Annotated in this window: 874 protein-coding genes, 5 tRNA genes, 1 other RNA gene, 4 pseudogenes, 1 CRISPR repeat array, 2 riboswitches and 3 other annotated features (1 of these 890 running past the window's edge); of the genes and pseudogenes, 140 read left to right on the plus strand and 744 right to left on the minus strand. The window is 49.7% G+C overall.

Annotation, left to right across the window (positions count from 1 at the left end; translation table 11 throughout):
* The 7 genes from H583_RS33005 to H583_RS0114170 all read right to left on the minus strand — a co-directional run.
* The coding region (locus tag H583_RS33005) for an RHS repeat domain-containing protein (protein WP_154665895.1) at positions 1-824 on the minus strand (824 nt) is incomplete at its 3' end.
* A 180-nt stretch (positions 825-1004) separates the two neighbouring features.
* Positions 1005-1964, minus strand: a complete 960-nt coding sequence (locus H583_RS0114140) for an ankyrin repeat domain-containing protein (protein WP_028561011.1) — start codon at positions 1962-1964, stop codon at positions 1005-1007.
* Positions 1964-6985 (minus strand): RHS repeat domain-containing protein, encoded by a 5022-nt coding sequence (locus H583_RS0114145; RefSeq protein WP_154665896.1) that lies wholly within the window; start codon positions 6983-6985, stop codon positions 1964-1966. Before H583_RS0114145 ends, H583_RS0114140 begins: the two co-directional genes overlap by 1 nt.
* A gap of 325 nt (positions 6986-7310) precedes the next feature.
* Positions 7311-8072 (minus strand): hypothetical protein, encoded by a 762-nt coding sequence (locus H583_RS0114155; protein WP_028561013.1) that lies wholly within the window; start codon positions 8070-8072, stop codon positions 7311-7313.
* Positions 8073-8300: 228 nt separating this feature from the next.
* On the minus strand, positions 8301-8423 hold the full coding sequence (locus tag H583_RS37880; RefSeq protein WP_281170125.1) for a hypothetical protein: 123 nt from the start codon (positions 8421-8423) through the stop codon (positions 8301-8303).
* A 594-nt stretch (positions 8424-9017) separates the two neighbouring features.
* Positions 9018-9812 carry a hypothetical protein gene (locus H583_RS0114165; RefSeq protein ID WP_028561014.1) on the minus strand — a complete coding sequence of 265 codons (795 nt, stop codon included), beginning with the start codon at positions 9810-9812 and terminating at the stop codon, positions 9018-9020.
* Between the two features lie 230 nt (positions 9813-10042).
* Complete coding sequence (locus tag H583_RS0114170) at positions 10043-10924, minus strand: LysR family transcriptional regulator (RefSeq protein WP_028561015.1); 882 nt, start codon at positions 10922-10924, stop codon at positions 10043-10045.
* 170 nt (positions 10925-11094) lie between these two features.
* On the opposite strand from H583_RS0114170, the gene H583_RS0114175 reads away from it, so the two are divergent.
* Together H583_RS0114175 and H583_RS0114180 are read left to right on the plus strand one after the other, a co-directional pair.
* Positions 11095-12306, plus strand: a complete 1212-nt coding sequence (locus tag H583_RS0114175; RefSeq protein ID WP_036709733.1) for an MFS transporter — start codon at positions 11095-11097, stop codon at positions 12304-12306.
* A 393-nt stretch (positions 12307-12699) separates the two neighbouring features.
* Positions 12700-12877, plus strand: a riboswitch (cyclic di-AMP (ydaO/yuaA leader).
* Between the two features lie 10 nt (positions 12878-12887).
* On the plus strand, positions 12888-14708 hold the full coding sequence (locus H583_RS0114180; protein WP_028561017.1) for an APC family permease: 1821 nt from the start codon (positions 12888-12890) through the stop codon (positions 14706-14708).
* A gap of 169 nt (positions 14709-14877) precedes the next feature.
* On the opposite strand, the gene melA is transcribed toward H583_RS0114180, so the two are convergent.
* On the minus strand, positions 14878-16176 hold the full coding sequence (gene melA / locus H583_RS0114185; protein WP_028561018.1) for an alpha-glucosidase/alpha-galactosidase: 1299 nt from the start codon (positions 16174-16176) through the stop codon (positions 14878-14880).
* 212 nt (positions 16177-16388) lie between these two features.
* Between melA and H583_RS0114190 the strand changes: the two genes are divergently transcribed.
* The gene (locus H583_RS0114190; RefSeq protein WP_028561019.1) at positions 16389-17252 is read left to right on the plus strand and encodes an AraC family transcriptional regulator; all 864 of its coding nucleotides are present in this window, start codon (positions 16389-16391) and stop codon (positions 17250-17252) included.
* Positions 17253-17413: 161 nt separating this feature from the next.
* On the opposite strand, the gene H583_RS0114200 is transcribed toward H583_RS0114190, so the two are convergent.
* The 17 genes from H583_RS0114200 to H583_RS0114280 form a co-directional block, all read right to left on the minus strand.
* The gene (locus H583_RS0114200; RefSeq protein WP_051236478.1) at positions 17414-18481 is read right to left on the minus strand and encodes an anti sigma factor C-terminal domain-containing protein; all 1068 of its coding nucleotides are present in this window, start codon (positions 18479-18481) and stop codon (positions 17414-17416) included.
* Positions 18474-19001 carry an RNA polymerase sigma factor gene (locus tag H583_RS0114205; protein WP_036709736.1) on the minus strand — a complete coding sequence of 176 codons (528 nt, stop codon included), beginning with the start codon at positions 18999-19001 and terminating at the stop codon, positions 18474-18476. The genes H583_RS0114200 and H583_RS0114205 overlap by 8 nt, the downstream gene beginning before the upstream one ends.
* 392 nt (positions 19002-19393) lie before the next feature.
* Positions 19394-20200 (minus strand): DMT family transporter, encoded by an 807-nt coding sequence (locus H583_RS0114210; RefSeq protein ID WP_156326579.1) that lies wholly within the window; start codon positions 20198-20200, stop codon positions 19394-19396.
* 132 nt (positions 20201-20332) lie between these two features.
* Positions 20333-21691: an LLM class flavin-dependent oxidoreductase gene (locus H583_RS0114215; RefSeq protein ID WP_028561023.1), complete on the minus strand. Its 1359-nt coding sequence runs from the start codon at positions 21689-21691 to the stop codon at positions 20333-20335.
* 55 nt (positions 21692-21746) lie between these two features.
* Positions 21747-21917: a glycine betaine ABC transporter substrate-binding protein gene (locus tag H583_RS36135; protein ID WP_081667228.1), complete on the minus strand. Its 171-nt coding sequence runs from the start codon at positions 21915-21917 to the stop codon at positions 21747-21749.
* Positions 21904-22113 carry a glycine betaine ABC transporter substrate-binding protein gene (locus tag H583_RS0114225; protein WP_054706100.1) on the minus strand — a complete coding sequence of 70 codons (210 nt, stop codon included), beginning with the start codon at positions 22111-22113 and terminating at the stop codon, positions 21904-21906. The genes H583_RS36135 and H583_RS0114225 overlap by 14 nt, the downstream gene beginning before the upstream one ends.
* A gap of 127 nt (positions 22114-22240) precedes the next feature.
* Positions 22241-23194: a D-2-hydroxyacid dehydrogenase gene (locus H583_RS0114230; RefSeq protein WP_028561025.1), complete on the minus strand. Its 954-nt coding sequence runs from the start codon at positions 23192-23194 to the stop codon at positions 22241-22243.
* Between the two features lie 363 nt (positions 23195-23557).
* The gene (locus tag H583_RS0114240) at positions 23558-24982 is read right to left on the minus strand and encodes a 4-hydroxyphenylacetate 3-hydroxylase family protein (protein ID WP_028561026.1); all 1425 of its coding nucleotides are present in this window, start codon (positions 24980-24982) and stop codon (positions 23558-23560) included.
* Positions 24983-25000: 18 nt separating this feature from the next.
* Positions 25001-26284 (minus strand): 4-hydroxyphenylacetate 3-hydroxylase C-terminal domain-containing protein, encoded by a 1284-nt coding sequence (locus tag H583_RS0114245; RefSeq protein ID WP_028561027.1) that lies wholly within the window; start codon positions 26282-26284, stop codon positions 25001-25003.
* A gap of 60 nt (positions 26285-26344) precedes the next feature.
* On the minus strand, positions 26345-27907 hold the full coding sequence (locus H583_RS0114250; RefSeq protein WP_051236479.1) for an HAL/PAL/TAL family ammonia-lyase: 1563 nt from the start codon (positions 27905-27907) through the stop codon (positions 26345-26347).
* Between the two features lie 63 nt (positions 27908-27970).
* The gene (locus tag H583_RS38160; protein ID WP_425414523.1) at positions 27971-28147 is read right to left on the minus strand and encodes a hypothetical protein; all 177 of its coding nucleotides are present in this window, start codon (positions 28145-28147) and stop codon (positions 27971-27973) included.
* The gene (locus H583_RS33010; RefSeq protein WP_051236481.1) at positions 28125-28559 is read right to left on the minus strand and encodes an ATP-binding cassette domain-containing protein; all 435 of its coding nucleotides are present in this window, start codon (positions 28557-28559) and stop codon (positions 28125-28127) included. Before H583_RS33010 ends, H583_RS38160 begins: the two co-directional genes overlap by 23 nt.
* A gap of 265 nt (positions 28560-28824) precedes the next feature.
* Positions 28825-30015, minus strand: coding sequence for a phosphopentomutase (gene deoB, locus H583_RS0114260; protein ID WP_036709740.1), 1191 nt, complete (start codon positions 30013-30015; stop codon positions 28825-28827).
* Between the two features lie 78 nt (positions 30016-30093).
* On the minus strand, positions 30094-31350 hold the full coding sequence (locus H583_RS0114265) for a nucleoside permease (protein WP_028561030.1): 1257 nt from the start codon (positions 31348-31350) through the stop codon (positions 30094-30096).
* A 215-nt stretch (positions 31351-31565) separates the two neighbouring features.
* Positions 31566-32852 (minus strand): NCS2 family permease, encoded by a 1287-nt coding sequence (locus H583_RS0114270; protein WP_028561031.1) that lies wholly within the window; start codon positions 32850-32852, stop codon positions 31566-31568.
* A gap of 100 nt (positions 32853-32952) precedes the next feature.
* Positions 32953-33771 (minus strand): purine-nucleoside phosphorylase, encoded by an 819-nt coding sequence (locus H583_RS0114275; protein WP_051236483.1) that lies wholly within the window; start codon positions 33769-33771, stop codon positions 32953-32955.
* A 39-nt stretch (positions 33772-33810) separates the two neighbouring features.
* Positions 33811-34989, minus strand: a complete 1179-nt coding sequence (locus H583_RS0114280) for an adenosylhomocysteinase (protein WP_028561033.1) — start codon at positions 34987-34989, stop codon at positions 33811-33813.
* Between the two features lie 132 nt (positions 34990-35121).
* Here H583_RS0114280 and H583_RS0114285 point away from each other — a divergent pair, with 132 nt between their 5' ends.
* Positions 35122-35793 carry a Crp/Fnr family transcriptional regulator gene (locus tag H583_RS0114285; RefSeq protein ID WP_028561034.1) on the plus strand — a complete coding sequence of 224 codons (672 nt, stop codon included), beginning with the start codon at positions 35122-35124 and terminating at the stop codon, positions 35791-35793.
* A gap of 38 nt (positions 35794-35831) precedes the next feature.
* On the opposite strand, the gene H583_RS0114290 is transcribed toward H583_RS0114285, so the two are convergent.
* The 29 genes from H583_RS0114290 to H583_RS0114430 form a co-directional block, all read right to left on the minus strand.
* Positions 35832-36209: a hypothetical protein gene (locus H583_RS0114290; RefSeq protein ID WP_028561035.1), complete on the minus strand. Its 378-nt coding sequence runs from the start codon at positions 36207-36209 to the stop codon at positions 35832-35834.
* Positions 36210-36415: 206 nt separating this feature from the next.
* Positions 36416-37384: an ornithine cyclodeaminase gene (locus tag H583_RS0114295; RefSeq protein WP_028561036.1), complete on the minus strand. Its 969-nt coding sequence runs from the start codon at positions 37382-37384 to the stop codon at positions 36416-36418.
* An 83-nt stretch (positions 37385-37467) separates the two neighbouring features.
* Positions 37468-38436 carry a hypothetical protein gene (locus tag H583_RS0114300; RefSeq protein WP_028561037.1) on the minus strand — a complete coding sequence of 323 codons (969 nt, stop codon included), beginning with the start codon at positions 38434-38436 and terminating at the stop codon, positions 37468-37470.
* Between the two features lie 7 nt (positions 38437-38443).
* Positions 38444-40168, minus strand: a complete 1725-nt coding sequence (locus H583_RS0114305) for an ABC transporter ATP-binding protein (protein ID WP_028561038.1) — start codon at positions 40166-40168, stop codon at positions 38444-38446.
* Complete coding sequence (locus H583_RS0114310; RefSeq protein ID WP_028561039.1) at positions 40165-41901, minus strand: ABC transporter ATP-binding protein; 1737 nt, start codon at positions 41899-41901, stop codon at positions 40165-40167. The genes H583_RS0114305 and H583_RS0114310 overlap by 4 nt, the downstream gene beginning before the upstream one ends.
* 56 nt (positions 41902-41957) lie before the next feature.
* The gene (locus H583_RS0114315) at positions 41958-43196 is read right to left on the minus strand and encodes an ATP-grasp domain-containing protein (protein ID WP_028561040.1); all 1239 of its coding nucleotides are present in this window, start codon (positions 43194-43196) and stop codon (positions 41958-41960) included.
* Positions 43193-44707, minus strand: a complete 1515-nt coding sequence (locus H583_RS0114320) for a class I adenylate-forming enzyme family protein (protein ID WP_081667230.1) — start codon at positions 44705-44707, stop codon at positions 43193-43195. Before H583_RS0114320 ends, H583_RS0114315 begins: the two co-directional genes overlap by 4 nt.
* Before the next feature lie 164 nt (positions 44708-44871).
* Positions 44872-45114: an acyl carrier protein gene (locus tag H583_RS0114325; RefSeq protein WP_028561042.1), complete on the minus strand. Its 243-nt coding sequence runs from the start codon at positions 45112-45114 to the stop codon at positions 44872-44874.
* Entirely contained in the window at positions 45111-46328 is a 1218-nt protein-coding gene (locus H583_RS0114330; RefSeq protein ID WP_028561043.1) for a phenylacetate--CoA ligase family protein, read from the minus strand. The genes H583_RS0114325 and H583_RS0114330 overlap by 4 nt, the downstream gene beginning before the upstream one ends.
* Before the next feature lie 17 nt (positions 46329-46345).
* Entirely contained in the window at positions 46346-46744 is a 399-nt protein-coding gene (locus H583_RS0114335; RefSeq protein WP_028561044.1) for a Rieske (2Fe-2S) protein, read from the minus strand.
* An 11-nt stretch (positions 46745-46755) separates the two neighbouring features.
* Positions 46756-47793, minus strand: a complete 1038-nt coding sequence (locus tag H583_RS33015) for an amidohydrolase family protein (RefSeq protein ID WP_036709743.1) — start codon at positions 47791-47793, stop codon at positions 46756-46758.
* Between the two features lie 22 nt (positions 47794-47815).
* Complete coding sequence (locus H583_RS35355; protein WP_028561045.1) at positions 47816-48301, minus strand: citrate lyase holo-[acyl-carrier protein] synthase; 486 nt, start codon at positions 48299-48301, stop codon at positions 47816-47818.
* Entirely contained in the window at positions 48291-49241 is a 951-nt protein-coding gene (locus H583_RS0114350) for a triphosphoribosyl-dephospho-CoA synthase (protein WP_154665897.1), read from the minus strand. Before H583_RS0114350 ends, H583_RS35355 begins: the two co-directional genes overlap by 11 nt.
* Positions 49153-50340, minus strand: coding sequence for an aminoacyl--tRNA ligase-related protein (locus H583_RS35360; RefSeq protein ID WP_051236485.1), 1188 nt, complete (start codon positions 50338-50340; stop codon positions 49153-49155). The genes H583_RS0114350 and H583_RS35360 overlap by 89 nt, the downstream gene beginning before the upstream one ends.
* A 4-nt stretch (positions 50341-50344) precedes the next feature.
* Positions 50345-51058: an HpcH/HpaI aldolase/citrate lyase family protein gene (locus H583_RS0114360; protein WP_028561047.1), complete on the minus strand. Its 714-nt coding sequence runs from the start codon at positions 51056-51058 to the stop codon at positions 50345-50347.
* 15 nt (positions 51059-51073) lie between these two features.
* Positions 51074-51319: a hypothetical protein gene (locus H583_RS0114365; protein ID WP_028561048.1), complete on the minus strand. Its 246-nt coding sequence runs from the start codon at positions 51317-51319 to the stop codon at positions 51074-51076.
* The gene (locus tag H583_RS0114370; protein WP_028561049.1) at positions 51316-52431 is read right to left on the minus strand and encodes a glycoside hydrolase family 88 protein; all 1116 of its coding nucleotides are present in this window, start codon (positions 52429-52431) and stop codon (positions 51316-51318) included. The genes H583_RS0114365 and H583_RS0114370 overlap by 4 nt, the downstream gene beginning before the upstream one ends.
* Positions 52432-52463: 32 nt before the next feature.
* On the minus strand, positions 52464-53447 hold the full coding sequence (gene sbnA / locus H583_RS0114375; RefSeq protein WP_028561050.1) for a 2,3-diaminopropionate biosynthesis protein SbnA: 984 nt from the start codon (positions 53445-53447) through the stop codon (positions 52464-52466).
* Positions 53448-53484: 37 nt separating this feature from the next.
* Positions 53485-53733: a phosphopantetheine-binding protein gene (locus H583_RS33030; protein WP_036709746.1), complete on the minus strand. Its 249-nt coding sequence runs from the start codon at positions 53731-53733 to the stop codon at positions 53485-53487.
* Positions 53714-54295, minus strand: coding sequence for a helix-turn-helix domain-containing protein (locus H583_RS35365; RefSeq protein WP_161631201.1), 582 nt, complete (start codon positions 54293-54295; stop codon positions 53714-53716). Before H583_RS35365 ends, H583_RS33030 begins: the two co-directional genes overlap by 20 nt.
* Before the next feature lie 665 nt (positions 54296-54960).
* On the minus strand, positions 54961-55449 hold the full coding sequence (locus H583_RS0114390; RefSeq protein ID WP_028561052.1) for a GNAT family N-acetyltransferase: 489 nt from the start codon (positions 55447-55449) through the stop codon (positions 54961-54963).
* A gap of 595 nt (positions 55450-56044) precedes the next feature.
* Positions 56045-56776, minus strand: coding sequence for a glutamine amidotransferase (locus tag H583_RS0114395; RefSeq protein WP_028561053.1), 732 nt, complete (start codon positions 56774-56776; stop codon positions 56045-56047).
* Positions 56777-56860: 84 nt separating this feature from the next.
* A complete protein-coding gene (locus H583_RS0114400) occupies positions 56861-58171 on the minus strand; it encodes an ArgE/DapE family deacylase (RefSeq protein ID WP_028561054.1) in 1311 nt (436 codons plus the stop codon).
* 29 nt (positions 58172-58200) lie between these two features.
* Positions 58201-58737, minus strand: coding sequence for an ureidoglycolate lyase (locus tag H583_RS0114405; protein ID WP_028561055.1), 537 nt, complete (start codon positions 58735-58737; stop codon positions 58201-58203).
* Positions 58738-58769: 32 nt separating this feature from the next.
* On the minus strand, positions 58770-59813 hold the full coding sequence (locus H583_RS0114410) for an autoinducer 2 ABC transporter substrate-binding protein (protein ID WP_028561056.1): 1044 nt from the start codon (positions 59811-59813) through the stop codon (positions 58770-58772).
* A 22-nt stretch (positions 59814-59835) separates the two neighbouring features.
* Complete coding sequence (locus H583_RS0114415) at positions 59836-60771, minus strand: ABC transporter permease (RefSeq protein WP_028561057.1); 936 nt, start codon at positions 60769-60771, stop codon at positions 59836-59838.
* Positions 60768-61730: an ABC transporter permease gene (locus H583_RS0114420; RefSeq protein ID WP_028561058.1), complete on the minus strand. Its 963-nt coding sequence runs from the start codon at positions 61728-61730 to the stop codon at positions 60768-60770. Before H583_RS0114420 ends, H583_RS0114415 begins: the two co-directional genes overlap by 4 nt.
* Positions 61727-63241, minus strand: a complete 1515-nt coding sequence (locus H583_RS0114425) for a sugar ABC transporter ATP-binding protein (RefSeq protein WP_028561059.1) — start codon at positions 63239-63241, stop codon at positions 61727-61729. The genes H583_RS0114420 and H583_RS0114425 overlap by 4 nt, the downstream gene beginning before the upstream one ends.
* A gap of 12 nt (positions 63242-63253) precedes the next feature.
* Positions 63254-64276 carry a LacI family DNA-binding transcriptional regulator gene (locus H583_RS0114430; protein ID WP_028561060.1) on the minus strand — a complete coding sequence of 341 codons (1023 nt, stop codon included), beginning with the start codon at positions 64274-64276 and terminating at the stop codon, positions 63254-63256.
* A gap of 434 nt (positions 64277-64710) precedes the next feature.
* Between H583_RS0114430 and H583_RS36650 the strand changes: the two genes are divergently transcribed.
* Complete coding sequence (locus H583_RS36650; protein ID WP_154665898.1) at positions 64711-64872, plus strand: hypothetical protein; 162 nt, start codon at positions 64711-64713, stop codon at positions 64870-64872.
* Positions 64873-65013: 141 nt separating this feature from the next.
* On the opposite strand, the gene H583_RS33040 is transcribed toward H583_RS36650, so the two are convergent.
* The 24 genes from H583_RS33040 to H583_RS0114560 all read right to left on the minus strand — a co-directional run bounded on the left by H583_RS33040 (position 65014) and on the right by H583_RS0114560 (position 90737).
* Positions 65014-65322, minus strand: coding sequence for a response regulator transcription factor (locus H583_RS33040; protein ID WP_154665899.1), 309 nt, complete (start codon positions 65320-65322; stop codon positions 65014-65016).
* Positions 65323-65336: 14 nt separating this feature from the next.
* On the minus strand, positions 65337-65555 hold the full coding sequence (locus H583_RS0114445; RefSeq protein ID WP_028561062.1) for a response regulator: 219 nt from the start codon (positions 65553-65555) through the stop codon (positions 65337-65339).
* Positions 65556-65731: 176 nt separating this feature from the next.
* The gene (locus tag H583_RS0114450; protein ID WP_028561063.1) at positions 65732-66259 is read right to left on the minus strand and encodes an NAD(P)H-dependent oxidoreductase; all 528 of its coding nucleotides are present in this window, start codon (positions 66257-66259) and stop codon (positions 65732-65734) included.
* A 130-nt stretch (positions 66260-66389) separates the two neighbouring features.
* Positions 66390-66713 carry a winged helix-turn-helix transcriptional regulator gene (locus tag H583_RS0114455; protein WP_036710017.1) on the minus strand — a complete coding sequence of 108 codons (324 nt, stop codon included), beginning with the start codon at positions 66711-66713 and terminating at the stop codon, positions 66390-66392.
* A gap of 356 nt (positions 66714-67069) precedes the next feature.
* A complete protein-coding gene (locus H583_RS0114460; protein ID WP_028561065.1) occupies positions 67070-67399 on the minus strand; it encodes an ArsR/SmtB family transcription factor in 330 nt (109 codons plus the stop codon).
* Positions 67396-67827, minus strand: coding sequence for an SRPBCC family protein (locus H583_RS0114465; protein WP_028561066.1), 432 nt, complete (start codon positions 67825-67827; stop codon positions 67396-67398). The genes H583_RS0114460 and H583_RS0114465 overlap by 4 nt, the downstream gene beginning before the upstream one ends.
* A 181-nt stretch (positions 67828-68008) precedes the next feature.
* Positions 68009-68203 (minus strand): hypothetical protein, encoded by a 195-nt coding sequence (locus H583_RS33045; RefSeq protein WP_051236490.1) that lies wholly within the window; start codon positions 68201-68203, stop codon positions 68009-68011.
* Positions 68204-68480: 277 nt separating this feature from the next.
* Positions 68481-70688 (minus strand): methyl-accepting chemotaxis protein, encoded by a 2208-nt coding sequence (locus H583_RS0114480; protein WP_028561067.1) that lies wholly within the window; start codon positions 70686-70688, stop codon positions 68481-68483.
* A 221-nt stretch (positions 70689-70909) separates the two neighbouring features.
* The gene (locus tag H583_RS0114485; RefSeq protein ID WP_028561068.1) at positions 70910-76000 is read right to left on the minus strand and encodes a discoidin domain-containing protein; all 5091 of its coding nucleotides are present in this window, start codon (positions 75998-76000) and stop codon (positions 70910-70912) included.
* Between the two features lie 355 nt (positions 76001-76355).
* Positions 76356-76616, minus strand: a complete 261-nt coding sequence (locus tag H583_RS0114490; RefSeq protein WP_028561069.1) for a glutaredoxin family protein — start codon at positions 76614-76616, stop codon at positions 76356-76358.
* On the minus strand, positions 76603-77937 hold the full coding sequence (locus H583_RS0114495; protein ID WP_028561070.1) for an LLM class flavin-dependent oxidoreductase: 1335 nt from the start codon (positions 77935-77937) through the stop codon (positions 76603-76605). The genes H583_RS0114490 and H583_RS0114495 overlap by 14 nt, the downstream gene beginning before the upstream one ends.
* A gap of 63 nt (positions 77938-78000) precedes the next feature.
* The gene (locus H583_RS0114500) at positions 78001-78549 is read right to left on the minus strand and encodes a GNAT family N-acetyltransferase (RefSeq protein WP_036709753.1); all 549 of its coding nucleotides are present in this window, start codon (positions 78547-78549) and stop codon (positions 78001-78003) included.
* Positions 78549-79703 carry an N-methyl-L-tryptophan oxidase gene (gene solA / locus H583_RS0114505; protein ID WP_028561072.1) on the minus strand — a complete coding sequence of 385 codons (1155 nt, stop codon included), beginning with the start codon at positions 79701-79703 and terminating at the stop codon, positions 78549-78551. Before solA ends, H583_RS0114500 begins: the two co-directional genes overlap by 1 nt.
* Positions 79700-80887, minus strand: a complete 1188-nt coding sequence (locus H583_RS0114510; RefSeq protein WP_028561073.1) for an amidohydrolase — start codon at positions 80885-80887, stop codon at positions 79700-79702. The genes solA and H583_RS0114510 overlap by 4 nt, the downstream gene beginning before the upstream one ends.
* Before the next feature lie 14 nt (positions 80888-80901).
* A complete protein-coding gene (locus H583_RS0114515; RefSeq protein ID WP_028561074.1) occupies positions 80902-81918 on the minus strand; it encodes an LLM class flavin-dependent oxidoreductase in 1017 nt (338 codons plus the stop codon).
* Between the two features lie 68 nt (positions 81919-81986).
* Positions 81987-82739, minus strand: a complete 753-nt coding sequence (locus H583_RS0114520) for an amino acid ABC transporter ATP-binding protein (RefSeq protein ID WP_028561075.1) — start codon at positions 82737-82739, stop codon at positions 81987-81989.
* Positions 82736-83446 carry an amino acid ABC transporter permease gene (locus H583_RS0114525; RefSeq protein WP_028561076.1) on the minus strand — a complete coding sequence of 237 codons (711 nt, stop codon included), beginning with the start codon at positions 83444-83446 and terminating at the stop codon, positions 82736-82738. Before H583_RS0114525 ends, H583_RS0114520 begins: the two co-directional genes overlap by 4 nt.
* The gene (locus tag H583_RS0114530) at positions 83443-84210 is read right to left on the minus strand and encodes an amino acid ABC transporter permease (protein ID WP_028561077.1); all 768 of its coding nucleotides are present in this window, start codon (positions 84208-84210) and stop codon (positions 83443-83445) included. Before H583_RS0114530 ends, H583_RS0114525 begins: the two co-directional genes overlap by 4 nt.
* A gap of 92 nt (positions 84211-84302) precedes the next feature.
* Entirely contained in the window at positions 84303-85169 is an 867-nt protein-coding gene (locus tag H583_RS0114535; protein ID WP_028561078.1) for a transporter substrate-binding domain-containing protein, read from the minus strand.
* A 362-nt stretch (positions 85170-85531) separates the two neighbouring features.
* Positions 85532-86401 carry a LysR family transcriptional regulator gene (locus H583_RS0114540; protein ID WP_028561079.1) on the minus strand — a complete coding sequence of 290 codons (870 nt, stop codon included), beginning with the start codon at positions 86399-86401 and terminating at the stop codon, positions 85532-85534.
* A 291-nt stretch (positions 86402-86692) separates the two neighbouring features.
* Positions 86693-87406 carry a cupin domain-containing protein gene (locus H583_RS0114545; protein ID WP_028561080.1) on the minus strand — a complete coding sequence of 238 codons (714 nt, stop codon included), beginning with the start codon at positions 87404-87406 and terminating at the stop codon, positions 86693-86695.
* Positions 87407-87636: 230 nt separating this feature from the next.
* Entirely contained in the window at positions 87637-88788 is a 1152-nt protein-coding gene (locus tag H583_RS0114550) for a cation:proton antiporter (RefSeq protein ID WP_028561081.1), read from the minus strand.
* Positions 88789-89007: 219 nt separating this feature from the next.
* Entirely contained in the window at positions 89008-89592 is a 585-nt protein-coding gene (locus H583_RS35370) for a glycosyl-4,4'-diaponeurosporenoate acyltransferase CrtO family protein (protein WP_245585944.1), read from the minus strand.
* 2 nt (positions 89593-89594) lie between these two features.
* Positions 89595-90737, minus strand: a complete 1143-nt coding sequence (locus tag H583_RS0114560; RefSeq protein ID WP_028561082.1) for a glycosyltransferase family 2 protein — start codon at positions 90735-90737, stop codon at positions 89595-89597.
* A 417-nt stretch (positions 90738-91154) separates the two neighbouring features.
* On the opposite strand from H583_RS0114560, the gene H583_RS0114565 reads away from it, so the two are divergent.
* The gene (locus H583_RS0114565) at positions 91155-92660 is read left to right on the plus strand and encodes a phytoene desaturase family protein (RefSeq protein WP_028561083.1); all 1506 of its coding nucleotides are present in this window, start codon (positions 91155-91157) and stop codon (positions 92658-92660) included.
* A 154-nt stretch (positions 92661-92814) separates the two neighbouring features.
* Here the strand turns inward: H583_RS0114565 and H583_RS33055 are convergent, their stop codons facing one another.
* The 11 genes from H583_RS33055 to H583_RS0114625 all read right to left on the minus strand — a co-directional run bounded on the left by H583_RS33055 (position 92815) and on the right by H583_RS0114625 (position 107918).
* Positions 92815-94686 carry an acyltransferase family protein gene (locus tag H583_RS33055; protein ID WP_051236497.1) on the minus strand — a complete coding sequence of 624 codons (1872 nt, stop codon included), beginning with the start codon at positions 94684-94686 and terminating at the stop codon, positions 92815-92817.
* A 349-nt stretch (positions 94687-95035) separates the two neighbouring features.
* Positions 95036-96238: a glycosyltransferase family 2 protein gene (locus tag H583_RS0114580; protein ID WP_028561085.1), complete on the minus strand. Its 1203-nt coding sequence runs from the start codon at positions 96236-96238 to the stop codon at positions 95036-95038.
* Positions 96239-96521: 283 nt separating this feature from the next.
* Positions 96522-97544, minus strand: a complete 1023-nt coding sequence (locus H583_RS0114585) for an ABC transporter substrate-binding protein (protein WP_036709757.1) — start codon at positions 97542-97544, stop codon at positions 96522-96524.
* 316 nt (positions 97545-97860) lie between these two features.
* Entirely contained in the window at positions 97861-99042 is a 1182-nt protein-coding gene (locus H583_RS0114590) for an acyl-CoA dehydrogenase family protein (RefSeq protein WP_028561087.1), read from the minus strand.
* Positions 99035-100420 (minus strand): LLM class flavin-dependent oxidoreductase, encoded by a 1386-nt coding sequence (locus H583_RS0114595; protein WP_028561088.1) that lies wholly within the window; start codon positions 100418-100420, stop codon positions 99035-99037. The genes H583_RS0114590 and H583_RS0114595 overlap by 8 nt, the downstream gene beginning before the upstream one ends.
* 20 nt (positions 100421-100440) lie before the next feature.
* Positions 100441-101445, minus strand: a complete 1005-nt coding sequence (locus tag H583_RS33060; RefSeq protein ID WP_036709760.1) for an ABC transporter permease — start codon at positions 101443-101445, stop codon at positions 100441-100443.
* Entirely contained in the window at positions 101438-102436 is a 999-nt protein-coding gene (locus H583_RS0114605; protein WP_028561089.1) for an ABC transporter permease, read from the minus strand. The genes H583_RS33060 and H583_RS0114605 overlap by 8 nt, the downstream gene beginning before the upstream one ends.
* The gene (locus H583_RS33065) at positions 102433-103941 is read right to left on the minus strand and encodes a sugar ABC transporter ATP-binding protein (RefSeq protein ID WP_036709763.1); all 1509 of its coding nucleotides are present in this window, start codon (positions 103939-103941) and stop codon (positions 102433-102435) included. Before H583_RS33065 ends, H583_RS0114605 begins: the two co-directional genes overlap by 4 nt.
* 21 nt (positions 103942-103962) lie before the next feature.
* Positions 103963-105180 carry a sugar ABC transporter substrate-binding protein gene (locus H583_RS33070; protein ID WP_245585920.1) on the minus strand — a complete coding sequence of 406 codons (1218 nt, stop codon included), beginning with the start codon at positions 105178-105180 and terminating at the stop codon, positions 103963-103965.
* Positions 105181-105270: 90 nt separating this feature from the next.
* The gene (ssuD, locus tag H583_RS0114620) at positions 105271-106410 is read right to left on the minus strand and encodes an FMNH2-dependent alkanesulfonate monooxygenase (protein ID WP_028561090.1); all 1140 of its coding nucleotides are present in this window, start codon (positions 106408-106410) and stop codon (positions 105271-105273) included.
* 50 nt (positions 106411-106460) lie between these two features.
* Positions 106461-107918, minus strand: a complete 1458-nt coding sequence (locus tag H583_RS0114625) for a 4-hydroxyphenylacetate 3-hydroxylase family protein (RefSeq protein ID WP_028561091.1) — start codon at positions 107916-107918, stop codon at positions 106461-106463.
* 277 nt (positions 107919-108195) lie between these two features.
* Here H583_RS0114625 and H583_RS0114630 point away from each other — a divergent pair, with 277 nt between their 5' ends.
* Positions 108196-108813, plus strand: coding sequence for a TetR/AcrR family transcriptional regulator (locus tag H583_RS0114630; RefSeq protein ID WP_028561092.1), 618 nt, complete (start codon positions 108196-108198; stop codon positions 108811-108813).
* A gap of 84 nt (positions 108814-108897) precedes the next feature.
* On the opposite strand, the gene H583_RS33075 is transcribed toward H583_RS0114630, so the two are convergent.
* The 5 genes from H583_RS33075 to H583_RS0114655 form a co-directional block, all read right to left on the minus strand.
* The gene (locus tag H583_RS33075) at positions 108898-109746 is read right to left on the minus strand and encodes an alpha/beta hydrolase family protein (RefSeq protein WP_036709766.1); all 849 of its coding nucleotides are present in this window, start codon (positions 109744-109746) and stop codon (positions 108898-108900) included.
* Positions 109747-109930: 184 nt separating this feature from the next.
* Positions 109931-110623 (minus strand): metal-dependent hydrolase, encoded by a 693-nt coding sequence (locus tag H583_RS0114640; protein WP_028561093.1) that lies wholly within the window; start codon positions 110621-110623, stop codon positions 109931-109933.
* Between the two features lie 155 nt (positions 110624-110778).
* Complete coding sequence (locus H583_RS0114645) at positions 110779-111384, minus strand: hypothetical protein (RefSeq protein WP_028561094.1); 606 nt, start codon at positions 111382-111384, stop codon at positions 110779-110781.
* A gap of 71 nt (positions 111385-111455) precedes the next feature.
* Positions 111456-111806, minus strand: a complete 351-nt coding sequence (locus tag H583_RS0114650; protein WP_245585945.1) for a DUF1904 family protein — start codon at positions 111804-111806, stop codon at positions 111456-111458.
* A 14-nt stretch (positions 111807-111820) separates the two neighbouring features.
* Positions 111821-112114 carry a DUF6509 family protein gene (locus tag H583_RS0114655; protein WP_245585921.1) on the minus strand — a complete coding sequence of 98 codons (294 nt, stop codon included), beginning with the start codon at positions 112112-112114 and terminating at the stop codon, positions 111821-111823.
* Between the two features lie 212 nt (positions 112115-112326).
* Positions 112327-112565, plus strand: a binding site (T-box leader).
* Positions 112566-112664: 99 nt separating this feature from the next.
* Here H583_RS0114655 and argS point away from each other — a divergent pair.
* Both argS and H583_RS0114665 read left to right on the plus strand, forming a co-directional pair.
* A complete protein-coding gene (gene argS / locus H583_RS0114660) occupies positions 112665-114374 on the plus strand; it encodes an arginine--tRNA ligase (protein ID WP_028561097.1) in 1710 nt (569 codons plus the stop codon).
* Positions 114375-114719: 345 nt separating this feature from the next.
* Positions 114720-116126, plus strand: coding sequence for an MATE family efflux transporter (locus H583_RS0114665; protein WP_028561098.1), 1407 nt, complete (start codon positions 114720-114722; stop codon positions 116124-116126).
* A gap of 191 nt (positions 116127-116317) precedes the next feature.
* Here the strand turns inward: H583_RS0114665 and H583_RS0114670 are convergent, their stop codons facing one another.
* From H583_RS0114670 to H583_RS0114685, 4 genes are all read right to left on the minus strand, one after another.
* Entirely contained in the window at positions 116318-116971 is a 654-nt protein-coding gene (locus H583_RS0114670) for a phosphatase PAP2 family protein (protein WP_028561099.1), read from the minus strand.
* 134 nt (positions 116972-117105) lie between these two features.
* The gene (locus tag H583_RS0114675) at positions 117106-118458 is read right to left on the minus strand and encodes an Nramp family divalent metal transporter (protein ID WP_028561100.1); all 1353 of its coding nucleotides are present in this window, start codon (positions 118456-118458) and stop codon (positions 117106-117108) included.
* A gap of 84 nt (positions 118459-118542) precedes the next feature.
* Positions 118543-119286 (minus strand): polysaccharide deacetylase family protein, encoded by a 744-nt coding sequence (locus H583_RS0114680; RefSeq protein ID WP_028561101.1) that lies wholly within the window; start codon positions 119284-119286, stop codon positions 118543-118545.
* 132 nt (positions 119287-119418) lie between these two features.
* Positions 119419-119625 (minus strand): DUF1657 domain-containing protein, encoded by a 207-nt coding sequence (locus H583_RS0114685; protein ID WP_028561102.1) that lies wholly within the window; start codon positions 119623-119625, stop codon positions 119419-119421.
* A 189-nt stretch (positions 119626-119814) separates the two neighbouring features.
* Between H583_RS0114685 and spoVAC (H583_RS0114695) the strand changes: the two genes are divergently transcribed.
* Genes spoVAC (H583_RS0114695) through H583_RS0114705 form a run of 3 tightly spaced genes read left to right on the plus strand, consistent with a single transcriptional unit; the run spans position 119815 to position 122196 of the window.
* The gene (gene spoVAC / locus H583_RS0114695; RefSeq protein WP_028561103.1) at positions 119815-120297 is read left to right on the plus strand and encodes a stage V sporulation protein AC; all 483 of its coding nucleotides are present in this window, start codon (positions 119815-119817) and stop codon (positions 120295-120297) included.
* Between the two features lie 3 nt (positions 120298-120300).
* Entirely contained in the window at positions 120301-121329 is a 1029-nt protein-coding gene (spoVAD, locus tag H583_RS0114700; RefSeq protein ID WP_028561104.1) for a stage V sporulation protein AD, read from the plus strand.
* Between the two features lie 6 nt (positions 121330-121335).
* On the plus strand, positions 121336-122196 hold the full coding sequence (locus H583_RS0114705) for a DUF421 domain-containing protein (RefSeq protein WP_028561105.1): 861 nt from the start codon (positions 121336-121338) through the stop codon (positions 122194-122196).
* A gap of 94 nt (positions 122197-122290) precedes the next feature.
* On the opposite strand, the gene H583_RS0114710 is transcribed toward H583_RS0114705, so the two are convergent.
* Positions 122291-123175 carry an SMP-30/gluconolactonase/LRE family protein gene (locus H583_RS0114710; protein ID WP_211228338.1) on the minus strand — a complete coding sequence of 295 codons (885 nt, stop codon included), beginning with the start codon at positions 123173-123175 and terminating at the stop codon, positions 122291-122293.
* A gap of 658 nt (positions 123176-123833) precedes the next feature.
* On the opposite strand from H583_RS0114710, the gene cyoA reads away from it, so the two are divergent.
* Genes cyoA through cyoD form a run of 4 tightly spaced genes read left to right on the plus strand, consistent with a single transcriptional unit; the run spans position 123834 to position 127728 of the window.
* On the plus strand, positions 123834-124766 hold the full coding sequence (gene cyoA / locus H583_RS33080) for a ubiquinol oxidase subunit II (RefSeq protein WP_154665927.1): 933 nt from the start codon (positions 123834-123836) through the stop codon (positions 124764-124766).
* 32 nt (positions 124767-124798) lie between these two features.
* Positions 124799-126778: a cbb3-type cytochrome c oxidase subunit I gene (locus H583_RS0114720; protein ID WP_028561107.1), complete on the plus strand. Its 1980-nt coding sequence runs from the start codon at positions 124799-124801 to the stop codon at positions 126776-126778.
* A complete protein-coding gene (gene cyoC, locus H583_RS0114725) occupies positions 126778-127386 on the plus strand; it encodes a cytochrome o ubiquinol oxidase subunit III (RefSeq protein WP_028561108.1) in 609 nt (202 codons plus the stop codon). The genes H583_RS0114720 and cyoC overlap by 1 nt, the downstream gene beginning before the upstream one ends.
* Complete coding sequence (gene cyoD, locus H583_RS0114730) at positions 127387-127728, plus strand: cytochrome o ubiquinol oxidase subunit IV (protein ID WP_028561109.1); 342 nt, start codon at positions 127387-127389, stop codon at positions 127726-127728.
* A 165-nt stretch (positions 127729-127893) separates the two neighbouring features.
* Here the strand turns inward: cyoD and H583_RS0114735 are convergent, their stop codons facing one another.
* The 5 genes and pseudogenes from H583_RS0114735 to H583_RS33095 form a co-directional block, all read right to left on the minus strand.
* Complete coding sequence (locus H583_RS0114735) at positions 127894-128163, minus strand: hypothetical protein (RefSeq protein ID WP_245585922.1); 270 nt, start codon at positions 128161-128163, stop codon at positions 127894-127896.
* A 109-nt stretch (positions 128164-128272) separates the two neighbouring features.
* Positions 128273-129208: pseudogene (rpoD, locus tag H583_RS33085) on the minus strand (RNA polymerase sigma factor RpoD); the annotation flags it as partial.
* Between the two features lie 463 nt (positions 129209-129671).
* Entirely contained in the window at positions 129672-130841 is a 1170-nt protein-coding gene (locus H583_RS0114750) for an ABC transporter permease (protein ID WP_028561112.1), read from the minus strand.
* Complete coding sequence (locus tag H583_RS33090) at positions 130789-131532, minus strand: ABC transporter ATP-binding protein (RefSeq protein ID WP_051236499.1); 744 nt, start codon at positions 131530-131532, stop codon at positions 130789-130791. Before H583_RS33090 ends, H583_RS0114750 begins: the two co-directional genes overlap by 53 nt.
* A gap of 8 nt (positions 131533-131540) precedes the next feature.
* Positions 131541-132983, minus strand: coding sequence for an efflux RND transporter periplasmic adaptor subunit (locus H583_RS33095; RefSeq protein ID WP_051236501.1), 1443 nt, complete (start codon positions 132981-132983; stop codon positions 131541-131543).
* Positions 132984-133410: 427 nt separating this feature from the next.
* Between H583_RS33095 and H583_RS0114770 the strand changes: the two genes are divergently transcribed.
* From H583_RS0114770 to H583_RS0114785, 4 genes are all read left to right on the plus strand, one after another.
* Entirely contained in the window at positions 133411-134085 is a 675-nt protein-coding gene (locus H583_RS0114770; protein ID WP_028561114.1) for a response regulator transcription factor, read from the plus strand.
* Entirely contained in the window at positions 134082-135695 is a 1614-nt protein-coding gene (locus H583_RS0114775; protein ID WP_028561115.1) for a sensor histidine kinase, read from the plus strand. The genes H583_RS0114770 and H583_RS0114775 overlap by 4 nt, the downstream gene beginning before the upstream one ends.
* A gap of 147 nt (positions 135696-135842) precedes the next feature.
* Entirely contained in the window at positions 135843-136319 is a 477-nt protein-coding gene (locus H583_RS0114780; protein WP_028561116.1) for an NUDIX domain-containing protein, read from the plus strand.
* Between the two features lie 213 nt (positions 136320-136532).
* Positions 136533-138095, plus strand: a complete 1563-nt coding sequence (locus tag H583_RS0114785) for a methyl-accepting chemotaxis protein (RefSeq protein WP_028561117.1) — start codon at positions 136533-136535, stop codon at positions 138093-138095.
* 99 nt (positions 138096-138194) lie between these two features.
* Here the strand turns inward: H583_RS0114785 and H583_RS0114790 are convergent, their stop codons facing one another.
* The 4 genes from H583_RS0114790 to H583_RS0114805 all read right to left on the minus strand — a co-directional run bounded on the left by H583_RS0114790 (position 138195) and on the right by H583_RS0114805 (position 141432).
* On the minus strand, positions 138195-138911 hold the full coding sequence (locus tag H583_RS0114790) for an ATP-binding cassette domain-containing protein (RefSeq protein ID WP_028561118.1): 717 nt from the start codon (positions 138909-138911) through the stop codon (positions 138195-138197).
* Between the two features lie 27 nt (positions 138912-138938).
* A complete protein-coding gene (locus H583_RS0114795) occupies positions 138939-140213 on the minus strand; it encodes a hypothetical protein (RefSeq protein ID WP_028561119.1) in 1275 nt (424 codons plus the stop codon).
* Between the two features lie 12 nt (positions 140214-140225).
* Complete coding sequence (locus H583_RS0114800; RefSeq protein WP_028561120.1) at positions 140226-140999, minus strand: hypothetical protein; 774 nt, start codon at positions 140997-140999, stop codon at positions 140226-140228.
* A gap of 61 nt (positions 141000-141060) precedes the next feature.
* Positions 141061-141432, minus strand: a complete 372-nt coding sequence (locus H583_RS0114805) for a GntR family transcriptional regulator (RefSeq protein ID WP_211228339.1) — start codon at positions 141430-141432, stop codon at positions 141061-141063.
* 262 nt (positions 141433-141694) lie between these two features.
* Here H583_RS0114805 and H583_RS0114810 point away from each other — a divergent pair, with 262 nt between their 5' ends.
* Genes H583_RS0114810 through H583_RS0114820 form a run of 3 tightly spaced genes read left to right on the plus strand, consistent with a single transcriptional unit; the run spans position 141695 to position 144322 of the window.
* Positions 141695-142492, plus strand: a complete 798-nt coding sequence (locus H583_RS0114810; RefSeq protein WP_028561122.1) for an ABC transporter permease — start codon at positions 141695-141697, stop codon at positions 142490-142492.
* A 10-nt stretch (positions 142493-142502) separates the two neighbouring features.
* On the plus strand, positions 142503-143321 hold the full coding sequence (locus H583_RS0114815) for an ABC transporter permease (RefSeq protein ID WP_028561123.1): 819 nt from the start codon (positions 142503-142505) through the stop codon (positions 143319-143321).
* A 20-nt stretch (positions 143322-143341) separates the two neighbouring features.
* On the plus strand, positions 143342-144322 hold the full coding sequence (locus H583_RS0114820; protein WP_028561124.1) for an ABC transporter ATP-binding protein: 981 nt from the start codon (positions 143342-143344) through the stop codon (positions 144320-144322).
* Between the two features lie 346 nt (positions 144323-144668).
* Here H583_RS0114820 and H583_RS0114825 read toward each other — a convergent pair whose 3' ends face one another.
* From H583_RS0114825 to H583_RS0114845, 5 genes are all read right to left on the minus strand, one after another.
* Entirely contained in the window at positions 144669-146303 is a 1635-nt protein-coding gene (locus H583_RS0114825) for an amino acid permease (RefSeq protein ID WP_028561125.1), read from the minus strand.
* Between the two features lie 51 nt (positions 146304-146354).
* Positions 146355-148175: an extracellular solute-binding protein gene (locus H583_RS0114830; RefSeq protein WP_028561126.1), complete on the minus strand. Its 1821-nt coding sequence runs from the start codon at positions 148173-148175 to the stop codon at positions 146355-146357.
* Positions 148176-148295: 120 nt separating this feature from the next.
* The gene (locus H583_RS0114835; RefSeq protein WP_036709775.1) at positions 148296-148913 is read right to left on the minus strand and encodes a DUF3298 and DUF4163 domain-containing protein; all 618 of its coding nucleotides are present in this window, start codon (positions 148911-148913) and stop codon (positions 148296-148298) included.
* 32 nt (positions 148914-148945) lie between these two features.
* Complete coding sequence (locus H583_RS0114840) at positions 148946-149470, minus strand: GNAT family N-acetyltransferase (protein ID WP_028561128.1); 525 nt, start codon at positions 149468-149470, stop codon at positions 148946-148948.
* Positions 149467-150189 (minus strand): phosphonate ABC transporter ATP-binding protein, encoded by a 723-nt coding sequence (locus tag H583_RS0114845; RefSeq protein WP_028561129.1) that lies wholly within the window; start codon positions 150187-150189, stop codon positions 149467-149469. Before H583_RS0114845 ends, H583_RS0114840 begins: the two co-directional genes overlap by 4 nt.
* A 135-nt stretch (positions 150190-150324) precedes the next feature.
* On the opposite strand from H583_RS0114845, the gene H583_RS0114850 reads away from it, so the two are divergent.
* A complete protein-coding gene (locus tag H583_RS0114850) occupies positions 150325-150546 on the plus strand; it encodes a hypothetical protein (protein WP_028561130.1) in 222 nt (73 codons plus the stop codon).
* A 116-nt stretch (positions 150547-150662) separates the two neighbouring features.
* Here H583_RS0114850 and H583_RS37885 read toward each other — a convergent pair whose 3' ends face one another.
* Positions 150663-150797 carry a hypothetical protein gene (locus H583_RS37885; RefSeq protein ID WP_281170126.1) on the minus strand — a complete coding sequence of 45 codons (135 nt, stop codon included), beginning with the start codon at positions 150795-150797 and terminating at the stop codon, positions 150663-150665.
* A 175-nt stretch (positions 150798-150972) separates the two neighbouring features.
* Here H583_RS37885 and H583_RS0114860 point away from each other — a divergent pair, with 175 nt between their 5' ends.
* On the plus strand, positions 150973-151716 hold the full coding sequence (locus H583_RS0114860) for an HAD family hydrolase (protein WP_028561131.1): 744 nt from the start codon (positions 150973-150975) through the stop codon (positions 151714-151716).
* Here the strand turns inward: H583_RS0114860 and H583_RS0114865 are convergent.
* The 10 genes from H583_RS0114865 to pdhA all read right to left on the minus strand — a co-directional run bounded on the left by H583_RS0114865 (position 151704) and on the right by pdhA (position 163417).
* Complete coding sequence (locus H583_RS0114865) at positions 151704-154007, minus strand: type IA DNA topoisomerase (RefSeq protein WP_028561132.1); 2304 nt, start codon at positions 154005-154007, stop codon at positions 151704-151706. The two genes, H583_RS0114860 and H583_RS0114865, sit on opposite strands and share 13 nt — an antisense overlap.
* Positions 154008-154128: 121 nt before the next feature.
* Complete coding sequence (locus H583_RS0114870) at positions 154129-154461, minus strand: hypothetical protein (protein ID WP_051236502.1); 333 nt, start codon at positions 154459-154461, stop codon at positions 154129-154131.
* 263 nt (positions 154462-154724) lie between these two features.
* The gene (locus H583_RS0114875; protein ID WP_028561134.1) at positions 154725-156212 is read right to left on the minus strand and encodes a glutamate synthase subunit beta; all 1488 of its coding nucleotides are present in this window, start codon (positions 156210-156212) and stop codon (positions 154725-154727) included.
* 276 nt (positions 156213-156488) lie between these two features.
* The gene (locus H583_RS0114880) at positions 156489-156974 is read right to left on the minus strand and encodes a dihydrofolate reductase (protein ID WP_028561135.1); all 486 of its coding nucleotides are present in this window, start codon (positions 156972-156974) and stop codon (positions 156489-156491) included.
* Positions 156975-157029: 55 nt separating this feature from the next.
* Entirely contained in the window at positions 157030-157824 is a 795-nt protein-coding gene (locus tag H583_RS0114885) for a thymidylate synthase (protein WP_028561136.1), read from the minus strand.
* 143 nt (positions 157825-157967) lie between these two features.
* Positions 157968-158459 (minus strand): acyl-CoA thioesterase, encoded by a 492-nt coding sequence (locus H583_RS0114890; RefSeq protein ID WP_028561137.1) that lies wholly within the window; start codon positions 158457-158459, stop codon positions 157968-157970.
* A gap of 162 nt (positions 158460-158621) precedes the next feature.
* On the minus strand, positions 158622-160037 hold the full coding sequence (gene lpdA, locus H583_RS0114895) for a dihydrolipoyl dehydrogenase (protein WP_028561138.1): 1416 nt from the start codon (positions 160035-160037) through the stop codon (positions 158622-158624).
* A 4-nt stretch (positions 160038-160041) separates the two neighbouring features.
* On the minus strand, positions 160042-161328 hold the full coding sequence (locus H583_RS0114900; RefSeq protein ID WP_028561139.1) for a dihydrolipoamide acetyltransferase family protein: 1287 nt from the start codon (positions 161326-161328) through the stop codon (positions 160042-160044).
* A 25-nt stretch (positions 161329-161353) separates the two neighbouring features.
* Positions 161354-162334 carry an alpha-ketoacid dehydrogenase subunit beta gene (locus H583_RS0114905; RefSeq protein ID WP_028561140.1) on the minus strand — a complete coding sequence of 327 codons (981 nt, stop codon included), beginning with the start codon at positions 162332-162334 and terminating at the stop codon, positions 161354-161356.
* A gap of 15 nt (positions 162335-162349) precedes the next feature.
* A complete protein-coding gene (gene pdhA / locus H583_RS0114910; RefSeq protein ID WP_028561141.1) occupies positions 162350-163417 on the minus strand; it encodes a pyruvate dehydrogenase (acetyl-transferring) E1 component subunit alpha in 1068 nt (355 codons plus the stop codon).
* Positions 163418-163694: 277 nt separating this feature from the next.
* On the opposite strand from pdhA, the gene H583_RS0114915 reads away from it, so the two are divergent.
* Positions 163695-164435, plus strand: coding sequence for an alpha/beta hydrolase (locus tag H583_RS0114915; protein ID WP_028561142.1), 741 nt, complete (start codon positions 163695-163697; stop codon positions 164433-164435).
* On the opposite strand, the gene H583_RS0114920 is transcribed toward H583_RS0114915, so the two are convergent.
* Together H583_RS0114920 and H583_RS0114925 are read right to left on the minus strand one after the other, a co-directional pair.
* Positions 164413-164889 (minus strand): low molecular weight protein-tyrosine-phosphatase, encoded by a 477-nt coding sequence (locus H583_RS0114920; protein ID WP_028561143.1) that lies wholly within the window; start codon positions 164887-164889, stop codon positions 164413-164415. The genes H583_RS0114915 and H583_RS0114920 overlap by 23 nt on opposite strands.
* A gap of 35 nt (positions 164890-164924) precedes the next feature.
* Positions 164925-165566 (minus strand): trimeric intracellular cation channel family protein, encoded by a 642-nt coding sequence (locus H583_RS0114925; protein ID WP_028561144.1) that lies wholly within the window; start codon positions 165564-165566, stop codon positions 164925-164927.
* Positions 165567-165968: 402 nt separating this feature from the next.
* Between H583_RS0114925 and H583_RS0114930 the strand changes: the two genes are divergently transcribed.
* The 4 genes from H583_RS0114930 to H583_RS0114945 are packed head-to-tail and all read left to right on the plus strand — an operon-like array spanning position 165969 to position 169529.
* Entirely contained in the window at positions 165969-166883 is a 915-nt protein-coding gene (locus H583_RS0114930) for a metal-dependent hydrolase (protein WP_028561145.1), read from the plus strand.
* A 3-nt stretch (positions 166884-166886) separates the two neighbouring features.
* On the plus strand, positions 166887-167525 hold the full coding sequence (locus tag H583_RS0114935) for a thiamine diphosphokinase (protein WP_028561146.1): 639 nt from the start codon (positions 166887-166889) through the stop codon (positions 167523-167525).
* Positions 167526-167560: 35 nt separating this feature from the next.
* Positions 167561-168037, plus strand: coding sequence for a PH domain-containing protein (locus H583_RS0114940; RefSeq protein ID WP_245585923.1), 477 nt, complete (start codon positions 167561-167563; stop codon positions 168035-168037).
* Positions 168024-169529: a PH domain-containing protein gene (locus tag H583_RS0114945; RefSeq protein ID WP_028561148.1), complete on the plus strand. Its 1506-nt coding sequence runs from the start codon at positions 168024-168026 to the stop codon at positions 169527-169529. Before H583_RS0114940 ends, H583_RS0114945 begins: the two co-directional genes overlap by 14 nt.
* Positions 169530-169644: 115 nt before the next feature.
* Here H583_RS0114945 and H583_RS0114950 read toward each other — a convergent pair whose 3' ends face one another.
* From H583_RS0114950 to H583_RS0114965, 4 genes are read right to left on the minus strand one after another with little or no spacing between them, the layout of a single operon-like run.
* A complete protein-coding gene (locus H583_RS0114950; protein ID WP_028561149.1) occupies positions 169645-170445 on the minus strand; it encodes an MBL fold metallo-hydrolase in 801 nt (266 codons plus the stop codon).
* Positions 170446-170461: 16 nt separating this feature from the next.
* Complete coding sequence (locus H583_RS0114955) at positions 170462-171130, minus strand: GNAT family N-acetyltransferase (protein WP_028561150.1); 669 nt, start codon at positions 171128-171130, stop codon at positions 170462-170464.
* A 4-nt stretch (positions 171131-171134) separates the two neighbouring features.
* Positions 171135-171815: a GNAT family N-acetyltransferase gene (locus H583_RS0114960; RefSeq protein ID WP_028561151.1), complete on the minus strand. Its 681-nt coding sequence runs from the start codon at positions 171813-171815 to the stop codon at positions 171135-171137.
* A 35-nt stretch (positions 171816-171850) separates the two neighbouring features.
* Positions 171851-172705 carry a carbon-nitrogen hydrolase family protein gene (locus tag H583_RS0114965; RefSeq protein ID WP_028561152.1) on the minus strand — a complete coding sequence of 285 codons (855 nt, stop codon included), beginning with the start codon at positions 172703-172705 and terminating at the stop codon, positions 171851-171853.
* A 175-nt stretch (positions 172706-172880) separates the two neighbouring features.
* On the opposite strand from H583_RS0114965, the gene H583_RS0114970 reads away from it, so the two are divergent.
* Complete coding sequence (locus H583_RS0114970) at positions 172881-173381, plus strand: C40 family peptidase (RefSeq protein ID WP_028561153.1); 501 nt, start codon at positions 172881-172883, stop codon at positions 173379-173381.
* Between the two features lie 97 nt (positions 173382-173478).
* On the opposite strand, the gene H583_RS0114975 is transcribed toward H583_RS0114970, so the two are convergent.
* From H583_RS0114975 to metH, 12 genes are all read right to left on the minus strand, one after another.
* Positions 173479-174840: a HAMP domain-containing sensor histidine kinase gene (locus H583_RS0114975; RefSeq protein WP_028561154.1), complete on the minus strand. Its 1362-nt coding sequence runs from the start codon at positions 174838-174840 to the stop codon at positions 173479-173481.
* On the minus strand, positions 174840-175538 hold the full coding sequence (locus tag H583_RS0114980) for a response regulator transcription factor (RefSeq protein WP_028561155.1): 699 nt from the start codon (positions 175536-175538) through the stop codon (positions 174840-174842). The genes H583_RS0114975 and H583_RS0114980 overlap by 1 nt, the downstream gene beginning before the upstream one ends.
* Positions 175539-175845: 307 nt before the next feature.
* Complete coding sequence (locus H583_RS35375; RefSeq protein ID WP_051236505.1) at positions 175846-177399, minus strand: serine/threonine-protein kinase; 1554 nt, start codon at positions 177397-177399, stop codon at positions 175846-175848.
* 172 nt (positions 177400-177571) lie between these two features.
* Positions 177572-178588, minus strand: a complete 1017-nt coding sequence (locus tag H583_RS0114990) for a 23S rRNA (cytidine(2498)-2'-O)-methyltransferase RlmM (protein ID WP_028561156.1) — start codon at positions 178586-178588, stop codon at positions 177572-177574.
* A complete protein-coding gene (locus H583_RS0114995; RefSeq protein WP_028561157.1) occupies positions 178585-179367 on the minus strand; it encodes an ABC transporter ATP-binding protein in 783 nt (260 codons plus the stop codon). The genes H583_RS0114990 and H583_RS0114995 overlap by 4 nt, the downstream gene beginning before the upstream one ends.
* Positions 179368-179455: 88 nt before the next feature.
* On the minus strand, positions 179456-179806 hold the full coding sequence (locus H583_RS0115000) for a cyclic-phosphate processing receiver domain-containing protein (protein ID WP_028561158.1): 351 nt from the start codon (positions 179804-179806) through the stop codon (positions 179456-179458).
* Between the two features lie 13 nt (positions 179807-179819).
* Positions 179820-180653 (minus strand): deoxyribonuclease IV, encoded by an 834-nt coding sequence (locus H583_RS0115005; protein ID WP_028561159.1) that lies wholly within the window; start codon positions 180651-180653, stop codon positions 179820-179822.
* A 3-nt stretch (positions 180654-180656) separates the two neighbouring features.
* Positions 180657-181472, minus strand: a complete 816-nt coding sequence (gene mutM, locus H583_RS0115010) for a bifunctional DNA-formamidopyrimidine glycosylase/DNA-(apurinic or apyrimidinic site) lyase (protein WP_028561160.1) — start codon at positions 181470-181472, stop codon at positions 180657-180659.
* Between the two features lie 40 nt (positions 181473-181512).
* Entirely contained in the window at positions 181513-182331 is an 819-nt protein-coding gene (locus tag H583_RS0115015) for a TIGR01457 family HAD-type hydrolase (RefSeq protein ID WP_028561161.1), read from the minus strand.
* An 18-nt stretch (positions 182332-182349) separates the two neighbouring features.
* Positions 182350-183699, minus strand: a complete 1350-nt coding sequence (locus H583_RS0115020) for a ribonuclease H-like domain-containing protein (protein WP_028561162.1) — start codon at positions 183697-183699, stop codon at positions 182350-182352.
* Positions 183700-183835: 136 nt separating this feature from the next.
* Positions 183836-186085 (minus strand): DEAD/DEAH box helicase, encoded by a 2250-nt coding sequence (locus H583_RS0115030; protein ID WP_028561163.1) that lies wholly within the window; start codon positions 186083-186085, stop codon positions 183836-183838.
* A gap of 441 nt (positions 186086-186526) precedes the next feature.
* Positions 186527-189967, minus strand: a complete 3441-nt coding sequence (metH, locus tag H583_RS0115035) for a methionine synthase (protein ID WP_028561164.1) — start codon at positions 189965-189967, stop codon at positions 186527-186529.
* 144 nt (positions 189968-190111) lie between these two features.
* On the opposite strand from metH, the gene H583_RS0115040 reads away from it, so the two are divergent.
* The gene (locus H583_RS0115040; RefSeq protein WP_028561165.1) at positions 190112-190651 is read left to right on the plus strand and encodes a 1,2-dihydroxy-3-keto-5-methylthiopentene dioxygenase; all 540 of its coding nucleotides are present in this window, start codon (positions 190112-190114) and stop codon (positions 190649-190651) included.
* A gap of 86 nt (positions 190652-190737) precedes the next feature.
* Here the strand turns inward: H583_RS0115040 and H583_RS0115045 are convergent, their stop codons facing one another.
* The 5 genes from H583_RS0115045 to H583_RS33105 all read right to left on the minus strand — a co-directional run bounded on the left by H583_RS0115045 (position 190738) and on the right by H583_RS33105 (position 194093).
* Positions 190738-191529 (minus strand): HAD family hydrolase, encoded by a 792-nt coding sequence (locus tag H583_RS0115045; protein ID WP_028561166.1) that lies wholly within the window; start codon positions 191527-191529, stop codon positions 190738-190740.
* Positions 191530-191555: 26 nt separating this feature from the next.
* Positions 191556-192083 (minus strand): hypothetical protein, encoded by a 528-nt coding sequence (locus tag H583_RS0115050; RefSeq protein ID WP_028561167.1) that lies wholly within the window; start codon positions 192081-192083, stop codon positions 191556-191558.
* A gap of 38 nt (positions 192084-192121) precedes the next feature.
* Positions 192122-193108, minus strand: coding sequence for an aldo/keto reductase (locus H583_RS0115055; RefSeq protein WP_028561168.1), 987 nt, complete (start codon positions 193106-193108; stop codon positions 192122-192124).
* 131 nt (positions 193109-193239) lie between these two features.
* On the minus strand, positions 193240-193425 hold the full coding sequence (locus H583_RS0115060; protein WP_028561169.1) for a DUF896 domain-containing protein: 186 nt from the start codon (positions 193423-193425) through the stop codon (positions 193240-193242).
* A gap of 242 nt (positions 193426-193667) precedes the next feature.
* Positions 193668-194093, minus strand: coding sequence for a LysM peptidoglycan-binding domain-containing protein (locus H583_RS33105; protein WP_161631202.1), 426 nt, complete (start codon positions 194091-194093; stop codon positions 193668-193670).
* A gap of 174 nt (positions 194094-194267) precedes the next feature.
* On the opposite strand from H583_RS33105, the gene lexA reads away from it, so the two are divergent.
* From lexA to H583_RS36140, 3 genes are all read left to right on the plus strand, one after another.
* The gene (lexA, locus tag H583_RS0115070; RefSeq protein WP_028561170.1) at positions 194268-194888 is read left to right on the plus strand and encodes a transcriptional repressor LexA; all 621 of its coding nucleotides are present in this window, start codon (positions 194268-194270) and stop codon (positions 194886-194888) included.
* A gap of 142 nt (positions 194889-195030) precedes the next feature.
* Positions 195031-195318, plus strand: coding sequence for a hypothetical protein (locus H583_RS0115075; RefSeq protein WP_028561171.1), 288 nt, complete (start codon positions 195031-195033; stop codon positions 195316-195318).
* Positions 195319-195600: 282 nt separating this feature from the next.
* Positions 195601-195777: a YjfB family protein gene (locus H583_RS36140; RefSeq protein WP_081667257.1), complete on the plus strand. Its 177-nt coding sequence runs from the start codon at positions 195601-195603 to the stop codon at positions 195775-195777.
* Positions 195778-195840: 63 nt separating this feature from the next.
* On the opposite strand, the gene H583_RS0115085 is transcribed toward H583_RS36140, so the two are convergent.
* Positions 195841-196326, minus strand: coding sequence for a hypothetical protein (locus H583_RS0115085; protein WP_154665900.1), 486 nt, complete (start codon positions 196324-196326; stop codon positions 195841-195843).
* Between the two features lie 175 nt (positions 196327-196501).
* Here H583_RS0115085 and H583_RS0115090 point away from each other — a divergent pair, with 175 nt between their 5' ends.
* On the plus strand, positions 196502-196729 hold the full coding sequence (locus H583_RS0115090) for a PLDc N-terminal domain-containing protein (RefSeq protein WP_028561173.1): 228 nt from the start codon (positions 196502-196504) through the stop codon (positions 196727-196729).
* A 419-nt stretch (positions 196730-197148) separates the two neighbouring features.
* Here H583_RS0115090 and H583_RS36145 read toward each other — a convergent pair whose 3' ends face one another.
* The 21 genes from H583_RS36145 to H583_RS0115195 form a co-directional block, all read right to left on the minus strand.
* Entirely contained in the window at positions 197149-198771 is a 1623-nt protein-coding gene (locus tag H583_RS36145; RefSeq protein WP_081667259.1) for a carbohydrate-binding protein, read from the minus strand.
* A gap of 519 nt (positions 198772-199290) precedes the next feature.
* Positions 199291-200619: a type I glutamate--ammonia ligase gene (glnA, locus tag H583_RS0115100; protein ID WP_028561174.1), complete on the minus strand. Its 1329-nt coding sequence runs from the start codon at positions 200617-200619 to the stop codon at positions 199291-199293.
* Positions 200620-200730: 111 nt separating this feature from the next.
* Positions 200731-201144 carry a MerR family transcriptional regulator gene (locus H583_RS0115105; protein ID WP_028561175.1) on the minus strand — a complete coding sequence of 138 codons (414 nt, stop codon included), beginning with the start codon at positions 201142-201144 and terminating at the stop codon, positions 200731-200733.
* Between the two features lie 60 nt (positions 201145-201204).
* Positions 201205-202491 carry a methionine gamma-lyase family protein gene (locus H583_RS0115110; RefSeq protein WP_028561176.1) on the minus strand — a complete coding sequence of 429 codons (1287 nt, stop codon included), beginning with the start codon at positions 202489-202491 and terminating at the stop codon, positions 201205-201207.
* A 20-nt stretch (positions 202492-202511) separates the two neighbouring features.
* Positions 202512-203795 carry a GTPase HflX gene (hflX, locus tag H583_RS0115115; protein WP_028561177.1) on the minus strand — a complete coding sequence of 428 codons (1284 nt, stop codon included), beginning with the start codon at positions 203793-203795 and terminating at the stop codon, positions 202512-202514.
* A gap of 16 nt (positions 203796-203811) precedes the next feature.
* Positions 203812-204804 carry an AAA family ATPase gene (locus H583_RS0115120; RefSeq protein ID WP_028561178.1) on the minus strand — a complete coding sequence of 331 codons (993 nt, stop codon included), beginning with the start codon at positions 204802-204804 and terminating at the stop codon, positions 203812-203814.
* Positions 204805-204975: 171 nt separating this feature from the next.
* Positions 204976-205644, minus strand: coding sequence for a YdcF family protein (locus H583_RS0115125; protein ID WP_051236507.1), 669 nt, complete (start codon positions 205642-205644; stop codon positions 204976-204978).
* Positions 205641-206198 carry a ribonuclease FAU-1 family protein gene (locus tag H583_RS0115130; protein ID WP_028561180.1) on the minus strand — a complete coding sequence of 186 codons (558 nt, stop codon included), beginning with the start codon at positions 206196-206198 and terminating at the stop codon, positions 205641-205643. Before H583_RS0115130 ends, H583_RS0115125 begins: the two co-directional genes overlap by 4 nt.
* Before the next feature lie 371 nt (positions 206199-206569).
* Complete coding sequence (locus H583_RS33115; protein ID WP_051236510.1) at positions 206570-209167, minus strand: transglycosylase domain-containing protein; 2598 nt, start codon at positions 209165-209167, stop codon at positions 206570-206572.
* A 235-nt stretch (positions 209168-209402) separates the two neighbouring features.
* Positions 209403-209642 carry an RNA chaperone Hfq gene (gene hfq / locus H583_RS0115140; RefSeq protein WP_028561181.1) on the minus strand — a complete coding sequence of 80 codons (240 nt, stop codon included), beginning with the start codon at positions 209640-209642 and terminating at the stop codon, positions 209403-209405.
* Between the two features lie 47 nt (positions 209643-209689).
* Positions 209690-210649, minus strand: a complete 960-nt coding sequence (miaA, locus tag H583_RS0115145; protein ID WP_028561182.1) for a tRNA (adenosine(37)-N6)-dimethylallyltransferase MiaA — start codon at positions 210647-210649, stop codon at positions 209690-209692.
* Positions 210646-211419, minus strand: a complete 774-nt coding sequence (locus H583_RS0115150) for a class I SAM-dependent methyltransferase (RefSeq protein WP_028561183.1) — start codon at positions 211417-211419, stop codon at positions 210646-210648. The genes miaA and H583_RS0115150 overlap by 4 nt, the downstream gene beginning before the upstream one ends.
* A complete protein-coding gene (mutL, locus tag H583_RS0115155; RefSeq protein WP_028561184.1) occupies positions 211419-213521 on the minus strand; it encodes a DNA mismatch repair endonuclease MutL in 2103 nt (700 codons plus the stop codon). Before mutL ends, H583_RS0115150 begins: the two co-directional genes overlap by 1 nt.
* 30 nt (positions 213522-213551) lie before the next feature.
* Complete coding sequence (gene mutS / locus H583_RS0115160) at positions 213552-216344, minus strand: DNA mismatch repair protein MutS (RefSeq protein WP_028561185.1); 2793 nt, start codon at positions 216342-216344, stop codon at positions 213552-213554.
* A gap of 145 nt (positions 216345-216489) precedes the next feature.
* A complete protein-coding gene (locus H583_RS35380; protein ID WP_051236512.1) occupies positions 216490-218127 on the minus strand; it encodes a putative amidoligase domain-containing protein in 1638 nt (545 codons plus the stop codon).
* A gap of 253 nt (positions 218128-218380) precedes the next feature.
* The gene (locus tag H583_RS0115170) at positions 218381-218947 is read right to left on the minus strand and encodes an outer spore coat protein CotE (RefSeq protein WP_028561187.1); all 567 of its coding nucleotides are present in this window, start codon (positions 218945-218947) and stop codon (positions 218381-218383) included.
* A gap of 497 nt (positions 218948-219444) precedes the next feature.
* Positions 219445-220422: an aromatic acid exporter family protein gene (locus H583_RS0115175; protein WP_028561188.1), complete on the minus strand. Its 978-nt coding sequence runs from the start codon at positions 220420-220422 to the stop codon at positions 219445-219447.
* Positions 220423-220456: 34 nt separating this feature from the next.
* Positions 220457-221266 carry an ABC transporter permease gene (locus tag H583_RS0115180; RefSeq protein ID WP_028561189.1) on the minus strand — a complete coding sequence of 270 codons (810 nt, stop codon included), beginning with the start codon at positions 221264-221266 and terminating at the stop codon, positions 220457-220459.
* Positions 221263-222051: an ABC transporter ATP-binding protein gene (locus H583_RS36150; protein ID WP_028561190.1), complete on the minus strand. Its 789-nt coding sequence runs from the start codon at positions 222049-222051 to the stop codon at positions 221263-221265. The genes H583_RS0115180 and H583_RS36150 overlap by 4 nt, the downstream gene beginning before the upstream one ends.
* 157 nt (positions 222052-222208) lie before the next feature.
* Positions 222209-223210: an ABC transporter substrate-binding protein gene (locus tag H583_RS0115190; RefSeq protein WP_028561191.1), complete on the minus strand. Its 1002-nt coding sequence runs from the start codon at positions 223208-223210 to the stop codon at positions 222209-222211.
* 372 nt (positions 223211-223582) lie between these two features.
* On the minus strand, positions 223583-225097 hold the full coding sequence (locus tag H583_RS0115195; RefSeq protein WP_028561192.1) for a carboxypeptidase M32: 1515 nt from the start codon (positions 225095-225097) through the stop codon (positions 223583-223585).
* Between the two features lie 97 nt (positions 225098-225194).
* Between H583_RS0115195 and H583_RS0115200 the strand changes: the two genes are divergently transcribed.
* Positions 225195-225533, plus strand: coding sequence for an iron-sulfur cluster biosynthesis family protein (locus H583_RS0115200; RefSeq protein WP_028561193.1), 339 nt, complete (start codon positions 225195-225197; stop codon positions 225531-225533).
* Positions 225534-225631: 98 nt separating this feature from the next.
* Positions 225632-226228, plus strand: a complete 597-nt coding sequence (locus H583_RS33125) for a beta-class carbonic anhydrase (RefSeq protein WP_036709791.1) — start codon at positions 225632-225634, stop codon at positions 226226-226228.
* 88 nt (positions 226229-226316) lie between these two features.
* Here H583_RS33125 and H583_RS33130 read toward each other — a convergent pair whose 3' ends face one another.
* Positions 226317-226880: a DUF309 domain-containing protein gene (locus H583_RS33130; RefSeq protein ID WP_051236516.1), complete on the minus strand. Its 564-nt coding sequence runs from the start codon at positions 226878-226880 to the stop codon at positions 226317-226319.
* 275 nt (positions 226881-227155) lie between these two features.
* Here H583_RS33130 and H583_RS0115215 point away from each other — a divergent pair, with 275 nt between their 5' ends.
* The 11 genes from H583_RS0115215 (at position 227156) to H583_RS0115265 (ending at position 239566) form a co-directional block, all read left to right on the plus strand.
* The gene (locus tag H583_RS0115215; RefSeq protein ID WP_028561194.1) at positions 227156-227590 is read left to right on the plus strand and encodes a hypothetical protein; all 435 of its coding nucleotides are present in this window, start codon (positions 227156-227158) and stop codon (positions 227588-227590) included.
* 2 nt (positions 227591-227592) lie between these two features.
* Positions 227593-227880, plus strand: coding sequence for a DUF2653 family protein (locus H583_RS0115220; RefSeq protein ID WP_028561195.1), 288 nt, complete (start codon positions 227593-227595; stop codon positions 227878-227880).
* A 147-nt stretch (positions 227881-228027) separates the two neighbouring features.
* Positions 228028-229938 (plus strand): glycosyl hydrolase family 18 protein, encoded by a 1911-nt coding sequence (locus H583_RS0115225; protein ID WP_028561196.1) that lies wholly within the window; start codon positions 228028-228030, stop codon positions 229936-229938.
* Between the two features lie 223 nt (positions 229939-230161).
* Positions 230162-230911 carry a ZIP family metal transporter gene (locus tag H583_RS0115230; protein ID WP_028561197.1) on the plus strand — a complete coding sequence of 250 codons (750 nt, stop codon included), beginning with the start codon at positions 230162-230164 and terminating at the stop codon, positions 230909-230911.
* Between the two features lie 103 nt (positions 230912-231014).
* The gene (locus H583_RS0115235) at positions 231015-232403 is read left to right on the plus strand and encodes an ABC transporter substrate-binding protein (protein ID WP_036709794.1); all 1389 of its coding nucleotides are present in this window, start codon (positions 231015-231017) and stop codon (positions 232401-232403) included.
* Between the two features lie 269 nt (positions 232404-232672).
* Complete coding sequence (gene desA / locus H583_RS0115240; protein WP_028561199.1) at positions 232673-233752, plus strand: Delta(5) desaturase DesA; 1080 nt, start codon at positions 232673-232675, stop codon at positions 233750-233752.
* A 172-nt stretch (positions 233753-233924) separates the two neighbouring features.
* The gene (locus H583_RS0115245) at positions 233925-235088 is read left to right on the plus strand and encodes a sensor histidine kinase (RefSeq protein WP_028561200.1); all 1164 of its coding nucleotides are present in this window, start codon (positions 233925-233927) and stop codon (positions 235086-235088) included.
* Positions 235085-235684, plus strand: a complete 600-nt coding sequence (locus H583_RS0115250) for a response regulator transcription factor (protein WP_028561201.1) — start codon at positions 235085-235087, stop codon at positions 235682-235684. The genes H583_RS0115245 and H583_RS0115250 overlap by 4 nt, the downstream gene beginning before the upstream one ends.
* An 87-nt stretch (positions 235685-235771) precedes the next feature.
* On the plus strand, positions 235772-236323 hold the full coding sequence (locus H583_RS0115255) for a guanylate kinase (RefSeq protein ID WP_028561202.1): 552 nt from the start codon (positions 235772-235774) through the stop codon (positions 236321-236323).
* 203 nt (positions 236324-236526) lie between these two features.
* The gene (locus H583_RS0115260) at positions 236527-237924 is read left to right on the plus strand and encodes an ABC transporter substrate-binding protein (protein WP_028561203.1); all 1398 of its coding nucleotides are present in this window, start codon (positions 236527-236529) and stop codon (positions 237922-237924) included.
* 151 nt (positions 237925-238075) lie between these two features.
* Positions 238076-239566, plus strand: coding sequence for an ABC transporter substrate-binding protein (locus H583_RS0115265; RefSeq protein ID WP_028561204.1), 1491 nt, complete (start codon positions 238076-238078; stop codon positions 239564-239566).
* A 108-nt stretch (positions 239567-239674) separates the two neighbouring features.
* Here H583_RS0115265 and H583_RS0115270 read toward each other — a convergent pair whose 3' ends face one another.
* A complete protein-coding gene (locus tag H583_RS0115270; protein WP_028561205.1) occupies positions 239675-240040 on the minus strand; it encodes an ArsR/SmtB family transcription factor in 366 nt (121 codons plus the stop codon).
* Between the two features lie 169 nt (positions 240041-240209).
* Here H583_RS0115270 and H583_RS33135 point away from each other — a divergent pair, with 169 nt between their 5' ends.
* Positions 240210-242411, plus strand: coding sequence for a heavy metal translocating P-type ATPase (locus tag H583_RS33135; protein ID WP_051236518.1), 2202 nt, complete (start codon positions 240210-240212; stop codon positions 242409-242411).
* A gap of 59 nt (positions 242412-242470) precedes the next feature.
* Here H583_RS33135 and H583_RS37605 read toward each other — a convergent pair whose 3' ends face one another.
* From H583_RS37605 to H583_RS0115290, 4 genes are all read right to left on the minus strand, one after another.
* Entirely contained in the window at positions 242471-242926 is a 456-nt protein-coding gene (locus tag H583_RS37605) for a DUF4111 domain-containing protein (protein ID WP_245585924.1), read from the minus strand.
* A 128-nt stretch (positions 242927-243054) separates the two neighbouring features.
* Positions 243055-243243, minus strand: coding sequence for a nucleotidyltransferase domain-containing protein (locus H583_RS37610; RefSeq protein ID WP_245585925.1), 189 nt, complete (start codon positions 243241-243243; stop codon positions 243055-243057).
* 211 nt (positions 243244-243454) lie between these two features.
* Positions 243455-243802: a DUF6677 family protein gene (locus H583_RS0115285; protein WP_028561206.1), complete on the minus strand. Its 348-nt coding sequence runs from the start codon at positions 243800-243802 to the stop codon at positions 243455-243457.
* Positions 243803-244228: 426 nt separating this feature from the next.
* Entirely contained in the window at positions 244229-244426 is a 198-nt protein-coding gene (locus H583_RS0115290) for a hypothetical protein (protein ID WP_028561207.1), read from the minus strand.
* A gap of 269 nt (positions 244427-244695) precedes the next feature.
* Here H583_RS0115290 and H583_RS0115295 point away from each other — a divergent pair, with 269 nt between their 5' ends.
* Positions 244696-245019: a helix-turn-helix domain-containing protein gene (locus H583_RS0115295; RefSeq protein WP_028561208.1), complete on the plus strand. Its 324-nt coding sequence runs from the start codon at positions 244696-244698 to the stop codon at positions 245017-245019.
* Positions 245020-245231: 212 nt separating this feature from the next.
* Here H583_RS0115295 and H583_RS0115300 read toward each other — a convergent pair whose 3' ends face one another.
* Complete coding sequence (locus H583_RS0115300; protein ID WP_028561209.1) at positions 245232-247319, minus strand: sensor histidine kinase; 2088 nt, start codon at positions 247317-247319, stop codon at positions 245232-245234.
* Between the two features lie 78 nt (positions 247320-247397).
* On the opposite strand from H583_RS0115300, the gene H583_RS0115305 reads away from it, so the two are divergent.
* Genes H583_RS0115305 through H583_RS33150 form a run of 4 tightly spaced genes read left to right on the plus strand, consistent with a single transcriptional unit; the run spans position 247398 to position 250969 of the window.
* Positions 247398-248129 (plus strand): response regulator transcription factor, encoded by a 732-nt coding sequence (locus tag H583_RS0115305; RefSeq protein WP_028561210.1) that lies wholly within the window; start codon positions 247398-247400, stop codon positions 248127-248129.
* Positions 248116-248982 carry a class I SAM-dependent methyltransferase gene (locus tag H583_RS0115310; RefSeq protein ID WP_028561211.1) on the plus strand — a complete coding sequence of 289 codons (867 nt, stop codon included), beginning with the start codon at positions 248116-248118 and terminating at the stop codon, positions 248980-248982. Before H583_RS0115305 ends, H583_RS0115310 begins: the two co-directional genes overlap by 14 nt.
* Positions 248983-248984: 2 nt before the next feature.
* Complete coding sequence (locus H583_RS33145) at positions 248985-249734, plus strand: RluA family pseudouridine synthase (RefSeq protein WP_425414532.1); 750 nt, start codon at positions 248985-248987, stop codon at positions 249732-249734.
* Positions 249731-250969, plus strand: a complete 1239-nt coding sequence (locus H583_RS33150) for a CapA family protein (RefSeq protein ID WP_051236520.1) — start codon at positions 249731-249733, stop codon at positions 250967-250969. Before H583_RS33145 ends, H583_RS33150 begins: the two co-directional genes overlap by 4 nt.
* Here the strand turns inward: H583_RS33150 and H583_RS0115325 are convergent.
* Positions 250962-251411: a MarR family winged helix-turn-helix transcriptional regulator gene (locus tag H583_RS0115325; protein ID WP_028561212.1), complete on the minus strand. Its 450-nt coding sequence runs from the start codon at positions 251409-251411 to the stop codon at positions 250962-250964. The genes H583_RS33150 and H583_RS0115325 overlap by 8 nt on opposite strands.
* Positions 251412-251589: 178 nt before the next feature.
* Here H583_RS0115325 and H583_RS37215 point away from each other — a divergent pair, with 178 nt between their 5' ends.
* Positions 251590-251757, plus strand: coding sequence for a hypothetical protein (locus H583_RS37215; protein ID WP_169456494.1), 168 nt, complete (start codon positions 251590-251592; stop codon positions 251755-251757).
* A gap of 135 nt (positions 251758-251892) precedes the next feature.
* Here the strand turns inward: H583_RS37215 and gyrA are convergent, their stop codons facing one another.
* The 16 genes from gyrA to leuC form a co-directional block, all read right to left on the minus strand.
* Positions 251893-254337 (minus strand): DNA gyrase subunit A, encoded by a 2445-nt coding sequence (gyrA, locus tag H583_RS0115335; protein WP_028561213.1) that lies wholly within the window; start codon positions 254335-254337, stop codon positions 251893-251895.
* Positions 254338-254351: 14 nt separating this feature from the next.
* Positions 254352-256325 carry a DNA topoisomerase IV subunit B gene (parE, locus tag H583_RS0115340; protein ID WP_028561214.1) on the minus strand — a complete coding sequence of 658 codons (1974 nt, stop codon included), beginning with the start codon at positions 256323-256325 and terminating at the stop codon, positions 254352-254354.
* 37 nt (positions 256326-256362) lie between these two features.
* The gene (locus H583_RS0115345; protein ID WP_028561215.1) at positions 256363-257349 is read right to left on the minus strand and encodes an ABC transporter permease; all 987 of its coding nucleotides are present in this window, start codon (positions 257347-257349) and stop codon (positions 256363-256365) included.
* Positions 257342-258325 carry an ABC transporter ATP-binding protein gene (locus H583_RS0115350; protein WP_028561216.1) on the minus strand — a complete coding sequence of 328 codons (984 nt, stop codon included), beginning with the start codon at positions 258323-258325 and terminating at the stop codon, positions 257342-257344. Before H583_RS0115350 ends, H583_RS0115345 begins: the two co-directional genes overlap by 8 nt.
* 15 nt (positions 258326-258340) lie before the next feature.
* Positions 258341-259171, minus strand: coding sequence for a GDSL-type esterase/lipase family protein (locus H583_RS0115355; RefSeq protein WP_028561217.1), 831 nt, complete (start codon positions 259169-259171; stop codon positions 258341-258343).
* A gap of 397 nt (positions 259172-259568) precedes the next feature.
* Positions 259569-260741, minus strand: coding sequence for a formate-dependent phosphoribosylglycinamide formyltransferase (purT, locus tag H583_RS0115360; RefSeq protein ID WP_028561218.1), 1173 nt, complete (start codon positions 260739-260741; stop codon positions 259569-259571).
* A gap of 145 nt (positions 260742-260886) precedes the next feature.
* On the minus strand, positions 260887-262716 hold the full coding sequence (locus tag H583_RS0115365) for an ABC transporter ATP-binding protein (RefSeq protein WP_028561219.1): 1830 nt from the start codon (positions 262714-262716) through the stop codon (positions 260887-260889).
* Complete coding sequence (locus H583_RS0115370; RefSeq protein WP_028561220.1) at positions 262713-264497, minus strand: ABC transporter ATP-binding protein; 1785 nt, start codon at positions 264495-264497, stop codon at positions 262713-262715. Before H583_RS0115370 ends, H583_RS0115365 begins: the two co-directional genes overlap by 4 nt.
* 452 nt (positions 264498-264949) lie before the next feature.
* Positions 264950-268612 carry a dynamin family protein gene (locus H583_RS0115375; protein WP_028561221.1) on the minus strand — a complete coding sequence of 1221 codons (3663 nt, stop codon included), beginning with the start codon at positions 268610-268612 and terminating at the stop codon, positions 264950-264952.
* A gap of 3 nt (positions 268613-268615) precedes the next feature.
* Positions 268616-268888, minus strand: a complete 273-nt coding sequence (locus tag H583_RS0115380) for an acyl-CoA synthetase family protein (RefSeq protein ID WP_028561222.1) — start codon at positions 268886-268888, stop codon at positions 268616-268618.
* 17 nt (positions 268889-268905) lie between these two features.
* Positions 268906-269586, minus strand: coding sequence for an endonuclease III (gene nth / locus H583_RS0115385; protein WP_028561223.1), 681 nt, complete (start codon positions 269584-269586; stop codon positions 268906-268908).
* 214 nt (positions 269587-269800) lie between these two features.
* Entirely contained in the window at positions 269801-272539 is a 2739-nt protein-coding gene (locus tag H583_RS0115390; RefSeq protein ID WP_028561224.1) for an S-layer homology domain-containing protein, read from the minus strand.
* 23 nt (positions 272540-272562) lie between these two features.
* Positions 272563-273087, minus strand: a complete 525-nt coding sequence (locus H583_RS0115395) for a GerMN domain-containing protein (protein WP_028561225.1) — start codon at positions 273085-273087, stop codon at positions 272563-272565.
* A 39-nt stretch (positions 273088-273126) separates the two neighbouring features.
* Positions 273127-274590, minus strand: a complete 1464-nt coding sequence (locus H583_RS0115400) for an N-acetylmuramoyl-L-alanine amidase family protein (protein ID WP_028561226.1) — start codon at positions 274588-274590, stop codon at positions 273127-273129.
* Positions 274591-274878: 288 nt separating this feature from the next.
* On the minus strand, positions 274879-275472 hold the full coding sequence (leuD, locus tag H583_RS0115405; RefSeq protein ID WP_028561227.1) for a 3-isopropylmalate dehydratase small subunit: 594 nt from the start codon (positions 275470-275472) through the stop codon (positions 274879-274881).
* 202 nt (positions 275473-275674) lie between these two features.
* Positions 275675-277096, minus strand: coding sequence for a 3-isopropylmalate dehydratase large subunit (leuC, locus tag H583_RS0115410; RefSeq protein WP_028561228.1), 1422 nt, complete (start codon positions 277094-277096; stop codon positions 275675-275677).
* A gap of 255 nt (positions 277097-277351) precedes the next feature.
* Between leuC and H583_RS0115415 the strand changes: the two genes are divergently transcribed.
* Positions 277352-278299, plus strand: coding sequence for a LysR family transcriptional regulator (locus H583_RS0115415; protein ID WP_028561229.1), 948 nt, complete (start codon positions 277352-277354; stop codon positions 278297-278299).
* Here H583_RS0115415 and H583_RS0115420 read toward each other — a convergent pair.
* The gene (locus H583_RS0115420) at positions 278294-279094 is read right to left on the minus strand and encodes a carbon-nitrogen family hydrolase (RefSeq protein ID WP_028561230.1); all 801 of its coding nucleotides are present in this window, start codon (positions 279092-279094) and stop codon (positions 278294-278296) included. The genes H583_RS0115415 and H583_RS0115420 overlap by 6 nt on opposite strands.
* A 183-nt stretch (positions 279095-279277) precedes the next feature.
* Between H583_RS0115420 and H583_RS0115425 the strand changes: the two genes are divergently transcribed.
* From H583_RS0115425 to H583_RS0115475, 11 genes are all read left to right on the plus strand, one after another.
* Entirely contained in the window at positions 279278-279730 is a 453-nt protein-coding gene (locus H583_RS0115425; RefSeq protein WP_036709803.1) for a hypothetical protein, read from the plus strand.
* Positions 279731-279830: 100 nt separating this feature from the next.
* Positions 279831-281024: a pyridoxal phosphate-dependent aminotransferase gene (locus H583_RS0115430; protein WP_028561232.1), complete on the plus strand. Its 1194-nt coding sequence runs from the start codon at positions 279831-279833 to the stop codon at positions 281022-281024.
* A 349-nt stretch (positions 281025-281373) separates the two neighbouring features.
* Complete coding sequence (gene proB, locus H583_RS0115435; RefSeq protein ID WP_028561233.1) at positions 281374-282474, plus strand: glutamate 5-kinase; 1101 nt, start codon at positions 281374-281376, stop codon at positions 282472-282474.
* 276 nt (positions 282475-282750) lie between these two features.
* Entirely contained in the window at positions 282751-283998 is a 1248-nt protein-coding gene (locus tag H583_RS0115440; RefSeq protein WP_028561234.1) for a glutamate-5-semialdehyde dehydrogenase, read from the plus strand.
* A 19-nt stretch (positions 283999-284017) separates the two neighbouring features.
* Positions 284018-284902: a pyrroline-5-carboxylate reductase gene (proC, locus tag H583_RS0115445; RefSeq protein ID WP_036709806.1), complete on the plus strand. Its 885-nt coding sequence runs from the start codon at positions 284018-284020 to the stop codon at positions 284900-284902.
* Complete coding sequence (locus H583_RS0115450; protein ID WP_028561236.1) at positions 284902-286119, plus strand: 2,3-diketo-5-methylthiopentyl-1-phosphate enolase; 1218 nt, start codon at positions 284902-284904, stop codon at positions 286117-286119. The genes proC and H583_RS0115450 overlap by 1 nt, the downstream gene beginning before the upstream one ends.
* On the plus strand, positions 286116-286808 hold the full coding sequence (locus tag H583_RS0115455; protein WP_028561237.1) for a 2-hydroxy-3-keto-5-methylthiopentenyl-1-phosphate phosphatase: 693 nt from the start codon (positions 286116-286118) through the stop codon (positions 286806-286808). Before H583_RS0115450 ends, H583_RS0115455 begins: the two co-directional genes overlap by 4 nt.
* A 3-nt stretch (positions 286809-286811) precedes the next feature.
* Positions 286812-287462, plus strand: coding sequence for a methylthioribulose 1-phosphate dehydratase (mtnB, locus tag H583_RS0115460; protein ID WP_028561238.1), 651 nt, complete (start codon positions 286812-286814; stop codon positions 287460-287462).
* 332 nt (positions 287463-287794) lie between these two features.
* The gene (locus tag H583_RS0115465) at positions 287795-288469 is read left to right on the plus strand and encodes a response regulator transcription factor (protein WP_028561239.1); all 675 of its coding nucleotides are present in this window, start codon (positions 287795-287797) and stop codon (positions 288467-288469) included.
* Positions 288466-289821, plus strand: coding sequence for a sensor histidine kinase (locus tag H583_RS0115470; RefSeq protein WP_028561240.1), 1356 nt, complete (start codon positions 288466-288468; stop codon positions 289819-289821). Before H583_RS0115465 ends, H583_RS0115470 begins: the two co-directional genes overlap by 4 nt.
* Before the next feature lie 148 nt (positions 289822-289969).
* Positions 289970-290920, plus strand: a complete 951-nt coding sequence (locus H583_RS0115475; protein ID WP_211228340.1) for an alpha/beta hydrolase — start codon at positions 289970-289972, stop codon at positions 290918-290920.
* Here H583_RS0115475 and H583_RS0115480 read toward each other — a convergent pair.
* The 22 genes from H583_RS0115480 to H583_RS0115590 all read right to left on the minus strand — a co-directional run bounded on the left by H583_RS0115480 (position 290917) and on the right by H583_RS0115590 (position 311960).
* Entirely contained in the window at positions 290917-291381 is a 465-nt protein-coding gene (locus tag H583_RS0115480) for a hypothetical protein (RefSeq protein ID WP_028561242.1), read from the minus strand. The genes H583_RS0115475 and H583_RS0115480 overlap by 4 nt on opposite strands.
* Before the next feature lie 249 nt (positions 291382-291630).
* On the minus strand, positions 291631-292317 hold the full coding sequence (locus H583_RS0115485) for a DnaD domain-containing protein (protein WP_028561243.1): 687 nt from the start codon (positions 292315-292317) through the stop codon (positions 291631-291633).
* 19 nt (positions 292318-292336) lie between these two features.
* Positions 292337-293548 carry an acetate kinase gene (locus H583_RS0115490; RefSeq protein ID WP_028561244.1) on the minus strand — a complete coding sequence of 404 codons (1212 nt, stop codon included), beginning with the start codon at positions 293546-293548 and terminating at the stop codon, positions 292337-292339.
* Positions 293545-294417 (minus strand): 3-hydroxyacyl-CoA dehydrogenase family protein, encoded by an 873-nt coding sequence (locus H583_RS0115495; protein WP_028561245.1) that lies wholly within the window; start codon positions 294415-294417, stop codon positions 293545-293547. The genes H583_RS0115490 and H583_RS0115495 overlap by 4 nt, the downstream gene beginning before the upstream one ends.
* A 243-nt stretch (positions 294418-294660) precedes the next feature.
* Positions 294661-296169 carry an AAA family ATPase gene (locus H583_RS0115500; protein ID WP_028561246.1) on the minus strand — a complete coding sequence of 503 codons (1509 nt, stop codon included), beginning with the start codon at positions 296167-296169 and terminating at the stop codon, positions 294661-294663.
* Positions 296162-296695 (minus strand): heavy-metal-associated domain-containing protein, encoded by a 534-nt coding sequence (locus H583_RS0115505; protein ID WP_028561247.1) that lies wholly within the window; start codon positions 296693-296695, stop codon positions 296162-296164. The genes H583_RS0115500 and H583_RS0115505 overlap by 8 nt, the downstream gene beginning before the upstream one ends.
* A gap of 140 nt (positions 296696-296835) precedes the next feature.
* Positions 296836-297339 carry a cell wall elongation regulator TseB-like domain-containing protein gene (locus tag H583_RS0115510; protein ID WP_028561248.1) on the minus strand — a complete coding sequence of 168 codons (504 nt, stop codon included), beginning with the start codon at positions 297337-297339 and terminating at the stop codon, positions 296836-296838.
* Positions 297340-297365: 26 nt separating this feature from the next.
* The gene (locus H583_RS0115515) at positions 297366-298670 is read right to left on the minus strand and encodes an amidohydrolase (RefSeq protein ID WP_028561249.1); all 1305 of its coding nucleotides are present in this window, start codon (positions 298668-298670) and stop codon (positions 297366-297368) included.
* Entirely contained in the window at positions 298667-299308 is a 642-nt protein-coding gene (locus tag H583_RS0115520; RefSeq protein WP_028561250.1) for a redox-sensing transcriptional repressor Rex, read from the minus strand. Before H583_RS0115520 ends, H583_RS0115515 begins: the two co-directional genes overlap by 4 nt.
* Positions 299305-302175: an ATP-dependent DNA helicase DinG gene (gene dinG, locus H583_RS0115525; protein WP_028561251.1), complete on the minus strand. Its 2871-nt coding sequence runs from the start codon at positions 302173-302175 to the stop codon at positions 299305-299307. The genes H583_RS0115520 and dinG overlap by 4 nt, the downstream gene beginning before the upstream one ends.
* Positions 302176-302189: 14 nt before the next feature.
* Positions 302190-302873, minus strand: coding sequence for a hypothetical protein (locus H583_RS0115530; RefSeq protein ID WP_028561252.1), 684 nt, complete (start codon positions 302871-302873; stop codon positions 302190-302192).
* 189 nt (positions 302874-303062) lie between these two features.
* The gene (panD, locus tag H583_RS0115540; RefSeq protein ID WP_028561253.1) at positions 303063-303446 is read right to left on the minus strand and encodes an aspartate 1-decarboxylase; all 384 of its coding nucleotides are present in this window, start codon (positions 303444-303446) and stop codon (positions 303063-303065) included.
* Complete coding sequence (gene panC / locus H583_RS0115545) at positions 303439-304332, minus strand: pantoate--beta-alanine ligase (protein ID WP_028561254.1); 894 nt, start codon at positions 304330-304332, stop codon at positions 303439-303441. Before panC ends, panD begins: the two co-directional genes overlap by 8 nt.
* Positions 304332-305195, minus strand: coding sequence for a 3-methyl-2-oxobutanoate hydroxymethyltransferase (gene panB / locus H583_RS0115550; RefSeq protein WP_028561255.1), 864 nt, complete (start codon positions 305193-305195; stop codon positions 304332-304334). The genes panC and panB overlap by 1 nt, the downstream gene beginning before the upstream one ends.
* A gap of 312 nt (positions 305196-305507) precedes the next feature.
* Positions 305508-306488 (minus strand): biotin--[acetyl-CoA-carboxylase] ligase, encoded by a 981-nt coding sequence (locus H583_RS0115555; RefSeq protein WP_028561256.1) that lies wholly within the window; start codon positions 306486-306488, stop codon positions 305508-305510.
* A complete protein-coding gene (locus H583_RS0115560; protein WP_036709812.1) occupies positions 306485-307810 on the minus strand; it encodes a CCA tRNA nucleotidyltransferase in 1326 nt (441 codons plus the stop codon). Before H583_RS0115560 ends, H583_RS0115555 begins: the two co-directional genes overlap by 4 nt.
* Positions 307803-308969, minus strand: a complete 1167-nt coding sequence (bshA, locus tag H583_RS0115565; protein WP_028561258.1) for an N-acetyl-alpha-D-glucosaminyl L-malate synthase BshA — start codon at positions 308967-308969, stop codon at positions 307803-307805. The genes H583_RS0115560 and bshA overlap by 8 nt, the downstream gene beginning before the upstream one ends.
* A gap of 80 nt (positions 308970-309049) precedes the next feature.
* A complete protein-coding gene (bshB1, locus tag H583_RS0115570; RefSeq protein ID WP_028561259.1) occupies positions 309050-309751 on the minus strand; it encodes a bacillithiol biosynthesis deacetylase BshB1 in 702 nt (233 codons plus the stop codon).
* Entirely contained in the window at positions 309751-310167 is a 417-nt protein-coding gene (gene mgsA / locus H583_RS0115575) for a methylglyoxal synthase (protein ID WP_028561260.1), read from the minus strand. Before mgsA ends, bshB1 begins: the two co-directional genes overlap by 1 nt.
* A 27-nt stretch (positions 310168-310194) precedes the next feature.
* Complete coding sequence (dapB, locus tag H583_RS0115580; protein ID WP_028561261.1) at positions 310195-310998, minus strand: 4-hydroxy-tetrahydrodipicolinate reductase; 804 nt, start codon at positions 310996-310998, stop codon at positions 310195-310197.
* A 7-nt stretch (positions 310999-311005) separates the two neighbouring features.
* Positions 311006-311551: a tetratricopeptide repeat protein gene (locus H583_RS33155; RefSeq protein WP_051236524.1), complete on the minus strand. Its 546-nt coding sequence runs from the start codon at positions 311549-311551 to the stop codon at positions 311006-311008.
* A 61-nt stretch (positions 311552-311612) separates the two neighbouring features.
* The gene (locus tag H583_RS0115590) at positions 311613-311960 is read right to left on the minus strand and encodes a nucleotide pyrophosphohydrolase (protein ID WP_028561262.1); all 348 of its coding nucleotides are present in this window, start codon (positions 311958-311960) and stop codon (positions 311613-311615) included.
* Between the two features lie 201 nt (positions 311961-312161).
* On the opposite strand from H583_RS0115590, the gene H583_RS0115595 reads away from it, so the two are divergent.
* A complete protein-coding gene (locus H583_RS0115595) occupies positions 312162-313025 on the plus strand; it encodes a YitT family protein (protein WP_028561263.1) in 864 nt (287 codons plus the stop codon).
* Here the strand turns inward: H583_RS0115595 and H583_RS0115600 are convergent.
* From H583_RS0115600 to H583_RS0115655, 12 genes are all read right to left on the minus strand, one after another.
* Positions 313012-313893 carry a sporulation protein YpjB gene (locus tag H583_RS0115600; protein ID WP_028561264.1) on the minus strand — a complete coding sequence of 294 codons (882 nt, stop codon included), beginning with the start codon at positions 313891-313893 and terminating at the stop codon, positions 313012-313014. The two genes, H583_RS0115595 and H583_RS0115600, sit on opposite strands and share 14 nt — an antisense overlap.
* A gap of 50 nt (positions 313894-313943) precedes the next feature.
* On the minus strand, positions 313944-314609 hold the full coding sequence (locus H583_RS0115605) for a DUF1405 domain-containing protein (protein ID WP_028561265.1): 666 nt from the start codon (positions 314607-314609) through the stop codon (positions 313944-313946).
* Between the two features lie 93 nt (positions 314610-314702).
* Positions 314703-315569, minus strand: coding sequence for a c-type cytochrome (locus tag H583_RS0115610; RefSeq protein WP_028561266.1), 867 nt, complete (start codon positions 315567-315569; stop codon positions 314703-314705).
* 18 nt (positions 315570-315587) lie between these two features.
* Positions 315588-316259 (minus strand): menaquinol-cytochrome c reductase cytochrome b subunit, encoded by a 672-nt coding sequence (gene qcrB / locus H583_RS0115615; RefSeq protein WP_028561267.1) that lies wholly within the window; start codon positions 316257-316259, stop codon positions 315588-315590.
* Between the two features lie 17 nt (positions 316260-316276).
* Positions 316277-316807 (minus strand): Rieske (2Fe-2S) protein, encoded by a 531-nt coding sequence (locus tag H583_RS0115620; RefSeq protein WP_028561268.1) that lies wholly within the window; start codon positions 316805-316807, stop codon positions 316277-316279.
* A 217-nt stretch (positions 316808-317024) separates the two neighbouring features.
* Positions 317025-317465 carry a DUF2487 family protein gene (locus H583_RS0115625; protein WP_028561269.1) on the minus strand — a complete coding sequence of 147 codons (441 nt, stop codon included), beginning with the start codon at positions 317463-317465 and terminating at the stop codon, positions 317025-317027.
* A gap of 182 nt (positions 317466-317647) precedes the next feature.
* Complete coding sequence (locus tag H583_RS0115630) at positions 317648-317833, minus strand: IDEAL domain-containing protein (protein WP_028561270.1); 186 nt, start codon at positions 317831-317833, stop codon at positions 317648-317650.
* 225 nt (positions 317834-318058) lie between these two features.
* Positions 318059-319258, minus strand: a complete 1200-nt coding sequence (locus H583_RS0115635; RefSeq protein ID WP_028561271.1) for a hypothetical protein — start codon at positions 319256-319258, stop codon at positions 318059-318061.
* Positions 319259-319369: 111 nt separating this feature from the next.
* A complete protein-coding gene (locus H583_RS0115640) occupies positions 319370-319957 on the minus strand; it encodes a histidine phosphatase family protein (RefSeq protein WP_036709816.1) in 588 nt (195 codons plus the stop codon).
* Between the two features lie 178 nt (positions 319958-320135).
* Positions 320136-320738, minus strand: a complete 603-nt coding sequence (locus tag H583_RS0115645) for an anti-sigma factor family protein (RefSeq protein ID WP_028561273.1) — start codon at positions 320736-320738, stop codon at positions 320136-320138.
* Positions 320735-321331: an RNA polymerase sigma factor gene (locus H583_RS0115650; protein ID WP_028561274.1), complete on the minus strand. Its 597-nt coding sequence runs from the start codon at positions 321329-321331 to the stop codon at positions 320735-320737. The genes H583_RS0115645 and H583_RS0115650 overlap by 4 nt, the downstream gene beginning before the upstream one ends.
* A gap of 329 nt (positions 321332-321660) precedes the next feature.
* Positions 321661-322338, minus strand: a complete 678-nt coding sequence (locus tag H583_RS0115655; RefSeq protein ID WP_028561275.1) for a helix-turn-helix transcriptional regulator — start codon at positions 322336-322338, stop codon at positions 321661-321663.
* Between the two features lie 168 nt (positions 322339-322506).
* Here H583_RS0115655 and H583_RS0115660 point away from each other — a divergent pair, with 168 nt between their 5' ends.
* Both H583_RS0115660 and H583_RS0115665 read left to right on the plus strand, forming a co-directional pair.
* A complete protein-coding gene (locus tag H583_RS0115660) occupies positions 322507-322881 on the plus strand; it encodes a HesB/IscA family protein (protein WP_245585926.1) in 375 nt (124 codons plus the stop codon).
* A gap of 56 nt (positions 322882-322937) precedes the next feature.
* A complete protein-coding gene (locus H583_RS0115665) occupies positions 322938-323177 on the plus strand; it encodes a ferredoxin family protein (protein ID WP_028561277.1) in 240 nt (79 codons plus the stop codon).
* Positions 323178-323572: 395 nt separating this feature from the next.
* On the opposite strand, the gene H583_RS0115675 is transcribed toward H583_RS0115665, so the two are convergent.
* From H583_RS0115675 to H583_RS0115935, 52 genes are all read right to left on the minus strand, one after another.
* Positions 323573-324664 carry a prephenate dehydrogenase gene (locus H583_RS0115675; RefSeq protein ID WP_028561279.1) on the minus strand — a complete coding sequence of 364 codons (1092 nt, stop codon included), beginning with the start codon at positions 324662-324664 and terminating at the stop codon, positions 323573-323575.
* Between the two features lie 3 nt (positions 324665-324667).
* A complete protein-coding gene (hisC, locus tag H583_RS0115680) occupies positions 324668-325765 on the minus strand; it encodes a histidinol-phosphate transaminase (RefSeq protein WP_028561280.1) in 1098 nt (365 codons plus the stop codon).
* 136 nt (positions 325766-325901) lie between these two features.
* On the minus strand, positions 325902-326708 hold the full coding sequence (trpA, locus tag H583_RS0115685; protein ID WP_028561281.1) for a tryptophan synthase subunit alpha: 807 nt from the start codon (positions 326706-326708) through the stop codon (positions 325902-325904).
* A gap of 2 nt (positions 326709-326710) precedes the next feature.
* Entirely contained in the window at positions 326711-327901 is a 1191-nt protein-coding gene (gene trpB, locus H583_RS0115690) for a tryptophan synthase subunit beta (RefSeq protein WP_028561282.1), read from the minus strand.
* Entirely contained in the window at positions 327898-328611 is a 714-nt protein-coding gene (locus tag H583_RS0115695) for a phosphoribosylanthranilate isomerase (RefSeq protein ID WP_028561283.1), read from the minus strand. The genes trpB and H583_RS0115695 overlap by 4 nt, the downstream gene beginning before the upstream one ends.
* Entirely contained in the window at positions 328608-329405 is a 798-nt protein-coding gene (trpC, locus tag H583_RS0115700; protein ID WP_028561284.1) for an indole-3-glycerol phosphate synthase TrpC, read from the minus strand. The genes H583_RS0115695 and trpC overlap by 4 nt, the downstream gene beginning before the upstream one ends.
* Positions 329395-330441, minus strand: coding sequence for an anthranilate phosphoribosyltransferase (gene trpD, locus H583_RS0115705; RefSeq protein WP_028561285.1), 1047 nt, complete (start codon positions 330439-330441; stop codon positions 329395-329397). The genes trpC and trpD overlap by 11 nt, the downstream gene beginning before the upstream one ends.
* Positions 330442-330453: 12 nt before the next feature.
* Positions 330454-332007: an anthranilate synthase component I gene (gene trpE, locus H583_RS0115710; RefSeq protein ID WP_028561286.1), complete on the minus strand. Its 1554-nt coding sequence runs from the start codon at positions 332005-332007 to the stop codon at positions 330454-330456.
* A 617-nt stretch (positions 332008-332624) separates the two neighbouring features.
* The gene (gene aroH / locus H583_RS0115715) at positions 332625-332993 is read right to left on the minus strand and encodes a chorismate mutase (protein ID WP_028561287.1); all 369 of its coding nucleotides are present in this window, start codon (positions 332991-332993) and stop codon (positions 332625-332627) included.
* 7 nt (positions 332994-333000) lie between these two features.
* Positions 333001-334095, minus strand: a complete 1095-nt coding sequence (aroB, locus tag H583_RS0115720) for a 3-dehydroquinate synthase (RefSeq protein WP_028561288.1) — start codon at positions 334093-334095, stop codon at positions 333001-333003.
* Position 334096: 1 nt separating this feature from the next.
* A complete protein-coding gene (gene aroC / locus H583_RS0115725; protein ID WP_028561289.1) occupies positions 334097-335266 on the minus strand; it encodes a chorismate synthase in 1170 nt (389 codons plus the stop codon).
* Positions 335267-335421: 155 nt separating this feature from the next.
* Positions 335422-335589 (minus strand): hypothetical protein, encoded by a 168-nt coding sequence (locus H583_RS37220; protein ID WP_169456496.1) that lies wholly within the window; start codon positions 335587-335589, stop codon positions 335422-335424.
* 72 nt (positions 335590-335661) lie between these two features.
* Positions 335662-336441: a CheR family methyltransferase gene (locus tag H583_RS0115735; protein WP_028561290.1), complete on the minus strand. Its 780-nt coding sequence runs from the start codon at positions 336439-336441 to the stop codon at positions 335662-335664.
* 52 nt (positions 336442-336493) lie between these two features.
* The gene (gene ndk / locus H583_RS0115740; RefSeq protein WP_028561291.1) at positions 336494-336937 is read right to left on the minus strand and encodes a nucleoside-diphosphate kinase; all 444 of its coding nucleotides are present in this window, start codon (positions 336935-336937) and stop codon (positions 336494-336496) included.
* A gap of 16 nt (positions 336938-336953) precedes the next feature.
* Positions 336954-337928, minus strand: a complete 975-nt coding sequence (gene hepT / locus H583_RS0115745; protein ID WP_028561292.1) for a heptaprenyl diphosphate synthase component II — start codon at positions 337926-337928, stop codon at positions 336954-336956.
* Positions 337925-338776, minus strand: a complete 852-nt coding sequence (locus H583_RS0115750) for a menaquinone biosynthetic enzyme MqnA/MqnD family protein (RefSeq protein WP_036709819.1) — start codon at positions 338774-338776, stop codon at positions 337925-337927. The genes hepT and H583_RS0115750 overlap by 4 nt, the downstream gene beginning before the upstream one ends.
* Entirely contained in the window at positions 338766-339401 is a 636-nt protein-coding gene (locus tag H583_RS0115755) for a UbiX family flavin prenyltransferase (protein ID WP_028561294.1), read from the minus strand. The genes H583_RS0115750 and H583_RS0115755 overlap by 11 nt, the downstream gene beginning before the upstream one ends.
* On the minus strand, positions 339395-340270 hold the full coding sequence (locus H583_RS0115760; protein WP_028561295.1) for a UbiA-like polyprenyltransferase: 876 nt from the start codon (positions 340268-340270) through the stop codon (positions 339395-339397). The genes H583_RS0115755 and H583_RS0115760 overlap by 7 nt, the downstream gene beginning before the upstream one ends.
* Positions 340267-340986: a demethylmenaquinone methyltransferase gene (locus H583_RS0115765; RefSeq protein WP_028561296.1), complete on the minus strand. Its 720-nt coding sequence runs from the start codon at positions 340984-340986 to the stop codon at positions 340267-340269. Before H583_RS0115765 ends, H583_RS0115760 begins: the two co-directional genes overlap by 4 nt.
* Before the next feature lie 4 nt (positions 340987-340990).
* Positions 340991-341860 (minus strand): heptaprenyl diphosphate synthase component 1, encoded by an 870-nt coding sequence (locus H583_RS0115770; protein ID WP_028561297.1) that lies wholly within the window; start codon positions 341858-341860, stop codon positions 340991-340993.
* Between the two features lie 145 nt (positions 341861-342005).
* The gene (locus H583_RS0115775) at positions 342006-342566 is read right to left on the minus strand and encodes a hypothetical protein (protein WP_028561298.1); all 561 of its coding nucleotides are present in this window, start codon (positions 342564-342566) and stop codon (positions 342006-342008) included.
* Between the two features lie 90 nt (positions 342567-342656).
* Positions 342657-342878, minus strand: a complete 222-nt coding sequence (mtrB, locus tag H583_RS0115780; RefSeq protein WP_028561299.1) for a trp RNA-binding attenuation protein MtrB — start codon at positions 342876-342878, stop codon at positions 342657-342659.
* Positions 342879-343014: 136 nt separating this feature from the next.
* A tRNA-Pro gene (locus tag H583_RS0115785) sits at positions 343015-343091 on the minus strand.
* 200 nt (positions 343092-343291) lie between these two features.
* A complete protein-coding gene (locus tag H583_RS0115790) occupies positions 343292-343567 on the minus strand; it encodes an HU family DNA-binding protein (RefSeq protein ID WP_028561300.1) in 276 nt (91 codons plus the stop codon).
* 167 nt (positions 343568-343734) lie between these two features.
* Complete coding sequence (locus H583_RS0115795) at positions 343735-344721, minus strand: ABC transporter permease (RefSeq protein ID WP_028561301.1); 987 nt, start codon at positions 344719-344721, stop codon at positions 343735-343737.
* Complete coding sequence (locus H583_RS0115800) at positions 344718-346229, minus strand: sugar ABC transporter ATP-binding protein (RefSeq protein ID WP_028561302.1); 1512 nt, start codon at positions 346227-346229, stop codon at positions 344718-344720. The genes H583_RS0115795 and H583_RS0115800 overlap by 4 nt, the downstream gene beginning before the upstream one ends.
* 25 nt (positions 346230-346254) lie before the next feature.
* Entirely contained in the window at positions 346255-347376 is a 1122-nt protein-coding gene (locus H583_RS0115805) for a sugar ABC transporter substrate-binding protein (RefSeq protein ID WP_028561303.1), read from the minus strand.
* Positions 347377-347641: 265 nt separating this feature from the next.
* Positions 347642-349120, minus strand: coding sequence for a stage IV sporulation protein A (spoIVA, locus tag H583_RS0115810; RefSeq protein ID WP_028561304.1), 1479 nt, complete (start codon positions 349118-349120; stop codon positions 347642-347644).
* Positions 349121-349563: 443 nt separating this feature from the next.
* Complete coding sequence (gene serS / locus H583_RS0115815) at positions 349564-350850, minus strand: serine--tRNA ligase (RefSeq protein ID WP_028561305.1); 1287 nt, start codon at positions 350848-350850, stop codon at positions 349564-349566.
* A gap of 365 nt (positions 350851-351215) precedes the next feature.
* The gene (locus H583_RS0115820; protein ID WP_028561306.1) at positions 351216-351956 is read right to left on the minus strand and encodes a hypothetical protein; all 741 of its coding nucleotides are present in this window, start codon (positions 351954-351956) and stop codon (positions 351216-351218) included.
* A gap of 20 nt (positions 351957-351976) precedes the next feature.
* Positions 351977-352321 carry a 2Fe-2S iron-sulfur cluster-binding protein gene (locus H583_RS0115825; RefSeq protein WP_028561307.1) on the minus strand — a complete coding sequence of 115 codons (345 nt, stop codon included), beginning with the start codon at positions 352319-352321 and terminating at the stop codon, positions 351977-351979.
* Entirely contained in the window at positions 352318-352911 is a 594-nt protein-coding gene (locus H583_RS33160) for a hypothetical protein (protein WP_051236526.1), read from the minus strand. Before H583_RS33160 ends, H583_RS0115825 begins: the two co-directional genes overlap by 4 nt.
* Positions 352912-352931: 20 nt before the next feature.
* Positions 352932-353228 carry a 2Fe-2S iron-sulfur cluster-binding protein gene (locus tag H583_RS0115835; protein ID WP_028561308.1) on the minus strand — a complete coding sequence of 99 codons (297 nt, stop codon included), beginning with the start codon at positions 353226-353228 and terminating at the stop codon, positions 352932-352934.
* Between the two features lie 59 nt (positions 353229-353287).
* Complete coding sequence (locus tag H583_RS0115840; protein ID WP_028561309.1) at positions 353288-353467, minus strand: DUF2768 family protein; 180 nt, start codon at positions 353465-353467, stop codon at positions 353288-353290.
* 243 nt (positions 353468-353710) lie between these two features.
* A complete protein-coding gene (locus H583_RS0115845; protein ID WP_028561310.1) occupies positions 353711-353989 on the minus strand; it encodes a stage VI sporulation protein F in 279 nt (92 codons plus the stop codon).
* A gap of 87 nt (positions 353990-354076) precedes the next feature.
* On the minus strand, positions 354077-355114 hold the full coding sequence (locus tag H583_RS0115850; RefSeq protein WP_028561311.1) for an NAD(P)H-dependent glycerol-3-phosphate dehydrogenase: 1038 nt from the start codon (positions 355112-355114) through the stop codon (positions 354077-354079).
* A 3-nt stretch (positions 355115-355117) separates the two neighbouring features.
* Positions 355118-355717 carry a glycerol-3-phosphate 1-O-acyltransferase PlsY gene (gene plsY, locus H583_RS0115855; protein ID WP_028561312.1) on the minus strand — a complete coding sequence of 200 codons (600 nt, stop codon included), beginning with the start codon at positions 355715-355717 and terminating at the stop codon, positions 355118-355120.
* A 12-nt stretch (positions 355718-355729) separates the two neighbouring features.
* Positions 355730-357052, minus strand: coding sequence for a ribosome biogenesis GTPase Der (der, locus tag H583_RS0115860; RefSeq protein WP_028561313.1), 1323 nt, complete (start codon positions 357050-357052; stop codon positions 355730-355732).
* A gap of 68 nt (positions 357053-357120) precedes the next feature.
* Positions 357121-357306: a capping complex subunit for YIEGIA gene (locus H583_RS0115865; protein ID WP_028561314.1), complete on the minus strand. Its 186-nt coding sequence runs from the start codon at positions 357304-357306 to the stop codon at positions 357121-357123.
* 1 nt (position 357307) lies between these two features.
* Entirely contained in the window at positions 357308-358213 is a 906-nt protein-coding gene (locus tag H583_RS0115870) for a YIEGIA family protein (protein WP_028561315.1), read from the minus strand.
* On the minus strand, positions 358210-358836 hold the full coding sequence (locus H583_RS0115875) for a YphA family membrane protein (protein WP_028561316.1): 627 nt from the start codon (positions 358834-358836) through the stop codon (positions 358210-358212). The genes H583_RS0115870 and H583_RS0115875 overlap by 4 nt, the downstream gene beginning before the upstream one ends.
* A gap of 269 nt (positions 358837-359105) precedes the next feature.
* Positions 359106-360362, minus strand: coding sequence for a 30S ribosomal protein S1 (rpsA, locus tag H583_RS0115880; RefSeq protein WP_028561317.1), 1257 nt, complete (start codon positions 360360-360362; stop codon positions 359106-359108).
* A gap of 251 nt (positions 360363-360613) precedes the next feature.
* The gene (locus H583_RS0115890) at positions 360614-361186 is read right to left on the minus strand and encodes a lysophospholipid acyltransferase family protein (protein ID WP_028561318.1); all 573 of its coding nucleotides are present in this window, start codon (positions 361184-361186) and stop codon (positions 360614-360616) included.
* A gap of 3 nt (positions 361187-361189) precedes the next feature.
* Positions 361190-361885 carry a (d)CMP kinase gene (gene cmk, locus H583_RS0115895; RefSeq protein WP_028561319.1) on the minus strand — a complete coding sequence of 232 codons (696 nt, stop codon included), beginning with the start codon at positions 361883-361885 and terminating at the stop codon, positions 361190-361192.
* A gap of 391 nt (positions 361886-362276) precedes the next feature.
* Positions 362277-362453 carry a hypothetical protein gene (locus H583_RS0115900; RefSeq protein WP_154665901.1) on the minus strand — a complete coding sequence of 59 codons (177 nt, stop codon included), beginning with the start codon at positions 362451-362453 and terminating at the stop codon, positions 362277-362279.
* Positions 362454-362549: 96 nt separating this feature from the next.
* On the minus strand, positions 362550-363203 hold the full coding sequence (locus H583_RS0115905; protein ID WP_028561321.1) for a flagellar brake protein: 654 nt from the start codon (positions 363201-363203) through the stop codon (positions 362550-362552).
* Between the two features lie 123 nt (positions 363204-363326).
* Positions 363327-364685, minus strand: a complete 1359-nt coding sequence (ypeB, locus tag H583_RS0115910) for a germination protein YpeB (protein ID WP_028561322.1) — start codon at positions 364683-364685, stop codon at positions 363327-363329.
* A 67-nt stretch (positions 364686-364752) separates the two neighbouring features.
* Positions 364753-364911 carry a hypothetical protein gene (locus H583_RS37225; protein ID WP_169456498.1) on the minus strand — a complete coding sequence of 53 codons (159 nt, stop codon included), beginning with the start codon at positions 364909-364911 and terminating at the stop codon, positions 364753-364755.
* 51 nt (positions 364912-364962) lie between these two features.
* Positions 364963-365661: a glutamic-type intramembrane protease PrsW gene (gene prsW, locus H583_RS0115920; protein WP_028561324.1), complete on the minus strand. Its 699-nt coding sequence runs from the start codon at positions 365659-365661 to the stop codon at positions 364963-364965.
* A 30-nt stretch (positions 365662-365691) separates the two neighbouring features.
* On the minus strand, positions 365692-366945 hold the full coding sequence (locus H583_RS0115925) for a Glu/Leu/Phe/Val family dehydrogenase (RefSeq protein WP_028561325.1): 1254 nt from the start codon (positions 366943-366945) through the stop codon (positions 365692-365694).
* A gap of 318 nt (positions 366946-367263) precedes the next feature.
* A complete protein-coding gene (locus H583_RS0115930; RefSeq protein WP_028561326.1) occupies positions 367264-367878 on the minus strand; it encodes a genetic competence negative regulator in 615 nt (204 codons plus the stop codon).
* Positions 367879-368174: 296 nt separating this feature from the next.
* Positions 368175-368564: a hypothetical protein gene (locus tag H583_RS0115935; RefSeq protein WP_154665902.1), complete on the minus strand. Its 390-nt coding sequence runs from the start codon at positions 368562-368564 to the stop codon at positions 368175-368177.
* Between the two features lie 227 nt (positions 368565-368791).
* Between H583_RS0115935 and H583_RS33165 the strand changes: the two genes are divergently transcribed.
* On the plus strand, positions 368792-369604 hold the full coding sequence (locus H583_RS33165; RefSeq protein ID WP_051236528.1) for a polysaccharide deacetylase family protein: 813 nt from the start codon (positions 368792-368794) through the stop codon (positions 369602-369604).
* On the opposite strand, the gene H583_RS0115945 is transcribed toward H583_RS33165, so the two are convergent.
* The 3 genes from H583_RS0115945 to H583_RS0115955 all read right to left on the minus strand — a co-directional run bounded on the left by H583_RS0115945 (position 369576) and on the right by H583_RS0115955 (position 371297).
* Positions 369576-370409 carry a metallophosphoesterase gene (locus tag H583_RS0115945; RefSeq protein WP_028561328.1) on the minus strand — a complete coding sequence of 278 codons (834 nt, stop codon included), beginning with the start codon at positions 370407-370409 and terminating at the stop codon, positions 369576-369578. The two genes, H583_RS33165 and H583_RS0115945, sit on opposite strands and share 29 nt — an antisense overlap.
* Positions 370410-370488: 79 nt before the next feature.
* On the minus strand, positions 370489-370707 hold the full coding sequence (locus tag H583_RS33170) for a hypothetical protein (RefSeq protein ID WP_036709827.1): 219 nt from the start codon (positions 370705-370707) through the stop codon (positions 370489-370491).
* Positions 370704-371297, minus strand: a complete 594-nt coding sequence (locus H583_RS0115955; protein ID WP_028561329.1) for a CPBP family intramembrane glutamic endopeptidase — start codon at positions 371295-371297, stop codon at positions 370704-370706. The genes H583_RS33170 and H583_RS0115955 overlap by 4 nt, the downstream gene beginning before the upstream one ends.
* A 109-nt stretch (positions 371298-371406) precedes the next feature.
* Here H583_RS0115955 and H583_RS0115960 point away from each other — a divergent pair, with 109 nt between their 5' ends.
* Positions 371407-372330 (plus strand): hypothetical protein, encoded by a 924-nt coding sequence (locus H583_RS0115960; protein WP_028561330.1) that lies wholly within the window; start codon positions 371407-371409, stop codon positions 372328-372330.
* A gap of 40 nt (positions 372331-372370) precedes the next feature.
* On the opposite strand, the gene H583_RS0115965 is transcribed toward H583_RS0115960, so the two are convergent.
* Complete coding sequence (locus tag H583_RS0115965; protein ID WP_028561331.1) at positions 372371-372697, minus strand: rhodanese-like domain-containing protein; 327 nt, start codon at positions 372695-372697, stop codon at positions 372371-372373.
* Between the two features lie 322 nt (positions 372698-373019).
* Between H583_RS0115965 and serA the strand changes: the two genes are divergently transcribed.
* On the plus strand, positions 373020-374612 hold the full coding sequence (gene serA, locus H583_RS0115970) for a phosphoglycerate dehydrogenase (protein ID WP_028561332.1): 1593 nt from the start codon (positions 373020-373022) through the stop codon (positions 374610-374612).
* 175 nt (positions 374613-374787) lie between these two features.
* Here serA and H583_RS0115975 read toward each other — a convergent pair whose 3' ends face one another.
* The 31 genes from H583_RS0115975 to ald all read right to left on the minus strand — a co-directional run bounded on the left by H583_RS0115975 (position 374788) and on the right by ald (position 403229).
* Complete coding sequence (locus H583_RS0115975) at positions 374788-376212, minus strand: ATP-binding protein (RefSeq protein ID WP_028561333.1); 1425 nt, start codon at positions 376210-376212, stop codon at positions 374788-374790.
* Positions 376213-376214: 2 nt separating this feature from the next.
* Positions 376215-376931 (minus strand): response regulator transcription factor, encoded by a 717-nt coding sequence (locus H583_RS0115980; protein WP_028561334.1) that lies wholly within the window; start codon positions 376929-376931, stop codon positions 376215-376217.
* A gap of 36 nt (positions 376932-376967) precedes the next feature.
* Positions 376968-378227 carry a cytochrome c biogenesis protein CcsA gene (gene ccsA / locus H583_RS0115985; RefSeq protein WP_028561335.1) on the minus strand — a complete coding sequence of 420 codons (1260 nt, stop codon included), beginning with the start codon at positions 378225-378227 and terminating at the stop codon, positions 376968-376970.
* Positions 378224-379876, minus strand: a complete 1653-nt coding sequence (gene resB / locus H583_RS0115990; protein WP_028561336.1) for a cytochrome c biogenesis protein ResB — start codon at positions 379874-379876, stop codon at positions 378224-378226. The genes ccsA and resB overlap by 4 nt, the downstream gene beginning before the upstream one ends.
* A 30-nt stretch (positions 379877-379906) precedes the next feature.
* Positions 379907-380428, minus strand: coding sequence for a redoxin domain-containing protein (locus H583_RS0115995; protein WP_028561337.1), 522 nt, complete (start codon positions 380426-380428; stop codon positions 379907-379909).
* 71 nt (positions 380429-380499) lie between these two features.
* Positions 380500-381252, minus strand: coding sequence for a pseudouridine synthase (locus H583_RS0116000; RefSeq protein ID WP_028561338.1), 753 nt, complete (start codon positions 381250-381252; stop codon positions 380500-380502).
* 265 nt (positions 381253-381517) lie between these two features.
* Positions 381518-382051, minus strand: a complete 534-nt coding sequence (locus tag H583_RS0116005) for a spore maturation protein (protein ID WP_028561339.1) — start codon at positions 382049-382051, stop codon at positions 381518-381520.
* On the minus strand, positions 382044-382706 hold the full coding sequence (locus H583_RS33175; protein WP_051236530.1) for a nucleoside recognition domain-containing protein: 663 nt from the start codon (positions 382704-382706) through the stop codon (positions 382044-382046). The genes H583_RS0116005 and H583_RS33175 overlap by 8 nt, the downstream gene beginning before the upstream one ends.
* 12 nt (positions 382707-382718) lie before the next feature.
* A complete protein-coding gene (locus H583_RS33180) occupies positions 382719-383813 on the minus strand; it encodes a D-alanyl-D-alanine carboxypeptidase family protein (protein ID WP_051236696.1) in 1095 nt (364 codons plus the stop codon).
* A gap of 322 nt (positions 383814-384135) precedes the next feature.
* The gene (gene ytfJ, locus H583_RS0116020; RefSeq protein WP_028561340.1) at positions 384136-384597 is read right to left on the minus strand and encodes a GerW family sporulation protein; all 462 of its coding nucleotides are present in this window, start codon (positions 384595-384597) and stop codon (positions 384136-384138) included.
* Positions 384570-385256, minus strand: a complete 687-nt coding sequence (locus tag H583_RS0116025) for a DUF2953 domain-containing protein (RefSeq protein WP_028561341.1) — start codon at positions 385254-385256, stop codon at positions 384570-384572. The genes ytfJ and H583_RS0116025 overlap by 28 nt, the downstream gene beginning before the upstream one ends.
* A gap of 60 nt (positions 385257-385316) precedes the next feature.
* Positions 385317-385970, minus strand: coding sequence for an SMC-Scp complex subunit ScpB (gene scpB / locus H583_RS0116030; protein WP_028561342.1), 654 nt, complete (start codon positions 385968-385970; stop codon positions 385317-385319).
* Complete coding sequence (locus H583_RS0116035; RefSeq protein WP_028561343.1) at positions 385939-386721, minus strand: segregation and condensation protein A; 783 nt, start codon at positions 386719-386721, stop codon at positions 385939-385941. Before H583_RS0116035 ends, scpB begins: the two co-directional genes overlap by 32 nt.
* A 33-nt stretch (positions 386722-386754) precedes the next feature.
* Positions 386755-387225: a 6,7-dimethyl-8-ribityllumazine synthase gene (gene ribH / locus H583_RS0116040; RefSeq protein WP_028561344.1), complete on the minus strand. Its 471-nt coding sequence runs from the start codon at positions 387223-387225 to the stop codon at positions 386755-386757.
* An 18-nt stretch (positions 387226-387243) separates the two neighbouring features.
* The gene (locus H583_RS0116045) at positions 387244-388482 is read right to left on the minus strand and encodes a bifunctional 3,4-dihydroxy-2-butanone-4-phosphate synthase/GTP cyclohydrolase II (protein ID WP_028561345.1); all 1239 of its coding nucleotides are present in this window, start codon (positions 388480-388482) and stop codon (positions 387244-387246) included.
* A 21-nt stretch (positions 388483-388503) separates the two neighbouring features.
* Positions 388504-389166: a riboflavin synthase gene (gene ribE / locus H583_RS0116050; RefSeq protein WP_028561346.1), complete on the minus strand. Its 663-nt coding sequence runs from the start codon at positions 389164-389166 to the stop codon at positions 388504-388506.
* Between the two features lie 16 nt (positions 389167-389182).
* On the minus strand, positions 389183-390292 hold the full coding sequence (gene ribD, locus H583_RS0116055; RefSeq protein WP_028561347.1) for a bifunctional diaminohydroxyphosphoribosylaminopyrimidine deaminase/5-amino-6-(5-phosphoribosylamino)uracil reductase RibD: 1110 nt from the start codon (positions 390290-390292) through the stop codon (positions 389183-389185).
* 142 nt (positions 390293-390434) lie between these two features.
* Positions 390435-390602: riboswitch (FMN riboswitch) on the minus strand.
* A 303-nt stretch (positions 390603-390905) separates the two neighbouring features.
* Entirely contained in the window at positions 390906-391337 is a 432-nt protein-coding gene (locus H583_RS0116060; RefSeq protein ID WP_028561348.1) for a peptidylprolyl isomerase, read from the minus strand.
* A 153-nt stretch (positions 391338-391490) separates the two neighbouring features.
* Positions 391491-392822, minus strand: a complete 1332-nt coding sequence (gene lysA / locus H583_RS0116065; protein ID WP_028561349.1) for a diaminopimelate decarboxylase — start codon at positions 392820-392822, stop codon at positions 391491-391493.
* Between the two features lie 114 nt (positions 392823-392936).
* Entirely contained in the window at positions 392937-394736 is a 1800-nt protein-coding gene (locus H583_RS33185) for a spore germination protein (protein ID WP_081667275.1), read from the minus strand.
* Positions 394737-394770: 34 nt separating this feature from the next.
* Positions 394771-395202, minus strand: coding sequence for a stage V sporulation protein AB (locus tag H583_RS0116075; protein ID WP_036709832.1), 432 nt, complete (start codon positions 395200-395202; stop codon positions 394771-394773).
* Complete coding sequence (locus tag H583_RS0116080) at positions 395195-395842, minus strand: stage V sporulation protein AA (RefSeq protein ID WP_028561351.1); 648 nt, start codon at positions 395840-395842, stop codon at positions 395195-395197. Before H583_RS0116080 ends, H583_RS0116075 begins: the two co-directional genes overlap by 8 nt.
* A gap of 133 nt (positions 395843-395975) precedes the next feature.
* Entirely contained in the window at positions 395976-396731 is a 756-nt protein-coding gene (sigF, locus tag H583_RS0116085; protein WP_028561352.1) for an RNA polymerase sporulation sigma factor SigF, read from the minus strand.
* Between the two features lie 21 nt (positions 396732-396752).
* Positions 396753-397199: an anti-sigma F factor gene (gene spoIIAB / locus H583_RS0116090; RefSeq protein WP_028561353.1), complete on the minus strand. Its 447-nt coding sequence runs from the start codon at positions 397197-397199 to the stop codon at positions 396753-396755.
* Positions 397196-397549 carry an anti-sigma F factor antagonist gene (gene spoIIAA / locus H583_RS0116095; protein WP_028561354.1) on the minus strand — a complete coding sequence of 118 codons (354 nt, stop codon included), beginning with the start codon at positions 397547-397549 and terminating at the stop codon, positions 397196-397198. Before spoIIAA ends, spoIIAB begins: the two co-directional genes overlap by 4 nt.
* A gap of 148 nt (positions 397550-397697) precedes the next feature.
* Entirely contained in the window at positions 397698-398873 is a 1176-nt protein-coding gene (locus H583_RS0116100; RefSeq protein ID WP_028561355.1) for a D-alanyl-D-alanine carboxypeptidase family protein, read from the minus strand.
* A 467-nt stretch (positions 398874-399340) separates the two neighbouring features.
* Positions 399341-399556, minus strand: a complete 216-nt coding sequence (locus H583_RS36155; RefSeq protein ID WP_081667277.1) for an aspartyl-phosphate phosphatase Spo0E family protein — start codon at positions 399554-399556, stop codon at positions 399341-399343.
* A gap of 165 nt (positions 399557-399721) precedes the next feature.
* On the minus strand, positions 399722-400546 hold the full coding sequence (locus tag H583_RS0116110) for a purine-nucleoside phosphorylase (RefSeq protein ID WP_028561356.1): 825 nt from the start codon (positions 400544-400546) through the stop codon (positions 399722-399724).
* Positions 400547-400580: 34 nt separating this feature from the next.
* Entirely contained in the window at positions 400581-401510 is a 930-nt protein-coding gene (xerD, locus tag H583_RS0116115; RefSeq protein ID WP_028561357.1) for a site-specific tyrosine recombinase XerD, read from the minus strand.
* Between the two features lie 246 nt (positions 401511-401756).
* The gene (locus H583_RS0116120) at positions 401757-401990 is read right to left on the minus strand and encodes a DUF4227 family protein (RefSeq protein ID WP_028561358.1); all 234 of its coding nucleotides are present in this window, start codon (positions 401988-401990) and stop codon (positions 401757-401759) included.
* A 96-nt stretch (positions 401991-402086) separates the two neighbouring features.
* The gene (ald, locus tag H583_RS0116125) at positions 402087-403229 is read right to left on the minus strand and encodes an alanine dehydrogenase (RefSeq protein WP_028561359.1); all 1143 of its coding nucleotides are present in this window, start codon (positions 403227-403229) and stop codon (positions 402087-402089) included.
* Positions 403230-403385: 156 nt separating this feature from the next.
* Between ald and H583_RS33195 the strand changes: the two genes are divergently transcribed.
* The gene (locus tag H583_RS33195) at positions 403386-404540 is read left to right on the plus strand and encodes a S8 family peptidase (protein ID WP_036709835.1); all 1155 of its coding nucleotides are present in this window, start codon (positions 403386-403388) and stop codon (positions 404538-404540) included.
* Between the two features lie 61 nt (positions 404541-404601).
* On the opposite strand, the gene fur is transcribed toward H583_RS33195, so the two are convergent.
* The 4 genes from fur to H583_RS0116150 form a co-directional block, all read right to left on the minus strand.
* The gene (gene fur / locus H583_RS0116135; protein ID WP_028561360.1) at positions 404602-405060 is read right to left on the minus strand and encodes a ferric iron uptake transcriptional regulator; all 459 of its coding nucleotides are present in this window, start codon (positions 405058-405060) and stop codon (positions 404602-404604) included.
* Positions 405061-405186: 126 nt separating this feature from the next.
* Positions 405187-405810: a stage II sporulation protein M gene (spoIIM, locus tag H583_RS0116140; protein WP_028561361.1), complete on the minus strand. Its 624-nt coding sequence runs from the start codon at positions 405808-405810 to the stop codon at positions 405187-405189.
* A 39-nt stretch (positions 405811-405849) separates the two neighbouring features.
* Positions 405850-407073: an endonuclease Q family protein gene (locus H583_RS0116145; protein ID WP_028561362.1), complete on the minus strand. Its 1224-nt coding sequence runs from the start codon at positions 407071-407073 to the stop codon at positions 405850-405852.
* Positions 407074-407655 carry an NUDIX domain-containing protein gene (locus tag H583_RS0116150; protein WP_051236532.1) on the minus strand — a complete coding sequence of 194 codons (582 nt, stop codon included), beginning with the start codon at positions 407653-407655 and terminating at the stop codon, positions 407074-407076.
* Between the two features lie 148 nt (positions 407656-407803).
* Between H583_RS0116150 and mciZ the strand changes: the two genes are divergently transcribed.
* Entirely contained in the window at positions 407804-407956 is a 153-nt protein-coding gene (mciZ, locus tag H583_RS37040; protein WP_161631203.1) for a Z-ring formation inhibitor MciZ, read from the plus strand.
* Positions 407957-408039: 83 nt separating this feature from the next.
* Here the strand turns inward: mciZ and H583_RS0116160 are convergent, their stop codons facing one another.
* The 88 genes and pseudogenes from H583_RS0116160 to sucC form a co-directional block, all read right to left on the minus strand.
* On the minus strand, positions 408040-409302 hold the full coding sequence (locus tag H583_RS0116160) for a competence/damage-inducible protein A (RefSeq protein ID WP_028561364.1): 1263 nt from the start codon (positions 409300-409302) through the stop codon (positions 408040-408042).
* Positions 409303-409389: 87 nt separating this feature from the next.
* Entirely contained in the window at positions 409390-409968 is a 579-nt protein-coding gene (gene pgsA / locus H583_RS0116165) for a CDP-diacylglycerol--glycerol-3-phosphate 3-phosphatidyltransferase (protein ID WP_028561365.1), read from the minus strand.
* Entirely contained in the window at positions 409965-411293 is a 1329-nt protein-coding gene (rimO, locus tag H583_RS0116170; protein ID WP_028561366.1) for a 30S ribosomal protein S12 methylthiotransferase RimO, read from the minus strand. Before rimO ends, pgsA begins: the two co-directional genes overlap by 4 nt.
* A 129-nt stretch (positions 411294-411422) precedes the next feature.
* A complete protein-coding gene (locus tag H583_RS0116175; protein ID WP_028561367.1) occupies positions 411423-411911 on the minus strand; it encodes a YajQ family cyclic di-GMP-binding protein in 489 nt (162 codons plus the stop codon).
* A 14-nt stretch (positions 411912-411925) separates the two neighbouring features.
* A complete protein-coding gene (locus H583_RS33200) occupies positions 411926-412846 on the minus strand; it encodes a RodZ domain-containing protein (RefSeq protein WP_051236534.1) in 921 nt (306 codons plus the stop codon).
* A 16-nt stretch (positions 412847-412862) separates the two neighbouring features.
* A complete protein-coding gene (locus H583_RS0116185; RefSeq protein ID WP_028561368.1) occupies positions 412863-413621 on the minus strand; it encodes a DUF3388 domain-containing protein in 759 nt (252 codons plus the stop codon).
* 157 nt (positions 413622-413778) lie between these two features.
* Positions 413779-414027: a DUF3243 domain-containing protein gene (locus H583_RS0116190; protein WP_028561369.1), complete on the minus strand. Its 249-nt coding sequence runs from the start codon at positions 414025-414027 to the stop codon at positions 413779-413781.
* A 104-nt stretch (positions 414028-414131) separates the two neighbouring features.
* Positions 414132-414878, minus strand: a complete 747-nt coding sequence (gene ymfI / locus H583_RS0116195) for an elongation factor P 5-aminopentanone reductase (RefSeq protein WP_028561370.1) — start codon at positions 414876-414878, stop codon at positions 414132-414134.
* On the minus strand, positions 414875-416161 hold the full coding sequence (gene yfmH, locus H583_RS0116200; protein WP_028561371.1) for an EF-P 5-aminopentanol modification-associated protein YfmH: 1287 nt from the start codon (positions 416159-416161) through the stop codon (positions 414875-414877). Before yfmH ends, ymfI begins: the two co-directional genes overlap by 4 nt.
* A 5-nt stretch (positions 416162-416166) precedes the next feature.
* Positions 416167-417450: an EF-P 5-aminopentanol modification-associated protein YfmF gene (gene yfmF / locus H583_RS0116205; RefSeq protein ID WP_028561372.1), complete on the minus strand. Its 1284-nt coding sequence runs from the start codon at positions 417448-417450 to the stop codon at positions 416167-416169.
* A 142-nt stretch (positions 417451-417592) separates the two neighbouring features.
* A complete protein-coding gene (gene sleB, locus H583_RS0116210; protein ID WP_028561373.1) occupies positions 417593-418372 on the minus strand; it encodes a spore cortex-lytic enzyme in 780 nt (259 codons plus the stop codon).
* A 167-nt stretch (positions 418373-418539) separates the two neighbouring features.
* Positions 418540-421191, minus strand: a complete 2652-nt coding sequence (locus tag H583_RS0116215; RefSeq protein ID WP_028561374.1) for an FtsK/SpoIIIE family DNA translocase — start codon at positions 421189-421191, stop codon at positions 418540-418542.
* A 48-nt stretch (positions 421192-421239) separates the two neighbouring features.
* Positions 421240-421473, minus strand: a complete 234-nt coding sequence (locus H583_RS0116220; RefSeq protein ID WP_028561375.1) for a YlzJ-like family protein — start codon at positions 421471-421473, stop codon at positions 421240-421242.
* A complete protein-coding gene (locus tag H583_RS0116225; RefSeq protein WP_245585948.1) occupies positions 421470-422141 on the minus strand; it encodes a ClpP family protease in 672 nt (223 codons plus the stop codon). Before H583_RS0116225 ends, H583_RS0116220 begins: the two co-directional genes overlap by 4 nt.
* Positions 422142-422335: 194 nt before the next feature.
* On the minus strand, positions 422336-424015 hold the full coding sequence (locus H583_RS0116230; protein ID WP_028561377.1) for a ribonuclease J: 1680 nt from the start codon (positions 424013-424015) through the stop codon (positions 422336-422338).
* Positions 424016-424398: 383 nt separating this feature from the next.
* Positions 424399-425262, minus strand: a complete 864-nt coding sequence (dapA, locus tag H583_RS0116235; RefSeq protein WP_028561378.1) for a 4-hydroxy-tetrahydrodipicolinate synthase — start codon at positions 425260-425262, stop codon at positions 424399-424401.
* 81 nt (positions 425263-425343) lie between these two features.
* The gene (dapG, locus tag H583_RS0116240) at positions 425344-426561 is read right to left on the minus strand and encodes an aspartate kinase (RefSeq protein WP_028561379.1); all 1218 of its coding nucleotides are present in this window, start codon (positions 426559-426561) and stop codon (positions 425344-425346) included.
* A 68-nt stretch (positions 426562-426629) separates the two neighbouring features.
* Positions 426630-426890, minus strand: a pseudogene (locus H583_RS0116245) (Asd/ArgC dimerization domain-containing protein); the annotation flags it as partial.
* 32 nt (positions 426891-426922) lie between these two features.
* Positions 426923-427516: a dipicolinate synthase subunit B gene (locus tag H583_RS0116250; RefSeq protein ID WP_028561381.1), complete on the minus strand. Its 594-nt coding sequence runs from the start codon at positions 427514-427516 to the stop codon at positions 426923-426925.
* A complete protein-coding gene (gene dpsA, locus H583_RS0116255; protein ID WP_028561382.1) occupies positions 427513-428412 on the minus strand; it encodes a dipicolinate synthase subunit DpsA in 900 nt (299 codons plus the stop codon). Before dpsA ends, H583_RS0116250 begins: the two co-directional genes overlap by 4 nt.
* A gap of 162 nt (positions 428413-428574) precedes the next feature.
* The gene (gene dut, locus H583_RS0116260) at positions 428575-429018 is read right to left on the minus strand and encodes a dUTP diphosphatase (RefSeq protein ID WP_028561383.1); all 444 of its coding nucleotides are present in this window, start codon (positions 429016-429018) and stop codon (positions 428575-428577) included.
* On the minus strand, positions 428999-430264 hold the full coding sequence (locus H583_RS0116265) for a M16 family metallopeptidase (RefSeq protein WP_028561384.1): 1266 nt from the start codon (positions 430262-430264) through the stop codon (positions 428999-429001). The genes dut and H583_RS0116265 overlap by 20 nt, the downstream gene beginning before the upstream one ends.
* 49 nt (positions 430265-430313) lie before the next feature.
* A complete protein-coding gene (locus H583_RS0116270) occupies positions 430314-431306 on the minus strand; it encodes a polysaccharide deacetylase family protein (protein ID WP_028561385.1) in 993 nt (330 codons plus the stop codon).
* A 198-nt stretch (positions 431307-431504) separates the two neighbouring features.
* On the minus strand, positions 431505-433613 hold the full coding sequence (gene pnp, locus H583_RS0116275; RefSeq protein ID WP_028561386.1) for a polyribonucleotide nucleotidyltransferase: 2109 nt from the start codon (positions 433611-433613) through the stop codon (positions 431505-431507).
* Between the two features lie 142 nt (positions 433614-433755).
* Positions 433756-434025: a 30S ribosomal protein S15 gene (gene rpsO, locus H583_RS0116280; protein ID WP_028561387.1), complete on the minus strand. Its 270-nt coding sequence runs from the start codon at positions 434023-434025 to the stop codon at positions 433756-433758.
* 157 nt (positions 434026-434182) lie between these two features.
* A complete protein-coding gene (locus H583_RS33205) occupies positions 434183-435172 on the minus strand; it encodes a bifunctional riboflavin kinase/FAD synthetase (RefSeq protein WP_051236535.1) in 990 nt (329 codons plus the stop codon).
* 51 nt (positions 435173-435223) lie between these two features.
* Complete coding sequence (gene truB / locus H583_RS0116290; protein ID WP_028561388.1) at positions 435224-436126, minus strand: tRNA pseudouridine(55) synthase TruB; 903 nt, start codon at positions 436124-436126, stop codon at positions 435224-435226.
* Positions 436126-437118: a DHH family phosphoesterase gene (locus tag H583_RS0116295; RefSeq protein WP_028561389.1), complete on the minus strand. Its 993-nt coding sequence runs from the start codon at positions 437116-437118 to the stop codon at positions 436126-436128. Before H583_RS0116295 ends, truB begins: the two co-directional genes overlap by 1 nt.
* A complete protein-coding gene (gene rbfA, locus H583_RS0116300; protein WP_028561390.1) occupies positions 437115-437471 on the minus strand; it encodes a 30S ribosome-binding factor RbfA in 357 nt (118 codons plus the stop codon). Before rbfA ends, H583_RS0116295 begins: the two co-directional genes overlap by 4 nt.
* A gap of 7 nt (positions 437472-437478) precedes the next feature.
* Entirely contained in the window at positions 437479-440073 is a 2595-nt protein-coding gene (infB, locus tag H583_RS0116305; RefSeq protein WP_028561391.1) for a translation initiation factor IF-2, read from the minus strand.
* Positions 440066-440389, minus strand: a complete 324-nt coding sequence (locus tag H583_RS0116310; RefSeq protein ID WP_028561392.1) for a L7Ae/L30e/S12e/Gadd45 family ribosomal protein — start codon at positions 440387-440389, stop codon at positions 440066-440068. Before H583_RS0116310 ends, infB begins: the two co-directional genes overlap by 8 nt.
* 2 nt (positions 440390-440391) lie before the next feature.
* The gene (rnpM, locus tag H583_RS0116315) at positions 440392-440694 is read right to left on the minus strand and encodes an RNase P modulator RnpM (RefSeq protein WP_028561393.1); all 303 of its coding nucleotides are present in this window, start codon (positions 440692-440694) and stop codon (positions 440392-440394) included.
* An 89-nt stretch (positions 440695-440783) separates the two neighbouring features.
* Complete coding sequence (nusA, locus tag H583_RS0116320) at positions 440784-441881, minus strand: transcription termination factor NusA (RefSeq protein ID WP_028561394.1); 1098 nt, start codon at positions 441879-441881, stop codon at positions 440784-440786.
* Positions 441882-442162: 281 nt separating this feature from the next.
* A complete protein-coding gene (gene rimP / locus H583_RS0116325) occupies positions 442163-442624 on the minus strand; it encodes a ribosome maturation factor RimP (RefSeq protein ID WP_028561395.1) in 462 nt (153 codons plus the stop codon).
* 222 nt (positions 442625-442846) lie between these two features.
* Entirely contained in the window at positions 442847-447121 is a 4275-nt protein-coding gene (locus tag H583_RS0116330) for a PolC-type DNA polymerase III (protein ID WP_051236699.1), read from the minus strand.
* A 298-nt stretch (positions 447122-447419) separates the two neighbouring features.
* Positions 447420-448868, minus strand: a complete 1449-nt coding sequence (gene proS, locus H583_RS0116335; RefSeq protein WP_028561397.1) for a proline--tRNA ligase — start codon at positions 448866-448868, stop codon at positions 447420-447422.
* Positions 448869-449038: 170 nt separating this feature from the next.
* Positions 449039-450313: an RIP metalloprotease RseP gene (gene rseP, locus H583_RS0116340; protein WP_028561398.1), complete on the minus strand. Its 1275-nt coding sequence runs from the start codon at positions 450311-450313 to the stop codon at positions 449039-449041.
* A 90-nt stretch (positions 450314-450403) separates the two neighbouring features.
* On the minus strand, positions 450404-451543 hold the full coding sequence (locus H583_RS0116345) for a 1-deoxy-D-xylulose-5-phosphate reductoisomerase (protein ID WP_028561399.1): 1140 nt from the start codon (positions 451541-451543) through the stop codon (positions 450404-450406).
* A gap of 67 nt (positions 451544-451610) precedes the next feature.
* On the minus strand, positions 451611-452489 hold the full coding sequence (locus H583_RS0116350) for a phosphatidate cytidylyltransferase (RefSeq protein WP_342663532.1): 879 nt from the start codon (positions 452487-452489) through the stop codon (positions 451611-451613).
* Positions 452425-453189 (minus strand): undecaprenyl pyrophosphate synthase, encoded by a 765-nt coding sequence (locus H583_RS0116355; protein ID WP_028561401.1) that lies wholly within the window; start codon positions 453187-453189, stop codon positions 452425-452427. The genes H583_RS0116350 and H583_RS0116355 overlap by 65 nt, the downstream gene beginning before the upstream one ends.
* Positions 453190-453318: 129 nt before the next feature.
* Positions 453319-453873 (minus strand): ribosome recycling factor, encoded by a 555-nt coding sequence (gene frr, locus H583_RS0116360; protein WP_028561402.1) that lies wholly within the window; start codon positions 453871-453873, stop codon positions 453319-453321.
* Entirely contained in the window at positions 453873-454601 is a 729-nt protein-coding gene (gene pyrH / locus H583_RS0116365; RefSeq protein ID WP_028561403.1) for a UMP kinase, read from the minus strand. The genes frr and pyrH overlap by 1 nt, the downstream gene beginning before the upstream one ends.
* Positions 454602-454736: 135 nt before the next feature.
* Complete coding sequence (gene tsf, locus H583_RS0116370) at positions 454737-455387, minus strand: translation elongation factor Ts (RefSeq protein WP_028561404.1); 651 nt, start codon at positions 455385-455387, stop codon at positions 454737-454739.
* Between the two features lie 310 nt (positions 455388-455697).
* A complete protein-coding gene (gene rpsB, locus H583_RS0116375; RefSeq protein WP_028561405.1) occupies positions 455698-456396 on the minus strand; it encodes a 30S ribosomal protein S2 in 699 nt (232 codons plus the stop codon).
* Positions 456397-456678: 282 nt separating this feature from the next.
* Positions 456679-457206: a hypothetical protein gene (locus H583_RS0116380; RefSeq protein ID WP_028561406.1), complete on the minus strand. Its 528-nt coding sequence runs from the start codon at positions 457204-457206 to the stop codon at positions 456679-456681.
* Positions 457199-457756, minus strand: coding sequence for a DUF6115 domain-containing protein (locus H583_RS0116385; protein WP_028561407.1), 558 nt, complete (start codon positions 457754-457756; stop codon positions 457199-457201). The genes H583_RS0116380 and H583_RS0116385 overlap by 8 nt, the downstream gene beginning before the upstream one ends.
* Before the next feature lie 53 nt (positions 457757-457809).
* Positions 457810-459213 (minus strand): flagellar assembly protein A, encoded by a 1404-nt coding sequence (locus H583_RS0116390; RefSeq protein ID WP_028561408.1) that lies wholly within the window; start codon positions 459211-459213, stop codon positions 457810-457812.
* 20 nt (positions 459214-459233) lie between these two features.
* Complete coding sequence (locus H583_RS0116395) at positions 459234-460019, minus strand: FliA/WhiG family RNA polymerase sigma factor (RefSeq protein ID WP_028561409.1); 786 nt, start codon at positions 460017-460019, stop codon at positions 459234-459236.
* Positions 460020-460041: 22 nt separating this feature from the next.
* Positions 460042-460458 (minus strand): hypothetical protein, encoded by a 417-nt coding sequence (locus H583_RS0116400; RefSeq protein ID WP_028561410.1) that lies wholly within the window; start codon positions 460456-460458, stop codon positions 460042-460044.
* Position 460459: 1 nt separating this feature from the next.
* A complete protein-coding gene (locus H583_RS0116405) occupies positions 460460-460954 on the minus strand; it encodes a chemotaxis protein CheD (RefSeq protein WP_028561411.1) in 495 nt (164 codons plus the stop codon).
* Complete coding sequence (locus tag H583_RS0116410; RefSeq protein ID WP_245585927.1) at positions 460951-461538, minus strand: chemotaxis protein CheC; 588 nt, start codon at positions 461536-461538, stop codon at positions 460951-460953. Before H583_RS0116410 ends, H583_RS0116405 begins: the two co-directional genes overlap by 4 nt.
* Positions 461539-461574: 36 nt before the next feature.
* A complete protein-coding gene (locus H583_RS0116415) occupies positions 461575-462036 on the minus strand; it encodes a chemotaxis protein CheW (protein ID WP_028561413.1) in 462 nt (153 codons plus the stop codon).
* Positions 462037-462048: 12 nt separating this feature from the next.
* On the minus strand, positions 462049-464103 hold the full coding sequence (locus tag H583_RS0116420; RefSeq protein ID WP_028561414.1) for a chemotaxis protein CheA: 2055 nt from the start codon (positions 464101-464103) through the stop codon (positions 462049-462051).
* A 25-nt stretch (positions 464104-464128) separates the two neighbouring features.
* Positions 464129-465319 carry a protein-glutamate methylesterase/protein-glutamine glutaminase gene (locus tag H583_RS0116425; protein WP_028561415.1) on the minus strand — a complete coding sequence of 397 codons (1191 nt, stop codon included), beginning with the start codon at positions 465317-465319 and terminating at the stop codon, positions 464129-464131.
* A gap of 30 nt (positions 465320-465349) precedes the next feature.
* Positions 465350-466228 carry a MinD/ParA family protein gene (locus H583_RS0116430; RefSeq protein WP_028561416.1) on the minus strand — a complete coding sequence of 293 codons (879 nt, stop codon included), beginning with the start codon at positions 466226-466228 and terminating at the stop codon, positions 465350-465352.
* Positions 466221-467477, minus strand: a complete 1257-nt coding sequence (gene flhF / locus H583_RS0116435) for a flagellar biosynthesis GTPase FlhF (protein ID WP_028561417.1) — start codon at positions 467475-467477, stop codon at positions 466221-466223. Before flhF ends, H583_RS0116430 begins: the two co-directional genes overlap by 8 nt.
* The gene (flhA, locus tag H583_RS0116440; RefSeq protein ID WP_028561418.1) at positions 467474-469507 is read right to left on the minus strand and encodes a flagellar biosynthesis protein FlhA; all 2034 of its coding nucleotides are present in this window, start codon (positions 469505-469507) and stop codon (positions 467474-467476) included. The genes flhF and flhA overlap by 4 nt, the downstream gene beginning before the upstream one ends.
* 29 nt (positions 469508-469536) lie before the next feature.
* The gene (gene flhB / locus H583_RS0116445; protein ID WP_028561419.1) at positions 469537-470628 is read right to left on the minus strand and encodes a flagellar biosynthesis protein FlhB; all 1092 of its coding nucleotides are present in this window, start codon (positions 470626-470628) and stop codon (positions 469537-469539) included.
* A 15-nt stretch (positions 470629-470643) separates the two neighbouring features.
* Positions 470644-471435, minus strand: a complete 792-nt coding sequence (gene fliR / locus H583_RS0116450) for a flagellar biosynthetic protein FliR (RefSeq protein WP_028561420.1) — start codon at positions 471433-471435, stop codon at positions 470644-470646.
* An 11-nt stretch (positions 471436-471446) separates the two neighbouring features.
* On the minus strand, positions 471447-471716 hold the full coding sequence (gene fliQ, locus H583_RS0116455; RefSeq protein ID WP_028561421.1) for a flagellar biosynthesis protein FliQ: 270 nt from the start codon (positions 471714-471716) through the stop codon (positions 471447-471449).
* Between the two features lie 26 nt (positions 471717-471742).
* The gene (gene fliP / locus H583_RS0116460; protein ID WP_028561422.1) at positions 471743-472501 is read right to left on the minus strand and encodes a flagellar type III secretion system pore protein FliP; all 759 of its coding nucleotides are present in this window, start codon (positions 472499-472501) and stop codon (positions 471743-471745) included.
* Entirely contained in the window at positions 472498-473109 is a 612-nt protein-coding gene (locus tag H583_RS0116465) for a flagellar biosynthetic protein FliO (RefSeq protein WP_081667281.1), read from the minus strand. The genes fliP and H583_RS0116465 overlap by 4 nt, the downstream gene beginning before the upstream one ends.
* A 5-nt stretch (positions 473110-473114) precedes the next feature.
* Positions 473115-473477, minus strand: coding sequence for a response regulator (locus tag H583_RS0116470; protein WP_028561424.1), 363 nt, complete (start codon positions 473475-473477; stop codon positions 473115-473117).
* An 18-nt stretch (positions 473478-473495) separates the two neighbouring features.
* Positions 473496-474728, minus strand: coding sequence for a flagellar motor switch phosphatase FliY (gene fliY, locus H583_RS0116475; protein ID WP_028561425.1), 1233 nt, complete (start codon positions 474726-474728; stop codon positions 473496-473498).
* The gene (gene fliM / locus H583_RS0116480) at positions 474718-475719 is read right to left on the minus strand and encodes a flagellar motor switch protein FliM (protein WP_028561426.1); all 1002 of its coding nucleotides are present in this window, start codon (positions 475717-475719) and stop codon (positions 474718-474720) included. The genes fliY and fliM overlap by 11 nt, the downstream gene beginning before the upstream one ends.
* A gap of 32 nt (positions 475720-475751) precedes the next feature.
* A complete protein-coding gene (locus H583_RS0116485; RefSeq protein WP_028561427.1) occupies positions 475752-476234 on the minus strand; it encodes a flagellar basal body-associated FliL family protein in 483 nt (160 codons plus the stop codon).
* Positions 476231-476458: a flagellar FlbD family protein gene (locus H583_RS0116490; RefSeq protein WP_028561428.1), complete on the minus strand. Its 228-nt coding sequence runs from the start codon at positions 476456-476458 to the stop codon at positions 476231-476233. The genes H583_RS0116485 and H583_RS0116490 overlap by 4 nt, the downstream gene beginning before the upstream one ends.
* A gap of 73 nt (positions 476459-476531) precedes the next feature.
* Entirely contained in the window at positions 476532-477353 is an 822-nt protein-coding gene (gene flgG, locus H583_RS0116495; RefSeq protein ID WP_028561429.1) for a flagellar basal body rod protein FlgG, read from the minus strand.
* Positions 477354-477454: 101 nt separating this feature from the next.
* A complete protein-coding gene (locus tag H583_RS0116500) occupies positions 477455-477838 on the minus strand; it encodes a TIGR02530 family flagellar biosynthesis protein (protein WP_028561430.1) in 384 nt (127 codons plus the stop codon).
* Positions 477828-478376 carry a flagellar hook capping FlgD N-terminal domain-containing protein gene (locus H583_RS33210; protein WP_081667284.1) on the minus strand — a complete coding sequence of 183 codons (549 nt, stop codon included), beginning with the start codon at positions 478374-478376 and terminating at the stop codon, positions 477828-477830. The genes H583_RS0116500 and H583_RS33210 overlap by 11 nt, the downstream gene beginning before the upstream one ends.
* A gap of 18 nt (positions 478377-478394) precedes the next feature.
* A complete protein-coding gene (locus H583_RS0116510; RefSeq protein WP_245585950.1) occupies positions 478395-479825 on the minus strand; it encodes a flagellar hook-length control protein FliK in 1431 nt (476 codons plus the stop codon).
* A gap of 40 nt (positions 479826-479865) precedes the next feature.
* Positions 479866-480591: a MotE family protein gene (locus H583_RS33215; protein WP_051236537.1), complete on the minus strand. Its 726-nt coding sequence runs from the start codon at positions 480589-480591 to the stop codon at positions 479866-479868.
* 42 nt (positions 480592-480633) lie between these two features.
* Positions 480634-481080, minus strand: coding sequence for a flagellar export protein FliJ (fliJ, locus tag H583_RS0116520; RefSeq protein ID WP_028561432.1), 447 nt, complete (start codon positions 481078-481080; stop codon positions 480634-480636).
* Between the two features lie 8 nt (positions 481081-481088).
* A complete protein-coding gene (gene fliI, locus H583_RS0116525; RefSeq protein ID WP_028561433.1) occupies positions 481089-482408 on the minus strand; it encodes a flagellar protein export ATPase FliI in 1320 nt (439 codons plus the stop codon).
* Positions 482395-483237 carry a FliH/SctL family protein gene (locus H583_RS0116530; RefSeq protein WP_028561434.1) on the minus strand — a complete coding sequence of 281 codons (843 nt, stop codon included), beginning with the start codon at positions 483235-483237 and terminating at the stop codon, positions 482395-482397. The genes fliI and H583_RS0116530 overlap by 14 nt, the downstream gene beginning before the upstream one ends.
* Entirely contained in the window at positions 483230-484231 is a 1002-nt protein-coding gene (gene fliG / locus H583_RS0116535) for a flagellar motor switch protein FliG (RefSeq protein WP_425414533.1), read from the minus strand. Before fliG ends, H583_RS0116530 begins: the two co-directional genes overlap by 8 nt.
* A 23-nt stretch (positions 484232-484254) precedes the next feature.
* Positions 484255-485826, minus strand: coding sequence for a flagellar basal-body MS-ring/collar protein FliF (fliF, locus tag H583_RS0116540; RefSeq protein WP_028561436.1), 1572 nt, complete (start codon positions 485824-485826; stop codon positions 484255-484257).
* 45 nt (positions 485827-485871) lie between these two features.
* Positions 485872-486186 (minus strand): flagellar hook-basal body complex protein FliE, encoded by a 315-nt coding sequence (gene fliE, locus H583_RS0116545; RefSeq protein ID WP_028561437.1) that lies wholly within the window; start codon positions 486184-486186, stop codon positions 485872-485874.
* Between the two features lie 30 nt (positions 486187-486216).
* Positions 486217-486669: a flagellar basal body rod protein FlgC gene (gene flgC / locus H583_RS0116550; RefSeq protein ID WP_028561438.1), complete on the minus strand. Its 453-nt coding sequence runs from the start codon at positions 486667-486669 to the stop codon at positions 486217-486219.
* Between the two features lie 2 nt (positions 486670-486671).
* Positions 486672-487085: a flagellar basal body rod protein FlgB gene (flgB, locus tag H583_RS0116555; RefSeq protein ID WP_028561439.1), complete on the minus strand. Its 414-nt coding sequence runs from the start codon at positions 487083-487085 to the stop codon at positions 486672-486674.
* A 215-nt stretch (positions 487086-487300) separates the two neighbouring features.
* Positions 487301-488071, minus strand: coding sequence for a GTP-sensing pleiotropic transcriptional regulator CodY (codY, locus tag H583_RS0116560; RefSeq protein WP_028561440.1), 771 nt, complete (start codon positions 488069-488071; stop codon positions 487301-487303).
* 40 nt (positions 488072-488111) lie between these two features.
* Positions 488112-489506, minus strand: a complete 1395-nt coding sequence (hslU, locus tag H583_RS0116565) for an ATP-dependent protease ATPase subunit HslU (protein WP_028561441.1) — start codon at positions 489504-489506, stop codon at positions 488112-488114.
* Between the two features lie 102 nt (positions 489507-489608).
* Positions 489609-490151: an ATP-dependent protease subunit HslV gene (hslV, locus tag H583_RS0116570; protein WP_028561442.1), complete on the minus strand. Its 543-nt coding sequence runs from the start codon at positions 490149-490151 to the stop codon at positions 489609-489611.
* 36 nt (positions 490152-490187) lie between these two features.
* A complete protein-coding gene (trmFO, locus tag H583_RS0116575) occupies positions 490188-491522 on the minus strand; it encodes an FADH(2)-oxidizing methylenetetrahydrofolate--tRNA-(uracil(54)-C(5))-methyltransferase TrmFO (protein WP_028561443.1) in 1335 nt (444 codons plus the stop codon).
* Between the two features lie 78 nt (positions 491523-491600).
* Positions 491601-493700, minus strand: coding sequence for a type I DNA topoisomerase (gene topA / locus H583_RS0116580; protein ID WP_028561444.1), 2100 nt, complete (start codon positions 493698-493700; stop codon positions 491601-491603).
* Positions 493701-493909: 209 nt separating this feature from the next.
* Positions 493910-495043, minus strand: coding sequence for a DNA-processing protein DprA (gene dprA, locus H583_RS0116585; RefSeq protein WP_051236538.1), 1134 nt, complete (start codon positions 495041-495043; stop codon positions 493910-493912).
* 296 nt (positions 495044-495339) lie between these two features.
* Entirely contained in the window at positions 495340-496275 is a 936-nt protein-coding gene (sucD, locus tag H583_RS0116590) for a succinate--CoA ligase subunit alpha (protein WP_028561446.1), read from the minus strand.
* Between the two features lie 44 nt (positions 496276-496319).
* Positions 496320-497480, minus strand: a complete 1161-nt coding sequence (sucC, locus tag H583_RS0116595) for an ADP-forming succinate--CoA ligase subunit beta (protein ID WP_028561447.1) — start codon at positions 497478-497480, stop codon at positions 496320-496322.
* A 405-nt stretch (positions 497481-497885) separates the two neighbouring features.
* On the opposite strand from sucC, the gene H583_RS0116605 reads away from it, so the two are divergent.
* Positions 497886-499445, plus strand: coding sequence for a YifB family Mg chelatase-like AAA ATPase (locus H583_RS0116605; RefSeq protein ID WP_028561449.1), 1560 nt, complete (start codon positions 497886-497888; stop codon positions 499443-499445).
* Between the two features lie 160 nt (positions 499446-499605).
* On the opposite strand, the gene H583_RS0116610 is transcribed toward H583_RS0116605, so the two are convergent.
* From H583_RS0116610 to H583_RS0116745, 27 genes are all read right to left on the minus strand, one after another.
* Positions 499606-500991 (minus strand): FtsW/RodA/SpoVE family cell cycle protein, encoded by a 1386-nt coding sequence (locus H583_RS0116610; RefSeq protein WP_081667286.1) that lies wholly within the window; start codon positions 500989-500991, stop codon positions 499606-499608.
* A complete protein-coding gene (locus H583_RS0116615; protein WP_028561451.1) occupies positions 500937-501269 on the minus strand; it encodes a PadR family transcriptional regulator in 333 nt (110 codons plus the stop codon). Before H583_RS0116615 ends, H583_RS0116610 begins: the two co-directional genes overlap by 55 nt.
* Before the next feature lie 437 nt (positions 501270-501706).
* A complete protein-coding gene (locus tag H583_RS0116620) occupies positions 501707-502117 on the minus strand; it encodes a YraN family protein (protein ID WP_051236540.1) in 411 nt (136 codons plus the stop codon).
* Positions 502110-502412, minus strand: coding sequence for an EscU/YscU/HrcU family type III secretion system export apparatus switch protein (locus H583_RS0116625; RefSeq protein WP_028561453.1), 303 nt, complete (start codon positions 502410-502412; stop codon positions 502110-502112). Before H583_RS0116625 ends, H583_RS0116620 begins: the two co-directional genes overlap by 8 nt.
* Positions 502409-504625, minus strand: coding sequence for a flagellar hook-length control protein FliK (locus tag H583_RS0116630; protein WP_028561454.1), 2217 nt, complete (start codon positions 504623-504625; stop codon positions 502409-502411). The genes H583_RS0116625 and H583_RS0116630 overlap by 4 nt, the downstream gene beginning before the upstream one ends.
* 437 nt (positions 504626-505062) lie before the next feature.
* A complete protein-coding gene (locus H583_RS33220) occupies positions 505063-505674 on the minus strand; it encodes a ribonuclease HII (RefSeq protein ID WP_036709850.1) in 612 nt (203 codons plus the stop codon).
* 94 nt (positions 505675-505768) lie between these two features.
* Positions 505769-506632: a ribosome biogenesis GTPase YlqF gene (gene ylqF / locus H583_RS0116640; protein WP_028561455.1), complete on the minus strand. Its 864-nt coding sequence runs from the start codon at positions 506630-506632 to the stop codon at positions 505769-505771.
* Between the two features lie 10 nt (positions 506633-506642).
* Complete coding sequence (lepB, locus tag H583_RS0116645) at positions 506643-507338, minus strand: signal peptidase I (RefSeq protein WP_081667288.1); 696 nt, start codon at positions 507336-507338, stop codon at positions 506643-506645.
* A gap of 445 nt (positions 507339-507783) precedes the next feature.
* Positions 507784-508125 (minus strand): 50S ribosomal protein L19, encoded by a 342-nt coding sequence (gene rplS / locus H583_RS0116655; RefSeq protein WP_028561458.1) that lies wholly within the window; start codon positions 508123-508125, stop codon positions 507784-507786.
* Between the two features lie 151 nt (positions 508126-508276).
* Entirely contained in the window at positions 508277-509032 is a 756-nt protein-coding gene (gene trmD, locus H583_RS0116660; RefSeq protein ID WP_028561459.1) for a tRNA (guanosine(37)-N1)-methyltransferase TrmD, read from the minus strand.
* A gap of 3 nt (positions 509033-509035) precedes the next feature.
* Positions 509036-509548 (minus strand): ribosome maturation factor RimM, encoded by a 513-nt coding sequence (rimM, locus tag H583_RS0116665; protein WP_036709853.1) that lies wholly within the window; start codon positions 509546-509548, stop codon positions 509036-509038.
* 268 nt (positions 509549-509816) lie between these two features.
* Positions 509817-510047 (minus strand): KH domain-containing protein, encoded by a 231-nt coding sequence (locus tag H583_RS0116670; protein ID WP_028561461.1) that lies wholly within the window; start codon positions 510045-510047, stop codon positions 509817-509819.
* A 26-nt stretch (positions 510048-510073) separates the two neighbouring features.
* Positions 510074-510346 (minus strand): 30S ribosomal protein S16, encoded by a 273-nt coding sequence (gene rpsP / locus H583_RS0116675; protein ID WP_028561462.1) that lies wholly within the window; start codon positions 510344-510346, stop codon positions 510074-510076.
* 47 nt (positions 510347-510393) lie between these two features.
* Positions 510394-511761 carry a signal recognition particle protein gene (gene ffh, locus H583_RS0116680; RefSeq protein ID WP_028561463.1) on the minus strand — a complete coding sequence of 456 codons (1368 nt, stop codon included), beginning with the start codon at positions 511759-511761 and terminating at the stop codon, positions 510394-510396.
* A gap of 17 nt (positions 511762-511778) precedes the next feature.
* Positions 511779-512156 carry a YlxM family DNA-binding protein gene (ylxM, locus tag H583_RS0116685; RefSeq protein WP_036710093.1) on the minus strand — a complete coding sequence of 126 codons (378 nt, stop codon included), beginning with the start codon at positions 512154-512156 and terminating at the stop codon, positions 511779-511781.
* A 137-nt stretch (positions 512157-512293) separates the two neighbouring features.
* The gene (gene ftsY / locus H583_RS0116690; protein WP_028561465.1) at positions 512294-513292 is read right to left on the minus strand and encodes a signal recognition particle-docking protein FtsY; all 999 of its coding nucleotides are present in this window, start codon (positions 513290-513292) and stop codon (positions 512294-512296) included.
* A gap of 92 nt (positions 513293-513384) precedes the next feature.
* A complete protein-coding gene (gene smc / locus H583_RS0116695; RefSeq protein ID WP_028561466.1) occupies positions 513385-516960 on the minus strand; it encodes a chromosome segregation protein SMC in 3576 nt (1191 codons plus the stop codon).
* Positions 516961-517402: 442 nt separating this feature from the next.
* On the minus strand, positions 517403-518107 hold the full coding sequence (gene rnc / locus H583_RS0116700) for a ribonuclease III (RefSeq protein ID WP_028561467.1): 705 nt from the start codon (positions 518105-518107) through the stop codon (positions 517403-517405).
* Complete coding sequence (gene fabF / locus H583_RS0116705) at positions 518097-519338, minus strand: beta-ketoacyl-ACP synthase II (RefSeq protein ID WP_028561468.1); 1242 nt, start codon at positions 519336-519338, stop codon at positions 518097-518099. Before fabF (H583_RS0116705) ends, rnc begins: the two co-directional genes overlap by 11 nt.
* Positions 519339-519673: 335 nt before the next feature.
* Entirely contained in the window at positions 519674-519907 is a 234-nt protein-coding gene (gene acpP, locus H583_RS0116710) for an acyl carrier protein (protein WP_028561469.1), read from the minus strand.
* A 73-nt stretch (positions 519908-519980) separates the two neighbouring features.
* Positions 519981-520733, minus strand: a complete 753-nt coding sequence (gene fabG / locus H583_RS0116715; RefSeq protein WP_028561470.1) for a 3-oxoacyl-[acyl-carrier-protein] reductase — start codon at positions 520731-520733, stop codon at positions 519981-519983.
* 76 nt (positions 520734-520809) lie between these two features.
* On the minus strand, positions 520810-521742 hold the full coding sequence (gene fabD, locus H583_RS0116720) for an ACP S-malonyltransferase (protein ID WP_028561471.1): 933 nt from the start codon (positions 521740-521742) through the stop codon (positions 520810-520812).
* 30 nt (positions 521743-521772) lie between these two features.
* On the minus strand, positions 521773-522756 hold the full coding sequence (locus H583_RS0116725) for a beta-ketoacyl-ACP synthase III (protein WP_028561472.1): 984 nt from the start codon (positions 522754-522756) through the stop codon (positions 521773-521775).
* A gap of 11 nt (positions 522757-522767) precedes the next feature.
* Positions 522768-523757: a phosphate acyltransferase PlsX gene (gene plsX, locus H583_RS0116730; RefSeq protein WP_028561473.1), complete on the minus strand. Its 990-nt coding sequence runs from the start codon at positions 523755-523757 to the stop codon at positions 522768-522770.
* Positions 523741-524337 (minus strand): transcription factor FapR, encoded by a 597-nt coding sequence (gene fapR / locus H583_RS0116735; RefSeq protein WP_028561474.1) that lies wholly within the window; start codon positions 524335-524337, stop codon positions 523741-523743. Before fapR ends, plsX begins: the two co-directional genes overlap by 17 nt.
* A gap of 365 nt (positions 524338-524702) precedes the next feature.
* Positions 524703-524876 (minus strand): 50S ribosomal protein L32, encoded by a 174-nt coding sequence (gene rpmF, locus H583_RS0116740; protein ID WP_028561475.1) that lies wholly within the window; start codon positions 524874-524876, stop codon positions 524703-524705.
* A gap of 33 nt (positions 524877-524909) precedes the next feature.
* Positions 524910-525419, minus strand: a complete 510-nt coding sequence (locus tag H583_RS0116745; protein WP_028561476.1) for a YceD family protein — start codon at positions 525417-525419, stop codon at positions 524910-524912.
* 159 nt (positions 525420-525578) lie between these two features.
* On the opposite strand from H583_RS0116745, the gene H583_RS0116750 reads away from it, so the two are divergent.
* On the plus strand, positions 525579-526820 hold the full coding sequence (locus tag H583_RS0116750; RefSeq protein WP_028561477.1) for a nucleotidyltransferase: 1242 nt from the start codon (positions 525579-525581) through the stop codon (positions 526818-526820).
* Between the two features lie 17 nt (positions 526821-526837).
* On the opposite strand, the gene H583_RS0116755 is transcribed toward H583_RS0116750, so the two are convergent.
* On the minus strand, positions 526838-527875 hold the full coding sequence (locus H583_RS0116755) for a YlbL family protein (protein ID WP_051236542.1): 1038 nt from the start codon (positions 527873-527875) through the stop codon (positions 526838-526840).
* A 103-nt stretch (positions 527876-527978) separates the two neighbouring features.
* On the opposite strand from H583_RS0116755, the gene H583_RS33225 reads away from it, so the two are divergent.
* Entirely contained in the window at positions 527979-529196 is a 1218-nt protein-coding gene (locus H583_RS33225) for a nucleoside recognition domain-containing protein (RefSeq protein WP_051236544.1), read from the plus strand.
* Between the two features lie 96 nt (positions 529197-529292).
* Here H583_RS33225 and coaD read toward each other — a convergent pair whose 3' ends face one another.
* The 7 genes from coaD to H583_RS0116795 form a co-directional block, all read right to left on the minus strand.
* Positions 529293-529796, minus strand: coding sequence for a pantetheine-phosphate adenylyltransferase (gene coaD, locus H583_RS0116765; protein WP_028561479.1), 504 nt, complete (start codon positions 529794-529796; stop codon positions 529293-529295).
* A 2-nt stretch (positions 529797-529798) separates the two neighbouring features.
* Positions 529799-530377: a 16S rRNA (guanine(966)-N(2))-methyltransferase RsmD gene (rsmD, locus tag H583_RS0116770; RefSeq protein WP_028561480.1), complete on the minus strand. Its 579-nt coding sequence runs from the start codon at positions 530375-530377 to the stop codon at positions 529799-529801.
* A 344-nt stretch (positions 530378-530721) separates the two neighbouring features.
* Positions 530722-531471: an N-acetylmuramoyl-L-alanine amidase gene (locus tag H583_RS33230; protein ID WP_081667289.1), complete on the minus strand. Its 750-nt coding sequence runs from the start codon at positions 531469-531471 to the stop codon at positions 530722-530724.
* A gap of 118 nt (positions 531472-531589) precedes the next feature.
* The gene (locus H583_RS0116780) at positions 531590-531940 is read right to left on the minus strand and encodes a LytTR family DNA-binding domain-containing protein (RefSeq protein WP_028561481.1); all 351 of its coding nucleotides are present in this window, start codon (positions 531938-531940) and stop codon (positions 531590-531592) included.
* Positions 531941-531956: 16 nt separating this feature from the next.
* A complete protein-coding gene (locus H583_RS36165) occupies positions 531957-532079 on the minus strand; it encodes a cyclic lactone autoinducer peptide (RefSeq protein ID WP_081667291.1) in 123 nt (40 codons plus the stop codon).
* Complete coding sequence (locus H583_RS33235; RefSeq protein WP_051236547.1) at positions 532060-532611, minus strand: accessory gene regulator ArgB-like protein; 552 nt, start codon at positions 532609-532611, stop codon at positions 532060-532062. The genes H583_RS36165 and H583_RS33235 overlap by 20 nt, the downstream gene beginning before the upstream one ends.
* Positions 532571-533191, minus strand: a complete 621-nt coding sequence (locus tag H583_RS0116795; protein ID WP_036709860.1) for a hypothetical protein — start codon at positions 533189-533191, stop codon at positions 532571-532573. Before H583_RS0116795 ends, H583_RS33235 begins: the two co-directional genes overlap by 41 nt.
* A 180-nt stretch (positions 533192-533371) precedes the next feature.
* On the opposite strand from H583_RS0116795, the gene H583_RS0116800 reads away from it, so the two are divergent.
* The 3 genes from H583_RS0116800 to H583_RS0116810 all read left to right on the plus strand — a co-directional run bounded on the left by H583_RS0116800 (position 533372) and on the right by H583_RS0116810 (position 535137).
* Positions 533372-533710, plus strand: a complete 339-nt coding sequence (locus H583_RS0116800) for a helix-turn-helix domain-containing protein (RefSeq protein WP_028561483.1) — start codon at positions 533372-533374, stop codon at positions 533708-533710.
* Between the two features lie 192 nt (positions 533711-533902).
* Positions 533903-534289 (plus strand): helix-turn-helix domain-containing protein, encoded by a 387-nt coding sequence (locus H583_RS0116805; RefSeq protein ID WP_028561484.1) that lies wholly within the window; start codon positions 533903-533905, stop codon positions 534287-534289.
* Between the two features lie 113 nt (positions 534290-534402).
* Positions 534403-535137: an SDR family oxidoreductase gene (locus H583_RS0116810; RefSeq protein WP_036709864.1), complete on the plus strand. Its 735-nt coding sequence runs from the start codon at positions 534403-534405 to the stop codon at positions 535135-535137.
* 112 nt (positions 535138-535249) lie between these two features.
* Here the strand turns inward: H583_RS0116810 and H583_RS0116815 are convergent, their stop codons facing one another.
* The 8 genes from H583_RS0116815 to H583_RS0116850 all read right to left on the minus strand — a co-directional run bounded on the left by H583_RS0116815 (position 535250) and on the right by H583_RS0116850 (position 545201).
* A complete protein-coding gene (locus tag H583_RS0116815; protein ID WP_028561486.1) occupies positions 535250-535738 on the minus strand; it encodes a YhjD family protein in 489 nt (162 codons plus the stop codon).
* Positions 535735-536973, minus strand: coding sequence for a DNA polymerase IV (locus H583_RS0116820; RefSeq protein ID WP_036710104.1), 1239 nt, complete (start codon positions 536971-536973; stop codon positions 535735-535737). The genes H583_RS0116815 and H583_RS0116820 overlap by 4 nt, the downstream gene beginning before the upstream one ends.
* 133 nt (positions 536974-537106) lie before the next feature.
* The gene (locus H583_RS35385) at positions 537107-538678 is read right to left on the minus strand and encodes a DUF2515 family protein (protein WP_051236548.1); all 1572 of its coding nucleotides are present in this window, start codon (positions 538676-538678) and stop codon (positions 537107-537109) included.
* Positions 538679-539641: 963 nt separating this feature from the next.
* The gene (locus H583_RS0116830; protein WP_028561488.1) at positions 539642-539929 is read right to left on the minus strand and encodes a stage VI sporulation protein F; all 288 of its coding nucleotides are present in this window, start codon (positions 539927-539929) and stop codon (positions 539642-539644) included.
* Between the two features lie 72 nt (positions 539930-540001).
* The gene (gene recG, locus H583_RS0116835) at positions 540002-542056 is read right to left on the minus strand and encodes an ATP-dependent DNA helicase RecG (RefSeq protein ID WP_028561489.1); all 2055 of its coding nucleotides are present in this window, start codon (positions 542054-542056) and stop codon (positions 540002-540004) included.
* A gap of 10 nt (positions 542057-542066) precedes the next feature.
* A complete protein-coding gene (locus tag H583_RS0116840; RefSeq protein WP_028561490.1) occupies positions 542067-542924 on the minus strand; it encodes a DegV family protein in 858 nt (285 codons plus the stop codon).
* 25 nt (positions 542925-542949) lie between these two features.
* The gene (locus H583_RS0116845; protein WP_028561491.1) at positions 542950-544827 is read right to left on the minus strand and encodes a DAK2 domain-containing protein; all 1878 of its coding nucleotides are present in this window, start codon (positions 544825-544827) and stop codon (positions 542950-542952) included.
* 14 nt (positions 544828-544841) lie between these two features.
* Positions 544842-545201, minus strand: a complete 360-nt coding sequence (locus H583_RS0116850) for an Asp23/Gls24 family envelope stress response protein (protein ID WP_028561492.1) — start codon at positions 545199-545201, stop codon at positions 544842-544844.
* A gap of 568 nt (positions 545202-545769) precedes the next feature.
* Here H583_RS0116850 and rpmB point away from each other — a divergent pair.
* On the plus strand, positions 545770-545958 hold the full coding sequence (rpmB, locus tag H583_RS0116860; RefSeq protein WP_028561494.1) for a 50S ribosomal protein L28: 189 nt from the start codon (positions 545770-545772) through the stop codon (positions 545956-545958).
* A gap of 382 nt (positions 545959-546340) precedes the next feature.
* Here rpmB and spoVM read toward each other — a convergent pair whose 3' ends face one another.
* The 18 genes from spoVM to H583_RS0116950 form a co-directional block, all read right to left on the minus strand.
* The gene (gene spoVM / locus H583_RS33245; protein WP_036709866.1) at positions 546341-546421 is read right to left on the minus strand and encodes a stage V sporulation protein SpoVM; all 81 of its coding nucleotides are present in this window, start codon (positions 546419-546421) and stop codon (positions 546341-546343) included.
* A gap of 134 nt (positions 546422-546555) precedes the next feature.
* A complete protein-coding gene (locus H583_RS33250) occupies positions 546556-546837 on the minus strand; it encodes a hypothetical protein (RefSeq protein WP_036709868.1) in 282 nt (93 codons plus the stop codon).
* Positions 546837-547493 carry a ribulose-phosphate 3-epimerase gene (gene rpe / locus H583_RS0116875; protein ID WP_028561495.1) on the minus strand — a complete coding sequence of 219 codons (657 nt, stop codon included), beginning with the start codon at positions 547491-547493 and terminating at the stop codon, positions 546837-546839. Before rpe ends, H583_RS33250 begins: the two co-directional genes overlap by 1 nt.
* A gap of 3 nt (positions 547494-547496) precedes the next feature.
* Positions 547497-548426, minus strand: coding sequence for a ribosome small subunit-dependent GTPase A (rsgA, locus tag H583_RS0116880; protein ID WP_028561496.1), 930 nt, complete (start codon positions 548424-548426; stop codon positions 547497-547499).
* Entirely contained in the window at positions 548416-550545 is a 2130-nt protein-coding gene (gene pknB / locus H583_RS0116885) for a Stk1 family PASTA domain-containing Ser/Thr kinase (protein ID WP_028561497.1), read from the minus strand. Before pknB ends, rsgA begins: the two co-directional genes overlap by 11 nt.
* Positions 550542-551312 carry a Stp1/IreP family PP2C-type Ser/Thr phosphatase gene (locus H583_RS0116890; RefSeq protein ID WP_028561498.1) on the minus strand — a complete coding sequence of 257 codons (771 nt, stop codon included), beginning with the start codon at positions 551310-551312 and terminating at the stop codon, positions 550542-550544. Before H583_RS0116890 ends, pknB begins: the two co-directional genes overlap by 4 nt.
* A gap of 7 nt (positions 551313-551319) precedes the next feature.
* Entirely contained in the window at positions 551320-552366 is a 1047-nt protein-coding gene (gene rlmN, locus H583_RS0116895; protein ID WP_028561499.1) for a dual-specificity RNA methyltransferase RlmN, read from the minus strand.
* A gap of 105 nt (positions 552367-552471) precedes the next feature.
* Complete coding sequence (gene rsmB / locus H583_RS0116900) at positions 552472-553875, minus strand: 16S rRNA (cytosine(967)-C(5))-methyltransferase RsmB (RefSeq protein WP_028561500.1); 1404 nt, start codon at positions 553873-553875, stop codon at positions 552472-552474.
* Entirely contained in the window at positions 553872-554828 is a 957-nt protein-coding gene (fmt, locus tag H583_RS0116905; RefSeq protein WP_028561501.1) for a methionyl-tRNA formyltransferase, read from the minus strand. Before fmt ends, rsmB begins: the two co-directional genes overlap by 4 nt.
* Positions 554829-554832: 4 nt before the next feature.
* Positions 554833-555318: a peptide deformylase gene (gene def / locus H583_RS0116910; protein ID WP_028561502.1), complete on the minus strand. Its 486-nt coding sequence runs from the start codon at positions 555316-555318 to the stop codon at positions 554833-554835.
* Between the two features lie 310 nt (positions 555319-555628).
* Entirely contained in the window at positions 555629-558139 is a 2511-nt protein-coding gene (gene priA, locus H583_RS0116915; RefSeq protein WP_028561503.1) for a primosomal protein N', read from the minus strand.
* Positions 558136-559353: a bifunctional phosphopantothenoylcysteine decarboxylase/phosphopantothenate--cysteine ligase CoaBC gene (coaBC, locus tag H583_RS0116920; RefSeq protein WP_028561504.1), complete on the minus strand. Its 1218-nt coding sequence runs from the start codon at positions 559351-559353 to the stop codon at positions 558136-558138. The genes priA and coaBC overlap by 4 nt, the downstream gene beginning before the upstream one ends.
* Before the next feature lie 428 nt (positions 559354-559781).
* Positions 559782-559991, minus strand: coding sequence for a DNA-directed RNA polymerase subunit omega (gene rpoZ, locus H583_RS0116925; protein WP_028561505.1), 210 nt, complete (start codon positions 559989-559991; stop codon positions 559782-559784).
* Between the two features lie 15 nt (positions 559992-560006).
* Positions 560007-560624 carry a guanylate kinase gene (gene gmk / locus H583_RS33255; protein WP_036709872.1) on the minus strand — a complete coding sequence of 206 codons (618 nt, stop codon included), beginning with the start codon at positions 560622-560624 and terminating at the stop codon, positions 560007-560009.
* Positions 560625-560636: 12 nt separating this feature from the next.
* Positions 560637-560897: an extracellular matrix/biofilm regulator RemA gene (remA, locus tag H583_RS0116935; RefSeq protein ID WP_005548256.1), complete on the minus strand. Its 261-nt coding sequence runs from the start codon at positions 560895-560897 to the stop codon at positions 560637-560639.
* A gap of 306 nt (positions 560898-561203) precedes the next feature.
* The gene (locus H583_RS0116940) at positions 561204-563105 is read right to left on the minus strand and encodes a bifunctional homocysteine S-methyltransferase/methylenetetrahydrofolate reductase (RefSeq protein ID WP_028561506.1); all 1902 of its coding nucleotides are present in this window, start codon (positions 563103-563105) and stop codon (positions 561204-561206) included.
* A gap of 245 nt (positions 563106-563350) precedes the next feature.
* Positions 563351-564181: a diaminopimelate epimerase gene (dapF, locus tag H583_RS0116945; protein WP_028561507.1), complete on the minus strand. Its 831-nt coding sequence runs from the start codon at positions 564179-564181 to the stop codon at positions 563351-563353.
* A gap of 354 nt (positions 564182-564535) precedes the next feature.
* On the minus strand, positions 564536-567313 hold the full coding sequence (locus tag H583_RS0116950) for a calcium-translocating P-type ATPase, SERCA-type (protein ID WP_028561508.1): 2778 nt from the start codon (positions 567311-567313) through the stop codon (positions 564536-564538).
* Positions 567314-567579: 266 nt separating this feature from the next.
* Here H583_RS0116950 and H583_RS0116955 point away from each other — a divergent pair, with 266 nt between their 5' ends.
* Positions 567580-569346: an Rqc2 family fibronectin-binding protein gene (locus H583_RS0116955; RefSeq protein ID WP_028561509.1), complete on the plus strand. Its 1767-nt coding sequence runs from the start codon at positions 567580-567582 to the stop codon at positions 569344-569346.
* Positions 569347-569373: 27 nt separating this feature from the next.
* On the opposite strand, the gene H583_RS33260 is transcribed toward H583_RS0116955, so the two are convergent.
* From H583_RS33260 to H583_RS0117005, 10 genes are all read right to left on the minus strand, one after another.
* Positions 569374-570204 (minus strand): serine hydrolase domain-containing protein, encoded by an 831-nt coding sequence (locus tag H583_RS33260; protein ID WP_051236550.1) that lies wholly within the window; start codon positions 570202-570204, stop codon positions 569374-569376.
* 333 nt (positions 570205-570537) lie between these two features.
* Positions 570538-571374 (minus strand): PHP domain-containing protein, encoded by an 837-nt coding sequence (locus tag H583_RS0116965; RefSeq protein WP_028561510.1) that lies wholly within the window; start codon positions 571372-571374, stop codon positions 570538-570540.
* A complete protein-coding gene (locus H583_RS0116970; RefSeq protein WP_028561511.1) occupies positions 571365-572276 on the minus strand; it encodes a selenium metabolism-associated LysR family transcriptional regulator in 912 nt (303 codons plus the stop codon). Before H583_RS0116970 ends, H583_RS0116965 begins: the two co-directional genes overlap by 10 nt.
* A 226-nt stretch (positions 572277-572502) precedes the next feature.
* Positions 572503-572940: a hypothetical protein gene (locus tag H583_RS0116975; RefSeq protein ID WP_028561512.1), complete on the minus strand. Its 438-nt coding sequence runs from the start codon at positions 572938-572940 to the stop codon at positions 572503-572505.
* A gap of 470 nt (positions 572941-573410) precedes the next feature.
* The gene (locus H583_RS0116980; RefSeq protein ID WP_028561513.1) at positions 573411-573674 is read right to left on the minus strand and encodes a YlbG family protein; all 264 of its coding nucleotides are present in this window, start codon (positions 573672-573674) and stop codon (positions 573411-573413) included.
* A gap of 54 nt (positions 573675-573728) precedes the next feature.
* A complete protein-coding gene (locus tag H583_RS0116985; RefSeq protein WP_081667297.1) occupies positions 573729-574223 on the minus strand; it encodes a YlbF/YmcA family competence regulator in 495 nt (164 codons plus the stop codon).
* 77 nt (positions 574224-574300) lie between these two features.
* Complete coding sequence (locus tag H583_RS0116990; protein WP_028561515.1) at positions 574301-576289, minus strand: helicase-associated domain-containing protein; 1989 nt, start codon at positions 576287-576289, stop codon at positions 574301-574303.
* A complete protein-coding gene (locus H583_RS0116995) occupies positions 576286-577965 on the minus strand; it encodes a DNA repair helicase XPB (protein ID WP_028561516.1) in 1680 nt (559 codons plus the stop codon). Before H583_RS0116995 ends, H583_RS0116990 begins: the two co-directional genes overlap by 4 nt.
* A 342-nt stretch (positions 577966-578307) precedes the next feature.
* Positions 578308-578745: a CBS domain-containing protein gene (locus H583_RS0117000; protein ID WP_028561517.1), complete on the minus strand. Its 438-nt coding sequence runs from the start codon at positions 578743-578745 to the stop codon at positions 578308-578310.
* Between the two features lie 102 nt (positions 578746-578847).
* Positions 578848-580035, minus strand: a complete 1188-nt coding sequence (locus H583_RS0117005) for a M20 family metallopeptidase (protein WP_028561518.1) — start codon at positions 580033-580035, stop codon at positions 578848-578850.
* Positions 580036-580287: 252 nt separating this feature from the next.
* On the opposite strand from H583_RS0117005, the gene H583_RS0117010 reads away from it, so the two are divergent.
* On the plus strand, positions 580288-580632 hold the full coding sequence (locus H583_RS0117010; RefSeq protein WP_028561519.1) for a YugN family protein: 345 nt from the start codon (positions 580288-580290) through the stop codon (positions 580630-580632).
* A gap of 16 nt (positions 580633-580648) precedes the next feature.
* A complete protein-coding gene (ftsW, locus tag H583_RS0117015; protein WP_028561520.1) occupies positions 580649-581821 on the plus strand; it encodes a putative lipid II flippase FtsW in 1173 nt (390 codons plus the stop codon).
* 152 nt (positions 581822-581973) lie between these two features.
* Here ftsW and H583_RS0117020 read toward each other — a convergent pair whose 3' ends face one another.
* The gene (locus H583_RS0117020) at positions 581974-582360 is read right to left on the minus strand and encodes an Asp23/Gls24 family envelope stress response protein (protein WP_028561521.1); all 387 of its coding nucleotides are present in this window, start codon (positions 582358-582360) and stop codon (positions 581974-581976) included.
* A gap of 216 nt (positions 582361-582576) precedes the next feature.
* Here H583_RS0117020 and cax point away from each other — a divergent pair, with 216 nt between their 5' ends.
* On the plus strand, positions 582577-583635 hold the full coding sequence (cax, locus tag H583_RS0117025; protein ID WP_028561522.1) for a calcium/proton exchanger: 1059 nt from the start codon (positions 582577-582579) through the stop codon (positions 583633-583635).
* Positions 583636-583923: 288 nt separating this feature from the next.
* On the opposite strand, the gene H583_RS0117030 is transcribed toward cax, so the two are convergent.
* The 4 genes from H583_RS0117030 to H583_RS0117045 all read right to left on the minus strand — a co-directional run bounded on the left by H583_RS0117030 (position 583924) and on the right by H583_RS0117045 (position 587919).
* A complete protein-coding gene (locus H583_RS0117030) occupies positions 583924-584217 on the minus strand; it encodes an Fpa/YlaN family protein (RefSeq protein WP_028561523.1) in 294 nt (97 codons plus the stop codon).
* A gap of 140 nt (positions 584218-584357) precedes the next feature.
* The gene (locus tag H583_RS0117035; RefSeq protein ID WP_028561524.1) at positions 584358-584600 is read right to left on the minus strand and encodes an HPr family phosphocarrier protein; all 243 of its coding nucleotides are present in this window, start codon (positions 584598-584600) and stop codon (positions 584358-584360) included.
* Positions 584601-584695: 95 nt separating this feature from the next.
* Positions 584696-585811: an aminopeptidase gene (locus H583_RS0117040; RefSeq protein ID WP_028561525.1), complete on the minus strand. Its 1116-nt coding sequence runs from the start codon at positions 585809-585811 to the stop codon at positions 584696-584698.
* A gap of 158 nt (positions 585812-585969) precedes the next feature.
* On the minus strand, positions 585970-587919 hold the full coding sequence (locus H583_RS0117045) for a sensor domain-containing diguanylate cyclase (RefSeq protein ID WP_051236551.1): 1950 nt from the start codon (positions 587917-587919) through the stop codon (positions 585970-585972).
* A 435-nt stretch (positions 587920-588354) separates the two neighbouring features.
* On the opposite strand from H583_RS0117045, the gene rpsD reads away from it, so the two are divergent.
* Positions 588355-588954: a 30S ribosomal protein S4 gene (gene rpsD, locus H583_RS0117050; RefSeq protein ID WP_028561527.1), complete on the plus strand. Its 600-nt coding sequence runs from the start codon at positions 588355-588357 to the stop codon at positions 588952-588954.
* Positions 588955-589124: 170 nt separating this feature from the next.
* Here the strand turns inward: rpsD and H583_RS33265 are convergent, their stop codons facing one another.
* Positions 589125-590681: a flotillin lipid rafts scaffold protein FloT gene (locus H583_RS33265; RefSeq protein WP_051236554.1), complete on the minus strand. Its 1557-nt coding sequence runs from the start codon at positions 590679-590681 to the stop codon at positions 589125-589127.
* A 39-nt stretch (positions 590682-590720) separates the two neighbouring features.
* On the minus strand, positions 590721-591251 hold the full coding sequence (locus tag H583_RS0117060; RefSeq protein WP_028561528.1) for an NfeD family protein: 531 nt from the start codon (positions 591249-591251) through the stop codon (positions 590721-590723).
* Positions 591252-591674: 423 nt separating this feature from the next.
* Here H583_RS0117060 and H583_RS0117065 point away from each other — a divergent pair, with 423 nt between their 5' ends.
* The gene (locus H583_RS0117065; RefSeq protein ID WP_036709876.1) at positions 591675-594839 is read left to right on the plus strand and encodes a transglycosylase domain-containing protein; all 3165 of its coding nucleotides are present in this window, start codon (positions 591675-591677) and stop codon (positions 594837-594839) included.
* A 157-nt stretch (positions 594840-594996) separates the two neighbouring features.
* Here the strand turns inward: H583_RS0117065 and acsA are convergent, their stop codons facing one another.
* Positions 594997-596724 (minus strand): acetate--CoA ligase, encoded by a 1728-nt coding sequence (gene acsA, locus H583_RS0117070; RefSeq protein WP_028561530.1) that lies wholly within the window; start codon positions 596722-596724, stop codon positions 594997-594999.
* Between the two features lie 674 nt (positions 596725-597398).
* Between acsA and H583_RS0117075 the strand changes: the two genes are divergently transcribed.
* Complete coding sequence (locus H583_RS0117075; RefSeq protein ID WP_028561531.1) at positions 597399-598031, plus strand: GNAT family N-acetyltransferase; 633 nt, start codon at positions 597399-597401, stop codon at positions 598029-598031.
* Positions 598032-598073: 42 nt separating this feature from the next.
* Positions 598074-599246 (plus strand): acetoin utilization protein AcuC, encoded by a 1173-nt coding sequence (locus tag H583_RS0117080; RefSeq protein WP_028561532.1) that lies wholly within the window; start codon positions 598074-598076, stop codon positions 599244-599246.
* A gap of 126 nt (positions 599247-599372) precedes the next feature.
* Here the strand turns inward: H583_RS0117080 and H583_RS0117085 are convergent, their stop codons facing one another.
* The 4 genes from H583_RS0117085 to H583_RS0117100 all read right to left on the minus strand — a co-directional run bounded on the left by H583_RS0117085 (position 599373) and on the right by H583_RS0117100 (position 602590).
* A complete protein-coding gene (locus tag H583_RS0117085; protein WP_028561533.1) occupies positions 599373-600080 on the minus strand; it encodes a 5'-methylthioadenosine/adenosylhomocysteine nucleosidase in 708 nt (235 codons plus the stop codon).
* Between the two features lie 101 nt (positions 600081-600181).
* Positions 600182-601186, minus strand: a complete 1005-nt coding sequence (gene ccpA / locus H583_RS0117090; RefSeq protein WP_028561534.1) for a catabolite control protein A — start codon at positions 601184-601186, stop codon at positions 600182-600184.
* Positions 601187-601530: 344 nt separating this feature from the next.
* Positions 601531-601908, minus strand: coding sequence for a hypothetical protein (locus H583_RS0117095; RefSeq protein ID WP_342663535.1), 378 nt, complete (start codon positions 601906-601908; stop codon positions 601531-601533).
* A gap of 250 nt (positions 601909-602158) precedes the next feature.
* Entirely contained in the window at positions 602159-602590 is a 432-nt protein-coding gene (locus H583_RS0117100; RefSeq protein WP_051236556.1) for a VanZ family protein, read from the minus strand.
* Positions 602591-602662: 72 nt separating this feature from the next.
* On the opposite strand from H583_RS0117100, the gene H583_RS0117105 reads away from it, so the two are divergent.
* A complete protein-coding gene (locus tag H583_RS0117105; RefSeq protein ID WP_028561537.1) occupies positions 602663-603187 on the plus strand; it encodes a type 1 glutamine amidotransferase domain-containing protein in 525 nt (174 codons plus the stop codon).
* Here the strand turns inward: H583_RS0117105 and ptsP are convergent.
* From ptsP to H583_RS0117145, 8 genes are all read right to left on the minus strand, one after another.
* Positions 603184-604953 carry a phosphoenolpyruvate--protein phosphotransferase gene (ptsP, locus tag H583_RS0117110; protein ID WP_028561538.1) on the minus strand — a complete coding sequence of 590 codons (1770 nt, stop codon included), beginning with the start codon at positions 604951-604953 and terminating at the stop codon, positions 603184-603186. The genes H583_RS0117105 and ptsP overlap by 4 nt on opposite strands.
* On the minus strand, positions 604950-606836 hold the full coding sequence (locus tag H583_RS0117115; RefSeq protein WP_028561539.1) for a glucose PTS transporter subunit IIA: 1887 nt from the start codon (positions 606834-606836) through the stop codon (positions 604950-604952). Before H583_RS0117115 ends, ptsP begins: the two co-directional genes overlap by 4 nt.
* A gap of 126 nt (positions 606837-606962) precedes the next feature.
* Positions 606963-607607 (minus strand): hypothetical protein, encoded by a 645-nt coding sequence (locus H583_RS0117120; protein ID WP_028561540.1) that lies wholly within the window; start codon positions 607605-607607, stop codon positions 606963-606965.
* 158 nt (positions 607608-607765) lie between these two features.
* Positions 607766-608185, minus strand: coding sequence for a CoA-binding protein (locus tag H583_RS0117125; RefSeq protein WP_028561541.1), 420 nt, complete (start codon positions 608183-608185; stop codon positions 607766-607768).
* Between the two features lie 18 nt (positions 608186-608203).
* The gene (gene aroA / locus H583_RS0117130) at positions 608204-609517 is read right to left on the minus strand and encodes a 3-phosphoshikimate 1-carboxyvinyltransferase (protein WP_028561542.1); all 1314 of its coding nucleotides are present in this window, start codon (positions 609515-609517) and stop codon (positions 608204-608206) included.
* A gap of 38 nt (positions 609518-609555) precedes the next feature.
* Positions 609556-609921, minus strand: a complete 366-nt coding sequence (locus tag H583_RS0117135) for a fluoride efflux transporter FluC (protein ID WP_028561543.1) — start codon at positions 609919-609921, stop codon at positions 609556-609558.
* The gene (locus tag H583_RS33270) at positions 609914-610312 is read right to left on the minus strand and encodes a fluoride efflux transporter FluC (protein ID WP_036709880.1); all 399 of its coding nucleotides are present in this window, start codon (positions 610310-610312) and stop codon (positions 609914-609916) included. The genes H583_RS0117135 and H583_RS33270 overlap by 8 nt, the downstream gene beginning before the upstream one ends.
* Positions 610309-610830, minus strand: a complete 522-nt coding sequence (locus H583_RS0117145) for a shikimate kinase (RefSeq protein WP_028561544.1) — start codon at positions 610828-610830, stop codon at positions 610309-610311. Before H583_RS0117145 ends, H583_RS33270 begins: the two co-directional genes overlap by 4 nt.
* Before the next feature lie 224 nt (positions 610831-611054).
* Between H583_RS0117145 and H583_RS0117150 the strand changes: the two genes are divergently transcribed.
* Entirely contained in the window at positions 611055-611351 is a 297-nt protein-coding gene (locus H583_RS0117150; RefSeq protein WP_051236560.1) for a hypothetical protein, read from the plus strand.
* Between the two features lie 6 nt (positions 611352-611357).
* Here the strand turns inward: H583_RS0117150 and gndA are convergent, their stop codons facing one another.
* The 5 genes from gndA to H583_RS0117175 all read right to left on the minus strand — a co-directional run bounded on the left by gndA (position 611358) and on the right by H583_RS0117175 (position 617254).
* Positions 611358-612767 carry an NADP-dependent phosphogluconate dehydrogenase gene (gene gndA, locus H583_RS0117155; protein ID WP_028561546.1) on the minus strand — a complete coding sequence of 470 codons (1410 nt, stop codon included), beginning with the start codon at positions 612765-612767 and terminating at the stop codon, positions 611358-611360.
* Positions 612768-613045: 278 nt separating this feature from the next.
* Positions 613046-613642 (minus strand): hypothetical protein, encoded by a 597-nt coding sequence (locus tag H583_RS0117160; protein WP_028561547.1) that lies wholly within the window; start codon positions 613640-613642, stop codon positions 613046-613048.
* A gap of 297 nt (positions 613643-613939) precedes the next feature.
* Complete coding sequence (locus tag H583_RS0117165) at positions 613940-615103, minus strand: ABC transporter permease (protein WP_028561548.1); 1164 nt, start codon at positions 615101-615103, stop codon at positions 613940-613942.
* Positions 615096-616253 (minus strand): ABC transporter permease, encoded by a 1158-nt coding sequence (locus H583_RS0117170; protein ID WP_028561549.1) that lies wholly within the window; start codon positions 616251-616253, stop codon positions 615096-615098. The genes H583_RS0117165 and H583_RS0117170 overlap by 8 nt, the downstream gene beginning before the upstream one ends.
* A gap of 56 nt (positions 616254-616309) precedes the next feature.
* Positions 616310-617254, minus strand: a complete 945-nt coding sequence (locus H583_RS0117175) for an ABC transporter ATP-binding protein (protein WP_028561550.1) — start codon at positions 617252-617254, stop codon at positions 616310-616312.
* Between the two features lie 197 nt (positions 617255-617451).
* Between H583_RS0117175 and H583_RS33275 the strand changes: the two genes are divergently transcribed.
* Genes H583_RS33275 through H583_RS0117190 form a run of 3 tightly spaced genes read left to right on the plus strand, consistent with a single transcriptional unit; the run spans position 617452 to position 619996 of the window.
* Positions 617452-618615, plus strand: a complete 1164-nt coding sequence (locus H583_RS33275) for a sensor histidine kinase (protein WP_051236562.1) — start codon at positions 617452-617454, stop codon at positions 618613-618615.
* Positions 618612-619295: a response regulator transcription factor gene (locus H583_RS0117185; RefSeq protein WP_028561551.1), complete on the plus strand. Its 684-nt coding sequence runs from the start codon at positions 618612-618614 to the stop codon at positions 619293-619295. The genes H583_RS33275 and H583_RS0117185 overlap by 4 nt, the downstream gene beginning before the upstream one ends.
* On the plus strand, positions 619292-619996 hold the full coding sequence (locus tag H583_RS0117190) for a YktB family protein (protein ID WP_081667303.1): 705 nt from the start codon (positions 619292-619294) through the stop codon (positions 619994-619996). The genes H583_RS0117185 and H583_RS0117190 overlap by 4 nt, the downstream gene beginning before the upstream one ends.
* Positions 619997-620071: 75 nt before the next feature.
* Here the strand turns inward: H583_RS0117190 and H583_RS0117195 are convergent, their stop codons facing one another.
* Positions 620072-621250: a tetracycline resistance MFS efflux pump gene (locus H583_RS0117195; protein WP_028561553.1), complete on the minus strand. Its 1179-nt coding sequence runs from the start codon at positions 621248-621250 to the stop codon at positions 620072-620074.
* Between the two features lie 147 nt (positions 621251-621397).
* On the opposite strand from H583_RS0117195, the gene H583_RS0117200 reads away from it, so the two are divergent.
* On the plus strand, positions 621398-622867 hold the full coding sequence (locus H583_RS0117200) for an aminotransferase class I/II-fold pyridoxal phosphate-dependent enzyme (protein WP_028561554.1): 1470 nt from the start codon (positions 621398-621400) through the stop codon (positions 622865-622867).
* 196 nt (positions 622868-623063) lie between these two features.
* On the opposite strand, the gene H583_RS0117205 is transcribed toward H583_RS0117200, so the two are convergent.
* Together H583_RS0117205 and H583_RS0117210 are read right to left on the minus strand one after the other, a co-directional pair.
* Complete coding sequence (locus tag H583_RS0117205; protein ID WP_028561555.1) at positions 623064-623381, minus strand: DUF1292 domain-containing protein; 318 nt, start codon at positions 623379-623381, stop codon at positions 623064-623066.
* A gap of 107 nt (positions 623382-623488) precedes the next feature.
* On the minus strand, positions 623489-624055 hold the full coding sequence (locus H583_RS0117210) for a stalk domain-containing protein (protein WP_028561556.1): 567 nt from the start codon (positions 624053-624055) through the stop codon (positions 623489-623491).
* Between the two features lie 209 nt (positions 624056-624264).
* On the opposite strand from H583_RS0117210, the gene H583_RS0117215 reads away from it, so the two are divergent.
* On the plus strand, positions 624265-625014 hold the full coding sequence (locus H583_RS0117215; protein ID WP_028561557.1) for an MBL fold metallo-hydrolase: 750 nt from the start codon (positions 624265-624267) through the stop codon (positions 625012-625014).
* A gap of 186 nt (positions 625015-625200) precedes the next feature.
* On the opposite strand, the gene H583_RS0117220 is transcribed toward H583_RS0117215, so the two are convergent.
* Entirely contained in the window at positions 625201-625431 is a 231-nt protein-coding gene (locus H583_RS0117220; protein ID WP_028561558.1) for a DUF3892 domain-containing protein, read from the minus strand.
* A 398-nt stretch (positions 625432-625829) separates the two neighbouring features.
* Entirely contained in the window at positions 625830-626084 is a 255-nt protein-coding gene (locus H583_RS0117225; protein WP_028561559.1) for a hypothetical protein, read from the minus strand.
* A 185-nt stretch (positions 626085-626269) separates the two neighbouring features.
* On the opposite strand from H583_RS0117225, the gene H583_RS0117230 reads away from it, so the two are divergent.
* Positions 626270-626455 carry a hypothetical protein gene (locus tag H583_RS0117230; protein ID WP_028561560.1) on the plus strand — a complete coding sequence of 62 codons (186 nt, stop codon included), beginning with the start codon at positions 626270-626272 and terminating at the stop codon, positions 626453-626455.
* Positions 626456-626484: 29 nt separating this feature from the next.
* Complete coding sequence (locus H583_RS0117235) at positions 626485-626664, plus strand: hypothetical protein (protein ID WP_028561561.1); 180 nt, start codon at positions 626485-626487, stop codon at positions 626662-626664.
* Between the two features lie 104 nt (positions 626665-626768).
* On the opposite strand, the gene H583_RS0117240 is transcribed toward H583_RS0117235, so the two are convergent.
* On the minus strand, positions 626769-627398 hold the full coding sequence (locus H583_RS0117240) for a YjgB family protein (protein WP_028561562.1): 630 nt from the start codon (positions 627396-627398) through the stop codon (positions 626769-626771).
* Positions 627399-627806: 408 nt separating this feature from the next.
* Here H583_RS0117240 and H583_RS0117245 point away from each other — a divergent pair.
* Positions 627807-627879, plus strand: a tRNA-Val gene (locus H583_RS0117245).
* Positions 627880-628298: 419 nt separating this feature from the next.
* Here H583_RS0117245 and H583_RS33280 read toward each other — a convergent pair.
* A complete protein-coding gene (locus H583_RS33280; RefSeq protein ID WP_245585928.1) occupies positions 628299-628856 on the minus strand; it encodes a phage holin family protein in 558 nt (185 codons plus the stop codon).
* Between the two features lie 527 nt (positions 628857-629383).
* A complete protein-coding gene (locus H583_RS0117255) occupies positions 629384-629695 on the minus strand; it encodes a hypothetical protein (protein ID WP_028561563.1) in 312 nt (103 codons plus the stop codon).
* A gap of 664 nt (positions 629696-630359) precedes the next feature.
* On the opposite strand from H583_RS0117255, the gene H583_RS0117260 reads away from it, so the two are divergent.
* Positions 630360-630749: a hypothetical protein gene (locus tag H583_RS0117260; RefSeq protein ID WP_028561564.1), complete on the plus strand. Its 390-nt coding sequence runs from the start codon at positions 630360-630362 to the stop codon at positions 630747-630749.
* Between the two features lie 317 nt (positions 630750-631066).
* Positions 631067-631435 carry a hypothetical protein gene (locus H583_RS0117265; RefSeq protein ID WP_028561565.1) on the plus strand — a complete coding sequence of 123 codons (369 nt, stop codon included), beginning with the start codon at positions 631067-631069 and terminating at the stop codon, positions 631433-631435.
* 60 nt (positions 631436-631495) lie between these two features.
* On the opposite strand, the gene H583_RS0117270 is transcribed toward H583_RS0117265, so the two are convergent.
* The 4 genes from H583_RS0117270 to H583_RS0117285 form a co-directional block, all read right to left on the minus strand.
* Positions 631496-633403 (minus strand): hypothetical protein, encoded by a 1908-nt coding sequence (locus tag H583_RS0117270; protein ID WP_028561566.1) that lies wholly within the window; start codon positions 633401-633403, stop codon positions 631496-631498.
* 255 nt (positions 633404-633658) lie between these two features.
* Positions 633659-634549 carry a sugar phosphate isomerase/epimerase family protein gene (locus H583_RS0117275; RefSeq protein WP_028561567.1) on the minus strand — a complete coding sequence of 297 codons (891 nt, stop codon included), beginning with the start codon at positions 634547-634549 and terminating at the stop codon, positions 633659-633661.
* Positions 634550-634704: 155 nt separating this feature from the next.
* A complete protein-coding gene (locus tag H583_RS0117280) occupies positions 634705-635562 on the minus strand; it encodes a sugar phosphate isomerase/epimerase family protein (RefSeq protein WP_028561568.1) in 858 nt (285 codons plus the stop codon).
* A complete protein-coding gene (locus H583_RS0117285) occupies positions 635559-636617 on the minus strand; it encodes a Gfo/Idh/MocA family protein (protein WP_028561569.1) in 1059 nt (352 codons plus the stop codon). Before H583_RS0117285 ends, H583_RS0117280 begins: the two co-directional genes overlap by 4 nt.
* A gap of 156 nt (positions 636618-636773) precedes the next feature.
* Here H583_RS0117285 and H583_RS0117290 point away from each other — a divergent pair, with 156 nt between their 5' ends.
* Entirely contained in the window at positions 636774-637649 is an 876-nt protein-coding gene (locus H583_RS0117290; RefSeq protein WP_028561570.1) for an AraC family transcriptional regulator, read from the plus strand.
* Positions 637650-637685: 36 nt separating this feature from the next.
* Here the strand turns inward: H583_RS0117290 and H583_RS0117295 are convergent, their stop codons facing one another.
* The 7 genes from H583_RS0117295 to H583_RS0117335 form a co-directional block, all read right to left on the minus strand.
* Positions 637686-639452, minus strand: coding sequence for a sensor histidine kinase (locus H583_RS0117295; RefSeq protein ID WP_036709886.1), 1767 nt, complete (start codon positions 639450-639452; stop codon positions 637686-637688).
* On the minus strand, positions 639449-641017 hold the full coding sequence (locus tag H583_RS0117300; RefSeq protein ID WP_028561572.1) for a response regulator: 1569 nt from the start codon (positions 641015-641017) through the stop codon (positions 639449-639451). Before H583_RS0117300 ends, H583_RS0117295 begins: the two co-directional genes overlap by 4 nt.
* A 122-nt stretch (positions 641018-641139) precedes the next feature.
* Positions 641140-642831: an extracellular solute-binding protein gene (locus tag H583_RS0117305; protein ID WP_028561573.1), complete on the minus strand. Its 1692-nt coding sequence runs from the start codon at positions 642829-642831 to the stop codon at positions 641140-641142.
* A 70-nt stretch (positions 642832-642901) separates the two neighbouring features.
* Positions 642902-643798 carry a carbohydrate ABC transporter permease gene (locus tag H583_RS0117310; protein ID WP_028561574.1) on the minus strand — a complete coding sequence of 299 codons (897 nt, stop codon included), beginning with the start codon at positions 643796-643798 and terminating at the stop codon, positions 642902-642904.
* Between the two features lie 34 nt (positions 643799-643832).
* A complete protein-coding gene (locus H583_RS0117315; RefSeq protein WP_028561575.1) occupies positions 643833-644810 on the minus strand; it encodes an ABC transporter permease in 978 nt (325 codons plus the stop codon).
* Positions 644811-645030: 220 nt separating this feature from the next.
* Positions 645031-646752 (minus strand): extracellular solute-binding protein, encoded by a 1722-nt coding sequence (locus tag H583_RS0117320; RefSeq protein ID WP_245585929.1) that lies wholly within the window; start codon positions 646750-646752, stop codon positions 645031-645033.
* Positions 646753-647514: 762 nt separating this feature from the next.
* On the minus strand, positions 647515-648231 hold the full coding sequence (locus tag H583_RS0117335; protein ID WP_028561577.1) for a glycoside hydrolase family 73 protein: 717 nt from the start codon (positions 648229-648231) through the stop codon (positions 647515-647517).
* Positions 648232-648454: 223 nt separating this feature from the next.
* Here H583_RS0117335 and H583_RS33285 point away from each other — a divergent pair, with 223 nt between their 5' ends.
* The 5 genes from H583_RS33285 (at position 648455) to H583_RS0117360 (ending at position 652138) form a co-directional block, all read left to right on the plus strand.
* Entirely contained in the window at positions 648455-649372 is a 918-nt protein-coding gene (locus tag H583_RS33285) for an S-layer homology domain-containing protein (RefSeq protein ID WP_036709891.1), read from the plus strand.
* A gap of 233 nt (positions 649373-649605) precedes the next feature.
* Positions 649606-650274, plus strand: coding sequence for a PspA/IM30 family protein (locus H583_RS0117345; RefSeq protein WP_028561578.1), 669 nt, complete (start codon positions 649606-649608; stop codon positions 650272-650274).
* Between the two features lie 140 nt (positions 650275-650414).
* The gene (locus H583_RS0117350) at positions 650415-650816 is read left to right on the plus strand and encodes a DUF350 domain-containing protein (RefSeq protein WP_028561579.1); all 402 of its coding nucleotides are present in this window, start codon (positions 650415-650417) and stop codon (positions 650814-650816) included.
* Between the two features lie 19 nt (positions 650817-650835).
* Positions 650836-651342 (plus strand): DUF4178 domain-containing protein, encoded by a 507-nt coding sequence (locus H583_RS0117355; protein WP_028561580.1) that lies wholly within the window; start codon positions 650836-650838, stop codon positions 651340-651342.
* 19 nt (positions 651343-651361) lie between these two features.
* Entirely contained in the window at positions 651362-652138 is a 777-nt protein-coding gene (locus tag H583_RS0117360; protein ID WP_028561581.1) for a DUF4247 domain-containing protein, read from the plus strand.
* A 21-nt stretch (positions 652139-652159) separates the two neighbouring features.
* On the opposite strand, the gene H583_RS0117365 is transcribed toward H583_RS0117360, so the two are convergent.
* Positions 652160-652831: a uracil-DNA glycosylase gene (locus tag H583_RS0117365; protein ID WP_028561582.1), complete on the minus strand. Its 672-nt coding sequence runs from the start codon at positions 652829-652831 to the stop codon at positions 652160-652162.
* A gap of 382 nt (positions 652832-653213) precedes the next feature.
* Between H583_RS0117365 and H583_RS0117370 the strand changes: the two genes are divergently transcribed.
* Positions 653214-653474: a hypothetical protein gene (locus tag H583_RS0117370; RefSeq protein WP_028561583.1), complete on the plus strand. Its 261-nt coding sequence runs from the start codon at positions 653214-653216 to the stop codon at positions 653472-653474.
* A 328-nt stretch (positions 653475-653802) separates the two neighbouring features.
* Here H583_RS0117370 and H583_RS0117375 read toward each other — a convergent pair whose 3' ends face one another.
* The 22 genes and pseudogenes from H583_RS0117375 to lspA form a co-directional block, all read right to left on the minus strand.
* Positions 653803-655047 carry a CynX/NimT family MFS transporter gene (locus H583_RS0117375; protein ID WP_028561584.1) on the minus strand — a complete coding sequence of 415 codons (1245 nt, stop codon included), beginning with the start codon at positions 655045-655047 and terminating at the stop codon, positions 653803-653805.
* A gap of 217 nt (positions 655048-655264) precedes the next feature.
* On the minus strand, positions 655265-655825 hold the full coding sequence (locus H583_RS0117380) for a helix-turn-helix domain-containing protein (protein ID WP_028561585.1): 561 nt from the start codon (positions 655823-655825) through the stop codon (positions 655265-655267).
* Between the two features lie 208 nt (positions 655826-656033).
* Positions 656034-656119 (minus strand) — tRNA-Leu (locus H583_RS0117385).
* Positions 656120-656467: 348 nt separating this feature from the next.
* Positions 656468-656544, minus strand: a tRNA-Ile gene (locus H583_RS0117390).
* Positions 656545-656574: 30 nt separating this feature from the next.
* Positions 656575-656651: transfer RNA gene (locus H583_RS0117395), tRNA-Met, on the minus strand.
* A gap of 116 nt (positions 656652-656767) precedes the next feature.
* Positions 656768-656932: a hypothetical protein gene (locus H583_RS37230; RefSeq protein ID WP_169456500.1), complete on the minus strand. Its 165-nt coding sequence runs from the start codon at positions 656930-656932 to the stop codon at positions 656768-656770.
* Between the two features lie 210 nt (positions 656933-657142).
* Positions 657143-658606, minus strand: a complete 1464-nt coding sequence (locus H583_RS33290; RefSeq protein WP_051236566.1) for an ABC transporter substrate-binding protein — start codon at positions 658604-658606, stop codon at positions 657143-657145.
* 114 nt (positions 658607-658720) lie between these two features.
* A complete protein-coding gene (locus H583_RS33295) occupies positions 658721-660226 on the minus strand; it encodes an ABC transporter substrate-binding protein (protein ID WP_036709896.1) in 1506 nt (501 codons plus the stop codon).
* 368 nt (positions 660227-660594) lie between these two features.
* A pseudogene (locus tag H583_RS38165) lies at positions 660595-661015 on the minus strand (ABC transporter ATP-binding protein); the annotation flags it as partial.
* Positions 661016-661114: 99 nt separating this feature from the next.
* A complete protein-coding gene (locus H583_RS0117425; protein WP_028561587.1) occupies positions 661115-664000 on the minus strand; it encodes an ABC transporter permease in 2886 nt (961 codons plus the stop codon).
* Positions 664001-664003: 3 nt separating this feature from the next.
* Complete coding sequence (locus H583_RS0117430) at positions 664004-665134, minus strand: efflux RND transporter periplasmic adaptor subunit (protein WP_028561588.1); 1131 nt, start codon at positions 665132-665134, stop codon at positions 664004-664006.
* Positions 665100-665927, minus strand: coding sequence for an ABC transporter ATP-binding protein (locus tag H583_RS0117435; RefSeq protein WP_081667304.1), 828 nt, complete (start codon positions 665925-665927; stop codon positions 665100-665102). Before H583_RS0117435 ends, H583_RS0117430 begins: the two co-directional genes overlap by 35 nt.
* A 468-nt stretch (positions 665928-666395) precedes the next feature.
* Positions 666396-667043: an orotate phosphoribosyltransferase gene (gene pyrE / locus H583_RS0117440; protein ID WP_028561590.1), complete on the minus strand. Its 648-nt coding sequence runs from the start codon at positions 667041-667043 to the stop codon at positions 666396-666398.
* Positions 667040-667786 (minus strand): orotidine-5'-phosphate decarboxylase, encoded by a 747-nt coding sequence (pyrF, locus tag H583_RS0117445; protein WP_028561591.1) that lies wholly within the window; start codon positions 667784-667786, stop codon positions 667040-667042. The genes pyrE and pyrF overlap by 4 nt, the downstream gene beginning before the upstream one ends.
* A 105-nt stretch (positions 667787-667891) precedes the next feature.
* Positions 667892-671110 carry a carbamoyl-phosphate synthase large subunit gene (gene carB, locus H583_RS0117450; protein WP_028561592.1) on the minus strand — a complete coding sequence of 1073 codons (3219 nt, stop codon included), beginning with the start codon at positions 671108-671110 and terminating at the stop codon, positions 667892-667894.
* Positions 671097-672242, minus strand: coding sequence for a carbamoyl phosphate synthase small subunit (locus tag H583_RS0117455; protein WP_028561593.1), 1146 nt, complete (start codon positions 672240-672242; stop codon positions 671097-671099). Before H583_RS0117455 ends, carB begins: the two co-directional genes overlap by 14 nt.
* A 64-nt stretch (positions 672243-672306) precedes the next feature.
* Complete coding sequence (locus tag H583_RS0117460) at positions 672307-673584, minus strand: dihydroorotase (protein ID WP_028561594.1); 1278 nt, start codon at positions 673582-673584, stop codon at positions 672307-672309.
* Between the two features lie 18 nt (positions 673585-673602).
* The gene (locus H583_RS0117465) at positions 673603-674502 is read right to left on the minus strand and encodes an aspartate carbamoyltransferase catalytic subunit (RefSeq protein WP_028561595.1); all 900 of its coding nucleotides are present in this window, start codon (positions 674500-674502) and stop codon (positions 673603-673605) included.
* The gene (gene pyrR / locus H583_RS0117470) at positions 674499-675074 is read right to left on the minus strand and encodes a bifunctional pyr operon transcriptional regulator/uracil phosphoribosyltransferase PyrR (protein WP_028561596.1); all 576 of its coding nucleotides are present in this window, start codon (positions 675072-675074) and stop codon (positions 674499-674501) included. Before pyrR ends, H583_RS0117465 begins: the two co-directional genes overlap by 4 nt.
* Before the next feature lie 718 nt (positions 675075-675792).
* Entirely contained in the window at positions 675793-677028 is a 1236-nt protein-coding gene (locus H583_RS0117475; RefSeq protein WP_028561597.1) for an LL-diaminopimelate aminotransferase, read from the minus strand.
* A 117-nt stretch (positions 677029-677145) separates the two neighbouring features.
* A complete protein-coding gene (locus H583_RS0117480) occupies positions 677146-678168 on the minus strand; it encodes an RluA family pseudouridine synthase (protein WP_051236568.1) in 1023 nt (340 codons plus the stop codon).
* The gene (gene lspA / locus H583_RS0117485) at positions 678143-678652 is read right to left on the minus strand and encodes a signal peptidase II (protein WP_028561599.1); all 510 of its coding nucleotides are present in this window, start codon (positions 678650-678652) and stop codon (positions 678143-678145) included. The genes H583_RS0117480 and lspA overlap by 26 nt, the downstream gene beginning before the upstream one ends.
* Positions 678653-678892: 240 nt before the next feature.
* Between lspA and H583_RS0117490 the strand changes: the two genes are divergently transcribed.
* On the plus strand, positions 678893-679615 hold the full coding sequence (locus tag H583_RS0117490) for a TraR/DksA C4-type zinc finger protein (protein WP_028561600.1): 723 nt from the start codon (positions 678893-678895) through the stop codon (positions 679613-679615).
* Positions 679616-679716: 101 nt separating this feature from the next.
* Here the strand turns inward: H583_RS0117490 and ileS are convergent, their stop codons facing one another.
* From ileS to H583_RS0117650, 32 genes and pseudogenes are all read right to left on the minus strand, one after another.
* A complete protein-coding gene (gene ileS / locus H583_RS0117495) occupies positions 679717-682812 on the minus strand; it encodes an isoleucine--tRNA ligase (protein ID WP_028561601.1) in 3096 nt (1031 codons plus the stop codon).
* 116 nt (positions 682813-682928) lie between these two features.
* Positions 682929-683169, minus strand: a binding site (T-box leader).
* A 56-nt stretch (positions 683170-683225) separates the two neighbouring features.
* Positions 683226-683720 (minus strand): DivIVA domain-containing protein, encoded by a 495-nt coding sequence (locus H583_RS0117500; RefSeq protein WP_028561602.1) that lies wholly within the window; start codon positions 683718-683720, stop codon positions 683226-683228.
* An 84-nt stretch (positions 683721-683804) separates the two neighbouring features.
* Complete coding sequence (locus tag H583_RS0117505; protein ID WP_028561603.1) at positions 683805-684587, minus strand: YlmH family RNA-binding protein; 783 nt, start codon at positions 684585-684587, stop codon at positions 683805-683807.
* Complete coding sequence (locus H583_RS0117510; protein WP_281170129.1) at positions 684584-684850, minus strand: YggT family protein; 267 nt, start codon at positions 684848-684850, stop codon at positions 684584-684586. The genes H583_RS0117505 and H583_RS0117510 overlap by 4 nt, the downstream gene beginning before the upstream one ends.
* An 11-nt stretch (positions 684851-684861) precedes the next feature.
* Positions 684862-685321, minus strand: a pseudogene (locus H583_RS0117515) (cell division protein SepF).
* A gap of 2 nt (positions 685322-685323) precedes the next feature.
* Positions 685324-686046: a YggS family pyridoxal phosphate-dependent enzyme gene (locus tag H583_RS36655; protein WP_028561606.1), complete on the minus strand. Its 723-nt coding sequence runs from the start codon at positions 686044-686046 to the stop codon at positions 685324-685326.
* Positions 686047-686055: 9 nt separating this feature from the next.
* Positions 686056-686910 (minus strand): peptidoglycan editing factor PgeF, encoded by an 855-nt coding sequence (gene pgeF / locus H583_RS36660; protein WP_028561607.1) that lies wholly within the window; start codon positions 686908-686910, stop codon positions 686056-686058.
* 99 nt (positions 686911-687009) lie between these two features.
* Complete coding sequence (locus H583_RS0117530; RefSeq protein ID WP_028561608.1) at positions 687010-687282, minus strand: YlmC/YmxH family sporulation protein; 273 nt, start codon at positions 687280-687282, stop codon at positions 687010-687012.
* 154 nt (positions 687283-687436) lie between these two features.
* Complete coding sequence (gene sigG / locus H583_RS0117535) at positions 687437-688222, minus strand: RNA polymerase sporulation sigma factor SigG (RefSeq protein WP_028561609.1); 786 nt, start codon at positions 688220-688222, stop codon at positions 687437-687439.
* Between the two features lie 64 nt (positions 688223-688286).
* Complete coding sequence (sigE, locus tag H583_RS0117540; protein WP_028561610.1) at positions 688287-689009, minus strand: RNA polymerase sporulation sigma factor SigE; 723 nt, start codon at positions 689007-689009, stop codon at positions 688287-688289.
* 23 nt (positions 689010-689032) lie between these two features.
* Positions 689033-689986: a sigma-E processing peptidase SpoIIGA gene (gene spoIIGA, locus H583_RS0117545; RefSeq protein ID WP_342663537.1), complete on the minus strand. Its 954-nt coding sequence runs from the start codon at positions 689984-689986 to the stop codon at positions 689033-689035.
* 697 nt (positions 689987-690683) lie between these two features.
* On the minus strand, positions 690684-691808 hold the full coding sequence (gene ftsZ / locus H583_RS0117550; protein ID WP_028561612.1) for a cell division protein FtsZ: 1125 nt from the start codon (positions 691806-691808) through the stop codon (positions 690684-690686).
* Positions 691809-691824: 16 nt separating this feature from the next.
* Positions 691825-693066 (minus strand): cell division protein FtsA, encoded by a 1242-nt coding sequence (gene ftsA / locus H583_RS0117555; RefSeq protein ID WP_028561613.1) that lies wholly within the window; start codon positions 693064-693066, stop codon positions 691825-691827.
* A gap of 286 nt (positions 693067-693352) precedes the next feature.
* Positions 693353-694126 (minus strand): cell division protein FtsQ/DivIB, encoded by a 774-nt coding sequence (locus H583_RS0117560; RefSeq protein WP_028561614.1) that lies wholly within the window; start codon positions 694124-694126, stop codon positions 693353-693355.
* A gap of 176 nt (positions 694127-694302) precedes the next feature.
* Positions 694303-695586 (minus strand): UDP-N-acetylglucosamine 1-carboxyvinyltransferase, encoded by a 1284-nt coding sequence (gene murA, locus H583_RS0117565; RefSeq protein ID WP_028561615.1) that lies wholly within the window; start codon positions 695584-695586, stop codon positions 694303-694305.
* A 15-nt stretch (positions 695587-695601) separates the two neighbouring features.
* Positions 695602-696507 (minus strand): UDP-N-acetylmuramate dehydrogenase, encoded by a 906-nt coding sequence (gene murB, locus H583_RS0117570; RefSeq protein ID WP_028561616.1) that lies wholly within the window; start codon positions 696505-696507, stop codon positions 695602-695604.
* Between the two features lie 153 nt (positions 696508-696660).
* A complete protein-coding gene (gene murG, locus H583_RS0117575) occupies positions 696661-697761 on the minus strand; it encodes an undecaprenyldiphospho-muramoylpentapeptide beta-N-acetylglucosaminyltransferase (protein WP_028561617.1) in 1101 nt (366 codons plus the stop codon).
* Positions 697762-697768: 7 nt separating this feature from the next.
* Positions 697769-698866, minus strand: a complete 1098-nt coding sequence (spoVE, locus tag H583_RS0117580) for a stage V sporulation protein E (RefSeq protein WP_028561618.1) — start codon at positions 698864-698866, stop codon at positions 697769-697771.
* A gap of 46 nt (positions 698867-698912) precedes the next feature.
* A complete protein-coding gene (gene murD / locus H583_RS0117585) occupies positions 698913-700343 on the minus strand; it encodes a UDP-N-acetylmuramoyl-L-alanine--D-glutamate ligase (RefSeq protein WP_028561619.1) in 1431 nt (476 codons plus the stop codon).
* A 104-nt stretch (positions 700344-700447) separates the two neighbouring features.
* Positions 700448-701410 (minus strand): phospho-N-acetylmuramoyl-pentapeptide-transferase, encoded by a 963-nt coding sequence (mraY, locus tag H583_RS0117590; RefSeq protein ID WP_028561620.1) that lies wholly within the window; start codon positions 701408-701410, stop codon positions 700448-700450.
* Positions 701411-701414: 4 nt separating this feature from the next.
* Entirely contained in the window at positions 701415-702839 is a 1425-nt protein-coding gene (locus H583_RS0117595) for a UDP-N-acetylmuramoyl-tripeptide--D-alanyl-D-alanine ligase (RefSeq protein ID WP_028561621.1), read from the minus strand.
* Positions 702836-704323 (minus strand): UDP-N-acetylmuramoyl-L-alanyl-D-glutamate--2,6-diaminopimelate ligase, encoded by a 1488-nt coding sequence (locus H583_RS0117600; RefSeq protein WP_028561622.1) that lies wholly within the window; start codon positions 704321-704323, stop codon positions 702836-702838. The genes H583_RS0117595 and H583_RS0117600 overlap by 4 nt, the downstream gene beginning before the upstream one ends.
* Positions 704324-704397: 74 nt before the next feature.
* Positions 704398-706338 (minus strand): stage V sporulation protein D, encoded by a 1941-nt coding sequence (locus H583_RS0117605; RefSeq protein WP_028561623.1) that lies wholly within the window; start codon positions 706336-706338, stop codon positions 704398-704400.
* Positions 706339-706511: 173 nt separating this feature from the next.
* Complete coding sequence (locus tag H583_RS33300; protein ID WP_051236570.1) at positions 706512-708791, minus strand: penicillin-binding transpeptidase domain-containing protein; 2280 nt, start codon at positions 708789-708791, stop codon at positions 706512-706514.
* 29 nt (positions 708792-708820) lie between these two features.
* A complete protein-coding gene (gene ftsL2 / locus H583_RS0117615; protein ID WP_028561624.1) occupies positions 708821-709183 on the minus strand; it encodes a cell division protein FtsL in 363 nt (120 codons plus the stop codon).
* A 49-nt stretch (positions 709184-709232) separates the two neighbouring features.
* Positions 709233-710183, minus strand: coding sequence for a 16S rRNA (cytosine(1402)-N(4))-methyltransferase RsmH (rsmH, locus tag H583_RS0117620; protein ID WP_028561625.1), 951 nt, complete (start codon positions 710181-710183; stop codon positions 709233-709235).
* Positions 710184-710204: 21 nt separating this feature from the next.
* Positions 710205-710642, minus strand: coding sequence for a division/cell wall cluster transcriptional repressor MraZ (mraZ, locus tag H583_RS0117625; protein WP_028561626.1), 438 nt, complete (start codon positions 710640-710642; stop codon positions 710205-710207).
* Between the two features lie 203 nt (positions 710643-710845).
* Positions 710846-712111 (minus strand): adenosylhomocysteinase, encoded by a 1266-nt coding sequence (locus tag H583_RS0117630; protein ID WP_028561627.1) that lies wholly within the window; start codon positions 712109-712111, stop codon positions 710846-710848.
* A gap of 46 nt (positions 712112-712157) precedes the next feature.
* A complete protein-coding gene (gene bshC, locus H583_RS0117635) occupies positions 712158-713819 on the minus strand; it encodes a bacillithiol biosynthesis cysteine-adding enzyme BshC (protein ID WP_028561628.1) in 1662 nt (553 codons plus the stop codon).
* A 133-nt stretch (positions 713820-713952) separates the two neighbouring features.
* Positions 713953-714336 (minus strand): DUF3397 domain-containing protein, encoded by a 384-nt coding sequence (locus tag H583_RS0117640; protein WP_028561629.1) that lies wholly within the window; start codon positions 714334-714336, stop codon positions 713953-713955.
* Between the two features lie 144 nt (positions 714337-714480).
* Entirely contained in the window at positions 714481-715458 is a 978-nt protein-coding gene (locus H583_RS33305) for a ketopantoate reductase family protein (protein ID WP_051236573.1), read from the minus strand.
* Between the two features lie 176 nt (positions 715459-715634).
* On the minus strand, positions 715635-716282 hold the full coding sequence (locus tag H583_RS0117650; protein ID WP_028561630.1) for an RsfA family transcriptional regulator: 648 nt from the start codon (positions 716280-716282) through the stop codon (positions 715635-715637).
* 254 nt (positions 716283-716536) lie between these two features.
* Between H583_RS0117650 and H583_RS0117655 the strand changes: the two genes are divergently transcribed.
* Entirely contained in the window at positions 716537-716773 is a 237-nt protein-coding gene (locus H583_RS0117655; protein WP_028561631.1) for a DUF2626 domain-containing protein, read from the plus strand.
* Positions 716774-716902: 129 nt separating this feature from the next.
* A complete protein-coding gene (locus H583_RS0117660; RefSeq protein WP_028561632.1) occupies positions 716903-718000 on the plus strand; it encodes a hypothetical protein in 1098 nt (365 codons plus the stop codon).
* 152 nt (positions 718001-718152) lie between these two features.
* Here the strand turns inward: H583_RS0117660 and H583_RS0117670 are convergent, their stop codons facing one another.
* Entirely contained in the window at positions 718153-719442 is a 1290-nt protein-coding gene (locus H583_RS0117670) for an extracellular solute-binding protein (protein WP_028561633.1), read from the minus strand.
* Positions 719443-719667: 225 nt separating this feature from the next.
* Complete coding sequence (locus H583_RS0117675; RefSeq protein ID WP_028561634.1) at positions 719668-721005, minus strand: PhoH family protein; 1338 nt, start codon at positions 721003-721005, stop codon at positions 719668-719670.
* A gap of 132 nt (positions 721006-721137) precedes the next feature.
* On the opposite strand from H583_RS0117675, the gene H583_RS33310 reads away from it, so the two are divergent.
* Entirely contained in the window at positions 721138-721671 is a 534-nt protein-coding gene (locus H583_RS33310; protein ID WP_036709905.1) for a YhcN/YlaJ family sporulation lipoprotein, read from the plus strand.
* Between the two features lie 96 nt (positions 721672-721767).
* Here the strand turns inward: H583_RS33310 and H583_RS0117685 are convergent, their stop codons facing one another.
* From H583_RS0117685 to H583_RS0117745, 13 genes are all read right to left on the minus strand, one after another.
* Entirely contained in the window at positions 721768-722220 is a 453-nt protein-coding gene (locus tag H583_RS0117685; protein WP_028561635.1) for a PNPOx family protein, read from the minus strand.
* A gap of 55 nt (positions 722221-722275) precedes the next feature.
* Positions 722276-723340, minus strand: coding sequence for an LCP family protein (locus tag H583_RS33315; RefSeq protein WP_036709907.1), 1065 nt, complete (start codon positions 723338-723340; stop codon positions 722276-722278).
* Between the two features lie 207 nt (positions 723341-723547).
* Positions 723548-723853: a YlaH-like family protein gene (locus tag H583_RS0117695; protein WP_028561636.1), complete on the minus strand. Its 306-nt coding sequence runs from the start codon at positions 723851-723853 to the stop codon at positions 723548-723550.
* 23 nt (positions 723854-723876) lie between these two features.
* Entirely contained in the window at positions 723877-725715 is a 1839-nt protein-coding gene (typA, locus tag H583_RS0117700) for a translational GTPase TypA (RefSeq protein ID WP_028561637.1), read from the minus strand.
* Between the two features lie 46 nt (positions 725716-725761).
* Entirely contained in the window at positions 725762-726253 is a 492-nt protein-coding gene (locus H583_RS0117705; protein ID WP_028561638.1) for a hypothetical protein, read from the minus strand.
* Positions 726254-726383: 130 nt separating this feature from the next.
* Positions 726384-727046, minus strand: coding sequence for a TerC family protein (locus H583_RS0117710; protein ID WP_028561639.1), 663 nt, complete (start codon positions 727044-727046; stop codon positions 726384-726386).
* 66 nt (positions 727047-727112) lie between these two features.
* Entirely contained in the window at positions 727113-728333 is a 1221-nt protein-coding gene (gene thiI / locus H583_RS0117715) for a tRNA uracil 4-sulfurtransferase ThiI (protein WP_028561640.1), read from the minus strand.
* The gene (locus H583_RS0117720; protein WP_028561641.1) at positions 728334-729497 is read right to left on the minus strand and encodes a cysteine desulfurase family protein; all 1164 of its coding nucleotides are present in this window, start codon (positions 729495-729497) and stop codon (positions 728334-728336) included.
* A 190-nt stretch (positions 729498-729687) separates the two neighbouring features.
* The gene (locus tag H583_RS0117725; protein WP_028561642.1) at positions 729688-730368 is read right to left on the minus strand and encodes a lytic transglycosylase domain-containing protein; all 681 of its coding nucleotides are present in this window, start codon (positions 730366-730368) and stop codon (positions 729688-729690) included.
* Positions 730369-730446: 78 nt separating this feature from the next.
* Entirely contained in the window at positions 730447-732375 is a 1929-nt protein-coding gene (locus H583_RS0117730; RefSeq protein WP_028561643.1) for an FAD-dependent oxidoreductase, read from the minus strand.
* Between the two features lie 165 nt (positions 732376-732540).
* Positions 732541-732918, minus strand: coding sequence for a hypothetical protein (locus tag H583_RS35390; RefSeq protein WP_051236574.1), 378 nt, complete (start codon positions 732916-732918; stop codon positions 732541-732543).
* Between the two features lie 6 nt (positions 732919-732924).
* Positions 732925-733143, minus strand: coding sequence for a DUF1540 domain-containing protein (locus H583_RS0117740; RefSeq protein ID WP_425414525.1), 219 nt, complete (start codon positions 733141-733143; stop codon positions 732925-732927).
* A 43-nt stretch (positions 733144-733186) separates the two neighbouring features.
* Positions 733187-733693, minus strand: coding sequence for a YpuI family protein (locus tag H583_RS0117745; protein ID WP_028561645.1), 507 nt, complete (start codon positions 733691-733693; stop codon positions 733187-733189).
* Between the two features lie 183 nt (positions 733694-733876).
* On the opposite strand from H583_RS0117745, the gene H583_RS33325 reads away from it, so the two are divergent.
* Positions 733877-735778, plus strand: coding sequence for a S8 family peptidase (locus H583_RS33325; protein WP_051236576.1), 1902 nt, complete (start codon positions 733877-733879; stop codon positions 735776-735778).
* Positions 735779-735897: 119 nt separating this feature from the next.
* Here H583_RS33325 and rnpB read toward each other — a convergent pair.
* From rnpB to gpr, 47 genes are all read right to left on the minus strand, one after another.
* An RNA gene (gene rnpB, locus H583_RS35465) (RNase P RNA component class A) lies at positions 735898-736306 on the minus strand.
* Between the two features lie 148 nt (positions 736307-736454).
* Positions 736455-737570 carry a Nif3-like dinuclear metal center hexameric protein gene (locus H583_RS0117755; protein ID WP_028561646.1) on the minus strand — a complete coding sequence of 372 codons (1116 nt, stop codon included), beginning with the start codon at positions 737568-737570 and terminating at the stop codon, positions 736455-736457.
* On the minus strand, positions 737546-738325 hold the full coding sequence (locus H583_RS0117760; protein ID WP_028561647.1) for a tRNA (adenine(22)-N(1))-methyltransferase: 780 nt from the start codon (positions 738323-738325) through the stop codon (positions 737546-737548). The genes H583_RS0117755 and H583_RS0117760 overlap by 25 nt, the downstream gene beginning before the upstream one ends.
* Positions 738326-739153, minus strand: coding sequence for a hypothetical protein (locus H583_RS0117765; RefSeq protein WP_028561648.1), 828 nt, complete (start codon positions 739151-739153; stop codon positions 738326-738328).
* Between the two features lie 195 nt (positions 739154-739348).
* On the minus strand, positions 739349-740470 hold the full coding sequence (gene rpoD / locus H583_RS0117770; protein ID WP_028561649.1) for an RNA polymerase sigma factor RpoD: 1122 nt from the start codon (positions 740468-740470) through the stop codon (positions 739349-739351).
* A gap of 18 nt (positions 740471-740488) precedes the next feature.
* A complete protein-coding gene (gene dnaG / locus H583_RS0117775) occupies positions 740489-742342 on the minus strand; it encodes a DNA primase (RefSeq protein ID WP_425414526.1) in 1854 nt (617 codons plus the stop codon).
* Positions 742343-742466: 124 nt separating this feature from the next.
* Positions 742467-742937 (minus strand): YaiI/YqxD family protein, encoded by a 471-nt coding sequence (locus H583_RS0117780; protein ID WP_245585930.1) that lies wholly within the window; start codon positions 742935-742937, stop codon positions 742467-742469.
* A 124-nt stretch (positions 742938-743061) separates the two neighbouring features.
* The gene (locus H583_RS0117785; protein WP_028561652.1) at positions 743062-743877 is read right to left on the minus strand and encodes a pyruvate, water dikinase regulatory protein; all 816 of its coding nucleotides are present in this window, start codon (positions 743875-743877) and stop codon (positions 743062-743064) included.
* Between the two features lie 21 nt (positions 743878-743898).
* On the minus strand, positions 743899-745980 hold the full coding sequence (gene glyS, locus H583_RS0117790) for a glycine--tRNA ligase subunit beta (RefSeq protein ID WP_028561653.1): 2082 nt from the start codon (positions 745978-745980) through the stop codon (positions 743899-743901).
* Positions 745973-746860 carry a glycine--tRNA ligase subunit alpha gene (gene glyQ / locus H583_RS0117795; RefSeq protein ID WP_028561654.1) on the minus strand — a complete coding sequence of 296 codons (888 nt, stop codon included), beginning with the start codon at positions 746858-746860 and terminating at the stop codon, positions 745973-745975. Before glyQ ends, glyS begins: the two co-directional genes overlap by 8 nt.
* Positions 746861-747370: 510 nt before the next feature.
* Positions 747371-748123, minus strand: a complete 753-nt coding sequence (gene recO / locus H583_RS0117800; RefSeq protein WP_028561655.1) for a DNA repair protein RecO — start codon at positions 748121-748123, stop codon at positions 747371-747373.
* Between the two features lie 60 nt (positions 748124-748183).
* Positions 748184-748342, minus strand: coding sequence for a YqzL family protein (locus H583_RS36175; RefSeq protein WP_154665908.1), 159 nt, complete (start codon positions 748340-748342; stop codon positions 748184-748186).
* Positions 748343-748488: 146 nt separating this feature from the next.
* The gene (gene era, locus H583_RS0117810) at positions 748489-749397 is read right to left on the minus strand and encodes a GTPase Era (RefSeq protein WP_245585931.1); all 909 of its coding nucleotides are present in this window, start codon (positions 749395-749397) and stop codon (positions 748489-748491) included.
* A 96-nt stretch (positions 749398-749493) separates the two neighbouring features.
* Entirely contained in the window at positions 749494-749862 is a 369-nt protein-coding gene (locus tag H583_RS0117815; RefSeq protein ID WP_028561657.1) for a diacylglycerol kinase family protein, read from the minus strand.
* On the minus strand, positions 749859-750359 hold the full coding sequence (gene ybeY, locus H583_RS0117820) for an rRNA maturation RNase YbeY (RefSeq protein ID WP_028561658.1): 501 nt from the start codon (positions 750357-750359) through the stop codon (positions 749859-749861). The genes H583_RS0117815 and ybeY overlap by 4 nt, the downstream gene beginning before the upstream one ends.
* Positions 750356-752599 carry an HD family phosphohydrolase gene (locus H583_RS0117825; protein WP_028561659.1) on the minus strand — a complete coding sequence of 748 codons (2244 nt, stop codon included), beginning with the start codon at positions 752597-752599 and terminating at the stop codon, positions 750356-750358. The genes ybeY and H583_RS0117825 overlap by 4 nt, the downstream gene beginning before the upstream one ends.
* Positions 752600-752619: 20 nt before the next feature.
* Entirely contained in the window at positions 752620-753597 is a 978-nt protein-coding gene (locus H583_RS0117830; RefSeq protein WP_036709909.1) for a PhoH family protein, read from the minus strand.
* Entirely contained in the window at positions 753594-754787 is a 1194-nt protein-coding gene (gene yqfD / locus H583_RS0117835; RefSeq protein ID WP_028561661.1) for a sporulation protein YqfD, read from the minus strand. The genes H583_RS0117830 and yqfD overlap by 4 nt, the downstream gene beginning before the upstream one ends.
* Positions 754784-755080, minus strand: a complete 297-nt coding sequence (yqfC, locus tag H583_RS0117840) for a sporulation protein YqfC (RefSeq protein WP_028561662.1) — start codon at positions 755078-755080, stop codon at positions 754784-754786. The genes yqfD and yqfC overlap by 4 nt, the downstream gene beginning before the upstream one ends.
* A 274-nt stretch (positions 755081-755354) precedes the next feature.
* A complete protein-coding gene (locus H583_RS0117845; protein ID WP_028561663.1) occupies positions 755355-755888 on the minus strand; it encodes a hypothetical protein in 534 nt (177 codons plus the stop codon).
* 16 nt (positions 755889-755904) lie between these two features.
* Positions 755905-756879 carry a flotillin-like protein FloA gene (floA, locus tag H583_RS0117850; RefSeq protein WP_281170134.1) on the minus strand — a complete coding sequence of 325 codons (975 nt, stop codon included), beginning with the start codon at positions 756877-756879 and terminating at the stop codon, positions 755905-755907.
* 41 nt (positions 756880-756920) lie between these two features.
* Entirely contained in the window at positions 756921-758297 is a 1377-nt protein-coding gene (locus tag H583_RS0117855) for an NfeD family protein (protein WP_036709914.1), read from the minus strand.
* A 320-nt stretch (positions 758298-758617) separates the two neighbouring features.
* Complete coding sequence (locus H583_RS0117860; RefSeq protein ID WP_028561666.1) at positions 758618-759061, minus strand: GatB/YqeY domain-containing protein; 444 nt, start codon at positions 759059-759061, stop codon at positions 758618-758620.
* A gap of 15 nt (positions 759062-759076) precedes the next feature.
* On the minus strand, positions 759077-759250 hold the full coding sequence (gene rpsU / locus H583_RS0117865) for a 30S ribosomal protein S21 (protein WP_005547957.1): 174 nt from the start codon (positions 759248-759250) through the stop codon (positions 759077-759079).
* 84 nt (positions 759251-759334) lie between these two features.
* Positions 759335-759688 carry a histidine triad nucleotide-binding protein gene (locus tag H583_RS0117870; RefSeq protein WP_028561667.1) on the minus strand — a complete coding sequence of 118 codons (354 nt, stop codon included), beginning with the start codon at positions 759686-759688 and terminating at the stop codon, positions 759335-759337.
* Positions 759689-759849: 161 nt separating this feature from the next.
* The gene (locus H583_RS0117875) at positions 759850-760461 is read right to left on the minus strand and encodes a hypothetical protein (RefSeq protein WP_028561668.1); all 612 of its coding nucleotides are present in this window, start codon (positions 760459-760461) and stop codon (positions 759850-759852) included.
* A gap of 71 nt (positions 760462-760532) precedes the next feature.
* Positions 760533-764402 (minus strand): helicase-exonuclease AddAB subunit AddA, encoded by a 3870-nt coding sequence (addA, locus tag H583_RS0117880; RefSeq protein WP_028561669.1) that lies wholly within the window; start codon positions 764400-764402, stop codon positions 760533-760535.
* The gene (addB, locus tag H583_RS0117885; protein ID WP_028561670.1) at positions 764386-767961 is read right to left on the minus strand and encodes a helicase-exonuclease AddAB subunit AddB; all 3576 of its coding nucleotides are present in this window, start codon (positions 767959-767961) and stop codon (positions 764386-764388) included. Before addB ends, addA begins: the two co-directional genes overlap by 17 nt.
* Positions 767962-768178: 217 nt before the next feature.
* Positions 768179-768976, minus strand: coding sequence for an inositol monophosphatase family protein (locus tag H583_RS0117890; RefSeq protein ID WP_028561671.1), 798 nt, complete (start codon positions 768974-768976; stop codon positions 768179-768181).
* Positions 768977-769050: 74 nt separating this feature from the next.
* The gene (locus tag H583_RS0117895) at positions 769051-770412 is read right to left on the minus strand and encodes a class I SAM-dependent rRNA methyltransferase (RefSeq protein WP_425414534.1); all 1362 of its coding nucleotides are present in this window, start codon (positions 770410-770412) and stop codon (positions 769051-769053) included.
* Positions 770413-770537: 125 nt separating this feature from the next.
* The gene (locus H583_RS0117900; protein WP_028561673.1) at positions 770538-770963 is read right to left on the minus strand and encodes an NUDIX hydrolase; all 426 of its coding nucleotides are present in this window, start codon (positions 770961-770963) and stop codon (positions 770538-770540) included.
* 154 nt (positions 770964-771117) lie between these two features.
* Positions 771118-772464 carry a tRNA (N(6)-L-threonylcarbamoyladenosine(37)-C(2))-methylthiotransferase MtaB gene (mtaB, locus tag H583_RS0117905; protein ID WP_028561674.1) on the minus strand — a complete coding sequence of 449 codons (1347 nt, stop codon included), beginning with the start codon at positions 772462-772464 and terminating at the stop codon, positions 771118-771120.
* Between the two features lie 5 nt (positions 772465-772469).
* Entirely contained in the window at positions 772470-773243 is a 774-nt protein-coding gene (locus H583_RS0117910; RefSeq protein ID WP_028561675.1) for an RsmE family RNA methyltransferase, read from the minus strand.
* 112 nt (positions 773244-773355) lie between these two features.
* Positions 773356-774072: a site-2 protease family protein gene (locus H583_RS0117915; protein WP_051236578.1), complete on the minus strand. Its 717-nt coding sequence runs from the start codon at positions 774070-774072 to the stop codon at positions 773356-773358.
* 9 nt (positions 774073-774081) lie between these two features.
* Positions 774082-775062: a 50S ribosomal protein L11 methyltransferase gene (gene prmA / locus H583_RS0117920; protein WP_028561677.1), complete on the minus strand. Its 981-nt coding sequence runs from the start codon at positions 775060-775062 to the stop codon at positions 774082-774084.
* Between the two features lie 301 nt (positions 775063-775363).
* Entirely contained in the window at positions 775364-775576 is a 213-nt protein-coding gene (locus H583_RS0117925) for a hypothetical protein (RefSeq protein ID WP_028561678.1), read from the minus strand.
* Positions 775576-775725, minus strand: coding sequence for a YfhD family protein (locus H583_RS36665; RefSeq protein WP_154665910.1), 150 nt, complete (start codon positions 775723-775725; stop codon positions 775576-775578). The genes H583_RS0117925 and H583_RS36665 overlap by 1 nt, the downstream gene beginning before the upstream one ends.
* Positions 775726-775901: 176 nt before the next feature.
* On the minus strand, positions 775902-777023 hold the full coding sequence (dnaJ, locus tag H583_RS0117935) for a molecular chaperone DnaJ (protein ID WP_028561679.1): 1122 nt from the start codon (positions 777021-777023) through the stop codon (positions 775902-775904).
* A 117-nt stretch (positions 777024-777140) separates the two neighbouring features.
* A complete protein-coding gene (gene dnaK / locus H583_RS0117940; RefSeq protein ID WP_028561680.1) occupies positions 777141-778973 on the minus strand; it encodes a molecular chaperone DnaK in 1833 nt (610 codons plus the stop codon).
* Positions 778974-779004: 31 nt separating this feature from the next.
* Positions 779005-779595, minus strand: coding sequence for a nucleotide exchange factor GrpE (gene grpE / locus H583_RS0117945; protein WP_028561681.1), 591 nt, complete (start codon positions 779593-779595; stop codon positions 779005-779007).
* Positions 779596-779652: 57 nt separating this feature from the next.
* Positions 779653-780675: a heat-inducible transcriptional repressor HrcA gene (hrcA, locus tag H583_RS0117950; RefSeq protein WP_028561682.1), complete on the minus strand. Its 1023-nt coding sequence runs from the start codon at positions 780673-780675 to the stop codon at positions 779653-779655.
* Positions 780676-780810: 135 nt separating this feature from the next.
* A complete protein-coding gene (locus tag H583_RS0117955; RefSeq protein ID WP_036709918.1) occupies positions 780811-781275 on the minus strand; it encodes an N-acetyltransferase in 465 nt (154 codons plus the stop codon).
* 149 nt (positions 781276-781424) lie between these two features.
* Entirely contained in the window at positions 781425-782576 is a 1152-nt protein-coding gene (gene hemW / locus H583_RS0117960; RefSeq protein ID WP_028561684.1) for a radical SAM family heme chaperone HemW, read from the minus strand.
* A gap of 94 nt (positions 782577-782670) precedes the next feature.
* Entirely contained in the window at positions 782671-784485 is a 1815-nt protein-coding gene (gene lepA, locus H583_RS0117965) for a translation elongation factor 4 (protein ID WP_028561685.1), read from the minus strand.
* A gap of 81 nt (positions 784486-784566) precedes the next feature.
* A complete protein-coding gene (locus tag H583_RS0117970; protein WP_028561686.1) occupies positions 784567-784965 on the minus strand; it encodes a hypothetical protein in 399 nt (132 codons plus the stop codon).
* A 73-nt stretch (positions 784966-785038) separates the two neighbouring features.
* A complete protein-coding gene (spoIIP, locus tag H583_RS0117975) occupies positions 785039-786301 on the minus strand; it encodes a stage II sporulation protein P (protein ID WP_028561687.1) in 1263 nt (420 codons plus the stop codon).
* Positions 786302-786484: 183 nt separating this feature from the next.
* A complete protein-coding gene (gene gpr / locus H583_RS0117980) occupies positions 786485-787486 on the minus strand; it encodes a GPR endopeptidase (RefSeq protein ID WP_028561688.1) in 1002 nt (333 codons plus the stop codon).
* Between the two features lie 169 nt (positions 787487-787655).
* Here gpr and rpsT point away from each other — a divergent pair, with 169 nt between their 5' ends.
* Positions 787656-787928: a 30S ribosomal protein S20 gene (gene rpsT, locus H583_RS0117985; RefSeq protein WP_028561689.1), complete on the plus strand. Its 273-nt coding sequence runs from the start codon at positions 787656-787658 to the stop codon at positions 787926-787928.
* A gap of 115 nt (positions 787929-788043) precedes the next feature.
* On the plus strand, positions 788044-788190 hold the full coding sequence (locus H583_RS36670) for a hypothetical protein (protein ID WP_154665912.1): 147 nt from the start codon (positions 788044-788046) through the stop codon (positions 788188-788190).
* A gap of 97 nt (positions 788191-788287) precedes the next feature.
* Here H583_RS36670 and H583_RS0117995 read toward each other — a convergent pair whose 3' ends face one another.
* The 9 genes from H583_RS0117995 to H583_RS0118035 form a co-directional block, all read right to left on the minus strand.
* Positions 788288-789025: an MBL fold metallo-hydrolase gene (locus tag H583_RS0117995; protein WP_028561690.1), complete on the minus strand. Its 738-nt coding sequence runs from the start codon at positions 789023-789025 to the stop codon at positions 788288-788290.
* An 80-nt stretch (positions 789026-789105) separates the two neighbouring features.
* Positions 789106-789381 (minus strand): CD3324 family protein, encoded by a 276-nt coding sequence (locus H583_RS0118000; RefSeq protein WP_028561691.1) that lies wholly within the window; start codon positions 789379-789381, stop codon positions 789106-789108.
* Positions 789382-789591: 210 nt separating this feature from the next.
* Positions 789592-790608, minus strand: a complete 1017-nt coding sequence (gene holA / locus H583_RS0118005; RefSeq protein WP_028561692.1) for a DNA polymerase III subunit delta — start codon at positions 790606-790608, stop codon at positions 789592-789594.
* A gap of 214 nt (positions 790609-790822) precedes the next feature.
* Positions 790823-791968: an anti-sigma factor family protein gene (locus H583_RS35395; protein WP_028561693.1), complete on the minus strand. Its 1146-nt coding sequence runs from the start codon at positions 791966-791968 to the stop codon at positions 790823-790825.
* Entirely contained in the window at positions 791965-792513 is a 549-nt protein-coding gene (locus H583_RS0118015) for an RNA polymerase sigma factor (RefSeq protein ID WP_028561694.1), read from the minus strand. Before H583_RS0118015 ends, H583_RS35395 begins: the two co-directional genes overlap by 4 nt.
* 567 nt (positions 792514-793080) lie before the next feature.
* Positions 793081-795687 carry a ComEC/Rec2 family competence protein gene (locus H583_RS33340; protein WP_051236581.1) on the minus strand — a complete coding sequence of 869 codons (2607 nt, stop codon included), beginning with the start codon at positions 795685-795687 and terminating at the stop codon, positions 793081-793083.
* A gap of 234 nt (positions 795688-795921) precedes the next feature.
* Positions 795922-796446 (minus strand): deoxycytidylate deaminase, encoded by a 525-nt coding sequence (locus H583_RS0118025; RefSeq protein WP_028561695.1) that lies wholly within the window; start codon positions 796444-796446, stop codon positions 795922-795924.
* Positions 796447-796505: 59 nt separating this feature from the next.
* On the minus strand, positions 796506-797798 hold the full coding sequence (locus H583_RS0118030; protein ID WP_028561696.1) for a homocysteine synthase: 1293 nt from the start codon (positions 797796-797798) through the stop codon (positions 796506-796508).
* A gap of 117 nt (positions 797799-797915) precedes the next feature.
* Positions 797916-798584, minus strand: a complete 669-nt coding sequence (locus H583_RS0118035; protein WP_245585932.1) for a ComEA family DNA-binding protein — start codon at positions 798582-798584, stop codon at positions 797916-797918.
* A 151-nt stretch (positions 798585-798735) separates the two neighbouring features.
* Between H583_RS0118035 and comER the strand changes: the two genes are divergently transcribed.
* Positions 798736-799575: a late competence protein ComER gene (comER, locus tag H583_RS0118040; protein WP_028561698.1), complete on the plus strand. Its 840-nt coding sequence runs from the start codon at positions 798736-798738 to the stop codon at positions 799573-799575.
* A gap of 134 nt (positions 799576-799709) precedes the next feature.
* On the opposite strand, the gene leuS is transcribed toward comER, so the two are convergent.
* The 30 genes from leuS to H583_RS0118195 all read right to left on the minus strand — a co-directional run bounded on the left by leuS (position 799710) and on the right by H583_RS0118195 (position 826868).
* The gene (gene leuS, locus H583_RS0118045; protein ID WP_028561699.1) at positions 799710-802145 is read right to left on the minus strand and encodes a leucine--tRNA ligase; all 2436 of its coding nucleotides are present in this window, start codon (positions 802143-802145) and stop codon (positions 799710-799712) included.
* Between the two features lie 427 nt (positions 802146-802572).
* A complete protein-coding gene (locus H583_RS0118050) occupies positions 802573-803358 on the minus strand; it encodes a class I SAM-dependent DNA methyltransferase (protein WP_028561700.1) in 786 nt (261 codons plus the stop codon).
* 12 nt (positions 803359-803370) lie between these two features.
* Entirely contained in the window at positions 803371-804285 is a 915-nt protein-coding gene (locus tag H583_RS0118055) for a CvfB family protein (protein WP_028561701.1), read from the minus strand.
* The gene (rsfS, locus tag H583_RS0118060) at positions 804282-804605 is read right to left on the minus strand and encodes a ribosome silencing factor (protein ID WP_425414535.1); all 324 of its coding nucleotides are present in this window, start codon (positions 804603-804605) and stop codon (positions 804282-804284) included. The genes H583_RS0118055 and rsfS overlap by 4 nt, the downstream gene beginning before the upstream one ends.
* Before the next feature lie 44 nt (positions 804606-804649).
* Positions 804650-805222: a bis(5'-nucleosyl)-tetraphosphatase (symmetrical) YqeK gene (gene yqeK / locus H583_RS0118065; protein ID WP_028561703.1), complete on the minus strand. Its 573-nt coding sequence runs from the start codon at positions 805220-805222 to the stop codon at positions 804650-804652.
* A 4-nt stretch (positions 805223-805226) separates the two neighbouring features.
* A complete protein-coding gene (gene nadD, locus H583_RS0118070) occupies positions 805227-805814 on the minus strand; it encodes a nicotinate-nucleotide adenylyltransferase (protein ID WP_028561704.1) in 588 nt (195 codons plus the stop codon).
* Positions 805815-805842: 28 nt separating this feature from the next.
* Positions 805843-806133, minus strand: a complete 291-nt coding sequence (yhbY, locus tag H583_RS0118075; protein WP_028561705.1) for a ribosome assembly RNA-binding protein YhbY — start codon at positions 806131-806133, stop codon at positions 805843-805845.
* A gap of 73 nt (positions 806134-806206) precedes the next feature.
* The gene (locus H583_RS0118080; RefSeq protein ID WP_425414527.1) at positions 806207-807070 is read right to left on the minus strand and encodes a shikimate dehydrogenase; all 864 of its coding nucleotides are present in this window, start codon (positions 807068-807070) and stop codon (positions 806207-806209) included.
* Between the two features lie 27 nt (positions 807071-807097).
* Positions 807098-808225, minus strand: a complete 1128-nt coding sequence (yqeH, locus tag H583_RS0118085) for a ribosome biogenesis GTPase YqeH (RefSeq protein ID WP_028561707.1) — start codon at positions 808223-808225, stop codon at positions 807098-807100.
* Complete coding sequence (locus tag H583_RS0118090) at positions 808222-808746, minus strand: YqeG family HAD IIIA-type phosphatase (protein WP_028561708.1); 525 nt, start codon at positions 808744-808746, stop codon at positions 808222-808224. Before H583_RS0118090 ends, yqeH begins: the two co-directional genes overlap by 4 nt.
* Before the next feature lie 207 nt (positions 808747-808953).
* Positions 808954-811185, minus strand: coding sequence for a transglutaminase TgpA family protein (locus H583_RS33345; protein ID WP_051236582.1), 2232 nt, complete (start codon positions 811183-811185; stop codon positions 808954-808956).
* Complete coding sequence (locus H583_RS0118105; protein WP_028561709.1) at positions 811169-812419, minus strand: DUF58 domain-containing protein; 1251 nt, start codon at positions 812417-812419, stop codon at positions 811169-811171. The genes H583_RS33345 and H583_RS0118105 overlap by 17 nt, the downstream gene beginning before the upstream one ends.
* A gap of 3 nt (positions 812420-812422) precedes the next feature.
* Positions 812423-813358 carry an AAA family ATPase gene (locus H583_RS0118110; protein WP_036710170.1) on the minus strand — a complete coding sequence of 312 codons (936 nt, stop codon included), beginning with the start codon at positions 813356-813358 and terminating at the stop codon, positions 812423-812425.
* A gap of 216 nt (positions 813359-813574) precedes the next feature.
* The gene (gene spoVAE, locus H583_RS0118115) at positions 813575-813925 is read right to left on the minus strand and encodes a stage V sporulation protein AE (RefSeq protein WP_028561711.1); all 351 of its coding nucleotides are present in this window, start codon (positions 813923-813925) and stop codon (positions 813575-813577) included.
* Between the two features lies 1 nt (position 813926).
* Positions 813927-814943 carry a stage V sporulation protein AD gene (spoVAD, locus tag H583_RS0118120; RefSeq protein ID WP_028561712.1) on the minus strand — a complete coding sequence of 339 codons (1017 nt, stop codon included), beginning with the start codon at positions 814941-814943 and terminating at the stop codon, positions 813927-813929.
* Between the two features lies 1 nt (position 814944).
* A complete protein-coding gene (spoVAC, locus tag H583_RS0118125; RefSeq protein ID WP_028561713.1) occupies positions 814945-815439 on the minus strand; it encodes a stage V sporulation protein AC in 495 nt (164 codons plus the stop codon).
* Positions 815440-815644: 205 nt separating this feature from the next.
* The gene (arsC, locus tag H583_RS0118130; RefSeq protein ID WP_028561714.1) at positions 815645-816067 is read right to left on the minus strand and encodes an arsenate reductase (thioredoxin); all 423 of its coding nucleotides are present in this window, start codon (positions 816065-816067) and stop codon (positions 815645-815647) included.
* Between the two features lie 39 nt (positions 816068-816106).
* Positions 816107-817399 (minus strand): arsenic transporter, encoded by a 1293-nt coding sequence (locus H583_RS0118135; protein ID WP_028561715.1) that lies wholly within the window; start codon positions 817397-817399, stop codon positions 816107-816109.
* 206 nt (positions 817400-817605) lie between these two features.
* Positions 817606-817947: an ArsR/SmtB family transcription factor gene (locus H583_RS0118140; protein ID WP_425414528.1), complete on the minus strand. Its 342-nt coding sequence runs from the start codon at positions 817945-817947 to the stop codon at positions 817606-817608.
* A 217-nt stretch (positions 817948-818164) separates the two neighbouring features.
* On the minus strand, positions 818165-818662 hold the full coding sequence (gene infC, locus H583_RS0118145) for a translation initiation factor IF-3 (protein ID WP_036709922.1): 498 nt from the start codon (positions 818660-818662) through the stop codon (positions 818165-818167).
* A gap of 91 nt (positions 818663-818753) precedes the next feature.
* Complete coding sequence (locus H583_RS0118150) at positions 818754-819476, minus strand: metallophosphoesterase family protein (protein ID WP_028561718.1); 723 nt, start codon at positions 819474-819476, stop codon at positions 818754-818756.
* 34 nt (positions 819477-819510) lie between these two features.
* Complete coding sequence (locus tag H583_RS33350; protein WP_161631205.1) at positions 819511-820608, minus strand: sensor histidine kinase; 1098 nt, start codon at positions 820606-820608, stop codon at positions 819511-819513.
* Positions 820598-821296 (minus strand): response regulator transcription factor, encoded by a 699-nt coding sequence (locus H583_RS0118160; RefSeq protein WP_036710176.1) that lies wholly within the window; start codon positions 821294-821296, stop codon positions 820598-820600. Before H583_RS0118160 ends, H583_RS33350 begins: the two co-directional genes overlap by 11 nt.
* A 99-nt stretch (positions 821297-821395) precedes the next feature.
* Entirely contained in the window at positions 821396-821665 is a 270-nt protein-coding gene (locus H583_RS33355; protein ID WP_051236585.1) for a phosphatase PAP2 family protein, read from the minus strand.
* Between the two features lie 76 nt (positions 821666-821741).
* Positions 821742-822398 (minus strand): phosphatase PAP2 family protein, encoded by a 657-nt coding sequence (locus H583_RS0118170; RefSeq protein ID WP_028561720.1) that lies wholly within the window; start codon positions 822396-822398, stop codon positions 821742-821744.
* 221 nt (positions 822399-822619) lie between these two features.
* Positions 822620-823420 (minus strand): inositol monophosphatase family protein, encoded by an 801-nt coding sequence (locus H583_RS0118175; protein ID WP_028561721.1) that lies wholly within the window; start codon positions 823418-823420, stop codon positions 822620-822622.
* A gap of 12 nt (positions 823421-823432) precedes the next feature.
* Entirely contained in the window at positions 823433-823735 is a 303-nt protein-coding gene (locus H583_RS0118180; RefSeq protein WP_028561722.1) for an antibiotic biosynthesis monooxygenase family protein, read from the minus strand.
* Positions 823736-823775: 40 nt separating this feature from the next.
* Positions 823776-825008: an ATP-binding protein gene (locus H583_RS0118185; protein WP_028561723.1), complete on the minus strand. Its 1233-nt coding sequence runs from the start codon at positions 825006-825008 to the stop codon at positions 823776-823778.
* Between the two features lie 287 nt (positions 825009-825295).
* Positions 825296-826159, minus strand: a complete 864-nt coding sequence (locus H583_RS0118190; protein WP_028561724.1) for an aminoglycoside 6-adenylyltransferase — start codon at positions 826157-826159, stop codon at positions 825296-825298.
* 154 nt (positions 826160-826313) lie between these two features.
* Entirely contained in the window at positions 826314-826868 is a 555-nt protein-coding gene (locus H583_RS0118195; RefSeq protein ID WP_028561725.1) for a GNAT family N-acetyltransferase, read from the minus strand.
* 413 nt (positions 826869-827281) lie between these two features.
* Between H583_RS0118195 and H583_RS0118205 the strand changes: the two genes are divergently transcribed.
* Together H583_RS0118205 and H583_RS0118210 are read left to right on the plus strand one after the other, a co-directional pair.
* Positions 827282-827491: a DUF2642 domain-containing protein gene (locus tag H583_RS0118205; protein ID WP_028561726.1), complete on the plus strand. Its 210-nt coding sequence runs from the start codon at positions 827282-827284 to the stop codon at positions 827489-827491.
* Between the two features lie 14 nt (positions 827492-827505).
* Positions 827506-827700, plus strand: a complete 195-nt coding sequence (locus H583_RS0118210) for a hypothetical protein (RefSeq protein WP_028561727.1) — start codon at positions 827506-827508, stop codon at positions 827698-827700.
* 38 nt (positions 827701-827738) lie between these two features.
* Here the strand turns inward: H583_RS0118210 and H583_RS35400 are convergent, their stop codons facing one another.
* Positions 827739-829034 (minus strand): glycosyltransferase family 2 protein, encoded by a 1296-nt coding sequence (locus H583_RS35400; RefSeq protein WP_051236587.1) that lies wholly within the window; start codon positions 829032-829034, stop codon positions 827739-827741.
* Positions 829035-829121: 87 nt separating this feature from the next.
* Between H583_RS35400 and H583_RS0118220 the strand changes: the two genes are divergently transcribed.
* Both H583_RS0118220 and H583_RS0118225 read left to right on the plus strand, forming a co-directional pair.
* Positions 829122-829382: a hypothetical protein gene (locus H583_RS0118220; protein ID WP_154665913.1), complete on the plus strand. Its 261-nt coding sequence runs from the start codon at positions 829122-829124 to the stop codon at positions 829380-829382.
* Positions 829382-829810 (plus strand): glycosyltransferase family protein, encoded by a 429-nt coding sequence (locus H583_RS0118225; RefSeq protein ID WP_028561729.1) that lies wholly within the window; start codon positions 829382-829384, stop codon positions 829808-829810. The genes H583_RS0118220 and H583_RS0118225 overlap by 1 nt, the downstream gene beginning before the upstream one ends.
* A 34-nt stretch (positions 829811-829844) precedes the next feature.
* On the opposite strand, the gene H583_RS0118230 is transcribed toward H583_RS0118225, so the two are convergent.
* The 30 genes from H583_RS0118230 to H583_RS0118370 form a co-directional block, all read right to left on the minus strand.
* A complete protein-coding gene (locus H583_RS0118230) occupies positions 829845-830048 on the minus strand; it encodes a hypothetical protein (protein ID WP_028561730.1) in 204 nt (67 codons plus the stop codon).
* Between the two features lie 345 nt (positions 830049-830393).
* Entirely contained in the window at positions 830394-831929 is a 1536-nt protein-coding gene (locus H583_RS0118235; protein ID WP_028561731.1) for a 2-isopropylmalate synthase, read from the minus strand.
* A gap of 94 nt (positions 831930-832023) precedes the next feature.
* Positions 832024-832253 (minus strand) — a binding site (T-box leader).
* Between the two features lie 101 nt (positions 832254-832354).
* Positions 832355-833188 (minus strand): carbohydrate ABC transporter permease, encoded by an 834-nt coding sequence (locus tag H583_RS0118240; protein WP_028561732.1) that lies wholly within the window; start codon positions 833186-833188, stop codon positions 832355-832357.
* Between the two features lie 209 nt (positions 833189-833397).
* Complete coding sequence (locus tag H583_RS0118245; protein ID WP_028561733.1) at positions 833398-834285, minus strand: carbohydrate ABC transporter permease; 888 nt, start codon at positions 834283-834285, stop codon at positions 833398-833400.
* Positions 834286-834555: 270 nt separating this feature from the next.
* Complete coding sequence (locus H583_RS0118250) at positions 834556-835929, minus strand: ABC transporter substrate-binding protein (protein ID WP_028561734.1); 1374 nt, start codon at positions 835927-835929, stop codon at positions 834556-834558.
* Positions 835930-836441: 512 nt separating this feature from the next.
* Positions 836442-836696 carry a phosphopantetheine-binding protein gene (locus H583_RS38170; RefSeq protein ID WP_036709926.1) on the minus strand — a complete coding sequence of 85 codons (255 nt, stop codon included), beginning with the start codon at positions 836694-836696 and terminating at the stop codon, positions 836442-836444.
* 24 nt (positions 836697-836720) lie between these two features.
* Positions 836721-837944 carry a type III PLP-dependent enzyme domain-containing protein gene (locus H583_RS0118260; RefSeq protein ID WP_028561736.1) on the minus strand — a complete coding sequence of 408 codons (1224 nt, stop codon included), beginning with the start codon at positions 837942-837944 and terminating at the stop codon, positions 836721-836723.
* A complete protein-coding gene (locus H583_RS0118265) occupies positions 837945-839453 on the minus strand; it encodes a class I adenylate-forming enzyme family protein (RefSeq protein WP_028561737.1) in 1509 nt (502 codons plus the stop codon).
* Complete coding sequence (locus tag H583_RS0118270) at positions 839437-840414, minus strand: cysteine peptidase family C39 domain-containing protein (RefSeq protein WP_028561738.1); 978 nt, start codon at positions 840412-840414, stop codon at positions 839437-839439. The genes H583_RS0118265 and H583_RS0118270 overlap by 17 nt, the downstream gene beginning before the upstream one ends.
* Positions 840415-840443: 29 nt before the next feature.
* Positions 840444-841445, minus strand: coding sequence for an LLM class flavin-dependent oxidoreductase (locus H583_RS0118275; protein WP_028561739.1), 1002 nt, complete (start codon positions 841443-841445; stop codon positions 840444-840446).
* Positions 841445-842587 (minus strand): class-II aminoacyl-tRNA synthetase family protein, encoded by a 1143-nt coding sequence (locus H583_RS0118280; protein WP_028561740.1) that lies wholly within the window; start codon positions 842585-842587, stop codon positions 841445-841447. Before H583_RS0118280 ends, H583_RS0118275 begins: the two co-directional genes overlap by 1 nt.
* 2 nt (positions 842588-842589) lie before the next feature.
* On the minus strand, positions 842590-842847 hold the full coding sequence (locus H583_RS33365; protein WP_036709929.1) for an acyl carrier protein: 258 nt from the start codon (positions 842845-842847) through the stop codon (positions 842590-842592).
* Between the two features lie 2 nt (positions 842848-842849).
* Positions 842850-843746 carry a hypothetical protein gene (locus tag H583_RS0118290; RefSeq protein WP_028561741.1) on the minus strand — a complete coding sequence of 299 codons (897 nt, stop codon included), beginning with the start codon at positions 843744-843746 and terminating at the stop codon, positions 842850-842852.
* Positions 843739-844341, minus strand: a complete 603-nt coding sequence (gene cysC / locus H583_RS0118295) for an adenylyl-sulfate kinase (RefSeq protein ID WP_028561742.1) — start codon at positions 844339-844341, stop codon at positions 843739-843741. Before cysC ends, H583_RS0118290 begins: the two co-directional genes overlap by 8 nt.
* A 3-nt stretch (positions 844342-844344) precedes the next feature.
* Positions 844345-846162, minus strand: a complete 1818-nt coding sequence (locus H583_RS33370) for an ABC transporter ATP-binding protein (protein ID WP_051236591.1) — start codon at positions 846160-846162, stop codon at positions 844345-844347.
* Positions 846163-847920 (minus strand): ABC transporter ATP-binding protein, encoded by a 1758-nt coding sequence (locus H583_RS33375; protein ID WP_051236592.1) that lies wholly within the window; start codon positions 847918-847920, stop codon positions 846163-846165. It abuts the gene before it with no gap.
* 34 nt (positions 847921-847954) lie between these two features.
* Positions 847955-848668: a sulfotransferase family protein gene (locus H583_RS0118310; RefSeq protein ID WP_028561743.1), complete on the minus strand. Its 714-nt coding sequence runs from the start codon at positions 848666-848668 to the stop codon at positions 847955-847957.
* 22 nt (positions 848669-848690) lie between these two features.
* The gene (locus tag H583_RS0118315; protein ID WP_028561744.1) at positions 848691-849824 is read right to left on the minus strand and encodes a 3-dehydroquinate synthase II domain-containing protein; all 1134 of its coding nucleotides are present in this window, start codon (positions 849822-849824) and stop codon (positions 848691-848693) included.
* Between the two features lie 42 nt (positions 849825-849866).
* The gene (locus H583_RS0118320; protein WP_028561745.1) at positions 849867-850658 is read right to left on the minus strand and encodes a class I fructose-bisphosphate aldolase; all 792 of its coding nucleotides are present in this window, start codon (positions 850656-850658) and stop codon (positions 849867-849869) included.
* A 12-nt stretch (positions 850659-850670) separates the two neighbouring features.
* A complete protein-coding gene (locus H583_RS0118325; RefSeq protein ID WP_028561746.1) occupies positions 850671-851909 on the minus strand; it encodes a DegT/DnrJ/EryC1/StrS family aminotransferase in 1239 nt (412 codons plus the stop codon).
* Entirely contained in the window at positions 851878-852834 is a 957-nt protein-coding gene (locus H583_RS0118330) for a glycosyltransferase family 2 protein (RefSeq protein ID WP_036709933.1), read from the minus strand. Before H583_RS0118330 ends, H583_RS0118325 begins: the two co-directional genes overlap by 32 nt.
* 1 nt (position 852835) lies before the next feature.
* Entirely contained in the window at positions 852836-853936 is a 1101-nt protein-coding gene (locus H583_RS0118335; protein ID WP_028561748.1) for a radical SAM/SPASM domain-containing protein, read from the minus strand.
* Positions 853933-854202, minus strand: a complete 270-nt coding sequence (locus tag H583_RS0118340; RefSeq protein WP_028561749.1) for a phosphopantetheine-binding protein — start codon at positions 854200-854202, stop codon at positions 853933-853935. The genes H583_RS0118335 and H583_RS0118340 overlap by 4 nt, the downstream gene beginning before the upstream one ends.
* Before the next feature lie 19 nt (positions 854203-854221).
* Positions 854222-855319, minus strand: a complete 1098-nt coding sequence (locus H583_RS0118345; protein WP_161631206.1) for a radical SAM/SPASM domain-containing protein — start codon at positions 855317-855319, stop codon at positions 854222-854224.
* Positions 855320-855327: 8 nt separating this feature from the next.
* The gene (locus H583_RS33380) at positions 855328-856479 is read right to left on the minus strand and encodes a DegT/DnrJ/EryC1/StrS family aminotransferase (protein WP_036709936.1); all 1152 of its coding nucleotides are present in this window, start codon (positions 856477-856479) and stop codon (positions 855328-855330) included.
* The gene (locus H583_RS0118355) at positions 856480-857265 is read right to left on the minus strand and encodes a PIG-L deacetylase family protein (RefSeq protein ID WP_028561751.1); all 786 of its coding nucleotides are present in this window, start codon (positions 857263-857265) and stop codon (positions 856480-856482) included.
* Positions 857258-858253: a carbamoyltransferase N-terminal domain-containing protein gene (locus tag H583_RS33385; protein ID WP_161631207.1), complete on the minus strand. Its 996-nt coding sequence runs from the start codon at positions 858251-858253 to the stop codon at positions 857258-857260. The genes H583_RS0118355 and H583_RS33385 overlap by 8 nt, the downstream gene beginning before the upstream one ends.
* A gap of 22 nt (positions 858254-858275) precedes the next feature.
* On the minus strand, positions 858276-858908 hold the full coding sequence (locus tag H583_RS35405) for a carbamoyltransferase C-terminal domain-containing protein (protein ID WP_051236596.1): 633 nt from the start codon (positions 858906-858908) through the stop codon (positions 858276-858278).
* Between the two features lie 14 nt (positions 858909-858922).
* The gene (locus tag H583_RS35410; protein WP_051236598.1) at positions 858923-859987 is read right to left on the minus strand and encodes a carbamoyltransferase N-terminal domain-containing protein; all 1065 of its coding nucleotides are present in this window, start codon (positions 859985-859987) and stop codon (positions 858923-858925) included.
* 17 nt (positions 859988-860004) lie between these two features.
* The gene (locus H583_RS0118370; protein WP_028561752.1) at positions 860005-861429 is read right to left on the minus strand and encodes a class I adenylate-forming enzyme family protein; all 1425 of its coding nucleotides are present in this window, start codon (positions 861427-861429) and stop codon (positions 860005-860007) included.
* A gap of 448 nt (positions 861430-861877) precedes the next feature.
* Between H583_RS0118370 and H583_RS35415 the strand changes: the two genes are divergently transcribed.
* Complete coding sequence (locus H583_RS35415; RefSeq protein WP_028561753.1) at positions 861878-862648, plus strand: AraC family transcriptional regulator; 771 nt, start codon at positions 861878-861880, stop codon at positions 862646-862648.
* 245 nt (positions 862649-862893) lie between these two features.
* On the opposite strand, the gene H583_RS0118380 is transcribed toward H583_RS35415, so the two are convergent.
* The 13 genes from H583_RS0118380 to H583_RS0118435 form a co-directional block, all read right to left on the minus strand.
* Positions 862894-864723 (minus strand): UbiD family decarboxylase, encoded by a 1830-nt coding sequence (locus H583_RS0118380; RefSeq protein WP_028561754.1) that lies wholly within the window; start codon positions 864721-864723, stop codon positions 862894-862896.
* A 181-nt stretch (positions 864724-864904) separates the two neighbouring features.
* A complete protein-coding gene (locus H583_RS0118385) occupies positions 864905-865687 on the minus strand; it encodes a DUF4097 family beta strand repeat-containing protein (RefSeq protein ID WP_028561755.1) in 783 nt (260 codons plus the stop codon).
* The gene (locus tag H583_RS0118390; RefSeq protein ID WP_028561756.1) at positions 865680-866339 is read right to left on the minus strand and encodes a TetR/AcrR family transcriptional regulator; all 660 of its coding nucleotides are present in this window, start codon (positions 866337-866339) and stop codon (positions 865680-865682) included. The genes H583_RS0118385 and H583_RS0118390 overlap by 8 nt, the downstream gene beginning before the upstream one ends.
* 96 nt (positions 866340-866435) lie before the next feature.
* Positions 866436-866786: a hypothetical protein gene (locus H583_RS33400; RefSeq protein WP_051236600.1), complete on the minus strand. Its 351-nt coding sequence runs from the start codon at positions 866784-866786 to the stop codon at positions 866436-866438.
* Between the two features lie 317 nt (positions 866787-867103).
* Complete coding sequence (sigK, locus tag H583_RS0118400) at positions 867104-867805, minus strand: RNA polymerase sporulation sigma factor SigK (protein WP_028561757.1); 702 nt, start codon at positions 867803-867805, stop codon at positions 867104-867106.
* A gap of 174 nt (positions 867806-867979) precedes the next feature.
* Complete coding sequence (locus H583_RS37615; protein WP_245585955.1) at positions 867980-868138, minus strand: hypothetical protein; 159 nt, start codon at positions 868136-868138, stop codon at positions 867980-867982.
* Positions 868095-868478, minus strand: coding sequence for a methyltransferase domain-containing protein (locus tag H583_RS33405; protein ID WP_051236602.1), 384 nt, complete (start codon positions 868476-868478; stop codon positions 868095-868097). Before H583_RS33405 ends, H583_RS37615 begins: the two co-directional genes overlap by 44 nt.
* Before the next feature lie 99 nt (positions 868479-868577).
* The gene (locus H583_RS0118410; protein ID WP_028561758.1) at positions 868578-869279 is read right to left on the minus strand and encodes a 3'-5' exonuclease; all 702 of its coding nucleotides are present in this window, start codon (positions 869277-869279) and stop codon (positions 868578-868580) included.
* A 22-nt stretch (positions 869280-869301) separates the two neighbouring features.
* Positions 869302-870051, minus strand: coding sequence for an NAD-dependent protein deacylase (locus H583_RS0118415; RefSeq protein WP_028561759.1), 750 nt, complete (start codon positions 870049-870051; stop codon positions 869302-869304).
* Positions 870035-870673: a CPBP family intramembrane glutamic endopeptidase gene (locus H583_RS0118420; protein ID WP_036709938.1), complete on the minus strand. Its 639-nt coding sequence runs from the start codon at positions 870671-870673 to the stop codon at positions 870035-870037. Before H583_RS0118420 ends, H583_RS0118415 begins: the two co-directional genes overlap by 17 nt.
* A 401-nt stretch (positions 870674-871074) precedes the next feature.
* Positions 871075-872064, minus strand: a complete 990-nt coding sequence (locus H583_RS0118425) for an ABC transporter substrate-binding protein (RefSeq protein WP_028561761.1) — start codon at positions 872062-872064, stop codon at positions 871075-871077.
* Positions 872054-873217 (minus strand): alpha/beta hydrolase family protein, encoded by a 1164-nt coding sequence (locus H583_RS33410; RefSeq protein ID WP_051236603.1) that lies wholly within the window; start codon positions 873215-873217, stop codon positions 872054-872056. Before H583_RS33410 ends, H583_RS0118425 begins: the two co-directional genes overlap by 11 nt.
* Before the next feature lie 144 nt (positions 873218-873361).
* Positions 873362-874936, minus strand: a complete 1575-nt coding sequence (locus tag H583_RS0118435; RefSeq protein WP_028561762.1) for an AraC family transcriptional regulator — start codon at positions 874934-874936, stop codon at positions 873362-873364.
* A gap of 238 nt (positions 874937-875174) precedes the next feature.
* Between H583_RS0118435 and H583_RS0118440 the strand changes: the two genes are divergently transcribed.
* Entirely contained in the window at positions 875175-875987 is an 813-nt protein-coding gene (locus H583_RS0118440) for a DeoR/GlpR family DNA-binding transcription regulator (RefSeq protein WP_028561763.1), read from the plus strand.
* Positions 875974-877272: a UDP-N-acetylglucosamine 1-carboxyvinyltransferase gene (gene murA, locus H583_RS33415; protein ID WP_036709941.1), complete on the plus strand. Its 1299-nt coding sequence runs from the start codon at positions 875974-875976 to the stop codon at positions 877270-877272. The genes H583_RS0118440 and murA (H583_RS33415) overlap by 14 nt, the downstream gene beginning before the upstream one ends.
* A 147-nt stretch (positions 877273-877419) precedes the next feature.
* Here the strand turns inward: murA (H583_RS33415) and H583_RS0118450 are convergent, their stop codons facing one another.
* Positions 877420-878112: a M24 family metallopeptidase gene (locus H583_RS0118450; RefSeq protein WP_028561764.1), complete on the minus strand. Its 693-nt coding sequence runs from the start codon at positions 878110-878112 to the stop codon at positions 877420-877422.
* A gap of 219 nt (positions 878113-878331) precedes the next feature.
* Here H583_RS0118450 and H583_RS0118455 point away from each other — a divergent pair, with 219 nt between their 5' ends.
* From H583_RS0118455 to H583_RS0118475, 5 genes are all read left to right on the plus strand, one after another.
* Positions 878332-879672 carry an extracellular solute-binding protein gene (locus H583_RS0118455; RefSeq protein ID WP_028561765.1) on the plus strand — a complete coding sequence of 447 codons (1341 nt, stop codon included), beginning with the start codon at positions 878332-878334 and terminating at the stop codon, positions 879670-879672.
* Between the two features lie 68 nt (positions 879673-879740).
* Positions 879741-880631: a carbohydrate ABC transporter permease gene (locus H583_RS0118460; protein ID WP_028561766.1), complete on the plus strand. Its 891-nt coding sequence runs from the start codon at positions 879741-879743 to the stop codon at positions 880629-880631.
* An 18-nt stretch (positions 880632-880649) separates the two neighbouring features.
* Positions 880650-881528: a carbohydrate ABC transporter permease gene (locus tag H583_RS0118465; RefSeq protein ID WP_051236606.1), complete on the plus strand. Its 879-nt coding sequence runs from the start codon at positions 880650-880652 to the stop codon at positions 881526-881528.
* A gap of 166 nt (positions 881529-881694) precedes the next feature.
* Positions 881695-883551, plus strand: coding sequence for a sensor histidine kinase (locus H583_RS0118470; protein ID WP_028561768.1), 1857 nt, complete (start codon positions 881695-881697; stop codon positions 883549-883551).
* Entirely contained in the window at positions 883529-884689 is a 1161-nt protein-coding gene (locus H583_RS0118475; protein ID WP_028561769.1) for a response regulator transcription factor, read from the plus strand. Before H583_RS0118470 ends, H583_RS0118475 begins: the two co-directional genes overlap by 23 nt.
* Positions 884690-884943: 254 nt before the next feature.
* Here the strand turns inward: H583_RS0118475 and fabF (H583_RS0118480) are convergent, their stop codons facing one another.
* A complete protein-coding gene (gene fabF / locus H583_RS0118480; RefSeq protein WP_028561770.1) occupies positions 884944-886188 on the minus strand; it encodes a beta-ketoacyl-ACP synthase II in 1245 nt (414 codons plus the stop codon).
* Between the two features lie 188 nt (positions 886189-886376).
* Between fabF (H583_RS0118480) and H583_RS0118485 the strand changes: the two genes are divergently transcribed.
* Positions 886377-887234 (plus strand): helix-turn-helix transcriptional regulator, encoded by an 858-nt coding sequence (locus tag H583_RS0118485; RefSeq protein ID WP_028561771.1) that lies wholly within the window; start codon positions 886377-886379, stop codon positions 887232-887234.
* 193 nt (positions 887235-887427) lie between these two features.
* Here the strand turns inward: H583_RS0118485 and H583_RS0118490 are convergent, their stop codons facing one another.
* The 6 genes from H583_RS0118490 to H583_RS0118515 form a co-directional block, all read right to left on the minus strand.
* Positions 887428-888447: an HD-GYP domain-containing protein gene (locus H583_RS0118490; RefSeq protein WP_028561772.1), complete on the minus strand. Its 1020-nt coding sequence runs from the start codon at positions 888445-888447 to the stop codon at positions 887428-887430.
* Between the two features lie 508 nt (positions 888448-888955).
* Positions 888956-890060: direct repeats of the CRISPR family, unit length 32 nt; unit sequence GTTTCAATCCACGCACTCACGTAGAGTGCGAC.
* Positions 890061-890736: 676 nt separating this feature from the next.
* Positions 890737-891693: a 3'-5' exoribonuclease YhaM family protein gene (locus H583_RS0118495; protein ID WP_028561773.1), complete on the minus strand. Its 957-nt coding sequence runs from the start codon at positions 891691-891693 to the stop codon at positions 890737-890739.
* A gap of 119 nt (positions 891694-891812) precedes the next feature.
* A complete protein-coding gene (locus H583_RS0118500) occupies positions 891813-893408 on the minus strand; it encodes an MDR family MFS transporter (RefSeq protein WP_036709944.1) in 1596 nt (531 codons plus the stop codon).
* Positions 893409-893523: 115 nt separating this feature from the next.
* Entirely contained in the window at positions 893524-894021 is a 498-nt protein-coding gene (locus H583_RS33420) for a MarR family winged helix-turn-helix transcriptional regulator (protein WP_051236609.1), read from the minus strand.
* Between the two features lie 119 nt (positions 894022-894140).
* Complete coding sequence (locus H583_RS0118510) at positions 894141-894863, minus strand: hypothetical protein (protein ID WP_154665915.1); 723 nt, start codon at positions 894861-894863, stop codon at positions 894141-894143.
* 38 nt (positions 894864-894901) lie between these two features.
* Positions 894902-895414 (minus strand): TlpA family protein disulfide reductase, encoded by a 513-nt coding sequence (locus H583_RS0118515; protein ID WP_028561776.1) that lies wholly within the window; start codon positions 895412-895414, stop codon positions 894902-894904.
* A gap of 67 nt (positions 895415-895481) precedes the next feature.
* Here H583_RS0118515 and H583_RS36180 point away from each other — a divergent pair, with 67 nt between their 5' ends.
* Positions 895482-895646 carry an ATP-binding protein gene (locus H583_RS36180; RefSeq protein WP_081667328.1) on the plus strand — a complete coding sequence of 55 codons (165 nt, stop codon included), beginning with the start codon at positions 895482-895484 and terminating at the stop codon, positions 895644-895646.
* 66 nt (positions 895647-895712) lie between these two features.
* Here H583_RS36180 and H583_RS0118520 read toward each other — a convergent pair whose 3' ends face one another.
* Both H583_RS0118520 and H583_RS33425 read right to left on the minus strand, forming a co-directional pair.
* Entirely contained in the window at positions 895713-896171 is a 459-nt protein-coding gene (locus H583_RS0118520; RefSeq protein WP_028561777.1) for a C40 family peptidase, read from the minus strand.
* A 381-nt stretch (positions 896172-896552) separates the two neighbouring features.
* Complete coding sequence (locus tag H583_RS33425; protein WP_051236611.1) at positions 896553-898331, minus strand: glycoside hydrolase family 36 protein; 1779 nt, start codon at positions 898329-898331, stop codon at positions 896553-896555.
* Positions 898332-898637: 306 nt separating this feature from the next.
* On the opposite strand from H583_RS33425, the gene H583_RS37045 reads away from it, so the two are divergent.
* The 5 genes from H583_RS37045 to H583_RS33435 all read left to right on the plus strand — a co-directional run bounded on the left by H583_RS37045 (position 898638) and on the right by H583_RS33435 (position 904424).
* Positions 898638-899696, plus strand: coding sequence for a LacI family DNA-binding transcriptional regulator (locus tag H583_RS37045; RefSeq protein ID WP_028561778.1), 1059 nt, complete (start codon positions 898638-898640; stop codon positions 899694-899696).
* Between the two features lie 165 nt (positions 899697-899861).
* Positions 899862-901118 (plus strand): ABC transporter substrate-binding protein, encoded by a 1257-nt coding sequence (locus H583_RS0118540; RefSeq protein ID WP_028561779.1) that lies wholly within the window; start codon positions 899862-899864, stop codon positions 901116-901118.
* Positions 901119-901130: 12 nt separating this feature from the next.
* Positions 901131-902189, plus strand: coding sequence for a carbohydrate ABC transporter permease (locus H583_RS33430; RefSeq protein ID WP_081667330.1), 1059 nt, complete (start codon positions 901131-901133; stop codon positions 902187-902189).
* The gene (locus tag H583_RS0118550; RefSeq protein WP_051236614.1) at positions 902167-903018 is read left to right on the plus strand and encodes a carbohydrate ABC transporter permease; all 852 of its coding nucleotides are present in this window, start codon (positions 902167-902169) and stop codon (positions 903016-903018) included. The genes H583_RS33430 and H583_RS0118550 overlap by 23 nt, the downstream gene beginning before the upstream one ends.
* A 26-nt stretch (positions 903019-903044) precedes the next feature.
* A complete protein-coding gene (locus H583_RS33435) occupies positions 903045-904424 on the plus strand; it encodes a glucosidase family protein (RefSeq protein ID WP_051236616.1) in 1380 nt (459 codons plus the stop codon).
* 509 nt (positions 904425-904933) lie between these two features.
* On the opposite strand, the gene H583_RS0118560 is transcribed toward H583_RS33435, so the two are convergent.
* Entirely contained in the window at positions 904934-905806 is an 873-nt protein-coding gene (locus H583_RS0118560) for an SDR family oxidoreductase (protein WP_028561781.1), read from the minus strand.
* A gap of 146 nt (positions 905807-905952) precedes the next feature.
* Here H583_RS0118560 and H583_RS0118565 point away from each other — a divergent pair, with 146 nt between their 5' ends.
* Positions 905953-906300 carry a winged helix-turn-helix transcriptional regulator gene (locus H583_RS0118565; RefSeq protein WP_028561782.1) on the plus strand — a complete coding sequence of 116 codons (348 nt, stop codon included), beginning with the start codon at positions 905953-905955 and terminating at the stop codon, positions 906298-906300.
* A gap of 117 nt (positions 906301-906417) precedes the next feature.
* Here H583_RS0118565 and H583_RS0118570 read toward each other — a convergent pair whose 3' ends face one another.
* The 6 genes from H583_RS0118570 to H583_RS0118595 form a co-directional block, all read right to left on the minus strand.
* Complete coding sequence (locus tag H583_RS0118570) at positions 906418-907290, minus strand: urease accessory protein UreD (RefSeq protein ID WP_245585935.1); 873 nt, start codon at positions 907288-907290, stop codon at positions 906418-906420.
* On the minus strand, positions 907247-907933 hold the full coding sequence (ureG, locus tag H583_RS0118575) for an urease accessory protein UreG (RefSeq protein ID WP_028561784.1): 687 nt from the start codon (positions 907931-907933) through the stop codon (positions 907247-907249). Before ureG ends, H583_RS0118570 begins: the two co-directional genes overlap by 44 nt.
* 76 nt (positions 907934-908009) lie before the next feature.
* Positions 908010-908702: an urease accessory protein UreF gene (locus H583_RS0118580; RefSeq protein WP_028561785.1), complete on the minus strand. Its 693-nt coding sequence runs from the start codon at positions 908700-908702 to the stop codon at positions 908010-908012.
* A 13-nt stretch (positions 908703-908715) separates the two neighbouring features.
* On the minus strand, positions 908716-910431 hold the full coding sequence (ureC, locus tag H583_RS0118585; RefSeq protein ID WP_028561786.1) for an urease subunit alpha: 1716 nt from the start codon (positions 910429-910431) through the stop codon (positions 908716-908718).
* Positions 910428-910796: an urease subunit beta gene (locus H583_RS0118590; protein ID WP_028561787.1), complete on the minus strand. Its 369-nt coding sequence runs from the start codon at positions 910794-910796 to the stop codon at positions 910428-910430. Before H583_RS0118590 ends, ureC begins: the two co-directional genes overlap by 4 nt.
* Positions 910797-910824: 28 nt before the next feature.
* Positions 910825-911130, minus strand: a complete 306-nt coding sequence (locus H583_RS0118595) for an urease subunit gamma (RefSeq protein ID WP_028561788.1) — start codon at positions 911128-911130, stop codon at positions 910825-910827.
* A 474-nt stretch (positions 911131-911604) separates the two neighbouring features.
* Here H583_RS0118595 and ilvD point away from each other — a divergent pair, with 474 nt between their 5' ends.
* Complete coding sequence (gene ilvD / locus H583_RS0118600; RefSeq protein ID WP_028561789.1) at positions 911605-913290, plus strand: dihydroxy-acid dehydratase; 1686 nt, start codon at positions 911605-911607, stop codon at positions 913288-913290.
* A gap of 124 nt (positions 913291-913414) precedes the next feature.
* Here ilvD and H583_RS33440 read toward each other — a convergent pair whose 3' ends face one another.
* Positions 913415-914827, minus strand: coding sequence for a polysaccharide deacetylase family protein (locus tag H583_RS33440; RefSeq protein WP_051236618.1), 1413 nt, complete (start codon positions 914825-914827; stop codon positions 913415-913417).
* 208 nt (positions 914828-915035) lie between these two features.
* Here H583_RS33440 and H583_RS33445 point away from each other — a divergent pair, with 208 nt between their 5' ends.
* Entirely contained in the window at positions 915036-916169 is a 1134-nt protein-coding gene (locus H583_RS33445; RefSeq protein WP_036709947.1) for an AI-2E family transporter, read from the plus strand.
* Here the strand turns inward: H583_RS33445 and H583_RS0118615 are convergent.
* The 4 genes from H583_RS0118615 to H583_RS0118630 form a co-directional block, all read right to left on the minus strand.
* Positions 916161-917996 carry a peptidoglycan D,D-transpeptidase FtsI family protein gene (locus H583_RS0118615; protein WP_245585936.1) on the minus strand — a complete coding sequence of 612 codons (1836 nt, stop codon included), beginning with the start codon at positions 917994-917996 and terminating at the stop codon, positions 916161-916163. The two genes, H583_RS33445 and H583_RS0118615, sit on opposite strands and share 9 nt — an antisense overlap.
* Before the next feature lie 204 nt (positions 917997-918200).
* Positions 918201-920273 carry a methyl-accepting chemotaxis protein gene (locus tag H583_RS0118620; protein ID WP_154665916.1) on the minus strand — a complete coding sequence of 691 codons (2073 nt, stop codon included), beginning with the start codon at positions 920271-920273 and terminating at the stop codon, positions 918201-918203.
* A 451-nt stretch (positions 920274-920724) separates the two neighbouring features.
* Positions 920725-921975 carry a peptidase U32 family protein gene (locus tag H583_RS0118625; RefSeq protein ID WP_028561792.1) on the minus strand — a complete coding sequence of 417 codons (1251 nt, stop codon included), beginning with the start codon at positions 921973-921975 and terminating at the stop codon, positions 920725-920727.
* Positions 921976-922001: 26 nt separating this feature from the next.
* A protein-coding gene (locus H583_RS0118630; RefSeq protein ID WP_028561793.1) for a peptidase U32 family protein crosses the window boundary here: on the minus strand, positions 922002-922746 show its 3' portion. It continues 200 nt past the right edge of the window; only the last 745 of its 945 coding nucleotides appear in the window; the start codon falls outside the window, past its right edge — the gene reads right to left on this strand; it ends in the stop codon at positions 922002-922004.

The raw sequence follows: 922746 nt of genomic DNA on the forward strand, positions 1-922746 counted from the left end.
ACCCCGGTCTCGTCGGTCGCCGTCACCTGATTCTGGTTATCGTCAAAGAGGACCGAGACGCTGCTCTGATCCGGATGCGTGGCTTTCGTCATCCGCCCCAGCTTGTCGTACTCCATTTGCGTGACAAACCCTTTTCCATCCGTGTGGGAGGTCATTTCGCCCGTTGCCAGCTTGTAACGGAACTGCTGCGCCACCAGCGTGTTCAGATTATCTGCCCCCGTCACCTGAATGGATTGCCGTGTCGGGAAGGCAGCCTGATAGAGCGCAACATCGTATTCATTGGTAATGACAATATCCCGCGTATCATCCTTCAAGGTGACGGTCTTCGGATTTCCATAGCTGTCATACACATAGCTGGTCTGGGCCTTGAGTGGGCCGCTCGTATTGTTTTCCTTCAGGGTTACCGTCTTGATCCCGTTCGTTCCCGGATAGCGTTCCAGCTGGACATGCAAGCTTTTCGTATTCACCGGAACGTTAGAGCTGCTTAACAGGTTTTGCGCATCATACGTATACGTCGTCGTGTTGTTATTCGGATCAGTCTCGGAGGTCACATTTCCATAATCGTTATAATTTCGGGATACGATGCTCGCTGTCGATTGCGAAGAACCCTGCCAGGTCTGGGAAATCACTTTGATCGGGACAGGCCAGCGCTTGGTCCGGTTATATTCCATCGAATCGATGACCTGCTTGGCACCGCTGCTGTTGACCACTTGCGTATGGTAATACACTTCCGGCAAACGCTCAATCCAGCATACAAACTTCGTCGCACAGCAAATAAAACAAGCCTCCGAAGGAGCGCGCGTCTGTGTTTCCAATGCTTCCAAGCTAGCAAAATCTAGCGTTAAAACGCAATGTCGTATGGCTAATCAGTTCGCCAGCGAGATGGCCAAGGCATTCCGTCAGTTTCGTGTCTGGATCCTCCCCCTTACCCCAAAGGGCCGCAGATGGTTCAACGTCATAGCGTCGACGACCCATTTGCAGCCCTGGCGTTTCCCTGAAAAGTATTAGTATTTTTTTACATACTCTTGCCAAGTGTCTTGGTAAATCTTTTTGATCTGTTCAAGACGCTTTTGAGGTATTTCGGTTTTCCAGTAGTCAATTCCCTGTTTTGCAATCTCTTCAACAATGTCCATTTTCAGCTTATGTTCTTCAGAATTTAATTCTGGTATCCAGTTTCTTAAAATATCTACAGGATACCGTACGTTATTAGGATCGGGGTTACCATACTCATCTCTTAAACCTAATATGTAGTATGGATTTTTTACGTTAGCTTTTTTTTCAACAATTAAATAATAAGCGTATCTCATAGCATTAATTGTAGCATTCGGCCCCCCTATCTCAAGAGCTTTTATAGCCGCAGTCATTCCACTTGATGTTTTGTAATCAATCTCTGCCCCACCATCAAGTAATGCTTTCGTTTTATCAATGCCATAACCGATTGAATTTATTAATGGGCTCGTTCCCTTCTCTAATATTGGGGTACTACCACTATAATTTATATTTGGATTTGCACCATAACTCAAAAGAAGTTTTACATACTTTGGATCTTTTTTAGCCGCATTGTCCACCCAGGAATATCCCGTTGCCAAGAAAAGAGCCGTTTCTCCAGTAGTAGTTGCAACAATATTAGGGTCAGCACCACATTTAAGTAGTTCCTTGGCCGAATTATACTTTTCTACACCAATTGACCAGATAAGCAATGTGGTTCCATACCTCGGCTCTTGATAATTTAGCAAGCCAGGATGAGATTTATTAATTTTACTTATTTTTTTAACATCCTGATTTTTTACAGCCAACGCTAAATCCCAAACCGGAGTATCTTTCCAAATTCTTAAATTGCGAATTTGCCACTCCGGAGTATCTTCTGTTCCGTCTCTAATTTGCCAACCCCATAGAAATTTAAAAGTTATAAAGAAAACAATCAACAAAAAAATTACAACTAATAATACAATGAATTTTTTCATTAATACCCTGCTTTCCCTAGAGCATCTATGACCGCTTTCATTCCATGATTCCCTACCATATCAGGGACACGGAACTTAATACCAAAAGGGGCATTAATTTCTATCCAAATTTGTGTAGGTAAATATTTCACTTCACCAATTGGAGTCGACATTCCCCCAAATATATTATTCAGTAATTCCCCTTTTACTATATAGGCCGTCATCTTTGCTTTATAGGTTTTCGCCTTTAAATCATACGCCGATAAATTAACAGACATAGGATTAAATAAAATACTGTTTGTATTTGTAGCTACTGCATTAGCGGCGGCTTCAGCACCTCCTTTTGAGTGTCCAACCATTGTCACTTCGTGTAGCGAATAATTTTCTACAAATTTGGAAGCATATGAGATTGAATCCTGCATATTTTTTGATGCACCGAATGGTTGTTGTAAATTATTCACAGCCTCATCACTAGGATCACTGAGGGTACCCCAACTGCTTGTCCCTCTATTAACTAATGAATATTCAACTAATCCATCAGATTTTGCTCTAGAATATATACCTACCCTTAATGATTTATCTGTACTTTCATACATCGTAACATATTTCCATCCTCCGGATAATTTAAATTCTTTATTAGATGGGTCGTATATGTGTTGTGCCATTTTTGCGGCTTCCATCACTGTAGGGATATGTCCTGAAGAGTCCACATAAATCAAAGGATTATTCATCACATACACATACAAATTCAACGTCAGTGGATTCTTGTTATCCCCCTCATACGTATCCTCATTAATAAATCGCCCTATACTCGGATCGTACCATCGGGCACGCAGATACTGCAATCCTGTCGTTTCATCCCAATATTCTCCACTATACCGGAATAGATTCGGCACGGTCTCACTCGCCGTTATCGGATTCCCCCACATATCATACGTGTAACTATTGAGCACATTGCCCGCTTGGTCTGTGAGACGCGTCACATCGCCATGCCCGTTATGGGAATAATACGCCCGGTTGCCGCTGGCATCGACTCGTGACACTAATTCGTTCCCTCGAATGTAACTGGCTTTGCGGCTAACCGTCCCACCCGTTACGGTTCCTTCGGCAATGATGTCTGCTCCATCATAGTAATAACGGGTCGTAACTCCCGCTTCTGTTCGTTCCGTTAGCAACCCGTCTCCGTTATAACGATACGTCACCGTTTTGTTGGCTCCCGTCACGACCTTCGTTAAACGGTCACGGTCATCATACGTATAGTTGACTTCCTCTAATTTCGGAATGGCATCCGTTGCTAGCGTTTTGCGGTTCCCCCGCACATCATATGTGTAGGTTTCATTAAACTGGGTCGATGTCGCGATCCGGTTTAGCGAATCATAACCGAACGTATACGCGGCGCCGCTTTCGGTTTTGCCTGTCTGGTTGCGGTTCTGATCATACTGGTAAGCAAAAGTCCCCAATGTGCTTCCGGCTCTGGTATGCGTTAACAATGTCAGATTGAACTCATCGTACCCGAAGGTCGACCGGATCCCGTTGCGCAGGTCAGCAGTAGCAACAAGCCCATTCTTCTTGTAGGCGTAGATGGCATCCCAGACATTAGCCGCGGAGCCTACCGCATCCATTTGATTTCGCGCATCATAACGATACAAGCTCACAACACCAAAAGGATCGGTCATTTTGGTTCGTTTGCCCTGGGTATCGTATTCGTACTCGGTTTTGCGAGTATCCGGGTACGTGACAGAGCGCAGCCAGCCGGAGCCTGCTTCATAGTTGTACTGCGTTTTTCCTGTGCCATCCTGCATCCAGAGTCTTCGGCCCGCTGCATCGTAACCCGTTGTGATCGTTTCCTGGCTCGTGGTGCTGGAGATTTGCTGGTCCCGGTTATTATATCCATACGTACGGGCTTGGCCTTTCCGATTGACAATCTTCGTCAAATTACTGTTGGCATCATAGAAATAGGATTCGATACCGCCAGTTGGATCCGTTTTACGGATGACGCGGCCCATCTGGTCGTACTGCTTCGTCATTTTCGCATTGTCCGGGTATTTCGTTTCCTTGAGGTTCCCGGCAAGGCTGTAGACATAATTCGTCGCGTTCGCTCCCGGATCGGTCACGGTGATGAGCCGCCCCAATACATCGTAGGCATACGTGGTGGTGAACCCTTTGGCATCCTTTTGCGTAACCACATTTCCGGCGTAGTCATACGTATACTGGGTCATGCTTTTGAGCGCGCTTGAAGTATTTATCGCTTCTTGCTTGATCGGACGCCCCAGAATATCCATCGTTTCTTTGGTGACGTTGCCTTCCGGATCGGTCGTTTGAACCGTGCGCTGAATGTCATCGTAGAGAACGGTGGTGAATGCATTGTCAGTTCCCGGGAATTGCGTACGCGTGAGCCGGTCCCAGGCATCATACGTATAGGTCGTTCGCTTTCCGGTTGCATCGTCGCTTCGGACTAAGCGTCCGTAGACATCGTAACCGTAGGTGGTCGCGCCTTTGCCCACAATCCCTTCGGATACTTTCAAACCCAACGGGTTCCATTTCACAACACTCTGTACCCCGGTCTCGTCGGTCGCCGTCACCTGATTCTGGTTATCGTCAAAGAGGACCGAGACGCTGCTCTGATCCGGATGCGTGGCTTTCGTCATCCGTCCCAGCTTGTCGTACTCCATTAGGGTGACAAACCCTTTTCCATCGGTGTGGGACGTCATTTCGCCCGTTGCCAGCTTATAGCGGAACTGCTGCGCCACCAACGTGTTCAGATTATCTGCTCCCGTCACCTGAATGGATTGCCGTGTCGGGTAAGCTGCCTGATAGAGCGCAACATCGTATTCATTCGTAATGACAATATCCCGCGTGTCATCCTTCAAGGTGACGGTCTTCGGATTTCCGTAGCTGTCATACACATAGCTGGTCTGGGCCTTGAGCGGGCCGCTCGCATTGTTTTCCTTCAGGGTTACCGTCTTGATTCCGTTCGTTCCCGGATACCGCTCCAGTTCGACATGCAAGCTTTTCGTATTCACCGGCACGTTAGAGCTGCTCAACAGGTTTTGGGTATCATACGTATACGTCGTCGTGTTGTTATTCGGATCGGTCTCGGAGGTCACGTTTCCATAATCGTTATAATTCCGGGTTACGATACTCGTTGCCGATTGCGAGGAACCCTGCCAGGTCCGGGAAATCACTTTGACCGGGACAGGCCAGCGCTTGGTCCGGTTGTATTCCATCGAATCGATGACCTGCTTGGCACCGCTGCTGTTGACCACTTGCGTATGGTAATACACTTCCGGCGTATTCTCGTCGATATACACGCGGTCATAGTGATAGGTGGTCTGTGTCCGACCGTTGTTTATGGTAGTGGAAAACGAGCTGTTGGAAGGCCTGACCATCGCGCCATCGCCATTGTAGCTGTAATCCGCCCGGTTGGATTTCGTAACGGTCCCGTCGGTATACGTCACCACGTCTTCTCTGGAAGTCACCCGGTACGCCCGTTCCTTGGCGCTATTGCCCAGTGAACGGTCAAAGTCGGCGTAGCTATAATCCGTTCGCGCCTTTGTCGGGTGGTGCACCTGCTTTAACAAGGCGATATAATTGTCTTTCATGCGGCCGCCGCCGACGATATCGAAAGGAACCGGTTTAATATCGTAGGTATATTGGGTTTTTCGGCCCATCGCATCGGTGACCTGCGACAGCAGTTCCTTATTGCCTTGAGGATCTTTAATTTTGTCGAACTTGACCGTGCGATCGCCAAGCGTGACGACAACCTCTGTCGCCGAATAGGTAATCGTCAACTCATTGCCAATGGCATCTTTGACTTTCGTCAGGACCATGTCGTACGGATGCACGTACTGGTATTCAAATTGGAGAGTGTTATTATAGGCATCCGCAATTTCAATCAGCCGTCCTGAAGAGGTAAAATACATCTTCTTTCCGTCAAGTGTTTTCAGCCGATGCGAAGCGTATCTGTTATCACCTAAGTTGAAGTAACCGGACTCAAGCGTCAGATCTTTCCACGGGTACCCCTTTAGTTGAAGACCGTCCAGCTCATAAGCGCTCCCACCAAACAGATGAATATATTTCTTGTTGTTATCCTTGGTTTCAATATAGGGAAGATCCCAGCTCCATCCTTTCCCGATCGGGAAACGTTTCTCCTCTTGTTTCACTTTTGTCTCGTTTCCGTAAACGATATAGGTCTGATATTGATGGAAATAGATTGGATCGAAGACCAAATTTCCTGTTGTATAATATTTAGCAATTAATGGTGTCCCGTTTAAAGTCACCTCCTTCGCTAACAAGTAGGAGCTATTCATCGTATCAGGATCGACATAGCGCCAGGCCGCTTTCAAAGCATCTGATCTTTCATTATTAAACTCTACATCAGGCTCATTGAGCATGGGATAGTAGACTTTTGTCTCCGCTCTATTAATTAATTGTATAAGTGAAAAATAGTTTCCATACTGGTCAAAAACAAATTTTCCGGCATTTCCCATTTGAGGCGGCACAGGGTTAGACTGCGATTCTTTGTAATATAACCGACTCGTCAGCTCCGGGTAATACTTTACTCTATACGGGTTGCCGCTAACCAGTTGTTTATCATAGTATTGGGCATCAGAACTATCATATTTACGTGTCAACGCAAAGGACAACCCGTTTCTCCCCGGCAGCACCATATCCGTTGCCTGTACGGAAAGGGAGCCGCTAATTGTCGATATGTTTTCGTTGATGGAATGGATTGAAAAAGGTGCATTGTCCCGTTGAATATTTAACCGTTTAATAGCAAACTCGTCGTAACTGGTTGGGTAGGGATTAGACATCAGCATTTGTTTGTCAGATGGATCTGGTTTCCCGGAAGGAGTGAGCAAGCTTTCATCCGGAATAATTAATTCGCCTGTCGGTTCTACATACTCCCCATCAGTTGAAGGATCGACATTCACCATCGGGCTTTCGATGGGCTTCTCGTCCTCAAATCGGGAAGCTGAATAATCCAATTGTCCCAATTGAATCTCAATTTCAGGATTGATCTGTTGTAATAATTCATCCAAGGATTGACCCGATGGCTGTCTGATTTGCAGGGCAGCATATAGTTCATCCAGGGTGTAGCCTTTATTTACTTGCGCCAGCAAATCAGTCTCGGGCAGTTGAAAGCTTTGGCTTAACCATTCTAAGGTTAAGACTTCCTTATGGGACAGCTCTTCAACAAGTGGGACCGGCAGTTCTTCAACTGATGAAAATGTAAATGTTCGATTTACCTTCCGCAGTTATGGAAGTGACAGGTGCAAGCTGCGCTAATAAAACGATAAGCAGAAGATAGACGATGATTTTTCTCATACAAACAGCTCCTATTTATTCATATGCGATTGAAAATAATTACAAGGCAGTTTTAACGGTACGGATCAGGTTTCCATTCAAATCGTACTCATAAACAAGTTTGAACTTGCCAACAAGGAGGATATAATCGATTCGCCCTGCTGAATCATAGATGTACGCTAAAGATGTGCTTGCAGGTTGATTTAAAGCAGCTGTTGCATCTGTATAGGAGACATCGGGAGTTGGAGGGATATTTGCCTGAAGCGATACGATTGAATTCATAACAACAGGATAGGCCAATCCCTCTTCATCCCATTCGTAATCCAGATATTTTTTAGCTCCCTCCACCCGTTCGGTCACCTTGACGTTTCGGGTAACTCCCTTTGCATCGATAAGCACAGGGGAAAAGTTGTACACATTATGGCTTGTCAAATTGCCTGTAACTTCAAAGGTAATCCATCCAGGAAAATTTCCATTTTTCTTGATCCCGTCATTCAGCAATTCAACATCTGTATCGGTCGACCCGTCTGCCAAATCCGTATTCAAATCCTGATATTCTCCATGTTCATCTTTATAATGAATAATGGATTCGTGAATCTCGAGTTTATAGCTGCCGTCACGAAGCAAGTATCTTTTATAGTTTTCTCCGCGTCCTTCAATGATCTCTTTTACAATTTCGGGCTGATTATGGCTTTTCTCTCTTGCGGCAAGACTGTCTGGTTTACCCTGTTCCAAATCGTTTGATTTTGCACTAATGGCAGATGACATCCCAACAGAAATAATCGTGCATAATACAATCAATAATGAAAACCTGCGATTCACACACTATCATCCTTTTCTAAAATAGAATGGTCATACAGCATTCATTTTGAGACTGAATCGACACTCCCAAGCGAAAATTAGAAGTACCATGTCCTTCATGCCATGAATTCCTGCGTTAGTCTCTCTCTCATTTTTTGAGATCCCCACCACCTTTTTATTACAAATTATGCTAATTAAATAGGACTTTTTACATGTTAACATATCATTTTGTCAAAAACACCAATTTTATCAAATTTTTATAAACATTTTAATATAGACTGCATTTAATACCTTTAGCTGACGGGCTACCTCGGATTCTCCTTGGAGTTGTTGAACGGTTTCCTTGGGTGTTGTCAGCCTCACGGCATTCACTGGCTCGTACCTCCTTAAGAAACGTGAACAAAGCAGGGCGCCTTCCCTCCCGCAAGGAGTGTTGTCCTGCTTTCTTCGGTACTATTCGCCCCTCGGACTCCTTCCTGCAGACGATTCACTTCACCCTTCGGGCTTATAGATCGTCTCTTACCGTTTCAAAAAAAACTGTTTTGTTTTTTTCGTGCAGGGGAGGGTCTCCCCAGTTCACTGCATCCTCTTTCCTGCCATGCCGCTTTACGCTGGAGGATTCTTCGCTGCCGCTCCAAGTTCTAGGCAGTTTCCTTGGCCTTCGTCCATATGCTCGGGACTCGGCTCCCTCTCTTCCCTCTTGCAAGACCTTTTTGACGAAGCGGCAGAATTCACTTCATATTGCAGCCTGGCAGGTTGCTCGCCCTGTCACTGACAGGTACTTTCGTCAATACGCTTCTACGCACAGATTTATCCATACGCAGGTATCCCAGCTACCCGGGGGCTTGGATCGTCCCGCAACCGAACTTCCACCGGCTAGAAGATGCATGCTTTGCTGGGCGCACACATAAAAAAGAACCGGCGGAGTATAGCTCCGTCGGTTCTCGTCGGTTCTTTTCAAAGTCTTTACCGGGCTTTCGCCAAGATTTCCTGCCGCATCTCCTCGCGGGCCTCAGCGGTCAGTTTGGGGCAGGAATAGCATTTGACTCCGTCTTCCTTGCAGTAATACATACAGCAGGAGGAGCGGATCGCGATCTGCTCACCAGGACTGTACGGGCTGTCTATGTATCTGGGCTTATGTACAAACGGATGTCTCCTGCGGCCAAATTCATCCGCGGAAATCTGTTCCAAAATCACTGCACAATCCTGCTCAAGCCGGACCAATACTTCTTCCCGGGTTTCATTGGCCTTGAGATATTTCGTCAAAAATGTATATTGCCCCGCAAACTGGTTCCAGATCATCGCGCTCTTGACCCCGGCACTGGCAGCTACCGCCTCCACACCCGGATATACGGTATCCTGAATCAGCCGGGAAAATTCCTTCGCTACGAATGCTTCACGCCCGGTATCAGGAACGTCCTTCCATTCAAGACGATTGATTTTATAGCCCAGATGAAAATGATCGTTATGACCCTCTATTTGAAAAGTTAAATTGTCCAGCGTTAAATCGGGAATCCTGTTCTCTTGGGCCATAAATACGATGTATGTAGCACACAAATAAAAAAAAGTAGAACCAATAAACGATGCCGGCAGCTCCAAACTGGTCGCCTTGACAAGCGCGGCCCCCTTCTCCAGCACCTCCCTGACCTTGTCCTGATCAAGAAGCAAAGACGCAGGCAGCTCAATCATCGGATTAGCCGCTCCCCGCGGCGAAATATGATAAAAACGCTCAATAATGCCAAAATCCAAATCTTCCACCATGTGCCCCCCTATAAGCCAACAACAGTAATCTCCCCTGGCTTTCACAACTGGCAGTCTGCTGTGTTCGTTTCATCATTCGCTCACATGATAACGATTATTAATTTCGTTGTCAAGTATAACCAACATAACAGCATGACCTGCAGGTTGCTCCCGGCCCCACGTTTCTGATGATCCTCCAAAATGCATCTGGAACAGTGGGGCATTTTACTCTACGCACCTCTTCCTGCCACTCAAGACTGTTTGAAATACGCCCTCACCCGTTCAATAAATGCCTTGGCCGCCTGGCCGAGATAACGGTCCGAGCGGTAAATCAGTTCCAGAGTACGGCTGGGCGGGTCATCCTCAATGGTAATCGCATGGAGGGTTGGATCGTCCATTTCCAGAAACAACGGATACGGCTGCACAGTTGCACCGATATTTGCTTTGACCAATTTTATAATCGAGGTCGCTGAACTGGTTTCCATAATGGAATCCAGATGAAAGCCATGCTCGCGAGTGCGCTCCTCTACCAGTTCGCGGCCGAGGAAGCCTTTGGGGAAGATCACCATCGGAATGGCCTTCAGCTCCCGGAGGACTATTGATGTACGTTCTGCAAGGGCATGTTCCCTGGATACAATGAGCACATATTGTTCCTGGCATAAGGGAATACGAACAAGGCGATCATCAGGCTCACCCTGCAAATTAATGCCGATGTCCACATCATTGTCGAGCACCTTGTTCAAAATTTCAATTGAAGCGCTCATCTGCAATTTAATGCCCGGATATTCACGGTGAAAATCAATAAGAAGCTGCGTAAGTCGGTAGTCCAGATCAGAAGGCAGGACACCGACACGGATTGTCCCCCGCTGAATGGCACGCAGCTCTCCAATGGAGTCCTTGGCATTTTGCAGGTTGCGGGCAATTTGCGAGCTGTATTGCAGCAACAGCGATCCGGCTTCCGTCAGCGCAATTTTTTTGCCGATCCGGTCAAATAAAGGAATATTCAGTTCATCCTCCAGCGCACGAATCTGTTGACTTAGTGTGGGCTGGGAGATGCCGATTTTTTCGGCAGCCTTTGTAAAATGCATCTCCTCACAAACAGCCATAAAGTATTGAAGCTGGCGGATCTCCACAGGCTCTCCTCCTATCATTGGTTATACCAATGATAATAATAGTAATTATTATATTGATCAATCATTATTCTCGCTATACACTTTAGATATTAAATGTACCCGGCCAATGCCGATTCTTTTTGCCGCATGGATCGGGTACACAATATATAGACAGATGGAGATGAGACATCATGCGATTCGCTTTCCTGCTTGCTGCACTATTTTTGGCTTCACTGAATTTGCGTCCGGCTATAACATCGGTCTCGCCTCTGCTTGGGACGATACGTGATGCGCTTGGCATCAGCAACTCGGTTGTCAGCCTGTTAACCTCTTTGCCGGTTCTCTGTATGGGGCTGTTCGCTCCAGCAGCCGTCAAATTAAGCCTCCGCTTTGGCATTGAACGGACGATTACCCTATGTTTAGCCCTCATCGGCGTTGCCACTGTCCTCAGATTTTGGGCTGATACCGCCTGGATGATGCTGCTCACTGCATTTTTGGCCGGTGTCGGAATTGCCATTACCGGACCACTGCTGTCGGGATTTATTAAGAAGCATTTTACTAATCCATCGGCCATTGTCGGCATTTATTCCATGGCGCTTGTCGTCGGGGCTGCGCTCGGTGCCGGGCTTGCCGTTCCATTGCAAAATTCATTTGGCACATGGCAAGCCTCCGTGTCCTTCTGGGGCATACTTGCTGTCATTGCCCTGATCTTCTGGTTGAGACTTACACGTCAGGATTCCCCGGCTATGAAAGCTGCTGCTATATCCGCAGCTGCGGCTCCTGTCGCAGGGAAAGCCGCATCAGGTTCGCGCCTGCCGCTAAGAAACCGCAGAGCGTGGCTGCTTACCAGCTTCTTCGGGGCGATGGCACTGATCTTTTACTCGCTGACAGCCTGGATTGCCCCAATCGTGCAGGAGATGGGCTATGACAAGCAAACCGCAGGCACCATTCTGACCTTGTTCACGCTGATCCAAATTCCGGTGAGCTTCTTCATTCCGATTCTTGTCAGCCGCTTCCAGCACCGAATGCTGTGGCTGGTCGGATGCGCTGCCCTGGAGCTGATCGGCCTAATTATGCTGCAAACATCCGTAACGCCTTGGCTGACATGTATTGTGCTGGGGATCGGCGCCGGCGGCCTGTTCCCGATGGCACTTATGCTTCCAATTGATGAGACGTCCAATGCAGCTGATGCAAGCTCGCTGTCCGCGATGAACCAGTCCGGGGGCTACATCATTGGTGCCCTTGGCCCGTTCTTCGTTGGGATCGTGCACGATTCCGCCGGCAATTTCCACTCCGCTATTTTCGGCTTAATGGTAGTTGTAGTGGTTATGATCATCATCCAACTGAGAATTGGCAATAAAAAGGCTGGACATACCAGACTCGTTACCGCCTCGCAAAAATAAAGAGTAACGAAACGCTCAAAAGCAACAACAATCTTATCGAGAGCCGCAGCCGCGGCGGATGAAGCCGTTTCTCTTCGGGCTTTACCCGTTAGCAGCAGCGGCTTTTTATCGTCTGACCGCCCTTCATTGTTTTTCATCCCCATCGAGAGAAAAGAGTAATCACCTCTTACCTCCTGCCTAGCTGCCTGTGGAATAAAAAAAGGCCTTTCGTGAAAACTTAACAAGACTGAGCATTTTCTTTAAAAGTTCACGAGATTGCGATCTAATGCAAGCCCGCCAGCGAGCAGACCGCATGTAATCGCTTTAACGGCTTAATTAAGCATCTTTTGTCTCCTTTTCGATTCCGTTTGTTCCTTTACAGTGAGAGTGTCAAGGCGTATCATTCTTTCGTATATCACATTTACGCTGAGTCCTGTCATTTACAGGAACGGGGGAACCGAACAAGCAGCTATCTCGGCCATGTATTACAGAACAGCTGCTTATGGGGTGAATCGCCAGGGTTAACTGGTGTAGGGCATTCTTTCGGGCCCGAATCCGTCAGCTAACTCCGTAAGCGTTACGAAAGAGAGGACTAAAAGGCTATGGTTAGCCAAATCAAACGATTATTTATTGGACGCCCCATGAAAAGCAGTGCACTTGAGGGAGAGAAACTCAGCAAGCTCAAAGCGCTTGCAGTATTATCCTCTGATGCGCTGTCCTCTGTCGCCTATGGCACGGAGCAGATTCTGCTTGTACTGATGACAATCGGTATTGCCGCCATCTGGTATTCCATTCCGATTTCATTTGCCGTGCTTGGCTTGCTGCTCATTCTAATCCTTTCCTATCGTCAGACGATTGCCGCCTATCCGGCAGGCGGCGGCGCCTATGTTGTCGCGAAGGATAACTTGGGTACAGCAACCGGACTGCTTGCAGGCGGTTCCCTGCTGGTCGATTATATTCTCACAGTAGCGGTCAGTTCATCAGCCGGAACGGATGCGATTGTATCCGCCTTCCCTTCTCTGCATGATGACCGGGTGTGGATTGCCTTGATCATGATTGGTTTCCTTACACTGTTGAACTTGCGTGGTGTAACCGAGTCAGCTTCTGTGCTTGCCGTACCGGTATATTTATTCGTCGTGATCATCTTTATTATGATTGGAGCGGGAGCCTACCGGTATTTGACCGGTCAGATGGTTAGTCCTGTCGCGCCCGGTGCGCATGAGGCTCTGTCCGGCATTAGCCTGTTCCTGCTATTGAAGGCTTTCAGCTCCGGCTGCTCCGCGCTGACCGGCGTTGAAGCTGTTTCAAACGCAGTGCCGCACTTCCGCGAGCCCGCTTCCCGCAATGCGGTTGCTACACTGGTCATGATGGGATTGCTGCTTGGCGCTATGTTTCTCGGCATTTCGCTGCTCGCTTACGGATATGGCATTGTGCCTGCGGAGAAATCCACGGTTATTTCCCAAATCGCGGAATCGGTCTTCGGGCGCGGTGTGTTTTACTATATCATTCAGGGCAGCACAGCGCTGATTTTGTTCCTGGCAGCCAACACAGCCTACTCTGCTTTCCCGCTGCTCGCCTTCATGCTTGCCAAAGACAAGTTCATGCCGCGGGCGTTCATGGCGCGCGGAGACCGGCTCGGCTTTTCCAATGGCATTCTGTTCCTGGGCGTATTGTCGGCAGCGCTGATTATCTCGTTTGGCGGAAACACAGTGAGTCTAATTCCGCTCTATGCTGTGGGCGTGTTCATTCCGTTCACACTGTCCCAGCTCGGAATGATGATCCGCTGGATCAGATTGAAGCCGAAAGGCTGGCTGCCAAAACTGATTATGAATACGGTCGGAATGCTGACGACCCTATTGATTACAATGATCTTTATTATCACCAAATTTTCACAGGTGTGGATTGTGTTTATATTCTTGCCCCTCGTCATCTGGATTTTCTATCGCATTAACCGTCACTACTGCAATATTGCTGATGAATTGCGCATTCAGCTGGATATCGACAAGCCGGTTACTTCCCGGGGCACAATCATTGTTCCAGTAGCAGGCGTAACGCGTGTCGTTATGAATTCGATCAGCTATGCGCGCTCGCTGACAGATCAGGTAGTGGCCGTTTATGTCGGCTTTAATGATGAGGATATCGAATGCATGGAACGAAAGTGGGCGGAGTGGGATCCCGGCGTCCGGCTCATCGTGCTGCGTTCCAGCTATCGCAGTGTTATCCGGCCGCTGCTGAAATTTATCGACACCGTCGAGTGGAAAACCGGCAATAGCGGGCAGGTCACGGTGCTCATCCCGCAGTTCATTACCCGGAGCTGGTGGCATAATCTGCTGCATAACCAGACCAGCCTGCTGCTGCGGGCACGCCTGTTCCATCAGAAGGATGTCGTCGTGGCCACGGTACCTTTTCACTTAAAAAAATAAAGATGTTCACCATCCAGCTGGAAAGGCTAGAATCTGAAAAGCAAAAAAGACCCCGCCGTCCGCTGATGGCATTCCGGCAGACTTGAGATCACAATAGCAAAACATTGTGTCCTTTAGTCTGTCTGGATCGCCAGCGTATATGGCCGGGGTCTTTTTCTAATAAGCTGTATTATGCAAACTTCGGCAGCCAGTCTCCATGTGCTTCAATCAGATCATCACACATGGACACGATATCATCCAGGGACAACTCTGCAGACGTATGAGGATCCAGCATGGCTGCATGATAGATATGCTCCTTCTTGCGGGTGATGGCAGCTTCAATCGTAAGCAGTTGGGTGTTGATATTCGTCCGGTTGAGCGCTGCACATTGAGGCGGCAGATCGCCGATATAAGTCGGGTTGACGCCTGAACTGTCCACCAGACACGGCACCTCGACGCAAGCTTCTTTTGGCAGGTTCGTGATCAGTCCGTTATTCATGACATTGCCGCCGATTTTGAACGGCTGATTCGTCTCCATTGCCTCAAAGATAAAGGAAGCATATTCCTCCGAGCGGGTGTGCTCCAGATCCTGGCTGTTCATCAATTGCTCACGCATGCCTTCCCAGCCCTTGATTTGCTCGACACAGCGGCGTGGATACTCATCCAGCGGAATGTTGAAGCGTTCGATCAGTTCCGGATAGCTGCGCTTGATGAAATATGGATGATACTCGGCATTATGCTCCGATGATTCGGTAATGTAGTAGCCGAACTTCAGCATCATTTCCAGGCGCACCATATCGTGATGCTTCTCCTTCTGCTTTTCGACCGCTCTGCGCTTGATTTCCGGATACAGATCCTTGCCATCCTTCGTCACTTCCAGCAGCCAGGCCATATGGTTAATTCCGGCAATCTTTGCTTGGATGCCTTCATTCTCCATCCCCAGCACATCAAACAGTCCGGATACACAGCCCTGAACGCTGTGGCACAGGCCGACGGTGCGTACACCGCCATACGTGTTCATGACATTGGTCAGTACCGCCATCGGATTTGTATAGTTGAAGAACCAGGCATCCGGGCACACCTCGCGCACATCGGCTGCGAAATCAAGCATCACCGGGATGGTACGCAGATTGCGGAAAATACCGCCGATGCCTACAGTATCGGCAATTGTCTGGCGCAAACCGTATTTCTTCGGAATCTCAAAGTCTGTGATTGTACATGGATCATAGCCGCCCACCTGAATGGCGTTGACGACATATTTGGCTCCGCGCAGCGCTTCCTTCCGGTCGGAATACGTCTTAATGACACAGGTGCTGCCCATTGTTTTTTTCAGGTTGTTCAGAATTTGCTCGGAATCCTTCAGACGCTGCATGTCGATATCAAACAGTGCCAGCTCGAAGCCTTGCAGGGACGGTGTCATCATGCAATCGCCCAGTACATTTTTTGCAAAGATGGTGCTGCCTGCACCCAGAAACGTAATTTTGGACATGTGTTGTTCCTCCTGTAAATGCCGCTTAAATGCTGCATGTGTAATGGCTTTCAATGTCTTTATTATAGGGGAAGGCTTCACAAAGAAATATGGAAGGAACGAAGATAAATATGGACGTTTGTAGTCTGATTCATGACGTCTGTCAGGCGGGCATGGTATGATAATCTAAAATAAAAAGAAGCTGATGCGAACCGGTTAAGGAGTGAGAACAGATGACGGATCATAAGTGGCATCATGTGAGATTAAATTCCTCCCTGCGCAAATCCGGCCTTTCCGTTCTCTTCTGCGGGGAGGCCCAGCCTGAGGGCAATCACCGGATTGGCCCTACAGTTCATGAATATGTGCTGATTCATACGGTTATCGCGGGCAAGGGCTGGTTCGAGTCCGACGGGAAGCGTTACAATTGCAGCGCAGGCGATACCTTCTTCATTCTGCCGGGTAAGCTGGTCAGCTACGAGGCCGACCCGATGTTTCCCTGGCAATACGCTTGGGCAGCCTTTACCCCTTATCATCACGTTGCCCTGATGGCGGATATCGGAATTCGCCCGGACAGCTGCGTCATTCATGCCGAGCCGGATGAGCAAATAATGGCTGAATACCGGTATATGCAGGACGCCCTGAACGATACAACTTATCCGCAGCTGGCCGATCTGAAAGCATCCGGGCATTTGCAGTTGCTGCTGTACCAGCTTGCGTTGGCCAATAAGGCACAGCTCGCTCCGGCAGCGGTTATGGAATCGGAAATGCAGCGCCAGATATCCCGCACAGTAAGCTGGCTGAACCTGCAATATGCCCAGCCGCTGTCGATTGACCATATCGCCAAATCACTCGGTTACCACCGGACGTATCTGTCCAAGATGTTCCGGGCAGCTACCGGACTATCCCCCATGCAGTATCTGTTGCGGATTCGTATGGAGCGGGCTGCCCAGCTGTTGAAGGAAGGCCAGCTTTCCATCAAGCAGATCGCCTCCTCGGTCGGATACAACGATGCATTGTATTTTTCCAAGCAATTCCGCAAATGGAGCGGGCTAACACCTTCCGCTTACAGCAAGCAGGATGCATCGTCCATGTCTTAAGCACTTCTCCCGCGACAAATGTTAAGAATTTTCCCCAGAAATATTATGTCTTTCAATATGGCCCGCCAACGACAAGCAGGCCCCTGTCGGGGCCTGCTGTGAAAATGCCGGATAGTTGCGAATATGCTGTCCATATACGGCAGCTGGCCTGTCTGCCATTGTCAATGCCAATTCCATACCTCCACAGCACCGAGCTTGAACTCATGCAACAGCTCTTCCTCCTGAAGCTTCTCCAGCTCACGAATCGGGCCCGTCACAACAGCTCCATATACATAGATGCCATTTCTTTTCAAATAATCAAGGCGCAGTTCATCCGTTTCAGATCCGTTGTAGCTTCCTTCTGACAGCAGCCACTCCATATCCTCCAGCAATCCCTGCTTGGCCTCCTCTATATTGCCAGCGCCAAGTCCGGTAGACCAGCCGCTTAATGAATGATTCTCATTAAATAGAACTCTCGGCTGAAGCGTCAGATGCTGAACCTGAATTAAGTTGCCTGACGAAGAGGAAAAATTCGGCTTGAACTCTCTGATCTCCCCGGCATATACCGGCATACTTAGCAGAGTAAGATCGTATTTGTCCAGCATAGTCATTAGCTCTTCCGGCTGCATTCCCCTCATAAGCGAAAAGCCCATCTCCGCTACAAATCCATCCCCGATGTGTGCGATTTGATTCCACGTATCGGCTGAGTCTGTTCTGTTCATCTCTGAGTCCGGCCCCCCTTTCAGAAGCCCGCCGGGAACAGCGTAGGAGAACGACGGGCTTCCCTGCCAATATTTAGATTCCACATCTGTTCTGTATGTATAAGGCCCAAAAATATGTTTTTTTCCGGTCAGTTCCCCTTCTTTAATATCCCACTGCCCAACCTTCCGGTATAGATTCAGCTTCATGTTTTGGGTCAACAGGCCATTTACCTCAACATTGGGAGCGCTGCGAATGCGCAGTCCTTGCTCATGGGTATTCGCCATCGTTATCAAATAGCGGGCAAATTTATAATTATAATCAGATTTCACAAATACAATATTGACTGCCGCCATATACAGCAGATAAAAAAACAGAACCATTACCCCGGTCGCTATTACGCTCCGCGCTACTCTGAATCTGGTTGCCCAGATCATTCGCCTGATCCGCTTTTCATTCAGTTGCAGATGAATGTGCTGCTCCCCTTCCCAGCTCTTTAATTGAAGCGGAACCTCCCGCCGTGTACCGGCTGATTTCTGCTGTTCATCCATCGATGTCTCTCCTTTCGAGCTTTACAGCAATTTCTCTGAATCTTTTGCGCCCCCGGTGCAAGTTAATTTTCACCTGATCCATGGTAATTCCCAGCAGGTCGGCAAGCTCCGCGTAAGAAAAGCCGTCCACTTCCCGCAAATAGACAACCGTCCGGTAATGTTCAGGCAGGCAAAGCAAAATTTCCTCGATCTGTCGGCGCTGTTCTTTGCCGTCAAGCGCATCCTCCGGCGAGGGTATGGTGCTAATTCCGCACTCTAATTCTTCAAACTGCTGCATGGCCTTTTGCTCCGTCGAATGCTTGCGCTGCCAGTCAATGTAAAGATGCCGTGCTACCTTGTAAAGCCACGCCTTTGCGTTATACAGATGCTGTCTGCGCAGCGATAGCATAGACCGGTAAAACGTTTCCTGCAACAGTTCCTCTGCGATCTCTCTGGAGCCGCACATCCGGTAAAGATAACGGTACAAGGCCTGGGAATACAGCTTGAACAGTTCAGTGTATGTATCTTTCTCTTTTTTCACCAGCCGCCCCTCCCCTCCTGTATAACGGCTGAAGAAGCATTTTGTTACAGTTTTCTTTAGAAATAAGAAATAGCGACAGAGATCAGATCGCTCTTCATACAGAAACCAAAAATTAAAACAGCTTGTGGCAAACAGGGGCGTTCCTGAAGATAATTCTCAATCTTATTTTTATGATTGTATTGAAAAAAGCATGAAAACGTCCTCTCATAAAGGACATTCTCATGCTTTTGTCTATCAAATAGTGGACTTTACAGTAATCTATTGCAGTGCTGTTTGATCTCAAAACACACCCATATATAGTTGAATCTAATCATTCAAATCTAAATCCAGTTAAGCTTCTTCGAAACTTATATTCTCGTAAATCGTTTCACGACATATCCCTCATATTCACACTATATCTTAGCTTTTTCCCCATCCGCAGCAGTTGCCGCCTGCACCGAATCCAGTAGATTCTGCACCACAGGAATTTGCGGCTGCACAGGTTCCGCCGTCTGAGGTGGGGCTGCCTTAACGGGCCTCGCGCGGTTTGAAATAAAGACACCAAGCAAAATCAGCACACCACCCAAAATTTGCGACAGCAGCACTTGCTCGCCCAGGACGAGAAAACCAGCAAGCATAGCAACAAAAGGCGGCAAGTTATGAAATAAAGATGCTGTACCCGGACCAACAACGGCTACTCCACGCACCCACCAGATGCCGGTGGCCACGTTGATAAGGCCGGCAACACCGACAAGCAGCCACATGACAGCAGAGGCGTTCATCTCCGCCGCCCCAAGCAGCCACTCGCCGCCGAAGGTCGGAGCCATGAGCAAGGTTCCGATCAGGAAGGAATACAGCGTAATCGTAAAAGGGGACAGCGTCCGGGCCAACCTTGGCGTGAACAGCACATTCACAGACAGGCCAAGCATGGCGATGAGCAAATAGATATCACCGATCGAAATCTGCCAGGAATGGGCGCCATTCTGTACGATAATCAGCACACCGGCAAATCCGAGCGCTGCGCCTGCAAGTTTGACGGCCTGCATGCGGGTCTTCAGAAAGGCAGCTTCCAGAACCATCGTCGTCAGCGGTGCTGCCGCATAAATAAGAGACGCATTCGCTGCTGTAGAATACTCCAGACCAATAAAATATAATGGCTGCTGAATCAGGGTGAAAAATATGGCAGAGTAGAGCAGCAGGAAGGGCAAGGTAAACACCATCCGCAAAAATTAGAGCAGCACCGGCGAAAAGGCTTGGAGCATATAAGAACTGATGACATAACTGATGCCCCAGAAAAGTGCGACGACAAACAATCCGGCAAAAGCCGACCTATGCTGCGCTGACATGCGTCGTCAGGATATGGCAACCGGGCTGAAGCGGTTAGACGGACGCTGCAAGTTCAGATGATCGCGAAGCGTGCTTCCCGTGTACTCGGTGCGGAATACGCCTCTGCGCTGAAGCGCCGGAATGACCAGATCGACGAAGTCATCCAGTCCGCCGGGCAGATGAGAGAACGCGATATTGAAACCGTCTGCCGCGCCTTCAAGGAACCAGCGCTCCAGAAGATCGGCGATCTGCTCCGGCGTATCCGCCAGGCCCCGTTTATTGGTCGCGCGCTGATAGAGCTGCCGAAGCGTAGGATTTTCCTTCTGGATCAGCTCGCGAATCAGTTTCAGCCCACTTTTGCTTTGGTTAAACTCATCAATCTCCGGAAGAAATGGCAGCGGCTCATCCAGCGGATAAGAGGAAATATCCTGCCCTAAGTAATGGGACAACAAATCCAGGCCAAGCTGCTGCGGTGTCAGCCCTTCAATAGTGGCCAACTGCTCCCTGGCCTCTTCCTCCGTACGGCCGATGATTGGCATAATGCCGGGCAAAATTTTCAGTTCGTCACGATTACGTCCGTATTTTTCCATTCGTCCTTTAATATCCTCATACAGCTCTTTGCCGGCCTGCAACCCTTCTTCTGTAAAGGAACTGACCGGAACGAATACGACCTCGGCTTTGGCAGCTGCCAATTCCTTGCCCGCTTCCGATGCCCCGGCCTGAATCAGAACCGGATAACCTTGGGGAGGTCTTGACACATTCAACGGCCCCCGGACCTTGAATTCCTCGCCTTGATGCTCCAGATTATGCAGCTTGTCCTTGTCTGCGAAATAACCGCTTTCCTTGTCGAACAGCAGGGCGTCGTCCTCCCAGCTGTCCCACAGCCCCTGGGTGACATCGACGAACTCGCCCGCACGCTCATAGCGTCTCGCATGCTGCAGATGCTTTTCCTTGCCGAAGTTGCGGGCTTCCTCATCCGTCTGCGAGGTGACGATATTCCAAGCTGCCCGCCCGCCGCTTAAATAGTCCAGCGTAGCCAGCTTCCTTGCAATATGATAGGGCTCATTATAAGTCGTAGAAATCGTGGCTGCCAGTCCGATATGCTCGGTGGCTACGGCAAGCGCCGAAAGCAGGGTGAACGGTTCAGGTCGTATGCTATTCGCATGGCTGATCCCGGACTCGAACCGGTCCCACACATAGAGTTCATCCGCATAGAAGAACATATCGAACTTGCCCCGTTCAGCGGTCTGGACAATTTTCTTGTAATAATTGAAATCCAGCAGCCCCTCTGCGTCGGACTTGGGATGCCGCCAGCTGGAAATATGCTCGCCCGCCGGAAAAAACATCATTGCCCCAAGGGCCATTTGTTTTTTTTGCTCACTCATTGTATTGCCTCCTGTTTGTCGAACGTCTCTTTTTTTGAAAACACAAGTTTCTGCCTTACTTTGTTAACAGCCCGTTCTCCGTCAGCCATTGCTTCGCTACTTCCAGTGGAGGGCGCTGCTTCAGCTCCACTTCGCCGTTCAAATTCTGCATGGCGGCATCGGTAATTTTGCCTGCCAGCTGACCCAGTACCTTTTCGAGTTCGGGATGCGCCTCAAGTGCCGACATTTTGAATGCTTTTGATTTCTTTGAATTTGGGGTTGTATACTTTCAGAATCTCAGGCCAGGCATCCGGGCGGTTCATAAACTCCTCACTGGCTCCAAATACCAGCACACCGGATTTTCCAGCCAGCTGCGAGGTGGTCGTGATCCCGTATTTCTCCGCCAGATAGAAGGCTGCCACCATGCTTGACAGGGACAGCAACGTTCAAGCTGAATTTAAATGATCTAAGATTTGAAACTGAATTTTCAAAAAATAAATGAGAAAAAAAGGCCTTATTATCCTTTATTAGGAAAACAAGACCTCCACTCGAATGGTTGATCTGTATGAATTAATAGCCTCTTATACGGTCAACAACACCTCGCAAAGGCAAGCCTTGGATATATAGATCCAGATTAGCCATAAAGTAGCGGCTCACATCCGGAACCCGGCTCGGACCGGACAAATGCGGCGTGATAATAACATTCGGCAGTTCCCACAACGGGTTGTCCCGATCAAGCGGTTCCCTGTCGAATACATCCAGCACAGCCGTCAGCTCGGGCCGTTGCTGAAGCTGGCCAATGAGCGCTTTCTCATCAATAAGACCGCCCCTGCCGACATTGATCAGACAGGCTCCCGGCTTCATTGCCGCAAGCACCTCCTGATTCACCGTATAGCGGGTATCCTGTGTCAGCGGGAGTGCCACCACCAGATAGTCCAGTTGCTTGACGAAGTCCGTCCACTCTCCGGATGTAAAATGACGGTCAACCAGCGGAGCTTTATCCGTGCCCCTGCTCAATCCATATACCTGCATATGGAATGCCCGGGCTTTGGCAACAATCTCAGCGCCAATGGAACCGAGTCCGGCAACACCAATAATTTTCCCTTCAAGCGTATCCACCCGGAAGCCATCCCATCTTCGGGATTGCTGTGCTTCCAGCAGGCGCTTCATTTCCTTGTTATGAAACAACATATAGCCGAGTACATATTCAGCCATCACCCTGCCATACTGATCCACAATGCGGGTCAGTGTGACCGGTGCGGGAACGCGGGGGCTATTTGCCAGATTATCAATGCCCGCTCCGGTCGATTGAATCCATCTGACCGATTGTCCCTCCGGAGCTGCAAGCAAACTGTCCGGAACGTTCCAGCCCAGAATGACTTCGGCTCCTTCTATATGCCTGGCTGCCTCCTCCGGCGTCCGGGCTATTCGCAGTATGCCTTTGTAACCAAGTTCCTGAATGTGCGAAGCATACTGCTGCGCCTCGTTATGATAAATCAAAATTTCCGGCATGTTCCTGTCCAAAGATTATCCTCCAATTAACATCGTTGTATTTCAGGCTATTGTATAGGAGAACAACTTATTCGTCCAGAAAATCAAGCACCGAACGATGCCATTGCGGAACCGTTTCCTTTACGCCATCTACATATACGGCATCCACACGTTCATTTTAGAAGGAATGATTGCCTCCTTATCATTCATATAATTGGCGGCCCGATCCGGCAACTCATTCACATTCGCCTATCCATGGCGATGGGGAGATACTGTGATGTTGGCGCCTTGCGGCCATTGCCGGACCGGACCGGTATTACCCTGTGAAAACGAGAGCCTCAGCATGAATTGAGCCTGCGAGTCGAGCTTATTATTCACCCGGACTCTGTATTGTTTTCAAGCAAATGCAGACCTGGCCCGGGCGAGCAGCCCGCGCTTGTCATACTCCAGGTATTGACCGGCATAAGTTCGTGCCGGATCACCTGCATAAAAGCGCTCATAGAGCTCATGCCTGGCACCCAGCCGGCTTCCGACCAAATCCCATGACAGCTTGAGCAGCTTGATGCGTTCCTCGGCATTGCGTTCAGCTCCCCGGTAATACTTCTGCAGATGCGGTCCAAGCGGACCATGCAGCTCACTCAGCCGGGAAGGAACCTGCAGCATGCCTGAACCGGACAACTGCTGCAAGATTTCAATGGCTCTCGGATAATACTGGTTGCCCAAATTTTTGGCTGTGACCAGTTCCGGCTTGCTTGGCAGCCAGACCCCGAGTGGATGAAGGGAGGCATTGTGCTCGGAGGCATGCCATAGCGCTTTGATGGATTCCACTTGAAATGCCAGCTCTGCCAGCTTCTCCTGCACATGGGCAAACTTCGTGATGCCGATCGATTCCGCAAGCTCGACTGCAACGGCCAGCACAAATTCCAGCTTGCTGACCAGGCGTACTACAATTTCATGCTGACCATAGCCGCTTGACACATAATCGGTGCGCAGCTTCCACAATGTGTCCGGGTCCTCTTTGACGAGCACCCGCTCCCATGGAATTAGCGCATCATCGAAGACCAGCATCGTATCCATCTCATCATAACGGGAGCTAAGCGGATGATCCGCTTCCTCATTGGAGGCAAAGGACTCCCTGCTAATCTGGTGGACGCCGGGGGTATTTACAGCGACGACGAACAGCAGCGCATATTCTTTCTCGGCCGCTGTTTTCCTGGCGAGCGGAGAGACAATAATCTCATCCAGATAGGCTCCGCCGGTAGCGATCAGTTTCGCACCGCGGACGATAATGCCGTCTTCCGTCTCCCGGACAATGCGGACAGCCGTGTACAGATCCCCCAATTCATGGGCGGGCTTGGTCCGGTCGATTTGCGGATCATGACCGGCAGAAGTAATGAGCAGATCGTTATCGCGGACATAGTTGAAGTAGTTCACGATCCGTTCCGCATAATAGGGCTGCTCCTGATCAATCAGATTCCGGTTAATATACAGACCGGTAATTTGAGAACGGTAATAGCCTGCAATGCGGCTCATAACGCCGAACGTGGCATCGGACCAAATTTTGAATGAACGGCCGCGACGGACAATATCTTCTTTAGCCGTCGGCACGAGATATGCCAGATTCGCCTTGGCTCCCGTCTCCGTCTCGAACGTAAGCTGCGGGCCCAGAACCGGATCTTCCTGCAAATCAAGAACGGAAGCGATGGACTGGACCGTGCCCCGGAAATCGGGATGCCCGGGAATGTTCGTTACCAGCTCACCATCAAGCCATACTTGCCTGTCATCTTGAATACGTTCTATATACCGTTTGCCTGCTGACACTCTGCCCGCTCCCTTCTCCTATGAACTCTCTTTCGACTGACTGCCGTTCTGATTCCAAAATTTCTGATAGAGTGCTCGATAGGGCTCAAAATCGTATTGCTGATAGAACAGGCCTGCTTGCCTGACCGGATCGCCGAATGCATACCGCTCATGCTGTCTGCTCCGATACGCCTGCCCGCTGCCGACAAGCGCCTGTACCCGACGCAGCACTGCTTCTTGCTCCCTGTCATGCGCCTGGTGAACGGAGAACGACTGCGGGTTCAAGACCGATTGGCCAACCCGCTCCAATGCTTGCAACGCATGATGGATGTACACGCCTCCGGCTTTCCTGGCTGCCTGCAGAGGGGGAGCAAGCGGCAGGAACAGTCCCGCTTCGTTCGGACCGGCTTCTGCTTCGGCTGTATTAATAAATGCGTTCAGCACTTCAAGATGCTGAACGATTTCTCCAAGCACAGTCTGAATATGCAGCTCCTTGTTCAAGCCGGTATCCTCGGCCAGGGCAAATGCAGTTCCGGCAATAAGCTCCAGCACGCCGAGCTGTCTGGCGACCCACTGATAATCGGCAAGCCCCGCAGCAGCCGGCTGCTGCAAAAGCTGCCTGACACGCTCCGCCTCGCCGTTTGCCAGAATACGCTCCTGCCCGATCTCAAGATCTTGATAGCGAACGGTAACGCCAGCCTGCCAATCCGGATATACCTGCACCTCCAGGCCTGCGCTGTCCAAGGGGATAACCGCGATTCCTGACGGTTCGTTATCCTCCGCATGATTGATCAGAACAAGCAATTCATCTGCGAACAAGACATCGGCCCCAAATGCCTGTTGTCCCCGCAGCCGAATGCCCTCTTCAGTCTGAGTGATTACAGGTGGCACTTCATCTGAACCCTTCGCCAGCGGCTTGATCCTGTGGAAGGAAGTCGTCAGGCGGCTGCCTTTACGTACGAAGCTTTCAAACAAATGGGTTAACCGCTCCACATTTACATGCAGCTTTACCTGCACAAGCTCCCTGCTGCCGTACCAGCCGGACAGCAAGGAATGGGCGTAATCGCTCAAACCGTTCCCATAGACAGAGGTTCCGCCTGTGATCGTGTAAAAGCCGGACCGCTTGGCCCGCAGCTCATCCAGGGAACCGGGCAATGTGTAAGCCTGCTTCCACTGTACACTGTCCGGCGCTTCAAGCTCTGGCGCGATCCGTTCCCTTTCCTGCTGAATGGCTTGCAAAATTTGTGGCGGCAGTTCGTGACCTTCGTGATAAAACACTTCTTTCAAGCCGGAATTGAAGGCAAGATGACGGGTTATGCTCATTTACGCTATCCTCCTCATTTACTATAATGCGAAGCGCGAACTACGCGGAAAATCACGAACTCATTGATCCAATGCTTCTCTCACCCGGGAGAGCAGCTCCCCGCTCTTGATGACCCGGTATGCCTGCTCAATATCTGCAGACAAATTCCGGTCCTCCGCCAGAAACGGGACAGCTGCACGAACCGCCTGATACGCAGCCTGCGTGCCTTTGCCCAGACGCACTCCGCCCCGCAAATCAATTGCCTGTGCCGCGTGGAGCGCCTCAATTCCCAGTACAATGAGCAGACGGTCAATAATTTCGCGGGTTTTGGCGACGACAAACGGCGAATTGGCGGCATGATCCTCAATGTCTCCGGCAAGTGAGAAATAGTCGGAGGAAGCCGGATTAATGAGATGCCGGATCTCCGTATCCAGCGCGGTAATTGTCTTCTGCACCGTGCAGTACCCGATGGAACGGGACTCATCCGCGGTCAGGAACCGGGTCAATCCTGTAAAGGAAGGCGTGCCCAGCTTGATCGTACGATAGCAGGCGCTCTTGGATATATGGTGCAGCGCACTGCCAAGCATTTCAAAGCCGAGCGTCCATGATACCGGATCATAATTGGCGCAGGATACAATTCTGCGCTCCTCCAGAATGAGGCATGGATTGTCATCCGAGCTGTTCAGCTGAATTTCCAGCTGATCCTTCGTATAGCGGAGCGCATCATAAGCCGCCCCGTGAATCTGGCACGCATCACGAAAGCTTAGCGGGTCCTGAAGCGACTCGGGGTTATAGTTGTCCCATAAATCGCTGCCCTCAAGCAGGCTGCGAATATGGGATAAGCTTTGCAGCTGTCCGGGGAATGGACGCACCCGATGAACCGCCTCATCCAGCGGACTGACATTGCCGCGAATCGCTTCGAGCGATAACGCGAATACAATATCCGCAAGCTCCAGCAGCTCCTTGCATTCATGCAAGGCAAGCGCTCCTGTCCCGGCAGACAGCGCATTGGTGCAAATCAAGGCCAGACCGTCCTTCGGACCAAGCACAAGCGGGTCAAGCCCTGCCTCACTCAGCGCGACACTTGCCGCAAGCCGCTGTCCCGCCGTTTCGATCTCCCCCTCTCCGATAAATGCCAGGCCAATATGGGTGGCTGTCGTAATGTCTGCTGCGCCAACCGAGCCTCTGAGCGGGAGCACAGGATGGAGGCCGGCATTTAGAAATTCCGCATAACGCCGGGGAATTTCCGGCTGTGAACCCGTACAGCCGAGCAGCAGTGTATTGAGCCTGGCCAGCATAACCGCCCTTACTTCCGCTTCAATAGCATACGGGGCTACTCCGGAACTGTGGGATAAGATCAGATTCCGGTTGAACTGCCCGAAAAACTCTGCTCCCACCACCTTATCCTTATTCCATCCGACACCACGGTTAAATCCATAGACCGGGATGTCTTCGTCTGCCAGCTCAAATACCAGCTGGCGCGCTGCTTCCACGCGTTTCATTGCCTCCTCTGAGATTTGAACGGGCCGCCCGAGATAAGCAACTTCATAGGCATCCTGAATAGTCAATTGCTTGCCGTCCAGGATCAGCGCCTCGCCAGCAGTATTGGGCTGCCTGTGTGTCCGTTGTTCAGCCGTTACCATCCTTAGCTCACTCCTTTATATGGCAGTATCCAGCCTGTGACTCCGGCTTTGTTCACCACGGGTTTAAATATTGTAGGCAAGCGGAAATCGTTCCACGCCCAGAAACTCACGGACGAACTGATTTTTCGGTGAACCGAGGATCGCATTCGGCGCACCCTGCTGAACGATTTTCCCTTCATTCAAAAGAATGACCTTATCGGCTATTTTGAGAGCTTCGTCAATGTCCGCCGCTGAGCTCATGGGGATACCGCCCCAGAAACCGGGAAGGTTCCAGTCCGATTAACTTCAACAGTTCAGTGGCCCTGTCAATCAAATGCTGCTTCTTTTCCCCCTTAAGCCGGGGCACAATCGATATATTCTGCTCTATCGTCATATGGGGAAACAAGCCGATCTGCTGAATAACGTATCCAATATTGCGTCTGAGCTGAACCGGATCAAGGCCGCTAATATCCTTGCCTTCAATTAATACTTTCCCGGAGTCCGGTTCAATCAGCCGGTTAATCATTTTGAGCAGTGTGGTCTTCCCGCAGCCCGACGGCCCGATGATGGTAATGATCTTTCCGCCGGGAATGGCCAGATCAAAGTTTTTCTGTATGCTGGTGGAAGTATAACTCTTGCTGACGTCTACAAACTCTACTGCATTCCCGCTCATATGAAATCAACCCGCTTTCGAAAGAGATAATCACAAACGCAATCCTGTATTTCAAAAGTCATTCGTTCAACTGCTATGGGTATCCGAAAAATAAAAAGGCCCTATTTCTCCCCAGTACCAGGGAAAAATAAGACCTCCATACGAATGGTTTGTCTAATTGATGTAATTTTATTATCAGTAAATCTTATTGTCAACGATTATTTTCCAGTATTCTGATAGGGATTAATTAATTAAAAACACTGGCATGATACATGCATGCAGATTGCTATTGCATATCCGCCAAAAAGCTGGCTCCGTGCCCAGGTGCCTTCACATTAAAGTTATCTGCAATTGTCGCTCCCACATCGGCAAACGATTTTCGGATCGGAAGCTCCCGCTGCCCTTCTCCAAAAGCCGGTGAATACACGAGCAACGGCACATATTCGCGCGTATGGTCTGTCCCGCGGCTGGTTGGATCATTGCCATGATCGGCCGTAATGACCAGCAGATCATCATCTGACAGCCGCGCAAGCACCTCAGGCAGCCGTGCATCGAACTGTTCCAGCGCTTGTCCATAACCTGCTGGATCACGTCGATGGCCGTACAAAGCATCAAAGTCAACCAAATTCAGAAAGCTTAAACCTGTGAATTCGCGGTCCATCACCTTAATAAATTGATCCATGCCATCCATGTTGGAGCTAGTACGTATGGTATCCGTCACACCTTCATTGTCGAAAATATCCGCGATTTTACCAATGGCAATCACATCATAATTCCCATTCTTCAGTGTATTCATGACGGTAGGTTCAAAGGGCTTTAGCGCGTAATCTTGGCGGTTTGCCGTCCGTGTATAATTTCCCGCTTTTCCCACAAACGGTCTGGCAATAATTCTCCCCAGCATATACGGCTCCTGCCTCGTAATTTCCCGGCAATAAGAGCAAATATGATGCATTTCTTCCAATGAAACAATGTCTTCATGGGCAGCAATTTGCAAGACGGAATCTGCAGAGGTATATACAATTAACGTCCCGGTCCTTACCTGCTCCTCTCCCAGCTCTTCGATAATTTCCGTGCCACTGGCCGGCTTGTTCCCAATGACCTTGCGTCCGCTCATGTCTTCAATCTGCTTCACTAATGCTTCCGGAAACCCTTGCTCAAACACACGAAATGGAGAATCAATTCGGAGTCCCATCATTTCCCAGTGTCCTGTCATCGTATCCTTACCTTTTGATGCTTCCTGCATTTTGGTGTAATACGCCATCGGCCGCTGTACCCGGTCGACGCCATTTATTTTCTCAATATGGGACAGTCCGAGTCTGGCCATCCAGGGCATATTGAGTCCGCCGGTAAACTCTGCGATATGACCCAGCGTATGCACATCAAAATCATTGAACTCGGCCGCATCCGGCGCTTCACCAATCCCCACAGAGTCCATTACAATAAGATGTATGCGTTTAAATCGTTTAAATCTCTCCATAATCCCTCTCTTTCTTCACCTCATATAACCTGATTCATTCTAAAGCCAAAACCTGAGGACAGTAGCAAAATGGAACCGTTAATGTGTCGTCTTCATCTCAGGGAGCTTATCCGAATCATGCTTGTACCGGAATACAAAGACAAAAATAATCGCCAGCACAGCAGCATAAGAGGCAAAAAACAGCCATATCAGATTCCAGTTCTTTACACCATCCGCCGTGAAATAATCTACAATAAAGCCGCTTATAACGGAGCCGACGTAAGCTCCGATCCCGTTAACCATGGTCATGAACAATCCTTGCGCGCTGGCACGAATGTCCGAGCTGGTTTCCCGCTCCAAAAATATAGAGCCCGATATATTGAAGAAGTCGAAGGCGCAGCCGTATACAAGCATGGCAAGCAGCAAAAGCACAAAACCAAATGGCGAAGGGTCACCGAATGCCAGCAAGGTAAATCGCAGTGCCCAGGCAAGCATGCTGATCAGCATAATATTTTTAATGCCATACCGCTTCAGGAAGAATGGAATCGCCAATATGAACAGTACCTCTGCCATCTGGGAAACAGATAACAGGATCGACGGAAATTTGACCACAAGGCTGTCCTCATATTGCGGATTCAATGCGAAGTCATGCAGATAAGGATTGCTGAACGTATTCGTAATTTGCAGCGTTGCACCCAGCATAATTGCGAACAGGAAAAAGATAAGCATAGCAGGCTTCTTGAATAATACAAAAGCATCCAGTCCAAGCATGTTGATCCAGCTTTGATTTTTCTTTCTCCTCGAGGTTGGAATCGTTGGCAGCGTAAGCGAATACAGAGATAAGAGCAATGAAGCAGCGGCTGCTATATAAAGCTGCATATTGCTGAGCTCGAATCCAAACAAGCTGATCATCCACATCGCAGCAATAAACCCGATCGTCCCGAATATACGGATCGGCGGGAAGCTCGTGACCGTATCCAGGCCATTTTGCTCCAGACATGAGTAGGAGATACTGTTAGAGAGCGCAATGGTCGGAATAAAAGCCATCGCATTCACCAGCATCACCCAAAACATGAGTCCCGGTTCCTGAACAGACGCCGCATAATATAAGACCCCGGCACATACCAAATGACAGAGGGCAAACAGACGATTGGCCACAACCCACTTGTCCGCAATAATGCCAATGATGCTCGGCATGAGCAGAGCGGCTATGCCATTAGCGCTATAGACGATTCCCACTTCGGCACCCGTGAAATGCAAGGTATTAATCATATAAGAGCTAAGGGTAACGAGCCAGCTCCCCCAGATGAAATACTGCAAAAAAGATACCATTTTCAAACGATTAACGATTTTCATGTTGTCTACGCCCCCATAGGAATAATGGCTTACAGCTAGTCCAGATTGCATCGCAGAAATTATGAAAGCGATATCATTAAAATCGATAGGCCGAGACCGGCCTATCGAGCATCCTGGGCAAAAAGAAGTTTGCAGAGTGCACCCGGGATGCCCGCAGCCATTGTGGAGCTGATCATGCTGTGAATCTTTATTCCTGATCTGTATGCTTAGCAAATCTAATGATTGTAAAGAAACAGAGCGATCAGGTTCAACAGGAATAAAAAGGCCGTCACATAAAGGAACGGAGATACCTCTCTCCACTTCCCAACAGCAATCTTGACTAATGGATAGGCAATAAATCCGAAGGATAACCCGTCTGCAATACTTAAAGTTAGCGGTATACATACAATGATTAGGAAGGCAGGCAGCCATTCTGTAAAGTCTTCAAATTTGATTGCCGCGATGCTCTTCATCATCAGCGCCCCAACTACGATAAGTACCGGAGCAACTGCATTTCCGGGAATGTACTGGACATAAGGCAGCACGAATGCACACAACGCGAACAAGACAGCAGTTACCAGGGCCGGAATGCCTGTTTTTGCGCCTTCCGAAATGCCTGAAGCGCTCTCAGCAGCAGCAACAGTTGGACTTGTGCCGAACAATCCCGAGAGCATGGTAGAAACTGCTGCTGATTTAAAGGCTCGCGGGAATTTTGCAGGGTCTGACAACATGCCGCTAAGGAGGCCCATGTTCTCAAACAGAACAATCATCGTAATCGAAAAGGCTGCCATCCAGAATGGGAGCCGGAGCATACTAAATTCAGCGGAGTTAAACAGCTGGCGGTAAGCCTGAAGATCCAGCGTTTCAGTGCCTGCTGCTATCCCAGGCTCGATAATTAAAATCAAAATCGCCGTCGTAAGCAGGCCTATCAGCAGACCGCCCCTAGTATTTCTGGCAACCAGCATGAATGTTACGATCAGTCCGATTACAGTCGATAACGTGACCGGGCTTGCAAGGTTTCCCAAAGTCAGGACTGTCGTGCTGTCCGCCTCGATGATGCCTCCCTTTTGAAGGCCGATAAATGTAAGGAGCAAGCCAATCCCTGCCGTGATCCCATGCTTTAAGGAATCCGGCACGGCGGCCATTAAGCGCATGCCTGCCGGAGAAATTGCCACCAGAAAAAATATAATCCCTGAAAGAATAATGACTGCCAGCCCCTGCTGCGGAGTCAGTCCCATAGATTGCACCATCGTATAGCTAAAAAAAGCATTAATCCCCATACCCGGGATTAAAATAACAGGTGCATTCGCCCACAGCGCCATAAGGAGGCAGCCTGCAATAGAAGCAGCCAGTGTGGCGACAATTCCCGCGCTTAGCGGCACTCCTGCATCCTGCAAAATTAACGGGTTAACCAGTATAATATAGGAGCAGGTAAAAAATGAGGTTAACCCTGCCATCAGCTCTCTGCGCCATGTTGTTTGATGTGATTCAATTTGAAAATACCGGCCCATTCGGTTCATCATTGCTTCTTTCCCCCATGTTCTTTCCCGCACCGCCCGTTACACCAACGCCAGCCTGACCTGCATAGCTTTACATCGGAAATCCAACCTCATTGTTTATCCCTTACATTGCGGCTACGATTTCTTTTACCAGTCGTAAAAATTTCCCCTTGCTCTTCTCTGTTGTCTCCATCACTTCTTCATGTGTTAATGCGAACCGGGATATGCCCGCCGCCAGGTTGCTAATACAAGAAATACCGAGCACCTCAATGCCGGCGTGCCTGGCTGTAATTACCTCGGGCACCGTTGACATTCCAACAGCGCTTGCACCCAATTGGCCTAACAAGCGAATCTCGGCTGGCGTTTCATAACTGGGTCCCGGCATTCCCGCGTATACCCCTTCAACCACATGGATCTGGTGCTTGGCGGCTGTTTCTTTGGCCAGTGTAATCAGTGTCTTGGAGTATGCCTCTGACATGTCCGGGAATCGGACACCAAACGTCTCGATATGAGGACCGATCAGAGGATTTTGCCCTGTCATATTGATATGATCCTGAATCAGCATTAAATCACCCGGATGAAATGCCGGGTCAATGCCTCCTGCAGCATTGGTGACAATGATTTGCTGCACGCCAATGGCCTTCATGACGCGAATCGGATAGGTAACCGCAGCGAGTGAGTGGCCCTCGTAATAATGAAACCTCCCTTGCATCGCTGCTACCGTCCTGCCGCTTAATTGACCGATGACCAATTGCCCGGCATGTCCTTCCACTGTCGATAAAGGGAAGTGCGGAATTTCATGATATGGAATTATAACCGGATTGCTAATCTGATCAGCCAGAACTCCAAGCCCTGAACCGAGCACCAGTCCAATTGAGGGCGCTTGTTGAATTTTCGCTAACAAATACTGTTTCGTCTCTATAATTTTGTCTAATAGCTCCATAGTTACTCAACCTTTCGCCCTTTTTTATTACACTCCACTCTAATTCAAGGACGCCAGAAATAAACCGCTGATCCGGCTGTCAATATCTTGTGGAACCGGCTGCATGCCGGGTTGCAAGGTTTCTGCCCCTGTCACAATGCGATAAGCCGAATAGGATTGCAGCCCCAGTCCAAGATCCATAATTTCAATCGGATTGCCGTCAGCTCCGGCCAGGTTCAGCGGGCTTGCGTTATGCAGCAAGTATATGCTTTTGGCGTCAAAGGCTATGCGTTCAATCCCTTCCTTGACTTGTTCAATGGAACGGGAAGCTTTCTTGATTTCCTCTACACTGATTTCAAATCCGTAATGGCCTGAATTGCAGAGAATCACTTTATCCTTGAATAACGGGATATGTGCTTCTGTAATGACATTAAATGTTCCGGTTACAGTAATAATCACATCTGCATCCGGAATTAATTCATGCAGTTCGCCAACCAGATGTCCGTCTGATTTGGCCTTCAATTGATGGACAGGGTTAATATCGTATACCATTGTCGTTGCGCCCAAGCCGCGGAATTTCTTGGCGACGCCGCTTCCGCAATAGCCGTAGCCAACGACGAGTACTTTTTTGCCGCCAACAAGGAGGCTGGTTGTCCGCATAAAGCCGTCCACTACAGACTGGCCCACGCCGACAGCGTTTTCAAGAATTTGCTTTAATGGCGAGTCATCAATCACAATTACCGGATAGGCCGGTTCCGCCTGATTTTTCTCAATCAACAATTTACCGGAGCGCGTCTCTTCATTCGCACCAATCGGGCTCCAGCCCGGGTTAAGCTCATGATGGGCGAGAATCAGGCTTGCTCCATTGTCCAGGAACAAATCGACCGGTTGTGCCATTACCAGCCTCAGATAGCGTTTATGGTCATCATAACTGTCGCCTTCCTTGCCGAGTACCGTTATATTATCAAGGGATGCCAAGTATGCAGCCGTGTCCTTCTTCGTTGTCCCCAGACAACCCACCAGATAGACATGCGCTGCCCCGCCCGCCAGCAGCCCTTCAATCCAATAGCCGGTTTTTGGTTCAATATGCATACAGACCGCAACCGTTTTTCCTTTGAATGTCTGCTGCTCGTTAAACATCCGGTTTACGCCGGCAACAATAGGCATCCGCTCCCGGAACCAATGCATTCTTGCTGCACCGGCACTTGCCAAACTGCAATCATCAATAATAGAATTCATACATCCACCTCTGTCTTCAGTAATTGTGTTGTACTGCTGACATTAGTATAATGATTTGCAAATCCGGACGATAAGGACATATGTCCGGTTTTTACCGCAACAGAAAATAAATTGTGTAAGGAGTCCTGTACGATGCCAAGCCAGCCTCTCTCTGATCTCAACAGCGCAATTATCAAGGCTGACCTGCAAGAAATCATTCCCCCCGAACTCATTGCTTCCCTGAAAATCAGACATTACAGAAAAAATGAAACGGTCATGGTTACGGGGAATGAGCTGAATTATTTTTATATCATTCTTGAAGGCAAGGTTGCGATTCATAATTCTTCCGAAAAGGGGAATGTGGCGGTTGTGGACTACGTAGAGAAAAGAGGCTTGTTAGGAGATATTGAATATTTTCACAAGTGCAATTATCTGCATACGGCAATTGCTGCCATACCTACAGACATCTTGCTTATTCCCCTGGAAATAATGCAAACGCATTTAACCAAATCGGTATCTTTTCTAATGTTTATGTGTTCAAGCATTACTGAAAAGCTCATGAAGTCCTCGATCAAAAATGCAAGATCACTGTTATACCCTGCACGCAATAAATTATGCAAGTATATGCTGCAAATGTCAGAAAAGTCCGGAATACCGTTTATACCTTTTATTAATAAGGATATCGCCAGCACATTAGGAATCTCAGACCGCCATCTAAGACGATTGCTTGGGGAACTTATAGAAGAGAAAATTGTTCTAAAGGAGAACAAAACGGTCACTATTTTAGATATTGAAAAATTAAACTATTATTCCTCCTATTTTTAAGGTCCTATATGGAGATGCCAAAGAGGCTGCCACTAGGTTTATAACCCGGCGACAGCCTCTGTGCTGCGCCAATTATGCTTGGGATGCATGTACCCCAGCGCAATAGCTCCTGCTGTAGAAGGAAGAAAAAGAAGCAAAGAAGGTAAAATCTGATTGAACCCGGCTAGGGCTTCGATTTTTACCCACCCGGTCATCAGACAAACCACCAAGCCAAGCCCTGCAGGAACCGCCCACAGGATCACACCCGTCATAAATGAAAGCAGATTCCGCCGCAAAGAGGACATCCCAAGCTTCTGCCATGAAATTCTGTCGACTCTGCGGATGCAAGCAATCAGTGCAATGCTCAGAACAGCCGTTAGTACGCCAAGCAGAAAATGATTGCCGCGATGTCTGTTCCATACATTTTTACCTGTCATCCTCCTGTTTGGCTAAAAGAAAAGAAATTTAATACCCATGAAAAGCCTTGTAAATCAAGGTTTTTCATGGGTATTAAATTCAAGCTCCGTGAGACTTCACGAAAACGTTCCAAAAAGTTCTCATTATTGATCGTTTACGAGACCTCTTAGAGCACGATAAAAGAATTGTTTAAGTAACTTCTTTATAAACAAATCAGCAAACTGTTCTAGTCTTCTAGATCTTTCCCAAATCCATTTTGAAGCGCTAAATAATAGTAATAATTCGCTATTGATATATCAAATGAGGCCATACCCATTGGATTAAAAAATAATATTTTCTCGTTTGTGATATGCTCTAAAGCATTCGCACAAACAACTTCCGAAATAGAGATAGTGTCTTCTTTACATAAACCGCGGGTCTTATTTAAGACTTCAATATCAGTGCTAGCACGACATACTTCTTCCCAATTATCAACTATAACTACCGGCTTATAATCAAGAATAGATGGTTTATAGTCTCTTAGTGAGACATTCAGTAACATTGCACCTTCTTTTGGTTTTAGATCAATGTATCCTGATACAGAGACAGTACAAGTTATTATCAAATCGCAATCTTGATAAGCATCTTCCCATTTATTCACAATATGCGTACGTTCAATGACTTGCCTCGGAATTGACTCCGGCTGAATATTTCTGACATCAAATAAGTGAATACTTTCAATTTTTTCATCAAACAAATTCGCTAGCATTTGAAGATGCAATTGACCAATAGGTCCATATCCAATAATCCCCACATTAATGTTTCCTATCTTTCTCTTATTAAGTACTTCTTTAATAAAGAGACCTGTCACAGAGGCAGTTCGTATCCCGCTAATCAAAGCGGTATTTATTGTAGCTAGATGTTGACCAGTAGTTGTATCACTAAGAACGGTTATAGAATGTGCCCTAGGAATATTCTTGTCAATATTCCTAGGAAACGAAGATATCCACTTTATTCCAGAAATATTGATGTTTGAACCTACATAAGCAGGCATAGCTATAATTCTATTTACTGGATCAGGGAATTTTAAATATGGTTTTATAGGTTGATGAAACTCACCTACTTCAATACAAGCTGCTGTTTGCTTAATAATATTTACCGTCTCATCCCAATTAACACCTAGTTCTAATATATCTTTAGTATTTAAATATAACATTAACTTCCTCCTAATTGAAAAAGATAAACCTCTAACTTTGATAATGAAAAGAATGAACCAGCACTTTATTTGACACTTAGAAATTAGAATTGTAGTAATTTTTTATGTGTCTCTAATTCTTCTAAATAACTTTGATACATAAACTTAATAATTGAATTGAGAGTCTCTTCTTTACCTGTAAATGAGTACTTTATTAATAAGTTTCTTATATTTCCCCATCTTTTTTGTAACATTATATAGGCATTCTGTATTTCGTAAAAAGCTGGTTTACTATTCTCACTTTCTTTAAATATATATTCAAATGATAGATGATTCTGTTTATGTATATTAGATATTCGGTAAGCAAGATACTCATATTCCTTTATGTTCTTAAAATCACTAATAAGACACTCTCTTATGTTATCTATATAATACTTAAGTGCATTCATACCAACAAACAAGGTATTCAACTCAGAATCTTCTGAGTGATTAGACCCTTCTATTATTTTTTTTATTGAAGGGATAAAGAGCTTTATTGTAAGATCACTTTCGTTTCTTTCATTTTTCTTTACTTGATATGCTTCATAAAATAACTCAGAACCCTTGCATTTTGCTGCCAGATATGCGTTATAAAAATCATCATAGGGTATGAGAGTTTTATTAAATGCTCCGTGTTTAGTAATATCTTCATTTACTATATATACTTTATTAATATCATCATAACCATAAATACACGTTGGATGAATATGATGATCCTTCTTGTGAAATCTACCGAAAGGATAATAAAAACAATCAACAGAAATGAATAAATAATTGTTATCATTAATATAATGTCTAATTGAATCATGAAAATCTGTTTTTAAATCAATTTTTTTTATCTCGAAGTAACTATTGAGTTCCTCCATGCTGACAAACAATTCAAATTGAGAATTATTATTGACTCTATAATTATAAGGTAAAAATAGGCAATCCGTTCTACCTATTACCTTATTTAAAATTGACATTACACTATTTTTAACACAATCAAAATATATTGAATTATAAAATTCAAAAGGAAGAATCACTGCACTCATGTTCCGTCTATACCTCCACATAACTATCTAGTTCAAGCATTCTTCGGTACTCCTTCGATTCACTTCGTAAATACTCATGTTTGCCTTGTGCTATAATCTTTCCATTTTCAAAAATGTAAATTATATCCGAGTTCGTAATCGGTGCAATTCGATGACTAATAATAATAGTAGTGCGATCATTTCTTATATTCTCAATATTTAACATAATCTTTTCTTCAAGTTTATAATCTAGTGCAGAGGTAGCTTCATCCAAAATGAGAACTTCTGGTTCTCTTAACAATGCTCTGACAAGCGCAATCCTTTGCCTTTCTCCGCCTGAAAGAGATAAGCCTCCTTCTGATATTCGTTCATTTAATTTTAGTGGTAAGGTTTTAATCAATGTATCGATGCATACAATTTCACAAAAATACCATACTCTTTCAATAGGGTGATTTACTCCAAGAGTAATATTATCCCAAATAGTTCCTTGAAAGAAAAAAGGATCCTGTTTAACTATACTAACTCTTTTATAGTATTCTTTTTTATTTATTTTAGAAATTTCGATACCGTTAACTCTTACTGTCCAGACATCCAATTTAAAATTATTATCAATCAAAATGTTAGCAAATGTAGATTTCCCACTACCACTTTCACCAATTATCGCAATTTTTTTACCTATCGGGATCATAGTTGTTTTTATATAATTATTTGGCATTTCAATATTTTCAGTTGGGCTAAGTAAAGCATTATCAAAAGAGATATTAAAAATTTTATCAACACTTTCTTTACCATTATTTTGTTCATTTTCATCAAACATAGCATTCAATCGCGAGAAATTAGGTGAAGAACTAAATATTGTATTAATTAAATTAAAGCTGTTTGTACAGCTATCGATAAAATATGACGATAATTGATAGGCAATTACAAAAGATCCAACAGAAATATAATTCTCACTAAGTAAATATCCGCCTATTCCAAAAATTGTTAAGTAAATCCCCCACTTAAGGGGATCGCTAATAATAAAGATCTTAATTTGTAATAATATTTCTTTCCTACTTAAATTAAATAGCCGCTGAAAAATATTTTTATATTGATTGGTTTCGAAGTCCACACTATTATATGAAATGACTTCTCTGGTCGATGCAATTCCTTCTTCAATAAATGAAGTTAGTTCTGAGGAACATTGATTTTTTAGATTGGATAATGTTATTAGCTTATTTTTATTTTTCTTTATGACTATTAAATATAAGGCGATAAGAATGAAATTAATTAAGAAAATATAGGGATTTATTGAATAAATAATAATAGCTGTTAGAACTATTACAAAGACTTCTTGAATGAGTTTTGGTATGAAATAGCTAGTTGTATTCGAAACTTGCTCAATATCATTTGAAAAATAATGAATGATATCTCCTTTCTTATAATTTTGCAAATTAGATATGGGAAGAGCATAAAATTTTATTAGCAATTTTGATGTTAGTTTATATCTTAATGTATTCTGGTTTTTTAAAAAATGATATGGTGATAAAGTAAACAATATACCAGAACCCAATAATGCTAATGACAGGTAAACAATTAATTCAAAGAATAATGAAATATTTTTTTGCAAGAATGCCTCATCAATTAAATATTTTTGCAGATAAACTGCAAGAAAATTTAACAGTGCTTCAATAAGGAGCAAAAACAATGAAAGTATTAACGGCCACTTGATCTCAAGTAGATTATTAATTAACCATTGATAGCTTTTTCTCATTTTAATAGTTGTTCACCTCTGACTAATTCATGAAATCTACCCTTTTTAGCCATTAGATTCTCATATGAGCCATCCTCTTCTATTTCTCCATTATTCATTACGATAATACGAGTACATATTTTTAGTAATGCTAACTTATGAGTTGTGAGTACAACAGTTTGATTTTTCAAGAATGACTCTAAGGAATTAATTATCCTCTCTTCTGAGTAGTTATCCAGGGATGAAGTAACCTCATCTAGCAAAATAATTTTTGAATTTTTAAGAAAAACCCTTGACAGTGAAATTCTTTGTTTCTGGCCACCTGATAAATTTAAGCCTCTATCTTTTAAGACAGTATTATAACCATCTGGTAGCTCTTTAATAAATTTTTCTGCTTGCCCAGCGGTCGTTGCAGATATGATATCATCAAGAGAAGCATTAGGATTAACAAACTTGAGATTATTAATAATGGTTGTAGAAAAAATGAAACTTTCCTGAAACACTAAAGTTATATATTCCCTTAATTGTTTGAATGAGAATGATTTAATAGGTACTTTATCAATATAAATTTCACCAATTGATGGATCGTAAAATCGAGCAAGTAATTTTAACAAGGTCGATTTGCCACTTCCACTTGGGCCAACCAAAGCAATACGTTCACCAGGTTTAATTATTAAACTAATATTTTTTAGAGTCTGTTTGCCGTCAACATAATAACTAATATTTCTTAATTCAATTTCACCTTTGACATCTCTAACTTCTTTGTTTCCCTCTTCTTCTGCAACTTCAGGTAATAACTGAATATAATCATATAGATTTTTAGCGTTATTTAATATGATTCTTTGATCTGTGATATATGTCACAATCATTGTAAGCTTGAATACTGTAGTAACAAAAAGAAGAGTAAAGACTACAAACTGACCATATGAAAGTTCATCATTGATTACTAAATAAAAAGAATAACTAAATAATGATATCGTTCCAATATGAAAGATAAGCCTTCTAACGGAGCCTCGTATTTGAGCTAACAAATGAAAATTTAATAGTTTACGATTAAATTGTTTGAGTACATTCAGATAATTGTTATGCTGCCAGTCTAACGAGTTATAAAGCTTAAATTCATTAATAGAACTGATTGTTTCATGTAACTTATGGTTATTTAGAGCTCTTTTTTGTGCAAGTTCAACTCCTACCAAAGCTGTTTTTTTTTCTAGCATTGGACCAATTAACATATAGATGAGAAAACATAAAATTAGAATGATAGACAATTTATAGTTTTGAGTAATAAGCAATGAGAAAGATACAATCACATAAAGAAGATTAGTAATCAAAAGCGGGAGATAGTGATTAAATAACTGTAAAACCTGATTTACCTCTATATTGAAAAGGGATAAAATTTCTCCCACAGATTTTTTTTCGAAATATTTCAATCCCAATTCCCTTAATTTTTCATATAGCTTTAATTGAATATCTCTTTTAATTTTCAATTGTAACAATTGCTTCAAGTATGTTGATGAGGCTGTAAGTGAAGTTACTACTATGGAAATCAGGGTAACATAAAGTAAAATTTTAATATAATTATTATTTCGATTAGATATAGTGTCATCAATTAAAACTTGTATTAACTTTATTATTGCTATTTCCAGCACACTTACGATTAGTAAACAACTTAAGAGTCCTAGCACTATATATATATATGGTCTTGTAAATTTAAGTAACCAAAAATATAAAGGTAACACATGTGATTTGGACATATCATATTAACCCTTCCATGTTTTGAATCTATGACTTAAAATTAGAATAAAACTTATTACTTTAAAGAGATTTTTATAACTAATTTTATTTTTTCTTCTATCTGTCTAATTTTTTCTTTTGCACTTGTTGCATCATTTGATATCACAATAATTTTCCCTACCCAGTCAAAATTGGACTTAGGGGTAGGTAACCGCGCTCCAGATTTCAAAAATTGTATTTTTTTTATATCATGGTCTTTATATAATTCACCCAATCCTTCTACCTCAACTAATTCTCCTTCTACAGGAGAACAAAATTCTCGCGAAGCAGCGCCTAGCTTAAACTTCGGTGTAAGGTCAGGTTGCTCTCCTAAATACATTTTAATGATTTCTTTAGGCAACTCTAAGCCTGTGGAGTGATAGATCATCTGAGGCACTGGTCCCCCGACTAATCTAGGATTAATTTCTATTATTTTAGGTCCATCACTTGTAATAGCTACCTCAGTATGACATGCACCGAAATTGTAATCTAATTTAATTAACGCGTCCCTCACTATCGATACGACTTGATTTTCATTCTCAAGTTTTACAGGGAAACTGGATCCAGCTTCAACAAAAAATGGGCTACCTATAATAATACGATCTGTAATCCCAATACAATGAAATTCGTTATCATAAGTGATAGATTCTATGCTTATAATCGGGCCTTCGGCATATTCTTCAATCAACATTTCAGATTTTCCAATAAGCCCTCTCCCGAAAAAACGATTATCTTGATAATAATTATATGCATCTATCAATTCATTTTCATCATAGACTAGCCTTACCCCAATACTCATAGCAGCATTACAAGGTTTTATTATACATGGAAAACCAATCGTCTTTGACGAATCAATTGCTTGTTCTATTGATTCCACTAAAGAACTTCTAGGGACAGGAATACCATGTTTTTCTGATAATTTTCTCATCATACCTTTATTCCTTACTGAACGAGCAGTGACAGGATTTAATGTTAGAAGACCAAGCTTATTTGCACATTCGGTAGCTTGTTCCACATATAGTTCAGCAAAAGTCAACACAGCAGTTAAGGGATTTTCTTTATGGTATTTATCAATAAAATCTATCAATTGTTTTATGTCTGATGTATCAATAGTTACAATATTATCTACTATACTTAATGGGTGGTCTTTTAATTCTGTTTCTTTCAAATAATAATTAAGGTCAGATGTTAACAAAGTAACAAAGCACTCTAATTCTTTGGATTCTCTTATACCTGTTAGTGAATCATTGCTCTCAATAAATAGTATATGTCTCATCTCTCTATCACCTTATTAATAATATTATTTAATTCAACTCGATTAATTTTTCCAGTTCTAGTTAAAGGAAATTCAGGGATAAAAAACACTTCTTTTGGAACTTTATATGCTGATAATTCCTTCTTACATGCTTTTAAAATTCGTTTTTTTTCTTGTTCTACATCAGTTGGAACACCTTCAATAATTGCAACGGGCACTTCTCCGTAAACTTCATCATTTATTCCAATAACGGCTGAATTTATAAAAGTGGTTTCTCTTATTATTACTTGTTCAATTTCTTCGGGGCTTATATTAATCCCACCAATAATAATTATATTTTTAATTCTTCCAGAAATAATTAAATTGCCATAAGAATCTATATATCCAATGTCTCCGGTGCGTAACCATCCATCAATAACTGTCATTTTTGTTAACTTCTCATCCTTATAATACCCTAACATTAAATTGGGACCATTAACGAAAACCTCACCTACTCCACCACATGTTTGAGGTCTTCCGCTATTAATGTCAATGATCTTCAACTTGATCTTGTTAACAGGCTTCCCACATGACAATCGCTTGTCGCCGCGCTCCATCATTGTTACTCTTGGTGAAGCCTCTGTTAGTCCGTAAGTTTGTATCACATCACTATTCTTGAAAAGGCTCTTAGCTTTTATAAATACTTCTTCAGAAAGTGAGGCCCCACTAATAGTTACAATTTTAATATCACCAACTATCTGTTCAAGTGATTCATGGTTCTGCAGTGTTATTATCAATTGGTAAAGAAATGTCGGAACGAGCGCCAAACATGTAATCTTCTGAGTTTTTAAAATATTCAAAGCTCTTCGAGATAATAGAGGCAATCTTGCCAGATAAATCGTAGCCCTATTGATAAAACTAGCGATAATCTGGGTTGTGATTGTTGAACTGAAAGAGACAGGCATTGTTACTAACAAAATATCATCGTCACCAATGCCTAATCCTAATTGATGTGCAAACGCATTCTCATAAACACTCTGATGTGACAGCATTACTATTTTAGGACTTCCGGTGCTCCCAGAAGTAGGTAACATTATAGCTACACTTTCATCAGATATAGTAGTCATCTCTTCGGAAATATCACTGGTGAATTCTGTGAGAAGTATTTTGTTGATATCTAGCCAATTTAAGTCATTATTATGATAGTTATCTGGACATTCATATTCAGAAATAATCGTTATAACATCACACTTCTCTATATAAGCATCTAACTCGGTATTAGATAAGTTAGTTGGAAAGGGGACGACTACCTTCCCAGCCATTAACACTCCAAAGAAAGCAATTACGAATTGTGTGTTATTATTAAACAAAATACCTATATGGCGGCTAGTGCTCGGTTCAGATTGAATGTATGAGGCAACTTTTACGGCACTGTAGTATATTTGAGAATATGTAAAATCACCCAAATCATCAATTATTGCAATTTTCGATCCGTACTTGTTATGATTATCTAAAAGTAACGATTGCAGGAGAAATTCCCCCATTAATATCATGTTCCTTTCTTGCGAATTTTATAGATTAGTGATAAGTAAGAAATAATATAGCTGCCCTCTCTTTAAGACGGGTTTAGTTACAGAAAGCTTTTATTAAGTCCTATTTATTAACCTTTTGTAGCTGCGTTACAGAAAAGTTTTTATATGTTCGGTCAAATAAGCAATTAAATTCTACTACTAATCAGAGCACACACTCTCCCTATTGTTGTAAAGTTTTCACCAACCATATCTTCATCAGGAATAGTAATATCCAATTCTTGTTCTAAAAGAGTTATTAATTCCACTAGCCTAATAGAGTCAAGGCCAATGTCATTAATAATATGAGAATCAAAAGTGATCTCATTTTTGTCTAGATAATTTCCTTTCATGTCTAAAACAACTTTTGTAACCGTCTCGAAAATGTTCATCCTTTGACCCCTCCGTCTATTAATGAAATAAATGAACTTACTTTTCTGGTAATAGGATGGAATTCAAGTGTTTCTACCCATTCTACTGTTACAGAAACAGTATATGGGAAGCTTGATAACACGAGTTCCCTTATTTTATTTTCTGTTTCCGTTGTGGCACCGCCTTTAGAAATTGCTTTCACAATAAAATCATAAATAGTGACTTGTATGAACTGTAATTGGATAATAGGTGAATTCTCATCTTCATATAAATATCTAAATAATCTACGAAGTAAAACAGGATTCATTCTTCCATTTGGTGTGATTATATAGTCACTTAATCTACCTTGAGCTAAAGTTAGAACTGGTTCAAGTCGTCCACATGTACATTCTTGCTTATCTATTTTCCCTATATCTCCGGTTCTATATCTTATTAAAGGTAGTGTTTTGCAATTTAGACTAGTAACAACAATCTCTCCGAAATCACTCTCATTACTTTCAGATAAAACTTCTAAAAATACATTATCCGAACATATATGCATTTTTTTATATTTGCATTCATAAGCTATTGGGAATAATTCTGCTAATCCATACATATTCGTTACAGTTCCACCAAACGCTTCGGCGATTTCGCTTCTCTGACCATCTGTTAAATGCTCCGAACGATTTTCAACTAGTTGAATTTTTGTCATGTTTATTTTATTGATATTGATATATTTTGCAAATTCAAAAAGCGAAGAAGCATAACCTTGTAAAATGGTTGGTTTGAATTCATTAATTGCAGATACAAACAGTTTATACCGTTCATCATTATTCTCATAAAGAGATAGTATTAACTCTTTTTTCTCATGACCATTGTATATAAACTTAAGCGGTTCCTTTATTTTATCAAAATGACAAATCGGACCTTTGAATGCTTTTTCTGAAATTCTCTTTCTTTCCCTACATAAAGACATCGTATTGAAAAAAAATTCTTCTTTTGATCTTAAATATTTAACAGGTATTCCTGTTGAACCAGATGTCCAATATGGTATACAGTTTTCTTCTGTAACTCCTTCTGTAAGTAGTCTTGTGTAATTGTCTCTTATATCTTTCTTCGTCAATAAAGGTATTTTTTCGAAATCATCATTGGTCAGTATCTCCTCATTTTGTGAAAAATGATTCTTATAAAAGTCAGTATGCTCCTTAGCATGATTGTAAACTTGAAGGATTTTATCAACTGATGAATTCCACAAAATACACTCCTCCTTTTTCATAAATGAACATAGATATTCCCTGATTCTACAGTGACGTCAAAAGTTATTACCGGCTCAATTTCTTCTTCTTTTTGAACAGTAACTGGATATGTTTTGACTCTACATTTATTTGGAGCAAATACTGACCGTCCGGTTGCTAAATTAAATTCCCATCCATGCCAAGGGCATCTCAGGATTTTCCCATCTTCCTCTAAGCTAAAGCTTCCATTTTCATAGACCGTCATACCACCAATATTACCTCTACATAAAGGAGCACCTTGATGTGGACAAAGATTTTTAACAGCTTTAAATTCACCATTGACATTGAAAACTCCAATACTTATACCTTCTATACTCACTAGTCGTCGCATTCCATGAACAAGTTGGCTTGTTTTACAAATAAAATGAGAACTCAACTCAAATCCTCCTATAGGCTATATAATTCTTTGGCGTTATTGTAGAATACTGAATTATGAAGATGAGAAGGTATTGATCTTCTTATATAGTCAGGTGAATCAAAGTCCCAATGAGCGTAATCACTAGAGAACATAAGAATGTGTTGGGCATCCATAGCTTCTAGCATTGACCACATATATTCTCTTTTATCTGGAACTTCAAGAGGTTGCGTTGTAACGCGAATATTTGACCTTAAATATTCATGTGGTCTTTTCTTCATCCAAGGCACCTCTTCCCGAAGTGCTTTATATTCTGCATCTAATCTCCAAAGTAGAGGCGGTATCCATGAAACCCCTCCCTCTACTAAAACAACCTTTAGTGCAGGAAATTTATCAAATACTCCTTCTGTAATAAAGCTAACTAGATGAGATTGAAAAGCTGTGGATAATAGAGTATGATACTCTATAAAATGTGAAGGATATCCTAAACTGTTTGAGTCATTAACCCCCACTCCATCTGTTCCAGGATGGATCGCAAATGGGATTCCATATTCTTGACATGCTTCATAAATGGGATGATATTGCTTTTTCCCAAATGCAGCCCTGGCACCAGAATCTACAACAACTTGCACCATGTGAGGGTGATTAACACATCTCTTAATTTCTTCAACTGCAGCAATTGGATCTTGAGGGTTTACTAAAATTGACCCCTTAAACCTTCCATGATTATTATGTTTCTCTAACCATTTGTCCATCAACCAATCATTATGTGCTTTTGCGATCTCATTGCCCAGATCATAATTGGGATAGGAACTTACAAAAGCACGTGGCAATAGTATACTGTAATCTATATCATAAATATCGAGGTGGTTACTCACTACATATTCTGGATCTGATGCGACTGGTCCACCTCTCGCCTGTTTTGCATCAATTCTATTTTCTTGAATTGGCTGGCTAAAATATTTATAACTGCCCCCTTTATAAAGCTTGCTCCATGGCCAAGACATATATTTTCTAATTTCGTCAATCCCCGTGGGCATTGGATGCACGTCACAATCGATAATTCCCATAAGAATTTCACCCCTAAATTAATTACTGTTTTATTATTAATTTCATAACCGCATTCTCCAGCTCAATTCCAGTATGTGAAGACAATGCAGCACATAATTTAGCTGGTTCACTACAGCACAAACATTTTCTTGGCTGTTCTCCCAACATTTTACGCGATATCTTGTTTCCTTTATTATCAAATACATCAATGTCCCAAAGTGTAGCCCACAAACTGCTTTTTTCCAAACTTAAAGTTAAACTTTTAATTTTCTCTGGAGTAGCATTTACTCGAATATAATGGCATTTATTAAGTTTACTATTATTAAATGTGGCTGGATTAAACTCAGTCAGATGGCCAGTTAGCTTAGATATTGCATCAAAAAAGATAACATCTTGGATTGACTCCTTGATCCTTGCTCTTGTTGGAATGCATAAAGTAACTTGAATCAATGTTTGCTCAAAATTTAAACTATGAAGCAATTGAATTCTCGAAGCTTCAATTTCCTCTCGTATTTTATTAATAATCAATATTCCCTCCATCCCACAAGTACAAAGCTAATGTGGAAGAAAGTAAATCTGCTGAACCTCCTGGATTAATACTATACTTATTAAATGCAGCTTCCATTTCATCCAGCATAATTTTCCCTGACAAACTAAAAACACTTCCCGAGTCTAGTACCTTCTTTGCCCAAAGTTGTGCATATTTTATTCTCCAACAGTTGAATTTTCGATTTAAAATGGTTGTATCATTTATTTTAGATATTAGAGTGATAAGTGTGTGAGTAAGCGATATCCTCAAATCTATACCATCCATAAGACATTCTTTTAACACTGGTAAGCCACATTGTAAAATGTGTGGAAATCCATCTTGTACTTCACCTCTAACCCCACGTATTCCATATTTAGAATATGCTTTCATCCCGGTACTTTCCGTTCCTTTTAATTTATTGAAATCATCTTTTAAATGCTTTATTGAAATCTCCTTTGCAAGTGAACAGATATTTATAGGATTAAAATCTCCATTTATCGAGTAATTGAGTCCAGCAGCCCCACATAATATAATATTCAGGAAAATTGATCCTTTATGTGTATTTATTCCATTTGTTGTTTGAAACATAACCTCTTCCGCTTCTAAACCAATATGACGCAATTTAATAAAGAGATCTGAATTATCATACTTTTTCCCTTCCCACTTTAGGCCTTCTAAAACAGATTTATAAAAAAATCTATTTAATGCTATACTACTTTTTGTGAATGTAAAGATATTCATATCAGTATGTATACCATTACTAATGGCGCTTACTAGTCCTGGCTTTGGCCATACTATTGCTTCTGCTAACAAAGAGAAGGTCATCTTCTCTGATATAGATATAGCTATCCTATTTGTATCCAACAATGTTTTTGGGCCAATCGGCTGGATCAGTACCGTACTGTTGCAAGAAGCTCCATACACATCTTTCAAGTCCAAGTCCAATGCACCCCGTCCAGGATTCTTTGTTGTTATTCATAGTTATATTAAATGTTTTAGTGAAATAATCTCCATGATTGTCAAATGAAGCTATTGAAATTGTATCGGATTTATGCGGAATTTCCGCTCTAATTTCTTGTTTAATAACTTCTGGCATATCAAATTTATCTACTTGATTTTTTGCAATGAAAAATGGATCATCGGCAACTACACTACTTGCACTAATCCCCATTAACTTAAGCCACTCGATCGACCATTCAACTGATTTAACACTCATTTCTGTAATAAATTTTTTATCACCAATAAACACAAACTCTCTCATATTAAAATTAATTAGACGCTCTAAGAAATGAAGATTTTTCCTTTCGTTTCTGTAACAAAGTCCTTTTACAGTAAATACTGTATTATTATTAATTTCTTTATTTTCATGTTCAAAATACACCTTCAAACAAGGTGCCGATTGAAGTGTATACGTAATTTTCTTATCTATAAATGGTCTAATGTCTTGCGATAGACCTTCAATAGCTATGCTGTTTTTGAAATCTTCAACAATAGAATAGTCATTATTTAAATGGGTAGCAATCATCAACCCTGTTGGATCATTCGAAAAATAATTCAACTTTTCTAAATAGTACGTTGGAATTATTGTTGTATATTGTTTTTCAACAACGCTCATTTCGTTCTTTTGTAAAACTTCATAAAAAAACATCTTGAATGATTCGTCAAAAAACTCCATTAATTTTATAATATGCGAGGATAATGAGATATCATGTTCTCTAAGAAATGATATCCATTTTTTTTCAATTAATTCATCGGCAATGTTTTTATGATTTTTAGGGGTACAGCACGTGGATAAGGTTGTATATGTATCTTCTCTTGAAGTTTTTTCTCTAGTAGACCATTTTTGATAACATTCAATTATTTTTTTTTCAATATCATTAGGATCTTCACTTTCTAAAAACCGAAATGTAATGGTTCCTAGTTCAGTCGGACTGTAAAAAATATTAAGAATATTTATATGTTTTTTCATGAAAGTCGAGAAACTTCCTATATCTTCCTTGCCAACTCTAATATCACTTATAGTAACTTCTTTAAACATGATATTATATTCTCCCAACAGAGTATATTTTATTTGCAATATCAATTTGTAGTGGATGAATTACTGATCTTCCCGTAAATCCAACCTTTTGTGAAAACTCACAATCAATTTTGAACAATTCAGTCTCTTTATAATTCATAAAGGTTGAATCAAAACATTCAAAATTATTTTCCCTACAAAATCCTCCTAATTTCTCTCTCGCATTTAATAAATCCGACCGTATATCAATAGAACCATTACGAATACTCAATTCATAATCTGATGCTCCAAAGGTAAAAGCGTATATACATTTACTTGATTTTGAAATTTCTTCAATATTATCTAATGCAATTTTACTTTCTATCATAATTTCATACTGCAAGTTGCAATTTAAAGATTCTATATATCTCTCGATAAGAATTATATCTTCGGGCTTACTTACCTTTGGAACTCTAATTCTACTTACTTTTTTAGAATCAATAGTTACTTTAATATCTTCTTTCCATATATCACTTTCAATCGCATTTATCCTTACTATTATTTTTTTACCCGTTTTTTTAAAATATTCATTAGCAGCATGTTTAACGAGGTACCTCGCTTCTAATTTATTAGCATCGGGAGTACCATCCTCTAGACATAAAATAATGTTTAATTTGTCATTTATGCGTATAGCATTTTCAATAAAGTTAGGCTTGTACGCAGGAACGTACAGGAATACTTTATTTTCAATTAAAGACATGGCGACTCTTTCCTTTCAGTGGAAGCTATTACTTAAAGCTTCGATTCTGCTTTCAATTACCCACTCATTTGCACCGTAGTAATAAATAATCAACGAGAGATTGCTGAGACCGTATTTAATTAAGTAATACTTAATTTTGTCATTAACTAAATTATCAGGTATTTCCGGAACTAAATTAATGATCTTAATGTTAGCAACATTAGTATCATCGTATATAATTTTCATATCACTTGATTCAGCTGTACCTATAATGAAATTCATTGTTGACTATACCTCCGATATACTGATAATGCTTCTAATAGAAAATAATCTCCCCAGATTGCGGACTCATTAGGGGCATTTATGTATTTAAAGGGCGTACTAACATCTAACAGCAATCCTTGATGTAAGTGATCATAGGAAATGAAATTATTACATAATTGGATAAGTATTCTCTCCCCATAGCCCCAGTACTTTCCTCCATTAATCAAATCATTATTAATAGATAAGTGATGTCCATACTCTAAAAATGCTGAAGCTGCAATTGCTGCGGCTGAGGTATCTAAAAGATGTTTCTTTTTCGATGCCACTAGATCCCATGATGGTAAATAATTTTGGCAATTTTCAATAAAAAACTCACTTAATTTATCTATCTCCTCTAAGTATTGCTTGTACCCCTGGGAACTCAAGCATATTTCAGCTTTAATGAGACCATATATTGCCCAAGTATGGCCACGTGTCCAGACAGAGTCTATGCTTTCGGAGTTTTTATAAATTGGCTTGATTAAATCTCCAGATAATGGATCAGCCTGTACATATTCATAGGTTCCACCATCAGATTTGATTAAATTGTTAATTGAAATAGTAATATTTTTTTGAAATGCTTTTATGTATTTTTTATCTTTAGTTTGCTTATAAGCCCAAATCCATATTAAGTTGTTCATTAATCCATCAACGCTTTGTATTTTTTCACCATCAGACATCCACGAGCATTTAAGATAGCCACCCGGCATAAGAGAATTAAACAAACTTTCAGCCGTTTTTAGAGCATTCTCTTTCAAATGACTGATTTTGGTGATATCATACCCAATTGCATAAGAAAAATAGATAATATAACCAATATCTTGAAATGAATCATCCAAAATATACTTATTTAGCCCTTTACAACACTCTAAGGCCTTATTCTTCCAAAACGAACTACCGTCATATTCATATAATAGTAATAAACTACCAATAAGGAAGCCACCTGACCATGTATCACCCCACTGCCATTTACCTTCTTTCGTATAGATAGGATTTGAACTTTCTTCGTGGTTTTCTCTATCAAATACTGTCTTTCTATATTTATCTATAGCAGTGTTATAAATAAAAGTAATTTTTTTTTCATTTATCATTCGAAAATTACTCTCCATAAAATGTTATTTAATTATGAGAAGACTAGATCAAAATTAGAAGCTATCTTCTTCATATCGATACCTCTTTCTAACAACCAACTATCAGAATATATCGTGTCTACATATCTATCCCCTCTATCAGGTAAGACCGATAAAATTCTACCTTTCACATTCATTTCAATAGCCAATTTCAACGCTGCATAGATAGCTGCCCCAGAAGAACCACCGACTAATATGCCTTCTTTAGAAGCAAGAAATCTGTTCATATAAAAGGCATCCTTGTCACTGACATGCATTATTTCGTCATATAGTTCTCTTCTTACATTTGGAGGTACTATCGAAGCACCTATACCTGTCAAATGTCTTTTTCCAGGTGGTCTATCAAATATGACAGAACCAATTGCATCAACAACCATAATTTTTATTGAAGGTATCAATTTTTTTATTTCTTCTGCACAGCCAGTCGCTAATCCAGCTGTTCCGATCGGCAAGACCAACCATTCTAATTCACCATTGAAGTCGTTATAAATCTCCCTAGCTGTTTTTTTGTGTGTTTCAGGGTTCCAAGGATTGTTATATTGATTCGGCCAATAGTATTCAGGATTATCCTTTAAAACTTTTTTCACGGTATTTATTCTTGTTTCTAAATAATTACCAGATTCATCACAATCTGTTACCATAATTATTTGAGCATTGTATGCCCTCAATATACTTAAGTTTATGGGACTTATTTTAGGATCAACGACACAAATCATGTTGTATCCCTTTACTCTTGAAACCATCGCTAACCCAATTGCGAGATTTCCAGAAGAAGACTCTATTATAGTCCCTCCCTTTTTTAATAAATAATTTCTCTCAGCAGATTCGACAATATGTTTTGCAACACGATCCTTCATGCTGCCTACTGGATTATTCCCTTCTAACTTAATAAATAGTTCAGATGGAATATTACGAAATGTATTTAATTTCACCACCGGTGTATTACCTATTAATTCCAAATAGTTGTTGTATAACAATAATGATCACCTCGAACTGTTTTGTTGTTTTTCTAAGCTACTTGTACGATAATAATTCAAGGATTTTGTTTACTGATGAGAAATACTCTATTAGAAGTTCCTCATCTAAGAATTCTATCTGATAATGCTCTTCAATTTTAACGACTAGTTTAATTGTCTTAATTGAGTCCAGGCCAAAAAGAGTTAAATCAGCATTGAGATCTGCAATAAGCTTAGTTTCCAAAACTTCTTCCACTAATGAAACTATTCCTATTACTAATTCTTCTCTAGAAATATTGACTAACAACCAATCCCCCCCTTTCTCTCGTTTTTTTAGAGAGTCTTCTATACTCAGTAGGCGAAATTCCGACATGTTTCTTAAAATATGTTGAAAATTGAGACGTTGAAATATATCCAACTAAAGCTGTAATTTTTAAGATTGAAAAATCTGTTGTCTCAAGTAATATTCGTGCATTTCCAATTCTAATATTTTGCAGGTGTTTCATAGGTGATATCTTAAACACTTTCGAGTAAGTATTGCTCAAGTAAACCGGGTTGCATTGAATCTGCTCTGCTATGTAAGTTAAAGAGAGTTGCTCAGAGTACCTTGTTCTTATAATCCTGTGAACTCGGATTAATCTTGAGTCTATCTTCTTCTTAACAGGTTTTACTTTATATTGATATTTCATATGAATATAATCGTCAAATAAATCGTTTAGTAGTTTAATAGACTTTAAATCGGCATTATTTAAGGTCGCCTGAAAACTATTTACTAATGAATTTGTTAAATCAAATGGAAGCGCTTCAAAAAAATCAGAATGATAACTTTTCACATGACTAGAACAAAAAAAAGCAATATTAATTTTCACACAGTTCTTAGCTTCATTTATAATTGTGCAGTTATTTGAGATGTATATGTGACTACTTTTCACTCTCCTTCTCATGTTGCCATTCTTTAATGTGATTTCAGATTCCGGATAAAGTATTACCCAACTATTCTTTCTAACACATGGAGAAATTGTAGCACCAGGAGTGGTCACCGAGGATGATATTGAAAGTAGATACATATATTACCTCATATATTTTTTTGAAATTCGACTAATTTCATCCAATCTCAACCTTATATTATCAAATCTTTACAAGGATTTCAATCCAAAAATGCTTGATTAATTAAAAATTGGAATGATTCTGTAAATATAGATATTTGTTTGAATTTCCCCGTAAATTCTGCCGTTCCTCCCCCTGGAATGCAATAGCTAATTGGGTGCTCTTAACCGAGGGCAGCCTAAGCAGCCCCTGTCAATAAGGCATCCTGCTCTTTTATATAGCCCTCCGACTTTCGTATGTGACTAAACCTAGACATTCCTCAGGGAATTCTTTATGGGGATTGGGTTTTCAACCGGGTTTTGGTTATAGAGTAAGCCATGAATTTTAACCAATTGAAATTTCTCTATATGCGGCTAAACCATAACCTTTATAGAGACCAACAAATGACGGAACAAGAAAGCCTTTTTAAGTGTGTGTCACAGCTTTTTCAACGTTCCGAAATTGTGAGTATTAAGTGTAAAATCCTTTCAACTCCGTTTTTTCCTATTTTGGTAATATTATTGAATTTAAATCCTGATTTTTCATATAGCCTTTTTGCAACTTCATTTTCTTCATGAACAGCTAACACTATTTCATTTATATGCGGAAAATATGTTTGGACAAATTCAGGCAAAATATGCAGTGCAAGTTTCGAAAATCCTTTTCCTTGATATTTCCTGTCTATAGAAAATGCTCTGAGTAATATTACATTCGAACTATTTGTTAAAGATTGAATTTCCTCACTTTCATGTAAAACAAAGAAACCTACAGGTTCTTGATTTAGTAGAATAATCACGGGATGACGTTTTTGGTCTTCTAGGGAAGTATCAAGAACTGAGTCTGGTAATGCAACGAATTTCTTTTGAGTCTCATCAAGCTTAAATTCTCTCACTTTTATTTCCCATTTCGGATTATAGAATTCAAGTCGGCAATTCATAATTTTCCCTCCAAAGAAAATCAAATGTTCATTTCTAGCTCCCAGTAATAAGTTATGTAGACACTCAAGTCGAAGACTACTTCTCTCACTAAGAATACTATAGATTACTGTTAAATTATTTCTAGATTATTTTTATACATCTGTCAATAAGATAGGCCCAAAGAATTTAGAAAATCATGCGGTGTATGTGCCTTGTATTTCCTAACCGTACGCAAGCACAAACCCAACTCTTCATAATCCTTACTACCGTTTTTTCAAGGACACGGACCTTCTGCTTATGAAGCTCTTTCGTGTTTTTGAAGATTCCGTATAAGCGGCGAAATTATAGAAAAATGCGCCTGATACATCGTCTCTGCTTAGGACGAAGTTTCTCACACTTGCCAGCCTTTCGCTTTGTCCATTTGTAATAGCCGCTTCAAGATACACTAAGAATTAATTTGTCTAAAGTAATCAGCCATGCAGATGAACCGTTATACTCTGCACGGCTGATTATTATCCTTCTATGATTTCTATATCATACATCTTCTACTGACTCCTAATATGATACAGTGCACATCACCTTAGGTTCAATTAAAGTCTGATTTGCAACCGAAATCTATTTTAAAGTTTTGACCAGATTGCCCCAGAAGGCAGAGTAATGCTCCCAGTTCACGAATTCCAGCGAGCCCCAATGCGGTGCACAGTCACTGGCGAAGGCTGCTGTCTTGCCTTCCCCGTACTGGCCAAGCACAAGAATCGGATCACCCTCATGGCTGAGCAATTCCTCCGCATCAGGTTTCGTCACCAGTTTATTGTAACCGAGCAGTTTCGGCCACTCACCAAAGGGATCGGTCAGCGAATGGGATCTTGTTACGACCGGCGAGAAACCCTCCGGCTTTTCCACACGATCCTCGCCATTCATCATCTCAATCGGCAGTACCTCGGCCAACACCGTATTTTTGTAATTCGCTTTCCCTTCAATCCCCATAAAGGTCAAATAACCGCCCACCATCAACAGGCCGCCGCCTGCTGCTACGAATTGTCTCATTGAATCCAATGCGTTCGGGATGATTTCCATCTGATAGAAAGTCGGGTTTTGCAGCAAAAAGGTGTTGGCACCTACATCACTTAACACAATCGCATCAAATGCCTGCAGCTCCTCCAAACTTCTCGGGAAGCGTACCTGTACTTCATGGGAAGGCATATAGGTCACGTCAACGCCCTCCTCACGCAAGCAGGACAGAAGATATGTCGCACCCTCCTCGTATTTGGTTGATGTAAAGCTGTCATACCCTTTCGTATGAATCATATGAACGATCCATGATTCGCCAATGAATAATACTTTCATTAAATATGGCACCTCCGCTGTTTCGTGTGGCTTATGGGTAGCCCTTGTTTAACTTCGCACAGTTCTTATCTTCAAGTCCGACCTTCAGGCCTCTTCTGTCCCGCACCAGTCGATGATCGTCTTCGCAATTACTTTTACAGCAGTGATCAACTCATCAACAGGTATAAATTCATCGCTGTGATGCGCGAGGCTCGGATCGCCAGGGCCAAAATTAATCGTAGGAATGCCGACATTTACCGGCCAGGCCATATCGGTATGAAAGCCCAGGCCTTCAATTTTCCCCGCAAGACCAACGGACTTCAGCGACTGCACACAAGTCTGTACAAATGGACCCGCAACATCTGTTTCTGCACAGTCGGCATCGACAAGCCACTCGATTTCCGGCAGATTCTCCTGAAGCCAGGGGTCAACTTTTGCAGCGTTGTAAATAAAATCCTCCAGCTCTTTTTTCACATTGCCGCCAACGAATTTATCGTCCCGCTCCGAGGGCAAATACTGCGCGTTAAATACGATTTCCGCCTGATTGGCAAATGAGGTCGGGTATTCGCCTGCGTTCAGCTGCGCCACATGCACCTGGCACGGAATCGAGAGATACGGATGGGTCTTGCGCGCCGCCCAGTCTTTATTCAGATCATCGAAGGCATCCAGCAGCAGCCTTGCTTTCTTAATGGCATCTACAGCCCCGCCGTCCCTCCAGTCTGCCTGCGGCATCTCAATATGTCCGCTACGGCCCTGAACTTTGATTCTGCCCCACAAAATTCCTCTGCACAAAGGAGCGATGGTAAGCGAGGTCGGCTCGGTCAGAATACAGCCGTCCGCACGATAGCCATGATGGATAAAATCCAGCGCGCCCATCCCGCCTGTCTCTTCATCGACAACCGTTCCGACAATAACCGGCCCTTTGAGCCGGGCACCACTGCGGAGGATGGCCTCTACCGCCATAATCATGGCAGCAACCCCGCCCTTCATGTCCACTGCGCCGCGTCCGAAGAGCTTGCCGTCAACCACCTCTGCGCCAAACGGATCAACGGTCCATTTGGAACCGGCCTTCACAACGTCAATATGTCCAAACAGCAGGAGGGATTTGCCTGCCGTTCCCTTGCCGAAGGTACCTGCCAGATTCGGTCTGCCTATAAAGTCCCTGCCCGGATAATAACCGCCCATGCCTTCATATTGCTTCAGCTCTTCAGCTACCGGCTCCCACATCTCAATTTCCGCCCCCAATTGGGACAGCTTCCCGGCAATCAACTCCTGGATGTCTTTCTCCTTGGATGGAGCCGGCTCATCAAAAAACCATGGATTTACACTGGGAACCCGGATCAATTGCTGCAAAAAATCGATAATGTCTTCACGATGTCCATCAATCCATTGCATAATTTGCTCTTCTTGCTTCATAGCTGCCAGTCCTCCTGAATTTGCGAACCTTATTTAGGTCCGGGAATGGGCAATCCATCCCCGAACATGATCGTGTCGCCATCCTTGAAATCAACCCATGGATGAATCATTTCATCGCCGAATTTATCCTTCTTCTTCTCAATGGCAAACATATAACGTGCGTCCCCATGAACCGGATAAGCCGGGCTGTGCCAGACGCCCCGGCCGATGACGATGGCTTGGCCGGGCTTAATCACGAAGCATCTGACCGTTCGCGCATCCGGGCATTCGTGAGGATCATCAATATCCGCGCACTCTGCAACTGGCTGAATAATCTCCTGATCGAATGCCAGCAGCAGCTCCTCCCGGCTTACATGGCGCTCCATGGAAGCAACTACCGGCTCCCGGCTTTTGGTCACGACCAGCCCCATACCGATCGGCTCATGCACATCCATCATCTGCACATAGCTCCAGCAATCCCATCCATCGCCTGCTTTTGAAGGTGCACCCTCAGGAAGATCGATCACCTTGCCAAATGGGCGGAATGCTTCCGGTGTCAATGGCTCTACACTGATCTTATGCTGCATATCCGTCTTCAACCTCCAATTCTGTTAGAGTTTTAGAAGCCGAAGCTGTCCACATTGTCCTTCGTTACTTCAAGCATACCGATAAAGATGTTCTTGTCGCTCACCTTCACTGCCCCTACAGTCGGAACGTCCATCCCGTCCTTGATTTCCTTGCCTTGAGCCAGTTGATCAAGCGCATAAACGGTAGTATAAGCCAGCTTGCCCGGGTCCCAAATAATATCCGTTTTGATCGTGCCGTTTTTAATGTAGTTTTTGACTACACTCGGAACGGCAATACCGGTAATGGCAATTTGACCCGCCTTCAGCGTACCTGCCTTCACGGCCTGCTCGACAACTTCCGCTGCTGCAGGAGATTCGCCGCCTGCATATCCGATAATGCCTTTCAAATCGGGATAGGTTTTAATCAAGTTTTGCGCATTGGCAAAAGCCTTCTGCTGATCATCGTCACTTGCTACCGTTGTTACAACTTCAATATCCGGGTAGTTAGCTGCCAAATAGAGCTTGGCCGCGTCCGATTTTGCAATCTGATTTTGGGAGCCAAGACCGGCTACCATGAAAGCAATCTTGCCTTTACCGCCAATTTCATCGCCGATCGTTTTGGCCAGCTTTTCACCAACCTCCTGATCCGTTGCCGGAGCTACATAATATTGGCGATCGGTCTCCGGCGCATCGCTGTCCCAGGTGATGATCTTCACATTTTGCCCCGCCGCCTTCTTGAATACAGGTCCAACTGCTTTCGCATCATTAGGGGACACGCCGATACCATCGACTTTACGGGTTAACATATCCTGAATCATATTGATTTGCTTGGAGGAATCCGCCTCTGTCGGAGCATTGAACACGACTTGCACCTTCAGATCGCTTGCTGCCTGGTTCGCCCCTTTTTCCGCTGCTGCCCAGTAAGCAGGACCGATAGATTTCGGATTCATAAAGTAGGTTCTTGTACCCGATGCGGAAGATCCCTGCTCTCCATTACCGCCAGCACTTGGCTGACCAGCGGAATTACCTGCGCTTCCGCAGGCAGACAGACTTAAAGCAAGCATACCGGTAATTAATGTCATCGCAATTTTTCTCATTTTGCTTCACCCTCCAAGTCAATTATGCTTTTTGCTTTCCAACCGCAATCAACAACAAAATGCCCAGAATAACGGATTGATACAAGACCGACACACCCAATAAATTGAGCCCGTTGCGTAAAAAGACGATGATCAGCAGGCCGACAAATGTACCGGAAAGACTCCCCCTTCCTCCAAAAATATGTGTGCCTCCTATTAGAGTGGCTGTAATTACATCAAGCTCTATATTTGTACCTGATGTCGCTTCTGCGCTTGCCAGACGGGACACTAGGAAAACACCGGCCAAAGCGGAAAACAAACCGCTAAGCAGAAACAAAATGAATCGGGTGCGGATAACGGAGATTCCGGAATAATGAACGGTCTCCTCATTGTTTCCAATACCATAGACGTAAGCACCAAAGCGTGTTTTTTTCATTACAAATGTAACCAGCAGAAACATGACCGCAAGAAAAATCGCATTAAACGGAATGCCCCAGATGTACTGCTGCCCCATAAAGTAGAACGCATCAGGAAAACCGCTCACCGGCCGCCCTTCGTTCAGCACATAGACGAGACCGCGAAGCATCACTAGCATCCCGATCGTCACAACAATCGCCTGCATCCGGTGCCTGGCAATCAAATAGCCGTTGACAGCTCCGCAGGCCAGTCCCGCAAGCAAGCCGACAATGACACTCAGCCATATGTTCAGTCCGCCCTCAAAAGCAATACCCATACATACTGCCGAGAAGGCAAGAATTGAGCCGACTGACAAGTCCATGGCACCCGAGATAATGATCATCGTCATTGGAATGGCAATCAGGCCAACCTCCACCATCTGATTCAAGACATTCATAAAATTAGTGAAGGACAGGAAGTAAGGAGCCTGAAAACTGAAAAAGAGGATAATCAGTAGAAGCAGCAGAAGCTGAACAAGCATACGGTTAGGCTTGAATGGAAGCTTTCTGGCCAGTGTGCTCATATCAGCTCACCTCCTTTCCGTCTGTTTTGCCTGACATGCTGCAGCGTATTAATAACAATTGCCAGAATAATCAGAAAACCAGTTGCAGCATCGACCCAAAACGGGGATACCTTAGCAATAATAAGTCCATTCTTGATCATACCCATTAACAGCACCCCTACTACTGTTCCAGCAATGGTGCCAATTCCGCCAAAGATGCTGCCACCCCCGATTAAGACGGCTGCCATCACTTCGAATGACAGATTGCTCCCCGCCGTTGAGGCTTGCACACTGCCTACTTTCGAGGCAAAAATAACGGCTGCAATTCCGACCAGCATCCCGCTGTATACATATACGGTGAATTTTGATTTGGCAATTCCGATTCCCGCCAGTCGTGCTGCAGATTTGTTGCCCCCGATTGCATAGATTCGCCTTCCGAAACGTGTAAATTTTAACAGCAGGACGAAGCCGATGACTAAAATAATAGCAACGAGCAACGGAAAGGAAATGCCCAGCAGCTTGCCCTGCCCGAAAAATTGAAACTGTGACGGAAAGTTCGTCATCCAGGTGCCTCCGCTAATGCCCACAGCCAACCCGCGAAAGATATACATGGAAGCCAGTGTTACGATAATATCCGGAATGTTCAGCACCGCAATGAAATAACCATTGAATATTCCACAGAGGACGCCTACGGCAACGCCGAGCAGGGACGCAAGCCAGGGAGACATTCCGGAACTGAGAAACAACCCGACAGAGGTTGCTGTGAGAGCCAGCACCGAACCTACCGACAGATCAATGCCGCCGAGCAGAATAACCATGGTCATACCAATCGCAACGATACAGGTGGTCGTATTCTGATCCAGAATCAGCTTCACATTATCCAGTCCGAGAAAGGCCGGCGAGATAAATGCAAATATAATACCGATTAGCAAGGTGAACAAAATTGTAGGTGCTTCATGAATATTCAACAGGCGTTTCATACGGCATCTCCTTCCACCAATCGCGGATTTGAAGCCCGCTTCAGCAACTGCTCCTGATCTGCTTCTCCATGCCCGAATTCGTGTACGAATTCTCCCTTGTGCAGCACCAGAATCCGGTCGCTCAGTCCGATAATCTCCGGCATTTCCGAGGAGATGAGCAAAATACTCAGTCCATTCTGAGCCAATTCGTGAATAATGTTATAAATTTCGGCCTTGGCACCTACGTCCACTCCTCGCGTTGGCTCTTCCAGGATCAAAATTTCAGGTTTCGAAGCCAGCCATTTCCCGATTACGACCTTCTGCTGGTTGCCTCCGCTCAAGAAGTCTACACTTTGCAAATCATTGGGAGACTTGATATGAAGCCGATCCATATAATACTGGCTTATTTTCTTGATCTTCTCCTGATTCAGCCTCCCCCCTTCGGAAAGATCGCGCAGGATGGGCAGCGCCAAATTGCTGCGGATAGATAGCGGTTTGATAATGCCTTGGCGGTGCCGGTCCGGCGGCACATAGGCAATTCTCATCTCCTTGGCCTCGGCCGGACTGTTTATTTGCACTGGCTTGCCGTTAATCCCGATCTCTCCTGTCCCCTTTGCCAAGCCAAACAAACGGCAGGCAATCGTATGCGAGCCGGATCCCGGCAAGCCGAAGAGGCCTAGTATCTCACCCTTATGCAACTGAAAGGAGACCGCATGGGCAGCGTCGAGCGACAGCTGCTTGACTTGCAGCACCGTCTCCTTCCTTTGTTGGAACGGACGGACCGGATATAGCTGGCTGACCTCCTTGCCGACCATCATCCGGATCAGGCTCTGCTCGGTAACCTCTGATATGTTGCGGGTGGCAATTTTCCTGCCGTCCCTGAGTACCGTCACTTTATCCGCAATTTCAAATATCTCTTTCATCCGGTGCGAGACATAGACAATGGCCACTCCTTGTGCCTTGAGACGCTCTACAACCTCAAACATCTTCTGAACCTCATTTTCCGGCAATGCTGCTGAAGGCTCATCCATAATCAGCACATCAGCCTGAAACGACAACGCCTTGGCAATTTCAATGACCTGCTGGCTGTGAACGCCAAGATGCCGGACTTCCTTGCGGACGTCTATACCTCCGCCACCGATCGAATCTACCAGTTGCTGCGCCTCCCGGTACATCTTGGACCAGCTTAACCACCCGAAGCGCCCGGCAATCTCCGGACGGTCGATATACATATTTTCCGCTGCTGACAAATTAGGGAACAGATTGAACTCCTGATGGATAATGGATACGCCCTGATGTTGGGCAGCCAGCGGATTGCGGAAGACAACCTCCTCGCCTTTTAGCCTGATGATGCCGTTGGTCGGTGCGTATACGCCGGACAATATTTTCATCAACGTGGACTTTCCCGCCCCATTCTCTCCCATCAGTGCGTGAACTTCGCCCGGATACAGCTCGAAATCAACGCCCTCCAATGCCTTGACACCCGGAAACTCCTTGCTGATTCCTTCCATTGTTAATACAGGATTAGCCATCGTGCCCCTCCTTTAAGCATTCAAATTTTTCACTGACCCATATTTCATGAACTCAACATCCAGAGTTACTTTTTTGGGATTCATTTCATCAGAAGCATGTCCCTTAAGCTTGCTAATCAGCATTTCTGCTGCCTGGATCCCCATTTCATGCGTCGGCCTGCGGACGACGGACACTCTTGGCTTTACGAATTGGGCAAGCTCATTGTCATCAAAGCCGATCAACGAAATGTCCTCCCCGATTTCCAGGTTTAAATCCCGGATCGCTTTGATCGCTCCTTGGCATATCAAGTTGTTGGCTGCAAATATGGCCGTTGGGGGCGCTAAAGATTGCAGTAGCTCCATTGTGGATTGATATCCCCCGTCTTCAAGCCAATTCACCTGCTTGTGATGTGCCGGGTCCGGGGTCAGCCCGCTTTCAACGATGGCCCGTTGATAGCCCCAATAACGATCCTTGCCATCATTGAAATCATGCGGCCCGTCTATAATGGCAATATGCCGATGTCCACATTCTACAAAATGCCTTGTTGCTTCGTAAGCACCGCGATAATTATCGATAATGACGCCATCATGACCACTATTGTCTATGTACCGGTCCACGAGAATCGTCGGCTTGCGAATGGTCTGGTAAAATTCCGCTTCTTTATGGGTACCAATTAATATAATGCCGTCCACATTTTTGCCAAGGAAGCTGTCAAAGTATTCGGATTCTTGGGCTTCGTCACCGTTAGTGGATACAACAAGTGTGAAAAAGCCTTCTTTCTTCGCTATCTCTTCTGTTCCTCCAATAACAGCTGTATAGAACGGGTTGCGCACCTCCGGTACTACGACCGCGAGCATGTTCGTCTTTTTCTTCACCATGGAGGTGGCTATCGTATTAGGGACGAAATTCAATTCATCAATAACCTTCAGCACTTTTTTTCGTGTAGATTCGCTTACCCGATCCAGTCCATTGATTACCCGAGAGACCGTAGCGACAGATACATTGGAAATTTTAGCCACATCTTTTATGGTAATGTCTCTTTTCGTGACAATCACTCCCATTGTTTTCCTATAAATTGCGGTAACGTTTTTACAAGTTTCATCGTTTAGTCCACAAGATATTTATCATCCGGTTTCATTCATTTTGAAAAAACGTTTACGCAACTTCTAAACTCATTTTAATTAATGTTAGATAAGTTATCAATATATTTTTAAAAATTCTTAAAATTAACCACTTACATAACGAATACCTTACTAATTTGAGTTACGTATCTATTTTTTTATTAGATTAATAACAAAAATATCAATATTTATGTTAGTTTATATAACATAAAGAGAACCATTCGAACCACAAACTTTACATCAAACACCATGTCCGCGTCCGAAGACGCTCCTACTCCGCCATCATACACATCTTATTTCAATAAAATGATGGAATCGATGATGAACTAACCGTTTGATGATGCCGATAGAATCAGGTTGCCGAGCAAGTGTACAAAGCAGCCACCGATGAGACGGATCGGCTGCGATATCTCGCGGGTCCGGACGCAGAGGAATTGGCGAGACTGAGATGGACTGAGTCGGAAGAAACATATATGGCGACCACAGGGGAACTTCTGGGTCAGACAGCCTGGAGAAACAGCAAAGTATAAAACATGTCTCAAGCAGCCTCCTGATTGTTGGAGTAAGCAAATCCCGTTTTTCTTGAGAGGAATGGCTCCGAAGCCCGTGCTCATAACAATCTCACTGATTTGTGCCATTGAATGCTCATAGGCACAAGCCAGTGTTAGGAATCATGCGTGAATTATAGTTGCCTGCTGTACGATTGATGCTTTGCTGTAATGAATTGCGGATGAAAAATTGGTCATTCTCTGCCGCTGCATAAGTGTTTTATGCACGTCGATCGTCCGTGTTGCGCCCATAAAATCCGTGCCCCATACAAGCAAGCAGCTTCTCTCTGGAGAGCGCAATGTTCTGATTTTAATCAATATCTTCAGTAGAGAAAACTCCTTGATCGTAAGCTCCACCGGTTCCTGATTATAGAGGACGATATGTTCATCCAGCCTGAACAGGTTCTGATGGGTCTTGTATCTTTTTAACACGGTATCAATCCGGGTCATATGCCACGGGGCGCAATACTGTGCATCAGATCAATCCCATCCTGCCCGGGCAGCATCACATCCAGAATAATCAGGTCAAAGTCCCTCTCCCCGATCGCTGTCATGACCTCGCTCCCGTTATGAATCTGGTACGCAGCATGCCCGACCAGCCTCAGGTTCATTGCAATTAATTCTGCTATAGCTTCTTCATCTTCAACAATTAGTAACGTCGCCATAATCTACTCCTCCCATCACCTATTTTCACATAAATACAGACAGAAGTATGTTATAGAGTTGTAAAATTAAAAACTCCGCATGCTTGCCGCGGAGTTTGGAAAATCATCAAATGTCTTCAATTTTAGTATAATGAATCGTCTTACGCCGAACGATGGTAAGATGTGGGTCATGCAGATTATAGTGAATGAATAAATTTGACGTAGTCTTCGGCACTCAAACTCACTTGCTGCTCCGACATACCGTGTTCTGTTCCATAGAAGGCGAAGAAGGGCCGGTAATCAGCTTCTGTATACAGGAAAGTCACTTCAAACGGGCGCAAGATTTCATCGAGCGTATACTTGTACCGACCTTCTGATGTGTAATCTTCTAAGGTAATTCCTGCAGAAACCGCACAAGCAACCTTCTTATCCTTAAGCTTATCTCCACCCGAACCATAAGCCCATCCGTACAATAAGACCTCATCCAGCCATTTTTTCAACAAAGGCGGACAATTAAACCAATAGACTGGGAATTGCAAAATGACCTGATCATGAGTTTCAATCAACTCTTGCTCCCACTGAACATTCAATTTCTCATCCGGATATTTCTTGTATAGTTCATGTACCGTAATTTGTTCGGGATATTTCTTTAATTCTTCCAGCCATCTTTTATTAACGGTTGAACCTTCCATACCAGGATGCGCCACTACCACTAATGTTTTCATATCATCCACCACTTTCTGCAACTTATCTGATTCGATTTTGAGTATACAGGATGATGATGAATGACGTAAGTACGCACATTTAGGTAAGTAGTGAACCTGAAGGAGAGTGTTGAAGATGCAGATGAACGGATTACGTAACAGACAGGGATGGGCGATTGCTCTCTCCCCAGGAGCATAATTGATCAAGCACTGGAACAAGTGAACGTCCTCGCTCAGATAAAGAATACTCGACCTTGGGAGGAACCTGCGGGTACTCCTTGCGCACTATAATGCCGTCAGCCTCCAGCTCCTTCAACATGATGCTCAACGTCTTGAATGAAATGGTTCCGATACATTTCTTAAGCTCATTGTGCCGCATCACTTTATGTGCTGCCAGCCAATAGATAATCGTCATTTTATATTTGCCGCCGATCACGGATAAGGTATAGCCAAAACCTGAATCTTTTATATCCATATCCGTCGAGACGCAATTTTCTACATTCACGCCCTCACTCCCTTTCTAAGCTGTACCTATTCATAAACTATTAGAAATATACATCAATTCTACAGATTTTAGCAAATAAAAAGACTGTTCCCCCTCGGGAAGATACAAGGCCATATACAGCCTTATTAAAAAAGCAGACGCCGGAATATTTTATCCTGGTCGACCACGGTTTTCAGGTGCAAAATCATCCAACAAAGTGAACCTAAAACGGGCCGTGCAATGATGGAAAATTATCCGCCTCTCCGTAAAATGGCACAAAAATTTTGACCTATAAAAAACACAGCCCTTCTCAGGCTGTGTCTTATGCTTATACGGATGCATGGATGCTAGATATCCTCATCTGATTCCACCAGACGCTGCAATGCAGCCAGCTTGTTGTCCCAATATTGCTCATAAAAGCCAAGCCAGCGCTTCAGTTCCAGCAGAGGATCAGCGTGCAGGGAGTAACGCGTCTCTCTCCCCGCCTTTCGCTCGCGGACAAGTCCAGCCCCCTGCAAAACGCGCAAATGCTTGGATACGGCTGTACGCGTTATCGGAAAATGGCTGCTGAGCGCTGTCACTGACAGCTCTTGGCCGGACAATAGCTCCATCAGCTTGCGGCGTGTCGGATCAGCGATCGCCTGAAAGACATCATGCTTTTGCAGCGGGGCTGTCATTGACCCTCAACCAATGCGCGCAGCTTATGCTCGACCATCGGTTCCCAGCCGCCTTCCATCCGTCCGCGGATGACGGTGTGCGACGCCCCGAATTCCGTGACTGTATTGGCATCCCAGCCGGAATGAATCAATGTAAATTCTGTTTTGCCATCCAGCTCTTTAAGCTCCATTGTAACGGTCCAGTCCTTGCCCCAGCGGAATGACAGGCGGTTCGGCTCGTCGACTTCAATGACCTTGCACGGCGACATGCCGAACTGCCCGGCATTCAGATGAAATTCATGCCCTTCCACCGGCTCGAAATCATTCGGCATAAACCATGCCTCAAGCCCCTTCGAAGTCGCAACAGCTGCCCAAGTCTTCTCGATCGTGGCATTAAAAATAACGGTTTTGCGTATATCCTGCAGCTTGCTTCCAGATTGTTCACTCATGATTGTGATGTTCCTCCTGTCGGTAATCTATCCGTTTTACTTCACTGTTACTTCACTAATGATATAAATTCAGCCATACAGGCGATTTAAAATGATCGGCCTTGCTAGACCTTGGCTGTTTTCACCTTGCTCGTATGGCGGAACCGGAGCGCCGACCACTTCTCATCCAGTGCCACGTTGCTTACCGGGCGGTACTCAGACAAGCTTTGTACCAATCTTGCCAATATATCACGCTGCTTGTGAACAACTGTACAAAATCAAATGTTCCCTCCAGCTTGTCCGCTCCCGGAATATCCAGATGAAAGCCCTCGGGGGCATTTAGTATGATTGCCCGCCCTTCCTTGTAGCGCAGCTTCTTCAGCAATTCTTCCGACACTTTTTCGCCTCCTTACGAAACCTTTTGGTTTCATTTATTATATGGCACCTTTTGGTTTCACGTCAAACAAATTCAGCTCATTCACTCCTGTATGTTTTTTCCAACGCACAAAGGTACTCACTTTCACGAACCCCAATAGACTCTGACAACGGGACCATTCCTCAGCGCCGTCTATGCAAAATGAAAGGAGCCACCCGGACTGCAATGCCCGGCGGCTCCCTCCTTCTTTCAAAAAGCAAAATCCATCCCTTTGCAGCACGATAGAACTCAAGTTTCACTATCTTCTGCGCGTATCCGTCAGCCGGAACTGCCCGACGAGCTGCTGAAGCACTCCCGCAATGGCTTCGACATGACCTGAGGTATTCCGGGCATGGCCCAGGACATGAGCCAATTCCTTCAATTTGTTCTCCACATCGATCGATGCGCGCCGGCTTTCAATGCTGACTGCCGCAATTTGCTCCATCAAGGTGACAACCTCATCCACGACCTGCGTCTTCAGTGTACCCTCTGCCTGTGCTCCGCCGAGCAGCTCAGAAGCGGCTGAAACGAGGGTTGTTCCTTCCGCAACTACCTGATTGCCCTCCTCCATGGATGCAAAAGCGCGCCCGGCACTCACATAAATTTGCTGGACAATCCCTTTCACCTGATCCGTTGATTCCTTCGTCCGTTCTGCGAGCTTGCGGATTTCCATTGCGACGACATTGAAGCCTTTGCCGTGCTCTCCTACTCTTGCGGCCTCAATGGAAGCATTCAGCGCAAGCAAATTCGTCTGACTCGATATTTCTTCAATGACATGGAGCACATTTTGAATTTCCTGCATTGTGTCCATGAATGTAGTAATCGTGTCATTTGTCTCCTTCACCTTCAGCGCGATATGATCCATTTTGTCCCCAATCCGGTCCACCTCGCTGCGTGCAACCGCAATCTGTCCGGATGCCTGCTCCTCCAGCTCCCAGAGGGTGCTTCTCATCTGATTGGTTACATCCTTGGCAACTTCAATATCCTTGAGCTGGTGGCGAAGGCTGCCAATCATCTCATGAATTTTCTGGCTGACATTATGTGCTGTGCCTTCTGTCGAAGTTGTGGACTGATTCATCCGTTCCTGGCTGAGTAGCACATCGCCTGCGGTCATTTTCACCTGCAGCATGATGCCTTCCAATGAATCAATCATATTGTTGATCCACTTGGCGAGCTCGCGAACCTCATCCTGGTCGAAGCTACCGGTGTTCAAGCGCTGTGTAAGATCCCCGCTGCCTTCGGCATTCATCCGGATGAACCGGTTAATGCTGCGCAGCTGCCCGGCCACACGCTTGGCGCTTCTTGCATGCAGAAGACGAATGCTCATGGCTCCAAAAGCAATGGTCAGCAAGCCAACAACTGCTGCTCCGGCTCCGGCAGAGACCAGCGGAAGCAGGAAATACACTGTCAGGACCATAAATAACGTGAACAGTCCCGTCAACCAAATGTGAAGCCGGTTTTGCCGGTAGGCAATACCACGCAGACGGTACACTTCTTCCAAATCTCCTTCACACATCATTCCCCATACATCCGGACAGTGACGAAGCTGAAAAGTCAAACCCTTCCCAATGACCGGAATATGACGGTAATCGGAATAGCCGGGGAACGCTGCAAATAAATTGCTTCCATTGCGTATCGTATTCATAACCCCCGGATGAAGCTCTCCTGTAGACGGATCTGTAAACATCAGCTCCAGTTCAGTGTGCTCCTTAACCGATACCGTTCCCCAGTCCGTCGTGATGCCGTCCTTCAAGTTCTCCCCATGAGTAAAGGTCCGGTCCTCGAACCTGCTCCTGGACAATGCTGTACCCGGATCAATACCGGCCGGCAAACCCGGCTTGGCCATAAAAATATAGTTGTCGCCCGAATCCGGGTAGATATGTCCGGATTCACGCTGAATCAAGTCCCCGATGACGTCATTCGGCACCCGCCCGCACAACGTTCCCCAGCGGGTTCCTCCATTTGAGAGCGGTAACAGGAACATGAGCGTCATTTTGTCATGGAATGAGGAGGAACGCGGCCCCAGTGCCAGTGTTATTGGGTCCGCATACGGTCCATACAGACATTTTTGTCCTTCCGGGACAGATTCCGTATAAGCCAGTCCCTGGGCAATTGGCGCCAAATAATCTTCATGCCCTTCGCAAGTGCTGTGAACTATTCTGCCGTCAACATCAAGTATGAACAGCTCTGTAAAGTCACCTGCTCTTGCATAGGTCTCTCTGAACAACGGTCCCAGTTGGGCATTACGGCTGGCTTGCCCATCATCTTCACGGTTTTGCAACGGCTCAAGCTGTGCGGCTAGCCGTTCCAGATGCCCCCAATAGTCATCAGCCCACGATTGCAGCAGTGCCTTGCGTGTCTGTGCTATGCCTTCAAATATCTCTTCGACATCTTCTGTCATTCCGGAATTAAGCCGATAGGACCACCAAAGCGGCATCCCTGTCTTCCATCCTAACCACTCAAACATGACATCCCCCTCCATCGACCTACATCCATATGTATCTTTTTACCTGTATGAAAGTGATTTTAACATAGAAAGAAAATTTATTTAACACTCATGTCAGGTTATTCCAAATAAATATTTTATCATCCCTATAAAAGAATCGAATGCTGTTTCATACAGACAGCAAAAAGCCGCCAAAGATAAGTCCTTGACGGCTTCCCTGTTTTCATGGCAGCTTTTCTAGCTTAATTGTAGATATTCAACTCCGCGATTGACCACCAGTTAGAGGCTTCGCCCGTCTGTTCAATCCGAATATAGCGGGCTTGCTGTGCGGCGAAGCTGATTTCATTCAGCTCCTTGCTCCCCTGTCCCTCAGCAATGCTGATCCAGTTCTCTGCGTCTGTCGATACGAGAATCCGGTAGCTTCTCGCATAATCATCGCGGCTGTGACCGGCATCAATGCTGATCTGATGGAAACGCTCGGTTTTCCCCAAGTCCACCTGGACCCATTGGCCTGGTGCCTGGCGGGTACCTGTAGACCAGCGGGTTCCCGGGTTTCCGTCAATGATTTTCGTGAAATCATTGGCTCCGCTTACGGAGGACGCTGTTACTGTCCATCCTTCACGGCTGAGCGCCTCCAGATTAGGCTCTCCCTGTTCAGGAATCCAATTGTCTGTATCCGGTGCCAGCACCCGCAGCCCGGATATGGACCACCATTTGTCCGCCTCTCCGGTTTGGACAATTTTGATATAACGAGCGGTTTGGAGAGGGAACACGATATTGGTTACCGCTCCCTTGCCCTTGCCGGCCGCAACCGGATTTGCCCAGGACTGGCCGTCAATTGAGACGTACACTTCATACTCGCGGGCGTAGTCATCCGCACTTTTGGTGCTGTCCAGAATGATTTGGTTAAACGATTCGTTTGCACCAAGATCCATTTGAATCCATTGTCCTGCAGCCTGCTTTTGCCCGGTGGACCATCTGGTGGACTTGTCTCCGTCCAGCATGCGGTCAGGCTTATCGTCCCCGGCCGAAGAAGAGGCAGTCATGTTCCAGCCGGAACGAGGCAGATCCTTTTGCTTGCCAAGGCCGTATTGGCCGATGTTCAGCTCGGCAATCGACCACCATTTGGAGGCTGTGCCCGTCTGGACAATTTTCACATATCGCGCTTGCTTGACCGGGAAGACAGCTGTGAAGCCTTCAGGCTTGCCTTGACCGTGAGCGATAGCATTCCCCCAGGACTGGCCGTCGTTGGATACATAAATATTGTAGCCGCGTCCGTAATCAGACGTATAGTGGCCCGGATCAATCGTAATGGCATCGATCTTGTATGTCCGGCCCAGGTCGACCTGGACCCACATGCCGTTCGTCTGATCCTTGCCGGAATTCCAGCGGCTGCCCAAATTGCCATCCAGCATGTTGGCTGTCAGATCGGTACCGCCTGTGGAAGAAGCAGTCACTACCCACTCCGAACGGTCCAGATCGCCAAGCGGCTGCCCGGGTGTGGAAGGACCTCCCGGCTGCGAAGGATTAGAAGGCCCGGATGGATTGCCGGGGTGTTCCGGTGTCTCCGGACCTTCCGGTGTTCCCGGCTGTCCGGGTTGGCCTGGACCCTCAGGCTCTCCCGGTACTTCCGGCTCTGCATGATCCTTGCCCAGCTTGGCGATTTTCAGCTCTGCAATCGACCACCAGCTGTCAGATGAAGTATTCAGCGCGATCCGAATGAAGCGTGCATGCTGCATAGGCAGCGACACAGCAAGACTTGTCGAACTGCCTTTTTCGCTGACAACCGCTTCCCCCCAGTTCTCTCCATCCTGCGAAACAAAGACATCATAGCCGCGTGCGTAGTCGCCATAGCTTGTGCCTGAATTCATGAAAATCGTATCAAAAGCCTGCTCGCTGTTCAGATCAATCTCCAGCCACAACGAGCTGTCCTGCAGTTTGCCGGATGACCAGCGGGTTGTCAGATCGTCATCGGTCATATTGCCGACATTTGATCCGCCTGCCAGGGCAGAGGTTGTAATTTTCCAGGCGGAACGGTCCAAATAGACCATGCCTGAATCTGTCTCAGCAGGCTTGGTAACCGTAACGATTGTCGGGTCTACTGCAACCAGTGCATGAGGATGCACCGTTGCCGTGCCCAGAGCCCCGCTTGCATTAAAGAAGCGGATTGTCTTGGATGAATCCGTCGGATTCCAGATTTGCGCCGTATACTGATTCCCCTTCTTGTATACCGTCACTGAAGGATCATTTGCCCAGATTTCAGCCGAACGGCTGCCGAGCGATGCCATGCTGTGAACGAACCAGTACGTATTGAACACTTCATTTTGCTGCATCCGGCTGGTATTCCAATTTTTAATCACCTGCTGCGGGTCGCTTAGCGCCTGGTACGGCCACATAATATGATGCCATTCTGTTACCGGTCCGCCGTTCAGGTCTTTGAGCAAGCCCGCGAATACTTTGGCCGTCTTCTCCGGTTGTCTCGCATAGTAGGTCATCCATTCTGCAGTCGGCAGCCAGTGAATGCCATAAACCATTTCCGGAGCACCGGAGAAGAAGGTCCCGAACACATAGGAACTTCCATATACTTGGCCTACAGACTTGTGCTTATAGCCTGGCAGGAAGATGTCATCATCATAGTCGAACCAGTACTGCTCTGCTGCTTTCTCTTCGGTTGTGAAGCCCCAAATCGCAGCATCGCGATATTCGCGGTTGCCGGTCACGACACCCCACATATATTGCCCGACCCAGCCAAACAGCGCTTCGCCTGCTGCCTCCTGATTATTTCCGCTATGATTGTCGGCATAGCCGCCAGCCCAGGAATGGCCCTCGTACGGATCAAAATTGCGGAACCATGGATACTCGCTGTCTGTGCGCGAAGGGTTCGCATAGTCACGAATCAGCGTCTCTACCATGTCTCCGTAATCACTGAGGAACTGCTTGTCATAGGTTGCCAGAATTGCTGAAGCAAAAGCATAATAGCCATACGTGAAGTGATGATCAGTCAAACCTGTATTGATTCCAAAACCGTTGGAATAAGGGAAAATGGCGCCCCAATCCTGTGAGTAATGGAAATAATATGAATGCTTCTCTTCATCCGGCGAGAAGGTGTACCAGTCGCTCAAAATCGTCTTCAGGATGCTCAGATAATGGTCACTGCGCTTGGTGTCTCCAAGCTGGTCGCTTATCAGCACGCCAAGACCGAGCGGATGCAGCTTTTTCCCTTGCCAGTAAGGGTCTGCAATCATAATCTGGCCGCTCATATCGGCATCTAGCGAATCGAGATAAGCAACCAGCTTGGCACGCGAGTATTCCGGGTTCGTCGGCTCTACGAACTGGGGAACTATACCGTTGAACCGGTCAACCGTCGTAAAGGAATTGCCTTCGCGCACCTTCAGCGTTCCACGGATAGACGGATAAGTACGCTGGGTAAGCGGTGTATCCGACAGCTTCCATTGATGAGGCAGCAGCGTCATCAGGGTATTTGTGGAGAAGCCTGGACGCTTCAGCTCTGTTACCGTATTGAAATTGGTCGTTACCAGCGAGGATTCCTGATCAAAGCTGTAATCGACCTTCGTATCCTTGATAAATGCGTAAGCATGCTGGTAATAATAGTTCAAATCTTCAGCAGCCGTCATTGCAGCAACAGATAAATAGTTGTCGCCGTTGGCGAATTTCAGCTTGATTGTGTTGCCCAGCTTGACGAACTTCGTTCCCGGCGGAGCAAAAATACCATAATGGCGTACAAATGATTCCGGCTTTGGAGCACGGTCGGTATTGACCACTTCAATTCCGATATGGTCGCTTACGAGCACATCACCGTCATTTTCGAGGACCGGATTGTTATGGTCATCGAACAGGCGGGCCATAACCGGCGACTGCAAGATGACGGCATCCGGATTTTCGAATGTATTGTACAGATAAGGCGACCCCTTGACGAAAGTGGTCTCCATTTTGACGCTGTCATCATCGCTCATAATAACCGATGCAGAGTAATCGCCGTATCCGGAGATCTTCGTCACCACATCAGCCGGATTGATCGTGTTTGTCGACAGATACAGATCCGGGTCTCCATCAGCGTTCACAGAGCCGCCGTCCGAGGAAGCATAGCCCGCGCCCGGATTCAGGACAGCCAAGCCAAGCTTGGTGTACTTGTTCTTGAGCGGAAGTGTGACCAGGCTGTTGCCGTCCCCGAGATTTGCAATCAGAATCGACTGCCACCAGTCATTGGATGGAATCGGCGTCTTGATGTTATCAGTCCGGTATTTCGGATCTTTCGGCTCCAGCTGCGTAATATCACCGATTTCGTAGCTGCCTTTTCCAACGTGGACCGTCGAAATCTCCGGAATCGCAGGAATGGCATATACCGGCTTCAGATCACCTTCACGGTATGCATGAACCTCAAAAGCAAAGAGCGAATAACCATGGTAAGACGCACGGCCAATTCCGCTCATTTTCACATAACGGCCCGTAGCGTAGAGCGGAATTTCTTCCTTGCCTCCCGAGCCCTTCAGCTGGCGGTATATGGTAGTCCAGTTTTTCGCGTCGTCAGAAACTTGGATATCGTAAGCTCTTCCTGCAGCCGCCTCCCAATGGAATACGACACTGCCGATTTCCGAGCTTGCGCCAAGATCGACATAGATCCATTCATTGTCCGCGTATCTGGAAGACCAGCGCGTATTCGGGTCTCCATCCGTCGCATTGGCAGGAAGGTAATCTTTTTCCTTCAAATCATCTGTCCACGGTTCTCCCTTTTGAATGGATGAAACGACGACCGGCTTTTTCAGCGCCAAATCGGGAGCTGGAGGCTTGGGCTGCGTGTTGAAGCCGCCCGTACCGTATACATTAAACTCCCAGATCGATACCCCGTAGTTTTCTTGTGCACGTTTCGTGCTGTACAACCGGACATAGCGTCCTTCGCCAGACACTGTATGTTCAACATTTCCCCCCTTGCCCTCTTTGGTAGCGTAGATTGTATCCCAATTCATTTCATCATCGGATACTTGAATTTCATAGGCAGTTGAATAGGCATTTTCCCAGCTGATGGTTACTTTGGAGACCGAAGCTTTGACACCCAGGTCTACATAGATCCATTGCGGGTCCTTCTTCCATACACTTTCCCAGCGGGTGTCCGCTTTGCCGTCAACGGCCAGATCCGGTGTGCTGTTGCCCATCATGGACGAGGCATACACGGGCCTGTTCATCGACATGAGATATTCCTCTGCTGCCGCATTGGCGGACTGCGCCGGAAAAAGCGGCAAACAGCCTGCCAGTACAATAACTGCAAGCATACTAAGCATGACTTTTTTCCATACTGTTTCTCTTACACGATACATTAATCTCTCTTCTCCTTTTTATCCGGTTATGAATCTCTCTAGCTGAATCCCGCTCCTATTTTTCCGGTCATCCCCTCTCTGTACAAAATGGACTTGCAGGTGTTACATATTCATCTATCGTCAGTTCTACTTTTTTATTTATACCTCGCTTCCGCTTTTTATAGTAAATTTTGCTAGTTTTCGATAAAATAAATCGAAAGACTCATAATTTTTTAGATCTTTTCTCCTAATATTTGATGAAAATTTTGAACATTTTTCTAAGTATCCGCTTAATTTCGACAAAAAAAGAGACAAACACCGCATTTAGCGGCATTCGTCTCCTGTTTGAATGATGCCCTGTTCTCCTGCTTCAGGCTTAAGCGTGAAGAAGCGTCTCCAACTCATCGAGCTTCAAATTCGTCCAGCCGGCGTAGCTGCTGCCGTCACCCGTTCCGACCTCGACTACAGGCACATGGCGAATTCCATATTTGACTTCCAAAACATCCCTTAACGTATCATTGCCGTCCACGCTGATATTTTCAAAAGCAATATTATGTGTGCCCAACAATTCCTTGACCTCTGCGCAATAGTGACAACCGGTCTTGCTCCATAGTACGACTTTTTTAGCTGCTGACATGTGCTAGCCTCCTGGATTTGGTATGGCGGTTCTCCGGAATGGACAATCCCAGATTGCCTCTTAATGTGTCATGCTCATATTCGGTGCGGTAAATGCCGCGTTCCTGCAAAATCGGAACGACCAGCCTTGTGAAATCCTGAAGGCCGTCCGGCGTGCCGGCATGGATGATAAAGCCGTCAGCGCCCTTCTCTTCATGCCATTGCTGAATGAGATCGGCAATTTTCTCCGGCGTGCCGATAAACTGGCTTCTTGGCGTGACAGAGCTCAGTGCAACCTGACGGAGCGTGAGCCCCTGTTCTTTTGCCGACTGCTTGATTTTATCGGTCGTGCTGCGGAAGCTGTTGCTGCCGAAATCGCCCAGATCCGGGAACGGCCCATCCAGCGGATATTGGGAGAAATCATGATGCTCGAAGAAGCGGCCCAGATAATCGAGCGCATTCTCAATGGTAACAAGGCCGACCATTTCCTGATACTTGCGCTCGGCCTCCTCCTCCGTCTCCCCGATGATCGGACCGATTCCCGGCATGATGACAATGTCATCCTCTGACCGGCCATAGGCTGCTGCGCGCGCTTTGACATCCGCATAAAACTCCTTGGCCTGCTCCAGCGTCTCATGTCCGGTGAACACCGCATCGGCTGACTTCGCAGCCAGATTCCTCCCGGCATCCGAGGAGCCGGCCTGAAACACGACAGGTTGGCCTTGTCTGGACCTGCCGATATTCAGCGGTCCTTGTACAGAAAAGAATTCGCCCTTATGGTCAAGACGGTGCAGTTTCTCCGGATCGAAAAACTGGCCGCTCTCCTTGTCGCGAACGAAAGCATCATCTTCCCAGGAATCCCACAGCCCGCGCGCAACCTCCAAATATTCCTCGGCAATCCGGTAGCGCTGCGCATGCGCAGGATGCTCCTTCTTGCTGAAGTTGGCTGCTGATCCCTCCAAAGGCGAGGTGACTACGTTCCATCCCGCCCTGCCTCCGCTGATATGATCAATTGAGGCGAACTGGCGCGCCACGGTGAACGGCTCACTGTAAGAGGTCGAGAGTGTGCCCACCAGACCAATCTTGGAAGTGACGGCACCGATGGCCGACAAGATCGTAATCGGCTCAAAGCGGTTCAGAAAATGAGGAATCGACTTCTCCGTAATGTACAGGCCGTCAGCGATAAACACCAGGTCAAACTTGCCCTCTTCAGCAGTTAATGCCTGACGCTTGTAGTAATCAATGTTGACGCTGGCATCGGCTACCGCATCCGGGTGGCGCCAGGCTGACATATTGCCTCCGACCCCTTGAATAATTGCACCCAACTTCAACTGCTTCGCCATCTCAATTCCTCCCTATTGGCTTCATACGCTTGGCAGGCCAAGCCGGAGCCGGCTGTCTTAAATCTATAGAACCTGCTTCAACAGCGGATGATCCTGCAGTTGAAGCTTATAGCTTTTGACAAGCGTGTTGCCGTTGTGGAACTCCTTGTCATAGGCACGCTCGAAGCCAAGCCGTTCGTACAACTGTACGGCAGACTGCATCATATCCGAGGTATGCAGATAGAGCAAAGAGGATCCAAGTTCCAGCGATCTTCTTGCACTCTCTTGAATGAGCAGCGTAGCTACTCCCCGTCCTCTCACTTTGGGCGATACGGACAGGAAACGGATAATCGGACTGTTAATATGCAAGTCCGCTCTTCCGTACGCTTCCTCAGAGGACAAGAACAGCTGGACGCTGCCGACAATTTCTCCATCCAGCCCGGCGACCAGCCGCGCCTTCGGATTTCCTTCGTGCACAGAGGCGCTAATCGATTCTTTATATTGCTCCCAGATAGGCTCCGGGAGCTCGTTCTCATACTGCTGATACGCCTCCAGCATCACACGCAGCACGGCTTCGGCATCCGCATCTTCAGCTTCGCGAATCCATATTTCAGAAGGTTGTGCCACGATCATCACCCCGTTGTAGTCAATGAATGAAACCGGGACAAGGAAAATTTGCTAATATCCAGCCCCGGGGAACCCTTGATGACAAGATCGGCAAGCAGTTCGCCGACCACACTTGCAAATTTAAATCCATGCCCGGAAAAGCCGCCCGCCAGCAGTACGTTCGGGTACTCGGGATGCCGATCTATAATGAAATCATCATCCGGTGTGAACTCATATTTGCACACCGCTCCGCGCAGCAGCGTCCCTGCCGCCTGCGGCATATATACTTCGAGGGCGCGACGCAGATCACCCTCATCCTCCGGCAGGCTGCCAAAGGACTTCAGCGGCTCACCGGGCTGCCATTCCTCGCCAGTCTCATGCCGGCCGATCTTCAGCCCCGCTCCTCCGATGCTGGGGAAGCCGTAATAACCGCCATGCGGGCTATTCAGCGTAAAACCTGGAAACTTTCCGGCATCAAATTCATGCGTAGCTGTCTCGAACCAGCCGACAGCTTTCCGGACCGGACGAACCGGCAGGCTGATGAAACTGTTCAATGTACGGAACCAGGCCCCTGCGCTGAGTACGGCATGGGCGGCATAATAAGTCTGGCCGCCTTTGACCCTTACTGCAACTGAACCCTGGCTGACCTCGATATGCTCAACCTCGGCATAAGCCAGCAGTTCGGCTCCCTCTGCCCGTGCAGCCTGCCTGTACGCTCTGACGCATTGCTCACTGTACAGATAACCTGCATTCGGCTCGTAGAGTCCTTTGAAGTCGTCCGTTACCCGGATAACCGGCCAGCGCTTGCGGATTTCATCTGCATCCAGGTATTCAATATCCAGTCCAAAGGCTTCGGCATCTTCCAGCCGCTGTCCATAGGAATAGATGCTCTCGGCGGACAGGTTGAGTACGCCCGACTGGACGAGCAGTTCTGTCCCTGTCAATTGCTCCAGCTCGCGCCACAGCTGGTGAGCCCGCAGCGCCATCGCGATATAGGCCGGACCGCCGTGGTATGCGTGACGGATCAGACGCGGTTCCCCGTGATGGCTGCCCTCTTGATGCGGAGGGTCGAAGGCGTCAATAAGCAGGGTACGCAGCCCGCTTCGCGCCAGGTAATAACCCGCGCTCATTCCCATGGAGCCTGCCCCTACGACAATAACGTCATAGATGCCACCGCTCATACGACAGCTGTCTCTCCTGTACGGATGATTGCTTCAGACTCCAGTGCATCAAGTGCAAGCTGCGCCAGAAATCTCGCGCTGTACGGCAATGCCTGCTCATCCAGCGTAAAGCCCGGATGATGCCATTCCTGTGTCCCCGAAGTACCAATGAAGACGAACAGGCCCGGCACCTGCTGCTGGTAGAAGGCAAAATCCTCCCCGGCGGAAGACGGGACAGGCTCCACAACTTCAAGTCCTGCCGCTTCTGCCGCCTGCTTGCCCAGCCCGGCAAGCAGCGGATCGTTCAGTACCGGGGGCGGCCCCTGTATCCAGTGAAGCCGGGCGGTCGTATCCAGTGCGGAGGCCACCCCGTCAATCACCTGTGCAAAGCGCTCTCTGACCCGCTTGCGAACGCGCTCATCGAATGTCCGCAGTGTCCCGTCCATAACCGCCTTGTCGGGAATGACATTCCACGAGCTGCCGCTATGAATTTGCGTCACGCTGACGACTGCACTGTCCAGCGGACTGACATTTCGGCTGACAATAGACTGGAGCGCTGTAACGATGTGGGCCGCAGTCACAATCGGATCGATGCCCGCATCCGGCACAGCTGCATGTGTGCCGACACCGTCGACCTCAATCTTGAAGCCGTCCGCCGCTGCCATCAGTGCCCCGGATTTGATTCCGACGGTACCGACAGGCAGATCGGGCTTGTTGTGCAGACCGAACACTGCATGCACCCCGTCAAGCGCACCGCTTCTGAGCACCTGCTGCGCACCGGTCGCCTTCTCCTCGGCCGGCTGAAAAATCAGCCGCACCTTCCCTTTAAGCTCCGCTTCCCGCTGCTTGAGCAGGAAGGCCGCACCCAGCAGGGAGGCCGTATGAAAATCATGCCCGCAGGCATGCATTTTTCCTTCTTGAACAGAAGCAAACGGCAGCCCTGTCTCCTCCTGAATCGGCAGCGCATCGATATCCGCGCGCAGCGCGATTACCGGACCGCCAGTCTCGGTGCTGCCCAACTCGGCTATAAGCCCTGTTGGCAGCGGATATTTGGCGATGCGTATTCCCGCTTCCTCCAGCCACTGCCGGATCGCTGCCGTCGTCTCGAATTCCTCATTCGACAGCTCGGGATGCTGATGCAATTGACGCCGGATGGCAATTAACTTGGGCTCAAGCTCCAATGAATCAGCTTCCAGCTTTCCCATCTGTATTTCCCCCTCTACCGTTTTTCAGCGACCTCTGCAAAGGCCTCTTTCAACAGCTTATACGAATACAGCCGCTTGTCAAAGAATTTGACCGGCGTCGTTATAATAATTTCATCCACGCCGTATTCCTCCTGAAGCTCCAGAAGCCGCCGGCGAACCGTTTCCTTGGAACCCTTGACGACCTCCGGCTCCTTCTCCTCTATCGTAAAGCTCTCATTGCTCTGCTTGCCAAACTCCTGCGCATGCTCCAGATTGGCGACCGTAATCGTCCGGCCGCTCGCCAGATGGATCTTCACCAGCTTCTGATGACTTGCCAGCGCCTGCGCTTCCTCATCCGTATCCGCTACGATTGCTGCTACAGCCAAGATCGGGGAAGCTGCCGTACCTCTGACTGAAGAGAACCGCTCCCGGTAGACAGCGAATGCCTGACGCGCAACCTCCGGGTCTGTATTGATAAACTGCGAGAATACGTACGGATAACCAAGTTCAGCTGCAATCTCTGCGCTGCCAATACTGGTGCCAAGCACGAATACCGGAGCCGGCAGCACCGGCAGCGGCGCTGCGCGCAGACCGTACAACGGATGATCCTCCGGAAGATCGTGATCCAGAATGAGCTGCAGCTCCTTCAGCTTTTCCAGCAGGTCCGGTGCCTCGCTGATTCCGCGCTGCAGCGCCTTCGTGGAGCGCGGCAGCCCGCCCGGCGCCCGGCCGACTCCCAGATCGATCCGGCCCGGGGCCAATGAAGCCAGCACATTAAAATTCTCGGCCACTTTGTACGGGCTGTAATGCTGGAGCATTACGCCCCCGGAGCCCAGCCGGATATGATTGGTATGCGCCAGCAAGTACGCAATCAGCACCTCCGGCGAAGAGCCTGCAACATGATCCGAATCATGATGCTCAGATACCCAGAACCGGTTGTAGCCGAGCTCCTCGGCCAGTTGTGCAAGCTGCACCGTGTGGCGAAGCGCCTCCTCTGCGCTCTCTCCTTCAAAGATCGGGCTTTGATCCAGAATGCTCAGTTTAAGTCCCATAATCCTCTCTCCCCTTCCGGCGGCTTGCAGCCTGCCAGCTCTATATTTTTAGCCTGTACATGCCTGATCTAAATCGAATAGCTCCACTCCTGAATACTGCGCTTGAGAAATTGCCGGGTCCGCTCCTCCTTCGGCGTGCCGAACAACTGATGCGGCGGCCCTTCCTCGACCACGACCCCGCCGTCCATAAAGACTACATGGCTGGCGACATCCCGGGCAAAGGCCATCTCATGCGTCACAATAATCATCGTGATGCCCTCCCCGGCGATTTTGCGAATGACGGCGAGCACTTCGCCGACCAGTTCAGGATCAAGCGCAGAGGTTGGCTCATCGAACAGAATAACCTCCGGGTTCAGCGCCAGCGCCCGGGCAATCCCGACCCGCTGCTGCTGTCCGCCTGACAGCCGGCTCGGATACTCATCCAGCTTGCCGCCAAGACCTACCTTCTCCAGCGCCTGCACGGCCAGTTCACGGGCCTGCCGCTTCGGCAATTTCTGTACGATCACAAGCCCCTCCATCACATTTTCCAGAGCGGTCTTGTGCTTGAACAGATTGTAATTCTGGAATACCATGGCGGTCTTTTTCCGCAAGGTATGAATGTCTTGCTTGGAGGCGCGTTTGACATTCACCTTGAGCTGGTTGATGGCCACCTCGCCTTCATTGGGCCGCTCCAGATAGTTGATGCAGCGCAGCAAGGTTGTCTTGCCTGATCCGCTTGGCCCGAGAATTGCAACTACATCCCCCTGCTCCACTATCAAATCAATTCCCTTTAGCACCTCCTGCTTGCCGAAGGTCTTTCGGATTCCGCTCAGCTTAATCATGCTACCCCTCCCCGGTTGTACACATTGATGCGTTTTTCCAGTACCGCAACTGCCTTTTCGATCAACAGCGTAATGCCCCAATACAGGAGAGCGGCCGCAATGAATGACTCGAAATATTTCCAGTTCGTTGTTGCCACAATATTTGCCTCGGCAAAAATTTCGACCGCTGTAACTGTAAAAGCCAGCGTCGAGCCGTGCAGCATGCCGATCAGCGAGTTCGACAGATTGGGAAGGCTGACTGCAAAAGCCTGGGGGAATACAATACGCCAGAGCGCCTGCGGCGTCTTCATGCCAATTGCGTAAGCAGCCTCCAACTGTCCCTTATCAATAGCCAGGATGCCCGAACGAATGACCTCGGCCAAGTAGGCTCCAGCTGTAATGGAGAAGGCGATCAGCACAAAAACCAAAATCGGAACCGATGACGACTTGAACGTCCAGCCAAACGCACCGGATACCGCATCGATAAGCGCCGGAAGCCCGAAATAGACAAGAAACAGATGCATCAGCATCGGCGTCCCGCGAATGAAGGTGACATAAAAAGCTGCAAGATGCTGCAGTACGGGTACCTTGTAAATGCGCAGCAAAGCAATAATTGAGCCGATGACGAGGCCCGCACCGACCGATATGGCGGTAATGAACAGGGTCATTGGCAGTGCGGAGAGCAGTTTGACAAAGGCCGTCCAAATGAAAACCGGATCAATCTTCACGCCTGCTCTCCCCCTTTCTTAAATTGCGGCAGGAACAGCCCCTGCAGCAGACGTTTTTTGGATGTATGGCCGGCGAGCTCCGGCTGGTACTTCAGCATACGACGCTCGGCAAGCAGGAACAGCCGCTCCAGGATCATGCTGACAACGAAATAAATAAGTGAGAGCGCAATATACACTTCAATGAAATGCTGGGTTGTCATGCCAAGTGTCTGGGATTTTCCGGTCATTTCCATCACCCCCAGCGTAAAAGCCAGCGACGTATCCTTCAGGTTGGCTATGACCAGATTGGCGAATACCGGCAGGGATACGGCCGCTGCCTGCGGCAATACAATGCGGGTAAAGGCTTCGAAGCCGGACATTCCGATCGCATAAGCCGCCTCCACCTGTCCCCGGTCGACCGCACCGACTGCGGCGCGGATCGCCTCGGAGATGAACGCCCCGCTATGAAGTCCATAGGTAAGAATGACAAACGCCAGCACGGGCACCTTGGAAGCATCGATGGAAAGTCCCTTGAGCAGCTCCGGCAGTCCGTAATAGATCAGAAACAGCTGAATCAGAACCGGAGTCCCCCGGAAAAAGGAGACGTACACCGCAGAAATCCGCTTCAAAACCGGAATATGATACATCCTCGGAAGGGCGACAATCAAGCCGACGATCAGCCCCAATGCAATCGATGCAGCAACGATAAGCAATGTAATTTGCAAATAATCAAGCAGCTTCGGGATAAATTCAAGAATATACCCGAACTCAAATCTTCTCCCCATCGGAATTGCGCCCCCTTCCATCTTGTTCAAGTTATACGAATGAGTGTCCTTCAGAATTCATTTTCGCTTTGGCTGACTTGCTGCGAATTTGGTTATTTGCCCACTTCATCAATGCTTTTGGTAAAGTCCTGACCGAGCCATTCAATACTCAGCTTGGCCAATGTCCCGTCTTCTTTCACCGACTTGATCGCTTCATCGAGTTTGTCGGCCAGTTCCTGGCCATCCTTGCGGAAAACGAATAGCACATCGGATTGAATGAGCGGATCACCGACCGTCTTTAGCGCCTCCTTGCCGTCAGCATCCAAATAGAATCGCAACGCAAAATCCGTTGTTATGGTGGCATCCACCCGTTTGTTCTGGATCAGATTGACCAGATCGTTGGCAGCTCCGCTGGAGTAGACAATCTCAATTGCATCGTTATGCTTCTTGTTATATTCCTGCAGGAAATAAGCCTGGTTGCTTGTTGCGCCTGTGTATACCTTTTTGCCCTGCAAATCGTCGATGGAATGAATCGTATCATTATTTTTATCCACCGCCACCTTCGTCAGGAAGATGCTGTACGGTTCTTTATTGAAGAGAAATTTCTCCTCGCGCTCCGGATTTTTCTCCATCTGGTGGGCAATGAAGTCAATTTTATTCGTCTCCAGGCTGAGCAGCAGGTTGGAAAAATCCATCGTCTTGAACTCAAATTCGTAGCCCGGCAGACGCTTGTCAAGCTCCTTGACGAGCTCCACATCAAAGCCTGTCAGATTGCCGCTCTCGTCTATGAAGCAGACGTTGTGAAATTTCGTTCCGGTTCCGACGATGATTTTCTTCACGTTCTCTGTTGAAGCGCCCGCTCCTTCCGCAGAGCCTGTATCCGTTTTGCTGACGCCGCCACCCTCTTTATTTCCTGAGCCGCACCCGGTAATCACCAATAATAATGCCATTACTGCTGCGACAACTGATAATCTTCTCATTCCAGTTCCTCCAGTCGGGTAGACTCCCTTATTTTTATAACTTATAATTCCTAGTTGAATACTAAGAATTAAAATATAATGAACTTAATTTACTATCTCTTCATCAAATTGTCAATCCGTATTTTTCTGTACAATTAGCGCACTACTTTGCATCCGAATGATCCGGATTATGTAGATGAAGTCAACATAAAAAGACAGATCAGGCATTCATTATATACGTTAAAAAAGTGTTGATTAAACCCATGAACTTAATTGGTTTTGGGATATAAAAAAAGTCTAGCACCGCAGGCTGATGCTGGTCAATGGCTTACCAATCACGGTTTTCTATTTATGAATTGAATCCTTTTATTAGACACGGACAGCTACAGCTTCTTGCCCAGTTCCAGCAGCAGGCGGGACAGCTCAGACTGCTCCCCCTTCAAGGCAATCAGATTGGTACGGAGCGACTGAATGCCCAGCGATGGAACAGCTACAGGAACAAGCAAGCCGGCCCGGGCTTCTTCCGCAACACACAGTTCCGGCAGAAAACTGATGCCCATACCGGCCAAAACCAGCTTTTTGGCAGTCTCCAGATTGTCAACTTCATAGTCGATGACAGGCGGACGGTCCAGCGTCTCAAACATCCGGTGCAGCCGCATCCAGTCGATGGACCCGCACTCGAAAAACACAAGCGGCTCCTGCCGGATATCCTCCATGCTCACATCGCTCTTGGCGGCAAAAGGATGCTTGGCGTGCGCATACAGGCCGATCCGGTCTTCGTAGAACAGGAAGGAGTCAAGCAGCGGATGTGTAATGTTGCGCACCAGTCCGATATCAATATCCTTGTCCTGCACCAGCTTGACCACCGTCTCACTGGCTGCTGTAAGAAGCTTGATGCGAAGCCCGGGGTAATGCTGTTTTAACAGCGGCAATATGATCGGGATGATATAATTCGACACCGAGGCCGTGCAGCCGATGCGCAGCTCCTGAAGTGTCTTCTGGTATTTAATCTGCTGCTTCCCCTTCTTGTAGGATTGCAAAATCTGTTGGGCATAAGGCAAGAACAACTTGCCCTTCTCGGTAAGTGTGAACTGCTTTCCCATCCGCTCAAACAGCTTCGCATCCAGCTCACGCTCCAGGGATTGTATTCTGGCTGTGACCGAAGGCTGAGACAGAAACAGCGCATCAGCCGCCTTGTTAAAGCTGTTGAAATGGATGACGTGCACAAAGGCTTCAATATTTTCAATGTTCATCTACTGCTGCTCCTCCCCTTTTGTATTACAAAAATAAAAGTCCGTACACCTTGTTGGCAGCAGCTTTGGCATTTCGGGCTGAAATGAAGGTTATTCGCGCCTCCGCATTACAACACTTGTCATACAAAAAAGAGGCGCAGCAAAATAAGATTGCTGGCCTCCGGTTGTTCCGGTCGTCCATCTGTACAGTCGACAGTTAAATCATATTATTTTTATAGGAATAGTACATTTATTAATACTATACACGATTTTCAAAATATGTGAAGCCTTTTTCAAAATATCCCGGGTAAGCTAGTAAAGAGGAACACGGCCTCCGTTGCCGATGACAGGCCGCTGGGCATGACTGTAATGATAGCCGTTCTGTTGCATGTTATAGCCCGGATTGAAATAAGGCTGGTTCGGTGCGATTTGGCCGTTGAAGCCCGGGTAAATATCTTGTACAGCAGCGCCTTGAGTCCGGGTCTGCGATTTCTGGCAATCTGCCGGCGGTCCGATGAACAGCGACTGCTTGATCGGAGCAAGCGCCTCCTTGATTAAGGCTTCGTCCAGGCAATACGTATGCGCCATCACACTCGTCGGTGTCAGACGGGCAATATCGGACCCGAGGATCACCTCAGGTATCGGAGCATCAAATATTGCAAGCAGATGCGTATTATCAGCAGTTGCAACCTCATAATGCCACCAGCCCTGCGGCACATTGGCTACCTGGCCGGGCTTGATCGAATAGTTGAGCAATTCATTGGTGAACGGGTTAATAAGCGAGACGACTGCTGAGCCGGAAATACAATAAACAAGCTCCGAAGCGTTCTGATGATAATGCGGTTCAATGACATTGCCTTCACTGAGGAAAATATCAAGCAATGAAGTATTGCCCAGCGTGTTCAGCTGCTTGATCGATAGTGCATTGATATAGTTGCGGTCATCCTTCTTATACAATTGGTTGTTGCTCAAATCATAGTTAAAGCGTACAGACGGGGACGTGTAATCCATATAGGAAGTTGCCATGCCTTAGCCCTGCCCTTCAATAGAATTAGGTATCTACCTATTGTTTATGGGCCATTGTATGCGGCAGCCTTGCGGCAAGTGAACATGAACTTTAGTATGTCTTATTTTGAAAAATGCATAAAGGCCCGGGCTGCATGAGAAAATTCAGCCGGGCCTTTATGTGTCAGATCATTTTGGGACTGGCAATCTTTTGACTCCAGCCGTCTTGTATGTTAATGCTTATCCTGCCATTATGAGCCGGCCGTTTCCTTTTTGGGGAATATGGCTTTCAACAGCGGCGGTGTGACGAGCGTGGTCACGATAATCATGATGACGATAGATGTAAAATATTGCGGCAGCAAAAGTCCGCTCTGTAAGCCTGTAGCGGCAATAATCAGAGCAACCTCTCCCCTGGAAACCATGCCGGCTCCAATAACCAGGGAGGAGCGCGCATTGAATCCTGTCAGACTGGCTCCAAGTCCACCCCCCACTAACTTGGTAACTACAGCTATAATAGTAATCAGAATTACAAAACCAATCTGGCTGCCGATACCGTCAAAGGTAACATTCAACCCGATGCTCACAAAAAATACCGGCACAAATACCGCGTACGCTATTGGCTCCACTTTGCTTTCCACCGTATGCTTGTACGAGGTTTGAGCGACTGCAATACCCGCGGCGAAGGCCCCGATAATGCCCGCCATATTCATCCACTCGGCGAAATAGGCGAAGCCGAAGCAGACGACCAGCGCTGTACTGATGACAGCCTCTGTGACCCGCAATGGAGCAAGCCACTTCATAATGCGGGGCACAATCAGCCAGCCGGCTGCAATAATAACGGCAAAGAAAATCAGCTTCTTGCCGATCAGCAAGCCCAGTGATACATCGCCCCCGGTGCCCATCAGGCTCATCAGCACAGCCAGCAGAACAACGACCAGAACATCATCGACGACAGCAGCGCCAAGAATGGTTGTCCCTTCGCGGGAACCAAGCTGGTTCATTTCTTTCAGCACCTGCACGGAAATGCTCACAGAAGTCGCACAGAAAATAATACCGAAAAACAACGCATGAGGCTGATCAAAGCCAAACGCGAGCGCGCTGCTGTAGCCTCCGATGAAAGGCAGGATAATCCCGCCAACGGCGACAGCAAATGCCGACTTCCAGTTTTTCTTCAATTGGTCAAGATCAGTCTCCAATCCGGCAATAAACATCAGCAGGAGCACGCCAATTTCAGCAAATTGGTGAATAAAGCTGCCCTCCTGTACCCATCCAAGCACCGCCGGCCCGAGCACAATGCCAATGAGCAGCTTGCCGAGCACGGCAGGCTGTCCCAATCGCACGGACAAGTCTCCTGCAAGCTTGGTTGCCAGCAAAATCAATACCAGATACAAAATAAATTCCATTCGTGCCTCTCCTTCTCCCTGGAGCCTTCATTCACATAGGGCAACACTAAATGAACACGGAAAACATTCATCCTCATTGAAATGAAGGATGTAAAAAATATGACGGATAACAGATATATTATATCCAAAAAAAGACAAAGAGAAGCCCTATGTGACAGGCTCCTCCTAATTGAATACCTATTTAATTTTCCGTTCCTTTATTATAGAACATTTTCATGATCATTGTAAATCATATTTCGCAAGCGGATGTCTTGCTCGTTCCCCCAAATGGCCAGGCCTGCTGTCTGCGAGATTCATTATTCGCGTCAAGCGCAGCCTGTTGTAACGCTGGATGCATATAAACGGCAAATTGGCTGCCAGCGCATAGCCGATCATCAACCAGCCTCCTGCCGGTTCATTCCAGAGAAAAAATAGCGGGGCAGGGGCTATCGACAGCCAGTGCGTCCACTCCCCGCGCCTCGTCTCCGCAGCGAACACCCTGTAATACCCGCTACTGTGTGCAGCCAGTGCTTTCTTGGAAAAGCCGCCGGTAAACAGTGCACCCAGTTCCGGCACACGGTCCTTCCAGCTGCGGATGCGCAGCACCTGCTCATAGAATCGTTCCTCTGGCAGCTTGCTGGCGAAGCGCATCCCTGTTGTAACGCTGCCGGGACAAGGCTGTCCGGACTCCCGGGCGCTATGTGCGCCAGATGAATCAAACCAGCGGAACGGCATGCGGTGACAAGCATACGAGACTCCCAGGTGAATGATTAGCCAGCCGGATATATTGGCAGTAATTACCCATAGAGGAGGGAGCTCAAGCACGCTCAACCTCCTCCCCCTCCTTTGCCTGCATCCAGCTTGCGCCCCTTCCAGTTGACCTTCCCTTTTGCAAAGGTCTGGTAGGCCGAGAGAATAAACACGATCAGGAAGATCAGCAGCGGCAGCGGGAACAGCAGGCCGGCAGCGCCGAAATTCCCGGCATATCTCAGCATCATTACGAGCTGGACCGCGTAACCCAGGTAAAAGATTGCGCCTGCAAGAACAGCCGCACTTGAAGGCTCAGCCGCAATATGCACCCACTGCGTAACAGCAGACACTGCGCCAGCAATCCAGATGCTGATCGCCATCAGCTTGACCGGGGAAGTCGCTGATGCTCCTTCAGCAAAGCTCTTGCTCCATCCGGCAATCAGGCCCGCGAGTCCATCCGGATACATCCGGAAGGCAATCAGGCCTCTGCCGATCCGGTTGGAAACTTGCAGTCCCTTCTGCTTGAACACAATGCCCAGATGATAGTTTTCCAGCACTTCACGGCTAACCGACTGGTGGCCGCCAGCTTCCATATACATCTCTCTGCCGCACACGACACAAGGACCAAAGGCGCCTCCGCCCTCCTGTCCGCTCCCCACCGAGAACAGGACAATCAGATTGAAGAAAGCCGACAAGCGTTCGTAGGTCCGTTTCATCCAGTGGTACGGCTGTACGGACAGAAAGCCGCCCTTCTCCTGAAAGGCTAGCGCAAGCCGTTCCAGGCCATCTGCCTCCAACACCGTATCCGCATCGAGAAATACCAGTACCTCGCCCTTGGCAGCATGCGCTCCCCGCCAGCAGGCCCAGCTTTTTCCTGTCCATCCGGATGGCAGCTCTCCCGGTGTTACAACCGATGCGCCTGCCCCTGCTGCAATATCAGCTGTTGCATCACGGGAGCCGTCATCAACCACGATAATTTCCACCGGACGCAGCGTCTGCTTCGCCAGAGAAGAAAGCAATGCACCGATTCTCTCCGCCTCATTTCGGGCAGGAATAATGACCGACATTGCCGGCAGCACGACACTGTAATCCTTCCCGGCACTGCTGTGCTGTCCCACCTGCACGGGATAGCGCTCAGGCGGCTTGAGACGGCGCATCGAGAGCAGCAGCATCCAGCCGCACAACCAGCCGGCGATGATCCATATTGTGGTGATTACCATCCTGATACCTCCATTTCATATAATCACGATTTATTTATAGCTTTGTTAGCATTGTACACACCTTTTCCCCACTTCAAACCGGACACAGACAGCCCTTCCTTTTTTCTATTGCATTTTAATAGAGTATATGTGCCATGTTCCCTGCTGAATGCGATTTTTTTAAAATCTGTTCCTGTTTCTTAAAATTGAAGTTGCAAAAACAGAAATGCTGAAGCAAGCCGTATGCCGGCGTTCTACTTGCGGCCGAATTGCCAGTTTAAACAACCCTTTTTCTGTCAATAAAGAGAATAGTTTAAGAGAGCAAGGCCTGGCGGCAAGATCCGCGCGCCGTTGACTTCAATCACACTGGCGGCAGCGGCTTCCATGCCCGAAAGTCAGGTTGCGTTCACATGTTTATATCAGGAGGAGGAATTGGAGATGGGCAAATCAGCTGTTGTTATCGGCGGTGGCCTTGGAGGACTGGCCGCAGCCATTCGTCTGGCCGCAGACGGCAACCGGGTTACGGTGCTGGAGAAAAATGAACGGGCAGGCGGCAAGCTTAATATCAGATCGGGGATGGGCTACACCTTTGATACCGGTCCTTCGATTCTAACCATGCCTTGGGTGCTGGAGCAACTGTTCGAGAGTGCAGGACGGAAGCTGGAGGACTATATGACACTGCGGCGAATCGAACCGCAGTGGCGGACTTTTTTTGAGGATGGAACAACGATCGATGTTACGGGTGATCTGCCTCTCATGCTGGAGCAACTGAATCGGGTTTCTCCTGAAGATGCTTCCCGCTTTTTGGAATATCTCCACTACTGCCAGCAAATGTATGAGCTGTGTACCAAGAGCTTTTACAGCAAAAGCCTGACCGGATTGCAGGATTTGCGCAGCCAGCATAAACTGAAGGAACTTCTGGCGATGGACCCGATGCGTACGATGCACCAGAGCACCGCTCGCTTTATCCAAGACTCCAAGCTCAGGCAGTTGTTCGATTTCTTCATTATGTATATCGGCTCGTCGCCGTATGCAGCGCCGGCCGTGCTGTCTCAGCTTATTCATGTCCAGCTTGGCCTTGGCATCTATTATGTGGAAGGCGGTATGTACAATATTGCCCGCGGCATGCTGCGGCTGCTGGACGAGCTTGGCGTAGAAGTGCGCACCCATGCGCCTGTTGCCCGGATCAATTATCGCGGCAGACTGGCTACCGGCGTCACGCTGGAGGATGGAAGCGAGATTGCCGCTGATCTGATCATATCCAATCTGGAGGCGATTCCCGCACACCATACCCTGCTCGGCAGCCATCCGAGGGCAGAGAAAGAAACAAAGAAACTGGAAAAGTACACGCCTGCCGTGTCCGGGCTTGTTCTGCTGCTTGGCGTAGATAAAGTCTATGACCAGCTCCAGCATCATAATTTCCTGTTCTCCCAAGATCCCGAGAAGGAATTCCGGCAAATCTTTGTGGATGGTGTTCCTGCTGATGACCCGACTGTGTATATCGGGATTTCCAGCAAAAATGATCCGACCCAGGCCCCGCCTGGAAAGGAAAACTTGTTCGTCCTGACGCATGTTCCCCCGCTCCGCGAGGGTCAGAGCTGGGAGAGCAACAAGGTAGCGTACCGGGAGCTTGTCCTGAACAAGCTGGAGCGGATGGGGCTGACTGACTTGCGCCAGCATATTGAGTTTGAATACAGCTTCATCCCTGATGACCTGCAGCAGCTCTACGGTGCCAACGGCGGCTCCATCTACGGTGTGGCAACTGACCGCAAGCTGAACGGCGGCTTCAAAATTCCAAGCCAAAGCGACCTGCTTCACAATCTGTATTTCGTCGGCGGCTCTACCCATCCGGGCGGCGGAGTACCAATGGTTACACTGTCGGCCCAGCTCACCGCCGACCTGATCAAACAGCAGCACGGAAGCGCCAATTCCAATATCAGCTAGCGCAGCGCACAACTGCCGGACTGCCTGCTGTTTGTCTGAATCCTGAACATTTTTGCAATCACAAGAAGAATCCTCCCGTACCGCATCTTTTTGCGGCTTTGAGAGGATTCTTTATTTTAACCGGCTGTACGGAGTAGTTTCTGTCAGGAATAAATCAAGTGCCGGATTCATGTCCTGTCATCGTTTCTAGCTCATAGCTCACAGACAATCCCAGCGTCTCAAACAGCAGATTGGCATAAGCTTTCGCGCCCTTCGGCTTCAAATGTACCCCGTCCTTTTCGAAATATTCCTCATGGCCTTCGCTGGCAGCGTACCAATCTGCAAGGCGCACATGATCATGCTGTTCTGCGGCTTTCTGGAGAGTAGTGTTCACTTCGTCCTCCCATTTGCGCGGAACACGGACATTGACGAGGACGATCTGCTTCGCATCACCGAGCGAAGCCAGCAGCTTCTCAAGCTGCTTTTCCGGGAAAGGACCGTTCGTGCCCAGCTCGATAATAATATGATCACCCAGCTTCTTACCGGACTCGAGCTGCTCCAGCAGCCCGGCAGCATCCTTCATATGGCGTCCGATCTTCCCGTCAGTGACAATTCCCGGCAGCTTCTCCGCGAGGTAAGGGTCAACGTTCAGCAGAATGGAATCACCGATCGCGGTAATCTGGTTACCGGACAAGTGCTGCCTTGAATCAGGAACATACAGCAGACCATTTTCTGCCTTGGGCTGAAATGCCGGATTGCTGCCTAGTAAAGATGTGCGATCCGCTTGTTCACTGACGGGCGCATCTGCGGAGACATTATAGTTGTCTTTGTCCGATCCCATGCAGGATACGGACATTACGATCAGCATAGCCAAAACTCCGCTGGAGAGCCCTCTTCTCATCCATCCGCTGTCCAGCAGCCGGACTGTGCGGCAAGCAAGCAGCTCCCGCAGCCTGCTTTGCAGCCGTCCGTGACGGATCGGCTCCTCAATGTAGCGGTAGGATAAGGCGGCAAGCGCAATGCTGACCGCCACCTGAATAACAGCCAATGCATATCCGTCCGTCCCGCCCCCGCCGGCCTCCGGCCGGGTCATGACAATAACCGGATAATGCCACAAATAAATGCCGTAGGAGCGGACGCCCAGCCATCTAAGCGGCTTTAAGCCGAGCAATTTGCCGAGCCAAGTAGCCGGATGGGCAGCAGACGCAATGACGAGCGCTGCTGCCACAGACAGCAATACCATTCCGCCGCGGAATAAAAAAGTCCCGTATTCTGTCGTTTGCCAGATCATAGCCAAAACAATAAGCAGTCCTGCAACCCCTGCCCCCTCCAAAGCCAGATATGAAGGGCGGGGCAAATGATTGGCAAGCCTTCCTGCGGGCCACACAATTGCCAGCGCAGAGCCGAGCAGCAGCCCGAAAAGCCGTGTATCCGTGCCATAATAGACACGGCTCGGGTCTGTACCCGGCGTATAGAGCAGAGCCATAAGCGAAGCCGAAATGCCCGCTAGCAGCAATACCCAGCCAAGCAGTCTGCCACGCTGCAGCTTCCTGCGCATACCCAGCCACAACAGCAGCGGCGCAATCAGGTAAAATTGCTCCTCTACTGCAAGCGACCAGAGATGCCCGAGCGGCGATGGCGGTCCAAAGCTCTCGAAATACGACACCTCATGAAAAATGAGCCACCAGTTGTTGATGTAAAGAATGGATGAAACAAAATCACCCGAAACGGTACGAAGCCTCTCCGCATCAAACAAAAGCAGCCAGATGGCAACAAACATGAGCATGACCAGCATGGCGGGCAGCAGCCTGCGAAACCGCCTGATCCAGAAATCCTTCAGATCGATTCGCCGGTTATGCTCCAGGGCGCCCAGCAGCTGGCCGGTAATCAAGTAACCGGATAATACAAAAAATACCCCCACACCCAGCAATCCTCCCTGCGCCCAGCCCAGATCGAGATGGTACGCAATGACAGCCAGCACTGCCAGAGTCCGAAGTCCGTCCAGCCCGGGCATATACCGACTTTGGGGCCGCATTTCTTCAGACATTGCCCGGACCTCCCTTCGAGCCGTAAATCAACCGTTCTCCTGTCTGTTCTGCCGCCGCGGCTCGTGCGGCGAACTGAACGAATATTATGCTGCTCATGTTCGTTTGCCCTTTCCTGAATTTTGACTTCTTTTTTCCAACTGCTTCCTGAACATCCATTTGACGATGCGACATACACGAAAGTTCAACATTTTATGAGCTGATTTCCCACATTATGACTTTGGCTGCATTAAAATAAAAAGAGCCAAGAGTGTCTGCCGATAATCATGCAGATCGTTCTCCAGGCTCTTTCATGCTTCGGTTTAAATCTATAACCCATTTGTGATTTCCTGCCTGCCGGGGGTTTCCGCCCTAATGGTAAGTCCGCCCTTTCCAGCGGTATCCCGAGCCAAATGCTGCCGCCCGCCACGATTCCAGGCCTATGGCAATTAATGCTGCAGCACAAAGCGGCATCAGCAAAGCCCGCCATATCGGCTGGCCGCACCAGTGATTAATGCGCGCCTTTAACAGCACACCCAACGTACATAGACTGGCTGCGGGCAGCCATAGCTCAGGATGAAATACCGCCCAAGGCAGCGTCAGCCACGGCAGTACATAGAGCAGGAAGTAGAGGGAGAGTACAAACGTCAACAACGTGAAGCTGCGTCCAACTCCGGCGTAAATATTCTTTTTGTATCCATTCCAGACCTCTGCCGCATCCTTATACATGCGCATCTCAACCTCTTCCCCGATATGGAGGAGTTCCACCGGCTCACCAATCCGCTTGACCGCACGGGCCAGAGAGATATCATCGACCAGATTGTCCTTGAATGCCGCATGTCCGCCCAGCCTGCTATAGGTTCCGCTCTCAATCAGCATAAAACCGCCATGCGCCGCGACAAAGCGCGGGTCTGTGGTGTGTCGGACCAAGCGGATCGGCAGATGGCACGCTATCGTAAACAGCATCATCGGCACAACCAGCTTTTCGAGCCATGTACCTGTTATCTGGCGCGGAAAGCCTGTCAGGAGTCCTCGCTGCTGCTCCGCCGCTGCGCACGCAACTTTCGCCAGCGCGTCCGGGGAGAGACGGGCGTCAGCATCGAGAAACAGCCACCATTCACCTTGGGCCTGCAGCGAGAGCTGGTGGCAGGCATGCGACTTGCCCATCCATCCCGGCGGCAACTCCTCTCCTTGGATTTCCCGAATTCTGCTGTCTCTGTCTGCCAGCATCGCAATGCGGGTGGAGGTGCCATCTGATGAGCGGTCATTCAAGATGAGGATCTCCCGGAACGGAAATTCATTAGCCAGAACTGATTCCAGGCAAGGACCGATATTCTCTTCCTCATTCCGGGCAGGGATCAGAATGGACAGGCGAATCGCTTGTTCGGCTGCACCGGATGACCATCCCGGATTTCCGTCTGCCTGGGTTTGTCCAGCATTGGAGGGATGGCCTCTTTCGGCTTTCGCATCGCATATACTAAACTGCGACAGCCGTCTCATTTGCGGCAAATTCCACAGTACAAAAAGAGTCTGGAAAACCATCACTAAAAGCAGCACCCAGAGCAGATTTTCCACCCTCGCGCCTCCCCTGCTTCGATTTGTATACACCATACGGAATAAGCGTTTGCCGTACTGCAATCATGAGAATCCGGCCCGCAGTGAGAAAGTCCGGAGCGAAATGGATCATGAAATGAAATGTAGTGTAATGGAATCCAAACAAAACCTGGCATAATGAAATTCCATATCGTCTAATGTGCTTTCTATTATAGTTTGGAAAAATTTTCATGTCAAAAACATCCCTCCAATAATAAAAAGGACCGCAGCCACGTATTGTGGTACGGCCATTTCAATTGGCAGCTTATTTCTGTTCACTATTTTCCTCATGCCGCTTCGTCAGCATATCGGCAATCAAATCGATTTGTCCCATAACCGCAATCGGATCATAGCGGTAGTAGGTATCAAAGTCATTGAAGAATACCCGGTTATTTTTGACCGCCGACAGCCCGTTCCATACTGCGGAATCCTGAATCATCTTGCGGGCTTGTCCCTTGTTGTCGGGATCATAGGTCGTTATAAACATATAATCCGGCGCATAGTCAGGCAGCGCTTCAAGCGAGAGCTTGAGCGTCTGATCCTCTTTGCTGTTTTGGTGCGGCATTTTGTAGCCCAGGGCATTGTATACAGCTTGTCCGCCGCGTCCTGCGTTGTCCCCGAAAATCCACAAGTCTCCCGGCTCGACCAGTTCAAACAGACCGAATGTCGCGTTCTCATCGACGATGCCTTTCAGCCTTGCTCGCCCTTCCGCTGCCTTCTGGTCAAACTTTGCCATAAAGTCTTGCGCTTTGTCCGGCGCTCCAACAATGTCTCCAAACAGCTTCACTGTGTCTTGAATGTTTGTTGCTGTTCCAAAAGGAATATGCAGCGTTGGCGCAATTTTGGACAAGGCTTCATAGCTTTCATCGTACATGACGACGATCAAGTCCGGCTTCAGCTCCAGCGTCTTCTCTACATTAATCGGCGCTCCGACATCCTTCGCCTCTTTGAGCAGGTCCTTCAGGAAAGGATTTTTGAAGGTGCTTGGCTCAACACCAACAACATTCGCTCCGACTGCCAGCAGCTCACCCCCGTAATAGTCGGTTACAATCCGCTTCGGATGAGCCGGAATTTGTACATCGCCCTTGCCAGTCTTATAGGTGCGGAACTCCTCGGACTCTGACTTGCTGTTGTTGGCTGCCTGTTGTCCCGCTTGATCGGCAGTATTGCCTTCAGCAGGCGTATTGACTGATGGAGATGCGCCCTTCCCTCCGCAAGCGGCAAGCAGCACAGACAGCATCATCAACAATATAATAGCTGTATAAAAAGATTTCTTTCTGAACGTCATAACTTTTCTAGCCCTCCTGTGATCCATCTGTCATTAATTTTAATGTGAATTTGATTCATTAAATGAAAATGCGAATCATTATCAATAGAAAATATAGCAGAATGGATAGGGGCTGTCAATGCATTTAGACCTGAAAATCACACTCAATTGAAATGCCGGGAAACCTTTAGAAGGTGCCGGGGTAATTAAATCAAAATATACTTCTATATAGAAGCGTCTTATCCAGATAGACATTATATGCTTGGAAGCTGATTCATTTGGAAAAAGCGAACACTATGCTGCCAGAGCAATGTTCGCTTCTTTCGTCTTTTAACGCTCATGAATACAATGAAGGCTTCGGAATCTCATCGTTCAATACCCAGTCCCCGACATTGCGCAGCTTGTATACGGTCGGGTTATGGAGAGTATGGGTGCGCACATTGCGCCAAAACCGGTCAAAGCCGTAGCGGGAAGCCGTCGAACGCGCGCCTGTCACTTCCAAAATGCCGCCCGTAATCGCCAATGCTGTCTTGGCAGCAAAAGCATTTGCTGTCGCAACCGTGACCGCCGCCTCCCCGCGTTCGGCTTCTGTCAGCGCAAATTCCTTTGCCCACAGCTCATCCAGCTCAAGAGCTGCCTGCTCCACCAACAGCACAGCCGCCTTAAGATCTGTCCAAAATTCACCGTATTGCTGGAGAATGTAAGGATCGAGCGAAGCCTTGTCTACATTGGAAGAAATCCACGGCCGGGATTGGGTCAGCGTATATTGCTTCGCCTCGGCCAATGCCCCCTCTGCGCTTCCGGCAAAAATATTGGCTAATATCGACTGGGACAAGATCGGGTCGATCGTGGAAAATGCAAACGGTCGGCGTGACTCCACATCCAAAATTTCAGCCTCGGCGACCTGCACCTGTTCGAAGCTCACGGTCCCGCTGCCCGTCTGACGCTGGCCGAAGCTGTCCCAATCCTCATGAATGCGGATACCATCGCGTGAGGATGGGATTGCCCCAACCAAAAATTCACCCGTCTTATCGTCGTTCCAGGAGACCAGCAGCATGTCTGAATCCGTAGAGCCGGAGCTGAAGCCTTTCCTGCCGGACAGCACAGCGCCTTCCGCCGTCTTGCGGCCGATTACGTTACGGTCGAGCGGGTTTGAGGAATTGCCCCAGAACCAGTTGTTTCTGACTGTCTCCCTGTAATAGAACCGCTGCTGCTCCAGCGAGCCCTTGTAATGCGCCTGCACAACCATAAAATAATGATAGCCCAGGACGTGGGCCAGCGATGCATCCGACTTGGCGAGCTCCCGAACGATGCGCAGCGCCACCGACCACGGCTGGTTGTCCCCGCCATATTGCGAAGGAATAATCAGCTTGAGCAGTCCGCTCTCACGGATCAGATCACGCTGGCGCTTCGGTGTTCCCCCTGCCTTGTCGCGCTCCACAGCGTCCTTGGCAAATTCAGCGGCCAATTCCTCTGCCTTGCGCAAATAGATATCCGCCGCCTGTGTCTCCTTACCCATTGGCTTGTCCCTCCCTGATCTTTCGATATCCGGCAGCCGGATGCGGATTTGCCAGACGCGCGCCTGACCCGAACAGCTTCTCCCGGTAGGTTCCGTCCTCATATTCACGCTTCAATACGCCACGCTCCTGCAAAATCGGCACAACCAGTTCCACAAAGTCCTTGAACGTTCCCGGCGTTGTGGCATAGGCGATGTTAAAGCCATCCACACCCGTCTCCTCCATCCAGGCCTGCATCAGGTCCGCCACTTCCTCTGGAGAGCCCACCGCAACCGGGCCCAAACCTCCGATTCCGACGAGCGTAATAATCTCGCGGATTGTCCAGCGCTTGGACGGGTTTGCTACAGTAAAGCCTTCCATGACGGATTTGACTGCATTCGTCTCGATATATTCCACAGCCTGTTCCGGATCATAGGCCGAGAAATCAATTCCCGTCCAGCCGCTGAGCAGGGCAAGCGCCCCTTCATAGCTGACATGGCTGGAAAAATAGTCGAATTTCTGCCGCGCCTCCTCCCCGGTCGGGGCGACAATAGGCGTATACAGGCTGAATACTTTTACCCCTTTCGGGTCACGTCCCTGAAGCTGTACCTGCTCCCGCAGCTGCCGGACATAACGCGCCGTAATCTCCGTATTCGAGAACGAAATAAATGTGCACTCCGCATGTCTGGCGGCAAAGGCGCGTCCGGTAGAAGAAGCTCCTGCCTGGTAGAGGACAGGCGTACGCTGCGCGGACGGCTCGCTCAGATGAATGCCTGGAACGCGGTAATACTTGCCGTAATGGCGAATTTCATGCACCTTGTCCGGATCGGTGAACTGCCGCTTCGCGCGGTCTTTGACTACCGCGTCATCCTCCCAGCTGCCCTCCCAAAGCTTATAACATACTTCCATATATTCTTCAGCCGATTCGTATCGCTCATGGTGCTTAAGCTGCTCATCGAGGCCGAGATTTTTGGCTGCACTGTCGAGATAGGACGTCACAATGTTCCAGGCCACTCTCCCTTTGGTCAGATGATCCAGCGTGGACATTTTTCTGGCGAATGAATACGGGTGCTCATACGTCGTCGAGCTGGTCACCCCAAACCCCAGATGCTGTGTCGCATATGCCATAGCGGAAATAAGGAGGACCGGATCATTGACCGGCACCTGTGCCGCTTCGCGGATACAGGCTGTTTTATCATTTTGGTAGACATCATAGATGCCGAGCACATCCGCCAGGAACAGCCCGTCAAATCTCCCCTGCTCCAGCAGCTTGGCCAGCTCTACCCAGTAATCCAAATCCTTGTATGTGTCTGCACGGTCCCCTGGCAATGTCCACAGTCCCGGGGACTGATGCACAACACAGTTCATGTCGAAGGCATTCAAGTACATCCTTTTGCCCATTTGCTCTCACCCTTTCTTGTTCACGCCGCCTTCGTCTTGGCCGGGCGAAGTCTCCTCCTGGCCGCAGCGGAATCCAGATACAAAATCAAAAAGATCAGCACGCCCCGTGCCACACTCTGCCAGTAAAAATTAATGCCGGATAAGTTCAGTCCATTCGCTACAATTCCGAAAAACAAAACACCGATCAGAGTGCCCGGAATATTGGCATGGCCCTGCCGGTTCAAGGAGCTGCCGATAAATACCGCACCGATGGCATCCAGCAAATAGTAACGGCCGCTGAGCGGAACGAACGACGTCAGGACAGAAGAGCCGATAATACCGGCCAGCGCACAAATTCCTCCGCTTAACAGGAAAGCGTAGAACGTATATTTATGAACCGGCACGCCTGATAAAGCTGCCGCTTCCTTCTGGTCACCAAGCGCATAGAGCTGACGGCCGAACACTGTCCGGCTCAGCAAAAAATGCGCAGCGAGCGCAACCGCGATTGCAACAAGGATCGAAAATTTGAAATCGATTCGTCCTCCGTCATCTCCTCCGACTACAAACAAACTGCCACGGCCCAAAAATTGAAACCACTCGCCGGCGCCCGGCAAATAGAGCGGTTCCCCGCCCCGGGTCATAATTTTCTCGATGCTCTCGCCGATAAATAAGGTCCCGAGCGTGACGAGGAACGGTGTCATTTTCACCTTGACGATCAGCAGGCTGTTGAAGAAGCCGACCAGCACGCCTGCACCGATTGCGATCAGCACAGCAGGCAGCCAGTTCATGCCGGACTTCATCAGCAGTACGGCCGTCATCGCGCCGATATCAAAGGAAACGGCAATGGACAGGTCAATGCCGCCGGAGGCGATGACAAATGTAAGGCCAACAGCAACTATAGCAAGAACAGCCGACTGGCTTAAAATATTGGACAGATTGCCCATCGACAGAAATGCCGGTGAGACAATAGCAAATATTACGATGACAGCCAGCAGTGCAAACAAGGTGCTGTACCTTGTCAAATCCGGGCCGATAAGCTTAGACATGCCGCATCACCTTCCTTTGCTGCGTTGTGGTAATCGATACGGCCCCCAGAATAAGAACGCCTTTGATAGCAAAAACCCAGTAGGTCGGAACATTAATTAACGTAAACCCGTTGGACAGCATCCCGACAAACAATGCGCTGAGCACCGTTCCGGCTATATTGGGCTGTGCAAGTCGGCTGAATATAGCGCTCATAAGCCCGGCCAGCAGAACATCCAGCAGCATAAGATCACCGACTCCAGGCACAGTGCCCGACAAGCGGGAGACAATAATGAGGCTGGCCGCAGCTGCTGTTATCGACCCGATAATATAAGTCAAAGCGACAACAAAATGGACCGGAATGCCCGCTGCCCGTGCTGCATCGGGATTGCCCCCCGCCGCATACATCCAGTTGCCCAGCACCGTACGGTGAAAGAGCAGATAAACTGCCGCACCGGACACTGCAAACATCCAGACCGCAACCGGAATGCCGAACAAGGCGCCATTAGCCACTGCCTTCAGGAAAGGATCGGAAATGCTGATGACCGTGTTTTTCGTAATCAGCAGTTGAACGCCCTGCAAAATATACATCATGGAAAGCGTCCCGAGCAGTGGAATAAATCCCAGCTTGACGACCGAGAATGCATTGATTGCTCCAACCAAAATACTTGCTGCAAGCGCAGTGCCTATTGCAACCCATACCGGATATCCGCTTGCAACCATGAAGGACGTGACCGCCGCATTAAGCGCCATATTATTCGCAAGGGACAAGTCAATTCCGCCTCGTACCACATGACTGCCGCCCCCGACAATGATGGCGGTCATGCCGCAGGCGATGATGCCAAGAGCGCTGGACTGGAGCAAAATGTTTTTCACATTTTGAAGTGTCAAAAAGGCTGGCGATCGAGCCGCGAAATACAAGGCTACCAAAATAAAGATCAGGTATCCGCTGTATTTGAAGATAAAGGAGGACAGCACGCCGACAGGTTGATTTTTGCGGATTTGCGGGTTCATTCGCTTCTGCCCCCCATCATGCTGACCATCAGCTCGTCTGCTGTCACGTTATGCCCGTCAAGCTCGTCAATCACTTCTCCCCGGTACATGACCATAATCCGGTTGCTCAGTCCCGCCAGTTCTTGCAGATCCTGCGTCACGAGCAACACCCCCGCCCCTTGCCGGATTAGGCTGTTGATCAGCGCATATATTTCCGCTTTGGCTCCTACATCGACCGCTGCCGTCGGCTGATTCATAATATAGAGCCTGGCTCCGCTGTTCAGCCATTTGGCGAATACAACCTTCTGCTGGTTGCCCCCGCTCAGATTGGATACCGCTGTCTCCGACCCTGGTGTCCGGATTCCCAGACGTTCAATCAAAGAAGAGACCTTGCCCTGCTCCTGTTTCCGGCGGATGACACCCAGGCTGCTGATACCGGACAAGCCCGCGAGCGTAATATTTTCCCGGACGGACATCGTTCCGATAATGCTCTGCCTGCGCCGGTCTTCAGGCATATACCCGATCCCGGCGGCTGCAGCCTTCTGCGGGCGGAGCTTCGATATCACGCGCCCTTCAAATTCAATGCTTCCTGCGGTAATGCCGTCCCCGTCAAACAATGACTGCGCCAGCTCCGAATGCCCGGAGCCCATAAGCCCCGTAACTCCGACGATTTCCCCGCTGCGGACTTGCAAGCTCACCCCGCGGAATTGTGACCGGTGGGTCAGCCCCTTGACTGTCAGCAGCGGATCACCATACTGGCTGTTTTTAGCCGGGAACTGTTCCTCCAGACTCCTGCCGGCCATCCGGAATACAATGTCCTCCACCTGCAGGCCATCCGTATCCAGGGTGTCGATTCTGGCCCCATTGCGGAAGACCGTAATTCTGTCGCACAGCTCCACGACTTCCCCCAGGTAGTGGGAAATATAGATCATGCTGATGCCCTTGCTGCTCAGATCGCGGATAATGCGGAACAACTGGTCGGCCTCGCGCCGGGCAAGCACGGATGTTGGCTCATCGAATACAATAATTTTCGGCTGATGGAGCAGTGCCCGGCATATTTGAACAAGCTGCTGCTCGCCTACAGTCAGCTCGCTAATCAGCCGATTTCCCTGAAGATTTAAGCCCAGCTTGTCCTTCAGAACGGCTTCCGCCTGTCTTTCCAGCTGGCGCCGGTTTATGAATTTGAATGGCGAGAATGAAGGCTCCATACCTAGAAATAACGACTCGGCCACTGTCAGGAACGGCACAATCTGCCGCTCCTGATGAATAAAATGAATCCCCAGCTTCTCAACCAGTCTTGTTGTCAAGCGCCCCTGCACGTGTCCTTCAAGCCGGATTTCCCCGCTATCCTGGCTGTAGATGCCAGCTAATATCTTCATTAATGTTGATTTGCCTGCGCCGTTCTCACCGACCAGTCCGTGAATTTCACCCCGGCGAAGCTGGAAATCGACCTGATTCAGCGCCAGGACACCGGGAAATCCCTTGTGAATGCCTGACATCTCCAAAATGAAGTCTTCATTTCCCAATCCGGCTCACTCCCCTCTCGCCTACGAACCCCCGGCGGTCAGCTTTTTGCGTATTTCCTCAACGTTATCCTTGGTAACGATGAACGGCTCCAAATAGACCGTCTTCGGAATCTTCTCTCCCGCCAGATAGCGGGCTGCTGTGTCCACAGCCGCTTGACCCAATTTGTATGGCTCCTGCGCGACATCCAGGGTGAAGGAGCTTTTTGGATCGGCTACCAGATCAAGCGCAGCCGGCTCGGCATCCACACCGTAGACTTTAATATCGCTTCGTCCCGCAGCGTCAATTGCCTGGGCTGCACCGATCTGCGGAATATCCCAGCACGCCCACACCGCTTTCAAATCGCCTTTTTTCGGATATTTAACGAGCAGATCCTGAATTTTCTTGCGCGCATCCTCGATGGTCCCCGGGATGACATCCTGCAGCTCGGGCTCAATAAATTCCACTTTCGGATAGTCCTTGGCGACGTACTTCATCTGGTCATAGCGGATGCGGCAGGCCTGTACACCGTAAAAACCGTTGAACACCGCAACCTTCCCTTCCCCGTCGATATCCTCGAACATATGCCGGGCAAGGGATGAACCGATATAGTAATTGTCCGACATATGGTTCGTAATACTGAATTCGCTCGGATGGTCGATCGTGAATAGCGGAATATTGGCGGCCTTGACCTTCTCCAGCGCATTTGCGAATACTTTCGTATCGCCCAGATGCTTAATAATGGCATCAGGCTTTTGTGTAATCAGATTCTCAATATCGGCAATCGCCTTCTGGTCATTCCGCTCGCCGTCAGCCGCAATGACTGTCCCGCCCAGTTCCTTGATCCGGTCGATCTGCCCCTGATAGGCCTGGCGGTCATTATTATCCTGAGTGCCAATAACAGAAATTCCGATCGTTTTACCTGCCAATGATGGCACAGGAAGACCATCTACAACACCTTTTAACCCTGAATCCGAAGCCGGTGCTCCCCCCGCCTGATCTGTGTTTGCTGCTGTGGCTGTGACCCCGCCGCCTGCTTCTGCCGTACCGGTTGCTGCCGGACTTCCATTTCCAGCTCCGCCCCCGTTTGTCGTACATGCCGATAATAACGCCGTCATCAGGATGATTAGGCTCATTAATAACGCCTTTGCTCTTGCTGCTTTATACATGTCATGCTCCCTGCCTTCTTTACGTGAATGGTGTGCCGGATGATGATCATCCTTGGGCGGCCGATTGCAAGCTTCTGTGCTGTCGGTATTCAAAAAAAGCCGCCCCTAATCCGCCGCATGCTCCTTGGCGGCATCAAATGAACAGCTCCGGTTGCCGGTCGCCTGTATGCAATTGATGATTGTTCACTTTCCTTTATGAACCGGAATATTGTTGCCCGCGATCATCTCGCCGAACGGGCTGATAAACGCCGGATCGGAAACTTTGTCCGATGGTGCAAGCGGGAGCTTCGGAAATAGCAGCTCTGCTGTCCGGTACGCTTCCTCCAGATGCGGGTAGCCCGACAAAATGAATGTCTCAATGCCCAGTGCTGCGTATTCCTTCATTCGTGCCGCCACATTGTCAGGATTGCCAACCAGAGCTGTACCCGCTCCACCACGGACAAGGCCAATGCCTGCCCACAGATTGGGGCTGATTTCAAGCTTCGACCGGTCGCCCTTATGAAGCTCGGACATCCGTCTTTGTCCTTCGGAATCCATTCTGGCAAATATCTTCTGCGCCGATAGAATCGTCTCCTCATCCAGGTGGGCGATCAGCTCATCTGCCGCCTGCCACGCTTCTTCCTCCGTCGGCCGGACGATAACATGCAGGCGGATACCGAACTTCAGCTTGCGGTCCTTCTGCGCAGCCAGCTTGCGCATACGCTCGATTTTCTCCCCGACCTGATCCGGCGGTTCCCCCCACGTCAGATACACATCAATATGCTCGGCTGCAACATCCTGTGCCGCCTCCGATGATCCGCCGAAATACAATGGAGGATACGGCTTCTGAATCGTCGGGTACAACACGGTTCCGCCTTCGACTTTCAGATGTTTCCCTGTGAAATCCACCTGTTCTCCGGAAAGTTCCCTGCGCCAGATGGTCAGGAATTCATCCGTTAACTCATAGCGCTCATCATGCGTGAGGAACAAGCCGTCTCCGGCGAGCTCGACCGGATCACCTCCGGCAACAACGTTAATGAGCAGTCTTCCCTTCGAAAACCGGTCCAGTGTGGCTGCCATTCTCGCTGCAATGGTCGGGGTTGTGAGGCCCGGGCGGACAGCGACCAGAAACTTCAACCTCTCCGTCACCGGCACGAGCGTAGAAGCTACGATCCAGGCATCTTCGCATGATTTTCCTGTAGGCAGCAGAACCCCGCTAAAGCCCAATTCATCCGCCGCCTGGGCAATTTGCCTGCAGTAGCTGTAGCTGACCGAGCGCGCGCCTTCCCTTGTTCCCAAATAACGTCCGTCCCCGTGAGTCGGAATAAACCAAAACAATTCCATATGCTTCCCCTCTTTTCAGCAGGTCTTGTCAGAACCGCTCAGATTTCATATTATTTAACGGCTATCGGGCCGCTCTTGCTCGTCTCCTTCAGCAGCTTCCAGATCGGATCGATCAGGCGTTCCTTGTCAAACTCAACATATTGGCTCGCATAAGCCCGTACCGGATCACCTGCATAAAACCGTTCGTACAGCTCATGCCGGGAACCGAGCGGACTGCCTACCAGATCCCAGGCCAGCTTGAGCAACTGCACCTTCTTCTCAGCACTTACTGCTGCGCCTTCAAAGTAGAGATGCATCAGCTTCGATATCGGCCCGTAGAAGTCCTCCATCCCCGAAGGCGCCTGAACGAAGCCGCCTCCGCCCACCTGCTGCAAAATCTCAATCGCCCGCGGATAAAATTTAGTCCCGATGTTGCGGGCGGTATGGATGTAGGACAGCTCCGGTACGTACACGCCGGATTCATCATGCTTGCCCTGTGTCTCCGAGGCAATAATCAGCGCCTTGATAATGTCAATCTGCCCGATCATCTCTCCCAGCTTCTCTTGAACATGGAGGAAGCCGGTCACGCCGATTGATTCCGCCATCGCCATCGACACCCCTGTGACGAATTCCAGCTTTGCGACGAAGCGGACGACATTTTGATGGAACGCAAGCGCATTGGCCGTCTGATTCGCCCGGAGCGCGAGCACCTTCTCCGAGTCCCCATACAGCAGCACCCGTTCCCATGGGATAAGGACATCATCAAAGAACAGAACCGCATCCATCTCATCATATTTGGCACTGAGCGGATGATTATGCTCCCGGCTGTCGGCGAAGGACTCCCGGCATACAATGTGCAGGCCAGGCGAATTCGCCGGTACGATGAGCACATGCGCATGATTTGCATCCTTGGCATCGAACTTCAGGAACGAGAAGATGATGAAGTCATGCGTGTAAGGCGCGCCGGTGGCAATCATTTTCGCCCCTCTCACCACGATGCCGTCTTCTGTCTCCCGCACAACATGCAGGAAGCGCTCGGCGATGCGGCTGTCATCCAGATTGCTGGAACGGTCGATTTGCGGATCAATAATTGCCGTCGTCAAGAACAAATCCTGGTCTCTGGCCTGCTCATAGTAAGCGGAAATTTTGCTCTCGAAATTCGGATCGAGTGCCTTGAGCTGTCCCCGTGCGGCATACCAGCCGGTAATAATGGATCTTGCATAGTCCGATAACCGACTCATCATGCCATGCGTTTCGTTCGACCAGCAGCTGAACGACCTGCTTCGGCGGGCGAGCTCTTCCTGTGTATGCGGAACAAGAAAGGAGCTGTGAGCATAATGTTCCCGGCCCTCGACCTTGAACCCGACCGTCTCTCTCAGTACCGGATCATCGAGCGTATCGAACAGCCCGCTTATCGTATCCAATGTTCCCTTAAAAGCCGGATGTCCGGCAATATGCTCCACCTTTTTTCCTTCGAGCCATACACTGCGCCCGTCATTCAAACTGCGGAGAAACGATGCTCCTCTCAAAAGTGTAAAACCTCCCTCGCAAAACCAATTCAATTAATTCCGATTGATTTTGTATAATTTATTTATTATCATAGCTATTAATCTAGCGGATGCAACAATCAATATTTCTTATTTTGCCGTTTAACCAACAGATTTCAGGCCAAATGTCTGATTTCCGGGACATAATCATACGTTAGGATTTCAGGTGTAGGCTGACAAATCGGTACTATCAAATTTTTATTTTGTTGCTTATCCGACAATTTTGATCAAAATGATGGATTAATAGGAGGGAATCAAAATGACGGCATCCAACATGCCAGCCGACCGGCGGGTCCGCCGCACCCAGCAAATGATCACGGAAGCTTTCTTGTCTCTCTGCAAGGAAAAGGAATATAAGGATATTATTATCCGGGATATTACGGAGCGGGCGAATGTGAACCGTTCCACCTTTTACGCCCATTATGTGGATAAGGAGGAGCTGCTGCAAAAGATCGTGGATGAGAAATTGTCGGTGCTCAGCGAGCTGTCGGGGAATTACACGGATGCATACCGCCCTGATTTTGATGCGCCGGATCCTTACTTTGTTGCCCTCTTTGAGCATTTGGCTGCTCATGAAGTGTTCTATCGTGTGATGCTGGGCAAAATGCCGTCTTCCTTCTATACCTCCAAAATGCTGGGAGTCATCCGGGACAGCTTCTATGCGCGCATTTCCAATATCGGCAAAGAGCAGAAGCTGCTGATTCCGCTGGATATTCTGTTGGACTACACAAGCTACTCGGCTCAGGGCATCATCGAAAAATGGCTGTCACAAAATATGATGTATTCCCCGCATTATATGGCTCTGCAGCTTACCCGGCTTTCTCTGCTCGGTGTATATTCCTCTATGGGTCTGCATGGAGAGCGTAACGGAGCGTAATGGGTGCATAAAAGAAAAGACCACTTGTGCTCATCAATCAGCATAAGTGGTCTTTAGAGCTTCATTGCATCATAAGCGATCTGGTCATGAAATGTTGCCAACAGCCTTGAGCGTCGTCCCGATTGCCGCATCCAGCGCAGCCGTCGTCCCCTGGTACGGATGCTTCGCGCCGAAAGTATGGTCTCCGTCCGCAATGGTTATCCATTCAATGTCCGCTCTGCGACGAACCAGTTGCTCCGAACCATGAATGAGCCTGCGGTAATCCTGCTCTCCCTGAACGAGCACCAGCGGCACCTTCAGTTCTGTGATCCGCTCCACAATATTAAAACGCTCCCTGTTCTGCTCCAAATCCTCAGCGATAACCCGCTCCAGCGGCATCTGCTGGCCGGTTCTGGCATTGCGGATATGCGCAATGCCCTGCTCACGCATAGCCTGCAGCTCTGCTTCGCCGAACATGTCCTCGAACCGGACGGAGCCATTCCAGGCAATAACGGCTTGAACCGAATCCGGGTGGTCGAGCGCCCATAGAATTGCCTCTCCGCCACCGCGGCTGTGCCCCAGGAGAATAAGGCGTGCGGCCGCTGGTTGCCGGCCTTGAACCGGCAAGCTTCCCGTCTTAATCTGTTCCAGCAGGCTGCCCAGATCCTCCAGGTCTCCGGTGAACGTCTGGCGTCCGAATTTCTCCAGCTCATCAAATTCATTCAACGACTCCCCGACACCATTGCGGGAGAGATTGAACCGGATGACATCATAATCCACTGCCAGCCGTTCGGACACAGAAGGAAACATTCCCCAGTCCTTAAACCCTTTAAAACCATGAATAATGACAATTGTCCCCTGCGGCTGTCCGGAAGCGGCATAATGAAGATTGCCGCGGATAATCCTTGTTTCTGCCGAATCTGCCGTAAATTGAAATGAAGCCTCAGTTTCCATAACAATTAACCCTCCCCATATTTTTAGTAAGCACAAGCGGCTGCCAGAGCAGCAGCAGCAGCGTACCTTCATGCGAATACTCGGCCCATCACGACCGATACGTCTGCCAGCTGTTGCAAAGGGATGTTCAGTTGATACAAAAAACAGCCCCTTCTGCACTTGCATAAGGGGCTTGCAATAAATATTACAGGGTAAACGACTCGCCCGGCTGGACGACCTTCCCGTTCAGACCATTCTCCGTCAGCTTGTCCACATAAAGCTGGCCATCCTGCTTGAGCAAATCAAACGTATTGTAATGCACCGGAACCGTCAGCTTTGCATTCAGCCATTTGGCTGCAATCAAAGCATCCTCCGGTCCCATCGTATAATTGTCGCCGATCGGCAAGAACGCCAGATCAATGTTGTTCAGCTCACCGTACATTTTCATGTCCCCGAACAACGCCGTATCGCCTGCATGATAGATTGTCTTGCCTTCAATCGTCAGCAGCAAGCCGCTCGGCATGCCCATGTACATAATGTTCTTTTCCTGATCAAGTGTTACCCCGGAGCTATGGAAGGCCTGCGTCAGCTTAACACGGCCAAATTCAAACTCCCGCGCTCCACCCAGGTTCATCCCTTGCGTCTTCACGCCCTGCCAGCTGAAATAATTCGCCAGCTCCACCATGGTCACAATGGTGGCGTCGTTATTTTTGGCAATTGCCGCCGCATCCCCAATATGGTCTTCATGCGCATGCGTCAAGAGCACATACTGGACCTTAATGTCCTCCACTTTGACTTTTGCCAGCGGGTTATGGGTAATGAAAGGGTCAATAATAATCGACTGGCCGCCTGTCGTAATCTGTACGCTCGAATGTCCGTGAAATATAATTTCCAAGATACAACCTCCTACGAATAACAGGATGATTCGGGGATCGGACAACTGCGCAATTCCCGTTACTTCCTATTGTAACGAATCTGCTCCCCCGGTTCAAATCTGTTCTGCCGGCATGTTGTAGCCGGCCGGAATTTTGACTTCGAAAACTAACGCCCGGCTTATTCTTTTTCACCCCGTACCTCGAAGGCTATCTCCGCAGAAATACGGTAGCGGTCATTTTGTAATTCCTCCTGCCCGGAGATATTAAAATCGGCTTCCACCTTCACTGCATAGCTTCCCTCAGGGAAGCCTTCCTGCTCCAGAAATTCCTTTATGAACGCCTCTTGTTCCGGGCTTGGGCGGATAATAACCGTTTGCTTGGCATAACGCTCCGATGTCCATTGTCCCTGTTTCAGCACTGTACGAATTAACGGCTGGTCCATTTCATAACCGAGTCCGATTGCTCTTGTCTGTTCTTGGATTAGAAAAGTAAACGGCGAAGCGGCATGCTCGATCAATACCGCTTCTTCGTTTCCCGCATATTTCAGCCGGGCCTCCAGCTCCACTTCCTCACCAGGGCGATAGGCTTTCTTGGCGGACATGACCTGAAGGGTAAATTCTCCACGGGTTGCCTCGCTGATCACAGCTTCTGTTTGTTTATAATCTTCAAAGTGCCGTGCAGGCTGAATGACCGGTTTCTCCATGTCGTTCAAGACGGCCTTGCTTTGACAGCCGCCAACAAACAGCATCGTCAGAATGAAAGACGCTGCAAGCAACCTGTTCAATTCACTCTACTCCCCTTCTTCCGTTTAAGCTATATAACGGAAAAATAAGGAAAGAAGTTGCAGCTGTTCATTTACTCCGCACAAGAAACACCATTTATGTAATATCCGTCCTCTTGATACACCTTGAAGGCAATTTCCAGCTCCTGTATCCCTGCTGCCTGGATATGGCTCGTAATCGTTCTGGCCAGCACGTCGCGAACTTCCCTGCCCCGCTCGAACCAGGCAACCTCGATAAACGGGTATACGCCAGTGACGCCTTCTTCCCCAATTGCTGTAACCTGAAGGCAATCAATAGTAAAATTATCGGTCCCGCAACCGCATACCTGTGCCATCTCCTGCAGCAAAGGCTTGCTGATCACAGCCAGCACATCCTTATCAATACCGCGCACCGTTAATTGAGGCAACCCGATCTCCCCTTTCACTTGATTCAATCGACTTATTCATCTGCTTCCTTATAATGATTCGCGCAGAATGCTTCAGCCTCGGCCAGCTCGTCATCTTCCAGATCATAATCCAGGAAACGGTTCGTCGTCCGCTCGTACAGCTCATGTTTGACAATACGGCCTCCGCTCTCTTCAACTACATACACAGCCTTAACATAGATGCCGTGCGGAGAGTAAAGCTCGTCCTCTTCATCCAGCTCCAAATCCAGCAAAAACTCATATCGCTTTCCGCTTAAAATGCGAAACGGGTCCTTGACCAGCTCGACTTGATATTCTGTAATATTCAAATTCCTCATCCTTTCAATTGCCATTTGCTCTTGTACGCCTGAAGACGACCTGGGCAAAGTGTTTGCGTTCTTGGATTTTAGCACTACGTTCTCAAACATGCCAGTTTAATTTTAATTTCAACCTGCAATTGTTGTTATTTAGTTCAAATTATGGTAATCTACCCTTTAACAAGTTTAACCAATTTATCTGGTACCAACCTAAGCATATAACATGAAAATTAATGAACGGAACAGTACTCCATGACCAGCAGTCCAAGCGAGCCGGGTTGGTGAGAGCCGGTACATGTCTCATGGAGGAATCGCATCCGGGAAATGGTTTGCAGAAACCCTGTTAATGGTGCGTAGGCAAATCCGGTTAACGGCCGTTATTCTGTATCAAGTTGATCGGATACGAAAGTATTCGATACTTAGAGTGGCACCGCGGGAACCTGTAAAGGCTCTCGTCTCTGATTTCAAGAGACGAGAGCCTTTTTGCTGTATCTTTTCATCAGCCATTTGATTGACAGACTCAAAGAGCTTTACATTAAGAATTTTAGGAGGAATACCAGCTATGGACCAAATTAAAACTCTTGTAGCCAGAGAAGTCGCAAATCTGCTTAAAGCTCCTGCAGCAGAACTGTTGCAGTGGCTGGAGTATCCGCCCAACCCGGATATGGGTGATCTTTCCCTCCCCTGCTTCAAGCTAAGCAAGACGCTGCGGATGTCTCCGCAAGCAATTGCCGATGATCTTAAGGAGCGTCTTCAACTTCCGGAGGTCGAACAATGCGAGTCAGCAGGCGGCTACCTGAATATCTTCTTCCATAGAGCTATATTTTCCAGCAAGGTAACGACTATGATTCTTAACCAGGGGGAACATTACGGCGCTCGAAATGATGGGGCTGGTCAAACAGTTGTGTTCGATTTCTCATCTCCGAATATTGCCAAGCCTTTTCATATTGCCCATCTGCGCTCCACTGTGATTGGAAATGCACTGTACCGTATCCATTCCTTTCTGGGCTATACATGCATTGGAATCAACCATCTGGGCGACTGGGGCACCCAGTTTGGCAAGCTGATTACTGCCTATCACCATTGGGGCAGCGCAGAGAAAGTTGACAGCGGGGGTATTGATGAGCTGCTGCGGCTGTACGTGCATTTTCACGATCAAGCAGAGTATGACTTCACATTAGAGGACCAGGCGCGAGCCTGGTTTGTCAAGATGGAACAAGGCGACCAAGAAGCTCTGCGGTTATGGCGCTGGTTCGTAGACATTAGCTTGAAGGAATTCAACCGTATCTATGAGCTGCTTAATGTACAGTTTGATCACTATACGGGTGAAAGTTTCTACAATGACAAGCTGGCTGCTATTGTCAGCCGCTTGAAGGACAAGGGACTGCTGGAGGAAGACAAGGGCGCATGGCTAATCCGGCTGGATAAATACGATATGCCCCCTGCGTTAATTCTAAAACAGGATGGCAGCTCTCTGTATCATACCCGCGATATCGCCGCGGCGATTTACAGAAAAGAAACGTACAGCTTCAACAAAGCGATCTACATCACCGATTATGCGCAAAACCTTCATTTTGGACAGTGCTTCAAAATTATCGGGCTGCTCGGCTATGAATGGGCGAATGAACTGAACCACGTAGCGTTTGGAAGGGTCAGTATTGATGGCGCTGGACTGTCTACACGAAAAGGCAAGGTCATCAAGCTTGAGGATGTGCTGGAACAAGCCATCTCGAAGGTAAAAACGATCATAGAAAAAAGAAATCCCGGACTTGAGAATATCGATGAAGTAGCAAGACAGGTCGGTGTAGGCGCGATTATCTTCAATGACTTGAGTGCAAACCGAATCAAGGATATTTCATTCTCCTGGGAGGAAACGCTCAACTTTGACGGTGAAACGGGTCCCTACGTGCAGTATGCGCATGCCCGGGCTTGCAGTGTTCTCACCAAAGCAACCAGGTACAAAGATAACGTGCAAGCCCCCGGTCGTCAACCAACTGAGCATCTTGGGGACGACGACTCCTATGAATTGGTGAAGCTGCTCTCACTTTTCCCTGAACAGACACGGTTAGCCATGCAGAAACTGGAGCCGTCCATTATCAGCCGATACTTGATTGATGTCGCCCAGGCATTTAGCCGCTTCTATCATGAATGCCCCATTATCACTGCAGATGCTCCCGTCCGGCAGGCACGGATTGCCCTGGTGCATTGCGTGAAAATCACCCTGCGCAACGGACTGAATCTGATCGGCCTTCAAGCGCCGGAAAAAATTTAACCTCTTTAAGACCAGCTGACCACAAGCTGCATTTTATTTGCTTGTGGTCAGCCCCAATTATTCGGAAACCTCATCCTTCCGTATGGCACCGGACCCTCTAAACATCATCAAATCACTTTCATTTCATATAATGTATTATTAATCATTTAATTACAATTTTTATTTATATATCAGCCTTTTTTTCGGATTTTTAGCTTATTTTCAACACTTTTATTACATATATTTTACTTTTATTATTAACTTTTGGAATGAAAATATTTTTGATGCAAACTCTTCATTTCTGTGCTACGATACGTCTTGGTCCAAGACTTGCAACATGAATGAAGAAAGAAGGATTAATTGAAAATGAAAGCCGCACAACAACAACCAGAGACCAACAAATCTGGCCAAAAAGGGAAAGAACTCCATCTGTTCTACCTGACCTGGCCGATTTTTCTCGAAATATTCCTGTTTATGCTGATGGGTATTGCAGATACGTTCATGCTCAGCGAAATATCGGATAATGCGGTATCCGGCGTCGGGGCAGCGAATCAGTACCTGCATATTGCCATTCTTATCCTTGAGGTCATCGGCAATGGTGCTTCCATTGTCGTCGCCCAATATATCGGATCGCGCAAGTTTTTTGAAGCATCGCGAATATCCGCGCTTGCCGTATCACTCAACCTGATCGTCGGTCTCGTTATCAGCGCAGGCTTTGTCGCCATGGGCGGGCAAATGCTCGCTGCACTTAACCTTCAGGGTGAAATATTAGAGTACGCCAAGAGCTACCTGGCCATTGTCGGAGGCGGGATCTTCCTGCAAGCCATTATCAACTCACTGGCAGCCATTATTCGTGTACACGGATATACAAAGGAAGCCATGTATGTGTCACTCGGCATGAACATTATTCACATTATCGGGAACTATGCTTTAATTTTCGGGCATTTCGGCATGCCTCAGCTCGGGGCTCAGGGTGCGGCGATTTCATCCGTACTTAGTCGTGCCGTTGCTATTATCGTCTTTTTCTGGGTGCTGTACCGCATTATGGAGGTACGGATTGAGTTTAAGCACTATTTTTCCTTATCCAAAGCGTACATCTCCAAAATTTTGAAGATCGGCATTCCGTCTGCATTGGAGCAAGTCATGTATCAGTCCTGTCAGATTATGTTCCTGTTCTATGCGACCTTCTTAGGAGAAGCGTCGATGGCAGCCAGACAGTACGCGGCCAATATCTCCATGTTTATCTATCTGTTTGCCTTCGCGATCGGGATGGGTACATCGATTATCGTCGGCAGGATGGTCGGAGCTGGACGTCCGGAGGTCGCTTATCAGCGGGTTTGGAAAAGCGCGCGTTCAGCCAGCATCGCTACGCTTGTGATGGTCGCGGTCATTATTACTTTCCGGGAACCCCTGATGTCCATCTTCACAAATGATCCGGAAGTAATTCGTCTTGGCGCAAACGTCCTGCTGCTCAGCATTGTGCTGGAGACGGGACGCACGATCAATATCATTATTGTCAATGCGCTGCGAGCTTCCGGAGATGCGAAGTTCCCGCTATGGATCGGGATGTTCACAATGGTCGGCATGAGCGTTCCGCTCGGCTACCTGTTCGTCTTCAAGCTCGATATGGGGCTGGCAGGTATCTGGCTTGCTATCGCCTCCGACGAGTGGCTTCGGGCCATAATTATGTCTCTGCGCTGGCGCAGCCGCTCCTGGGAAAAGCACGCGCTTGTTAAGCCGGACATGGGCGAGGCGGCCATTCCGTCACATTAAGCAACATGCATATGAATGCTAACAGCCGTACAAGGCGGGCAATCACATTTGTACGGCTTTTTTTGCCAAGAGCTATCCAAGGCCGACAAACTGTATCTGGTGGATGACGCCCATATCTATCCAACATTAATATTATGAACAAAAAGAACAGCTTTCCTTAACCGTCAGACGATCAGGGAAAGCTGTTCTTTTTACCTGCTGTATTCGTACGGTTTGGTACGGGTATAACTCCGGTAAACCCAAATACCCGCAGCGAGCCAGCATCCGCTTGCCAGCAAACCGCCGACAATATCGCTTGGATAATGGACACCGAGATAAATCCGGCTGATCCCCATCATAATAATGAGGGCCACACTCGCTGTAATTAAAGCAATTCGCCCCCACAACACGGGAATATGCTTCCAGAGCAGGTAGGTCAAAATGCCATACAAACTAAAAGCCCCCATCGTATGCCCGCTCGGAAAGCTGTATCCTGTCTCCTCAACAATCCGGTAAATTGTCGGGCGCTCCCTTAAAAATGCCGCCTTTAGCACCATATTCAGCAGCGCCGAGCCCCCGGTTGCGAATACAAACAAAATCAGTTCTTTCCGGTGATGCAAAATGACGCCCATCAGCAGCATGGCAGCGACAGCAATCATAATGACCGGCTTGGTCGAGCCGATAAATCCGAGCGCAACCATCACACGGGTCAGACCAGGGGATTCCATGCCCTGAAAGAAATGAATGAAGATATCGTCGAACGACTTCACCCGGTCAGCACCGACGAGATAAGCAACAAGCCCAAAACCCGCTGCACATAGCAGGCCAATCAACAATACGCCCGATAATCGGGTTCCCAGCTTCATATTTTTGCAAACTCCTAAGTTAAAAGATTTGATACCGAACATTCCTCGCTCTTGGCAAAAACACAACGTCTTCATACCATTGGCGTCATGCCTTCGTATCTATAATCAAGCAGACGTCATGCCTCATTCCGTAATTACCCCAGCTCATGCCCGGTCATTAGAATGTAGGCGACAAGGAAGATATTCAGGCCGACAATTACAGCTGTAGACAGCCAAGCTAAAATTTTCACAGGACGGGAATTAACAAACTGCCCCATCTTGCTTTTACTGCTTGTAAACATAACCAGCGGAATAACCGCGAATGGAAGCTGCAAACTGAGCACAACCTGGCTCCACAACAGCAGCTCTCCAAGTCCCTTGGAGCCGGCTACCCAAGTGACGATAAAAGCCGGAACCACAGCGACAAGACGGGTAATCACCCTTCTGAGCCATGGCGGGATGCGAAACTGGATGAACCCCTCCATGACAATCTGCCCGGCAAGTGTGCCGGTTATTGTCGAGTTCTGGCCGGAGGCCAGCAGCGCAACAGCAAACAATGTGCTGGCAATGCCGATACCAAGCGCCGGACTGAGCATCTGATACGCGCCTTCAATCTCGGACACCTCCAGCCCCCGTCCGTAAAAGGCAGCGGCGCCAACGATCAGAATTGCGGAATTAATCACAAAAGCAATGGTAAGCGAGCCGACGGAATCCAATATGGAAAACTTAACGGCCTCCCGCCGGCCAGCCTCGCTGCGGTCATAGCGGCGTGTCTGGACAATAGATGAGTGCAAATATAAATTATGCGGCATAACCGTCGCCCCCAGAATGCCAAGCGCAATAAACAGCATTGCCGGATTCGTGACAATTTCCGGACTTGGCATATACCCGGCCAGCAGCTCTGACCACTGCGGCCTCGAAGCAATCACTTCAAAGATAAAAATACCGAAGATCGTCGCCATCAGGACGATGACAATCGATTCCAGCACCCGGAACCCTTTTTTCTGCAGCAGCAATAACAGCATAACGTCCACTGTTGTAACAGCAATGCCAACCAGGAGCGGCATGCCAAACAGCAAATTGAGCGCAATCGCGGACCCGATAACCTCAGCCAAATCCGTCGCCATTATGGCAAGCTCGGCAAGTATCCATAGGATAACTGCCCAATGCTTGCTGATGCCGTCTCTGGTCGCCTGGGCTAAATCCCGTCCTGTCGCAATGCCAAGCTTCGCAGCCAGCCCCTGAAGCAGCATGGCGATTAAATTCGAGATGAGAATAACGGACAGCAGCGTGTAGCCATACCTGCTGCCTCCTGCGATCGATGTCGCCCAGTTGCCGGGGTCTACATAGCCGACTGCAATTAGCGCGCCCGGTCCGGAGAAGGCGAAAAACTTCCTCCAGAAGCCGGCTCCCGCGGGGATTGAAACCGTGTTGTTAACCTCCTCCAGGCTGTTTCTCTCGCCTTGGCTCAACCAGCCGGAAGAATGCTTAGACGATGATGTTGTCATCCCAGTTCCTTCTTTCCTTGACATGCCGATTATGTAAGCGGCCAACTGGCCTTTGCAGGCTGTCAAGGCTTGCAAAGGTCAGTATTATTTCATGGAGGGAACCATATTTTTGGCGCCGGATAACAGCTCTGATACCGTTACGAATTCATAGCCCCTATTGTTGAGCTCGGGCAAAATTTTCTCCAGCGCTTTAACCGTTTGGCTTTGGCCGCTTACGTAGTCGTGTAGCAATATAATATCCCCGTTGTGAACATTCTTCAATACTTTATTTACAATATAGCCCACCCCCGGCCTGGACCAGTCCCGTGTATCCTGATGCCAGGACCACATAATCGTCTTTAGTCCCTCCTGCCGCGCGATGCGGAGAACAGCCTCGTCAAACATGCCTCCGGGGGGTCTGAACAACGTTGGCCTCTGGCCGGTTACAGTATAAATGACCTCCTGTGTCTTGGCAATCTCATTGTGTATGCGCTCTGCTGTAAATGAATTGTTGAAAAAGTGATGCGTAAAGGTATGATTGGCGATCTCATGCCCCTCCTCCATCTCCCGTCTCAGCAAATCCGTGTGCTTGCCTGCTTTGCTTCCGATAACAAAGAAGGTCGCCCTGGCATGATGCTGTTTCAACAAATCCAGTATGCGTGGTGTATCCTTGGGATCTGGACCGTCATCGAAGGTCAGGGCGATTACCTTTTTCTTGCCTGGAACCTCCCAAACGACTTCGCCACGCGCCTCATAATAATCCCGGTTTTTCCTCGGAGCGGCCGACGCCTCCGCTGTGCAAGAGAGCCCAAGCAGCATAAGGGCAACCATAATCTTTATGCTTCTCATATTTACTCCTCTCTGGAACATACAAGTTGTAACGGCAGGATCGCCGTCTTTATGATCATAATTAATGGATATCGGGAGTGATAAAAAGGAGCCCCTGGCTGGCAGGACAGCTCCTTCTTAGTGGAAAAAACCTTAAAATCCTTTGTATTGCGGTTCCTCGTTCTCAAGCTGTTGAACTCTGGCCGCAACCTGGTCAACGATTTGCTGTGTTTGCTCTGCAGCATTCGTAAACAGTGTTTTTGCCTCTTGGTTTTGAGTGCTAAGCGCAAATTGCTCCAGGCTCGCTTGAGCGCTTTTTAATGAAGCGACACAGGTTTTCACTTGGCTTGCAACGGTCATGGTTCATCCCTCTTTATCGTTTTATTTGCCAGTAATCTTTGGCGACTCATCTATCATTCCTCGCTTTGCGCCAGCCAAAACAGGAAATTTATTGAATTTCATTTTGTAAATGCAGATCTGCAAATTCATAAATTTGACCAGCGGTGGAATAATGACAGCAATCAAAAACAATATCTGCGAGGAATGGATATGGCAAATAACAAACTGAAAAAGCTGACTCCTGTCCAACAGGAATATCAGCGGATGGCACTGGCCAAGCAGCCCAAGCGTAAAACCTTGCGAAACGTCCTTCGCGCCTTTTTGACGGGCGGGCTGATCTGTGTTTTAGGACAAGCGATAACCAATGCTTTCGTTCATTGGGGCGGCATGGATAAAGTGAAGGCTGGCAATCCTACTGTAGCTGTCTTGATTCTCATCTCGGTCATACTGACGAGTCTGGGGTTATATGACAAAATCGGGCAATGGGCCGGGGCCGGATCTGCCGTTCCGGTCACAGGTTTTGCCAATTCAATGGCTTCTGCTGCCATTGAACACAGAAGTGAAGGGCTTGTTCTGGGTACAGGCGCCAATATGTTCGAGCTGGCAGGCTCGGTCATTGTATTTGGAACTGTTGCTGCCTTCATTATCGGGAATATTCATATGGTGATCAAACTGGCAATGGGAGGCGGATGACATATGCAGCAGGGGCATCAGACATGGGTATTCAATAACAGGCCGGTTATCGCATCAACAGCCGCTGTCGTAGGTCCTTTTGAGGGCCGGGGGCCGCTTGCCAATGATTTTGATCTGATTCACGGTGATTCCACATTAAACCAGGAGAGCTGGGAGAAAGCAGAGAAAGTGTTGTTTGAGGATGCAGCCCAGTTGGCAATCGAGCAGGCCGGCTTATTAAAGGAACAAATTGATTTTTTCATCGGCGGCGATCTGATGAACCAGATTATAAGCACCAGCTATGCCGCACGAACGCTCAGCATCCCCTATCTGGGTGTGTTTGGAGCATGCTCAACATCGATGGAAAGTCTTGCTCTGGCCGCTTATCTTGTGAATACCAGGGGCGGCAAGAATGTCCTGGCAGGCACCTGCAGCCATAACTCTACAGCGGAGAAGCAATTCCGTTACCCGACTGAATATGGCTCCCAGAAGCCCCCATATGCCCAGTATACCGTAACTGGCGCTGGCGCGGCTGTCGTATCCAGCAAGGGAAAAGGGCCGGTTATTACATCGGCCACGATGGGCAGGGTCATTGACATGGGAATCAAAGATCCGTTCAATATGGGCGCAGCAATGGCACCGGCTGCTGTCGATACTATTACAGCACATTTCCGGGATTTGCGGATTGGGCCGGAAGAATACGATATGATTGTCACAGGCGATCTGGCACAGGTCGGTCACGGGCTTGCGAGAGATTTGTTTGAAAAGCACGGGATTCCGATACATAAGACCGATTTCCAAGACTGCGGCATGATGATCTATGATTACAACACGCAAATGGTACAGGCAGGCGGCAGCGGATGCGCATGCAGCGCAGTCGTAACCTATGGTCATCTAATGAAGCGGATGAACCGCGGAGAAATTCGCAAGCTCCTTGTGGTCGCCACAGGAGCTTTAATGTCCCCTCTTGCCATGCAGCAGGGCGAGAGCATTCCCGCCATTGCACATGCTGTTTCCATTCATTATGACGATGAAACGATGAAAGGAGGTTGAGCGCTCATGCCGATGTGGCTGAGTATAGTCGTGCGTTCTTTAACTGCGTTGGCCGTTTTATTTCTGATGACCAGGGTACTTGGCAAAAAGCAAATTTCACAATTGTCATTCTTTGAATATGTGCTCGGAATTACGCTCGGAGAGTTGGCAGGCTTTATTTCCACAGATATTGAAGCCCATTTCATTCATGGCTTCATTGCAATGCTCGTCTGGTTCGTTGTTCCGTTCCTGGTGGAAATTCTAACGCTTAAGAGCGGGCTCCTGCGGCATTGGTTTGAAGGTAAAGGGCGCATTATGATTAAAAACGGAAAAATTCTGGAAGACAATCTGAAGAAAGAGCGATTGACCGCAGATGAGCTGCTGGAGCAGCTGCGAGGGAAAAGTGTATTTAACATGGCCGATGTGGAGTTTGCCGTTATGGAGACAAATGGCGAGCTAAGCATATTACTGAAGAAAGACAAACAGCCTCTGACTGCCAGCCAGCTTGGAATTAAGCTCGTTAATGAAGTAGAACCGCAAACGGTTATTATTGATGGCAACTACATGGATGCGCCCCTCTCAACACTCGGACTTAACCGGGGCTGGCTGAATGCAGAGCTGGAGAAAATCGGCGTTACAGTTGAAAATGTATTTATCGGTCAGGTGGATGCCTACCAGCAGCTTTATGTCGATCTGTATGACGACAAGTTGCAGGTTCCGGCCCCACAGAGCAAGGCGCTGCTGCTTGCCAATATGAAAAAGCTGCAGGCGGATCTGGAGCTGTTCGCACTCTCTACACGCGACAAGAACGCCAAACAGATGTATTCAGCCAATGCCGCACGGCTTGATGATCTGATCTCCGGATTAAAGCCTGCACTTCAAGGCTGAAAGCTTCGCCCATAAATGCAAAATACCTCCGCCCTGTCATCATAAGCACAGGACCGGAGGTATCTTTTTGATGGAACCTTAATCCAGGGAAATATTAAGCGTTAAAAGGAACCGATGCGATTCCTTTCACAGGAAGCTTGATTTTAAACAACGCGCCCGATAGCGGATACTGCTGGAGATCACTCTCAGACAACCCAACCTTTGCGGTAGTAATATACAGTTCGTCCAATGCTGGGCCTCCAAACGCACATGAGGTTACAAGCGGAGCCGGCAGACGTATTTCCTGCAACTGCTTTCCGGTATGCGGATTGAAGCGGGCTACCCGGAATCCTCCCCAATGTGCAATCCACAGCATGCCTTCCGCATCAATGCTCATGCCGTCCGGCGTTCCGGCTTCCCGCGGAATTTCGATTACTGTCCTTTTGCCGCTTATCGTCCCGATTTCCAAATCGTAATCATAAGCAACGACGCTTTGTGTATTGGAATCAATATAATAGAGGACACGGTTGTCCAGGCTCCAGGCCAGACCGTTTGATGTCGATACGCCAACTTCAAGCAGGCTCACACTTCCGTCAGGATCGAACCGGTACAGCGAGCCCGCTTTCGCTTCCCCAATCGTTGACATTGTTCCTGCCAGCAACCTGCCTGCGGCATCACATTTGCCGTCGTTGAACCTGTTCCCCGGGATATTACGCTCCGTATCGGACCATTCTTTCAACTTATTGCCTGCCGGATCATAGGAGTAGATTCCATTCTCCAATGCTGCGACAAATCCTCCCTGTGTTCGGGGAACTACGGCGCCGATGCGCTGCCCGACCGTGTACTCGTCCAACTTCCCTGAGGAGGGATCGTAATTGAAAAATCGCTTGCCTTCTATATCTACCCAATATAGTTTATTGTAGCGTACATCCCATACCGGGCCTTCCCCCAGTTCAGATCTGATATCTGTAATCACTTCCAGATTACCCAAGTTGTCCATATTAACAACCACCTTATTCTTATTTTATAATGAAGCATTGCTTATCCATTTGCTTGCAGCCATCCCTGTTCACTTTCGCCATTAATGTTTCCGAATCCTGCCATTGCATATTCCCTTTAATATCCAAAGTAAGCTGTTTTTTTCTTTTGAATGCGCATGCAGTCACAATTTCGCAATCTTTTCGTTACAAATTGTCGAACAATTAATGAAATGATTGTTACGATTAATTCAAAGCTATAGAAATCTGGTATCTTTATTTCAAGCGCCTTGTTATGGAGCCGGTCAGGCGCTCGTTTAACGCGGGGTATAAAATGTTAATTAAAAATGGAGGGGACATGACGGCTTGAATTTGTACAGCAGATCGAAGTACAGCGCCTTTCTTGTTGTTCAGATCATGTGATAAAAATCACATGAAATTCGAAATGCAGATGTTACCATTGACTGGAAATCGAAATGCGCAGCACGTAAGCGCCGCCCTGCTTGCATCAGCGGTTCGTGTTTACGCAAAAATATAAGCCAGCCATAAGCATGCAACTTATTTATGCTTGTATTTGCACCAAAGCCGTATTTCAAGCAATACCACGTTATAAGGAGATGAGAAACGTTGAAAAAGTCTCGGTTGGCCAAAAGAATCCTTGCTGCCCTCCCGCTGCTTTTGATGACGGTGTTACTGTCAGCCTGCAGCGAGAAGTACATCGTGCTTGACCCTAAAGGGCCGATTGGGCAGTCGCAGAAAGATCTGATTATTATTTCTACCCTGCTGTGCGCCGTGATTATCGTTCCTGTACTTATTCTTGCGGGAGTTATTGTTTGGCGCTATCGCGACAAACCGGGACGCAAGGTCGACTACAAGCCCAAATGGTCGCATGACACCAAACTGGAAATTACCTGGTGGGCTATCCCGATCATTATTATTGCGGTCCTTGCTACCGTAACCGTTCGTTATACTTACGCGCTGGAGCCTTCGCGCCCCATTGAATCCGCAGAGAAAGCCGTGACGATTCAGGTAGCCTCATTGGATTGGAAATGGCTGTTCCTCTATCCGGAGGAAGGCATTGCAACTGTGAATTACATCAAGTTCCCTGACAATGTTCCGGTCCGCTTCGAGCTTACTTCCGATGCACCGATGAACTCCTTCTGGATTCCGCAGCTTGGCGGACAGATTTATACGATGTCAGGTATGGCGATGACGCTTCATCTGCAAGCGGATCAGACCGGGAAATATTTCGGCAGCAGCGCCAACTTCAGCGGTAAAGATTTCGCCCAGATGAGATTTATTGCCGAGGCGTCTACAAAAGACGAGTTTGACGCTTGGGTGAAAGAAGTGAAAGCAAACGGCAATGCGCTGACCATCGACGGATACGAACAGCTTCAAAAGCCGAGCGTCGAAGATCAGCAGCAGTTCTCTTCCTTCCCTGAAGGCCTGTTCAACAAAATCGTAACCAAGTATGTGCCGGAAGGCAGTACAGGGCATCATCATGGAGGCGCGGTCTCCAGCAATGAGCCTAAGCAGGAGCCTGTCCAAACTGAAACGGATGAGCATGCTCATTCTTCGCATAATGCGGCAGAGTCAACACACGCTGGGCATTAGAGCGTGATATTCGAACGGAGGAGAAGTCCATTATGTGGGAAAATATCAAGACATTCGCGTCTGAATTTTTCGTCACCGGCGATCCGCTGATTTACGGCGCCGATGTGTCGATTGCACTAACACTTGTGGCTATTGTTTTCGCACTGACCTACTTCAAAAAATGGCAATGGCTGTGGAAAGAATGGATTACAACTGTAGACCATAAAAAAATCGGGATCATGTATATCCTGTGCTCGATTCTTATGCTGTTCCGCGGCGGCGTGGATGCGCTGCTGATGAGAACCCAACTGGCGATGCCAGACATGCAATTCCTTAATGCTGAGCACTATAATGCAATTTTCACCACGCACGGCGTCATTATGATTTTGTTTATGGCGATGCCATTCATGTTCGGTCTGTTCAACATCATGGTTCCGCTGCAAATCGGCGCCAGGGACGTTGCATTCCCGTTCCTGAACTCCCTGAGCTTCTGGCTGTTCTTCTGGGGAGCAATGCTGTTCAATATGTCCTTCGTCATCGGGGGTTCTCCTGACGCAGGATGGCTGGCTTATCCGCCGCTATCAGGGATCGATCACAGCCCTGGTGTCGGACAGAACTTCTATATTTGGGGCATTCAGATCTCCGGTATCGGAAGCTTGATGACAGGTATCAACTTCGTCGTCACGATTCTGAAGATGCGCACGCCGGGTATGAAGCTGATGAGAATGCCAATGTTCACCTGGTCCGCACTGTCCAGCTGTCTGACCATTATGCTGGCTTTCCCGATTTTGACTGTAACACTGGCCATGTTGTTCATCGACCGTTTCGCAGGCGGACACTTCTTCACACTTGACGGCGGCGGTAACCCGATGATGTACATTAACCTGATCTGGATGTGGGGTCACCCTGAGGTGTACATTGTAGTTCTGCCGGCATTCGGTGTATTCTCGGAGATTTTCGCAACCTTCTCCAAGAAGAAGCTGTTCGGCTACACCTCCATGGTACTCGCAATGATGAGTATCGCAATCTTCTCGTTCTTTACCTGGGCTCACCACTTCTTCACGATGGGTTCCGGCGCGAATGTCAATGCATTCTTCGCTGTTACAACGATGCTGATTGCAATCCCGACAGGGGTTAAAATATTCAACTGGCTGTTTACGATGTACAAAGGTAAAATTACATTTGAAACTCCAATGTTGTGGGCAATCTCCTTTATCCCGTGCTTTGTTATCGGGGGGATGACCGGAGTTATGCTGTCTGTAGCTCCTGCCGACTTCCAGTTCCACAACAGCTACTTCCTGATCGCGCATTTCCACCAGGTGCTGATTGGTGGTGTCGTATTCGGATTCTTCGCGGGACTGTACTACTGGTGGCCGAAAATGTTCGGTTTCCGTCTCAACGAGCGTATCGGTAAATGGGCCTTCTGGTTCTGGAATATCGGATTCTATGTATGCTTTATGCCGCAATACGGACTTGGTCTGATGGGTATGACACGCCGTGTCAACGAGTATGACTGGTCCCAAGGTTGGGATATGGGCTGGATGCCGCTCAATATCGTATCCACTGTGGGTGCGTTCCTGATGGGTATCGGCTTTATCTTCCAGGTATGGCAAATTGCGTACAGCATTAAAAATCACAAGCGTGACGTCAACGGTGATCCATGGAACGGCCGTACACTGGAATGGTCTCTGCCTTCACCGGCACCGGTATACAACTTTGCCACGCTGCCAAAAATTCAGGAGGTTGACTCCTGGTGGGAAGAGAAAGAACGCATTAAAGCCGGCAAGCCAACACCGCAAGCACCGCTTGAACCGATCCATATGCCGGACAACTCTGCAATTCCATTTATTCAATCGCTATTCTGGTTTATCGCAGGCTTCGGGTTCGTATTTAACTGGATGTTCTTCGCAATTCCGGGTCTGATCGGGGTTGCCGTAACGATGATTGTACGTTCGTTCCAGAAGGACGAAGGCTACTATATCCCTGTAGATGAAATCAAGAAAACAGAGGCTTCGACAAGGGGGGCAGGCTGATGGCACATCATACGGCTGCACAGACGGCTCACCATCATTCACATGAGGAAGAGCATGAATCATTAAAAACAATGGGTTTTTGGATGTTCCTGATTACAGACGTTATTCTGTTCTCAGTCTTGTTCGCAACATTTATCGTACTCCGGGGCAACTTTAACGGCGGCCCCGGGCCGCACGAGCTGTTCCAGATGCCTGGCGTCATTGCAGAGACATTTATCTTGCTGACGAGCAGCTTTACCTGTGGTCTGGCGCTGCTGTCCTTGAATGCCGGCAAAGTTAAAGGCGTTATCGGCTGGCTGGCCGTTACCGGCATTCTCGGTATTGCGTTTCTCACGCTTGAAATTACCGAGTTCGTACACATGGTTCATGAGGGTGCTACAATCTCGACAAGCGCATTCCTCACCGCTTTCTACACGCTGGTAGGAACGCACGGACTTCACGTAACGATTGGTATCGTCTGGATGACAGGACTGCTGATTCAGCTCAAGCGCAATGGCTTGAACGCGAAGACAAAACGCAAAGTCAACAATCTCAGCTTGTACTGGCACTTCCTTGATATTATCTGGATTTTCGTCTTCTCGTTTGTATATTTGATGGGGGTGATGTAGGTGGCAAACGTCAATGCAAATCACCATGATTCCCATGATCATCACGGCGAATCTCACGGCTCAGTCAAGTCCTATGTAATCGGCTTTATCCTGTCCATTGTACTGACGATCATTCCTCTGGTTGTCGTGCTGCAAGGCTGGATGACCGGCAACGCGGCAATCGCGGTTATTATGATTACAGCGGTTCTGCAATTTCTGATTCAGATGCTGTTCTTCATGCATTTGAAGGAAGAAAAGAAACCACGCTACAATCTGTTGGCACTCCTGCTCGCTCTGGTCATTGTCGTTACCGTAGTTGCCGGATCGATCTGGATTATGATGTACAATACTGTAGCTCATTGATCAATCATGCAATGCTTTAAGCAAGGCGCCGTTCAATTGGACGGCGCCTTGTTTTTTACAGTCATCTTCTTATTTCTTTTTATACATATTAAAAAACAGGGCTGATCTCATACTCTATGCAGAGTACAGATTAGCCCTGTTCATTCCGTCCGTTGTAATGAATCATCAGCCGCGCTTCTTCATACTGGATGAACGATTGTTAACCAGATGAATAGCCGTACGTATGACATAAATTTGAACACTTCCCACCAGACAGCCGATGCCGATCATAAGGTGCAGGTTCTTATCGCTGAAGTGATGGAGATTAAGCAGACATAAAATAACACCGATACCCAGCGTCAGCCAGGCCATGACAGTCATTAAATATACCAATGGCTTTACATTGCGTTCTTCTGTCGCGTTATCGCGGTTCGAATGTGTCATATTGTTGATCATAATTATTCACTCCCAATGAAAGCGATTCATTTATAGTCACAATTATGACACAATACCGAACTTTTTTCAACAATTCTGCGAAAAATGTGTTCACATTTTGTACATTTTTTTATTCAAGGAAGTCTTTCAGCTGCTTGCTCCGGCTTGGATGTCTCAGTTTACGCAGTGCTTTGGCCTCAATTTGCCGAATCCGCTCGCGCGTTACACCAAAGAATTTGCCGACTTCTTCAAGGGTACGCGGCTGTCCATCATCCAGTCCGAACCGCAGCCGCAGTACATTTTCCTCCCGCTCGGTCAGCGTGTCGAGCACATTCTCCAGCTGCTCCTTCAGCAGTTCATAAGCTGCAGAATCCGCAGGCGCCATCGCTTCCTGGTCTTCTATAAAATCACCCAGCTTGGAGTCGTTCTCTTCCCCGACAGGGGACTCCAGTGATACAGGCTCCTGGGCAATCTTCATAATCTCTCTGACCTTGTCCGGCGAGAGCTCCATTTCCTTGGCGATTTCCTCCGGGGACGGGTCGCGTCCAAGCTCCTGAAGCAATTGTCTGGATACCCGGATAAACTTGTTGATGGTCTCTACCATGTGTACCGGTATACGAATCGTCCGGGCTTGGTCAGCAATTGCCCGCGTAATCGCCTGACGAATCCACCAGGTTGCATAGGTACTGAACTTAAAGCCTTTTGTATAGTCGAATTTCTCAACGGCTTTAATCAGACCCATGTTGCCCTCCTGGATCAGATCCAGGAACAGCATTCCCCTTCCTGCGTAACGCCTTGCAATGCTGACAACCAGACGCAGGTTGGCCTCTGCGAGTCTCCGCTTTGCAAATTCGTCCCCTTGCTCCGCACGCTTGGCAAGCTCAATCTCCTCATCCGCCGACAGCAATCCTACTCTGCCGATTTCTTTCAAATACATACGTACTGGATCATTGATATTCATGCCGGGCGGCAGTGACAGATCATCCGCGTACCCTTCGTCATTTTCCTGGTTCGTATTCGTCATTAAAGAAATCTTCTCGTCCATCTCATCATCCACCTTAATACCAAGATCCGCCAACCATACCCCTCTTTGTGCCACAACTTAGTGCCAAAACTTTTCCCATAAAAAGTAACAAAAGACGTTCCATACCAGATGTCACTGCGTTGACAAAACTTTTCTTTTGTGTTAATATTGGAATGTAATGTTTTGGTCATTCGTGTCATTATATCATATTATATTTATTTTTTCAAGATCATATGTATACTCCGCCTTCTTATCAGAAGGTTTTTTCGTATCTACAGTTATTTTTAATGTTATTTAGTATTGATACAGTTACTGTTGTATTCAGCCAGGCAGCGCTGATTCGCTCAGTACTTCCCTGGCTGTTACCCTGTCTGCCCGCTTCTGTAATTCAAAAAGACGACTCCACGCTTACGGACCTGGAATCGTCTTTTATCTTTATTGCTGCTGTGCCTCCTCCGGCCCGTCTCCCCCTTGGGGAATCATCTGGACCGACGCAAGCGCAACATTAGTCGTATCTCAATGCGTCCACAGGTCTGAGCCGCGATGCCTTGTTCGCAGGAAAAATGCCGAATGTAATGCCGATTGCAAATGAGAAAATAAAAGACAGCGCAATTGTATCCCACGTCATTACCGCAAGCGTTCCCGACCGGGTCAGGAAATAGGCCGCCCCGTAGCTCACAAGCACCCCAACGATACCGCTCAAGCCGCTGATGACCAGTGCTTCCAGCAAAAATTGAAGCAGAATGTCTCTGCGTCTTGCCCCGATTGATTTGCGAATGCCGATTTCCCTTGTCCGCTCTGTTACCGAGACCAGCATAATATTCATGATACCGATCCCCCCTACCAGCAAGGAAATACTCGCGATGCCTGCCAGCGTGTTGGAGAGTGTAGCGGATACCGAAGAGATGGTCTCCACCAGATCCGCCTGGTTAAATATATTGTAGCCGCTTGTATTGCCCCGGAATTTCCGGGTAAGTTCCCCCTCCAGCGCCAGCTCAATACTGTCCATATTCGCGTCATCCTCCGCCTGCAGATATACGGAGCGGACGCCTTTGGTCTGAAGCAGGCGTGATCCCGCAGAAATCGGAACCATGATCTTGTCATCATTGGAACCGCCCAGAGAGGTTCCTTGCTGTTCCAGCAAACCGACTATCTTGTAGTGATTGCCGTTCAGTGAAATGGCTGCTCCAACCGGATCTGCGGTACCGAATAATTCCCCGGCAGTTCCGGTCCCGATAAGCGCCACCTTCTGCCTGTACGCCACGTCAATGCCGGTGATATACCTCCCCCTCTGGATATGAACGTTCCGAACACCTTCATAAGAGGGTGTAATTCCTTCCACAGTTACATTCACATTTTTAGTCTTGTATTTGGCCTGTACATTGCCGCTGATGACCGGGGAGACGTCCTTTACTCCATCCAGCTTGCCAAGCTGCTCCGCCTCCTCTACGGTGAGAGAGCTGACCGCCCCGCGGCCGCTAATATTGACGGACAGAAGATTGGTTCCCAGACCCGCCATCTGCTCCTTCACCTGCTGCCTGGTTCCATTGCCCATTGCAACCAGCGTAATAACAGAGGCTACGCCAATGACAATGCCGAGCATTGTCAGCAAGGTTCGCAGCTTATTGGCGATAATGCTCTTCCAGGCCATCCGGACTCCCTGGCTGAATTGCATGGTTCCCCCTCCTTTCCTCGGTAATGATGCCGTCTGTAATCCGAATGACAGATTCTGCTGCCTCTGCTACACCGGGATCATGGGTAATCAGGATAATCGTATGACCCTGACGGTGAAGCTGTTGAAAGATTCCCATCACTTCCTTCCCTGTCTTGGTATCCAGCGCCCCGGTAGGCTCATCAGCGAGTAAAATGGAAGGCTGGCTAGCCAGTGCTCGGGCTATGGCTACCCGTTGCTGCTGCCCCCCTGACAGCTGCCTGGGCTTGTGGTTCTGCTTATCAGCCAACCCCATTTGAGCGAGCATGCCAGAGGCGATCTCCCGGCGCTGCTTGGCTGGCATACCGCGATATACTAGCGGAAGCTCAACATTCTCAAAAGCGGACAGCTGCGAGAGCAAGTGAAAGCTTTGAAAAATAAATCCGATTTTCTCGTTCCTGACCCGCGCAAGCTGGTTGTCGCTCATCCGGCTTGCATCCTGTCCGTCAATAATATATTGGCCTTCGGAAGGGGTATCGAGGCAGCCGATGATATTCATCAAAGTCGATTTGCCGGAGCCTGAGGGTCCGACAATTGCCATAAATTCGCCCCGGTATACGCGCAGAGAAACTTTCTTGAGCGTTGTTAACGTCTCTGCGCCCATATGGTAGGTTTTAACAATATCCTTCAATTCAATTTCCGCATGTCTGCTCATATTAGAACTCAGCCTCCCCGCTGCATGCCACCGCCTCCGGCTCCGCCGCCGAAACGGACAGCACCTCCGCCGCCACCAGTGAAGCCGCCCGGGAAGCCGCCTCCCGCTCCCGGGGAGCCTGCGCGCGAATTCGTATTGGCAGAGGGAACGACCGAAGGCAATACAATTTCCTCGCCTTCACTAAGCCCGCTGACAATTTCTATATAGGTATCATTGCTGATACCTACAGTTACGGCTTTCATGGCACCTGGAACAGCACCAGCAGCAGCCGGGCCGCCAAAACGGCCGATACTTTGCCGTCCCGCCTCTCCTTGAGGGAGCGCTCTGCTTCCGGCACCGCCAGTTGTACCTGCCTGCGTATCGGCAGAACGGGTATCGCTGTCTCCTGCTTGCTCCCTCCGGCTTTGGCGGCCTTGACCGGCAATGCCTTGTCCCGGATTTGCAGGGGCATCCGCATCTCCTTCTGCTTGATGCTGTGCTCTCCAACTGTCTCCGGCACCTGCTTTTGCCGGGTTTTGTGATGTTCCTGGCGCCCCTGACGGAGCAATTGCAAGCTGCACCATTTTTTGCTGTCCCGCTTCATGGATCGCCTCGATTGGAACCATCAGCACATTATCCTTGCTTTCCACTGTTATTTCAGCGGAAGCGGACATTCCAGTACGAATTCCTTCCTGGGCCGGGAATTGGATCGTAACATCAAACAGCGCTACCCCATTGGTCGAGGTGCCTTCGTCAGCGATTTTAGATACCGTTCCCTCGATCTTCATATCTTCCAGGGCATCGAGTGTCACAGCCGCCTTTTGTCCAGGCTTCACTTTGGCAATATCCAACTCATCCACCTGAATGACGGATTGCAGCAGGCTATAGTCAGTAATGGTTAACACTGCTGCTCCTGACTGCACCTTCTGGCCTCCTTCGGCAACCTTCAGCGCAGTAACTTTGCCGGACATTGGCGCTGTCACATTCACTACTTTGTTTTGCTCCTCTTTAAGCTCCGCAAGCGACTTATTATTCGAAGCCATATCCAGCTTGAGCGATTCAATATCATAGCCGACATTCTCGCGTTCCGTTTCATTTGCTTCTACATATTTTTTCTTGAGCTTGTCATAATCCATTTGCTGCTTGGCAATCGAGGTCTGAAGTTTATCAATGTCCTTCCCTACATCAGGCTGCGTATAGGAAGCAATAATCTGGCCCTCTTTGACTACATCCCCTTCCTTGACAAGCAGTGCCCCGAGCTGACCTTCCTCAGGAGCTGCGGCATCTTTCGTATGGACGGCCGTAACCGTCCCCGAGCCTGACACGGCTACAGTCAGATTTCCTTTGACGACTCTGGCGGTACGCACCGGCGCACTTTGGACGGGCTCCTTTTTAAAGAAATAAGTGTAACCCAAGTAGCCGGCTGCAGCGACAAGCAGTACCCCAGTGACTGCAAAAAACCATTTTTTCATCCGTGACTTCCCCTTTATTTTCAAAATCCTTCATTTGCCGGAACAACCCTGCCATCACGGCTTGTCCATGTTATGTACTCGTCCTGCTTGCATCTGCTCCACACGTAAACGGCTTCTCCACAGACTATGCTTTGCAAATAATTGCTCCCCTCCCACTCTCTTTAGCTTGACGAAATTTATTTCATTGTCATGCCGGCGCCTGAAACAAGAATGAAAGGAAACTGAATGTTCGCTGAAGAGCAGCCGTCGCTATTGGTATACAGAGATAAAAACGACTATACTGAGATCAATGAAAAAACGATTGCAGCCCGGATTGCAGCACTCATGACGTTGTCAGCGTCGTTTTATATCAAACACGCGAATCCATCCAGGAAGAAATGCTGGCATTTATACATTTCGGGCTTGAATAAAAGGAAGTGAAACAGCCATGAAAGGCATAAAAATACTGGTCGTCGATGACGAGCCGAATATTCTGGATTTTCTTACCATGGGCTTGTCCAATGAGGGGTTTGAAGTAAAAACGGCGGCGGATGGAATTAGCGGGATTCATCTCGCGGAAGAATTCAGCCCCCATGTAATTATTCTGGATGTGATGATGCCGGGGATAGACGGCTTCGAAAGCTGCCGCCTGCTGAAAAACAACAGCCATCAGGTTGCTGTTATCATGTTGACCGCCAAGGACGATGTCGATGACCGGATTAAAGGCTTGTCTCTGGGTGCTGACGATTATATGGTGAAACCGTTCAGCTTTGGCGAGCTGTTGGCGAGAATTCAGGCGAGGCTGCGCAATCTGTTCCCGCAGCTGTTCGGCAAGCTGAACCTGGGCCCGTTCCAAATTGATGACCAGCGGCGGGAAATCTCCTATCAGGGTCAAATTCTCAAGCTGTCTCCGACCGAATATGATTTGCTTAAATATATCGTTGTCCATCATGGTGTTGTGCATAGCAAACTGACGCTGCTGGATAAAATATGGGGCTATGACTTTGGGGGCGAGGATAACATTGTCGAGGTCTACATCCGTTCTCTGCGCGACAAGCTCAGCGATAAGGAGCATCGGCTTATTCGCACGCTCAGAGGCGCTGGCTATAGGGTGGATTTATGAAGCTGCCTGGCTTGGGCCCGTTTTTGAAGCCTGGTTCTTTACGCAATGCGCTGCTTGTCCGCTCTCTCCTGGTGCTCGCAGTGCTGCTGCTGCTGATCGGAATTTTTCAATATATTGTAATGAAAGACTTCATGTACCGCAATAAAGCAGAAGCGTTGGAGGCTCAGATTATGGCCCTCCCCCGGAGCGGCTTTGCGGACTGGGGATGGCGCTTTATGCGTCCCGGCCCGGCTGGTGCCATGACCAGAGATGACAGGTCTATAGATGGTGCACCTGGACACGATACACCTGAGCGGCCTGCCAATCTTGAGGCTCTGCTTAGCCCCGAGATCCCGCTTAAACAGGAAATTCCCCGGAACGGCAAGGATAGAGCTGCAATCTTCCTTCCCCCGGGCACTTCGCTGGCCGTCATTGATACCGAACTGAACCTGGTAGACTTCGCAGACGAGAACGGTACCTCCGCTCCCCGGCTAAGCCGTGAACAATATATGGATATAAGGGATGGCTTGAAGCAGCGTCAGCACGTTCCTTATAAGGTGGTAAACAATAACGAGGGAGAAGAACAGCTCGTCGTGTTCCGACATGCTTTCCGGGGCATTGCGGGTACAGTCGGCGGCGGGAGCCAGGTCATCATCCAAATGGGACTGGAAACCGGCAGCATGAAGGATGTGCTGGTCAATCAGCTGCTCATTTTCACTATTCTTTCCCTGCTCGCGCTCATTACCGGGCTGCTCGTCTATTTGCCGGTCCTTCGCCGGACACTTATTCCGTTATCCAATGTCGTTCATGCGGTCGAAAAAACCGATGCCGGCAATTTAAATGAGCGTTTGCCACTGCAGCAGGGCCAGACGGAAATCGACCGGCTGGCACAAAGCTTCAATGGCATGCTCAATCGGCTGGAACAGGCCTTTGAATCTGAACGTGAAGCCAAGGAGCAGATGCGCCGTTTTGTGGCAGACGCCTCACATGAGCTGCGGACACCGTTAACCTCTATACACGGCTTTGTCGAGGTTCTGCGACGCGGCGCAGACAACCATCCCGAGCAGCGAAGTGCTGCTCTGCGAAGCATGTATGGCGAGACCAAGAGATTAAACGCCCTGGTCGATGATTTGCTGACACTGGCCAAGCTGGATCAGGCTCCGCAGCTCCATTTGCAGCCGCTTCGGCTTGACCTGCTCATTCAGGATATGGAACCCCAGCTTAAGCTGCTGGCTGGTGCACGCAAGATTGATTTTAACCTGGAGGAACCTGCGGTCATCCGTTGTGAGGCCGGCCGAATCAAGCAGGCGCTGCTGAACCTGTTTCATAATGCGGTTCAGCATACAGACCCGGAGAACGGAGAAATCACGATTTCCTTATCCTCTTCCGGTAGCAAAATTCATTTATCGGTTTCAGACAATGGTGCAGGGATCGAGGAATCGCACCAGGCCAATGTGTTCGAGCGTTTCTACCGCAGTGACTCGTCCCGGACCCGCAAATACGGCGGTTCAGGTCTGGGCCTGGCCATTACCCGCTCAATTGTCGAGACTCACGGCGGTTCCATCTGTCTGACCAGCCAGCCGATGAAAGGCACAACATTCGAGATTCACTTCCCCAAGTCCGCTCTATAAACGGCAGCACAAGGCTGATAGAGCCGCTGGCCGGAATTCTGTCAACTGAATGTGGCGGAATTCCGGCCTTTTCAGTTGAAATCTGAACGACATTCTCCTATAATGAATAACCCGGAATTGTATCCATAATTTAGGAGGACTTTGCAAATGAATAAATTCAGGCTACGGGCAGGGGCTTTAATTATTAAGGATGAGGCGGTATTGCTTATTCAATTTAAAAATGACCATGATGACGGTGTCCACTACAACCTTCCTGCGGGAGGGGTGGAACCGGGCGAGACCTTGGCAGAGACTGCTGTGAGGGAAGCAAAAGAAGAAGCCTGCGTCGATATTGAGGTGGGACCGGTCGCTTTTGTGTACGAATATCAGCCTGCTAAAAATAACTTCATCTACGGCGATGTTCATTCAGTTGGCGTTACCTTTGAATGCCGGTTAAAGGAGGGCTCGCTCCCTATGCTGCCGGATTCCCCTCACCCTCACCAGATCCGTGTGGAATGGGTTCCGCTGTCAGAGCTGAACACGATACAGCTTTATCCTGAAATCGCAAGGGATATTATCAATTACCACTATAAGCAGGCCTACCGCAGCTATGTTGAAGAGCATGAAATTCAGGCAGGAACATAATTTTCAGCATTCACTTGGACGGAAGAATGGACATTCTTCCGTCTTTTTCCATATGGTGTGACGTTACGGGCTGCATCTTTTGCATCTGAATTCGATAATTTTATAAATATGCTTTAATTTTCTAGTCTGTAATTCGATATCTATATCAGGGCCATACTCTCGCATTTGCCGTACTCTAAATATACTCGATGAAAAGGGGAGAACTTACGTCTAATGATCCGTCAAAAAAACAAGCTTATGAATTTCGTCTCGCTCATCATTGCTCTTCTTACAGGAGTCATTCATTTGCTTGGCAGAGGGTTTTACATCTTTGACCAGTCATCCCATGGTCACGGCATGCTGTCCTCAATGGAGATTGAACAGCAATTCAGCTTTGTGCTGTCTCTGCTCCTTGCACTTCCTGCCGTATTGTTCGCAGCTGCGATTGTTTTCTATATGCGCCAGCCTGAACATCCGCTCATTCCGTTATTGCATACGCTGACATTGACATTTGGCAGCATCTCCATGATCGCCGGGGCTGGCGGACATATTGAATTTCATTTTTCTATTTTTATGGTGATCGCAGCCTTGTCTTACTATAAAAATATCCGGTTGATCATCTTAATGACCGTTATTTTTGCGCTTCAACATGTGCTTGGCTTTGCGCTTTTCCCGGAGATCGTTTTTGGTACCAGTATTTATCCGTTTAAAATGCTGCTATTGCATGCCATTTTTCTGGTGCTGACATCGCTGGCGACGTCCCTGCAAATTCACAGCACTCTTAAAATTGAAAGTGAACTGATAAAGGAGCAGCAGAACCAGCGCACCCTCATTATGGATGAGATCACATCTAAGCTTTCAACTACAGCCGGTCAGTTGCTGCAAACTGCAACTCAGCTCTCCGGTCAATCAGGGCACAGCTCGGCCATCAGTGACCGTTTGGGCAGCATTGTGCAGGAGATGGCTGCGGGAGCAGAGAAGCACAGGAAGGTTATGGAGAGCAACAACACAATTATCGGGGAGCTTTCTGCCGGGGTCAGATCGGTCAATACGTCCGCCTCCGATGCCGCCGCAGCCTCAGAGCAGTCCTGGAGACAGGCGGAAGCCGGAAGCAGTTTGATCGGCAGCATGGCAACAAAGATGGAGAAGACCGGTCATTCAATAGCGGATTCGCATCATGCGGTTCAAGAGTTGAACCGGCAAATGCAGAAAATTGATGCTGTCCTTCAGGTCGTATGGGGAATTGCTGATCAAACGAAGCTGCTTTCACTCAATGCCTCGACTGAATCGGCAAGAGCTGGAGAAGCAGGAAGAGGCTTTGCAGTAATTGCGGCGGAAATCCGAAAGCTCTCCGAGCAATCGGCCTCCTCTGTCGGGGATATTACCGCCATTGTGGCGAGTATTCAGAAGCAGGCTAACGAATTGCTCACGGTCATGGATGTTGTGCGGCTGCATGCAGCAGCTACGCTCGAGTTGACAGATGAAGCCAAGGTATCCTTTGAATCAATTCAAGCTACCGTCAAACACACCGCAGGTCAAATCCGGGAAATCTCCGCTGCCATGCAGGAGCTTCATGCCGGCTCGGATCTGATGGATCATTCCGTCCGGGATATGAAGGTATTCACGAAAGACACTTCCGATCATTCCAGAATGATCGTCCAGACGTTTGATGAGCATTTCCAGTCGATCCGGCAGGTAACCGATGCAGCAGCCGTTATGTCCGGGCTGGCGGAAGAGCTGAATATGGTTATCGGAAGGCTCAGGGAACAGGAAGTGAGCCTTGAAAGCCCCAAATGAATGGAATGGAAGAAAAAGGAGCATAACCCGATCAACGGGCTATGCTCCTCCATAATCATAATGCAATCTAATGCAGACCGGGAGAACCCATCCGGCCTGCTAATCGTAGACTTCACTGTATTTGCTTCCCTTATATTTGGCGATTTCCGCCATTAGCTCCGGAAGCGTCTTGCCTTGATCCCTCAATTGATCCATATAGATATCCGCCTTGACCCGCCCTTTATGCAAAATAACAGCCCGGTCAATTACATTCTCGATTTCATCGATTAAATGTGTTGTGATCAGAACCGTTTCATTCCCCTGCAAGCCGGTGACCAAAAGCTTCAAAAAATCTTTGCGCATAAACAGATCCTTGCCCACAAACGGTTCATCCATCAGGATGTAATCCGCTTTTTTCGCAAGTCCGGCACAAATCTCCAGCTTCAGCTTTTGGCCTTTGGAGAAGGTCTTGATCTTCTCATCTGTCTCCAGCGTATAAAATTCGAGCAGCTTATGATAATGGCCTTGATCAAACCGCGGGAAAAAACACGTCAGAAACTCCCCATATTGGACAGGCGTCATATGCGGCAGGAAACTGCCTTCCTCCGTTATGAATGCCATCCGGTCGTATTGCCGCTGCGGAGGGAGCCCCCCGATTTTCACCTCGCCTCCATTCCGTTCGCCAAGACCCATAATGGTCTTGAGCAGCGTTGTCTTTCCACTGCCGTTATCTCCCAGGATGCCGACAATCTCACCCTTCGGAATTTGCAGGCTGTTCACATACAAATACCCATTGCTCGTCAAATACCTTTTCTCGACTTCAATCAATTCAATCATTTTTGCCCCCCCTTTCGATATCGGCTATTAATCTATTTGGAGCCCGCTAAATTGCCGGAGGAGATCGTGGTTGTAAGAAAAACCTTGAGGGGGCAGATTGATCGCACGAATCATATCATCATTCCGGTCTGTTACCAGTTCTCCCTTATACTTCTGCACCCCGCCTTCATACGCATAGAGCATCAAATGTCTGGGGAGCGCGAATTCAAAAAATATACGGCTGTTCTCGTCCTTTGCATCCCGCATCATTCGGACTGCATACAATTTGCCGTCTTTATAGCGCAAAGCTTTAATGCCGTCATCCGGGCCCTCCGTTCCGTCAGTAAAGGTTACTGCCGAAAGATCGGCTATATGGACGCCCTCGGATACATCAATTGTCAGCACCAGCCGCTTCACTTGATCCGGCAAGGAGGCAGCGCTTGTAAAGATGAGATAAAGAAACTGCTGCTGCTCATCAGTGAAGGCCTGGTAGCTTTCTGCATAGCTGCGTTCCTTCCACTTTTGAAGCGAGCCATTTAAAGGAACCTCCGCCACATCCGCCTGCCCCAGCAGACTTCCGCTATCACTGTCATAGCTGCTGATTTTCAGCTCCCCGTTCTCGGCAGTCAACAAGACCAGCTTGCCGCTGACTGCTTCAAGTCCTATAACCTGGGAGTTGGAGCTGCTGTCCCCCTCATTCGCCTGTATATCAATCTCTACAAGGCGGCGTGACTGCGACTTGGGCTTCCAGATTCCAGATGATGCCCAATGATGAAAGGCCAGCTCATAAATCCCGCTCTTTCCTGTAAAATCAGCCGTCACCGGAGGCGTAAAAAATACGCGTTGTCCGATGACAGCGAGGCCATATCCCAACGAATTGGTATACCTGTACTCGCGGACAGGCGCAGGATTGTTTATGTTCACTGACACCTCTGCCCTCCCGACCGGGTAATAGTTTTGATCAGAAATATCATACGAATGTACTTCAAAACGCGGCCCGCCCTCGGCCCGATACATCATATCGCCTGCAACCCTGCGATCGCCGGTATCATGATTCCAGATGCTTGCCTTCAACGGCTGATCATACAGTTCGGTCTGGTGCATCACCGCTCCCCGGACAATCTGAAAACGGGTATTATGATAGCTATCGCCAAGCGCTCCGGTTATCGTGATGTTTTCAATCGCCTTGCGATCCCCCTCAATGTCTCTTAACTGAAAGCTGCCATCTTCTTTAGCACTGTAAATTTGAACGCTATTAACAACGATAATTATGATAGCGAAGAGCAGAACAGGAATAGCTGCATGATTTTTGACTCGCTTCATAGGCTCCCCTCCTTATGCAATGGCTCCTGATTTCATCCATCTAATACTGTGCCACATGAAATATCCGCTGAATGCCAGCAGGAAACCACTGGTCCAATATAAATATACGGAGTTAAGAGGATTGATCAACTCATTTAATCTGTTGGCAATGATATGAACGACGATTGCAATAGCCACATTTAGCGGAAGGAATCCCCATCTCCTCTTGCTGCGTTCGCATAAAGCGCCATAGTAGAAACCGGTAATCAGTGCAATTAAAATACTGATCGTCGATAGGATGCTATGTGCATTAAACGGCAGCAACAGCCTAAAAAAATCGGAGCGGATAAAGGACAGGAACAGCCCGTTATTCATTACAAAATTCACATCTCCATCACTTTCGGACCTTAGCGCGACCAGCGCATATCCCAGCCTGATGCTGATGAGCTGCACAGCCAGCAATAGCAGCAGGCACATTGCAAAAATGGCAAGCTTGCTAAAGTAGACGGCCTCCCTTCTCACAGGCAAGGTCAAATACGTATAAATGCCTTTGCTCCCCCAATAATCCGCATAAATGCTTTTAAGGAAAAAAGCGCACAGGGCCAGCACATAAACCAGAAAAACAATTGCACTGCCGCTGGACATATAAACGGTCTCATACCGTTCATGCACAGTATAAGAAGCATAGTCTTTGGTTGCAAAATGCAAAAGTAAGAGCGGTGATCCAAGTACCCCGATACTAAGCAGCACAATCGCGCGCGACCATGCAGCGAACTCATGATTGAGCAGCCGATAGAAACCTTTCATACAGCACCCCTTCTATGTATTCATTGTATTATCCAACTAGTACAATATGCGCAGACTAAATCTACTCCCACAGTTGCCCGATCAGTTCTACCACTTTTTTGAAGGACAAATTAATTTCCTTGGCTGAACCAATGAATTCCTTGACCAGCTCCTCAGTCAGCTCCTTCTCAATCCGGTTGAAAATCGCCTCATCAACATAGATGACGCTGCCCAGCGTGCTGCTCGTGCGGACAAAACCTTCATCCTCCATGAGCTTGAACGCTTTCTGTACGGTGTTGGGATTAATATTAAGCTGTGCGGCTGCTTCACGCCGGGAAGGCAGCTTCTCTCCCGATTCAACCTGATTTAATAAAATTTTCCGCTTCACATACAATGCGGCCTGCATATAGACAGGGTCCTTCGTATTCAGCTTCAAGTCATAAAAATTCAGCACGACCGCTTCACCCGCCTTCATTACTTAGTTGTATTATGCGACTAATACAAAGGGAATGTCAATAGACTGACCTGAAATTTGGATTTTCAAACACTTTGTTTGTCACTTCAAAAATAAGCATTCAAACAATTAAAATTTTCCATTATTTTTATTTAATCAAAATCACTTTTGGGATTTATAGAAAAAATTCTTATTGCAACCATTATTAAGCTCCCTTATACTGATAAATATTTACAGTAGAAATAGATTCAGGGGGTCATCTATGCTGCAGGCTTATTGGTACATTACAAAAATGAGGTTGATCACCAGCCTTACCTACCGCTTTGAGGTATTCGCATCGGTCGGCACCAATCTTATTCTGATGCTGGCGTCTGTCTTTCTTTGGAAGGCTGCTTACGGCAACGGCACTGAGCAAGTCCAGGCGCTTACGCTTCAGGATTTGACTACGTACACTATTCTGTCCATTATGCTCGCATCTGTGTTTGTGTGCGACGTACAGGACACCATTTACTCCAAAATTAGAGAAGGGCAAATTGTGACTGACTTTTACAGGCCGATTCCGCTGCTCGCCTGTTATTTGGCAGACGATATCGGAGGCATGCTCAGTTCCATGGTCAACAAGGTAATACCCTTGTTTATATTTGCAGCACTGTTTTTTGGCGTTCCTTGGCCTGCCTCGCCTCTAAGCTTTCTGTTGTTCATCCCAAGCTGCCTGTTAAGCTACGCCATTTTGTGGCTGCTTAGCGCGCTCATCGGACTGATCGCCTTTTGGGTAATGGAGCTCGGCAACATGGGGATGGTCAAGGACAGCATCGTCCGTGTATTGTCCGGCAGCATTGTCCCGCTGTGGTTTTTTCCCGAAAGCATTCAGACGATTTCAAAGTTCCTTCCCTTCCAGTATACCTATCAGACGCCGCTCGGCATCTATATCGGGAATATCGGAGTACGGGAGGGGCTGATGGCGATGGGCATTCAGCTTATTTGGGTTGTGCTCTTGTATGTGCTGCTCGCAGCCGGATGGAGGCGCTCCAAATCAAAGACTTTAATTCAAGGAGGCTGACTTCTGCAAGATGGTAAACACTATACGCCACTATTTCTCCGTTGCCGCCTGTTTTGCGCGTCTTGCTGTTCAACGGCAGCTTGAATATCCGCTATTTCTGTTCAGCTGGCTGTTGATGATTCCCATTCAGTATTTCTCCGGCATATGGATGCTCAAAATTATTGTCGACCGCTTCCAGCCGCTGAATGGCTGGGATTTCCCGGAGCTGGCCTTCCTGTATGGACTCGGATTGCTCAGCCATGGCATTCTTGTCGTCCTCTTCATCAATACGTGGCATATTGACAACATGGTCATTCAGGGCGCCTTTGACCGTCTGCTGCTGCGGCCCATGAATGTTTTTTTTCAGCTTATTGCAAGCTACGTTAATTTTATCGGACTGATTGATTTAATTCCGGGACTTATTATTTTCATCTATGGCTGCCAGCTTGTCGGATTTGAGTGGACGCTTGGGAATATCATCAAACTTCTGCTTGTCCTCCTTGGCGGCGTGCTGATTCGCGCATCGCTGTTCATCAGCCTCGGCACGATTGCCTTCTGGACAAAACGAAATGCCTCCATGGTAGGCTTTACACTCTCTATGCTGGAGAGAGGCACCATGTATCCCCTCAGTATCTATCCTTACGTGCTGCAGGTGATTTTTACATTCATCATCCCTATCGGTTTCATCAGTTTCTATCCGGCGGCTGAGTTTCTCGGGAAGGGCAGTGAGAGCTTTCAGCTCCCGTTGAATTTCGCACTGGCTACCCCTGCTGTCGGACTGGTCTGCTTCATGCTGTCACAATGGATTTTCCGCAGAGGGATGAAAAGCTATGAAAGTGCAGGCTCATAATAAAGCGAGGTGCGGGTGATATGGAAGCTGTTATTGAAGTTAATGATCTGGTGAAGGAATATATTATTGTCCAAAAAGAAAACGGGCTGCGGGGAGCTCTCAAAGGATTGCTGTTCCCTAAGAAGAAGACCGTCCGCGGCGTGGACGGCATCAGCTTTTCCATTGCTCAGGGGGAAATCGTCGGCTATATCGGTCCCAATGGTGCAGGTAAAAGCACAACGATCAAGATGCTGACCGGCATTCTTCATCCGACTTCCGGCACCATTAAAGTATGCGGCATTTCGCCGCAGGCTGACCGTAAATCAGTTGTGCGCAAGCTGGGCGTCGTGTTCGGACAGCGGACCCAGCTGTATTGGGATTTGCGGCTCGGTGAGTCGTTTGAGCTGCTGCGGCGAATCTACCAGATCGACAACTCTGTCTTTGAAGAAAATATGGCCGTACTGACCGATGTGCTCAAACTGGAAGAGTTCATTCATACGCCGGTCCGGCAGCTTTCGCTCGGTCAGCGGATGCGGGGCGATATTGCTGCGGCAATGCTGCATTCTCCGTCCATTCTATTTCTTGATGAGCCGACGATCGGGCTGGATGCGGATGCCAAGCATGCGATCCGCCATTTCATCAAGGAAATTAACCGCAAGCGCGGCGTAACGGTCATTCTGACAACGCATGATCTGGATGATGTGGAGCAGCTGTGCTCCCGGCTGGTCGTCGTTAACCATGGCAAAGTAGTCGAGGATGGCCCGATGGTCTCATTGGTTCATAAGCTGGCTCCCCATCGCCTGCTTGTCGTGGAACTTCAGCAGCCTTTTCACGATCTGGAGCATCCTTCAGCGGAGATTATCAAGCAGGATGGACTGAAAATCTGGTACCAGTTTGAAAAAAGCCGGATTTCTGCCGCCCAGCTCATCTCCGAGCTGTCTCAGAAACTGCCGATCCAGGACCTGAGCGTCAAGGAGCCGGATATCGAGGACGCGATCCGTGAAGTGTATAAGACGACTTAAGTCATAGAGCCTGCGGGTATACGGACTGGTAAGTTCGTATACCCGCAGGCTCTTTTTCAATTCGTTCCCGCACCGGGGTTTCCTGGTTATCTCAGCAGGAAAAGCTCATTGACGTCACAATATTGGTTTATAGCGCCGGAATCATTTTGAAACTATGGAACCCGGTAGGGCGGCCGGCTAAAAAAAGAGAATTCCCAAGCGTTTGTGGAAGGGGAAGCGAAGAGTGAGTATGTAACGGGAACTAATAAACAGCTTAATAGTTTTAGGATATTAATCAGCCGGAGAGCAAGTCAGGCCTTACTCTCCAATCTTGACTGTTGTCATTTAACAATCAGGTTTATCCTCGTTAAATATGCCGGTATTGCTGTTCTATCCGCAGCAGCTCTTCCCTCGTGGCAGGCTGCTTTGGAAGCGGATGACGCCGCCTCAATCGCGGAAGTTGTGCTGCCAGTACTGCGCAAAGCAGCACAAGGACTGCAATCAGAGCGGCCGCGGCCGAAATATACAGGGCTGAAGCCAAAGCGACAAGCAGCATCCAGACAAATGCTGTCCAGCGCAAAGGCAAGCTTAGCCTGCCGGGATGCCAGACTTGCACATGTTCTCTGCGGCGGCGGCCTCCAAATAAATGCAGCCCGAGCGGTATTGCAAAGGCGATGCCTGTACTGACAAGCGTAAGACCCGTTAGCGGCCAAAGCCAGATTGTGCCGTTTGCATCATGCCAGGGATGAACGGCCACCAGTGCTGCAAGAATGGCCAACGCAGTTACGGTCAGGAGCAGGATCAGCCGCTCAGGGGTCTGTCTCTGCCGGGGAATCCAGGCGAACCAGCGCCCCGCTGCCGATCTGCGGTCACGGGAGAATGCAAACCACAGACGCGAGCTGGCATTAAGCACACTAAGGCCGCTGCCCCATAACGCCGCAAAGACACCTGCTGAAATCACAGTTCCCGCCCAGTCATTCCAGACTCCCCATCGTCCTGACAGCATTGCAATAAAGAAGTTATCATGCAGAGGCCCTCCGGTGCTGCTTGTTGTCAGCACCAGCAGCGTCATCAACACGTAGCCGAAAACAAAGCCGTAGACTGGCGCCAGATAAATGCTCCAGGGAACATGAAGCTGAGGCTGTCTGGCCTCCTCCATCGTATATGCAGCAGCATCCGAGCCTGCAAAAAGCTTGAACATAAACAACAGGGAAACCAGCATATGCGCAAAACCAACCTGTCCTGTTCCTCCCGGATCGAATGTAAATAAATATTCCGCCGGCTGCAAGCGGGGGCCGATGACCAGAAATAATCCTCCTGCAATTGCGGTTACAATTCCGACCTGAAGCCATAACCCCAGCTTCATAAAGCCTCTGATCCACAGCCGTCCCTGCCAGGCGACGAGCGCCTGTGTGAAAAGCAGCAGCGCAGCACACAGCAGAAAGGAAATGCGCCCCTCTGCAAAGCCCAGATACCCGGCTAGTGAGCCATGGAGAATCTGGGCGGCAAAGCCTGCAAAGAGAATGAGCAGTCCCATATCCGAGAGCCCTCTTAGCCATGCAGTCCCCCAGGACCATGACCGGCCCCCTCTGGCGCGCGCCCAATGGTAACAGCCGCCCGCTGTCGGCGTGGCAGAGGCAAGCTCCGCATTTGCGGCGGCAACGACGAATGCAAATAACGCCGCCAATGGCAGCGCGACACTGAAGCCCCATGCCCCGGTCAGCGAAAATACTGGGCCAAAATAAATAGCGGCCCCGGCCAATATGGACATCGATGTGAACGATGCGCTAAAGGTTCCAAAGCCGCTCCAGCTTCTCCTCAGCTGCTGGGCATAGCCCAGCGCATTGAGTGCCTGCTTATCCTGGATGTATTGCAAATATGACGCCGCGGAGCTTCTGCGCTGCCCGTTCTTGCCCGCATGCCGCTGCGCGGCAATGGCAAGGAACAGGCCCGTTCCGCATACAGCGGCAAACAATAATACACCGCCGAGTACATTGAACATATCCCTCACCTCCCTGACGCTATATGTATGGGAAATGAGGGCATTTCATCACTAAATTAAAGAATTCAGCTTGTCCAGCATTTGCTTGTATGCCTGGGAGCTCTTCATTTTCTCAATATAAGCGTCCCATTCGGATAGGGTTGCCTTGCCTTGGATGACCTCCAGCTTCAGCATCTCTGCACCGCTGATCAGCTCACTGAATTCTCCCTGGTTAAAAGCGAGCTCGCTCTTGGCGAGCGGCTTTGATTTAAGCTCGGCCTGCTCCCATGCCATTGCCGTTTCCTTGTATTGGCCGCGTACGGAACTGTCCATACTCTCCAACTGCTGGCGGGGTGGCAAAATATCCGTTTGGCCGAACACATTCAAGGCAAACGCCTGATCCTGGGGCGTCCAGCCTTTGAGCTTCTCCCAAGCCCCCTCGTCGGTAAGCCCGATTCCCTTGTCCAGCCAGCCGAGAATCTGTTCCAATTTATCTCCCGCCACTGTCCTTGGAATCATATACATTCCTGAACCTGATATGTTCCAAGGGACAAGCCGTTCTCCTCCTGCCGCTTTCAGGCCGAGTGGAACCCAGCTAGCCTTCTGATCCCCATCTTTGCGCATTTGCTGCGTGAGATTCGCGGCCTCTGTAAGCGTCATTGCAGCCATCCCTGCCTGTCCCGAGGTCAGCATATCTGCCGCTTCCTCCTGTGACTTCACAGCAAATTGCGGATCAAGCAGCCCGTCCTTGTATGCTGCAGCCAGCCATTTCAACGCTTCCCGCTCGCCCGTGCTTATCAGACTGTCCTCCACCTTGCCGTCCACAACGACAAAGCGGGCGGGCGCGCCCGTATAGATTTGCTCGACCCATGACAGAGAGCCCAGGCTATTGCCCGGCATAGCACCCGTTACCCCTATCACAGGACCTTTGGCGCTGCCGCCCGGCCAATTCGTGGAAATGCTCTTCATAGCCTTGTATAGCTCATCCATATTGGAAGGCATTGCAAGTCCAAAAGCGTCCAGCCAATCCTGGCGGATCATCGGAAACGGCGCATCATGCTGGCTGACCGGTCTCGGGATGCCGTAAATTCTTCCATCAATCGTGCGAAGCGCTGGCGGCTGACTTTCTACAATCGCTTTGAGGCGGGGATACTTTTCAATATGATCTGTCAGGTCTGATGCATAGGACTGAAACAGCTCGTCCGGATGTAGGAACGGCCGGCTCAAAAACATCAAATCAGCGGGGTTGCCTGCGGCAATTCGAACATTTATATATTCAATGTAATTCCTGCTTTCCATTGCTTCAAAGGTGACATTCAGCTTCCATTCCTTCTTGCCATATTCATACAGTCCTTCGGAAAAGAACGGTTGTCCGGGATCAATCCGGCTGAGCAGGGTAAAGCTGGGCAGCAGGTTAGGATCCCTTAATAAAATCGATTGTCCGTTGCCGTTCCAGGTTACCTGAAATCCGCTGTTCGCCGCAGTCAGACGCAGGGGAATATAGAGCTGTCCGTAGCTCGTGTAGGGAGCCACATCCAGTTCGATGCTTGTCCCGTTCAGCTCAGCCTGCTGCTTGTCCTTCCAGAAGGTCCATGTCGTGCCGTTTGGATGGACAGCGCTCAGCCTGGACTGCGCCTCATTCCATTCCAGCTTGTATCCGAGATAACCGAGCCAGCCCCTGGCAGGGATCATGCTTGTACCGCCCCATACCGCCACATTCCATACGTACGGAGCACCTTCCACATACGCAAGCGCTCCGCTCGCGTCAACCGAATCTCCCGCTCGTGCAAAGGGCTCCCCGGCATAAGCAGTACCGCTGACTGTTCCCGCCCACAAAATTGTGCCTAATACAGTTACAAGCAGCCTTCTTCCCGGCTTTATGTCCTTTTTCATCCAAGCGCCTCCCTGTTCCGTTGTAAAAAAGGAAGAGCTGTCCGCTATGACGGCAGACTTAGCTCTCCTCGTTTCATATCTTTTGACATGACGACAATTACATGGGTGTGCCGGTCGTTCCTAATCGTTAACCAGCATGACGCCAAGCGGCCCCTGCTCGTTCACGATATCCTGCAGTTCGTAGACCGAAATCGGGAAATATTGAAATCCGTATACATAGGCTGTAATCTCATAAAGCTGAAAATAGATGACAAGAGAACGGTCGGCAATGTAAAAATCCTGATCCGGCCGAATGCCCTCAAACGGCTGCAGCAGATCAATCCCGCGCGCTTTGATTTGTGCGGCGATGATTGCATCCAGACGCTTCCTGTAATCGCTGCCGGTCTTGAACAGCTCAGAGAGCGTATACTGTTTTCCTGTTTTGAGGTCGAAGGTAAGCGACGACTGCAGCGTCAGCCCGTGTGCACCGCCGGTATACGCATAATTGTACAAGGATAAGCTGAGCACGTTTTTCTCATTCGTTTTGACCTCAAACCATCCGAACATTTCCGAACGCGGGTCATCCAGCGAGCCCTGGCTTTTAATCAGCTTGTGGGCTTCAGTGCGAATGGCCTCATTGATTGCATTTTGCACCTTGCGGTCAGCGACGCCCTGCACAACAGGAATCCACAGCTCAATCTTCGGATAAGTCAGACGGGTGGGCTGAATCACAGCCGGGGTTGCAAATGAAAATGCCATACAATAGCCACCTACCTGTCGGTTATAATGGTTCATTGTATGCTTTTGCTGCCCGCCTGCATGCCAAGTTTAAGGGATAGCTCATGCCATTCGATCCCGCCATGGGCAGATGAGGATACGCCCCTGTATGTAAAGCCAAGCTGTTCATAAAAAGGAATCAGATGCCGCTCACACATTAAAATGACAGATTCCAGCCCCTCCTGCCTGCATGTGCCTATTAAACGGCGCATCAGCTCATGTCCGATTCCGGATCTTTGATTCGAAGCAGCGACTGCGACTGTCAAAACGCAAAATCTTGCTCCTGTCCCGTCATCCCGGTGATTGCCCTTCATCTCCTCATCCGAGCAATCCAGCGCAGACGTCCTGACGCCGTTGGCAATTCCGGCAAGCATCCCGCTCTCCTCATCCCAGGCTGACCAGAAGTATTGCGGGAAGCGCTCTTGCCTGTAATGAAACGCTTCCAGTGTTGCCGCTGCCGCTGCCGGATAGCTGGCGCTTTCAAGATGGATTGCCTGCTGCAGTTCGCTTATCAGAATCGGGCGGTATACAATCCTCATAGCTGGAGCTTCTCCGCGGTTGTCAGACGGCGTCCCCGCACATCCAGTACAAGAGATCCCTGATTCAATCCAATAATGCGGTCGGAGAATTTCTCGGCCAGATCACTTTGGTGAATAACGGCAATCACGGTCATCCCCTGTTGGCATAATGCCTTCAGATCGCGCAAGATTTGCTCCGAGGTATGCGGATCAAGCCCGGAGACCGGCTCGTCAGCCAGCAGAACCTTCGCTCCATGCACGAGTGCCCTGGCGATCGCTACCCGCTGCCGTTCTCCGCCGCTGAGCTGCTCAGCCTTCTGCTTCGCCTTGTCCAGCAGCCCGAGCTTCTCCAGCGTATCCATTGCGCCCATATAATCGTCATTGCGAACCATGCCGGTCAGCATCCGCCAGGCGGGTGTCTGATATTTCGTGCCTACCAGCACATTTTTCAGAGCTGTCCGGCTTGGAGACAAAATTGGCTTTTCCTCCAGAAATGCGAACTCTCTTCGAATTTTACTCTGTCCTGTAAAAAAGTTGGCGAGTACATCCACACCCTCTACCATATATTTGCCCTGGGTCCATTTTTCCCGCAATGCGAGACATTTCAGCAGCATGCTCTTGCCGCTCCCGCTGCCTCCGACAATGCTGACAAATTCGCCTTTATGCGCTACAAAGCTAATATCAGAGAGCACCTTGGGTCCTCCGGGGATTTGCTTGGTCAAATGATCGATCTTTATCATGGTATGTGCTCCTCCGTTTAATTCTATAAATCTAGTTTACGGGAAATAAAAAATACTTTCCATACGAACGAATGTTTGCTATAATAAAAACAAGAACAGGCGTTCCAATTTCAGATTACAAGGAGGATGATCACCATGCAAAACTGCGAACATTATCGATTTGTCGAGAAACACCGTCCGTTTAGAGATTTGACTTTCAAGTTTTATTCTGATGGAAGGCTAACCATTATTGATAACGGCGCAGGGGAGGTGATCACGCCGAGGGAACTGAAGGGCGCCAGCCATGACTTCTATGTGCGCAAGCGCATTGCCTTCATCAAGAATGACCTGGAGGCCAAGCGACTGAAATATGCATAATGTATTTCATGTTACCCTCCCCCAATTATTGATATAGAAAGCAGGGAAGCGGCCATAATACCACTTCCCTGCTGCTCAAGTTCTGCTATGCTTCATTTAACCCTTGTAAATGCTCCTTAAGGCTGCTTGTTAATTCCGTTCAGATTCGGCGGGATTTCAGCAGCTTTTTGGGCTTTAACCGTCCTGGCCTCTTCTTTCATGCGGGACTCATTGTTCTGATTCTCCGTTTTTTCACTCCGGTTGATTGGCATGGGAATTCACCTCCGCCCTCATTATGCGAATTGACCCTCTCTTTTATACGTTTGACGCCAACTGGACATTCAGGTAGATTGTAAGAATAACCTGTCTGAAATTTGATTGACAAGTCAAGTCACGGTCCTTCATCAGACCGTACTTCATGCCTTATATTACAGAAGGAGCACTTCCATGCAGCAAACACTAATTTTTGATCTGGACGATACACTCATTCATTGCAATAAATACTTTTATAACGTTTTGGACCGCTTTGCATTTTTGATGCATTCATGGTTTGGAGGCTATGGCGCAACAGAGGAAGAAATTCGCAACAAACAAGTGGAGATAGATATGGAGAGCGTCAAACAGCTTGGATTTTTAATCCATCATTTCCCGCAATCATTGGTTACAACCTATGAATATTATACGGATAAATATGGGAGAGCCGCTGCTCCTGTTGAGAAGGATACTTTGTGGAAGCTTGGGGTCAGCGTGTTTGATTTCGAGGCGGAGCCTTATCCCAATATGGAAGAAACACTGGATTTCCTCTCAGAGCAAGGACATGTTCTGCACCTGTATACTGGCGGCGAGCCGGTTATTCAGCAGCGCAAGGTGGAGAGGCTTGCATTGGAGCGGTATTTCGGACCGCGTATCTATGTTCGTCATCACAAGAACAATGAAGCGCTGGAGAACATCTTAACCGAGGGGCGATTCGACCGTGACAAGACATGGATGATTGGCAATTCCATCCGGACCGATGTGGTGCCTGCCCTGACAGCAGGCATCCACGCCATTCATGTAGAAGCTGTGTCCGAATGGGTCTATAATGTGGTTCCAATTGATGTTCAGCCGCGCGGCGCGTTCCTGCTGCTCAAGCAGCTTCAGGAAGTGCCTCCCGCGATTGAACAGTATATAAGACAAGCTTATTCCTCATAACGAACCGTTACCTGGCCTCTCTCCGGGTCCTGAAGGACAATTCTGCCCTTGCGGACAGCGCCGCTGCTTAGTTTAAAGGACAGTTTGCCTGTCGTCCCCTTCGTTGCGAGCTGCTTGGCCATAGAAGCGGTAATTTTCTTCTCATTCATCGCCTTCCATATGACAAAGGTACAGCCATCCCGGTAATCTGAACATCCAAAGCCCCGCTTGCCTTCAATAATATGGCCCTTGCAGCCTGTTCTCGGGCATGGGGCCAAATGATCATGTGTCCGCGGCGCTGCAGGCTCTGGCAGCTCTCCGCTGCGGCTGGTTCTGGCTGCGGGCGGGACTTTGGCTGCTGTCGATGATTTGACAGTTCCGGGCGCTGAAGCCGCCCTGCTGCCCCGACGGCTGCCCTGGCTCTGTGCACGCGAGCCGCCTTTGCGGCGGTTCTCGTCCTCCTGGAACAGTGACGGAGGCGCTGGACGCTGCGTGCGTACCTTGTCGACAATCAACTTGGCAAACTGTTTGATTTTGTCCATGAACTCAATGTCGCTGGCTGCTCCCTTGGAAATTTGGTGAAGACGCTGCTCCCAGCGTCCCGTCATCTCCGGGGAAGCGAGCAGTTCGACGCCCGCATCACGAATGAGTTCAATTGCGGCACAACCCTTGGGCGTAATCTCCAGCTTCTTGCCCGACAAGAGAATGTAGCCGACCTGCTTCAGCCGCTCGATCGTTGCGGCCCGCGTGGCAGGCGTACCGAGCCCGGTATCCTTCATCGCTTCCTTCAGCTCATCATCCTCAATGCTCTTGCCCGCTGTCTCCATTGCTTTCAGCAGAGTGCCTTCGGTATGCGATTTTGGCGGCTGCGTCGTCTTCTCCTTCATTTCCGCCTCACTGCACTTCACCGGCGAGCCTTTATCTACCGAGAAGCTCTTATCCACGATAAGCTCCTCTTCATTGTCGTCGGTATCCGCCTTTTTCTTGCGGCCGGACTTCTCCGGAGATCCCCCATCCTCCTGCACAACCTTCCAGCCCGGATCAAGCTGCTGTTTGACCTTAGTCTTGAACGTCTCCTGCTCGACCTCGGTCAGCACTTCATGATTGTTGTAACGGGCAGGCGGATAATATTGCGACAGAAAACGCCTGACGATCAGATCATAGATTTTTTGCTCGTCAGCACTTAGGACGCCCGGCTTCTTTGGTGTAGGCAAAATCGCATGGTGATCCTCTACCTTCGCCGGATTGCATACCGCTTTATTCCCTCTGTGCACGCGGGAACGGTCTGCACCCTCGGCAAGCTGGGCATATGGCGTATTTTGCAGCATTGTCAGCACCTTGCCCATAACCGGGATATTCTCCTCCGTCACATAGTTGGAGTTCGTTCTCGGATATGTAATGACCTTATGCTTCTCATAGAGTGCCTGCGCGACATCCAGTGTCTTCTTCGCCGGAAAACCATAGCGTCCATTGGCTTCCCGCTGCAGAAGAGTCAGATCATAAAGCCGGTACGGATACTCTTTGGACTCATTCACTTCATAGGATATGATTCTTCCAGGCTTGCCCTGCACCTTATCAGCCAGCGCTCTGGCCTTCTCGGGGTCTGTCAGGCGCTCTCCCTGCCAGATGCCCTTATAGCTGCTCTTGGCTTGCTTGAATAATGCATGAACCATATAATAGGTCTCCGGCTTGAACGCCTCAATCTCCTTGTGACGGTCAAATAGCAGCGCAAGCACTGGAGTCTGTACCCGGCCGACAGACAGCAGAGCGCGGTGGCGGATCGTAAAGGCGCGGGATGCGTTCATTCCGATGAGCCAGTCCGCTTCACTGCGCGCTTTGGCTGCCCTTGTAAGCGGCGCGTAATCCGTGTCGCTGCGCAGGCTGTCAAAGCCCCGGCGGATCGTCTCCGGGGTCAAGTCCGAGATCCACAGCCGGTCAGCAGGCAGCTTGATCTTCAAATGCTGGATAATAAGATGAAATATCAGCTGTCCTTCCCGCCCTGCGTCACAAGCATTCACAAGCCTGCCGCAGCGTCCGGCAAGCTCCTTGATCGTCTTGAGCTGATCCCTTGTCCTCGGATTGGGCCAGAGCTTGAACTTGTCCGGTATAATCGGCAAATCCTGGGCATTCCATTTCTTGTAGCGGGCATCATACTGATCCGGCTCAGCAAGGCTGACCAGGTGGCCGATAGCCCAAGTAATAATATAGCTTTCACCTTCAAGATAGGTCCTCCGGTTCTGCGCTTTTGGCTCCAGCACCGCTGCAATGGACCGTCCCATATCCGGTTTCTCCGCAATAATCAATGTTTTCAAAAGCCGTCTCCCTCACAAAACATATTCCTTTTCACAGCAATCCGTGTCCGTCGGCAACCATGCTTCCATGGCTTTATTTCCAAGAGCACCCGGCCGCTGCACACATATAATGCCTGTTTACCTAAAGAGCTGCCTCAAGACTGCACGCCCGGATGTGCTCCTGCATGGCGTCAGACTGTATGTATGCTGTAATCTGTTCCTTCTCCCCGGCCGTAAACTGATATTCGCAGTCACAGCCCTCATCCAAAGGAATGATTTGCGCAATCTGGCCGCCATGCGTACAGATTACCAGAATTGTTAAATCGATCAGGTCTTGCGGTGCTTCTTCTGCGCATGTACGCTTAAGCTCAAACCGCAGCCCGACATCAATCCATTGATTATCCCGTCTCTCCAGCCGCGGTGTAAAAGATGCAAATTCCAGGTGTGTCACCCGGTCGGAACCGTACTTTATCACGTTTTTTCCCTCTTTCCCTCTATCTATGGCAGCAGATTGGCCGGCGGCAAACCATGCATTATCCGCAAAACCTGCCTACATGCTTGGCCATTCATCATATCTATTATCTTAACAGAATATAACGTTAAGCGTAAACGGCTGGCTCTCCTCCACATAATCAGAAAACAAAAAAGCTTCATTTGATTATCGGCCATTTCCCTTATGAGAAATACCTGTAATCAAATGAAGCTTTGTACATGTTAGCTATTTAACAATTGAATACATCAAGGCAAGACCGAAGAGCCCATCAAGTATTTATCGACTTCACGCGCTGCCTCGCGGCCTTCATTAATGGCCCATACGACAAGGCTTTGTCCGCGGCGCATGTCACCGGCAGCAAACACTTTGTCCACATTGGTAACATATTTGCCGTAACGCGCTTTAACGTTGGACCAGCGGTCCTGTTCCAGACCCAATTGATCGATCAAGGTGCGTTCCGGCCCTTCAAAGCCGACAGCGATCAATACCAGATCCGCCTGCCATACTTGCTCGGTGCCTGGAATTTCCTTATAGATCTTGCGGCCTGTCTCATCTACAGTACGCTCGATTTGGATCGTATGCAGTTCCTTAATATTGCCGTTCTCATCTCCAACGAAATTCTTCGTCAGTACGGAGAATGCGCGAGGATCCGTACCAAAAATCGCTTTCGCTTCCTCATGCGCATAATCCAGCGTATATACATTCGGAAATTGGGGCCATGGATTGTTCACGATATCCCGCTCCAGCGGAGCCTTCGCATGGGTACCGAACTGGGTCACGGATTTACAGCCATGGCGCAGTGCCGTTGCCACACAGTCCGATCCTGTATCCCCGCCGCCGATTACGATGACATTCTTGTCCTTCGCTGAAATATAATTTCCGTCCTCCAGATTGGAGTCCAGGTAGCTCTTGATTGTGCCGTTCAAATAGTCCATAGCCGGATGAATCCCTTTCAGCTCACGGCCTTCCATTTGTACATCACGAGCCTTCGTAGCACCCCCGCACAGTACAACAGCGTCAAAGTCGCTTACAAGCTGCTCAGCGGATACATCCTTGCCAATCTCTGTATTCGTTACGAAATCGACGCCTTCAGCTTCCATAATATCAACACGTCGCTGAACAACATGCTTCTCCAGCTTCATTGTCGGGATTCCGTATACGAGCAGTCCGCCGATCCGGTCCGCTCTCTCGAATACGGTAACTTTGTGCCCGGCCTTGTTCAGTTGCGCAGCACAAGCAAGTCCGGCAGGACCTGAGCCGACAACTGCAACCCGCTTGCCTGTCCGTACCTTCGGCGGCTGTGGTACAACCCAGCCCTCTTCGAAGCCTTTTTCAATGATGGAATGCTCGATGGTCTTTATCGTTACAGGGTCGCCGATCAAACCGACTGTACATGACCCCTCACAAGGAGCAGGACATACACGGCCTGTAAACTCAGGGAAATTATTTGTCTTGTGCAAACGGTCGAGCGCTTCTCTCCACAATCCGCGGTAAATGAGATTATTCCATTCCGGAATCAGGTTGTTGACAGGGCAGCCAGATGTCCCTCCTGTCAGCTCAATGCCGGTATGGCAAAACGGGGTTCCACAATCCATACAGCGTGCACCCTGAGTGCGCAGCTGTTCACTGGACATGTGCTTGTGGAATTCCTGCCAATCCCTAACACGCTCCGCCGGGTCGCGGTCAATTGGAAGCTCGCGTTTATATTCCATAAATCCTGTAGGTGTAGACATGATCGCTTTCCCCCATCCGTTATTCCGGTGAGTCAAGTCCCGCTGTCGATCCGGCGGCAATTCGCCATTTTCATCGCCTGTCCGGACTCTATCGCTCGTACTCACCAGACAATTGTAATCACACTATATCTGCAAAGGTTTCCTCATTCAACAGCAAACATTTGGCTGTAAAATTAGAGGAAGTGTTATATAACATCCTAGCATCTAAGCGACATCTACACCCATGGATTTTCCGTATAATCATTTGCACTAAGTGACATATTGTTCGTCAATTTACTAGCGGCGCTGATAGGTCTGAAAGTAGTAGGAATACGGATTATCCTCGTTTTCAATCCCTTTCACTGAATCAGTCAATTCCCATTCGTCCTTTGCAAACTCAGGAAAAAATGAATCGCCTTCAAAGTCCGCGTCAATCTCTGTAAGCAGTATCCGGTCGGCATGAGGCAGCAGCTGCCGGTAGATTTCTTCACCGCCGATCACATACAAGTCTGAATCGCTGTATGTTTGAAGCGCCTCCTCAACAGACTGCACAATCCCGCATCCTTCAGGAGCGTAATCGGTACTGCGGGTCATGACGACATTCAATCTGTTTTTAAGCGGGCGGCTTCCGAAGGATTCGAATGTCTTGCGCCCCATCAGAACTGTGTTGCCGGTGGTTGTGCGGCGAAAAAAAGCCATATCCTCCGGCAGCCGCCACGGCAGCTTATTATCAATGCCAATCGTGCGGTTCTTCGCCATAGCAGATATCAATATAATAGCCAAAAACGTACACCTCCCATCCGCCTTTTGTTTTTTGTTTCAGCAGGTTAATTTCGGATTACACCGAAACCGACGCCTTGATCGTCGGATGATGCTCATAGCCGACAATTTCAAAATCCTCATACTTGTAATCAAAAATTGAGTCCGGCTTGCGCTTGATAACCAACTGCGGCAGAGGCAACGGCTCCCGGGTCAATTGAAGCTCAACCTGTTCAAAATGATCCTTGTAAATATGGACATCGCCACCGGAATAAATAAAATCACCCGGTTCCAGATCACACTGCTGTGCGATCATATGGGTCAGCATTGCGTATTGGGCGATGTTAAAAGGCAGCCCCAGGAATGTATCCGAGGAGCGCATGGTCAGCATACAGGAAAGCTTGCCCCCTGCCACGTAAAACTGGAAAGCATAGTGGCATGGCGGCAGCTTCATGTTATCAATCTCCGCCACGTTCCATGCGCTTACAAGATGTCTGCGGGAATCGGGGTTGCGGCGGATGCTGTCTACGACCTGGGCAATCTGGTCAATCACCCGGCCGTCCGGCGCCTGCCAGGCCCGCCACTGGGAGCCGTACACAGGGCCAAGATCACCGTTCTCATCCGCCCACTCGTTCCAAATGCGAACACCATTTTCCTGCAAATAGCGTACATTCGTATCTCCGCTCAAAAACCACAGCAATTCATGAATAACGGATTTCACATGCATGCGTTTTGTAGTCACAAGCGGAAACCCTTTGGACAAATCAAAGCGCAGCTGACGGCCAAATACCGACTTCGTGCCCGTCCCTGTCCGATCCTCTTTGAGCACGCCGTGATCCATAATATCCTGTAATAATTCCAAATAAGCTTTCAAAACTGCACCTCACCTTTACATAGCTTCTGTTGCTATCATATCACTTTTGCCCCTCAGGCGGCTACAACCAGGCCTGCCGGATCCGTATTCCGGATACATAAACCTGGCAGAAATCTTGTCAACACTCACTGCCACAGACCCGCCTAGAGCCTGCCCCGCCGCTGGCTCCTGCGCTCTTTTCTGAGCTTGTAGCGCTCCGGTGCACCGATGTGCAGTTCCAGCTCTTCCTCCGTCTCGGGGACAGCTTGAGGGACGCGCAGCGGCTTCCCTTGACCATCCAGTGCAACAAAGGTAAGAAAGGCGGTTACAGTCAGCCTGCGCTCGCCTGTCAAGGCATTCTCCGAATGTACATTGACAACAACCTCCATGGAGCTGTTATGTGTCCAGGTTACAAAAGCAACCAGCTCAATAACCTCGCCAAGTCGGATCGGCGCTACAAAATCCAGGCTGTCGCTGGAGGCCGTAACCACGGCAGCCCGCGCATGGCGCATGCTGGCAATCGCTGCGATCTTGTCGATGTACTCCATCACCTTCCCGCCGAACATCGTCCCATGATGATTGGTATCCGAAGGGAAAATAAGCTGTGTCATGATTGAACGGGAAGCTTGGCACGGCTTCTCGGCATTCTCATTCATTTCAAATGACCCCTCTCCTGGTTATCGCACAGCAAGGTGAATTCCGGCTGCCCAAAGCAGAATGGATAACCCATGATTGAAATAAAAGAGGTCCCTGGACGCTTCAGTTGCGCGTCCAAGGCCCTCTTTGCCTGATTAAAACTATAGTTGTAATGCCTGAAATTATCTTACGATAGAGTGGATCGGATGGCCAAGAGCTACTTCAGCAGCTTCCATCGCGATTTCACCCAATGTCGGATGGCCATGGATGGTCAGAGCGATATCTTCTACAGTCGCACCCATTTCAATTGCAAGACCCATCTCGGCAATCAGGTTGGAAGCTTCAATACCGGCAATTTGTGCGCCCAGTACAAGACCGTTATCTGCATCGGATACGATTTTGACGAAGCCTTCTGTTGCATTCAGGGATAATGCGCGGCCGTTGATGTTGAACGGGAAGCGTCCAACTTTAACGTTATGGCCTTTATCTTTTGCTTCCTGCTCGCTGTAACCTACGCTAGCGCACTCCGGATCGGAGAAGACTACCAGCGGGATGCATTTGTAATCGACTTTGCTCGGTTGCCCGGCAATAGCTTCAGCAGCAACTTTAGCTTCGTAGGAAGCTTTGTGCGCCAGAGCAGGTCCGGCAACGATATCGCCGATTGCATAGATATGCGGAATGCTGGTACGGCCTTGATCATCAACTTCAATGAATCCGCGGTCGGTCATTTTGATGTTGATCAGATCCAGACCCAGCTCCCCGTCTGTATTTGGACGGCGTCCAACAGTTACGAGCAGGTAATCTGCTGTAACTTGCTTGTCTTCGCCGTTAACCGAGTACGTAACGGTAACATCGTTGTCTGTTTGCTCAGCGCTTTTCGCTTGAGCGCCAGTAACGATTTCCACGCCTTGGCTTTTCAGTTTTTTGGTTACCAGTTTGGACATTTCAGCGTCGAATCCGGCCAGAATGGAATCTGTACCTTCAATGACCGTTACTTTGGAGCCAAACTTGGAGTACATTTGGCCAAGCTCGATTCCGATATAGCCGCCGCCGATAACAACGAGGCTCTTCGGAATTTCAGGCAGGGACAATGCACCTGTGGAGGACATGATGCGTCCGCCAAACGGGAATGCTTTCAGCTCGATCGGACGGGAACCAGTCGCGATGATGCAGTTTTTGAAGCGGTAACGCGGAGCTTCCTGATCATTGAACACGCGCGCTTCATTTTCATTGATGAACATTACTTCACCATTGAAATACTGCACTTTGTTTCCTTTCAGCAGCGCGCCAACGCCGCCGGTAAGCTTCTTGACAACACCGTTTTTGAACTCTTGAACTTTGCTGAAATCAACCGATACGTTCTCCGCTTTGATACCGAGCGCTTCCCCGTGGGAAGCAGCCTCGAATTGGTGCGCAGCAGAGATAAGCGCCTTGGAAGGAATACAGCCGACGTTTAAGCACACGCCGCCCACATATTCCTTGTCTACGATCAGAACAGATTGGCCAAGCTGTGAAGCGCGGATCGCTGCGGTGTAACCGCCAGGTCCTGCACCAATTACCAGTGTGTCAATATCCAGTGAAGCGTCTCCTACTACCATACCCTTACACCTCCATTACAAGCAGCTCAGGGTCAGCGAGCAGCTGCTTGATGTAGTTCATAAAGTTTTGAGCTGTAGCGCCGTCAATCAGACGGTGGTCGAAGCTTAAGGAAAGAGCCATAACAGGTGCTGCTACGATTTGGCCGTTCTTCACAACAGCCTTCTCGGAAATGCGTCCCGTTCCCAGGATAGCAACCTCAGGGAAGTTGATAACCGGAGTAAAGAACATACCGCCAGCGGAGCCGATGTTTGTGATCGTCATCGTGCTGCCCTTCAGTTCATGAGGAGCAAGCTTGCCGTCGCGGCCGCGGGTTGCCAGATCCTTGATTTCATTACCGATCATCCAGATGCTCTTGCGGTCAGCATCTTGAACGACAGGAACGATCAGGCCGTTATCTGTATCTGCTGCGATACCGATGTTGTAGTATTTGCGCAGTACGATTTCCTGGTTAGCCTCATCCAGTGTCGCATTCATGATCGGGAACTCGCGCAGTGCAGCAACGAGTGCCTTGACGATGAATGGCAGGTAAGTCAGCTTAACGCCCTTCTTCTCAGCCAGCGGTTTCGCTTTTGTACGAAGCTCAACAAGCTGGGTTACATCGACTTCATCCATCAATGTAACGTGAGGAGCCGTGTATACCGATTTGGACATTGCGCCCGCGATAATTTTGCGGATGCCTTTGAACGGTACACGCTCTTCCGGACGGTCGCCTGTTTGGACAGGTGCTGCCGGTGCAGACTTGGATTCTGCTTTTGCTGCCGGAGCTGCTTCTGCAGATGCAGATGTTGCTCCTCCTGCTGCGATTTGGTCCACATCTTCACGGGTAATACGGTTGTTTTTGCCGGAGCCTGTAACGCCAGCCAGTGCTACACCCTTCTCACGCGCATATTTGCGAACGCTTGGTGTAGCCAAAACCAGGCCGGCAGCTTCAGCTGGAGCGCTTTGCGCTGCCGCAGGCGCTGCTGGAGCCGCTTCTGCTTTTTCTTCTGCTTTCGCTGCAGGAGCTGCTTCTTCCTGGTGAGCAGGTGCTGCCTGCTCAGGCACATCGCCTTCAGCATCGATAATCGCAACGATCTCGCCAACGTGACATACCTGTCCGTCCTTGACCAGAACTTCCTGCACCTTACCGTTTACCGGACAAGGCACCTCTACGATCGCCTTGTCATTTTGTACTTCCATGATGATATCTTCGTCTGTTACTGTGTCGCCCGCTTTGATATGCACTTTAATAATTTCACCTTCGTGCAATCCTTCGCCGAGCTCAGGAAAACGATACTCAAATTTTGCCACCTTGGGTTCCCTCCTTACTGATCAATTAAAACTCCAAAACTTTGTTGACTGCTGTAATGATGCGGGCCGGAGATGGCAACCAGGCATCTTCAATTTGAGCGAACGGATATACGGTATCCGGACCTGCAACGCGAAGCACAGGAGCTTCCAGGTGCAGAATTGCTTTTTCATTGATTTGGGCAATGATTTCCGCAGCGGCGCCGGAAGTTTTTTGTGCTTCCTGTACGACGATCGCACGGTTTGTTTTTTGGATCGAAGCTACGATTGTATCGATATCCAGCGGCAGCAGTGTGCGCAGGTCGATAACCTCAGCCTTGATGCCTTTGGTTTTTTCCAGCTCGTCAGCTGCCTTAACAGCTGTGTGTACCATCATGCCGTAAGCGATGATGGTAACATCACTGCCTTCACGAACGATATTTGCTTTGCCGATTGGCACCGTGTAATCCTCTTCAGGCACATCTGCACGGAAAGCATGGTACAAGTTCAGGTGCTCCATGAAGAATACAGGGTCATTGTCACGGATAGCCGAGATCATCAGACCTTTTGCATCGTATGGATTGGATGGAACGATAACTTTGATACCCGGAGTCTGAATTGCCAGACCTTCCAGGGAATCTGTATGCAGTTCAGCCGCTTTAACGCCGCCCCCGAAAGGTGTTCTGAACACGATTGGAGAGTTGTAACGTCCGCCGGAGCGGTAGCGCATGCGCGCAGCTTGTATGAACATTTGGTCAAGCGCTTCATATATGAAACCGACAAACTGGATTTCCGCAACCGGGCGGAATCCTTGTGTACCCATACCCACAGCAAGACCGGCAATTGCGGACTCAGCAAGCGGCGTATCAAATACGCGGTCTTCGCCGAATTCTGCCTGCAAACCTTCTGTTGCGCGGAATACACCGCCGACTTTACCTACGTCTTCCCCGAAAACAAGTACATTCGGGTCTTTTCTCAGTTCCACGCGCATCGCGTCGCGGATCGCTTCTTTCATATTCATTTGAGCCATGATGACGGTTCCCCCTTATTCAAAATCGGCCTTTTGTTCTTCTAAATGCTGCGGCGTTGTTTCAAACATCGTATCAATCAGGCCGGCAACAGTCATTTTCTCTGTCGCTTCCGCTTTCTTGATGTGCTCGTTAACAGTCGCCTTTGCCTCTTCCTTCACGCGGGCGGTATCTTCATCCGACCAGAGGCCTTTTGCTTCCAAAAACTTGCCGAAACGAACAAGCGGGTCCTTCAGAGCCCATTCTGCTTCTTCATCTTTCGTGCGGTATTTGCTTGTGTCATCCGCCATGGAGTGCGGACGGAAACGGTAAGTCAAAATTTCGATCAGTGTTGCGCCTTCGCCATTGCGTCCGCGCTCTGCAGCCTCAGCTACCGCTTTGTATACAGCAAGCACGTCCATGCCGTCTACTTGAACACCCTTGATACCGGCAGCAATCGCTTTGTGAGCGATCGATGGAGCAGCCGTCTGTTTCTCAAATGGCGTTGTAATCGCGTAACCGTTATTTTGAACTGCATAAATTACAGGCAACTTGAATACGCCGGCAAAGTTCAGGCCTTCATAGAAATCGCCCTCAGAGGAGCCGCCGTCACCCGTATAAGTAATCGCAACGCGCTTCTCGCCGCGTTTTTTGAATGCCATACCAAGTCCGGTCGCATGCAGGATTTGAGCGCCGATAATGATCTGTGGCATCAATACGTTAACATCCTCAGGAATTTGACCGCCATGCTGATGTCCGCGGGAGTACAGGAATGCCTGATACAGCGGCAGACCATGCCATACGAGCTGTGGCATATCGCGGTAGCCCGGACACACATAGTCTTCTTTGTTCAATGCATATTCGCTTCCTACCATAGAAGCTTCTTGTCCGGAAACCGGCGCGTAGAAGCCCAGACGTCCTTGACGGCCGAGATTGACTGCGCGCTCGTCCCAAGTACGGGTAAATACCATACGGTACATAATTTCTTTCAGTTGATCATCGCTAAGTTCCGGCATCAAATCCGGATTAATAATTTCCCCTTCAGGAGACAGAATAGAAAGCGGTGTTACCGGCTCTGTCTGAACCTCATAAGGAACCTTGGTCATGAACGTTCACCCCAATAAAGATATTTGAATATCAGATAAAGCTGTTATAGAATTATTATAAACCTGTTTAGCAAGAATGGTCAAAAGAAAAATCGAAAAAAGTGTTATTTTATCTTATTTCTTCGATCCTCAGACACATTTTTGTTTGTAATACAGATTTGAAAATAATATAGTACAGATTGGTACAACTGCGGGGAAAAGACTGTTACAAAGCCGATTCCCTCCTATTGTTTACCCATATCTTCAGAAAACCATGCAAGAAAAGGAGAAAAGATAAATGAGCGACTACTTGAAACGGACAATTGTCAAAGAAACCGTTCCCTCCCGGTATCTTCCAGAGGGGCAGCGGGAGCTGCGTATTTTTCTTCCGCCGGGCTATAATGAAATTTTAAGTTATCCGGTGGTTTATTGTCAGGACGGCGAGGATTTCTTTAATTTCGGCCGGATTGCAACCCAGGCCAACAAGCTGATTCTTGAGGAGGACATGGAGCCCTTTATCATTGTAGGGGTTGATGTAGACAAACAGAAACGCACAGCCGAGTATGCACCGGACGGCGACCGCCATGATTCTTATGTAAAATTCTTCGTTGAGGAAATGATTCCTTACATCTCTTCACGCTATTCTGTCCGGAATGAAGCGGATCAAATCATTCTCGCCGGCGATTCGCTGGGCGCAACAGCAGGACTTCATATTGCCCTGCAATATCCGCGGCGCTTCGCTACTCTTATTTCGTTCTCCGGGGCCTATTATCCTGCTTCCCAAGAGATCGTGAAGGGATATTCCGGCTCGCTGGAGTGGCTGAGCATGTTCATGTCCGTCGGCCTGCAGGAGACTGCCTATGAGACAGACCGCGGCGTTTTCGACTTTGTTGCGCTGAACCGGAGCATGAAGCCCCTGATGGAGGAGAAGGGCGCCAAGCTCCATTATTCGGAGCGGGACGGCCTTCACCAATGGGGCTTTTGGCAGAAGCAGGTTCCCGAAGCGTTGCATTGGGCTATGCAGCCAGCTCGGATTTGACCTTGTCCAGAAGCCGTTTGCAGCCGGACTCCACCAGTTCGTACACTTCATCGAAGTTATCCGTATAGTACGGGTCCGGCACATCGGAAAAACCGCGCTCAGGCAGCAGATCCATAAATTTCATCGTCTGGGCTTGAACGGACTGCTGTTCAGGCAGCCACTTTTTTACATCAAGCTCATTTTGACTATCCATACAAATAATATAATCAAACTGTTCATAATCATCCGTTTTCACCTGGCGGGCCTTCATGCCCTCATAGCCGATGCCCTGGCTGTCCAGGAGCTTCCTGGTACCCGCATGCGGAGGCTTGCCAAGATGCCAGTCCCCGGTTCCGGCCGAGTCGACCTTAATCTGGCCCGCCAGACCTTCTTTTTCTACCAGATTGCGAAATACGGCCTCGGCCATCGGCGACCGGCATATATTCCCCAAGCAAACAAACAATACCCGTTTCATGGTGTTGCCCCTTTCAAATTGTGTAGTAAACGGTTTTATGATTTCCCATTATTCGAAGTCGCGGCAGCCTGCTTCAGCGATCGGCGAGGCAATTTCCACTTGTAATGGACAGAAAGCATCCGAAAGATAATAATCAGTACAAATAGTCCCAGCAGCTGCCACGTTGCCGTAGCCCACCCCATACCGATGAGGACGCCTCCCAACATCGCCCAGACGGCATAAATTTCATCCCTCAGCACGAGCGGCTTTCGTCCGGCAAGCAAGTCACGGATAATACCGCCCCCGATTCCCGTAAGCATGGCTGCCACAATAACCGCACTCAGCGGTACCTTCATGCTTGTTGCGGCCAGCGCCCCCTGGATGGCAAAGGCGGACAGGCCAATGGCATCAAACAGCGCCTCGCTGCGACGCCAGCGGTGAATCCAGCCGACAGGCAGCAGGAAAGCAATCAGGACTGAAATAATGGCGGTTTTCAAAAACAGGCCCTGGCTCCATAATGTTGTAATCGGCATCCCGATGAGCACATTCCTCACGACACCTCCGCCAAAAGCCGTCACCAGTCCAAGCACAAATACACCCAGAATATCGTACTCTTCTTCCATCGCCACAATCGCCCCGCTCACCGCAAAAGCAATGGTGCCGATAATGCTGAACCAACTGAAGATATCTAAATCCACGACCCGACTCCCCCGTTTTCCCCTTCTATCTATAAGTTGAACAATTGACTTTAGGTCAGGGCCGCCGTGTGAAAGGTTCCTCCGATCGCTGTTGTTCCCGGATTTCTTGAATGAAAGACAGGTATGGGAAAAATCCGGGAACAAAGGCGACCGCTTCGCTTCTCCAGAATCCTTTCACACTCTGGCTATCCGGCCTCCGTTTTTTTGTTCAACTTATATAGCACCATTTACATTGTGTCAAACGGTGTCTTTTCATGTCTTTTCCCATTGTAGCGGCGCCCCATCATTCACGCAACCCATAAACAAATCTCTGATTGGAATTTTGTTCAAGTACCGCTAAAATAGAAGAGTTACGACTCGCACCACGTATCTAATCAACATGAAAAGTAAAGGATGAAGAAATTGAACAAGAAAGGACATCTCTCATTGGCATTGGCTGCCGGCTCAATGGCTGTCTATACCAATCCCTCCTATTCGCTGTCTGACTGGGATCAGACCCTTGCCGCGCTGCTCCTTGCGGCCTGTGCAGGCATCGGCGGACTGGCTCCGGATATCGATCATAAAACAAGCACAGCGAGCAAAACGATTCAATTTTCCGCACGCAAGCGAAAAAGTTTCCGTTCCGCATCAGGCGCATGCTTTACAGTTGGCCTTGTTCTTACGATTGTCTGGCTTGCAGCCAAACTGAACTGGGTAGCCTGGGATACCTGGCTTGATCCGCTCTGGTCCCCGTATGCGCTCACAGCCGCAGCAATCGGGCCATTTTTGCTTGGCGGAGGACTTGTATTCCTTATGCTGTCCAGACTGCGCAATCTCGTACTGATAGCCGGAGGAGCCGGACTATTGGCAGCGGCTTATCTAAATGAGTGGCACTGGATCGCCTCATTCGCCGGGATCGCCATGCTGCTGCTCCCGCTTGTGAAGCACCGCGGCATTATACATACACCCGAATTCGCGATTGCCCTGACAATCGGGCTTCTCTCATTTGCAGGACAGCAGCCGGAGCTTGTACAAGCGGCCATTACCGGATTTATAATCGGCTGGTGGACACATCTGGCTGGCGATTGCTTCGGGAGCGAGGGCATTCATTTACTGATTATCCCCAAGCTCAAGCTTGCCATGCATCTGTTCTCTAACGGCAGTGCCACAGAGAAGCTGGTCATCGGCATCTGCACACTATGCATTACTATTGTCTGGTTTTTGCTTGTTCTCGGTATTGAGCCTGTTTCGCTAACTGCCGAAAATCGGCTTCAATCAGTCCCGGCACAAACGTCCATAACAGCAACAACGGCATTAAACCGATCAGACGAGGTGTAATCCATGCAAAAGAAAATTGTTATTTTCACAGGCGGCCGTCTGGGTCATTGGGCAATGTCCTGCCTCGCCGGTGCCTCCTATATTATCGGGGCAGACAGCGGTGCGTTGTTTCTGGTCCGTAACGGCGTCACTCCGGATCTGTCTATTGGCGACTTTGATTCCGTCACCCCGGCAGAGCTGGAGGTGATTAAAAGCAGCAGCAAGCAAATTTTAACTTGCGACGACTTTGACAAGGATTACACGGATACCGAGCTTGCCTTCCTGAAAGCAGCTGAATTGAATCCTTCTGAAATCATTATAGCGGGTGCGCTTGGCACGCGTTTTGACCATTCGCTGGCAAATGTGCATTTGCTCGTTCAGGCTGCCGCAGCCGGAATTAATGCCGCCATCGCAGATGAGTATAATGAGATTAGGCTTGTTACAGACGAGCTTGCAGTGAGCAAAGGGAAGTACCCCACACTTTCCCTGCTCCCCTTATCCGAAAAGGTGACGGGCATCAATCTGACAGGGTTTAGATACCCGCTTCACAATGCTGCCCTCGAGATGGGCCAGTCGCTCGGCATCAGCAATGTAGTTGAAGCAGAGACGGGACATATCTCCATCTCCGGCGGCAAGCTGCTTGTGATACAAAGCAGAGATTAATCAAGCCGAGTCTGTATAAAAGGAGTCTGATAATCGTGAACGAACCGAAAAAACGGATTGATGGCAAGGCCCTGTATGCATGGCGGCTGGCAGCTTGGGTATCCGCTGCCGTATATTTCGTCATTGTTGCTGCTCTTGTGGTGCTGACCTGGAAATTCGGGTGGCCATGGTGGATAGCTGCTGCCGCAGCCGGTGCTGCGATACTCGCAGCGATTATTGAAATCATGATTCTTCCAAGACTTCATTATGAGCAGTGGCGATATGAAATCCTGGAAGAGGAGATCGAGCTTCGCCACGGTATTTTCATTCGCAAGCGGACAACGATCCCTATGCTCCGCATTCAGCATGTCGATACCAAACAAGGACCGTTCTTGCGAAAATACGGCTTGGCCACCGTATCCTTCGCGACCGCAGCCGGGAGTCATGAAATCCCTGCACTGACACAACAGGATGCCGAATCGGTCCGAAATCAGATTGCCGCGCTGGCGAGGGTGTCCGATGAAGAACTATAATCCGGAAACTCAGCGTACAGACACGTCTCCAGTCAAACAAAGGCTGCATATCGTCTCCCTTATCTTTTTTATAGGCGGCGCCGTTAAAAATTTCATTTATCCGTTAGCCGCTTTGCTAATTAGCTACTTCGTTCGCAATGGCATTGAAGGAATATGGAGCAGCGGCATTATTGCATTGGCAGCGCTGCTTATTATTGTCGCCGGCTATATCAGCTGGCTGCGGTTCACCTATTCTGTTCAAGACGGCATGGTAAATATTGAGAGCGGAGTTTTTGTCCGCAAAAATGTGTGGGTATCCAGTGACCGTGTACAGTCGGTTGATCTTACAGCAGGTGTGCTGCACCGAATGTTCGGCATCTTAAAACTGCAAATTCAAACTGCTGGAGGAAATCAAGCTGAGGTCATCCTCAATGGCATCAGCAAGGCCGAGAGCAACCGAATCCAGGAGGCGCTTCTCCGCAAAACTCAGCCTGATGTTCATGCAGCGGCAAATACCGAAGAACCGGTGGTTCAAGCCCCGGCCGAACAGGGCGCGAATGCGAGACCTGATGCGGATGAAAAGCTACAGCTTACCGGACGGAACTTGTTCATTTACAGCATTACTTCCGGCACAATCGGCATCGTGCTTGCTGTAATAGGCGCAGCCTATTCCCAGCTTCACAAGTGGCTGAATCAGGCTTTGGACCTTGACCATATGACCTGGGAGCAGTTGACTCTGTGGAAAGGGACACTGTTTGCGGCAGGACTGCTGCTGGCGGCGTGGATTATTGCTGTATTTATTACGATTCAAAAAGAATACGGCTTTACCTTGGAGCGGACTGGGGGCCGGCTTAAGATGGAGCGCGGCTTGCTGGAGCGCAAGGAAGTCAGTATTAAGCTGAGGCGGATTCAAGCCATTCAACTGCAAAAAAACCTGCTTCGCAGGCCATTCGGCTTTGTCAGTGTCTATGCCGTCATTGCCGGGTACTCGGGAAAAGATGACAAGTCTGCTCTACTCTTTCCATTAATTCGTGAACAGGAGCTGGATGCATTTTTACAACGGTTTGTACCGCATCTTAAAGTCAGCCAGGATTGGGAGACCTTATCCGGGAAAGCGCTCACCAGCTATCTCTGGCCTTCTCTGCTCGTTTCGGCATTGATAACAGGATTGACACTGTCGCTTCTCCCCGGGCCTTGGATATGGCTGGCGCTCGCACTCTCTGCCTTGATGCTGTTATATTCCTGGCTTCAATACAAGGAAACAGCCTGGAGCATTCAAGGAGACCAGCTTGCAATTCGTTACGGCGCCTTCAACCGTTGCCAGGCACTTGTCCCGAAGCGGAAAATTCAATGGCATTCAACGTCCCAGCATTTTTTCCAACGGCGCAAACAGCTCGCATCCCTCAAGGTCGCACTTCCGTCAGGCAAAGGGGCTGCCAAGTATTCGATTCTTCACCTGCCCGAAGAGACCGCCATACAGCTTAAACAATGGATTACTCAACGTCACGGATAGAAGATGTCAAAATAAAAAGGTATCCCGCAGCTAACCATTAGCAGGCGGGATACCTTTAATTTTACGACTAAAGCGGCGTGCAAGTTGAATGTTCATTCAAACTGCAAGACAAATATCAGAACACAAGCGGTGTTCCGTCCAGGAACGAATAAGTCATTCCTGTTTTTGCAAATGTCACCTCTTCAGGCAGCTCATATTCACGGCTTAAATCAAGATCATGTGACAAATGGGTAAAGATGCTCGTCTTGGGCTGAATGACGGATAACAGCTCCAGCGCCTCTGTAACATCGTAGACAGACCTCGTTTCGATCGGGAACGGCTCCTTGTAGAAGCTGGTACCGAGAATCAGCAATTCCAGGCCATACAACGGCTGAAGCTGCTCCTCTGTTAAAGATATGGCATCCGAGCAATAGGCCCAGGCTGTGCCCGTCTGATCGTGGTCAAAGCGGAAAGCAAACGAATAGCCGTTTTTCCCGTGATTCACCTGCCAGCTTGTCACCTTCCAATGCCCCATATGAAAGCCCTGATCGAGGGAGTGGAAATCGAGCGAACGGTTCAGCCAAGGGAAACGGCCTGAAATCTCATCCAGCACAATCTGAGGCGCATAGAGCTGTCCTTTCTTTTTCAGCCAGCGGCACGCATCCGCCCACTCGACGATCCCGCCAATGTGATCAAAATGCGCATGGGTAATGAGAACACGATTCACATCACGAAGGCCCGCCAGTTCCATCTGCCTTCCAAAATCCGGACCGCAATCGATGAGCGTGTCACCGCTCGCCTTGTCACAAACATGGAGAGAAGAGCGCAGTCTGCGGTTTACCCCTCTGCTTCTTGCTTCCTGGCATACACCGCAGTCACAATATGTCCTTGGCACACCCATGGCGTCCCCTGTTCCTAAAAACGTAAGTCTTGTCATGAACGACAGCCATCCTTTACAGCGGCAAGAGCGCGATTTCGTTTTTGATTTTTAGCCCGTCCATCATATCCATCCACGCCTGCGGTTTATTGGGCAGAGCGGAATAATATTCTGTAAGGAAATTATAGACAAGCTCTGCCGGCAAGCCTGCCAGATCATCATCAGCGGACAGGAAGCTCAAATTCAGCCCTGATACCGCTTCGCCCAGATGATCCCAGGAAGGATGCACATAGCTGAAGTCCAGCTTGCGGTATCCAATATGCGACAGCACTTCTCTTCTGACATACGGATTCATTGGTGTCACTCCGCCGAATGTGTGCTCAACCTCATAAGGATCATAGATTTCTGCAAACATTCCGATCGGCTCGGTGCCCGACTCCGAGGCAAGACGCTGAATATCCTTTTCCCGCTTTTTGAGCAGGAAGCGGCCTACGCCAAGCCCCGGCTTGCCGATAATCGTGAAGTCAGTCATCGCTGTTCTAAAATGAGGATAATAACGGTATTCGGTAGCCCCGACAACCTCACCGTCTACAATGGCCACGTATACATGAATGCCCGGGTCCTGGATCGGCTCCTCCCAAAGGCTGTATTCCAGCACTTCCTCGGGCGGGAACACTTCTTGCATCAGACGGTGCATTTGGGGGAAATAAGGGTCTTGAATGGAGCTAATGCGATAGTAATCCATCCTGTCATTCTTCCTTTCTATCTATATTTATGAAGGGATTGACCCATTGCATAAGTGCGCCATAGTGACCTGACTCTTCATCCTCAAGGTAGTTTTCAGCCACACCAACCGGTGTCCGGCCGCAGCGGAGCAGGAAGCTTACGACAGGGTCCTTCCAGATGCCTGTCACGACATGTTCCAGGTATTGGCCGGCCGAAGCTTCATGCGCATGCCGGTGATAGCCGGGCATACGCCCGCCCCCAAGCAATCGGGCGCATTGCAAGTGCACCACAACTTCGTACATGGATTGCATGAGCCACTTTCCGATTCCCGCCTTGCGGAATGCCGGAACCACACATATATCGACGACATAAAGCGTATTCCCTGACGGGTCATGATTTCTTATGTATCCATGATCCGTGATCGCTTCCCACGAGTGCTGCCCTTGAAGCTGGTCATCCCCAACGCGCAATGCCGTCATTGAGCCGATAAGCCTGCCGTCAGCCTCAGCACAGAGCGCTCCCTCCGGAAAAAGATTCACATGCTGCTGAAGCTGTTCATGCTTCCACCACAACTCGGACGGAAACGGCGGCGGGAAACTTTCCTGCTGAATAGCGATCATCTGGCCGAAGTCCTGCTCCGTGTAATTGCGGATGACGATTCGGACCGGCTTTTGCTCCAAAAAAACGTAAAGCTCTTTCCGCATGAAGCATCAGCCCCCTTCCGGGTTCAATTATTTCATTACCAGTCCGGATAAAGATCCGTTCTGCGGTCGCGCCATGTCGTTACGGAGCCGCTCTGCCGCACCTGCTCCAGAAGTTCCACATTCAAATCACCCACGACCAGCATATCTCCGTTAATCTCGCCTTCAGCAATAATACCGGCTGGCGGGAAAGGAATATCATTCGGTGAAATAAGAGCAGCCTGGCCATAATTTGCCCGCATAAAATCAACCTTGCGAAGCGACCCTACAGTTCCGGTCGTCACGATATAAACTTGATTCTCAACCGCACGTGCGTGACAGCAATACCGGACACGGTAAAAACCATGGCGGTCATCCGTACACGAAGGGCAAAAGATAACATCCGCACCTTTGGCTCTTGCCATCCGGACAATTTCCGGAAATTCAATATCATAGCAGGTCAGCATGGCAATCGTGCCGTATCTGGTCTCGAACACCTCCAGCCCGTCTCCGGGCGTCATGTTCCATTCCTGGACTTCAGTCGGCGTCATATGAAGTTTCGCCTGTGTATCGATCCGCCCGTCAGGGTGGAACAAGAAGGCTGTATTGCGAAGACCTGTTCCGGTCTGAATGACATGCGTGCCTCCAATTATGTATAGATCATATTGCTGTGCCAGTCCGGACATAAGAGCTGTATAGGCTTCAGTGAAATCCGGCAGCCTTTCAATAGGCAACGATTCCTGGCTCTCATCTCCAATGGAGAGCAGCTGTGTCGTCATAAATTCGGGAAACAGTACAAATTGCACCCCATATTCCAGTGCATTTTTCACATAATGGGTGACCTGATGCCCAAATTCGGAAAAAGAGGAAATATCCTTTAGCTCATATTGTACTGCCGCTGCGCGAAAAGTCATATAAATCTCCTCTCATTTTACATTAAAAAATTCTCATTCAATTCTAATAATAATGCTGAAACCTGTGCCAAATCAAATAATTTTCTCTCTTTGTTATAAATTAGGGAATGAGATCTTTGTTATAGTGAATACGACGAAAGAACTACAAGATATTCATATCTGGAGGGATTTATTCGTGCTAAAGACCCAAATCATACGAACAGTCATCAGCGCAGGTCTATGCGCAGCAATCGGATTCTCAGCACTGAGCATTGCCGGACAAGCCCCGGCAGCTTATGCAGCCACTTCTGCTTCGGCCAAGGCCGATAAAATAATTGCGACAGGAAAAAAATATCTGGGTGTACGCTATGTATTTGGCGCTCCGTCAGGAAGCACCAAATCCTTCGACTGCTCATCCTTTACCCAATACATTTATAAACAGATCGGTGTTTCTCTGCCCCGTTCATCCAAATCACAAGCAACCGAGGGCATTTCTGTAAAAAAGGCCAATCTGAAAAAGGGCGACCTTGTCTTTTTCACTGTGCCTTCACGAGGCAAATCCATTGGCCATGTAGCAGTTTATACAGGCAATAATAAAATTCTTCATACGTACGGCAAGGGAGGCGTTACATTCTCCAATTTGAATGCTCCGACTTGGAAAAAAAATTACGTCACAGCCCGCAGAGTTATTTCCTAGACCCATACAGCAGTCATTGCTGCTGATTTCCGGTTTTCGTATCCGCTACAATCAAATTTAAATAAGCAGAGTTACAATTGACCGGCTGGCAGGCCGGTCAATTGTTTTTTTTCGGGAACTGAAGCACAATTGTCGTCCCCTGATTCGGTTTGCTGAATACATCAATATGGCCGTTATGCAGCTCAACGATCCGTTTGGCAATTGACAGTCCGAGACCAACCCCGCCAGTTGCCCTGCTCCGCGCCCCGTCCACCCGGTAGAAGCGCTCGAACAAATGAGGAATCTCCTGTTCAGGGATACCAATCCCTTTGTCCTTCACATCAATACGAACGGAGTTCTTATTGGAGCTGACCGTAATTGAAATCGGTTCCTTGCTGTATTTGATTGCATTATCAAGCAAAATGACAAATAGCTGGCGAATCTTGTCCTTGTCCGCCACAATCGTAACCCCATTGCGTTCAGACTGGACGCGGATCGTACGCTGGAAGGTTGTGTTCAGCATCCCTGCCAGCTCATCAATGACCTTCACCACATCAAAGCTGCTCAGCCTCAGCCAGTCTTCCTGTTCCGCCTCAGCCAGCACCAGCATCGATTTGGTCAGGTTTTGCAGACGCTGCGCTTCATTGGAGATCGCTTCAATCGCCTCGTCCCGTACCTTCTCATCATCCCGGCCCCAACGCTTGAGCATTCCGGCATAGCTGGAGATTACCGTCAGCGGCGTCTTGAGCTCATGAGAGGCATCCGCTACAAACCGCTTCTGTCGTTCAAAGGTGCGCTCCAGCCGCTCAATCATCTGGTTGAACGCCCGGATTAACTGCTGAAGCTCAGCCGATTCCTCGGAGCTGCTAAGCTCAATTTGCCGCAGCTTCCCGCTCCGGTCAATCTCCCGCATCGTCTGTACCATATGAGAGATCGGGGCAAGCAGCCTGGACGTAAACCAGTAGGTGCCGAATATCGCGAACAGCACTGCCCCTAGACTCGTGACAACAAGGGCACCGACAAGAATTTGCAGATAACTGTCCAGAACATTGAGCTTGCGCACAATTTCCAGCATGCCGGTCAAATTCATATTTTTGTCGTACAGCGGCACCCTCAAGTAAACGACACGCTTGCCCCCGTAATTGTCAATGCCGGACGAATTGTTCCAGCTAAAGCTTACCGGGATCGACAACAGCTCCTCATCCGAGCCGATCTGGTTAATAACGTTGCCGGTGGAACTGACAATCCGGATCATCTCGTTCACATTGTAAAATTCACTTAGCAAGTGAGGATCGTCCAGGGACGACATTTGCTGAATCCGCTTGTTTTCAAGCAGCAGATTCACCTTGTTCATCAGCAATTGTTCCTCACTGCGTGATGTAATCTTAATAACGTAAAAATAAACGAAAATGTTAAACAGAATCAAAATAAAAATCAACCAGAAAATCGTAAATAAAGTAAACCTTTTCCGAAGTGTCATTATTCCTGCTCCTTGAGCATGTATCCAACTCCGCGTACAGTATGAATCAGTTTGTAACGGAAGCCTTTATCAATTTTCTGGCGCAGATAGCGGATATACACATCGACCAGGTTTGTCTCCCCGATAAAGTCATATCCCCATACCTCGGACAGAATCTCCTCCCTGGATTTCTCCTGGTTCTTGTTCTCGGCAAGGAAAATAAGCAGCTCAAATTCCCTTGGCGTCAGCTCAATCGGCACTTCTTTGCGGAATACTTTGCGGGTTCGCAGCTCGATCGTCAGCTCGGCCACTTTCAATACATCAGCTCCGCCGTCCTCCTTGCTCTTCTGCTGGAAAATCCGCAGCAGGTTCCGCACGCGCGCCAGCAGCTCTTCCATGGCAAACGGCTTCGTAATATAATCATTGGCGCCATGTTCAAAGCCGCTGACCTTGTCGGGGACCGTGTCTCTTGCGGTAAGCAATATAATCGGAATCTGGTTGCCGTTGTTGCGCAGACGACGCAGCACCTCGATGCCGTTCAACTCTGGCAGCATTACATCCAGAAGCATCAAATCCCAATTCCCTGAGGCTGCCATCTCCAGCCCTTGGCGTCCATTTTCCGCTCTCCCCACTGTATATCCCTCGTGCTCCAGTTCAAGCTGCAATACACGAGCAATACTGTCTTCATCCTCAACGACCAGCAATCGGTCCTGTTCCATATGTTAATCACCTAATTTCAACAAGTTGCATACAGACGCGCTAAAACTAGCGGCATTTGAACAGCCTGCCCGCGGCAAATCCAAGCCTGTAATAAATTTATGATAAAGAACAAGCAGGCGAATTGCAAGTCAGCAAAGCCTCATAGCTTCCATACCCGACCTGACTTGCATGATTGTTCCTGATTTAGCTTTGATTTTGAAGAGAATAGCGCTTAATATCCAAGTATTGGTTACTCTTTGCATTACTTCGCCGGTCCATTGTTCAACCAATCGAAAAAAACAGACTGAATACTAGCCCGCGGTCTGATTAATGCTGCAATACTTGATTCAGCACAGCCTGCAGCGCCAGTTGCAGCTCCCGATGCCAGCCTGAATGGCCGGTCGCCCATTCCCCTTCCCAAAGACACTGCGCCCATGCAGCAGGCGGTAGAAGCGGCACGCACGCCAGCGGCGGAGAAGACAGCAAACCCAGCCAATCGCTGCGCTGAGGGAATTGCATGTCTTTGTTTGCTATCCAGCCTGTACGCAGACCGTGGCGGCTTCTTCCTTCTGCTATTCTTGAATAGCCCTTAATCGTATCCGGCTCCCATTTGGATATCCAGGGATCAGCAGCAAACAGGAGAAGGTCAGCCCCATCAAGCAGGGCTGCACATTCGGGATTGCGCCAATGCCGGGAAATATCAATCAGGATCGCATCAGCAGCTCTGTTCTGATGATCCAGCAGCCGCTCAAGCCTGGAGGACGCATCCCGGGCATCCCGCCCGCTATAGCCAAGCGTGTACCATCGTGTAGAACGGTCCTTCCACAGCTCATAGCCTAGCGGCTCTGCCAGCTCTCCAAGCCGCCCCTTTTCCGGCTGTCCCGCAAATGCAAGCAGGGTCCGCCATTCGGGTGTGTGCAGCGGGTGCTCCATTGCAGTGCACACGTTCCCCCTTTCTTGCAACAGCTTCGCCAATGTAAGCGTGATAAAGGTGGCGCCTGATCCTTGCCCAATCGAGGCGAGTACAATTTTCTTCCCGGACTGTTTTGGACCAAATGAGCAGCCGTGAACACCGGGAAGCCTCATGCTGCTGCGCTGAATCGCAATCAGTGATCCGCATACTTCCGCAGCTGATGCCGGTCGATGTTCCGGATTTGGCGCCAGCATCTGTGCAATCAGACCGGCCAACTCCGGAAGCTGCTTGAGCATTACAGATGATGAAGAGACAATTGAACCGGAAGCATAGATCTGACCGGATACCAAATAATAGAGCAGTGCTCCCAGCCCGAAAATATCGGTACGCGCATCTGTCTGGGCTCCGCCGCTCTGCTCCGGTGCTGCAAATCCAGGTGTTCCCAGCCACTGGGTATCCTCAGCCGCCCCCCGGCGAAAGGAGCGCGCGATACCGAAATCAATCAGTTTGATGCGCTCTTCTGTCTCCATCATAATGTTGGAGGGCTTCAAATCGCGATGAATGACAGGCGGTGTCTGCCGGTGCAAATAGTCGAGCACCCCGCCAAGCTGAATCGCAATCGATAGCAGTACTGACGCCGCCAGGGGCAGCCCCTGCTCATTGCAATATTCGCGGAGCGTACAACCCTGAATAAACTCCGTAACCAGCACAGCCTCCCTGCCTTCATCCCAATCGAAATAATCGGCTACCGCGGGCAAGCATGGATGATACAGCTTCATCAGTAGCCTCGCCTCCTGCAGATGGCCTGTTGCTCCCGGCGGCTTTATCATGCGCTTGAGCGCCCACTTTTTTCCCGGCAGGCGCATATCCTCTGCCATGTAGACCGTCCCCATACCGCCCTGGCCGGCAATGCCTGCAATTTTATAACGTTCATTTACGAGCATGCCCTCTTTCCATGCTGTATTCATATTCTTCCTCCCCAGTTATACAAGCGTAAACGGCTCTGACGTCCTTCGACTGACAAAAGCTTCGTTTCGTGCAGAAAAAAAAGCACCCTGAACCGCGGCACATAAGCGCCTTGGTTCGGGATGCTTTCCCGTTCATTTATTTTTTGGCTGAAAGTACCTTCGCGGCCCGGTACTAACGTTTTTCCAAAAGCAGCGTAATTTCATCACGATTATGGAATAACTGTTTGGCTTTGCGGATTTCAAACACTTCCTGCAGCTTCTGCATGACATCGCGTATCGTCTGCAGCGGCTTGCGGTGCATCAGCTTGACCGTAATAATTGCATACCCGCCGCTTGCGAGTGCATCGCTTAAATCAAGCACCAGCTTGCACATCTGCATTGGGCTCCAGCTCATATCACATACGAGCAGATCAAACGAATCCGGAGAGAATTTGACCTCAGAGGCATTCTTTTTGAGATAAGTCAGCCTCCTGTTCGAAATGAGCGAAGGATGCAGCTCTGCCGGATCGATTGCCGTCACCTGCAGCCCGCGCTCCAGCAACAGCGATGTCCAGCCGCCGGGTGCCGCTCCAATATCGAGCGCATGGCTGTAATGGGCCAGATTGAGTCCGAAGGTCCGCTCTGCTTCAAGCAGCTTGAACTTGGCGCGGGAAACTTGACTCTCCTCCCGCTGGAAGCGTACAGCTCCGCCCGGCCAGTCGGACAACAGCTCACGCGGTGTGCCCCAGCCGATCAGCAGGCTGTCTTTGGATGCATAGAGGGATAAAATTTGCTCCGGCTGCTGGAGTGAAGACTCGCTATCGATCTCCGTGAGCACTGCATCTACTATAGCCTTCGTATCTGCTGCTGAATAAGAGAACGGACTGTTCTCCACCCGCCGGAGATGAACCGCTGTCCGTTTCCCTTCAAATACCTTGCGAGCATGGCGGACAATGTCAGTCAATTCCTGCAAGTCATCGGTATCTCCCGTAATCGGCATGGTCCGGTCGACAGGTTGAAGATGCCGCAGAAAGATTGGTTCGTTCCTCGCGATGTCCGTAAAAACCTGCTCCCGGTCCCCTGGAACCTCAAAACTGAACACTTCTCCGCTGCTGAGCTGCTGAAATTTAATGTCCGTAAATAAACGTCTCAGTTCCTCCATCGCATAGGAGGCAAATCCGTGGTTGGCCGTTCCAATCCAACGGCTCACAGGTTGTCACCCTGGCTGCGGACACGAATCCATGGCCGTTCATGCCCCCATTCAACCTCAATCGGCAAGTCATACGCATGGCTCAGAAGTTCACTGGTAACAACTTCATGCTTCGGTCCCGCTGCGGCCACCTTGCCCTCATGGATGAGCGCCACATGTGTAAACAGCGGAGTAATTTCCTCAATATGATGCGTAACGTAAATGGCGGTCATATTTTGCTGGCTGAGCCGGTTCAGCTCCTTAAGGAACTTCTCCCGCTCATACAAATCCAGCCCTGCGCAAGGCTCGTCCATAATAAGAAGCTTCGGATTCGCCATCAGGGAACGGGCCAGAAGCACTTTCTTGCGCTCACCCTGTGACAAAGAGCCGAGCGGCTGATGCATCAGATGGCCAAGTCCCATGCCTTCCAGCTGCTGCTGGGCCTGAACTTTCACCTCTTGCGGAATTTCCTGGTAAAATCGCAAAAACGCAAACGCGCCCGTTGCCACAACTTCCCAGACTGTGTCCGCAAGCGTCAGCTTCTCAAGAAGCGATTGGCTGATATAGCCAATTTCCTTGCGTATTTCGCGGACATCACACTGGCCGAAGCGATTGCCCAGCACATCCACTGTGCCTGAACTTGGAAACATGTAGCCGGTAATCATTTCAAGCAATGTCGTTTTTCCCGAACCGTTTTTTCCGAGAATGACCCAGTGCTCCCCCGGATTGATATCAATGGTCACACCATCCAGAATCACGCGCTCACCACGGCGCAAATACAGATTATTCAAATGAATCATTTCTTTTCCCCACCTTTTATCCATAAACGCGTCAGCTTTCAACGCGGCTGGCTCATTCTCTCCTGCCGCCCTAAGCTCACGTCTTTATTCATTCGTTGTCCTCTCTCTCCCTGAAACGGCTGAGAGCCTCTTTTGCATCTGCCATCGGGCCAAAATGCAAAATGACATCTGCAGGAGCATGCTCGGAGAGATACTGGTACATCTGCATTTTACCTGCGGGACTTGAGGTATGTAAATAGACTTCCTTCGGATATCGGCCAGTCTCTACAATATGACGGACTACCTCAATGCCTGTCGGCTCTCCCCAACCCAAATCGAAATCCAGGGATAAAATACCGATCTCTTCCTCATCAACCAACAGATTGCATTCCTTCACATTCAGCGCCAGCACGAATCCCTCCGGACATCGTCTGTAGTCATCCAGATACAGATGAATCATGGCAGCCCCTCCTCTACTCCAACCAGTGTTTCAACAGCCTGATTTGATCGCTATGGGTCCCGTCCTGGTCCTTGCGGGTTTCCAGCACAACCGGAATGGCCTGAAGCTCAGGAAGCTTCAGAAACGCGCTCAGCCCCTCTTCGCCAATGCAGCCCTCTCCAACTGCCGCATGCCGGTCCCGTCGTGAACCCGAAGGGTAGACAGAATCGTTCATATGAACGGCAGCCAAATGCTCCATATAGCCAAGTTTGCGGGCATGTTTCGCAAAGCTGAGATTCTCCGGTTCACTCCACACCCCGCTGGCGAACAGATGACAGGTATCCAGGCAGAAGGCAATTTTCTCCGGGTAACGGGCCAGACTGCGGATTTGCACCAGCTCCTCGAAGGTCGTACCCATCAGGGCGTGATCTCCGGCCTGATTCTCAATAAGCAGCTTGGCCTTGCCCTGCCATGCAGACAGTGTCTTGTCCAAACATTGAATGATATTTTTATAACCTTGCAGAGGGTCCTTGCCCTTGTAAATGCCAAAATGAACGACAACGCCCACAGAACCGCACATTTCTGCAATTTCCAGATCATTAATCAGAGAGGCCGCAGTTTGATCCTGCTGGGCCGGATCTTCGGAAGCCAGATTCGTCGGATAAGGCGAATGGGCAATGGAGAACAGTCCATTATCCCTGCAAAACAACGCACACCGCGCGGCGTCCGCACGATTAACCGTTTTGACAACAAGACTGCGCGGATTTTTCGGGAAATATTGAAATGAGCTCCCGCCTTGTGCCAGCGCTGCTTTTGCTGCCTCCAAATACCCTTTGCTTATACTGACATGGCTGCCGAATCGCGGCATGTTCTAGCTCTCCTTTTGGCAGTTAGGGCAATAAAAGACTTTGCGTGAAGCAAGCTCTGCCTTTACAATTTCCGTTCCGCATTGCACACAAGGCTCTCCGCCACGGTCGTAAACGAGACAATGATCGTTATACCCGCCTGTTAACTGATCATCCTTAGTAAATGGCATTTCGATATAACCGCCCTTGGCCGCAGCATCCTGAAGCACCTTGTGCATAGCTGTATAAAGCCGCTCAAGATCCTCTTCACTGAGTGAAGTGATCTTGGCACCCGGCCGGATACCCGCAGTAAAAGCAATCTCATCCGCATAGCAGTTGCCGATGCCGGAAATAAACTGCTGATCCACAAGCGCTGACTTGAGCGTGCTGCGTTTGCCCTGGAATTTGGCCTTGAATGCCTCCAATGTCAATCGTTTGTCGAAGGGATCCAGTCCAAGATCGCCGATCCGCTCCTCCACTTCCTTGACGGACAAATAGTGCAAAAATCCTAATCTTAACCCGATAAAATATAAATGCCCTTTATCAAACTGGAATGTTACTTGAGTTGTTCTGTCCGGCTTGTCATCCTCAGTGCCGTAATACATCAGACCGCCAAGCATCAGATGCAGCAACAACCTTTTTCCGTTATCAAGGTGGAACAAAATATATTTGCCGCGGCGCTCCACGAACCAGATCGTGCGTCCGGCAAGCTCTTGCTTGAATTGCTCAGCCGGGATGTTCACTGTCTTTTCCCTGGCTACTTCTACCGCCTGTATTGTTTGACCTGCCACCGTGCCCGTCAGCATCTTGCGGTAGGTCTCCATTTCCGGCCATTCTGGCATCGGTCATCTTCCTTCCTGCTCCTCTAGTCGTTTCCTTCTCTTATGTCCCCAGCAACGAAAAAATATACGTATTCAGCTCGCGCAAATCAGCGAAAATTCCGTCCGGCTCAATCCCGGTCTGCGCTCTGAAACGATCCAGGTTGCCGGTGTTGGTAATACCTGTAAGCACAAGTGCAGTTCCACAGCCTGCGGATCGTCCGGCGGCTATATCCGTCGCCATATTATCGCCTACCATCCAGGTCTCCTCAGCCTTAAGTCCCATTCTGTCCAGTGCAAATTCAACCAGTATATTGGAAGGCTTGCCAATTATCGTCGGCTTTACACCCGATGCTGTCTGCAGCAGAGCTGACAATGAACCTGCTCCCGGAAGCAGACCGTCATCGGAAGGCAGCAGCACATCCGGGTTGGTTAGTATGTATTCTGTACCGTTCAGCAGCAGAGCTACCGTCCGCTTCAGCTTTTCGTAGTTCAGCTCCCGGTCAATGCCCTGCAGAACAAAATCCGGACGCTCCAGTGCTTCTATGTTGAGGCCTGCCTCTACTGCAGCTTCCTTTAGCCCTGTCTCCCCCAGAATATGAACGGAAGCGCCGGGACGGATACGGGCAATGTACGCCGCAGCAGCCTGAGCTGAGGTGACGACATCGTCTGCCGCTGCAGGGATGCCCATCCGGTTCAGTCTGTCTGCTACAACTCCCGGCGCAGCAGTGGAATTATTCGTGACGAACAAATACGGAAGTTTTACCTCACGGAGGCCGGCAATCCATTCGTCAGCCCCGTCTATTTTTCGCTCTCCATGGTATAGTGTGCCGTCGAGATCGATCAGAAGACCTTTTGGTTTGGATAAATTGTGTGTAGACAAGTTGCTTCCCCCTCCAGCCTAGCGGGATAATTTCCGCTTTAACCTTTCAATACGTTTGGTTAGCGCAGCCTGCTCGGCACGACGCTTGGCATCTGCCCGCTGAAGCAAGGCGCGCTCGCTGATTGCGCTTTGCGCTCCATGGGCATACGTCAGCGCTGTCTCGGGCTGCTTGGCCCGGTGTTCATAGTACATAGCCAGTTCAATAAAGGCTTCATAGACAGCAGCGAATTCAACATGTGCCGTCATCGCTACCTTTTGCCACAATAACACAGCTCGCTCCCAATTTCCAACCTTCTTATCGCGGGCTGCAAGCAGCATCAGACTTGACTCTCCCTTCGGATCAGCCTCCATCACCATATGGAAAATCGCCTCCGCCTGCCGGGCCTGCCCCATTCTCTCCAGCCATAGTCCGGTACGTATCCACTCCTCCGGCTTCTTGGGGGCATAAACTTCGCCTGAAATCCGGTTATCCAGCAGACGGCCGAAGCGGATAGAGAGACAGGCCATCGCTAGCATATCCAGCTCATTGTGGACGAATACTCCCTCCAGCGGAGACGGATTGCTATCCGCAAGAAATTGAAAATAAATCGCAGGTGCCTGCGATCCGGGCACATCATCCACACGGTGAATGCCAAGCCGTTCTTCTTCCACATAGCTGAGCTTGCAGGATGCAAGGGTGTTGCGCCAGATGCTCCGTGACGGATGCAAAAAATCCAGATGCTTCAGCCTCAGCTCTGCACGCCCAAGTCCGTTCATTATAAACCTTCCCGCCAGCACAGGCCAGTCAAAAGTACGGCCGTTATACGTGACCAGATAATGAAAGTCCTCCATGCGGGTCTGCAAATCCGCCAGCATCGCTCTTTCTTCCGCCGGATGGCGAATCAGATACTGCGCGATTACAAATTGCTCATTCTGTACATAGCCAAGTCCAACCATAAAAGGTATGTTTCCAGTGCCTGCTCCAAGTCCGGTTGTCTCCAAATCAAGAAACAGCAAATTTTCCAGTGAAGGTGCAGGCAGCCCGGTCTCCTCAGGGTGAAAGACCCGCAAATGTTCAGCTGTCTCTGCAAGCTCTGCAAGCAAATGATGTCCATGCTGATATTGGAGCGGATAGCGGACCTCCCGTTGCAGGAAACTGCCCCACTTGCTGCTGCGTTCTGCTACCTGCAGCCGCTGCCACACGGCCTCATGGACGTCCTGGGCTGGAGATTCTAAGGCAGAAGCCGCCTCCGTCTCTTGGGCTGCGTTTGCAGATAAGGCTTCAGGCATGTTTACTGTCTGATTCTCAGATTGTGCGGATTGTTCGTCTATAGCGCTGCTTCCTTGTGAACCGCGAAGGCGGTTCATCCGCTCTCTCATGCTGCTCATTGGACCACCCCCGCTTGCACCGGCATCGCCAGTGCCCGGGACTTGCCCGGAAGTCCGATTTCTTCAACCGGGGCAGACATGATAATTTCACGCATCCACAAATATATTTGAATGAAGCATCGTATAAAACCGTGAATTATTGTAGTAAAGATAAAATTTGTACGGTCTTTTTCTTTCCGTTGAGTCCTGCTATTTCTGTGCCGATACATGACGGGCATCCATCCTTACATGGGCATTTTTGTATCAGATTTTTTGCGGCTTCGCTCACTTCGTTGAATCTTTTATAAACATCATCAGCAAGGCCGATCCCACCCGGATAATGGTCATAAATAAAAATCGTAGGCAGCCCTGTATGGGCTGCTTTTATTTGCGGGGTTACATGGACGTCGCTGCGGTCGCACATGACCAGAACAGGCACGATATGCTGTAACACATTGGCGATACCGAGGAGCAATTGCTCCAGCGTCTTCGTACCTATTTCCGGATCCACTTCCTTAAGCTCCAGCCACGTAGCGCTTGTATGCAGTTCTTCTTCCGGCAAGTGAATTGGCCCTGACCCAATATTTTCAAAAGTGGTCAATTTGATTTTCTTAAAAATGGTCGGGATCATGGTCACAGCAACATCTCCGAAATTAACGACAGCCTGCCCCTTGGCAATCGTCTTGTCAATCTCCAGCACTTTCAGATTGACCGCCAGGTTTGCGTCCGTGTAATATTCTACATCCACTTCGCGGACGTAGGCTTTTTTGTGCTCCCAGTCCAACTTTTCCACCTGGTACTGGATGCCCTGATGCAAATAAATCGCTTCGTCGTGTAGCAGGGTCATGGCACTAAACCGGTCCATTTCCCCGATGATCTTCACAGCCGCAATATTCGACTGGTCCACGATCACAACATTTTCCTGGGAAGCTGAACGCAGGCTGATTTCACTCGCCGGGAATGACTGTGCCGACCAATAGAACGTATCGCCGTTGCGATGCAAAACCCGTTCTTCCTGAAGATATTCCAAAATATCCGAAATATCTAACGGGCCAAATTCTTCAGTAGTCTTGAATGGGAGTTCGTATGCTGCGCAGCGCATATGATCGACCAGAATAAGAAGATTTTCCGGATTAATCCTTGCGTGTTCCGGTGTACGTTCAAAGAAGTAATCCGGGTTTTGAACAATATACTGGTCAATCGGCGTCGAACTGGCGACCATGACGATTAAGGCTTCCCCATGTCTCCGTCCTGCGCGGCCCGCTTGCTGCCAGGTGCTGGCTATGCTGCCAGGGTATCCGGTCATGACGCATACTTGCAATTGGCCGATATCCACGCCTAATTCCAGCGCATTCGTACTCACCACGCCCAAAATTTCACCATCTCTTAAGCCGCGTTCTATTTCTCTGCGCTGCTTCGGAAGGTAACCGCCCCGATAGCCCCGGATCGACTTCGTACCGATTTCATTTTTAACCAGTTCCTGAATGTGGCTAAGGATGATCTCTACCCGTACACGGCTGCGGGCAAAGACTATCGTTTGAATCTTGTTTTTCAGAAATTCTTTGGCCAGGTTATTGACTTCGACTGTCGCGCTTTTCCTTATATTTAACGGCTCGTTTACAATTGGCGGATTATAAAATACGAAGTGCTTCCGTCCCCTGGGCGCACCGTTATTATCCAGCAGCCTCATAGGGCTGCCTGTCAGTTGTTCAGCAAGCTCCTTCGGGTTGGCAATCGTTGCCGATGTACATATAAATGTCGGGTTGCTTCCGTAAAAACTGCAGATTCGCCGCAACCTCCGGATCACGTTCGCAACGTGACTTCCAAATACACCACGGTATGTATGCAGCTCGTCAATAACAATATACTTCAAATTTTCAAAAAGACTCACCCACTTTGTATGATGGGGAAGTATGGCCGAATGAAGCATATCGGGGTTTGTAATGACAATATGTCCGGCTTTTCTGACAATCTGCCGGATAGCCGGCGAAGTGTCACCATCGTAAGTGTAACTTTTTATAGCGATGCCCATTTCGGCGATTATTTCATTTAATTCGCTCATTTGATCTTGTGCCAGTGCCTTTGTCGGAAACAAATATAACGCCCTGCTCGTATCATCGTTTGCAATTTCCTGTAATACAGGAAGATTATAACAGAGAGTCTTGCCTGAAGCTGTAGGTGTTACAGCGACGATATTTTCACCCTTCACAGCCGTGCGATAGGCTGAATCTTGGTGCGTATACAGATTCGCGATTCCTCGTCTCTCTAATGCTGCACGCAGCTTTTCATTTATATCTTCGGGAAACGGCGCTGCCTTCGCTTCCTGAGGCTCTATTTCAAACCAGTTGACTATATTTTCATTGGTTCGGAGTTCATTGATTATATCATGTAAGGACTTTTTCCCGATCATAACTGTCACCCCTTGATAACTTAACAACAACCCGTACGCATTCGTAAATGCCTTTTCATTTATTCTACAAGAATGCTTGTTCGGCCCGCAATCCCCTGTAAACAATTCCTTGCACCCGATCTCCCGCATCATCAACCGCTGAAGCAAGGTAAGCTTGTACGAATCACCGCCAACTTTGACATAAGCAGTGACGATTCGCGCAAAACAAGCAAAATATCCTCTGTTTTTCGTTGTGCATTCTTTAATCTCAAAGAAAAAAGCTGATTCTGTCGTTTTCTGCGATTTCCCGGGAAAGCGGGAAATTGAAATCTTTCGACAACGATTTCCTATTATGCACCGTTCGATTTTACAATGATTTTTGATGAAACAACAGTCCCATACTTTGCAAAAGCCGTCAGATCCGCTTGGATGCAAGCGGTTCTGACGGCCCTGTACGGCTTAAGCTTTGTCTACATTGAAATACTGTGCTTCAGGATGTGCAAATACCATAGCGGATACGGATGCTTCCGGCTCCATCATAAAACCTTCCGTCAGTTCTATACCAATATCCTCAGGCTTCATTAGCTCAAATAGCGGCTGCTGATCCTCAAGATCCGGACAGGCCGGGTAACCAAACGAAACACGGATACCCTGATAGCGCGCTCCAAGACGCTGCTTCATTGTCATTTCCTGCGGGTCGGGGAATCCCCATATGTCCCTCATCATATGATGGACACGCTCGGCAAGTGCCTCGGCAACCTCAAGAGCAACTGACTGCAGGGCATGGGAACGAAGATAATCCCCTTGATCCTTGAGCTGAGTAGCCTGTTCACGGACACCCGCACCTGCCGTTACGACCAGGAAGCCGACATAGTCCATTATGCCGCTCTCTACCGGCTTCAAATAGTCGGACAGGCACAGGAACGGCTCAACCTGCTGACGAGGGAAACTGAACCGCTTAATCTCCTCGCTCTGCGTCTCAGGGTCGTAAATAATAATTTCATTGCCCGAAGACTGAGCCGGGAAAAAGCGGTACATGCCATGCGCCTGAATCGTGCCCTCGTGGGCTGCTTCATTCAGAATACTGTCTACAGTCTCCTTCAGATGGATCGTCTTCTCATGCCCTTCTGCAATCAGCTGCTCCACTTTGCCGCGGACTCCAAGATGGTGTCCGAGCAGCATCTGCATATTAATATAGGGCACAATATGCTTGATTGGCACATTCCGGAGCACATGACGATTCAAATCAGGCGGTATAAATACCGGTGCATCCTGCGATATTTTGGAGCGCTCGATCCGGGTCAGCGCCGGCAATGCCGGAGCTTCCAATACGGCTACTGCTCCCTCTGCTTTCATCGCCGCATGTTCTGCTTCCAGGTTTCTGCGGTACTCTTTATCCGTCAGCTTGTTGGCAATATCTAATCCGTCCATCGCATCTTTTGCGTACAATACAAGTCCGTCGTATTCGGGCCCGATCCTTGTTTTCGTGAATTTCCGGGTCAGAGCGGCGCCTCCTACCAGAATTGGCACATCGATCCCTGCTGTCCGCAAGTCCTGAGCCGTAATAACCATCTGCTGTGCAGATTTGACGAGAAGCCCTGAGAGTCCGATAGCATCGACTGGTTCCTTGCGGTAAGCTTCAATCAACTGCTCCGGCGGAACTTTAATCCCCAGATTGATAATTTTGTACCCGTTGTTGGAGAGAATGATTTCGACCAGGTTTTTGCCGATATCATGCACATCCCCCTTAACGGTAGCAAGCATGATCTTTCCTTTGACCGCCGATTCGTTTTTCTCCATAAACTGCTCCAGGAAGCCTACGGATGCTTTCATGACCTCGGCGCTCTGCAACACCTCGGCTACAATCAGCTCATTGTTATTGAACAGTCTTCCGACCTCTTCCATTCCTTTCATCAGCGGGCCGTTGATAGTCTCCAGCGGCGTGTACTTCTTAAGCGCAAGCTCCAAATCCGGGATAAGCCCTTCTTTTGTACCCTCTACGACATAAGAAGCCAGACGTTCCTCCAGACTCAGATTGCTTGCCTTCTCCTTCTTGACGATCTTCTTGTTCCGGAAGGCTGCCACAAATGCAGCAAGCGTATCATCGTTCGTATTATAGAGCAGCTCTTCAGACAGACGGCGCTCCTCCTGCGGAATCGAGGCGTAGCGTTCGAGCTTTTCCGTATTTACAATTGCATAATCCAGTCCGGCCTTTGTACATTCATACAAGAAAACCGAGTTGAGCACCTCGCGTCCGGACTCGGGCAACCCGAAGGAAATATTGCTAATTCCCAAAATGGTTTGACAGGAAGGCAGCGCCTCCTTAATTATCCGGATACCCTCAATCGTCTCCTTCGCCGAGCCAATATATTGCTCGTCCCCTGTACCAACAGGAAAAACAAGCGGATCGAAGATAATATCCTCTGATTTCATTCCATATTTGTTCACCAGCAGATCATGAGAGCGGATGGCAACCTCCAGTTTGTCTTCCTTCGTGATCGCCTGCCCCCGCTCATCAATTGTACCTACTACTGCCGCCCCGCCGTAGCGATGAATTATCGGAACAACTTGTTCGAATTTTTCCTCCCCATCTTCAAGGTTAATGGAGTTAATAATCGATTTCCCCTGCGTGTATTTGAGGGACATATCGATTACTTTCGGATCTGTTGTATCGATAACGAGCGGCACCTTAACTTTCTTCACTACAAGCTCAAGAAATTTGCTCATATCCTCGGTTTCATCACGGTCCGGGTCCTGGAGACAGACATCGATAACATGCGCGCCATTTTTCACCTGGGCCCGGGCAACCTCAGCCGCTTCCTCATACTTGCCCTCTGCAATCAGGCGCTTGAATTTGCGGGATCCGAGTACATTCGTTCTTTCCCCAACCATATACGGGCGGTTGTCATTCTCGATATACACCGTCTCGATGCCTGATACGGCAGGCGGGTGTGTGCCATTCAGCTTCCGGGGCTCAAACGAAGCGAGCATCTCATCCAATGCTTTAATATGCTCGGGAGTTGTTCCGCAGCAGCCTCCAGCCATATTCAACCAGCCTTGCTCGGCAAAAGCAGCGATCTTTTTCGCAAGCGAATCCGGGGATTCATGATAGTGTCCGTTCTCGTCAGGAAGCCCGGCATTCGGATAACAACTAATTGCCGCTTTGGAAATCTCGCTCAGCGAACGGATATGGTCACGCATAAATTCCGGACCTGTCGCACAGTTGAGGCCGATGGAAACCGGTTCAAGATGCTCCAGTGAAATATAGAAGGATTCAATATTTTGACCGGCGAGCGTAGTTCCCATTGGCTCAATTGTACCGGAGATCATAATCGGAAGCTTGCGTCCCAGTGTCTCAAAGGCTCTACGGATTGCAATGCTTCCCGCCTTGACATTCAGTGTATCCTGGCAGGTTTCGAGCAGAAGCGCGTCCACATCGCCTTCCATGAGGGCAATTGTCTGCTCGTAATAGCTGTCCACCAGTTCATCAAAGGTTACACCGCCCGTTACGGACAAAGTTTTGGTCGTAGGACCAATCGCGCCTGCCACATAACGGGGCCTGTCCGGAGTTGAGTATTTATCCGCCGCTTGGCGTGCAATTGCGGCTGCAGCCAGATTAATCTCGCGCGCCTTCTCCGGAATATCGTATTCCATCAGAACAATGCTGGCGCCGCCGAACGTATTCGTCTCGATAATATCTGCTCCCGCAGCCAAATATTGTTCATGAATGGACTGAATGACATCCGGTCTTGTCAGGACGAGCATTTCATTGCAGCCATCCAATTCTTCTCCGCCAAAATCCTCTGCTATTAAATCAGCTTGCTGTATCATCGTACCCATGGCGCCATCCAAAATCAGAATCCGCTGCTGCATGAGTTCTTTTAATGTCGGTTTTGTCATGTTCGAACTTCCTTCCAACGAATCGTTAACTTTTAGTCTAACAGACTTGTTACTTTGTGAAAAGGGAATATGAGTCGACAGCAGACACTGTTTGATTTATAATACATTTATCATGTTATTTCATATAGGAAAAGAGGGAATACAATGGCTGAAATTCGGATTCGTAATACTGAAGAGCGGATTACAGGCGAGGAAAATGTGCGTGCATTTTTGAATCAGCAGGAAGTGCTTTATGAGCATTGGGATGCTTCCAAGCTCCCTGCTGAACTCCAAAATAAATTTGTCCTCTCCGACGAGGAAAAAGCAACCATTCTATCTACTTATGAGGCGGAAATCAATGATTTGGCCGGCCGTCGCGGATATAAAACCTGGGACATTGTGGCCCTCTCCGATGCAACACCTAATTTGGATGAGCTGCTGAAAAAGTTTGAGGATGTCCATACCCATACCGAAGATGAGGTTCGTGCCATTACAGCCGGACGCGGAATCTTTATTATTAAAGGCACGGATGATGTCGGATACTTTGACGTTGAACTGGAAGCTGGCGATGTCATTTCCGTTCCGGAATACAAACCGCATTTCTTCACTTTGATGGATAACCGTCAAATCGTTGCCGTGCGCCTGTTCATCGAGCCGGCAGGCTGGGTTGCAGAGCCGTTCAACGACCCTGCATTTCAAAAATAATAATTTACGTTTGATATTCAAGCCGCAAGACATAGCCCGCCTCATATCAGAGGCGGGCTTTACTTATACCTTTTTAATAACTGTGTTTACAATCTATTGAGCAGCTCAAGCAGTTCTTTCAGTTCGTCAATCTCATAAGTAGGGACAATTTCTTCATTGCGGGTAACCCGGTGTCTGTTGATCCAGACCGCATCCATACCAACCCCAAGCGCCCCGATGACATCAGTCGTCAGTTTGTCCCCAACCATCAAGCCTTCTTCCGGCTCCACACCAAGCTTCTCCAATGCATGTCTAAAGATCGCCGCGTCCGGCTTTCCTCTGCCAAATTCGCCAGAAATAATAATGTGGTCAAAATATGGCGCAATCTCCGGTACGCCGGAAAGCTTCTCTCTTTGTAAATCAGGAGAGCCATTTGTCAGCAAGAGCAGCTTGTATTTCCCTTTGAGCTCATCCAGAACGTGGAACGTGTCATCGTACACAAGCGCCCGGGCTCTGCGTTCAGCCGGGAAACGCTGGGCCAATTCCGCTCCAAGTGCTTCATCGTCTACACCTAAAGCTTTCAGTCCTTGTGTCCAGGCTGCTTTACGATAAGCGGGTGCAAGGGCCTCCAGCTTGCGGAACTCCACTTGCTCTCCTTCTCTGAAGTCAGCCCATAGCCCTTCAAACGGATTAATGCCGATCATTGTCGTGAACGGATAAGTCTCGTAGGAGGAATAAAGCTCCCGAGCCTGCTCGCGCACAGACTTCTCCAGCGCTACAGGATCAATTCCGGTACGTTCCGCAGCCGCTCTGCACGTAGTATCAAATGCTTCCTGTACACTGCGGTCATCCCATAGAAGGGTGTCATCCAAATCAAATAAAATGGCTTTCTTACTCATGTTGCTGACTCTCTCCCCTACCTGAATTAAACTTTTTCTACAAACTCAACTTCATTATCCTTGGCAAACTGTTTCAATCGCTCAGCCATATCCTTTGTCGGGAACCTGTTCATGAATTTGGTGAATACCCAGCTTGGTCCCTTTACCTGCTCAATGACTACATAACCATCCTGAACAGAAATTTTCTTGATACCATTGGCCCGGAGTATTTTATCCCCTGTAAACCGGCGCGTCTGAACGAACTCCTTGGCAACGTTCAAATATGGACGGCGGAAGAAGAACAGCAGTGCCAGTAAAAAGTAACAAACAATCGTAATCCAGTACAAGGCATCGGTATTGGATGACTCAACCCCCGGAGCTTGTCTCGCAATAAAACTAATATAGGCGTAGAACCCGGTAAAGAAAATGACAGCCAGCGGTAAAATGATGTTGCGGCCTTTAAAACGGTCAATCCTATTGGCGTCCGGGACAAATCCTTTACCGCCTTGTTTCTTTCTTACCTTGTTAACTGTAGATGTATTCTTGCGAACCATCCGTTCCCAGGAACGGGACATATTTCAGCCTCCCTTACTAAAATTACATTTCCGGCAGCCTAGATTGGCCGCCGGAATTTCTCAATAAAGCGATTGGGATATTCGGAAGGCAGCGTACTTGCTTCATCCAGAACCGACCATAGCTCATGCGGCATTGTCCAGCCGGCTGCCCGGATATTGTCTTCGAATTGTTCGAGCGTACTCGCTCCAAAAATAGGAGAGGTAATCCCTTTCTGCTGCAGCAGCCAATTCAATGAAACCTGTGCAGGTGTTTTGCCAAGTTCCTTCGCCGTTTGGATTACAGTATCCAGGATCGCAAAGTTCTTATCCGTAGCACGGAGATGCCATGAGCTCTCCCCTGTCTTGGCGGTTAATCTTCCATTCTCCGGTTCCGTGCGGTCATAGCGCCCTGTTAAAAATCCGCCGCCAAGCGGCGCCCAAGGGATAACCCCCACATTTTCCTCCAGACAAAGGGACATCATCTCACGGTCCATCTCACGGCTGACAAGGCTGTATTGAGGCTGAACGGAAACAAACCGGACATAACGGTTGGCATCACTGCATGCCAGCGCCTTCATCAAGTGCCAGGCAAAATAATTGGAGCAGCCGATGTAGCGCACCTTGCCCGAGGATACCAGATCATCAAGCGTGCGAAGCGTCTCTTCGATCGGTGTGGCATGATCCCAAACATGCATTTGATAAAGGTCGATATAGTCCGTGCCCAGCCTTCTCAGACTGGCATCCAGCCCGTCCATGATATGCTTGCGCGACACCCCGGCACCATTGATATTATCGGTAACCTTCATACGCACCTTGCTGGCTACAACGACATCCGCACGGCGTCCTCGTATAGCCTTGCCGACAATTTCTTCTGACCTTCCACCTGTATATACATCTGCTGTATCGAGAAAATTACCGCCCCTGTCAAAGAAGCGCTCCATCATATCCATGGAATCCGCCTCTGAAGTTGCACCTGCGAAGGTCATCGTTCCAAGACAAAGCTCCGAAACTGCAAGTCCGCTCTTTCCAAGCAGTCGGTATTCCATCAGGTCAGCCCTCCCGAATATATAGATTATGTATGTAGCTTGAATCACAATTTATCCCAGACATCAAAAATCCAATAGACTGGCGAAATGGATCACTTCGCCTGCCTATTGGCATACTGGAAACCTTACAGCTAATGCTTCAGCGGCGGCTTTTCATCCGTCCATTCAATGGCATCCAGCTGATTACGGAAATTATTTTTAAAAATATTGAGATACTGCTTTCTCAGCATATCCCGTTCTGCCTTCTCTTCTTCTGTTAGCCCTACGGATTTATTCTTCCTGGACAACTCATTGATACGGGCAATCAACTTCTCCACATTAAGACCTCCTGCAACGTTCCCCGCCAGGAAACGTACTTCATTCTATCTGCTTTAAAACTATCCACTCTCTACTTTGACATTTTCACTGTGCAGTGTCAAGCATAGAGAGACCAAATAAGCACGATTGCTGCTAAATGAAACGGCTTATGACTCTATGATTCTAATAACAAGCGGGAATCGATGATTAAATAGGGAAAATGTAGAAAATACAACAGACCTGCCAGATAAGGGCCACTGGATTATTGAGCAGGAATTTCAATTACATCTCCTGCATTCAGCGAGGAAGAGGAAAGCTGGTTAAACCGCTGCAGCTCATAAATGAATTGTCTCAGCTCCGTCTCTTCAGGCTTGTGACGCTTGGCTATGTCCCAGAGGGAATCTCCTGCTGTCACAATGACGAAATTGTTATCTGACACACCTGCTGCACGTTCTGCATCCTCTGCATGATTGGAAGCATTGGACTGGACGAGGAACAAGAAGGAAAACAAAAACGACATGAGCAGAACGGCGAGCATTCCTCGTACAAGAAGCTTGCCCGGCCGCCCAAACAGAACACGCTCAGCATAATCCATCACGGAATTTCTTGATAGCGGCTTCCGGCTATTCATACTGCTGGCAGCCGGACGCAGTTCATTCATTGATTGATAATAAAATTCTCCATTCATTATCAGCACCCCAAACATTTGTTCTTGCCCATAGAATAACTCGAACATTTGTTTGTGTCAATAGAAAAAGCGAACATCCATTCCCCGCCTTTCGTCCGACGAACTTATGTTTGTGCGAACTCCGGTTCTATGCTATAATTTGTCACAAGAATGGTTTGTCTGGAGGAATGCACTTTGTCTAAATTATCTACCCGTCAACAGACGATACTGGAATTTATCAAGAATGAGGTCCGTGAGAAGGGCTATCCTCCTTCCGTACGGGAGATAGGCGAAGCGGTAGGCCTGGCTTCCAGTTCCACTGTACATGGTCATCTGGACCGTCTGGAGAAGAAAGGTCTGATTCGCCGCGATCCTACCAAGCCTCGCGCTATCGAGATTTTGAATCAGGAGCAGGATGAAATTCCGTTCCCAATCAATGTTGCCAAAGTTCCAGTTGTCGGTCGTGTAACAGCAGGCGTTCCGATAACGGCAACAGAGAATATCGAGGAATACTTCCCCTTGCCGAGCCACTTTGTCGGAGATAACCAGGTATTTATGCTAAATGTCGTTGGCGATAGTATGATTGAAGCAGGCATTCATAATGGTGATTATGTAATCGTACGCCAGCAGCAGACAGCCAATAACGGCGACATCGTTGTAGCTATGACTGAGGATGACGAAGCTACAGTCAAAACTTTCTATAAGGAAAGGGATCATGTACGTCTTCAGCCGGAGAACTCCACGCTGCAGCCGATCCTTTTGAAGAAAGTAACGATCCTTGGGCGTGTAGTTGGTTTGTTCCGCGATATTCACTAATAAATTCGTTTTTTACAGTATTTGAACTGAATCCACATCCCAACCAGCCGCAGCAGACACTGCGGTTTTTTTATAGGGTTTAACATTATCGTCAAGTTTGATAGAATACTTATAAAACTGAGACTGGGATGGGGGTTCTAAAATGAACGGTCAAACACTGCAGCAAATACTGGATTCATTGAACCAGTTGAATACACAAATTATTAATCTTGATGCCAGACTAGTGAGTATGGACAACAGAATGAATACTTTCGACACTAAATTAGACAATATGAACCACAAGATTGGCAATATGGAGACGGACTTCCATACAGTCAAAACTCATAGATCAGAAACCCCTCTCATAAAGCAAGAAACCCCCGAAACATTAGAAACCGTAAATGAGAGTGAAGCCTTCCAGAGAAGGTTGCGAACGAAAGACAGCCCTTGAATTTAACACCCATGAACATGGCATAGATATTCTAAACCGCCGTCAACTCAAACTTGAAGCCGAAATTGAGGCCTTAAAACACATTTAAATTCATATTATGCATAAAAGCTGCCCCATTAAGCACATATTCAAGGGTCAGCTTTTATTATTTTTGATTTATCTGGAATCATTATGAGATAACCAGCTGCAAAAAGGCTCTATATGGGCATTTACAATAGATAGGTCCAATGTATCTACACTCCGTACCAATAAAAACCGATATTGATGAAAAGGAGGTGTACGATGGATATCGCAGCACTATCGACTTCAATGAGCCAGACTTCCCTGGCCCAAGCAGTAGGAATAAAAGTATTGAGCCTGGCCAAGGAACAAGCCGTACAACAAGGAAATGATTTTGTGAAAATGATGGAGCAAAGCGTGACCCCTAATTTGGGTAAAACGATTGATATTAGAGTTTAAGTGAAGCCACGAAAGCCCGGGGTTGGGATAAGCCGCGGGCGCTTTTTTTAGCTTGGCATGTTTTCATGCCCGTTCATGTACACGAACAACCACACTGCCAAATAACTGTTCTCCTATAAAGGCATCCAAACGCCATAGTCCTGGCGTTGGCAGTGACATAAGTGACGGAACCCGGACTATAGGCTCATTATCCCATATTTCCGATTGTGCGTAATAAGTGCCTGTTCTCTGCACTTTAGTCTTCATCAGCTCCAGTCTTTGACCTGTAGCTTTGCTGACAGCCGTTATTTTCAGCTCTTTGCCTTGCAAAGCCTGTGATTCCTGCGGATCACTTCCCCAAAAATGCCAGATATACTTTTGCTGTTTACCAGGATAGAAACGATTGACCTCTGTGTCATTATAAATAAACCCCACACGTCCCTCCTTACCGATCATCGTATAAGGTCCTGATACAAATAACGGGCTGACTTTCCAACTGTTTTCTTCAGCATAATACTGGTTATTTGATGCACAACCCGTCATGAAAACAGCGAGCAGAATAATAATCATCAAGCGATGCATCCTCTCACTCCTTATCCCGTAAATTTTTTTATCCCCGATCCATTACATGCCTCTATTTCTAAACCTAAGAACTACATAGTTCATTGTGGAATATAAGTTATTAAGCAAGAAACCTCAGAGTATAGTTTACGTATATAAATTAAAATTAAACGGGGGTGATGAAATGGGATTTACATGGGGAATACCAAGTTTGTTTTTACTTCTGTTCGTGTTCATTCCTTTTGTTCTCCATATCGCCATTTGTGTGTGGACATATCGTGATGCTTTACGCAATGGACGAAGCTCTGAATTTGCCTTCCTCGCGCTGCTGGCTGTCATGTTCTTCCCGGTATTCGGATTTATTGTTTATTTAATTATCAGAAACAGCAGACCATACAACGGCTATCGCTGAATAAAACGGCAACCTTCGCAATATCCTCTTTCATTCATGCCGATTCCATCCTGTCTGTTATGCAGGTAAAAAACCCGTAAGGCCGGTGCTTATTAAGCATCTCTCCTTACGGGTTTGTATGTTTATAGATTATTCGGTTGGATTTCCGATGACCAAAGCCAAAACCATCACAATCGCCAACCAAAAAGGAAGGCAGCGGCAAACGTCCGCCTTCCAAATAAACATAAGACATCTCAAAGCTCACACAGGTTGAACCGATATGGACTTTACTTATTAAGTAGAAAACGTTTACATTTTTACTAAAATGTTAATAGTGACTGGTTCTTCAGGTTGAGGAGTTATCGTATTGCTCTGGCATGATCCTAACTTCGAGTAGAGTAGTTTTTAATAGCCGGATAGGGTAATATTGCTTATAGAACCTATTGCTTCCTGGTAATAGTAAACCAATTTATATTTAAGCCGCCTGTAGTTGGAAAAGCTAAAGCAATTTGCTGTTCTGAAGATGAAAGTACGACATCATGCGAGACAGTGGTCCAGGTCTGCCATCCGCCCGTTGCCGGGACTGAAATAGTACCGAATATTGCTCCTCCACCAGCCCGTTCAAATTGAATTTGACTGCCATTTGGACTGGCTACCCTATAGCTGACTGTGTAAGTCCCCGGGGAAAGGGGGGTTGGAGTCGAATAAGCCATCCAGTCGCCAGGATCGATCCATCCGACATTTTGCCCTCCGCCAACGTCTGTTGTGTCTTGCTTCTGGACGCCGTAACTATCGGTATAATTCTCTGCCTCAATTTTTATACTGGGCGTTTTCTCTTCGATTTTAATCCAGTTCAGATTAAAACCTCCGGAGGGAAATGATAATTTTAACAGCTGCTCTCCGGCAGAAAGACTAATATCATGGGAAATCGTGGTCCAATTCTGCCAACCGCCTGTAGAAGGAACTTGGGCAGAACCAAATACCTGACCTGTAGTGCCGTGCTCTGCTTGAATGATTCCGCCGCCACTTGGACTTGCTACCCTGTAACTTACCTTATACGTATTGGAAGAAGAGACATTGATGCGATAAGTCAACCAGTCGCCCGGATCGATCCAACCTACATTTAACCCGCCGCCTGTATCTGAAGTGCTCTGGGTTTGTATTCCAGACATGCTGGCATAGTTTTCAGCTTGTATTGTGCCAGGTACACTAATGGAAGTGTTAGGCTGTTGACCGCCACCCATCCATAAAATGGCATTCGTAATAAGTTTGTTCTGAGTCTCATTAGAAAAAGTAAAGGATTTCGTTGTGTTCGTTGCATAGTCCATAAGATTATGTCCTATATTGAGATACATCATTTTATAATTTTTATTGGACCAAACTACAGGGTAGTAACCACTGTACCAAGATTGGTTGGGATCAGTTCCAAGAGGAAAACTCACAGGATCAATGGAATACAGGATATCAATATCGGGCTTGTTACGCAAATCAACTGACCAGCTGTACCATTCGTTTGCGGGGGTTGTGTATGTTGCCGGCAAATCATGGATAGCAGGATGGGTACTGTTTTCAAGACGCAAAACAGCTGGCGTTGGGAACCACGTGTTTGATTTAAAAGATCCTGACCCCAAAAACTCGTTATAGTACCAGTTCCATGACGATGGATTTGTGGTAAAAGCACTAACATGAAATCCCAGCCACCCTCCTCCATTTCTCATATATTGTTCAAATGCCGGTCTTTGGGCGGCAGGAGGTGCATCATCTAAAAAAATGACAACCTTGTACTGGGAAAGATAGGAAGCATTCAGTTTACTCCAATCGTTTGTCGATTCGTATGAAAAATTGTACTGACTGGCCAACTCGGGGAATCTCTGGTTCGCTTCGTTTACAAAGCTTATATGGGCGGCATCCCAAGTTCCATTATAAAAAGCGATGACTTTAAATTGTGGACTGGTATCTGCGGCCTGGATACGATAAGGGAAAGAAGAACATATGAATATGAAAATGATACAGATGGCAAAGACCCGGACTAGCAGCTTGCTTTTTGGGGTTAATATAGACATTTTTCCTTCCTCCAATTCATCTTTTGAAATTCACTTTGAAACTCTCATTCTAAGTAACCGCTTCCAAAATCTTGATCGTACACAAATACCTCCTTTCTTTTAATTCATATTAATTATATCAATAAAAAATAACAAATAAAAGATATTAAGAATAAATATAGATTTAATAGAAAATAATACAATTTTCAAACTCATTAAACCTGCCTGTCTATATAATTATTGCCTGAATTCTGAACGTGCCTGCGACAAAAGGGCGACCATTGTGGTCAGCAAGCGCCCTCCCTGCCAACAATGCCGTTTATCTTCGTTTGGCGATTTAGGCCTCACCCCACCCAGGTCGTGGGCAGCTTCCTGACCATATTAAAAAAGTCCTTGAATGGCATCATGCCAATCCAAGAACCTGTGAATTGTTAATGTAGTTCTTTTTGGGGGGGGCAAAGCGGGGGCAGACTAAAATTAAATCACTCTAATCTTAAAATGCCCCCGCTACAGCCTCCCCCAAATTCCTTATGGATACTCTTAGTACAGAGTCAAGTACTGATCTCTCTCCCATTGGTGAACCTGGGTGCGGTACATATCCCATTCGATTTCCTTCAGCTCATAGAAATGGGCCAAAGCATGATCACCCAGTGCATCACAAACCACTTCGTCACGAAGCAAATCCTCCAGCGCTTCCTTCAGATCAGCCGGCAGGCTAGGAATGCCCTCGTCAGAACGCTCCTCGTCAGTCATGACATAAATATTGCGGTCAGTCGGAGCTGGCAGGCTAAGCTTCTCCTTAATGCCGCTCAGACCAGCTTTCAGCATGACCGCCAGAGCCAGATAAGGGTTGGCTGCCGGGTCAGGATTGCGCACCTCAACCCGGGTGCTCAGTCCGCGGGAAGCCGGGATACGGATCATTGGGCTGCGGTTGCTGGCAGACCAGGCAACATAGCATGGAGCTTCGTAACCAGGTACAAGACGCTTATACGAATTGACGGTCGGGTTGGTAATCGCCGCGCATGCTCTGGCATGCTTCAGCAGACCGGCCATATAATATCGTGCAGTCTGGCTCAAACCGAGCTTGTCACTCTCATCATAAAATGCGTTCTTCTCCCCTTCAAACAACGACTGGTGACAGTGCATACCCGAACCGTTAACACCAAACAGCGGCTTCGGCATGAAGCTGGCATGCAGACCATGCTGACGGGCTACCGTTTTCACGACCAGCTTGAATGTTTGAATCTGGTCTGCTGCTTTGATAGCATCTGCATATTTAAAGTCAATCTCATGCTGGCCAGGCGCTACCTCGTGGTGGGAAGCTTCGATTTCGAAGCCCATCTCTTCAAGCGTAAGCACAATCTCGCGGCGGCAGTTCTCGCCAAGATCTGTCGGAGCAAGGTCGAAATATCCGCCCTGGTCATTCAGTTCTGTTGTCGGATTGCCTTTCTCGTCAGTTTTGAACAGGAAGAACTCCGGCTCCGGTCCAACGTTCATAGCCGTATAACCCATTTCTTCCGCTTCCTTCAGACAACGCTTCAGGATGCCGCGCGGATCACCTGCGAACGGTGTACCGTCAGGCATATAAATATCGCAAATCAGACGTGCTACACGGTTTTCTGTTACCCATGGGAATACGACCCAAGTGTCCAGGTCCGGGTACAGATACATATCGGATTCCTCGATACGTACATAACCCTCAATAGAGGAGCCGTCAAACATCATTTTATTGTCAAGCGCCTTCTCCAATTGGCTAACCGGGATTTCTACATTTTTAATGGTGCCCAGCAAATCTGTAAATTGCAAACGAATAAAACGAACATTCTGCTCTTCGGCAATGCGGGTAATATCTTCTCTTGTAAAGCTCACAGAATCCTCTCCTTCAACCTGATCTGGTTTTATGATTTGGCTTCTTATGCCGGTATTTTCTCTCTCTTCGATTTATAGCTTTATTATGAGCCCGATGCTGTCCGTCCCCTGTTAAGGTCTGGTGCTGTAAAAACGGGATAGCTGCCCTTGGATCAGTGAAGCTTTTCCCGGTCTCTTCTCAAGCAGCTGCTGCTTCAGCAAGCGGTGAAGCTGTGTATCCGACAACTCCCGACGTTTGGTTTCAGTTATGTCTGTAATGACGGTGGCTTCCTCTGATTCCTTGGAAACAGGATTCATGACCTGCTTAATGCCGGCGATATTAACGCCCTTCTCAATCAATGACTTGATTTCCAGCAGGCGTTCAACATCATTAAATGAAAACAAACGCTGATTACCATTCGTACGAGCGGGTACAATCAACTCATGCTGCTCATAATACCGGATTTGTCTCGCAGTTAAATCCGTCAGCTTCATAACGATTCCGATAGGAAATAATGCCATATTCCTGCGTATTTCGTCAGCCATGTACATCTACCTTCCAATCCTTGTGATATGTTTTCATTGTAACTCCCTACCAAAAACATGTCAAGTCATGTTAGGTTTAATCACAATAATTCCGCGTTTTTCCATATCCAAAACTGCGGTCAAAACGCCGAATTTCACATGGCTATAAGTAAGCCCGCCCTGCATATAAGCGATAAACGGCTCGCGAACCGGCGCATCAGCTGACAGTTCCAGACTGCCCCCTTGAATAAATGTGCCTGCAGCCATAATAACCGGATAATCGTATCCAGGCATGTCCCAGGGCTCGGGGACAACATGCGCATCTACAGCTGCGGCGCGCTGAATGCCTTGAACAAATGCAATCAGAGCATCCTCCCGGCCAAACCGGATAGCCTGAATCAAATCAGAACGATGGGCATCCCAAGAAGGATTTGTATCAAAGCCCAGCAATTCCAACAGCGCAGCTGCAAATACTGCACCACGAAGTGCTTGTCCCACCAGATGCGGAGCAAGGAACAAACCCTGGTAAGTGGCACGCAGCGTGCCCAGCATCGCTCCAACTTCACTCCCGATGCCTGGTGCTGTGAGACGGTAGGAGGCCTTCTCCACCAAATCCGCACGTCCGCAAATATAGCCGCCAGTACTTGCAAGGCCGCCACCAGGATTTTTGATCAGCGAACCTGCCATCAAATCCACGCCAACCTGGGTCGGTTCCAGTTCCTCCGTAAATTCGCCATAGCAGTTATCTACGAACACGACACAGTCCGGCTTCAGCTCTTTAATTCTTTTAACCATTTCACCGATATCTGCAACAGATAGCGAACCACGCCATTCATATCCGCGTGAGCGCTGAATGCCGATTACTTTGGTTTTGCTGCTGATCGCCCGCTCTACTTGTGCCCAGTCTATGCGGCCATCCTCCAGCAACGCTACCTCTGAATAGGCAATTCCCCAATCTTTTAACGACCCGTTGCCGTCTCCTTCTTTGCCAATCACCTTATGCAACGTATCATAAGGTCTCCCGGTTATGTACAACAGCTCATCTCCGGGTCTGAGCACGCCAAACAACGCACAGCTGATCGTATGCGTTCCAGAGGCAAAATGGGGTCTTACAAGCGCTGCTTCAGCTCCAAACACCTCAGCGTATACTTCGTCCAGCACTTCACGGCCACGGTCATTATAGCCATAGCCGGTCGAACCGGAAAAATGAAAATCGCTTACCTTAAACTTTTGAAAGGCTCTGATTACTTTCCAATGATTGCGTTCTGCGATCCGGTCAAGCTCCCGAAGTTTGGGCGCGGCGTGCTCCTCAGCACGCTCTGCCCATTGCTCCAGCAGCTCCCATCCTGAAAGTTCCTGATTATTCACGATGTATCCTTGATTCTCCCCTACGTTTCCATATATTCGCGCAGCTTGTGGCCGTGCACTTCAAAATCCTGCTTGTTTAATTCAACAGTCAGCAGCATTTTGTCATCTTCAATCCGCTGATCAGTCACCTCACCGCTGCGGTAAGCAAGAGCAATTAAATCCCCCCGGTCCACCGGCAGAGCAAAGATTCTCGTGTCACCAGCCAGCCGGAGCTGAATCATCTCACAGAGCTGATCCAAATCCTCACGTGAAAAAGCGCTGATCCAAATGGAATCGGCACCAGCAGCCATAAATTCTTCTCTTCCACTCACACAGTCCTTCTTGTTAAATACAGTAATTTGCGGCTTATCCGCCGCTCCCAAATCACCAAGTATCTTCTGCACGACTTTCATTTGTTCATTGCGCATCTCTGAGGAACTGTCTACGACGTGAAGTACAAGATCCGCCTCGCAAACCTCCTCCAGTGTAGCACGAAAAGCTGCAACCAGGTCATGTGGCAAGTTTTGGATAAAGCCAACTGTATCCGTCAGTACCACTTCCTTGCCGCTCGGCAGTTCAAGTGTGCGGGACGTGGGATCAAGGGTAGCAAAAAGCTGATTTTCTACATAGACATCCGCAGCCGTCAGCTCCCGCAACAGCGTCGACTTACCGGCATTCGTATAGCCTACCAGGGCAACCTGGGTAATGCCTGATTTGCGGCGGCGCTCACGATGAAGCTTTCGATGACGCACAACCTCCTGCAACAAGGCCTTCAGGTCGGAAATACGGTCACGAATATGTCTTCGGTCAGTCTCCAGCTTCGTCTCCCCCGGCCCCCTGGTGCCGATACCGCCCCCAAGCCGGGATAAATTTTTCCCGTGCCCGGACAAACGCGGCAGCAAGTAGCTGAGCTGGGCAAGCTCAACCTGAATAATACCTTCCCTTGTCTTGGCGCGCTGGGCGAAAATGTCCAGAATAAGCTGGGTTCTGTCGATGATCTTCAGATCCAGCGTCTCCTCCAGATTGCGAACCTGGGCGCCCGACAGCTCCTGGTCAAAAATTACGGTTGTCGCCCCAAGCTCGGCAGCTGCAGCCCGCAATTCCTCAACCTTGCCTTTACCGATGAACCATTTCGTATCCGGTGTCTCCAGATTTTGCGTCATCATCGTCAGCACTTCAACGCCTGCCGTCTCCGCCAGATTGACCAGTTCCTGAAAAGAATGCTCTGTATTGATGCCGCTTCGCTTGATGGCATGGGTAACAAGACTGACCAGTACAGCACGGTCGTGAAGCTCATAATCGGTATCATGGGTCGTTTGACGCATTAATGTTCGTGTCTCCTTAGGTAGCTTTATTTTCCCATTTCAAATCCTCGGGCCGCAGTGCCATAAGCTCCTGTTTGCCCGGAGAACCGGATGTGTACTGCCCAAGCAGACGCACAGCCTGAAACCGGATGGACCGCTCAATTACATTGCGCACATATCGCGCATTACTGAAGGCATACAGGCTTATGCCACGCTCCTGCATCAAATGCTCGCGAAGCTTGAACACTGTCTGCGGCATCAGATTATAATCCCTTTCCTTGGCCATCAGTTCAGCAATCTGAATCAGTTGATCCACTGAATAATCCGGGAATTCAATCTGAATCGGAAAGCGCGAGGGCAGCCCGGGATTTGTCAGCAAAAAATTCTCAATTTCCAGCGGATAGCCCGCCAAAATTAAAACAAACTGATTTTTATAATCTTCCATGGATTTGACAAGTGTATCAATGGCTTCCTTGCCAAAATCCTTCTCCCCGCCCCGTGCAAGGCTGTAAGCTTCATCCACAAACAAAACGCCGCCGAGCGCTTTCTTGACCAGATCACGGGTCTTCTGCGCCGTATGGCCAATATATTCGCCGACAAGATCCGCTCGCTCGACTTCGATCAAGTGCCCCTTGGAGAGTACACCCATTTTCTGAAACAGCTTGGCGACAATTCGGGCAATCGTCGTCTTGCCCGTACCGGGGTTGCCCTGGAAAATCATATGGTAAACATGCGAGCCTCCAGTCAATCCGGCCTCCGCACGCAGCTTGGTTACTTGCAGCAGCGCATAAATCTCATACACAAGCGTCTTCACATTGTCCAGCCCGACCATATGATCGAGCTCCTTTTGAATATCCTGAAAGGAATCATTGGGAGCGGGAGCCTTGGCAGCCGCCTGGGCAGGCTCAGCCTCCTCCGCCGTTTGAAGCACGGCTGCTGCTTGAGAATGGCTGCGCAGCACTACATTTATCTGTCTGGACGGTCTGGTACCGTTCTTCTGTACGCTGCTGCTCGCTGTATTCAAATTCATCTGAGCATCCCCATCCTTTGCAACGTCGGCATCCGGTGCGCTTAATGGAGCTGCGTACCTACTATAGTTTCTCGCCGCATTACCAATGTATTCAGGCTTTGCCTGTCCTATTAGTACTATTGCAAAAGACAACGGACAATCCCCGCCGTTGACACGAGTATTCCCCGCTGCCTATAGGGGAGCAGGAAATCCAAGCGTGAGCAGAAGCTTGTCCAGCTTCCACTTTGTTATGGCAAGCAGCTCACGCATGTGATTGTAAGTTTTGGAGAGTACCGCAGACGGCGTTCCCGTAACAGCGGGCGGGCTAATTCCAACAAATGCGGCAATGTCCTTGGCCCTTGCCGCATGATATGTATGCGTTACAACAGTCGCGCTTTGCAAATGATGCTCTTCCATGACACGCTTGCTGAACAGCAAATTTTCATAGGTTGTCCGCGATTCCGGTTCCAGAAGGATTGCTGAATCCGGAATGCTTCTGTCCAGCAAATAATTGCGCATACCTTCGGCTTCTGAAAGTGTTGCCCCGTTATAGTCAAGGCCTCCGGATACAATAATCGTCTTGAACTTTCCCTCTTCGTATAAACGGACTGCTGCCTCAAGACGCTCCCGAAGCGCGGGGCTCGGCCTGTCATTCCATAAAGCTGCGCCCAACACAATACCGGCATCTGTCGCCTTCTCCGGTGCTGCGTCCTTGAACGAACCTATTATATAGGCCACCCAGCCGCACCAGACAGCCACTGCCGCAATCAAAATCATGAAAGCGCGCAGCAGCAGCCTTACAGGGCGGCCGCGGCGCTTGCTTCTTTGCGAAGCGGAAATACGAATAGACTCCCGCATCATGATCCCTGATAGCCTCCCATACGGTCTGCCAGCGTTTTGCGATGCTTCAGACTGAGCGTAAAATACCGGAACCGTCCGTTGCGTATGGCCGAAAGCAGCTTGCCGGCCGTCTTGCGTGCCATATTCGCATCCTTGTGCGAAATATCTCCGCTCCGGACCGCATCTTCAAGCTCATCCTCATCCATGAGAAACACTTCGCCGCTTGGCAGCACTACGACATCCAGATACATATCATCGAACCAGGGAACCTGCTGATCAGTCAGGCCTTGATTTTTGCATACATCAATATACCATTGGACAACACGGCCTTTGTCGTCAAACATGGTCGTTACCACAAACTGCTCACCCTTTGGAAAATGCTGCATCCACAAGTATCCCCGGTCAGCCAGACATAATCTGCGGCCATTATATTCCTTCCATAATGGCTCTCTCAGATCGTGGATGCGGTAAAAGGTAACCAGCCCTTTGAATTCATCGCCGTCCATAGACAAGCAAGAGTAACTTTTCCGGAGAATACGACGCCAATTCGCCCGGTCAGAAAATTTTCTTTTCATACGGAACGTACCCCTCCGTTAGGATACGACAGCCCGCGTTTGCGAAGCCATCGACAGTCAATTGAAACGTTAATGTCATCTCAGACAGAAAGCTTGTGTTTCGTGAAAGATGCGGCCTTTTTCCGGCTATACTTATCATTCCACGATTACAAGCAATATAACAGCTGTATCCGTCTGATAGCACCAGTGTTTCGTGTAGAAAGATAAGAATACCCGCTGTGTCCTATTTTTATGCTTTCTTACCTTAAAAAAAGCTTACCACAACTTAACGTCCATCTCCAGCCGAACACCAAAATAAACCAAGCCGGCAGTTACCAAACGGACAAAAAGCTGTTTCCGTCAATTGACGGAAACAGCTTTTAATTGTTTCCTTATTCTTGTGGCGCCATATCTGCCGAATCCGGGTTTTCGTGATTATTGCCCAGATCCGTTTTATTGCCCCGACCCGGTCGGTTATTCCCCTTGCCGTTGTTGCCATGTCCATTATTTCCTTCACTGTTGCTGTTATTACTGTTATCCAGCCACCCGGGAATCTCCTCGCCATTCGGATTTTCCCCTTCAGTGTTGCCAGGCGGAGTTTCCTGTCCTTCCTCCGGATTTCCGTTGCCGGGCTGGCCGTTTTCGCCTTCCGGTGGTACTTGGCCATTGTCTCCGTTGCCAGGCTGCCCATCTCCTGGAAGGTTAGGATCGACAGGGTTCAGATCATCAGGAATTTGGATTTCATCGATCGGAATATCTACCTTAACTTTTGCAGAGCTTCCACTCTCCAGCTTCGTATTGGCATCATAGGCCGTCACATAGTACTCGTAGGACTTGCCCTGCTCAATACTGATATCCTCGGCGGCAATCGCATCCACCTGATCCATGATTCGCTTGAAATCCGGTTCGGACGCTTCTTTCCGGTAAATCCGGTAAGAAATATTGCTGCCCTCAACTGCTGTCCAGGACAACTGTACATCACCGCGATCCTGAATATATACCGCATTAAAGCCGTTTACTCCTGTAGGCGGCTTCATCTCCTTCACGCCGGCCGGCTTCTTGAAGTCACTCTTCGGCAGATCCTTCATCGCCGGATTCATGACCTTGGTGAAGAAATCGACGGCCTGGCCGCTGCTCTTCTTGAGCAGATGATCCTTGTCCGTTTTGTCATACCCCATCCATACAGCCGCTGTCCATTCCGGCGTATAACCGACAAACCAGACGTCGCGGTTGGCACTGGTTCTTAGCCCCGGAATCCCGTGTTGGGTTGTTCCTGTTTTGCCCGCTACCGGACGTCCGCTTATCTTCGCTTTGACGCCTGTACCGCCCTGCTGGGTAACACCCTGCAAAATCTGTGTCATATACCAGGCGGCTTCAGGTGACATAAGCTGCTTGGTTTTTGGTGCTTTGTATTCATATTCCGTTACACCATTTTTATCCTTAATGAGTGTAATGGTATGCAGATCAACAGATTTCCCGCCATTGGCAAATACACTATAGGCCTGTGTCATCTCCATTGGGGTTGCTCCATGTGTCAAGCCTCCCAATGCAATCGCCAGGTTGCGATCTTCCGGACTAAGATTGAAGCCGAGATTTTTGGCGAAATCCAATCCGGCGCCGACGCCAACCTGATTAAGCAGCCATACTGCAGGCAGGTTCCGTGATTCCTTAATGGCCTGGCTCATGCTTACTGGTCCGATATATTTGTTCCGGTTGGAGTCGCTTGGACAATATCCATTAAAGCATTCCTTGTCATCCCGCAATGTAGACCAAGGGAACCATTTCCCCGATTGCAGCGCCGGACCATAGGATGTTATGGGCTTGAAGGAAGATCCCGGCTGACGCGGCACAATTACCCGGTTCCAGCCATTCTTCGCATAGTCACGGCCGCCAACCATCGCCTCGACTTCACCATTGCGGTGATCCGCAATGATCATCGCTCCCTGGACCTTCTGGTCGTCGGCACTCTTTTCGAAGTTATCATCATTTTTGAATTCATCTTCCATAATAGTCTGCGCTTTGACATTCAAAGTTGTATGAATCTCAAAACCGCCAAGACGCAACTCTTCTTCCGTCTTATCCGTCACTCTCATAGCCTCGTCAATCGCATAATCGACAAAAGCCATAAAGACGGTATTGTTCGGACGCTTGGCTTTATCCGGGTCATAATCCACAGCTTTGGCTTCATCCATCTGTGCTTTTGTGATCAACCCTTGCTCATACATGAGTTGAAGCACAACACCGCGACGCTCCTTGGACTTCTCCGGATTGCTTAGGGGATTGAACGTGCTTGGGGCCTTTGGAATACCGGCCAGCGTTGCAATTTCCCATACTTCCAGATCCTTCAGGTCTTCCTTCCCAAAATACAGTTCAGCCGCGGCCTTGATTCCGTGCGCCCGCTGCCCGAAGAAGATCCGGTTGAGATACATCTCCAAAATTTGGTCTTTAGTAAAGTTTCTATCAAGCGCAAGGGCAATTGAAGCCTCGGTTGCCTTGCGCAAAATGGTTTTGTCATGACTCAAAAACATATTTTTTGCAAGCTGCTGTGTTATCGTACTTCCGCCCTCTACTGCGCTGCGGGCAATGATATCCTTCACAACGGCACGGCCGATCGATACGAAGTCGAGACCGGAATGATCATAGAAGCGTCTGTCCTCAACCGCCACGAAAGCATCTGACAACAGCTTCGGAATTTGTGAAAATTCCACATTCTCCCGGTTCTCATCCGTAAACAACTTTAGAATCTGATTGCCGTCACGGTCATAGACAACGGAAGACTCCGCGAAATTGAACTGATCCTTATTTTCATTCAAAATCTTTTCGCCGTTTAACGTTATGACGAAATAACCGATGATTCCGCACAGGACTGCAAGAGCGCCGGTGAAAAACATTAAGACCAGCACATTGCGCAGTGTAAATTTGCGTTTCCCTTTTTTCTTCGTCGTTTTTTTCTTCGGTGCCGTACGCCCTGATGATTGACGTTCTGCCATGAGCCGACTCCCTTCTCCTTGCCGCCACAGTGGCGACTATCTCTACTGCTGACTGATAAGGTAAAAGTCTCCTCCGATTTGAAGGCGGAATGAAAAGAACAACCTCTCGGCCCCAGGAAAAACCGGCATGAAGCCGGTATAATCGACTGGCGCAAAAACGGTTGCTCTGCAGTCCGTTATTCTTTTAAACGCGTTACCCTATGAAAAAGTTTCAAAATTTAGCTGGCTGGAACTTCTACTCGCTGCTGCTGGAATCCTGCATCAACGAAACGTTGCGCTGCGGGGTAAAGGTAGAGATGGCATGCTTGTATACCATCTGCTGACGGCCTTCACTGTCGATAACGATCGTAAAATTGTCGAATGCTTTGATAACGCCGCGGATCTGGAAGCCGTTCGTCAAATAAACGGTTACCGGAACACTATCTTTACGCAGCTGGTTGAGAAATGTATCTTGAATGTTGATCGATTTGTTCATTGGCCGTTACCTCCATTATGGTAAGATTGATTAAATTTATATTCGAGCTAGTCTCTAAACTTTCCTGCTATTATACCATGAATAATTTGCAGGGAATCATTAAAATTTTGTAACCTGTCGAGCTCAGCCCAGTTAAGATCCTGCATGTGCCGGAACCAGGAAAGCTGCCGCTTGGCAAAATGCCGCGTATCTCTTTTTAACAGGTAAACCGCCTGTTCAAGTGAGCACTCTCCGCGCAAATACGGGACAATTTCCTTATACCCCAGCCCCTGCATTGCAATCGCTTTATCCGAAACACCAGCCTCCAAAAGCCGCTCAACCTCTGCTACAAGCCCCTGCTCCATCATCAGGTCAATACGCTGCTCAACACGTTCATACAGTCTGCTGCGCTCCATATTCATCCCGATAATACACAGGTCGTAAGGCGAGGTCTTCTTCTGGCCGCGGAGCTGTTCAGACATTGGAGCTCCCGTCAACCTGAATACCTCCAGCGCCCGAATCACCCGTCTATTATCATTAGGATGCAGCCGTCCGGCCGTCTCCGGGTCAACCCGCCGAAGCTGCTCATGCAGCACTTCATTTCCCTGCTCTGCTGCCAGCTGCTGCAGCTCATCACGGTAGGCATCATCCGAGCCCACATCAGAGAACTGGAAGTCATAGCAGACCGATTCTACATAAAGGCCGGTTCCGCCTACAATAAAGGGGAGCTTGCCGCGTGCTGTAATTTCCGGGATCAGGCTGCGGCACCGTGTCTGAAATTCCGCTGCGGAAAAGGGCTCGTCCGGATCGCAGATATCAATTAAATGGTGCACAATCCCTGCCCGCTCATCAAACGGAAGCTTGGCGGTTCCAATATCCATTCCTTTGTATACCTGCATGGAGTCGCCAGAAATAATCTCAGCATTCCATGCCTTGGCAATTTCCAGACTGAAAGCCGTCTTGCCGACCGCTGTCGGTCCGACGAGCACCAGCAGCCTTGGTTTATCTGCTTGCTGCCCCCTGGTCAAATCCTGATCACTCCATAAGCAATTTTTGATGTCGTTACAGACCGCTTTTCAAAACCAAGACGGTCAAATTCCCCGCTGTCCCTGTGCTCCTTGAGCACAACAGCTTTGCGCGCCACTCTTACGGCCTCGGCAATCGAGGCGGGCGACAACGGATTATGATTCGCCAGCTGCCGAAGCGGCTGAAGCGAGCTGGAGGCGTGAATCGGCTGTCTGAACATCGGGTCAAAATAGACGATATCATAGCTGTTGTCCGCAAGCGAACCAAGCATCGTCTCATGATTCTGACAAACGACTTCAATTTGCCGCATTGCCTCATTAGCATCAGTCATCCCGGTATCATACCTTAGCAAGCCCTCCCTGACAAGTGCCGCTAGTACCGGTTCACTTTCCAGCGCCGTCACTTTGCCCTTTGGCCCTACTGCATAGGAAAATACGAACGAATCGGAGGCAAGCCCCGCTGTGCAGTCCAGCACATAATCGCCTTCCATGCAATCCGAAACCTCCAGCATCAGATCGGAATCCCCGTTGCGAAGCCGTTTTACCCGGACAAAAGCCATACTCGGATGAAAAAACATCGGCGGCTCCAGCCCGTCGTAATAACGCACGTCTTGGCTGGTAACAACCAGAATTTGCTCATCTTTGTGCCGCAGCCCCAGCCGCTTGAGGGAATGGCTGCCACGCTCTGCATAACGGGCGTTCAACTCGTCCGCCAGCCGCTGCGCATCATTTATTATGGCTGTATCGGGGGATGCAGAGGTCGTTATAATCATTACATCACCCGCTTAAACATTTTTTCCAATTGATAGGTCGAAAGATGTACCACAATCGGTCTTCCATGCGGACAGGTGTAGGGCTGCCTGCAAGCCGCAAGCCGCTGTATCAGCGTCTCTCCTTCCTCCCGTGTCAACCGTTGGTTTGCTTTAATTGAAGCTTTGCAGGAGCAGAGGATCGCGGCTTTCTCACGCAGTTTGCCAATATCCACCGCTCTCTTCTCGCTCAAAATCCATTCTGCAATTTCCCCGATCACTTCCAGTTCCTCGCCCTTGGGCATCCACTGCGGATGAGAACGGACAAGGAATGCATTCTGGCCGAATGCCTCCACTTCTACACCGGCCTGTTCGAACAAATCGATTCGCTCCCGGAGCAGCTCGGACTCCACAGAGGTAAACTCCATGGTGTGCGGCACCAGCAATTGCTGGCTGGCCTCCTGCGGCCGGCCGAATTTCTCATAATAATACTCATAATGAATCCGCTCATGGGCTGCATGCTGATCGATCATATACATCCCTGACTCGTTCTGTCCGATCAGATAAGTACCGTGAAGCTGGCCTACCCAAGACAACTCAGGGAATGCTGCCGCATTGGCATTGCCATCCGTTCTACTGCTCTCTTCCTCGCGCTTCCAGCCGTTCTGTACCGGTGCAGCAGCCTGCCCTGATGTACGCTCCGACGGGCCTGTGGAAGCTTCGCGTCCAGATTCCCGGGCATTCTGCCCTATGTTCACCCGCCCGTTTGATTCGTTAGCCTGTACACCTGAGACAGCGGAACTATTGCTGCCCGTTTGGGAATATCCGGAGGACTGTGCGTATGTCGCTTGTTGGCCGGACCGGGAAGCAGCATCAAGCTCTCCCGTCTCCCGCAGGGAATCCCCTGCTGCGAGCCGTTCCGAAGGCTTGTACAGCTTCTGGGCAGCATCAGGCGGTATCACTGGAGCCTGATCTGCAGCCCCTTGTGAAAAATTTCCTCTTGCTGAAGAAGTCCCGCCCAGGCTTCTCTGCAGATCCCCCCACTGATCTTTCGGCTCCGGCCGGTGAAAGGAAATCTGCTCCTGTATAAAAACAGGCTTGGAGCGCTCGCTGCTGACTGCCGCTTCCGGGATATGCACCTGTTCTCCAAGCGCCTTGCGGATGGACTGCTGGACAAATTCCTTCAGTTCCGCTTCCTTGCTGAAGCGCACTTCCATTTTGGACGGATGGACATTCACATCGACAAGCGAGGGGTGCATGCCGATTTCAATAACGGCCATCGGATACCGGTTAATCGGCAGCAGCGTGTGATAGGCCTGTAAAATCGCCTGATTCAGCGCAAAGCTGCGGATATACCTGCCGTTGACTATGGTTGTCATCCCGTTGCGGTTGGCTCTCGTCTGCTCCGGCTTCGATACGTAGCCCCGCAAGTCATAATCCGGGTGCTCGCCTTCTACCGGCAGCATGGCCCGGGCCAGCGTCGTGCCATAGACCGCTGCGATGACCTGCTGCCGCTCTCCGTTGCCGAGCGTTCTGAGCAGGCTCGTGCCATTGTGCTTAAGCGTAAAGGCAATGCCCGGGTGAGCCATCGACAGCCGGTAAATATAATCGGAGATATGCCCAAGCTCCGTCTGGATGGACTTCATATACTTCAGTCTGGCAGGCGTATTGTAGAACAGGTCTCTTACAGTCATTTCCGTTCCCTGGCGGGCGGCTTCCGCTTCACGGCTTATCACCTTGCCGCCCTCCATGACCAGGCGGGTACCGAGACCGCTGTCATCTACTGCTGTCACGCATTCCACACGGGCGACCGCCGCTATACTAGGCAGCGCCTCGCCGCGGAAGCCGAGGCTGGCAATGCGGAAAAGATCCTTGCTGCTGATCAGCTTGCTTGTCGCATGGCGCAAGAAGGCCGTCTCCAGATCCTCCTCCTCGATACCGGAGCCGTTATCCCTTACCTGTATGAACGTCAATCCTCCCTCCTCTATCGTCACATCAATAACTGAACTGCCCGCATCGATTGCGTTTTCCACAAGTTCTTTGACGACCGAGGAGGGCCGTTCAACGACCTCTCCTGCGGCAATCTGGTTCGCGAGCTGCTCGTCCAGCACATGTATTTTAGCCATATTACGATGCGCCTCCTTTGCTGGCGGGACTTAATCGGCAACCTTTTGCTTCATTTCGCTAATCCACTGCATCGCCTGCAGCGGAGTCATATTGAACAAGTCCAGCTTTTTCAGCTCCTCAGCGAGCTTGTCGGACTTGGACGGTTTTTTGGACTTCTCTTGATTTATTTCTGCCGCAGGCGCAAACAAGGAAAGCTGAACGACATCACTTGCTGCGGCCGCTTCGGCTGTATAGAGCGGCGCCAGCAGATCAGCCCCTGTTTCTTTTACCCCGGTATGGTCTTTACCCTCATGTCCTGCGGCTGAAGCTTTCGAAGTGGATACAAGCGGAGCCTGCACCAGAGTTGAAGACGGAACTTGTGCGCGGGCACCTTGATTCTGGACAGCCGCTGTTCCCTGACCGCTGCCCGCTTCCAGTCCGGTCTTGATCTTCTGCTCGCTTTCACTGCTGTGCAGCAGAAGATAAGCACGGTCAATGATGCTGCCCGGCAAGCCTGCAAGCTGGGCACAGTAAATGCCGTAACTGGTGCTGGCAGCCCCTGGCACGAGTTTGCGCAAAAAGGTTACGCGGTCTCCGCTTTCCTGCACAGCCATACAGGCGTTGGAAAGCCCAGGAAGCGATTCCTCCAGATGAGCCAGCTCATGGAAGTGGGTCGACACCAGCGCCTTGCAGCCAATGCTGTGATGGACAAATTCAATCACCGCCTGTGCGATAGCCATCCCTTCTCCCGTCGAGGTGCCGCGTCCCAGCTCATCAATAATGACCAGGCTTTGCGCGGTCGCCTGCTCGGTCATGACTTGAATGTCCTTCATTTCGACCATAAAGGTACTCTGTCCGCCGATCAGGTCATCCGCTGCCCCGATACGGGTAAAGATTCTGTCAATGAGCGGCATCGCTGCAGCATCTGCCGGAACGAAGCAGCCGATCTGGGCCATGATGCAGATTAGAGCAACCTGGCGCATGTACGTGCTCTTGCCCGCCATGTTCGGTCCCGTAATGAGCAGCATGGACTGCTGCTGCTTCAGCGAAGTGCTGTTGGCAATAAACGGCGTACCGCCGCCCATTACCGCCTCTACAACCGGATGGCGGCCGCCTTCAATTTCCAGATCGTAGCTGTCGCTAATACGCGGACGGACAAAGCGCTGCTCGGCGCTGACCGTTGCCAGTGACTGGTACACATCGATGGCCGCAATAATTTCCGCCAGCTTTTGCAGGCGATGCAGATGCGAGGACAGATGGCCGCGCAGCTCGGTGAACCGCTCATATTCCAGATCGACCATCTTCTCTTCCGCTTCGAGGATAAGCCGTTCCTTCTCCTTAAGCTCCGGCGTCACAAACCGCTCCGCATTGGCAAGTGTCTGCTTGCGCTCATAACGGCCTTCCGGAAGCTGGGACAGGTTCGCCTTCGTGACCTCCAGATAATAACCAAATACCTTGTTGTAGCCGATCTTCAGCGTACGGATGCCGGTGGCCTCCCGCTCCTGCTTCTCCAGCTCCGCAAGCCACTTTTTCCCGCCTGTGCTTGCTTCGCGCAGCCGGTCCAGATATTCATCATAGCCCGCACGGATGAGCCCGCCCTCGCGGAGCGATACAGGCGGGTCTTCCACCAGCACTGTATCTACCATGTCCGCCAGATCAGAGCAATCGTCAAGTCCTGATACAAGCTGGGCCAGCGTGCCTGACGAGGATGCGGCGCAGCGCTGCGCAAGGGACGGCACATGCTGAAGCGACTGCTTGAGCGCATTCAAATCGCGGGCGTTGGCGCTGCCGAACGCTACCCGTCCTACAAGACGCTCCAGGTCATAAATTTCCTTCAGCTCCGTACGCAGGTCATCGCGCAGCATCAAATCATTATACAGCCTGTCCACTGCTTCCAGACGCGCCTCGATAGTGCCGGCACTGAGCAGCGGCTTGTCAATCCAGCGGCGCAGTAGCCTGGCGCCCATCGCCGTCTCCGTACGGTCCAGCAGCCAGAGCAGCGAACCCTTTTTGCGCCGCTCATGGACGGTCTCCGTCAGCTCCAGATTGCGCCGGGTGAACGGATCAAGCACCATATACTGATTCGGCTCATAAGCGCGGATCACCCTGACATGCCCGAGAGAGCGCTTCTGTGTCTCGTCCAGATAACCGGTCAGGACGCTGACCGCCTTCACCCTCACTTCCGCAAGAGCAGCAAGCTGCTCCCTGCCAAACTGCCGTCCCAGCCCTTCGGGAGCCATCGGCTCACGCGCAGTCAGCAGCAGCGGGCGGTTCCAGCTCTGGAACTGCTCCTTGACCGCCTCCAGCAGCCCGGCATCCCCGACCATCTCCGCCGGATGATAGACATTCACCTCATCGCTGAGCATTTGGAGCGAAGCGGGGAATGAAGTAACGTACAGCTCGCCCGTAGACAGATCACACACAGCAAGCGCATAGGCGCTGCCGGCTTGCGCAACCCCGGCAATAAAGTTGTTCGCTTTGCCCTCCAGCGATTTCGTCTCCATCACCGTACCCGGAGTGACAACACGGACAATCTCCCTGCGCACGACCCCCTTGGCTGCAGACGGGTCCTCAACCTGCTCGCAAATTGCCACCTTGTAGCCCTTTTCGATGAGCCGGGATATGTATCCTTCCGCCGAATGATACGGGACACCGCACATCGGAATTTTCTCTGCTGCTCCGCCGTCTCGGCCGGTTAATGTAATTTCCAGCACTCGTGAAGCGAGTACCGCATCGTCAAAAAACAATTCATAAAAATCGCCAAGCCGGAAAAATAAAAAGGCGTCCTTCGCCTGTTCCTTGATGGCGAGATATTGTTGAATCATCGGCGTATAGCCTGCCATATTATCACCCTGCCATATAGTATCATCTATTTCCTCAAACCTATGAATAATTCATTATATCAGATAATCACAGCCCGAGGGAATGACAAGGGTCTGGCACATATCAGGACCCTCCATTTAATAACAGAAATCATATAATGGTAGATTACCTTACCGGTATGCCCCATTTCACACGGATATCCCGTGACTCATCCCATTCCTCTCCCCTGCGGACAGCACGGAGCAGCGGTTCAATCCATGCAGCCAGCCCCAGGTAGCTCCCTGTCTGCGCAAGACGCTCGAAGAACGGCTCCATTCCTCGCGACAAAGTTTTCTTATCTCCATTATAGTAAGCTTGCACCATCTCTGCGTTTGCCGCTGGCAACCGGCCGCCAGCAGCGCTCAGCGTACGGTATTCGAGGGCGGCAAGCAGCGCCAATGCGAAGGCTGCTCTAGCCGCGGCGGGCGAAATCAGCCAGCTTGGGGGCGTGCGGTATTCGAAGCCGCCATGCGGTTGGAGACGGTAATCGCCCAGCCAGCCGTAGCGGGGGCGGCGGGCCTGTGAGCCCGCGCTCTCCACCAGCGCCAGCGGGAAGGCGACGCAGCTGTCGAGCGTGCGCAGCAGCCGGGTCGTTAGCGGCACTCCGCTGAGATGGATATGCCCACCCAGTGCAAGCCCGGGCACAGGCATGCCGCCAGCAAGCCAGCGCAGCCCCTTGCCGCTGATGCGCGCAGCAGCCTGGCGCAGCAGATGGCGCAAGCTTGCTGCGAGGGCTGCCGGGGTGGCCTCCGGGGCCGGACGCAGCTCGGCCACCGGATAATGCAGACGCCGGCCGACCGGCACGGCGTCGCACCCGATCCGGCCGTGCGGATCCAGGTACCGCGCGGCAGAGACGATTCGTCCGTCCCCGCGCAGCAGGACGAATTCAGGGTCCGCTCCGATCAGGAGCGGACCCTGCGCCGCGGCAGCTTCTGCGGCCGCGGCATATGCAGCGGCGAAACGCTCAGCCGCCGCAAGCCAGAGGCCGCCGCGGGAATGCGGCGGCGGCACGGTGACGGAAGAGACAGCCGTTCTTCCGTCATCGTCAAGCGCGACCACGACCTCGCCCAAGTCGAGGCCGAGCGTATAGAGCGCGCGCACCGCCGTGCGGGTCACACGGCGATACAGCGGATCATCCGGCCCAAGCCCGGCCGGAGCTCCTGCTGCGGCCGATGCTCCCCCAGAGGTTCCGCCGCTATCCCCTGCAGATGCTGAAGGAGACAGCCCGCCCATATTCCGCAGCGGCTGAGCAGCCGAATACACCCTTTCCAGCTCCAGCACCTCCAGATGGAATACAGCGACGCGAAAGCTGCGATATGCCCTCCCCCCTCCGGCCGGCTTCCCTTGATTACAACTGCTGCTTCCCAGCCAGCTTACACCCGCCTGGCGGAGCTTCAGCTCGAGCGCAGCTTCCGTCATGCCGGACAGTGGATACGCCCCCTCATTAAGCAGCCAGGCATACCCCGGCAAACTCCCCGGATCCTGCAGGTCCAGCAGCGGACGGCTTTTCCCGTCCGCTGCCTGCACCCCGAAATCCGGCCAATAAATTACTGCTAACTGTTTTGCCCGGCCAGGCTTTTCGATGCGTTCTTTCGAACCGGCGCAGGCTTCCGCTCCAATCCGGATTGTCACCTGCGTATTTGGCTCCGGCAGATGCGAGGCTGCAAACGACACAGACGGAGGCGGGAACCCTGGCTGACGCTCCGTCACCCGATGCAGTTGATTCAAAGTGCTGCCGTTCCATATCCATACTCCGCCGCCCATAGTTGTCACCCTCTATCCAGGAAGTAAGAGTCTTATCAATTGTCCTTTCAGCCTGCATAATTGAGGTTGAAACGGAAGCTGGCCGTCTGCAGCTTTCATTCGGCAGTCTGTACAAAAGCAATGCATGCAAATCCCCAATTTGGGAAAGGTGCTTGTAAACCTGAATAATTTTAAAAAAAAGAGGGCTATCGCCCTCGACCGTCTAAACGGTACTGCATACTATGAATAGAAATTACAAGCAAGGCCTCCGCTCCTACAGCTCGTCGTCCAGAAGGTCGGGGTCCAGATCCTCAAAATCCCCGTCGTCTGCAAGCCCATACTCGAAATCCTTGCCATCCAGATCGTCGCATCCGCCAGGAAGAACTGCGACGCACACCTTCGTTTCGGCGATCATTTCCACGGCGAATTCCCGTTCAACGCGGATGATTACCGAAGTTCCGCTGGATGAGATGGTAGCCTCGATACAGTTCGGCTCCTGTGTCGATTCAGCTGCCACCTCCTCCGTTGAGGCTCTGTGCTTCGGATCAAGGTAAGAGAGCGGTACGCTTTCTACATAAGATACGGTCTCTTTTGCTACGTCAGTTTGTGAGTTTTTGTCGTAAGAGTACCATACGTTGATATCATAAGTACCGATAACTTCAATTCCGTCCCCTGCCTTTACCGCTTCATATTGGTGGTTAATAATCCAGGCACCTAATATGCTAGTCGGATGATGAGGCGGCGTAACGGTATGCGTTACCGTAGCGAACTTACGACCTTTACCGCAGACAGCTTTGGTGATGATCTCTCTAGTTTGAAGCTGTTTATCTGCAATTGTCATTGAATTAACCTCCTCCATACAATCATTCAATTAAAGTGTATGCAGGACATAGGCAAATGTTGATTAAACTGGGGCCAAAGAAATGTCATCTGCTTATAAATTTATGCCGCATATCCAGTCTCAAGACTTCCAATCCGAACTTTTTCATGAAGGAAATTGCCAGCTTTAGTCCAATGCGTCTAACGATAAGACGACCCTATCGTAATTAGCAGGTTTTTGCACGATAAAATGCCTATCGTTCCTATCTGAAGAAACATTTTATTAAGACAGAACAGTCAGATTTAAATGAATCCTTACATTAGTGAGCTCTCCTTTAATACTTCTATTAATCACACCCCAAAAACAGAACCTGTCTTTGATGTTTTTTCTATACTATTAAAGAACACCCGTCAAAACGAAACGGATTGCCTCTTGCAACCCTTCTATTTTGACGGATGTCCTTTTTTCATGTTTATGATGCGGCGACTTACCCCCAGCCTGTGCTCTCCAACTAGTAACTAACTGCCTGCCTGAAGCGAGGACGGCTGCGCCTGCCTTCTCTTTTTCCACTTTTTGGCAATTGAAAGAAAACGTTCGAGCTCCCGGCAAAGCTGAAGCAGCGCCGAGCGTATTTCAAATTCCTCCCGTGACACAGGAAGCGGCATCCCCCGGAATACCTCCTCCAGCTCTTCAAGCTCCCGTTCTGCCCGGCCCTCGTACACATCCGACATGACTTCCTCTGACAATGAACCGAGCACTTCCGCCAGCAGCTCGCCTTGCGGCAGCTTCTCATAGACGAGGGCAAGCAGCGGAAGCATTTGTTGAATCGATTCGAGCTGTTCGCTGCGCATTTCATAATAGGTGCGCCAGTATCTTTCATAGCCCCAAATCCGGTTCTCCCGATAGCTCTCCGCCTTCCGCAGGCCTTTCTCGATCACATCATGCGCCTCCAGCAGCTGCTCCCCGTTCCACAGATGGGCCGGATTGCGCAAGGTGCTTCCCATCTCCGTGAAAATCCGGTTGAATAACTGCTCGATCAGACGGCGGCTGCGCTCCAAAGCCTTATCTTCCCTCGGCATATAGAGCAGATTCACAATAAGCGCCCAGCCAAGTCCCGTTATGAGCAGCATAAATTCATTGCCGATCAGATGCCAGCTAACCTCCTGGCGGTCGAACATATGAAAGACGATAACCGAGCTGGCCACAATGCCATCTTTGAGGTTCAAGCGGGACAGAATCGGAAAAGCAATCAGAACAAAGATGGATAACGCCCAAATCTCAAAGCCAAACAGCAAAAAGATAAGAGAAGCAAAAAACAATCCTACCATAGAGGCCACCAGCCGGACAAACGCAATACGAATGCCTCTCATCCGGGTAACCTCTACAGCAAGAATTGCAATCAGGCCCGCCGACAAAGCCGGAACCAGCCCAAGATATAACGCTGTATAGATAGCAGCAAGCGCGGCCACTGCTGTTTTAATGATTCGAATTCCCATGTAATTGTTCCTCGCAGGTATTTTTAACCTAATCCTAACGCTCCCTCCAACCCCTAGTCAACCTCTCCTCAAGCGCCGCAACAAGCTGGTACATGATCGCAGCGACGATGGCAATGACAACAAGACTTGAGAGGACAAGCGTGAAATTAAATACCTGGAAGCCATATATAATCAAATATCCGAGTCCTGATTTGGCTGTCAGAAACTCGCCGACGATAACCCCAACCCAGGCCAGCCCTACATTCACTTTCAGTGTCGAAATAATAACGGGAAAAGACGCAGGCAGTATCACGAGACGGAACACCTGGCTGCGCGATCCGCCAAACAGCCGCACCACCTTGATATAATTGGCGTCAATCTCCCGGAACCGGTTATAGATGGCGAGTGTCGTTATAATGACCGTTACCGAGAGCGTAGTCGCGACAATAGACAGGAAGCCCGGGCCAAGTGCAACGATAAATATCGGGCCGAGCGCAACCTTCGGCATACTATTAAGCACAACCAGATAAGGGTCCAGCACCCTGGATAAAAAAGGGTACCACCACAGCAGCGCAGCCAGCGCTGCCCCAAGGAGCGTACCCAGTACAAAACCGGCCGCTGTCTCCATGACGGTAACTGCAATGTGGGGCGGCAGCGTGCCGTCAAGCGTTGTCGTATAGAGCTGATTCCACAGCTTGCTTGGGTAACTGAACAACAGCACATCAATCCAGCCCAGCCTTCCGGCCAGTTCCCACAGTCCCACAAATACAATCAGAATGAGCACTCGAACCGACATGACGGCTGCCGTCAGCTTTTTCTGTCGTGTTCGGTAATCCTCATGCAGCCGTTTGAGCATACTGCTCATGCGCCATCCGCCTCCTTCCCTTCCTCGGCTTCCAGCTCCGACCAGATGGAATCGAAAATATCCTGAAAGCCTGCGCTGCGCCTGGCTGCAGTAGGAAGCTGATCCCGGATATCCGGCGGAATATCGAATATTTGCCTGATACGGCCGGGACGGCTGCCAAGCAAAATCACGCGGTCGCTCATCGCCGCAGCTTCCGCCAGATCATGCGTAACCAGGACCGCCGTCTTGCCCAGTCGTGTGAGCGTACGCTGGACCAAATCCTCAAGCTGCAGCTTGATGTGCATATCCAGAGCAGAGAACGGCTCATCCAGCAGCAGGATCTCCGGAGAGGCCATAAGCGTGCGTACCAGCGCCACCCGCTGGCGCATCCCCCCTGACAGTTCATGCGGATAACGGTCTGCGACCCCATCAAGTCCCATATCCTCAAGCAGCTTCTCCATCCGTTCGTCAGCATTGCCAGTAAGCTGCCTGCTGACCTCCAGCCCCAGCAGCGCATTTTCCCGGATCGTGCGCCAAGGGAACAGATAGTCCTGTTGCAGCATATAACCAACCTTCGTCGATGGCCTCTTCACCTGCTCACCATGAAGCAGCACCTCACCCTCAGTAGGCAGCAGCAGACCGGCAAGCAGACTAAGCAGGGTCGTTTTTCCACAGCCGCTTGGGCCGACCAGACTGATGAACTCGCCAGGCTGAACCGTCAGGTCGACAGACTCTACGGCCAGCGAGGCTTCCTTCTCGCTGACATAGACATGAGATACATTTTTCAATTCCAGTATCGGTTTCATACGCTTCCCCTCCTTACTCTTCTGGTGACCGGTCTGCTTCATACCATTGCTTTACAGGGGACGCTGATCACTTCTTGCCGGCCGGCTTTCGCTTCCATGCTTTTCACCTGCAATTATGCTGTTGTTCCAGCCGCTGATTTCCTTGCCTGAGCAGCCTCTACTTCAGCACCTGCTCCGCAAAGGAATTGTCCACCAGCTTGCTATGCTCCACCCGTTCTTTTAATTCGCCTGCAGTCTCCATTACATCGAGCAGGTTGTTCCACTCTGACTCGTCAATTACCGGGTCGGATGCGTAGGAGCCCTGGCTTTTATAACGGTTGACAACCATGACGACGATGTCCATGTCTGCATCCTCAAAATATGGCTTGATCACCTTCGCAATTTCTTCTGCGCTATGCTTCTCAACCCAGAGCTGTGCCCGATGAACTGCTTTGACAAATGCTTCAGCTGCCGCCTTGTTTTTCTTCAAAAAGCTTTGCTTGGACATATATACCGTGTAAGGAAGATGTCCGCTTTCGGCGCCAAAGGAGGCAATGACATGACCGCGCCCTTCCTTCTCAAAGATCGATGCCTGCGGCTCAAAGAGCTGCACATAATCACCTGTGCCGGAAGCAAATGCAGCCGGAATATTGGCAAAATCCACGTTTTGAATCAGATTCAAATCCGCTTTCGGATCAATGCCCTTCTTCTTCAAGGTGAATTCGCCAGCCATCTGCGGCATGCCGCCTTTGCGCTGGCCAAGGAAGTCTGACCCTTTCAGATCATTCCAATCGAAGCCGCTGACCGTCTCCCTGGACACAAGAAACGTCCCGTCGGTTTGCGTCAGCTGTGCAAAATTAATGACCGGGTCCTTCGCTCCCTGCTGCGCCACATAGATGGATGTCTCTGAACCGACGAGTCCAATGTCGATATTGCCTGAAAGAAGCGCAGTCATCGTCTTGTCGCCGCCGAAGGTAGCAACCAGTTCCACCTCCAGCCCCTCATCCTCAAAAAAACCCTCGCTCAGTGCAACGTACTGGGGAGCATAAAATATCGAACGGGTGACCTCGCCTACCGTCAGCTTGGTTTTGCCGCCACCCGCATCTTTGCCGCATCCGCCCAGCACAGCGCCTGCCAGAAGCAGCAGCACAAGCAGCGCGGCGGTTCTCTTTCGACGCATAGCTCATCCCTCCAATAAAATCTGTTAGTGATTCAGCCTATGCGGCTTGTGCCCGGTTGGTGCAGTTCTTCGGATATGACTTGCGGGTACTGCACGGATTTTGCAGGGCTAAGCAATCTATTTGAAGGATCACCGCAGGGAAGAATACAACTAAAACCCGTACATTCATTAGTGATGAACGTACGGGTTTTAGTCGTTGCCAGGATAACGAAATAAAGTGCATGGCCAGATAGGCCAGCCTTAGAAAAAAGACCAAAATGCCGCTCCCCGGCCCCACAGCCTGAAAGTCCGGTTCTCCAGAGCTAGACGTGCAGCTCATTATCAACAACGGACAGCAAATAATTGATATGATGGTCTGCGCGGCATGCGTTCCTACAGCTTATAAATATCCTTGTATTTCGTCTCCAGATAGCTAACCAGGTGAGCCGGGTCAAGCGGCTTGCCGGTTACACGCTGCACGATCTCGGATGGCGATTCCAGCTTGCCGTACTGATAGATTTTGTCGCTCAGCCATGCCTTGATTGGCAGCAAGTCGCCCTTGCCTACCAGATCCCACAAGCTCGGAAGTTCGCGTTCCATAGTATCTGTGAACTGGGCGGCATACATGTTGCCCAGCGAGTAAGACGGGAAGTAACCGAAGGCTCCGCCTGACCAGTGGACATCCTGGAGCACACCGTCACGGTTATTCGACGGCACAATACCAAGGTATTCCTTGTACTTCTCGTTCCAGATTTCCGGAAGCTCGCTTGCTTTGACACCATTGTTGAAAATGGCTTTCTCAATTTCGTAACGGATAATTATATGCAGGTTATAAGTCAGCTCGTCAGCTTCAATCCGGATCAGGGAAGGCTGCACAACGTTAGTGCCGCGGTAGAATTGCTCCACCGGCACATCAAGCTGGCCCGGGAACCGCTTCTGCAGCTCTCCGAAATACCGCTCCCAGAATGGACGGCTGCGGCCGATGACATTTTCCCAAAAGCGGGATTGGGATTCATGAATACCCATGGAAGTTCCGTCACACAGGGTGGTGCCGATCAGCTCCTGCCTGATATTCTGCTCATACAGCGCGTGTCCGCCCTCATGGATCGTTCCGAACAGGGCGCTCGTCACATCATCCTCCAGATAACGGGTCGTAATTCTTACATCCCCAGGGCTAAGTCCAGTCGCAAACGGATGGACGCTCTCATCCAGACGTCCGGCTTCAAAGTCATAACCCATCTGCTTCAGTATGTACAAGCTGAAATCCTTTTGTGCCGCCTGGCTGTAATTTTGGCGTAAAAATGCAGTTTCCGGCTGGTGGCTGGAAGCGGCAATAGCCGAAGCTAACGGAACCAGCCTGCTGCGCAGTCCGCCAAATACTTCGTCCAGCTGCGCCGTCGTCATACCCGGCTCGTAATCATCCAGCAGCGTATCGTAGCGTGTGCCATTAACGCCGCGAAGGTCGATGAACTGGTTGGTCAGATCAATAATTTTTTCCAGGTATGGCTGGAAGCTCGCATAATCGTCATTCTCCTTGGCTTCCTCCCAGTAGCTTTCCGCCTTGGAGGTCAGAATGACATATTCCTCATTCAGCTTGGCCGGGATTTTTTTGCTTTTATCATAATCCTTCTTGCTCTCGGTAACGAGTCTGCGGTTGATTTCATCCAGGGACCCGAGCGTCTCCTGCTCGCTAAGGCGGGCCAGCAGATCTCCCATTTCATCAGAGGTAGTCAGCCTGAACGCTTCAGACGACAAAACGCCAATTGCCTCCGAACGGCTGGCTACACCCTTACGCGGCGCGCCTGTGCGCAAATCCCAGTATAGAACGCCAAGCGCCTCATGGTAGCTCTTGATGGTTTTGTTTAACTCGCGAAATCTTTCCAATGCTTTTTCGGTATTCGTTGTCACAACTCATCCCGCCTTTCTTTTTCAATGCTTCCTCTTGATCATACTTTTTGCCGGACGTATAATCAAATTTAACCCGAATACAGAAGGAGTCCTTCTTTTGAAAATTATATTTAGCGAGGCTGCGCAAGCCAAGCTGCTGCCACTGCTGGAGCCTGGACAAGTCCGGCTCAAACTCTTGTATGATACGGAAGGCTGCGGCTGTGTCGTCAGCGGCGTTCCCGCGCTGCAGCTGGTAGACGAACAAGGCCCGGATGACAGCCCCGGAGATGGCGTGCCGATTCCGTTCCTGTATGAGCCCCGCCATGAAGTTTTTTTCGAGCCGGAGCTCAAGGTTGATTATTCCGCTATAAAAGGGCAATTCTCATTAAAGAGCGACCAACAGATTTATACGAATCATCTGCGTCTGATCCAGAAACGCAGCTGCGGGCTTTCCTGATTACCACAGGGCGGCAGTTCCGTGAAGACAAGAACCTTATCCTAGCATAAAACATGACGCATTCCAAGAAGCGCTCACGATCCCGGAGGGAAACAACCATGAACAATATTGAAGCGATTTTTGAGTACAACCGGCAATTTGTAGAGGATCGCGCCTACGAGCAGTATCGTACGACCCGTTTCCCGAATAAGCGAATGGTTATTGTCACCTGTATGGACACCAGATTGACCGAACTGCTGCCCAAGGCGCTGAATCTGCGCAACGGAGACGCCAAAATTATTAAAAATGCCGGCGGCATTGTCACACAGCCTTTCGGCAATATTTCCCGGAGCGTTCTCATCGCGCTTTATGAGCTGCAGGCCAATGAAGTGCTCATTATCGGCCACAGGGATTGCGGAATGACAGGCATCAACCCTGAGCATATTGTAGAGAACATGATACAAAGGGGCATCCCTGAGAACACCATTCAGACGCTGCGCAATTCCGGCATGAATCTGATGCGCTGGCTAAAGGGATTTGACAATCTCAACGAAAGTGTGGAAAACAGTGTCCGCATCATGAGCAATCACCCGCTTCTTCCGCCCGGCATCCCTGTTCATGGTCTCATTATTGATTCGGAGACGGGCAAGCTCGATCTGGTCGTCGACGGATATGAAGTCCTAACGAACAAGGAAAACGGACAGGCTGGCCAGTAAGCGCCAGCCGATACGAAAATCCCGCTCTGATCGGTACCGAATTATTCGTAAAAAACAATGCTGCCGGAACTCGGGCTTGCTGTCCTGGTTAACGGTCCGCTCCAGGTTTCGGCCCGGGGCCAGCCTGCTCAGCAGCCCGGCGCCGCTCATAGGCCTCGGCTCTGGCAGCAATTACACTGCTACGGTCACGCAGTGTGTGTCTGTGAATGAGCTGTTCATCGCTGCGGCTCGGCTCACACCAGCCGTAGCCTGCATGTTCAGCCAGCTCGCGGCACTCCCGCTCCAGTCCTTGATCCCGGAATGGCAGATTCAAGTCCCGGAACGATACTTGCTCCCCTTCTGCCGACAGCTCATGCAGTTTGCCTTTGACCATAGCTGTTACTGCCCGCCCATCCAATCCGAGCTGATCGAGCAGCTCCGGCTGAAGACGGCGGTCTGCCTGATAAAACATCTTGGAAGCGCCCTTTAAATTGCCCCGGCGGTGATGGTACTGGCCCACTGCAATCTGAATCAGCCCTACCCAGATCTGAGCATACGGATCGGATGATCCCTGCTCCTTCCAATATTCCTCCAGCAGTTCATGGCATTCAAAGTAATCCCTCGTTGCATGAAATTCCACCAGAAAATCCATATAAGGCTTCGCATATCTCATACTTTTTTATACCTCTTCTATCGATCATTATTGATTTTTTCCTGCTTCACAAAACTTTTTTATGATTTTCAAAAAAAATTGAAACCTGATTCTATCTTAGACGTAATCTATTCTTAAGGCAACGTAACCGAACTTAGCCAAAGAGGCGATTGCGGCAATGACTATGCAGATGCGGGTTCATGCTTGGCGGACCTGCTGCGCAGAGTTATACTGCACTTTCTTCTTGTTGAATCGGCTGCAATGCCATCTATGTTTATTAGGAGGAGAAGAAAGAGATGAAGAAGTTGATGCTGCTTATGATGGCATTTACGCTGTTCCTTGCCTTTGCTGTGCCGGACAGTGCCGATGCCAAAAGAGGAGGCGGAATGAAATCCGGCCGTTCCGGCTTTACCCAAACGCCGAAGAAGCCTGCGGAAAATGTACAAAAATCCGATGCTTCCACCGCTTCAAAATCGCAAGCTGCGACGACAGGGTCTACTGCTAACCGCGGATTTTTCGGCGGCGGCGGATTTATGAAAGGTCTAATGATCGGCGGACTTGCCGGCATGCTGTTCGGCGGATTGTTCGGCGGCATGGGCTTCATGGGCGATATTCTTGGATTGCTGATCAATGTATTCGCTATCGTCCTTCTGTTTGTTGCGATACGCGCGATATTCAATTACTTCCGCAATAACAAAAAGCGCGTAGACGATAGCCGGAGACCATTCTAAATATGACGAAAATTTTTACCGATGAGATTATTAACGCTGTGATTATGCATATGGCTGATCGCAAAGGCGTTCCTTACTCCGCTGTAGAGGTCGAATTGTCCATTGATGATGAACATGGCTTCACTGCAGAGGTATGGGTCAATCAACGCAGCCAGTACCTTGTCGAATCCAACATTCTCGAAGCTGTCGAGCAGTACATGTATAAGCAGTACCAGCTTCGCGTATTCCGTTCCCAGATCAGACTGGATGCGGATGATGAGGAATTTTTCGCGGAAATTTCAGATTCATAGTCTTTATACACAAGCATCAGCAAGCCTGCTCTGTCAGGAATGCTGATGCTTGTTTGTTATTAACCGGTTACATTTTCCAAGTAACTCTCCCCTTCCCGGCGCGTCTAAATGTACAAGATTCATAGAAGGAGAGTGGCAAACTAGAGAATGAACAACAACAAATGGTTAGTGGCACTGGGACTGGTGCTTCTGCTTGGCATGAACAACGGACTGGGCTCTGCCGTTTTGGCAGCATCCAATACAAGTGCGTACACGGTCTACCAGAATGACACCATGCTGAAGGAGTTTGCTTCCAAAGAGCAGGCAGTTGGCTATGCGAAATACTTCGAATACTCTCATGTTGAGCGTATTAACGGACGCGAATGGGTATGGGATAATTACCCGCGGTACAAGGTCTATCAGGATGGTACAAGCCGTACAAGCTGGGAGTACCGTACGTATAATGAAGCGCTGAACCAAGCCAGAACGATGAAGGATGTACATATTCGCGACCTGGAGCAGCCGGGCTGGGTATACAGCAATTATATGACTTATCAGCTCTATCAAGGGGACAAGACCTATGAAGGCTGGGGGTTCTCTACTTTAGAGGCTGCCAGGAAAGAAGCAGCGAAATGGACGGGCTCCCATGTAATGAACAAGGTCTCCAACAGTTGGGTGTGGGATAATCTTTCAACTTCCATGAAGAATGATCAGCGCAAGTCTGCCCCAGTTTATGAGCTGCTGGTCAATCAACAGCCTTCCGGAGAAGTCTACAGCTATCTCTACGATGCAATCGCTGCGGCCAACCGCAAGCCCGGAAGTGTAGTCCGAAATTCGAAGACAGGTGTAATCGTCCATTCCACCATTGCCCCGTACCGGGTGCTGCAAAACGGAAACGAGCTCAAAACCTTTTTCAGCCTGGACAATGCCGTCAAATTTGCACAATCGGCAGCGTTCACCCGGATTGTGAAGGACAACAAAATCTATTGGACCAATGTTCCCTATTTGCAGGTGAAACAGGGTAGCCAATCAATCGGTTATGTCCATCTCAAATCATCCGCCATCAAGCTGGCCTCGGGATATTCCGACTCTTATGTCATCAACACGGACGGCCGCAAAATATGGAGCAGCTCCAAACAGCTTCTATACCTTGGGTGGAATGGATCTTCCGCTTCCTCCACGATTACGTCCCAGGTATCCGGAACACAAGGGCTGGATTTTGATTCGCCAACCTGGTTTGAGCTGGCTTCCGCAGACGGCACTCTTACAGACAGATCTGATGCGGCGCTGGCGCTTAAACTCAAGCAGCAAGGCGTCAAGGTGCTGCCGCTCGTCCACAATCAGTTTGATTCGGCACTTACCACCGCTTTTCTGAAAGATGCGAAAGCACAGGAACGGTTTACAAATGCCCTCATAGACAGGCTGGCTGCACTCGGTGTTGCCGGAGTAAATATTGATTTTGAATTGATGTCCGGGAAAGACCGGAATGCCTATTCGGCCTTCGTCGCCAAACTTGCAAAGCAGGCACATGCCAAAAATTTGCTTGTTACCATTGATGTGCCGCGCGGCAGTCTGTCATGGAACCACCTGACCGCCTATGACAGCGAAAGGCTTGCGGCTTCTGTCGACTATATGATGATTATGGCGTATGACCAATACTGGTCCGGCAGCGACTCCCCCGGCTCAGTATCTGGATTGAAGTGGACTGAGGAAGGCATACAGGAATTTCTGTCCTACGGTATCCCCCGCAGCAAGCTCATGCTGGGCATCCCCCTCTACACCAGAGAGTGGAAGCTGGACAGCCAGGGCGGAATCGTCTCCAGCCGTGCCGTACCGATGAAGGATATTCCTTCACTGATTTCCCAGACCGGTGCATCTGCTTCATATGACAGCCAGTTCGGCCAGACCAAATATACGTATCTGAAAAACGGGTCTACCTATGTATTCTGGTCCGAAACATCCGAGACTGTACAGGCCCGGCTGAAGCTCGCCAAAAATTATGATTTGGCTGGCGTCGCCATTTGGCGTCTCGGCTATGATAGACCAGATTTGTGGCCGGTAATGCTCCAGCATAAATAACGTAACCTGCGAATCTTTGAAAGCCTCTGCCCGCTGCGGGCCAGGGGCTTTCACTATTATAGGAACTGTAGGACAGAGCCATTTGAGGTTCCTATATTTCGCTGGGCTGAATGATGAGCGGTACCTTCACATACGGGAGAGCTGGCTGCTGTTCCGTGTTTTGGGCATGAAACAGAGACTTGTACAATATAATCTGGTATATCTCAAGTGCCGGAGGATAACGATGAACGATTTTGTGCAATTATCTCTAGCTGCATCCGTTTGCACCGTGCTTGGCGCTTTGCCGGCCCTTCTTTTCAAGCATGTCTCCCATCGCGGTAAAGATATTTTGCTTGCCTATGCAGCAGGTATCATGGTTGCCGCTTCAACTTATGGATTAATCCCCTCAGCGCTGCGGTTATCAAACTTATATGTGCTCACAGCCGGGATATTGCTCGGCACGCTGATGTTGACAGTGCTTGAGCTCTATATTCCCCATTCTGATCCTGACCACTCCCTAAGCAACTCCAAAGGACAGGATCCATCTTCCAATGGCGGCCCTTACTCCCTGCTGTTAATGGCGATGGTGCTTCATAATCTCCCTGAAGGACTTTCTACAGGAGTAAGCCTGGCCTCCGGGGACTCGGACCTCGGGTGGTTGGTCACGATCGCGATCGGCTTGCAAAATGTGCCTGAGGGCTTCCTTGTCGCACTGTTTCTGATTACGCAGGGCACCTCCAGAAAGCTTGCCCTTGTCTACTCTGTGCTCATCGCTTCAACAGAATGGCTGGCCAGCGGCGTCGGCTATTTGTTCGCCGCCCGGCTAAATTTCCTTATTCCTTATGGCCTTGCCTTTGCAGGCGGCGCGATGCTGTATGTCGTATACAAGGAACTGATCCCCGAGAGCCATGGGGACGGCAACGAAATCCCAGCAACGATCGCTTTCATAATCGGCACCATAACGATGATCGGACTGACAACATTGCTGGGATAAGGAGATGGAAAAACTTTACACCTCATGCTATAATCAATGAATTATGCCAGAAGACAATCTTGCATTTGATCTGATAGATAAAGAGAGAGAGAGAAAGAAAAAAATGAATAACCAAAAGAAATATCCGCTTTGGATTGCATTCAATCTCTTGCTGATCCTGTCTTTGGCCGCGGGCTGCAGTCCTGCCGGTAACCGTCCTCAGCCGGATGAGAGGCAGACGCTTAAGATTCTCTATGACCAGGATGAGCAGAGCTTTTATGACCATTATGGCGCCTTATATTCGGCATTGAATCCAAATCTGGATATTAAGGTCATCACTACGCTGTGGATCAAACGTTTAGACAATGAAGACAAGGAAAATACACTGAAGCAGCTTATTGATGAGAAGCAGCCCGATGTACTCATTCTTTCTGAAAAACAGTATGAGCAATTCAGCCGGGAGGGAAGGCTGGCTGAACTGGCCGGCATGACCGGGCAGGAACAGTTCCATACAGAGAGCTTTCTCCCCGGGATGCTGGAATACTTGACGGACAAAGGCGGCGGCACCCTGTACGGTCTGGCCCCCTACTTCAACACCAATGTGCTGTTCTATAATAAGGAACTGTTCAAAGAATATGGCATTGATCCTCCGACAGACCACATGTCGTGGGAGGATGTATTGGCTCTTGCTGCCCGCTTTCCGTCCGGAGGCTCACTGGACAAGCGCGTGTATGGACTCAGGGGCGGAGGCAAAATGAGCCTGTATAAGCTGGGGCAGCAGATTGGAGATACGCTTGGGCTTCGAATTTTAAATGCAGCAGGAGACCAGATAACCATCAACACTCCTGCGTGGCAGCAGACGTTCCGAACTGCACTGCAAGCTATACAATCGGACACCCTTTATTACTACAAGGTACACGGTAAAGAACAGCCGCTGAAGAAATTTGAGGATTACTTGCTTGACGAGCCATTCACGGGCGGCCGGATGGCGATGACAATCGATAATGCCGACGCAATTGATATTTTTAATCCAGCTATGAAGGCTCTGAAAGGGAAGGTTCGCTTCGATTGGGATGTGGTCACCATTCCTGTAGATCCTGCCAGGCCTGATTATACGACAGCCATATCGTTCCCGAAGATTTTTGCAATTAACGCAAAATCCGGGAATGCGAAAGCCGCTTGGAAGTTCATTCAATACTTTCATAGCGAGGAGTTTGCGCGTGCAAGCTCGAAGATCAATTTTGCCAAAGAACTGAGCACCCGCTCCGGCTACTTCAAGGATGATGCAGGACGATATCTGGACGCCTTCTATGCGCTTAAACCGGCAGCCTCCGGAGAACCGGCATACGATAAGCTGGCTCTTGATTTTTCCCGGAAATTTGATAAACTCGCAGAGGAGATGCTGGGGCCAGTATTAACCGATGGCACCCTCTTGGAGAACGCATTAGCCAGCCTTCAACAGAAGGGCCAGCAATTATTGATGACAGCAGAACACAGCATAGTGACGAAATAACCTTCAAGAAGTCCATCTTGCTTCCAAATTGCAGGGGGACTTTTTTTATGTTACCTGCACATCAATATTTACAAAAATTATAAAATTTTCATTTATTTATTTATTTAAAACTATTCGGGCATGACATTTGTCATACTCTCTACTTGACGTTTATGACTACTAGACATGATGCGAATTATTTACAATTAGTTTATGATCGAATCTATTTGAGTCAACGGGCGTTTTGGTTTTACTGCGTGCGCGTCTACTGCCCAGGGAGGAAGTACTTTATGAGTCTGATGAAACAGAAAGAACTGAAAAAAACCGTCGCCCCTTTCGAAAAGACGGATTCAAAAGCAAGCATCAGGCAATTAATTAATACGCTTTTGCCGCTTGCCGTATTGTGGTACGCCGCATACTTGAGCCTGTCTGTATCTTACTGGCTGACGCTTGCTTTTGCACTCGTAACCGCCGGATTTGTCATCCGGACCTTTATTATTTTTCATGATTGCTGTCATCAGTCGTTTTTCAAGAGCAAACTGGCAAACGAGATTATCGGAACGATTACAGGTGTGCTTACCCTGTGCCCCTACCAGCAGTGGAAATACAGCCACTCGGTTCATCACGCCACGAGCAGCAATCTGGACAAGCGCGGCACGGGTGATATCTGGGTGCTGACCGTCGAAGAATATAAAGCTTCATCCTTCTGGCGGCGTCTTGCCTACCGTTTGTACCGGAATCCGCTTGTCATGTTCGGACTCGGCCCAATCAGTGTCTTTCTGATTGAATACCGCTTTAACCGCAAAGCAGCCAAGCGCCGGGAAAGACTCAATACCTATATTACCAATTTCTCCATTGTTGCCTTGTACGCACTGCTGATCTGGGCGATCGGCTGGCAGGCATTTCTCCTTGTACAGGGGCCGGTATTTTTCATTTCAGGCTTGTTTGGCATCTGGCTTTTCTATGTGCAGCATCAATTTGAGGATTCCTACTTCGAAAATGAGGAGGAATGGAGCTATGTGAAGGCTGCAGTTGAAGGCAGCTCTTATTACAAGCTTCCAAGGCCTCTGCAATGGATAACGGGCAATATCGGATTTCATCATGTCCACCATTTGAGCCCGAAAGTGCCGAACTATAACCTGGAGCAAGCACATAACTTCGCTGCTCCGCTCCAGATGGCCACGACAATTACACTGAAGACGAGTCTGAAATCACTCCGCTTCAAACTGTGGGATGAGCACAATAAAACCTTTGTCACTTTTAAAGACATCCGGACCGTTTCGCCGAGCAGCAAAAAGGCAATACTGGCAGCAGGAACGGCAACGCCGCCTGGGCTTGACTCCCGCCAGCCCAGCCTGCAAGGAAAGTAACGATCTGCAACAAATGCAGCACTTGCCTTCATTCCGATGAGGGCTTGGCTGCATTTTCATTTTTTAAAGCTCCCGCCCTGCTCCCTTCCGGGTACATTGTTATGATACACTATTACAGCAACCGCCTTTACATGCCAGTTGTAGGGGCAATAAAGAAAAAAGGACGGACTTCATGCAAAAATGGTATCAGATCTTTCATAAAAGTGCCGGGTTAAGCCCGTATGTTTGGGTCGTGTTTTGCATTCTGCCCTTCTACTTTATTTTCCGGTCCTCTTCCAACTATGAGGTCGCCTCGGGCATTATCATGATTCTGTTATTCTTTGCCTGCTATGTAATGTCTTTTAAATCCAAGGGCTGGCAGGTCTATTTCTGGTCAAGTTTGCAAATTATCATTTCCATTGCGATGACTCTGCTTTTCAGCTATGTTTATTTTTCAATTTTTTTGGCCTTCTATATCGGGAACATTCAAAATCGGATCGGATTCTTTGTCCTGTACTCCATCCACTTGTTCAGCACCTTTGCAACGATCAACTACGGATTTGTGTCGCGTAATCAACTGCTGTTTACCCAATTTCCATTCATACTGATCAGCCTGATCGTCATTATTTTGCTCCCCTTCAGCACCTATAACCGCAACAAACGCGGACAGTTGGAAGGGCAACTGGAACATGCGAACAAGAAAATTTCCGAGCTGGTCAAGCTGGAGGAGCGCCAGCGGATTGCCCGTGATCTGCATGATACACTTGGTCAAAAGCTGTCGCTGATTGGACTTAAAAGCGATCTTGCCAGCAAACTGATTACGAAAAATCCGACCCAGGCGCAGATAGAAATTCTTGATGTCCGTCAAACCGCCCGGACTGCCCTTAAGGAAGTTCGGGAGATGGTCACGAAGATGCGCGGCACGCGGCTGGAGGATGAACTGTTCAGGATCAGACAAATGCTGAACGCCGCAAATATTCAGTTTACGTTAAAGGGCAGTCCGCGGCTGACGAACACCACCCTGCTCACCGAGAATGTAATCAGCATGTGTCTCAAAGAGGCGGTAACCAACATCGTCAAGCACAGCAGCGCCGAAGCGTGCATCGTGTGCATCGAGCCCGGCCGGACTGAGCTCACGATTAAAATTCAGGATGACGGGGTCGGCATTGCCGGAGAAATTGGCGGCTTCAAGGGCAGCGGACTGCAGGGGATGAAGGAACGGCTGGAATTCGTTAACGGCTCACTGGAGATTTCCCAGGGCAACGGAACCGAGCTGATCCTCAAAGTGCCGAATACCGTGAAGCAGCCACAGATGGAAGTCATGGAAGTGAATGAACGACAAGGAGGCCTGACATGATACGAATTGTAATCGCAGAGGATCAGCGGATGCTGCTGGGGGCGCTTGCCTCGCTGCTGGAGCTGGAGGATGATATGACGGTCGTGGGAAAAGCCGGCAACGGCGAAGAAGCCGTGGCCCTCGTTCATCAACACAAGCCGGACATTTGCATGATGGATATTGAGATGCCGGCCAAGAGCGGGCTCGAAGCTGCGGAGGAATTAAAGGACTGCGGATGCAAGGTTATTATTTTGACCACTTTTGCCCGCTCCGGGTATTTCGAACGGGCTCTGAAGGCCGGTGTCCGCGGCTATCTGCTGAAGGACAGTCCCAGTGAGGAGCTGGCCGATTCCATCCGCAGCATCATGGCAGGAAGACGCATTTATGCTGCCGAACTGATCGACGAAGCTTACGGCGAGGAGAACCCGCTGACCGACCGCGAATGCGAGGTGCTCTCCCTTATTGCGGACGGGAAGAATACGAAGGAAATTGCCAGCATGCTCTATATAACGACCGGGACCGTTCGTAATTATATTTCCGTTATCATGGATAAGATGGATGTGAGCAACCGGATTGAGGCCATTACCCGCTCCAAGGAAAAGGGATGGTTTAAATAATAGTTCTTGCGCCTTGCTCCAAAGAGGATTCCCCGGGAATCATGTCGAATTAAGACGACAAGTCCTGATGGAGGGAGCGATTGACCTATGAGCAGACCATTAATCTTCATTTTTACCGGTACAGGCGGAGCAGGAAGGAAAACGACCGCGCACCGCATCGGCCAAGAATTGGGTATTGAGCATGTGTTGTCCACGACCACCCGTCTGCCGCGGGAGAAAGAATATCCCGATAAGGACTATCACTATGTGTCCCCCGCCGCCTTTGAGCAGATGCAGGAGCAGCAGCTCCTGATCGAGAATGTAAGGATTGGTCCCGTATGGTATGGCATCCGCTACCAAGAGCTGAACAGCAAGCTGCGTTCCGGCAAGCATGTATATCTGATTCTCAATAGCGAGGGTGCTTCTGTGTTCAAGAAGCTTTATCCGGAGCAGGTGGTCCGGATATTCCTTTATGTAAGCAAACCCGCCGTCAGGGAGCGGCTAGAAGCCAAAGGACGGCCGGATGCGGTCATTGAGCAGTATCTGGACTTGTATACTGAAGAAGTCGTCTACCGCACGCAATGCGAGCATGTTATTGAAAATATGGACCTCAATCGTACGCTGGACAAAATCCGCGAAGCCATCCAGTCCCATCTTTAATCACTCCATATTAGATTTTGAAGCCAAACCCTGGTGTACGATAACCAGCGAATTTGGCTTTTTTTGATCCTAATTTTTAGTAAGATTTAAGGTTTTTTAAGATAATCTAAAGGAAATAGCTAACATGGAAATGATATACTAATTCAGTCAGAGGAAAATTTACACTTTTTTGGGTGGAGAAAAAGTTAAGGAGAGAAGAAAAGTTGAAAAACAAGGGGAAGCTCACTGTACTGCTGGTGCTGATCATGTCACTGATCGCAGGCTGCAGCAGTGGCAGCAGTGGAAAAACGGAAGAAAAGTCGATATTGAAAGTTCTGTATTATGATGAGCAATCCTTTTATCAGGAATTTGGCATGCTGTATTCTGCGCTGAATCCGAATGTTGAAATTGAAGTCATTGCATCCAGTGACAGATGGGGAAGCGGTGAGCCAACCACGGAAGAAGAAAGAGAAACCAAATTCCAACAGCTTATTGATGAGAAGCAGCCGGATGTGCTTTTCCTTTCATCGGAGCAGTACGAAAAATTCAGCCATGACGGCAAACTGCTTGACCTGGCGAGCATGATTGAGCAGGATAAATATAATACAGAAACATTTATTCCCGGCATGCTGGAATATCTCAAGGAAAAAGGCGGCGGCACGCTGTACGGGCTGACTCCTTACTACTACAGCCAGGCGCTTTATTATAACAAGGATCTCTTCGAGAAGTACGGGGTAGAACTCCCTACGGACAAAATGTCCTGGGATGATCTGTTTGCACGTGCTGCCCGCTTCCCGACCGACGGCTCGCCGGAAGAGCGTGTATACGGGTTCAAAGGCGGATATGAAGCCAATCTGTTCCAGACAGGCATTAATATTGGCTCGACGCTGGGACTTAGTTACATTGATGCAGACGGCAAGCAACTGATGATCGATACGCCTGCCTGGCAAAACGCCTTCAATACCGCCCTGCAGGCCGAGAAAACAGGAACGATATATTATGAAAACTCTGGTGACGGCGATGGGGCACGGTCATGGAGCAATTATGAGGACTACTTTTTACAGAACCCTTTCTATTCAGGTAGGTTGGCGATGATGATTGAAGGCACCTACATGCTGGACGAGATCAAACGTGCCAAGGATGTTCTCAAGGATAAACTAAGCTTTAACTGGGATCTCGTTACCGTACCGGTCGACCCAAGCAATCCGGACTTTACGGCGATGACTGCATTCCATCAGATTTTTGCCATTAACAACAATGCCACGAATTCCAAGGAAGCCTGGAACTTTATCAAGTATATTCATGGAGATGACTATAACCGCGTCAAGGCGAAATCCTATAATTCGGGCTTAAGCACCCGTACTGGCTATCTCAAGGATGACGAAGGCCATAATCTGCAGGCCTTCTATACACTAAAGCCCTCAGATAACAACCTTTACGGAAATTTCTCCAAGCTGCCTGCAGACTTTTATATGCAATTTGATTCTCTAGGCAAAGAGAAGCTGGAACCCGTTGTAAAAAACAATGAATCTCTCGAAGAAGCGCTCAAGAAGCTTCAACAGGAAGGCCAGCAACTATTGATGACAGCCTGGAAAAATCAAGAGGAAAAGAAAAGTGAATAGTCTCCCGCCCCTCTCTATTGGATTTTTAAGAGAAATTTAAGGGGAACAATTTGGAAAACCTTTACAAGGAATGCTATAATAGTTTTCAGGACAAGTTTCATAGTTTTGGATGTTCTACTAAAAAAATGCGTAAGGAGAGAGGAAAAGAAAAGTGATTAAAAAGGGGAAGTTTGCAGTTGTATTGATGTTGGCGATGGCACTGGTTGCAGGCTGCAGCGGAGGCAATAGCGGAAAGTCTGAAGAAAGCTCGATTCTTAAAGTACTGTATTATGACGAGCAATCCTTTTATAACGATTATGGCATGTTGTATGCCGCACTGAATCCGAATGTAGAAGTCGAAGTCATCACACAGGGAAATAGATGGGGCGGCGGCGAGGGAGAAACCGAAGAGGAAAGAGAAGCCAAATTCCAGCAGCTCATTGATGAGAAACAGCCGGATGTGCTGTTCATCGATGCCAAACAATATGAAAAATTCAGCCATGACGGCAAGCTGCTCGATCTGGCTCCAATGATTGAACAAGACAAATACAATACAGAAACGCTGCTTCCGGGCATGCTGGACTATCTGAAGGAAAAAGGCGGCGGCACCTTGTTCGGGCTGACTCCCTCCTATTACAGCCAGGCCTTGTTCTACAACAAGACGCTGTTCGAAAAACACGGCGTGGATCTGCCGACAGACCGGATGACGTGGGAGGATGTATTAGCCCGTTCTGCACGATTCCCGACAGACGGTTCACCGGAAGAACGCATTTATGGCTTTAAGGGCGGGTATGACTCCAGCCTGTTCCAGCTTGGCATGAATATCGGCTCGACGCTGGGACTCAGCTTTGTTGATGCTGATGGCAAGCAGTTGATGATCGATACACCTGCCTGGCAAAATGCCTTCAATACGGCTCTTCAAGCCCAAAAATCAGGCACGCTGTATTTTCAGGATAATTCCCATATGTCCGGAAATTGGAACAGCTATGAGGAATATCTGATGCGGGACCCGTTTATTTCCGGACGGATGGCCATGATGGTCGAAGGTACCTATATGCTGGATCAATTAAAACAAGCCAAGGATGCACTAAAGGATAAAATCGATTATGAGTGGGACCTTGTGACCGTACCTGTTGATCCTAATAATCCGGACTATACGACGTCAACAGGATTTCACCAGATTTTTGCCATTAACAACAAATCTACGAATTCCAAGGAAGCCTGGAACTTTATCAAATATATTCATGGGGACGACTATGCCCGTGTAAAATCCAAATCGTATAACTCAGGCAATCTGAGCACAAGAACAGGCTATTTCAAGGATGACGAGGGACATAATTTGCAAGCCTTCTACGAGCTGAAGCCGAGCGAATCCTCGCTTTACAGCAACTATTATAAACTCCCGTCAGAGTTTTACATGCAGTTTGACTCGTTTGTGAAGCAAAAACTGGAGCCGGTAATGAAGGACAATGCTTCACTTGAGGAGGCGCTTAAAGCCATTCAGCAGGAAGGACAACAGCTGTTGATGGAAGCGCACAAGAAACAGGATGAGAAAAAAGGAACGGAACAGCAAGGAGCTGCTTCGGGTGTAGTTGAACAATCCGTAGAAGGATCGAGTGAAGATGCTGGCGGAGACGCCAGCGAATCAACCAGTTCAGAATAGTTTGAACCATACGAATAGCCCGCATCTCGAATAATGAGATGCGGGCTATTCGTTTGACTATATTTGTCCCCTCTTCCCTGTTCCATGCGTATAGATGGAACAGGGCGGCTACTCGTGCTTCAAATGCTGAAGCGTCTGGCCGAAAATTTCCTCTACGTGATTATCGTCAAGGGAGTAATAGACGGTCTTCCCTACCTTGCGTCTTTTCACCATCCGTACATTGCGCAGAAGGCGCAGTTGATGAGAGACCGCCGACTGCCCCATTTCCAGCACCTGCGTCAAATCATGAACACACATCTCGCTTTGCTGCAGTGCATGGATGATTTTGACCCGGGTCGGATCGCCAAGCGCCTTGAACCAGTCGGCCACCTCCAAGGCAGCAGTGGAAGAAATCAGCTTGCCCTTGATTTTCGCAAGATCAAGCTCACTGCCGGAGCACGTTTCCTCGCAAGCATCATTCAACGTTTTTTCCAAGTTTTACACCACCGTCCGTGTATAGAATATGCTCAAGATTATACCATAAACCATATGGATAATTGTAGTTCTTACGAATAGTTTCATGGCAAATTCAGGATTGACAAAATCGTTCATTAGATTTATTATATGAACATATATTCATATGTATAGAAAAGAGGTTTTTGTCATGAAAGAGTACCGGGTTAAAGGACTCTCCTGCGGCAACTGTGCACAAGCAATGGAACAACAGATCAAGAAGCTTGAACATGGCGAAACTGCCCGGCTCAGCTACAATTCTGCCAAGCTGACGCTTGACCCTCATGTTTCTTTGGACAAAGTCAAAAAAATATTAAAAAGCGATGGCGCTTATTTGGAAGAGCTGTCCTCCCCTGGCCATAGCAGCCAGCCGCATGGCGGTGGTCACCAGCATGGACATGACCATTCCCATGATCATACACATGCAGGACAGCATTCTCACGGACATGATCATGATCACGGGCATGGCCACAGCCATGGTTCAGGCAATCTGATGCGCAATTTGCTCATTATCTCCGCTGTGCTGTACGGGGCTGCATTTCTGCTTGACGGCAGTATTCCCGATCTTGCCGTGATCGCCGTGTATTTGGCGGCGATTGTGATGAGCGGCTATACGACCTTTATCCGGGGACTCAAGAATCTGCTCTCCTTCGTATTCACTATCGATACACTGATGACGATTGCTTTAGTGGGCGCAGTCGCCATCGGCGAATGGAAGGAAGCGACGCTTGTCGCTATCCTGTTCGGACTGAATGAACTGCTTGAGGGTAAAGGCATGGAAAAGGTTCGCAGCTCAATGGAGAAGCTGCTTCAAGTCGCCCCCAAGACAGCTACTGTTATGGACGGCGGTTCCGAGACGGTTGTACCAATTGAATCCCTGCAAGCCGGTCAGCTTGTAAAGGTAAAGCCCGGCGAAAAGATTCCTTCCGACGGCATTGTCGCTGAAGGTGCAGGCTCAGTGAATGAAGCGGCGATTACCGGTGAATCACTACCCCTGCACAAAGCTGCCGGAGATCAGGTATTCGGCGGCAGCGTCAACAACGAGGGCATGCTAATCGTACAGATCGAGAAGCCGTACAAGGACTCATCCCTGGCCAAGATTCTGCATCTGGTTCAGGAGGCTCAGGAGACCAAGACACCTACGGAGCTATTTATTAACCGGTTCGCCAAATATTATACGCCGCTCATTATGGCGGTGGCAGCGCTTGTAATGGTTATCCCGCCTTTGTTCCTTGGGGGCGAATGGCTGCATTGGCTGTACCAGGGATTGGCTGTACTCATCGTAGGCTGTCCTTGCGCCCTGATCCTCTCTTCTCCAATCGCAATCGTGGCGGGCATTGCACGCAATGCCCGGAACGGGATTCTGGTTAAGGGCGGCGTTCATTTGGAGCAGCTCGGCAAAATCAACACGCTCGCTTTTGATAAGACCGGGACTTTGACCAAAGGCAAGCCAAAAGTACAGCAGACCATCGTCTACAATGAGCCGTTGTTTTACCGTGTAGCGGCTGCGATTGAATCCTCCTCCAGCCATCCGCTCGCCAAAGCGATTATGCAGGAGGTAGAGCGCAAGGGCGCCGTATATAACCAGCCTGAAGAGGTTACAGCCATAGCCGGGCAAGGGGTCGCCGCCAATGTGGACGGGATACGCTATTGGGTCGGAAATGAGCAAATTATTCCTTCAACAGCTCTTAACGACGAGGTGCTCAAGCAAGCTGAAAAATTGAAGGCCAAAGGACTCACTATCGTGCTGGCTGCTGACCAGGAGCAAGTGCTTGGAATGTTCGGCATAGCCGACCAAATTCGCGAGGAGAGCCGGGCTGTTATCGATGCGCTTGGGCGGAGCGGTATCCACCAGACGGTCATCTTGAGCGGCGACCATCAGGCTACTGTAGAGCTTGTCGCGTCCGAGGTTGGCGTGTCCAGAGCTTACGGCAGAATGCTGCCTGAGGATAAGGCTGCCAAAATCAAGGACCTTGCCAGGGAAGGCAAAGTCGCTATGATCGGTGACGGCATTAATGACGCTCCCGCGCTGGCTTCCGCCGACCTGGGTATCGCCATGGGCAAAGGCTCGGACAGCGCAATTGAGACAGCCGACATTGTACTGATGCAGGATCATCTCGGCCGGCTCCCTGAGGCGATCTCCATCGCGAAGCTCGTAAACCGGATTATCCGGTTCAATATTATTGTCTCGCTCGGCCTGAAGCTGATTGCCCTGCTGCTGACAATACCAGGCCTTCTGACCTTATGGATCGCTATTCTGTCAGATATGGGAGCTACCGTATTCGTCACCCTCGTCAGCCTCACTGTATTATCCAACCGCACTGCGAGGAAGGGCAGACTGAAAGTGAATTAATACTGCGCAGACAAAATCAAACAAACCGGCCATTCAGAGCAGCTCTGAATGGCCGGTTTTTATTGAATGTGGTCAATTTCATTATGAACTTCTTCCAACATATACCCGGCAAAATCCGTTAATCCATCCGAATCAAAAGATGGAGCAATGCCGGTTCCGGCATAGTCATCAAGACAACAGCGAACGATAGAACGGTACTTGGCTGGCAGCGCTTTAAGCCCCCACTCTCCCCCTTCCTGCTTGGAAGCAACAACACCCTCCCGCAGGTAGAGTAGAACCCGGCAAAGATTTAATATAAAATAAACGGGCGAATGGATGATATCCCTCTGTGCATGCTCGATGTCAGCAACAATCGACTGTACAAAGTATGACTTGTCTATTGGGGGAAACTGCTCTCGCAGAGCCTTCCCGAATAATACCACTCCACGCTCATAAGCAACCGTAATTTGAGCAGCCAGATCAAAATCCTCGTACCCCCCCGCAGATGTAATGCTCGTCCGTCTTGTATCTGTCACGGTGAAAGTCCGAATAATGAAATTCCGCTGGTGTCGGATAGGCAAAATCCTTCAAGCAGGACTCCAAAATAATGGTAAGTTCTAATCCCCGTTTAGTCTCCATACAGTCGTGCAGCAACAACAGTTTCTCAGAAATTGTCCTGCACGTCTCTGGACAGCTTCTTATAAACGACCACCAGAAGATCAAGATCGCTTTTTTCAGGATTAAAGCAGCCCATCGCTACAGAGCCGTGCACATAAATACCCGCTAAATTGCTGCCCAGCTCCACTCTGAACAGTTCCGCTGCCTGATTCATAGCATCCCTGATATCCAACATGTTCCCACCCCTAAATAACAGCATTTTCACAAATTATATGGAACTGCGCACGACTGTTAAATAGAAAGAACAGTTATAGTCAATTGTGCCCGATGTACGTACATCAACTTAGCAGTTTCACGAATGCCTGACACCGCAAAAAATAACCAATCGTGATCCCCGCAGCGGTTGACGCCTCGGTCCACGGTTGGTTATTTAATTAGCAGTTCCCCTAATACCTGCCATCAGCCTCTGCTTCCTCAAAGTATTGCAGCTGATCCATAATATTGAGCAGATTCACCAGTTGCATAGCATTTATAATATTAACCACATAAACAACAACCCCAACGGTAAACAAACTAATAGCAATTAAGGCCCTGAATTGCTCCAGGCTTTCAAGCGTGAAAATCAGAAAGAAAGTATTGGTAAAGAACAGGGTCATAAACCAGATCGCCCGGGATGGCTCCCCCAAATACAAATGCCCCGCCCCAGGAAACAACAGTGCGAGAAATACTGTAAGCGGCTTGCTCTTCTTGCCGCCAGCGGCGAGTTCCTGCTCTGCATACTTAATCGATTCCATAATCTAAACCCCTCCGGACGTTTAAAAATATAAGAATGTATCATCGCTTTCGCAGATATTCTTATACTTCCAAGCAAAACGCTGCTGTTAGAGCGTAATGCTTGCTTATAGTTCTATCATAGCTAATTTCATCCGGATACAAATCCGTCCATAGTTTGGTTTAACACTGGACTTTAGTCGGGTTATTTCCCATATTTTGCATGTCTTTAATCGTCGAAAGTACGCCAATTGTAAAAATAGAGCAAATAGAAAAGGCCGCTCTCCAGAGCAGCCTTATGGTCCTACTTGATAAACGATATTTCAAAAACCTAAAACAACGAAAGCCCTGCCTCTCTTCCATCCTTGCGGTTCCATGACCGCTCCAGTGTGAATCGGGTAATCTATATGAAAACATCTCAATTAAGTTCAAGCAGATAAATCATTCTATCATGTATTCAAACTCTTGTCAATGATATATCGGTTGTTGCAAAACTTGCATTGCAAAATAAGTCCGGCATCACCAACAATGACGCGAAGCCGGTCGTCATCCTCAAGATCAAGCGCCTCCATCCCATGATCATCCATATCCCCTGTTCCAAAAAATCGGACCTCATTGCCGCAATCACATGTAAAAGTCAATCTCATCCATAATCAATCCCCTTTCTTTTTACATAAAATCTCGTTTCACACTTGACAATGATACATTTTGTATCATAAATTAATAGTAACAGATATTTCATACTTCAAGCCTATTGCGGCAGCCGGCAATTGAAAGGGTGACAAGCGTAAACGGCTTTGCCTTCCTTGCAAAGGACGGGCAAAAGCTTCGTTTCGCGTAAAAATATAAGCCAGTTATAAAGTGAAACTTATAAACGCTTATATTAAAAAAAAGAAGCGCGTAAGGGAGTAATCACATGACGATGGGAGATCGATTAAGAGAGCTGCGACTGAGAAAAAACATCTCACAGGAAGAAGTGGCCAGGCGTGTCGGCATTACCCGCTCTGCTTACAGCCACTATGAAATCAACAACCGCCAGCCTGTGTATGAAACCTTGATCAAGCTGGCCAATTTTTTTGAAGTATCCCTCGATTACATTATCGGAGGCGAGCAGAACGGGCAAATCAGTCCGGTGATGTCCGACACCGTAGAAATTTTCAGGCTCCTCAATAATATGGACCACGAAAAACGTAAGCGCTCCATTGATAAAATGATCAAAGTTCTGCAGCAGGTCGAATAAATTGGATTCGAAACAATGAAGACGTTTTCTTCCGGCCCTTCCCCAGCCATGATTCGAACCTGTTCTTGCCTCCTGCAGTCGCCAGCCGGACAAGATGACCAACTCTATCCTGTACGAGACGGCTTTATCTTGTGCAGGCTAGAAGCTTGAGGATCAAAGGAAGGCAATCTGTTGGCAAAATCCCGGCCATGGATGCTAACGCATCCTTTTCTTTATTCCAGTACTTCCTTAATTTCTGCCGGCAATGTAATTGTAAACACGCTTCCTTCCCCTACAGTGCTGTCCGCTGCAATACTTCCACGGTGAGCATCGATAATTTCCTTCACGATTGCCAGACCGATCCCGCTGCCGCTTCCCTGGGCGGAGTTTCTGGACTTGTCATTTTTATAGAAGCGTTCGAAAATATACGGCAAATCCTCCGGCGGTATCCCGCTTCCTGTATCCGCAACCTTCAACTCTAACATCCCCTGTTGCTGATCGTAACGGAACGTCAGCGCAAGCCCGTCGCCAGGACTCATGTGAATCAGCGCATTATATACCAGATTGGACAGAGTCTGCTTCATCCGGAATTCATCTATCCAGAGCCATACGGCTGACGGCGGCATGTCTGAGTCAAGCAGTTCGCACCTAAACCTGATATCCCTGCTCTCTATGTCTACCAGGTAATAGCCCCGCAGCTGCTCCACCCAATCATCCAGTCTGACCATACTGTGATGGAAAGATACTTGCCCGGCCTCCAGCTTGGAAAGCTCAAACAAATCGGAAATCAGCCGGTTCAGGCCATTCACCTTGTCCAGCATGATTCGCACATAACGCTCCTGCTGCTCCCGATCCTTGATGACACCATCCTGCATCGCTTCCAGATAGCCTTGAATCAGCGTCATCGGAGTCCTAAGATCATGGGAGATGTTCGTCAGCAGACGTCTTCTTGAGCCTTCCTGGCGCTCCAACTCCTCATAGCTCTTCTCCAGCGCTTCATTGGATTGCAGCAGCTCCTGGGTGCGTTCGTCAATTCGTTCCTCAAGCTGCGAGTTGAGCAATTTTAGCTCAGCGGAAACTTCCTCCACCTTGCGCAGGGCATGGGAGAAACGGTTGGAAATAATAAACGCCTGCATCATAATAAAGAAAAATAATCCGACAGGAGTCATATCGCCCATCCCGAACCATTCATTATAAAAGGAAACATCATTGATGACTGACAGTACAAAAACGAACATACCGGTCAGTACGATTAGCCCTCCCGCTCGTCTCCGCTTGACACTCAGCACCAACGCGATCAATGAAAACACGCCAGTCATAATGACAAAAGACTGAAACAGCCAAAGTTCTCTGGAGAAGGTCTCCACAGGTGCCAGCAGCACGTAAAGGCAAAGGAGAATACTGCCGGTTGCAATCCCGCGGACAACCCTTTTGGAGGCGTCAGCAGGGAACAAAAAATAAACGTACAAATATCCGCATAGCGGCGAGAGTGAAAATGATATGTATTCAATCTTGTGGGAGGCCTCCCAGGATACAGGCAGCCATTGCATAATAAACACATCGCCCACCACAATAATTCTTGTTGCAACCAAAAGACACAATAGCCCGAAATACAGCGTAAACTTCTCTTTTCTTCGCAGCACATACAAGCCCAAATGATAAAAGCCAATCATGAACAAACTGCCGAATAGTCCCATCTGTTCTGCAGCTTCAATCGTCTGGGAGTCATTTAACGCGTCAACACCGCCCAAATAAAATTCAGTCCATATCCCGCCGCGGCGGTGGGAAAAGTTCGATACCTCCACAATGAGTTCATGATTGCCGTCCCCATTATAAAAAGAGACGATTTCCCGGGACTGGTCCGGCTTGCTGGAGGCCTTGTCCACGCCTACAACACCGACCGCCGCCATCGGCTTTCCGTCTATCCACAACTTGTAGGAACTGCTTATATTCGGCACACGCAGCGACAGAATATAATCTCCCGGCCGGGTCTGAAACCGAAGTACATAGGTACCATAACCTAAGCCGTTCCTTAGGCCTGGTTCCTCCTGCAAATAGCTGTTCCATGAGCCGGGTACCGCAACATACTGATATGGCTCATCCATCGTGAGGGACTGGGACTGAAGCAGGCGATGCGGATAAAACCGCCAATCTCCCTGCATCTTGACAGGCTCTTGCTCCAGATCGGCCTGTCTCAAGTCCAACCCGCCCCTTTCAGCCTGGATCTGCTTTCCCGTCATAGGAGGGGCGGCACAGCCCTGCATGCCGAGCAGCAGAATCACCACCAGCACGACTGGTATGTATAAAAATGATCTGTACATGTATTCCTCCGAAAAAAGGCAATTGCTTCAATAGTCCTGCATTCGTTATAATAGTCGAGAAAGCGGGAGGGGTAAAATATGAAAGAGACGCATATTTTAGTCGTCGACGACGAGCCCGAAATAACAGAACTGATCGGTCTATATATGGCCCGTGAGGGCTTCACCGTTCATGTCGCTGATAACGGGAACGATGCCCTCCGATTAGAGCAGGAAGTCAAACCTGATTTAATTATCCTCGATATATTGCTGAAACATATGGACGGCATAGAGGTTTGCCAGCAGCTGCGCAAGTATTCGAGTGTACCGATTCTGTTTGTCAGCTGCAAAAGTGATGATAACGACATTATACACGGTTTGACTGTCGGCGGCGACGATTATATCACGAAGCCCTTCAGTCCAAGCCAGCTTGTGGCGCGCGTAAAAGCGCATCTGCGCAGGCTGGAGCTTCAAAGGGAAGCAATTGCTGGAGGCGGTCAGGAAGAACGCATACTGGTCTTTGACGGCATGATTATTGACCTGGATGCACATTCCGTACATATGGATGGGAATCTGGTCACCCTCTCCGTCAAGGAGTATGACCTGCTTACCTATCTGGCTCAAAGGCCGAACAAGGCTGTCCAAATCGATCATTTGTATGAAGTGATCTGGGGGGCTGAAAGCAACGGGGATACCCGGACACTGATGGTGCATATCAGCAACTTAAGGAAAAAAATCGAACCCGACCCGGCCAATCCGGTCTATGTGATGACCGTCCGCGGCGTCGGGTACAAATTCGCAACCAAGGAAGGAATTTCACATGTATATCGCTAATGAATGGAAGGATTATGAAATTATTGATACAGGAGAGGGGGACAAACTCGAACGCTGGGGCAATATTGTGCTGCGCCGCCCGGACCCGCAGATTATCTGGCCGTTGAACCCTTCGGTCCAAGAGTGGAAAAATACGGATGCCTGGTACCACCGCAGTTCTTCCGGCGGAGGCCAGTGGCAGTACAGTAACAAGTTCCCGGAGAGCTGGATCATTCAGTACGGCAAGCTCCGCTTCCAGATCCGTCCGACCAACTTCAAGCACACAGGCTTATTCCCGGAGCAAGCCGTCAACTGGAGCTGGATGATGAACAAAATCCAAAACGCCAACCGGCCGATTAAAGTGCTCAACCTGTTCGCCTATACCGGCGGAGCAACCGTTGCTTGTGCTGCAGCCGGTGCTGAAGTATGCCATGTCGACGCCGCCAAAGGGATGGTCCAATGGGCCAAAGAGAACGTCAAGCTGTCCGGTCTGGAGGACAAGCCGGTGCGTTTTATTACCGATGACGTATTCAAGTTCGTGCAGCGCGAGCAGCGCCGCGGCAATAAATATGATGCGATTATTATGGACCCGCCTTCCTACGGGCGCGGACCTGGTGGCGAGATGTGGAAGCTGGAGCAGAGCCTCTACCCGTTCCTGGAGTCATGCAAGACAATTTTGTCGGACAATCCGCTGTTCGTTCTGATCAATTCTTATACCACCGGTCTTTCCCCTGCTGTGCTGCATAATCTGCTGCACCTGACAATCGGCAGCCAGCACAAAGGAACCATTACATGCGGGGAAATCGGTCTGCCAATTACCAAGTCCGGCCTTAATCTTCCTTGCGGCATCCTGGGCCGTTGGGAGTCCCTGTAATGATGACTGCACAGCAGCAGGGAGCACCGGACATCCCGATTTTGTATGAAGACAACCATCTGCTCGTTGTTGTCAAGCCGCCAGGCATTCCGTCCCAGGAAGACGAAAGCGGCGATCCGGATATGCTCACCCTGCTCAAGCAGGATCTTAAGCTTCGCTATAATAAGCCCGGGAATGTGTTCCTCGGGCTTGTACACCGTCTTGACCGTCCAGTCGGCGGTGTCATGCTGTTTGCCAAAACTTCAAAGGCCGCTTCACGCATGTCCGAGGCCGTTCGCTCCAGAAGCTTTGACAAAACGTATGCTGCCGTCGTAACCGGGCATCCCGGTAAAAACGCTGCCCGGCTGAAGCATTATCTGGTGAAGGACAGCCGCACCAATACGGTAGCCTGCTTCCCTTCTCCGGCACCCGGCAGCAAAGAAGCGCTGCTGGATTATGCGACTGTCGCCTCAGACAGCAAATACAGCCTTGTCGCCATCAAGCTTCATACCGGCCGGCCGCACCAGATCCGGGTCCAATTGGCATCTATCGGCTGTCCGCTGGCTGGCGACCATAAATATGGAAGCAGCCAAAGCAAACCAGGGCATTCCAGCATTGCACTCTGGTCAACGTCAATTCGGGTGGATCATCCTGTTACTAAGGAAAGCATGCTGTTTTCCAGCACCCCGCCGCTTGACAAGCCATGGAGCATTTGGAGTGCAGACGTGCTGGAACAGGCGGCCGGCCGGATGCTCGGAGAGGAAACGTTATGAAATTGATCCGGACAGCCGTTATCGTGATTCTGCTTACGCTCGTCTTGAGCGCCTGCTTCGGCCCCACAAGTACGGATACTTCAAGAGAACCACGGCCGCCCCAAACAAGCGATAATGGAACTCAAAAACCAGATGATCATCCACCGGATAAACCTGCCGGGGAGACACCGGATGCAACCGGTCCGGAAACGGACCGGACTACCGAAGCGGTATGGATTGCCGCTGGGGACGTCATGATGCACACGCCCCAGTATCCCGGTTCTTATGACAGCAAGAGCAAACGTTATGTATTTGACCCTTTCTTCGAGAAAGTCCGCCCTATTCTGGAAGAGGGGGATTGGTCCATAGTCAATCTGGAGGTTCCGCTTGGCGGAGAGGATTTGAAATATACGGGCTATCCATTGTTCAACGCCCCGCCGGAAATGGCCGAAGCCCTGAAAAACAGCGGCATTAATATCGTCGGTACGGCTAATAACCATGCACTGGATCGCGGCGAAAAGGGCGTCCTCCGCACCATTGCAGCCCTTGAAGAGCAAGGCTTGATTTATAAAGGCACGGCCGGCTCCCAGGCTGAAGCCGAGCAAGCGGTTATCGTCGAGAAAAATGAGATCAAAATGGGATTTCTGGCTTATACGTATGGCACAAACGGTATTCCAGTACCGGAAGGAAAGCCGTATCTGATTTCCCTGATTGATGAGCAGCGTATGGTAGAGGATATTGAGAAGCTAAAGGCTGAGGGAGCGGATTTTATAACGGTTAATCTTCATTTTGGCATTGAATATCAATTTCAGCCCAATGAAGAGCAGCAGCGGCTCGCTCACAGGCTCATTGAAGCGGGCGCAGATATTATTGCAGGCTCTCACCCTCACGTTGTTCAGCCTTATGAGGTTGTAGACACTGTGAATGCTGATGGCAACTCCAGACGTAGTGTCATTATTTATTCGATGGGTAATTTTATATCCAATCAGCAGGGTGATTTCAAGGATTACGGCGTCATCTTCCGTATTCATGTGCGCAAGCAGCATAGGACCGGACAAGTTGAATTCACGAAAATTGAGCCGATACCGACTTGGGTGTATAAATACAAGAAGAACGGTCTCAACCAGTATCGGATTCTTCCCTTGGATGAAACGCTGTCCAAGCGCAATCAGCCTGGGCTTTCCTTGGGCGATTACAAGCAGCTCGAAAGCTCTCTCAAAATATTGAATAAACGGCTGGAATCCATGCTTAAATAGCGGAATCCATCTTTCCGCTTACCGGGAAAGGCTTGCTTGTGTTGGCAACCTTGCCAAGCAAATAAACGAGCAATTGCTGATTGTGGCCGGAAATCCGGTCCAGGGCGTTCTGGATGTAGGTCTCCCGCAGCTCCATGCCGCGCTTGGCTTCCTCCAACCCCTTTTTGGTTACAGAGATCCATACAATACGGCGGTCTGATTGGTCCCTGGAGCGGGTGATCAGGCCGCCTTTTTCCATCCGGTCCAACAGAGTTGTAATCGCAGCAGGAGTTGTCTCCAAATATTTCAGCAGGTCTGAGGGCTTCATCGGTTCATGTTCCAGCAGCAGCTCCAGCACATTAAGCTGGCCTTCCGTCAGATGTGGAGCCAGCGCTTCCTCCAGGTAATTTTTCCATTCCTTCGAGAACTTCATCCATAACCTTGCGAATTCAGCAGCATGCATTGGGATTACCCACCTCCTACGATTCATTATAACATTTGAAAATGTCGAAAAAAAGATTAACGAGCTTAATACTTTGCGCGATTAATCGCTACGATAGAGAACATTTTGACAGCTTTAGACATATCCTTGAATATAATGTGTTGACGGTACTCGAATGATTAGAGGGGAGGCGGCCCGCATGGAGGCTCCAAAATCGGAGGTAATAAAGAGGATTGTGGAATCCGGGCTAATAAAAGACCCACAATGGCTGGAGCGGCTCGATGAGCCAGTACCATTGTGGGTCATGCTGGAGGCGATGCTCGAATTGCTGGATAAAGTCAATCCGCCGCACCGTCCCTATGATTGATTAAGCTTACAGCTGACTGTAGCAGGTCCTGAAGCCATCATTTCCCTTTTCTATGGCTAAGGGAGGAACCAGAGATCCGGCCCTTCTATAGCCCTCTGGGGGAGTCTGATGAGCCGCTGCAAAAAGAGCGGTGTCCTAGACCTGTCCTGACCGGACAAACAAGCCCGTTATGCGGTCCTTCTTATCCATAGCGGCCAGAAGCTTGCCGACAGACCGGCGATCGTCCAGAGGCGCTTTTTCAGTAGAAACTGCCGGATGCAGCTCACCGGATTGAAGCAGCAGCGTCAGCCACTTCTCCTCTTTGCACCAGAGCGCTCCGACCAGTTCGCTGCCGTTTGGCCTGATCCGCTTGCCTTCCTTAAATTCAAAGGTCTGAATCCCCTTGCCGCCGCGTCCCTGAACCGGATAATCGAATAGCAGTGTCCGCTTGCCATAGCCGAGATCACTTACGACAAGCACTTCTCCCTCATCTCCGGACACCCATAGAGCTGCAACAACCTCATCCTGATCTTTTAATTGAATGCCTTTTACGCCTGCGGCAACACGCCCCATAGCGTTCACTTCGCTCTCAGGGAAGCGAATGCTCATCCCCTGTTTGCTGACCAGTAAAACATCCTTCGTATTGTCGCTTAAAGTTACCGTTATGACCTCGTCGCCTTCGCCCAGCTTGCAAGCGGCAATAGCTGTGGAGCGGTTCGACTGGTAGTCCTTAAGCTCGGTCCGCTTCACCTGGCCTTTGCGTGTAGCAAACACCAGCGATGCGCTCTGCTCAAAATCCTTCACCGGAATGATGCTGACAATCATGTCATCTTTCGGAAGCGGGACGACATTGACAACAGCCGTTCCGTTATCTTTCCACTTGAACTCCGGAATTTGATGGACAGGCAGCATAAAATACTGGCCTTTACGCGTGAACAGCAAGAGGCTGTCAATCGTATTGACCTCCAGCAGATGCCGCAGAACATCGCCTTCTTTCACGCCTGCGCTATCCAACTCCCCGCCCGAACGGGTAAAGGAGAGCATGCTGGTGCGTTTGATATAGCCGTCCTGGCTCAGCGTAACCATCACTTCCTCAGGCGTTACCATAACCTCGAGATTGACCTTCAACTCTTCGATTTCCCCGCGGATTTCACTGCGGCGGTCGATCCCGTATTTCTCCCTGATTTCCAGCAGTTCATCCCGGATAACGCCAATGAGCTTCTTCTCATTCTCCAGAATAGCCTTATAATTAGCAATCTTCCTGGAGATATCCTTTAGCTCCTTCTCCAGCGATGTAATCTCCAGATTCGTCAATCTGTACAGTTGGAGGGTCAGAATGGCGTCGGCTTGGCGTTCTGTGAATGCAAATTTGGAAACGAGATTGTTTTGCGCATCCTGGCGGTTCTTGGAAGCCTTGATAGTCGCGATAACCTCATCCAGAAGATTCAGCGCCTTGGCCAGTCCTTCCAGCACATGCGCGCGGTCCTCAGCCTTTTCCAGTTCGTACTGTGTCCGGCAGGTGACCACTTCCTTCTGGTGTTCTATATATGCGGATAGCATGTCCATGAGGCCAAGCTGCTTCGGTGTCTTGTTGACAATGGCTACCATGTTGAAGTTGTAAGTGACTTGCAGATCCGTCTTTTTAAGCAAATAAGCCAAGATGCCTTGCGCGTCAGCTTCTTTTTTCAGCTCGACGACGATTCGCAATCCATTCCGCCCGCTCTCATCGCGCACCTCGGCGATCCCTTCAACCTTCTTCTCGATGCGAATATTCTCCATCGCCGTAACCAGTCTCGACTTGACGACCTGATACGGAATTTCAGTGATGACGATCTGCTGCTTGCCGCCCCGCAGCTCCTCAATATCGGTTTTGGCGCGGACATAGATACGGCCTTTGCCTGTCCGGTACGCTTCGCGAATGCCGTCCCCGCCCATAATCATGCCGCCGGTCGGGAAGTCCGGACCCTTCACAATTTCCATCATTTCTTCCAGGTCCATACCCGGCTTTTTCATCAGCGCAATACAAGCGTCGATAACCTCGCGCAGGTTATGCGGCGGAATTTCCGTTGCAAATCCGGCAGAAATTCCGCTGACGCCGTTGACCAGCAAGTTCGGATAACGGGACGGGAGCACCACCGGCTCCTTTGTCGTATTATCAAAGTTATCCTTGAACAGTACCGTCCGCTTCTCAATATCCCGCAACAGTTCCATCGCAATCGAAGACAAGCGGGCTTCTGTATAGCGCATTGCTGCAGCCGGATCATCATCCATCGATCCCCAGTTGCCATGTCCGTCTACCAGCGGATGCGCCATCTTCCAGGGCTGTGCCATACGCACCATTCCCTCATAGATCGAAGCATCGCCGTGCGGATGGTAGTTACCCATTACATCGCCCACCGTCTTCGCCGACTTGCGGTACGGTTTGTCAGGGGTATTATTCGAATCATACATCGCGTACAAAATACGGCGCTGTACCGGTTTGAGACCGTCCCGAACATCCGGGATAGCCCGGTCCTGAATAATATATTTGGAATAGCGTCCGAAGCGGTCGCCCACGACCTCTTCAAGAAACGCCGGTAAAAATTGTTCCAGTGTATCCATGGCGTTTTGTCCTCCTATTCCTCATATTCCTGAAAATCGACATTCTCAATAATCCAGCGTTTCCTCGGGTCAACCTTGTCCCCCATCAGCGTCGATACCCTTCTCTCCGCCTTCGCTGCATCCTCGATCTGGACCTGCAGCAGCATACGGGTTTCCGGGTTCATTGTTGTTTCCCAAAGCTGATCCGGGTTCATTTCACCAAGTCCCTTGTAGCGCTGAATTTCATAGCCTTTGCCGAATTCCTTCAAGTAATTATTCAGTTGTTCATCCGTCCAGGCGTAGCGCACAGTCTCCAGCTTGCCGGATTTGCGCGTAATTTTGTACAGCGGAGGCTGGGCAATATATACTTTGCCCTGGTCGATCAGCTGCTTCATATAGCGGTAGAAGAACGTCAGCAGCAGCACCTGAATATGCGCGCCGTCCGTATCCGCATCCGTCATGATAATAATTTTATTGTAATTGCTCTCAGAGGCTTCAAATTCAGGTCCAACTCCAGCCCCGATTGCAGAAATAATCGCTTTATACTCATCATTTTTGAGGATATCGACGAGCTTGGCTTTCTCCGGGTTAAGCGGTTTGCCCTTGAGCGGCAAAATGGCCTGGTGCTTGGAATCCCGTCCCTGCTTGGCCGAGCCGCCTGCAGAGTCGCCCTCTACGATAAACAGCTCGTTGCGCATATGGTCCTTTGATTGGGCAGGAGTCAGCTTGCCGTTCAGGTTGGAGCTTTCACTGCGCTTCTTGCCGCTGCGAATTTCGTCACGCGCTTTACGCGCAGCTTCACGGGCGCGGCTGGCCTGAATCGCCTTTTTGATCAGCGATTGCCCAACCTGCGGGTTTTCCTCCAGAAATACCTGCATTTTATCGGACACGATTGCATCAACCGCACTGCGGGCCGAGGCGCTGCCAAGCTGATCCTTCGTTTGCCCGACAAATTCCACCTCGGACATTTTAATATTAATAACGGACATCATCCCTTCGCGCAAATCATTGCCGTCGAGATTTTTATCTTTGTCCTTAAGCAGTGCGTTCTTACGGGCGTAGTCATTCATTACCCGCGTATATGCGGTTTTGAAGCCCGTTTCATGCGTTCCGCCGCCGCGGGTGGGAATAGAGTTGACGAAGGAAGCGATCGTCTCGGTGTAACCGTCATTGTACTGAAGCGCTACCTCCACCTCAATATCATCCTTTTCCCCGATATAATGAACCGCCTCATGGAGAACATTTTTTTCCTCATTCAAAAACTCGACGAATTGTTTTGCCCCGCCCTCGTAATGAAACATCTCCTGCTTGCCTGAACGCTCGTCTTTGACAACAATTTTGAGCCCTGAGTTCAAAAAGGCAATTTCCTGCAGACGCTCGGATAACGTATCAAAATTGATCGTTGTGTTTCCGTGAAAAACGCGAGAATCCGGCTTAAACGTTACCTTCGTACCGGTCCGGTTCGTATTTCCCACCACTTCAAGTCCGGTAACAGGCTCTCCTACATGCTCTTTACCGTCCTTGTCTACCCAATAGGCAAATTTCTGCTTATGTATTTTGCCGTCACGGTAAATCTCGACTTCCAGCCACTCGGACAGCGCGTTCGTAACAGAAGCGCCAACTCCGTGAAGCCCCCCGGATTTCTTATATCCTCCGCCGCCGAATTTACCGCCGGCATGAAGTATCGTATAAACAACCTGCGGTGTCGGAATGCCCATCTTGTGCATGCCGGTCGGAATGCCGCGTCCGTTATCTTTAACCGTTACCGATTGATCGCTATGCACGACGACTTCAATCGCATCACAATATTTGGCTAAATGCTCATCCACCGCGTTGTCGACAATTTCCCATATCAGATGGTGGAGCCCCGATGTGGTGGTGCTCCCTATATACATCCCTGGCCGCTTTCTCACGGCGGTCAGACCTTCAAGTACCTGAATATCATCAGCGCCGTAATTGCCGTCCGAGGCCCGCGGGCCTGCGGCAGTAATATCAAGCTGCTCGGTCATATGCGTCCCCCTTGCTAATCTGTCACTTCAAGCTATTTTAATTCAAGATGTCCTGTTTCGTAAAGACGCCAAACGAGATGATAAGCGCAATCAGGCCCCAAACTCCAAGCACGCCGATCGAAAACAGCATTGTCATCCCTTCAATTGGCGGCGGCGATCCGTCAAGATAGCCGGTCAGTTGAAGGTTTACAGAAAAGATATATTTGGCTGTATCCCATGCCGAAGCCATATTGGAGAGGATCGTGCCGGCAATAATCGTCGCCATCATCGTAACGATGCTTGCAGCTGTACTGCGTACAAGTACCGACACCATCATCGAGAGCAGCCCTACAATGACGGCAGAAAACCATGCGAGTCCTGCCTGCATCATAATATACAGCCAGTGCGGAACGGCATGAACTCCGCTGCTGTCCACTTCAGCCCCGTTGATCACAAAACCGGTAAACACAGGAAGATTCCATCCCCCGTATCCGAAAAATATGCCGGATATAGCATAACACAGAATGAGCGTTGAAATAATCGTCAGCGAAATATAAAAAATGAGCGCCACCAGCTTGGCAAACAATATTTTCCATCTTCGGACAGGCCTTGTCAACAGCATTTTTATCGTACCGCTCGAACGTTCGCCCGAAATCAGGTCCGAACCGATAGACAGCACAAGCAGCGGAATAAAGAGCGTAACCGCATTATTCATAAAGCCGCGGGTAAAAGTTACCGCGTTCGGCGCGCTCGGGTCGACATCGTTTTCCAGGTAATAAGTTAGCTGCTGTACCATAATCCGCCGGTATTTTTTCCACTCTTCCGGAATCCGGTCGCTCGTAAGCGCATTCTGATAATCCGCGATTTGTTGAATGATCTGGCTGCGCCAATCGGCAAATTTATCTTTATTGTTCTCCGCCATTCTCATTTGAGCGTAGGTAAATATCGGAATCAGGATGGCGAGTATAAGAAGTATGACGAAAAATCTTTTTTTCTTCCAGATTTTCAGTGTTTCATTCTGGATTAACGGCAGTAAATTAGACAATGCCCTCTCCCTCCGTCAGCTTCAGAAATAATTCCTCCAGTGTAGGCGAGACCTTCTGAACGGCTTCGATGCCGATTCCGCTGGATACCAGCTTTTGAACAATTCCCGGGATTGCCCCCGGCGTAATTGTGGTTACAATGGCATCGGGCAGCGCCGTCATTACGGCATCATCAATTCCATGGTCTCCCTGCTCCAGCAAGGTGACCTCCCCCAGCTTCGACAGCAGTGCAACGGCTTGTTCGCGCTGATCCACCTGCCACAAAACATAGCTGGCATTTTCATCAATCAGTTCGTTCACAGTTCCTACAGCAAGCACACGCCCGCCGTTAATAATCGCGACACGGTCACACATTAACTGAATTTCACTAAGGAGATGGCTGGAGATAAAAAGGCTCATTCCCTCGGCTGCCAGCATGCGGACAAATTCCCGCAGCTCCTTGATTCCTTTGGGATCAAGACCGTTCGTCGGCTCGTCCAGAATAAGCAGCTCCGGACGGGCAAGCAGCGCCTGGGCAATCCCGAGCCGCTGCCTCATACCAAGCGAATAGGTCTTGACTTTATCATGAATGCGCTGATCCATGCCAACGATTTCGACAACCTCCCGGATCCGTTCCTCGCCAATCCCCGGCTGCATCCGGGCAAAATGCTCCAGATTCTCCCACCCGCTCATGTACGGATATACCTCGGGATTTTCAACAATACAGCCAACATGACGCAATGCCTGCTCCGGCTGTTTTTGCACATTATAGCCGCCAATCATAACCTTGCCTGCTGTAGGCTTAATCAAATCGACCAGCATTCTGATTGTCGTTGTTTTTCCCGAGCCGTTTGGGCCAAGAAAGCCAAAAATCTCCCCTGGACGCACATCAAAGCTGACATCATGTATAATCCATTTCCCTTTGATCCGCTTGCGCAACCCTTCTACGGACAGTACTGCCGCAGCGCCCGAATCCGTCCGGTATCCCTCTGTCGTCATCTTTTATTGCCTCCTCTAATGCAGCATTTGGACAATTCGCTCAGCAATGTGGGCATAGCCTTCGCCGTTTGGATGAAAGCGGTCGGAAGCCAGATAAGTACCACCCGGGTCCTCAAACAGGTCAAATACCGGAACCAGCTTCATATGAGGATAAGAAAAGCTCAGCCGGTAGGCTTCATCATTCCATTTTTGTACTTGAAGACTGCCTTCCCTTAGTTCCGGTATCGGATAGAATGGATTATACAACCCCACATAGACAATTTGCGCATCGGGATTCGCCTCATTCACCAGCTTGAACACCTGATCCAGACGGCCAAGTCCATCCTGAAGCTGCTTGCCAATTTCCTCAACCCCGAAATCCGGATTGGCGCTATCCGACCTTAACGCGGTCTGCGCGAGCTTGGACAAATCATTGCCGCCAATCGTAAACAAGATCAGATCAGCTTGCTTTAAAGCATATTTCATACCTGTATCATGCTGAAGCTTGTCAATCAATTGTTCGGTACGCAAACCGTTAATGGCCAGATTATTGACCAGTTTGACCTGGCTGTCCATCTTCTGGGCGAGTCCGGTCACCACCCGCCGGACATAACCCTGTCCTGTAGCATCGCCCGTACCCTTGGTCAGGGAATCTCCAATGGCTACAATCTTAAGCTCTTCCTTGCTGCCAAGAAGCGGCTGCTGTCCGTCCAGTGCAGGAGCTCCCGGGGCAGGCGCAGGGGCGGCCGGGTTCAATACATCATTGACAGCATACGCAAAGCCGAAAAGCAGCAGCAGGGTTGCCAGTGAAGCTGCTCCGGCAATGATCCGCCAGAGGGCAGCAGATCCCTTCGGGCGATTATTCATAGTTGTCGTCTCCCCTTCCTTCAATGAATCCCGCAATATTCACGGGCAGATGGCGCCTGTATGCAGCTTGCTGCCAGGGCGCCTGTAATTTTAGCTTGTATATTTTAAAATATATGTTCTTGGCGCAATTTGCAAATGAAGTGCCGGCTCGCAACTGTTCAGGAGATGATTTTACCGCATAAGCAAGCGACTTTGGAATCTAATTATAGAACACATGTTCCTAATTGTAAACATTCCGGCAATTCATAACTATGTAATACTTTGCTTACACTCATAAGGATAAGCGAGTATCTGCCAGGATACATGACGAAACAAAAAGACGGACAAATCGGCTGCCCTGAAAATCCAGCAGGAGCCCTTTGTCCAGTCTTAGAAAAATTATTGCAATGTATCCGATTTATTCAATAGAAAGCAGTCCTGCCGCCTGTCTCGCAGTCTCTCTGGCCTGTTCCACATCTTCAGCCGTGCTGAGCGCAACGGCCATCCGCCGTCCCGGCTTTGTAACCGGCTTGCCGAACAACCGAACTTGGGTATTAGGCATAGCCAACGCCTGTTCCACACCGCAAATCCGGAAATCGGATTGCTCGCAATCCGCCTTCAGCGTGCTGCTCGCTCCCGGTGTCAACAGCCTTACTCCCGGGACCGGGAAGCCCAGAATAGCGCGCACATGAAGCGCAAACTCGGATAAATCCTGGGTTGCCATCGTTACCATGCCTGTATCATGCGGACGAGGCGAAACCTCGCTGAACAGTACGCCATCCCGGGTAAGGAACAGCTCCACCCCGTAAATGCCGTACCCGCCCAGCGCTTCGGTTACTTTCGCAGCGATTTGGTGAGCCTGCTGCAAATCAGTCTCGTTCACAAAATGAGGCTGCCAGGACTCCACATAATCCCCATCCTTCTGAATGTGGCCGATAGGCGCACAGAAGGTCGTGCCGGAGACGGAACGGACCGTGAGCAGCGTAATTTCCGAATCAAAACGGACAAAGCCCTCCACAATAATCTTTTGCTTCTTGGCTCTTCCGCCTTCCATCGCCATATTCCAGCAGCCTTCGAGCTCCGCCTCACTGCGGCAGACGCTTTGCCCTTTACCCGAGGAGCTCATAATCGGCTTGATTACACAAGGAAAACCAAGCTCCGCGGCCGCTGCCCGCAATTCATCCAGCGACTCGGCAAACCGGTATGGCGCAGTTGGAAGCTCAAGCTCCTCCGCAGCGAGCCTGCGGATTCCTTCACGGTCCATCGTCAGTCTGGCCGCCTTCGCAGTCGGCACAACATGATAGCCCTCCTGCTCCAGTTCGACGAGCATATCTGTCGCAATCGCCTCAATCTCAGGCACGATATAATTTGGACGTTCCCGCTCAATTATGCCGCGCAATGCTTGTCCGTCCAGCATGTCGATACAGTAGGAGCGATGCGCCACCTGCATGGCAGGAGCATGCTCGTAACGGTCAACGGCGATCGTTTCCACGCCCAGGCGCTGCGCCTCCAGAATGACTTCCTTGCCAAGCTCTCCGGAGCCGAGCAGCAGCATTTTTACAGCATGAGAAGACAAAGGTGAACCAAACATAAAGAAAAAACCTCCTGGAAGCGGATGTCTCCCGGCAACATGCCGAAAGTACGATCTTTTTCTTCCATTGTGGAGGTTTTTCACAGCTAAAGTCAAGCTAAATTAGCGGACATTTGATCCTTTGCTTCAGCCTGCCATCCCCCGCCTATGCAGACAGGAAACGGTATTGTGCCTCAATCAGGCCGTGGTAGATTCCTTTTTGACGAATCAGCTCGTCGTGATTGCCTTCTTCCATGACGACGCCATGGTCAAGGACAATGATTTTGTCCGCATGACGGATTGTCGACAGACGGTGGGCGATAATGAAGGAGGTGCGTCCAAACAGCAATGTTTTCAGCGCTTCCTGAATTTTCAGCTCCGTCTCGGTATCGATGCTTGCCGTCGCTTCATCCAGAATGAGCACTCTCGGATCTGCCAGCAGCGCGCGTGCAAAAGACAGCAGCTGACGTTCGCCCATAGACAGGACATTGCCCCGCTCCTCAACCTGGGTATCATAGCCATCAGGCAGCGTCATAATAAACTCATGCGCATTGACCGCCTGTGCGGCCAGCTCCACCTCTTCGTCGGTGGCATCCAGTCTGCCGTAGCGGATATTATCCCGGATGGAACCGGAAAAAATGAACGTATCCTGAAGTACAATACTCACCTGGGAACGCAGACTCTCCAGTGTGACATCCCGGATGTCCTGGCCGTCGATCAGCACGCGCCCTTGCACCGGATCATAGAAACGGCAGAGCAGATTGATAATTGTACTTTTACCCGATCCGGTATGTCCTACGAGGGCAATAGATTGCCCGGCTTTCGCTTCGAGATTAATATTTTTCAGTGCCGGACGGCCAGCCTCGTATTCGAAAATAATATTCTCGAATTTGACATGTCCTTCAATCTCTCTGAGTTTCTTCGGCTCCTGCAATTCCGGCACGCTGGGCTTCTCATCAATAAATTCGAAGATACGCTCGGAGGATGCCATCGCAATCAGCAATTGGGAATACATCTGTCCAAGACGGTTGATCGGGTCCCAGAAGTTGCCGATATAGTTGGCGAAACCAACCAGTACACCGACTGTAATGACACTCGTCTGGATCAGGTGGGAACCGTACCAGAACAAGATAAGTGTACCGATAGCCGAAGTGATCTCGATTACCGGGCCGAAGGTCTGGTTAAGCGCCGAAGCTTTGTGCCAAGCCTTCATATTGACCGTGTTCATATGATCAAAGTAATGGATGTTGTTCTTTTCCTGCACATAAGCTTGCGTTACCTTGATTCCTTGAATGCTCTCGTTCAAATGCGCATTAATGCGCGACTGCTTCGTCCGCACGTCCTGCCAGGCAAAGCGGATCCGCTTGCGCAGACTGGTAGACACAATAATCATCAGCGGCACGGTAATCATAACTGCGGCCCCAAGCTGGAAGTTCCAGAGGAGCAAAATGACCACGATTCCGACGAGTTGGACACAGTCCATCATCAGGTTCACAACCCCGTTGGTAAACAGGTCCTGCAGCGCATTAATATCATTCGTAATCCGCACCAGCACCGATCCGGCCGGACGCTTGTCGAAGAACCGGAAGGACAGCTTCTGGATATGGCTGAACAAATCATGTCGCAAGTCGTAAATGATGCGCTGCCCGATAATATTTGTATACCGGATGCGAAGCGTATTCGCACCCCATTGAATAATATATAAGCCCAGCATAATTGCCGCATACGTATAAAGCAGTGTCAGGCTCGGACTGCCTTCCTTAGGCCAAATCGCTTCGTCAATCGCCAAAATGACCAGGGCAGGTATAGCCAGCCGTGTGGCTGTGCCCAGTATCATCATCGTAATAATAATCGGCAAAAGCTGCTTTCGGTAAGGCTTCATATAGTGAAATAGGCGGCCGAGCTGCGCCCAGTTAAAGGGCTTTTCAATTACCTGGTCATCCTCGTATACAAAGCGTTCCCGCTTGTTTGAGGCTTTGCTCTGCTGCGTGCTCAATGGGCGACCCTTCTTTCTTTGCCGTTCCCGTCAGAAGAATTGGACTGCACAGGACGATCGGCGTATTGAATATTATAAGTATCCTGATAATGGCCCGGTACTGCGATCAGTTCTTCATGTGTACCCCGCTGGATCACTTCCCCGTTGTCCAGCACAATAATTTCATCTGCATGGCGAAGTGAGGAAATCCGGTGCGCAACGATAAAGGTCGTCCTGCCTGCCATCAATTCGCGGAATCCGGCCTGAATCTCATGCTCAGTCTCCATATCCACCGCGCTTGTCGCATCGTCAAGGAAGAGAATGCGCGGATTTTTTATCAAAGCTCTGGCGATCGCAATCCGCTGCTTCTGTCCGCCCGATAGGCCAAGGCCGCGCTCTCCGACTACAGTGTCATAGCCAAGCGGCAGTTCCATAATAAAATCATGCGCCTTGGCGAGCTGGCATGCCCGGATAATTTCGTCCATTGTCACCTCATTGATCCCGTAGGCAATGTTGTCGCGGATCGAGGCCGAGAACAGGAAAGTCTCCTGAAATACCGTTGCTATCTGGCTGCGCAGGCTGGCAATGTCCAGCTTGCGGATATCATGGCTATCGAGCGTGATCTGGCCATCCTGAATGTTGTAAGCCCGCATCAGGAGCTGGCTGACTGTCGATTTGCCCGAACCCGTCCCTCCAAGAAGGCCGATTACTTTGCCCGGAGGCGCGTCGATCGTCAGATTTTTAAGAGCCGGCTGCTTCCCCTCATAACTGAAGGTCACGTTTTCAAAACGCACATGCCCCTTCACCTTTTCATCATCAAGCGTAATCGCACGCTCGTCGTTTTTGACATGTACATACTGGTTGAACAGCTCCAGTACACGCTCTCCAGATGCTTTGGACTGCGTGTAGTTGTTGATATGGAAGCCAAGCCCCCACATTGGAGATACGATATACCAGATCAAGCTGAAAAAGGCGACAAGCTCTCCAAGCTGCAACTGCTTGTTAATGACGAGTGTTCCGCCCGCAACCAGGAGAATGACGATACAGAGGCTTGCCAGCAGTTCCATGACCGGAAAGTAGTTGCCCCATATTTTTGCCGCGCGGATCTGATTCTCTTTGTATTCCTCGCTCCGTGCGGAAAATTTGCTTACTTCATGCGGCTCTCTTGCGAACGATTTGACCGTTCTCACACCTGTAATATTCTCTTGAACAGCAGTTGTCAGATGGCTCATCGCCAGCCGCATTTCCTGGAAGGCAGGATGGATTTTCTTCTCAAACCGGAGTGCCGTAAAAGCAAGCAGCGGCATGGTTACAAATGTAAGCAGCGTGAGCTGCCAGTTGATGTAAATCATCATAGCGGCACCAAACACAACCATCAGAATCATGTTCAGAATCTGTGCAAAACCAAAGCCGACAAAGTTGCGGATTGCCTCCAGATCTGCCGTCAAACGGGACATCAGGTCGCCGGTTTTGGCCTTGTCGTAATACTGGAAGGATAAATACTGCAGCTTCTTGTAGCTCTCGTTGCGCAGCCTGTAAGCGACGCGGTTGCCGAGACGTCCCCCGAAGAGACCATGTACATACTGAAATGAGCCTTTCAAAATGACAACGCCTACAACTGTCAAGGCAATTGTCGGAACCAGACCAAATTGACCTCCCAAAATTGCATCATCAATGAGTGTTTTCAGCATGACCGGATAGACCAGCCCCAGCGCAGTCGCGATTATGAGGCTGACAATGGATGCCACCAGAAGCCTTCGTTCTGGCCAATAATAGTCTTTTAACTGCTTAAAGACGTCCAATGAACTCTCTCCCCGTTACATTATTTTAGACATGAATGAATCTTAACAGCATCCTCCAAAGACAGCAAACACCTGATCTGACCATATTTGTGATTAAGACACGATTTGTTCACAAATACCAGATTCATGGCGGGGTATTCTTCCGAATATTCCAAATTGGTATGTAATATGTGCCAAATGCTCCGTTTTTGATAAAAATGCTTAATGGGCTCAGATGCAAACGGCTGCCGCTGTTCTGAACAGCGCAGCCCAAGTTTCGCGTATAAATATAAACGAAGCCACTCACATAAAATGGATAACGGCTGAAATTCCAAATGAACGGGCTGTACCCGCTTCGCTCTAGTAAAAATATATTCCGCACAAAAGTACAATCCCCTAATGCTGGAGACGAAAACAGCACCTCTGCCGCCGGGTGACGGACAGAGGTGCTGCAAGTGCAGCAACGTTTTCGGTTACGCTTGTTTTTTGACTTCAAACAAATTCTGATAAAGCACCTTGAGTGCTGCAGGATCAATATTGGTGCTCAATGACGCCAGACGGCGGTTCTTGTGCACGCTGATCTCTTTGGCAAGCTGGTTTGAGGCGTCCACGAGCAGCTCCTGCCACAATACGCGGTAGCTCTCCAGCCATTCCTCGATCTTGTGATCCGTATAAGACTTCAGCGGCGCCTCTATGACACTCTCCAAATCTTTGCGCAGCAGCGCCTTTCCGTCCCCTTCAAAAAACTGTCTGGGATTTTTGAATCTGGAAGTCAACAGCTTCCGCTCCACACGGTCTGTCTGCCACAGTTCGCCAATCTCAAGCGTTGGAAGTTCAAGCGGCTCCAGAGGTGCAGGCGCAAAGCCAGCCAACCGTCCTGAAGCCTCGCCTGCTGCCGCATCGTAGGCTTGCACGGCAAGCTTCTTCATCGTCTTCTCCATCCGCAGCGAGGTCGCCAGCATTTCCTCTGACAGCTCGCTTTGCAGCAGGCGCTGCAGTTCCAGCCAGCAGGTCCAGAGCATCTTCTTCATATCCCGCCCGTCTTCCTGCAGCGCTGAAGGATTGAAGGCATGATTGTAATGATCGCCAAAACGGAAGCTTAATCGCTGCAGCACATAATGGAGCAGCTCCCTGAGCTCCTGGGCAAGCGGCTCAAACGGGGTATATCCTTGAAGCTGCTGCGACTGCCCAAGCGCCTCTGCAGCCTCCTGTTCCAGCCTAAGGCGCTCCGCCTGCCTGGATGCTTCATCCCCTTCAGCAGAAGCGAGCCAATCTGCAACAGCCTGTGTAGCTCGGCTGATATCCTGCTCAGCCGAGGCAACTGCCAGCTGCCCCAGCTCACCGGAGGTAAAGCTCAGGAATGATTGCTCAAAGGCGTCTATGCCTGATTGTCCCTGAAGCTGAACATCACCGGCCAGCTTGCCTTCCAGAGCCGCAAGGCTCGAAATCGGATACAGCCGCGGATTGCGGATGCCATGTTGAAGCAGGTTAGCCTCCACATGCGACAGCACACCCTCCAGCTCCTTATCATCTGCAGCCAGATCGGCCGCGTTGACGATGAAAAACATTTTATCCAGCTCAAACTGATCCTTCACCCGGCCAAGCTGCATCAAAAACTGGCGGTCAGCCTGGGAGAAGGCATGGTTGTAATAAGTGACAAATAAGATTGCATCCGCATTTTTAATATAATTAAAAGCGACTCCCGTATGACGCGCATTGACAGAATCCGCGCCAGGCGTATCTACCAGTACAATGCCCTGCTCTGTAAGCGGACAATCGTAATACAGCTCAATTTCCTGTACAAAACAGGATTTTGATTCTTCCGCAACGTACTGTCTGTACATCTCCTCATCGACTTTGAGCTGGCTGCCAAGCAAGCTCTCCATATCCCCCCAGCCCTGCATGGCTGCCTTGAGGAAGCTGTAATGCGGTCTCCCGCCCGGATGGATATCGCCGGGTTTTAACGATTTGATCAAGCCAAGCAGTTCCGCAACAGGCGCATTCTCTGCTTCCTCTCCCAGAAGTGCCAGGGAATAACGGATATCGTCCAGCATCGCCTCGCGCGATTTTGTAACGATTTTGGCCGAACCATGCGGATAGTCGCTATCCGGCGGGACGATCCGGTTGATCGCCGCAGTCGTCGGATTCGGCGAAACCGGCAGGGCGCGCTGCCCGATGAGGGCATTCGCGAATGAGGACTTGCCCGCGCTGAACGCGCCGAACAGCGCAATCGTGAAGCGGCTTTGCGACAGGCGCGCTGCCTTACCGCGCATGGACGCCGCTGCTTGAGCCAGCGGCTCATGCGGCTCAAGCAGTCCCGCGGCGCGCTCCAGCATCGCCGCCGCCTGCCGTTGCGGCGCCAGCAGCGCAGCAGCGGCGCTGTCCCGGGCGGCGCGCTCCTCGCGCGACGCAGACGCAGCGGCGACGATGCGCCGGGCAGCAGCCGGCTCGGACGATGCCTGCGGCGGCTGAGCATGAGCGGCGCCTTGCGGCGCTGCAACAGGCGCCGCCGGGCGCGGCAGCGCAGGCGGAGCCTGCTCCGGCGCCAGCAGCGGCTGCATGCGCTGCCGCTGCTTCCCGAGCGCGGCGTCCAGCTCCGCCAGCGCACCGAGTGCGTGCGCTTCGCCGCTCAGCGCAGCAATGCGCGCATGCGTCTGCGCCGAAACAGCATCGCCTGCCCCACGAGCGGCCTCAGCCAGCTCGTCAATGATGACGAGCGCCTGCTTGCGGTACAGCCCTTTCACGGCGGACGCCAGCTCCTTGCAGTAATTCATTGTGGATTCATTACTGAAGACAGCTCCCGGCTGAATTTGCGTCACCAGCATTTCCGGAGTTACAAGGCCGTCAAACTGCGCTGAAAGCCGCTCCTCCAGCGATTCATCGCGCCAACCGAGCTGCTGGGCTTCCTTGCGGAGCAAGTCAGCCAAATGCCACTGAATGGAAGCTTCAACCTTGGATGCAAAATCGCTATGGAATTTGTCCAACCTGCTTTGCTGCTCGGCTGCTGTTTTGGCTCCGGCAAATAAAAATCCGGTCTTGAAGCCCGGCTTGCGGCTCTCCAGGAAGGCATGTGCCAGATCCCGGGTCGCGGCCGGGGTGATGTTGGCATTGTCCAGCAGAGACTGAACCTCCAGCCGAAGCCGTGTCCTCAGCTTCTCAGGGGCTGCCTTGCTTTCCTGTACATGCTGCTCGAGCTGTGCAAGCTCTCCTCTGACAGCAGCTAGCTCATCCTCGCCTCCCGCCGTCTCAAGCAGACGCTCCCGCTCCTCTGCCTGGCCCGCCTCGAGCGTACGGATATGCTCCTCGGCGAGATGGCGTGCCGATGCAGCGACACTGGCCTCATTAAGCGGCTGAGCCAGCGTCTCCAGCTCCTGGAGAATTGCAGTGAGCGCTTCCCATTGCTGATGGGGATGCTCGGGATGCCGGAGCGACAGATACATAATGCCGGCAGGCTCCAGACTCCAGTTGGCAAAGGCCTCCTCTACGCTGCGGCGGTACTGCTCAAATGACAGCTCCTCGGCACGATGTTTGTCAATTTGATTGACAATGAGGTAAAGCGGCTTTCCCCAATCCTTGAGCTGCTTGGCAAAGGAAAAGTTAATTTCCGATTGGACATGGTTGTAGTCCATAACATAAAAAACGACGTCCGCCAAATGAAGCGCCGATTCGGTCGCCATCCGGTGAGCGTCGTCCGTTGAATCGATGCCCGGCGTATCCAGCAGCACCGTTCTTTTTCCAACATGAGTCAAGGGATACGTAATATCAACCGAGCTAAAGTCGGTCCCGTTCACACAGTAGGCTTCCAACTGCTCAGGAGCCACCTGAACCTGCTTCTCTTGCCCGTCTTTCAATTCCGTTATCGTCGCACAAGGAGAACCATAACGAATGGAAACCACATTTGCGCTTGTAGGAATTGGACTGGACGGAAGAAGCATCGTGCCGCACAACCGGTTAATGAGTGTAGACTTCCCTGCGGAAAAATGTCCGCAGAAGGCAACTGTAAGCCTGCCAGCCTGCTGCTTCTCGCTCAGCTCTCTTACCTGGCGGGCATGCAGCAGATCGCCTGCTGCCTCCATTAAGGAGGCAAGCTCTGTCAGAAGCGAATCTGTTGTTGACATTGTGCTATCCGTTGTCATAGGTTAGCCCACTTCAGCACTGTCTACCGGCATACAAATTTCGAATACATTGCCGTGCTGCAAAATAGTAATACCCTTTCCCTTCTCCTTCATCACAACAACCTCAGGTTTTACACGCATTCTCTCGATGTACTGATCCGGAACATCGCCCGAGCCGCTGACTGTAATGCCTTCCAATACGAGGTCTTCGTTCTCTTCCGGCGGTGCCGCCAAAATTTGCTCATAAATATCGGAGAACGCCTCAAAGTTATTTGTATATACGGAAATGCATTTCATCGTGCCTCATCCTTTTCTCAACGTTGTAGTTTACGTTCCTTATCTTTCCTGTTTCTTACCGGCTTCATACGCCGTTTCCCTTCCTTGCACCGGTCCAGCAGCGGACAAATTCCGCAGGACGGGTTCTGTGCCTTGCAATGGTAGCGCCCAAAGAAGATCAGACGATGATGGGTCAGCGTCCACTCCTCCCGTGGCACAAGCTTCATGAGCTTCTTCTCCACCTCAAGGACCGAATCATCCGGTTTCGCTGCACCCAGCCGCTTGGATACACGGTCCACATGCGTATCCACAGCAATGGCCGGCACCCCGAAAGCATTTGACATGACGACATTGGCTGTCTTCCGCCCGACGCCAGGAAGCTCGGTCAGCTTGTCATGCTCCTCAGGGATGCGCCCGTCAAATTTATCAAGCAGCAGTCTGCACATCTTCTGAATATGCGTAGCCTTGTTGCGGTACAGACCGATTCTCTTAATATCTTGTTGAAGCTCTTCAAGAGAGACGCTCAGATAATCCTCGGGACGCTTATATTTTTCAAACAAGCCAGCTGTTACTTTATTTACTGTCTCGTCTGTACATTGAGCCGAAAGGAGCACGGCAATCGTGAGCTCAAACGGATTGCTATGGTTCAGCTCACAATGCGCATCAGGAAACATTTCCGCGATTACATCCAGTATCTCTCGCATCTGTTTTGCGTTCATTGCTCACTCTCTCCCTATTGTGGGCTTCGTTCAAAGTGTAGCGAAAAATATCACTCTGCGCAAGTCTATTATTATAATTTTTCAGAAGTCTGAACCGCACTTGCATCTGCATTGAAAATATGTAATTCTGGCCTCAAGCCAAGCAATAACCAAACATTGTGCCTGTACAAAAAGGAGAGGCGCTTCACAAGTGTGAAAGGCCTCTCCTGCATGCTTATGATTTCACGATAAGGGCGATTTTTCCATTTATCGTGTAAATGGTAATCTCATCACCATTATTTAATGCCTGCATAGAGGACGAGCTGCCATTTACAATAACTCTCGTATCATCGGACAATACAAAACGGACATTGTTATCATTCACTCCGGTGCCGAATACGAACATCTCTTTGCTTGAAGCAATATAGCTTCTGAACTTCCTTACTGTGCCTGCGTTCACCGAAACAATAACGACATCTTCTTCGTTTTTCCGGATATCGACGTAGTCGCCGGCAGAAACAGCCGAAGTGGACGTACTGGAAGAACCATTGCGAATGACCCGGAAATTCGAGCCCAGCTTGATATCCTGTTTGCCGCCATTGAGAGTCTCCACTGTAAGCTGGTCTGAGCTGACAGAGGTTACCTTGCCGAATGTCGTCTCGATCTGCTTGATGATTGCCGGCTGTCTTCCCGCATATTGCACATTGACGACCTGATTAGCACTGAAGGCTGTCAGATTGATCGAAGCACCTTTGTCATTGAAAAACTTCACGTTGGTTCCTAAAGAATATTCCGTTACAGAGCCGTCTGGCGATTTGAGTCTGATTTTCCTATTGGAGTTGTCGACGGACACGACTTCCTGTTGAATCGTACGGTGAACCTGGATCGCAACGACCTTCTCCTGGTTCTGTCCGAGCTGAGCCGTAATACGGTCTCCCGTTTTCAAATCCGAAAGGTTGGACTGTGCCCTGCCGTAAATTTCTATCGCGAGCTGGTCGAACGGTATTTTCATGGAGCCGCCGGTTTCGAAAGAAATCGTAAGCTGGTTTGTCGTCTGATTAATATCAGCCAATGTACCTGTATAACTGTTAACCAGATTCAAATAGACAGCTACACCTTCTGTAAATCCGATTGTCACCTTGCGATTTTTAACCAGCATGTAGTTAGCAGCAGCTAAGGACATGGAAGAACCGTTAAACTCTACCTTCGTATTCGCAGTCAGTTGGACAGCTGTCGGCTTCCCGGCGGAATCCAAAATTGTCAGTGTCTTGGAGTCCGCATCATAATTCAGAATGTTCGCCCCGTTCACGGTCTCTACCTTGCGGCTGATGACCTGAATCTGGGTTATAGCATCCTGATCATTGATCGTCAGCTTGACCTGGTCGCCTCGTACAAGATCGCTCAGGGAAGGCTGGCTAATGCCCTCAATCGATATCTGGACGTTGGAAGCCAAATAATTGGCACTGAGCGTATTCGTATTGGAATCGAGCTTATAGTTAATCGTCTTGCTATCCGGATCAATGTGCTGGAGCACACCTGTTATCGTCTTCCCGACCATGGTGCGGGTGACACTGATTTTCGTAGCCAGACCTGATGCAATCTCATAATTAATGAGGTCTCCAACCGCAAGATCAGCTACAGACTTGATTTCTTTGTTCCACGTTACCAGTGTATTCGCAGTCATGCCCCACGTTTCGGTTGTGCTGCCGTCCTCGCTTTGGATCGTAATGCTGGAGTCCGATACGGCAGTGATTTTGCCTTTGCCGGACTTATTGATTTTAGCTCCCTGCACCTGAATAGACAGTGCCATCGGTTGCGCACGGAAGGTGTCACGCGTAACCTCAATGGTAGCATCTGCAGCCAGATCGGTTACCTGCAGCTTGTTGCCGCTGGAGTCTTTCACCTCCAGCGTGCTGCTGTATGCAATTTCTGTCGGTTTGTTATCCATAAACATCCATAATTTACTTTCATTAGGAACAATCCGAATAACTTCACCGCGCAGTGTCTCAACCTTGGCGTCATCATCAATTTGCTCGATATAGCTCGCGCCGTCCTCGGAGGCAATCACGAGCGCTTTGGCATATTTGGTCAGCTTGGAAGACGTTGAAAGAGACTCCGAGTCAAAACGGAAATACAGGGCATTCTTCCCAATTGGGAACGACTTTTCCGAATTATTCTCCGTATCATACAGCGTAATTGAATTTTCAGTCAGACCGGTAATTAGCCCTATAGACTGGTTGGCATAATTAACCGGATAGTACCCCTCTGCCAGACTGTACATCTTGGCAATCATTGCTCTTGTAATCAGCCCTTTAGGATCAAACTTTGTCGCCGATACCCCGTTCATCAGCTTCAGGCTGACTGCGGCATTCACATAACCGCTAAAGCCCTTGGTAATGTCGCCGCTGTCTGTAAACTGGGAACTGACATTGACCAGCTCATCGGCAAGCTTCTGCTGATTGATCGCACGGATCAACAGCTTGGTTACCCATTCCCGGCTGGCATTGCGTTTGCCCCATTCCGATTTGTCCGCTTCTGCGCTCTTGAATTCATCGGTCTTGTCCAGCAGTCCCTGCTGCAATGCGAGCACTACGTACCCTTTTGCATATTCAGATACTTTGAAGTTCTCAGGGAAGACGACCGCATCATCCTTCTTCACCTGTGAATCCTTGCCCATAAGACGAATGGCCAAGATAACCGCATCCTCCTGCGTTACATTATCGTTAGGGCCGAATTTCGCGGCGCCCTTCCCCTGAATAATGCCTTGAAGATTCAGTTTGGCGATATGCTTCTCCGCCCAGTGGCCGGCCTTCACATCAGAGAACGGTGTTGCCGGTTTATTCACCTCGCTGGAAGCCGCATTTTCCGGAGTACCGGTGCCCGTATTGCCTGCATCCGCATAAGCTCCCGTTCCTGCAAGCAAAGACAGGACAAGGGCGGAGGAAAGAACTTTATAACAGGATTTTAGCATCATCTATATTTCTCCTCTATCTACTATTATTTTTTAAAGGGATGCTCCAGTTCTTCATGCCCCATCAAGCTTTCTACCGCCTGACCATCAAGCAGCAGATCAAGGGACTTTACTTCATCAAATTGAAAGACTGTATTGCGAATGGCTTCCAGTGCCAGAACCTCTCCCGGGGCACCCAGTCTGGCTTCCTCAGGCAAAGACAAATCAACCGTTACGTCCCCGTCCTTGACCGTGACTGAATTGAATACGGCATGCTCCCAGAGCGAAATTTCATTCTCGCCGCCATTTTGCTGCAATGCCTTCAGCGCCGCCTCTATTTTTTCTTTTTCATCCGAGAATTCAATCTCTGTATCACGAGATTTAAGCTCGATTAATTGGTCATCCGTAGAAAATACTTTGATCGTTTGTTTTTGTTTCGCGTCAGCAGGCGGCTGCGTTTCCGTCTGTCCTGTACCTGTCGTCGGATTGACCGGCTGTCCCGGATTTCCACATGCGCTAGCAACAACTGCAAGTACCGCAATCGGCATCAACCATTTAAAATTCAGCTTCATACTTCTTCCTCCTGTTTCGGTTGAGATTTCAGAGACCTACTACTTCAGCTTGAAGTATTCCTTGATTCCAGCAACAATTTCCTCAGCCATGCGCTGTTGGGCCGCTTCATCATACAGCACTTTTTCATCCTCTTTGTTGGAGATGAATCCGCTCTCGAGGAGCACAGCCGGCATCGTCGTTTGCTTAATGACAACAAATCCCGCTTTTTTCACCTTGCGGTCAGGAAGTCCGGTTGCCTTAACGAGATGCTTGTGAATGATGTTAGCCAGTTCTTTGCTGCTTTCACTATAGTAGTAAGTTTCCGTACCTCTTGCAGTTGTACCGAAGCTGTTGGCATGAATGGAAATGAAAATATCAGCCTTCAAATTATTCGCAAATTTGGCACGGTCATTGAGTTCTACGAACGTGTCATCTTCACGGGTCATATAAACTTCAATGTTTTTCTCTTTCTTCAGCAGTGCTTGTACTTTGAGCGCCAGACTCAGATTGAATTCCTTCTCTGTCCGATTAGAGACGCTTTTCGCTCCCGGGTCATGTGCCCCGTGGCCTGCGTCAATCACAACACGGAATACACCATTAGGCTTGTCCGACGGCTGGTCTACCGGAGGCTGTGTTTGCTGGTCCGGATCAGCCTTGCCTGTCAACTCAATCCGGATAACGCCATCGGATTGGGCTACTTCATAAGTGGAAGCCTGGCTCAGATCAAGAACCACGCGCACGGTAGTCGGAGATTCCGTCAAATTGTACCGCACCTGGCTCAGCAGCGGATGCTCCTTCACTTCCAGCTTGCCTTCCCCGTTGCGGGCCCCTGTAGGCGCCAGCTTGAAGCCAGCGGTGAACTCCGGTGCAAAGGCTGCTGCTGGAAGATCAAGTACAATACGGTCCGGTCCTTGCAAAGCAAAGGCCTGTCCGGGCGTAATTTCTCCGTCATAGCTAATGATAACGCCCGAAGTTCCGTCAAATTCAATTCCCTTCAGCACACCTGCCGCATCAGCAGGTACGGGTCTTGCATCAAGGGTTTCCAGCGGATCAGGCTGAACGCCGTTATCAGGTGTTTCCCCTTCGGCTGGGGGCGCCTGTTTTTTCGTCAAATAAATAGATTGAGACTCCTGTACCCAGTCTACATTCAGTCCAAGCTGCTCGCTTACAAAACGGAGCGGAACCATTGTTCTGCCTTTTAGAAGCTGTACAGAGGCATCAAGGTCTACCTTTTGTCCGTTGACCTGTGCCGTCTTGTTGTCAATCTTCAATTCAATGCTTGTCGTATCATTATGTATGGAAACTGTCTTTGTCTGAGCGACATACTCAATTGAACTGCCCAGCTCATTTGTAATAAAGGAAACAGGAACGAGAGTATAATCCTTAACAATAATGGGGTCAACATCGGGCACAATACTTTTTCCATCCAGAAAAAGTTTGGGAGCGGTGGCGGCATGACCCTGGCCTGGCCATAAGACAAAAACGAACAACACCAACAACATCAAATTCACTAACTTCTTCATTATTCACCTCGGTTGCGTAATTGGCCGTATCGAATTGCCGCATTCGACTATTCTCAGACAACTAATTAGACGATCTTTGACAGAAAAAGTTGCGTTTCGAGGTAAATTTTACGTATTTTCATCGTTTTCAAAAATGAAAAGCAGTCTAAACGGCAATCTGTGGCATGCAGCCAGCCAACTGCTCCCTAAATTCGACGCCGTATATATTCCAAAACAGACCCCGAATATTCGGGGTCTGTTTTAAGAATGCGCGATATGATATTCAGCCTCTTTGGGCCCAAGCTTCAATTAATAGACAACGCGGGCAGCTTCATAAGCTGAAATTTTATCTTCATGTTGAAGAGTAAGACCGATATCATCGAGTCCTTGCAGCAGGAATTGACGACGGTGCTCATCCAGGTCAAAAGAAATTTCCAGACCAAAATCGTCGGAAAGCTTTTTGTTTTCCAGATCTACGTTCAGCTTGTAACCCTCGTGGGCAGCTGTACGCTGGAACAGGTCTTCGACTTGCTCTTCGCTGAGCTTGATCGGCAAAATGCCGTTTTTGAAGCAGTTGTTATAGAAAATATCAGCGAAAGAAGGTGCAATAATGCATTGGAATCCATAGTCCAGAATCGCCCATGGAGCATGCTCACGGGAAGAGCCGCAGCCAAAGTTGGCACGGGAAATGAGCACAGATGAGCCTTCATAACGCGCTTTATTCGGTTCGAAATCCGGATTTACCTCTCCGTTTTCGAAAAAGCGCCATTCATAGAACAAAAATTGGCCAAAGCCGCTGCGCTCGATGCGCTTCAAAAATTGCTTTGGAATAATAGCGTCAGTATCTACGTTAACGCGATCTACAGGCGCAACGATTCCGGTCAGCTTTTTAAATGGTTCCATATCTGTATCCATCCCCTCTTGTATAAGGACCTGCGCTCCGCGCCCTCTTGAAAAGAACAGCAAGATGCAAAATCCTGCAAGCAGGCAGCTGCCGCCGCACACGATCCTGGCAGCAGCCCCTCCAGCTATTAAACTTAAACTCTATATCAGACTCTATTCGTCTATCATTGCAAATGAAATAAATCTCAAACCTTCAGGCAGTTTAAACAGCAGCCTCAGCCTTGCTCTTCCACTCGCGGACATCAGTGAAGCGGCCTTTGATAGCAGCTGCTGCAGCCATTGCAGGAGATACCAGATGCGTACGTCCGCCGCGGCCTTGACGTCCTTCAAAGTTACGGTTGGAAGTGGAAGCACAGCGTTGTCCCGGCTTCAGAACGTCCGGGTTCATCGCCAGACACATCGAGCAGCCTGCATCACGCCATTCAAATCCGGCTTCTTCAAAAATTTTGTCCAGACCTTCTTTTTCTGCCTGAATTTTAACACGGCCGGAACCAGGTACAACAATCGCAGTAACCTTCTCGCTGACTTTGTAGCCTTTCGCAATTTCGGCAGCCGCTCTCAAGTCTTCGATCCGTCCGTTCGTACAGGAGCCGATGAACACATAATCGATTTCGATTTCAGTAATTGGCGTTCCAGGCACAAGACCCATATATTCAATCGCTTTTTCAGCAGCTTTGCGCTCATTCTCAGTTGGCAGGCTGGAAGGTACAGGGACAGTCGAAGTAATGTCTGTACCCATGCCCGGGCTTGTTCCCCAGGTTACTTGCGGAATCAGGCTGTCCACATCGAAGTCGACAACTGTATCATACGTTGCACCCTCATCAGTTGTCAGTTCTTTCCAAGCTGCTACTGCCCGGTCGAACGCTTCGCCTTGTGGAGCGTACTCGCGTCCGCGCAGGTATTCAAATGTTGTTTCGTCCGGTGCAATCAGACCTGCACGCGCACCCGCTTCAATAGACATGTTACATACAGTCATGCGCTCTTCCATCGACAGGCTGCTGATCGCCTCACCTGTGTATTCAAGCACGTAGCCTGTTGCGAAGTCTGTGCCGTATTTGGCGATAACACCCAGAATCAAGTCTTTCGCAGTAACACCAGGCTTGCGTTTTCCGATGAAACGGACTTCCATTGTTTTCGCTTTGGACTGCTGCAGACATTGCGTTGCGAGCACGTGTTCAACCTCGCTCGTTCCGATACCGAATGCCAATGCGCCGAATGCGCCGTGTGTGGAAGTATGGCTGTCGCCGCAAACGATCGTTTTGCCCGGATGAGTAAGTCCGAGTTCAGGACCCATTACGTGCACAACACCTTGATCGATGCTGTCCAGATCGTACAGCGTAACGCCGAAATCTTTACAGTTCTGTGTCAAGGTATCGATTTGTTGCTTGGAGATCGGGTCTGTGATGTTGAAACGGTCCTTAGTCGGAACGTTATGGTCCATCGTTGCAAACGTCTGATCAGGACGACGCACCTTGCGGCCTGCCAAGCGAAGGCCTTCAAACGCCTGCGGAGATGTTACTTCATGAACCAGATGCAAATCAATATAAATTACACTTGGCTTGCCTTCCTCTTGATGAATAACATGATTGTCCCAAATCTTCTCAAACATGGTTCTCTTTGTCATTTCTTTCACCCCGTAATTGTGATCAGGATTTCAAAAATCCTTTTTGCCCTGCGGTCCGTCATTCTGACGCATGAAAATTCTAGCTCTATCTTATCATTTCTTTCTTCATTGTTCTAAGATATAATATCTATAACGTTGATAGGTTTAAACTATTGCCGATCACGTTTTTGCATGCAGCTTGACCGTCTATATCGATCTTGAATGTGCATTCAACTCACGATTATTCCCACTTCTATATAAAGGAGATTTCATGCCATGGAGCTACGACAATTGCATTATGTTATCCAAATTGCTGCGGAGAAGAACTTCTCCAGAGCAGCCGAAAAGCTTCATATCGCCCAGCCATCCTTGAGCCAGCAACTCTCCAAGCTGGAAAAGGAAATCGGCGTATTGCTGTTCAGACGGACGACGAATTCCGTCGACCTCACCCATGCCGGAGCCGCCTTCGTGGAAAAAGCACAAGCTATACTTGATGCTGTCGATCAGCTCAAGCAGGAGATGGACGATCTTGCCCATATGCGAAAAGGCCGCCTTGTCGTTGGCAGTCTGCCGATTACAGGCTCTCATGTGCTGCCGCTCGTTCTGCCGGTATTTCAATCCCTCTATCCGGAAATTGAAATTGTGCTGGTCGAAGACAGCTCATCCAAGCTGGAGCAGCTTACAGCAAGCGGCCAAACCGACCTCAGCCTCCTGTCGCTGCCCTTGCAGGAGCCTTCCCTTTCCTGGGAGCCTCTTATTGAGGAAAAAATCTGCCTCGCGGTCCCTCCGCAGCACCGGCTGGCCCAAGCAGCCGCGAATGACGGGGGCCCCGGTGTCCGGATTGAGGATCTCCGCCATGAACCGTTCATTATTTTGAAGAAGGGTCAGGGCTTCCGGAAAATTACGCTCGATCTGTGCCAAAATGCCGGATTTGAGCCGCGTATTGTATTTGAAAGCACAAATATTGAGACCGTCCAGTCGCTTGCCGCCGCCGGGATGGGAATTGCATTCGTCCCGATGATGGTAGCCCGCGCAGGCTGGAGCCAGCTTGCTCCCGCATATCTGCGGCTCGCGGAGCCGGCCCCTTCCAGAACGCTGGTGATTGCCAGCCGCAAAGGGCGTTACCTGTCAAAGGCGGCCGAAGCCTTCATCCAGACGATGAAGACGACGGTCGACCAGTATGAACAGGAAACACCCTGGCCAAAAAAACCTTCGCAATTATAAGTAGAAGGATGGCCTGCGGTCTTCAAATACCGGAATGCGGGTGCGGACCTCGTCAACGAGCGAGACATCAATCTGCGCCCGCAGTATGGTTTCTTCTTCTCCCGCTTCAGCGACAATTTCGCCCCACGGATCAATAATCAGGGAATTCCCGAAAAAGTTTGTGCTGCCGCTCGTGCCGACACGGTTGCATGCAATGACGTACATCTGATTTTCAATTGCCCGTGCTGTCAGCAGCGTACGCCAGTGATTCAGCCTTGGATGCGGCCATTCTGCCGGAACAAATAGAATCTTGGCTCCGTCTAACGCCAGCTTCCGGGTCAGCTCCGGAAAACGGATGTCGTAGCAAATCATCAGTCCGGCAGGTGTGCCTTCAATATTCAGCTCTCCAAGTTTGCGGCCCGCCTGAAGATGCTTTTCCTCATCCATCAGCCGGAACAGATGAATTTTCGAATAGTCCGCCGTCTTATCACCCTCGCGGTTGTAAACATATGCCGTATTGTAGACGCCATCGCTTCTTTTTTCTGCGATTGAACCGCCGATCAGATGTACCGAATGCTCGCGGCTGAACGCCGACAGCAGCTCATGAGTCGCTCTGCCTTCTTCATCAGCAAGCTCATTGATTTGTTCAAGCGCATAGCCCGTGTTCCACATTTCCGGGAACATAATGACATCCGGCTTGACCCCGCCTGCGACAGCCTCGTGGAGCTTTGCTTTCAACCTCGTAAAATTGGCTTCCGTATTCCCCGCCTCGATATGCATTTGAATCAGGGCCACTTCAAGCTTGTTATCGTTCAAAGCCTTTCCCACCAATCCTCATAGTCAAATAATATTCCTACATATTAGCATAGCCTGTCATGGATCGTTGTCAAGATGGGAACAGTAAAAAAGGATCCTCGCAAGCGGAAGGAATTTCGTGCTTTATTTCCGCTTTGCTGTCCATCTTTAATGAAGCTATCTAATGAAGGAGATGACGCTGCAATGACGATCAAAATACAAAAATGGGTGCTGGCTGCCATGCTGGGCTGGATGTGCCTGATTATGCTCGATTCCGGGGCTGCCGCTGCAAATGGAGCGCGGGATCATAAGCCTGTTCAAATCTTTGATATTCAAGCCGGAAAAGTGGTCAAGACGATGGAGAATGATCAGCAATTCCAGCAGTATGCAGCCGGCTGGCTTGCTTCTGTAAGCGGCCTGTCCCCCCAATTTACGCCGGAAAATAAATGCGGCTATGTATTCAGGGTCCCGCTGGAACAGCCGATCGAGGTCAAAGCGGGTGAAATCAAAGTGACTGCGTCTGATGTGTTTCTCTTTTATTGTCCGGAAAAACCTGCTTCACTTTTAATATTTGACGCCGAACGCAAGCCTTACATTTTAAGCTTCAAATCAGATTTGAAACCCTTCCTCCGCAAAGTTGGACTGCCTGCACAATAGCAGGCAGATTTTTTCTTGCATCCGCTACTAAAATCTCGACACCCGTGCATAAATCTGATACATTTAAAATCAATATTTTGCACGATGTGGAGTGTTAAACATGACATTTAATCCTACTATTCAAATAGGCGAGCCTGCCGAGCGCATGAAAAGCCTGCCGAAGCAGTTTTTCGCCTCACTGGTTCAAAAAGCAAACGCCCAGGTAGCCAAGGGCAGAGATGTAATCAATCTGGGACAGGGCAACCCTGACCGTCCCACCCCGCCCCATATTGTAGAAGCACTGCAAGGCGCGGCAGCCAACCCGTTGTATCACCGGTACAGCCCGTTCGGCGGCTATGCCTTTCTCAAGGAAGCGGTGGCGAAGCGGTATAAGGAAGATTACGGCGTGGATGTTGATCCGGAATCCGAAGTGGCCATTCTGTTCGGAGGCAAAACAGGGCTGGTGGAAATCAGCCAATGCCTGCTCAACCCTGGAGATACTTGCCTTGTGCCTGATCCGGGCTATCCGGACTACTGGTCAGGCGTTGCGCTCGCAGGAGCGTCCATGTCCTTCATGCCGCTTATGGAAGAGAACGGGTTTCTGCCTGACTACAGTGCCATTGACCCTGCTGTAGCCGATCGTTCCAAGCTGATGTTCATTAACTATCCGAACAATCCGACCGGAGCGGTTGCAGACAGCGCCTTTTATGAAGAAACGGTCCGCTTCGCTGCCAGGCATAATATCGCAGTAGTCAGCGATTTTGCTTACGGTGCGATCGGCTTTGGCAATGAGAAGCCTGTCAGCTTCCTGCAAACGCCTGGGGCGAAGGAAGTTGGTTTTGAAATCTATACGCTCTCCAAGACGTACAACATGGCAGGCTGGCGCGTCGGGTTTGCTATCGGCAATGCGAAAATGATTGCGGCGATTAATCTGATACAGGATCATTATTATTGCAGCCTGTTCGGCGGTATCCAGGAGGCAGCCGCTGTGGCGCTTACCGGTCCCCAGGACTGTGTGCATGAGCTATGTTCCGTGTATGAGAGCCGGATGAATGCCGTATACGATGCGCTTGCGGGGATTGGCTGGAAGGCCAGCCGTCCGGGCGGCTCGTTCTTCTGCTGGCTGCCGGTACCTGAGGGTATGAATTCATCGGATTTTTCCGATCTTGTGCTGGAGCAGGCGGATGTCGTAGTCGCTCCCGGCATCGGATTCGGTACCCATGGCGAAGGCTATGTCCGCCTTGGTCTGCTTACCTCCGAGGAACGGCTCAGCGAAGCCATTCACAGAATCGGAAGGCTGGGCGTGTTCCGTTAGAATCTTTACACCTTACGCCAGTCGTGATATGCTTGTGAGAATAGAACCTGACACACAAAACGTTATGACGAGCCCCATAAGCTTGCCTTTCATTCGCGTCCAGAGAGTTGACTCCACTGGCTGGAAGAGTCAACCGTGAAGCACGCTTATATCCTAGGCTCCGAACGGCCGGATTCAAACCGGACAGTATGCCCGCTGTTACCCGGGCAAGAAGCTGGATGAACCTGCACGCGCGGGATTCATCAATTAAAGGTGGTACCGCGGAAGCACAGACTTTCGTCCTTTTTTTAGGACGGGGGTCTTTTTATGTTTTTGGAGCGTTTTGAGGTTATACCATAGGAGTGATTATATGGGAGAGAGAATAATAGTCAAAATTGGAAGCAGCTCGCTTACCTCGGATCAGGGCGGCCTCAACCAAGAGCGTATTCGCTTCTTTGCCGATGAGCTGTCTGCTCTGCATAAGGCTGGTTATGAGGTTCTGCTTGTTACCTCCGGGGCAATTGCTGCCGGTTTTCGTAAAATCGGCTATGAGACGCGGCCAAAGCTTGTGCATGAGAAACAAGCGGCGGCAGCTGTCGGTCAGGCGCTGCTCATGCAAGCCTATCAGGAAGCGTTCGGGCTCAATTCAATCGGCGTCGCGCAAATCTTGCTGACACGCTCAGACTTTTCCAACCGGAAGAGAATTCATAATGCGCTTGCGACACTGAATGAACTGCTGTCCTGCAATATTTTGCCCATTATTAATGAAAATGACACGGTTGCGGTTGCTGAAATCAAGTTTGGCGACAACGACACATTGTCCTCACTGGTAGCCAATCTGGTGAAAGCAAAGCAGCTGATTATACTTACAGATACCGACGGCCTCTATACCGCTGATCCACGGACGAACCCCGAAGCAAGACGCATCGAACGGGTGGATCAAATTTCTGAGGATATTGAACGCATTGCGGGCGGAGCAGGCTCAAGCGTCGGTACAGGCGGAATGCGATCCAAAATTGATGCGGCCAGAATTGCCATGCGCGGCGGCGTTCCCGCTTTTATCGGAAAATTGCCGGGCGGGGGCGGCCTGCTTGAAGCTGTTAACGGACATGGACACGGCACTTATTTTGATACGGTCGAACATAATCTGCCTATGAAAAAACAATGGGTCGGCTTTCATTCCTCTCCGCAAGGGACCGTAACTATTGATGAGGGGGCAGAAACTGCGATCCTTAGCAAAGGTAAAAGCCTGCTTCCCGCAGGCATTACACATAGCGAAGGCGAGTTTCATCCCGGAGATGTCATAGAAGTCATTAATCCGGATGGAGTTGTTATCGGGCGCGGTGTTGTCAACTATGCTTACTGGCAGGTTCAGGCCGCTGCCGGCCTAAGCACAACCGAAGTCCGCAAGCGCCTTGATGTAGCCCGGATTGAAGTCATTCACCGGGATGAATGGGTGGCGTTAAGTTAGCAGGAGCAACTTTTTCCGGATGATTTATTTGGCTCAATCTAAGAATCAGTTTTTACAGCCTAACATCGCACGAGCGGAGAGGAAGAGGGAGACTGGAGAAGCGAAGCGTTCGCCTTTGTCCCCGGATTTCAACCGCTGAGCCGGTTACATTCAAGAAATCTGGGGACAACAGCGATCGAAATCCCCCTCTTGCCCGCAGCGCTCCCCCAAGTTGGTGTCAAGCACTGATTTCTGTGTAAAACCATTCATTTATACCTATTTTAAGGAGGAGTTAACATGAGTGAAGTAAGAGAAAAAGCCGCAAAGGCCAAGCAAAAGGCAGCTTTGATGAGCTCGCTGACAACCGCCCAAAAGAACGAAGCACTGCTGCTTATGGCTGACGCGCTCGTAACTGAACAGCAGTCAATTATTGAAGCCAATCAGCTGGATATGGACCGCGGAGAGCAAAACGGTACAAGCAAATCGCTCCTGGACCGGATCAAGCTGACAGAGGAACGTATCGCCGGCATTGCCGAAGGACTGCGTCAAATTACGGAGCTTCCTGATCCGACAGGTACTCAGCTTGACAGCTTCGAGCGGCCAAACGGACTGCGTATCCGCAAAATTCAGGTTCCGCTTGGCGTAATCGGAATTATATATGAAGCACGTCCCAATGTTACTGTCGACGCGGCGGGACTTTGCCTCAAGACCGGCAACGCGGTCATCCTGCGCGGCGGCTCGGCAGCTATCAGCTCCAACAAGCGGATTATCGCGGTGCTTCAAGACGCCCTCTCCCGTTCCGCAATTCCAGCGGATGCTCTGCAATTGATCGAAGATACCGACCGGTCGTCCGTAGACGAGATGCTGAAGCTGAACGGACTGCTGGATGTCATCATTCCACGCGGCGGCGCTTCCCTGATCCGCAATGTCGTTGAAAATGCAACCGTTCCGGTAATTGAGACCGGAGCCGGTATTTGCCACACTTATATTGATGATAGCGGCCAAACACAAATGGCAAGCGACATCGTCTTTAATGCCAAGGTTCAGCGCCCGTCTGTGTGCAACTCGATCGAAACGATGCTCGTACATGAGCAGTTTGCCAAACTCCATCTGGCTGAAATCGCCGGGCGTCTGAAAGAAGCCGGTGTAGAAATTCGCGGCTGTGAAACAACACTGAATCTGCTCGGTTATGGTACACCGGTCACTGAAGAAAACTTCGCGACTGAATATAATGATTACATCATTAATGTGCGCGTTGTTAAAAATCTTGATGAAGCACTGGCGCATATCGCAAAATACGGGACCATGCATTCCGAGTGCATCGTGACAGAGAATGAAGACAACGCAGCGCGTTTCCTGCAGCTTGTCGACGCGGCAGCCGTATATCATAATGCTTCTACACGCTTTACTGACGGCTTTGAATTCGGCTTCGGTGCTGAAATCGGAATCAGTACACAAAAGCTGCACGCACGCGGTCCAATGGGCTTGCCTGCACTCACATCCACCAAGTTTCTGGTTGTTGGAAACGGCCAAATCCGGGGATAATTGAAAGGAGATTTTGCAAATGTCTGCAAGTGAACTAACGTTATCCGTCAATGCCGGAATCGGCAAGCTCAAGCTGGCTTTCTTTGGCGCAGGATCAATGGCTGAGGCGATTGTCCGCGGCCTTCTGGAGCGCCGGCTCACTTTGCCCGGCCAGATATCGATGATTAACCGCCAGGATCAGGAGCGACTGAAACAGCTTCATGACCGTTATCATGTCATTACGCCTTTTACCGAGGATGCCAAACAGCAAAGTCTGGAACAAGCAGATATTATTTTTCTGGCAATGAAGCCCAAGGACGCCCAGGGAGCTTTGCTTCATCTGAAACATTTTGTGCAGCCGCATCAGCTTGTTGTCTCCCTTATTGCAGGTTTGTCAATCCGGACAATCGAACGTCTGCTGGAGACCAGCATTCCTGTAGTCAGAACGATGCCAAACACCTCAAGCACGATCGGCCTTGGCGCAACAGGCATTTGCTTTTCCCCATCCGTATCAGATCGTTTGCGCAAACTGTCTGAGGAAATCTTCCATTCGATCGGGATTACGGCTATTGTCGAGGAAGAAAGCCTGCTTGATGCAGTAACCGGACTTTCAGGCTCTGGTCCGGCCTATGTCTATTATTTGATGGAGTCCATGATTGAAGCCGGGAAAAAGCTGGGGCTGGATGATGAAGCAGCACGCACGCTGACGATCCAGACCGTGATCGGAGCCGCACATATGGTACAGTCCACCGGGGAAGAGCCTGCCGAGCTCAGACGCAAAGTAACATCCCCGAACGGCACAACCCAGGCTGCATTAGAGCTGCTAAACAGCCACAATGTCTCGGAAGTATTCGGCAAAGCCATCGCCCGTGCCGCTGAGCGTGCCGCTGAGCTGGGGGCGATGATTGAAGGAGGAAACAAGTAATGGGCAATTACTGCGTAGCGACTTACCGCAGCTTTGATGACAAGGCTGATTTTCATAAAAAAGCACAATCCATTGCTGTCGGCCTTACGGTCGGCAGTTGGACAGAGCTGCCCGAAGCACAAAAAGCCGAGATGGAGAAGCATCTTGGCATCGTCAAGCAGGTGAACGTGCATGAATCTGATGTGCCGGGCGGACGCTATGCCGATATCCGGATTGCCTATCCGGATATCAATTTCAGCCGCGACATTCCGGCGCTGCTCGTCACCATCTTCGGCAAACTGTCCATGGACGGCAAAATCAAACTGCTCGATATTGATTTCAGCGAGGATTTTCTGGCCGCATTCCCGGGTCCGAAATTTGGCCTCCAGGGTATCCGTGATCTGCTTGGCGTGCATGACCGTCCGCTGCTGATGAGCATTTTCAAATCTGTCGTCGGACATGATCTGGACAATCTGCGTGAACAGTTTTACAAGCAGGCGCTTGGCGGCGTAGATTTGATCAAGGACGATGAAATTTTGTTCGAAAATCCGCTGACTCCGATTGAAAAACGTGTCGAGGTCTGTATGGATGCAGCACGCAAGGCCAGTGAGCAGACCGGACAAAAGCTGCTCTACGCTGTTAATCTGACTGGTCCGACTTCACAGCTGGCTTCCCAGGCCCTAAAAGCCATTAATGCCGGAGCTAACGCCCTGCTTTTCAACGTACTGTCTTACGGTTACGATGTCCTTCATGAACTGAGCAGCAACCCGGATATTACGGTGCCGATTGCGGCTCACCCTGCGCTTGCCGGTGCATTGTATCCGTCTCAGCATTATGGGATAGCGGCACCGCTGCTGCTGGGCAAGCTGATGCGTGTTGCTGGAGCCGACCTGTCGCTATTCCCTTCTCCTTACGGATCCGTCGTGATGCCGAAGGAGGAAAATCTTGCGGTCAGGGAAGCATTGCTCGATCCGTCCCTTCCGGTCAAAGCTTCTGTACCCGTCCCTTCCGCTGGCATTCATCCAGGCATCGTGCCGCTGATTTGGAAGGACTTCGGACTTGATGTCGTCGTGAATGCCGGAGGCGGCATTCACGGTCATCCGATGGGTACTGCTGCAGGCGGACAAGCTTTCCGCCAGGCTATCGAAGCAGCGATGAATAATGTTCCGCTGGAGGACAAAGCAAAGCAGCATCCAGAACTTGAACAAGCAATCGCTTTATGGGGGATTAAGAAATGAGTCATGTCAGACAGCGTGAAAAAGTCATTTTTTGCGATTTCGACGGTACGATTACGGAGAATGACAATATTATCGCAATTATCAAGCATTTTAATCCGCATGGCTGGGAGAAGATTGCAAACGATGTGATTGCCCAGCGCAAATCCATCCGTCAGGGGGTTGGCGAGTTGTTCCGCCTCCTCCCTGCATCCATGCAGAAAGAAGTTGTTGACTATGCGATCTCGAATGTACGAATCCGCAGTGGATTCAAAGAACTGCTGAACTACTGCAAGGAGCAGCATATCCCGTTTTATGTGACGAGCGGCGGCATCGATTTTTTCGTTTATCCGGTTTTGTCCGCCTTTGATATTCCGAATGATCACATCTATTGCAATGGCAGCGACTTTTCAAGCGAACAAATCGAAATTACTTGGCCTCATCCTTGTGATGGACACTGCAGCAACGACTGCGGCATGTGTAAAACAACCATCATGCGCCGCTTTGACCCGTCGCAATTTGAACGGATACTAATTGGCGACAGCGTCACCGATTTTGAAGGCGCAAAGCTGGCAGATCTGGTATTTTCCAGAGCTCATCTTACCGAGAAATGCAAAGAGCTGGGATTGCCGTACGTCCCTTATGAGACCTTCCATGATGTGATTGCACATCTGGAGCAGACGGCCTCCCTGCCAGAAGAAAGGAACGACTGACCCATGACATTTCAACAAATTGCAACTGAAGACAAGCAAAAGGCGCTCTCCGAGCTGAGAGACGTTAAATCGCTGTTCGCCTCCCGCGGCTGGTTTGCGGGAACGAGCGGCAATTTATCCGTGCGTGTCGGGGACTATACTCCTGAGCAATTCCATTTTGCTATTACTGCCAGTGGTAAAGACAAATCACAACAAACGCCTGAAGATTTTCTGTTCGTGGATCAGAACGGCAAGCCTTGTGAGACCACCAATTTAAAGCCGTCTGCCGAAACGCTGATTCATTGTGAAATTTACCGGCTAACAGGCTGCGGCGCGATTTTTCATACACACACCGTATTTAATAATGTCATCTCCGAATGGTTCTGGGATCGCAAATCCGTACCTGTGGATGGTGTGGAGCTGATTAAAGCTTTTAACATTTGGGAAGAAGAGGCACACATCGACATTCCGATCGTGTCCAACTATGCGGACATCCCTCGCATCGTGCCTGAAGTCACAGAAAGCCTGAATCCGCAAATTCCCGGCATCCTGCTGCGCAAGCACGGCATCTATGCCTGGGGCGCCAATGCTTTTGAAGCGAAGCGCCATCTGGAAGCATTTGAGTTTCTGTTTGAGTATGTGTATCGCTGGGAACTACTGAAGGGACGGGCGTAAGTCAGACGGCGAAATGATGAATCGTTTCCTCCCTCTTCATGCATGAAATATATTTTAAAAGAGATTTGCCTAACAGCGGGCCTGCTGACTGGCAAATCTCTTTTTTTGCTTGTCCATTAATGAATTACATTTATCAACGATCCGGCTTTTTAAAGACTTTAAATCCCCCAATTGCTACTAATCAAAGACATCATATTAAACCATAATATAAGGAATCGTTTCTCAAGGCAAGGATGCTTTTTCATACAAAATGGGCTTATAAATGTAATGATTTAGATATGCTGCAGATTTATTGTATAATGATTGGATGGACATAAGAAAAGAGGGAACGAATGCCTACAATACTTGTTGCTGACGACGATGCAAACATTCGCGAACTCGTCTGTTTATTTCTCCGAAAAGACGGATTCCAAACGGTTGAAGCTGCTGACGGCAAGGAAGCGCTAACCGCCTATGCCTCGGCACATGTCGATCTTGTCGTGCTTGATATAATGATGCCGGTTATGGATGGTTGGACATTATGCAAGGAACTGAGAAGAAGCAATCCCGATCTTCCTTTACTAATGCTGACGGCAAGAGGCGAAACATGGGAAAAAGTGAAAGGGTTCGAACTGGGAACGGATGACTATTTGACGAAGCCATTCGACCCGTTGGAGCTGACAGTCCGTGTCAAAGCACTGCTGAAACGATACCGCATTGGCTCCACGCAAATCATTCAGTCCGGCAGCCTCACTCTTGACCGGCAGACATATAAGGTGACGAGAGGAACGGAGTCGCTCACGTTGCCGCTCAAGGAATTCGAGTTACTTTACAAGCTCGCCGGAACACCCGGGCAAATCTATACCCGTGAGCAGTTGATTGACCAGATTTGGGGGATCGATTACACCGGAGATGACCGAACGATAGACGTACATATTAAACGACTGCGGGAACGGTTTGCGGATACTTCCGATTTTCGAATTGAAACGGTGCGCGGTCTTGGCTACCGGCTTGAGATGAACGAATGATTAAATCGTTATATACACGCGTTGTGCTGACTTTTCTGTTCTCTATAATCGGGGGCACTTTCATTACTTACGGTTTCTCAACTTGGGTATACAAAGATAAATTAAATCAAAACCTGCAAATGACCTTGCTCCACTTTGGCCAGGATATCGTCCGGATATACGAGACATTTCCGTTACGTGAAGCGGATTCATTCGTTAGTGAAATGCAGCAGCTCAGTTCCTATCATATCCGAATTTACGGGCAAACGGGCCAGTTTCAGTCTTACGGGGCGCTCAATGGGCACAATGCTTTCGATTTGACTATGAAACAAGTAAACGATGTGCTGGATGGGAATGTTGTGGAAGTCAATACGAATGGTATTGCACCTCTCGTCATAGGCTTCCCTTTGAAGACTGAGGCAGGTACGAAAGCGATGTTTGTGGAGCCGGTCACCACTGCTTCCCTTTCTTTTCTCTTCAAATTTCTGGCCAATTCTTTGATAGCAGGAAGCCTGTTGATGTTAATTGCCGCCATATTTCTGGTAAGACCGATCAAACAGCTCACAAAAGCAACAAGGCGGATCGCATCCGGAGATTTTAACATCAAGCTGAATATTAAGCAAAAAGGTGAGCTGGGTACTTTGGCTCGCAGTTTCGAAGACATGATGCATGATTTGCAGCAGCTGGAGCAAATGCGCAGAGAGTTCGTCACGAATGTATCACATGAGGTTCAGTCACCGCTTACCTCGATATCCGGATATGCGCTTGCGCTCAAGCATGAAGATATTACGGATGAAGATCGGCGCCGTTATCTGACTATTATCATTGATGAAGCGAAGCGGATGTCCAAAATGAGCGACAGCTTGCTTAAGCTGAGTTTGCTTGAATCACAATCACAGCAGCTGCGGCTGGTCAAATTCAGCCTGGACGAGCAGATAAGGCGCGTAATCGTGGCCTTGCAGCCGCAATGGTCGGCCCGCAACATCCGTTTTGAACTTCATTTGAAGGCCGTCCACCTGTACGCTGACCATGATCTGATTAATCAGGTATGGACCAATATCATCGGCAACAGCATCAAATTTTCTATCGATGACAGCGTAATTAACATCAGTATGAAACAGGATATAAAAAATGTAACAATCCGAATAAGCGATGCTGGCATTGGAATTTCCTCTGAGGATCAGAAGCGCATATTCGAACGTTTTTTTAAAGCTGACCGCTCCCACAGCCGTAAGTATAACGGCAGCGGCATGGGACTGGCCATCGTCAAGCAGATTGTCACGCTTCATCAAGGCAACATTCGCGTGGAAAGCGAGCCTGGACAGGGAACGACCTTTATTGTCATCTTGCCTATTACAACGCCGACTGCGTAATTGTTAGCATATGCAAGTAAATTTACAGCATTTTTTGGCCTGTTCATATTCAGTTCATATTGCCGTCATGCGGAGTACATCTTTGTAATTTAAACTTTTTATAACGGCCCGCAAGGCAGCCAATAGACAGATGAGGAAAGGTGCAAATATGATTAAAAAACTACCTATGCTTTTACTAAAATCACTACTCGTATTAATTATTGCAATCGGCGTTTTTATCGCTGTTGTTTTTATCGTTAATATGGTCAGCAGCAAATCGGAACAAGGGAAAATCCAGCCCTACGGTCAGTTCGTTCCTGTGGACGGGAAAAATATGAATGTATTGATCCAAGGAAAAGGGGAAGAAACAATCGTGCTTCTGACGGGCCAAGGGACAGCAGCGCCGGCATTGGATTTCAAACCGCTTATAGAGGAGCTGTCCCCATTTTACAAAGTAGTCGTAATTGAGCCTTTTGGTTATGGATTAAGTGATAAAACGGACAAGGAAAGAACGACTGAAAATATTGTCAGCGAGTTGCATGAAGCTTTGCAACAGCTTCATATTGACAAGTTTATTTTAATGGGACACTCCATTGCAGGCATTTACGGGATCGACTATGTAAACAAATACGAACATGAAGTGACTGCATTTGCGGGAATCGATACCAGTGTTCCAACACAACCCGGCATGGATGTCGAACTCCCGCTTCAGACGCTGAATCTGGTTCAAAAATCAGGGTTCGCCAGATTGGTTATGAAATTTAGTGATGACCCGTATGATGGACTGCCATATGATAATGAAACAAAAGAACAATTGAGAATGCTTCAACACAAAAACCTTTATAATTCCAACACCTTAAATGAACTGGAAAATATTTATCAGAATTTTAAAGCTACAGAACATTTAACATTCCCGAAAAATCTTCCCGTTATTTTGTTTATACAAGCAAACAATACAGGTGTGGAAGGCTGGATACCGCTGCATGAAAAGCAAGTCCAAGATTCACTGCACGGAAAAGTGATTCAATTTGATGGAGGACATTACTTGCATCATACCTTCTCCAAAGAAATTGTCGAGAATTTCAGAGGGTTCATGGCTGAGACAAAAAAGGAAAGCTAATGTGGCGACGGGAACTGACGAATCCCCTTCATCTCTGCATCACATTCAATCTTTTCAAATGCCTTCTCCAGCTTGCATATCATATTCCTAATCTCCTTCGGATCTGTGAACTGGTCAATGATCTCATTTACCGGGTACTTACAGGCATCCGTCAGACCGCGATTTGTTGCAATTTTAATCCAGTGTTTAAAGATTCGGAATAAGCCGGTCGGGAGCTTTTCAAGCACGTTTGCCAGACGCTTCATCTCTTTCATGAAAGCATGAACTTCCGGTTTGCGCTCCAGCAGGAATATAACTCCAATAAGATTGGATAGTTCCTCAAGCTGTTGTTCATCAAAACCGTGAATATCAGTCAGCAAATATTTATAATGAAGCAAATCGATGAATATCCGCTTACTGGAAAGCAATTGTTTATATGCTTTATCATGCGGGAAATAAATTTGTTCCTTCTTCTCATTCAAATCAATCAGATCCCTTCTCCCAAAAACTCCATTTTATTGTAAATCAACAATAACCAGGAAGTAAACAATTTACTTATAAGTTCATTCATTGGATTCCCAATTTGAAAAAGAGTTGACACAAGCGTAAACGACTTTGCCGTCCTTGGAAAGGACGGTAATAGCTTCGTTTCGCGTAGACATATAAGCCATTTCTAAAGTGAAACTTATAAAGGCTTATATGTTAACAAAAAAAAGGCCGAGCTATTGCGCTCAGCCTTTTCCATTGCGATATCTTTGAGTATGTGACCTAGCCTCATCCACATTGGTAATGCGGTTGCGGCCCCATTCCAGCAGAATCCGGTCAATATACCGGAAATACAGCTTTCCGGCAAAAACCGCTTCTTTCAGTGCGAAACGAATCAGCTCATCCGAGAACTTGTCCTCATCCAGCCAGCCGCTGATCATATCGAGCTCCATGGGAGAAAGCGGACGGCCAAATTCCTGCTCGAACAATGTATACAGATTGACCTCAGACACCGGGGGAGCTTCCTCAGTCCCCGCTTGTGAGGCACTCTCCTGCTTGCCGGAACGTGCCCGGCTCAAGTAGAGTTCTACAGCCTGGTCCATCCAACCGGACCAGTTATACCGTTCATACTGCATGCCGGAAACAGGGTCGCGATGCTCATCAATCATCAGCATCCCTTCCTTCATCAGCCGCCGCAGCAATTGTCCGATCTCCTGCGTCGTTTTCCCCATTCGCTCTGCAAGCTGCTCAGGGGTAGGGAAATCAACCCCTTCGGCCTGCTTGAAGCCCATCAATTGCAGCAGCAGCAGCAGCTCGGTGTCGGTCAGCCCCAGCTCATGATACGTTTGCAGCAAAAGAAGAGGGGTATACACCCCTCCCTCCTGCATAAATGAGGTCAGCCCTTCAATGCGATTCCATTGTTTCTCTGTCAAGCTCCAACCTCCTTGGCGATTAAGCTTGCTTGGCTTGCTGCACCAGTGCATACGTATCGCGTGCAATCAACAGCTCCTCGTTCGTTGGTACAACAAGCACTTTAATTTTTGAGTTCTCAGTCGAGATGTAACGTGCTTCCTTGGAGCGCTTCTTGTTCAGCTCCTCATCCAGTTCGATGCCGAGGAAAGTTAATCCTTCACAAACGGAAGCGCGCAGACGATCGGAGTTTTCTCCAACACCGGCAGTAAAGATCAGCACATCCATGCCGTTCATGGCCGCTGCATAGGCACCGATGTATTTGCGCAGACGGTACACGTACATATCAAATGCAAGCTGCGCATTTTTATCACCGTCATCCATGCCCTGTACAATTTCGCGCATGTCACTGCTGATACCTGAGATGGCAAGCAGCCCGGAGTGCTTGTTGAGCATCGAGTTGACTTCGCTCAACGTAAGCTCTTCTTTGTTCATGGTAAAAGGTACGATCGCCGGGTCGATATCACCGCTGCGCGTACCCATCATCAGACCTTCAAGCGGTGTAAGCCCCATGCTTGTATCTACCGATTGGCCTTCTTTAATTGCAGTAACACTCGCCCCGTTGCCGATATGGCAGGATACCATCTTCACTTCGGAAAGCGGTTTGCCGAGAAGCTGGGCGGCCTGATCGCTCACATAATGATGCGAAGTGCCGTGGAAGCCGTAGCGGCGAATTTTGTGACGGCGATAAAGCACCATCGGGATTGGATACAGGTAAGCGGTCTGCGGCATCGTCTGGTGGAATGCGGTATCGAAGACGACAACCTGTTCCACAGCCGGCAGATTCGCTTCAACAGCCGAGATCCCCATCATGTGAGCCGGGTTATGCAATGGCGCAAGGTCGAACAGCTTGCGGATTTCCAGCTTTACCTCAGGTGTTACAATAACAGATTGTTTAAAGCTCTCTCCACCATGAACGACGCGGTGGCCGACAGCTTGAATTTCATGAATTGTAGACAATACACCGTGCTCAGGATCAACCAATATATCGACAACCCGTTTTACGGCGGTTACATGATCGAGAATTTCACTTACATCTCTAACTTCCTGCTTGTCTGGCACCTCGTGCGTCAGAATGGAGGAATCCATTCCGATCCTTTCGACGCGTCCGCTTGCCATAACGGTCTCTTCACGCATATCATACAGCTGATATTTTAGCGAGGAACTTCCTGCATTGATAACGAGTACTTTCATATCCGATCTCCATTCTTGTCGTATTTGAAGAAGCCGATTCCTGTTTTCACTCCGAGATGACCTGCGCGAACCATTTTCTTCAATACAATGGACGGACGGTACTTCAGCTCTCCATACTCTCTGAACATATTGTCCAGAGCCGCGACAACCGCATCAAGACCAAAACGGTCGCACATTTCAAACGGCCCGTGCTGGAAGGAGTAACCGATGCGCATTGCGCTGTCGATATCCTCTGCAGACGCTACGCCCTCTTCCAGAACATGCAGTGCTTCGTTAATATGGAGACAAATCAGGCGGGTTGTAACAAATCCTGGCGATTCAAACACCATAACCCCTTTTTTATTGATGGTCTCTTCAAGAAAATGCTTCGTTTGCTCGAACGTCTGCTCCGACGTTTTCAAGCCGCGTACAATCTCAACCACATCAATTTTGGATACAGGGTGGATGAAATGAAGACCAATAACCCGCTCAGGGTATTTAGTGGCTCCGGCAAGTTCTGTCAAGCTGAGGGTGGAGGTATTGCTCGCGACAATGATATCCGGAGAACAATGCAAATCAAGTTCACGCAGCACATTTATTTTCTCTTCCAAATCCTCTGTTACCGTCTCAATGACAAGCTCACATTGACTCAATTCAGCCACACTGTTCGTCCGGTGAATTTTATTCATAATAAGCTTTTTCTCGGCCTGGGTAAGCGCCCATTTTTCCATTTGCTTATCCAGACTGTGATCGATCATCGAAATCGCATAATCCAGCTTCTCTTGCGTACGTTCCGTGACGAATACATCCAATCCTTTAAAAGCAAGCATTTGGGCAATCCCTTGCCCCATTGTTCCAAGTCCGACGACTCCTACCTTGCGTACTGGCATGTCAAAATCCCACCTAGCGTTATATTTAAACATTAGAGCGTAAAATTCCACAAATACATACCGCCATGCCCCCCTGCCAAGGCGAAGCATGTGTTCCGTGGTGAAATAGCGGCGGACCGCCCGAAGGCAGACCCGGCTATATTTTAAAATGCCCTCTATGCCTTTCCTATTATACAAGAAAAGAAGACTATCCGACAGGATAGCCTTTGAGTTGTAGAAAAAAATTCGCAATTCAAATCGAAATCATGCAGGTGTTAGCGCATTATCTTGTTTATTTTTCAAAATATTCCTGAAACGTTCCCCGCTAAGTGTTTCCTCACGGATCAAAATATCAAGCGAGCTCAAAAATACATGGCGCCGCTCGAGCAGCATTGCCTTCGTCCGCTCCATCAACTGGTCCAATAAGGTAGAACTAATCGTCGCCCAGCGGTCAGGCGTCATCATGCTGCCATCGATAATTCCCAGCTCCGTCAGCCCGGATTCAACCATTGTGCGCACGATGTTAACCGCATGCTCGAAGTCGCCACGGGAACCGGTACTGCGGTTGCCGTAAAAGATTTCCTCGGCTGCCGCTCCCCCAAGTGCAATCATAATCTGCGTCTCCAGAAAATCTTTTGTATACAAATACTGATCCTGCTCCGGGTTATGTCTCACATAGCCCATCGCCTGGCCGCGCGGGGAAAGTGCAACAGTAGATACACTGCCGGGACGTACAAGCTCGGCTGAAATCGCATGCCCGAGTTCATGCATAGCGATCCGCTCACGCTCTTCCATCGTAGCCTCGCGGTCTGTCTTCTCACCCATCATGACCTTGTCAATGGCCATCGACAAATGCTGCTGCATTATCGACTCGTTATCGTCGCGCATGGCGTAAATCGCCGCCTCATTCATGACGCTCTCCAACTGGGCACCAGAGAAGCCGAACGATTCCTCTGCAATACGCTCCAAATTAACAGCTTCATCAAGCGGCTTGTTCTTCGCATGAATGTTTAGAATATGCCGGCGCCCCTTTTTATCGGGCAGATCGACCTGGATATGACGGTCAAAACGTCCGGGACGAATCAATGCGCTATCCAGCATCTCCTTGCGGTTTGTAGCAGCAATAAGCAATATTCTGGGTGAATCCGTTGTGTAGATGCCATCCATCTCTGTAAGGAGCTGATTGAGCGTCTGATCATATTCCCGATGCTGACCGCCGTCACGCTTGCCGCCAATGACATCAATTTCGTCAATAAAAATGACGGCACTGCTTTTTCCTGCTTTGACTGCTCTTTGTCTGGCATCTTTGAACAGGTCGCGGATTCTCCCTGCACCTACACCGACATACATCTCCACAAACTCGCTGCCTGATGCTGCTACATAGATAGAATTCGTATATTGTGCTGCTGCTTTTGCCAGCAGTGTCTTGCCTGTACCTGGAGGTCCGGTAAGCAGTATGCCCTTGAGCGGGCGAATGCCGAACTTCATAATCGCATCCGGTTTGACCAGAAAATCCAGTGCCTCAATCAGTTCCTGCTTGGCCCGCTCCTGTCCGCCAATCTCTTCGAAGGACAATTGCAGACCACCTTTAGGCAAAGATCTTCGGCTGCTTTGGGCAGTTGCCAGATTCCCTCTGCTGCGAATCCCGGCAAACAGAAGCCCGCCTACGATAGCAGCCAGCAGCAGCGGCAGCATATTTACACCGATATAAATCAAAAATCCAACGATAACAACACCTGCACCAATAAGCAGCTCTTTCCACAAGTTACGCATGGCTCCACGCTCCTATCGTTGCCGGAAAACGCGGCAGCACTATATATTTGGAAGTTGCTCCGTCCAGCATCGTAATATATACGCTCGAATCATCGATACCCGTTTTGATTTGCAATCCCGGATTTTGCTGCTGAAGCTTGTCCATCGCTTCAATAATGCCTGAATATTCACGCTTTTCCATCGATTCTGCTATCTGAAACAGCACGGAAGACCACAATTTCTCCAGCTTGTTGCTTGTAACAGAATCAAAGCTCAGCTTCAATTCCCGGCCGCCGATGAGAGAATCGCCTTTGTCCTTAATTGCATGGACGACATCTTCCATATTGGCATCCCGTTTAAGCTGCAGCTTCACGGATATTGTATTCCGGTCAATCGACGATTGGGCGGATTGAACACCATCCACACTGCCAACCATTTTCTCAAATGGTTTCTCGACCGCTGTACTCTGATATATATACCATCCACCGAAAACAAGAGCCGCTGTAATAACGGCGGTAATGACCGTAGGAATCCATTTCAATCGCATTACAAAAAGCCCCCTTCATTTCGGATTGCTATGATAAAAGCCAGCAAGATATCAACAACATCTATACTAGAGTATATCATAGCCATCTATACGAAGGAGGCTGTAATTAAAGGGAGAGCAGGCTCTGTTTTCTTCTCCTGCTACTCCGTACCATCTGAGAATTTGGACGGCAGATTATAGATTGTAATAAATGAACCGTCGCTGAACTTGTAAAATTCATAATAATACTTTTCAGTTGTTTCGTTGCGCTTATAGAAGACTTCCCAGATCTTCTCACCGTCCAGCAGACCCGGTTGCACCCGGATAATATCAGCATCCGGCTTGCTTGCCAGCACCTTCTCCGTAATCTGATCCTTGCTTATACCTGAGGATGACAGGACGGAGTCGGCCTTGTCGCCAACAACCCAGACCATTTTGTCCTCGCCGCTTTCATCAGTGCCCTGAACGATCCAGGCAATCTGATTCCACACATGCTTGGTTGCAGACGTAATATGGACAAGGCCGGCAGCCTGCGCGGCAACTTGCTCCGCCTCACGCTCCTGCTTCCAAATATCCTGCTGCGTCGAGCGGTAATATAGGTTAAGCAGCAAAAATATAAGCATCAGCACGGTCACAATGAGTAACACCCAGCGTCCGGGCGTCATGAGCCTTGCTCTGGAGCGCACTCTCATTATCGCTGACCCAGCGCCTCAAAGCGGGCCTGCGCTTCATGACGGACACGCTCTTCGTCGATAAACAGACATTGCCGGTTCTCCACAACCTGGCGTCCATTAACCCATACATGCAGGACATCCCTTCCGGAAGCGGCATATACCAGGTGAGAAATAAAATCCGTCTGCGGATAAAAATGAGGCTGCTCAATATCCAAGGCGATAAAGTCCGCTTTCATGCCCGCCTTCAGGCGGCCAAGCTCCTGCTCCTGCCATAGCGTGCGTGCCCCGTATACGGTTCCCATTCGGAGTGCTGTCAGAGCCGGAACTGCGGTAGGGTCGCCACTTACCCCTTTATGAATAAGAGCAGCCAGACGAATCTCATTGAAGAGATTCAAATTATTATTGCTCGCCGCACTGTCCGTTCCAAGCGATACCGTTACACCTGCCTTCAGCAAATCAGGCACTCTCGCTACGCCGCTGGCCAGCTTCAGATTGCTCGCCGGATTGTGGGAAACCGATACTTCGTGCGCTTTTAGAATTTCGATTTCCTCGTCATTCAGATGAACGCCATGTGCGACAAATGAAGGCCGGGAGAAAAATCCCAGCTTGAGCAGATGCTCAACAGGACGGCTGCCATAGTCACGAACATTTTGCTCCACTTCCGCAAGCGTCTCGGACATATGGGTATGCATCGGCAAATCGAGGTCATGTGCAGCTTGTACGAACTTCTCGATAAAAGCAGGCGGGCACGTGTAAGGCGCGTGCGGGGACATCATCGTGCGGATACGTCCGTCCCCTTTGCCGTCCCAATTTTTAGCGAAGGCAACTGCCTCCTCAAGCTTGGCGCGCTGTTCTTCTTCAGAGCACAAGCCGATTGCGCCGCGCGTCAGCCAGCCGCGGATACCGGATTGCTCTACAACCTGGGCGACAATATCCATACGGTCATACATATCTACGAAGGTTGTTGTTCCACTCTTCAGCATTTCCAATACAGCAAGCGATGTCCCGGTCCGGGTATCTTCATCCTGATATTTGCCTTCCATTGGCCACATATAATCTTGCAGCCACACTTGCAAGGTTTCATCATCGGAGTAACCACGAAGCAATGACATGGCTGCATGGCCATGCGTATTAATCAACCCCGGCATGAACAACTGCCCTTTGCCGTTGATGATTTTGGCGCCTTCCGTCAATGATGCATCCGGCGCATTCTCCCCAACATAAGTAATCAAATCGTTGTCGACCACCATATGTCCGCGAACGACAAGCTGCTCATCATCCATCGTAACGAAAATTCCGTTCTCAATCCAAAGACGGCTCATATTGATTCTTCTCCTTCATTATCCAAGTAATAAGCCAGGCTTAACAATTCTCTTGTAAAATCAGCATGGTGAATGCGCACCTCTTCAGGCACTTTCAGAATAACCGGAGCAAAATTCAAGATGCCTTCTACACCCGCCTCTACAAGCTGATTGGCAACATTTTGAGCCTCTACTGCCGGGACCGTAATAATACCGATTCGAATATTATGTTCGTCCACCATCTGCTTCAAATCTGTCATCGGCTGTACAGTAAGGTTGTTGATTTGCGTTCCGACTTTGGCAGGAAGCGCATCAAACACAGCTGTAATCTTCATGTTGTCATTGATATACGTATTGTAGTTGCAAAGCGCATGACCGAGATTGCCTGCTCCTATAAGCGCAACATGCAGCGTCTGGTTGAGTTTCAGAATTTGCCGGATTTTCTCGATCAGGTAGACGACATCATACCCGATCCCCTTGCGTCCAAATTCACCGAAATAGGCCAGATCCTTGCGGATTTGAGCCGGATTCAGATCAAGCCTTTGCCCGAGATCCTGGGAAGATACCGTCTGTACCTCCCGCTTGTTCAGTTCATTCAAAAATTGAAGGTAGATTGGAAGACGGCGAACCACCGCTTCGGAAATTTTCACCTGCTTCACCCTTCTTCCTCCTTTTGCTCTGTAGCGAGCCATTCTCTCATTCGCGGCACAATTTTATCCACATGCATGGATTCAATCTTCGGTCCGGGAAGAGAATATAAGAAAAACTTGCCGTATCTGGTTTCAATTACTCTTGTATCATAAATAAGCACGATGCCCTTATCCCGGGCACTGCGCACAAGCCGCCCAAAGCCCTGTTTAAAGCGAATGACCGCTTGGGGAATAGACAGCTTCATAAACGGATTTTGCTTTTGCTCCACGAGCATTTCAGCCTTTGCCTCTACCAGCGGGTGGTTGGGAGGCTGGAACGGCAGTCTGACAATCGCAAGAGCAGTCAGCGCATCGCCGGGAATATCCACCCCTTCCCAGAAACTGCTGGTACCCAGGAGCACAGAGGCCTGATTTTGCTGGAAGCGCCGCGTCAGCTTGCTCCGGTTGCCGCTGTCAATGCCCTGACCCAGCACTTGAATACTGAAAGGAGCCAAAAGCTCCTTGAGCGGATCATAGGCCTGTCTCAACATTTTATAGGAAGTGAATAGTACAAGCATCCTTCCTCCCGTCTCCACCGCTGCCTCGGCAAGCGATTCGGTCAGTCGGGTAATAAAATGCGGGTCCGCGGATTGGCCTTTTAACCCCGGAAAATCTCTAGGAACAATGACAAGCGCCTGCTCCCTGTAATTGAACGGCGATGGCAGCTGAACGGTCTTCAGCCGTCCTGACTTCTCATGCTCCCATAGCCCAAGCTGTTCACTAGCATACGAAAAGGACTTCTGCACAGATAACGTTGCGGACGTAAGCGTGATGCTCTTTTTCGTATCAAAGAAATACTTTTTGAGCTGTCCGCTTACATCCGCCGGTACGGCAAACAAGTGAACCGATTTGGTCTTAAACTGGGCTGAAGCCTCAATCCAGTATACGGTAGACTGATCCTCCATCTTGATAAAGGTTCGCAGATCATCCTTGAGCCGGTTCAGATCCTTGACGATACCGTTCAAATCCGTGACCAGCGCCTGAATCGAGTGGTCATCCAAACGGTCCTTAATCTCGGACAGGAGCTTGTCCATCGTTTTGGCCATCCTGCTGATCTGGGTATGCAGATTCGTCTCCAACATTTCGGCTTCCTGCCAAATTTCAGGCAGTGATTCCGGCTTGAGCCTTAGCACAGCAGGCATATTTTCCACAGAATCTGCTGGAGCAGTGCTTGTGCAGCTTGCATAGAGAAGCTCCATAAGCCTGTCCCAGCCCTCTTTAATTTCCGTCAAATAAGGTTGAATGCTGTCAATCGTCTCATGCCATGCTTCAATGTATTCGTCATCCTCATTTTGCAGCTTGGCTTGCAAAGTTGTGAGCATGCCGTTCTTGGCATCCTTGTACAGCCTGAGCAGCGGATGCTGAAGGGAGAAGTAGGATACCTGCAAGCCCAGATGCTTGCTCGCCACCTCTTCAAGGTGGTGTGCCTCATCCACGACCAGATGCTCGTAAGCTGGCAAAAGACGATGATCAGCACGAATATCAGTAAACAGCATCGAATGATTGGTAATAATGACATCCGCAAGGTTCGCTTCCTGCTTGGCACGGTGGTAGAAGCAGCGCTTAAACCACGGGCAGGCCCTGTTGAGGCAGGAATCCGCATCACTGGATACCGTCTCCCAAAAATCCGCGCCTTTATTGCCGAAATGCAGTTCCTCCTGATCGCCGTGCTCTGTCTCGCCAAGCCATACAATCATTTGAGCCGCAGTGATACGGTCTTCGTTCGGGGCAATAAAATCCTGTAAATTCACTTTGCCTTCAAACTTGCGCAAGCACAAATAATTGCCCCTGCCTTTAAAAACGGCTGCCCGGAATTCAAAAGGCATTGTCTTTTGCAGCAACGGAATATCACGTTCCCTGATTTGTTCCTGTAAGTTAATGGTATGTGTGCTGACGACTATCTTTCTATCATTGCGAACACCATAAAATAAAGAGGGAATCAGGTAGCCAAGAGATTTTCCAGTGCCTGTTCCGGCTTCAATCAGCAGATGGCTGCTTGTCTCCAGCGCATCGTACACTTCCTGAAACATCTGGTTTTGTGCTTCCCGTTCCTCATAATTTTTGACCTGCTCACGGAACTTCTGGCGAACAAGCTCCATATAATCTGAAAATTCAAGCCCATCCAGCACAACTGCGGCCTCAAGCCCCTGTCTTGGCGCCTCTTCTTCTGTCCAGTCTTCAACCTGCAAAGCAAACTGTCTAAAGTAAGAATGCATATTTTCATCTAATGAAGATTCTTTTTCCTTGAAAGAAAGAGTCTGGTGAATAAACCAGCCCAAATCCTCATTCGGATTGAAAAATGATGCCAGTCTTTGCAGCGTGAGAAGCGGCAAATCACGCAGTTTTGCCACACATTTTTGCAGCAGCACCGCCGTTGCCAGCGCGTCACTGTCTGCCTGATGATGACGGTCATGCGTTATGCCAAATATCTCTGATACTGCGCTAAGCTGATAAGTCGTTAGTGAAGGATACAGGAATTTCAACAGATCGATCGTATCCAGCCTTCTGCCTACGAACGGCATATAACCGCTTTTATCCAAAGCCTGGTTAAGAAAGCCAGCGTCAAATCCGACATTATGGGCTACAAGAACTGCATCTGCAAGATGGGGGATCATGGCGAGAAGCACCTCTTCTACAGGAGGTGCTTCAGCGACCATTTCATCATGAATTCCGGTAAGCTGGGTAATAAAAGGCGGAATTTCGACAGTCGGCTTGACAAAGGAACTGTACGTATCCGTAATGTTTAAAAACTCATCAACAATAACAAGTCCAACCTGTATAATTTCATCATCGGCCTGGTTGCCGGTCGTTTCCAAATCCAATACTGCAAATTTCATCCGGTTCGACCCTCTCACAAACAGCTAAGTTTCGCGCTCCCGAAATATAACGATAACTGCCCGTCCCGGGTCTTGCATGCATGAAGATTGCTAAGCGTTTCCTCAAATGACGGATCAGCGTCATAGGCTTGTTGGAAATAAACTTCCGCCTGATCCAGATTTTGACGGATCGCCTGGATGCAGCCAAGTGCATTCAGCCCGAGGGCCTGCCACTTTGGGTGATCCGTAAGTGCGACAATCAGTTGAAAATGCCGTTGTGCTTCATACCATTCCTGCATATGCATATATGTCATCGCAAGAAACAGCCTGGCAAGGTTGCAATCGGGAGAATGCTCCATCACTTTATTGAAGGCATCAGCGGCTTCCGGGAACATATAGAGCTTGAAATAGCCTTGTCCTTTTGATAATAATTGCTCCAATGCTACTGGAGAAACAGCAGCGGCAGAGAGCTTGTCTGCATGAGCCGTCTTGAGCGGCATCGTAGTTATATTCGTCTTTTCTGGGACAGAATCCTGCATTTTATCATTAAAAAGTGCAATTTTCTCCTCAAAACTGAGCCATTCATCCATTATTTTGTCACTCATTGCCTTTAACACCGAGAACTGTTCCTCATCCTGACCCTTTAATATGCCATTCGGATTGCGCTGGATCAGCTCATCAAGCAGTTCATTCATGGTCGCAAACAAATGGCTGAACATGGATAGATCATCCTCCTTGACAGAAGAATAAGCATTATGCCGCGAGCTGCAAAAAGTCCGGCTGCAACAATTTCTGTTTGCCGGACTTCTCAAGGGCCCCCGGCAATTTATTTGTATGCTCATTCTTTGTCTCGGCGGTTGTTTTCATACGGTCAAAAGACGGTTTGCAAAGCATTAACAAAGTGATGCTTATTTGACAGTAGCATGAATTTCTTCCGACAGCAATTCCGCCGGCCGGTTATCGTCATTCATAATGACAACCTTCGGTTTGTGCACGCGCGCTTCCTCATTCGTCATCATGGCATAAGCAATAATAATTACTTTATCACCGGGTTGAACCAGCCGTGCAGCGGCACCGTTCAAACAGATAACACCCGAACCGCGCTCCCCCGGTATGACATAAGTCTCCAGCCGGGCGCCATTATTATTATTTACGATCTGAACCTTCTCATTGGCCCAGATATCCGCCAGCTCCATCAAATCTTCATCAATGGTAATGCTGCCTACGTAATTCAAATTTGCTTCTGTAACCGTCGCCCTGTGCAGTTTGGATTTCATCATCGTCCTAAACATGGCTGGCCACCTCTTTCGCAGTAAATAATCGGTTATCAATAAGTCTTGTGCTTCCGAACCGGACCGCCATCGCAACAATCCAGCTTTCGTTTATGCCCTTCAAAGGCAGATTGTTATTCAACTCTGTCAAATCAGGATACCCAAGAACTTCAACATAATCAATGTCAGATAGTGGTGCGGCTTCCGTTATATATTGAACGAGCTTCCCGCGGAGCGAAGCTGGCGTCTCGCTCTCAGAGCGGGATAGCTCAGACGCTTTATTCAGAGCCTGTGACAGCACCACTGCCTGGATACGTTCAGCATCATTCAGATATACATTGCGTGAGCTTAGCGCCAGCCCGTCTGCCTCACGTACGGTCTCGCACGGAACAATTTCAACCGGAATATTGAGGTCCTCTGTCATTTTGGCGATCACGGCCACTTGCTGCGCATCTTTCAGGCCGAAGTAAGCCCGGTCAGGTCCTATAATATGAAACAGCTTGCTCACAACTGTGCCCACACCGTCAAAATGTCCTGGCCGCGATGCTCCGCACAGGCGGTCTGTAACTTCAGATATGAGCACCTTGGTTTTGACCGGCTTCGGATACATTTCCTGAACGGGAGGCATAAATACAATATCCACGTTCTCCTTGCCGGCAAGCTCCAGATCGCGCTCCACATTGCGCGGATAGCGTTCAAAATCTTCATTCGGCCCAAACTGCAGCGGATTGACAAATATGCTGAGCACTGTCAGTCCGCTTTCAGCTTTGGAGCGGCGCATTAAGCTGGCATGGCCCTCATGCAGAAAACCCATCGTCGGCACAAAGCCGACGATGCCGTCTCTGTTCTCGCTCCGGTACGCTGCAACAGCATTTTTGACCTCGGTAATGGTTGTACGAATAAGCATCAGCCATTCTCCTTTGCAGAACCATAGACAGGACCTGCCGCCTTTCCTGCTGTCGCAGCCGTGAATACATGCTCCTCAGCCGGGAACTGGCGGGTCTTCACGTCCTTGACGTAGCCCTCGATAGCACTGCGGATGGTCGAGCCGATGTCCGCATAATTTTTAACAAACTTCTTCGGGTGGTATGGAGATGAGTATTGCAACAAATCATGGTATACGAGCACTTGTCCGTCACAGCCGCGTCCTGCGCCAATGCCGATGGTCGGAATGGAGAGGGCTGCGCTGATTTCAGCGGCAACCTGCTCGGTTACAAGCTCCAGCACCACCGCAAATGCCCCTGCTTTCTCCAAAGCCAGAGCGTCTTCCATCAGCTTGCGCGCTGATTGCTCGTCCTTGCCCTGTATCCGGTACCCGCTTAACATATGAATGGACTGCGGAGTCAGTCCCAGATGCCCCATGACAGGAATGCCTGCACGGACACATGCTGCAACCTCATCTGCAATCTCAGTGCCGCCCTCCATCTTGATTGCGGTAGCATGTCCTTCCTTCATCAATCTGGATGCAGCCCGCAAGGTATCTTCCTTGCTTACATGATAGGACATAAACGGCATGTCCGCTATTATAAACGTTGAGCCGGCTCCTCTTGCAACAGCTCTGGTGTGATAGACCATATCATCGACAGTAACCGGTATGGTGGTATCATAGCCGAGGACGACATTTCCGAGCGAGTCTCCCACGAGTATCATATCCACCCCTGCTTCCTCTGCCAGCTTCGCAGACGGATAGTCATAAGCGGTAATTACTGTGATCGGCTCCTTGTTATCTTTCATTTGCTTCGATTTCAACACGGTTAACGGCTTAGCCATACATTCAACTCCCTTTAAGTGTAGGATGCACAAAAAAACCTTTTAGCCGCTGCTAAAAAGGTCCCTAACCAAAAAGGAACTTCGTTTTTGCGAGCTTCCTTCTGTCTCGGTCCCAACGGCTCAGAGCAGAATACGCTGTGCTATATCATCATGCCGGATTGTTAGTCATTGTTATTCCCCTGCTCTGGCGATAACGAGTACAGTTCCGCCCTGGCGGATACCGTCTCGCAGCCTGAATAACAAGTTCTGTAATCAATCATGTGTCAACATGACCTCCAGCAAACCTATTTTAGCAAAAAAAAAGAACTCCGTCTATGAGACGGAGTTCGGCATTCCCATTTCCGCAGAAAAAAACGGTTTGAGCTGACCGTCATCCAGCTTTACGAGCAGTGCCCCGTTCTCCTCCAGGCCAACAGGAATCCCCTCGATAATGCCCTGCGGTGTTGTCAATACGACCCGCTGCCCGAGCGACACAGCAAGTGCCTCCCATAGCGAGCGAATCGGAGCAAAACCCTCTTGAAGATACAAATCATACAGCTCTTCAAGCTCCTTCATGAACTGGACAATGATATCGGTCCGGTCAAGCTTCCTGCCGACCAGCATCCGCAAGGATACCGCCTTGTCCATCAGCTCCGCGGGATAGTCCTGCTCCTCCAGGTTGACGCTGATGCCAATTCCGGCCAAAATGTAATTCAGACGCTCTTCTTCAGCCGTTGATTCCAGCAGAATACCGCTGATTTTCCTGCCGTCTACCAGCAAATCATTCGGCCATTTGATGCCGATTGGCAAGCCGGTGGATTTCCGCAGGGAACGGCATAGGGCAACGGCAATCAACAGCGTGAGCTGGGGACTGAAATGAATGGCCAGATTAGGCCGCAGCAGCAGGCTCATCCATATGCCCTTGCCCTTGGGTGATTCCCAGCTTCGTCCCATCCGGCCCCGGCCCTGGAGCTGCTGCTCTGCAATGACGAGCGTTCCTTCGGGCGCCCCATCTTCCGCAAGCGCGCGCAGTACCGTCTGTGTCGAATCGACTGCCTCATGCAGATGGAGCCGTCTTGCGAATCTCTCTGTAGTTAAAGAACGAAGCAGTGCAGCTGCACTGAGCCTGTCCGGCACCGCAACCAGCTTATACCCGAGCTTGCGCGATGCTTCAAAGCGGTAGCCCTGCTCCTCCAGCTTGCGGATCTTTTTCCATACGGCGGTTCGGCTGACGTTCAGCTCCTTGCTGATTACTTCGCCGGACAAATACTCGCCTTCTTTATTCTGAAACATACTTAGCAATTCGTCACTCATGATGGCTCCTTTTCCAGCCGCCTGCGCACCTGCTCCACAAGGGCGTCCTTTTCGTTGGGCAGCCTGCCCAGCGCCACATCAAGCAGCAAGTCAGACAGCAGCTGTTTCAGCCATGGTCCACCCTTCATCCGGACTGCCGACATGATATCTCCGCCGTTAACCGCCAGCTGTTTCAGCTCACTGATTTCAAGCTCGCTCCACAAACGCCGCAGCAGGGAAACCGATGGCAATGAAGCTTGATCACCTGTCAATTGTGGTGCCTCTCCGGCCATTTCCAGCCAGAGACCGGATGTTTCCTTCCCGAATTCCAGAATGAGACGGGTCCACCTCTCCCTGATTGTTTCCTCTTCCAAATTGGCATGAGTAAGAATCAGGCGCGTTGTCTCTCTGTGCAACGCAACGATGGAGCTGACTTCATCCGAATGCTGCCGCGAGTAGCGCAGCGCCTGAAACAGCTCGCCGGAAGCCTTCGCACCCAGGCCGAAGGACAGGCACAGGGCCGCCCACCGGGCGCTTGCAGCACTTATCCGTTCAAGCAGCGCCTCCGGCTGCCCGGCCTCCAGGGGCAGACTCCAGGTTGCCGGTGCCTGATCCAGTGCGAGCGGGAGCTTGTCCTTCGTATATTCCAGCAGCCTGCTTGCGAGCAGCAGCTGCATGGCCTTGTCCGGATGCGGACCTTTGATCATCTTGTACAGCTCTGCCCCGACACGCTCCATCGCAATATGCTGCAACAGGCTCCGATGTCTGATTATTGCAGTCCAGGTCGAAGGCTCGATCGCATCTCTGAGGGAACCGTAGTCCGCCGCAAAGCGAATGCCACGCAGCATCCGCAATGCATCCTCCTGCAGCCGGGCATCCGCATCTCCGACACACCGGATCAGTCCCTGCTCCAGATCGCCTCTTCCGCCGAACGGATCGATCAGTTCACCATGCTCATTAATAGCCATTGCATTCATCGTAAAATCACGGCGGCGCAAATCTTCATTCAGGTCGGATATAAACTCCACACTCGCAGGCTTTCGGAATGCTTCATAGGCCGATTCCTTGCGAAAGGTCGTCACTTCATAGGTTCCTGTTCCAGTAATCACCGTCACAGTGCCATGCTGGAGACCGGTTGGCGCGACATGCTCAAACAGCCCCAATACTTGCTCAGGGGTAGCAGAGGTTGCCATGTCAATATCGGTGATGGTTCTTCCGGCCAGCACATCCCGCACACATCCTCCGACAAATACAGCTTCATAATGATGGGCAGTCAGTTTGCGGATGACCGGCAGAGCAGAATGAAAAAGCGGATGGCTTAACGCCTCCTGCTCCTTACTCACTGCATGCCTCAAGAGCAACCGGTGCCGGTGCTTCCCAGCCGAGTACCCGGTAGTAGATTTGTTCATATTCCGCTGTAATCAGATCGTTGCAGAACCGGGTGCGCGCGCGGTGAAGACAAGCCTCACGAACCTGTGCATACAGCTTAGGATCCGAGAGCAGTTGGACCGCGTAATCCGCCATCTTGTCCGTATCGCCAATCGGGGCCAGATAGCCGGTTTCACCATGGGATACGAGCTCCGGTATGCCCCCGGCAATCGAACCGATCGTCGGAACGCCACAGGCCATTGCCTCCAGTGCGACGAGTCCGAAACTCTCCTTCTCGGAAGGCAGCAGCAGCAGATCGGCAATCGAAATGACCTGTGCGACATCCTCCTGTTTGCCAAGGAAATGAACCTTGTTTTCCAAGCCCATATTATTGATTTTACATTGGATTTTGGACAGTTCCGGCCCCTCGCCGACAAGCAGCAGCTTGGAAGGAACCTTTTCATTCAGCTTCGCAAATATATCCACAACGTCACTGACACGCTTCACCGGACGGAAATTGGAAATATGCATCACAATTTTTTCATTGTCCGAAGCAAAATCTTTTCTCAGCGTACCGGTGTCACGCGGGTAGTAGACCCGCTTATCCACAAAGTTATAAGTCAGATCGATAGGCTCCGTAATATCCAGCAGTTCCCTTGTCTCCTTGATCAAATCCTCAGATACCGCGGTTACTGCATCGCTTTCCCGGATTGCAAGCCGGATCAAATCCTTGAGGGATTCATCCTGGGCCAATACGGTAATGTCCGTACCGTGCAACGTCGTCACCGTCTTCACATCACGGTCCATCATCTGCTTGGCAAGGAATGCACAGATGGCATGCGGAACTGCATAATGGACATGGAGCAGATCCAGCTGCTGCATCTTGGCGACCTGGGCCATTTTGCTTGCTAAAGAAATATCATAAGGCGGATAACGGAATACGTAGTAATCGTTAACTTCAACCTCATGATAGAATATGTTTTTATGAAATTGTCCTAACCGGAATGGAATACTGTGTGTAATAAAATGAATTTCATGTCCCTTCTCGGCAAGCAGCTTGCCAAGCTCCGTTGCGACAACCCCTGATCCGCCAAGTGTCGGATAGCAGGTAATGCCGATTTTCATCGGTCTCATCTGTCGTGCACCCCATTTCCTTTGCTCTAGTCGAATTATATTCTTTAGCCCGTTAATCATTCATGAATCAGACCCGTCCATTAAAATAAATCAATGGTGAGCGGGCGCTTGACAATAAATCCTTCAGCGTAAGCCATTTGCTTGGAAGTACCCAAAATTCTGTCCCGCGCCTCTACGTTATCCAGGTAACCCTGGGTAAGCGGGGTAGCAACCTGGTCATTGCCGCCGGACGGCGCTGTAAACTGCGATTTATAGGCACTTAACGCTCTCCGCTTGATATCGTAGTACGGACTGATGTCAACGACAAGGCCAACATCCTTCACGTCATTTATATAATAAAAAATAAGCTGCTCCACCTGATGAGCCGGCAGCTCAGGCAAATAGCGGCGCAGCTTTGCATTGAAAACCGCTTCTTCAATGAGGCGGCTGCATGCATTATGATCCGGATGACGGTCATCCCAGTATGGGGCGAATACAATGCGCGGCTTCAATCTGCGCAGCTCGGCCACAATTGCAGCAAGCTGCTCCGGGCTTCCGGTAAGTCCCCGATCCGGCAGCTTGAGGCAACTGCGATAGGCAAGTCCGAGAATTTCGGAAGCGTCAGCCGCTTCCTCCCGCCGGATATCTACCGTCCCGTTCGAAGACATCTCCGCTTCTGTCAAATCACAAATGCCGACTTTGAGTCCCGCTGCTGCATGTCTCGCAATCGTACCGCTCATGCCAATCTCAACATCATCAGGATGTGCGCCAAATGCCAAAAGATCTACATAGGCCGAACTCATTATGATTCACCCGGCTTGTACTTGTGGACAAGCTCTCTCCAGGCAAAATCTCCGCGCTGCAGCGCACGCACCAGCAGTTCCGCCGTGGCAACGTTCGTCGCAACCGGAATACCTTGCACGTCGCACAGACGCAGCAAAGCAATAATATCCGGCTCATGCGGCTGAGCCATCAGAGGGTCTCTCAGGAAAACAATCAAATCCATCTCATTTTGTGCCACCAGCGCCCCAATTTGCTGGTCGCCGCCAAGCGGACCGGACATGAAACGATGAATTTGCAATCCCGTCTGCTGCATAATTCTTGTGCCCGTTGTACCGGTAGAATATAAATTATGATTCTCAAATGCCTTTTCATAGGCAATAACAAAATTGACCATCTCATCTTTTTTTCGATCATGTGCTATAAATGCAATATTCATCGCTGGTTGCCCCCTAGTATCCCTGTGCTAATCCATCAAATGCTCAAAGCCGTAGACCATGCCTGAATATGTCATAACCTTCTTCACCGCTGTATTAACCCCCGGCATATAGCCAGCGCGCTCATAGGAATCATGTCTAATCTTCAAGGTCTGGCCATAGCCGCCAAATACAACCTCCTGCTGAGCGAATACTCCCGGCAGGCGTACGCTATGTATACGGAATCCGTTGTAATACCCGCCGCGTGCACCCTCGATGATCTCCTCTTCCTTCGGATTGCCCTGGCGCATCTCCTCCCGGACGCCTGCGATAAGCTCTGCCGTCTTGATGGAAGTTCCCGATGGAGCATCCAGCTTCTGGTCGCCATGATATTCAATAATTTCAAGATGCGGCATATATTTGGACGCCTCCGCGGCGAATTTCATCATCAGCAGCGCTCCGATCGAGAAATTCGGCGCAATCAGTCCGCCAAGCCCCTTTTCCTTGCACAGCATGTCCAGCTCTTCAATCTGTTCCGGCGTAAAGCCTGTCGTACCTACTACCGGACGAACATTATGCTTAAGTGCTGTAAGCGTGTTGCTGTAAACAACTTTGGGAATTGTAAAGTCTACAAGCACATCCGGCTTCGTGCTTGCCAGCGCTTCATCCAGATCCTGGCTGACCAGCACACCGCAGGCCGGCTTGTGGGCAAGCAAGCCGGCATCAACACCAACTACACTGGAAGCTGTAGCAGCTACTAATTGAAGCGACTCATCTTCCAATACCATCTTTACTACTTCTCTGCCCATGCGTCCGCTTGCACCGGCGACGGCTACTTTTATACGTTCTGACATGACATGATCACCTGTTCTTTCTTCGTATTCGCCTCCATGCTGGAGCGGTGCTTTCTCTTCGCTTCCGGGAATATTCCCTGCACAGGCGCAAAGCCTCTTCATGCTGCGGATGCAGCTTCAAAAGCTGTCTCAGGCTGCGGACCGCATCTGCATACCGGTCAAGTTTGCCGCTGGCAATGCCCATCAGCAGAAGGGCCTCCCCGCTTAGCGGGTCCATTGCATAAGCATCCTGCAGCGCTGCAAGAGCAGCTTCATAATCCGGCTCCGCCTGCTCCATTAATCTGGCGGCCTTGCCGGCAAGCAGCCGGGCCTCTACCATTTGGAGCTGATAGCGGTATTCCGCATGGCTGTTATCAAGCTCCACTGCCTTTTGTGCATAAGCAAGCGCCTTGTGAAGCTTTCCGCTCCGGAAGCATGTAATCGAGCAGCGATAGCAGTAATCCGGATTATCCGGCTCGCTATCGATCGCCTGCTCAAACCAATGAATCGCCTGTTCGAAATCCCCGTAAAGGATGGATTCATAGGCTTTTCTCAACTTTTCCTTGCTATCCATCCACACCATCCTCCCTTATATATTGCTACTTAAGGTGATGGTATAGCATATGTACCAAACGTTACGCTTGTTCTGTGTCCTTGCGTGTCCAGCGCTTCGCATCCCGTGTATTGAATTTGTTCATCACTTTATTATGAGCCTCGGTCAAATCAATGTTCAGGGAATTGGCAAAGCAGTTCAAAATAAATAAAATATCACCCAGCTCCATCTCAATGGAGTTGTCTGCTTCGCCCGGTTTCTTCGGCTTTTCCCCATACGTATGATTAACCTCGCGCGCCAGTTCTCCGACTTCCTCGCTCATGCGTGCCAGCAAGGCGAGCGGACTAAAATAGCCTTCCTTAAACTGGCCGATGTAAGCGTCAACCTCACGCTGAATTTCAGCCAATGATTTTTCGTTTTTATCTGCCATGACCCAGATCCCTTTCCAGCCTTTAGACTCTTCAAAATTTAATCATTCAGATTACTTCATATGTTATCGCAAAGCGCCGCTTTACACAATGGTTAAACACTTCCGTATCCATATGGATAACTAAGCCAGCAGAAGCACACGCTAAAAAAGCCAGGCAGCAAACGCACAGCTTATTGCGATAAAAGGAGGTTTTCCGCACATATGGGCACAGTCGCTCATCCCATCCGGTCCATTATTTTTATTTTGCTCGGGACAGCAATCTATGCATTCGGGCTTCACTATTTTGTCTTGCCCAACCAGTTAATGGAAGGCGGTGTAACCGGTATCGCCGTTCTGCTTCATTATGCAATCGGGTGGCCGCTGTCCCTGTCGACGCTGCTGCTTAATATCCCCCTGTTTATCGTCGGATTAAGGATGCTTGGCTTGCGGTCGATGGTGCTGACCTTTATTGGAACCGGGGCATTGACTGTATTCCTGGCCCTTATGGAAGCACTCATACACCACGGGTGGCTGGAGCCGTTCCAGACGACTTCAGACTACATATTAGCTGCCCTATATGCCGGAGCTGTGCTGGGCACCGGGCTTGGAATTGTATTCAGGTTTGGAGGCACAACAGGCGGCGCAGATATTATCGCGCGCATCGCGGCCAAAAAGCGCGGCTGGAGCATCGGCCAGATTATTTTGACCATGGATGTCATTATTATCGGGGCCTCACTCTTTTACATCCCCAAGGAAAAAGTGCTGTACACACTTGTCACCGTCTTTATCGCCAGCAAAATTATTGATTTTATTCAAGAGGGCGCCTACTCCGTTAAAGCTTTTTCAATTATCACGGATAACGGGGAGCATGTTGCCGGGCGCATTACAAAAGAAATCGACCGGGGCGTCACCCTGCTTCCTGCAGTGGGTGCCTACTCCGGCCGGGCCAAGCATATGGTTTACTGTGTCGTCAGCAGACACGAAATTCAGGCAGTCAAAACGATTGTCAAATCGGCAGACCCTGCTGCCTTCATCATTATTAGTGAAGTAAATGATGTCGTGGGCGAGGGCTTTAATCCCGGTTAAGCCCTGCCCCAGGGACGATCCGGTCCTGCTCGAATCTGAATCTCCGCCAACCGGAATACAAAAGCACCGATAATATTACAAATCCGATCAGCAGCGTCCAGCGCCAGGGCATCCCGAGATATACAGGCGAAAAGACCGGTTCCGCCCCTTCTCCGCCTGGCGGCAGGAACAGATCGTCGATCGCCGAGGACACCATTTGAATAGATCCCTCCGCCAAGCGCAGGTCTCCCTTTCCGGCTGCCGCGGCTTGCAGAAGTGTACGGGAATAGTGCAAAGATTCCGTCACCGATTGTACAACTGCAGGATCTCTCTGCATCATCGCTGCAGGCGCAATGAGCCTGACATGGTCCTCAAGGGGCTTCAAGGCTGCCAGGGCTGCCTCTGTGTGATTGCTGCCAAGCTGCTTCCATGCCAAAAAAACACGCCGCACATCCTCTTGCAGCACTTCCTTGTATGATATCCATAAAGCATGATCATCCTGTGCGAGCGCCTCGTACGCGAGCATTAGTTGCGAGCTGTAGAACCACAACTGGCCGTGCGGCTTGCCGCTCTGGATAACCTGCCCTAACCGTTTGGTAACGTCATCCACTGCCCGCCAGCCCTCAATGGAACCATATTGCTTGCGGACATTAGCGGATTGAGATAAGCGGTTCAATTTCTGCAAGCTCTGAAAGATTAATTGCCGGTTCCCGCCATAAGCCTGCTGATAAAGCTCGTCCGACAGTTGAAACAGGCGGACTGTCTCCGTGTTGGAAGCTGCATCTATTATGCTGTCTGCCGTCTGCTGCTGCAATTGTATCTGCCATCCCGGCAGCACGAGCAGGAACAGGAGCAGGGCGACCATCACAATTCCACTTTTACCTCTCATTATGGACATCCCCCCCATACTACCGTATGGGGGGACGAGCCGCTTTATGCCTATATCCTGTTGAATTTATTATTCATTGATGCTTTTTTACGGAAAGCGAGTGCAAGCAGGGTTACCAGAAAACTGAACAAAGAAAGACCATACGTGAACTTTTCAATGGTATCCAGATCATCCAGCAGCACTCTGGACAAGGACGGAAAAATGCCATATGTATAATCCATCGTATCATTGAGCAGCAGCCATAGCAGCGCCGCCAAAGCTCCAAGCTTCCCGAAGGACATGAAGCGGACATATAGCAGAGCTTCCAGAGCCATGCCCAAATGGGAGACAACAAGCATCCAATGCTGCCACTCCAGCGGGTCCCCCTGCGCAGCACCGGCAAAAATCATCGCAACTGCCCATATGCCGTACTTAATGGAGGTAACGACCGCCAACCCCTCCAGAACGGCACGAAATCCGGTCATCAGACGGCCGGGACGGGAAGGCGGAAACAGCAAAAAGAGCAGCGAGAGCGTGAAAAACAGACTGGCTGTCGGGCTGTCCGGCACAAATACAAGCTGCCATAGCGGATGATGCTCATACGTATAGAGAAGCTGATTCCAATACCAGATGTATCCGTAGACCGTCCCTGCTGCGTTTATAATAAACAGCAGCCACAGAAAGGACCGGTTCAGTAATACAGAACGGTCCCAAAGCCGCAGCAATGACCATGACATGTATGCATTCTCCTTTTCTGAAAAACAAAGCGGCAAGCCGGATTTTGAAAAGAACCTGACCGAAAGCTTTCGGTCAGGTTCTAGTTAAGCATGTTATTCAGCGGCTTTCTTTTGCTTGGAGAGCCAGGTTGCGATCTGGTCAATTTCAGCTGTAGATAGCTTATCTTTAAAAGCTGGCATGTTTCCGTTACCATTGGTAACAACATCATGCAGCTCTTCTAAGCTGAATTGATCGCCAATTCCGCGTAATGCAGGGATACCACTACCACCATTCAGGTCAGTAGCATGGCAAGCCATACAGTTTTGCTTAATAAGGCCGTAAGCCGGATCATCCTCAGCCACGATAGCAACCGGTTTCGCGCGTTTCACAGCGCTTGGGGCAGGCTGCCCCTTCTCGTAAGCTTCACGGGCTTTCTCTTCACGGACAATGTGCTCAGGCTTTGTGCCGCTCTCCTCCAGCTGGTGCTGGTAATGATCCCAGGATACCTTGGTCAGGTATACACAGGAAATCAAGGAAAGAAGCATCAATGAGGAAGCGATCGGACGGCGGTAGAAGCGGCGTTCCTTGCCAGTGTCAAGGAACGGAGCAAGCAGCAGCGCGCCGAAAGCAAGACCTGGAATACCCATTACGCCGAGAACAACGTAGTCGCCGGACACGTATGGATATTTCAGCAATTGATACATGAACAGGAAATACCAGTCAGGCATCGGAATGAATGCGGCATTCATCGGGTCCGCCGGATACCCAAGCGGAGCAGGGTGGGCGATCGTCAGAACGAGGAATCCGACCAGTACGACCACGCCGACCATCCATTCCTTCAAGAGAAAGTATGGAATAAACGCTTCTGATTTCCCAGGAAATGAAGTGAAATCAGGCGGAATGTTGACCATACTGTTCTTTTTGACACGCGAGTCGCCAACAAACACGACTTTTTCTTTAGAATTATGGCCATGCGCCATGGAGAACCCTCCCTTCGCTTATAGTGGTCCGGAAATCCCTTGTTTCCGAATCATAAAGAAGTGTGCTGCGAGCAAGGCAAGCAATGCTCCAGGCAAGAAGAAGACGTGTATCGCAAAGAAGCGTGTGAGCGTTTGCGCACCTACGATTTCTCCACCGTTCAGCAATTCTTTAATGTAAGGTCCCAGGTAGGGTACTGATTCCGCGATTTGCAGAGTTACCTTCGTTGCAAAATATGCTTTGTTGTCCCAAGGCAGCAAGTAGCCTGTCAGACCAAGACCCAGCATGATAAAGAAAATCAGCATTCCCACTACCCAGTTCATTTCGCGAGGCGCTTTGTAAGAGCCTGTGAAGAAAACCCGGAGTGTATGTAAGAACATCATTACGATAACAAGGCTTGCTCCCCAGTGGTGCATCGCACGCACAATACCGCCGAATGCTACTTTGTGCTGCAAATAGTCAACGCTTGCATAAGCATTGATAATATCAGGCACATAGTACATGGTCAGGAACATCCCCGATAAAATCTGGATTACCGTGATAAAAAACGTCAGACCGCCAAAACAGTATACGAACGCAGAGAAGTGATGGGCGGGGTTAACATGCTCCGGCACCTCATGGTCCGCAACATCCCTCCACATTGGCGTTATATCAAGACGTTCGTCAATCCAATTGTAAATACCTTTAAACATCTGATTGTACGCCCTCCTTATACTTTAGTGTTCGGCTTAACCGGTCCGAGATAGATAAAGCCATTCTCAATCTTCAAGTCATACTCGTCCAGCGGATTCGGTGCGACTTTCAGGTTTTTGCCTTCTTTCGTATACTTCGCTTCATGGCATGGACAAAAATACTGGTCGTCTTTTTGCGTGTTCCAGTTGATTGTACAGCCCAGATGCTTACATACCGGAGAGAGGGCAAAGATATTTCCCTGATCATCCTTTGCAATCCATGCTGCCAGTTCCGGGTCGCTCTCATACCAGCCATCAACCTGGTGAATCTGGAATTTGAATTCCTGCGGCTCCGGAGTAATCTTGCTTTCTTCCACTACTTTTACGTAAGTACCCTCTGTTTTCTTGGTCAAAATTGGATCAACCGCAAAACGGACCATCGGCAAAACCGGACCTGCTGCCAAAAAAGCCGTTGTGCCTCCAAGCGTATAAGCCAGAAACTGACGACGTGTCATTTCTTTGCGTTGGACAGGCTGATGTGCGGTTTCATGATGTTCATGGTTACTCATCTTCTGTTCTACCCCCCTTACCAACCGTAACTTGCGTTTTGTCGCATGACAAAACACACGACGAACTAGGACATTACCTATAATATCCTAGGTGTCCAAGAGCGTCAAGAATATGCCTGACGATTTGGGAATATGATTCTAAGATCGCATCATAATTTGTTGGGATTTTGTCACATTTGACCTTGTATGGAACTAGGTTTCCATGCTTCACGCAAATTTATTCCGCTTTAATTGGCTCTTTTTCATTTTTTTGCTGCTGCCAAATCTCTGTAACCGCTTGCTTCACAGCTGCAGATTCAGGGATTGTCCCGTCTTCGCCAGGAGCAATTACAAGATCGGCTGCAATGCTGTCCAGCTTCAACCCTGCTCTGCCCGTTATCAGCACAATATAGCGAAACCCCGATGCTCTAAAACGGCGGCACAGCTCGTCAAGCTGCATCGCATCCGGCTCCTCATAGAAATGATAGGCCGGGTAAGTAACGAGCCGCCCCTTGAAAGGCACCTCTACAAGATCCATAATATCGCGCAGCCCCTCCAGCGCAGCTGTCGCTTCATCGGGAGTTTCAGTACCCGTCAATCCGGTAACCGGCAGCAGACAAGTGTCCAGATACGGCTTCAGCTCTTCCCAGCGGGATTTCTCAATTTCACTAAACTTCAATTCCGCCCCTCCTGTTGATTTTATCCCTTACTCTAACATTATGTTACATGAATATGGGAATACGAACAAGCCTCACCACATAATCTTCGCGGAAGGGACTTAAAAAAACAGCCTCCGCCCTGCCGCTTCCCAAGCAGGCAGGCACAGAGGCGCCTTTTATTCAAGCTGAAATGTTCAACAGGTCAGGAAGCCTGAATGGACTTTAATTCATTGGTCAAACGTCTAAAGGTGTCTTCATCCCCGGCTGCCAGCGCTGTATCAATGGCTTTATATAACCGTTCTGTGCGAAATTTCAAAATAGCATCGTCAAGCATCATTTCCGCGGCTAATGCCAGCATCGTCTCATACGTCACTTTCATTTTATCCATAGGATACACCTCCAAACTATCGTTCAAGAGATCCTATATTCTTTTTTGTATACCATGCTGTTCTCCAGCCTCATTCTCAGCAGCAGGTCTGATATGCAGGAGAAATCAGGCAGGAGGGGAGTCTCTTGTTTTAAGCTACAACTAAACCTGCTCCTATTAAAGCATATTCAACATGCGACACTCCGTTTCGTGCTTTTGCCCTCAGACAGATGAATGTGCTCGCGCCTATTCCAGCTCGATTTTGTCATTGCCAGCAATATATACTCCGGCCACCACGGCATGTCCGATTTTTGTCATGCGCAGCACCTGCCCGGCTCCCTGCTTTTCACCGATGCGAAGCAGTCCCAGATGCATCATCATTCTGAAAATGCGCTGCTCGAGGATGGACTGGGGTGTATCATAATAGTAAGGCTTGATGAACGGCTCAAGCACCTCGCCAAGTGAATGCACCGTTACCCAACGGTCGCCGAGCCGGTCAATCCAGTTGGCAAGCGACAGCAGATTCGGAATTGCGCCTTTGTAGAGGCGGAGCCAGAACTTGTACAGCAATGTCGGCTCCTCCAGCCGCCGGTTAACCACCCACTGCTCTCCTTTGGGAGTGAGCAGGAGACGACCCCCGTCCTCAATCAACAACTGATTGTAATAGGCGTAATCATACAACAGGGAAAGTCTGTTCGGATAATCTTTGATCCGGCGCCCGTATCCAAACCGCCATTCGCCGCGGGCGGGGATTTCCTCCCGGATGTGCAGGCTTTCGAGAAGCTGCTGCAGCACCCTTTTGTACATGACTCCCTCCGTATTGAGCGCAATCTCATGCTTGCCTGCAAATTGCAGCAAGGTCAGCAGGTCATCTGACATAAGCCCCTGTTCGTCACGGAAGCCTTCCGGCTCTTCCAGGTAGTGAAGAGAGCTCCTCAGCTGCCGCCCCAGTTCATCTCCAAACCGTTCTTTCAAATCTCCCGGAACATGAAAAAGGTAGCGTCCCGGACCTGTAAAACCATTAAACAGCCAGCCCGTCTGTTTAAACTTCACAATCAGGTCACGGGGACTGGGCGGCTCCTGACTGATTGTGCCCTGCTTGCTTTTTTTTGTTTTTTTGGCTGCCGCCGTATCCCGCTTCTCCGGGGCCTGCACAGCTTTGGATTCTTGCGGTCCGGTGTCGAAGCGGCTTTGCTGAACCCGGGCGATCAACTCCTCAAGACTGAACGCATTCTGCGAATCAAACAACAAAGAATTAAGAAATCGCTTTTCCTCCCATGTCATGGAACTGATTTGATTCTTAAACCCTTCTTTATTGCTAATCGCCCGGAGTATGGATTGAATCAATTCGTTCTTGGAATGGCTGTTGCACTCGCAGCGGTATACATCCGCAATCCGGGACAACTGGCCGATATCCGCGTATCCGAGCATTTCTGATAGATTCATCTTCTCCCCTCCGGTTAATCAAGTAACAAGGATTGTTGTGCATCCTCTTGCTGTACTAACCATTATGGGAAAAATCTGAGAAAATAAACCTGCATGCCCGCGGTTGCCGTATTAATCGAGATGACGCATACAGTTATGAAGAGCAGACTGCCAGCGTCCTTCGTTATAATCCATAATCGAAAATGACATATTTCCGATATAGCTCTTATCTAAATTGTCACACAGGGCATGCACCATCTGAGACAAGAAGCTGCCGTGCGAGACAACGAGCAAATTGTTCATTCCCTCCTGCAGCAGCCAATCCTTCAAAAAACCAAATCCCCTCGCCCTTACAAGCTCATCACTTTCCTGGCCTTCATAGGTTTGGCGCCACTGTTCGCCCCAGCGGCTGATTCTCTCCTGCTCCGTTGTACCTTCAATTTCACCGAAATACCTTTCCTGCAGCCGCTCATCCGGCTCAAGCAGCGGTATTTCCAGCTTCTCAGCAATAATGCGCGCCGTCTCGCGCGCCCGGGACAGATGGCTGGATACAACGCCGTCCCAATGCATGCCATCTGCTGCCAACCGCTCCGCCAGGGCCCTGGCCTGGCGGATACCTTCCTCATTGAGCGGAATATCAGTCTGGCCTTGGATTTTGCCCAATGCATTCCATTCTGTCCTTCCGTGTCTGATCCATCCGATTCTTTTTGATTCCTTCATTAGTGATTCCCCCGATTATTGATTAGATTTTCCTGAACGATCATCAAACTGCCTGTCATCTTATATCATGCACTTAGGTTTATGATGAGCTGAATTTTTTATCTGATGTTTAACCGCTGCTTTCTTGCTGGTGTATAAAAAAACAAACGCCTCCAGCACAATACGCTGGAGACGTGGGCTATGTTCGAGTACGTGAAAGCCAGTTTAAAATAAGCAAGGTTATAATAATGCCGAGTATCGATAATGCCACCCAGTACTGTGGTACAGTAGGCACGACATTAAGCACAAAGGGATCACTAATACTTGCTACAGGGATTTCCTCATAAAATTCCGTGCTGATTAAGGAGATACCTTCATTCGCATTTACCGTATCCAGCAAACCCGTAATATTCGCCATCGATGTGGTGTCCGTCTTTTCACCAAACAGAAAATATACGAATCCGCAGACAAACATCGCCATACAGCATGCAATTATAGCCGATACATTCCGTTTGAACACCCTGCTAATCTGATAGCGGCGCTCATTAATCGGCATCATCCAGGACTGCTCCATATATATACGGTCCATGACGCTGCGCGTGATGTCATCCATTGGTTCAGAAGCCGCTGGTCCTTGTTGGGCAGCGCTGCGGATCATGGCTTCACTTTCCTCCCAGATGCGAAACTCCTCCATGCAGCAATTACAATGCTGAAGATGTTGATCAATCGCCATTCGTTCGGGGTCATTTTCCGGTAAATCCCAGTAAATCCCGAGTGATTCTTGAACTTCATGGCATTTCATCTTGTCTTCATCCCTTCATATTCTTCCACTGCCAAATGTTCTCCGAAATACGGCTCAAGCTGAAGCTTCACGCTAGCACGCGCACGGAACAACAGCGACTTGACGGAACTGACCGTCTGGCCGAGTATGTTGGCGATCTCCTGATAATCCAGCTGGTCATACTCACGCAATATGAGAGCAGAGCGCTGTTTTTCCGGGAGATTGTTGATTGCTTCCCTAACCAGCAGCATGCGTTCATTTTGCAATACCTGCTGCTCGGGAATGGCATCCAGCGGGGCTACCGGTATGTATCCTGTTTCATCAAGCGAGAGATTGGCGTTCTTCTGCTTGCGAAGCTCACTGAGCACTGTATTTCGGGCAATTGTATATAGCCAGGTAGAAAAGGAGGCATCAACTTCACGGAATGAATGCAGGCTGCGATAAGCTTTGTAGAAGGTCTCTGAGCACAGATCCTCTGCCATCAGCTCCAATTGCGCGCTCTTTAGCATATGAAAGATAAAGGACAATATCTTGCGCTGGTAGCGTCGCATCAATTCCGAGTAAAGCTGTACATTGCCATCCTTGATCTCTCTTATTAACTGGGAATCGGTCATGAAGTGCGACCCTCCTTGGCCTTCGGAGTGATCTACCCAGTTCGGTATTTCCTAATCAGTTGTACCGAATCGGGAGCGAAAAGTTGCGGTCTATTTTGAAAAAAATGAGTGTCAGGTTGAATAAAGCGTCTGTCGGGGATGAAAACCAACGAAATTCGACAAAATCCGCACATTGGGATTTCGATAACAAAGCAATGTCTCTATTGTAGCACATGATGTCAATGTGTTGGTTAAAGATTTGTAAAAAAAAGACCACTCTGGTTAAGGAGTGGAATTTGATTGGCCACGCTTGACATCGGCCTCATTTTATTAACGGGTTGCCTTCTAATTTATGCTTCGGATACCTCACTGCTGTCAAAAGCCTTCACACTATACACACATCGTCTGCCCCCGGATACAATATGCTCAAGCCGCTCGATCCGGACACTTTCACCAAGCACAGTCTTGAAAAGATGCAGCTCATTTTTGCAGAGTCGCAAGCAGGCAGTGGCCGCATCGCAAATGGGACAATGCTTTTCCACCAGCAGGAAACTGCCATCCTCCTGATCCTGCACCTCCGCCATATAGCCCTCCTGTGAGCGTATAGACGCCAGCTTCTCGAGCCGCTCCTTCAAGCCCGGGTTTTCGCCGATTTGCTCTGAATACTGCTGCTGCATTTTTTTGTTTCGGACATCAAGCAGCTTGTCCAGGCCGGATGGGCCAAAAGCCTCTTTCATGGAATCAATCAAACTTATGGAAAGCTCTGAATATCCGCTCGGGAAAAACTGATTTGCTTCCGGTGTAAGCACCCACAGCTTAGCCGGGCGTCCCATCGGCCGGGCTTCTTCGATGCTGGTCACAATACCTTCCTCTTCCAGCGCATTCAACTGTTTGCGTATCGCCATCCCCGAGAGGGTAAATTCAGAAGCCAGCTTCAGGACATCCATACCTCCCCGCTGTTTTAACAAATCAATAATTGCCCTCCGGGTTTTCGTAGCTGATTCTTTACTCGATTCATTTTGCTTCAATGGAATTCCCCCTTTCTCTTGTAACCGGATCCTCAATTTCAATATTTATATTTTAAACATAATTGTTGACAAAGTCAAAAATAACATCTATGTTTACTTTATAAACTTTTAAGTTTAAAAATATAAATTGCAGGTCTGACCTTTTTCCCGGTCTGGTGCTGCATGACTATGAGCGAGGTGAAAGCATTGATTGAAGTAAGCAAAAAAGCGGAATCCATCATCGCCGGAATGATACAGGATGAAGGTGGAGAAACGTTTTTCTTGAGAGTCGCCATCGAAGACGGCGGATGCAGCGGGCTTTCCTATAAAATTAAACTTGATGATCAATTGTCGGGCGAAGACAGCACAATTCAGGCTGATGGCTTTAAGATCGTATGGGAGAAGGCATCAGAGGAATTTCTTGCCGGGGTAAAGATTGATTATATAGATCAGGGGATGACCGGGGGTTTTACCATTGATAACCCGAATGCCAAAGCAACCTGCGGCTGCGGGGCCAGCTTCCGTACAGCGACCTACAAGGGTGCCCGGAAAAAATGTGACTAGAAATATTAGACCGGATTCGGACGCTAATCAAATTAAAAGGAAGAAGTGAGCACAAAATGGCCTTTGTCATTACAGAAGCATGTATTCATGAAAAAGCCGCCGACTGCGCTGATGTGTGTCCAGTTGACTGCATTGAGGAGGGCGAGGATCAGTTTTACATTGATGCAGACATTTGTATTGACTGCGGAGCCTGTGAAGCAGCATGTCCTGTTGCGGCTATTTACTATGAAGATGAACTCCCCGAAGACCAGAAAATATACATGCAGAAAGCTGAGGAATTCTACCGGATTAAATAACACGGTTTGGCTCCTCTGGCTAAACAAATATCCTTTGGAAGCTGGTGCAAATATACCGGTTGCAAAATATTTTGCGCCGGTTTCCAAAAAAAATGAAAACGCTTATTGACAAAATGAAAACGTATACATATAATAAAAGTACAGTATGGTTTCTCTCCACTCCTATCCAAATACTTAGCGCTCAGAATGAGTGCTGCCACCCGGTTCGGGTGGTTTTTTTTGTTCATTTTTACTCGTGCAGGTTGCTTCTGAACAAACAGATAAGCCTGCATGCTTCCTCTCTTCCGGAATTCATGAGCTTAGCCGGACCATGCCGGATAAGCCGCCAGCTATAGCAAAGAGGCGCTGCCAAGGAAATTACTGGCAGCGCCTCTTTGCTATATAGATAATGTGAACTAGAAATGGGTGGAATAACCGGAAGACTGGAGCAGCTGTACTGCCTGATCCAGATCCGATTGTTCCCGGAAGGATAGCCGGAGCACACCCGGTACATCTTCTCTGCTCTCAATAATTTGCAGGTTGCTCAGATTAATCCGGTGTTTGCCAAGCTCCGTTGCAATTTTCCCGATAATGCCCGGGTGATCCTCTACATCCACATAACATTCAAAAATCGAATGAATCATACCCTTGCGGCGCTCAGGCAGTTGGCTGCGGAATTCACCGGCTGTGAGAAAAGCTTCCTCAATCGCCGCTCCGTCGCCTTCCTCCAGCACCTTGATCACTTTGTTCGTCTCCTCCTGCCAGTCGGCAAGCAAAGACAGCATGACGTCTTTATTATTAATCAGAATATCGCGCCAAATAACCGGATCACTGGAGGCTATTCTCGTAATATCGCGGAAGCCTCCGGCAGCAAGAGAACTGTACAGCGGATTCCCTTCATTATAGCCTCTGATCTGATTGACAAGCATCGCCGCAATAATATGCGGCAAATGGCTGATTGCGCCGACAATGCCATCATGCTCTACAGCATCGACCATCACGATATGAGCCTTCGTATGCCTAAGGAGCGCCTTGAGACGGTCTACTGCCTCCTGGGGTGTTGTCGGGTCTGGCGTCAATACATAGTACGCGTTCTCGAACAGAATCGAGCTGGCTGCCTCTACGCCTGAACGCTCCGAACCGGCCATTGGATGGCCGCCGATAAAGCAGGCTCCCTGAAGGTCATGCTTGCGCGCACTCGCAGCGACGGACGCCTTGGTGCTGCCGACATCGGTAATAATACAGCCCGGCTTGAGCTTAAATGTGCTGAGCTGCTGTACGTACTCCTCCAGATTGCCCACCGGCACGCACAGGAAGATGAAATCGGCTGCTTCCGCAGCTTCTCTCATTGAGGTTGTCCCTTCGTCCACAACCCCCCGCTGAATGTACTTCTCCACCGAGGACGGCCGGACGGAATGCCCGATAACATGAAGCCCCGGCTTCCCTTTAAAGCAAAGCGCAAGTGAACCTCCAATCAGGCCGACTCCGAAAATGGCTATTGTGGTCATCGTCTAAACTTGCACCGCCAATTCCTGCAATACCTGCTCCAGGGCGCTGATAAACTTCTCGTTCTGTTCTTGGCTGCCGACGGTAATCCGGACATGTGTCGGGTACTTGGACCATCTGGCGCGGGAAATAACGCCTCTGCGCAGCAAGCCGTCAAATATCTGGGCAGACGGATATTTCGCATCAAACATAATAAAATTTCCGTAAGCCGGGAAATAGCTCAAGCCCAGTCGTTCAAACTCTCCGGTCATGTAATCAATCCCGCGTCTGTTCTGTTCACGACAGTAAGCCACAAACTCATTATCAGCGAGCGCTGCTTTAGCGGCAGCTTGTCCGAAGCGGCTTGTATTAAACGGCTCGCGAACCTGATTAATATAACGGATAATTTCCGGATGTCCGACCCCAAAGCCGATACGCAGCGATGCAAGTCCGTAAATTTTGGAGAACGTGCGCAGCAGAACCATGTTCTTGTACCGCTTCAGAAATTCAAAGCCGTCCGGGTACTGCTCGTCCTCAATGTATTCACAATAAGCCTCGTCAAGCACAACGAGCACATGCTGTGGAACCTGGCTCATAAATTGCTCCAGCTCATCCTTGTGCACGATTGTACCTGTCGGGTTGTTCGGGTTGCAGATCCAGACGATCTTCGTCTTGTCTGTCACACGGGCCAGCATCGCAGGCAGATCATGCTTGCCGTCCTTGAGCGGGACCTCAACAATCGTCGCATTCTCAACTTCTGCATTATGCTTATACTGGGCGAAAGTCTCGTCCGCCATAATCGTCTCGTCGCCTGTTGTCAGGAAAGCGCGCGCCAGCATCAGGATGACTTCATCAGAGCCGGCTCCGAAAATAATCTGGTCTGTGCCAACGCCGAATTTGGCTGCAATATCAGCCGTCAGGGCAACACTGGCCCCATCCGGATAAATGCTCGTGTTGGAAAGCTCTGCAACAATTGCTTCCTTCGCTTTCTCCGAAGATCCGAACGGATTCTCATTGGAGGCGAGCTTAATGACCTCTGTCAATCCGAGCTCCCGTTTTACGTCTTCAATCGGTTTGCCCGGTTGGTAAACGGGTAGATGAACTATATTTTTTTTAGGCTGCATCACGATCACCTCATCGAATTCTGTTAAACACTATCCTTCACATTCTCTCATATCCGGCGGCCATTGAAAAGCCAAAAAAATCACCTTGCTTGTCAGCAAGGTGATTACGAACCTCAATATGTCAGGCACTGGAGGATTAGCCCTTCAGTTCCTTGACAAACTGCCGGATTTGCTCCAGCCCTTCCTTACGCCGGCCGGCATCTTGCAGAAGCGGCAGCGTATCCTCAATTTTCCGCACAATTGCACTTCCGACGACTACGCCGTCGCACTGCTTGGAAAACCGCTCAACATGCTCCCTCGAGGAAATCCCGAAGCCGATTGCAATCGGCAGTTCAGTCGATTGCCTTACATCAGACAGGAACGTGTCAATACCACTGTGAAAATCGGAGCGCACACCGGTAACACCCAGTGAAGATACACAGTAAATAAAGCCTCTCGCCAGTCCCGTAATGCGGGCGATACGCTCTTTGGAGGTCGGCGCGACAAGCGGGATCAGGTGGATATTCGCCGCTTCCGCCATCGCACGCAGCTCCCCGTCTTCCTCAATTGGCAGATCAGGAATAATCAGTCCGCTGATCTCTTTTCTGCCAATCAGCTCAAAGAAATTTTCCAGCCCCATCTGGAAAACCGGATTATAGTAAGTAAACAATACAAATGGAAGCTTGATTCCTGCTTTCCGGGCGTCTTCGGCCACCTGAATGCATTCCGTAATCGTAATGCCATGCCTGAGGGCACGGCCGGAGGCACGTTGAATAACTGGTCCGTCCGCCAGCGGATCGGAATAAGGCACGCCAAGCTCAATCATGTCGGCTCCAGCTTCCTCCAGCTGCCGGATGATTTCAATCGTGGTTGCCGCATCCGGATCCCCAACTGTAAGGAACGGGATAAGCGCCGTCTTCTCCTGCTCCCTTAACGCAGCAAATGTCTGATCAATAAGATTCATCGTTACATTCCTCCCAGGTATCCCATGATCGCTTCAACATCCTTGTCACCGCGGCCGGACAAACTGACAACAATCGTCTGATCCTTGCCGAGCGAAGGCGCCAGCTTCATCGTCTGGGCAATCGCATGCGCAGATTCAAGCGCCGGTATAATGCCCTCCGTACGGGAAAGCAGCTGGAGCGCCTCAAGTGCCTCCGCATCCGTAATCGGCTCATACTGTGCACGCCCGCTATCCTTCAAATAGGAGTGCTCTGGTCCGACCCCCGGATAGTCCAGACCTGCTGAAATGGAGTGGGCGGGCAGTACCTGTCCATGGTCATCCTGCAGCACATAGCTGAGCGAGCCCTGGAATACGCCATGACGGCCCTTGGTCATCGTTGCCGCATGCTCTTCCGTTTCCACGCCTTTGCCGGCTGCCTCAACGCCGATCAGCTTCACCGACTCATCCTGAATAAACGGATAGAAAATTCCGATTGCATTGCTCCCGCCGCCAACAGCAGCGACGACGTAATCAGGCAGCTGGCCCTGCTCGCTGAGCATCTGCTCCCGCGCCTCATCGCCAATAATGCGCTGGAAGTCACGAACCATCTTCGGATACGGATGCGGTCCCGTAACCGAACCCAAAATATAGTACGTGTCTGTAACATTGCTTACCCAGTAGCGCAGCGTTTCATTGCAGGCATCCTTCAAGGTACGGGTGCCGGATAATACGGGCACAACCTCCGCTCCGAGCAGCTTCATGCGGAATACATTAAGCTGCTGGCGCTTGGTGTCTTCTTCGCCCATAAACACCTTGCATTCCAGGCCAAGCAGTGCCGCTGCCGTCGCAGAAGCTACACCATGCTGGCCTGCGCCTGTCTCTGCAATGACCTTAGTTTTGCCCATCCGTTTGGCAAGCAGCGCCTGAGCAAGCGAGTTGTTGATTTTATGCGCGCCAGTATGGTTCAAATCTTCCCGTTTCAGGTAGATCTGCGCGCCGCCCAAATGTTTGGAGAGTCTCTCCGCATAGTACAGCGGCGTTGGTCTGCCGGAATACTGCTTGAGCAAATATTGAAGCTCCGCTTGAAACTCCGGGTCTTTGGCGTAATGGTCAAACGCCTCTTCGAGCTCGAACAATGCATTCATTAATGTTTCCGGCACATAGCGGCCTCCAAATTTGCCATAGCGCCCATTATCGTCCGGTACCTGATTCATGATTCCTTCACCCTTTCAACAAATGCCCTTATTTTTACAATATCCTTGACGCCATCCGTTTCAACACTGCTGGATACATCCACCCCGTCCGGCTTAAAGCCGAGCAGGTCCTCTACATTGCCCGCATGCAGTCCTCCTGCGACATAGAGCGGAAGACCAAGCTCATGGGCAGCTTCACGGTAAGCCGGAATGTTGCGCCAGTCAAACGGCCGGCCTGTTCCGCCTCCGGCTGTATCGATGAGCACCCCGTCGATGCTGCCTTTGTAAGGCGCAAGCAATGCCAGCGGACCGGGAGTGCCACCTGACTCAGAAGAAACGCTGCTGTTTCCGGTTATTACATTGTCGCCAGAATCCCCGGCAGACAAGGAAAACACCTTCCACACCTTAACGCCGAGCTGCTTTACAGCATTGCAGAATTCAGGCGTTTCGTCGCCATGAAGCTGCAAGACATCGAGCGGTGCCGCTGCCAGAACAGCCTTCAGCTCATCCAGCGGGGCATTAACAACTACGCCCACTGCCTGCACTGGTTCACCCTTGTCACTGCGCAGTAAACGTACGGCCCGCAGCAGCTCCCCGGCCTGTTCAGGCGTAACCTGACGGCGGCTTGGAGCCAGTACGAATCCGACCTCGCTAATCGCAAGGCCGTGAAGCTGATTAATGATCTCTGTATTCTTCAATCCGCACACTTTGACTCCCGTTGCTGCTGTCATCGTGCCGACACCGGTCCCATCAATTGTTCGACGGCCGTTCCTACATGCTCCTGGCGCATGAAATGCTCGCCAACCAATACGCCATGCGCACCGATGCCTTGCAAGTAAGTGATTTCGTCCGGCCCGGAAATGCCGCTCTCGCTAATGACGGTTGCGCTTTTTGGCATCATGCCGATCAATTGCTCTGTCGTGCGGATATCCGTAACGAAAGTTTTCAGATTGCGGTTATTGACACCAATCAGTGTGGCCTTGTCAATGTCCAGCACCATCTCCAGTTCCTCGCGGTCATGAACCTCCACCAGCACATCCATACCGAGAGTTTTTGCCAGGTCGTAATATTCGCTGAGCTGGCTGGAAGTCAAAATTGCCGCAATGAGCAGCACTGCATCTGCTCCGATAACACGCGCCTCATAAATTTGACGGTAATCAATAATAAAATCCTTGCGCAGCAGCGGCACTTTAACCTGCTGGCGCACCTGGGTCAGATAGTCATTGCTCCCCTGGAAGAAATCCGTATCCGTGAGCACAGAGATACAATCAGCACCGTGGCTTTCATACAGAGACGCCAGCTTAACCGGATCAAAGTCAGCCCGGATCAAGCCTTTCGACGGGGATGCCTTCTTGACCTCGGCAATGAGTCCCATCGGGCGCTTGCGGCCTGTGGTCAAGGCTGTTTCAAAACCGAGACAAGCCGGAAGCCCGGCGATTTGCTTCTCATAGTCCGGCAGTGAAAATCCGGATGCCAGCGCCTCTACTTCCTTGCGCTTTACGTCCACAATTTTATCAAGAAACATGGGCATACTCTCCTGTCGTCCGAATTAGCTGCTCCAGCTTGGCCGCTGCAGCTCCTGCTTCAATTAATTCCTTGGCACGGCGGACGCCATCAACAAGCGACTCCACCGCCCCCCCTACATAAATACATGCTCCTGCGTTGGCCGCGATAATATCCCGATAAGGCCCCTGTTCTTCCCCGCTGAACACTCGTCTAATAATTTGCGCATTGATCTGGGCACTGCCGCCCATAATCTCGCCCAGTTCAGAGCGGCAAAGCCCCAGCTCCTCAGGTGTAATATCATAGGTCCGGATATGTCCGTCCTTGAGCTCGGAAATCTGGGAAGGAGCGGAAAGGCTGATTTCGTCCAGTCCATCGTGGCTGCTGACAATCATTGCCCTCTTGAGCCCGAGCTGCTTCAGAACCCCTGCTACGGTCTCCGTACGGGAGCGCTCATAGATACCGAGCAGTTGGCGGTCAGCCCCTGCCGGATTCGTCAATGGTCCGAGCATATTGAAGATGCTGCGAATGCCGAGCTCCTTGCGCGGGCCTGCCGCATGCTTCAGCGACGGGTGATACAGCTGAGCAAACATAAAGCATATCCCGATACTATCCAGACACTGGGCTGCCTGCTCCGCCGTCAGGGTGATGTTTACCCCGAGCGCTTCCAGCACATCGGCCGAGCCCGCTTTGCCGGACATTGCCCGGTTGCCGTGCTTGGCTACCCGGATTCCCGCCGCTGCGGCAATAATAGCCGAGGCCGTGGAAATGTTGAATTTGTGAATGCCTGAACCTCCGGTTCCGCAAGTATCAAGCAGCCCTTCCTGCTCCGTCGTGACCCGGCTGGCTTTCGCACGCATCACCTCGGCAAAACCGGTAATTTCATCCACCGTCTCGCCCTTCATCCGCAGTGCCGTCACCACCCCTGCGATCTGCGCTGAGGTTGCCTCCCCGCTCATGATAATCTCCATAATGCCTGCCGCTTCTTCACGCGTCAGATGCCCTCCGCCAATGATTTTAGTGAGTGCCTGCTGCATATTTAAAGACGTTATCGTCATTGTATAAGCCCCCTAAGCCTTCAAGTGGTAATCGATATTGGTGACCTGTACGCCGCCAGCGGCTGCACCCTGAACCGGAAACATAAGCTCTGCCGCACGAATTGCCTTGAGCAGCGCCATTGCTTTGTTGACTGTCTCCATATACTCGCTCTCCGGTACAGAGTCCCACACAATACCTGCCCCGGCCTGCACATAGGCTTTGCCCTGTTTGAAAATGATTGTGCGGATAGTGATGCATGTATCGAGACTGCCGCCAAAGCCAAGATAACCGATTGCTCCTGCATAGGCGCCGCGCGCCTCATTTTCCAGCTCCGCAATAATCTCCATCGCTCTAAGTTTCGGTGCTCCCGACACCGTGCCGGCTGGCAGGCAAGAGACGAACGCATCGAAGAAATCCTTGTCCTCTCTTAGCTTGCCGGAAACATTGGAGACGATATGCATCACATGGGAATACCGTTCAATCTCCATATAGGAATCGCAGGTTACTGTACCAAATTCGCATACGCGGCCAATATCATTGCGCCCCAGATCAACCAGCATCAGATGCTCCGCCCGCTCCTTCTCATCAGCCAGCAGTTCACGCTCCAATTGCAAATCCTGCTCCGGCGTTTTTCCGCGCGGCCTTGTTCCGGCAATCGGCCGGGTCTCGACACGGCCCTGGTTGACCTTGACGAGCGCTTCCGGCGAAGTGCCGACAATGACCTCGTCATCCATTTTCAAATAATACATATAAGGCGAAGGATTCATCGTACGTAGAATCCGGTATACCTGAAGCGGGTCAACCTCCGTTTCAATGCTGAAGCGCTGGGACAGCACCACTTGGAAAATATCCCCGGCCCGTATGTACTCCTTGGCCTGTTCAACATTGGCAATAAACTGCTCCTTGGTCAGATTGGACTGCACCTCCCCCAGATCCGGGTCCGTAGCTATAACGCCGCTGGCCATCACCGGGAAAACTGCCGGCTGCTGTAATTTCTCAAGGATCGCAGCAACCTTCGCAACCGTGGTCTCATAGGCGATCCGAATATCTTCGTCCGTGGCCTGGTCAGGAATATGCACATTGCCAATGACTTGAAGCTGCTGCTTAAAGTGGTCAAATACAATGATTTGATCACAGAACATGAACTGCAGGTCATTCATCTGCAAATCATCCACACGATGGGCCGGAAGCTTCTCATAATACTGCAGCAAATCATAGCCGAAAAATCCAATCGCGCCTCCTGTAAACGGCGGCAGCTCAGAGTTTGCCGGGCTGCGGAAACTTCTTAAATAAGCTTTCAGCGTTTCAATCGGCTTATCCTTGAACACCCGCTTCTCGCCGCGCTGCTCAATTGTCATCTCACCCTGCTTGCCTGAGATCATCATGAACGGGTCCGTGCCGATGAAAGAATAACGCGCCCACTTTACTCCGCCCTCCACGCTCTCCAGCAAAAATGCCCGGCGTTCTTGGTAAAAATGCTGGAACAAGCGAATTGGCGTCTCAGTATCAGCCATCACGTGGCGGACAATCGGAATTAAATTGTATTTCCCGGCCAATTGAATGACCTTCTGCAGTTCGGTTGTCATCGTTAGATCCCTTCTTCCATTGTTCATAGTAATTTCAAGTGAAACAGGAGCCAGCATCGAACAGCTTTTTAAATTCTATTTTGAAAATAAAAAAGCTCCTGCCGCAGCAGGAGCGAATCTACGATCAGAAGCGCGATAGAATACAGAACGAACCTGACGTATCCGGCATACAACGGCAGAACACATTGCTTTCTCAAGCAGTTGTTCCGGTCGTTCCCTGCAATACTGTGTTAAGCAACCCTCTGCTTGCATGTGATGCAGATCAGGATTGCACTCAGGCAGTTTCGTAATTCCCTCAACTCACTCAGCTCGTCTCAACTACTCTTGCTACTCATCTCTATCCACTGCAAGCAATCTTCGCTATCCTCTGACAGCAAACAATTACCATGGTGTTTTGAAAGCTATGCTTTCAGTTGTTAACCTTTATGTCGTGCATTTAAATGATGATACCAATATACAACAGAGCAGTAAAAAACGTCAACTGTTATCGCTGCAAAGGACTAAAGCAAATAGATGTCCAAAATTGCAAGGTATGCGGCATGTTCTCCCTCCGCACCCCCGGCACCATAAGTTTATGCTTGGATATATTGCTGTTTCAGCTTCTGCAGCCAGCCCGATTATTTTGTGCTAAAGTCAGGACGAAGCGCTCGCGCTCTGCCCAAATACACATGGCGAATTTCACTTTGCTGCTTGTCTGTATTGACATGAACCATAAACCGGATGCATTTCTCCAGGCTCCCCTTTACCGGAACCTCCAGCGAGCACATGAGAGGAACAAGCTCCCAACCTGCCATCTCGCGAATGACTTTCGCCGGGAATGTCGCATCCAGGTCATGCGTCACTGTAATCCAGATGCTGCATATATCATCCGGGATAATCTGATTTTCCTTTACGATCTCTTTCAGCAATTCGCTCGTTGCCTGAAGAATAACCGTTTCTTCGTTCTGCTCAACTGTTGTTGCTCCCCGTATACCGCGAACACTCATTTGCGGATCACCCCTCCTTCTTCAATTGCTCCACTACAGCCCTTACCCTGTCAGCGGACATCGCCTTGTTGATTTCAACTGTGCCGATCGCCGTCGGGATAATGTAGACCATATGGCCTTCCTTGAACTTCTTGTCATGCATCATCGCTTCCATAATCTCTTCCGTATCCAGATGCTCAGGCAATCTCACCGGAAGTCCGCAACGCTGGAGGACACGCTTTGTCACCTCATAGACCTCTTGAGGCGCTCCAAGCTCCACGCCGAGGATCGCCGCGCCAACCATCCCGATTGAAATGGCTTCGCCATGCTGCAGCTCATTATAATTGGCTACAGCCTCCAGCGCATGGCCGATGGTGTGTCCCAGATTGAGAATCGCCCGCAGATCATTCTCCCGTTCATCCTGCGATACCACTGCTGCTTTGACGCTGCTGCCTTTGTACAGAGCGTAGCCCAGCGCTTCCGCATCCAGGGCCAGCAGCTTGTCTGCATTGGCATCCAGCCAGTCAACAAATTCCGCATCCCAGATCAAGCCGTGCTTGACAACTTCGGCAAGACCGCTCTTAACTTCCCGCTCCGGCAGCGTCTGCAGTGTAGCCAAGTCGTAGAGCACCATTTCCGGCTGATGAAAAGCACCGATAATGTTCTTTGCCTGCGGGTGATTTACCGCCACTTTGCCGCCAACGCTGCTGTCATGCGCCAAGATTGTTGTCGGAATCTGGATAAAACGAATTCCCCTCATATAGGCCGCTGCAACATAGCCAGCCAGATCGCCCACGACACCGCCACCCAAGGCAATAACCGCCGAGTTGCGATCCAGTCCCGCCTTCAGCGCTTCTGTAATCAGCTGTTCGAATTGGGACAGCGACTTGGAGGATTCCCCGGAAGGGACAACTGCCGTTACGACACGGTAGCCGCCTTCCTCCAGCTTCTGCTGCACCTTAGGCAAAAATTTGGGGGCAACATTGGAATCCGATACGATGAACAGCGGAGATTTTTTGCTTAAACCATGCTTGTCAAAATAAGAAGCAATTTGGTCAAGAAGCCCTTCTCCAATATAAATCGGGTACGAGCGGTCGCCCAAATCTACCGTCAGCTCTCTCATTCTAGTACCGCCCCACTTGTTCTAGATAATTGTTCAGGTTTGCACGAATTTCCTCAATCGAGTCGCCGCCGAACTTCTCCAGGAACGCACGCGCAACTTCCCAGGCTACCACATGCTCCATGACAACGCTGGCTGCCGGCACAGCGCAGCTGTCCGAACGCTCAACCTGGGCTGTAAACGGCTCCTTCGTATCGATATCCACACTGCGCAGAGGCTTGTAGAGTGTCGGAATCGGCTTCATGACACCACGTACTACAATTTGCTCGCCATTGGTCATACCGCCCTCGAATCCGCCCAGACGATTGGTTGCACGGTGATATCCGCGCTCCTCACTGTACAAAATCTCATCATGAACCTGGGAGCCTCTAAGCTGTGCCGCTTCAAATCCAATACCGATCTCACAGCCTTTGAATGCATTAATGGATACAACAGCCTGCGCAATACGGGCATCCAGCTTGCGGTCCCATTGAACATGGCTTCCGAGTCCGACAGGCACACCTTCAATAATGCATTCCACAATACCGCCAATGGAATCGCCTTCGGCTTTGATTTGATCAATGTAAGCGGTCATTTTCTCTTCTGTTTCCTTGTCAACGACACGGACAGACGATTGCTCTGTGCGCTCGATGAGTTCATCAACCGGGAGCTGGTTAGGCGGAGCCTGAATTTCACCGATACGAATGACCTGACCGGCAACCTTAATGCCGAATTCGGCAAGCAGTTGTCTGGCTACAGCGCCGACAGCGACACGTGCAGCAGTTTCCCGTGCACTGGAGCGCTCAAGCACGTTCCGCAGATCCTTCAGATCATACTTCAATCCGCCGTTCAAATCAGCATGACCCGGACGCGGACGGTGTACCCGGCGCTTCTCCTCATCACTGCCTTCGATTGGCTCGATGTTCATAACGGATGTCCAGTGCTTCCAGTCATTGTTGGCAACAACCAGTGCAACAGGCGCTCCGGTAGTTCTGCCGTGACGGACACCTCCTACAACTTGGGCTGTATCCTTCTCAATTTGCATGCGGCGTCCGCGGCCATGTCCCTTTTGGCGGCGATGAAGCTGAAAATTCAATTCTTCAAAATCAAGAGTCAGGTTGCTTGGCAGTCCTTCTATAATTGCGGTTAACTGTGGCCCGTGGGTTTCACCGGCGGTCAAATAACGTAAGCTCAACTTGATTCCTCCTTCAACTGTAACGCCCTAAATATCTTTGCTCATTATAGTATATGCCTTGATGATTGACAAGAATGAGGGGTATCTCCCAAAGGCGTGATCATGCCTTTGGGAGATACCCCTCTGTTCGGAAAGCAGTTGAAATGGAGACAGCGTCAACTGCCCACCGTCTGCTGTTTGGCCTGGCTCTTGTTACTCCCTGCAAGATCCGGGTTTTCCATGATCCCTTTCACCTGCAGGCTGTCGAGGCCCAATATTTGCGCACATTCCTGTAAGGTGATAAAACCGCAGCGATAAGCGGCTACCACTTTGCGTTTGTCCATTGTGATCCTCCATCTTAGGCGTTTGCCGCTTAGTATTGGAGAATCTGGAAATGAATATACCTTGTTCAGCAGTTATGGGGTACGTCTGTAAAAAAAGGTTTCGACCGTCTCCAGGTTGTACTGTGACGGCGTGAAAATTTGTTCTGTGCTTCCTACAAAGAGCAGGCCGCCCGGACGAAGAGCCTTAGAAAAATTATGATATAAAAACTGCTTCGCTTCATCGGTAAAATAGATCATCACATTCCGGCATACAATCAGGTCAAATGGTCCTTCAAAACGGTCATGCAGCAAATTATGCTGCTTGAAGCGGACGGCCCGCTTCAGCTTATCAGCAACAACAAAAGCATCATTGCGCTGGCTGAAATAGGACTGCAAATAGTCTTTAGGCACATCCTTGAGCGAGCGTTCAGCATATTCCCCCTTCATAGCCTTGGCAATGACCCCTGCATCAAGATCAGTAGCAAGCAGGCTGCTGCGTTCCAAAGAGCCGAGCTTATCCAGAATCATAGCCAGGGTATATGGCTCCTCACCGGTCGAACAAGCCGCGCTCCATATTTTCGGGCTTCGGTTCTCCTTCAATATTTCCGGCATGAACCGATTCTCCAGCGCCCCCCAGCGGGTCGGATTCCGCCAAAATTCCGATACATTGATCGTCATTCTGTCAAGAAACTCATCCAGCAGCTTGGGCGTAGACTGCAGCGCCTCCCAATAAGCTTTGAACGTCGTAAATCCGTGCTTCATACGCAATGTCGTCAGTCGCCGCTTCATTTGGGCTTCCTTGTACTGAGATAAATCAATCGCTGTTTTCTCTTTTATGCGTGCGATAAATAATGCGAAGTCCTGATCCTCCACATCCGCTTCCCCCTCGAGCTGCGCCCCTTGACGAAAGGCGGCATGACTGTAATTAAATCCAGCGCTGTATCGTATGCTCGTAATCCAGAAGCTCCTCCGGCTTGAAGTAAAGCGCGATTTCGCGCTGGGCGCTTTCCACGGAATCCGAGCCGTGAATCAAATTAAAATTCGTATGTACGCCGAAATCGGAACGGATCGTTCCGGGCGCGGCTGCCAGCGCATCTGTCTTGCCAATGAGCGCTCTTGTCAGGCCAATCGCCTGATCCCCCTTCCAGACCATCGCAAAGACCGGACCTGAAAGAATGAAATCGATGAGCGGCGGATAAAAAGGCTTGCCCTCATGCTCTGCATAGTGGCGCCTTGCCAGTTCCTCATCCAGCTTCATAAACTTGGCGGCGCAAAGCTGCAGCCCCTTCTTCTCGAAACGGCACACAATTTCACCGATCAGACCGCGTTGAACACCATCAGGCTTGATCATCAGAAAGGTTTGTTCCATCTTCATTCCCCTGCCTTCAATAGTTTCGTTTAGCGATAAATCCTGCAATGTCGGTTAAATTCTTCTTTGCCGGAATAGCCGGCAGCTCCTCCAGCGCCTGGACTGCCTTGGCGATATAGCGTCCAACGAGTTCCTCGGCACGGGCAATGCCGCTGCTGCGCTTGATCAGTTGGAGTGCACGGACCGTTCCTGCCTGGCCGTCAGTATCCCGAATCCGGTTGATCTCAGGCAGCAACTCCTCAGCTACAACCGGGTCTTCCAGTGCGAACAACACGGGAAGTGTAATATTCCCCTGCCGGATATCTGAGCCCGGGGGCTTGCCGATCTGTTTCTCGGTACCGCACAAGTCCAGCAGATCATCGCCGATCTGGAAGGCCATGCCTACATTATAACCGAAACGGTACAGGTTCTGTGAAGTGGTATTGTTGCACCCCGCCGCGATTGCCCCTAACTGGCAGCTAATGGCGATCAGTAGCGCAGTTTTGCGGCGGATGCGCAGCAAGTAGTTGCGGACCGTCTGGGACGTATTGAAAAAGTCCCGGATTTGTTCCATCTCGCCGATGCACATTTCCACCATTGCCTTGGACAGCACCTGATGGATTTGCGGATTCTTCAAATCGGTAATCGTGAGCAGTGCCTTGGCATGGATATAATCACCCGTATACATGGCAATCCGGTTATCCCATTTGGACTTTACTGTCAGTTGGCCCCGGCGTGTATCGGCGTCGTCAATAACATCGTCATGGACGAGAGATGCCATATGTATAAGCTCAAGAGCAACGGCAACCTTTTTCAGCTCATCGAGGTTGTAGCTGCCGAATTTTCCGGCCAGCAGTACGAATACAGGCCGAATCCGCTTCCCTCCAGCCTTGAGCAAATGCAGGGAAGTTTCACTGAGAAGCGCATGGTCGGAAGTCATGACGGCTTCCAATTCGTTCTCAATTACATTTAAATCATGCTTCATTTTTGCATACAAGTCCAATAGTTTCATTCGTTCACCTGTACAGCAGAGGGATTTGTCCAATATTCCATCTCTACCTTGTGCGGCAGTAAACCAAGCTCGCTGGCAAGGTTGAAATAAAGCTGCAGGCCGGCTTGCTGTGCTGGCCCGAAATCATAGTTCAGCTCTGTGAAATACCGGTACCAATAATCTGCCGTTCCTCCGATTAAGGTGCATGCCTTGCTGACAAGCGGCTCCAAATTGACCAGGCTGCGCCGCTTGCTCTCCCGCAGTACCTGATATACCTTGGCCAGTGTCCCGGGTTCGGCAAAGGCCGCAGATTTGCGGACAGCGACTAGCGCAAAGGTCATTCCGTAGCCTGTCCAGTTGCGCCACAGCTCTCCGAGATCAAGCACTTCATAGCGTGTATTTTCCCAAGAGGCTCTGATGGCGTCATCACCAATAAGCAGCGCAGCATCCGATTCTGCCAGCATTGCCTCCAAAGACGGCGGCTGTGTGACATACTCAGGCGCGGCTTCATAATAACGTTTCATAATGATTTTCAGCAGATTGACAGAAGTCGCCGACGCGTTGGTTACAGCAATTTTGCCCTGCAGCACCTGCTCCAGCGGCTTCTTCAAAAATAGCAGAATCGAATTGACGCGTCTTGGGCTGCTGACCGAAAGATCCGGCACAATTAAATAATCACCAGCATTCTGGGCATAGGAAAACGACGATATCGCCGCCATATCAAGCTCGCCCTCAGAAAGCGCCTTATTGAGACCGCTGGGCAGCTTGGATATAACCTCTACCCCGTCCGGATCTCCGATATAATGAAAAATAGGCCATGCGTTGGCATAATCAATCCGGCCTAAACGAAAAGGGCGGCTAGCTTCCATTATGATCGTCCCCCCATCTCCTGTAAAGATCATGATCCAGATTCATATTGTCCATCACCTTGCCTACCATAAAGTCAATCATCTCATCCATAGAAGACGGCTGATAATAAAAAGCAGGCATGGCAGGGATAATTCGCACTCCCAGACGAGCCAGCTTCAGCATATTTTCCAGATGAATGGCATGGAGCGGCGTTTCCCTCGGAACAAGCAGTAATTGCCGCCCTTCCTTCAGAGCTACATCTGCCGCTCTCGTAAGCAGGTTATTTGAAGCGCCATTTGCGATCGAAGACAGCGAACCCATCGAGCATGGAACGACAACCATCCCTTCCATCCGGAAGGAGCCGCTTGCGATCGTCGCCCCGATATCGGCATTAGGATGGAAAATCAACCGTCCTTCCTCAAGCTCACAAGCGAACTTGGCCCGAAGCGCCTCCTGGCGCTTGGCCGTATTCCATCCAAGCTCCTCCTTAAGCACTCTCCAGCCTGCCTCTGAAATGACAAGATGAACGTGGATATGCTGACGCAGCAGTTCCTCGCACAGCCGGATTCCATAGACTGCTCCGCTGGCTCCCGTTATACCGACCGCCCATCTTTTTGCAGCGGATGGCGATGACTGGTTTACCATTGATGCAGCACCACCAGATCAAATAGGGTAAAGATAAAAATAACCATGCTCAGTACCCCGTTCATGGTAAAAAACGCCATGTTTAGCTTGCTTAAATCGTATGGTTTGACAAGTGTATGTTCATAGAACAAAATGGCGATTGCAATAATCATCCCCACCAGATAGCCCCAGCTTAAATCCGTCAGCATAAACAGCGTAAAGAAGCCGATTGCCGTTATGGTATGAAAGATTCTTGCAATCCACAAGGCCTTGGCAATACCAAACCGGGACGGGATGGAATGCAGCTTCTCGTCACGGTCAAACTCAGCATCCTGGCAGGCATAGATGATATCAAAGCCTGCGGTCCACAACGCTACGGAAATATACAGAAGAATTGCAGTAAAGTCGATCTTGCCGGTAATTGCGACCCATCCGCCCAGCGGCGCAAGTCCGATGGTCAATCCGAGTACAATGTGGCACAGCCACGTAAAACGTTTGGTATAAGAATAAATAACGAGCATAAATACCGCGAGCGGAAGAAGCTTGACCGACAACGGATCGAGACGGAAAGCCGCTACAAACAGCAGGACAAACGAAATCGCAATAAAAATAAAGACCTCGCCTGATTTTAATAACCCTGCCGGCAAAGCCCGGTTTTTCGTACGTGGATTGCGCAAATCAATCGCTTTATCGATCAGCCGGTTCAGCCCCATAGCCGCGCTGCGTGCGCCAATCATGGCCAGCACAATCCATCCGATTTCCGACCAGAGCGGAAGACGCTTCTCCAAAACAACAGCGCCAAGAATGGCGCCGACAAATGCAAAAGGCAGAGCAAAAATACTGTGCTCGAATTTAATCATTTCAAGAAAAATGCTGATTTTGCGAATCATGGCCTATCCGATCCTTTCGTACCGATATGCAGCGCTGCAATCCCACCCATAAACGGGTAAGCTTTGACATGCCGCAATCCGATTTCCCTATATATTTCAGCCAGCCGATTAATGTCCGGGAAGTTGACCAGAGATGCGGGAAGCCACTTGTACTGGTCATGGCGCTTGGCAATGACTTTGCCGATGAGCGGCATTACCTTTTGGAAGTAAAAATAGTAAATCGATTTAAACGGCTGCCAGGAAGGCTTGGACAGTTCCAGGCAAACAACTTGCCCGCCCGGCTTGACGACACGCTCCATCTCCCTCAACACCTGTACCAGATCCGGGACATTCCTTAGCGCAAAGCCGATGGTTGCATAATCGAAATGGTTGTCCTCAAAAGGGAGCTCCATGGCATTGCCCTGTACCAGCTTGATCTGTTTGTTCATATTGCGGCTATTCACTTTGTTCTGGCCGATATCGAGCATATTGGCACTGAAATCCAGCCCGACAATCTCGCCGGTACCGCTGGCCTCGGCCATGGAGATGGTCCAGTCACAGGTACCGCAGCAAATATCAATAGCAGTCGAGCCTTTCGGCATCTCCATTTTTTGCATTGTAAATTTCCGCCACGCCTTATGACGGCGGAAGCTGATTAAATCATTCATCATGTCATACTTGGGAGCAATGCTCTCAAATACCGAATGTACAAACTGCTCCTTGGACTTGGGGTCCATGCTGTCACCTCATCTCGTTATATGCCGGAGCAGTTGAAGCCAGGGGCCGCAAAAATGACTCCCCGATCTGACACAGCTCTTGGACCAGCTTATCCGATTCCAGCCTTCTGGCCACAGTCTTGACATGGTCGACTGCCTGTTTAAGTTGGGCAGCCAGCTGCTTGCGAATATTATATTTCGCCAGCAAATCTCGTACCACTGAATCTTCATTGGCATCTTCCTTGAGCAGGCGCTTCTCTTCCTCGGTTCCTTCCTGAAGCACATGCCAGTAACCCCAGCTTCCTTTGAACTGCCCGGCCGTTTCCATCCGTTCCAGCTCGCTGACAACAACTTCGCATTGCGTAAAACCCTGCATCAGCGCCGGCCATTGCAGCCTGCTTTGCTCCTCCAGCATGCCTGTAAAAACATCAAACAGCTCCGTTTTCAATTTTACGCAGGTATGAAGGTATTCCTCTGCTGTCACGCGAAGCTGCTTCATTTTCATATACAAATTCATCTTTAACCGGTTAACCTCACAGATCGCTCCGCTCAGCTTTTTGATCAGGTCTATCTGGCCCTCCTGGGAAAGAAGATGGTAAAACCGGCTGCTAAAATAGTCGCCGGCAAGAACCTTCAGCTGGCGCGAGCGCATCGCTTTCTCCTGTTTGTTTCCGGTATCCGTATCGATCAAATCGTGAGTATCCAGTCCCATCTGGACAAGGGAGACAACCAGCGCGTATAACTCGCTGTATTTCTCCTCCTTGCGTTCATTAGCCAGAAAAGCGTAAAGCAGGCGGACACGGGAATCAGGAAAAGCAGGCAGCTCAGTATGAATTTGAATCATATCGTAATTGGTATATTTGCTAGCCATTTCTGGTATGCGGTAAGTTTCCATGGGACAAGCCTCCGAACAGCGCAGTCAAGCATACTGAGCCTGATATCTAAATTATTATAGCACAACTTTAAAGGTGAAGCATAAAATCTGCAGGTTGTTCATCATATTGCTACAATGTAAAAAATCCTTGTATGACGCCGTTTTTTCATGACTTCGGCGAGCCGTAACGCTCACGCCACAGTGGCGTATAACTCAGTCTCAGACGCTTGCTCCAGCTCCCCTCAAGCAAATCACCGGCGTGTAGAATCGGGATAATTTCGGCGAGCGATTCATCCGTCTTCCGGACATCTGCGGACAACAGCAAGCTTGGGGCCAGAGAAGCCTGGACATCTCCTGCTGCTTCGGGACATTCCAGCACCCGGACAAGCAGCCGCTCGACATTCTCCATGCGAATAAAGCCAAGACGGAGGAGTTCCAACACATCCCCATTAAGGCTTTCAGCAGTCGAGCGTTTACCGGTTAACAAGTCGACTGCCAGCACACCACGGTTTAAATCCACGCGCTTGATCTTTTGCTGCAAGCCAAGGCCGCTAAGAAGCTCCACTACGTTATCATAGTTTAGCAACTTGGGCTGGACGGCCCTGAAGACAGCGAGCTCATGCCGTGTTCCTCCCGCCGCAAGATCCGCCATCGGCAGTGCTGACAGGACCAGTGAGGCTGTGACGGCTATCGCTGCCGCTGCCCCGAGCTGCTTCCAAGCTCTCATTCCTGTTCCCTCCAGTATAGGTTAATTTACATGCGTATAATCAAAACCCTATACTGTAGTGTACAAAAAAAATGAGCAGGCTATGCCTGCTCAATCTTCTGATTCAACGGTTCCGTATTTGGTTAGAACCGTGGCCTTGCCCCGAATCTTGATTGCGGAAGTGTGGTCCGTGAATTGAGCAATGAGTATTTCCCCGCGGTCCAGCTTCTCGGTATGATGGAATTTGGTACTCATTCCCCGCGTAAGACCGATAACATGAACGCCCTGCTCGTGGGCCTTGATGACAATGTAATCACCGCTTGACGGCTCCATGACTTCTCCCCCTTTCCGAATTGCCTGCTTCTATTCACAGCCCGCTGACGGAGCTGATTAATAACCTTTAAATCTAAAACTGCCTTCCCGACCATCTTGCAATCATCAGGAAAGCAGTCAAACAAAGCAATATGTCTGGTCGGAGTAACAGGATTTGAACCTGCGACCTCGCCCACCCCAAGGGCGCGCGCTACCAGACTGCGCCATACCCCGACAGTAAAAAACTGACTTAGGCCTATGTACGTGATGCTTGTTTCCCGATGCTGCGCGTTTGTCGTATCTATTATAATTCCAGACAATTCAATTGTAAAGGCACTGAACAAATGTTTATACCCGCTCCGTGGCTGAAGGTCCTTAAAAGTTAAAAAACGCCCGAATTCGCATTCGGACGTTCATCTTCTAATCGTAATATCTTAGTTGGATACCAAATCCTTCAAAGATTTACCTGGTTTGAAAGCAGGCATTTTACTTGCTGCGATTTCGATTTCTTCTCCAGTTTGCGGATTGCGACCCTTACGTGCGGAACGCTCCCGAACTTCAAAGTTACCGAAACCAACCAGTTGAACCTTTTCGCCGCTTTGCAGCGCTTCAGAAATTGCTTCGAAAACAGCATCAACCGCTTTTGTCGCATCTTTCTTGGACAATTCAGTTGACTCAGCCACTTTCGAGATCAGATCTGTCTTGTTCATATCATTCACCTCCCCTGACGGTGTCCATTGGCTTCTTTATCATTCTGTTTAACCCAAAAGCCGTTTTTTATACCTCAACCCGAACAAATTTATAGTAATACAGCCGAATACTAATTTCAAGTAGATTAAAAATTTTAAATGACTCTTTCAAAATTCTCTCAAAATTCTCATGAACGGCGTCGGCTCAAATGGACAAATGTGACGGCAAGTGCAAGCACGAGAACCGATCCTTTAATAATATCATTGACATAATATTGGAATTTCAGCATTGTCATCCCGTTAACCAGCACACCGATTAAAATTGCGCCAAAAAAGGTTCCAATAATATTCGGCTTGCCTGCGGCAAATACCGAATATCCGACAAACACAGCGGCGACAGACTCCATCAAATAAGGGGCGCCAGCATCGATCTGACCTGTTCCGATCCGGGAGGCCAGCAAGATACCGCCAATAGCCGCAAACACGCCAGAAGCCACATAAGCGGCGACACGGATACGCTTGACACGTACACCTGACAAACGGGCTGCCTCTTCATTGCCGCCGATAAAGTGCATTTGTCTGCCCCAGCGGGTGTATTTGAAGAACAGATGTACCGCAATAACAGCCAGTACCATTAAGATAACCGGCACCGGAACGCCAAGCCACTTGCCTTGCCCAAACCAGAGGAACGATTCAGTGAACTTGCCCGGCGCGGTCGTACCGTCAGTAAGCTGCATGTTGTTGTAAATGGTGTAACCCTTAGAAAATGTGCGGTGAACCCCTGAAATAATATACATCATCGCCAGTGTCGCCAGCAAATCCGGAATCCGGACCTTAACGATGAGGAACGAGTTGAGCAGACCAATTACAGCACCCAGCACAATCGGGACCGTAATTACGATCCACAGGGGCTGGTCGTACCATACCATCAACGCAGCTGCCACTACCGTACTGAGTGACACTGTAGAACCAACGGACAAGTCAAAGCCGTCAACCGTCAAGGAGAAGGTCACGCCGATGGCTACAAAGGTAACGATGGATATGGAGCGCAAAATATCCGTCAAATTCCCGTAAGTAAAGAAATTTTTATTCATAATAGACAAGAAAAGTATAATAAGGCCAATCACCAGCAACGCGCCGTATTTAAACAGCCATTCCAGCATTCTCGTTTTCATCGTTTCTCCTCTCCGCCGCTCGCATAGTAAAGGAGCTGCTCCTGCGTAGCTTCGCCGCGTGCAAATTGTTTGACCAGCTGACCGTCATACATGACGATAATCCGGTCTGCTATCCCGAGAGCTTCGGCAAACTCACAAGTAAAATAGACAATTGCCTTGCCTTGGGCAGCAAGCTCCCCGATAATCCGGAAAATATCCGTCTTGGCCCCGATATCGACACCTTTAGTCGGTTCGTCAAACAAATAGACATCAGCCTTGGTCTCGACCCATTTGCCGATGGATACCTTTTGCTGGTTGCCCCCGCTAAGCAGCATAGCCGGAAGCTGCGGAGAAGCCGTCTTGATACCAAGACGGGAGATGACGCCTACAGCCAACTCTGATTCCTTCCGCGATTGAATAAATCCAAGGCGTGAAATCCCCCGGAGAAGCGGAAGGCTCAGATTCCGCTGGACAGACTCCTCCACGAGAATTCCCTGTCTGCGCCTCTCTTCAGGAACAAGCACAATACCGCTCTTCACAGCATCTGAGGGATTTTTAAGCGCCACGGATTTGGAATTTACCTTTACCGTACCATTGTCCAGCTTGTCCGCACCAAACAGCAGCCGGGACAGCTCGGTCTTGCCTGCACCGACCAGGCCGACAACGGCTACAATCTCACCACTGTTCACTTTCAGCGAGACACCTCTTACATGGTGCCCCCGCTTAATGTTCTCCGCTTCAAGCACGACATCGCCAATTAAGGCTTCATGCTTGACGTACTCTTCCTCCAGCGTTTTGCCCAGCATCGCCTGAATGACCTGATCCATGTCTGTCTGATCCTTCGCCGCCGTCAGCACCTTCTCGCCATCCCGCATAACGGTAATCCGGTCGCACAGTTCAAACACTTCAGGCAGCCTGTGAGAGATAAACACCGAGCCGATGCCATCCTCCTTCAACTGCTCCATGACACGGAACAACCGCTCAGCCTCTTCAAGGCTGAGCGGCGCGGTCGGCTCGTCAAAAATAACAAAGCGAGCTTGCTCCGTGAGCAGTCTGGCTATAAGCACCAGCTGTTTTTCTGCAAGAGACAACTCCTCTACCGTTTTGCGGACCGGGATTTCTGTGCCGAGCCGGGCAAGGACCGCTTCCGCTTCCTTGTACAGCTTGCCCCATCTGATGAATCCCTTCCCGCCGCCACTTGCAAGCTGATCCATCATAATGTTCTCAGCTACAGTCAGCCCGGGTACAAGAGCTGTATCTACTTCCTGATAAATACAGTGAATGCCATATGACTTGGCATCCACTGGGGACTGGACACGCACCGGCTTGCCATCAATGATGATTTGCCCGGAATCCGCGGTATATGCACCTGACAAAATTTTCATCAGTGTGCTTTTCCCAGCCCCGTTCGCTCCCAGCAGCGCATGTATTTCACCGCCGCGAATATCAAAATGAACCCCTTTAAGGGCAGGAACACCGGCAAAAGATTTGCCGATGTTGTCCATTTGAAGATGGCCGATGGCACTCATCGCCCAGCCCCCTTGCTGTTTAGTTTTATTTCGCCGCAATTTTCTCCAGCTCAGTCATCCAGTCAACCAGCCCTTGCTGGTTAGTACCCCAGCCTTCTACAAATTTGTGAAGGTCGGTAGTGTTTACCTTTTCAGGAGGTGTTGGAAGATCATCACGTTTTACATAAGTCGGAGCGAGTACAACCTTTTCGTCCGTTGTGTCTCCATGCAGCTTTTGGTATACATAACGAACTTGTACACGTCCGATATCCTTCGGATCAACTGCAGCGGATGCTACCCAAGGTGTAGCCGGGTCCTGAATCATTTGCAGGTCCTCATCGCTCATGTCAATTCCGTAAACTTTAATTTCATCGCGTCCTGCAGCCTGAATTGCGCGGGAAGCACCTTTTGCAAATTCATCCCACGCAGCCCATACAGCCGTGATGTCGCCTTTGTTCGGGTATTGTGTCAGAACCGCTTCCATTTGCTGTTGAGCATCCAGTTGTGCGTTGCTTGCATTTCCAAATGCGGAGATTTCTTTAATATCCGGATATTTTTCCTGGAATGCCTTGTAAGCAACTTGACGGCGCTCCATCGGCGCGAAGCCTGCTACCCAGATTTTTACGATGTTTCCTTTGCCGCCGGCATCCTTCGCGAGCTGCTCCAGTGTAACTTCAGCCATCTTTTGGTCATCCTGCGAAACAACGGTTACGCCTGGAACGTTAACGTCCGCATCAAACGCAACAACCGGAATGTTTTTCTCAATCGCTTTTTTAATTCCCGGTTCCAGCGCTCCAGCTTCGCCGTGGTCAGTCAGAATGGCATCAAAGCCCTGGTTGACTGCGGAATCCAGGTTCGCTACCATTTTACCCAGATCGTTCTCGGAAGCGAATACTTGAACCTCGCCGCCGAATTTAGCAGCCTGCTCTTTTACACCCTCAATGTATTGAGCAGAGAAAGTACCTTGGTTGAACTGCATAATCAGAGCGATTTTTTTGCCTTTCAGTGAAGCCAGATCGCTGTTCTCAGCGCCAGCGGAGTTCTCTGTGCCAGTCCCTGCGTTTCCAGTTTGCGGCGTGTTGTCAGCAGGTTTGCTGCCGCATGCCGATACAACGAGCATAAATGCTGCAAGAAGCAGCAATAACGATGATTTACCCCATTTTTTCAAGATCGTTTCCTCCTAAGTTTCTCTACGAATAATAATTTCTATTTAACATCATACCAGCTTTTCCTACTATGTCAATCGGATTTATAAGTGATATGCGAATTTTGTCGATTGATAGCCAGCACAATAAATGCAATTATAGAAACGTTGGTATAAAAAATCAATAGTTTTCACGAAAACAACCTATAATCCGTCCAGAAAAAAAGCCACTTCCCTTGAATCCAAGGAAAATGGCTTTAAATCTGAATAATTTGGGGATCATTGGGATCTATAAAATGATCGCGATCAACCCGCCTGAGCCTTCATTAATAATTCTTCCCAGCGTCTCCTGCAGCTTATAGCGCGCATTGTCCGGCATCATGGCAATTTTCCCCTGGATGCCTTCACGCACAATACTGTGCAGTGAGCGACCGAAAATGTCAGATTCCCAAATCTTGATCGGATCATTCTCAAAGTCCTGCATCAGATAGCGGACCAGCTCTTCACTCTGCTTCTCTGTTCCGATAATCGGCGCAAATTCGGATTCCACATCGACACGGATCATATGAATAGACGGCGCAGTCGCCTTCAGACGCACACCGAAGCGCGAGCCTTGACGAATCAGTTCCGGCTCATCAAGCATCATCTCGGCCAGCGATGGCGCAGCAATGCCGTAACCGGTAGTCTTCACCATCTCCAGCGCCCCGGAGAAGCGGTCGTATTCCCGCTTGGCATGGGAGAACTCCTGCATCAGCTGGAGCAGATGGTCCTTGCCGCGTATTTCTACGCCGACAACTTCCATCAGAATCTGGTCATACAGTTCATCCGGCGCATAGAGATCGATCTCAGCCACGCCCTGCCCCATGTTCATGCCGCTAAGCCCGGCGCGCTCAATGAATTCGTATTCCATGAACTGGGCGACGACACGATCCACATCACGCAGCCTGCGGATATCCTTGACCGTGTCACGAACAGAGTTTTCATAGTTGCTGCGTACCCAGTGATTTTCATTCAGCACCATGACCCAGCTCGGCAGATTCACATTCACCTCATGAACCGGGAATTCGTACAGCACTTCGCGCAGCACCGAGATAACCTCGTCCTCACCCATCGTTGCAACACTCATAGTCATGACTGGAATATCATATTTCTCCTGCAGCTCGCCCCTGAGCTGAAGAGCTTCGTCACTGGTTGGCCGTGTAGAGTTGACGATCAGCACGAAAGGCTTGCCAACCTCCTTGAGCTCCTGGATGACTCTTTCTTCGGATTCGATATAGGAGCTTCTCGGGATTTCAGCGATTGTGCCATCGGTCGTTACGACAACCCCTAGCGTAGAATGTTCCTGAATGACTTTACGCGTACCGATCTCGGCCGCCTCCTGGAACGGAATCGGCTCCTCGAACCAAGGCGTAGTAATCATGCGCGGCCCGTTCTCATCCTCGTAGCCCTTCGCGCCTTCCACAGCATACCCTACACAATCGACAAGTCTGACATTGACGTCCAGGCCGTCAGTAACTTTAATTTGCACTGCCTGATTCGGCACAAATTTTGGCTCGGTAGTCATAATCGTCTTGCCCGCCGCGCTTTGCGGCAGCTCGTCGATTGCTCTTGCGCGGTCTGATTCACTCGCGATGTTAGGCAGTACAACCGTCTCCATAAAACGTTTGATAAAGGTCGATTTGCCTGTGCGGACCGCACCGACGACACCGAGGTAAATATCCCCGCCCGTTCGTTCGGCAATGTCCTTGAAAATGTCCACTTTCTCCACTGAATATCCCCTCCCAATCAAATTTCCGAGTACAAGGTGGTACATCTCCTGCTGCAACACTGGCTTAAGGACTAATGTCGCCAGGGTCCGCCGCCATCCACCGGACGAAAGAGCGGGTATGCGACGCAACTCGTACAAACATTTGGACTAGTAATATCATATTGCCCGGACTTGCTGTTTATGACCACTCCTGCTGAAATCTTTAAAGCTGCCCGCGCTTCGCCCTTTCAAGAAATGATATATGACGAAACTTCCATCTCTATGACAATAAATAGGCTTCGCAGCCGCTGTATCAACGTCTGCGAAGCCTTGAGCGTTAGGGCTGCCTCCTTCCCTGGCAAGCGGCAGCCGCGTGAAGCGCAGCCTCTAACAAAAGCTGCGTTCAAACGAATTGTTTCCTATTCCTTTATTGTTCCTGCATACAAAGTAAAAAAACTTGGCGCTTAGGAGCCATTTATCTGGAGAATCTGAAGCCCGCCCATATATGGACGCAGCGCCTCCGGGATGCGGATGCTTCCATCCTCCTGCTGATGATTCTCCAGCAGCGGGATGAGAATGCGCGGGGAAGCTGCTGCAGTATTATTCAGCGTATGGCAAAATTTAAGCTTTCCGTCATTGCCCCGGCAGCGGATATTGGAGCGGCGCGCCTGAAAATCATGCAAATTGGACGACGAGTGCGTCTCACCATAAGCACCGCGGCCAGGCATCCATGTTTCGATATCATATTGCTTATAAGTCTTTTGCGACATATCCCCGATACATACCGAGACAACCCGGTATGGCAATTCAAGCAGCTGAAGCACTTCCTCAGCATGGCCGGTGATTTCCTTCAAGAGCTGATCCGACAAGGCTGCATCCGGCTCACAGATGATGACCTGCTCCACCTTGCTGAACTGGTGTACGCGGTACAGGCCGCGGACATCGCGCCCCGCCGAGCCTACTTCACTGCGGAAACAGGTGGTTACGGCAGCAAGCCTGACAGGTTGCCCCACATCTACAATCTCATCTGCACAATACGAGATAAGCGGCACTTCAGATGTACCGACAAGCCACTTGTCTTCCCCCTGAACAGCATAAGTCTGATCTTTGCCAAGCGGGAAAAATCCGGTGTTGACGAGTGCCTGATCCTTCACGATAAGCGGAACTTCCAGTGGAGTGAATCCTTTTTTCAGCAACAAATCCAGTGCAAGCTGCTGCACCGCCCTGTGAAGCAGCAGCCCGGCACCTTTCAGCACATAGCTTCGTGTGCCGCCGATTTTGACCCCGCCAGGGATATCAATAATACCGTGCAGCTCGCCAAGCTCTACATGATCCCTCAGTACAAAGCTGAAGGCCGGCTGTGCTCCAACACGCTTGATCTCCACATTATCCGCATCTGAGCGTCCCATGGGCGTATCCGGCGAGACGGGATTCGGCACAAGCAGCTGCAGCCTTTCAACTTCGGAACGCAACAGCTCCAACTGTGTCTCCAGTCTGGCGAGGGCTTCATTAATTTGCTTTACCCTGCCGCGAAGTTCCTCAGAATTTTCTGTATCCCCTGCCTTCATCAATTCCCCGATCTGAACCGAAAGCCTGTTGCGATCATAGCGCAGCACTTCTGTTTGCTGCAGCAGCTCCCTTTGTTCACGATCCCTCTTCAGCAGCTCGTCAACCGAGAAGGCAATTCCTTTTCCATCTGCCGTCTTCTGTACCTCTTCCTTATGGTCGCGAATCCATTTCATGTCCAGCATGCCAACTGTCATCTCCTTTTTGTCCGATAAAAACACAAAGAGCGCCCTCATCCCTTGGGACGAGGAGCGCTCTGCTCGCGGTGCCACCCAATTTGCCGAACGGTTCATACCGATCTGGCCACTTGGTTCCGCGATAACGGACGGAGCCGGTTGACTTGGAAAGCCTTGCTGCTTGCTCTCCTGGCGAAAACGCCTCCGAGTTGGATTCTCTTCACAGGCATATTCTAAATGTGAAATTGTTCTTTCAATTATAATATAAGCCGGGGTTGAAAGCAACCCGGTTAGTACGGGAAGCCTCCTTAAAGGCTGCCATTCTCTATATTTTTATCTGCTGAATTGGTTGCCGTATGCGTTTTGAAGCTTGCTCACTGCTTTGTCTCCGCTACAGCCTGCGGTTCGCCATTTATCCATTGATACGCCGTTGATTTGACAGGCACGAGTTCGCTGCTTGCAACGAGCAGGTCACGCAGATCCATGCCTTCCTGTGGTTCCGCCACTCCGCTGCGCTCCACCGCCTTCATAATATCAAGGCCGTAGTCTACAAATACCCGTCCTTCCTGATCCATCATCGCAGAAAGCGTCATACCCGAGTAAATGCTGCGAATTGCAGGCTCCTTTTTGTTCAACTTGCTGTAGTCGATCCGGCTGAATCCCGGGTATGCCTCGTCCCCTGCGGGCAACTCGCTGTTGCTTCGGCGGTACCCGTCCACCCAGCCCTGGATTTCGTTGACAACCTGGAATGTAACAAGATCCATCAGTTTCACAGTCGGTTTTGTCTGTTCGTCCTGGATGAGAAAATAGTATGGACCGCCTTTCTCAAAAGAGACAGCAGGCAGATCGCTAATATATGCCATTCGCTGGAGCTTGGCAAGATCAACGATATACTTCTCGTATTTCGGTGTCTCCGGTGTGCTGTTCTTCATTGGCAGCATCCCGGTCTCCTTCTGATACTGGTCAATAACGGCCTGCATGTTGCGCACCGCTTCACGGACTGAAGCCTTGTTCTGTGCCTGATTCTCCTTCGGGTACATACAGCCGCCAAGCAGTACAGTGCTTAATGAAACCAGAATGAGCAGCCCGAACAACTTTTTTTTGCTTTTGTTCATATCATTTAACCTCCTGCATGCTACCAGAGCGTATCTTCTTCCGCCTGTTTGGCAAGCTGGCGCCTCACAGCTGCACGCAACGGGTCCTCGGGAACTTCTACTGAAGCCGCTCCTATTATTTTGGCCTGACAAGACAAACGGACACCGTTTTTCTCCAGATCTGCCAGCTTGCGCCGTTCATTGTCCACCATCTTGGACAATCCGCTCCCCGTCAGATCTGTGACTTTGCACATCAGGCAGCCTGCCTTGCCGCCACAACGGCTGCGAATCGGTACACCAGCCTTGCGTGCCGCATCAAATACAGTGGTGCCAGGATGAACTGTAACCGTCTTGTTATCCGGCATAAACGTAATTTCTATCTTCATCTCTGGTCCTCTTGCTTGACACCAGCCCAGCGGCAAGCGCTATTGTTCAGATCGGCAGTCAATTGATTACGTTGTACAATTTTGTGAAAAGCAGGGAGATGACAATCCGGGGCTGCCGCCATCGCTTCGCTAATCTGGCGAAGCCGGTCCTCACGGCTACGGAGCAGGTTAAACCAAAGCTCATGCGCAAGCGGAACAACGGTGTAAGCCTCATCCCCAGACCCGTTAAGCTTAAGTCCCAGAGGCTGCAGCACTTCCCGCACCTCCAGCTTATACAAGCTCCTGCCGTCACGGACCTCAAAGCCGCCTACAAGCTCTACAGATACGCCGCCTATCTCATAGTGGCTCAAGATGGAACGGTACTGCTCAGTCGTACTCTCCTCCTGCCTGTCGACCGCATAAGCAGCAAGCGCCTGATGGATGGACCGTGCATCCGCTTCATCAGCGTATAAATCCAGGTCGCGCGGAGACGCATCCAATACAATCCCGCGCAACAAGAGGCCGGCACTGCCTCCGACTACCCATGCCGAGTGGCCGGCTGCTTTTGAAACAAGTGACAGTGCAGCTTCCAGTTCAACCTTGGTAACCATTTACGTCCACCTGTTTCTATTTAAAAATAAGTTTTGTTGGCAACATTCACATTGCCCGCGCCGCTCTTGATCACAGCCTGGCAGGCCAGACGATAGCCTTCATTCAGTTCCTCTTCCTCCAGACGGTTCCACTCTGCATCGGTAACTTCCTCCAAATATTCCATACCTTCCGTTACCAGGCAGCGGCAGCGTGCGCAAGTACCGCGAGTACAAGAGAATCCCCAGTCTACATCGTGCTTCAAAGCCAGATCAAGAATGGAAAGACCTGATTCCCCCTCTACCGTTGCTTTCTTCGTCCGTCCAATCAATTCAATCACGTTACAGCCCTTCTTTCTGTATTTAAGCTGTTGCAGCTTATTATTTAGGGTACTCGTCCTCACAATATGGAGGCGAATCCGTATATAAATCCTAATATTAATATTACAAATGCGATAATCGACAGTATGATCCGAACCACACCGCGGGTTTTTGTACGGGCAATCGTTATCAGAACAGCAGCAAGCGCCATTAAGCCTATTCCAACAAACGAGACCCACATCTTCGTCATGGCATCCATTTAAGCAATCTACTCCTGCACAGTTTAGTATACGACTTCACAGCAATAGAATCCCAATATCCACAGAACATAAGGAATCTTTTAGCTGTTTTTACGTTTAACTCTATGTATTCGCCCTGCTTAAGTTCAATGAAAATGAGCCGTTATAGCAAATATTATAGCATTGGTTAAAAAAAAGGACAAAAGCAGTTCCGCTTGCCTTTCCGGCAAATTACGGAAAATCTGCTTTTGTCCACAAGATCGTCATTTTTTGAGCATGGCTTTCATCAGCTGCTCCATGCTGCCCAGGTTTGTTCCATTCTTCTTGACAACCCCAATGATCTCATTGACCGTCTGATCCGTAACCGGTATTTTAGCCATTGCAGATACCTGCTTGATGAGACGGCGGAGCTCCGCATCGCTCTTTAACGTTTTTGGTGTGACCCCGCTGGCCAGCTTATTCACAGCGCCTTCTGTAATCGGTTTGCCGCTTTTTTTGTTGACGGCCTTGAGAACGTCTTTCGGAAGATTTTTGTCTGCCATCGTTTCCCTCCTCCAAATATGCCACAGCTTTCTCTTGCTGCTAGCATCATATGACAGTAGGACGGGATTGGTGATAGGCTCACTTCCTTATACGTGCCTGCTCCACGCTTTTGTAACTTCCTCGATTTCATGCGTACGGCCGCGCCCCATTAATGACTCGACAGCCAGTTTGGGGGATTTATCCTCAAACAGCACTTGATAGAGCTGTTCCGTAATCGGCATTTGGACATCGTACAGCTTGGCCAGCTCATAAGCGGCGCGTGTCGTGCGTATACCCTCGACAACCATGCCCATCTGATTCAATACCTCGTCAAGCGCAAGCCCTTTGGCAAGCAGCGAGCCCGCCCGCCAGTTGCGGCTGTGGGTGCTTGTACAGGTCACAATCAAATCGCCGACGCCAGCAAGACCTGCAAAGGTCAGCATATTGGCGCCCATGGCATCGCCAAGCCGTGCGATTTCGGTTAATCCTCTTGTAATCAGAGCCGCCTTCGCATTATCCCCAAAGCTCAAACCGTCAGAGAGACCCGCACCGAGCGCAATAATATTCTTGATCGCTCCAGCCACCTCTACCCCAATCAGATCCGGGTTGGTATACACACGAAAGTAGGAATTAATAAATAAATCCTGCGCGGACTCGGCTTGATGCTGCTCCGCTGAGGCGACGACAACTGTCGTTGGCTGCTTGCGCACGACCTCCTCGGCATGACTTGGACCGGACAGCACGGCGAGAGAACTTTCCTTGCGATCCAGCTCTTCAGCCAGAACTGTGGTCATTCTCTTGTGTGTGCCGCTCTCAAAACCCTTCGTTGCATGGACACATAGCACATCCTTGCCTATGTATGGAGCGGCAGCACGCGCTACCTCTCTCATGGCTGCCGAAGGAGCGACAAATATAACAGCGCAGACTTCCTCAAGCGCAGTTTGAAGCTCTGTCACCGCTTCGATTCCTTGTGGGAGCAGAGCATCCCCAAGAAATTTTCCATTGGTTCGCTTGCTGTTGATTTCAGCAGCTTGATCCGGATTACGTGTCCACAGACGGACCTGGTGGCCGTTGTCAGCAAGAACGGCGGCTAACGCAGTGCCCCAGCTTCCGGCAACAAGTACGGCTACTTTAGAAATAGTCATGTGTCACATCCTCTTGGCGCCAAGCTTGTTTTCCTTCCCTTGCAGCAGCTTGGCAATATTGGTGCGATGACGGAGAAAAGCAAAGATACACAGCACGAGACTTCCCCACAAAAGCGGAAGCGGCCTGTCCAGCAGCAGGACGAACACCGGTGTCATCGCTGCAAACACCAGTGAACCGAGTGAAACATAGCGGGTAATGGCAATCAGGGCAATGGCTGCAATTCCTGCAAAAAGGGCCGGGATAAAAGCAACGGTCAGCATGACGCCAACTGTCGTAGCAATCCCTTTGCCCCCCTTGAACCGGAACCAGATCGGCCAGTTGTGGCCAACAATGGAAGCCAGACCGCTGAGTACCATAACCCAAATATTTCCTCCACTGAACCAGTTGCCGATAAAGACCGCAAGCACGCCTTTTCCTACATCAAGCAAAAATACAAACAATGCCGGGCCTTTGCCCAAGATGCGCAGCGTATTCGTGGCTCCTGCGTTGCCGCTCCCGTGCTGGCGGATATCAATCCCCCTCACCCAGCGGGCGATCAAAATGCTGAATGCGACAGAACCAAGCAAATAGCTGATCACGATAGGTAATACAGCTTCCAACAAGTCTCTTCTCCCCTAATCTTCCTCGGACTTCTTACGCGTATAAATACGGATCGGTGTCCCTTCGAAATTAAATGCTCCCCGAATCTTGTTCTCCAGATAGCGCTGATACGAAAAGTGCATTAATTCAGGATCATTCACAAACACCACAATAGTTGGCGGCTTGACTGCTACCTGGGTCACGTAGTTGATGCGCAGACGCTTTCCTTTGTCAGACGGCGGCGGGTTCATCGCAACTGCATCCGCCACAACGTCATTCAGCAGATGCGTTTGAATTCTGAGCGCATGCTGCTCGGACACATGATTCACTATCGGCAGCAGCTTATGCAGCCGCTGTTTTGTCTTGGCTGATAGGAATGCAATCGGCGCATACGTCATAAACAGGAAATGGTCACGGATGCTTTGCATAAATTGCTGCATCGTTTTGTCGTCCCTCTCCACTACATCCCATTTATTCACGACAAATATGGACGCCTTGCCCGCTTCATGCGCAAATCCGGCGATATGCTTGTCCTGCTCAATAATTCCTTCTTCCCCATTAATCAGAATGAGCACAACATCGGCCCGTTCAATGGCTTTCAGCGCACGCATAACGCTGTATTTCTCTGTTGTTTCATAGACCTTGCCACGTTTGCGCATCCCTGCAGTATCAATCAGGACATAGCGCTGTCCGTCACGCTCAAACGGAGTATCAATCGCGTCACGAGTCGTACCCGCCATATTGCTGACGATAACCCGTTCTTCCCCAAGCAACGCATTCACAAGCGATGATTTGCCGACATTCGGCCGCCCGATCAACGCAACCTTAATCACATCGTCATCGTAATCATCCTGCTTTGGCTCAGGCAGCTTCTCTACCGCCGTATCAAGCAAATCCCCGATACCTAATCCATGAGAGCCTGATATGGCAATCGGGTCGCCAAACCCAAGGCTGTAAAACTCATACACATCGTCCATACGGTTAAAATTATCCACCTTGTTGACTGCTAAAACAACAGGCTTCCTTGAACGAAATAACATTCGGGCTACTTCATCGTCCGCATGGGTCAAACCGGCTTTGGCATCTACCATGAAAATAATGACGTCTGCTTCTTCAATTGCAAGCTCAGCTTGCATACGGACAGACTTCATGATTTCATCTTCGCCATCGATTTCAATTCCTCCAGTGTCCACAATACTGAAGGCCTTGCCATTCCATTCACCAGAGCCGTACAGACGGTCTCGGGTAACGCCAGGTTTATCCTCTACAATCGCCAGCCGGTCACCGATGACGCGGTTGAAGATCGTAGATTTACCCACATTTGGCCGCCCGACAATTGCAATAACGGGTCTTGCCATTGATTCCACTCCTTCGAAAATACTCACGATTACCATCATAGCAAAAAAGCGCTGGCTTGGCTAACATTTCATTTTGAATGATGGTTCACGATGATCAGCGTGCCGTTTTTCAAATCGTGAACCGATGCATCCAATATTTTCTCCAAAAGAAAAGCGGTTTCCTCCACCTGCTGCTGATTTTCCTCAAAAAAAATAGGAGCACCCCCGCGGACCATATCCTTTTTAGTCGTGACTACAGCCACAATTTTAGCCATTTCAGGTCTCCTCCTCGTTTACCTTGGCTTCTGTCGGCATGCGGACTGCCGATTCAAGAATCGGAACACGCAGTGCGGTCTCCACTGCCTTTGCCGGGTCTTTCTCCTGAGGCAGGATAAACACGGCAAGTCTGCTGTCCCTCATATCCAGCTTGGCCATTGGAATGAGCGCTGGCTCTCCGTCATCACGGTAGACACCAAGTATTGTCGACAAATCATACAAGATGGCCTGACGCTGTCCCAGATTGCTGAGCGTTGCTTTGCTGTTGGGATTATTCGGCTTGATGATCAGTCCGATTCCCCGCTCGCTTATAATTTCCTGGTTTGATTTCAAACCGACATTCATAATGTAGATATCCCCGACATAGAGATCCGCGCCCTCCTGACGAACCGGAGCCTCCTTTACAGTAGCAATATGTGAGAGTGACTTTCCTGCTCTGAGCAGGTGAACGACTATGAGAGACAACACGCCCACAGCAAGCCCCAAATACCAATTCAGAGTGATGGCAGCAAAGCTGGTTACAAAGGACGACATAATAACCAAATAATTGCGTCCTTCAAAAACCATGGCAATACCCTCGATATAAGTAGCGCCGCGTTGTACCAGTTCCATACCGTCAATTTTAGTCAGCGTATCCCGCTCCATATTCCGCACATCACGGAATTGCTGAGCGGCTACTGTCAGAAAGGTCACTGCGGTATAATCTTTTTTCAGTAAGGCCGGTACCGCAACAGAACCAAGGGCAGCTGCAATAATACCAAGCGACAGATGGATAATCTTCCCATGGGGATGTGTCGGATATTGGCGATAATCGGTCCGCAGCATGGACAGCCGGGCCAACATGCCAAACAGCATGCCCATAATAATGCCGATAGTGTATTTATTGTCCAGCAAAAATGTATTCATGACGGTTCTCCCCCCTGATCCTTGAATCTGCGAAATCCTAACTTGCTGCCAAGCAGCACAAACAGCAGCAGGATCACAGATATGAGTCTGGCCATCAAAAGCGCACTGATGAAGCGGTCCCACCAGGCGCCTCCGCCCACGTAAAATCCTTCATGGCCCACACTCAGTCCCAGCAACAGTTGACCTGCCGGAAGCGCACAGGCCAGCACAGCAAACTGCTCCTTAAACCTGGTAACAAGCAGGCCAGCCAGCATTCCGGCAAAAAAAACGCCATCCCAACCCGGTTTTAGTACATAGAGCACAGGATCAATCCAGTATAATCTGCCGCTCCAAAACCAGACGACCGTAATAAGTGCAGCCCCGAATACCAGATAGACGAACCCGGAGCGCGATGCTGAAGCCGCACCTGCCAGAACACCACACAAGGCGAGCCAAGCTATGCTCCCCTGTATGATGATTGCCGATGTCAAAGGCCATATATAGTAGGAAAAAAACAGGCTACCAATTATAACACCCACCGCAACCCGAATGGAAATTTCCTGTATAAGTAGGCTTCTCCAGCCGGTCAGCAGCAATATGAAGAGTATTAGCAACAGCAATCCTGCTATATAACCATCGTTCATTCCCAATCCCTCCTGCTGCTTCTATTATGTGTCAAAGCAGGGGAAAACATTTCAGGGGGGATATTTTCGAACCAATCAAGTGTAAAAGGCTAGTACAACCTTTATCAGGACTGCATCGTTTCATGCAAATAAAAAAGCAGCTTCACCTGAAGGGAAGCTGCTTTTTGTAATATAAGAATGAAAAAACTTCTGTTGTGAATATTCTTATATGTTCACGTGAACCGGCTTATCGCACTCGGGAACGAGGCAAGCCGTTGACGTTGAATAACTTATTTAAATTTGCTCAGCTTGTCGCCGAATTTCTCGGCAAGTGTAAAGCTCATGCTTTGGTTGCTCAAGCTTACGTTCGGGTTGTTCAGCTCTTCTTTCGGAGCACGGGAGGATCTTTCAGCTCTTTCTGGTCTAGGAGCTTGTTCAGGAGCCTCTTCGGTTTCCTTGATGCTCAGGCTTACACGTTTTTCAGCCGGGTTGAAGTCCAGAACTTTTGCTTGAACTTCCTGGCCTTCTTGCAGCACCTCATGAGGTGTAGCAATGTGGCGGTGTGCAATTTGGGAGATGTGTACAAGACCTTCAACTCCTGGTGCGATTTCAACAAATGCACCGAAGTTCACAAGACGGCGAACCGTACCTGTTACAACATCGCCAATATTGAATTGGCCTCCTGCAGTTTCCCAAGGACCAGGCTGTGCAGCTTTCATGCTCAAGCTGATTTTGCCCGCTGCAGGATCAACCTTCAATACTTTTACTCTTACAGCATCACCTTCAGATACCAGATCCTTAGGATGTGCTACGTGTTGCCAGGACAGTTCAGAGACGTGAACAAGTCCGTCAACTCCGCCGATATCTACGAATGCGCCAAATGGAGTCAGGCGTTGAACAGTACCTTCCAGCTCTTGACCTACCTGAAGGGAGGACATGATTTGCTGTTTGTTTTGTTCAAAATCAGCATCCAGAACCTCTTTTTGGGAGAGGATTACTTTATTGTTCTCTTTGTCGATCTCTTTCACTTTAACGCGCAATGTGCGTCCTTTGTAGTCGCTGAAATCTTCTACGAAATGACGCTCTACCATAGATGCAGGGATGAAGCCGCGAACGCCTACATCAACAACCAGGCCGCCTTTCACAACGTCAGCAACAGCAACTTCGAACACTTCTCCGCTTTCAAAACGGTTTTGAAGCTGTTCCCATGCGTTTTCGCCGTCAACCAGACGTTTCGAAAGAACCAGTCTTTCTTTTTCGTCATCGATGCTGACAACTTTCAATTCTATTTCCTGTCCTACTTGCACAGCTTCCGCTGCATTGCCAAGCTGAACAGCCGAAAGCTCACGAAGCGGAATCACACCGTCATATTTATATCCAAGACTAACAGTCGCTTGGTTGTCTTCAATCTTGACGATTGTTCCTTTGACCGTGTCGCCTTTTTTCAGCGAGACAAGATCCATTGCGTCTTGTTGGCTAATTTCTCCAGCCTCTTGTGCAACGGTTTCTTCCACTACAGATTCCTGTACCTTTGTTTCTTCTGACATTTGAAATACCTCCTCGATTCATACCCCAACTTTATTTAAACCTGTGCATATCATTTGAAACGCTATGGACACAGTATTTAAAACATTTTTTTCACATGCGCCAGTTCCCAGTCATCTTGCTGTTCATACGGTGCGCTGGCGGCAGCGGCGAAAATCCAAGCCAGGCAAAGCAACAGTTTTGCCCGCCTTCCTGCACCGCCTTCAAGTCTCCGGAAATAATGCCTTCACAAACCTATTAACGCTTGCAGCCGTTAGGCTGATTTTTTTTGCTCCCGAATTTTAACCATAATTGTATCCGTCAGCCGCTCAAGCGCATCAGGTGAAGTATCCTCCATAAATTCGCTCAAGTCAACCGGTTTGCCATAAATTACTTCCATTTGCCGGAACCACTTGTATTCTCCGACGAGCGTTACCGGTATTATAACCGCTCCGCTGCGAAGCGCGATCATGGCAGCACCCTTCTTGGCTGCGCCGCCTGAATTGCGGCTTCCCTCCGGAAAAATCCCCATAACATGGCCATCCTTAAGCAATTGAATGGAATTTTTGATCGCATCCTTGCTTACGCCGCCTCTCTTGACCGGAAAAGCTCCCAGACCGGAGAGAAATGCGCCCAGCGGACGGAAGCTGAACAGCTCCGCCTTAGCCATGTAATGTACTTTGCGGTCAAGCTTAATGCCTACTGTAGCCGGATCAAAGTTGCTAATATGGTTAGAACAAAGGAGAACAGGTCCTTTATCCGGAATATTTTCCAGGCCCTTTACTTTCATGGGGAAAACAACAGCAAAAAAAATACGGAGCATTCCACGGCAAAATTGATATAACATAGTTTACTTCGCCTCCACCTTTTTGGTTCGGCTTAATTCAACAATTTGCGACACAACCTGCCCAATCGTCATTGACGTGCTGTCAATGACAACCGCATCGTCCGCGCAAATAAGCGGAGAAATCTCGCGTTCACGGTCCTTTTGGTCCCGCTCGGCAATCTCTCTCTCCAGCTGCTCCAAATCAATCCTGTCAGCCTGTCCGGTTTCCTTGTAGCGCCGCTCAGCCCGTGTACGGACGGAAGCAGTCAGAAAAACCTTCAACTCTGCATCAGGAAGCACATGTGTACCGATATCGCGACCGTCCATGACGACGCCCTTGCGGCCGGCCAGCACTCTCTGCAAGCCCACAAGCTGTGTGCGTACCTGCTCGACTGCAGCTACCTGCGATACGTGAAGATTGACCTCCCGGGAACGAATCTGTTCCGTTACATCCTCGCCGTTAAGCAATACCTTCTGCCCGTTCTCACTCGGCAGAAGCCTGATGTCAAGCGAAGCTGCCATGCGGCTTACACGCTCGGAGTGGTCAGGCTCAATGCCTGCACGCAGCGCGCTTAGCGTAACCGCCCGGTACATAGCTCCGGTATCAATATAAACGTAGCGAAGCAGTTCGGCTACTCTTCTTGCTACTGTGCTCTTGCCTGCTCCTGCCGGACCGTCAATTGCGATATTAATCAGTCCCTGCAAGGAGCTCTCCTGCATGGTTTCCACCTGTTAAATTCCTCCTCGATTAGGAGACGAAGCAACGCTTAAGCGTGCAATGGCATTCTCCTCAAGCGCATAAACGGTCCGCTGCAATGCGGGGCGTTAATACGGAGAAATAGAGGCAAAGTATAGGTTCTGGCTTATACTTTCTCATATTTCAAGAAAAAAGCAGGCTCTGCCTGCAACGTGAAAATTATACCACATCACGCTATGAGATGCAAAAAACTAGAGCCTTGCGGCCTCCCCGCGCATTTGCAGAGGCTAGCCCCGAACACGCAAGCGGCTTCATCCCGAACAAGCATAAACTGCTGCATCGTCCCGGACAGAAGCAGCAGCGTTTTGCTTGCAGATTTTAAGAATATTATTCATTTTAATAAGATATGAACTTTTATTTTGGGTTAAACGGCAGTCCCTCCAGGCGGTCTACGCCCGTTATCCATTCGCGGACAAACGCAAACTGCAGGGCAAACTGCGCAAGAATCAGGACACCGAGAACAATACTGCATAAAATGATAATCCAAGTCGTGATCCGCTCTGTCTGCTTTAGCCAACGTTGTTGTTTCACAGCCGACCATCCTTTTCCTGTCAGGTTGAGGATAGTTTTTCCATAACTATGGATGCTATGCATGTTTGCCGGATTTGCAGTGTATATGGCGCTTCCTTATCTGTTCCTGAATTCCAGCTGGCGCTCAAAGCAATATCTGATTATTCTCTGACGCTCGCTGTCATTGATTTGTTCGAATTTGCACATCACCTGAATCCGTCCGGTTTCCAGCGTCTTTACCCGTACAATCTCGGAGACAAAACCTGCATGGTCCAAACTTCCATTCTTATAATGAAGCAGAAGCCAGCATTCGAGTTTGTCGCCGGCCTTCGCCGGCCATTTGCCGTCCGTTAGAAATGAAATGCCTCCTCCGCCGACGTCGTCAGTATACGCCAAAAATCGGGTCTGGTCGGGCAGTTTTACAGACAGTTCCAGCTCAGCATGGACACGGAAGAAGCTCCGGCGCTGAATTTTCGTAATCTGGTCAGGATCAGGCTTGCGGACGGATACCAGCCGGATGACATCTTCCTTGAAGCCGAGAACATGGCTGTTAAAGTAGTGCTTCACGCCGTCCTCACTCAGGAAATAAGCGGACAGTTCATCTCCGAGGTACAGCTTCTTCAGCCTCCCCGACTCCTCATTCATCGGCACTTCAATAAGCAAATCATGTTCCCTCGCATCAGCGATGCGGGCTTTATATAAGATTTTGCTCTCTTCTTCATCTGCTGAGGCGACTTGCAGATACAAGATTGAATTTACTTTCGGCAGCAATCTGAAGCTCCCCCTCCTGTGTATAGGCATATTATACCATGATAGACTTAAAGGGGGCTATATGAAAAAAGGGCGGTTTCCCGTCCTCCCTTTCAGGAGTCGCGAAACCGTCCTTTATTTCGTCTAAGAGGTGGCCGGCAAGGCATCCTCGCCGATACCTGGAAGCTGCTCAATCGATTCCTCTACACCGTCATCCGCATTCACATAGATGCGGTAGAAATGTCCATTAATTTTGCCGAGGAACTCGTAGCAAAGCACTTCCTTGGACATTTCATTTTTAATAACCGCCTGCTGGGTCTTTATTGCCTTGAACTCCGGGTTCAATACTTTCTTTGCTTCAGCTTCGCCAAGCTTAGGCTTGCCGATCTTCCGGCTCTTGTGCTCAAAGGCGAAGTCCTCAGCGTGCATTCCGACAACACTGCCGTTATCCAAACCTACCTTGACTGTCAGCTTCTCCGGATAAATAAGCACTTTATCCTGGGTGGCAACAAAGCTGAGATTGACGGAGTCGCCGTAGTTGTCATAGCTTACCGCCGTCATGGAAGGGTAGCCATGGGAATCCAGGAACTTCTTGGCCGACTGCTCCGCCCGGGCTACTCCAACCTTCCTCTTGCCAATGTTGCGGCTGTCGAGGAATCTGAGCAATTGCCCGCCTTTCTTGCTGTAATCCAATTGTACATTGCCTTCCTTACGCTCCAGTGTAGCCGAATAGGAAGCATATTCCGTCGACTGGCCATGCTCCGCCACCTTGATCCGGCCAGAATCAGATACACCGAGGAATTCAGCGGCCTTGCTCCTGACATCTGCCTCGGTTACGGGTGTACCGCTTAGCATCTTGATAGAGCGTCTTTCGAACATTGCTGTTACGGATGGACCCCAGTTGATTTCCGGATATCCTTCCACCTTCTTATCAACCGTTTTGAAGCCGTCGATGATTGTGTTGTCACGGGTAGACTGTTCAGTGGCCAGTGCTGACTCCACATCCATCCAGCGCAAATTGTTCTGAAGCACCTTACTCTGCATGCCCTGAAGATCTTTTGTAATTTCTTCCGATTTGGCATACAGGGTTTTCAAGGTGTCATATTCTTTTGGAGACAGCGGTTCCTGATTCAAATCCCTAACGGCAGTACGGTAAGAGAAATTGGCAATCCGCGCCAGAAAGTCCTCCGTCTTGTTGAACGGCAGCAGCGTCAGCGGCAGCTGATTAATCTTGCTCTGCGCATCGCTGGTCAGCCGCCACACGTTAACCAGGCTTTTGCGATGGTAATTTTTCGAGGTCGAATTTACAGCCAGCGTATGTCCTAATTGGTTATGAAGCTGCTCCACATTGTAGCTCAGCTCATGGAAGGCCCGCTGATACTGGTTCTCCGCCTTGATCAAAATCGAGTTTTTCTCTTGATGCTCCTGATACCCCCAATAAATGGACCCGATAAACAAAAGAGCCATAACCGGGAACAAAACAGCGCTCAGTCGTTGGTACATAACACAAAAGCTCCTTTCTTGTGCAAAACCTGGTTTTAGTTTGGTTTGCGCAAAGGAGCTTTATGCATTATCCGAACAGTTCTTCAATTTCAAAATCATCCGCATTGCTGCAAATGCACTGCTTGAAGCCGGTATCAATTTTCCCTTTGTCTTTCCGGCCCCTTAAAATAAACTTTTCCCCGCACTGGTTGCAGCGAATCGTTACTTTCACTCTTGGCTGATCCATACTTGGCCTCCTTCTGTCCATTCCTTCTAAACGACATTATAGACAGAAGGCTTACAATTTAACCTCTTCCTCCCGCCGGACAAACCGGAAGGGAGATCGTGAATTGGCACGGTTGATCTTGCGCAGCCCTTTGATCCAGAGATAAATCATCAAGGGCACTATAAGGTACATCCAATTGGACTTGACGACAAGCATTATCCAGTCGTACAAGCCATGCCAGAACAACGGCTGGATAAGGGAAAACAGAATCAGCACCCGCTTGCGCTGCTTATCCGGCGAAAACTTCGCTTTGCCCAAATAATAGCCCATAATAATACCGAATAATGCATGGCCGGATACCGGGAGAAGCGCCCTCATCAGCAGAGATCCGAATGTCGAGGGTTCCAAAATAGCGTACAGAACATTCTCAAGAGTAGCAAATCCAAGCGAAATCGCCGAAGCATAGACAATGCCGTCGTAAGGTTCGTCGAAGGTGGTATGGTTATATATAATGTGGTATAGCACGAACCACTTCAAGCCCTCTTCTACCCCGGCTGAAATAATAAAGGCGAATACGAAGGGTGATTCTCCAAGCCCAAGCATCAGACCACGCTGGATGATCATAATCGGAAATGCGACGAGCGCTCCGAATACGAACATCCGGATGACCATATAAATGGGCTCCGTATCATATTTGTCCTTCAGATAGAGGAAGGTGAGCAGGGAGATGCCAGGAGCCACAGCTGCTGTTAGTATGGAAAGAAATAACACCTGCTTGAATCCTCCCTTCGTATTGCCAAGCTATACCCAGCCGCGGTATTGCACCGCCTGCGCCATCTTGCGGACGCCTGCCATATAAGCCGCCAAGCGCATATTAACGCCTTTCGTTTCATGAATCTGGTATACCTGGTTGAAACCCCTGATCATCATTTCGCGGAGCTTATGCTCCACTTCATTTTCCGTCCAGTAATAGCCCTGATTGTTCTGCACCCATTCGAAATAGGAGACAATAACCCCGCCCGCGCTTGCCAGTACGTCAGGGATGAGCAGGATGCCCCGATCGGTTACAATCCGTGTTGCTTCCAGTGTGGTTGGCCCGTTCGCAGCCTCGACAATAACTTTGGTTCTCAGCTTATGTGCATTATGTGCGGTAATTTGATTCTCAATCGCAGCCGGAACCAGCACATCGCATTCAATCTCCAGCAGTTCATCATTGGAAATTGTATTTTTGAATAGATTCGTCACCGCTCCGAATGAGTCCCGGCGGTCGATCAAATCATTAATGTCAAGTCCATCCTCATTATACAGCGCACCGTGAACATCCGAAATAGCAATTACTTTGGCCCCTGAATCATGCATGAATTTCGCCAGAAAGCTGCCGGCATTGCCGAAGCCTTGAACAACTACCCGTGCATCATGCAAGGCAATACCGTTGACCTTCAGTGCTTCGTGAATCATTACGGCTACCCCGCGCGCGGTTGCCGTCTCCCTGCCGTGCGAGCCGCCAAGCACGATTGGCTTGCCTGTAATAAAACCAGGGGAGTCAAATTCACGGATACGGCTGTACTCATCCATCATCCAGGCCATAATTTGCGAGTTGGTCATCACATCCGGTGCAGGAATGTCCTTTGTCGGACCTACCAGCTGGCTGATCGCTCTTACATAACCGCGGCTCAGCCTCTCCAGCTCGCGCAGCGACATTTTTCTGGGATCACAAATAATGCCGCCTTTCCCCCCGCCGTAAGGCAGATCAGCAATGCCGCATTTCAGGCTCATCCAGATGGAGAGTGCTTTGACTTCCTCTTCATTGACATCAGGGTGGAAACGCACCCCTCCCTTGGTCGGTCCAACCGCATCATTATGCTGTGCCCGATAGCCGGTAAAAACTTTTACATGGCCGTCATCCATCCGCACCGGAATCCGGACTGTCAGCACGCGCATTGGCTCCTTCAGCAGTTCAATCATATCTTCGCCAAAGCCCAGCTTCGTCAGTGCGTCCTTAATAACAATCTGGGTCGAGGACAGCATGGATAGCGTTTCCTTCGGTTCATACATGCTTCATTAACACCCGCCTTTGCTTTTTTAAGTGCAAACGGCAAAATGCCGTATTGACTTTAGGCAAACAAATGAAAGCCTTTCGGCTGCTCATTACCCCGCAGGTTAGTATTTGTCAATGCTGCAATCTACAACCATAGAATTGTTCCAACATGCGGGGAGGCTCGTCCGCCAGTCCGCTAAACCGGAAAATGGCGCCTCCCTATTCTATATCTGATCCAACTTGCTTATATGCTTAAATTGATCATAAAACCTATTTTTTCGTAAAGAAAAAAGCAACCGGACAGAACTGACTGCCCGGTGCTCGGTATGTGGAAATCAGGATTTGAAATGAGTGCATATTTCAGCAACGGCTCCGGAAGCCATGATTAGCTTGCCGTATTCCTCCAGGACCGCTGTTGTAACTGAAGTGGCCTCGCCATACTCTGCGAGCAGGGCAATAAGTGCCGCTGTACGTCCTTGATCGGAATTGACAGGGTCAAAGGTCAAAATCCATTTTCCCCGGTAAGAGTAGAGTCTTCCGTCTTCCGTAAGCTTCGCTTGAAGAAGCTGATGGCTTACCGAAATGACGTCTTCAAAATCGCGGAATGCATACATGATCACATCGCTGTGCTCAAGCGTCACTTCCATTTCATATACATCTTCATCCTGGTCCTCATCCGCATCCGCGCGCTCGCTCTGTTGAGCTTCCGATTTTCCGCGCGTTACGATGACAACCATACCTTGTGCGGGCAATGCAAATACTTCAACAGCCAGCGGCCCGCTAGCATCAAATCCGAGCTCATTATATGCTTGGTCCATCATTTCGCTGAACAGCTCATGAACCTTCGGGATTTCACGCCACATATCATCCTTCTGGATCCCTCGTTCCAGCAGGTCGTCGAACGTCAGGAAAATCTTAATCTTATTCTGGCTCAAACGCTCGATTTTCATGACAGGATCCTCCTTTGCAGCATCGGTTATAACAGCGTATGAAGTTTCATATAATATGTGATTAAAATCATCATATGTAACTATGTTAACACTTTTGACTCTGAAATGCACTACCTGTAAATTGAGGATTTTACAAATAATAAGCAGAAGACCAATGTCTTTGTTTCCGCACTGTTGCATGCACTTATACTAAAAAGGAAAAAGACTTGAAAAGCTTGTATTTGTAAACGCTATCAATATAAATTTCATAAAAATCGCCAGCCTTCTTGGCTGGCGATTTTTTGATGCGGTTCTATTTAATGGGCTGTCCCCAAGCCTTCAGCCATAATCTTCTCCGTTTCCCGTTTGGCCTCCGGGTCGCTCTCAATCAGCTGTTCAATACGGTCCCAGCTTTCCGAGTCCTTATGCGCAGCGGCTGCTCCAGCTTTATGTGTTGATTTTTTCGTCGCTGTATGGGCTGCCCGGCCTGCTGCAGATCCCGCAGCTTCTGACGCCCGGTTCTCTCTGTTTGCAAAAGATCCCAGCCCGATCTCCACCATTCTGTTCATCTTGCGTTCCCTCATGCCCTTCATCGCATCGCCCACTGCATGGGATACCCAGCTAAAAGCAGCCGGACGCTTCTTCGCCAATACGGTTGCTGCAGCCATGCCAACAATTCCTCCGGCTATAAATGCGGTCCATCTCATGGTATTCGCCTCCTCATTATAATCATTAATAAAATTCAGATGCATAGTTATCGTTCCCTGAAGGCCTCATTGGCAATCCGCCTATTTTTAGCAGCCGTCTTACCTGACTTTGCTTGAAGTTTGAGGTGATTGGAATCAATACCACGTGTCATGGAACAAAAATAAGCGGGAACACTAATAAAATAAGCAGGTCAAGGTTTAATTTCACTTATTCAGGAGGTTGGTTTATGAAGCCAAAACAAGCAGTAATTTCGATGCTCTCAGCAGTAATCGTTGCGGGGATATGGGGGATGCCTGCCGCAGCTCATATTAACGGCATGGAAGAAATCCTGCAAAACACCAAGGTTTCGGAGTCCGAATCTACTTTTTATATGGATGATACAGTCAATAATAACGGTCTATACAAAATGGACAGCAACTATCGCTTTGTCCCGGTTAATGACACTGCTTCAGCACGGAAAGTCCTCTTGACCTTTGATGACGGTCCCAAAGACAGGGCAGTGCTGGAAAAGCTGCTGGGCGTTCTGGAGAAGCATTCAGCCAAAGCAATATTTTTTGTCAATGGCATTCATGTTGAGAAGCATCCCGAACTGCTTCGCCTGATTGACCGTTCCGGCCAAACTGTAGGCAATCATACATGGAGCCATCCGGATTTGCGGAAGCTGCCGCCGGAAGAAGCCGCCAGGGAGATTCAATACGTGCAGGATATTGTCTCCAAAATAATCGGCAAAAAACCTCGCTTTTTCCGTCCTCCCTACGGATCAGGCAATGAACAGGTCCGGCGCATTGCAAAAAACCATGCCCTATTGTACATGACATGGTCTAATGGTTCACTTGATTGGGCGGAGAGTGCCCGGAACAACCCGGCGGCCGTCATCCGAAATGTAATGAGCCAGCTCCACCCTGGCGCCAATATCCTCATGCATGAGGTACCTTGGACTGCGGATGCGCTGGATTCGCTGCTTTCGAATCTGGAGGCCCAGGGCTACGGATTTATTGATCCTGCAGCAATCATTGTACCCGCCGGTTCCGCAAAATAAGCAAATGGGTCTCCGAGGGCGCCAGCAGCCGCAGCGGTATCCGGGAAGTGCCAAAGCCGCAGCTGACAAGAAGCCGGGTGCGGGTGTCTGAGTGGCTGTCCGCTGCCGGGAACCAGCCCCGGCAATACTTGTTGACAATTGATGACCTTGACAGCGGTCCAATAAGAGGAAGGGCGATTTGCCCTCCATGTGTATGACCGGACAGCATCAAGTCAACAGGCAGACCATCGAGCCAGTCAATCAGATTGGGATCATGGGACACCAAAATTGTAAAAGGGGAATCATGGCTGGTCTTGTCATGCGAGTTAAGGAATGAAAAAGCTCCCTGAAGCACTTCTCTTCCGGTAATCGGATCATCAACTCCGCACAGGACAAGCTGATCACTCCCTTTATTCAGAACGACGCTCTCATTAATAAGGGGAACAGCCTGTTCCTGCCTCAGCAATTCATCAACCGGACGAATGGATTCGTCATAATCATGATTGCCGTATACCGCATAGACAGGACCAAGACGGCGCAACTGTCTGATATTGTCGCGAATGCGGTGCAATGGCACGCCCTGCTCCCTGATATCCCCGCCAATGACCACAAGATCGGCTCCGCCTTCATTTTGACAAAGCTCGATAAGCCGTTCAGGAATTGCCCTCCGGTGAATATCGCTTATAAAAAATAACCGCAAGCCGTCAAATGCGGCTGGCAGCTTCTCAAAAACAACCTCTTCTTTTTTTACACGTACCCGAAATGCCTCCAGCAGCATCCAGACGATACCGGCTGCTGACAGGACAAGAAGCCCTATCCAAACCATATTATTCACCCGTTTCTTTTCTGCAGCATCTTTCCATTATATTCTATTTATACCAGACTATTGCTGCAATAAACAGCCGTTATCCATAAGCGCTTCTGCCATATATAAGCAGGCCTACAACCAGGCAGACAAACAGCACAATCAGAAGATTATAATACAGCTTCGTAAGCTGCTGTCTGGTTGAGACATGCTTGTTTTTGCGCGAAGGGAGTTCATCTCCTTGCTGCTCCTCAAAATTTTCCGCAGTGCGGGCGCGTCTTGCACGGCCGCGGCTGCGGAAACGTTCCTTTCTGCTCATGACTCCCTCCGGTAACGTATAATGAATCCCATTACAGCATCAATCACAAAATGCGCAGCAATCGGCGCCCAAAGCGTGCCCGTATAATCATATATCCATCCAAGTCCATAGCTGATGGAAAATACAAGTCCGGTCGGAATCCAGTGCTTCAAATAGCGGACATGTATGGCCGCAAAGATGATGCTTGTCCAATAAGCACCGAAAGCATGCTGGAGCGCTCCGCGGAACAGCAGCTCCTCACAGACGGATACAATAAATGAGATGACAAGTATATGCCACCACGGACGATTCCGGAACAACCGTTCATTTACACCGCCGTCATCTGTTGCCTCATCCGGCACCCACCTTGAAATGAGCAGATCAACCAGGATGACAACAGCCGCGAGACCCGCACCCCAATATAAAAAATTCAGCGTATTTGGCAATTGCAGCAATAAAATTGGGTTCCGATGCTGAAATAAAATCCATATGATGCCGATAATAAGCGTAAGCGCCTGCGTCATGTACAGATTAATCAGCAGCAAACGGTCATCAATTTGGTCTACAGAAACCTTGCGGAGCTTCAGCTTGCGGATATCGAATTTTTTCATAACTTCCCGCCTGTTATCTAAGTATGTTATTCCCTTTTCGCCAAAATTCACCTATACTATTAAACAAATTGGTACTTCATTCCTACTACCTACTTTGAAGGAGACAACGATGGAAAAACGACTGACCCGCACAGAAATGATATTCAGTCTCGGCTTTTTGTTCATGCTTATTCTGGCAGTTGCCGCTTTTTTCTACGGGGTAAAGGTTGGCTCCGAGAAAACCGATGCTAATTACATTCAGATGAAGCATCTCAATTCCGAGGGCGGACCTAAAGTTACGGCCTATCAACAACAAGATCTGGTTACATACTATCATACTGTATTTTTGCCGCTGCGTGAATTTCAGACCGAATGGTTCTCCGCCATCGAAAAGCTGGAGAGCGGTCGTTCAACAGATGCGGCTGCCTCCTTCAAAGAACTCGCCAAGCAGGCAAAAAAACAATACCAGACCATTACGACCGCTACCATTCCTGCTATATCCCCGCTTCTTGCGGATTCACAGGTCAATGTCCTGAAAAGTCTCAAACTGTTCGAGCAGGCTTCAAGCCGTTCGGTCGCTTACTCGAAGGACAAGTCCGTAGCAGCAGTCCTTGATAATCTGAACAAAGACGCTTATTATACGCAAGCTGTTACGCATGCGCTGCAATCCCAGCAGCAATATTATGATTCCATGCTCAAGTGGGGAGCAACGATGAACGCCAAGATTCCCGGCGAATACGAGACTCCATCCGTTCTGGAAATCTCAAGCTGGAACAAACTGCCGTTCCTGGTCAAAAACAAAGTAATGGCGGATCAGCTGTTATCCCGCAGTACGATGGAGACGTTCTACCCTCATGATTTGAGCGTTCGGGTGGATGAGTTCATTGCATCCGGCCAGCCGGCCAAAATGAGAATCAAGACCGTCTCGGCCGTCGTTGATTTGCTGCTCGGCACTAAAGCTGTCCGGAACGGGGATTTCACAGCCTCCAAACTAACCCGTTATGACAAGGAACTGCTGCCGCAGCTGCCATTCTTTTATATGGAAGCCAACTGACCGATTGCCAGATTATTCTGTATGGTTCAAACCGCATGTATTAATCGTACTGAAAGCCGCGAATAGAGGCCGCGTCCGCCATTCCACCCGCAACATTGTGGAGGCTGACGCGGCCTTGTCCGTCCAGATAACGGCATACCGCTACACTCCTCACTCCGTGTGCGCAAATAATGTACAGGTCTTCTTCTCCCATAAGCTCATCGATACGTTCCGGGATCGTATTCATCGGAATATGTCTGGTGCCTTCCAAATGATAATATTCCCATTCCATAATCTCCCTTACATCGACAATTTGCTGCGCTCTGATCTCACCGCGATCCAGCTTCTCAAGCAGGCTGTCCGCTTCAATATCCTTCCAGTCCTCCAACAGGCTTCTCTCCTTATTCATCCTCATACTAGAGTCCGGCCAAGCCGTTCATGCTTGAATCATAACAAAAAAATTCACAAATGAGCAAGTTTGAGGATTGCTTTTGTCTACCATATTGCTATAAAATAATAGAGGTTAATAGCGCCGCATTTGCAACCCTTGCATTTGTCGAACGGGCACTGCGGGCATACGAATCATTCGACAATTTTTTGATGATGCGAATGAAACTCTCGTCTATTTTGCTCTACTTGTAGATGCGCTAGACGAGGGTTTTTCTCTTACAGCAATATCATTTTCTCAAATCTAGGGAGGATTACCTGACATGTTCAAAGTGCTAGTTTCAGATCCGATCAGTGACCTTGGTATCCAGCAGCTTGTGGATGCTGAGGACGTATTGGTGGATAAAAAGCCCGGATTAAGCGAGGATGAGCTTGTTGCCATCATTGGCGAGTATGATGCGCTGCTGGTTCGCAGCCAGACACGGGTAACACCAAGAATTATGGAAGCAGGGACCAATCTGAAAGTCGTTGGACGCGCGGGTGTAGGTGTAGACAATATTGATCTGCCTGCTGCAACCCAACGCGGGATTATCGTTATCAACGCGCCTGACGGCAACACGATTACCACTTGTGAGCATACCTTTGCGATGATGATGGCTGTAGCCCGTCACATTCCACAAGCATATGCCAAAACAATCGGTGGGACATGGGACCGCAAATCCTTCCTCGGCGTAGAGCTGCGCAACAAAGTGCTCGGCGTTCTCGGAATGGGCAGAATCGGAAGTGAAGTAGCCAAGCGCGCCAAAGCATTTGGCATGGAAATTATGGGGTATGACCCGTTCCTGACCGAGGAACGTGCTGAGAAAATGGGAATCAGACTGTCCAGCGTAGAGGATATCGTCCGCAATGCGGACTTTATGACGGTTCACACCCCGCTGACGCCTGAAACCCGCCATATGATTGGCAAAGCCCAATTCGAGATTATGAAGCCAGGCATGAGAATTGTGAACTGTGCCCGCGGCGGAATTATTGATGAGTTGGCACTGGTAGAAGCCGTTGACCAAAATATCGTTGCAGGAGCTGCATTTGACGTATTTGAGGTAGAACCTCCGGCTGAGGATCATCCGTTCCTGACGCATCCTAAAATTATCGTTACCCCGCATCTAGGAGCTTCTACTGTAGAAGCACAGGAGAATGTAGCGATTGACGTCTCCGAGCAAGTGCTGCATATTTTGCGTAACGAGCCTTTCAGCAATGCGGTCAACATGCCGCCGGTTCCAACTGAAGTGCTGAATAAGCTCCAGCCTTACTTCACCCTCGGGGACAAACTCGGAAGCTTCGCCGCTCAATTGGCTGAAGGCGCTGTAGAAGAGATTGTTGTTAACTATTCGGGTGAGTTAGCAGAAGTGGATACACAACCGCTGACACGTTATGTTGTCAAAGGCGTGCTGTCGCATCACCTTGGTTCCGAGCAGGTCAACGTGGTAAACTCCATGCACTTGGCCAAAACACGCGGCGTAAACATTGTCGTTCAAAAGTCCCATGCAGCTAAAGGATTTACGAATTTGATTTCGGTAACGCTGCGTGCGAAAAACGAAGAGCGTCTTGTTGCGGGAACCTTGCTGAATGGATACGGCGCACGGATCGTGCAAATTGACAAGTTCCCGGTTGATGTCGCTCCTGAAGGCAATCTGATTCTGGTATCCCACAGCGATAAACCAGGCATTATCGGCCGTGTAGGTACACTGCTTGGCACGAATGAAGTCAACATTGCGACCATGCAGGTCGGACGTAAAGTTGTCGGCGGAGCTGCAGTAATGGTATTGTCCGTTGATAAGGCTGTTCCACGTGAAGTATTGCTGGAGATCGCCAAGCTGCCTGATTTGAACAACGCCAAAGAGATTGCTTTATATTAATTAGCAGATCGCATCTGAATACTTATAAACTCAAACAGCAACAGCCGCTTAGCAAAGCGGCTGTTGCTGTTTTTTTAGAGAATTCCCCCTCCCTGTCACCAGTGCTGCTCTTGCATATAGACACTAAATACCCCCAGACTATTCCATTCTGGGGGCTCATGTGAACTTATGACTGTTATGCCTGTTCTACCGGAAACAGCATCGTAAAGGTCGTTCCAATATTCAATTGACTTTCTGCCTGAATGATACCGCCGTGAGACTCCACAATGTTCTTGACGATAGCCAGTCCCAGGCCAGTTCCGCCTGAGGAGCCGCGTGTACGGGCTTTGTCCGCCTTATAGAAGCGTTCAAAGATATAAGGAAGGTCATCTCTCGGAATTCCTGCACCCTGATCCTTGATCTGTACCTGAATGTATGAGTTATTGTCCTTGACCAGTTGCTCTGCTGATATGAAGATGCACGCTTCACCTGGCGTATGACGCAGAGCATTGTCCAGCAAATTTGTCAGCACTTGCTCCAGCCGGTCCTCATCCGCAGCCTCCAGTATGAGCGGCTGCTGCGGAAGCTCATAGATCATCGTGATTCCTCTTTCCTTGGAATACACCTGGAATTTCCGGTGCACCCGGCGGATCAGCGTACCCAGCTCTAGCTGCTGGAAGTTCATCTCGATGTGCCCGGCTTCCATTCGCGCCAAATCAAGCAAATCTTTGACCAGACGGCCCATGCGCAGGGATTCGTCATAGATAACTTGAACGAGCTCGTTCCGTTCTTCCGGAGAAGCGGCAATATCATCCATCAACGCTTCACTGTAGCCCTGCAGCATCGAGAGCGGTGTACGGATTTCATGGGAGACATTCGCCACGAAATCGCGGCGCAGCTTCTCCAGCTTATGTTCCTCCGTTACGTTCCGCATGACGACAACCGCGCCTCTAACGCTCTTATTTGACGTTAGCGGCGCCATAACGACTGACCATACACTGTCATGCACATTAATTTTGCTGCTCAAATCCCGTCCTTCACGCAGTACAGTACGGTACAGCTCATAGAGGGGGGCCGGTATATCGCCATAGGGTCTTGGGCCGTTGCCACTGTCTGTCCAGCTCAGCTTGCCCCACTGCTCCATCGCATGCTGCCCTTCCGGATTGGTCAGAATGACCTTGCCCATGGCGTCAAATGTAATTACAGCATCAGCCATACTGCGCAGTACGCTGGAGAGATGGTTTTTCTCATGGTGCAAGTCCTTGATAATGGTATCCAGCTCTGAGGCCATATGGTTGAAGGTATTGCTCAGCTCCCCGATCTCATCAGAGGAGCGGATTGGCACCCTTGTGCGATATTCACCTTTTGAAATCTGGTCAGCGGCCTTTTTAAGCTGTACCAGCGGCTGTGTAATTTTGGTGATCAGGAAGAAAGCAAAAAAGGTGGTCAGCAAAAAACCGATAACGCCCGTAATAATAAACAGCACCATAATTTCATGCGTCGCACTGGAGAACGTCAAGTCCACATAAAACAACAAAAGCGTTCCCAATGTAATGAGAATGAGCGCAACAAGCAAAATAATGGTGAGCCACAGCTTGCCGACAACGCTTTTCCATACCATCGTTATTTAGGCACCTCTAGCTTGTAGCCGACACCCCACACGGTCGTTATCATGGCCGCGGCATCAGGCGATACTTTGTTCAGCTTCTCGCGCAGGCGCTTGACATGCGTATCCACCGTGCGCAGATCGCCGAAGAACTCATAATTCCATACATCCTTGAGCAAATCTTCACGGGAAAATACTTTATCAGGTGAGATCGCAAGGTAGTGAAGCAGCTCATATTCTTTTGGAGTCAGGCTTACCTCCTGGCCCCCTGCGGTCACTCTATGCGCATCATGTTCGATAATCAGATGCGGGAACACAATATTGTTGCTGGAGCTCGCTTCCTTTGTCAAATAAGCCGTGGCAGATGAACGTCTTAAAATCGCTTTTACCCGGTAGATCACTTCACGCGGACTGAACGGCTTGACGACATAGTCGTCTGCCCCAACCTCAAAGCCCTGGACACGATTCATCTCTTCGCCCTTGGCCGTCAGCATAATGACCGGTGTAGACTTCACTTGACGCAATCTGGAGCAAACTTCAATTCCGTCTATCCCAGGGAGCATCACATCAAGCAGGATCAGGTCATAATCATTGGAGCTTGCCATTCTGAGGGCGCTCTCCCCATCCTCTGCTTCTTCAATCTGATAACCTTCCTTCTCCAGATACATCTTCAACAGCCGGCGAATCCGTTCTTCATCATCGACGACCAGAATACGTTGAACCGGTTCTGACATTGCTCCTCGCTCCTTCCATTACAGTTGTTTAAACCTTTAAACACCGGCATAAGAGTGCAAGCCGGATATAATCAGGTTGACCCCGATCAGGGTGAACATGACAATGACGAAGCCGATGACAGCCAGCCATGCAGACCGCTGTCCCTGCCAGCCGCGCGACAAGCGCAAGTGCAGGTAGGCGCTGTAATACAGCCATGTAATTAATGCCCATACCTCTTTGGGGTCCCAGCCCCAAAAACGGGACCAGGCAATATTCGCCCAAATCATTGCAAATATGAGGGCGCCAAGCGTAAAGACCGGAAATCCGATTGCAATTGCCCGGTAACTGATTTCATCCAGGTCTTCCGGATCAATGCCATCCATATAAGGGTGAATGGCTGCGCCCAGACGCTTCCTGAGCAGCAAGCGTGCGATTCCGTACAAGAGGCTTCCCGTAATAATGGACCAGACAACTGTGTTCAGCTTGCGGCCGGCATTGACACCGTTCATCCAGGACGGCGTCTCCAATAGCGGCTCCTGCATGCCGAGGAAGCTGTCCATTTTTTGTGTAATACTATTATAGGGTTTAAAGATTGGGGGCATCGTATACATGACCGTTTCGGACGTCGTAGATTCCTGCCCGCGATTATCAATCGTTACCTTCTCCTGCAGGAATTGCGCTTCGTAGCCTGCACCGCGGAAAGCAAATACGGTCAAAATAAATCCGATAATAACCACCAATACATATAGCGTGAATTCAACCCAGCGCTGCGCGCGTTTGGCAGCCTGCGATGTCTGCTTGAAATCTACAACGCGAAGCAAATACATCAGCCCAGCAGCAAAACCGACTGCGAAGAAAGCTTCCCCAAGCGCTGCAGTCGTAACATGGATCTTGAGCCAGATTGAATTCAGCGATGGAATAAGAGGCTGAACCTCTTGCGGGAACACGGACGCATAGGCCACGATTATAATCGTCAGCGGCAAAGCGAACATGCCAAGCAGCGGCGTCCGGTAAATGGCGAATATGATGACGAAGGCAATCATAATAGACATCCCCAGGAAGGTCATAAACTCATACATATTGCTCGTCGGAATCTGCTTGCTTCCATACCATCTGGTAAAGAAGAAGGTCAGGTGTGCTGCCAATCCCAGTATCGACACAATGAATGCAATCCGCGACCAGCGTTTCACATGCGCCTTTGGATCACGGTTGCTCCACTTCTTCCCGCCTATGGCAATCATATAGAAAATGAAACCGAAGCAGTATAAAAAGAAAGCAGCAATAAAAGCATCACTGCTGAATTCCAAGTAATTCACGTTTTATTCCCTCCGTTATCCAGCGATTTGGGATCCACCTCAATACCTGCCTTGCCAAGCGCCCATGCGACGTCACTGCGCATTCCGTAGAAATTTTTGTTGGTGTGCGCCCCGAGCGACAGCTCGCCCCGGTCGACCCGCAGCCATATTCTGCGATGATGCCAGTAAAAGCCCATAATAAGGCCAATCATGGATATCGTAGCCCCAATCCAAATATATGGGAGTGCTTTATCCTTGCGGATGTTCAGATAGGTGGTCGGTCCGGATAACTTTACATTTTCCATGCCATTGACTTTAATCTCGAAGCGGTCTGCAATCGGACGGTTGAGCGCATCCTGATTGAACTGGAGCTTGTCAATCTGATTCGGGAAGTACAAATAGGGCTCCCCGCCTGCTTTAAGTTCCGGACCGGACAATATGAACAGATAAGCCGGTGCATTAGGTTCTCTGGACAGAGTAGTCGGCTCTCCATTCTCGCCAATTGCAAACTCCATAAACTGTGAATGAAGCTCCAGCTTATAAGGGCCAACCTCAAAGCTCGTTTTTGGATTGCGTATTTCCAGCTCAAAGGGGCCATACTCTTCGCCGGTTTCTTTGTTGATGATCACCGGCTTGACCGCTTCCAGGCGCGGCGTTGCATCAAAGCCCGACTGGTAAGCCTTTAGCCCTTCATAGATTAACGGGTCATTCATGACAATATCATGCCGGTCAACTTCCTTCAGGACAGGCTCCTGCGTCACGTTATTGCAGTTTGCGGTACATTCATATAATACCGCTTTTGTTTCGTACAGCTTGGCCCTTGCAGTTCCCTTCAAGGCATCGGGCAACTCATCATCGGTATAATAGTCGACCGTAAACTGCTCATTTTTAATGTAATACGACGTGCCTTCAATCTCCACCGTCTGCCCCTGCTGTACCGCAACATACATATCCATCTGGAAGCCGGGAATGCTCCGGGCAAGGACAGCAAGCAGGAAAAGGATCAGGCCGATATGGTTTATGTATGGGCCCCAGCGGCTGAACCGGTTTTTCTCAGCGAGCAGCGCCGTCCCGTCCATATGGACACGGTAACGCTTCTTTTTCAAATGCTCACCCAAAGCACTGACAATCTTCGTCTCATCCCCTGAGATTTGTGCCTGGTATACAACCTTCTGGCGGAGAATAAAGCGCAAGTGTTTGCGGATTTGCTGCTTCGACAGAGCCCGGTAAAGCGGGAGTACCCGGTCAAGGGAACAGACAACAAGCGAGGTTCCAATCATCACCAGGAGGGTTGTATACCACCAGGATTCATAAGTATGTGAAAGCCCCAACATATAATAGATTTTGCCGATCGTACCATGTTGGATTTCGTAGTAGGTTGCCGGATCTTCATTAAGGAGGTTCTCCTGACGGAAAATCGTCCCCAAAATGGAGGCCAGCAATGTAATGATGATTAAATAAACAGCGATCTTGACGGAAGAAAAGAAGTTCCAAATTTTATCAATGAAATTTGGATTGGCCTTCTGGGAACGCCTTGCGACCCCATCATAGCGCATTTCAAGCGGCTCGTCCGACAACAACTCTTCGCCGAGCGGCTTTCCGCAAGATTCGCAGAGAACGGTTCCTATATGGTTTTGATGGCCGCACTCGCATTTCGTATTTTGAAACAATGTGGAAGCCCCCCTTTCATCTGGCTAGGTTTAAAACAGCTTCTCCACACGCTCCTGAATTTGCTGTTCTGTCATGGCCGTGACGGCAATCTCTGAAATTGTCCCGTCCGGCTTAACGAAGAACGTCGTCGGATAAGAGCGCAGCCCGTACTGACGCTCAACCTTGCGGTTAACATCACGAAGCACTGTGAAACTCAGGTCAAATTTGCTCACAAAATTCTGAACCGGCAAATCCGCTTCACTCAGGTTAATCGCCAGCACTTCAAGTCCCTTGCTGTGCCATTTGTCATATAGCCGCTGAAATTCCGGCAATTCCTTCACACAGGGCGGACAAAAGGTCCCCCAAAAGGTAATCACCATCGGCTTGCCTTCATAGTCCGAAAGGTTGTGCGCGTTTCCATTCAAATCAAACAATGAAAAACCGGGGGGGCTGTCACCAACTCCCGGTATTTTGGAATCGCCCCTAAATAACGTGTTGCCAATGGCAAACCCGCCGATCAGAACGACAAGAATCAAGATGACGATTTGAACTTTTTTGCGGTAAGCTCCCATAATCTATTCACCACCTGACACGCATACAATTCACAAGTTACATTATATCGAATATGAAGTTACTTTGGCGGTCATTTATTATGAATATTATGTGACTTGGCAGCTTTGGCAGCGATGGCCAGCAGCTCCTGAACTTCCTTTGGCGTCAAATGGCGGTACTTTCCGCGCTGAAGATTTTGCAGACCAAGCTCTCCGAAGCGGGTGCGCTTGAGCCGGATCACCGGATGGCCGATTGCCTCGAACATGCGGCGGACCTGCCTGTTGCGTCCTTCATGAATCGTAATCGTAATTGTTGAGTGTTTGTTGTCCGGGTCGATGTCGTGGTACTCAAGCTCGGCAGGCGCCGTCATGCCGTCTTCGAGCTTGACGCCTTTCGCCAGCTTCTCCAGCTCTGTCCCATGCGGAACACCTTTGACTGTAGCCAGATAAGTTTTTGGAACATGATGCTTGGGATGCGTCAGCAGATTGGCAAATTGCCCGTCATTGGTCAGCAGCAGCAGACCTTCCGTATCATAATCCAGGCGGCCTACCGGATACACGCGTTCCTTGATATCCTTCATGAAATCCGACACGATTTTACGGCCCTCGGGATCTTTTGCGCTTGTAATAACCCCTTTAGGCTTGTTCAGCATCAGATATAGCTTTTTCTCCCCTTTGATAACCTTGCCGTTCACGCTAATGACATCCACGGCGGGGTCGGCCTTGGTTCCCAGCTCAGACACGATTTCACCGTTCACCTCGACCTTTCCGGCCAAAATTAATTCTTCACATTTGCGCCGCGATGCGACACCGGCTTGCGCCAAAATTTTTTGTAAACGTTCCAATTCTTTCACCTCATTCTCCATCATACCTATATGACAAGGAAAGCACAAGCGGGTTCCGGGCTTTCCCTTCAATGCCTGCAAATCGTTCCCTGTTTTTCCTGAAAAACAGCTTGCATTCTGTAATCGTTGAACCGGCTTATGGCAATTCGGTGAACATTTGGAAACAAAAAGGATGCCTCTGCCTGCCAGCATCAGAGACATCCAAAATAGTTTCTACTATTAGTATAGGCCTATATCCGCACCTGTCACTTCTTGCATTGAAAAATCAGGCAAAAATAAGCAAACAAATGAATACAGCGGCTATAAAACCAACCAGATCTGAAAATAGCCCAACCTTCAGCGCATAGCGGGTCTTGCGAATTCCGATGGCACCGAAGTAGACCGTCAGCACGTACAGCGTCGTATCCGTGCTTCCCTGGATCGTAGAGGCAATACGCCCGATCATCGAATCCGGACCGAATGTCTTAATCAGCTCCGTCGTATAGGCGAGCGATCCGGCTCCAGTGAGTGGACGCAATGCGCCAAGCGGCAGCACCTCGCTCGGGATGCCTATACTGTCAAAGAGCGGCCGCATAGCCTGTACCATCATTTCCATCGCACCTGATGCCCGAAACATGCTTATGGCAACCATCATGCCGACCAGGTGGGGAATGATTTGGATTGCGGTATCAAAGCCCCCTTTGGCTCCGTCTACGAACGATTCATAGACCGGAACTTTGCGGAAAGCAGCATACAGCGGAATGAACACAATCATCATCGGGATCGCCCATATCGAGAGCAGCGATACAAATTCATACACCGCCGTTCACCCCCTTCGGGCTGCCCGGCCCGCCTTCATGCCCGCTTCCCCCTCCGATGCCGGTTGTCAGCTTCGGTGGAGGTACCCGGCGCCGATACCATCTATCGGCAAGAATGGCTGCCACAGTCGCTATGGCTGTCGCGATCAGAGTCGTACCGACGATTTCTGCCGGGTGTGCTGAGCCGAAATTCATGCGAATCGCGATGAGTGTCGTGGGGATAAGGGTAATACTGGATGTATTCAGTGCCAGTAGTGTACACATGGCAGGCGTTGCCGTATCCTTGTCCGGATTAAGCTTTTGCAGTTCCTGCATCGCTTTAATTCCCATCGGCGTGGCCGCATTGCCAAGACCCAATATGTTGGCGCTCATATTCGTCATAATATAGCCCATCGCCGGATGATTTTTCGGCACATCGGGGAACAAAAAACGAACAAGCGGACTGAGCAAGCTTGCCAGCTTGGCCAGCAAGCCCGCATCCTCCCCAATACGCATAATTCCCAGCCAAAACACAAGAATGCTGATCAAACCGAAGCTTACCGTGACCCCTGTCTTTGCACCATCGAAGGCCGCCTCCGTAACGGCCTCCACCCGGCCGGTCGCAGCGGCAAATACGATGCTGATTACGATTAATAGCAGCCAGATCCAGTTGACCATATTTGCCTCCCCCTACCTGAACAAGCTTCTCAATACGAGCTGCAGCGAATGCAGCCAGGAAATGGCTCCGCCAGTTGAAGCCATGCTCGTTTTCGCGCTTCCTGATACATCTATTTCCGGACCGCTATCCCTAACGGCGACAGTTCCAATCTTCTCTTCACCCAAATAAAGCTCCAATCCTCCTCTGGCGCCCAAGGCATATTCCGTAGTTGCCTCACTTTGCAAAATCAGCTTGGTCTTAATGGATGAACGTTCTTCTTCAGTTAATGGGAATTGAAAGCCCCTGTCTGCCTCATACGGATAACCGGCCAGCGGCTGGCCTTCTCTGACGAGCTGATGCAACGGATAGTGCCCGAAGCCCCAGTCCAGCATCGTTGAATGATCCACCCAGTCATTGCCGTCATTGAGCGTTACGGCAGCGAGCTGCTGTCCGTTGCGGGTTGCCGAGCTTACTAGAGTCCGGAAAGCCTGTTTCGTATAGCCCGTCTTGACCCCGTCCGCCCCTTCATACATAAAGAGCATCTTGTTTTTGTTCCGCCAGGAATAATCACGTTCAGACACCTGCTTCATTTTCGTCTTGACGATCTCCCGAAAATCCTTGTTGCGCAGCGCATAAGCCGCAAGCTTGGCCAAATCATTGGCCGTGGAGTAATGCTCCTTGTGATCCAGTCCATGGGGATTCGTAAAATGGGTGTGCTCCAGACCAAGCCACTGTGCCTTCTCATTCATGAGCACAACAAACCCTTCTTCAGAACCTCCTACATGCTCGGCGATCGCTGTAGCTGCATCATTGCCTGAGCGAAGCATCAGCCCGTAAAGCATGTTTTGCAGACTCATTTCCTCACCGAGTTTCAAATAAATGGATGATCCTTCTTTGCCAAACGCACTTTTACTAACTTTGACGATGTCTGACAGGTTGCCATGCTCTATCGCAACAATAGCTGTCATAATTTTGGTCAGGCTTGCTATCAGCATTTGTTCATCGCCATTATGCGAAAAGAGGATACGTCCGGATTCCACATCGATCAGTGATGCAGCCTTGGCATGGGTTCCAGGAGCACCTGGAGCCTTGGCCTCGGCATATCGTATGCCAAGGATGCCTGACATCAGTCCGAAAACGACTAACCATAATATTGTGCGATTGCCAGTTCGCCAACTCACCACCAGTCACTCCTCGCTTTCAGCCAATTGTACCCGAATGCTCCTGTCATGGAAGGAGCATTCGCCGCCTATGCCCAAGCCTGATGCTCAGCCTTGGGGTCTTGTACATTATATGAGACAAGGAAGGGGGTTATGTCCCAAAGCTTAAGTTGGCAAGGAAATTCATCCTGTACACAATAAAAACGCCGAAACCCTCTATGCGGGGTTCCGGCGTTTATAAATACTGCAGGTTGATGTTCTGATAAAAGGAACATTTCAAACGGTATACTTATTCGGTATCGGCAATAATGACGGTGGAATCACTGATGCCTGAGCCTGTTGTATCCGAATGTTTGAACATGGTTTGGAGCTTATCAAATACTTTCGGCGCAGAATCAATAACACGCTCGATCAGATGTGTCTGGTTGTCCAGCGGTACGACCTTCACGCCTTGTGTACCAACGACAAGGAAGGCAATCGGTGTAATGGATACCCCGCCCCCGCTTCCTCCGCCAAAAGGCAGTGATACGGATGCATTATGCGCATCCGCACCGTGCTGGTGGTGCTCAGAATGCTCGGTGCGAATATCACTGCCTCCGGCTACGAACCCAAATCCTACTTTACTGATCGGCATAATCACACTGCCGTCCGGCGTCTGCACCGGATCACCAACAATCGTATTGACATCCACCATTTCTTTAATATTTTCCATTGCGGTCTGCATTAAGCCTTGAATAGGATGTTCTGCCATACTGTAAAGCCTCCTTTCACCTTTTTAATGCGAACCAAAAGCTGTAGTCCGGCAAGAATAGCATATCCGAAGCTCATTTTAGCTATACAGGACCATTCGGTGGAAAAATACGTTTGATTATACAACGGCTGCACCTTCATATGCGGCTCCGCAGTCAGTCTCATGAACTGCGACAGCACGCCGAGCAGGCTCGTCTGGGCAGACCAAAGCATGCCTGTTGTCATTGCCGTCCAGACTGCATCTCCGGTGCCCACAATCGTACTCCAGTTCCATGAAGTAATCCGTACATGGGACAGCGTCCTGCGCAGCCACACGGTAAAATGGTCCGTATAACGTAGCAGTGTCCTGGCCTCTTCCAGCTTGCGCATAACTGTCTCTGCGCCAACCTTATGCTCACCCTTGTTTTTGCTTTCGCCTACCATAAAGGAGTTGCGCTTCTTGTGCAGGAATTCCACATTTCCTTCTTTAAAGCGCAGCAATGGAATCTCCAGATTGTAATGCAGCATCCCATATAGAGCCTGGATATGAATAACAAAATGGTCATTATCACTTTTGCGCAAAAATTGGCTTGTAACCACAATTTCAGAGTTCGCTACAATAATCAGAAGCATAAAAAAAAGACCTGCCGCCGTCCATACAATCCAACCTGTGTGAAGCATACAGGCTCCACCTCATTTCCCTGTTGCTGGTTGGTTATAGTATGGCCCGACGGGCAAATCTCATTCCTCTTCATCATGAAAAGCTGCTGCACTCTCACTTTTGAAGTCCGGGAATTCCTCCAGTACAAGCTGGCGGTCATCCCGCTTTTCCAGTCTATTGAACAGGGAATCTGTCTGTTCATCCAGCAGATCATCCAGTTCAAGTGCTCCCGGCTCCGGCAGCGCATCCAGACCTGACAAACCAAAGTAATCCAGAAAAGCCTTGGTTGTGCCGTACAGAATCGGCCGGCCAATTGCTTCAGCACGGCCTACCTCCTCAATCAAATCCTTGGCACCAAGCGTATGTAACGGCCTTTCACTTTTGACACCGCGAATTTCCTCAATTTCAACTCTCGTAATCGGCTGCCGGTAAGCAATGATCGACAGCGTCTCAAGCGCAGCCTGCGAGAGGCTCGAACGTCCCGGTGAATATGCCAGTTTCTCAAAATAAGGCGCATGCTCGGGATTTGTTGTGAGCCGGAAGCTTCCGGCTACCTCCGCGATTTGTATGCCCCGCTTTTCATTTACCAGGTCCTGCTTTAAATCCTGTATTAAATCAACTACCAAAGGGGTGTCATACCCGACGATTTCAGCCAGTTGCTTGGCACTCAAGCCTTCCTCGCCAGCCATAAACAGAAGTCCTTCAATAATCGACTTCAAGCTCTGAAAGTCCACTTTCCGCCGCTTCCCCTCTCCAATTAATTACAATGTCGTCAAACAACTGGTGCTGGAAGCAGCGAATTTGCTTCATCTTCATCAGCTCCAGGATTGCCAGAAAAGTGACGACAATCTCATGCCGTTCCATATCGGGCCGGACAAGGCGCGAGAACCTTACAGTCTCATGCTCGCGCAGCAAATTCACAATATTTTGAATCCGGTCCTTGACCGATATTTCATCCCTTTTGACGGTTGCGACAAACGCTCGCCTTGCCGCTCGCTTCAGTGCCTTCTGGAATGCCGCAATCAGATCGGCAACTTCCAGGCCCTTTACCGGATTAGTCGGAGCCGTCGGCATAAAGGGTGTCAAATCCTCAGGCTCCTTGGTATAGACCAGACTTCGTTCCAGTTCCTTTTCCCGCAGCTGCTCGGAAATTTGTTTGTACTTCCGGTATTCAACGAGTTTTTGAATCAGCTCATCCTGCGGGTCAAGCCCGTCATCGTCCATCCAATCATCAAACTCTTCCGGCTCAAGCGGCGGCCTGGGCAGAAGCTGCCTGCTCTTGATCGACAGCAGCGTAGCTGCCATAACAAGGAACTCGCTTGTAACATCAAGCTCCAGTTCCTGCATGGCACTCAAATAATCCATGTATTGATCTGTAATCTCACTGATCGACACTTCATGGATATCGATTTCAGCCTTGTCTATCAAGTGAAGCAGCAAATCGAGCGGACCCTCAAAGGCTTCCAGCTTATAAAGCACCGTCACAACATTTATCCTCCTGCCAAGGCTATTACGTTATTACCCCTGCAAAGCCTGTGTTAAATTTGCCATTTCGATTGCGGAAGCAGCCGCTTCCCAGCCTTTGTTGCCGGCTTTTGTGCCTGCACGTTCAACAGCCTGTTCAATCGAATCTGTAGTCAGCACACCAAAAATCGTCGGCACGCCGGTTTTCAGACCGATCGCCGCCACGCCTTTGGCTGCTTCATTGCACACAAAATCAAAATGAGGTGTTGATCCCCGGATAACTGCTCCCAGCGTTATTACGGCATCATACTTGCCGCTCTCCGCCATCTTCTGGGCAATCAACGGAATTTCGAATGCCCCGGGCACCCATGCCAGTTCAATTTCAGAATCTTCAGCACCATGGCGCTTCAGGCAATCCAGCGCACCCGATACAAGCTTGCCCGTAATGAATTCATTGAACCGTCCTGCTACAATACCATATTTTAACCCTTTAGAGACTAAATGTCCTTCATAAATTTTTGTCATTGTGTTTTTCCGCCTCTCTTATTGTTCAATATTCGTTTTTTCTGTATTTTCAAAACGGAGCATATGTCCGAGCTTTTCCTGTTTGGTGTGCAAATAAGCGGTGTTATCTTCATTCTCCTGCATTTGCAGCGGAACGCGCTCAACGACTTCCATGCCGTAGCCTTCCAGCCCCTTGATTTTGCGCGGATTGTTCGTCAACAGCCGCAGCTTGCGGACGCCGAGATCTTTCAAAATTTGCGCCCCGATGCCGTAATCCCGGAGATCAGGAGCAAATCCAAGTTTAATATTCGCCTCGACAGTATCCAATCCCTGCTCCTGCAGTACATAAGCTTTCAGTTTATTGATGAGGCCAATTCCCCGGCCTTCCTGGCGCATATACAAAAGCACGCCCTGACCTTCATTACTGATCTGCTTCAGCGCAGCCTCCAGTTGCGGACCGCAGTCACAACGGTGGGAATGGAAGACATCTCCTGTCAGGCATTCGGAATGCACACGTACCAATACCGGGTCCGTCTCCCGAATTTGACCCTTCACAAGTGCCACATGCTCTTTGCCGTCTACTTCATTGGTATAAGCCACTGCCCGGAAAGTTCCAAAATCAGTAGGCAGCCTCACCTCAACCTCACGGGTAACGAGCTTTTCCTTCGCATTTCTGTGCTGAATCAGCTCCTGGATTGTAATCAGCTTCAAACTATGCTTTTCCTTGAACTTCAGCAAATCCGGCAGTCTGGACATCGTGCCGTCCTCATTAATAATTTCACAAATGACCGCTGCGGGCTCTGCGCCGCTCATCTTAGCCAAATCAACGGCAGCCTCCGTATGCCCTGCGCGGCGCAGCACGCCGCCATCCTTGGCAATCAGCGGGAAAATATGTCCCGGTCTGCGGTAATCCGCCGGCCCGGAATTCGGATCAATCAGTGATTTCACGGTCATCGCCCGCTCATGAGCCGAAATTCCGGTTGTCGTCGAAATATGGTCAATGGATACGGTAAAGGCCGTACCATAATAATCTGTATTGTGATTCACCATCGGCGGCAGCTCAAGCTGCTCCGCCCGCTCATGTGTAATCGGTACGCAGACTAGACCCCGGGCTTCAGTAATCATAAAATTAATGACCTCTGGCGTTATCCGGTCGGCAAGCGCGATCAGATCCCCTTCATTTTCCCGGTCCTCATCATCCACGACAATAATGGGTTTGCCGAGAATCAGGTCATATATGGCATCCTCAATAGTATCAAATGGTTGTGGCTGACTCATTGGCTATCCCTCCTGTTGATATTATAAAAAGCCGTGCTCGCTCAAAAAAGCGGCTGTTAGCTTTCCGCTTGCAGGAGACGCTTGCTCCCCCCGCCTCATTCCGAGCAAATGGTCCACATATTTGCCCAAAATGTCTGTTTCGATATTGACGGTATCTCCGGCGCGCTTCCATTGCAAAGCGGTCTCCTTCAGTGTGTGCGGGATGATGGAGACGCTGAATCTGGCGCCATCGGTTTTGGCTACAGTCAGGCTGATGCCATCAAGTGTAACCGAACCTTGCGGAATAATATGGCGCATGAGCCTCTCTTCCGCCGGTTCAATCTGGAATACTACGGCATTAACCTCCGTCTCGCGGGCTTTGATGATCCCTGTTGCGTCTACATGCCCCTGAACAATATGACCGCCGAAACGGCCATTTGCAGCCATCGCCCGCTCCAAATTGACAGACTGTCCGTTTTGCAGCGTGCCCAGATTTGTATGCCTGTACGTCTGGGGTACGACATCGACACTGAAGGAACTGCCGGTAAACGAAATGACGGTCAGGCAGACGCCGTTAATAGAAATACTGTCGCCCAATTGGACGCCTTCCAGCACTTTTGAAGCACCTATCGTCAGCACCAGCGCCTCGCCTTGCTGGCGTACGCCCTGCAAAGTCCCGATTTCTTCAATCAGTCCGGTAAACATCGCTTCCCCTCCCTATTTAAGAGCGTGCCGGATAGACCGGATACCCCGTAATACATAAATCCTCCCCGGCCTGTTCCACCTGCATGCGCTCAAGTCGGACCGCATCGGCCATCCTGTCCCAGCCTTCAAGGGAAAAGCTGACCGGGGCAGCCGCTCCTCCAATAATTTTTGGAGCAAAGAAAAGAACCATTTTATCCACCAGCTGCGCTTCCAGCATGGCTCCGTTCAAACGGCCGCCACCCTCCAGCAAAATGGAGCCAATCTCCAGCTCAGCCATTTTTTTTAGCGCCAGCTGCAAATCAACATGCTCGCCCGCCCCGCAGAACAACACCTTGGCTCCTGCCGCCTCCAATGCATTGACACGCACGTTGTCCGCTTGTTCTGTAGTCAGAATGAACGTCTCTGCTGCGTCGTCATGAAGCAATTGTGATGAAAGCGGTATACGAAGCCGGGAGTCCGCGATAATTCGTACGGGATGAAGCCCGGGAACCGGGAGGCGGGTTGTAAGCTTTGGATCATCAGCCAGTACCGTAGACACGCCAACCATAATGCCTTCATGCTGATGCCGCAGAGTATGAACCAGCTCTCTGGCTGCCGGGCCCGTCACCCACTGGCTGTCACCGGTTTTCGCAGCAATTTTGCCGTCCAGCGTACTTGCTGTTTTCAAGGTGACAAAAGGCATACCAGTGACAATATATTTGATGAAAGCTTCATTAAGCCGCCTTGCTTCGGATTCCAATATCCCTGTCTGAACGTCAATTCCCTGATCGCGCAGGCGTGACACGCCGCGGCCGGATACTTTAGGATTTGGATCAACCATGGCTATGACTACCCTTGCAGCCTTGGCCTCAATAATCCGCTCACAGCACGGAGGTGTCAGCCCATGATGGCTGCACGGTTCCAACGTGACATAGACGGTTGCGCCTTCTGCTTCAGAACCGGCCATAGCAAGTGCGTGAACCTCTGCATGTCCGGTTCCCCGTTTCAGATGCGTACCTACACCTACAATTCTTCCCGCCTTGACGATCACACAACCAACTACCGGATTAATTCCTGTCTGTCCCTTCGCCTTGGCTGCCAGCTCCAGAGCGAGTCCCATGTAATATTCGTCATTCATTCTGTCCAGCAACACAAAAAACCCCCAATAGCGTCTTCACGCCTTCGGGGGATGGTTTCGATTGAAAACGAGCTAGAAAGCAAATTCAAACAAGCCTGCCAATGTCTATGAAAAAAAGACAAAAGTGCACAGCACAAACTTGATCTCCAGCGTTTCCCTTCTCCCATCCAGACTATACTGTCGGTCCCGGACTTGCACCAGGTCAGCCGTTGCCAGTAAAGCATTGCTTGACAACGGGTCACGGACTAACGCCCGTCAAAACTTTCTTTGACTGACGATCACCGCCGGTTGGGATTTTCACCCGACCCCGAAAGGAACTAGACTTATTCAATTTGTAAAGCTCAAAAGATTCGTATCCCTGCATTATCAATCAATGATTGATAATGGCTTGGATTATTATAGTTACTAATCCTAACCTGAATGATATCACCGTGTTTTGAAAATTGCAAGCTGCTGAAACAGCTTGCAATGACATTTAGACAAATTCCGGGATGTTTACTTTGAATTAAAAATAAAGAAAAACAGCCAAAAAGGGCACTCCCTTCGGAAGTACCCATCTTTTGAATTGTACACAAAGTATCCGCCCGGATACCTTATTTTTCATTCAAGCTATGAAACTCTATTAGCTCTCAATAATTTCAACTTTTTCCATTTTATCGCGGCCTTGGAACGCATCAACGAATTCCATACCTTTTACAACTTTACCAAACACAGTATGTTGTCCGTCCAAATGCGGTTGCGGCTGATAGCAGATGTAGAATTGGCTTCCGCCTGTATTGCGTCCGGCATGAGCCATAGCCAAACTTCCGCGCTCGTGCTTGTTAGGGTTGATTTCGCAATTGATTTGATAGCCCGGGCCACCAGTGCCTGTTCCTTGCGGACAACCGCCTTGCGCTACAAAACCTGGAATAACGCGGTGGAAAACAAGACCGTTATAGAAGCCTTCGTTTACCAGCTTTTCAAAATTCGCTACCGTATTCGGGGCGTCTTTCTCGAACAGGTCCAGCAGTACCTCTCCGCCGTTCGCCAATGTAATTTTAGCTTGTTTTGCCATTATGACCTTCACTCCTTATTTTATGCGTATGTACATTTACCATCATACTACATCCTTGTTAGAGAAGCCAGTTTGAGAAGGATAGATAAAAAAGCAAGGCTGCTGCGCAATCAAATGCGAAGCAAAACCCTGCTTAGTGTATTCTTAATCAATTTATTTGCTTACGGCTGCTTTTTGCAGACGGGCAGGGATAACGTCATTGCCGACAATATCTTCGAACGATTCACGTTTTACAACGAGATCAGCCTGTCCGTCCTTGACGAATACAACAGCCGGTCTGCGGATACGGTTGTAGTTGCTTGCCATTGCATAGTTGTATGCGCCTGTGCAAAATACTGCAAGCAGGTCATCCTTCTGAACTTTAGGCAGCTCCAGATCCCAGATCAGCATATCGCCGCTCTCACAGCATTTGCCCGCAACAGATACAGTTTCAGCCAGCGGCTCATTGGCACGGTTAGCCAAAATTGCATCATACTTGGATTCGTACAGTGCAGGACGCGGGTTATCGGTCATGCCGCCGTCTACAGCAATATATTTGCGAACGCCAGGAATATCCTTGCTCGTACCTACTGTGTACAATGTTGTGCCCGCATCGCCAACGATACTGCGGCCCGGCTCTACCCAGATTTCAGGCAGCGGATAGCCAGCGTTCGTGAAGTTGGAAATAATCGCATCAGTAATCGCCTTGACATATTGTGCAACTGGAAGCGGCTTGTCTTCATCTGTGTAGCGGATGCCAAAGCCGCCGCCCAGGTTGATAACCTGGAAGGTATAGCCAAGCTCTTCCCTGATTTGAACTGCAAAACCTGCAACCTTGTCAACAGCCATACGGAAGCCTTCTACTTCAAAAATTTGGGAACCAATATGGGAGTGAACACCCAAAATTTCGATGTTGTCCAGCTTCAAGCCTTCTTCAATTGCACGGTAAGCGGAACCGTTGCCCAGGTCAAAACCGAACTTGGAATCCTGCTGGCCAGTCGAAATATAATCATGTGTATGTGCTTCAACGCCCGGTGTGACACGGAACAGAATTTTTACTTTCTTCCCTTTGTCCGCAGCCAGTGCATTAAGCAGGTGCAGTTCAATAAAGTTATCGACTACAAAACAGCCAATATTGGCATCAAGCGCCATGTTGATTTCATCCGGCGTTTTGTTGTTGCCGTGGAAGTGAATGCGTTCAACCGGAAAACCGGCTTTCAACGCTGTATGCAGCTCACCATCGGATACAACGTCAAGCGACATATTCTCTTCTTCAGCCAGAGCGCACATCGCCATTACACAAAATGCCTTGCTTGCATATGCAACCTGGAATTTCAGGCCTGATGCTTGAAAAGCTTCGACATATTCACGGGCACGCTGGCGAACGAGCGCCTCGTCCACAATATAGAGCGGTGTACCGAATTCAGCAGCAAGCTTTGTTACATCATTACCGCCAATTTCCAAATGACCTTTGTCATTAATTTTACTTGTTCCATGCAGGTACATATAAGATTCCCTCCGTTTTCCATTTGCAACCTAGATTAATACTAGTAAACAGTATAACGGAAAGTGATCCGAATGCGAAATAGATTATCTTGAAAAACATTTGCATTTTTACGACTATTTTTTGGTCGGCACCTTGTCCATCTGCTGCGGACGCAGCAAATTTGGACGAATATGGCTGTACAGAACCGGCGTGCGCAAAATAATGTTCCACATCCCGCGCGCATCAAACGGGATAAGCGGCCACATATACGGACGATTAAAGGAACGCTCCATTACAAGTACAATAAACACAAATGTGGACATCAGGACAAAACCCGGCACATGAAGCACCGCAACAGAAATAATAAGCAGCAGCCTCACAATCCGGTTCGCAAGGCCAAGCTCATAGCTCGGTGTGGCAAACATCCCGATCGCCGCAACGGCCATATACAAAATAACCTCGTTAATAAACAATCCGGTCTTTACGGCAATATCACCAATCAGGATCGCTGCGATCAGCGACATCGCCGTAGCAAGCGGTGTAGGGGTGTGCACCGATGCCAGACGCATCAGGTCGACCCCGATCTCAGCAAGCAGAAATTGCAGGACAAGCGGCAGCTTGCCTATTTCAGAAGGCCCGATAAAATCGAGCGCCGGCGGCTTTAGCCCCGGCTGAAGCACATACAGGAACCAGAGCGGCAGCAAAAAAAGCGAGGCCAAAATCCCGAAAAATCTCACCCATCTCAAAAACGTGCCGATAAAAGGCGTCTGCCGGTTCTCCTCCGCATGCTGGATAAGATCAAAAAAGGTTGTAGGCAAGAGCATGACGCTCGGTGTCGTATCTACAAATACCGCAATATTGCCTTCCAGCAGTTGTGCGGCAACAACATCCGGACGTTCAGAATAGCGCACGAGCGGATACGGATTCCAGCCCCGTTTGACCGTGGCTTCTTCCAGCTGTTTGTCAGCCATCGGGAGACCATCAATCTCTACCTCTTCCAGCTTGGCTTTAATGGAATCCAGCAGCTCAGGGTCGGCAATATCATTAATATAAGCAATACAGACATCCGTCTTGGTCCGTCTCCCGATCTTCATCATTTCGTAACGAAGTCCGGGATCACGAAGTCTGCGCCTGACAAGCGTTACATTAACGAGCAATGTCTCCACGAAGCCGTCCCGGCTTCCACGTACAACTCTCTCTAATGTCGGTTCTTCCGGATTCCGGGCAGGAAACGCCTTGGCATCAATCAGCAAGGCGCTTTCTTCGTGTTCGATGTACAAAGCCGAACTTCCGGCCAGTACCGCGTCGACAACCAGATTGAAATCAGACTCCCGCACCACCTGAACAGCTGGCACATAGAGATCAAAAAAGGAATGCAATGCATCGGGCGAAATTTGATCGGGATGCAGGAAAGTCAGCCGCTTCAGCACCTCTGTCAGCACGGTGTCTTTGACAAAGCCATTAATGAAAAACAGCGAGGTCCGGCGGTTCCCGAAGGTCATCTCACGGGCGACCACATCGAAGCTCTCCCCGAGCCCAACTTCGTTTTCTAACATTTCCCGGAATTGTTCCAGTTGCTTGGGAATTGGCGTTTTTTTCTCATCCGCAAGGACATGATCCTGGTCAGCTGCTCCCTTATCCCCCGGTTTCATATCCCCTGAGTGCTCTTCAGCTGCCTGATCCTCATGATCGTAGCTGTCGAAGGCATGATGCCGGACTCCTTCTCCCGGCAGCGCTCCGCGATCCTCCTGTTCTGCATCCGTACGGTGCGTGTCCGTATGCAGTTCGTGCGTACCCTTCCCGTCATCCGTCCATGTACTCTCCTGCTCATGCGACGTCAAATCTTCGCCTTTATCCGGAAACCCCCGCTGTAAAATTGCCGGACGCTTGAATTTTTGCTGACCGTCCGAATTTTCGGTATTCCACCCTCTCATATGTCTTCACCCCTGATGAAATAATATTGGCTTCCTACCATTGATACACCAGCCAGTCAAATAAAGAGCCAAGCACCTTGCCAAGCACCATCGCCATAACAAGAGCGTGGATAAAGCCTCCCAGGTGCAGCCGCTTGGCAAGAATGGGCAGTACGTTCATCACCTCGGTCAATGCCGCGGCAAGCATGCCGATGAAGATGCCATCCAGCAACCCCATGCCTGCCATTGGAATATGGTTAAGCGGCAAAAAAAGTTTCCAGTCCAAAAAATCAGCGAGCGACCAGTAGACAGAACCAGCCACAAGTGCGGTCTCGAACCAGATCGATTTCTTATAGGCGCGTGCAAGCTGGGCCAGTCTCGGAATTAAATCAAAGACGACAAGCAGCGCCACCATCCCGCTTCCGACTGCAATGCCGCCCGCCAGTCCAAGCAGCGCGACAAATAGTGATAGAAGCAAATCAACCATCTGTATCCGGTTTGTTATTGCTGTTTTTTTGTTTTTTGCCCATTTCCTCTGCAATGACATACGTATTGACATTTTCCTGATACATGTACATTTCAAGCTCCAGCGGATTAGGCTCGTCGTTGAGCCTTTTACGGAACAGATGGTTGAAAAACAACAGCATCCCAAGTCCGATTCCAACCGAATACGGAATCTGGAACCAGAGCGGATGATTCTGCCTTTTTCCTGTCACTAGCTCGCTAATCCGCTGATGAACCTCCTTCATGCTCACATCCGCATGAAAATTCATAATGGCCAGCCCGGCTCCAAAAAACAACAGCAGCCATGAGAAAATGAGCATGATCTTCCTTGGCTCCCGGGCCTTGGGAGTAATCATAATAAGCACCTGCGGGTCGCCATAGGGCTCGATGACAAGCTCCGGATATTTCTGGCGCACGGCATGAATAATGTGCAAAATATCGATTACATAACGGTTCCCGTCCTCCGTCTTATGCTTGTAAAGCACAAGCTGGCCAAGCCCTTCATAAGCAGGAACTTGCTGCAAAAGCCGGGCCGCCTGGCCGAGCGTAACACTTTCCCCCGGACGAATAGTTATCCGTTTTCGAAGCCGCAAATATAAGATAGGGGCAGCAGTATATTCCATTATGCACCACCTTTATCAACCGATGGTTGGATTGTCTTTTTTATTATGAGAATGAACAGCTCCCCCTACTCATACCGGAGCAGGTAATTAACGGCACCTTTTCCTGCCTCCATGAAAAAAAGACCAAACCGCACTATTGCGCGATTTGGTCCTTGATACACTGCAATATTTTCTTCTCCAGACGCGACACCTGCACTTGGGAGATCCCTAGTCTTGAAGCAACCTCGGATTGTGTCTGATCACGGTAATATCGCAAATAGACGATAAGCCGCTCCCGTTCCGACAGCGTCCCGATTGCTTCGTTCAACGCCAGCTTGTCAAACCATTTTTCCTGTGAATCATCAGAAATTTGGTCCATAAGCGTAATCGGATCCCCATCATTTTCAAATACCGTTTCATGGATGGATGTCGGGGGCTTATTGGCCTCCTGCGCGAACACCACATCCTCGGGAGTAATTCCGAGTTGCTCCGCAACCTCCTTGATCGTAGGCTGCCTGCCGAGCACCTTCGACAGCTCGTCCTTCGTCTTTCTGACCTTGTTGGCAAGTTCTTTGAGTGACCGGCTTACTTTAAGCGTTCCGTCATCCCGCAGAAACCGCTGGATTTCCCCAATAATCATCGGGACTGCATAGGTTGAGAATTTGACTTCGTAGGACAAATCAAATTTATCCACCGACTTAAGCAAGCCTATGCAGCCGATTTGGAACAAATCCTCGGGATCATAGCCCCGGTTCATAAACCGCTGCACCACGGACCAGACCAGACGGATATTGCATTGCACAAGGGTATCCCTGGCAATTGTGTCACCGGATTGACTTAGCAAAATAAGCCGCTTCACTTCCGTATCATTCAGATAGGTTTGCGATGCTTGCTTCATATCGACTTCCATGAGGCTCAACCCCTACACACCCTAATTGTAGAGCGCTTTTTTCGATTCTATTCGCTTCATCATTGTAATTCGGGTACCATGCTCCTGTGAGCTCGACACTTCAAAACGGTCCATGAAATTTTCCATAATCGTAAAGCCCATCCCTGACCGCTCCAGCTCAGGCTTGGAGGTATAGAGCGGCTGTCGGGCTAATTCCAGATCTTCAATGCCATTGCCCTTGTCCTGAACGGTAATCGATACCGTATCGCCTTCAATTGAGGCCTCAATTGTAACAACACCGGACGGATCGCTGTCATAGCCATGGATAATGGAGTTAGTGACGGCCTCCGATACGACGGTTTTCAGATCATTCAGCTCTTCTATCGTCGGGTCCAGCTGGGAGACAAATGCGGCAACAGCAACACGTGCAAATGCTTCATTCTCCGAACGGCTGGCGAACGACAGTGTCATAAAGTTCGTTCCTATCATGATACGACCTCCAGACTTGAAAGCGCCATCCGCTCATTATCATGAATTGTCAGAATCTTGAACAGTCCTGACAGTTCAAGCAGCCGGTATACGCTCGCATTAACGTCACAGACAACCATTTTCCCACCTCTGCTTTTGAGCAGCTTGTAACGGCCCAGTATGACCCCAAGACCTGAGCTGTCCATAAAAGCGAGATCCTTCAAACTGAGAATGACATGATCGCTGTTCCCGCGGATAATTGCATCCTCCATTTTTTGTTTCACCGTTTCCGCCGTATGGTGATCGAGCTCTCCCCGCAAGCGGACGATCAATACATTGCGGTAATGCTCCAGCTCAACCTGAAGACTCATAATCTGTTCACTCCTTCCGTTGTTAGATCAGAGTGTTCTACATCTTGCTTGCGCATTCCTGCTTCACGACAAAACTAGAAGAAGCCCGCTAGAAGGTGACAAAAAATGATATTCAATCCGCGCTTTATTGCCAATTCTCTCGCGTCAATCAGGAGAATAATTGTGCACCCGTCCGCTTGAGCAGTGTCCACCAGCCGGCTTTGTCCACATTCTCAGGCGATTCCACATCGAACTCGGCCAGCACTTTGTCACCCTGATAGACAGTCAGCTTGCCCAGCACCTGTCCGGCCTTCACCGGCGCCTTTACTGGCCCTTCAATGCTCAGTTCATGGCGGATATTATCCGTTTGGCTCCCTTTCTTCAGAAGCACACTGTAAGGATGCTTCGCAGAAATCGGAAGCTCGGTTACACTGCCCTTCTCTACAGTGACATTTCCCAGTGGCTCGCCGGATTTGAAAATCGGATGGTTCATATATTGGGCGAAGGAATAGTCGAACATTTTGCCGACCTCGGCATTACGGGTCTTCGTGTTCGGCTCGCCCATGACGACACCAACTACCCGGAGTGAATCTCTCACTGCAGTTGCCGTCAGACAAAACTTCGCTTCACTCGTATAGCCGGTTTTCAGGCCGTCAGCTCCCGTATAAAAGCGTACCAGCTTGTTCGTATTTACCAGCCAGAACGGCTTTTCCGATTCTTTACGCAAATAGTCCTGATATTGCCCGGTGAACTTCGTAATTTCAGGATGCTTCAGCAGTTCTCTGGACATGATGGCAATATCATGAGCGGAAGAATAATGGTTTTCAGCAGGCAGTCCATTACAATTAGCAAAGCGGGTGTTCTTCATGCCCAGCTCCTGTGCCCGCTCATTCATCCGTTTGACGAACGCTTCCTCTGTACCCGAGATCTTCTCTGCCATTGCCACCGACGCGTCATTTCCGGATGCCATGGCAATCCCTTTGAGCATTTCTTCAACGGTCATTTCCTCGCCCGGCTCAAGAAAAATTTGCGAGCCTCCCATAGAAGCCGCGTATTCACTGGTCGTGACCTTATCCGTCCATTTTAACTGTCCCTGGTCCAATGCCTCCATAATAAGCAGCATGGTCATCACCTTGGTAATGCTCGCTGGCGGAAGCTTATCATGACTGTTCTTTTCGTATATAATTGTTCCGCTGTCCGCATCCAGCAAAATCGCCGATCTTGCTGAAGGCGCCAGATCCGGCGCAGCCTCCTGTTCATCTTTCTCGGCCAGCACGAATGACGGGAATAACAGCATAGCTGCCATCCATAAAGCCAATCCTTTAAAAACATACGATTTCTTCATTTCGGTCTCCTCCTGTATAAATGCCGGGGGAAGATGCTGTCTCATTGCATCCATCCACCGCATCGGACTAGATTCTCCTCAACAGTGTCGACCGGATCATTGAAATATATTCCATTTTTTGAATATAAAAAAACCACAAGTTAATATCAGCATCCGGCAGCATTCGATGAAAGCGGCTCCGACAGCATAAATAGACCATGGATGTCCCATTTCATCTATTCTTGCGAGTGAAAGTCACTTTTTGAATGATGCAGCATTCCGATATTATTCGTGGTCCAAAAAAAGATCGGCATGAAATGCCATTAGGAGAGGGAATTGGCTACCGTGTGAGGGTCTGATCGAGGTAAGTCCGGCAAGAGCTGCCCTTCTCCATGCTACGGCTCTATAATCAGCTATGCGGCAGCAGGAAATTACGCATAGCCAACTAAGAGACGTCCCGGGTGATGTCTGGCTGCAAAGTTCCTATATTATCGCATAGCGGCTTCCTCGGGCTCGCGGACGTAATAATCCTTCAAGCCCGATTTGCGCTTTGCGCATTTTTCTCTTTGCGCTTTAATAATCATTTGATCCAGCATCTCACTTAAAAGAAGCACTTCCCGGTGAAGCAGCGATTGCTTGCGATTGGCTGTGTCAACCATTTGCCCGCGCAGCATTTCCATCTGCGCCGTCTTCAGCTTGTCCATTTTTGTCACTCCATTAATTGGTTATCATGGACAGTATACGACGATTTCGATACAAATGTTGTCACAATGGGTCGAATGAATTTTTACATTTTTGTAACAAAATATGACTTCTTTTCGGGAAGTTCCAAAGGGCGATCCTGCACCTTTACAGCCTGTTTTTATCTTTTATATTGCCGGGATAACTGCCAAAATCAGGCCCAAAAATTGCGCTTTTACTTTTTCAGTTGTCTCGATTACTTCCTGATGGGAAAGCGGCTGATCCAAAATTCCGGAAGCCATGTTGCTAATACAGGATATGCCCAGCACCTCGATACCGGAATGGCGGGCGGCAATAACTTCGGCGACCGTAGACATGCCGACAGCATCCGCTCCCATTGTACGCATCATCCGGATTTCAGCCGGTGTCTCGTAAGAAGGTCCAAGCACGCCCACATAGACACCTTCACGAAGCCCAAAGCCAAGCTTGGACGCTTCCTCATTTGCAGTCGCCCCCAGCCTTCTGCTGTAAGCCTGCGACATATCAGGGAAGCGCGCTCCCAGTTGCTCATCGTTGCGGCCAATCAGCGGATTGCAGCCCGTCAGGTTAATATGGTCGGTAATAATCATCAGATCGCCCGGGTTGAATCCTGTATTGATTCCGCCTGCTGCGTTCGTTACGATCAACTGCTTGACACCCAGCGCCTTCATGACGCGGACAGGGAATGCCGTAAGCTCCGGTCCGTAGCCTTCATACATATGGAAGCGGCCGCGCATCAGTACGACAGTTCTTCCGGACAGCTTCCCGATCATCAGCTCTCCCGCATGGCCTTCTACTGTTGAGATTGGAAAATGCGGAATTTCATGATATGGAATAACGGTCGCTTCCTCGATATAATCACCTAGAATGCCTAGCCCGGAGCCCATAATGAGTCCAATTTCAGGCTTGTCAGACGTAACGGATGTAATATAATCGGCAGCTTCGCGAATATGGGATACGGTAAGTTCATGCATTTGTATTTCCTCCTCTTGCATTCATTTATTAAAATTATTCATGCGCCGCCCGGTTTTCAGCCTCGGCCATGCTGCCAGAGCGGGGATGGGCACGCTCATATACTTCTTTCATCGGCTGTTTATGAAACCGTAAGTAGACCTGGGTTGTGGAAATATCCGAATGGCCGAGCATCTCTTGTACTGACCGCAAATCCGCCCCGTTGTCAAGCAAATGGACAGCAAAGGAATGCCTCAGCGTATGCGGTGTTATATCTTTTGTAATACCGGCCTCTCTGGCATACTTCTTAATAATCTTCCAGAAACCCTGCCTGCTCATGCCAAAGCCCTGGTGGTTCAAAAACAGGGTATCATCATGCTTGTCCGGCTTGACAAGCTCCCGCCTTCCCGTCCCAAGATAGCTCTCCAGTGCGTCGGATGCGATCTTGCCAAGCGGTATGATCCGTTCCTTGCCCCCTTGGCTGATGCAGCGCACAAAGCCAAGCGACAAATTCAAATGTCCGGTTTGCAGGGCAATCAGCTCGGAGACACGGATTCCGGTTGCGTACAGAACCTCCAGCATCGCCCTGTCGCGAATGCCCCCTGGTGTTTCCGGAAGCGGAGCCTCAAGCAGACGCTTCGTCTCGTCTACTGTAAGCACCTCAGGCAAACGCTTCTCCTGCTTTGGCGCTTCAAGTCCCAGCGTCGGATCTTTGACAGCCATTCCTTCCTGTACGAGATATTGAAAAAATGCCCGCAGCGAAACGTGACAGCGGGAAATCGTCGCTGCTGCCCTTCCCTTTTGCTTGAGAGAGCGGAAGTAGAGCGATAGCTGGTGCTTCTGAATGTCCTCCACACGCTGAATTCCTTGTTCAATGGCATAATCCAGAAAAGCTTCCAGGTCTCTGCGGTAGGAATCCAGTGTGCTGGCAGACAAGCCGCGTTCGTAAGTTAAATGCTGAATAAAGGATGACAGGTGTGACTTCATGGCCGCTCCCTTTCTTGTACCAGAGCAAATGCGTCCAGTGCATCCGCCCTGGAATGAAAACCCGTTTGGATTAAAGCTAGACGTACAGCTTCACGTGAGTAACGGGCTTATATTTCTACGCGCAGCAGACCCTGCAGTTTCAATCACAGAATCGGCTTTGTGCGCTCTAGCTTTGGGGATACATAGAAGCTATATTCCACACTGGAACCACGTAATCCTGCATCCTTCTCCAAAATTCGTCAAACGCTATTCCCCATATAAATAAAACCATCGCAGACGGTCGGATAGCGAAACTTTTTCCGGCTTGCTGCCGTCAGGCTGGAATACTTTCAGCGCCTGTCCCTGCGGGACCTCGTAAGGATCGACGAGCATCAGCTTCGTCATAAAGAAACGGTACCCTCCAAAAACCAGAACCGTAAGCAGCACAAATAACACAAGAAATGCAAGCCGGGACAGCCATTTGCGCAGCGAAAAGACCATTGCCCGCTCCCCTCCCATCATATGCAGCACCTGTCAGGCCAGGCTGCCAATACATATGTATGAAAAAAAAGAGGGCTTTATGACAAGCCCTCCCTGCTATTGAAGCTGATCGTAGGAGATCGTATGCAGCAGCCTCTCCATCGGCGTATAGGGAAGCCCTGCAGCGTCTGCAACCTGCGGGTGCGTAATATGGCCCCGGTACGTATTGACGCCCTTGCGCAGCGGTTCATTACCTGTGATAGCGCCCGCTAGCCCTTTGTCTGCCAATTCAAGCACATACGGCAGGGTGACATTCGTCAGGGCAAGTGTCGAGGTTCTCGGCACAGCCCCCGGCATATTGGCTACCGCATAATGCAGCACGCCATACTTCTCATAGACTGGCTGCTGATGAGTCGTTACCCGGTCAATGGTAGCAATAGAGCCTCCCTGATCCACTGCAACGTCGACAATGACTGCTCCCTTCTTCATGGTCTGCACCATTTCCTCCGTTACAAGCCGCGGCGCCCGGGCGCCCGGAATGAGGACTGCACCAATCAGCAAATCCGCCTTGCGTACTGCCTGGGCAATGTTGTAAGGATTGGACATCAAGGTTCGAATTCGTCCGTTGAATACTTCATCAATCGCCCTCATTCTGTCCGCACTCCGCTCCAGAATTACAACGCTTGCCCCCATCCCGAGCGCAATCCGGGCAGCATTCGTTCCGACAATGCCGCCACCCAGAATAATTACCTCAGCCGGCGGGACACCAGGAACACCCCCCAGCAGTATGCCTTTGCCCCCGTAAAAGGCCTCCAAAAATTGGGCGCCAACCTGCACCGCCATCCGTCCTGCCACTTCGCTCATTGGCGTCAGAAGCGGCAGGCCACCGTTAGGAAGCTGAATTGTCTCGTAGGCTATGCCGCTGACTCCCTGCTCAATCAGCGCCCGGGTAAGCTCAGGAGCAGCCGCCAGGTGAAGATAAGTGAACAGCAGCAGACCGTTGCGGAAGTAGCCGAATTCCTCCGGCAGCGGCTCCTTGACCTTCAATATCATCTCTGCCCCTGACCATACCTTGTCTGCCCCTTCAATAATTCTGGCGCCTTCCTCCACATATTGCTCATCCGTAAACCCGCTCCCCGTACCAGCCCCTTGCTGCACCAGCACTTCATGGCCGGACGCCCGGAGCATGCCTGCTCCGGCAGGAGTCAGGGCGACGCGGTACTCACTGCTTTTAATTTCCTTCGGTACCCCAATAATCATTAGAATTCCCTCCCGTTAAAGATAGATTGGAACCTTCCTCTAGCGATACCTTGTCCTTAGGCAGGAATAAATATGTATCTATGCGGCGAATACCCATACATATAGCTGGCCTTCTCCATACAATTAATTAGATTACGGGCGGGAGGCCAAATTGGGATGAAATGTCTAAATAAATTGCTGCATCATTGTATGAGTTCCGGAGCAAACAAATACACCACGCGAATGTTGATCGGCCTGAAGAGCCGCGCTCTCCACGAAAGCTGCTGCCGCCACCTGAAACAACGGGGCATTGAGCCGGTCAAAAGCATAGGCGAGCTTGCACTTATATGCTGCCACCTGGACAGCCGCAAAAGCATCAAAGCGCTAAAGCAGCATCCGCAAGTCGTTTTCCTGGAAAAAGACATTAAGGTACGTGCTCATCAATTGGTACAACGCATAAAATCCGCTGCCGCCCCCGGAAGCAAAAACCGGAGAAGAATCCCTTGGAATATTAACCGGATTGAGGCTCCTGAGGTTTGGAAGGCAACCCAGGGACGTCCTGTCCGGCTCGCCATATTGGATACAGGCATTGCCAAACATCCGGATTTGAAGGTCTATGGCGGGACCAATACACTGGGCGGGACCTCGTACCGCGACAACAACGGTCATGGAACTCATGTAGCAGGCATTGCTGCCGCTCTCGGTACCCAGGGACGGATTGCAGGCACAGCGCCCCAGGTCCGGCTCTACTCCGTCAAGGTGCTGGACAGTCAGGGACTGGGCTACATTTCGGATATTGTGGAAGGTCTGGTATGGTGTATTAAACATAAAATGGACGTCGTTAACATGAGCCTCGGCATTCCGCACGGTGTGAGCAGCCCTGCCTTCAAAAAAGCTGCGGCTCTTGCCGTGCGGAAAGGAATTGTCCTTGTATCCTCGGCAGGAAATGACGGGAAGAATTCCGGCGGAATTGATGCGCCGGCCAGCTACCCGGGCACAGTCGGGGTCGCTGCCTCCACCCGGAGCAACCGCATTGCATCATTCAGCAGCCGCGGCCGCGGCATCGATATTACGGCGCCGGGCAACAACATACTCTCCACATGGCTGCGTGGCAAGTACGCCTTGCTCTCAGGTACCAGCATGGCTTCCCCCCATGTTGCAGGAGGTGCCGCCCTGCTGCTTGCATTCAAACCGGGTTTGAAACCTGCAGGTGTAGTGCGGGCGATGAAAGACGGGGCGCGCAAGCTCAGTGGCGTATCAGGCCTTGCCCAGGGCGCCGGGCTGCTTCAGCTTGGCCGGTCGGCAAGCAGACTGGAGAAGCTGGGAAAATAAGATAAGCTTGAAACTAAATGCGGCCCGCCCCAATGTTAGTAGGAGCGAGCCGCAGGTTACATTATTCTTTTGGTTGATCATTCTTGTCTCGGCACCGATGGCAGATACCCTGGAAGTCGAGCCGATGATCTATAACGGTAAATCCAAATTCTTGTTCCAATCGTTCCTCTAGCGGTCCAAGCCAGTCATCCTTAATCTCATCCATTGTGCCGCATTGGACGCAAATCAAATGGTGGTGGTGGTGCTTGCTGGAATCAGTACGAAGATCGTAACGGGCAACACCATCGCCAAAATTCAGCTTCTCAACGACATGCATCTCGCTGAGCAACTCAAGCGTCCTGTATACAGTCGCCAAGCCGATCTCGGGAGCCTTATCTTTGACAAGCATGAACACATCTTCCGCACTTAGATGATCCTCTTCATTCTCAAGCAGTACACGCACTGTAGCTTCACGTTGAGGAGTCAACTTATAGCCCTGTGACTGTAGCTGCTGTTTTATTTTATCGATCCGGGCTTCCATGATTTCCCCCCTTACGCCGACACCGCGCCCATTCTCTAATACATTTGCTTTCATTATAGGGGGAAAAGAAGAAGAAAGTCAAACTTTTTGGTGAAAAATAGAAACAGGCGCATCCGCGATGCGCCCTTACAGAAATCTCGAAGCCCAGCCCATAATTAGTGGGGAAACATACGCTTCGAACCAGGCGGCCACCCACAATACAGCGAGCATACCTATCGCGGTCAACGTATGAGCGGCAAAAGAGTGCGTCAATGAGCCGCTATTTTGAAGCAGCCTGACCTTAATGAAATGAACAGCAAAGGATATTCCTCCCACGCTGGCAATCAATAATGCAGGCACAATTAAAATGTTTTGCGGGGCGACCGATATAAACCAGAAAAATGCGCCGATCCAGGCATGCTGGCCAATCAGCAGACCCATAGAGAACCCGACGAGCACCCCTTTTAGAAAATCCAGCACCAGCAGCATCGGCATACCGATGACCGTTAAGCCTAATAGCCAGATCAGCAGCATCCATTTTGTATGGAACCATGCCCTGTCCCAAAAGGACGCTGCCTTGTCCGGTCCGAGACCGGCATCAAGCAGCTTTACAAAATGCTCCACATCACCGGTCAAATCCTGCTGCTGCTCGAGCGTGAGCGCACCCGCCATTACGACGCCAAACACTACGCCAACAATGAATAATACGCCGACAAAAATATAAAGCGATAGCTGATCCTTTACCAGCGGCTGCAGAAAGGGCGATTTCACCCGCTTCTCCCCCTCTTGTCCGAATAGTAAAGTGTATGATCAGACTTCCTCCTGTATGACGTTTACCTTGCCGTACGTGCCGCCCCCTCCGGATTGCAGTGCCACCTTGCCTTCTCTTGCCCCGCAAATGAGAGAGGCGAGCTGGCTGCCTGCCTCACCTGCCAGCAACTCATAAGGAACCTCGTGTAAAATATTCATCTCCGTCCCGAAGCGCCCAAGCAGGCGGTCCAGCAGCTTGGGGCCAAGGCCGGGCATAAAGTCCAGCGGAATCTGGTACATGTAAGACGGTCTTGCCGCTTCAGACGGCTTCTCTCTGCCGGACTCCAGAGCCAGCCGTTCAATCCGGTCCATTACGCCCCCCACTAGCTTTCCGCTGCCGCAATCCGGGCAGTTGCCATGCACCGCAGTGCCGTTAGCCAGTGCTCCGCATGCCTTGCAGTAGGTGCGATGGTACTTGCCAAGCAGCGGATTCAGGCCGTAATTGGCTGCAATCCCCCTGCCATCCCGGCCCTCCAGAACCATTTTCAGCTCCTCAAAGGATGGCTCCATCATGTGCAAAGCATTATATTCACGGCCGATCTTGCGCAAGGAATGCGCATCAGAGTTGGTCAGGAATGGATAGCGGTCCAAATCCGGAATCCAGCCAGCCATGGCGCTGTCAGCGCTTAACCCTAGCTCTACCGCGTCAATCAGTTCCGGGTCCAGCACGTCCCCGATTCTCGTCGCTGCACTGCCCAGCAGGCTCTTGTGCGGCGTAAAAATATGGGCCGGAATGAACAGCCCGCCCCGCTTTCTCGTCTCCTCCTGCAAATGTCTGCCGGTCACATAAATCCGCTGGGAGCTTAGCTGCACATTTTTCATATAACCGCTCATCCAGGCTGTAAAGGACTGCATCGCATCAAAGCTTGGCATATAGCATAAATAATGAGCCGGTCCCGCCATTCCCTGGTCACGCACTTCAATTTCCGCTCCCGGCAGCAGTGTAACATTGCGGTAGCGGATGCCTCCCGCGGCAAGCTCGGACATTTCACCACTGTCCAGCAGCGCAGCTATATCCTGCTGTACACCTGGAGAATGGGCGTCAATCACCCCAATCAGGCTTATGCCCTTGCGTTCAGCCGCTTCATGGGCAATATTGCGGAAGGTCAAGTCACGGCTCCCGCTTATTTTGACCGGGAGGCCGCTGTCGGTTCTTCCGATATGCAGATGCAAATCGGCATAGACCTTCTTCAAATCCGGGGTCTGCTGTTCCCGCCTCTTCATCTAAATCTCGCCTGTCAGCGCATATAACCGCCAAGCGTAGACTGCCAGAATCGTCTTGGCATCGCTGATCCTTTCTTCCTGAATATACTGAATAGCCTCTTCCAGTGTTATTGTTTTAATCTCCAGAAACTCGTCGTCATCGAGCTGCATCCGGCCTGCTTCCAGATCTTCGGTAAAATAGAGGAACAGCTTCTCATCGGCAAAGCCTGGGGAAGTGAAGAAACTGCTGACCGGTTTCATCGACTTCGCCCTGTATCCGGTCTCTTCCTCCAGCTCGCGATAGGCTGCTTCCATCGGATTTTCCCCGCCATCCAGCTTGCCGGCAGGAATCTCAATTTGAAGTTTGCCAAGCGGCTTGCGGTACTGCTCTACAACAAGAAGCTTGCCGTCCAGCAGCGCCATCACCGCTGATGCTCCGGGATGCCGGACAATTTCTCTAGTAGCGGTCTTTCCATCAGGCAGCTGTACCGTATCCACCTGAAGGGAGATAACCCGCCCTTTGAAGATCGGCTCCGAATGAATTGTCGGCTCCATCAGATGTTCTGCCTGATCTGCGGGCTGTTTGTTCTGTTCTTCTGTCATGCTTGTGATCTCCTTCTATATTGTAATTGAATTTGTGATTATAGTGCTGCCAGGCCAAGTCATTCTTGCAGTGTGCACGAAAAGAGGGATAACTTGTCCACCCCTTGCATATCTATTATTATATCAAATTTGGAGGGGGCTCCTCAAAATGATTAAAGTGATGGATGACAAACAGCTGATAATGTCCGGAAAAGCATGGGAAATTCGTTATATGCTTCGGCAATTGAAAAAAAATGCCGATGCCAACAGCAAGCTCAGCGATTATCTCAAGGCCAAGGGCTCCGGCCGCCCTATGGAGTGACTATCGGCTTTAGGAAAACTGTACGACGGGTTAACGTAAAAAAGCTGTCAGCCTCCGTTAGGATGCTTGACAGCTTACTATACTTAACCTGTTTGTATATTTTCATTCAACAGCTGCCAGAGCCGGTAAAATGCCGCCTTGGCCGCGCGAAGACGAATCATGCTGCGGTTGCCGCTCAAATTCAAGGTATAGCTTAAAGTTGCCGCTCCTTTTGGCGCAATAGCGATGTAGACAAGACCAACAGGCTTTCCTTCACTTTCTGCTGGACCGGCTACCCCGGTCAAGGCAATACCGATGTCACTCTCCGACAGGTCCCTTACCCGTTCCGCCATCAGGCAAGCCGTCGATTCGCTAATCGCACCTGGTGCCTGTGGGCCTTCAAGCTGCGTCAATGGAATACCCAGCAGCCGGTGCTTCATTTCATTCGTATAGGTTACGATGCCGCCATTAAATTCACTGCTGCTTCCTGGCACACTGGTCAAAAGCTCGGCAAATAATCCCCCTGTCAAACTTTCCGCTGCCGCTACCTTTTTCATCGTTCTCCGCAACAATCTGACAACAGCCTCTTCAGTCGGAATATCCTCTTTGGCATACAAATATTGCCCCACTCTTGGTTCAATAAGTGCAATGACTTCATCAATCTTGGCATAGGCCTCTGCTTCATGATCCGCCTTCGTGGAAATTCTCAGCGCGACCTCACCCTCCTTCGCATAAGGAGCAATTGTAGGATCAGTCTGTGCTTCAATCAGATCGATCAGCTCTGCCTCGAGGCTGGATTCACCAATGCCGGCAAAGCGCAGCAGTTTGGAATATAACGGTTTCTGTTCCGTCAGAACCGGTTGGAGCCATTCTTTAACCGGGCCATCAAACATCGGCTTCATCTCGCGCGGCGGGCCCGGCATCAGAATGTAACGGGTACCGTCCTCAATGAATGCATTGCCGATGGCAAGCCCTGTCTCATTATGAAGCGGATCACTGTCTTCCAGCATCAGCGCTTGCCTGCGGTTGCTTTCAACCATATGGGCACCGCGCGAGGCGAACAAGGCCTCGATTTTATCCATTGAAGGCTGATGAATAACAAGCTGTCTGCCCAGCATGGCAGCAAGCGCATCCTTCGTTAAATCGTCCTGGGTCGGTCCGAGTCCGCCAGTGAACAAAATAATGTCCGCTCTTCCTTTTGCAATGCGAATGGCATCCTGCAGACGCTGTCCGTTATCGCCCACCACCGTCTGAAAATAGACATCAATCCCAAGATCAGCGAGCCCCTGTGCGATGTATTGCGCATTGGTGTTGACGATTTGTCCAAGCAAAAGCTCCGTGCCTACAGCTATGATCTCAGCTTTCATCCTGCATCCTCCAGTCACCATCTATGTATAGGGTACAAAAACATCATCCCGCAAAGGGATGATGTTCATAGGCTTCATCTATTCAGCTTATTGTGAAATCGGAATAAGATCCTTGTTTTTCACAAAATAATCAATGCCGGAGTATACGGTAATGATCGCAGCTATCCACGTAATAATCAGGTCAAAGCGCAGGTCAATCAGTGCGAACGGGAAGTTATTAAGCAACAGCGCAATAATCATTGTGATCTGCACCGCAGTCTTCCATTTCCCCCATGTGCTTGCTGCCAGCACCTTGCCCTCCAGCAGGGCAATTTGACGCAGTCCCGTAATGGCAAATTCACGGCTGATAATAATAACCGCAATAACGGCATCCAGCCTGTTCATTTCGACGAGAGAGATTAACACAGCGGCTACCAGCAGCTTGTCGGCTAGCGGATCAAGCAGCTTTCCGAGATTGGTCACGGTTTTGTTCTTGCGGGCAATATAGCCGTCCAGCCCATCCGTGCTGGCTGCGATAATGAAGATCAGGGTCGCGACAATCTCATTATAGGTAATCGAAAAATCCTGGAACGTTATCGGCTCCACATTTAAGTTTACCAAGAGGAAAAACATAATGATCGGGACCAAAAATATTCTCGCCATCGTTATACGATTGGCCAGATTCATGCAATTCCCTCCCCGGACAAATCAAACTCATAAGCATGGGTAACCCGTACCTTTTGAATCTGACCAATTTCCGCCGAGCATTTGGAAATAAAAACTTCCCCGTCAATTTCCGGAGCATCATACTGGGAACGGCCAATGTGGACATCACTGCGTCCATCATAACGTTCAACCAGTACCTCAATCTCACGGCCAACGTATTTGCTGCTATTGCCTTTAGATACCTCACGCTGAATTTCCATCAGTGTATTCGCTCTCCATTGCTTAATATCATCCGGAATATGGTTCGGCAAACGGGATGCCGGTGTATCCTCCTCGTTGGAGTAGGTGAATACGCCCAGACGGTCAAACTTGATCTCGCGGATAAAATCGCACAGACGTTCAAAGTCTTCGTCCGTCTCACCCGGGAAGCCAACAATGAGCGACGTCCGCAATGCTGCTTCAGGAATGCGGTCGCGGATTTTACGGATCAGTTCGCGCGCATCACGCTGTCTGCCCGGTCTGCGCATCCGCTTCAGAATCGCATCTTCACTGTGCTGCAATGGCATATCAATGTATTTGCAAACCTTCGGATTCGTTGCAATGACCTCCAGCAGCTCATCAGTAAAGAATCCCGGATATGCATAATGCAGTCGGACCCATGCAATCCCTGGAACCTCGCTTACTTTGTTCAGCAGCTCAGGAAGTGCAAAGTAATCGTACAAATCCGTACCATAATTTGTCGAATCCTGAGCAATCAGGCTGACTTCCTTAACTCCCTGTCCAGCCAGATTCTCCACTTCTGCAAGAATAGACTGAATGGAGCGGCTGCGGAATTTACCCCGCATGATTGGAATACTGCAGAAGGTACATGCGTTATCGCAGCCCTCGGCAATTTTAACAAAAGCTGTATGGCGCGGTGTTGTCACCTGGCGCGGCAATGCTTCCTCATAATTGAATACCGGGTTGCCAACCCTGATCGGCTTCTTCCCGCGAAGCGCCTCATCCACAATCTCATTAATATGATGGAAATCACCTGTACCGACAATCCCGTCAATCTCAGGCATCTCCTGCATAAGCTGCTCCTTATAGCGCTGTGTCAGACAGCCGGAGACAATAAGCGCCTTCAAGCGTGCGGTTTCCTTGAGCTCAGCCATATCCAGAATCGTATTGACCGATTCCTCTTTGGCAGCATCAATAAAGCCGCATGTATTAACAATAATAACGGTAGCCTCCTCGGCTTCCTCGACCAGCTTATAGCCGCGGCCATGAATAAGGCCGGACATAATCTCAGAGTCAACCAGGTTCTTCTCGCAGCCCAGCGTGACTACCTTCACTCGTTCTGTCATAATTGTGAATTCCCCCAGATCTATAACCGTAAAACTATTTAGTCAAGTATAATACAACCAGCTTTGACGTGTCAAAAATATGAAAATCCCTTTTAACGCTTTTTTAAGCGATAAAAGGGATTGCTTCATCTACTTGAAATTCGTAAATTGAAGCTCAACCGGAAGATCGGCACCGCGCAGAAGCTGCATGACAGCCTGCAAATCATCTTTGCTTTTGCCCGATACACGAAGCTGATCCCCTTGAATTTGACTTTTGACCTTCAGCTTCGAATCACGGATTAAAATGTTGATTTTTTTGCTGACATCCTGCTCAATCCCTTGTCTTAGCTTGATCCGCTGACGGACAGTGCCGCCGGATGCCGGCTCGATTTTACCGTAATCCAGGTTCTTAATAGGCACACCGCGCTTGATCATTTTGGTTTGCAAAATATCGATAACACTGCTTAGTTTATAATCATCATCAGAAGCAACAATAACATCTTCTTTTTCAAGTTTGATGCTGCTTTTGCTTCCCTTGAAGTCAAAGCGTGTCTCTATTTCCCGCTCAGCCTGCGAAATGGCATTGACCAGTTCCTGCATATCCACCTTGGATACAATATCTAATGAATTTTCACTCATCTTTCTCTCTCCCCTTACTGCTGCGTTTCCGTCTGACCTGTTGTTTCATTATTTGCAACATCAATTTGAATTTTGCGGGTTGTGCTCTTTGTTGGCTCGAATTCCAGCACCTGCCCGTTCACTGCGATCTCCACAAAATCTGAACGGCCAAGGTTAAGATAGATGCCCCCGTTTACATCGAAGCTGTATTCTGCACCCGTGTCGTCAATACCGGAATGCAGCACTTTCCCTTTGGAGCTGCCTTCGTTAATTTGGCTCCAAGCTCTGTTCTTTACCTTGAAGGTGTATTTGACTGTACCCGGCGCATTAAGCGTATAATACTCCGTTTTGCCTTTCTTCTCGACAAAGATCAGCTTCAGATCACCTGTATTTTGTGGCGGCTCTGCGGGCTGGTTCGTTTCGCCATTATTGTTTGGCTGATTTGGCGTGCTGCCGTTGCCAGGAGTTGCTTCGCCGTTTGGCGTCTCCGGCTTGTCATCCGTAGGCGGCTTGCTCTCATTCGTAATGTTCGTATTCTGATCGGCCGTTTTATTGCTATTGTCATCCGGCGTTCTGATAACGAAGATATAAAAGATAACCACAATTAAGATAAAGAACAGCCACATCATCGCCGTAAAACCCCATTTGTTGAACCGGTCAGCTGTTTTGGATGCCGACCTACGCGGTATCATCACAGGCTCCGGGGTAGGTTCAACCGTTACAGAAGGAACCTCTTTATTGAAAAGTTCCAGCATTTCCTCCGTGTTGAGCCCGACAGCCTCTGCGTAGTTCTTAATGAACGCACGCACATAGAAATTGCCCGGCAACACCTTGTAATTTCCTTCTTCAATTGCTTCAAGATAACGCTTTTGAATTTTCGTCAAATCCTGTATATCATCAAGCGAAAATCCTTTTTGCTCTCTGGATTTTTTCAGCAATGCACCCAGTTCCGACATCTAATTTCACCTCCAATCAAAAATCATAGCTGGTAAATGTCTCGTACGTAATTTCTTCTTCAGGATTATTGCGCAGCTCGATAATACAATCGAAATGGCTGTAGTCAAAATGGGATTCCTGGATGAAAATATCAGGATGCTCAATGACCTTCGTGGAAGGCATGGACATAATTTGCTGCAGCAGCGTGTAGTGCTTCTCATTTGAACGGATCGTACTGACAATTCCGTCAATAATGAATATATTATTTTGGTTCATCTCTTCATCAGAGAGCTGGCTTCGAACCGTCTGCCGAAGCAGCGTGGAGGAAACAAAGGTCCATCTTTTGTTCGAGCAGACACTTCCCGCGATAATGGATTCCGTCTTTCCTACCCGCGGCATACCTCGAAGTCCGATGACTTGATTGCCTTCCCTTTTGAATAATTCACCCAAAAAGTCAACAAGTAAACCCAGTTCGTCACGAGTAAAGCGGAATGTCTTCCGGTCGTCCGAGTCACGTTCAATGTAACGCCCGTGACGAACGGCCAAAATATCGACCAGCTTGGGAGGACGAAGTGCATTTACAGTAATATTGTCCACTTTTTTCAGCATTTTGCCGAGCAGTTCGATCTTTTCATCATCATTCGTTTGCAGCAGCATGCCTCGTGTGCGGTCCTCTACCCCGTTAATGGTAATAATATTGACTTCAAGCATACCAAGAAGGGAAGCGATATCGCCGAGCAAGCCCGGACGGTTTTTATGTATTTTGTATTCCATGTACCATTGTTTTTGTTCCATATGTATTATACCTCGAAGAAGGAGATTGGAAATCGTTAAAATATGGCAGACGACATGATCTTATATAAATAATTCTACAAATTTCGCTAGTCTCCTGCACCCGATGTGCAAAAACATTACAGAAAGCCCCCTAATGGAGGCTTCCTGTAATGAACGCTTACTTCTGCACAAGTTTAACCATTAATCTGGAAATCGTTTTGCGTTCTTCTTCGTCACCAACATCCCAAATTTCCTTTAGTGCGCGCTGCTCATCGTTTTTTGGATCAACCCGCTCCTCAAGGAAACTCCCGATCTCATAAGCAAGCTTGGAGATCGAATCTTCGCTGAGTCCAATTTTTTTGGCCTGCTCTACGCGTTCAGCCAAAAATTGTTTCCACGTATCAAAATTAGTCAGTACAGTTGACATGCCGTGTCGCCTCCTTTGGAATTTGAAACAAGGAAATGATCAACCGTACTTATTGTTGACGCGGGTGCGGGTTGTTATGCAGAAAGCCCGTCAAGGTAAAAATGTCAGGTGATCCAGCCTCCGTTCGGACTAATAATCTGTCCGGTGATATAGCCGGATTCAGGCAGCGACAGGAAATAAACGAGTGAAGCCACCTCATCCGGCTTGCCGAATCGCCCGACCGGAATTTCTTCCGCGAGCGCCGCTCTTTCATCCTCATTCAGATTATGATTCATTTCGGTATCAACTGCGCCCGGAGCAACGGCATTAACCGTGATACCCGATGGCGCAAGCTCCTTCGCCAATGCCTTCGTGAAGGCATTCATGCCGCCCTTGGTGGTCGAATACAGCACTTCGCAGGAAGCGCCTGACATCCCCCACACAGAGGAAACATTGATAATGCGCCCGTACTTGCGTGAAATCATGGAGGGCATAAATAGCTGGCAGCAGAGGAACATGCCTTTCAAATTAACTGCCATAACATCATCCCACTCTGTATCCGTTACATCAGCCAGCATGCCGTAATGCGCAATTCCGGCATTATTAACCAGAATGTCAGGCATCATATCATGCGCTTCCAGCTTCTCCTTCATCCGCTCCAACTGTTCGCGAGAGCGCAAATCTGCGCTTATTGTCATGACATTGGCGCCTGCAGCAATACATTGCCGCGCGGTTTCGTTAGCCTCTTCATGGGATTGAAGATAATGGAGCACCAGATTCATGCCTTCGGATGCAAACCGCTTGGCGATGGATGCTCCAATTCCCCGGCTTGCGCCGGTAATGAGTACCGTCATTTTGTTAAAAGGCTTCATTCCTGCTCCTTGCTCACAATAGATACTGCCGTCTGCTCCCAGTCAAAATGACTGCGCAGCCGGGCATTCACTTCCTCTAGAGATATCGTCTCATAAATGCTCAGCAGATCAAATAAATCGCCGCCGCGGAATTTATGCCTTGTGAATTCATTGGCAATCGATTCCGGCGAATTCAGCATTCGCAAATAGCCGCCAATCCGCTTTCTTCTTGTACGTTCGAATACATCCGAATCAATGCCTTGCTCAAGCATTCCGTTAACTGCCCTTTGAATACGGCTTAGCAATTCATCAGGGCTTCGCGTCTCACCGCCTATAATGGAGAATGCATATCCGGAACCTGAATTGAATTCATATCCGAAGGAATCTGAAATAAGTTGATCATCATAGAGCGACTGGTACAGAACAGTGCTGGGAGCGAATATGGCATCCAGCATAAGCTTGGTTACAATGTCCCGCCGCTGCAGCTCATCCGGCTGCTCTGCCAATTGCTTATCCTTAATTCCGATTAGGCATTTAGGCAGTGATACCGGCAATACCGCATGCTTTTTTTTCATCTTGACGCTGGCAGGCTCGGCCTCAAAATAGCGCTTGATCTCTCCAAGCTCTTCAAAGTTTTTTTGCTCCTGATTTTCTCTGACCAGCTTCATGACCTGCTCCGGATCAATCCCTCCGACAACAAATAAAATCATGTTGCTCGGGTGGTAAAAGGTGTTATAGCACGTATATAAGCTTTCCTTATCGATTTGCATAATGGATTCAACGGAACCGGCAATATCAATATGTACCGGATGCTTGTGATACAGGGCATCAATCAGTCCAGTGTATACCCGCCAGTCCGGATTATCCTTATACATATTGATTTCCTGCTCGATAATTCCTTTTTCCTTATTGACGTTCTCGTCTGTAAAGTAAGGGTGCTGTACGAAATCCAGCAGGGTTCTCAAATTCTCAGGAATTTGCTCGGTTGCCGAAAATAAATAAACGGTCCGGTCAAAGCTTGTGAAAGCGTTGGCCGACGCCCCCTGTGAAGCAAAAGTAGCGAATATATCACCAGTAGGCTCCTCGAACATTTTATGCTCCAGAAAGTGAGCTATGCCATCCAGTACATGGTTGACCGTTCCGTCCCCGATGGAGAAGCTATTGTCAATTGAACCAAAGCGGGTAGAGAAAGTGGCATACGTCTTTTGGAACCCTTCCTTGGGCAAAATGTATACCTGCAACCCGCTCGGCATCACTTCATAATGCAAGGTTTCATTCACATGAGGATAGTTAAGCTGCTGCATTTTCTTTACGCCTCCTTCTGGTCACGCAGGAAATATATCGTATCCAGTTCAACCTTATGCGCGGCATTTACAATAGCTTGCGGAGTTATGGCCTGAATATCACTCATCAATTCCGTATTTGAGCGGACGCGTCCGGTCAGAATCGAATTAAAGTCATAGGCAATCATCTCAAAAGCCGAATCCTGAAGCTCACGCAAATGGTTCAAAATCATCGCCTTCGTCTGGTTCATTTCCAATTCAGATAATTCACCTGCACGCATACTGTCAAGCTGCTGTCGGATAATTTCCGAAGCACGGTCAAAATTAGCAATCTCGATCCCTGACTGGATGGTGCACAGACCCTTGATACCGTCCAGCCTGGATGCTGCATAATAGGCTAATGATGCTTTTTCCCGTACATTCATAAACAGCTTGGAGTGCGGATATCCGCCAAGAATGCCATTGTACATCAGCATTGCTGCATAGTCATCGTCCGCATAGCCTGTATTTGTCCTGAGTCCCATATTGAGCTTGCCCTGATTAACATCCATTTTCTCGATAACCGTTTTGACATTCGTTACTTTGCGTTCTCCAGATGAACGAACATAAGAGCCTGGCTTGCCGCCGCCGGTCCGGAATGCCTTCTCGGCAATCGCTTGCACTTCTGCAAGACTTGTGTCGCCGACGATGTATAAATCAAAGCAAGCCTGGTTCAGCCATTGCTGATAGGCTTCATACAGCGACTTCTCATCAATGGAGGCCAAATCCGAGATTTGTCCAAGCGCATGAAACCGGAACGGCTCATCCGCACACATTTCCTCTACACAGCGCTCAGCCGCGTAACGGATTTTATCATTTATAATCGCTTCCAGACGCTGCTTCAGCGTTGTTTTCTCAGCTGCAACATACTTGGCCCGCAGAGCGCCTTGTGAATCCTGCGCCGGAGAAGTCAGCACCTCGCCAAGCAGTTGCAATGCAGATTGCAGCAAGGAAGCCGATGACGATACAAACTGATCATGGATGACGTCCAGACGAAACTGTACGATCTGGGAATCACCCCGTTTATAAATATCAAAGCCAAATCCGGCCCCATACATATTGTCCAGACGCTCGCGGAATGCAATTGTCTCAGGTGTAGAAGAGGTTCCCCTACGGAGTACGAAAGGGGTCAGAGCTGTCGCAGTAACTGTGTCCTCAGCCAATGGCACACCTGCATAGAGCGATATCGCAAACGTCTTGAACCTTTTTGTTGGCAGAACATGCAGCCTAACCCGATCAAATAAACTTCTCTCAAAAGGCGTTACTGTCACTTGTTCATAGCCCCTTCCATCGCAGAATTACGTAGTCAATCTATTCCAGCTTGACGATTTCTATACCATTCTAACCCACCCTTAATGCAAGAAGCAACCCGCATTCCAGGTCGGGTGCGGGTCACTTCTGAAGGACTGTCTATTACATACAGAAAATGTGCTTGCCGATGGTTTTCACCTGCGGACGGGTCCAAATCCATTTGGAAGTCGCAGTCTCCGGATTGAAATAATAGAGACACCCGTCACTCGGATCCCAGCCGTTGATGGCATCCTGCACAGCCTGGCGTGCGCGGTCGTTTGGCTCCAGCCAGATTTGCCCGTCCGCTACCGCTGTAAACGCCCCCGGCTGGAAAATGACTCCGGAAGCCGAATTCGGGAAGCTAGGGGACTTAACACGGTTTAATATGACCGCCGCTACTGCAACCTGACCTTCATAAGGCTCCCCGCGTGCTTCACCGTAGACAGCATTGGCCATAATTTTCAGGTCGTTTGCTGACAAGCCAAGACGGTTGGATTTTGCCAGATTGCTCGATTCAGAGCTGCCGCCTGTATTCTCATTGCCGGAGGGGCCACCGCCTGTACTTTCATTGCCGGACGGCTTCCAGCTCTTGGTCGCTTCCCATAGCTTCAGCTTCGTTTTCGCGCCGACTACACCATCAGATTTCATCCCGAACTTCCATTGAAACCAAGTAACAGCATTTTTGGTCTTCGAACCAAATTGGCCGTCAATCTGACCATCGTAATACCCCAAAAATTTCAGACGTCCCTGAAGCTCATATACATCCTGCCCTGTTGCGCCAACCGTCAGGGTAGCATTACTAAAGGTTTCGGTTGTCGTCTGGTCCCCTGCCTGCTTCAGTGCATAAGCTCCAAACAGCATGCATACGATGACGGCAGTCATTATAACCAATCGTTTCTTCATGCGGTTCAATCAGCCTTTCTCATCCTTTAGTCATTCGCTGGTTGCGAATGCCGCTACAGGTAGTATGAGAAAGTGCCAATCCTTCTATGCATATCTTTTCCCGCATTGGAGGAAGACGTTAGCACTGGCAGGAGTGAAGCTTGCCGGCGCCTCTGCCCTCATATTGATCAGGAAGTAATCTTGCTGGCCTGATACTGCTCCAGTGTAGTCAGCACTTCACGAGGCTTGCTGCCCTCGTAAGGGCCGACTATATTTCTGGCCTCCATCTGGTCTACCAGCCTTGCCGCACGCGTATAGCCTACGCGCATTCTCCGCTGAAGCAGAGAAACGGAAGCCTGCTTGGCTTCGAGGACAATTTGTACCGCCTGCTCATACAGCTCGTCCAGATTATCATCCTCGGCTTCTGCCGTCTCTTCGATTTCCGGTACCAGATCTTCCTTGTACTCAGCCTCCGCCTGTCCTCTGACATGATTGACGACAAACTCGACCTCCTGGTCAGACAGAAATGCGCCCTGTACACGGATCGGCTTGGACATGCCTACCGGCAGAAACAGCATATCTCCGCGGCCAAGCAATTTCTCCGCCCCTACCATATCCAGAATGGTACGAGAGTCTACTTGAGAGGAGACACCAAAGGCAATCCTTGACGGTATATTGGCCTTGATAACACCTGTAATGACGTCTACCGAAGGACGCTGAGTCGCAATAATCAGATGGATGCCGGCTGCACGCGCCATTTGCGCCAGGCGTGTAATTGCGTCCTCCACATCCCCTGCAGCAACCATCATCAGATCAGCGAGCTCATCGACGATGACAACGATGTAAGGGAGAATGGCCGCCGGGTTATCCTTCATCAGCGTGTTGTAACCTTCAATGTTCCGTGTTCCCGATTTGGAGAACAGCTCGTAGCGCTTTTCCATTTCAACTACGATCTTCTTAAGTGCAAGCGATGCGCGCCGCGGATCCGTAACTACTGGAGCAAGCAAATGCGGAATACCATTGTACACGTTCAGCTCTACCATCTTCGGGTCGATCATCAGGAAGCGTACTTCATCCGGCTTCGCTTTATAGAGAATGCTTGTGATAATACCATTGATACACACGGATTTCCCTGAACCGGTAGCTCCCGCAACGAGCAGATGGGGCATCTTCGCCAGGTTGCCGATAATCGGCTGTCCGGAAATATCCCGGCCGAAGGCAATTGATAATTTGGAAGGCGCATGCTGGAATGCAGTTGTCTCCATGACCTCACGCATCGTGACAACAGAAACCTCCATATTGGGAACTTCGATGCCGATTGCCGATTTCCCCGGAATCGGAGCTTCCATCCGAATATCCTTGGCGGCAAGCGCAAGCGCGATATCATCGGTCAATCCGACAATCCGGCTCACCTTGACCCCAACGCCAGGCTGGACTTCATAGCGGGTTACCGCCGGACCTCTTACGACGTCAAGCACTTTCGCCTCGACATTAAAGCTCTTGAGCGTTTCGGTAAGGACATTCCGCAAATTGGCATCTGAAAGCCCTTCAGGCCCCCGGTTCTTCGGCTTGGAGAGCAGTACAAGGCTCGGGAGCAGATATGGCTTCACCACCACCGGCGCTGCCGGTGCTGTTCCAACTGCTGCATCTCCAGCGCCATCACCAGCAGCAGAAGTAAGCCCGCCTTCCTCTCTCTCGTCTGAGCCGGCTAAATCATCAGGCTCGCCTGCGGGTACTTCAGCATCCTTCTGATCAGCAGACTCTTCATATACAGGATCAGAAAGCGACTCCGGCCAGGATTCCACCATATGCGGCTCACCTTCTACCGGATGTTCCGGCTCAGCCGGCCATGTATCGACAGCGGCCTCAACAGCCTGATAAGACTCTTGTGAAGCCGACCAGCCTTTAACAGGCTCCAGCGGAGACAACGGCGGTTCCTGATCCTCTTCCTTCAAGTCATTCTTTACCGGGGCCTGCTTCTCGCCCAACTGGCTGTTAACTTTATTTTTTACCCAGGCAATCAGACCGCTTGATTTCTTCTCTTTCCTGCCTGCAGTTTCTTGCTCCTCTATGTAATCCTGCTCGTCATTCTCAAAGTAATCCTCATCATCATCGTCATCCAAAACCGGGGCATGGACAGTCTGGGCCGGTTTGGGCTTCTGCTTTTGCTGTTTTGCCTTCTGGGCGAGCATTTTAGCACGCGCCTGCATCGCTGCTTTCCACTTTTGCTTGAGCAGGACTGCCAGTCGTCTGCCGCGCTTAACGATAAAGCGGATCAGTTCCACATAGGATTTACCTGTGATGAGCATAATGGATATCGCAAACATGACAATCAAAATGAACTGTGAAATGGTTAGTCCAAACAGCATGTTCAGCAAAGTAAGCTGAATCGCGCCCAAGTAACCGCCACTGATCGCTTTGGAAATCATCGGTGTGTCGTTTGTGCCGATGACGTCAAGCTCACTGCGGATATTGGAACCCAGCTCAGACAATATAGCCGATGAATCCACAGAAGGCATACCTGCCAGCTTCAGCTTAATTTCATTAATTGCACTCATCAGCGTCAGTGCCATAACGAGCAGCACAATCCCGCTTTTGCGCCGTGACCATCCCGACGGCCATGCCCGCTTGACCATAACGGCCAATCCGATAAAGATGAATACAAGCGGCAGGACAAAATAAAACTTCCCCAAAATAAGTCCAAACAGCTTGGAAAGGGCGCGCCCTACAGTCGCTTCGCCGGAGAGCGCGATTACAGATATAGTAATGATCAGTATCCCGTAGACCTCATATTTTAAACTCGTACCTATCGATTTTTTTTTGCGTTTTCGTTTTGCCACTTAAGTCACCTCTTGGTACAACATTATACCATAGGTGGACAAATGTTCCTACGTGTTTGGCGAATGGATATTCGCATATATAATTGTGCGGCCGGGGCTAAGCTCAGGACGAAGATAGTCCTCCAGAGAGCCGTTAATGATCCGGACGATTTTGCCGATTCCATGACCTGTCGGCTCCACCTGCATCATCACGCCGCCGACCTGTATTTCAATCCATGGCTCGCGTTCCTGATCATGGCCCGACAGCACCAGCTCCAGCGGCATGCTTGTGTATAAGGTCATTGGATCGTCCCCCCTGCAAGCCTTTGACTTTCAATAGCTGCGTTAAGCTCCCTGATCGCCTCGCCAATACCTCCCACAGCATCTATCATCCCATGGCGTACCGCATCCGCCCCTATTACTGTCGTACCAATATCACGGGTCAGCTCACCTGTTTTGAACATCAGCTCCTTGAACTTTTGTTCCGTAACGTTGGAATGGGAAGTAACGAAACGCACAACCCTCTCCTGCATTTTATCAAGGTATTCAAAAGTTTGCGGAACGCCGATTACAAGTCCGTTCAGACGAATCGGATGGATGGTCATCGTCGCAGTCTCTGCGATAAAGGACTTGTTGCCCGCTACGGCAATCGGCACACCAATTGAATGGCCTCCGCCAAGCACAAGCGTAACGGTCGGCTTGGACAGCGAGGAGATCATTTCTGCAATGGCAAGACCGGCTTCCACGTCTCCGCCTACCGTATTCAATACAATAAGGATGCCTTCAATTTTTGCATTTTGTTCCGCGGCAACAAGCTGTGGTATGAGATGCTCGTATTTGGTCGTCTTGTTTTGCGGTGGCAGGACAAGATGGCCTTCAATCTGCCCGATAATCGTCATACAAAATATATTCGACTCTGCAGCAGGTGCGGGTACCGTACCAAATTGCTGAATCGACTCAGCCATAGCCATCTTCTTCCTTTCATCCTGTACCTCCGGCTCCTCCTGCTTTTGAAACAAATTGTCATGAAACATGAATATAACCCTCCCTTGGCATAAGCTTGTCATAGTATGGGTTACACAGCCGCTTTTATACGGAACAGGCAAGGCAGGGATGCCAATAAAAAAACCTTCAACTCCTAAAGGAGCTGAAGGCTTGAAGTTCATTATACTTCCATAATAATCGGCAGAATCATCGGACGGCGGCGCGTTTGCTCGTATAAGAAACGGCCAAGCGCATCCTTCACATTCGTCTTCAGAGACGCCCACTCATTCACTTTATCATTCATCAGCTTGTGGAGAGTCGAGGTCACAATACGGTTGGCCTCTTCCAGCAAACCTTCGGATTCCCTGACGTATACGAAGCCGCGGGAGATGATATCCGGACCGGACAGAATCGTTCCATCCTGCTTGCTCAAGGTCACCACGACAACCAAAATCCCATCCTGGGACAGCAGCTTGCGGTCACGCAATACAATATTTCCTACGTCACCTACACCAAGTCCGTCAATGAGGACATTACCGGCCGGCACTTTGTTACCTTTACGGGCATTTCCACCCTGGAACTCTACCGTATCGCCGTTATCCATCAGGAAGATATTTTCCTTCTCCACTCCGACAGACTCACCAAGCAGGGCATGGTGGCGAAGCATCCGGTATTCACCGTGGATCGGGATGAAATACTTGGGCTTAATCAAATTAAGCATCAGTTTGAGCTCTTCCTGGCTGCCGTGACCGGAAACGTGAACGCCCGATACAGAACCTGGACCGTAGATCACGTTGGCGCCTAGACGGAACAGTTCATCGACTGTGCGTCCTACATATTTTTCATTCCCGGGTATTGGTGTCGCGGCAATGATCACCGTATCCCCTGGCAAAATATCAACCTTGCGGTGAGTGGATCTGGCCATACGCGTCAGCGCTGACATAGGCTCACCTTGGCTTCCGGTTGACAGGACAACGACACGGTCAGCAGCCATCTTATTCACTTCATCCGGCTCAATAATCATTCCCTCAGGAATTTCAAGATAGCCGAGGTCTGAAGCAATATTGACTACATTTACCATACTGCGTCCGATAACTGCAATTTTCCGTTTTGTCGCCATCGCGGCATTGATGACTTGTTGGATACGGTGTACATTTGATGCAAAGGTAGCAACGACAATACGTTGGGAAGCTTTGCGGAAAATGTCCTCAAAGTTGTTCCCGATCATGCTCTCGGATGGCGTAAAGCCCGGACGTTCAGCATTTGTACTGTCAGAAAGCAGCACAAGCACACCCTGAGCGCCAATTTCCGCCATGCGCTGCAGGTCTGCATACTGGTTGTTTACCGGAGTATGATCAAATTTAAAGTCACCTGTATGCACCACACGTCCTTCTGGTGTATCCAGACAGACTCCTACAGAGTCTGGAATGCTGTGATTGGTTTTGAAGAAGCTGGCTTTGATGGAGCCAAGCTGAACTTCGGAATCGGCGTTGATCAGAATCCGCTTCGTCTCGCCCAGCAAACCTGCCTCCTTCAGTTTTCCTTCGATCAATCCGAGCGTAAGCTTCGTGCTGTATACAGGGACATTCAGATGCTTAAGCACATATGGCAGTGCGCCGATATGGTCTTCGTGTCCGTGAGTAACGAGAATTCCTCTCACTTTATCCCTGTTCTCCGTCAGGTAGCTGATATCAGGTATGACAATATCGATGCCGAGCATGTCCTCTTCCGGGAACTTCAAGCCCGCGTCCACAACAACAATGTCATTCCCATGCTGGACGACATACATGTTCTTGCCGATTTCACCGACGCCGCCCAGTGCAAAAATAATTAATTTATCCTGGTTGTTCTTCTTAGACAAGTGTATCTATACCTCCTAAAGTTGTTCAACGTCGATCCAAACGTTATTCAATTTTCAATATTATTTATTTGCCGCACTCAGTCACTTGAAATCATTATACATGATAAAATTGTCAAAACACAAGTCAAGTCATTCCATAATTCAGCAGCATCCCCTGTGGCCCTTTATTATCAAGGCATCAGGGCGTTCCAAGCTCGGCAGACACTCTCTCTTTTATATATAAGCTGTGGTAAGCGGATAAAATTTATACCTTATGTAAGCCAGGCTTTTAATTGGCTGAAAAACCGCAAAGTATAAAACCGATGCTGCTGTTTGCGCAAAAAAACGGCTGCGGTCGTCCATTGTAAGGACAGCAGCCGTTTTTTGACAGGTCTTGCTGCAGACTAGAAAAGTTGTCTTAGAATATTCGCTTCTTCTTCATTTACCCACACCAGCGGCAATCTCACACCGCCAACAGGGAAGCCCCGAACCTCAAGTGCAAATTTGACTCCAACCGGATTTGGAGCCGGGGAGAACAATGCCTTGAAGATTGGATGAATCTGCTGATACAGTTTGGCTGCCCGCTGTACATCGCCGTTCAGATAAGCGTTAATCATTTGTTTCATTTCTTTGCCGACGATATGGCCGGCTACACTGATAATCCCGTGTCCGCCTACAGCAAGCACCGGCAGTGCCGCCCCATCATCACCAGAGTAAACCAGGAAGCCTTCCGGCGCACCGTTAAGAATTTGTGTAACTACGTCAATTGATGCACATTCTTTGGTTCCGACTACATTGTCCAGCTCTGCAAGCCGCAATGTGGTCTCCGGGCTTAAGCTGATGCCAGTTCTGCTCGGCACGTTGTACAAGAGAACGGGAAGCTTTGTCGATTCGGCAACAGCCTTGAAATGCTGATACAGTCCTTCCTGATTTGGACGGTTGTAATACGGAGCCACCAGTAGCAGAGCATCAACCCCGGTCTCCCCGGCAGCCTGAGTCAAATGGATGGAATGGGCAGTATTATTGCTGCCCGTCCCCGCAATGATCTTGCATCTTCCCGCTGCACGCTTCACGCCAAACCGGAATAGCTCCAGCTTTTCTTCATCCGAAAGTGTGGGCGATTCGCCAGTTGTTCCGGCAAGGACGATACTGTCATTCTGCTGCTCATCTATTAGATAATCAATTAATCGTCCGGTTGCATCCCAATCAATTTGACCATTCGCGTCGAACGGGGTTACCATTGCGGTCACTAATCTTCCAAAATCCATATTGACGTCCTCCGATTATAAAAATTGATAATGAGGGCTAAACCTCACCGTTATGATTATTGTCGCTTATATATTATAACATTATAAATGCAATTCGAACTTGGCATGTAACGCTCTGAGCGCGGGAACCATATCATTCTGCCGCACAAGCACCCAGATTGTGCTGTTGGAGTCTGCCGACTGTAAAATCGGTATATCCAGCTCCGCCAGCGCCTCCACGATACGGGCCATGATGCCGGGGACACCATTCATTCCGCCCCCGATCACCGATACCTTCGCACAGCCTGTAACGGCCTTCGGATCGTAACCAATCTTCCGCAGAACGGAAATAGCATGCTCCGCATCACTGTCAAAAACGGTGTACACGGCTCCGCCCAAGTTAACGTTGATGAAATCCACGCTGATCTGATGGCTTGCCATCGCCTGGAATACCTGGAGCTGAACATCGCATTCCTGATCCTGCTGGGCCTGCACCGAGATTTGAGTAACTCCTTCGACGTGAGCGATACCTGTAACATGTCGGTCTTTAACCGACAGGTTCACAGCTCCGTCCAGATGTGTGACCAGTGTGCCTTCATCGTCCGAAAATGTTGAACGGACACGCAGCGGCACGCCCGCCTGCTGTGCGATTTCTACAGCCCGGGGATGAATAACCTTGGCTCCCTGGCGGGCCATATTGCAAATTTCGCCGTACCCGACGACGGAGAGCGGCTTTGCGTTCTTGACAATTCTTGGGTCAGCGGTCAATATGCCGTTTACATCCGTATAGATATCAACACGCTCTGCCTGCAAGGCTGCCCCCAGTGCTGTCGCCGAAGTATCACTGCCGCCACGTCCAAGGGTCGTCAGTTCGCCCTCAGCTGTCCGGCCCTGAAAACCTGCGACAATAACAACCGATTGTTCCGCCAGATGCTTCAGGATCGCCTGCGGCTTCATCTCCACTATTTTTGCATTGCCGAATTTGGCATCCGTTATGATGCCGGCCTGGCCTCCGGTCAATACCACAGCCGGGATGCCGCTGGCCTGCAGGAGAGAACACATCGTAACAGCTGAAATGATCTCTCCGCAGCACATGAGCAGATCACGCTCCCTTACAGGGAGATGCGCCTGTCCATTGCCGGACGTCAAACCAAGCAAGGTGTCGGTTGCATAAGGCTCGCCCTTGCGGCCCATTGCCGAGACCACGATAACAAGCTGATAGGCAGCCTGCCTTTCTCTCTTAATATGAACAATAACCCTCTCTCTCGCAGTTGCTGTCGAAAGAGAGGTTCCGCCAAATTTTTGAACCAAAATAGCCATGTGGCTGTTTCCTCCGTAACGTAAAAGCGGCTTTTATCCAGTTTACGCTACTGCAAGCCAGGAGTGCACTATTTTTGCCCGTTTGTATTATGCTCTGCGATTTGAACCGGAATCCGATCGGCTCTCTTAAGCAAATTGTCGGATACGTTCCATAACAGAAATTGGTTGGCATCTGCAAGTTCATATTCATTTTTCAGTTCTACATATACAGATTCGAAAATGGCCGTATACAACAGAAATACGTACACAGGTTGCAGTAACGTCAATGGACTTATCGCCCATAATTTTTTCGTTTCGCGAACCCTCTTCATTTCTTTCAAAGTGCAGCCAGGATAAGCATTTCTATAATTACATAACAATTCTAGTAGTTAAAACGTTCTACCAGCATTGGCTGAAGCTGCCTGCCTTCAAGAGCGGCTTCGCAAGCTTCTAATATTAAATCCATTCTGGCCACCAGAGAATTAGGTTTACGGACGGGATCGTCCTGGCCGAACGGCACGAAATAAATATGCTTGGCTGCCAACAGCTTCGCAATATTCGCCGCATTAAGACCGAGTCCGTCATTGGTCGACACAGCCAGCACAACCGGCCGCTGGTTTCTCATCTGCGCCTTCGCCGCCATTAAGACAGCTCCATCGGTCATTGCGTTGGCAAGCTTGCTTGTCGTATTGCCCGTGCATGGGGCGATGACCAGCACATCGATCTGCTTGGATGGTCCAAGCGGCTCTGCCTGAACAATCGTAGAGATCAATTCATTACCGGTCAATTCCTTGAGCTGCTGCTGCCAATCTGCCGATTTGCCAAATCTCGTATCGGTAGTCATGATCGTATTCGAGACAATCGGAATGACATTAGCCCCAGCATCTACAAAGCGTTTAATTTGCGGCATTACTTCTGCGAATGTACAATGTGAGCCGGATAACGCATATCCGACCGTTTTGCCCTGCCAACTCATTTTCCATCCCCCCGTAATCGTACATCATCCAAAATCAACCGACTTAAACAGTCCGCAAGTATGCGTCCAGCAGTTTTGGGAGCTACGATTCCCGGGAGTCCGGGTGCCAGCAGCGCCTTGATTCCGCGTTTTTCAGCAAAACGGAAATCCGTACCACCCGGCTTGGAGGCCAGGTCAATAACAACGGCGCGAGAGGGCATTTTCGCAATAATTTGTGCTGTGACTATCATAGTCGGAATTGTATTAAAAAGCAAGTCAATATTCCCAACATGCAGCTGCAAATCCTTGATGTAGAAGGGATTCAACCCCATCTCCTCGGCACGTGCGAAGTGCTCAATGCGCCTGACACCGACCTGTACTTTCGCCCCGAGTCCCTGCAAGGATCGCGCCATCGTAAACCCGGTCCGCCCAATGCCCAGTACCATCGAATTTGACCCGTGAATCGTAATATCCGTATTTTGAATGGCCATCATAATGGCACCCTCGGCCGTTGGTATTGAATTGTAAATGGCAACATCATCACGTTCCAGCAACTCGACAAGCTCCAGCCCATGCTCGTTGCAGAGCTGGCGCAAATAAGGCTTTGCCATGCCGGTATAAATTTTGCAGTGCTTAGGCAGCCGCGATACATGCGTAACTGTCAACTTCAGCTCCCGGTCACTGAATACAGCCGTAATTTCCCCGTTATCATCTGTACCGACAACAGGTAGTATAAGAGCATCGACCTGCTCAAACAGCTCCTCTGTCAGTTCCGCATGCACGGCTCCGTCAAGCGGCGTATGCAAACCGTCAAATCCAACAATGGTAACAGCCGCATCAAGCTCAGCCAACTTGCGGATGATTTCCAATGCTCTCGCATCTCCGCCGAGCAGCAGAATATGAGTACCCGTCAGCATAGCGTTTCACTCCTTTCTCGCGCACCAGATATACGCTATCTTATGCCGCAGCCCAAAGGAGGGTGAAAAACAAAAAAACGGCAAGGCAGGAAGCACTCCCTGTCTTGCCGTTTTTACTTCTGTTGGTATAACGAACATGATTGCTGAAAATTCTACCGGAACCTAGACACCAGTATGTCCAAATCCGCCGTTTCCGCGAACTGTATCCGACAATTCCTCACACTCTTCCAGATCAATCTGCGGCACCAGTTGGAAAACCATTTGGGCAATGCGCTCGCCACGGTTAATAACGAACGGCTCCTGGCCCAAATTAATGAGCAGCACCTTCACTTCACCACGGTAATCAGCATCAATCGTACCCGGGGAGTTCAGACATGTAATGCCGTGCTTGTACGCCAGACCGCTACGCGGCCGGATTTGAGCCTCAAGCTCCACCGGCATTGCGAAGGCAAAGCCGGTTGGGATCAGCATGCGCTGTCCGGGAGCCAGTGTAACCGGCTCCTCTACTGCAGCCTGCAAGTCAAATCCGCTCGCCGCTTGTGACATTTTACGTGGAAGCTCCAAACCGGTACTTCCGGGAAGTCGTTTAATTTGTACCTGAAACAAGTGAATCTCTCCTTAATCCCGCTGCTGCATTATCGTTCGTTCCTACCATCGCTACGGCGAACGGAACAGACAGCATCCGGCTCGTAATTTCGCGGATGTCCGCTTCTGTAACCTGATCAATCCGCTCCAGCATCTGATCAAGTGTATAGTGTCTTCCAAGCATCAGCTCGTTTTTGCCAATCCGGTTCATACGGCTGCTTGTGCTCTCCAGGCTTAAAATAAGACTTCCCTTGAGCTGCTCCTTGCCTCTGTGAAGCTCAGCTGCAGTAAGTCCGTTAGCTGACAGATCACCCATCATCTCCACAGTCAGATCCAGCACTTCCTTCGTCTGCTTTGGAGCAGTTCCTGCATAGATGGTGAAGAGGCCTGTGTCCGCATAGGAAGTGTGATAGGAATAGACAGAGTAAGCCAGACCGCGTTTCTCGCGGATCTCCTGGAACAGACGGGAGCTCATCCCTCCGCCAATGGCGTTGTTAAGCAAAATCATTGCGTAGAGCTTCTCATCTGAAATCGAGCAGCCCGGGAAAGAGATGCAGATATGGTTCTGCTCTGTCTGCTTCTGATGGAACAAATAATCACTCTGAAAAATCGGGGATGTTGTCGTCCCGGCATTACCTGTGTTATCAAATAAGCCGAAATAGCGCTCCAGCAATTCGAGAACAGCCTGATCTTCCACATTGCCGGCTACACTGATAACCGTGTTGTCGATGCGATAGCATGATTTCATGTGTCCGATCAGATCAGCTGAACTCATGTCCAGCAGACGCTCCTCCAGACCAAGAATCGAGTAGGCAAGGGAATGCGTGCCGAATGCGGCTCTGGACGCTTCATCATGCACTTTGTCATCCGGCGTATCCTCATACATCGAGATTTCCTCGAGAATGACATTCTTCTCTTTCGCAAGCTCCTCGGAATCAAACTGCGACTCAAAGAACATATCCGCCAGAGCCTCGACTGCAAGCGGGAGATGCTCATCGAGCACCTTCGCGAAATAGCAGGTATACTCCTTGGATGTAAAAGCATTCACGTTGCCGCCAATGCCGTCGAATAAATCCGCTATATCCTTGGCGCTGCGCTGGCTCGTACCTTTGAATAGCATATGCTCTATAAAATGTGAAATCCCGTTATTGTCAGGTGTTTCATTACGTGATCCCGTCTTGACCCATATGCCAAAGGAAACCGATCTGCAGGTCGGGATATTCTCCACAACGACACGCAGTCCATTCTTTAATGTATATTTTTTCATCAGGTCCCCTCCTCAAATCAATGATACCACTATATCAGAATTAACAGGCTCACTCAACTTCGGGCACCCGCTTCTCGGAGAGGGTTTCGCTGACTGTGCCAATATTCAGCCCTTTTTTGCGTATTTCCCTAATCATTCCCGGCAGCGCTTCACTTGAGGACGCCGTCGGATGCATCAAAATAAGTGTGCCCGGCTCAATTCGCAGCCGGATCTTTTGAATAATGGCATACGCGGGCGGCTTCTTCCAGTCTATCGTATCCAGTGTCCAGAGTACCGTTCTCAACCCCTGCTCTGCGGCAACCTGCACAGTCGTCTGGTTGTAATCACCTGAGGGAGGGGCAAACCACTTGTTTTTAACATTCAGCTCGCTCTTAAGCAACGCTTCCGTCTTGGCAATCTGCTGGTAGGCCGCATCTCTCCCCAAACGGCTCATATCCGGATGGGAATAGGCATGATTGGACAACTCGTGCCCCTCGGACTGGATGTGGCGTGCAAGATCGGCATTTTTCTTCAGCCAGCTGCCGTCCAGAAAGAAAGTAGCCTTGACTTTCTCGTCCTTGAGCGTTCTTAAAATCGGCTCCAGAAATTCATTGCCCCAGGCCACATTAATCATAAAAGAGACCATAGCCTTATTGGGATTTCCTTTATAAACCGGATGCACCCCCAAATCGTGAAGCTTAACCTCCGGTTCAACCTCATGATATTGAAAGCGGATTGGAGCTTGTGGCGATGCCTTCGCCAGACGGTAGGTCTCCTCAACGTCAACCTCCAGACCGTTATAGCCCGGAATCGCTTTCCAGACCCGGTCCACGACCGCATTTACAGGAGCCACATTGCGCTTAACTGCTTCCCTGCTGATCTGTTCATAGAGGGAGTCCAGCTCATTAGAACCGTCCCTTGCCGCCGTGCTTATAAATGCCGTCTCATTTGTCCTTGAGTTTTTCAGTTCTTGAATATAATCAGCCATTCCGCCCTTGAAGACAGCTGCCCACCCGAATATCAGCAGCGTAACCGTCATAGCTGCCCACTTTTTATTGACCATTATCCTCCGCTCCTCTCATTCACTTCATCCTATGAGCAGGGGGACGAGAATATGAGGACAAACAAAAAGAGACAGACAGGATCTGACTCTTTGTTGAACAATTAATTTGAGCAGGCATCCGCCATAGAAGCACCCGCTGCTTTCTTGGAAAGCCGGGTAAGCGAAGTATGGAAGATTGCCTGTGTATATGAGGTTGTCTTAATTGTCAGCTGTATCGGTTGTTTGTGCAGCCAGAACAGCCTTTCTGGACAGGTTGACGCGGCCTTGCTGATCGATCTCCGTAACTTTAACCGTGATCTGATCGCCCACCTTGACAACATCCTCCGTTTTGACAACGCGTTCAGCTGCCAACTGCGAGATGTGTACAAGACCTTCCTTGTTCGGCAGGATTTCAACGAATGCACCGAACTTCTCAACACGCTTGACCGTACCGACATAGATTTCGCCGACAACAACTTCTTTAACGATGCCTTCGATAATCTGTCTGGCTTTTTGATTCATCTCTTCATTAGAAGAAGCGATAAATACCGTACCATCCTGCTCGATATCGATTTTCACGCCGGTTTCTTCAATGATTTTATTGATAATTTTACCGCCTGCTCCGATAACATCACGGATTTTGTCCGGATTGATATGCAGAACAAGAATTTTAGGCGCATACTGTGACAGATTGGTACGGGGCTGCTTGATAACATCCAGCATTTTGCCGAGAATGATCATGCGGCCTTCACGTGCTTGCTCAAGCGCCTGAGTCAAGATGCTGCGGTCAATACCGTCAATCTTGATGTCCATCTGGATTGCAGTTACACCCTCAGCCGTACCGGCTACTTTAAAGTCCATGTCGCCAAGATGATCTTCCAAGCCTTGAATATCAGTCAGAATGGAGAAATGATCCCCTTCTTTGATCAATCCCATCGCTACACCCGCTACCGGAGCTTTAATTGGTACCCCAGCATCCATCATCGCCATCGTGCTGGCACAAATGCTCGCCTGCGAGGAAGAGCCGTTCGATTCCAATACCTCGGATACAAGACGGATAGTGTACGGGAACTCACTTTCCGACGGAATAACCTTGGACAATGCGCGCTCACCAAGGGCACCATGTCCAATTTCACGGCGTCCAGGTGCACGAAGCGGTCTTGCTTCACCCACGCTGAACGGAGGGAAATTGTAATGATGCATGAAACGCTTGGACTCCTCCAGGCTAATACCGTCCAAAATTTGCACGTCACCAAGCGCACCGAGTGTACAAATGCTTAATGCTTGTGTTTGGCCTCTTGTAAACAGACCAGAGCCGTGTGTGCGTGGCAACAGCGAAACATCGCATTCGATTGGTCTGATTTCACTAAGGCCACGACCGTCAGGACGGACTTTGTCAACGGTGATCAAGCGTCTGACTTCTTCCTTCACAATATCATGAAGCACTTCCTTGACATCATCCAGAAGAGACTTGTCCTCTGCATAAATTTCCTCAAAGTGTGCTACAGCTTCTTCTTCAATCGCATCAATAGCATCTTGTCTGGCATGCTTCTCCGGAATCCGGATTGCTTCCACAAGGCGGGCTTCCGCATATTCGCGGACAGCCTGGTTCACCTCAGCATTGACCGCATGGAGCTTGACTTCCATTTTAGGTTTTCCTGCGAGGGCAACCAGCTCCTCCTGCTTCGCAACAATCAGCTTGATTTCATCATGTCCGAACATGATGGCTTCCAGCATGACTTCCTCGGATACCTCATTGGCCTCCGCTTCAACCATCATGATGGCGTCTTTGGTACCAGCGACAACAACATGAATATCGCTCTTTTCCTCTTCTTCAACTGTAGGGTTAATGATGAACTTGCCGTCTACACGACCGACAATAACACCACCTACAGGACCGTTAAAAGGTACATCCGAAATCGACAATGCAGCGGAAGTACCGATCATTGCTGCGATTTCAGGCGAACAGTTCTGATCTACGCTCATGACCAGATCCAAAATCTGTACGTCATTTCTGAAGCCCTCAGGGAACAACGGACGAATCGGCCGGTCCGTCAAGCGGCTGGCAAGAATGGCCTTCTCGCTGGGACGTCCTTCCCGTTTGATGAAGCCGCCTGGAATTTTACCAACCGCATACAGACGTTCCTCATAGTTAACGGTCAGCGGGAAAAAATCCAGATCTTTCGGTTCAGAGGAAGCCGTTACAGTACACAATACGACTGTATCTCCATAGCGAACTGTGACAGCAGCATTTGCCTGTTTGGCCAATCGGCCGGTTTCCAGTACAAGCGGACGACCGCCCAGCTGCATTTCTACACGTTGAAACATAGGATATCCCTCCTTGTCTAGTTTGATTTCGACAACCTGCCGGAAAGTCCTTCTCCGCAAGGTTTATGTAAAAAATATTGAAAATCCTGAATATTTTAAAAAGCAACCCGGCTTGTACAACCAGGTTGCTTTTTTCCCCGTATTAACGACGAAGACCAAGTTTTTCGATCAATGCGCTATAACGTTTAACATCTTTGTTTTTCAGGTAAGCAAGCAGCTTACGGCGCTGACCTACCATTTTGAGCAAACCGCGACGGGAATGATGATCTTTCTTGTGCTCCCGAAGATGTTGCGTCAAATTAACGATGTTCTCAGTCAGGATAGCGACTTGCACTTCCGGTGAACCGGTATCACTCGCGTGAGTTTTGTGCGTTTCGATCAGTTCGTTCTTGCGTTCTTGAGTAATTGCCATCCTTTTTCACCTCCTTGAATAGAAATCGCCAGCAGCCTCGCCGCCGATGGTGAGAGCGGTCGACCAAGCTACGGTTCGTTATGAGCTGATATCAGCCCACAACGTTTTCAATTATAACACATATGAAACCTGAAAGTAAATCTCCGGCATCCGGATATTACTGTCCCCCGGCTGGACTCGCAGCCCGCGCTTCGGCCAGTAAAGGCGCCGTAATCTTGCGGGCTGTATCAGCATCACTGCCAATCTGGGCGATAAGCTCTTGCACAGAAGCAAAACGCTGCTCCGCACGAATAAAGGACAGAACATCAATCTCTACAGTCTGACCGTAAATATCACGGTCAAAATCAAAGATATGAACTTCGAAGGTCGGTGCAGAGAGACCTGTTTCAAATGTAGGTTTGAAGCCAACGTTCATCACTCCGCTGAACACTTCTTCTCCCGTATGAAACAGTACCGCGTAGACGCCAAGTTTCGGGGTGGCATAATTTCCGATCGGAGCTACATTTGCAGTGGGAAATCCGATCGTTCTGCCTCGTTTATCCCCGTGCTCTACAGTACCGGTAATCCGGTAAGACCTGCCCAGCAGAAACGCAGCCTCATCCATGTTACCTGCCGAAATAAACTGGCGAATGCGCGTACTGCTTACCTTGGATTCCTTAAGGTGGAACGGGTCTACAATATCAACCTGCAAAAAGGTGGCTCCCAGCTTGCTCAGCACTTCAGGCGTTCCCAAGCCGCGATGGCCAAAAGAGAAGTCAAAGCCGACAACGGCCCGCTTCACCTGCAGCTCACGCAATACCTCCTCTACGAACTGCTCTGGAGAAATTGCGGCAAACAGGGAATCAAAATGAAAAATATAAGCCGTATCAATACCCAAGCGTTCAAACTGCTCCAGCTTCTCCTGAAGAGGTGTCAAACATGAAACCCTCTGTCCTGCCTGACCGAGCACATCACGGGGATGCGGGTCGAAGGTCATAACGGCTGCTTTCAGTCCAGCTTTACGCGCCTCTGCTACTGCTTTGGCAATCACCTGCTGATGGCCAAGATGTACGCCGTCGAACTGTCCGATTGCCAGCACCTGCGGCTGACTTGTGCCCGGATGTCCGGACAATTCGGATAGCGGGTATCTTAATGATATAATCTCCACTGCTGTCCCACCTGCAATTCTATTGAACTTGAGCTTACAAAGCCTTTATATTTATGAGAATACCTTGACAGGCTTAACGATTCCTTCTTCCGGCACCACCTGAAAAATGCCCAAAAACTGGCCGGATCCCTCATATAGCCTGCACACCGCAAGCTCAGATGGTTCAGGCTGCAGCCTCTCAAGCCTGACTTTCTGGCCTTTGAGCAGCCGATCCGCCGAAACAGGATCAACCGTAAAGGCCGGCATATGGGCAAGCGCCCTGTCCGCTGGAAGCAGCCTTCCTTCAATCGTCCCTTGCTCCTGCAACTGCTCAATTTCCTCCAGCGTAAGACAATCCTGCTCTTTAAATCCTGCAGAGCTTGTCCGTGTCAGCTTCGCCATCGCGGCGGGAACGCCGAGCGCTTTCCCCAGATCGACGCACAGTGTACGGATATAGGTCCCGCTGGAGCAGGTGACTGAAAATGTAATTTGCGGATACGGCTGTTCAAGCTCCGCAGAAAGCATAGCGGTCTCATAGATCGTTACTTTGCGGGGCTTGCGCTCAACAACTTTACCCTCACGGGCCAGCTCATACAGCCGTTTGCCGTTGATCTTAACAGCGGAATACATCGGCGGCGTCTGCTCAATCTCCCCGGTAAAGGAAGACAAAGCTTGGCTGATCTGGTCCAATGACAGCTGAATTGGTCCGGCATCCTGGGTTACATTCCCGCTCAAATCTTCTGTATCTGTAGCAATGCCAAACTGCAGCACCGCTTGATAACTTTTTGGCTGCTGCTGCATATATTCAACTACTCTCGTTGAGCGGCCGATACAGAGCGGCAGCACGCCGGTCACATCCGGGTCCAGTGTCCCTGCATGGCCGATCCGGCGTGTCCGCAGCAAGCGTCTCGCTTTGGCAACAACATCATGTGATGTCCAGCCGGCGGGCTTCCATACTGCCAAAATTCCATCCATTATACCAATACCCTTCTTACAGCATCCACAACCTTCGGCATTGCTTCAGGCAGTCCATACTCCAGCCGGCAGCCCGCAGCACGGACATGCCCGCCGCCGCCAAAGGATTGCGCAATCGCCGCTACATCAACCCTGCCTGCCGAACGGAGGCTTACCTTTGTCTGCCCGTCCATCGTTCCCTTGAACAGCATCCCGACTTCGACACCGTCAATATTGCGGGCGTAATTGACGAGTCCCTCCAGATCCTCCGGAACAGCCTGGGTCTCTTCCAGATCAGCAGGCGTAATATACAGCCAGCCGATTTTGCCATCCTCGGTGAAGGCCAGCCTGGACAATCCGCGCTGCAGCAGCATCAGTTGCGGCCGGGTCATTTTCTCAAGCAGATGGTCTGCCAGATCATTTCCCTTGACCCCAAGCTTCAACAACTCCGCAGCAATCGACATGACATGTGGCGTAGTGTTCGCATAGCGAAACCCGCCAGTATCAGTCATCAATCCGGTATAGATGGCAGTTGCTGCCTCCACATCCAAAGCGATGCCTGCATGTTCAATCAAATCATATAAAATTTCAACCGTCGCCGCGGCATCGGAGCGAATGACATTCACGCTGCCAAAGCCATCGTTCGTCGGATGGTGATCAATATTAAGAAGTGCTGTACCCGGCTGAAATGAGGAAGACACCTGTCCGATCCGCTTGTAATCCGCGCAATCGGTGCTGATAACACGGGAAAATCCCCATGGGGGCGCCTGTTCATTAAAGCGCTGGATCGAATCCGCCAAAGTCAAAAAACTCAGACGGGATGGAAGCTCACTCTCATTGACCAGTAAAAAGCGCTTGCCAAGCTTGTTCAGCAGCCAGCCGACTACAACAGTAGAGCTGATGGCATCGCCGTCAGGCTGAACGTGGGAGACGACCAGAAAGTCATCCCCTTCGTTCATAAAAGCCAGAGCAGCCTCCAGCTGCTGCCTGTATGCAGAGTCCTGCTCGGTCATACTGAGCCGCCTTTGCTGTTAATTTGCTCCAGCAGCGCTTCAATATGGCTGCCGTATTCAATACTGCCATCAAATTTGAAGATCAGCACAGGCGTATGGCGAAGCTTCATCCGCTTGCCAAGCTCGGAGCGGATGAAGCCCGTTCCTTTGCCCAGCGCCTTAAGCGTCTCTTCCTTTTGCTCTTCAGAGCCCAGAACACTCAAGAATACTTTTGCCTGGGACAAATCGCTGGTCACTTCAACACCGGTTACAGTGATAAAGCCGATGCGCGGGTCCTTCAATTCCTGCTGGATAATGAGACTCAGCTCTTTTTTAATCTGCTCTCCTACCCGACCTACCCGAAAATTTGGCATGCCTTACTCACCTCTCTACCTTTTCCATAACGAAGGCTTCGATGACGTCCCCTTCTTTCAGATCGTTGAAACGATCCAGGGTAATACCACACTCATAGCCTTGTGCAACGTCCTTGGCGTCATCCTTAAACCGTTTGAGGGTATCGATTTTACCTTCAAATACAACAATGCCTGCACGAATCAGGCGGGCCTCTGCATTACGGGAGATTTTACCCGAAGTTACCATACAGCCTGCGATCGTTCCGACCTTGCTCACTTTAAAGATGTTGCGGACTTCGGCATGCCCGATCACGCTTTCCTTAAAGATCGGATCCAGCATCCCTTTCATAGCTTGCTCAATTTCATCAATTACACTATAAATTACACGGTGCAGACGGATATCCACCTTCTCTTGCTCTGCTGTTGTCATTGCCTGCGGCTCAGGACGTACGTTAAAGCCGATTACAATGGCATTGGATGCTACAGCAAGGTTGATATCAGATTCTGTAATGGCACCGACACCATTATGAATAATTTTAACGCGTACACCTTCAATTTCGATCTTGTTCAGCGAGCCTTTGAGCGCCTCAAGCGATCCTTGAACGTCCGCCTTGATAATCACGAACAAGTCCTTGATCTCGCCATCCTTGATATGCTGATACAGATCGTCGAGCGTAACCCGGGTATTCGAGCCAAGCTCAGTTTGACGATGTTTGATCGCACGGCGGTCCGCAATTGCACGGGCTTTACGCTCGTCTTCGAATACGAGGAACGGATCTCCCGCCTGCGGCACCTCAGTCAGACCTGTAATCTCCACTGGCGTAGACGGGCCAGCTTCTTTCATCCGGCGGCCTTTATCATTAACCATCGCGCGCACACGTCCAAAACAGTTGCCTGCTACGAACGCATCACCCACGCTGAGGGAACCATGCTGTACCAAAATACGGGCAACCGGACCTTTACCTTTATCCAGCTCCGCCTCCAGTACAGTACCTCTGGCGCGTTTGTTCGGATTTGCTTTATAGTCGTTCACTTCAGCTACGAGAAGAATCATCTCGAGCAGTTCTTCAAGACCCATGCGCTGTTTTGCGGACAGGTTGACGAAAATGGTATCTCCGCCCCACTCTTCCGGTACGAGCTCATACTCGGTCAGTTCCTGCTTGATTTTATCCGGGTTAGCCTCCGGCTTATCAATTTTGTTCACCGCTACGATAATCGGGACGCCTGCCGCTTTGGCATGGTTGATCGCCTCGACCGTTTGCGGCATAACACCGTCATCCGCTGCAACAACGAGAATTGTAATATCAGTTACCTGGGCGCCGCGTGCACGCATTGTCGTAAATGCCTCGTGACCCGGAGTGTCCAGGAAAGTAATTTTCTTATGGTTGACTTCAACTTGGTAAGCACCAATATGCTGGGTAATGCCGCCTGCTTCGCCGCCGGTTACGTTCGTATGGCGGATTGCATCCAAAAGTGTTGTTTTACCATGGTCAACGTGACCCATAATGGTTACAACCGGAGGACGGCTCTCCAAATCGGCCTCATCATCTTTTTCCTCGATAGTTTCAAACTGATCCTCTTCAACCGGGATTTTGATTTCGACCTCTACCCCGAATTCGGTAGCTACGAGTTGAATAGCATCCAGATCAAGCTCCTGGTTGATGGTAGCCATTACACCAAGGAAGATCAGCTTCTTGATGACTTCTGAAGCGTCCTTATGCAAAAGCTTGGCCAGATCGCCAACGGTCATACTGCCGCGGACAATAATTTTCTTCGGCGTATTGTCAATTTTCTCACGGCGTTCCTGAAGAGGAGCATTACCGCGTCCGCGGTTATTTTTACCGCCACGATTGTTGCCGCCACGGAAGTTTCCGCCCCCGCCTCTGCCATCATCAAAGCGCTTTTGACCTTGATTTTGTCCAGGTTTTGCTTTATTTCTATTATTGTTGTTGCTATTGCTATTATTGAATCTTCCTTGCTGGGTCCCGGTAGTTCCGGCACCTGCCGGACCTCCACTGCGTCCGCCGGCGGGTGCCGGACGGCTGTCATTGGTACGGGCAGGCTGCCCGGATCTGTTGCTGTCTGTACGCTGTCCTTGGCCTGTACTTGGACCGCCTTGTCCTGGACGTCTGTTGCCGCCTTGCTGGCCTCCGCCTTGAGCGCCTCCACGCGGCGCATTGTTTGTACGTGGTCCTCCGCCTTGTCCGGAACGCTGTCCTTGACCGGAGTTATTGGAACGATTTTGTCCCTGTGCTTGGCCTGACGGCCGCTGTGATTGGTTTGAGTTGGATTTGTTTTCTGTAGAATTCATAGGCTCCTGTGTATCTGTTTTATTTTTGTTTTTTTGCTGGTTTACATTGCCTTGCTGACCTGAAGCGGACGGTGCGGGAACGGAAGATACCGTTGCACCGGCCTCCTGGGCGCGCTTGGCTGCTGCATTAGACTTTATATCTTTGAAAAAACCTTCCACCTTGCTCACCATTTCATTTTCCATGACACTCATATGGTTGTTAACCGGAAGGTTTAGTCTTTTTAAAATCGTAATGATTTCCTTGCTGCTCATATTGAGCGATTTTGCATATTCATAAACACGTAACTTGTCTTTGTTGTCCTGTTTAGTCAATATACTCCACCTCCGTTATAGACTTTAGCCCGCCTTCGATCATCGATGCAAAGCCCTGGTCGGTTACGGCAACGAGCACTCTCTCGGATTTGCCAATGGCATCCCCGATCGATTCTCTATCCAAAGCAACTACCATAGCAACGTTATAAGAATTGCACTTATCACGGAATTTTTTCTTTGTATTATCAGAAGCATCGCCGGCTACAAGAACCAGCTTTGCCTTCCCGCTGCGCACAGCCTTCAGCACGGTTTCGTCACCGGTAACCAGCTTCCCGGCGCGCATCGCCATGCCCAGACTGGATAACACTTTTTTCATTGTCACTCTAAAGTCCCCCCGCCAGAGAGAAATTCATCCTGAACACGGATAAAATCCTGCTCAAGCTGGTCATAGATTTCCGGCTGGACGGTTACCTTCAATGCGCGGTCAAGTGCCTTGCTTTTTTTAGCAAGCTTAAAGCATTCCACTTTGCCGCACAGATAAGCGCCACGGCCGGCTTTTTTGCCAGTGAGGTCGATCAGGGTTTCCTCAGAAGGCGTGCGGACGACACGAATGAGCTCTTTTTTCGGCTTCATTTCCTGACAGGCCACACATTTGCGAAGCGGTATTTTTCTCTGCTTCATCGTTCATTCCCCCTGGCATGACATAAGTTGATTTTCCGCAAGCATTAACCGGCTCATACCAAGCGGCAATCCGGCCGCTGGCCGCAAAATCAGTCAATCGAAACGGAATCCTGATGCATTGCGTCGCCTTCCGTCCGCGGACGTCCGTACTCCTGCTCTGCCTGGGTCTCGCTCTTTATATCGATCTTCCAGCCTGTCAGCTTCGCTGCCAGACGGGCATTCTGTCCCTTGATACCGATTGCCAGCGAGAGCTGATAATCAGGCACGATAACACGAGCCATCTTCTCCTGCTCAAATACGATAACCTCAAGCACCTTGGAAGGGCTGAGCGCATTAGCCACGTAATCCTCCACAGATTCGGACCAGCGAACGATATCGATCTTCTCGCCCTTCAGCTCGGTTACAATTGTTTGAACACGGAGTCCCTTCGGCCCTACGCAGGAGCCTACCGGGTCCACCTCTTCATTGCGGGAGTAAACCGCAATTTTAGAGCGGAAACCGGATTCACGCGCTACCGAGCGAATCTCCACTACACCGTCATAGATTTCCGGAACTTCCAGCTCGAACAGGCGCTTGAGCAGGCCCGGGTGGGTACGCGACAAAATAATCTGCGGCCCCTTCGTCGTGTTTTCCACCTTTGTGATAAAGGATTTGACACGATCGCCGTGCTTGAATTTGTCTGTCGGCATCAGCTCTGTCAGCGGAAGCACCGCCTCCACCTTGCCAAGGTCAACGAACAAATTGCGCGTATCTTGCCGCTGTACAATACCGTTTACGATATCTTCTTCCTTATCGATAAAGGCGTTGTAGATCAGTCCGCGCTCTGCTTCGCGAATGCGCTGGGTGACGACCTGTTTGGCAGTCTGGGCAGCGATCCGGCCGAAGTCGCGAGGCGTTACTTCAATCTCGGCAATGTCATCCAGATGATAGTGCGGATTGATTTCCCGGGCCGCTTCAACTGAAATTTCCAGTCTTGGATCCAGAACCTCTTCCACTACATTTTTGCGGGCATATACCTTTATAACCCCAGTGAAGCGGTTAATATCCACCCTTACATTTTGCGCCGTATTAAAATTGCGTTTATAGCTGGAAATAAGAGCCGCTTCGATCGCCTCGATCAGCACATCCTTGCTGATCCCCTTCTCCTTTTCAATTTCCGATAACGCTTCAATAAAATCCATGCTCATTGGAAATGAGTTCCTCCTCATTAGACGGTCAGTTGTGAATCTGGGATGATGCGTTTTCCCTGTCAGCAGTGCGCTAATCAACCGCAAAGAGGGAGTCGCAGCATCTTACAGTTCAAATTATTCACTTCTTGCGGGCGCAACCGGACTGCCTCCATCCTGTAAACAACCGGCCATTAACGCCCCGAAATACAAGAATCTTTTACATTTGCTCGGGGCAAATGATATAAACCCTAATATTTCAAGAAGAGCAGGCATTATCGCCTGCAGCTTCTCTCGTTACTTTAAAATTGGATAGCCAGTCTTGCACTTGATACCTTGGTGTAAGGTATCGTATGCTTCTTCCTGCCTACCTCAATAACCACCTCTTCCCCGTCAAACGAACGAAGCCAGCCTTCGAATTCTTTCGTTTTGCCGATGGGTTCATAAGTGGTAAAAAAAACATATTCTCCAACCGCTGCGCGGACATCGTCCGCTTTTTTTAGCGGCCGCTCAGCACCTGGTGAGGAGACCTCAAGGAAATAAGCGTCAGAAATCGGGTCATTCTGATCAAGCTGTTCGCTTAAATACTCGCTGATTTTGCCGCATTCATCAATATCAATGCCGCCTTCCTTGTCTGCAAAGACACGGAGGAACCAGCTTCCGCCTTCCTTGACGTATTCAATATCGACCAGTTCAAAGCCATGTTCGTCCAAATAAGGTTGAAGCATACCTTCGACAACGGTTTTAATTTCGGATGTGCTCAAACGTAGAAAACCTCCCGGTTGTAATGCAAATTTAAGTAGACAAAAGGTAAAGAGTGGGTTGCCCCACTCTTCTGCGCATTACTCTATCATCATCAGGATTACCAGAAAAATTATACCATAATCACACTACAGTGACAAGAAGGGAATGAAAATGAGCGCTCATTTTCAAAACGCCCTCTTTATCATGGAAAAGTAGCGCAGCCTTCCAAAATGAAGCTGCATTTAGAACAGCGACAGCTGGTTGGACTCCGGGAGCCCTCTAAAGCAGCCCATCGAACCCAACATTTCCACAACTGTTTTACTTGCCTTGGATTTTTGCTGAAAATCCTCAATGGACAGGAATTCCCCATGTTCGCGGGCACCGGCAATATTGCGTGCCGCATTGTCACCTATGCCGCCAATTGCCGCAAAGGGAGGAATCAGGGAATCGCCGTCAATTTTGAATTTAAGCGCGTCTGAACGGTACAAGTCAATCGGCTTGAAAGAAAAGCCGCGCGCAGTCATCTCCAGTGCCATCTCCAAAATCGAGATCATTGCTTTCTCCTTTGGCAGTGCCTGGAAGCCTTTGTTCTCTATTTCGACAAGCCGCTTCAAAATCGCATCATACCCCTGGCAAAGCAGCTCAAGATCGAAGTCCTCCGCACGAACCGAGAAATAGGTTGCATAGTATGCGATCGGATAATAAAGCTTGAAGTACGCGGTACGAACAGCGGAAATAACGTATGCGGCAGCATGCGCCTTCGGAAACATGTACTCGATTTTCAGACAGGAGTCAATGTACCATTGCGGCACCTTGCACCGCTTCATTTCCTCGATCCATTCCGGGGTAAGACCTTTACCTTTACGCACACTCTCGGTAATTTTGAACGCCAGTCCGGCATCCATACCCGCCTTGTAGATCAGGTAGAGCATAATATCATCCCGGCAGCCGATAACCGTCTTGATGTTGCAGGTGTTGTTCTTAATCAGTTCCTGGGCATTGCCGAGCCATACACCCGTTCCATGTGACAGTCCGGAAATCTGAAGCAAATCGGCAAAGGACGACGGCTGCGTCTCCTGAAGCATCTGGCGGACGAACTTGGTTCCCATCTCCGGCACACCAAAAGTAGCAACCGGACTACGGATCTGCTCAGGCAATACTTGTAATGCTTCCGTTGAGTTGAACATGCTCATGACCTTCGGATCATTCATCGGAATTGTCGTCGGATCCACCCCGGTCAAATCCTGAAGCATCCGCATCATCGTCGGATCATCATGCCCCAGAATATCGAGTTTAAGCAGGTTCGCATCGAAGGCGTGGTAATCAAAATGCGTCGTTTTCCATTCTGCTGAGGTGTCATCGGCCGGATACTGCACTGGCGTAATGTCCTCAACTTCCATGTAATCCGGTACAACAACAATTCCCCCCGGATGCTGCCCAGTGCTCCGCTTTACTCCCGTACAGCCATTAGCAAGTCGGTTCAACTCGGCCCCGCGCCATTTGCGGCCTTCTTTTTCTTCATACTTCTTGGCAAAGCCGAACGCAGTCTTCTCGGCTACCGTGCCAATCGTTCCTGCACGGAATACACATTTCTCGCTGAAGAGAACTTTCGTATAGTTATGCGCATGCGGCTGATATTCCCCGGAAAAGTTAAGATCGATATCGGGAACCTTATCCCCTTTAAAGCCAAGAAATGTCTCGAACGGAATGTCCTGACCGTCACCCTTCATTTTCTGACCGCAATTTGGACAGTTTTTATCCGGAAGGTCGAAGCCGCTCGGGATGCTGCCATCCAGAAACCAATCGCTGTGCAAACATTTCGGATTTCTGCACATATAATGTGCAGGCAGCGGGTTAACTTCGGAAATTCCAAGGAAAAGCGCTACAACAGATGAACCTACAGATCCCCGCGATCCGACCAGATAGCCGTCTTCATTAGACTTCTTAACAAGCCGTTCTGAAATCAGATAGTTCGCTGAGAAGCCGAATTTGATAATGGGCACGAGTTCCTTCTCCAGCCGCTGGACAACAACATCCGGCAGCTCTTCTCCATACATCAACTTGGCGGTGCTATAGCAGGTGTTGCGGATTTCCTCGTCCGCGCCTTCAATAATCGGCGTAAACAGCTTGTCCGGGAACATCTCATAAGACTCAAAACGCTCTGCGAGTTGAACCGTATTGGTAACGACCACTTCATACGCCGTCTGCTCCCCGAGAAAGGCGAACTCCTCCAGCATTTCCTTCGTCGTCCGGAAGTGGGCGTCCGGCTTGCGCATATCCTTAAGCGGGCTGAAGCCGGTAATGCCATGAATCGTAATATCACGGAATATTTTGTCCCTTGGATTCAAGTAATGGACATTCCCCGTTGCGATTACCGGTTTGTTCAGCTTTCTGCCGATTTCAAGAATGCGGCGATGAGCCTGTTCGATCTCGGCACGACTTCCAACCAGCCCCTTCTCGACAAGGTGCATGTAGAATCCGACCGGCTGTATCTCCAGGACATCATAGAACTCGGCAACCTCTTCGGCCTCCTCTACCGTTTTGTTCAGCACGGTCTCGAAAAACTCACCTTTCTCACAACCGGAGATGACAAGAAGTCCTTCCCGCATCTGGGTTAACTTGCTCTTTGGAATACAGGCGACCCGCTTGAAATGCTCCGTATGGGAGAGTGAAATCAGCTTGAACAGATTCTTCTTCCCAATGGCATTCAACGCATAAATATTGCAATGAAACGGACGGGTATTTGACAGATCAAGACCGACATAGTCGTTGAGCTGATGAAGGCCTGTAATGCTGCGGGCAGCCGCGTCCTTGATCAGGCCGAATAAAATGCCGCCCAGCGCCAGGGAGTCGTCAACCGCGCGGTGATGGTTTTCGAGTCCAACCTTATATTTGTCAGCCAACGTATTAAGCCGGTGGTTTTTCATTGTCGGATGAAGAAAACGGGCCAACTCCAGCGTATCGAGCACCGGGTTGGTCAATTCAGGAAGCCCGATATTCTTGCATGCCGCCTGAATAAATCCGATATCGAATCTTGCATTATGCGCTACGAGTACCGAATCGCCGATAAACTCGACAAATTCGCGCAGCTTTGGTTCAAGCTCGGGAGCATCCACGACCATATCATCGGTAATGCTGGTCAACTGTTGGATGTGGTAAGGAATTTTCTCATGCGGATTAATAAAGGTTTCGAAACGGTCGATTTCCTTGCCGCCCACCATCTTGACGCCGGCCAGCTCGATGATTTTGTTATTAATAATCGACAAACCGGTCGTCTCGATATCGAAGACGATATATTCCGTTTCCTCCAGCGACTCCTGGCGTGGATTCAGTACTATCGGAACGGAATCATTTACCACATTAGCCTCAAGACCAAACAAAACTTTAATTCCGTTCTTCTTGCCTGCCTTGAAGGCTTCGGGATAACACTGCACATTGCTGTGATCCGTAACCGCAATCGCCTGGTGTCCCCATTTGGCAGCTGTCTTGATGTACGTATCAATTGAAGTTACCGCGTCCATCGTGCTCATGGTGGAGTGCAGATGGAATTCCACTCTTTTCTCCTCGGCTTCATCCGTCCGTTCGCGTGGTGTTTTGACCTCATGCAAATCGCTCGGCATCATGACCAGCTCAGGCTCCTGCATGAAACGGTCATATTCCACCCGTCCGCGCGCCTTAACCCATTTGCCGTTTGCAAGCAGACTAAGCACTTTGACATCTTCCTTCGTTTTGGCAAACATCTTCATCGCCAATGAATCGGAGAAATCGGTCAGATTAAACGTGAACAGGGTACTGCCGTTACGCAGCTCCTTGACATCCAGACCGAAAATCGTGCCCTGGACCGTAATCTTTTTCTCCTCTTCCTGGATTTGCATGATCGGCGTCGGCTCCTCGCGGATGTCGTAACCGACCACCAGGCGAACTTCCTCACCATCGTTTGCCAGCTCCTCCTCCGGCACGCTCGCCATCATCTGCTCGATGATTTCCCGCTCTTCCTGCTCCTTGCGCTGGGTAAATTTCTCCAGCTCTTCCGCACTGGTTTCAGCCTCCGCCACACGCAGCTTGAGCGGGAATGAACGGCGAAAATGCTGTGAAAAGTACCCGGATGCAGTTTCATCAATTTTTTTCAAGCGTGCCATCTGCAGGACAGCCTCATCCCGAAGAGCCAGCCACAAGCCGCCATTGTTCAGCTCCAACTTGGCCTTGCCAAGCCAGCCGTTGACAGAAGCCATCTCCTGCTGGGCATAGGACACAAAGAGAGGCCAATAGCTCTCCACCAGCTCGTGGGTAGATACCCGCTCATCATAGTCGGTAATGAAGGCGACATCAGCAATATGAGCGAATTTTTCTTTGATCGTCTGCGTAAACCTGACATAAGCCTCTAAAGGCACCAAGGACGTCTTGCGGATGCAAAACGTCCATGACCGGTTATTCTGGCTTACGATGACCTTCTCAAGCTCCCCGTCGGAGTAAAACGATTCGATGAACGCCTGCGGCAGCTCCGCCTGCTTCATCATCAGCTCGAAGCGGAGTCTTTTTTCCCCTGGTTTGTTCAATGTTTTCTCCCCCAATTCAAAACCGTAAACCCTTATTATAGTAATCTAGCGCAAACGGCTTTGCCGTCCTTTGACGGATAATAGCCACGTTTCGCATAGAATATTTATAAAGGGAAAACCTGTGAATTCTAATATTTCCAGCATAAACGCTGGCCTTCCTTGCATGAAGCGGCCAATATTTCGCTTGAATAAACAATCAAGAGGAAAAGCAAATAGTCTTATGCTTTTCCTCCTTACGGGCATACAATAGGTTTAATTATTAATAGGCTCTGGCAAATACAACCGTATGAGCAGCTTTCTCTCCACACACCAAACAGTTTTCCTTATGCGAGGACGGCGTGAATGGAATGTTGCGGCTGGTTGCGCCGGTCTCTTCCTTTACCTGCTTCTCGCAGGCAGCAGATCCGCACCAGCCCGCCTCTACAAAGCCGCGCTTCTCTTCCAGCAGCGCCTTCATTTCATCCAGCGTATCCACGGATTTAAAGTTATCCTCACGGAACTGTTTGGCCTTTTCATACATGGACTGCTGGGTATCATCCAGCATTTTTTGAATCTCTTCCACGAGATCTGCCTGTTGAACAATTCGCTTTTCTCCGGTAATACGGGAGACTAGTACGACTTGTCCGTTTTCCATGTCACGCGGCCCGAGCTCCAGGCGAACCGGCACACCGCGCATTTCGTACTCGTTGAACTTCCAGCCCGGGCTTACGTCCGAACGGTCATCGACACGTACCCGAATGCCCGCTTTTTTCAGCTCGGCATACAGCTCGTCCACTCTGCCTACTACCTGTTCGCGGGTTTTAGCAGGCCCGATCGGAATCATAATGACTTGTGTAGGCGCAACCTTAGGCGGAAGTGCCAGACCGCGGTCATCCCCATGAACCATAATCAGAGCACCGATCAGGCGCGTGCTCACACCCCAGGAAGTGGTATGGGCGAACTGAAGAGTATTTTCACGATCCAAATATTTGATATCAAAGGCAACAGCAAAATTCGTTCCGAGGTAATGCGAGGTTCCCGCCTGAACTGCACGGCCGTCCTTCATCATCGCTTCAATGGAATAGGTATCCACAGCTCCCGCAAATTTTTCGGATGGTGTCTTTTGTCCGACAATAACCGGAATGGCCAGGAAACTCTCTACAAAGTCCCGGTAAATTTCCAGCATCTGCATTGTTTCCTGGCGTGCCTCTTCCTCGGTCTCATGGGCGGTATGGCCTTCTTGCCAGAGGAATTCGCTCGTCCTCAGGAATGGCAGTGTCCGTTTCTCCCAGCGAACCACGTTCGCCCACTGGTTAATGAGCAGCGGCAGATCACGGTAGGACTGAATCCATTTTGCATACATATGGCCAATCATCGTCTCGGAAGTCGGGCGTATTGCCAAGCGCTCCTCAAGCACTTCACCGGCAGCCTCGGTCACCCAAGGAAGCTCAGGATTGAAGCCTTCGACATGCTCCTTCTCCTTTTGGAAGAAACTCTCGGGGATGAAGAGCGGGAAATAGGCGTTGCGGTGTCCGGTTTCCTTGAAGCGGGCGTCCAGATCACGCTGAATATTTTCCCACAGCTCATAGCCCTCTGGACGGAAAACGATACAACCGCGTACCGGCGAGTAATCCATCAATTCGGCTTTCTTGATTACATCGATATACCATCTGGAGAAATCCTCGCTTTGAGGCGTAATCTCCGTTACAAATTGTTTATCCTTTGACATAGGGGCCTCCCGAAATGACGAACGTAAACGACCGCTCTGCACGTACCTTGAAGTATGGCAAGAGCGGCGTTTCATTTAGCTTAAACGGCTGCCGCCGAGTGTTGCAGCGGCAGCCGTGTTCCTAGTAGAAAATCATCTTATTCTGTTATGCTCATTTGGTATGTTGATTTTTAACCCCGAACCAGCCTCATGACATCATTGTACGTGACAGCAATCATGAGCAGCATCAGCATCGCGAATCCGATAAAATGAACCATGCTCTCCCGGTTCGGATCGACCGGTCTGCCGCGCACGGCCTCCAAGCCGAGGAAGATGAGGCGGCTGCCATCAAGTGCGGGAATCGGCAGCAGATTGAATATCCCCAGGTACAAGCTCAAAATGGCTGTCCACGAGGTGAGCTGTACGATACCGCTGCTGGCAATCTGACTCGTAATTTCAGCAGTCCGAACCGGCCCTCCAAGATCATCCAGTTTGAACTGTCCGGTGATAAGCATTTTAAAGCTGTCAAAAATGACCACCGTCATATTTTTCATCGCTTTGCCTGCATAGGTAATCGTCTCTCCGAAGCCTGCCTGGCGAGTCGGGTAATCACGCCCGATACCTACCTTGCCTTCGCCTGTCTCAGGGTCAGGTTTAGGAGTAATGCTCAATTTTATAGCCTTTCCATCACGGATGATTGTCCATTCCATCGGCTTGTTGGCGGATTTTCCAACCAGTTCGATTAGTTTGTTGAAATCACCACCGATTGCAACACCATTAACCGTCTTGATTTCATCTCCTACTTGCAAATCAGCTTCGGCCGCAGGCTGACCTTTAACAATCTGTCCGATTTGCACCTTTTCCACAGGCTCTATCGGAATGCCAGCCATTTGAATATGAATGGCAAACAGCACAAATGCCAGCACAAAATTCATAAGCGGTCCGGCAAATATTGCAAGTGCACGCTGGCCAACTGTTTTACTGCCGAACTGACGGTTATAAGGCGCAATCTGCGTATCTCTTCCCTTGGAGATCATCGAAGCCTGCGGATGAACCTCAAGCTCCTCTACTTCTCCTTCGACATTCAGAGAAATTTTAAGCTTATGCTCCAAATCGATAAACTCGACCTCGCCGCGGATGACATTGCTGCGCTCATCCAGCCGGTCCAGATAAATCCGGGTCACTTTGCCGCCGTCCACTCGCACTGCAATCGTCTGGCCGCTTTGAACCTCAACGATTTCCGGGTCCTCCCCGGCCATCCGAACAAATCCGCCTGCAGGGATTAATCGCAACGTATAGCGGGTTTCACCCTTTTTAACTGAAAACAGCTTTGGTCCAAAGCCGATTGCGAATTCTCTGACCAAAATTCCTGCCCGCTTGGCGAAATAAAAATGTCCCCACTCATGGATGGACACAATCACAAAAAAGACAAGAACCGTCAGCAAAATATTTTGAACCATTTCCAAATTGTCCTGCCTCCCTGTTCATAACGGCATGTACCTAGATTATCATTATTCTCCCCCTTGATTCAAGAGAACCGTTTTTGACAGGGTATGTTAAATCCGGGATGCCGTATGGCGCGCCCAGGCATCCGTTTCCTCAATTGCCTGAACATCAGCAAGCTCGGCCACATGATGGCGCTCCAGCACTTGCTCCAGCACGCGTTCAATATCCAGAAATGATATTTCACCCTTCAGAAAACGGGCCACAGCCACTTCATTCGCAGCATTGAATACAGTTGGAGCGGAACCACCAGCACGCCCGCAAGCAAAAGCCATTGCCACACAAGGATACCGTTCCATGTCCATTGGCCGGAAGTTGAGCGAGCCGATCTCAGAAAGACTTAGCGGCTTGGCCGGGTTGGGATAGCGTTCAGGATAAGTTAATGCATATTGAATGGGAACTCTCATATCTGGAAGCCCTAGCTGGGCGATAATGCTGTAATCAACAAACTCAACAAAGGAATGGATAATGCTCTCAGGATGGATGAGGACTTCAATTTGGTCATAGCTCATTCCAAACAGCCAACGGGCCTCGATAACCTCCAGCCCTTTGTTCACCATTGTAGCGGAATCTATCGTAATTTTTGCTCCCATTGACCAGTTTGGATGATTAAGCGCTTGCTCGACAGTTACACCTTCAAGTTCCTGTCTGGTCCGGTCACGGAACGAACCGCCTGATGCGGTAAGTACAATTTTACGAACTTCCTTGACGGATTCACCGTTCAGGCATTGGAAAATAGCAGAATGCTCACTGTCTACAGGGAGAATCGGCACTTGTTTCTCTGCCGCCTTCTGCATCACAAGATGCCCGGCCGTAACCAGTGTTTCCTTATTTGCCAGCCCGATTGCAATTCCGGCTTCGATGGCAGCCAGGGTTGGACGCAGACCGCAGCTTCCGACCAGCGCAGTAACCACCATGTCTGCCCCGGTATCGGCTGCTGCCTGTATGATGCCTTCCTCCCCATGCACAACACGAATATCCGACGGCAGCAAGTCAGCTGCACGCTCAGCAGCCGTCTTGTCAGACAATGCCACAAGTCGGGGACGAAAACGGAGAGCTTGGCTGACAAGCAGTTCCACATTGGAGCCGGCTGTCAGGGCAACCACTTGAAAACGCTCCGGATGGCTTGCAATAACATCCAGGGTTTGCGTGCCGATTGAGCCCGTAGAGCCCAGTATGCTTATTTTTTTCAACTGCTTTGCCTCCTTGTTTTTACGAATCAGGCCGTTATGATTGCGGTTGATGGCTTCTTCCGAAGCCTCATGTCAGTAATCCCGTAAAGACCAGAATCGGATAAACAATGAGCCAGCTGTCACAGCGGTCCAGTACGCCGCCATGCCCCGGCAGCAGCGATCCCGTATCCTTGATTCCGCGGATACGTTTGTAGGCAGACTGAATCAGATCGCCCATCTGTCCGGCAATTGCGCTGACTGCGCCGATCGCCAGAGCCTGTCCCATGCTGATAAATTGGGGAGCCAACAAAGCAAACAAAACTGCAACTGCAAGGGAAAGAATAATCCCTCCAATTGACCCTTCAATGGTCTTATTAGGAGAAATCGCCGGCCAAAGCTTGTTGCGCCCAAAAGCCCGGCCAAAAAAGTAGGCGCCGATATCCGAAGACCAAATACAGCCAAATGCCAAAAAGGTAGCCAGCAGGCCATACTCGTCCATCAGTCGTACATCCATCATGGCTGAAAAACCAAAGCCAATGTAAAAGGCACCTAGCAGCAAGTTAGCGGCATGATCGATAGTCGTCTTGTTTTTCGTCAAAACCGTCCAGACCAGAAGAATCAGCATGACCCACCACATAAGCGAGCCCAGAGAAGGCGCTTCGCCTCCTGTAAGCTGCCACGGCCAGGCTATAGCCAGCGTAGCCAGACTGCCTGTCAGGGCAGCCGGATGGCTCCATGCAAGCCCGTTCATGCGCACAAATTCATAGTAGCCAATAAGCGCAAGAACGAGCAGTAATCCTATGTATGCCCACCCGCCAATCAGCAAAAGGGCGAGAAAACCGGCGCCGGCAATGACGCCGGTCAAAATTCGTTGTTTCAAGTTTTTGCACGCTCCGATCGCCTCATAGCCCGCCGTATCTGCGGGCACGACGCTGATATTCGCGAATTGCTTCGTAGAAGTGCTCATCCATAAACTCCGGCCAGTATACATCTGTAAACCACAGTTCGCTATAAGCAAGCTGCCACAGCATAAAGTTGCTGATTCTCAGCTCCCCGCTTGTGCGGATTAACAGATCAGGGTCGGGAATATCTTTGGAAAGCAGATAACTGTCCAAAGACTGTTCGGAGATCGCGGCGCATTCCATGCGTCCGGCCTTGACTTCCTCGGCAACGGCGCGAACCGCATCAATCATTTCTTTACGGCTGCCATAGTTTAATGCAAAATTCAGCACAAGCCCTGTATTATGCCTGGTTTTTTCAATCGCCTCATCTATAGCATGGAGGGTAAAATCAGGCAGTCCTTCCTTATATCCCATCATTCGAACCTGAACATTGTTTTTCATCAAATCATCCAGTTCGATCGACAAAAACTCCTGAGGCAGCTTCATCAAAAAATCAACCTCAGCCTTCGGCCGTTTCCAGTTTTCCGTGGAAAACGCATAAAGAGTCAAATATTTGATTCCTAGCCGGTCAGCAGCCATGGTGATCCGTTTAACTGCTTTCATACCGGAATGATGCCCGGCCATACGGGGCAGTCCCCGGCTTTTTGCCCAGCGCCCGTTTCCATCCATAATAATGGCAACATGCTGAGGAATATTTTCCTCCTGCAATTGTTCCTCTCTAATGGATAACGGTTTTTTAAACCAATTTTTCAACCGCTTTAACATTCCATTTCCTCCCACCCGGGACGTAACAAGCGTTTAATAACTGCCCGTCGTCCTGTATCAGGGAACGTTACCGTCCATAAGGTTAAGTATGCAACAAACCCCACCTATTTGGAGGGGCTGGTCATTGATTTAAACTTCCATGATTTCTTTCTCTTTACTTACAAGCACTTTGTCTACTTCTGCAATGAAGCGGTCGGTCAGCTTCTGAATGTCATCCTGATGTCTGCGCGACTCGTCTTCAGAAATGTCCGTCTTCTCAAGCTTCTTGATATCGTCATTAGCATCACGGCGAATGTTGCGGACAGCTACCTTCGATTCTTCGCCAAACTTTTTCGTAGATTTCACCAGTTCAGCACGGCGCTCTTCAGTCAAAGCCGGAATGCCGATACGGATTGCACTTCCGTCATTGGAAGGCGTAAGACCAAGATCGGATTTCATGATCGCTTTTTCAATCGCTGCCAGAGAAGATTTGTCCCATGGCTGAATCAGCAGCGTTCTGGAGTCCGGTGTATTGATATTAGCCAACTGATTGACAGGCGTCATAGATCCATAATAATCAACCTGAACACGATCCAGCAACGCTGGTGTTGCGCGTCCGGCTCTCAGTGTGGAGAGATCGCGCTTGAGTGCGCCGATCGCTTTCTCCATTCTGTCTTCTGCATTTTTCTTAATGGACTGTGGCACTAGCTCACACTTCCTTTCACAATCGTCCCGATTTTCTCACCTAACACGACACGCTTGATATTGCCGCTTTCTGTAATAGAGAACACAACCAACGGAATATTGTTGTCCATGCAAAGCGACGATGCGGTAGAATCCATTACACCCAGATTGCGGTTAAGGACTTCCAAATAAGTCAGCTGTTCGAACTTCTCAGCTGTAGCATCCTTGAACGGATCAGCAGAGTAGACGCCATCCACCTTATTTTTCGCCATCAAAATAACTTCGGCCTCAATTTCAGCCGCACGCAACGCTGCTGTTGTATCTGTCGAGAAGAACGGATTTCCTGTTCCCGCAGCAAAGATTACGACACGCCCCTTTTCAAGGTGACGGATTGCACGGCGGCGAATATAAGGCTCAGCAATTTGCTGCATGGCAATTGAGGTCTGCACCCGTGTAGGCACATCAATTTGCTCCAGCGCATCTTGCAGGGCAAGAGAATTCATAACAGTGGCCAGCATGCCCATATAATCCGCTGTCGCCCGGTCAATTCCTTTTGCCGAACCGGCAATTCCACGCCAAATGTTACCTCCGCCACAGACGATAGCGACCTCTACATTAAGCTCTACAACTTCCTTGACTTGCTCTGCGATTGAAGAAATCATCGCAGCATCGATTCCGTAGCCATTTTGACCAGAGAGGGACTCTCCGCTCACCTTCAATACAATACGTTTGTAAACAGGTTGCTCCACGTTGTAACCTCCACCCTTGTACCTCGCTAGAGGTTGTTCTTAACCGATGCTTCATCTACATATCGGAAATCATTCAAATACTTCAACTCAATAAATCAGGCGAGGCGGACGAGCCGCCCCGCCCTCGCGTTCGGATTAAAGCTTAGCTTGAGACATAACTTCTTCAACGAAGTTATCTTGTTTTTTCTCCAGTCCTTCGCCCAGCTCATAGCGGACAAAACGACGGATAGAGATATTTTCACCGATTTTGCTGATTTTTTCGTTCAGCAGCTCGGAAATAGTCTTGTCTGGATCTTTAACGAAAGTTTGCTCCAGCAAGCAGAACTCTTCATAGTATTTGCCGATACGGCCGTCAACCATTTTCTCAACAATGTGAGCTGGTTTGCCTTCGTTCAACGCTTGAGCAGTCAGAATTTCACGTTCTTTTTCCAACTCGCTTGCTTCAACTTCCTCACGGCGTACATACTTAGGGTTCGCAGCTGCGATTTGCATAGCGATGTCTTTTACAAACTCACGGAACTGATCTGTCTTCGCAACGAAGTCAGTTTCACAGTTAACTTCAACCAGAACACCGATACGTCCGCCACCGTGGATGTAGGATTCAACAACACCTTCTGTTGCTGCGCGTCCTGCTTTGTTTGCTGCTGCTGCAAGACCTTTCTCGCGAAGAAGGTCGATTGCTTTTTGCAAATCGCCATTCGCCTCATCAAGAGCTTTTTTACAATCCAACATACCTGCGCCTGTTTTTTCACGCAGTTCTTTTACTGCACTTGCACTCACTGCCATTGTTAACCCTCCTGATATGTTTATATGTAGCTCTGCCGGCATTGCGGCAAAGCTTACGATTCAAATGAATTGAGAAGCCATAGGCAATCTATACCTGTTTTCATAACTATGCACGAAGTTTGTAAATACCCTCGCCTTTTAAAAAAAGGGCGGTGAGAGGTTAAAAACCTTCTGACCACCCTTTTCCTGTTCATGCAAGCGTATGTAGACCATCTTTCAATTCGAGAGATCATCTTAACAATCGCACGCTAGTTATAGAAGCCTGGTATACTACACGGCTTATACTGCAAATATTTGAAACAACTGCCTATTAAGCAGTTGTTTGCTCACCTTGGTTCGCTTCTACGATAGCGTCTGCCATTTTAGCAGTAAGCAATTTAACAGCGCGGATCGCGTCGTCGTTACCTGGGATAACGTAGTCGATTTCATCCGGATCGCAGTTTGTATCAACGATACCTACGATTGGGATACCCAGTTTGCGGGCTTCTGCAACAGCGATACGCTCTTTACGAGGATCGATGATGAACAGTGCGCTAGGCAGCCCTTTCATGCCTTTAATTCCGCCCAGGAATTTTTGCAGGCGATCTTTCTCTTTACGGAGAATAATAACTTCTTTCTTAGGCAGCACTTCGAATGTGCCGTCCTCTTCCCATTTTTCCAATTGTTTCAAACGATCGATACGTTTTTGAATTGTTTGGAAGTTGGTCAGCGTACCACCCAACCAGCGTTGGTTGATGTAGAAGTTACCGCAACGCTCTGCTTCTTCCTTAACGGAATCTTGAGCTTGCTTCTTAGTACCTACGAAAAGTACTGTTCCGCCTTCTTCTGCAATGGAACGAACAAAGTTGTAAGCTTCCTCAACTTTTTTAACCGTTTTTTGCAGGTCAATAATGTAAATACCGTTTCTTTCTGTGAAGATATAACGATCCATCTTCGGGTTCCAACGACGAGTCTGATGACCAAAGTGAACCCCAGCTTCCAAAAGCTGTTTCATGGAAATAACCGCCATACCAACAACACCTCCTGATAAATGGTTTTTTTTGAACGCCTCCGCCAATCGCATCTTCCGACAAAACTCGCCTGTGAGGCAAGCACCCTTGACGAAATTAATCGGCGTGTGTTTTTAACACCGTCAATTACTATACCATATCGTATGTCCTTGCGCAACTAGACATTGGAATAATTCTCCCATTGCTGCAGAACTAAAACAGGCGCAGTCATTCTATGCAGCAGCAGCGCAGCCCACATTAAAATAACCCTGTCCCGTTTTGTCCTGTTCCCATCAGCATGGTCACTTTTTGCCGGGTTTAGACAGGAGCGGATCGCGAAGCAAAATCTTTTTAATCTCTTCCTGGTCCGGAGAGTCCGAAAAATAGTATTTGCCATTACGAATCCGGTTGCGGTCCAGCTGCGTCTCCTGCAAAAAAGCAGACGCTTCCTTGATCAGGGCTGCATCCTCCAGCAATGAAGCAACTTCCTTTATACCCATGCCCTTCCGAATCGTTACAGCCCGTATCAATGTATTGACAGCCTGTCCTTCTTCCAGCTCGGTACGCTGCTTATCCAGCGCCTCCTGCAAGGCTTGCTGATGCTCCTGCTTCTGCGCTGCAAGCTCCGATTTAAGACGGTCAAGCTCTTCTATCCCGCTGCTGCCGTCCCCGCCGGGCGCTGCTGGCTGTTTCTCCGTACCGGATACTTCCGCTGCTATCAGATTGGCTTTCTCCTGCTGTACATCTGCGGAAAGCATCAATTGAAGCAGCAGCACACCTGCAATAATGCCCAGTCCCAGTCCAAGTACAAATGAACGTTCTCTAAACACGATGGCGTTCCTCCTGTATGGATAACTGCACAATAAGCTGTACCTCGCCCTTGTTCAGACCAAGCTTCCGGGCAATGTAATCAACCGATTTACCTTGATTGTAGAGCTTGAGAAGCTCTGCATAACGATCCTTGATCAGATCGGCAGGCTGATCTTCCTCTCCGGCCGGGAGCGGCTCTTCTGAAGGCACAGAAGGCTTGGAAACAGACACGGCAGTCTGGCTCCCCAGCCCGGCTATACGAGCCTCCAGACTGGAATGTTTATCCGCCAGTTCTTTCTCCAGCTTCCCGCAGCGATTCTCCAGCTGTGCGATCCGCTGCTCCTTCACGGCGATTGTATCACGCAATTCCTGCTGCGTACGGCTGATCATTGCTACGAACTCTTTATTATCCGCTTCCATCGTCTGCATGAACTGCTCGAGGGCAAGCTCCATATCACTGATGGAAGACTGATCCGCCTGTGTCGCCTGTTTGTGCTTCCTTGGCATGACAAAAGCCATTACCACAGCAAATGCGCCAAGAAGCACAAGATATTGCCAGGGTTGATTCACATTATTCACCTGCAGTCATTATAAGTAAAGGTAGACAAGCCGGTTATATCACACTATAAAAAGGATGACACTGTAATGTCCCCTTCAGAGTAATGAAACCGCACGCGTTCGGAACGCTCCTTGATAAATTTCGTATAACGGCCGATCACAATTTTAGTTCCCCCGTAAATGGCGTTTTTCACCTCTACACAGGCCGTTTGTGTATCTTCCAGCGTTTTCTCGATTTCCAGCAGTTCTTCCTTCAGCTGTGTTTCCGTCTCCAGGTTTTGCTTTTTCGTCGCATTCAGCTTGGCCCGCATCTCCAGCCGCTCTGTCGACAATTGTCCCGCTGCAGCAAGCTGGTCCAGCAGCGCCAGCGCCTTTTCGGTCTTATCCAGATTGATAACAAGCGTACGAACCTCGGTACGCAGCTGCGCCAGCTTCTGACGAAGCTCCGGGTTGACGCCGACAGCAAGCTCAGTGGCCGTAGAGGTGGAATTTCCGATAATCCGGGCGCTGATTTTTTCCCCCGCCTGAATGTTGCCGCCTACAATAAGCCCTTTCGCCCCCATGCACTCGACGTTCCGCCCTGCCATCACATTGGAATGCATAATGCTTTGCGATACGATAACATCCTCGCCCGCAATGATGTTGCCTTCTTGGATAAAGGAGCTCTTGACCGTCTTCCCGGCCTTGACGACCCCTTTGCCGCCGGCGAGAATGCCTTCTGTTATTTCAATGCTGCCGTCTGTCTCAATATCAGCGCCTTCAATACCGCCCACGATACGGATATCCCCGGATGCTCTGACCCGAAATCCTGTCAGTACATTTCCCCGGATGACAACCGTTCCGACAAAATCAATATTTCCGGTTCTGTAGTCAACATCCCCGTTCACTTCATAAACTGGAAAAACGTTGATCTTGTCACGCTCTGTTTTAGTCAAAATACCGTCTATCGCTGCATAGAGCGAAACTTCGTCCGGTCCGATCACCACGTTTTTCCCGATTTTGAAGCGCGCTTCTTTACCGTCAGCAGCAGGCAGTGGCTCTCCATTGACCTTAATGCCCGGCTCTGCAGGCTCCGGCGGGATTTTTTTGGCGATCAGCTGTCCCCGCTTCACATTGCGAAGCTGGGTAACCTCCTTATAATTCACCTTGCCATCCTCAGTCTCAATGGGCCGGGTGCTATCCTCATCCATATCATAAATATATTCTACGCGTCCGTTTTTCCCCTCCACCGCCCGTTTTCCCTCTGCGATGATGACCGGGTGGATATAGGAGGAAGGCGAGGCGGCGATAACCCGCAAGAGTTCTCTGTTAATCCCAAAGACGACGCCATTATGATGTAGCCATTTTTCCAGCTGCTCAAAAGCAACAAAATAATCAGCATCTACCCGGTGAAAATACAGAGAAGCGGATAACAGATCGTCTGAAACCAAAATCTCGGCGTTGCCGTCGAGCGGCATTTCCATTGGCATACTTGATCACTCCTGCTTGCTTATTTTTCCATAAGCTGGTCCTTATGCTTCGACAACGTACCGCGCAGCCGCAATATCGCTTTGGAATGCAGCTGGGATATGCGCGAAGGAGACAACGACATCACTTCAGCAATTTCACTTAAAGAAAGCTCTTCGTAATAGAATAGGGAAACGACAATTCGTTCTTTCTCCGTCAGCCGTTCAATTCCCTTAACCAGTGCATTCTTGATATAAAATTCCTGAATCTTGTAGTCCGGATTTTTTGCCTTTTCATCTACTAGAAGAGTCAAACGGGTCTCAGACTCCTCTTCACGGATCGGGTCTTCCAGCGAGCATACCGTTGTGATTGCAATTTCCTGAAGCATATGCAGGAACTCCTTTTCCGTTACGTTCAGGTATTCGCTCATCTCCGTATCACTGACAGAGCGCAAATACTTCTGCTCCAGAATTTGATAGGCTTCCTCAATTCGCTTTGACTTCTCGCGGATCGACCTCGGCACCCAGTCCCCTTGACGAAGTCCGTCAATGATGGCCCCGCGAATCCGCCACGAAGCATACGTTTCGAATTGCAAGCCCCGCTGATAATCAAACTTCTCTATAGCATCGATCAGCCCCATAACTCCGTTGCTGGCTAAATCATCCTTGGAGACATTTTTGGGCAGGCCGATCGCCATCCGGTTGGAGACATAATCCACGAGTGGAAGATAATGCTCAATCAATTGTTTTTTTGCGTCGATATTGCCGTTTTCTTTCCATTCCTGCCACATCTCGATATTGGATAAATGAGGCGTTTTCGGCTCGATCATCGTCTCACCCTCCTAAAACCTGCTACGATTCTTTCAGATGACGTACCGCTTCGGCCAACTCTTCCGGTGACTTGTCTTTCACAGACATCATTCTTGGAGGCGCAAGCGGCTGAAAGGACGTGATGTCCGCTTCTTCTCTCGCTTCCCCTTCTCCAAGCTGCTGCTGAAGCAGACGTTGAATGTCCTCCCCGTCATCGGGCGTGGCCATATCCAGATTGCTTCCCTTCGCTTCCTCAGAGCTGCTTTGCACATCAGCAGCAGGCGCTGACAGAATGTGCAGCAAATATCTAAGACCATACGCCAGCACAAAACATGCAACGAGCGCGTACACACTTCTTAATAAAGTAATTGAAATTCCATTATTTCCGATTGAAAAAGCGAACGTAAGCCCGCATCCCAAAACCGCTATTCCTATATTCCATCTGATTGACCCCAGCATACTATAGCTCCTTTACGCCGTGCTGGACGCTCCGAATGTGAAGAATCCCGGTAAAGCTGTCTATTTCAATCGTTCTCCCATAATTTCCCCCCGTATCTTCCGCTAAAATTGGTATGGGATAAACCGACAATATGTTCTTGCAGGATTCCACATTCCGGGGACCTATCCGAAGTGTATCCGACTTGCCGAGCTGTGCGAACATCTGGGCTCCTCCGGCCAGCTTGGCCACCATACGGTCTGGAGCCGCCCCGGCAGCCTTCATCAGCCTGATCAGCTCCGGCAAGGCCGTATCGGCATACTTTGCAATATTAAAAGACGAATCCCTTGCAATGTCGGAGGAAGGCAGCATAACATGCGCCATTCCCGCTATCTTGCTCTTTGTATCAAACAAAGTCACGCCCACACACGAACCTAGTCCTGTTGTTCTTAATACTGCGCCCTGTACGGCGAAATTCAAATCTGCCATGCCTACCTTGATTATTTGTTCTTGTTTCATTCAGTGGGCACTCCCAAAGCACGAAAGATTTTCTCAAATGATTCCGGATCGGGAATCAGGAAGAAATGTCCCTCCATCAGTTCCCTGCCTTCAAAAAAGCTCGTGTCGATGAGCAGCGCATCATCCCCCATCTGCCCGAACTGCAGCAGTCCGTAACTCAGTATCGCTCCTGCCATATCCACCGCAATTGAAGGTACCGTAGGCGCCATGAACAAGCGGGTGAAATCGGCTAGCGAAGACAGATAGGAACCTGCCAGAATATTCCCGATCTCGCTGAGCGTGGACAACTCCATTTCTGAATAATCAAAATTTTCTGATGGCTCCAGGGACAGAAGCTGCTGAAGCAGCTTCTTCGCGGAGTCCGCCTGAATGATGAAGAACATGTTGCCCGGCGCGTCTCCCTCTACCCGGAGAAATACTGCAACAACAACTTGTTCCGAGCCGCCTACCCGCTCGGCAATTTCCTCGAAGGGCAGTATGCTGACGGTAGGAACCTTCATATCGACAGGCTTGTCGATCAGTCTGGAGAGAGCTGTGGCCGCATTCCCTGCTCCAATATTCCCAACCTCTTTCAGCACGTCCATTTTAAGCCCCGCCAAATGCTTGAACAGGCTCACAGCTTAGTCCTCAAGACCTTCGATTTGAATAATTTCACTACGGTTTAAGACCTCGGCCAAATTGAGCATGATGAGCAACCGGTCATCGCCCATTTTTGCTACCCCTCTCAAATACTTGGCTTTGATGCCGCCCACCACTTCAGGCGGGGAATCAATCGCATCCGTATTCATATCAATGACATCATTTGCCGCATCGACAATAAAGCCGACTTCCAGCTCATTGACAGCAACAATAATGATCCGTGAATTTTCAGTCGGCTCCGTCTCCGGCAATCCAAACCGCCCGCGCAGGTCAATGACAGGAACCACGACCCCACGCAGATTGATAACACCTTTAATGAAGGCTGGCGTTTTTGGCACACGTGTGATCGGGAGCATCCGCTCAATTGTGCGGACCTTGTCAACCTCAATCCCGTACTCTTCGTTTCCCAGTGCAAAGACAATAACTTTCAAGTCTTCTCCCATTGGTAACCCTCCCTATTTTATGAGTGCATTTGGATCAATAATTAAGGCGACTTGGCCGTCTCCAAGAATCGTTGCTCCGGAAATTGGGCCTGTATTGGTCAAGTAGCTGCCGAGCGATTTCAGTACAATCTCGCTTTGCCCGATAAACTCGTCAACGACAACTGCCCCCCATTTTTCACCTTTGCGGATAACGACGATTTCGGATTCCTCCTCCTCGTCCTCATCAAAGTCCGGCGAATCCAAAATCCGGCTCAAGGAAAGGACAGGGATAATGGCTCCGCGGAACTCAATCATCCGGTTTCCGTGAATTTTGCGGATTTGCTCCCGTTTGATCACCGCGGTTTCCACAATCGAGGAAAGCGGGATTGCATATTTCTCAGACCCAAGCTGCACCAGCATTGCCCAAATGATCGAAAGGGTAAGCGGCAGCTGAATGGAGAACTTCGTTCCTTTGCCAAAAGTGGAACTGACACTGACGTTCCCGCCGAGCGATGTAATCTTGGTCATGACAACATCCAAACCTACTCCGCGCCCCGACAGATCGGAAATCTTGTCGGCTGTACTGAAACCTGGAGCGAACAGCAGCATGAAAACCTCTTCATCGCTCATGCTTGATGCCTTCTCAGGCGGGATAACGCCATTTTTTATGGCGATGCCCAGCACTTTCTCCCGGTCAATACCTTTTCCGTCGTCCTCAATTTCAATAAATACATGGTTGCCGCTATGGTAAGCACGAAGGTGAACAGTTCCCGTCTCCGGCTTGCCGGAAGCAATCCGGTTCTCGATCGATTCGACACCGTGGTCGATGGAATTGCGCAACAGATGCACAAGCGGATCACCGATTTCATCGATAACGGTACGGTCAAGCTCTGTCTCGGCTCCAGTAATGACGAGATCGACCTTTTTATCAAGAGATTTGGCTACATCCCGTACCATTCTTGGGAATCGGTTAAAGACGGAATCGACCGGTACCATTCTCAGCTTCAACACGATATTTTGCAAATCACTGCTCACCCGGGTCATATGCTCAACCGTCTCGGTCAACTCCGTGCGCTTGATTTCACTCGCCAGCTGCTCAAGGCGCACCCGGTCAATCAGAAGCTCGCTGAACAGATTCATCAGCGTATCCAGACGCTCAATATCGACGCGGATGGTTCTATTCACAGCTCCGCCCGAAGTTTGTGCCGCTCCGCCGCCTCGCTTGGCTTGAGGGGCTGCCTCTTGCTTCGCTTGTGCTGCCGCAGGAGCAGCCGACGCGGCAGCAATCTCAGCTACCTGCGGCTGGCTCAAAAGGCCAAGCGATTCCTCATCCAATGCGGTAACTTCGGCGCTCTCCACCTCGGAAACATTGGCGATTTGCTGCTGCAATTCTTCTCCCTGCAGCTGGGATATGTAAAATATGGTAAATGAGCGGTCGAATTTGTCCTGCTCGATGTCCTGCACAGAGGGTACGGACTGAACAATCTCTCCGTTACGCTCCAGCAGATCGAATACCATGTAAGCACGCGCTGCTTTAAGAATACAATTTTCTTCAATAGAGACCTGAATATGATATACCTGATGTCCGGTCTCCATCGATTGCTTCAGGACAGAAGCCTGAAATTCATCCAGCTGGGCTGCAGCAGCACCCTCAACAGCCCCTGCTTGTCCTGGAGTTGAAGCCGCTGCCGCTGCTGGTGCTGCGTAATCGCCCTTCACAATCGATTGCAGCGAGCTGACAATGGCGCTGACATCCGCCTTTCCGGTTCCGCCGTTTACGATATCCTGCACCATCATTTCGAGCGCATCCAGACTTTTGAAAAGCGTATCGAAAATGAAACTGTCCATCTTCAGCTTGCTGTTGCGAACCAGATCAAGCACGTTCTCCATCTCATGCGTAAGCGAAGCCAGATCCTCAAAGCCCATCGTTGCCGACATCCCTTTCAAGGTATGTGCGGAACGGAAAATAACCTGGACGATGCTGATATCTTCGGGACTGCCTTCCAGCTGAAGCAAGTTTTCATTGAGAGACTGCAAATGATCATTGGATTCATCGATAAACATCGATAAATAGGCGTTCATATCCATAGCTTCTACACCTCCAATAGTATAATCATGAGCTGCTGGAATTGCGTCCTACAGCACTGACCAGAAAATTACCTATGCTGTGCAGCGGAAGCACAGTTGTAGCTGCCCCCGCCTCAATCGCTGACCGGGGCATTCCGAACACGACACAGGTTTCCTCCGCTTCGGCAACCGCTGTTGGGATTCCCTGCTCAACAAGCGACTTCATCCCCTTCGCCCCGTCGCTGCCCATTCCGGTCATTATGACCGCATGGCGCCTGAGCTTCGGATACGGCAGCAAAGACTCGAACAACACATCTACGCTCGGCCGATGCCCGCTGCGGGGCGGGGTTTCAGACAAATGAATGTAATATTGGCCCGCTCTCTCTGTCAGTTCCATATGCAGCCCGCCGGGAGCAATATATACATGACCGGCGTGAACCTGCTGGCCCTGCTCCGCCTCCATAACCTTCAGATTGCTGAAGCTGTCCAGCCGCTGTGCAAGCGAGCGAGTAAATCTGGGAGGCATATGCTGGACTACCAGCACCGGTGCCGGGAATCCTGACGGCAGGTCGCCGATTAGCTGATGCAGCGCACGCGGGCCTCCTGTTGAGGTGCCGACAGCTACGATATCCGTGAAGCTGCCTGTTATTTTCTGCGGCCGCTGCTGCTCGCGCTTAGGCGGCTTGGCTACCGCGGGCCGTCCGGCTGGCTTGAATTTGATTTCCGGCTTTACAATCTTCTCAGGTTCTGGCAGCTTCGGTTCCTCAGGCTTCCTGGTCTCCTGAGGAGGAGCAGGCTTCTTCACTGCCTCCGGACGCGGCACCGCCGGCACAGGTTTGCTGCGGGTCATAACAGCCACACTCAGTTTCTCAAGAAGCTGCTGGCCGACCTCCTGCGGACTAACAGCAGTGGAAGGCTTACGGATAAAATCGAAGGCTCCCAGCTGAAGCGCCTTGATCGTCTCCCTTGTGCCATCCTCGCTAATACCGGAAATCATAATGACCGGAGTCGGCTGGATTCTCATAATCTGCTTCAAGGCCTCAAGCCCGTTCATCTCCGGCATCTCAAGGTCCATCGTAATGGCATCCGGCTTGTACTGCTTTAATGCGAGCAGCGCCTCTGCTCCGGTACCCGCCGTAGCCACAATTGTAAAACGCGGATCTTGTTTAATCAGGTCACAAATGATCTTACGCATAAAGGCAGAATCATCAACGACGAGAACGCGATATGGAGCCATTATATTTGCCTCCTTCCTGCCTTGGCTTTATCACTTTTTCAGCCTCAGCATCCGGTTGATAAAGCCTTTCAGCCCAACCTCTGCCGGGGCTGCATTTCCTTCTTCGTTTAAAAAATGCCGGGCAATTACATCAATGGATCTGGCAGCTTCGCCCGTTGGATAAGCGAGTGCAAACGGCACTTGCTTTTTCACTGCCTTGGTCACATTGGCATCATCCATAACAGTCCCAAGAAGCGGAACCTCAATTTGTAAAAACTGCTTCGCCACCATGGCAATCTTGTCCGCTGTCTGTTTGCCTTCCCTTATATCCGATGCCCGGTTGACAACCAGCTTGAAGGACACATCCTCATGCATCGATCTCACCATCTTCATCAAGGCATAAGCATCGGTAATTGAGGTAGGCTCAGGTGTCGTGACGACAATTGTCTCCTGCGCCGCGGCAATAAACTTGACTGTTTCCTTCGAGAGCCCTGCTCCTGTATCAAACAGAATAACATCATAATGTCCGCTCAGACGGGCAATCTGTTCCCCGAAATAATCCAGTTCCGACTGTGGCAATTCCACCAGATCACGGAAGCCGGAACCGCCGGCAATGAAATCAATACCGCTTGGCACATGCTGGATGATATCCCAGATTGTCTTCTCCCGCTTGAGCAGGTGATACAGATTATGTGGCGCGGAAAATCCCATCAGGACATCAATGTTGGCCATCCCGATATCCGCATCAAACACAAGTACTTTTTGGCCGCGACGCTGCAGCATCAGGGCAAAATTAAGACTGAAATTGGATTTTCCGACTCCGCCCTTGCCGCTGGTCACTGTGACAATTCGTGTCAATTTTGGCTGCTGCAAAGCCCCATTCTCCTGTGCGGTTACCAGTTTCCTTAATGAATCGGCCTGGTCATTCATCTTCCGCAGCTCCGAGCAGTTGTTCCACATAGCTGTTTATTTCAAATGGACGGATGTCCTCTGGGACATTCTGACCGCTGGCGATATAAGCAGGCTTAAGCAAATGTGCCAGTGCAATATTGAGAATTGCACCGTAGCTCTGTGTCTCATCCCACTTGGTAAACAACACTTTGTCTACGCCATAGAGTGAAAAATGTCTGGCTACCACGTCCATATCCTGGGTTTTGCCTGTCAGGCTTAATACCAGAAATGTATCACTGTCGGAATGACCCTGGATCAGGCTGTTCACTTCCGATACGTAAAGCTCATTGCGAAAATTGCGTCCTGCTGTATCCATGAAGACCAAATCCCGGTCCTCCAGCTGGCTGAAAGCACGGTTCAGCTCAAGCGGAGAGAATACAACCTCCAGCGGAACATTTAAAATGTTGGCGTACGTGCGCAGCTGGTCAACGGCTGCAATTCTGTATGTATCTGACGTAATAAATCCGACCCGCCTTTTATGGCGCAGAGTTTGCTCTGCAGCCAGCTTGGCAATCGTGGTTGTCTTGCCGACACCCGTCGGCCCGACGAAGTTCAGGATTCTCACCGAAGGTGATATCCCTTCAGTCTGCAGAGGCAGCATCCACATCTTGATAATTCCCGAAGCCTCTGTCCATATCTGCTCCGTCGTCCAATCTGTGCTGTAATCTTCGGACTCTGTAATGCCTTCAAGCAACCTGTCAACCCACTCGTCCGCCACTTCTTGTTTGCGCAGCCGCTCCACCAGCTTTTGCAGTGCGGCCGGACGCTGCTGCTCGGTCCCTTGCTGTCTCGAGAAGCCGATAATCATCTGCTTCATCTGGCGAATTTCGTCAGCAAGGTCCGACTGCACCACAGACGATGGTGCTGCTGCCTCTACAGCTTTGGCCGGAGCCGGAGAAGGAGTGACCGGCGGCACATAGGCCTTCAGCTCTTCTTTCAATAAATCAGCAACTGCCGCAGCGGAGAATTTCTCCGGGGCAGCGGCATAAGTGGAGCTATTGAAGGGAATTGCTGCCGCCGCAGTCTGAACGGGAAGCGCCGGCTTAGCTGGCTGCTGTCCCGATTCAATAGCGGCAATGACCTCCATTTTCTTCTTGCGAAACATGCCCATAAAGCCGCCTACGCGTATTTCCTTTGTATTGAGGATCACCGCATCATTTCCCAGCTCGCTTCGGATCAGAGAGAGCGCATCAGGCATTGATTGGACAACGTACCGTTTCACTCTCATAGATTCACCACCCCGACGCTTTGGACTTCAACACTTGGCTCAAGCTCACTGTAAGAAAGGACTGGCACATCCTGCATCGTACGCTCTACCAGCTGCCGCAAATACATGCGGATAGTCGGCGAGGTCAAAACGATGGGCTGCTGTCCGGACTGTGCCTGCCTGGTTACCTGTTCGCTCAGTTTCGTGTAAATATGCTGCGTCGTGACAGGATCAAGAGCCAGATAGCTGCCCTGGTCGGATTGCTGGACGGACTCGGCAATCTTCTTCTCAATGGAAGGCCCGACCGTAATGACCTTAAGCGCGTCGTGGCCGGAAGCGTACTGCAGCGTAATTTGTCGCGACAGCGCCTGTCTGACGTATTCAGTCAGAATATCCGGGTCCTTTGTATAGCTGCCCTGGTCCGCCAGCGTCTCAAAGACGGTTACCAAATCGCGAATTGAGATTTTCTCACGCAGCAGCTTCACCAGCACCTTCTGCACTTCTCCTACTGATAGAATGGAAGGGATTAATTCATCAACAAGCGCCGGATAGCTTTCGCGGACATTTTCGATAAGCGCCTTCGTCTCCTGTCTGCCAACCAGTTCATGGGAATGTCTCTTGATAACCTCTGTCAAATGGGTCGCCACGACCGAAGGCGGATCAACGACGGTATAGCCGGAAAGTTCTGCCCTTTCCTTCATTGCTTCATCTACCCACAAGGCCGGAAGTCCAAATGCAGGCTCCTGAGTCTCAATACCTATTATTGAGTCATCATCGAACCCTGGACTCATAGCCAAATAGTGGTTCATGAGCAATTCGCCCCGGGCGACCGTATTTCCTTTAATTTTAATCACATATTCATTCGGTTTCAGCTGAATATTGTCACGGATGCGGATCACCGGTACGACAATTCCTAATTCAAGCGCACACTGTCTGCGGATCATGATGACACGATCGAGCAGATCCCCTCCCTGTTGCGCATCTGCAAGCGGGATTAGCCCATAACCGAATTCAAATTCAATCGGGTCAACCTGCAAAAGGCTGATTACACTTTCCGGACTGCGTACTTCCTCGATTTGCTGTTCTTCTACCATCAGTTCCTCTTCCTGCTTTTGCTTCGCAAGCGAGCCGCTCATCTTCCATCCTGCAAAGGCCAGCAATGCGGCTAAAGGCAGGGTGGCCAAAGGCCCAATCGGTGTAAAGATACCGAGCATGGCAATGGTTCCGGCTACGATATACAACAGCTTTGGATATCGGAACAGCTGGCTCGTCAAATCAAATGCCAAATTGCCCTCTGATGCCGCACGTGTCACAATCAGACCTGCTGCCGTAGAGATCAGCAATGCCGGAATCTGGCTGACCAGTCCATCACCAATTGTCAGGACGGAGAACGTGCTGATCGCTTCCGAGAACTCCATGCCGTGAATGGCCATACCAATCACAAAGCCGCCGAGAAGGTTAATAAACAGGATAATAATGGAGGCAATCGCGTCTCCCTTTACGAATTTGCTCGCACCGTCCATTGCACCGTAGAAGTCCGCTTCGCGTTCAATCTTTTGTCTGCGTTCGCGGGCCTGCTGTTCATTGATCAATCCCGCATTCAAGTCGGCATCAATACTCATCTGCTTTCCGGGCATCGCGTCAAGTGTAAAGCGGGCTGCAACCTCTGCCACACGTTCGGAGCCCTTCGTAATGACGATAAACTGAACAACGACCAGAATGAGGAACACGACAAAGCCGATTGCAATTTGCCCCCCGGCCACAAACTGGCCGAACGTCTCAACAACCTTGCCCGCCTCACCATGAGAGAGAATGTTCCGGGTTGTCGATACGTTCAAGGCGAGGCGAAACAATGTCGTAATCAGCAGCACCGCAGGAAAAATTGAAAATTCAAGCGGGCTCTGCGTATTCATTCCAATCAGTAGAATCATCAGCGCTGCTGATATATTTACGATCAGCAGGACATCAAGCAGCACGATCGGGACGGGAATAACCATCATGAGGACAATGCCTATAATGCCGATCAATATGGACATATCCTTCAATCGCATACTGCTCTACCTCTTTCTATACTGACATGTCATTTGGTTTTGCGTTTTACTTTGTACACATAAGCAAGTACTTCAGCTACTGCCTGGAACAGATCGGACGGAATTGTATCCCCAATCTCCGCCCGCTCGAACAATGCCCGGGCCAGCGGTTTGTTCTCCATCATGATAATGCCGTTTTCCTTGGCAATTTCCCTGATTTTGAGCGCTACATAATCCATCCCTTTGGCGATAATAACCGGTGCTTCCATCTCGCTCCCGTCATATCGGATCGCTACCGCGAAGTGCGTCGGGTTCGTAATGACGACATCCGCCTTGGGAACCTCCTGCATCATCCGCTGCAGTGCCATTTTACGCTGACGTTCGCGAATTCTGCCTTTGATGACCGGGTTCCCCTCGGTCTTTTTGTATTCATCCTTAATATCCTGCTTGGACATCCGTTGTTTCTTTTCAAAGTCAAATCTCTGATACATATAATCCATCAGAGCCAATACGACAAGCAATGCGCCGATCTTTACGCCCAGTGACAGGGTAATCGAGGCGGCAAAGGAAAAAATCTGCTCAATCGGGACAGAGCCCAGCGAAAGAATATGATCCTTCTCTCCCCAAAGTGTCATCCAGACTACAAGACCTATTACTGTCAGCTTCAATATGCTCTTTAAAAATTCAACTACTGAACGCATCGAAAAAATTTGCTTGAAACCCTGAACCGGATTGATCTTGCTCAGCTTCATCTTTAAAGGATCGCCTGTGAGCAAAAATCCGAATTGGACGTAATTGCCGAGCAATGCTACAACAATCGCAATGCCGAACAACGGGGCCAGCAGCATCAGTCCTTCAATGATCAGATCCTTGAATAAGATGCCGACGTTGGCAAGCGTAATCTCCATGTTGAGACGGGACTCAAAGGTGCTGCCAAATAATCCGATCAGCCTCTCTTTGTAATATCCGCCCAGCATAAGAAAACTCAGAAAGACGAACAGGAGAATAAATGATGCAGGCACTTCCATACTTTTGGCAACCTGGCCTTTTTTTCTGGAATCCTGCTTTTTCTTCGGGGTCGCCTTCTCTGTCTTCTCCTGGGAGAACATCTGCAAATCAAGCGACCAACGGTAAGCTTGCACGAGTAGAACCTCCCTTTAAGAGGTCAATTGTTGTTGAAGCCCGGCCAGCAAATTTTCCATGGCGGCAAACATCTGCCCGAACAGGTTGCCGATCAGTGCCGCAAAGCCAGGCATGAGCAGGGCAAGCATGAACAAGCCAACCAGAATTTTAAGCGGGATACCGATTACAAACACATTAAATTGCGGCGCTGTTCTGGCTAGGAAGCCAAGCCCGACATCAGTGAGGAACAGAGCGACCACCAAAGGTGCCGAAAGCTGGAGCGCCAGCAGGAACACCTTGCTGAATGTAATGACCAGAAACTCGCTGACTGACCCTTGATAAATCTGATTAAACAGATTGTTGGATAGCGGCAGCCAATCATAGCTCTGCATCACTGCACTGAGCAAATAATGATGTCCGTTCATGGACAGAAACAGCAGCATCACAATTATAAATTTGAAATTGCCGAGCAGCGGCACTGTGAACCCGGATACCGGGTCCATTACGTTCGCCATCCCGAAACCCATTTGCATATCGATAAAGCCCCCTGCAATCTGTACAGCAGTCACAAACATGTAGGCCACAAACCCCAGCAGCAGACCCGCCAGCACCTCACGAATGACCATTAGCAGATAGCCTGCATCTATGACAAGCGATACATTAATGCCGTAGACCAAATAGACTAGCAGGGCAACAAAAAATCCCAGGCCGATCTTGAATGGAGCCGGGACGTTGCGGGTCGAAAAAATCGGCGCAACGACGAAAAACGATGTGATTCGACAAAAGATTAACAAAAAAATAGGGAATGCCTGTAGAATAACTTCCATGAATCCACGGCCTATCCGATATATTTATCCAGATTGTTGAGCAGATTGTATGTAAAATCCACGATGGTGTTCAGTACCCAAGGCCCAAACAGCAGCACAGCCAGCAATACGGCCACAATTTTAGGCACAAAGGCCAGGGTCTGCTCCTGAATCTGTGTAGTAGCCTGAAATATACTGACGATCAGACCAACCAGAAGCCCGAGCACCAGCATCGGAGCACTGGCTTTCAATACAGTCCAGATCGCCTGTCCGGCCAAGCCGATAATAAAATCCGAGCTCATCCTTTTCGCTCCTTCCGCTTGATTAGCTAGTAGGTATTGGCAAAGCCCTTCAACAAGGATTGGATAACCAAATACCACCCGTCTACCAAAATAAAAAGAAGGATCTTGAAGGGCAAGGATATCATAACCGGAGGCAGCATCATCATCCCCATTGCCATCAGTACACTGGCTACGACCATATCAATAATCAAGAACGGGATAAAAATGATAAATCCCATATTAAATGCGCTCTTCAGCTCGCTTAGAGCATAAGCAGGAACCAGTACCGAAATCGGAATATCCTGCACATTCGCAGGACTTTCCATTTTCGTATATTTCATAAACAGCTGCAAATCTTTTGGCCTTGTATATGAAATCATATATTCCTTCATCGGCTCTGCGGCTTTAGAGAGCGCTTCGGTTTGCGACATTTCCCCCTTTAAATACGGCTGCAGCGCAACATCATTAACCTTCCCGAGCGTCGGTGCCATAACAAAGAAGGTAAGAAAAAGCGCAAGTCCGATAATAACCTGGTTCGGCGGCATCGTCGGCGTACCGAGCGAAGTCCGGACAAAACCAAGCACAATGACAATACGTGTGAAGCTTGTCATCAGCACCAGAATGGCCGGCGCAATACTCAGTACCGTGATGATGAGCAAAAGGGAAAGCGCAGAGGTCCCGGGCTGCTCTCCTCCATTGCCTATTTCAATATTGACGCTGGGCAGCGGCTCAGCGAAGGCATAGGATGAGAGCAGCGGAACAATCAGCAGCAGAAGTAAAGTTAGTAAAGCGAGTTTCTTGTTCATTCATCCCTCGACTGGTTTTTCATTGAATTGGAATTGTGTAACGCTTCCTGCATTTGTTGCTTGCGTTCTGACTGGCGCTGCAGCTTATCCTGCAGCATACTCTCAAAGGAGACTGATCTGCTGTTCCAGCCATCTTCCGGGATTTCGCTGCTCTCATCCTGCTTCCGGAATTTGCGAATCCATTCCGATACCGACAGGTTGCCGCCCCCAAGATGCGCTTCCATTCTCTCGATCATCATGCGGGCTTCTTCAGGCGAATCTACCTTGTCGAGCAGCGTTACATCATCTCCCACACCAACAACATATACTTTGCCTGCCAGCTCTATGACCTGCAGTGATTTATTTTGGCCCAGCGCGACCCCTCCGAGCGTACGGACAGAACGATTCATACCGTAGCCCCGGCTGCGCTGGGATAAGAATTTAATAAAAATAACAATCAAGCCGATAACTAGTAAGAGAGCGATAATAACCCATATAAGATTGCCCAGTATATTATCATCCGGCTGCATTGGAGGCCCTTCATTATTTAATGAAGCGGCAGCCGCAGTAGAATTCCATACGGCTAGTCCTGCTCCAATGCAAGCCAGAGAGGTTCCACCTCTGCGCATAGGGGTTAACCCAGGGTTTTCTTGATTGCTTCAATAACCCGGTCTGCCTGGAACGGCTTTACAATAAAGTCTTTGGCGCCTGCTTGAATGGCGTCAATAACCATCGCCTGCTGTCCCATTGCTGAACACATAATTACCTTTGCATTCGGGTCGAGCTTTTTGATTTCTTTAAGGGCAGCGATCCCGTCCATTTCGGGCATCGTAATATCCATTGTAATCAAGTCGGGTTTGAGCTCCTTGAATTTTTCTACCGCTTGAGTGCCATCCTGGCCTTCTCCTACTACCTCGTAGCCGTTTTTGGTAAGAATGTCCCGGATCATCATTCTCATAAATGCTGCATCGTCTACGATTAAAATACGGTTTGCCATTTGTTATTTTCCTCCCGGTTATTGAAGTTTCTGAATCCGATCCCACTGACTTACAATATCGGTTACCCTGACACCGAAGTTCTCATCAATAACAACAACCTCGCCTTTGGCAATCAGTTTGTTATTTACCAGAATATCGACCGGTTCGCCAGCCAGCTTGTCCAGCTCAATAATCGAGCCTTGGGACAGCTCAAGAATCTCCTTAATTTGTTTCTTGGTCCTTCCTAATTCTACAGTGACTTTAAGCGGAATGTCGAGCAATAAATTCAAGTTTGTGTCATCTGCCTGGGCATAAGACGCGCTTTGGAAGTTGGAGAATTGTACAGGCTGGACATTCACATTCCGGCCAGGCATTGCTCCATATGTATTCGGACCTTGCGCATGCTGCGCAGGTGCGCCAAACGGCTGCTCTTGCGTCGGCATAAAAGTCTGGGCAGGCGGCTCCTGATAGCCCTGAGCTGCAGCAGGCGCTGCCACTGGAGGCGCATAGCTGCTCTCCGGTACAGCCGGCTGGGCTGCTGGTGCAGCCTGAACAGGTTCCGGTTCAGTCGCTCCGCCACCCATCAAGGTCGCTACCATTTCCTTCGCGAAGGATACCGGCAACAGCTGCATAATGGTAGAGTCAATCAAATCACCGATTCTAAGGTCAAAGGAGATTTTGATGAACACATCCACCGGCGGCAAGTTGCTCACGCCTTCTCCGCTATTCACATCCAATATATTAATGCCAGGTGGCGAGATATTGACGAATCTGTTGAAAATGGTGGACATTGAGGTAGCAGATGAGCCCATCATCTGGTTCATCGCTTCCTGTACCGCACTGATGTGGATCTCATTCAAAACTTCATCAGGAATTTCGCCCTCTCCGCCAAGCATCAGATCGGCAATGACCTGTGCATCCTTGGTCTTGATAACGAGCGAGTTAATGCCCTGAAAACCCTCAACGTAATGTACATGTACGGCAACATGCGGTTTGGGAAACTCGCGTTCAAGGTCCTCCCTGCGGATGACCGTAACTTTTGGCGTTGTAATATCCACCTTTTTGCCCAGCAGGGTCGAGAGGGCGGTTGCTGCGCTCCCGAAGGTAATGTTACCAATCTCCCCAAGCGCATCGGACTCAATTAAGCTGATATAATTCTCAGGCTTAAATTCCTCTACCTCTGCCGTCGTATCATTACCCTCGGTTTCCCCGGCAGACTGACGAAGCAGAGCGTCAATTTCCTCCTGGGATAAGTAATCTTTACTCGTCATATTCTTCCTCTACTCCTTCGCTGACAATCTCGTCGATCTGCACGGCCAGCCGATCTTTTACGGAGCCAGGGCTGCCGATAAACTTTAATTTATCACCTACTTTAATATGCAGTCCTTCTTCTACCGACCGATTTAGCGATATGACATCTCCTACCGATAATCCCAAAAATTCATGGATGGTTAAGCTGGACTGTCCCAACTCGGCGACAATATTGAGTTTTGCCCGGTTCACCCGCTGCTCCAGCATCTCCTGCTCGCCGGGAGCTCTCTGTTTCTTCTGGGATACGAACCAGTGGTGGACGGAAAGCCTTGGCATAATTGGTTCGATGACCACATGCGGAATACACAGATTGATCATGCCGGTCGTTTCCCCAATTTTAGTACTTAGCGAGATCAGTGCAATGGTCTCATTGGGCGATACAATTTGCATAAATTGCGGATTCGTCTCCAAAGCTTCCATTCGCGGTGAGATATCGATGACCGTTTTCCATGCTTCCTGCAAGCTTTCAAAGGCCCGGCTGAAAATTCGTTCCATGACGGTCGTTTCAATTTCAGTGAGCGCATTAATCTTGGAGGGAGCTGTTCCCTGACCGCCAAGAAGCCGGTCCAGCATCGCATACGCGACATTGGGATGCACCTCCAGCACCATTCGGCCTTCCAGAGGCTCCGCTTCAAATATATTTAAAACCGTCATTTTCGGAATCGAGCGAATAAATTCATCATATGGAAGCTGCTCGACCTGAACGACACTAATTTGCACGAAGGTCCGAAGTTGAGCTGAGAAATACGTCGTAAGGAAACGGGCGAAGTTCTCATGAATTCTTGTCAGGCTTCGAATATGGTCTTTTGAGAAGCGGACTGCACGCTTGAAATCATACGTACGGATTTTTTTCTGCGTCTCTTCCTTTTTGAGCTCCTCCGCATCCATCTCACCGGAAGACAGAGCCGCTAAAAGCGCGTCGATTTCATTTTGCGATAATACATCAACCAATCCTCTCCCCCCTCTTTAGAAAAAGTAAGCTGCTAATATAACGGTTGGATCATAAAATCTGTTACTTCTATGCTAACCAGCTTGCCGTCCGGAAGGACAGGATTGATCAGATTGATCAGCTTCGCGCTCATTGCATCCTTACCCTTGGAGCCGTTAAGCTCTTCCGGTTTCGAATCAGACAGCACTCTCAAAATGATAGGTTTGATTTGAATATCCTTGATCTTGTCGAAATCTTCCTTCGTCGTCTTTTTATCGAGCTGAAAAGCCAGTCCCAATACGGCGATATAACTAGGGTCTGCAAGGTTGGTCTTGATGTCGCCCATGACGCTCGTCACTTCAACCCGCTTGTCTGCACTTAATTTTTCTGCATGGACGCCATTCACGCTTTGCTTGGCATCCAACGCGTCATTGCCGGAGCTTCCGTTGAAAAGTTGATTGAACAGGAAGACCGCAACAACAGCAATTAATGTAATCGCCAGCAAAATTGTGATCATCCAAGGCAGCATTTTTTTCATGAAGAAGGTCCCTCCGTTTGCTCCGTCCTAATCCCCGCCGCAACTAACCCGATCTGGCGAAGGTAATCCTGAATCCTTGAAGTAATCTCAGCTGCGCTCTCCATGGCTACAATCTTTTTTCCCGTCGTCAAGGTGATCAGCGTATCCGGAACCTCCTCAATCGATTCAATCAGCAGCGCGTTAATGATGAGCTCTGTACCGTTTAACCGCGTCATTGCTATCATGGCTTACCTCCTAAGCTTCAGTTCCGGGGAAGCACGCAGCTAGAAGTGTTCCCCGGACTGCTCAACTGTTCAATTATCGTTTCAGATTGACAACTTCCTGCAGAATTTCATCAGAAGTCGTAATGATTCTCGAATTGGACTGGAAACCGCGCTGGGCGACAATCATCTCGGTGAACTCTGAAGTCAGGTCAACGTTGGACATCTCCAGATGGCCGGCGATGATAGCACCTGTTCCCGCTTCCGCATTGTTCGCCTCCAAATATTCAAAAGCACCATCCGGATTAGCATTAGGAGTGAGCCGGTACAGGTTGCCGCCGATCTTCTCCAGCCCCCCAGGGTTTACGACCTTGATGATCGCAATCCGTATGCCGGTATCTTCACTGGTTCCATCGGCATTGATTGCAATAATGGAACCGTTCTGTGAGATAGAAAACGCCGTGACCTCTTCATCAAGTACAATCGGCTCGCCATCTGTACTCAACAGAAATCCGCCATCGCTGTTTACAAGCTGACGATTCGCATCCGGACGGAAATCACCTGCACGGGTCAAATAAGGCGTTTCCTGTCCTTCTGCCGTTTGTACGGCAAAAAATCCGTCGCCATCAATCCGCAAGTCTGTCGGAACATTTGTCGTCATATCACTGCCTGGTGTATGAATCGTATCAATCGAACCGACAGTAACGCCAAGTCCGACCTGCTTTGCATTGACACCCCCGGTAACTCCGTCAACAGGTGCGGTTACACCAGATACCGTCTGGCTTAAAATATCCTTGAACATGACACGTCCGGCTTTGAAGCCTACTGTATTGACATTCGCGACGTTATTTCCGATGACATCCAGCTTGGTTTGAAAACCGCGCATCCCAGATACACCCGAATACATTGATCTCAACATGAACGAGTTCGTCCTCTCTTTAACTGTTTTCGCCTGCGACATTCATCGTTTGACTGCTTCTGTCGATCCGCAGCCATCGGCCCCCTTGCAGGTCCAGCCGGTTACGAAATGACAACGGCACTATCAATCTGTGTATATACGTTTCCCTTTATCCCCTGGCCATCCATTGCCGTTACGACAGTGCGTGAAGGCACATTGACGATCATTGCAATATCTCTCAGAAGAATCAGGGAGTCCTTCGCTCCTCTTGCCTCCGCCTGATCAATTGCCCCTGCAATTTTTTCCATTTGCTCCGGTTGAAGAACGATTCCTCTTTGTTGCATTCGAAGTTGTGCATGGTGGCTGAACTTCAGCACCTTCTCATCGAGCAGTTCCTGAAATTTCGCCTGACTGCAACTCTGAGCCTGAACATTGGTTTTAACAGGGCGTACTCCTATTGGAGAAGTTGTTCCTATTAGCTGTCCAATGCTTATTTTATTGCTCATCAGGCACTTCACCGCCAGAAGCTGCCCCGTCTGGTGTGACGTTCTCACCGCCATCGCTTCCTTTGTCCGGCTCAGGAGTATGATCCTCCGGAGTATCGGCTGCAGGTGCGGTTCTGATGGCAACAATATCATCCATATCTATCTTGCTGTCTCCTGATATTGCAAACAGCTTTCCATCCTTGACCGTAATGGAATCCACGACCCCGGTATGCGTCTTCGATGGGCCCTGGCTGTCCTTCTCGATCCAGTCAATCGTTTTGCCAATGATGCTCGATGCCGTGCCAAGACTGTTTCTCATCAGCTTCATTTCGCCGGACATCTTCATCAGTTGCTCTACGGAGGAGAATTGTGCCATCTGGGCAATAAAATCACGGTCCTGGAGCGGATTCATGGGATCCTGGTGACGAATCTGGGCGATCAGAATCCGCAGGAACTGATCCTGGCCAAGCGTATCGGCTTTCTCCTTCGTAGGCGCCGCCTTTACATTACTGGGACTATAATTGGGCCATATGTTTTTCGTCGGCAAGACGTCACTCAATCGTTATTCACCTCCGGTTCAAGCCGTTACATTAATGCTGTCTTCAAGCTGCTCGCTAAGCTGCCTGAATTCGGACTCGAAGCTGTCCTCGCCCTTTTGCTCGGAAGCCTGTCCTTGTCTCCCCGGTGTCTGCTGCTGTTGTCCGGAACCTTGCTCGCGTCCGTTCTGATACTGGTTCTGACCGGACTCCGGCGCATGGGTTACCTCGAGCCGATCAACCTGAAGCCCTTGTTGCTGTAGTGCTGCCCTGAGCTGGGACATCTGATTCTCCAGCATATCCTTGGCATTGCGACTATCTGTAACAAACAAAGCCGTGAGCTGGCCGTTCTGCAGCGTCAGCTTGATATCCACCTGTCCCAGATGCTCCGGGAACAGCGAGATCCTCGCCTCGGACATTCCTTTCAGGCTGGTGAGCTGCATCTGCTTAAATAAAAAGCTCTCCATTCTCTCCGCGAACCGGTCAGCCGGAACAGCTGGCATCGGTGCTGCTTGCGGAGCGGCCTGGAATTGTGGCTTCACCGTCTCAGCGCCTGCTGCCGGATTGTGTCCTGCTGTCAGCAAATCTGCCTGTTCAGCAGAAGCTGTTGCGGTCGCTGACGCGCTTTGCACTCCAGTCTCCGAAGCCTGCTTCAATAACGGATGGAAGGAGGAACGGCCTAGTCTGGCGAGCAACGTCTGGTTTGCCGCATGTTGGGGTGCCTGGATCGTTCCGCCGCGCAGATCGAGCTGCTGTTCTTCTGATTGCTCCGCGGTACCCGTTTTGCCTGCGCCCGCTGCAAGCCATTGCTTGAGTGCTTCCAGTTTATTCTCCAAAAGCGGGGAAAATGCAGCCTGCACCGGCTTTGGAAGACCCTGCTCCGCAACCGTACGAATCTGTTGAAGCAACTCCTCAACCTTATTCTTCAAAGCCGGAACAGCTGCCAGCGTCTGCGCTTGAGACTGCTCCGCCTGAAGTTCTGACTCAGGCATCGTCTTGGCTCCCTGGTCGGCTACAGCCTGTACCAATGCCGCATTTGTAGAAAAAGCAGCCGATCCAGACAATGCTTGAGATTGAAGGGCTTCCTGTTCTGCATCATTTTGTACTTGAGCAGGCAGCATCATCGTAATGGTATAGAGCAGCGCTTGCAGCTCTGCGGCCATTTCCTCTAATGGAGCCGGGTCTGTTTCCTCATCAAGCTGATCAAGCTGGACTTGAATCTCATCCACCAGCGAAATCAGATTTTCCAGCCCATCCTTATCTGCCAAGGCCATTTCGCCTTGAAGAAGTGCCGCCAGACTGCTCACATTTGTTCCGCTTGCTTGTGTGTCTCCCTTGCCATTCACGAACTGCACCAGCATTTGCGGGAAAGCCTGGGCATCTCCCGTATTTCCCGTCATGCCAGGCTTGGCAGCTCCCTGCGCCGGCGAGTTGGATGCGGAGGCGATCAGCATCAATTGTCCTGCTGACATTTGCAATGTATTCACCTCCTTTCGGTAGAATTAGAGGCTTCTATTGCTTTTTCGCCGGCGGAGCCGACGGTGTGCCCGCCGTATTATTGCTTGAGTTGGTCAAGCGCTTCACTCTGGCTTGCAGAGCTGCAATCTGCTGATCCCTTACCGGAACCGAGTCCTTCATAAGCATGGTCGCATCAGCAGCAATTTTCGGCGTCATTTTCTCCATCACTTTTGCCCGGTCATCCGTCTTCATTGCATTTAAAATGAGTACCATCTCCGGAAGCTCCATATTTTGCAGGATTGGAGCGGCTTTGCTCGGTGACATTTTGGTATACATGGATGCCAAGTCTTTAATTTCGGCCGTATATTGTTCCTCGGTCAGCTCAGGGTTTTCAGCATTTTGAGCCAGCTCATCCACTTTGGACTGAAGCTCCGAAATTTTCGCTTCCTGTGTGCTTTGCTCGCCAAGCGCCTTTTTCAGTTCGGCTTCTTTTGCAGCAAGCTTATTTTGAAGATCCTTCACCTGATCGTTGGTTCCCTCTGCTTTTTCGTCTTGCCCTTCATTTGTCTCTTCTGCCAGCTTCGCTTTATTAGGACCATCCGGGAGCAAGTTCCCGATCAGCGGAATCTGGTTGCCGACATCCAGCATCTTGCCCCGAATATCCGGACTAAAAACCGCAAGGATGACAGCCAGCAGAACGACCGTAAAGAGGAGCGGCGTAATGAAGAAAAGCAGCCTCTCAAATACGCTGTAACTTCTTTCTTCTTCTAAATCCGACATGCGATCCCCCTCCGCTTGTTGTCGCTCCGGCGCACTTTTCGTTTAACGCGCTGCCGTCTTGAAACGGACGGACGCAATTTCATCCAGTTCGTTCTGCTCTTTCAGCAGGACCACCTGACTAAATCGGCCATAGGCATTTTCCTTAGCCTTCAGCCATACCTTCTCATCCATCATTTTCTCCGAGAGATAACTTTTGCTGCGATCCACTTCCGCCTTGGCTGCCTTGACATCACCTGATTTACGGATAATGGATTCTTCCAAATGCTCCACATACTGCTGCATAACCCGAAGTTCTGACAAGGCTACCAGCGTGGCAGATGCCTGCAGGAGCTTGTCCGCCCAATGCTGCTTCTCCGCCTCCAGCTGCTCGAGCGACTGCTCTTCAAGCTGAAGCTTGCCAACTGCGACGGACAGCAACCATTCCGCCTGGGTCTTTTGGCTTGTTTTCAGATCAACAATCTTCTGGTAAGGATACCGGTACTTGCCCATTAGCCTGTTCATCTCCTGTAAAAGTCAATCATTAGGCGCTGCTTTGCTTCCTCGAAGTCTACCTTTTCCGTTGTTTTCTGCTGTGTGAATCCCCGAATCGTATCGATGTATTGAATCGCCCGGTCAATCTCTGCATTGGAGCCTGACTGGTAGGCGCCGATGTTAATCAAATCCTCTGAATCCCTGAAGGTGGCAAGCAAGCTTTTCAGCTCATTCGCCGCATCCTGATGCTCCTCGGCCACAATCTCCTTCATGACACGGCTGACCGACTGCAGCACATCAATTGCCGGGAAATGTCCCTTGTGCGCCAATGACCGGCTTAGGACGATATGCCCATCAAGAATCCCCCGGACTGCATCCGCTATCGGCTCATTCATATCATCACCGTCGACAAGTACCGTATAAAATGCCGTAATGGAGCCTGTCGGCCCGGTTCCGGCCCTCTCCAGCAGCTTGGGCAGCTCCGCAAATACGGAAGGTGTATACCCCCTTGTTGCCGGCGGCTCCCCAATCGCAAGTCCTACCTCGCGGAGCGCCATTGCATACCGTGTGACGGAATCCATCATCAACATGACGTTCAGTCCACGGTCACGGAAATACTCCGCGATCGTCGTTGCAATCAGCGCCCCTTTCATCCGGATCAGTGCCGGCTGGTCTGAGGTGGCAACAATAACGACCGATCGGGCCAAACCTTCGGGACCCAGATCCTTCTCAATAAACTCCAGTACCTCGCGTCCCCGCTCTCCGATAAGCGCAATAACGTTGACATCTGCCGAAGTATTGCGTGCAATCATGCCGAGCAATGTACTCTTACCGACACCTGATCCGGCAAAAATGCCAACCCGCTGGCCCTGCCCTACAGTCAGCAGTCCGTCAATAGCCCGGACACCGATGCTTAGCGGGTCCTTGACCCTTGGCCGCATCAGCGGGTTGCCCGGCTGATTGTAGGTGGAGTAGTGCGGCATCCGGGTAGGGATGTGCGAGCCGTCAAGCGGCTGCCCGAGCCCGTCAAGCACCTTGCCAAGCAACTCGGAACCGACCTGGATCGTAAGCGGCTTGCCCGTTCCTACGACATCACAACCGGGACCAATGGCATGCAAATCCCCAAGCGGCATTAAAATAACTTTGTTGTCACGGAAGCCCACAACCTCTGCTTTTAACGGCTTGGTTGATTTGGCCGGATAAATGTAACACAAATCACCTACGCTGGCGTCCGGCCCTTCCGATTCAACAGTCAGTCCGATGACCTGAGTAACCTTGCCATTAACCCGAACCGGGTCGATCGTCCGCAAATGCTCGATATAGCGTGAGGTGTCAAGCCTGCTCATCCGTACCCCTCCGCTCTTCACCTTGAATCGCAAGCTGAATCAGTTCCCGCTTAATTTCCTCAAGCTGCGTATCGATTCGGGCATCAATGCTTCCATACATCGAGCGGATGACACAGCCATGGCCTTTGACGGATACATCAGGAAGAATTTGCAATTCAGCCTGGGAGTCAATTGCCAGTGAAAGCTCTTCCCGTGCCGCTTCCATAAAGGCAAGCTGATCAGGTGCCACACAAAGAGCAATCATCCCCTGCTCTCTTCTGCGGGATAGCGACTTCACGACGAGTTCAAGAGCCCAATCTGGTGCGGCAGTTAATTGCTTGCCGATGATTTTCTCCGAGATCGAGCAGCTAAGCTCCACCAGGAAAGGCTCAGCCTCCTGAATAATTTCTTCCCGGCTTCTGTAAGCCTGCTCCAGAAGCGCCTTCGCATCCTCTATCTGCTGCGCCCACTGCCTGCTATTGTCTTCCTCGGCATGAACAAGCCCTTCCTGATAACCTTGATCATATCCCTGCTTGCGCAAGCTCTCTTCAAGCTGCTCATCCTCGGCGCGGCGCTCGCTCCACCATTGCCCGATCTGTTCCTTCGCCGCCTGCAGCATCTGTTCCGCCTCGGCAGCAGCCTGCTCCAGCCGCTCTTTCGCATAGGATTCTGCATCCTCTATGATTTGATCTCTGAGCTGTCTGGTCTGCAGTTCTTCTTCTGTCGGCAAGTAATGCTCCAGCGGCTGCTCGCTTTCCTGATGGGCGGCAAAAGCATACCGCTTCTCCGTCTGGAGCTTCTTGAGATCCTCCATTGCTACGACATGGGCTGACTTGATCAGGTTAGACAATGATGTCGTCACCTCCGCCGCGAGCGATAATAATCTCTCCGGATTCCTCTAGTCTGCGAATGGTAGCTACGATGCGAGTCTGTGCTTCCTCCACATCACGAAGCCGCACAGGTCCCATAAATTCCATTTCCTCTTTGAATGTTTCCGACATCCGTTTGGACATATTGCGGAAAATAGCTTCCCGCACCTCTTCGCTTGCCACCTTGAGCGCCAACTGGAGGTCCGAGCTTTCAATATCACGGATAATGCGTTGAATCGAACGGTTGTCGATGTTGACGATGTCCTCAAATACAAACATGCGTTTCTTGATTTCTTCTGCCAGCTCCGGATCCTGAATCTCAAGCGAATCCAGAATGGTACGCTCTGTACCGCGATCGACGCCATTGAGGATCTGCACGATGGACTCGATTCCGCCCGCAGTCGTGTAATCCTGGGTAACGGTCGCGGAAAGTTTCTGCTCCAGCACTCGTTCCACCTGTGCAATTACCTCTGGTGAAGTGCTGTCCATCAGGGCGATTCTGCGGGCTACATCGGCCTGCTTATCCTGTGGGAGCGAAGACAGAATCGCTGACGATTGCTCTGACTGAAGATAAGACAATACAAGTGCAATGGTCTGGGAATTCTCATTTTGTATAAAGTTCAAAATCTGGGTTGGCTCTGCCTTCCTGGCAAAGTCAAACGGCCTGACCTGCAGTGTAGCGGTAAGACGATTAAGAACCTCCATTGCTTTCGACTCGCCCAAAGCCTTCTCAAGAATCGTCTTCGCATAAGCGATACCGCCTTGAGAGATATACTCCTGGGCCATACATATCTGATGAAACTCGGCAAGGATTGTCTCCTTCTCTCCTCCGTCCACCTTGCGGACGTTGGCAATTTCCAGCGTCAGCTGCTCAATCTCCTCTTCTCTCAAATGCTTGAAGATTTGTGCGGATACCTCAGGTCCCAGCGTAATGAGCAGAATGGCAGCTTTTTGTCTGCCGGACAAGCCCTGCATTGTCTTAGCCAATACTTCCACCTCTATTCATCAACAAGCCATGTCCGCAGCAGATTGACAAATTCCTCCGGCTTACGTTTTGCAAGCTCCTCCAATTGCTTGCGAACCTGACTTTCACTCGTCTCGCTGTCAAGGTCAATTGTCGGATACTCGACCCTGGGTTGTTCAAAATATTCTTCTTCATCATCGATGTTTGATTGTTTGCGCCGGCGGTTAATAAGATATACAGCACCTCCGCCCACAAGCAGGGCAGCGAGGCCAATACCTGCCATCCACGGCCATGATAAGCCGCTGGCAGCCGTCGTATCTTGAGGTCCGGCATAAGATTGAGCAAAAATTGAAACCTTTTTGCCCATTAATACGTCATCATCTATGTTCTGTCCTGAATCGGAAAGCTGTGCTCTGACAAAAGGAATCAGATAATTGGAAATTTCCTGACGCTGCTCATCCGTCAGCTGTGCAGTCTCGATCCCTACACTTACAGACAAATCCTTGACCACAAAAGGACCGGAGACAATATTATTTGTAATGCGGCTTACATCGTAGTTGGTCGTACGCGAAGCTTCTTCGCTGTTTGTTGACCTTCCATCTGTTGCCTGATATCCCGGAACATCGGTTTCACCTGTTCCAACCACGCCGCCTGCAGGGGCATCTCCGCCTGTTGACGAACGACTTGATTCGGTTTCGCTAATGATAATTCCCCGGTTGTCATTGTCCTCGAGCGGTTGAACGAGCGTCTGCGTCGAGTTCTTTTGGTCAAAGTTCAATGTGGCAGCCACGCTGATGACGACCTTGTCAGCCCCATAGAAGCGGCCCAAAAACTCTTTGATGCTTTTGCGCACTTCTTCTTTGAACTTTCTTTCGATCTGGAATTGCGTATCCACTGGCTGGGTCGACATACCTGTACCGGCAAGCTTGCTTGAAGCAAACAGCTCGGATTGTTGGCTTGAGATGGTAATGTCCTCCGTCGCCAGATTTGGAATAGCCGTCTTAACCAGATTGTAGTACCCGTCTATCGCTTCCTGGGTAGGACGATAGCCCGGTTTGAATGTCAGTACAACAGAAGCCGAAGCCGGCTCCTTGCCATTCGGATTAATAAAGATGCTCTCCTCCGGCAGATTAATAAGCACATTGGATTTCTGTATTCCTTCCATGCTGTTAAGCATACGCTGAATTTCGCCGTTCAGCGCATTGCGATACATGACGTTGAACTCATTCTCTGTCCGACCAAAGGCCGAGGACCCTTGACCGAAGGCATCAAAGCCTATGGAACCGTTCTGGACCAGTCCTTGCGAACCAACATCCACCCTTACCTTGGCTGCATTTGCGGCTGGTACGGAAATGGTTGTGCCATTTGCACCAAGCTTGTACTCAATTTTGTTGCTGTCCAGATATTGTGTAATCGAAGCTGCGTCGGCAGCATCCAAATCCTGAAAAACCAGCTCGTATTCGGTCCGTGAAAAAATCAGAACCAGCAAAACAATGCTGATGATGAAAAAGCCAAGTGTTGCGCCCAACAGCATTCTCTTTGTTTTGCTCAATTGCGTCCAATACTGGGAAACCCGGTCCCTGTATTGGGTAACCTTTTCGTTCACAATTTCACCCCACCCAGCTCCTTGCCTTATTGTATGCTGTGATTATTACACCTGCATCCGCATCATTTCCTGGTAAGCCTCAACGACTTTGTTGCGGATCTGGGCCGTAAGCTGCAAGCTGAGCTGAGCCTGTTCGGAGACAACCATGACTTCCGACACATCTGCCTGTCCGATAATAAAACGGTCTGTTACTTTATGTACGGCTTTCTCCTGTTCACTTACTCCGTCAATCGCTTTTTTCAGAAAATCTCCGAAGTTTGCGGTGACTTCTGCCGGCGTGTTCTCGCCCTTCTTCACTTCAGTCGTAGCTTTTATTGCAGAGGAGAATGGGCTTAAGCCTGCTTTCACATTTTCAATCATGAAATAATTCCTCCGAATCCTGTTCTGTTATTATTTCCCGATCTCCAGGGCCTTGGTAAACATTGCTTTGGTCGCATTCAGCGCTGTTACATTCGCCTCATACGAGCGAGTTGCCGAGATCATATCTACCATTTCCTTGAGAATATCCACGTTTGGCAGTTTGACATATCCTTCTGCATCCGCATCAGGATGACTTGGGTTATACACCAGCTTCGGCGGTGTCCGGTCCTCCATGATCTGTGAGACCTTTACGCCGCCCTGGGACTTGCTTCCGCCATCTATCTCCCTTTTCAGCGTATCCGCAAAGGAAGGACGAATCTGTTCCATGACGGTGAGTTTACGTGCATATGGTTCAAACTGCCCATTCACTACCTTCCCCCTTGTCGTTTCCGCATTGGCAATGTTAGAGGATATCACATCCATTCTTAATCTTTGGGCCGTTAAGGCCGAAGCGCTGGCGTCAAACCCATTCGATAGTCTCATTGTCAGCTTCTCCCTTCAATGGCAGTCCGGATCATCCTGATATCGTGGCTAACCTGATGTATAAGCGCGTTGTAACGAAGCTGGTTCTTGGCAAGCAGCGACATTTCCCGGTCAATATCCACATTGTTCACGTTGTTGTTCATGACCGATATTTCATCCGTCTCTACTCCTATCCGTAAAGGACCTGTCTGTCCGCCGGCTCCCAAATGTTTGGGATTTGTTCGCTTCAGTGGTAGATTAGCCCCATCTGATTTGCCCATTTCCTGTTCCAGATACTTCTCAAATACGACTTCCGAACGTTTAAAATAGGGTGTATCCGCGTTCGCCACATTGTTAGAAATAACCTGTTGGCGTAATTCGGCGGCCCGCACTGCTCCATTCAGTCTCTGAAAATTAGAACCGTTTAATAAATTCACGGACAAGCCTCGCTCTCTCTGTTATTCTTTGTAGTAATTCAACAGATTGACCTACTTTCCTTCTTTCTTCGACAAATTATTATTAAAAAAATGAGAACGAAATGTCGAATTTTCGTCTCATCATTATGTTCCATAATTTTGAATTCTTTAACAATAAGCAAAAAGCCCTATCTTTGTTTCAAGATAGGGCGTTCAAGGGAAAATAGACCTGTTTTTCAGGCTTTTATTTTTGCCAACTCCTGCATAAGCTGTACATTTAGTATTTTGATATAGGTTCCCTTCATTCCCAGGGAACGTGTTTCAATCACACCCGCACTCTCCAGCTTGCGCAGCGCATTGACGATGACAGAGCGGGTAATCCCGACACGGTCGGCAATTTTGGAAGCAACCAGAAGACCTTCTTTTTCTCCCAGCTCTTCGAAAATATGATCCACTGCCTCCAGTTCGCTAAAAGATAGCGAATTGACGGCTACCGTCACCGCTGCCCGGCTGCGTGCCTCCAGTTCAATCTCCTCGGCACGCTCGCGCAAAATTTCCATACCGACGATCGTAGACCCGTATTCAGCCAATATCAGATCGCTATCATCGAAGATACCTTCACTGCGTGTTAAAATTAGCGTCCCAAGACGGTCTCCCCCGCCTTGAATCGGGACGACCGTCATCACGCCATGCTTGGAAATCTCAGGGAACACCTGTGCAATCCCCATTTCAGGCACAACATTGGTCACCGTTTCCTGCACAGACAAGAACCGTTCGTTACTCTCCTGCGGGAACCTCAAATCGGCAGCAGAAGCCGCCTTCAGCTTTTCATGCTCCCAGACTCCGGCTGCCGCACAGCCCAAAATTTTGCCTCTGCGGCTGACTACGAATACATCGGCCTGAATCGTCGAGCACAAGACCTCTGCCATTTCTCTGAAATTAAGCGCCTTACCGGCGGCCCGCTGGAGCAACCGATTCAACGTTCGTGTTTTTGCAAGTAAGGTCATACCAAATCCTCCTACTACTCTTTCCGGGGAACACTATCCGCTATAATATATATTGGCTCAAATCACGGTTTTGCGCAATATCCCCGACCTTATCCCGAACATATTCCGGCGTAATCGTCATCTGTTCAAGATTCAAATCCGGCGCCTCGAACGAGAGATCCTCGAGCAGCTTCTCCAGAATCGTATGAAGTCTGCGCGCACCAATATTTTCTGTATTCCGGTTCACATCTGCAGCAATACCGGCTATTTCCCGGATAGAATCCTCTGAAAAATCAATTGTAATGCCCTCAGTCTCGAGCAGGGCAGAATATTGCTTGGTCAATGCATTTTTAGGCTCAGTCAAAATTTTCACGAAATCTTCAAGCGACAAATCGCTCAGCTCCACCCGGATCGGGAAGCGGCCCTGAAGCTCAGGAATGAGATCAGAAGGCTTGGCGATATGGAATGCGCCTGCGGCGATAAACAGTACATAATCCGTCTTTACCGGGCCATATTTAGTCATGACGGTAGAACCCTCTACAATCGGTAAAATATCGCGCTGTACGCCTTCACGGGACACGTCTGGCCCTGATCCGCGGGACGGGCTGGCAATTTTGTCGATCTCATCGATAAAAATCATGCCCGACTGCTCGGCACGGTTCACGGACTCCTGGATGACATCATCCATATCAATGAGCTTGTTCGCTTCCTCTTGCGTAAGCACTTTGCGTGCTTCCTTTACCGTCAGCTTGCGCTTCTTGAACCGCTTGGGCATGAGTTGGCCGAACATCTCCTGCATGTTCATGCCCATCCCTTCTCCGCCTTGTCCGGAGAGCATATCTAGCATATTTGGGGCATTGTCCTCGACTTCGATCTCTACAAGCTCAGACTCGAGCTGACCGGCCTCCAGCTGCCACTTGACCTGTCTTCTGCGCTCAATAATCGTATTGTCCGTCTCAGGCTCTTCCTGTTCCTGCTGCTGTTGCTGTCCGAAAATCATCTCCAGCGGGTTGCGCTGGGACTTTGCCTTCTTGTCGGAAGGAACCAGGATTGAAACCAATCTTTCATTAGCCAGCTTCTCCGCCTTGTCCTTGACGGCTTCTGTCTTCTCCGCCTTGACCATGCGGATCGCTGTCTCAACCAGATCGCGAACCATCGATTCCACATCACGGCCCACGTAGCCGACTTCGGTAAATTTCGTTGCTTCTACCTTGACGAACGGGGCATTGACAAGCTTGGCAAGCCTGCGGGCGATCTCGGTTTTACCGACCCCTGTCGGCCCGATCATCAAAATATTTTTAGGCATAATTTCATCACGCAGCGATTCTTCCAGCCGGCTGCGGCGATAACGGTTTCTCAGAGCGATAGCCACTGACCGTTTGGCCAGTTTTTGACCGACAATATATTTGTCCAGCTCCGCGACAATCTGGCGCGGCGTCAACGCTTCATTTCCCATCCAGTATCCCTCCGTATTAGCTCCGGCTAGTTATAGTTAAAACTAATTTGAATGAATAACTTTGAGCAAGGCTCATTCAACTTATGATAGATATATTGTATATTATATTTCTTCAACAATAATGTTATGGTTGGTATAGACGCAAATTTCTGCGGCAATTTCAAGTGAAGCCTTAGCTACTTCCTTGGCTTCCATATCCGTAGCATGACGGGTAAGCGCCCGGGCAGCAGACATCGCAAAGCTGCCTCCTGAGCCAATCGCCACAATGCCGTCATCAGGTTCAATAATCTCCCCGTTGCCGGAAATCAGCAGCATGCCTTTGGCGTCCATGACGATCATCATCGCTTCCAGCCTTCTAAGCACCCGGTCCGAGCGCCAGTCCTTAGCCATTTCTACCGCAGCCCGCTGCAAATTGCCGTGATGCTCCTCCAGCTTGCCCTCAAATTTCTCGAACAGTGTAATCGCATCAGCAACAGAGCCGGCAAAACCGGCTACAACCTGACCACGAAATAGTCTGCGAACCTTTTTAGCAGAATTCTTCATGATCATGTTGCTGCCAAAAGTCACCTGGCCGTCCCCGGCAATTGCGCCCTTGCCATTGCAGCGTACGGCACAAATCGTGGTAGCATGAAACTGCATTTCCATCTCTATTCCTCCCTTGTCCGGCTAGTGCTTTATCAGTTAAACGTTGGAACCAAGAGCCAGCTGCTCAGCCTTGAATTGCTGCAATGTCTCAAGCGCACGGCTGGCAATTGCTTCATTCTTTTCCTTCTTGTTGCGGATCTTGGAGCCGAGCGGCGGGAACAGGCCGAAATTGGCATTCATCGGCTGAAAGTGCTTGAAGTCCGCAGTCGTAATATATTCAGCCATACTGCCAAGCGTTGTCTCCGCAGGGAACACAACAGGGTCCAGCCCCTGGGCAAGACGGCCGGCATTAATACCGGCAATAAGGCCGGAAGCTGCTGATTCTACGTAGCCTTCCACACCCGTCATCTGACCGGCGAAGAACAGATTGCTGCGGTCTTTGAACTGGTACGTCGCATTCAAAAGTCTCGGAGAATTGATAAATGTATTGCGGTGCATGACCCCAAACCGGACAAATTCCGCATTTTCAAGGCCAGGGATCAGGGAAAATACTTTCTTCTGCTCGCCCCATTTCAGATGCGTCTGGAAGCCCACTAAATTATAGAGCGTCCCGGCAGCATTATCCTGTCTAAGCTGAACTACCGCGTAAGGCAGCTTGCCTGTGTGCGGATTGACAAGGCCTACCGGCTTCATCGCCCCGAACAACAGTGTCTGCTTGCCACGGCTGGCAATCACCTCAACAGGCATGCAGCCCTCAAAGTAAATTTCCTTCTCGAAATCTTTAAGCTCCGCCTTCTCAGCGGTAATAAGCGCCTCATAGAACGCTTCGAACTCTTCCTCTGTCATCGGGCAGTTCAAATAGGCTGCTTCTCCCTTATCATAACGGGAAGCCAAATAGACCTTGCTCATATCGATTGAATCCTTCTCGACAATCGGTGCAGCCGCGTCATAGAAGTAGAAATATTCTTCTCCCATCAGATCCTTGATCTGCTGGGAGAGGGCCGGGGAAGTGAGTGGTCCTGTCGCAATGACAACAATGCCGTCCTGCGGAATCTCCGTTACTTCTTCTGCGCGCACGTCGACAAGCGGATGCTCGTGCAGCGAAGTTGTAACTGCGGAGGAGAAGCCGTCACGGTCTACAGCGAGCGCTCCCCCTGCCGGAACAGCATGCTTGTCGGCACTGCCCAATATTAGCGATCCGAGCTGGCGCATTTCCTCTTTCAGCACGCCTACTGCATTGGTCAAGCCGTTGGCCCGCAGACTGTTGCTGCAAACAAGCTCTGCAAATTTATCTGTATGGTGCGCAGGTGTACGCGTGGTAGGTCTCATCTCATACAATGTGACCGGTACGCCTTGGGAAGCGATTTGCCAGGCAGCTTCGCTTCCTGCCAGTCCGGCACCAATTACGGTTACTCTTTTTTGCTCAATCAACGATTTTCTCCTGCCTTTCTGTTGCTCCAAACCCGCCAGTCCCTGTCTGCATTAGCAAGCAAACAGGGCTTAGGTATGTTATTCTGCCTGTTCCTGTTCGTCAGGCAGCTCTTCTGTATGGTCACATCCGGTACACTGGATTCTGCCGCCGCTGCGGTTGCGCTTTTCGATCATCACATTGCCGCATTTCGGACACGGCTTGCTGACCGGCTTATCCCAGGACACATAATCACAGCCCGGATATTGGTCGCAGCCATAGAAGATGCGTCCTTTTTTGCTGCGGCGTTCGATAATTTTGCCTTCCTTGCATTTCGGACAGGTTACACCGATGTCTTTGATAATCGGCTTCGTGTTGCGGCAGTCCGGGAAACCGGAGCAGGCAAGAAACTTGCCGAAGCGACCCATCTTGTACACCATATGCTTGCCGCATTTCTCACACAGCTCATCGGATACTTCATCCTGGATCTCGATTTCCTTCATCTCTTCCTCAGCGACTTCCAGCCGCTTCTCAAAGGAAGTATAGAAGGAGCCAAGCACCTTGACCCAGTCCTCCGTCCCCTCTTCAACGTGGTCCAAATCGCCTTCCATATGTGCAGTAAATTCTGCATCAAGAATTTCCGGGAAGAACTCTTCCATGAGCTGAATAACCAGGTCTCCAAGCTCTGTCGGCATAAACTTCTTTTCTTCAATCGCCACATAACCACGCTTCTGGATCGTCTCCAGCGTCGGGGCATAGGTGCTTGGCCGTCCAATGCCCAGCTCCTCCAGCGTACGAACAAGCCTTGCCTCGGTATAACGCGGAGGAGGCTGTGTAAAGTGCTGCTTAGGCTCAATCTCCTGCTTTTTCGCTACATTCTGCTCGGCAAGAGGCGGAAGGAACTTTTCGTCATCTGTTGCCGTTCCATCATCATTGCCCTCGACATAGACCTTCATGAAGCCCGGGAATTTCAGCTTCGAGCCGGTCGCTCTATAGATAGCCGCGCCACAGGACAAATCGACCGTCATTGTATCCAGCACAGCCGATTCCATCTGGCTGGCGATGAACCGCTCCCATACCAGCTTGTATAGCCGGAACTGGTCACGGCTTAAAAACGGCTTCATGGTATCAGGGTCCCGCAGCACGGACGTAGGGCGGATCGCTTCATGCGCATCTTGAGCGCCTGCACTCTTCTTTGTATAAGTACGGTATTGCTCAGGAGCATACTCCGCGCCGTATTTTTCCTGAATAAATGCTTTCGCTTCCTCCTGGGCAACAGGAGAAATGCGGGTAGAGTCCGTCCTCATATACGTTATCAGACCGACAGTTCCCTCTTTGCCAAGCTCAACACCCTCATACAGCTGCTGGGCCACTGACATAGTCTTGGCTGCGCGGAATCCGAGCTTGCGGGCAGCCTCCTGCTGCAGGGAGCTTGTAATAAACGGCGGAGCAGGATGCCGTTGACGCTCCTTCTCCTTCACCTGCTGTACGACAAATTCGGAGTCTCCCATTGCAGCGAGAACTTCATTTACATCACTCTCACTGGAAAGCTCACGCTTCTCGCCATTAAGTTTGTAGAACTTCGCTTCAAATTCGGATTTGTTATGAATCAGCTTGGCCGTAATCGACCAGTATTCTTCCGGAACAAACTCATCGATTTCATTCTCCCGGTCGATAATAAGTTTAACAGCTACCGATTGCACACGTCCGGCAGACAGTCCCTTTTTAACCTTTTTCCACAATAGCGGACTAATCTTATAGCCAACCAGACGGTCCAATATCCGGCGGGCCTGCTGAGCGTTGACCAGATCCATATTAATTTTGCGCGGCGTCTTGAAGGCATCCTTGACTGCCTGCTTCGTAATTTCGTTGAATACGACCCGGCATTCCGCTGTATCATCCAGTTCCAGATAATGAGCCAAATGCCAGGCGATTGCTTCCCCTTCACGATCGGGGTCAGCCGCGAGATATACTTTTTTTACTTTTTTCCGGGCGTCCTTCAGTTCCTTAAGAACGCTTCCTTTGCCTCGGATTGTAATATATTTGGGATTAAAATCATTTTCGACCTCAACGCCAATCTGACTTTTTGGCAGATCCCGAATATGGCCCATGGAGGCCTTGACAATATATTTGCTGCCCAAATATTTGCCGATTGTTTTTGCTTTGGCCGGTGATTCTACAATTACCAGTGAATCCGCCATTGATGCGTCCTCCTCTCTGTCTCACTTTTCATAGGTTTCATAGTTCCTGTTCATATCCATGTTTGGTTGGTAACAAGCTGCTTGCCCGAGTTTAGCGGCAATCAGATTCATTCAGCGGACGGCATCGTTCCGGTGCAATTGCTTAAACAAGCCATTAAACTGTTAAAAGCTGCTGCCCGGCACCGGCTATCTGACGCTGCCGCTTCGGTTTATAAAGCACTATATATAGAACCTGCGTGCTGTTCAACTCTTTGTTTTATAGATAAATTTATCAGAACTGCATGCAAAAGTCCAAATGTCAGCCCCGAACGCTCATGAAGCTCATCTGCGGTACTGGGTTTATCCTGAATTAATTCCAATACTTTCTTCTCCTCAGATGACAGTTCAACCAGCTCCTGGCACACCGCAGTCTGTACAGGTTGCAGCTTCGTCAGTATATCCTCACGGAAACGGAATTCTTCCATTATATCCTCCGCTCCCATTGTAAGCTTGGCTCCCGAGTCCTTGATCAGACGATTGGTTCCTTTGCTTTTAGGCGAATTAACCTGGCCTGGAACGGCAAACAGCTCACGGTTCATCTCTTGGGCGAAAGTCGCTGTAATGAGTGAACCGCTCTGCTCGGCAGCCTCTACGACCAGCGTTCCGCTGGAAAGGCCTGCTATAATGCGATTCCGCTGCGGGAACAGGCCGGGATGCAGTCTTGTGCCTAACGGGTATTCAGAGACAATGAGGCCGTCTTGAGCAATTTGTCTGTACAGCGCACGGTTCTCGGGAGGATATATAATATCTACCGGAGTGCCGAGCACCGCAACTGTTGAAGCTTCATGCCCTACCGCACCCTCATGTGCAATCCGGTCAATTCCTTTCGCCAGCCCGCTTACAACTGTAAACCCTAATGCTGCCAATTGTCCAGCCAAACTTAATGCAATCTGCCTGCCATAGGAACTGGGAAGCCGGGTTCCAACCATGGCAATCGACGGGCGATGCAGCAACTCACTGCGGCCAATCAAATACAATACCCAGGGCGGACGCACCGTCTGCTTCAGAAGAACAGGATATTCCGGGTCCAGAATAGTAAGAACCCCAGTCCCAAGACGTATATAACGCTGCTCTGCTTCAACAAGAATGCCATCTTGCAATGCCTTGCGCCATGATGCAAGCTGCTTGCTGTCAAGTCCCGCCTCCAGCCATTCCCGGTCACTGAAATCAAGTGCCAGATGGAGGCATGTGCCTTTATTTGTATAACAGATTACCTTATTTATCGTATGCCAGGCAATTCCCTTCGTCTCGTTAAGCCCGATCAGAATTGCTCTTGCCATCGCTGTATTGTTATGCATGTGCATATGCGGAGCCCTCCAATCAGGTCCGCCAGCATTCTTTTCCTATTGTGCTTGACAAATGCCAAGAATGCAAGCGGACGCATTATATTTTGTTTAACTTTTCAGAATTTAAAAAATGCTTGCCAATTCTTTATTCAGGCGGAAACACTCGCAAATACTGCCCCGGCCGTTTTAAAATACCGATAAGAATCGTTCTTAGTGAACAATCCAGGTATCTGATTTTTTGAGCAATAAAAAAGCAGCCTTTCATCCCTTGTAAGGGAAATGAAAGACTGCTTGTCTTTGCTTGCAATTAATAATTACACTTCATGGGTGATGCATTTATCCAGCAGACCTTGCTCTTCCAACGCTTTTACGAGTGTAGAGCCCATATCTGAAGGCGTTGGGGCAACCTTGATGCCGCAAGCTTCCAGTGTGGCGATTTTCTCAGCTGCTGTACCTTTTCCGCCGGAGATGATCGCACCTGCATGGCCCATACGTTTGCCTGGAGGAGCTGTTGCGCCGCCAATAAAACCGACAACCGGCTTTTTCATGTTCGCCTTGATCCATTCGGCTGCTTCTTCCTCAGCCGTTCCGCCGATTTCACCAATCATGATCACCGCGTACGTATCCGGATCTTCGTTGAACAGGTTCAAAATATCGATGAATTCAGAGCCCTTAACCGGGTCGCCGCCGATACCGATTGCGGAGGACTGGCCAATACCGCGTGTGGAAAGCTGGTGTACAGCTTCGTAAGTCAGGGTTCCGCTGCGGGAAACAACACCTACATGGCCTTTTTTATGAATATAGCCCGGCATAATGCCGATTTTGCACTCATCTGGTGTGATAACGCCCGGACAGTTAGGCCCGATCAGGCGGGTTTTCTTGCCTTCCAAATAACGCTTCACTTTAACCATATCGAGCACTGGAATACCTTCTGTAATACAGATTGCCAGCTCAAATTCCGCATCTACCGCTTCCATAATCGCATCGGCTGCAAATGCCGGCGGGACATAGATAACTGTTGCCGTCGCGCCAGTAGCTGCCTTGGCTTCGGATACGGTATTAAAAACTGGAAGAGAAACTGCTTCACCGTTCTCCAGGGTGATTTCAACCGTCGTTCCACCCTTGCCCGGCGAAGTACCGCCGACCATTTGCGTACCGTAGTCCAACGCGCCTTTTGCATGGAACAAGGCGGTTTTGCCTGTAATGCCTTGCGTAATGACTTTCGTATCTTTACTTACCAAAATGCTCATCGAAGGCTCACATCCCCTAAATGATTTCTATATTGAAGGTCCAATTATTTTACAAGGGCAACGATTTTTTGAGCACCGTCAGCCATGGAATCAGCGGAGACGATATTCAAACCGGATTCGTTCAGAATTTTTTTGCCGATTTCTACGTTCGTACCTTCCAGACGTACAACAAGCGGACGGTCAAGGCCGACTTGCTTGGCTGCCTCAACTACGCCGTTTGCGATAACGTCACAGCGCATAATGCCGCCGAAGATATTAACGAAGATTCCTTTTACTTTATCATCGGACAAAATGATCTTGAACGCTTCGGTAACCTTCTCTGTCGTTGCGCCGCCCCCAACATCAAGGAAGTTGGCCGGGTCGCCGCCGTAATATTTAATAATGTCCATTGTCGCCATCGCGAGTCCTGCACCATTAACCATACAGCCGATATTGCCGTCCAGCGCAATGTAGCTCAGGTCGAATTTGGATGCTTCGATTTCCTTCACATCCTCCTCTTCCAAATCGCGCAATTCGACAATATCCGAGTGCCGGTACAGAGCATTGGAATCAAAGTTCAGTTTGGCGTCAAGCGCCATAACTTTGCCATCGCCTGTAACAACCAGCGGGTTAATTTCTGCAATGGAGCAATCCTTTTCCACAAATGCCGAATATAGCGCAGTCATGAATTGAACTGCTTTATTGACTAATTCCTTCGGAATGTTAATATTGAACGCCAGTCTGCGTGCCTGGAACGCCTGCAAGCCGACAGCCGGATCGATCACTTCCTTGAAGATCTTCTCTGGAGAATGCGCCGCAACCTCCTCGATCTCCGTACCGCCCTCTTCCGAGGCCATCATGACGACCGTACCTGTGCCGCGGTCAACAACGACACCCACGTAATACTCTTTCTTAATGTCACACCCCTGTTCAATCAGGAGACGCTTCACTTCTTTGCCTTCTGGACCTGTCTGATGCGTAACAAGCACCTTGCCCAAAATTTCGCTTGCGTAGGTGCGTACCTCGTCCAGATTTTTGGCTACCTTGACTCCGCCTGCTTTACCACGGCCGCCCGCATGAATTTGCGCTTTGACCACGACAATCGGTGTTCCCAAAGCTTCAGCCGCTTCAACTGCTTCATCGACAGTAAAAGCCACTTTTCCTTCTGGTACGACTACACCGTATTGCTTCAGGACTTCTTTCCCTTGATACTCATGGATATTCATTCCCGAAATCCTCCTATCTGCAGCTAGACCTCAATATGTAAACAAAAACCTTCATCATTGTAACATTTTTTGAGTCCGCTTTCCTCAAATTAGACAATAAATATTGCAAACTTTTTTGATATCGTTTTCATCTCGTTTTGAGAACGAAAATCGGGCTTTCCTGATGATGTTTCCCGCATAATGTCTAAACACATTTATTCTGTCACCATACATGCTGTTTTTCGCCATTATCCACTTCATTTCGACAATGGTATTATCCCCAACTGTTCCCTTTCTACCCCTGAGCAAAACCCTCTTCAGTTGACAGCCTCTTCCTCCTCAGGTAGGATAAAATTACTATTTTATATTTGAACGGAACGTAAGGAAGCACCTTCATCCGATGGATTCGAGACGGAGGTGCTTTTTGTGTACACAAAAATAATTAGCGCAAGTGTGCTGGGTGTGAACGGACGGATTATCGAGGTGGAGGTTGATATCGCTAACGGCCTCCCACAAGTAACTATCGTCGGATTGCCGGATACAGCCGTGCGGGAATCCGTCGAACGGGTACGGGCTGCTGTCAAAAATTGCGGATTTCAGTTTCCTCTGCAGCGGATTACGGTCAATCTGGCGCCTGCAGATCTTCGCAAAGAGGGAACAGCCTATGATCTTGCCATAGCCGCAGGCGTACTGGCAGCGAGCGGTCAGGTAGCGCCTGTACGCTTCCGGAATGCGCTGCTGATTGGGGAGCTGGCCCTCAATGGAGATATCAAGCCAGTGGCGGGGGTACTTCCAATGGTGGAGCAGGCCAAGCGCGCCGGGGTCAGCCGGGTACTGCTTGCAACAGAGAATTTGGCCGAAGCCTCCCTTATCGGCAACATGGAGCTTGAGGGGCTCTCATGTCTGAAATCGCTGGTATCCCCTAATGCTTGCGGGGAGCAGCTACAGATCACAAAGAGAAGTCCTGCCGGAATTCAGACGGCTACAACCAAAGCAGCCGCCGACGGAACACCGCCTGCTTTGGACTTTGCCGATGTACTGGGACAGCACCAGGCCAAACAAGCGCTGCTCACTGCAGTAGCCGGCCGGCATAATCTGTTGCTTTGCGGGCCGCCCGGCACTGGCAAGACGATGCTAATACAGCGGATTCCCGGCATTATGCCGCCGCTATCCGATGAGGAAGCGCTTGAGGTCACCAAAATTTACAGCGTTGCAGGAAAGTTCGCCGGGGAGGAAGCAAGACTCATTCGAAACCGCCCCTTCCGAACGCCGCATCATACCATTTCTGCCGGAGGACTGATTGGGGGCGGCTCAGTACCTAAGCCAGGGGAGGCGACGCTAGCCCATCACGGAGTATTGTTTCTGGATGAGCTGCCGGAATTCGCCCGCCAAGTGCTTGAGGTGCTGCGCCAGCCTTTGGAAGATCAATGCGTGACCATTGCCAGAGCGCGCGCAGTGCTTAGCTTTCCAGCCAGATTCGTACTGGCTTGTTCGATGAATCCGTGTCCTTGCGGATTTTTTGGAAGCGGCTCCGGTGCGAATACCTGCAGCTGCTCACCGAATAAAATTGCTGCCTACCGAAATAAAATATCCGGCCCGCTGCTGGACCGGATTGATGTGCAGGTCGAGGTTCCGCGCCCGGCAAGCTTTCTGGAAGCAGGCAAGGGCATGAGCTCGGCCGAAATGCTGGAAAGGGTCCTCATTGCAAGAGAGCGTCAAGAGGCCCGCCGCCGGAAGACTGGCGTGATTTGGAATAGCGAGTTATACGGTTCTGCACTCAGGCAGACAGCCAAGCTGGATGCAAAAGCGCATCAATTGCTTGAGCAGGCGTACCAGGCTCTCGGATTAAGTATGCGTGCCCATGATCGGCTCCTCAAGCTCAGCCGTACGATTGCCGATCTGCAAGAGCAGGAACAGATCAAAGTGGAACATATTGCCGAAGCGATTCAATACCGCTGTCTGGACCGCAAGACGGAGGCACTATAAAGAATGGAAATCTGAATCCGATCAGAATTACCCAACTGGCGGCTGCTCCTGCCGCCAAAGTTCCCCACCTACAGGACAATGCATAACGGGTTATCTAAACTGTGCGACAACTGAACCTCCAGAAGTTCCTGTCGGCGCCCCATCCTTCTTCTTGTGGGGCTCAAGCTTGGCGCGTATCCGCTTCAACCCCACCGATCCTTGTCTTTCTTCTTCTGTAAATACTTAAGATGAGTCCAAATGCTATAAAATAGGTTAAGTTTTGTGTAAAGCCAAAGCTGATGAGCGGCAAAGATACAGACACCACTGGCAGCAAGCCCAAACACATTGCAATATACCATATGTATTGGAAAGACAAATAAGTCAATAAAACATACACAACTATTCGTCCGTAGGCATCCCTGACTTTGCGTACCGTGAAAAACATTTGAATCAGCAAATACAGCACAGTAACGCCAATCAGGACCCCCATCATCCAGCCGTAGCTGTAGATCATATAAGAAAACAGGCTTTCGGTATGTATAAATTCTAGCCCCTTGTAAGATGCCCCAAACCCGTGCCCCCACCATCCCGCTTGCCGGATCGCCTCAATTGAAAGGCTGGTATAGTAATTGGAGTTGTTTGGGGAATAGATAGACAAAATTCCTTCAATACGAGTCAGGAACGAAAAGGAGTGATTGACATATACATATAAAACACCTGCACATACAACCAGGCAAGTCGGAATCAGTTGTAACAGAAAAGTTTTGATATTTCTTCGTTTAATCCACAGCAACATAATAAAACAGGCGGCAAAAATAATGAAAATCAAATAGGCGCTTGCTTTTACGAAAAAAAACATTGGAAAGAATGAATATTGCAGGAGTTTCCGATTGTCCTTATACCATGACCCGCCAGTTAATTTTAATCCCGGCAAAGCAATGAGTATAAATAGCAGTCCAAGTATAATCGCATCAATACCAAAATATCCGAAACTTATAAATCGCTTTGATCCGTTAATGGTTGTGCCAAATATTGAGCCCCACGCTAAAACCAGAATACCTATTCCATAGATCATTCCTGAATATCGCTGTAGTTTTTGATAATCAAACCATCTGAATAAAGCCATCACAAGCAAACCTGCTGCCACTGTAATACTGTGTATGGTGAACACATCTGTTAAATTTTTTTCGCCGATCGAGCTAATGCTAAACATTGCAAACAACCCAATCCCTACTATAATTGCCAAAAGTCCTAGAAGTGTCCAATCGGTAACCGGACGGTAAATCCGGTTTATTTGCTGACCGATTTCACCTGCATCTCCCATCCTGCGAACAGCCAGTCTGATGGCTTCCTTTTCCTTCATCCCTTCTTCCATCAGCTCAAGCATAGTGTCCTCAATATGATCCTCCAGTTCTCTGGAGACTCTTCTTGACGCTTCCCTGGATTTAATCGGAGCTGTCGCCGTCCGCAAAAACTGCCTGACCTCATCATGGGAGTCCTTAAGACGCAAAGTCACGCATACCCCTCCCCAATCACCTGTTCCATCGCCACACGGTACGTCTTCCATTCCTTCTTTTTCTCCTGCAAATATCGTTCTCCTGTTCGGGTTAGCTGATAGTATTTGCGTTTGCGCCCCTCTGCCTCCTGCCAGTAAGCTTCCACCCAGCCGTCCGCCTCCAGCGAATGCAGGATTGGATACAATGTCCCTTCCTTCAAACTGAAAATCCCCTCTGACTTGCTCTCCAGTTCACGGGTTAGCTCATAGCCGTACATATCCTTTTTCTCCAGCATTGAGAGAATCAGAATGACTGTACTGCCCTTCAACAGTTCCTTGTTGACTTTAATTGTCCTCTCTCCTTTCATTAACATTGCCATAAATATCTTTTATACATCGTAATTCTATGTATTGTAAATCTAGGTATAAGAATAGTATAGAATCCCCTTTTTTACAAGTCCGAAAATGAGAATTTCATCTCCTCTTTTATGTAAGTTTTGTAAATTTCAAAGAAGAAAAGGCGTTTATTTTATAGCATATCATTTTGGCCTGTCGGGGAAGCTGAGGAAATCCAGCGGCGGACGCTAAAAGCCATTCAGCAGCTTGATTCAAACCTCAAGTTGTATCAAAAGCTGAACTGGAGACGATCGTTCAAGAGCAATTTGATTTTATCATCTCCATCATCCGGCAATTGACCGATGAGCAGCTTAAGCAAACACAAAGAGTATTTAGTCCAGCATACTACAACATCATACAAAATCGCACTTGAACGCTTTCATTGCCGGTCCTAAAAGGCTCCTTGAATCCATTCCAGCTCCTTAATCTGGAGTTGTCTGTCCACTGTTACAGCCACAACATCAAATCGCAGATTCTGATCAGCTCCTCCATGCTGATGCAAATAAACCTGAGCAACGGCCCGGACTTGCCGCTGCTTCCGGTAATCGACAGATTCTGCCGCTGTTCCGAACCGTCCTGATGCCCGACGGGTGCGCACCTCGACAAAAACCAGTGTGTAGGCCGGTTCAGGCGGTACAACAACCAGATCAATTTCACCGGAGCGGCATCGCCAGTTGCGCTCTACAATACGGCAGCCTTGCTGCTCCAAATAATTTTTTGCTGCTGCTTCTCCAATTGCGCCGATTTCGTTCCGGCTGGCCTGCGGCAAGGAGGAAGGTACTTTCCGTGCTTTGTCATTCATTCTCCCATCCTCCAGCTTTTTGATCAGAACGGTAGATGAAGCTTAATATTTCGGCAACCAGCTTGTATAGCTCTGGCGGTATTTGTTGGTCGATCTCCAATTTGGACAACACCTCAACCAGCGAAGCATCCTCCTGAATCGGGACCCCATTTTCAGCTGCACGTTCCAAAATTTCATCTGCCAGCCTGCCGCTGCCTTTAGCAATGACTGTAGGCGAATTATTCGTTTCAGGTTCGTATTTTAAAGCAACAGCCTTTTTCATTGCAGGCTTAACGTTCTGGTCTTTATCTTTCATACTCGCAAATCCATTCCTTTATACGGTTTGGAGACAAATGCTGTGGACAAGCCGGACTGCTGGCCTGATGCCAGAGATGCGGTACCATCAGCCTCAGGCATCGGCTGCGTCTTCAGCGATAAAAGCTTGTAACCCGACTGCTGAAGCGCCTCGCCCATTTCTGCACGGGAAGCCTCCAACAGCGGCTCAGTCGCAGGATGGTTGTTCCATACTTGAAGGGTCACCATTCTGTCAACGACCTGAACATCAATCAAAGTATCACCAAGCTGCTTCATCTGCAAATCAAAGAGGAGACGGCAATTTTGTGAATCCAGTTCTCCCTTGCGGCCCCGTCTGGTCTGAATATGAATCGCGGCTGTCTGTCCACCCTGTTCGTTATAGAACGGGATGACCATTGCCACATGGGAAAATAGTGAATTTCCCCGCTCCGGAGCAAGCAACAGCTGTTGTCCCGTAATATGCTGGACGAGCTGCTGGGCTGTCTCACGAAGTCCTGCAGGAGCATCATTAGAAGAAGCCAGCATTAGCAGCGCGCTCTTGAGCGACTCTGCTCCGCCGCCAGAACGCAATGATTCTGCTGCTTGACCTGGTTGGAGACTGAGCGGCTGCTGTCCGGCTGCTGCACGTTCCAGGGCTGCATGGTGACTTGTTTGCGTCTGGACTGCTGAAGCTCCTGAAGCACGGCTTCCAGCAACTGCAGACTCCTGGCTTCCGGCTGGCCTCGCAGATTCCTGCTGAATCATCTGTCCGCCTTCATTCCTTGCCTGAGAGGCTGCGGCGGGATTTCCTGCAGCACCAGAAGCTGCTCCCTGCCCTGAGGATGTGGGGGCTTGCGCTGCAGCCGAATGCGCTTGTCCGCTGCCTGGAGCCGGGGCAGCTGCAAACTCCCGGGTTATTTGACGCTCATGATTCACACCAAGCCACTTGAACAAATCCCCGATCCAACCGCCGCTGGAAGATGGTGCAGGAGAAGCGGGCTGCCCCGTCTGGTTTATGCCAGTTGAAGACGCCGCATGCCCGTTATCCTGTCTTCCGCCAACAGCCGCCTGGTTCGTTGCGGCAACAGTACCCGTATTATTTTGTACCGCGGGATTTCCTTCCCCGCCAGCATTGGGCGGGACTGCAGACGCGCCCGGCTGATTTACGGCCTGGTTGGCCTGGCTTTGCTGCCCAATCTGGCCGGTCTGCAAACTCTGCTGCGCCGTCTGAACAGGCTGCTGGACGTTTTGTCCCATCTGTACGGCCTGCTGACCGCTTGTATTGGTCTGCACACCCTGTTGCACCGTTGCACCGTTATGTTGGGCTGTCTGGGCAGGCTGCAGCCCTGACTGGCCGTTTTGCTGCGCTTGTCCGTTCTCTCCAGCCAGGACAGCAGCTCCCGACCCCAATGGACTACTGCCCGCTGCTGCGGCTTGTCCCCGCCCGGTTTGCTGTGACAGCACTGAATCCGCCTGTGTTTGCTGCTGCACGCCTCCAGCACCTGTACGGGGCTGATTTTTATCCACTGTGCCTGCGGAGCGAAGCAATGCATCCCCTTCACCCAGCAGTGTTTGCAGGCGGGCAACAAGCATCTCTGCCGCCGGACCGCCGGACTTTAACTGACCTGGCCCGCTTTGAAGATCACCGCTCCATGCCTTAAGCTGAGTCTGAAGCTGATCCAGCAGCTCATGAACAGGCCGACCGGACATGACTTGATGCAGCCCGGAAAGAACAGCAGGCGTCATAGGCAGGCCTCTCTGAAAAGCAGTTGCAGCTGCCTGCATCCACTTGCCTTCATCGGCCCCCTTCGGCATCGCTGACAACGCCTTGGCAAGTGCTTCGCCCAATTCCTTCGTAAGCGGCACACCATCCTTCTGCAATTGTCTGACCAGGTCCTGCGGCCATTGCTTGTCTGCTGGCAGTCCAAGCGATTTGACCAAATCCTTGAGCGTTTCTGCTGTCATTTGCCCGGTCAAGGAATCTGCCTGCTTAAGCACCGGAAGTCCATTATTCGTCTCCGGTTGAACAACAAGCAATGTCCGCATGCCAGGCTGCAACGGGACCTCAAGCTTTGCCCGAACCTGAGCGCCATTAATCTGAACCAGCGCTTCATTATCTGATGATTCAAGTACGAGTCCGCTGACAACCTGTCCAGACCTTAGTTCCAGTTCCTTGACATCTCCCGTTCTTGGCTCACCGCCAACCAGACCTCTAATAAATGCTCCGATATGCATGTCGTGCCTCCAATCATCCATCCCGCAATTTTCGAACACACTATTACACTTTATATCGGCAATTCATGGCGAATTGTTTATTGCCGTATGATAAGCATTTCCCACCTGCCTGTCTGGAGCAGTAACGATGCATTCGGATTTTCATGATAGCATCTGATCCATTCAGCTTTGGGCTATAAAAAATAAAATAGTATCCATTAACATTAAACAATTCAACGCATCACATGAACAATGATAGATAGGCATAATTTCCTGGGTAATAAAACTTTGCTGAATCAGAAAATATATCGTTCCAATGTTATAAATACAAGCAATTTAATTTCTATTTTTCATAAAATAACTTCTTTTTCAAGCTTCATTAATTACTTATAGTGATGCAGGACAAGTCCGCATCCTTTATATTCAAAAAAAATGCAGGCGACGAGCGCCTGCATTTTTTAAAACAGCACCTGCTGTTCAGACAACAGCTTGGTCAAAAACGAACGACGATGCATCGGGCTCGGGCCAAATTCCAGAATTCGTTCCCGATGAAGCTTGGTGGCATAGCCTTTATGTATTGCGATTCCATACTCAGGGTACATGCTGTCCCATTTTTCGGCACATAGCCTGTCCCTGGTAACCTTGGCAATTATCGACGCTGCCGCAATTGACTGGCTGCTTGCATCCCCATGGATGATGGCTAGTTGAGGCAGCTTGCTGTCAATCTTCTCCGCATCAATCAGCAAATAATCCGCAGCGACCTCCAACTGTTCCACCGACAGCTTCATCGCCAGCCTCGAAGCCTGTTTAATGTTGATCCGGTCAATTTCATCCGCTGCTATAGCGGCCACCGACCAGGCAAGCGCCTGCTCTGTAATGATCTCGTACAACTGCTCCCTCTTTTTGGCGGACAGCTTCTTGGAATCATCAATGTCCTCCAAAATAAGGCCGGCCGGCAGAATGACCGCTGCTGCCACAACATCGCCGAACAGGCAGCCGCGTCCGACTTCATCCACACCAGCAATCTGCTTATACCCTTGCTCCCATACTTGCCGTTCATAATCGAGCATTATGCTTCCCCCTAACCTGAAGGCAGCCCTGCTGCCTAAGCAAAGCAACCAACAACGCTTACAGCAGGATTAAAGAATCGTCTAATCCGTTTTGTTACTCTGGATCATCAAGCGTAATCCGGCCCAACTTGCCTGCGCGAAGCTCCCTGAGAATAATGCCGGATACTTTCTCCAAATCGACTCTTCCGCCACTAAGCAGACAGCCGCGCTTGCGTCCGATATCCTCCATCAGCTTCACGATCTCTTCAGAATCCTCAACGTCCTTCGGCGGCGTATCCAGTCCGAACCGTTCCTTGAGCGCCTCCCAATACCGGCTCGCCAGAATACGCACCGCAAAGAAGGCAATCTCCTCAATATTGAGAATTTCTTCACGAATCGCTCCGGTCATCGCCAGCCGGTAACCGACCAGCTGGTCCTCAAACTTCGGCCACAGAATACCTGGGGTATCAAGAAGCTCCATCTCATTGCCAACCTTAATCCATTGCTGGCCCTTGGTCACCCCTGGACGGTCTCCGGTCAAAGCAATACTTCGTCCTGCCAGACGGTTAATCAGCGTCGATTTGCCGACATTCGGAATTCCTACAATAAGTGCCCGAAGTGCACGGGGATTCATCCCTTTTTGTTTCATGCGTGTAATTTTATCATCCAGCAGCTCTCTGACCCGCTGCGGAATATCTGCTACTCTGGTGCCCGTTGAAGAATCGACCGCGATACAGGCATGACCCTCTTTGGAAAAAAAAGAAATCCACTGGTCAGTAGCCCGTGGATCAGCCAAATCAGCCTTGTTCAAAACGATCAGCCGCGGCTTCCCGCTTAAAATTTCATCAACCATCGGGTTGCGGCTCGACAACGGAACACGTGCATCCAGAAGTTCAATGACAATATCGATCAGCTTGAGTTTGGCCTCAATCTGTCGTCTCGCTCTTGTCATGTGCCCTGGAAACCATTGAATGGTCAAAGCACTCACCTCATCCGTGTTTTATAATTTGCATATCTTTCAGCGGCCAGAAAATAACATCTGCTCTGCCCACCAGTTCTTTCATTGAAATATAACCGATCATCCGGCTGTCCCGGCTGTCGCTGCGGTTGTCGCCAAACGCCAGGAACATTCCTTCCGGCACCACATCCGATTGCACATAAGCGTTCGGGAAGTTCTCCGTCATGTTATACAGCCTGTTTTCCTTTTTGGCCTGTTCGATTGCTTCTTTCAGGTATGGCTCCTCTACCTTCTCACCATTAATATACAGGTCGTCACCATCCAGCTTCACCTTGTCTCCAGGCACGCCAATGACACGTTTGATAAAATCACGATTTTCCTGCGGAACATGGAAAACTACAACTTCACCGCGCTTGGGTTCCCGGATATCATAGAGGATTTTATTGACAATGACACGCTCTCCAGTATGAAAATTCGGCTTCATGGACGGTCCGTCCACAATAAAAGGAGAGAATAAGAAGGAGCGGATAACCAATACGAGCAAAGCAGCTATCGCGAGCGCCTTGATCCATTCCATGGCTTCCTTTTTTGCCTTGTTTGGCTGGGGAGGTGTGGTTTCCTGCCCGGATGTTCCCAAGGTCTCTGAGGCTCCGGATACAGTCTGGCCTGACGGCACATCTTTTCCGGAATTGTGTTGTCCGACTTGCTCTTCTGGCTTCTGTTCCATGTTATACGCCCACTTTCACTGACATGATGAAACAAAGGTTAAAGCAACCATCAACTTCTTTGCCTCCCGGCCTATACCTGCCATGCTAACACTCAGAGAGCCGGAGCTTGGTCATTGACAGTCAAAAAGCCCGTCTTGCGATACATGATCCGTCGGATAATCATAAAAACACTCTTCGTTCCATGTACAATTCTATCATGCGGCACAGAACAAACAGATTCTAATACCCGTATATTTGAATATACAAAATTTTAAATTGAAACGCAAATTTCTGCAAATTAGACAGGGAAATCAAGGTCCAAAGTGTAAACGGCTCACGCCGGTTTTGTGGCATAAACAGCAGCTTACACGTCAAAAAATAAGAATACAACTGAACAAAATGCACCGCATTCTTATAATAAAAAAACGAAAAGGGACTTGTTTGCGCAAGCCCCATGTCGTTTCATTAGCGAATCTCTTTAATTCTCGCAGCTTTACCACGCAGATTGCGAAGGTAGTACAGCTTAGCACGGCGTACTTTACCGCGGCGAGCTACTTCGATTCTATCAATCTTTGGCGAGTTGATCGGGAATGTTCTCTCAACGCCTACGCCGTAAGAAATCTTACGAACCGTAAATGTTTCGCTGATTCCGCCGCCGCGACGTTTGATAACAACGCCTTCGAACAACTGAATCCGCTCACGGGAACCCTCGATAACTTTTACATACACTTTCAGAGTGTCTCCAGGACGAAAGCTTGGGATGTCCTGACGAAGCTGCTCTTGTGCGATTGTTTGTAAAATGTTCATAGTGATATTGCCTCCTTCCGCCTCAGACGTTCATATAAGCTCGATACGCTCAAATTAGCGCATGTCATTGCCGATAGCGGACCGTCCGGTTATTGCAAACAACATTTCTATACTATCATAACCGGGCGTCAAATACAACTATTTCCTTGGGTTATTTCGCAGAATCGCCGCCGGGCTCATAGCCGTGTTCTTCTTTCAGCCATTTCCGCTCTTTGGCAGTGAGTTCGATCTGCCCCAGCAGCTCCGGCCTGCGTCGCAACGTTCGCAGCAGCGACTGCTGACGCCGCCACAGCCCGATATTGACATGGTGGCCTGAAATCAGCACCTCAGGGACTTCCCAGCCCCTGAATGAGGCCGGGCGTGTGTAATGCGGATATTCGAGCAGTCCTGTGCTGAATGAATCCGTCACCGCGGAAGATTCATTGCCCAGGACGCCCGGAAGCAGTCGCGCCACACTGTCAATGACAACCATCGCCGGCAGCTCGCCACCGGTCAGCACATAATCGCCAATTGACAGCTCGTCCGTAACCAGATGCTCACGAATCCGCTCGTCATAACCCTCATAGTGGCCGCACACAAAAATCAGATGCTGCTCGCCTGCCAGCTCTTCAGCTTTGCGCTGGGTAAATGTCTCACCCTGCGGACACATTAGAATTACCCTCGGCTTGCTCTCCAGTCCTTCAGTCAGGCTTTCTACAGCTGCAAAGATCGGCTCAGCCTTCAGCACCATGCCCCCGCCCCCGCCGTAAGCGTAATCATCGACCGTATTATGCTTATTGCCGGCAAACTCCCGAAAATTAAGCGTGCTTAAAGAAACAAGCCCTTTCTCCTGCGCTTTCCCCAGAATGCTGGAGTGGAATACACCCTCAAACATTTCCGGGAACAGCGTCAACACATCCATCCGCATCGGTCAGATCAGCCCTTCCATCAGCCGTACGGTCACCAGCTGTTGCTTCGTATCGACCTGAAGCACAACGTCATCGATAACCGGAAGGAGCACAGGCTTGTCCGAGCTTCGTTCCACAACCCAGACATCATTGGCGCCGGGACGCAAAATTTCGGAAATTGTACCGAGTTCTTCTCCCTCTTCGGTGACCACTTTGCATCCGACAATCTCGTAGTAGTAATATTCGCCCTCTTCGAGTTCGACCTGCTGCTCCTCTGACACTTTCACAGACCAGCCTTTATATTTTTCCACCTGATTAATATCATTGAATTCCTTGAATTTCAGGAAAAACATGCCCTTATGCTCCCGAGAGCTGCTAATCAGAACATCCAGGCGCTGATTGCCCTCAGGTGAAAACAGCGCCAGCTTGCTCCCCGAAGCAAAACGGATTTCAGGAAAATCGGTGTTGGATAATATTTTTACTTCTCCGCGCAATCCATGCGTATTGACAAGCTTGCCGACATTGAACCATTGCATGCTGCTCACATCCTCGATCTTAGTGAATTTTCTTTCAGGCTGAATTCCCGGGACGTCCCGCAACTCCAGCAGACATTAAACAAGAAGCCAAACCCATGAGCACGAAATGTTCCTGCGTTTGGCTTCATGTTCAAACGAATATGTATGCTTTCAATACTTATTGGCCTTTCTCCAAATACACAAATGCCCTGGATTTTAAAAAAAGGCCAGGAATAACAACTCCCGGCCTTTTTTTCGTGCGCTTATTCAGGATAAGACATCCTTTATATTACGAGATAATATCAACGGTAACGCGCTTTGGTGATTTGACAGCTGCCGAAGCAACTACCGTCCTCAGCGCTTTAGCGATCCGGCCCTGCTTGCCGATTACTTTCCCTACATCCTCGGGATGAACAGAAAGGGCGTAAACAATGCCGCGATCATCTTCCTTGACCTCGACGCGCACATTTTCCGGATAATCCACTAAAGCCCTAGCAATGACAAGAATCAATTCTTCCATTTCAAGGCCCTCCGCAGCATCCACAACTATTTCTGTTGCTTCAGCTCATGGAATTTAGTAAGCACGCCAGCTTTGCTCAGAAGATTGCGTACGGTATCGGAAGCTTGCGCTCCAGTTTGCAACCATTTCAACGCTTTCTCTTCATCGATGTTAACCTGTGCAGGTTGAGCTACTGGATTGTATGTGCCAATCTCTTCAATAAAGCGACCGTCGCGAGGCGAACGGGAATCGGAAACAACAACACGGTAGAAAGGCGCTTTATGAGCACCAATACGTTTCAGACGAATACGAACTGCCATAATTCATTCACCTCCTTCAAAAAATTAGGTCTTGCATCTTGTATTTATCAGCCGAACGGGAATTTCTTCGCCTTGCCCAGCAGACCTTTCATGCCCTTCTTGCCTTTGGCACTTCCCATCATCGATGAGAACTGCTTCATCATCCGGCGCATATCATCAAATTGCTTAATCAACCGGTTGACATCGGCAATGGAGTTGCCGCTTCCTGCTGCAATCCGCTTGCGGCGGCTATGATTCAACAGGTCGGGATTTTGCTTCTCTTCACTCGTCATTGACCTTACAATCGCTTCGACACGTGCCAGCTGGCGCTCATCCACCTTCAGGTCTTTGAGGCCTTTCACTTTATTCATTCCCGGCATCATGTCAAGCAATTGATCCAATGGTCCCATCTTGCGGACCTGAGCCATCTGTTCGAGGAAATCATCGAATGTGAATTCCGCATTGCGCATCTTGCGTTCCAGATCAGCCGCCTTCTCAGCGTCGATATTGGTTTGCGCCTTTTCGATCAGTGACAGCATGTCCCCCATGCCCAGGATTCGGGATGCCATCCGGTCCGGATGGAACGGCTCAAGTGAATCGATCTTCTCGCCCATTGCCGCAAATTTGATCGGGCAGCCTGTGACTGCTTTAACGGAAATCGCAGCACCACCACGGGTATCGCCATCTAGCTTCGTCAGAACGACCCCTGTCAGTTCCAGCTGTTTATGGAAGCTCTCCGCCACATTTACAGCATCCTGTCCTGTCATCGCATCGACTACGAGCAGCACTTCATCAGGCTTCGCCAGCTCATGAATTTGCTTCAGCTCTTCCATAAGGGCTTCATCAATGTGAAGACGTCCAGCGGTATCGATAATGACATAGTCATTCTGATTATCCTTCGCATGCTGCAAGGCATTGCGGGTAATCTCAACCGGACTTACACCATCGCCCATTGAGAAGACCGGAGCACCAATCTGCTCCCCGAGCACCTGAAGCTGCTTGATTGCGGCCGGACGGTAAATATCACACGCCACCAATAGCGGCTTATGGTTGCTCTTTTGAAGCAGCTTTGCCAGCTTAGCGGAGGTCGTTGTCTTACCTGCCCCTTGCAAGCCCGCCATCATAATAACGGTCGGCGGCTTTGACGCCTTGGCCAGCTTGCTCTGGGTACCGCCCATCAGCTCGGTCAGCTCTTTATTTACAATATCGATAATGACCATGCCCGGAGTGAAACTCTTCATCACTTCCTGGCCGACCGCCTTCTCCTTCACCTTCGAGATGAATTCTTTGACGACCTTAAAGTTAACGTCCGCCTCCAGGAGCGCCAGTCTGACTTCGCGCATCGCTTCAGCAACATCATCCTCGCTGACTTTTCCTTTGCCTCGAAGCTTGCTGAACACGTTCTGCAGCCGGTTAGCTAATCCTTCAAATGCCATCTTCCGTCACCCCCCTGTTAGGATTTTACATCTATCAAGCTATCCGTCCGGCGGATCTCTTCCAGCACACTCTGCAGTTCCGCACGCTCTGTACTGCCTGCCGGCAATTGCATGCCCAGCGCTTCCAGCCTGGCAAGCTGTTCCTGCAGCGCCTCATGACGCCGCAGAAGCCCAAGCTTTTGTTCATAACCTTCCAGTGCCTGCTCTGCCCGCTTCACGTGCTCATAGACCGCCTGACGGCTAATTTCGAATTCCGCAGCAATTTCACCAAGCGAATAATCATCATGAAAATAATATTTTAAAAACGTACGCTGCTTGTCTGTCAGCAGCATCTCGTAAAAATCGAAGAGCAAATTGATTCGGGTTGTCTTCCCGAGGGCATCCGGTTCGTTCATACTCACTTCCATCCGCCTCCTCCCGTTACCAACGCTCCTTATATTATCCTAAACGAAAACGACTGTCAAGTATTTTACCTTGTCAGTCATCCGCATAGCCAGGACAAGCGTAAACAGTCTTCAGGGATATAAGGAAATCAAGCCTCAGCTTCCTGCTGTTCTTCCTTCAAAATAAGGCCGGCAAACAGCGCATGAACGAACTGCTCGGAATCGAACTCCTGCAGATCGCCCATCTTTTCCCCAAGACCGACGAATTTCACCGGCAGGTTCAGCTCATTGCGGATCGCAATAACAATGCCGCCCTTGGCTGTACCATCGAGCTTAGTGAGGACAAGTCCGGTTACACCGCTCTTCTCGCCAAACAACCGCGCCTGGCTCAGTGCATTCTGTCCGGTCGTCGCATCCAGCACCAGCAGCACCTCGTGCGGAGCGGTCGGCACCTCGCGCTGAATAACACGGAAGATCTTGTTTAGCTCCTCCATCAGATTCGACTTGTTCTGAAGACGTCCGGCCGTATCGCACAGCAGCACATCCACGCCGCGCTGCTTGGCAGCATGAACCGCATCAAACATAACGGCTGCCGGGTCGGAGCCCGCCTGCTGCTTGATGACATCTACACCTACACGCTGCCCCCATACCTCAAGCTGCTCAATCGCTCCTGCCCGGAAGGTATCGCCCGCTGCCAGCATGACCTTTTTGCCCTCGTTTTTGAAGCGGTGCGCCAGCTTGCCAATCGTGGTTGTTTTACCGACGCCGTTAACTCCGACGAACAAAATAACTGTCATTCCGCTCTCTGCCATTTGCAGGCCCGGATTCTCGCTGCCGTTAAGCAGCTCAACCAGCTTCTCGGAAAGAACAGGCTGCAGCTCTGCGGCATCCTCGATCTTCCGCGTCTTTACCTCAGTGCGCAGCTCATCGATCAGTTTCAAAACCGTGTTAACCCCAACATCAGCACCGATCAGAATTTCTTCAAGCTCCTCATAAAATTCCTCGTCGATCTTTTTGCGGCGGAGAATCAGCTCCTCCACTTTTTCCACGAGCGCGGTTCTTGTTTTTTGCAGCCCTTCCTTAAATACCGATGTGACCGCTTCGGTCTTGGCGGCGATACTTTCCTTCAGCTTTTTAAAGAAACTCATTCTCTGCTTACCTTCCTTCGCTTTTAGCTTGCCTGAATTTTTCTCTATCCCGCAATCACTGTGATAGTCCGGTGACACTAAGTCTTGCGCTCCTATGCAGATACGGCTTCTTCGTCCTCCAGCCGCACGGACACCAGTTTGGAAACGCCGCCTTCTTCCATGGTCACACCATAAAGCACATCGGCCTCCTCCATCGTACCTTTGCGGTGGGAGACGACTATGAATTGCGTTAACTGGGAGAATTCGCGCAGATACTGGGCAAACCGGGTTACGTTCGCTTCATCAAGAGCCGCCTCAACCTCATCAAGCACACAGAATGGCACCGGCTTCACCTGCAAAATGGCGAACAGCAGCGCAATCGCCGTCAGCGCCCGTTCTCCGCCGGAGAGCAGCTGCAGATTTTGTAATTTTTTTCCTGGAGGTTGCGCCACAATATCAATCCCTGTATGAAGCACAGAATCAGGATCAACCATAATCAGATCAGCCCGTCCGCCGCCGAAGAGTTTCGAGAATACAACGCTGAAATGGCCTCGAATCGCCTCGAACGTATGGCGGAACCGTTTGGACATCTCCTCATCCATCTCACGGATGACCTCATAAAGGGCGGTTTTCGCATCTACCAGGTCATTCTTCTGCTCGTCAAGGAACTGGTACCGCTCCTTGACGCGCTCATACTCGTCAATCGCACCCAGATTGACCTCACCCAGCAATGTGATGCGGCGTTTCAGATCGCGCACCTCATTTTGCGTGGCAGCCACATCCTCCGGTATCGGATAACGCTCCTTGGCCAGTTCGAAGCTGAGCTCGTACTCCTCGCTCAGCTTGCGCAGCAAGTTGTCCAGTTCGACATCGAGCCGGTTCACAGCAATTTCGGTCTGGCGAATGCGCTCCTCAACCTGACGAAGCTGAACGCGCTGCTCCTTGGTCTCGCTCTCTCCTTCTTCCAGCAGGCGCAGCACTTGTGAACGCTCGGCCCGCTTGAAGTCCGTCTGCTCGCTGCACTCCTGCTTCTTCAGCCGGTAGTGGTTCAGATCTGTCAGCTGCTTGACGCTTTGCTCGGCATGCGTATCCTGCTCCGCCTGCTGCTGCTCCAGCAGATTCCGCAGCCCCGACAGCTCCTGCTTGGAGCGGTTCATGTCGCCGCGGATGCGGCCGGCCTGATCTTCGAAGGACTGTTTTTCCTGCTCCGCCTTCGCTACCTGAATTTTTATATCAGTCAGTTGACCCTGCAGCTGCTCCTTGGCCGTCTCGCTCTGCTTGCGCCGCTCCTCGGCAGACTGGATTTCCCGCTGAAGCTTCGATTCGCGGGCGGTTAGTGCCGCCAGGCGCTCCTCGGCCTCCGCGGCCGCAGCCGTCAGATCGGTCTGCTCTGCCGCATGGCCGGTGCGGTTCTCCTCAAACAGCTGGCGCTGCTCGTCCAGATGGCGCCCCTCATGCCCCAGCCGGCCAAGCTCGCCCTGCAGCTGCTGTTCAGCAAGGCGCAGCCGTTCATTTTTCTCCCGCAGCTCTTCCTTGTTCTGACTGCGGATGGACAGCTCCTTGCGGATATCCTGCAACTTGTCGCGCAGTTTGCCGAGCTGCTGCTCCGTCTCCTTGATCTCCTGATCAAGCGACTCAATTTGCCGGGTCCGTCCGAGCAGGTTTGCCCCTTTCTTCTGCAGGCTTCCCCCTGTCATTGAACCTCCAGCGTTGACGATATCGCCATCCAGCGTCACGACGCGATATCTGTATTGGCAGCGGGAGGCAATCCGGTTCGCCTGTTCCAGCGTCTCGGCAATGAGCACACTGCCGAGCAAATTGCGGACAATCGACTGATACGTTTCATTGAAAGAGACCAGTTCGCTGGCGATGCCCACAAAGCCTTCCATCGATTCAAACTGCCGACGGTCCTGCTCCGGTACATACCGGGGCTTAATGACATCAAGCGGGAGGAAGGTCGCCCGTCCTAACTGCCGCTGCTTCAGAAAGGCAATCGCCTGCCGGGCTGAACGCTCATCCTCCATCACGACATGTTGCAGCGCGCCGCCGAGCGCGGTCTCGACCGCAAGCTCGATCTTCTCGGGCACACGCATCAGTTCGGCCACAGCCCCGTGTACGCCGGCCAGTCCGCCAGACGGCTTGCGGGATGCCTTGAGCACCTCCCGGACCCCCAGCATGAAACCGTCCAGATCCTCTTGCATTTCTTTCATGGTATCGCGGCGTGAGGTCAGTGCATCATACTGTTGCTCCCATTTGCGCAGCGTCCCCTGCATTTCCTCCTGAAGCTTGCCAAGCGACTGGAGTTTCTCGCTTTCTTCCAGATAGCGGGCCTGTACTTTCTCCAGCTCTGTGCGTTTTTGCTTCAGCTCGCCCGTCAGTTCTTCACCGCGGGACTCCAGCTCTTCAAGCTGTGTACGCCACTTCGCCTCGTCATCGCCAAGCCGTTCCATCCGCCGCTGTACAGCTTCCTGCTGCTGAACGGCATAGCGGATTTCATTGCGGGCCTGGGCCATGGCACTGAGTACTTCAAGGAGCGCTCCTTTCAGCTTCTCCTCCTCCGTACTGCCGGCTTCCCCGGACACGCCGATGAGATTCGTTTCTTCATACGAGAGCCGGTTCCTGAGAATGCCGAGATCGTTGTTCAGCGTCGCCGCCTTGCCTCTCAATTCCGCCTCCTCGGTTGCCAGCGACGTAATCCGCTCGTCCATGGCAGCAATCGAATCTTCGAGCTGTCTGCTGTTTTGCTCCAGATTGCGCTTGCGCTCCTTGAGCACCTCTCCGTAGCCCTCGCATTTCTCATATTCCTCACTGTAGACGAGCATCGCTTCATGAAGCTTTTCGATGGCCTCCTCCAGCTCGCGGAGCTGCTGACGTTCTTTCTCCAGATGGGCATCATGCTTGCTGACGACTGCCGAGAGCTGAAGTTCTTCCTCCTTCAGCCCGGAGAGGCGGGAATTCGCTTCCCCCCATGATGTATGTACTTGTTCAATCTGATGGACATACATGGCGATTTCCTTTTGCTTGAGCTCTCCCTTCAGCTCCTTGAACAAAAGCGCCTTCTCAGACTGCTGCCGCAATGGTTCCACCTGATCCTCCAGTTCGGACACCAAATCGTGAATACGCAGCAAATTTTGTTCTGTATCATCCAGCTTTTTCTGCGCTTCGCGCTTGCGCGATTTATATTTAACGATGCCGGATGCTTCCTCGAAGATGCCTCTGCGGTCCTCGGAGCGCGTACTCAATATCTCTTCGATACGCCCTTGTCCGATAATGGAATACGCCTCTTTGCCGATTCCTGTATCCATGAACAGCTCGGTAATATCCTTGAGTCTGCAAGCCTGCTTATTGATCAAATATTCACTTTCCCCGCTTCTGTGGACACGACGGGTCACCGTCACCTCGTTAAAATCGAGCGACAGCGCCTGATCACTATTATCCAGCGTAAGCGAAACCTCGCCATAGTTCATTGCTTTGCGCGCATCGCTGCCGGCAAAAATAATATCTTCCATCTTGCCGCCGCGCAGACTTTTGGCGCTTTGTTCACCCAACACCCAGCGGATGCTGTCTGAAATATTGCTCTTTCCGCTCCCGTTCGGGCCGACGACCGCCGTAATACCGCGTACGAATTCCAGCTCCGTCCGGTCTGCGAAAGATTTAAAACCAGATAACTCAACACGTTTAAGGAACATAAGTGCACCTTCACCTCAACGATATTGTACCATATGCAAAAAAAATTCACACCGGGCATCTGCAGCCCGGCACCCATCCGGCAACCGGATGCAAGCCGTTAATAGTCTATTGTCCTATAAATATGTTCACCAGCATTGGAGTTTCCTTCCGGCCAGCTCTGACAACTGTAAAACTTCGCTTCCAGAAAAAAGGAGAATCCCAATGCCTCTCAGCAGTTGAAATCCTCCTCATTCATCATATAGCACCATCCTGCCGTGCGTAAGCGGGGGAATATCCCTATCAAAAGGGCAACCGCGCTGCACGGGGAAGACAAACTTTTTTTAAATGCAAGCATCGTCGCTCTTAAACTCTTCAAAAAAATCCAAACTCGTATACGCCTTTGCCTATGAGGTTATATGAGCTTGGATTTCACTGTGAATCCGGCTTCTCCCTTGCGCCGTTTCACCCCTGGCTCTCCTTGAGAAGCTTGCGCCAGGCCTCCGAGGCTGCCTGCTGCTCCGCTTCCTTCTTCGTCCGGCCGCTGCCCCGCCCCCAGCACTCCTCGCCAAGGCTGACCTCGACGACAAATTCCCGGTCATGCGCGGGTCCGCGCTCCTCAACGACGCGGTATTCAACTGTCCCAAGCGAGCTGTGCTGTACACGCTCCTGCAACTTGGATTTGAAGTCCTTCACCAGCATCGGACCATCATTCTCGATATGCGGGAATACACGGGTGGTTAAAAACTGCCGAACCTGCTCCAACCCCTGATCCAGATACAATGCACCGATAAAAGATTCGAACAAATCAGCCAGCAGAGCCGGTCTTCCCCGGCCTCCCAACTGCTCCTCTCCCCGGCCAAGCAGAACATATGAACCGAAATTCAGAAGCTCTGCAAATCTGGCAAGAGAGGGCTCGCATACAATCGATGCGCGCATGCGGGTCAGTTCGCCTTCCGGACGCTGTGGATAGGTCAGATACAAATGCTCGGACACGAGCAATTGCAGAACCGCATCCCCCAAAAATTCAAGCCTTTCGTTATCTTCCACATGACCGTGCCGATGTTCATTGACATAGGAAGTATGCGTGAAGGCCTGTCTCAGCAATCCGTATTGCTGAAAACGCAGCCCCAGCCTTTGCTGGAGCTCGTTAAATCGGTTAGCCTTCATACTTCCTCATAATGATCGTCGCGTTATGCCCCCCGAATCCGAAGGAATTGGACATTGCGGTCTTGACCGTCGTCTTGCGGGCAACATTCGGCACATAATCCAGATCACACTCAGGGTCCTGATCATCCAGGTTAATCGTCGGAGCAATGACATCATTCTTCAGCGTCAGCCCGAGAATGACACCTTCCACTCCGCCTGCCGCGCCAAGCAAATGACCCGTCATCGATTTGGTCGAACTGACAGCCAGCTTATAGGCATGATCGCCAAACGCTTTCTTGACTGCTTTCGTTTCCGACTGATCGCCTACCGGTGTCGAAGTGCCGTGCGCATTAATATAATCCACATCCTCAGGCGCGATATCCGCATCCTTGATTGCGCGCGCCATGCAGCGGGCCGCTCCATCCGGGTCAGGCTCCGTCATATGGTGAGCGTCTCCGCTCATGCCGTAGCCAATTACCTCGGCGTAGATTTTGGCGCCGCGTTTTTGCGCATGCTCCAGCGATTCCAGAATCAGAATCCCCGAGCCTTCGCCCATCACGAATCCGTCACGGCCTGTATCAAACGGACGGCTCGCCTTCTCCGGCTCGTCATTGCGGGTTGACATCGCTCTCATGGAGCAGAAGCCTGCTATCCCTGTCGGGCGGATCGTCGCTTCAGCACCACCACAGATCATTACGTCGGCTTCACCGCGCTGAATCATTTTGTAGGAATCCCCAATCGAGTGGGTTCCGGTTGCACAGGCGGTAACTGTTGCGCTGTTCGGTCCTTTCGCACCAGTCAGAATCGATACCTGGCCAGTAGCCATATTGGCAATCATCATCGGGATAAAGAACGGGCTGACCCGCTTTGGTCCTTTTTCCAGCAGGATGTTATGCTGATCTTCCCATGTACCGAGTCCGCCGATACCGGAGCCGATCATAATGCCTACACGCTCCGCATCAGCATTCTCACCAATTTTCAGATCTGCATCCTTGATTGCATTCTGGCTGGCCACAGCGGCGAACTGCACAAAGCGGTCCATCCGGCGGGCTTCCTTCCTGTCAATCCCGAAATTCTCCGGATCAAAATTTTTAACTTCCGCGGCAATGCGCGTCGGATAAGCAGACACATCAAACGCTTCAATCAGGGAAACTCCTGATTTGCCTTCCAGCAGGTTGCCCCAAAACTCATTCAGGTCATGGCCTAGCGAGGTCATGACTCCCATGCCGGTAACTACAACTCTTTGCTTCATACCCAATCACCTCTACGGACAGCAAAATGGAGTACATTATGCCAGCATTTTTTCATTGATACCCAGCATTTATGCTTGTGAACAGGCTATCGGCTCCTGGGCAAGCAAGTTCTGATCTTGGTCCAGCGCACCTTCATATCAGGCTTGATGCTTCTCGCCACCATTTGAACATCTGCTGCCTGCTCGGGCATAACCGTGCCTTTCACGGCATTTTGCTTCTAAAATTCAGTACATACAATCTTTAGTCATCTATTTCATCCTAATTATTCGGCAATACTTTTTAAATGCTTGGAATGGAGAGAAGTCCCGTTATGTTAACGGGACTTTGTAAAACCTTACGTATGAGATTGTATGTAATTGACTACTTCTCCCACAGTGGTGATTTTCTCTGCATCTTCATCAGAGATCTCCAAGTCGAACTCGTCTTCCAATTCCATGACCAATTCAACGACATCGAGAGAATCAGCGCCAAGATCATCCTTGAAAGATGCTTCCAGCGATACTTCAGCTTCGTCAACGCCAAGGCGGTCAACGACGATGCGTTTTACACGTTCCACTACGTCTGACATCTATGTTCACCTCCTTTTGGTATTATACGAGAATCAAGGACAAAATGCCATAGTCCAAAAACAAGGGCAATAACTAGCCCATGTACATTCCGCCGTCGACATGCAGCGTCTGGCCAGTCATGTAAGACGATGCATCGGATGCAACGAATCTTACAGCCGAGGCAATATCCTCCGGGCGGCCCAGCTTCGCGAGCGGAATCTGGCTTGAAAGCTGTGCCTTCATGTCTTCCGGAAGCTTGTCTGTCATGTCCGTCTGAATGAAGCCCGGAGCAATACAGTTCACTGTAATGCCGCGCGAGGCCAATTCACGTGCGGAAGACTTCGTAAGGCCGATGACACCGGCTTTGGCAGCAACATAGTTCGCCTGGCCCGGGTTGCCGAGCGCGCCCACAACGGAAGAAATATTAATGATGCGGCCGGAACGCTGCTTCATCATCGGGCGAGTAACTGCCTTGATGCCATTGAATACGCCCTTAAGATTCGTCTCGATAACCTCATCAAATTCCTCTTCCTTCATGCGCATAATGAGGTTGTCCCTTGTAATGCCGGCATTGTTGACAAGAATGTCGATCGTGCCCCATTCGCCAATTACTTGGGATACCATCGCATCGAATTCTGCCGATTTCCCGACATTAGCCCGGATGACCAGTGCGCGGCGGCCCAGCGCTTCAATTGCTGCTGCAGTTTCTGCTGCAGCTGATTCACTGCCGGAATAGTTGACGGCCACGTCAGCTCCGCCTTCAGCCAGGGCAATCGCAATCGCCCGGCCGATGCCGCGGGATGCTCCGGTCACAAGCGCCTTTTTACCTGTCAAATCTCCAAACATGCACATTCCCCTCTCGCTCTATTGATATAGAATCATAGACCAAATTACCTACTGATGATAGGGCTTGACGGCCTGTTTACTCTCCACTGCTCAACTTATCCAGCGCTTCAACGCTGTTCACCGAGACGATGGAGACGGACTTGTCGATTTTTTTAATCAAGCCTGCCAGTACGGTTCCTGAACCGATTTCAATGAAGGTATCGACGCCCTGGTCAATCATGGTCCGGACGCTGTCTTCCCAAAGCACCGGAGATACGACCTGCTGCACAAGCAGCGAACGGATTTCCTCTGCAGAATTGGTCTGCTGTGCAGTCACATTGGAAATTACAGGAACTGCGGCATCTTGAAACGGCAGTCCTTTTAACACTTCAGCCAGGCCGTCAGCCGCAGGCTGCATCAGCGAGGAATGGAATGGGCCGCTTACTTCCAGCGGCAACACGCGCTTTGCTCCGGTTTCCTTGCCGCGGCTTACCACTTCATTAACACCTTCGGATGAACCAGAGACAACGATTTGCCCCGGACAATTGACATTCGCCAGCTCAACCGGGCCAACAGATGCGCTGATTTCCTGGCACAGTGCTGCCAGTGCCTCGCGCTCCGCACCGAGCACTGCCGCCATGGCGCCTTCTCCGCCCGGAACAGCCTGCTCCATTAACTGGCCGCGTGCACGTACCGTGCACACAGCATCCTCAAAGCCGATTACTCCGGACGCTACCAGTGCACTGTACTCGCCGAGACTATGCCCCGCTGTGAAGTCCGGCAGGATATTTTTCTCCTTGAGCGCTTCAAGCACAGCTACACTTACTGCAAGCAACGCAGGCTGCGTATTGACCGTCTGCTTGAGTTCGTCTCCAGGTCCGTTAAAAATAATCTCGCTAAGCGAAAAGCCCAGCGCTGCATCCGCCCGCTCAATGATTGCGCGGGAAGCCGGATACTTGTCAAAAAAATCCTTGCCCATGCCGACCGCCTGTGCTCCCTGACCGGGAAAAACAAACGCGATTTTACCCATTGCTGTAGTCCTCCTGTCTTGGATTGCTTCCTACCAGATAAGTGTAGAAGCTCCCCAGGTAAGTCCGCCGCCAAATCCGACAAGCACGAGAGTGTCCCCTTCTTTGACACGGCCTTGCTCGACCGCTTCAGCGAGGGCAATCGGGATAGAGCCCGCAGACACATTGCCGTACTTGTCCAGATTGATCATGCATTTATCCTCCGGCAGTTCCAGCCGGTTCAATGCGGACTGAATAATCCGAATGTTGGCCTGATGCGGGATAAGCAGATCGATATCCGCCTTGTTCAACCCCGCCTTCTCCAGCGCTTCCTCGGCTGCTCCGCCCATAATGCGAACAGCAAACTTGAATACCTCGCTGCCCGCCATCTGAATGAAGTTCCCTTTCACAGCCGCACCGCTTTCCGGTGACAAGCGCGAGCCGCCGCCGCTCACCTTGAGCAACTCGCCCCCGGAGCCGTCAGCCCCAAGCTGGAAGGAACGGAAGCCGCGCCCTTCAGGCACACGTCCCAGCACGACCGCTCCCGCACCGTCTCCGAATAGGATGCAGGTGTTGCGGTCGGTATAATCCGTAATGCGGGAAAGGCATTCTGCGCCAACGACCAGCACATGCTTGTACATGCCGGAAGCGATCATCCCCGACGCCGTAGCCAGTCCATAGATAAAGCCGGAGCATGCAGCAGACAGATCGAAGGCTGCTGCCTTGCTTGCGCCGAGTTTATCCTGCAGGAGGCAGGCTGTTGACGGGAAGGAAGTGTCCGGTGTAATTGTCGCGACAATAATCAGATCCAAATCTTCCGCTGAGATTCCCGCTGCCTGTAGTGCCCCGAGCGATGCTTCGTAAGCCAGATCAGAGGTTGCCTGCTCCGGGGCTGCAATCCGGCGCTCGCGGATGCCTGTTCGCGTGACAATCCACTCGTCGCTCGTCTCCACCATTTGTTCCAGTTCCTGATTGGACAAAATGCGTTCAGGAACGTATTTTCCGGTTCCAATAATTCCGACAGCGTGCAAATTCATAGGGGTCACACTCACTTCCCGCTTATTTCCGACGTAATGGATGTAATAAGATTGCCCTGCAGCGCAATACGGGCCTGGCGCACCGCATTCTTCACTGCCATATCGTCTGATGATCCGTGACATTTCATAATAAGTCCGTTGACGCCAAGAAGCGGAGCGGCGCCATGCTCTTTATAGTCCATCTTCCTTCTGAGGCCCTTCAAGCCGGGCATCATGATAGCAGCTGCAATCTTGGTCAGCAATGAGCGGCTGAATTCTTCCTTGAGCGTTTTCAGCAGGAAGCCCGCCGTTCCTTCCATCGATTTCAGCATAATGTTTCCGACAAAGCCGTCACAAACGAGAATATCGCAGTTGCGGTCGAGCACATCCCGCGCCTCGACGTTGCCGACAAAATTCAGTGAGGATTGCTCGATCAGATCAAAGGCCGCCTTCGTCAGCTCATTGCCTTTTCTGGCTTCCGTACCGACATTGAGCAGTCCGACACGCGGATTTTTCATCCCGTGAACCTTCTCCCTGTAAATGCTCCCCATTAGCGCATATTGAAACAGGTGCTCCGGCTTGGCATCCATATTCGCTCCCAGATCAAGCGCCAGCACGCCCACGTCATCCTTGGTTGGCATCATCGGCGCCAGCGCAGGGCGCTCAATACCATCAATGCGCCCGACAACCAGCAAACCTGCTGCCATAAGCGCACCGGTATTGCCCGCCGAAATCATGGCGTCCGCCTCGCCCTCCCGTACCAGCCGGCCTGCTACCGCCATGGATGAATCCTTCTTGCGGCGAATCGCCTTTACCGGCTCCTCATCCCCTTCAATCTTCTCGGAAGCGTGCCGAACCTCCAAATTGGCGGGCTTGCCGCTTGCAAGCAGCGGTTCAATGACTGCCGCGTCGCCAACCAGTACAATATGCGTATCCGTCCATTCCTGCGCTGCCTTCAACGCTCCTTCTACAAGGGCCGACGGAGCATTATCGCCGCCCATTGCATCAATTGCGATCCGCATGTTCGTCTCCTCCTTCGAGTTTCTCGTCCCCTGCGGATCGATAGATGACAAAATGTCCTTGAAACACCATTTCCTCGCCGACGTACGTAAACACATCCACCTTGGCTTTGCTGCTTCCCCCTGATATGGAGCTGACGTAAGCCTTTGCTATACATTTCTCACCGAGTGCGACCGACCGGACGAACCGGATGTCCGCAGACGCTGTCAGTGCGATCTCGTCGTTAATAACAGCTACCGCAAGCGAATTGGCTTGTGCAAATACATGATGTCCGCGAGCGATGCCTGTCCGGGAGAATACATGCTCCTCTCGGATTTCAAAGATCGAGATTCCGCTCTTATCAAGCTGCAGATCTATAATGTCCCCTATCACCTCATGCAGAGGCAATGACCGGACCGAATCATAGGAGCGTTCAGCCATTAGTTTGACCCGTTCTCTCAGTTCGGGAATCCCTAGCTCCAGACGGTCCAGTCTTATTGTTTGTATACTAACCTTAAGCAGCCGGTTCAGCTCCCTGTCCGTCATAAACGGATTGTCTTCGATCAGTCTGGAGAGCTGCTGCTGCCGTTGACGCTTGGGCAGACGCTCGATTGTCCGCACCACCTTTATACGATTATAGTAAGTGAATCACCCTGATATTCAACGCTGCATTCCTGGATTCAGGCAGCATGAAGAACCCCCTCGGGGACTTTGGCGCCTGTATACAGGAAGCGGCAGACAAGGCCGGATTCGAGCCACGGGTCTTGTCTGTCTTTTCAAATTATAGGCGCATGTTTATCAGCTGTTATCACCTGGTACTAATTTAGTATAAAGAAAAATGCGGCAGGAAGCAATGCCCGCCGCAGGGAAAGCTTGCCCACAAGCGCTCTGACAAGGCGGGCCAGGGCATCATGCGGACAAAAAAATAGCACCTCACCATGGATGAAGTACTACTTTATTCGTGTCAATTACTGCTTGATAATTTCTCTGGATTTATACGTTCCGCATACTTTACATACACGGTGAGACAATTTCAACTCTCCGCACTGGTCGCATTTAACCATACCCGGTACAGCCAATTTGAAATGCGTACGGCGTTTGTCACGGCGAGTTTTGGATGTTCTTCTTTGTGGTACTGCCATCTTTCCCACCTCCTTCACAAAAATTGCAGCCGGCTATTGATCCTTGAACAGATCCTTTAGCGCGGCAAACCGCGGATCAATCGCTTCATTCGAACAACCGCAGTCTTTCTCGTTCCTGTTGCCCCCGCATTGCGGACAAAGCCCCTTGCAGTCCTCCTTGCAGAGCGGCACAAAAGGCATATAGAGCAACACAGATTCCTCGACATATGGCGTCAAATCAAGCTTGTCTTCTTGTACAGGGATAATATCCTCATTCTCAGGCCCTTCTTCATAGGCTGCCAACGTCTGGAACTTCTCGTAAAAAGGAATCGACAGATGCTCCCCGGCGGACTCCAGGCACCGCGAACAGGAAAGCTCGACATCCAGCTCCAAATTCCCTTCCACGACGACAACCTTGTCCTCGGCATGGGCTGAAAGCTCAACGGTGACAGGACTTGCCTTCCTGACATCCTTGTTGTTTCGTAAAAGCTCATCGACATTCATTGACGTATGAAACGGGACCTTAATCCCCTTAGTTAACACATCCTGCATTTTGAACAGCATAAGATCACTCCAAACAAACAAAGATTATTATATCGACCCGCCCGCTATTTTGTCAACATTTCACACCGAACAAAACGGTAAAATTGCCCGAATTCGCCTCTTCCGCCCCGAACATGCTATATTTTAGGAAAATCAAATTCAGCTTGGGGGAAAGACTTCATGCGCTCCGTTGGTGTCATTGTTGAATACAATCCGTTTCACAACGGACATCTCTATCATTTGCAGCAATCGGTGTCCATTACCGGTGCCGACGCTGTCGTTGCTGTCATGAGCGGCAGCTTCCTGCAGCGCGGCGAGCCGGCAATGTTCAGCAAGCGGGCACGGACCGAGATGGCGCTCGCAGGCGGCTGCGACCTGGTCATCGAGCTGCCGGTCGCATATTCTACGCAGGCGGCTGAATGGTTCGCCTACGGCGCTGTGTCCATACTGCAGGCAACAGGCATAGTCAATGCGCTGTGCTTTGGCAGCGAGGACGGTGATCTGCACAGCCTGCGCGCCATAGCTTCCTGCCTTGCCCGTGAGCCTGAGGCGTTCCGGCTCATGCTCCGCGAGGAGCTTGGCCGCGGCGCAAGCTATCCATCGGCCTACAGCCATGCTGTAAGACAATATATGGAGACAATCGGGGAACGGCAAGCGGCAAGCCTGCCGCTCGCCCGTCCCAACAATACGCTCGGACTTCATTATCTGCTCGCTCTGGAGCGGATTGGCAGCTCTATTGAGCCCTACACCATTATACGCGAGAAGGCAGAGTATAATCAAAGCACGATTACCGACAGGCATATTGCCAGCGCCACCGCGATCCGCAGCGTGATCTCAGGGGGCGGAGGACTGGAGCAAATCGCCGGGGTAATTCCCCGCTCCACCGCTGACATTATCAGCCGTGAATTGGCAGCCGGCCGGGAGCCGCTAAGCTGGGACAACTTCTATCCGAAGCTGCTGCACCAGCTCTTGTCACATTCTGCAGGGCAGCTTCGCAGCTATTACGAGATGAGCGAGGGACTCGAGCACCGGTTGCTTCAAGCACTGCCTGCGATTGAGAAGCCAAGCTTTGAAGCACTGATTACAGCAGTAAAGACACGCCGCTATACCCGTACAAAGCTTCAACGCGTACTGCTCTCCGTGCTGCTTAATCATCAGAGAGAACAGCTTGCGCCGGAGCTTCTCACATCCGGCGTCGACTATATCCGGGTGCTTGGCTTCTCCGCCAAAGGCCGGAAGCTGCTGAAGCAGATGAAGAAGACCGCAAGCGTTCCCGTCCTGCTGAGCGCTGCCCGCAATCAAGGCCAGCACCGCTACCTGGAATTGGATGTCCGGGCTTCGGCCGTCTACGAACTTGCGTACCCGGATGCCGGACCACAGCAGTTGTTCCGCGATTACTATGAGCCGCCTGTCATGCTTTGACAGGCGGCTTGGCTGTTCTATTTGGTTATGGGGCCGCTTTGCAGCAGCTCCACAGCATCATGAAGCGTCGATACCGCAACAATGCGCATCGGGGTTCCCAGCGCCTCAGCCTTCGCCCTGGCCTCCCGTTCATTGCCCGGAGGCACGAGGAACAGCTCAGCACCGCTCCTGTGGGCGGCTGTGACCTTGAAGGCGACTCCGCCGATCTCTCCGACTTTGCCATCCGGCCTAATCGTTCCTGTCCCGGCGATGCGCAGGCCGCCTGTCAGATCACCCACAGTCAGCGCGTCGAGCGTCTGCAGCGCGAACATTAGTCCCGCGGAGGGACCGCCGATCTCTCCCGCCGCAATGGAAACCTTGAGCTGCTCCTGCTGCGGCACAAGATCACGGATTTCAGCCAGTACAATACCGCCGAGCGCCTGCGGCAGGTCACGGCCCGATTCATCCTCCGGCAGCGCCTTCAGCGGAAGCTTGAGGGTCTGTTCCTTCCCTTGACGCACAATCGTCCATTCCAGTTCCGCCCCCGTCTTCTGCTGCTTCAGCACAGCAGCCAGGGACTGGGCAGTACTTATTTTCTTCCCTTGTACAGCTGTGATGCTGTCGCCAGGGCGAAATCCTCCCTGATCCTGTGCCACATCCGTGACAGCAAGTTCACGGGTCACGATTTCATAGGGAATGCCTGCTTCCCGGTACGCCGCCTCAATGGCATTGCTCTGTGAATTCTGCATGATATATAAGAGCCGCGCGGCATATTCTGATTCACTCTTGTCCCCGAGCATATCCTTTTTGCGCAGCAGCTCCAGATCATGATCCCAGAACGACCGCATAACGGCCCAGTAATTGGCATACGTCATCTTGACCGTTGTTAGCATAAAAACGCCTTTGCCCGGCGGGTCCCCTGCAACCACCTTTACCATCGGCGTGACAGGCTCTACAATTCCCGGTTCATATGCCGCATAAGGAGTCGGGATGTATAGCAGCACAATCATAATCAGCGCCGCAGCCAGCGCAGGCCGGATAATGCCCGCAACTGCGCTTTTGGGTGTATTCGACATTTTGGCCTCCTTTGGATAAGCAGTGGTCTAAGCTCTGCCCTCCCCGCGTACATTGTAATGTCTGTCCCGTTTATTCAGAGCATCAAGGAGGCGTCGGAGCATTATGCTGAGAACCATCGTACTAGGCGTTATTTCGCTGTGGCTTGTTACCTCGATTGTCAGACAGCCGAATGAGGCCTTCCAGGCTGCTCTCCAAGGCTTGTCTGTCTGGTGGAATATTGTGTTTCCCGGCTTGCTGCCCTTCCTTGTGCTGTCTGAGCTGATGCTTGCCTTTGGCGCCGTTCATGCGCTCAGCTCGCTGCTTGATCCGGTTATGCGCCGCGGCGCGGGCATGCCCGGAACCGCTGCCTGGCCGGTTGCACTCGGCTGGACCGCGGGCTATACTGCCGGAGCGGAAGCCACCGCCTCTCTCCGCAAACAGCAGGCCGTCAGCCGCCGGGAAGGACAATGGCTGCTGGCTGTTTCTTATATGCCCAATCCGATGTTTATGTTCATTGTAATCGGGGCAGGCTTTTTTCATCATCCGTATCTCGGCGCCTTCATCGCTCTTGCCGTATGGCTGTCCGGCATTATGAATGGAGTGCTGCTGCGCCTGCTTCCTCTTGGAACCAGGGAACAGGATGATCGGAACAGCAAAGCCGAGTCCGGAGCCTACAACACACTCCAGAAGGCCGGCAAGGCCCTCATGCAGGGACATCGCGAGGATGGCCGAAGCTTCGGCAAGGTGCTCGGAGATTCAGTGTCGACAGGCATTCAGAAGCTAATGCTCGTAGGGGGCTTCATCATCTTCTGTGCACTGCTCGCCCGCCTGCTCGCCGCTTCACTCCCCGAAAGCTTGTCAATCTTGGCGTTCACCGGCATCTACGAAAGCCATCTCGGCGCTTATTCCGCGAGCCTGCTGCAATCCGAGCTGGGACTGCCGATCTGTATCGCCCTGATCTCTGCCGTCCTATGCTGGGGAGGCTTAAGCGGGCTGCTGCAGGTACGCAGCGTTATTTCCGGCTCAGACTTGAAATTTCTGCCCTTCCTGCTGGCCAAGCTGCTTCATGCCCTGCTCGCCTTCGGGCTGACGCTGCTGCTGTGGAAACCTTTTCACTATTGGCTTCAAAACTCAGCTTCCGGCTTTCACGAGGAAGCCTTCTCTACACCATTTGACAGTGGCCTGACCCTGCTTCCATTTTCAATTTCCGTCCGGGATCTGCCGTCGCTATGGCAGCACATTCCGATTGTAATCGGTATTCTTGGCGCTTCCATGATGGCCCTTGTCATCATCTCCTATTTCGTATGGAGCTTCGGCAAACGTCCGGGAAAAACCGGCTAATTTGCTAAGACGGTACCAATAAAGCTGCTCTCAGGATTATCCGGCGGATAACCTTGGAGCAGCTTTTTAAACATGAAATCGGCTTGCCGGCGTCATTTACGAGTGGCTGAACTTGACTCTGAGCGCCTGCTCGACCTCATGGGGCACCAGATCATGAATGTCACCGCCGAATTGGGCGATTTCCTTCACAATGCTGGAGCTTAAGTAAGAATATTTTGGATTCGTCATCATGAAGATCGTCTCAATGCTGTCATCCAGATGCTGATTGGTTGAAGCAAGCTGCAGCTCATACTCGAAATCCGTAACCGAGCGAATGCCCCGGACAATGACCTGGGCATTTTTCGAGCCCATATACCGGACGAGCAAATCGCGGAAGCTGTCCACCTCTACGTTTGGCAGATGGCTGGTCGCCAGCCTGAGCAGCTCCTTCCGTTCCTCAATCGAAAACAGCGGATTTTTGCTTGTATTATTCAATACAGCTACAACCAGCCGGTCAAATTGCTTTGCTGCCCGCTGAATAATATCCAAATGGCCCAGTGTAACCGGATCAAAACTGCCCGGGTATACTGCGATTTTTTCTACATGTTGTCCGTATGGCATGTTCATGCCCCTCCTGTGTCTTGATCATCGGGCTGGTAACGGTAAATAGAAACCGCGATTTCTCCGTACACCGCCCGTTTAAGCTGTATGTATGCACCGGTCTGCTCCGAGTAATGATGGCCGGACTCATGCTCCACCATTACAATGGCATCAGGTTCGACAAGCCCCTTGACTGCCAGCTCGTCCATTATAGCATCGGCATCCTTCATCCGGTAAGGCGGATCCAGAAAGACCAGCCGAAATGCCAGATTGCGCTTTTCCAACAGTTTGATAGCCCGCCTTGCATCATTTTTATAAATCTCCGCACGGTCTTCCATGTTGGCTGCTGCCACATTTTTGCGGATAATGTCGATACTTTGTCTTTCCAAATCAACAAAGACGGCCCGCTCCATTCCCCGGCTGATCGCCTCAATCCCGAGTCCTCCGGTTCCCGCGAACAAATCAAGCGCCCATCCCCCGTCAAAAAAAGGACCGATCATGCTGAATACCGCTTCCTTCACCTTGTCGGTGGTCGGTCTTGTCTGACTGCCGGGCACGGCCTTGAGCGGCCTTCCCTTTGCTTCGCCTGCGATCACTCTCAATGCTGCTTTCTCCTTCCATTGTTGGGCCGGACTCAAGCAGCCGATTAAGGTTCAACTCTCACTGATCCTTCGATCTACGGCAGTTCCGGCCAGCGCATCCCGAGCCGGGAGGCGCTTTAACTTCTGCTATCGTACCACAATTTATTCAAGTTGAAAAAGGATATGAAGCGCCAAAAATTTGTTTGGCACCCGTGTATATTATTCCCTGCGGGCGGACATCATGTAAGTATGGCACTCGCAAGGTGCCGTAAGACAACCGCGGAGAAGACTTACGTTTCCCCATAAGCTCTTCGTCCGGTTTCTCCTCTCCCATATTGACCATCCCTTTGCGGGGATGGTCGCTTTTATTTGAGCAGCCCCAAACGGTCCAAAATAACCGCCAGCTGTTCTCTCGTCACAGGCTGTCCCAGCCCGAATTGTTCATTAGATATCCCGTTCATAATTCCTGCTTCCACTGCCTTCTTAATTGCCCCAGCAGCCCAGTGGTCTTTGGGCACATCCTTGAATCCGCTCACGCCCTCTCCTCCTCCCGGCTTCAGCTTCAGACCGTACACCTCTGCCGTCCCGGCAACGATTGCCGCTGCGCATTGTCTTCTATAGCTGTCCGATTTTAACAGCCCCGCCTCTTCCCGGTTCGTCATAAAGCCGCATTCCACCAATATGGACGGCATCTTCGTCTCTCGCAGCACCTGAAAATTAGCCGTTTTCACCCCGCGGTCTCTCCGGCCCGTTTGTCTGATTAATTGACGATGCACCGCTTCAGCCAGCCTCAAGGAACCCGTTGACGGGCGGGTATGCACATACGTCTCGATTCCTTCTGCCTGATTCCAGCCGTTTCCGTGCGCATTGGCATGAATAGAAATATAGACACCCGCTCCCCATGCATTTGCCTTGTCTGTACGCTCCTTAAGCGGTACGTCCCGGCTTCCGTCTTCGGCATGTACGAACTTTATATCTACCGCCTCATATTTCTCAAAGCCGCTGCGCGCGTAGGCAGCCACCTTACTATTGAAATGAAACTCGCGGAGCGTACCGTCAGGTGTACGCTTCCCCGCTGTCTCCGGCCCGTGTCCGGCATCGATGGCAATTCTCATGCCGCATCACTCCTTTTCAACAGTTTATTCCGTGCAGCGCTTCCTTAACGCGGCTCGTACCAGGGGAAAACGGGATTTGGTCATCTACACACCAAGCCCCGTGCAGGGATGCACGGGGCTACTTTAAATCTTTGATTTTTTTAGCTATAATCCGGTAGTTGCTCCGTGCGACATTACAGGGCTTGCCGCTCACGGACGGATCATCGTGAAAGTATAGCCGGCACCATGTCGGGTCCAGCCGTTTAACCTTGGAGAGATCGGCTATATACGACCGATCGACAAGCTCGAAATACTGCCCCTTGGCCTGGAAGGCATTCAACCATCGCTCGAGTGTGTTTGCCACATAGTAAACCGAATCTGTCGTATGCACAAGTATCCGGTTTTGCAATGTTTCCAGGAACAGCACCTCGTCAATATGAATGTTTTCCAGACCATGGCCTTCCTTTTCTTTGGTTACTGCCAGGTACATTTTTTCACTCCAAACCTTAGCTCAGTAATTCTTCAGGCACTTCCGGCTGGTTGCCCCACAGAAAGCTGGCGGCCGACACGGAAAATACAGCTGTGAGGCTCAATAGTGTCGCGAATGTTCTAAGCGCTCTTTTGCTCATTGTTTTTCACCTCCTTCCATTGCTTCACAGGTATTAATGAAATGGCTTGTACAAGCCAGGTTAATGCCAGCAATGATGACTGGATGTGGAGGTTCGTGAGGACAATCAGCAGGGCAGACATCTTAAGCAACGGGTAATAACGCTTGGGGATACGGGTTTGGCGTTCAATTCCTGAAGGCGCATAGATCGCAACCAGGACAGCATTAACCGCATTCAGTGTACATACTGTATACAGGCCCAATTCAATGAATGACAAGCCGACCGCCATAACAGACGAGACCCCGACACAGAGCAGCCCGGACTTGAAATGGTAGCCGCCTGAAATCACCCGCAGCAGCGCGAATCCGAACAGGACTGTCATTGTTTCCGGGAGCTGTCCGGCTGCAATCCCGAGTACAACACTGAGCAAAATGGTAAATACGGTATTGAAGACAATATTCAATCCGTATCTCATTACTGCCTCACTGACGGGATGATCCGGAATCGTCTGCTTAATCGTACCTGCGATGTGCCTGGACAAGACTTCTAACATGGCGCTGTTCCTTTCTGTTCAATACATTAAGCAGCAGCAGCAAAATGAGGAAGAAGACTGCGGCCGCCGCATGCACCCGGGAATGCAGCAGCGAAACACCGGCGATAAACACAAAGGCTGCACTGATGGATGATAAAAGAAGAGTGTTCCCTTCCTTCACTTCAATCCATGAGAGCGGGAATGTAAACCCGAAGCCCTTGCGGTACAGCATGTAGCTAAGCGCAAATAAAAGCAGAGAATTAACCAATTGCATCAGGTAGGTGTCACCCGTATTGCTCTGGATTCGTTCCATCTGGACCAGTGTACCCGCTTCAAGCACGTATACGACAATGGACTGCAGCATTCCGAAAACCAAATATCCGGTCAGCGCCATCAAAATTGCCGCAATGGCGGATATCCGGTATCGTACGAGCACGGATAACGAGAATAGGAGGGCCGACATAACCGGCACATATTCGGGCGCCCCGCCAACCTGCCACATCCAGTAGCTGGCAGCCGACATCAGAATGGACAGCACCAAATAATAATGAAAATACTCGGTGATCCGGTACCTGAACAACGACAACATGATTGCAAACATGGACATCCCTTCAACTGTCGAGAACAACATAAAACACAGAGCGTTCACCATGTCCCACCTTTTAATGAACCAATAGGTTAATTGTGAATATTATACCATTTTTAACTAATAGGTTCAACTTGAATTTTCGTCTATGTAGCATTCGAGTCCCGGTTGATATATTCATATTAGGTGATAGAGATGAGCTTTGATTACACATTAATCGGAAAACGGATCAGGAAGGCGCGCGAGAACAAGGGGCTGACGCAAGAAAAGCTTGCTGAACAGCTCGATGTATCCAACGCATACATAAGCAAGATCGAACGCGGCCGGACACCTGTCAATCTGGAGAGGTTATCTGAGATTTGTGTCGTGCTTGAAGAAACTCCCGAATATATTCTGGGAGGCACGAACAGCGCAGCCAATGACTTTCTCCGCAATGAAATTATTGATATGCTCGAGGGCTGTCCTCCTGGCAAGATCAAGCTGATTGCCCAGATTGTGAAGCATATCATCGAGTACGACGGCAAACAGTCCTGATAACGGGCGTTTTATCCTTGCCGCTGACGCATTCATGCAATTTTTAGTGTATAACTGGGCGCAGACCTGCTCTTTTTTTAGGAGCAGAGTCTGCGTTTTGCCTTTAATCCGTACTCCCGTAAAACCTGATTGACAAAAAACGGTACCGTTTCTATAATATCATTAACGTTAACGTCATGGTTGGAGGTATCTATGAATCAGAAAATGTTGATCGGGGAGCTGGCTGAGAGAGCAAGTGTCACTGCCCGCACCATCCGCCACTATCAACAATTGGGGCTGCTGGGCAAGATTGAACAGGAGAGCAACGGATTTCACTATTATACCGATCATGCTCTGGAGCGCCTGCTAAAAATCAATGTGCTCAAACGAATCGGTCTGAGTCTTGAAGAAATCCAGTCGGTCATTGGCCTTTACTTCGAGGAACCAACAATGATTAAAGGCAAGCACAAGGTGATGGAGATTTTGGCGGGCCATTTGAAGGAAACCGATCAAAAGCTGGAAGCCTTGTCCCAATTCAGAGTGGAAATAGCCGCTAATATGGAGAGGTTGCAGCGTATCATCGATGACATGGCGCCATGATTCAACATGGCGCATCTCGTCCCGGATTCGAGGGTATGCTATCGCTCAACCATGACGTTTACGTTAATGTTCACAATAACAGAATGGGAACCTGTGGGAGGAGAAATTCGATTATGAGTACAACGAATTCTTTGAATGGGCAGCGTGTCATTGTTATCGGAGGAGGATCGGGAATCGGGCTCGCAGCTGCCAAAAAAGCGGCCGTCCTCGGGGCCGAGGTTGTCATTGCCAGCCGCTCCAGCGAGCGTCTGGAGCAGGCAAAAACAGCAATCACGGGCAATGTAAGCACAGCAGTTTTGGATTTTCGCAATGAAGCGGAGGTCAACGCATTCTTTGAGGAGACCGGACAATTCGATCATCTCGTCGTGACCGCCGGTGAGCTCAAGCACGGTTCAGGCAAACTCGCTGATCTGGATACCGCAAGCTCCCGTGAACAGTTCGAAAGCCGGTTCTGGGGGCCATATCTTGCGGTCCGTTACGGATCGCCGCTCATCCGCAAGACAGGTTCCATTACCCTGACATCCGGATTTTTCGGAGATAAGGCGATCGCCGGGGCATCCGTGCCGTCCGCCGTGCACGGAGCTGTCGAAAACCTCGGCCGTGTGCTGGCTGTCGAGCTCGCTCCGGTGCGGGTCAATGTGATCTCGCCCGGCTATGCCGACACACCGCTGCATGACGGACTGACGCCTGAGCAAAAACAGGCCTGGTTTGATCAGACAGCCCCTGCCCTGCCAGTCAGACGCATCGCCTCAGCCGACGACATTGCCGGCGGCATTCTGTTCCTGATCGGAAACAGCTACACAACAGGCCTGACACTGACCGTTGATGGCGGAGCCAGGCTGGTATAATGCACACAGCCAAGTGATCCGACATTCCTTTCACCCGGGAGCATTCCAGGGTCTGCGGCTGCACAGCATACACCCGGATTGTGAAGACTTGCAGCCGGGCGTGCGACAGCCCTCACCCTGCGGTCAGCGCTGTCGTCATCTCTTTAATATACTTCGCCATCCGCACGCTCATCTCCGTGCGGATGACATCACGCAGCATTGCGAACTGATTCTCATACCCGCGGCATATAAAATGATAGTGCAGCGCACTGTCCACCCGCTCATCTTCAAACACCTTGATGCTGCGGTTTTTCAGTTCCCGCTTCACTCTCGCCAAATCCTGGTGGATACGGGTCAGCAGCACATTGGAGGCCATTACATAAAGACGCTTCAAAGAATAGGCCGAAGCCTCAATTTCACGGCAATTTTTATCTACTACACTAAGCATAATCGGCAGCAGCACAGCATCCCGGATCAGTTCCAATTCCTCGCGTGTCGGTATTTGGGCGCGGGGCTGCTCTGACTGCTGCCCCTCCTTTAGCTGCAAATATTGCTCCCTGTGCTCGGGAAGCATCATCCGGCTCGACTCCCAGCGGCCGTTGCCTTCCAGCTTTTTACTCATTTATAATGCCCTCCTATTTTCGCTTCCCGCTCCCTGGCCTGAGCCGCATCAAACAACGAGGAGGCCCGCAGCAGCGCCGAGCTGCCGAAGCGCGCTTTAATCTCATCGGTCACCCGTCCCAGATTGCGCTTGCGTTCCCGGTTGCCGAACATCGTAAGCTGGTACTGGTCATCCGCGCTCAATCCCGTCAACGTTACGCCAATGCGGCGGACCGGCAGGCCGTCCCAATGCATATAGAAGAGCTTGCGCACAGCCTCATACACCTCATCGGTTATATTCGTCGGATCGATCAGCGTGCTTTGCCTCGAAAAGCCCGTCGGCCAGTCATAATCAGCCCCTTGCGCCCCGACTCCGATCACCCGTCCCATATAACCTTTGGCGCGGGAGCGCCGGCAGACCTCTTCGCTAAGCTCCAGAAGCACGACATTGATATCTGCGGGCTCGGCATAATCACGGGGCAGTGTCATCTGATGCCCGACTGCCTTTTGCTGGTTGTGTGTGGACAGCTCTACCGGGCTCGGATCGATACCTCTGGCCGTCTGCCAGTACAGCTCCGCCTGAATGTCGCTGTTGCGGCCCATGCGCAGGCGCATCCGCCGTTTGAGCTCAGGTAACGGAAGCTGCCCAAGCTCGCCGATTGTCCGGATGCCCATCCGCTCAAAATGGGCAGCCATGCGCGAGCCCACCCCGAACAGCTGACGGATCGGCTTTGGCCACAACAGCTTCTCGACTTGCTCCGCTGGCAAGGTGAAAATCCCTTCCGGCTCCTTCTTCGCCCAAATATCTGTCGCCATCTTGGCCAGCACCTTGGTAGGACCAATGCCGACCCGGGTCCATATTCCGGTATTAAGCTCAATTTGATTCTGGATCTGGCGTGCGATTTCCTGTGGTGTGCCAAAATATCGGAGCGAGCCCGTCACATCCAAAAATTGCTCATCTATGGAATACGGCTCCACCAGATCCGTAAACCTTTCATAAATCTCTGTAATTTTCAAAGAAGCATTAATGTAGGTCTGCATACGGGGCCGGATGACGATCAGTTCCGGACACTTGCCCAGCGCCTCGCCAAGCCGCTGCGCTGTCGTGACCCCGCGCTGCTTGGCAATGGGACAGGCAGCCAGTATAATGCCTGACCGCCGGGCCGGATCTCCTGCTACAGCCAGCGGCATGTTCTTATATTCAGGATGCGCCGATTTCTCCACAGATGCGTAAAACGTCTGGCAGTCTGCAAGCATAATGACACGCTCCACCAATATCCCCCCGTCAAGGCTGAGGCTGTAACACAGCCGAACAACCCAATCGAATGTATGTTCTTATTTATTATATACCGAACACACATTCGTTATGCAACAGGAAATAATTTACGTGTTAACGGTCCATATGCAAATCCAGACGGTCCGCTGCCAGCGCTGCCGCCTCAATTTTATGAAGCCCGAATTCATATTCATTCGTCATTTCAAAAGACGGGGGAAGCGGCAGTCCGTCAAAATATCTCTCCACATCCGTAATGCTGCGAAACCAGTCACCCTCCTCAGGCTGCACGGGCGGCTGATCCGCCCAGGCATCCGACAATTCGGGGCTAAAAATCAACGCCCCGCCACTCTCCTTTCCGTTTTGTTCCTTTGTGAACAGCTGCGGCGCATAATCTGCTCTCGAGCCGGTATGCCGAACCGTCCGGGCAAAGCGGATCACCCCGCCGTATATCTCCGGAATGCGAAACAGCATCGCATACAGGCGTTTGCCGAATTCAATCCGCTCCTGAAGGTCGCGAAAATCCTCCAGAATCAGGCCAGCCAGCTTCATTTGTTCCGAAGAGTGGAGTGAATAAGGGAACACAACCTGGTTCAATTGCAGCATCGACTGGAGCTTAAAGAAAGGAGCTTCCAGCACCTTATGCCGGATTTCCGGATAGCGCACTACCCGACTTTCAATGTAGTGCTGCTCATTGACAATCAGCGCAACCGTGAGCAGCGCCGAATCCCGTTCGCGCCAGAACACCCGCCATACTGGTGTCATAAACCGGGAAACCTGGAGAGCCGGCAGCAAATAGGACAAATCATTTCCCGCCCGCTTGCCCTCCTCGTACAGCAGGAGCTGCGGGTATGCGTCGCCGAATATAAAAGCATTGGCCCGCTCTAAAAAGCGGAAAGTCTCCCGCCGCTGCTCCTCATCCAAAAGAGAAGGGATCAATCCGCCCTGAAGATCCGTCATATTCCAGCCTCCGTTGCGTGACACCATATGGGCCAGCAGCGCCCAATGAACCTCAGGATGCCGACGGTAGAAATCCCAATACGCCTGCGTCCTGGTCCGGTTATTGCGGTTGCAGCGCCGCGTGCGTTCCACAATGCGGTCAATAAGCCGCTCCTCCCACTCATTGCAACGCTCCAGCTCCCGCTGCATCCGGGACGGATGGGACGGATGCCCCTCACGATGAGGCTCCCTTATGGCTTGCCCAGGCGATACATCGCGATCAAACGGCTCACTCGCCCCCAGAACTCGGGGCAACGACTGTGCAGGATCTTGTCCTGATAACGGCAGCTGAATAGGCCAAACCTCATCAATTGACTGCTCAAGCCACTCTCTGGACGGTGTCCACTTACTCAAAGGACGGGGAAGCTCTCCCAGCTCTGCTGCCGCCTCCACCCCTGCTGTAACAACCGGCTGCCATATTCGGTCAGATCTCGCCCCTGCCTGTCCGCCTGTACGTACAGTCATCCGCTTCCATGAACGGCGCAACAGGGCCAGCGAAGCCGCATGGAGAGGCAATTTCAGTGAATGGCGCGCCATTCGCCTGGACCTGAGCTGTCCGCGGCGCTTGGCCACAAAATAGCGAATAGCCCGGGCGGGCACGTCTAGCAAATAACCGGATCGCCGGAACGCGCCCCTTAGCCAGTTCAACATCCCCTTCATCCGCTTTTTCCATTGCTTTGAGTCTGTCATGATTTCGTCCGTTCTCCTTTGCCGATTCTGTCAGCATGAATTCCGGCTTTGCCCTACCCGAAACTACACCAAAAAGCCGCTGTTACCAGTATCGGCTTGTGGCAGACAATTTCATTCCAGATGTGCTAAAAACAGCCGGAAGCGATGAAAGATTGGCATAACGGATTGAAATTGAAAAAGTCCGCTCAGAGGAGACATTTTTAATGTTTTGTCTTTCAAATAGTGGACACTGGCATGCAAAAGGAGGTCAAAGATTCGTCCTAAGGCACAACCAAGATATAGATATTCATTAGCAGGATACAACAATATCTAGTTCCAATTTTGAACTTTGCTCTAGAAGGCCTACTATATCCCAATGTCCACCATTTGATAGACAAATTTGCATTTTGTTCTTACTCAGTGGACATTTCATGCGCGTTGCGTTCAGACAGTGAGTTTTTCTGGAGTCTTTCTGCAGTCTTTCTGCAGTCTTTCTGCAGTCTTTCTGCAAAAGCCATTTCCTGTGGGATTGCTCCGGGACTCCTCGCCGAGCCCAAGGGTGACGTCTGGAGCCTAGTGTCCGGGGATCGGTGTCTGGAGGCAGTCTCTGAGACCAGTGTCTGGAGCTCAGTGTCTGGAGCTCAGTGTCTGGAGCTCAGTGTCCGGGGCTCAGTGTCCGGGGCTCAGTGTCCGGGGTCAGTGTCCGGGGCTCAGTGTCTGGAGGCAGTGTCAACAAGGCTGTGATTGCCGGACGTCACTGGCGGGATAGATAGCGACAACGATAGCCGCTGAATTCAAATCGTTACTGGATGAACAGCGGCAGCAAAGCTATGGGCAAAGTGAGCAGCGAAGGTGCAGAGGCACTTGGGCTGATGAGCGCAGTGAAAATCGCTTAGAGGAACGATAAACATGAACATGAACTTGAGACTTGAAAATGATTGCGCAGGTCCAATCATGCGAACATAAAAAAACGCTGACCAAAGGTCAGCGGAACATCCCCCATAACTTGATGAGGTGAAAGGTATTTTTCGGATCAATTTTTTGTGCCAAAACAAAGGCTGTCAACTGCTCTTCCTGTGTATCGGTAAGCGGCTCCTTCAAAATGTTTGCCGCCGATTTCACCAGCCGCTTCACTTTGCTGCGGTCCTGCAAATCCTGTTTGCTCACGTCCGCAAGCAGCAGCTTGACGCGCTCCTTTGTCGGAGTATGTTTCATTTTCACCTTTACACGCTCGACCAGCTCCGGCCGAATGCCGAACTTTTTGTAGCTCACTTCTGGGCACCTCCATGTTAAGACCTAGGCCAGCAATTCTTTACTATATGCCGCCCTGCCCCGGAAGTTGCTTTAGTCCAGCAAATCCCCTTGGAAAATCTGTTCGCGCTCAAGCCGTTCACGCAGCGGAGCATACTCCGGCAGCTTCCAGAAATCCTCACCTGCGACCAGTTCCGCCGCATCATCACGCGCCTGCTCCAGCACCGCAAAATCACTCGACATGTCCGCAAGCTTGAACTCCGGCAGTCCGCTTTGCTTTGTCCCGAAAAAGTCCCCCGGCCCCCGCAGCTCCAAATCGCGCCGCGCTACCTCAAAGCCATCATCCGTATCTGTCATGACCTTCATCCGCTCCTGGCCTGTCTCCGACTTGGGATCGGCAATCAGAATACAATAGGACTGATGCTCTCCGCGGCCTACACGCCCCCGCAACTGGTGCAACTGGGAAAGTCCAAAACGCTCGGCATCCATGACAATCATCAACGTCGCATTCGGCACATCCACCCCAACCTCGACGACCGTTGTCGATACAAGCACCTGCGTCTCATTGGCCCCGAACTGCCGCATCGCCTCATCCTTCTCCGCCGCCGGCATCCGGCCGTGCAAGAGGCCTACCCGGTAATCCGGGAACGCCTGCTGCATCTGAATATGCAGATCAATTGCATTTTGCACATCCAGCTTCTCGGACTCCTCAATTAAGGGGCAAATGATATAGGCCTGCCGCCCTGCCGATACTTCCCGGCGAATAAAGCCGAGCACACGTTCCAGCATTTCATGCTTCACCCAGTAGCTCTTGATCGCCTTGCGCCCTTTCGGACGCTCGCGCAGTGTCGACACATCCATATCGCCAAAGGCGGTAATCGCCAGCGTGCGCGGAATCGGAGTCGCCGTCATGGTCAACACATCCGGATTCATCCCCTTCCGGCGCAGCACACTGCGCTGGTTCACTCCAAAACGGTGCTGCTCGTCCGTCACCACAACCCCAAGGCTATGAAAGACGACACTGTCCTGAATGAGAGCATGCGTGCCAACTGCAATCTGGACCAGCCCCATCTGCAGACCGGCAAGTACATCCCGCCGCTGTCGCTCCGTCATACTCCCTGTCAGCATACCAACCTGAATATCGTACGGTTCAAACATCCGTTGTAAAGAACGCATATGCTGATCGGCCAATATTTCCGTCGGCACCATCAAAGCGCCCTGGTGGCCAGACGTCACCGCCGCATACAGTGCAATCGCAGCGACCACCGTCTTCCCCGAACCGACATCGCCCTGCAGCAGCCTGTTCATACAGTAAGGCTGGCGCATATCATGCAAAATCTCATTTGTGACCTTCTTCTGCGAGTCCGTCAGTTCAAAGGGCAGTTGCCTGACAAACGCAAGCACAGCCTCATTGTCAATCTTATGGCTGACCCCGTCCATACGGTCGCGGTTCCAGGCCCGGTAAGCATGAAGCTTGAGCTGGAACAGGAACAGCTCCTCGTATACCATGCGGCGGCGGGCCTCCTGGCCTTCGCGCGTATCCTCAGGGTGATGAATGCGCATGATGGCCTCGCGCCTTGGCATCAACTGGTGCTGCGTCACAAGCTGTCGGGGCAGCACCTCTTCCACCATCGTGCCATACTGAACGAGCGCCTGCTGCACCGTTTTTCGCATCCAGTTCTGGGTGATCGATCCCCCGACCGAATAGACCGGCTGCAGCGTACCGGACTTGGCCGACTTGCTGCCCGGAAATTCAGATTCCGATACGGTAAGCTGAAGACGGCGCTGATCCCATTTGCCTGTCAGCACAATCTCCCGTCCGGGCTCCAACTGATCTTTCAAGTAATGGCGGTTAAAAAATACCCCCGTCACCAGCCACTGGCCGACTGCCACCTTGCAGGACAACCGGGATTTGGAACGGCCGTAGCGCTGCATGACCGGTGCGCCCATAATTTTACCCTGTACCGTAATTTTTTCCCCATCCTTCACCGCCGACAACTCGCGAATCCGGTAATCCTCATAGCGAAACGGATAATATTCCAGCAAATCCCCGACCGTATGAACGCCAAAGGCGTGGAGCTCCTGTTCTTTGGGAGCACTCACGCCTTTAACTTGCCGGACGGAAATCTGATTAATATGCAATGTCATGATTTCAACCTCACGCTCTTGTCATAAAAATTGCCGATGTTCCCGGGCCGACATGCGTGCCGATTACGGCGCCAAGCTTCGTATAGCTGACCTCGCGAACATCAAAATGCGCCTTCGCCAGCTCACACAGCTCCATTGCATTGCCCTGATGATGCGCCCAGGCCATTGAAATATTGACCGGCACGCCGCTGAAATCCTCCTTCAGCAGCTCCATAATACGGGCCATCGCCTTGCGTTGTCCCCGCACCTTGTCAACAGACGCAACCATGCCTTCACCATCAACGATCAAAATCGGCTTGATATTCAGAATCGAACCGAACAATGCCGCCGCCTTGCCGATTCGGCCGCCCTTTTGCAAGTATTCCAGCGTATCCACAAGAAAATAAAACCGAATGTCCTCGCGCAAGCGGGCGATCTCATCCAAAATCGCCTCCTTCGAGCTGCCTTCGAGGGCCATTCTGGCCGCTGCAATAACCGGCAGGCCAAAACCATAGGAAGCCGATTTGGAATCGAGAATTGTAATCTCATCCTCCCGCTCCATCAGAGAACGTGCGAGAACAGCCGATTGATAAGTTCCGCTGAACGCGGAAGAAAGATGAACCGATATAATATGCGCCCCCGGATTCTCCTGCAGCAAGCGCTCATAGATTTCCATAAAGTCAGCCGGTGAAGGCTGCGAGGTAGTCGGCAAAGAACTGGACGCCGTCAGTTTCTCGAAGAATTCATCCGATTCAATCGTAACCGAATCCAGATAAACCTCCTGGCCAAAATGAACCTTAAGCGGCACCAGCACGATACCAAGCTCCTCCCGGACCTCGCGGGATAAATCCGCCGTACTGTCTGTAACGATAATCACCTTTGCTCCCATTATCCTTCACGCCCTTTCATTCCCATTATTCTACGGCAAAAAGGTACGGATATAAAGGCTGTCCGCCGCTATGCACTTCGAGTTCGATCTCGGGATACGTCTCCCTGAGCCAGTCCGCAAGTTCTTCTGTCGCAGTCTGCGGGGCATCCTCACCCGTCAGGACAGTTACCAGCTCGCCGCTGTCGCCAATCATCCTGGCGAGCAGTTCCTTACATGTTTGCTGCAAATCCGGCGAAGCAGAAACAATCGCCTTCTCCCGAATGCCGATGTAATCACCAGCGGAAATCTGCAGATCGTCAATAACGGTATCACGCACTGCATGCGTCACCTGACCCGATTGTACAAGACTTGCAGCATCCTCCATGAATGCTTCATTGCGCTGCGGCGTCTCATGATCCTTGAACGCCAGCAGAGCCGCAAGTCCTTGCGGAATAGAACGCGTTGGCAAGACCGATACATTCCGCTCGCTCAGTTCAGCTGCCTGCTGGGCAGCCAAAATAATATTGCCGTTGTTCGGCAGAATGAAAATATGCTCAGCTGGCAGCGAATGAATAGCCTGGACGAAATCCTCCGCGCTCGGGTTCATCGTCTGTCCGCCCGACAGCACGATGTCTACATTGTTATCGAGGAAAATATTTGCGATTCCCTCACCCATCGCGACGCTGATAATACCGTACGGAGCCAGCTCATGCACCTCCTCAGGCGCTGTAGTCGGGGCAGCTGTCCCGGTAAGCACCTCCGGCATTGCTGCGGCCAGCTCCTCATCCTCCTGGCTGACATACCCGTTCCAGGCCGGTGCCGTATCCATCGACTCATCATATACCGTACCATCATGGAGCAGATCGCGGTGCTGCTCACGCATATTCAAAATCTGAATATCCGTCAACTCGCCGTAAGGCAGAGCCAGATTGAGCACATCGCCCGGCTTGCGGGAATGGACATGCACCTTGATGATGTCCTCCTCCACGATGACCAGAATGGAGTCGCCATCCTGTGCCAGCGCCCGCTTGAAGGACGCTTCATCGAAGCGCACTCCTGAAGCTGCTCCCATCGTCCGCTGAATAAAAAATTCCATATCATATAAAAATTCAATTGTCTCTGTAGCAAGCCTCGACTGCGCTGTCGCAGACGCAGAAGATACGGACGCCGCTGTCGGAACTGCACCAGGTACTGTTCCGGCAGCCGGTCCCTTGACAGGCTTCACCGTTGCAGACCTGACCTGTTCTGTCCTGCCGGCAGTGCCGCCATCCGGCACAGCAGAGGCTGCACCGCCGGCACCTCCTGATAACGAGCGCAGCCCTTGCAGGAAACCCTCATAGATGTAAACCAGGCCCTGTCCGCCTGAATCCACCACGCCAACCTGCTTGAGCACAGGCAACAGCTCCGGGGTTCTGGCGAGCGCCTCGTTCGCTTTGCCGCATACCTCTTCCAGCAACTCGGTCATATCCTGAGTGCGGCGCGCATAGTACACCGCATGCTTGGCAGCCTCCTTCGCTACCGTCAAAATTGTGCCTTCAACCGGCTTGACCACGGCCCGGTAGGCCGTATCCACTCCCTGCTGGAGTGCGGCGGCGAACTGTACCGTCCCTACCTGCTCCAAGCCAGCCACACCACGGGAGAAGCCGCGGAACAGCTGGGACAGTATCACGCCTGAATTGCCGCGTGCGCCCATCAGCAGCCCCTTGGACAGCACCTCTGTTACTTTCGCCAGCGAATCCGAAGGCTTGCCGCGCAACTCCTGCACACCGGCCCCCATCGTTAAATTCATATTGGTTCCCGTGTCGCCATCCGGAACCGGGAATACATTCAGCGCATTCACATGATCTACATGCCGCTGCAAATTATTTGCTCCTATAAAAACCATTTCAGTAAAGTCGCTTCCATTAATAAAGCGCTTACTCATATGGATATCCCTCCCTACCGAGATACGCGTACGCCCTGGACAAAAACATGAACATGATCGGCATGAATGCCGACAACCTCATTCAGCACATATTTGACCTTGGATTGGATGTTATGCGCTACTTCAGAAATTTTTGTGCCGTAGCTTACGATGATGTACAAATCAATATGCAATAATTCATTCTCCCTGCGAACCTCCACGCCACGGGACAGATTCTCCCGTCCGAGCAGTTCTGCAATGCCGTCCTTCAATTGCTTGCGGGATGCCATGCCTACCAGTCCATAGCATTCCATAGCTGCAGAACCTGCAATAACAGATATAACTTCATCGGCAATATAAATGTTTCCGGATTCATTATTCATCTGAATGGGCACGGTGCTCACTCCCTTTTGTTCAAGTATGCTTTTACAAGCTTCATCGTCGTTTATGATAAGAAAATCCAGGCTGCATTTCGCAAAACGCTGGCATCAGGCCAAATAGAGGCCTTAACTGCTGTCTGCCACAAAATGATATAGGCCTTCAATCCAGCAGCGAAACAAATCTGCCTGCAAGGAGCGCAACTTCACTTGCGTACATCCGCCGCAAGAATCTAGCACTTCTATGTATGGCCGCTTTATTCACACCCGCCCTGTATTTAGGACTAATCAACATTGTACTATAAAAAAAAGGGATATAGAAGACAAACAAGCTGAAATTCATCATCAAATCGGGTAATACCTGCTTTTTTCTTAATTTTAAGGTCATTTCTGCAACATTGCAAAGCCTTCTGACTGCAGGCTACCATTAGGATAACCAAATTTATGCGAAATGAAGCGGACTTGGGGACTAGATTTCAATTCCGGTTTATGCTATGATATTTTAGTGTTTATTTGCAGCGGTATGTAATGGAATGAATTCCAATGATTCAGTTGTACTAGCAGTTCTTGAAGGAGGTGTATCTCAATGTCTCGCAAATGCTTTATTACAGGCAAAGGCCCAAGCACTGGCAACCACGTTTCTCACGCCAACAACAAAAACAAACGCACCTGGGGCGCCAACGTACAAAAAGTTCGCATCATGGTTGACGGTAAGCCAAAACGCGTTTATGTTAGCACACGCGCGCTGAAATCCGGCAAAATTACCCGCGTTTAATTGAAATTACACATTCAAAAAGCACCTGATTTTTTTCAGGTGCTTTTTTTATCGTTTCACGCCGTTTTCATCCGCTATGCTTCGCTTGTCTCGCAAAAGCATAAGCCTCGTCCTCCAAGACGGCGACCTGACGCAAGCCTCCACCGCCGATTAACGCTTAAGACGCTGACATTAGCGTTACGAACAGGCTGCCAACTGGCAGGCACTTGCATACAGCGGCTGCCGTCAGGCCTGAACCTGCCCGGTTGCTTAAGATAAGCAGCCGTCCAGATTCAAGCGCTATGCCTTGGACACAGAACCGATGATGAACTCGCCCGTGCAGGAGCCTGATCCGGTATACATGTTGTCATTGACGAATTGTTCGACAGCGGATGCATCGGAACTAGTTTTTTTGGAAGGTGTTCAGGACTGCTTTTACAAATCCCCCCAAAAACTTTGGCAACTTGATCGTGTAAAATTTCATGCTCCATCCCTCCTCAGCCACGCTCATCGAATTCGGTTTATTATATTCATGACCACACAAAAAAGGTTACACGAGAATCAATTTCTCATGTAACCATCCTATGCGCCGCAAGGCTGTCCTATTCCATAGCCGGATTAAGGCATCGAAGGCAAAAGTTCCGGCTTCACCGCATATAAATAGGCAGTGAGAGGAACAAGAATAATTATAAAAAAGACGAGCGAGATGAGAATAAAGCTAATGCGGGTCGACCATTTTTCATAAATTCTGAAAAACCGCAGACCAAGCAGAAAGGCGCCCAGCGAAAAAACAAATTTAAATATGCCCAAACCCGGAAACATCGCAAAAACGATTAACAGAATGCCGCAGGCCAGGCCATATAAAATGACAGCCCAGAAAGCCCGCCACCACTCGCTCATCAAGCGCCTCCCGGACGCAGCGCAGCAATAGCCGCAGCTCTGTCTGATTCGTTGAATACCGCGCTGCCGGCTACGAGCACGCCCGCTCCTGCATCACGTACCAATGCCGCTGTCCGGGTATTCACACCGCCATCAACCTGGATCAGCACATCGCTTCTGCCGCGCTGTGCAAGCATCTCCTTCAGACGGGCAATCTTGGATAATGAGCTCTCAATAAACTTTTGTCCGCCAAAGCCGGGATTGACCGTCATAATGAGCACCAGATCCAGATCATCCAGCACTTCCTCAATCGCCGATAGCGGTGTTCCCGGATTAAGTGCAACGCCTGCCGGCAGCCCCTGCTCGCGAATCATGTGCAGGACACGGTGCAGATGCACACAAGCCTCGGCATGAACGGTGATGCGGTTGGCTCCGGCACGGACATAGTCGTTAATATACTGGTCAGGATTTGAGATCATCAGATGAACGTCAAAGATAAGCTTCGAATGCGGACGGATCGCACCGACAATAGGAGCGCCAAACGTCAGATTCGGAACGAAGTGGCCGTCCATGACATCAATATGGAGCCAGTCTGCTCCCTTGCTCTCCACATCTGCTATCTCTTCAGCAAGACGCGAAAAATCAGCCGACAACATCGATGGTGCAATTATAGACATGGATCAGTACCTCCGCTTTTTATCTTTCATCTCTTCCATAAACAGCGTGTAATTCCGGTGACGGCTGGACTCGATGCTGCCTTCCTCAAGCGCTTCCAGCACCGCGCACCCCGGCTCATGAATATGGGTGCAGCCCCGGAATTTGCAAGAAGGCGCAAGCTCCCTCATTTCACGGAAGCAGTCGCCAAGCTGCTCAATGCCAAGCTCTGTAAAATCAAGCTGGCTAAAGCCCGGCGTATCGGCAACATAACCGCCGCCGCCCACTTCAATCAGCTCCACATGACGTGTTGTATGCTTGCCCCGCCCAAGCCGGTTGCTGATCGCAGCCGTCTCCAGCCCAAGGCCCGGTACTATCGCATTGAGCAGGGAAGATTTCCCTACACCGGACTGTCCGGAGAACACGCTCAGATGGCCCTTCAGCCGCTCATGCAGCTCAGCAATCCCCTCTTGGCGCCGGGAGCTGGTGTTGAAGATTTCATAGCCGATAGGCTGATAAATACGCTCAACCGCCGCTATTGCAGCGGCCGCCTCCTCGGAGACATCCTCGCTCTCAGTCAGGTCACCTTTGCTCAAGCACAGCACCGCTTCAATCCCGGCATGCTCGATATGAACCAGGAACTTGTCCAGAAGCTGCAAATTAAGCGCCGGCTCCGATACGGAGAATACGAGCACCGCCAGACCGATATTTGCAACGGGCGGGCGGATCAGCTCCGAGGTGCGCTTGCGCACCTCATCAACCATCCCCTCTCCGTTCTCAGTCAGCGTATATACGACACGGTCGCCAACAAGCGGAGAAAGCCCCTTTTTCTTGAAGATGCCGCGTGCGCGGCATTGAATCACGCCTGGAGCTTTCTCGGAGTCATCAGGCATGACATAATAGTATCCGCTGAGAGCCTTGACGATCCGGCCCTCGCCCGACTTGTTACTCGTCATGATTGCCTTCGTGATTCTGGTTGCCCCCTTGGTTGACATGTTCATTGTCGCCTTCATTATGTACCGGAGGCTGCTCCTCCGTTACCGGATCTGGAGGCGGCGGAGCCATTCCAGGCACATTCTCGCCCTGGGAGCCCCCTGCCTGAACCTGCTCATACGTTCTTGTGAAAGTATCGACAAATTGATTATCCCGGTGTACCATAACGACCGCTTCCTTGCCCGGAGCCAGGATGACCTTGACAGGAATCGTCGTCCAATCGGAAATCTTTTGGCTGCAGCATTCAATATTTTGCCCCGTTGCATCCGAGTAGACGATGCGTACATCGCTCGAGGTGCCCAATTGAGCCGGCGCAACGTTAATGTTGAAAGTAAACTCCTTCGCATCAGCCGGAAGTCCCGAGCTGACCGTAATCGTAATTTCCGTGCCCGTAGGCACCTGGGTTCCCGCTTCATGAGGGAACTGTTCCAGCACCTCGCCCGCAGGACGGTAGCTTGGCTCCTGGACAATCCCGTTGCCCGGACCAAGCTTCAGCTTGTTGTCGCTGATCTTCTTAATCGCTTCCTTTTGGGTAAGCCCGACAAGATTAGGCATTTCCAGCGTTTCAAGCCCTTTGCTGACCTGGAACTTCACCGTGACTTGACCGACCTGGAACTGGTCGCCCTTTGTCGGCGTCTGGGAAATGATCGTCCCCGCCGCCTGCTCCGAAAAGACCTCTTCCTTCAGAATCTGGTCATCTGTCAAGCCCATGTTTTGCAGACTTGTTTTGGCGTCTGCATACTGCTGCCCCACATAATCAAGCATCTCTTCCAGCACCGGTCCGGTGCTGACATACAGCCGGACATAAGAACCGGTCTTGACCATCATATTCTGCTTGGACTGCTGGAACACCTGATCCTTGGGGATATCAGGCCTGGCTTCATAGATGATCGGGTCCTCGGGCAAAAGACCGGCTGCCTTAAGGTCCGCTATGGCCTCCGCCTCCGACTTGCCGACAACATAAGGAACATGAACCTCATCGGTCTCCAAATCGCTCAGAAATACACGCAGCCCCCAAAACAGCAGAACCAGCACCAGCAAGGTCCCGCCGAAAATAATGACCGGCTTTACCCATCTTTTTCTCCTGGGCGGCCCGCCTTCCTGCCGGCGGTCAACGCTTGCTTGCGCGTTGTCGTACCCCGGACGCTCGCGCTCCCGGTCATAAGCCGGTTCCGAGGCGTACATATCGCCTCCGCGGATGGCCGGCATCACACGGGTAACTTCCATATCGGCGTCAAATTCCAGCTTGTCCTCATCCACCCGGTCTGTTGAAAGACAGCTTTCCAGATCCTTCAGCATTTCAGCGGCGGAAGCATAGCGCTCAGACGGATTTTTGCGCATGGACCGCAAAATAATATTTTCGACGCTTTGCGGAATGTGCCGGTTCACGGCGCGCGGCTCTTCGAAATGGTCCTGGAGATGTTTCAGCGCAACACTAATCGGGCTTTCACCCAAAAACGGCAGCTTTGCCGTGAGCATCTGATAGAGCACAATCCCCAGCGAGTACAGGTCGGATTTCTCACCTGTGTTGACGCCCTTGGCATGTTCCGGAGAAAAATAATGGACAGAGCCGACTACAGAACCGGCTTGTGTAATCGTAGAGGAAGTGACGGCACGGGCAATCCCGAAATCGGTCACTTTGACCCTCCCATTTTTGCCGATCAGTATATTATGCGGCTTAATGTCGCGATGAATAATTTGATTATGATGGGCATGCTCAAGCGCATCGCAAATTTGAGTGGCGATCTTTACGGCTTCCTCTACCTGCAGAGGAGCGCGATGCGAGATCACCTCATTCAAATTGCTGCCTTCCACATATTCCATAACAATATAATGTGTGTCATCCTCTTGCCCGACATCATAGATGCTGACTACATTAGGATGAGATAAAGCTGCGGCAGACTGGGCCTCGCGGCGAAAGCGGCGGATAAACTCCTCGTCATGGACAAACTGCTGACGAAGCACCTTAACCGCCACATTGCGCCCGAGCAAAATATCATGCGCCTTGAATACCAGCGCCATGCCACCCTCACCGATCCGTGCGAGAATCTCATAACGGCCGCCTAATTCATGTCCGATCATGTTATCCTCACCTCTTGCTCCTTGCTTGTATCGGCGTCATTGTACAGCAGCACAACCGTGATGTTGTCATCGCCTCCCGCCTGCAAAGCAAGCTCGACAAGCTGCTCCGCCTTGGCGTCGAGATTCAACCCGCCGGCCTGTACCGTATCCACCATCTGTTGTTCACTGATCATGTTGCTCAGTCCGTCGCTGCACAGCAGCAGCAGTTCGCCCGGAGCCCATTCCAGCGTCCGCACATCCACCTCGACATCTCTATCGGTCCCCAATGCCCGTGTCAGTACATTGCGGCGGGGGTGATTGGCTGCTTCCTCCGCACTGATCTGGCCTGTCTTGGCCAGTTCATTAACGAGTGTATGATCATCCGTAAGCTGTGTAATATAGCGATCTTTGATCTTGTAAGCCCGGCTGTCGCCAATATACGCAATAACAGCTTGCTGCTTGTCGGCAACAGCTGCAACGACCGTCGTCCCCATATTATGGTACTGCTCATTTTGAGCAGCCATATCGTAGACAACAGCATTCGCCTGATGTATCGCCTGAACGACATGATGTGCGGCCTCTCCGCCATCAATGACAAGCTCTCTGCCGGCAAGCGCCTCGCGAAAGGTTTGCACCGCAAGCTGACTGGCTACGTCTCCTGCCTGATGTCCGCCCATACCGTCCGCCACGATAGCAATTGCTACCATACCGTCCTCCTGGCCGACCCAAGCCTGATCTTCATTGACCAGCCGGATACGGCCGATATCACTTCGATTCGCCGTAATCAAACTCGTATCACCTCGCCTGAGATTCCATATGTTTGGCCCGCAATTGGCCGCATGCTGCGGCAATGTCATGACCCTGCTCCCTGCGGATTGTCGCATTGATTTTCTTGCGTTCCAGTATGCGCTGGAATTCGAAAATATCTTCACGCGGCGTGCGCACATATTTGCGCTCCGGCACGTGGTTGACCGGAATCAGATTGACGTGGCAGAGCATGTCCTGCAGCACGTCCGCCAGTTCTTCCGCATGCTCCGGACGGTCATTGACACCGCCGATCAACGCGTATTCAAAGGTGATGCGGCGTCCGGTCTTCGCCAGATAATAGCGGCAAGCCTCCATTACTTCCTCAAATGGGAAACGCCGGTTGACAGGCATCAGCTTGGAACGCAGCACATCATTCGGGGCGTGAATCGAGATCGCCAGATTGATCTGTGTATTTTCCTCTGCAAATTTGTACATGCTCGGCACGATTCCGCTAGTGGATACTGTAATGTGGCGCTGGCCGATATGAAGACCTTTCTCATGAATCATAATACGCAAGAAATTCATCGTCTCGTCATAATTCTCGAACGGCTCTCCGGAACCCATAATGACGATGCTGGAGATTCTCTCACCAGTGGCGTCAAGCATTTGCTGGGCTGTTACGACCTGGGCAACAATCTCGCCCGCTGTCAGGTTGCGCTTCAGTCCGCCAAGCGTGGAAGCACAGAATGTGCAGCCGATCCGGCAGCCGACTTGTGTGGTCACACAAATGCTGTTGCCATAATTATGGCGCATGACAACCGTCTCAATCGCATGGTTGTCATGCAGTCCGAACAGGAACTTGACTGTCCCGTCCTTCGATTCGAATTTCGTAATTTCTTCCAGCGTTACAAAAGCAAACTGGTCATGCAGCTTCTCGCGCAGCTGCTTCGGCAGATTGGTCATCTCTTCAAAGCCTGTGACGCGTTTCACATAGAGCCAGTCAAAAAGCTGGGCCGCGCGGAAAGCGGGCTCTGAATTGTCTTTCATCCATTGCTGGATTTGCTCCAGCGTATAGTCATATATGAACGGTTTCATTTGATATCAACACCTGTTTCTGTTAGCTGTCGTTGGCGCTGCTGAGTCCAGTCAGCGCCACGCCTATTTTACCATAAACGGCCTCTCCAATACTACAAGGCCTCTTTATCCCCGTCTGCGCAGACGGGCGATGAAAAATCCGTCACTTCCGGCCTGATGCGGCAGCAGCTGCACCATACCGCTAAAACTGTCGCCTATAGCGCCCTTGTCCTTCAAGGAAGCCAGCACTGGCATTGGCCATTGCGCATCCAGCTCAAAGTCCTCATGCTCCTTCAGGAAACGGTCTACCTGCTCCTCGTTCTCCTTCCGCTCCACCGTACATGTGCTGTACACCAGCACACCGCCAGGGCGGACAAGCTGTGAGCATGAAGCCAGCAGACGGCGCTGCACAACCGTGATGGCCTCAATATCTTTTGGTGTCTTGTTCCATTTCAGCTCGGGCTTGCGCCGGATAACCCCAAGACCGGAACATGGGGCATCCAGCAGGACAACATCCATCGAGCCCGGGGCAAAATGCTCCGCAAGCTCGCCCGCATCGCCGCTCATGGTTTGAATGCAGGAGAGGCCCAGCCTCTGCGCCTGATCATCGATCAGCTTCAGCTTGTGCGGATGAAGATCATTGGCAAAGACACGGCCCTCATTATTCATTTTCTCCGCAAGATGGGCCGTCTTGCCGCCCGGAGCAGCGCAGCAATCCAGCACCTGCATGCCCGGTTTCGGATCAGCCGCCTCAGCGACCAGCATCGAGCTCTCATCCTGCACGCTCCAAAGCCCGTCCCGGAAAGACGGCGTATCGGCCAGGTTGCCGCCGCGTTCCACGACGATGCCCTGCGGGGCCAGCTCCGACGGTGATGCTGACATCTCCTGCTCCCGCAGCCGGATGAGCGCCTTTTCGCGGGTAGAGCGCAGCCTGTTCACGCGAATGCTGGAATGCGGCGGCTCATTGTCCGCTGCGCACATCGCCTCCGCCGTCTCTTCCCCGTACGCGCTGATCCAGCGCTCAACGAGCCACTTGGGATGTGAATATTCAAGCGCCAGACGATCTGAGGGGGCCAGTCCCTCCGGAATAGTCAGTTCGTCACGCCTGCGCAGCATATTGCGCAGCACGCCGTTGACCATCCCGGCAATTCCGGCATGACCGCGGCGCTTGGCAATCTGCACCGCTTCATTCACGGCCGCATGCGGCGGAACGCGGTCCAGATAGACAAGCTGATAGACGCTCATTCGCAGAAGCTGCCGCACCCACGGCTCCAGCTTGTTCAGCCCTTTGGCGACAAACTTTCCCAGCCAGTAATCCAGCGTTCCCTGGCGCTGAATCGTCCCGTAGACCAGTTCCGTGGCCAGGCCCGCATCGGCGCGGGACAGCCCGGCATCCTGCAGCGCGCGGTTTAACTGCAAATTGCTGTATGCCTGGTCCGTCTCCACCCGGCGCAATGTATCAAGCGCGATATCCCGCGCTCCCAGAGGACGGCTTGCAGAAGGACGCTTGCCCTTGCTTTGCTGCGTCATTGCTCTTCACCGCCAAACATGGCATCCTCGGGAATTCGTGCCCCTTTCAGCCAATCCGAGGCAGGCATGGCCTTCTTGCCCGCCGGCTGAATCGTCGTCAGCTCCAGCAAGCCGTCCCCTGTCTGAACAAATAATTTCCCGTCATGCGCCGCTAGCGCCCCCGGCAGCTTCTGCTTCAGGCTGCCAGCCGCTGTACTTCCGCTTGCCTCCAGGCATTCCCTCACTTTGAATGCTTCCCCCTGCAAGAAGGTAAAGGCGCCTGCCATCGGAGAGAGCCCACGAACCTGGTTGTAAACTTGCCGGGCACTGCGGCTCCAGTCAATCTGCTCGTCCTCGCGAGACAAGTTTGGCGCATAGGTCGCTTCCGCATCATTTTGCGGGACCGCAACAGCCGTACCGTCAATCAGAGACGGCAGAGTCCGCCCCAGCAGCTCTGCGCCGGCTGTACTCAGCTTGGCGAATAGAGTGCCTGATGTATCTTCCGGCTCAATCGGCACTTCCACACGGCTGATCATGTCTCCGGTGTCCAGCCCCTCAGCCATATACATAATCGTAACGCCCGTTACAGCCTCTCCATTGATAATCGAGCGCTGGATCGGGGCGCCCCCGCGATACTTGGGCAGCAGCGAGCCATGAACATTAATGCATCCAAGTCGCGGCAGCTCCAGCACACCGACGGGGAGAATTTGCCCGTAAGCGGCTGTTACGATCAGGTCCGGCTTGTACGCCGCCACTTCTGCTACTGCCTCCGGTCTGCGCATCCGCTCCGGCTGCAGCACCGGCAGGCCGCGCTCCAGCGCCGCTTCCTTGACAGGCGGCGGCGTCAGCGTCTTCTTCCGGCCCTTGGGGCGGTCGGGCTGTGTGACCACAGCCACGACGTTGTAGCCGCTATCCAGCAGCAAATTCAAAGAAGGGACGGCAAATTCAGGCGTCCCCATAAATACAATGCGCATGCCGTCAGCCTCCATTCGGGCGGGGCCTTGCTGTAATGTCGTAGACATTCTCCGCCAAATCCGTGAACAGAATGCCGTTCAGATGATCGACCTCATGCTGGAAGGCACGGGCCAGATATTCTGAAGCCTCAACGATGATTTCATTGCCGTCACGGTCCTGCCCCTTCACCTTGATATCCTTATACCGCAGAACATCGCCATTAATATTCGGAATGCTCAGACAGCCTTCCGGTCCAAGCTGCTCCCCGCTTTTCTCAATGATCTCCGGATTAACCATCTCGATCAGCCCGTTATCATCACCGACATCCACGACAATTACACGCTTCAAAATGCCGATTTGCGGCGCGGCCAGACCTACCCCCTCCGCATCATACATCGTCTCTGCCATGTCGCGGAGCAGCTTGTGCAGATTGGAATTGAATTTCGTTACTTCTTTGGCACGTTCCCGGAGAACGGGATCTGGCTCTTTTACAATAATACGAATGGACACGGCTATTCCCTGCCTTTATCTGAAATTTTATGTGGAGTAGCATGATGAGCAGGCGCACTGCCATGGCTTTTTGTCACAATTGATTTGTGAAAGCTATCAAGTGTGCACGGCACACGGCATTGCCTGCGGGCCATATGGTGTCCCATACTGCACCGAAACACATCTATGCCTATTGTATACGTACAGCTTGCCATGTGACCGGTCTATTAAAAAATTTTTATTCTAAGAGGCCAAAAGCGGCCGCCCGCTAAGGGCAAACTTGCTGAGTAAAAACTATGCGATTGCCGGCCGCATTATGGCTGCATAATGGCTACATAATTACCTGAGGATCAACATCGACACTGAACTGCACCTTGCCCTGCTGCGAACCTTCCTGCAGCGGTGCAAGCGCCTGCCGGACTAAGCCGACCGCATCGACGCTTCCCCGATATTTTATCATACATTGAAAACGGTAGCGATCCTTTAGCCTTGGAATCGGCGAGGCGACCGGACCAAGTATGCTCATTACACGCTCCTGCCTGCTGCCAAGATCACCCAGCACGCCCTGCCTTGCCGCGAGCTCGCGCAGCCCTTCGGCGAACAACTCCCCCTGCTGGACAAGCAGCGGCAGCTGTTCATGTGACATCGTCACCAGCACAAGCCGGCAAAACGGCGGATACGACAGCAAACGCCTGTGCTTCAGCTCCTCTTCCAAAAACGCGTCATAATCATGCAGTTTTGCCGTCTGAATCGAATAATGCTCCGGCATATAAGATTGAATGACAACCTGTCCCGGGAGATGATGGCGTCCCGCCCGACCTGCTACCTGGGTAAGCAGCTGAAAAGTCTTCTCTGCCGCACGGAAGTCCGGCAGATTGAGACTGGAATCCGCAGCAATAACCCCAACCAGCGTCACAAGCGGGAAGTCGAGTCCCTTGGCGACCATTTGGGTGCCAAGCAGCACATCAGCCTTGTGCTGGCCGAATTGGGTCAGCCACTTCTCATGCGAACCTTTCTCTGTTGTCGTATCGACATCCATACGGATTACCCGGATGCCGGGGAACAGCTTGACGAGTTCCTCTTCTACCCGCTGCGTACCCGTCCCGAAAAAGCGGATATGCTCGCTCCCGCAGTCCGGACATGTCTCGGGCGAGCGCTCCGCATGGCCGCAGTAATGGCATCTTAGCATACGCGTCCGCTGATGATAGGTCAGCGAAATATCGCAGTGCGGACAACCCGCCGTATAGCCGCAGGAACGGCACATGACAAAGGTTGAATATCCCCGGCGATTGAGCAGCAGTACCGCCTGCTCACCGCGCTCCAGACATTGCTGGAGCGCGCTGTGCAGCCGGCGGCTGAACATGGAACGGTTGCCATCCTTCAGCTCCTCGCGCATATCCACCACCTCGACAGGCGGCAGCGGCCTTCCCAGCGCCCGCTGCGGCAGCGGCAACAGCGCACCGCCTCCAAGCTGAAGCGATGCGCGCCGGGCGGCCATGAAGCTTTCCAGCGACGGTGTCGCTGAGCCGAGTACGACCACTGCGTTATGCTGCCGGGCCCGCTTGACCGCAACCTCGCGCGCATGATATTTGGGCGTCTCCTCCTGCTTGTAGGAAGACTCATGCTCCTCATCGATTATAATCAGTCCGATTTGCTCAAACGGAGCAAAAATAGCCGAGCGGGCGCCGATCGCCACCTTCACCCGCCGCTCCTTGATCTTGCGCCACTCATCATAGCGCTCCCCGCCGGACAGACGGCTGTGCAGCACGGCAACCGCATCGCCAAAGCGGGATTTGAACCGTTCAACCATCTGCGGCGTCAGGGAAATCTCCGGCACCAGCACGATTGCCTGACGGCCCTGTTCAATACATAGGGCAATGGACTGCAGGTAGACCTCCGTCTTGCCGCTCCCGGTCACCCCTTGCAGCAGAAATACTTTGGACTCCCGTGCTATGACCGTCCGCGTAATTGTCTCATATACATCCGCCTGCCCCGGCATGAGAGCAAGCGGCTCGGATATACCAAAATCGCGTCCGGCATACGGGTCCCGGTCCTGCTGTACTTCACGCAGCTCAACAAGGCCCTTATCCGCCAGCGCACGCACACTCGAAGCGGAGCCGCCAATGTTCCCGAGCAGCTGCTGAAGCGCAATGCCGCCTTCGGCAGCTGCTATTGCCTCCAGCAGCTCCCGCTGCTTGGCAGCGCGCGCCGGCAGCTTGGCCATCTCTTCATGAAGCTGATCTGCATCAAGAGCCGGGAATACGGTCAGCACCTTCTTCACCGCCAGGCGGTCCTTGACTGCTACCCGCTCCGTCAACTCCCCGCTGCGCAGCGCCGCAGACAGCAGCAGCGTCCATTGCGGAAAGCGGGTCTGAAGCGCATCCAGCTTGACCATCCCATGGCGGGCAATATATTCGCGCAGCTCCCCGGGCAGACCGGACATTCCGTCACTGGAACTGCTGCCTGCCAGAGTATTGCCAGACTCGTTGCCCAGCGCAATATACCGCTCTGCCTTGCCCTTCAGAGCCGATGGAATCATCGCCTGCAGGGCGGAAATCCAGGTGCAGCAATATTTTTCACTTATCCACTGCGCCAGCTCAATCAAGTCCGGCGACAAGGGCGGTACCGGGTCCAGCAGTTCAGCTACGGGCTTCAACCGGCTGCCCGATACCTCGGATTCATCAGCCAGCCCTACAACAAAGCCCTGCAGCGTCCGTCCGCCAAAGGGAACGCCGACCCGGCTGCCAACCCCGATCCAGCTCTCAAATGCCGCGGGTACCTCATAATCAAAGGGGCGGTCGGTCTGCCTGCTCGGCACATCGACAATGACACGTGCAATCATTGTCCCCCTGCTCCTTTGCCTGTGGACAGCCGCTCAGCTGCCAGATTCATCAGCCGCTCGGCTATCTCGCGCTTGGAAATCATCGGCCAGGAGGCAACTTCGCCTGAGGAATCAAAGATTTGCACAATATTCGTGTCCCCGTGAAAACCCGCACCTTCCTGTGACACATCATTGCCGACAATCAGATCGCAGTTTTTGCGCCGCAGCTTGTCCATCGCGTAGTGCTCCAGATTCGACGTTTCCGCCGCGAAGCCGATAAGAAGCTGATCTTGTTTGCGCTGGCCCAGTGTCTCCAATATATCCGGTGTCTTTTCCAGTTCAATGACAAGCGTGCTGCCCGTCTTTTTCAACTTTTCACCGAATTGGGCCGCAGGCCGGTAATCAGCTACGGCAGCCGCCTTGACCACAATATCTGTAACATCGAACCGGTTCAGCACTTCCTTAAGCATTTCCTCAGCTGACTCCACCTGCACCAGATCTACATCGGCAGGCGCTTCGGCAAAGGTCCGGGCGGCAATTACCGTGACCTCAGCCCCCAGTTCTTTGGCAGCAGCCGCGATCGCAAAGCCCATTTTTCCGGAGGAATCATTGGTCAGATAGCGGACCGGATCAATTCGCTCCATAGTTCCGCCGGCTGTGACCAGCACTTTTTTGCCCTTGAGCACTTCAGACCGCTGAAAAAATTGAACGGCCGCCTCCGCTATATCTTCCGGCTCAGCCAGTCTGCCCTTCCCTACATAACCGCAGGCCAGCAGCCCGACGCCAGGCTCGACAAAACGAACTCCCCGCGATGCGAGCAGCTTCATATTATGCATAACAGCCGGATGCTCATACATATGAACATTCATAGCCGGGGCGACAACCACGGGAGCCGTTGCAGCGAGCAGTGTCGTGCTCAGCATATCATCCGCCAGCCCGTGGGCCATCTTGGCAATCGCGTTGGCAGTCGCAGGTGCAACGATAATCAGGTCCGCGCTGTCTGCCAGATCAATATGGGAAACGACAGACGGGTCCTGCTCATCGAAGGTATCGGTATAGACAGAATGGCGGGAGAGCACCTGCAAGGTTAACGGTGTGATGAATTTGACCGCCGATTCCGTCATGATTACCCGCACATCCGCACCAAGCTTCACAAGCTTGCTGCATAATGCAGCTGCCTTGTAAGCAGCGATTCCCCCTGTAACGCCCAGCACAATTGTTTTTCCCTTCAGCATCATCGAAGCCACTCCCCATTCTCTTGAACAACCGGATTCCATAGGCTCCGGTCTAAATATCAAACGGCGTGCCAAACTACCCCCTTAAAGGCAAAAAACTGCACTGATGCAGTTATGAATATCCGGATAGTCTAGCGTAAACGACTTTGCCGTCCTTGGAAAGGACGGGTAAAAACTTCGTTTCGCGTTATATGTTAAAAAAATAACAACCGCTGGGGTTGTCACTGTAGTCAAAACCATTTAGTTGTCGGCCTTACGGGAACAGCCTGCCTGCTGCACCTTGCGCCCCAAGGCAAAATATATAGACCTTGCTTGATCAAGGGCGGTCTATATATTTTCATTGGATAACCTGTACAATCTCCAAATGACTGTCCTGCCGGCAGCTAGCTGACAACCGGCTACTGGCGGGTTCATTGGTTAATTTGCTTTTAGTTTTTGATATCCGGGTTGGATTCAACCAGAATATGATCGTGATAAATTTCCTCCAGCGCAACCCCGACAAACTTGTGGGATTTGGGAGATTTCAGCTCCGTTTTATCGCCGTCGCGCAGCATGCGCGCACGCCGTGAAGCAGCAACTACCAAAGAATATTTGCTGTCAACCTTTTTTACCATTTCATCAATAGATGGATACAACATATTTCTTCACCTCATTCATGCTTTTTCCGATGCAGTCTGCATCCGGTTCAGCTCACTGACATAACGCGATCTCTTGCAATGCTCAGCAGTTACGATGCTTTCAATCCTGTGGCAGGCGGCATCCAGCTCATCATTCACCACTGCGTAATCGTAATGCTGAATCAGGTTCATCTCTTCCACCGCAACGTTCATCCGGTTCTGGATCAGATCCTCTGTCTCGGTGCCGCGTCCTGTAATCCGCTCCTTGAGTACGTCCAGCGAAGGCGGAAGCAGGAAAATAAAAATGCCCTCAGAGAATTTCTCCTTCACCTTCAAAGCGCCCTGAACCTCAATTTCAAGAATGATGTCCTTGCCGCTTTCAAGAGTCCTCTCTACAAAATCGCGGGGCGTGCCGTAATAATTGCCGACATACTCAGCATATTCCAGCAGCGCATCACGCGCGATCATGTCTTTGAACTGCTCTTTTGTTTTGAAAAAATAATTGACTCCATCCAGTTCTCCCTGTCTTGGCAAGCGTGTAGTCGCGGAAACCGAATACACCAGCTCCGGCATTTTTTGCCGAAGCACGGTGCAGACAGTTCCCTTGCCCACGCCAGAGGGACCGGACAATACAAATAAAAGTCCTTTTCTCATGATACTCCCCATCTATTCGTCGTTGTCGTCATCCTTCGTCGATAGGCGGTGTGCCACCGTCTCAGGTTGAACAGCCGAAAGGATAACATGGTCGCTGTCGGTAATAATAACAGCTCTAGTGCGGCGGCCGTAAGTCGCATCAATCAGCATGTGACGGTCGCGGGCCTCCTGAATAATCCGTTTGATCGGTGCCGATTCCGGACTGACGATTGAAATAATGCGATTCGCAGAGACAATATTACCAAATCCGATATTAATTAATTTAATCGCCATTGCAGGCTTCCCCTCCGGTCTTCCTTGTAGCATTCACCCGAAAGAACAAAATGTATAATCGACGCAAGAACTTGGCCGGGTTACTGCTAGCGGATTGCACTATTCTTGACGAAAAACGCCTGGTGCATACGTTCCGTTATTTCGCCTGGCCCGGCCGCATTCATTTCACGAGCCTGTCCTGTAAGAAACAGGAAAGCTGCGCCGTTGCTTGGCGGGCGATGGCAAACACATCCATGATCCTATTCTAATTCATTTTGTCAACAGGAACAAGAGAAAAAGCCTTTGCTTTGAAAATCGGTCCGTTTGTTAGAGAACAAGAGGCTGCGTACGGCCTGTTTTTTGCCATACATATTCGGTCAGGCTGACCGACATCTCGTAGAACATAAACGGTGTAATCAAATAGATGCCTTTAAAATATTCCAGCGCGGTGTCCAGCAGCTCCTCGGCAATCTTGACGCCCTCGGCGCGTCCCGCCTCGCCCTCGAGGCCCGCCATTCTTCTGCGAACCTCATCGGAGAGCTGAATCCCCGGCACCTCATTATGCAAATATTCCGCATTCCGTCCGCTGGCCAGCGGCATAATGCCGATAAACACCGGCACGGACAAATGCTTCGTCCCTTCAGCCATCCGTTTGATCAGTTCCGGATCATAGACAGGCTGAGTCATAATATAGTCCGCTCCGGAATCAATCTTGCGCTCCAGACGCTGGATCGCTTTGTCCAAATGCTTTACATTCGGATTAAAAGCCGCACCAACGACGAAATTCGCTTTTTGCTTGAGCGGCTTCCCGGAAAATGCCGTCCCGGCATTCAGCTGCTTGATCATCCGGATCATCTCGAAGGATGTCAGATCGTAGACGGAGCTGGAGTCCGGGAGATCTCCGAACCGTGCGGGGTCGCCTGTAACGGCCAGCACATGGTCGATGCCAAGCGCATCCAGTCCCATCATGTGCGACTGGGTTCCGATCAGGTTGCGGTCCCGGCACGCGATATGCACGAGCGGACGCAATCCTACCTGCTTCTTGATAACAGCAGCCAGCGCCAGATTGCTCATCCGGGTGACAGCAAGCGAGTTATCCGCCAGTGTTACGGCGTCTGCATTAACTTTCTGCAAAGCAGCACAGCCAGCCATAAATTTACGGATATCCAGATCACGCGGCGGATCGAGCTCCACGATCACCGTGTGACGCTCTCTCACCCTGTCGACAAGACTTGGCTCCTGGTCTGCCGGAGGCTGCATGTCCGCCTCGTTCACTGTAACATCGCCAGCATTGCTGCCTGCTTTTGCGCTTGCAGGCTCCAGTTTTTCGGTACGTACAGTACCCGGCTCAAACGGTGATGGCTGATAGCTGCCAAGCGCACCCGCAATCGCCGCAATATGCTCAGGAGTAGTTCCGCAGCAGCCGCCGATAATCCGCGCGCCGCGGTCGGCAAACCGGATCGCCGCGTCGGCAAAATATTCCGGTGTCGCCGCATACATATATTTTCCATCAACATAGTCGGGAAAACCGGCATTAGGGAACACCGAAAGCGGAAGCTCTACTGGCTCGCTCATCGTATTGAGTGCCCGCAATATACCTGCCGGACCGCTGCGGCAGTTCAGACCAACCACATCCGCCCCTTCCGCTGCAAGCAAAGCGAAAGCTTCATTCAGGCTGTAACCGTCCTGCGTCCGGCCCACATCCTCTACCGCGAACTGGCAAATAACCGGAAGGTCGCCAGCTTTGCGGATAAGCCGCAGTGCAAGCTGCATTTCCTCCAGATCGTAAAAGGTCTCCAGCAGGATACCGTCCACACCTTCATCCATTAAAACGCCAAGCTGCTGCTCAAATGCCTTCGTCACTTGGGACATGCCGATATTGCGCTTTTTCCCTGCACGGATCGAGCCGACTGCCCCGACGACATAAGCGTCGCTGCCGACAGATGAGCGGGCAATCCGCACGCCTGCGCGGTTAATGGCCTCTACTTCGCTTTCCAGACCGTATTTGTACATATTTTCATAATTTGCTGAAAATGTATTCGTCTCAATAATACGCGCGCCAGCTTCATAATAAAGCCGGTGAACGCCCTCTACAAGCTCCGGACGGAGCACGTTAAATTCCTCATAGGATACATTGACAGGAAAGCCTTGCTGATGGAGAAACGTCCCCATCGCACCGTCGCCGGTCAACCAGGTTGTCTGTAGTGCCTGCCGCAAACTTAGTTTCATTGAAGCTCTCCACCTCCAGAAGCGTAAATCCCCGGGCCCTCTTAAAAACCAGTACATCCGGGCATTCCGCAGTAGAACCGCAAATACAAATTCAAACCGGAAAAAAGCTCCCCCCTCTCTCAAAAGGGCGCAATTTTCCGGTGCCTATTTGCAAGTCTATGAAACTATTATACTCTATTTGCGGTAAAATGTGTTCATTTTCACGATTGTTGCTTCTATCCCTTTACAGGAAATTTACATTGAATTTACAGGCTCCCCCGGAAAACAACGGAAGCAGGTCCGGACATATACACATGATTGTCTTCCCCGCTCCACTCGATCAGCAGGTCGCCACCCTTTAGCGAGACGGTTGCCTTGCGGTCTGTCAAGCCGTTAAGCACCGAGGAAACTACAGTTGCACAAGCGCCTGTGCCGCATGCGAGCGTCGGTCCGGCACCGCGCTCCCAGACGCGCATATCCGTATGCGTACGGGAGTTGACAGTTACAAATTCTACATTGACTTTGCGCGGGAACAACGGATGGGTTTCCAGCTTTGGTCCCCAAACAGCCAGATCGAATTCTTTGGCGTTGTCCACGTAGATGACACAGTGGGGATTACCCATCGATACCGCTGTGAAGGCAAACTCGCGGCCGTCCACCTCAATCGGATGAGCGACAACCTGCTCAGCGTCAATTGTAGTCGGTACCTTCAAGCCCGCAAGTATTGGCGCGCCCATATCGACACGAACCCGCGTAACGGTCCCCTTTTCCACCGTAAGCTGCACCTTCTGCACCCCTGCGCCAAGCGTCTCAATCGTTAGCTCTTCTTTGGCTGTCAGGCCGTTATCGTACACATATTTGGCTACACAGCGGATTGCATTGCCGCATTGCTCCGCCTCCGAGCCGTCTGAATTAATAATCCGCATGCGGAAATCCGCTTGCTCCGAAGGCAAAATGTACACCAGCCCGTCCGCTCCAATACCGAAGAAACGGTTGCAAAGGGTTACCGCCAGCTCACTTGCATTTCCGGGAAGCGCCTGTTCCCCGTGAACGATAATAAAGTCATTGCCAAGTCCGTGCATTTTCGTAAAATCCATCTTTCACAACTCCCTTGTCCTGTTGCTTTTATTATGCTCTTAGCATAGAGGAAACAGGGCGCGGAACGGAATTCACATTTTGTAGCATTATTTGCACTATTGCGCTATTGCCCTTGAATGCTCTATCCGCGCTGAGACCGATCATTCCGGCAGACCTCCGCCAACCCTATGAACCTTTCGGAAACGAACATGGTCCGGCCGCGGACCTTTAAAAACCAGCCTTATTGTGCCGGATAGGAGCTGTAAAAACATACCGTCCCAGGCGGGCAGGATGTCTGCTCCCGCACAATAATAAAAGCGGCTGCCCGGGGTTCTCCCCTGGGCAGCCGCACGAGTGTGCGCTGCAAAAGCTGTTTATCTGGCAGCCGGATGCGAACTGCGGAAGTCCAGCCGCTTCTTCGTCTTCTTGCCGCCCGATGTGCCAAGCACACTTCCGATTCCCATTACGAAAGTCGGAATCCCTGCTGCTACAAATACCAGGCACCAGGCGCGGAAATCAAGCGGCACTGTCTTGAAGATCGGCTGCAGCGCTTCAATATAGACAACACCCAGCATCAGCACGAGCGAGGACAGTACAGCCAGTACCAGATAGCGGTTCTGAAACGGGTTGCGGTGGAAAATCGATCTGGAGCTGCGGCAGTCAAATACGTGAATCAGTTGGGCCAGTACCAGCGTTGCAAAAGCGACGGTCTGCGCTTCGATCAGTTCGGCTCCCGAACGCAGCGTAATCCAGAAGGCGGCCAGCGTGCAGACACCGATCAGAATACCGCGGCTGATGATCTTCCAGCCGAGACGCCGGGCGAATATATTTTCCTTCGCCGAGCGCGGTTTTTGCTGCATCAGGTCCTTCTCCGACTGGTCTACGCCCAGCGCCATCGCAGGCAGGCCGTCGGTAACAAGGTTAACCCACAAAATTTGGATCGGCACAAGCGGCAGCGGCAGGCCGGCCATCATGGCCAGGAACATCGTCAGAATCTCGCCGACATTGGAAGCAAGCAGGTATCGGATAAATTTGCGGATATTTTCATAGATGCCCCGGCCCTCTTCAATCGCCGCCACGATAGTGGCAAAATTGTCATCGCTCAGCACAAGCGCAGACGCTTCCTTGGACACATCCGTTCCTGTAATGCCCATCGAGATGCCGATATCCGACGCCTTGATCGCCGGGGCATCATTCACCCCGTCCCCGGTCATTGCAACGACATGCCCTTTGCGCTGAAGCGACTTGACGATGCGCAGCTTATGCTCCGGCGACACCCGTGCGTACACATAGACATTGTCTACGCATGCGTCCAGTTCCTCATCCGTCATCACTGACAGCTCGCGGCCGTTAACAGCTCTGCCGCCGCGCGGCATAATGCCAAGCTGGCCGGCAATGGCTTCCGCCGTCATTTGATGGTCCCCGGTAATCATGACCGTCTTGATGCCCGCCCTCCGGCAAGTCGCAATTGCATCGCGCACCTCGCGGCGCGGCGGGTCAATCATGCCGGTCAAGCCGACAAAGGTGAGCTGGCTTTCCGTCTCCTGCTCCGTCTCACAGGCGTCATGCGGCCGCAGATCACGATAGGCCATCCCGAGTACGCGCAGCGCATCCGCCGCCATCTGTTCGGAGCCTGCAGCAACCTTCTGCCGCAGGCTGGCCGTCAGCGGCACAACCTTGCCGTCCCACAGGATGTAACTGCACTGCTCCAGCAGCAGGTCCGGGGCTCCCTTCGTACAGAGCAGCCGGCCGCCCTGATGATGGACCAAAACAGACATCCGCTTGCGCTCGGAATCGAACGGCAGCTCCTTGACCCGCTTATAAATACCCTCCAGCGATTTCGCCGATACGCCAAGCTTGGCCGCCAGCACGGCAAGCGCCCCTTCTGTAGGATCGCCTTGCAGTACCCATTCCTCTGCAGCTTCATCTTTATTTTTACGCCGTTTGTCCGTCTCCACAGGCTGTCTGTACAGCAAGGCATTGTTACACAGTGCCGCCACCTGCAGGAGACGGCGCAAATGCTGGTCATTTTTCAAATCAGCGGCTGTCCCGTTCTCGATTACTTCCCCCACAGGTTCATAGCCCTCTCCGCTGATATCCAGCCATCGTCCCCCGAGCCACATCCTCGTGACGGTCATTTTGTTTTGCGTCAGCGTTCCCGTTTTGTCCGAGCAGATCACTGAGGCACAGCCGAGCGTCTCGACCGATGGCAGCTTGCGCACTATGGCCTTGCGCTTAATCATCCGCTGCACACCGAGGGCCAGTGCAATCGTCACAATTGCCGGCAGTCCTTCCGGAATCGCTGCAACGGCAAGGCTGACTCCTGCCAGGAACATGCCGTAAGCAGGCTGTCCATGTAAAATACCGGCCACGACAACAAGAATCGTCAAGCCGACCGCAACGCCGATCAAAATTTTCCCGAGCTGCTCCAGACGATGCTGCAGCGGCGTATCCATGGAATCGGTCTGGGAGATCAGATCGGCGATTTTGCCCATTTCCGTATTCATGCCCGTACGCACAACAACAGCTTTAGCCGTACCCCGGGTAACCATCGTTCCCATAAAGCCGAGATTGCGCTGGTCACCAATCGGCAGGTCGCTATCAGCAATTGCCGATGGCGTTTTGCCTACAGGCACAGACTCCCCGGTCAATGCCGATTCCTCGGCGTACAGACTGTTCGTCTCCAGAAAACGTACGTCGGCCGGCAGCCGGTCACCTGATTCCAGCACGATGATGTCCCCCGGCACCAGCTCAACCGCGGGCAAGACCCTGGACTCGCCATCCCGGATGACATGTGCTGTGGGCGCGGACAGCTCCTTCAAGGCGCGCAGCGAGCGCTCCGCCCGGAACTCCTGTATAAAACCAAGCACCCCATTAATGATAATGATGGCGACAATCGTAAGTGCGTCCAAATACTCGCCGAGCAGGCCGGATATCAGGGTTGCTCCTACCAGAACCAACACCATAAAATCCTTGAATTGATTCAACAGCAGGGCCAGGGGCGAGATCCGCTTGCCCTCGGACAGCTCATTGCGGCCAAATCTGGTCAGCCGTTCAGACGCCTCACTGGCAGCCAGACCCTGCTCCGGTACAAATCCAAGCCTCTCTGAGAGCTCGCTTGAATCCATCTGGTACCATTGTTTCTGTTCCATTGTTCAGTCTCCCTCCGCTTCACGCCGCCTTTTCGTTCACGGCCGCTCCAGATCCGAAAGACACGGCCCGGACAGCCCCTCATGCCTAAATGTATTCGGACAAACCGGAAAATATCCCAGGGAAGGACTTAAGTTTTTGTCCTAACTATGGCATGATAGAAGTTAGAGCAGTGCGGGGCCTCGCTGGCACACGCAGGCCGAAGGCTCCAATATTCGTTGCCTCATATCTCAGTACCAATCATTTTCTTTTAAAGGAGACACTAACTATGGCCCTTGACGGCATCGTAACAAGCGCAATAACGGGCGAGCTGAAGCCGCTCATTGGCGCGCGTATTCATAAAATTCATCAGCCCAACCCTCGCGATCTGGTTCTTCAGATTCGCGGCAACGGCAGCCAGGTTAAGCTGCTGTTGTCCGCCAACCCGACCTATCCGCGGGCCCATTTGACACAACAAAGCTTCGTCAATCCGCTGGAGGCTCCGATGTTTTGCATGCTGCTCCGCAAGTATTGCGAGGGCGGCGTGATCGAAAATATCGAGCAGACCGACCGTGAGCGGATTCTCCGCCTGTCCGTCAGACGGCGGGATGAGCTTGGCGACGTATCCCTGAAAACAATTGTGGTGGAGATTATGGGACGCCACAGCAATATAATTCTTCTTGATCCCGCCACCCAGACCATTCATGACGGCATCCATCATGTCACGCCGGCCATTAGCAGCTACCGGATCATCATGCCCGGCAGCCAGTATATTGCACCGCCTGACCAGCATAAGGCCGATCCGGTTCACATTACCGGCCAGGCCGCTTTCGAAGCCGCCTTCTCCGCAGCTGCCAAGGAGGAGCCTGTCACTGCCGACAAGCAGCTTGTTGACGCCTTCAGCGGAATCAGCCCGCTGCTCGCCAAGGAGATTGCCTACCGCAGCCGACAAACTGCCGGCACAGGCCAGCATGGAGAAGAAGGGATAGAAACGCTCTGGCTCAGCTTCAATGATGTCATGCAGCAGGTGCGGGACGGCAATTACACGCCGGTCATCGCCACCAGTCCGGAGGGGAAATCGCATTTTTCTGTCACAACGCTTACGCATCTGAATGATGCCGAGGTGCAGACTTACGAAACCATCAGCGCGTGTCTGGAGGCGTTCTACGGGGACAAGGCCGAGCGGGATACCGTCAAGCAGCGTGCGAATGATCTCATCCGTTTCGTGCAAAACGAAAAAAATAAAAATGCGAAAAAAATTGAAAAACTGGAGAACACGCTGGAAGAAGCGAAGGATGCGGATAAATACAGAGTGCTCGGAGAGCTTCTGACAACCTACATGCACCAGATCGAACGGGGACAAAAAAGCGCAGAGATCGTCAATTACTACGAGGAAGAGCAGCCGCTCATTACTATTGCGCTCGATCCTCAGTTGACACCTTCCGAAAATGCCCAGCGCTATTTCAAAACGTATACCAAAAGCAAGAATAGCGTCGTTGCCGTTCATGAACAAATTCAGGTTGCCCGGGCCGATATTGCCTATTTTGATTCCCTGCTCCAGCAGCTTGGGAGTGCGGCTCTGTCCGACCTGGATGAAATCCGTGACGAGCTGGTTGAGCAAGGCTACCTGAAAGCCCGCAGCCGCAAGGGACCCAAGAAGAAAAAAGCGGCTAAACCGGCTCTGCTGCACTACACTTCCTCTGAGGGCATTGCCATTCTGGTCGGAAAAAACAATACGCAAAATGAGTATTTGACCAACCGGCTGGCCGGCCCGTCCGAGACATGGCTGCATACAAAGGACATCCCCGGTTCGCATGTTGTAATTCGCGAGATCAGCTTCGGGGACGCGACGCTGGAAGAAGCCGCATTGCTCGCTGCCTATTACAGCCAGGCCAAATCCTCCAGCATGGTACCCGTGGATTACACTCTGATCCGCCACGTGCGCAAACCGAACGGCTCCAAGCCCGGCTTTGTCACTTATGATCATCAAAAGACATTGTTCATTACGCCGGATGAGCAGCGGATCAAGGGGCTGCCTTGCCAAGTCAAAACATAGAACAAACCCGCCTGCCCAAAAGGAATTTCAGCATATTAAAAACAGCCAGACTTTCTCGTCTCTGACGAGATAGTCTGGCTTCTTTTTTCGGAACAGCCCACCACCCATAAAAGCCCTCAGGAATTTCATCGTCTCCTGCGCAGTGGATACAACCGCTCCCTCTGCACCAATAGAAGACATGTACTTTGGAAGATGCAGTTGCTTGGCCCGGTACGTCAGGGGAGCAGGCCGCACGTCATCAGCATCTTCATACAGATAGGTAAACTCCAGCTGTAGCGGATGCACAATGTACCGATTCAGCGTCTCCCGCAGGGATTCTGAAGCAGCATTCTCTATCAAGCTGCCGAGCAACCGGTAATTTGTATCCGAATATTGCGCTTTTCCTCTCTGGCCCGGCGTGAACCGGGGCTTCAATTGTTTTGCAGTCTCCAGCACCTTGCCCATTTCCCATGGCTGATCCTTTCCCCGCTGCAATTCCCGGAACGCAGAAAAAGAAAAATAATCCGGAATTCCAGAAGTGTTGGACATCAGCTGCCTGACTGTAATTGTATGTGAATAGTCCGTTCCTTTATAGACATGAATGCCCTTGATATCCGCCTCAGGCAGGAACTTGCCGATCGGATCATCCAGGTGCAGTCGCTTCTCCCTTCTCAAATTCAACAGTATTGCAGTCACATACAGCTTCGTTACGCTTGCCACAAAGTAATAATCATTTGCCTGCAGATTGCCGCCGCTGCTTACAGCAGTAAATGAGCGGTCTCCTGTTTCGACGCAAAGCACCGCCCCTGTAATCCGGTCTGAACTTAATACGCGAGACACAAGTTTATCAATAGACGGCTGACCAGCAGTCCCTTTCAAATCCGGCACCTCCTTAAAAAACTAATGATACATATCATTTGATATGTATTGTAGCCGATACATCCGAATTTTGCAATATTGTGCCTGAAAGGTGCTGACCGGTCAGCAGAACCTTTAAACTCATGCCTTTGTTTAGGGCTTCGTTTTCAATGAGTAAGTTACGCTCGCTTAAATGAATTAATGACCACTTCCGTATAATGAAATGCGGACGCATATAAAAAGCCAGGAGGATGACCTTGAAAAAGGTTCAATCCTCCCGGCCCCATATATCCGGTTAAACAAGGTCTGCCAGACTTGCGGGTCTGCAGCCTATTGCACTTTATCAGCCTTTCCTTATGGACGCCGCAGTTGTTCCAGTACCTTCACATCGACGGTATGGCTGCCCAAATCCCCATGAAATACAACACCCTGTCGTTCGCCGTGATAGTCCGAGCCTGCGGTCTCCAGCAAGCCGTAGCGCCTTGCCAAAGCCGAATAACGCGACTCATCCTCTGCTGTATGGTCTGAATGACAAACCTCAATGCCGTCCACCCCGTGACGGATAATATCCTCCACCAGTTCATCATCGCCATATAGACCCGGATGGGCAATGACACTCGTTCCGCCGGCTTCGCGAATCCATTCCACCGCCTCGAAAGGCGATACTTTGGCCAGATTGACGTACCCCGGTTTCCCGGAACCAATCCACTGTTCGAACGCCTCCGATATCGTGGATACAATCCCCTTCTCCACCAGCACAGCGGCAATATGCGGTCTGCCGATACTCTTGCGCCCTTCCAGCTGTCCGGCAGCAGTGACAACCTCATCCATTGTAATCGAAATGCCATGTTGCTGCAGAGCTTCAACGATCTGTTCGTTGCGGCGCCCGCGTCCTGTGCGCAGCAGCTCCAGCCGCTGCTTCCACTTCGCATCCCGCCAGTCGGCATAGTAGCCAAGAATATGAATATCCTTGCCGGAAGCCGATGTGCTGATCTCAATGCCGGGAACAACCGTAATACCCAATTTGGCCCCTTCTTCCAGCGCCTCCTCCACACCGCCCATCGTATCATGGTCTGTGATGGCTACAGCCGCAAGCCCTTTTTCCGCTGCCAGCCGTATGACCTCAGCCGGTGTTCTCGTCCCGTCAGAAACTGTCGTATGAGCATGCAAATCCGCACGGTCTATAACCATTGCTGCAAATCCCTCTCTCTCAAAAAAGTCAGGAAGGTAACGGCCGAAATCGGAAGCAGGGCGGATTTAAGATAAATGGAGTAAAATTGCCGCTTAAACCGCACATCCTTAAGCGGCACGACCGCTATCAGCCCCAGTGCGACCTCATGCTTGACGGATGAGGCCGAGACAAAAGATACGCCAAGACCTGCTTCAACCGCCGATTTGACAGCGCCCGTGCTTCCAAGCTCCATGACGATTTTTATTGAAGTGAGATCAATGTCCCGTCTGCGCAACTCCTCCTCCATCACAAGCCTTGTTCCAGACCCCTGTTCCCGGAGTACAAAAGGATAACCCAGCACATCAGCGATTTCGACGCTCTCCGCCTCGGCCAGCGGATGTCCGGCAGGTACGATCAGATACAACTCATCGCTCATTACCGCCTCCATATGCATATCCGGATGATTGACCGGCGCCTCGATCAAACCAAAATTAAGCTGGTGGTTCAATATGTCTTCCATAATTTGCGCGGTATTCATTACCTTCATGCTGATGGCGATATGCGGATACTCCTGGCCGAACGGTCCCAGCAGCCGGGGCAAAATATATTCTCCGATCGTCAGGCTCGACCCAAGCTGCAAGCGGCCCTTGAGCTGCTTCGTAAACTTGGACATCGAAGCATCCGTCTCCCGAATGAGATCGATGCTGCGCTGGGCAAACGGCATAAGTGCCCTTCCTGCTTCTGTCAGCTCAATCCGCTTGGTGGAGCGCAGCAGCAGCTTCGTTCCAAAATAATCCTCCAGCGACTGCACCTGCATCGTTACGGCAGGCTGTGTCATATGGAGCGACTGCGCTGCGGCAGAGAAGCTTCCCTTTTCCGCAACCGTAAAAAAAATATGAAGCTGATGAAAATTTAAAGCCATCACTCTATCCTCCTTGTACAAATACAGCTAAACCGTCCGTATTTTGCGCTCCATGCGCTCGTGACAGGCCGCAACTATCCTTCCCTATCTGCCTTCCCGCCTGTATGATCATGTACCGGGCAGTAGGCAAGACTATCTCAAAAGATTTGAAAAGCACGTACCTAAAGAACGGTACGTGCTTGCTTTTGCTCTATTTCCTTAACAGGCCAGTTATCCCGAACGGCCGTTATTTCCGCTTGCGGCTATTCTTGATCAAGGTCATCCGTCTGGAATGGCGAAGCCAGGAATAGTACGATTTCAGGTCCCTTAATTCGATTGTCTCGGACATGCGCCCCAGGAATGTGACCACGATCATTTTGTGCAAAGGATTGCCAATTAAATCGGTTTCACCTTCCAGTACAGCGAATTCAGCTACGAACACCAAGTCCTCATCAATGAGGTAGACATCCTCTTCATTCCTGTAGTAAGGCTGCACCCGCCCCTGTTTCAAGCTTTGCCAAATGAAGTCGGCAATATCCTCGAAGCCGGTTTTCTCGCTTTCGATACGGTCTGCCCAACGGATTTTGGCATGGTTCGTGATGACGACATCTGCAACTTTTTTATCACCAAGCACGATATGAAATGACTCGTAAGTATTCCATCTTTCGGTCGTTTTGTCTTTCATCTCGAATCCACTCCTCCCCGGAAAGCAGCCCTTTTCTTTATAAAAATAGTTACTACATATTCTACCATGCCTAAGCAAGATTTCAAATGAAAAAATAATAATTCTGCCAAATGCAAATGATTCTCATTCATTATAAACATATAAAAACACAAAACCCATTATTAGGCAAATAATCAAACTCGTCCAGCACTATTTCTTAGCGGTCCGGCATTAATAACTGCTCGAATAAGAAATGCATACGGTAATCGGCGCAAATACAATATCCGGTGATAATTGCTATTCGTAAGCAACCAGTTATGCAGCAGAACAATTTTCATCCTTCGCAATTTTTCCGCACAATAATCGCTTCTATGTTGAGAGAAAGCCCCCCGGACAGGCCGGGAGGCATAACATTTTTACAACATCATCAAGCTGTCAAATCTAATCTGGAATGTATTTTCTTTCATGAAAAGGTTCGATGCCAACCGGATTTACAAGCTGTAAAAGCGGGTTTTGTCCGGTACATTCGAAGTGTATTCCGTTTTGATCTCGTTGCGGTAAGAACGCTCAATTCTTTTGACGAAAGGCAGCCGCTGAATGTTGCGTACTGTATCCTCAGCGCGGTCGGCATTCATATAAATGACGACATAGTGCATTTTTCTTGACATATAGTAGACGTTCCCATACTTGTCGAGGGAACGGGCAGCTTTCAAATCATTAACCCAGATAATATAACCCGTCCGTTCTGAAAACACAGCTTCCCTCCGTTCTTTTTTCATTTTGTCTGGCGGCCGCCAGGCCGGCTGCGATTAACCGCAGCCCCCGCTTCCGCAGCTGCAGGAACCTCCGCTCCCGCAGCCTGAGCCTACAGATTCATTGCCCGGCACCTTGATTGTATCCGATACCGAGGTGGCAATCAGGTGGGATATTTCGTACAGAAGCTGGTCAACCGCAACCTCTGCTTCCTTGTAGCGTCTTACACATTCATGGCTGTCGAGCACGCTTTGAATCTGCTTGACCTTGTCCTTCGCCGCATGAAAATCCGGATGAAACCGTCCGAACCGCTGACATTCCTGAAAAAAATCTTTGGCCTTCAGAAATGCCTTCTTGAGCTCTTGCACCTCTTCATCAGCAGCGACAACAGTTTTCCAATATAAGTAATCGGCAACATCTGCCGAATCAATAATCATATCTCCCAGCTCGTAAGCGTTCAGAAGCAACCCTGCCATATCCAACGTAGCAACTTGTTCCCCATAGCCAAAAGCATCGCTTGGTAAAACGGACGTTTTTTCGGCAGTCGGCATGTATGCACCTCTTCTCCATTATGAAATTGAATTCCTCTCCTATCATAACACGAAAACGTATAAAAAGTAGAGTATATTCATTCCTCCGCCACCGGGACAATCAGACGCATCTCCTGCCACATTTCCGGATGGAGCGAGATTTCCAACGGCTCGGCTTCACTCTCCTGCTTCATCCAGCCTTCGACCCGCCAGCTGCCATCCGCATCATGCAAACGTGATGGGATAAAGGACAATGTGGAGTTGCCCGTGCGCAGTTCGACTGCCGTATGCAGATCAAGCGCCTGCTCCAGCATTTCGCGCTTGGTGGATGCGTGATAAGCCCGAAACTGGCGTGTCCATGATGCCGGAAGCCGGTTTAACGCTTCATGCGCCGGCGTATGCTCCGGAACCTCGGTACGCAGTGTAAAATGTTTCAGCCCAACCGGATCATAGAACAGCTCTGCTGAAGGCTTATCCGCCTGCGTACGGGATGAGCGGGATTTATTCCGCCCCTTTCCTGCAGGCTCAGGCTGCACAGATGGCTGTGGCTTATCCGCATAACAGCCGATCCGCTCCAGTTTTTTCAGCAGACTGTCCAGATGCTGCACTTCTATGACAAACGCCCGGTCACCAAGACGCTCACCCAGCAGCCCCTGCAGCGGCTGTTCGGCAGCAAGCTGGTCAGCAATCCCGATGTCAGCGCAGCGCAGCAGCGTCATCTGCTCGACGGAGACACTGCCCGCTTGCCGGGACCATTGCCTAATGAGTGAAGCCACATTATCCGGAACCACATCACCTGAAGCGTCTTGCAGAAATTGCAGCAGCCCTTCTCCTGTCCAGCCCTTATTTACCGCTCCGGCAACCGCCCCCTGCGTCATCCGGTATACCGTGACAACTCCGGTCTGCGCATTCTCCGCCACTTCCTCCAGCATCCACCGGACATGGTAAGAAATATCCTGCGCGGCTATGATTTCACAATCCGGCTGGACATAAATTCTTCCCGGCTCCGTCTTTGGGCGTTCTCCCCCTCTATCAGGGGCCCTCCAGCGAAAAACAGGTGTGCCGTCCTTTAGCTTGCCCTGCTCCAGCCATCCGCAGGCCTGAAAGATCCGCAAGCAGCAATTGAGCCCCTCTGAAGCAGATGGGGACTGCTGGTCCGATGCGGGACCGCAAAGCACCACATCGGCAAGCCAGGCAGCGGCATCACTCACAGCGTACCATTTGAACGGCTTCACATAGAGCAGTGCTGCAGAAGGAAAGGCCAGCGAAGGATCGGCAGTCATGTACCGGCTGACAAATAAAGCCGCAAGCTCAGTTTCCCTTTGCTCAGCAGACAATTCCAGCCACATCCCGCCTGTCTCCGTGTTCCATACATAACCGTTCTCTTCCTCCCGCAGCAGCCCCTGTGACAACGCCAGATCAAGCAGAAGGGCTACCGGTTTGGGGTACTCATCCCGATAGGCAAATGCCGCCGCCCAGCCTTCCAGCCCTGCTTCATTCATCGATAATCGAGCTGCAGCCTTGCTGATCACCTTCTTGGGCAAAACTCCATTGGCATTAAACTGCATTCCGGCCGTTACCATTGTCCGCAGCCCGCCCAGGATCTGCATACTAAGCGGTGCTTGGTCCGCCCCTTCCCGGCCCTCCATCTGACGTACCTGCTCTCTGGCAAGAGGTATCGGGCAGAACGGGAACAAGGCGTGCAGCCAGGCTCCAAAGGCATCTCCCGGCAAAAAGAAAAGTTCATCCCCCCACGATTTGCGTACCGCAAACACAATACCCGCCTGTCTAAGTTCTACCAGTCCCTGTATCAGCTCTGCGCCTGACCATCGCCCCTGAAGACGACCCAGCACGCGCAGTCTCTCCTCGTCAAAAGGAAGCGGGCCAAATTTGCGAAGCACCAGTTCCAGCAGGCCGCGCGCTCTTGCAGAAAGCTTCTCCGCCGCTCCTGCAAGTACAGTGCTGTCCAATTGGGCGCTTCGCCAGTCAAGCCGGCGGACAGCCGCTTCCTCCCACACCGGATGGCTGTCAATCCATTCATTCAAAGCCGGTTCGCCAAAGCGCGAAGCAATTTCCGCCGTTCTCATGTCACTACCGCCTTTCCCGATTCTGCCTCGCCGTCCCATATTTCAAGCTCATATGAATAACCCTGCTCAATCATAAACATTTGCCGCTTGAGGGCAAATTCAGTCTCCTTTGTGCCGTCTGTTACCAGGCTGTAGAAGTGCGCTTCATTGCTTCCGGCCTTGGGCCGCAATATACGTCCTGTCCGCTGCGCTTCCTCCTGTCTGGAGCCAAAACTGCCCGACACCTGAATGGCGACCGAAGCATCCGGCAGATTGACGGCAAAATTGGCCACCTTGGACACAACAAGCACCGGAAGCTTCCCTTGCCTGAACCGCTCAAACAAAAGTTCCCTTTCATGATGTGGCGTGCTTCCGGTCAGCAGAGGCACGCCAAGCCGCAAGGACAGCTGCTCCAATTGATTCAGGTATTGCCCAATAATTAAAATCTGCTGCCCGGCATGACGCTCCATCAGTTCCATAATGACCTCAAGTTTGAGCGGATTTTCACTCGCCAGACGCTGCTTGCCCCTTGGCTCCGCCTTGTAATACCGTTCCCGGCTTGCTTCCGCAAGCGGAACGCGAATCTCCACACAAGACAAGGAGGCGATCCAGCCCTTGCTCTCAAGTGTTTTCCATGGCAGATCAAACTGCTTGGGGCCGATTAACGAGAACACATCCTCCTCGCGCCCGTCCTCGCGGACAAGCGTTGCGGTCAGTCCCATTCTCCGCGTCGTCTGAATTTCGGCCGTCATCCGGAATACCGGGGCAGGGAGCAAATGAACCTCATCGTAAATAATCAGGCCCCAGTTCCGTTCACTGAACAGCTTCATATGCACATACTCATCTTTCTTGGCTCCGCGGTGCGTCATAATTTGATAAGTTGCAATTGTAACGGGACGCACTTCCCGCAGCTCCCCCGCATATTCCCCGATATCACTTTCCTTAAGAGTAGTCTTGTCCAGCAGCTCTTTCTTCCACTGCTTCACCGAGATCACATTTGACGTTAAAATCAGTGTCGCGCATTTCAGCTCGGCAAGCGCTGCCAGCCCGACGACAGTCTTCCCTGCTCCGCAAGGCAGAACCAGCACACCGCTGCCGCCCTGTACGCTGCCCTCTTTGTAAAACAATTCAACCGCCCGCAACTGATAGTCCCTTAATGCCAGCCCCCGGGTGTCCACCTGCAACTGCTCTCCGGTATGATAGCCAGCCAAATCCAGCACCGGATAGCCGATGCGGATCAGCTCCTGCTTGAGCCGGCCGCGATGGGCAGGACGGATTTCCCATGCGCACCCGGATACCGGAGCAATCAGGCTGTCACGAACCGCAGGCTTTTCGGCCAAATTCTCCAGCACCTTTGGATCATTCCCCACCAGCAGCATCTTTCCGTCCCGCTGCTCCAGACGCAACTGTCCGTAACGCGCAGCCCAATCCGCGATGCCTGTCTCCACCTGGAACGGCAGTTCAAAACGGTTATGCTGCTCCAGCGCATCGAGTATTTCATCTGCTGACACGCCTGCAGCCGCTGCGTTCCATACGGACAGCGGGGTTATCCGGTACGTATGCAAATCCCCCGGCCGTTTGATCAAATCAGCAAAACGGGCAAGCTGTTCGGCCGCCTGCTCTCCTTGGGGATGCCGCTTGTCCAGCAAGACTGTATAGTCCGGCTGTACGATTATGGCACCTGATTGGTATGTCAAATGTCTCTATCCTTTCATACGCATTCGGGCTGAATCACTGTCCGCCGCTTTTCCTTCGTGATGAGCTGCTGTGCAGCAGAACCCTTAAAAAGCCCGTCTGCTTGTTTTTTCGTCCTTCTTATTGTGCGGATTACCCGGCCATTTTATTCCAGTTTTGCAAAGCAAAAAAAAAGCTGCTCCCCGCCGACACGGGAACAGCTTCCTCTTGATATACTAGCCAGCTGCAATGGGATTCAGGCTTGCTGCTCCTGCTGCATCAATAACGCGCTGTCAACACAAATCCCCTGCCTGCAGATGCAGACAGGGGATTTGCCAGTCAATTGAAACAATCGTCAAGTGAAATTAATGAACAGCTGAAGGCTGGTTATCCTGCTCAGAGATATGGCTCAGCGCCTCACCCGCATTATCAGCAAAGATTTCACGGATGGCGAGGTCGCCGATTGCAACAATGCCAAGCAATTCTCCGTTCTCCACAACTGGCAGACGGCGAATCTGGCTGCTTGCCATCTTGTGTGCCGCTTCATCTACAGATGCTGATGGATCAACCGTCTCAATATCTGTGGTGATTACCTCAGCCGCCGATGTAGAGCCGGAATGCTTCTGGGCATAGCCGCGTACAACCAGATCGCGGTCCGTTACAACACCGATCAGTTTCTTGCCTTCTACGACCGGCACAAAGCCGATATCATTGTTCTTCATCATGCAAGCCAGCTCATAAATATTATCCTGCTGTGTCGCAGTGATGCAGTCTGTCGTCATAATCTCTCTTACCGTTCTCATTGCGCAGTCCTCCATCGTGAAGTAAATACGGTTATCGTACCTACGATAGATTGACCTGCGCCCGCTTTTATCATACGAACCATTTTTTGAATATAAACGGCATCAATCCGGATTGCCGGCGTAATTTTCAGCCATGCCGATCAAAAGATTGGCCGAGATCAGCATCGCATCCTCATCCAGATCGAACATTGGATGGTGATGCGGATAGTTTGCTCCCTTATCCGGATTGCCGGCACCGACGAACATAAAGCAGCCCTTGCGCTGCTGCAAATAATACGAAAAGTCCTCTCCAGCCATGATCAGGCCGGATTCCTGTACCTGCTCCTTTGGCAGGATCTCAGATCCAACACTGAAGAAACGGTCAATTTCACTCGCTTCGTTCACAACTGCCGGATAGCCTTCCCGGTAATCCAGGACGCCCTTGCCTCCATACATCGTACAGGTCTGTTCAATAATTTCCTCCATCCGCTTGCGGATCAGCGCCCGCGTCTGGGGGTTGAAAGTCCGCACCGTGCCCCGCAAATATGCGGTTTCGGCAATCACATTCGTTGTGCTTCCCGCCTGGAAGGAGCCGACTGACAGCACGGCTGGCTCCAGCGGATTGACGTTGCGGCTGACTATTGTCTGCAACGCGCCAACTAGCGCGCTTCCGATAATAATAGCATCAACGGTCTCGTGGGGAATACCAGCGTGTCCGCCACGGCCTGTGATTTCAATGTAAAATTCATCCGGCGCCGCCATAAACGGCCCTGCCTTGGAAGCTACTGTGCCCAGCGGCAGCGGCGTCCACAAATGAACCCCATAAATCGCATCCACATCCTCAAGGACGCCTTCTCTGATCATGGGAAGTGCTCCGCCTGGCGTTATTTCCTCTGCCGGCTGGAAGATCAGCTTCCTCGCCCCCGCAATATGGGAGCAGTTGTCCATATAATACTTGGCTACGCCAAGCAATGTCGCGGTATGGGCATCATGCCCGCAGGCGTGCATCACGCCAGGTACGGTGGAAATATAGTCTACCTGCTTCCGGTCCTGAATGGGCAGTGCATCAATATCCGCTCGCAGCGCCACGACCGGTCCCGGCTTTTCGCCTTGAATCAGGACTGTTACCCCGTGTCCGCCTACATCTGTAACCGGCTCGCAGCCCATTGCTCTAAGCTGCTCGGCGATGTAATGCGATGTTTGCTTCTCCTCATAGGAGAGCTCCGGATGACGATGAAGATGTCTTCGCCAGCCGACCATTTTGGAATAGAGGCTTTGCATGCTTCTGACATCATTAAACGGCTTGGTCATCACCGCAAGTCCCCCCTTGCCATATTTACGCTCATACAAACCTTGCTTCCGGCTTTACTTAACGCCGGCAGTCGCTCTTATTTTAACAGAAGACAGTACTGAAACAAATGGGGAGTTTTCATATAGAAGGACTAATTATTCGCAAGAATGACACGTTTGGATGAAAACACAATTCCGGTAGGCTTGCACTGTCAAGGGAAACATACTATCATGATAAAAGAAAACGTTTTGTTATTTGGAGGGGGATTTTCCTTGATTATTGACAATAGCGGTCTTAATGGAGTGACCAGCGATCTGGCCCACCTTGATGAATCGGGCGAAAAGCTTGGTTTCGTACGTTGGCAGTGGGATTACTATCGCGCTACATACGATTTGAAGCTGGAAGACAGTGCGAGCAAGCAGGTTTATTTTCTGCGCATCAATACACGCGCTGTAGAAGGCAAGCTGGAGCAGCCTCATGCCATTTTGAGCATTGAAGCGGTTTATATCGGACGGGCTACTTTCCCGCACGGTATGGAATACGAATCTCCGGTTCCGCAACAAATTCTGAATACAGCAACGCAACGTTTGCAGGACCTGACAAAACTTCTTGCGTAGCCTGGGGGTTAACCCGATGAAAAAAACGCAGGGCGCGATCCGGGGCAGACCGGATTTTCTGCTGTTGATCCTGACGCTTCTGCTGGTCGGCTTTGGGCTGGTGATGGTGTTCAGCGCCAGCTCCAATATAGCCGTAGTCTCGGATAATTATAATCGGGACGCTTTTTATTTTGTAAAAAGACAGCTCCTGTTTGCAACTGCAGGAACTATCGTGCTATTTATACTGATGAATTTCCACTATGAGAAATTTAAAAAGTGGTTCATTTTTTATTTTATCGGTGTCGTTTTTCTGCTTGCTATCGTGCCCTTTGTCGGGAAAGAGATAAACGGTGCTAGAAGCTGGCTCGGATTTGCAGGATTCGGAATTCAGCCGACCGAATTTGCCAAGCTCGCCATTATACTGTATCTCGGCAGACTGATTTCCAAAAAAGGCGAGAAGTTCCGTGACTTCAAAAAAGGGCTGGTTCCGGTCATCATCATTGTCGGGTTTATATGCGGTCTGATTATGCTTCAGCCGGATTTGGGATCTTGCATGATACTGGCAATGTGCGCCGGCATTATGATTGTAGCAGGCGGTTCCAACCTGAAGCACTTGTTTTTTACCGGAATTGCCCTGAGCATTATCGTTGCCTTGATGGTCGCAGTATCCCTGGCCGCAGACCCGGATTTGGTAAAATGGGGCTATAGAATCGCCCGCTTTACCTCCTTCATGAATCCTCTGGATGATATGCTCGGAACAGGCTATCATTTGAGCCACTCGCTGTTCGCGCTTGGACACGGCGGGTTTACAGGAGCCGGCTTTGGACACGGTGTTCAGAAACTGCACTATCTTCCTTATCCGTACAATGATTTTATTTTCGCCGTTATTGGAGAAGAGTTCGGATTTATCGGCAGCCTGCTCTTTCTTGTCTGTTATGTGGCCTTTATCTGGCGGGGATTGCTTGTTGCCATGCGCTGTCCGGATACTTACGGAACAGTCGTTGGATCCGGTATTATCGGACTGATTTCGATTCAGGCCTTTATTAATATTGGCGGTGTTTCCGGTCTGATGCCGATTACAGGCGTTACCTTGCCATTTATCAGCTACGGGGGTTCCTCCCTTCTCGTGTCTTTGGCCAGTATTGGCATTCTGCTGAGCATTTCGCGGGAAACGAACTCCAAGGAAACAGCCAATCCGCGCACCCGATAAATCATTGCACGCATCAAAAAAAGCAGCCAACGTATGGAGACGCAGGGCTGCTTTTTTTGATGCCGCTTGTCATCTTTCATATGTCCCCGGCTCGTACAAAAAAACAGAACGCACCAGCTAATCAAGCTATGCGCCCTGTTGGATAAATTTCATTATTTAACCCGGTTCTGCAGTTGGAGCTCTTCCTGTTCCTCATCCTTGAAGATAACGCCTTCCACCTTCACATTCACTTCTACAACATTAAGTCCCGTCATATTCTCAACGGCTTCACGGACATTGCCTTGAAGCACACGGCAAACCTCTTGAATCGGAATTCCATATTGGACAATAATTCGCAAGTCAATCGCAGCTTCAAGCTGTCCAACTTCGACCGAGACGCCTTTCTGAACATTTCGGCCGCTCAGACGCTTGGCCAAGCCTTCGGATATGCCTCCGGACATCGCAGCAATCCCCGGTGTTTCCAGAGCTGCAAGGCCGGCTATAGTAGATACAACATCATCAGAAATTCTAATCAAACCTGTATTCATGTCTTCGGTCATTTGGCTTCACTCCTCATCTTCCATATAATTTCATTGTACTGGATGAACTGGGCGGAAGCAAATCCTATGTATATGCCGTGCCCCTGAACTGTATTCTGCCTGAATAAGTGCTATTTTTGTTAAAGCACCCTGCCTCAGGGCATAATACCAACTACTCATTCCGCAATCCTCATTGGGCGTATATTCTGAATGTAATACATAGGGGAGGTGGCTGCAATGAAAAAATACGGATTTTATATCGCTTTGATTGCCAGCTTTTTACTGAGCGCCATCAGCCATTACGGCGGCTGGAGCGTAATGTGGCAATTCGGGCTCTCGGCACTGGCCATTCTGTTCGTTGCCGGCTTCCTCGGAAAAGCGACTGAAAGTGTGGCCCATTATGCCGGGCAGCGGCTGGGCGGCTTTCTGAATGCGACCTTCGGCAATGCCGCCGAGCTGATTATTGCAATATTCCTTGTCAAAGAGGGACTGTTCGATATGGTGAAGGCCAGTCTGACAGGCGCGATCATCGGCAATCTGCTGCTTGTGCTTGGCCTTAGCGTGCTGCTGGGCGGCCTGAAGTACAAACAGCAGCATTTTAACATCCAAATCGCCGGGTATAACGCGACGCTTATGATTATGGCGGTCATTGGCCTGTTCGTTCCCGCCGTGTTCGTAAAGGCTGAACATTTCACCATCGAAAAAGATCATCTGCTAAGCTTGTCCATCGCTGGTATCCTGATTGTCTCCTATGTGCTGTGGCTGGTCTTCTCTATGGTTACCCATAAATCGCTGCTCTCTGACGAGGAGACATCAGCAGATCACGGAGAGAATCCGCCCTGGTCCAAAGGCATGTCGGTTCTGTTCCTTGTTCTCGCTACAGTTATGGTTGCGTTTGTCAGTGAATGGCTGGTAGGGACATTGCATACCTTTACGACCCGCTTCGGCCTCTCTGAACTGTTTGTGGGCGCCTTCGTAATTGCGATTATCGGCAATGCCGCGGAACATAGCGCAGCCGTCATGATGGCGATGAAGAACAAGATCGGTGCAGCAGTAGAAATCGCCATCGGGAGCAGCCTGCAAATTGCGCTTTTCGTCGCCCCGGTACTGATTCTTGTCAGCACGCTGTTCGGAAAGACGATGGACATTTTGTTTACACCCATCGAGCTCACCGCCATCGCAGTTTCCGTTTTTATCGCCAAGTCAATTTCTAAGGACGGAACAACGAACTGGTATGAAGGCGTGCTGCTTCTAATGGTCTACATTATCCTGGGCATCGCTTTTTATCTGGTGTAACATTCTCTTTCCTGCCGTACTCACAAACTAGCAATTTGATATGAATAAAAGCAGCTCGCCAGGGCTGCTTTTATTTTGTATGAATGGCCCAATCAGCTTCAAGCATTTGTCACCCGTTAAAGGACAACCGGCTTGGCTGGCATATAGCCTAAATTCAGTAACCCTACAGCGGCACAGGTATGAGGCAACTGCTGTTATACCTTTTATTACGCAATGACCGGCATTTCGTTTCATCTCTGACGGGCATGTCTATGTAAAAACGAAAGGAGTAGTCTCGGCTAAGAGAGACTACTCCTTGTCTTTAAGGTCCAACGCTTCATACAGCTGCGCTAAATTTCTTTCCAGCTTGCTTAAAATTTGCTTGCCTGCGAACTCGTCAACCAAGCCGGCGCGCACCGCAAAATCAACTTCACGGGAAAAGCCGTACATTTGTGTATCCAGCACTTCCTCATATAAAGGGCACTTGCGGGTAGCAAGGTTCTCCATCTGAACCTCGATCAGCAATTCAATTTTGTTGGCATCTTCCTGGAGAAGATGTAGCGCCCTTTGATGCATATGCACCATAACATCCGATGAAGACATCGTACTCCCCCCTGTGCGCATTCCTTGCCGTCTTCTACCTTTTATATTAGTCGAAATCGTCCCAATACACAAGGACAAAACAGAAAAGCACCCGGGACCGCGCTTTGCGGCAGGGTGCTTTCAACCGTACGGATGCCGTTCTAATCGGCGACTACTGCGATATTCAGGTTGTGCTTTGCGAAAACTTCAGCCATGGCAGTCTTTGCTTCATCGGCGTCAGGACCATGAACATGAAGCTCATAGGAATGCCCGCTAACCAGCGTCGTGAACAGTCCAAGGATGCTTTTCACATCAATGTATTTATTCTCGGCTTGGAGAACGATGGAAGACCTAAAACGGTTAGCTGTTTGGGAAATGTCTACGATTGCTGCGTTATTGGACATAAAAATCCCCTCCAAATATATTCTGTGAATCTTTCTACATGATACCGTGATTTGGCAATTCGTTCAATGGAATTTTGAACAAAAATGATTGGATGTTATGTCAAATTTTCAGGGTTTAGCGGCTCCAGCTCCGGAATTACAAAGCGGCCATCCTTGCGAATCAGCACATCATCAAAATAAACCTCGCCGCCACCGTATTCCGGACGCTGAATGAGCACCAGATCCCAGTGAACGGATGAACGGTTGCCGTTATCTGTCTCTTCATAAGCCTGGCCTGGCGTAAAGTGCAGGCTTCCGGCAATTTTCTCGTCAAATAGCGTATCTTTCATCGGATGCAGAATATGCGGGTTGAAGCCGAGACTGAATTCCCCGATGTAGCGCGCTCCTTCGTCAGTGTCCAAAACTTCATTCAGACGCTTGGTATTGCTGCTTTCAGCCTTGACGATACGGCCTTTCTCAAAGGTAAACGAAATGTTTTCAAAAGTAACACCTGAGTATACGCTAGGCGTGTTGTATGTAATCGTCCCTTCAACAGAATCGCGAACCGGTGCGCTGAACACTTCTCCGTCCGGGATATTGCGGTGGCCCGAGCACAGCTTGGCGCCAATATTTTTGATCGAGAATCTCAGATCCGTACCCGGGGATACAATACGAACTTTGTCCGTACGTTCCATCAGCGCCTTGAGCGGCAGCATCGCCTGTTCCATCTTGGCGTAATCCAGATTGCAGACATCGAAGTAGAAATCCTCGAACGCCTCCGTATTGATATTGGCAAGCTGCGCCATCGAGCTGTTCGGATAACGGAGAATGACCCATTTGGTCTTCTTGACCCGCTGCTCCATATGTACAGGATGAACGTAAACTTGCTGGTACATGCGCATTTTATCTTCCGGGATGTTCGCCAGCTCATTGACATTCTCCCCGGCGCGTATTCCAATATAAGCGTCCATCGCCTTCATCCGGTTCAAGTCCAATTGGGCCCAAAGCTCGATTTGCTCCTTGCTTCCGTTCATCAGCAGCGAACGCAGCACCGAACGGTCGCTCGTCTCAACGAAGGGGCGTCCGCCTCGCTTGCCGATTTCCTCCACAAGGCATTTTACCAGTTCGCGTTCCGAGCCAATCATATCTATGAGAACATTCTCTCCAGGCTGGACATCAATCGAATATCCAACCAGATTCTCAGCAAGTTTCTTCAGTCTAGGATCTCTCAAAACAAAAGTTCCTCCTATTTGCATTTAATATCGTCATTCTGTTCCATCCTACCATGGATTAAACAACAATGCATCTTTGGCCCCGGACAGCAGGCGGACGCCAAGGGCGGGGAGCGGCACAACAGAATTCCCCTCTTCCCTGGAGTACCGCCTGTCTCCTAACCGACCTGCACGTGGTTGCGCCCTCTCTTCTTCGCTTCGTACAGCGCCATATCCGCCCGGTAGAACAATGACTCTACACTGATCTTGCCATCCTCAAACCGCCATTCCGACACGCCGCAAGATACGGTAACACCCGGGGCGGTCTGCTTGGCAACCTCAGTACGGATACGCTCTGCGATCCGGTAAGCCTGCTCCGTCGTCACAGAAGGCAGATAGACAGCCAATTCTTCGCCGCCCCAGCGCGCGGCAATATCCGAATCCCGGATAACCGACCGGATAATGCCGCTGACCTGCGTTAATATTTTATCTCCGATCTGGTGGCCGTATGTATCATTGACCTGCTTGAAATGGTCAATATCCACCAGAATAAGCGCCCCAAGTTCATCCTGCCGCTGCCTGGCCTGGATTTGCTCATCAAGAAAATGCCGGGCATGAAGTCCGGTCAAATGATCTGTAATTGCCATACGGCGTACCTCGGAATGAAGGGAAGCGTTCGTAATCGCCAGTCCGATATGTGTCGCGAGAACCTGTAGCAGCTTGTAATTGTCATAGGAGAAAAAGTGCGGTCTGCGGTGTGTTAGCAATATGACGCCCAGCACTTCGGCATGGACAAGCATCGGCGTCGCGATGAGGGACTGGGAGTCGGTGAGCGTCATTAATTTGGAGGTTACTGCTGTACGCTCGGAGTAATCGGAGACAATCAGTGCTTCCTTGCTCTTTAGAATTTTCCCGCAAAAGCCATAGTCTCCCGCAAACCGTTCATGGAGCAGCTCTTGCTTATTGGTAGACAATACGATAAATTCATTCCCTGTCTTGCTATATTGCAGCATACAACAGAAATCGGCCTGAAATATTTGCAGCAGATCCGTTGTCGTAAATTCAATAACTTCCTTTAACTGGAGGGACTGATTGAGACGCTTGGTCAACTCGTTGATCAGTTGAAGCTCATTAATGAGCTGGTTGGACTGTTCATAGAGCTTCGCATTCTCAAATGCCGTTCCTGCCGTCTCGGCAAGCATCTCCATATCGGACAGCTCCGTCTCCTCCCACTCCAGCTCGTCAATCGTCAGACGGAGTACGCCGTACGTTGCCTGCTTGCCAGCCATCGGGACAGCGATCGTCACTCTGCCCTCTTCCTCTTGCCTGACAACCGGCTTTCCGCCCATAAATGCTGCTGCAGAAATATCATCCGCATTCTGCTTGAAGGTTATCAGCTGCACACGGGCATCGGTATTCGCATAATCCTGAGACAGAAGCAAGTCAGCATTGGAGTGCGGATAAAGCAGCTCAAGCGTGTCCATCATCTCCCCCAGCACGGAGGCAACATGTATCTGGTCATGCAGCCGCTTGGTAGCCTGCAGCATGGCCTCCCGGCGCGATGCCTCCTTCTCGGCCAATACCTGCTCCCGGGCAAGCCCCTGTATATATAAATACTCCAGACGGCGGTAAAGACAGGCACGATAGTGAAGCGCATAACTATGCAGGACAGCCGTGTTTTCCGCCTCATGAGCCAACTGGACGATGCCCAGTACAGCCGCGCAGCCGGAAGATCCGCCAAGCATGACAGGAACAGCACTCAGGCAGATATCATGCGAATTGCCCTCATCCTGGAGGTTTTGGCGTATCTGCTCCAACTTTCCTGACTTGCAGGCAGCAAGCACCACGGGCTCGAGGAGTTCCAGGGCCGTCCCCTGGCAGGAGACATAGCTCTCATCCTCCGGCATATTCAGGACACTGCCGTCATGTCCGTCAAACAGCATCAATATTCCATTGGGGCCAAACCCCTCAGCTTCATAGCGCCATAATTGAAAGCCCTCCTCCAAGAGGGCTGGCAATCCGGAATCCGGAAGCATATGCCCGATTCCCGGGAACGGCAGCAGGTCTTGCCCCGGCTGCTGCATGAGCATACGGGTATCACAATCATGCGGGCGTATCTCTTTCACCATACGCAGCACCCTGTTCCTTTCGTCTTTTCCTGTCTTAGAAAGCGTTACAGAGATTATGATCTAATCTCTTCAATCATACTTCATTTTCATGAAATTTGCACTAATTTAGATGGTAAATAAAGGACTTTTGATTCATCAAAATACATCAAAACACGCGTTATTTGTCGAAAAATATCGAGCTTTAAGAAACCAATGCTTTCCCTTGACATTGATCCCTAGTTTCCTATAAAATTTATAGTTGGATAAAGGGTTAACGGTTTTGTGTCACCCTCATGGCTGTTTTCACAGACAGGCCTGCGGCTGAAAAGCCTGTTTGAAGTCTATGGACTGAATCGGTCCCGCTTCTTCCCCAGGAAGAGCTGGCCGTTGAGAACAGCCGGCGAAACAGAGAGCCCCTTTTCAAACATTCCATTTGAAGAAGGAGTTTTTACGAGTATGGCACGTTATACAGGACCTAAGTTTAAATTGAGCCGCCGTCTGGGAATTTCCCTGAGCGGTACAGGAAAAGATTTGAAGCGCCCGTTCCCTCCAGGTCAGCATGGCCCGGGACAACGCAAAAAGCTGAGCGGATACGGCGTTCAATTGCAAGAGAAGCAAAAGCTTCGCCACATGTATGGCATGAACGAAAAGCAATTCCGCAATCTGTTCGACAAAGCGAACAAATTGAAAGGTATTGCCGGTGAAAACTTCATGTTCCTGCTGGAAAGCCGTCTGGACAACCTCGTGTATCGTCTGGGCTTCTCCAACTCCCGTGCAGGCGCCCGTCAATTGGTTGCTCACGGACATATTACTGTTAACGGCAAAAAACTGGACATCGCGTCCTACACCGTTTCTCTTGGTGATGTAATCGGACTGCGCGAGCGCAGCCGCAGCCTGAAAGCGATCAAAGAAGCTCTCGAAGGCCGCGTACATGTACCTAACTACCTGGAATACAACGAAGCTGCTCTGGAAGGTAAATACATCCGTTTGCCTGAGCGCGCTGAACTGTCCCAGGAAATCGATGAGAAACAAATCGTCGAGTTCTACAGCCGTTAATAGCTGCTTCCACTCAGAAGCAGAAAAAGCTCCCCAATGGGGAGCTTTTTTCATATGCGGGTTAGCTTTATACAACTGCAATACCGAAATGATAAAGAAAAGTGCGGTTATGTCTTCAACCAGTCAAGCTCATTTACCCAACTGCCTATTCCCTGAGTTAAGTATTTGGCTTAAACTTTGTCTTTCGCTTCTGCTTCGTTCCCGCCCGTCTCAAATACGAATCTCTCATCTTCATCCGCTGCCGCATGAAGTGGTTGAGCACTGTAAGTGTTATTCGGAACAACTTTTCTCGTAAAGCCTTTGATTAGTTCTTCCACATCAATCCCCGACACACTCTTCAGCATTTCCGGTGCAGTAGCCATCAGTGAGGTCACATAGTTGCTTATTCTTGCTGCCCCTTCACCATTGCCCGTATCTACAACCGTCAGCTTGTCGATGCCTTTGATCGGCTCGGCAACCTTGCCTGCCAGCTCAGGTAGCATCTTCACAATAATATCGAGAACGGCTGCTTCGCCGAACTTCTCGAACGCCTCAGCCAGCTTCTCCTTAGCTTCCGCCTCGGCTATACCGCGCAGCCGGATAACCTCAGCTTCAGCCGTACCTTTGGCCCGCTCGGCATCCGCCACGGCCAGACCGTCCAGTCGCTTCTGCTCGGCAAGCGCTTTTGCTTCCGCTTCGATCTTGTACTGTAGCGCATCCGCTTCACGAAGCTTCCGCGCCTTATCCGCTTCCGCCGCCTGCTCGACAGCATAACGGTCGGCATCCGCTTTTTTCTTCACTTCCGCGTCATACTGCTTCTCGCGTCTAAGGATTTCTTTTCCTTCGAGGTCAATCTCTCTTTCTTTACGCACCAGCTCAATTTTCATCTGCTCTTCAACGACGCTTTGTTGCGCACGCGCCTCATGAATGGCGTATGCCTGATCCGCTTCCGCTTTCGCGGTGTCCTGCTCGCGTTTGAAGGAGGCAACCTTCAGTTCCTTATCCTTGGAAGCCTCAGCGATATGGGTGTCGCGCAGCAGCTCCGCTTTCTGGCCTTCCTCTTCTGCCCTGGCCTTCTGGATACGGGAATCCCGGATTGCTTCCGCTTCGGCGATCTCCGCATCGCGCTTGACGATAGCAATACGCGGTTTACCAAGCGCATCCAGATACCCGTGCTTGTCGCGGACATCCTTGATTGTGAAGGAGACAATTTGAAGTCCCATTTTCTTCAGGTCCTTCGCAGCAACACCCTGAACTTCCTGGGCAAACCGGTCGCGGTTGCGGTATACCTCTTCTACTGTCATCGAGCCGAGAATCGCCCGCAGATGACCTTCAAGAACTTCCTGCGCTTCTCCCTTGAGCGCTTCTGTAGGCTTGCCCATGAACTGCTCGGCAGCAGTGGAGACATCCTCGATCGAGCCGCCGATTTTAATAATTGCTACCCCGTCTGCCATTACCGGAACCCCTTGCTCCGTATAAACTTCAGGCGTTGATACGTCCAGCTTATGGGACAGGAGCGAGAGAAATTCGGCCTTCTGGAAGACCGGCAAAATGAATGCGCCTCCCCCGCGTACAATTTTAATTGCGCGTCCGGTCTCATCCACCAGCGTATTTTTTGAACCGAGGAAAGAACCGGTTACGACCATCGCCTCATCCGGGCTGACGGTTTTGAAACGGGCCCAAAAGGCGAGTCCGAGGACAACAATAACACCAATTACAATAGCGGGAATTACAAAAGCTTCTTGCATGAAACATTTCTCCTTTCAGCAACAACTGTGCTTGGGCAATTAAAGATCAATTTTAGAAACCAGTAACGTGCCTTCTTTTACGTCTACGACAACAACTTTGGACCCCGTCGGAATTTCCTGCCCGTCAAAGCTGGCGGCGATTTGCCCGGTCACTCCTGCAGCCCCGACGTTTACGATAACCTCACCGTAACCGGAGGAGGGAATCGGCACGAGCACCTCCCCCATTTTGCCGCCAAGCTCTTGAATGGAATATCCTGTCGAGCTCTCGCTGTTCTCCATTGGCTTGACGTACAAAAAGTAGATGGCAATCCCGAGGACAATTGCGATCAGTACGGCTAATATAATAACGGCTGCCGCACCCAGTCCCGTATAACGCTGAAGCATCAGCCCCGCGCCCCCAAAGATGGTAATTGCGCTGACGAGCGTCATCGGCTGCAGCCATGGCAGCGCATCTCCCGATAAAAAGTCGAGCGCCCCGTCCAGCGCTTCACTGATGATGTCCCCGAATATGACAGTAATCAGAGCATATAGGATGCCACCTGCAAGACAAGACCAAAAAAGAATATCCATTCGCTTCCGCCCCCCTTCCCTTATTTTTACGATTCCTGCTTCGTTATACTGATTATTACGACAAATTTGGGAATTCGTTTCAATAATATCTTCATATTTTTCCAATGACAAGGTGCTTGCGGCCGTGTTTTAGCCCGGAATGAATCCTCCTGCCTAATTTCACTATCGTCCCCAGTATAAAAGTTACCGGTAAAATAAGGGCAATATGACTAGAAAATCGGATCTAAGCCAGTCTTGCATCCGGCTGAAGCTTCACAATTTTGCGCTTGAAGGCCTATATCACAGCTTTTTTAAATAGAAATAAAAAGCCCCTGCAAGCCATGAGGCGGATTTATACCATACGCAAAAGCAGAAGTCAACGTACTGTAAAATGGCGATTTATGTTATAATAAGTGGGTGATTTTAGAGGAGGAATACATAGGAATGAAAGATGACCGTCAAAAACCAACATCCGGGCGCAGTGGCTGGCTGACCTTTGGTCTCGTCGTGTGGACCACGGTGAAATGGCTATTCATCTTCGGACTGACTGTCGGCTTATTCGCAGGCGGCGCAGTAACCGGATATGTTGCCTCGCTAGTCAAGGAAGACCCGGTTCGTCCACGGTCTGTTATTGAAGAAAAGATCAACGAAAATGTGATCACCGGCTTCGCTTACTTCAGTGACGGAACTCCGATCGGACAGCTAAGAACCGAGGAGGACCGCAGACTGGTCGAGCTGAAAGATATTCCAAAGCAAGTTATCGATGCCTTGCTTGCAGTCGAGGACAACAACTTTGAAAATCATAAAGGCGTTGATATCAACGGGCTTGGACGCGCCGTCAAGCAAAAGCTCATGAATGATGATACCCAGACCGGGGGCAGCACGCTGACACAACAGCTGGCAAGACGCGTGTTTTTAAATCTGGATGTGACCGATGCGCGTAAGATCAAGGAGATCTTTCTCTCGCTGCGAATGGAGCGCTACTTAACCAAGCCGCAAATTCTGACCGCTTATTTAAATAAAATGCCGTTCGGCAACGGGTCCAACGGATATCAGGTATTCGGGATTAAGGCGGCCTCCAAAGGTATCTTTAACGTTACCGATCTCAATCAGCTGACGATTGCCCAGTCCGCCTATCTGGCCGGACTTCCGCAGCTTCCTTCCGTCTATTCTGCCTTTAACGGTAAGGGCGAATTCAACGAGAAGGGTTTTAACCGTGCAGTCGAAAGACAGAAGCGTGTGCTGGCGCGCATGCTCGAGACCGGGCGGATAACAAACGCGCAATATCAGGAAGCGCTGCAATTTGACTTGAAATCATCCCTGGCCAAACCGGCCAAAAAAGCTTACTCCACCTATCCGTATCTGATGCTGGAGACAGAGCGCAAGGCTGCCGAGGTGCTGCTGCTTCAGAACCGCAAGGATCTGACCAAAGCCGATCTTAGCAAGCCGGAAAATAGAAACCTTATTGAAGAAGCCCGGCAGCAGCTGCTCCATGGCGGATACCGGGTATACACAACAATTGACAGAAAAGCCTACAGTCTGATGAAGAACATTGCTGCAGACAAGGATAACTTTACACCGGATTCAGCGGAGAAAGGTGTCGAGCAGATTGCAGCCATGATGATTAATCATAAGACAGGTGCGATTGTTTCAATGATTGAAGGCCGCGATTTCTATCTGGAGCAAATGAACTATGCTACGCAGATGACGCGGCAGCCAGGATCGGCGATGAAGACGATTGCTGCCTATTTGCCTGCTCTTGATACGGGCAAGATTCAGCCGGGCGGCATTATCGATGATGCACCGATCGTGCTGAAAGATGGTGGCTCCAAGGGCTTCCATATTCCCAAAAATGCGAATAACCGGTATGACGGCCTCGTGACGGCGCGGGATGCGCTGAACCGTTCGCTCAATCTGCCGGCGCTCAAGCTTTTCCTGGACGATGTAACGATTCCCAAGGCTTGGGATTTTACCAAGAAGCTCGGCATTACAACGATTCAGGAAAGCGACTACCATGCTTCTACAGGAGTTATCGGCGGTCTGGCGATCGGGGTATCGGTTGAGGAATTGACCAATGCTTATGGAGCAATCCCGAACCACGGTATTTTCAATGATGCTTATATGATTGAGAAAATTACCGACTCGACCGGCAAAATTGTGTATGAGCATAAAGCGCAGCCGCAGCGCGTGTTCTCGGAGCAGACTGCATTCCTGATGACGGATATGCTCCGGACAGTTGTCAGCTCCCCTTCAGGTACAGGGCACAGGCTGACATCCTGGTTCAAAAATTACAAGTCTGTTCCGATTGCCGGTAAAACAGGCTCCACCCAAAACTATGCGGATGTATGGTTTATGGGCTTTACACCTGATGTTACACTCGGTGTTTGGGCAGGTTATGAGAAACAGGTTCACGTGTTGACCAAAGGCGGACGCGAGCGGGCGCGCACCATCTGGGCCAAAATTATGAATGATGTCACCGATGCGAAGCCCGAGTGGTTCACAAGCGACAAGTTTGAACAGCCGGAGGGTATTGTAAAAGCAACTGTATCAGGGTTGAGCGGCAAGAAGCCGACCCAGCTGACCAATTCCACCGGCAAGCTCGTGACCGACTGGTTCAATAAGGAATTCCTGCCGAAAGAAAGCGACGATGCCATCTTGTCCAAGGCGTTCATCCGCTACAACGGCGTCAATTATATTCCTCAACCGGGCACACCGAAGGATTTTGTGGAAGAGAAGACCGTAGTTGTCCGCAAAAAGCCGCTCGATGAGCTGATGGAGGAAATCCAGGCTGCCCAGGCAAAAATGCCGCCAAACAGCCGCAAACCGCTGAGCTACTACTTGCCGCGCGACGCAAACAATGATGCGCCGTCAAAAGTAGACCCGCGGAAGGATGACGGCAAAGCACCATCCGCTCCATCTGGGGTTACAGCTTCAATAGCTGGCGGATCCGTCAACATCTCGTTCAAGAGCAGTCCGGAGTCTGATGTCGTCGGCTATCGCCTCTACCGTTCCAATGATAATCAGAACGCTTATCAGAACACAGGAAGCGTATTGCTGAGCGGCGAAGGTACGACCTTTGTAAGCTCAATCGCTGGAGCAAGCAAATACACTTATTATGTTACAGCCGTTGATGTCAGCGGCAAAGAATCTGCACCAAGCACAATTGTATCGTCAAACGGACATATCCCGAATGGCGGCCTCCCAGAGGGTCCAGGCCAGCCGACGAATAATCCAGGCGATAACTCTCCGGTTGACGGACCGAATGACGGACCTGGTACTGCAACACCGCCTCACAATAATACGGATTCAGGGCAGCAGCCTGACAATCAGGCTGCGAATAAGAAATCGCCTTCCGTTCCGAGCGGTCTCCAGGTTGAAGCGACTGATCTGGGCTTCCGTGTGACATGGAATGCCAACCCGTCTTCGGATCGTGTAACAAAATATAATGTGTACTATAGCGAGCACGGCAAAAGCAAATTCACAAAAATCGGCTCAACAGACCAAACCCGATTTGAATATGTCTCCCCTGCCAGCTCAGGTTCATTCCGGATTACAGCTGCCAATGATCATGGTGAATCCGGCACCTCGGGTACAGTAAAGCTTAATTAGCCGTCCGAGTGGACAGCAGAACTGAATATGTCATGAAAGACCCAAAAAAGCTCCCCGGAATATGAATTCCGGGGAGCTTTTTGTTGGGCTTTTGTATACAACCCGATCGTTTAGAGGAAAAAATAATTGCAGATCAGCAAAGTCACTATGCTAAGTATTAGTCCTCAATCGTGGACAAATCTCCTGTTGGCAGGTTCAGCTCCCATGCCTTCAAGACGCGGCGCATAATTTTACCGCTGCGGGTTTTAGGAAGCTTATCCTTGAATTCAATTTCCCGTGGAGCTGCATGAGCGGACAGGCCTTCCTTAACAAATTGATAGATCTCCTTCTTCAGCTCCTCTGATTCTGTGAAGCCTTCACGCAAGGAAATAAACGCTTTAATAATTTCGCCCCGCACCGGGTCCGGCTTGCCGATCACACCAGCCTCCGCTACCGCCGGATGCTCAACCAGCTTGCTCTCTACCTCGAAAGGCCCAACCCGCTCTCCAGCTGTATTGATCACATCATCGATACGGCCCTGGAACCAGAAGTAGCCGTCTTCATCCTGGTAAGCGGAGTCGCCGGATACGTACCAGCCCGGAATCCGGAAGTATTCCTCGTACTTGGACGGGTTCTTCCAAATGGTCCGCATCATGGAAGGCCATGGCGTACGGATCGCCAGATTGCCCATCCGGTAAGGAGGAAGCTTGTTGCCGCTGTCATCCAGTATTGCAGCCTCAACACCCGGCAGCGGCTTGCCCATGGAGCCTGGCTTAATTTCCATGCAAGGATAATTGCAGATCAGTTGGCCGCCTGTCTCGGTCATCCACCATGTATCATGAATCCGCTGATTGTAGGCTTTCATTCCCCAGCGGACAACCTCGGGATTAAGCGGCTCACCCACACTCAGAACATGCCGCAGGCTGCTCAAATCATAGGCACTGGTTACATCGCTCCCGGCCCCCATGAGCATGCGGAAGGCTGTTGGCGCACTATACCATACTGTAACTCCATACTTCTGAATTGTGCTGTACCAGTCTTGCGGACTGAATCTGCCGCCGCGCACGACATTCGTCACTCCGTTAAGCCACGGCGCAAAAATGCCGTAGGAGGTACCCGTAACCCAGCCTGGGTCAGCCGTACACCAGTACACATCATTCTCCTTCAAATCCAGCACAACCTGCCCGGTATGGTAGTGCTGAATCATCGCATTATGGACGTGATAGACCCCCTTCGGCTTCCCGGTCGAACCAGAAGTATAGTGGATGAGCAGCCCGTCCTCACGGTCCATCCACTCCGTCTGCGCCTCCTCCGAAGCGGCGGACATTGCATCATGATAGAAGGTAATGCCTTCACCGGCAAGCTCCGGCCCGTCCCCGACAACAATAATATGCTTCAGCGCCGGCAGCTCCGAACGCGGAATACGGCCGATAAGAGATGGCGTTGTAATAATTGCAACGGCTTCACTGTCCAGAAGACGATCCTTGACAGCGGTCTCCATGAACGCTTCAAATAAAGGTCCGACTACAGCGCCGGTCTTGAGGGCACCCAGCAAGCTAACGTACAGCTCCGGTGTGCGCGGCATAAAAATAAATACCCGGTCTCCCTTAACGATACCCAATTGGCGCAGCACGTTCGAGAAACGGTTGGAATGCCGGCTTAAATCAGCAAAAGTATACTGCTCATCGCGTGCCGCATCACTATAGTACAGGGCGATTTTATCTCCCCGCCCTTCCAGTACATGGCGGTCCACAGCTTCATGAGCCATGTTCACTTTGCCGGTCCCGCTCCAGGTGAATTGCTTCTCCACTTGTTCAAACTGAAAGCTTGAATAGGTTTCCTCGTAGCTTTTCATGTTGGGGTCCACTGCTGAAGCAGCCAAACGTTCCTGATGAAGGTTTTCCATGAATACCATCCTCTCCTGATTCCCTCTGTTTTTGTCAAAATATAAGACTTTAAACGCTATATAAGTTGACAGAATGGATGCCGAGTAAGGCCGAAGTGTGAAAGGTTCTTTCCGATCGCTGTTGTTCCCGGATTTCTGGAATGAAACGATAGAATAGAGGGGAAATCCGGGAACAAGGGCGAGCGCTTCGCTTATACGGAATCCTTTCACACTCTGGCTTTTCAACTTCTGTTTCTTTAGATCAACTTATACAATAACCAGGCTTATATTTTGTTGTGTTAACCAGCCAGTCCGGCCCAGCAACATAAGGGTGCTATCAGGCTTGAATACTGTCAGCATCGCTATGCGGGTAAACAGACCTTTATGCTTGAGATTAAAGGTTGGAATGCGCTTTCAAAATCAATGAGCACAAAAGACCGCACCCTGGGGTCCGGCAGACTGATCCACGGTGAACCAAAGAAGCCAACTATACGCGGAAATGAGCGAATCGTGCTGCCAACTAATTGGTATACATTGACTTTTTGATTATATCACAGCCTTTTCACGGCGGCTAGCATCATCCGTCTCAACAATAAATGAAAAACTTCCCATTTACTTCCTCTTCTTCACTTTACGCCGGACCTCATTTTTGATACGCTTTCAATAGCGGCTATCAGCAGGAGAGGAGCATTACGGTGGAGCATTTAAAAATCGTACATGAGGTAAGAATCCCCTTCCCGCAGGGCAGCCTCATTGTGGAGGGGCCTGTCCCGCCGGATCAGCTCAGCCACTATGAGATGCACGCTGACCTGGATGCATTCAGGAGGCCAAAGGAGCAGCATGCAGCACTTGTCGAAATTGCCGGACTGGAAGAAGGCCGGATCATTATTACGCGAGACAAGCAGACGATTGTCGGCTATGTGACGTTTCATTACCCGGATGAGATGGAGCGCTGGTCCGAGGGAGGAATGAAGGATCTGGTGGAGCTTGGCGCCATCGAGGTAGCCAATGACTACCGGGCCTATGGCATCGGCAAACAGATGATTCAGACGGCATTTGCCGGCGGGCAGCTGGAGAACATGATTGTGTTCGCAACCGAGTATTACTGGCACTGGGATTTGGACGGGAGCGGCCTGAATGTATGGGAATACCGCTCCATGATGGAGAAACTGATGAAATCGGTCGACATGGTCTGGTTTGCGACGGATGACCCGGAAATTTGCTCACATCCTGCCAATTGTCTGATGGTAAGGGTGGGCTCTAAAGTTCCGCTGGCGTCAATTGAGCAATTTGACCGCGTCCGTTTCAAGCAGCGTTTTATGTATTAAGGACGCTATCGGGTTAACTGATCAAGGGGGGTTATCTTCAACATGCCTGCTAATGCAGTTCTTGTCCATCATCCGGAAGCACTGCAATATCATTTTTATGAGGAGCATCCATTTAATCCGCTGCGGCTGACACTAGCACTGGATTTGCTTGAAAAGTGCGGGGCACTTGACGAACAGCAAATTGTCAGGCCAGCTCTCGCCGCGGGGATGGAGGAGCTGCTCAGAGTGCACAGGAAGGATTACGTAGACGTGATTTCCAACCTGAGCGCAAACCCTCCTGCCGAGCATTGGATTGCCCAGGCCGGACAATACGGGCTTGATTTTGAAGACACACCCTACTTCCCCGGCATGCATCAGGTGTCCTCACTCATCGCCGGCGGCTCGCTCTATGCAGCAGAAGCCGTCATGTCCGGCCAGGCACTTCATGCATTCCACATGGCCGGCGGGCTGCATCATGCTTTTCCCGAGCGAGGGGCCGGCTTCTGCATCTACAATGATACAGCGGTGGCAATCGCCCATCTGAAGGAAAAGTATAAGGCGCGCGTGCTTTACATTGATACGGATGTGCACCACGGTGACGGTGTGCAATGGATCTTTTATAATGACCCGGAGGTATGCACCTACTCCATTCATGAGACCGGCAAGTTTCTCTTCCCCGGTACAGGCTTTGTCTATGAGAAAGGCGACGGCGACGGCTTCGGCACATGCTTTAATGTACCGATGGAGCCCTATACAGAGGATGAATCCTGGATGGAATCATTCACGCATACGATTGAGAAAGTAACCGCTGCCTTCAAGCCGGATATTATTATCAGCCAGCATGGCTGTGATGCGCATGCCTTCGATCCCTTATCTCATATTCATTGCAGCATGAGCATCTACCGTGATATGCCTGCGCTTATCCATCGGCTGGCGCACCAATATACAAACGGACGCTGGATGGCTGTCGGCGGCGGCGGTTACGACATCTGGCGGGTCGTTCCAAGAGCGTGGGCGCTTGTCTGGCTAGAGATGTCCGGCCACCCGCTTGCGGCTTCTATCGGGCCTCATAGCAGGCTCCCCGAAGATTGGGTCCGGCACTGGTCCGCCCATTATGAGGAAGGACTGCCCGAGACGTGGCTGGACGATACGAGCCCGTGGCCTCCAATGCCAAGACGCGCAGAAATTACGCAAAAAAACAAGGAAATTGCCCAAATTGCCATTCAGGACTTATAATCATGGATCTATTCAGCAGTATATGATGTGCCATCGTTCAACTTATGGGACTTCTTCAATGAAAAAAGCCGTTCGGCATCTCCTGATGAACAGGAATATCCGAACGGCTTTTGCCCTAGATCTCGGCTATGCTTCTTTCAAACATGCAACCATAGCTTCGATGATCTGATAGGAATGATTGGAGGCCTTGACCGTGAATTCGGCAAAGTTCACATGGGCAGAACCATCGGCCTTGTCGGACATAGAACGAATGACGACATATGGAATGGCATTCATCGCGCAAACCTGAGCCAGCGCTGCCCCTTCCATCTCCGTTGAGATTCCGCCGAGCTGCTCATGCAGTTCCTTCACCAATTCCCGGCTCGCTACGAACTGGTCACCTGATAAAATTTTGCCGGTAAACGAGCGGCCGTTAAACAGGCGATTGCTCACCTGCTCAGCCAGCGCTACAAGCTTCGCATCGGCTGCAAAATCAGACACTTCCTGATAAGGAATGACCCCGCGTGCAAAACCAAGAGGCGTCACATCCATATCATGTTGCATACAGCTTGAGGAAATGACGATATCACCAATTTCCAGACGAGGGTCAAGCGCGCCCGCAACGCCAGTAAACAGCACACACTCCGCTCCGAGATCAATGAGCACCTGTGTGCATACCGCCGCATTTACCTTGCCCACACCAGACTTCGCGAAGATAATCGTCTGATCCTGGAAATTACCCTTATAGAAGGTCATTCCGGCTTTCCCAATGGTATGTATAATTTCCGTATGCTTCAGCAACAGTTCAATCTCTTCATTCATGGCTCCAATAATACCAACAATTTGATAGGCCAATCGAGTTCAGCTCCTTTTACTATTCAGGTAAGCATAAAACAGCTTCGCCGTACATACCGGCGAAGCTGGCTTTCGCAAATCATGTTCATGCCATCAGAGGCTTACACCTGCTTGACGGATTGTCTCGAAATTAATTCATGAGGCAGAACAACCTTCGCGTGCTCTACGCTCTCTTTCTTCATAAGCTTCGTCAACAGACGCATCGATACCGCACCGATATCATACATCGGCTGTGCCACGCTGGTCAGCTGAGGTCTGACCATGGAAGCTGCACGACTATTGTCCACACTGATAACGGAGATATCCTCCGGCACCTTGAGCCCGAAGTCCTGAATAGCATGAATGGCGCCAATCGCCATCTCATCCGTTGCAGAGAATACCGCAGTCGGCTTGTCCCCCAGCTCAAGGAAGTACTTCATCGCTTCGATACCGGATTCATAACGGTAGTTGCCCACACGAACCAGAGATTCGTCATAAGGCAGCCCCGCTGTTTCAAGCGCTCTTCTGTAGCCTTGGAAACGTGCAAAACCGTTCGCAGGATCCTGCAGCGTGCCGCTAATCATTGCAATAGACTTATGGCCCTTCTCAATCAGTGAGCTGACCGCATCAAATGCTGCCGCTTCGTGATCAATATCCACCGAAGGAATTGCTCCCTGCTCGTCTGTTGTGGCACATAGTACGATTGGAACATTGGCCGTCTTAAAGGCCTGCACATGCTCGTCTGTCACTGCGCCGCCCATAAAGAGCAGACCATCAACCTGCTTCTCAAGCAGTGTATTAATGACGCGAATCTCCTTTTCTTTGCGCTTATCGGCGTTACATAGAATGATATTATAGTGGTACATATTCGCAATATCCTCTATGCCGCGCGCAACTTCCGCAAAGATAGAGTTCGAAATATCAGGAATAACCACACCCACCGTTGTCGTCTTCTTGCTGGCCAAGCCTCTGGCTACAGCATTAGGACGGTATCCCAGACGCTCAATCGCCTCGAATACTTTTTTGCGGGTTTGCGGTTTTACATTTGGATTATTGTTCACTACCCGGGAAACGGTTGCCATGGATACGCCTGCTTCCCTTGCTACATCATAAATAGTTACCGTCACGATCCTTCTCTCCAATAATTCATATTTTTTGAAATATAATCTCAGGGCCGAAATCATCTTTTTAGAATTTTGCAAAAGAATCCCCCAAAGGTCCTCAAACTTCCGGCATTGCAGCGGCCCCTGGGACCAAATCTGCAAACGGTCTGTGAAAGCCACTATTTGGGTTTCTGAAAATTCTCATTAAAATTATGATACGACAATTTACTACTTTTCGCAATGTTCGCCGAGATGTTCTTCCAAAGAGAAGTCCGTGTGTGTCAGATAACGGATGCGCGAACAGGCTTTTACATCCCTAGCATCCCTCGAACCAAAAATTATCATACCTTCAATTTTGCAAAAAAATCTTATGTATGAATGGATCGGCGGCTAATTTGGGACAAGCGCTTTTGAATTTCGTTCATCCAGTCTTCATCGCCCAGAGACTGGGCAATCAAAAATAAGTCCAGCAATTTGTTGATCCGGGCTGTCATATGCTCCTCAAGTACATGCGATTTCGGAAGCTTATCCTTGGCATATACCTCTACAAGCAAATCCGCCCATTCATTCCATTCGTTAAACAGGAAAGTCTGTTTATCCGGCTGGCTGCCGAGCTGACCGATCAAACCGGTCAAATCAGGCTTTACTTCTGGCGACACCTCGCTCCGGTTGCAGGCCGGACAAGAAAAAATCGGTACATTGTCAATCTCCACTTTGCCTGAATACACAACCGTGCGCAATTTCATAGTCACCAATTCCCCGCAAGAACAACGTTTCTGCAAAATGGCCCACCCTCTCTATATATAACAACATAAATGTAAAGAAAATACCGGTGCTCCCGTCTCCGGAAAGGCAGACAGCGCCTGTACAGCAACATGCTTGTCACTGAAGTTGAGCGGCGCACACTGGCTATAATCCTGCATTTTTTGCGCTTAGGTATGTGTATTCGACTTCTTTCGCATAATCTCCTTCCTATTTGCACATAGCAATTTTTAACTAGCGAGCGACTTTTCTCCATAAGCGCCGAATGAACGGAATTCTGATTGCAAGCATGGCCAGTGCAGCCCCGATCGCATCGTTGCGCAAATCCATCACATCCGGCGTCCGGTCATCAACGAACATCTGATGGAATTCATCTGTAACACCATATAAAAAGCAAAGCACAATAATAAGCAGCTTCATACGCCATGAATCTGCCTTGCTGCCAAAACCGAAATCGATCGTCAGGGCAAGCACAAAGTAGGCGACAAAATGTCCCCAATCAAAGCTTTCCATCCAGGGTAAAATAAACTTGAAGAACGGCAGCACGGAGCCAAGCTGCTCACCCGTGCGGGACGAAAGCCAGAAGATGACTCCCATCCAGATGACGGCAGGCAGCCAGCGTGCAATTCTCCATACAGGGGCCAGGCGGTAATCTGATTTCACCATTTGATTTATCAATTCTCCTTACGATACAATAAAAAATGAAAGCTTGTATGATAGATTGGGAGGGATTTCCGAGTGAGTTTACATGGTAAAACTGTCATTTGCCTCTTGGATAATGACTTTGAAGATTTGGAATTATGGTATCCTGTTTATCGGGTTCGTGAAGAAGGGGCTACAGTGCTGTTTGCCGGTCCGGAGAAAGGAAAAAAACACATCGGCAAATATGGCGTTCCTGCCGTTGCAGATTTGTCCTTCGATGAGCTGGACAGCAACACAATCGACGGTCTGCTTGTTCCCGGAGGCTGGGCACCGGACATGCTCCGTCGGTATCCGAAGGTGCTCCAGATTGTACAGGAGCTGGATGCGGACAAGAAGCCGATCGGCCAGATATGCCATGCCGGATGGGTGCTGATCTCTGCAAAAATCTTGAATGGACGCAAAGTGACGTCTACACCCGGGATCCGCGATGATATGGAAAACGCCGGTGCCACATGGCTGGACGAGGCGGTCGTTGTAGACGGAAACCTGATCTCCGCCCGCAGACCGCCCGACCTGCCTCCATATGGCAAGGCGTTTGTTGATGCTTTGCGCGCCCGTTAATCCATTTGTGCCGGGCTGGCAGCTTGCGGAATTTCCTTCGGCTGTTCTGCGCTTGTATTGAATCTGGATAACTCGTTATAGATTTCCTGACTGGTACGGCATTTCAAGAGATCGTCCAGCAAGCGGCGGCTGTCTTCCTGCTTCGTGCAGAGCAGCCGCTCTTTTACTTGCAGGATCGTATGCGAGGACATGCTCAGCTCATCCACGTCAAGTCCAAGCCAGATGGGCAGCGCCCGTGCATCTCCCGCCAGTTCCCCGCATACGCCGACCTGAATGCCTTTGCGCTTGGCCGCATCCACCGTCATCTTGAGCAATCGCAGCACCGCGGGATGACAAGGCTCATACAGATGGGAGATCTGGTCATTCATCCGGTCCACCGCAAGTGCGAACTGAACAAGATCATTCGTTCCGATGCTGAAAAAATCGACTTCTTCCGCGAGCAGATCCGCAATCATTACCGCAGCCGGAACCTCAATCATAACGCCGACTTCAATATTCTCCCGGTAAGGCAACCCTTCCCGGCGAAGCTCCTGCTTGGCTTCCTCTAAAATATCCTTGGCCTTCTTGACCTCGTCAACAGACGAAATCAGCGGAAACATCAGTTTGACGTGTCCGTAATGCGACGCCCTCAAAATAGCCCGAAGCTGTGTTTTGAACAAATCCTGACGATCCAGCGAGATGCGTATTGCACGGTATCCGAGAAACGGATTATCCTCCTCCGGAATCTCGAAATAATCCAGATGCTTGTCGCCTCCGATATCCAGCGTGCGGATAATGACCGGATTGGAACCCAGTTTTTGCGCGACGGTTTTATAGACCTCGAACTGCTCCTGCTCTTCCGGAAAGCTGGTACGGTCCATGTACAGAAACTCCGTGCGGAAAAGACCAACTTCGGCAGCTCCGGCCCGCAGTGCAACCTCCAGCTCCTTGAGCGAGCTGATATTGGCTGCCAGCTCAATGGTTTTGCCGTCCGGGGTAACCGGCTTGATTCCGGCGATACGATGCAGTTTTTTCTTCTCCTCCAACTGGTTGCTGCGGCGCGATTTATAGCGGTCAACAACAAGCTTGGAGGGGCGGACAATCATTTCCCCTTTGGCTCCGTCAATAATCAGGGAATCGCCAGTCTGAATCGGATCATTCAGCTTGGCCTCAACGCCGACAACAAGCGGAATGCCAAGCGCTCTTGCCATAATGGCCGAATGCGAGATGGTGCTGCCCGCCAGTGTCACGATGCCCAGCACATGACTCGGATTCAAATGCGCCAACTGGGAGGGGGACAGCTCCTTGGCGACCAGAATGAATGGCTGGGTGTCCGTAGGGAGCGTAATTTCCGGCGCGCCAAGCAGATGCTTGAGCAGACGGTTGCCGACGTCCTTGATATCCAGGGCCCGCTCCTTCATATATTCATCGTCGAGCAGATCAAACATCGTCACAAAGTGATCGATTGCTTCCTTTACTGCGACCTCGGCCGCCTTGTATTGACGCTGAATGATGCCCTGCACCTCATTCATGAAGATCGGATCATCCAGAATGGCCAGATGCGCGTCAAAAATATGGGTTTCAGCAGTACCGACTACCTCCCGGAGCTCACCCTTCATTTGTTCGATTTCGTCCTTGGAGGTTTTGATTCCTTCATACAGACGGTCAAATTCCTTTGCCAAATCGGTTACGTCTATTTTTTGTTCAGGCACATCCCACTCCCAGTTCGGAAGCACAAAGGCTTTACCTATTGCGATTCCTGCTGAAGCCCCTATACCTTGAATCATCGTGAATCCTCCCCATTTTCTCTCTTGTTCAGAACAACTGACATAACCGATGCCTGACCTTTTTTAACAGCCTTAAACGGCCCGTAGCTCCAGGAACGAACAACATCGGGGTTAGAAATGACCATTGGCGTCGCAAGCGATTTGCAGCCCTGTCTAACCTTGTTCAGATCGAATTTGACAAGCAGCTGTCCGGGCTTGACCTCATCCCCTTCTTTAACAAAAGCATGAAATCCTTTGCCCTTAAGCTGAGAAGTATCAATTCCGATATGCAGCAGCACGTCCAGCCCCTCCCGTGTGCGAATGCCAAGCGCATGCATGGTCGGGTAGACATGGACAATGGTTCCCGTGACAGGAGACACCAGCTCGCCGCGCTCCGGCATAAATGCAACCCCCTGTCCGACCAGCTTGCCGGCAAAAATCGGGTCTGGCACCTCCTCCAGCGGAATCATCCGGCCCTGCATCGGAGAGCAGAACAGCACCTGGGTGAGGTCACGCTTCATGACCTTCACCATCTCCTCGCGGATCAGCTCTGAATAGGTACCGAAGACAACCTGAACATTGCCACTGCCAAGACGAATGACTCCTGCTGCTCCCAGGTTGCGCAGCGCATTGATGTCCAGCAGCTTGTCATTGTTCAGCCGCAGGCGAAGCCTTGTAATACAAGCCTCCATCTGGATAATATTCTCCTTGCCGCCGATTGCCTGCATAATAAGCGGAGCACGATACGGAATATCGCCCGCCCACTCGTCAAGCTGAGAGCCTTCTTCACGTCCCGGAGTCGGAATGCGGAAGCGCCTGATCGCCCAGCGGAACATCACATAATAAAGAATGCCCAGCACAATACCGATCGGGATCAGGAGCCATCCCCGGGTTGCCAGATGAGCGTTAATAATATAATCGATTGCTCCGGCAGAGAATGAAAAACCGTGTAAAATCCCCAGTTCATACGTCACCCACATAACAAGGCCGGAAAGAACCGCATGCACGATAAACAAGTAAGGCGCGACAAATAAAAACGCAAACTCCACCGGCTCCGTCACTCCCGTCAGGAAGGATGCGAGCGCAGCGGAAAGAAAAGTCTTCTTGATCTTGGGCTTCAAATCCTCGCGTGCCTCATGAATGATAGCAAACGCAATCGCAGGCAGCGCGAACATCATGGTCGGATATAATCCGGCCATAAATGCGCCCGCCGTCGGATCGCCGGCAAAAAAACGCGGCAAATCCCCGTATACCGTTACACCTTGGGCCGTCTCATATCCGCCAACCTGAAACCAGAACACATGGCTAACCAAATGATGAAGTCCGAATACAACAAGAATACGAAGAACGAATCCGAATAAGAACACTCCGAAGCCGCCAGTCGACGAAACGATTTCCCCCAGATGCTCAAGACCGCTTTGGAGCAAAGGCGCAATTTGGATCATCACGATTGAAAACAGTACCGATACACCGCTCACCACAATCGGCACACTTCGCGGCCCCCCGAAGAAATTAAGCCATTCAGGAAGCCGGAGCTCCTTCAGCTTCTCATAGCAAAAACCGGAGAACAGCCCGAACAATACGCCGATCAGAACGGTAGGACGAATCGGAATATCACTGTAATTTCCGGTTATGCCTGTATAAATGAACATTCCGGCAAGCGCTGCCATAACGGCAGCCATAGCATTGTTGGACAAACCGGATGCCACACCAAGCGCAAAGAGAAAAGGAAGAAAGGAAAACAGCGCATCACTGGCCGTAGCCAGATATCCATTGAAATAGGGAAGTCCGATTGCAGACCAGGGAAGCTGACTGAGGCTTAAAAACAGAGCCGCAGCAGGCAGCACAATCATCGGCAGCATAAGCGCCCTTCCGACCTGCTGCAGATTGCCCATAATATTCAATTCGATTCCCCCTCTCCGTTAACATCCGCATAATAAATCACTATTAAGATGGTAAGGGTTTGTCTGCATTTTGTCAAAGAAAAACAGCGGACCGTCTAAGGTCCGCTGTCTTCTGGCGCTGCCGGATTAGAAACGGTTTATGCCGCCTTGTCCGTATTGAGCGCCTGTGTGCTGGTTACCGGCTTGGTAACCTACATGGGCCAGTACCGGTCCGTCTTGCGCGTTAGCGCCTGTTGCATTCAGGACAGGGTTCTGTTGTGTGTATGCATGGGCTTGCTGGAAGCCGCCTTGGTAATTTCCTTGGTAGCCGCCTTGGTACCCATAACCGCCATTATAAGAAGAACCGATGTTGTTGCTGTTTGCGGAGTAACCTCCGAAGCGGGCGATTACTGGCTGAGATTGATATTGATTGTTAAAGTTTTGCTGCGATTGCTGCGCATATGGCTGTTGTGCCACATAGTTTGAGCGGTGCAAGGCATCTTGTCCAGCTTGATCACCCAAATGGGAAAGAACTGGCTGATATTGAGTTTGAGCACTCGCATAATTGCTGTACCCGCTTTGCAGGTTATGAGCGCCATAGGATTGGCCGCCTGCATAGTTTTGCTGGTTAGCCTGGTATCCCAACTGGGAGATCACAGGACCTGCATTAGATTGTGTGCTGATTTGTCCACGGTATTGGGACTGCACATAGCCAGCCGGCTGGTATTGATTTTGCTGGTTGAAGGATTGGTTCCCTGATTGAAATCCTGGCTGATAAGACATTCCGTTCATGTCTTGTCCTCCTCATAGTAGCGGATAGTCTCCATGGCAGCCAAGCTTGGCACCTAAGAGCCTCTCTTATTGTAGGAGAACAGGATGTTTTTTATCCTTACTTTTTATGGAAAAAAACACAACCAAAACCGCCATTTTTTCCAGCTGCTCAAAACTGGTTACTTGGGCAGTAAAATGGAATCCTCCACTTTAATGCAGCGGTCCATAATTACTTCGAGTCCTCCCTGGGAGGCAATATCTGCTGCTTCCTCACTATGAATGCCGAGCTGCAGCCACAGCACCTTGGCTCCGATGCGCACGGCTTCTTCCGCGACGGGCGGACAATGCTCGCTGCGGCGGAAGACATTTACAATATCAACCTTAAAGGGAATATCTGTAAGGCTCGGATAACAGGTCTCACCCAGAATCTCCTGTGCATTGGGGTTGACCGGAATGATCCGGTAGCCCTTCTTCTGCATCGCCTCTGATACCATGTAGGAGGTCCGGTCCGGCTTATCAGACAAGCCGACAACGGCGATAACAGAAGTAGCTTGCAGCAATTCCTTGATCTTCTCTCGTGAAGGATGTTCGTAAGCCATTTTGATTCCTCCTTAGGATTAGGAATGGGAAGCGGAAACGGATTCGATCCACTCCACATTCGCACCGAGCGCCTTGAGATGGTCAAAATAAATCGGATAGGATTTGGCTACATGATGGGCATCACGAATCCGGATTGGCTGCTTGGCCCGCAAACCGACAACTGTAAGAGCCATAATGACCCTGTGGTCATAGTGAGCATCGATCTCTACACCGCCTTCTACACCTTCCGGACGGCCGTGAACAATGATTTCAGCCTGGCGCTCTTCAACATTGGCACCCGCTTTGCGCAGCTCGTTCAAGTAATCGGTAATCCGGTCACATTCCTTGTAGCGCAAATTCTCTACATTATAAAAACGGGACGTCCCTTCGGCAAATACAGCAGCCGCTACCATGGCAAGCACGGCATCAGTTGCTACATCACCGTCAAACTCTACGGCCTTTAGCTTGCCGTTGCCTTGAACATGAACCGTACCGTTAGTGTGGGTAAGCGGCGTCTCCATCATACGCAATACATCGACAATTGCACGTTCGCCCTGCTTGCTGTTCTCTTCCAGACGGTAAAGCTTGACATCGGACCGGGTAACGGCAGCTGCTGCAAGAACGGCAGCAGAGCCCGGATAATCACCCTGTACAACATACTTCTGCGCTTTATATTTCTGGTTCCCTGCCACCTTGTAATGCATCAAATCCTCGCTGGCCTCAATGACGATGCCTGCCTGCTCGAGCACCTCAAGCGTTTGCCCGATGACAACCTTGGATTTCAGGTCATGCAGCACTTCAATTTCACTGTCCTCAGGCAGCAGCGGAGTCAAGAACAGCAAGGCGCTCAAAAATTGGGAGCTGACATTGCCGGACACTTGAATTTTGCCGCCCTTTGGCGCCCCGCCATGAATTGTGATCGGCAGCTTGCCTTCCCGATGATCAACTTTAACGTCCATTTGCTCCAGGGCTGTGATCAGGTCATCATGCGGGCGTTTGCCCAGCGAATCCGGATACGTATTGACAAACGTAACCTCCGGGCAGAGCGAAGCAATTGCCATCAGGAAGCGCAGCACCGCTCCGGCATTGCCGACATTCAATTCCTTTACATGCTGTGGCTTGCTGCCGAAGCCTGTAATGGTTATTTTTTCGTCATCTTCCTCAATGACAGCACCCAGATCACGGATACAGCGGCGCATGGCGTCACTGTCTTCACTGTGTGCCGGATAGTAGATCGTGCTAGTTCCCTCTGCCAATGCGGCGACGAGCAAATATCTTGTTGTATAGTTTTTCGAGGAAAGAGCCTGAAGCTCTCCTTTTAATTGAGGTGTCGGCGTAACCAGAACGTCCATGAATAATCTTCTCCTTCAATAATAAGTATGATGAATGATTATAGAAAGCAGCTGACGGTCATCCCGGCCCAGCCCAGCAGCAACCCGCCGCAACAGGTTAGCAGAAGGTAGCAGGCCAAACGAAGAAGCTTGCGCTCCCTCGCCATCTGTACGCATTGGACCATAAAGGTCGAATAGGTCGTATAGCCCCCTAAAATACCTGTGCCTGCAAAAAAATAGAGCAGCGGAATTCTCTCCTGAATCCCCAGTCCGATTAGCAGGCCGAGGATGAAGGAACCGGTCAGATTGACAGTTAAGGTGGCCCTGTCGCCGCGCTGCGTATGACGGGCAAACAACAGGCCCGTCCCATACCGGAGTAGCGAACCGATTGCTCCCCCTGCAGCAGCAGCTGCGAGCTCAAGCATTTGCTTTTCTCCCCCTTGCCAGCATTGCCAGCCCGCTATAGCCAAGAGCAGCTAAAGCAAGTCCGGCCATAAGCGAGATGATGAAGTAAAGGGCTGCCGTCTCCAGGTAACCTCTCTGAATGAGCTGGATCAGTTCCAAACTAAAGGTTGAAAAGGTCGTATAGGAGCCGATAATGCCAGTTCCTACGAACTCACTCCATAGCCTGGGCAGCCCGGGACGCATGACGCCATAGCCCAGCCAGACGCCAAGCGCCATACTGCCTGTCAAGTTGCACAACAGCGTAGCCCAGGGGAACGCACCAGGACCTGACGGAGTCAGCCATATGCTCATCCCAAGGCGCAGTGCTGCGCCAAGCGCACCTCCTGCAGCAACCGCCAGCACGATTCTCATTGCCGTTGTTCCTTCATGCTGAGAATCTGTGACGCTACCTCTTCGGAATCCAGCAGGGTTGTGTCCACTATATCGTGGACAAAATCATAAGCATGACGGCGTTCCTCAAGCAAAGCTGCTACCCGCTTCTCCACGTCTCCCTGGAGAAGCGGCCTTGAGGTATCGTTCTTCACCCGCGCCACGATTTTGTCGGCATCAGCTGTAAGGGCAATGACCCAGCCGTGCTTCAGCATCGCATTGCGGTTTTGCTCCCGCAGCACAGCTCCGCCCCCGGTCGCTATGATTTTGCCGCCTTCGGATTGAAGAATCATGTCCAGAACACGGCTTTCCAACTCACGAAAAGCTTCTTCGCCGGCTTCGGCAAACATCTCGCGTATCGCCCGTCCTTCCTGGCGCTCAATCTCGGCATCCAGATCAATACACGGCAGCTGAAGCTGCCTTGCAAGCAAACGGCTGACCGAGGATTTGCCGGTTCCCATAAATCCGACCAGCACAATAGTTTCATTAGTTCCTGACAATCGGGTACACCTCTTATTTATAAGGTCAGCAAGCATCATTCGCTGGACCAGGGCTCACTGCCTGATGCAGTCAGCATTTCCGCAGCCCGGACCAGCCTACATCCCCATCATATCACAATTCCCGCGCCCAATCTTCACTAAATGGACAAGGACGGTATAAAAAAGCCATTTTTGTCGTATGGATATAATATCCAGTCATTATAAATGAAAGACAGGTGAATGGAATGAACCGTCTGTCAGACGATGAGCTTGACCAGCAGAAAATCAGCCGCTTCCTCGATCCGTCCCATCCGTTATGCCGTTCAGATGTGATATGGATACTGGATTGGATCAAAAAAAAAGTGGCTGCCGATAACCCAAGCACGCTTGGTCTATCGCAGCCACAATTATGGAAAGGTTTCTCCCGCTTTGCAGAAGCAGCTATGCTGCTCATTCACTGCCAGCGCTTCAGCTATGATGAGACGGACCGGCTCAGGAAGCTGCTGGCCGAGGCCGTAAGCGCCATCCGCAGCCCTTCCTAAGCGGAACTACTCCATCCAGTTGAAGTGGAAAGAGCCTTCTTTGTCCACACGCTTGAACGTATGCGCGCCGAAATAGTCACGCTGCGCTTGAAGCAGGTTTGCCGGCAGACGCTCCGTGCGGTAGCTGTCGTAGTAGGCAAGTGCGCTTGCGAAAGCAGGTACCGGAATACCGGCTGCAACTGCTGTCGACACCACTTCACGCCATGCGCTTTGATAGGACTCGACGATTTCTTTGAAGTAATCATCCAGCAGCAGGTTGCGCAGTTCCGGATTTTTGTCGTATGCGTTTTTGATGTTTTGCAGGAAGCCTGCACGAATAATGCAGCCGCCGCGGAAAATCATCGCGATATCGCCGTAACGCAGGTCCCAGCCATACTCTTCAGAAGCTTCGCGCATCTGGGCAAAACCTTGTGCATAAGAGCAAATTTTGCTCGCGAACAGCGCTTTGCGGACCGCTTCGATAAATGCAGCTTTATCCCCTTGGTAAGCTTGAACTTCAGGACCTTTCAGCAGCTTGCTCGCCGCAACGCGCTCTTCTTTCATTGCAGAGAGGAAACGGGAGAATACCGATTCTGTAATGATGGACAATGGAACGCCCAGGTCGAGCGAGCTTTGGCTTGTCCATTTTCCGGTTCCTTTTTGGCCTGCGGAATCCAGAATCACATCTACCATCGGCTTGCCGGTTTCCGGATCGTACTTGGAGAAAATGTCAGCCGTAATTTCGATCAGGTAGCTGTCCAGCTCCCCTTTATTCCACTCTGTGAAAATTTCATGAAGCTCCGGTGTTTCCACGCCCAGAACGGATTTCAACAGGTGGTATGCTTCGCAGATCAGCTGCATGTCACCGTACTCAATTCCGTTGTGTACCATCTTCACGTAGTGACCAGCACCGTCCGGTCCGATATATGTACAGCAAGCGTCATCGCCAACTTTAGCAGAGATTGCAGTCAGGATTGGCTCAACCAGTTTGTAAGCCGACTCTTGTCCGCCCGGCATGATGGAAGGTCCTTTGAGTGCGCCCTCTTCACCGCCGGATACACCTGTGCCGATGAAGCGGAAGCCTTTGGCTTCAAGCTCTTTGCTGCGGCGCTGGGTATCAGGGAAATAAGCATTTCCTCCGTCGATAATGATATCGCCTTCTTCCAGATGAGGAACGAGCTGGTTAATAGTATCGTCTGTACCTTTGCCCGCTTGAACCATGATCAGGATTTTGCGCGGCGCTTCCAGGGAACCGACGAACTCTTCAATCGTATACGTAGGGTGAAGCTGCTTGCCAGCGGCTTCCTTTATCAAATCATCCGTTTTCTCACGTGAACGGTTAAAAACAGATACGGTGAAACCTCTGCTCTCAATGTTAAGCGCCAAATTTTTTCCCATGACGGCGAGGCCAATCACGCCAATTTGCTGTTTAGACATTTGCTTCCTTCATCCCTTTACATTCTTATTTCCTTGCGCATTTGCACGAGTAAGATTATTTTACTCTTTTTATGCCCGAATGAAAACTATTTTCGTTGTTTTCTTCTTAATTCTTATACTTTTCTGTTGAGAATATGTATGTGCTTATGTAAGCCATAGTCGAACTTCCCGGACAAGAATAGAGATTGCAAGATTTGAATAAAAGCATAATGAATAAGGATGCTCCCTGCAGCTCAAGTGCAGAAAACATCCTTTTAGGTAATCCTGATATTCAAAGCCTACAGCTCCAGCTGCAGCATTTCAATCCGCATAGCTGCCAGCCTGCTCTTGGAAGCTGCGATTTTTTCCTCGTCCTGGCGTTCCAGTGCCTCGCTCAATACTGATAGTTCGTAATCCAGCTCATACCGCAGCACCGACGCGCGTTCTTCGGCTCTGGTGGAGCTGAAGGCCTCCATAATCTCTTCTACCGTCACAAATGGCTTGCGCTGATAAATAATTTTATGTTCCATTCCGCTAACCTCCACAAGTCGGATGATTTCACCAAACATAATGTTCTCAATGACAATCTGGCGGTCTTTAATACGTTTGACAACGGCATGGCCTCGGGTATCATTTATTAATTTTTCTAGCAGTTCGGATAACTTTTCGTCTTTAATCGTGTAATCGCCTACAATTTTATAGCGGTTATGAAACCGTTGGAATCTCAACTTCACCAGCTTTCGGCCTGTTCGGATCGAGATGAGAAACTGGGCCTCTGATTCGCTCCAGTAGAGAGAATAGCCCTCCTGAATCAAATCGCGGATGAAATTTTGGACTTGCCGACGGTCGAAACGAAGCTCCAGGTTGCAATACTCCACTTCATGGCTTTTATTCACGGCAACCCCTCCCCGGCGGATTGTGATGCTGGAATGACTGGTTGTGTATTATTGACGAAATGTTCTGACAATTTGTTCTTACTCTTATCTTATACCTCATCATATGTTATGGCAACTTGGTTTATTGACTATTTTTACAGTTAATTTCGCTTGTCCGCCAGATTTTTAATAAAAGGGCTCTCCGCAGCCGGAATGGCGCGAAAAAACAGGCCGCGTAATGCCGCGGCGGAAAAGAATAAAGCGATGTATGAGGGTATAAGGAAACTTAAAATCGTATGTCAGGCGCATGTCGCCTGTCTAATGCACAGCCTCTCGTGTAGGCTGTAGAACGGCAGCGCCAAAGGCCAGCAGCACAGCTGCTATTAACAGCATGATGCCAAGATGCAGGGCAATATCCCCCAGGGCTGCGCCGCCGGAGCTTTCCTCAAATGCCAGAATCGCCCAGCGCTGGGGAGTAAAGCTGGACAGCTTCTGCATAAAGTCAGGCATCAGTCCGATCGGCCAGAAACAGCCACCGAGAATGCAGGTTGGGGTAACAACAAGGTTATTGATGTACCCGAGGTTTTTCACACTTTTGACCATACTGGCCACTGATGTTGCAATACCGACTGAGCTTAGCAGGAAGCATTCCATCACGAGCAGCAGGCGGCCTGCAGAAATGCCCATATCATACCCGATCAGATTGTACATCACGATTACAATCAGGACCAGCTGAAGCGTTCCCAGCATTATGCTGGCCAGGAAATTGCCTGCGGCGATCTCCCCTGCTCTTACAGGAGCGGTGAACATCCTCAGCATCGTACGCTTCTCTCTGTCCTCTACCACCAAATAAATGGATTGGTTAGTCAACAGCATAATAAACAGAAGCATGAGGCCGACAACAAGGGTGTTGTTTTCGCCGTCTCCATTGCTGCCTTCCTGTTGAATATGCCCCTTGATGCCGCTGGAGTGCATCTGTTCAAGCATCGAATGAACCGCTGCCAGCTGTTGTCCGCCCGCCAGACCGGACGCTGCTGCTTCCGATGACAGCCTGAATAACGTTTCGGTCTCTGTTTGAAGCTGAACCGCCAGCCTGGCATTCCACAGCTCTTCGCTTTTGCGCATCAGCCGTACCGGACTGCTCTTACCCTCCAACAGCATTGCAGTGTAATTCGCCGGAATGAATACAGCAGCCCCTGCCCGTCCTTCCATTACAAGCTTGTTAAGCGCCTCGGGCTGTTCCTCCCGGCGAAGTTCAATCTTGTATGGAGATTCCATAGCCAAAGCTGCTGCAAGCTCCGCGCCCAGTTGTCCCTGATCCTTATTCACAAGAAGTACAGTCTGTGGTTCTCCCGCAGCGCTGCCGAACAAGCTGATCAGAACAGAGATAACAGCAACAGGAAACAGTACGTACAATATAAGTCCCTTAGGCTTGCCGATCGTCCGCTTGATCATCAGCATGGCAATCGTAATACTACTCATGGATCGAGACCACCTTTCGCATACGCAGGGCGGCTGCCGCCGCACATACGAGGGCAATAACGGCAAGCACCATGACACTTGCGGCTGCATTCCGGGGTGCGCCACTCATAAGAAAGTGCAGGCCTTCATTGGCCCAATAGTTGATCGTAAATTTCTCCATCGCCTTCATGACCCCGATATCCGGCATCATCCCGCCACTCAAGAAAGTCATGATGATAATCAGCAAGGTGAAGATCGTCTCGGATGACTTGCCGCTGCGGGCAACAGAAGTAATAATCATCGCCAGCGAGACAGCCGCTACAATAGTCAGTGCGATGATAAGGGCAATCATACCGTAATACCCGCCCCACTGAATGCCAAATACGAGCCGGGATACGGCTACCACAATGGTGCCTTGGAGGAAAGCAAACAACATGACGCCTGCCATTTTGCCCAGTACAACGAGCACCAGCGGAGAAGGCATTGCACCCAAGCGATACAGTGTCCATTGCTCCTTCTCCTTCATGATGCTAAACACTGCACCCATTGATGAGAAGAACAAAAACATGATCAAATAAGCAGCTCCATAGTATTGCAGTGACGTCAACGGGCCGAAGTCGCCCTTGGCTGTGGAATTCGATGTCCCGACGTCCACCAGTTCCCCTTCATGCTCTCCCCGCCCGCTTTGTGGCTGCTCCGGTACATCCGGGCCAAGCACTGCCATAACGGCCATATGGAGTTTTAGCTCATTCAAATAGCCGTCAAGCACCGCCTTCGCTGTCAAATTGCGAATGGAAGACTTGCCCGGATAGTAGATCAAGCCGGCGTCGCCGCCCTCCAGCGCCAACTCCGAGAAGTCCTCCGGCACAACAAGGCCGTAATCTGCACTCCCTGTCTGCACCTGTTCCTGCACAGCCTTTGCAGAGGCTGCACGAATGATTTGCAGGTGGCTGGAAGCAGCCTCTGATGCCAAATAGTTCTCCATGTCCGCTCGAAGCTTGCCCTGATCTGCATGAAAGACTGCTGTCCGAACCTGCTTGGCGGAGGTGTCCAGTCCGTTCCCCAGCAGAAAAATGAGCAGCAGCGGCAGGCCGATCAGCAGCAGCACAGACATTTTATTGCGGATGATGCGAAGCAGCTCATACCCGGCTGCCGTCCATACATATCGCATCCTCTATTTCCTCCTTCGGGAATCTCTGTGATGATGTCTTCACACGCTGCTCGGGACTATTTGCCGTCACGCAGCGTACGTCCGGTCAATTGGAGGAACAGCGTCTCCAAATCCGGTTCATCCCTTTGCAGTTTCAGCAGGTTCATGCGATGCTTGCCGAGAATAAACAGAATGTCCTGTACATAGGTTCTCGCGTCCTGCAAATACAGCTCCAGCGTCCCATTCTCAAGCTTCTGTACGGCTTCTACCCGGGGATGGTCATGCATCTCGCGAATTGCTGCCTCCGCAATTGTATCCGTCTCAATAATCAGCTTCTCCTTCTGTCCGGACTGTCTTCCCAGTTCTTCCTTTGTTCCGCTGGCGATCAGCCGGCCGCGGTCAACAATGCCGACCCGTGTGCTGATCGCCTCGACCTCCTCCATATAATGGCTCGTATAAATAATCGTAGAGCCCAGCTTGTTCAGCGTGCGCACAGACTCCAGAATATGATTGCGTGATTGGGGATCAATTCCCACTGTAGGCTCATCCATAATAATGACCTTCGGCCGGTGAGTGATGGCACAGGCAATATTCAGCCTGCGCTTCATCCCTCCCGAGAAGCCCGACGGCTTGTTTCCCCCACGCTCCCCTAGTCCCACAAACTCCAGAGCCTCGCTCACACGATCACGCAGCAGCTTGCCCCTGAGCCCATACAGCCGGGCAAAAAACGTTACATTCTCTCTGGCAGTCAGCGACTCATAAATCGCCAGCTCCTGAGGCACAAGGCCGATGCGCTTCTTGACCTCGCGCGGCTGCCGGTCTACGGATATCCCCTCGACCGTAATTTCGCCGCTGTCTGCCTTGAGCAGTCCGGCTAACAGATGAATCGAGGTGCTTTTGCCCGCCCCGTTTGGGCCAAGGAGACCGAAGATTTCACCTTCCTCTATAGAGAGAGACAAATGATTCACGCTGATATTCATATCATATTTTTTCACAACATCTTTAAAGGAAATCAGACTCATGTTGCTTTCCCCCTCCAAATTACAATTGGAATTTCTTCATTCAGCCCTCTGCTCTTATTTTATACTGCCCGCCTTGCTTCGTCAGGTATCGGAAGTCAGCAGGAGAACATGACAAAAGTCATAACCTTGCAGCAGCTGGAGGACGCTATGCTATAATAGGCACAGATTTGAATCTAACCACTGGAGGCCAGGCTTAAATGAGCTATCCGCTTGCGGCTGCCCGCCATTTGCTGCTTTTGCTTCCGGCGGCAGCTACGTTATTCCTGTCGGCTGTTTACTCGCAGGCTGAATTTATATTCTTTACACTCATTGGCATTTTGATTGCCAGAGTGATTGAGCTGCTGCCACGCCAGGCTCCGGGCCTTCTGGCTGTGGAAATCTTGTATCTGGCCTGGCTCGGCAACCAGTACGGAGGACTGATGTTCCTGCTTCTCTATTCAAGTCTGATCGCTTCGTTCTTCTACGTCCGCAGCCCCCGGGGACTTGCTGCGCTTGTCATATTAATCGGCATAGCCCTCGGAATTGCGCTGGAGAACATGGAGCCTCTGATGACAGGCAGTGCGGTGTTTTCATTCCTGACGGTATGTGCGCTTCTGGCAGCCGGAAGCCTGGCAGGCCGCAGACACTCCCGGATGAACAGCATGCATGAGGCGCTGAACAGAAGCCATGAGGAACTGCATCAGGCCCGGCAGCGCCTGGAATTGTATGCCGCCCAGGTTGAGCAGCATGCGCAAGCCGAGGAACGCAGCCGGATTGCCAAGGACATTCATGATGATCTGGGACACCGCCTTATCCGGATAAAGATGATGATGGAGGCCGGGATGAAGCTTTTAGAGCATGACAGGGAGAAAGCAAAAAACTTGCTGGAACAGGTACGTCAACAGCTGGAGGAAAGCATGGACAACATGCGCCGGACGGTCCGGAAGCTGACGCCGGCTACCCAGGAAGGAACTCGCCGATACTCGCTCACCCGGCTCATCACGGATGCGGGACAGTCAATGGGCATAGAGGTTCAGATGGAGATACAGGGTTTGGCGCAGCCGCTCTACCCGAGCATGGAAATTGTCCTTTACCGCAATGCCCAGGAGGCCATAACAAATGCGGTTCGGCATGGCGGGGCAACAAAGGTCCGAATTACGCTATTGTTCAGCCGCAAATCAGTCAGGATGTCCGTTGCCAACAATGGCGACCTGCCCTCCGGGGAAGCCGCCTCCGGCCTTGGCATGCTTGGAATGAAAGAGCGGGCCGGGATGCTGGGCGGGAAGATTGAAGTCGAGTGCAAAGCCCAATATGAAGTGATCACAGAACTGCCGCTTCAGTTTGCTGCCAGTCCCGTACTAGAGAGGAGCATTACAGAATGATTGCTGTGCTGATTGTGGAGGATGACCCTTTTATACGTGAGAGCCTGAAGCTGATTCTGGACCTGGAGGCTGATCTGGAAGTTGTCGGCATATGCGGCAATGGTTACGAAGCAGTGGAGTTTGTCAGGGCCGGGTCACAAGTGGATGTGGTGCTTATGGATATCCGGATGCCGGAATGTGACGGTGTAGAGGCAACCCGGCTGCTCAAGGAGCTTGAGAGGCCCCCTTCTGTCATCATTCTGACGACTTTTGATGATGATGACTATATTGTAGAGGCGATCCGTCATGGTGCCGGAGGCTACCTGTTAAAAAATGTCCCCCCTGCCCGGATTGTCTCCGCAATTAAGACCGTACATGGCGGTGAACTGCTGATTCATCCCGATATTGCCCGCAAGCTTGCAGATATGATCAGCTCCCGCGACCGTCAGGAGACTGCACGGCCAGGGTCAAATTCCGGAGTAAACAAGCTTGCTGAATATGGGCTTAATGACGCCGAAAAGGACATTATCCGGCTCGTATCGGACGGCAAGTCCAACCGTGAGATAGCGGGCACTTTGTTTTTGAGTGAAGGGACGGTTAAAAATTATATCTCTTCGATCCTGGACAAGCTGGAGCTGCGGGACAGAACTCAGATCGCAATATTTTATCTTAAACTTACCCATGGAGGAATGGATACATGACCCTACCAAAGGATAATCAGACCTTGCAAACTATACATACGAGTTCGACCTTACAAGAAAAGCAGGCTCAAGGAGCTGCTCTGTTTGCCGGATTTACACAGGAAGACTTTGACGTCTTCACGATTCCCGGCCTGGAGCCGCGAATGGAGGCGCTGATCGGCCTGGTCCGTCCAAAGCTGAATCTGCTCGGGGAGCGGCTGTCACCGGCGCTGTCCGTGCTGTGCGGCGAGGAAATGTTCCCTCATGTCGCCAAGCATGCCAGACGGACAATCAATCCGCCGATTGACACATGGGTTGCCTTTGCCCATAATAAACGCGGCTATAAGGCGCATCCCCATTTCCAGATCGGACTGTTCGAATCGCATTTGTTCATTCAGTTTGCGATCATTTATGAATGTACGAACAAGCTGATTTTTGCCGGACATGCACTGGACAAGCTGAGCGAAATACAGGCTCTGGTGCCGCAACATTATGTATGGTCAGGCGACCACATGGTACCTGAAGGCACGCGGCACAGTGATATGGACGAGCAGGAGCTTGAGAAGCTGCTCGGCCGCTTGAAGACGGTGAAAGCTGCCGAGGCACTATGCGGGCTGCACTTGGATCGCAAGGACCCGCTGCTGGCTGACGGGGAAAAGCTGATCCGGACGATCGAGCAGACATTCGAGACACTGATCCCGCTTTACCGGATGGCTTTTTAAAAAATTTCACAACCAAAAACGGGATGGAATGTGAGCCTCATAAAGGCTTTACATTCCATCCCGTTTTCATTGGTTCTAACGGGCCGTGCCCGCCCCTGTTCTGCGATCTGCGGCAACAAAGCCGGAGAGCAGAAGCAGTGCGGCAAGCGACAGCGCGCCTGCGATAATATAAGGCAGCTTCAAATCAAGCACGAACAAGGAGGTCCCGACCAGAGGTCCTATAATCCGGCCCAGACTGTCCATAGAGGAGCTAAGTCCTGAAGCAACCCCTTGCCCGACTGTCGTCTTCTGTGTAATGAGCGAGGTCACACATGGCCGGATGAGGGCGTTGCCGACTCCGAAGATGGCCAGGAACAGAGTCGCAGTCCACAAGGTATGCGCCGTGATCAACAGGAAGAAGCCAACGGCTGACAGAAGCAGGCCGGCAACGATGAATTTCGGTTCACCACCCGGGCGGATGTATCTTCTGACGATGCCGCCTTGTACGAGAGCGCCGACAAAACCGCATACAAAGAACATCATCCCTACCTGCCCGGGAGTCACATCAAATCGCTGCATCCCGAACAATTGCAAGGTTGCTTCCAAGCCGGCAAGCGTAACCGCTACAAAAAATGCCAGCACGTACAAGTAGCGGATCGAACCGGTAAAGGCTTGCCAGCGGGAAGGACGCTTCTCCCCTGCTGCACTCCGCTTCTCGGGCGGCAGCGATTCCTGCAGTCTTGACAGTGCCAGTACAAAGGTAATCAGGGCGAGTATAGCGGCTGTAAAAAACGGCGCCTGCAAGGAAATCTGGCTCAGCAGTCCGCCGACGCCAGGCCCGATGGTAAAGCCGAGCCCGATTGACATACCGACCAATCCCATTCCCTTTGTCCGCTCCTCCGGCGGTGTGACGTCCGCCACATAAGCCACGATAACGGATGTTACCGCCCCTGAGAACAAGCCGCCCAGCACACGCGAGGCGTACATCAGAGTCAGATTATCCGATCCGATTCCAAATAAAATAAAGCTCGCTGCGAATCCGACGATTCCGGTTAATATAATCGGGCGTCTGCCTATGCGGTCCGATAATGCTCCCCAGAACGGCGAGAGCAGAAAAGACACTGCTGAATAGATGGACAGCATCAGTCCGGTATGGCGTTCCAGCAACCCGGGGTCCGCCGCTTTAATAAGCTCCGGCATAACCGGAATAATAATCCCGAAGCCGATGAACGTTGTAATCAGCATCAGCATTACGACAAGTAATTGTTTGTTCATCATGTATTCCCTCCAGCAATAATCGTACCATAACTTGTCAGCGCATGGAAATGAACAAATCTGTAACAAAATCTGCTTGCATTCCCCCCCGTTTTTGCTATACTCAACCTTGTTTGATTACTTTTTATCGAAAGGCTGGGTGAATCATTGGATCATACTCAAACCCCGCTATTCAGCGCTGTGCGCAAACATGCGGAGCAAAACCCTGTACAATTTCACATCCCTGGACACAAAAAAGGAGCAGGAAGCGATCCGGAATTCCGGTCATTCATCGGCGATAATGCCCTGTCCATCGATTTAATAAATATAGCTCCACTGGATGATTTGCATCAGCCAACCGGTGTTATTGAGGAAGCTCAGAAGCTTGCCGCCGACGCATTCGGCGCGGACTATACGTTCTTCTCTGTACAGGGGACAAGCGGTGCAATCATTACCATGATTATGACGGTATGCTCACCGGGAGACAAGATTATCGTCCCGCGCAACATTCATAAATCGATTATGTCGGCGATTATATTCGCAGGCGCCCGTCCGGTCTTTATCTCCCCTGCGCGTGACGCGAACCTTGGGATCGACCACGGAATTACAACACGGTCTGTCCGCCGGGCGCTGCAGCGCCATCCTGACGCCAAGGCTGTGCTGGTCATTAATCCGACCTACTACGGCATCTGTGCAAACCTGAAAGAGATTGTCGACCTTGTACACACCTACGACATTCCGGTGCTGGTCGATGAGGCCCATGGCGTATTGATTCACTTCCATGAAAAGCTGCCAATGTCCGCGATGCAGGCAGGTGCAGACATGGCTGCTACAAGCGTGCACAAGCTTGGCGGATCGATGACTCAGAGCTCCATTCTGAATGTCCGCAGCGACAGAGTAAATGCACACCGTGTTAAAACCATTATTAGTATGCTGACTACGACCTCAACGTCTTATATTCTGCTCAGTTCCCTGGACACGTCCAGACGCCACTTGGCACTGAACGGGCACCAGATGGCGGAAAAAGCCATTCAGCTTAGCCAGTATGCCCGTGCCGAGATCAACAAAATTTCGGGTTTGTACTGCTTCGGGGAGGAAATTCTGGGCGATGAGGCAACCTATGACTATGACCCGACCAAAGTATGCATTCACGTGCGTCATCTTGGCATAACTGGGTATGAAGTAGAGAACTGGCTGCGGGATCACTATAACCTCGAGGTTGAGCTGAGTGATATGTATAACATCCTCTGTCTCATTACGACCGGGGATGACCGCAGTACGGTCGATATTTTGCTTAATGCCTTGAGAGAGATGTCCGGGGAGTTCTTCCAGAAGAATGAGGCCAAAGAGCTGGTCGTCAAAATTCCGGAAATTCCGCAGCTCTCCCTTACACCTCGCGATGCATTTTATGCGGAAACCGAGGTCATTCCGTTCAAGGAATCTGCCGGCCGGATTATCGCGGAGTTCATCTATGTATATCCGCCGGGCATTCCGATTTTGCTTCCGGGTGAAGTGATTTCGCAGGAAAATATCGAGTACATTGTCGATCATGTGGAAGTCGGACTCCCCGTTAAAGGACCGGAGGACCGCAGCATTGAATTCGTGAAGGTCATTGTAGAAGAAGAAGCGATATTCTAATCCATGATCATAGAAGGGGCGGTCCCAAAAGTCATAAATATGACAGAGGGACCACCCCTTTCTTCCGGTTCGAACCGGCCGCACACTATCCCTCTTTCCCGTACGCTGTGAATAGGTGAAGTATCCGATAGAGAGGATATGAAAAAACCGCCTTCCATATAGTACGGAATGGCGGTTGATAACAAATTGTAATTGTTTATGCTTGGGATTCGTTCTCTTGAAGTGCGATTTCCTCGTAAATTTTGGAGACGCGCTCCCACTCTGCATCGTCTTCAATGCCGACGAGGAATGCTTCTTCATTTTCTTCTTCAATACGGAAAATGATTCCGTCGGATTCCGGATTATTGCGGTCCAACAGGACAGCATATACTTGCTCCTCGGATTCAAAGGTGAATACCATCACCATTTCCCGTTCTACACCTTCATCATCACTAACTAAAAATACATGCTCGTCGTGCTCATGATCGTGATCATGGCCGCAACCGCAATTGTCCCCATGTTGATGCTCGCTCATTGGTATAACCCCATTTCAAATTAGAAATCTTTCACCAAAGTATCGTAACATTTTCAAGAGGGATGGTCAAACCTGTTTCTTATGATTGTGATTGCCGCGAAAACTCCCTATTGAGCTGTAATTGTCTTCTCGGAAACAAGCGTCCACTCATTGGAAGATACCGGCTTAATATAGAAGCGTACCAAATATTTGCCGGCAGAATCAAAGTTGTATCTGAAATCCTCTGTCCGGAACCAGAAGTTATCGGACTGCTTATTCGGATTGACGTCCTGGGACTGAATCATCTTCTCGTCCCCTGATGGATCGGCAATTGCAACCTTGACTCCGTTAATGTCCACCTTCAAATTATCAATCTGGGAGAACACGCTAAATGTCACTCTGCCCTGCTTAACGTTGCCAAATGAATTCTGCCCCTGAAACAAGAACATATGTACATTCGGTTTATAGATGGAAGCCCGCTTGGCGGAATCATCCCATACAACTAAAGCCTGCAAGGAGGAAGCGATCTGCCTGAGCGGCAAATAGGTACTTCCTTCCGAAAGCAGGCCTGACTCTTTCGATTCAATGCCATTGACAAAAACTCTCACTTTCTGTGCAGCCGAATCCGCGAACAGCACGGTACCGCCAAAAAGAGAAAGCGCCAGCGTAAGTACAACCAGCTTTTTGATCTTCATTAATGACTTACCCCCTTCCATTGTTGCTTGATAGGTTATACTCTCCAATTCAGGCAAAGTTGCGCAAGTATTGGACACTTTTTTCACTCCCATTATCTTCCTTATAATCGGAGTTTTTTTGTAAAATCTAGTGACATAAGCACTTTTTTTTTGATCTGAAAAATGATAAATTTGATAGAAATCTGAATTCGCAGGGAGGGCATTAACGTTTGAAACTTCAAATGCTTGGTACTGGGAGTGCTTTTGCCAAAACCTTTTACAACAATAATGCTTTAGTCTATGCAAATGGATGTACACTTCTGGTAGATTGCGGCATTACGGCCCCGGCTGCCCTGCATGCATTAGGGAAAACGCCTGATGATATTGATGCCCTGCTGGTTACACATATCCACGGTGATCATATTGGCGGGCTTGAGGAAATCGCCTTTCGCATGAGATTCCAATATCACCGCAAACCGCTGCTTTACGTACCGGAGGTGCTGGCCGCTCCTCTATGGGAGAACGCACTGAAGGGCGGGCTTTATCAAGACGAGCTGCCTGGGCTGGAGGACTATTTTGAGATCCGGCTGATGAAGGAAGGGAACGAATATGAGCCTATCCCTGGATTGTCTGTGGAAATTATGCAGACGCCGCATATTCCAAACAAAGACAGCTTCTCCCTGTATATGAACCGCCATCTGTTCTATAGTGCAGATATGCGCTTTAATTCTGAACTTTTGCATAAGCTTGTGGAGGAGCGGGGCTGCGATACCATTCTCCATGATTGCCAATTCATCAACCCCGGGGTGGTACATGCTTCCCTTGATGATTTATTGACCCTGCCAGAGCCAATCCAGCGTCGGGTATGGCTGATGCATTATGCTGACGATCAGCCGAACTTTATCGGGAAAACAGGCCTCATGCGCTTTGTGGAGCAGCAGCGGCTTTATGATGAATCCGAGCTGGCGGAGATCAATTAATAAATCTGTGTAGAAAAACAAGCCCCCTGATCGCCATACTGAGCTGTATCCGTAATTCATAAGAGACTCCGTTAGACGGTGCACTTCTTACTGATTCCGGTATTTCAGTTCAGTTCCAGGCGGCAGGGCGGCTTGTTTGCTGTTGCTCTGAATCAGACTGACTGGAGCAGTCTGGCTCTCGTATGCTTAGAACAATGGAAGCTGGTCCAAATTGTTAGTCGGATCGCCGTCAGCATCGCCACGAATATAAAATTCGCCGTCTCTGCCTTTGAAGCTGTTAACGCCGGCAATGCGGCCAGACTGCACTTCCTGCAGCGCTTCCTGATACTGGAGCACCCTGCCGCCGGAGGTCTGGAACGCTGTAAGGTCACCGTCACCATTCTTTTGAACAGCTACGAACCGCTCACGCTGGTCCATATTTTGATTCACATTACTGTTTATGCCGGCGCTGGATGTGATTTGGTTATTGAAGCCGAGATTCGCATCATCAGCCACATTCGTGTTCACGCTGGAGTTAATGTTCACTCCCCCATTGGTAACAGCATTTGCGTTTTGAATGGATTCGTTGTTCGCTTCATTGTTGATATTGTTCGCTGGATATGAATTGAGATCTCCGGTTTGGCCATTACTCAGGCTGTTGCCCGGGCTGCTGTTGGCAGCGTTGTTGACATTATTGTTCATCGTGCTGTCCCCGCTTTCCTGTTATCTGCTGAATGACCTGTTCGGGTTATCCAGCTTCATCGTGCACGCCTTAGTATGGAACATTTTGTATGAACTCATACATCCGGCTTAAAAGCAGCTTTCTCTACAAGACATTACGGCTGGGTACGAAGCCTCTCCCCGGGATGATACGGTTCCAGTAATGCTCCCCCCGAAGGCGGGGGAGGCAATGTCTCCACTGCATTTTCCCGCGTATATACATCACGGATCACCGAAGGCGATCCATAGACATCTTGAATAACGAAGACCGTTACAGCCGGAGAAGCATCCGTCATTGAGGGAAGATAGGATGACAAGCCGCAGCCTCCAATAGATAGGACAGCCAGCAGCAGTAACGCCGGTTTCCACATGTTGCGCTCACTCCCGTAAATATTAATTCCTGCATATGGGAGTAGTATGACCGTGCTCTGCTTTCTTCAAACATTTTGATCTCGTCGTGCATTGCCTGACCCCATCATGCTGCATACTTTGGCCTTAAGTGCTTATACTATAGGCGGTAAATTCCAACCCGGGCTAAATTTGAGGAGGAGCGCCAATGACTGAACAGTTTGAGAGCAACTACAACTGCGCCAATGCATCCGAAGATTTGCATGAGCTGCAGCTTTTACTGCATCAGCTTCCTTCTGACGGCAAGCAGACAGCAGAGCAGCAGCAGGAAGCGAACCGGCTGCATAACCTGATTCATTTCATCAAGAATAAATGCGATATTAATAACGGGTAAAGGAAACCGATCTGAGGAGAGTGCGGAAAATGGCTTCTAATAAAGAACAGCTCAACAATTCAATTGAAGTGAAAGAGGAACTTCAACAATCTTCTGACAAAAATTCGCAACCCGGCATTAAGCCGGGTATGGATTATATCTGGGGCAGTGACCAGGATGAACTGAACGGAAATAAACGTGATCACGATGTGGATGAGAAATTGCAATAAATGAATGGAAAACAGGCGGTGCTTCTCAGGAAGCCCGCCTGTTTGCGCTATGTTATATAGCAGTACCATGCCAATTTATCTTGTATGCATAATTCGGAAGCAGCTTACTTCGCTGCTTTTTTGACCAGATTGATATGATCAAGATGAGTAGCATCATTATAAATAAACTCCAGCACATAATCCCCGCGATTATAGCTTAATTTGGTTTGCAGTTGTTTTCCGGTTTTAAAGCTTTTGGTTGCGTTTGGTTTTCCCCATTGTTTCTTCAGCATTTTTTCTGTAATGCCTCCGATGTTGGTTTGACGCTCAACGTTTGTTCCAAAATAACGCAGCTCGTTAATTTTGTTGTTTTTATTATAGGAAACAGCATAACCCGGATGTCCCATTTCGGCATGATAGACATCGAAATCCTTGGCAGTTTTGCCTGGCGCTTCAGACTTGCCAAGTTTCTTTTCTACATCCTTACGGGTGCTCACCCCAAGGGACAGCCCACTAACTTCACCAGGGAACTGGCCTTTCAAAGCAGGTTTGTAAAAACTGTTCAGTGTCTGTAAAGCCTGAGATTCAGCTGAATTTTTATTTTTTATCACCGTCTGGCTTACAGCTGCCGGCTTGCTGACGGCTGCGGCATGCACCTGGGCGATTCCACTGGTTACGCCTGTAAATCCTAAAGTGGCAACGGCTAAAAACAATGCAACACGGGCAGATTTTCTAAGCGGTTGATAGATTTTCATCTTGTTTTCCTCCCTAAATTGCCTTAAATGTTGTTACGCAATATTAGACGAGAGAGAAAAAATAAAGTTGATAGATTTTGAAAAAGTTTTTTGGAGAGGGTGGATTGGGAGGGAAATGGGTGGAGATTGGGTCCGATCGGTGTAGCAAAGAAAGCTCAACAAACAGACACTAATTGAATATCGACACCAGCTTGATGTAGTCAGCTTCTTATATTCACAAAAACGGGATTCAAGCCTCTTATCTAGAAGAAGTTGAATTAATTCAAGTGGAACGGAGCTACTTACTTTGTTGCGAAAAACCATTTTCTTTTACACTTTGTTAATCAAATTAATATTTTGTTGAAAATTCTGAAGGAAAGTATTGACTCTTAAATGAATTGTTGATATAGTATTAATTGTTGCTGATACGATCTGTTAGCTCAGCTGGGAGAGCACCATCTTGACAGGGTGGGGGTCAGTGGTTCGAGCCCACTACAGATCATACCGAAAAGCCTTTTATATCAAGGCTTTTTTCTTTGTTATCTCTACTTACTTCGGTGTTTAAATTGCCTTTGGGGCAAAAGAAAGAGCCGACCTTTGGTCATACCCCTATCAAGTAGACAGATGAAAAGAAACTACGCCGCCAACGCGCATCGATACTCAATCGGTGCGCGTTGTTTTAGTTTGGCTTGAAAGCGCATAAGACGGCCCCTACTGCCATCCACGCTAAATATTATTCAAATTCCCATATGACCTCTATCTTTACCCCGTCATTGTATTTTCTAACGAACTGACCAACATCCAGAAAAAATAAGATGTTCCCCAGATAGGAACGTTTCCTATTAGAACACTTTCAATCATTGTCAAGTCAATGGATTGCAAAATTGAAGTTGCAGGCAATGTCCGCACTGGCTCCCTGTCCTATCTGCTTGACGGTGGCGCCTGGTTGGAAGGCAGCTGCGATATCGTCGACAACCGGATTTGAAACAGTGAATCGTATATCATGTCCCGCGTTTGATCACTAGGTACATCTCCTTTCCTTGCTGCTGCGCGCTGAATTTTCTTATCCAGCTCACTCTTCACCCATTTGGAAATGGCATCAAGCATGCCTAGCGGTAGCCAATCTCCCCAGCCTGCTCTAATGGCGTTAGATGTCATGGATTGGATGATGTGATACAGCAGACCGATGGTCAGAGCTCCGAAAAACGGTCCCGGAAGCTTAACGGCCATGTCTAATAGATGACCGCCTGCTGGTAGCAGCAACATGAAGTATGAACGGAACACACCATCAATTCCGTATTTGCTCGCATAGGAATTATCTCTCTTCGCTGCCCGAATACCAGACAACCAATCCAGACAAAGAAAGAAGATTAGAGCCGACATGACTGTTCTGACTGCATCCCCTGCCCCGTACAAATACTCAAAAACGGGAAGAAGCACCGACCCGATAGCCGATGCTCCAGTCTGTGTCTTGCTCAATATGACCCCTCCCCAAAATAAAAAGGCCGCTCGTTTGAGCAGCCCCTAACAGTATTAATCTTTTCTATTATTTGGTATACTAATCTAGTACAACATGACTTGGGTGGGAAAGTATCGCCTCCAGAAGCGAGGTGATGCTATGCAATTTTCGTTGACAGAAGTGGTTATGCTCGGCATGTTCATGCTCGCGTTCCTTACTTATCTGAATAAACGAAAATAACCTGCCCAAGTTCGCCACAGGGAGCAGGTTATTTTCTTCGAGTTTTATCTTGGAGGTTTCCCACCCAAAATGTTGTGCAGGGGGCGACGGCAATCGCCCCTTATTTATATTGTAAGCATATCATAGCTGTTTTAGACGTGCAACGTTAACTGTCGGCGCTTTGATCATCGTTTTACACCTAATTGAATAAATTTCTTTTATTCTTGAACATAGCATCTACATATCACCACCCCCGGCGTTGTGTTTGTTTTGGGAACAAAAAAAGCACCGGTTAGGGTGCTTAGTAGCTAAAGACTTATTATCATGATCAGTTTTCTAAATAAACATATCCTCTGAAGTGAGCTATATATCCATTATCCACTTTTTCAATTCTTTCTCTATCCAACACCCCAGCCCAGGTTCCCCTTGAATCAGTAATCGTACGAGTAATAGTCCCTGGTATAGTCATATTATCTGTGTAAAATACCGAATGTGTCACAATTCTTTTAGTGATACTTGTGGCTTGAACAGAAGGTTTTAGATCCACTCCTGTAGTTGGCGCAGCAACTGCCGCACCGGTGATAGATGTCATCAGTAGAATAGAAGCTAAAGCACTTTTAACAAATAGACTCTTTCTCATAAAAAAACCTCCTTAAATTAGAATACAGTCCATATTTATATTATCATATATTCCTTGTTTTTACTATTGTTTTACATTTTTATTAGTTTTCATGAAATACATATATAAATTACCGTCCCGCAGAAGCAGAAAAAGAAAAAGCACCCTTAGGTGCCTATCCGAACTCATAGAACTTGTTCAATAATAAGTTAATATTTTTAATCTCATCTGCATTCTCTTCTTCTACCAGGCGCTTTCGATCCTCAAGACTAGAAATAGTTTGTCTAATAGATTCGAGGTACTTCTTATACTCTTAGCTACTAGGAGGCTTTAATTTTGCCTCAGAATCCCTGCTAAACCCAGATGCGAGCATCTTATATGCCCGATCTCTGGCAGATGAAATAAAAAATTTGAAATTTATGTATTAAAATTGTTGGCAAGGTGCACACTCTCATACAACCTTAACAATAAACTCTAGCGTAGTGGCAGGTCCGTTTCTTGGGGCACTATGGAGATTTGAAATTACACTTATTTCGTGGCTCATGGTAAATGAGAACGGTATATTAATTTGTATTCTTGTGTAACATTGCGACTTATTTTCTGCAAATATTTACATATTCTTTGAATAAGTATAAAGTGAAGATAAATTTAAACTAGTAGCGGAGAGGAGAAAGCGTATACATTCATGCTTGTTTTCACACTTCTTTCTTTAGTTATTTTAATGCCAACAAACAAGGTATCCGCGTATTATTATGTTACATCGCATACCATGAGCGATGTGAAAGTTGGAGGAGCTGTATTCCATACAGGTAACATCACACCTTTTGACCCTAGTACAAAAATTCATCAGTTTACGACTCACAGAAGCGGTACGGCACTGTTCACTGTTGTAAATACGAATTACGGCGGTCCGCTGCAAGTCCAAGTGTTGGACTCCAATTTTAATGTTATTCCTAATCACAATAACGGAATTAACGTTCTAGCCAACCAAGTCTACTATTTAAAAGTTACGTTGACCGGAGCCAATCATCCTAACGGTGCATCCTATGTTTATATGGGTCACTATGTGGTATAGTTTTGCTTTGTATGGATCAATGAAGAGGCTGCCTTGCTGAAGTAGACTCTTTCTCTGTGCGTTAGAATTAAAATGAACGAAAATCGCCGGGTAACGGCTCCCCCTCTGCCCCATCCACTCTTGATCCCGCCATGGAACGGGCTCTCACGTATCCCATCATAAATCTCCAAACACTCCTTGGAAACGAAGATCGAATTAGTTTCAAATCATAAACAGGACTAAAGTAACAAGTTCAACTTCGATTTATTCATACGTTCAGAGCTTGTATAGATTCATTTGATATGATATTGGCATCTATATTCTCTGAGGTGAAGCACATGCAACCTAATATTGACCCGAAAACGCCGCTGAAACATTATTTTCCTGTTGTCGAGCCAATACTTTCCCTAAATATTAATGAACTTCGGCGTGCCTCCTATTCCGAAGACAATAAAAAAACCGTCTCCCTTATGATTGGCGCACTTCGCAGACGGCGTTATCTAACCATTGGTGATGTTTTGAATACTACATGGAAAGACTTGAGCAGTATTCGAAATTTCGGAATAACCTGTCAACTGCTGCTTTTTAATTTTCTGCAACGAATCACTGAACATCCCGAATACCTCATTAATCTGGATGTCTACGAAAGAAAGAGAAGAATTGAAGCCATTAAAGGCCGTCTCAGGGAAATGGGCATGATTTTATAATAACCAGCCTCTACAATTAAGTAGGGGCTGGTTATTATTACCTTCTTATTTCTATCTGATTTAAAATCCAAACGGTATAACCACTACATTAACATTCGCTCCCAGCATATTTTTAACTTGAAGCGATGTGTCTTTTAAATAGATGTTCAGCTTTCCGGACTCCTCAGTTTCCTTTGTAGAAACAATTGCATCTGCTCCTGTAAAGGCCGGGAACAGTATAGAGCCAGTGGAGAAAAGAATCGCAAACGCTGCTTTTGTTGAATTCGCGTAAATCAGATAAATCCCCCGTTTATTGGCATTGTTATTAAAGGGAAAACCAAAATTTTCTGAGGTTTGATTTGCTATTAATTTAATGGTTTCGCTAGAGAATGAGCGGGCTCGAAACATTCCATCCGTAGACATTCTATATAAAGGACTAGTGTCAAAATTAATTTCCGTTTTATCTGTGAAATAGTAAGTCAAATCATTCGAAGATGCGTCAATTTTTCGACCCCAACGTCTGTTTCTAGCTACTGGTGACGATAATGTATCACGGTCCTGATAGCCTCCCGGAAACCGATTATCATTTATTAAAGTTCCAAGAAATCTCATTACCGGCTCTCCATTAGAAACGTACGGAACTTCTTCATTACTTTGCCACAACTGATTAACAGATAAACCTGCAGCATGTAATGCAGGACCAATAAATCCGCCTATAAAGTTAATTTCATGCACACGTCCACCAAGATCAAATAAACGATTTTTTAAATTTGTATTTTGAGAGGAAGATTGAATAGTTATTGTAGGATTTTCAAATAGTACCGAAAACACATTTTTGAATTTAAACATTGGAACAATGTCATCCAGGGTTACACTGGCGTTTGCCCCATTCGGATTATTATTATGAGTAAACTGTGTGCTGTTAAAAGAAATTTGGCTGCAATTCTCAGCATCAAAGATTGTTGTATTAAATGCACGAGTCTCAAAATGGCAACCATTAAAACCTATATTATAATGTCTTTGTTTCGCGCTATCTGAACCGCCTTTTAATTTAATGAAAGTGCCGTCCACCATTCCTTCCCAATGACAGCGGTAGAATTGCAAGTTATTTGTATTATCCTTGGAATGCAATTTAATATTGATGCCTAGAGGACTTTTCCCGCTAAAGGAGAAGAATCCACAATTTATAAAGGCTGTATCAAACCAATGCTCGACTTCAAAAACCTGGTTCCAATAATACCAATCCACATTTTCAATAAAAGACTGGCTTAATGCACGAAAAATACTTTCAGAACTGTTTCTTCCTACTCGGGCAAAACAACCATTATCATGTCCAATAAATCTGACGTTCTTACAAGTCAATGAACCATATGGAAGATCAAACATCAAATTGGCATTAGGACCTAATTCTAAAACGGAGCTGGATTTGCCCATTCCTTCAATATGCAAGTTTAATTGATCTCCCATATGACCATTAGCCAACTTCATGTCTGCAACAACCGTCTCATCAACCTTATAAGTACCAGGAGGAACTTTCAAAACAATTGTACGGTAAGTTGTTCCTCCCCTTCCTTTGACTTTGATATGTTTGAGGCAGCTTTGTATGGCTTCTTTCAGTGCATCTGAACAATCAACTTGCCCGGTTGCATCTGCATTAAACCAACTGAGATTAACCCCTCTGTCCCAAAACTCCTCATCAATTTCTTTTAACTTCTCGATAGGGGAAATCAGGGAAGATTTCATCAATGAAGCTGCTTCGTTGCTTTTGGTTTCTTTTAGTTTTTCGCTAACTTTGTATTCCATGCTATCTTTTGCACGCAGGGCAGAAGTAACTTCTGCCGCTCTTTCAATCGGAACAATAAGAGAAATTACTTCCGGGTATTTTGAAAGCACCTGCTTTGCCACCCCAGATATACTATCGAACACTGCATTTTGCTGCAGCCCCTCTATTGTCGGCCCAACATAAATGAGGTGCCCTTTTTCTCCCATCCTTTTCACCCGACCTTTCTATTCTTTAGTATCACCATCCATTTATGGAACATGCTATTTCTCTATCAATAACAGGTATAGGCTATTAAAAGTTTTATAGATTATTCTATGCAAGACTCATGCTAAGTGTAACGCTTTATTTGAAGTCTTGAATTTTTTTTCTATTAAAATTTTACCCATAGCAAAAAGCGGGAAAACCAGGTTCTCCCGCCATACAATAATTAATTGTTTGATTGTTATTGCTATAAATAGTGCCTATCCTCTAAATCGCTTCAAAAACTCCACCGCCAGCCCGATATCCGCCTCCGGGCTCGTGCCAACCTCACGCTCAATGGTCAGATAGCCTTTGTAGCCGATGTCGTTGAGTGCCTGCAAATAGGCTGGCCAGTCGACGCCGCCCTCACCCAATGGCACCTCGCGGAAGGCAGAACCCGTCTCTGCCATCGCCGCGATCTTCTCATGATCAAGCTCCACCTCATAGCCGTAAAAGCCGTACACATCACGCGGATCGATGTGGCCAAGCTTAACCCCGTCCTTCGCGTGGGTATGAACAATATAATCCTTCAGCGTGTACACGCCCTGTACAGGATCATCTCCGGTCACCATGACCATATTCGCAGGATCAAAATTGACGGATACCCCTTTCGTACCGAGACTATCCAGGAAGGCCTTCAAATGTGCTGAGGTCTCCGGTCCGGTCTCAATGGCAAAATAGGCGTTCATATCGCTTGCAAAGCGGCTTAACTCTTCGCAAGCCGTATGCATGGTTTCATAAATTTTGCTATTCGGGTCATCGGGAACAATACCAATATGGGTCGTTATAATATTTGTACCCAGCTCCATACCCAGTTCCATAATGCGCTTGGACTTGTCGATCTTAGCCTGGTTTTGTGCCGGGTCCTGGAAGCCATGGCCTCCCAAATCTCCGACCAGAGCAGAAATTTCAAGGCCAAGGGATTGAATATAATCACGCCATTCTTTCCGTGCGCTCGCCGATAATCCCGCAGGATCAAGCTCTCCCTGAACGGCATAGATTTGCACGCCATCTGCCCCAACCTTATGTGCCTTCAGCAGGCCCTCCTTGACTCCGACCTGAAAACTGTCTACAATAACGCCAATTTTATTCGTAATGACAGGTACGCTCATGTACTGACCGCTCCCTTCCGCATCGATTTGCTTGCTGCTATTTAGTTACACGCATGATTTACAAGTGCAAGACACCGTCGTGTGAAATGTTCTTCCAACCTGCGTTCCCAAATGCCCTGAGGAACGATTTCGTTCAATCACCACCAGAATTTTTGCTAAACTTCTGCCCAAACCCGCTTCACATAATCAAAGCCCAGCTTAGTTCCAGCCTTGCACTCTTCCATACCCTCAAATTCAATCGAAATGTATCCGTCATAGCCGCCCGCCTTGACTGTCCGGAGCACATTCGGCATATCGATATCACCGTGACCCACAATGGCGCCGCGCAGCCAGTTTCCGCTTCCCGACTTGAACCAGCCTTCACCAGGTGCACGATACGAAGGACGATAATAGAAGTCCTTCACATGAACCATCGAAGCCAGGCCAATGTTATTGGCAACAGCTACCGACGGGTCCTCGTCCGCACACAGGAAGTTGCCCACATCCAGCGTCGTTTTGAAGTTGTCCCGTCCAACCGCCTTCACCAGCGCCTGCACCCGGTCGCTATGCTGAACGAAGTATCCGTGATTTTCAATGCTCGTCGTAATGCCTAGCGGCGCAGCGTAATCTGCGATCTCCTGACAAGCCGCCGTCAGCTTCGGAAGCTGCTCCAGAAAATGGCCGATTGAGGTGTCCTGCGTCCAGGCAACATCATGCCGCATCCGCTTGATGCCAAGCGCCGCAGCCACGTCCACATCCCGCTTTACCTTCTCAATTTCAGCCTGGTAAGCTTCACCTTCCAACCCGATGAAATTGGCTCCTACCGCATAGTTGGAGAGCTCAAGACCTTTTTCCGCTGCCTGACGTTTGATTAACTCAATCAGTTCATCATTGTCTGTCAGCGTAAAACCAAGCGGTACAATCTCTACATGTTCCGCCCCAATTTCTGCAATATAGGACAGGACATCCTCGATGGTCATCTCACCGCTTGACAGCGCCTTGTAGAGACTATATGTGCTTATGCCCAGTTTCATAGCTTCACCTCAGCTCGCTTAGCGGCCGACTCATAGATCCCAACCAGTATCTTCATAATCTCTACCCCGTCCTCAACAGGACTAATCGGTGTGTTCCCGTTCAAAACACAATCTGCGAAATGGTCGATTTCATTTTTGAAAGCGCCTTCGAAGTGGAATCCCTTATGGTCCGTTTGCGGATAGATATTGAGAATCGTATCGTTCTGCTCGGTGACAATAACGGTCTCCGGATCGATCTCAAATCCGCCCTTGTCACCGTAAAGCTTGACGCTGCCTTCATTCTCCTTGGCATGCAGGGTGAAGCTTACATCCACCATCAGTGATGCGCCATTCTCGAAGCGGATCAGTGCATTGGCCATATCCTCTACCGTGCTGGAACTGCCATCATAATCAGCTGCTTTATAGAAAGACAGGTACTTTACATTGGAGCGGTTGCCCAGCTTCTGATACGTATTGGCACTCACGGATACCGGCTTAGGCCGTCCCATCATATACCAGCACAGGTCGATGACATGCACTCCGATATCAATCAGCGGGCCACCCCCGGAACGTTCGATATCTGCGAACCAGCCTCCCGGATTGCCCAGCCTGCGGATTGTCGTCGCTTTCGCATAGTAGATATCCCCGAATTCGCCACGGTCTGCCATCGAGCGCAGCAGTTGGGCATTCGTATCATAACGGCGCACAAATCCAACTTGAAGCAGCTTGCCGGATGTCTTGACTGCCTCCTGAACCTTCAACGCTTCCTCTACTGTACGGCAAAGCGGTTTCTCAACCAGCACATGCTTGCCCGCCTCAAGAGCGGCAATGCTGATTTCCGCATGTGTATTATTCCATGTACAAATGCTTACCGCCTGAACTGCCGGATCAGCAAGCAAATCATGATAATTGGTATAAACCTTCGATGCCCCGTATTTTTCAGCCGCTTTGCGCGCTCTTTCCTCATTCAGGTCGCAGACCGCATAAATCTCTGTCTTGGAATTGCTCTGATAGGCGTCCATATGAAAAGATGAGATGGAGCCAGTTCCGATCACGCCGATTTGTACAGGTTGCATTTGTAGTCTCTCCTTTGTGAATGGAATGCTTGGAAATCTTTATAGCATCTACATACTTTCGTATTAATTCGTATTATAATGAAATTACGGGCACAATCCATGCAGAGCCGTGCGCTCCATTTGCACAATTGTGCTGTCAGAAGGAGGCAACTAGACATGGAATCCTATGAATCCTTACGTGAACCTATGGACATGCCCGATCCGCATTTCCCGGTCAAGGTCCATCATAATCACTTTGAACATCAGGGAGAGGTTCTATTCCGCCATCACTGGCATGAGCATTTGGAATTTCTCTATTTTGTATCCGGTGAAGCCCTAATTGAATGCGGTTCCACACCAATTGCGGCCAAGGCCGGAGAGCTCATTGTCCTGAACAGTAACGAGCTTCATTATGGCGTCAGCTTGTCGACAAAAGTGAACTACTATGCGCTAATTGTGGATATCTCTCTGCTGCACAGCCAGTTCGCGGGGGCGGCGGAGACGAAGTTCATCACCCCGATTACCCAGAACCGGCTGCTGCTTCGCAATCATGTCAAAGATGACCCGCTGGCCTTCTCCAGTGTGCTGGCTATCGTGAACGAGCTTAAAAGCCGTGAGTTTGGCTATGAACTGGCCGTCAAATCAGGGCTTTATCAACTGCTCACCCTTCTGGTGAGAAATCATCTGGAATCCGTCCTGACCCGCAATGAATACGCCGAACGAATCAAAAATGTCGAGCGCTTCGCGCCCGTATTCCAATATATAGAGGACAACTACCACTCCGAGCTGTCCGTGGAGCTGCTCGCAGAAATTGCAGGCTTGAGCCGCTTTCACTTCAGCCGGCTGTTCAAGGAGCTTAGCGGCCGCACCATAACGGAATACATTACTGCTGCACGTCTGGATAAGGCCGATGATTTGCTCCGCAATAGCAAGCTGACCGTCTCTGAAGTAGCCACGGCGACCGGCTTCAATGATATTTACTACTTTAGCCGCACCTATAAAAAGCACCGCAATATTGCTCCCTCCACCCTGCGCGGAGAAGCATTGTCGTAACGCAGCTCTAAAATAAATGACCCGGCATATGCCGGGTCATTCTATCGTTCTTCCTTCCATCCGGTTTACCGGAATCCGTATCAGCACAGTTGTTCCGATTCCCAGTCTGCTGTGAATGTGCACACCATAGCCTTGTCCATAATACAGCTTGATCCGCTGATTGACATTACGTATGCCATACCCGGTGTTGGCGCTCTCCTCAGGGTCTTGCATTTGCTTGAGCAGCCCGGCGCTTATGCCTACTCCGTCATCAATGACCTTGAAATAAATACTATCCCTCTCCCGGTAAGCGACGATACGGATATGAATCCGGTCCGCACACCAGGCATGCTCCAGTACATTTTCGATAAAAGGCTGGATGATTAACTTAATGGTTGAATGCCCCAGTATTTCTTCATCAATATGATAGCTGACACTCATTCTGTCCTCGTACTTGGTCTTCTGGATCCTGATGTATGCCTTCGCCTGCTCCAGCTCATCAGCAACGGTGAGAATGGTTCTGCCTTCATTCAAGGTCAGCCGGTAAAATTTCGCCAAATCCATAACCATTCGCTGCAGCTTGTCGAGCTCCCCGAACTTCGCCAGCCGGTTGATCGAGGAAAGCGTATTGTATAGAAAATGCGGATTGATCTGGGCTTGCAGCATATCAAGCTCTGCTTCTTTCTTGTCAAGGTCGGCTACATAAACCTTATGAATCAGCTCGCCGATATTTTGCCCCATCTCATTGAGCGCCAGCGAAATCTGGCTGAATTCATCCTGTCCCTTAAAGAATATCCGTTTCGTGAAATTGCCCTCCTGGAACGAATGGAGCACCGATACGATCTTGCCTACTTTCCGGGAGAAATAATTGGACATGAGTGCCCCGGATATAAAATAGACCACCGTAAACAGGAGACAGATAAGGAATGTCAGCAGTTTGACCTCTCTTACATTTTGCTCAAAGATCTGGTTTGGAATGACCGCGGATATTTTCCACCCGAACCCTGGAATGTCATGGTCCAGAATCAAATAATCCTTGTACAACGATCTGTCCCACGGCTGATCGTACCGGTAGTAGGCATCACCAGAAGCCTTCACAATCCGGTTTGTTTCATCCCTGATAAAAATCGTCGCTCCATTGCCAATCTTCGTGTAATCCACAGTCTCAAAAAGGGCCGGCAGCGGAACACTTATCCGCATAAAGCCAATCTCCTGCATCGTAGTCGTCACCTGAACATTGAGCAGACGCCTTAGCAGCGAAATCCGGTTGAAGCTGAAGTCATCCTCAATCCGCTGCCAGACCATTGTCTCACCATATTTTTCCTCCGGAAAGTTCCGGTACCAGGGCTTCTCTTTAATTCTTGAAAGATGGTACAAATCATAACGGTTCTCGTTCGATCCCAGCGGATCTTCCCCCTTGAACACGCGATATACCTCAGGGAAATCTTCATTATGAAAATAAATGGACATCCACAGCCGCTGGCTGGTTGCCTCAATATAAGATGCAATCTTGGGCAGCAAATATTTGGTCGTCGCCTCGTATGACACCCAGCCTTCCTCGTAATTGCGAACATGCCGCGCAAGAGAATAGTCATAATAGAATAAATCCGAAATCCGGATAATATCGTTAATTTTGTAGGAAATATTGTCACTCATCTGTGTCAGTGTCCCTTGTACGCTGCTATTTGTCTGCTCCCGAATGGAATTCTGATAGACAGCATTGGACAAATAACCGATGAGAAGCACCGGAATCACAATGAAAATACAATAGGACAGCATCAGTTTGTAACCAAACGGCAGGTAACGGTATTTGGGCAGCTTCATAGATTTCTGCGGTATTCCAGTGGCGTTTTGGCGTAGTAATCCTTGAATTGCCTGCTGAAATAAGGCAAATAGCGATATCCGATCAGATTAGCGATCTCATACACCTTCAGATTTGTATTCAGCAGCAAATCCCCGGCCTTTTCCATTCGGAGTGTCGTAATATAATCACTAAAATTCGTATTCATCTCCTCCTTGAAGATCTGCCCCAAATAGTTTGGCGAGAACGAATACTGCTCCGCAATATCCTTGAGTGAAATATTTTCATGCAGCCTCTGCTGTACATCATTGACAATATCGCGGACAAGCTTCCAGTTCTTTTTCTGTTTTCTGGAATGCAGCAGCTCTGATAATTCATAGACCTGATACTGGAGCCAGGAATGGATCTCTCCAATCGTTTCGTACTGAAGAACAATATCGAGTGAGTTGATATCCATATTCAGCAGTTGGAACAAATCTTCATTCATCTTCTGCAGGTAAGCATCCAGCTTCATTAGCAGAAAGATGGTAAAGTTATGAATCGTATATTTGGATCGCATCGTTATGGCGAGCCCATAGAGCTTGTGAAGCTCATCATGGACCCGGACCAGATCATAATTCGTCATCGCCTCGAACAGCGCATCCAGTTGAATATCCAGATTTTGGACATCTATCATGCGCGCCGACTGGGCCTGCTGATAATGAATAATCGTTCCCTTTCCATTGAACATCTTGTAATCAAGTGCAGCCTTCGCTTGACGATACGATTCCTTAAGAAACAATACCCCTGTGACCTGATCCCCTGCACCGAGAGTGACTGTAATCGGCAGCCCTTCAAACTCGCGGCTGAGTTCTTCATGCAGACGTTCAGGATTCAAGCTGGATTCCAGCAGCAATCCGAGCCGCTTATCATTCAATCTGCAATATTGCTGAATCTCCAGTCTATGGCAGGTAGAGAACAGCTTATTCCAGAACACCCCGGACATCTCGGTCTCATCAATTACTTCCTCCGAGCCGCGTTTGATCTTCCAATCATCCCTTTCGGCGATTACCACATAGACAGGCCAGTTGGTCTCATTCAGCTTGTATTCCTCCAGCAGCACGCCAAGTGCTTCCGAACTTAGTACACCTTCCAGCAGTTGGACCAGATACTCATTCTTGATAAGCGGTACCATCCGCTTGTACTGCTGCTCGGTCTCCAGACGTTTGCGATCCTCATTCAGCTCTTCCCGCAGCTTCTTGAGCGATTCAATCAGTTCATTATCATCCATAGGCTTCAGAACATAGCTGCAAGCATTCAAAGAAAGCGCTTGCTTAACATAATGAAAATCCTGATAGCCGCTTACAAAAATAATCTTTAGCTTGTCATTCTTGTCCAGCGCTTTGCGTGCCAGTTCAAGACCCGACATATTCGGCATGTGAACATCGGTAACCAGAATATCAACCGGCTGCTGATCCAGTATTTCGCTTGCCGCAAATCCGCTGGATACCGCCGCTACAACCTCCATCCCCAGTTCTTCCCATGGAATGAATGTCTGCATTCCTTTCAAATCAAGTATCTCATCATCCACGAGCAGTACCCTATACATCAGTTTTCAACTCCAGTTTTGTAATCGCTGGCAAATCTGGTGGCTAGCAATAATTTTCCTCCCATTCAAAAGAAAGGGTATACTATTATATAGTATACCCTTTCCCTGCATAGGCACAATATTTAGTTACCTTCCAATAATGCTTTATTTTTCTTCCAGGCTTCCGTTCTAAACTCCAGAAGCTGTGAGTAGCCTGCAGCTTGAGCATCCTTCTCGGCTTTATCAAGAACCTTGATGACCTCATCATCACTCTTCGCCATGACGGATTGGGCATACGCCTGCTCAAAGATATCATCAATGCGCTGCTTGATAATTCCCAGATCGCTGTCCGGAGCCGGATCCATATTTACAAACTCTGTTGCATTGGCTTGCGTTTTCCAAGTAATTTCGCTTTGGTAACGGGCAGCCCAGTTTTGCTTATCCGCTGACAATGTGCTCTCGTATTTCATCTTCGCCGGATCGATGTAGCCGGTGTTGCCGTTCCACATGATCGGGTCCTGATCCTTCTGCAATTGCAGCACTTCTTGCGCGTCATACTCCTCGGTAAAATTCGGATATCCGTCAGCATCAAAGCCCTTCCAGTTCTTGCCCTCAGGACCGAAGAACAGCAGGGACTGGCCTTCAGGACCTGTGTACCAGTCGAGGAATGCGAAGATTTTCTCCGGATCCTTCGCCGCTGTCGTAATCACACTTACGTTCCATCCAAGACTCGTGTACGTACCCGGATAGATTTTATCTTTATTCAGCCCTTCTTTGTGAATTGGCCAAATCATGAAGTAACCGGAGTCCGGATTTTTCTTCACCATCTCCTGATGGGCGTTCATCGCGATAACCGTCGGGCTGGCGGAAGCGAATACAGCTACACGGCCCTGCATGACCTTCTCTTCAACCTGGTCTACGGTTTGTGTAAACGCATCCTGTGAGATCAGACGCTCACGATACAGCTTGGAGATGTATTTTTGTGCTTCTCGGAACGTATCGTCTGTGAAGAGAGATGTTAATTGACCGTCTTTCGGTACCGATCTAAGTGCTGCATTCAGGTAAGAGTACAGTACATTTTCACCAAAAGCCGTATACAGTACGCCGAGTCCTTGATGGTCCTTGGCCAAATGCGGCTCGAAAGGGGTAACCGAGCTGCCGTACTTTTCTTTTACAGCAACAAGATATTTATAAAGGTCTTCTGTGGTTTCAAGCTTAGGTGAACCCAGCTCTTCATAGATTTTCTTATTGATAACATAGCCTGCATTACCGTTCGGACGACCCGTGTACCAGTTCGGGAACTGATACAGCTTGCCATCTTCCGCACGCAGCATGTTCAGATCTTTACCCATCCATTTTTTCAGATTCGGATATTTATCCAGATAGTCGTCAAATGGAACGAGCATGCCCATTTCACGCAGACGCTCCACCTCGGCGCCACGATCCATCCACATTACATCCGGCAGATCATTCGAAGCGATCATCGTGCTCAGCTTCTGCTCATGATTGCCGCCTGCGGAAATCGGTTTAATGTTAATCTGCTTATTCTCTTTGAGCCATCTTCCTGCCACTGTGCTGTCCCATGCCGGTACGTCATACCAGCTATAGTGGCCGTACATGCTGAATTCCAGCGGCTCAGAGCCAAACTCCCATTTGTCCCCTGCACTTGCCTGTTCCCCGTTTCCGCTATTGTTTGACGGCTTATTGCCTTCTGTCTGTCCGGTAGCAGGGTTGTTCGTTGTTTTGCCCGAGTTGCTGCTGCATCCCGCAAGCACTGTCGCCAGTACGAGCACAACAGATGCAAGGAGAATCGAAAACCTTCTGGCCTTATTCATACTTATTTACCCCTCTCTTTACCTTTTTGTATGTCCAAAGCGATGAATCGCCTTAAACGTAAAGCGGGTCCTACTCTTTCAGCGAGCCAATCAGCACGCCTTTCACAAAGTATTTCTGAACGAACGGATAGACAAGCACGATTGGCAATGTTGCCACCATCATCGTTGCCATGGTAAGTGACTTGGTCGTAATCGTCCGTGCACTCTCGATCCGCGCCTGAGATGCGGTATCCAGATTATTGGACATATCCGTCACAATGTTGGCGTTCAGAATTTGCCGGAGCATCGTCTGGATTGGAAGCAGCTTCTCGTTGTTAATGTAGATACTGGCAATAAACCAGTCATTCCAGTGTGATACTGCCGTGAACAGCGCCAAGGTTGCGATTACCGGCCCGGACAGGGGGAGCACAATCCGGAACAAAATACCCCAGTTGGTGCACCCGTCCACCTTTGCGGATTCCTCAAGCCCCGCAGGCAGACCTTTGAAGAAAGTTCTGAATATAATCATGTTCCATACGCTGATAAGCGCCGGGAGAATAAATACCCAGAAGGAATTCATTAGCCCAAGGGAACGGTATAATAGAAAGGTCGGGATCAGGCCGCCGACGAAATACATGGTAAAAATAAAATATACCATATAAACATTGCGACCAATAAGCTCTCTCTTCGTCATGCCGTATGCCAGAATCGCCGTCATCAAAATAGCTGTGGCAGTACCGACTACGGTCCGCGATACCGAAATTGCCAGGCCATTAATGAGACGCTTGTCATTGAAGACAATTTCATAGTTCTCCAAAGTGAAGACCCGCGGCCAAAAGGTGACGCCGCCCTTTGAGGTATCAAGACCAAGATTAAAGGATACCACTAGCGCATTCCAGAACGGATACAGCGCGCTGAAGGACAACAAGATGAGAAATGTATAGATGGTAATGTGCATGACCCTGTCTCCGAATGCTAATCGCGTCACTGCAGTTCGCCTCCCCGTTGTTCAATTCTGCCTGTTACCACAGGCTGTTTCCGGATTTCCGGGCAAGATAGTTCGCCATGGTCAGCAAACCAATACTGATGACGGCCTTGAACAATCCTACCGCAGTTGCATATGAATAACGGAAGTTGGACAAGCCTACCCGGTATACATACGTGTCGATAACATCTGATACCGGTCGCAGCACCGGATTCTCTGCGAGCAAGAGGATATCCTCGAAGCCTGCGCTGAGCAAGCTTCCGATAGCCAGAATCATGAAGATGACAATGACAGGCATGATCGTCGGAAGTGTGATCAGAAAAATCTGCTTGAATTTACTGGCCCCGTCGATATCAGCAGCTTCATACATGCTTTGGTCGACCCCTGCGATTGCCGCGAGATAGACAATCGAGCCAAAGCCAATCTCTTTCCAGACGTTCGCGGATATAAGGATAGACCAGAAGTATTCCGGTATGGACAAGAAGTTGACCGGGTCGTCAATGAGATTGATCTTTTGCAGCAATATATTTATGCTTCCATTCTCTGTGGAGAGCATGGACCCGACAAGCCCCGCTACAATAACCCATGACATAAAGTGCGGCAAATACGTAATTGTCTGTACGATTCGCTTGAACATCATTTGGCGGATTTCATTGAGCATGAGCGCCAGAATAATCGGTGCCGGAAATCCAATCAAAAATTTGAGCAAGCTGATGATAATCGTATTACGCATGACAGTGTAAAACTCAGGAGCATTGAAGAACATTGAAAAATGTTTGAATCCAACCCAGTTGTTCTCAAAGATCCGGGCGCCGGTATTAATCTTGTAGTCCATGAAGGCCGTCAATACTCCATACATCGGCAAGTAGGCGAACACGAAGATGATAATAATTCCCGGCCATACCATGAGCTGTATATCCCATTGCTTCAAAAAGCGCACAAAGACGTTTTTCTGGCGTTTTGGCTCCAGCTGTGACGGCGTATTGGTCTGCGGCTTGGTTGTTGCTTGCGGCATAGGCATCCTCCTGTAAAATATTGTACGGCAACGCCTTCGTAACGTAAGCCTTTGCCAATCAAAATCCTTATGATCTTATTTTATGTCAGATTTAAAGCCATTTCTATTTGTCAGATCAACAATAATTTATACTTTTCAATGGATTTTCGAGTTTTGTGTAATTTTATATTACTTTTATATAACTTAAAGAGTCATATTCGTGTTATATAAATACAAGTTGCTACTTGCCAAGCAGTGCCTTATTTTGCTTCCACGCTTCTGTTCTGAACTCCAAAAGCTGTGAATAGCCTGCATCCTTTGCAATCTTATCCGCTTTGTCCAGAATGCTGTCGACTTCTTCATCGCTCTTGGCCATAACAGATTGTGCATACGCTTGCGTAAAAATATCGTCTACCCGCTGTTTGATCACACCCAGGTCACTATCCGGATCCGGGTCCAGGTTCACGAATTCGGTTGCATTAGCCTGTGTCTTCCACGTAATTTCACTCTGATAACGGGCTGCCCAGTTTTGCTTCTCCTTCGGCAAGGCGCTTTCATATTTCATTTTCGCCGGATCGATGAAGCCTGTGTTGCCATTCCACATAATCGGGTCCTGATCCATTTGCAGCTTTGTTACTTCATCCGCATCATATTCCGGGGTAAAGTTCGGGTACCCGTCCGCATCAAAGCCTTTCCAGTTCTTGCCCTCCGGACCAAAAAACAAGAGAGTCTGGCCTTCAGGACCGGTATACCAGTCGAGAAATGCGAAGATTTTCTCCGGGTCTTTCGCGGCAGTCGTAATGACACTTACATTCCATCCCAGGCTCGTGTAGGTGCCCGGGTAAATTTTGTTCTTATCAAGTCCCGGCTTATGAATCGGCCAGATCATAAAATAACCGGCATCCGGATCCTTCTTTGTCAACTCCTGATGAGCATTCATCGCAATGAACGGGCTGGCTCCGGCAAATACGGCTACACGGCCCTGCATAACCTTTTCTTCAATCTGGTCAAGCGTCTGCGTAAACGCATCCTGGGAGATCAGCCGCTCCCGGTAGAGCTTGGAGATATATTTCTGAGCCTCACGGAATGTATCATCGGTGAAAACAGACGTTAGCTGATTTTCCTTCGGCACAGCCCGCAAGCTCGCACTCAGATAAGAATAGAGAACATTTTCGCCAAAAGCCGTATAGAGTACGCCGAGTCCCTGCATATCCTTCGCCAAATGGGGTTCAAAAGGAACTACTGAATTTCCGTACTTTTCTTTGACAGCAACCAGATAGCGATACAAGTCCTCCGTTGTTTCCAGTGCCGGCGAACCCAGCTCTTCATAAATTTTCTTATTGATGACATAACCTGCATTGCCGTTCGGACGTCCCGTATACCAGTTCGGGAACTGATACAGCTTGCCGTCCTTCGAGCGGAGCATGTTCAAATCCTTGCCCATCCAGGTTTTCAGGTTCGGATATTTCTCCAGGTAATCGTCAAATGGAACCAGCATCCCCATCTCACGCAGACGCTCCACTTCTGCTCCACGATCCATCCAGATGACTTCCGGCAAATCATTAGAGGCAATCATCGTACTGAGCTTCTGTTCATGATTGCCTCCGGCAGAAATCGAAAGAATGTTCACCTTCTTATTTTCCTGAATCCATCTGCCGGCTACTGTGCTGTTCCAGGCCGGAACATCGTACCAGCTATAGTGGCCATACATATTAAATTCCAGTGGTTCGGAGCCAAGCTCCCATCTTCCATCGTTTATCGCAGACTGCTCCCCGCTGCCATTATTCGCGGTCGGCCCTGCACTTCCTGTCTGCCCCCCGGCAGGTTGATTTGTATTCGTTTTCAAATTTGTGTTGGCTCCGGAATTACTGCATCCGGCAAGCAGTGTCGCCAGTACAAACAAGACCGATACCACCATAATTGAAGCTCTTCTCGCCTTTGTTCTTGTTGTTACGTTATTCATTCTTGCACTGCCCCTCTCTTCATGAATGGTTTGTTCAATCGGGATATGAGCATGGACGGCAGCGGAAGACAGAACTAATAACTGAAAAATGCATCATCAGGAAGCGCTTCCATTTATAATTCTCCGCCAGCCAAAATTAGTGATGCTTCTATTGTATGTAGCAGCAGCCGGGATTTCTATTGGTCAGATTAACAATAAATGATACTTTCCAACGATTCTTTAAATCCACCGCAAATAAAACGGCACAACCATGCATACTACAGGAATGAGCGCCCATTTTTGTGTCATAATCGCAGTTTGCGGGTAATAGTATAGTATGCAGCGGCAGTAACGAGACAGGCCAGGACATATTGCAGAAGGGAATGCATGAAAGGAATGAACTCTATAAATGAAGAAAGATGCACAAGACACTAAACCTATAACAGATCAGGATACAGTAAAGACGGAAGAGACAGCAGCAACCTTTCATTCGGTTGATGACATATTGGAGTATTACGCCTCACAGCAAGGCTGAAATACGATGCCGGGCGGCAAACTCACACTGCTCTATCCAGATAAGGCTGAACAGGAAGCATCCTGTTTCAGCCTTTTTCATGTCCTCACTCCCTGTTCATTGAACTGACTCGCAGCCCGATGCATTCATAAAGTATACATAATTTATCTGATAAGCAAGAGGATTTCGCATTCTACCATCTGCACATCCTTTTGCAGCGCCACCCTGAACTAAAAAAGAGCTAATCCCGTGGATCAGCTCCTGTGCAGTCACTTTCCTCCGCCCTCCTGCAGCTGCCGTCTATACATAATCGTCAACATCCGCCAGAAGTCGTAGCTCCCGGTCTTCGTATCATAATAGGGGGCGTAATATTGGGCTGCATCCTTGGCCCAGCTTGGAGCCTCCATATCCCGAATGCTATCAAACCGGGCGATCGCGGCTTCAATCCGTTTAATTCCTTCCTCCAGCCTGACCAGCCGCTCATCCTGCTCCTGATCCTTGGCCATTTTCTCCGCCTCCTCTGCTGCCTGCCGATCATAGCGCTTCAGATTGTACGTTCCGGCAAGCTGAACCAGCTTGCTGGCGTACTGCGGGTCTGTGGCGTATCCGGAAGCTTGCAGAGCCTTGGCCTGTCCTTCCGGGGTTGTGCTGCTCCGCACAGCCGCGTATCTGGCATTTTGAAATAACAGATCCTGATCTTTATAAAAGTCATAGACACTATCGTAGGCCCGGAATGCTGCTGTGATGTGAACTTTTGTCCCGTTATAAACTTCCCATGTCCCCTGATTGACAACCTTCCCGCGCCAATAAGCATTGGGGATGCCCTTGCCTACCTTATATCCGCCCAAATTATTCGTAGACGGAATTTTACCGCCTGTCTCCAGCACATTCTGAGCCAGCCTTACGGACGGAAACAATGGTGAACCTTCTCTTCTGGCCCGCACAGCAAGCGGAGCTAACAGCGTGATAAATTCATCCCGTGTCACTAAGGCAACACCTCCTTGCCAATTCTGACTTGTCCGCCTGTACCAGCAGTGTATGAAAACAAAGCCACCCGAGCAACGGCAGCTGTCTGCCTCTCCTGCCCTTTCTTGACGAGCCCGGCAGATAAATGTGACTTTTGTCCCGTATCGTCTGTGCAACCTTATTTTTCATACCTGCGTCTACAACAATAGATGAAGCAAAAATACAACAAAGAGGTGAGCCACTATGAAAAGAAAAATGGTTACGCTGCTGCTGCTGACACTAGTAGGCTTGATTGGCATTACCCAATCTGCCTGGGCTTTCAGTGACACGAAAGGCAGTACCTACCGGTCAGAAATCGATGGACTGAAGAAGCTGGGAATTATTAGCGGGGACAAGCAAAACAAATTCAAGCCTGGAGAAAATCTGACCAATGCCGAAGCAGTCGTGCTGATCGTTAAAGGCTTGAAGCTCAATATCGACAACTTACGATTCATTAAAGAACCGCTTGTCAAAGATTATTTCACCAAGGCCAAAGATAAAATGTGGTACTCCCAGTCGTTCATTATTGCACAGTACAATGGTCTGGAGCTGCCCAAGAATATTGATCCTTCCGCAAAAATAACCCGCGAGCAATTTGCACATTACTTGTTCAAAGGAATTGAGCATCAAGGCGAGTATATGTTCCCTGCCATTTACATCAGCATTCATGATGAAAAAGACATTGCCAAGGCTTATAAAGATAGCGTTCAGAAGATGCTGATTACGAAGATTGCTGCCCTGGACAAGAAGGACAACTTCTATCCGAAAGCAAACATTAAGCGCGGCGAAGCTGCAGCATGGTTGTACCGGTCGATTCAATTTGCAGCCTCTACCCCGACTATGCCTGAAAAACCGGAAACACCTGCCAACAACCTGAAACTGCGCCATGAGGTTAACGCCGTCAACAAAGAAGTCAATGAAGTTAAAATTACTGGAACAGTCGGCCATCCCGGATATGGATTGCGTGTGTCGAACATTCATTTCGAAGGCAAACAAGCCATTATTGAAGTTGAGCTCGTACAGCCTGACCCGGACCGCATATATCCGCAAGTAGTAACCGATGTGACAACCTCCACCTATGTCAGCAGCGGGTACAGCATTAAGCTCGTGGAGAAATCCTAAAGCTGGCGTTTCCAGACAAATACTAAAAGCGATCCTTTGAGGATTGCTTTTTTTCATGTAAAATGATTTATAGAAAAGCTTTGATTTGCTCACTGCTCCCGAACCATTTTCAAACTTACCGGCCGGGCGGAACATTTTTTTTGAATTTACACGTGATCGTTTGAAACCCCTGCTTCGTGTAACTCGTATTAATAAATACAAAACCAACAACCCCCTAGAGGAGGAACCAAACAATGTCTATTTTCAAAAGACTGCGTGATTTGACCTTGTCCAACGTGTATTCATTGATCGAGAAGGCAGAGGATCCAATCAAGCTTACAGATCAATATATAAGAGATATGCAGGCCGATCTGGAGGATGCGGAGAAGGCCGTTGCTTCCCAAATCGCTCTGGAGAAGAAATTCAAGCTGTTGTATGAGGATCAGGCAGCACTCGTAGAGAAACGCAATGAGCAGGCTCACCTGGCCGCTCAAGCGCAAAACATTGATCTTGCCCGCCGTGCACTGGAAGAGAAGAAGGCAGCCGAGCAGAAAATGAACGAGTACAAAGCGAGCTATGATCAAAACAAAGCCTCCGCTGACAATCTGCGCTCCAAACTGGATGAAATGCGCAAGCAGCTCGTTGAGATGAAGAACAAGCGCGAAACACTTGTAGCCCGCTACAATGCTGCAAAAGCACAACAGGAAATCAACAAGGCAATGTCCGGGTTCAATTCAGATTCCGCCTCCGCAGGCCTGAAGCGTATGGAAGAGAAGATGCTTCAGATGGAAGCCCAGGCTGAAGCCAGCAATGAATTGAACAGCAAAGAGCGTTCGCTCGACGAAGAGTTTGCAGCTCTGGGCAAGGATAAAGCCGTCGAAGACGAGCTCGCCGCCCTGCTCAAACAGTACGATAACAAGTAATGTGCAGCATCCGCATGTAAAGCGCCGCCGCTTCGGTTCCTTTAAAACTAATCGACCTTTGAACCGGGCGGCGTTTTTTAGTGCTTTCATACGGTTTTAAGGTTAAAAACATATAATTTTATCGATCTGGAGGCTTGGTCATGTCATTGATTGATTTATTGCGAATTCCGGTATGGACGGGTTTTGCGGCAATTCTGTTGTTCATTATAATGATGCTGGACTCGTTGTTTACCCGCTATAGCGATTTTCAGGAAATGAAGTCCGGGAATGTAGCGGTCACGACACGCTTTGTCATGAAGCTGCTGGCCCAGTCATTCATATTGTTCCAGTCCATCACCAAATCAAGCCTGATGTGGGAAGCATTCTTGATAACTATTGTCTCCTTCGTCGTTCTGCTTATTATTGAGTCGCTGTTCAGACTCATTCTGGATAGAGGTGTTGGTCTGAGACTGGATCAGGGAATTCGTGAGGGCAAGATCGCTTACGCCCTGCTTGCCGGATCAGTCCATATTGCCGGAGCTCTCATTATTGGCGCGATTTAATCAGGAGGTTGAAGCAAACATGAGCTTATGGAAACGGGTTAAAAATTTGGTAGCCAAACCAGAGCCGGTGCAGCAGGAGAAAAGTCCGCTCACCTTGGGGCCTGGAGATATATGCGAGGTTTCCCTGGTGACCTATGAGGTCATCGGAAGAGTACAGAACCGCCAGCGCAACTCAGTCATGCTTACGCTGCGCGATGGCGCGCTGATCCGGTATTTGTCTATTGAGGAGCGCGAGAACACGGTCTACGCCCTCTATGCCCCGATCGACGGACGTCTGGATTCCATGAATGAGATACCGACGATTCTTGAGCTGGATGATTGTACCTATCACATGGAGGAGCAGTACGAGGGTATGACCACAGCAGTCGGCAAGACTCCATTTAATCAAAGCGGCGATCAGTCCGTCTGGCAGTATCAGGCGGACAATTTCAAGCTGCTGCGTATTGAATGGCAGGACGGGCGTTTTATGCTTTACGAAGGGGAAGACGTCATAACAGCCGACGTGCGCGTTATACGGGGACGTTAAAGAGAAAGGAGCGAGTGAGATGAAGTCACTCCTTCATACCATCAAATATGCGCTAATTATCAGCTTTCTGTTCCCCCTGCTTGCCGGTTGCTCGATTCAGGACAATATCAAGGAGCAGTACCCACTGGAGTCAGTGAACGGCTCCGGGTCTCAGACCTCCTACGTATACCGGGCTGCGAACTCCACTGTGCCTGAGACAGCTGCTGCCCTGATCAAGCAAGGAAAGCCGAAGGAGCAGTCGCCAGAAGACAATGAACGAATGTTCCTTGTCTATGACAAAGAAATCATCCACTTGCAGCGGGATGCCGAGCATCCCCAGGACACTCTTGTTGAAGTGGATTCCAAAGAATATGTAAGGCAAAATTATAGCTCCAACTTCCTGCAGGGCTACCTGGTCGGAAGCCTGATCCGCGATTTATTCGATAACGGACGCTATCACGGCGGTGACTACCGGGGCTATACATCAAAGGATGTTTACAAGCCGCAGAAGGGCAGCTACCGCGCTCCTACGACGGAGGATAAGAAGAAGGCTCCCCCTGTCACTGTGAATCGTACAGGCTCCATCTTCAAGCGTTCCAAGGATGCTGACACAACCTTTGACCGCAATACGCCACCTGCTGCATCAAACCCTTCCAAGGGGAAAATTACCCGCGATACCGATTCTTCCTCCGGTGGCCTATTCTCCAAACCGAAGGTAAGCAAGCAGCCATCCTCATCCGGCAACTGGTTCTCGAAGCCGAAGAGCAGCAAGCCGAAGGTCAAAATAGGCAGCGGCCGTGTTTTCCGACGAAGGTAAACACAGCCGCCTTGAAAGCCGCTATTCAATCTGCCAATCGATCGGCTGACTGCCGATCGATTGCAGAAAGGCATTCGTTCTGGAGAATGGACGACTGCCAAAAAATCCACGGTGTGCAGCAAACGGACTCGGATGCGCCGACGCAATGACGCAATGACGGTCACGGTCAATATAAGCAGCCTTATCCTGGGCGTGCTTGCCCCACAAAACAAACACCAACGGTTTGTCCCTCTGATTAAGCAACCCGATGATCCTGTCCGTAAACTTCTCCCAGCCTTTGCCCTGGTGTGAGTTAGCATTTCCAGCCTGAACGGTAAGAACCGTATTGAGCAGCAGTACTCCCTGTTCCGCCCATGAGACCAGTGAACCATGATCAGGAATGGAGCAGCCCAGATCCTCCTTCAGTTCCTTGTATATATTTTGCAGGGACGGCGGAATGCGTACACCCTTTTGTACGGAAAAACTAAGGCCGTGTGCCTGTCCAGGTCCATGATAAGGGTCTTGTCCGATAATAATAACCTTCGTATTTTCAAAGGAAGTATGATGAAGCGCATTATAAATATCATGCATGTCCGGGTAAATCTTCTTCGTTTTGTACTCCTGCGTCAGAAAGGTGCGAAGCTCCTTATAATATTCCTGTTCGAGTTCAGTCTCCAAGTGCTCCAACCAGTCATTGCGAAAAATAATTGCCATTAGATTAAGCCTCCCAAAAATTCAGCGCTGCCTATGTACGGTTATCGTGATGTGCAGCATAATTGTTTTCATTATTCAAGCAGTAAAGTTTTGAAGCGGCTGAATGAGCCGCCTGGCGAGCAAGCTGTACCGTTTTCAACATTTGCGTTAAACCAGCTGAAAAATTGCCAATCAGCTTGACCAGAGGTACATTATTCAGGGTGAAATATAAGAAATGTCCATCCCCACGCAGACATTCTTAAATCTTGAAAAAAATTCACTAGTTTTATTATAGTTCATACGGGTTTTGGCAACAATAAAACTAGTGGACTTATTGACACATAAGCCGAAAAAAGTTATGCTTACTAAGCATTTGTTAATCTAATTGAATAGGTGGGACAACATGACCTTTAAACCGGTTATTAAAGAAATCGTCGCTTCTGACCGAAATGAAGAGAATGGATTGCATCAATTCGTTGTAACGCTGACAAATCAGGCAAAGTGCCGTTTGTTTTTCAGCAAAAACCCGGATTGGAAAATTATCGGCGTTAACCGCCTGCTCAATATTCCATGCCCGATTTGCCGTAAGGATTACTACTGTAATTGCATGAGCAACTATACTTCGGAATTCGAACAGCAAATCATCGAGCTGAATCCCCTCTAATCATAAAAATGGAGGCCGCTTGGCTTCTTTTTTTATTACCCTTTAAACCTCCTGGTTAGCAATCTCATTAATTATAATATATCACCCCTTCTTTCATTTATATAAAACTTCAAGGAACCCACCATCCCTCAGTCTCACCGTATTGTTTCGTTTCATATTATTTTAAAGTGTTCGGTGAAAATAAAGTTTTAGACTGATCCATTAAAAGAAACAGCAGCGGACCAAGACTTGAAAAATAAAGTCTTAGACTGCCGCTGTAATCATTCAAATAACGTACCCTTTGAGTTTGTTCGTTATTTCAGCTTTATCAATTGCCACAATAATTTTGTCAAACATATTTCCGTCCTTTCCGTGGCAGCTCGTAGCTATTTCGGCTACCTACAAAACGGTTTCTTGCTGCTCCTATACCGACTAAAAAGAGTAAGACCGAAGCGCCTAGCAGAATGAAAAGTGGCAGGTTCCAACTATTTGTCGCATCATGCAGATATCCTATTAGGGCAGGACCGATTGCGGCAAGAAGATATCCGATTGATTGCGCCATGCCAGACAGTTCCGCTGCTTGGTGCGCATTTTCAGTACGTAACCCGAAAAACATCATGGACAAACTAAAGGCGAAACCTACACCTATTCCAAGTAAGATGATCCACAACAGAATGATATTGGAGCTTCCGTAAAGAAGTCCAAGCGTTCCCGTCAAAAGCAATATGGTTGTGATGACCACTAACAACCGTTGGCTAGACATGTGCCCAGCAATAACGGGGACAATAAAGGCAAATGGAAGCATAACTAACTGCATGATCGAGAGGTACCATCCTGATTGGCCGGATTCAATTCCTTGCTGCTTTAAAATCTCAGGCAACCATGCGATCAACACATAGAAAACCATGGACTGTATACCCATAAACATGGTTACTTGCCAGGCAAGCGGGGATCGCCAAACATTCACATCGTTACTGGATATCTGTTGACTCGTCGTGGCTGTTTGCTTCGTTTGATTTCTTAATTGGGGTAACCAACAGAGGATCGATACAAAGCTTAGAATCCCCCATATTCCCAATGCTCCCTGCCATTTTAGACCTGCGTTCACGGCTAGCGGTACACTGATTCCCGATGCGATTGCTCCGCATAAGCTCATTGAAATGGAGAAAACACCTGTCATGGAGCCAATTTTATTGGGGAAATCCCTTTTGATTATACTTGGCAATAATACATTGCATACGGCAATTGCGAATCCAAGAATTGCTGTCCCAATAAACAGATAAACTGCGCCAGATAAAGAACGTATTACAATACCGACAGTCAGAAAGATTAGGGCGATCATTATGATACGTTCAACCCCATACCTTCGTCCTAATTTTGGTACTAAAGGCGATAATAAAGCAAAGGCAAGCAAGGGTACCGTTGTGATCAGACCTGCTAATGTATTTGAAATATGAACGTCATCCCTTATGAGACTCACTAAAGGACCGACTGAGGTTAAGGGAGTGCGTAAATTAGCTGCAATCACAATAATGCCGAGAATTATCAGCCCTATAGAGGATGGTACAGCTTTTTTATTTCGTTTGTTCGGCACTCTTCATTTCTCCTTCCTGAATTCATACGTACTATTTGTTTCCTGCTGATTGAAAAAACTATGCAATACATTCGCGCGAATAACAAAAGTATATTATAGTATACTAATTTTATCAATAAGTATTTTATAATGTACCAATGCTCATCTAAAAAAATACAACTCTGAATTTCCTGTCATGGAATTCGGAGTTGTATTTAATAATCGGAATTTTCAACTTTTAGAAACCATACTTTAAGGATATATGGAGCACTGTTTCGCTATCCGTATGATTGGTATAAGAATGAGGAGAATCTGCACGAAAACTGATCGTATCATATTGATTCAATGTGTAAATCTCTCCATTGACTTGAATTTCAATGGAACCAGTCATGACTGTCGCAATTTCAGTTGTATTCACATGATGACCTTCAGGCTGATAAGAGCTATTTGGCTGTAAGTAAGCCCGACACATTTCAATATCGTTACTTTTAAAGACTGGTTCAATTATCCAATTTTTTTGATCATTAGAAAACCGCAGTCCTTCGCCTGCTCGATACAAACTAGCAGAGCCTTCTGATTTGAACAAAGCCAATAGCGGTAAAGATATACCTTTTGAAATTTTCCATATAATCGCCAAAGTTGGATTTGTCTCGCCACGTTCGATATTTCCCAGAGTAAGTTTGCTTACGCCCGTTAGTTCCGATAAGTCGTCTAAGCTCATCTTTTTTTCTTTTCTGTACTTTTTCAAGGCAACGCCGATTTGTAATACAATTTCTTTTGATTCATCGATTTCATCCATTAGATTCACCTCAACAAAAAACAGTTATAACTAGTATATTATTTATCTAGATTCTTTTCCATACGAATAGTATTTGATGGTGGACTACACTACATGCACATACATTCTTACACCAGATAAGCTATGTACATAACAAAAGCTCCTTCCAGTATAAGTACTGAAAGGAGCTTTATTTGAACCGTTACGGTTTCAATTATTCAATCAAAAGTGCCGAGGACCGGGATCGAACCGGTACGGTAGTCACCTACCGCAGGATTTTAAGTCCTGTGCGTCTGCCAATTCCGCCACCCCGGCATAATGTGAGAGCTGCACATTATGCTGTGCTTGGCAACACGTTCAACGTGTCAACAAAAAATATCATACCATGAACCATTGACTATAGTCAACACTTATATGAAAATTTTTCCGCAAAGCTTGCAGTTTAACTTTCATAAAATTAAAAACACCTTCCTTTGCATTCGCCTATCGACGAAATATCAAAGCAAGGTGTATCAACTGCATTAGTCAACGTTTATCAACGACACATAGATTATGAACAAGAATGAATGATATCACTCTTATAATCTTGTCAGATCCAACTATACGAATCTCAAACTCTATGTATACTAAAAAGCAGCCACCATACTCATGTATTAAAACAAATGGTGGGCCCTGAGGGACTCGAACCCCCGACCAATCGGTTATGAGCCGACCGCTCTAACCAACTGAGCTAAGGGCCCTTATAGGATGACCACATTGACTTGTAAATTTGGTTGCGGGGGCAGGATTTGAACCTGCGGCCTTCGGGTTATGAGCCCGACGAGCTACCGGGCTGCTCCACCCCGCGTCGTTAACTTCAAATGTCATCCATTTATGACGACAAGATAAAATATACCATACTCATAAACAATTCGTCAACCCTTTTTTATTACCAATTTTCTTGTTTTAGGAAAAAACCTTCTCCTAGACTTTGAACCGGACCCCGTAGCGTCCTTTGCGCGAACGAAATACCTCTGCCTCGCTAGGACTGTTATAGCCATATATCCACCAGTCATCTTCCATCCGCTTCACCAGGCAGCCCGCCTGAAATTTGGTTTCATACAGCCTCACCCAATATATCCACTTCATTCACGGTTCCTCCAATGCTTCCTTTCGTTAACATTAGAATACCCCGAAATGCCCTCATTCATTTCATTTTACCATACGTTAATTTCCATTTGCTCACAAGCAGAATCACAATGACTTTAACACTATTCTTGCCGGGAGCGAAGCGCAACATCATCGAACACCGCCCCCTTAGGCGCTATGAACATTTCTTACCCCGGACTGCGTGAATTGCTAGTAGATATCCTGAATGACGCCATACTCATCAAAAGTAAATTCCTTACCCGCTTCTTCCTTAATCCGCTTCAAGCTCATATTCCCATTGCGCTCCCAATCACTTAGCGCTTCCTTGACAGTCTTTTCTCCGTTCAATACTTCCTTAAACAGCCGGAAGCCCGGCAAATAAATAATATCATAATAGTAGCGAAAGCTGGAGCTTAGCTGCTCCGTATCCGGCAATGACGGCTGCAACCCGTAGAATGCTTTCAGGTTGTAGCTCATTCCGCCAAGCGGCCGCGCAAATTCTTCACGAGCCATTAATTCATTTATACTGCGCGACTTTGTTTTGGCCCACGCTTTCCCGTTCAACAGTTCAACCAGTTTCCAGGCATCCGTAGTATTTTGGGCACGGGTATTAATCCCGGCCATTGTGCCTAGCTCTATGCCAATCCCTGTCGAGGGGGCCTCAGCAAAATGCGGGACACGAACGACATCCCAGTCCGGCATAGAACCGCCGGTAATTTCCTTATGCGCTGCTGCCTCAGCAAGCTCATTGATATAAGTAAAGTTGGACACCACCATTGCTGCCCTGCCCGAGAGGAATAAATCACCGCTATACGGGTTGTACTCCCCATCTGCTCCAGTAGACGGTGTGAGGAAATCCCTGGTCTCCGGAGACACTCTATCCATATATAATCCAGATACAAGCGCCCATAAATGTTCCCATTGACTGGAGTTGACGAGCAGCTTTTCCCTGTTTTCATCAATTAATTTAAGATCAATCTGCTGAGCCATCGCCAGGATATCCCGAAATCCGTTGCCGTTAAACCGGTTCATCACAAACCCGAAGACGGGCAGATCTCCCGCTTGACTTGATGCGCGGCGGGCCAACTGTTCAATAGCTTCCCAATCCATGCCATCCTTGGGCAAATCAAGACCGCGTTCCTTGAAAATTGCTTTGTTATAAAACAGCCCAGCCGAGATAAACGTTGGGGTCAAGGCATATATTTTGCCGTGGCCCATCGCTTTCACCGCTTCCTTGATCGCAGGCGAATAGCCATCGATATCAAATTTATGCTGCTGAATCAGCGGATCCAGCTCCTGTAGCAGATTATCCTGAATTAAAGAATAAATATACGGCGAATCCGCGATTACGGCATCAACGGGGTTATCTCCTTCCATAAGAGCGCGCAGGGCCGCATAGGGGCTTTCAACATGCTCACCCGTTATGTAAGAATGCCCCCATTCATCAAGAGCAGGCACAATCTCAACGTCCACCCGGCTATTCAGCAGCTCAAAGGTATCTGTGTACCTCTGCCTGAACTCAGCTTCCATATCCTTGCCCCCATATAACGTCCCGATCCGCAGTACGGCTCTGCCTGTCTCCGGTTCGGTCTTGCCCTGGCTGCACCCGGTTATTGTAGCGACCAACATGAACGCAATAACCGCTATTACAACCATTTTCAACCTGCTTCCCATCTCTTCCCCCCTTCCAATCCCAGTTCATGATCATGTAAAAAAAGAACACCTCGCTCCCGGAGCAGAAAAGTCTGAACGGAGAGGAGGTGCTCTCTGAAAATCTTGTTTTAAAAATTAGTAAACCATCCCGGGAATTCCGCCACCAGGACCATTGCCATTATCGATCGGCTGATCCGGATTTTCTTTCATTTTCTTCAGGTTGGCATTACCTTTTGTTTCCCATTCCGCCAAAGCTTCCTTGACCGTTTTCTTATCTTGCAGAACCTCCTGGAACAATTGCTGTCCCGGTTCATAGATTGCTTGATGGAAATACGGATACTTGCTGTACAAGTTGGAAATATTGATTTTGGATGGCGGGGTCGGCTTCAGTGTGTAGAATGCCTCCACATTATAGGTCATGCCATCAAGCGGCTTCAAGAACTCCTTGCGTGCAACCATCTCATACGTGCTGCGGGACTTCAATTTTGCCCACTCTTTGCTGTTCATGAATTTGATAAACTTCCAGGCATCATCCGGGTTTTGGGCTTTATTGTTAATCCCCATCAGCGTGCTCAAGGACATGCTGCTGCCGATTCCAGGCGCCTCCGGGTGCTCCGGCAGGCTGACAACATCCCAATCCGGCATTTCAAAGCCTTCTTCCGCCTGATCCTTTGCGTTTCTCAGATCATTTACATAATAAGAGTTTGAAACCATCATCGCAACCTTGCCTTGGATAAAGAGATCATCCATATACGGCACATAACGTCCGTCTTCCTTTTGATTCTCGGAATACATTTTGTATACATCATCATTGGTTGGAGAAATTTTATCACGATACAAGCTGGCTACTTTTGTCCAGATTTTCTCCCAGCCATCGGAGTTGACCAGCATTTTGTCCATGTTATCGTCAAACATTTGCAACTGCAGCGGAGCAGCCATATTTTGGGTATCGCTGAATGGATCGCTGTAACGGTTCAGCATCAGACCGAAAACTTTTTTATCCGCATCCGGCTTGACAAAGCGGCGGCCCATTTCAATAATCTGATCCCACTGCATGCCATTTACCGGCGGTTCTACGCCTTCCTCACTGAACAGTTTCTTGTTATAAAACAGGGCTGACGAAGTAAAAGTTGGGGTCAGCGCATAGATTTTGTTGTCATTGCTCAGAGATTTGATACCCTCGAGCACCGTTGGCACGTAAGACTCGATATCGAACTTATCCTGCTGGATAAGCGGGTCAAGTTCTTTCATGCCGTTCTCTTCTATAAGACGGGACATCACATCCGGATCAGCCACAATGACGTCTACAGGATTGTCTCCGCTAATCAGTTTTTGGAACTCTTCGTACGGGTCCGGCTGCTCTTTCTTCTCATCATTGCCGCCGCGGGGACCATACATAGTATTGTAATCATTGGCCTGAACGATTTGAATTTCGATATTCTGGTTCATAACCTCAAATGTATCGGTATATTGCTGGCGGAAGTAGGATTCATTGTCCTTGCTTCCGTACATCATACCGATACGCAACACCCGATTTTCATTCTGTGATCCGCCGCTGCCCTTCGTACATGCTGCAAGCATGGACGACAAGAGTAAAATGGACATGCAGACTAATAATGTTTTGCGAAATGAGTTTCTCATCTCTTACCCCTCCAGTGATTTTGGTGCTGAGATAATAATTTTTTCTCCATCAAATTCCATTGACGCCTTATCTTTAATATTCAGCGCACTCAAGTAATCTCGTGGAATTTGCATCCGCCCGACGCGGTCAACAACAACATATTCCTCATGGACATGCTGCAATGCCCCCATACCCCGGACATCCTCAGCCGCCTGATCCAAATTCGGATTACGCTTGATAAACTCTGTACTGGTCAGACCGTCACGAATGGCGACTACACGGTCAACCTTGCCTGCAAGTGACAGGTCATGCGTAACGATAACAATCGTAATGCCGATTTCTTTATTCAGCTTGCGGAAAATATCCATAATCATATCCGAGGTCCGGCTGTCTACCGAGCCTGTCGGTTCGTCGGCCAGCAGCAGCTCCGGCTTGTTAGCCAGAGATATGGCAATCGCTACCCGCTGCTGCTCCCCTCCGGACAGCTGGTGAAGCTTGTTGCCCATCCGTTCCTTCAAGCCGACCCACTCCAGCAACTGCTTCGCATAGGCACGGTCAAGCTTACCCGAAAGAATCATCGGCATCTCCACATTTTCCAGAGCCGTCAAGTATGAAAGCAGGTTGCGGGCATTGTTCTGCCAAATGAAACCTACTGTGTCCCGCTTATAATGAACGAGATCATCATCGTTAATTTTCAGCAGGTCCCATTTTCCGACTCTGACTGAACCCGCTGAGGGGCGGTCAAGCCCCCCAAGCGTATTCAGCAGTGTTGACTTTCCGCTGCCGCTGTTGCCGATAATGGCCATCATTTCCCCTTTGCCGACGGACAGGTTCAATCCCTGGAGAGCAACGACCTCGAGATCGTCAGACTTATAAATTTTGACCAGGCCTTCACATTCGATCACGGCTTAACGCTCCTCTCCCATTTTCACCGCCTGATGTACGCGCAGCCTGCGGATATGCAGGAACAGCATCGTTGCACCAGTAAGCATCATAAAGGCGACTACAAAATAAATTTGCACCGTATCCTTCATATCAAAGACGATTCGGAATGGCGGCACTGAGGTCGCCACATTATCGGTCGTCTGCAGGAATGGCAAGAATAGCACACTCGCCAGACGCCCAATCAGTATTCCAAGCCCGATCGACAGTCCCGCAGTAAAGACCTGCTCCAGAAGCAGCATCCCGGTGAGCTGTCTCTTCGACAAGCCCATCGCCCGCAGTACGCCGAATTGAACGACACGCCCCGACAAGTTGAAGAACCAGTAGAGCACATAACCGGCCAGCGATACAATTACAGATACGAGGAACCCAAGGCTTAAGATTCCAAATACACCGCCCCGGGTCGGATGCTTCGCCTGTGTTGCCAGTTCAATCCTTACATCCTGAACTGAAGCAAGCTCAACATTCTTTTCCGTCAGCTCTTTCATGATATCTCCGGTCTTCGCTCCGTCCTTTACCTTCAGCCATACTTTATAAGGTGTCATCGGAACCTGATCGTAAATGTAATCCAGATTGGCGATAATGAACGGCGTCTTGTTCGGATATTGCGTCGGCCAGTACGGCAGAATGCCTACGACCACGAATTCGACCATGCCATCTGTCATGCCGGCCGAAATAATATCATTTACCTTGAGCTGATATTTCTCTGCTACATCAGAAGGAATAATAGCAGCATGCTCATAGGAACCAAGCAAATTCAAATATTGATACGGATGTGCCGGGAACAGGTCATTACGGAACCAGGCTACCTTGGCAAAGTCCGTATTATCAATACCCATTACATTTCCCTGACCGATTGAACGGCCGGATACGACGATGTTCGCTTTTGCGTTAAGAACCCGCGCCGCCGCTTCCACCCCTTCAAGGGTACGGTAGACTTCGAATGGCGGCTCCGAGTAAATCATCTTCGTTGGTCGCGGATTTTCATTGCCGCCTCCCGGACTTCCCGGATTGCCCCCGGGATTCCCGCCCGGATTCCCATTTCCAGGGTTGCCCGGCTGGTTGGGATTGTTAGGCTTAAGCGGTCTCTCCGGCTGGGCCGGCCATACGGATTCAATGACAACATCGGTACCGTATTGATATAGCGTACGCTCGGTGGAATTCAAATCAATTGTCCGTGCTGCCGAAGCATTGTACACCCCAAGCCCCAACGTCAGAATAAGCAAAATCATCAGCGGGTAATAGGACTTGGAGGAGCGGGACAACTGGGCAAGTGTTAAATAAAGCGGCACAGGCAAAAACTTTTTGCCGAGCCAGTTAAACAGCTTAAGCAGCCATGGGAAAATGCGCAGGAAGAACAGCCCCATCGCAAAGATCGCAAGCGCCGGAACAAAGAACAAGAACGGCTGTACGTTCAATTGATCGGTCGTCATCCCGGTCTGGAAGGATATCATCTGGCGTTCATTGAACAGATACCATCCATAGCCGGCCGCACCAAGCAAGAGTACATCCAGGAACCAGCGCTGCCAGATTGGACCACGGTCAGAACGCGCAAGCTGCTGCTTGTAATTGACGATCGAAGACCGGGCATAGATAATGGCTGGCACTACCGTTGCCAAAATCGCCAGAAAGATGGCAGCTCCTCCTGCAATCCATGCTTCTGTGGAGAATCCGATAGGAATTGACTTGCGGTCAACAAAGGTCAGGAACCCGTTTGCCGAGCCGATGCTTTTGGCCATGAACCATCCGAGCATTGGTCCTGCAGCCATTGCCACTGCACCAAGGAGAAGTCCCTCCAGCAGGTATATCCAAATAATTTGGCCTGTTCCCGCGCCGCGGCTCCGCAATACAGCAATATCGCTACGCTGCTTGTCGAGCGACTGCCTGGCATTCATAGCAATAAAGTAGAAGACCATGGCCAGCATCGGAATCGCCAGCGTAAAGAGCATCGTCTGCAACTGCAGGCTTTGCTTTTTGAAGTCCGATAAGATGGAAGCGAAAGAAATTTCCACCTTCGTATTTTTCAGCATTTGGTAAAGCTCAATATTCAACCGCTCTAGTGTATTACTTAAAGGCGACAGCTGGCTGGTTTTGATCTCTCTCAGATCAAACGCATAATACCAGTTGGCCGTATGGATTGGTGCCTTGTATTTGGTCAGGACGCCTTCATTAAACGCCTTTTCACTGATTTGAAATACATTCATCAGGCCTTCCAATCCTTGATACCAGTAAGGATCAGCAGCGTCCTTCGGCTTATATGCACCGACAATTTTAACACGCAGCTTTTGCCCGCCTACAGGATAAAGGAAAACATCTCCGACATGAATATCGTTGCGGTACATGCCCTCTTCCATAATGACAGCCTCAAGTATTCCGCCAGCATCGACTGCAGAAGCATTCACCCAGCGCCCTTGGGCAAGCTCGGCTTTCTCCTCCAGTCCGGTGCTTGTAATAAGCGACATCTGCCGCTTCCGGCTTGCATCGACTTTCGTCGGATCTTCCGGTGTAACCTCAGCATTGCGGACGCCAAGCGTCTCAACGAAGGTCTGATACGGAAATCCAATCTGCTTCGGAACCCCATCCTTTATGTACGATTTGACTGCATTTAATGAGGCCAGATCCGTTACTTCACCGCCGGAAGCCTGATATCTCATCAGGAGGGAACCGGCAGGCAAGCCTGTGCTCTGCTCCTGAAGCGAAGTAGCGACGACACGCTTCAGGGCGCCGTCCGCATACATCGGAATACTTGTTGCGAATGCCACTGCCAGTATCAGGCCCGCCAGCGTACTGATGGTAAGCCAGCGTGTGTTCCACATTTTGCGAAACAAAAAACGAAATAGCGGCATTCCCATAGATTATTTACCTACAACTTTCTGCCCCGGTTTCAATCCCTCCAGGATTTCTACCTGTGTGGATGTCTGCTGTCCGACAGCAACGTCGACCTCACGTCTTCCCTCTCCATCCACAAGCTGAACATAGGTACGTGAACCAATTATGCGCAGAGCCACAGGAGGAATAACGATGGCGTTTTCTTTACGGTTCGTAATGATTTTAATCGATAATGGCGTTCCGCGGTTCAGTCCTTCAGGCATTTTGTCCAGTTCAACAATGAGGAAATCCTCTGGCTTCTCGGAGTTGTTATTGTTGCCGCCGCCCGGATTGCCGTTGTTGTTATCGTCCTGTTTCATCGGGAACTGCTTGACTTTGCCTTTATGCTTGCCGGCATTGTTAATATCAACCTCAACCGGCATGCCGATCGCAATCTGGTTCAGCCTATCCTTGGAAACATTCGCTGCAACAACCAAATGCGACGTATCCGCAACGACTGCAATCGGGTCATAAGCTTTGATTGAATCACCCTTTTTTGCCGTTACCGAAATTACTGTGCCGGTAAAAGGTGCTGTCAGTTTTGCCTTGGCAATATCAGCTTCCTTGTCAGCCATATCCTGCTGCGCCTGTTCAAAAAGAATTTTGGCTTCCTCAAATTCAAGGTCTGTCATTTCGTCCCGCTTGCGAAGTGTTTCTTTCATTTTCACTTCCTGAGTGCGGAAGTTCAGACGATCAGAGCGAAGCTTTTTCTCCAAATCACTTACATCCAATTCGGCAATTACCTGGCCAGCCGTTACATTATCGCCGGGTTTGACGTTAATGCTTTTGAGCTTCATGCCATCCAACTGGAAAGAGGTCGTCTCTTCCTGCACGGACAGCATCTTGCCGCTTCCTGTAACCGTAGATTCCAGGGTTGTTGTTGTAACCGTATACTCCGGTTTCTTGGAAATCTGCGGAGGCGTGATCGGCGGCAAAACCTCCTCATCCTCTTCTTTTGGCAGCAGCGAACAGCCGCTGGTTACAACAAGTGATGCGCCAATCATAATCACAAGCGCAGTTTTCATCCATTTAACGCGTCTTTGCCGCTTCGGGCTTTTTTCCTGGTGAAGCTCCGTGGATATATTAGACGAATTTTCCGTCCACCATTTCGTAGACATGGTCAGCAACCTCCAAAATCGTAGGATCATGCGTTGTCATACAGATTGAAACGCCTTCGGTTTGAATAATATTTTTGAATACAGCCATAATTTGCGCCGACATCTGGGAATCCAGCTCTGCGGTCGGCTCATCCGCTAAAAGCAGGCGCGGACGGTGTGCAATCGCTTTAGCTATCGCCACACGCTGCTGCTCTCCCCCTGAAAGCTCAAACGGACGATGATGCATACGTTTTCCGAGGCCTACCAAATCAAGCACCTCGGTTACTCTCGGTTTCCATTGTGCTTTTGGCACCTTGGCCATTCGCAAGGAAAGCTCTACATTCTCATAAGCGGACAACAGCGGCATCAAGGCAAAAGCCTGAAAGATAAAGCCCATATCTTTCCTCCGGACTATGGTGCGCTTATCATCGCCCAGCTTGTGAAAAGGCTTGTCGTCGAACCAGATTTCCCCCTCAGTCGGCTGGTCGAGGCCTCCCAGCATGTTGAGCAGCGTTGTCTTCCCGGAACCTGAACGGCCTCTCAGCATGACTAGCTGCTGATATTGCACTTGCATATGTATGCCCTTGAGCACATGCAAAGGCTTGCCCCCAACCTGGAAGGTGCGGACAACACCTTGGACATTCATTAAAGGACCGCTCGGAACATCTCTGGCCTGCACAATCTCCTTGGCAGCGGCTGTCTCCTGTCCCACAGCGGATATGTCAGCTTCAATGGGAGTCTCGGCAGCTTCTTTCTCTTCTTTCTTATCAACCAAAGCCGCAGCTCCCGCTTTTTCTTTCTTCCACCATTTCATCGTATACTAAAGACCTCCCTTCCTTAATTTCAGACATCCATGGCCTGCTGCTGGCAGTCAGGCTCATTTTGCAGAGAAAAATATAAGCTGTGTTCAGCCAAGATGACTAAAATCCTCATTACAAAAATTAGAGTCTTTTCATATACAGTATAGACGGTGCAGTCCGACAAAAAGTTACGTTATTTGAGCATAAAATATTTAAAGATTCCCTTAAGAAACAAGAAAACTTTCAAAAGGGCGTTTTTTCAAAAAAATGACAACTTTGTTTTTCACTTAAATATCAGCCATCTGAGATCATTAATATTGGATTAAAATTCTTTTAGATAATGTGAGAACGCTTTCCTCTCTGTTCACCATTTCACAAACACAGCTCCCATCTTCCATAAAAAAGGTGAATAACCTTTTGCAAACACTCATTTGCTCAAAATAAAAAGGCGCGGGCTGCAGCCCGCGCCTCTCATTAATGAATTAATTGCCGAATGACTGAGGGTTCTCGCGCCAGGATTTCAGCAGCGCAACCTCTCCTTCTTGAATCTTTCCAAGCTCCAAAGCGGCATCAATCAATGCCGTATAGTTGGACAGTGTAGCCAGCGGAATGCCAGCCTCGCGGAATCCTTCTTCAGCACGTGCCAACTGATAGGTGAAAATCGCGACTACACCTTGTACTTCTCCGCCGGCTTCAGCAACGGCCTGAGCCGCTTTAATGGAACTGCCTCCAGTGGAGATCAGATCTTCAATCACAACCACTTTTTGGCCTGCCGCCAGTTTGCCTTCGATCTGGTTTTGCTTGCCGTGCCCTTTTGCTTTGTCACGGATATAAATCATTGGCAGACCCAGCTTTTGCGATACCCATGCCGCATGGGGAATACCGGCAGTCGCTGTTCCTGCGATTACATCTGCATCCGGGTACAGCTCCTTCACCAAAGCTGCGAAGCCTTCCGCAACGATATCACGAATCGCCGGGAAAGACATGGTCAGCCGATTGTCACAGTAAATCGGGGATTTGATGCCCGAAGTCCAGGTGAATGGGTCATTCGGACGCAACGCTACAGCTTCAATATTCAGCAAGTGCTTGGCAATTTCCTTAGGCAAATTGGCAAGTGAAAGGTTACTCATCTTTGAACCAGCTCCTCTATAATAGTTTCCAGTGCTGCGCGCGGATCAGCAGCCGCCGTAATCGGCCGTCCAATCACCATGTAATCCGTTCCGGCATCCAGTGCCTGGCCCGGTGTCATAATCCGGGACTGGTCTCCGATGTCCGCTCCGGCAGGACGGATACCCGGAGTAATGGTTTTAAAAGCTAGTCCGCATGTGTTCTTGATCAGCCCGACTTCTTTCGGCGAAGCTACTACACCGTCGAGTCCGGCCTGCTTGGTCAGCTCAGCGTAGCGAACGACAGCTTGCTCTACCGTTCCGGCAATGCCTATCTCATCATTAAGAACCGGCTGGCTTGTGCTTGTAAGCTGAGTGACGGCAATAATGAGCGGCCGTTTTAATCCCGTTCCGACCAGTGCCTGTTCAACACCTTCCACAGCAGCTTCCATCATCTTCAGTCCGCCTGCTGCATGGACATTGAATACATCCACGCCCAGCTTGGCAATGCTGTTCGCTCCGCCTTTGACGGTATTCGGAATATCATGCATTTTCAAATCAAGGAATACATGATAGCCGCGCTTCTTCAACCCTTCAATAAATGCCGGGCCGGCAGCATAGTAGAGCTGCATGCCTACCTTTACAAAACAAGGGATACCATCCAGTTCACGAAGCAGCTTCTCTGCTCCTGCCGCATCCGGGTAATCCAGCGCAACCATGACGCGGCCTGCCGCTTCCTCACGTGTTAGCGTATGCACATTGGACATTCCAAACCCTCCTTATAGGTTGACAGAATAGACGGCCTGCCTGCCGCACCCGTCTTCCCTCAGCGGGAGACGGGTGGCAGCCGGAGGCCGCTTGATTCGGTTTTATTAGGATTGCAGTACAGGCATTGCGCGGGAAGAGAAGTTGATTGTCTCCAGCATGTTCAGCAATGCGCGTACAGTATCCAATGATGTCATACATACGACGCCGTTCTCTACTGCTTCACGGCGAATCCGGAAACCGTCACGCTCAGGCGTTTTGCCTTTTGTCAGCGTGTTGACAACAAAGTTCGCTTGTCCTCCACGGATCAGATCGAGAATGTTAGGCGTACCCTCGCTCAGTTTGTTGACGCGGGTGACCCGCAGGCCAGCCGCTTCCAGTGCGGAGGCTGTTCCGCCAGTTGCGATAATGTTGTAGCCAAGCTGGTAGAAGCCTTTCAGAATTTCGATGGCTTCTTCCTTGTCCTTGTCCGCAACAGTCGCAATGATTCCGCCAGTTGCCGGAATCTTCATGCCAGCGCCGATGAGACCTTTGTACAGGGCTTTGGCATATTGAACATCGCGGCCCATAACCTCGCCTGTCGATTTCATCTCAGGAGTCAGCGTCGGGTCAACACGGCGCAGCTTCGCAAAAGAGAATACCGGCACTTTAACCGATACATATTCATCTTCAGGCCAGAGTCCGTCGACATAGCCGAGATCAGCCAGCTTTGTGCCTAGAATCGCCTTGGTCGCCAGGTTTGCCATCGGAAGGTTCGTTACCTTACTCAAGAATGGCACTGTACGGGAGGAACGAGGGTTAACCTCGATCACATACACCTTCTCCTGATGGATAACGAACTGGATATTTACAAGTCCGATAACTTTCAGTTCTTTAGCGATATTGATTGTGATGTCAATAATCTGATCCTTGATATCCTGGGACAGTGATTGTGGCGGATACACCGCAATCGAGTCTCCGGAGTGAACGCCTGCGCGCTCAACATGCTCCATGATACCCGGAATCAATACCGTCTCGCCATCACAGATCGCGTCAACCTCTGCTTCTTTGCCAAGCATGTAACGGTCAATCAGAACCGGATGCTCCGGGTTGATCTTCACAGCCTGCTCCATGTAGCTGAGCAGCTCCTGGTCAGAGTACACGATTTCCATTGCACGTCCGCCCAGTACGTAGGAAGGACGCACCAGTACAGGATAACCGAGCCCGCTTGCCACATTTACAGCTTCGGATACCGAAGTAACTGTTGTACCTTCCGGCTGGGCAATTTTCAAATTGCGCAGGAGCGCTTCGAATTTCTTGCGGTCTTCCGCAGCGTCGATGGATTCCAGGCTGGAGCCGAGAATTTTGACACCGGCACGGCTCAGCGGAGCAGCCAGGTTAATAGCCGTTTGTCCGCCAAACTGTACGATAACGCCGATCGGCTTCTCCTGCTCGATGACATTCATGACATCCTCAAAGAACAACGGCTCAAAGTAGAGACGGTCTGAGGTGTTGAAGTCTGTCGATACTGTTTCCGGGTTGTTATTGATAATAACAGCCTCGTAGCCCGCATTTTGAATCGCCCAGACTGCATGAACGGTAGAGTAGTCGAACTCAATCCCTTGTCCGATCCGGATTGGTCCGGAGCCCAGCACCAGCACTTTTTCTTTTTGCGTTTCGATGACTTCATTTTCGGTCTCGTATGTCGAGTAATAGTAAGGCGTTGTCGCCTCAAACTCTGCTGCGCAAGTATCTACCATTTTGTATACCGGGCGGATATTTTGCGCAAGGCGGAACTCGCGAACTTGAACTTCAGTTGTATAAGCAGCACCTGGTTGTCCTTCCCCGCGAATCTCGGCAATTGAACGGTCGGTGAAGCCCATACGCTTGGCTTTGTACAGCAGTTCTTGAGTGAACTCAGAAGTTTTGCGAAGCTCGTCCTCAAACTGTACGATACGCTCCAGCTTATCGAGGAACCACCAGTCGATTTGCGTCAAGTCCTGGATCTGCTGAAGACTCCAGCCGCGGCGGAATGCTTCCGCCACCAGGAACATGCGCTCGTCATCCGGCTTTTGCAGACGGGTAGTCAGGACAGCATCATCCAGGCTCGAAGCATCCTTTAGATGAATGCGGTGTGCGCCAATTTCCAGCGAGCGGACCGCTTTATGAATCGACTCTTCGAAGGTACGGCCAATTGCCATAACTTCACCAGTCGCCTTCATTTGTGTACCCAACTTGCGGTTCGCAGAAATAAATTTGTCGAACGGCCAGCGTGGAATTTTCGATACAATATAGTCCAGTGTCGGCTCAAAGCAAGCGTAGGTTTGGCCTGTTACAGGGTTTACGATCTCATCCAGCGTGTAGCCAATCGCAATTTTTGCTGCCATTTTGGCAATCGGATAGCCTGTTGCCTTGGATGCAAGCGCAGAGGAGCGGCTTACACGCGGGTTAACCTCAATGACATAGTATTGGTAGCTTTGCGGGTCCAAAGCGAATTGTACGTTACAGCCGCCCTCGATGTTCAGGGCGCGGATAATTTTCAAGGAAGCGGAACGCAGCATTTGATACTCGCGGTCAGACAGCGTCTGGCTTGGAGCAACCACGATACTGTCACCGGTATGAACACCAACCGGGTCGAAGTTTTCCATGTTGCATACAACGATACAGTTATCAGCCGCATCTCGCATAACTTCATATTCAACTTCCTTCAAGCCGGCGATGCTTTTCTCGATCAGACATTGATTAATCGGGCTGTAGCGGATACCAGAAGCCACGGTTTCAACCAGTTCTTCTTCATTCGAACAAATACCGCCGCCAGTTCCACCCAGCGTGTAAGCCGGACGCACGATAATCGGATAGCCGATTTCGTTGGCGAACACAACAGCTTCCTCAACAGTTGTTACGATAACACTCTCCGGTACCGGCTGCTCAAGTTCACGCATCAGATCACGGAACAAATCACGGTCTTCCGCTTTCTCAATTGCTGTCAGCTGTGTACCGAGCAGCTTCACATTTTCACGTTCCAGCACGCCTGCGCGGGCCAGTTCAACCGCCATGTTCAGACCTGTCTGTCCGCCCAGTGTAGGCAACAGTCCGTCAGGACGCTCTTGGCGAATGATTTGCGTTACGAATTCCAGGGTAATGGGTTCGATGTAGACTTTGTCTGCCATGTTCGTATCGGTCATGATGGTAGCCGGGTTGCTGTTGATCAGCACAACCTCCATGCCTTCTTCTTTCAGTGCCTGGCAAGCCTGCGTTCCTGCATAGTCAAACTCTGCCGCTTGGCCGATGACGATCGGACCGGAGCCGATGACGAGAATTTTTTTGAGTTCATTATTTTTGGGCATATTGAAGTTCTCCTTTCAACGTTTCCGACAGCTCAGCCTGACGCGGTTTTTTCGGGTTATTGCGTTTGTGCTCACGAATCATCTCAATAAATTGATCGAACAGATAGCTGGAATCAAAAGGTCCCGGCGCTGCCTCCGGATGGTACTGCACAGTGAAGGCAGGATGAACATTATGCTTCAATCCTTCGATTGTACGGTCATTGTTATTAATGTGGGTCACAGACAAGTCAGTACCGGCAATGGTTTCTTCCAGCACAGTGTAACCATGGTTTTGCGATGTAATGAAGCAGCGGCCGCTTGCCAGTTCTTTAACCGGATGGTTTCCGCCGCGGTGTCCGAATTTCAGCTTGTCTGTATCCGCGCCGCAAGCAAGTGCAAACAACTGATGTCCCAGACAAATTCCGAAGATCGGATATTCGCCTAGCAATTCCTTGATTGTTTCCGCAGCATGCATGACATCTTTAGGGTCGCCAGGTCCGTTGGAAAGCTGAACGCCATCCGGGTTCAGGCGGCGGATCTGCTCTGCTGTTGTATCATGAGGCACAACGACTACATCGCAGCCGCGCTTGGTCAGCTCTCTCAGAATACCACTCTTCGCGCCAAAGTCCATCAGAACGATACGCTCCTTGTCTCCAGGGCTGGAGAAAACATGCTTGGTAGAAGTCCGGGCAACCTGATCCGTCATCAATGGAACAGCTTTCAGACGTTCGAGAAGTTCTGCCTCGCTCTCGCTGCCGGTAGTCAAAATTCCCTTCATTGTTCCGTGATGGCGCAAAATTCGGGTGAGCATGCGAGTGTCGATATCGCTGATGCCCGGAATGCCATACTCTTTCAGAAGGTGGTCCAGGGAATATTGTGCGCGCCAGTTGCTTGGTACAGGCTCATGACGACGCACGACAAAGCCATGTATATAAGGGCGAACCGCTTCGAAGTCATCACGGTTGATCCCATAGTTCCCGATCAAAGGATATGTCATGGTTACAATTTGACCGCAATAGGACGGATCGGACAGCACTTCCTGGTATCCTGTAATTCCTGTATTAAATACTACTTCTCCTGCAGACTCAGCCTCAGCGCCAAACGATTGCCCTGTAAACAAGGTTCCGTCCTCTAACAACAATCTTGCTTGCATGTCATATCACTCTCCTAGTTAACTGTAACTTATCTTTCCGTTATGTTCTCTATCTATCCTGCGCTTATTCGGACCAGGCAACCGTGCCGTCTACGATCGTCAGGGTTGGCCAGCCTTGCAGCTTCCAGCCGCCGAACGGCGTATTTTTACCTTTGGATACAAAGCTTTGCGGATCAACCTCACGCTCATTTTCCAGATCGATCAGGGTCAAATCAGCAGGTGCGCCTGTTTCCAGACGGCCGCTGCCCAGTCCAAATACTTGTGCAGGTTTGCTTGTCATGCGTTCCAGCAGGAAGCCGAGGCTCCACTTGCCGGTTTTTACGAATTTGGTGTACATAAGCGGGAAAGCCGTTTCGAAGCCTGTAATTCCGAATGGTGCAAGCAGCATCCCGCGTGCTTTCTCCTCCGCACTGTGAGGAGCGTGGTCGGTTACGATAATATCAATCGTTCCGTCCTCGATTCCTTCAATAACCGCTTGTACATCACGCGGCGAACGCAGCGGCGGATTCATCTTCCAGTTGGCATCCATCGAAGGGATGTCTTCATCCGACAGAATCAGATGGTGCGGGCAAACCTCTGCAGTAACGTTAATGCCGACCTGCTTCGCCAGACGGATCAGGCGTAACGATTGCTCCGTGCTGACATGGCATACATGGTAATGAACGCCTGTTGCCTCTGCAAGCAGCACGTCGCGCCCGACATGGATTGCTTCCGATTCATTGGGAATTCCCTTTAGTCCGTTTTCACGTGCGAATTTGCCGTCCGTTACCGCAGCGCCTACAACAAGCGAATCATCTTCACAGTGAGCGATAATCGGCATTCCGAGCGAGTGAGCCAATGCCATCGCATCTTTCATCATTTGCGCATTTTGTACGCCGACACCGTCATCGGTAAATCCGATTGCGCCCGCTTCCTTCAATGCGGCAAAGTCTGTCAGTTCGCGGCCCAGCTCATTTTTGGTAATTGCCGCATATGGAAGCACTTTAACCGCGCCTTTGTCTTTTGCCTTATCGAGAATGTACTTGATTGTATCAGGCGTATCCGTAACCGGACGCGTGTTAGGCATGCAGGCGATCGTCGTAAATCCGCCCTTTGCCGCAGCCAGTGTACCCGTTTCAATATCTTCTTTATATTCAAAGCCAGGGTCGCGCAAGTGAACATGCATATCGATCAATCCTGCGGAAACCAGCTTGCCTTGTGCGTCAATAACTTCTGCGCTGCCCGTATCAGGAAGCTCGGCTGTCAGCTCAGCGATTTGTTTGTCCTTAATCCGAATATGGAGCGTTTTGAGTTCGTTTGTTTCGTTGTCCCATACTTTGCCGTTCACAATCCATAATGACATTGCCGCCATTCCCCTTTCTTATTGAAGCGATCTTTCAATTACAGCCATGCGTACCGGAACGCCGTTTTGCATCTGCGGGAAAATTCGCGATTGCGGGTGCTCAACCAGCACATCGTCAATTTCCACATTCCGGTTAACCGGTGCAGGGTGCATGATGATAGCGTGCGGTGCTATCTTTGCAGCCCGCTCTGCTGTCAGTCCAAAGTGCTCCCTGTAATCCTCTGCTGATTTGATCATGCCACTTTCATGCCGTTCAAGCTGGACACGCAGCATCATGATCACATCAGCTTTGAGCGCTTCATCAATGCTTACAATCGGTGCACCCAATTCAGGAGCCTGCATATTCGGAGGAGCGCAGAAGACAACCTTCGCACCGAATTTCGTGAGTGCCCACAAATTCGAGCGCGCTACGCGGCTGTGCAGAATATCGCCAACGATGGCGACTGTCAGCCCCTTCAAATCCCCAAATTGCTTGCGCATTGTGTACATATCGAGCAGTGCCTGCGTCGGATGCTCGTTGTTGCCGTCTCCGGCATTAATGAGCGGCACTTTGATCTTCTCGGCCAGCTCTGCCAGTACACCGTTTGGTTTCAACCGGATCACTCCAGCGTCAATTCCCATCGATTCCAGCGTACGCACCGTATCGTAAATCGATTCGCCTTTCTGCACACTGGATACGGCAGCAGAGAAGTTCAGCACCTCCGCACCAAGTCTTTTTTCAGCTACTTCAAAAGAGAAGCGGGTTCTCGTACTGTTCTCAAAAAACATATTGGCAACGAATTTGCCGGACAGCACCGGGTTGACCTTCTCCGGGTGATTTTCCCAGTAAGCTGCACGATTCAGAATCGAATCAATTTCCTCTCGTCCCAGCTCTTTCAGTCCCAACAAGCTTTTTTGCCTGATTTGAGTCAATGTCATCCCGCTTGCCCCCTATGATGTATAATCGTTACTTTGTCGGTTCCGTCAAATTCGGTTAAGGATACGTTAATTTCTTCAAGTTTGGACGTTGGCACATTCTTGCCCACATAATCCGGCCGGATTGGCAGTTCGCGGTGTCCCCGGTCAACCAGAACAGCCAACTGGATCAGCTGCGGCCGACCACGATCCATCAGGGCGTCCATCGCAGCGCGAATCGTTCTGCCAGTATAAAGTACATCATCGATGAGGATCACTTTTTTGTTCTGGATTGAAACCGGCTGGCCTCCATTTTCCAGACAGGCAGCTGATTCCCCCGCAGCCTCAGTCAATCTTCCATTTTCGCGATCATCGCGGTAAGAAGTGATATCCAGTTCTCCCACCTGGACGGGCTTGCCTTCAATCTCTTCTACCCGCTCGGCAATTCGCTTCGCCAGGTAGATGCCGCGGGTCCGTATACCCACGAACAGGCAATCATCGATGCCTTTGTTTTTCTCTACAATTTCATGTGCAATTCTTGTCAGTGCTCTGCGAATTGCAGTATCATCCATAATGACATGCGGATCTTGCATCATTTCTGCTGCCTCCTTCCGGTCGTAGTAAGCGCGAACTTGTCCAATTATCCATGGATCAAAAAAACTCCTTGCGGCGGGCGCAAGGAGTCTGAGGGCAGAAAAACAGCCACTTCGTGCAAGAAGCCATAACTAAGCCGCAGCCTAGCCGCTTCCTGTGCAACGAAAGAGCTTTCCAACCTATCACGCTACCTTGACAGCCTCACGGGACTGCACTTAAAGGTACTTCTATTCGATTAGATTGAATTATGCCACGTTCGACAAAAGATGTCAAGAGGTGAAGAATGGAAACAGTGCGGAGCATGTGGGAGGAAATGCGGAAGGATTGTGTGACATGCCTGCCTCCGGGGCGGGGTTGTACTTCCGATCGCTGTTACCCTCTGATTTCCCCTTATCTCCCCCACCCAGTGTAGGAAATCAGAGGATAAAGGCGAACGCTTGCGCTTCTCCAGTACAACCCCGCCCCTTCAACAATGTCCCCACACTGTTTTTATGAAAAGAAGAAGTGCTAAGCGCGTATTACACCTCCGCGCTTAGCTTTATGTTGTGTGAGTAGTGCTAGAGCTTATTCACAATAAAAATTTTGAAACAAGTTGAAAAATTAATGGAATTCGGAATTTAATCATGATTCTTTCTAATCAACAAGTTTAATATAGCAAAAGCAATAAAAAAGGCAAAGAGATCCCTGGATCTCTTTGCCTGATTTATGTTTCCGCCCCACTTACAGACTCAGCTTACGAATACGCTCAACAGCTTTCTCGGTATTTTCGCGGCTTCCGAATGCTGTCAGACGGAAGTAACCTTGTCCGCTTTGGCCGAACCCTACACCCGGTGTTCCGACAATGTGCGCTTCAGAGAGCAATTTGTCAAAGAAAGACCAGGAGTCCAGACCTTGCGGAGTTTTCAGCCAGATGTAAGGAGCATTCACACCGCCAAACACTTCAAGACCGATCGACTGCAGTCCATCCCGGATAATAGCCGCGTTCGTCATGTAGTAGTCCACGGTCTCGGCAATTTGCGCTCTTCCTTCCGGAGAATAAATCGCTGCTGCGCCGCGCTGGGTGACATAGGATACACCGTTGAACTTCGTCGTGTGACGGCGGTTCCACAGATCATTCACGATAATGGTGTTGCCGTTCTCGTCCAAAGCCTTCAGCTCGCGCGGAACGACTGTGTATGCGCAGCGTACACCCGTGAATCCGGCTGTCTTGGAGAAGCTGCGGAATTCAATCGCCACTTCCTTGGCGCCTTCAATTTCATAAATGCTGTGCGGCACATCATCTTCACGAATAAATGCTTCATAGGCAGAGTCGTACAAAATAATGCTGTTGTTGGCCCTTGCGTAATCTACCCAATGCTTCAGCTCTTCCTTCGTCAATGTCATCCCTGTCGGATTATTCGGGTAGCACAGGTAAATCAGATCCGCTCTGCGGGATGGCAGGCTAGGCTTGAACTGGTTCTCGGAACTGCTTGGCAAGTAAACCATATTTTCGTACTGGTTCGTCTCTTTGTTGAATTTGCCGGAACGGCCTGCCATAACGTTCGTGTCCACGTAAACCGGATAGACAGGATCCTGAACCGCTACGATTGCATCCTGGCTGAAAATCTCCTGGATGTTTCCGACATCACATTTGGATCCGTCACTGACAAAAACTTCGTTGGTGTTCAAATCAATGCCACGGGATTTGTAATCTCCCTCAATAATCGCATTGATCAGGAAATCATAACCTTGTTCCGGTCCATAGCCGCGGAATGAGCCGGGTTGGGCCAGCTCATCCACTGCGCTGTGCATTGCATCTACAACTGCTTGCGGCAATCCAAGTGTTACATCACCGATACCAAGGCTTATAATTTGCGCATCCGGATTTTCCTGCATGAATTTCGTTCTGCGCTTGGCAATTTCGGAAAAAAGATAGCTGCCCTGCAGCTCTGTATAGTTCTGATTAATTTTCGTCATTAGTCTCACCCTTCTTCGTGGATCTTCCTTACTTAAAGGATATCCTGTTTTGAGGATGGAAATAATGAAGAATTTAGCGAAAAGTTTGTACTATTCGCTTGTTCATGCGATTAAACCTTACTGTGTACGTAAGTTTTGCAGCTCGAACGCCATATCCTCCGGAATCGGACGCTCAAATTCGATATATTCTCCAGTACGCGGATGCTTGAATCCAAGCACAGCAGCATGAAGCGCCTGGCCTTTAAGTGCGATTGTCTTGTTGCGGCCGTATACCGGATCTCCAGCGAGCGGGTACCCGATGTATTTCATATGGACACGAATTTGATGCGTACGTCCGGTCTCAAGCTGCAATTGGAGCAGGCTAAAATCCCCCAGTCTCTCCAGCACGACAAAGTGCGTCACCGCCTCCTTGCTGTTGCGGCTGGTGACCATGTACAACTTGCGGTCATGCGGGTCCCGTCCGATAGGAGCATCTATAGTACCTTGATCATGGGGAACGTTGCCGTGTACAAGGGCCAGATACTTTCTGGTTACCGTGTGAGCCTTTAACTGCTCGGCGAGTGAGTGATGCGCAACATCGTTTTTTGCAGCCATTAGCAGGCCGGAAGTGTCCTTGTCAATCCTGTGCACAATACCTGGACGAACCTGACCATTAATACCCGACAGGTCTTTACAATGGTGCATGAGCGCGTTGACGACCGTACCGGACGGATGGCCCGGAGCAGGATGAACGACCATGCCGCGCGGCTTGTTAATGACGATGACATCACTGTCTTCATATACAACGTCAAGCGGGATGTCTTCAGGGACAATTTCCGCTGTCTCCGGCTCAGGAATTGTCAGCAAAACTTTGTCGCCCGCAGCAAGTTTCACATTAGCCTTGGAATTGCGCCCGTTGACGAGCACATGGCCCTGCTTGATCCAATCCTGCACTTGGGTTCTGGATACATCTGCACCAGCTTGTTCTGTAACGAACTTGTCCAGCCTCTCGCCTGCCTGGTCAGCGTCGATGTCCCATTCAAGCGTCTGTCCTGCTGCTTCATCTGTTTCATCTGCCTCTTCTGTTACATCTGATTCGAATTCCAATTCTAATTCCTGTTCGTCAATATGTTCATTAAATGGATTGTTCACTGTGATCATTGCCTTCCTTTTCCTTCTTGCTTTCTTCCTTCATAGACAAAATCGTATCGAGCAAAATAAGCGCAACCCCGCATACGATTGCGGAATCGGCGATGTTAAAGATCGGGAAAATATAGCTGCCAAAGGTGAATTGCAAAAAGTCCACCACTTCCCCGTACAATGCACGGTCAAGGAAGTTGCCTACAGCACCGCCCAGAACGAGGCCAAGCGCCGAAAGCAGCATTGGCTTGCCTGATTTCCGGTTCATATAGATGTACCCGATAATTCCGGCGACAACGATAACGGTTATGATTAGAAAGAATATCCGCTGTCCCTCCAAAATACCGAATGCAGCCCCTTTATTCCGATGGGAAGTAATGATGAAGAAGTTGCCGATTACGCTGATTTTATCTGCGATTTCCAAATTCGTTGAAATCATCTTCTTCGTTACCCAGTCGATGATGAACACGACCACTGCAATCCAGTAATAATAATACGTTCTCATTCGTTCCCCTCCGGCAATTTGCGATTGGCTGATTTTACTAGCTTCTCGCCACTATTTATTGCGAACATTGTACCACAATTGCGGTATGTATCACCAGCAACGCAATCGTCCCAAGTCCTCTTAAAGCCCAATTAAAAGCAGCTCGGCTGATAAATGAATTTGCTGTCTTCCGAGAAAACTATATGCATCCGTTATTTCCGGAGGTACTTCTAAAGCCCTCGAAAGGAGCATATTCCCGTCATGCGAAATCTTACCGAACAACAACTGCTGAAGCTGCATAAGCGGCTTTTGGAAGACAGGCGTGATATTGAACAGCGGATTTCTGATCATGAGCATTACGGGCTTGGAGACTCGTTTAAGGATAGTACAGGCGAGCTCTCCCCGATTGACAATCATCCAGGCGATGTGGCAACTGAGCTGTATGAGCGTGAAAAAGATATTGCCCTGCATGAGCAGGAAGAACTGCATTTGGTCCGCATTGAAGCAGCACTGAACGCTATTCACAAGGAACAGTATGGCCTATGCCAAACTTGCGGCCAGCCGATTCCTTATGAGCGTCTGGAGGCAATGCCTGATACCTTATACTGCGTAGAGCATGCTCCGCGGCAATTTGTATCGGATGCCCGGCCTGTAGAAGAACAGTATTTATCCCCGCCATTCGGGCGTACCAGCATGGATGAGAGGGAGGACTATAACGGCTTTGACGGTGAGGACGCCTGGCAAATTGTCGAGCAATGGGGCAATTCGGACTCTCCGGCCATGGCTGAGCATCCGGGAGGCGACTATGACCAGCTCAGTATTGAAGCGGATGAAAATGACGGGTTTGTCGAGCCGCTTGAGAGCTTCCTTGCCACCGACATAACCGGCAATCACAAAGCATTCTACCGCAACAGCCACTATCGCAATTACTGTGATACAGGCGAAGGCGATTTAACGCTTGAATTTAGTGACGATGATTTGTAAATTTATAAATGCAGGTATCTTCAAAAAAGCTCCCGCTCTGATTTTGTCCCTTGTTACCGGGGACATAGCCAGAGGGGAGCCGTTTTACATTTTTAGATTAGTTATGCAATCGCGATACCGATCGTTCTGTCACCAGCCTGTGCCTGCTCCATATTGGCTGCATCGCCATAAGCAATGGAGTTGACAAGCACATTTTCCTTCAATACATGCTCGAAGGCTTGTGCAGCAGCCAGCAGTTCCTCATCCAATTTCAAGGTCAGGACAATCCGCTTCTCAATCGGCAGGTCAAGCTTCTTGCGCGTATCCTGAACCGCACGGATAATTTCACGAACCCAGCCTTCCTGTACAAGCTCCGGTGTAATGTCCGTATTTAGCGCAACGGTCATCAGATAGCCGGATGCCGAAGCAAAACCGGATTTCGCCTGTTTCTCGACAAGCAGCTCATCGACGCCAATTTCGAGCAGTTCCCCTTCGGCTGTTGTAAAGGTAAACGACCCTTTACTTACAATCGCTGAGGTTTCACTGGAGCTAAGCCCTTTCAGATAACCCTGAATCGGACCTACATGCTTGCCGTATTTTTTACCAGCCAGCTTCAGGTTCAGCTTCAGAATGAAATCTACAAAGCCGTTATCATCATTCTGAACGATAATTGCTTTGACATTGATTTCATCTTTAATGATTTCCTCATACTCAGCCAGATTAAAGCTGCGGTCCAGGGAAACAATCAGCTCAGACAGCGGCTGTCTCGTTTTGACGCCTGTCTCATTGCGTACATTGCGCGCCAGCTCAACGATCTGCTGCGCCGTCTCCATATCGCGCTCCAGCGCCTCATCGATGGCATTCTCATCAGCCTTCGGATAATCTGTCAGGTGAACGCTTTGGCCTCCGCCCAAATTCAAGTAAATTTCATCTGCAATAAGCGGCGCATACGGAGCAATCACACCGGATAGTGTCAGCAACACCTCACGCAGCGTCTGGTAAGCATTGACTTTGTCTTCGCCCAGTCCGCTTCCCCAGAAACGGTCACGGGAACGACGGATATACCAGTTGCTCAGCTCGTCGACAAATACCTCGATTGCCTTAGCTGAATTCAGGAAGTCATTCGCATCCAGCCCTTTGCTGACTTGCTTGATCAATGAATTCAATCTCGACAGAATCCAGCGATCCAGCTTGTTCGCAGACGGTTTGACTTCATGCTGCTCTGCATCGAACTGGTCGATTGTCGCATACAGCACATAGAAGGCATGCGTATTTACAAGCGTGTCGATCACTTTGGACTTGGCTTCACCTACAATACCGCGGGAGAAGCGCTTGCTGCTCCAAGGCGCACTGTCGGCCAGAAGCGCCCAGCGGAAGGCATCCGTTCCGTATTCATTAATGATCTCCCACGGATCGATAACATTCCCTTTGGACTTGGACATCTTCTGTCCATTTTCATCGAGAATATGTCCGGTTGAAATAACCGCTTTGTACGGCGCTTTGCCCGTGTACAGCGTCGAGACAGCGAGCAGGCTGTAGAACCAGCCGCGTGTCTGGTCAATTCCTTCACAGATCATATCCGCCGGGAACTGATCCTCGAACGTCTCTTTATTCTCGAACGGATAGTGATGCTGTGCAAAAGGCATCGATCCGCTGTCGAACCATACGTCAATAACTTCGGATGTTCTGCTCATTACACCGCTTTCGCAATGCGGACATTTCAGATGAACGTCATCCACATACGGTTTGTGCAGCTCGATATCCTCAGAGACAGCCTGAGCAGCACGGCTGCGCATATCCTCTACGCTGTGAGGCGCATATTCGCCTTTGCAATCGCCGCATACCCATACGTTAAGAGGAGTTCCCCAATAGCGGTTACGGCTGATATTCCAGTCCACGACATCTTCCAGGAACTTGCCGAAGCGGCCTTCCTTAATATGACCCGGGAACCATTCCACGGAGTTATTATTGGCAATCAGCTGATCTCTTACAGCTGTTGTTTCAATGAACCAGCTCTCCATCGCATAATAGATGAGCGGCGTTTTACAGCGCCAGCAAAATGGATAGCTGTGCTCATAGCGCTCTTTGCTGAACAGCAGGTTGCGTTCGCTGAGCATTTTAACAATATCGATATCAAGCTGTCCGTCTTTGACGAACCGGCCGGCAAAATCAGTTACAACATCGGTATATTTACCTGCATTGTCCACCACATTCAGCATGCCGATCTTGTGCTGGCGGGCAGCCTTATAGTCATCATCACCGTGGGCAGGTGCAATATGAACAATTCCCGTACCACTTGATTCGGTAACAAAGTCAGCAGCAATTACGACATGTCCGTTCTCCACAGTAGCGTAACTGAACGGCGGCTCATAGGCAAGACCAGCCAGCTCGGAGCCTTTTACAGAGCCGGTGATTTCGTAGTCTTCTTTCATGACCTTCTCAACCAGATTCTCGGCCACTATAAAAGTCTCGTCATTTTTGCTTACTTCTACATAGACCAGCTCAGGATTTACAGCAAGCGCGACGTTGGCCGGCAATGTCCACGGCGTAGTCGTCCAGGCCAAAATCGAAGCGTTGCGCTCCTTCAGTCTGAACTTCACGGTGGCGCTCAAGTCTTTAACATCCTCATAGCCCTGTGCGACTTCATGGGAGCTGAGTGTTGTCTGGCAATCCGGGCAGTATGGGCTTACGCGATGTCCGCGGTACAGCAGCCCTTGGCTGTGCAGCTTCGCGAGAATCGTCCAGATACTCTCGATATAGCTGTTATTCAGCGTTATATAAGGATTCTCCATGTCCGTCCAGTAGCCGATTGCTTCGGTCAGCTCGCGCCATTGCTTTTCATAATCGAATACGCTTGCTTTACATTTCTTGACGAACTCTTCTACGCCATACTTTTCGATCTCCTGCTTGCCCGAGATACCCAGCTGCTTTTCAACGCCAAGCTCTACAGGCAGACCATGTGTATCCCAACCAGCCTTACGGACAACCCGGTAGCCGGACATCGTTTTGTAACGGCCGATGAAATCCTTGATAACCCGGCCCAGCACATGTCCAATATGGGGCGCACCGTTAGCCGTCGGCGGGCCATCATAAAATACAAAATTCGGTTTGCCTGCACGATTTTCGATTGACTGCTTGAACGTATCCTCTTTCTTCCACTTCTCCAGCACCTTCAGCTCGCGGCTGCGTGCTTTTTCCTTGACATCCACACGATTCATTGCCATGTCCAAAGCTCCTTTTCCCTGTTGATTTCATGACTTGCCTGCTATGCTCAAAAGCATTTTCCGGAGGACAACAGCAGTTTTCCGCAAAAAACAAAAAAAGCCACATCCCAAATAGGGACGAGGCCTGCTCGCGTTACCACCCTGTTTCCGGTCCATCCTGCGGTCCGGCACCTTCATCACGGACAATCATCCGTGTTCCCTGTAACGGGGGATACCGGCAATGCTTACTTGCATGTTCAGCACTGCTTCTCGGAGAGGATATTCCGCGGCGGCTTGATCATCGGCTCCCAGCATACACCGATTCTCTGGAGATCAATTCTGCTGCATACTTGTTCTCGTCATCGAAATTCAAACCATTATTACTACTATTTATACCCTTCCGCAATCCAAATGTCAACCGGCACCGGTCATTTGTCCAGATTGGCAGCGGCTTCACGGGAAGCTTCATCCAGCGAATTCCAGCCGTCCTGGCTAAGCAACTCAAGCTGCGCCTCCACAAGCGTGCGGAATCTTGCCCGGTAGATGGAAGCCTGCTTTTTTAGCTCCTCGACCTCAAGCGCAACTTTGCGCGACTTGGCCAGTGAATCGTTAATAATGCGGTCAGCGTTTTTCTCGGCTTCTTTAATGGTAAGCTGCGCTTCTTTTTTGGAGTTGTTCTTCACTTCGTCGGCTGCTTCCTGGGCTACAATAATCGTTTTGCTCAGCGTCTCTTCGATGTTGGCAAAATGGTTCAGCTTCTCCTGAAGCGCCAGTACCTGATTTTGAAGCTCCTTGTTCTCGCGGATGATGCTCTCGTAATCTTTGATCACCTGGTCGAGAAACTCGTTAACCTCATCCTCATCGTAACCGCGCAGACGGCGGCCGAATTCTTTATTATGTATGTCCAATGGCGTCAACGGCATTGGCGCACCTCCTAATGAAATGACGATTGACCTGATACTCCCTGCTATGGGTTCGACAAAAGCGGATCAAATTCCTGCCTTATGTCAAATAAATTTACCTGCCTTCACGCGAATACGGCCTTTTTTCGTCATTCCCTCAACATCCAGCAGCTTGAATCTTCCCAATCCCTGTATAGACACAACATCTCCGGCACCAAGCAGCTTCGAGGGGTCCTCAGTCTGCTTCCAATTGACCCGGCAGCGGCCGGCTCTAATCGGATCAACGATTTTGGCACGGCTGATGCGGTAAACATCACTGCATATCCCGTCCAGCCGGAGGGAGGCCACTGTAAAGCTGATCTCTTCCAATTGCTGGCTGGATACCCGGAGCTGGTCAGCCGGAAGAATATCTGTCCATACATTTGCGCGATGAACCTGGCGCAGATGGAGATTCATGAAGTCTGCAATTTCTTCCGCGACAAGGCAATGGCAGCCATCCTCAAGAACATGAATATCGCCAATACGGTCCCGCTTGATCCCAAGACCAAGAATAGCCCCCATGTAATCACCGTGATCGAGCTCGGACAGCGACTTGTCCGTCGAAGAGACGGACAGCACAACAATGCCCGCAGGCTCGTGCTCAAGCGGCCTGTAATCTGGAGCAATAATGGCCCGCTTGCGCTCTGCCTCCGGGCTGCCCCCGTCCAGCCTCACGGCAACATCAACATTCCGGTTAACCAGTGTAGTGAGAATATAGGCCTGCCGCGGATCAAGGAAGTCGGTGCGCTTCAGCTCATGCAGCTGGCCGGCACGCTCCACCCATTCCCAGGCACGGTCAACAAATGACCGCTCATCGGGATGGAAGTGATCGTAGAACTCGGTTCTCATAATCCAGGTGCGATAAACCGGATAACAGCAATCAGCCCCATGGCGACAAAACGGAGGGCAAATACAGCTACGATCGGGGAAATATCCAGCATTCCGCCAATTGGTGGAATGAAGCGTTTGAAAATGGACAGATACGGCTCAACGAGCTTCCCCAGGAATTGCCCGATAAAGCTTTCCCTGGCATTCGGGAGCCAGGATAGCAATACATAACCAATAATCATGAACGTGTAAATGGATTGAATCGTATTAATAAAATTTTCCACTTTAACTAAGGTCACCTCGTTTTACTGTAGTCAATGATCATCGGCCAAAATTTCGGATATGGTGCCTTGAATTTCAACGGAGTCCGGTGTGCACAAGAAAATATTGCCCCCCAGCTTGGAAATATTCCCGTTAAGCGCGTACACCGTACCGCTCAAAAAATCCAGAATGCGCAGCGCCTGATCCGTTCTAACTCGCTGCAAGTTGACAACAACAGGACGCCTGGAGCGAAGATGCTCCGCAATTTCCTGTGCTTCCTCGTAGGAGCGGGGCTCATTCAGCACAACACGTACATTTTTCTGGCTGTGAATGCTGACCACATTATTTGTTCTCGAATTATTCTTACGTGATTCAAAGGGAGTGGTTTCAGCTTCTTGGGAATCCTGTCTCGGTGACTTGTTGTCCTGATCTATTATTTCCTCCACTTCATCCTGCAAGCCAAAGAAGCTCATAAAACGGTTCATGACACCCATCTTCATTCCTCCTCTTTACCCACTAAAATTGTACCCAGGCGGAGCCAATTCGCACCTTCCTCAACTGCAACCTCAAAATCATTGGACATTCCCATGGAGAGCCCAGTCACCGGTTCATTTGTCACCGCCTGCTGGTTCAGCTCGTCTCTAAGCTGTCTAAGCCCTCTGAATACAGGGCGGGTCTGTTCAGGTTCCATCTCATAAGGAGCCATGGTCATCAAGCCTTCAATTTTAACATGTGTAAAGCGGGACAGCTCCTTCGTAAAAGCTACAAGCTCCTCGGGTGCAACACCGTGCTTCGAATCCTCCCCGGACACATTCACCTGCAAAAAGCAAGGAACGATAATTCCAAGTTCTTCTGCCTTTTTATCAATTGCGGCAGCAAGCGATTCACGGTCAAGGGAATGAATATAAGAAAATCTGCCGACGACCTCTTTTACTTTGTTCGTCTGCAGAGAGCCGATAAAGTGCCAGATGGCTTGTCCGGCCTCCCCCAAGACTCCCGACTCGGAGAGACTATGCGCAGCATGCCACTTGTCCTGCGCATTTTGCCATCTATTCTCCCCTACATGGACAAGCCCTGCACGAATGACATCCATTGTGGAAGCCACGGATACATATTTCGTCACTGCAATGATGTTTATATCATCTCTGGAGCGTCCGCTGCGCTCGCATGCAAGCTTCAGCCGCTCTTCAACGTCTGCGATTCGATGTTCCAGCGTCAAGAGAATGATTCACCTCTTTCCCATACCAATCCAGCTGGCCATACGCCCTGTTCTCCCCTGTTCCATCCGATGGGAAAAGAAAAGATCAGTGCGACAGCCTGTGCACATCTGTGATAATTCGATGCGGGTCGGCAAAATTCCTGCTTTTATCATAATCTGTCGGTTAATTTCTTTCAAGTTTATCCTCGCTTTGCCGCTATCTGCAGCAAACAGCGCATTCGGAGCTATGTCTGCGCCTTGCTCCCGAAGTTCTTTCAGCAACGGCTCCACTCTGCTGATTACCGGTCCGTCCACCTCGTAGCAGCAGTCTTCAATTGAAGGGCCTATCGCCGCCAACAGCTCGGAAGGGCGTGAGCCATACTGCGCCGCCATCGCTTCTACTGTATGCCGGGCAATCTCTGCAACCGTCCCCTTCCAGCCGGCATGGGCCAGCCCGATGGCCTGATGGACCGGATCGTAGAAGTACAGCGGAACACAATCCGCATATAAAGAAGCCAGTAAAATTCCAGGCTCATTCGTAATCAGGGCATCCGCATCCTGAATCGCATCCTCTCTGGCTTCGCGGCCCCGGCCCCGCTCCAAGGCGGTCACGGTATGTACCCTGGCACCATGAACCTGTTCCGCACAGGTCCAGGATGCCAGCGGCCATCCGAGCGCCTCAGTTACCGCATTGCGGTTGCGCACGACCGTCTCTGCAGCATCATCCACGTGAAGGCCCATATTGAGCGATTTCCTGGGAACCTCGCTGAACCCTCCGCTGCGTCCTGTAAAACCTGCGGTCAGCGCTTCCTCTTCCTCCATCCAGGAAGACAAATAAAACAGCGAAGGCCCCTTCGCTGTCTGTTTCCATTCAAACGGTTCCATTAATGTCAGCACCCCCATCTTGTCGTGCAGGCGTATTCATTGTTTTGCGTCTGTCGTTACCACTTCGTATTATTTTAACACAAAATTATAGCTTTTGGTTTACCTGAGATGCTCGCTATTCTCCGATACCCGGTACGTACGGGATTCCTCAACCAGCACCAGCACGACATCCGCCCCTATTTTTACAATGTTGCGCCAAGGGATTACGATTTCCGTACCGCCTCCAAGCCAGCCAAACTTTTTATTATAAGGGACAACGATCGCATCAATTTTGCCTTCCCGCAGGTCCAGCTCCAGATCACTGACCGTACCTATTTTTTTGCCGTCGACAATATTAATAACATCCTTCATTTGAAATGCTGATATTTTCAAGCGCAATCACCACTTTTCCGTCCCGTATTTTGTGCTGTACTTCTATATACTTATGAACAATAGCAGGACGACATGTTATACTTGCAGGGATTTTATCCGGTTGCCGCATAGAAAAAACCGGCATAGGCCGGTTTTGGTTGATGTTGCATCATGTCTACACTTGCTTGACATGCTTTTGCATTTGTTGGATCGCTGATTTTTCCAGTCTGGATACCTGGGCCTGCGAAATGCCGATCTCATCGGCGACCTCCATTTGGGTTTTACCCTGAAAAAAACGCATCGACAATATCATTTTTTCCCTGTCGTTCAGCTTATGCATGGCCTCACGAAGTGCAATTTCTTCAATCCAGGATACGTCCTTGTTCTTATCATCGCTGATCTGGTCCATTACATAGATCGGATCACCGCCGTCATGGTAGATCGGCTCAAACAAGGATACCGGATCCTGAATCGCATCCAGTGCGAACACGACATCCTCCTTGGGCACATTCAGCGCCTCGGAGATTTCGAAGATTGTGGGTTCGCGGGAATTTTTGTTCGTCAGGCTGTCGCGGACCTGAAGCGCTTTATACGCGATGTCGCGCAGACTGCGGGAGACGCGGATCGGATTATTGTCCCGCAAATAGCGGCGGATTTCACCGATAATCATCGGCACGGCATAAGTCGAAAATTTCACATTTTGACTTAAGTCAAAATTGTCAATGGCTTTCATAAGTCCAATACAACCTACCTGGAACAGATCATCCACGAATTCGCCGCGGTTATTGAACCGCTGTATGACACTGAGCACCAGTCTCAAATTGCCATTGACTAATTTCTCTCTGGCTGCCCGTTCATTTCGGGTTTGCAATGCCGTGAACAGCTCTCTCATTTCGACATTGGTCAGGACAGGCAGTTTCGCGGTATCCACTCCACAGATTTCAACTTTGTTTCGGGTCAACGTGATTACCTCCCAAGGAGAAACATTAATGTACATTATCCCCTTGGCAACCCTTTTTATTCCTCTACACCATTTTGTTAAATTCTTTCCTGAGACGTTTTATAATCCGTTTTTCCAGCCTGGAAATGTAGGATTGGGAGATGCCAAGCAGGTCTGCCACGTCCTTCTGCGTCTTCTCCTCACCGTCCGTCAGGCCGAATCTAAGCTCCATAATCATTCGTTCGCGCTCGGTTAATTTATCCAGTGCCTTGTGCAGCAGCTTACGGTCAACCTGCTCCTCAATATTGCGGTAAATCGTATCATTTTCCGTACCAAGCACATCTGATAACAGCAGCTCATTGCCATCCCAATCAATATTCAGCGGCTCATCAAAAGAAACCTCGGTTCTGATCTTGTTATTGCGCCGCAAGTACATCAGGATTTCATTTTCGATGCATCGTGAAGCATAGGTTGCCAATTTAATTTTTTTCTCCGGATCAAAAGTATTGACTGCCTTGATCAGGCCGATTGCGCCGATGGATACGAGATCCTCAATGTTGATGCCGGTGTTCTCAAATTTTCTGGCGATGTAGACGACGAGGCGCAAATTGCGCTCGATCAGCATGGCCCGGATTGCGGTATCTCCAGAGGAAAGCTTGGTCAGCAAATACTCTTCTTCTTCACGGGTCAGCGGCGGCGGCAGAGCTTCACTTCCGCCAATATAATAAATTTCTTCACTTTTTAACCCGAATAAAAACATAAACCGGTAATAATATAACTGCAGGATCAGTTTCCATTTCACAACCATCTTGGCAATTCCCTCCCTGTCTGTCATGCTTCTTGGGACTTCAATTCAGTAGCCTTTTCTACTAATGACGGATGGATAATTGCCTGATAGGCACCATCTGAAACCAGCCTTCCACCATCCAGCCCGATCAACACCTTGAAGGATTCATAGCTTCGTCCCTCCTGCTCAATGCGTACGTGATCCGGCTTAAGCGCCAGCATAAATTGCGTTCCCCGATTCACTCCGCGATACGGAATGAGACGAAGACGATCCTGCCATACGCACTGCTCCTCTCCGATACCTGCAACGAGTTTGTCAACCTCTGCATCCTTGATCCTCTCCAGCCAGGACGGCGGGAAATCTTCCTTCCACAGGGAAGCCTCCATAACCATCACAGGGGTACGCGTCAACGGATCATACAGATGATTTCCGGTATCGATCAGACCTCTGCACCGTTTTTCCTGTCCGCCGATATGCACAATGACATCCGCCAGATGATTCATCATTTGCTCGCGCTGCTTACGTCCATTTAAAACTCCCTTGTACAGAAACAGGGCGATCGCGAAGGTTACCGCCAAGAAAACAAGTCCAATGCGGATACCATAACCTTGGCCGCCTGTTCGCATGAGCCAGATGCCGTTCCAGACCTCGCTGCGGCTTTGCAGAAGATAGTAAATGCCGAACATGCCGCCTGCTGCTGCAAAGCTGATTCCGTAAAATGCCGCCACCAAATTGATAAAGCTCTGAAGACTCGTGAAGCCAAAAGCGACCCATACCATTAGCAAAGACAGTCCGAACTTCACACCCAGGGTAAAAATAGACGCAAGGGGCGGAACAAACATCAGCACGACATAAGCCGCACCGATCGTCGCAGCCAGCATAATGCGCAGCCTGCGTACGGGAACACCGCGAACCCAGGCTGTCACCAGCAAAATCGCGGCGTCCATAAGCAAATTCAGTAAAAAGACCAAATCGACATAAACAACCAGTTCCTTCAACTCCCTGCCTCAAGCCGGTCATTTTGCTTCGGCTCTCTCCCGCTGCTTGTGTTAACACTCCGGTCTTAATTGGCAGCACGGGTGCGGCCTCATGCTCCTCATCATCGGATACATGCCTGCAAAGTGCGGAATGGCTGGTATCTTCGGCCATGTTGTACAAGACCCGGATCGACTTGAACCCAGTATATTAAAATCTTATTTCAATGTCTGTCTAAACATGCCGTCATGACTCTTGTTTTTTTGTCGAGTTTTCATGGGAGGAATATGTTGTGATTCAATCGTTCAGTTGTGATTAGAGGAAAGAATATTAATAGAATCGTTTGTCAGTATGGGGGTAAGCCAGGAATATAGAGATTTCTATTGCCCAGCAAATTTTGTAGTTTTTCATGCTGCTTTTATTTTGACTTCTGCTATTTTTAAATGTCCTATACAAATAAAAGACAATTGTAAACAGAACGTATGTTTGGTAAAATAAAATTATCAGGATAACTGGATCGGCCAGACGGCAGGATCGTGCGCCCAGCCGAGACGGCCTGTCAGCGAAAAACAGGCTATTGTCATTTCACACAGAAATAGCAGCTTTTATGGAAGTGAAGCTTATAACTCTTATATTTCCACAAAAAAAGACTGCCCCAAAGGGCAGTCCCGGTAATCAGATAAGTGAAAGAATTAAAATGATTGCCTGTAAGAAGGGCAATTAACGATCGGAGCGTGGACGGTTTCTCAGGAACGCAGGAATGTCCAGTTGGTCGCTTCCTGTATTGTTGCCGAACGGCTTCAGGTTGGAAGACGATGAAGAGGAAGAGCTTGGACGAGCCTCACCGCTCTCGGCCGGCTGGCCTGGCGTACGGCGAATTTGAGGAGGCGCTTTGTGTTCAAAGCCTGTAGCAATTACAGTTACTTTGAAGTCATCTTTAAGTTCCTCATCAATCATCGCACCAAAAATCATGTTCACTTCCGGATCGGATGCAGCCATGACGATCTCAGCAGCCTCATTGACCTCGTAAAGCGAAAGATTGGAGCCCCCGGTAATATTCATGATAACGCCCCTTGCGCCATCAATTGAAGTTTCCAGAAGCGGGCTCATGATCGCCTTGCGTGCAGCCTCGGCAGCACGGTTCTCGCCTGTTGCGATTCCGATACCCATCAATGCAGAGCCGCGCTCTGTCATGATTGTTTTAACGTCCGCAAAGTCAAGGTTGATTAATCCCGGTACAGCGATCAAGTCAGAGATACCTTGTACAGCCTGGCGAAGAACGTTATCCGCTGCCTTGAACGCCTCCAGCATCGGCGTCTTCTTATCGACGATCTCAAGCAAACGGTCGTTTGGAATAACAATCAGTGTATCGACCTTTTCCTTGAGCGCTTCGATACCCAGTTCAGCCTGGCTGCAGCGTTTACGTCCTTCGAACGTAAACGGACGTGTTACAACCCCTACTGTCAGCGCACCGCATTCGCGTGCAATTTCAGCAATAACCGGGGCTGCACCCGTTCCGGTACCGCCGCCCATACCGGCTGTAACGAAAACCATATCCGCACCTTTGAGGGTATTGGCAATCAGGTCCCTGGATTCTTCTCCCGCTTTCTTGCCGACCTCCGGGTTTGCTCCGGCGCCAAGTCCGCGGGTCAATTTATCGCCAATTTGAAGCTTATGCTCCGACTTAGCCAGATGCAAGGCTTGCGCATCTGTATTAACCGTTATAAATTCAACACCTTTTACACCGTTCTCAATCATTCGGTTTACTGCATTGCTGCCGCCGCCACCTACTCCGATGACTTTAATCTGCGCCAACTGCTCCAAATCGAAATCGAATTCCAACATTTCTCTTATCCCCCGATCAAATGAATTCGCTAAACATATTTTTTAACCGCTCAAACAGTCCGGGTTTGGAGGGCGCAGAAGGACTGGCTTTCCGATTGCTCGGTTTCTTCGGTGTTCCAGCAGGGCGGCTTCTCATATATTTGGAAACATATTGTATCATGCCGACTCCGCTCGTATAAGCCGGATCACGCACGCCGATATAATCGGGAACCGCAATTCGAACCGAGGATTGGAGTTCAAGCTGTGCCAGCTGGAGAACGCCCGGCATGGATACCGCACCGCCAGTAAGCACGTATCCCCCTACTTTATCACCGAAGCCAAGACGTTTAACCTCTTGAAGTGCCAAATGGAACACTTCCTGCATCCGCGGCTCGATAATATTGGCCAAGTCAACCTGGGAGAACTCTTTTTCCACGTTGCTGCCCATTCTCATCACTTTAAAACGCTGATCATCGGCTGCATCGTCAATCATCGAACAGCCGTATTTCAGCTTGATCTTCTCCGCTTGCTCTGTCTGAGTGCGCAAGCCGTAAGAAATATCATTGGTCACATACTCTCCGCCAATAGGCAGCGTAGAGGTTGCAGCCAGATTGCCCTGCTCAAAAATGGCGAGTGTACAGGAGCCAGCACCGATATCAACAAGCACGGTTCCCATCGACTTCTCATCTTTGGTCAGAGCCATTTGACCCGATGCCAGTGACATCAGAATGACGCCAGAAATCCGCAGCTCCGCTTTCTCTACGCAACGGATCAGGTTATGTATCGCTGTCTTTGCCCCGGTAATTACCGTGGCTTCAACTTCCAGGCGCACGCCAATCATACCGCGCGGGTCTGAAATGCCATCCAGTCCGTCTACCAGGAACTGCTTGGGAACGAGTCCGATAATTTCACGCTCCGGGGGTAAGGCTACTACCTTGGCCGCCTGTAGAACACGTTCGATATCATCTTCTCCGATTTCCCGATCCTCATTGGATACCGCTACTACACCATGATTGGTCTGCAATCCGATATGGTTGCCCTGAATACCGATATAAACATCGGTTATTTGAATACCTACCATGCGTTCCGCGTGATCCACAGCATTACGGATGGATTGCACGGTCTGGTCAATATCTACTATTGCTCCTTTGCGAATACCCTCCGAGTCGGCAGATCCAACTCCAATAATATTAATGGCTCCGTTCGTTACTTCACCAATAATAGCACGAACTTTGGATGTACCGATGTCCAAACTGACGATAATGTCGTTGCTGCTCAACCCGTGGCACCTCCGTTTCAACAGAAATAAGTTAGGTTGGGACTAACACACTGTTCTACATATTCAACGTACTTTATATTATCCCTCTTTTTTCTACAACATTTTTCATCTACAAAGACCTGCCAATTTACGGTAAGCACCGCAGGCGGCAGGTTTGAGGAAGACAAATTTGCTTCATCCTTAATGCAAAACCGCAATTGTGCTGCCATTGGCATTGTTGCCGGGTAAAACCGTCCGTTAAAAAATAGGTGAAATCCCATAAATAAAATTCTACCATTCTTTAAAGCTATTGAGTAGTCTCTTTTTCATTAGAATCTTCACTTTCTAGAAAGTCCGACTGGTATTCCGAGTACGTATCAGCCAGCAGCATCGTCACTTTGCCCGGCGCCTGCTGCTCAATAACAGCAACAAGCCTTGGCGCCTTCTCCTTGAGCAGGGAAATGGCTGTAATGACTTCGAACTGGGTACGCGTGTAAATCTTGATCCGGTCGGGGTAGGAAGCCGAAGGAATCGGTATAATCTCTGAGAAATCTCCAATAATGGAAGGCGGCAGTTCAGCCAGCACCTTGGTCAGTTTGACCTTATTGGGGTCCTTGGCCGGCCACTTCGCAAGCACAGGCTTGTCCACGACAAAATCCCTCCCGTGCATTGACAGGGTTGTCCCGTTAGAAAGCAGCGCCGTGATTTCTCCCTGCGGTGACAGTTCATACCCCACAGAAGGAAATTCTTCGACTTGAATGTGAACATCGCCCGGGAAATTCTTCGTGACAGTCGCTTTTTTCACGGAACTTAATTTTTCAATTCTTGATTCCACAGTGTTGGAGGATGTGCCGAAGAAAGCATCACCCACGGCAATCCCTGAAGCCTCCTCCACCTCGACAGCTCCGATATACTGCTGACCGGATATCGTAATGGCCGATATTTTGCTGACCGAGGAGTTGAAAAACAGGATCGCCAGCAAAACCGCAAACAGCAGAAAGAGAATAATCAACAGCTTCCGGTTGCCCTTCTTCTTCGGTTCGGGCTCTTTGAGTACCGGCATAAATTGCGTTTGTTCCATAGCTTTCCTCCTCTTCTGGCCAAAATAAAGCGGTATTTCGGTAAAGGCAGGCGGTCATGCTTGCATCGTTTGAAAAACTGACTCGTTCCCGGCATAAATACGGGGATTTTGTAATAGGGTAAAATATCCGGTCCCTCGCGTGGAGGAACCGGCTGCTCAACAAATGGAAAAGCCTTTCAGCCCGATATGACCTGATTATTAGAGACCGCTGCAAAGCGCGTAATCCGCGCGCCGAGCTGGCGGAACATCTCTTCAATTTGATCGTACCCGCGATCGATATGATGTACATTTTCCACGACCGTCTTGCCTTTGGCAGCAAGGCCGGCAATGACCAGCGCTGCTCCCGCACGCAAATCCGTCGCTTCCACAGTCGCGCCATACAGCCTGCGAACCCCGCGGATAACCGCCGAATTGTAATCGACCCGGATATCCGCCCCCATTCTGGAGAGCTCATCCACGTGCTTGAAGCGCCCTTCAAAGATTGTCTCCTTCATGACGCTGATACCGTCGGATAGCGCAAGCAGCACCATGACCTGGGACTGGAGATCCGTAGGAAAAGCCGGATATGGCGCTGTGACAATTCTCTCTACTGCGCCCGGTCTGCCCGGGCAGCCAACCTTTATTATATCACCGTCAACTGCCACTTGAACACCTGAGCGCCTTAATACATGAATGAGTGATATGAGATGGTCCGGATTCGTATTTTGCAGGGTAACCTGCCCGCCCGTAGCAGCCGCCGCCACCATGACCGTCCCGGTCACAATCCGGTCAGGAATGACTTTATAGCGGCATGGAACAAGAGATTCGACACCCTCTATCGTAATCGTATCCGTCCCGGCCCCCATGACCTTGGCGCCCATCTGATTCAGAAAATGCTGAAGATCCTGAATTTCCGGCTCTCGTGCAGCATTGGATATCCTTGTTGTCCCTTCAGCCAGCACGGCTGCCATCATCAGGTTCTCGGTCGCTCCGACACTCGGGAAATCCAGATGAATATCTGTTCCCTTCAAACCTTCTGTACGGCATACCATACGATTCCCAAACTCCTCGATCTCTGCCCCGAGCGCCTTGAGGCCTCTAAGGTGGATATCGATTTTGCGTTCCCCGATAGCACATCCGCCCGGCTGGTACAACTGCACCTCGCCGAACCTGGACAGCAGCGGTCCCATCAGAAAAATCGAGGAACGCATCTGCCGCATAAGCTCCTCCGGAATATGGACGGAATGAAGTGCAGATGTATCCAGCACAACCGTCTGGCCATTGTGTTCAGCCCGGCAGCCAAGCTCGCGTAAAATGTCAAGCATTACCTCAATGTCCCGCAGCTTCGGCACATGGTCAATAATGACCGTGCCTTCGACCAGCATGCTGGCAGCTAAAATCGGCAATGCGGCATTTTTTGCTCCTTGGATAACAATGGTTCCTGAGAGAGGTTTCCCGCCTTCAATCACCAATTTGTCCAATGTATCACCTCCGATTTACCGCTCACCCACCGCCAATACTTCGGGTATCAAGTCAATTCCGCTGTCTTCCTTGACTTTACGCTGGATATTGGCCATGAGGGAAAGAACGTCTTCAGCCGTCGCTTGGCCGGTATTGACAATGAAATTGGCATGCATCGTAGATACCTCTGCCCCGCCGCAGCGTAAGCCTTTAAGTCCTGATGCCTCGATCAGGCGGGCGGCATAATCGCCGGGCGGATTGCGGAATACACTGCCTGCACAGGCCATTTGCAGCGGTTGTGTCAGCAGCCGGCGTTTTTTGTTGGCAGACATCGCTTCCGAAATCTGTGCCTTTTCGCCTCTCGCAAGCTGGAATGTGGCATTGACCACGATGCCCTTAAGCTGATGCAATACGGAATGCCGGTAGGTAAATTCCATGTCCTCCAGCCCGTACCGGACCAATTCACCTGTCTCCAGTACAATCTCGGCTGATTTGAATATTCGTGAAACATCCGATCCGAGAGCTCCGGCATTCATATAGACGGCCCCGCCGACTGAACCCGGTATGCCTCCGGCAAACTCCAATCCGGTCAGTCCCTCTTTACCCGCCATGACAGACAGCTTGATAAAGGAATAGGAGGCGCCTGCCTCTACCAGATCCTGATCAAAACGAACATAATTCATCCCGTCACCCAGACGAAGGACTGCGCCGCGTATTCCTTTATCGCTGACCAGCAGATTGGAACCACGGCCCAGATTGGTCCATGGCACTTTATGTTTATGAATGAGGCGGATGACGTCTGCCAGCTCTTCTTTGCTTGCGGGAGTAATCAGAACATCCGCCGGACCTCCGATTTTCCAGGTTGTATATTCGGCCAACGGTTCGTTAAGCCTGATCTCGCAGGCGGTTGACTGCTTCAATTCATCAATAAAATGTCGCATTGCTGGACCTCCTTCGTGCTGTTATAAGGAATTGCCTGTTTCAAGTATCGGATTTGACAATCGCTTACGCCTAGGGAAGCGATCACGATTATAAAGTATCTTATGCCCTCCGGGAGGGGAGTGTGACAAAGGCCCATACGGGCTAAAGGGCGGCTAATTTCGGCCGCCCATTCGTTTCAGCTCGGTTACAATCAGGTTTGCCGATTCCGGCTTGCCAAGTGTAAGCGCCGCTTCCCTCATCGAAGCAAGACGCTGCGGAGAAGTAACAATAGACGTAATTCTTCGGAACAGATCGTCTCCATTCAGCTCTCTCTCCAGCACCATCTCAGCCGCGCCTGCAACCTCCAGACTGCGGGCATTGGGCTCCTGGTGATTGTTCGTTACGTTAGGGGATGGAATAAGAATGGAAGGAATGCCAAGCGCAGTAATTTCAGCCAGCGAGGACGCCCCCGAGCGGCTGACGACCAGCGATGATGCCGCCAGTACCTGCGCCATATTATGAATATAGGGAAGAACCTGCAAGTTGGGAGGAATATCTCCCCCGGAGATGCGCTGTTTGGCCTGCTCATAATAGCTTTCGCCTGTAACAAAGACAAACTGGGCCTCCGGCAGACCGGACAGCTTCGGAAGCATCTGGAATACCGCTTCATTGACAGCCTTCGCTCCGCGGCTCCCGCCTACAATCAGCACGATCTTGCGGTCTTCGGCCAGGCCAAGCGAGGAGAAACCTTTACTGCGGTCAGCCTGGACAACCTGTGAAGCACAAGGGTTGCCGGTGTACAAGACATGCTTCCCGCCAAAATGGTCGGCTGAAGATTCAAAGCTAACCGCCACGGTTTCTGCATAGCGGCTTAAAAACTTGTTTGTCAAACCCGGAATGACATTCTGCTCATGAATCAGGGTCGGAATGCCAAGCTTCGCTGCGGCGTATACGACAGGGCCGCATACATAGCCGCCTGTGCCGACGACCGCATCAGGCTTGAAGCTGCGCAGCAACTGCTTGGAGCGGTTCACCGCCTTGAGGAAGCGGATGACCGTCTTGATGTTGTCGATGGACAGCTTGCGTTTGAACCCCGTAATATCCACAGCTTCAAAAGGGATATTTTCCGCCGGCACGATCCGGGACTCCAGACCTCTTGTTGTGCCGATATACAGGAGAGAAGTTTCGGGTATTTCCTGCCGGACTTGTTTTCCGACGGCCAGAGCAGGATAAATATGGCCGCCCGTGCCGCCGCCGGTCAGTACGATTCGCATGGATGCATCACCTCGAATAGCGGGATATATTAAGTAATATGCCTAGCGCTGTCAGCAGGAGCGTCAAGGACGATCCGCCGTAACTGACAAGCGGAAGCGTGATGCCGGTAACCGGAAACATCCCGATTACGACACCGATATTGATTAACACCTGAACCGCAATAATGCCGGTAATGCCGACTGCCAGTAGGCTGCCGAATGAATCAGGCGCGGTAATAGCTGCTCTAATGCCGCGCCAAACCAGCACCAGAAACAGCAATATAATTGTCATTCCGCCGATAAAGCCCAGCTCCTCGGCCAGAATGGAAAAAATAAAATCAGTTTGCGGCTCCGGCAGATAATTATACTTTTGCCGGCTCATGCCAAGTCCAAGTCCGACCAGCCCTCCCGGGCCAATCGCATACAAGGATTGTATTGACTGATATCCTGCGCCCAGCGGGTCCTGCCACGGATCAAGAAAGGCGGTAATCCGCTGCAGCCTGTACGGCGCGGCAAGCACAAGACCAACGAGTCCGGCAACGCCAAGCAGGGCGAGCGAGCCCAAATGGGCAAGCCGGGCGCCGGCCGTGAAGATTACCAGCAGTGACGCGCCAACCATAACCGTACCCGTTCCAAGATCCGGCTGAAGCATAATAAGGCCGAAGGCAGCCCCCATAATGGAGAGCGGTGGCAGCAGCCCCTTCGCAAATGTCGTAATCTGGCCCTGCCTGTCCGCCAGCATCTTGGATAAGAAGATGACCATGGCGAGCTTCATAAATTCGGACGGCTGAATGCCAAAGGAGCTGATGCCAAGCCAGCTTCGCGCTCCACCGCGAACAACACCGATTCCAGGAATGAGTACGAGCACAAGCAAACCGAAGCAAATAAGCAGTCCCGGCTTGGAAATCTTGCGCCATACCCAGTAATCGGTATTCATCGTCAGGAACATCGCGCCTACACCCAGCAGGGCAAACAGCATTTGCCTCTTCAAGTAGTAAAAGGAGTCACCGAATTCATTAAAGCTCAGCACAGCGCTGGCGCTGTATACCATGATAAGGCCGATCGTCAGTATGAGCAAAATAGAGACGATTAGCCATATATCTGGTGCGGATCTTGACTTGGCCATACACTTCAACACCCTTTGCGTGAGAAAGTAGGGACTTGCCCCCTACTTACAAGGTATGCGCCGAATCTTTAAAAATGCGCCCGCGCTGTTCATAGGAAGCAAACATGTCCCAGCTCGCACACGCAGGAGAAAGCAATACAGTATCTCCCGGCTCTGCAATTGCGGCGGCGCGGCTGACTGCGGCGCGGAGCGTATCATCGGCTACCTCTTCAGGTTCGACGATAATAACGCTTGCTAAACCTGCCAGTTCCGCGACACGGGCCAGCTTCTCGCGCGTCTGTCCCAGAACGACCAGCCCCTTTACCCGCTTTTGGAAAAGCGGCAGCAGCTCCATGTAATCCGAGCCGCGGTCGAGGCCTCCTGCAATCAGTATAATTCCTCCCTGCAGCGATCCAACGGACATTGTCGTCGCAGTCGGGTTCGTAGCCTTGGAATCGTTGTAAAAGGTGATGCCGTTTTTGGTACAGACCAGTTCCAGCCGGTGCTCTACGCTGCGAAACTCACGCAGCGGGCGGGAGAGCTTTTCTACAGAAGCTCCGGCAGCCAGAGATGCTGCGACTGCTGCAAGCGCATTTGCCGCATTGTGCCGTCCCGGAATGCCAAGTTCGCTCACCGGCACAAGCTCATGCACCACGCCTTCACTGTCCCTGTATACGACTTTCCGTTCTGCATCCCCCGCTTCCCCGGCATCAGCCGGATAAGGCGGTTCAATGTAAGCCCCGCCCTGTTCCAGGCGTTGTGTCAATGAGAATGGAAGCAGCTTCGCCTTCACCCCTGCCGCGAGCTCACGGCAAATCGGATCATCCCAATTGAGCACTGCCGTATCTTCCGGCGTCATATTGGAGAACAGCTTCGCCTTGGAGGCAACATAGTCCTCCATGCTTCCATGATAATCCAGATGAGTCTCAGCCAGATTGAGCAGCACTGCGACCTTCGGCCTGAACGAGCCTGTTCCTTTCAGCTGAAAACTGCTCAATTCGGCCACAATCCACTGGCTCGCTTCCGCTCGTGTAGCCGCTTCACAGAGCGGCGTGCCGATATTGCCGGCTACAATCGGCGACAGTCCCGCCGCCTGCAAAAGCTCACCGATCCAGGTTGTGGTCGTCGTCTTGCCGTTGGAGCCTGTAATCCCGATCATCGGAGCAGGAGACAGCGCATAAGCCACCTCCACCTCAGTCACAACCTCAATTCCCAGATTAAGCGCCTGCTGAACAGGCGGAGCCTGATAAGGAATCCCCGGGTTCTTGACGACAAGCGCTGTGGCTTCTGTTATTAGATCATCCGGGTGGCTGCCGCAGATGACGGCAATGCCTGCCGCCTCCAGCTCGCCTGCTTCCGGACACTGTTCACGTGTTTTTTTATCGTTTACGACCACCTTGGCTCCCAGTGCGTGAAACACTTTCGCCGCGCTGACGCCGCTTTTGGCCAAACCGAGGACAACGACCTGCTGTCCGCGGTATAGACTCGGATGATTCATCTTATTCGCAACCCCTTACCTGTTAAACCCGGCTGGTACAAAAGGGGTTTCTTTTGCCCAGCCGGGTATCAGCCTGATATTAAACTTCTTATGCTATGACCCCATTATAACCCTCTGTGCAAGAATAAACCTAATGCGGCAAATAATAGTCCAACCAGCCAGAAGGTTGTTACAACACGCCACTCCGACCAGCCGGACAGCTCGAAATGATGGTGAATCGGACTCATCTTGAAAATCCGCTTCTTACGCAGTTTGAACGAGCCAACCTGCAAAATAACCGATAGCATTTCCAGTACGAACACTCCGCCGATTACAATAAGCAGCAGCTCGGTTTTGGTCAATATAGCTACGGCAGCCAGTCCGCCGCCGATCCCGAGCGAGCCTGTATCTCCCATGAACACTTTTGCCGGATGGGCATTGAAGACCAGAAAGCCCAGCACCGCCCCGATCATGGCGGCAGAGAATACAGCCGACTCCGGCTCTGATACGTTCATCGCAATCAGTGTAAAAGCTCCAAATGCCAGTGCGCTCGTCCCGGACAGCAAGCCGTCCACCCCGTCCGTAAAATTAACGGAATTGCTCGTCGCAAAAAGGATGATGACCACAAATACATAGTAGAACCACCCCAGGTCAAAGCTCCAGTGCGTTCCCGGAACAGAGATTGCCGTACTGTGATGAATCGAATAGAGCAGCACGCACATCAGAATGGAGAAAAACAGCTGGCCGACAAGCTTTTGTCTGGCTGTCAGTCCCAGCGAGCGCTTGAAGGCGATTTTAATATAATCATCCAAAAATCCAACAAGGCCAAAGCCGAGCGAAGCCACAAGCAGCACCCAGAACTCGGTCGTCTTGTCGGAAAATTTAAGGAAGCTCAGCGTGAGCGCAACCATAATGATGATGCCGCCCATCGTTGGCGTTCCCTTCTTCTTCAGATGGCTCTGGGGTCCATCTTCGCGAATTTCCTGTCCGAACTTCAGCCTTCGGAGCAGCGGTATGAACAAAGGTCCGATAATAACCGCAAGTAAAAATGAAACGCCCATCGCCATAAGAATGACCTTCATGTCCATATCCTCACCCCCCTATGCCTTGTTCTAGTGCATGAACAATTTGTTCCATCTTCATTCCCCGTGAGCCTTTCACAAGCACGAGGTCATCCGGGCGCAGCTCTGCCTGCAGCAGCGCAATCAGCCCGGCTTTATCGGCAAAATGCCGGACACTGCCAACCCCGAGCGCCTCTGCGGCTCCTTCGGCAGTCCGTTCAGATTGTGGCCCCAAGGTAAGTAGACGATCCGCCTTGCCCTGATGGATATAGGCGCCAATCTGCCGGTGAAGCTCCGCTTCCTCCGGGCCTAGTTCCAGCATATCACCAAGTACAAGCCACTTTGTATGAAACCCCTTCAATTGCTCTACCAGATCAACTGCAGCTCTTACCGCAGTCGGGTTGGCATTGTAAGCATCATTCAGGACGACCGCCCCATTGGCCGCCCTTACAGCTTCAATCCGCATGCCGCTGATCCGCAATGATGATAATGCGCCCGCTATGCGGGACACAGGTACTCCAAGCCGCACGCCAGCTGCGATAGCCGCTGAAGCATTCGTCACATTATGGCTTCCGGGAACCGGAATATGTAGTCCGGACAACGCTTCATCCAATGAAGCATCGCCACATCTCAGACTAAAACTGGAACTGTCAGCCGTAACTCGAATCCCTTCCGCTCTCCAGTCATTGCCTGCCTGTACTCCAAAAGACAGTGCTTCAAACGAAGCCATGCCCTGGAGCCGGACAATTCCTTCATGCAGCAGCGGCTCATCTCCATTGAATACGAGCAGTCCGCCGGACTTAAGCCCGCTGGCAATTTCCAATTTTGCCTTGGCAATGCCTTCCCTTGAGCCAAGCTGCAGCAAATGGGCATCCCCGATATTTGTAATAATAGCCGCATCCGGCTGTGCGATTTGCGACAGCAGCTCAATCTCTCCGAAACCGCTCATGCCCATTTCCAGCACCGCAGCCTCGGTATCAGCGGCCATCTCCAGAATCGTAAGCGGCAGACCGATATGGTTGTTCAGGTTTCCTGCTGTCTTATGGACGCGAAAAACGGTGGCCAGAACAGCCGCCACCATGTCCTTCGTCGTTGTCTTGCCGTTGCTGCCGGTAATACCGATCACTTTGACGGGCAGCTCCCTGCGGTAAGCCGCTGCAAGCTGCTGCAGTGCAGCCAGAGTATCCGGTACCAGCACAAGCGGCCAGCCTGCAAACTGCTCCGGTACTGGATGATCCGCCTGCCAGAGCACTCCGGCAGCTCCCCGCTCCCATGCCTCGCGGGCATAATCGTGTCCATCAAAGTTATCGCCTTGCAGCGGCACAAACAACCGTCCCGCCTCAATTCGGCGCGAGTCAGTGCTCACACCTTCAAAGGCGGCTGCAGCCGCGTCTATTGTAGTCAGACTAGCTCCCTGCAAAAGGCCGGACAGCTCGCCAAATGTTTTTTTTATCACAATCCAATACTCCTTATCGCTTCTTTCGCTATTAGGCGGTCATCAAAATCAATGGTTTGCTTGCCGATAATTTGGTAGGTTTCATGACCTTTCCCCGCAATCAATACTACATCGTCAGGGCTTGCCATTTCAACCGCTTTTTGAATCGCCTGCTTGCGGTCTTCAATCAGCGTGTAGCGCTCTGCGGCAATACCGTCCTCCAGCAGCCCTTTCTCAATATCCTTCAGAATGCCGGACGGCTCCTCGGTCCGCGGATTATCAGAGGTAACTATGGTGTAATCCGCATAACGGGCAGCAATTTTCCCCATTAACGGACGCTTCGTCCGATCCCTGTCGCCTCCACAGCCAAATACACACACAATACGGCCTGCTGCAAACTCCTTGACTGCTCGCAGCACATTATCAAGCCCGTCAGGCGTATGGGCATAGTCTACAATGACTGCAAACGGCTGACCGGCATCAACTGCCTCCACACGTCCGGGTACACCGGGCACACTCTCCAGACTGCGCCCCAGCTGCTCAATTGAAATCCCCTCGATTAGCCCTGCAGTAATCGCCGCCAAAGCATTGTAAATGTTGAACTTGCCGACCATTTGCATCGTAATTTCCACACTGCCTTTAAACGTATGTACGACAAAGGAAGTTCCTTTAGCTGTTATCTTAATCTCAGAAGCGCGGACATCCGCTTCCGCATCTATACCGTATGTAATGACTTCTGCAGAAGTCAGCCGGGACAGTGAGCGGCTTGCCGGATCATCTGCGTTGAACACCGCGTATGACCGCTGGCCTTCTGCCTGGCCAAAATCATTGCCAAGGCGGGAGAACAACAGCCCTTTAGCAGCTGCATACTGCTCCATCGAACCATGGTAGTCCAGATGATCCTGAGTCAGGTTCGTAAAGATCGCCGTCCGGTAATGGCAGCCCTTCACCCTTCCCTGCTCAAGAGCATGCGAAGACACCTCCATCACACAATAGTCCGTGCCCGTCTGCGCCATATCACTCAAGGAACGCTGCAGTTCCAGCGCCTCAGGCGTTGTACCGGACATCGGAAATACCTGCCCGTTGTAGCGCATCTCTATCGTACCGATAACGCCCGGCTTGCTGCCTGCATCACTCAATAAACGCTCAATCAGGTAGGTGGTGGTCGTCTTGCCGTTGGTTCCTGTTATTCCGATCAGCTTCAGCCGGCGTGATGGCGAATTGAAAAAGGCATTGGACAGCACTGCCATAGCATGCCGGCTGTCCTTTACCAGGAGCTGCGGCACTTCTGCCGGAAGGCGCCGCTCCACCACGAGCGCGGCAGCTCCTTGTGCTACTGCTTCTCCGGCATAATCATGTCCGTCTACCGTATGGCCCGGCAAGCAAATAAAGAGGCTGCCCGGACCAACCTTTCGCGAATCCGTTTCGATTCCATTTATCGTAAGGGAGCCATCCCCTATAAGCTGCGAAGTTAATAAATGTTCGGATAGTTCATCCAGTCTCATTGCACTGGCCTCCTCCTGTATGCAGCGTTCAAATCAGGCCGCTAGCCTAATCATTCCGCTAGTCTTCATTATTGTCAATGGACGTGATTTCCATCATCCTCTTGGGCAAGATAAATCCGGATTGTAGAGCCTCGCTCCACCCGTTCACCGGCTGCAGGAGCCTGGCGGATGACGACATTGCCCGTGCCTGCGGAAGCCAAATTAAAATTCATATTCAAATCCTCATAGAGTTCAGAGACCGTCTTTCCTAACAGATCAGGAACGGTCACAATCGGTGTATCGCCATAGTTGTATTTCCGCTCGATCTGGTCGCTGCGGCGGGGGATATTCAGCGCTATGAGCGCATCCGTCATAATACGTTTAACGATTGGAGCTGCCACCACGCCTCCAAATTGGATGCCTTGCGGGTTGTCGACCGCCACGTAGACGATGAGCTGCGGGTCGTCTGCTGGGGCGAAGCCGATAAACGAGACAATATGCTCGCTCGCAGAATAGCGGCCGTTAATAACCTTTTGGGCCGTCCCCGTCTTGCCTCCGACACGGTATCCGTCAATGAAGGCATTGCGTCCGGTTCCTTTGGCGACAACACTTTCCAGCGCCCCCCGGACTTGCCGCGATGTCTCCTCAGAGATCACTTCGCGCACGAGCTTCGGTTTGATTTCTTCAACGGTCTCCCCGGTTTCGGGGTTGATCCAGGCTTTGGCAACATGGGGCTCGTAAAGGCGGCCGCCGTTAATGGCTGCAGACACAGCCGTTATCTGCTGAATCGGGGTAACGGATACTCCCTGGCCAAATGCAGTTGTCGCCAGCTCCACCGGACCGACCTGACTTGGCTTGAACAAAATTCCCGACGCCTCGCCCTGCATATCAATCCCTGTTTTCGTGCCAAATCCGAAGTTGCGGATATATTGGAACAGCGTATCTTTGCCCAGCCGGTTCCCGAGGGTGACAAATCCCGGGTTGCAGGAATTCTCAACAACCTCCAGGAATGTCTGGGAGCCGTGTCCGCCCCGTTTCCAGCAGCGAAGCCGCGCGCCCCCCACCTCAATGGCTCCGGGGTCAAAGAACCGCTCATTTTTCAAATCTACCTTGCCTTCTTCCAGTGCAGCAGACAATGTAATAATCTTGAATGTGGAACCAGGCTCATAAGTCATCCATACAGGCAAATTGCGGTTATATACCTCAGAAGGCACTTCGCGAAATTTATCCGGTACAAAGCTCGGCCGGCTGCCCATGCCGAGTATTTCCCCCGTCTTCGGATTCATCGCAATGGCAAGCACACTGTTCGCCTGGTGCTGAACCATCGCCTGCTCCATCTCCCGCTCGATGATCATCTGGACCTGCTTGTCAAGGGTAAGCTGCAAATTAAGTCCATCACGCGGCTTCTGATACGTATCGCTCGAACCGGGCATTAGCCTGCCGGCGGCATCCGAGAGAAAGGATACACTTCCGGAGATACCGCTGAGCCGCTTGTCATAAATCTGCTCAACCCCGGTCAGGCCCTGATTTTGAATTCCTGTGAAACCAAGCACATGGGCCGCCAGTTCCCCGTACGGATACGTGCGTTTGTTATCTTCGGCGACAACAATCCCAGGCAGGTTCATATCGCGGATTTCCTGTGCCTTCTCCAGCGTTATCTTCCTGCCTCCAGGCTGAATATTCACAATGAACTGGCGTTTGGTTACCATTTGATAGATTTTATCTTCAGACATATCAAGCACCTTGGCGAGCAACCGGGCGGTCGTCTCCTTTTCCTTCACCTGTACCGGAATAGCCATGACCGACGGCGAACTGATATTGTAAGCCAGCCTCTCCCCGTTGCGATCCAAAATTTCTCCCCGTTTGGCCGTGAAAGGAATATTGCGCCTCCACGAATCCTCCGCCTTTTCGGCGAGCTCAGTCCCTTTAACCAGCTGCACATAGCCCAGCCTGATTACCAAAGCTATAAAAGCAATGATTGCACATACAAGCACCGTCAATAGTCTTCTTCTGACTGTAACACTGGATACTCTCACAAGCCTCCCCCTTCCGAAGCAGCCTCATTGTCTGACCCGCCAAGCCGGACAGCACCTTTAACCAGGACGCTCTCCTGCTCTGGCAGCAAGTCGCTACAATTTCAGCCTATTCGGTAAATCAGGGGGATAGAACAAGCATGACAGGCAGTCACTGTTGACCTGCCTGTCTGGGGCTAGCCCGGCAAATCTGCTGCTACTTCGCCGTCCGTCTGATTATTAGTCCCGCCATCCGGGGAATTCTCATTTTCCGCATCATTCTGATCCTCGCCAGTACCGGAACTTTCACCGTCCGTCCCCTGCTGCGTCTCTTCACGAACGCCATCCGGCGGCTCCAGCTTAAGCTTAAGCACGGTATCTTTGCCTTGTGCCTCCTGTTCCTGGGAGATGACGAAGCCTTCTCCTTCCGTAACACATCTGACATCGAGCAGCGAGCACACCTCCAGCACATCCCGCAACGGCAGCTTGTGCATATCCGGTATGGCCATCTGCTTGCGTTCCTCAGTCATGAGGTAAATACGCTGATTGCCCGGCACCGTAGTGCCTGCCTTCGGTATTTGCTGCAGCACCGTTTTACCTTTGCCTACGATCTCAAAGTTGACGCCCTGCTTTTGCATTTCAGCACCAGCCTGGCTAATCTTCATGGAGACTACATTTGGCAGAATAACGCTTTTTTTGCGTTCTTGCCCCTCCTGCTGCTCCGGCGTAATATTCGGCATAACGCCTAAGTGACGCAGGCTTTTTTCTACAATGCTCTGGAATACCGGAGCCGCTACCTTGCCGCCGCCCGCGTTCGGGTCATTAGGCTCATCCACTACAACATATACGACGAGCTTCGGATTTTCCACAGGCGCATATCCGATAAAGGATACGATATATTTATTTTCCGAGTACCCTTTGCCACCGCTAACAACCTTCTGGGCAGTTCCCGTTTTCCCCGCTACGCGATACCCTTCAATTTGGGCATTGCGTCCGGTACCATCGGATACAACCTGCTCCAGGTACTCCCCAACCTTCTTCGATGTTTCCTCCGAAATAACCTGACGAATGACCTTGGGCTGAACAACCTGGGTCGTCTTCGTCACCGGATCTTCAATCTGCTTGATCAAATGCGGCTCCATGAGCCGTCCCCCGTTGGCAACCGCAGCAACAGCCGCCACCTGCTGAATCGGGGTTACTTGTACTTTCCCTTGACCATAAGTAGCTGTCGCCACTTCACTCGGATAGTTAAAATCAATTCTTCCCTTCAGCTCTCCAGGCTGCTCAATACCGGTCTTTTCCCCGAAGCCGAAGTTATGAATATAGCTTTTGAACTTCTCGGCGCCTAGCTTTTCGTAGCCCAGCTTAACGAATGCAACGTTACTGGAATACTTCAGCCCTTGCAAATAAGTAATTGTTCCCCATCCGCCGCGTCTGACATCACGCAGTGTAGCCCCCGGAACTTTGATCGAACCTGACACATATTCATCTTCCGGATTAAAGAGCCCTTCCTGCACGGCAGCCGCCAGCGTCACAATTTTGAAGGTTGAACCGGGCTCAATCAACTGTTTGACCGGCTGATTATAGAACGCCGCCTGGTCCTTCGTTTCCCAATACTGATTCGGATTAAAGTTCGGGTAGCTCGCCATCCCGAGAATCTCCATTGTATTCGGATCGGCAGCAATTGCCGTAATGCTCTTGGGCTTGTACTTCTGGTACGATTCCTTAATGGCCTCTTCCACATAATACTGGATTTCCGTATTGATGGTCAGTGTCAAATTTTTCCCGTCAACAGCAGGCTTGTACTCCACATCACCATCAGCAAGCTGAACGCGCTTGCCGTCTTTCTCGTACTTGATATAGCCGTCCTGCCCTTTTAACACATCATCATAGAGAGATTCAATTCCATATACAGCCTCATCATTTTTTTGTACATAACCAAGCAGATGCGATGCCATTGAATTTTTAGGATAATAGCGCTTCTGATCGTCTACCAGCGAAATTCCCACATTCGTTTGCTTGGTTTGTTCCCGGAGCTCATCCCGGAACTCCCTGATTTGATCTGCCATCTCCTTATCCATCTTCCAGCCTTCATTATGAATTTCACGGTTAACTACATATTCACCGTTATCCCGTTTGGCATTCACGTCATTGCGCAGGCCTTCGACCGATTTGCCGAGTATTGTGTGAAACCGTTCTGCAACCTTGTCTGCAATGCCTAGCTTATGAAGAATATTCGGATTAATGGAGACGGTGTATGCCGGGGCATCCATGGCCAGAATATTGCCGTCCCGGTCCGTGATCGTTCCCCGCACAGCTCTCAACTTTTCCGATGTTGCCCAGGTCTCCCTGGCTTTGCTCAACCAGAAATCCGCATGGGCCACCTGCACAAAATAAACACGTATGATCAGAACAAGAAAAAGGAGGGTGATGACCCCTCCCACCAATAATGTTCTCAGCTTGATTCGTTTCGTCATTGCACCTCATCCTTGCTTATTAATCGGGATTAATTCACCTTCACCGTGATCGGCTCCTCGGACTGTACCATGCCTTGTTCCAAAGCTTTTTTACGAATCACCTCAGGGTCGCTGAGCTGCTCTACCTTTTTTTGCAATTCCTTGATCTCCGCAGACATTTCAGTCTGGTGCCTGTTAACTTCTTTAATATCCAGATTGATCTGATAGATTTGCGCATACCGGAAAATGATGGTTCCCGCCACAAATACACAGACTAAAATAGTAAACAGATAGAGGAGTTTTTCTTGAACAGGAATCGATTTGCGGCGGACGACGGTTTGTTTTCGTGGAGCTCTTGGCTGCTCAGGCTGCTTCTTCGGCTTGAGCGCCAGATTACCGTGCATGTAAGCCATTCATTTTCCCCTTTCTATCGATCAAATTAATGGGACTGTGTCCCTTTTTCTATAGTTTCTCTGCAACGCGCAGTTTGGCCGAACGGGCTCTCGGATTCTGCTCCAGCTCTTCCTCACCCGGGACAATCGGCTTGCGGTTAATTAACTTCAAGCTGCCCTCTTGGCCGCATACGCACATCGGGAAATCCGGCGGGCAGCTGCAGCGTTTTAAATACTGGGAAAATATTTGTTTGCAAATCCGGTCCTCAAGCGAATGGAAGGTTATTACAGAAGCTCTTCCCCCCGGCGCAAGACAGCGCACGGCCTGATGCAGCGCTTCCTCTTCCGCTCCCAATTCATCATTGACAGCAATCCGGAGCGCCTGGAAGGATCGCTTCGCCGGATGCGGGCCGCTTCTGCGTGTAGCAGCAGGAATTCCTGCCTTGATCAGTTCGACCAACTCTCCCGTCGTAGCAATCCTCGCTTTGGCTCTCGCCTGCCCGATGTGTCGGGCGATACTGCGGGCGAACCGCTCCTCGCCGTAATCGGCAAGAATTCGGGAAATCTCCCGCTCATCCCATTCATTTACGATCTCATCTGCTGTCAACGTTCCCTGCTGGTCCATTCTCATATCAAGAGGCGCATCATGATTATAGCTAAAGCCGCGTTCCGCCTCATCCAGCTGCGGACTTGATACACCCAAGTCAAACAGCACACCATCTACCTGTGGAATCCCGTCCTTGACCGGCAGATCCAGCTCCAGCAGCCTGCGTTCCAATTCCCTGAAATTGCTTCGCACAAGCGTAACCCGCTCCATGTATGGGGCAAGACGCTTGCGCGCATTATCCAGCGCCCAATCATCCTGATCGAATGCAATCAGACGGCCGCCTTCTCCCAACTTGGAGGCAATCAGCTCGCTGTGTCCGGCTCCGCCAAGGGTACAATCCACGTAAATACCATCAGGCTTGATCGCCAGACCGTCGACTGCCTCATCTCTTAGCACCGTAATATGTTCAAACACGCCTTATCCTCCTGGCTTATATTAAAAGTTAAAATCAAAGTCAACGAGCTTCTCCGCAATATCATTGAAAGCTTCCTCGGACTGCTGGAAATAGCTTTCCCAAATTGACTTGCTCCAAATCTCAACACGGTTGGTGACGCCCAGCACAATACATTCCTTTTCCAGCTTGGCATGGGCAAGCAAATTGCCTGGCAAATTCACCCTGCCCTGCTTGTCCAGTTCGCATTCCGTAGCTCCCGAAAAGAAAAAACGGGTAAAGGCACGGGCATCTGACTTCATCAGCGGCAGTGACTTCAGCTTCTGCTCGAGCTGTGACCATTCGCTTTGCGGGTAGACAAACAAACAGTTGTCGAGGCCGCGTGTGACGATAAAAGAGGCTCCAAGGGTATCGCGGAATTTTGCGGGAACGATGAGCCGGCCCTTATCATCGATACTATGCTGGTATTCCCCCATAAACATCGCGGCCAACCACCCTTCTCCCCTAATCCACCACTTTCCCCCACTTGTCACCACTTAGCTTGAACTATTCGCCATATAAAACAAAAATCCTGCTTAAATAAGCAGGATTTTTAAAACCATTTACTGGGAGCCTGTAAAACCTATCGAACAGGCTCTTATGTTAGAAATTTTTTAGAAAGCAGGCAAGCATAACAAATTGATTATTAGTGCTCTTCCCAACTGTCGAGGTAAGCTTTTTGCTCATCGGTCAATGTATCAATACCCGTACCTAACGATTCAAGCTTGAAACGCGCAACTTTTTCATCAAGCTCATAAGGTACATTGACAACTTTGCTGCCGATTTCCTCATAACGCTCATTGACATACTTCAGTGACATGGCTTGAAGCGCAAATGTCATATCCATAATTTCTGCCGGATGGCCGTCTCCTGCCGCCAAATTGACGAGACGTCCTTCAGCCAGGAGATAAACTTTGCGTCCGTCCTTCAGCTGATATTCTTCAATATTGCGGCGAACGGTCCGTTTACTGGAGCTCAGCTCCTCAAGCTCAGGCTTGTTAACCTCAATATCGAAGTGGCCGGCATTGGACAAAATAGCGCCGTCCTTCATAACTTCATAATGCTCTTTGCGGATAACGTCACGGTTGCCGGTTACGGTAACGAAGAATTCGCCCAGCTTCGCTGCCTCAATCATCGGCATTACAGCAAAACCATCCATATAGGCTTCAACAGCCTTGATCGCATCAATTTCGGTTACGATTACGTTCGCGCCAAGGCCTTTGGCACGCATCGCAACACCTTTACCGCACCAGCCATAACCGACAACGACAACCGTCTTGCCTGCTACTACCAGATTCGTTGTACGGTTAATACCGTCAAATACGGACTGGCCTGTACCGTAACGGTTGTCAAATAAATGTTTGCAGTACGCATCGTTGACAGCTACCATCGGGAAGTTAAGCGCGCCGTCCTTTTCCAGTGCTTTCAGGCGCACAATACCTGTTGTCGTCTCTTCCGCGCCGCCGCGAATGCCTTCAAGCAGGTCCCGGCGCTCCGAATGAAGGATTGAGACAAAATCGCCGCCGTCATCAATGATCAGGTCCGGCTTAGTTTCCAGCGCTTTAATCATCAGCTGTTTGAATTCTGCAGGCTCAGGATTGTACTTGGCAAATACCGTAATCCCGTCCTCGACAAGCGCCGCGCATACATCATCCTGGGTGGATAGCGGGTTGCTTCCTGTAATGGTTACCTCTGCTCCGCCCGCTTGAACTACCTTGGCCAGATAAGCGGTTTTGGCTTCAAGATGCAAGCAAATTGAAACTTTAAGTCCTTTGAACGGCTGCTCCTTCTCAAACTGCTCGCGAATGCGGTTCAATACCGGCATATGGGCCTGAACCCAATCAATTTTCAAATGTCCTTCCGGAGCAAGCGATAAGTCCGCTACAATACTTTTATCTTTTGTTGTACTCATTGGCGATTTCCTCCCGTATTAGGTGATATATGGTGCGTTGATGCTTTTATAAGTATACGACCCGATGGCCGGAATCATTATCATGAGGCTTTTGAAGCAGGGATTCGAGCCAATGCAGGCCGGTCTGATTCCAAAGCTGGATCATATTCAGCACCCGCTCCTGCGGCTTGCCCTGCGGCCACAACTGTAATTGTACCCGTTCCATCTGACGTAGCGCGTCATCATGACGCCTGCTTCGCTCATAATAAAGCCGGGACTTCATAAACTCAAGCTGCTCCAATACTTTGCTGCGATTCGTCTCGCCGAGGGCCTGAATGTCTTGGCCATAAGAAGCAAGACTTTTCAAAACCGGTTCGTACATTGCAGCAAGCTGCGACTTGATTTCATCAAAAGCCTCATCCATTGGCTGCAGCCCGTCCTGACGGCTTAGCCAGTCCGACTTGTGCTGCTCGGAAGCATGCATAACCGTATCCAGCGTCATGCTGTAGCGCTCCATATACTTTTGTACGGTACGGTCCACAAATGTAAAAGATTGGCGCGGAACAATGATTGGCATCCGCATTCCCAGTTCCTTGAATGCGTCCGAGGTCAGCGCCCAATAAGCAATCTCACCCGGACCCAATACGGTACCGAGCACCGGGAACAGATAATCCTGCATCAACGGACGCGTCAGCACATTGTTGCTCAAGCGCTCAGGCTGCTTCCGCGCCACCTCCAGGAGCTCGTCTGTACTCAGTTTGACAAATCCTTTGCGGTCTCCGAACTGATCACCGCTGCGCATAAGCAGCATCCGGTCTCCGCTAAAATCATCATCACCGCCCCGGCCCTGGCCGAACAAGAACAGATTGGCGCCATCCGGCGCAATCTCTGCCTGGGCCGGATAGCCATGCTCTTCAAGCTGGGCGGCTGAACGTTCATAAGCGGTCTGCAACGTTTCATTGTTCCTGATCAGGCACTCGAACATTGGAGCTTCCAGCCTGCGTACCGCAGGATCGTCAGCATCCATTACTACCAGGCCGTATGGCCCGAACAGCCATGCGAGCAGTCTGGCAAACGTATCGGACAAAGTATCAGACCCGTCTGTAAACGCGCACAAGCGGTCCAGAAGATCAGGCTTATACTCTGAATCCGGCAGCAACGCAGCCAGTTCCTCAATCGCCTGCTTCCATTCAGATTGGCTGATTATACTGCGGCTGACCGAAGTTTTCGCTCCCTTTGGCCGCTTAAGCTCCAGCTTGCGCAGCTTGGGCTCGCCTGAAACCAGATACGTATGGCCGGCTTCTTCCCAGTCATGGTCCTCGCCTGCAATCCAAAACACCGGAATGACAGGACGATTCAGCTTTTCTCTGGCCATCGCCGCATTCTGAATAATAGTTACCGCTTTATATAAGACCAATAGAGGTCCTGTCCACAAACCTGCCTGCTGGCCTCCGACAACAGCAAGAGCGCCGTCGCCAAGTTCTTGAATATGTGCGAGGGCAGCATCTGATGCGCCATGCTTCCGGTTGTAAGCTTCCAGCGTTCCGGCAAGAGCAGCGCGGTCCGCACGCGGCGCTTCGGACTTCCAAAGCTCTTCGGCTCTGGCTGCCCAGTGGCCCTCCTCCTGCCAATGATAACCGAACAGCTTAAGCACGTTCGGATCTGTCTTATACATATATGCATCGGTGATAGGCTGACCCGATGGCATGTTTATAGTTAACCCACTCATGTCCCTGCCTTACCCTCCAGTCGATATGTTCCTCTGGTACTGAATTGATTGTACACAACGGAGGTCGAAACCGTCAAAGCACAAAATCCTTCCCAGCATCACATCGCAACAGCAGGCCGCTTCTTAGGGGCGGCTATACCTTGGCAAAGCTCTGCCCTATGCCGATCAGCATAAGCAAAATATACATTACGCTCATCATAAAAAAGCTTAGCCGCCAAACGGCACGGGTAATGCGTTTGATATCAAGCGCGCCCTTGGTCCGGTGCTGGAGGTTGCCCATCAACCCGCCGCCAATGAGCAGCAGCAGCAAAATTCCGAAAATGCCGAATGAACTGTTGAACACCATATCAAACAGCACGGCGACACAGCCGATCAGCAGGGCTGTCGTAATGTCCATCGCCAAACGAACTGCTTTCTTTTTGTCCCCCGTTGCAGCTTTGGAGCCAAAATAAATAATTATAAAAGGTATAATGGGAACCGCTGCAAGAAATGCATACACTTTTACCAGCCATTGCATGATGACTCCGCCCCTTTCTAAGTCTAAATTTCTAAAATTCAGGCTGTATAAGTTGAACGGATCGTTAACCAAGCAGCTTTTTGCTGCAAAGCCAGGCTCTGCTATTTTTCATGCGGCAGCAGAAATCGGGATAAATTTGTATATTCAAAAGCCGGCACTTTCTGTCTGCATGAAACCAAGTGCCTTGACCATTGAAAGCATCGCCGCATTCAAAGGAGCCGGGAGACCGAATTCCCTTCCCAGCGCTGCAAGCCCGCCATTAATGGAATCAATCTCGGTCTCTCTCCCGCTGCGTACATCCCTGAACATGGAGGATTCATTAAGTGCCGTATTCCGGCACACCTCCAGCAGCATCTCCCATTCCTTCCCGCTGCACGTCATGCCAGCAGCACGAACAATATGTATGCCTTCCTCATACAGTGCCCTCATCAGCTTCAGCCGCACCGGGTCTTCCGGAAGCTCACCGTTTCTCACCTGATAAAGGGCTGTAAGAGGATTTATAACACTATTGATTAATAATTTCTGGTAAATCCGGTCATCCAATTGTTTCGACAAAAACGCTGTGATTCCTGCCTTTTTCAAGCTAATCATCAATTTTTTTTGCAGGGCGAAGGCTTCTGCAGAGGTTGATTCGGCGATATGGATCTGCCCCTGTCCGGTGTGCCGGACAAGTGTTCCCCCTTTTTCCGTCAGCGCTCCCTCGGTCGTGATTACCGGAATCACCTCTACCTTATCGAGTGCTTCTTTCAGTCTCTCAATATGGCCAATCCCATTCTGCATACAGAGCAATAAAGCGCCCGGAGGCAAAAGCTGCCTAAGCTTAAGTATAAATGCATCATTTAAATGCGTCTGCTTCACAGTCAGCCAGACGGCCATTTCCTCTCTCTCCCCGACAGCCAGCTCTGCTGAGGGCAGAAAAAACGAGCTCGCCTGAACCCGGACCAGGCGAGGTTCTGCCTTCTCCGTTTCTCCAGAAGCTCCGGCAAGCTTTATCCCGCCATCTCCGATCCTCACCGCCTGCTCCTGCGACCGGGTCCACAGCCAAACATCTTGACCGGACAAGGACAGCCGGGAGGCCATCAGCATCCCGATTGCGCCGGCGCCAATGATAATATGATTCATCTCTGCTCCTCTTTTCTTCTATATCGTTAGGGTTGTCTCCCAATTTTAGACTGTCTTCTATTCTACATAAAAAACCGTCCGGAAGTGCGGTTTCTCCTGTAATATGCAGCTCTCTCTGCTGCCGCTCAGGGAAACCGTACCTTTCGGACGGTTTTTAATAACGCGGTTGTTGCCAGCTACTCAATCCGTTCCAGATTGCCGTTGGCATCCATTTTGAAGCGTGACTTTACTTCTTCCTCTTCATTCATGCTCGCCAGACGGCGCGCACGGTCCATAATCTGGATCAGAGTCTTGTAATCATCGTTAACTGTACGGTAATCAATCTGAACGTTATTAACCTCTTTGGACAATCTTTCATTATCAACCCGCAGTTCGAAGAGTTCCTCGTCTTTTTCTTTCAGTTCTTTCTCCAGTGCCTTGATGTGGCGGGTCAGATCCTGATAGGTTGTTTTCCAGCTTCTCAAAAACCGGATGACCGCATCAATGGTGATTGCTTCCTCTGCCGCAGTTTCAATTTTTTCATACGATTGCTGGACTTGCTCCACTGCGACTGCGGATACATGCGGGACAGCCGGAAAAGACTGCTTGCGCAAATAATTACGTTTTTGCCTTTGCTGCTTCGCCATCTGGATGGCATCCTCATACCGTTTGCGGACGCAACTGTTCCATCTGAACCCGCAGGCTGCTGACGTTCTGCCTATCCGCTCCCCCACTTCCTCAAATGCTGAAAGCTGTGTACTGCCTTCCCGAATATGGCGCAATGTAACCTCCGCCAGAATCAAATCATCATCTGGACTCCATGCATCTTGTCTGACTGCTGTCATGCTACCAAAACCTCCTAACGTTAAAGGGCCTCCATATATCTTTATGCCCTTGGTAGAGTTCATAGAATCTATCGATACTAAATTGTATTTCCAAATTTTTAAAGGCTCATACATCGTTTGCAGCGAAATGGGTTAAACTATGAGTAATAAAGTTAATGAAATGGTTTACAGTGGAGAGCTCGGCAGGTATAATGTTGGATAGAATTGTGTCAAGACTTGCTTTATTGAGTAAGTGCGACAGGGGGGTTGGAATAATGGCACGTATGTTTCGGGTACTTGGTTTTTGGACACTGGTAATCGGACTTATGGCATATGCAGGTCACATGATCGAGATGGCGATTCTGTTCTTTGCCCAGACCGCAGTGTTCGTACTGCTTGGATACTTGAACTTTTCAGAAAGAACCTACATATTGATGTTCTGGGGTTACATGATTCTTTCTTTTGCAGGCTTCACGTACTGGTCTGTCTTTGAAATGGGATTGCCGTTCTAAATTCCATATCTCAATGTACGTCAAACAGCCGGGCTCCTGCCCGGCTGTTTCTTTATCCTCAGGTGGAAATATTATGGCATTTTGCAGCATAGACTAGTCCCGTCATACTTGTAAAAGGGGGAACTGCCGGTGACACGAACTGCCTGGGGTCCTGCCGCTCTCATTGCATTATCGCTGCTTGTGCTCATCTGGACTGTTCAAAGCCTGGCTATTGTGCCTGTCTTTGCCCGGCCTGCAGATGAGGAAACCCGCCAGCTTCTGGAGAAAAGCCTGTCGGTTGTAGAAATTGACAAAGAGATCGAGAGAGTCAACCGGACCAAACAGGAGCTGCAGCTCCAATCAGAACAAACAGAAAAAAGCATTACTGCCAAAGAAGAAGTGCGCGTACAGCGCCAGGAGGATGCAGGCCGTGTACTTCGTGCCTATTATACAGGCGAGCGTGATGTGTTGATTGGCGCCCTGCTTTCCTTTAATAAACTGACGGATTTGCTGGTCGTCATGGACTATTTTGAATGGATCTTTGCCCGGGACAGGCAGGTGCTTGGAGAATATGCCGCCCAGCTTGAGCAACTCAAGAAGGAGCGTCAGACATTGAATGACCGCCAGCTTCAGCTTGCAGAGATTGAGAAGCGGCTGATTGAACAGCGGGCAAGATTGGCAAAGCTGGAACAGGAAATCAATCAAGATCTTGCCGCAGCTCCCGACAGCGAGCGGCTCAGAAGGCTCATCGAGGAACTGAACAGCTACTGGCAGACGGTCGGCCTCTCAGAGGTCAAGCAATATTTCCGCGCCCTTTCCAAAGCGATGAAGGAGCTGCCCGGCTGGCTGAAGGACAATCCGGATTATTTGAAAATGAAAGGTTTCGACTACACAGTCCGGGTACCGGAAGATGCCCTGAATACATTTTTGCGGCAGCAAAACGAAATGTTCCAAAACTTCTCCTTCGAGTTCCATAAGGACAACATTCAGGTAAACGGTCAGCGCGAAGGGCTTTCTGTATCCGTAAGCGGCCATTATACCATTGAAAACGAACCAAAAAATGCCATTCGATTCCACGTTGATGAACTGATGTTCAACGGTCTGTCCCTGCCGGACACAACCCGCAAGGCGCTGGAGGAAGAATTTGATCTCAGCTTCTACCCGCAATTGATTGTGAAACTGATTCAAGCCGAGAGCGTAGAAATATTGGATAAAGAAATGATTATTCATCTTAAACTTAAACTGTAATCAAGCGTAAAGCCGTCCTTTGACAGACAAAAGCTTCGTTTCGCGTAGAAATAGAAGACATTTATAAAGAAAAGAAATATAAATGCTTATGTTCTCAGAAAAGAAGCCGGACATTTTATCCGGCTTCTTTTCTGCTTGCTGTATGCTGGCGCTCACTGCCACTCTCCAAGCAGTTCATCCGCATTCACTTCCCCGTTCAGCCAGCGGCTCCATAGTTGACCATTTTGGCTGTATTGCTGCTGCCAGGCGGCATCCATCCGGACCTTGGACAAAAGCCCCAGACGCTTGTGAAGCGTTGGCGAAATAGGATCAAGCCCGTTGACCCCATACACGGATTTGCGGGCCGGAAGCTTGCCGAAACCTTTAAAAGCGATTTGCTGCTTTTGTGGATCAGTGACATATTCAACCCAGGCTTTTGCTTCGTCGGGCCACTTGGTTTTGGCCGATAATGCAAAGCTCCGTCCATTAAGCCAAAGCGGCTGATCGGGATTTTGATTTTGCACAATCAGCTTCCCGGCATAGGCAGGCCAATTCGAATAAAGCTGTGACAAGGGCAGCACCGCAGACAATAAGTTGCCTTTTAGCAGGCTGTCCAACAGACGGGTGCTGTCTGTGCTTTCCATCAGCATTCCCTTGCTGCGCATGGCGTCCAGCCCATGTACCAGTTCTCTCTGCTTTTTCGGGAAGCTGGTCATATTGACCGGATCACCATCCGGACCCTGAAAAGAAGATGCCCATATCAGGAGCTGCTCCAAAGAGTCCGGATTAAAGGCAGCCCACTGGGGCAATGCCGCCCGTCTGCTGTCTATGGCCCCAATAGCTTGAACAAGCGACTCAAATTCCCCCCAGTTCCGGGGAAGAGACGATCCGCCTGCTTCCTTGATAAGCATGGCGCTCCAGACGGTCACCAGTGGATCAGCATCCTTGGGAACCCCCCAGAGATAGCCATTCCACTTCAATGGCTGGAGAAGGCCGGCAGGAACGTCTGAGAACGTCTCCCCGGCAAACATTGAATCCACATTTTTCAAAAACCCGGAAGCGGCGAATTCAGTGACCCAGCTATTGTTCAGCAGCATAATATCAGGCGCCTCCCCGAGCAAGGCGCTTTGCTTCAAATGCTCATATGTACGGGCAGCAGGCAAATTGACAAGCTCTGCCTTGATCTCGGGATGCTTCATTGTAAAATCGATGCTAAGCCGCTGCAGAGCTGCAAATTCCGACTCATTCAAGGAAACGTTTACATCTATAATTTTAGTATCGTTTTTCTCTGACTCATCGTTCTGATCCACCTTTTCCGGCTCTGAACCCGGCCATTTTGCGATCCGGTTCACAGGTCCTGCGGTCATAGGAAAGCCTACCACTATGAACAGCATTAGAAGACTCAGCAGCATAATGTAATATCTCTTGCGGGACAACAAGCTTCCCCTCCGTCCTTCACGCATGTGCGGTTTCACCTTTTTATTTTAACAACAATCGGCCGGAATGTCTTGTTAAGTCTCTATTACAAACTCCGTAAATTCAGATGCGAAAAGCATGTGAGAGATGATAAGTTTTTCTGCAAACAAAAAGCTGTGCCCCGAACCGGAGCACAGCCATTTGGGCTGGTTGTAAAAGACAAGCAAGCACAACAACATTCAAAAAACGGAAAGAGCAATACTGACAGCCAGCTATAATAAATCAGCCGCAAGCTGTGCAAGCTTGGAGCGCTCGCCCTTCTCCAGCGTCATATGTCCGCTCAAGCCCTGAGCCTTGAAGCTTTCCACAATGTAGGTCAGGCCGTTGCTGACGGCGTCGAGGTACGGGTGGTCGATCTGTTCAGGGTCCCCCATCAGAACTATTTTACTGCCCTCCCCAACCCTGGACACGATGGTTTTCACCTCATGGCGGGTCAGGTTCTGGGCTTCATCAATGATGATGAACTGCCCCGGAATCGAACGGCCGCGAATATAGGTCAGCGCTTCAACCTGGATACTGCCCAGCCCCATTAGAATTTTATCGATATCCCCTGCTTTTTTCGTATCGAACAAATATTCCAGATTATCATAAATCGGCTGCATCCACGGACGCAGCTTCTCCTCTTTCTCTCCCGGCAAATAGCCGATATCCTTGCCCATCGGCACAACAGGTCGGGCAATGAGCAGCTTCTTATACTTATGCTCATCCTCGACTTTCATTAACCCTGCCGCGAGCGCAAGCAGCGTCTTGCCCGTCCCCGCCTTACCCGTCAGTGTAACAAGCGGCACATCGTCACTGAGCAACAGCTCAAGCGCCATCCGCTGCTGGGCATTGCGGGCGGTAATGCCCCACACTGGGTCATTGCTCAGGAACAAAGGCTCCAGCTTCACTCCATCCTGCGAGACGCGCAGCAGCGCGGACTTTGAGGTCCCCATCTCATCACGCAGAATGACAAATTCATTCGGATGAAGCCTTACATTCAGATTGAGGCTCTTCACGCTCAAAAAACGGTAACTGTAAAATTCGTCGATGACGGATGGATGAACATGCACCGTTGAATAGCCGGTATAAATATCAGACGCCTCTACCGTATGGTCGGATAAATAATCCTCTGCCTGCAAACCTAATACATCCGCCTTGATCCGGACAAGAACGTCCTTGCTCACCAGCACAATCTGGCGCCGCTCCTCTTCGGCTTTATCCTGCTCCTCCAGAAAGTAATTCAGGGCCACAGCAAGAATCCGGTTATCGTTGGACATATCGCCAAACATCTCCTGTACCCGGACAAAACTTCGATGATTCAGCTCAACCTTGACTAACCCCCCGTTTCTGAGCGGAATGCCTTCATGCAGACGGCCATCCTCCCGCAGTCCGTCCAGCAGCCGGGATATGCTGCGGGCGTTGCGGCCCAATTCGTCAGCCAGTCTTTTTTTCGAATCGATCTCCTCCAGCACTACTGCGGGGATAACCACCTCGTTATCCTCAAATGCATAAATGGCTTGCGGATCATGCAGCAGCACATTGGTATCGAGCACGAAAATTTTTGTCATTCGTGAACCCTCCTGGAGCATTTTTTTGGTTTGAGGTAACAATTATTGGCTTGTCAAATTCCGCATACATAGCATCCTGGGCGTAAGGGCAAACTGGAACAGAACCACAATAAGGAAAGGATGGGTGCAAAAATGCTCAAACGTTCATTGCTGGCAGCGGCGCTTTGCCTTGTTGTTGCAGGATGCGGCAATGGTGCCCGGAACGAAGTATCACCCTCTCCACAAAATAATAATGGCGTACACACCCAGCAGACTCACCCGCGTGCCCTGGCCGAAACGGATAAGGGGCAGGTGGCCGCACATTTGGAAGCCTTGGCTGAAAGCGTGCCTGGCGTGAATCGTGCCCACTGTGTCATTATGGGCAATCGGGCTGTTGTCGGTATCGATGTGGACGAGCATCTCGAACGCTCCCGCGTGGGAACCATCAAATATTCCGTTGCTGAAGCATTTCGTAAAGACCCTTACGGCATTCATGCTCTGGTTACCGCAGATATGGATCTGTCAGGACGTCTGAAAGAGATCGGTGCCGATATCAGGCGCGGCCGCCCCATTTCGGGATTTGCCGAAGAGATGGCCGACATCATCGGACGCATTGTGCCTCAAACACCGCGTAATACAGTCCCGCCCGAGGATGTAGATACGCCAAAAATGCCCAAGAAGATGTAAACAAGCTATCGAGACTTCTATTACTTTACGCAAAATTAGCGGCTATGATGATTACGAAATGGAAAAAGAGTACACAAAAAGCCTAGTGAACATTCACTAGGCTTTTCGAATTGCAGCAAACACTTGTCCGTCCAGCTTGTCAGCTGCACGTTTATCATAAGTGATCTCAAATTCAGGAATCACGCACAAGCGTCCGCCATAGAACATGGCATCCTTGATGCTTGTAATTATCATTTCATAGCAGGCGAGCTGAAAGGGAACCCCGTCCAGCGATTCATTCAGACAGCTTGCCTGACCGTAAACGGACTGTATCGTACCCGGCGCAAACAGGGTCACACATACCTCAGGCTTGGCCTGAAGATTCGCATTCAGCCTGGAGCGCGCATCAATGGCAAACCGCAGTTTCTCGCTGCTTGCCGGCCAAATCCAGGATATGGAATCTGATGTAGGCGAGCCATCCTCTGCATCCGCTGTATGCAACAGCACAAAGGGGGCTTTCTTCAATTGGTTCAATAGAGAATCGGATAGTACCGCAGTGGTTTCTGTCATCCGCATGCGCCTCCTTATTGAATCAAGGTTAGCCTGATTATAACATATTTATTCATTATTGTTCCAATGGTTCCTCTGCCTGGCGTGCTTTTAGCGCTTCTCGAAGCGCACTCAGGCTCTCCTGATCAGCATACACGTACGGGCTTACCCATTTGCCGTCCAGCAGTACCGACTCAATGGAACCGCTGCTCATGCCGAAGTAGGTTGTCATCATATTTTCAATTTCCTTCGGATGAATATCAGACTTCACATTATTGCCGACCGCTTCAAGCAGTTCTCCTGCCTTCGTAATACCATCCAGGGACTTGATCTTATCCAAAATTGCCGAGATGACCTGCGTCTGACGGGCAGTACGCTCGAAGTCGCTGGACTCTCTCGTCTGTTTGTTTTTGGATTTGCGGTAACGCACAAAATCAAGCGCCTGCTTGCCGTCAAGAATTTGCGGTCCCTTTTTCAGGTTAATGTCCGTACCGTCCACTGTATCCCACCAGCGCATATCAATGTCTACATCAGCATGAATACCGCCAAGTGCATCAACAACGTCTTTAAGGGCGTCAAAATTGACCACAATCGTATAGTTGATCGGTACGCCAAGGTAATCACTGAACATCTCCCGGGTTTCACGGCGGGCATAACTGTGGGCCTGGTCGTTATCCTTCTTATCCTTCTTGGCTTCCATATAGTATCTCGCATAATAGGCATTTGCCTTTGCAGAAGGAACACCCTGCATTTCAATCTTGGTGTCGCGCGGAATGGAACCGATAGTCGCTGTCTTCGTCTTCGGGCTTAAGGTGACCACCTTGATTACGTCGGTATTGAGTCCTCCGCCCTTCTCACGGGAATCCAGTCCCAGCAGCAGTATTGTAACCGGCTTGACCTTAACGGAATCTTTCTCCGGCACTTCAACGACCGTTGTATTGCCAATATTGACGATTACATTTTTTGTTTTGTTAACTAAAAATCCCAAATAGACGGCTACGCCACATAGCAGTAAAAGCGTAATGATTGCAACCCATTTTCCCCAGCCGCCGCGTTTTTTCTTCTTCTTCGGAGGCTTCGATGATTTCTTGGAGCGCGCTGCGCTTCTAGACATCTGCGTCGGATCTTTTTGTTCAGTCATTCGTTTCACCTGTCAATCGTAATATTTCGGGACGGCAAGTTTATGAAACCCTATGTATACAATCCTGCCTTCTGTCTGCCGCAAGAGCAATCGACAAGCCCCTCAACGCCCATCATAAACATAGGCAAGAAAAAAGACGGTACTGCTTCGGTCCTTGCCGGGGCAGCACCGTCTGCAATAGGCTTGTCCGCCGCTCATGCAGGCGGGTTAAGATTTGGCTTCCGGCTTCTGGCCTGCCGGCTTCGCATTGCCCTTCCACTTGTCGTAGATCTGGCGGCCGCGAAGCATAAGCATCATCGCGATTGCTACAGCCATACACTGGATGATAGGCAGCTTGTCAATCTGCAGCACAAGCAAAACAAGCGAACCAAGAGCCATCATCAGATGCACCAAAATTTCCTTCAAAATCGGGAGACGTCTTTGGGCCCGGAACACCTTGTTAAAGATATAAATAACAGATCCCAATATTAAGACGTAAGAAACAAGCGGATGGTTGCTAAGCCATGCCTGCATTTTTGCAAAACCTCCCTTTTTTTCTAGCTATGTTGTGCGGTTTTACGCTGTTTCTCCGCACGTTCGCGTTCGCTCTTGTTCAAGATTTTTTTGCGCAAGCGAATAGACTTCGGCGTAATTTCACAATATTCGTCATCATTCAAATATTCCAGCGCCGCTTCAAGAGAGAAGATGATTGGAGTCTTCATTTTCACAGTATCCTCTTTGGTTGCAGAGCGCACGTTGGTCAATTGCTTCTCTTTGCAGATATTGACGACGATATCATTATCACGGTTATGTTCGCCAACAATCATGCCCTCGTACACTTCGGTACCCGGCTCCAGGAACAATGTCCCGCGATCTTCAACGGACATCATGCCATAGAATGTGGAGTTTCCGTTTTCTGTGGATACAAGCACACCCTGATGACGTCCGCCAACAGAAGCGCCAGCGAGTGGACCATAGCTGTCAAACGCATGGTTCATAATTCCATAACCGCGCGTTAATGTCAAAAACTGGGTTCTGTAACCAATCAGACCACGGGCCGGAATAATAAATTCCAGGCGTACCTGGCCAGTACCGTTGTTGATCATATTGACCATCTCGGCTTTGCGTGTTCCGAGGCTTTCCATTACCGCGCCTGTGCTTTCTTCCGGAACATCGATAATCAGGCGCTCATACGGCTCCATACGCGCTCCATCAATTTCCTTGACAATAACCTCAGGCTTGGACACCTGAAGCTCGAATCCTTCACGGCGCATATTTTCAATCAGAATGCCAAGGTGCAGCTCACCGCGTCCCGCCACGACGAATGCATCCGGGCTGTCTGTCTCATCTACGCGCAGAGCTACATCTGTCTCCAGCTCTTTGAACAGACGCTCACGAAGCTTGCGAGAAGTTACCCATTTGCCCTCGCGGCCTGCGAAAGGACTGTTGTTTACCAGGAAGGTCATTTGAAGGGTTGGCTCGTCAATTTTAAGGACTGGCAGTGCCTCCGGCTTGTTCGGGTCAGCAATGGTCTCCCCGATATTGATATCCTTGATTCCGGCGAAGGCAATAATGTCTCCCGCGCCTGCCTCAGCGATTTCGATCCGCTTCAGCCCCTGGAAGCCGAACAGCTTCTCGATACGCGCCTGCTTTTGTCCGCCCTCGCGGGTCATGACAGCAACAGACTGGCCTTGGCGGATGATACCGCGATTGACACGTCCAACAGCAATACGGCCAAGATATTCGTTATAATCCATCAGTGTGACGAGGAATTGCAGAGGCTCCTCAACGTTTTCTGTAGGGGAAGGGATGTGGCTGACGATGGTCTCATACAGCGCCTGCATGTTCTCATCCTGCTTTTCAGCATCAAGGCTGGAGGTACCCATCAGTGCAGAAGCGTATACGACAGGGAAATCCAGTTGGTCATCATTGGCGCCGAGCTCGATAAACAAATCAAGCACTTCATCCACGACTTCCGCAGGACGTGCATTTGGACGGTCGATCTTGTTCACGACCACAATCGGGGTAAGCTGGTGCTCAAGTGCTTTGCGAAGTACAAATTTGGTCTGCGGCATACAGCCTTCGAATGCATCAACAACCAGCAAAACGCCGTCAACCATTTTCATAATCCGCTCTACTTCGCCGCCGAAGTCGGCGTGGCCAGGGGTATCCACAATATTAATCAGAAACTCTTTGTAGGTAATTGCCGTGTTCTTGGCGAGAATCGTAATGCCTCTCTCCCGCTCCAAATCGTTGGAATCCATGGCGCGCTCCTGAACCACTTCATGGTCTCTGAAAGTTCCGGATTGCTGTAACAGCTTGTCTACCAGCGTTGTTTTACCATGGTCAACGTGGGCGATAATTGCGATATTGCGTAAATTCTCTCTCAAATGCATTCTGGATGATCCTCTCCAAATTGAAATTAGGTCCTTCTTAACATTGTTACCATTTGGCCCATTTTAATCTCCGTCCAAATACAATCCATGCCCCTGCAGCTATAAGCACCAGCGCAACGAGGTAGATTCCCCAGCTCCACAGCAGCATAAAGCCGAAACACGCAGCTGTTATGCCCGCAAGCACGAAGGCGGCAACTTGAATGCGGCGCTGACGGGAGTAATTGAACATGTAGTATTCGTAAAGACCAACAGCCACACCAAAAATAAAAAACGGCCACAAGTACTGCAGTTGATTCCATCCAAATGCATTACAGTAGAAAAACAGCAGTGCATAAGTTGACAGCATGCCGCCTGGAATTAAGACGACAGCCGGGAAAATTCGTCCGAAAAACAGTACATGCAGCAAAATGCCGGGAATCAGTACAAAGAGAGGCCAAAAAACCGAGCCGATGAAACTAAATACCCCCAGCTTCCCAAACAAAATAACGATGCCTGCAATAAGCATCAGTATCCCTACGGAATATTGGTTTTTGGACATTTGGTTAGTCCCCCCAATCCTGCACCGCCAACCGCATTCACCTGACGAAAGACGACACGTTTTTATTCTAGTTTAATGGAACCGCAGGGAAAAAACCAGTATGAAACAAAAATCGATAAAAAAAAGCACATCATGACGTGCGTCTTTTCAATAGAGACAACACAATTACAAACGGAATCGACAGGAGCGGGATCGCCTCCGCAGCTGTATGGGAACTGTGAAAAAGGATATGATTCAAGCCCGGGTCATGAACAAGCATTTTCCCCGCAGCGTATCCGAGCAAGCCTGCACCTATATAAATAAGCGGCGGAAATTTCCGCAGCACAGCGCCCAGCAGTTGGCTTCCCCATATAATCATCGGGATCGACAGGCCAATGCCAAGCAGAATAAGCAGCGGCTGCCCTTCTGCAATCGCGGCGATTGCCAGCACATTGTCCAGGCTCATGACAAAATCGGCCGCTACGATCGTCTGGACCGCAGTGCCAAGCGACACTGCCTTGCGAATACCTGATGGGTGCCCGCCACCCTCCTGTGCGTCCCTCAGCAGCTTGACGGCGATGATAAACAGCAGAACGGCCCCTGCCGCCTGCAAATATGGAATCTTGAGCAGCGATATGGCTACGAGGGTCAACACGCAGCGCAGGCCTACGGCCGCGGCTGCTCCCCAAAAAATAGCCCGCTTGCGCTCGGCAGGCGGCAGATGCTGGCTCGCCATTGCAATGACAATTGCATTGTCCCCGCTGAGCAGTACATTAATAAAAACAATTTGAATAAATAAAACGAGACTTTCCATTGGACTCGCCCCCTTCATCACAATTAGATTTATGTGTTATAAAGGGGGGTTATGTCCAAAAAAACATTAAAACCATTCGTCCTCGCCTGCATCAGATGCGGTATTACGCTGGGATGGATGAATATTTAGCACTTCTGTGCCCTCTACAGCCGCATCCAGCATCTTTTCCAAATCAACGAGACTTGCCTCTACATTTTCAACAATCCGCATATTCGGATTGGTGCTCGGGGACTTGGGAACGAACAATGTACAGCAATCCTCATACGGAAGGATGGAAGTTTCATAGGTGTCCAGTTTCTCCGCATAGGTGACGATGTCCTGCTTGTCCGTCATTACGAGCGGCCGCAGCAGCGGCAGGCTCGAAGCCCTGCCTATGACATTCAGGCTGCCGAGTGTCTGGCTGGCTACCTGCCCCAGGCTGTCCCCGGTTACAATCGCAAGCGCTCCGCGACGCTCCGCAATCCGCTCGGTAATGCGGAGCATCGCCCGCCGCATCAAGGTGATGATCAACTGGTCCTGCTTGACCCCTGCCAATGTTGTCTGAATCTCTGTAAATGGAACGAGATGCAGCTTGATGCCGCCGCTGTAGAAGGACAGCTTGCGCGCCAGTTCAATGACCTTATCCCGCGCCTGCTCACTCGTGAATGGATAACTGTGAAAATGAACTGCCTCAATCTCCAAGCCGCGGCGCATCGCCAGCCAGCCGGCTACCGGGCTGTCAATACCGCCAGACAGCAGCAGCAGCGCCTTCCCGTTCGTACCGTAAGGATAGCCTCCCGCGCCTGGCAGCACCTCGCTGAATACGTATCCCGACTCCTTGCGGATTTCGACGCGCAGTTCAATTTCAGGCTTGCGGACATCAACTGTAAGCCACGGGTGGGCTCTCAGCACATAACCGCCGACCAGGTTATTCATGGCTTGTGAATTATGCTCGAACTCCTTCCAGGCACGGCGCGCTGACACCTTGAAAGTCCGGGGGGTGGAATCATAAACCTTCATTGCCACCAGCGCAGCAGCGCGAATCGCGTCAAGCTCCGGCTTGCACTTGATCACCGGGCTCATCGTAACGATGCCGAAGACGGACTGGAGCTGCTCGCATACCTGCTTGTACGGCTCCCCGTTCAGATGAATATAGACGCGGCCAAAGTCTTGAAGAGCCTCAATACGCGGATAGTCGGCAAGCGCGGTCTGAATCTGCTTGAACATCTGCTTTTCGAACCGCGAGCGGTTGCGTCCCTTTAAGGTAAATTCTCCAAAGCGCACAATTACCAAATCGTAGTCTGTCATTTATAGTTGCCTCCTTGCGGCGAGCGGTTCCAGCTTCGCTGCAATCATGCTGAGCCGCTCAATTAATCGGTCAATATCCTGCTTTGTATGCTCGTCCCCGAGACTGATTCTGAGGCTTGATACCGCAACTTCATGCGTACAGCCCATCGCAAGCAGGACACGGCTCGGCTGATCCTTGCGTGAAGAACAGGCGGATTTAGTGGAGATGATAATTCCTTCCTGCTCCAGAGAATGTACGATGACTTCCGGTTTTAGCCCAGGCAGGCTGCAGCATACAATATGCGGCGCCATTGTTCCTTCCGAGCCATCAGTTCCATGGATGAGCAGCTGGGGAATGCCGGCAAGCCCGGCAGTCAGTCTGCTGCGAAGCTCCAGCATCCGCTCCCGGCGTTCGCTGGCGGTTTGTACGGCCATGCGCAGCGCTTTGGCTGAGGCAATGATACCCGGAACATTGGGAGTCCCGGAACGCAATCCACGCTCTTGTCCGCCTCCGGACAACACCGGGCTTAGCATAAGCCCCTCTCTGGCATAAAGCCAGCCACTGCCCTTTGGCCCCTGTAATTTGTGTGCCGAGATGCTGTACAGATCGACTCCCCAGCCTTTGAGGTCGGTCTCCAGCTTTCCTGCCGCCTGCACACCGTCAACATGGAACAGTATTTTGGGATATGCCGACAAAAGCCGTCCAATCTCAGCAATCGGCTGAATGGCGCCTGTCTCATTGTTGACATGCATCACACTGACCAGTATGGTGCGGTCTGTGAGCGCCGCTGCAAGCTTACCGGTGCTTACCCGCCCGTCTGCTTCTGCCGGCAAATAGGTCACTTCGTATCCTTCTTCCTCCAAAGCCTTGAAGGCTTCGTATACCGAAGGATGCTCGATGCCGGTCGTAATCAGATGATTGCCTCTGTGACGATAGGATCGTGCGATGCCCTTAACGGCCAGATTGTTGCTCTCCGTGCCTCCGGAAGTAAATATCCATTCCTCGGCCCTGGTCGCATACAGTTCAGCAGCGAGTTGGCGTGCACGCTGTATCAGCTTGTCTGCTTCCATGCCCATCTGATGGATGGATGCCGGGTTGGCATAATGCTTGAGCATAACCTCCGAAAGCGTACGCACAACATCCGGATGAGGCGGCGTTGACGAGCAATGATCAAAGTATAGCATCTTGTTTTTGCTCCTTATAAGTGATAAATACTGCCAGTCTTCAAACGATAGGACAGACAGCTTGCCAGGCGGTGCCACTGGCCCCTCCCGCTGCAAACAAAAGGATCAACGGACTATAGACGCATGATGCATCCGAGCCCGTGATCCTTTGAAAATAAGCATGAAATTCATGAAGGTACGAAACTTTAGGCTAGTACAGTCCCCGTGTGGTCAGCACCTTTTGAATATAATTACGCGTTTCCGAAGGAAGCTGCTGGAGCTTCTCCATAACATCCGTATCATTCCGGATTCCAAGCCTGTCAATTCTGCCCGGTCCGGCGTTGTAGGCAGCAAGTGCTGCTGCTTCATTACCGTCATACTTGCGGAGGAGAAAGGACAGATAACGTGTTCCCCCGTCAATATTTTGCACCGGATCGAACGAGTCGGTGACACCCAGCCCGCGGGCGGTACCATCCATAAGCTGCATCAGACCTTTCGCACCCGATGACGATATCGCATTCGGATTGAAGGAAGATTCATTATGAATAACGGATGCAATCAGCGAACGGTCAACCCCGTATTTTTGCGCAGCCTCATCAATCAGGATATCGTAATTCGTGCTGTCCTGGCGGAATGCCGTGCTTTGAGCGGCAGCTGGCGTCCACCCGGCAGCAGAAAGCGCCGCAAGGCGATCATGAATGCCCGGTGCGGCATCCGCAGCGGCAGCTGCGGGCTCAGACTGGGCAAGTTGATTCAGCATGGTTTGAAACAATGAAGTCGGCGAACCGTCCTCTGTGGTAAAAATATTGTCAGCAGAGGCTTTGCTTATATCTGCCGAAGGCATCCATTGCAGTTGCAGCAATGTTTTCATGACACGAGGATCAATGCTCATACCAAACCTCCGTTGTCTAATCGTAGTTATTATTGTACACGTTTTGCTTCTTTGAAACCAGCTCTGTCCGTCTGAATCTTATTTGTAGCGGATATTCAGGTAATAATCAGTCAAATCTCTTATCAGCATGAAAACTTCCCCGTTGGACAAGCTCTCCGGCTTGTCAATGCTCTTGAGGGTTTCTTCACTGATCCAGCCAAGCTCCTGCAAATCGTCAAGCGCCTTGTTCTCAGGCGCCGTGCGGCCGGCTGAATGGCAGATAATATAGGCGGCCTCATCGAGTGTAAGCGGCTGGTTGCGTGGCTGATCGAGCCCGCGAATGGCTTCCATCGGATCATTCGGGAAATGCTCCGGGTGCACAGCCTTGACCCGTCTCATCATATTGACAAAACGCTGCGGATTGGATGTACCGTCCAGATCCCACTCATTATTGGAATAGCTGCCGGATGTCAAATACATGCTTGCTGCCGCCAGCAGTCCCTTATACGCTTTATGCGTCATATAAGAAGGAAATTCAAATTGCTTCATGGACAAGTCCATTCCCTGCTTCTTCAGGCGCGTTCTCAGTTCCTTCATCAGACGGTCTGAACGGGAGAGCTCACGAAGGCTGGTATGGTTCTCTTCGGCAAGCTTGGCTGCGGCGCCCGCAGCTTCTCCTGTTGCCATCCCTACCGGGATGACCCTCGCGCTTCCATGAGGCAGCGTATCAAAGCTGGCTGCCCGTCCAACAACCAGCAGCCTGTCCACCTCCAGAGGAACCAGACTGCCGAATGGAATGCCGTATTGCTCCGGATTCATTAAAATCGTGCCGATTTGACCGCTGCTTGTACTCTGGATATCAATGGCATAAGAGCCATAGGCAACAGCGTCCGGGTGATCTCTATTTTCCATAACGTCCGCGAGCGTCAGACGGTATTCTCCCTTAATATGTCGTGATTCCCTTATGTACAGCTCGGCCGCGGTCCCACCGTATTTCACATTGGCAAAGGCGGGAAATCGTTTCTTCAAAAAATCTACAATCAGAGGTGCCTCATGCTGCCCCGTCTCGATTCCCCGTCGTACAGATTCCGGATCGAGCGGATTGATGTCAAAAAGCTGCATGGAGTTAATCAGAACCGAGCCGTCATTTTGCCTCCCGATATTCAGAGAACGCATCTTGACCTTGGCCGGATCTGTAGGCTTGTACTCCCTCGCTTCATGATAGCCCCAGATGCTCATCCGGTCGATTTTCGCATCGTTGTGTCTTCCCATCTCCTCCCACACCTCCTGGGTCACGCCATCCAGCTTGAATACAAGTGTGGCTACCATCAGGGATTTGGAGTCTCCGATATCTTCGCGGCCCATTGTAAAAGGAGCACCTGCAGCCGCTGCAATGTCCGCATCCTGGGTAGCATCGATAACGGTACCGGATTGAATATCTTTTGTGCTGCCATCTTCCAGGACGAACCGGATTCCTGTGACCGCTTTTCCTGCGGGAAGCTGTTCAGTAATCGGCTCCATTGACCGGACATTCATCAAAAGGTCGAGACCTTCCTGCTGATGGACCATCCGGTAAAATGCATTGGCTGCGGAGACCACATCAAAAGAGGTTCCTTCAACCTGGTTGTACCATTCCTGAAAAATGCCTTTATTTAATATATCGGGCTTGCGCAGAAAATTGAATAGTGTTTTTTTCTCCGGCGCATAGTTAAAATCGATTGTATTCAGTCCGCCTTCGGTCATAAGTCCGCCAAGCATCGTGCGATGCTTGCCGTCTGCGAGCAGAACGCTTTGCCCGTTGCGGGCTGCTGACACTGCCGCAGCAATCCCCTCCGGGTCTGACCCTGTCACAATAACATCATAATGATCTGCAAGTTTGGTTACGGATTCGACCTTGAGCAGCGGTTGCTCCGGATAAGGATTTGTAAAATCATAACGGACTTTCTTCCAATACCATGCCCCGGAAAGCATAGCTGCAACTAATAAAATGGAAAATGCAATTATCGCTAGTGCAAGCGGTCTTTGCAACAGTTTTCTTGTGGTCTTGATTCTAAAAACATCCTCTCTAACAAAAATTCCCGGGCAGCAGGTAAGCCTGCCACCCGGGCAAATTTGACTGTCAGCAGCGATCCGGTCCCCTTTGAGGGAGATGCAAACATGCATTACCGGAAAATCTATGCCGGAGAGGAACGATTAGCTGAATGCGAAATATAAAGGAATTATTACAAGATGTGACACGATGGCGATTAAACCTAAGGAAATCGACCAGATACCGAGTGAACGGCTGCCCTGACGATAGGCCATATAGCCAATTACGGCTGATGTTGCGCCCATCAGCGCCGGCCATACGAGCCAAGATGCAAGTGCAAAGCATAATGCAACAATACCAAGCGTTCTTGAACCAGAATAATCGTATTCTGCTTCAATCCGCTTTGACACATAAGCCTGCTCATGATCTCTTTCTGTGACAGAATATCCGCGAGCCGGAATAGACAGCTCAGCAGAAGTTTCTGTATCGTACCGCCTGTGCTGATTAAGCTTCTTGCCCTTTGCGTCGAGTGAGTCGCCCATCTGTGCTCACCCCTGGGGCCGGAAAGTATGGCAGCAGGTTACAGAGGAGTTCTCTGCAAGGTCCTTATGGTTGCTGCTCAAGCCATCCTCGGCAAATTCGGTGTCATAATGGGCGCTGGCATGCTGATCGATATCAATCATAATTTGTTCCGCATTGCAATTGTTCCCCTGCTTCCAGAAAGCACAGTTGGATACGCTGCATTTGACGCCTTGTGGCATCATCATCACCCCCCGTTAACAAGTTTCCCGTTAACAAGGGGGGCTATCCTTACTTATTTTGGCGCTGCATGCGCTGCTGTGTCATATAGTCGCTCTCATAATATGAGAGGTCATCACGCAATTCCTCATACACTTTGGATACGCCCAGTACAATATCCTTTGCATGCTGAACAGGTTTGAACAGGAAGCGAATCGCATCCTGGCCTGTATATGCATAGCGGCCATCTTCGGAATAACCTTCATTTTTCGGGTAAAAATACGCATTTACACATTGGTGGTATACTTCATACAGAGCACGCTCTGCAAATTCAGTATCGAAATTGGGACGTCTCAGCGCAACGCCAAGTTTCTCATACGATACCTCAGAGAATACAAGCAGATGACGAAGGTCGGACAACAGTCCTTTGTAAAATGGCTCCGCATTATCCCCCTCTTGCTGTTCGCCGGATAATTCCGGAAGCGAATAACGGTTCAAAAAGCTTTCGAGTTGTTCAATCGATATTTTTAATTTCTCTCTTGCGTCTTCACAAAGCTGTTTCACATTAGTAGATGGCATCAGTATCAGAATCCCCTTTCGTCATTGCCAAAACACTTGGTCAACTTCACCAACAACATGGTACCACAAATTACATCCGGATGGTACTGCGGATTGGCTTGATTTCCGGTATATTTTCAATCGTTTCATCTTACCCTAACGGTATGTTGCCAAGATAAAAATACAACCGGGAGGCTGAAATCAATGCGTCGACGAAAAATTGCCATGTGGTTCATGAGCTTGGCTGCATTGGCATTAATTATTCATATTGCCCCTATATTTATTCCTTCTCCCTCTGCCCCTAGGCAGACAGCTGAAGTAACGCCGAAACCGGGCTCTCACGAAGAAAAGACGCTTAAGCTTGCCGCCCTGCAAAACGATATGGATAAAACCGCGATGCTGTGCTACGCGGAGTGCCGCAAGCAAATGTCCAAAGCCGTTGCAGCTTCCCAAAGTGGCAAGGAGCGGCGTGCCTATATCCGCTCTATGATGAATAAACACCCTCATATGGAGTACATGAGCTGGCATGATGCTTCCGGGAGCGCAAAATATGGTACGTTGCCGCCCGGCGTAGCCGATTATGCAGAACGTGCCAAAATTGCAGTCAAGCGGAGTGAAGAGTATCATTCCGGCACATTAAAGCTGAAAAGCGGTGCAAGATACATGGTGCTCGGCACTCCTGATCCGAAGCATCCGGGCCAAGGGCTTGTCGGTGTTGTCAAACAGCATATTCTGGATCAGGTCGAGCAGCATCAGCTTCGCAACCTGCGGCTTGTCCCCTATCCGCATGAAACGAAATATAAAACCAAGACTGTGGAACCTGGAACATTAAACCGCACTGAAGTAAAAACAGGTGAAGATAATGGGGATGCCTCCCATTACCATACGAATGAAGTTGTCGTAAAGTTTCATCAGGACCCCGACAAGCAACGTTTGGATGACATCCGCAAGGAAATAACAGCCGATCACGTGCACAAACTTGGCTATACATTTGTATTTCGTTCCAAGTCCATGAAGACCGAAGAACTAATGCATTATTTCAAGCAAAATCATAAGTTGCATTATGTAGAGCCGCATTACTTCTATATGACCAACTGGAACATGAAGGTGAATGAGCAGCAGATCAAGCCGATTATCCCGAACGACGCCTTGTATTCGGAGTATCAATGGAACCTGCCTTCTATTGAGACGGAGAAAGGCTGGAGTGTCGGGCGCGGCAGCAATGAGGTTGTCGTTGCAGTGCTCGATACGGGTGTTCAGGCCGATCATCCTGATTTGAAAGGGCAAGTGCTGGAAGGCGTCAATATCGTGGACAAAGAATCCAAGCCCGATGATGATGTCGGCCACGGCACTCACGTATCCGGTATTATCGCTGCCGCTGTCAACAACGGCGAAGGTGTAGCCGGTATATCATGGTTCAACAAAGTGCTTCCCGTCAAGGTTCTCGATTCATCAGGAGCGGGCACTACCTACTCAGTTGCCGAAGGCATCATTTGGGCGACAGATCACGGAGCGAAGGTTATTAATATGAGTCTGGGCAACTATGCATCCGCGGAATTCCTTCATGATGCCATCAGGTACGCCTATGATCATGATGTCGTTCTTATAGCCGCAAGCGGCAATGACAATACAGACCGGCCGGGCTATCCTGCAGCTTATCCGGAGGTATTTGCCGTAGCTGCAACAGACAATAACGGGCAGAAAGCCCACTTCTCGAATTACGGCGACTACATTGATGTTGCAGCTCCGGGCGCCAGCATTGCCAGCACCTACCCTGGAAGTCAATATGCAGCCTTGTCCGGCACATCAATGGCCAGTCCTCACGTAGCAGCACTTGCTGCACTGATACGCTCCAAAAACCCGGACCTGAGTAACGAAGAAGTGATGCAGCTTATGCGGGATACCAGCACGGATCTTGGTGCCCCTGGAAAGGATACTTCCTTTGGTTACGGACAGATTGATGTTGTCAGAGCGCTTGCTGCCGCTGTCGGCGGGTTACAGCCGGAAGCGCAAAGTTCTGTCACACCTCCGGCAAACCGCTTTTCGCTTGTCGGAATTACAGAAATGTTCCAGCGAAAGCTGAGTGAACTGTTTAACAAACGCTAATTACGCTGGATTCGATAATATAATTAAGAAAGGGACCGTCCGTGACATGAATATAATCATGTCATACGACGGTCCCTCTTCTATATGAACAACTTGCTGATGTTCAAAGGCTATTCGTGACGGAAAGTTTGCCGTAAGCCGGGTTCTGTACCTGAAGTGGTCCGAACGGGAACGACCCTCCCACTGTAAGGCGACAATCATCTATCTAGATTTTCCATTGCTAGAAAATTCAAGCGACCAACCCGAACACGCTCCGGTGCCAGAGCCGCGGCGCGAAGCCGCTGTGTTCTCTTAGGTCTTGCTCCAGATGGGGTTTACCAGCCGTGTTGTCACCAACACCGCTCGTGGTCTCTTACACCACGGTTCCACCCTTGCCTGTGCCTGTACGGATACAGGCCATCGGCGGTCCGTTTCTGTGGCACTATCCTTCAGCTCGCGCTGACTGGACGTTATCCAGCATCCTGCCCTATGGAGCCCGGACTTTCCTCCCGCAGCCATATAGCTGCCGGCGATTGTCTGTCAAACTTTCCGGTGCTTTGCTAGTATACTAGGAATCGGCGCAAAGCTCAAGTCCTCCAGTTGAAATTATTATTGCCACATACAATCATACAATTTCAGTCCGCTGCAAGCAGCCTGACCATTGCAATCAACAATAATGCCGGATAATTACAAATACCTACATAAACTGAAATACTTCCGTTGACAGTGCAGACGGTTGAACCTCCGTAGCATATCCCTTTTCCTTGAGCTTTTCGTCAAGCCACTGTGCAACACGCGGCTTCATCAGCTTCTCGATGTTATGTCCCGGATCGATAATGGCAAGTCCTGCAGCCAGTGCATCATGAGCCGTATGATAGTCAATATCTCCGGTCACCAGCACATCCGCCCCGGCAAACAGCGCCTTGCTGACATATCTGCCCCCTGAACCACCCAGCACAGCCACCTTGCGCACCGGCCTGTCCAGCTTGCCTACTACACGTACGGCAGGCACCTCGAAGACCTGCTTTACCTGCTCCGCGAGCTCCTGCAAGGTTGCCGCCTCAGGCAAACGTCCTACGCGGCCAAGACCGAAGGAACGCCCTTTCATATCCACAGCATACAGATCATACGCAACCTCTTCATAGGGATGCGCCTTGAGCATCACCTGCACCACCTTGCGTCTTGCCGACAGCGGCACAATCGTCTCCACACGCACCTCGGATACCTGCTCCAGCTTTCCATGCTCCCCGATAAACGGATCAGTCCCTTGCCCTGGACGGAAAGTACCTGTGCCGTCTATATTGAAGCTGCAGTTGCTGTAGTGTCCGATCTGCCCCGCACCAGCCTTCCACATCGCTTCCAGCACCTGCTTATGATGATCCTTCGGCACAAATACTACGAGTTTGTAAAGCTGGTCGTTATGTACCTCTTCCAGATTGCCCCTGCCTTCAAGACCCAGCATTTCCGCCATCCAGTCATTGATTCCGCCGTCTGCCACATCCAGGTTCGTATGAGAGATATAGACGGCGATGTCATGCTTGATCAGCTTCTCGAACAATCTGCCTGCCGGAGTCGAGAAATCGAGCTTGGCAAGCGGACGGTAAATGACCGCGTGATGGGCAATGATCAGATTTGCCCCGGATGCAATTGCTTCATCTACAACTTCATCGGTTACATCAAGTGCAACGAGCACCTTGCTGACCGGCTTGTTAAGCGTCCCTACCTGAATTCCAATCTTGTCCCCCTCAACCGCGTAATGCTTTGGAGCAAGCTCCTCCATCATTTGAATTACAGTTTGTCCGTTTGCAAGCACGCAAGCACCTCCTTTAATTCATTCATATCCCGTTGCAATTGTTTTTGCTTCTCTTTCGACTCCGCAAGATCCGAGCGTCCCATTTGAAGGCTGATTTTCTCCAGCTTCTCGATTTCCCGGTCCCATTTTCGCAGCCATACACCATCTATATCAGGCTTTCTAAGCAGCCACGGGCCCATCAAATACAGCAGTTCTGGCCGCAGTGATCTTCCATAAGCCGCTTGCCAGAAGGCAGAATCGTACAATTCCTCATTACGCTTCATGGCATCCGCTCCACGGACGGCATGCAAAATCTCATAAGTTTTGCCATCCTCTTCAAGGATAGCCTCCTCTTGCAAATACCAATTATTGCGGACGAGCCATTTCCTGACCAGATCTTCTCCTACATTGGGCTGGAGCACCAGTTCCTGCACATCTTCAAGCTTACCCTGCAGCCTTCCTGCCTCCAGAATATCCCGGATAAGTCCGCCGCCCATGCCGGCGATTGTAATTGTGTCTGTCTCACCAGGATGAATAACCTCCAGGCCATTACCCTGTCTCACTTTAATTGCTTCCTCCAGCCTCGCACCTGCTACCTGTCTGCGGGCTGCCTCATATGGTCCTGCATTAAGCTCCCCTGCAATCGCAGAAGGAGTTTTGCCGCTTTGCAGCAAATACACCGGAAGCAAGGCATGATCCGAGCCGATATCGGCGACCCTCCGGCCTTGTCCGACAAAATGAGCTATACTTTCCAAACGCTTTGAAATATTCAACATTTAAGCTACCCACGCAATCCATTTTTTTCGGAGGGAGAACAGCAATATGCCTCCCAAAGTCATTTTAACCAACAACTGCACCTGAATCCACAGTGGACTGTCCAACAGCAGAATGCTGTAAATTTCCGGCATAAACCACAATAATGCAGCAATTGCGAACAGTATGGCCGATACCGGCTTCGACCATCGTTTTACGAACCAGCTTCCCCATGCATAGATAAAGGAGGCAGGCATCCAATACAACTGCACATCATACCATTTCGGGGCTGTCATATAGTTGTACAGCACTAGAGCATACACCATAATAGCAGCAATCCAACCGCACAGATGAAGCAGCGGAATCCTTGCCGCTATTCCGTATGAAATCCAGAACAAGGCACATAACCCCAAATAGATCAGTTCCAGGCTCTCGCCCGAAAGCTTATGCAGATGAAAAATATAAAGGCCGCTGCCCAGCATACACATCATGCCGAGCCCGGTCAGAGACAAGCCCGCGGCTTCATGCCGCTTTCTAAGCTTCTGTCCCCGCCACAGCAGCACCCAGGTTCCAAGAGCTGCCGTAGCCATTTGCATTGCAGGATGAAAATCGTTAAAATAAATGACAATACATCCGACCAGTGCAATAAGTGCAAAAACGCCTAGCCACAGCTTTCCGCTTGCCTGCTGCAAGGCTGCTGCCGCTTTGCCGTTCCAGCCGGCTGGCGTCTTTTTGTCCGGCTCGTCCAGATAGAGATTAAGCAAAAAATTGCAATATTGATCGGGAAGAAGTTTGCTGCTCTGCCAATGCTCGATTTCTTTAATAATCACTTTCCGTCGTTCCTGATCCATGCTTCACGGTTCCTCCCCTGAAGAAAGAATAATGAAATCTTCAAGCGCAAACGGCTGACACCGTCCTTGGCACTAGCTTTCGCATCGAATAGTTAAGAATTCTGCAATTTGCAATGTGTATGATGAACAGCCGGATTCGGCCCCATCATACCGAAAAAAAAGACCTTGCTGCCGAAGCAGAAGGTCCGTTTAGGCTTATTCCAGAAAATCCTTCAGACGTTTGCTGCGGCTGGGATGACGAAGCTTTCGCAAAGCCTTGGCTTCAATCTGGCGAATTCTTTCCCTGGTGACACCAAACACCTTGCCTACCTCTTCAAGCGTGCGCGTACGCCCGTCATCCAGTCCGAAGCGTAGCCGGAGCACATTTTCTTCACGTTCAGTCAATGTATCCAGCACATCCTCCAATTGCTCCTTGAGCAGCTCATAAGCAGCCGCGTCAGCCGGGGCAAGCGCCTCCTGATCCTCAATGAAATCACCCAAATGGGAATCATCCTCTTCCCCAATCGGCGTCTCAAGCGATACAGGCTCTTGGGCAATCTTCATAATTTCCCGTACTTTATCTACACTTAAATCCATCTCGCTGGCAATTTCCTCTGGTGTCGGTTCACGGCCCAATTCCTGGAGGAGCTGTCTGGAGACACGAATTAGCTTATTAATCGTTTCGACCATATGAACCGGAATGCGGATTGTACGTGCCTGGTCAGCAATGGCTCTGGTTATGGCCTGGCGTATCCACCAGGTAGCATAGGTACTGAATTTGAAGCCTTTAGTGAAATCGAACTTCTCAACCGCCTTGATCAGACCCATATTGCCTTCCTGAATCAAATCAAGGAACAGCATGCCCCTGCCCACATAGCGCTTCGCTATGCTGACTACAAGCCGCAGATTGGCTTCCGCCAATCTGCGCTTGGCCTCTGCGTCACCTTTCTCAATTCGCTTGGCCAGCTCAATCTCGTCATCTGCTGAAAGCAGCGGCACCCGGCCGATTTCCTTCAGATACATGCGCACCGGATCATTGATTTTAATCCCCGGCGGGAGAGCCAGGTCATCTTCAAAGTTAAAGTCGTCATGCTCGCGATCATTTTCTTCTGCGGAATGAGGCAAGTCTTCGTTCTCATTGACAACTTCAATGCCGATGTCATCCAGCTGCTCAAAAAACTCATCCATTTGCTCAGGGTCCTGATCAAAAGGAGAGAGCTTCTCTACAATTTCCTTGTAAGTGAGAGAAGAACGTTTCTTCCCTTGTTCAATAAGCTGCTCTTTAACCAGTTCCAGCTTTTGCTCAGTTTCTAGTTCAGTATGCTGATCATTCGCCATATTCCGACTCCCTCCTCCCTAGAAACGATCCTCCAGACCTTCGTTCAGCTGTCTCTCTAGGGCAATAATCTCAGTAACAATTTGTGCTGCCAGCAGATGATTACCGGAACGTTCCGCACGGGTCCATTCCTCTCGCCGCTGCTCAATCAGGCGCAACTTCTGCTCTTTACGGATAACCTTCACATAATCATGAAGCAGTTGCTCATCAAATGGAGTGTCCTCCATCATTAAAATAGATGCGGCTGCCCTTTCAAGACGGTCATCCTGCAGCGTGGCGATAAAGCGGCTCACATCCGGACCATTGTCCTGCGCGTAATAGGCGTATAAATAAGCAGCGAGTGCAGCATGATCCTCGACAATAAACGCATCTCCCAACTGATCATAGACAATACCGGCCATATCGGCGTCCTGCAACATGACGTGCAGCAAATGACGCTCGGCTTTCTGATAGGCTGGAAGCACCGGCGGGGGGCCAGCTGAACGGCGTTTTTCATTCATACCATTATTCCACGAAAAAGCGTTATTATCCCCGTTTGGCTTATTTTTTTGCAATTGCTCGCGTACCTGATGACAGTTCTGCTTCAAGGTATCCAGTGAAATGTCAAATTCAAGGGAAAGCTCTTTCAGGTAAAACTCCCGCTCAATGGCGGATTCGTGCTGGGCGATTAAACGCACCGCTTCCAGCACGTAATTTTTGCGGCCTTCTTCTTCTACCATTGTATGGCTTTTTCTTGAATATATAAGTCTAAATTTCAAAGGCGAAACAGGCTGGGACATCACTTCCCTGACGAATGCTTCGGCGCCCTTATCCTTAATGTAGTCATCCGGGTCATAACCCTGCGGCAGAACAGCCACGCTGGTCTTGAGCCGGGCCTTCTCCAGCATCGGAATCGTCTTGAGCGCAGCGGCTTGTCCGGCCTTGTCCCCGTCATAGCAGATGACAACCTCCTGCGCATTGCGCCGGATAATCTCTACATGCTCATCAGTGAGCGAGGTTCCCATCGTTGCTACGCCATTGCGCACACCGGATTCCCAAGCCTTGATGACATCCATATAGCCTTCAAACAGGATGAGTCTGCCTGTCTTCTTGATGTCCTGCCTGGCCTGATGAAAATGATACAGACTCTTGCTTTTATTAAACAGGATGGTCTCGGGTGAATTCAGGTATTTTGGTTGTCCTTCTCCCATCAGACGCCCGGCAAAACCGATCACTTTGCCTTCCCGGTCCCACAGCGGAAACATAATTCTGCCACGAAAACGGTCGATATACCCGGAGCCGTCATTTTTCGATGATAACAGTCCGCCCCGTTCCATAAGTTCCAGATCAAATTCACGCCTGCTCAGAAAATTGGTGAGCGTATCCCAACGATCAGGCGCATACCCGATCATGAAATGGTCGATCAGCTTGTCCGTCAAACCGCGTGATCTTAAATAATCCTTGGCCCCAATGCCAAATTCGGTATTATTCAAAAGATGATGATAGAGCTTGGCGGTAATTTCGTGCGCTGCCAGCAGACTGCTGCGATCACGCTGAAATGGCGTGTCCGCCTGATGCTCCGAAGCATCCCAATCTACCGGAATTCCTGCTTCAACCGCCAGCATTCTCACAGCCTCAGGGAAGGAGTAGCCCTCAAGTTCGCTGACAAACTTGATGACGTCGCCGCCCTGACCGCAGCCGTAACAATAAAAGAGCTGCTTTTCCGGAGTAACGGTAAAGGATGGTGTCTTCTCCGAATGGAAGGGACATAAGCCCTTCATATATTTCCCCTGTTTGACCAGATGGACATACTTCCCGACAGTCTCCACAATATCATTGCGCTGTAATACTTCTTTAATTACCGAATCAGGAATACCCTTCTGAATCTTAATCACCTTCAGTCAAAATATAAGTCGTTCATAAGAACTTCGCTTATAATTGGCTTATATTTCCTTACCAAACACAATTCTGACAAAAATCATAACTGTGTTTCGCATAAATAACATGTAATACTATTCGCTAAAGCTCATCAATCTCCTGCCGCTGCAATAAAACTTTTGTCAGCTTTTGTTGAAAGCGGCTGCGATCCTCCGGGGTCAGAGCTTTGGGACCTTTAGTCCTTCCGCCCGCACGCCTGCGCTTTGCCTGCTCATGCCGGCGCTCCAGCAGGAAATCCATCATCTCATCATCATAGCTCTGTCCCCGGTTGGACAAACTGATTGCCCCTTTGGCCAGAGCGATTGTGGCCAGCCCGAAATCCTGCGTAATCACAATATCCCCACGCTTTACATGGTTGGAAATATAGAGATCGACGGACTGGTCGCTCCGGTCTACCTGGACGATCCGGACGCCTGCTTCCGGCTGGAGATAGTGGTCAAAGGAGGCAACCATCAGCACTGGAATTGCAAAACGGCGTGCAGTTTCCACAATTTCTTTCTTCACCGGACAGGCATCGGCATCCACTACAATTGTTGCAACCTTTGGTTCCACCTGCGCATCACCGCTATTTCTGATAAACTTCCGTACTATTATATACGATGAAAGACTAAAAAAATCCTGCCGCAAAACTCAAGCAATTCCTTTTTTGGAAGCATTTTTTTGTCGAATAAAAAATCTATTTCACATGCTCCATAATCAGGCTTGCTGTTTCCTCCACCGCGCGGTGAGAAACATCGATAACCAGACAGCCGATCCGCTTCATAATGCTTTGCGCGTACGCCAGTTCCCGTTCGATCCTCTCCGTTGTAGCATAGGAAGCATTATCCGGCAGTCCCAGCGCCTTAAGCCGCTCCTTGCGGATGATATTCAAATAATGAGTGTCAATGGTCAGCCCGATTACCTTCGTACTCGGAATCGAGAACAGTTCATCCGGCGGTTTAATCTCCGGCACAAGCGGTACGTTCGCAACCTTGAATTTGCGGTGTGCCAAATACATAGATAACGGCGTCTTGGACGTACGGGATACACCCACGAGCACAATATCCGCCTTGCGGACACCGCTTGTATCCTTGGCATCATCATACTTGACTGCAAATTCAACAGCCTCTACTTTGCGGAAATAGTCAGCATCCAGCACATGGTTGAGACCCGGCTCATGGCGTGACATGCGGCCGATGCGCTGCTCCAGGCTGCCGAGCAGCGGACCGAGCAAATCAATGGAAATGACACCCATTTCCTCACTAAGCTGCATAATACTGCTGCGCAGATGAGGAATGACAAGCGTATATAAAATAATCGCCTGCTCGCTCTTGGCCTGCTGGACAACCCGCTTCACCGTCGCTTCATCCTGAATAAATGAATAGCGGCGGATTTCGGAGTCGACAGGGTGGAATTGGGCGATGGCCGCCCGGACTACCACTTCCCCCGTATCTCCTGCCGAATCAGAAGCCACATAGATAATGACATCCCTTGATGAAGATTCACTATTCATGGCTATCCCTCCTTCGCTTCACTACCACACCAGCTTCGAGAAATCAGCAAGCTTCAAGACATCGCCGGCAATCGCAGACAACGTAGCAAGCCGGTTGCGCTTGACAGCCTCATCCTCAGCCATGACCATTACTTTGTCAAAATAAGCGGTAATCGGCTCTCTGAGCGCAGCAAGCCGGTTCAACGCTTCCTTCGCATCATCTGAGGCAATCGCTCTGGCTACACTCTCATGAGTTTGTTCCCAGGCCTTGAACAAATTATGCTCTACCTCTTCAGCAAACAGTGCAGGATCAGGTGATGATTGGTCTGCTTTTGCTGCCAGATTGCACACCCGGTTGAATGCATCCGTTACTAGCTTGAATTCATCCCTGCCTTTACCCGTTGCACTTGCAAATACAGCAGAGGCCCGTTCTACTGTGAAGCGGAGCTGTTCAAAGCCGGCAGCCATAGCCGCATCAATGACGTCATAACGGATACCATGCTCACCCAGCACATTTTTCACACGCAAAGCAAAAAAATCATATAAATCATTACGTATTTCCGAGCGTTCCCGTTTCATTCCTTTTGCTTCATGAACATCAAGCGCCAGATCGAACAAGTCGCCAAGCGGCAAATTCAGCCCGTGGGCGATAATGATCTGCACGATTCCCGCCGCTTGTCTGCGCAGCGCATAAGGGTCTTGGGAGCCAGTCGGAATAATCCCGATTGAGAAGCATCCGGCAATCGTATCCATTTTGTCTGCCAGCGATACAAGGGCTCCTGTTAATGTACCTGGAGCGGTTTCTCCGGCAAAGCGCGGCTGATAGTGTTCGAATACCCCTTTTGCCACCGCTTCACGCTCACCTGCCTTGCGGGCATAGTCTTCACCCATTACACCTTGCAGCTCTGGGAATTCATAAACCATTTGAGTTACAAGGTCAAATTTGCAAATTTCTGCTGTCCGGCTGACATCTGAAGCTGTTTGGGCGTCCACCTCAAGCTTTCGGGCGAGCGCTTCTGCCAGTGCGCGTATTCGTCTTACTTTGTCCGCTGTTGTACCCAGTTCCTCATGGTAGATAATCGTCTCCAGTTTGGCGAGCGCATCGCTGATTGGCAGCTTTTGGTCTTCCGCATAGAAAAACTTCGCATCCGACAGGCGCGCACGCAACACTTTTTCATTTCCTTTTGCCACCTGCTCGATCGATGTTCGGTTTCCATTGCGCACGGTTACGAAATAAGGCTGCAGCGCACCGGCATCATCCATAACCGGGAAGTAGCGCTGATGCTCGCGCATCGATGTGATCAGCACTTCCTGCGGAATGGCAAGGAATGAAGAATCAAATGAGCCGAACAGTACATTCGGGTACTCGACGAGGAACAATACCTCTTCCAGGAGATCCTCCTTGACTGCAATTTTCCAGCTCTTCTCTGCCGCCAGCTCATGAATCTGCTTCAGGATCAGCTCACTGCGCTCTGCTACATCTGCGATGACATGCTGCTTGCGGAGCTGCTCTACATATTCGGATGGCTGAGCTACAGAGGTCTCTGCTCCGAGAAAACGGTGGCCACGTGTAACATTGCCAGTTGCGACACCGGTAATTTCAAAAGGAATGACATCCGCTCCAAACAGTGCCACCATCCAACGGATCGGTCTGACAAAACGGAGGTCATGATTGCCCCAGCGCATGTTTTTCGGGAAGGACATTGACAAAATAATCGACTTCAGCCCTTCTGACAGCACTTCCGAAGTTGCTGTGCCGATGCTGCTCTTGTTCGCATAAATATATTCCACACCCTGAAGTTCTTTGAAGAACAATTGTTCCGGCTCAACACCCTGGCTGCGTGCAAACCCAAGCGCCGCTTTACTCCAGTTCCCCTGATCGTCAAGCGCGATTTTGCGGGAAGGACCTTTGACTTCCTCATTGATATCGCTCTGCTTTTCTTCCGCATCGCGTACCAGTACGGCAAGCCTTCTTGGTGTTGCATAGGCGCTAACCTCACCATAAGCAATTCGGGATTCCTGCAGCCATTTCTCCGTTTTCTCCTTCAGTTGGTTCATCGCGCCGCGTACAAAACGGGCCGGAACCTCCTCCAGTCCAATCTCCAGCAGTATATCCTTAGCCATGCTGTTCCACTCCTTTCTTCAGCAGCGGGAATCCCAGCCGCTCACGTTCCTCCAGATAAGTCGCCGCACATTGGCGTGCCAAATTTCTAACCCGCATAATGTAGCCGGTTCTTTCCGTTACACTTATTGCCCCTCTTGCATCCAACAGGTTGAAGGTATGGGAGCATTTCAGCACGTAATCGTAAGCCGGGAATACGAGATTATTCTCTAGCGTCTTCTTCGCTTCTTCCTCATACATATTGAACAGGGAGAACAGCATCGCTGAATCTGAAGTTTCAAACGTATATTTGGAATGTTCAAATTCTGGCTGCAGAAACACATCGCCGTAGGAGACTCCTTCAACCCATTCCAGATCGAATACATTTTCCTTGTCCTGAATGTAGGATGCCAGACGCTCCATACCGTACGTAATCTCCACAGCTACCGGAACAGCATCAATGCCGCCCACTTGCTGGAAGTAAGTAAATTGTGTGATTTCCATACCGTCCAGCCATACTTCCCATCCCAGACCCCAGGCGCCAAGCGTTGGTGATTCCCAGTTGTCTTCGACGAAACGAATATCATGATGGGCCGCATCGATTCCAAGGCGGCGCAGGCTCTCCAGATACAGTTCTTGAATGTTATCCGGTGACGGCTTCAAAATAACTTGGAATTGGTGATGCTGGTACAGACGGTTCGGGTTTTCCCCGTAGCGGCCGTCAGCGGGACGTCTCGAAGGCTCTACATAAGCTACGTTCCAAGGCTCTGGACCGATCGAACGCAGGAAGGTCATCGGGTTCATTGTACCCGCTCCCTTTTCCACATCATAAGGCTGCACAAGAATACACTTTTGCTCTGCCCAAAACTGCTGAAGCGTTAATATCATACGCTGGAAATTCATTGCTTCACTCTCCATTTGAATTTTTAAGTATGTAAGCTCCCCTAACGGGCAATAGTCAAGGGCTACCTGTAAAACGGTTTCCCAGACATTCTTCCGCAGCAGGCTTACACCTTGACAAGCTGCACATAGCGGCGTTTCACCGGCTATTGCTGCCCTGACTGGCACAGCTCTGCGATGTCAGCCTCGCACATCCTTTGCTTTCCGGCAGGCTCAAGGACAACAAAAAACTCCCGCCCCTACGTCTGCCTAAAACAGACATAGGGACGGGAGCTATTCCCGCGGTTCCACCCTACTTGGTCTCTACCAGGAATTCAAAGCCGCATAGCAGCCAAAACTCTTAAGAGACCCACTTTTTTACATGCTTCGCACTCCGGAGTACCCTTCACCGCAAGCTTGCCCGGGCTTGCACCATCCCCGGTCGCTGGTACTAGCAAGTTCCCTAACGGCTACTCTCTCCATCACAGTCCGATATTCAATAATAAAATATCATAGCCAATTTTCATTCTTCTGTCAAACAAAAGGATGCTTCTCTAATTGATCTAAAAAGGTGCGTGATTTCAGTTTCAAGCCCAAATGCGTATCCATCAGCAGCCGGATTCCTTCTTTCAATTCCTTCTTGGTCCCTTCCTTCACCTGAATATTGCCGAGTCTTCGCATATCCAGTTGCCGGAACAGTCTGAGCAGCTTATTAAAGCCTTCACCGGTAGGGAGCCTTGACGGGTCCTTAGAGAAGCAGCGATGGCACAACAGTCCGCCAAGGCGGTAGCTCAGCGCAAAGGTTCCTTCAGCCTCTCCACAGTTCACACAACCGGTTGTTTCCGGTGCATAGCCTGCGGCTTCAAGCACCTTCATTTCAAATACATGCGTAACAATCTGCGGGTCTTTGCCTTCTTCCAGGCCGGTCAGGCAAGCTTGAAGCTGCTCGTACAGGTATGAGCCTGCTTCATCATCCTGAAACGCCCTGTCTACCAGTTCTACTGCATAGGAAGCATAGGCGGCCATAAACAGATTTTCACGCAAAACATGGTGAGAGTCCAGTATCTCACCATGATTCAAAGTTCCAAGGCCAGTGCCTTTTTTGAAAAATCCGAACTCGCCCAGTGTAAACAGCTGGGCGAGCGATCCGTAGCGGCTTCTCAGTTTCTTCGCGCCGCGTATAATAATGCCCACCTTGCCGTGGGTGCTTGTGAGGACATTCACAATTTTGTTGCCCTCACCATAATCCATGCTGCGGATTACAATTCCCTGTACCCGGTACAGCAACAGTCTTCTCCTCCACCCGCCGCTTGCGACTATCCCTTTGCCCGCTTCAGAATGGATCTGTCAGGAAAATGATCCTTCATCCTCAGACAACCATTCCTCCACAGCAGCCTCTTCATGAAGTTCTGTTTCGGCATCGTGAAGCTGGCTCATCTCACGATACAGCATAAAAGCATCTACATCACCGGTTTTCATAAAATACGTCCACGACAAATTTCTCATTGATGTATTCATCCCTTCCCCTGGTCATGCTGCTCCAATGGTCATAGGATGTGAAGAAACGGCGGGTGCTATCCTCAAGAAGCAAAGGTAAAAAGAGGGCGGCATAAAAAATCGTAACTTAAAAAATGTAAAACGAAAGCGATCAATTAATCGTTTTTAAAACCAAGATCCTTCAGGACGCGATCCTGATTGCGCCAATCTTTCTTGACTTTGACCCACAGCTCCAGAAATGTCTTGGACCCCAGCAGATTTTCAATATCATGCCGTGCCAGCTTGCCCACTTCTTTAAGCAGGGCGCCTTTCTTGCCAATTACAATACCCTTCTGGGAATCGCGCTCGACATAAATTACGGCACCGATGTAGACCACTCCGTTATCCTTCACCTTCATATCCTCAATTTCAACTGCAACAGAATGAGGAATTTCCTCGCGGGTCAGATGCAAAATCTTTTCCCGGATCAACTCTGCACATACGAATTGCTCCGGATGATCTGTAATCTGATCAGCCGGATAATATTGCGGTCCTTCAGGCAAATATTGCACCAGCTGATCCAGCAGCGTCTGCACGTTATTTCCCTTGAGAGCGGATATCGGAACAATTTGGGCAAAATCATGCAATCCCTTGTACTTGGAAATAATTGGAAGAAGCTCTTCCGGATGGATCTGATCAATTTTGTTCAGACAGAGAATAATTGGCGTATTGGTCTGCTTCAATTTCTCAATAATAAACCGGTCGCCGCCGCCAAGCCCTTCTACAACGTCAACGAGAAAAAGAGCCGCGTCCACTTCCTTCAAGGCATTATCAGCTGCACGCATCATGAAGTCGCCGAGCTTGGAGGTTGGTTTGTGAATTCCCGGTGTATCCAGAAATACAATTTGTGCTCCATCGGTCGTATAGACGCCATGAATTTTGTTGCGGGTCGTTTGTGGCTTGTCCGACATAATCGCAATTTTTTGACCAATGATCTGATTGACCAGCGTTGATTTACCGACATTCGGACGACCGATAATCGCTACAAAGCCGGATTTGAATTTGTTTGTGTTGTTTGTCATCATAAAATGTATTGCTGCTCCTTTGGAAAAAGTCCGGCGGTACAAGACACACGCCTGCTCACTCATCGGACTCTTATTTATCAATAGTATTGCAGTTTCTCATGGAGAATAAAATAAAAATTTGAATAAGGGCGGTCCCAGAATTATCAGACCGATTATGATTGAAGCAATCGCGGCAATGAGCACCGCACCAGCCGCAGCATCCTTGGCTGCTTTTGCGAGCGGATGCGTATTGGGCATATGCAGATCAACCGCCTTCTCAATGGCTGTATTCACGGTCTCGAGCGCAATCACCAGCGCTGATATTAAGACGATAATCGTCCACTCCACTGCGCTAAGCCCAAGCAGGGCAGCCAGCAGAAATACCGCTGCCGCTGCCCCGATGTGAAACTTCATATGGCGCTGCGTCCGCACCGTGAATAAAATACCGCTTACCGCACAGCCCAAACTGCGCAAAAACCGGTTCATGTCCGGACCAGACCCGCTTGTTGCAGTACGGCCTCCTGCTTGCCGGTCATGACAGCCTCCGATTCATCATCCTGATGGTCATAACCAATCAAATGCAGAAACCCGTGTACAAACAGGAAACCGAGCTCACGCTCGAAGGAATGGCCGTAATCCTCGCTCTGCTGTTGGGCCTTCTCAACCGAGATTATAATATCACCCAGCATCCCCGAGAATGGATCATTCTCCTCTTCGCTCTCCACCTCAAACACAATTTCCGGTTCGTCCTCGCCCTCTTCCATCATAGCGAAGGACAAGACATCGGTCGGACGGTCAATACCTCTATATTCCTTATTCAGCCGGTGGATTTCCTCATCATCGACGAACGTCAGGGCTACCTCGCCCTCCATAATGCCTTCTGCTTCTCCTGCAATTTGCAGCACCTGCTCCAGCTTCAAGATGAATGATTCAGAAATCTCCAGCTTGTCCTGCTCATTATTCCAATCCAACCTCAAACTCATGCCGGACGCTCCTTTGATTTTACCTCTTCCGGGTATTCAATACGGGAGTGGAATATGCCAATCACTGATTCCTTCAGCGACTGGGCAATCTTGTCCAGCTCCTTCATCGTCAGATCACATTCATTAAACTGGTTATCGTCAAGCCGGCCCTTGATAATTTTGTGGATCATCGACTCAACCTGCTCCATTGTCGGGCTTCGCAAACTTCTGACGGCTGCCTCGACACAATCCGCAATCCCGACAATAGCCGCTTCTTTGGATTGGGCCTTCGGCCCCGGATAACGGAAATCATCCTCCGTGAAGTCCGGCTCCTCGCCAGCTTCCTCAGCCAGCTTTAACGCCTTGTAATAGAAAAACTTTAGAAAGGTAGTGCCATGATGCTGCTCGGCAATATCCCGAATCGGCTTGGGAATATTATGCCCTTTCAGCATTTCCACACCATCTCTGGCATGGGCGATAATAATTGACTTGCTTAGCTTAGGCTCAATCGAATCATGCGGATTCTCAATATTCGACTGGTTCTCAATAAAATAGCTCGGACGTCTCGTCTTTCCGATATCATGATAGAATGAACCGACCCGGCAAAGCAGGCCGTTGGCTCCAATCGATTCCGCTGCCGCCTCTGACAGATTGCCGACCATCACGCTGTGGTGATAGGTTCCCGGGGTCTCTGTAAGAAGCTTCCGAAGCAGCGGGTGATTCGGATTCGACAGTTCTACCAGCTTCAAAGCTGACAAAATACCAAACGTAACTTCAAAAAATGGCATCAGCCCAATAACAAGCACAGCTGTCAGCAATCCGCTCGCAAAGGAGAAACCTACGGTATACATCATCTGGCTGGAATCAATCGGCTGATTGAACAGCAGTACAGCTAATGAGGCAATTGAACCAAACAGGCTGACCATAATTCCCGCCTTCAAAATCGTGGAGCGCTGGCTGGCTCTGTGAATAGAGAAAATCGCTGCGAACGACACCACAATAAAGACAAATCCAAATTTAAAATCAAAGATTTGGCCCTGATGAACATTAAACAGGATACTGCCTACCGAAGCAAACAGAATCGAACTGATCAGCGCCAGATGGACATCCAGCAGCAATGTAATCAACATTGCGCCCATGGCGACCGGAGCAAGGAAGCCGACAAATGTCGTGCTGTTTGTTTGAATCATCGACACAATCAGCATAATGGCAATATTCAGCAGGAAGATGAGAAGCATCATAAAAATTTGGGCATTGCTGTATTTATGCTTCGCCCCACTCCATATGCCGCTTTCTGAATGCCCCATAAACTGTTGAATGACCAGTGTAAACAGCACCGACAGAATCAGCACGCCCAGATGAGGCCAATAGGTCTTTTTGCTCTGGAGCAGGCCCAGCGCCTGAAGGCGGTCATATATTTCCTGGGTAATTTTTTCACCAGAGCGGACAACCACGTCGCCTTCTTCAATGACTACCTTCGGTGTATTCTCCTGTGCCTGCACTCTGGCCTCATCCGTTGCCTGCTTGTCAGCAAACTTGTTCGGCGTAATCGCATAGCGGGCCAGCTCCTGAACGATCTCCCGCTGTGTGCGGTCTGAGAGAGCGCTGGCGTTGACCAGCTCTGCTACCTTGGTACGTGCCGTCTCTGCATCACGCAGCTGCTCATTCATCAGTTCCTTGACAATATCACGCGTTACTTTCTGCATAACTGACAGATCTTCTGCTGAAAGCTTAGGCAGCTTGTAATAGGTTTCCTCAGGAACATTATACTGCTGTTCCTTCACAACCTTGACCATCTCATCAAGCAGTGTAGCGTTATAATTATCCGTTGCTCTGTTCGTTCTTAAAAACTCATCAATATATTGGCCGTAGCGGCTTGGAATGACCGTGCGGTAAATGTCGATCTTATAGGTCTGGCTTACCTGGTCATCCTGATTAATCTGCAAAATCCGCTGATAGATTTGATCGACCAGATTTTCATTGCGCAGCGCGACAATGTTGTATGCAGTCTGAACACGGTCAGCAGCTTCCTGCTGTGCCTGCAGCCTGGCCTTCTCGTCCTCCCATTGGCGCGGTGCGCGAATGTCACGGTTACTGACTTCATTCAGCTGAATATTATAGGTTTTGGGCACAAGATGAGAGGAGAGGCTGAAATAGAAAAGCAGCAGAAACAAAAACAGCAGCAGCCAGCGAACACCAGCGCTGTGCTTCCAACCTGCTATCTGTGCGTTCGTCCGGTTTACACCCTGCTTTCGGTTCATACGGCGTGCCTTCCTCTCTATTATTGATTTTCCATATCCTTGTTATAAGCCACGATAATTTGCTGAACCAGGGAATGGCGTACCACATCTGAGTCGGTAAAGGTAATGAATCCGATTTCCTCAATATCTTTTAAAATGCGTGAAGCTTCGTTCAAGCCGGAATTTTTGCCCCGCGGCAAATCAATTTGCGTCACATCGCCTGTAATGACCATCTTGGAGCCAAACCCCAGGCGTGTCAAAAACATTTTCATTTGCTCAGGTGTCGTATTTTGCGCCTCATCAAGAATAATAAACGAATCATCGAGCGTTCTGCCCCGCATATAAGCGAGCGGAGCGACCTCAATAAGCCCTCTCTCAAACGCCTTGGCTGATTGGTCCGGCCCCATGACATCATGCAGCGCATCGTACAAAGGCCGCAAATACGGGTCTACTTTCTCTTGCAAGTCACCGGGAAGGAAACCCAGGCTCTCACCCGCTTCAACTGCTGGCCGGGTCAAAATGATGCGCTTCACGGAGCCTTCCTTGAGCGCTGCAATGGCAAGCACGACAGCCAGGTACGTCTTGCCCGTTCCTGCCGGTCCAATCCCGAATACAATATCCTTCTTGCGTATGGTCTTCACATAGTGACGCTGGCCGATCGTCTTCACCCTTACAGGCTTGCCCCGGTAGGTTGTGGTAATCTCGGCCTTGAACAAATCAAGAAGCTGTTCTGCCTGCAATGTGCGGGCCAGTTCCAGAGCATACATAATATCCCGCTCAGACGGCGAGTATCCGCCCCGGATCAGCTCCAGCAGTACGGTAAAAAGCTGTTCCAGTGATTCTACCTCGGACTCGGGTCCTGTTACTACAATCTCTGCATCTCTCGACATAATTTGCGACTGTGTCTGCTGCTCTACAAGCTTCAAATACTTGTCCTGCGGTCCGAATACCGCAAGCCCTTCCGCTGCGTTTAGCAGGGGAATTTTCACAATGTTTGTCTTCTCTGGCAAAAAGCTCATTCTCCTTGCATTTGGACTATGGCTCTTTCTTTGGCTATCGATTGTTCGACTTCAAAAAACACTTTCATATAAACTTTACCATTCTCCGTCTTTTCATGCAAAATATTTTGTTCAACAATCCGCGCATCTTTCCCTGCTTTTTCCAAAATTACTGCTTTTGCCTCCAACAATCCGGTCTGCTTGGCCTCCTCCTCCGAGAGCCGGCGCACATCCTCCCGAACCTCCATCAGCTGCTCCTTGACTCTTCCCAGCGGCAGCGTCCAATTTCGCCATGCAAGCTGATGCTGGGTCTCCACTGCCTCGTACCGCTCGAATTCCGGCTTGCCAAAGCCCCATACCTGCAGCGTCCGGTTGCCGAGGAGCAGATGCCACTTCGTCTTGGACTCTCCTGTATATACCTTTACCTTCTGATTCAGCGGAGACTCGATTTCATAGACATACCAGACAAGACCAAGCACATCGCCTTTGGCGACAACTGTCTTCGTATTCCCATCATTGCCAATAATTCCGGAAATTAAAATATCCCCTTTTTTTACTTTGCGGTTTTTCGCTACCAGCGGCTTGCCTGTCTCCGCTCTCACCTCCGTTACTACTGCATCTACGGATGCGACCAAATGGCGGGGACTGTATAGCGGCAGCGGAGGGGGTGTTGTGCTCTCCACAACCTGAATGGTAACCTTAGTCCCCTGACGGTCCACTCCGATCCAGGACACGCCCGGGAGCTTGGCCACAAGATGCTTGGAGATGTCATCCAGTTCTTTCATACGGAATGACCATTGAAAAGGATAGACCCCTTCCTCCTGCGCAGCCTGCATAATCTGATCCCTCGTCAGCTTTTCGTTCCCTTTCACCTCGATCGTCCAGACAAGCGAAGAGAGAGCGTAGAGCCCGACAAAAAACAAGAAAAGACCGGCTGCAAAAAATTTGCGCCGCTCCAGCTTGCGGAGCCAAAACGGCAGCCCGCGCCTTTCCTTGACATGTATACGGCAGCCTGTCCGTTTTAAGTGCGGACGAAGACGAAAAAAATCGCCAACCGTCACCTCGCACTCCAGCTCCCCTTGCTTCGTGCAACGGATCGCCGAGAGTCCAATCTTTTCACTGGTTGCCTCATTTACAAGCTCCTCCTGGCGCTCCCCGCGGATGGAGACTGTTACAACACCTTGTACTGTTTGCAGCCACGACAGCTTCATTTGGTTCCCTCCCCTTGTCCATGCAACTGAATGTGGTCAATTTGTCCTTCGATGAATACTTCCTCGGTCCATATCGCGCGGATGACGAGCTCGCTGCCGCCAACCTCCAATTCGCCCTTGCTTAGAGCCAATCGAAGCTTGTCACTTGAAAACTGGAGCACGCCTCTATGATTTTCAATATACAACTGGCGGTTTCCGATCATTGTCATGCGAGGCAGGTCAAATACAACGTCCTGGGGCACATCAAGAAGATCGGCTGTTAACTTCCGGATTTTGCGGCTGATGCTGCGCATAGCAGATGAAGTCCCCCCTCCTGTACTTTACAAAATTATGCAAGGGGCAGAGAAAATATGAAGGAAATCTAGATGCAAAAGCTATTGTGAACAAGCTTTCGCTGTGCAGGGGATGAAGAATTTTATTTGCCTGATTTATATAAGAGGAACATTTTGCAGAGTCTTCACTGCCTCTGCCGGGATCAATAATAAACAAAAAAACGGCTGCGTCCTCAAGCAAGGACACAACCGTTTTTGTTAAAATTTTCGATTTAACTGCCATGATACCGGCAATTTATCTGTGGCGGCGACGCTTTGCTCTTGGCGGACCAAGAATCTCCGCCCAGACAATAGCTCTTCGCATCTCTTCCTCGCGCGGCAGACCCGCCCCCGGCTCTGCCAGCTGATAGCCGGGCTTGGCTGAATGCGCGCTCTGTTTCCGCGGCAGTCCGCTATCTGGTCGTCTGCTGGACGCCCTCTGTCCCTCCCTGAGGCGGGCAGACTCCTGAAGACGGTGCTCCAGGGCCGTGCGCTCAGGCTGGACGGCAGAAGATGCCGCAGGCTGCTCAGGTATCCAATCCTGCTCCTCTGAGCGGTCAAACCTGTTCGGGTAAGGCCTGGACCGGTCAGCATGAGTCTCGTGAGTGCGCTGCTCCGCTGAGCGGTCAGGCTGCTGCTCGAGCGGCCTTCCCTGATTAGCCTGCTTGCCGCCTCCAAAGGGCGGCATACCGGCTTTCTTGTTCTTGTTGCCGAACATGGAGATCAGAAAGCCGAGTATAATAATTGCGACGAACGGATTATTGATAATAAATTTAAGCAAGGTTTCCATAAGAACCACCTAGCATTTATCGAATTTTTTCATCGTCGGAGGAGTCATCCGTCTTGCCAATGGAGCCTCTCATTTGCGTATCAGCCTCGATATTCTTCATATTCAGGTAATCCATAACGCCCAGCTTGCCGCTCTTCAGAGCTTCAGCCATTGCAAGAGGCACCTGGGACTCGGATTCCACAACACGCGCTCTCATTTCTACGACGCGCGCCTTCATCTCCTGCTCTTGGGCTACCGCCATTGCACGGCGTTCCTCGGCCTTCGCCTGGGCAATAATTTTATCCGCTTCCGCCTGCTCAGTTTGCAGGTTCGCACCGATATTTTTACCTACGTCGACATCCGCGATATCAATGGACAAAATCTCAAACGCAGTTCCGGCATCCAGGCCTTTGTCCAGCACGGTACGGGAGATCAGATCCGGATTTTCCAGAACTTCCTTGTGAGACTTGGAGGAACCGTTCGTACTAACGATACCTTCACCTACACGGGCAATAATGGTTTCTTCCCCGGCACCACCGACAAGGCGGTCGATATTCGCGCGGACGGTAACCCGTGCACGGACCTTTACTTCAATACCATCCTTGGCTACAGCGGAAACGACAGGCGTTTCAATAACTTTCGGGTTAACGCTCATTTGTACGGCTTGCAGTACATCACGGCCTGCCAGGTCAATGGCGGCAGCGCGTGTGAACTCCAGCTGAATGTTTGCTCTTTGTGCTGCAATCAGTGCGTTAACGACACGGTCGACATTACCGCCTGCCAGGTAGTGGCTTTCAAGCTGATTAATGTTCAGGCCCAGTCCGGCTTTCGTTGCCTTAATCAGCGGGTTAACGATACGTGCAGGCGCAACGCGGCGCAGTCTCATGGCAACCAGTGTAATAATCCCGACGCGCACGCCGGAAGCGATCGCCGAGATCCACAGCATGAGCGGGAAAAAATTGAGGAAAATAATTAAAAATACTAATACGATAACACCAATGACCAGATACATAATTGTCGGATCCAAGATAAAACCCCTCCAGTTATATTTGATTACACAACTTCACTTACAACGACTCTTGTTCCTTCCACCTTAACAACTTTAACCTGTTTGCCGGAGGAGATAAACTCGCCCGAGGTTACGACATCGACCCGCTCCCCTGCAATTTCAACCGTACCGGAAGGTCTTAGCGGTGTCAAGGCTATTCCTTCCAATCCCTGGAGCAGAATCTTGGATTCAGCAGGTGTGAAACCCTCCTCTGCGGTAAGCGATTCTTTCAAGATAAATTTGTTCCAGATACCCCGTTTCTTGAAAAAATAACCGAAAAGTGCAACCACTACAATAGCTGCAATGACGGCGATTCCAAGTGAACTAAGCGTTGCTCCAGTATCATACGAAGCCATTACAATTCCTCCCACAAGCGAACCGATGCCGAGAAGGCCCAGCATACCGAAGCTCGGAACAAACAGCTCCAGAACGAGCAGCCCAATCCCGACTATAAACAGCACGGCTGTCTCCATTCCTGCAAAGCCCGCTATATAGTGTCCAAAAAAATACAGCCCGAACGATAAAAGTCCGATAATGCCCGGAGCTCCAAAGCCGGGTACAAAAAGCTCCATCGCAATGCCGGCGATACCCAGAATAAGCAGTATGGTGCTCAAACCGGGAGCGGTTACAAAGCGGGCCACATTCTCAGCCAGACTTGGCTTGAACTCGATAACGTTGCGTTCATCAAGCTTGAGCCATTTAATCGCCGATTCCACAGAATCCGAGATATGCTCAGCGTAGCCCGCCTTAAGGGCTTCTTCTGCCGAGAGCGTCACGACTTGTCCTTTGGTGAAGGTCTTGCCCAGCTCTTCAACTTTGACTTCTGAATACGGATCTGCCATTTTCATTGCTATCTCCGGATTTCGCCCGCTGCTTTCCGCGGCTGAACGCATTGCGCCCACCCAAGCGGACACCACCTTCGGATCGTCGATCAGATTGCCGCTGCCGTCTACAACGGCGGCTGCCCCCATCGTGCTTCCCGGATGCATAATAATCTGCTTGGCATTAAGTGCAATGAAAGCGCCGGCCGAGATCGCCCGATTTTGTACATAAGCGGTCGTGGGGACTTTGCTCGAGCGGATCAAATCACCGATATCATCGGCATTCTTCACTTTCCCTCCCAATGTATCCACGACAAGTATAACCATTTCTGCATTTGCCTTCTCAGCTTCTGTATAGGCCCGTTCCAAAAATGACTGTAAGCCCGAGCCAATTGTTTGCTTCACCGGAACTACAAAGACTGCAGTCCCATGGGATGCCGGAGCAGACATCTGAACAGATGATGAAGCGGCTGCAACCGTCAGAGCAGGAAGCCCTAGTATCATCGGCAGCAGCAAAGTGAGCAGCAGTATCCTGAACAATTTTCTTTGTTGGATTGCCACAGTCACATCCCTCCCTTGATGTTAGTGCAGATCAGCGGCGGCTTGCCCACGCATCAGGCCTGCTGACTTAAGTGCTTATACTTTTATTATACGGCATAAACAGGGTTACGTTTCACTCTGTTCCACCCCTTGGAGCAAACAGGTTAGTTTTGCAGGCGCGAACACTTTTCCTGTTTGACGAAATTAGCCGTTATTCGAATAAAAAGCTTACGCTTTCATTTTCAAAGTTCATCACATTCCCGCTCTATAAGAAAAGGCCTATCTCCGGTGTGTAGAACGTATTCTACCCAACGGGACAGGCCTTTTCAAATCGCATGGATCTATTGCAGAAATTGCTGTACAAGCTGATTTACTAGTTTACCGTCAGCACGCCCTTTGACCTTAGGCATCAGGGCGGTCATGACTTTTCCCATCTCGGCCTTCGAAGAAGCACCGGTTTCCTGGATGGTCTGCTGTACAATCACTTTGATTTCTTCTTCGGTTAGCTGCTTGGGCAGGTAAACACTAATAATATCTATTTCTGCGGCGAGATTAGTCGCTAAATCATCGCGGCCGGCATTCTTAAATTCTTGGAGGGAATCTTTACGTTGCTTGATTTCACGACTTAGGATATCAAGCACTTCGTTATCGTCAAGCGGTCTCTTCAAATCAATTTCTTGATTTTTCACAGATGCTCTGACCATCCGAATGGTGGAGAGTTTAAATTTGTCTTGACTCTTCATCGCTTGCTTCATATCATCGTTCAATCGATCGCTCAGGTTCATTATGGAAGGATCCTCCTAAAACTTTCTTTTGCGCGCAGCCTCGGACTTCTTCTTACGTTTAACGCTCGGCTTCTCGTAGTGCTTGCGCTTTTTGACCTCGGCCAAAACGCCGTCCTTAGCGATGGAGCGCTTGAAGCGACGAAGTGCAGCATCAATTGTTTCATTTTTACGAACTTTAGTTTCAGACACCAGTTTTCCCTCCCTCCAAAACAGACCGTCCAGAACCATTCACGGTTTATCAAACTACATTATATGTCAAAACGAAAGCAGGTGTCAACTCACGTTCTCATTTAATAATGGACCGAGCTTTTTACCGCCCAAAAGATGGAAATGCAAATGGAATACAATTTGCCCACTGTCCTTGTTGCAGTTGTTGATCAGACGGTATCCGGACTCGGCAATCCCAAGCTGGGCGGCAATCTGGCGCGCAGCAGCAAAAATTTCCGCCATTACGGCATCATCCTCTTCCGTCACGTCATTCATGGTCGGAATATGTTTCTTCGGAATAATTAGCACATGCTCAGGTGCGGCCGGCTGGATGTCATAAAAGGCCAGTACCTTATCATTTTCAAATACTTTTTTGGAGGGTATCTGGCCCTCTATGATTTTACAGAACAGGCAATCCATCATTTTACAGCTCCTTTTCAAATTGGAATTCTCCTCTTAAGCATGAGAACACTGCACCTCTGCTTACACCTCGCTAACCCGCAAAGGCAAGCCCATGGACAATCTGCAAATACGAGGCCGTGCAGAGCACCGGCAATAGAAAGAAAACACCTGCGTAATCCTTAGTTCACAGTCAGCTTGTCCGGCTCATTAAGCAGCAGCAGAATGCCGTAGGCCATGTCGACCCAGCCTTCCCCATTCTCTGTCCGCAGCGCATTTTCCTTGCTCAGCTCATCATGAGGGAAGCTTGACAGCCTGGAGGCGATCTCCGTATACAACCCCTTCATTTTGGCCACATACGCCGTTTCCCCGGCAGTCAGGGTGCTGTCGTGGATACCGATCAAGCTCAGGGACGCCTCAACTTCGGCAATAAAAGTCTCTGCCGTACGCTTCTGCTCCTTATGCTCGCCCTTATGCCTTGCCAGTGCTTCCTTGATGAGACGGGAAAGCCCTTCCGCATGCTCAAAGGCAAATCCGATATCCTGCTTGGCCCCGATCCGGTCGGTCACGCTCGTTCCCTTCTCTAGCCGCTCCAGCGACGCCAGCAGCGCCTCCGCATGTTCCCTGGCATCCCATGCCGACTGTATAATCCGTTCGCCCGCTTCCATGCGGAATGTTTGGCTGTTTTGAATTTTGGTCGAATACAGCGCTACATTCCCCATCAGACTGAAAACGAACAGCACAAGGACAACGGGAGTAAACCATGACCGCTTCACAGCGGGTTGTTCGTTCATCCGCTAGTCATTCCTTTCTGCCAGCCCGCTCTACTAAAGTTACCCGGCCGGCTGTTATATGAACCTGTCATTCAAAATTGTAATCGAATGCTCTGTGCGCCGTCAAAGAAGAAAATGTAGCATTCATCAATTTTCCGGTCCAATATCGCCGCTATCGCCTTCGCGTACATCTCAAGCTGAAAGCGGTGCCGCTCAGCGGTCTCTTCCCATCTCCCGTTAAAGATGCGGTCGCTCTTGTAATCCAGAAGCACCAGACCCTGGTCATCCTCAAAGAGACAGTCGATTACACCTTGAATGAGCACAGGGTCTTCATCCAGCTCAGCCCCGGCGGCTTCATACAGCTCACGCGCAGGCTCACTGTAAGTAAAAGGGACCTCGCGGCGCACCCAGCGGGCTTGCATCAGTCTCTTGGCAAGGTCGCTTTTGAAAAAATTCAGAATGGCAGCCCGGTCAATGATCTCAAGCTGCCGTTCGGTAATCAGCTCACGGGTGCGCATATGCCTGATTGACTCTTCCAGCACTGTCTCATCCATTGCCGCATTGAGCGGGAGATGCTGCATCACCAGGTGGTTGAGCGTGCCCTGCTCGGCCCCGCTCACTGCCTTCTGCTCCATAAACCGCGGACGGCGCAGACGGAAGCTGGCAGAGGGCAGCTCTGTCTCCTCAGCGGAACCCTTAAGGTCAGGTCCAATGCCGCGCGAATAGCTGTATGCGTCCTCCTGTTGCTCCAGCGCACTGTATAAGCGCTTGATCTCGGTAACCGAAGTTTTTGCAGCCAGCACAGCCGCTTCTGCATGCGGGTACTGCCAAGAAAGCGAGGCAAGGGCCTCCTCTGCAGCAGGCGAAGGCTCAATATTTGTTATTGTGTGTGCGAGCATAACTGCTTCGCGCCTTCGGCTCCGCTCCTCATCCGCCCATGGATCGGCAGCCGCAGCTGCAGCGGCCTCTGCCGCCAGCAGAACAGCCGGCGTAATAGAGAAACGCCAACCGGTCAACCCGGGTGCCTCCGTGCTGGCGGTCATGAAATGCTGCAGCGCCAGCTCCTGATCCTCCGCTCCTTGCATGGCAAGCGGGAGCAGCCAGTCCAGATAGCGCCTTGCGGCAGCGAGCGAATAGTCAGGCGGCCCGCCTTCCCCGGCAGCCGCCTGAAGGCGGTCAAGCTGCTTCTGGGCATCGGTGGCTGTGCCTACCAGATAAAGCTTCTCCTTGGGGCGGGTTAATGCCACATAAAGCACACGCAGCTCCTCTGCCAGCATCTCCATTCTCATTTTTTTGCGGATGGCCAGGTAAGGCAGGCTCGGGTAGCCGACGCGCAGCTCCCTGTCCACTACCCGCGGGCCAAAGCCCAGTTCCTTGTGCATCAGAAAGGAACCATTCAAATCCTGCAAATTAAACATTTTGCCCAGTCCGGCCACGAACACAACCGGGAATTCCAGCCCTTTGCTCTTGTGAATGGACATGATGCGGACGACGTCTTCCTGCTCCCCCAGCGCGCGTGCCGTTCCCAGGTCGCCGCCGCTCTCCCGCATCCGGTCGATAAAGCGGAGGAAGCGGAACAGGCCCCGGAATGAAGTCTCCTCATACTGTCTGGCCCGGTCGTGGAGCGCCCGCAAATTAGCCTGCCGCTGGACGCCTCCGGGCAGCCCCCCTACCAGATCGTAATATCCGGTTTCCCGGTAGATTTTCCACAGCAAATCCGTCAATGAGCCTTGTCTGGCATCCTCTCTCCATCTGCCGAGACAGGTGATGAACCGGGACAGCTTTTCCCTGATCGGCTCAGGCAGAAGCAGATCATCAGCAGCCTGAAGCACCGCATCGTAGTAAGCTCCACGACCGGCCTGAATACGGACAATCGCCAGTTCCTCGGCATCAAGTCCAAATAGCGGGGAACGAAGAGCGCCTGCCAGCGGAATATCCTGGTACGGATTGTCAATTACCCGCAACAGGGAGAGCATCACTTCAATTTCTGTCGCTTCAAAATAGCCGCTGTTCAGTTCAGCATAAGCAGGAATACCCGCCGCCTGCAATTCTTCGATCAGGACAGGCGCCCATTGCTGAGTCGCCCTCAGCAAAATAACAATGTCCCGCCACTGCATCCGCCGGCTCTGCTTCCGCTTGCCGTCATAAACCGCGAGCCGGTCCGCCTCCATTTCTCCATCCATCAATTTGCGGATCTGCAGCGCAATCCATCTGGCCTCCAATTGGGCGGTCTGAAGCTCTGCCGCTTCCTCGCGGGCATTGGACGCACTGAACGATGCATCGTCACCATCGGATGCCTCATCACCCGTCTCCTCCGTCTCAGGGAGCACTGCGCCTCCCCGGTCAAGCAGCGTCAGCTCAACAGCGTAAGGACTGGAGACGCCTGTTAATCCGGATAACGGATAGGACGCTCCGCAAATCAGTTCTGCGCTCTTGTCATAATCCATCTCGGCAACCTTTTCCCGCATAAGAGAGCGGAATACATCATTGACCCCGTCCACTACTTCCTGACGGCTGCGAAAGTTGCGCGCCAAATCAATGCGCAGTCCTCCATTGTCCGTCCCGGAGAATGTCTTGTACTTGTAAAGAAACAAGTTCGGCTCCGCCAGACGAAAGCGGTAGATGCTCTGCTTCACATCTCCAACCATGAAACGGTTGCCTGGCGCAGGCTTGGCCAGCAGGGCAACAATCGCCTCCTGTACCATATTCGTATCCTGATACTCATCCAGCAATATCTCGTCGAACTGCCCGCGGTATTCCAGCGCTGCCGCAGATGGCATCGCCTGTTCAGGCGCAGATGCAGGATCGCGAAGTATCCTCAGGCAGTAATGCTCCAGATCGCCGAAATCCAGCAGGCTCCGCTTTCGCTTGGCCTGCTCATAGGCGTTCCCGAAATCGATGACCAGCCGGGACAGCTCCTTCATTTGGGGGGCGAGCCGGAGCAGCTCTTCACCGAATTCCCCGGGCTGCCTCGCAAACAACTCCCCTTTCGTATCCGAAATGAGTTCCTTAACCTGCTCGCGCAGCCCCTTGACCTGCTCCTGAAGCTGCTTGTCATAACTGTCGCCGCGCAGTGCCTTCAGCTTGCCGAACTGGGCGAGCTGGAAGGAGGCCTGCCAGCTGTGCCAAGGCAGCTCATGCACATCGCGGAGCAAGCCTTCCAGGAGCGTCAAATCATCGGCAAGCACTGGCGCATACGCGTCCGGCCCCCCTGGCATATTTGCCAGCCGGATTGCCTGACGAAGCATGGCGCAGGCTCCTTCCAACTGCAGGCGGATATCCTTGACCAGGCTGTCCACCCACACAGTCCCTGCCAGCTCCTCCGGGCTTGCAAGGCGGAACTGTGCAGCCGTCTCTTCCAGCCAGTGATCCGGCCAAGGATGGCTGCGCGAGAAGTCGTACAGCTCCAGAACAAGCCTATACAGCGGATCATCGCTGCGCTCGCCGCCAAAGTCATCTGCAAGACGAATGAAAGGATCGTCCGGCTTCGCCTCCCCGTAACGCTTCTCGAACAGCTCGTCCAGCACTTCCATCCGCAACAGTTCCGCCTCGGTTGTATTAGCGATTCGAAAGCCCGGATCAAGTCCGATCAGCGGGTAATACCGGCGGATGACGTCCATACAAAAGGAGTGAACGGTTGTAATCGCAGCCCGGTTAAGCAGCGCTAACTGCCGCCTCAGATGGTCAGAGCCGGGATCGCGTTCAAGGGCTTTCTCCAGCGCCAGACGAATGCGCTCCTTCATTTCGGCAGCAGCTGCTTTCGTGAAGGTGGCTACAAGCAGCCGGTCCACATCGGTGTCGCTGGAGATTTTGCGGATAATCCGCTCTACCAGCACCGCTGTCTTGCCGGATCCGGCCGCTGCAGCAACCAGAATGTCCTGCCCTTGCGCAACAATTGCATGCCACTGCTCGTCCGTCCATGTGCTGCCGGCAGGCTTCTCCACATTAATGGCCTGTTCCATATGGCTGCTCTCCTTCCTCTGTTGTATAATCATCCGTCTCAGGCCCCGCCAGAGCCTGCCAGACGCTCTCTTTGGAACGCTTGGCCAGTCTGACATAAGCATTGCCCTCAAAGAGCGGGTCAAACTGGCAGACCGGCTTGTAGGCACAATGCGTACATGGTGACTTGCTGCCCATCTTGTAAGGTGCTATCGCTACTTCTCCCTGCGTAATGCGCTTGCCGATTTTGCCAATCGTCCGGCGGACGGACCGTCTAAGCACCTTCCACTCGCCATCATTCACGACTGAAGAGCCGCTGTAAAACCCTCCATCCCTCTTCAATGCAACCGGCAGAAGATCGGAATATCCGCTATCCAGCCCACCATCCATCAGCTTGACCGCATCGCCATCGGCAAGGAGCAGCCCCTTGAGCTTGAACCGCTTGAGCAGCTGCTTTCGTGCTTCCTGCTCTTCCAGCCGGTTGGCAGAGGCAAGCAACGGGTTGTGCACATGAAAATAAAGCACACCGGCAGGCTTTGCTTCACGTCCCAGCCATTGTGGCGCATGTGTAAGCAGTACATCCAGATAGGCGAGCATTTGCAGGCTGAGCCCGTAGGCGACCTCCTCCAGCCTCAGAGCGGTCGAGGAGGACTTGTAGTCCAGCACACGCAGAAGAAGCCCTTCTGACGTCTCTGCGGCATCTACACGGTCAATTCTTCCCACTAGCTCGAGCTGCCTGTTGCCGTCAATCGGCAGGACAAGCGAAGGAAGCTCTCCCTCTCCGCCAAATCCAAGCTCCAGACCAACCGGCATGAACTGTGCCCTGCGCGCGTGTTCCCCCAGCACAATTGCAGCCTGGGCCACAATTTCCGTAAGCTTGCGGGAAATATATTGAAATCTGCTGCTGCTCGTCAAGATATCCGATTGCAGTCTTGGCGCCAGCTCCCCGACCGCAGCTGAGGCCTGCCGGCGGATTTCTCCTTCCGGGGCACTGCCCCACTGCTCGCCAAGCTCTCCGGCCAGCTTGCTAAGCGCAGCATGGAAGAGCTGACCGATATCAGGCGCGCCCAGTCTGTGCAGCTTGCGTTCGCGCAAACGAAGACCGTGAATGGCAAAGTGCTGGAACGGGCAGGAGACGAATCGCTCCAGCCGGGATACACTCGCCTGCAGCCTTTCCCCATAAAGCTCTGCAGCGGTCCGCATCGACAGCGGCGGTTCCTCGTTCGTATATTCAAGTGATGCCAATAGCCTCTTGAGAGTGCTATTCCACCCTGGATGGGCGGCAAACCAGTTATAAATATGCCACCAGCCCTCGTCAATGGCTTGTCCCTGCTGCCAAAAACGCAGCTGTGCGATCAGATAGGACAAGGCGCGCTGCGGGAGCGCAGCAAATTCAAGCTGTTCCTCCGGCAGTTGTCCGGCATGCGGCTCCGCCGCTTCCATCCGGGCCTCCAGGCCGGGAAACATCTGAATCAGGTAATGGACGATTTCCGAAGGCAGCAGACTCTTGCCCTCTTCATCCGAAAGGGCATAGCTGATCCAAAGATGACGGCTCGGTCTCGTAAGCGCGTGATAGATCAGAAAGCGCTCGTCAAGCAGTCTCCGGCGCGCGCCAGGAGCCATCCGGATGCCGCTCTCCGCCAGTCGTTCCCGCTCCTGGTCTGTGAGCAGACCGTCTTCTTTTATCCGCATCGGCATAATGCCGTCATTCGCACCCAATACATAACAGACCTTGATATCATCAGAATGCGTCCGGTCCAGACTTCCGATCAGCACCTGGTCAAGGGATGGCGGAATCGAGCCGATCCGCAGGCTTTCCAGACCGGCCTCCAGCATACCGCCGAACAGCTCGGCAGTCATCTTTTCCTCACCCGTCAGTTCGACAAGCTGATCGAGCAGGTTCATAACACCATCCCAGAGCTGTCTGTGCTGCCTGGCGAGCATCAGATCTCCCCGCATTGTATCGCGGCTGCTCCACTGCTCCAGCCGGTCCGCTGCACCGGTATCCTCCAGCAATTTGTATACTGCCCTGCACATCTCCTGCACGCTCACGGCTCTTTTCAGAGCCCTGTCGAATTTTCGCAGCGGTCCCGCAACAGCATCACGGCTCTTGATAATCTCCTGAAATGCAGCCTGTTCTGCCACGCCAGGCGTGCTGGCAGAGCCCTCCAGTGAATCCTGTACAAGCGGCTTCCACCAGTTCGCATCGGCCCACTTGCGGCTGCCGTCGATACCTCTTGCCAGAACATAATTTTCCAGCCGGTCCAGCGCTTCACGGGTCAGATGCCCGCCAGCAGGCAGCAGCAGCTCGGTCTTGATACACCGGAATACCGCTTCATACCTCCATCCCTGGTTCACCGTCTCAATCGCAGAACGAATAAATTCGGTCAGCGGATGCTGCAGCGCCTTATCCTTGCGGTCAAGGAAGTGCGGGATTCCGAAATCCTCGAATACTGCAGTAATATAATCATTGTATAAGGCTCCTTCCCGCACCATGATCATACAATCTCGCCATCGAAGCCCTTCTGCCCGCACTCTCGCAGTCAAATCTCTCGCCGCAGCCTCTACCTCTGCGCGACGGCTGACGGCGGCATGCAGTGAAACCTCCTCCAGCTCTCCCTTGCGCCTTCCATCCGCACGAGAGCTTGCCAGCATCGCAGTACGGTACTGGTAATGCCTCTCAAGATGAGCGAGCGCCGGACGTCCGGCGAACCGGGCAGGCGGATTAGCATCAAGCAGCAGCCGCTCTTCAACCTCGGCGCCCAATTGCTCGGCCAGCCCGATCAGTTGCATACAGGTCTGCGCGGATGAATAGAACATGTCCAGCTCATGCGGCTTATCACCGGGAAGGTACAGCCTGTCCAAATTCAGCGTGACTGTCACACCCGCTGTATGCCTGATAAGCTCGCCGATGGCCTCCAGCTCCTTGGGCGTAAAGCTTGTGTACCCGTCAATCCATACCTCGGCTCCGTTGAGCAGTTCTGCTTCCCCGCTCCCCTTGGACAGCCAGCTCAAGTAATCTTCCGAATCGACATACTTGCCCGCCAGCTCTGTTTCCAGACTGCTATATATATGCTGCAAATCATGAAGCTTTCGGTCCAGCAGGCTGCTTCCCAAGCCCTGGGCGGCAAGTTCCCCCTGCTGTGCTGCTGCTCCATGAGATACCGAATCTGCGGTAATCCCGTACCGCTTCCACTCCGTCAGCAGCTCACCCAGCTTTTCAATAAAGCCATGCTGCTCCGCCGCACCCTGAAACAGTTGAAGCCGTTCTCCCAAATGATGGACGATTTTATAAAGCAGCATATTTTTTCCGTTTTCCGTAATCGGCGTCAGCGCCGTTCCCCCGAACTCCTGCATAACACGAAAGGCCAGCCGCCGGAAGCTCAGTACCTGCGCGCGAATCGTCCCTTTTACACCGGCCTTCCCGATCAATGTATATTCAGTCTGAAATGTGGCCTGCTCGGGGACAAGCAGGATGAGGGGAGCCCCGCCCGGGCTGTCCTGCAGCCGCCCTCTGATTTCGTTCATGCAAAAGTTTGTCTTCCCTGTACCTGATCGTCCAAGCACAATGCGGAGCGGCATCGCCATTCCTCCCGTTCCAAATTGATATGTGAATCATTTTAACATACAGCTTGCCGATTTTCACGTCCTCTTCAGAACGGGTGTTCCGTAAAAAATGGCAATTCGGACGATAAGGCTGCGAAGGAATACTTCGTTTACGACTAACGTCATAAATTTGCTCCATAAATCCAAAACAAAAAAGAGGAGGCATGCCGCCTCCCCGTTGCACATCCGTTATTTAGCATAATTGCTGAATCAGTTCCTGATGAATCCGTCCATTTGTAGCTACGATTGTAGACTGCGTCATATCATAAGGATTGCCTTCATAATCGGTTACAGTGCCTCCCGCTTCCCTGACAATGACTGTTCCGGCAGCGCTGTCCCATGGATGCAGGCCGCGATGCCAGTAACCGGTCAGCCTTCCCATGGCAACCCAGCACATATCCAGGCTGGCCGCTCCGGTCATCCGCAAATTGCGGCAGCGGCCCACCATTCGTGCTACCTCCGGCAACGCATCCGAATCCGGCAGCCAATCTCCGGCATAAAATCCGGTTCCAAGCAATGCCTGACCGACAGCCGCCTCTTCCCCGACACGAATAGCCTGTCCGTTCACATAAGCACCATGACCTTTGCGGGCAGCAAACAGCTCTCCGGTCAGCGGACTGTATATGACGCCGATAACCGGCTCTTTATCCTTGACAATGCCGATTGACACCGCAAAATGCGGCACACCATGGATGAAATTGGTCGTTCCATCGATGGGATCAAGAATCCACCCGTACCCGCCGGGCTTGCCCCGCAGCTTGTCGTAGGAATTTCCCTCACCGTCCGTCTCCTCTGACAAAATCCAATGATCGGGATAGCTTGCCTGAATCCGCTCCATCAGCAGCGCCTCACTTGCCTTGTCAACAACCGTCACCAGATCGGAGCCGTTCGTCTTTTGCTCCATATTCGTCCGGTCATCCATTCTGCTGCGGATATACTGTCCTGCCTCCTCTGCCAATCGGCAGGCAAAATCGTACAGCTGATCTTCCACCTTCGATATGCTCCCTTCCCCATGTGCAATCGCTTATCGCAGAAACTGCGGAGCCTGTCCTGCCAATGCCTGCGCTAGAGCTTTTCTCTGCTGTAAACCTCGAAAATCGCATATTTCAAATAGTGGCCCTCGCTCACGCCGAGCAGTTGCGGATGATCCTTGCCGGCAGCGCGCCATTCGATAAGGCGCAGCAGCTTCCCTGCATCAGCAGCAGCAGCCTGCACCGTCTCCAGGAACAGATCCGGGCGCATATGGTAAGAGCAGCTCGCAGTGACGAGATATCCGCCCTCATTGACCAGTTTCAGTCCTTGCAGATTAATGTCCTTATAACCCCGTACTGCGCCGTTCACCGCAGATTTCGTCTTGGCAAATGCAGGCGGGTCCAGAATGACGACATCGAATGTACGGCCTGATCCGGCAAGCGGTTTTGACGTGTCCGTCTTGACGCCCTCTGTGCCGCGGGCCTTGCGCTCATCCAGACCTTTCGACTGCGAGCGCAAATATTCAAACGCATCAGCAACGACGAACTCCACCCGGTCGCTGAATCCGTTGCGTTCAACATTGCGTTTGGCCGTCTCAATCGCATGCTCGGATACGTCAAGACAGGTTACCTTTTTAGCTCCGTATTTGCATGCATGCAGCGTAAAGCTGCCGGTGTGGGCGAAGCATTCCAGCACCGTAGCCCCGTCCCAATAAGGGAAGCTTACTTCCTTGCCATTGGCGTTTACCGGCACAGGCTGGCCGCCGCCTTCCCCTTCGACTGTTTGCAAGCGGATGCCGCTGCGAGCGCCCCATCCGGTCATTAACGGCTGGATCGCCGCCCGGTTTTCCCGCTGGTCATAGAAGTAGCCGGTTTTCTGACCCTGTACAATATCCACTTCCAGCTTGAGGCCATTCTCGGTAATCTCGATCAGGCGCGGACATTCCCCGTACAATACGCCCGTACGCTCCTCAAGCCCTTCCAGTGTTCTTACGCCAACATCACTGCGCTCATAGATGCCTTCAGGTGTAAATACCTCAATAAGCGCGTCAATCAGTTCCTGGCGCCGGACATCAAGCCCCAGTGTCAAAATCTGCACCACCAGCACGCCGCCAAAGCGGTCAACGGTCAGACCCGGAAGAAAATCAGCCTCGCCGTATACAAGACGGCAATCCTGAGCTTCCTTTGCAAAACGTTCGCGGTGTGCCTTGCAGCGCGTGAGCCGCTCCACAAAGAAGTTCCTGTCCATCTCTTCTATCGGCTCATAAGCTACAATTCTCACCCGAATCTGCGATTGCTCATTCCAGTATCCCGTCGCCAGGTAGCGGCCCTTATGATCTGTAACATCAACCAGTCCGCCAGGTTCAACTGCTCCTTCAAGCCGGTCGATCTCACTGGCATAAATCCAAGGATGGCCTTGCTGCAACCGCGGCTTGCGGTTTTTTGTCAATATAATTTGCGCTCTCAATTGTGAATCCCTATCCCTTCTGTTCGTGCGTAACGTGAGAGTATTCCGATTTGTCCTCTCACCCTTAACCCTAAACCTAGGCTTGCACCAAATTTTCGCGCATGGGAGTCAAGTTAAACCTGAACTCCAAGCAGCTTCAGCGCGCCGGACAGTATACGATCATTATTGTCATAGCCGGACTGGGTTTGACGCCGCCAGGCTTCCTCAGGAGAGAACCACTCTACTCCACGGATTTCCTCGATCTGGGCATGCAGCTCTCCCCCGACCGCCTCTACCAGATAATAATGTACCTCTTTATCGACGGCTCCCTTGGTATCATGATGGTAACGGTATTTGATCTGATCGATCGGAGCGATGATTTTCCCGATTAGTCCGGTTTCTTCAGCAATTTCACGAAGCGCGGTCTCCTCAATCGTTTCCCCGGCCTCCATCTTGCCTTTAGGAAGTGAAATTTTACCATAGCGGTCCTGGATTAGCTGAACCTGCAGTTCGTTGTTCAAACGTTGAAATACTACGCCGCCTGCTGAAATTTCCAACATGAGTCGTCCCTCGTTTCCCTTATCTTATGCGCAACAAGGATTTTATCGCCGCCCGCCCGTCAGGACGAACACTCCGATAAAACCCTCGTGCTTTTTCTATATATGCCGGAATTTCCGAAAAATCCTCATCCCTGCAAAATACCCCGGTACAAACCTATTGCGCTTTGGCGAGCGTAGGGGAAGATTCCATGACACGCACCAGTTGGCCGCGGCATTCATTAACGCCTGCCTCAGTTACCTTCACACGGCAAAGCTGTCCAATCAAAGATTCGGAGCCTTCGAATACGATCTGTAAATAGTTGCCGGAATAACCCATCACAAAGCCTGTTCCTGGCGCTCCCTTGTAGTCGCGCTCCGGAATAACGTCCAGCACCTGGCCGACGAACTGCTCCGCGTAAGCAAGCTGGCTCCGCTCCGACAGGTCGATCAGTTGATGCACACGCTCGTTTTTAACCTCTTCATCCACCTGATCCTCCATCCGGGCAGCAGGCGTGCCTGTCCGTTTGGAATACGGGAAGACGTGCATTTCGGCAAAGCCAAGCTCCTCCATAAAGCGGTAGCCTTCCTGGAACATCTCATCCGTCTCGCCAGGGAAGCCGACGATTACATCCGTTGTAATCGCTAAGCCGGGCATTGCTTCATGCAGCCGTCTGATTTTCTCTGCGAACTCGGCTGTTGTATACTTGCGGCGCATCCGCTTTAATACTTCATCATTTCCGGCTTGCAGCGGAATATGCAGATGGTGGCACATTTTATCGGAACGGTTGAGCACCTCGATCATCTTCTCGTCAATCTGGCTGGCTTCAATGGAGCTGATGCGGATACGCTCAAGCCCTTCGACCTTGTCCAGGTCCTCCAGCAGATCCGACAGATGATAGTTCTCCAGATCGTCTCCGTAGCCGCCGGTATGAATGCCCGTCAGAACGATCTCCTTGTAGCCTGCAGCTACAAGCTGTTTCGCCTGGTTAATAACACTGTCCGCTTCACGGCTGCGGGACAGTCCGCGGGACCATGGAATAATACAGAACGTGCAGAAGTTGTTGCAGCCCTCCTGGATTTTCAGGAAGGCGCGTGTACGCTCGGCAAAATCCGGAACATCCAGTTCCTCAAACTGGCGGGTCTTCATAATATTGCGCACTGCATTGACCGGCTTGCGCTCAGTCTGGATTTGCTCGATGAAGCCCATGAGCTTCTCGCGGTCCTGTGTTCCAATGACAAGATCAACCCCTGGAATCGCCATGATCTCGGCCGGCGAGGTTTGTGCGTAGCACCCGGTTACCGCAATAATCGCATCCGGATTGCGCCGGATTGCGCGGCGGATAATTTGGCGGCTCTTCTTGTCGCCCGTATTGGTTACGGTACATGTATTGATCAGGTAAACATCAGCTGTGGCTTCAAAATCAACCTGCTCATACCCCTCATTTTTAAACAGCTGCCAGATGGCCTCCGTATCATAAAAGTTAACTTTACAGCCCAGTGTATAAAAAGCTACAGATGGCATGGTCTTCATGCTCCTCCCATCTCTTTGGATTCATACATGAGACAGGTCAGGCCGACCATTGCAGCCGTCTCTGTTCTCAAAATTCTCGGACCCAGTCCGGCCAGTCTCGCGCCGCCAGCTAATGCTTCATCAGCCTCATGCACGGTAAAGCCGCCCTCCGGTCCAACAACAAGCAATATTGCCGCTTCCCTGCTGCTGTCATGCGTATTTCGGAACGCTGCGAGCACATCGGCTATGCCGCTGCCCTCTGCCGCGCCCTCCTTCTCATAGCAAAACAGCACCAGGTCAAATTCGGCCATCCGCAGCAAAAGCTGCTTCCAGCTCATAACCTGGCTTACTTCGGGTATAATGCTGCGGTGCGCCTGCTCGGCAGCTTCTTTGGCTATTTTAGCCCATCGCTGCTGGCGCTTCTCTTCCTTCTTCCCGTCATATTGCACGATGCTGCGCTCTGACTGGAACGGCACGAATGCGGCTGCTCCAATTTCCGTGCATTTCTGGATAACGGTCTCCAGCTTGTCCCCCTTAGGCAGACTTTGGGCTACCGTAACCTTCCACATAGGCTCGCCGTTTGTTTCCATCTCCGCTATAATATCCGCTTCAGCCGATTTGGCCTCAAGAGACGTGAGACGAGCCAGTACCGACCGCCCTAAGCCGTCGCATACCATAATTTCATCTCCGGCCTTCATGCGCATCACCTTAAGCAAGTGATGCGCATCTTCGCCGGTAATCGTCACTGTATGTTGTCCGAATTGCTCGGGCGCAATAAAATATCGCTGCATGTCGCTAATCCCTCATTCGTTCAAGTTCAAACTTCATCATACACGTTTTGTCCCTCATACGCCACACCTAATCCAATTTTACTGCCGGATTGCCTGGAAGCAGAAATGTAAATCAGCTTATAAAAGTGATCACAAACTTCGGCCAGTCTACCGGAGCAAATACCAGCTCCATCAACGATTGGATGAAACCGCGAATCGGAGCCGACAAGGAAAACAGCGGTTCAAGCGTATACATGCGGAGCTGCGGGATAAATACGATTAGAAGGAAGATGAACATCCCCCATTGTTCATGCTGCTCAAGCTTGATGCGCTGGCGCTGCGGCAGCATATCCTGAATAATCCGGTAGCCGTCAAGCGGCGGCAGCGGAATCAGATTGAACAGAAACAGCAGCGTATTCATAAAAATCAAATAGTACAGAAAATGGATGACAGCCTTCGTGACGCCTGCATGATCCGTATAGAGCCATCCTGCCTGGTTAAGCACATAGACAATCAGGATTCCGATGGCAGCGAGCAGCAAATTGCTGAGCGGACCGGCAGCCGAAACAATAATTCCCATCACACGCGGATACTTAAATCGTCCACGGTTGACGGGAACCGGCTTGGCCCAGCCAAATCCGGCAATCAGAATAAGCAGCGTACCCACGATATCCAAATGCGAACGCGGATCAAGCGTCACCCGCCCCTCATTGTAGGCGGTCATATCCCCGAACTTGTATGCGGCATAGGCATGGGCAAACTCGTGAACAGAAAAAGCAATCATCAAAACAAGAACGATAAAGGGCAAGTCCTCCAGCGGATACCAGGTTAGTTTCTCCAGAAGATCCATAGGCTACCCTTAAGGCTTGCGGGCTACAAACGCCATCCAGTTATCTTCGCGGTTAATCTCCACGATTTCAAAACCGGCAGCGCGCAGACCTTGATCCACAACATCTTCCTTGTTCATGTAAATTCCTGATGCAATATAGATTCCGCCCGGCTTGAGAGCCGCATAGACATCATCAATAAACAACAGAATGATTTCCGCCAGAATGTTCGCGACAACCACATCAACCGGAACAGCCACATTCAGCTTCGTCGTGCCTTCCTCTCCAGTCTGTCCGGTATTCAGCACACCCAGCAGATCGCTCAAATGTACCTGAATCCGATCCTCCAGACGGTTCAGGTTCGCATTTTCAATTGCGCTTGATACAGCAACCGGATCCAAATCGAGCGCCAGCACGCGGTCTGCTCCCAGGCGGCAAGCTCCAATCGCAAGAATTCCTGATCCGGTTCCGACGTCAATTACAGATTCCCCGCCCTGAATAACCTTCTCCAGTGTCCGCAGGCACAGCGCAGTCGTCGGATGTGTCCCTGTGCCGAATGCCATGCCGGGATCTAGCTCGATAATTTGCTCGCCTTCATCTGACTCATAGCTCTCCCATGTCGGTTTGATCGTCAGATGGTCCGATACGCGCAGCGGCTTGAAGTACTGCTTCCACGCCTCCGCCCAGTCTTCCTCGTCAACCATCGCTGTACTGATCTTATAGTCACCCGGCTCGATGCCAAATTCCCGAAGCTGGTCAATGGACACGCGAAGCTGCTGCTCCAGTGCATTCATATCCGTTCCCTCAAGGAAATATCCCTTGATTACAGCTTCCCCTTCCGGAATATCATTAAGCGGTTGATCGTACCATTGTCCAAGGGAAGTATCCCGCTTGCGGTTCAGATTGCCGGATTCTTCAATCGAAACCCCGTCTGCATCCTGTTCATGCAAAAAATTCGTAATCATTTCAATTGACTGTTCAGAAGTCGAAATTGTAATTTCATGCCACTTCAAATCTTTTTCCCCCTCTAGTAACTTCCAACCCATAATGCTATCTATTTTACAACAGAAGCACTCTATGTACAAAACGGTATTTCGCAGAAAGCGGCATTACAAGTATAAACCCCCGTGCACCCTTTAACAGGCTCAGCTTCGTTTTGCTTCGAAAATAGTGGCAATATCTATGTAAAGTATGTAATTAAAAAGACGGCTCCTTGTTCCGGCTAACTGCCGAACACAAAAAGCCGCCTTTTGCTGTACAGCCACCAGTCACGGGAAAATTCCGCTTGCCAATTACGGCAACACCAGACCCGTTTTAGTAAGGCTGCTCTAGAGCGGATTGGTGTGCCTCTCCGCCGGTCTGTTCGATCAGATAGAGCGCACGGTCGACGAGCTCCGGTGAGACGGAAGCCGTGAAGGACAAACCGTCCTCAGCGCTGGATAATCCGGTAACCCTCAGTGCCTGGAGCTTCTGCTCCGCCTCCTGGGCTTCTGCTCTCGCGGGAAAGGTCGCTCTGATCCCTGTCATCATTGCTCCGCCCTGTGGTCGGCTTCAGCCGCCCTCTCGCGGGCTTTCAGATCGGCCGCATCGGCCTGCTCCTCGGAAAATTCCACATCTTCGTTTTTGCCGATCGGAAGTTTGCACGTTTCATGCTCTTGTTTGGGATGCTGCTCCATTTTTAACTCCTCCAGACATCAAGAATGGCCCTTCATGCCGGAACTCCTCCCTGGCAGCTTACAGCCCCATTTGTGAAGCGATGCCATCATCCTAGTGTAAACAAAAACGGGCGGAATATGCTCCGCCCGTCTTCTGCAAGTACATCTATTATGATAAGACTAAAATTTGAAATTGACTATTCACCGCGAAACGCTTTTTTCATCCGATCAAAGATGGATTCATGATGCTCCTGCGGCGTTTCCCCTTGAAGACCGGAAAATTCACGCAGCAAATCCTTTTGCTCGTCTGTCAGCTTGGTTGGTGTAACAACGGTTACCTTAACATGCTGGTCACCCTGCCCGTAGCCGCGCAGCCTCGGCACACCTTTCCCTTTGAGACGGAAGTAGGTTCCCGTCTGTGTTCCAGCCGGAATCTTGAGCTTCACCTTTTCGGTCAAGGTCGGAATTTCAATCTCGTCTCCAAGTGCTGCTTGTGCAAATGTCAGCGGGTATTCGCAGTAAATATCGTCGCCGTCACGCTCAAAGAACTCATGGGATTTTACCCGGATGACGATGTACAGATCACCGGCCGGACCTCCGCGAAGCCCGGCTTCGCCTTCTCCGGACAAGCGGATTTGAGCGCCCTCATCCACCCCTGCAGGGATTTTCACATGGATTTTGCGCTGCTTCTTCACTTTACCCGAGCCGTGGCAATTCGTACAGCGTTCCTTGATCACTTTGCCCGTACCGGAGCAGTTCGTACAGGCACGGCGATTCACAATACGGCCGAATGGCGTATTCTGAACGACTTCCTGCTGCCCGCTGCCGTGACAGACGCCGCATGTTTCCGGATGCGTTCCCGGCTTCGCGCCATTGCCGTGACATGTATCACAGCTTTCTGTACGTGGAATCTGAATGTCTGTTTCCTTGCCGAATACAGCTTCCTTGAACTCGATCGTCATCGTATATTGCAAGTCATTGCCGCGCTGTGGCGCATTTGGATCGCGACGTCCGCCGCCACCGCCGAAGAACATATCGAAGATATCGCCAAAGCCGCCAAAATCAGCACCGCCTGCTCCACCGCCGAAGCCCTGATTCGGATCGACATGACCAAAGCGGTCATAGGCCGCACGCTTTTGGTCGTCGCTGAGCACATCGTAAGCTTCCTTGACTTCCTTGAACTTCTCCTCGGCGTCTTCTGCTTTGTTGACATCCGGATGGTACTGTCTGGCCAGCTTCCGGTATGACTTTTTAATTTCATCCTCCGAGGCATCCTTGCCTAGCCCCAGCACTTCATAATAATCCCGTTTCTCCGCCACTCAAAGTCACCCCCAATGGATCATGCCCCATCAAAACCCCATCCACAACGAAGGTCAAAGTCAAGCCTAGCCTGACTTTGACCTTACGTGTTCGTGATGGCTGGTTAAGCTAATGCATTATTTTTTGTCGTCTACAACCTCATAGTCGGCATCAACTACATTATCTTTCCCTTTGGTTTCTCCGCCAGCTTCCCCGCCTTGGGCAGCCTGGTCAGCTTGCGCCTGCTCATAGAGCTTCACAGAAAGCTGCTGCACGATTTGAGTCAGTTCTTCGGTAGCGGCATTAATTTCTTCAATATTGTCTGTTCCAATTGCTGCTTTCAGTTTTTCTTTTGCAGCATTGGCTTTTTCGACCTCACCGGCATCTGCTTTCTCACCGAGGTCATTAATTGTTTTCTCAACCGTGTATACGAGTTGGTCCGCGTTGTTCTTCGCCTCCACCAGCTCACGGCGTTTGCGGTCTTCCTCCGCGTTCAGCTCAGCATCCTTCATCATGCGGTCGATTTCTTCATCGGTCAGACCGCTGGAAGAAGTGATGGTGATTTTTTGGCTTTTGCCTGTTCCTTTATCCAGCGCAGATACGTTAACGATACCGTTGGCATCGATATCGAAGGTAACTTCGATTTGCGGAATTCCGCGCGGTGCCGGAGGAATGTCACCCAGCATGAAGCGTCCAAGCGTTTTGTTGCCGTTCGCCATCTGGCGCTCGCCTTGCAAAACGTGAATTTCTACACTGGTTTGATTATCTGCATAGGTGGAGTACACCTGGGATTTGCTTGTTGGAATTGTTGTATTGCGATCGATCATCTTCGTAAATACGCCGCCCGCAGTTTCGATACCGAGGGACAGCGGAGTAACGTCGAGCAATACGACATCCTTGACATCGCCTGTCAGTACGCCAGCTTGAACGGCTGCACCCAGTGCTACCACTTCATCCGGGTTAACGCCTTTGTGAGGCTCTTTGCCGGTCAGCTTCTTGATAGCTTCCTGTACCGCAGGGATACGGGTCGATCCGCCTACCAGAACGATTTTGTCGATTTGGCTTGTGCTCAAGCCGGAATCGCTAAGTGCCTGACGAGTCGGACCAAGCGTGCGCTCTACGAGTGGCGCAGCCAGCTCTTCGAATTTCGCGCGGGTCAGGTTCATCTCCAAGTGCTGAGGTACGCCGTCAACCATTGTAATGAACGGAAGAGAAATTGTTGTTGTCAGGACACCTGACAATTCTTTTTTCGCTTTTTCCGCAGCATCTTTCAAACGCTGAACAGCTGCTTTGTCTTTGGACAAGTCAGTGCCGTGCTCTTTTTTAAACTCGGAAACCATGTGATCGATAACCACTTGGTCAAAGTCGTCGCCGCCCAGCTTGTTGTCACCACTGGTTGCTTTAACTTCGAAGAAGCCGTCACCCAGCTCCAGAATCGATACGTCAAATGTACCGCCGCCCAGGTCATAAACGAGGATCGTTTGATCTTCGGATTTCTCCAGACCGTATGCAAGCGCCGCAGCTGTCGGCTCGTTGACGATACGCAGAACTTCCAGACCGGCAATTTTACCTGCATCTTTAGTAGCTTGGCGCTGGCTGTCATTGAAGTACGCCGGTACGGTAATAACAGCTTGTGTTACTGCTTGGCCCAGATAAGCTTCCGCATCTGATTTCAGCTTTTGCAGGATAATCGCAGAAATTTCCTGTGGAGAAAATTCCTTATCGTCAATTTTTTCTTTGTAGCTGCTGCCCATGTGGCGTTTGATCGAAATAACGGTACGATCAGGGTTGGTGATCGCCTGGCGTTTTGCAGACTCCCCTACGATACGCTCCCCATCTTTTTTAAAACCTACAACTGATGGTGTTGTACGGTTTCCTTCCGGGTTAGGGATAACGACAGCTTCTCCGCCTTCCATAACCGCTACGCATGAATTCGTTGTTCCAAGGTCAATACCAATTACTTTACTCATTAAAGCTCCTCCTTGTTCATTTGTTATATGTTTAGCCGCTTACTTTAACCATTGCTGGACGCAATACTTTTTCTTTTAGAATGTACCCTCTTTGAACTTCTTCAACAACAATGCCTTCCTCATATTCCTCAGACTCGACCTGCATAATCGCCTGATGGAAATCAGGGTTGAACGGCTGGCCCACCGTATCCATCGGCTTCAAGCCCTCCTGCTGGAGAACCTGGTCGAATTGACGGAAGATCATGTCAACGCCCTTGATAAAGGAATCCTTGTCTTCGGAATCTTTGGCGGCGCTAATGGCGCGCTCAAAGTTGTCAATGACAGGCAGCAGCTCAGTAACCAGCTTCATGGAAGCGTATTGGGCGAGTTCTTCCTTCTCTTTTTGAGTGCGGCGGCGGAAATTGTCATAGTCAGCCTGAACGCGCAACAGGCGCTGTTGATTATCATCAGCCTGCTTTTGCAGTTCTGCAATACGCGGATCAGCAGCAGCCTCCTCAGTTGAAGGTTCCGATACTGTCTCCTCATCTATTACATCAGCCGCCGCGGCGGTTGTATTCAATTCTTCATTAGAAGTTTCAACTTGCTCTTGTTGTTCGTTAACAGTTTCTTTATTCGTGCTCACGAATGCTTCACCTCCTTAATATAATCCAGCTTGCCCGTCATACGGGCTGGAGCCGGTTTATTTATACCATTTGCCATACATGACAGCCATGTCCTTGGAGAGAACATCCAGCAGGCTGATTACCTTGCCGTACTCCATACGGGTCGGGCCCAGAATGCCAATCGTACCAAGCGACTGTCCAGCTATTGAATAGGTTGCAGTAATCAGGCTGCAATTGTTAATTGCTTCATGGTCATTCTCTGAACCTATCTTTACCTGTATGCCAGGATTCGCGGATACGAGCTTGATCAGGGCAGGTTGTTCATCAAACAAATCAAGCAGCGTTTTAACCTTCTCCACATCCTTGAACTCCGGCTGGATCAGCATATTTGAGGTTCCGCTGACGAAGACACGGTGATCTTGCTCGCCTGCAAGCACATTCCCCAATACATCGAGAAACTCCTCATAATGGCTCACATATCTGCCCAATTCCTGCCCAACTTCGGTATATAACCGGGAACGGAGCCGGGAGAACGGAACCCCCACCAGCTTTTCATTCAATATTCTCGTGACCTTCTCGATCTCTGACATGTCCACGCCGCCGGGAATCGAGACGGTTCTGTTCTCAACATGTCCCGTATTGGTCACAATAATCGCAACAGCCGTGCTCTCATTGAGCGGAACAAGCTGAAAATGCTTCAAGGAATTATTAAAGGTCTCCGGGCCAAGTACGATGGAGGTATAATTTGTCAAATTGGACAGAATCGTGGCAGCATGCTGAATGACCTGCTCCATCTGATTCATCTTATCCGCCATGAAATGACGGATACGCTCCAATTCCTGCTCGCTCACCTCTCCCAGCTTGACGAGATGATCAACATAATAGCGGTAGCCTTTCGTCGAAGGCACACGTCCTGCGGAAGTGTGCGGCTGCTCCAGAAAACCAAGGTCCTCAAGATCAGCCATCTCATTGCGAATCGTCGCCGGACTAAATCCCACGCCGCCCCGCTTGGAAATGCTTCGCGAGCCGACGGGTTCCGCTGAGCGGATGTAATCATCAACGATAGCATTCAATATCATTCTCTGTCTTTCAGTCAGCAAAGGAACCCCTCCCGTCAATATCATTCATCATGCCACAACTGTGAAGCGGCAGTCCCGTTCACTTCGTTAGCACTCATTAACGTAGAGTGCTAATCGTTAATACAAAAATACCAAACCAACTTGAGCGTTGTCAAGTCAGTTCAGTATTTTGAGTACAGCAATTTCATCACAGCGATCCTGTTTCGGGCAATGAACACAATCCGTCCAAACCTTCTCGGGAAAAATTTCTTTTTCTACAACATGGAAGCCGTTTTTCTTGAAAAACTCCACTTCATAGGTCAGCGCCATGACCTTGAACAACTGCTGTGCTTTGGCTTCCTCCACCAGCTTGCTCATCAGCTTGCTGCCAATGCCCATTCCTTTATGGCCTTCCGTTATGCCAAGCGAGCGGATTTCGACCAGATCACTCCCAAGCTGAAACAAGGAGCCGCAACCTACGATCTGTCCATTAAGCTCTGCTACAACAAACGTGTCAATAAACCTGGAGAGCGCCTGGCGCGACCTCGGAAGCATAATTCCTTTTTGGGCATAATCTTCGATAAGTATATATAGTGCATCTACATCTGACTCTGATGCCTTTCTGCAGATTACCGTCTGCATTGCTTCCCTCCACTTTATTGACATCCGCTTCGCCTTCCTTCTATAACAATATGAATAAATATACATCATAGAGAATGAACATTCAACACTTGTTTTTGAATAAATTTGAAGCGGACATGCGCAGCCGGTAACAGGCAGCAGACAGCATCTTAGCTGATGAAGGCTCCGAACACTTCATTGCCAAGCGGTACGCCTTTGTCCGTCAATTTGTAACGCTCCTCGCGGGGTAAATGCTGCAGCAGACCGTTTTCCACAAGCCGGTCAATCGTTTCCCCGAAGACATCTCTTAATTCAACACCAGGAAACTGCGAACGGAATCTTGCTTCAGTTACACCGTCCAGCATTCTGAGGCCAACCATCATAAAATCCTCCATCGCCTCGGATGCCTCTACCGGGCGCGTATCCAGACGCGGCAGCTGATTTCGGGCTGCATCAATGTAAGGCTGGACACCCTTAATATTAATGTGTCGCTCGCCCAGATGATAGCCATGAGCCCCTGCCCCAAGTCCGTAATAAGGCTCGTTGTTCCAGTACGTCATATTATGACGGCTCTCGTATCCCGGCAGGGCAAAGTTGCTGATTTCATACTGTTGTCTGCCCGCCTGTTTGAGCCGGTTCATGATTAGCAGATACATATCCAGCTCCTCGTCCTCGGAAGGGAGCGGCAGTTCATCACGCTGATACAGGGTATGAAACAATGTATTCTCTTCAATCTTGAGTCCGTACAGCGAGTAATGCGGCAGCTCCAGCTCCAAAGCGCGGCTTACGCTCTCATTCAGCGTCTCCAGCGTCTGATCAGGCAGATTGAACATCAAATCAATGGACAAGTTAGTAAAGCCCACACTTCTTGCATTCTCAATACTGCGGTACACATCATCCACATTATGGATCCGGCCGATCCGCTCCAGCAGCTTGTTGTCAAAGGACTGTACGCCAAAGCTGATACGGTTTACACCGCCGTCACGCATGACCCGCAACTTGTCAAGGTCAGTTGTACCCGGGTTGGCCTCCATCGTAAATTCCACGCCTTCGGATAACGGAAAGTGTCTTCTGACCGAGGAGAGGAACTGCTCCATTTGCTGCGGCGTTAATACCGTTGGCGTGCCTCCGCCAACAAATACGGTATCAATCATCTCCGGCCTGATCTGCGCGACAGTTAATTTCATTTCATGTTCCAGCGCATCCAGGTAATCTTCAACAGGCTGTCCTTTCAATACGAAGGAATTGAAATCACAATAAAAACATTTATTCGTACAGAACGGGATGTGAATATATAGCGCCCGCGGCGAAGTTGTAATCATCAGCTATTTTTCTCCTCTCGAGGTACGCAAGGAGGGGAGAGCAGCGCTCTCCCCTAATGCAATCCCATTCCTCTCGCCCGATTGGCCAAAAGGCTTAATCATCAATTTTCAGCACCGCCATGAATGCTTCCTGCGGAACCTCAACGCTGCCGACCTGCTTCATCCGCTTCTTGCCTTCTTTTTGCTTCTCAAGCAGCTTCCGCTTACGGCTAATGTCACCGCCGTAACACTTGGCAAGTACGTTTTTGCGCATCGCCTTGACTGTCTCCCGCGCAATAACCTTCGTGCCAATCGAAGCTTGTACCGGAACCTCAAACATCTGGCGCGGGATAAGCTCCTTCATCTTTTCACAGATGATCCGTCCACGCTGATATGCACGGTCGCGGTGAACGATAACGGACAAGGCATCAACCTGCTCGCCATTGAGCATTATGTCCATTTTTACCAGATTTGACTTGCGATATCCTGAGACCTCGTAATCAAAGGATGCATAGCCCTTGGTGCTTGATTTAAGCTGGTCGAAGAAGTCGTAGACAATTTCGGAGAGCGGAATATGGTATTTGATTGTGACACGGTTCGTATCCAAATACTCCATATTCTCGAATTCACCGCGTTTGCCCTGGCACAGTTCCATAATTGCTCCGACATAGTCATTCGGCACAATGATGGAAGCCTTGACGTACGGCTCCTCTACATATTCCAGCTTCCCGGCCTCCGGATAGTTGGACGGGTTATCGATATCCATGGTTTCCCCATTGGTCAATGTTACTTTATAAATAACGCTTGGCGCAGTCGTAATAAGCGGAATATTGAATTCCCGCTCAATCCGCTCCTGGATAATCTCCATATGCAGCAATCCGAGGAAGCCGCAACGGAAACCAAATCCGAGCGCAGAGGATGTCTCCGGTTCGTAGCGCAGCGAAGCATCATTAAGCTCCAGCTTCTCCAGCGCCTCACGCAGATCGTTATAATCCTGCGTCTCAATCGGGTACAGACCGCAGAATACCATCGGATTAATCCGGCGGTAGCCAGGCAGCGGCTCAGGAGCCTGACGCTTCGCCTCGGTGATTGTATCCCCGACACGGGTATCCTTCACATTCTTGATTCCTGCGACAACAAAGCCAACATCCCCGATCGCCAGTTCATCGACAATCGACATCCGCGGCTTGAAGGCGCCAACCTCAATGACTTCAAACTCAGCCCCGGTCGCCATAAAGCGGATTTTTTTGCCTGCCTTGATGCTGCCGTCCATTACCCGCACATAGACAATAACGCCTTTATACGGATCGTAATGGGAGTCGAAAATGAGCGCTTTAAGCGGCTCATCCGGGTCGCCCTGCGGCGGCGGAACCTGCTTGACGACCTGTTCCAAGATTTCCTTGATGCCGATACCCGCCTTGGCAGAAGCAAGCACTGCTTCGCTGGCATCAAGGCCGATTACATCTTCAATCTCCTGTTTTACACGCTCCGGATCTGCACTTGGCAAATCAATCTTGTTGATTACAGGAAGAATCTCAAGGTTATTGTCAAGCGCCAGATAGACGTTGGCCAGTGTCTGCGCTTCAATGCCCTGTGCAGCATCCACAACGAGCAGCGCGCCTTCACACGCAGCCAAGCTTCTGGACACCTCATACGTAAAGTCTACGTGCCCCGGCGTATCGATCAGATTCAGCAAATACTCCTCGCCGTCGTCGGCACGGTATGTCAATCTGACTGCCTGCAGCTTGATCGTAATCCCGCGCTCGCGCTCCAGGTCCATCTGGTCAAGAACCTGATCCTGCATCTCGCGGTTCGATAGTGCGCCGGTATACTCCAGTATCCGGTCAGCCAGTGTCGATTTCCCATGATCAATATGGGCAATAATTGAAAAATTTCGAATTTTATTCTGTCGCTCACGAACGTCTGCCATGCTTAACCCCCACACCAGTCAAATACAATATCCATTCATTATATCAGTTGAATCACTGACCAGCAATGACCCTGATGCGGATTAGTTGGTAATCGAGTCAAACAAGGATACAACAAACCGTATTCCTCCGCTCGACAGGGACTGCAGCACACCTGCAGTCTGATCGGCTACACGGTTGACTGCCGGCTCCCGGTATTCGCCGTAAATGCCGGGCATACGCTCCATAACAGGCTCATAGCGGCCCGCGTTCGGGCTATTTCCCTGAACGTAGGGGCCATAGACCGGCCGTTCCGGAACAGAAGCATAGGTCTGTTGCGGCCCCGCCTCCGGAACAAGCCCGGTCATAGAGGAGGCAGAGGGCTGCTTGACGGGACCATAAACCGTCTCAATGCCTGTTGAAGCGATCTCGATGCCGAACATGAGCACAATTGCAATTACGGCCCCGATAATGGCCCATTTAAATGAGTGTTTTCTTTTCATAGCCTGCTTCCTCCTTTTTGATTTGCCTCTCGTATAGCTCCCTCTTTTTCCGGCACCTTGTGCCTGAAAGCTCTCACGCAGACGGTTTGGTATCCACCTTTTCCGCCTTTTCGGATGTATAGTAGATCTCCGATATAATTTTCGCCAATGCATCCGCAGTACGGTAGGATTCCTCGAGGGTGTTGTCTACCCCGCCAACTTCGATCAGTACACTATGCTCCGCGAGGGACTGGTTGTATTCCCCGTTGCCAGTAGCTGCTGTCTTGCCCCAGACACCGCGGGAAATCCCCGGATACTCCTTTTCCAGCGCATTATGAATCTTGGTTGCGAATTCTTCATTCTTCTCCCAGCCCGGATTGCGGTGGCCGATAATGAAGAATACCTGCGCATAATCCTTGCCGTTAATCGTGGCGGTGGTATGCTTTCTGCGCTGTGAATCGCGGTGAATATCAAAGAAAAATTTCAGCTTCGATTCCTGAGCCATCGCGCTCTTGACCGTTTCTTTCGAATATTTATAGGATAACTCCCAACGGTAGTTTTTAACCGCGGTCGAGTAATCCGTGTCTGAATGCATGGCGCCGATTCCGGCTTCCTCCAGCTTGTCAGCCAGCCTTTTACCTACCATCGTAATATTATCCGTCTTGGAATCCGCATTGCTGTCTCCGACGGTGTACCATGATTCTCTCGGATGCGAATGATAGATAAATACTTTTTTCATGTCTGCATTCGGCGTGCTTACACCCGGCTTCTTCCCGTTATTCCCTGGCAGCTCGGCCACTGCCGGCGGCTTCGCTGTATTGCTCTTGCTGCCCGGGTTCCCGGCCTTTGTCTTGCCTTCATCTTTCTTTCCAGGAGCAGACGGCTCGTCGTCCGCTTCAGCAATCGGGAGCGGTTGCTGATCCTTCGGTCCTGCACCAGTCTTGCTGCCTGTCCCGGTACGCAGCAGAACGGCTTCATCCGCAGCCAATCCCGGCAGCTCTGACGCAATCAGGCTGCGCGGATCATGGGGATTTACATTCGTCAGCATTCGCAGCATGAAGGCTGCAGTCTGGGTACCCAGGAAAGCCTCATCGCTGCCCTGCTTTCCTTCAAAGGTCGGAATCTCCATCCCCAGCATGCCGGCAAACATCTGGCTGGACACCGCCGCCGCAAAGCCTTTCATCGAAGAAACAGGTGATGTCGAAGCCTGCTGGTGCACCATGCCCCCCAAGCCTGCCGCAACGAAAAAGATCATCGAGCTAAAAGAGAGCACTGCAAAAGTCTTCCCCGTGACAAGAAGCTGACGAATACGCTCGCTGCTTCCCTGACGAAATAAAGTGCCGGTCAATTTTTTCATCGGACATTCCTCCAGCCTTGTCTATCGCTTTACTATCATCCTATGAGTAGAAAGCGGCTGATAGAACCGTCCGGGAGCTATCAAAAAGAGAGTTGTAGAATACTAGAGCTTTCCCATCAATGTAAAAAGACCTCCCTCCACTTGCGTGGGGGAGGCTGATGGACTTCAATTTTCACTACGGGATCAATGGGTGTAGGCCGCTACATTTGTGGTGTCAATTGCCTGATGAAGCGCAGCATTAAGACCGCTGGCAATAATATTGCCGATGTCTTCGATAAATTCGTCCACTTCCTTCGGCGTAACAAGCAAATCATGTCCCATCGGAGACAAAATTTCTCGTACAAGCTCCAGACGCTCATTCTCCTCCATTCTGTCCAACAGTCCAAGAATCTGGCCGGTATTGGAGGTCTGGGATTGGAAATGCTTCTGCATCATCTCAAAGCAGTTATTTACAATCGTCGAGGCAAACATGACAGTTGGAACACCGACTGCAATGACAGGGACGCCCATAATTTCTTCTGTAATACCGCGCCGCTTGTTGCCAATTCCTGAGCCCGGATGAATGCCGGTATCGGAAATCTGAATCGTCGTATTGACCCTCTCGATAGCCTTGGAAGCAAGCGCGTCTATTGCCACGATAAAATCCGGTTGGGATTGCTGGACAATCCCTTTAATAATATCGCTGGATTCAATACCCGTAATGCCAAGCACCCCAGGGGAAACAGCACTCACTGGCCGGTAGCCGGGAGCAACATCGTTTGGCATCAATTCAAAGAAATGCCTTGTAATCATTACATTTTCTACCACAATCGGTCCAAGGGCATCGGGTGTGACGTTCCAATTGCCCAGACCAACAACTAATGCCTTCGCGTTCTCGCCAAGACCAATCCGTTTGAGAAACAATTCGAACTGCTTGGCAAAATGGGTCGTCACCCGGTTTTGCAGGTCCGTATCCTGCTTGCGCAACCCCGGCACTTCCAATGTGACATAATTTCCGATCATTTTCCCGATCGCCTTGGAGCCATGCTCATCATCGACAGTCAGGCTTGTGATCCTGACGCCGTTGTCATCTACTGTAGTAGCCGAGACACCAGGAATGGCCACGCCTCCCTGCTCCGCTATTTCCTTCGCTTCAAGCGCCAGGTCTGTCCGGACGGAAAATTGCTGAAGATCCAAATCGCTCATCTGTGCTGCACCCCTCTTTAAACGAAATTAATTTTAGTGTGCGCCCGCACAGTGCTTTTATACGAAGCTGAAGGTGCGAGCTATTGCTTTTTGGTAATTGGCATGGTAATATGTTTTAAGTTGTGTTATGTAGACATATAGTTTTTTTCCTGTACAGGAGGTGAAAGCCATGCCAAACATTAAATCCGCTATCAAACGTGTTAAAACTAGCGAGAAACGCCGTGCTCTGAACGCTTCTCAAAAATCCGCACTTCGTACGGCAGTTAAAGCTGCTGACCAAGCTATCGCTGGCACTGACGCAGAAGCAGCTAAATCTGCTTTGATCGTTGCCACGAAAAAATTGGACAAAGCCGTTACGAAAGGCCTGATTCATAAAAATGCGGCTGCCCGCAAGAAATCCCGTCTGGCGAAAAAGCTTAACGCTCTTTCGGCTCAAGCATAAGAACTTCTTCTGCAGTCATGCAGATTAGATAGGTTTATGTGAGGGATAGAAGCAGCATAAGGAACGTCAAGTTTCTTATACGGCTTGTATTTCCGGGAAGAATGCTCACGCTGTTATGAACAGACAAGTCCTGTACCTGCCCTGCAAGGAGCTGGTACAGGATTTTTTTATAGCCTGGTACAGGCTGGCAGCAGTTCCACCCTGGAAGGCCAAAATTACAGTGTGTGATCCGGCAGATACAGCCGTGGCAGTATCAGACTAACGACGCATTACAATCCAAGCACAACATTTAAAAGCCAAGAACGAGGCTCTCCTTTGTTCTTGGCTTTTAATATGCTGGAGCTTTTCAATTAGGCCAGTTAAGACTTATATGCTTGAGCAAGCTCCATCAGCCCCTGCCTGGCATCGCCGGCATACAAGCCGCCGTGATAGCAAATGAGCTGCTCAATATCATAATCCATGAGACGTTCCACAGAGCGGACAGCTTCATCCAGGTCTAACGCAAAATCCGGATTGGCGATGTTTAGCTTCCCATCCTCAATCACAACAGCATCTGCCGCGATTAGAGCCTTGCTGGACGGCAGATATAACGAGATATGCCCCGGCATATGGCCTGGTGTATGAATAATTTCAATACCGCCACACCACGGCAGCCGGTTGCCGTGAACCACCGTATAGTCAACAGGAGCCGGCACTATCGACTGTAGCAAACGAATAAACCGCTCCACATGGGGCTTTTGTTCGTCCGGCAGTGTATCAAATGTAGATTCTGCCTGCCTTGCCCGAAGAGATTTCCTGGTTCCGTCTATGTACGGCGCTTCCAGCTCATGGGCGACAATAAAAATATGCGGATATGCTTGCTTAAGCGCCGCCAGTGAACCCATATGGTCCAAATCATGATGGGTCACGATGATCTTCGTAATTGCCTCCAGAGTGATCTTCTCCCTGCCAGCCGCCGCTTTCAATAGAGGAATGAAACCGGGATATCCGCAGTCAACGAGAACCGTATCCTCTTCATCCTGAATCAGAACTGGTGTAACAACCTGCTTATGTCCGTTAGAATCAAATTCAATATCCAGCAAATGATAATCGCCCATGCTGTGCCTCCTAAGTCATGTCGTTAAGGACAAGCTTATTACATGAAAGCCAAGATGAGAAGGACAGCAATTATACAGTCTCAATATTGTCCGCGCTGCCCGCGGATAATTCTCCTAATGCTATGTTCAGTCATATAATAGTGCTCTGCAAGCTGCTTGGCAGACATGCCTGAGGAGTACTTTTGGAAGATTTCTTTATTACGTTCATGCAGCATCTGCTTGTAACCGGAGCTCTCGCCCCATCGTTTCTTATTCTCCTGGCAAACCGGAATATATAAATAGCTCCCTTGAACATACTGCTGTATATCGAGCAGCAGTTTTTTCGGCAGCTTCTTTTGTGCATTTTGATATTTCATTTTGTTTGCTCCTGTCTATATCTCATCATTCGATATATAGAGAAGCAAAGAGTCCCGCTATGCGTATGAAAAAGGCTCCAAGCAAAGATAATTCGGAACTCTTTGCCCGGAGCCACATGCATCGATACGAATAAACACGTGTATCATGCCATCAACTCCTGCCTGTAATTAATCTCGATTGCACTGTGACGGCGGGCAGTCACCCCTCTATTAAGCGCCCATTCGAAGCAGAAATAGCTCCACACCGAGCACCTTGTCAATTTGTCCGGTCTTCATTTGAAAATCCAGCTCGGCGAGACGGGAAAGTTCGCTTGCGAGGCGGCTGGCTTCGTACCGCCGCGCTTTCTCAGCAGACAGCTTGACGACATAGGGATGCAGCCCGAGTCGTGACCCGATCTGCTGTGGCGTATATTGATGCCCCTCCAGTTCCTTGATCTGAAGCATGATACGGAACTGGCGCGCCATAAGGGCCACAATCTTAATTGGCTCCTCCTTGCGCAGCAGCAGCTGTTTGTACAGCTCCAACGCCCTCTTCGTCTGGATCGATGCCATTGCATCCACAAGTGCAAACACATCCTCCTCCACCGAAGGAATCGTCAGCGTATCTACTTCAGTACGACTGATTTTCCCTCCATCCCCGACATAGAGACAGAGCTTGTCCACCTCCTGTGAGATTTGCTGCAAATTATGTCCGCAGCGGATGGTAATCAGTTCGGCAGCGTCCTCGCTAAGCTCACGGCCTTGCGATTGCGCCCGCTTCATAATCCAGCGCAGCAAATCATTGCCTTCCAGCTCCTGGAACATCAGCAGCACATCCAGGTCCTTAAGCCGCTTCACCAGCTTGCGACGCTCATCCAGCTTGTCCGCTTGGACGAGGAAGACAATGGTGCTTGTCTCACAAGGTTCCTTCAAATATTCAAGCAGCCGGTCCGGCTGATGATCCAACTTACTGTCTTTACCCGCGGCAAGCAAGGTCTGATCCCGAATCATAATAATCTTGCGGGCGGCAAAGAATGGCATGGTCTCGGCTTCCAGTACCGCTTCCTCGATTAACGTCTCGGCGGTATCAAATTTGACAATACCCAGTTCCTTCTCATCCGGCCCCAGAAGCTGGTCCGTTAAGGATGTAAAAAATTCCTGCATACGGTAGCGGTCTTTGCCGTACAGAACATATACCGGCCTTGGCTGGCCGCTGCGAATTTCCTTGATTGCACTTCTCAAATCCATTGTTAATCCTCCCTGCCCGGATACCGCAACAAAGGGATGATGCCGGCACGGCATCATCCCTTTGTCCCTGAATATCTATATAAACATTCCCTAGGAGGTCCATGGCCTCTCCTGTTGAATGGTCATACGATTATCAAGGCCACAACGTTTAAGCTTCCTGATGCTATACCATATGCTGGATTGCTACAATGTGTGCATAACAGGCTCGCCCGATTTATTGTTTTGTTTCCGTTCCGTCTTTGATATGAATAACATAATGGAAGATATCCCCTCCACTGTCCTGCACATCATATCCCAGTGTCAGACTGTCCTCCGACCAGACGAGATTGGAAATAACGCCATCCCTCTCTCCGCCTCTGAACAGCAACTCCTGTTTGTCCGTACTCTGAATGGATACGGTTTTGTCTGTTACTTCTGCACTGTACAAGCCATTAGGCGATACGGCTTGCTGTGCTTGCGCAGTACCGGTGAATGATTTCTGTTCATTGAAAATCTCGGCGCCAGCATCAGCAGGCGGGGCAAACGCCATATCCGGCGCTTCCTTTGAACTCTCATCTGAAGCTTCGTTCTTGCCGCTGCCACTCCGCTCAGAGCCTGAAGAAACCTCCGAACCCTGCAGTTCCTTCTCGCTTGGCGCAGAATTCCCATGCTTCCCTGGAGAATCGGACGGTGACGATGCAGTCACCCTGTTGGCCGGCTTCTTGGGAGGCGACTCCTTGCCAGAATCAGCTTTATGCGGCTCCGGCCGAACCTCGCTGTCCGGGCTCTGGCCGGGCTGTTGCGGTTGGACGGTAGACTCTTGACTCTCTTCCGTCTTCGACTTCATGGCAGGCTCATCAGATGCCACGCCATTCTGCTCTTCGTTTCCAGCTGTATTCTGATTAGAGCTTTGCACAGTCACATTGGTTCGCAACAAGCTGCTGTCAGCCGCTGTATGGTCACCAGCAGAGCTTTTCTCCAGCGCTGTAGGCATATTCTGAGGATTATAGGTCAGCATAAATATACCGGCTACGAGGCCTGCTGCAACGACGCCGCTCAGCACACGATAGCGCTGAAACCAGCTTTTTCCGCTTCTGTCTGGCGCTTGTCTGCGCCGCGGGGCAGGCTTCTCCTCTGGTTCAGTCTCCTGACGCTGAAGCTCAATCTGCTCCAGCCGGGGCATAATGGCATCAACCAGGCTGTAGGCGGGAGTCACTTTGGGCAAATTCTCCAGTTCAGATGACAGTCGGCTCAAGCGCTCCTGCATTTCGGCACAGTCCGGGCAATTCCTTGTATGGCTCATCAGAATCTCGGTTTCCCGTTCATCCAGATCCCCGTCCAGCTGTCTTTGCATATAGTCCATCACCTCTTGACAAGTCATCCTCGGACACCACCTTTCTGATAATCATGGAGTAATGTTTGCAGCTGCTGCCTGGCCCGGAATAAATAAGATTTCACTGTATTCAATGGCAAATCAAGAGAGTCGGCAATTTCATTGTACGAGAAATCCTGCAGATACCTCAGCACGACTACCGCGCGGTGATGCTCGGGAAGCTTGTCGATGGCTTCGCGTATATCTTTGGCCACATAGGTGGACAATACCTCATCCTCAACATTCTGCTTCTCTTGAAACACCATTTCATGCTCGTCAATCGACACCGTCGGCTTGCTGCGCCGGAATTTATCAATGCATATATTCGTTACGATTCGCTGCACCCAGGTCTTGAATTGTGCTTTTTCCTCGTAAGAGCCAATTTTGGTGTAGATGCGAATAAGCGCCTCCTGAGCGGCATCCATCGCATCCTGTTCATTGTTCACAATATAATAGGCTGTCCGATACACATGAGTTTCAATCTCGCGCAATAGGGTAATTAGAGCGTCGCGATCGCCCGATTGAGCGGCTCTTATGAGACCAGGCTCTACCACGAAGGATCCCCCTCTCTTGCAACCTTTCAGACGGAAAGGCTGAAATGAATGTTGCAGTCTAAACTGCAGATCTTAAAATTTTTTTAAATTTTTTAGCCATTACTCAAATAGCACCCGGTCAGCGGGCATGTAATACGCCGTAAAAAAGTTTATTCAAAAGACTATTTCTAATCATGGCTGTACGCGCACAATTCCATCTATTTCTTGAAAGTTCATTATCATAAAATTAGTCCGGTATGGTCATTTGTGACTTATAATGGTAATCTCGCGCTTATTCCCGCCACAAGATCCTGATTGGCCGCGATTTCATATATTCCTCAATAAGAATAGCAGAAAAACAGCCAAGCGTATAGAGCGTTGCCGCTTACATCATCCTATGGAATTAATGTCAAAAAAGCACCTGCCCCAATCTGTTCCTGCAAACTAAATGGCTGCAGAATCCAGCTAAACGGATGCTGTAATACATGGTCAATCCTTTACTGCCCGACAGCTCTTTAATTACAAAGGTGCATGTTGTTTTAACCCGGCCCGCTAAGCAGGGCTTCTGCTTTGGCTGTCACGCAACTATTACGGCGGGCTCCCGCCCAGCTTCGTGCGCCAGCTTATTTGGCCGTCCGCAATTTTGATCTGAATTTCCCCGTGCAAATCCGTCCGCAGCGTAAAAATCCCGTATTTGTCCAGGCGCTCCGTCACGGTCGGATGCGGATGTCCGTAACTGTTCGTCCTGCCTACAGAGATAAATGCTGCTGCAGGCGTCCAGTATTGAACCCATTCCTCTGTTGTCGATGTTCGGCTGCCATGATGGGACAGTTTCATCAGGTCGATTGGCCCCTTGCTGCGCTGCTCATCCCTCAGCCCGGCCAGCAGGAACTTCTCTGATGCCGCCTCCATATCCCCCGCCAGCAGCAGACTGCGTCCGTAAAGCTTAAGCAGAAGTGCTACACTGCTTCCATTCTGGTCCTTAACCTCCTTCACCCGAACGTCTTCATATGTATCCATCATACAAGGTACCCGCGGCCACAGCACCTCAAACTCTACATGCGGCTCAAGCTTCAGCCCGGTTCCGGTACAAGCCTGATATACCGGAATCCCCTTTTCAAGTGCAGTGGCGAGCAGCTTTTTGGCATCTGAAGATGGCTTTACCGTACCGTTCCACAATAATTTGTTGACTGGGATGGATTCCAGCACTGCCTGAAGCCCTCCGATATGGTCGGTATCCAGGTGAGAGATGACAAGCAGATCAATTTGCTGTACGCCCCGCTTCTTTAGCAGCGGTACAACCACCTTCCGTCCCACCTCAAACGGATCCCGACGCTCCTTCCATTCCTCTTGGAGTCTGCCAAACTTAATGGTGCCCCCGCCATCCACCAGGATATGTCTTCCCTGGGGCGTACGAATAAGAATCGCATCACCCTGTCCTACATCCAGAAAATGAATGGCAGCCGCCTTGTCCCAGCGGCCGGGATGATAAGCATGGATGAGCAGCACAATAATCAGTGAGGCAATAGAAGCTGCCTGAATGCGCCTGGTCCACAATGACTGCCTTTCGTCCCCGGTCTCTGCTCTCATGATTCCCGGAGTGCCTCTGGTCGAACCAAGGGGCTGTGTGGGCAGCTCCCCATCTGAACGTGCCATTCCCCGGACAACTTCCCTTGCCGAATACTGCTGTCTGCGAACGGATACGATCGCTGCCAGACAATGAATGGCAAGCAGCACAACGAAAAACCAGACAGCAATCCATCCTGCCGAAGGAGAAGGCCATACCAGCTTTGCAGCTGAAATTTGGTCGAGTGCTTCAATTGTCCGGAACGTAAATGTATTGGTTATGCGGGCTAGCCCTGCCGCGGCCTCACCAAGAGGCTGCCACAGCATCGAAAGCAGCAGGGATACGGTTCCCAAGGGTAGACTAATAGAGCTAATAACAGGTACCAGCAGTAAATTGGCAGGCAAGGAAAGCAAATTATAGCTGTTAAAATAATAGATCGTCAGCGGAAATGAGATCAGCTCCGCTACGATGGATACGGCTGTCATGTCCAGCACCCACTGTCCCCGTTTCCAGTCAGGAAACGCTCTGCGCAAAGGCGGCACACCAAGGATCAGCCCTCCGGTTACAAGAAATGAAAATTGAAAACTCACGTTTTCCAGCATATACGGTTCTATGAAAAGCATAACCAGTGCGGCAAAGGCCAGAATGTGCAATCCATCCTTAAGCATCTTCCGTTTGGCTGCCATCAGTCCAATTACGGCCATTAGGCCGGCGCGAACGACTGAAGGTGTTGCTCCGGCAAGCAGCACATAGACGGGAACAGCTGCCATCAGCACATTCATTGTGCTCTCTTTTGTCAGTCTGAACATGCGGAGCGCGAGGGTCAGCCCATACAAAAATACCCCGACATGCAGGCCGGAGACAGCAAGGATATGGCTCATTCCAAGTCCGGAAAACTGCTGGTATTGGGCAGGGTCCATGTCCTCTCTCATCCCGATGACAAGCCCCTTCATAAAGCCTGCATGCTGGCCTGGGTACAGCCTGTCCAGCCGTTCACCCAGCCATGCCCTGGCCTGATCGACTATTCCCAGCAGTGCGGGCAGTGTCCAGCTGCTGCCCGGTTGGGTATTCACAACTTGGGCCCCCTGCACCTTGAACAGCCAATGGATTCGCTTGGTATGGAGGTAGCGCCTGTAATCAAATCCGCCGAAATTGGTCGCTCCTGCAGGCAATTGAAGCTCCCCGGTCGCCTGTATCCGATCTCCCCGCCTCCATGCTGCAGCAGTCCGCTGCTCTTCTTCATGGAGCAGCTTGACCTGAACCATCATTCTTTCTTTCAGCACGTGAAGCTGTCCATCCCTTTGCAGGAGGATGCTTTCCACAGACAATTGAAAGCTTGCCCGGTCGCCATCCACATTTACCGGAGAGGCAATCATGCCCGTCAGTTCAACTTCTGCAGCGGCTGAAGCTGCTGCCTTGACCTCTATCGCCCCCTCTGCCAACTCTTGCAGTGCCGTCACATTGCGGATGTCCGCAAACGTGCGCTCTCCGGCTGCCAGCGCATAGGCTGCCACACAAGCAATGGCAAGCCCCCGCCCTGTATGGCCTAATAAAACCAGTGCAGCCAGGGCCGACACCAGCGCTGCCCCAAGCATCAGGACGGCGGGACTGCCGAACGATGCTGCCACGGCGCTACCTCCCACCCAGCAGATGACAAACCATACCAAGGGCCTCTTGGACATCATCAATTCACCTCTCTATTAATCCATTCATTCGTCCAACAATTCGCATAAGAATGGCGCAAGTGTTGCTTCGATATTCATAGCCACACAAAAAAAGCACCTCTTTACACATGTTCATGTGTAAAGAGGTGCTTCCCCTTACTGAAAATAAGATTGAATGTCGCAATGATAAAATTTTGATCAGGCTTGTACGTCCATCATCGTCTGCGGTGGCGGCGAATAGTGTTCCAGACTGCGGAACCGAAGCCCCTTCTGTTCCATCAGCCTGGTTACCTTTTCGCTGTCCTTGTTATATGCACGATGGTAGACGATTTCCTTGACTCCGCTGTTTGCAAGCATATTGGCGCAGGTCCAGCATGGCTGGTCGGTCACATACACGGTCGAGCCTTCACGGTGAATGCGGTCCGTGAAAAGCAGCAGGTTCTGCTCGGCGTGGATCGTACGGATGCAGCGCTGCTTTTTGATCATCTGCTCCTGCCCGTCCTTATGCTGCAATTCATATTCCTCGACGATCATGCAGCCTTCCTCCGAGCAGTCCGGCGCACCGGAGGGCGCACCATTATAGGCGGTTCCCATCAGGTTCTTGCCCTGGACAAGTACGGCTCCCACATGTCTTCTCGGGCAGCGTGACCGTGTCGACGCCATATATGCGATGTCCATAAAATACGTATCCCAGTCTTTGCGCGCAGCTTCATGGCTTGCCATAATCATTATTCTTCCTTTCCTTGCTTGCAGGCTTGCAGCCTTCCCATACAGGTAATGAATTATGCCTGGCTGGCCTCAATGGCCTGCCCCAGCTCATAAATAATATCATCGATGGATTCTGTACCAATCGACAACCGGATCAAGCCCGGTGTTACCCCTGCGGAGAATTGCTCTTCCTCGCTCAACTGCTGATGCGTTGTACTCGCCGGATGAATAATCAGAGACTTGGAGTCTCCAACGTTCGCCAGGTGAGAGAACAGCTTGATTGCATTGATCAGCTTCTTGCCTGCTTCCAGACCGCCATTAATTTCGAAGGTCAGGATAGCGCCTTGGCCATTCGGCAAATATTTCTGGGCCAGTGTAAAGGAAGAATGGCTAGGCAGACCTGCATAGTTTACCCATTCAACAGCTTCATGCTGCTCCAGATATTCGGCTACCTTCAAAGCGTTGGAGCTGTGGCGCTCCATTCTGAGGTGCAGCGTCTCGATCCCTTGCAGCAGCAGGAACGCATTGAAAGGGGACAGCGCGGCACCCATGTCGCGCAGCAATTGTACGCGCGCTTTGATAATATAAGCGATCGGTCCAAGCGCTTGTGTATATACCAGCCCATTATAGCTCGGGTCAGGCTGTGTCAGCCCCGGGAACTTGTCATTTTGCGTCCAGTCGAACTTGCCGCTGTCCACAATAACTCCGCCGATTGAAGTCCCATGGCCACCCATAAACTTGGTCGCAGAATGGACAACAATGTCTGCTCCATGTTCAATCGGACGGCACAGATATGGCGTCGGGAAAGTATTGTCAACAATGAGCGGAATTCCGTTCTCATGTGCAATGTCTGCAAGGACTCTCAAATCCGCGACATCGCCTTTAGGGTTTCCGATGCTCTCTACAAACAACGCTTTTGTTTTATCCGTAATGGCTTTACGGAAGTTTTCCGGGTCGGAAGGATCAGCGAAGATGACCTTGATGCCGATTTTTGGCAGCGTCGTGGAAAACAGGTTATATGTACCGCCATAGATGCTGGTAGCCGATACGATTTCATCGCCGGCTCCGGCAATATTCAGAATGGAGTATGTGATAGCTGCAGAACCGGATGCAACAGCAAGCGCCCCTGCCCCGCCTTCCAATGCTGCAACCCGCTGCTCCAGCACATCAGTAGTCGGGTTCATCAGACGTGTGTAGATGTTGCCGAACTCTTTCAGTCCAAACAAGTTGGCAGCATGGTCAGTATCCCGGAAACCGTAAGAGGTTGTCTGATAGATTGGAACCGCTCTGGACATCGTAGTCGGGTCTATTTCCTGTCCGGCATGGATAGCCAGAGTCTCAAATGCTTGCTTTCTTTCCTCTGTCATCGATGGTACTCCTCCTTGAATATAAGAAATAGGCTCATAATGGCAAAAATTTTGCTTAACGCTTTCACCTTGTAACGAATGAAAGAACGATGGCCTGCCAAACCTGGTACTATTTTCTCATAATCCGGGATATACGACAATGCTGTTTTTGATTTTTTCCAGCATTTTCGACCCGATTCCCTTCACCCGGGTAATATCTTCGACAGAACGGAAGAGCCCGTTACGGCTGCGCTCATCAACAATCGCCTGGGCTTTGGCCGGACCGATGCCCGGCAGCGCGATCAAATCCTCCGCCTGCGCCTTGTTCAAATTAAGCCGTCCCTCGGCATCAACCAGCGGCTCCGGCGGCGGCGTATCGCCTGAGTGCTGCCCATGGCTTGCATTGGACTCATAACCTTTCCCCTCCCCTGTACCTGCACCATTGTCCTGGGCCGATGTACCCCCGTCCCTGACTGCTCCTTCCCCTGCTGCCCCTTGGTCCTTGTCGTATGCAGATTTCCCGTCCAGTCCCGTGCCGCTCTGTGCGCCTGCGTTCTTATCCGGCAGCGAATCTGCAATCTTGCCGGAGGCCCCGGCAGCCATACTGCCGCTAGTGGAAGCGGATGATTGTGGTTCTTCATAAGCTCCCAGCGCCTTCCCCAACTGCCCGTCCAGCCTTAGCCATTCCTCTGTATCCTTGTCGTTCCTTGTCCATAATGCCACTGCGAGCAGCAGCAGCGCTGCTGCTAACAGACCGATAGCCGACCACCGGGAAATTGCAGCGGAACTCATTTTATGATGCATCATCTTCATCTCCTCGCCATAATTTGATAGATAAATGAACTAATATCTTGGTTATTTAATATTTTTATAAAATATTTGATCATGTCTGCCAAGCAGGGTGTCATAAGGTATTAAGAGCAGCGTGCGAACGCGTCGTGTAAAGGAGGGATTTACAATGAACATCGGGTTTATCGGAACCGGAAGCATGGGCAGCCTGCTGATTGACTCTTTCATCCAATCAGGAGCCTTGCTCCCCGGGCAAATCAAGGCAGCCAACCGCTCCTTCACAAAGGCCGAAAGTCTGGCTACCAGGCATCCGGGCTTGCAGGCTGTAACTTCGAATGTGGAAGCTGCGGCAGACCGCGATATTGTATTCCTGTGTGTCAAACCGCTGGATTATAAAAAGGTCCTGGACGAAATAAAGGCCAGCATGCAGCCGGAGCAAATGATCGTCTCGATCACAAGTCCAGTGCTTCTGGCCCAATTGGAGGAATGTGTGCCTTCTAAAGTGGCGAAGGTCATTCCAAGTATTACAAACTATACACTCAGCGGCGCTTCTCTTTGCATATACGGCAGCCGCACGAGCGAGCAGGATCACCGCAGGCTGGAGGAACTGCTCAGCCATATCAGCCAGCCGCTGCGGATCGAGGAACGCTACACCCGTATCGTCTCCGATCTGTCGAGCTGCGGCCCGGCTTTCTTCGCCTATCTGCTGCAAAGATTTGTCGATGCTGCCGTAGAGGAAACCGGCATCGACCACGATGAAGCCGTCACACTCGCCAGCAATATGCTGCTAGGCACCGGCAAACTGCTCACAGAAGGAGGCTTCACACCTCTTGAGCTGCAAGCCCGGGTATCCGTTCCCGGCGGGATTACCGCCCAGGCGCTTCAAATGCTCGATCATGAGCTGGAAGGCGTGTTCAACCGGCTCGTTCGAACCACCCACGCCAAATACAACGAGGATGTCCAGAAGGTCACAGCTGCTTTCTATGAGGAGAAAATCAAAGGCTCCTGAGCTATCTGTTATTCCCGGATTCACCCTACGCGCCGCCGCGCACAAAAAACATTCCTGCCATTTTGAAAGCAGCGTACGCCACTAAGACGTACGCTGTTTTTGTTATATCGGCCTGTACATGCTGGTTCATCCACTTAGGATACGACGATATTTACAAGTTTGCCTTTTACCGCAATTACTTTACGGATGGTTTTGCCTTCAATTGCGTCTTTAACCTTGGCAGATTCTTTCGCCCTTTCTTCCAGTCCCTGCTGATCAAGATCGGCAGCAACAGACAAGCGCTCAACGATTTTGCCATTCACCTGAACGACAATTTCGACCTCCTGGTCAACCGTCCAAGCTTCGTCATATTGCGGCCAGCTGACGTAAGTGATTGACCCTTCATGACCAAGCTTATCCCACAGTTCTTCTGTAATATGCGGTGCCACAGGCGCGAGGAGCTGTATAAAGTGCTCCATGGCCGCGCGCGGCAGCTCATCGCTCTTGTAAGCTTCATTTACAAAGATCATCAACTGGCTGATCGCCGTATTGAAACGGAGGTTATCATAATCCTCTGTAACCTTCTTGATTGTGCGATGCCATACACGCTTGAACGCTTCGCTGCCTTCGCCATCGGTAATTTTTGAATTGAGCGCTCCATCATCACCGACGAACAGGCGCCATACACGGCTGAGGAAGCGGTAAGAGCCCTCTACCCCGTTCGTATTCCAAGGCTTGGTCGCTTCCAGCGGTCCCATGAACATTTCATACATTCTGAGCGTATCCGCGCCATACTCGTTCACAATATCATCCGGATTGATGACATTGCCGCGTGATTTACTCATTTTTTCATTGTTTGTACCCAGGATCATGCCTTGGTTAACAAGTTTGTGGAAAGGCTCCTTCGTCGAAACGACGCCCAAGTCGTATAACACCTTATGCCAGAAACGGGCATAGAGCAAGTGCAGTACCGCATGCTCGGCTCCCCCGATATACAGGTCAACCGGCAGCCACTCTTCCTGCTTCTCCTTGGAACAAATCTCATCCTTGTTATGCGGATCAATAAAACGCAGGTAATACCAGCAGCTTCCCGCCCATTGCGGCATTGTATTCGTCTCGCGGCGTGCCTTCATGCCTGTCTCCGGATCAATCGTCTCTACCCAGTCTGTCACAACAGCCAGCGGCGACTCGCCGGTTCCGGAAGGCGTAATCTGATCTACGTCAGGCAATACGAGCGGCAGCTCGGACTCCGGTACCGTCTTCATAGTGCCGTCTTCCAGATGCAGTACCGGGATCGGCTCACCCCAATAGCGCTGACGGCTGAAAAGCCAGTCACGCAGACGATAGGTTACTTTGCCGCATCCTTTGCCTTCCTTCTCGAGCCAACTGATGATTGCCGCAATCGCCTGTTCATTGTCCAGGCCGTCCAGCAGACCGGAGTTAATATGCGCTCCATCGCCGGAATATGCTTCCTTCTCCACATCTCCGCCCTGAACGACTTCGATAATCGGAAGATTGAACTGCTTGGCAAACTCCCAGTCGCGCTGGTCATGCCCAGGCACCGCCATAATCGCCCCTGTACCATAACCGCCAAGCACATAATCGGCAATCCAGACCGGTGTTTTCGCACCGTTAACCGGATTGATCGCATACGCGCCTGTAAATACGCCTGTTTTATCCTTGGCCAAATCAGTACGCTCCAGATCGCTCTTGCGCGCTGCCGCTTCCTGATAGGCTTCAACAGCCTGGCGCTGCTCAGCGGTCGCAATCTTGGCAACCAGCTCATGCTCTGGAGCAAGCACACAGTAAGTGGCACCGAACAAGGTATCCGGACGGGTAGTAAATACCACCAGTGACTCTTCATGGCCCTCAATGGCAAAGGTTACTTCCGCACCCTTGGATTTGCCGATCCAGTTGCGCTGCATATCCTTGATGCTCTCGCTCCAGTCCAGCTCCTCCAGGTCTTCCAGCAGGCGCTCTGCATAAGCGGTAATTTTCAGCATCCATTGACGCATCGGACGACGGATAACCGGGTGCCCTCCGCGCTCGCTGAGGCCGTCAATAACTTCTTCGTTGGCCAGTACAGTACCCAGAGCCGGGCACCAGTTAACCGGAACCTCTGCCACATAAGCCAGACCGCGCTTGTAGAGCTGGATGAAGATCCATTGCGTCCATTTATAATAGTCCGGGTCAGTCGTGCTGAACTCCCGGTCCCAATCGTAGGAGAAGCCAAGAGATTTGATTTGGCGACGGAAGTTATCAATGTTCTTGAAAGTAATGTCACGCGGATGCTGGCCTGTATCGAGCGCATGCTGTTCCGCAGGCAAACCAAAAGCGTCCCAGCCCATCGGATGGAGGACGTTGTAGCCCCTCATTCTTTTGTAGCGTGATACAATATCAGTAGCCGTATATCCTTCCGGGTGGCCTACGTGCAGACCTGAACCTGACGGATACGGGAACATATCCAGCGCGTAGAACTTTGGTTTTTCCGGATCCTCGGTTGTTTTAAATGTTTTATTCTCATCCCAGTAACGCTGCCACTTCGGTTCAATGGCAAGAGGCTGATAGCCCTGCTGACGTTCTTCACTCATTTCTGATTGCCTCCTTGATTCAAGCATAACGCCTGCCACTGTCTTATTCAGGGCAGATTGCGTTTATGCGTACGAAATATAGTTCAGACCTTTTAATATTCTCAAGTGTAAACGGCTGTACTGTATTTCACACGCACAGCGTCGTTTCACGTAGAAATAGAAGCCATTAATACAAGTGAAACCTTATAAACGCTTATATTTCAAAAAAGCCTCTCATCCTTAGCTCATCGGCTAGGGACGAGAGGCTGTTCTCGTAAGTTTACCCTAGTTTGCACGGACATGCTCTGTCTGTGCTCACTTTACTGCCATACCGCAGGTCCGACACGCGAGCGTCCGCCGCTGAATATGTAGATGCCGTGCAGAACAATCCGCCTGGACGATACCGCAGTTCACATTATCTGTATTTTAAAAATAGATGGGAAACATGTCAAGCCCGCGGCGCTTTTAGCGCTGCAAAAAACAGCCTTTCCGCATCTTTGGCAGGCGCCTCCAGACGAAAATCGGCAAATAGCTCCACCTTGGCAAAACCGGCACGAAGCAGCGCGCCGTTCAGCCATGCAGGCTCATAGGCTCGCTGGATATGTGTCTCATCAATCCGATGGAACAGCGCATCACGCTCTGGCCCCTCCTTGGAGAAAATAGATAAATGATGTTCAATTTCGTACCGTTGTTCATCCAGCTCACAAGTCCAAATGTAGGCGATATCCCGTTCATCCAGCACGAAGGGCTGCTCCTCGGCATAACGCTGGAGCTGGCTGGGCGGATGCACATCGAACAGGAACACGCCCCCGTCCTTAAGCGAACGGAAGGTGGCTTCAAACATGGCCTCCACATCCTCCGGCTCCGTCAAGTAGTTCAGGCAGTCGCAAAAGGAGATGACGCTGTCTACTTGCTCCGGCAGCTCCCAATCCCGCATATCCTGCTGTAAAAACTGCACCGAACCGATCTGGGAGCGGATCACCGGCTGATTGCCCGCATCCCACTTGTTGCGGGCAATCGACAGCATGTTCGAGGACAAATCAATGCCGTACACCTCAAAGCCGGAACGGGCCAGCGGAATGGCAAGACTTCCTGTGCCACAGCCGATATCGGCTACAGACTTCGGCATCCCGTAACGCCCCCAACACTGGCGCGCAAAGCTCAGCCATTCCGGGTAAGGCATGTCCTCCATCAGCCGGTCATAGACAGCAGCAAATTGTCGATAGGCTCGCATACGTTGTCCTCCTTATGACTGCTGATCTGTTCCCTGTCCGGCGTCCGAAGCTTCGATCAGATACGTCCAGCTTCCTTCCTGGCGTACCACGCCCTCACGCATCAGCTTGCCCATCGCGCGCTTGAAGGCTGATTTGCTGATGCCGAATTTTTGCTTGATGACATCAGCTGGCGTATCGTCAGAGTAAGGCATCGCCCCTTTTGGACGATCCTTGAGGAAGGCAAGAATCGTATCCGCGTCCTCCACCCGTCCAATCTCTTTGCGGGGAGCCATGGACAGATTGACGCGCCCGTCTTCCCGGATATGAGTAATCCGTGCTTTGACCCGCTGTCCAAGACGCAGTGTCCCGCTTCTCTCCACCGCGGGAATCATCCCGTATACGCCAAAGCCGACGACTCCGCCGTCCACCAGGACAAAGGAACCCATCTGCAGCGTTTTCGTGACCCAGCCCTCAACCCAGTTATTGCTCCAAGACTCAGGAGCATGAAAGACAAGAGGGGCAAGATCAGGCTCGATCGCCGCCTTCGCCAACAGCCTTCCGCTCTTGTCATGGGCCAGCTTAACGTAAATCTCATCGCCGCGCTGCGGACGGTATTCGCGTTTTTCCGGCAGTTCGGACAATGGCAGCAGAAGCTGTCTGCCAAGACCAATCTCCAGAAAGCAACCCAGACGCGGATTAATGTCAGCTACCTGGAGACGGACCAGCTCGCCCAAGGTAATGAGCGGCTTGCGCATGGTCGCTGCGGGACGGTCCTCCGTATCAAAAAATATAAACACCTCAACCTCATCGCCAGGCTCCGGACGCTGGCCGACAATCTCACTGTAGTGCAGCAGAATATCCTGCTCTCCGTCTGTCAGAAAAAAGCCGTTAGGCGGTACTTCTCGGGCTACTTGCAGCCTGGTAATCGTTCCGGCAACAAGACTCATACGAACTCCACAACCTTCGCGTCCGACCACAGACGCTCAATATTATAATAATCCCGTTCATCACGATGGAATACATGGACGACTACATCTCCAAGGTCAATGAGCACCCAGCGCGCCGAGTCAAATCCTTCGATACCGCGCAAAATGCCGCCCTTCTCGTCCACCCGTTTGCGGATTTCAGTTGTGATCGCCTGTACTTGCGTATCTGAATTACCATGGCAAATAACGAAGTAATCAGCAACCAGGGAGATCCCCTTCAAATCCAGCGCCACGATCCGTCCTGCCTTTTTGTCATCTGCCGCTTCGGCGGCAATCTGCATGATTTGATCCGAGTTTAATGTCAAAAGCTCAGCCTCCTATAGTTTCAATTCGTATTCTCTATTTCAGCCAGCAAGTCGTTTCTTGCAAGCACGGTTAACGGGTATATTCTTTTCTTTTTTTCCACTAAAAAACCAAGGGTGGTATCGAAGCCGGCTACAAGCGCACCGTTCAAATCCTGCTCTGCCAGTCCGCGTATCGCATCCACCCCGGGAAAATCGCGGCCCGGTTCGATCAGGTCGGCCAGCCACACAATCCTCTCCAGCAGGGCCATCCCTTCGCGCCCGGAGGTATGATAACGAATTGCTCCAAGCACCTCTTCATCCTCAATCCCATAGTCCCGTCTGGATACGTAGGCGCCGGCATGGGCATGCCACAGTTCCTTGTCATAGTTAAGCACATCAACAAACTCGCCTTCCTCGCGGATCGCTGCCTCCATCTTGTCCACCTTCCAGAACTTCGCGACGTCATGAAGGATAGCGGCCAGCTCAGCCTTGACAGGGTCTGCTCCGTACCGCTTGGCCAAAATAACGGCTGTCTCCATGACCCCTTGCGTATGCACCCACCGGCGCTCCGGCATTTGTTCACGTACGGAAGCAAGCAGAGCTTCACGGTCCATAACCTTACGATCCATACAGATCATTCCTTTGAATAAATTGGAACACCTTGTCCGGTGTCATAAACCGGATCGATCGCCGTTCCCGTACACGCTGCCGAATGTCAGTCGAGGAGAAATCCACCTGCGGCATTTCGCAGCGGCGAATGCGGCCTTGCAAGTATTCCGGCAATTGGTCAGCAAGAATGGGTGTGCCGGGACGGTCCAGCGCAATAAAGGAAACCTGCTTCGCAAGCTCCTCAATCCGGTGCCACTTCGGCAAATCATTGACTCTGTCCGCTCCGATAATGAAGAAAAATTCCCTCCCCGGATAGAGCTCTTTCAGCTCTGCAATGGTATCGAACGTATAAGAAGTCGTTTCCCGCTCCAGCTCAATATCAAGAGCACGGAAGTGGGGCTGAAAATCAATCGCCCGGTACACCATCTCCAGCCGCTCCTTTGCTCCCGCCTTTGGTGAATTCGGCTTGAGCGGAGGATGAGCAGAGGGAATAAACCACACCTCATCAAGGCTGCAAGCCTCCCTTGCCGACTCTGCGGCAAGCAAATGGCCGTAATGAATCGGATCAAAGGTGCCGCCCATCAAGCCTACCTGGATCACTCGCTTCTCCTCCTTCCGGTGACATTTATGGAAGCACGATCGTCTTGTTATCCTTCGATTCCTTGTACAGCACAATGGTCTTGCCGATAACCTGGACGAGCTCAGCACCAGCTCCCGCAGCCAGTTCAGCACCAATCTGCTTCGGATCTTCTCCGCAGTTGTTAAGTACAGAGATTTTCATCAGCTCGCGCACTTCAATAGCTTCCTCAATGTGGCGAATCAAATGTTCATTTGTACCGCCTTTTCCGACCTGGAAGATCGGCTGCAAATGATGTGCGTGCGAGCGCAAAAAGCGCTTTTGTTTTCCAGTAAGCATGAAGTTGTTTCCTTCTTTCATTATCCGATTTATTCAATTCTTGTTCCTTGCGTTCGGTCATGGCTGTACACCATCAGTTTCCGCGCAGCGCTTCCAGCACACAGCTTCTCATCGCTGCGGCCGGGGCATCCGTGCCTGTCCAATATTCGAATGCATAAGCGCCTTGGTAAATAAACATGCCCAAACCGCCATGCGCCCGGCAGCCGCGCTCGCGCGCTTCCCTCAGGAAGCGGGTCTCAAGCGGATTGTAGATCAGGTCACTCGCTATTGTCTCTTCACGGAGCCATGACGCATCTATCGGCGTGCCCTCAATATGAGGAAACATGCCGACACTGGTTGTGTTGATAACCAGATCTGCACCTGCGCACAACTGCGCGATCTTGTCCCAGTCCCCGGCATAGACATCAGCCTGATTACTGAAATCGCCCGCCAATTTGCTGGCCCGTTCCGCCGTCCGGTTTGCAACTGCAATCTGATCTACCTTCTCTTGGATCAGTCCATAGATAATACCGCGGGCAGCACCACCCGCCCCGAGAATGACGACCCGTTTGCCTGCGAGATCCGGCTCAATTTCTTCCTTCAAGGAGCGGACATAGCCGATGCCGTCTGTATTGTATCCGGTCAAACGACCGCCATCATTGACAATCGTGTTGACTGCGCCTATTGCAAGGGCACTGTCATCAATATGATCCAGATGGTGCATCACATCAAGCTTGTGGGGGATCGTCACATTGACTCCCCGGATCCCCATTGCCCTGACTCCGGCAATAAAATTTGCCAGCTGGTCAGGCACAATATGAAAGGCTGTATAAATGCCGTTAATACCGGTCTCCTTAAACGCGCGATTCATCATCAGCGGGGACTTGGAATGGCGGATCGGATCGCCAATCACCCCGTACAATACTGTGTGGCTGTCCACTTTGTTTCCCTGCTGCACCGTCATCCATTCTCCTTTGCCTTTCGGCTAGATTAGCGATTCCCGCAGCAGCACCTTCACGCCTTTGGGAAGATGCAGCTCAACCTGAGCGCCTGTTGTTGAATTCGCCTTGATCCAGCCAAGTCCCGAAATGAACAAATCATAGTTCTTCCCGCGCGGAATGCGCACGGAGTGGCGGGTCCAGGCAGGCAGCTCATGGAGCTCAGATTCATCAGGCGGCACCAGCAGTCCGCCGCGATGCTCGATATACAGCTCATCAGCCCGCTCCAGCTTGGTGCGGTGCACCTTCAGCCCTTCCGACAGATAGATAGTAAAGGACTGGCGCTCTCCCTCTACAAAATCAAATCGAGCAAGCGCTCCAAAGAACAGTGTCTGACGCGGATTGAGCTGGAATACGAGCGGCTTGAGTGTCTGTTCCGGCAATATCGCCTTCAGCACGCTTTTTGGAACAACCTCTGTAAATCTTGACGAATAGACGATTCCCGGCGTATCGATAATATATTTGCCATCATCAATTGGAATACGGACCGCATTCAGCGTCGTTCCAGGGTAACGGGATGTCGTCAGTTCACTGTCGAGGTCGCTATAATCGCGGATAAGCCGGTTAATCAACGTAGACTTGCCGACATTGGTCGAGCCCACGACATAAACGTCCCGTCCTTCCCGGTAATATTCCATCGCTTCAACAACCCGCTCAAAACCAAGATTGCGCTTGGCGCTGCACAATACGACATCCACGGTTTTAAGCCCCTGGGCTTTGGCCTGCTGCTGCACCCAATTGCGCAGACGGTTTAAATTAACAGCCTTTGGCAGCAGATCCACCTTGTTTACAACGAGCAGCACCGGGTTCGTGCCGACAAACCGCTGCAGGCCGGAAATCAGACTTCCTTCAAAGTCGAACAAATCAACTATATGGAGAACGAGACTATCTGTTGCTGCAATACCGCCCAGCAGCCGCAAAAACTCGTCGTTATCTACAGCGACGGATGCTGCTTCATTGTAATTTTTAATCCGGAAGCACCGCTGGCAAATTGCCGGTTCCCGTTCTATTGCTGATTCCGGTATGTAACCGGGATTTTCCTTGTCTTGCGATTGTAGCTGCACCCCGCAGCCGGAGCAAAAACCGGCCTTGTCATGCTTTACATTCTCTGTCACTTATGTTCCTCCTTGGGCCACAGCCCTTTTTTACGCAGCCGGGACAACGCCAGCTTCTCGATCTGCCGGTTCACTCTTGTCATAATGCCTTCATCCTTGGGAGAAATGGGGGTTACCAGTACGGTATGCAGCCCCATCCGGCGTCCTCCCAGCATATCGGTCAACATCTGGTCACCGATGACGACCGCTTGTTCCGGAGCCAAGTCCATCATCTTGAGTGCTTGGCGGAATGCACGGCTGGTGGGCTTGCGGGCGGCGTGGATAAAAGGAATATTGAGCGGATTCGCAAATTTGGCAACTCTTGCCTCGTTATTATTGGACACAATTACAACTTGAAACCCGCGCTGTTCAACATTCTGAAGCCAAGCTATCAATTCCGGCGTAGCCAAGGGATCCTTGGCTCCCACCAGGGTATTATCCAAATCGGTAATAATGCCTTTGATCCCCTGCGTCTTTAATTGATCCAAATTAATATCATAAATGGTATTTACGATAATACTGGGAAGCAGTCGTTCAAACATTACGTCGACTCCCTGACTATTTTATTGTTCTTACATAGGACAAACTATACCACAACTGCGGAATTTGTTGCAAAGAAGAAAACCTGAAAAAAGGCGGTTCCGGCAATATCGCCAAAGCGCTGATCCATTTTAATGCCCCTTGATCCAATCAGCCAAAAAACCGGCCCCGTCTCGTAGATGACGGGAAGCCGGCCTTCGGTAATCTGGCTACATGCGCTCGCGAACGGTCTTGGTCAAAGCGATAAATTGCTTCATCTCCTCATCAGAGGCCGCCAGACCGCTGTATTTTGCCTGCTCAAATTGTCGCAATACCCCGCTCAATTCCTGATCAAGCACCGACCGTTCCCTGATCCAGGAAGTAAGGGTCTCTCTTACAGTATCATTCTCGGAAAATGGCAGGCCTTTTCTTTTGCCGTAGCGGAGCAATTTGCCCGTCTCCCACACAATCCGCTGGCTTGGCGTAAATTTGCGGAACCGGTAGCGGATCAAAGAGTCTACAATTTGACGACGGCGGTAGACAGCAAATACAGCAAGTCCCGCAAGAATCGCAAGCCCGGTATAGCCAACCCAGTTCGGGCCCGCCGACTCCGATTCGGTTTCAACAGTTTCAGTGTCAGGCGTCGTTTCCGGAAGATCAAGCTGCTGCTGTGTATCGTTCTCAGCTTGGGCATATGGGAAGGTAAAACCTGCGGTCGGTTCAAAAGGAATCCAGCCGTAGCCCTCAAAATAAGCCTCTACCCAAGAGTGCGCGTCCGCATTGCGTACCGTATAGGTGCCGGAACCGTCCGGATCAACCGTGAACTGAGGCTGATACATCATCTGGTCGAGCGGCAGCACTCCTGGAGCATAGCCTTTTACCCAGCGGGTCGGAACATCAATGATTCGTCCCATGACTGCAAGTGCGCTGGAATAATAATCACAGTAGCCCTCCATCACCTCAAACAGAAAAGCATCTACAAAATCACTGCTTTTACGCTTGGAAATATCCGGCGTGTTTGTATACGTAAAATTCGTTTTCAAATAGTTTTCAAGACTTTTCATTTTCTCGTAAGGGGTCTTGGCATCGGCAGTAATTTGCAGCGTCAGCTGCCGCACCCGCTCCGGCAGTTCATCCGGCAGCTGCAGGTACATCCGGTTCTGCTGGACGCTGCCAAGATTCGTATCCGCCTTGTTCAGCCCTTCTTCATCCAGCACGGGCATGCTGGATACGACGGTATAGGAATCGGGATAAGGCGTATCCGTAGTGTCCTCCGGCCAGCGCAGCTCCCATGACGCTGAATGCCAGGAGAGCCGGTTAGGAAGGCGTTCCTCCCCTTCTCCGTATCGGATCGACTTGATCGTCTGGATCGGAGCTGCCCCGAACAGCACCGGAAACGCATCCTTCCTCACCATCTTGACGTTCTGCGTGACTTCAATACGTCCTTTGGTGCCATCGGGCCCGTTTTCAAGCGGAAGCTTCTGCTCCCTGGCGAGGCCGATTAACGAAGGCTCGCGGCGCTCGGAGTCGCTTTTTCTCCAGCCGTCCCCCGAATAAAGAGACTTCGTCTCTCCCCGCCAATAACTGCGGCGGCTTGTTGTAACTTCCATGACCGTCGAATAGTCAAATTCAAATCCCCCGCCGAGCATTTCGTCCTGGCGGCTGTAGCCTGACCGATTGTCTCTCGTCCGCAGCGAAGGATTCGGGTTGCCCTTGTCGCCAACGAACGACGGAACAGAATGCCCCCGCGATTCCATCCAGACCGTATACGGGTCCTTAAGAATCGGCGCAATCGACGGCACGAATAGTCCGGAAGACATCACGACGGCAATAATCAACAGCGTCGGGACGAGAATCGATGCCGGGTAGGATCGAAGATGATTCCAACTGTCCGGGTGCTTGGCCTGAAACTGGGCGAAATGATCCGCGACCAGCCAGATCAGACCAATAAAAATCGCCCATGCGATGTTATCCCAAAGCGGCAGCGGAGTGAAGGAGTCTGCGACGAGCAGTACCGTCAGAATCATCGCCGTGGCCGTAACGATCTGCTGGCGGGAAACCGCCCAGCGGCCCATCCCCTGATATGCCACCCAGACAATAAGGCTGATCCAGAAATAAGGCTGCAACTGATTCAAGTTGTACATCAGCCCGTCCCACCATACCGCTCCCCCGCCAGGTGTGCTGCCAATCGGCGTCCAGCTGAATTTGGTCAGATAAACATTGATTCCGATGAGAAGCACGCCCTGCAATAGCAGGCGGATAATTCGCGGCACCGGCAGTAAAATTTCTGTCAGCATAACTGCAATCAATACCCCGTGAACGACGGCAAACGTCTCTTCCCACCAATAGCCGTCCAGCACTTCAAAACACTGCCATAGCAAAAGGCCGATAAAGAAAAATGACATCCGTCTGACCCACTCGTGGGATTTGACAGCAGGGTCGGTTCTAAACGGTGTAAGCACGCTGTCCGCCCCCCTCCAGTACAGCAGGCAGCTCCTGCAGACTCTTCACCTTGTAGAGCGCCCAGCCTCTACGAATTATAAGCTGCTGCCATTGCTCATCGCCAGCCGGCCCTTCCGAGCCGTCCATGTAGATCAGGCAGGGAACAAGCCCTTTGCGATCCAGCAATTGCAGGCTGCGGATCATCGCCTCCCCGCCCTGCGGGCTGACGATAATTGCCAGCGAGCCTTGCGGCAGCCCTGCCTCTGCCTGAGTCAGCGCCTGGAATAGCGGCTGCGGGGCATCATTGGCTACAGTAACCAGGTGATTCATGACATCACTGCGATGGTCAATTGTGGATCTTGGCTCCCAAAGCTCCGGCTGCGGGCCAACCGATACAAAGCCCATGGCATTCTCGTTGCGAAGGCCAAAATCAAATACCGAAGCTGCACTTGACACCGCGAGCTCGAACAGCTCAGGCCTGGCATAAGATTCAGCATTGCGGTCCAAAACGACTATGGAGCGCGGCATGGCCTCGCGCTCGAACTCCTTGGACTTCCATTTTCCTGTACGGGCAGTAGCATTCCAATGAATACGCGACAGACGGTCACCGTACAAATAATCTCTGACACCGTTAATTTGTGTTGTTTCTTTGGATGAGCGGGCTGCAGCGGTATGGGAATAAGGCCCTCTCATTCCCAGGCGGAGCTGGCTCCAGCTGCGGATGGCTACAATCTTGGGAAGCACGCGGAAGGTGTCCTCCGAGCGGAACTCTCCGTTGTGCTCAATCAGGCCGAATATATCCTTGGTCGAGCATACCGTAGGGGAAAAATGATAAAAGCCTCTTTGCAGCGGCGGAGTCAAATAATTCACATTCCCGCTTCTCTTGAAATCCGGTACGAATGACACTTCAAATAGCAGATCCTTGCCGCCCTGCCTTACAAGGCGCTCGCGCAGCAGAACATAGGGCAGAGGCCAATAGCCGGGGATTTTGACCCGCAGCTCGACCTCAAGCCGGCTCCCCGCGGTAAGCGAAGGGCTGGCCGTATTGCTATGCACAATCTTGCGTTCCCCTTGCACCCGCTTGATGCCGCTCCAGCGCCCAAGCCCGAGATACAAGAGCAGCACGTTGAGGATCAGGAATACCATCAAGGACGCCTTGCCTCCCTGAAAGAGCAGGAATACCAGAGCACACAAATAAATTGAGGCGATAAGCCACCAGCGAAACTTGGTTGTATGTGTATGGAGGCTGTTCATTTTTTACCGCTCCAACCGGACCGGAACCTTCGTCTGACCGACGATATCCTCCAATATATCAAGCGGAGAAATTCCATTGATTCTCGCCTCAGCTTGCAACAGCAGACGATGTCCAAGCACTGCCGGAACAAGCTCCTTGACATCATCAGGAATGACATACTGGCGCTCATCCAGGAATGCATGCGCCTTGGCGGCGGCGAGCAGCGATAATGCGGCGCGCGGACTTGCCCCGAGCTGAACGGCTGCATGGCTTCTCGTGCTTCTGACAATCTGCACCAGATAATCGGCAATGGCGTCGTCCACATGAATATTTTTGACCTTGGCCTGCAATGTGACAATATCGTCAATTGTGGCTACCTGGCTAAGCTGCTCGACAGGCTGCCCGCTTTGGTGAAGCAGCAGCATCTGCTTCTCCGTCTGCTCATCAGGATAACCCAATGTCAATTTCATCATAAAACGGTCAAGCTGGGCCTCCGGCAAAATATAGGTTCCTTCGAACTCGATCGGGTTTTGGGTGGCAAAAAGCAAAAAAGGAACGGGCAGTTCATGTGTGAACCCGTCCACACTGACACGACGCTCCTCCATAACTTCAAGAAGAGCAGATTGTGTCTTCGTTGTTGCACGGTTGATTTCGTCAGCCAGCACAATATTTGCGACGACCGGACCCGGACGGAACAGGAAGGCTTCTTCCTTTGGATGGTAGATCGAAACACCCGTAATATCGGTTGGAAGCAAATCCGGGTTGCATTGTATGCGGCGGAACTGACCGCCAATTGAACGGGCAAGCGCTTTGACAAGCTGGGTTTTCCCCGTGCCCGGCACATCCTCCAGCAGTACATGGCCTCCGGCCAAAAGAGCAGTCATCAGTCTTGAAATTTCGGTTGTTTTACCCAGGATACTGGATTCAAGATTGCGTCGAATAATTCCACAAATCTGCATATCGTCAATGTGATGGTCCAAGTAAAATCCCTCCCGGTAGTAGATACAGGCCTAAGGCTGTCAGCTATGTATGGATCAGGATTAGATTACATCCACAAGTTAGTTAGAAGGCACAGCCGCTCTACCTATCATTCTACTAAATTGTCCGGGGGGCGTACATCTTATTTTTTCCCAAAAAAAATTGGAGGATCGTACATATCCTCCAATTTTTAGTGATTATCCTTTTGGCTTTACAATAAGGGCTGCAAGGAACGAGAAAATTATCGCGGCCGATATACCTGCACTGGTAACTTTGAATATGCCTGTAATGATTCCGATCCAGCCTGTATCATGCAGTTCCGTAAGCGCACCGTGAACAAGAGAGTTCCCAAAGCTGGTAATCGGCACAGTAGCCCCCGCCCCCGCAAATTCAATCAGCGGCTCATACCAGCCGATGCCGTCGATAATGGCTCCGGCTACAACCAGTGCTGCCATCGTATGGGCGGGTGTCAGTTTCAGTACATCAAACATCAGTTGGCCAATGACGCAGATTGCCCCGCCAACCAGAAAAGCCCATAAAAATTGCATGTCATTCTCCTCCTTCAATAGATACGGCATGGGCAATACATGGAATACTCTCGCCCTGTTGATAAGACAATGGAGAAAGCAACGCACCAGTGGCAACAACAAGAATCCGTTTGAGCTCACCCTTGCGTATTCGCTTCAGCAGATGGCCGTAGGTGACTACAGCTGAACAAGCACAGCCGCTGCCGCCAGCCTGAATGATATTCTTTTGTTTGATCATGTCATAGACCATCAGCCCGCAATCCGTGAATTCCGTCTCCCCCATCGGAACCCCGCTTCGCTCCAACAGATCCCTGGCAATCGGATGACCGACCGACGCCAAATCACCGGTCACGATCAAGTCATAGTCCTTCGGGCTCCGGCCGGTATCCTCGAAGTGCGCTTGAATGGTATCGACAGCAGCCGGAGCCATTGCCGCCCCCATGTTGAACGGATCTGTGATGCCCAAATCTACAATTTTGCCGATTGTGGCGCTTGTCACTACAGGACCGTTCCCTTCCTCCGCAATAATTGCCGCACCTGCGCCGGTTACGGTATATTGAGCTGTAGGAGGCTTCTGTGAACCGTACTCTGTCGGATAACGAAACTGCTTCTCCGCCGTGCAGTTATGGCTGCACACCCCCGCAAGCACGCGGCGCGCTGATCTTGAATTGACCAGCATTGCCGATAAAGCCAGCGATTCCATCGAAGTTGAGCATGCCCCAAATACGCCCAGGTAGGGCAGTCCGAGCCCCCGGGCTGCAAAGGTGCTGCTAATAATCTGGTTCAACAAGTCGCCGCCAATATAGAACTGGAGCTGTTCCTTGCTGACTCCTGCATTGCGGATAGCAAAATCAGACGCCTGTTCCATCAGCAGGCGCTCCGCCTTTTCCCAAGACTTCTGCTGCATGTCCAGCTCCGGATGCACAAGATCGAAGCAGGAAGCCAGCGGCCCGTCCCCTTCATCCGGACCGACAACGGTAGCTGCTCCAATAATGACAGGCCTGTTCTCAAACCACCAAGTTTGCTTTCCTCGAAGCATGTTATTGTTGCCCCCCTGTGCCAAGAATAAGGTGCACAATGCCGACGAAGAAGGCTGCAACCGTACCAAACACAATAACCGATCCGGCCAATCGGAACATATGACCCCCAACGCCAAGTACAAGCCCTTCACTTCGGTGCTCCAGGGCGGCCGAGCACATGGAGTTGGCAAAGCCGGTTACAGGCACGGCTGAGCCTGCCCCTGCCCACTGAGAAATCTTGTCATATACTCCCAGGCAAGTCAGGATAACCGAAATCAGAATCATCACGGCTACCGTCGGATTCCCGGCTTCGGTTTCGGACATTTTAAAGTAATGCATGAACATATTTTGGATAAACTGACCCACAACGCAAATCAGCCCCCCAATCAAAAATGCCCGCAGGCAATTGGCACCTATAGACCGGGAAGGTTCCCTGTTTTTGGCAAACTTCTTATATTCCTTAGGAGACATTCCTATTTTCTTGTATGAGCCGTGTCCGGCACTTTTCGTTGTCAAGGCGTATTCCCTCCTTTGTAAACTCGGTTAACTCCATTATTTGTCGATTTCAGGCAGCTTATGTATACCAGGATTTTGTAGCAGACTGGTGCCCGCGCTTCCGCTTCTGACCAATACTCAAACTTTCTTGCTGCATAACAAAAACAGCCGGCAAAGTCTTGAAGACTCTGCCGGCTGCCAAGCAGCAAACGCAAACGAATCTGATCTAGTTTCCTTCCTCCAAAAACTGTCTGATCCGCGATTGAATCGCATCCCGGACATGCCGGAATTGGCCCATTATTTCTTCTTCCGTTCCTTTGGCCTGAGCCGGATCATCAAAACCCCAATGCCATTTGATGACCTCTTGGCGTTGAATGACAGGGCAATGCTCATCCGCATGGCCGCACAGTGTAATCACATAATCTGCACGGTTAAGCAGCTCTGAATCAATCACATCCGACGTATGAGTGCTAATATCAACGCCCGCTTCCTCCATCACCTGAACCGCTCGCGGATTAAGGCCATGAGCTTCCAGGCCTGCGCTTCTAACCTCATATCGCTCCCCGCCCATCGCCCGAAGGAAGCCATCGGCTATCTGGCTGCGGCAGGAATTTCCTGTACATAGAAAATAAACTAACGGTTTCGTCATGGAATACACACTCCTCTTATTCTTATATAGCACAAATGGTCAACCGATAACTCTTAGCCACAAATATAAACCGCATAAGGTGATTGCCAGCACCGGAATTGTCAGCACGATGCCCGTTTTGAAATAGTAGCCCCATGTAATTTTAACTCCTTTTTTGGAAAGGACATGGAGCCACAGCAGCGTTGCAAGAGATCCGATGGGCGTAATCTTCGGTCCCAAATCCGAGCCGATAACATTGGCATAAATCATTGCTTCTCTTATCAAGCCTTCTGAATGAGTAGCTTTAATGGCAAGTGCATTAATCATTACGGTCGGCATATTGTTCATAACCGAGGACAATACTGCCGAAATAAAGCCAGCTCCCAGCGCAGCAGCAAAAACACCTTGATCCGCCACCCATTGAAACGCCTTGCTGAGCTCGCCCGTAAGCCCGGCATTGCGCAGACCATATACGACGACATACATGCCGATTGAAAACACAACGATAGTCCACGGCGCTTCCCGGATGATGCGTGCAGGCTGGATCGCACCGCTGCTTCGTGAGACTAGCAGGAAGGTAATTGCTGCAATCCCCGCTATCGCCGCAACGGGCAGATCGATGAATTCACTCACCAAATAGGCGATTAGCAAAATGGACAAGATGACCCAGGACAGGCGAAAGAGCCGCTTGTCCTTAATCGCTTCACCAGGCTGCTTAAGCTGCGCTGCATCATAATCCTTGGGAATCTGCCTGCGGAACAGCAAATACAGCATCAGCAGGCTGGAACCTACGGCGAACAGGTTCGGCACGACCATCTTGCCGGCATATTCAACAAAACCGATCTGGAAGAAATCTGCGGAGACAATGTTCACCAGATTACTGATCATCAGCGGCAACGAGCCTGTGTCTGAGATGAAACCGCTAGCCATTATAAAGGGCAAAATCATCCGGTCATCAAACTTCAAGGCTCTTACCATCGCCAGCACGATCGGAGTCAGAATAAGCGCTGCCCCATCGTTGGCGAAGAAAGCAGCCACAGCCGCGCCGAGCAAAATCGTATACACGAACAACAGCTTTCCGCTGCCTCTTGCCAGCCGTGCCATGTGAAGGGCAGCCCATTCGAAAAAGCCCAGTTCATCCAGAACAAGGGAAATGAGTATAATGGCGACAAACGTCAAGGTAGCATTCCAGACAATAGAAGTGACATCCCATACATCCTGAAAATCAACGACCCCAAGCATTAAGGCCAGTACGGCACCACCCGATGCCGGCCATCCGATGCTGAGTCCCTTGGGCTGCCAAATAACCAATACTAACGTAATTAAAAAAATAACTGATGCCAAGATAACCATATGTCCTCCCATAATCCCAAAGCAATTTGTAGGATGTTAAATTTATTCAGCAACCTCCCTCTATATAAACCGGATTGGATTTTCGCGAAAACATCCTTGTATTCATATATAATAATATCATTATATGTTTATATAATCTACAAAAAAATGAACGGCTCGACCAACCATCATCTTCTTTAGAAGGAAATACGGCTGTACAAGCAGCCTCAATCACAACTAACCGATGATAGTGGTTGTCCGTTCAATGCTTCCAGCTTCCATGCCTGAGAAGGGATCTCCATTACGATTTGCCGAATATAGGGCTTGTCTTCAACGTTTAAGGAGTAATAAGTCCACTTGCCCTGACGGCGTTCGTGGACGAGTCCGCCAGCCTTCATTTTGCGCAAATGCTGGCTGACACTGGGCTGTGATATTTGGAGTATATCCACAATATTGCATACGCACAGTTCCTTCTCTCTCAGCAAGCCGAGTATGGCAAGCCGCGTCCGGTCTCCAAGCAGCTTGAATGTCTCAGCCATATTGTCAAGATTATCTATAGCTGTATCCATAGTTTGTTCTCCTTCCGTAACGTTTCTTTATATTAGCATATCATTATATGATTAGATGTATCAACTTTAATCATTTTCCCGTAATAAAACCAGAAAAAGCCCCTGAACCAGATTCAGGGGTATACAGAACAATATAAGAATCTGCCGACAATTGCCATTGCTGGCGCCAGCGTCTTTTGTCGCTGCCGTCAGGCGACAGAAAATCTTACAACAATGACTACAACGGCAGCAGTTGAACAGCCGCCTGCTTGCCGCTGACTTGAATGCCAGTCTGCTTCTTTCCGCTCTCGGCCAGATCCCCGACCATTCGCTCCAGCAGCTCCTTTGCCTTGGCGCCCTCCTTGCCTTGAATGCGGATCACGAGCTGTACACTATTGCCTGCTGTCAGCAGCTTAGCCGCCTGCTTCAGCTTTGTGTCATAATCATGCTCCTCAATATGCGGGGTCAAGCGCAGTTCTTTCACTTTCGCCGGACGGGAGCCGGCAGCTGCAGAACGTTTTTCCTCTATTGCCTGCTGCTTGGCCTTGCCCCTTGCAACCAGCTTGCACGGAGGCGGACTGCTCATCAGAGAAATACATACAAGATCAGCCTTAAGCTCTTGTGCTTTTGCAAGCGCCTCGTCTCTGGTCACAACGCCCAGGTCTTCACCATCAAGCCCTGTCAGTTGAACCTCTGAAACCCGTATTTTTTCATTCATAATTAATGTCGATGCCATACTAATATTCGCTCCCTTGACTTATCGCTGGGCTGCAGCTTGCCTTGCTCACCCTGCTGTACCCTCTTCAATCTATTATACCTGGCTGTTCCTATAATTTTTGCCGGAGATTCATTACGGTATAACTTTGGTAGGACTCATCCTCATAGACCAGTCCATTCAACTGCATCCCGTATGCACAGCCGCCATCAATACCAATCTTGCCGTCCGAGAACCAAATTCCGGGAGAATCATGAAGCTCAGCCGCGCGTGTATGCCCGAACACAATGGTCTTGCCAGTCTTGTTCGGTGACCGGTGGAATTCTCCTTTAATATACATAAAATCACGGGGCGGCTGTTCCTTCCAATTCTTATATTGAGGATTCAATCCGGCATGAACGCATATATGCGTCCCATCCTCATAATATAGCGGCAGCGATTGAAGAAAATCAAGATGGTCCATATAATCCCGGCGGACAACCATCCTGGCATCATCTATAAGACAGTCGTTTCCGGCTTCCCCTTCAAAAGGCACATAGCTCTGCAGTGTCTCCATACCGCCATGCTGAAAAAACTTGCTTTTGACCTCCTGCCCCCCATTTAATATAAAATCCACCCAGCGGTCATCATGATTTCCCTTGAGCGCAATCGCCCCGTGATGACGTACCAGTTCCATCACCCGATCGACAGTTTCCCTGCTCCTTGGGCCGCGGTCCACATAATCTCCAAGCAGTATCAACTGGTCCTCGTTACAATGATATTTTGCCACTTCCAGCAGCTCGTTCAACTGCTCCAGACAGCCGTGTATATCACTAATCATCAATTTTCTTTTCATGACATCCCCCTGGTCTGTAAGCTGCTGCAATTATTTATTTCTTATACAGCGGCAGCTCTATGCAAAATTTATAATGACCTTCCCGGTGCTCCAGCCACATCCGCCCGCCATGGAGCTCAACGATATTGCGGGCAATGGAGAGTCCAAGGCCCGAACCGGGTGACAGATTATGTTCACTTCGGGATGCATCGCCCTTGTAAAAGCGGTTAAACAAATGCTTTTCCGCTTCCTTGGGGATCGGCTCGCCCATATTTTCCACCGTAAAGATAGCCTTGGTATCTTTAACATCCAGCTTCACGACCACCTCACCAGGTCTGACGGAAAACTTCAAGGCATTCAGCAGCAAATTATCGATTGCCCGCACCATCATCTCGGGATCAATGTCCATATGAGCAACTGCATTCAGTCCGTTGCGGAATAATTCATGGCGAATGATTAGCCCCTGCTCCCTGGCTACCGGCTCAAATTCGTTGATCATCTGCTTCACAAGACTTGCGAAGTTGACATTCGTACGTGTCAAACACACATCACCATTGCTCAAACGGGTATATTCGAACAGGTCGTCAATCAGCTTTCTGAGCTGCTCCGTTTTTTGAAATGCATTATCGATGTACCGTTCCTTTTCCTGCTCATCATCAAAGCGGCCCGTTTTGAGCAAATTCAAGTAACCGATAATGCTGGTAAGAGGCGTGCGCAAATCGTGGGAGATCGAAGTAATGAGCTCCATCTTCGATTGCTCCAAAAGACGCTCGCGCTTCAATTGGCTTTGCAGACGTTCGGCCATGTAATTGATATGCTGAGCCACCTTCCCCAGCTCATCCTCCCGCGGGAGCGGGATGCGGTAATTCAGATTACCTGCAGATATGGATTTCAACCCGTCGGTAATCGTTTTGAAGTGGCGAACAATTGGGTAAGTGAAAATGAAGAAATAGAGGATAAAGGCAATGACAAAGAAACAAAAAGATAGCGCTTTGTGAAATATGTTATCCCGGACATCCAAATAATTGTCGAACCCGCTGGTAGTCATTACAGCCAGAAGCAGGCTCGGAACAAGCGCCCACAGCATTTTGGTTTGGATGTTGTTTTTGGCATTCAACAGATTCCACAGCTTGACGATCCATTTAACGATCAATCTTATATCCCACTCCCCACACCGTCTTGATATATTGGGGTTCCCTTGGAGTGACTTCAATTTTCTCCCGAACATTCCGGATGTGAACCATCACCGTATTCTCGGAATAAAAGGCGGTCTGATCCTTCCAGACATTCTGATAAATTTTGTCGATATTAAATACTTGTCCCCGATATGTCGCCAGCAGCAGCAGAATCGCAAATTCGATCGGGGTCAGCGCCACTTCCCTGCCGCGGACAATAACCCGGTGCTCGGCCTTATAGATTATGAAGTCCTCATCAATTGTGATAACCAAGCTGTCCGGGGGGACTGCCGCAGTCGCGGCAAAGCTCTGTCTTCTGAACTGCGCCTTCACTCTGGCAATCAGTACAAGCGGATTGAAAGGCTTCGTTACGTAATCGTCAGCCCCTGTGGAAAGGCCTGCTATCTTATCTATATCCTCGCCTTTTGCCGACAGCATGATAATTGGAATATTTGAATCCTCCCTGATTTTGAGACAAGCTTTGATCCCGTCCATTCTGGGCATCATAATATCCAATAGAATCAAGTCGACATGCTCATGCTGAAGATGCTCCAGCGCCTGCAAGCCATCCTCTGCCTCCAGTACACGATACCCCTCATTTCGCAAATAAATATGCAGAACGTCGCGAATCTCCCGGTCATCATCAACAACCAAAATCGTATTCATGGTTCTTGCATGTATGTTTGCCTGTCTCATATCCATAATTATACTCCATTTCATGTATTTACTGAAATCCAACCCTGCACTGAATATCTGATCTGGTATTTAGATAACAACAACTGCGAGCAATCCGCCAAACGTGCCCAGCAGACAGCCAGCGATGCAGTCGGACGGATAATGCAGGCCTTGGTAAACACGTGTCAGTGCTACGAGCAGTGCCAGCGGCACAAGCAACAGGGCGAGCAAGCCGGAGATAAATACGAAAGGAATAATAATTGAAAATATAGCTGTCGTATGGCCGGATGGGAAGGAATGATCCTTGAGCGGCTTGTGCAGCAGCTTCGCCTGCAGCCGTCCCCGCAAGCTGCTTCTCAAGGTTGTTCCCCTCCTTCTCTGTCTATGCTATTCATCATGTACCTAAGAGCCAAAAAGTCCACGTCTGGAAATCCGGCTAGCTGTGCTCGGCATAATCTGCAGCCGCGGATTGGACGGTTCTTAACTTTTGCCTTGATTTGATCCATCTGCCGGCAGCGTAGAACATCAGTTCCGCTACCACGATGCCTCCGACAATATCAAGCAGCACATGCTGTTTGACAAATACAGTTGATATAATTACAGACCATGCAATAACCCGGACCGCCAATCGGGCTCCTATCGAAAGATCGGTACAAGCCGCTGCTCCCTTGAGCATCAAATAGCTGGTCAGTACATGAATGCTCGGAAAACAATTGTAGGCGCCGTCAGTTGTGTAAACGAGCTTCACAAGCCATAGCAGCGCCCCTTCGCCCGAAATTTCCGGACGGTCAATCGAAGTCTGAAAAAAGAAAAACGTGATATAGCTTAAAATCAGACCGAGACATAAAGCAATCAAGGTCCGGTAATAGACCGTACTGTGTTGAATAAATATGGCAACCAGCATGATCATGACGAATGGATACCAGGCAAGATATGGGATAATAAAAACAGGAAGAAATGGAATCCGTTCGTCCCAGGGTATTAACAAGCTGGATACAGTACGGTTCCCGTTGTTAAGCAAACCGTAAAATATATTGAGAACAGGTATTGCAAATATCCATAATAAAGGCTTGTAGCGCCCTAAATTAACCATATTGTTCTGTTCCTTTCCTTCCATTTTGCGGCTTAGATGGATTATCTAAATCTTAAGCAAAATTTCTTCGGAAAAAGTAAAAAAGAATCTGAATTTTTTCTGAAGAAATTTTAAGCACAATAAAAGATAAGAGGAACGTAATCGTTCCAACACGCTACATGGTAAAAAAAAGAAGCTCAAACGGCTCATCCGTGTAAGCTTCACAATTTGATGTCCACATCTCAGTCAAGGCCTTCATTCACCAGCTGTACCAATTCCTCTTGATGAGCAGGGTGGCAGGCGATAAGATACGGCTCATCAACCACACTCTCAAATGGGCGCCCATTAAAATCTACTACTACTCCGCCAGCCTCCTTTACCATCAGAATACCGGAATAAAGATCCTCGCCTTCAGAATTATACAATACCATGCCGTCAATCTCCCCCTTGGCAAGCAGGCACCATTGCAAAGTCGGTGCCCACAAGCGGATCATTCTCTTGAAATGGGAGTCGATAAAAAACCTTAATTGGGCTGCTTTAGGGTCCTTTTGCACGCCATGGCCCTGAATCCAGCCAATCGTACCTTTCTTCAAATCGCTGCACTCTCTCACTCGAAGCTCATTCTGGTTGCAATTGGCCCCTTCACCGCTGGCGGCAACAAACATCCGGTCCGTGAGCGGCTCATAAATCACTCCAAGAACAGGCTGATTTTTGAACAATAGCGTAATCGAGGTTGTAAATATCGGGAGACTGATCGCATAGTTGTTGGTGCCGTCCAGCGGATCAATGAGCCAGAGCCAATCCGATTGCAGACCGTTGTCTCCAATTTCTTCACTTCGAATCTGATGACCGGGAAACATGCTTTGAATCTGACTAATAATTATCTTTTCCGTCAAATGGTCCACTTCGGTAACGACATCTCCATACTGACCTTTTACCTGTACCTGCCCGAACTGGTCAAACCGCCCTTTTGCAATCTGCCCGGCTTGTCTTGCTGCTTTGATGGCCGTTTCTTTTGCTATACGAATAATATGCTGTTCCATGGCTCACCTCGTTTACAAGTTATCCGGATTCAGCTTCGTGTAATGTTCTACTTTCGGAAATGGATCGTAAAAATGATGCAGCAAGCTTTTCCACTCCTGATATTCCGCAGACCCTCTGAACCCTTCTATATGATCCTCCAGCGTCTCCCACTTCACAAGCAGCAAATATTGATGGTCATTCTCCAGACATTGTTGAAGCTCATGGCTAATATAACCCTTCATACCGGCAATAATGGCGGAAGCCTTCCGGAAATTCGCCTCGAATTGTGCCTTCAGTCCTGATTTTACCTGCAAAACGGCTGTTTCCAGTATCATGACAAGTCCCTCCCCTTTTCAATAATAGTCTTGAATCCGGCTAGGAGGCAATGTCCAGGCTGACAACAGAGGTCGTGCCTTTCCCCTTCTCGCTTGTATACTCCAACTGCCCGCCAATCGCCTCAATAATGCGGAAAGCTACCATTAATCCGAGTCCGGTACCGTTGCTTTTGGTAGAATAAAACGGTGTGCCGAGCCTTGTCAATTCATCCGGCGTCATCCCTTCCCCGTTGTCACAGACCGAAATTTGAATTTTGTCCGAAACCCGGCGGGCATAGACGGAAACCTGTCCTCCATAGGAAGCTTCGACAGCGTTTTTGATAATATGGGCCAAGGCCTGAATGATTTTGTAGCGGTCTGCCTCAACCCGCAGGCCCTCCTCAGCTTCGACCTGCAAATCCACTTTGTACATCCCAACGGTTTCTGACATTGATTGTCTAATTTGATGCAGCATATCTGCAACCTGGACAACTTCCATCTTCTCAAGCTGAGGCTTCGCAAAATTAAGAAAATCATTGATGACATATTCGGCCCGTTTTAGCTCGGCAAGCGAGGTTTCTATATAAATCCGGTTCTTTCCTTCCATACTGCCGGACACAAGCTGAAGATATCCCTTTACCACAGTTAACGGTGAACGAACCTCATGGGCGACAGAGGATGCCAAATGACTCGCAAGATTCATCTTTTCCACAGACAAGAGCTGCCTTTGCATCTGCTTCGATTTGATCGTGACCTCCATCAAAAATACTGTCATTCCCATGGCCAGCAGTTGGATTATACAAACAATTGCCAACTGTCGGATATCCCCGGCATTCCCATGCTGGGAGATGGTGGAAAGCCAGCTGATGGCAAATCCGGCAAGCGTTAAACCTGTCGTAATGAACAGCCTGCGCCAGGGCGTCTGCTTGGCAAAGCGGGAACGGAAGATGGAAGCAGCACCAAAAGCCGCTGTTATTGCTAAAAACGCCAGCTCCCATCCGGCCGGCCCAATGAAAAACCTGGTCAGCATAAAGCAGGCAAGTGCAATGCCGCCAGATAAATAGCCGCCGTAAAGCGAGGCGATGATCAAGGGAATATGTCTTAAATCGCCGTCCAAATCATTAATTATTGGATCAGGCAATATCATGGAACTGGCAATCGCCAGCCCGCATAACACTCCAAGGCTTATTTTGTAAATGATGTCCTTGACCAGACTCGAATGTGTCAGGACAACAAATTGATACAATAAAACCGGGAATAAAATCGACAGAAAATCCAATAACAGGTCTTTCATTATTCATCCCCCCCCATTCTGCGCGTCATTTGACGATTATTCCTTTAAAATAATTAATGTTTTTATTTTTTGATTTCCGACCACCTTGCTCCTTCTAATTCTGCTATTAGATGTATTTTTCGACAGCTTTCCTGTTTTTTCCTTCAAGCCCAGAATTAAAAAGAAATGTTTGCATCTATTCATAGTACCCTTTAAGTTTGCATCAAAAAACTCTTCCTGCGCGAGGCTTGTGCAGCCTGGAAGGAAGAGTTTGTGAAATCGATTTTATTTTATTTTATTATACTGTGCTATTCATCCCAACTCTTTGCGTCTGCTTCCGGCGGCAAGACACGTACCTTTTGAATATAGGCCGTAACCTCGCGTTCCTCGTGTGCAGGGTAATCATAGCCCAAGCGATCTGCAAGCGGAACCGCGATCTTGCGAATGAAATCCCCTGCCTCAAACAGTTTGTTCCATTGCTCATCCGGGTCAGCTCCTACATAAAGAGAAATATACTCCTGGTAAAGCTCAGGCTCCAGAAAGCGTTTGAACCATTTGCCGGTGGCCCCGGTATTGATGCTCCAATCATGTTGAATACCGATATGCCACTCTACCAGGAAACGAAGCGACTCCATGAAATAACGGTCGTAAAGCTCCTTTACCCGCGGCATCTCATCCCGCCAAAGTTCCTTGGCAATGTAAACCTGCAGCCACCATAATTCAATGACATGCAAATCCCACAGCTCCCTGGCAGGCCTTTTGATCAGGTAAGACCGGTCGCTTGGCTCCGGCAGCCCTAGATTCAGACCATCCTTGTCGAGCAAGACCTTGCATAACGAATCCTCGTAAACCTCACGCACTTGATTAAGATCTTTGAAGCTCAAATCAATTCTGACACTGTCCTTAAACTGCATCATAAAGATCGACATGCCGTCTTCAAAATACTCATACTGGACAACCACCCGCTCTCCAAACCGGTCAATCCAGCTCCGGTCCGAATTGTACGGATGTTCTTGCAGGTTTGCCAAATAAAAATCGACATCATAATCCTGCATAAAGTCCTTTGGTGCGTTCGGATTCATACGTGAACCGTTAATTACAACGCAGCGAATATTCTCGTCCTCACCAGCAAACTGCAACAACTGTGCGAATACCTCTTGTTCATTTCTCATCTTTTGTACCTCCACCTTTTATAAAATGATGTTGTCTGTCCTGCTGAACAGATGGTGGAGGGCCACGGTTTCGTACCGGACTAGCCTTATGTTAAAAAAGAGCGCCCCATTTTTTCATCATCTTTATTCCTCCGTTTTAATTGAATTTCAGCAATTATTTGTTCATCCAGTACCAGTACACTGCTGTTTCCCGGCTTTGCCTGTTTATCCCTTTATAAAGATTCAGATCAATACCGCCAATTATGAAGCCGCAGCTTTCGTAAAAGAGGCACGCTTTTACGTTATTGTTTTGCGTCTCCAGCATAATTCCAGGCATCCCATTTCCCCTCGCCCAGTGCTTGGCCTGTTCGATTAGTGCGCGGCCGACACCGTGCCTTCGGAACGATGAATCGACTTTGATGTCTTCTATGTAAGCGTAATGATTCCAGTTGCGTTTCAAAACAATTTGGCCAACGGGCTGTGGATGACTCTCTACAAAGGCCAGATAAACGGATTGATCGGGGTTATCGATATAGTTCGAATAATCCTCTTCCTCACCATCTTGAGCCAGTTCAACCGTGTAGCTTTTCTCATAGGGCTCGACGGCTTGTACCGTATAGCGGATAGTTTGATCTTTGATTACAAACTCAAGGAAGGAGTCTACGATAAAAGCATCGTTGATCTCCAGTTTACAGCCCAAGTCATGAGCTGTCATTTTTCGGATATGCATGATTTCAGTGCCCCTTTTTGGCCTGCGGGCACGCATTTTTGTTACGTGCCTTTATTCTAAAGTGTATCATCCCTATCCGATTATCTCAATGAAAGAAACATCTTCCTTTTCCATATAAAAACCAAATCATAATAAAAACAGCTTCCCGTCTGAGGGACGGGAAGCTGTGAATGCATCAGTGATTATTGCCTGATCCATTGCTTTTTTTGTCTTTGGTTTTGGTCGTTGTATTTTTATTTGCATGCCCCTGCTGCTTAGCCATGATCGCTTCGCCTCCTTTGCACCATTAGCGTGTGCCGGAGTCGGAAGGATTATGATTCATCATTTCGGCCAGTTTTTGCCGTAGAGCAATGATATGAATCTATAACGGAGGTGCAGCAGTATAGCCAAAACCAAGGGCAAAAGCAAATCCCGTGTCAAAACATATAAAAAGAGAGCCGGAGAATCCGGCCATTATCGAATATTTTAAAGGTAAAATCGGTCAGACTGTCACTGTCGAGACTCCTGCGGGAACAGTCAGCGGCGTTGTATTAATTGTAGGAACAGATGTCATTCAGTTTCAGGAGCCAACCGGAGATATTGTACTTGTACTGGCTTCACAAATTAATGCCGTGTATCAATGACAGGAGGGGATGACATGAATTTTGAGCAATTGCTTTCCGGCAATATCGGGCGCTCCATTGAGGTTTTTCTGAGCAGCAATTATTATACAGGCGATCTGCTATCCGTGGGCAACGGCCTCTTCACCGTTCTCGTTACTGCTCCATCCTACCAGACGCCGACTGAGCAGGTAAAGCTTTTACCAGCCAGGTTTCCTTTGTCCGGATATTGACTTAAGCTTTCGTGCAAAAGGAAATACGTTTAGCGGCCTTAACGCTTCTCTAGCTCTGTAAAGCTGGCAAGTGCCCACAGCTTCCAGGCAGCATAGGCTCCTGCATGCTTCAGGGTCATGCTCGAGGCGCGCAGGCGGCGGTGATACAGGCAGTGGGGAATATATGCGGCTTCATGGCTTCGCAATATGCGGATCAGCATTTCCATATCTTCATAGAGCCTGCCGTAAAAAGGGTCTGCACATCGCCAGCCCCCTTCCTGCCGCAGGGCAGCTGTGCGGTAAAGCCTTGGTATGAGAGGCATGGCTGTCTCCAGCAGCTGCCTGCCATCCTTAAGCGGCGCAGGCACATGAATGTCCCGGAATACAAGCTGATCTTGGCTGCGCTCATGCCATTGGCCGTGATTTCCGTATATTAAAGCGGTGTTGTCCTCAGAAGCTGATACCGCTTCGACAAGCCGGGCAATGGAGTCAACAGGCAGCCAGTCATCAGCATCAAGCTCCAGCAGCCAGCTTCCCCGCGCATATTCTAGAGCTGTATTGAGCGATGCGGCTTTTCCCCGGTTATGCTCATGACGTATTACCGATATCTGTGCCGAGGCCGGGACCAAACGATGAATAGCTGCATCTGTTCCGTCATCGGAGGCGTCATCAATAATGATCAGCTCCCACTCCCTGCATGACTGCTTGCATACACTCCGTATCGCCCAAGGCAAATGAGCCGCTGCATTATAAGCGCAAATAACAATGGATATAAGTGGTTTGAAATCTGTCTCCTGAGCTGCCGGAGCGTCCAGCAAGGGAGACACAGCTTCCCATTCCTCGCGTCGTCGCTGCCAGGAAGGAGGCTGCTGGGGAGCCGGCCGGAAACTATCACTGGACAGCACATGTCCCGGGCAAATGGAACGAATCTGAACATACTTGTCATAATCGGTATAGTGATTGAAGGGCAAATCACTCTCATCTGCAAATCCGGACAGTTCTCCACAGGCCAGCGCACTGCGGGTCCATATCGTAACAGCCTGAGGCGGTGCAGGCTCTTGAGTGCCTGACGACGCCGGGAGGCTGGATTGAATGCGCAGCCATTCCAGTCCCTTCTCCTTCATTAGTTCCATCCAGCCCGACAGCTCAGCCCGGAAGGAACGCAGCAATTCCATCCCTGAGGGCAGCGTCACCATGTATTTCAATTCCTTACGCTGTTTTAAATATTGGTTCAACTTGCCGCCGGCAGGTTGCGTGAGCGGTACCACCTCGGCATCTGGCAGCAGAAGCTCTGCTGTACGTACGGTTAGACGCGCGGCTGGCGTCTGGCTATCATTCAGCACAAAGACAATCATGATTCAAACCCTTTCTGATCAAGGTAATCGATTGATAATTGTTATGCCGCTGAATGCCGTATCATACATGGAGCTGTAAAAAGAATAATGAAACGGAGATGGACAAAAGTGGCAGTCATCTTGTTCCCGCCAATCATCGACTGGGCTTTTATGAAGCAGCGCCCGCACCAACTTATGCTTCATCTGGCGCAGGCAGGGCATCATGTTTTCTTTTACAATAAAACCATTGCTGAGAAGGAGAACGAACCGGTTGAGGAAAGGCTTGTCGTCGTGCACAACCATATGCAATGGCTGCAGGAAACATGGCCTTCTATTCAAAAAGGAGCCTCAGAAGGCTCCTTCGTCTAGTGCTCGCTGCCCAGCTCACTGGAACAATAAAGCAGTATAATGTGTATGACTGCTTGGATGAATTTGCAGAACAGACCCCGTATGAGCCGCAAATGATGGAGATGGCTGACAAATTTATGCAGGTGCCTAAAATGCTGTTTTTGAGCCATAAGCCGCATCACGAGCTGTCCGGTTATATCCGGAAGCTTTCTGTTCTTCTGATTCCTTTCCTGCCCACTCCCGCCTCGCTTGCCACTAATCCGGTCAAAGCCTATGAATATTTGGCAAGCGGCAAGCCCGTCGTATCGACTGCACTGCCTGGATGCATGCTCATGCAGCCGCACGTGGATGTCTGCAGGTCGGGCGCGCAGTTTATTGATACCGTGCTCCTGCGCCTGAGGGACCCGGGAGATTGCGCTGGAACATACGTGGGCCGTGCGCATCCGTGAAATCCAGGCATTTATTCCGATATTATAGATGCTGCTAAAGAGAGACAATATAAATAGCGAGCAGTATAATACTGGCTGCTGCGGCTATTACATAAAACATCGTCAATCTCGTCCATTTCTTTCCCATGTTCTGCCCGTAGGAAGGGCTCGCCTTTTTATTTTCCTGGGAATGTCCCACCAGAAGTGTGGACAGGACCGCGATAACAATGACAAAAAAAACAAGTACGTAGCTAATCATTCTTATCTCCCCCTTTTTATCACTACCATAACGGAAATGGACGGTTTCGTAACCATCCAATTTGGCAGCATTTATGCCCTCCACTTGCTTGCTTTAATTGCCGCCTGCTTCATATTACCATAATTCCCTTTCAATGAACGAATACATCCGGAAAATCAGCATAAGCGCAATCGGCTTTTCAGTCATTTGACAGACAAAAGCTTCGTTTCGCTTAGAAATATAAGCCGATTATAAAAGTGAAACTTATACTTTCTTCTATTTAAAAACAGCCAGGGAAGGCAGGCGTTACCGCCGCCCGTTCCCTGGCTTGTTTTCCGCTATTGGGTTGAAGGACTAATCCTTGGATTACTGGTGATTGCCCGCATCCAGCAGAGCAGCATTGATGCCATTCAGGAAAGCAAGTGCGCTTGCCTTGATAATATCGGTGTCCATAGCGCGTCCGGAGTACGTTCTGCCCTGATGTTCCACACGAATATTAACGCGGCCAATCGCTTCCTTGCCTCTGGACAAGCTGTTGATCTTATAATCCTTCAGCTCTACGTCCATGCCTGTCAGCGATTTGATCACACTATAGAGCGCATCTACCGGCCCATCGCCTACTGCGCTGTCTTTGAATATTTCATCGCCTTTCTTCAGCTTAACCGTCGCTGTCGGATACAGATCATTGGTAATGACCTGGAAGGAGTCCAGCTCATACAATTGGCTGTTGCTCGTATCGATGGTCCGGTGGTTTGTGACCAGATAGAATACATCATGGTCGTACACTTCCTTCTTGGAATCCGCAAGAGCCAGGAATTTTTGGAACAGCTGCTCAAAGTCCTCGGCGTCTCCGGTTTCGAAGCCCATTTTCTCCACCGTATTTTTGAAAGCATGGCGTCCGGAACGGGCAGTCAAAATCAGCTCCATCTTCTCCGCTCCGACTTCCTCAGGCGACATAATTTCGTATACGTTCTTGTCTTTCAACAGGCCGTCCTGATGGATCCCGGAAGAATGCGCAAATGCATTTTCCCCGGTAATCGCCTTGTTCACCTGTACGTCCAGGCCCGTCAGATGAGTCAGCAGCCTGGATGTTCTCATCAGTTCCTGCGTTTGAATTCCCGTGGTGCATCCGTAGAAGTTCTCTCTCACCTTAAGCCCCATAACCACTTCCTCCAGGGACGTATTCCCTGCACGCTCGCCCAGGCCGTTAATGGTTACTTCTACTTTCTCCGCACCATTCTTGATCGCACTCAGTGTGTTGGCCGTTGCCATACCGAGGTCATTATGGCAGTGAACACTCAGAATGACCTTGTCGTTCAGGTTTTTCAGCCGGTCATTGAGCTTGTAGATCAACTCCCCGAATTGCTCCGGTACCGCGTATCCTACTGTATCCGGTACGTTAATGATCGTCGCTCCCGCCTTGACGACAGCCTCGATTGTTTTCCATAAGTATTCGAAATCCGAACGGGACGCATCCTCCGTCGAATATTGGACATGCGGCAGCAGTGTTTTGGCATATTTGACTGCATCAACCCCCATTTGCAGGACAGCATCCTTGGAGCGGTTGAACTTTTTCTCCACGTGGACATTGGACGTTCCCAGCACGATATGGATGAACGGATTTTGTGCCAGCTTGATGCTCTCGTATACGGAGTCGATATCATTTTTGACAGCACGCGCAAGCGCAGTAATGGAGATGGTATCTCCTACGGTACGAACAATCTCCTGGACGGACTGGAAGTCGCCCGCGGAAGAAGCCGGAAAGCCTGCCTCAATAATATCAACGTTCAACCGCTTTAATTGCTGAGCGAATTCGATTTTTTGCTGTGTATTCAATTTTGCCCCTGGTACTTGTTCTCCGTCGCGTAAAGTTGTATCCAATACAATAATTTTTCGTGTCATGGTTAGTTCTCCTCCTAAGCAAATGTATAGTGTCTATGTCAAAGCGGGGCTGGTTAAACCCGGAATTTAACCAACAAAAAAACCCCGTCTCTAATATAGAGACGAGGTTTAACCCGCGGTACCACTCTAATTCATTTCAGCTGAAATGAGCTCAATTCGATGGCTAACACCATCTATCCCTGTAACGGTGGAAATCCGTCTTGCCCTACATTATCGGGAAGCTGTTCATAGACGAGTTCAAAATGAACGATACTGCCGCTTCGCACCACCCAGCGGCTCTCTGAGAGCACATTCACTTCTACTATTTCTAATCATCACATTTAATTATTAGTTAACGAAATTATAGGGCAGCCCGCTTTGCTTTGTCAACCCGAATTGCATTATTTTTTTGGAAGCTTTGGAAAAATGGGCTTATGCCGCCCGTATCAGCCTTTCGTTCCGCCCTGTAGCCCAAAACCCTTGGACATAAACCGCTGGGAAAGAATGTACATGATGACAGACGGAATCGCATAGAGCACAGAGAAGGCGGCCAGCTTGCCGTAATCGACCATGCCGTACTGCCCGAAAAACTGGTACAGCTTGAGCGCAGCGGGGAACTTCTCCGGTGACTGGAGCAGAATGTACGGAACAAAAAAATTGCCCCAGCTTCCCGAAAAAGTAAAAATTGCGACGGTACAAATGCCGGGAATCATTAGCGGTGCAACAATTTTTCGCATGGCAACGAAGACTGAAGCCCCATCCACCCATGCCGCCTCCTCCAGATCGCCCGGGACCGAGTCCATGAAGTTTTTGAGCATCCAGATGCCATACGGCATGGAAGACGCCACGTAAAATAAAATGACCCCTGCGATATTGTCATACAGCTTGAGACTTAGAAACAATTGGTACACCGGGACCATGACGGCTGTAATCGGCAGGGAGGTCATGAACAGAATAGTCAGCATGAACGGCTTTTTATATTTGAGCTGATAACGCGAGAGCGGGTAAGCCGCCAGCAGTCCGAGAATGACGACCAGCACCGCCTGGCCGAGCGACATGACGAGCCCGATCAGAAAGGCCCGCTGATTCTCGCTGCTTGTAATGACGTCGATATAATTGTTCATCGTCAGATTTTGCGGAATTTTGAGCGATTGCATGGCATTCAGGTCGACGGACGCAACCAGCACCCACAACAGCGGCAGCAAAAAGGAAATTCCGATCAGGACGAGCACAGTGTACGGCAGAATGCGATAAATCATTTTACGCTGTTTCGTGTTCATAGGAAGTCTCCTTGTCATTCATGGAAATCTGTTGGCTTGCTTCCGCGGCTCAGAGAAAGGCTGAACAAGCCGCTGTTGTTTGCAGATTTCATGGAATGTTGTTCCCACTTGGACGAAACCCGCAAACAAAGGCGGACGCATCCGCTCTTTCACTTCAGCCTTTCTCTAAGCCATCTTTTCACTCAGAAGCATACTTACAAGTCAAACATTTATTTCATCGAACGGATATAGAACAGGCTGAGCACGATGCCGATTAGCAGCAGCAGCAAGGAAATCGCCGTGCCATAACCAAGCTGGTAGTTGATAAAGGCCTGATTGTACATAAAGATGGGCAGTGTTGTGGTTGAGGTTCCCGGCCCGCCCCCTGTCATCGCATAGATAAGGCCGAAGACACCAAGCGTTTGCAGCGTAACAAGCATCATGTTGGTCTTAATCGAGTCTTTGATATAGGGGAGAATGATCCGGGTTAAAATCTGCCAGCGCGATGCCCCGTCCACAACGGCAGCCTCTTCAATCTCGCTCGGCACATCATCCAGCGCCGCCTGGAAGACCAGCATGGAGAAGGCTGTCCCGTGCCAAATATTCGCCAAAATAATCGTCAGCATCGGCACGGTGAACAGCCAGGTCACTTCAGGCAGCCCGAAGGAAGTAATGATCGCATTGAGCGTGCCGTCATCCCCAAAGAAGCTGTACAAGCATAAGGCACAGACAATTTCCGGCGTCACCCAGCCGGCAAGGACGATTGTGCCGATGACCCGTCGAAACAGCTTATTTTTGTGCTTCATCAAGAGGGCAATGAGAAAACCCAGCACCTGCTGGCCGATTACTGCTGAACCGAACAGGAAAATGAGTGTATTCCAAATGCTGATCCGTACCGTCGGATCCTGGAACATGCGGGTGTAGTTGTCCAGCCCGATGAACTTCAGCTCCCTCGCGGATTCCCCGGTCAGAGCCAAATTGGTGAAAGAGTAGAAGAAGGTCAACAGAATCGGATAGATGAAAAACAGCAGCATAATCATAATGGAAGGCAGCAAAAAGTATAGCCATGTATACGTGTTTCTTTTCCGATGAGGACTGTTAAGCGCCAGACTGCTCATGAAATGTACTCCTTCCTTATGCCGGACGATACATGAAATGCAAAATGGCGAACAGCATTGAAGGAAAAATAACCTTCATGCTCCGTATACCGGACCCATTTATATAGAGATCAGCTTGGCCCATTTCACAGTATCAGCGGTTGTATCCTACAGTTTGCCTGTACAGCTTAGCCTTCGGCTGCACATTTTGAGACGCGACTCCGGCGCGCGGATGTCAGGCCACACGCCGGATGCATACCTCAATTGAATCTGCTTCGCAACTTGCTATGCTTATTTTTCGGTCACGTTCTGCCCGCCTGCAATGCGGGTTACGTCCTGTGCATATTTGTTCTGTGCATCTTCCGGGGAGGTTCCGGTAGCCACGGCCTCCACCATCGTCTGGATTTGAGTGGAAACTTCCGGGTATTTATCCTGCGCCGGTCTGAATTCGGCATTCTTCAGGTATTCGGTCGCGATTTCATTAAATGGCATTTGGGTATATCCGGGATCCTTCGCTACATCCGCCCGCACCGTAATATTGCCTGATGCAGTAACTAGCTTCTGGGAGTTTTCTTTATTGAGTGCAAATTTGATAAATTCCCATGCTTCATCCTTGTTCTTGGCATTGCTCGGGATTGAGAGCGCCCAGCCTCCGGCCAGTGTAATGGAGCCCGGGGCCTGCCCTTTGCTCGTCGGCATTGGCGCAAAACCAAGCACGTCCTTGTATTCCGGCCAAGGCGCAGCACCATTCTCCAGGTAATTGCCTGTAATCCAGGAGCCGTCCAGTGAGATTGCCAACTTGCCTTGCGGCAAATATTCACGGGTTGCCGTATTTCCTGCCTGCCCGTTCAATACTTTGGACAGCGGCGGCCCCAGCTTCTCTTTGTTGACCGTCTCAATAAACCGCAATGAATCCAGAATGCCCGGGCTTTTCGTTATCCATTTGCCGGTGCTGTCCTCATACAGCCGCTCCCCGGTTCCGTAGAGCAGCATTTCATAGGTTTGCATGGAGGTCGCTTCTCCGGTTGCTTTGCCCATATTCATCCAGATCGGCACCACGCCGTCCCCGGCTTTTTCCTTAATTGTTCTTGCCGCATCCAGCACTTCATCCCATGTCTTCGGTGTCCAGTTCTCCGGGAGTCCGGCTGCTTTGAAAATCGTCTTGTTGTACCACAGTCCCCTGGAATCGGTGTTATACGGCACGCCGTACACCTTGCCGTCACTTGCCGTTACACCCTTTTTCATGGCTTCAATGAACGAGCCGTCAGTCCAGTCCGACCAATCCTTCATCCTGTCATCCAGCGGCTCCAGAAAGCCTGCGCTGGCATCCGAATTCAGAATGAAGGTATCCTCGGTGACGATATCCGGTGCTTTGTCTTTGGATTTGAGCGCCAGCGCAATTTTCGCAAAATAGTCACCTTCCGACGCCTGGATCGGCGTAGGTTTAATTTCGACATTTTTATCCGGGTAGCTCTCAGCCAGTTCTTTAAGCCATTTATAAAATGCTCCCTGCTCCCCGACACCGTCATCCCGGTACGTGATCGTAATTGTTTTTTTCCCATTCTCACCTTGTCCACTGCCGGAGCTGCCTGTACAGCCCGCCAGCAATGCAGCAGTTAGAATTACAGATACCAGCAAATAAAATACCCGTTTGCCGCCCGCCATTTTTGTCATTTTTCAACCTCCCTATTATCCACTGCCAGTTTGTCAGACACTGCTTGTGTATGCGCTTACCCGAAGTTTTATAAACATATTTTCGAGTTGCAATTTTTATTCGGAATATTGTTCAAAACTATAATTAGTGATTTTGGAATTGAAAAACAGGAAGTACGAGGGTAAATATAAAAAAACATCTGTCAAATCCTATATTGTTGTAAGTTCTACCCAACAACAATATAGGATTTGACAGATGCCAGTCAGTATATAAATGGAACTCTTTAGGTTTCAGAGCTACACATTTACAATATGATCTCTATGGATTCGCAGGAAGTTCATTTTAAGGCATCGTCAGTAGCCAATACAATCGTGTTTCCTTACGATTCTCAAAAATGTTGTTAAACGTGACAGCCGTAATCGTACACATGTAATGGACCTATCTCCAACGTTTCACATACAGATCAAAGAATATTTTGTCAAGAGCTTCAGCACACTCTATCTCTTCGGACCACAACGAATCTTTAGGGTAATCGACACTTGATTGATTGAGTTATATTCCACAGTGTTGTGATGCTACTGAATGTTTCATCTATTAAATATTCGTCAGGAAACTCAATTTCATATTTTTCTTCTATGTCACAAATTAAATGTATTGAGGTCATTGAATCTAAGCCCAATGCTTTCATATGGATTTCTGTATTCCTTCCCAGAAAATTAATATCTTTTCGCAGATATCGGGATAACAACTGAAGAAAGTCAATATCTATTGAACTCATTTGAGACACTCCTAATCTTGGTATTTAGTTATAGTTCCCTTCCGTTCTTGAGAGAACAATTCGTGATACATCTAGTATTCTCCCTTTATACATTACAATCTCTACAGGATTTTCTCTGCTTAGAAACCCCATCAGACTTGCAGTCAAAGCGTACGCTCCTACATTAGGAATAAGATAATGGTCTCCTGGTTGCGCTTCGGGAAGCGACACTTCACGTAGCAGATAATCTAACGGGGTACACAAAGGACCAACGACGGTGGCATTTTTGTAAAGACGATGTTTCGGATACTCCAACATTTGTACAGCTACTTTAGGTATTCTTCCTAATGCCGACATTCCTCCCAAATGATGGATTCCCGTATCAACAATAATAAAAGTTTGATTTTTGCTGGTCTTCACATCAGTAACGGTCGTGATAAGTGTTCCTGATTCGCCTGTGAGGTACCGACCAGATTCAAAAGCAATTTGTGGGTCCCCTTTTCTCCATTGAGGGAAAACTTCATCAAGTACTTGCTCTAGAGAGGGCTTTATCGATGAAAAATCAGGTCTTGGGCCAGCCTTTGCAAATGGACAACCAAAACCCCCCCCAATATCCAATAGTTCAGGCCTGATACCTAATCTAGCACATATTCTGGCCATAATTCGAATAGAGTATTTTAGATTGCTTTCTACATCTTTAGAATTCATCAAATTTGTCGATTGGTAAATGTGCAGCCCAGATATAGTTAACCAATGGTTTTTGCATATATGGTCAGGGATACAGTCAAGCCCCTCCTCGTCTATTCCAAACTGAGAAGCTATTCCAGACATTGACAATCCAACCTGGTTTGCTGGTTTACTTGGATTAATTCTAATAATGGCATTTACCTGTCGCTGATGCAGTTCACACAAGCGGGACAATCGTTCGGCATCTGTCCAAGATTCAATCGAGAACCACTTTACATCATGCATTATGGCAAACCTTACTTCCTTTTCCGTTTTACCCGGACCCGTATATAAACATTCATCCGCTCTTGCTCCAGCCTTGAGCGCAACTTGAAGCTCATTAATTGATGAAACTTCAGCCTTCGCCCCCAAATTGAGTAAATGTTTAATAATTGATGGATGTGGATTTGATTTTAGAGAATAATAAATTCGGCTTCCTGTAGGCAAAGAATTCATCAAATCCTGAAAAGCAAGGTCAATTGAGTCTAATTGATAAACGTAAGCGGGACTACCGTACTGTTCTACGATTTTTAGATATTGCAATTATAGTCCTCCTTCACTAAGTAGTTCCATCAACTTTCGTTTATCCACTTTTTGATTACTTGTTATTGGCAGTTTATCAATTTTTATAATCTCATGTGGAGTTTTGTATTCTTCTAATCTGTCGGAGAGTTTTTCCCAAATTTCTTCAACACTTAATATTCCTTCAAAAAACAAAACAGCCTTATCATTATCGTTTCGATGTACTATCACCGCCGCATTATGTATTCCAGGAATACTTTCCGTAGCACTCTCTATTTCAGCAGCACTGATTCTGTACCCATTATTCTTAAAAATTTCATCTTTTCTCCCATAGAAATACAGAAAACCCTCTTCGTCTTTAAAGAACAGGTCCCCTGTATACAACACACGTTGTCCTTCAAAAATTTTAAATTTACTTTTGGTTAACTTAGGGGCACGCCAATACCCTTGCATTACATGTGGTCCTTTGACAATTAACTCCCCGACCTCTCCGGGGGGCATTACTTTCCCTTCATTATTTACTACTAGACACTCTGTCTCTGGCAATGGCAACCCTACAGATTCCGCCTTGGTAGTAATTAAATCTGGAGGCAATATCGACACTCGCTTACACTCAGTCAAACCATACATTAAGAAAATTCTACAATCAGGGAAGATATTAAGTAATTTCACAGTGAGTGAGTGATGATGCCTTGCACCTGTCGTTGTGAAGACTCTTAGTCGTAAGGTTGGACTTACTCTCCTCTCCAATCTTACTAATGCACTTGTAATATGGGGCATTGACGGAAAAACGGTCACTCCCCAATGCTCAAGTTTGGTCATTAATCTAGGTCCTATATCCTCTTTCTTTCCGATTACAAGGGTAGCTTGGGCCTCAAAACACAAAAATGCCTGATACAAGCCATAGTCAAAGGAAAGGGGAAGAAAATTACCTATAATATCATCATATTTAAGTTGAATGATCTTCTGGATTGATCTTACAGCAAAACAGATATTTTCATGTGTTGATATGACTGCCTTTGGCTTACCAGTACTGCCTGATGTATAAATCAGACACACAGGTTCACAGCTTATTTGTTCGTTGCAGGTTATTGATTCCAATTCCATATGATCTTCTGCTCTATCTTCTGCTCTATATGTTGTTATTGTTTCAATAAGTTCATGATGTATATATAAGGAGCTACCAATGCCATGCTTTTTTACAAGAACCCTGTCCGTTATGATAAGTGCTGACTCCGCGTCATCTAGTATGTATTTCAAGCTATACGTCGTTATTGCATCGTTAAGAATAACGAAAATTGCTCCTATTCTAGATACCGCATTTGCAATAGCCAAAAGATCTGGACTACTTGGAAGAAGAATAATAACACGATCACCACGTTGAATTCCTTTAAATCTTAAAAAGGAGGAAATCATTAACGTATGTCGCCTTAATTGTTCATATGTGAACTGTGTTTCCTCTGCAATAATTGCTACTTTGTCAGGAGCTTGTTTTGCAGCCATATCGATTAGTTCATGTAACAGCGTCATCAAGTGATCCCTTCTTTTCGAGAAAATATAAACTTTTCTTTAATTCCTGAATCACTTCCATATCCAACGATTTGACTAGTAAGCATTTCTCCTGAAATCGTTTTATATCAATTCGATTGGTAATTCTAAATTTTAGTAAAGCATTTGCTAATAACTCCGACTGTAAAGTACTTTCGGCCAGCAGAGCTTGAATTGTTGAAAACTGTGAAATATATCTTAAAAACTTCAAAAATACAGCTCGAGAACCAGACACGATAGTAAATGCACTAATTAGCTGTTCAAAGATAGGATTCTGGGAATTCGAAGAGTGGTTAGCTAACTGGCTTGCTGCAAAATCATAGAGGTAATAATCATCTTCATAGGATATAATCCATTGTATAAATTGCTGCTTAAATTGACTGGTAGTTTGGTCTCCGAAATTTTCCTGCTCTACTTGCGAGATCAACTTTTCAGAATGATTAAAGGCAAGCTCCAAAACCTTTTCATCATATTCATATAAGGAGTAGTCACCAATCCCGCTTGCGTTATCATCCCATATTTGATATGTGTAGCCTGATTCTGTTGGCAAACATCCCCCCACAAGAATTAAATGTCTGACATAATTTTGATGATAGTGGTTTGATTTGTGCGGGAGATAAAACATATCACAAGTAATGAATATTGGTTTTCCAGAGAGCAACCTGTTAATAATAGTCTCCCTAGCCTCTTGAAAACAATTGTAAGGATAGTGAGTTAATTTTGTATTCAACAGTTTTAAATGCTCATTCGAGCATGACGCTGAAACATAATCCCATCTTGGTTTTCGATTCAAGATAATCTGGCTGTAAATCTCAGATGTACGCTCGAAACTATTGAAAAATAACAATTCAACTGGGGCACTTTGGGATTTAAGATAACTAATAATGAGAGATTTCCAGCAGTTAAAATACTTAGTATCTACTCTCGGCAGCACATCAAACATCGTTATTATCTCCTCTTAACCATTAGTTCTCACGATTTCAGGTTGGAAAGCACATACTGGCCGATTCTCTGTATTTCATCCTGAGCAGGTGACCCGCTAATAATAAAAAAACTTGCTCCTGCTTCTACATAACGCATGATTGTGTCGGCTACATTACGATAAGAGCCCACGATTGACACAGATACAGAATCGCTTACATGCGAGAGCCCCGCCCAAATATGTGGCTGAAGAACGAGATTATTCAATTGCTGCAGCGCCAGATGGCTTTTTACGCCAACGGAATCCGACTGAAGCATGAACATTTTGTTCATCCTGCGGTGTGCTGGAGAATAGGCCGCCAACATTCGTTCAGCAGCCTCCCAAGCTTCTGCATCGGTTGTTCTTGCGATAATATCAATAAAAAGACCGCATTGGACTGTCCTTCCGTTTCTGGCGGCCGTTTGTACAACATGTTGGAAATGCCCGGCAACCGTTTCAATTGCGTGAGCGTACATGACATAACGATCGCTCAGTGTACCGGCGACGTTTCTCGCTTCCTCTGAACTTCCAGCCACATATAATCTGGACGAAGTATCAGAAGGTAGACGTGGTACACACTCCGCATTCTCCAGTTCATAGAACTCGCCGCGGTACGTGACTGGCCCTAATCGAAGAAGCTGAAGAACTTCCACGAACTCCTTTGTTCTACGGTAGCGAACCGCGTGGTTATCAATCTTTCCCAGCTTGGCAAGTTCAGGGACAAAACTGCCTGTAACGACATTGAGATCCGCCCGGCCATTTGTCATCCAATTTAAGGAATGTAGCGCCTTGCTGGTTGTAAACGGATGGGCGAAGTTTGTATTTTGTGCAACAAGCAGACGGATGCTCTCCGTTAAATTTCCTATGCTAGCGGCCAGCACCCAAGGATCCAGCCCCTTCGGAAGACTTGAGACAAGTAAGGAATCGAAATGATTCTGCTCAGCCAATATGGATTGACGAATACACTCCTCCACTTTATTAGGTATAACAGGAAGCATCCAACAAAACTCCATTAGCACCCTTCCTTCTCATGCAAAATGGACATTAATTCTTTTGGCCATTGGTCGATTGATTGTCCATAGGCTTGGCTTAATGCATAGCACCAGCGTTCCAGACCAAATGCTACGCAGCCTGAATGAAGCGGCTGCTCTTGTTCGTCGAAAATATGATACGATTTGCATAGCGCGTCCCCGACATGATTAAAGGAAGCGATTGAAAACTGCTCCCCCTTGACCTGAACAATGAGCTCGTATTTGGAATCAGCCATAAGCTGGTGCTGCCCCTTTGCAACATCCTGCGGAAAATAGAAAGGATCTGTTGCCGCTTCAACCGTTCCCTTAAGTCCCATACGCTCAAATAGAGACCACACGCGAGCGATCAACTTCTGTCGATAGATCTCAACCTGCTGATGTGTGCCAAACAGCACAATTTCTCTCATTCTGAAATTCCGCATCCGATAACCACCCACGCGCCAGTTCGCTTCGTGTCTGCTGCATTCCGCATCAGCCGTCATGATATATGGTCCTTCTGTATCCGTAATCGGCAACGTTCGCCCATACAACTCGGCGTAGCAATGAAAGCATACGGCGGGAGCAAGTGCAAAGCTCGTAGGTCGGCTGAGTTGAAGCATCTTCTCCTTGTCAGCATTTCTGACTTCTTCCAATACGTCCCTGCGATGCGGAAACTCGTTAATTAAATAAATATTGTGTGGAAACGTATGTAAATAATCGCATTTATGGAGGGATTCTGTTGCGATGAACGCCGGATAATGCCTTTCGCTTGCCTTCATCGTCAATGCCATTTGTTCAAACAAACCATCCAATGCCCGCAACACCTGCCCGTTCACATGAAAGAGCCTGCCAGCCTCTCCGTCCTCATCATTCTCGGGCCATTTAACCGGTTCCGCTTCCTCTCTATTATCCTTTAATCTTCTAGGTTTGATTACCCGGTTCGAACGCTCTCCTTCCAGCATCGTGCTTATCGTGGTTTCTATCACAGCCGCTATTTCTCGATCCTGGTATGTGACAACAATGACAAGGGGGTTTTCTTCCAAACGAAGCCCTGTAATGCCCTCCAGGCTGTAATTCAGCTTGGATACAAGAGATTCCGCCTGCCCTGCCGTTAGCGCATCGCCTATTTCAAATCGGCTTTCCATCGTTAAGCCTCCCTCTGCAATTTCAGCTTAAGTTGCTCCATAATATTGCGAGCGGAAGAAAAGCGGCCCAGCACTAGTTCCTCATCTTCGAATTGAATGTTGAATTCGATTTCCAGTGCAATGACAAGCTCCATCGTTTTCATTGAATTCATCCCATATGTGCTCAAATTCTCTTCCCAAACGATCCGATCGCTGTAACCTGTAATTTTTCGGATAATCTCCGTTATCCGCTCAGCTGTCTGCTGCTCCATCAGATTCATATTCAACTCTCCCGCTTTATTTTTTCCAAAGTCTTCAAAAAAGCGGTCTCCCGTTCAAACGCTTTGTCAAGCGAATTCAAAAACAGGACATACCCGGTTGTAAAGTCGAGGGTCATCCGAATCATATTTTTTTCCACGGCGAGCCATTTCCCAACCACATCCGGCCCCGCTTCTGTCATTTCTCGCCAGGGAAGGTCCCCTACGCGAAGTGCTTCAAAATATCGCTCCCTTGCGCGTGTCACCCCGCGCAAACAGCTAAAGAATTTTTTGAACGCTTCCGCTTCCTTGAGGGCCGCGCCCAAGCTCTCAAACGTTAGCGCTTGTGCAGTCATCCACAAGCGGGAGACTCGGTATACCTTCTCATAATCTCTATCCAGCATGTAGGGAAAAATTGTAGCAGTGCAAGTCGAAGCCGCCCCCTCGACCCTCATTCTATAGCCTGGCTTACCACTCATCGCGCTCCCTTTCTCAGCAAGATCCTCAGACAGGCTCATGCTGACACGATAATAAGAGTCATAGATCTGGTAATTACGCTGAGTGGAGCGCCGCTCAGCGACAACAAAGTGCGGCTGGCGCTTCTTCCCATAAAACTCTTCGATATAAGGAAGACAGTAAGCATCAAGCGCCATAATAAATGGTTCGTCTACAGGAAGCTCCCCGTCTATCTCCATGATCTCTACACCATGTCGTTCTTTCATAAATGATTGAATCGAGCTGATATGAATTGTCCCGCCGAACAAAAATGGCTTAGTAGCCGAGGTATGAAAGTCCCAATTATAGAGGCAGAGCGAAGTACTAGACAAACTTTGCCCTTGCATCCAGAACAACAGAGCGTTAATGAGACAATCGTATGCGCCAAGCGACGTATACTCCCCCTTCACATACATCACCTCACGCATCGCCAAACATCTCCATTTCCTTCAAAAATTGAAGTAACTGCTCCCTGCAACTATCAACGGACCTTCCGTCCGTGTCTACGATTAAATTCGGCTCCAAAGGTTCCTCGTAGGACATGCCCACGCCCGTAAAATCCGGAATGATACCTTGATGTGCCTTGGCGTACATTCCTTTCGGGTCACGCTGCATACATGTATGAATACCGCACTTAACATATATCTCATAGAAGCGATCTCCCTCGAACAGCTTACGGACATACCGACGATGCTCCCTGTAAGGGGAAATAGCTGCAACGATCGTGACCACGCCTGCCTGCATCAACAGCTTTGCGATTTCTCCCATACGTCTTATATTCTCATCCCGGCCGGAGGGTGAGAAATCCAGGTCCCTATTAATTCCTTTGCGGAGCGCATCACCATCTAGTATAAAAGATCGGATTTCCCTACGGTACAATTCCTTTTCCAAGACAGCAGCGAGTGTGGACTTCCCCGATCCAGACAAGCCCGTCAACCACAGCACGCCGCTTGGATGCCGATTGAGTCGGTTGCGATCTTCCCTTCCTATTTCAAAAGAAGGTGGATAAATATGATTATGAATGGCCTAAACCTCCTCACCCTCTGCAGAAGCATGCCAATTATTCAAGTCTTGATGCCTATAGTAAGTATCATACAATTGCTTATAAGCGCCTTCCCTGACCATTAGTTCCTCATGCGTGCCCTCTTCGGCAATTTGACCGGACGAGAGAACGATGATTTTGTTTGCATCAAGGATAGTTGAGAGACGATGTGCAATAATGACATTTGTTCGATTCTTCATTACAATTTTCAACGCTTGTCGTATATGACTTTCGGTGAAAGGGTCTATATTGGCCGTCGCCTCGTCCATAATAAGCAATGAAGGATTTTTTACCAGCACGCGAACTAACGCAATAAGCTGGCGCTGGCCGGCAGACAGATTGCCTCCCCGTTCACCTATCTGCGTATCCAGCCCTTCGGGGAAATCTTCCAACCATGCTCCTCCGTTAATCATGCAAGCCGCACTCCAGACCGATGCATCAGAAGTTTCCGCATTACTGTAAGTCAAATTATCTCGAAGAGTCCCGGCAAACAAAAACGGAACCTGTGGGATATAACCGATTTGCGAACGAAGCGACTTTAACCCAATACTGCGCAGTTCGACGCCTCCCACCGTTATGCTTCCATCCCGATAATCATGGAACCGGAGTAATATTCGAGCAAGCGTCGTTTTTCCCGCACCGGTATGTCCGACAACCGCAATACGTTCTCCTTCTTTAATCGTTAAAGAGAAGTTCTCAAGCTGCCGAACGTCGGAATCGTAAGAAAAGCCAACCTGCTTAAACCGAATATCTCCACCTCGCCATTCCTCTCTGCTTTCATCGGATAAATCTATCTCCTCCCCCTCTTCCAAAACCGCAAAGATCCGCTCGGCAGCCGCCATGCCATCCTGGATTTGATTGGAGAAGTTCGCAAAGGATGAAATAGGGTCCCAAATCCGCTGCACCGTCTGTACAAACAAATAAAGGACGCCAAAGCTTACACTTGTATCGAGTACCCCCCTGCCTCCCGCATACAAAATGACACAAATACCAAGTGAAGAGAGCAAGTTGGTTAATGGCAAAATAGAGGAAAAGACCCGCCCTTGCGCCATATTAACCTTATAAGCCTGTTCATTTATCGGAAGGAATCTTTGGCGCATCGCTTCTTCCTGAACAAAGTTTTTGGCAATCGTCATGCCTGCCAGCGATTCTTTTATATTGGCGTTCAGTTCCGCGAACATTTCATACATTTGCCGGCTAACTTTCCGCGACAGCTTCTTAAACAGTAAGGCAGCGCCAATAATGACGGGAATGAATGCAACCAGCAAGCAAGCCAGCGAGAAATCAATGAAGAACAATGCTGCAAGGAGGATAAAAATGCTCATAATAACGCCCGATTGGCCTACAAACACGTGAATAAACTGTCCGAATGACTCTGTATCTCCCGTAATGCGGCTAATGAGCATACCGGAGGAATTTTTCGAAAAGAAGCCGATATTTTTGCAAATCATCGAACGGAACAGCTTGTTCTGAAGCTCCTGCAGTGTGTCGATAACGCTTCTCTGCGCCAGCTTTTTTTGAAAGTAGCCGCATACCCATTGCAGCATACCCATCAACAAAATGGAACCGACAATCAGCATAATCCGGTTAACAGTTGGCTCTCCCGTGAGCAAATCAATGCCCTTACTAATGGAGAGTGTGATGCCCATAGCAAGAAAAGATTGGGCCACCATAAGAATCCCTACACCGAACCATTGCTTTGATTTTCCACTAAACAATGACAGTGTCCGGAGCAAAGAATGGTTCGACTGGCTGGATGTGATTGTATGGGATTGAACGATTGTCTCGGTGTTCTTAGCCAATTACACCACTTCCTTTTGATTAAACAGATCCATATACACTTCCGATTCGTGAATCAGTTTGCTATGAATGCCTTGGGCAACTACTTCGCCTTTGTTCAGCACAATAATATGGTCAGCATGAACAATTAAAGGGAGTCGATTTGTTATCAACAGCGTCGTGCGATTCTTCATTAAATTTTGCATACCTTTCATAATCTCAACTTCCGTCGCGCTATCGAGGCCGCTCGTCGAATCATCCAAAATAAGAATGCTCGGCTCGCTTGCAAATGCCCGGGCCATGGCGATCCGCTGCCGCTGACCACCCGATAAATGAATACCGCGCTCGCCTACCCGGGTATCATACCCGTCCTCTAATTTTTCAATAAAATCATGGGCTCGCGCCAGCCTAGCATAATGCCTCACCTCAGAGTCCGTTAAGCTTGGATTGGAGAACTTAATATTATCCTTGACTGACCAGGAAAACAGGAACACATCCTGCTCTATAATTCCGATCTGCGACCGCAGTCTATCGATATCCCACTCCTTTGTATCGACGCCGTCAATGCGAATCGCGCCTTCGGTCGCTTCAAAACTTCGGTTAACCAGCTTGGTCAGCAAACTCTTGCCACTGCCGGTGGCGCCGACAATCGCAACCGTCTTTCCGGCGTTCACCGAGAAGGAAATATCCTTCAATACGGTATGCTCCTCACCAAAACGGAACGAAACACGATCAAATTCAATCATTCCATTCATCGCGTATTTATATAGATTAGCCGGCACTTTACTGGCGGCTCCTTCCCCAATCGCCACCAAAATTCTTTTGGCCGAAGCGAGCCCCATTCCGATTAAGCCAAATGTAATATCGGCATTCGCCACAGGCGTACCTATCCCAATAAACAGCCCTATATAAGTAATAACTTCTCCGAGCGTCAATTGCCCGCTCTTAAACGCCAACATACATTGGAGAAATGCTGCGGAAAAGAAAAGCTGATAAATAAGAGAAGGCAAATACTTAGCTTCAATTAAGGAGCGGGCCCATGTGTTCTCTGCGAATGAACGCGTCCGGCGTTCAAATCGATCGACTTCCTTCTTCTCTTGAAGGTTGGATTTAATAATCTCGATACCTTCCACCATTTCGTTCAGGTCGGCGTTCAGCTTGCCGAATTGCTGTCTCGCTTTTGCCGCCGCAGAACTGATATTTTGAGAATACTGCACTAGCAACACCGCAGATATCGCAGTGAACAGTACAGGAATGATCCATTGCGTCCAGTGGTACCCCGTAAAAATAAAAAAGAGTGGTATGAAATAAAATAAGATGCTTCGCAATGACATAATGAGGCCTGGCTGAAACATGACTGATATGCTCCGCAGCTCATTCGTTCCAATCGAAAGCAAATCGCCGGTACGCGCCGTGTTCAAATAATCGTGCTTTTTGTTTAGAAATGCACTAAAAATTTCATTACGAATGTTTTTCTCTACTTTAAGCCTAATGTTCAGAACTGATAAAGTGGAAATCCATTGCAGCAAAGCAGCCGATGTCAGTACAACAAGCACCAGCAGAACTGCACGAAGCATACCTTTGTCATCCCCAAGCTTCAACGTTTCAAAGAAGTAGCCCAAGTACACCGATGACAACGTCTGCATATAAACAGAAGCTGCAACAGACAGAAAGAATAGAAGCGTTAACAACGGAAAACGCAATAATTGCTTGGTGATCCATGCAATCGTCGATTTCATAGAATAATTTTTCTTCCCTACGGACATTCCTAATTTATCCATATACCTTTTTAATACCTCCCCGAACAGCGCCGGCTTAACTCGTCCTGACAAAACGTTTTTTCTTCGTCAAGTAATCCATCATTTCGTCGTAATTTTCAATGAGTTCCTCCAGCCGATACGGATTGGTTCTTTGGAGCGGATCATTTAGCTTTATCGGTTCAACCTCCAAATACTTGAAGGTCTTGCTTTTGACCTTTTTGTCCTCTGCGAAATCTTCCTCGTATACTAATGACAAGTAAGGAATATTCAAGCTGGAAAACGCTGATTCGCAACTTTTGTTGAAAGCATCCCATTTTCTCATTTGAGCGTAGGCATGAACGACGTTTATCTTGATCGATCTCGCCTCTCCGGCCTCTTTGTTGATATGACCATAGTTTTGCTCCATCATCAGCATAAAAGACACATATTCCTTCAACAAATCTATGCGCTGAATAAGAATGAAACGGTAACCGTGCAGGATGCTATCTTTAATATACGAATTCACATCCGCAAAGCCCGTATTGGGAAGCCAATTCGAAATTTGCTTGTATCCGAATACTGACTTCCCACTTTGCTCACCTAGCTTTTTTAAGTATGCAAATGGCTTGTTCTGCATTTTTTGACTACAATGATTCCAGACACCGTCACCTGGCGGGACCGCAAAAACTTCTCCCAAACAGTGAATGTCAGGGTGCTTATTCAGCAATCTGGCCAAATATTCACTGCCAGTTCGGGGATTCGATAAAACAACAAATTTACGTAAACTCATTGACAGTCCCCCAATTGCTCATTTATTGCTCCCGAATTGTTTCCGTCACTTGTATGCCGACATGTCTACCGCTCTTCATCAGGCAACCAAGCAGCAGATCCCCTTTTTTCAATTCGGTTATATTTTTTACCTTCCGGTCGGCTCCCATAACCCTCACATGCCAGTCGTCCTGTAAAATCGTATTAATCTCCGTTCCTTCGATTGTTCCTTTTATAAGCAGGAGTGGCCTACGCTCAATCTTCATCCGGCCAACAGGTACTGTTCGCGCCGTCCCGTTGGCACTGACGCAGAGCACTTGCTTACCAGCCGAAAGCTCGCTAATATAGCTTGTTGTATTATTGGGAGCGAGCACATAGGAATGTACGCCGCCAGCATTAACCCGAAACGGTCTTAATTCCATATAGGGGAGGTAATGTGTTTCGGAGCAGACAAGTAGACCTCCACTGGATGTGGAACCTACAATGATCCCTTCCTCTTGCGTCATAATGGCGGCAGTATCGATACACCCTCGGTCACCCATACCGATATAGGAAATACTCTCGACGATAAATTCCTTTAATGTAATTGATTGCTCCTTATGAATTATTTGATCCATTTCACTAAGTGATTCAAGAGAGCCGCTTGATAAAATAATGCCGTCCGAGCCTCTTTCCAATACTTCAAATGCAATCTTCGCATCCTCTATTGATTTGACTACTTTAAGGAGAACAGTTTGCGAGCGATGCTCTTCAATCTGTGCGATAACCAACTCAAGCGGAATATTGGTCTCATCCTTAAATTCTACGATTACATATTCATAGTGAATGCCCTGCCGCCACGCATAATCGAGACTAGCCTGGTCGACAACTCTAACATACAGCCCAGCATTTACATTACAGTTATTTTTGACGGCGGCCAATTCCTCTTCGTTATCCGATATAACGGCATGAACCTCCGATTTCAGTTCTCCCAAATCTGCAAATTGACTCGCTGACTCAATCTCAACAACCAGTTTAGTTTTGTTGCCAAACTTCCCTATTCCCTCTAGCAGTTGGCCGACATGTATAAGTATCGTCTCCGCACAGGATTGACTAACTTGTTCGGCTATTGAGGCGGCCTGCTCCTCCTCCGCCTTGTCTAGCCATCTTAAATCGTACCAAAGATGCTTCTTCGACATCGCGACTGTCCTCTTCTCTATCAATAGATTTGTTTCGCCTCTTCAGCGCAGTGCGTTGAAGGCGTTACCTTCGCCGTGAACGATTTCGTAGAGCTCGCCGAGTAGCGCCTGCGGGTCCGCGTTTTGAAATACTTGCCTTCCTACGCAGAAACCCGCAATATTGCCGCGCAATAAACAACGAGCCCTATCGAGAAACGCCCGATCCGCACCGTTCTGCTCGCCGCCAGCAATCAACACAGGGATTTCCGTATTTTCAACAGCGCGTAGAAACCGATCCGGTTCTCCCGTTGGGCTTGGAATCTTCACAATATCCGCCCCTATTTCCTCACAAATCCGAATGCAATGCCCGATATGATCGATTTCGTCTCTCCCGGTTCTCTCCCCATGCTGCAACTGCGGATAAATCATGATAAGCAGCGGCATCCCCCACTCCCTGCAAGCGTTAGCAACAATACCGGCATCAATGAGCATACGGCGATCGTTCTCACAACCTATATTTAGATGAATGGAGACGCCATCGGCTCCCAACTTCAACGCTTCTTCTACAGAGCCGACAAGTACCTTCTCCTCCCGGCTCGGACTAAAGCTAACGCTGGCAGACAAATGCATCAATACCGCCGTTTCTTTCGGTATCAAATGCTGATGCCGATGAATTTGCCCTTTATGCATAATAACTCCGTTCGGATAGGGAGAACGCCATTCCCTAAGTAAATGTCCGATGCTCTCCAATCCCGCTATCGGTCCCAAGGTCATACCATGGTCAAGTGGCAATAGAATGGTTTTTCCCGATCGTTCATCTATGATTCGTTTAAGTCGCAGCTGCTTTCCCATCATTGACAATTCTCCTTATTCAGATAAGCAAACCGCTATTTTATTGAGTGCTCCCACTATATCATAGATGTCTTCTTCCGTACCGAGTAGCACGGTTTGCGGCAGCCATACAGTGCTCTGTACGAATCGTTCAGCTGTCGGGCATTGTTTGCGGTAACGATTTCGCTCTTCCTCGTTTAAAAAATTTCGGCAATAGTCAATATCAAAAGCCAAATGCGTATAGCCAGCGTGACAGGGAATTCCTTCCGTTTCCAAGTAGATGGCCAGCCGCTTGCCACTAAGCCTGCCTCGCCAGGCTTCTCGGATTTTCAGCAGATAGGAGTAGTTGCCATGGGAAGCATGACTGTCCGTCAGTTCTATTGGCTCTACGATAGGATGGTCTTGGAGAAGCAGATCCAGCTTTTGACGGCGGACTTCCTTTCGAATTTGCTGCTGGTCAACCTTATCTAACTGTGTAAGCGCCAGTGAAGCTTGCAGCTCCGTTGGACGATAATTCTCGCTTATATGCGTGTGTGAGCGCCAATCGCCGCCAAACGGCCTACCACAGCTATGAATCGAAAACATTTGCTGAAACAGGCTCTCCCGATTAGTAGCAACAAATCCGCCTTCCCCACAGTTAAGAGATTTTGAAGCTTCAAAGCTGAACATTGAAATATCTCCATAAGCAGCAACATGCTTATCCATAAATCGACTCGATAACGCATGCGCATTATCCTGAATGAGCAGCAGATCGTGCTTGTCGCACAAACGGCGGATTTCATCCATCTGACAAGGATGACCACCGCAATGCATAATTAGCAAAGCTTTTGTACGATCTGTGACTGACGCTTCGATCAATGACGAATCGATGTTACCTTGTTCATCTATATCAACAAACACGGGCTTAATACCACATTTAAATAGCGGCGCAATCGTGCTGAAGAAGGTGTACGGCGTTGTAATCACTTCGCTTCCCGGTTCCAACTGCAATGCCTGGAAAATTAAATGCAGCGCAGAGGTGCCGCTATTCACGAACACCCCGTGACTCATTCCGATCCGGTGGGAGAATATTGATTCGAACCGCCCAGTCCTGCTTGTCGTTTCATAAGTGAACTTCAAATGATTCGTTGCATTGGCCCTGGACCAAATGCCAGATTTCAACGTTTCCATCACACCGTTCACATCGTTGTCGTCGATTTCCGGCCATACAGCGAACGGCTTCGTCCGATAAGGAGTCCCTCCTTTAAGAACAAGTTGTTGACGGGTCTTTTCCATGTTGAATCGCCTTCCTCCACAATAGAATAACTTCTTCTTCCTTTAATTTCCTTCCAAGGAACTCGTAGAGGTAATGAATACAAGGATCCGAATGCTTGTTCATAAAATAATTCCTGCTTTCCAGCAGCTGATCCTCCGCCGCTTCATGGGCATGCGTCATATGATATACGCTCGCTTCTTCAGCATACACGGCTCTAGCACCATCGTTGACTAACCGATAACCCAACTCAAAATCCTCGCCCCCCCATACGCGAAACATGGGATCGTAACCACCTACTCGGTGAAAAAGTTTCATTCCAACGCTCATATTTCCTCCCACACAGCCAATCCAATGACACGATGTGAGCGACTCGTCCGCAAGGGTGCTGGCAATGAGTTTCTCCAGCCGGGCGAGTCTTCGGTTCCGTTCTGCAAACCGCTTCCAGTTGCCGAACACCTTGTCATAAGACAGCAAGCCCCGCGTCAAATCAAGACGAGCCGGTTGACCTTTTAAATAAGGAAACCGTTTCCCTGATTCCGGATCCATAAATGGAGTCAGCTCAAGCAAATCATAGATTCGCCCGTGAACGAAACACGGCTCAGATTGATTATCGTGAAGGCAAGCATGTTGCTTTATAAAGTCTGGTGGAAGAAGAATATCGTCGTCTATAAACAGTAGAATCTCCCCTTTAGCCAGCTGCGCCCCCTCATTCCGTGCCATCGATCTCCCACGATTCTCCGTCCGATGCACGATTAGCCAATCGGGTACTTGCATGCAAGAGGTGGCGAAGGAATCTAAGAGCGGTGTCTTAGACCCGTCATCTACGACAATAACCTCGAATGGATATCCGGCCGTATCTTGACGCATAAGTGACTCCCATACGTATTTAAATCTTGGCCATTTATCGTAATAGGGGATAATGACCGAGACAAAGGACCGACTCAATTTATTTGGCCCCTTTCCAGCTCCCGAATTCTTCTTTATCCCATAATTGGCAGCATTTATAACAAATCGGAAGGGGTTTTCCTCCGTAGAAATCCTCCAAAAATTTAATTCGCTTCTCCGAATTCCAAATGTCCATAATCGATTGTTCAAAAAGGTTACCCAGTTTAAAATCTGGAAAATCAGGACAGAGCACTACGTCTCCGTTAGGCTGGACATTGATTTTATGATCGATGCTCCAACATCCCTTAGTTTTGTCTCTCGGAATCGGCCCCCTTGTCTGAAGATACACTTTATAATCGTCTGGCTCCTGAAAAATGTCAGGATAAGTGACCAGCTTGCCGTGGCGTTCCTTCATTTGATTGGCCTGTCCTATACCGTTTTTATATTGCTCTGGCGTAATGTCCTCCCCTTCAAAGCTGTCAATAACTTTAAAGTCGTCATAGGAGAATCCATAGTCCTCCACCAGCCTTTCTTTGTACTCTTGAATCACATCCTTGGGATATGACATCAGCAGTTGGAAGAACGATGTACTGAATCCGTCCTCGATGACGCGGTCCGCAATATCAGAGAGATAATCTACATTATCAGGAATAATGACTGTAGAGCTCGAAATGATAGGGAATATTCGCTTCATCCCATTAATTTTGTTAATGCCTCGCTGGATTTTAGCATACAGACCTTTATGATTCCGCACTTTGTCATGCTTGTCTCCTTCTGCATCAATCGACACCTGAAGGAAGTCAAGCTTCGACGCTACTATTTGCTCGGCAAGTTCCTCCAGTTTTGTGCCGTTGGTCACCATGAAACAGCGCATATACCGCTTCTTAATGGCGTGAATTATTTCGAAAATTTGCGGGTGAAGCAGCGGCTCTCCTCCCCACAGATTGACATGACGTATGCCTGATGCGACGGCATCATCCAATATCAGCTCGATCTGCTCAAGCTCCAATGCCATTTTAAATCCGTTTTCCACCAACGATTTTGCATTTCGTCGAATATCATTTTGACCACAGAACGAGCATTTTAAATTGCAGTTATAGGTCAAGAGTATGGTCAGAATAAGAGGACGTTCATAGCCAATTGCCGTAGCTTCATGATTCATAACACAATCCTCTTTTTCAATGCTGCTTCTATCAAGTTCAATAGAAGATTAAGATCCGTTAACGTATTCTCGTTGAGACAGTCGTCTTCGAATTCAAATTCATATTCGCTTTCTATCGCCAGCAAAAATTCTAAAACGTCGATAGAGGTCATACGATACGTGTGGACGAAATTATCGGGAGCGCCCTCCAATGGCTCCGTATTAATAAACAATTTACCTGCAATCTCTTGCACCTTTTGTCGGATCGTCTCTCTTTGCATTTTCATCTATCCCCTTCTTATTATCTTATGAATTGATAAACAAATGGCTGAGCTGCTCTTTCATCTGGCAGCACTGTTCGCTTTCGACCAAAGCGAAAACTTCCGGGTCTCCCCCACGGCAGAATCGTTTTACCACGCAATTAGCGCAGACGCCATGCCGCATCAGCCTGCCAGAACGTTCCTTAATGAAGGAACGCATATTGGCCGCGCCGTTCTCCCACAGTTCCCTAATGGAATGTTGCATGACATTGCCGATGAACCAACGGTCATTGTTGATAAAGCTGGTGCTGCCCGTAACATCACCGTTATGCTTGATAAACAACGCCTTGCTGAACGCTGTGCTCCCCATTACCTCTGGAAAATAAACCAGTTGCAAATTACTCAAAAGTTTTATATTGTCAAGTCTTGATACAAAAGGAAACATGTAACTGGGGGTCACGAACAACACTTGAAATTCATCGGGGCATCTATGTTCTATCCATTTCGAGATGATGACTAGCGTATCCAAGATTTCTTCCGGACTCAGTCCGTAATCTTGTCCCTTAGTTTTGCTACTGACATCAACCATACATTGAATGTCGATGCCCACCACGCCCAAAGCTGCGGTAAAGTCTAGCATCTGCTCAATCTCCCGGTATGTCCCTTTTTGAAGCACATAATTAATTTTGACCGGACCGAGACTTTTCTCCAGATAACGATCAATATTAGAAACAACCCGCTTATGTAGCCCCTTAAACCCCCGCGTAGAATCATGAAGGGAAGGATTTGCGGAATCAATGGATACATGCAACTCCGTAATTAAAGGACGATTTTGATCGAAGTCTTCAAGATACTTATCTAATAGCAGCCCGCTTGTCACGACCTTGCTTGCAGCTGATTGATTTTTTATCGCCCTTAGCAACGTCATCAGGTGGGGCCATACAAACGGTTCCCCGCCGGCAATATCATAAGTATGAACGCCAAGAGCAGCGCCTTCATCCAAAAGCCGGAGATACGTCTCCAGCGGCAATTCATTCCTGTCCTTATTCACTTCTTCGACGTAACAGTAGCTGCAATTAAGCGGGCATCTCATTGTCGGATAGAAATGAAGTGTATCTGGAAAATCAGTTCCATTATGATTCATAGTGCTGATCATCCGCCTTCCTTCCTCATAAAATCACAAATTGCGGCAGATACGGTTTCCAGATCGTCATCGGTAATACCCGGAAATATCGGCAGGCTCAACAGTTGATCTGCAAACTTTTCCGTATGCGGCAAGCTAAAGGACGCTTTCGGGAAACGGGGCCGAAAGTATGGAAAACGATAAACCGGCGTAAAGTGTATTGTTGTCTTTATTCCGGAGACATTCAATTGTTTGATTAGTCGGCTTCTAAGTTCCTGCGGCACCCTGATAACGAACAAATGCCAGGAATGCTCTCCGTCAACCGGCTCGGTCGGCAACTGAATACCAGGTATGCCGTCCAACTTTTGCAAATATTGTGCGGCGGCCTGCTTCCGAAGCTCGTGCATTGTCTCTGCCTTCTTCAACTGCTCCCGCCCGATGGCCGCTTCAATATCCGTCATATTGTACTTGTAGCCAAGCGTATCCACCGTGTATTGCAAAGAAACATCTGAAGCCGGGTCGGAACCTTCCAGACGCGTCATCCCGAATAAACGTTTACGCACCATCTTATCCGCCATCACTTGATCCGACGTGACGATCATGCCTCCATCACCGATTGATAAAGCTTTTGTCGCATGAAAGCTGAAGCAGGTCGCACTTCTTGTATTCGGAAGCGCTTGGCCAATTCTTCTCCCTTTGTAGGTTGTAGAAAAAGCATGAGCCGCATCCTCTATGATTGCAAGACCGTGCTGACTTGCAATGTGCTGCAGCGCATCCAGATCGCATGGATAGCCTGCGTAATGGACGGGCATGATCGCCTTTGTTCGATCAGTCACCTTCTCAGCAACCGATTTAGGGTCCAGGCAGAGCGAGACCGGATCGATATCCGCGAAGACTGGGACAGCGCCGAGATACTCGATTGCTAGGATCGTGGCGCAAAATGTAAGCGGTGTTGTAATCACTTCATCGCCGGGGCTAATATCCATCGCGTCTAACGCCAGATGCAGCGCGCTCGTACAAGAATTAACCGCGATGGCATACTCGGCGCCGATATACTGTCTAAAATCCTTCTCAAAAGAAGACACGATAGGCCCTGTTCCGATTAAATGACGCTTGAGCGCCTTTGTAACTGCCTCAACCTCGGACAAATCAAAGTATGGCCTATGAAACGGAACCCCCATTCACTTAATCCTCCTAATCCAGACAGCCACCTTCTCCAAATGCGTTGATAGCGAATAAGCTTGGCGGTCCGTTATTTGAGAGTAAAAGATCGATATACTCTCCGTTTTTCTTCTCGTTTCTTTCTCTGTCGGATGATGCTCCAGGCACCCTTCCATTTGAAAGTCTTCTATTTCAAATTTTTCCCAGTTAATCATTCGCGAGTATTGGCTGTACGGTAGCTCGTGGTAGAACAATAGCCCTTTAATGCCAGGCTCCGTTTTGGCTGCATGAATAACGGCCTGTCGAAGGGCCAGATGATCGCAATGACCGCCAATGCCGGCAGGTGCCCAAATAAAAGAAGCGCCGCTTTGGACAATTTTCCGTACAGCGTCCACAACGACCGACCAGTTACCGTAGCCCAGGCCTTCATAGTCAAGGCCCGCGTCCTGATACAAGTTCGTTCGAAACAGCCGGCGAACGCTTGTAACACCTCGGTAGCCCGCCTCCTCCAAATCGAGCCGATTAATTTGATGACCTTCCGCTTCAAACCATCGCCGCTCCTCATCCTTGAGAATCGATACGGTGTTTTCATCATGCTCATACTGACGAATATTGAAAAACTCCTTACCAAACACCGTCCAAAACTCGTAATTGCATTCATTAAGCAACTTTCTTTCCAGCAGATGCCCAAGCGAAAAAGGAATATCATCCAAGTGCGGTTGCAAAAACAAATGCCGTCCGTGTAACCGTCTCAGATAATCAGCACTGAGTGTCCCCGGCAAGTTCCCCGCTATTGAGCTAGACATAAACCGCCCCTGTCTTTCGTGGTAATTGTCCAAGCACATGCGCGCCGTAATAGGCCGCTCCAATGGAGGTTCCGTTGTCACCAGCTGCCGGTTGAATGAAGAAGCGTTTGAACATGCCTGTTTTATAAAGCTTGTAATTCGCAACGCTGTTTAACGCAACGCCGCCGGCAATACAAATCTCGTCTAGGCCCGTTACTCGTCTTAGGTAAGCCGCCGCATGAATGACAGCTTCTTCTACGATTTTCTGAGCTGCCCAAGCCAAATCCGCCTGAACTTCGAAATGCTCCAGCGGCAGCTGACTTCCAAATTCAAGCAAAGCATCTAACTGCTCCAACGGAAATATAAATCTTCCTTCCTCACCGTAGTCAACAAATGCGCGCAGAGCTTTATAGTATTTATCCGTTCCGTATGGAGCAAGCCCCATCGTCTTTCCTTGATCAAACGGGCCGAAGCCTACGAAATGTGTTACGATATGGTAGAATCCGCCAATCGAATGCTCGGTAGGATCAATCGTCTCCCCGTACTGTTTTCTGGAAATTGCTCTTCCACCATGCGAAACGATATGATCGATTCTATTTTCCTCACCGACCCATAATGAGATAGAATCGAGAACGCCCTCATGTTCAGAGTTCCCTGCGCCATCTATGACGAGAATCGCCGCTTTATTGAACGACGAAGGATAGAAAGCGCTTGCTGCATGCGATAAATGGTGATTGATAAAGCAAATATCCGCTTTACGCGCAGTACGAGCGTAATAATATTTTTCTAGCGAGCTATTGGCGACAATAAAATCCGCCTGCTCCAACTGGACTCCTGTCTGACTCAAGGTGTATTGAAGAGCAGGAGTTTTCAGCAGTTTCTGTCCCATCCCGGGAAAGAAGCTGTGCTTCTCGCGTAATATACGCTCGTCTTCGATAAAACTAATAATACGATCATTCTTAAAAATACAGGTTGAAAAGTCATGACCCGACCCTCCGTAACCTATCACGATCATGGCGATCCCAACTTTCTTATAGTTTTACGACATGCACATCCCCCAAATAAAGCTCGTCAAAATTGCTTCCGAGAAAACAGCGAATGGCGTCCTCTGGCGTCTCGACAATCGGCTCGCCCTTTACATTAAAGGATGTGTTCAAGACGACCGGAACGTCTGTCATTTCGTAAAATGTTTCGATTAGTTGATAATAGTGTGGATTAAGCTCCTTCATGACCGTCTGTAGCCTGCCGGTTCCGTCAATATGTGTGACGGCTGGGATGATACTGCGTTTACGGGGCCATATGTCGGCTACCATTAGCATGTAAGGAGACGGAATGGCCAAATCAAAATACTCCTGTTGATGCTCCCACAGAACCGAAGGAGCGAATGGCCGAAACCCTTCCCTGAATTTGACTCTAGCATTGACAATGTCCTTCATCTCGGCACGGCGCGGATCCGCCAGAAAGCTGCGGTTGCCCAGTGAACGCGGTCCACACTCCGCTCCACCCTGGAACCAGCCAATAATTTTCCCATTTGCAATCGATGCTGCCGCTTCCTTAAACACGTTCTGGCATTTCCGAGCCGTAACCCGGTCTTCATACCGATTAATGGCAGCGGCGATTTCAGCTTCTGAATACGTTCTTCCCAAATAGGGACTGAATAACATAGACACTCACCTCATCAACCATGATTTACAACCGACCTGGCCTGCCATCTAGGCTGATTCATTATCACATGCCAGCCGTAATAGGCTGCTCCGATGGAGGTGCCGTTATCTCCGGAGGCCGGTTGTATAAAGTAATGCTTAAAAAGTCCCGTTTTATAGAGCTTATAGTTGGCAACACTGTTCAAGGCGACGCCTCCGGCCATGCACAAACAATCGGATTGTGTCAATTGCTTTAGATGCGAAGCTGCATGAATGACGGCTTGCTCGACTATGCATTGCCCCGCCCAAGCTAGGTCTGCACGAATCGCAAACTGTCGGTCCTCATCAAGCTCCCGCTCCCACAGTGTTCTCATCTCGAAGAGACGTTTAATCTGCTCGGGTCCGCATTCAAATCTTCCCCGGTCCGACAGCCGGACAAGTTTCATCATCTCGGGAAAGTAACGACTTGTACCATAAGGAGCCAGTCCCATCGTCTTGCCTTCTTCATGAAAACTGAAACCACAAACATAAGTTAATACTCCATAAAACCCCCCTATCGAGTCCGTAACAGGATCAATTGCATTACTATAGGGTCTAGCATCATATCGATATCCTATTTGCGTATCCAATATTTCAATTTTATTACCATTGCCGTATCCTAATGTGCATACCTCTAATGGTTGAGCAACTGACTCTACTTCTTCCTGTCCTTCGTAATTGCTTCCTCCGCCATCGATTGTCAATATAGCCGCTTCATTGAACAGTGAAGGTAAAAAAGCACTTGCAGCATGAGAAAGATGATGATTAATTCGTTCAAATCGTCTAACTTTAGATTGTAGTCTATGATAATAAAACTTGCTTAGAATATCATTTCCTACCACCAAATCCAAATTACTCCAAGTTAATCCAGTTGCATCTAGACATGCGTCTGATGCATTATACTTAATTAAGTCATATGAGGAACCTTTATAAAAAGCATGCTTTCGACGGAGCAATCTCTCATCCTCAATGCAGCATTTCATCTCCCCTCCTTGTAATAAACAACTTGAAAAATCATGAATTGATCCTCCTATCCCCATTACTATTGGCTCCATTGACATACTGCCACCTCCAACTATTACGATTTAGGCAAATCACTGAAAATGATTTTTCCAGTCGGAGATCTCGGTAGTCGATCGACCAGAAAAATCTTACTTGGTAATTTCTGCGGGTTCAGACGTTCCCGGCAATAAGCTAATATTTCTTCTTCCTTTACCTGATCCGATACTGAGACTATAGCAAATACCAAGTCGGAGCCACTTCGATGTTTCCCAGCATATACGTGCACATCGGTAATAGATTTCATACTCCGCAGAATGGAACTTACTTCAATTGGATTTACTTTTACACCGAATACATTAATCATTTGCTTAATTCTTCCCTGAATCAGTATTCGTCCGTCTTCGTCTAGTGAGCCGATGTCTCCGGTAGCAAAACTTCCTTCCTCATCAAATGACCGGTCGATATTTCCATCGGGGAGCAGATATCCGTCCATCATCGACAAGGTTCTCACCATAATTTCCTGATAAGACTCCTTCTGTGAAATACTGACCTGATTCCCCCCTATTAGATAACCAACATTACCTTCAATGAACTTACCGCCATCTCGGTCAATACTAATTTTCCCGGTTTCAGTTGTACCGTAAGCCACTGTGATAGAATAACCAAACTCTTTATAAAATCGATTGTATAACCCTATCTCAAGCGGCGATCCTGCCGTCAAAATAGTTGAGGGTAGAGACTTCTTTGAAACATTCAATTTCAGCAGCAACTCCAACATAGGTGGAACAGCAGTTAAAAGGTTAAACTCAATCTTTTCTAGAACCCTCAACAAAGACCGAGGATTAAATTCATCCATTAAAAATAGATTAGATGAGGTACATAGTGATAACATAAAAGCGCTTCCAAATCCAAAAGCGTGATTTAATGGTAATGGACACAAAACACTTCCACCATTTGATAGTTTTAAGGCCGAGCTGATCTGGAGCGCTTCAACTTGAGCAGACTCTCTTGATCGTACACAAAGTTTCAATTCACCTGTAGATCCCGAAGTTGGTTGTATATATACATTAGATTTTTTCAATATTCGGCTATCTTCCTGTGTTTGAATAATTATGAAACTGGAAGTATTGTCGTTAAATTTTTTTCGAATGCAACTTTCTTCGTTTTCCAACAGTGCATAATCTCGTTCAGACCAACTATCGGTAACTATTGTCTTTAAGCAATATTTTCTCTTCAACTCGAGCCATTCTATTGGTTTCGTTTGATTCGACAATAAAATAGGAATTGCTCCAAAACGTTGTAACGAAAAAAAATGAAGAATAAACATCGTACTTGAAGCAATAATTAATGTAACCGGCTCTCCAGGGCGTATGCCTGCATCCTTATACTGCCTCGTTATACGACTCATTCTACTGAATACATCCGCTTTTCTCATTACTGTATTATTGCTTAAATCAAATATTCCCCCGTCGAAATGTTCAAGAATAGTATTAAAATCCATTCAAACTCACCTTTATCGCAGTCTTTTTTTAATCCAGTAACAATAAATATGGAATTTATAACAATATTAGCATAATAATCACGAGTTATTCAATTCAATCTGTATAAGTGGAAAGAATCTTTATTTTGTAGAATTGCTGAATCTATTAATACTTGATTTCTCAAAAAAAGGAATTCATAACCATTATTATAAAATAAATATAAACTCCTCCCATCTTAGTATAATTAAGCATAAGCAACCTAGAGGCATTGCATCGGTTAGGGTGGTCGACTCAGGCCATTGGTCAACGACCTGCTGATAATGCCCTAATTTTTATCAAAATATACCCTAAAGTCGAAATAATTTATATTTTTACGAAATTAAAACAACAAACCCTTATCTTGTATTTTTCATGTTTTATAGTTAATATGATATTATCACCAGTATCAATATAGTGATGCTATAAGGAGTGATTCTCATTAAATTTACAATATCCTTTATCATACAAAATGGCTGGATCGCTCCCACTGAATCATTTGCATGCGAAAATAATTGGTTTTTTATTATAGCCCATACACCGCTGACTGTAATCTGGGATAATTGTAAAGATAGAATTGAGTCTGACGATATTGTAATCGGTTCAAATTTTGACATCATTAATGAGAGTAACCATCAAATGGGACAATTTTGTTGCATCGTATTTAATCCAAATATAAACATTCCTCCATGGAAACACCCGTCAATCCTCACTAAAAAAAAAAAAACTATCTATTCCATGATCTTACCTTTAGTAGAAAAAGCAATTAAAAACAATCCTATCCCATCGTCGCTTCAGGAAATAAGTAATAACCTGTTCCGTTTGTTTGAAATGCTTCAGATAGATGAGGCTTTTAAACCTAAGAATAATAAGAAGATCTCCAACAAAATTGACAATAGACTTATTTTAATAAATAGATATATTAGAAATAATCTAAATAAAAATATAACATTGCAAGAACTTGCCGATTTGATAGGTTGTAATCCTATTTATTTAAGTAATACTTACTCTAAGGTTTTTAACATTTCACCTATCAGACATTTACAAATAAAGAAAATTCAAAAAGCGAAACAACTTTTAAAAGAGACTAATCTCAGTATTGCCGATATTTCGTCTAATTTAGGATTTTATTCAATCTCCCATTTCTCGGATCTATTCAAAAAACATATCGGAATATCACCAAGCAAATTTAGGAAAATATAAAGTTTATAGGAACTAAACATGTATTTTAGCTCCTAGCATTAGATATTAGTGAAACAAATTAATAGCTAACTTTTCAGCGGAAACTCAGAAGGCTGTTGGAAGAATGAAGCTGAGGGAAGTCCAAAAAAAAGAACCGCAAAGGTGACCCGACTTGAAATCGTACCGCCACCTTCACGGGTTTTGTCTATCATTTCATATTGCTTTCCTATAACTACATTTAACTCAGGTTCGGATGCATTTCACTATTATAGCTTGATGCTACCGAGACTCGCTCCCTTGACAAACAAGCGCTCAATGCTTTTCTCTACCGCCGGGTCTGGGACCAATGGCGGCGCATGGTGAGGCTTGATTCGCGCATCCAGGATCATATTGTCACAAGCCCAATGCTTGTCCTTGTAATAGCTGTTCACACCATGGATATCATGTGAAGGATTGCTGCGCGTAAAGGCGGCCCACAGGAAATTATTCAGCGTGTCTCCCATGAAGGCAGCGTCATCACACAACACAATGAGCGGGCATGAATGCAGTTCGCCTTTTGATGCAATCGCCTCGGCAAGCTGCTGGATATTCTGCTGTGCCTTGCCATAGTCTGTGAAAGCCGGGCCCTGAACAGCAACAACACCCGGCATGATGAGGCTCACTGCCTCGAAGCCGCGCAGTGCTTTAAGCTGCTCCGGTACTTCTTTACACAGTTCCCGTTTCTTGTCGCCGCAGGCCGCGAACACGACTTTACTGCCTGTGTTCAGGCCTGTACCGGAGTAGTCCAACGTGTCAATCGTTGTATTCGTATAAAAATGAATATCACGGTGCAAATCCAGCCGCTCCAGAATATACGCCAGGAAATCGATCTCATGATGGGAATCCAGCGGCTGGTCTTCTTCTGCGGCTATGAAAAGGAATTTTGCCAGACTGAGCTGTCCTGTTCCCAAAATGCGGTTGGCAAGCGTCAAAATCTCCGCCGGCTGCTTGGCCTTCTCATACGGTGTGTACCGCTCGCTGCCGATTGCAAACAAGAGCGGGTGCACACCAGCGGCATCCACAGCATGCACTTCCTTCACACCCGGTATTTCATGCTTGATTGCATCGCCTGTCAGTTCATGAATGAGCGCACCGAATACGGTATCCTCCTGAGGCGGGCGGCCCACAACCGTAAACGGCCAGATTGCATTCGGCCGCGCGTACACTTTATGCACCTTCATAACCGGGAACGGATGTGTCAAGCTGTAATAGCCCAAGTGATCGCCAAACGGCCCTTCGGGCTTCGTATCGTAAGGATGAATTTCGCCTGTGATGACGAAATCCGCATCATTGCTGACACAAAAACCGTCCTGATAGCTATAGCGGAAGCGGCGCCCCCCGAGAAGTCCGGCAAAGGCCACCTCGCTGAGCCCTTCCGGCAGCGGCATAACAGCAGACAGCGTATGCGCCGGAGGCCCGCCGACAAAGCAGCTGACCTTAAGCGGCTCCCCGCGCTTTACTGCCTTGGACTGATGCACCCCGATGCCGCGGTGAATCTGGTAGTGCAACCCAATCTCTTTGTTCATCTCGTAGTCATTTCCGCTCAGTTGTACGCGGTACATCCCGAGATTGGAATTCATCGGCCCCGGCTTATCGGGGTCCTCGGAATATACTTGAGGCAAGGTCACAAAGGCGCCTCCGTCCATTGGCCAGTGGTGGATGAGCGGCAGATCGGAAATCTGAATTTCCTGCATCGCTGACGCGCCTCCCTGCGACTTCATAGGCAGCGCCTTCCATGCCCCAAGCGCTGTATCTACATGCTTAAACGGCTGCTTCATGGCCTTGATCGGATCATTGCGCAGAGCGACGACATTTGTAGCAAGGTCCCAGGTCTGCCGGAAAATAAAGCGGCTTCGTTCCATCGTCCCGAACAGATTCGATACTGCGCGGAACTTTGACCCTTTTACATTTTCAAATAGTAAAGCAGGTCCACCCGCCTCATATACCTTCAGGTGAATAGCTGCCATTTCCAAATAAGGGTCCACTTCCTCACGGATGCGGATCAGATGCCCATTCCTCTCCAAATCAATGACGCATTGTTCCAAATTTTCATACATGAATTGATTCCCCCATCGTAATCCCAAACATTCTATGTTCTATTATGCAGCTTTTGTCTGGTGAAAGACAAGGAATAGGGGGGATTGGTCAAAGAACGTACACTTCTTGGCATGATGAACAAGGCTGATCCTTCGTTTCACCCCAGCCTTTAGCTTTTGCTGCTGGTTTACCATTCTTTCCTTATCTTAGTCCCTTTCTATTTAACTGAAATTGTCCTCCCCATACTTTAACCGTGTATTCTCTTTTGCCGCCGGCATAAGTCAAATGGTTTCCGTTGGAAACCAAGGGAAACTCACTTTTGATGCCACCTGGCGTTTTTTTAACATGGATGTTGAAGCCATCATTTTCCGGTATGGAGACCGTGATCCTGGCTGACGTGGAAACAGAATGAATCTGCTCAGGGACACTCAGAGAATTGATTGCCGCCCTTCCTCCGGTGAATCTGGATTCTATACTTTGATATTTTCCGTTCAATTCTGCAGTTGATGATGTGGATCGGATACACATTTGCCTGGCATTCAGACTAGTCCCTATTACCTTCGAACCTGTGATATGCAAATCCAGTTCTCCCAGTTCACCTGACACATTCGCACGGCCGGAAGTAATCCGGCATTTACAGGACTCCGCGTGGAGTCCTGCAACGCTTAATTCTCCGCCTGTAAGCTTAATGATTATGGAGTTCAAACGTTTCTCGGGAAGGTACACTTCCAGCGTGGTTCGGCTCATGTTGAACCCGATATTCAGAAATCGCTTCCTTCCATCTGCTATAAGCAGCTCCTGGCCTTTCTCCTCCACGTAAAAAAGCTTGGATGCAGGAAAGCGGTCCGTTGTTTTTTGCACAATGCGAAGCTCATCTTGTCCGCTTGGTAAAATACACAATTGACTCGCAAACCAATCGATGGTGATGTCAGAAATCAAGCCATTGACAACCAGTTCTTTACGTATCGTCAAGCCGCTAGCCATTCTTGTTGTACGCTCCTGTATCGGAATGCCTGTCGGCAATTTTCTGAATGAGTGAATCATTTACAATATCAACACCGAGGGTTCTCATCATGTGCTGCAAAAATCGCAGCCGGCTCACTGTGCTCTCCCGTGTTCGGTTAAATAGGAATGGATTGATCCAAATATTGACGAGCAGCATAAAGACTTCCGCGCACTCAGCTGGAAATTCGGTCGTGAGCGATCCGTCTTTTGTACCGTCTATAATCAATTGTGCAATCGTCGGAGCATTTCTATTTACACTTTCCTGAATGCCCGTAACGACGAATTGCGGGTTTTTGATTTGTGTAACAAGAACTTTATCCATGGAATGCAATTCATCATCGACAATCAGCACTTCCAAAATATAAACCAGCTTCTCCCTGGCATTCGCTGCCTTCGAACGCTTAATCAAGTTATCCAGCACTCTTGCCGCATGATTAAACTGTTGTTCCATAACTGCAGCCAGGATGTCCTCTTTCGAACTGAAGTGATGATAGATTGCACCTTTGGACATTCCCAGCTCATTTATGATATCCTGCAAACTGGTTTTATCAAATCCATTTTCAGTAAACAGCCTGGCTGAGACTTGCAAAATCATTTCAAGTGTCTGCTCCGGGTACTTGTTTCTTGCCATAAGAAACCTCCTTTACATACCGACGGTCGGTATTTATCATAACTAAAAAAGCTGAATTTTGTCAAGATAAGGAAATATCGTTATTGCGTGATAAAACTAAATACGATTTAATCTGTCATTGCGCTCCCTAAAGGACACCCACTTCAAGTACCGCCGCAATCCAATAAAGCTGATCCAGGCAATCCCTAACAAAACCCCGCTGAGGAGAAGCGCGGCTGGCAAACTTAGCAGCTTGGGAATTTCATAGCCGTTAGCGATCCCCATTCGAACCCAGTCGACCCCAAACGTACGCAGTACGCCACCAGCTACCGCAATGAACGCGCAGATTGTGAAGCCCACGGAGATAACACTAAGAATGGGTACCACGAACATGCCTATCAAACCTGATGAACAGTAAAACCAAGCCTTGCGGAGAAACAACCTTGAATTTCTCGAATGTGTGGCCATCTAAGCCCTCCTAAAATTTCCACCCTTATTGGAGTAGATCAGTGAATCAGCGAGCCATGCCCATTGCGTATTCTTTTTTTATGTTTCAATTCGAGCAAATACAACCTCCTTTCTTACCGCTATAATACTACACGCATTCCTTTTTATACCACTATTAATTCTTCTGCTCTCGAAGCTTGCTTTTCTGACCTTCGTATAAGATTCCAATTTTTAATCTGGATACAACGAAAAAGATCGAAATCATAGGCAATACGTCGCCTGAATTCGACCTTCGCTCCGCTTGAAGAGTCATGCAATGCCCTGAACAGAAAAGAGGCTTAACCTTTTGTCTTGTAAAACTCATGATAAAGCTTCATCAGCGCCCGCTTCTCAATCCTTGAAACATAGCTCCTGCTAATGCCAAGCTCCTTCGCAATTTCCCGCTGCGTGCGTTCCTCTCCTCCAGCTTCCAGGCCAAAGCGCCCGACGACAACTTCCTTCTCCCGGTCATCCAAAATATCGAGATTTTTATAAATTTTACTCTTTTCAATCTTGAGTTGTACTTTGTCTACTACATCATCAGCCTCTGTACCCAGAATATCGATTAGGGTAATTTCATTTCCTTCTTTATCTGTACCAATGGGATCATGAAGTGAGACGTCCTTGCGTGTCTTCTTCAGCGACCGAAGATGCATAAGTATTTCGTTTTCTATACAACGGGCCGCAAAGGTAGCCAGCTTGGTTCCTTTCCCGGCCTGATAGCTTTCAATCGCCTTAATCAGACCAATTGTTCCGATGGAGATCAAATCCTCCAAATCCTCGCCGGTATTGTCGAATTTTTTGACAATGTGAGCAACAAGCCGAAGGTTATGCTCGATCAGCAAATTACGGGAATGCTGATTGCCTTCGGCAAACAGCTTCAGATGCTTCGCTTCCTCTTCCTCTTGCAACGGCTGTGGAAATGCATTGTTTTTGACATACGAAACAAGCAGCGACAGTTGCTTGATAAACATGGCAATTGCCGCGAACAATCCTGGCATGAATCGGCCACCTCCACGCTGTATTACCTGTCCGGGGTCATTCCCTTATCCAGGCGAACATTGAAGTCTGTTCTTAAGTGTATGTGGGTATGCGCCCATTCGTGCCTGTACGTCAGCAGATTGCGACAATTCGTTATGCCGGGTCTGTCCAACCAATAAACTGCTGCCAGAGAATCATTTTATTGCAGCTATTGAGAGCCACTGCGGCAATGCCGCCAAAGGGTTAACTTTCCAATCGCACAGCATCGCAAGCTCCTCCCCTGTCCGTTTGTCCTCTTCAGTAGAGGAGTCATCGACCCAAAATGCCCCGTCCTCTGCATACATTTCCTCCATGTGTTAAGCCTGATAAGGCCAGCGCATTTGTTAAATCTTGAATACGCCACTTATAAGTTGGCGGCTCTCCGAAAGGACCTGTAGCATCATAGGGTTTCACGGCAATTAATTGTTCCGTATTCGAACTTAAAGGCCGCATAAACGGGTGAATATCAAACATGATATACCTTCCTCCAGTTTTAAGCACCCTGCTTATATTTTGATACATGGCATTCAAATCATTAATCCAAACATGCACACCATTCGAGGTGTATACCAGGTCGTAGGCATCACTTTGTATTTGTCCCAGCTGCATCGTATTCTCGCAGACAAATTCAATATAATTCTCCCTGTGATCCATTTTCGAACTGTTCACACTCTAGTGAATTTGTCCAAAGCCAAAGCTCTGATTACAAGCAAACATAGAGGTTTATATTTTTGACAAATAGTCGGGTTTAATTTATATGATATTCCCTTCATCCTTGCGATTCAATGGCAAAACAAACTTTTTCACCCTCAGTTCATGTTCAATTATTAAATGCTGTTGATTGAGCGATTGGTATTCCTCCAGGACCGCACACAGTATTCTGGCGATGAGGATGCTGTCTCCCAGAGCGTTATGCCGCTGCACATCATCGGAACAGATATTATAGAAGCTGATTAAAAAATCTGTCGAACACACTTCCTGAATCTCAGGATGGAGAGCAGAGAATAAAACCTTTGTATCCAGCATCTCCTTTTCCAGCGCCCCGAGCCCGTGCCTTTGCAACTCCTTTTGCAGCAGCGGATAGTCATATTCAAACCCGCACTGTGCAATTAAGACCACATCGTCCCCCATAAAACCGCGAAACTGCCTGATCGCGGCTTCCAATGAAGGCGCAGACGCTAATGACTCATTCGTGATGCCCGTAAGCTGTTCAATCTTGGGAGGAATGGGCTTTGATGATTTCACCAGCGTATCAAACATCCGATTATGATCGATTTCACCGTTCACAACCATAACAGCGCCGATCTGGGTAATACAGTCCTCATTCTCATCCGGCCCTGTCCCTTCCAGATCAAACACACAATAAGTTCGCTTCGCAAGATCATGAAGCTGTATATTTTGAACCGTATAATGGTGTTCGTCCTGATGTTGAATTAAAGGCTTGAATCCTGTCACCGCTGGTTGCCCTCCTTGAATTTTATCCTTCCCGTTCCACCATCGCCTCGAGCACCTTCCCGATGCTGTCCTTCACGCGTATATTAGCCAGCCTGTCCATCGGTGTACCGCCTTTATTGATCAGCACCATCCGATCCCCCTTGTACAAGCGGACCAGCCCCGCGGCAGGCTGGACGGTCAGCGAGGTGCCTGCAACGATCAGCATATCAGCTTCGCTAATATGTGCAGCAGCCCGCTCCAGCACTTCCATGTCCAGACTTTCCTGGTAGAGCACCACATCCGGCTTAATTATTCCGCTGCACTGACTGCACCGGGGGACGGCCCCTTTAGCCTCAATGACCACAGATAACGGATACGATTCCCTGCAATTCATACAATAGTTCCGCTGCACAGAGCCATGGAGCTCCAGCACATTCCGGCTTCCTGCCAGTTGATGCAGCCCGTCAATATTTTGGGTGATGACCGCCTTCAATTTCCCGCGCCGCTCCAGCTCTGCTAACGCCAAATGCGCCTTGTTCGGCTTGGCTCCCGAATAGATCATTTTCGAGGTATAAAATTGGTAGAAATCTTCAGGATGCGCCATAAAAAAATGCCGGCTCAGCATCTCCTCCGGTGCCAGCTTGCGGTTCTCCCGGTTGTTAAACAAGCCGTCCGCCGATCTGAAATCCGGAATCCCGCTCTCTGTCGATGTTCCTGCCCCGCCAAAGAAGACAATGCGCTCACTTTGGAGGACAAATTGCTTCAGATCATTCAAATTATAGTTGTTTTCCATTCCGGTCCTTCCTTCCTGATATGGAGTAGCAGACAGACATCATATTAAACTGGATATGAAGCATCACAGCTATAAGTATGGACTGCGTTAAATCTGTAACAGCTCCGAATACAACTCCACCTGCGAAGGCAAAAAGCATGTATCTTATGCTTGACTGATTCAGCTTATAATATTGCAAATGTGCAATAGCAAACAAGACAGCAGAAATCACGATTGGAACAGAAACAGGCAAGTATAGCACCTCAAATGAGGTTGTATACAGGAGCGATTGATTCAAGATTGGAATAATCAAACCTCTAAATATGATTTCTTCAATAACCGGATACGCCACGATAAAATTGATTTGATTGAATTTCCCTTCAGGTTGATAGCCTGAATACTTGGAAATCCACAGATTGGCAATCACGATAATTAATGCAGCAGGCCATACCTTTTCGTAATGAACAGGCAGATTAAATATATAATGATCTTGTACAAAAAATGAAGAGATGATCGCGATAACTCCCCAAACATACACCACGTATCTTCCGGCTTTGCCAATTACACTTCCAGTTTTTCTGAATACTGCTTCCAATACCTTAAAGGAAAATGTTAAAAGCAGCACCACGATCAGAGAAATCATCACAGCTGTCACTCCTATACCGTACACCTCTTTAAGAAATAGGGATTTCCAAAAACATAATTGGATTCATATCAAATAGTATACATGAACAACATGAAATCCGATATTTTTTCCCCGGCACTTCTCCATACTTGTTCTAAGTTGTCGGGTCAAAATCAGCATTCGTATCCCGTATGACATCCGAATCTTGTAATCCGGCTGCCGGGACATCAATGCCTTGGCATTGCCCCAGAGCACATTATACAAACACAGCGTCCAGAAAAAATTGAATTTGCAGCTATCACTCTAACAAAATTAGCGATAAAAAAGACGCTTCCATCCCGCGTATACAGCGGTTTATAAACGTCTCACAACTTCAATGCTAACTGTCCAGCATGCTCTCCGGCTTAACTTCTATATCATTAATTCTCGAAATAGCGTGTCAAATCATCCAGCATGGAATTGGCCGCGTTCGGGCCGTAGCCGCCAAACCAGGAATCAGAGGCAACCTGATATACCTGGTTGTTTTTGACTGCCTTCATATTTTTCCATACCGCCAGATTTTGCAGCTCATTGTAAATTTCATTGTTATCATTAATGAGCAAAATATAATCCGGATCAATTTCCGGCAGTTTCTCATTGGATAATACCTCGTATCGGCTTTCCGGGCTGGTAACCGGGAAGACCGACGGCCTGGTGAAGCCCATATCATCGTACAGCCACCCGTAATCCATGTCCCCGTAATAACGGACATCATTCCGAATGCGCAGCACCATCAGCGTTTTGCCGGAAGTCCGCTCTTTAATTTTCTCCGCTATCTCTTTTTTATGATTTTCAAAGCCGGTAATGATCTCTTCTGCCTTCCCGGACAAACCGAAAGCAGAAGCGGTCGCGCGGAAGGCTTCCTCCCAGTTCGGAGCTACATAGCCATTTTCCAGCATTGCTGTTGACGCGATTTTTGCATATTTTTCATAAATTTCGCTGCTGTTCGTATCGGTCACGATCAAATCCGGCGCTTCCTCCAGCAAAGTTTCAAGATTGACGCGCCCCTGCTCGCCAATAATTTTAACATCCTTCAAGAACGGCTGCAGATAAGCAGGGAAATCCTCATTTTGCGATTTTACCGTTAAGGCAGGCGTCAAACCCAGCGCAATAAAATGATCCGTTAAATACGTCACAGTAGTGGCGATATTTTTTGGCTGCTGCGGCAGTGTATGCTCGCCCTTGATATCCTTGAAAGTAAATGTTGTCCCCTGAACTGTACCCGCAGCAGAATTGCTGGAATTCTGCTGGTTCTGCTCCTGCTCGCTGCTGCCGGAGGGCGGCGGAGTCTCTTGCTTCCCGCAAGCCGCCATCAAAGCGGCCATTAAAATCAATATCATCACTATAAAGTATTTTGCGTTATGCTTCATTTGCTGTATGCTCCTTTATATCTTTGTCCTGCCCGCGATTCGTCATGACACGGGTGCTGGCAATTAATCCTCTTGCATCGGTAATATTCATGAAAAAGCTGCTTGCCCCGGCAGGCAGACGCGCCGTCGCTTTGCTTATTGCCCCGTCCAGGACAGCGTCTGTGGCTGTCCACCCCGCATCTTGCCGACTCAGTCTGTCTGAACACCAGTAAAGCTGTGCCTTCACGGCAGGATATGCCGCATTGTAATGAACGACAATCTCCTCCCCCTGCCGGAGTACATCCCCAATCTGTGGAAGCGGCATGCTGTCCTTCACCACACTGTCCGCAAATGCAAATAGCTCCTGCGCTGTACAACCCTCCTGGTAGGAGTGCCCCATTCCATCCCGAATGCTCAATCTGCTTGCCGGCTGATTGCTCCTGTTCAAATCATAAGAACGAATAAAAATGGATAGCGGAAAATGCGTATCCCGGCTGCTGTTCAACCATAGCATCGGCAGTTTGCTTTCCGGCAAATATGTTGAAGGGTCCCATAAAAGGCGTGTCTGAAGAACTGCTTCGGGAGGCATGCCCGCGATTGCTGCACCGTACAGACTCCCCGGTTCATGTAAAAAACCGCACCCGTATACGGGCATGGCGAAGCTGAGCCTGTCATCTAGCCCGGCTGCCAGACTTGTAATAATGCCTCCCCAGGAGATGCCGGTCATACCAACCCGCTGGCTGTCCACCTCCGCAAAGGAACGGAGCAAAGAATGGCCGCTCAGCACTGCCGCTACAGCATGGTACATCCACTGGTCGCTCACCGGGGCCATGTAATCCGTAAAAACCCCCTGCTTTTCAGGACCGCTCCACGGGTGCCCCGAAAGCTGCAAGCACTCCTTTAACTGCCATTCCGGGGAAGGAACATGTCCCTCCAAATCCATTGCCAGCGCAGCATAGCCCCGCTCATTCCATAACCTCACCCACTCCTTGAACGCCGTCCCCGCCCCTCCATGGACAAGAACAACAGCAGGAGACTTCTGCCCCGAGACAGTCCGGGGATGCCCGTAATAGGCAAAAATACGGGTCTCTCTCCCTTGATAGGGAAGCCCTTCATAAAAAAAAGCGCTCACTCTATCTTCATCGTACTCTGAAGCCGGATACACATTCGGCACCTGATACAGCTGCTCCAGATTCCAAGGTATGTCCCCTTTAATTCATCAACACCCCTTCATATTTCGATAATGATTTTCTTTCTCAATAAATACTATCACCCCTTCCCGTATATGAACATGGACAATAAGATGTTCACATCTGGATTATTGTCCGCCCATCAGCCTGCCTAAATGAAGCAGTGCGCGGTCATGCGACCAGGCGGAATATTCGAACAGTTTGTCCGTACCGATTTCATAAATCCGGCGATTTTGTACTGCTGTCAGACCGCGCCAGAGATCACTTCCTTGCAGTTCCTGCCATTGCCGCGCCGCGCGCAACGTTGGATCTACCATAATAAGCAGAACATCAGCATCATACCCGTCAAGCTCCTCACGAGCTACCGTCTGGAATACTTCCCTGTTCTTTACATGATGGGTAGGCATAAAATTGAAGTCGCCATACAGTACGGCTCCTGCATTGCGCCCTGCGTAAATGCGGTAATGCGAATCCATGACGCGTACAATATTCAAGGTCGCTCCGCCAATCTGGCGCCGGATGCTGCGATACACGTCCTCCGCCTTCCTGCTGTATGCCGACAACCAGGCTGACGCTTCATCCGTCTGTCCAACTGCCTCTGCAAGTTGTTCAAACTGCTGCCGCCAGTCTGCTTCCAGCCAAGAGACGGGAACGACGGTCGCAATTTGTCCGAGCTCAGCCTGGGCCTCTGGATTCAAAAAATCGGTGCAAAAAATAAGCTCCGGTGCTGCCTTGCGCAGCATGGACAAGTTATGTTCCCACAGCAGCCCTTTCCCTTCCTCGCATGAATGGAGGCGCAGCATGCGGCTGTATGGCTCATGATGATTATAGAGTGCCGCTGCCTTTGGCAGCAGCCGCAGTGCAAGCAGACTGCCCGAGAGCGGATCGGATACACAGGCAATATTGCGGCGGCGGCTCTTGACGAAGGCTGCCGGGGAACGTCCCGACTTCTGTTTAAAACGGCGGCTGAAATAAAATTCATCCTCAAAGCCGACTTCTCCTGCGGTCTCCTTCACGCGCCTGCCTTGCAGCAGCAGTTCCTCCGCCTTATCCATGCGGATATCCATTAAGTAAGTTGTTGGAGACTTGCCCGTTTGCCGCTGAAACGCATAAGAGAAATAACCTGGACTCAGTCCCGCCATATTCGCTAACTCGGCCCGCATCCAAGCCCTACCCGGCTGCTGCTCCATTAAACGGACAGTGTTTCCAATTGCATTAGCAGTCGTCTCCCCCTGTGATATGCGCTGGCCGTTCATCAGCGAGCCAATCAAGAGGTACAGAAGCGACTGCACTCTGAAGCTGTCCGGAATCACTGCGGTCTGAAGCTGCTCCAGTTCCATGCAGTATGAATTCAGTTGACGGCTGTCCTCCACACGGCACCACCCTTCTGCATAGCGATCCATCCGTATGAAGCGATTTTCACAAGTTTCCCCATAAGCCTCGAAGCGTACGCACCAGCCATTTAATGGCTCTTGACCGGCTGACAGATGAACGGGCTGCCCTGGTGATACGACATAGCCCTCTTTGGCCTGCAACCCCACAGCATCTGTTGCGGCATGAATCTTGCCCGCTCCGCTTTGACAGATAACAGCCGTATGCCGTTCATTTGCATCATAAGTCCGTTCTCCTCCTGCCGCAACGGAGAAGGCTTCTATGGAATTAAAGCGAAGCAATACAGCGGCTCCCTTCTGATCAGCATGCATGATCAAGCTCCTCCCCATGACCGGATTTGAGCCCCATTCCGGTCTGAATATAGAATCTGATTGTAATACCTCTTATCATAATGAGATCTGAAAATGTTGCAACTCATGGCGGGTAAAAATGAGTATTTTCTTAGAAACATGAAAGAACATTAAACACCCTGAATAATATAATTGACAATCATGAAGAATATGGCATAGGATAAGATCATATTACGCAATTCATTTGTGGAGGGACGATATGTTAGCCGAGGAACGCAGACAGCGTATACTGGATACGCTTGTCAAGGACGGCAGAATTGTTGCTAAAGAACTCGCGGATCAGTTTGAACTTTCGATTGATTCCATCAGGCGGGATCTGACAATTATGGAGCAGCAAGGTCTTCTGCAAAAAACATACGGAGGCGCCATTACATTGCCTTCTCCGCCGAAGGTTCGCACGCTGGCTCAGCCGCGTTCCATTCGTTATAGCCATGCAGCAGAACACCAGCACGCCATTTCCAGATGTGCGGCTTCTCTGATACAGCCTCATGACACCGTTTTTATCGGCGGAGCCGGGATTCACTATGGCATGCTCAGCCACCTTCCTCAGGATTTTCCATTTACAGTCGTCACCAACTCCCTTAAAATTGCAGAATTGATCCGCAGCCTAAGCCACATCGAATCTTATCTCATTGGCGGCAAACTGCGGACTAATGGCGAGAGCATGTTCGATACCGTTGCATTGGAAATCGTGAAAAAGTTTAATTTCGATATCGCATTCCTTACAGGCGGCGGGATTTGCCGGGACGGCATTAGTACAGCTACACCGGAGGGGGCCGCTTTTGCCCGTGCAGTCTCGGAGCTGTCCCGCCGCACAATTTGTCTTGCCCCGCATGAGAAGCTGGGCGTTAGAATGTTTGCCAAAACAATTCCGCTTCAGCAGATCGATTTGCTGATTACCGACCAGGGCGCCCCAGAAAAGATCATACGTGAAATTGAGCATCTTCATGTAAACATCATGATTGCGGATGAGGAAATTCCCATTGAAGGAGCGAACCATGAAAGCAATTAAAGTGGAACAAACAGCATCACTGCAAGGCTCTGTTAAAATTCCCGGCTCCAAGAACAGCTCGCTTGCCCTGCTTGCGGCAGCTTGCCTGTCAGATGAGCCTGTCACACTTCTTGGCATTCCAGATATTGCGGACTTAAGGGTCATCTATGAGCTGGGCGCTGAGCTGGGCCTTCAGGTTGATCGCACCCCTGCAGGAGCTGTTACACTCGATCCGAATAAAATCAGCCACACAACCCTTGATCCGGCAAAGTCCTCATCGTTCCGATCTGCTTATTATTTCGTCGGTTCCTTATTAGCGAAATTCGGCAAAGTATCCGTCGGCTACCCTGGAGGAGACGACTTTGTCAGCCGCCCGATCGACCAGCATATCAAGGCTTTGAAAATGATGGGAGCCTCCTTTACTTTCCATGAAAATAGATACACTGTAGAAGCCAGGGAACTGAGAGGCGCGACCATTTATTTTGATGTCGTAACAAGCGGCGCCACTATCAATATCATGCTTGCGGCAGCACGGGCAAAGGGAACGACAACGCTGCTGAATGCCGCGCGTGACCCGGAAGTCACGGACACCGCTAATTTTTTGAATCAAATGGGTGCTAAAATTGTAGGGGCCGGAACAGACACAATTCGCATCGAAGGTGTAGATTCCCTCAAAGGATGCACCTATACCGTGATACCGGACCGGTTGATTGCAGGCGCATTTTTAATGGCAGCCGGTATAACTGGCGGTTCTGTAACGGTAGAGGATATCATCCCGGAGCATCTGACTTCATGCTTGGCCAAGCTGCGTGAAATTGGCCTTGATATTCAGGAAGAAGCCACTTCAATAACGGCGCATTCTACAGGAATTCTTCGGGCTGTACGGGTAAGAACGGCCATGTATCCCGGCTTTGCTACCGACCTGCAACAGCCATTAACAGCCTTGCTGACACAAGCGGGCGGCAGAAGCATCATCGGCGAGCGCGTCTATCCGGCGAGATTCAATCATGCTTACCAGCTCATGCGAATGGGGGCCGAGATTAAAGTCCGTTCCGGCGTTGCCCTTATTCAGGGAGGGCGGCCGCTGCATGGCGCTCTGGTTCATGCGTCAGATGTGCGGGCAGGCATTTGTCTGATTTTGGCCGGACTCTGTGCCGAAGGCACAACTACAATTGCCGGGGTACAGCATATTGAGCGGGGTTATGAAGATGTGGTTGGTTCTTTCCGTGCACTTGGGGCACGGATAGGCATATATGAATCCGCTTCGCTTCCAGGCGTAAATTCAGCAATCCAGCAGTGTAATTAACTAAATGTCAAAACAAAGAAGCGAAGTTCCGTGAAGCCCTCCGGCTCCGCGAAACTTCGCTTCTTTTTCAACTCACGCTGTTCATATGGCGTAATTCCCGGCGCGATGGCACGGTACACAAAGCAGAACCATCTTACGCAGCCTTTATCAGTCCACCGACAACAAATGCTCGATGAATCCCCCTATTTCCCGCTCACGATCGACAAAGTGAATCTCCAAAATCCAGTCTCTCAACAGGCCGTTCTTGTCCGGGTCACGCATCGGAATATGGTTATCCGGGTGAATATAATTGTCAACCTCTTCGCCTTGCACGACTTCATGGGGAAACTCGCCGATCAGATGGCCGGCATGAATATTCCCGAATTCCCAGTCATACTTGCGGGCAAGCTCGCACACATAGGCGTACAGCTCGCTGCCTGTAATATCCGGCTTGGATTTGAAATAAGCTTTGCCTTCCTCCCACGCCCGGGCGATATCATCACGCAGTTTGTGCTTGGCCGGGTCCTCTCCAAGGACATAGGTCCGGCCAAAGTCTGCTTCCCAATCCTCAAAGATCGGTCCAAAATCCAGGAATACGATATCGTCCTCGGTTACCATCAGATCCGGCGGGTTCTCATTATAGGGATGCAGCGTGTTTTTCCCTGCACGTACAATCCGCTTATGCCAATATTTCTTAATACCAAACATTTCAAAGGCCAAATTGTATATGTCACGGTTGATCTGTTTCTCAGTCACCCCGCTGCGAATGATGCCCTTATCTTCAATAGCCTTGAACAATTCCCGCGCCTTGCTCTCCGCCTCGCGAAGCGAAGCGTAACGTTTCTCTAATGATGCTTCCAATTCCCCACTCTCCTGCAATCAAATTCTGTCTCAACTCTATTATATGGAAAACAGCCATGCTTTCCAACTTTCAACAAAATTCCTTTTCTGGAATGCCAATCTTAAAAAAACACACCTGATCCCCTAAGTTCACCACATTGAAAGGGGTTCCAAATACCCACATAATAGGAGATGCGGCACAGATCGTTCATAAATCATTCAAATCTAAGGGGGATTGAAATGACAACGATGAAGAGAATACTGAAACTGGCATTAACCGGCACACTGGCGCTTAGCCTTGCGGCATGCGGAGCAGCCAACAAACCTGCGACTACGGGCGGCACAGAGGGTGAAGGTGCTAAAGAGACAGGGAGCAAGCCCCAGAACATTACGATTACGTTCCAAAATATTTATCCGGACCCGACTGATCCGAAGCAAGGCATGCTGAAAAAGATTGTGAAGCAGTATGAAGAAATGCATCCGAATGTCAAAATTGAGCTGGACTCCCTCAATACGGATCAGCAAAAGCTCAAGCTGAAAACCCAGGCAGCCTCCAAAGAGGTACCTGACATTACAATCGTGAACCCGGCAGCGCAGATGCAGCCATTTGTTGAAGCCGGCCTGCTTGCACCGCTTAACGACATGGTTGAGAAAAACGGCCTCAAGGATACGTTTCAGGAAGGCATTCTGGACTGGTACACCTTCGATGGCAACCTGTATGCCCTTTCTGACGGCAACAATATCGGCCTTGTCTATTACAACAAGGAATTGTTCGAGCAAGGCGGCGTAGAAGTGCCGACTACCTTCGAAGAAATGATTGAAGTTGTAAAAGCTCTGAAGGCCAAAGGAATCCAGCCAATGGCGATCGGGGAGAAGGACACCTGGACCGGTTCCTTCCTGTTCATGAACATGCTGCTTCGTACGAACGGCCCCGGCTTCCTGCAGCAAGTAGTTGACGGCAGCAAAACCTTTGAAGATCCGGCGTTCATTGAAGCGGTTGACGCCTTCCAAAACCTCGTTCAAGCCGGTGCATTCCAGGAGGGCGCGACTTCCTTCGACTATAATGCGGGCGAGAACCTGTTCAAGACCGGCAAAGCAGCCATGTACTACATGGGAAGCTGGGCTACAGGCGGTATCGAAGCATCTTCTGTAGACGGCAAGGTAGGCGTATTCAAGTTCCCGACCATCAACGGCAAAGGCAATCCGGATGAATTCATGCTTGCACCAGGGAGCGCATTCGCAATTTCCGCCAACAGCAAGCATTTGGAGGAGACCAAGGACTTCCTGAACTATTTCATGCTGAACTTCCCGAAAGAAGCCTTCGAAGTGAGAGGCGCAGTCGGTATTGCCCAGAAGGTGGACGGCGACTTTAAAGCGGCGGGCTACTCGGATATGGCGATGGAGGTCCTCTCGATGTTCAAGGATGTAAAAGGCGGAGACATTGCATTCGACAACACGATGAATTCCGGAACTGCACAAGTGCATCTGACCAGTATCCAGAACCTGTTTGTGCAGAAGAAAGATCCCGCTGAAGTGGCCAAAGAGCATCAGGACGGTTACGAGTCCAACATTAAAAAATAACGATCAGGGTGCGTCAGGGAGTGCATGAGTTGACTCCCTAGCGCACCTTCATTTGGGAGGCGCGAGAGATGAAGGTATTAAGAGTCTCCAAGCTGACGATAGCACTGTTCGTGCTGCCGTGTTTGCTGCTCTATATCTGTCTGGTCTTCGTTCCGATTCTGGTCTCTTTGTACAGCGGCCTGCTGGACTGGAACGGAATCGGCGAATCTACATTTGTCGGATTGGAAAATTTCACAAATCTCTTTTTTAACGATAAAGTTTTCTGGCCTGCAGTCAAACGCACGCTGATGTTTGCCGTTTTCTCCATGGCGGAAATTCCGATTGCATTATTTATTGCCATTTTGCTGAACCGTTTCATCAGACGGCCTAATTTTCTCGTATCGAGTTATTTTCTGCCGGTCATTTTGTCCGTTGTCATTATCGGACAACTCTGGATGACCATCTACAATCCGGCGTCCATGGGCGGTATGCTCAATCAGATTCTGGAGGCATTGAACTTAAAGAGCTGGACACGCTCCTGGCTCACCGATCCTGCTATTGCCATGTACAGCATTTATTTTGTGGCACTGTGGCAGTACCTGGGCTACCACACGCTGATTCAATTTACCGGTATTCAGAATATCCCCGCAGACCTGTATGAAGCGGCCAAAATAGATGGAGCCGAAGGCTTGAAAGCGGACTGGCATATCACCTTTCCGATGAATATTCCGATCTTCAAAATTTCCATCGTTCTTGCCTTTATCGGCTCTCTGCAAGCATTCGACATGATTATGGTCATGACCGGCGGCGGCCCCGCCAATGCAACCGACGTGATCGCGACCCATATGTACAATATGTCCTTCAAATCGATGAAATACGGCTATGGCAGCTCGATTGCCGCATTCCTCGTCGGCGTTTGCCTGGTCGCAACCATTATTATCAATTATCTGTTCAACCGTCTCGAACGGAAATATTCTTAAGAGAGGAGGATACAAGTTATGAAATCAAACCTGAGTACCGTCTCCCGGTCGGCAACTGTTCACACGAAACCGCGTTTCTCCATTGCCAAACCGCTGGTCTACCTGTTGCTGGGCATTCTGTTCGTTACCCAGCTGTATCCTCTGATCTGGCTGGGCATATATTCACTCAAGAACAACGAAGAGATTTTATCCGGGTCGTTTTTTTCGCTGCCGGCAGTGCCACAGTGGGTCAACTTCCAAAATGCGATTGAGGCGGGGAATTATTTCCGGTACCTGTCCAACAGCGTTTTCGTCACGACGGTGACCATGGCCTGTGTATTGCTGCTCAGTTCACTGGTCGCATTCGCAATCAGCCGGTTCCGTTGGCGCTATGGCCAGATCGTCATGCTCGTCTTCCTGGTCGGAATGATGATCCCGATGCAGGCAACCCTGCTGCCGCTGATGATTATTTTCAAAAACCTGAGCCTGTTGAATACCCATGCGTCTATCATTTTGCCGTATATCGCATTCCAGACGCCGATTGCCGTCTTCATTTTGAGCGGATTCATGAAGTCGATTCCCAATGAAATTGAAGAATCAGCCATTATTGACGGCGCAGGCATCTTCCGGATTTTCAGAAGCATCATTATGCCGGTTTCCATACCACCGATGATGACCGTCTGTATTTTGACCTTCATTAATATATGGAATGAGTACATTTTGGCAGCAACCTTTATTTCCTCCGAGCGGCTCAAGACGCTTCCATTCGGGGTATACAGCTTCGTCAGCCAGTATTCGGTCAATTATGGGGCCATCGGTGCTTTCCTCGTGCTCGGCGCGCTGCCGGTCATCCTGATTTACTTCCTCCTCGCTGACAAAATTACGAAAGGTATGGTCGCCGGAGCAGTCAAAGGTTAATGCCCTCATCCCATTTTAAGGTTGTTCAAGAACACGGCTGTCTTCGCTCTTTTGCTGAAGGCAGCCGTGTTTATGTCAAAATATAAGAATATGACTTTGCAAATACAAACATTTCCTATATTTTTAAATTAAGAGAAAAAAGGCTGCAACCACGAGGGAGGAAGGAATGGCGCGTTCAAAACGAAATCACTCCATTCACGGCCGGCTGTTCTGGACATTTCTGTCCTCCACCATGCTGCTTTTGATTCTGGTCAGCGTAGTCTATTATCAGAAGACAACCGGAATTATTCATGCCAAGATCAGCGATCTGGCCGAGAAAAACGGGTCACAGACAGTCGGCCTCTTTGATCTGCTGCTGGAGGGGCATTACAGCATCACGAAATCCATCAACAGCAATTTTGAATTACTGAACCTGCTGGAGCATCGTGACAAGGAGATCAATCCGGTAGCCAGTGCCAATATGGAACGCTCAATCACAAACATTCTCGGAGCCGTCTTCTATTCCCGCGACGACATTAACGGCATCCACATTATTACGAATCAAGGCAAAATGTACAATTATGAAAAACGCTTTGCCGGTGTAGCCGATATGGACTATGCCTCAGCCGGCTGGTACCGGCAGCTGATGGACTCCCGGGGCGAAATGGTCTGGCTGGGGCTGTCGCAAGGCTCGCTGATTAACAGCCTGCAGAAGGATTCTGTGTTTGTATTTGGACGGATGCTGTTCAATCTGACCAGCTACAAGCCAATCGGCATCGTGCTGGTCGAGACAAGTCCGGCTCCAATCATGTCTGCGCTGTCGAATGCCAGGATCAGCCCGAACAGCCGGGTCTATCTGGTCGATAACGACAGCCGTGTTGTCGCTTCGACCTGGAAGGGCGATATGCCGGAGCCTTCCTTCCAGGGACTCCCGCGTCCACAACGGAAGGAAGTCATCATCGATACGCACTCTGGAGAAATGATTGTGTCAGCCAAGACAGCCACAACCGGCTGGACGATCTTCAGCATGACACCCAAAGCGGATATCAGCGCCGAACTGATACAGACACGAATGTACCTGATTATCGTCATCGGCGCCGTCGTTCTGTTGTCTACCATATTGGCAAGCCTGATCTCGCGTACCCTCTCCTCCCCGCTCAAGTTGTTGATCCGGGAGATGAAGCAGGTGGAGCTGGGGCATTTTAAAGGCTCAGTCAACGTTAAATCCTTTGATGAGATCAACAGTCTGGTCGCTTCGTTTAACCGGATGGTGCAGCGCATGGATGAACTGATCGAACGGATTACAGTGGCTTCCATTAGCGAGAAGAATGCTCAGCTGCAAGCGCTGCAATCTCAGGTCAATCCGCATTTTCTGTACAATACGCTGGATATGATCTACTGGATGCTGGATGAACGGGAGAATGACCGTCTGGGACGCGTTATCCTCGCCCTCTCTCATATGTTCCGTTACAGCAGTGACTGGGAAGAAGCAGCCAAAGCGACACTAAGACAAGAGATGGATCAGATGCGCCATTATTTAACCATTATTGAAAGCAGACTGGACAGCAGAATTCATACCAACATGCATATCGCGAAGGAATGGGAGCATATTCATCTTCCAAAGATGACACTCCAGCCCATTATTGAGAATGCCGTCAAGTGCGGCCTGGAGCCGCTGGGCCGTCCAGGGACCCTTCGTGTCTATACCGAGGCAGATGAAGCCTCCAGAGAGCTTCGTGTCGTCATTGCCGACAACGGCATCGGAATTGATGAGGCAGCACTCGCCCAATTGCGGGATTTGCTTGCTGAACCCATTACACCAGGAACGGGCCGCCATTCCGGGGAACCACAGTCCTCCGACGGCACAGCCAGGAGCCGCCAGGGCATCGGATTGCCCAATGTCCATCGCAGGCTGGTGCTGATGTACGGAGAATCTTGCGGACTGCGTATTGACAGCAAGTACGGAGAAGGAACAACAGTTACCATTGTCCTGCCGCTGCCAGTGAAAGGAGGAGCAAGGCATGAATATTCTGATCGCGGATGATGAGACGATCATACAGGAGGGCATCAAGCGCACGCTGTCCAAACGATTCCCCGAATATCGCACCTACCTGGCCTCCAATGCCGAGGAAGCCGTTACGCTGCTGCGCAATCACCGCATTGACCTCGCGCTTACAGATATAATGATGCCGGGGATGACCGGCCTGGAGCTGATACGGCTGACACGAAGCCAATATCCCCATATTCGCTGGGTTGTCATTTCCGCTTACTCTGAGTTCTCCTATGCGCAGGAAGCGGTTAGACTGGGAGCCAAAGATTATCTGCTGAAGCCGATCGGCAAGGAAGCGCTGATCAGCATGATTGAGGAATTGGCGGCGGAGATTGGCCGCGATGCAGAGCTGGTCCGTGAAGAGGAGAGCCTGAGTATGAACCGGAAATATGTCCGGGAGGCAGTCTTCCAGCGCTGGTCGTCCGGACTTGATATCGGGCGCTTCGATATGACGCCCCTGATGGAATGCTACCCGGATTTCCATCTGATGATGGTCAAAATGGATACGGACAAAGTTGCCCAGTTGGAGCATTTCACGATCGAGAATGTTATGAGCGAGCTGATCGAACGGTATGGCAGCGGCTTCGTTACGACACACACCAGCAAGAGCCTGCTCGGGCTTGTATCTATGCAGAATGAGCCGGAGCTGGAGAAGCTGCTTGAAGAGCTGCGAAGATATCTTGGCAAAATGCTCCGGGTCCCCTTCCAGATTCTCCATACCGGCCGCATGGATGATATTAACCAGGTTTCTGCGGAAGTACAGCGGATGCGCCAGGCATCGGAAACTCAGGTTTATGAGAATATTTCCAGCAGCGGAGATGAGCTCATTGAAGTGGCGCTGCAATATATACGTACCCATATTCATACCGATCTGTCTCTTGAGAAGGTCGCATCTGTCGTTTATCTGAACTCTGTTTATTTGAGCCAGCTCTTCAAGCAGAAGACCGGAGAGGGCTTCAAGGAGTATGTCATCCGGCTCCGTCTGGAACATGCCAAGCTGCTGCTGCACAATCCGACGCTCAAGCTCGCAGATATTGCCCAGCGTATCGGCTATCAAGATATCCGCCACTTCTCCCAGCTATTCCGCAAGCGCTACGGGCAGACCCCTTCGGAATTTAGAGCAAGCATGTGAGGAATACAAAAGCCGCCCCCTATTTTGAAGTGAATCCAATTATGGCGTCATAAGCGCAATTGGAGATTTCATTCATTTCAAAAGGGACGGCTTTTAAGTGATGAAATTGTTTGCCGTTGCTACGATCCTGCCTGTCAATATCGCTATAGGAGCCAAATCGCCATTAACCTATAACTCAACTCCGCGGTATCAACCTTGCTGGTTCTAGTGGCTGTTTCCATCCCGTTATGGGAGCTGCTCGGCCGCGGCAATGACTAATTAGCGCCCGGCCAATTTTTTAATACAATCACTGCATTGTGGCCGCCGAAGCCAAACGAGTTTGACAGTCCCACGGACAGCTTTGCTTCCCTGGCGGTGTTCGGCACATAATCCAGATCGCACAGCGGATCCCGCTCCTCCTGATTAATTGTCGGTGGAATGATTCCTGCGCCCAGACTTTTGATGAGAGCAATTGCCTCTGCCCCGCCTGCTGCCCCCAGCATATGTCCGGTCATCGATTTGTTAGCTGTTACCGGAATCTTGTAGGCATAGTCGCCGAACGCTTTTTTGATCGCCACGGTCTCTGACTGGTCGCCAACCCCTGTGCTTGTCGCATGCGCACTAATGACATCGACCTCGTCCGGGCGGATGCCCGCCTCGCGCATCGCTGCTTTCATCGCCAGATATGGACCATGCCCTTCCGGATGAGTAGCTACCATATGATAAGCATCCGAACTTGCCCCATAACCGACCACTTCAGCATAGATGGCGGCGCCGCGCTGCTGTGCATGGGACAGAGACTCCAGTATGAGAATACCGGCTCCCTCTGCCATGACGAACCCGTCCCGGCCGGCATCAAACGGACGGCTTGCTTTTTGTGGCGTATCGTTGCGTGTGGATACGGCCGTGGCATTGCCGAAGCCGGCCAGTGAAATTTCCGTAATGGCAGCCTCTGCTCCTCCGGCAATCATCACATCGGTGATCCCGCTTCGGATGAGGCGGAAGGCTTCTCCGATAGCCGTATTGCCAATGGAACAAGCAGTTACCGGGGACATGGTCGGACCCATTGCCCCATAGCGGATACTGATCATGGCTGCTGCCATATTTGAAATCATCATGGGGACCAGCAGCGGACTGACACGATCCGGTCCTCTCCCCCGCAAAATTGCTTCCTGTTCAATCAGCGTCTGTATGCCGCCAATGCCCGAACCTACATAAACGCCCAATCTTTCCTTGTCCACCTCATCCATATTCAGGCCTGAATTTTCCAAAGCCTGCTGGGCTGCCGCCAGCGCGAATTGGCTGAACCGGTCCATCTTGCGGGCATCCTTGCGCCCAAAACGGGCCTCCGGATCAAACTCTTTTACCAAGCCTGCAATTTTAGATTTATATGAAGTTACATCAAACATATCAATTTGACCGATTCCTGATGCCCCGGCAGACAACCCCTGCCAGAAGCTGTCCACATCATTTCCAAGCGGCGAAATGATCCCCATTCCGGTAATTACGACTCTCTCCATCTTCTATTCCTCCTTGCTTTACTTTGCTTCTCATCTTGTATAGTTTGTATCATTGCATATTCGTTATCCTATTACAAGTTGTTAATTATACGGGTATAATTTATACTAGCTTAACAGGTTTGGACCTACGAACACCGGATATAACAAGATTGATTACAAGCAATCGCAAATTTAGGAGTGACATGAAGATGAATCATCAGGCACGGTTGCAGGCATTGTCCGAATTTTTGAAAGCCCGCCGGGCAAGGCTGCTGCCTCAGGAGGCCGGTATTGCTCCGGGTACAAGACGAAGGACGCCCGGCCTCAGGCGCGAAGAGGTTGCCCAGTTGGCCGGGGTCAGTACGACCTGGTATACCTGGCTGGAGCAAGGCAGAGACATCAAAGTCTCTCCATCCGTACTGGATGCTGTCGCAGCCGCCTTACAGCTGACAGTAGATGAGAGAAAATATTTATATGCGTTAGCTCTGGAAACGTCCATGAGCGCCAGCTACCCGTTGAAGGAAGAAGCAACACATATTCCAAACTCGCTTCAGCGGATTCTGCATGAGCTCCGCTCCTGTCCGACCATTATTTCTGACCGCCGCTGCCACATCGTCGGCTGGAATAAAGCTGCAGCGCATATTTTTCTTGATTTTGAACAGGTTCCGTTTGATCAGCGCAATATGATCCGGCTGCTGTTTGAGCGCAAGGAATTTCAGAGGCTGGCAGTGAATTGGGAGCATTTTGCAAGCGGATTTCTTGCGATCTTCCGTGCCTATTATGGACAACATGTAGAGGATGATTGGTATGAGCGGTTCCTGGGAGAGATGAAGGAGCTCCACCCGGATTTCAACCGGATGTGGGAACAAAGCCAGGTCAGTTCCGCCCCTGAGGTCGTGCTTGAATTTCGTCATGCCAAGGCAGGCAAAATGCAGTTCCATCTGACCTCCCTGCAGGTGCATGGCAGCTCCGATCTCCGATGCAGCGTCTATACGCCGGACCCGGATTCACCTACAGAGACAAAGCTGATCCGGCTAATGGAACGGGATCACCTTCATAAGAACTGAAAACGACCTTATATCTAAATCGGTTCAGCCCGCATCGCTGATGTTTTTTTGCCACTAAACAAAGCGCCCTCTCTGACATTTATGAAGGATGGTCCTTAAAAGAAGATCAATTATTCTTTCTTCTTACGGGACCCATTCAGAATCTGTCAGACGGGCGCTTTTTATGAACACCGGGTAATATTCGTATGTATCGTTATTGCTTGGGTGCGACCTGCACAATTTGCAGAGCGGAATGTTTACTCAGATCAATAAACTGGTCATCCACGTTGACCAGAGGATGCAGCGGTGCGTGCGGGTTTATCATGACAATCGTGCCAGTCTGCCCGCTCGTCAGCAGCACCTCATGGCTGAGCATCGACTGCATCATTTTATCAATAAACATTTTACAGATGTGCGGGTCCAATTCTCCGAATGCATGCTGATCCATCTGCTGCAAGGTCTCATACATGGGAGATGCCTTCCGGTATGGACGGTCCGAAGTAATCGCATGAAATACATCTGCGACGGCCACGATTCGGCTGAACGGAACAATCTGCCCTGCCTGGAGACCGAGAGGGTACCCGCTCCCATCCTGCCGCTCATGATGCTGAAGCGCTACAAGGGCCTGCAAATGGGTGGCGCCTACCGTATCCTTGATCATTTGGTAGCCAAAAATCGTATGCTTCTTGATTAATTCAAATTCCTCGTGCGTCAGCTTGCCGGGCTTGAGCAAAAGATCAGGAGGAATTTTCAGCTTGCCGATATCATGCAGTGTGGCTGCAAGTGTTAATTGTGTCAGTTCCGAATGCGGCAATCCCATCCAGCGGCCGATCAGGGTCGACAGCACGCCTACGGCAATATTGTGCCGGTAGGTATAGTCATCCTTCGTTTGCAGTGTGGCAATCAGCTCATAAAAATCCGTATGACCGGCTGTCTGCTGAATAACAGGAACAATCTCCTCCCGAATGGTCAGAAGCGGAATCGTCTTGGAATAACGGATTTTATCAAACAATTCGGTGACATAGGCCGTCGTCGAATCAATTTGACCTTGCACGGCCGGCTTCTTCTCTACTGCTTGTACATCGTGGCTCTCAAGCTGGATGCCATGCCGGTCAATTAATTCAATCTGTTCCTCATTCAGTAGCGTGCGCGCAGGTGCGATAAATACTCCGTTATGATTAAACAAATCTCTTCTAAGGCTCATGCCGAGAAAAGCTTTGTTAGGGCTCTCCATTAGCCGCAACTCCTCCGTGAAAACGCTTTACATAGCACCAATAATCTTACAAACTCATAATGGTTCAATCGGCCTATTTTTACATTCACTTTATATATCGGCAGAACTACACAGATTGTTTAACAATTCAAGATTTAGAGTGGAAAAAAAAGGGGGGATTGATGGATTTATTAAAATAGCGCTAATTAGGTTGGGCTGGGGGAACGCTCCGAGATGAAGGGTTCTTCCGATTGCTGTTAAAGACCGATTTCTCTTATCTAATAATACAAGGTAAGAAATCGGTCTTTAAAGGCAACCACTCCGTTTCTCCAGAATCCCTTCATCTCTTCGCTAGCTCATTTTGTGCAAAAGTTCTACATAATTGCTTGAATTGCGAGCTCAGTACCCACCCCAAGGGTGCCCGCTATCAGCAATCTCACCCCGTATTCCTCTTAACTAACGGGTTCCATTATGCACTCACGTAGAGTGCGACATAATTATTTGTGGGTGATAACAATTGGAAGCACATGTTTCAATCCACGCACTCACGTAGAGTGCGACGGACATCCACTCTTGTTTGCAATTCCCATGATGTGGTTTCAATCCACGCACTCACGTAGAGTGCGACTGTATCAGCTCTGGAGTGCGAATTGATGTCTGACGGTGTTTCAATCCACGCACTCACGTAGAGTGCGACTTCAGACAAACTGCAGGACGCAGTGACCATGTTGGAGTTTCAATCCACGCACTCACGTAGAGTGCGACCCCAAACACAGCAAAGGCTCCAGCCAGCACGCCCTGTTTCAATCCACGCACTCACGTAGAGTGCGACGTGGTCGGAAGTGACCGAAAAGGGCGGCGTAGTAGTTTCAATCCACGCACTCACGTAGAGTGCGACACTACGGAACGAACGCTCTGTGTGCGAATCCGGCCGTTTCAATCCACGCACTCACGTAGAGTGCGACGTTCGGGTACTTCATGATTCGCTATGTCGGAAAAGTTTCAATCCACGCACTCACGTAGAGTGCGACCAAACTAGGAGACATCGTTAAGAAATTACAGGAGTTTCAATCCACGCACTCACGTAGAGTGCGACAATTATCGCAGGTGGAGAGACTTCGTTCAGCGAGTTGTTTCAATCCACGCACTCACGTAGAGTGCGACGTCACAGCGACATTAAATAGGAGGTCTGCAACATGTTTCAATCCACGCACTCACGTAGAGTGCGACCGTTGACCCTTCCATTCTGCAAGGAGGGCAGCAGGGGTTTCAATCCACGCACTCACGTAGAGTGCGACAAGGAGTTGGCACGACAAACTTCCCTTACCGCAGATGTTTCAATCCACGCACTCACGTAGAGTGCGACGCAGGCTGTAATAGCAGCACACCAACACGGTGTACAGTTTCAATCCACGCACTCACGTAGAGTGCGACTCCATCCACTATTGGGGTCTACATCAAGAGACAAAGTTTCAATCCACGCACTCACGTAGAGTGCGACGCCAGATGCAGGAGACGTCTACCATCGCTGATTACGGTTTCAATCCACGCACTCACGTAGAGTGCGACTATAAAAAATCGATGCGGGCGCGGGACGTGCTGGTTTCAATCCACGCACTCACGTAGAGTGCGACAGCGAAAAAAGGCAGTTCTCGCCCATTTTAGGTGTAAACACCCTAATATTTTCGCTAAAACTATGCTGAAAAATATAAATATTTTCTTGACATTTTGCCAAACAAGTGAATCCACTGTGTTTTCGACAAATTTCGAGGTGCGAAGGACCCGGGAAAATCATGGGAGCTTCACATTCGCACCAAAGAAGCTAAAAAATATCTAAAGTCATGCTTCTAAATTCACGTAGAATTAAAGAAATTCTTCTGCTATAGATATACTTACAATCATAAGTGAAATCATTTATTTATACAATCATGAATTTCCAATAAAATGGATTCTCAATATATTTGATTCAGCAACGGTGTAGAGGTATTTCTTCAATTAAATATCAGGTGTTCACATAAAAATATCGGCAAAATTTTGCCGATATTTGAACTGCAAAACACTCCAGTGAGGTTAATGGCGGAGAGATAAAGGGTTCTGGAGAAACGAAGTGCTTGCCTTTAAAGATCGATTTCTTACATAAGCTAAATCTCATCATAGAAATCGGTCTTTAACAAAATATAAGAGCGATCTGATGAATCGCAGATTCTCTTATATTTCTACGCGAAACGCTACTGCCTAATAGTTTTAGGCAATTTCGTTTTCGCTTGGCAATCGGAAGAACCCTTTATCTCGCAGCCTCTCAACCGAACCCTATAGCTTCATTTTATAAATCGCCTTATTCTCCAGCCCACGAATGAACGGCGTCCATTCCTCGTTTATCGGCATCGTGTCGAGCGCATCCTCGACCATTTGCAACTTGGCATCCAGGGAGTCAATATAGTGGAGTGCGACGGCCTCCGCCATCTGCGGCTGCACCGGGCTCCCCCATTCCCCGAGATTGTGGTGAGACAGCACCATATGCTGCAAAGCCAGCACCTTGGATGATTGCAGATCAATACCGCTATGTATGGCCGCCTCCGTAATCCAATTCGAAGCCATCGCCAGATGGCCGAGCAACTTGCCCTGTACGCTGTACTCTGAGACGATGCCGAGTTGGGCAACCATTTCCTCCGGTTTGGCAATATCATGGAGAATAATTCCGGCACGGATTAAATCCGCATTGAGGAACGGCCGCTGCCTGCACAAAAAGTCGCCAATCTCCAGCATTCTGACAATATGATAGGCAAGCCCTGCATAATAGGCGTGATGATGGGTTTTGGCAGCCGGGTAGTGCATCAGCTTCTCCTCTACTTTGCCCACGCAAAATTCGACCAGTGTCCGGATTTCATCGTCGGCAATATCCTTCACTGCCTGATTGATCGTATGGATCAGATCAACCGGACGGATCGGCGCTGACCGGATGAAGTCCGTCAGTGTGACCCCGTCCTCCGGCTCCGCTTTGCGGATACGAATAATCTTCACCTGAAGACGCTCGCGATACGTTTGGACAACCCCTTGTATTTTCACAAGGCCCATTGGGAAAAAGGTTTCCTTGTCTGTCGGGGAGACATCCCAATATTTCGCCGAGATTTGACCGCTTGCATCACACAGCACAATATCAAAATAATCTTTGGGCGGTGTATTATTTGTCTGCTTGACCTCAAGCTCCTTCAACAAATAATAACCGACAAATTCATCCTGGCTGCTGAGCTTGTTTATTTCCGTCACACTATAACCCCCTGCATAAATTGGCTGTCAATCGCATGACATCCGAATTTAATTATTGTATCACAGATGCAGGGGGTGTGGGCTTACAAACTCTTGCAAAATCCTTCTATCCTGTTCATTTATTCACGGACCGCATTTGCCGGTACAGCCTCCTGTTTTTCCTTGTCCGACTTGATGCGTCCCTTGCCGATAAGCAGGGCGACAATTACCCCTATCGCCACAAATATAAGTCCGCTGAGAAATACCATTGAAAAGGCATTTGTCCATGCCGCTTGAATCAGACTGATAATTTTAGATTGAAGCTCCGCAGGAAGCCCGATCTTTTGCAGCAGCTCCGGCCGGATCAGAATACTGAACAAATCCACATCAGGATTTTTTTGCATGGCAGTGACAGCTGCTGACAGAGCCGGATCATTTTGCGCCGCGGCTGTTGCATCCGCCACATTGCTTTGGAGCCTGTGATTCATAATGGCAGTGAATATCGTGACGCCAATCGTCCCGCCGATTGATCGGAAAAAGGTTGCGGCTGACGTTACGGTTCCAAGCTGAGATTTGGGAAATTCATTTTGCACCGCAATCATCAAGGTCGGCATGACCAGACCCATCCCCAAGCCGAGAATGATCATATTGAAATAAGCAATAAACTGGGAAGTATCAATACTCATCCTGCTAATGAGATAAAACCCGACTGCCGCAATAATCATCCCTGATGCCAGAACCCCTCTATACCTGATCTTCAAGAGCAGCCTTCCGCCAATAATACTCGCAACAATCAGCGCAATCATCATCGGCGTCATTGTAGAGCCCGCCTTTGTCGGCGAAACTCCGAGAATTCCCTGCATAAACAACGGGACAAAAATGATTGCCCCGAACATTGCAAATCCAAGAAGAAAACCAAGCCCGTTCGCAGCACTGAATACCCGGTTGCGGAACAGGCTGAGATCGAGAATCGGTTCCTTCGCCCGGGCCTCTATTAGCAAGAACGCAATCAGGAGCAATGCCGAGCCGCCGAATAGCCAGTAGCTGGTCGCCGAATTCCAGGCGAACTTATCCCCGCCAAGCGACAGGCCAAGCAGCAGCAAAACAAGAAATGGGACCAGCGCTGCAATCCCCGCATAGTCGATATAGACCTTATCCTGCCGGGCAACAAGCTCACGGCGCATCCCCGTAAAAATAAAGATTGCGGACAATAAACCAAATGGTACATTAATAAGGAAAATCCAATGCCAGCTTATCGCATCGACAAGAAAACCGCCGATAAACGGGCCGATGACAGAGCTCAGTCCGAAAATACCACCGAACACTCCCTGCCATTTTGCCCGCTGCTCCGCGGTAAAAATGTCCCCGATTATTGTCTGCGACAACGGCATTACCATCCCGCCGCCAAGGCCCTGCAAAGCCCGGTACAAAATAAGCTGCTCCATCGTAGTTGCCGTCGCACATAGACCCGAGCCTATTGTAAACACAATCGTCCCGATCAAGTACAAATAGCGCCGCCCGTACAAATCTGACAGCTTGCCCACAATCGGAACGATAACAGTAGATGTAATCAAATAAGCCGTCGTAACCCAGGCCATAATGGAAAAGCCCTGCAGCTCTCCTATAATCGTAGGCATTGCCGTTCCGACGATTGTCTGTTCCATAGCACTAAAAAACAATCCGATAATCAAACCGGTTAATACAATATTTTTATTAATTCCTTTGCGCTCCGTCATCTTGATTCCTCCGCCGCTAATGATGTCTTCAGCAACTAGTATGAGCCATTCCAAATGGAAATAACCACTGCATACCGCTGCCCGGCAATCACATTGTTTAGACGGGGATAACCTCTTAATCCTTGTTTTTATTGCTAGAGGAGTCAGCAAAAGCTCCGCCGCATAACCGGTTTCCTCCGGGAGTCAGCTTCTCCAGCAATCTTGCCAGTTCCTGAATTTCATCCTCGGTCAAATTCGCTACAAGCTGCTCCATAAGCTGCAGACGCTTGTTATGAATCGCATTTACAAGTTGACGGCCCGCATCGGTAATCTCCAGCATGACAACCCGCCGGTCCTGCTCCCCGCGCTCCCGCATGATTAGACCCTGGCTGATCAGGCTGTCGGCCAGTCCTGTAATCGCACCGGAAGTAACGAACAGCATCTCGGCAAGGGCAGACGCCTTCTGTGGCCCCTCTTCTTCAAGCTTTAACAGTATTCTCGCTTGCGTCAGTCCGAGACCTGCTATATCGACCTTATTCCATTGGGAAAGTTGATGACTTCGAAGCTGGCGGAACGCCTCGTCCACACGAATGAGAACTTCGCTGTACGAGCTGCTTATTTTTTTATCCACCATCGGGCTGCTGCCCCTTTCATACGATATTTACTGCGCCATTCTAGTTTAACCCATATTTCATTATATTTTAAGCGGAAACTCGTAATTTTCACTTCTCCACATTATGAAAACAATCCGTTTTACCTGCCCTCTTTACTGTTGTTGATACGCGCTGACAGTATAACACCGAGAACCATCATCATCACATACACAAATTGCTCCCCTGATAAACCAAGCAGCCACTTCGTTTTCACATTGAAAAAAGAAACGATCGTCAAGCCCATCCCAAGATAAGTCAATGCATTAGATATCCATTTCCCTGTACCAAACCATACTCTGCGACGCCACAGCCAAATAAACATCGGCATAATGACCAACAGGCGATACACATTAACAGGATGATAGGCAAAAGCCGGGTCTTCAATCGAAATGCCCCACGGCAATGAAGTTGCTGTACCATACTTCCATCCGAGCAGGCTGTATATCAGCATGGCCGCTATACCCCCAAGAGCCAGCAAATCCAGTGTAAGCTTCCAAGGAACATCAAGCTTTCTCCACGCACGTCCCAAATAAATGACCCCAATTACAAAGCCTGTCCACCCTCCGGCGGCATTGCCGGAGACCATCAGCCAATACATCGGAGGCTCTTTTAATATAGAAGGAGACAATACAAGGGGGCTCAGCTTCCAGACAAGAAAATAAATCAGCACCGCATTAAAAAGCGGATCAAGAACGGGACGGCCACTCCAAGAGGACCGCTTCCACTGCAACCACATGGCAGCATATCCGCCCAGTCCGGATAAAGCGAGTGTCAGCCAATCCATTCGAATCATCAGCGGGCCAAGCTGTAAAACTTCCTGCATTACAATCACTCCTGAATAAATCATTTAGCAGTCACCTGCTAAGGTAAAAGCTGCTTAAATTTTGCTTCCATTGATTTGGGGTCCACCAGCCCAATAACAGAATCAACAATCTTCCCATCCGCATTTACAAAAAAAGTCGTCGGAATCGGACGGATGCCATATTTCTTGGCGATTTCCCCCTTCTCATCAAGCAGCACCGGAAAGGAAAAACTATATTCCTCTGCAAAGGCACGCGCATCCGCTACCTTGTCTCCGGAAGTTACGTTAATCGCATAGATTTCAATTTGGTCTTTATATTTCTCATATAAACGGGCAAGCTCCGGCGCTTCAAGCCGGCAAGGCCCGCACCAGGAAGCCCAGAAGTTAAGTACCACCGGTTTATTAGTAAGCTTTGCAAGCGAGTAGTCATTCCCGTCAAGCCCTGGCAAAGAAAACTGCGGCGCCTGGTACCCCGCTCTCGGAAGCTCCTCCCGGTTATCGCTTGATGATTGATAGGCAGCAATTCCTGCGAGAAGCACAATTACAGCAATAACAATCCATTGCTTTCTCAATACTCTCCCCTCCCCCAATAACACAACAATTAGACATAAAGCGTTTTCTTGCACACACGGATTGTAGTTGATAGGCAATCGGAATGTCAATTTTGTTCAAATTTGCAGCGGAATCGGGCTAACCATTGTCAAAAGGCTAACCGAAGCGCACGGCGGCAGTGTCCGGATCGAAAGCCATGACGGTACAACAATTTATATCCGGTTGCCAAATAACAATCCACATTTAAATTGAAGATATAAAACAAGCAGGCCGGGCAAAGAATCTCGAGGATTCATGCCCGGCCTGCTTGTCTATGTATTATTGTGCATCATCTTGTCCGGAAATGACACGGCGCGCAGTCACGTAACGCTTCTCATAATAGGGCTCTGACAGCTTGCTGATTGTAACACCCTTGCTGCTGGAAGAATGGGCGAATTGTCCGTCCCCTACATAAATTCCTGCATGGGAGATGCCTTTTCCATCAATATTGAAAAATACCAGATCGCCGGAGCGCAGCTCGTCTTTCTCAAGCTGTGTGCCCGCTTCCGCTTGGGTCTTGGACGTTCTCGGCAATTGAACATCGAACTGGTTGTATATGTACAGAATAAAACCCGAGCAATCGAAGCCTTCTACGGTTGTGCCTCCCCATTTATAGGGCGTTCCCATTACCTGGTCAATCGATTCGCTTAATTTAGGCGTTTCCGCTGCATAGGACGTTCCTGCTCCGGCTCCGAATATCACCGCAGCACCCACTATGGATAGGATAAATTTCTTCAAAAGTAAGCTCCCTTCGATGAGTATTTGGCGGTTTTTGCCAACCTGATTAGAGCAATATTTCGACTTTTGCGGCGGAATCCCTTTAATGTAAACATTAGAATCCTTTCATTTTCATAAAGGCAGGTCAAGCTTCCGCCCCGGTTATCCGTTTTAATTCGTCCATTGACCTTCGTTCGGCATACCCCGCATACGCTTCTTTCTTTTTCCCGTTTTACTGAAAATCTATAATCAGCCGCGTCACGACTGGAACCTGCTGATCTGAATGAAGTCCGGTAAGCAACTGCTTGGCAATCCGGGCCTTTAACCCCTTTGTCTCCCCTGCCGGCAAATGAAAAAACTGACCCTGTCCACAACGGACCAGAGTCAGTTCCTTGACACTTTTTATACAGACAGCTTCGTAAAGAAGGCAGCTCCTGCTTTTGGAATTGCGATTTCATGCAGGCCTTCCTCAAGCTCCATAGCTCGCGACTCGACAATCCGGCCACAGCAATCCTTCACAGTCAGCTCATACCGGCCCAATGTACGGTTACATTTGACAACTGTTGCTTCATTGTAAGTTCCATTCACCACAATAAGCTGATCTGCCGCTTCTTCGATAACTGCAACCAGATTGGCATAGAGCGCAATAATTTCCTTGCCGCTGCTTTTCGCCCGTACAAGCGGGAACAGCAGCTCAGGCTGGGTCGGTGTGAGCTCGCCTTTCAGCAATGTCTCCCCATGCTCCTTGCAGAACTCCAGCCAGAAGCGGATCATTTCCAGATACGGCTCTCCGATTTCCTCCAGACGGACCGAAATCTGAGGCACAGAGAAAATGACATTTACAAGCTGCATTGCTGCACTTTCCACCGGCTCCTTATAATTGAACATAATCATGTCGGAATGGACAGCCGTATTCCCGGACAAAAGGCGCAGGTCAAGCGTGCGGATCCGGTTCTGAATCGAATCATTCGGACAATCATTGGCTCGGAACATATTGCCGTACTTTCTCATCAGCGGTCCGATATACGTTTGGCGGAATTCGATCAGAATATCCGGCTTGATCTTGCGCACCCGCAACATGACATCGGTAAGCAGCCGGTCTACCGCCTCCGGCACAGAGTTGTAATCCCGGTTCTCAGGCGCTTCTCCGTCATGGCCCGGGAACAGCTTGAAGCTGTCGACAAAATCCAGTTTCAACCCGTCGATGTCCCACTCGGATACCGCTCTTTCATAAATGCCAATCAGATACTCCCGCACCTCCGGGTAACGGGGATCAAGAACTCCCGCATCCAATCCGTCAATAACTCCCAGCAGCTTGCCGCTGAATCTGTCCCAAATCCTGCTTTTCTTCCCGATGAACGGAACGGAGTACCACAGCATATATTTCAGCCCTGTCGCATGGACGGCATCCACATGCTTGCGCATATCCGGGATTTTGCCGGTATACACTTCCCAGTCCCCGGTATAGGCATAGCCCCGGTTGTTGTCATCCGTCTGCCAGCCGTCATCCACAATAATGCTCTCGCAGCCAATTTCCTTGGCCAGCTTGCTCTGCTCTTCCAGCTCGGTTGCCGTTAGCTCCTGGTGATAGGAGTACCAGGTGGAATACATCGGCTGCAGCGCGATATCCGGAACACTTGAAGGCTCAAATCCGGGGAACGTCTCCCACCAGCGGGACACCCCGCCAAGTGCTTCGTAGTAAGCAATATTTCTCCTGTCAATGCGCAGCTTTGCTTCATAATAGTCAATCTCCGGCATCGGCTCCTCGAACAAAGTGATTGTGCACAGGAAAGTGGAGTCCTCCTCATGCATGCCAGCCTGGATGGACAGGTTGTTCAAAGCATCGGAGAACGCAAAAGTAAGACGGTTTCTCCCCGCCATATTGTACAAGCTGACCACAGGCGCCAGAGATGTATTCTTCGACTGAAAGCCCTCTGCCCAGTCCGCCTGGAATGTCTTGTTTCGGTCAGCACCCGGATGCCATAGCGCATGGATATCTGCAGCCTGCTCCGACCAGCTGATTTTATACACGGGGGGAAGCTGCTTCTTGTCTGCTTGCAGCTTGATTGTGACGAGGAATACCTCGTCCTCCAGCGTTTTGATCTCTGTATACCCTCGAAAAGCATCGCTTGTACCGCTGATCTTTATTTCGGGAATGGATGATTGAAGTAATGTTTTCATAATTCCTCCTGCTGCTTTGGCTGGTTAGCCTATTCATTTTACTAAATTCGATTATACGTTTTACGAAACAATCAGTAAACAAAATTTTATTACGAAATAATATAACAGTCAATTTACTCGAAATTTTTCATGAAAACGATCTCAAATTAACTATTTACAAATAAAATGGAGTCTTATATAATGAATCCATCAAGTTATTCGCTAATGTTTAGTAAACATTAATCTAGGCATTGGCAATAAGAGTCCAAAAAATATAAAATAACTGTGAGGGGTGTTTCTTAAATATTAGGGAAAAGGTGATTTGATTTGGCTACAATTCGTGATATTGCCCGTTTGGCCGGCGTTTCTCCATCCACAGTTTCGCGTGTGCTTAACGGCGATCCTTCATTATCTGTTCTAGAAGAGACAAGAAAAAAAATATTGTCCGCCGCGGAGCAGCTTCAATACAAAGTTGCAGGGCGCCAGCAAGCGAAACGCGCAGCGCATCTGAAAGATTACAAAATCGGGCTGGTAACATTCTGTTCGGAGCAATTTGAATCCGAGGACCCTTATTACTTGTCAATCCGGCTTCAAATCGAGAAGGAATTCAACCAGATGGGCCTCCATATTACCCGGACGATCCGTTGGGTCAACCATGAATCGTATGAAAGTCTTTCCGGTCTGGACGGACTGATCGTCATCGGCAAATTCGAATTCGATCCTTATAATCTCTTTTTCAGCAGAATTCAAAATGTAGTCTTTATTGATTATTCTCCAGATGAGAACCGGTTTGATTCGGTTATTGTTGATTTCGAGAAGGTGACAACGACTGCATTGGACCATCTTATCGGGCTGGGCTACAAGAAGATCGGACTGATCAGCTCACGGGATTTCATCAACCGCTTCGGTTCCAATTCCGGCATCGACTCGGTCGACCAGCGCCAAAGCAGCTTTGAAGCTTATATGAAGCAAAAAAACATGTATGATCCGGAGCATGTGCACATCGGCAACAATTTTTCCATGTCTACCGGATATCAGCTTATGAAACAAGCGATCGATAAGCAAAATCTCGCGGAAGCGTATCTGGTAGGTTCAGATCCGATGGCACTTGCAGCATGCAAAGCGCTTGGGGAAGCAGGACTCAAAATCCCGCAGAATGTGGCCATTGTCGGAATCGATGATATTGAGATGGCTTCATACTCCAACCCGCCGCTGACCACTGTGAAAATTTTTACAGAACAAATGGGGCAAACTGCTGTAAGAATGCTGCTGGAGCGAATTGGTGGAAGGGAAGTTCCGCTCAAGGTTGTGCTGCCGTCCAAGCTGATCATACGAAGCAGCTGTGGTTCGAACCACAAAGAAGCTTCAGAGCAAGCGATCTCATAAACTTAGGAAAATATGGACGGGTTCATCAAGAATTCATCATTGGCTGTACAAGCGGAATCGGCTGCCGCGCCTTGAACAGTGGCAGCTGTGTTTCGCGGGAAATATAAGAATTTGCAGCTGAGCTGCAAGCTCTTATATTTAAAAAAACAACTCGGAGGAAATAACATGAAAAAATGGTTATTTATAGTTGTTTCATTGCTGCTGGTCATTAGTTTGGCTGCATGTGGCAACAGTAAAGATACAGGCTCCAACACAGGAAGCAGTTCTGCTGAAGGCGGACCGAAAGGGAAAATCACCTTCGCATTCTGGGGCGCTCAAACCGAGGCCGATGCGATCAAGAATGTCGTCGCAGACTTCCAGAAGCAATACCCGGATGTACAGGTTGAGAATCAATGGATTCAGAGCGACTACCTGACCAAGCTGCAAATGATGATTGCCGGCGGAACAGCGCCAGACGTCATTCTTGTCTCCGGCGGGGACCTGCCAGGATTCGCAAACGCATTCCAGGAAGTGAATCCGGACTCGTCCAAATTCAGCTCCCCTTCTCTTGTCGAGTCGATGACTTATCAAGGAAAAACGTATGCGGTTCCATTTATCATCAAACCAAAGGTTATGGCGATTAATATCGATCTGTTCGAAAAGCATAACATTGCACTTCCAAGCAAGACCGAGCCAATGACCATGGAGCAGTTCGATGAAATTGCGAAGAAAATTACGGAAGGCGAAGGCAAAACCAAAATTTACGGTTCTGAGCCTCTCTGGATCGGAAACATGCTCTACTCCTTCGGCGCTTCCCATTATTCTCCTGATAACACCCGTTCGACGATCGATTCTCCGGAAGCGATCCAAGCTGCGGAATATATTATCAGCACGAAGCAAGCCGGAATTGTGCCAAACGACACCGAGAAGCAGGGCCAAAGCATGATGGACTGGTATCTGGCCGGAAGAATCGGCATGTTCACAGATTTCGGACCTTGGTACATCCCGCAAATGGCGGAAGTGAAAAACTTCAAATGGGATCTCGTTCCTTTCCCTGGCAATGGCGGCACAAAAGAGGTTGATGGTCTGGCGATTAGCAAAACTTCCAAAAATGCCGAGGCTGCAAAGCTGTTCGTCGATCACTTGACACAAAATCAGCAAGCACAAGATATAATCGGCGGGAACAAAACTGCTTATGGCGTTCCTGTTCTCCCTACAGCTACACAAGCATTCGAAGATATCTTTGAAGGCAAAAACCTGAAAGCATTCGTTCTGGCATCTGAAAACCAGCATAATCAGGAAGCGCAAAAACGCACGAATGAAATCAGTAAAGAGATGAAAATGATTACCGATTTGACCCCTATCGGCATCGGAAATCAGGACGTGAAGGTCATTTTCCCGAAGGTAGCGGAAAACATTAATAAAATTCTACAACAGGACTAACGGGAGCCAACTATGAATGGAATAATTGAACAAATCTATAATATGTTCGAGATGATGGGAATGCCGGCAGCTCTGCTGCCGCTTCTCCCGTTTCTGTCGATCATTGCCGTTTTATACGTCATTATTTTCGCTGTAGCCAGAATACTGGTCAAGAAAAAGATTGTCCATATCCGGTCAGCCAGCTTTTATTTGTTTATCTCGCCTTGGATCATAGGCTTTTTGCTGTTTACAATCGGTCCAATGATCTTCTCTTTCTATATCAGCTTTACGAACTGGGAGGTTGTCAGTGATCCAAAATGGATTGGCACAGGCAACTACCAGATGCTGTTCAAGGATACGATGTTTTATAAATCACTTGCCGTAACCTTCTATTACACCCTGGTCAGCGTTCCGCTCCAGGTTGTTCTGTCACTGGCAATTGCCCTGCTGATGAACTTGAAACTTAAGGGCATCTACTTGTTCCGTACCATCTATTATTTGCCTACCCTTGTACAAGGTGTAGCACAGATGGTGCTGTTCCTGTGGATTTTCAATCCGAACGTCGGTCTGGTCAACTCTATCCTTGGCGTCTTCGGTATCGAAGGGCCGACTTGGTTCTCCAGCCCGGATTGGGCGATGCCCGCCGTTATCATCATGAGCTTATGGACGGTAGGCGGCAACATGATCATTTACCTGGCCGGATTATCGGATGTTCCAACCAGCCTATATGAAGCAGCTGAAATTGACGGAGCCACCACTGCGCGCAAAGTATGGCACGTTACGCTCCCGCAAATTTCACCGATCCTGTTCTTTAACGGGGTAACCAGCATGATCGGCGCGTTCCAGACATTCACCCAGGGCTTCCTGAATAACGGCGGACCGGACAACTCGCTTCTGTTCTACGCCTATTATTTGTACCAGAACGCCTTTATGTGGTTCAAGATGGGCTATGGCTCCGCATTAGCGTGGGTACTGTTTATCATTATTTTGCTGTTTACAGTGCTCGTGTTCCGGGGAAGCGCGCTATGGGTTTACTATGAAACCGAGCAGTATGGAGGGAAAAAACGTCATGTCCGCAAAAAAAGAGCGTAAGAATTCAAAAACAGCGATTAACATCTTAGCCTATCTGGTCTTGATTGCAGGCGGCGTGGCGTTCTTATATCCTTTCGTCTGGATGATTTCCGCTTCTCTAAAAAGCCTGGAGGAAATCGCCGTCTCCGGAATGAATCTGTGGCCTGGCGAGTGGCGGTGGGATAACTATGTCAAAGCATTGACCTCGTTCCCATTCGGCCGTTATCTGATTAATACGCTATTAACGACAATCTTCCCGATTATCGGTACAGTTCTGTCCTGTTCACTGGTCGGCTATGCTTTTGCACGGTTCAAAGTAAAGGGCAGCGGCATTTTGTTCCTGCTCGTGCTGTCAACGATGCTTCTTCCGGGTGAAGTAACGATGATTCCCCAATTTATTTTGTTCAAGAATCTCGGCATGCTTGATTCGTTGTATCCGTTGATCGTACCTGCATTCTTCGGTTCGCCTTTCTATATCTTCCTGTTCCGCCAGTTCTATTCCAGATTGCCTGTCGGTCTTGAGGAAGCGGCTATTATAGACGGGTGTGGGTATTTCAAAATCTGGCGGGTCATCTTCCTGCCATTATCCAAGCCGGCACTTATCGGTGTTGGGGTTATGGTATTTATGGGCTCATGGAACAACTTCATGGGACCGCTGATTTATATCAACAGCGACAAGTGGAAGACGCTGACACTTGGTCTCGCAGGGTTCCAGGGAACGTTCGCAACTTCAACCAACCTGTTGATGGCTGCGGCAGTCGTCATTACCCTGCCATGTATTATTCTGTTTTTTGCAGCACAGAAAGCATTTATGGAAGGACTCACCTTCTCCGGATCTAAAGAGAACTAATCCAACAACTAACAGGAGTTAAGATTATGACGACAAATACCGAATTGAAACAACAAGCTGCCCAGGTCACTTTTAAATCTCCGGACGCTTATCTGAACGACGGATTCGTCTGGGCCAAGGAACAAGCGTTGGCATATGCCCATTTCGGCGAAGACCCGGTAGGACTCTGGTATGAAGCAGCCCTGCCGAACCGCCAAGCATTCTGCATGCGTGATGTCGCGCATCACAGTCTCGGTGCTTCCGTGCTCGGCTTAAGCCCGCTTACGAAAAATATGATGATTAAATTTGCCGAGAACATTGCCAAGTCCCGTGACTGGTGTACGTTCTGGGAAATTACCAAAGCGGATGAACCAGCTGAAGTTGATTATGACAGTGACGAGGATTTCTGGTATAACCTCCCGGCCAACTTTGACGTGATTGATGCCTGCTACCGTCAATATCTATGGACCGGAGATACCGAGTATTTGAAACATCCAGAGATGAACAAGTTCTACCAGCTTACAATGGAAGACTTTGTGCAGACCTGGGATAAAGACGGGGACGGCATTTTGGAGTATTACAGGGAATACGGGCGCCGTGGTCTTGCAACTTATAATGAAGCCGGATTGCAGCCTCTGCATGGCGGAGACATGATCGCTGCACAAATCGTCGGCTACCTGGCCTACTCGCGCTTCCTGGAGCTGGACGGCAAGACTGAGCAAGCCAAGCTGTACGAATCCAAGGCTCGCAAGCTGGAGCAATTTTATGAATCCAATTGGTGGAACGAGAAAGCCGGACGCTTCTACGGCGCATTGCTTCAGGACAGAAGCTATCTGGAGGCTTACAATGCTGAAGGAACCTTCCTGCCCCTTTATTTTGGGACCGTCAAGAACTTGGACCTTTTGAACAAAGCTCTCATCGATCTGGAGAAAAACGGCGTTGCCAACGTGGAGGGCAAAACCTATCTTCCGGATACGTACTACCGCTTCGACCGTAACGAGCAAGGCTATCGTGAATTGAAGGAACTGGTCGACCCTGCACTCGACCGCCGGGATTATCCGGAAGTTTCCTATTGTGTGGTTGGCGCTTATGCTGCCGGCCTGATGGGGATCAGTGCAGACGGACAACAGACGATTACAACATTGCCAAGACTGACGGAAGAGCTGCCATGGGCAGAGCTGAGCCAAATTCCAATTTTGGACCGCACGATTGCCGTTCGTCATAATGGAGACAAGGAAACCACCGTAACCTCGCAGGAAGGCGAAGCCTTTACATGGAAGGCAGCATTCAATAGCGAAGCTGAGTTCCTGATCCATAACGGCCAGCAGGTCAAAGCTCAAACTGAAATTGCTGAAAGCGGAATTGTGCGTTCATTCATTCTGGTTGAAGTGGCAAAAGGTGATACCCACCAAGTTTCCATTGGTTAAAAAGTCAAAAGAATTCGAGGAGAACGTGCGTGTAAAAGATTCTTCCGATCGCATCTGTTTTCTTTTTCAACTTATATAGAAGGCAGATGGTGTAAAATGCAGCTTATCTGCTTTCAATTTGTTGAGAACTCCAGGTTATTTACAACCTGGGGTTTTTTCTTTGAATAATTATTTACCGACCATTCTCAATATGATATAACTGTTTCACAAATGAGATCATCGATAAGAAGCAACAGAAAATTATCTTTTACCGTTGCAGAGCGCTGTTTCAAGGACGAGGAGCAGTTAAAAAGGGTACAGAAAATTTGGGATTGGCTCCAAACTTTTTGAACGGTCCATGAACTGGTTGAATCAGTTTGAGTTTGTGAAGTTAATGTTGGATCATACACGCAACGATGTTCTGAAGGCGGCAGATGAGTGCAACATGCAGCTCATCTGCCTTTTAAAATTTTGTTCAGTTTGCTGCAGGCCGCCGGACAGAATCATTCCAAAATGCGGCTGCAGGGAATCTACTTTATCCCCTTTTCCTTTATCCATGCGGATAATGTCACAGGGACAGCATCCAGTTTGACCGAAGCTCCAACACTTGCCACTTGCCCGCTATTAGCACCAATCCAGCTATACAGCCCGGCAAGACCTGCGGCATTTTGAGCTCCAATTGCAGGAGCAACAGCTCCTTCGAAGGCCGGAACCGGCAGCAAAAAGAAGGCGATTTGCCGGCCGAGCGCCTGACTGAACCGTTCGGCAAGCTGCTTGCCGGTCAGCGACTCAGGTCCGCCCAGCTTAATACTGGTGCCCGCCAGCTCCGGATGCTTGATTGCCTCCACTGTACAGGCAGCAGTCTCATCAATGCTGATCCACGCGACCGGCTGATCCTCCGGCACAGGATAAGCAAGCGTATCTTCACTCAATACGCCAGGCATCAGGAAGTTTTCAAAGTACAACGTCGGCTCAAGTATAATCGATGGGATTCCGCTCAAACGGACCGCCTGGACCAATTCACGCTTCATTTCAATCACTTCAGTATTCGATTTATCAAGAGACAGACGCAGACCTGTATTAATAACCAGCAGTTTTAGCTCTGCTGCCCGGGCTGCCTCCACAACATGCTTGATGTAAGCTGTTACCTTGTCGCGGTCATATTCCACCGGGAGTAAAATCACGGCTTTATCCGCCCCGCCAAAAGCTTCATTCAGACTGTGAATATTCTGCAAATCTCCCGCAACTGCATCAATTCCACGCTGCCGCAATTGCTCCGCCTTGGCCTCTGTCCGCACAATTGTACGGACAGCACAGCCTTCAGCCAGCAGCCGTTCAGCTACCGCCCCGCCCTGGGTCCCCCCTGCACCTAAGACTACGATTTGTTCTTTGATATTACTCATCGTACTTCCTCCCCCATCCGGTTCAAAAATTCAGCACCTTTGTGCTACTATAGGTATAATATCGTGACCCGTTCAGAAACGTAAGTACGCACATTATTGTCCTATAGTATCCTTTTGGATACCGGGTCCGGAGAGGAAGACGCGCCATGCAAGAGCAACAAATGACCACCTGCCCCGTAGAAACCGCCGTACAGGCAATCGGGGGGAAATGGAAAATTATGATCCTTTACCATCTGTCGACCAAGGGAATACGAAGGTTCAATGAGCTTCGCCGGATATTGCCGGATGTCACCCAGCGCACCTTGACCCGGCAGCTCCGCGAGCTGGAGGATGACGGACTGATCATCCGCAAAGTATACCCGGAGGTGCCTCCCAAAGTGGAATATTCACTTTCCGAGACTGGCAACACACTCATCCCGCTTCTCAACCATCTGGAGGACTGGGGACTGGCCTTTATGAAGAAGAAGGAGCAGGGCAGCACGATTGAAGCTTGAAGCAGGAGAGCAGCCATAAGCAACTGAGGTTATTCTTGCATAAAATTTGAAGCAGAAAAAAACAAGCATACAGCTGTCACTCCCGTACATAACAGCTGTTTGCTTGTCAGGCTCCGGCTATTTGCGGAACCGCAGCGGAGGCCAGCCCAGCAGCAATCTGCGTACTGCCTGCCACGCTGCAAGAAGCACCTTCTGAACCTCCCACGCCGTATTCCCTGCAACCATTACTGCCAGACCATGACGGCTTGTCAGCGACACGCCCGTTTTCACTTCCCGGCCGGGACGGACAGGGCACGACTCCAGGGCAATCCGAACCTCTCCCGCATGTCCTGGCCGTACAGCATCCGAAAAACAGTAGAAGGTTCCCAGATGGCTGTACCCCTCCCATGCTCCCGGCCCCTCTATCTGATGAAGTGCGGGAATGACCCGCTGGCGTTGGGCGAAGATCAGCTCGCCATCATAATAGACACGCAGCCGGTTATCCAGTTCCCGGTACCGGAACCGCTCTCCACGCAGCACCCGTCCGGGACACAGCACTTCAGACTGCATCCATACCGCTCCGGGCTTTAGCTCCACATTCGTTTCATTGTACAATGCGGCATCCATATACAGCATGACCGGCTCCATCATGCTTTCCACAACGGAATGCTCACCCAGCCGGAATGACTGCTTCATGATGGCCCGGGAATCCGGCTGGCATGGATGCACCTTCGTATAGCTCTGATTGGTTAGATGTACACAAGCCCCCGTATCCGCATCCCAGATCAGCTCATAACAGTCCCTGTCCAGCAGTCCGGGCGATACGTCCATCATAATGACACCTAGCTGATGCTCAAGAGGGAAGGCTTTGGCGATTTTAAGAGGGGCTGTATGATACTTGCCTGCCAGCACTGTCCTGCCGCCGGCTGCTGTGAAGGAGGCGCGGAGCTCTGCGGCCTTGCCCGGATCAGGCGTGATGATGCGGGATGCCATGCGCATGGGCAAGCTCATGCTCAATCCAGCTGATAATCCGATCCACGCCCTGCCCCCCGTGCAGATTGGAAAATACATAAGGCCGTTCTCCACGTGCCTTTTGCGTATCGGATTCCATTACCTCAAGCCTTGCTCCCACATAGGGTGCCAGATCAATTTTGTTCACCAGCAGCAAATCAGAACGGGTAATGCCCGGCCCTCCCTTGCGCGGAAGCTTCTCACCCTGCGCGACATCGATTATATAGATAAAACGGTCCACAAGCTCCGGGCTGAATGCCGCTGCCAGATTATCTCCCCCGCTCTCGATGAAGATGACATCAAGATGGTCGAAACGCCCTTGCAGTTCCTCTACCGCTTCGAAATTCATGGACGCATCCTCCCGGATCGCTGTATGTGGACATCCCCCCGTCTCCACACCAATGATCCGCTCCTCGGGAAGCACACCGGTGTTCAGCAAAATTTGAGCGTCCTCCTTCGTATAAATATCGTTCGTGATGACGCCAAGACTATATTTATGAGCCAGCTCCCGGGCAATTGTCTCAAGCAGAGCCGTCTTGCCCGAGCCGACCGGCCCACCGATGCCGATTCGCACCGGACGGGAACGATCCATAGCCGGCTGTTCCCAATTATGATGGTGATGATGTCCTGTTCCTTGACACATTGCACATTCCTCCCATTAGTCGCATACCTGTCGCGAAATTAAACATTCCTGCCCTTCCCTTTCCAGACACAGTCCATCAGGACATAAAAAGCCGTGAATACAGTGTCTCATGCCGCATCATCGCCAGCTCTGCAAGCGGCATATTCGTCCAGGCTTCCTCAGGCTCCAGCAGCGCCGTCTCCTCCCATGCCTCCACAACAGACTGGAGCAGCCGGGCTATAATGGCCTGCCCTTCCGTCTGTCCCATCGGCAGCAGGCGAAGGGCACTATTCACGCATGTCATCACACAGGTGTACAGATAGCCGTGAGCAGCACGCTCCAGCGAAATCCCCAGACGGAAGCAGAGCATTCCATATACGAGCGGGTGTGAGCCCGCGCATTGCCGGGAGTTGACGGCCTGCTTCAGACTGCTCAAATCCAGCTGAGGATGAATCGCGAGCGCCAGCCGCAGCAGCCGGTTGCCCATCTTCTCCATCCCTGTGCGCGTCTCCGCTGCGATGCGCTGCACATGAATTCCCCGCTCCGCCTCCCACAGCCTCTGCCAGGCCTGATGGGGCACATCCCGATAGACCGCCTTGATAATCATCGTGTCTCCGGGCGCCCAGCTTTGTCTGATCATGGCAGCTGCATACTGCTCCAAATCCGCCCCGCTGCGGACAATGCCTTCCTGCACAAGCGTCTCCAGTCCGAAGGAATGGGAGAAGCCGCCGATCGGCAGTGCCGAATCGAGCAGCTGCTGCATTGCCAGCCAAGCCGCCTGCTCCTTCATCCCTGCATTCCTCCTAGAATAAAAAGTACCGCTGGGCCATTGGAAGGGATACTGCCGGCTCGCAGGTGACAGGCTCACCGTCCACCTTCACCTGATAGGTTTCGGGATCAACCTCAATGGATGGGGTCGCGTCGTTGTGAATCATATCTTTCTTGCTGATTGTGCGGCAGCCTTTGACCGGTTCAATCCGTTTGCAAAGTCCGAGCTCCTCCCTAATTCCCCGGTCATAGGCCGCCTGCGAGACGAAGGTGACCGAACTGCTGTGTACAGCTTTCCCAAAAGCGGCGAACATCGGGCGCCCATATACAGGCTGAGGCGTCGGGATCGACGCATTCGGGTCACCCATCTGGGCAAAGGCAATCGACCCTCCCTTGAGCACCAGATCCGGCTTGACTCCGAAGAACATCGGATTCCACACCACCAGGTCAGCCAGCTTCCCCGGCTCCACAGAACCGACAAGATGCGAAATGCCGTGCGTAATCGCCGGATTGATGGTGTACTTGGCAATGTAGCGCTTAATCCGGAAATTATCCCCGTTGTCCGTATCGTCCTCCAGCAGCCCGCGCTGCGCCTTCATCTTGTCGGCTGTCTGCCAGGTGCGGATGATGACCTCCCCGACGCGGCCCATCGCCTGTGAATCGGAGCTGATCATACTGAATACGCCCATGTCATGCAAAATATCCTCCGCAGCAATCGTCTCCGGGCGGATACGGGAATCCGCGAACGCCACATCCTCGGGAATCCGGCTGTCCAGATGATGGCAGACCATCAGCATATCCAGATGCTCCTCAATCGTGTTGACCGTGAACGGCCGCGTCGGATTCGTCGAAGAGGGCAGCACATTTCCGAACGAGGCGGCACGAATAATATCCGGCGCATGGCCGCCTCCCGCGCCTTCCGTATGGTACGTATGGATCGTCCTGTCCTTGAATGCAGCCAGCGTATCCTCCAGAAATCCGGCCTCATTCAGCGTGTCGGTATGAATGGCCACCTGAATGTCGTACAGATCCGCCGCCTCCAGACAGCAATCAATCGCTGCCGGGGTCGTCCCCCAATCCTCATGCAGCTTCAGCCCGATCACTCCCGCCTCAATCTGCTCGACCAGCGGCTCGATGAAGGAGGCATTACCTTTGCCGGTGAAGCCGATATTCATCGGAAATGCCTCCGCCGCCTCCAGCATGCGCCGCATATGCCAGGCTCCCGGCGTGACCGTCGTCGCATTTGTCCCTGTAGCCGGTCCAGTGCCGCCCCCGATCATTGTCGTGACACCGGACGAGAGCGCGGTTTCAATTTGCTGCGGGCAAATAAAATGAATGTGGGAATCAACGCCTCCGGCGGTAATAATTTTACCTTCCCCCGCAATAACCTCCGTGCTGGCCCCGGCAATCATATCCTCGTCGACACCATCCATAATATCCGGATTTCCACCCTTGCCGATGCCCACAATGACGCCATCCTTGATCCCGATGTCGGCTTTAACAATTCCCCAATGGTCGATAATGACCGCATTCGTGATCAGCGTATCCAGCACTCCGGCAGCACGCAACGCTCCGCTGGACTGTCCCATCCCGTCGCGGATTACCTTGCCGCCGCCAAACTTGCACTCATCCCCATACACCGTGTAATCCTTCTCAATCCGCGCCCACAGGTTCGTATCCGCGAGTCTCACAGCATCCCCCGTTGTCGGACCAAACATCTGCGCATATTCCTTGCGGGTCATAATCGTCATGGCAGCCCATCCTTCCACCTTTCAAGCCTTGTGCGCACCTCATCACTGATCTGGCCGGGGACTGCTGTTCCCTGGGTGAGATTGTTGAGTCCGAAAGCCCGCTTGCGCCCTCCAAGCCCGACGACAACAACCGGCTTCTCCTCTCCCGGCTCGAAACGGACAGCCGTCCCGGCGGGAATATGGAGTCTCATGCCAAAAGCCGCTTCACGGTCAAACTCAAGCGCGCGGTTCACTTCAAAAAAATGATAATGGGAACCAACCTGCACAGGCCGGTCGCCTGTATTGATCACAATAAGCTCTCTCGTTACCCTGCCTTCATTCAGTCTGATCTCGCCCGGCAGAGTCCGGTACTCGCCTGGAATCATTATGATTGCCTCCTTCCCGGATAGAATGTCAGCTTTCGATCGGGTTATGAATCGTAACCAGCTTCGTCCCGTCAGGGAAAGTAGCTTCCACCTGCACCTCATGAATCATTTGCGGAATGCCTTCCATAACCTGGTCGGCGCGGAGAATTTGCGTCCCGTATTCCATTAGCCGGGCGACTGACATGCCGTCACGAGCGCCCTCCAGCACCTCTGAGGTGATCAAAGCCACACTCTCGGGATAGTTCAGCTTCACTCCCCTTTTCAGCCGGCGGCGTGCCAGGTCGGCGGCAATTGTCACCAGCAGCTTTTCTTTTTCGCGTTCGGTTAGTTGCATGCTTTGCACCCCTGTCATGTGTTTGAAATCGTTCTCAACATCCAGAATGAACCTTAAAATTGTAAAACCGCTTCTTTACCTCCCATTATATTGATAGTCAGGAAAGATGTAAACCTTTTTATGTTATAAAACTTAACGTCATTTTCAAGTATATGTAAAATACCTTACATGAAAATTGGGCGACCAGGTCCAAACTCCAGCTTTTACTTTTTCGACAGTGCTTGTCGAAAGGTAGCCATAGCTTGTCTGATATGGTACACTCGAAGGTATCGATTAATTTAAAAATACAGGCGGCAAGCGAGGTTCATCCGCTACTTTCCCGGTTCCGTCCTGTATAACAATTATACAAGCATGCACAGCATCCTGTTCTACGCTCAGCCTTTTCTGTCCGCAGCGGCCATCGTCGTCTGCCGGGCAGAAAAGGCTGGCCGGCGCCCGCTTAATGTGCATCTATCATTTGGAGGAGGTTTTCCCATGGCGCAGAAAAAAATGAGATCCGACATGATCAAGAAAGGCTTTGACCGCGCGCCTCACCGCAGCTTGCTTCGTGCAGCTGGAGTTAAAGAAGAGGATTTCGGCAAGCCGTTTATCGCAGTGTGCAATTCCTACATCGATATCGTACCAGGCCATGTACACTTGCAGGAGTTCGGCAAAATCGTTAAAGAAGCTATCCGTGAAGCTGGCGGCGTGCCGTTCGAGTTCAACACAATCGGGGTTGACGACGGTATTGCCATGGGTCACATCGGTATGCGTTATTCCCTGCCGAGCCGCGAGATTATCGCAGATTCTCTGGAAACCGTTGTTTCCGCTCACTGGTTCGACGGTATGGTCTGTATTCCGAACTGTGACAAAATTACACCGGGCATGATGATGGGCGCATTGCGCGTTAACATCCCGACTGTATTTGTCAGCGGCGGACCGATGAAGGCTGGTAAAACTTCCGATGGCCGTTCGATTTCCCTCTCCAGCGTATTTGAAGGCGTAGGCGCGTTCCAGGCTGGTAAAATCGATGAGAAGGGCCTGGAAGAGCTGGAGCAATTCGGCTGTCCGACATGCGGTTCCTGCTCGGGAATGTTCACCGCGAATTCCATGAACTGTCTGGCTGAAGGACTTGGACTTGCTCTGCCGGGCAACGGAACCATCCTGGCTGTTGCGCCTGAGCGCCGCGACTTTGTAAGAAAGTCCGCGAAGCAGCTGATGGAGCTGATCGAGAAAGATATCAAGCCTCGCGATATCGTTACAATCGAAGCTATCGACAACGCATTCGCGCTTGATATGGCAATGGGCGGTTCCACCAACACTGTCCTTCACACACTTGCGCTTGCTCATGAAGCAGGCTTTGAATATCCGGTTCAACGCATCAACGAAGTTGCTGCCCGTGTACCGCATCTGGCCAAGATTGCACCGGCATCCGATTACCACATCGAGGATGTGCACAATGCAGGCGGCGTAACAGCGGTCCTGAACGAACTGTTCAAAAAAGAAGGCGCGCTTCACGGCGATTGTATAACCGTAACCGGCAAGACGCTTCGCGAGAACGCAATGGGCCATGAGATTTTGGACCACGATGTTATTCGTCCGATTGACAATCCGCACAGCGAGCGCGGGGGACTGGCTGTACTGTTCGGCAACCTGGCTCCGGACGGCGGTATTATTAAAGTCGGCGCGGTTGATGCTTCTGTTGGCGGCTACCATAAAGGCCCTGCGATCTGCTTCGACTCCCAGGATGATGCGTTGTACGGTATTGCCAACGGCCATGTAAAAGAAGGACATGTTGTCGTTATCCGTTATGAAGGACCTAAAGGCGGACCGGGAATGCCTGAAATGCTGGCTCCAACCTCGCAAATCGTAGGTATGGGTCTGGGTGCGAAGGTTGGTCTGATTACAGACGGACGCTTCTCCGGCGCATCCCGCGGTATCAGTATCGGTCATATCTCGCCGGAAGCTGCTGAAGGCGGTCCAATCGCATTTGTACAAGACGGCGATATCATCGAGCTGGATCTGGACAACCGTAAAATCGAGCTGCATATCAGCGAAGAAGAATTCGCTGCCCGCCGCGCAAACTGGAAAGGCTTCGAACCAAAGGTTAAAACCGGCTATCTGGCCCGTTATTCCAAACTCGTTACCTCTGCCAGCACTGGCGGCGTTATGAAGGTCTAATTCAAACTTTTATCTAAAACAGAAATCGTAAGCGGCGCTGCCAGTTTGGCAGCGCCGCTTTGTGTTCAACCAATTGAGAGCCGTTTTGCTGCAACTGAAAACCCCGCTCACGCAAAAAAAACCGCTACGGAACGAGTTCCTTAGCAGTTTTTTCCTGACCGTAATTCAGTTCTCTTGCCATATCCTTTAATCCGGGTTTGACATCGGCAGCACTCTGCTGTAGCTGCCCTTCCGGGCCGGAACCCGAACTGTACCGCTTTTTGAATTCTTCAATGGACATCGCCATAATTTTGGGTGTTAGCTGCGCTCGTCTGTCTGTTACCCGCTGCAGCCCAGTCGGATGCAGAACGCCAAGCAGCATTTTCAAGTACAACCGGGTCATTCGTCCAAACAGATTTTGCGGCAGCTCCAGCACAGTGAAGCCAAAGCCCTCCGAACCACGGTTGATCAAACTGATACCGTATATACCCCGGAGTTCCCGGTAATCTGTCCGCAGCGCCAATTGTCTGGAAATCAGAGGCAACGCCTTCTCCACTTCCCTGATCATCGTAATTGCTACCTGAACCAGTGATTTGGACTTGTTCATGACCTTGAACAGACGCTCATTGTCAAAATGCAGTTCTACAATTTTGTCGTTGTTGTGAATCTGCTGACCATCCTGCAATTGAAGCGTCTTGCCGTGATACGGACGGACACGGTAGTAGAACATGCCGCCGCCTTCACCGACGGGCTCCAGCCGGAACATCAAATGGAACAACCGCTCCCATCCCAGCCATGCGTTGACGAGCAGCGGCTTGAACATGCCTGTCTTTCTTGGTTTCCGGCCGCGCTGGCGATCTGACAGCTCAATCATCTCCGCTATCGTTACAAAGCGGAAGCCGCTCTGTGTACCTGCCTTCAAGTACACTTCAAGCGCCTCCAGCATGTTGGCCGGCGCATCCGAATCCGCACCAAGTGTCGTACCGCAATCATGCAGCAGCAGCACCTCACCGGGTCGCAGCTTCTTGAGCATCCGTTTGGTCAACCGTCTAACACCGACCCGTCGGCGCCAGTCGCCAAACATGGAAGACCATAATATAATTTGCAAATAGCCAAGCCTCGAGAAATCAAACAGATTGACAATACCCCAAGGCGGCCTATAATAAACCGGTATGGTTCTGGTCGCCTTCCTGATAATATCGGAAGTCAGATTGATCTGCCTTCTTACTTCCCTCGGTCGCATAAGCCAGTTTGTCTTATGAACATAATTATGAATTCCGATTACATGACCTTCGTCTGACATTCTCCTCAGCAGTTCAGGATACTTCTCCGCATTCGCGCCTACAACAAAAAATGTTGCCTTCGCATCATACTTTGCCAGTAAATCCAGCAACAACGGAGTATATTTGGGGTCCGGCCCATCGTCAAAGGTGAGTGAAATTTCATTCTTCACATGCCCTCTCTTGAATACCCGAAAACCAAACGTTCTGCTGATCAGACCCGGGAGAAAAGCGTAAAAGGTCAAAATGTAGAATCCCCAAAGCATCAAATTCTCCATATTCTTTGTCCCCGCCATCTGTAATCTGTCCCTGTCAAGCCAAGGGCGAACGTATAGACGCACATATAATATTGTAACATAATGAAACAAGGAATAGGCATCTTTTTGAAAACATAGTACAATCAGAATACAGCTCGAACATATGCATCCAAGATATCGCACAATCCTTACATAAGGCTGCCTAAAATATCCGTAGAGGAGACCGTTCATGCTTACCTTTTACAAGAAATATTGGCGTACTGCGTTTGATATTTTGCTCATTGTCCTTACTGTATATCTTATTATGTACGCCTTCAGTTTTATATACCGCATTGCCACACCTGTTATTCTTTCCTTTGTGATATTTGCTATGATTGAGCCGCTCGCCAAACGGCTGAACAAAATTGGAATCAGCAAGCCGATTGCTTCGGCGCTGTCCATTCTTTTCTTTGCCATGGTCATTGCGGGCGCATTCGTAATCGCTGGGATCATGCTGACTAACCAGATTACCGGCCTGATCAAGCTTATTCCGACCTATCAGGATCAGCTGAAGGATCAGATCGCCGCCATTACCGCCTATATCAGTGAAAAAACAAGCCTGATTCCACCCGATTTCCTGAGCAGTTCCGCGGATTGGATTGATTCCGTCACGGAATGGGGAACCGGACTGGCAAAAGGATTTTTAACGGGACTCGTCGGATTTCTGACATCCTTCTCCAAGTTTATGTTTAATCTTGTGCTGGCTGTCATACTTGCCTACTTCCTGAGCATTGAAATTAATGACTGGAAGAAAACAGCAGAAGATAAGACACCGAACACGTTCAAGAAAGCTTTTTTCTTCCTGAAGGACAATGTCTTCTCCGGCATTGCCGCTTATTTGAAGGCTCAGATGAAAATGATCAGTATTACCTTTATCGTCATACTAATCGCACTGCTTGTTCTTGGTGTCAAAAATGCGTTTACCATTTCGGTCATATCGGCAATATTTGACGTGCTGCCGTTGCTTGGGGTCAGTACCCTGTTTATTCCTTGGATCATCTATTTGTTCATAGTCGGCGAGACGACTCTGGCGATCTGCCTGGCCGCATTGCTGGCGGTTGTAATTCTCGCCAGACAAATACTGGAGCCGAAAATTACCGGTGATTCTCTTGGAGTATCCGCTTTTACCACCCTTTTGTTCATGATTATCTCGCTGTCCCTGTTCGGGGTAGCCGGGGTCATTATCTCTCCGGTACTCGTTATTTTGATCAAGGCGTTGTATGAACAGGGCTATTTGCACGAATGGATTCGCAAGCCGGTTGGCGAATATGATGATATCCCGCCAGCCCCACCCTCAGGCGGCGGCCCTGAGGCATCATCCTGACGGCTGTTCAGCGAGAATGTCCATAACCCCGCGGAACAGTATCGTGGACTGGTTATGACTGCCGGAGAGCCGGTTCTCGGCAACGACCGCCACTGAATAGCGTGGCGCCTGTACAGGCCCGTAACCGACAAACCATTGATGGTTGCGCTCCTTGCCATTGAATAGAGTTTGCGCAGTACCCGATTTTCCAGCGAGCCTCCACTTTGCCGCCTGGAGCGAAGTCCCTGTGCCATATGCTACCACGTCCTCCATCCCCTCAATCAAGGCTCTGGCTGTAGCCGGAGCCACCCGGCCATATGGTGAATACAGGTTGCGGACAGGCAGGCTGCTCATCAAATGGCCATTGGCGTAACGGATCTCGGAGACGATGCGTGGCGCTCTAACCTGTCCGTTATGAAGCAGCGTCACCACCAGATTGGCCGCCTGCAGCGGAGATACCGCAACGTCCCGTTGTCCGATGGCCGTCTGTGCCAACAAGCCGCCATCCCGGCCCTTCGGCAGTGCGGTGAACAATCTGCCTCCCTCCTCCTCCTGAAGCAGCCTGAGCGTCTGGCCAAGCGGCTTAAACACCTGCTCGCTTACCCAGCCTACCTGCTTGCCAAGGCCAAGCCGGTCTGCTGTCTGCATGAATTGTTGGTATTGCAGCCGCTCTCCAAGCCGCGCAAAGGCAATATTGCAGGATTGGGCCAGGCCTTCACGCAAAGTTATCGTGCCGTGGCCGCCAGGCTTCCAGCAAGAAAGACCGTACTTGCCATATTCCCCGTTGCAATGGAACATTTCATCCAGCTCCGCCTCCCCCGCCTCCAGCGCCGCCGCTTCCGTCACCAGCTTGAATACCGAACCGGGAGCAATAGCATGAATCGCACGGTTTATCATTTCCTTCCCACCGGCATCGAGCCGGTAAGGATCATAGGCAGGCCGCGAGACCATCGCCACGATATCCGCATTTTTCGCATCCAGAACAACGACAGCTCCTTCCTTTAGCCCCTGCTTGTCCAGATAATGCTCGAGTTGATCCTGAATCTCCAGATCAAGCGTCGTGACGACCTTCAATGGATAATATGGATTTTCAGACCTTACGAGACGCATATCCAGTCCATGAAGCGGCTTGTTTACCCCATCGGTATAATGAGAAACTGCTACGCCCCCAATTCCATGCAGCAGCGAATCGAGAGACTTCTCCAATCCTGCACCGCCGATCCGGTCATGCAGCTTTAGTTTTCCCTGCTCCAACTGGCTTCCGTACAGTGTCTCCAGCCGCTCCGGATGCTGGCTGATGTAGCCGATCGCGTGCATAGCAGCATAAGGCGGCTTGTATCTGACATGATAAGGAAGCACCCGAATACCTTCCAGCCTCATGGCACCGAGCTGCTCCAATTGTTTGCCGGAGAGCCGGTAAGGCAGCTTCTCTCCCTGCCGATGATAGAATCCGGGCTCTCTCAGCTTGGATAGCCAGTCATACAGCCGTACAGGGCTGGTATTCAAAATTGCCGCAAGCTTGTCCAGTTGCCCGGCCTGGGTCCATAGCTTGGTGTTGACAGGGAATGCAGCCAGCGTCATGACCGTCTCGCCTGTCATGGCCCGTCCCTTGCGGTCTGCAAAATCTGCTCTTCCAGTATCTAGAAGGAGTCCGCGTTCACGCTGGTTTACGGAGTAATCCTGGTAATGATGCACAGCAGGAGCAGCGGGAGAGTGAGGAAGCCATTGCAGCCATGCAAGCCGTACCAACTGGATAATTGCTACTGCCGTTACAACAAGCCCAAAATAATAAATTCTGCGCCGCATCCCTTCTCTTCTGCGTCTGCGGATTGCCGCTATGTCCTTCATCGCCTGTTCCTCCATTCAGGAACAGTATTTCCATCTTGCCGTAGCGTTAAGCCAAATCATGTTCCGTTGCCTCTTAACGATCTATATGCCAAAAGGATGCCCGCAGTCCAAAATGAATTTCGGGCTGCGGGCATCCTTATTGTTTGTTGCGATGATCTGGCTGCTCCCCGGGCATTCCAAGCCCGTAGCTGCAAGACTATACGATTATGCCTTGGTATTAAAACGTGATAGTGAACCCTTCAGCTCATTGGATACTGTCTCCAGCTTGCCTGACAGATTCACCAGCCCTTCGCTGATGCTCAGCTGTTCACTGCTCAGAGAAGCAACCTCTTCCGAGGTGGCCGACGATTCCTCGGCTACACCGCTCACATTTTCCATGGCCTCGGACAGCACGGACTGGGATTGTTCAAGCTTTTCGATGGAATGTGTAGCGGAATCCAGCCGCTCTACGAATTGGGACATCTGGCTTTGTACCGAATAGAACAGCTGGTTTGCTTCCTTAACAGATACAATCTGATCCTGGAACAGCGGGTAAGCCTCGGACAACACATTAACAGTCTCATCGATTTCACGCTGAATCGTCTCTGTAATTTGGCCAACAACGTCAATGGATTGACGGGACTGGTCCGCAAGCTTGCGGATTTCATCGGCAACAACCATGAAGCCCTTGCCTGCTGCGCCGGCTCTGGCCGCTTCAATCGTAGCATTCAGAGACAAAATATTCGTCTGCTTGGTCAAAGAGTTCAGCACTTCAAGAATTTTGCGGATAGAGCGGGTACTGTCCTTCAGACGATCTACCTTCTCCACCATAGAACGGGTCATTTCCTCTGTCATGCCTGTCTTCTCAATTAGTGCGGACATGTGCTCCGTCCCCTGTTTGCTCGCGCTCTCAACCTCGCCTGCGGCACCGACCATCTGATGATTGGCTTCGATAACCAGCTTCATCTGGGTGCCGATACCGGAAGTCAGGTCTGCGCCCCGCTCAGCTTCCATAGCCAGGCTCGAAGCGCCCGTGGCGATCTCTTCCGTAGCAATAGAAATTTCTCTGGCCGATACCGAAGTCTTTCTCGATGCTTCTGTCAGCTCTCCGGCTGTCTGCAGCACTTCTTGTGCCGACTGGTTCGTCTGGTTGACGAGCGCCGTAATTTTCTCCATCATCTGGTTAAAGCTTCCGGACAATTGGCCGATCTCATCCTTGCTCTTAATGGAGGAACGTACTGTCAGATTGCCTTTTTCCCCTTCAACCATCAGATTGCGAATCTGCATCAGCGGAACGACAATGAGGCGAATGACAATGAAGCCGATACCGATAGCAAGCAGCACACCGACTCCAACAAAGATCCAGGTCAATTCCTGAATTTTCTTGGCATCTTTTACAAGCTCGGATACAGGAATTTCTCCGATCAATTTCCAATCCATCAGCTTGAAGGAATCATGCACAACGAGAATTTCATTTCCATTCAAAACTGTGCGTATTGCTTTGTCATTGCCGGAGTTCTCCTCCGGGAATTGAATGCCGCTTTCCTGTCCGAGATCTTCAATATTTTTGGAATACATAATATGCTTGTTCTCATCCAGAATGCGTACGACACTATCATCACCAAGCGCAAGTCCTGACAGCTGATCAGCAATATCGTTGTATTTGATTTCAATCAGCAACACAAAAGCTGCTTCATTGGTGGACGTATTCTTGATGAGACGGGTGACCCCGATTACAGGTTCGTTCAGCATGCCGCTAAAGCCCTTCACCTCGGTTGGCAGCCATACCGGCCTGCCGTCCTGCTTCAGTGCAGCCTGATACCAATCCTTCTCCTTGGCTTCAGCATAGTCGATTCTTGCTCCACCATAGTTAACGCCTGTGTACTTCTCATCGAGCGGAATCAGGTTGGCAGCCAATATCGACTTATTGCTCATCATCAGCGTCATCAGCTTCGTCTCCATATTTTTGGAGGCTTCAAATACCCGGAATACCGGCTCCTGCTGCTTTTTCAAGATCAGGATATTATCCTGAATTTCCCGGTCAAAAATCACCTGCAGCGACAGGTCCTCATACGCCTGGAACAAAATGTCCATTTTGCTTGCAGCCTCGGCAACCGTCTGCTGGCTGAAATCCGCTACCTTGGTCTGGATAATATTTTTGGATGTTGAATAGGAAGTCAAACCGACCACAAGCACGCAAATCAAAATACTGCAGAAAATGAGCAAGACAAGTTTGGCGCCTACAGACTTGAACACATTAAAACTGCTCTTCTCCAGAAGATTATGTATCGCTTTCATTTCTCCCCTTGCATTTTTCACCTTACTTAATTCTTTGGACCTATCTTTCTTTTTTAATTTGTCCATGAGTTTCATGACGGCACCACCTGTACATTCATAATATCGGAGCAAAATATGTATTACTTCTCTTATCGGTCAAACTGTTCGGAAACATGAGGAATTTTAATAAAAAATGCAAAAAAAACCTCCTTTTTTATTCTTTACGGCATAAAGTAAGAGCTTACATCAACAGCATGCACCGATTGTAGCATTAATTCCATAGACCTAGTATATACATTTTGGCATTTAGGTCTATATACATGAACATTATATACATTAATCAGCCTTTTCTCATAGCAAAAAAGCATCATTCTTCTAAAGCGGAAGAATAATGCTTTTACATTTGCATCCTAATAAGTTCCATATCTGCTAAACATACATATAGATTTTGAACCTTGATAGAGATTACCTGTTATCTTATTTTTTTCCGCATCATGTCCATCGCTTTGACCGGATGATCCACTTTCATGCGAATCTTCTGCATCGGATGCCGTGCTGCATCCAGCCCAGTTCCCGTTTCATCGGCAATCTGTCCGACGATTTGTTTGAAGAAGGTTCCGCCCGGTCCAAAGAACTCAACCTCCTGGCCCGGCTTAAAGTGGTTTCGCTGCTGAACGAGAGCGATTCCGCTTGCCTCATCATACTCCAGCACAACTCCGGCAAAATCATAAGGTGCCGCCTTTTCCTCTGCCTCGTAAATATGTTCTTTGGCACCCGGCGTCTGGAAAAAGAATCCGGTATTCAGTGGACGGTTGGCCGACTTGTTAATTTCTTCAACCCATTCCGGCTTCAATTTATAGCCCACCGGGTTGTCAAAATACGCATCGATTGCCTGACGATAAGCGTTGACCACTGTAGCGACATAATGGACACTCTTCATGCGTCCCTCAATCTTGAAGCTGTCCACTCCGGCCTCGATCAGCTCCGGCAAATGTTCAATCATGCACAAATCCTTGGAGCCCATCGTAAATTTATTTTCCTCCGCGGAATTGACCATGTCCTGATCCACAAACAGATCATACTTCCAGCGGCACGACTGCGAGCAGCCGCCGCGGTTCGAGTCACGGTCTGTAAAGTGGTTGGACAGTACGCAGCGTCCCGAGAACGAAGAGCACATTGCACCGTGAATAAAGGCTTCTATTTCAATGTCCACATTGGACTTGATCTCGGCGATTTCCTCCAGCGATGTCTCACGTGCCAGTACAACCCTCGGCAGGCCCTCGTCCTTCCAGAACTTCACGGCTTGCCAGTTCAAGATAGACTGCTGGGTGCTCAAGTGGACCTCAAGCTTGGGAGCTACACGCATGGCCGTATCCACAATAATCGGATCAGCGGCAATAATCGCCGCAATTCCGGCTTCCTCCAGCCCTTTCAGATAAGCCTCAATACCGGCCAGATCCTCATTATGGGCGTAAATATTCGTTGCTACAAATACCTTGGCTCCGTATTTTTCCGCAAATTTGACGCCCTCTTTCATTTCTTCCAGACTGAAATTGTCTGCACCCGACCGGAGTCCGTAGTGCTGCCCTCCGATGTATACGGCGTCAGCCCCGTAATGCACGGCAAATTTCAGCTTCTCCAGGTTGCCGGCAGGCGCCAGCAGCTCCGGACGGTCAAGACGGTGCCGCTTGCCGCGGTACTTGATTTTAGTTAAGGTTTCCATAGGCTAATCCCCCCTTGCATCGCCCATTAATACACTTGTTCCTTATAGAAAAATCCGAAGGAAAGCTCACGGTCCGGATCTTGAACTGCCTTAATTTCATCTAATATGTCCTCATCAAATTGATAAGACTCAGGATTTGCAAAATAGGCATCAATCACTTTCCGGTATGCTTTCACTACGATTTCGTTGTAATCCGGCGATTTCAGCAGTCCTTCAACTTTGAAGCTGTCTACCCCGGCTTCCATCAGCTCATGCAGACTTTCCAGCATGCAAATATCATCGGAGCTCATAATATGTGTTCCGTTGAGGTCTTGATAGATTGGATATCGTTCCTCCTGTCGTTCTACCTCGATCAGGTAGAGGCCGCTGTCCTTGTCTGTTACGAGAGAAGAGGACTCTACTGTCCCTGAGCTGGTTCTATAGTCCATATAACTGTTCACCAGGCTGCGCTTGGAGTGATAAATATTTGTCAGCCCGTGTACCTGGACCTGAACCTCCATCGGCGTATTGCGCTTGATATCCAGCACCTCATCCAGATTCAGCTCGCGGGCCAGCACGAAGCGGCCTGCCCCTTTGCGTCCCCAGTAGTTCGCCGTCGCATAGTTGGTCGAGGTCATTTCCGTATTCCAGTGCAGCTTGAGCTTCGGCGCATGCTCCCTGACCGCCATTAATACGGCCGGGTCACCGAATACAACCGCATCCACCCCGGCATTTGCCAGTGCCCTGACGTAGTTCGGCAGCAGAGGAACGGTTTCATTATCAATCAGATTG

It is taken from the genome of Paenibacillus pinihumi DSM 23905 = JCM 16419, from assembly GCF_000422505.1.
Classification (GTDB): domain Bacteria; phylum Bacillota; class Bacilli; order Paenibacillales; family Paenibacillaceae; genus Paenibacillus_D; species Paenibacillus_D pinihumi.

Excerpts from the sequence above, each read along its gene's own strand:
- hemW (WP_028561684.1), bottom strand. The coding sequence starts at position 782,576 with ATGATTACAACTTCGCCGCGGGCGCTATATATTCACATCCCGTTCTGT.
- H583_RS0114810 (WP_028561122.1), top strand. The coding sequence starts at position 141,695 with ATGCTGCAGGCTTATTGGTACATTACAAAAATGAGGTTGATCACCAGC.
- H583_RS0114975 (WP_028561154.1), bottom strand. The coding sequence starts at position 174,840 with ATGACACTTCGGAAAAGGTTTACTTTATTTACGATTTTCTGGTTGATT.
- fliG (WP_425414533.1), bottom strand. The coding sequence starts at position 484,231 with ATGCAGGGCTTGTCCGGCAGACAAAAAGCTGCCATTCTGCTCATTACG.
- H583_RS0116805 (WP_028561484.1), top strand. The coding sequence starts at position 533,903 with ATGAATCAGAAAATGTTGATCGGGGAGCTGGCTGAGAGAGCAAGTGTC.
- H583_RS0117300 (WP_028561572.1), bottom strand. The coding sequence starts at position 641,017 with ATGTATAGGGTACTGCTCGTGGATGATGAGATACTTGATTTGAAAGGA.
- H583_RS0116350 (WP_342663532.1), bottom strand. The coding sequence starts at position 452,489 with ATGAGCACTTCTACGAAGCAATTCGCGAATATCAGCGTCGTGCCCGCA.
- H583_RS0114250 (WP_051236479.1), bottom strand. The coding sequence starts at position 27,907 with ATGGTAACGGCTGAACAACGGACACACAGGCAGCCCAATACTGCTGGC.
- proS (WP_028561397.1), bottom strand. The coding sequence starts at position 448,868 with ATGTCAAAGGATAAACAATTTGTAACGGAGATTACGCCTCAAAGCGAG.
- H583_RS0114425 (WP_028561059.1), bottom strand. The coding sequence starts at position 63,241 with ATGGCTAATCCTGTATTAACAATGGAAGGAATCAGCAAGGAGTTTCCG.
- H583_RS0115760 (WP_028561295.1), bottom strand. The coding sequence starts at position 340,270 with ATGATTCGCAAAATCAGCATTTTTCTTGAAATGATTAAATTCGAGCAC.
- H583_RS0115055 (WP_028561168.1), bottom strand. The coding sequence starts at position 193,108 with ATGGAATACCGACTGCTTGGAAAGAGCGGACTTGCAGTTTCGGAGCTT.
- H583_RS0117670 (WP_028561633.1), bottom strand. The coding sequence starts at position 719,442 with ATGCGTGAAGGACGGAGGGGAAGCTTGTTGTCCCGCAAGAGATATTAC.
- coaBC (WP_028561504.1), bottom strand. The coding sequence starts at position 559,353 with ATGCTGAAGGGAAAAACAATTGTGCTGGGCGTTACAGGGGGAATCGCT.
- H583_RS0117345 (WP_028561578.1), top strand. The coding sequence starts at position 649,606 with ATGTCTATTTTCAAAAGACTGCGTGATTTGACCTTGTCCAACGTGTAT.
- parE (WP_028561214.1), bottom strand. The coding sequence starts at position 256,325 with ATGACCGAGCAGCTTGATATTACTGCCGCAGGCCCGCGGGCCTCGGAC.
- rpoD (WP_028561649.1), bottom strand. The coding sequence starts at position 740,470 with ATGGCGAATGATCAGCATACTGAACTAGAAACTGAGCAAAAGCTGGAA.
- dapB (WP_028561261.1), bottom strand. The coding sequence starts at position 310,998 with ATGTCAGAACGTATAAAAGTAGCCGTCGCCGGTGCAAGCGGACGCATG.
- H583_RS0114595 (WP_028561088.1), bottom strand. The coding sequence starts at position 100,420 with ATGGGCAAAAGGATGTACTTGAATGCCTTCGACATGAACTGTGTTGTG.
- H583_RS0117760 (WP_028561647.1), bottom strand. The coding sequence starts at position 738,325 with ATGTTGAATATTTCAAAGCGTTTGGAAAGTATAGCTCATTTTGTCGGA.
- H583_RS0117195 (WP_028561553.1), bottom strand. The coding sequence starts at position 621,250 with ATGAACAAACAATTACTTGTCGTAATGCTGATGCTGATTACAACGTTC.
- H583_RS0114960 (WP_028561151.1), bottom strand. The coding sequence starts at position 171,815 with ATGCGGAAAGAGCTTTACGTTTTTTTGGAGCAAAAGCCGGTCCGAATC.
- H583_RS0115310 (WP_028561211.1), top strand. The coding sequence starts at position 248,116 with ATGTATATCGCTAATGAATGGAAGGATTATGAAATTATTGATACAGGA.
- H583_RS0118110 (WP_036710170.1), bottom strand. The coding sequence starts at position 813,358 with ATGCAGATTTGTGGAATTATTCGACGCAATCTTGAATCCAGTATCCTG.
- H583_RS0118245 (WP_028561733.1), bottom strand. The coding sequence starts at position 834,285 with ATGAGCAGTCTGGCGCTTAACAGTCCTCATCGGAAAAGAAACACGTAT.
- H583_RS0115515 (WP_028561249.1), bottom strand. The coding sequence starts at position 298,670 with ATGAGCCGTCTTTGGATTGAGAACGGAATTTTCGTTACGATGGATGAT.
- H583_RS0118050 (WP_028561700.1), bottom strand. The coding sequence starts at position 803,358 with ATGCGAGCCTATCGACAATTTGCTGCTGTCTATGACCGGCTGATGGAG.
- pgsA (WP_028561365.1), bottom strand. The coding sequence starts at position 409,968 with ATGAATCTGGCCAATCGTATAACGATGGCGAGAATATTTTTGGTCCCG.
- H583_RS36165 (WP_081667291.1), bottom strand. The coding sequence starts at position 532,079 with ATGAGCAAAAGAGCGCTTAGAACATTCGCGACACTATTGAGCCTCACA.
- H583_RS0115790 (WP_028561300.1), bottom strand. The coding sequence starts at position 343,567 with ATGAACAAGACAGATCTGATCTCGAAAGTGGCTGAGTCAACTGAATTG.
- H583_RS33445 (WP_036709947.1), top strand. The coding sequence starts at position 915,036 with ATGCTTACCTTTTACAAGAAATATTGGCGTACTGCGTTTGATATTTTG.
- H583_RS0115250 (WP_028561201.1), top strand. The coding sequence starts at position 235,085 with ATGATACGAATTGTAATCGCAGAGGATCAGCGGATGCTGCTGGGGGCG.
- ilvD (WP_028561789.1), top strand. The coding sequence starts at position 911,605 with ATGGCGCAGAAAAAAATGAGATCCGACATGATCAAGAAAGGCTTTGAC.
- topA (WP_028561444.1), bottom strand. The coding sequence starts at position 493,700 with ATGGCGGATTCACTGGTAATTGTAGAATCACCGGCCAAAGCAAAAACA.
- H583_RS0115595 (WP_028561263.1), top strand. The coding sequence starts at position 312,162 with ATGGGCACAGTCGCTCATCCCATCCGGTCCATTATTTTTATTTTGCTC.
- H583_RS0118455 (WP_028561765.1), top strand. The coding sequence starts at position 878,332 with ATGACAACGATGAAGAGAATACTGAAACTGGCATTAACCGGCACACTG.
- H583_RS0114520 (WP_028561075.1), bottom strand. The coding sequence starts at position 82,739 with ATGATTAAGCTGAGCGGAATCCGAAAGACCTTCGGCAAGCAGGAGGTG.
- H583_RS0114980 (WP_028561155.1), bottom strand. The coding sequence starts at position 175,538 with ATGGAACAGGACCGATTGCTGGTCGTTGAGGATGAAGACAGTATTGCT.
- H583_RS0118565 (WP_028561782.1), top strand. The coding sequence starts at position 905,953 with ATGCAAGAGCAACAAATGACCACCTGCCCCGTAGAAACCGCCGTACAG.
- H583_RS0117465 (WP_028561595.1), bottom strand. The coding sequence starts at position 674,502 with ATGACATTGACTCAAATCAGGCAAAAAAGCTTGTTGGGACTGAAAGAG.
- trpE (WP_028561286.1), bottom strand. The coding sequence starts at position 332,007 with ATGACAACCGAACTGCAGAAGGTCATTCAATTGGCCGGGAAATACAAT.
- mgsA (WP_028561260.1), bottom strand. The coding sequence starts at position 310,167 with ATGAATATTGCATTTATAGCACATGATCGAAAAAAAGATGAGATGGTC.
- rpe (WP_028561495.1), bottom strand. The coding sequence starts at position 547,493 with ATGTCTATAATTGCACCATCGATGTTGTCGGCTGATTTTTCGCGTCTT.
- H583_RS0118220 (WP_154665913.1), top strand. The coding sequence starts at position 829,122 with ATGAAACGGAGATGGACAAAAGTGGCAGTCATCTTGTTCCCGCCAATC.
- H583_RS33250 (WP_036709868.1), bottom strand. The coding sequence starts at position 546,837 with ATGAGCGAGTGGTGGCGGGCTTTCTGGGCTGTCATTTTATATGGCCTG.
- H583_RS33325 (WP_051236576.1), top strand. The coding sequence starts at position 733,877 with ATGCGTCGACGAAAAATTGCCATGTGGTTCATGAGCTTGGCTGCATTG.
- H583_RS0118290 (WP_028561741.1), bottom strand. The coding sequence starts at position 843,746 with ATGCGTGAGGTGATGTATGTGAAGGGGGAGTATACGTCGCTTGGCGCA.
- dpsA (WP_028561382.1), bottom strand. The coding sequence starts at position 428,412 with ATGCTGACGGGTACTCATATTCTGCTGCTCGGCGGAGATGCGAGAGCA.
- H583_RS0118595 (WP_028561788.1), bottom strand. The coding sequence starts at position 911,130 with ATGCAACTAACCGAACGCGAAAAAGAAAAGCTGCTGGTGACAATTGCC.
- sucD (WP_028561446.1), bottom strand. The coding sequence starts at position 496,275 with ATGAGCATTTTGGTAAGTAAAGATACGAAAGTCATTACGCAAGGCATT.
- H583_RS0114825 (WP_028561125.1), bottom strand. The coding sequence starts at position 146,303 with ATGTTCAATGTACTCGGCGGTGTATTATTGTTTGCCGCTGTATGCGGA.
- codY (WP_028561440.1), bottom strand. The coding sequence starts at position 488,071 with ATGACCTTACTTGCAAAAACACGAACGTTGAATCGGTTGCTCCAGCGG.
- H583_RS0114325 (WP_028561042.1), bottom strand. The coding sequence starts at position 45,114 with ATGAACATTTTCGAGACGGTTACAAAAGTTGTTTTAGACATGAAAGGA.
- H583_RS0118470 (WP_028561768.1), top strand. The coding sequence starts at position 881,695 with ATGGCGCGTTCAAAACGAAATCACTCCATTCACGGCCGGCTGTTCTGG.
- H583_RS35405 (WP_051236596.1), bottom strand. The coding sequence starts at position 858,908 with ATGTTATTCAGTCCCTATTTGGGAAGAACGTATTCAGAAGCTGAAATC.
- lepB (WP_081667288.1), bottom strand. The coding sequence starts at position 507,338 with ATGGAACAGAAGCCAGAAGAGCAAGTCGGACAACACAATTCCGGAAAA.
- H583_RS0114175 (WP_036709733.1), top strand. The coding sequence starts at position 11,095 with ATGCGATTCGCTTTCCTGCTTGCTGCACTATTTTTGGCTTCACTGAAT.
- mciZ (WP_161631203.1), top strand. The coding sequence starts at position 407,804 with ATGATTAAAGTGATGGATGACAAACAGCTGATAATGTCCGGAAAAGCA.
- H583_RS0118035 (WP_245585932.1), bottom strand. The coding sequence starts at position 798,584 with ATGATGCATCATAAAATGAGTTCCGCTGCAATTTCCCGGTGGTCGGCT.
- H583_RS0117350 (WP_028561579.1), top strand. The coding sequence starts at position 650,415 with ATGTCATTGATTGATTTATTGCGAATTCCGGTATGGACGGGTTTTGCG.
- H583_RS0114630 (WP_028561092.1), top strand. The coding sequence starts at position 108,196 with ATGACGGCATCCAACATGCCAGCCGACCGGCGGGTCCGCCGCACCCAG.
- H583_RS0117275 (WP_028561567.1), bottom strand. The coding sequence starts at position 634,549 with ATGAGCGTACCTGTCATTACGAATAAAATTGGCGTTATTGTAGACAGT.
- nth (WP_028561223.1), bottom strand. The coding sequence starts at position 269,586 with ATGAACGCAAAACAGATGCGAGAGATACTGGATGTAATCGCGGAAATG.
- H583_RS0118460 (WP_028561766.1), top strand. The coding sequence starts at position 879,741 with ATGAAGGTATTAAGAGTCTCCAAGCTGACGATAGCACTGTTCGTGCTG.
- rsfS (WP_425414535.1), bottom strand. The coding sequence starts at position 804,605 with ATGCAGATTGCCGCCGAAGCGGCAGATGACAAAAAGGCAGGACGGATC.
- pknB (WP_028561497.1), bottom strand. The coding sequence starts at position 550,545 with ATGATCGGACATGAATTAGGCGGCCGTTATGAGATTCTCGCACGGATC.
- dapA (WP_028561378.1), bottom strand. The coding sequence starts at position 425,262 with ATGGATTTTGGAAGATTAGTGACCGCAATGGTAACCCCGTTCGACGCG.
- H583_RS0115925 (WP_028561325.1), bottom strand. The coding sequence starts at position 366,945 with ATGTATGAACCGAAGGAAACGCTATCCATGCTGTCCTCGACCCAGATT.
- H583_RS0117380 (WP_028561585.1), bottom strand. The coding sequence starts at position 655,825 with ATGGATGAAATCGATGAATCAAAAGAAATTGTATTACAAATCGGCGTT.
- H583_RS0117425 (WP_028561587.1), bottom strand. The coding sequence starts at position 664,000 with ATGGGAATGCCGCTATTTCGTTTTTTGTTTCGCAAAATGTGGAACACA.
- H583_RS0116510 (WP_245585950.1), bottom strand. The coding sequence starts at position 479,825 with ATGTCAGCAGGACAATTGATGCTGATCGCCTCCGCATCCAACTCGCCG.
- H583_RS0114245 (WP_028561027.1), bottom strand. The coding sequence starts at position 26,284 with ATGAGCATAACCCGTCATCTTGCCTTCAATTCCGGCTTGAAAGAAGTG.
- H583_RS0118510 (WP_154665915.1), bottom strand. The coding sequence starts at position 894,863 with ATGCAGGAAGTTTTACAGCTTGGCCCGCTGATGATTCGAATGGATTGG.
- H583_RS0118025 (WP_028561695.1), bottom strand. The coding sequence starts at position 796,446 with ATGGCAAGCCATGAAGCTGCGCGCAAAGACTGGGATACGTATTTTATG.
- H583_RS0117455 (WP_028561593.1), bottom strand. The coding sequence starts at position 672,242 with ATGCAAGCAAGATTGTTGTTAGAGGACGGAACCTTGTTTACAGGGCAA.
- H583_RS35360 (WP_051236485.1), bottom strand. The coding sequence starts at position 50,340 with ATGTTTAAAGAAGTTACTATAAGTGATATTAGAGTTGGCAAGGAAGAT.
- H583_RS0117650 (WP_028561630.1), bottom strand. The coding sequence starts at position 716,282 with ATGACAGCAGTCAGACAAGATGCATGGAGTCCAGATGATGATTTGATT.
- H583_RS0114795 (WP_028561119.1), bottom strand. The coding sequence starts at position 140,213 with ATGAAGCGAGTCAAAAATCATGCAGCTATTCCTGTTCTGCTCTTCGCT.
- H583_RS0116990 (WP_028561515.1), bottom strand. The coding sequence starts at position 576,289 with ATGAGAACGGCGGAAATTGCTTCGCGCTTTGGCGAACCGGCTTTGAAT.
- infC (WP_036709922.1), bottom strand. The coding sequence starts at position 818,662 with ATGGCATCGACATTAATTATGAATGAAAAAATACGGGTTTCAGAGGTT.
- hflX (WP_028561177.1), bottom strand. The coding sequence starts at position 203,795 with ATGCGTCAAACGACCCATGATACCGATTATGAGCTTCACGACCGTGCT.
- H583_RS0114735 (WP_245585922.1), bottom strand. The coding sequence starts at position 128,163 with ATGATCAACAATATGACACATTCGAACCGCGATAACGCGACAGAAGAA.
- H583_RS0117135 (WP_028561543.1), bottom strand. The coding sequence starts at position 609,921 with ATGCTTGAGCTCGCAGCTGCTGCTGCAGGGGGAGCAATCGGTTCGCTA.
- H583_RS33125 (WP_036709791.1), top strand. The coding sequence starts at position 225,632 with ATGAACAATATTGAAGCGATTTTTGAGTACAACCGGCAATTTGTAGAG.
- comER (WP_028561698.1), top strand. The coding sequence starts at position 798,736 with ATGAACATCGGGTTTATCGGAACCGGAAGCATGGGCAGCCTGCTGATT.
- H583_RS0115650 (WP_028561274.1), bottom strand. The coding sequence starts at position 321,331 with ATGACCGATTCCCAGTTAATAAGAGAGATCAAGGATGGCAATGTACAG.
- H583_RS38160 (WP_425414523.1), bottom strand. The coding sequence starts at position 28,147 with ATGAGCTCAGCGGCGGACATTGACGAAGCTCTCAAAATAGCCGATAAG.
- H583_RS33175 (WP_051236530.1), bottom strand. The coding sequence starts at position 382,706 with ATGGTCAACTGGATCTGGCTGCTATTAATCGTAATCAGCATCGTATTT.
- H583_RS0114445 (WP_028561062.1), bottom strand. The coding sequence starts at position 65,555 with ATGGCGACGTTACTAATTGTTGAAGATGAAGAAGCTATAGCAGAATTA.
- der (WP_028561313.1), bottom strand. The coding sequence starts at position 357,052 with ATGGCAAGACCCGTTATTGCAATTGTCGGGCGGCCAAATGTGGGTAAA.
- H583_RS0117875 (WP_028561668.1), bottom strand. The coding sequence starts at position 760,461 with ATGAACGAACAACCCGCTGTGAAGCGGTCATGGTTTACTCCCGTTGTC.
- rsmB (WP_028561500.1), bottom strand. The coding sequence starts at position 553,875 with ATGACGCAGCAAAGCAAGGGCAAGCGTCCTTCTGCAAGCCGTCCTCTG.
- H583_RS0117370 (WP_028561583.1), top strand. The coding sequence starts at position 653,214 with ATGACCTTTAAACCGGTTATTAAAGAAATCGTCGCTTCTGACCGAAAT.
- H583_RS0117305 (WP_028561573.1), bottom strand. The coding sequence starts at position 642,831 with ATGAATAAGGCCAGAAGGTTTTCGATTCTCCTTGCATCTGTTGTGCTC.
- H583_RS0117500 (WP_028561602.1), bottom strand. The coding sequence starts at position 683,720 with ATGCCGTTGACGCCATTGGACATACATAATAAAGAATTCGGCCGCCGT.
- fliE (WP_028561437.1), bottom strand. The coding sequence starts at position 486,186 with ATGATTGAAAATGTGAAAGCAGGCTTAAGCCCATTCTCCTCTGCAATA.
- H583_RS0115890 (WP_028561318.1), bottom strand. The coding sequence starts at position 361,186 with ATGTTATATCAATTTTGCCGTGGAATGCTCCGTATTTTTTTTGCTGTT.
- H583_RS0114945 (WP_028561148.1), top strand. The coding sequence starts at position 168,024 with ATGAAGAACTATAATCCGGAAACTCAGCGTACAGACACGTCTCCAGTC.
- H583_RS0117915 (WP_051236578.1), bottom strand. The coding sequence starts at position 774,072 with ATGGATCTTCTGGAGAAACTAACCTGGTATCCGCTGGAGGACTTGCCC.
- proB (WP_028561233.1), top strand. The coding sequence starts at position 281,374 with ATGGGAGAGAGAATAATAGTCAAAATTGGAAGCAGCTCGCTTACCTCG.
- H583_RS0114395 (WP_028561053.1), bottom strand. The coding sequence starts at position 56,776 with ATGAAAGTATTATTCATTGGCGAATCATGGATCGTTCATATGATTCAT.
- H583_RS0115295 (WP_028561208.1), top strand. The coding sequence starts at position 244,696 with ATGACGATGGGAGATCGATTAAGAGAGCTGCGACTGAGAAAAAACATC.
- ureC (WP_028561786.1), bottom strand. The coding sequence starts at position 910,431 with ATGACGATTATGACCCGCAAGGAATATGCGCAGATGTTTGGTCCGACA.
- H583_RS0117265 (WP_028561565.1), top strand. The coding sequence starts at position 631,067 with ATGCAACCTAATATTGACCCGAAAACGCCGCTGAAACATTATTTTCCT.
- H583_RS0115125 (WP_051236507.1), bottom strand. The coding sequence starts at position 205,644 with ATGATGCGGGAGTCTATTCGTATTTCCGCTTCGCAAAGAAGCAAGCGC.
- H583_RS0118235 (WP_028561731.1), bottom strand. The coding sequence starts at position 831,929 with ATGACACGAAAAATTATTGTATTGGATACAACTTTACGCGACGGAGAA.
- H583_RS0118415 (WP_028561759.1), bottom strand. The coding sequence starts at position 870,051 with ATGGAAAACAACTATAATTTGAATGATCTGAAGCAATTTGTCCTCCAA.
- H583_RS0114405 (WP_028561055.1), bottom strand. The coding sequence starts at position 58,737 with ATGCAGCATAAGATCAGTGTAGAGCCATTGACACCGGAAGCATTCCGC.
- pnp (WP_028561386.1), bottom strand. The coding sequence starts at position 433,613 with ATGTTTCAACGTGTAGAAATGCAGCTGGGCGGTCGTCCGCTTGTACTG.
- H583_RS0114495 (WP_028561070.1), bottom strand. The coding sequence starts at position 77,937 with ATGGCGAAGCAGTTGAAGTTGGGTGCAATTATTCAAGGGGTCGGAGGC.
- H583_RS0117365 (WP_028561582.1), bottom strand. The coding sequence starts at position 652,831 with ATGGCAATTATTTTTCGCAATGACTGGTTGGAGCACTTGGAGACTGAA.
- H583_RS36665 (WP_154665910.1), bottom strand. The coding sequence starts at position 775,725 with ATGGAGCAGCATCCCAAACAAGAGCATGAAACGTGCAAACTTCCGATC.
- H583_RS0117240 (WP_028561562.1), bottom strand. The coding sequence starts at position 627,398 with ATGAAAATCTATCAACCGCTTAGAAAATCTGCCCGTGTTGCATTGTTT.
- coaD (WP_028561479.1), bottom strand. The coding sequence starts at position 529,796 with ATGCCATACGGACAACATGTAGAAAAAATCGCAGTATACCCGGGCAGT.
- H583_RS0116405 (WP_028561411.1), bottom strand. The coding sequence starts at position 460,954 with ATGAAACAAGAACAAATAATCAAGGTAGGCATGGCAGATTTGAATTTC.
- H583_RS0117630 (WP_028561627.1), bottom strand. The coding sequence starts at position 712,111 with ATGAGTACAACAAAAGATAAAAGTATTGTAGCGGACTTATCGCTTGCT.
- rimO (WP_028561366.1), bottom strand. The coding sequence starts at position 411,293 with ATGACAGAACGAGTGAAGGTAGTCACGCTGGGCTGCGAGAAGAACCTG.
- H583_RS0114300 (WP_028561037.1), bottom strand. The coding sequence starts at position 38,436 with ATGAGTGCAGTGATTCTTCCTTTTGAATTTTATAATTCAATATATTTT.
- sucC (WP_028561447.1), bottom strand. The coding sequence starts at position 497,480 with ATGAATATCCATGAGTATCAAGGGAAAGAAGTCCTGAAGCAATACGGT.
- H583_RS33060 (WP_036709760.1), bottom strand. The coding sequence starts at position 101,445 with ATGTCTAAGCTTATCGGCCCGGATTTGACAAGGTACAGCACCTTGTTT.
- H583_RS0116810 (WP_036709864.1), top strand. The coding sequence starts at position 534,403 with ATGAGTACAACGAATTCTTTGAATGGGCAGCGTGTCATTGTTATCGGA.
- era (WP_245585931.1), bottom strand. The coding sequence starts at position 749,397 with ATGATGACAAACAACACAAACAAATTCAAATCCGGCTTTGTAGCGATT.
- H583_RS33380 (WP_036709936.1), bottom strand. The coding sequence starts at position 856,479 with ATGGGGGTTCCGTTTCATAGGCCATACTTTGATTTGTCCGAGGTTGAG.
- H583_RS0117860 (WP_028561666.1), bottom strand. The coding sequence starts at position 759,061 with ATGAACCTGAGCGATCGATTGAACGATGATATGAAGCAAGCGATGAAG.
- H583_RS0118435 (WP_028561762.1), bottom strand. The coding sequence starts at position 874,936 with ATGCATGCTGATCAGAAGGGAGCCGCTGTATTGCTTCGCTTTAATTCC.
- H583_RS33295 (WP_036709896.1), bottom strand. The coding sequence starts at position 660,226 with ATGAGAAACTCATTTCGCAAAACATTATTAGTCTGCATGTCCATTTTA.
- H583_RS37220 (WP_169456496.1), bottom strand. The coding sequence starts at position 335,589 with ATGGACAAACGCAAAGTGGTAGCCGCTTATCGCTGCGGTTTTATCACC.
- H583_RS0115180 (WP_028561189.1), bottom strand. The coding sequence starts at position 221,266 with ATGAGCAGTATGCTCAAACGGCTGCATGAGGATTACCGAACACGACAG.
- H583_RS0115440 (WP_028561234.1), top strand. The coding sequence starts at position 282,751 with ATGAGTGAAGTAAGAGAAAAAGCCGCAAAGGCCAAGCAAAAGGCAGCT.
- H583_RS0114820 (WP_028561124.1), top strand. The coding sequence starts at position 143,342 with ATGGAAGCTGTTATTGAAGTTAATGATCTGGTGAAGGAATATATTATT.
- H583_RS0115945 (WP_028561328.1), bottom strand. The coding sequence starts at position 370,409 with ATGGTTTGGATAGGGCTTCTTGTCCTGTCAGCAGCCGGTATCGTCTGG.
- ytfJ (WP_028561340.1), bottom strand. The coding sequence starts at position 384,597 with ATGGCAGAACATCCTATTCAAGGCTTAATGCAGACCGCAATGGAAAAT.
- spoVAC (WP_028561103.1), top strand. The coding sequence starts at position 119,815 with ATGGCAAATAACAAACTGAAAAAGCTGACTCCTGTCCAACAGGAATAT.
- H583_RS0118280 (WP_028561740.1), bottom strand. The coding sequence starts at position 842,587 with ATGGAAAGCCGATTTGAAATAGGCGATGCGCTAACGGCAGGGCAGGCG.
- spoVAD (WP_028561712.1), bottom strand. The coding sequence starts at position 814,943 with ATGCTTCGAGGAAAGCAAACTTGGTGGTTTGAGAACAGGCCTGTCATT.
- H583_RS0116265 (WP_028561384.1), bottom strand. The coding sequence starts at position 430,264 with ATGAAAAAATATACATTAAAGAATGGACTGCGTGTCGTTGTGGAGAAT.
- rsgA (WP_028561496.1), bottom strand. The coding sequence starts at position 548,426 with ATGACGAGTAACAAGTCGGGCGAGGGCCGGATCGTCAAGGCTCTCAGC.
- H583_RS0116430 (WP_028561416.1), bottom strand. The coding sequence starts at position 466,228 with ATGAATGACCAGGCCGATTCATTAAGGAAACTGGTAACCGCACAGGAG.
- rnc (WP_028561467.1), bottom strand. The coding sequence starts at position 518,107 with ATGAAGGCTAACCGATTTAACGAGCTCCAGCAAAGGCTGGGGCTGCGT.
- H583_RS35385 (WP_051236548.1), bottom strand. The coding sequence starts at position 538,678 with ATGACAGACTCAAAGCAATGGAAAAAGCGGATGAAGGGGATGTTGAAC.
- truB (WP_028561388.1), bottom strand. The coding sequence starts at position 436,126 with ATGGATGGAATTTTGGCAGTATGGAAGCCCGCCGGCTGGACATCACAT.
- H583_RS0117290 (WP_028561570.1), top strand. The coding sequence starts at position 636,774 with ATGGAATCCTATGAATCCTTACGTGAACCTATGGACATGCCCGATCCG.
- spoVE (WP_028561618.1), bottom strand. The coding sequence starts at position 698,866 with ATGGCCAAGTCAAGATCCGCACCAGATATATGGCTAATCGTCTCTATT.
- H583_RS0117005 (WP_028561518.1), bottom strand. The coding sequence starts at position 580,035 with ATGACCAAGCCGTTTAATGATGTCAGAAGCATGCAAAGCCTCTATTCC.
- H583_RS0114315 (WP_028561040.1), bottom strand. The coding sequence starts at position 43,196 with ATGAGACATATACTATTTATTGAGAGCAATGATTCACTAACAGGTATA.
- H583_RS0116310 (WP_028561392.1), bottom strand. The coding sequence starts at position 440,389 with ATGAAAAAAGTGTTATCCAGTCTGGGCATGGCGATGCGCGCCGGGAAG.
- typA (WP_028561637.1), bottom strand. The coding sequence starts at position 725,715 with ATGCATTTGAGAGAGAATTTACGCAATATCGCAATTATCGCCCACGTT.
- H583_RS0115090 (WP_028561173.1), top strand. The coding sequence starts at position 196,502 with ATGGGATTTACATGGGGAATACCAAGTTTGTTTTTACTTCTGTTCGTG.
- H583_RS33195 (WP_036709835.1), top strand. The coding sequence starts at position 403,386 with ATGAAATGTCTAAATAAATTGCTGCATCATTGTATGAGTTCCGGAGCA.
- H583_RS0117360 (WP_028561581.1), top strand. The coding sequence starts at position 651,362 with ATGAAGTCACTCCTTCATACCATCAAATATGCGCTAATTATCAGCTTT.
- H583_RS0115285 (WP_028561206.1), bottom strand. The coding sequence starts at position 243,802 with ATGGAATCGATTAAGTATGCAGAGCAGGAACTCGCCGCTGGCGGCAAG.
- H583_RS0114995 (WP_028561157.1), bottom strand. The coding sequence starts at position 179,367 with ATGATTCATTTGAATAATCTGTATTTGCGCCGTGGTGAGCGCGTGATT.
- H583_RS0116985 (WP_081667297.1), bottom strand. The coding sequence starts at position 574,223 with ATGCCGACTGCCGAAAAAACGTCCGTTTTACCAAGCGATGCTTTTGGC.
- H583_RS0114275 (WP_051236483.1), bottom strand. The coding sequence starts at position 33,771 with ATGGAGCTATTAGACAAAATTATAGAGACGAAACAGTATTTGTTAGCG.
- H583_RS0114360 (WP_028561047.1), bottom strand. The coding sequence starts at position 51,058 with ATGTCTTTAATTGAAAATAAAGTATTCCTGTACGTTCCTGCGTACAAG.
- H583_RS0117825 (WP_028561659.1), bottom strand. The coding sequence starts at position 752,599 with ATGAACCGAAAGCAGGGTGTAAACCGGACGAACGCACAGATAGCAGGT.
- proC (WP_036709806.1), top strand. The coding sequence starts at position 284,018 with ATGTCTGCAAGTGAACTAACGTTATCCGTCAATGCCGGAATCGGCAAG.
- H583_RS0117295 (WP_036709886.1), bottom strand. The coding sequence starts at position 639,452 with ATGAAGCTGCCCAAATACCGTTACCTGCCGTTTGGTTACAAACTGATG.
- H583_RS0114165 (WP_028561014.1), bottom strand. The coding sequence starts at position 9,812 with ATGGTGGAAGATTTGGATTTTGGCATTATTGAGCGTTTTTATCATATT.
- H583_RS0114590 (WP_028561087.1), bottom strand. The coding sequence starts at position 99,042 with ATGGGTAAGGAGACACAGGCGGCGGATATCTATTTGCGCAAGGCAGAG.
- H583_RS0115675 (WP_028561279.1), bottom strand. The coding sequence starts at position 324,664 with ATGACCACAATAGCCATTTTCGGAGTCGGCCTGATTGGAGGTTCACTT.
- acsA (WP_028561530.1), bottom strand. The coding sequence starts at position 596,724 with ATGGAAAACCTTCATCAGGAACGTTTGGCTGCTTCAGCAGTGGACCCC.
- H583_RS0118385 (WP_028561755.1), bottom strand. The coding sequence starts at position 865,687 with ATGGCTAGCGGCTTGACGATACGTAAAGAACTGGTTGTCAATGGCTTG.
- rpsP (WP_028561462.1), bottom strand. The coding sequence starts at position 510,346 with ATGGCAGTTCGTATTCGTCTGAAACGTATTGGTGCTCATAAAGCGCCT.
- mraY (WP_028561620.1), bottom strand. The coding sequence starts at position 701,410 with ATGGACATGAAGGTCATTCTTATGGCGATGGGCGTTTCATTTTTACTT.
- H583_RS0114835 (WP_036709775.1), bottom strand. The coding sequence starts at position 148,913 with ATGGCATTTTCATTTGCAACCCCGGCTGTGATTCAGCCCACCCGTCTG.
- tsf (WP_028561404.1), bottom strand. The coding sequence starts at position 455,387 with ATGGCAGTGAGTGCAAGTGCAGTAAAAGAACTGCGTGAAAAAACAGGC.
- H583_RS0115425 (WP_036709803.1), top strand. The coding sequence starts at position 279,278 with ATGACGATCAAAATACAAAAATGGGTGCTGGCTGCCATGCTGGGCTGG.
- H583_RS0114770 (WP_028561114.1), top strand. The coding sequence starts at position 133,411 with ATGAAAGGCATAAAAATACTGGTCGTCGATGACGAGCCGAATATTCTG.
- H583_RS0115380 (WP_028561222.1), bottom strand. The coding sequence starts at position 268,888 with ATGAAATGCATTTCCGTATATACAAATAACTTTGAGGCGTTCTCCGAT.
- H583_RS33290 (WP_051236566.1), bottom strand. The coding sequence starts at position 658,606 with ATGGGAAGCAGGTTGAAAATGGTTGTAATAGCGGTTATTGCGTTCATG.
- H583_RS0114550 (WP_028561081.1), bottom strand. The coding sequence starts at position 88,788 with ATGGAATTTATTTTGTATCTGGTATTGATTTTGCTGGCAACCAAGCTT.
- H583_RS33300 (WP_051236570.1), bottom strand. The coding sequence starts at position 708,791 with ATGACGAAACGAATCAAGCTGAGAACATTATTGGTGGGAGGGGTCATC.
- panB (WP_028561255.1), bottom strand. The coding sequence starts at position 305,195 with ATGGCTAAGCCGTTAACCGTGTTGAAATCGAAGCAAATGAAAGATAAC.
- H583_RS0118230 (WP_028561730.1), bottom strand. The coding sequence starts at position 830,048 with ATGATTAGCTACGTACTTGTTTTTTTTGTCATTGTTATCGCGGTCCTG.
- spoVM (WP_036709866.1), bottom strand. The coding sequence starts at position 546,421 with ATGAAATTTTACACGATCAAGTTGCCAAAGTTTTTGGGGGGATTTGTA.
- H583_RS0114390 (WP_028561052.1), bottom strand. The coding sequence starts at position 55,449 with ATGAATTGCCGACTTGAATTCTATAATCCGAAATGGGAAATAAAAGTG.
- H583_RS0118345 (WP_161631206.1), bottom strand. The coding sequence starts at position 855,319 with ATGAATCATAATGGAACTGATTTTCCAGATACACTTCATTTCTATCCG.
- murG (WP_028561617.1), bottom strand. The coding sequence starts at position 697,761 with ATGCGAATCGTACTGACCGGCGGCGGCACGGGCGGCCATATTTATCCT.
- rplS (WP_028561458.1), bottom strand. The coding sequence starts at position 508,125 with ATGAACATTTTACAAACAATCGCACAAGAGCAGCTTCGTCAGGACATC.
- H583_RS0114460 (WP_028561065.1), bottom strand. The coding sequence starts at position 67,399 with ATGACAGCCCCGCTGCAAAAGCATGATGTCTTTCAGGCGATCGCTGAT.
- H583_RS0118055 (WP_028561701.1), bottom strand. The coding sequence starts at position 804,285 with ATGAGTCTTGTTGCCGGAACGATTACCAGGCTGCAAGTAGCCCGAGAA.
- H583_RS0117165 (WP_028561548.1), bottom strand. The coding sequence starts at position 615,103 with ATGAGTAGTATTACGATTGCCATGCTGATGATCAAGCGGACGATCGGC.
- H583_RS0116080 (WP_028561351.1), bottom strand. The coding sequence starts at position 395,842 with ATGGAATATACTGCTGCCCCTATCTTATATTTGCGGCTTCGAAAACGG.
- H583_RS0117725 (WP_028561642.1), bottom strand. The coding sequence starts at position 730,368 with ATGAGCATTGATCCTCGTGTCATGAAAACATTGCTGCAACTGCAATGG.
- H583_RS0118380 (WP_028561754.1), bottom strand. The coding sequence starts at position 864,723 with ATGTATGAAAATTTGGAACAATGCGTCATTGATTTGGAGAGGAATGGG.
- H583_RS33265 (WP_051236554.1), bottom strand. The coding sequence starts at position 590,681 with ATGCAAGAAGCTTTTGTAATTCCCGCTATTGTAATTGGTGTTATTGTT.
- trpD (WP_028561285.1), bottom strand. The coding sequence starts at position 330,441 with ATGACGATAACGTCTTTAAATATGCAGCAGGCACTCACTAAAATCATT.
- H583_RS0118160 (WP_036710176.1), bottom strand. The coding sequence starts at position 821,296 with ATGAATACGATTTTGGTTGTTGATGATGACCGGGAGATTCGCGACGTT.
- H583_RS0115960 (WP_028561330.1), top strand. The coding sequence starts at position 371,407 with ATGGAAAAACGACTGACCCGCACAGAAATGATATTCAGTCTCGGCTTT.
- H583_RS0118195 (WP_028561725.1), bottom strand. The coding sequence starts at position 826,868 with ATGCATATCCGAAAAATGACAGCTCATGACTTGGGCTGTAAACTGGAG.
- H583_RS0115490 (WP_028561244.1), bottom strand. The coding sequence starts at position 293,548 with ATGAAAGTACTCGTTATCAATGCAGGAAGTTCCTCGCTAAAATATCAG.
- H583_RS0117080 (WP_028561532.1), top strand. The coding sequence starts at position 598,074 with ATGCCTGCTAATGCAGTTCTTGTCCATCATCCGGAAGCACTGCAATAT.
- H583_RS0115825 (WP_028561307.1), bottom strand. The coding sequence starts at position 352,321 with ATGAAGATAGAAATTACGTTTATGCCGGATAACAAGACGGTTACAGTT.
- H583_RS0117285 (WP_028561569.1), bottom strand. The coding sequence starts at position 636,617 with ATGCAACCTGTACAAATCGGCGTGATCGGAACTGGCTCCATCTCATCT.
- carB (WP_028561592.1), bottom strand. The coding sequence starts at position 671,110 with ATGCCCAAAAATAATGAACTCAAAAAAATTCTCGTCATCGGCTCCGGT.
- H583_RS0115955 (WP_028561329.1), bottom strand. The coding sequence starts at position 371,297 with ATGAAAAAATTCGATATCCGCAAGCTGAAGCTCCGCAAGGTTTCTGTA.
- H583_RS0114890 (WP_028561137.1), bottom strand. The coding sequence starts at position 158,459 with ATGAATGAGAATGCCGAGAAGCCGTGCCAAGCTTCCCGTTCAATCATG.
- rlmN (WP_028561499.1), bottom strand. The coding sequence starts at position 552,366 with ATGAAACCGTTCATATATGACTATACGCTGGAGCAAATCCAGCAATGG.
- H583_RS0118190 (WP_028561724.1), bottom strand. The coding sequence starts at position 826,159 with ATGAGAAATGAACAAGAGGTATTCGCACAGTTGTTGCAGTTTGCTGGT.
- H583_RS0117030 (WP_028561523.1), bottom strand. The coding sequence starts at position 584,217 with ATGTCTTCATCGGATGTTATGGTGCATATGCATCAAAGGGCGCTACAT.
- dinG (WP_028561251.1), bottom strand. The coding sequence starts at position 302,175 with ATGAAATTTGCAGTATTGGATTTGGAAACGACCGGCAACCAGGCCGAT.
- flgC (WP_028561438.1), bottom strand. The coding sequence starts at position 486,669 with ATGAGACTATCGAATGGGTTTGACGCCAGCGCTTCGGCCTTAACGGCC.
- H583_RS0117255 (WP_028561563.1), bottom strand. The coding sequence starts at position 629,695 with ATGAGAAAGAGTCTATTTGTTAAAAGTGCTTTAGCTTCTATTCTACTG.
- rpsT (WP_028561689.1), top strand. The coding sequence starts at position 787,656 with ATGCCAAACATTAAATCCGCTATCAAACGTGTTAAAACTAGCGAGAAA.
- H583_RS0118485 (WP_028561771.1), top strand. The coding sequence starts at position 886,377 with ATGAATCATCAGGCACGGTTGCAGGCATTGTCCGAATTTTTGAAAGCC.
- H583_RS0114540 (WP_028561079.1), bottom strand. The coding sequence starts at position 86,401 with ATGAACATTGAAAATATTGAAGCCTTTGTGCACGTCATCCATTTCAAC.
- H583_RS33155 (WP_051236524.1), bottom strand. The coding sequence starts at position 311,551 with ATGGATAGCAAGGAAAAGTTGAGAAAAGCCTATGAATCCATCCTTTAC.
- H583_RS0114605 (WP_028561089.1), bottom strand. The coding sequence starts at position 102,436 with ATGAACCCGCAAATCCGCAAAAATCAACCTGTCGGCGTGCTGTCCTCC.
- H583_RS0116355 (WP_028561401.1), bottom strand. The coding sequence starts at position 453,189 with ATGTTAAAGCGGTTGAAAAATTGGTTTAAAAAACCGTTATCCATTAGA.
- H583_RS0118170 (WP_028561720.1), bottom strand. The coding sequence starts at position 822,398 with ATGGTTAATTTAGGGCGCTACAAGCCTTTATTATGGATATTTGCAATA.
- H583_RS33425 (WP_051236611.1), bottom strand. The coding sequence starts at position 898,331 with ATGAAAACATTACTTCAATCATCCATTCCCGAAATAAAGATCAGCGGT.
- H583_RS0114370 (WP_028561049.1), bottom strand. The coding sequence starts at position 52,431 with ATGATAAATGAAAAAAAAATTACTTTTATTTATAACACTGCTATAGAT.
- H583_RS0118390 (WP_028561756.1), bottom strand. The coding sequence starts at position 866,339 with ATGGCAAGAAACAAGTACCCGGAGCAGACACTTGAAATGATTTTGCAA.
- H583_RS0118570 (WP_245585935.1), bottom strand. The coding sequence starts at position 907,290 with ATGAGCTTGCCCATGCGCATGGCATCCCGCATCATCACGCCTGATCCG.
- H583_RS0115085 (WP_154665900.1), bottom strand. The coding sequence starts at position 196,326 with ATGATTATTATTCTGCTCGCTGTTTTCATGACGGGTTGTGCATCAAAT.
- H583_RS0117970 (WP_028561686.1), bottom strand. The coding sequence starts at position 784,965 with ATGAAAAGAAAACACTCATTTAAATGGGCCATTATCGGGGCCGTAATT.
- H583_RS0118250 (WP_028561734.1), bottom strand. The coding sequence starts at position 835,929 with ATGGCGGGCGGCAAACGGGTATTTTATTTGCTGGTATCTGTAATTCTA.
- lpdA (WP_028561138.1), bottom strand. The coding sequence starts at position 160,037 with ATGGTAGTAGGAGACGCTTCACTGGATATTGACACACTGGTAATTGGT.
- H583_RS0117740 (WP_425414525.1), bottom strand. The coding sequence starts at position 733,143 with ATGATGATGCCACAAGGCGTCAAATGCAGCGTATCCAACTGTGCTTTC.
- H583_RS0116840 (WP_028561490.1), bottom strand. The coding sequence starts at position 542,924 with ATGGGAGCAAAGGTGATTATCGTTACAGACAGTACGGCGGATTTATCC.
- H583_RS0116795 (WP_036709860.1), bottom strand. The coding sequence starts at position 533,191 with ATGTTTGCAATCATGTTGTCGTTGTTCAGGTACCGGATCACCGAGTAT.
- metH (WP_028561164.1), bottom strand. The coding sequence starts at position 189,967 with ATGACAAAACCGACATTAAAAGAACTCATGCAGCAGCGGATTCTGATT.
- H583_RS0114490 (WP_028561069.1), bottom strand. The coding sequence starts at position 76,616 with ATGTCAGCAGCTAAAAAAGTCGTACTATGGAGCAAGACCGGTTGTCAC.
- H583_RS0116110 (WP_028561356.1), bottom strand. The coding sequence starts at position 400,546 with ATGCATGAACTTACCGTATCCCATATTCGCGAAGCTGCCGATTATATT.
- desA (WP_028561199.1), top strand. The coding sequence starts at position 232,673 with ATGAGTCTGATGAAACAGAAAGAACTGAAAAAAACCGTCGCCCCTTTC.
- H583_RS0114705 (WP_028561105.1), top strand. The coding sequence starts at position 121,336 with ATGCCGATGTGGCTGAGTATAGTCGTGCGTTCTTTAACTGCGTTGGCC.
- hepT (WP_028561292.1), bottom strand. The coding sequence starts at position 337,928 with ATGAAACTATTGGACTTGTATGCAAAAATGAAGCATGATTTAAATGTA.
- H583_RS0116390 (WP_028561408.1), bottom strand. The coding sequence starts at position 459,213 with ATGCCAATGGAAATGCCGCTCGACGGCAACGCCGAGATTTTGGTTTCA.
- H583_RS0118270 (WP_028561738.1), bottom strand. The coding sequence starts at position 840,414 with ATGTTTGATGTGCTGCCGAGAGTAGATACTAAGTATTTTAACTGCTGG.
- argS (WP_028561097.1), top strand. The coding sequence starts at position 112,665 with ATGGACCAAATTAAAACTCTTGTAGCCAGAGAAGTCGCAAATCTGCTT.
- H583_RS0116485 (WP_028561427.1), bottom strand. The coding sequence starts at position 476,234 with ATGAAAAAAATGCTGCCTTGGATGATCACAATTTTGCTGGCGATTACA.
- H583_RS0115800 (WP_028561302.1), bottom strand. The coding sequence starts at position 346,229 with ATGAGTGCCATCGGCCATCTTCAAATGGACAACATCGGCAAATCTTTT.
- H583_RS0114535 (WP_028561078.1), bottom strand. The coding sequence starts at position 85,169 with ATGAGAAGATTATCAGTTGTCGCAGCAGTAATGGCATTATTATTGGTG.
- H583_RS37230 (WP_169456500.1), bottom strand. The coding sequence starts at position 656,932 with ATGAAGTGGATATATTGGGTGAGGCTGTATGAAACCAAATTTCAGGCG.
- H583_RS0114210 (WP_156326579.1), bottom strand. The coding sequence starts at position 20,200 with ATGGTGTTTACCTTGCCCTTCCTGCTGCTCTACTCTGCCATATTTTTC.
- H583_RS0114965 (WP_028561152.1), bottom strand. The coding sequence starts at position 172,705 with ATGACTTTTCGCGCAGCGGCAGTACAATATGAGCTAAAGGATATTTCC.
- dapF (WP_028561507.1), bottom strand. The coding sequence starts at position 564,181 with ATGGATTTTACGAAAATGCACGGACTTGGCAATGACTTTATTATCGTT.
- H583_RS0117205 (WP_028561555.1), bottom strand. The coding sequence starts at position 623,381 with ATGAGCGAGCATCAACATGGGGACAATTGCGGTTGCGGCCATGATCAC.
- cyoC (WP_028561108.1), top strand. The coding sequence starts at position 126,778 with ATGGCACATCATACGGCTGCACAGACGGCTCACCATCATTCACATGAG.
- H583_RS0116490 (WP_028561428.1), bottom strand. The coding sequence starts at position 476,458 with ATGATAGCAATGACGCGGTTAAACGGTACAGAGCTCATCATTAACGCG.
- H583_RS0117170 (WP_028561549.1), bottom strand. The coding sequence starts at position 616,253 with ATGCGATATGTATGGACGGCAGCCGGGTATGAGCTGCTTCGCATCATC.
- H583_RS0117230 (WP_028561560.1), top strand. The coding sequence starts at position 626,270 with ATGACTGAACAGTTTGAGAGCAACTACAACTGCGCCAATGCATCCGAA.
- sigK (WP_028561757.1), bottom strand. The coding sequence starts at position 867,805 with ATGCCAGGATTGTTCGCGGCAATTGCCATGTTTATCAAGCAACTGTCG.
- H583_RS0116175 (WP_028561367.1), bottom strand. The coding sequence starts at position 411,911 with ATGAGTGAAAATTCATTAGATATTGTATCCAAGGTGGATATGCAGGAA.
- H583_RS0115465 (WP_028561239.1), top strand. The coding sequence starts at position 287,795 with ATGCCTACAATACTTGTTGCTGACGACGATGCAAACATTCGCGAACTC.
- H583_RS0114530 (WP_028561077.1), bottom strand. The coding sequence starts at position 84,210 with ATGGGGAGAAGATTTGAGTTCGGGTATATTCTTGAATTTATCCCGAAG.
- H583_RS0117430 (WP_028561588.1), bottom strand. The coding sequence starts at position 665,134 with ATGTCTACGAAATGGTGGACGGAAAATTCGTCTAATATATCCACGGAG.
- yqfC (WP_028561662.1), bottom strand. The coding sequence starts at position 755,080 with ATGCGCAGCATCAGCCGCAAAATCCGGAAGTTAACAGCCGATCTTCTT.
- H583_RS37885 (WP_281170126.1), bottom strand. The coding sequence starts at position 150,797 with ATGCCAATCAACCGGAGTGAAAAAACGGAGAATCAGAACAATGAGTCC.
- H583_RS0118325 (WP_028561746.1), bottom strand. The coding sequence starts at position 851,909 with ATGGAAAAGACCCGTCAACAACTTGTTCTTAAAGGAGGGACTCCTTAT.
- ftsY (WP_028561465.1), bottom strand. The coding sequence starts at position 513,292 with ATGAGTTTCTTTAAAAAGCTGAAGGAAAGTATCGCCGCCAAGACCGAA.
- H583_RS0116145 (WP_028561362.1), bottom strand. The coding sequence starts at position 407,073 with ATGAAGAGGCGGGAACAGCAGACCCCGGATTTGAAGAAGGTCTATGCC.
- H583_RS0117060 (WP_028561528.1), bottom strand. The coding sequence starts at position 591,251 with ATGGATATTCTTTTTTGGTCTTGTCTTGCAGGTGGCATCCTATATGCT.
- H583_RS0118355 (WP_028561751.1), bottom strand. The coding sequence starts at position 857,265 with ATGTCTAGCTCAATAGCGGGGAACTTGCCGGGGACACTCAGTGCTGAT.
- H583_RS33225 (WP_051236544.1), top strand. The coding sequence starts at position 527,979 with ATGCTGAGAACCATCGTACTAGGCGTTATTTCGCTGTGGCTTGTTACC.
- H583_RS0115290 (WP_028561207.1), bottom strand. The coding sequence starts at position 244,426 with ATGAGATTGACTTTTACATGTGATTGCGGCAATGAGGTCCGATTTTTT.
- ileS (WP_028561601.1), bottom strand. The coding sequence starts at position 682,812 with ATGAATCGTGTGGATGTCAAGGAAAAAGCACGCAGCCGCGAGCTGAAG.
- pyrR (WP_028561596.1), bottom strand. The coding sequence starts at position 675,074 with ATGATGCAAGATCCGCATGTCATTATGGATGATACTGCAATTCGCAGA.
- yhbY (WP_028561705.1), bottom strand. The coding sequence starts at position 806,133 with ATGCTTACTGGAAAACAAAAGCGCTTTTTGCGCTCGCACGCACATCAT.
- H583_RS0117600 (WP_028561622.1), bottom strand. The coding sequence starts at position 704,323 with ATGAGACTGGATGAACTATCCGAACATTTATTAACTTCGCAGCTTATA.
- H583_RS0115005 (WP_028561159.1), bottom strand. The coding sequence starts at position 180,653 with ATGCCGCGATTCGGCAGCCATGTCAGTATAAGCAAAGGGTATTTGGAG.
- H583_RS35390 (WP_051236574.1), bottom strand. The coding sequence starts at position 732,918 with ATGGGCGACTCACTCGACGCAAAGGGCAAGAAGCTTAATCAGCACAGG.
- plsX (WP_028561473.1), bottom strand. The coding sequence starts at position 523,757 with ATGCGGATCGCAATTGATGCAATGGGCGGCGATAATGCTCCGTCGGCC.
- H583_RS0118240 (WP_028561732.1), bottom strand. The coding sequence starts at position 833,188 with ATGAACACGAAACAGCGTAAAATGATTTATCGCATTCTGCCGTACACT.
- dapG (WP_028561379.1), bottom strand. The coding sequence starts at position 426,561 with ATGGCTATTTTGGTTCAAAAATTTGGCGGAACCTCTCTTTCGACAGCA.
- rpsA (WP_028561317.1), bottom strand. The coding sequence starts at position 360,362 with ATGTCAGAAGAAACAAAGGTACAGGAATCTGTAGTGGAAGAAACCGTT.
- H583_RS0114780 (WP_028561116.1), top strand. The coding sequence starts at position 135,843 with ATGAATAAATTCAGGCTACGGGCAGGGGCTTTAATTATTAAGGATGAG.
- H583_RS0114915 (WP_028561142.1), top strand. The coding sequence starts at position 163,695 with ATGAGCGACTACTTGAAACGGACAATTGTCAAAGAAACCGTTCCCTCC.
- H583_RS0116610 (WP_081667286.1), bottom strand. The coding sequence starts at position 500,991 with ATGGAAGACGTACCGTGTGGCGATGGAACAGGTGATTGGGGAGGGGTA.
- H583_RS0116630 (WP_028561454.1), bottom strand. The coding sequence starts at position 504,625 with ATGCATATCGGAGCATTTATTAGAGGTCTGGTTGGCGGTGAGCCAAGA.
- H583_RS0114675 (WP_028561100.1), bottom strand. The coding sequence starts at position 118,458 with ATGACAACATCATCGTCTAAGCATTCTTCCGGCTGGTTGAGCCAAGGC.
- H583_RS0116500 (WP_028561430.1), bottom strand. The coding sequence starts at position 477,838 with ATGAGCAATAAAATAAGCATTGGACAGCTAATAGGAACAACTTCTCCA.
- H583_RS0115230 (WP_028561197.1), top strand. The coding sequence starts at position 230,162 with ATGAACGATTTTGTGCAATTATCTCTAGCTGCATCCGTTTGCACCGTG.
- H583_RS0114420 (WP_028561058.1), bottom strand. The coding sequence starts at position 61,730 with ATGAAACGCCTGTTGAATATTCATGAAGCACCTACAATTTTGTTCACC.
- H583_RS0116415 (WP_028561413.1), bottom strand. The coding sequence starts at position 462,036 with ATGGGAGAAGACTTGAAAGTTATTGTCTTTGCACTGGGAAACGAAGAG.
- H583_RS0116755 (WP_051236542.1), bottom strand. The coding sequence starts at position 527,875 with ATGTCGAATACACCCAAAAGCGCAGTTGCGGGCATTATCCGGCCTGCG.
- H583_RS33400 (WP_051236600.1), bottom strand. The coding sequence starts at position 866,786 with ATGGCCACACATTCGAGAAATTCAAGGTTGTTTCTCCGCAAGGCTTGG.
- trmD (WP_028561459.1), bottom strand. The coding sequence starts at position 509,032 with ATGCGGATGGATGTGTTGACGCTGTTCCCGGAAATGTTTGAGGGTGTA.
- H583_RS0114280 (WP_028561033.1), bottom strand. The coding sequence starts at position 34,989 with ATGAATTCTATTATTGATGATTGCAGTTTGGCAAGTGCCGGTGCAGCA.
- H583_RS33015 (WP_036709743.1), bottom strand. The coding sequence starts at position 47,793 with ATGGGAATTATCGATTGTGACGTGCATCCAATGCCCACGGGGATTGAC.
- lysA (WP_028561349.1), bottom strand. The coding sequence starts at position 392,822 with ATGTACCTGCATGGAACAAGTAAAATTAATGACAAAGGTCATTTGGAA.
- sigF (WP_028561352.1), bottom strand. The coding sequence starts at position 396,731 with ATGGAAGTCGATATGAAGCAAGCATCGCAAACCTATCTGAATGATACG.
- H583_RS0116820 (WP_036710104.1), bottom strand. The coding sequence starts at position 536,973 with ATGCTTGCAGACTGCCAGACGTTTTACGCATCTGTGGAGAAATCGGCG.
- H583_RS0116620 (WP_051236540.1), bottom strand. The coding sequence starts at position 502,117 with ATGAATGACAAAGCACGGAAAGTACCTTCCTCCTTGCCGCAGGCCAGC.
- H583_RS0115355 (WP_028561217.1), bottom strand. The coding sequence starts at position 259,171 with ATGAATAATCGCCCGAAGGGATCTGCTGCCCTCTGGCGGATCATTGCC.
- murB (WP_028561616.1), bottom strand. The coding sequence starts at position 696,507 with ATGCGACATTTTATTGATGAATTGAAGCAGTCAACCGCCTGCGAGATC.
- H583_RS33215 (WP_051236537.1), bottom strand. The coding sequence starts at position 480,591 with ATGTCGGATTTAGAAGAAGAAAGAAGTTACAGCGTATTTGAGAGGCTG.
- H583_RS0118560 (WP_028561781.1), bottom strand. The coding sequence starts at position 905,806 with ATGAGTAATATCAAAGAACAAATCGTAGTCTTAGGTGCAGGGGGGACC.
- mutS (WP_028561185.1), bottom strand. The coding sequence starts at position 216,344 with ATGGCAGGCTATACGCCGATGATTCAACAATATCTCGCCATCAAGGAA.
- H583_RS0117815 (WP_028561657.1), bottom strand. The coding sequence starts at position 749,862 with ATGAACCGGTTTTTGCGCAGTTTGGGCTGTGCGGTAAGCGGTATTTTA.
- H583_RS0115840 (WP_028561309.1), bottom strand. The coding sequence starts at position 353,467 with ATGGATGCCATGACGAAGATGTGGGTCTCGTTTGTTGGAATAGGCTTA.
- H583_RS0117175 (WP_028561550.1), bottom strand. The coding sequence starts at position 617,254 with ATGAGTCTGATTTCCTTTAAAGATGTTGTGAAAAAATATGATATGAAT.
- H583_RS0114840 (WP_028561128.1), bottom strand. The coding sequence starts at position 149,470 with ATGAGGATTGTATACCGCCCGATTCTGATAAGCGAACTGCAGCAGGCA.
- H583_RS0115045 (WP_028561166.1), bottom strand. The coding sequence starts at position 191,529 with ATGAGTAAGAAAGCCATTTTATTTGATTTGGATGACACCCTTCTATGG.
- H583_RS0115415 (WP_028561229.1), top strand. The coding sequence starts at position 277,352 with ATGGAGCTACGACAATTGCATTATGTTATCCAAATTGCTGCGGAGAAG.
- H583_RS0118265 (WP_028561737.1), bottom strand. The coding sequence starts at position 839,453 with ATGACGCTGTTACATGAACTAATCGATATGGCTGCAAAACAAGCTCCT.
- H583_RS0115190 (WP_028561191.1), bottom strand. The coding sequence starts at position 223,210 with ATGCGTCGAAAGAGAACCGCCGCGCTGCTTGTGCTGCTGCTTCTGGCA.
- H583_RS0115450 (WP_028561236.1), top strand. The coding sequence starts at position 284,902 with ATGGGCAATTACTGCGTAGCGACTTACCGCAGCTTTGATGACAAGGCT.
- H583_RS0115875 (WP_028561316.1), bottom strand. The coding sequence starts at position 358,836 with ATGAACGATGGTTATATAGCAGGATTGCTGTTGCTAATACTCTTCATA.
- H583_RS33075 (WP_036709766.1), bottom strand. The coding sequence starts at position 109,746 with ATGGAAACTGAGGCTTCATTTCAATTTACGGCAGATTCGGCAGAAACA.
- H583_RS0114955 (WP_028561150.1), bottom strand. The coding sequence starts at position 171,130 with ATGGATTACTATCGCATTAGCTCCATTCAAGACCCTTATTTCCCCCAA.
- spoVAE (WP_028561711.1), bottom strand. The coding sequence starts at position 813,925 with ATGCAATTTTTATGGGCTTTTCTGGTTGGCGGGGCAATCTGCGTCATT.
- ald (WP_028561359.1), bottom strand. The coding sequence starts at position 403,229 with ATGATTATTGGGGTACCGAAGGAAATTAAAAGCAGTGAGTACCGCGTC.
- murA (WP_036709941.1), top strand. The coding sequence starts at position 875,974 with ATGAAAGCAATTAAAGTGGAACAAACAGCATCACTGCAAGGCTCTGTT.
- mtnB (WP_028561238.1), top strand. The coding sequence starts at position 286,812 with ATGACATTTCAACAAATTGCAACTGAAGACAAGCAAAAGGCGCTCTCC.
- H583_RS0116940 (WP_028561506.1), bottom strand. The coding sequence starts at position 563,105 with ATGAAACTAAGTTTGCGGCAGGCACTACAGACAACCTGGTTGACCGGC.
- H583_RS33010 (WP_051236481.1), bottom strand. The coding sequence starts at position 28,559 with ATGAGCGGGAATGCAGTAGAGTTTGTAGACGTCAGCAAGAGTTATACT.
- H583_RS0114585 (WP_036709757.1), bottom strand. The coding sequence starts at position 97,544 with ATGACGTTCAGAAAGAAATCTTTTTATACAGCTATTATATTGTTGATG.
- solA (WP_028561072.1), bottom strand. The coding sequence starts at position 79,703 with ATGAGCGGTGGCATCTATGACGTTATTGTCGTAGGGGCAGGCTCCATG.
- H583_RS0117210 (WP_028561556.1), bottom strand. The coding sequence starts at position 624,055 with ATGAAGATCAAAAAGCTGGTTGTACTTACGCTGGCGCTTTCTCTTTTT.
- H583_RS0116420 (WP_028561414.1), bottom strand. The coding sequence starts at position 464,103 with ATGGATATGAACGCCTATTTATCGATGTTTATCGATGAATCCAATGAT.
- H583_RS0114680 (WP_028561101.1), bottom strand. The coding sequence starts at position 119,286 with ATGAGAAGCATAAAGATTATGGTTGCCCTTATGCTGCTTGGGCTCTCT.
- H583_RS0114750 (WP_028561112.1), bottom strand. The coding sequence starts at position 130,841 with ATGCAATTCAGCCAGGGAGTCCGGATGGCCTGGAAGAGCATTATCGCC.
- H583_RS0116075 (WP_036709832.1), bottom strand. The coding sequence starts at position 395,202 with ATGGTTGATTTGCTTCTATCACTATTTGTCGCGCTGCTTGGACTGGCG.
- holA (WP_028561692.1), bottom strand. The coding sequence starts at position 790,608 with ATGGATTTGAGAAGTGCAATCAAGGAAATTCGCAGCGGCCAGCCAAGG.
- H583_RS0117235 (WP_028561561.1), top strand. The coding sequence starts at position 626,485 with ATGGCTTCTAATAAAGAACAGCTCAACAATTCAATTGAAGTGAAAGAG.
- H583_RS0115770 (WP_028561297.1), bottom strand. The coding sequence starts at position 341,860 with ATGGAAACTTACCGCATACCAGAAATGGCTAGCAAATATACCAATTAC.
- H583_RS0114665 (WP_028561098.1), top strand. The coding sequence starts at position 114,720 with ATGAAAGCCGCACAACAACAACCAGAGACCAACAAATCTGGCCAAAAA.
- H583_RS0118620 (WP_154665916.1), bottom strand. The coding sequence starts at position 920,273 with ATGAAAGCGATACATAATCTTCTGGAGAAGAGCAGTTTTAATGTGTTC.
- H583_RS0117995 (WP_028561690.1), bottom strand. The coding sequence starts at position 789,025 with ATGGGCGATTATCATTTGCTGGATATTGAATTTGATTCTAACGGACAT.
- H583_RS0117675 (WP_028561634.1), bottom strand. The coding sequence starts at position 721,005 with ATGACAAAAATTTTCGTGCTCGATACCAATGTGCTGCTGCATGATCCG.
- H583_RS0115400 (WP_028561226.1), bottom strand. The coding sequence starts at position 274,590 with ATGAAGAAGTTAGTGAATTTGATGTTGTTGGTGTTGTTCGTTTTTGTC.
- rpsD (WP_028561527.1), top strand. The coding sequence starts at position 588,355 with ATGGCACGTTATACAGGACCTAAGTTTAAATTGAGCCGCCGTCTGGGA.
- H583_RS0115555 (WP_028561256.1), bottom strand. The coding sequence starts at position 306,488 with ATGAGTGACGAATTGCTAAGTATGTTTCAGAATAAAGAAGGCGAGTAT.
- bshB1 (WP_028561259.1), bottom strand. The coding sequence starts at position 309,751 with ATGAGTTCGGCCTATGTAGATCTTTTGGCATTTGGCGCACATCCTGAT.
- H583_RS0114905 (WP_028561140.1), bottom strand. The coding sequence starts at position 162,334 with ATGGCTCAAATGAATATGAAAGAAGCGATCCGCGACGCGATGCGCGTG.
- H583_RS33440 (WP_051236618.1), bottom strand. The coding sequence starts at position 914,827 with ATGGAGAATTTGATGCTTTGGGGATTCTACATTTTGACCTTTTACGCT.
- H583_RS0114320 (WP_081667230.1), bottom strand. The coding sequence starts at position 44,707 with ATGATATTAATGGGGGAATTTCTCCTGCAATCGTTACTTTTAGATAAT.
- mutM (WP_028561160.1), bottom strand. The coding sequence starts at position 181,472 with ATGCCAGAATGGCCGGAAATGGAGACCTACCGCAAGATGCTGACGGGC.
- H583_RS0117190 (WP_081667303.1), top strand. The coding sequence starts at position 619,292 with ATGACCCTACCAAAGGATAATCAGACCTTGCAAACTATACATACGAGT.
- H583_RS0115975 (WP_028561333.1), bottom strand. The coding sequence starts at position 376,212 with ATGGTATGGAAAAGCGTTGTCGGCAAGCTGTGGCTCACCATTATTTTG.
- H583_RS0118580 (WP_028561785.1), bottom strand. The coding sequence starts at position 908,702 with ATGAAGGAGCAGGCGGCTTGGCTGGCAATGCAGCAGCTGCTCGATTCG.
- H583_RS0115175 (WP_028561188.1), bottom strand. The coding sequence starts at position 220,422 with ATGGGAATTCGAATCATTAAAACAGCAGTGGCCGCGCTTGCTGCTATC.
- H583_RS0118340 (WP_028561749.1), bottom strand. The coding sequence starts at position 854,202 with ATGAAAATGCAAAGAGAGACGATCCGACAAAAGGTGCAAGAGATTGCA.
- H583_RS0116060 (WP_028561348.1), bottom strand. The coding sequence starts at position 391,337 with ATGGCAAAACAAGCTAAAATTACATTGGCGAACGGCGGAGAGGTACTG.
- H583_RS0118175 (WP_028561721.1), bottom strand. The coding sequence starts at position 823,420 with ATGGAACAGCATATTATTCGTATAGCAAAAGAAACGGCCATCAAAGCA.
- spoIIP (WP_028561687.1), bottom strand. The coding sequence starts at position 786,301 with ATGAAAAAATTGACCGGCACTTTATTTCGTCAGGGAAGCAGCGAGCGT.
- H583_RS0115150 (WP_028561183.1), bottom strand. The coding sequence starts at position 211,419 with ATGATTATAACGACCTCTGCATCCCCCGATACAGCCATAATAAATGAT.
- H583_RS0114400 (WP_028561054.1), bottom strand. The coding sequence starts at position 58,171 with ATGAAGCAAGAAGAGCAAATTATGCAATGGATTGATGGACATCGTGAA.
- nusA (WP_028561394.1), bottom strand. The coding sequence starts at position 441,881 with ATGAGCATGGATTTTATTGAAGCGTTATCGGAAATTGAAAAGGAGAAG.
- H583_RS0115020 (WP_028561162.1), bottom strand. The coding sequence starts at position 183,699 with ATGAGCAGCATGAGAGAGCGGATGAACCGCCTTCGCGGTTCACAAGGA.
- trpC (WP_028561284.1), bottom strand. The coding sequence starts at position 329,405 with ATGTTTCTTGATAAAATTGTGGACGTAAAGCGCAAGGAAGTAGAGGCG.
- yfmH (WP_028561371.1), bottom strand. The coding sequence starts at position 416,161 with ATGCAGCAGCTTAACTATCCTCATGTGAATGAAACCTTGCATTATGAA.
- H583_RS33405 (WP_051236602.1), bottom strand. The coding sequence starts at position 868,478 with ATGGATCACAGGGAGAATTATATTGAATTTGTCTGCGAGAATACGATG.
- H583_RS0116625 (WP_028561453.1), bottom strand. The coding sequence starts at position 502,412 with ATGAAAGATAAAGACCAGAACGTTAAGCCTGCAATGAAAAAGGCTGTT.
- H583_RS0117220 (WP_028561558.1), bottom strand. The coding sequence starts at position 625,431 with ATGGACCAGCGTGAGCGGTTCGTAGCTGTTCAAAAGAATGGTGACGGT.
- H583_RS0115300 (WP_028561209.1), bottom strand. The coding sequence starts at position 247,319 with ATGTACAGATCATTTTTATACATACCAGTCGTGCTGGTGGTGATTCTG.
- H583_RS0116950 (WP_028561508.1), bottom strand. The coding sequence starts at position 567,313 with ATGGAACAGAAACAATGGTACCAGATGGATTCAAGCGAGCTCTCAGAG.
- fliR (WP_028561420.1), bottom strand. The coding sequence starts at position 471,435 with ATGGAAGTTATTCTACAGGCATTCCCTATTTTTTTGTTAATCTTTTGT.
- gpr (WP_028561688.1), bottom strand. The coding sequence starts at position 787,486 with ATGAGCGATTTGGATCTTCAGCAATTTTCCGTCCGGACAGACCTGGCG.
- H583_RS0114415 (WP_028561057.1), bottom strand. The coding sequence starts at position 60,771 with ATGAGCACACTGGCCAGAAAGCTTCCATTCAAGCCTAACCGTATGCTT.
- H583_RS37225 (WP_169456498.1), bottom strand. The coding sequence starts at position 364,911 with ATGGATCAGCCAAGAGTGAAAGTAACGATTCGCTGCAACCAGTGCGGG.
- ftsW (WP_028561520.1), top strand. The coding sequence starts at position 580,649 with ATGAAAAAAACGCAGGGCGCGATCCGGGGCAGACCGGATTTTCTGCTG.
- H583_RS33305 (WP_051236573.1), bottom strand. The coding sequence starts at position 715,458 with ATGAATCATATTATCATTGGCGCCGGCGCAATCGGGATGCTGATGGCC.
- H583_RS37615 (WP_245585955.1), bottom strand. The coding sequence starts at position 868,138 with ATGGAGGAAATGTATGCAGAGGACGGGGCATTTTGGGTCGATGACTCC.
- H583_RS0118275 (WP_028561739.1), bottom strand. The coding sequence starts at position 841,445 with ATGGAGTTTTGTTGGATGCTTCCTGTTATACCTAATAAAGTGGAGGAG.
- H583_RS35380 (WP_051236512.1), bottom strand. The coding sequence starts at position 218,127 with ATGGGCGGCGGAGTATGGATATGGAACGGCAGCACTTTGAATCAACTG.
- leuS (WP_028561699.1), bottom strand. The coding sequence starts at position 802,145 with ATGAGTGAAGAACGTCAGCAGGGCTATCAGCCTCTTGCCATTGAACCG.
- H583_RS0117320 (WP_245585929.1), bottom strand. The coding sequence starts at position 646,752 with ATGAATAACGTAACAACAAGAACAAAGGCGAGAAGAGCTTCAATTATG.
- H583_RS0117720 (WP_028561641.1), bottom strand. The coding sequence starts at position 729,497 with ATGCTATACTTTGATCATTGCTCGTCAACGCCGCCTCATCCGGATGTT.
- H583_RS0115215 (WP_028561194.1), top strand. The coding sequence starts at position 227,156 with ATGAAGAAGTTGATGCTGCTTATGATGGCATTTACGCTGTTCCTTGCC.
- H583_RS0115530 (WP_028561252.1), bottom strand. The coding sequence starts at position 302,873 with ATGTTCAGCCATTTGTTTGCGACCATGAATGAACTGCTTGATGAGCTG.
- leuC (WP_028561228.1), bottom strand. The coding sequence starts at position 277,096 with ATGACAAAGAGAACCATGTTTGAGAAGATTTGGGACAATCATGTTATT.
- H583_RS33145 (WP_425414532.1), top strand. The coding sequence starts at position 248,985 with ATGACTGCACAGCAGCAGGGAGCACCGGACATCCCGATTTTGTATGAA.
- H583_RS0117475 (WP_028561597.1), bottom strand. The coding sequence starts at position 677,028 with ATGACGAAAATTAATCAGAACTATACAGAGCTGCAGGGCAGCTATCTT.
- H583_RS0117560 (WP_028561614.1), bottom strand. The coding sequence starts at position 694,126 with ATGGAACAAACGCAATTTATGCCGGTACTCAAAGAGCCCGAACCGAAG.
- H583_RS0115870 (WP_028561315.1), bottom strand. The coding sequence starts at position 358,213 with ATGAATACATTTTTGCTGGACAATAAATACACTATCGGCATTATTATG.
- H583_RS0116100 (WP_028561355.1), bottom strand. The coding sequence starts at position 398,873 with ATGAAGAAATCGTATGTTTTTAAAGGATTGGCTTTATGGATGGCAGCT.
- fliY (WP_028561425.1), bottom strand. The coding sequence starts at position 474,728 with ATGACGAGTAAAGATTACTTATCCCAGGAGGAAATTGACGCTCTGCTT.
- H583_RS33150 (WP_051236520.1), top strand. The coding sequence starts at position 249,731 with ATGAAATTGATCCGGACAGCCGTTATCGTGATTCTGCTTACGCTCGTC.
- H583_RS0115050 (WP_028561167.1), bottom strand. The coding sequence starts at position 192,083 with ATGTCCCGTTCCTGGGAACGGATGGTTCGCAAGAATACATCTACAGTT.
- H583_RS0118440 (WP_028561763.1), top strand. The coding sequence starts at position 875,175 with ATGTTAGCCGAGGAACGCAGACAGCGTATACTGGATACGCTTGTCAAG.
- fabF (WP_028561770.1), bottom strand. The coding sequence starts at position 886,188 with ATGGAGAGAGTCGTAATTACCGGAATGGGGATCATTTCGCCGCTTGGA.
- H583_RS0117095 (WP_342663535.1), bottom strand. The coding sequence starts at position 601,908 with ATGAAATTGCGCACGGTTGTGTATTCAGGCAAAGTGGAGATTGACAAT.
- H583_RS0114455 (WP_036710017.1), bottom strand. The coding sequence starts at position 66,713 with ATGGATATAAAAGATTCAGGTTTTGGCTATACCTTATCCGTGATCGGC.
- H583_RS0115635 (WP_028561271.1), bottom strand. The coding sequence starts at position 319,258 with ATGAATCTATCAGAAATGCTCGGATACGCGGATATCGGCCAGTTGTCC.
- H583_RS0114500 (WP_036709753.1), bottom strand. The coding sequence starts at position 78,549 with ATGATCGTGGCACAACCTTCTGAAATATGGATTCGCGAAGCTGAAGAT.
- H583_RS0114815 (WP_028561123.1), top strand. The coding sequence starts at position 142,503 with ATGGTAAACACTATACGCCACTATTTCTCCGTTGCCGCCTGTTTTGCG.
- H583_RS0116330 (WP_051236699.1), bottom strand. The coding sequence starts at position 447,121 with ATGATGAAGCAGGCGGAGCTGCCGCAGGCGTTCATCGAATCGTTTTAC.
- rpmB (WP_028561494.1), top strand. The coding sequence starts at position 545,770 with ATGTCTCGCAAATGCTTTATTACAGGCAAAGGCCCAAGCACTGGCAAC.
- H583_RS0114515 (WP_028561074.1), bottom strand. The coding sequence starts at position 81,918 with ATGGGACTTAAACTGAGCATTCTGGATCAAAGCCCGATCTTTGAAGGA.
- H583_RS0116025 (WP_028561341.1), bottom strand. The coding sequence starts at position 385,256 with ATGCTTCACACAGGTTGGATTGTATGGACGGCGGCAGGTCTTTTTTTT.
- arsC (WP_028561714.1), bottom strand. The coding sequence starts at position 816,067 with ATGACGAAACCGTTAGTTTATTTTCTATGTACAGGAAATTCCTGCCGC.
- H583_RS0117870 (WP_028561667.1), bottom strand. The coding sequence starts at position 759,688 with ATGGATTGCCTGTTCTGTAAAATCATAGAGGGCCAGATACCCTCCAAA.
- H583_RS0114265 (WP_028561030.1), bottom strand. The coding sequence starts at position 31,350 with ATGAAAATCGTTAATCGTTTGAAAATGGTATCTTTTTTGCAGTATTTC.
- rpsO (WP_028561387.1), bottom strand. The coding sequence starts at position 434,025 with ATGGCAATTACTCAAGAACGCAAGAACGAACTGATCGAAACGCACAAA.
- yqfD (WP_028561661.1), bottom strand. The coding sequence starts at position 754,787 with ATGAAGCTGTCGTGGCTGCAAACAGTACAAGGTGTTGTAACAGTCTCC.
- H583_RS0116745 (WP_028561476.1), bottom strand. The coding sequence starts at position 525,419 with ATGCTGTTCAAAATGCAGGATGTGTTAACTAAGGGGATTAAGGTCCCG.
- rnpM (WP_028561393.1), bottom strand. The coding sequence starts at position 440,694 with ATGAAGCAGAGAAAAATACCGCTTCGCAAATGTGTGGCCTGTCAGGAA.
- H583_RS0118625 (WP_028561792.1), bottom strand. The coding sequence starts at position 921,975 with ATGGAAACCTTAACTAAAATCAAGTACCGCGGCAAGCGGCACCGTCTT.
- H583_RS0116815 (WP_028561486.1), bottom strand. The coding sequence starts at position 535,738 with ATGAGTAAAAAGCTGGAAGGCAACGGCCGCTGGGAGTCGAGCCGGATG.
- cmk (WP_028561319.1), bottom strand. The coding sequence starts at position 361,885 with ATGCAGGAGAGCTCCTTGCAGGGACTGATTAATATCGCAATTGACGGT.
- deoB (WP_036709740.1), bottom strand. The coding sequence starts at position 30,015 with ATGGAGAGATTTAAACGATTTAAACGCATACATCTTATTGTAATGGAC.
- H583_RS0117185 (WP_028561551.1), top strand. The coding sequence starts at position 618,612 with ATGATTGCTGTGCTGATTGTGGAGGATGACCCTTTTATACGTGAGAGC.
- H583_RS0117505 (WP_028561603.1), bottom strand. The coding sequence starts at position 684,587 with ATGAGAACCGAGTTCTACGATCACTTCCATCCCGATGAGCGGTCATTT.
- H583_RS0118210 (WP_028561727.1), top strand. The coding sequence starts at position 827,506 with ATGAATTTTGAGCAATTGCTTTCCGGCAATATCGGGCGCTCCATTGAG.
- serA (WP_028561332.1), top strand. The coding sequence starts at position 373,020 with ATGTTCAAAGTGCTAGTTTCAGATCCGATCAGTGACCTTGGTATCCAG.
- H583_RS0118335 (WP_028561748.1), bottom strand. The coding sequence starts at position 853,936 with ATGAATCATGAAGCTACGGCAATTGGCTATGAACGTCCTCTTATTCTG.
- ribH (WP_028561344.1), bottom strand. The coding sequence starts at position 387,225 with ATGACAAAAATTTATGAAGGACATTTAGTCTCTAAAGGGTTAAAATAT.
- H583_RS0116150 (WP_051236532.1), bottom strand. The coding sequence starts at position 407,655 with ATGACAGAAGAACAGAACAAACAGCCCGCAGATCAGGCAGAACATCTG.
- H583_RS0117150 (WP_051236560.1), top strand. The coding sequence starts at position 611,055 with ATGAACCGTCTGTCAGACGATGAGCTTGACCAGCAGAAAATCAGCCGC.
- H583_RS0118000 (WP_028561691.1), bottom strand. The coding sequence starts at position 789,381 with ATGAAATATCAAAATGCACAAAAGAAGCTGCCGAAAAAACTGCTGCTC.
- H583_RS0117125 (WP_028561541.1), bottom strand. The coding sequence starts at position 608,185 with ATGGCTTACGAACATCCTTCACGAGAGAAGATCAAGGAATTGCTGCAA.
- H583_RS0115845 (WP_028561310.1), bottom strand. The coding sequence starts at position 353,989 with ATGGCAGACAAAAATCTTCCGAAAGACGTTCTCAAGGCCGTCAACAAA.
- H583_RS0117765 (WP_028561648.1), bottom strand. The coding sequence starts at position 739,153 with ATGGATCAGGAACGACGGAAAGTGATTATTAAAGAAATCGAGCATTGG.
- H583_RS0116395 (WP_028561409.1), bottom strand. The coding sequence starts at position 460,019 with ATGATCGAGCCGAAAACGCCTCATTTATCCAATATCGAGATGTGGCAG.
- H583_RS33170 (WP_036709827.1), bottom strand. The coding sequence starts at position 370,707 with ATGAGCAGAAAGGAACGTTTCCGCAGCCGCGGCCGTGCAAGACGCGCC.
- H583_RS0116750 (WP_028561477.1), top strand. The coding sequence starts at position 525,579 with ATGCGCTCCGTTGGTGTCATTGTTGAATACAATCCGTTTCACAACGGA.
- bshA (WP_028561258.1), bottom strand. The coding sequence starts at position 308,969 with ATGAGACCGATGAAAATCGGCATTACCTGCTATCCGACACTTGGCGGA.
- H583_RS0115235 (WP_036709794.1), top strand. The coding sequence starts at position 231,015 with ATGAATAACCAAAAGAAATATCCGCTTTGGATTGCATTCAATCTCTTG.
- glyS (WP_028561653.1), bottom strand. The coding sequence starts at position 745,980 with ATGGCTAAGGATATACTGCTGGAGATTGGACTGGAGGAGGTTCCGGCC.
- acpP (WP_028561469.1), bottom strand. The coding sequence starts at position 519,907 with ATGTCAGACGTAGTGGAACGTGTAAAACGCATCGTCGTTGACCGCCTT.
- sleB (WP_028561373.1), bottom strand. The coding sequence starts at position 418,372 with ATGAAGAAACGATTGGTTATAATGACTGCCGTCATCGTATGCATGCTG.
- H583_RS0115075 (WP_028561171.1), top strand. The coding sequence starts at position 195,031 with ATGAACGGTCAAACACTGCAGCAAATACTGGATTCATTGAACCAGTTG.
- lspA (WP_028561599.1), bottom strand. The coding sequence starts at position 678,652 with ATGAGAACGTATTATTATTACTGGATTGCAGTGGTCGTGTTCATCATC.
- H583_RS0114295 (WP_028561036.1), bottom strand. The coding sequence starts at position 37,384 with ATGTTATATTTAAATACTAAAGATATATTAGAACTAGGTGTTAATTGG.
- H583_RS33135 (WP_051236518.1), top strand. The coding sequence starts at position 240,210 with ATGAAAGAGTACCGGGTTAAAGGACTCTCCTGCGGCAACTGTGCACAA.
- H583_RS0115695 (WP_028561283.1), bottom strand. The coding sequence starts at position 328,611 with ATGACAGCAGCAACGGGAGTCAAAGTGTGCGGATTGAAGAATACAGAG.
- H583_RS38170 (WP_036709926.1), bottom strand. The coding sequence starts at position 836,696 with ATGAGTTCAATAGATATTGACTTTCTTCAGTTGTTATCCCGATATCTG.
- H583_RS0118370 (WP_028561752.1), bottom strand. The coding sequence starts at position 861,429 with ATGGATTTTAATACTATTCTTGAACATTTCGACGGGGGAATATTTGAT.
- H583_RS0115755 (WP_028561294.1), bottom strand. The coding sequence starts at position 339,401 with ATGGTAAACCAGTCATCGCCATCCGCTGCAAAAAGATGGGCGGTCGGT.
- H583_RS0115600 (WP_028561264.1), bottom strand. The coding sequence starts at position 313,893 with ATGAGAGGTAAAAGTGGAATTGTGATGGTCGCCCTGCTCCTGTTCCTG.
- trpA (WP_028561281.1), bottom strand. The coding sequence starts at position 326,708 with ATGAATCTTATTGATCAGACATTTGCTGCGTTAAGGGAGCAGGAGAAG.
- H583_RS0115220 (WP_028561195.1), top strand. The coding sequence starts at position 227,593 with ATGACGAAAATTTTTACCGATGAGATTATTAACGCTGTGATTATGCAT.
- spoIIAA (WP_028561354.1), bottom strand. The coding sequence starts at position 397,549 with ATGAGTCTTCAGGTTGAGCTGGAGCATTACCGCAATGTATTGATCGTC.
- fabD (WP_028561471.1), bottom strand. The coding sequence starts at position 521,742 with ATGGGTAAAATCGCGTTTGTTTTTCCCGGTCAGGGAGCACAGGCGGTC.
- H583_RS0118615 (WP_245585936.1), bottom strand. The coding sequence starts at position 917,996 with ATGAAGGACATAGCGGCAATCCGCAGACGCAGAAGAGAAGGGATGCGG.
- fmt (WP_028561501.1), bottom strand. The coding sequence starts at position 554,828 with ATGCGCATTGTATTTATGGGGACGCCTGAATTTGCCGTCCCTTCTTTG.
- H583_RS0115130 (WP_028561180.1), bottom strand. The coding sequence starts at position 206,198 with ATGAAAAGAAAATTTTCTGACCGGGCGAATTGGCGTCGTATTCTCCGG.
- bshC (WP_028561628.1), bottom strand. The coding sequence starts at position 713,819 with ATGAGTGGGTTAACTATAAACATGCCATCGGGTCAGCCTATCACCGAT.
- H583_RS0117035 (WP_028561524.1), bottom strand. The coding sequence starts at position 584,600 with ATGTCCAATAACGCAGCAATCGTAGACATTTCCCAAACAGCTAACCGT.
- H583_RS33235 (WP_051236547.1), bottom strand. The coding sequence starts at position 532,611 with ATGTTAGAAGTCTTGTCCAGGCACATCGCAGGTACGATTAAGCAGACG.
- H583_RS0118185 (WP_028561723.1), bottom strand. The coding sequence starts at position 825,008 with ATGAAAGACCTGTTATTGGATTTTCTGTCGATTTTATTCCCGGTTTTA.
- H583_RS0115865 (WP_028561314.1), bottom strand. The coding sequence starts at position 357,306 with ATGGCTAAAATTGTGGCTGTAGTCACGACTAAAAAGGATATGGTCCGC.
- H583_RS0116045 (WP_028561345.1), bottom strand. The coding sequence starts at position 388,482 with ATGAGTCAGCCACAACCATTTGATACTATTGAGGATGCCATATATGAC.
- H583_RS0114480 (WP_028561067.1), bottom strand. The coding sequence starts at position 70,688 with ATGTTTGAGTGGTTAGGATGGAAGACAGGGATGCCGCTTTGGTGGTCC.
- H583_RS0117435 (WP_081667304.1), bottom strand. The coding sequence starts at position 665,927 with ATGAAATGGTGGAAGAAAGAAAAAGCGGGAGCTGCGGCTTTGGTTGAT.
- H583_RS0114190 (WP_028561019.1), top strand. The coding sequence starts at position 16,389 with ATGACGGATCATAAGTGGCATCATGTGAGATTAAATTCCTCCCTGCGC.
- addB (WP_028561670.1), bottom strand. The coding sequence starts at position 767,961 with ATGCCGCTCCGCATTGTGCTTGGACGATCAGGTACAGGGAAGACAAAC.
- H583_RS0117710 (WP_028561639.1), bottom strand. The coding sequence starts at position 727,046 with ATGGAAAGTCTCGTTTTATTTATTCAAATTGTTTTTATTAATGTACTG.
- H583_RS0115820 (WP_028561306.1), bottom strand. The coding sequence starts at position 351,956 with ATGAACAAAAGCAAAAAAAAGTTGTTCGGGCTGCTCATTCTGGTTTCA.
- H583_RS0114485 (WP_028561068.1), bottom strand. The coding sequence starts at position 76,000 with ATGTATCGTGTAAGAGAAACAGTATGGAAAAAAGTCATGCTTAGTATG.
- cyoA (WP_154665927.1), top strand. The coding sequence starts at position 123,834 with ATGACGGTGTTACTGTCAGCCTGCAGCGAGAAGTACATCGTGCTTGAC.
- qcrB (WP_028561267.1), bottom strand. The coding sequence starts at position 316,259 with ATGTTTAAAGGTATTTACAATTGGATTGACGAACGTCTTGATATAACG.
- H583_RS0115505 (WP_028561247.1), bottom strand. The coding sequence starts at position 296,695 with ATGCGATTGAAATGGATTCCTACGGTCATTACCGCCGTTATTACAGCG.
- sigE (WP_028561610.1), bottom strand. The coding sequence starts at position 689,009 with ATGGTTGTGAAATGGAAACTGATCCTGCAGTTATATTATTACCGGTTT.
- H583_RS0115255 (WP_028561202.1), top strand. The coding sequence starts at position 235,772 with ATGAGCAGACCATTAATCTTCATTTTTACCGGTACAGGCGGAGCAGGA.
- H583_RS0116780 (WP_028561481.1), bottom strand. The coding sequence starts at position 531,940 with ATGTACCTGGCAGTAACCAAAGAAAAGGAAGGCCATGGTCTGGAAAAC.
- mtrB (WP_028561299.1), bottom strand. The coding sequence starts at position 342,878 with ATGGAGCCGTCAAGCGGTGATTACATTGTCATCAAGGCCCACGAGCAG.
- H583_RS0118500 (WP_036709944.1), bottom strand. The coding sequence starts at position 893,408 with ATGACGGAGCGCAAAGGAATTAATAAAAATATTGTATTAACCGGTTTG.
- H583_RS0117065 (WP_036709876.1), top strand. The coding sequence starts at position 591,675 with ATGAAAGATGACCGTCAAAAACCAACATCCGGGCGCAGTGGCTGGCTG.
- floA (WP_281170134.1), bottom strand. The coding sequence starts at position 756,879 with ATGTATCTGGTCATTGGTGTTATCGTATTAGTATTTTTAATTATTTTC.
- panD (WP_028561253.1), bottom strand. The coding sequence starts at position 303,446 with ATGTTTAGGACGATGATGAAATCCAAACTGCACAGGGCGACGGTTACA.
- H583_RS0114290 (WP_028561035.1), bottom strand. The coding sequence starts at position 36,209 with ATGACAGGTAAAAATGTATGGAACAGACATCGCGGCAATCATTTTCTG.
- H583_RS33160 (WP_051236526.1), bottom strand. The coding sequence starts at position 352,911 with ATGGTTACCAAGGTTGAACTGGAAGCTGCACTGTCACTTGTTTCAAAA.
- H583_RS0115630 (WP_028561270.1), bottom strand. The coding sequence starts at position 317,833 with ATGGATAAAATGAAAGTGACGTATGAGACGATGCTGGCATTAGCCGCG.
- H583_RS0115610 (WP_028561266.1), bottom strand. The coding sequence starts at position 315,569 with ATGGCGCATGGCCATAATTCTAAAGAAAAAGTCGTGTTTGTTGGCGAC.
- H583_RS0115470 (WP_028561240.1), top strand. The coding sequence starts at position 288,466 with ATGATTAAATCGTTATATACACGCGTTGTGCTGACTTTTCTGTTCTCT.
- ylxM (WP_036710093.1), bottom strand. The coding sequence starts at position 512,156 with ATGAACGAACCGGATGCCCTCGGGAAGACAACCCGAATCAATTTGCTC.
- H583_RS0114180 (WP_028561017.1), top strand. The coding sequence starts at position 12,888 with ATGGTTAGCCAAATCAAACGATTATTTATTGGACGCCCCATGAAAAGC.
- mtaB (WP_028561674.1), bottom strand. The coding sequence starts at position 772,464 with ATGCCATCTGTAGCTTTTTATACACTGGGCTGTAAAGTTAACTTTTAT.
- H583_RS0115510 (WP_028561248.1), bottom strand. The coding sequence starts at position 297,339 with ATGACGCCCGGACGCTGGGTGTTACTCATTGTGACCGTGCTGATGCTT.
- ypeB (WP_028561322.1), bottom strand. The coding sequence starts at position 364,685 with ATGTACCAACGACTGAGCGCTGTTTTGTTCCCGGTTATGGCTCTTTTG.
- H583_RS0118465 (WP_051236606.1), top strand. The coding sequence starts at position 880,650 with ATGAAATCAAACCTGAGTACCGTCTCCCGGTCGGCAACTGTTCACACG.
- yqeK (WP_028561703.1), bottom strand. The coding sequence starts at position 805,222 with ATGGACCGTGAAGCTCTGCTTGCTTCCGTACGTGAACAAATGCCGGAG.
- pyrF (WP_028561591.1), bottom strand. The coding sequence starts at position 667,786 with ATGTCCAATGTGCATACGCTAACACGTGAGGAAGCGGCAGGCCGCGTC.
- H583_RS33090 (WP_051236499.1), bottom strand. The coding sequence starts at position 131,532 with ATGAGCAGACATGCGGAAATTGAATTGAAGGATATTGTTAAAACCTAC.
- H583_RS0114510 (WP_028561073.1), bottom strand. The coding sequence starts at position 80,887 with ATGGGAAAGCTGGAAGCTGATTCATTGGAGCTTGAGCCCAAGTTAATT.
- mraZ (WP_028561626.1), bottom strand. The coding sequence starts at position 710,642 with ATGTTTATGGGGGAATACCAGCATAGTATCGATGATAAGGGCCGGCTC.
- H583_RS33105 (WP_161631202.1), bottom strand. The coding sequence starts at position 194,093 with ATGAATGGAGAATTTTATTATCAATCAATGAATGAACTGCGTCCGGCT.
- smc (WP_028561466.1), bottom strand. The coding sequence starts at position 516,960 with ATGTTCCTTAAACGTGTTGAGTTATCTGGTTTTAAATCTTTCGCAGAC.
- H583_RS37215 (WP_169456494.1), top strand. The coding sequence starts at position 251,590 with ATGGAGGCTCCAAAATCGGAGGTAATAAAGAGGATTGTGGAATCCGGG.
- H583_RS0114560 (WP_028561082.1), bottom strand. The coding sequence starts at position 90,737 with ATGGTAATCACCACAATATGGATCATCGCCGGCTGGTTGTGCGGCTGG.
- H583_RS0115430 (WP_028561232.1), top strand. The coding sequence starts at position 279,831 with ATGACATTTAATCCTACTATTCAAATAGGCGAGCCTGCCGAGCGCATG.
- spoIIAB (WP_028561353.1), bottom strand. The coding sequence starts at position 397,199 with ATGATAGGAACGAACTTTATGACACTGTCGTTCGCCAGCCGTTCGGAG.
- H583_RS0116955 (WP_028561509.1), top strand. The coding sequence starts at position 567,580 with ATGGCCCTTGACGGCATCGTAACAAGCGCAATAACGGGCGAGCTGAAG.
- H583_RS0115475 (WP_211228340.1), top strand. The coding sequence starts at position 289,970 with ATGATTAAAAAACTACCTATGCTTTTACTAAAATCACTACTCGTATTA.
- H583_RS0114140 (WP_028561011.1), bottom strand. The coding sequence starts at position 1,964 with ATGAAAAAATTCATTGTATTATTAGTTGTAATTTTTTTGTTGATTGTT.
- leuD (WP_028561227.1), bottom strand. The coding sequence starts at position 275,472 with ATGGAACCATTTAAAAAGCTGACCGGAATCGTTGCGCCTGTAGATCGC.
- H583_RS0118540 (WP_028561779.1), top strand. The coding sequence starts at position 899,862 with ATGAAAAAATGGTTATTTATAGTTGTTTCATTGCTGCTGGTCATTAGT.
- H583_RS35395 (WP_028561693.1), bottom strand. The coding sequence starts at position 791,968 with ATGACTTGTCAAGAGGTGATGGACTATATGCAAAGACAGCTGGACGGG.
- purT (WP_028561218.1), bottom strand. The coding sequence starts at position 260,741 with ATGTTTGGTTCACCTTTGTCTTCTCATGCTGTAAAAATGCTGCTGCTC.
- gndA (WP_028561546.1), bottom strand. The coding sequence starts at position 612,767 with ATGTCTAAACAGCAAATTGGCGTGATTGGCCTCGCCGTCATGGGAAAA.
- H583_RS33365 (WP_036709929.1), bottom strand. The coding sequence starts at position 842,847 with ATGAATCTGATGGAGCAGCAGACAGCTGAGCGGATAACGGAGATTATC.
- H583_RS0117925 (WP_028561678.1), bottom strand. The coding sequence starts at position 775,576 with ATGACAGGGATCAGAGCGACCTTTCCCGCGAGAGCAGAAGCCCAGGAG.
- H583_RS0117705 (WP_028561638.1), bottom strand. The coding sequence starts at position 726,253 with ATGTCCAAAAACCAATATTCCGTAGGGATACTGATGCTTATTGCAGGC.
- H583_RS0115105 (WP_028561175.1), bottom strand. The coding sequence starts at position 201,144 with ATGGCTGACGAAATACGCAGGAATATGGCATTATTTCCTATCGGAATC.
- H583_RS0116270 (WP_028561385.1), bottom strand. The coding sequence starts at position 431,306 with ATGGTCAATAAAAAGTGGGCAGCTATGACGGTTACGCTGCTGATATTC.
- H583_RS36150 (WP_028561190.1), bottom strand. The coding sequence starts at position 222,051 with ATGAAACCGATACTGGAATTGAAAAATGTATCTCATGTCTATGTCAGC.
- H583_RS0118590 (WP_028561787.1), bottom strand. The coding sequence starts at position 910,796 with ATGATTCCAGGCGAGTACCGGACTCTGCCGGGCGAGATCAGACTGAAT.
- H583_RS0118315 (WP_028561744.1), bottom strand. The coding sequence starts at position 849,824 with ATGTCGAAGAAGCATCTTTGGTACGATTTAAGATGGCTAGACAAGGCG.
- ftsZ (WP_028561612.1), bottom strand. The coding sequence starts at position 691,808 with ATGTTGGAATTCGATTTCGATTTGGAGCAGTTGGCGCAGATTAAAGTC.
- H583_RS0114830 (WP_028561126.1), bottom strand. The coding sequence starts at position 148,175 with ATGAAAAAGGACATAAAGCCGGGAAGAAGGCTGCTTGTAACTGTATTA.
- H583_RS0115500 (WP_028561246.1), bottom strand. The coding sequence starts at position 296,169 with ATGCGTAACTTGTGGAAAGAGCTGCTTATTGGTGCAGGTGTTGTTATC.
- H583_RS0117260 (WP_028561564.1), top strand. The coding sequence starts at position 630,360 with ATGCTTGTTTTCACACTTCTTTCTTTAGTTATTTTAATGCCAACAAAC.
- H583_RS0114685 (WP_028561102.1), bottom strand. The coding sequence starts at position 119,625 with ATGACCGTTGCAAGCCAAGTGAAAACCTGTGTCGCTTCATTAAAAAGC.
- H583_RS33420 (WP_051236609.1), bottom strand. The coding sequence starts at position 894,021 with ATGGTGGATAAAAAAATAAGCAGCTCGTACAGCGAAGTTCTCATTCGT.
- remA (WP_005548256.1), bottom strand. The coding sequence starts at position 560,897 with ATGGCGATTAAATTAATTAATATCGGATTTGGTAATATTGTCTCTGCG.
- H583_RS0116220 (WP_028561375.1), bottom strand. The coding sequence starts at position 421,473 with ATGACCTTATACACAAGCATGCCGCTGGAGCTGGTGCTGTCGGGCCAT.
- H583_RS0115495 (WP_028561245.1), bottom strand. The coding sequence starts at position 294,417 with ATGCCAGTACGCAAGGTAGGAGTCGTCGGACTTGGAACAATGGGGCAA.
- lepA (WP_028561685.1), bottom strand. The coding sequence starts at position 784,485 with ATGGCAGACGTTCGTGAGCGACAGAATAAAATTCGAAATTTTTCAATT.
- H583_RS35400 (WP_051236587.1), bottom strand. The coding sequence starts at position 829,034 with ATGATTGTCTTTGTGCTGAATGATAGCCAGACGCCAGCCGCGCGTCTA.
- H583_RS0118150 (WP_028561718.1), bottom strand. The coding sequence starts at position 819,476 with ATGAAAAGAAAATTGATGATTAGTGATATACACGGCTGTCTGGAGCAG.
- H583_RS0117490 (WP_028561600.1), top strand. The coding sequence starts at position 678,893 with ATGCGAAATCTTACCGAACAACAACTGCTGAAGCTGCATAAGCGGCTT.
- ptsP (WP_028561538.1), bottom strand. The coding sequence starts at position 604,953 with ATGATTCAAGGTATAGGGGCTTCAGCAGGAATCGCAATAGGTAAAGCC.
- mutL (WP_028561184.1), bottom strand. The coding sequence starts at position 213,521 with ATGGCTAAAATACATGTGCTGGACGAGCAGCTCGCGAACCAGATTGCC.
- H583_RS36155 (WP_081667277.1), bottom strand. The coding sequence starts at position 399,556 with ATGGACAAGCTGAAGACGGCGCAGATGGAAATGCTGCGCGGGCAAATG.
- H583_RS0115935 (WP_154665902.1), bottom strand. The coding sequence starts at position 368,564 with ATGAGATGGACCGCATTTATAGCCGGAGGAATTGTTGGCATGGCTGCA.
- pyrE (WP_028561590.1), bottom strand. The coding sequence starts at position 667,043 with ATGAGTAACCTTTCACTTGCCAATTTGCCTAAGGAAATTGCCAAGCAC.
- H583_RS33130 (WP_051236516.1), bottom strand. The coding sequence starts at position 226,880 with ATGAGATATGCGAAGCCTTATATGGATTTTCTGGTGGAATTTCATGCA.
- murD (WP_028561619.1), bottom strand. The coding sequence starts at position 700,343 with ATGAATCATCCGAGTCTATACCGCGGACAGCAGGTCGTTGTCCTCGGT.
- H583_RS0117745 (WP_028561645.1), bottom strand. The coding sequence starts at position 733,693 with ATGCCATCTACTAATGTGAAACAGCTTTGTGAAGACGCAAGAGAGAAA.
- H583_RS0115390 (WP_028561224.1), bottom strand. The coding sequence starts at position 272,539 with ATGATGCTAAAATCCTGTTATAAAGTTCTTTCCTCCGCCCTTGTCCTG.
- H583_RS0115000 (WP_028561158.1), bottom strand. The coding sequence starts at position 179,806 with ATGATTCATCTGTATCTGGATGACTACAGACGATGTCCGGAGGGATTC.
- H583_RS0117315 (WP_028561575.1), bottom strand. The coding sequence starts at position 644,810 with ATGCCGCAAGCAACAACCAAGCCGCAGACCAATACGCCGTCACAGCTG.
- H583_RS0118425 (WP_028561761.1), bottom strand. The coding sequence starts at position 872,064 with ATGAAGCATAACGCAAAATACTTTATAGTGATGATATTGATTTTAATG.
- H583_RS0115930 (WP_028561326.1), bottom strand. The coding sequence starts at position 367,878 with ATGAAAATCGAGCGTTTGAGCCAGAATAAGATTAAGATTTTCCTGACG.
- H583_RS0115225 (WP_028561196.1), top strand. The coding sequence starts at position 228,028 with ATGAACAACAACAAATGGTTAGTGGCACTGGGACTGGTGCTTCTGCTT.
- H583_RS0114720 (WP_028561107.1), top strand. The coding sequence starts at position 124,799 with ATGTGGGAAAATATCAAGACATTCGCGTCTGAATTTTTCGTCACCGGC.
- H583_RS0118320 (WP_028561745.1), bottom strand. The coding sequence starts at position 850,658 with ATGATGGGAAAGCAGCTGCGACTTAAACGAATCATAGATGAACGATCG.
- fliQ (WP_028561421.1), bottom strand. The coding sequence starts at position 471,716 with ATGAGCTCGGATTTTATTATCGGCTTGGCCGGACAGGCGATCTGGACT.
- H583_RS0115170 (WP_028561187.1), bottom strand. The coding sequence starts at position 218,947 with ATGACAATTGCAGATAAACAGCTTCAAACTAGAGAGATCATCACCAAA.
- H583_RS33375 (WP_051236592.1), bottom strand. The coding sequence starts at position 847,920 with ATGGATAAATTAGGAATGTCCGTAGGGAAGAAAAATTATTCTATGAAA.
- H583_RS0116400 (WP_028561410.1), bottom strand. The coding sequence starts at position 460,458 with ATGCTGGGGTCAATCAGATGGAATATAGGAATAGCGGTTTTGGGATGC.
- H583_RS0116470 (WP_028561424.1), bottom strand. The coding sequence starts at position 473,477 with ATGGCAAACCGTATTTTAATCGTAGACGATGCAGCATTTATGAGAATG.
- H583_RS0117120 (WP_028561540.1), bottom strand. The coding sequence starts at position 607,607 with ATGAACGGAATGTCTTATCAGCCAGGATTTCAATCAGGGAACCAATCC.
- H583_RS0114200 (WP_051236478.1), bottom strand. The coding sequence starts at position 18,481 with ATGGATGAACAGCAGAAATCAGCCGGTACACGGCGGGAGGTTCCGCTT.
- H583_RS0116120 (WP_028561358.1), bottom strand. The coding sequence starts at position 401,990 with ATGGTCTTTTCGCTGCGCAAATGGCTGTCCCGGCTTGCATTTCTTGTG.
- fur (WP_028561360.1), bottom strand. The coding sequence starts at position 405,060 with ATGGAAGCCCGGATCGATAAAATAAAACAGCAGCTACAGTCACAGGGC.
- H583_RS0114710 (WP_211228338.1), bottom strand. The coding sequence starts at position 123,175 with ATGGACAACTTGGGTAATCTGGAAGTGATTACAGATATCAGATCTGAA.
- H583_RS35375 (WP_051236505.1), bottom strand. The coding sequence starts at position 177,399 with ATGAATACAGCATGGAAAGAGGGCATGCTCGTAAATGAACGTTATAAA.
- H583_RS0114785 (WP_028561117.1), top strand. The coding sequence starts at position 136,533 with ATGATCCGTCAAAAAAACAAGCTTATGAATTTCGTCTCGCTCATCATT.
- H583_RS0116160 (WP_028561364.1), bottom strand. The coding sequence starts at position 409,302 with ATGAAAGCTGAGATCATAGCTGTAGGCACGGAGCTTTTGCTTGGACAA.
- H583_RS0114845 (WP_028561129.1), bottom strand. The coding sequence starts at position 150,189 with ATGATAAAGATCGATCATTTGACCAAGCAAATCCCCGGAGGACCCAAG.
- H583_RS36135 (WP_081667228.1), bottom strand. The coding sequence starts at position 21,917 with ATGTCGGCACTTGAGGCGCATCCCGAACTCGAAAAGGTACTGGGTCAG.
- fabG (WP_028561470.1), bottom strand. The coding sequence starts at position 520,733 with ATGTTTGGAGATTTGACAGGTAAAAAGGCGCTTGTGACCGGAGCATCC.
- rimM (WP_036709853.1), bottom strand. The coding sequence starts at position 509,548 with ATGCAATGGTTCAATGTCGGCAAGCTTGTCAATACGCATGGATTGCGC.
- H583_RS0118475 (WP_028561769.1), top strand. The coding sequence starts at position 883,529 with ATGAATATTCTGATCGCGGATGATGAGACGATCATACAGGAGGGCATC.
- recG (WP_028561489.1), bottom strand. The coding sequence starts at position 542,056 with ATGACATTGCATATTAATCAGATTTCCGTCCGGCAAGTTAAAGGCGTG.
- H583_RS0116975 (WP_028561512.1), bottom strand. The coding sequence starts at position 572,940 with ATGAAAGACAAAACGACCGAAAGATGGAATACTTACGAGTCATTTCAT.
- cax (WP_028561522.1), top strand. The coding sequence starts at position 582,577 with ATGAAAAAATACGGATTTTATATCGCTTTGATTGCCAGCTTTTTACTG.
- H583_RS0117955 (WP_036709918.1), bottom strand. The coding sequence starts at position 781,275 with ATGCAGACGGTAATCTGCAGAAAGGCATCAGAGTCAGATGTAGATGCA.
- hslU (WP_028561441.1), bottom strand. The coding sequence starts at position 489,506 with ATGGGAAATGAAGCGTTGACGCCGCGCCAGATTGTCGCGGAGCTGGAC.
- H583_RS0115620 (WP_028561268.1), bottom strand. The coding sequence starts at position 316,807 with ATGAGTAACCATGAACATCATGAAACCGCACATCAGCCTGTCCAACGC.
- H583_RS0116185 (WP_028561368.1), bottom strand. The coding sequence starts at position 413,621 with ATGGAACAAAAACAATGGTACATGGAATACAAAATACATAAAAACCGT.
- H583_RS33310 (WP_036709905.1), top strand. The coding sequence starts at position 721,138 with ATGCTCAAACGTTCATTGCTGGCAGCGGCGCTTTGCCTTGTTGTTGCA.
- hisC (WP_028561280.1), bottom strand. The coding sequence starts at position 325,765 with ATGCAGCCTAAAAAAAATATAGTTCATCTACCCGTTTACCAACCGGGC.
- H583_RS33095 (WP_051236501.1), bottom strand. The coding sequence starts at position 132,983 with ATGAAAAAATGGTTTTTTGCAGTCACTGGGGTACTGCTTGTCGCTGCA.
- flhA (WP_028561418.1), bottom strand. The coding sequence starts at position 469,507 with ATGCGATTGAAGGATATGTCCATATTGATCGGCATTATAGGCATTGTC.
- H583_RS0115040 (WP_028561165.1), top strand. The coding sequence starts at position 190,112 with ATGGCTGAAATTCGGATTCGTAATACTGAAGAGCGGATTACAGGCGAG.
- H583_RS0116800 (WP_028561483.1), top strand. The coding sequence starts at position 533,372 with ATGAGCTTTGATTACACATTAATCGGAAAACGGATCAGGAAGGCGCGC.
- H583_RS0114850 (WP_028561130.1), top strand. The coding sequence starts at position 150,325 with ATGCAAAACTGCGAACATTATCGATTTGTCGAGAAACACCGTCCGTTT.
- H583_RS0115645 (WP_028561273.1), bottom strand. The coding sequence starts at position 320,738 with ATGAAATGCCATGAAGTTCAAGAATCACTCGGGATTTACTGGGATTTA.
- H583_RS33165 (WP_051236528.1), top strand. The coding sequence starts at position 368,792 with ATGAAGCCAAAACAAGCAGTAATTTCGATGCTCTCAGCAGTAATCGTT.
- H583_RS0115350 (WP_028561216.1), bottom strand. The coding sequence starts at position 258,325 with ATGACGACAGAGGGATACCGGACGGATTCGGGCGCTGCGGCAGTACTG.
- H583_RS0117280 (WP_028561568.1), bottom strand. The coding sequence starts at position 635,562 with ATGAAACTGGGCATAAGCACATATAGTCTCTACAAGGCGCTGTCAAGC.
- H583_RS0115640 (WP_036709816.1), bottom strand. The coding sequence starts at position 319,957 with ATGAAGGAATCAAAAAGAATCGGATGGATCAGACACGGAAGGACAGAA.
- H583_RS0117640 (WP_028561629.1), bottom strand. The coding sequence starts at position 714,336 with ATGCAATGGCTGGTAAAAGTGTATGCATTTCTTGCAGCGGTTCCCATT.
- ffh (WP_028561463.1), bottom strand. The coding sequence starts at position 511,761 with ATGGCATTTGAAGGATTAGCTAACCGGCTGCAGAACGTGTTCAGCAAG.
- hslV (WP_028561442.1), bottom strand. The coding sequence starts at position 490,151 with ATGGAAATGCAGTTTCATGCTACCACGATTTGTGCCGTACGCTGCAAT.
- H583_RS0115395 (WP_028561225.1), bottom strand. The coding sequence starts at position 273,087 with ATGAAGCTGAATTTTAAATGGTTGATGCCGATTGCGGTACTTGCAGTT.
- H583_RS0114565 (WP_028561083.1), top strand. The coding sequence starts at position 91,155 with ATGGGCAAATCAGCTGTTGTTATCGGCGGTGGCCTTGGAGGACTGGCC.
- H583_RS0115795 (WP_028561301.1), bottom strand. The coding sequence starts at position 344,721 with ATGAAAACGAGAATGCTGGAATGGCTGTTTAAATACGGCGCGTTGCTG.
- H583_RS0117355 (WP_028561580.1), top strand. The coding sequence starts at position 650,836 with ATGAGCTTATGGAAACGGGTTAAAAATTTGGTAGCCAAACCAGAGCCG.
- H583_RS0118135 (WP_028561715.1), bottom strand. The coding sequence starts at position 817,399 with ATGGTTATCTTGGCATCAGTTATTTTTTTAATTACGTTAGTATTGGTT.
- H583_RS0117695 (WP_028561636.1), bottom strand. The coding sequence starts at position 723,853 with ATGCAGGCATGGCTTAGCAACCATCCGCTTGTTTCTTACGTCTTAATA.
- pgeF (WP_028561607.1), bottom strand. The coding sequence starts at position 686,910 with ATGGAACCGTTTGAATGGAAACAGACAGCGAAGGGGCCTTCGCTGTTT.
- H583_RS0118030 (WP_028561696.1), bottom strand. The coding sequence starts at position 797,798 with ATGACAGAGGAAAGAAAGCAAGCATTTGAGACTCTGGCTATCCATGCC.
- glyQ (WP_028561654.1), bottom strand. The coding sequence starts at position 746,860 with ATGAATTTCCAGCGTATGATATTAACGCTTCAGCAGTTTTGGGCAGAG.
- H583_RS36670 (WP_154665912.1), top strand. The coding sequence starts at position 788,044 with ATGAACAGACAAGTCCTGTACCTGCCCTGCAAGGAGCTGGTACAGGAT.
- H583_RS0114365 (WP_028561048.1), bottom strand. The coding sequence starts at position 51,319 with ATGAATTTCATTATAGGTACAGCTGAATCAAGTGATATGAAAATTATA.
- H583_RS0118310 (WP_028561743.1), bottom strand. The coding sequence starts at position 848,668 with ATGAGTTTACGTAAATTTGTTGTTTTATCGAATCCCCGAACTGGCAGT.
- aroA (WP_028561542.1), bottom strand. The coding sequence starts at position 609,517 with ATGGACGTTCTGGTTACGCCGACACCTCAATTAAAAGGAGAGCTTCAG.
- H583_RS0114790 (WP_028561118.1), bottom strand. The coding sequence starts at position 138,911 with ATGATTGAATTGATTGAAGTCGAGAAAAGGTATTTGACGAGCAATGGG.
- H583_RS0117100 (WP_051236556.1), bottom strand. The coding sequence starts at position 602,590 with ATGGTGAAATCAGATTACCGCCTGGCCCCTGTATGGAGAATTGCACGC.
- H583_RS0114270 (WP_028561031.1), bottom strand. The coding sequence starts at position 32,852 with ATGATGAACCGAATGGGCCGGTATTTTCAAATTGAATCACATCAAACA.
- H583_RS0115605 (WP_028561265.1), bottom strand. The coding sequence starts at position 314,609 with ATGTCATGGTCATTGCTGCGGCTTTGGGACCGTTCTGTATTACTGAAC.
- H583_RS0114920 (WP_028561143.1), bottom strand. The coding sequence starts at position 164,889 with ATGAAACGGGTATTGTTTGTTTGCTTGGGGAATATATGCCGGTCGCCG.
- H583_RS0114305 (WP_028561038.1), bottom strand. The coding sequence starts at position 40,168 with ATGAGAAAAAGCTATCAATGGTTAATTAATAATCTACTTGAGATCAAG.
- H583_RS0115120 (WP_028561178.1), bottom strand. The coding sequence starts at position 204,804 with ATGAATTTGAATACAGCGAGCAGCAGCGTACAGAAGAACGGTACCAGA.
- H583_RS0116725 (WP_028561472.1), bottom strand. The coding sequence starts at position 522,756 with ATGAATTTGCACGCTGTCGGAATTATTGGAACCGGAAAATACGTTCCT.
- H583_RS0114310 (WP_028561039.1), bottom strand. The coding sequence starts at position 41,901 with ATGTCCAAATCACATGTGTTACCTTTATATTTTTGGTTACTTAAATTT.
- H583_RS33315 (WP_036709907.1), bottom strand. The coding sequence starts at position 723,340 with ATGACTGAACAAAAAGATCCGACGCAGATGTCTAGAAGCGCAGCGCGC.
- panC (WP_028561254.1), bottom strand. The coding sequence starts at position 304,332 with ATGCTTATTCGTACAACCATTACCGAGGTCAAAAATGCTGTTGCAGCG.
- H583_RS0115455 (WP_028561237.1), top strand. The coding sequence starts at position 286,116 with ATGAGTCATGTCAGACAGCGTGAAAAAGTCATTTTTTGCGATTTCGAC.
- H583_RS0115325 (WP_028561212.1), bottom strand. The coding sequence starts at position 251,411 with ATGCATGCTGCTGAATTCGCAAGGTTATGGATGAAGTTCTCGAAGGAA.
- rpmF (WP_028561475.1), bottom strand. The coding sequence starts at position 524,876 with ATGGCAGTACCACAAAGAAGAACATCCAAAACTCGCCGTGACAAACGC.
- ribE (WP_028561346.1), bottom strand. The coding sequence starts at position 389,166 with ATGTTTACCGGACTGATTGAAGAAATCGGGACTTTGCAGGGCGTACGC.
- H583_RS0115665 (WP_028561277.1), top strand. The coding sequence starts at position 322,938 with ATGGCCTTTGTCATTACAGAAGCATGTATTCATGAAAAAGCCGCCGAC.
- H583_RS0117460 (WP_028561594.1), bottom strand. The coding sequence starts at position 673,584 with ATGTCATTATGGATTGTGAACGGCAAAGTATGGGACAACGAAACAAAC.
- fabF (WP_028561468.1), bottom strand. The coding sequence starts at position 519,338 with ATGAAGCAAAGAGTTGTAGTTACCGGCATGGGAGTCATGACCTCGCTA.
- rbfA (WP_028561390.1), bottom strand. The coding sequence starts at position 437,471 with ATGCCAAATTTTCGGGTAGGTCGGGTAGGAGAGCAGATTAAAAAAGAG.
- H583_RS0115750 (WP_036709819.1), bottom strand. The coding sequence starts at position 338,776 with ATGGAAGCTAGCCGCCCTTTTCGTTTAGGCCGGATTGATTATGCCAAC.
- H583_RS33430 (WP_081667330.1), top strand. The coding sequence starts at position 901,131 with ATGAATGGAATAATTGAACAAATCTATAATATGTTCGAGATGATGGGA.
- H583_RS33200 (WP_051236534.1), bottom strand. The coding sequence starts at position 412,846 with ATGTCGGAACTGGGTGCATTGCTGAAAAAATCCAGAGAGCAAAAAGGA.
- fliP (WP_028561422.1), bottom strand. The coding sequence starts at position 472,501 with ATGAACAAGAAACTCGCTTTACTAACTTTACTTCTGCTGCTGATTGTT.
- H583_RS0114875 (WP_028561134.1), bottom strand. The coding sequence starts at position 156,212 with ATGTCTACACCTACAGGATTTATGGAATATAAACGCGAGCTTCCAATT.
- H583_RS33285 (WP_036709891.1), top strand. The coding sequence starts at position 648,455 with ATGAAAAGAAAAATGGTTACGCTGCTGCTGCTGACACTAGTAGGCTTG.
- H583_RS0114775 (WP_028561115.1), top strand. The coding sequence starts at position 134,082 with ATGAAGCTGCCTGGCTTGGGCCCGTTTTTGAAGCCTGGTTCTTTACGC.
- rpsB (WP_028561405.1), bottom strand. The coding sequence starts at position 456,396 with ATGGCGGTTATTTCCATGAAACAGCTTTTGGAAGCTGGGGTTCACTTT.
- H583_RS0117020 (WP_028561521.1), bottom strand. The coding sequence starts at position 582,360 with ATGACCGAAGACATGAATACAGGTTTGATTAGAATTTCTGATGATGTT.
- aroH (WP_028561287.1), bottom strand. The coding sequence starts at position 332,993 with ATGAGTGTTCGCGGTATACGGGGAGCAACAACAGTTGAGCAGAACGAA.
- H583_RS0117000 (WP_028561517.1), bottom strand. The coding sequence starts at position 578,745 with ATGAGAACGGTAAGAGAGATTATGACGACAGACTGCATCACTGCGACA.
- H583_RS36145 (WP_081667259.1), bottom strand. The coding sequence starts at position 198,771 with ATGTCTATATTAACCCCAAAAAGCAAGCTGCTAGTCCGGGTCTTTGCC.
- H583_RS0118140 (WP_425414528.1), bottom strand. The coding sequence starts at position 817,947 with ATGGATACAGCTATAGATAATCTTGACAATATGGCTGAGACATTCAAG.
- H583_RS33220 (WP_036709850.1), bottom strand. The coding sequence starts at position 505,674 with ATGCTCGATTATGAACGGCAAGTATGGGAGCAAGGGTATAAGCAGATT.
- H583_RS0118090 (WP_028561708.1), bottom strand. The coding sequence starts at position 808,746 with ATGTTTGAACGACTGCTTCCCAGTATTATCGTAAATACCATTTATGAT.
- H583_RS0114860 (WP_028561131.1), top strand. The coding sequence starts at position 150,973 with ATGCAGCAAACACTAATTTTTGATCTGGACGATACACTCATTCATTGC.
- H583_RS36140 (WP_081667257.1), top strand. The coding sequence starts at position 195,601 with ATGGATATCGCAGCACTATCGACTTCAATGAGCCAGACTTCCCTGGCC.
- H583_RS0114410 (WP_028561056.1), bottom strand. The coding sequence starts at position 59,813 with ATGAGAAAAATTGCGATGACATTAATTACCGGTATGCTTGCTTTAAGT.
- H583_RS36175 (WP_154665908.1), bottom strand. The coding sequence starts at position 748,342 with ATGAGAAATTTGTCGTGGACGTATTTTATGAAAACCGGTGATGTAGAT.
- ureG (WP_028561784.1), bottom strand. The coding sequence starts at position 907,933 with ATGTGTCAAGGAACAGGACATCATCACCATCATAATTGGGAACAGCCG.
- dprA (WP_051236538.1), bottom strand. The coding sequence starts at position 495,043 with ATGCACATGCATAACAATACAGCGATGGCAAGAGCAATTCTGATCGGG.
- gmk (WP_036709872.1), bottom strand. The coding sequence starts at position 560,624 with ATGAGAAAAGGACTTTTATTTGTATTGTCCGGTCCCTCTGGCGTGGGC.
- melA (WP_028561018.1), bottom strand. The coding sequence starts at position 16,176 with ATGTCCAAAATTACGTTTCTGGGTGCAGGCAGCACCATCTTTGCAAAA.
- H583_RS0117270 (WP_028561566.1), bottom strand. The coding sequence starts at position 633,403 with ATGGGAGAAAAAGGGCACCTCATTTATGTTGGGCCGACAATAGAGGGG.
- priA (WP_028561503.1), bottom strand. The coding sequence starts at position 558,139 with ATGATTGCACGTGTCATTGTCGATGTGCCGAGCAGGCAGACCGACCGC.
- H583_RS0117785 (WP_028561652.1), bottom strand. The coding sequence starts at position 743,877 with ATGAATAGTGAATCTTCATCAAGGGATGTCATTATCTATGTGGCTTCT.
- H583_RS0116845 (WP_028561491.1), bottom strand. The coding sequence starts at position 544,827 with ATGAGTAAGCGCTTTATTAATGGAAGCGACTTTACTGAAATGGTTTTT.
- spoVAD (WP_028561104.1), top strand. The coding sequence starts at position 120,301 with ATGCAGCAGGGGCATCAGACATGGGTATTCAATAACAGGCCGGTTATC.
- pdhA (WP_028561141.1), bottom strand. The coding sequence starts at position 163,417 with ATGACCAAGGTTCCTTATGAGGTTCAGACAGAGCCGGTAACACCGCTT.
- ymfI (WP_028561370.1), bottom strand. The coding sequence starts at position 414,878 with ATGAAGCCTTTTAACAAAATGACGGTACTCATTACCGGCGCAAGCCGG.
- H583_RS0114800 (WP_028561120.1), bottom strand. The coding sequence starts at position 140,999 with ATGAAAGGTTTCTATCGGCTGCTCAATCATGAGTTCGCTGCATGGTCG.
- H583_RS0115660 (WP_245585926.1), top strand. The coding sequence starts at position 322,507 with ATGAGCGAGGTGAAAGCATTGATTGAAGTAAGCAAAAAAGCGGAATCC.
- H583_RS33055 (WP_051236497.1), bottom strand. The coding sequence starts at position 94,686 with ATGTCTGAAGAAATGCGGCCCCAAAGTCGGTATATGCCCGGGCTGGAC.
- H583_RS0114285 (WP_028561034.1), top strand. The coding sequence starts at position 35,122 with ATGCCAAGCCAGCCTCTCTCTGATCTCAACAGCGCAATTATCAAGGCT.
- H583_RS33180 (WP_051236696.1), bottom strand. The coding sequence starts at position 383,813 with ATGTCAGGCATCCTTGGCATACGATATGCCGAGGCCAAGGCTCCAGGT.
- hfq (WP_028561181.1), bottom strand. The coding sequence starts at position 209,642 with ATGAACAAATCGATCAACATTCAAGATACATTTCTCAACCAGCTGCGT.
- aroB (WP_028561288.1), bottom strand. The coding sequence starts at position 334,095 with ATGAGAGAGCTGACGGTAGATTTGGGCGACCGCTCGTACCCGATTTAT.
- H583_RS0116465 (WP_081667281.1), bottom strand. The coding sequence starts at position 473,109 with ATGCGCAGAGGTGGAACCTCTCTGGCTTGCATTGGAGCAGGACTAGCC.
- H583_RS0118420 (WP_036709938.1), bottom strand. The coding sequence starts at position 870,673 with ATGATTTCTCTGATCGTGGTGCTGCTTTTAACATTTTCCTTTAAGGTA.
- trpB (WP_028561282.1), bottom strand. The coding sequence starts at position 327,901 with ATGAATCAGGTACCGGACGATAATGGGCGCTATGGCAAATTTGGAGGC.
- thiI (WP_028561640.1), bottom strand. The coding sequence starts at position 728,333 with ATGACAGACTACGATTTGGTAATTGTGCGCTTTGGAGAATTTACCTTA.
- H583_RS0115995 (WP_028561337.1), bottom strand. The coding sequence starts at position 380,428 with ATGGGAGCTTACCGCAAAAAAGTTCAAATCGTCATCTTGATTCTTGTC.
- flhF (WP_028561417.1), bottom strand. The coding sequence starts at position 467,477 with ATGAGAGTGAAACGGTACGTTGTCCAATCAATGCCTGATGCGCTCTCT.
- H583_RS0117910 (WP_028561675.1), bottom strand. The coding sequence starts at position 773,243 with ATGCAGCGATATTTTATTGCGCCCGAGCAATTCGGACAACATACAGTG.
- H583_RS0116295 (WP_028561389.1), bottom strand. The coding sequence starts at position 437,118 with ATGACCGAGCAGGACTCTGCATACAGGCAGCAGCTGGAGGCTGCTCTG.
- H583_RS0114935 (WP_028561146.1), top strand. The coding sequence starts at position 166,887 with ATGCAAAAGAAAATTGTTATTTTCACAGGCGGCCGTCTGGGTCATTGG.
- H583_RS33185 (WP_081667275.1), bottom strand. The coding sequence starts at position 394,736 with ATGAGAGGGTGGAATACCGAAAATTCGGACGGTCAGCAAAAATTCAAG.
- H583_RS0116410 (WP_245585927.1), bottom strand. The coding sequence starts at position 461,538 with ATGGACGTGCTGAAAGAGGTTGGGAATATTGGAGCAGGGAATGCGGCC.
- rpoZ (WP_028561505.1), bottom strand. The coding sequence starts at position 559,991 with ATGTTGTATCCATCTATTGATGAAATGGTAAAAAAGGTTGACAGCAAA.
- fliI (WP_028561433.1), bottom strand. The coding sequence starts at position 482,408 with ATGAGCAGGCTTGACACCTCACGCTATATCGAGCATTTGCGGACGATC.
- ssuD (WP_028561090.1), bottom strand. The coding sequence starts at position 106,410 with ATGGAATTGTTTTGGTTTATTCCGACTCACGGGGACGGACGTTATTTG.
- H583_RS0117655 (WP_028561631.1), top strand. The coding sequence starts at position 716,537 with ATGGCACGTATGTTTCGGGTACTTGGTTTTTGGACACTGGTAATCGGA.
- H583_RS0114545 (WP_028561080.1), bottom strand. The coding sequence starts at position 87,406 with ATGGCAACTTCCTATATGGATTACACGTCCCCGTCTGTACGCTTTAAC.
- H583_RS33275 (WP_051236562.1), top strand. The coding sequence starts at position 617,452 with ATGAGCTATCCGCTTGCGGCTGCCCGCCATTTGCTGCTTTTGCTTCCG.
- H583_RS0117045 (WP_051236551.1), bottom strand. The coding sequence starts at position 587,919 with ATGGTGAAAGAGATACGCCCGCATGATTGTGATACCCGTATGCTCATG.
- H583_RS0118105 (WP_028561709.1), bottom strand. The coding sequence starts at position 812,419 with ATGAACAGCCTCCATACACATACAACCAAGTTTCGCTGGTGGCTTATC.
- ndk (WP_028561291.1), bottom strand. The coding sequence starts at position 336,937 with ATGGAACAAACCTTTCTGATGATCAAGCCTGATGGTGTTCAACGCGGT.
- H583_RS33230 (WP_081667289.1), bottom strand. The coding sequence starts at position 531,471 with ATGAGAATTGCCATCGATGCCGGACACGGGCCGGAGACAGCGGGGAAG.
- fliJ (WP_028561432.1), bottom strand. The coding sequence starts at position 481,080 with ATGGGCAAGTACCGGTATCCTTACCAGAAGATTGTTGATCTGAAAACA.
- H583_RS0115850 (WP_028561311.1), bottom strand. The coding sequence starts at position 355,114 with ATGACTATTTCTAAAGTAGCCGTACTTGTTGCCGGAAGCTGGGGCACT.
- H583_RS0114670 (WP_028561099.1), bottom strand. The coding sequence starts at position 116,971 with ATGAAGCTGGGAACCCGATTATCGGGCGTATTGTTGATTGGCCTGCTA.
- H583_RS0116970 (WP_028561511.1), bottom strand. The coding sequence starts at position 572,276 with ATGGCTTTAAATTTTCATCAGCTTCATATTTTTTTTACGGTTGCGGAA.
- ybeY (WP_028561658.1), bottom strand. The coding sequence starts at position 750,359 with ATGAGTTTGAGGTTGGATTGGAATAATGAGCAGGACAAGCTGGAGATT.
- H583_RS0115765 (WP_028561296.1), bottom strand. The coding sequence starts at position 340,986 with ATGGACCCCAAGTCCAAGGAGCAGTTTGTACATTCGGTATTTGAGAGC.
- xerD (WP_028561357.1), bottom strand. The coding sequence starts at position 401,510 with ATGAAGTCACACCTGTCATCCTTTATTCAGCATTTAACTTACGAACGC.
- H583_RS0117845 (WP_028561663.1), bottom strand. The coding sequence starts at position 755,888 with ATGGAAACCTTGCTTAAATTTATTATCAATAATCCGTTCGTCGCAATT.
- H583_RS33115 (WP_051236510.1), bottom strand. The coding sequence starts at position 209,167 with ATGGCAGAACGTCAATCATCAGGGCGTACGGCACCGAAGAAAAAAACG.
- flgG (WP_028561429.1), bottom strand. The coding sequence starts at position 477,353 with ATGTTGAGATCAATGTATTCGGGTGTATCTGGGATGCGCGGTTTTCAA.
- H583_RS0118180 (WP_028561722.1), bottom strand. The coding sequence starts at position 823,735 with ATGATACTGGAAACAGCCGTTTTGCAGGTAAAATCAGGACTGAAGGCA.
- H583_RS0117480 (WP_051236568.1), bottom strand. The coding sequence starts at position 678,168 with ATGATCACAGTGAACAATCCATTTAATGAACATATTGACGAACAGGAA.
- H583_RS0114450 (WP_028561063.1), bottom strand. The coding sequence starts at position 66,259 with ATGAAAACATTAGTGGTAGTGGCGCATCCTGGTATGGAAGGTTCAACC.
- H583_RS33435 (WP_051236616.1), top strand. The coding sequence starts at position 903,045 with ATGACGACAAATACCGAATTGAAACAACAAGCTGCCCAGGTCACTTTT.
- H583_RS0115305 (WP_028561210.1), top strand. The coding sequence starts at position 247,398 with ATGAAAGAGACGCATATTTTAGTCGTCGACGACGAGCCCGAAATAACA.
- ftsL2 (WP_028561624.1), bottom strand. The coding sequence starts at position 709,183 with ATGGCTTACATGCACGGTAATCTGGCGCTCAAGCCGAAGAAGCAGCCT.
- H583_RS0116425 (WP_028561415.1), bottom strand. The coding sequence starts at position 465,319 with ATGGCTCCATATCGCGTTCTCGTCGTTGATGATTCTGCCTTTATGCGT.
- H583_RS37610 (WP_245585925.1), bottom strand. The coding sequence starts at position 243,243 with ATGTTGGATATCAGGGATGCTATGAATCAGGCAGCGGAACTGTTCAGA.
- H583_RS0118490 (WP_028561772.1), bottom strand. The coding sequence starts at position 888,447 with ATGGAGAGCCCTAACAAAGCTTTTCTCGGCATGAGCCTTAGAAGAGAT.
- H583_RS0115245 (WP_028561200.1), top strand. The coding sequence starts at position 233,925 with ATGCAAAAATGGTATCAGATCTTTCATAAAAGTGCCGGGTTAAGCCCG.
- H583_RS0118550 (WP_051236614.1), top strand. The coding sequence starts at position 902,167 with ATGTCCGCAAAAAAAGAGCGTAAGAATTCAAAAACAGCGATTAACATC.
- H583_RS33270 (WP_036709880.1), bottom strand. The coding sequence starts at position 610,312 with ATGAGAATCGTGCTGGCGGTTGCTGCAGGAGGTGCGCTTGGCGCAGCA.
- H583_RS0116225 (WP_245585948.1), bottom strand. The coding sequence starts at position 422,141 with ATGGCTATGGCTGAGTCGATTCAGCAATTTGGTACGGTACCCGCACCT.
- H583_RS0117830 (WP_036709909.1), bottom strand. The coding sequence starts at position 753,597 with ATGAGCTTTTTGCCAGAGAAGACAAACATTGTGAAAATTCCCCTGCTA.
- serS (WP_028561305.1), bottom strand. The coding sequence starts at position 350,850 with ATGCTGGACATGAAATGGATTCGCGACCATAAGGAAGAGGTACAGAAG.
- gyrA (WP_028561213.1), bottom strand. The coding sequence starts at position 254,337 with ATGGATACACTGGAACAATTTTTACCGGCGTTTCTTGAAGAGGTCGTG.
- H583_RS0115590 (WP_028561262.1), bottom strand. The coding sequence starts at position 311,960 with ATGGCAGATAAAAACGAAAAATCATTGGCTGAAATTCAGCGTGAGGTT.
- H583_RS0115980 (WP_028561334.1), bottom strand. The coding sequence starts at position 376,931 with ATGTCAGAACCGGTTCAACGTATTCTGGTCGTCGATGATGAAGAACGG.
- H583_RS0114465 (WP_028561066.1), bottom strand. The coding sequence starts at position 67,827 with ATGAGTGAACAATCTGGAAGCAAGCTGCAGGATATACGCAAAACCGTT.
- H583_RS0116670 (WP_028561461.1), bottom strand. The coding sequence starts at position 510,047 with ATGGAAGAATTGATTCTTGTCATTGCTAGGGCTTTAGTGGATTATCCG.
- H583_RS0117225 (WP_028561559.1), bottom strand. The coding sequence starts at position 626,084 with ATGTGGAAACCGGCGTTACTGCTGCTGGCTGTCCTATCTATTGGAGGC.
- H583_RS0115775 (WP_028561298.1), bottom strand. The coding sequence starts at position 342,566 with ATGAGAGCTTGGAAGCAGCTCGGGGCAGCGGCAGCGATAGCCGTCACA.
- addA (WP_028561669.1), bottom strand. The coding sequence starts at position 764,402 with ATGGAACAGGCCATTAATGTGGAGAAGCCTGCCGGCAGCACATGGACG.
- H583_RS0117685 (WP_028561635.1), bottom strand. The coding sequence starts at position 722,220 with ATGACAGAAACCACTGCGGTACTATCCGATTCTCTATTGAACCAATTG.
- H583_RS0116190 (WP_028561369.1), bottom strand. The coding sequence starts at position 414,027 with ATGTCAACTGTACTGACTAATTTTGATACGTGGAAACAATTTTTGGCT.
- dnaK (WP_028561680.1), bottom strand. The coding sequence starts at position 778,973 with ATGAGTAAAGTAATTGGTATTGACCTTGGAACAACGAATTCATGCGTA.
- H583_RS0116250 (WP_028561381.1), bottom strand. The coding sequence starts at position 427,516 with ATGAGTTGGCAGGGCAAAACGGTCGGATATGCGTTATCCGGCTCACAT.
- H583_RS0114215 (WP_028561023.1), bottom strand. The coding sequence starts at position 21,691 with ATGAGTGAGCAAAAAAAACAAATGGCCCTTGGGGCAATGATGTTTTTT.
- H583_RS0117900 (WP_028561673.1), bottom strand. The coding sequence starts at position 770,963 with ATGTTGGAAATTTCAGCAGGCGGCGTAGTATTTCAACGTTTGAACAAC.
- H583_RS0115375 (WP_028561221.1), bottom strand. The coding sequence starts at position 268,612 with ATGACAACGGATAGCACAATGTCAACAACAGATTCGCTTCTGACAGAG.
- H583_RS35410 (WP_051236598.1), bottom strand. The coding sequence starts at position 859,987 with ATGTCAATGGAGCCAATAGTAATGGGGATAGGAGGATCAATTCATGAT.
- H583_RS0114950 (WP_028561149.1), bottom strand. The coding sequence starts at position 170,445 with ATGACAAGACTTACGTTTTTAGGAACAGGGGACGCCATGGGTGTGCCA.
- H583_RS0116965 (WP_028561510.1), bottom strand. The coding sequence starts at position 571,374 with ATGGTTATAGACCGTGCGGATTTGCATGCTCATACGACAGTTTCTGAC.